Source organism: Curvibacter sp. Hmag1.1 (genome assembly GCF_059769165.1).
The window spans coordinates 1782169-2691006 of the sequence record NZ_JBMBGX010000002.1 but is presented as its reverse complement, the minus strand read 5'-3'; the positions used below and the strand labels follow the sequence as shown (position 1 = coordinate 2691006).

Sequence of the window (908838 nt, the reverse complement as noted above, 5' to 3'; positions counted from 1 at the left end):
AGCGGCTACAGCATTGACGACTTCTACTTTCTGGCCCGCACCACGCTGGTGAAGGACGAGAAGCACTACGACAAGTTCGACCGGGCCTTCGGGGCTTACTTCAAAGGCATCGAACACGTCAGCGATTTCACAAAAGACATTCCGGCCGAATGGCTGCGCAAAAACCTCGAAAAGTTTTTGACGCCTGAAGAACAAGCCAAGCTGCAGGCCATGGGCTGGAATGAGCTGATGGAAACGCTCAAGAAGCGCCTCGAAGAACAAAAAGAGCGCCACGAGGGTGGCAGCAAGTGGATTGGCACGGGCGGCACATCCCCTTTTGGCGCTTACGGGCAGAACCCGCAGGGAATCCGCATCGGGCAGGACAAGAGCCGTAACCGCAGCGCTGTGAAAGTCTGGGACCAGCGCGCTTACAAAGACTACGACGACACCCAGGAACTCGGCACCCGCAACATCAAGGTGGCGCTGCGCCGTCTGCGCAAGTTTGCCCGCGAAGGCCATGAAGACGAGCTGGACCTTGACGAAACGATCAGCAAGACGGCGGCGAATGCCGGCTTTCTGGACATCAAAATGCGCCCCGAGCGGCACAACAACGTCAAGGTGCTGCTACTGATGGACGTGGGCGGCACCATGGACGACCACATCCAGCGGGTGGAAGAGCTCTTCAGCGCGGCCAAGACCGAGTTCAAGCACCTGGAGTTTTATTACTTCCACAACTGCGTCTATGACTTCATGTGGAAGAACAACCGCCGCCGCTTTGCGGAGAAGTTTGATACCTGGGACATCATCCGCAAGTACAACAAGGACTACAAGCTGATCTTTGTGGGCGACGCGACCATGAGCCCCTACGAGATTTTGCAGCCCGGCGGCAGCGTGGAATACAACAACGAAGAGCCCGGCGCCGAATGGTTGCAGCGACTGATGAGCGCCTTCCCCAAGTTTGCGTGGATCAACCCCGAACCCCAAGGCGTCTGGCAATACCGCCAGAGCATCGCGGTCATCCAACAGCTGGTGCAAAACAAGATGTACCCCCTCACCCTCAAAGGCCTGGAAGAGGCCATGCGGCACCTGACCAAATAGACATCGCCCCGCGACGGGGGATGCCTCGCGCGCGGGCCGATACAATCCCGCGTCCGGTCTCCGTAGTTCAATGGATAGAACGGCCCCCTCCTAAGGGGCAGATACAGGTTCGATTCCTGTCGGGGGCACCAGCCACTTTTACGTCGAATCAAGCTCTGGCGCACATGGAATATGCGCAAGCAGCTATGAAAAAGTGAGCAAATCAGCGCTGACGCAGCGCGATGATGTCTTCCCGGACCGCTGCAGCCCACGTCCTCCGGTCACGCCCCTCGGCGGTTTGCGGGGTTCCAAACGTCACCACAGCCTTAATGCCGTCGCTGCACAGCGTGCGCCACAGTGAGCCGAGCAGCGTGTCGTCTCCGATGTAGCAAGGGGCAAAGCTTTGTTGGCCTTGGGCGTCGGCAAACTGCAGGGCCACCGGCTGGATGGGCGCATTCACTGCGATGGCGGCCTGCAACAGGTTTGCGTGGAAGGGCAGCACATGGGTGCCGTCGCCGGTGGTGCCCTCGGGGAACACGGCCAGCACCTCGCCCAAGCTCAAGCGCTCGGCCATATGGTGCACCACGCGCATGGCGTCGCGGCGGGATTCGCGCTCGATATACAGCGTGCCGGCGCCGGTCGCCAGCGTGCCCACCACGGGCCAATGCTGAATATCGGCCTTTGAGATAAAACGGCAATGCCGCGCGGCGTGGATGACCACGATATCCAGCCAGGAGATGTGGTTGGCCGCCAGCAGCACCGGACCGCCTGCGGGTGGCGTGCCATTTACTACCAATTTGATAGCTAGCCGCGCAAGCATGGCGTGCGCCCAGGCCTGAACCTCTGCATCCCGCTCTGGCTGCGACAGCCGGGGAAACACCATGCGAATACGCCACGCGCCTGCCAGCACGTGCAGGAGTACCCGGCTGATTCGCCAGAGGGCTTTGAGTTGGCGCATGGTTTTTGGCTTGATGCGGCTTCAGGCTGCGGTGTAGGCCACACGACCACCGACCAGCGTGGCTTTGACGCGGCCGGGCAGTTCGTAGCCGCCGAACGGCGTGTGCTGCCCCTGGCTGACGAGTGCGGATGGCTCGACCACCCAGTGGGCGGCGGGGTCAAACACGCAAATGTCAGCCGCGCCGCCTGCTGTAAGGCGGCCCGCGCTGGCGGCAAAGGTACCCAAAGCACCACCCAACACCAGAGCTGAACGGCTGGTGACGGTGGCCACCGCTTCCGCCACGCCCAAGCCGCTTTCCTGCGCCCACTTGAGGGCGAGACTCAGCAGCAGCTCCAGGCCGGTGGCGCCGGGCTCGGCTTCGGCAAAGGGCAGTGTTTTTTCATCCGCGCTGACGGGGTTGTGGTCAGAGACCAGCGCATCGATGGTGCCATCGGCCAGGGCGGCGCGAAGAGCATCGCGGTCGCGCTGCTGGCGCAAGGGCGGGTTCAGGCGCATTCGGCTGTCGAAGTAGCCAATGTCCACATCGGTCAGGTGCAAGGAGTTGATGCTCACATCGCAGGTCACAGGCAGGCCTTCGGCCTTGGCCTGGCGCACCAGCTCCACACCGGCGGCGCTGCTGATGCGGCACAGGTGAACGCGGGCCTTGGTGGCGCGCACCAGCTCAAAGATAGTGTGCAGGGCAATGGTTTCAGCAGCCACCGGCACGCCGGAGAGGCCCATGCGGGTAGCCAAGGGGCCGCTGGCAGCCACGCCCTTGCCCAGGTAGGCCTCTTGCGGGCGCAGCCACACGGTGTAGCCGAAGGTGCTGGCGTACTGCAGGGCGCGCTGGGTGACCTGGGTGTTGAGCAAGGGCACTTCGGCTTGGCTGAAGGCCACGCAGCCGGCTTGGGTGAGCTGCAGCATTTCGGTGAGCACTTCGCCCTGCAGATTGCGGGTGAGCGCCCCCAGCGGGAACACGCGGGCCTGGTGCAGGCGCTCGGCGCGGTAGCGCAGCATTTCGACCAGACCGGCTTCGTCCAGCACGGGTTCGGTATCGGGGGGGCACACCACGCTGGTGACGCCACCAGCCACCGCAGCGGCCATTTCGCTGGCCAGCATGCCTTCGTGCTCGTGGCCGGGCTCGCGCAAGCGCACTGACAAATCGACCAAGCCCGGCGCAACGATGCAGCCTTGTGCGTTGATGATGGTTTGCGGGGCAAAGCCGGCGGGCGCAGTGCCGATGGCCAGGATGCGGCCGCTGGAGATGGCCACATCAGCCACGGTGTCGGTGCCGCTGGCGGGGTCGATGACACGGCCGCCTTGAATCAGAATTTGCATTGCTTCAGTCCTTGAATCTGGGTGCGAGTCGCCATCACGCTTCGTTGCCCGCGACGATGCTCATGACCGCCATGCGCACGGCGATGCCGAAGGTCACCTGCGGCAGGATCACGGCCTGTGCACCGTCCACCACCGCCGAGTCAATTTCCACCCCGCGGTTGATGGGGCCGGGGTGCATGACAATGGCATCAGGCTTGGCGAGTTGCAGTTTCTCGGGTGTGAGGCCAAAGCTCTTGAAGAATTCGTGCATAGACGGCAACAGCGCGCCGCTCATGCGCTCGTTTTGCAGGCGCAGCATGATGATGACATCGCAGTCCTTGATGCCCTCTTCCAAGGTGTGGCATACCCGCACGCCCATTTGCGCCATGTCGGAGGGCACCAGCGTTTTGGGGCCGACCACGCGCACCTCGGCACAGCCCAGAGTGGTCAGCGCATGGATGTCTGAACGAGCCACACGGGAGTGCAGAACGTCGCCCACGATGGCAACGGTGAGGTTAGAAAAGTCTTTTTTGTAGTGCCGGATGGTGAACATGTCCAGCAGCCCCTGGGTGGGGTGGGCATGGCGACCATCGCCCGCGTTGATCACATGCACATGGGGCGCCACGTGCTGGGCAATCAGGTAGGGCGCGCCGGACTCGCTGTGGCGCACGACAAACATGTCGGCGGCCATGGCGCTCAGGTTGGCGATGGTGTCCAGCAGCGACTCCCCCTTGCTGGCACTGGAGCGTGCAATGTCGAGGTTGATGACGTCCGCGCTCAGACGGGTGGCAGCAATCTCGAAGGTGGTGCGGGTGCGGGTGCTGTTCTCAAAGAATAGGTTGAACACACTTTTGCCGCGCAGCAAGGGCACTTTTTTGACTTCGCGGTCGTTGAGCGACACGAAGTTGGTAGCGGTGTCCAGAATGTGGGTGAGGATGTTTTTGGGCAGTCCTTCGGTGGACAGCAGGTGGATCAGCTCGCCGTGTTTGTTGAGTTGCGGGTTGCGCTTGTACAACATGCTCAGGCCTCCTGCACATCAAAAGAAAACACACCCTCAGCGTTACGCGCCAAGGCCAGAGACTGGTGCGCTGCCAGGCTGACCCGCGCGGCCGCGAACTCGGCCTGGATGGGTAACTGGCGCCCGCCGCGGTCTACCAGCACCGCCAAGCGCACTTGGGCGGGGCGGCCGTAGTCAAACAGCTCGTTAATCACGGCGCGGATGGTACGGCCGGTGTACAGCACGTCGTCCAGCACCAGAATGTCGGCGCCATTCACATCAAAGGGCAACTGGGTCTGGCCACCGGAAGAAAGGCCCCGTTTGGCGAAGTCGTCCCGGTGCATGGCGGACGAAATCGTGCCATGCTTGCCCGCGAGCTTCAGGTCCGCCTGCAGGCGCTCGGCCAGCCAGGCACCTCCCGAGGTGATGCCCACCAAACGGGTATCTGCATTGCACAACTGCTGTACGCCGCGCAGGAGTTCGCGGTACAGCGCCTCTGCATCCAAAGCCAATGTGGTCACGGGAGGTTCCTCAAAAATTGTTCCAAAATAATGCAGGCCGACATGGCATCGGCGTCTTTGGCGCCACTGGCAATCGCCTCGGTGGTGCTGTAGCGCTCGTCCACCTCAAACACTTGCAGGCCGAAACGCCCTTGCAACTGGCGCCCGAATTTTTTGGCGCGGGCGGTGTTTTCGTGCGGGGCGCCATCCGGGTGGTAAGGCACGCCGATCACGATGGCATCGGGCTGCCACTCTTTGAGCTTGGCAGCCACACCATCAAAGCGGGCATTGCCCTCGGCATGGATGGAGCCTTGCGGCTGCGCGGTGCGCATAAGCCGGTTGCCAACGGCAACCCCGGTGCGCTTTAAGCCGAAATCAAATGCAATAAAGGTGGTGAAGGCGGGAGGCACAAGGGGCGTAGCGTCGCTCATGCGTGCCCCGCTTGTTGCGAAATCATCCAGGACTCCAAGCCCAAGAGCCCCAAAGCCCGGTCATAGCGTTGCTCCACCGGCGTGTCGAAAATCAAGGACTGGTCCGCAGCGACTGTCAGCCAGCTGTTTTCACCCAACTCGGTTTCCAACTGACCTTCACCCCACGCTGAGTAGCCCAAAGACACGAGTACCCGCTTGGGGCCGGAGCCCATGGACAAGGCTTCAAGCACGTCTTTGGAGGTGGTCATTTCCAGCCCGCCGGGAATGGTCATGGTGGAGGAGTACAGCGACTCGTCGCTGCCCTGGCCCTCAGCCACCACGGACTCATGCAATACAAAGCCACGCTCGGTTTGTACCGGACCACCTTGAAACACTTGCTGGCTGACCAGGTCCGCACGATGCAGTGGCAGATCTATTTTGTCAAAAAGGGCAGGCAGCGGCATGTCGGCTGGCTTGTTAATGACCAAGCCCAAAGCCCCACGCGCGGAGTGTTCGCACACATACACCACGCTTTTGCCGAACATGGCATCGTCCAGTCCGGGCATTGCGATCAGGAAATGATTGGTGAGATTGAAAGGTGCAGAATCGCCGGACATTGTTTGATTTTAACGGCTGACATGCAATCTCACTTCTCTACCGGGTTGGTTTGGTTCCGGCGCGACCTGCGCACCGAAGACAACGCGGCACTGTCCCGCGCGCTGGCTTGCTGCGACACCGTTTATTGTGTTTTTGTGTATGACACAGCCATTCTGGACAAGCTGCCGCGCCAGGACCGCCGGGTGGAATTCATACAAGAGTCTGTCACGGCATTGGAGTCTTCATTGCAGGCGTTGCGAGGACATGCGTCCCGCACACTGATCACTTTGCACGATGTGGCGCATTCTGCCATTCCGGAGCTCGCCAAACAGCTGCAGGCTAATGCCGTATTCGTAGCCCGTGATTACGAACCGGCCGCCGTGACCCGCGACACTGCGGTGCAGCAGCAACTTTTGGCTGAGGGCAAGCAGCTCGTTTTGGTGAAAGACCAAGTCATTTTTGAGGACCGGGAGGTATTGACCCAGACCGGCAAGCCTTACGGAGTCTTCACTCCCTATCACCGCGCTTGGCTGGCACGGATAGGTAGTGAGCTGGTACCAGGCCATGACGTCTGTCGTGGCCACGCGGTACTGGCTGCTGCGCCGGACGCCCTTGCCAAGCCATTGCCCTCGTTGGCGGACTTAGGGTTCGAAGCCACTAACCTGCGAGCGCTTGGCATGCATGGCGGCAGTGCTGCAGGCGAAGCGATGCTGCAGGACTTTTTGGGGCGCATGGACCGGTACAGCGAAGCCCGCAATTTTCCCAGCGTGAAGGGCCCTAGCTATCTGGGAGTCCATTTGCGATTTGGCACCGTATCTATCCGCAAGCTAGTGAACCTCGCCCTAAAGCGGGTGCGCACCGGGAGCGAGGGGGCCTCGGTATGGTTGGCTGAGCTCGCATGGCGCGACTTTTACTTTCAGATCCTTGCAAACTTTCCACACGTGGCAACGCAGGCTTTCAAGCCGGAATACGATGCCATTGCCTGGGAGCAAGGCGAGGAAGCTGAGGCTCTATTTGAGGCGTGGTGCGAAGGGAAAACCGGCTACCCGATTGTTGATGCGGCCATGGCTCAGCTCAACCAGACAGGCTACATGCACAACCGTCTGCGCATGGTGGCGGGCAGCTTTTTGGTGAAGCACCTTGGCTTGGATTGGCGATGGGGCGAGAAGTACTTCGCTCTCAAGCTCAACGATTTTGACCTCTCCGCCAACAATGGTGGTTGGCAATGGGTAGCCTCCAGCGGATGCGATGCGCAACCCTATTTCCGGATTTTCAACCCCGTGACCCAAAGTGAAAAGTTTGATGGGCAAGGCAAATTCATCAAGCGCTATCTGCCACAACTGGCTGACCTTTCTGACAAGGCCATCCATGCGCCATGGCTCGCGAAACCTATGGAATTGGCAGCTGCGGGAGTTCAGATCGGCAGCAACTACCCGGCGCCTGTCGTTGATCATGCGAAAGCCAGAGCACGCACGCTCGCGCGCTATGGCTTCCTCAAAAAATCAACGGATCAAGCAGGCGCTGCGACTGAGCAATAGCCCCGCACCAGACCCAGCAACTCGTCTTCCGAGTAGGGCTTGCCAAGGTAGTGGTCCACGCCCAACTCACGGGCGTGTTCACGATGCTTCTCTGCGATGCGAGAGGTGATCATGATGATAGGCAGTCTTTGCAGTTTGGCATCTGCGCGGATGTTGCGGGCCAGGTCGAAGCCATCCATGCGGGGCATTTCGATATCGGACAGTACGACTGCCGGGATTTCTTCCTGCAGCTTTTCCAGTGCCTGCAATCCGTCGTTGGCCAGAGCTACCCGGTAGCCTTCACGCTTGAGCAATCGCTGGGTCACGCGCCGGACGGTGATGGAGTCATCTACCACCAACACCAAGGGCAGCTGGGTTCCGGACGCGGCCGTTACAGCGGCTTTTGCCGGTACATCGGAGGTTGTTTCCAACAATGCATTTACTGGGGTAGCTTCAGTTCCAAGCCCACGGGCTAGGTCACCGTACACGGATGCCAATGCCACGGGGTTGTATATCAGCACCACGGCACCGGATGCCAGCACCGACATGCCGGCCAGACCCGGCAATCGCGCGAGTTGCGGACCGAGGTTCTTCACAACCACTTCGCGGTTGCCCAAGACTTCGTCGATGTGCACGGCCAAGCGCTGGCCCGCACTTCGGAAAATGGCAACCGGCAGCGTTTTGCCACCCGCATCCGTACTCTTGGCGGAGACCTGCAATAGGGCGCCACCCCAGAAGAAAGGAACCTGTTCTTCACCGAAGCTGAATGCTTGCTGGGCATACGCTGTATCGAGCTGGGCAGCGGGAACGCGCAGTACGGTTTCCATGATGTTGGCGGGTACACCGATGGAGAACTCGCCCATCCGCAAGATCACCACCTGTGTCACAGCGGTCGTCAGGGGGAGCACCAATTTGAAGGTTGTACCGGCGTTCGCCTGAGTCTGGGTCTCGATACGTCCGCCCAAGGCATGTACCTCTGCCCTCACCACATCCATTCCGATTCCACGCCCTGAGAGTTCAGTGACCTCGTCTGCCGTGGAGAAACCGGGCATAAAGATCAGGTTGGCAGCATCTGCATCGCTCATGGAATCGCCAACGCCAATCAGTCCCTTGGCTTCTGCTTTTGCGCGGATGCGATCCAAGTGCAGTCCGGCACCATCGTCCGTAAAACTCACAGTCACATCGTTACTTTCCTGATGGACCTGGATCGTGATGTTGCCCGAAGCCGCTTTTCCACCGGCTGCTCGGTCGGCCGGAGTTTCAATGCCGTGCGCCACCGCGTTACGGAGCAAGTGCTCAAACGCCGGTGCCATACGGTCCAATACACCGCGGTCGATTTCAATAGCGCCACCGGAGATATCCAGTTTTACCTGCTTTCCTGCATCTTTGGAAGCCTGCCGAACAACACCATACAAACGGTCAGAGATCCCGTCGAACTCCACCATTCGGGTACGCAACAAGTCCTTCTGCAACTCGCGTGCCTGCCGACCTTGGGCAATCAAGTCGTCTTCCGTACCCTCGACGGAGCGCTGCAAATTACGCTGAACTGTCGCCACGTCGTTGACCGACTCCGCCATCATGCGGGTCAGCTCCTGAACACGGGTAAACCGGTCGAATTCCAAGGGGTCAAATGCCTGAGCGGAATCCTTGGTCTGTGCCAAGCGCGATTGCATTTGAGATTCGGCCTGCAGCTCGACATCACGCAATTGCTGACGCAGACGATCCAAATTTCCGGTGAGCTCACCAAGAGAGGTCCGCAACTGGGTCAAGCGCTCATCCATCCGCGAACGGGTAATCATGACCTCGCCGGCTTGATTCACCAGCCGATCCAGCAATTGAGAGCGAACCCGCACTGACTGGTTACCCTGCGCACGCGGCGTAGCCATCGCTGGAGCTTGGATAGCGGGTAGCGTTTTTGGCAAAGGCGCGACAACAGACGTGGCATTCGTCACAGGCACCGCTTCCAGCGGTGCAGAAACTTGCTTGTCCGGCACACCTTCGGCATCCGACTCTGGCAACTTCCCAAGCGAGGAGAATGCGGCTTGCAGCGAATCGAAACGACCCAGCAATGGCTCCAGCTGAATGGATTGCAATCCTTCGGCTCCGAGCTGCTCGATGGACGACTCCATGCGATGACCCATTTCACCCATGCGCATGGCACCGGCCAAACGCGCACTACCCTTTAGTGTGTGCAACAACCGCAGCACTTCGCTGCGGGCGCCGAGGTTATTGGGTCTGGCAACCCATTGGCGTAAAGCGGAGCCCAGTTGGGGCATGAGTTCCGTAGCTTCTTCTTCAAAAATCGGCAGCAAATCTGCATCCAGATGGTCTTCAGCGTCCAGATCGTCGTCCTGCTCATCCAGGATCACAAGTGGTGCAGCCTCTGCCACTACGGCGGGCAAAACATCCGGCACATCGATCTCGAATGCATCCAGTACGGGGGAGGCCTCATTTACAGGAGCTTCCATCGATTCGGATAACGGCTCAACCTCTGGATCAGTGATGGAGGACTCCTCCATCACTGGCGCTGGAAACTCGGTATCAATGATGACCTGCAAGGAGTGCAGCACTTCTGCATCGGCTTCCTTCACAAAGCCAGCAGCAAATTGGTGAAGCAAGCGCCGTATGTCTTCGGCGGCATCGCAAAACACGGCCGCATGTGCAGACTGCACCTGACGGTGCAACTGCACGTGCTGCAGGGCTTGCTCCAGGGCCTTGGCCATATTGGAGAGCGCCATAAAGCCCACTGTCGCAGAACTGCCCAAGAGGGAGTGCGCCAAGGAAATCACAGAGTCCGTGATGGGATCGCTGAGCTCCATCGCCCATTCACCCAGCTCCGTTTGCAAGCGACGCGACCACTCGTCAGCCTCATTGAGATAGACGTTGTACAGCGGAATGCTCATGCGCAAGGAGCCGATGACTTTCATGCCATCGTCCGTGTCGGCGACTACGACCTCTTCGGCAGGTGGCTCCGGTGCAACCACCACCGGCTCTGGAAACTCCAGCACCAATGCTGACTCGCGGGGCTCCGGCTCCTCCACCGCGACCGAATCCGGGTGCGGTAGTGGCTCTTCGACATACATTTCCGCCAAGCGGGTTTCCAAGGGTGCCAGTTCTGTTTTTGCGGGTGACTCAAAGTCACCAAAATCGAAGTCACCCAGCTCCAGCTCTTCGGGCTCCGGCTGAGGGTCCAAGGGGACTTCTACAGAAGATGCACGTGAATCCAAGGCAGTCGTTTGCTCAAAGTCAAACATTTGGGTAGATGCAAAGTCTGCCTGCTCCACAGGCTCGCTCAATGAAAGCTCAAGCTCGCTCGCCAACTGCGTGGGCTCAAAGTCTTGCACCGGAACGGTTTCCAGCATATCGGGCGCACCGATTTGCGTTGCGGCGAAGTCCGCACTATTGAAGTCCTGCGTATCCGCCAGCAGCTCGGTGGCCTCTTCAACAAGCTGAGGCGGATCCAATGCTGGCAGAGGTTCATTAATCTCTTGTTCGACTGTCTGTAACTGCTCAACCGACTCCACTGGAGATTCCAAAGGTACTACCAAAGGCACCCATTGATCGTGCAAACGCAATGCATCAGAGGTTTTGCGGAATTCCGCAGCGCTCCACGAACTGGCGTCACCGGATTCAATATCGCGCACCCAACGCTCAAAAGCAGACATCGCTTCGGTCGACGTTGCAATGAGTGCTTCGCTGGCCGGACGCTGCTCTGCCAGCGATGTATTCAGAAGTTGCTCGAACGACCATGCTGCCTCGCCAAAGTCATTCAAACCCACCATCCGCGAACTGCCTTTCAGGGTGTGGAATGCACGCCGGAGTGTGGTTTGGTCTGCGAGATTGGTTGGATCAACCTGCAGTGCGGCAATGGCCTCTCGACCACGGACGACGACTTCACGAGCCTCTTCCAGGAAGATATCCAGCAATTCAGCGCTGTCATCATCATCTTCCGCTGCAGGCGCAGCAGTTATCACCACCGGTTGTGTTTTCTCAGCGTTGCCAACGGATTCAGGCAAAGACTGGCCCGTCAATGCGGCCAAAGCAGCCATGTCATCTTCGATGCCCTCTGCAGAAGACACCGAAGCCTCGGGCAATACAGAACGCTCGCGGCCCATCAGAGGCTTGAACTCACCAAGCTCTTCGTCATAGACAAACAAAGTTTTTGCGAGCGTGCGTTGATAGCTGAGCATGTCAATGAGAAAACCCATCGCCCCCAAGCTATTCCCTAGCTTTTCAAATATGCCGCTGCGCGCACTGACTTCATCTACATCGTCAACAAGGAACTGCTCGACACTCGCGCGCATGCGCAGCGCAGCAACCGAAGGTTGATCCAAGCCCAACACAGAAAAAACGCCGCGCATTTGCGCCAGCTGACTGGGGACCTCGCGAAGAGGACCTTTGTCGCGGGGGTCCCTGAAAAACTGATCCAGGGATTTTTCAACTTCTGCAAGCGTAGTCCGCAACTCATCCACAACGCTGCCCATGGTTTGACGGTCGCTGACCCGACGGTACAGCTCCTCCATCCACCCCTCCAGCGGCTCTGGTTCACCGCCGTCGGTGACGTGCTGCAGTCGCTGGGCCAAGCGCGCGCTGCGGTCCGCCATTTGGTTATCTGTGGGATCGAGGTCCTCGTACGCTGCTTCAAGGTACAGGACAGAGGTCGCAACCTCCATCGCTACCGCTGGTGATGGTGCCGCTCCAGTACGTGCGGTGGCTTCAATAGCACGTGACAATGCCTTGGCCAATTCACCGCTTTCGGCATGCAACTTGGTCACAGCGTCTGCGACTGCAGCAAACTGCTCGGCTGCTGGCTTCAAGCGATTGACATCTCCACCCGCAAGGGCAGACCACGTTTCTGCTGCCGCAGCGATCCGCTTGCGGGCCAGCACCAACATGGCAGGGTCAAAACGCCCGAACTGCTCATGGACATAGTCAACCGGCTTGCTACGGTTGAGTCCATAAGCCTTTCGGACAGCCGCCAACACCGGAGCTTCAGATCCTTCGGACGGAATTGCACGCGAACAAAAGAAAACGATATCTTGCGCCAGCCGCTCAGAGACCGAATGCTGCCCTTTTGCCAAGGCGACGTATTGCTGAAGAATGCGGGACGCAGCGCGCTTGGTATAGACATCACCGTCAAACAGGCGCAAGGCCATGCCTTCAAAATAGGCGGCGCTCACCATCCAGAACGTCTGCTCTTCGGCCGAATGCGCGGAAGCCGCCAAACCCAGACTGATTGCCTGCAGGCGTCTGGCGGCTTTTTCGTCGCCATACTTCACCAAACGTAAAACGGCGTGATCCATTTCACGGCGTAAGTCCGGGCCGATAGCCCGCGGCTCTGTTCCTTCAGGGACAGGAATGGAAACCCATTGCCAGGCTGGTGGCCAAAGATCCGCTGGATGGATGCGCTCTGCGCCCGCCATTTCCAGCAAGGTCTTGTACTGAGGGAACAAAGCTACAGACGATGCGGCCTTGCCCTTCAAGACACCATCAAGATATTCGGTCAACGCGAAGCTTGCGCGCTCCATGCAGTTAGCGGCCTCATCACTGCACTGCTCGGGCCGCTGCACAAAGCGCTGGGCCAAAGACTCCATGGCCCTCAGAAATTTTGCCGGGGCCTCCAAGCCCACCATTTCCAGCGCGCCTACAGCCTGATGCAATTGCTGGCGAGCAATCCGCAAATGGCTGGCATCCAACTCTGTCAGATCAGATCCACGTGCGAGTTCCGCGTCGCGAACGAAACGGCGCATTGCTTTGGTTGCGCCGTCAAGCGACTTGCGCAGCTCATCCAAAACCCAAGCCAATGGCCCGAGATCGGTGATTGAAAGCTCATTGTCTCCGGGAGCGACAAGGTTTGACGACATGGGTTCAGGCTCTCCAGGAAATCACGGGGCAATCGAACGCGGCAAAGTGCGATCAGGAAATCTTGAATCGGGATACCGACTGACGCAACTCCTCGGCCATGCGGGACAGTTCCCGCACCTGGTTTGCAGTGGCACGGGTACCTTCTCCGGTCTGCTCGGTCACCGCGAAAATGTGCTGGATGTTGTCCGCCACCACGTTGGCAAGGCCGGCCTCACGGGACGCAGCATTCGAAATCTGTTCAATCAGATCCGCCACTTGACGGGACACCCGATCAATTTCTGTCAGTGCGGTACCGGCGTTATCGGAGAGCTTAGCCCCCTCCACCACACCCTGTGTAGAGCGCTCCATAGCGCCGATAGCATCTTGGGTGTCGGTCTGAATGGCTTTCACCAGCGCAGCAATCTGTCGCGTCGCGTCGGCAGAGCGCTCGGCCAAACGCTGCACTTCTTCCGCCACCACTGAGAAGCCTCGACCGGCTTCACCGGCAGATGCCGCCTGGATAGCTGCGTTCAACGCCAGAACGTTGGTCTGTTCGGTAATGTCAGAAATCAGCTCTGTAATTTCACCAATCTCTTGGGAAGATTCACCGAGTCGCTTGATGCGTTTGGAGGTTTCCTGGATCTGGTCACGGATGGAGTTCATACCACCGATCGCGTTTTGCACCGCCTGCAAACCTGATTCCGCCGCCTGGAGCGACTGGCGGGCTACCGTCGCAGACTCTTGCGCTTGAGCCGACACTTCGTTAATACGACCCGCCATATCCAGAACGGACTTACCGGTTTCACGAATCTCGTGCAGTTGCTCGTTGGAAGCAGCAAGCAGTTCGGTAGAGGTCGCATCCACATCTGCGGTTGTTTGGGCGACTCGGGCCGCTGTGTTCTGTACGTTGGACACCAGCGAGCGCAGCTCTTCCACCGTGTAATTCACCGAGTCGGCAATAGCGCCGGTAATGTCCTCGGTCACCGTGGCTTCCTGGGTCAGGTCACCCTCCGCCACTGTTTGCAATTCGTTCATCAGTCGCAAAATCGCAGCCTGGTTGGCGTCATTAACACGCTTGGCTTCCTGCTCCTGACGCTCCGCTTCCAATCGCTGATCTTCCGCAACCACCTGGCGTTTACGGCTGTCTTGCAACTGCACGTAAGACAAACCGCCAGCACAAACCAAAGCGAACAATGCGGCAACCACCAACAAAGCCAAAGATGCCCCACCGATACCAGCTTGACCTGAGAGTTTGGCCTGCAAATCCTCCAAGTTGCGGCGCAATGGCTCGCTGTCCGCAATGATCGCGCCCTGCGCTTCACGTGCAGAGACCAAGCCTTGTAAGTTACCCAGAATCGCACCCGCTTGAACACGAGTTTCCTCGTACATTTTGATCAACGCTTCGAGTTGCTCGCGAGTCGCAGCATCTTTGGTAGCGGTCAAACGCAGCTCCGTGCTACCAGACAGAAGCGCTTCTGAGATTTCCTTGAAAGTGTTCAAGTCCTTACCCAGCAAGAACACGGCTTCGGGGCTCACGCCTTCTGCAGTCAAGAACTCATTGGATGACTTGCCGATACGCTGGGTCAACATCACCAACTGGCCGACCGCAGAGATTTCAGCGGCGGGCGCATTTTGCTGCAACTTAAGGGAAGCAACTGTTTCGGCTACTTCCAGCAAATCTGAAGACTGCCGATTGATCAAACGCAACGCAGATCCGATTTGGGTCAGCATTTTCTGTTGCGCAATAACGGCCTTCGCGTTCTTGTCAGCACGTTCAACCAAGGGAATCACCTTCCCGAGCTCAGGCGCGAAGTCTTCGTTCAGTGCGTTGATGCGCATCTCGTCATCGCCAGACTGCAAACCTTTGACGGATTTGGAAAGAATGCCCGAGCTGTCAGACACGTCAGGGAACGCCTGAGCGCTTCCCACCACCGCCTGGGACACCGATTTCGCCAACCGCTGTGACTGCATCAGTGACTGGCCCGTCGCACCCAATTGCTGAGCAACGCGATCCGACTGGTTCAAGGCGTAAAAGGTGACACCCGCCAGCACCACCAAAGCACCGCCCAAGAGCACAAACAGCGTACGCTGGTGCTGAACCACGGTACGTCGACCCAGAAGGGGAATTGAAATCAACTCCCCTTCAGGTACCACTGGCTCATCCGCCAAACTGGGAGCAGGAGCTTGAAGAGGCGCATTTTGCGACTCCTGCAATGTTTCGTGCTCGGCACTGTTAACCGTCGCATCAGGCATCGCAAGGCTCAGGCGCGAGTCCAGCTCCGATTCAGGCTGCTTCTTGGAAAAAAGATTTTTCAATTGATCGACGACGGACATGGTGGGACCTTACGGATGAACTAAGCGCTGATGCTCAAAAACTGTGGAGACTGGGAAAGAATACGCAAGTTGATTTCTTGCCACGCTTCTCCAGCACTGTCGACAAAAACATTACCAAAAAAAGCAGGAGAACCTTCTGCAGGGCCGTGCGATTGGGAAAACGCATCCGCACCACGCAAGCCGGACAGGACATCAACTTGCAAGGCACAGTTCACATCCAAAGCTGCGTTCAGCGTCACGACACTGGGCTCTAGAGAAGTAGAGGTCTGGACCGGCTCTCCGGTTTCTGCAGACATGAAGGAAGCGAGATCAACCACACCGTAAAGTCCGCCTCGGATGTTCACCACACCCTTGAACCAATTCACCGCATAGGGCACGGGCTGGACATGGGTAAGCGGAACGATTTCACCAGACTGGCTGAGTGGAAAAAGGTATTTCCGGCCCGCAGCCTGCACCGCAAGCCATGCCACCGACATACCTTCGGCACGAGCGGCCTGTAACCGGCTGGCAAGCCGGGCCTGTAATTCTCGAAGTGCTTCTCTATTGGCCATGGGGCGCTGCGTTAACCCAGGGCCTTGATCTTGGCCAGCAGTTCGGATGCATCCACCGGCTTGGTGATGTAGTCCTTGGCACCTTGGCGCATTCCCCAAACCCGGTCTGTCTCCAGGCTCTTGCTGGTGCACATGATGATGGGAATGTCTGCGTACTCAGGGGTGCGGTTAATGGCACGGGTCAGCTGGAAGCCGTTTTGGCCAGGCATCACCACGTCCATCAAGATCAACTGGGGCTTTTCCTCAGCCAAACGCTTGAAAGCTTCATCTGCGTTCTCTGCCGCACGGACGGTATATCCGTTCTTCTGCAGGATCTCTGTCAGGTAGAGGAGCTCTGTCTTGGAATCGTCAACGATCAATACTTTTTGGATAGGCATCAGGCTGCTCCTTGCAATGCGGCACCGAATTGCTGCACAGCCTGCAGCAACTGGTCTTTGGTGAAGGGTTTGGTGAGGTAATCCTGCGCACCGACCATGCGGCCCCGCGCTTTGTCGAAGACGCCATCCTTGGAGGACAACATCACGACAGGGACCCCGGAAAATTTGGAGTTGCGTTTGATGATGGCGCAGGTCTGGTAACCATCCAAGCGCGGCATCAGGATGTCGCAGAAAATCATGTGAGGCTGGTAATCATTGACTTTGGCCAATGCGTCGAACCCATCCTCGGCGAGCAAGACGTCGTGCCCGCCCTGCTTGAGAAAGATTTCCGCGCTGCGCCGTATGGTGTTGCTGTCGTCAATCACCAGGACTTTAAAGGTGGGGGCGGTCATACTCAAAGGGCTTGGCTCCAGTACTCACATGGAAGGTCAGGACATGCAAATTCCGCACCCGGAGTGCGACATCAGATTTGCACCATTTCGAAGTCTTCTTTGCGGGCACCACATTCGGGGCATGTCCAGTTCATAGGGACATCTGCCCACAATGTGCCGGGTGCGATGCCGTGGTCAGGCGCGCCCGCGACCTCGTCATAAATCCAACCGCAAATCAAGCACATCCAAGTTTTAGTATCAGTCACAGCTTATAGGGCCTTCAAATAGAATGCAACGATTGTATAGAGCAGGTTTTGTCCAAAAGACCGCCGCCCGACTAAAGAACGCCATTCTGCACGATGACTTACCCTAATAAAGGCCTCTAGATGTCGGCAACACCCTCCCCGGAAATCGAAGATGCCATCGGTGATGATGGGCCCTCGGCCTGCGTCATGGCATTCAACGCCAACGACCCCAGCGGCGGCGGCGGCACCGCGGCCGACCTGACGGCCATTGCATCTGTTGGCGCACATGCCTTGCCGGTTGTCACCGGCGCCTACGTGCGCGACACCACTGAGATCGTGGATCACTTTCCCTTCGACGACGAGGCCGTGACCGAACAAGCGCGCGTCATCCTGGAAGACGTGCCCGCACAGGTTTTCAAGGTCGGTTTTGTAGGAACTCCGGAGAACCTCTCTGCCATCGCTGAAATGGCATCTGACTATTCCGATGTCCCCCTCGTGGCCTACATGCCGGACCTATCCTGGTGGGAAGAAGACAAGATCGATTTGTATCAAGACGCTTGCACAGAGTTACTTTTGCCTCAGACGACATTGTTGGTAGGAAACCACAGCACGCTATCCCGCTGGCTACTGCCCGACTGGGAGTCCGAAAAAAGCCCCTCTGCCCGCGATATTGCGAAAGCAGCCAACGCATTCGGCGTGCCCTACACCTTGGTCACCGGCATACCCTTGCCCGACCAATTCATAGATAACGTTCTCGCTTCACCGACCGCCGTGCTGTGCAGTGAAAAGTTCGAGCGCTTTGAAGCCATATTCACAGGAGCAGGCGACACGCTATCTGCGGCATTGGCTGCGCTGATCGCCAGCGGCACAGAACTCAACGAAGCCGTAACCGAAGCGCTGAGCTACCTCGATCGCTGCCTGGAAAACGGCTTTCGCCCGGGCATGGGACATGTACTGCCTGACCGCCTGTTCTGGGCACAACCCGAAAGCGACGACGAAGAAGACGGTGCGTTGTCCTCTGTAGAAACCGACTTCGAAGTCCCCCCCAATTCCACCCGACACTAACTGGCAGAAATTTTGTGACAGACCGTAACTTAGACCTTTTCGAGCGCGCCAAACGCGTGATTCCCGGCGGCGTGAACTCCCCTGTGCGCGCATTCAAAGCCGTGGGCGGCACCCCGCGTTTTGTGCAACGTGCGCAAGGCGCCTACTTTTGGGACGCCGACGGCAAGCGCTATATCGACTACATCGGATCCTGGGGTCCCATGATCCTGGGCCACGGTCACCCTGCAGTGTTGGAGGCCGTGCAAAAAGCAGCGCTCGACGGCTTCTCCTTCGGCGCCCCGACAGAACGCGAGGTGGAACTAGCCGAAGCCATCTTGGCACTGGTACCCAGCATGGACATGGTGCGGCTGGTCAGTAGCGGCACCGAGGCCGGCATGAGCGCCATCCGCCTCGCCCGCGGCGCGACTGGCCGGAGCAAGATTTTGAAGTTTGAAGGCTGCTACCACGGCCATGCCGACGCATTGCTGGTCAAAGCCGGCTCCGGCTTGGCCACCTTCGGCAACCCCACCAGCGCCGGTGTGCCGCCCGAAGTGGTGCAGCACACCCTGGTGCTGGAGTACAACAACATCCAGCAACTCGAAGAAGCTTTTGCCCTGCACGGCAAAGAGTTGGCCTGCGTGATGATCGAGCCGATTGCCGGCAACATGAATTTCGTGCGCGCCAGCGTGCCCTTCATCAAACGCTGCAGCGAGCTGTGCACCGAATACGGCGCGCTGTTTGTGTTTGACGAAGTGATGACCGGCTTCCGCGTCGCACCCGGCAGCGCCCAGCAGGTCTATGCACGCAGCATTCCCGGATTTGAGCCGGACATGACAGTGATGGGCAAGGTGATCGGCGGCGGCATGCCCTTGGCAGCCTTTGGCGGCAAGCGCGCGGTCATGGAGCAGCTGGCGCCCTTGGGCCCTGTGTACCAAGCCGGCACTTTGTCTGGCAACCCGGTGGCTACCGCTTGCGGCTTGGCGACCTTGGCAGAAATCAGCAAACCCGGCTTCTACGAAGACTTGGGCCGCAAAACACAGTCCCTGATCAGCGGCCTGCAAGCAGAAGCCGACAAAGCGGGAATCGACTTCTGCGGCGACTCTGAGGGCGGCATGTTCGGCTTTTTCTTATTCAAAGAACTGCCGCAAAACTACGCCAAGGTCATGACCACCGACAACGCGCGTTTCAACACTCTGTTCCACGGCCTGCTGGACCGCGGTGTTTACATCGCCCCGGCGCTCTACGAAGCAGGCTTCATGAGCGCAGCACACACCGATGCCGACATTGCAGAGACGGTCACCGCGGCGGGTGACGTGTTCAAATTGCTATCAAAATAGAAGCTATTTGCGCAAAGGAAACAAGAGCTGGAAACCGATTTGGCTTCCAGCCCTTGTTTTAAGGTGTTATCGAGGTTACCGGCTCGGCGAGATGGTAGCCACCTGCGCCATAGTGGCAACTCGGGTGGCCAGGCGCTTGCAATCTGCGGAAGTTTGGGCTGCTTGAACAGTTTGCAGCAGTCCGGCATCCCATCCTGAAATCCATTCCCTGTGCAGCCAGTTTCGACCGAACCCACGCTCAAGGGCACTCCAGGCAGCATCCAGCTCGGGATCTGGAGACTTCAAACAGCTCGCCAATCCCAAGCGAAGTTCTTGCAACCCCTTCTGCCAGCCATCTCGCTCATCGAGCGCCCTAGCTATCACGCTTTTTCGCATCGCAGACAAACCTTCTTGCCGCATGGCGACCAGTTCCTGCAATTCCTCAACCATCCGGCGCTCGTCAGGGGTTGCGGTAGCGTCGCGGGCAAGTGCTTCACGCAAATGCATCGACAGGCCTGAAGCTTGTCTCACCAACTCGTCATTCCAAGGCATACGCACTAGGAGAGTTAATGCCTGAAATGCCGCCTCGTTTCTCCAATCACTTTGCGTACCAGGATCGGCAAATACACTCTTCAATAATTCGAACCCATGGCTCGCTTGGCGCATGGACGATACAAAGTCCTGTTGACCGGGCTGCCGAGACAATTGAAAAGCGGTTGCGATGACTAGCCCGGGGTCGGCGAACAGCTGCTGCCTTGCAGACGAGTAAGGCGCAATGACGCGAATGGAACCGGTGCTACTTAGACGCCCTTCTTGATAATCTGCACGGACAACTTGCACCTGCCATTCGGCGAACCCCGCTAGAAGAAGCAGCACGCAAACGACGGCCACCACTCTACGCCGCATAATTTATTCGCCGACGTAGTTCTCTGGAAAGAAGTGGCGCTCGATCAGCTCAATCAGGATGTGCAGCACCTTGATGTGCAGCTCCTGTACCCGGTCTGCATAAGTTCCACCGGGGGTGCAGATGTACACATCGCTTAGGGGCTCCAGCTTCTCGCTGCGCTTGCCGCTGAGGATGATGACTTTCATGCCCAGTGCTTTGGCCGCCTCGGCGGCCTTGATCACATTCTTGCTGGTGCCACTGGTACTGAGCGCCACCAGGCAATCGCCGGGGCGGCCGTGGCCTTCGACGTAGCGGGCGAATACTTGCTCGTAGCCATGGTCATTGCCCACACAGGTCAGGTGGCCTGCGTCGCTAATGGCTGTCGCGCCCAGCGCTTTGCGATCTTTGCGGTAGCGGCCGGTCAGTTCCTCGGCAAAGTGCATGGCATCGCACATGGAGCCGCCATTACCGCAAGAGTACACCCGTCCGTGGCTCTCAAAAGTGGAGATCAGCAGTTGGGCAGCCTGCTCGATGGTCGCCAATGCGGCCGGGTTGGCCAGCAGCTTTGTCAATGCGGTGTGCGCCTCTTGCAGGCTGGAGGTGATGTGGTTTTGCATGGGACCCATTTTCGCGCAAACCCTCCTGTGTCCGGAACAACTGCAGAACAAGCCCATACACCAAGATTGCAAAGAAGCAGGATTCACTACTGAATTCATAGCTGCTCGCGCAAATTTCATGAGCGCCAGCGCATGATTTGACACAAAAAAGCCGCCCTCAGGCGGCTTTTGGACACGCATCCAGAGTCGAGGGATTAGTGGCGGAAGTGGCGCACGCCGCTGAACACCATGGACACGCCGCGCTCGTTGGCCGCATCGATCACTTCCTGGTCGCGCATGGAGCCACCGGGCTGAATGACGCAGGTCGCGCCGTGGTCCACCACTACATCCAAGCCATCGCGGAAGGGGAAGAAAGCATCGCTCGCCACAACCGTGCCAGCCAAGGACAGATTGGCATGGCCGGCTTTGATCGAGGCAATTCGGGCAGAGTCCAAGCGGCTCATCTGGCCGGCACCCACGCCCATGGTCATGCCGCCCTTACAGAAGACGATGGCGTTGGACTTGACGTACTTGGCTACCTTCCATGCAAACAGCAGGTCGTTCAACTCTTCTGCTGTCGGTTGCTTGGTCGTCACGACCTTCAGGTCGCTTAAGGCCAACTCGTGGTTGTCGGCCGTTTGCAGCAAGATGCCGGAGCCGATGCGTTTCATGTCCATCAAGTTGCGGCCTTGGTCCCATGGCGTTGTTCCACCCTTGGGCAGGTCGATTTGCAGAATGCGCACATTGACCTTGCTCTTGAAGACGTCCAGCGCTGCTGCTGTGAAGCTCGGAGCCATCAACACTTCCACGAACTGCTTGGCGATTTGTTGGGCACCGGCTTCGTCCAGCTCCGTGTTCAGCGCAATGATGCCGCCGAAGGCGCTGGTGGGGTCGGTCTGGAAGGCCTTGCTGTAGGCCTCCAAGGCATTAGCGCCGATGGCCACGCCGCAGGGATTGGCGTGCTTGACGATCACGCAGGCTGGCGTATCAAAGCTCTTCACACATTCCCAGGCGGCGTCCGCGTCAGCAATGTTGTTGTAGCTGAGCTCCTTGCCCTGCAACTGCTTGGCAGTCACCAGCGAGCCGGGGGCGGGCAGCAGGTCGCGGTACAGCGCGGCTTGCTGGTGGCTGTTTTCGCCGTAGCGCAGGTCTTGCACTTTGACGAAACGGCCGTTGCTCTGGCCGGGGAACAGGTCCAACACCGGAGCCTTGTCGCCTGCTGGCACAGCCTCACCAATTTGGATGGCCGACAGGTAGTCACTGATAGCGCCGTCGTACTGGCTGATGCGGTTGAACGCCGCGATGGACAGGCCTAGCTTGGTCTTGTCGCTCACCACTCCATTGGCTTTGAGTTCAGCAATCACCGTGTCGTATTGGGCCGCGTCGGTCAGCACCGCCACGTCTTTCCAGTTCTTGGCCGCGCTGCGTACCATGGCGGGGCCGCCGATGTCGATGTTCTCTATCGCATCTTCCAGCGTGCAACCGGTTTTGGCCACCGTGGCTTCAAACGGATACAGGTTCACCACCAAAAAGTCGATGGTGTTGATGTTGTGCTCGGCCAGCGCCGCCATGTGGGTGGGGAAGTCGCGGCGCGCCAGCAAGCCACCGTGCACGCGGGGGTGCAGTGTCTTCACGCGGCCGTCCAACATTTCAGGGAAGCCGGTCATCTCCGCCACTTCGGTTACCGGCAAGCCTTTGTCGGCCAGCAGCTTGGCCGTGCCACCGGTGGACAGGAGCTTGACGCCCTGGGCGTGCAACGCCTGGGCGAGTTCAACGATGCCGGTCTTGTCGGAGACCGACAACAGTGCAGTTTTTTGTGCGTTCATAGTGCGGGGTAAAGTAAAACCAGAAAACGTTTCACCGGACACCCGCACCATGGCGGGAGCCGGCGGGGACACTCACGAGAGCAACTTGTGCTCTACCAATTTTTTGCGCAGCGTGTTGCGGTTCAAGCCCAACCATTGGGCGGCTTTGGACTGGTTGTTGTCCGCCTGCGCCATCACCACTTCGAGCAAGGGTTTCTCTACCGCCCGAACCAGCATGTCGTACATGCCACCGGGCTCCGTGCCATCCAGATCCGCGAAATACGATTCCAGACTGGTGCGCACGCACTCATCCAAGTGCTTCTTGCTCATGCTGCCAATTCCATCATGTCATGTCCCCTTGCCTGACCAGTCGCTGCTTCCCGGGCGGGAATGCGATCCATTTTTTCATTCAACTCATCCAAATACGTTTCCACCGCGGCCACTTGGGAGGCGCTGTCTTCAAAAAGATTCATGCGCTGACGGAAGTCTTCGCCACCCGGCAGGTCTTCCAGGTACCAGCCGATGTGCTTGCGGGCCGAGCGCACGCCGATGAATTCGTCGTACAGGCTGTAATGGTCGTAGAGGTGCTCGACCAACAGCTTTTTCACCTCACTCACCAGCGGTGGTGCAAGGTGTGTGCCAGTGGCCAGAAAGTGCGCTACCTCCCGGAATATCCACGGGTAGCCTTGGGCCGCACGGCCGATCATGATGGCGTCTGCGCCCGTGGCGGCCAGCACGTCACGCGCCTTCTCGGGGGTGGTGATGTCGCCATTGGCCACCACCGGAATGCGTAAGGCCGCTTTGACGGCGGCAATCGTGTCGTACTCGGCCGCGCCTTTGTAGCCCTGCTCGCGGGTACGGCCATGCACCGTCACCATCTGCACGCCAGCGGCCTCGGCAGCGCGGGCCAGCACCACAGCATTCTTCTCGGCCTGGCACCAGCCGGTGCGCATCTTCAAAGTCACCGGTACATTGCGCGGCGCACAGGCTTTGACTACGGCGTCCACGATCTCGATGGCGAGTTGCTCGTCCTGCATCAATGCAGAACCTGCCCATTTGTTGCACACTTTTTTGGCGGGGCAGCCCATGTTGATGTCGATGATCTGCGCGCCACGGTCGATGTTGTAAACCGCCGCCTCCGCCATCATGGCCGCCTCGGTACCGGCAATCTGCACCGCAATCGGTCCGGGCTCACCATCGTGGTTCGCGCGGCGCGAGGTCTTGAGGCTGTTCCACAAATCCTTGCGGGACGTCACCATTTCGCTCACCGCATAACCGGCACCCAGCTTTTTGCACAATTGGCGGAAAGGCCTGTCAGTCACCCCAGCCATAGGGGCGACAAAGAGGTGATTCGCCAAAGCGAACTGGCCGATTTGCATGGGTAGTGTGGGAGCGGGAGGCGGTAAAAAGCGTGAAGGCCCGCACTGCTGCGGGCCTGATGTGTATTCTAACTGCTCAAAATTTCAGCAATTGAAATGCCGCCCGGATGCAGAGAGACTATGCTCGGCTCCCTATACTGGGCTCACCATGGACGCCTGGCTCACCCACTTTTTGCACCTGCTTGCTTTACCCGAGTACAGCCTGAGTACCGTATTCGCCGTCTCGCTCATATCAGCCACCTTGTTGCCCATGGGCTCGGAACCGGTAGTGCTGGGCCTGGTGCACCTGCAGCCCGACATGTTCTGGCCTGTCATTGCCGTCGCGACCGTGGGTAACACCCTGGGCGGTGCGATCACCTGGTGGATGGGCAAGGCAGCCTGCGACGTCGCTGACAAATTTGGCGGCTCCTCCAGCCATGTGCGCGCCCTGCACTGGCTCCGCCGCATGGGGCCCAAGGCCTGCCTGCTGGCTTGGCTGCCCATCGTAGGCGACCCGCTGTGCGCGGTGGCCGGCTGGCTCAAATTGCCTTTCTGGCAATGCGTGGCCTACATGGCGCTGGGCAAATGCCTGCGCTACATCACAATGACAGCCGGTGCCATCGGGTTGATATCACTCTGGTGATTTACTTCCGCTCTGCGATACGGCGAGCCAATTCCATGAACCCGGCGTCACTCACATCGTCCGTGCCCAAAGCATTCCCTTGGGCCTCAGCAGATTGCAGTTGCTTCATGGATCGGTCGTAGTAGCGGTCGTAGTGCTTGACGAGAAGGTCCTCCACCAGTTCTTCGTATTGCCCGTTCGCAATCAGGCCCTTCCACGCTTCCACTTGGGCCTTGCCGCAGGTCGCTCCCAAGCGCTCCAACTGCGCCACCAATACCGGGCTGTGCACGAAATAGGCGTAGTCCTGCAGTAAGAACCGCACGCGCGCACGGACCGGCACATGCAGGCCCATCCATTGGCCCTGCTGTATGCGCTCGTAAACCGCATCTGGCAGGCGCAACAAACCAATGCGTTTGCTTTCTGCCTCCACATACACCGGGCGTGCCGGATCAAAAGCGGACAAGGTGTGTAACACCCTGGTCTCGAACATCTTTTGCGATGGTTGCACTTGGTCCGGGAGACCACCGAGCACCGAACCTTTGTGGGCGGCAATGGCTTCCAGGTTCAAAACCTGCTCGCCCAATGCTTGCAGCGATTCAAGAACCTTGGTTTTGCCGGAACCAGTCGGCCCTGCCAGCACGCGGAAATCGAATCGGGCCGGCACAAGCTCCAGCTCACTCAGCACATGATGGCGCCAGGATTTGTAACCGCCGCTCAGACGCCGTGCCGTCCAACCCACTTCATTGAGGATATGGGTGAACGAACCACTGCGCTGCCCTCCACGCCAGCAGTACACCAAGGGACGCCAGGACTTGGGATGTGCTCCAAACAGCGTCTCAATGTGGCGCGCCACATTGCGCGCCACCAATACCGCGCCTACCTTTCGGGCTTCAAACGGAGACACTTGTTTGTACAGCGTACCCACCCGGATGCGTTCATCGTCATCCAACACGGGGCAGTTGATCGCACCGGGAATATGGTCCAACGCAAACTCGCCCGGAGAGCGTGCATCGATCACGGCATCGAAACTGCCCAATTGGGCGATATCGGCGAAGGTGTGGTTGACGGAAGTCACGCGATGTTTCCTTTAACGGACCAGAACCAGAATCGTGCCCACCACAGTTAGCCCTGCCCCCCACCAGGCACCCTTAGCAGGGGACCGTCCGAGGTGCCACCACAGCAACGGTAGCACCAGCACTGGCGACACGGAAGACAAAATCCCGACCATGCCGACATTGCCATGTTGGAGGGCCAGCAGGATCAGGCTCATGCCCAGCCCCATACCGATCATCCCGCTCAGCGCCACTTTTCCCACCACGGGCCAAGACAAGGGGTTCTGAGTGCGAGCCACCTGGGCCCCGCCCCATAACAGCGCAAGATGGGCCGCACAGGTGGCGCCTACGCGAAGCACAGTGGCAGCCACCGGGTCGACCCCGGACGCCATCACCGGTTTGGCAATCAGGGACCCGGTGGCCTGGCACAGCGCTGCGACCAGCCCCAATGCCACACCCGAAGGCACGTGGCCACGGATCTGCTCCAACGCATGCGACTCGTCCTTGCGCGACCCCAGCGCAATGGCTGTCATCACGCCGCCCACTACCAATGCCCCGCCCAATATTGCTTGAGTGCCCATGCGTTCATCCAGCACCCAAAAGCCCAGCAGCGCGCTAAAGAGCGCATGAGTGGCAAACAAAACGCCCGTGCGCCGGGGGCCCAAACGGTTCATGGAGGCAAACAGGGCGGTGTCACCCACAAAAATGCCTATGAGACCACTGGCGATCAAGACCAAGGCTTGGGCCACTGAAATGCTGTGCCACGCGCCATTAAAGAGAACGACTGGAGCCAACATGACGAAGACCAGCCCCATGCGCCAGCGCGTAAAAGCAAACGCGCCCAAATGGCGCGCTTGCGGAGCGGAAATCAGCCCGGTGAGGGCCCAGCAGGCCGCTGCTCCCAGGGCCAACCAGTCATACGACAGGGTCACATGATGTCCGTGAAAAGATGCATCAGGAACTGAACAGGAAGTTCATCACGTCGCCATCCTTGACGACGTATTCCTTGCCTTCGGCGCGCATCTTGCCGGCATCCTTGGCTCCCTGCTCGCCCTTGAAAGCAATGAAGTCGTCAAACGCAATAGTCTGGGCACGGATGTAGCCCTTCTCGAAGTCAGTGTGGATCACGCCCGCAGCCTGAGGGCCGGTGTCGCCCACATGGATGGTCCAAGCGCGCACTTCTTTCACGCCCGCGGTGAAGTAAGTTTGCAGACCCAACAAGCTGTAAGCGGAACGGATCAGGCGGTTCAAACCCGGTTCGCTCTGGCCGAGCTCTTTCAAGAACTCCAGGCGGTCCGCATCATCCATCTCGGAGAGTTCAGCTTCCATCTTGGCGCAAATGGCCACTACGGGCGCACCTTGTGCCTTGGCAAAAGCCGTCAGACGGTCCAGCAGCGGGTTATTTTCAAAGCCGTCTTCCGACACGTTCGCCACAAACATGGCGGGCTTGGCAGTGATCAGGAAGAACTGCTTCAACAAAGGTAGCTCTTCTTTGCTGAAATCAATCGTGCGCACCGGCTTGGCTTCGTTCAAGGCAGTCTGGCAACGCTCCAGGATGGACACCAGCTTGACGGACTCTTTGTCGCCGGAGCGCGCCAACTTGGTCACACGGTGCAAGGCTTTTTCGACAGCACCCAAATCCGCCAGGCACAGCTCAGTCTGGATAACTTCGATGTCGGCGATCGGGTCCACCTTGCCCGCAACGTGAATGACGTTGTCGTCTTCGAAGCAACGGACCACATTGATGGTGGCGTCTGTTTCACGGATGTGCGCCAGGAACTTGTTGCCCAAGCCTTCGCCGGTGCTGGCGCCTGCCACCAAACCGGCAATGTCCACAAACTCCACGATGGCAGGAACAATGCGCTCGGGGGTGATGATGTCCGCCAATTGTTGCAGGCGGGGATCAGGCACTTCCACCACGCCCACGTTGGGCTCGATCGTGCAAAACGGGTAGTTTTCTGCAGCAATGCCCGCCTTGGTCAAGGCGTTAAAAAGGGTACTTTTGCCCACGTTGGGCAGGCCTACAATGCCACACTTCAAACTCATAACAAACCTCTAAAAACTGGGTGCCAAGTGTATGCCATACCTGTTTCCTCGCCTGTTGGTGGCGCTGGCACTCTGGATAGGGGTGGGTGGCTGGAGCGCCAGTGCCGCGGAAACCGCCCCCCCAGACACACTGGTACTCGGTGACGGCACCAGTAGCCTGACAGTCCAAGGCCGCACATTGCAATGGCTGGAGAACGGCCGTACGGCAGACGTCAAGAATGCACTGACGGCCCCTTTTCAAACCATTCCCGCAACGCAGGTCGCTAGCCTGAACGAGAGCAACACCTTGTGGCTCAAGATGCGCGTGGTGCGGGCAGCAGGGAATACGTCTCGCTGGGTCCTCAACATTCCGCAGCCTTATTTGGACTACGTCACTCTGTACGAACTGCGTAACGGGGCCTGGTATCCGCAAACCGCCGGGGATACGCATTCCCAAACCCATTGGGCCATCCGCGGCTTGTATCCGGAATTCGAGCTAAACCTTCCGGCCGGTCAGCCACAGGACCTGCTGCTGCAAGTGCGCAACTTCAAACCGCTCCCCCTGCCACTGCGTATCAGTCCCGCTAGCGTGCGCGAAGCGCAACGCCTGATGGAGAGCATTGTGCTCGGTCTGGTGTTCGGCCTGGTGCTCACCCTGACTGTGCTTTCATTGATGCGGTATGCAGAGTTCCGCAACATTTCTGACCTGGGCGCCGCGCTGTACAGCGTGCTGATCGTCACCGCCCTGAGCCAATTCAATGGCGTACTGAACGCCTTGATCTGGACCGACGCGCCGGCTTGGGCTGATTACGCCAACAGCGTGCTGCCGGTCATTGCCCTCGGAGGGGCGCTGCTTTACGGTCGACACCTCTACGCCCTGAACACCCACCACCCGCAGTTTGATCGAGCGTTGCAAATCATGGCATGGGCCTCGTTGGCATCGGTATTCAGCTATGTGGTGGTTGATCGATCCACGGCAGACCTGATTGCCGGTGCGACGCTCCTGGTGGGCACCGCCATGGGCCTTGTAGCCACATGGCTCAACTGGCGCACCGGCTCTCCCCTGGGAGCGTGGCTCTTGTGGACGTACACCCCGCAGTTCGGCATGGTGTTGTGGATGACCCTGGAAGCCGGGGGCTACCTGCCTGCCCTCTGGCCATTGCGATATCTGCTGACGCTCACAGTAGCTGCTTCCGTGCCGGCACTGGTCTATGCATTGGGGCGTGCAACCCATGACCGTAAGGAAATTGCAGCCCGGGCAGAGCACCTCCCGACGCAGGATGCTTTGACCGGCTTGCTGACCCCAGGCGCATTTCAATCTCACCTGGAAGATGCCTACCAGCGGGCGATCAGCGGGCGCGAGCCAGTAGCTTTGGTACTGGTGACAGTGGTCAACCATGAACACATCCGCAGCAGCATGGGGGACCCGATTGCAGAACAGTGCCTCTTGCGCGCCGTGATCAAGCTGCACCGGGTACTGCGCGATGTGGATCCGGCGGCCCGCGTAGGCAGTGCCCGCTTTGCCATGCTGATGGAAGGCGTGGCCTCCCGGCAGGCTGTCACAGGGCGTTTGGTGAAGCTGGTGGCGTCCGGTCTGATCCCTTTGCAGGGCTTGCAGCCGGAAGTAACGCTGCAATTCCAAGCCGCCTGTGTACTGCTCCAGGAAAATCCGATAGCCCCCGCCAAGGCACTCGACGAATTGGCCGAAGTTTTGGCAGGCATCTCACCCCGCACCCGCCGTCCGATCCGGTTTCTCGAACCCGTGCCCACCCAGGTCGCGAGCTTGCACTCGTCCTTGTCCGCATGACACTCCTCACCTGCTCACACACACTCGTCAGTCGCGCTCTGGCCATGGTCGTTCTATGCTGGGTGGCACTGTTCAGCCAGCACGTGGGCGCGCAAACCACGTACACACTGGACGACAACGTTGGGAGTTTCCGGCTACAGGACTCTCTGGCCTTCCTGGTGGACCCGGATGGCAAAAGCAATATTGACGAGATCCTCAAACGGGACCGAAACCGCTTCAACCCGGCCAGCACCGCACGCAGCCTGCCCCTGCGGGAAGGCAATTCTGTCTGGGTGCGCTTGAGTCTTGCGCGAGACGCGCACTCCACCGCCAAGTGGACATTGGCCATTCCCCTGCCTTACCTTGATTACGCGGCGCTGTACCAACCTGATGGACAAGGCGCCTGGACCCGTCAAGTGGCCGGAGACACCTTGCCAGTCGACAGCTGGAGCCGGCCCGCGCTCTACGCGGACTTCAAGCTCGACGTGCCGGTGGAAGGGGCTTACGACGTCTATCTGGAGCTCCGCAATTTCAAGCCCACGCTGATGCCGCTGATGATCGCGACAGAGAGCAAACGCAATAGCCAGAGGGAACTGGAACATTTGCTGCTGGGTGGTCTGTTTGGAGCGCTCATCATGCTGGTGGGCGTATGCGCCATCCATTACTTGCAAAGTCGCAGCGCGGACGATGGTTGGTACACCCTCTATGCCGCTGGTATGGCGGTCGTGGTGAGCTGCATGACAGGACTTTCGGGTTTGTGGTTGTGGCCTCAATCTCCAGCCTGGTCCAACTACACCCACTTCAGCATGCCCATTCTGGGCTTGGGTGCAACACTTATCTTCGTGCGGCACATCACTTCGTTGGACGCGGGCTTTCCGCGTCTCTCGCAAGCTGTCTACGGGGTTGCAGGATTCGGCATTCCCATCGCACTATTGGGCGTGGCCATCGACCGCAGTGTGGCCGACGTGTTCAATGCGGTATACCTCGCGATTTGCCCCCTTCTGCTGTTGGTAGCCACAATCCAGACCTGGCGCCGCGGCCATGCAGTAGGCCGCTGGCTGACGATCGCCTACACACCCAACGCCGTGGTGACCGTTTACATCGGGCTGCAAATGTTGCAGCTGCTACCGGCATGGTGGCAGTCCCGCTACCTGATGGTGGCAGCAGTGGCATTGTCCGTTCCGCTCCTGCAACAAGCCTTGCATTTGCGCGCCCGCGAGCGACGCGAAGTCCAGGAGCGTGCAGACGCGCTTCCGACCCAGGACGCGCTGACAGGCTTATTGACCCGCCCGCTGTTCGACACCCAAGTGGAGCTGGCGATCAAGCGTTCGCGCCAGAACCGGGAGCCCTCCGCCATCGTGATGGTGGAGGTGGTGAACTACAGCTACTTGCGTGAGTCCTATGGCGACGCCATTGCCGAACAATGCCTGCTGCGTGCAGCCGTCAAACTTCACCGCGTATTGCGTGACGTGGATCCCGCCGGCCGTGTGGATACTGCCCGCTTCGGCTTGGTGCTCGATGGAGTGGCATCACGCCAGGAACTCACGGAGCGCATGGTCCGCCTGGTGGCCTCCGGCCTGATCCCACTGCCCGGACTGCGCCCGGAAGTCACGCTGCAATTTCACATCAGCTGTGCCTTGTTGACCGAGGTAGTCGCCGACAAGCGCACAGTTCTGCAAGAGCTGCAGGACGTTTTGCACGGCATGTCTCCGCGCACCCGACGCCCCATTCGCTTCCTGGAGCCCGCACCAACGATGCCGGCAGCCCTGCCCTCCAAGGATGACGGCAACTCTGACCGAGCACCGCTCACGCCTCACTCAAAACCATAGCTCGCCGCCACCGACTGGCCCACTCGCAGCACAGCACCCGCACCGGCTTGCACGATGGCATTCATGCCGAACGTGATCGCGCCGTTCACGCGGGCATCCTGCCGGTAGGCCATCAAGGCGTCACCAACGCCCGGATGGGTTTGGGCCGTGACGGGATCAATGTTTGGAATCGGGCAGCGAGCACAGGGCTTCACCAAGGCCAGGCGGGGACGGACTTGACGCTCTGCGTCCATCTCCACTTCCAGCACCGTGAGGTGATCTTCATCATGCGCATCCAGCCCACCCAGGACCAGATTGGGGCGGAAGCGGTTTATACCGACAGGGGCTAATCCGGCAGCGGCCAGTCGGGCGTTGAGGGGATCCATGGAAGCATCGGTAGTCACCAACACCGGGTAGCCGTCGGCAAACTGGGTGTGGCTGGGTGCACCACCTGTCCAGCGCGTGCTGCACGGACGTTGCACCTGCGGAGCAAAGCGCACCAGCCGTACATCGGGCTCGCCCAATACTTGCTGCAACCACAAAGCTGCGTCTTCCCCCATGTCCATGGCATCCAACGTGTCATCCCACACCTGCACGCGGCGCAAAGGGCCTTGCGCTTGAAGCGGCACCACAAGGGGCGCCACTTCCGGTCCGTGCAGCTCCAAGGCGCCGGAGGTGATCCGGGGTTGCACCAAGGCCATCCGGGGGCATTCGCGCTGCGTCAGGAATAGGCCCTCTGCGTCCACCACCATCCAGTGTCGGTCCCACTCCAGGCCGGTCTCCAGTAAACGGGCTTCCATCACAGAGATTCCAGCGAGTGATTTAACTGGGTAAATCATCAAAGCAGCGATGCGGCCGTGCACATCGGGGGTGAAACTGTCGGGCATGGGGCTTTCCTGGTGCATAGAGTCTGCATTGTGCACAGCCTCCTACAATGCCCGCATGGCCCAAACCTATGACATTTGTATCCGTGGCGCTGGCATTGTGGGGCGCACGCTGGCGCTGCATCTAGCGGCCAAACGCTTGAAGGTTGCCTTGGTAGTGACCGCTGCCGGAAACACGGCAGCAGACACTGATGTGCGAGCGTACGCACTCAATCAGCAATCCCGCGCGCTGTTGGAAGGGGTGCGTTGCTGGCCCGCAGGAGACAGCGCCACCCCTGTCCTGCACATGCAGGTCGAAGCGGATGCCCAAGCCCAAGTGAACTTTGCGGCAGCAGACCAGGGAGCTGAGGCACTGAACTGGATCGTCGATGTGCCGGTGCTGGAGCAGCAATTGGCACAAGCCGTGCAGTTTCAGCCCCTGATCACCGTGGTCGACTCGCCCCAGCCCGCCACCCTCACCGTCGTATGTGAAGGCCGCTCTAGCACCACGCGTGATGAATTCGGCGTTGAGTTCGACGTGTTCAAGTACGATCAATGGGCAGTCGCGGCCCGGGTGGAGAGCGAGCTCCCTCACGGGCAGACTGCGCGTCAGTGGTTCAATGAAGGCGAAATTGCCGCACTATTGCCGATGGGCGGCGCACAAGGGAACTTCCACGCCCTGGTGTGGTCAGTCAGTCCCGAGCGCGCACAACACCTGCTGAACAGCCCTGACATGGAATTTACCGACGCATTGCAAACCGCCTCCCGCATGGCCGTGGGCAGCTTGCGCCTCACCGGCCGCCGTGCCAGTTGGCCCCTGCAACATGCTGTGGCACGGCGCTGGGCAGGTACGGCCTCGATGGCTGGCGCATCACGTGCCTGGGTACTGGCCGGCGATGCCGCCCACAACGTACACCCCTTGGCGGGCCAAGGCCTGAATCTCGGGCTGGGCGACGTGGCCGAACTGGTGAAGGTGCTGGATGGCCGCGGCTATTGGCGCGCGGTGGACGATATGCGCCTGCTGCGCCAGTATGAACGGGCCCGCAAAGCTGAATTCGCGATGGTGGGTGGCAGTGGCGATTCCTTGCAACAACTTTTTTCACATCCCCATGAACTGGTGCAAAGTGCACGCAGCTGGGGCATGCGGGGCTTTGACAACCTTCTGCCCCTGAAGCGCTGGGTAGCCCGCCGCGCAATGGGCCTTTAAGGCCTTAGTCCAACTTTTCTGAACGGAACTTTCCCCTTATGCATTTCACCCGATTGTTTGCCGCTTGCCTCGGTTTGGCCTTGGCCGCCCTCACCACCGGCGCAACTGCCCAAGAGGCCGCCATCCGCGAAGCCATTGCCAAACGCGTGCCCCAGCTCAAGGCGATTGACGAAGTGCGCCCCTCCAAGATTCCGGGCCTGTATGAAGTCCGCGTCAACGGCGCCGAGATCTATTACACCGATGCCAAAGGGAACTACCTCATCCAGGGCAACATGTTTGAGACCAAGGGCCTGCGCAACTTGACCGAAGAGCGCATCAACAAGCTCACTGCGATCAAGTTCGACACCCTGCCGTTCAAGGACGCATTCACCATCGTGCGTGGCAACGGCTCGCGCAAGGTAGCCGTGTTTGAAGACCCCAACTGCGGCTACTGCAAGCGCTTTGAGCGTGACCTGCAGAAGATCGACAACGTGACGGTCTACATGTTCCTGTACCCCATCCTGGGACCGGACTCCACCGAAAAGTCGAAGGCCATCTGGTGCAGCAAGGACAAGGCGGTCGCCTGGCAGGATTGGATGCTTCGCGACCAACCCGCACCTGCTGCCGCCGCCATGTGCGACACCACGCCCCTGGCCCGCAACGTGGAGTTCGGCAAAACTTACCGCATTCAAGGTACCCCTACCCTGCTGTTTGAAGACGGCAACCGCGTGCCTGGTGCCATCGACGCCCAGCAAATCGAGAAGCACCTGAAAGACGCCAAGGGCTGAAGCGCCTGGGCATCCGCTCTTTCACAGTCGCACCCGAAAGAAAACGCTCCTGAATTCATAGCTGCTCGCGCATATCCGGCGGGCGCAAACCGGTTTTTTGGCATGAAAAATTCCTCCAAGTCCCCCAAGACCGCCAAATCCGTGGCAAAGACCTCTGCCCCTCAGGCTGCAGTGCACTACAGGGTGGAAGTGGCAGATCTGCATGCCCACCTCTACCGGGTCACCATGACGGTGGCGTCGCCGTCCAGTCTGCAGGTGCTGCGGCTGCCGGCTTGGATACCGGGCAGCTACCTGCTGCGCGAATTTGCCAAGCACCTGCAAAAGCTGGAATGCCGCCAAGGCGGCAAGCGGGTCGCAGCCGAGCAACTGGACAAGGCGACCTGGCAAGCCCACTGTCGCCCGGAGCTGCCGCTGGAAGTGAGCTACGAGGTCTACGCCTTCGACGCCTCAGTGCGCACCGCTTGGCTGGACGCGCAGCGCGGTTTTTTCAATGGCACCAGCCTGTGCCTGCAGGTGCCCGAAGCAGCAGCACAGCCGCACACTTTGGAAATGCTGCCGGTTGCAGACGCCCAAGGCTGGCAGCTGGCCACCGGACTGGAGCCGGTGCGCATCGACAAAGCCGGCTTCGGCCTCTACCGCGCCGAGGACTACGACACCCTGGTGGACTGCCCGGTGGAAATGGGCCCGTTCTGGAGCGGCAGTTTCGAGGTATTCGGAGTGCCGCACCGCTTTGTGGTGGCGGGCGCTCCGCCCAGCTTCGATGGCGAGCAACTGCTGGCCGACACTCGCGCCATCTGCGAGGCCGAGATGCGTTTCTGGCATGACAGCGAACTCGAAAGCTATCAAAAAGAGAGCGCCTCGCGCAAGAAGGATGGGCGCCAGAGCCCGATTCCATTCAAAAACTACGTCTTCATGCTGGCCGCGGTGCACGACGGCTACGGCGGGCTGGAGCACAAAAACTCCACGGCGCTGATCTGCAACCGCAAAGACCTGCCGCGCCTGCCCCGCAGCACGCTGGCGCCCACCACACACAAGCAGCCCGAGGGCTACACCACGCTGCTGGGGCTGATCAGCCACGAGTACTTCCACACCTGGAACGTGAAGCGCTTGCGCCCCGCAGAACTGGCCACCTATGACTACACCCGGGAAAACTACACCGAGCTGCTGTGGTTCTTTGAAGGCTTCACCAGCTACTACGACGATCTGCTCTTGCGCCGCGCCAAGCGCATCGACAACGCGGCCTACCTCAAACTGCTGAGCAAGACCATCAACCAAGTGAACCAGACGCCCGGCCGACTGGTGCAGAGCGTGGCCCAAAGCAGCTTCGACGCCTGGGTGAAGTACTACCGCCAGGACGAAAACACCGCCAACGCCACCGTGAGCTACTACACCAAGGGTTCCCTGGTCGGCCTGTGCCTGGACCTGACGCTACGGGCCGAGGGCAGGACCACGCTGGACGCCGTGATGCGCGGCCTCTGGACGCGTTGCGCCGGGGGCCCCATGACCGAAGCCGACCTGCTGACCGTGCTGCAAGAGCTGGGTGGCCGCTCGTTTGCCAAAGACTTGGAGCGCTGGGTGCACAGCACCAAGGAGCTGCCGGTGGCCGAGCTGCTGGAGCAGCACGGCGTGCAAGTGAACCGCGAGCCGGACCAGGTGGCCCAACAGCTGGGGCTGCGCGTCAAGGAGTCCGGCGGGCTGTTCATCCAGCAAGTGCTGCGCGGCGGCGCGGCCGAAAAGGCCGGCTTTGCGGCAGGCGACGAATGGCTGGCCGTGCAAGCCGAGGACGAGCCCTGGCGCATGCAGGCCCTGGACGACCTGACGCTTTACACCGGCAAGGCCAAGAAAGTCACAGCAGTCGTATCGCGTGACAAGCGGCTGATGAACCTGCAACTCACCCTGCCTGCAGCCTCTCAAGCCGTGCGCCTGTCGGTGCGCGATGCGGCCGCAACCAATAAATGGCTGGAGAGCGCCGGCTGATCCGGCTCTTCACCAACCCTGCAGCTATTTGCCAGTGAATCGAGGGGCGCGTTTCTCACGGAATGCCATCACGCCCTCGAGATAGTCATGGGTGCGGCCCATGGCACTTTGGGTATCCCGCTCGGCGTCCAGCTGTTGGTTCAGGCTGCGGTTAAGCCCGTCGCGCAGTAGATGGCGGGTAGCCACCAGCGCGGTAGTCGGCATCGCGGCCAAGCGCTGAGCCATATCCATGGCTGCTGTGACACAGTCTTCGGCCACTTCCCAGATCAGCCCCCAGTCTTTGGCCTGCGCGGCAGGTAGCGCGTCACCAGTCATCGCCAAGGCAAGCGCCCGGGCCATGCCCAGGCGCTGGGGCATGAACCAGCTGCTGCCGGCGTCAGGCACCAGCCCTATCTTGCTGAATGCCTGAATGAACTTGGCACCCGGCGCAGCAATGGCCACATCACAAGCCAATGCCATTGAAGCCCCTGCCCCTGCAGCCACGCCATTGACGGCCGCAATCACCGGCATGCGCAAAGCTTGAATACGCCGGGTGGTAGGGTTGAAGGCCTGGTCGATCACGGGGCCGGGATCGGCGCGCTCCACGAGGTTGGGGCCGGGCTCGAAATCGAATTTCGTCAAATCCGCCCCTGCGCAAAAGCCGCGGCCTGCACCGGTAATGATCACGGCACGGATGGCGGAATCCGATTCTGCGCGGTCCAGCGCCTTCCACAAATCGGCATGCATTTGGCGGGTGAAGCTGTTCAGGCTTGCCGGGCGATTCAAGGTCAGCAACGCCACTGCGCCCTGTTCGGCGTAGGTGACGGTAGATTCAGAGGAGTTGGTAAGAGTCGTGCCGGCGTCAGTCATGTGCAAACCCTCTTCGCTATAGTTCAAAACATCAAAAATCCGGAGAGTTCCATCATGAGCTACGAATGCATCACCACCCGTATCGAAGGCGACAAGGTTGCCATCATCACGCTCAACCGCCCCAAGCAGCTCAACGCGCTGAATGATCAACTGATGGATGAATTGGGCGCGGCGCTCAAGGCCTTTGACGCGGACCCCGCCATCGGCTGCATGGTGATCACCGGCAGTGAGAAAGCCTTTGCCGCCGGCGCCGACATCACGGCCATGGCCAAGTTCAGCTTTGCAGATGCCTACAAGGGTGACTTCATCACCCGCAACTGGGAAACCATACGCACCATCCGCAAGCCGGTCATCGCCGCTGTGAGCGGCTTTGCGCTAGGCGGCGGCTGCGAATTGGCCATGATGTGCGACTTCATCATCGCCGCGGACAACGTCAAGTTCGGCCAGCCCGAGATCAAGCTGGGCATCATCCCCGGCGCGGGCGGCACGCAACGCCTTCCCCGTGCTGTGGGCAAGTCCAAGGCCATGGACCTGGCCTTGACCGGCCGCATGATGGACGCCGCTGAAGCCGAGCGCGCAGGCTTGGTGAGCCGCGTGGTGCCGCTGGACAAGCTGCAGGAAGAAGCTCTGGGTGCTGCGCTGCAAATTTGCGCTTTCTCTCAAGTAGCCACCATGGCGGCCAAGGAAGCCGTGAATCGCTCGTTTGAAGGCACATTGGCAGACGGAATTGCATTCGAGCGCCGCATGTTCCACGCCTTGTTTGCCACCGCAGACCAGAAGGAAGGCATGGACGCCTTCGTGAACAAACGCGCGGCGAACTTTACGCACCAATAAATTCTGGTCTATAATGCCGGTCTTCGGTCGTATAGCTCAGTTGGTTAGAGCGCAGCATTCATAATGCTGATGTCGGTGGTTCAAGTCCACCTACGACCACCAAACAAGAAAACCCGTAGTTCGAAAGCGCTGCGGGTTTTTTTCTTGGCTGGCCCGGTTTGGGGCTCAGCCACTAAAATGCGGCACTTCATTCACAGCCTCTGGATACACACCATGAACCGCTGCATTCTTTTGCTTTGCTCACTGGGCCTTGCGGCCACAGGTGTCATCGCGCAAACCGGCCCTACCAGCAGAAACCTCACCACTACGGATGGCTCCGTGGTGGCAGTACGCACCTTTCCCTCTAACGCGCTGCGTGGCACGCTGATTGTCCAAGCGCCGCCCGAGGTGCTGCTGGACACCAAAGCCGACCGCCTGTCCCCCGGCGCTCGGATACGCGGGGCTAACGGCATGCTGGCCCTGTCGGCCACCCTGATCGGGCAAACCTTGCCTGTGATGTACACCCGCGAACCCAACGGGATGCTGCATGACGTTTGGGTGATGACCGAGCTGGAAGCCCAGCTCATCCCGGCCAAGCCCTCGTACTCCAAGTAAGCAGGTGCGACCCCGGGTCGCCTCCAGCATTCACTTTGGTAGCCATTTGGCACCTGGCGCCCGCTGCGTATGCGCGAGCAGCTCCTGAATTCATAGCATTGAAACAAACCCATCATGTCCAAAAAAGTCTTTATCAAAACCTTCGGCTGCCAGATGAACGAGTACGACTCGGACAAGATGGCTGACGTGCTCGGCGCAGCGCAGGGCTACGAGCCCACAGACGATGTGGAACAGGCCGACCTGATTCTGTTCAACACCTGCTCGGTGCGCGAGAAGGCACAAGAGAAGGTGTTCAGCGACCTGGGCCGCATCAAGCACCTCAAGGCCAAAGGGGTGCAAATCGGGGTGGGCGGCTGCGTGGCCAGCCAGGAAGGCGCCGAAATCATCAAGCGCGCACCTTATGTGGACGTGGTGTTCGGCCCGCAAACCCTGCACCGCCTGCCCGAAATGCTGAATGCCCGCAAAGCGCTGGACAAGCCGCAGGTGGACATCAGCTTCCCGGAGATCGAAAAGTTTGACCACCTGCCCCCCGCCAAGGTGGACGGTGCCAGTGCCTTCGTGAGCATCATGGAAGGCTGCTCCAAATACTGCAGCTACTGCGTGGTGCCCTACACCCGCGGCACGGAAATCAACCGTCCCTTTGAAGACGTGCTGGTCGAGATTGCGGGCCTCGCCGACCAGGGCGTGAAAGAGGTGAACCTGCTGGGCCAGAACGTGAATGCCTGGCGCAACGCCATGGGCGACTCGGGCGAGATGGCCGACTTTGCCACCTTGCTGGAATATGTGAGCGACATCCCCGGCATAGAGCGCATCCGCTACACCACCAGCCACCCCAACGAGTTCACGCCCAGCCTGATCGCGGCTTACGAAAAGCTGCCCAAACTGGTGAGCCACTTGCATTTGCCGGTGCAGCACGGCAGCGACAAAATTTTGATGGCTATGAAGCGCGGCTACACCGCCATGGAATACAAAAGCACTATCCGCAAGCTGCGCGCCATCCGGCCCGACATGAGCATCAGCTCGGACTTCATCGTCGGCTTCCCTGGCGAGACGGATGAAGACCACGCGAAGATGATGAAGCTGATCCATGACATCGGCTTTGACAACTCCTTCAGCTTCATCTTCAGCCCCCGCCCCGGCACGCCGGCGGCCAACCTGCACGATGACACCCCACACGAAGTGAAGCTGGCCCGCCTGCAAGAGCTGCAAGCCGCCATCAACGCCAACATTGCCACTATCAGCAACCAACGCCTGGGCACGGTGCAACGCATTCTGGTGGAAGGCGGCAGCAAGCGGGACAACGGCGAGCTAATGGGCCGCACCGAGTGCAACCGGGTGGTGAACTTTGCTGGTAATCCACGCCTGGTGGGGCAGTTGGTGGATGTGACGATCACTGAGACGCGCAGCTACACCTTGCGCGGTGAGGTGCTGACTGCAGAGCACGCAACCTGAGGTTGATACGCCATGGATGAAGGGCTCCTGCCGGAGCCCTTTTTGCTTTTTGCTTGCCTTAGGTCAAGAATTTCGGAAGGGTAAACCCGCAAGCCAGACGTAAGATGACCCGCACCGTCACCGACCGCCCGACCTCGCATCATTGCCCCGGAATTTATGAACATGTCATCGGCCTCCCGCATTCAACACCCCGCCTTTCAGGCCAAGATCATGTCAGCCGAGGCCGCCGCCGCCCTCATCCCGGCTGGGGCGAATGTGGGCATGAGCGGCTTTACCGGCTCGGGCCACCCGAAGGCGGTGCCGCAGGCGCTGGCAAAACGCATGGAAGCATTGCACGCAGCGGGCGAGAACTTCCAAATCGGTTTGTGGACGGGCGCCTCCACCGCGCCCGAGCTGGACGGCGCACTGGCCCAAGCCCACGGGGTCTCCATGCGACTGCCTTACCAGTCCGACCCCACGGTGCGCAAGCAGATCAACGCGGGGCAGATGCAGTACACCGACATTCACCTCTCGCACGTGGCGCAGCTGGCGTGGTTCGGGTTTCTCGGGCCACTCAAAGTGGCGGTGGTGGAAGTGGCTGGTATCTTGCCCGACGGGAGGCTGATCCCCTCGTCCTCGGTGGGGAACAACAAGACCTGGCTGGACTTGGCCGACCACATCATTCTGGAAGTCAACAGCCATCAGCACACCGGGCTGGAGGGCATGCACGACATTTACTACGGCACCCGCATTCCGCCGCACCGCCAGCCCATCCCGCTGGTGGCGCCCGGCGACCGCATTGGCGACTGCTACCTGCACTGCGACCCGGCCAAGGTGATTGCCGTGGTGGAAACCAGCGAACACGACCGCAACTCGCCTTTTTCTCCACCGGATGAAACTTCCGAACGCATTGCCGGGCACATCATCCAGTTCCTGAAGCAAGAGGTAAGCGCCGGCCGCCTGCCTGCGGACCTGCTGCCGCTGCAGAGTGGCGTGGGCAATATTGCCAACGCGGTGCTCATCGGCTTAAACAAGGGCCCCTTCAACAACCTCACCGCATACACCGAAGTGCTGCAAGACGGCATGCTGGAGATGATCAAGTCCGGCAAGCTGACCATGGCCTCGGCCACTGCGCTGTCCTTCAGCCCGGCGGCGCTGGACGAGTTCAACGCCAACATCGACTTTTACCGCGAGCGCGTCGTGCTCCGTCCCCAAGAGATGAGCAATCACCCGGAGGTGATTCGCCGCCTGGGGCTCATTGCCATGAACGCGATGATCGAGGCCGACATTTACGGCAACGTGAACTCCACCCACGTCATGGGCAGCAGCATCATGAACGGCATCGGCGGCTCGGGCGATTTTGCGCGCAACGCCTATCTGTCCTTCTTCATGACGCCCTCCACCGCCAAGGACGGCGCCATCTCGTGCATCGTGCCCATGGTCTCGCACACCGACCACACCGAGCACGATGTGGAAATCATCGTCACCGAACAAGGCCTGGCCGACCTGCGCGGCAAGTCGCCAACCCAGCGGGCCCAACTCGTCATCGAGCACTGCGCCCACCCCGACTTCCGCCCTGCCCTGCGCGACTACTTTGACCGTGCCCAGCAGACAGCCCCTGGCCGCCACACTCCGCACATCCTGAGCGAGGCGCTGTCGTGGCACGACCGGTTTGTGAAGATCGGACGGATGCTTTGATTTGCTATTGATTTAGGAGCTGTTCGCGCAAATTCCGTATGCGCCAGCAGCCCATCAAGCAACTAGTCACCATACTCCTACGCCTGCTTACCAATAGGCACCAAAACCGAAGGTGGTTCGCGCCACGCCGTCACGCTCCCACAAAAGTCGCCAATCCATTGCGCGAGAAATAGGGGTCCGCCATTCCAAAGTGCTGATATGGCGAGTGCTCTCGGAACGGTCAAGCGACACCTTGGTTTCTTGGCTCAAATTGACATGACTCCCGTTCTGAAACCGCTTGGAAAGTTTCAGCAATACAGACGTAAGTGCCATACCTTCGTTGTTTCGGTTGGACTGCACGGCGCCGCCCAAGCCAAGTGCAAGAATGGAATTGGGTGTCGGCAACGACATGACCTTGCGATAGTCGCCCTGAAGGCGAAAGACTAGGCAATCTGTGCAAGCTAGGCTTTGTTTCTCAAGGCCGAATCGGGCTGTCCACCCCGTACCCCCGTCACCGGGCATGCGGGTCATGGAAGGTCTGTTGCTGTTGATGGCCACGAAGTCCAGTTTCTTCACCTGCACCGTGTCGCTCTGCCGTTCCAGAGTGAGATCCCCCATGCTCAAACCACTCCACGGAGCCTGAGCCGCATCGCTATCCAAATCATCGTAATAGGCAGGGCGAATGCGTAGGGTCTGAACCGGACCAGCCCCTTCTTGACTCCCCAGCCCGATTTGCACCCATCCGGGAGAACGCCCCACATCAGGCGCATCCCTTGCATCCGCTACAGCCCCCTTGGGGGCTGTGACTGCAGGCGGCAAGTCAAAGCGGGCCTTCAACACCGAGAAATAGGCCTCCGGCAATTTTTTTTCACTTCCCGCATCCGTGCTACCACTGGTGAACTGATAGTAGTCGAGCAAAGTGTCCGCCATCCTGGCTTGATCGGCTTCAGGCTGCAACTTGACTGAAGGGTCACTTAGGGTGATTCTCTGCACGGCGATCGATTGCACGAGCGCCTGCTGCTCGCCATTGAGGGCATTGAAACCTTGATACAGACGTGACTGCCGGGAGGGATGGAGTCTTCGCTCCTTTACGAAGGGCTTGCCGTCCCTGGACTGATTCGCAACCACCTTGACCACCTCTTGCGGAATAACCCATGGCGCGGCCGTCGGCACGGCCTTCACATCCTTCAAAAGCTCCAGCACTTCCGCGACCCGGAATGCGCAGTTGTCATGAAAGAAAAAATAGGTGTAACGCTTGCGATGGATCTCCCAGGCGTGGGCGGAGAGGAAGCGCACCTCCTCTGGCGCTAGATCGAGACGGTACTCCCACAAGTCACGAAACTCATTCTCCGTATAAGTCGCGTCGTGATAGAAAAAATCGATTTGGCTGAATCCGCCGTCGTAACCACCGACCAGCGCTTTCGCGATGTACTGGACCGGGTTGTCACCTTTCACATCAAGTGCCCCGAAATTTTCAGTCTTGTCGAGCAGATACGACTGCCCGCTCTTCTTGGAGTTGAACTTCAAGAATAAGTGGCCGTAATAGGAAGCTGGATTGCCCAAATAGCCATTGGCAAACATCAGGCTGATGGAATCAATGTCCCGAGGATCGCCCCACTCAACGAAAGCCGGGCAGCTCAAATCCTTGAGAACGCTTTGGAGCTCATTCCGCAGCCCGGATATTCGCGTCTCCAGCCACTGCCTGCGAGCCGGAAAGCGACATGCAGCGTGATCATCCTCACCCCCCACGACGACAGGCTGATGAAATGCACGAACTGTCGCGGACAACTCTGCCGCCGCGTCTGTGCTACCTTGGGGATCCAAGAAAAACTCGGGGCTATGAATCGCACTCCGGGTGTTGCCGATGACTCCCCCTTGGTAATGCAGCAAGCGCAACCACGTTGCGTCGCGGGATAACTCCACATAGCCAGAAGTCGCACTAGGGACCTCCAATGCCGATCGGGAGGCCAGAGGACACCCCAGCAAAACCGAAAACACCAGCAACAAAGCCGGCATCTGCAGACGAAAAAAAGCCCCCGAAGGGGCTATTTCATGAGATCGCAAAGGCATCAAGCGCCGCAACGGCCTTGGGCAGCTGACTGGATGACTTGATACATTTGGCCAGCCTTCTGGATTTGGCTCTGACCGCCGTAAGAAGAGGTCGATACCATGCGCCCAAACTCACCGCGCACTTGGGTGGCCGCTACGGGCTGAGCTACTGCACTGCAGCCAAACACTTCAAGTGCAGCGCTCAAATGATCGCCTTGACCGCGAGCGATTTCTTCAGAAATCTGGGCATAGTTGTCGCGAATCAACATAGCTGCTTTGACCTTCTTGGGGGAGCACATCTCAGGAGAATAAGAAGCGGAAGACAAAGCCGTGGTACCCAGATCCCATGTCACGTTTGAAGTAGCAGCAGCCCAATCCGTATCCTTGAAAATTGATGCACCGATACCGCACTCGGTGTATGGGCTTGGACCGGAGCCCTGTGCGCCAGCAGCCAAAGTGAGACCAGATGCAGCCAGCAACAAACCGGCAATAACAAACTTCTTCATGCTTTCTCCCTGCAATATTGAACGTTAAGTTGAAAACGGCTTTTGATAAACCGTGAGAAAATTGTAAATTGAAAACTTGCTTCGAAAACCCTCATTGGGGAAATAGCTCGTAGCACTTTTAAAACCGCTGCGACCCTCAGCTTTAATCGCCCTCTATATCTCGCTGGCAGCTAAACAACCTAGGCCGGCCATTGGTTGCAACTTTTGTGACCTGACGAATTGATGAAAAACCGGGGGGGGCTTTTCATCCGCCGAACCAATGAACTGGTTAGTTCGAGCAGGATAAGGGGAGTGCCGCGGGTTTCATCCCTTCACCGGCCTCACAAGTCCATGCAATGCCGTTTGCTTCATCTGGTGCGACTTTGGGAACCAACAAAAGGGTCCCTGCTTTTGTCGGCACGTCGACGATCATGCTTTCGGAATTGATACCCATGCGCCTTCCATCTGGCAAGGTTTCTTCCAGGCCTGCTTCGCGAAAGGTAGGAACCTTCTGGTGTTGCCCATAAAAGGCTGCCAACTGATTTCGCGTTGGAGCAGACTGAATCCAAGCCTGACTCACGACTGCTTTGTTCGTGTATTCCTGATATGCCGGTAGAGCTACTGCGGCCATGACCCCAAGAATCGCGACCAAAATGAGAAATCCCGAACCACCACCAGCTGCCCCGCCATACGGAACGAAGAGCCCCAAGAAGTAAGCAAACGGATTGCGTTGAGGCAATGTCCGATCCGGTGTCCTTATGCGCCAGACACGCTTCGTCAGCCATGGATACCCATTGACGATTTCATGAAATGAAGACCAAAACCCAGCAGCATTGACGACCTGCTGCGTGTACGCATGGATATCGGTCGTTTTGACCCGAATAGGACCTGCACCCAAGACAATCAACGCCCTGGCAGCTGTCTCAGCGCTTTCACAACAGGCTCGACCATGGAGGTCGCACGAGTACTCTTTAGCGCGTGAATAGGCAGCGCCCAGTAAAGGAAGCCACATCATAGGCAGACGCCAAAGTTGACCCGTCAGATGCTTTAGCCTTATGTGCCCTAGCTCATGTCCGATATAGAAGTTGATGCTGTCTGGCTCAACTTCAAAAGTATCTACAACATCGGAATAAAGAATTACGAAATTGCGTCCGAAGAACCGAGTGGCGAAGGCATTGAAAATACCGTTCCCATTCAACAAGTAAGCCTCAGGCAGTACATCTATATGCAGCTTTTCGCAGCAATCTTTGAATCTAGCATGTAGATCCGGAAATTGCTCTTCAGTGATTTGCACGGCAGTGCCGCGTACTGCAGCCACCCACGCAGACTGTGCAAATATATAAGCAATAAACCCCAAAAGCACATAAATCAAGGCCAAGCCCAACGTACCCACAAGAATGAGCAGCCAGGCAACGATGCCAAGCGCCAAAGTAATCTTCCCAAGCACACGTTCTCGCGGATATACCAACTCATCCATCATCTTCTCCCTCATTTTTACTGTTTGTTTCTGGGACCTGTTCGGCAGGTTTACTCGGCTCAGTAGCAAGATCATATCCAGCTAACCAGGCAACAAAAACCGCTAAGGACGCGAATGAATAATCCTCTTCCTTAGGTCCGCAAAGAAGGCCAAGTGACCTGATCATGCAAGGCACCCGTGTTTTCATGCCGCAACATATATGGACCAAAATTGACCGTCCGCGCCATGGAGCCTTTTAGTGTTCAAGCGCTTCCGCCGCAGCGCGGCTCTCATGAGCCGTGAGCCACGCCCCAGCCGCACCACAGACAGCGATCAATCCCATACCGGCCAGCGTCCAGTGGTCAGGGACGTGGGAGAACATCAACCAGCCCCCCCCCCCAGCATGGCAAAGGCAATCTGGGCGTACATATAGGGCATAAGGATCGACGCCGGTGCGCGCTTGAAGGCTTGGATGAAGATGAAGTGGCCCAGGCTACCCATGAAACCCATGAACACCAGGCCGGCCCAGACCGCGGGTGACGCAATCGGTACCCAAATGAAAGGCAAGGCACACAGGGCGACCACTGCTCCGGTCCAGCCCGTGTAGAACTGCATGGTCATCGGGTCTTCGGTTTTTGCCATGCTGCTGGTCAACAGCTGGAAGCCTGCATTGGCCAGCACCACGCCAATGGGAAAGAGCAAGGCCCAGTTGAAGTCCGCGCCCTCCGGGCGCACGATCACCAGCGTGCCGATGAAGCCGCCCGCCACCAGCAACAGGCGCAAACGCGAGACCTTCTCATGCAGCATGCGCGCTGCCAGCAAGGTCACCACCAACGGGGTCAGCAGCACGATGGCGGTGAACTCGCCCACCGGCATGTGCTTGAGGCTCAGAAACGCAAAGATGCTGGTCGCCAGCAACAAACCGCCACGCGCGATGTGCAAGCCCAAATGCTCGGTCTGCAGCAAGGCGCGCCCCTGCCGCGGCAGCTCAATGGCCGTGGTGGCCACTGCCTGAAACGTGTACCGGAAAAACATGGCCACCATCAGCGGGGCGCTCAGTGACACCCATTTGGTGGTGGTGTCCAGGGTGGCGAAGCAGGCCATGGCCAGGATAGCCAGGCCTATGCCTTTGAGTACCTGTTGCGGAGTGTGTTCGGCCATCAGAAGGGCATCTTGGGCATGCCCTTCATGCCCCCCAGCCGCTTCATCATCTTCATCATGCCGCCGCCCTTCATCTTCTTCATCATCTCTTGCATCTGCTCAAACTCCTTGAGCATGCGGTTGACTTCCTGCACATGCACGCCCGCACCGGCGGCGATACGGCGCTTGCGCGTGGCTTTGATGAGTTCGGGCTTGCGACGCTCCAGCGGCGTCATGCTGTGGATGATGCCTTCCTTGCGCTTGATGTCTTTCTCCGCCTTGTCCATGTCCACCTGACCGGCCTTGGCCGCCATGGCTGCAGGCAGCTTGTCCATCAGGCTGGAGAGGCCCCCCATTTGCTTCATCTGTTGGATCTGGGCCAAAAAGTCGTTCAGGTCGAAGCCGCCACCGCTCTTGACCTTTTCAGCCAACTTCTTGGCAGCCTCGATGTCCACCCCGGCAGTGACTTGCTCCACCAGCGCCACGATGTCGCCCATGCCCAGAATGCGGCCCGCATGGCGCTCGGCGTCGAACACCTCCAGACCATCGAGTTTTTCGCTGGTACCGGCGAACTTGATGGGTGCGCCGGTGATCTGGCGCACTGAGAGTGCGGCACCGCCACGCGAATCACCATCGGTCTTGGTGAGGATGATGCCGGTCAGTGGCAGCGCTTCCTTGAAGGCCTTGGCGGTGTTGACCGCGTCCTGGCCCTGCATGGCGTCCACCACAAACAGGGTTTCAACCGGGTTGAGCGCAGCGTGCAGGTTCTTGATTTCCGACATCAAGGCTTCGTCAATCGCCAAGCGGCCTGCGGTGTCGACCAGCAGCACATCAAAGAAGTGCTTTTTGGCGTAGTCCAGCGCGGCACGGCCGATGTCTACCGGGTTTTGGTCCGGGGTAGAGGGGAACCACTCCGCACCGGCTTGGGCGGTCACGGTTTTGAGCTGCTCGATTGCGGCAGGGCGGTACACGTCACCGGATACGGTCAGCACCTTTTTTTTGCGCTTTTCAATCAAGTGCTTAGCCAACTTGCCGGTGGTGGTAGTTTTACCCGCACCCTGCAAGCCCGACATCAGGATGACGGCGGGTGGTTGGGCCGCGAGGTTTATGTCGCTCACGCCCTCACCCATGGTGGCGGCCAGCTCGCGATTCACGATGCTCACCAACACCTGACCGGGCTGCAAGGAGCCCAGCACTTCCTGACCCAGCGCTTTTTCTTTCACCCGGGCAATAAAGTCGCGCACCACCGGGAGGGCCACGTCGGCCTCCAGCAGCGCCATTCGCACTTCGCGCAGCATGTCGGTGACATTGGACTCGGTGATACGGCCCTGGCCTCGCAGGTCTTTGACGAGGCGGGATAGTTTGTCGGTAAGAGCGGAGGCCATATTGAAGTATTCCGGCAGGCGCAACCTGCGGTGTGAGCCGGACAGTGCCGGCAGGGAGCAAAACGCTAAACTGTGCACATGATTTTAGCCAGTGCGTCTTCCACCAGCTTAGCGTTGTCGGTTTTGGCGGCCTGCGCCTATGCGTGGCCTGCCTTGCGGGCTACCCACCTGTCACCCGCCGCAGCCCGAGGATGGGTCGCACTGGCGTGGTTTCTGCACGGGGCGGTGCTGGCTTGGGGACTGTTGCTACCCCCTACGAAATTCGGTTTTGCACCAGCTCTGTCGATGACCGCATGGGTGGTGGCCGCGTTGTATGCCATTGAGAGCCAGATTTACCCCCAATTGCAAACCCGATGGGCCTTGTCCGCAGTAGGTGCGGTGGCGGTCGTGTTGGCCTGCATCTTTCCGGGATCGACGCTATCCAGCAGCGCGTCCATATGGTTGCCCACGCACCTGGCCTTCGGTGTTGCAAGCTATGGACTATTTGGCACCGCAGTCGTGCATGCATGGCTTATGGGGCGCGCAGAGGCACGCATCCGCCAAGCTGCTGATCCGCATAGCGGCTTGCCCTTGTTGACCCTGGAGCGGCTCACCTACCGGTTTGTGGGTGCCGGCTTTGTTTTGCTGACAGCCACCTTGGTCATGGGTTACGTGTTCGGCGACTTGGTGTACGGCCAAGGCCATGCCTGGCATTGGGATCACAAGACGGTTTTTTCTGTTCTGTCGTGGGTCACATTCGCCATCTTGCTATTGGGCCGGGCACGCTTCGGCTGGCGCGGCAAACGCGCCGTGGCTGTGCTTTACACAGGCTCCGTGCTACTGCTCTTGGGCTATATCGGCTCGCGCTTCGTGCTGGAAGTTTTACTGGGACGGTCCACGTGAAGTACCTCTTGTTACTGCTGATTGCTTTGGCGGTGTTGTGGAGGATCCGCAGCAAGCTCCGTGTGCCTGACAGCCCGCATACGCAAGAGCAGGCAGAGCCTGTTTCTAAGACGGTGGAGATGCATGCCTGCACGCACTGCGGACTGCATATGCCGTTCTCCGACATGGTTGCGGGCACGCGCGGGCGCTACTGCAGCGACGGACACCGCTCGTTGGCTGAACACTGATGCAGCAGGAGCAAGGGGAGCACTCCTGGTTCGGTGCATCGGCGCTGGAAGCCGTTCCCGGACTCGCAGAAGACCAGGGGGACTTCAAACGGCTGTGGCAGGCATTCATGACGGCACGCCTGGTCTTGGGCATAGTGCTGGTACTACTTCAAATCACGCTTTATGCGACCGGCCCGGCCCATAGCAAAACCTTGCTGGCAGTTTGCATAGCCTATTTTTTGGGCACGCTAGCTACCCGACTTCATTTGCGCCCCCGCCCCTTGGGCGCGGCGTTTACTCGCTCTTGGGGCGTGCTAATTGGCATTGACGTGCTGGCGTTCTCGGCATTGCAATGGCTTCACGGGAACAGTCTCAATTACACCCCTTTGTTTGCCTTGCCGGTGCTGCTGGCTTCAGTTTTGGGGTCCCTGCGTTTGGCATTGGGGACCGCAGCCGGCGTGACAATGTTGCTTCTGGGGGGGGCAGTCTGGACCCAGATTCGCAGCGATCAAGACAACCCGGCCTCGTTCGTCCAAGCTGGACTCAGTGGCGTAGGTTATTTCGCGATTGCCTTTCTGGCGAACCAATTGGCAACACGACTGGCCAATGAAGGTAAGCGAGCACGGCAAAGCCAGTTGGCGGCCACCATCCAGCGGGAGGTGAATGAACTGGTGATCGAAGCCCTGCCGGAGGGCGTGATGATCGTGGACCAGGGTGGCATCGTGCGTGCAGCCAACCCCGCAGCACGCGCGTTGCTGGGCGATGAGGACCGCCTGCGCGCAGCAGTGTTCGATCTCAAGGCTGACCCCGCGTGGAGGCCTCTCCTGCATTTAAGCAGGCTCAGCCTGGGCAGTGGCCAACAGCAAGAGGCAGAAGTCTCACTGCAGCATGAAGGAAGCGCGCCATTAAAGGTTCTGGCCCGAACCCGGCTGGCAGCGCCCCAAGGTATCGGGGAAGACAGTCTGTGCGTCTTGTTCCTGCAAGACCAACGCCAAGCGGAGGCGCGGTTGCGCACCGAAAAATTGGCCAGTATGGGACGCATGTCCACAGCGGTAGCCCATGAAATCCGCAATCCTTTGGCGGCGATTGCGCAGGCCAACGCACTACTCGCAGAGGATTTGAGTGACCCGAAGCAGCTTCGCTTGACGAATATGGTCGGGCAGAACGCCAAAAGACTTGAAAAAATCGTGGATGACATCCTGAACGTCGCCCGGGCGCGCGGCGCCAACTTTAGTGAGCGCGACGCCCTGCACGGCCTGAGTGAAGCGGTGTACAAAATCGCACGAGACTGGGCTCAGCAACATGGTCAGACCGGAATGATCGGATTTGAGATTGATCCAGCAGTGCATTCTGTCCGGTTTGACCATGATCATTTGCGGCAAGTCATGGTCAATTTGCTGGACAACGCGCACCGCTATGCCAGTCGCCACTTGGAGGCCATTCAAATCACAGTGACCTATGGCGATGAAGTCGCTTTGGTGTCCATCTGGAGTGATGGTGCACGCATGGACCAGACAGTGGAACGGCATCTTTTCGAACCCTTCTTCTCGTCGGAGAGCCGCTCCAGCGGCCTCGGCTTGTATATTTCCCGCGAGCTGTGCGAGCGACACAGCGCGACTCTGACCTACCAACGCAATTCCCGGATACGTGACAGCCAACTGCATGAGGGCAACGAATTCATGCTGACCCTGACAAGATTGACATCTTCCATGAGCGCTGAAAGCGACCACAACACACCATGGCAAGCCTCCCTGTATTGAGCGCCTCAAAGATCCTGGTGATTGACGACGAACCGGATCTGCGCACGCTCTATGAACTGACCCTTCTACGGGAAGGCCATCAAGTCGACACCGCCGCATCCGTGCAGGAAGCGCTGGAAGCCTTGGCGCGTCAGCCTTATGACCTGGTCATTACTGACATGCGTCTACCTGACGGCATGGGTATTGATATTCTGAAGAACCTGCGTCATCAATTCCGGGGCGAGCGCTGCATGGTGATTACGGCCTACGGATCAGCCGAAAATGCCGTCGAGTCCCTGAAAGCTGGCGCCTTTGACTACCTGACAAAGCCAGTCGACTTGAAGCAGTTCCGGACTGCAGTCGCATCGGCACTTAGTGACAGCCGTGGATTAGACGCAGCGACTACAAGTGCGAAAACGGTCGCGAGAGTGGCAGCCAGCGCGACCGCTGCATCCGCCTTGGAGTTGATGGCGGGTTCCTCTGTAGGCATGCTCGCGGTCAAGGAACGCATTGCCAAGGTGGCACGCAGTATGGCGCCCGTCCTGATTCGGGGCGAGTCCGGTACGGGTAAAGAGTTAGCGGCCAGAGCCCTGCACGCGAATAGCCATCGGTCTCAAGGGCCGTGGGTTGCAGTGAACTGCAGTGCGATCCCCGAAGCCTTGTTGGAAGCGGAGTTCTTTGGCGCCAAAAAAGGCGCCTATACAGGAGCGACGCAAGACAGAACCGGCTTTTTCCAAGCGGCGCACGGGGGGACTTTGTTTCTGGACGAAATCGGCGATCTCCCTCTAGCCATGCAAGCGAAACTTCTGCGTGCCATTCAGGAGAGAAAAATCCGCCCCTTGGGAAGCAATGTGGAGGAAGTTGTCGATGTGCGGTTGGTCAGCGCCACACACAAAGACCTGGCAGCAGAAGTCGCGGCCAACACGTTCCGCCAAGACCTCTATTACCGACTGAATGTCATCGATATCCACCTCCCGCCTTTGCGCGAGCGCAAAGACGACCTGGAGGTTTTGTGCAGGGCGATCCTCCAACGTATATGCGCTGAAACCGGCAGCCCCGTACCGGCGATTTCAGCCTCCATGTTGGAGCAACTGAAGCTGCATCCACTCAAAGGCAATGTCAGGGAACTGGAGAACCTGTTGCACAGAGCCATGGCGCTATCGGATGGCTCCGCCCTGGAAATGGATGTCGCCTACGCGGACTCCACACCTGCGGTGCTATTGCCCACACAAGAATCAGCCCTTGCAAATAAAGAGATCTTAGATATCCAGGCGCAAACCGATGTCATGAATGAACTGGCAACAGCGCCTGCACCACTGGCCATACCCAACGACCTGCAAAGCCATCTGGACGCCCAAGAGCGCGACATTCTGGTTCGCGTACTGACAGAAACACGTTTCAACCGCACTGCTGCAGCCCAGCGACTGGGAATCAGCCTGCGCCAGATACGTTATCGCATGGAGCGCTTGCGCATCGATGTGCCGGGGGAAGACCGTGACAAGACACCCTGACCCCGCACTGCCCAATGCATCCGGTTGGGACGCCGGATGGTGGTCCGAAGCACAGCACGTACCCTCTCCCAACTTCGGCCCCAGACCCGCTAGCGCAGTTGTCGACCTGGTAGTTATCCACTCCATATCGCTACCGCCTGGTGTATATGGCGGCCCTGAGGTGCAGCAACTTTTCACCAACACTTTGGACTGGGATGCGCACCCTTACTTCCAAACCATACGGGGCATGGAGGTATCGAGCCACTTCTTCATCCGGAGAACCGGGATAGTTTTGCAGTTTGTCAGTTGTAACGAACGCGCGTGGCATGCGGGCAAGTCCTGCTACCGGGATCGCGACAACTGCAACGATGACTCCATCGGTATTGAGCTGGAAGGAACCGAGGAGGACAGGTTCACTCCGCCTCAGTATGAAAGCCTTCACCGCTTGTGTAGGGCGATTGCACAAAACTACCAGATTCAATACCTTGCCGGACATGAACACATTGCCCCGGGTCGCAAAACCGACCCGGGACCAGGATTTGAATGGTCCGAACTGAAGCTTTGGCCAGAGATTTCCGGATGGCATTTTCCTTCCGGGGTGCCACAAAGCGACACCGGACAAATCTGAGTTCGCACAACTCAAAATAAATTTTGAAGCCTGTTTGAACGCACCCGAATAGTGCGCATTCAGAACCGGCGCGCGTTTCCCGATGAAATTTGCTGCTGAGCCCCGCCAACACTTGCGTTGGGGCTCCAAAACACCGGATTTCAAGGCTTGGCAACACCATAAAAACACTGGTGCCCATACACCCTCGGGTTTGCGCTGAGCAAATCGCTGCGTAGAGGCAGATACACTACCGGTAGTGGCTTGTCACCGCCACAGACCCCAGATATAGTGTGCCCTGATTGTTGCGCATGGACATATGGCGTCACCGTGACAACCATGACTGACACCGGATCACCACAAAAAAACATCGATTTAGACGAGGAAATCATGCAATCTATTTCTACTGCTGTATCAACCACTACAGCCCCTCTGTTGTCTCCCGTCCCGGGCTCAGAATCGACCGTAACAAACGCATTTGCGCAGTACCAGATCATTCGCCGCAATGGCGCCGTCGTGCCCTTTGAGCCGAACAAAATCGCAGTGGCCATGATGAAGGCATTTCTCGCGGTACACGGCACCCAAGGCGCAGCATCCGCCAGCGTTCGGGAAACCGTTGATGGGTTGACCCAGCAGGTCATCCGCGCCTTGGTCCGTTCACGGCCCGGCGGTGGAACTTTCCATATTGAAGACGTGCAAGACCAGGTCGAGTTGGGCCTGATGCGCGGCGGCCACCATGAAATTGCACGTGCATATGTGCTTTACCGTGAACGCCGCACCCAAGAGCGCGCCAAACAAGTGGCGACAGAGGCTCCTGCAGCGCCCGTCATTCACGTCATTGACAACGGTCAGCGGGTACCCTTGGATCTGGCTCAGCTCCAGTTCCGTATCGAAACGGCCTGTTCTGGTTTGGGGGCTGATGTCAAGGCGGCCCCCATCCTTGCGGAAACCATGCGCAACCTCTACGACGGTGTGCCCTTGGACGAGGTCTACAAGGCGGCCATTTTGGCGGCTCGTACCCTGATTGAAAAAGACCCGGACTACACCTACGCCACTGCGCGCCTGCTGTTCCACACGATCTCCCGTGAAGTCTTGGGCCGCGATGTGGCTCAGGCTGATATGCAGGAAGCCTATGCGGACTATTTCCCCGGTTTTATCAAGCGTGGTATCGCCGCAGAACTTCTGGACGAAAAGCTTCAGCAGTTCGATTTGAAGCGCTTGGGTAGCGCCCTTAAGGCCGGCCGCGATTTGCAGTTTGACTACCTCGGCCTGCAAACCTTGTATGACCGCTACTTCCTGCACGAAGGCAAAACCCGCATTGAGTTGCCACAGGCGTTTTTCATGCGCGTAGCAATGGGTCTGTCCCTGAACGAAATTGACCGTGAAGCCCGCGCGATCGAGTTTTACGAAGTGCTGTCCAGCTTTGACTTCATGTCCAGCACACCGACCCTCTTTAACAGCGGTACTTTGCGCTCACAACTGTCCAGCTGCTACCTGACCACGGTGCCTGACGATCTGGATGGCATCTACGAATCCATCAAGGAAAACGCACTCCTTTCCAAGTTTGCGGGCGGTCTGGGCAATGACTGGACACGCGTACGTGCATTGGGCTCCCACATCAAGGGAACCAATGGCGAATCTCAAGGGGTGGTACCGTTCCTGAAAGTGGTGAACGACACTGCCGTGGCTGTGAACCAAGGTGGCAAGCGCAAAGGTGCTGTTTGTACTTACCTCGAGACATGGCACTTGGACATCGAAGAGTTCCTAGAGTTGCGCAAGAACACCGGTGACGACCGCCGTCGCACCCACGACATGAACACCGCGAATTGGATTCCGGACTTGTTTATGCGCCGAGTAATGGAAAAAGGCACTTGGACCCTGTTCTCACCGTCCAACGTGCCTGACTTGCACGACCTGTTTGGCGCGGAATTCGAGAAGGCCTATGTCGCTTACGAAGAGAAAGCGGCGCGTGGTGAGATCAAGCCATCCCGCACCGTACAAGCCAGCGATCTGTGGCGCAAGATGCTGACCATGCTGTTCGAAACCGGACATCCATGGATCACATTCAAAGACGCATGTAATGTGCGTTCCCCACAACAGCACGCAGGTGTGGTGCATTCCTCCAATCTGTGCACCGAAATTACCCTGAACACATCCGACACTGAGACAGCCGTGTGCAATCTGGGCTCCGTGAACCTGCTGCAACACTTGAAAGACGGCGCACTCGACCACAACAAGCTCAAGCGCACGATCTCCACCGCTATGCGCATGTTGGACAACGTGATTGACATCAACTACTACGCGGTGAAAAAGGCGCGTGACTCCAACATGCGCCATCGCCCCGTGGGCTTAGGTCTGATGGCTTTCCAGGACAGCCTGTATGAACTGCGCATTCCTTACGCCAGCGACGCGGCTGTAGAGTTCGCAGACCAATCCATGGAAGCGATCAGCTATTACGCCTACTGGGCTTCCACTGATTTGGCCCGCGAGCGGGGCAAGTACCACAGCTACAAGGGCAGCCTGTGGGACAAGGGCGTGTTGCCACCAGACACTCTGGACATGTTGGCTAACGCCCGTGGCGGATATGTGGAAGTAGATCGCTCCTCCACACTGGACTGGAACGCCTTGCGCAACAAGATTGCCGCTGACGGCATGCGCAACTCCAACTGCGTGGCCATTGCGCCGACTGCGACAATCTCCAACATCATTGGCGTGGACGCATCCATCGAGCCCTGCTTCGGCAACCTATCGGTCAAGTCCAACCTGTCCGGTGAATTCACCGTCATTAACAGCTACTTGGTGCGCGACCTCAAGCGCCTTGGCTTGTGGGACGACGTGATGGTCATGGACCTGAAGCATTTCGACGGCTCCCTGAGCCCGATCGATCGCGTGCCTCAAGAAATCAAGCAGCTCTATGCCACTGCATTCGAAGTGGAAACCCGCTGGTTGGTGGAAGCTGCGGCACGTCGCCAGAAGTGGATTGACCAAGCGCAGTCTCTCAACATCTATATGGCGGGTGCTTCCGGCAAGAAGCTGGATGAGACCTACAAACTGGCTTGGTTGCGTGGACTGAAAACCACCTACTACCTCCGCACGATGTCTGCGACACACGCTGAAAAATCGACCGTCACAGCGGGACGTTTGAATGCAGTGTCATCCGGCAACGATGCGCAAGGCTCCACCAAAATGTCCAGCGCCTTGGAAGCTGCTGCTGCAGCGGCACAAGCCCAGATGGAGTTGGCCAGCAATGCTGCAACTGACATCAAGTTCTGCGGCGTTGATGACCCGACCTGCGAGTCCTGCCAATGATTTCAATAGCGTCGCGGTGCAAATTGCGATGCTATTGAACAACACAAATTTTCAGTGAATTGCATGATTACTTTTCAATTCAATTCACTGCTCACATAATCTGCAAATTGGAATCATCTATGTTGTCCTGGGACGAAGAAGTCAAGCCCGCATCGCCGTTGAATTACGCGCGCAATCCGTCTGGAAATGACGCAGTGGCGCAGGCACCAGTGTCTTCTGTATTCGCGGCTCAAACATCGGTTACCCCGCTGTCCACTGCAATGCCAGCAGCCAAGCCGAGTGCCGGCGGACATCGCGTCAAGGCATCTGATAAACGCATCATCAACGGACAAACTGACGTCAATCAGTTGGTCCCTTTCAAGTACAAGTGGGCCTGGGAAAAATACCTCGCTACGTGCGCGAATCACTGGATGCCCCAAGAGGTCAACATGACGCGCGACATCGCGTTGTGGAAGGATCCCAATGGACTGACTGAAGACGAGCGCCGCATCGTCAAGCGCAACCTCGGCTTCTTTGTGACTGCAGATTCCTTGGCCGCCAACAACATTGTGTTGGGTACTTATCGCCATATCACCGCGCCTGAATGCCGGCAGTTCCTGTTGCGCCAAGCATTCGAAGAGGCCATTCACACCCACGCCTATCAATACATCGTGGAGTCCCTGGGTCTGGACGAGAGCGAAATTTTCAACGCGTATAACGAAGTCCAGTCCATCCGCGACAAAGACGAGTTTCTGATCCCCTTCATTGAAGCGATCATGGACCCGAACTTCCACACGGGTACGTCTGAAAGCGATCAAGTGCTGCTGAAGTCTCTGATTGTGTTTGCCTGCCTGATGGAAGGTCTATTCTTCTATGTGGGCTTCACCCAAATTCTCGCGTTGGGTCGCCAGAACAAGATGACTGGTGCTGCTGAACAGTATCAATATATTCTTCGCGATGAGTCGATGCACTGCAATTTCGGCATCGACCTGATCAATCAGTTGAAGCTGGAAAACCCTCATCTGTGGACGCCCGAATTCAAGGCGGAGATCAAGGCACTTTTCGAGAAGGCCGTCGAACTTGAGTACCGTTATGCGGAAGACACGATGCCACGCGGCGTACTCGGCATGAATGCTTCGATGTTTAAGGGCTACTTACGCTATATCGCAAATCGCCGGGCCACACAAATCGGCTTGGAGCCGCTTTTCCCGAATGAGGAAAATCCGTTCCCGTGGATGAGCGAAATGATTGACTTGAAGAAGGAACGTAACTTCTTCGAAACGCGTGTTATCGAGTACCAGTCCGGCGGCGCGCTGTCCTGGGATTAATCAACTCGTTATGCCGCTCCAGTTTTCGCCCCTGTTCTGCTGCTGCTTGTTCAGTGCAATGGGTGTGCGACACCGAGTTCATGCCGCTGGGATAGCGCCCAGTGGCATGAATCACTTTCTGCCAGATACGCAGCGGAAAGTGCTTCTTGCACCTTGATCAAGGAGAACATGATGGCAACTGCAAAAAAACTGGCCGCTAAGAAGGCCGCTCCCGCGAAGAAAGCAGCTCCTGCTAAAAAGGCCGTAGCAGCGAAGAAAGCCGCTCCCGCCAAGAAGGCTGCAGCTCCTGCTAAAAAAGCAGCAGCTCCTGCCAAAAAGGCCGTAGCAGCGAAGAAAGCCGCTCCCGCCAAGAAGGCTGCAGCTCCTGCTAAAAAAGCAGCAGCTCCTGCTAAAAAGGCCGTAGCAGCGAAGAAAGCCGCTCCCGCCAAGAAGGCTGCTCCTGCTGCCAAGAAGCCTGCTGCAAAGAAGGCTGCAAAGGCACCTGCTGCGAAGCCTGCCGCTGCCCCTGCGGCACAAACCACGCTGAATCCTCAAGCTGCGTGGCCATTCCCTACTTCCAGCAAGCCCTAAGCGGCCTGCCTGAAGTAGAAAAGCCCGGCGCCATAGGCCCCGGGCTTTTTTGTTGGCACCACAAGCCGATCAAGGATAAAAGGCAAGTAGACGGTACCCTGACACGCGCTCTGAAGAGTTCCCTGCTTTCACCGCAATGGGAAGTACCGTTGAAAACTCTGCACCAGGCTCCAAGGTATTCGCTTTAAAGCCTATATCTTGCGGCTTAAGAACACGACGTATCAGGCTTTGGTCCTGCATATCCGTGAGAGTCAGCTCTAACGCCGGCGGAGCAACAGGGACAGGACCATTATTTTTTAAAGCAACATTGAGCCGATACACATCGGTTCGAACCTTGGTGAACGATGAACTATCGATCACCACCGCTTCAATGTTACGCAATGGACTCACGCTGCAATCCATCACCTCACACAAAGCCTCCAGCGCAGGCAGCGTGGATGGCTCATAGGCGGCCCAACGATCTCGCTCATGGACGGCAACTTGCACTGCCAACGCCCCGATCAACACCATGCCCGATAGCCCCAGAACAATACGTACGCCTGTTTTGTGCCAAATGCTCTTGCCCCGCCCTTCCCGCATGAACGAGGGCTGTTTAACCTCATCCTTCTCTGTGACTTTCACATGGGCTTGTGTGTAACGGGGCGCCGCACCCGACAAAGTTTCCAGAGGGGGCTCCGCAGGCGCATCCAACGGCGGTGTCTCGTGGTCCACACCGGGAGTTTGCGCGAGTGATTTGGGGCTCTGCGACAAGAAATCATCCAATCCCGTGTCAGAGGACTCATTGACCGGTGTGCCGACCGGAAGAGATTCGTCAGGATGTAAGTGATCGCGTAAAGCGGCGTCTGACTGTTCCGCAGTGAATGACACGTTGGAGGCATCATCCTCTGTCTCTTTGGGAGATTCGTCAGACGCGAATCGCAGAGAAGCAGCCCAGTCCGGATCAGGGCTGGTGGTGGCTACAGGATCACGCGGGGGCTCCGGCTCCAGAGACACGGGAACAGGCTCGGAGTGAAGATTCGCGTTGGCATCGAAAACTTCATCACACTGCCCACAACGAACCCAACCATCGGATATACGCAACTGGTCCGGCACGACCTTGAACATCGTGGAGCATGCCGGGCATTGGGTAATCAGACTCATTGCGTCACATTGTAGTGGGCGCAATCACCGCAATCAGACTGCGGCAGTCATCAAGATCCAGCCGTCCTCGGTGTCTGCAACAGACAGTTTGCAGTACGGCGAATAAGCTGCCTTTAACTCTTCCGCCTGCCGCTCCAGAATCCCGGCAAGCACAAGATGGCCACCCGCCTTCACATGCGCACATAGCAGCGGAGCAAGCACCTTCAAGGGCGTGGCCAGGATGTTGGCGAACACCACATCGAATACCCCTTGAGCTGCCTCAGGTAGCCCGGACACCAATGTGACGTGATTTGCTTCGGCATTCAAGACAGTGGAATCCACAGCGGCCTGATCAATGTCAACAGCGATCACTTCCGTAGCACCGAATTTGGCTGCACCTATGGCCAGAATGCCTGATCCGCAACCATAGTCCAGCACCCGACCGGAACCGCCATTACGCGCAATCCAGCGCAAGCACATGCGGGTAGTGGGGTGCGTCCCCGTGCCGAACGCCAAGCCAGGATCCAGACGAATTACATCTTTGGCCTGTGCCGGCGGCTCGTGCCAGGTCGGCACGATCCAGAACTCAGGGGTGATCTCCACCGGCGCAAACTGCGACTGGGTCAATCGCACCCAGTCCTGATCCTCGAGCACCTCGATACCCAAGATACGGCAACCCTCAAAGAAGTCTTGGGCAGACAACAACTGGGCCGCTTCATCCGCTTGGGCGCGATCCGCAAACAATGCAATCACGCGCGAACGCTGCCACCCGTCTTTGGGCGGCGGCATTCCGGGTTCACCGAACAACGCTTGCTCGGCATCGGTTTGGGCATCAGCATCTTCCACACTGACACTCAGCGCATCCAACGCGTCCAGCGCATCACTCAGGTTTTCGACCCGGTCTTCGGGACACATCAAACGCAATTCAAACATGCAAAACCTTATCGCTTGTGTTGTTCCAGCCAATGCTCCAGGTAGTGGATATTGGTTCCACCATCCATAAACTTGGCGTCCACCATCAACTCGCGGTGCAAGGGGATGTTGGTACTGATACCTTCGACAACGGTCTCTGCCAATGCGGTACGCATGCGTGCCATGGCCTGCTCGCGGGTATCGCCATGAACAATGATCTTGCCGACCATGGAGTCGTAGTTCGGAGGCACGAAATAGTTGGTGTACACATGGGAGTCCACACGCACGCCGGGGCCGCCGGGGGCGTGCCACATGGTGACGCGCCCCGGGGACGGGGTGAACTTGTAAGGATCTTCTGCGTTCACACGGCATTCGATTGCGTGACCACGCACTTCAATCTGACGCTGGGTGAAAGGCAGTTTTTCGCCGGCCGCCACCATGATCTGGGTTTTGACGATGTCAATGCCCGTCACCATTTCCGTCACCGGGTGCTCCACTTGCACACGGGTATTCATTTCAATGAAATAGAACTCGCCGTCTTCATATAGGAACTCAAACGTGCCCGCGCCGCGGTAGCCGATCTTCTTGCAGGCAGCCACGCAACGCTCGCCGATACGCTCAATCAGCTTGCGGTTGATACCGGGAGCAGGTGACTCTTCCAGCACCTTCTGGTGGCGACGTTGCATGGAGCAATCGCGCTCGCCCAGATACACCGCGTTCTTGTGCTTATCCGCCAGGATCTGGATTTCAATGTGCCGGGGGTTCTGGAGAAACTTCTCCATGTACACCGCCGGGTTGTTGAACGCCGCGCCCGCTTCCGCCTTGGTCATCTGCACCGCATTGACCAGCGCTGCCTCGGTGTGGACCACACGCATGCCGCGACCACCGCCACCGCCGGCAGCCTTGATGATCACCGGGTAGCCAATGGCCTTGGCAATGCGCTTCATCGCCACAGGGTCATCCGGCAGCTCGCCTTCAGAGCCGGGCACGCAGGGCACGCCCGCGCGGATCATGGCCTGCTTGGCAGACACCTTGTCCCCCATGATGCGGATGGACTCGGGTGTAGGACCGATGAACTGGAAACCGCTCTTCTCGACGCGCTCAGCAAAGTCCGCGTTTTCACTCAAAAAACCGTAGCCGGGGTGAATGGCTTCCGCATCGGTCACTTCCGCGGCCGAAATGATGGCCGGCATATTGAGGTAGCTCAGACCGGACGGAGCCGGTCCGATACACACCGCTTCTTCCGCCAGCTTCACGTATTTGGCTTCGCGGTCCGCCTCGGAATAGACCATGACGGCTTTGATTCCCAACTCGCGGCAGGCGCGCTGGATTCGCAGCGCAATCTCGCCCCGGTTGGCGACCAGAATTTTCTTGAACATGGGTGCTGCGTCTTATTCGATGATGAACAGGGGTTGGCCGTATTCCACAGCCTGACCGTTCTCACACAGAATCTGCGTCACCGTACCGGACTTGTCAGCTTCGATCTCGTTCAGGATCTTCATCGCTTCAATAATGCAGATGGTGTCGCCTTCCTTGATGGAATCACCAATTTCCACGAACGGCTTCGCGCCCGGAGCAGACGAACGGTAGAAAGTACCCACCATCGGAGACTTTACGGTGTGGCCGGCGGGCACGGCGGCTTCTGCGGGAGCCGGTGCTGGGGCAGCGGCGGCAGCTGCAGGCGCTGCTGCCGGAGCAGGTGCTGCATACACAGGAGCGGGCGCGTAGCCCTGAACCACTGCACCGCCACCCTTGACGATACGGACCTTGCCTTCGGCTTCGGTAATTTCCAGTTCCGACACATTGGAATCAGACACCAGATCGATCAGGGTTTTGAGTTTGCGTAAATCCATGGAATCTCCAACAACCGACATTAGTAAAGCGGCGAATTTACAGCAAATTGCCACCAAAAAACCATATCTCCACCCAAAACAAGGGAAAAGATCGGAAAAATGTCTAGATAAAAATGCCCCGAAGGGGCTTGAGACAGTGGATTCAGACCGAATCCACTAGGTATGAGCCTCTATTTTACCGCAACCCAAGCAGCGAGGTCCGACTCGGTCACCCGCCCCATTTTCCGCTGCGCAATGGATCCATCCGAAGCCACCAACACCGAGAACGGTAAACCACCTGTGATATTGCCCAATGCACGCCCTAGATCTGCTCCCGACAATCCGGCCATGGCGACCGGAAAACTTAAAGGCAGCTTCTTGAGAAATGGCACCACAGCCTCCTTGCGATCGATGGCCAACCCCAGTACCTGTACACCGCGGCTGCCTTGCTCCTTATAAAAACTGTCCAAGAGAGGTAGTTCGTCTACGCATGGTGGGCACCAGGTCGCCCAGAAGTTAATCAAGACTGGCCGCCCCTTGAGTCCAGCCATGGCCAACGTAGTGTCATGCGGGGTTTGCCACTGCTGCTCCCAGAAACCCGGCACAGGGTCGACCACAGCCAAAGCCGCATCTTTGGCATGGCGCAGCGACAACCCTAGCCCCGCGGCACCCGCCAAACCGGCGGCAACACCCCAGAGAACCGTGCGCCTGCGAGAAGAGGGGAATTGCGCCAAATCCTTACTATCTGTCACGAACATCTCCCAACAGCTTTTGAACTGCCGCCAAATTTCCACGCGGCGCCCTGCCCTTGCCATCCGGCTGCAAGGCACCCCGCACGTCATCCAGGTCGTTGATCAACAAATGCACACCCACATGCTCACCCAAGGGCTGGCACATCGCGTGAATGCTCAGGGCGTCCACCATATCCCCTTGCAAACCGGGCACAGAGCGCACCTCAAAGCGAACGCCCTTGTCAATCAGGCTGATCTCCGCCGATTTGGGGTCATCACAAAACAATTGCAGATAAATATCGGACCGCCGTGTAGCCGTTCCGCGCCACACTGCACCGCCCAGGTGGGGCCGGAAGGCTTCCAGCCGCTGCATCCATTGCACTGCAAGCTCACGCAGGGCCTGCAACTCCTCTGCCTGGCTCTCGGCACAAAAGATCGCAATGTATTCCTCAAGCGCAGTCTCTACCTGATCGTTATCCGGCAGCGCAGAACGTGGCGGCACACCCAGCTGTTTGACCGCGCGACGCTTGGCCGGACCGTATTCCAGCCCCTCTTCCACTACCAAACGCGCAGCCGTAGCCGCGATTTCTTCTTTCAAATCATCCATTACCAGATTGTGCCTGCCCGCTGAAAGCCCTGCTACGCGCCTATTTGCTACGTTATTGATAGCTGTCCGCGCAAATTCCACGTGCGCCGGAGCCATAAATCATGCTAAATCACGATGGGTAGAGTGCCCCGTAGAATACCGGCCATGCATATTCATATCTTGGGCATTTGCGGCACCTTCATGGGTGGCCTGGCTGCGCTGGCGCGCGAAGCCGGCCATAAAGTTACCGGCTGCGATGCCGGCGTTTACCCCCCCATGAGTGACCAGCTCCGGGCCCTAGGCATCGAACTGATCGAGGGCTTCGGTGCTGAACAAATGGCCTTGCAGCCTGACATGTTCGTCATCGGCAACGTCGTCAGCCGCGCGCGGCTCGCTGACGGAACGCCCAAATTCCCGCTGATGGAAGCCATTCTGGACGCGGGCGCGCCCTACACCAGCGGCCCGCAATGGTTGGCGGAACATGTATTGCAAGGCCGCCATGTGCTGGCCGTTGCCGGCACCCACGGAAAAACCACCACTACCAGCATGCTGGCTTGGGTGCTGGAATACGCAGGTCTGCAACCCGGGTTTTTGGTGGGCGGCGTCCCGTTGAATTTCGGAGTATCGGCAAGACTTGGCGGAGGGGCGTCTGCGCCCTCTGCGCAGGTCAAGGAGGAGCCCGCAAAGCGGGCGGGGGACACGGAGCAGAGGGCGCAGACGCCCCTCCGCCCCGCCTCCGGAGCGAAACTCTTCGTGATCGAGGCCGACGAATACGACACCGCCTTCTTCGACAAGCGCAGTAAATTCGTGCACTACCGCCCGCGCACCGCCATCCTGAACAACCTGGAATTCGACCACGCCGACATCTTTGACGACCTGGCCGCCATCGAACGACAATTTCACCATCTGGTGCGCACCGTGCCCGGTACCGGCCGCGTGGTCGTCAACGGACTGGAGGACAGCCTCAGCCGCGTGCTCCACCAAGGCTGCTGGAGCGAACAACGCAGCTTCGGCGCCGCCGTGAGCGACTTTTCCGCTGCCGGCGAGCCGCATGACTTTGCCGTCCACCACCACGGCCACGAGGTCGCACGGGTGCAGTGGGCATTGGGTGGCGTGCACAACCAACTCAACGCGCTGGCCGCCATCGCCGCCGCAGAGCATGTGGGCGTGTCGCCTGCAGTCGCCGCAAAAGCCTTGGGCCAGTTCGTGAACGTCAAGCGCCGCATGGAAGTGCGTGCCACCGCCCCGTTGGCAGGGCAACCGGGCAGCGCACCCGTCACCATTTACGATGACTTTGCGCACCACCCCACCGCCATCCGCACCACCGTCAACGGCCTGCGCCGGCAAGTCGGCAAGGGGCGCATTCTGGCCGTGTTCGAGCCGCGCTCCAACACCATGAAGCTCGGCGCCATGAAGGCCCAGTTGCCCTGGAGCCTGGAAGAAGCCGACCTCGCCTTCTGCCACAGCGGTGGCTTGGGGTGGGACGCGGCAGAAGCGCTGGCACCCATGGGCACGCGGGCGCAAGTGGGCGACACCATTGACGCTGTGCTCGCCCAAGTGGCCGCCGCCCTGCAGCCGGGCGACCACCTGCTGTGTATGAGCAATGGAGGCTTCGGCGGCATCCACGCCAAATTTGCCAACTTGCTACAAACTTCATAGCTGCTCGCGCACTATCCATAAGCGCCAACAGCATATTTGACCCACACCCCCATGCAAACCGATCCGAACTTTCAACTCCGCCTCCCGGAAGGCGCCAAATTCACCGACCTGAAACTGCGCCGTTGCGACGCCGAAGCGATTGACATGGACATGGACCTCGTCGAGCGCATCTGCCAACTCAACCAGTGGGATGTGGCAAAAGTGCGCGAGAACCCCGGCCCGGTGATCAGCACCATCCTGAGCGTCTGGTACAAAACCCACTTGGCTGCTGGCGGCACGCCGGACGCGGTGATGGAGTCGCTGCGGGCCCCTGCTCCGCTGCAATAAGGCACAAAAAAAGCGGGCACTCAGGCCCGCTAGGTAATGTGAGCCGGAGCATCAACTCCGGCTTTTTTATGGCGCCATCACGCTGCGCGGCGCGCCTTGACGGCGGTAGACAGCACTTCCAGCGACTCCACCGAATCGTCCCAGCCCAGGCAGGCGTCGGTGATGCTCTTGCCGTATTCCAAGGCGGATGCATCGTCCTTGCCGGGGGTGAACTTCTGGGCTCCGGCGTTCAGGTGGCTTTCCACCATCACCCCGAAAACGCTGCGCGAACCGCCGCTGATCTGGCCGGCAATGTCTTTGGCCACATCGAGCTGCTTTTCGTGCTGCTTGCTGCTGTTGGCGTGGCTGCAGTCCACCATCAGGGTCTGGGGCAACTTGGCCTTGGCGAGGTCCGCACAGGCGGCGGCCACATTGGCGGCATCGTAGTTGGGCGCCTTGCCGCCGCGCAGAATGACATGGCAGTCCGGGTTGCCGTTGGTTTGCACAATCGCCACCTGGCCATTTTTGTGCACCGACAAGAAGTGGTGGCCACCGGCTGCTGCCTGGATAGCGTCCGTCGCGATCTTGATATTACCGTCCGTGCCGTTCTTGAACCCGATGGGCGCGGAGATGCCGGAGGCCAACTCGCGGTGCACCTGGCTCTCGGTGGTACGTGCACCAATGGCGCCCCAGGAAATCAAGTCGCCCAGGTACTGGGGAGAAATCACATCCAGGAACTCGCTGCCGGCGGGCATGCCCAAGCGGTTGATCTCGATCAGCAACTGGCGTGCAATGCGCAGGCCTTCGTCAATGCGGTAGCTCTCATCCAGGTAAGGGTCATTGATCAGGCCCTTCCAGCCTACGGTGGTGCGGGGCTTCTCGAAGTAGACCCGCATCACGATTTCCAGCGTGTCTTTGTACTTCTCACGCTCCACTTTCAGGCGGCGGGCGTAGTCCAGCGCAGCGGCGGGATCATGGATGGAGCAGGGTCCGATGATGACCAGCAGACGATCGTCCTTGCCGGCCATGATGTTGTGGATGGTGCTGCGGGTGTCGGAGATCAGGGTCTCCACCGCGGATCCGCGGATAGGGAAGAAGCGGATAAGGTGCTCTGGAGGGGGCAACACGGTGATGTCCTTGATGCGTTCGTCGTCGGTTTTGCTGGTGCGGTCGGCGGGCTGGGATTGTCCGTACCACTCACCGGTTGCAGAGGCTTTAGCGTTCATGTCAGGTCTCCAGAGTCCAAGTTGCGAAAAAACAGGTTGAAAAAGGCATAAAAAAACCGCCGGGGGTGCCGGCGGTTTTTGGGAAGATTCAGGACGTTTCTTTTGGGTACGTTCAGAACTCTCGACCGCCGGATGCGCGTGAGAACCAAAAGTAGCTAAAAAAGAAACGTGCGGAATGCATGGGGTTCAATGTAGCACAGGTTTCTGACAGCGGCTTACGCTTGCCACTAGGCAGTTCCACCTACGGTCAAACCGTCGATGCGAAGCGTAGGCTGGCCCACGCCCACGGGCACGCTCTGGCCCTCTTTGCCGCAGGTGCCCACGCCGGGGTCCAGCTTCATGTCATTGCCGATCATGGAGACGCGCTTCAGGCACTCGGGGCCGCTGCCCACCAGCGTGGCGCCTTTGACGGGGTATTGGATCTTGCCGTTTTCCACCCAATAGGCTTCGCTGGCAGAGAACACAAACTTGCCGCTGGTAATGTCCACCTGGCCGCCACCGAAGTTGGGGGCGTACAAGCCCTTCTTGATGCTGGCGATAATTTCTTCCGGCGCCTTGTCGCCCCCCAGCATGTAAGTGTTGGTCATGCGGGGCATGGGCAGGTGGGCGTAGCTCTCGCGGCGGCCGTTGCCGGTGGGCTTCACGCCCATCAAGCGGGCGTTCATGCTGTCCTGGATGTAGCCCTTCAAGATGCCATCTTCAATCAACACATTGCGCTGGCTGGGGTTGCCTTCGTCATCCACGTTGAGCGAGCCACGGCGGTCGGCAATGGTGCCATCGTCCAGCACCGTCACGCCTTTGGCTGCGACGCGCTGGCCGATGCGGCCGCTGAAGGCGCTGCTGCCCTTGCGGTTGAAGTCGCCTTCCAGCCCGTGGCCAATGGCTTCGTGCAACAAAATGCCGGGCCAGCCGGCCCCCAACACCACAGTCATCTCGCCGGCAGGTGCGGGACGGGCATCGAGGTTGGTCAGCGCGGCATGTACGGCCTGGTCCACATAGTCTTCAATCTGCGCATCGGTGAAATACGCCAGCCCGAACCGGCCACCGCCGCCACTGGAGCCCACCTCGCGGCGACCTTTTTGCTCGGCAATCACCGTCACGCTCAGGCGCACCAGCGGGCGCACATCGGCGGCCAGAGTGCCGTCCGCGCGTGCGACGAGCACCACGTCGTATTCAGCAGCCAAACCGGCCATCACCTGGATGATGCGCGGGTCTTTGGCACGGGCCAGTTTCTCAACCTTGCCCAGCAGCTCCACCTTGGCGGTGCTGTCCAGGGTGGCAATCGGGTCCAGGCCGGCGTAGAGTTTGCGGCCGCCCGCTATCTTTGGTGTAGCGGCTTTCGCACGCTTGTTCTGCGCCGCAGCCGAAATGGTGCGCACGGTGCGGGCAGCATCCAGCAGGCTGGCCTCGGAAATATCGTCGGAATACGCAAAGGCGGTTTTCTCGCCGCTCACCGCCCGAACGCCTACACCCTGGTCGATGCTGAAGGAACCGGTCTTGACGATGCCTTCTTCCAGACTCCAGCCCTCGGAGCGGGTGTACTGGAAGTACAGGTCCGCCTCGTCCACCTGGTGCGCCTTGATTTCGTTCAGCGCGCGGGTGAGATGACTCTCATCCAGGCCGAAAGGCGTGAGCAACAGGGATTTGGCCGTGGCCAAGCGTTCGATAGTGGGTTCGCGGGAGATCATCCGGCCATTTTAGGCCGCTGCAGAAACTCCAGCAGAGCTGCATCATCCAGCCCTTCCAAACCTGCGGCTACTGCGGCCGCAAACACGGCAGAAGCATGGACACCCAGGGGTCCGGAAAAGCCAACTTGCGATGCCGCGCCCAAGGCGAGTTGCGTGTCTTTGGCCAGCAAGGTCATGTGGGCGCGCGGAGCCAGATCGCCCGCAATGGCGCGACGCATGCGGTCGCTGCCGATCCAGCTTTGACCACTGGACTGTTCAATGACATCCAGCGTGCGCCTCTGGTCCAGCCCCAAACGAGCGGCCAGCGCCATGACCTCGGCCGCTCCCACCAGGTTGATACCCGCCAACAGGTTGTTGACCAGCTTGGTGCGCGCGCCATCACCCGGCCGGTCGCTGATATGAAACACCTTGGCCGACAGGGCTTGCAGCAAGGGCTGACAGCGTTCCCACGCCGCCGCAGGGCCGGCCACCATCAGGCTCATGCTGCCCTCCCTCGCACGGGCAGGGCCGCCTGACATAGGGGCATCCAGCGTGAGTACACCGGTGGTCGCCAGCTGCGCTGCAATGTCTTCCACATCCTGCAGCCCAATGGTCGGGCACAAGATCACCACATGCCCGACAGGCAGATGCGGAGCCAGCCCTCCGGGGCCGAACAGCACTTCACGGGTCTGGTTGGCATCGACCACGCAAATGATGGTTGCTATGGATTCAGTAGCTGCTCGCGCAATATCCGCAAGCGCCAGAGCCCCGAAAGGCACCAAACACTGCACCTTGCTCGCATCGATGTCGTGCACCCATGGGGCCCAGCCCAGTGCACAAAGGCGCTGCGCCATGGCCCCGCCCATATTGCCGACGCCGATCACGGTCACCGGCAAAGGCGCACTCATGACTGGACCAGGCGCTTGGAGTTGGAGATTGACATCAGGATGCCCAGCGCCAGCCCCAATGTCACCATGGCTGTCCCGCCGTAGCTAATGAAGGGCAGAGGCACACCCACCACCGGCAGGATGCCGCTGACCATACCCATGTTCACAAACGCATAGGTGAAAAAGATCATGGTGGCTGCACCTGCCAACAGTCGGGAAAACAGGGTCGGCGCCTCCAGCGCAATGGCCAAGCCGCGCAGTATCAGGAATATGAAGGCGCAGATCAGGAAGGTGGTGCCGATCAGGCCGAACTCCTCCGAATAAGCAGCGAAGATAAAGTCAGTCGTCCGCTCGGGAATGAACTCCAGGTGAGTCTGCGTGCCCTTCATGAAACCCATGCCGGTCACACCGCCCGAGCCGATGGCGATCATCCCCTGAATGATGTGGAAGCCTTTGCCCAGTGGGTCGCGAGTAGGGTCCAGCAAGGTGCAGATGCGTTGCTGCTGGTAGTCGTGCAGCACCGGCCAGCGTACGCCGTCAGCACACAATTGCGGCTCAAAGACCACGATCAGGAAGATACCGATCACTCCGATCGCCAGGGGCGGAATCACCAGTTTCCAGCTCATGCCGGCAAAAAAGATCACCGCCATGCCGGCCGCCAACACCAACAACGAAGTACCCAAATCCGGCTGCTTCATGATCAGGCCCACGGGGACGGCCAGCAGCAGCCCAGCCACCACAAAGTCAAGCGGTCGCAACTGGCCCTCGCGTTTCTGGAACCACCAGGCCAACATCAGCGGCATGGCGATCTTGAGAATTTCACTCGGCTGAATCACCACGCCGACATTGATCCAGCGTTTGGCGCCCTTTTTGGTGATTCCGAAAATGGCAACCGCTATCAGCAGGGCCACGCCCACGGTGTAGAGCGGAACTGCAACGAGCATCAAGCGCTGGGGAGGAACTTGGGCCACCACAAACATGATGGTGCCAGCGATCAGCATGTTCCGGGCATGGTCCTCAAACCGGGTGCCATGGTCAAAGCCGGATGAATACATGGTCAGCAGCCCGGCACAGGCCAGAATGAAGACTGCAAAGGCCAACGGCCCGTCAAACCCCGAAAACCAGGGCGCAATGCGCTGGCGCAGGGGGACTTTTCCAAATTGGTACGACATGGGGGTGATTATCCCTAAGCGGCTTGGTGCGCTTTGGGAGATACCTGTCGGTTTGTCCTCGCATATTGGAAAGTTGTGATTGCCAGAATCAGGCCAAAGACGATAGACGCGTAATACAACAATGCGACATCCGCCACGCCCGCATGGGTCCGCATGCGCAAAAGATCCAGCAATCCGATGCAGGCGCTCAGCAAAACGGCTCCGGACAGCAAGCGACCCCCAGCGTTGCCACCACTGCCCATGGAATGTTTGGCCAAACCCACACTGAATGCAAGCAAGGTCAGGCCCAGTACGGCATACCAAATCGTCAACAGCGCAGGATGCGCCCCGATCAGCCCCCAAGGCACAAAGACCAATCCGGACAGGAGGATCGCGACCAGCCACAGCCTGAAGGCGGTAGCCCAAGGCCTGTCATCCCACTTGGCGACCACCATGCAAACGTGCGCGCAACAACATCCCCAGATGCCGAGCCCCAGCACCGGTACCGCGCCCCAGAGTGGCCACGGCAAGGGAGGCGTCTCCCATATTGAATCCGTCAGCCGCAACGCCCAGCAAAACAATGCGACGGCACTGAACAAAAAGATCGGCTGGGGACCAGCGCCATCCAAACGAGCTCGCCCACTCCACCACCACAGCAATACGCTAAGGACCGCCAAGCATGCATGCGCAGCGGCGATGGCGGCAGGCACGCCTACCCGCCATAGGCGGTACTCGTCGAAAAGCGCGCTTACCTTTCCCCACTCATCAATGACTACCGCACTAACTCCCGCCTTGCGGCCACTGTCAGCACGCAACTGAATTCGAAGAATATTGTGTGGCTTGATCAACTCAGCGTTCACCGGCATAAGACGGGGGCCTTTCCCGGTGTCCTGCCCGCCTGACACCAAAAGATCCCCATCCCGCCCGATGACGACCCCATTCAGGGACACCACATATGCAGACCCCAGCTTTGGGAAATAGAGACCGATAGGGCTTTGCGGCAATTGGTCTGCCATGAATTCGAATTCCAATACAGCCGAACCTGCCAGCCCGGGGTATTGGAGATCCCATCGAAAGGGCAATGTCACGATATCCCTCGATACCTTGCCGTCGATGGTGGTGGAAACGGTCGCGTTTTCAAACTGCAGCTGACCCGCGTGCAGTCCTCCCCACGACGACAAAAGTGCCAAGGCAAGCACTACCGTACGTGGCAACAGCGCCCGGAGGCAGAAAAGGACAAGTGCTGAAAAACAGTTCAAGGAAAGAGCCTGAAGAAACACGGCAATAGGTGGACGACCTGTCTTGATGCTCCCACTGAGCGACAGAGCATCATAGAGGCAGGAAAAGTATGCGGCCAGCCCGTACTATCCCCCGATGACTACCACCCACCTCCTTTACCTTCACGGTTTCCGCTCGTCGCCTCATTCGCACAAAGCACAGGCCATGGCGGCGTACATGGCGCAGCACCACCCGCAGGTGCATTGGTGGTGCCCGCAGCTGCCCCCCTCACCGAGGGCAGCGATGGAGCTGTTGTTGAACGGTATTGCGGATTGGCCGCGCGACAGCATGGCGGTCGTCGGCTCCTCGCTGGGTGGGTTCTATGCCACCCACATTGCCGAGGCCACAGAATGTCGGGCCATGCTGATCAACCCGGCAGTGGACCCTGCACGGGATTTGGGCAAATACATAGGCGAGAACCGCCAATGGCATGCACCGGAGGAAAGCTTTTTCTTTTTGCCCGAATATGTGGACGAGCTGCGCACCCTGCAGGTCGGCGAATTGCAGCACCCACAGCGCTACCGAGCCCTCCTGGCCAAAGGGGATGAGGTACTGGACTGGCGCGAAATGCATGCCCGCTACGGTCACACGCAGGTCACGCTGCTGGAAGGCGGGGACCATGCCCTGACCGGCTTTGAGGAATACCTGCCGGATTTCGCCCGGTTTATGGGTCTGCCCCCGAACAAATGAGGGGTGCAAGCCCCTGCATCCGGAGCGGGTAGTTTTGCGGGGACAATCTCCACCTATGTTTGTACTGTTTGAAGAAGCCGGAAAATTCATGGCCGGTCGTGTCCTGTCCGAGGCGGAAGCCTCTGCGCAGGTGGAGCTGGATTCCGGCAAGCGCGTCAAGGTCAAGGGCGCCAACATCCTGATCAAGTTTGAAAAGCCCGCCCCGGCGGAGTTCGTTGCGGCCGCCCAGACGCAGGCGGCGGGCATCGAGCTGGACATGGCCTACGAATTCGCGCCCGACGAAGAGTTCGGTTTCGCGGACCTGGCCAAAGACTACTTTTCTGCCCAAGCCAGCCAAGCGGAGCAGGCGGGCATGCTGTTCAAGCTGTTCGACACCCCGCACTACTTCCGCCGTGCCGGCAAAGGTCGCTTCAAAAAGGCGCCTGCCGAAATCATTGCCCAGGCTTTAGCTGCGATTGAGAAAAAGCGCCTGATTGCCGAGCAGATCGCCCAATGGGCCCAAGAGTTGGCTGCGGGCAGCTGCCCCCAATCCATCAAAGACCAGCTGTACAAAATCCTGTTCAAGCCGGACAAGAACGCCCCTGAGTACAAGGCCGTGGTCGAGGCCAGCCGCGCCACCCACATTGCGCCTCTTGAGCTGCTGCAAAAGGCCGGTGCGATTGCTTCGCCCTACCTGTTCCACTGGAAGCGCTTTTTGCTGGAGAACTTCCCCAAGGGGACAGGCTTTCCTGCCATCAGCGCACCCGTCATTGCCGACGAGTTGCCGGTGGCGGCCGTGCAGGCGTTTTCGATTGACGATTCGCAGACTACTGAAATTGACGACGCCTTGAGCGTGCAGGGCCTGGGCTCCGGCACCGTGACCGTGGGTATCCACATCGCCGCGCCCGGCTTGGCCGTGCAGCCCGGCAGCCCGGTGGACGTGCTGGGCCGCGCCCGCCTGTCCACGGTGTACATGCCCGGCTACAAGGTCACCATGCTGCCCGACGACGTAGTTCAGACCTACACGCTGATGGAGGGGAGGGATTGCCCGTCCGTCTCGCTGTACGTCACCTTCAACGAGGAAACGCTGGAGATCACCAACAGCGAGACCAAGCTGGAACGTGTGCCGATTGCCCACAATCTGCGCCACGACCAGCTTGACAGCGTGGTCACCGAGCAGTGGCTGACTGACGCCTCGTTTAACCATGAAAATGACATCCAGCCCGCAGCAGGTCTGCGCGAGCAGCTATCATTTTTGCACCGCTTGGCGCGGGACCTGAAAGCCAAGCGCGAGATCGTGCGCGGCAAACCCGAGACCTTCAACCGCCCGGACTACAACTTCCGCCTTCAAGGCAACGACGGCGCTGAGCCGCAAGGCGACGAGACGGTGCTCATCAGCATCCGCCAGCGCGGCGCCCCGCTGGACCTGATCGTGGCCGAAGCCATGATTCTGGCCAACAGCACCTGGGGCAGCTGGCTCGCCGAGATGGGCGTGCCCGGCATCTACCGAAGCCAGGCATCGCTGGCACCCGGCGTCAAGGTACGCATGGGTACCAAGGCCTTGCCGCATGCGGGTATCGGCGTCAAAGCGTATTCGTGGGCGACCTCGCCACTGCGCCGCTACACCGACCTGGTCAACCAGTGGCAGATCATTGCCTGTGCCCGCCATGGCAAGACGGCGGCATTGGTGGCGCCCTTCAAGCCCAAGGACGCGGAGCTGTTTGCCATCATCTCCTCGTTTGACGCGGCTTACAGCGCCTACAACGGCTACCAAGGCGCCATGGAGCGGTTCTGGACCATGCGTTACGCCCAGCAACACGGCATCACCGAGCTCACCGCCAGCCTGTTCAAAGACGGCATGGTGCGCGCGGACGACATTCCGCTGGTGCTGCCCGTCCTGGGTGCGCAGGGACTGCCCCGCCACGCCAAGGTGCGCGTCAAGCTGGGGGAGATGGACCTCATCACCCTGGATGTGCAAGGCACGGTGCTGGAACGTCTGGATGCTCCGATGGAAGCCGACAACCAGGACGAAGAGGACGACGGCGACGACGAGGTGGCCGGCCCGATCGCGATTGCGGTGGATGTGAACGAAGCCCCGGAAGCCGGCGGCGATAATCCCACCCCGTGACGCTCCCCAAACTCACCACACTTCAATGGGCCCTGGGTGTATCCATCGCGATACACGGGGTGCTGCTGACAGTGCGCTTTGTGGATCCGGAGGCTTTCAACCGCGTGTTTGAAGACAAGCCGCTGGAAGTCATCCTGGTCAATGCCAAGAGCAACGAGAAACCTGACAAAGCGCAGGCCATCGCCCAGACCAATATGGCCGGCGGCGGCGATGTGGAAAAAGGCCGCGCCACCAGCCCGCTGCCCCCGTCCGCGCTGACGGATATCGGTGATTCGCTGGAAGAAGAAAGCGCCCGCAAGCTCCAAAGCCTGCAGGAGCAGCAGAACTTGCTGCTCGCGCAGGTCAAAAACCAGCTGGCCGCCCTGCCCCCGCCCGACCCCAGCAAGCTGGCCGACAAGGCAGAAGCCGCCGAGCGGGAAGAAAAACGCAAACAACTCATCAAGCTGCTGGCCGAGATTGAGCGGCGCATCAACATGGAAAATTCACGGCCCAAAAAGCGGTATGTGAGCCCAGCCGTGCGTGAAGAGGTGTATGCGGTGTACTACGACCAGCTGCGCCAGTCCATCGAAGAAAAAGGCACCGAGAACTTTCCGCAAAGCGGCGGCAAAAAGCTCTACGGCGAGCTGACCATGATCGTCACCATCAACTTCGATGGCCGCGTACTCGACACCGAAGTCGTGCAGAGCTCCGGCAATCCGGTGCTCGACAAGCGGGCGCAGGCTATTGCGCGGTCTGCAGGCCCCTTCGGGAACTTCAATGCAGCCATGCGCCGCCAGGCCGACCAGATTCTGGTGGTGTCCCGCTTTAAGTTCACCCGCGAAGAGACGCTGGAAGCCAAGGTCTCGTCCTCAACCTCACAATGAAGCCGGTGCTGCGTTTGGTCGTGCTGTGCGCGCTGGCTTTTGTAGCGCTGCAGTTGTACTTTGTAGGCCGCATTGCCGCCATGGTGGTCGTTGACCCGCAGTCCACCGCCTTTGAGCGCTCCGAGGCTTACCGGGTCACGACCGAAACCGGCGCCTTGCGCTGGCGGCAGGAATGGATGCCTTATGACCGCATCGCTGACAACCTGAAGCGCGCTGTCATTGCCTCTGAAGACGATGGTTTCAGCCAGCATGATGGCGTCGACTGGGATGCCCTGGAAAAGGCCTGGGCCAAAAACGCCAAGGCGGAACAGCGTGCCGAGCAGCGCAAAACGACCAAGCCGCCCAAGATTGTGGGCGGCTCCACCATCACCCAGCAGCTGGCCAAGAACCTGTTTTTGTCGGGTGAGCGGACACTGATTCGTAAGGGGCAGGAGTTTGTGCTCACCATGTTGCTGGAGCATTTGCTGAGCAAGCAGCGCATCCTGGAGATTTACCTCAACAGCGTGGAATGGGGTGAAGGCGTATTCGGTGCGGAGGCTGCAGCCCAGCACTATTTCCGCAAGCCCGCCAGCAAGCTCAGCGCCTACGAGGCGGCCCGTTTGGCCGTGATGTTGCCTCGCCCTAAATTTTTTGAGAAGACACCCAACTCGGGCTACCTGAGCAGCCGCGCCGGTACCATCGTGGCGCGGATGCCGGATGCGCAGTTACCTTAAGGCCTTATCTTCGCTGGGTGTTTATTGTTTTCGCCCGCAGCGGAACAGGCGTGAGCCCCGCCGCTCGTGTCCCCCGGCCTTCGGCCTCCTCCTTGACCTCGCTTTGGGACTCACCCCTGTTCCACTGCTGGAGTGAAATGCTTGCCAACATGCATTGACTTGGCTTGCCCACTCCTTGGGAAGCGGTGGGCGGGATGCTCTGCATAGTGAGGTCAAGGAGGAGCGCGCAGCGCGGGGGACACGAACCGCGCAAAGCTTCCCGCCCGCCGCTTCAAGCGCCAACAAGAAGGCTTCCACCACTAGAGATACGCCAAGCCCCTAAGCAGACACATCCGCTCTGTATCATCCCCGCCATGCTTGCCAAGTTGATGAGTTACTTTCTGTTGGGCCTGATCCGCTTCCTCACCGGTGCACAAGCGCGCTGGCACGGATGCCCGCCCAAGGCTGAACAGCGCATTTATTTCGCCAACCACCAGAGCCATGCCGATCTGGTGATGATCTGGGCGGCACTGCCCAAGGAGCTGCGCCACATCACCCGCGCCATTGCCGCGAAAGACTATTGGACCAAGTCGCCCTTCAAGAAGTGGATCACGACTGAGGTGTTCCACGTAATCTACGTCTCCCGTGACCGCAGCTCTGAGGAAGACCCTCTGGAGCCGCTGATCGAGGCGCTGGCCAATGGTGACTCCATCATCCTGTTCCCCGAAGGCACCCGCGGCCACACCGGCGAACCACAGCCCTTCAAGGCTGGCCTCTACAACCTGGCCACCCGCTTCCCGAACGTGGTGCTGGTCCCCGCGTGGATCAACAATGTGCAACACGTGCTGCCCAAGGGCGAGGTGGTGCCGGTGCCGGTGCTCTGCTCGGTCACCTTTGGCGCGCCCATGCAAGTCGGCGAAGGCGAAGAACGCCGTGCCTTTCTGGACAGAGCGCGCAGCGCAGTCGTAGCCCTGCGGGACGTGTAAGACAGCTATGTATTTTTATCTCAAGAATCTCGGTCCCACACAGCAGGTCGGCGCCCTCTTCATCATCGTTTTCGGTTTGCTGCTTCTGGCCAGCATCGTGGCCTTCGTCATGTCGCTGCGCGAATACGGGGATGATGAAGCCGGCGACCGCCGCCGCGGTGAGCTGAAAAATCTGGACGGCATTATCCGCACCAGTTGGTTCATGGTGTTTGTGTTTTGGATAGGCTGGCTCAGCGGCCCGCTGGTCGCACTCACCCTGTTCGGCGGCGTATCGTTCTTTGCGCTGCGCGAGTTCATGACGCTGTCGCCCACCCGGCTGGGTGACCATCGCAGCCTGGTGCTGGCATTTTTTGTCGTGCTGCCGCTGCAGTACTGGCTGGTGGCCACCGAGCACTTCGACATGTTTGCCGTGTTTATCCCGGTCTATGTATTCCTGGCCTTGCCGGTCGCCAGCGCACTGGCCAATGACCCGCTGCGCTTTCTGGAGCGCAATGCCAAGCTGCAGTGGGGCATCATGGTCTGCATCTACGGTATGAGCCATGTGCCTGCGCTCTTGATGCTCAAGTTTCCCGGCTATGACCACAAGAACGCATTTATGGTCTTCTTCCTGGTGCTGGTGGTGCAGTTCTGCATGGCTGTGCAGCACCTCGTGTCCCGCAAGCTCAAGCTGCCACCGGCCGCACCTGCCATCAGCCAGAGCTTCAACTGGCCCAGCTGGTGGATAGGCGTGTTTGTGGCGAGCCTGTTCGGGGCGCTGTTGGCTGGCATCACGCCTTGGGTACCTGGTACCGCATTTGCGTTTTCTTTCATCGCCTGCGTGGCGGGTTCCATGGGGCATTTTGTAATGAAGGCCCTCAAGCGCGACCGCGGAATTCCCAGCTGGGGCGGGCCGGTGCGCTCTGTCACAGGTGCCGGTGGACTGCTGGACCGGGTGGATGCCCTGTGCTTCGCGGCACCGGTTTTCTTCCACTCCGCCAGATGGTATTTTGACCTCTAGCGCCCGTATATATTGCGCAAGCAGCTCCTGATTTCATAGCATGCGAATCCTTGGCATTGACCCCGGCTTGCGCACCACCGGCTTCGGCGTGGTGGACGTGGTGGGCGCCGACGTGCGCTATGTGGCCAGTGGGACCATACGCACTGAGCACTTGGATACGCGTGCTTTGCCGGCACGTCTGAAGATTCTGTTTGACGGCATCGGCGAGGTCGTGGAGCGCTACCGGCCCACCTGCGCCTCAGTGGAAATTGTGTTCGTCAACGTGAACCCGCAGTCCACCCTGCTGTTAGGCCAGGCCCGAGGCGCGTTGGTGACTGCACTGGTGTGCGCAAACCTGCCCGTTGCGGAGTACACCGCGCTGCAGATGAAACAAGCCGTGGCTGGACACGGACGCGCGCATAAGGACCAGATTCAGGAAATGGTGAAGCGCCTGCTGCACTTGCCCGGACTGCCCGGCCCTGATGCCGCGGATGCGCTGGGCCTCGCCATTACGCACGCCCATGCTGGAAAGTCCATGGCCTTGTTGGCGGGAGCCAACGGTGTGGGCGGCAATGGAAAAATCCGCTACCGGGATGGTCGTAGCCAATAGAATTTATGGACTAACTGGCCCTTCCGGAACACAGTCCATGCAGGTGAATCACCTCTCACGACACATTGCCTCAGCCGCACTTTGGTTGATGGCAGGGATGGGGGGCTTGCAAGCCCAGACACTCACCGGCTACACCGAGCAGTGGCCACCCTACAACTTTGAAGAGTCTGGCGAAGTCAAGGGCATTGCCAGTGATGTGCTCAGAGCGGTCTGTGCAGATGCCAAGCTGACTTGCAAGCTCAATCTCGTACCGTGGGCTCGCGCTTACAAGATCGTGAGCAATCTGCCGGACACGGTACTTTTCACTACGGCGCGCAAGGCGTCACGTGAGAAAGAGTTTCTTTGGGTCGGCCCCCTGCTCCCGCGCAGCACCTGGGTGTATGTCAAAACTGCGCCGGACAAAGGAGGCGTCGCCGACCGGGAGATCAGCCAGCTCCGTTTTGGCATTGTCAGGGATGAAGCAGCTCGCCAGGACCTGATTCAAGCCGGGGTACCCGCTAGCGCCATGATTGAGGATAGCTCTAACGCGGCGGTGCTGCGCCTGCTGTTGGCCGATGCGGTGGATGCGATGGTCGACACCGAGGTAGGGATGGCTTGGAGCCTGCGGAGTGCCAACCTGCCTTCAGGTGCTGTGACTAAAGCTAGCAAGCTTAGTGAAGACGGGGCCTATTACTTCGCCCTGAACCTGCAAACCGACCCTGCGGTCGTACAGCGCATGCAGGCGTCATTGGACAAGCTGCGCCGCAGCGGGCGCCTGGACGCGATTACCCGCCAGTATTCCAGCGGCCTTTGAGAGGGTTTAGACCCTGGTGTCCAGGAGGGCGCCGGCCATTTTGTCTTGGGTCTTAAACACCGCAAGATTGGCGATAAAACTGTTTTTGGCTTGCAACTGGGTCACCACGTCCTGCTCCAAGGCATTACCTGCGGTACTGGCCTCTCGCACGCTAGTTGTCACTCCACCGCCGCTCTGTGCGGTTTGCACGGTTTCCTGGCGCTTGAAGCCTTCGGTCGCGAGGTTGGCCACGTTATGGGCGCTCGCGTTCAAGCTGGTTTGGGCCGCATTCAAACCGGATAAAGCGATAGAGGAAATGGAGTTCATGGGCAGCTGCCTCGGGTTATTTCCCGTGGGAAACAGGATGCCCCATTATCGGCAGCGGATGAGCGCAGGCAAGCGCTGACCGGATAAACGGCAGGGTTACCAGGCGCGCGCGGGCTGGGCAAAGCCCTGCGGGGCCTGCCTGACGTCTTCAAACGTCACGACCTCCCAGGCTTCCGGGTGGGCCTGGAGTTCGCGCAACAGCTTGTTGTTCAAAGCGTGGCCGGAGCGGCGTGCGCTGTAGGCGGCCAACAGCGGTTTGCCCACGATGTACAGGTCGCCGATGGCGTCCAGAATCTTGTGCTTCACAAACTCGTCGTCGTAGCGCAAGCCATCGGCATTGAGGACTTTGTAGTCGTCCATCACGATGGCGTTGTCCAAACCGCCACCCAGGGCCAAGCCGTTGGATCGCATCATTTCGACATCTTTGGTAAAGCCGAAGGTGCGTGCACGGGCAATGTCGCGCGAGTAGCTGTCAGTGCTGAGATCAAACTCCACCTTCTGGCCAGTGGAATCCACGGCGGGGTGGTTGAAGTCGATCTCGAAACTCAGTTTGTAGCCGTGGTAAGGGTCCAAGCGGGCCCACTTTTCATTGGCACCCTCCCCCTCGCGGACTTCGACCGGGCGGGTCAAGCGGATAAAACGTCGTGGGGCGTTCTGCAACTCGATGCCGGCGCTTTGCAGCAGAAACACGAACGATGCCGCAGAGCCGTCAAGGATGGGCACTTCTTCGGCCGTGATGTCGACGAACAGGTTGTCAACGCTCAGACCGGCGCAGGCGGACATCAAATGCTCCACGGTATGCACTTTGGCGTTGCCGCAGGACAGGGTGGAGGCCAGGCGCGTATCCGTCACCGATTCGGCAGACACCACGATGTCAGGCGCATTCGGCAAGTCCACCCGTCTGAACACGATGCCCGTATCCGGAGCAGCAGGGCGCAAGGTGATCTCGACACGCTGGCCGCTATGCAGGCCCACGCCGACGGCGCGAGTCAGGGATTTGAGAGTTCGTTGTTTCAGCACAGGTCTATTGTAAAAGTAGCGCAATACGCCTCCAAAGTGCGCGTATTTCGCCAGAAACACCGTGGAACCGGCTAAGCCGGGCCACAGGTGTTGCCCCCTGCAAGGGGGAAAGCGAAGCGACACGCAGTGCGCGTAGCCGGGGGGTGTGCTAAATCAATCCGCCTGCTTGCGCAAGAAAGCAGGGATTTCGTAGTCATCCATGCCGCCGCTGGAGAGCGCATCCACCTTGGCAGCCGCCTGTGTGCGGTTGGTACGCCACACGCTAGGGGTTGCCATGCTGCCGTAGTCAGGTTGTGCCACAGCTGCACCGGCGTTGCCCATCGAAGCGGTAGTTCCAGCAGGGCTGGCAATCGTATTCAGGGTCGGCACATGGAAAGGCACGTTGTCGGTACCGGTACGCAGCACTTGCAGCGGAGGCGCTGTACGGCGGGCACCGCCTTGGCGGCTCAGTCCGGTAGCGATCACGGTCACGCGAATTTCGTCGCCTAACTTTTCGTCGTTAGCGGTGCCGTAAATGACATGCGCGTCTGGAGATGCGCAGGCACGGATGGTCTCCATGGCCATTTTGGACTCCTTCAGTTTCAAGGAACCCTTGCACGCGGAGATCAGCACCAGCACACCCTTGGCGCCGGACAAGTCCACGCCTTCCAGCAGCGGGCAGGCCACGGCTTGCTCAGCAGCAATGCGGGCACGGTCCGGGCCACTGGCCGTCGCGGTACCCATCATGGCTTTACCGGGCTCGCCCATCACGGTGCGCACGTCTTCAAAGTCGGCGTTGATTTCGCCCTTGACGTTGATGATTTCAGCAATGCCGCCCACGGCGTTTTTCAACACGTCATTGGCATGTGCAAAGGCTTCGCCCTGGGAGACATCGTCGTCCAGCACTTCCAGCAGCTTTTCGTTGAGCACCACGATCAGGGAGTCCACGTTGGCTTCCAGCTCGGCCAGACCGGAGTCAGCGTTGCTCATGCGGCGGCCGCCTTCGAAATCGAAAGGCTTGGTCACCACGCCCACGGTCAGGATGCCCATTTCCTTGGCCACTTTGGCAATCACAGGTGCCGCGCCGGTACCAGTGCCGCCGCCCATGCCTGCAGTGATGAAGAGCATGTGTGCGCCTTCGATGGCCTGACGGATGTCGGCTTCTGCCTGCACAGCGGCTTCGCGGCCCTTGTCGGGCTTGCTGCCGGCGCCCAGGCCGGTTCCGCCGAGCTGAATGGTTTTGTGAGCAGAGCTGCGGCTCAGTGCCTGCGCGTCGGTATTGGCGCAGATGAATTCCACACCGCCTACCGAGGTGGTGATCATGTGCTCAACAGCGTTACCGCCGCCGCCGCCCACGCCGATGACCTTGATTTGGGTGCCTTGGTTGAAGGCTTCTTCTTCGATCATTTCGATGCTCATGTTGTTACTCCTTGAATTGCAATCTTTAAATGTGGGTGAACCGGGTGACCGTCAGGGCTCAGGCTGCCATCGCAAACCGGCCTGCCAACAAGATGTCGGCGAGGAGGCGGGTAGCGCTTTCTGCTTCCGGCTTGGGAGCGGGATGGCTGGTGAGGAGGTTCCACACCACGTCATCACTGACTCCGAAGCGGCACAGCAGGATGTCGCTGTCTGCAATGCTGGCTTTCTGGCTTTCTGACAAGGTCTTGATGATTTCTGCTGCGTCCTCAGACATTCCCAGGATCTTCACCGCCGACTTCAGGTCTTGGCGGATGAGGCTCTGGGCCATGTTCAAGTAGGCCATGTTTGCTTCGCGAATTTCAGCCTGTATCTGGGCTTTCATATTTGTTATCTCCTTCGATCCAATATTTCTTCGACGATGTATTTCCAACGATCTTTTGCAAACATTTCCTACCGGCTATGAAGGCGGGTCCAAGCCTCGATGCACGACGACCCTGATGAGTCCCCAGCAGCTGCGCGGGAGCTGGTTCAACACAGAAAAATTCAGTTGCGTGTGAGACATGATCAGAAGTTCCCTACAAACCAGTCCTTGACGGAACTGAACGCTGATTTCATGGTGCCGGACTTCTGCGCGACTTTGTAGCCGCGCATGCGGGCAATGCGGGCCTCTTCCAGAAGGCCCATCACCGTGGCTGCACGGGGCTGCGCCACCATGTCGGCCAAAGCACTGTTGTATTTGGGGATGCCGCGGCGCACGGGCTTGAGGAAGATGTCCTCACCCAGCTCCACCATGCCGGGCATGATGCAGCTGCCGCCGGTAAGCACAATGCCGCTGGACAGCACTTCTTCATAGCCGGACTCGCGCATCACCTGATTCACCAGGGAGAAGATTTCCTCCACCCGCGGTTCAATCACACCGGCCAGGGCCTGACGGCTCAGCATGCGGGGGCCGCGGTCCCCCAGACCGGGCACTTCCACCTGCGTCTCGGGGTCCACCAGCAACTGCTTGGCGTGGCCGGACTCCACCTTGATGTCTTCTGCGTCCTTGGTGGGCGTGCGCAGGGCCATGGCGATATCGCTGGTGATAAGGTCACCCGCAATCGGGATCACAGCGGTGTGGCGGATGGCGCCATTGGTAAAGATGGCCACATCGGTGGTCCCGGCGCCAATGTCCACCAGCGCCACACCCAACTCGCGCTCGTCTTCGGTCAATACCGACAGGCTGCTGGCCAGCGGGTTGAGCATCAGCTGCTCGACTTCCAGGCCGCATCGGCGCACGCACTTGATGATGTTTTCGGCCGCACTCTGCGCACCGGTCACGATATGCACTTTGGCCTCCAAGCGGATGCCGCTCATGCCGATGGGCTCGCGCACATCCTGGCCGTCGATGATGAATTCCTGAGGCTCCACCAGCAGCAGGCGCTGGTCGGTCGAGATGTTGATGGCCTTGGCAGTTTCGACCACACGGGCCACGTCGGCCTGCGTCACTTCGCGGTCCTTCACCGCCACCATGCCGCTGCTGTTGATACCGCGGATGTGGCTGCCGGTGATGCCGGTGTACACCCGGGTGATCTTGCAGTCGGCCATCAGCTCGGCCTCTTTAAGCGCCTGCTGGATGCTGGCGACGGTGGCATCAATGTTGACCACCACGCCGCGCTTGAGTCCGTTGCTCGGCGCCACGCCGAAACCGGCCAGCTTGAGCTCGCCACCGGGCATGACTTCAGCAACCACCGCCATCACCTTGGCAGTGCCGATGTCCAGCCCGACGACAAGATCTTTGTATTCTTTAGCCATAGTTGTACCCTGCTTCGTTTCCGCTATTTCTTGGTGCTGTCCGCTGCCAGCGTGGTAACGCCGCGCAGCTTGACCGCGTATCCGTTGGCGTGCCGCAAGTCCGCCGATTCGACGGAGCCCGGCGCCCGTCCATAGCGTGTGGTGACCTGCGTCAGCGTTCTCAAAAACCGTTGAAGGCGCTCGGTGACTTCCTCTGGCGTTCCGCGCCCGAGCTCAATCACGGCGCCACCGTCCAGACGGGCGCGCCAGCTGCCACGACCTGACAAATCCAGTTGTTCCAGCGGCAGCTCTATGCCGGCAAACAAAGGGGTCAGCGTGCGGTACATGGCCAAGACGTCACCGCTCTGGCCGTCAGGCCCGCTAAGCTTGGGCAGCACGTCCTGTTCCACTTCGCCCACGTTGGCTTCAAACACTTCGCCATAGCTGTTGAGCAGGCGCAATTCCGGCTCCGCGCCCCAATAGGCCACTGCCACGTGCTCCTGCAAGTCCACCCGCAAGCGGTTCGGAAACTCGCGGCGCACCACCGCGTGGCGCACCCATGGCACCGCCTCGAAAGCGGAGCGCACCCGCGCCAGATCAACGGAGAAAAAAGTGCCATTCAAGCCGGGGGCCACATTGGCCCGCAACGTAAGCGGGCTGTTGTGGTTCATGTCGCCGGTTACCGTGATGCCCTGGATGGAAAACATCGGCAAACGCCCCAGCCAGCGGCCACCGGTCACCACTGCGAGAACGACAAAAGCCATGAACAGGAGCACAGCGGTCCCATTCATGAGCTTGACGTCCAGCGGAGTGGCGACAGTGGAATTCACGCGTCGGCCTTCCCATCTGTGGCGGTGCTTTGCAGCAGGCGCACACACAGTTCTTCGTAGCTGATACCGGCAGCACTGGCAGACATGGGCACCAGGGAGTGGCCGGTCATGCCCGGTGAGGTGTTGATTTCCAGCAAGTAGGGTGTGCGGGTCTTGGCATCAATCATGACGTCGGCCCGTGCCCAGCCGCGACAGCCCAGCACCTGGTAGGCCTTGCACACCAGCGCCTGGATGGCTTCCTCTTCGCCGGCAGGCAAGCCAGCGGGGACCAGGTATTGGGTGGTGTCGGTGAAGTACTTGTTCTGGTAGTCGTAGTTACCTTCGGGCGCCACGATGCGGATCACCGGCAGCGCCTCAGGCGCAGAGCTCGGGCCCCAAACAGGGCAGGTCACTTCATCACCCGCAATGAACTGCTCGCACAGCACATGGCTGTCGTGCTGCGAGGCCAGCGCATAGGCGGCATCGCACTGGTCCGCGCTCATCACCTTGGTGAATCCGATGGAAGAGCCTTCACGTGCGGGCTTCACGATCATGGGTGCGCCCAGCGCTGCGAACGCAGCCTGGGTTTCGGCGGCGCTTTTGACCTGCTGCCATGCAGGAGTGGACAAGCCTTCAAAGCGCCAGATGCGCTTGGTCATGACCTTGTCCATGGAGATGCTGGAGGCCATCACGCCGGAGCCGGTGTAAGGAATACCCAGCAATTCGAGTGCGCCCTGCACTGTGCCGTCTTCGCCGAAGCGACCGTGCAGCGCGATGAAGCAGCGATCAAAGCCTTCACGCTTGAGTTCATCCAGCGCACGCTCAGAGGGGTCGAAGGCATGGGCGTCCACGCCTTGCGAACGCAGTGCCTTGAGCACGCCACTTCCCGACATCAGTGACACCTCGCGCTCTGCCGAGGCACCGCCCATCAGCACAGCCACCTTCCCTAGATTCAGATTATTTTGACTCATAGCGCCCGTCCCTGCTGCGCGAGCAGCTCCTGATTTTGTAGCAATTCAACAATTTTTCCGGGCACGGCGCCAATCGATCCGGCACCCATGCACATCAGCACATCGCCATCGCGCGCGTTGTCGATGGCGGCTTGAGGCATGGCGGCGATGTCGTCCACAAACAGGGGCTCCACCTTGCCGCCAATGCGCAGGGCACGCGCGAGAGACCGGCCGTCTGCCGCCACGATGGGCGCTTCACCGGCGGCATACACCTCGGCCAGCAGCACCGCGTCGGCACCGGCACCAATGACTTTCACAAAATCTTCAAAGCAATCCCGTGTGCGGGTGTAGCGGTGCGGCTGGAAAGCCAGGACCAGACGCCGCCCGGGGAAGGCACCGCGTGCGGCTGCCAGCGTGGCGGCCATCTCGACGGGGTGGTGACCGTAGTCATCAATCACCGTGACCGTGCCACCCTGGGGTAAAGCGAGGTCTCCATAGCGCTGGAAGCGGCGTCCCACGCCCTTGAACTCGGCCAACGCCTTGACGACGGCCGCATCTGGAATGTTCAGCTCCACGGCTACTGCAATGGCCGACAGCGCGTTGAGCACGTTGTGCAGGCCGGGCAGGTTCAGCACCACCTCCATATCGGGCAGAACTACACCGTTGCGGCGTTGCACGGTGAAGTGCATCTGGCCGCCCACCGCACGCACATTCACAGCGCGCACTTCAGCGTCTTCGTTGAAGCCGTAGCTGGTGATCGGGCAGGTGACCTGCTCGCAGATGTCGCGCACCGCGGGGTCATCGGTGCAGAGAATCGCTGCGCCATAGAAAGGCATGCGGTGCAGGAAATCGACAAAGGCTTTCTTGAGCTTGCCGAAATCGTGCCCGTAGGTTTCCATGTGATCGGCGTCGATGTTGGTTACCACTGCCATCACGGGAAGGAGGTTCAGGAAGGACGCATCCGACTCATCGGCCTCGACCACGATGTGCTCGCCACTGCCCAGACGCGCATTCGCGCCTGCGCTGTTGAGGCGGCCACCGATCACAAAAGTAGGGTCCAGACCGGCCTCCGCCAACACGCTCGCCACCAGGCTGGTGGTCGTGGTTTTACCGTGGGTACCGGCGATTGCAATGCCCTGCTTCAAGCGCATGAGCTCTGCCAGCATCAACGCACGGGGCACGATGGGGATCTTCATCTCGCGGGCGCGGATGACTTCGGGATTGTCGGACTGCACCGCCGTGGAGGTGACCACGGCGTCCGCACCAGTCACGTTCTCTGCGGCGTGGCCCACGTAGGTCTTGATGCCCAAAGCGGCCAGGCGGCGGGTTGTGACGTTATCAGCCAAGTCGGAGCCCGAGATCTCGTAGCCGAGGTTGCTCAGCACTTCGGCAATGCCGGACATGCCGGATCCGCCCACGCCAACGAAATGAATGTGTTTGACTGCGTGCTTCATTTCGCAAGCTCCTCGCAGGCGCCCACCACGGCTTCGGTAGCGTGTAGTTGTTGCATCTTTTTGGCTCCCAGCGCCCGCTGCATCAGCGCGGGTCGCTCTGTTTTCAATAGCATCTCAGCCAGCGCTTCGGGGGTCAGAGTGGCTTGCGGCAAAAGCCAGCCACCGCCCTGATCGACCAGGAAGCGAGCATTGAAGGTCTGGTGGTCATCCACCGCAGCAGGAAACGGCACAAACGCCGCCGCAGCGCCCACGGCGGCCAGCTCGGTCACCGTGCTGGCACCGGCCCGGCAAATCACCAGATCGGCATCAGCAAACGCCTGCGCGGTGTTGTCGATGAATGGGGTGAGCGTGGCCTGGACGCCGGCATCGGCATAGTTGGCCCGCAACTCGTCAATCTGTTTTTCGCCGGCCTGGTGCGTCACCACGGGACGCTGGGCTTCAGGAATCAGCGCCAGGGCTTGGGGGACCACGGTGTTGAGTGCGCGGGCACCCAGGCTGCCACCCACCACCAGCACCTTGATCGGGCCGCTGCGGCCGGCAAAACGCACGTCCGGTGCAGGCAGATTCAAGAATTCAGCGCGCAAGGGGTTGCCCACCCACTCCGCCTTGGGCATGGCTTTCGGGAAGGCCGCAAACACGCGGTCCGCCACACCGGCCAGCACCTTGTTGGCCATGCCGGCTACCGAGTTCTGCTCATGCAGCACCAAAGGTTTGCCGCACAGCACGCCCATCATGCCGCCGGGGAATGTGATGTAGCCACCGAGGCCCACCAGCACGTCAGGTTTCACACGGCGCACCACTTGCAGGCTTTGCCAGAAGGCGCGCAATAGCTTGAACGGCAGAAGTGCCAATGTCTTGATGCCCTTGCCGCGCACGCCACCAAACTCCACCAGCTCCAGCGGAATGCCGCGGGTCGGCACGATGCGGCTTTCCATGCTGCCGGGAGCACCCAGCCAGTGCACGCGCCAGCCTTTGTCCCGCAGGGCTTGGGCCACGGCCAGCCCCGGGAAGATGTGCCCGCCCGTGCCGCCGGCCATGATCAATGCAGTCTTTTGCGTCATACACGGCCTCCGTGCATTAGTTGTCTGTTTTCATAGTCCACGCGCAGCACCACGGCGATGGCGACGAGATTGATCAGAATGGCGGAGCCGCCATAGCTCATGAGTGGCAGGGTCAGGCCTTTGGTGGGCAAGGCACCCAAATTCACGCCCATATTGATGAAGGCCTGAAAGCCCATCCACACGCCCACACCTTGGGCCACCAGACCGGCAAAGACGCGGTCCAGCGCAATGGCCTGGCGGCCGATGTGCATGATGCGACGGGTCATCCACAAGAACATCCCGATCACGGCGACCACCCCGACCAAGCCGAACTCTTCGCCGATCACGGCCAGCAAAAAATCGGTATGCGCTTCGGGCAGCCAGTGCAGTTTTTCCACACTCCCGCCCAGACCGACACCGAAGATCTCGCCGCGACCGATGGCAATCAGGGAGTGAGAGAGCTGGTAGCCCTTGCCCATGGAGTACTTTTCGTTCCATGGGTCCAGATACGCAAAAATGCGCTCACGGCGCCATTCCGAGAAGGCGATCATCAGCCCGAAAGCCACAACGATCACCGCCGCAATCAGGAAGAACATGCGGGCGTTCACGCCGCCCAAAAAGAGGATACCCATGGCGATCACGGCAATCACCATGAAGGCGCCCATGTCAGGCTCTGCCAACAGCAGCAAACCGATGACCGCGACTGCCACCGCCATGGGAGCCACGGCGCGGAAGAAGTGCTCTTTCACTTCCATCTTGCGGACCATGTAGTCAGACGCATAGAGCAGCACCGCGAACTTGGCGAGCTCGGAAGGCTGGAAGTTCATCACCCCCAGAGAGATCCAGCGCTTGGCGCCGTTCACACCGCGGCCCACGCCCAGCACCAGAATCAGCAGCACCAGGGAGACGACAAACAACCAGGGCGCAAGGCGCTCCCAGGTCTGGACTGGTACCTGGAAGGCAATCAATGCCGCCACAAAGGCCACCATCATGGACATGGCGTGACGGGTCACGAAATGGGTGTGGGAATAGAAGGTGAACTTGGGGTTGTCCGGCATCGCGATGGATGCGGAATACACCATCACCAGCCCCCAGAGCAGCAAAGCCACCGTGACCCAGACCAGTGGCTGGTCGAAACCCTTGACCTGCGCGGGAGTGATACTGGCAGAGAACGAGCCACGTCCGCCCAGACGCACAGGAAGGGCGCCGGCAGCCTCAGCTTCCTTGGGCGCAAACCAACCCGCGACGAAGTTGGGCATGAACTTCATGGAAGCTGCTCCAACTCAGTGCCATTGGACAGGGCCAGTTCTTTGACTGCGTCGCAGAACACCTGCGCGCGGTGCTCGTAGTTCTTGAACATGTCAAAGCTGGCACAGGCGGGGGACATGAGCACCGCGTCGCCCGCGTGGGCTTTGGCATTGGCCAGCGTGACGGCGGAAGCCATGCTGTCAGCATCCACCAAAGGAATGCCGGTCAGTTCCAGGGCTGCGCGGATCAGGGGGGCGTCCCGGCCGATCAGCACCACGGCGCGCACATAGCGCTCCACCGGGGCAGCCAAAGGCGCGAAGTCCTGACCTTTACCCTCACCGCCCAGAATGACGATGATGCGGCGGTCAGCGCCCAGGCCCTGCAACGCTGCCACGGTGGCGCCCACGTTCGTGCCCTTGCTATCGTCAAAAAACTCGACGTCATTGATGATGCCGACAGGCTCCACGCGATGCGGCTCACCGCGGTACTCGCGCAGACCGTACAAAATGGGGGCCAGCGCACAACCGGCGGAGGCGCACAGTGCCAAAGCTGCCAGGGCATTGCTGGCGTTGTGGCGCCCGCGGATGCGCAAGGCGTCCGCCGGCATCAGGCGCTGAATGTGGATCTCTTCCTCTTCATCCTTGCGGCGCTTGCGCGTTTCGTCTGCTTCCAGCGCACGCACCAGCCACACCATGCCGTTGACGTCTTCGATGCCGAAATCGCCTGGACGTTGGGGCATGTCGGTGCCGAAGGAAATGTAAGCGCGCTCTTGCGGCTTTTGCAGACGCACACGCACAGGCTCCGGACGCATGGCCATGACGGTGGCGTCTTCGCGGTTCAACACCATCATGCCGCGCTGGCCGAAGATGCGGGCCTTGGCCCCCGCGTAGGCTTGCATGCTGCCGTGCCAATCGAGGTGGTCTTGCGTCACATTGAGCACCACGGCAGCCGTAGGCTCGAAACTTCCTGCTGCATCCAGCTGGAAGCTGGAGAGCTCCAGCACCCAGACGTCGGGCAAGGTGTCTGCCTGCAAATGCTGCGTCAGCGTGTCCAACAGCGTGGGGCCGATGTTGCCGGCCACCGCAACGGTTTTGCCCGCATGGGCGATCAGTTGCCCGGTCAGCGAGGTGACCGTCGTCTTTCCGTTGGTGCCGGTAATTGCCAACACCGCGGGCTGGTAAGCACGCACAGTACGCAGCGCTTCCAAGGCCATGGAATACAAGCTCAACTCGCCGCCGACGCTGATGGAATGTGCGCCAGCAGCTCCTAAAACAGGAGCAATTTCTTCGGGACTCAAACCTGGGGACCGGTACACGGCGTTCAGGTCGCGCCCTTCCACCAAGGACGCAGCAAAAGGACCGGCTACAAATTGCACTTGGGGCAGCTCCTGCTGCAACACGGCCAACTGAGGCGGGGTTTCGCGGGTATCGGCCACCGTCACTTGCGCCGCACCCGTTAACACGCACCAACGGGCCATGGCCAGACCCGAGGCACCCAGTCCCAGAATCAACACCTTTTGACCGGCCAGCGGCGCAAAGACCTGCTCGGTTGCTGGCACTTCTTCTGCCACCGCTTCGTCTACGCTGACCTCCGCCACCGTCGATTCAGCCTCTGCAGCTTCTGTTTTTTCCGCCTCGGTTTCCGCGAAGATGCGGGCTACAAACTCAGCGGCCTCCTTGGCAGCGGTCAAGGTCGTGGGCAAGGCCTTGGGACCGGCGGAAGCTGGAACTGGAGGCAAGGACACCTGAGCGACCTCTTCAGCAGGCTGGCTTTCCACATCCACTGCAGGCACCACAGGCTGAACCTCTTGCGCCATAGAGGCGTGTTGCAGCACACCGGCGTCAACTGCCGGTGTCTGCTGGGGTTCAAGCGGGAGGTGCTGCTCGGGCGTGTTCATCGCAATTTCAGGGTAGACAGGCCGACCAGGCAGAGCAGCATGGTGATGATCCAGAAGCGGACCACAACCTGGGTCTCTTTCCAGCCGGACTTTTCGAAATGGTGGTGTAGCGGCGCCATCTTGAGCAAGCGGCGGCCTTCACCGAATTTCTTTTTGGTGTACTTGAACCAGGTGACCTGCAGCATGACCGACAGGGCCTCAGCCACAAAGATGCCCCCCATGATGGCCAACACGATTTCCTGGCGAACGATGACGGCAATAGTGCCTAACGCGCCACCCAATGCCAAGGCGCCGACGTCGCCCATGAAAACCTGCGCAGGATGGGTGTTGAACCACAAGAAAGCCAGGCCTGCTCCGGCCATGGCGGAGCAGAAAATCAACAACTCGCCGGAGCCGGGAATGTAGGGGAAGAACAGGTACTTGGAGAACACCGAGCTGCCTGTTACGTAAGCAAACACACCCAGCGCGGAACCCACCATTACCACCGGCATGATGGCCAGGCCGTCCAGGCCGTCAGTCAGGTTCACCGCATTGCTGGAACCCACAATGACCAGGTAGGTCATGACCACAAAGCCCAACACGCCCAGCGGATAGCTCACCTCTTTGATGAAGGGCAGCAACAGGCCGGCTTTGGGGGGCAGGTTCACATCAAAACCCGAGCGCACCCAATTGAAAAACAGCTCCAGCACCCGCAGGTTGGAGCTCTCGGAAATGCTGAACACCAGGTACAGAGCGGCCAGCAGGCCGATCAGGCTTTGCCAGAAATACTTTTCGCGGGAGCGCATGCCCTCAGGGTCTTTGTGCACCACCTTGCGCCAGTCGTCGGCCCAACCGATGGCGCCGAAGCCCAGGGTCACGATGAGCACGATCCAGACAAAACGGTTGGAAAGATCCGCCCACAGCAGCGTGGAGGTGGCAATGCACAAGAGGATGAGTACGCCACCCATGGTGGGCGTACCGCTCTTGGCCAAGTGAGTCTCCATGCCGTAACCACGGATGGGCTGGCCGATCTTCAGGGCGCGCAGACGACGGATCACGGCAGGGCCGGCAGCCAGACCGATCAACAGTGCGGTCAGCGCAGCCATCACGGCACGGAAAGTGAGGTACTGAAATACCCGGAACACGCCGAACTCGGGCGACAAACTTTGCAGCCATTGGGCCAGGCTCAGCAGCATGAAACTTCTCCAAACAATTTAGGCATGACCCGCCACCTCCTGCGCGATGCGGGCCGACAGGGCCTCCACCACACGTTCCATGCGCATGAAGCGCGAGCCTTTGACAAGCACACTGGCCACCGCAGGCGCCAAAGCCAAGGCAGCAGCATTCAGGTCGGCCACATCCTTGAAATGCCGGGCACCCGGCATCTCTTGCACCGCATGGGCACTGGAATCCCCCAGAGCCAACACATGCTCAATGCCTGCATCGCGCGCATAGCGACCCGCTTCTGCGTGGAAGGCGGGACCCTGCTCGCCTACTTCACCCATGTCACCCATCACCAACAAGCGCGGGCCAGGCAAATCTGCCAGCACATCGATGGCGGCGCGCATGGAATCCGGATTGGCGTTGTAGGTGTCATCCACCAAGGTGAAGTCCAGCGCACCTTGGCGCACCTGCATGGCGCGGCAGCGGCCCTTGACGGGCACAAAGGCCTCCAGCCCGCGTGCCACCGTGATAGCAGGCACGCCAGCGGCCAGAGCACAAGCCGCTGCGGCCAAGGAATTCTTCACGTTGTGGCGACCTGCAATGGCCAAGCGGTAGCGCAGCTCCCCTTGGGGCGTGCCGGCCACGACCTGCCAGGCACCATCCTGCCAGCTTGCGCTGCGCACCACGAAATCTGCGCCAGCGTCACCGCGGGCAAAGGTCGCTACAACACGGCCGGCAGACAGCTCGCGCCATAGAGGGGCGTAATCATCATCCGCAGGAAACACCGCGGTGCCTGTTTCAGGCAAAGAGGACAGCACGCTGCCGTTCTCACGTGCTACGGCTTCTATGGTGTGCATGAACTCCAGGTGCTCACGCTGCGCGTTATTCACCAGCGCGACTGTGGGTTGAGCCATGGCTGCGAGCACCGCGATTTCGCCGGGATGGTTCATACCCAGCTCAACCACAGCGATGCGATGCTGTGCCCGCATGCGCAAAAGCGTCAAAGGCACGCCGATGTCGTTGTTGAAGTTACCCACTGTTGCAAGCGCCGCGCCATCGGGCGCGTGCGCATGCAAGATGCTGGCAATCATTTGCGTGACGGTGGTTTTGCCATTGCTGCCGGTCACGGCAATCACTGGCAGATCGAATTGGGCGCGCCAACCAGTGGCCAATGTAGCCAAGGCCAGCTTGCTGTTGTTCACTTCGATACGCGGCAAGCCGGCGGGATAAGCGCTGGCCGTCAGACCTGCATGGCACAGCACGGCGGCAGCGCCTTTGGCGAAAGCTTCATGCAACATGTCGTTGGCATCGAAGCGCTCGCCCTGCAGTGCCACAAACAGGTCGCCAGGTTCAATCGTCCGGGTGTCGGTGTGTACGCGGTGAATGGACGTAGATCCATCGCCTGCCAACGTAGCGCCCGGTATCAACTTGAGCGCGTGAGACAGGGTCATCATGGCGCTCATCGCATGGTCTCCTTATTGGGACTGCGCAAAGCCAAGGCAGACCGGGCGTGAGTCATATCGGAGAACGGGTTCTTCACACCGGCAATTTCCTGGGTTTCTTCATGACCTTTGCCGGCCAGCAAAATGACGTCGCGGGCATCGGCGCTGCGGATGGCGTCGGCAATCGCCACGGCGCGATCGACCTGCACATCCACATGGGGGCACTCCACCATGCCCAAAAGAATTTGCGCCACGATGGCTTCAGGCTTTTCGCTGCGGGGGTTGTCGCTGGTCACTACTGCATGCTCCGACTGGGCAGCAGCCACCGCCCCCATCAGGGGACGCTTGGACGCATCGCGGTCACCACCGCAACCGAACACGCACCAGAGCTTTCCGCCACGGGCTTGGGCAACCGGCTGCAATGCGCGCAAAGCCTGCGCCAAAGCATCCGGCGTATGGGCATAGTCCACCGCCACTAGGGGAGCAGAATCTCCGCCTACACACTCCATACGACCGGGTACCGGCAACAGCGTTGCGCAGGATTGCACGGCAGACTGCAGGGGGATACCCACAGTGCGCATGGCTGCAATCACCCCCAACAAGTTGGACACGTTGTAGCTACCGATAACGTGCGACTGCAATCGGACAGACTCTCTGCCTTCCACCACATCGAACGCTAGGCCTTGGGCCGAATGAGTGACGCCACGGGCTACGAGACGTGCGTCACGCTGAACGCCAACAGTCCACACATCCAAGGAGGTGGACGCAAGCTCAGCGGCCAGTTCGGCGCCCTTGTCGTCATCCACATTCACCACCGCGGCCTTCAACCCGTCCCAGGAAAACAGCGCGCGCTTGGAGGCCCAGTAAGCCGCCATACTGCCGTGGTAATCCAGATGGTCCTGGGTGAAATTGGTAAAGATGGCGGTATGGATTACCGTGCCGGCCATGCGCAGTTCTTCGATGCCGATGGACGAAGCCTCCATCGCGCATGCCTTGAGCCCTTGCTCCGTGAAAGAACGCAGGGTCTTCTGCAAGAGAACCGGATCAGGCGTCGTGAAGCCTGTGGCCTTCAATGCAGGCGGGCGACCAACGCCCAGCGTGCCGATGACGCCACACGGCATAGCCTCTTTGCCCCCCACTTGGCCCAGTGCCTGTGCCAACCACCAGGCAGTGCTGGTTTTTCCGTTGGTGCCGGTCACCGACATCACGGCCAAATCGCGGGAAGGCATGCCGTAAAACGCTGCTGCTATCGGCCCAGAACCGGCCTTGAGTCCGGAGTAAAAGCCCGTGCGATCGGGATCCAATTCGAAGGCCTCTGCACCCGACTGCTCCGCGAGGCAGGCGAGAGCGCCTTTCGCCAGTGCGGGCGCAACAAAGCGCCGTGGATCGGTCGCGGCACCCGGCCATGCAATGAATGCATCCACGCTGGTCGCTTCGCGACTGTCTGTCGTGAGGCCCTGAACGCCGCGGGAACGCAGCCATTCCACGGCCTGCGCGGGGGTGGTGAAGGTGGCCATCAGAAGCTCTCCTCCACCGCATCCGCGACGATATGCGGCTGCACAGCCATGTCAGGCTGAACCCCCAACATGCGCAAGGTTTGCTGCACGGTCTCACTGAATACAGGCGCGGCTACTTCACCGCCGTAGTATTTGCCGGCACTGGGCTCATCGAGCATGACGCCCACAATGATGCGCGGTTGCTCGATGGGCGCCATGCCCACAAACCAGCTGCGGTACTTGCGGTTTCCGTCGCTCCCGTAGCCCTTGCCGATTTGCTTGTAGGCGGTTCCCGACTTTCCACCCACCGAGTAACCGATGGTCTGAGCCTTGGGTGCCGTGCCGCCCGGTCCAGCAGCCATTTTCAGCATATGGCGGACTTTGGCCGCGGTCTGCTCGGAGAACACCGGAACGCCGACCGCAGGCTGGCTGGTTTTCAGCAAAGTGGCAGGAATGATCTGGCCATCATGGGAAAAGACGGTGTACGAACGCACCATCTGAAACAACGAAGCAGACATGCCGTAGCCATATGAAATGGTGGCCTGTTCTATGGGGCGCCAGGACTTGTAGGGACGCAGCCGCCCTGACACTGCGCCGGGAAACTCGATCTGCGGCTTCTGACCGAAACCCGCCTGCGAGAAGGTTTGCCACATCTCACTGGCCGGCATCTGCATAGCCAGCTTGGTGGTGCCCACGTTGCTGGAGACCTGAATGACTTGCTCCACCGTCAAGGCGCCGTGCGGGTGGGAATCGCGGATGGTGGCGCCGGTGATGGTGACCGAGCCTGGAGCAGTATCGATCACGGTAGTCGGCTTGGCGCGACCAGACTCCAGCGCAAGACCGACGGTGAACGGCTTCATGACCGAACCAGGCTCGAACGTGTCGGTCAATGCACGGTTACGCAACTGCTCACCGGTGAGGTTGTGGCGTTTGTCCGGCACGTAGCTGGGGTAGTTGGCAAGCGCCAGCACTTCGCCAGTGATGGCATCCAGTACCACCACGCTGCCGGCTTTGGCTTTGTTGGTGACTACCGCGTCACGCAGCTTCTGGTACGCGAAGAACTGCACCTTGCTGTCAATGCTGAGCTGCAGGTCCCGGCCCGGGACGGGAGGAACCATTTCTCCCACATCTTCCACGGCGCGACCCAGCCGGTCCTTGATCACATGGCGCATGCCCGGACGTCCGAGCAGCTCCTTGTTGAACATCAACTCCACGCCTTCCTGACCGTTGTCTTCGACGTTGGTAAAGCCCACGATGTGCGCAGCAGCCTCGCCTTCCGGATACTGGCGCTTGTATTCCTTGCGCTGATAGATGCCTTTGATATTCAGCTCGGCAATCTTCTTGGCAATATCTGCATTGACCTGGCGCTTGATCCAGACGAACGACTTGTCCTCGTCCTGCAGCTTCTTTGCGATGTCGGCTGCCGGCATATCCAGTAGCTTGGCCAATTGGGCCAGCTGACCCTTTTCCAGATCCACGTCTTCAGGGATGGCCCAAATGCTGGGGGCCGGAACACTGGAACCGAGAATCAAGCCATTGCGGTCCAGGATGCGCCCACGATCCGCCGGCAAATCAATCGTGCGCGCGAAGCGCACTTCGCCCTGGCGTTGAAAGAAGTCATTGGCATACACCTGGATGTAGGCGGCACGCGCCACCAAACCTGTAAACCCGAGTGCAATCGCACCCACTACAAACTTGCTGCGCCATACCGGAGTGCGGCTGGCCAACAAGGGGCTGGAGGTGTACTGAATGCCTCGGCGTGTCACTGGACACCTTTCTTTGCCGCTGAGGCGCCAGCTTGGGGCACAGGCGCGCTGTAGGTGACATAGCTGGTGATCGCGGGCGTCACTTGGCGCATCTGCAGTTTTTCACGCGCGAGCTGCTCCACGCGGGCGGATGTCGCTTGTTCGCGCTTGGCAACCTGAAGGCGACCGAACTCGGTTTCCAGACGACGGGAATCTGCACGGGCCTTGTCCAGCTCAGTAAACACACGGCGCGACTCGTACTGAATCCCCACCAGATACAGCGCACTGAAAACCACCGCCACCAACAGCACCAGGTTGATGCGCATCATGCCGGCATCCTTTGCGCCACACGCAGAATCGCACTGCGTGAGCGAGGGTTGGCAGCCACTTCTTCTGCACTCGGCTTGATCCGTCCCAAGGCCTTGAGCTTCATGACCTTGGGAGCCGCAAAGGGCGCGCGGCGGTCGTACTCTTCCTTGGAGTGCTTGGCGATGAATTGCTTGACGATACGGTCTTCCAACGAATGGAAGCTGATCACAGCCAGACGTCCGCCGGGCTGGAGGACTTCCAGACTGGCGTCTAGCGCCTGTTGCAACTCCTCAAGCTCGGCGTTGATGAAAATCCGAAAAGCCTGAAATGTGCGCGTTGCAGGGTTCTGGCCCGGCTCGCGGGTTTTGACCGTGTCAGCCACGAGTTGGGCCAACTCGGAGGTGGTTGAAATTGGGCCCCGTTCCTGTCGGCGAGCAACAATCGCCTTTGCAATTGACCCAGCAAACCGTTCTTCACCATATTCACGTATCACCTCCGCGATTTGATTGATCTCGGCTGTTTCCAGCCACTGGGCCACACTCTCACCGCGCGTGGTGTCCATGCGCATATCCAAAGGGCCTTCGAAGCGGAAGCTGAAGCCCCGCTCCGGGCTATCGATCTGGGGGGAACTGACACCTAGGTCCATCAGCACGCCACCCACACTGCCGGACGGCAAGACGCCGAGGTTAGAGAAACCTTCGTGGCGAATGGAAAAGCGGGGATCCGTAATGAGCGCTGCCTGGGCCACAGCCTCAGGATCGCGGTCAAAGGCGATCAGCCGGCCGGAAGCATCCAAGCGCGAGAGAATGCTGCGAGAGTGGCCGCCCCGGCCGAAAGTCGCATCCACGTAGGTGGCTAGCGAAGCTGCGTCAAAGGGGGTGCCGCCATCACTGAACAAGGCATCTACCGCTTCGTTCAACAATACGGTGGTATGGGTCCGAGGAGCTTCCACCGTGTGGCCTTAAAAAGAGAAATCCTTGAAGACGTCGGGCATTTCACCCTGCATGGCCTTCGCTTCTTGTTCGTCGTACGTGGCCTTGTCCCATAGCTCAAAGTGGTTGCCCATGCCCAGCAGCATGGTGTCTTTGGCGATGCCGGCAGACTCACGCAACTCCGGTGAAATCAGCACACGGCCGGTGCCATCCATCTCCACGTCCATGGCATTGCCCAGAAAAATCCGTTTCCACCACTGGGCGGACATGGGCAGAGCCGCAATCCGTTCACGGAACTTTTCCCATTCAGGCCGCGGGAACACCATCAAACAGCCGTGGGGATGTTTGGTGATCGTGATCTGTCCGGCAGCCGTCGCACTCAAGACGTCACGATGCCGTGTCGGCACCGACAGGCGACCCTTGGCATCAAGACTGAGAGACGAAGCCCCTTGGAACACGAAAAAACACCTTTTTGCTGCAGCAGTGTCGAAACAGCAATTTCGCGGCACTTTTCACCACTAAATTGCACTTTTTTGCACTGTATCAGCAAAACACGCGTTCGCAATAGGGCCTGCGCGAAAATTTTCCAATGAAATCAAGGACTTAGACGCGTTTTCGAAGGCTTACCAAGCTTAAAAACCGTTCTAAATTAAGCACTTAGCAGAGGCTCTGAAAGTGATGCTTGAAGCAACAACCGTTTATCCGGTCCATGCCTTCCTAAAGGATGAATCGTGACAAATCTTCGTCTTGACTCAGGGCTGCCAAACGCTGGTCGACATAGGCTGCGTCTATATGAACCGTTTGCCCGGCCAATGAAGTGGCGTCAAAGCTCACCTCATCGAGCAGGCGCTCCATGACGGTGGACAAGCGGCGGGCTCCAATATTCTCCGTACGCTCGTTCACATCGAAGGCGATCTGGGCCAAGCGGGTAATGCCGTCATCGGTGAAATGCAGTTGCACGCTTTCTGTCGCCAATAGCGCCTGGTATTGCTTGATCAGGGACGCATGGGTTTGGGTCAGGATGGCCTCGAAGTCTTGAACCGAGAGCGACTGCAACTCCACCCGAATGGGAAAGCGCCCTTGAAGCTCAGGAATCAGATCGCTGGGCTTGCTCAGATGGAACGCTCCGGATGCCACAAAGAGAATGTGATCCGTCTTTACCATTCCGTACTTCGTGGACACCGTGGTGCCCTCCACCAGAGGCAATAGGTCCCGCTGAACACCCTGACGGGAAACCTCTGCGCCACTGCCTTCACTGCGCGAGGTGACCTTGTCGATCTCGTCAATAAAGACAATGCCGTTTTGCTCAAGCATTTGGATGGCCTGAGTCTTGACGTTTTCCTCATTGACCAACTTGGCAGCTTCTTCATCGGCGAGCAGCTTGGCGGCATCCTCAATACGGAGCTTGCGGGTTTGCTTCTTGCCCTGCCCCATTTGACCGAACAAACCGCGAATCTGTTCGGTCATCTCCTCCATTCCGGCTGGCCCCATCACGTCCAGGCTGGGCGCGGGCGCAGCCACTTCCAACTCTATCTCGCGGTCTGCTAACTGACCCTCACGCAGCTTCTTGCGAAAAGCCTGGCGTGTAGCATTTTCTGGAGTCTCAGCCGCAGAGAGAGAACCGAAGTCTGCCCGCGGCGTTGGAATCAGGATATCCAGAATTCGGTCTTCCGCTGCATCTTCTGCCCGCGCGCGTACCTTGGCTTTTTCTGACTCGCGCGTCTGTTTGACTGCAATCTCTGCAAGATCGCGAATGATGGCGTCTACGTCCTTGCCCACGTAGCCGACTTCGGTGAACTTCGTCGCTTCCACCTTGATGAAGGGTGCGTCGGCCAAACGGGCCAAGCGTCTGGCAATCTCGGTCTTACCCACGCCAGTAGGACCAATCATCAGAATGTTTTTGGGCGTGATTTCCGTGCGGAGAGTGCCCTCCACCATCTGCCTGCGCCACCGGTTACGTAACGCAATGGCAACAGCGCGCTTGGCTTGCGCCTGCCCGACAATGTGTTTATCCAATTCGGCAACAATGCCTTGAGGCGTAAGTGTTTGCATAAAAATAGAAAGCGGCAACCCTGCTTAGAGGGTTTCAATGGTGTGGTTCATGTTCGTGTAAATGCACAACTCGCCGGCGATTTCCAGCGAGCGTTTCACGATGTCCGCAGCAGATAGATCGGAATGGTTGAGCAACGCCACTGCCGCTGCTTGCGCATAGGCCCCACCGGAACCAATCGTCACAATCCCGTTTTCAGGCTCCAGCACATCCCCGTTGCCGGTGATGATGAGTGATGCATCTTTGTCTGCCACCGCCAGCATCGCCTCCAGCTTGCGCAAGACGCGGTCAGTGCGCCAATCCTTGGTGAGCTCAATGGCCGCACGCACCAAGTGCCCTTGGTGCTTTTCAAGCTTGGCTTCAAAACGTTCAAACAAGGTGAATGCGTCAGCCGTGGCACCCGCAAATCCCGCCAAGACCTTGCCGTGGTAGAGCTTGCGTACTTTACGGGCCGTACCCTTGATCACAATGTTGCCAAGCGTCACTTGCCCGTCGCCACCGATGGCCACTTGCATACCGGTTGGGGTCTGACGACGCACACTGATGATGGTCGTTCCGTGAAATTGTTCCATGGCGGATAAATGAGGATGGTTGCAAGAAAAGCAAGCCGGGCACTCGCCGGCTTGCTGCGTTCGCCTTAGAGCGAACGGGGAATAACGCGTGCGTGCTCGCTGATGCCGATCACGTTGAAGAACGCGGCTACAAGCCGGTGTACATCCTGGAATTGCACCATGCAGCCCTCGGCTTGGCGCATGGCAACCCAATTGAGAATGCTGCCGGCAGCAGAAAAATCGACCCGCACAAGGTAGCGGCAGGACACGGCAATGCTGTTGGACGCATCACGCGCGCCATCGATGCCTGCCAGAACGGTCATGGCATCCCCGACCACCTCCCCACGGAGCTCCTGGCTGGTAATCGTTACCGAATCCAGCCCCATAGGCACGGTGGCAATAAAGTCCGCCGTGGACCGTGCAACGGAAGGTCCGGACCATGCTGCGTAATCACACTTGGCCGGCTCCCATGCTGGCGGCGAAACTTCATACGTCACACAGTAATCCAGCGCCACCAACTCAAACTCGTCGAGCAATTGCAAGGCACGCAAAGCGTTAAGGCGCACCGTCCACCACACGGAATCCACCGACCTGTCGCCGGAGGGGGTCAGGTTGCGCAAGGCTTGCAAAAGCATATCCGCGCCAGCAAAACGCAAGGACACCGGCTCATCACACAAGCTTGCAAACAGCCCTGAAAGCAGGGGCATGGCTTCAGGCTCGATGCGTTGCAGTCGGCCCCACGCCAATGTCCACGGCATGGGATTGCTGGACAGCACCATGCGCAAGGACTCCATGCCGTCGACCGTCAGGGTCGCCGGGCAGTCCCACATGGCCGCCTCAGTTCCGAACTCGCCTTCCACAGGCTCAGGGACAAACGGGGCCGCAGCGGTCGTATCCATACCGTGGTTGGAATCGAGCTGCAACACTTCCCACCCGGGCACCCGGCCGTTCCAAAGATGCGCGTATTCCACGGTGGCCCAATCAAACCGGTCGCGATTCTGCGTGGCGCGGTACAGATCCATGAGCGCGGCGGCCCAATTGAAGGCGACCTCTGCTTCCGGATGACCTCTCCCTAGCGCCTGAATCAGACCGGCTTCAGCACCTGCGTCGTCTCCATTGGCAAAGCGAATGGCCGCCTCCTCCAACTCGGGGTCCGTGGCCATATCTGCCACATCCATGGCAAAAAGCTTGGAAGTGGAAAAGCTCAATTCAGAAGGATCTGCCGTGATGTGGGTAACGGGCCCCTTCACCACCGGCGCCAAAGGAACATGGGAGGACATGGGCGGCATGCCAGAGCCCATCTCCGTCGGTGCATATTCGGTGGAGGGCGCCGGATCTCGGACGGTGTTCAATACCCTCAAACCAGTGGATTCTGTCGACTCAAATACAGAAGGAATTGAAATCGGTGCATCCACGGACGGTTGCGATCCAGGGCTGGGAGCTGCCGGGAGGGAAGGCGGGATGCTTTGTGGTGCTGTCGGTCCCGCTCCATGCATGGCGGCAGCCTCTTGCTTGCCTTTCCACCACTGCTTGGACATCTGGGCTTCGATTTCATCAATCTTCTTCAACGTCACCGCACGACCATCAGGATCAGTAGGAATACTGCTCTGGAAGAATGACGGACGAGCCAGATTGGCTGCTGCAGATGGATCGCGATTGCGCAGCTTGCGCAATTGATCGAACTCTCGCTTGCGGACGAAGTCGTTTTGCCGCTTGCGCTCAATCATGGCCTTCAAGGCCTGTTTGTCGTAACTGCTATCCGGCTCGGTTTCCGTGCGCGATAACTCCGACCAGTCTTTGGTCGGATTGCGAACGAACATCGCCACCTTGGAAAGTAAGCCCGGTCGTTCGTCTTTGGTTGACATATCGGATACGGATGTGCGCAGCGATCGGGACTTCAGTCCCCGAACATCTTCTGCTTGAGCTCACGGCGCTGCTGCGCCTCCAGCGACAAGGTCGCCGTGGGACGCGCCAAAAGGCGACCCACACCGATGGGCTCACCGGTTTCATCGCAATAACCGTAATCGCCAGCATCAATGCGCGCAATCGATTGTTCGATCTTCTTCAGCAACTTACGCTCACGGTCACGCGTGCGCAACTCCAAAGCATGCTCTTCTTCAATGGTGGCGCGGTCTGCAGGATCGGGCACTACGGAAGTATCTTCACGCAGGTGTTCAGTGGTTTCACCGGCGCTGGTCAGGATGTCGCGCTTGAGGTTGGAGAGCTTCAGGCGGAAATACGCAAGTTGCACCTCATTCATGTATTCCGAGTCGGGCATCGCCAACAACTCGGCATCCGACAGTTCGGCAACCGTTTTGCTTTTCCAGTTATTGGCTAATTTGGCGTCTTTTTTCACAATGGCAGGTATCACGGGAGCAATGACTGGAGCAGACATGGTTTGGTTATAACTGGCTTTTGCAGCTGTGGAAGCCACAGTTTGCGCCATCGACGGGACCGTCAACTGGGCCAGGCGGGATGAGGGCCTTCCTGCTTTGGCAGGAACTGACGGCACGGCAACAACAGCGGGCACGGCGCGCACTGGGGTTGCAGGTGCTTCCTTGACCACCTCAAGTGGCTTCGCGACCGCTTTGGTTGCGGCCGCTTTGATTTTACTTGCCGCCGCGACTGGAGCTTTTTCCACTGCTTTAGTTGTGGACTTGGCCGCTGCAGGAGCGGTTTTGGCGGGCGCTTTGGCAGCGGCTTTGGTAGGAGTTTTCACAGGTGCAGAAACCACGGTTTTGACAGCGGCTTTGCTGCTCGATTTGGTAGCGACAGGAGCTTTTGCAGCTGCTTTTGCAGCTGGTTTGGCAGGGGTTTTGGCTGCAGCAGCCTTGGTGGCAGCTTTGGCAGTGACAGCCTTTTTCGCAACAGGTTTTGCTTTGCTGGGGGCTGGTTTCACCTTGCTATCTTTCCCGGATTTCGCGTTCACTTCTTGTCTCCTGGCAGGTTCGGCCTGCGCATGGTCGCTGGTGGCTGCAGTCGCTTTGCGCCCTTTCAGGGGCTTGTCAGAGCGGGTTTCTTCGGCGCGCGAGTGTACAGGCTTACCCATGGGAAAACCCATTAGTTGCAAAAGCGAGACAAACATAAGGCGCCCTACCCTCTCGACTTTGAGCCGTTACACCAAGGATTGCTCCATGCCTTGCAAGAAGATGTCTTTGGGCAAGTCGATGCCGATAAACACCATCTTGCTCGTACGGGCCTCCCCCTCCGCCCAGGCGGGTCCCAGATCGCTGCCCATCAATTGGTGCACGCCCTGGAAAATTACCTTGCGCTCGGTACCCTTCATGTAAAGCACGCCTTTGTAACGCAGCATGCGCGGGCCATAGATGTTGACGATGGCCCCCAGAAAATCTTCCAGCTTAGCGGGGTCAAACGGACGGTCCGACTTGAACACGAAGCTCTTCACATCGTCTTCATGATGGTGGTGATGCCCGTGGGTCGCGTGGTCGTGAGCATGGGAAGGGTGATCACAGTGCTCGCCATGTTCGTGGTCATGGTGGTGGTGATCGTCTTCCTTCAGGAAATCCGGATCGATGTCGAGCTTGGCGTTCAGATTGAAGCCGCGCAGGTCAAACACCTCTTTGATGGCCACATCGCCGAAGTGCACTGCTTTTTGCGGAGCACGCGGGTTCATATGCTTGATGCGGTGCATCAGGGCATCCAGCTCCTCTTTGGACACCAGATCCGACTTGCTGATGAATATCTGGTCCGCAAAACCGATCTGGCGGCGCGCTTCCTGGCGGTCATTGAGCTGCTGCACGGCGTGCTTGGCGTCTACCAGCGTCAGGATGGAGTCCAGCAGATAAGTCTCCGCGATCTCGTCATCCATAAAGAAGGTCTGTGCGACCGGGCCGGGATCGGCCACGCCGGTGGTTTCAATCACGACGCGCTCAAAGTCCAGCTCGCCCTTGCGCTTTTTCTCAGCCAGGTCTTTCAGCGTGGTGCGCAAGTCTTCGCGAATGGTGCAGCACACACAGCCATTGCTCATCTGGATGATCTGCTCGTTGGTGTCACTCACGAGGATGTCACTGTCGATGTTCTCTTCACCGAACTCATTTTCAATGACGGCGATCTTCTGACCGTGGGCCTCAGCCAGCACGCGCTTGAGCAAAGTGGTTTTACCGGAACCCAGAAAACCGGTCAGGATGGTGGCGGGAATCAAGCTCATCGTTCAACTTCCAAAAATGGTGCAGTGCAAAAGAAGCAACTGGGGAGTGTAGTCAGCAATTCAAGACTTGTCGGTGTCAGGCTTGTCGCCGCATCACGACCAAGCCCTTAAGGTACTCGCCTTCAGGAAAGGCAATGGTCATCGGATGGTCCGGAGCTCCGCCCATGCGCTCAGTGATAAAGCCGTCCACACCCGCGTCGGAGCCCGCACCGGCGATGATTTTGTGGAACAAGTCAGCACTGATGCCGCCGGAACAGCTGTAAGTGAACAGCACCCCACCCGGCTCCAGCAACTTGAAGGCCAGACGATTGATGTCCTTGTAAGCCCTTGCCGCACGCTCGGCATGCGCCACGGTCGGCGCAAACTTGGGCGGATCCAGAATGATGGCATCAAAGGTGCGCCCCTCAGCCGCAAAAGCGCGCAGCGAGGCATTCACATCCGCGTCCATGAAAGTGGCGCGCGCCGCGTCAAAGCCATTCAGGGCCACGTTCGCCTTGGCTTTTTCGATCGCCGGGCCGCTGGAGTCAATCGAGGTCACATGCGCAGCACCGCCCGCCAAAGCCGCCACCGAGAATCCGCCGGTGTAGGAGTAGCAGTTCAGCACCCGCTGGAAACCGAGGCGGCGGGTGTACTGGGCAAATTTGTGCCGGCTGTCACGCTGGTCCAGATAAAAGCCGGTTTTGTGGCCTTCTGCGATGCTCAGGGCCAGTTTCCAGTCATGCTCGCGCAGCACCAGGTCCGTCGCCCCTTCGCCACGCAGCCAGCCGGTGGCCTCGGACAAGCCCTCCAAGGCGCGGCTGCTGGCATCCGAGCGCTCGTACAGCTTGGTCAGCCCGGTGGCACTGAGCAAGGCATCCGCAATGGCGGGCTTCCACTTCTCCACACCGGCCGAGGTGAACTGCGCCACCAGCGTGTCACCGTAGCGGTCCACGATCAAACCGGGTAATCCATCCGACTCGCCGTGGATCAGGCGCACACCGTCGCTTTGTATGTCAAATCTGGCTCTGGCGCCTATAGCTTGTGCGCAAGCAGCTATAAAAAAGCTAGCATCAATGCGCTGCTTTTCATCAAAACTCCAGACACGCGCCCGGATCTTGGACTGAGGACTGAACGCCGCCCAACCCAGAAATGCCCCCTCGGCCGATTCGACGCGAACCGTCTCCCCGCTGTCTCCGCCGCCTTTGGCGATCGCGGATTCAAAAATCCAAGGGTGGCGGCGCAACAAGGAGCGCTCTTTACCGGCGCGCAGTCGAATGGTTTTCATGGGGGCTATTGTCGCCGCTAGTCCGAAGTGGCTATTGCTGGAAAAAGCGGTCAGGCTTAAATTGAAACTGTGAATTCATTCACATCATTTCAACCTTCAGGGAAACCACATGATTTTCAAAAAAATCGCAGTTGTAGCCGCAATGTTGGCAGGCTCGACTGTTGCCAACGCTGCCGGTCAAACCATTTTCGAAGCTGAGACTTTGGGCCTTGGCTCAAACGACACATTTTTGACCGCACAAAACATCGGTACTTTGGGTGCCAATTCCGATATCAACATCTTCGGTTCACGTCTGAGCGCGTTGCCAGGCGGTACTTCTTTGGATTTCTTCAAGTTCACATTGGGGTCCACATTGGACTTGAACTTTGCCGTGAATACGCCCTATGGCATCACATTACAGAATGACCCCATCGTTGGCTTGTTCAGTTCGACTGGCGTTGCCATAGAAACAAATGACGATGCCGGCCCCGGCTACGATGCTTTGATTCGTCGTACATTGACTGCTGGCACTTACTTTGTGGGTGTAACTGGTTACTCTGATTTTTCGTTCACAGGAACTCATGGCTCTAACAACTGGCTTTATGAGTTGAATGTAACGACAGCGGCACCCAACGAAGTTCTTGCCGCACCAGTTCCCGAACCCGAAACATATGCCTTGTTTTTGGCCGGTTTGGGCTTACTCGGAGCTGCTGCACGCCGCAAAAAATCGGCTTGATGGATGCGACATGCAAAAAATGGGAGCTAAAGCTCCCTTTTTTTGGTCCTTGCGAATCAGAAAACAAAAAAGGCCAGCATACTGCTGACCTTTTTTGAAACCCTTGAGGGTGAATTTGGAGCGGGAAAAGAGTCTCGAACTCTCGACCTCAACCTTGGCAAGGTTGCGCTCTACCAACTGAGCTATTCCCGCGCTACAAGCCCATGATTATATACCGCGTTTTGGCAACTTTCAAGAAACCCAAAACTTTTTGCGAAAAAGAGGAGGCGGCTCATGCCCCCCGTCAGGGCTCCCGCTTGAGTTTGGCGCGCGGATGCGCAGCGTCGTAGGCCTTGGCCAGATGCTGAAAGTCCAACCGGGTATAGACCTGCGTGGTGGTGATATTGGCGTGGCCCAGCAGTTCTTGCACGCCACGCAAGTCGCCACTGCTCTGCAGCACGTGGCTGGCAAACGAGTGGCGCAGCATGTGCGGGTGCACCGGCACATTCAGGCCGGCCAGCTGGCTGCGCCGCTTGAGCCGCTGCCACACACTTTGCGCGGTGAGGCGCGTGCCATTGCGGCCAGTGAAGAGCGCGGAAGCTGCATGGGCGGCTGCGGCGTCCACAGGTGCCGCTGTCGCAGTACCCGAAGGGCCACGCAACTCCAACCAACGCTGCAAGGCCTGCATGGCCGTGGCACCCACCGGCACACTGCGACGCTTGGACCCTTTGCCCAGCACATGGGCCTCTGCGGCCTGCATGTCGATCCAGCCCTTGGCATCTTTGCCGGCTACTACATCCAGCCCCACCAACTCTCCGACGCGCAGGCCGCTGCCATAGAGCAGTTCGACGATGGCGGCATCGCGGGCTTCCAGCCAAGCGTTGTCATAACTTTCGAAATCGGCAAACTGCACCGCGTCATCCACCGCCAGCGCTTTGGGCAATGGTTTGGGCGCCTTGGGCGAGCGCACATCTTGCACCGGGTTGCTGCTCACCAAGCCCTCGCGGCCCAGCCAGGCATAAAAACCGCGCCATCCCGACAGAATGAGTGCGATGCCGCGCCCGCTGCGCCCGGCGCTGTGCATCTGGGCAACCCAGCGGCGGATGTGGTGATTCCTGACGTCTCTCATGGTAACGCCGGCACGCGTGGCCTGCTCAGACAGCCGCCCCAGATCCAGCGAATACAGCTCCACGGTGCGCGCGGCCAAGCGCTTTTCGACGCGGACGAACTCCAGGTATTTCTCCACCAGTGCCGAGTCGTCCGCAGTCATGGCGGTATGGGAATGGCTTAACGCAGGCGGGACAGCGCAGCGCTGGCGATTTCGCCGATGCGCGCCAGGAAGTCCGTGCCCATGCCGCTGTTGAAACGCTGCGCGTCGCCCGAGGCCAGCACCAGCATGCCGAAGGCGGGCGCCTGGCTGCCGGCCATGCCACTGCGCAGGGGAATCAGCGCCAGCGAGCTGACCGTGCCCGGCTCTTCCAACCAGCTCACGGCCTCAAAACCGGTATTCAGGCCGCAGAAAGGTTCATTCAACGAGGTGGCGAAGACCTTGGCATCTTCACTGACCTCCTGGGCCGCCGGCAAAGCAGAAAAGCCCTCAGCCACGCCCCAGACACGCAAGCCCACTTGCGGGACGGCGAACTGGTCCTTGATTTCGCGCACGATCTCCACGGGCAACTCGGCCGGGTTGATGGTGAGAAACAGCGAGCGCGCCCAACGCAGGATCTTGTCGGACAGCATCACGTTCTCGTTGCCGTGGCGGATCATTTCCATGATGCGCTGCTCCAGCAACTTGATCTTCTCGCGCAGCATCTCGGCCTGGCGCTCCTGCAAGCTCACTGCGCGGTGGCTGTGCGGGCTGGTGAACTGCACCGTGGCCAGCAACTCCGCGTGGCGCTGGAAGAAGTCGGGGTTGTTCACCAAATAGTTGGCAATGTCGTCTTCAGTGATGGGGTTGCCCAAGGCTTGGTTCAGAGGTGGAGTCATGGTCTGCGGGTTCAGGTTATTCGGGTAATTCAATTTCGCCACGGAAGACGGTGGTGGCGGGTCCGGTCATGAAAACTGAGGCGCCCATGCCCTCCCAGGCAATGGTCAGCATGCCGCCACGGGTCTGCACATCCACACGTGCGTCCAGCAGGCCGAGACGGATACCGGCCACCACGGCCGCGCAGGCGCCCGTGCCACAGGCCAGCGTCTCGCCCACACCGCGCTCGTACACGCGCAAGCGCACCTGGCTGCGGCTCACCACCTGCAGAAAGCCTACGTTCACACCTTGGGTAAAGCGCGGGTTGGCCTGCACCTGCGGGCCCAGTGTGGCGACCGGTGCAGCATCCACATCAGCCACCAGAGTGACCGCATGGGGGTTGCCCATAGATACCGTTGCTACCAAAAGAGGAGCTGCTTGCGCAGATTCCACGGGCGCCAGAGGCCAATTTCCCCATGAACCCATGGCTTGCAGACTCAGGCCACTGTCGTCAAAAGGAATGTCAGCCGGGTTAAACACTGGTGCGCCCATGTCCACCGTCACCCGGCCATCAGGAGTGAGCAAGGGTTCGATCACGCCCTTCATGGTTTTGACGCGGATGCGGTCTTTGCCGGTCAAGCCCTGGTCGCGCACAAAGCGGGCGAAGCAGCGGGAGCCATTGCCACACTGCTCAACCTCGTTGCCATCGGCGTTGTGAATCACGTATTCGAAGTCGATGCCCTCGGCGGGCGAAGGGCGCACCGTGAGAATCTGGTCGGCCCCCACGCCGAAGTGGCGATCGCCCAGAAAGCGGTAATGCGCAGGGGTCAAGCCCAAGCGACCCTTGGTTTCATCGAGCACCACGAAGTCGTTGCCCGCGCCCTGCATTTTGGTGAACTGGATTCGCATCCGTTCATTATCCCCGTTTGGCTGCACAATCCGCCGCATGGCCAGACCCACCCACCTTCTGCCCGGCGAACTCTCGCCGGCCGCCGCCTCGCTCCTTGATGCCTGGCAAACCGACAGACCCGTGCCCCTGATGCGCCATGTGCTGCGCCTCACCGCCCCCAACCCCGGCGTGATGACAGGCCCCGGCACCAACAGCTACCTGGTGGGCGAACCCGCCACGGGCTATACCGTCATTGACCCGGGGCCTGCTGACCCCGACCACCTGCAGCGCCTGTGGCAGGCGGCTGCGTTTGAAGACGGCAGTGGCGGCAACATCCTGCGCATTGTGTGCACCCATTCGCACCCCGACCATTCGCCCGGCGCTGCACCGCTACAGGCCCTGTGCCAGGGCGGCCCGCCGATTCTGGGCTTGCCCTCAGCGTCCACCGCACGCGCCGCCAGCGCGTTCACTCCGGACCGACCGCTACAAAATAGAGAGCTGCTCGCGCATATGCTGCCTGCGCCAGAGGTCGAAACCGCACTTAAACCTGTGCACACCCTGCAGGTGATTTACACCCCTGGCCATGCAGCCAATCACGTATGCCTGCTGCTGGAAGAAGACGGCCTGCTCTTCAGTGGCGACCACATCTTGAATGGCAGCACCACGGTCATCGACCCGCCGGACGGCAACATGCGGGACTATCTGGATTCGCTGGACGCACTGGCCGCTGCCTGCCGCGACTACCAAGCGCAATACATCCTGCCGGCCCACGGCCATGTCATTGACGGAGCGGGCGAGGCCATTGCCAAGCTCAAGGCGCACCGCCTGGCGCGCGAAGCCAAAATTGCGGCTGTCATGCAAGCCAATCCCCAAGGCATCCTGGACGACTGGCTGCCCCTGGCCTACGACGATGTAGACCCGCGCATCTGGCCTGTGGCCAAACGCTCCCTGCTAGCCCATGTAGAACGCATTTACGCACTGGACAATCCGGGCGCGCAACATAACGAAGAAGGCCAAGCATGAGCACATCCGACGCCAAGCCCCCACGCCCCATACTGACCAAGCCCGTCAAACCGACGCGCGCCGCGGCACCGGCGAGAGCACCCGCATCCGCCCCCCAGCCTCAGCGCGCAGCCAGCGCGACCCGGACACCCTCGGGACCGCGTGGCCCCTCTTCATTGCGGAGTCCGGGGGCAGCCCATCGTCCAGGCCCCACCACAACAGCTCAGACACCTGCGCCATCCAGCAAGAAGCCTCGTTTGCGCAAGCCACGCAAAGAGCCCGTCGTAGAAGCACCGGCAGCCACTACCGGTGAGCGCCTCTCCAAACGCGTCATGGCCCTCAAAGATTGCTCCCGCAAGGAAGCGGAGCAATATATCGAAGGCGGCTGGGTGCAGGTTAACGGGGTAGTGGTGGAAGAACCCCAGCACCGGGTGGACCGGGAGACCATCACCCTGGACCCCAACGCCAGCCTGATGGAACTCACACCGGTCACCCTGTTGCTGAACAAGCCGGCCGGCCACACCGACGGGCTGGAAGAACTAACTCCGGTGCGCGCCGGTGCCCCGGCACGCACTGGCGCACCGGGACACAAAGCGCCTCCGGCAAATGCCCGTGCGCTACTGACCCCTGCCAACCATTGGGAAGGTGACCCGGCTGACACCCGCGTGCTCAAGCGTCACTTCAACCACCTTGAAGCGGATGTCGAGTTGGAAACCGGCGCAACCGGCCTGGTGGTCTTCACCCAGGACTGGCGCACCACCCGCAAGCTCACAGAGGACATGTCCACCATGGAACATGAATTTCTGGTCGAGGTGAAGGGAGAAGTGGAGCCTGATGCGCTCAAGCCTATAGCCTACGCGCTCAAGGACGAGCGCTTGGACCTGCCTCAGGTGAAAGTCAGTGTAAACAGCACCACCCCGGAGTCCAGCCGCCTGCGCTTTGCCATCAAGGGCTCACACCCAGGACTGATTGCCTTTCTGTGCGAAAAAGCCGGGCTGCACATTCTGGGAATGAAACGCATCCGGCTGGGGCGCGTTGCGCTGTCCGACCTACCGGTCGGGCAATGGCGGTATCTGGCGGGCTGGGAGAAGTTTTGAGAGCGCGTCAGCTCGCGATGTAGCTTTGCAGCTGGCTGATCGTCTGTTCGTGGTCCTTGATGATGTCGTCCATCAAGTCCCGGATAGAGATCATGCCCAGCACCTTGGTACCGTCGACTACCGGCAAGTGGCGGATCTTTTTCTGACTCATCAAGGCCATGCACTCCTGGGTGCGCGTCTTGGGGCCGACTACCATGACCTGCGAGGTCATGATGTCTTTCACTTTGGTGTCTTTGGAAGATCGACCCGACAGTGCGATTTTGCGGGTGTAGTCCCGCTCCGAGAAAATGCCGACCAACTTGTCGCCATCCATCACCATGAGCGCGCCGACGTTGCAGTCGGCCAGCATTTCGAGCGCCTGGTAGACGCTGTCATCCGGGTTCAGGCTCCAGACAGAGCCCCCGTGTTTCTCCAACAGTTCCAGAATCGGTCGCATAAAGCCTCCGCCAAAAACACTGTGAAGACTCGACCATACAACAAATAAAGTGTGAAGCCCACCGATAAGCCGGATTCTGTGCATGGGGTTTCCCCCACGTGACCACCATTACTCTGGGCCGCCGGTCACCCGGACGGCTCGATGCTACCTACCCGCACACTCCGGGGGCCCCGTCAACGTGTGCCTACTTGGTATTGCTGCGCGTAGAGATTGCCCGTTTCACCCGAACTGAATCGGCTCGTCTCTGTTGCTCTAATCCTCACCTTAGGGCCTTCCACTTGCGTGGCCGACTTGTCGGTGGACAGCCGTTAGCTGCTACGCTGCCCTATGCAGTCCGGACGTTCCTCCAGTGCTCTGTTTCCAGAATTGCACCAGCGGTGGTCTGGCGGGCTTCACCCCCTGATTATCGGTCCTGCCGGAGCAGGAATATCGATATGTGCAAACTGTCGAAGCCTTTTCAAAACTTTGCTTCAGAATATTCACGTTCAGACCCCATCACGGAGACACACCATGGCATTCGACAACGTCCTGCAAACCATCGGCAACACGCCCCACATCCGCATCAACAAGCTGTTCGGCAACAGCCACAAGGTGTATGTGAAAAGCGAGCGCACCAACCCGGGCGGCTCCATCAAGGACCGCATTGCCTTGGCCATGATTGAAGACGCAGAACGCAGCGGCGCGCTGCAACCCGGCGCCACCATCATTGAACCCACCTCCGGCAACACTGGCGTGGGCTTGGCCCTGGTTGCAGCGGTCAAGGGATACAAACTGATTCTGGTCATGCCCGACAGCATGTCCATTGAGCGCCGCCGCCTCATGTTGGCTTACGGCGCCAGCTTCGACCTGACCCCGCGCGAGAAAGGCATGAAGGGCGCCATCGCCCGCGCCGAAGAACTCAAGGCCCAGACCCCCGGCGCCTGGATCCCCCAGCAGTTTGAAAATCCCGCCAACATCGATGTGCACGTGCGCACCACCGCCCTGGAAATCGCCAACGACTTCCCCCAAGGCGTGGACTACATCATCACCGGCGTAGGCACCGGCGGGCACCTGAGTGGTGTGGCCCAAGTGCTCAAAGCCAAGTGGCCGCAGCTCAAGGTTTTTGCCGTAGAGCCTTCCGCATCCCCCGTGATCAGCGGTGGTGCACCCGCGCCCCACCCTATTCAAGGCATTGGCGCTGGCTTCATCCCCAAAAACCTGAAGACGGATCTGCTGGATGGCGTGATTCAGGTCGAAGCCGAAACTGCCCGCGAGTACGGCCGCCGCAGCGCACGTGAGGAAGGTTTGCTGGTCGGCATTTCCAGCGGCGCAACCTTAGCCGCGATTGCGCAGAAACTGCCCGAGATCCCCGCAGGCAGCACCGTGCTGGGCTTCAACTACGACACCGGTGAGCGCTATCTGTCGGTCGAAGGCTATTTGCCCGCCTGACCTCACGCAAAGGGCTGCGGCTTACTTCAGCAGGAAGTTGCCGTGGCCTGCGTTCAGGGCAGTGGCCGCTGTGGCGGTTTCGTCTTTGAGCTCCACTCCGGACAGGTGGCGCTGGCGGGATTCGGTGAGCAGAAAGTGCAACTTGTAGGCTGCTTCGTCAACCACTAGCCCGGCGGGCCGCACATTGGAGATGCAATTGCGGCTCGCGTCCGTCAGCCCCACGCGGGGCATCCAGGTCAGATACAGGCCCATGCTATCCGGTGAGCTCAAACCGGGGCGCTCCCCGATCAGCACCACCACCGCCTTCGCACCCAGTGCCTGCCCAATTTCATCGCCGATGGCGACGCGGGCTTGGCGCACCACACACAGGGGCGCGACTTTCCAATCTTCACCCGCCATGCGCTGATGCAAAGCCGCCAAAAACGGTGCCGCGTTTTGCTCAATAGCCAAAGCCGACAGGCCGTCTGCGATCACAAACGCCACGTCGAACCGCCGTTCCTCCAGGGTCCCTTTCGAAGGGGCCAACAAGTCGCGCGAAGCGATGTCCAACCTGCGCCCCAGATCGGGGCGTTGCAGGTAGTGGTTGCGGTCCGTCGCAGCGCTGTGCAGTTGGAGCACAGTGCTAGGCAGACTCGGCCACGCAGCACTAAGCTGGGCGGACAAAGCTGGGCCGTCTAAGCCGCGATGCACGGCATCTCGCGCCTGGGCATGGGCCAATTGAAACGCAAGATGCGCGCTCGTGGGCAAGCTCACGCCGGAGCGGCCCAAGGCAATGCGGGCATCGGTGAATTGGCGCAATGCTGCCCATGGGTTGGCGGTGACGGGTGACTGTGGGTCAGACATGCATCACCTCAAGCCAAGGGCAACAAGGCTTGCTCGAATGCGGCGGGCAGTCCCGGCGGCAGCACCAAGTCGGCGCCCTGCCCTTGAAAGATGTTCATGCGCTGCAACCAGGCCTCGAATTCGGGCGCAGGCCACAAGCCCAGCACCTTGCGCGCATACAGGGCGTCGTGGAACGACGTGGTCTGGTAGTTCAGCATGATGTCGTCCGAGCCCGGAATGCCCATCACGAAGTTGCAGCCCGCCGCCCCCAGCAGGGTGAGCAGCACATCCATGTCGTTCTGGTCGGCTTCGGCGTGGTTGGTGTAGCAGACATCGCAGCCCATGGGCAGGCCCAGCAGCTTGGCGCAGAAGTGGTCTTCCAGCCCCGCACGGATGATCTGCTTGCCATCAAACAGGTACTCAGGGCCTATGAAGCCGACCACGGTGTTGACCAGCAGCGGCTTGAAAGCTCGCGCCACCGCGTAGGCTCGGGCCTCGCAGGTTTGTTGGTCCATGCCATGGTGGGCGTTGGCCGAGAGGGCGCTGCCCTGCCCGGTTTCGAAATACATCACGTTGTCGCCCACCGTGCCACGGTTCAGCGAAAGTGCCGCACTCCGCGCCTCGGCCAGCAACGCGAGGTTCAAGCCAAAGCTGCTGTTGGTGGCCTCGGTACCGCCTATGGACTGGAACACCAAATCCACCGGCGCACCGCGCTCAATCGCCTGGATGGTGTTGGTCACATGGGTGAGCACACAACTCTGCGTCGGGATGTCGTAGTGCGCGATGACGTCGCCCATCATGTGCACCAGCTTCATCACCTGGGCCACGTTGTCGGTCGCGGGGTTGATGCCGATCACCGCGTCCCCGCTGCCGTACAGCAAGCCGTCCAGCAGGCTGGCGGCGATGCCGGTGGCGTCATCCGTGGGGTGGTTGGGCTGCAGGCGTGTCGCCATGCGGCCGGGCAGGCCGATGGTGTTGCGAAACGCCGTCACCACCCGGCACTTCTTGGCCACCAGAATCAGGTCCTGGTTACGCATGAGCTTGCTCACGGCGGCGGCCATTTCGGGCGTGATGCCGGGTGCCAGTGCCGTGAGGGCCTGCGTGTCTGCCGCATCACTGAGCAGCCAGTTGCGGAAATCCCCCACCGTGAGGTGGCTCACCGGCGCAAACGCTTGCGCACTATGGGTATCCAGAATCAGTCGGGTAACTTCGTCTGATTCGTAGGGCACCAAGGCCTCGGTCAGGAAGATGCGCAAGGGCAGTTCTGCCAAGGCCATCTGGGCCGCAGCCCGTTCCTGCGCCGTGTGCGCAGCCACCCCGGCCAACAAGTCACCTGAGCGCAAGGGCGTGGCCTTTGCCATCAGGTCTTTGAGGTCCCGAAAACCATAGACATGGCTTGCGACGGTGTGCTGGTAAGGGTGGCTTGGCACGTCAGTGATTCAAAGAAGTGGCAGGTGGCAAAAGTGCAGTGATTACTTGGCGACAGAGGCGCTCATGCCTTGGGGCATGGCATCTGCACGTTGCTGTCCGGTCATCTTAAAGTAGACGTACCCCAGCACCAGGAAGCCCACAAACAAACCGAAGATCAGGGGGTTGTAGTAGATCATGGTGGCCATGCACACCAGCGCGCCGAACAGGGCGAACGCCGGGAAGAAGGGATACAGCGGTGCACGGAAAGGACGTGCCATGCCGGGTTCGGTACTGCGCAGCTTGAACAGGCTGAGCATGCTCAGGATGTACATCAGGATGGCGCCGAACACCGACATGGTGACGATATTCGCGGTCAGGGACTGGCCGCCAATAGTGATCAAAGAATCACTGTAAATGGCCGCAATGCCGACCACGCCACCAGCCAGGATGGCGCGGTGCGGTGTCTTGAAGCGGGGATGGACTTTGGCAAAGTACGAAGGCAGGAAGGCCTCGCGGGACAAAGCGTAGATCTGGCGTGAATAGCCCAGGATGATGCCGTGGAAGGACGCTACCAGACCGAACAGGCCCAACCACACCAGCATGTGCAACCAACCACTGTTTTCACCCACGATGAGCTTCATGGCTTGGGGCAGCGGGTCATTGATGTTGGCAAGCTTGGTCCAGTCACCGGCGCCGCCGGCAAATACCATCACGCCCACGGCCAGCACCACCAAGGTCAGGATGCCGGTGATATAGGCAATCGGGATGGAGCGCTTGGGGTCTTTGGCTTCTTCGGCTGCCATGGCCACGCCTTCAATCGCCAAAAAGAACCAGATGGCAAACGGAATGGCTGCAAACATGCCGGGAATGGCCGCAAGGCTGAAGCTGTCTTGACCGGACCACCCCCCTTTAGTGAAGTTGGCAATCGAGAACCCGGGCGAGACCACGCCCATGAACACCAGCAATTCAAAAATGGCCAGAATGGTGACAAACAACTCAAAAGTCGCGGCGATTTGCACGCCCACGATGTTCAACGTCATGAACACCAGATAGGCGCCCAAGGCTGCCAATTTGGGATCCAGCGAGGGGAATTGCACGTTCAGGTAGGCCCCAATCGCCAATGCGATGGCAGGCGGAGCGAATACAAACTCCACCAGAGTGGCAGCGCCAGCGAGGTAGCCGCCGGTGGGACCGAAGGCGCGCTTGCTGTACGCAAAGGGACCACCGGCATGGGGGATGGACGTCGTGAGTTCGGTAAAGCTGAAGATGAAGGTGGTGTACATCGCCGCGATAAACAGTGCGGTGATAGTGAAACCCAGCGTGCCTGCCGATGCCCAGCCAAAGCTCCAGCCAAAGTATTCGCCGGAAATCACCAGCCCGACGGCGATGCCCCAGAGCTGCAAGGTGCTGAGCACCGGCTTGAGCGCATGAGCGCCCGATGAGGGTTGTGACGTTGACATGTGGTTCCTCCAACATGGGTTGAGAAAGTGCCCCCTGCACGCCGGCATGGGGTTTGCTAGTGGTGAATGTAGGCAGTCGGATGGCAAGCCGGTATCAAAAATCGGCAAACCTGCATTGCGCACCTTCACGGTGCAGCTGCCTTGGTCACCATTCCGCACACATTCATCGCTCGCCCATGCAGTCGCCGTCATTACCCACCGCTGCCCTCCGTGTCATCGAAGCACGTGATGCGGACGAGCACGCCGGCAACCTCACCAACTGGGAGCAGTGCTACGACCAAACCACCCCGGGCAGCTTCCACGGCTTGCTGGAGGAAATGCAATTGCCGGACATGCAGGTTTTCCGGGAAAGCACCAGCCAGGGCATGCGGCAGACCTGCTGCGTCTGGCCGGATGCCCTGTGGTTCGGCCTGCCCTACTCAGCCCAGGCGACCCGCATCAACGGACGCACCGCAACACCTGACAGCGTGCTGGTGCGCCCGGGGAATTGCGAATTCGAGCTCGTCACGCCGGCGGACTACACCATCTTTGGGGTGGTGGTACGGCAGGATGCCTTGCGCGAGGCCGCCCATCGCATGGGCTTTGAACTCGATTGGGAACGCCTGAGCCGTGCCGAAGTGGTGCAGGCCTCACCGGCCGCGCGCCACCAATGCCTGCACACATTGCACGCACTGCTGGCAGGCGATGCCGTGTCTTCGACGGACCCGCAGCATCTGGCGCTGGACGCTTTGCTGCCATTGCTGGACACCGGCGTGGTGGACAGTGCGGTGCGCGACAGCTTGGCGCGCCGCCAGCGCATCGTCGCCAAAGCACGCGACTACCTGCTGGCCCACCACGACCAGACCATCACCGTGCCCGACCTGTGCCAGCGCCTGTTCGTGAGCCGTCGTACCCTGCAGTACTGCTTCGAAGACGTACTGGGCATGACGCCCGTGCAATACCTTCGCATTCTACGGCTCAACGGAGCGCGCAGAGACCTGCTGCGCAAACCGGACAGCGCCGTACGCGACGTGGCGGCCGACTGGAGCTTCTGGCACTTCAGCCAATTCGCCAGCGACTACCGCAAGCTTTTCGGACACAGCCCCTCCGAGGCGCGGCAGCACGGCCCACACTGAGTCGGCGCGTAAAATCGCGGCCTTGCTTGATAACCACGAGCCGCCATGATCCGCATCACTGAACTCAAACTCCCCCTGTCTGCCCTGCCCGTCGAGGAGCGCCGCGCCTCCGATGCACCTTCGGAAACCGAGGCTGATCGCGCGCCTGTCGCCCACCCTGTAGAGGCGCTTCAACGGCTGTGCGCCCAAGCGTTGGGCATTGACGTAACGGCCATAGCGAGCCTGCAAGTTTTCAAACGCAGCTTCGATGCGCGCAAGGCGGATTTGCTGGCGGTCTACATCGTCGACCTCTCGCTAGCGGACGCCTCGCTGGAAGCTGGGTTGTTGGCCCGCCACGCAGACCACCCGCACATCGGCCCCACCCCTGACATGAGCTACCGCATGGTGGCGCAGGCCCCTGCCGACCTGCAAGAGCGCCCCGTGGTGGTGGGCTTTGGCCCCTGTGGCATGTTTGCAGCGCTGGTGCTGGCGCAAATGGGCTTCAAGCCCATCGTGCTGGAGCGGGGCAAAACGGTGCGCCAGCGCACCAAAGACACTTGGGGCCTGTGGCGCAAAAAGAACCTGAACCCCGAAAGCAATGTGCAGTTCGGTGAAGGCGGTGCCGGCACCTTCTCGGACGGCAAGCTTTACAGCCAGATCAAAGACCCGCGCTTTCTGGGCCGCAAGGTGATGCATGAATTTGTGCAGCACGGCGCACCGTCAGAGATCCTGTACGAGGCACACCCGCACATCGGCACCTTCAAACTCGTGAAGGTGGTGGAAGGCATCAGGGAGCAGATCATCGCGCTGGGCGGCGAAATCCGTTTTGAGCAACGTGTCACGGATGTGTTACTGGGCGAATCGCTATCAAATCAGGAGCTACCCACGCAATCCATACGGGCGCTGGAGGTTGAAAACCTTGTGGATGGCAGCCGCTACCAGCTACCGGCAAGCCACGTGGTCATGGCGCTGGGCCACAGTTCGCGCGACACCTTTGCCATGCTCTACGAGCGCGGCGTGGCCATGCATGCCAAACCGTTTTCGGTGGGCTTCCGCATTGAGCACCCGCAAAGCGTAATTGACCGTGCGCGCTGGGGCCGCCATGCAGGGCACCCGCTCTTGGGCGCGGCGGACTACAAACTGGTGCACCACGCAGCCAACGGGCGGGCGGTGTACAGCTTCTGCATGTGCCCGGGCGGCACGGTGGTGGCGGCCACCAGTGAGCCCGGCCGAGTAGTCACCAACGGCATGAGCCAGTACTCCCGCGCCGAGCGCAATGCCAACGCAGGCATGGTGGTGGGCATTGACCCGCCCGACTACCCGGACGACGAGGCCGCCTTTGTGCATGCCTTCGGCGATGAGAAAGGCAAGCGCTATGCGGCAGAAGCCACCGCCATGAAAGCCAACGACCCGAAGGCTGCACACCCCATGTCAGGCATTGCACTGCAACGGCAGCTGGAAAGCGGTGCGTACACCTTGGGTGGCGGCACTTATGAAGCGCCCGGCCAGTTGGTAGGTGATTTCATTGCGGCCAAGCCTTCCAGCGAATTCGGCAGCGTCATGCCGTCGTACAAGCCTGGTGTGAAACTGGGCGACCTCGCCCCTTCATTGCCCGCCTATGCGATTGAGGCCATGCGAGAAGCTCTGCCGGTGTTCGGCCGCAAGATCAAGGGCTTTGACATGGCAGATGCCGTGCTGACCGGGGTGGAGACACGCACTTCCAGCCCCATCAAGATTCCGCGCGGTGATGACCTGCAGTGCACCAACGTACGCGGCCTGTACCCGGCGGGCGAAGGCGCTTCGTATGCCGGCGGCATTTTGTCGGCGGGCGTAGACGGCATCAAAGTGGCCGAGGCGTTGGCCTTGGACATGCTGAGCCAAGCGCGCACTCCCTGAGGGCAGCGGCACTTGCGTGGCCACTGTTGCGCGCGCACCCCAATCAGGTTTTTTAAGCTTTTGGGCTTCCCAGTTGTCACGACTGGGCTTAGCATGTGCTTACAAAAAAACAGGGAGGGCGCCATGCAAACATTTGGCTCTTGGAAAGTCAGCACCAAGCTGGCCGCAGGCTTCGGCCTGCTCATCGCATTGCTTCTGGCCATCAGCGGCACATCCATTTACCGGATAGGCAACATCAATGACAACGTCAATCACATAGTGGATGAAAGCGCGGTCAAGGTGATACTTGCCTCCCAGCTGCAACTAGGCATCAATGTGCAGGTTCGCAATATGCGGGCTGCCGTAGTGGGGTTGGCGATAGGCAATGCGGAAGAAGCGACTTACACCGTGAGTCGGATCGCCCAAGGCCAGAAGGCTGCGGATGATGCATTTGGAAAGCTAAAGAAAACCATCGTCAGCGCCAAAGAGCAGGAGCTCTTAAAGCCTGTTGAAGAAGCGTTGATTGCCTTCAATGCTGTCAGAGAAGAAGCCGTAAAGCGCATACAGACAGGCAATACGCAAGAGGCTGGTGAGTACTTGGTAAAGAATGTGCGGGGACCACTCAGCAAGCTGACCGCCGCCTCCGATGCCATGCTGGAGGCTCAATCAGACACGATAGTCTTGGAGGGCCAGCTCGCCAAAGCGCAAGGCGCTGCAGCTATCCAGACAACCTTGTTGTTCTCTGTCTTTGCCGTCATCGCAGCCTTGGGCGTAGCCATAGTGATCACCCGCAGCCTGACCCGTCAACTGGGGGGGAGAGCCGGGTGAAGTGGTCCGGGTGGCCAACGCGATTGCGGAGGGCGACCTGACGGTGGTGATTCCAGCGCACCAGCAACAAACCGACAGCGTGGTGGCTGCGATGCTGCGCATGAAATACAGCCTCACCCACATGGCGGGACTGGTCCATGAATGCAGCGAGCAGGTGGCTTCTGCGTCAGAGCAGATTGCCTCCGGCACCGCAGACCTGAGTGCACGCACCGAGGAACAAGCCAGCAACCTCGAAGAAACTGCCGCGTCTACGGAAGAAATTGCCAGCGCCGTCAAGCTCAATGCCGAGCACACGCGAGAAGCCAGCGCCATGGCCAATGAAACCTCCGGTGCGGCGCTGGAAAGTGGGCAACACGTAAACGCCATGGTGCACACCATGCAGTCCATCGCCCAGTCATCCAAGAAGATCAGCGAGATCATCGGGGTGATTGACGGTATCGCCTTCCAGACCAACATCCTCGCGTTGAACGCGGCGGTGGAGGCCGCGCGTGCCGGTGAACAAGGGCGGGGTTTTGCCGTCGTGGCCTCTGAAGTGCGCAGCCTGGCGCAGCGCAGTGCGGAAGCTGCCAAGGAGATCAAAACGCTGATCGGCGACAGTATCAGCCGGGTGGCCACCGGCGAGCAGCAAGCCCAGTTGGCCGGAGCCTCTGTGCAAGGCATCGTGGGTCGGGTGCAACGCGTGAACGAGCTGATGAACCAGGTCTCTGCCGCCACCGCCGAAGAAAACGCAGGCTTCACCCAGATCAGCGAAGCCATCATGCAACTGGATCAGGTGACTCAGCAAAACTCCGCACTGGTGGAGGAAAGCGCCGCAGCGGCAGATAGCCTCAAACAGCAAGCAGCCCGGCTGAAAGAGGTGGTCAGCATGTTCAGGATTGAGCAGAACCGCTTGCACGGGTCGGGGGCCCCTCTACAGCTGGCCTTTTGATCGACTCAGCCTGCGAAGTCCAGCCTTTGCAGGCAGACAGTCAAGTCGTCCGCTTGAACAGCGCCAACAGGGTGCCAGCTGCCACAAACAAGCCGCCGAACACCCGGTTCATGGTGCGCAAGTGCGACTTGGATTTGAGTGCACGCAGCACTTTGGCGGCCAAGGCCGTGTAGCAGCCCATGACCACCAGATCAGTAAAAGTCAAAGTGGCGCCGATGATCAGGTATTGCAGTGTGAGGGCTTGTGCGAGGTTCAGGAATTGCGGCACCACCGCCAACAAAAACACCGTGCCCTTGGGGTTCAGCGCATTGATGACCCAAGCTTTGAAAATTTGTGTGCGCACACTCGCCGGCACAGCTTCATCAGCCTTTGCAGCGAGAGGAACAGCAGGTGCACGCCACTGCTGGATACCCAGCCACACCAGATAGGCCACCCCTGCCCATTTGATCACCAGAAACGCCGTGCCACTGGCAGCTACCACGGCACCCAGCCCCACCCCCACCACGAGGATCTGGGTCCAAATGCCCAACACCAAACCGATGGTGGTGATGTAACCGCGCCGGAAGCCGTGATTCAGGCCGGCGCTCATGGCGGCTACCGCGCCGGCGCCGGGCGAGATGCTGATGGCCCAGGAAGCGGCGAAGAAGGCGAGCCAGGTAGAAAGTTCCATAGTGCAGAGGCTGAAACGCAAACCGCGGTTGTAGCACGCCACAAAAAGAGAACCCCTGGCCGCACTCAGCGGCAAGGGGTTCGCTCAAGACACGCAGCGCAGTGCGCTGCAGGGCTTACTGCCCGTTGTTCGCCTGCAGGGCAGCAATGCGCTGCTCAATGGGTGGGTGGGTCGAAAACAACTGACCGATACCACCTGCAATGCCCATGGCCGCCACACTCTTGGGCAACTCACCCGGAGTCATGCCACCCAATCGGGCCAAGGCGTTCATCATGGGCTGCTTGCGGCCCATCAGCTGGGCGGCGCCTGCGTCCGCACGGAACTCGCGCTGGCGGCTGAACCAGGCCACCACCATGGCAGCGGCAAATCCGAGCACGATGTCGAGCACGATGGTCGTCACGTAATAGCCGATGCCGGGGCCGCTGTTCTGCTCGTCGTTCTTTCGCAAGAAGCTGTCTACGGCGTAACCGACTACACGGCTGAGGAACACCACGAAGGTGTTCATCACGCCCTGGATCAGGGTCATGGTGACCATGTCACCGTTGGCAATGTGGGCCACCTCATGGCCGATAACGGCTTCAATTTCTTCGCGGGTCATGCCACGCAGCAAGCCGGTGGACACTGCCACCAAGGCGCTGTTTTTGAAGGCGCCAGTAGCGAACGCATTGGGTTCACCTTCAAAAATGCCGACTTCCGGCATACCGATGCCGGCCTTGTCCGCAAACTTGCGCACGGTGTCCACAATCCAGGCCTCGTCGGCGTTCTGGGGCTGTTCGATGATCTGCACGCCCGATGTCCACTTGGCCATGGGCTTGCTGATCAGCAACGAAAAAATGGCGCCGCCAAAGCCCATGATGAGCGCAAAGCCCAGCAAAGCACCCAGGTTCAGTCCGTTGGAAGTCAAGAACTTGTTGACACCGAGCAGGCTGGCCACGACGCCCAGCACCGCCACCACCAACACGTTGGTCAATACAAACAAAAGAATGCGTTTCATAGTTGTCTCAGGAAAGAGCACCCGCTCCGGGCGAATTAAGCCGAATGGTAGGGGCGCGAGGGCTGAATTCAAGCACTCAGGCGCTTGAACCCATGAAGTTTATGGCCTTTCCGATGCCACAACTTGTTACAAGTGAGGCTCGTGGCCTCCCCTGCTTTGGCTGGGAAAATGCCCGATTCGAAGTGAAATCCCATGAGGCCCTTGATGAAAAAAATGGATCGCCGCCAGCTTCTCACCTGCATCGCCGCAGGCACCTTAGCCGGGATGACCGCGCCGAGCTGGGGACAAGCAGCCAAAGCACCTGCCTCAAAGCCCAAAGCAGCCGCCAAACTCGCATCCAAATTGCGAATCGTGATCCCGGCGAACGCCGGAGGCGGTTGGGACCAGACGGGCCGAGCCCTGGGTACGGCCATGATTTCCGCAGGAGTTGTGGATGAAATCGACTATGAAAACAAAGGCGGCAAAGGCGGCACCATCGGTCTGGCCTACTACGCCGAGAAATATGCGGCCGACCCGAACACGCTCATCATGGGCGGTACCGTGATGGTCGGTGCCGTGGCGCTGCAAAAACCTGCGATTGATATGGGAACGCTGGCGCCCCTGGCACGGCTCACGAGTGACTACTTGGTCATGGTGGTGGCGGCCAACTCGCCCATCAAGAATGCCTCTGACCTCTCAGCCGCCATGAAGGCCAACCTGAAGGCGGTCACGGTGGCAGGCGGGTCCGCGGGTGGTGTGGATCACATCTTCTCCGGGGTGTTTGCCCGCGCGACTGGCGCGAACCCCGACGATCTGACATATCTGCCTTTTGCGGGTGGAGCGGAAGTAGTGTCTGCTGTACTGTCCGGCAAAGCGATGGTAGGGATCTCTGGCTACAGCGAATTCAGCTCGCAGCTCTCCGGCGGGCAGCTCAGGGCCATCGGGGTGTCATCACGAAAAGCCTCTTTCGGTATTCCGTCCATCCGCGACCAGGGCATGCAAGTAGACATGGCCAACTGGCGCGGCGTATTCACCGGGAAGTCGGTCCCGGCAGAGCGCCAAGCCGCGATGGTGGAAGCAGTACGGCAGGCCACTTTGCATGAGAGCTGGAAATCCGTGCTCAAACAAAACCACTGGGATGCCTCCTGGCTGACAGGCAAAGACTTCAATGAGCAAATTGACTTTGACCAGACCACGGCACGGGTCATGGTGCACTTGCTCAAGCTCAAGGCCTGATAACGCGTGACAGCAGTGAGGTGCTAACCAGCCGCTGACCGGGGTGCACGGAAGACGCTGGCGTCTGCGTAGAAGCCAGCCGACTCATTCTCCGGCCACCAGCCGGGTACACCGAGCACCGGCAAGTGGGCAAAGGGCTTGGCTGCCAGCATGGGGGCACTCAGCGTGGCTGCCAGCCAGGCATCCATATCCGCTATCGAATTCGTAGCTGCCCGCGCACGGAATACGTGCGCTGTGATGGGTTTTCGTGGGTAAACCAGTTTTTCCAGCAGTGCATGACCGAACAGCACCAGTGTGGCGTGGGCCCACATCGGGCGCAGCGGGCCGAACAGCGTCTGCCAATCTTTGGCAGCCAAAGCGTCCCACAAGGCATCTGGCGCCATGAGGAGCGCGGCGTTTTCGTCAAAGACCGTCAACGCATCGCGGGCGGGGCCGCGTACCGGCTGGATGCCGGTTTCCGCAATTTGCTGGGCCTGCAAGAGATTGAGCTTCTTCTTGGCCTGTGGGAACTGTATCCAGCACAGACCATTGAAAAAATCGTGCAAACCGTCACGGGTCGGGACGCACCCCGTGTCGTAGATGTGCTGCTCGTAAGCGCTGCCCGCTGGCAACTCGCTCTGGGGGATGAAGCGCACCGGAGCCATGCCGGGCGCATTGAGCGCCTGCGCCACCGTCAGGCCAGCTTCAACCTGCAGAGCCAGGCCCTCCCCCGCATCGCGCCACGGGTCAAGCCACGGCGCGGACCAGTTAATCGCTTCTAGACCAAACGCCACTGCAGTGCTTCGCCCGCGGCCAGGGGTTTGAGCGTGGTTTCGCCGAAGGCGTAACTCTCGGGTGGGGTCCAGCTTTCGCGCGTCAAGGTGATGGTGCCCCGGTTGCGTGGCAAACCATAGAAGTCCGCACCGTGGAAACTGGCAAAGCCCTCCAGCTTGTCGAGGGCACCTGCAGCGTCAAATGCCTGGGCATACAGCTCCATGGCAGCGTGGGCGGTATAGCAGCCAGCGCAGCCCGAGGCATGCTCCTTGAGGTGGGCGGGGTGTGGAGCGCTGTCGGTACCCAGGAAAAACTTGGGGGAGCCGCCGGTCGCCGCTTGTACCAGGGCTTTGCGGTGCGTCTCACGCTTCAAAACCGGCAGGCAGTAGTAGTGCGGCCGGATGCCGCCGGTGAAGATGGCATTGCGGTTGTAGAGCAGGTGGTGGGCGGTGATGCTCGCAGCAGTAAAGCGGTCTGCAGCGGCCACGTACTGAGCAGCTTCCAGCGTGGTGATGTGCTCGAACACGATCTTCAGCTCGGGGAAATCCCGGCGCAAGGGAATGAGCTGGGTGTCGATGAACACCGCTTCGCGGTCGAACAAGTCGATGTCGCTGCTGGTGACCTCGCCATGCACCAACAAGAGCATGCCGGCTTTCTGCATGGCTTCCAGCGTCTTGTAAGTCTTGCGCAGGTCGGTGACTCCCGCATCGCTGTTGGTGGTCGCCCCTGCGGGGTAGAGCTTCGCGGCCACTACACCGGCGTCCTTGGCACGCGCTATTTCATCAGCGGGCAGGTTGTCGGTGAGGTAGAGCGTCATCAGAGGCTCAAACTCCACACCCGCCGGTACCGCGGCCTGAATGCGGGCCTTGTAAGCCAACGCCTGCTCGGCGGTGGTCACCGGCGGCTTGAGGTTGGGCATGATGATGGCGCGGCCGAACTGGGCTGCGGTGTGCGGCACCACGGTATTGAGGGCAGCGCCGTCGCGCACATGCAAGTGCCAGTCGTCCGGGCGGGTGATGGTCAGTGTCTGGGGGGTGGCTGTGGAGGTCATGGGCCCTATTGTCCCAAAACCGCAGCGCACCCCGCTATGAGAGCGGAGTCGCTTAAAACGGCACGAAATCGCTGGGGTATTTCCAGAAGTCCCGGAGCAGGTAGCTCACGGGCAGATTCAGCGCTTTGTCGTTCGGCGGAATGGGCTTCAGAAACCATTTGTCGTAGATCGGCTGAATCTCTTTACTGACGATCAGGCGACGCATTTCTTCGTCGATCAGCTTCTTGAACTCGGGATCGTCTTTGGGAAGCATGATGGCCAGTGGTTCTGTGGTCAGGAACTTGCCGACCACGCGCAACGATTCAGGCTTGGGCCGGTTGGACGCCAAGCCATACAAAAGCACGTCATCCATCACAAAAGCATCAGCCTCACTTTTCTCGACCATGTCGACCGCTTTCGCATGGTCGGGGGCTTCGAGGATGGTGATGCGCAACAACCGCTCACGGTTGGCCTGCTCCGCAGCCTTCAACGGGGTCGTACCTTTGGTGGACACAAGCTTTTTGCCTTCCAAGTCTTCAATCCGTTCTATCTTGCTGTCAGCCCGCACCAACATGCGGGCCCCGGTAATGAAGTGAGGGATGGTGAAGGCTACTTTCTGGCGCCGCTCGGCGTTGTTGGTGGTCGATCCGCATTCGAGGTCGGCCTTGCCTTCGGCCACCATGGCGATGCGGTTGGCAGGCGTGACCTGCAAGAACTCCACCTGCATGTTCTTGGCACCAGTCTTCTTGCGCACCGCATCTGCCAACTTCAGGCACAGCTCTACGGCATAGCCCACGGGCTTCTTATCAGCATCTACATATGAAAACGGAATGGACGACTCGCGGTGCGCAATCACCAATTTGCCGCCACTACTGACACGCTCAAGAACACCAGTCGCAGCGGCCGGGCCATGGCCTACCAAGACAAGCAGGATGCCAAGCAAAAAAACGCTGCACGACGGGGTGCAGCTGCGTATGTGTTTGTCATAACTTCTCCAACGACGGGGCCTGACTGAATTTGTGACTCTAGCCAGCCCCTTTCACCGCCGCCAATGCCTATTCATTGGGCCGGTATGCAAAACCGTTATGCAACAACTATGCCGTTGAGGTCGCCTGGGAATGCAAATAGTCCCACAAGGCCTGGGCTGAGCCCTTGGGCGTGCGGGTCTGCGCCCGCTGCGCCGCGCTCAAGCTGCGGCCGGCTTCCCGCACGGCCAGGCGTTCGCGGTATGCCCGTACTTCCATCGTGATCTGCAGCGACTTCATGTGATTCGGCAAGGCACTCACCAATTTCTTGGCACGCAGGTCTTTCTTTACCGCGCTGTGGGGCAGGAATGCCACGCCGTGGCCTTCTAACGCCATGGCCTTCAGGCCTTCGGCCATGTCCGTCTCATACACACGATCGAAATGGACAGGTACTTCGGCTTGCTTCAAGATGAGTTCCACCATCTGGCCCAAATAGGCGCCCGGCGCATAACCCAGGTAGGGCAAGGGCTGACCGAGTTTGCCGGGAAGGCTGAACATGGGGTTGCCATCCGCATCCGGCTTGGAATAAGGTGCCACCACTTCCTCACCCAGACTGACCATCTCATAGCGGTCCGCATCCAGCTGGTAGGGCTGCGAGGGATGGTGATAGGCAATCAGCAAATCGCAACTGCCTTCGACCAGACGCATCACCGCGTCATGCACATTGAGCGCAATCAGGCGGCTTTTGAGCGGCCCGAATTTCTCGCGCAGCTCGGACACCCACGCCGGAAAAAAAGTGAACGCCAAGGTATGCGGCACTGCGAACTCGACCACGTCCTGCGCTGCGGTGGTATGCCCGCGCAGCATGGCGCGGGTGCTTTGCAAGGCTTGAAGCACCTCCAGAGACTGGTCATACAGCGTCTCGCCTGCCGGGGTCAGCCGGGTGGGGTAGCTGCTGCGGTCCACCAGATCGGTGCCTGCCCACGCCTCTAGGGACTGGATGCGCCGCGAAAACGCGGGTTGGGTTACGTGACGCAGTTGCGCTGATCGGCTGAAACTCCGAGTTTCAGCCAGAGACACAAAGTCTTCAAGCCATTTGGTTTCCATGGGCGCGCATTATGCGCGAAACGCATGGATTTGCCCTCCATCTGGCGATCCGCCCCTACAAGCTGCAGGATTTACAGGTCCACGAGGTAGAGCGCTGGCTCGCCTTCCGCATCGCTGGTGAAAAGCACCTGCCGCTCATTCGGCGTGAACGACGGATGGGGGTGGGTGACCTGCCGGTTGCCGAGGTACACGCGCCAGGAGCTGTCGTGCCGCGCCAGTTTGCGCATGTTGCCGGCTTTCAGATCGAAAACATACAGATAGGGGTCGTTCTGGACCTTGTGCGACGAACTGTCAGACACGTCCACAGGGGTCCCGGAGCCGTCGCCCACGATGAGACTGCCGTCAGCGTTGCTCATCAGATGGGAACACGGCGGCATGGTCGTGAGCACGCGGGTTTGCAAGGTGACAGGATCCAGGGAACACATGGCACGTTCCGAACGCCCCTTGAAATAAGACACGAACACCATGGCGGAGCCGTCTGGCACCCAGAATTCATGGGTGCAGCTCTCGCCCTGATCGTGTTCCTTGCCACAGCGCAGGTTGCTACCGTCTTCGTTCACAAACCACATGCGTGCATCGATGAGGTCATGGGTACCCTCATGGCAAAAGGCCACTGTTTTGTCATCAAAGGGGCGGTACTGGGGGTGGCCCAGCCAAAGCTTTTCCTCGTGAATCACCGCCCGCGCTCCGGTCAGCAAATCGATTCGGATCAAGCGGCAACGCGGCTTGGAATGGAACATCTCGCCGAACTTTTTCCAATCCGTTAACGGAAACCAATCCGCCCCCAGAATCTCGATGCCCACCATTTTGGTACAGGCACTATTGGCCACCCAGGTTCCGTAACCTACCCAGTCAGAAGGTACGGTGTAGACACACTCTTCCTTCAAGGTGGCGAGCTCCAGACGGATCAACTCCCGTTCTGCCCGGACGAAATATAGAAAGCGGTCGTCCGGACTCAAAAAGCCACCGAAGGTGTTCTCCCCGGGCTGGTCGGTCAATTGGGTCGCGACACGGGTCTGCAAGTCCAGCCTGTGGTAATGCCATTCATCACCGGACCGGGCACCGAACACCAACTGGTTACCGTCGTTGCTAAAGCATTTTTGGTAGAAGTAAGTGCGATGGCAAGCGGTATCTGCCGGGCTCAGTCGCGTAACACGAGCCCCGGTATCCGGATCCGACTTGGAGATGAATTCAAACTGTCTGGTACTTGCTTTGCTCATGAACTTTCCGGCTCTTTACTTGATGCGTTGCAACAGTGCGTTGCCCTCTTCCACCAGGCGCTTCGCGGCCTCCTGGTCCGTGGTCTTTCCGTAGGCTACGGTCTCGAAGACCTCGCGGATGAACTTGTTAAAGCGTGCGTTCTCGAACAAGGGCGAAGGCATATCAATCTTGCCGTTATCCTTCAGCTTTTTGATCTGGAGGAATGCCTTGAGCTCCGAGCCCTGCAATGCGTCGGTGCGCACGATGGCCCGGAACTGACTGTCGGCGGAAGGAACGCCTCGTGTGGTCCCGAGAATGGCAATGGCCTCTGGATCCGTTACCAAATAGTTCAAGAACTTTGCAGCGATTTCCGGGTTCTTGGTCTTTTTGCTTACTGCAAACATCAGGGATGGGCGGCCGAACATACCGCTGTTCTTGGCATTCGGTAGCGTCAGGAAGTCACCCACATCCAACTTCTGGTCTTTGTTCAAAGTGCTGGCGCGCAGGCCGATCGTGCTGTCCCACGTGTAGTTGCCGGCCCAGTTTCCACTCACCCAGTCTTGTTGCTGTTCGGTGGGCTTTTCTGCTCCGCCCAACGATGCACGTAGCGGCAGGGGCACCGCCACATTGTTGGCCGTTAGTTTCTTGTAGGTTTGCACCCACTCCAGTGCAGCGGCTTCGGTCATAGCCACCTTGGGCTGCACAGGGTGCACATACGGCGTTCCGTACTTCTGCATGATGTAGGTCTGCGACAACAAAATCATGTCGTACAGCTCACCATCAATGGCGAAGGCCTTGTCGCCGAACTTTTGCTTGAACACCGGTCCGGCAGCAAATAAATCATCCCAGGTCGCAGGCATTTTGAGTCCCGCACGCTCATACGCGGCGCGATTCCAAAGCATGACGCGTGCGGTATAGGAAACCGGCAAGGCATTAAGTTTTTTGTTGACCACGCCGGTCTGCAGATCAGCCTCGGAAAACTGGTTCAAGCCGATCAGCGACTTGTGCTTGTTGAGATCCAGAAAACCATCCCCCGTCTTGGAGAAAGTGGAGAGCCAAGCCCAGTTGATTTGCATGATGTCCGGCTCGGTGCCACCAGCGTACTGGGTCGACAAGCGCTCCAGATAGCCGTTGAAACCCATGTACTCGGCCTTGATTTTCACGCCGGGGTTTTTCGCCTCGAATGCGGCGATGGCTTTGAGCGTGGCGTCGTGGCGGGCACCACCACCCCACCAGGAAAAGCGCAGGGTACTGGCTTCCTGGGCGCCTGCAGCCATGGCAAAAGATAGTGCTGCACCTGCCAGCCAAATCGAACGTCGTTTCATGATTGTCTCCTCATTGATTTTTTGATGTCACAAGAACAAATTCAGCCCGCTGTCCATGTCGAAAGCGTGGCAGGCATCCATCTGGATACCGAAGGCATGGCGATCCCCGCGGGCTTTGCCTGCAAGATCGCGGAGTTGGTCTGCGGGAACACGGGCAGTCAGCGGTGTATCGCCCAGGGTGAAGTGCACGTACACCTCGCTGCCCATGTGTTCCATAAAGCGCAGGGTGCCGTCCACCATCTGCACAGCGGATTCGCTATGGCCACCCGCCGTGATGTGCTCAGGACGGATACCAAACTTGACTGCCTTTAGTGCTTGGAGGCGGGGAATGTGCTTTTGCGGGACTTGGAGCGTGACACCGCCAATGGAGACTTGCGCGCCATTCTGGGTGACTTCTGCAGGGATGATGTTCATCTCCGGTGAACCAATGAAGCCCGCCACAAACACGTTCGCGGGTTTGTCGTACAAGGCCGTAGGGGTATCCACTTGCTGGATTTCACCGTCCTTCAGCACACAGATCCGCTCCCCCATGGTCATGGCTTCCACCTGGTCGTGAGTAACGTACACCACGGTAGATGGACGCCCTTGTTCCCGCAAGGTGCGATGCAATTCGGTCAAACGTACGCGCATGGAGGCGCGCAGCTTCGCATCCAGATTCGACAGCGGCTCATCGAACAAGAACACTTCCGGGCGTTTCACAATCGCGCGCCCCACGGCCACCCGCTGCGCCTGTCCCCCGGACAATTGTTTGGGGAAGCGGTCCAGCAGATGGTCCATTTCCAAGAGCTTGGCAGCTTCCCGCACACGGGCATCTATTTCTGCTTTTGCGGTTCCTGCGAGCTTCAGACCAAACGCCAGGTTGTCATAGACCTTCATGTGCGGGTACAGGGCGTAGTTCTGGAACACCATCGCAATGCCGCGTTGCTTGGGCGGCAAGCTGTTTACCACTTGGTTACCGATCAACAGCTCACCGCCACGGATGCTCTCCAGCCCCGCAATCATCCGCAGGATGGTACTTTTAGCGCAGCCCGAGGGCCCCACAAACACCATGAACTCACCGTCGCGGATTTGCAGATCCACGCCGTGCACTGCTTTGAACCCGTTGGGGTATGTCTTCTCGATTTTTTTTAATTGCAATTGCGCCACAAGAGGCTCCTCTTTAACCTTTGATACCGCTGCTGGCGGCACCTTCAATGAAATGCCGTTGTGCCAGGAAGAACACCACCAGTGATGGAATCAAGGCCACTACCGAGATGGCAATGACACTGGCCCATTCGACCTCTTCGGTGGCACCGATGCTCATCTTCAGTGCCAAGGACACGGGGTAGTTCTCTACGCTGGAGAGATAGATCAACGGACCCATGAAGTCATTCATGCTCCAGATGAACTGAAACACCACGACCGATATGAGAGCCGGTTTAAGAATCGGAATCAGGATGTGCCACAGAAGCTGGAGCGCGTTGCAACCGTCGATCTGTGCGGCCTCTTCCATGTCACGAGGAATCCCGCGCAGGAACTGGACCAGCATGAATACGAAGAAGGTGTCGGTGGCAAATGCTGACGGAACAATCAGTGGCAAGTAGGTATCAACCCAACCGAACTCCTTGAACATCAGGTACTGGGGCAAGCGCAGAATGATCAGCGGCAGCATCATGGTGCCGACCATCACACTGAACAGGAACTTCTTTCCCCAGAACTCGAAACGCGCGAACGCATAGGCCACCAGGACGCACGAAATCACCGTCACGATTACCTTGGGAATGATGATCAGGAATGAGTTCAGGAAATACGTTGCAAACGTGTATTCCGTGCTGGTCTTCCATCCCTTGGCATAGGCCGAAAAGTCAAACCGGCTGGGCCAGAAGCCGATTTCCGTGAAGACTTCTGCGTTGGTCTTGAATGACGCACCCACCAGCCAGATCATGGGATACAGCATCACCAGGCCCATGACCAGCAGCACACCGTAGCGCACGGCGGCACTGATTTTTTCTTTGCGTTGGAGCTCGTTGGCGTAGGCGTCTGAGCTGTCACGCTCTGCCAGATTCAGTTCGGCTTGCATTATTTGCGCTCCTTTTCACCGGAGTAGAAGACCCAGTATTTGGATGTGAAGAAGGAGATTGCACTGAGACCCGCCACGATCGCGAAGAGCACCCATGACAGCGCACTGCCGTAGCCCAGGTTGAAGTACTTGAAGCTCTGGTCATAGATATACAGAGACAGCACATACGTGGAGTGCAAGGGGCCACCCTCGGTGATCATGTAGGGGCCGTTGAATTCCTGGAAGGCATGCACCATCTGCATGATCAAGTTGAAAAAGATCACCGGGGTGATCAGGGGCACCGTGATCTTGAAAAACTGCTGTGTCTTGCTGGCACCGTCGATTTCTGCCGCCTCATACAAAGAGGTGGGTACGTTCTGCAATGCGGCCAAAAAGATAACCATGGCAGAACCGAACTGCCAGGTGAACAAGAGCACCACGGTCCACAGCGAGTAGTGCTCGTCAGCCAGCCACGCGATGGGCTGCAGGCCCATCTTCATCATCACGATGTTCACCAATCCGTTCTGGGAGAAGATGAATCGCCACATGATGGCGGCGGCAATCGACCCGCCCAGAATGGAGGGCAGGTAGTAGGCTGACCGGAAGAAGTTGATTCCCCGGAGTTTGAAGTTCAAGACATGGGCCATGAACAACGCGAATCCGACCCGCATGGGAACCGCGAGTGCCGCAAAGAGCAAGGTAACTCCCAGGGACTTCTTGAACAGCGGATCTTTCTGAAACAACTCCTGATAGTTTTCCAGCCCAATGTACTGGGGTGGGCTGATGAAGTCGTATTGGGTGAAGCTCAATGCGAAGCTCATGACGAACGGGAAGAGCTTGAAGCCCAGCACCCCGATCACAAAGGGAAGCACAAACAAAAAGCCTGTGGTCTTGTTTTCGTACATAGATTGGGTCCTTGCGGCTGCTAGGGCTTTTTAGTAGCGTGACACCGTGTGGGCTTCGATGTAGTCGAAATTGATGTCCTCGCCCAGACCTGGTTTTTGGGAAAGATGAACAAATCCGTCCCTGTTCATCGGATCGACCAAGGCGTGCAGATAGGCTGGCACTTCGTCATAGTCCAGAAAGGGGTGCAGCAAGCCCCGTTCGTACCACTTGCAGTTTTTGATCGCCGCGCACACCGCCAGATTGGCTGCTCCGTTGCCATGAACTTCACAGTCCATCCCGTAAGCCTCTGCAAGATGTGCCACTTTCAGCGTCGGTGTGATGCCGCCGACGCCCGGCACGCCTGCCCGAAGAATGTCGCAAGCGCCGTTCTGCACCCATGCAGCACGGCTGTAGTGTTTGCCCGAGAGGCTTTCCGGACCCAGAATGGGAATATCCAGTTGGCCTGCAAGCCACGCATAGGACTCCATGCTTTGCTCGTTCATCATTTCTTCGAACCAGGAGAATTCGAGCTTTTCCAGCGCACGTCCGATACGTAGCGCATCGACCCGGCTGTAGTTGTGGTACCCGTCCAGCATGAGCGCAATGTCCGGCCCCACTGCTTCGCGGACTGCCGCGCAGGCTTTGATGTCTAAATCCACATTCGGGGCGAATCGGACCGGGGGCATCCATGTGTGGATCTTGATTCCCTTATATCCCCGCGCCACCAGCTTGACGGCGAAATTCGCATAGTCATCCGGCGTGGCCAATCCGCCCGCCAGCTCATCACCACACATCGTGCTGCCGTAGGCGGGTACTTTGTCGCGGTAAGCGCCTAAAAGGCGGTACACCGGGACATTCAGCGAGCGCCCCGCAAGGTCCCACAAGGCTTGCTCCACCGCGGCGAGCGCCCTGTCGGTCAATTGGCCGGCACTGCCGCGCTGACGATGCTCGAGGCTCTTCCATATTTTTTCGCGCTGTAGCGCATGTTCGCCCACCGCAGCAGGTCGGACAAATCCGTCGAGGACGTGTGCACGCACAACTTCTGGTGGCGCAAATGCGTAACCACAGTCCCCGGTGTCACTTTGGACGGTCAACATCGCCATCTTTGCCTGGGTTGTTTCACCGGGATGGGAGTGCCCGTCGCTGTCGACCGACCTTTTGGTGGGGTATGTGAATATCTGCCCTGTAACTTTTTCGATCTTCATGACATGTCCGCAAATTGATAGGAACTACTGTACACCTAGTCGTCTGACGTCTTAGATGGTATTTACCCTGACGACGCTTATCTTGCATTACTGCAGTACATAGCAGCTTCATTAAAATCTGACTCATATGACCACCTCCCCCTCCAAACCCGTTGCCAACAAAAGCCAACCACAGCGCGTGGTTGAAAGCATTCAGGCCCGTATCCTGAATGGCGAATTGAAAACGGGAGATCGCATTCCGCCCGAGCCCTCGCTGATGGAGGAGTTCAGCGTCAGTAGGACGGTGGTACGTGAGGCCATGTCCAGCCTGCAAGCCAGCGGTTTTGTGAAGACTCGCCATGGAATCGGGACTTTTGTTTTGGAACGAACAGGGAGCGCCAGTCTTCTCTCCGCGCCGCCTCAGGAGCTGCATGTAAAGCAGACTTTGGCTATGCTGGAGTTGCGCATCAGTCTTGAGTCTGAGGCCGCTCATCTGGCCGCATTGAGGCGTACCGACGCACATCTCGCTGTGATGCGTGAAGCATTGTTGAGCTACAGGTCCAATTGGCAAGCTGGCAAAAGCACCGTTGAAGATGATTACCGGTTCCACGCTGAGATTGCCGCCGCAACTGACAACCAGTATTTCCTGGAAGTTTTGGGCAACTTGGGGAATGCCACTTTGCGCTCGCACTCCCATGAAGGAATCGAGCAAACCAAACCGAAAGTCACGACCGGCCAGTTCGGCGAAGCGCTTCCCATTTTGTCGGACGGCAAGGAGACTGCACAAAGGGAACACGAGGCCATTTTTGATGCCATTGCACGCCAGGATGCAGCGTCCGCCAAAGCCGCCATGTTCATGCATTTGAGCAACAGCCGAGAGCGACTCCGTCGCAAGATCGAACCCGCCTGACCCCCCCCCAAGCATCGCCGGCAGGGTTTTCACTGATTTTGGATTTGAAACTTCCTCATAGACTTGCCTCAAGTCATCTGACGTCTGACTTAGGACGAGTGACTTGACATCACATCAACGAGGAGATTTGAATTGCGCCCCATTCCATCCACCCTGCTCCCGCTCACGCTGTGCGCGTTGATCAGCAATGCATTCGCACAATCGGCACCCGCTCCGGCTCCCGCGCCCGCCCCCAGCGCGCCGGCCGTGACGTCCGCCATTCCACTCAAGATCTCCGGACGCTTGGATGTGGGCCTGAAAAGCGCAATCCCTTCAGACCTGTCCAAAGAAACCACCGCCTCTGAAGCGGTGGATGAGGGTTCGAATGCCCGTCTGAACTTTTCCGGCTCATCTGACATCGACGCTGATCTGAGCAGCTATTTCATGATTGAGATGCGCTTCAACGCCGACAACGGCGCTCAAAACGACAGCGCGGCATTGTTCAAAGACAAGGCGTGGGTCGGCTTGACCAGCAAAAAATACGGCGACTTGAAGCTCGGTCGCTTGCATTCGCCGCAGTACGGCGTATCCACTGCCGGCCGCTACGAGGCGTTCAGCGGTGACAGCTACGCCTCCATGGGAACACGGGGCGCTCTGGCGGCCAATCAATGGAACAACGCGGTCTACTACACCACGCCAACCACCAGTGGATTCAATGCCGGACTGACTTTCAGCAAAGGCGAAAAAGCAGCCGCCAACGGCATTGGTGCCCACGTGGCCTACAACGAAGGCCCAGCATCAGCTGCCATTGGCTTCCAACAAGAGCAAGACAAGTGGGACACCACCACCCAGAAGACCATGGACACGTTCTCCATGGGCGCTTATTACGATTTTGGCGTTGTGCGTGTGAGCAGCACCTACGCCCGTTCCAGCAAAGCCAACATCACCAGCAGTGGCTCGCAAGATGTCTTCACTGCGGGTGTTCGGATTCCCTATGGCCCGGGTGAAATACGGGCATCGGTGCGAAGCATCGATGAAACAGCTCGCAAGTCCGCCACAGACGCCAGCTCCGACGTAGACAGCGTCCGCATCGGCCTTGGTTACGCCTGGCTTCTGGATGCCACTACCGGCGTGCACTTTTCCCTGGTGCGCGAAACACAAAAGCGATTCAACGCCAATGGCTCTGAGAAGAGCAACGCCACCGGTGAAGGCGCAGAAATCTCCCTGCGCAAGACGTTCTAAGAACGCGCGTAATTCAGGTTAGCCACGGTTCAATTGCGACGGGTTGAGGGTCCGGCTTTATGGCTGGGCCCTCTTTTTTTGCCCGCATTAGACGGCTACAGACTGCCCCGTCATTGCGAGATAGGCATTGCGAGTTCCCACACTGACCGACTGCAACACTTGTTGGTATGTGGTCTTATGCCGCGCCAGCAAACGTGCTGAAGCCACGGTCTTGGAGCGGCAATACCAGTGGCAGGTGTGCTGCATCAAAAAGAGTTCTGCAGACAGGGTGAAAGCACGGCGCTTGGGCGACAGACCTGCCTGGTTTTCAATCACCGACGCGATGCCACGCGCGTGGATTGCAAACGCTTCACGCACGTCAAAGCCAGCGGACGGCCACCAGTGGGCCGCATAGGGAATGGCCACCGGCAGGCGGCTTACCCGCGTGGCAGCTGCATCCTGCGTTGCGAATTCGACAGCGAAGGCAGTGAACTGTTCGCTCAGCGTTTGTTCCTGCACTTCCAGGTAGCTCCAGACCTGGGTCTGGCGCTCCGCGTCTTCCTCGCCCAGGGCGCGCAGATACCCGTCCGTGAGGCTTTCCATCAGCTTTTCGATGTCAAAGCGAGAGAGCACGCTTCCCAACAGGGCAATGCGCTCGCTCTGGTCTTTCTTCTTGGCCCAAGCAAATCCAAGGGCTGCCGCCAACAACAGCAACATGTCCATGGCTTACTCCCCGCTTTGCTGCAAGGCCCACATGGACGCGTAACGCCCATTGGCCGCCAATAGTTCGGCATGGTTGCCGCGTTCAATGATGTGACCTGCATCCATCACCAGTATCTCGTGAGCGTCCACGACCGTGGACAAGCGGTGCGCAATCACCAGCGTTGTCTTGTTTCGGGAAACGCCTTGCAGCTCCGCCTGAATGGCGCGCTCATTAGCACTGTCCAGCGCGCTGGTAGCTTCGTCAAAGATCATGACAGGAGGGTTCTTGAGCAAGGTCCGGGCAATCGCCACACGCTGTTTTTCTCCACCGCTGAGCTTGAGACCTCGCTCACCCACCATGGTGTCGTAGCCCCGGGGGGCTGCCGCAATAAAGCTGTGAATGTGCGCCGCTTTGGCCGCTGCCTCGACCTCGGCGCGGCTGGCACCGGGTCGCCCGTAGGCGATGTTGTATTCCACCGTGTCGTTAAAAAGCACTGTGTCCTGCGGCACGATGCCGATGGCCTGACGCACGCTGCTTTGGGTCACATTGCGGATGTCCTGCCCGGCAATGGTGATGCGGCCCTGCTGCACATCGTAAAAACGGAAGAGCAAGCGCGCCAGCGTCGATTTGCCTGAACCACTGGGCCCCACCACAGCGACGGTTTTGCCCGCAGGAATCTCGAAGCTGATGTGGTGCAGGATGGTGCGCGCTTCGGTGCCTGCGGCTGCCTTGCTGCCTGCGGGGTCGTAGCTGAAAGTGACACCTTCAAACCGCACGCTGGCGTCCGAACCATCGGCCGCCAACTGCAAGGGGGGAGCCTCGGGTGCATCGGCAATTTCGCGCTCACGCTCCATCAGGCTAAACATTTTCTCCAAGTCGGTCAGGCTTTGCTTGATCTCCCGGTAGATCACACCCAGAAAATTTAGCGGAATGTAGAGCTGGATCATGAAGGCGTTGACCATGACCAGGTCCCCCAGCGTCATGCGCCCGTCCACCACGCCTTGGGTAGCACGCCACAACATGGTGACCAGTGCACTGGCGATGATGAGCTGCTGCCCGCTGTTGAGCAGGCTCAGCGTGCGCTGGCTCTTGACGGCAGCGCGCCGGTAACGCTCCAGGTTTTCGTCGTAGCGCTTAGCTTCGAATTCTTCGTTGTTGAAATACTTGACCGTCTCGTAGTTCAGCAGCGAATCGATGGCGCGGCTGTGGGCTGTGCTGTCCATCTCGTTCATCTTTTTGCGGAACTGCGTGCGCCACTCGGTGACCGTAACCGTGAAGGCGATGTACACCACCAGTGCAATGCCGGTGATCCAGGCGAACCAGACATCGAACTTGACCGCCAGCAGCGTCAGCACCAACGCCACCTCGATCAGGGTGGGAACGATGCTGTAGAGCGAATAGCTGATCAGCGAATGCACGCCACGGGTGCCCCGCTCGATGTCGCGGGTCATGCCCCCGGTCTGGCGCTCGAGGTGAAAGCGCAAACTCATGGCATGCAGATGGCGGAACACCTGCAGGCTGATAGAGCGTGCGGCGCCCTCGGTGGCTTTGGCAAACACCAGCTCGCGCAGCTCGCTGAACACCGAGGTGCACAAACGCAAGGCGCCGTAGCCCACCAGCAGGGCCACCGGCACCACCAGCACGGCTGCGGCGTCTCCGGGCTTGAGGGTCATCGCGTCCACCAAAGTCTTCAGCAGCAGGGGCACACCCACGTTGGCCACCTTGGCACCCACCATGAAGGCCAAGGCTGCCAGCACCCGCCATTTGTAGGTCCACAGGTAGGGAAACAGGCGCTGCAGAGTGCTCCAGTCGGACTTGGGCTGCACAGCGGAGGCAGAGGAGATCGCAGCGGGAGCTGCTGCGGGGAGACCGGAGGGGCGCATGGGGGACAATTCGGAATAGTTTCAGTTCAGGATTGTGCCCATGTCTACCGTTTCAAGTTCCAGCCACGTTCAATTGCCTACCGACCAGGAGCTGGTTCTCAAAGTCATCCCCATGCCGGGCGACTGCAATGCCAACGGCGACATCTTCGGCGGCTGGGTCATGGCCCAGGTCGACCTGGCCGGCTCGGTGCTGCCCGCGCGATACACCCAAGGGCGTATGGCCACGGTGGCGGTGAACGAGTTCATCTTCAAGCAACCGGTGCGGGTGGGCGACATTCTGAGTTTCTTCAGCAAAGTCAGCCGCATCGGTCGCACCTCCATCACCGTCAAAGTCGAGGTGTATGCCGAGCGTTACCGCTCACAAGGGCAGTACACCAAAGTCACCGAGGCGTCACTCACCTATGTCGCGATTGACGACCAGGGACGCCCCCGCCCCATACCAAAAACCAACGAATAGCGCTATTTTTTTGATAGCTACTCGCGCACACTCCATGGGCGCCAGAGCACCAAAACACTTCAAGCCTGCACTGCAGATGCCCTGCAGACTTGAGGGGACTTCCTAGGGTCTACGAGATCAGTGGGAACCCTATCGGTGATTGGGGGACACAACGCTATAACCGGACTGCACTTACCAAGGAGACAACGTGCAGTTCCTTCAATTGCTGATCAGCGGCGTGGCACAGGGGTGCATCTACGGCCTGATCGCGCTCGGCTTTGTATTGATCTACAAAGCCACCGAAACCGTGAGCTTCGCCCAAGGCGAACTAATGATGCTGGGCGCCTTCGGCGGACTGGTGGGCATGACCATGCTGGGCATACCCTACTGGATTGCCGTACCCAGCGCGATTTTGGGCATGGCCATCTTCGGCGTGTTGCTGGAGCGCCTGGTCATTCGCCCAATTTTGGGGCAGCCTGCTTTCTCGATCGTGATGCTCACCATCGGCATTGGTTATGTGGCGCGCGGCCTGATCACCATGATCCCCGGCATCGGCACCGACACCAACGCCTTGCCTGTGCCCTACAAGGACGAAATCCTGAAGTTCGGCGGCAATGAAATGGGCATTGGCGCCTTGGTGCTCAACGTAGAGCACCTCGTCATCATCGGCGCCACCGGCGTGCTGTGCGTGCTATTGTTTGCGCTGTTCCGCTACACCAAGCTGGGCATCGCCATGCAGGCAGCTTCACAGAACCAGCTGGCGGCCTACTACATGGGCATCCCTGTCCAGCGACTCAATGGTTTGGCCTGGGGCCTTGCGGCTGCGGTTGCTGCGATTGCCGGCATCCTGCTCGCGCCCATTACCTTTGTGCACGCCAACATGGGCTTTATCGGCCTCAAGGCCTTCCCTGCTGCGGTGGTGGGCGGCTTCGGCAGCCTGCCCGGTGCGATTGTGGGCGGGCTGGTGATCGGCCTGGTGGAGTCGTTTGCCGGCTTCTACCCGCCTGATGGATTCAAGGACACAGCCGCCTACGTGGTGGTGCTCGTCATGCTGATGGTCAAACCCAACGGTTTGTTCGGCGAAAAATTGCGGAAGAAAGTCTGATGCGTTTCATATTCAAGACCGATTACGCTCAGGACATCAACCTCGCCAAGCATGGCGGCCATGTGTTCTGGTACAGCGCACTGGTGGTACTGCTGGTGGCCGCTCCATGGCTGCTCACCGAGTACAGCCTGGCCCAATTGAACCTGGTGCTGATCTACGCCATTGCGGGCCTCGGGCTGATGCTGCTTGCCGGCTTTACCGGCCAGTTCTCGCTGGGGCATGCCGCCTTCCTGGGTGTTGGCGCCTATGCACAGGCTTACTTCACCAATGCCGGCGTTCCCTTTGTGGTGTCGCTGGCCCTCTCAGGCACCCTGTCAGCGCTCATGGGCATCGTCGTGGGCTTGCCAGCGCTGCGGCTCAAGGGCATTTATCTGGGTATGGCCACTTTGTCCTTCGGCTTCATCATTGAAGAAGTGTTTGCCCGCTGGGAATCGGTCACTGGCGGAAACGCGGGTAAAGCGGTCGGCGTGATCAAAATGGCTGGTTACGAACTGGGCAGCGGCCAAGGCTTCTACTTCGTGTGCCTCACGGTAACCGTGTTGTGCACGCTGGGCATTCTGAACCTGCTGCGCTCCCCGACAGGCCGGGCTTTTGTGGCCATCCGCGACTCCGAAATTTCGGCGCAGAGCATGGGCATCCATCTGGCGTACTACAAGACACTCTCGTTCTCCATCTCAGCCGCATTGGCAGGCATGGCCGGGGCCTTGTATGCCCACAACCTGCGCTTCATCTCGCCCGACCAGTTCAACCTGCTGCAGTCGATCGACTTGCTGCTGATGATTGTGATCGGCGGCCTGGGCTCGGTGCACGGGGTGTTTCTGGGTGCCATCTTCCTCATCATCCTGCCGCAGGGCATTTCGGCCGGCAAAGAATTTTTACCCGAGTTCATCGGACAGGCTCCAGGCCTCAAGAGCGTGATTTATGGCTCTGTACTGATCGCCTTCGTGCTATTTGAGCCCATGGGCCTCTATGGCCGCTGGCTCAAGGTGCGCACCTATTTGCAGATGTTCCCGTTCTACCGCAAGGGCATGTTCAAGCGGCAGAAATCCTTCCAGAAATCGGACCGGTTGAAATGAACTCCGACACACTTCTCTCGGCCAAAGACCTGAGCGTGCGCTTCGGCGGCGTGCTGGCGGTCAACAAAGTCAGCTTCGATGTCAAGCAAGGTGAGGTCTTCACCCTCATCGGGCCCAATGGTGCCGGCAAGACCACGGTGTTCAACCTGATCAGCCGCATCTACACGCCCACTACCGGAAGCATCACCTATTTGGGCCCGCAGGGTCCGCTGCAGCTCACCGAACAGGCCCCGCAAAACGTGGCCTCACTGGGCATTGCGCGCACCTTCCAGAACATTGAGCTGTTCGAGCACGCCAGCGTGCTGCACAACCTGCTGATCGGCCGCCACACGCACCGCAAAACCTCGCTGTGGCAAGACCTGCTGTTCACTCCCGCCGTTCGCGAGGCTGAACTCGAGGCCCGTGAAAAAGCCGAGGAAGTGATTGAGTTCCTTGACCTGCAGCACTACCGCGACTCGCTGGTGGCAGGCCTGCCCTACGGCGTGCGCAAGGTGGTAGAGATGGCACGAGCCCTGTGCACCGAACCCAAGCTGCTGCTGCTTGACGAGCCGTCCAGCGGCTTGAATGTGGAAGAAACCGACGACATGGCTTTCTGGATCCAGGACATCAAAAACGAGCTGGGCATTACGGTGCTGATGGTGGAACACGACATGAGTCTTGTCTCCAAAGTCTCGGACCGTGTGCTGGCCATGAACCAGGGCGAAGTGCTGGCCATGGGCAGCCCGCGGGAAGTGCAAACCGACCCCGCCGTGGTGGAAGCCTATCTGGGCTCTATTGATGATGTGTCGTCCCTGCGTCGCCAACCTACCCGGGAGGCCGCATGAGCACATTGCCGCCCCCCATCAGCGACCAGCCTGTGCTCAAGCTGCTCAACGTCGAGAGCTCCTACGGCCCCATCAAGGCCATCCGGGGAGTGAGTTTGCAAGTGCGCCGCGGCGAGATTGCCACCGTGTTGGGCTCCAACGGCGCGGGCAAGACCACCATTTTGAAAACCATCTCCGGCATCATCGATCCGCGCAAAGGCTCGGTGGAGTTCAAGGGGCAGGACATCACGGCCCGCGATCCGGCCTACATCGTGCAGGAAGGCCTGAGCCATGTACCCGAAGGGCGCGAGGTGTTCCCTCTGCTCAGCGTGCATGACAACCTGCTCATGGGTGCCTTCACCCGCGCAGACCGCGATGGCGTCGCCAAGGACCTGGCGACCGTGTATGGCTACTTCCCCATCCTGAAAGAACGCGCCGCGCAGGATGCCGGTTTGCTTTCTGGCGGACAGCAGCAGATGCTGGCGATCAGCCGTGCGCTCATGGCAGACCCCGACCTCATCCTGCTGGACGAGCCCAGCCTGGGTCTGAGCCCGAAGCTCACCAAAGAGATTTTTGAGATCGTGGTGCGCATCAACCGCGAGCGCGGCACCACCATCCTGCTGGTGGAGCAAAACGCCAACATGGCGCTCAATGCCTCGGACTACGGCTATGTGCTGGAGAACGGCCGCATCGTCATGGAAGACACCTGCGCCAACCTGCGCGAAAAAGACGACATCAAAGAGTTTTACCTTGGCATGAAGGAGGACGGAGTGCGTGGGGAACGTCGTTGGAAAAAGAAGAAAAACTGGAGATAGCAGCATGAACGGACTGTGGGATACCAGCGACATCCAGCCACAAAGTGGCATCGCCATGGCGGGAGAGACGATTCCGGCCATGTTCTGGAACGCCGTGGCCGCCCGCGGCCCCGACATCTGGCTGCGCCAGAAACACCTGGGCCTGTGGCGCAGCTGGACATGGAACCAAACAGGCGACGCCGTGCGCGAAATCGCCGGCGGTCTGATCAGTCTGGGCTTTGAGCAAGGCCACACTGCATCAATCCTGGCCAACACCGTGGTGGAGTGGGTGTGGGCAGACTTGGCCGTGCTGTCGGCCGGTGGTGTGTCCAACGGCATTTACCCCACTGATGCACCCAGCCAAGTGCAGTACCTGTGCGAGGACTCCGGCACCCGCTTCCTGTTTGTCGAAGACGACGAGCAACTCGACAAGGCGCTGGAAGTGCGCGCGCAGTGCAGCAAGTTGCAAAAAATCATCGTCATGGACATGGAAGGCCTGCGCGGGCTGGATGACCCTGACGTTCTCAGCCTCGACGCCCTTCGGGCTCTGGGCCGCACCTACAACGCAGCCAACCCCAACGCCGTGCCCCAACGCAGCGCCAACTGCAAACCCGAAGACCTGGCCATTCTGGTCTACACCTCCGGCACCACGGGCAAGCCCAAGGGCGCCATGCATTTGCACCAGGGCATTGTGTATTCAGTGCGCGGGTACAACACCCTGATCGCCCAGGACGCCAGCGACGAGCGCATGTGCTTTCTGCCGCTGTGCCACATTGCCGAGCGGCTGGGCGGCGAGTACTTCTCGCTCTATACCGGCGCCAAGCTTAACTTCGTGGAGAACCCGGAAACCATCCCCGAAAACGTACGGGAGATTGCCCCCACCGTGTTCACCGCCGTGCCACGGGTGTGGGAGAAGTTTTACTCCAGCGTGATGATTGCGCTCAAAGAGTCCGGCAAGTTCCAGCAGTTCGTGTACGGCTGGGGCATTAACGTGGGCACCCGGATCGCCGACAAAGTGCTGGCGGGCCAGCCTGTCGAAGCGTCTCTGAAACTGCAGTTCAAGCTGGCCCAGGTGCTGGCACTGAACAATGTGCGCAAGCTGATCGGCATCCACCGCTCGCGCTTCTTGATCACGGGTGCAGCGCCCATCTCGCCCGACCTGGTGCGCTGGTATCTGGCCTTGGGCTTGCCCATGCTGGAGGTCTGGGGCATGACGGAAACCTGTGGTGCGTCCACTGGCGTGCCCGTCAACAAGATCAAGCCCGGCTCCATCGGCCCTGCGGCCAGCTTCAATGAGGTCAAGCTGGACCCGGCCACTGGCGAGATCATGGTGCGCGGCAAGAACGTGTTTGCCGGCTACCTGAACCTGCCTGAGAAGACCGCAGAAACCATCACCCCTGATGGCTGGCTGCACACCGGCGATGTGGGCGTGGTGGACGAGGACGGCTACTTCCGCATCACCGACCGGATGAAGGACATCATCATCACGGCAGGCGGCAAGAACATCACGCCCAGCGAGCTGGAAAACGACCTGAAGTTCTCGCCCTACATCACCGACGCAGTGGTCATCGGCGACAAACGCCCCTACCTGACGGTGATCATCATGATCGACCAGGAGAACGTGGAAAAGTTTGCCCAAGATGCGGACGTGCCATTCAGCAACTACGCATCCCTCACCCGCGCACCAGAGGTGCAGGCTCTGATCCAGGCCGAGCTGGACCGGGTGAACAAAAAGTTTGCGCGTGTCGAACAAATCAAAAAATTCTTCCTGCTGGAAAACCAGCTCACCGCGGAAGACGAGGAACTCACCCCCACCATGAAGCTCAAACGCAAGCTGGTGGAGAAGAAATACGAAGCCCGGATAGAGGCCATGTACCGATAGCAGCCCTGCTGCCCCCTTTTGCAAAGAGAACCAACGAGGAGACACAACCATGAAACTGCGTACCGCTATCGCACTGGGCACCCTGGCCCTGACCGCGACATTTGCCAGCGCCCAACAAGGCGTGAGCAAAGACGAAATCCTGCTGGGCTCCATCCAGGACCTCTCCGGTCCCTTGGCCGGCTTCGGCAAACAGGCCCGCGCCGGCATGCTGCTGGCGGTGGACGAAATCAATGAGCAAGGCGGCGTCAATGGCCGCAAGCTGAAACTGCTGGTGGAAGACTCCGGCTACGACCCCAAAAAGGCCGTGCTCGCTGCCCAGAAGCTGGTCAACCAGGACAAGATTTTCATGATGGTTGGCCACATCGGCACTGCCCAGAACATGGCGGCCATGCCGGTGCAGTTCGAGAAGAACGTGATCAACTTCTTCCCGATCACCGCCGCCCGCGAAATGTATGAGCCCTTCCACAAGCTCAAGTACTCGTTTGCCGCCCCCTACTACGACCAGATGCGCCTGGCCGTACCCAAACTGGTGAAGGAAAAAGGCGCCAAAAAGGTCTGCACCTTGTACCAGGATGACGACTTCGGCCTAGAAGTGCTCAAGGGTGGTGAAGACGGCTTGAAGACCATCGGCATGGAATTCGCCGAGAAGACCTCCTACAAGCGTGGAGCCACCGACTTCTCGTCCCAGGTCTCCAAAATGCAGGCTAGCGGTTGCGACTTTGTGGTGCTGGGCACCATCATCCGCGAAACCATCGGCGCCATCGGCACCGCTCGCAAGCTGGGCTACAACCCCACCTTCATCGGCTCCAGCGCTGCCTATACCGACCTGATCCACAAGATCGGCGGCAAAGCCATGGACGGCCTCTACGCCACCATGACCGTGCAGAACCCCTACACCGATGAGCAGACCCCCAGCATCCGCTTCTGGGCCAACAAGTACAAGACCAAGTTCAATGAGGACCCCACCGTCTTCTCGGTCTACGGCTACATGATCATCAACACCTTTGCCTCGGCAGCCAACAAGGCCGGCAAGAACCTGACCACGGATTCGTACATCAAGGTCATGGACAGCATGACCATTCCGGCAGACATGTTCGGTGCACCGGTCCAAACCTTCACCGCCACCAAGCGTCTAGGCAGCGGCGCATCCCGTCTGTCCCAGATTACCGATGGCAAGTGGAAGGTCATGTCTGAGTACGTGAGCGACGCGCCTGCCAAAAAGTAAGCACCGTCAGCTACCCATGAGAAAGGCCACCTTCGGGTGGCCTTTCTCATGGCGGATTGGATTTGGCTGAATTGTTGAGATGTTTTGAGGCAGCTACAGGCTGAAAGCAGTCGTTAACTCTGAAGGCAGGGCGACGCCGAAGGTGGTCGCCGCTTGGCCAACCAGTTAATCATTGCGCACCTCTTACGGTTTGGGTGGTCTGACGTTCGAGAGAAACCTCTTTTCGCATGCACCGAAAGCCTTGTAGTTGGCCCGCGCCTGGGTGAGACTCAAAGAACCATTCGGCCCTCCCCACACCAGCTCTGCTTCATCGCCGGCCTGGCCATCGTCATGCCAGAAGCAGACCTTGCAAATCTGATCGTCCGCTCGTCTATCAAGCGTGAGTGATCGGCAGAAGGGGCATGGGACTTTCATGTTTAACGTTTGAGCTGAGGGGCCGACGCCGGGATGGCGCTTGGCCCGCGAGGCGGATGATGACAGTGAGCGCCTCGCGGGCCAAGTGCCATGCCGGTGGAGTTCCGCTCGAGCGAAGGGTTAGGCGTCAACTTACGGTTTTGCCTCAGGCGGCGGGGGCACCGGCATGCCGAGCCTCGTGTACAGGTTGTTCTGCAGAAGAACCGGAATGCCTCGGCAGGCAATCTCAAGGTGGGCGTCGGTGTATTGAGAGATGGTTGCCTGGGTTGTTAGGTGCGCCATACCCTTGTTGGCGAACTCAAAGATCGATAGCAGCGCTTTCTCTGCTTCGTCAGGTGGTCCGGCATACGTCGCTATCGCCGCCGATGGTTCGACCTTTCCAAGAGGTCCCTTCACTGAAGAGAAGTGCTCGATCGCTACATCGTCTTTCCGCCGCGTTTGGATCTGCGAGAGCTTTCCCCCGCTTGCACACAGACCCATGAACTCAAGTAGAGCTCTGGCATGGATCAGGCCTGCTTCGATCATTGGGTTGGCGACCGCGGCCGCGTTGCAGTTCAATCGAACTCGGCCGTTCTCCACAACTTGAACAGAGCGAGGGTGCCCCCCTTCGTCCAGCCACTTCCACGCGAAGAGAAGCGTCTCGATGGCCTGGAGACGATATGGAATCCATCGCAGGAGTAGTTCGTCGAGGGTCATGATGACGCCTAACGTAATGTATGCCGCAAAACCTGCGGGATATTCTGGAGGCTGCGGGATAAACTGGGCGCCAATTGCGCAGGAAAGCCTTTCGCAGTCTCAATTTCCGAAGTATTCATGTGCGTTTGTACAGGTATAAAAATTCCGACAAACCCCGCACTTTGTAAGTAATGGAGTGAGCCACTGATTTCATAATTTTTGCGCCTCAGAACCAGATTGAACATCCCCCAATCGGGTGTTTTTGTGACGGACTGTTCACGCTACAGATCAGGCGTTCACCTCACACAGTCCCTAAATCGTAAATCCAGACTCAAGCCACTTGCGCGACCCATGAATCAAACAAGCTTCACAGCTGGCGAACTTATTGACCATTTACACCCCTAGCGCTCATGGAATATGCGCGAGCAGCTTCTAAAAATATAGCGGATCAAGAAACGATGTAAGCCGCAGACCCGGTGGACAGGAGCTTGCCATCCGCGCCCAGAAACTCCATGCGGGTAGACGCGACGCGTGAGCCAAGGCGCATCACCTCGGCGTGTAGCTCGAACTGCTCGCCGATGCCGGGGCGCAGGTAGTCCACCCGCAAATCGATAGTGCCCAGCTTGGCAAAGCGGTGCAGGCGCTGCGAAGGCGCCTCGTCCATGTGGCGGGCGCCTATGGCCGCCATCACCGCCAAGCCGCCCATGGCATCCAGCCCCGCGCTGATCACGCCGCCGTGTATGCGGTTGTAGGCATAGTGCCCCACCAGCTCTGGGCGCATGGCAATGCGGGCCTTCACTTTGTCGGGGGTGATGGAGGTGATCTTCAAGCCCAGCATCTGGTTGAAGACGATGCTCACTTCAAAGATGCGGGTCAGGCCTTCGATGAACTCTGGCTCAAAAACGATGGGCGCTGCGGCTGGCTCTGCATGGGGGGTTTTAGGCATGCCGCATTCTCACAGGCCGAGCTGACGGCTTGCCAACTCTTTCATGATTTCCTCAGCGCCGCCGCCGATCATCATCACCTTCACTTCGCGGTAAATGCGCTCGCAGGCCGTGCCCCGCATAAAGCCCATGCCACCCAGAATCTGCACGCCCTGGTCGGCGCAGAACTGCATGGTCTGCGTCGCATGGTTTTTGAGCAGGCACACCTGTGCCACCCACTCTGCACCTTTGGCACTTTTGTCGCCGCGGTCACCGGCGTCCGCCCGGGCGGCCACCGCATGCAGCCACGCTCGGGTGGACTCAATGCGCATCTTCATGTCCATGAACTTGTGGCGGATCACTTGGTGATCAATCAGCGCGGTGCCAAAGGTTTTGCGCTGCTGGGCCCAGCTCAAGGCTTCGTCGTAACAGCACTCCGCAAAGCCCAGCGCCATGGCTGCCATGGACAGGCGCTCGCCATTGAAGTTGGTCAGGATGATCTTGAAACCCGCCCCCTCCTCGCCCACGAGGTTGGAGACGGGCACCCGCACGCCGTCAAAGCGCAGCTGCGCGGTGTCCGAGCAATGCCAGCCCATTTTTTGGAGAGGGCTGCGCGACAGGCCGGGCGCATCGCCGGGCACCATGAGCATGGAGATGCCACCTGCTCCCGATTTCTGGCCTTTGTTCTTCAGGTCGGTGCGCACTGCCACCGTGATCCAGTCAGCGCGCATGCCGGAGGTGATGAAGGTTTTTTCACCATCCACCACGTACTCGTTGCCCTCCAAGCGGGCGGTGGTTTTGAGTGCCGATACATCGGTGCCACCACCGGGCTCGGTAATCGCCAGCGCGGCAATCTTGCGGCCGGCCAGCACATCGGGCACCACCTGCTGCTGCAGGGCCGCAGAGCCATGGCGCAGCACCGGCGGCAAACCGATGTTGAGGCTGAACAGACTTGCCATCAGGCCGCCGCTGCCCCCGCTGCGGGCGAGCGCAATCGTGAGCGCGTTGCGCAGTGCCCAAGGTGCCGGTGTGCCGCCAAAGCGCTCCGGGTAACCCAGCCCCAGCCACCCCAGATCGGCAGCGCGCTGGTACAGGCTGCGGGGGAACTCCCCTGCCTCTTCCCAGTCCGCCAGATACGGGGCTACCTCGGTCTGGATGAAGCGGCGCGCCGCGTCTTCCACGGCAGCCACATCCTCGGGGCCGAACTCCTGCGCCGACTCAGGGAGCGCGCTCATGACTGAAACACCTTGGGCGTGCTGGCGCGGTGAAAGCCGTTGAAGGGCTTGATGGCATCGCGGGCTTGCGCCTTTTCGTCCGCCACGCGCATGGGCCAGCCCATGCGCACTTGGGGTCGTGCACCGTCAATACGCAACGTGGTGCCGCTGATGAACGCCGCTGCAGGGCTCAGCAAAAACACAATGCCGGCGGAGGTTTCTGCCTCGGTGCCAAAGCGGCCCAAGGGTACGGTCTTGGCCATTTCGCGCAGCATGGGGCCCATTTCGGGCGGATAGTGGTCCATGCCGCTGGAGGCGATGTAGCCCGGCGCGACGGCGTTCACCCGCACCCCACGGCCTGCCCATTCGGTGGCTGCAGTCTCGGTAAAGCTCACCATGCCGGCGCGCGCTGCGCCGCTATGGCCCATGCCGGGCATGGAGCCCCACATGTCGGCCACGATGTTGACGATGGCGCCGCCATGCTTGCTCATGCTTTGGCTGAAGCACTCGCGTGCCATCAAAAAGCCGCCGGTCAGGTTGGTGTTGATGACCGCCTCCCAGCCCTTGGCGCTGATGGCTTCCAGCGGCGTCATGTACTGACCGCCAGCGTTGTTCACCAGGCCGTCAATGCGGCCGTGTTGCGCCACGATGGCAGCCACGCAGGCCTTGACTGCGTCTTCATTGCGGATGTCGCACACATGCTGGCTGACGTTGCCGCCGTCCTCGGTGATCTCAGTGGCAGCTTTTTCGAGCTTTTCGGGCTTGCGGCCTATGAGCGCCACGGTGGCGCCCAAGGCCGCCAGCTCATGGGCTGTGCAGCGGCCAATGCCGGAGCCGCCTCCGGTAATCACCACCACTTTGCCGGCGAACAAGCCGGGAGCGAAGACAGAACCGTAATGCATCACACCTCCTGAATGAACATGGCCACGGCGTGTTCGCCGAGCGCTTCTACCGTGGCCCCTTTAGCGGGGTCGAACCATTGCACCGACCAGTTGAGCGCGCCCAGAATCAGCAGGCGGGCCACGCCCACCGGCGCCTTGAGCTGGCCGCTGTCCTGCAAGGCTTGCAGCACCGGCATCCACAGGGCCTCGTAGTCGGCAATCAGTTTGTGCAGAACCCTGCGCTGCGGGCGCTGCAAGGAGCGCCACTCGTACAGCATGACCGGCACGAAGTCATTACCCGGCCCGAGCAGCACCTCAAAGTGCGCATGGACGAGGCGGCGCAGTTTGTCGGCCGGACTCAGTGCGGCATAGGCGGCATCGCCCAGCACACGCTGCTGGTTGGCCAGCGCCGAATGCATGCCCGCCTCCATGACGGCGAACAAGAGCGCGTCTTTGCTTTTGAAGTGGTAGAACGGCGAGCCGCTTTGCATGCCAGCCGCGTTGGCGATGTCGCGGGTGGTGGTAGCGGCGAACCCTTGGCGGCGGAAGAGCTGGGCTGCAGCTTTGAGCAGCTCGTGGCGGCGGTTGCCGTCATCGCGCTCGTCTTCGGTTTTGCGGGGGCGGCCACGCGGGCGTTTGGCCTCGGGTGGGGCGGCATCTTCAGCAGGCGCGGCAGGCAGGGTCTCGGTAGGGGTCATGTGTCGACCATACCAGCCTCATCTATTTTCAGCAAGCGCTTGCTTGGCAAAAATACTCAGGGAAAACGCGAGTGTCTTGGCGCTTTGTAGCTGAGGTGCAAAGGAAGCACCTACCCTTCAAATTGCTATTATTTCAGGAGCTGCTCGCGCATATGGAACGAGCGCTAGCAGCCCAAAACACGTGAAAGTCAGACCTTGCTGAAGTCGGGCTTTCTTTTTTAGCGAAAGCGTAAACCACGCTCCGCGTGCAGCCTTCGGCTGTCGACTTCAGACTTTGCTGAAGTCGGGTTTACGCTTTTGACGAAAACGCAAGCCCGCACTTCGTGCGCATCCTTCGGATACAGCCTTCAGACCCTGCTGAAGTCTGGCTTGCGTTTTTCCATAAACGCGGTGAACGCCTCTTTGGCAGAAGGCTCACCCAGCATGCGGCCGAAGCTCACGGCTTCTTCGTCGATGCGGGCCAGCACATCAGCCAGCTGGCCTTTTTTGAGCAGGCGCTTGGTTTCGATCAGCGAGGCGATGGGCTTGGCGGCCAGCTTGCGGGCCTGGGCCTGGGCCACCGCATTGGCTTCAGTGGGCGGTACCACGCGGTTCGCTAGCCCGACTTCCAGGGCGGCTTCGGCCATGAAGGGCTCGCCCATGAGCAAGGCCTCGGCGGCGCGGTGGTAACCCATCATCTGGGGCACCAGAAGGCTGGACGCCGCCTCGGGGCACAAACCCAGATTCACAAAGGGCATGGAGAAAGCGGCGTTGTCACCGGCGTAGACCAGATCGCAATGGAACAGCATGGTGGTGCCGATGCCCACTGCCGGGCCGCATACCGCCGCAACGATGGGCTTGGGGAAGGCCGCCAGAGCCCGCAAGAAGCGGAACACCGGTGCGTCCTGCGCCTTGGGCGGCGCGCCCAGAAAGTCGCCGATGTCGTTGCCGGCGCTGAACACCGTGGCGTCGCCCTGGAACACCACCACGCGCACGGCAGCATCGTCACGCGCAGCGTCCAATGCATCTGCGCAGGCGGCGTACATGGCCTGGGTAAAAGAGTTTTTCTTTTCGACCCGGTTCAGAGTGATGGTGGTGATGCCGGCGTCGGTGTGGATCAGGATGTCTTGCATGGTCGCTCGCTCAAAAAGGGATGCGTGATTGGATCACTGTTTGTAATAGACGATCTGGTGCGTGGTCACCAGCAGCACGCCGGCTTCGTTCCAGAGCTGGCTGCTTTGGTCAAAAAAGCCATTGCGGAAGGCCTGTGCTTGCGCCTGCCCCAACAGGTAACCGGTGCCGGTCTGGGCCAGTTGCTCGGTGCTGGCGTGGAAGTACACCGTCAATGACACGGTGCCCACAGGCACGTGGGTGGCCCGGCGGATGAACACCCGGGGAAAGAATACATCGGAGATGCAAGCCAGCGACGCAAAGTCCAGGGGGCGAGGCGGGTTGTCCCGCACCCAGATTTGCGTGAGGCTGCTGTGGCCGCTGCCATCCCACACGGCAGGCAGCTGGCCGGTCACCGGGAGCTGCTCATAACGCTTCACAAACTCCATGGGCGCCATGACCTGCGGCGGCGGTACTTCGGCGGGTGGCGGGCACAGGGGCATGGGTTCTTCGTCCACACCCCAGGTCTCACGTCGCACGGCGGTCACCGCCGTGCCGGTCATGACAATCGCATCGCCCTGCTGGATCTCGATGGTCCAGTGCTGGGTCGACCGATTGGTGCGGGCCGCACGCGCAATGACGGTGAAGGGGCCGTCAGCCAGCGCCGCGCAAAAATTCACCGTCAGTGACACCGGGTCGCCCAATCGCTCGGGGTGCTGCAATACACCGTTCAGCGCCTGTGCCGCAGTGATGCCGCCAAACGGCCCCACCATATTGGCGTAGGCCGGGTGGGTGTGGCCTGTCCAGCTGCCATCCGGCTGCGCCTGCAGCGCAATGGCTTCATCAAAAACGTGGGTACTCATTCACGCGATCTCCAGATGGCTGCGGAGCATACAGCCCCATGCAAAAGGCCACCCGAAGGTGGCCTTGGTGTGACGCGCGTTACACGCGTTCAAAGATGCCGGCAGCGCCCTGCCCGGTCCCTACGCACATGGTGACCATGCCGTATTTCAGGTTGTGGCGGCGCAGCGCGTGCACCACCGTGGCTGCACGGATGGCACCGGTAGCACCCAGCGGGTGACCCAGCGCAATCGCACCGCCCATGGGGTTGACCTTGGAGGGGTCCAGACCCAGCGTGTTGATGACCGCCAGCGACTGGGCCGCAAAGGCTTCGTTCAGTTCGAACCAGTCAATGTCCGAGTGCTGCAGACCCGCATAGCGCAATGCGGCAGGAATCGCTTCGATCGGGCCGATACCCATGATTTCGGGTGGCACGCCACGGGCCGCAAAGCTCACAAAACGGGCGAGTGGTGTCAGGCCGAATTGCTTGACCGCTTTTTCGCTGGCCAGAATCAGTGCACCTGCACCATCGCTGGTCTGCGAGCTGTTGCCGGCCGTCACGCTACCGCGTGCCGCAAACACAGGCTTGAGCTTGGCCAGGCCTTCGATGGAGGTATCGGGGCGAGGGCCTTCGTCCAGGTTCACGGTGCGGGTTTTGGTGGTGACCTCGCCAGTAGCCAAGTTGGGCGTACGCTCGATCACATCGATGGGTGTGATTTCATTGGTGAATTCACCCGCCTGCTGTGCCTTGATGGCACGCTGGTGGGATTCAAGGGCGAAGGCGTCTTGCTGTTCGCGGGAGACCTTCCATTGCTGAGCCACTTTCTCAGCGGTCAGACCCATGCCGTAAGCGATGCCAACGTTTTCGTCGCGGGCAAATACTTCGGGATTGAATGAGGGCTTGCCGCCGCCCATGGGCACCATGCTCATCGACTCGGCGCCACCAGCGATCAGCACATCAGCCTCGCCCACACGGATGCGGTCAGCAGCCATCTGGATAGCGGAGATGCCGGATGCGCAGAAGCGGTTGACGGTGATGCCGCCTACAGGGTGGTCAAAGGCCAGGCCCACAGCCACACGGGCCATGTTCATACCCTGCTCGCCTTCGGGGAAGGAGCAGCCGATGATGGCGTCTTCAATCGCCTTGGGGTCCAGGGTAGGGACTTGCAACATGGCGCTGCGCAGCGCCGACACCAGCAACTCGTCAGGGCGGGTGTTGCGGAAATAGCCGCGGCCGGAACGCCCGATAGGCGTGCGCGTGGCGGCAACGATGTAAGCGTCTTGGACTTGTTTCATGAGGAAACTCCTTTATTTTTTCGGGGTGGGTATCCACGCCCAGATGAATTCACATTGAATGGGCTGTTCGCCCGATTCGTCGCTGACCAGCACCGGCACGCTGACCTCGCCCTTGTCGCTTTGCTGCATGAGCTGGCGCTGCGCATCCGACAAGGTGGCCACTGCGCGCATGGCGCCCTGGGCACGTCGTTTGAAGTCGATGCGCATGGTCTTGGCCAGGGGCAGGCAGTCGTCCCGCACATTCATGCCCACCACAATGCCGGTAGCCGTTTCAGCCAGCAATGCCATGGCAGCGGCATGCACACCCTGAATGTGGTTTTGCACGCGGCGCACATTGGCCACGGCAATTTCCACACGCTCAGGCGCCATGTGCGCAAAGTCCAGACCTGCGGTGCCGGTGAAAGGCACTGCTCGGCCCATGACCTTGTTGCGCAGCCAGGGGCGCAGGGCCGCAGGTACGCGGTCCAGCTTGGCGACCGAGCGCGCCAAGCGGTTGGGCCGGGCAGTCGATGCGTGGGCAGCGAGCGTAGTCATGGCGCCAATCAGTTACGCACCGGCTTGCCGGTGGACATCATGCCCATGATGCGTTCTTGCGTCTTGGGGTGGGTCAGCAGGCTGCAGAAGGCCTTGCGTTCCATGGCCATGAGGTATTCCTCCGTCACCAGGGTGCCGGCATCCACTTGGCCGCCACACACCACCTCTGCAATCAGCAAGCCGATATGGAAATCGTGCGCGCTGATGAAGCCACCGTCGCGCATGTTGACCAGCTGGGCACGGATGGTGGCAATGCCACTGCGACCGGCCACGGGGAAGCTGCGCTTGTGCGGTGCACGGTAGCCGGAGGTGTACAAAGCCTTGGCCTCGTTGATGGCCACAAACAAGAGCTCGTCTTTGTGCGCCACGACCACATCGCTGTCCAGCAGGTAACCCAGCTTGCGGCTTTCGAGCGCGCTAGTGCCCACCTTGGCCATAGCCGCAGCGGTGAAGCCTTCGGTCAGGAAAGGCAGCACGTCCTTGGAGGTGGACAGTGCCATGTTCTCTGCAGCGCGGCGTGCGATGTAGGTCAAGCCGCCGGCACCGGGCACCAGGCCCACGCCGACTTCCACCAAGCCGATGTAGCTTTCCATCGCCGCCACGCGCTTGCTGGAGTAGATGGCCAGCTCGCAACCACCGCCCAGCGCCAAACCGCGAATGGCGGAAATGACGGGCACGTTGGAGTAGCGCAGCTTGAGCATGGCGTTTTGCAGCTCGGCTTCTGCGCCTTCGATGGCTTTTGCGCCACCGATCATGAAGGCGGGCATCATGCCTTGCAGGTCGGCACCGGCAGAGAACATTTCGTCCGGCGACCAGATCACCAAGCCTTGGTATTCCTTCTCGGCCAGCTCCTGGGCTTGCAGCAGGCCTTCAATCACACCGCCACCGATGGCGTGCATCTTGGTCTTGATGCTGGCAACCAGCACTTGCTCGTCCAGCGTCCACAGGCGGATGGACTCGTCTTCAAAGATTGTCTTGCCAGCGGTCTCGGCCTTGGGCGCATTGGAACCTAGCACGCTCTCGGGGAAGTGCTGGCGCTCGTACACGGGCAGCTTGCGTACCGGCACAAAGGTGCCTGTGGTGGGGTTCCAGGAGCCTGCAGCGGTGTGCACACCACCGGCATCGGCCACGGGGCCTTTGAACACCCACTCGGGCAGAGGTGCTTTGCACAGGGCCTTGCCGGCGGCTATATCTTCTTGAACCATGTGGGCCACTTCGAGCCAACCGGCCTCTTGCCAGAGCTCGAACGGGCCTTGCTTCATGCCGAAGCCCCAGCGCATGCAAAAGTCCACATCGCGGGCGTTGTCGGCTATGGACGCCAGGTGAATGGCAGCGTAGTGGAAGCTGTTGCGCAGGATGGCCCACAGGAACTGACCCTGCTTGCCTTCGGCATTGCGCAAGAGCTTCAGGCGCTCGGCAGCTGGCTTCTTGAGCATGCGGGCGTAGACCTCGTCGGCCTTTTCGCCGCCGGCCACGTATTCCTTGCTTTCTCCATCGAAGCGCAGCACATCGCGGCCGACTTTCTTGAAGAAGCCGGCTTTGGACTTCTGGCCCAGGTTGCCCATCTCCAACAGGGTCTTCAGCACCACGGGGGTGGCAAAACTATCGTAGAAGGGGTCCGTCTCGATGCTGAGTGTGTCCTGCAGCGTCTTAATCACGTGGGCCATGGTGTCCAGGCCGACCACGTCCGCAGTGCGGAACGTGCCGGAGGATGCGCGACCCAGCTTTTTGCCGGTCAGGTCATCGACCACGTCGTAGGTGAGGCCGAAGTTTTCCACTTCCTTCATGGTGGCCAGCATGCCGGCGATACCGACGCGGTTGGCGATGAAGTTCGGGGAGTCCTTGGCACGCACCACGCCCTTGCCCAGGGTGCTGGTCACGAAGCCTTCGAGCGCATCGAGGTAGTGGGCTTCTGTGGTGGGGGTGTTGATCAACTCCACCAGCGCCATGTAGCGGGGCGGGTTGAAGAAGTGGATACCGCAGAAACGGGGCTTGATTTCTTCAGGCAGCGCTTCCGACAGTTTGGTGATCGACAGGCCGGACGTGTTGGACGCAACAATCGTGTTGGGACCGATGAAGGGCGCGATCTTTTTGTAGAGGTCCAGCTTCCAGTCCATGCGCTCTGCGATGGCCTCGATGATGAGGTCGCAGTCGCGCAGCTGTTCGAGGTGTTCTTCGTAGTTGGCCTGACCGATCAAGCCAGCGTCATCCACCACGCCCAGAGGGGCGGGCTTGAGCTTCTTGAGGTTCTCAATGGCACGGGTGACGATGCCATTCTTGGGGCCTTCTTTGGCCGGCAGGTCAAACAGCACCACCGGCACTTTGACGTTGACGAGATGGGCCGCAATTTGCGCACCCATGACGCCGGCACCGAGCACAGCGACTTTACGGACTTGGAAGCGGGACATAGTTTTTCCTGAAATGATTACTGGATACGGGTCCAGGTTTGGGTTCGGCCGAAGAAGGCGATGGAACCGCGCATCTCCAGTTTTTTGCCACCCTCGATGGGGGTCAGGCGGGCGTTGTATTCCTTGCCCTCAGCAGGGTCCAGGATCTTGCCGCCATCCCATACGTCTTTGCCTTCCACTTTCTTGACTCCGCGGATGATCTCAAGACCCACGATGGGCTTGCCCTTGCGGTCGTCCTTGCATTCATCGCACTTGTCGTCCGGCTTGGCAGCGGGGTCTAGGCGCTTTTCGATGCGCGCAATGACTACGCCGTTCTCTTCAACAATCCGGATCTCCGACTTGGCCAGACCGGTTTTGTCGTCCACCTGGCGCCAGAGCCCCACGGGACTCATTTGCGCCATGGCGGCGGTAGCTGTCAGGCTGAGAGCAATTACGAGCGTGTTGCGAATCATGAAAGTCTCCTGTCGTTAAAAAGTGGAAGGGGAAACGCAGTACTTTTTTAAGCCAAGGCGGCGTCGGTGTCCATCAAAACTTTGGAACCGGTGCGGGCTGTGCGCATCAGGGTCGCGGTCTCGGGGAACAGCTTGGCGAAGTAGAAGCGTGCGGTCTGCAGCTTGGCGGTATAGAACGGGTCGGTGCTACCGGCCGCAATTTCACGCAGCGCCACCTGGGCCATACGGGCAAAGAAGTAGCCGAACACCAAGTGACCTGCCACGCGCAGGTAATCCACAGCAGCGGCGCCCACTTCATCGGGGTTCTGGAAACCCTTGAAGCCGACTTCGGTGGTGAACTTGGTCATCTGCTCGCCCAGGATGGCGATCGGGGTGATGAATTCAGCCATCTTTTCGTTCACGCCTTCTTCGGCCACCAGCACGCCGACCAGTTTGCCGAACTTCTTGAGGGTGGCACCGTTGTTGCCCAAAACCTTGCGGCCCAGCAAGTCCAAAGACTGGATGGTGTTGGTGCCCTCATAGATCATATTGATGCGGTTGTCGCGCACAAACTGCTCCATGCCCCATTCCTTGATGAAGCCGTGGCCGCCGAAGACCTGCATGCAGGCGTTGGTAGCAATGTGGCCGTTGTCGGTCAGGAAAGCTTTGGCAATCGGGGTCAGCAAAGCGAGCATTTCGCCTGCGTCTTTGCGCACCTTTTCATCGGGGTGGTTGTGCTCTTTTTCCAGCAGCATGGAGCAGTAGACCTGCAAGGCACGACCGCCGTCAGCGTAGGCACGAGCAGTCATCAACATCTTGCGCACGTCGGGGTGCACGATGATCGGGTCCGCGGGCTTGTCTTTGGCCTTGGTACCGGAGAGGCTGCGCATCTGGATGCGGTCTTTGGCGTAGGCCAAGGCGTTCTGGAATGCGACTTCGGTGAGGCCCAAGGACTGGTTGCCTACGCCCAGGCGCGCGGCATTCATCATCACGAACATGCCTTGCATGCCCTTGTTGGCCTGGCCGACCATGGTGCCTACGGCGTTTTCCAGGACCATCTGGCAGGTGGCATTGCCATGGATGCCCATTTTGTGCTCCAGGCCGCCACAGTAAATGCCATTGCGCTCGCCCAGGGAGCCGTCTGCATTCACATGGAACTTAGGCACGATGAACAGGCTGATGCCTTTGATGCCGGGAGGCGCATCGGGCAAGCGGGCCAACACCAAGTGAATGATGTTGTCGGTCATGTCGTGTTCGCCGGCGCTGATGAAGATCTTGTTGCCGGTGATTTTGTAGGTGCCGTCGGCCTGAGGCTCAGCCTTGGTGCGCATCAGACCCAAATCGGTACCGCAATGAGGCTCGGTCAGGCACATGGTGCCAGTCCACTCGCCGCTGGTCATCTTGGGCAGGTAGGTGGCTTTTTGCTCAGGGGTGCCGTGTGTTTCCAGCGCGGCATACGCGCCGTGGGTCAGACCGGGGTACATAGTCCAGGCCTGGTTGGCGCTGTTGAGCATTTCGTAGAACATGCCGTTAACCACATAGGGCAGGCCTTGTCCGCCGTACTCAGGGTCGCAGGCCAGTGCTGCCCAACCGCCGTCGATGTACTGGCGATAAGCTTCTTTGAAGCCCTTGGGGGTGGTGACCTTGTGGGTGGTCTGGTCGATCGTGCAACCTTCGGTGTCACCGCTGATGTTCAGGGGGAATGCCACTTCCGCAGCGAACTTGCCGCCTTCTTCCAACACCGCGTTAATGGTGTCTGCATCGATGTCCGCGTGCTTGGGGATTTGTTTCAAGTCATCCGCCACTTTGAGCACTTCGTGCATCACAAACTGCATGTCACGGATCGGGGGGGTATAGGTGGGCATGTTGAGTTCTCCTAGGTAACTGGGGGTGAAGATGGGTTGTGGCGCTTACACGGAGGTGATTGCGTAGCGCGCAAGGATGTTGGAAAAACCACGGTTCGCGCGCTCGATAGAACCGGGGTTTTTGAGGAAACGGGCTTCGTAGTGCAGGGCCAGGATGAGGCCGTGGATTTCAAAGGCCATCTGCTGTTCATCTGCTTCCGGACGCAGGTGGCCGCATTGCTTGGCCAGCACGACGGCGCGGTACAGGGCGCTGAGCCAGGTTTGCACGGAAGAGGCCAGAGCGTCGCGCACCGGGCCCGGGCGGTCATCGAATTCGACGGCGCCGCTGATGAAAATGCAACCGGACTGGATTTCGACGGCGACGCGCTTCATCCAATTGCCGAACAAAGCTTCCACGCGTGGCAGTCCGCGGTCCGCATGCAGTGCTGGATAAAAGACTTCCTGCTCAAAGCGGTTGAAGTATTCGCGGATCACGGAGATTTGCATTTCCTCGCGGGAGCCGAAGTGCGCAAACACGCCGGACTTACTCATCTGCGTGACTTCCGCCAGCGCACCGATGCTCAGGCCTTCGAGACCGATCTGGGTCGCAAGGCCCAGCGCAGCTTCCACAATGGCCGCTTTGGTTTGCTGCCCTTTTTGCATGGCGCGGCGTGCGGGTGCGCGTTTGGCACCAGCCTCTGCAGGCACAGCTTCTAGAGCGTTTTCAGCGACAGACGACATAAGCGAAATACCATCCAAAATAGAACGACCGTGCTATTTTGCAGCATTTCACCGAGTGCTGTGAAGTATCCGCCCCCTCTAGAGGGTCACTTCTAAGGAAATCTAGGGTTTACCCGAGGATGAGGGCAAGTGCCGGCTCCAGGTGTTCCGAGGGCGAGCGCTTGAATCCGGAACGGGCATAGCGCTGCAAGCGCCCGGCCACAAAAGCCACCACGGCCGCGGCTTGCACTTGCGGGTCCGGCCTGGGCCCGGATGCGGGCGTATGCAAGGCCGCATCGCGCAGGCACTGCTTGATGGTGGACTCCACTTTGTCGAACAGCGCGTTCATGCGTTGCTGCAGGCGCTCGTGCTCCAACACCAGGGCATCGCCCACCATGACGCGGGTCATGCCGGGGTTCTTTTCTGCAAACTGCACCAACATGCCTGCGATCCGGCTTGCCTGACGCGTGCCGGTTGCGGGGCCGACGTCAGCAGCCTCTTTCTCGACGATCTGATTGATCAGTGAAAAAACAGTTTGCTCGATGAAGTCAATCAGTCCCTCGAACATCTGGGCCTTGCTCGCAAAATGGCGGTAAAGCGCAGCTTCACTCACCTCCAGACGCGCGGCCAGTGCAGCGGTGGTAATGCGTTCCCCCCCGGGCTGCTCCAACATGGTCGCGAGCATTTGGAGGATCTGAACCCGGCGCTCACCCGGCTTGGGCCGCTTGCGCGCGGGCGCCGCGTCGTCGGGTTGAGCCGAGGTGTCAGGGGCGTCGGTCGGGGCAGCCGTGGAGTCAGACATAGGTTGCTCTGCAGAACGTTGAAGTTAGTGGCCACTCAAATTTTCGCACACGCCAGCAGGCCACCTTGAATTTCAGGCCGGGGGGAATCGCAGCCCTACACACAGACCCCGCCCCGCCCCACCGGGCTTGAGCTCCAGCTGACTGCGATGGACCAGCGCAATTTCATTGGCAATCGCAAGCCCCAATCCATTCCCCTCCACGGCCGTACCCGCAACCCGGTAGAAGCGTTCCAGGACACGTTGATGTTCTGCCTGCGGCACGCCGGGGCCGTCATCTTCCACCTCCAGGAACGCATAGCGCCCCTGGCCGCAGCGGATGGTGACGTGCCCGCCTGAGGGCGTGTACTTGATCGCGTTATCGACCAGATTCACCAGCAATTCGCGCAACAACCACTCTTGCCCGCTGATGTGCACCGGGCTGGCATCGAGCCCCAAGTCTATGTTTTTGTCCATCGCCGCGTCCAGTTGCGACTCCAGTACCGCCTCGCACAGTTGCTGCAGATCGATGCGTTGCAACGGCTGCACATTGGCGCTGCGCGCATCAGCCCTTGAGAGGGCCAGCAACTGGTTGGCAAGCTGGGACGTCCGGCGGGCAGCGTGGCGCAAGCGCAAGACTTGGTCCGCTCCTAAAGTAATAGCTGCTTGCGCAGAGCCGGCGGGCGCTGATACCGTATTCTTATCGGAAGTCTGGGCATCAACCGCTTGGGCCCAGGCTTCTACCTGGGCCTGTAGTCCGGCTAGCGGCGTACGCAGTTGGTGCGCCGCATCCGCTACGAAACGGGCCTGGCTTTCGGCCTGGGCATTCACCAGACCGAACAGCCGGTTCAAGGACACCACCAACGGCCTCACCTCATCGGGCGAAGCGTCCGGGTCCAGGGCCGACAGGTCGCGCGGGGAGCGCCGCTCCAAAGCATCCCGCAGTTCCAGTAGTGGACGCAGTGCGGTGCCCACTGCCCAACGCACTGCAAAAAAACCGGCGAAGGCGAGCACCAGATTCGGCAGCACCACCTTCAACGCGAGCAAGCGCAGCCATTGCTGACGGGGGTCCGAACCATCAGCCAAGCGAACCACCAATTCACCCGCCACGGTCTGTACCCGCTGGCTGACGATGCGGTAAGTCACCCCCTCAAACTCTTCACTGGAAAATGCGGGTTCTTTAGTCGTGGGTGGGGCCCCTGAAAGCCACTCTGCTCCCACGCGCACCACACCATCCAAGCCAGCGACGGCAATTGCCGCAGCGCCCGGACGACTGTTCAAAAACTCTTCCACAGGTGGTGCGGTGAGCAATACAGGAACCGCGGCCGCCGTATCGCCCCGGGCGACGATGGAGTCAGCCAACAAAGGCACCAGGCTGAGGAGCTGACTGTCTTGTTGCAGCGCGGCGCTGTCTGCAGAGCGGTAGTCAAACCACGCGTTCAACAAAGCCAGTACAAACAACGGCAACAAGAGCAGAAGCAACAGGCGCCGCTGCAAACCGGTGGACATGCCGGCGTTGACCATTCAGGCTGCGATGAGTTCCAGGCGGTAACCGAACCCGCGAATGGACCGAAGCGCCACGCCATGTGGCTCCAATTTGCCGCGCAGCCGGGAGATGTACACCTCCACGGCATTCGGAGTGATTTCTTTGTCCCAGCCTGTGAGTGCTTGCAAAAGCTTGTCCTTGTTGGCGGGCTTGGGCGCTTGCAGGAGCAGGTATTCCATTACGGTCCATTCGCGGGGGCCCAACTCCAAGGGGGTTGCAATCTGTCCCTCACCACGGATACAGGCCACGCGCTGGGCAGTATCCAGCTCCAGGGGGCCAAAGCTCAAGATCGAAGAGGTAGCAGCCTGCGAGCGGCGCAAAAGTGCACGCAAGCGGGCCAGCAGCTCAGGCAGCTCGAAGGGTTTGACCATGTAGTCATCTGCCCCCATGTCAAGACCCTGAACGCGGTCCTGCAAAGCATCTCGCGCTGTGAGGATCAGCACCGGCATGGTCTGACCGTTTTTGCGCAGGGAACGGGTCAAGGCCAAGCCATCCATATGCGGCAGCCCGATGTCCACCACCGCCACATCAAAGGACTCCGTCTGGGTGACTTCGAGCGCACGCTCTGCGCTACCCACCCAATCCACGGCATAACCGGCATCGGTCAAGCCCAACTTGATGCCACTGGCCACCATCACATCGTCTTCAACCAACAGGAGTCGCATCAAAACCCTCTCTGGCGCACTACCGTTATGCGCGAGTAGCTACAAAATAGATAGCGAATGGATTACTGCGACCGGATCATGGTGCCAAAGGCCTGATCAGTCAGAATCTCCAGAAGCAGCACGTGCGGAACACGGCCGTCAATGATGTGCACCGAGTTCACGCCACTCTTGGCTGCATCCAGTGCGCCGGCAATCTTGGGCAGCATGCCGCCGCTGATCGTGCCGTCGGCAAACAGTTCGTCAATGCGTTTTGCGGTCAGGTCTGTCATCAGGACGCCTTGCTTGTCCAACACGCCGCTGATGTTGGTCAGCATCATGAGCTTTTCTGCCTGCAACACCGTGGCCAGCTTGGCTGCCACCACGTCGGCATTGATGTTGTAACTCTCGTTGTTTTCCCCAAAACCGATGGGGCTGACCACGGGAATAAAGGCGTCATCCTGCAGGGCCTTCACCACGCTGGGATCAACGCTGACGATATCGCCCACTTGGCCGACGTCATGTTCTTTGCTCGGGTCCGCGCTATCCACCATCTTGAGCTTTTGGGCTCGGATCATGGCGCCGTCACGGCCTGTCAAACCCACGGCCTTGCCGCCGGCCTGATTGATCAGCCCGACGATGTCCTGCTGCACCTCACCACCCAAGACCCACTCGACCACTTCCATGGTTTCGGGATCGGTAACGCGCATGCCCTGGATGAACTCCCCTTTTTTGCCCAAGCGCTTCAACAAACCTTCAATCTGGGGGCCGCCGCCATGCACAACGACGGGGTTGATGCCCACCAACTTGAGCAACACCACATCCTCTGCGAAGGCCTTTTGTAAGGCGGGGTCAGTCATGGCATTGCCACCATACTTGATCACCATGGTCTTGCCGTGGAACTTGCGGATATACGGCAAGGCACGGGCCAGAATTTGGGCTTGATCGAACGGGGCGATGGTGGTGGCGGTCGTAGCGTCTGTCATGGAGGGCACCCAATGGGGGATAAGTCGGGGAAAGTGTTCAGGCCCAAATTGTGCCGCATGTGTGCACAGGCAATCCCGGCCTCGGTATCAGGCCGGCTGGTAGCCCTGAACGTGCTTTTGCATAAACGCCTTGATGGCGACCACATCGTTACGTTCTGCAGCCACATACAGCGTATCGAGCTCCGGCTTGAGTTGTTCCCAGGGCACATAAGGCTCATGCGCCTTCATGATTCGGGGGTGTTCCGTCGATTGCGGGTTGTCGCCTATCAGCAGCTCTTCATAGAGCTTTTCACCGGTACGCAATCCCGTTACGGCAATTTCAATATCGCCATCCGGATGTGCTCCATCCCGGACAGAAAGCCCTGAGAGTTGAATCATGCGCCTGGCCAGGTCCATGATTTTCACAGGCTGCCCCATATCCAGCACAAACACATCACCGCCCTGCCCCATGGCGCCGGCTTGCAACACCAACTGAGCCGCCTCCGGAATGGTCATGAAATAGCGGGTTACCTCTTCATGGGTCACTGTGAGCGGGCCTCCTTCGGCCAGCTGTTTGCGGAATAGGGGCACTACGCTGCCGCTGGAGCCCAACACATTGCCAAAGCGGACCATGGAAAAGCAGGTTTCCGGGTTGTTTGCCGCCAAGGCCTGCAGCACCAATTCAGCCACGCGCTTGGTTGCGCCCATCACGTTGGTGGGGCGAACCGCTTTGTCCGTACTGATGAGTACAAAACGCTTCACACCCGCAGCAGCAGCCGCACGCGCGAGATTCAAGGTGCCAAAGATGTTGTTGCGCACCCCTTCACCGGGGTTGTCCTCGACCATTGGGACGTGCTTGTAGGCGGCCGCGTGATAAACCACCGAGGGCACGTAAGTGGACAGCACGTCACGCAATCGCTCCTCATTCGCAACGCTGCCCAAAAGAGGAACCAACTCTAATGAGGCTCCGATCTCTGAACTAATCGTAGAAAGCTCTTGATGAATTGAATACAAGCCGAACTCATTGTGATCCAGCAAGATCAATTTGGCCGGCATTTGCGAACAAATCTGACGCGCAAGCTCCGAGCCGATGCTCCCACCCGCGCCGCTTACGAGGACGACTTTGCCATTCAACTCGCGGTTCAACAGCTCTTCAGACGGAGGAACAGGGTCCCTGCCCAACAAATCTTCGATATCGAGTTCCCGAATATCCTGAACCGTCACTTTCCCGCTGGCGAGATCGGACATGCTTGGAAGCGTGCGCACATGCACCGGCATCCCGTCAAGCGCTGCGATGATCTGGTTCCGCCGCTCACGCGGCGCGTTCGGCATAGCGAGCAAAATATCTGTGATCGCCTCTGCCGAGACCAGATGAGATAAGACCTTTGCGGAGTGGACCGGAAGGCCATTCAAGCTGCGCCCGGCCATGGTGTCGTCATCGTCAACGAAACCGACTAACTCATATTGGCGCGCCACACCCAAAGCCGCAGCGGTTTGCGCACCGGCATTGCCTGCGCCATAAATCAGCAATCGACCTGATGAGCCGCGAGCCCTTGCATCCATTTCGGCCAGCCAGAAACGCGCAAACGCGCGGCTGGCGCCGACCAGAACCAGAAACACCAGCGGCTGAAGCAAACCCAAACTGCGCGGCACCATAGGCCACTGGTACCACATTAACAGCGCGGACAGGACGAGCGCATACAGAGCGACCGCTTTACCCGTCGCAATCAATGCAGCCTGACCGGTATACCTGAAGATCGCGCGGTACAAGCCGAATCGAATGAAGATGGGAATCGCCAATACCGGCGCAATACCGTAGACCCACCATTGAGCTTCAGCGGGTCGGTGCAGAACATCTAACCTGAGCGAGTAAGCCACCCACGTTGACAGTATTGCCAAAACTACATCGAGTGCAATGACAATCAGTCGCTTGGCCGAACGCGACCAAGCGAGTACTTTACTGTGCATTTATGGCAAAAGCTTCCTTAGGCTGACCCGACGATATCAGCGCAGACAACCACTTGGGCGTCAATCCTCGGCCCGACCATGTCTCCCCGTTGGGGCCACGAAACTTGGGGGCTACTGGGGCCCCTGTCTTCTTGGGGCTTCTTTGCACCTTAGACTTCAATGCTGTTCTTGCGCTCGCATTCGGCTTGGAACCCTTGATCAGCTTGGCATTTTGCAGATCCTTAACTGTAATTCCAAAAGCATTCATCTTTACAAGAATATCTTGTACGGTGTTGCTAAACTCTTTCGCCTTGATTTCATTTGCCTGCTTCTGCAACTTCTCAATTTGACTTTGGATGTCCACTAGATTACTCATCAAAAACTCCTTAGCACTGAGTTAACAATTTTCAATGCGACACACCTTCGCGACGCACCACCTTTAACACGGTAAGTATGATAATCCAAAAGTCAAACGTCAAGCTGCGTCTTTCCAAATACTCAGAATCGAATTGAACCTTAATTTCCAACGGTAGATCATCACGTCCATTGACCTGCGCCCAACCAGTTAAACCAGGAAGTACTTTTTGGACGCCATATCTCGTACGCAACGCAATGAGATCTTTTTGATTAAAGAGTGCCGGTCGCGGACCTACAAAGCTCATTTCGCCACGAAGAATACACCAAAGTTGCGGCAATTCATCCAAACTACTGCGACGCAGGAAACCACCTATCGGCGTCAAATAGCTTTGGGCATTTGGTAGCAGATCACTAGCCAACTCCGGAGTGTCAACCTTCATACTTCGAAACTTCGGCATCCGAAATATCAAATTATCAGCCCCGACTCGATCGGACCAATAGAGAATTGGGCCTTTTGACGACATGCGCACCGCAACTGCCACAACCAAAAAAGGCAATGAAAAGAGCGCTGTCGCAATTAAGACGAGCAACAAATCTACAAGCCTTTTCATTCAATGGGACTCCGAAATCATTTCGTCTAATACCTCCTCGATTTTTCTCTGAGGCGCCCAATCCAATAGCAGTCGTGTTTCATTTATATCAACCTGCAGCGAATCACAAATACGGGAGATCTGACCACCAAATCCCAATAGCTTTCCCATTTTCCTTAGAGCAAAAACTGGCACGGAGAACATCCTAGATTTTCGCTTTGAAGCGGACGCTATTTTATTGATCAATTCGGCCACAGATATATCGACTCCGTCGCTGACCAACAACGTCTTGTTTGCAGCCTTAGGTGACTCGATACAACGGATGATCAAATCAACCAAATTCCCTACTGACACAAAACTCCTCAAACCTTCTACCTTCCGGAATGGGAGCGGGATGCCCAATGACACCAATTTCATCAAAGCTAAAAAATTTGCCCCCACTCCAACTCCATACACCAGGGGCGGCCTAATAATGACGACTTCCATGCCCGTTTGAGTCGCAATTTTTCGCAACTCCTGCTCCGCCTCCATTTTTGAAATCCCGTATGGGTCTTTAGGAGCAGGCAAATCATTCGAAGTAAACGGCTTGCCTGGCTGACTCACCTCTCCGTTTACTTTAATTGAACTGAGAAACACAAATCGGCGAACTCCGGATGCCGCCGCCTGTTGCGCCAAATGGGTCGTACCTGCTACGTTAACCTCCCGATACGCACTCAACGGATCAGACACTTCATCGCGCATGACATGAACGCGGGCAGCCAAATGAATAACGCAGTCGCAACCAAGCAGAGCGTTCGACCAATCAGTCTTTCCGTTTATCTGAGAGATAAAAACCGGACGCGCGCGGTCATGGAGCACCTTGCTGTTATCTCGCACAACACCAGAGATATTCCAATCACCGGCCTTTGAGGCTAGGGCGTCAATCAACACCCTACCAACAAACCCAGTCGCACCAGTCACAAGCAGATTCATTGCTTGCGCCTCAGATAAACATCTTGAATATCACCTGCCATTTGTGACATGACATCGATTCGATCAAATTTACTGACAAAATCAGGCCGGGCTATTGTGGCTAATGTTAACTTCTGAAAAGCTGCTAAACCACCAACCCAATCGCAGGGAGTAAAAACTGCCGAATTGTCAATTTCTCTGCAAATAAAGTCAGAGGCATATCCAGAGACTCCTGCCCAGATTGGTTTTCCACTAGCCCCGTATTCGAAAATTTTTGATGGAAGAACTTTGCGAAAAGCATCATAGTCATTTAAATGGAGAAAGAGCACATCCGCTTCAGCATATTCCCGCAACAGCTCATATCTAGGCATCGGCGACACAAGCTGAACATTCTTTACTCCGAAAGAATCCAATGCGGCTTTCAACTCAATCAACCTTCCACCATCTCCAATGATTCGAAAGCGGACCTTATCTTCAAGTTCCCTTGCAAGTAGGGGCACTATAAGATGCAAGCCTTGACCATCCCCAACGTTTCCGGCATAGAGCACCGTTATAAAATCAGACTTTTTTACGGAGAGCCCACTTTCCTTGCCAACCATTGGCATCAGGAAATCCGAGTCAATCCCATTAGTAAAGAAAGACAGTTTTTGCTTGGGATAACGCTGTTTGATGTACGCCTCAAACCCCCTCGATACCAAATTTATATGATTGGCTGCATTAAATGCGTAACTCTCCATCATTGAAAAAAACGGCTTGGCTAAATTCGCAAAATATTTAGGTAAAACATCGCCAATCGTATCGACAAATAAATCTCGTATATCCAAATACAAGCAAGCTCTCATAGATATTGCGACCTTCGCAGCCAGGACTGCCGTCATTAGCCTGGAAGAAGTTCCAATCACCAGATCATATTTTTTCGCTTTTGTTGCTCGTATACACGCCAAGTAGTAGCTGATAAATGCTTTTGACTGATCAAGCATTCCACTTTTGTGTGCGGGCAATGGAAATCGAATGATTCTTTTGTTCCCATCGCTTTCTTCTTCTAAAGCTTCCAAAATAAAGCTCTGATACCTATTTGGCTTGGTCGTAAGTATTGTGATTTTTGCTGACGGGAAGCGATCACTCAATGCTCGAACCAAAGCCTCTGCACGAAATGCCCCCGCACAAAGATCAGGTGAAAAGTAAAAACTAAAGACAAGAATATTCAAAATCTTTCATCCCAAGAAATCTCAATGGAAAAACTTGCGTCTTGCGCATTCAATATTACGTGCTTATTTTCTAATTTCAATCCAAATTCCGGATACCAGTATCCGGCGCCAATAGACACCGCTCCACCACGCACCTTCATTCGAGCCACGTGGCCGTTTGAAACACGCAACTCTAGTACTTGACCTTCACCGTCGAGCACTTCTGCTTCCACGGAAGGATGCAGGTGGAAGAATGCAAGAGCGTGGTTGAATTTACCTTCTATTGAATCAGCAATTTTCAAGGTATTTTTCGTGACCATCCAACAGCGGTGATGTATATTTTTCCCTGGCAATCTAAGGTATCCATTGTGAGCTGCTTCGATTTGAATCGAATTTTCATACTTCTGGATTTTTATATTAATTGGTTGCGCTCTTCGCGCCACTCGAAACCCTGCCCATGTCTCAGAGGAGTCTTCACCATTAATCACCACAGTATTATGTGCGGGGGTGCTACGCTGATATCTGCGTAAAGAACCTTCACCATAGACAGATATTCCTGAGTTAACAAACAAGCGCTGCCCATGAAGGCTTAGCTCGAAACTCAAGGTATCTGCATGCGCATGTCCTGGTAAATATTTTGGCCCAACATCTGCGACATCGATAAATAATGCTGCCGGTCCCGCAGTGATTTGACAATAGCCACTACTCTTCGCATAAAATAAATCAAAGTCTGAAACACTTCTTTCTTTGACTTCCACATCCAGGAAGAGCTCGGCGTAGTGCTTCAAATCCGCATATCGAGGAGCAGCTCCCATTGCACTATCATTAAAAAATGCCACTTCCCCATCCGGATGTGTCATGAAGTTTAACCAAACCATTGCTTGCTTCAATACCCGCTTCCATTTTGAGACTTGAGTAGTAAGCACTGTCAAGTTGCTAAGTCGGGCGAGCATTAAGAGGTCACAAAGATCCCACGTCATCGTCGCGTGATACATCGGAGACAACTCAAAATGCGAGCCATCCGGCAAGAATTGCTCCAATATTTCTCTTTCCAAGATCTTCAGTCCAGCACTCATCCATCGTTCGGCAAGCTCGCCCTGAAACCAAGCACCCGCAAATATCAACGCTTTTGCGTTTGCAAAGAGATGGTTACCAAGGATATGAAACTCCAAACGCTGGCTTAATGCATATGCCTGATCAGCGAGGCTTGCATTCCAATGCTGCTCAACCAAATCAGGTTGGGTGCTCCCCCATTTAATCCAGTTCACAATACGTAAAGATGTTGGATAGGGCTCCCAGCCATTACCCCTGGGAGATGGATTCTCTTTAATCCAACGGCTTACAAGGCGCGCCAGATCATCGCGCCGATCTTGCGCGCCTATGGCAGACAAATCATTAAAGTAGTGCAGGTTATAGAGCCACAGTTTCGAATGCGCTGGGTCATTCCACGAATCAGGGGAACTTAATGTGCCCGCCTCATTAAGAAATACAAAAGATAGATCTTTTTGCAGAGTTGCCTGCATCCACATGGGCCAAGTATTGGCGGGGTCTCTGGTCCAAATGCGTGTCTTTTGTACTCCGACTGATCTCGGCACAGCCCTCGGCAAAGCGTACTTCAATCTATACGCTATCTGCTGCCAGCGTAGATAGCGCAATGTGTGCCAGTAGCGCCGCAGCCAGTTAAGCATCAACGTGAGCCGGCGTTGTCTTGGTGCCGCAACAAGGCTGCAACGCTCAGGGTAGCTCGAGCCACCTCAAACAGCTCATCGGAGGGAATCGCCGGTACGCCGGTCTGGACCGCTTGCAAGAAGGCCTCGGCACATCCGCGCTGCCCCTTGTCCTGGCGCCACAGGTTCATGGAACTGAACCCAGGCCAACCAAAGCCCTTGAGCTTGCGGAAATTATCCAGCTGCAGTACCCGCTGTGCGACGAACACCTCGATGCGTTCTTTCGCAAAGCTGGACGCGCCGTTGGCCAGATACAAGATGGTGCCGAACGAACCGTCGGCAAAGCCCAGGGTGATGGACGCCTTGTCCTGCGCCACCTCCACGCCTGCGGCCTCGCCCATGCAGCGCGCCTGCATCGAAACGATGGGCGCGCCGGCGAGGTGACGCATCAGGTCGATGAAGTGGCAGGCCTCGCCGATGATGCGGCCGCCACCGACCGCGTCATCCTGGGTCCAGTGACTGGCGGGAATGGCGCCGGCATTGACCGTGATGATGAAGGATTTTGGCTGCGAGACGGTTGCCAGCAGCGCCTTCATCTTGCGGACCTGGGGCGCGAAACGACGGTTGAAGCCGACCATCAGCTGGCGGCCTGCCCCCTGCGTCAGCGCCTGGCTGTAGGCCGCCTGCAAGTCGTCGACTTCAGCCATGTGCAGCGCCAGCGGTTTCTCCACGAACACATGCTTGCCGGCGCGCAGTGCGTCCAGGCTGAGCCCAGCGTGGCTGTCATGGCGGGTCACCAGTACCACGGCATTGATCGCCGGTTCGGCCAGCATGGCGGCAACGTCGGTCGAGGCTACGGAGAAGCCGGCGCGTTCGCCGTGTATTACACCGCTGATCCCAGCCGACGAGACCACCGTGTGAAACTGGGCGCCCGCGTTTTTGAAGGCAGGGATCAGGATGCGCGATGCATAGTTGCCTGCACCGACCATGCCCAGCACCGGCCGCCCGGCCTCAAACCGGGCCGCAGCGTTGAGCGTGACGGAACGGACGTCTCTTTGCTTGGCGGGCGAGGTGTATTGCAAGAGCATGCCCAGTCCACCGCCACCGGAAGCCAATGCTTCGTAAGCTGACGGCGCGTCTTCAAAGGCAAACCGATGGGATATCAGTGATGCAACCTGGAGTTGGCCCGACGCCAGCATGTCCAGCACGGCCTCGAAGTTGCGTTGCTCGGTCCAGCGCACAAAACCCAGCGGGTAGTCATTACCCCTGGCTTCGTACTGTGGGTCATAGCGACCCGGCCCATAGGAGCAGGAAACCTGGAACGACAACTCCTTTTCATAGAAATCGGCGCGCTGCAGTTCCAGTCCGGTGACCCCGACCAGCACGATGCGGCCGCGCTTGCGCGACATGCGCGCCGCCTGGGTAACGGGCGTGGATTCCTTGGTCGAGGCGGTGATGATGACGCCGTCTACGCCGTGACCCCGGCTGAACGCCATGCCGGCGGCCACCGGGTCTTCGCCAAGGCCCGGATTGCAGGTCACGGCGCCAAAGCTGCGCGCCAGCGCCAGCTTGGTTTCGTCAAAATCAATCGCCAGCACGCGGCAACCCTGCGCCCGCAACAGCTGCACGGCGAGCAGGCCGATCAGGCCGGCGCCAGTCACCACAAAGGCTTCGCCCAGCGTGGGCTGCGCCAGCCGGATCCCCTGCAGCCCGATGCTGGCCAGCACCACGAAAGCAGCGGACTCATCGTCCACCGCGTCAGGAATACGGGCGCACAGGTTTTTTGGCACCCGCACTAGGTCGGCATGCGGGCCGTTCGAAACCACCCGATCGCCGACGGCAAAGTGCTCCGCTCCCGCGCCAACATCAGCCACCACGCCCACGTTGCAGTAGCCCAGGGGCAGTGGCTGCGCCAGCTTGGACTGCACCGCTTCAATCGTCGTCAGCAAACCGTCGGTCTGGACTTTTTCCAGCACCATCTTGACCTTTTCGGGCTGCTTACGCGCCTTGTCCAGGTAGGAGGCTCGGCCGAAGTCCACCAGCATGCGCTCGGTACCGGCCGAGATCAGGCTGCAGCGGGTGTGGATGAGCAAATGACCGGACTGGCCTTCCGGCGCCGGGGCTTCGACCACGGAGGTCACCCCGTTGGCCATGTTTTGCAGTACTTGTTTCAATGTGCGCCCCGCCAGATTCAGAACATTGCGCCGCAGTAGTCCAGGGCGCCACTGGCGCGCAGCCGGTCCCTGACTGCAGGCTGCGTGAAGGATTTGTGCTTGACCAGCAGCACCAGTACATCGGCACTGTCCAGGGCTTCGTCCAATGCCAGCAACGGCAGGCTGTCATGGCTGGCGATGTTGGGCTCCACCGCCACCACGTCATAGGACTGGGCGTGCAAGGCCATGGCGATATGCAAAGCCGGTGATTCACGCAGGTCGTCGATATCCGGTTTGAACGCCAGGCCAAGGCAAGCGATGCGCGGCTGGCGTCCATGGCGCGCCATGGCATCGGCCACGGCCACCTTGATACGGTCTATGACCCACTCGGTCTTGTGGTTGTTGACTTCGCGCGCGGTGCGGATCAACCGGGCGTTGTCCGGGTCGCTGGCGACGATGAACCAGGGATCGACCGCGATACAGTGGCCGCCGACGCCCGCGCCAGGCTGCAGGATATTGACCCGCGGATGGCGATTGGCCAGCTGAATAAGTTTCCAGACATCAATGCCGGAATTGGCGCAGAGCATGGAAAGCTCGTTCGCAAAGGCAATGTTGACGTCTCGGAAGCTGTTTTCAGTCAGCTTGCACATCTCGGCACTGGCGGCATCGGTCTCCAGCACCTCGCCCCTGACGAAACCGCGATAGAAGGCACTGACCGCCTGCGTAGCCGCCGCGGTCAGTCCGCCCACTACGCGGTCGTTTTCGATCAGCTCGGTCATGATCTTGCCAGGCAGCACCCGCTCGGGGCAGTACGCCATATGCACGGCGTCGACATCGACCCCTGCTTCTCGCAGCACCTCCGCCATCTTGCGGGTCGTACCCACTGGCGAAGTTGATTCCAGGATGACCAGATCGCCAGCCTTGACGTAAGGCGCAATGCTGCGCGTGGCGGCCAGCACGTAATCGATGTTGGGCTGTGGAATGCCCGGGCCTTCATGGAACGGCGTGGGAACGCAAATCATGTAGACATCAGCGCTCTGCGGCTTGGTATAGGCGCGCAGGGTGCCTGCTGCCACAGCCGAACGGACAAAGGCGTCCAGGTCGGGCTCGACGATGTGGATGCGGCCCGAATTGATGGTATCGACCGCATGCTGGCTGACATCGACACCCACCACCCCATGGCCATGGCTGGCCAGCAAGGCAGCGGTCGGCAAACCGATATAGCCCAGCCCCACGACACAAATTGTCCGTTTCTGCATTTAAATATTCCTCAGCATGTCGACAATGCGCGCGCAGGCCTTGCCATCCCCGTAAGGATTGTGGGCGCGCGACATCGACTGGTAACTTTGCGGATCGTCCAGCAATTCCTGTACATGGCTGATTATCCGGGTCCGGTTGGCGCCCACCAGCCGCACGGTACCCGCGTCCACCGCTTCGGGACGCTCGGTCACATCGCGCATGACCAGCACCGGCTTACCCAGGCTGGGCGCCTCCTCCTGGATGCCGCCACTGTCCGTCAGCACCAAGGCGCAATGTTGCAGCAGGTATGCGAACGGCTCGTAGTCCAGCGGCGCGATCAGGTGCACATTGGCCCGGCCCGACAACATGGCCATGACCGGTTGCTGGACGTTCGGGTTGAGGTGCACCGGATACACGAAATGCACTTGCGGATTGGCGTCGGCCAGGTCGACCAGCGCCTGGCAGATCTGCAGGAAACCGTCGCCGAAATTCTCGCGTCGGTGGCCAGTAATCAGCACATAGCGGCTGCTCTGCCAGGGGAACGGCAGCACCGAATCAATGACCTGCCGGACATCCTGGAGCCGCTTTGGGTCGGCGGCGATGCGGGCCAGCACCCACTGCAGGGCATCGATCACGGTATTGCCCGTCACCAGCACCTGTTCTGCGGGCACGCCTTCGCGCAACAGGTTCTGGCTGCTCAGTTCGGTCGGCGCGAAGTGCAGGCTGGCGACCTTGCCGATCACCTGCCGGTTGAACTCTTCCGGGAACGGTGCCCGCAGGTCATGGGTACGCAGGCCGGCTTCGACATGGCCAACCGGTACGCCCTGGTAAAACCCAGCCATGGCCGCAGCCATCGCAGTGGTGGTGTCACCATGTACCAGCACGATGTCGGGCGATACGCTGCGCAGTACCCCTCGCATCTCCAGCAAGACGGCGCTGGTGACGTCAAACAGGTCCTGTCCGGCGCGCATCAGATCCAGGTCGATATCCGGGATGATCTCGAACACCCGCAGCACCTGGTCGAGCATCTGGCGGTGCTGGGCCGAAACGCAGACAGTCAGCTCAAACGCCTCCGGGCAGGCGGCCAGTGCATGGCACAGCGGCGCCATCTTGATCGCCTCCGGCCGGGTTCCGAAAACCAGCAATACCTTTTTCCTAGGGCTCATGCGATGTCCATTCTTCGGTCGGCGGCAGCAAGAGCCGCGCTATGCCGGTCCAGGAAATGGCGGCACCAGATTTCAATGCAGACCATGGACAGCAGCGTATAGCTGGCATCCACGGTTCCGACGTCGTTGGCCTGCAACAGCCGGGCCACTGCAGGCGGATCGAAGATGCCACGACGTTTCAGGCTGACTGGCGACAGCAGGTCACCCACCATCTCGCGCAGGTCGTGGCGCATCCAGCGACGCAGCGGCACGCCGAAGCCGGACTTGGGCCGGTAGATGACGTCATGCGGCAGGTACGGCTCCATGGCGCGTTTGAATATCCATTTGCCTTGTGCGCCGCGCTGCTTCATGCCAACCGGAAGGCGGGCGGAAAACTGCACCAAGTCCAGGTCGAGGAATGGAACCCGCACTTCAAGCCCGACCGCCATCGACATCTTGTCGGTGTAATTGAGGTTGTGGTCGGCCAGGAAAAAGCGCTGCTCCAGCGTCAGCATGCGGTCCAGCGGCGGCGCCGAAGCCGGCATGCCCTTGAGGAAGTCCAGCATGGTGGTTGCGGCCTGCGCGCCACCCAGTGCCTGGCGGAATTCCAGGCTGTACAACGCTTGCAGGTCGGCCTCGCCGATCCAGCGGAAATACTCCACCAGACGGGCATCGCCATCCAGCGAGGCACCGGCCAATGCCTTGGAGATTCGCCGGGTCAGCGCCGACTGCTGGTTCAGCCCGGCCGCCATGGATTGCAGCGCTACACGCGCTGGCCGGGGCAGCCAGGACCAGTAGCGCTCGGCTTGCACCGCGCGGTGCCGTCGGTAACCCGTGAACAGGTCGTCGCCGGCGGTACCGGACAACAGCACCTTGATGCCCTGCTGGCGCGCCAGCGCGCTGATGTAGCGCACATTGAGTGCTGCCGGGTCGGCCAGCGGTTCGTCGAGCTGTATCACCATGGCCTGCAGATCCTGCGCCATGGACGCCGGATCGACCTGAACCACGTGCAGCGGCACGCCCAGGTGCTGCGCCACCCGGCGGGCATAGGGCAGGTCGTCGGCAAAGCCTTCGTCCTGCGCGCCCTGGACGTCGATCGAATAACACTGGATATCCGGATTCTGTTCCCGCGCAAAGGCGACCACGGCACTGGAATCCAGTCCGCCGGACAGGAAAGCACCGACCGGAACATCGGCCACCATCTGGCGTTGCACCGCCTGGCGCAGGTGATAGACCGTTCCCTGCAGGGCCGCCATTTCGTCCGTAAGCGCTACCGCGTCGCCCCGAATCAGGGGCAACTGGTACCAGGTCCAGCGCGCGACCGGAACGCCAGCTTTGATGCGCATGGCCTCGCCTGGCAGCAACTTGCGCACGCCCTGCAGCGGCGTGCCGGTACCCGGGCACCACAGGAAGCTCATGTAGTTGTGGAGCGCGGCCGGATCCAGCGCCTGTACCGAGGGCGTGAGTTGCAGCAGGCTCTTGATTTCGCTGGCAAAGGCAACGGCGTTCGAGGTCTGGGCAAAGTACAGGGGCTTGACGCCCAGGCCATCGCGCGCGATGAGCAGCGACTGGCTGCGCCCGTCCCAGATGCCGATGGCAAAGATGCCGTTGAGGCGCGGCAGCATGGCATCGCCCTCTTCCAGGTACAGGTTGAGCAGTACCTCGGTATCAGAGTGGCCGCGGAATACATATCCCTTGGCTTCAAGCTCTGCGCGCAGTTCCCGGAAGTTGTAGATCTCGCCGTTGAAGACGAGTGCAACGTCACCCTCGTGCGCCAGCATCGGCTGATGGCCAGCGGCAGTGAGGTCGTGGATGGCGAGGCGGACAAAACCCAGTCCAGTGTCTCCATTGGCAGAAAGGTACTGGCCAGAATCATCCGGACCTCGGTGTGCCATGGCAAGCATGGCTGCACCTAGGTCAGCAACCTCTACCGAACCTGAATAACCCGCGATGCCGCACATATGCCAGTACCCTCAGTCCGAAACCAAGCTTACGCCGTGGTGGCGCAGGGTTTTCGCAATGCCGTCGGCCAGACTGGTCGCGGGCTCGAAATCCAGGACCTGCCGCGCCAGCGCGATATCCATCACGCTGAGGGGAATGTCCACCGCGCGCGCCGGCGCGGCAACCACGGACAGCGTCTGCCCGGTCAGTTCCTGAACGGTGTCGACCACCTCGCGCAGGGAGTGCCCCAGGCCGGCCCCTAGGTTGATGACGGAAGGAAGCGCATCTCGCACGCCGCCGCGCAGCATGGCTTCGGCGAGGTCGGTAACGTAAATGAAGTCGCGCACCATGGTGCCCGCATCGCGCAAGGTCAGGGCCTGGCGGTTCAGCAGGCAACCGATGGCGATGGCCACGAAACCCTGGCGCCCTTGCAGGCTCTGGCCTGGCCCGTAGGGGTTGGCCAGCCGCAGGATTCGAGCCTCCAGGCCACGCTCACGCTGCGCGATGAGCAGGAATTTTTCCACCGCCAGTTTGTGCACGCCGTGGGCGCTGATGGGATTGGTGGCGGCGCCCTCGCCGATGGGGAATTGCGTCTGCACGCCATACACGGAAGCCGAGGACGCGAAAACCATCCGGGCCACGCCGGCCTGCGAGCAAACTTCAGCAAAATTCAGCGAGCCCACCACGTTGTCGTGCAACTCCCGGGCCACGTCCACGTGCAGGTCGCCCGGCACCGTGCTTGACACCAGGTGGTAAGCCAGCGCTGCGCCCGTGAGTGCCTGGGTCAGTGCGGTGCGGTCATGGTAGTCACCGACAGACCAGTGCACTGCACCCTGGAACTCCTGCGGACAAGGATTGCGGTCGAGCACCTGCACCCGGTAGCCCTGGGCCAGGAAGGCGCGCACCAGATGGCGGCCGATGAAGCCGGCTCCGACGATGGCAACAACCTGTGAGTGCAGCTGGCTCATGACAGGTCCAGCATGCGCAAGTAGGAGGCCACGAATGCCTCCGTGCTGTAGTGGATGGAAGCCCTGGCGAGCGCCGCCGCCCCAAGGCGGTCACGCGCCGGCTGATCCGATAGCAGACGAATGATTTCTGCCGCCAGTTTGTCAGGTGAGCGCACCGGAACCAGGCTGCCGGCGCGGCCCTGGTCCAACACATCGGCAACCGCCCCCACATCCGATGCAATACAGGGAACACCTAGAGCCATGGCCTCCAGCAATGCGACCGGAAGTCCCTCGGCATGGGATGGCAGAACAAACAGGGCCGTACTGCGCAGCTCATGCATGAGTGCGTTACGGTCCGTGATCGGGCCAACCATTTCTACCTGGTCCGCCAATTGCCGGCGCGTCAATTCCCGATCCCAGTAGGCCTGCTGGTCAAACAACGGGCCGATCAGGCGCAAGCGGGCCTCGGGCATTCGCGTCACCACTCCGGCAAACGCATCGAGCAAGTCCACGATGCCCTTCTCCGGGATCATCCAGCCGACATAGAGCACGCGCATAGCGTCGCGCGGCACCGGCGGCGCTGGCTGCCAGAAACCAGGTGCCACCGTAGCGGCAAAAATCATGGACTCTGTATCTGGAAAAAGTCCGCTGTAGAATTCAAGCCAGGTCCGGGACTGCGCGCCCAGCCGCATCGCCGGGTGCGCCATTCGACGACGGACCAGGGATTGCAATCCAGGCCGCTGGTGCCGCCAGAACGACGGGAAGTTGCCATCGACCATGAGCAGCACCGGCTTGCGCCCCAGGAGCAGTACGCAGGCACTCCAGAGCAACTTTTCGTAAAAGGAAAAACCGGCACTGGAGAACATCAGCACCCGGCCACCACGAGCGATGCGCAGCGCCGATCGACCGATCCGAAACAGGTTGCGCAGGGGTCGCAATGAACTTGCCAGGCCCCCACCCGTTTTGGATAGTGGCGCAGCGAAAAGAATGTCGTCCCGCCCGTTGAGGTTGGCATGCAACATCTGGACAATGGACGCAACACCGCCAACTGGCGGCGGCAGCGCGGCGAATACCAAGGCATTGGGCAGCGCAGCACTCATTGGGAACGTCCCAGGCAAGCGGAAAGGCGCGTGCGCCACTGAAGGCCACACAGCAGCGCTAGTGTCACCAAGGAGCGTGCACAGATTTCGGGCCGGCCACGCCGCAGACTGCGCCAAAGTTCCGCGCGGGCGCGCGTCAGGTCGCCCTTTGACCAAGCAAAGCGGCCGGCAGCATATGCTGCATTGGCGTCCATTGACGCCCGATCATCCGCCCCTAGTCCGGCGGCATGCACTGTGGTGACCGAGCGCATTGGTAGCGACATGTCCTTACGCGAGACGCTTTGCTGACTATAGTGATAGTAACCTAGGGGTTGGGCCAAGAAGCAGAACCGTTGCGTAATCCTGGCCAGCCGGATCCAGGCGTCGTAGTCTTCCGCCGCGACGAAATCCCGCCGCTCGTCAAAACCGTGAATGCGGTCCATTAGGTCCTTGCGTACCATCAGAGACGACGTGGCGATAGGGTTGCCCCTTAGCAGCAGGTCGCGCACTACTGGAGCATGGACCTGCCAGCTGCGGATGTGCCGGGGCAGCAGTCCCGGCCCGGAGGGCGGCACGATGCGCAACCGGTGGTATATCACGTCTGAACGATCAAAGCATCGGGCGCATTGCTCCAGCTTTTCTCGCGCCCACCAATCGTCCGAATCCAGGAATGCAAGCCACTCACCGGCGGCGGCACGGATGCCAACATTGCGTGAGACCGCGATGACACCGTCATTGCTGACCTTCAGCAGTCGGATGCGAGGGTCATTGAAGCTAGCGACTACCTTGTCAGTATCGTCGTTGGAATGGTTGTCTACCACAATGACCTCTAGCCGATCCCAGCGTTGCGCAAGCACCGAACCCAGCGCGCGCCCGATCAGATGCCCATGATTGAAGGAGGGGATCACCACTGAAATTAGCGGGAGCTGTTGTTGCATGCGATTCAGTTCCTCAGCGCGAAATGGTCGAAACAATACTGAAGTAGCGCGTCGATTTCACCGTCAATATCCAACCCGATAGCGCCGACCACCCCAATTAGCCGCTCACTCCGGAAATCCAGAGGGTTGACTACCTTGGTCTCGGGCTCGCCGCACTCTAAAGTGGCGTGCAGTCCAGTCAGCGCCAAATAGCGAGCTTGGATGCGCTGCACCAGTTCAATTACCCTCATGGCCACTCCGCCCAAGTTGAAGAGCTGCGCAACCCCTAGTTGATCTTGCATGACCAAAAGACGCTGTACCACATCGCAAACCGAAGCTAGAGGGATGAAATCCCGCCATTGTGTGCCGCTCGACTGCAGCCGGATGCGGCCTGTCTGTGCCAGCTGTCGGCAAACGTCATGGGCCAGCAAGGTCCAGCATAGCGCGTCGGGGTTCCCAGGTGCGCCAAACGCGTTTGAGAGGCGCAGAACTACAGACTTCAGCCCGTTGGAGCCTGCCGTCTGCAAAACGGCGAATTCTCCCGCTAGGTGGGAACTGGCATATGGATGCAAGTTACCCGGGCAGTCTTGCTCGCTGACCCGCCCTTGCAACGGGCTCGCATACACATGCGCTGTAGAGAAATACATCAAGCAACCTACGCCAGCTGAAGCAGCCGCCGCGGCTAATCGCGCTGTGGCCACACCATTGATTTGCAACGCTCCTACCGGATCCGCGGCACAGTCAGCTGCATTCATGCCCGCAGCATGTAAAACAACGTCCATTTCCCGGCAGGCCATTTGCAATGATTGCGGCTCATCCCATCGGAGCGTTATCACTTCATGGCCCCGCATCGACCGCATCGAGTCGGGGTTGCGTGAGCCAAGCCGCACCTGATGGCCGTGTTGTGCAAGATTCAATGCCAACCGACTACCCAGAAGCCCACTGGCTCCAACAATTAGAATTCGCATTGGCGCCTTATCGCGCCCAGGGTGCGCCCTTAGCCCAAAGGGATTCAAGCATTTCGTGGTCACGCTTGGTGTCCATGCAGTGCCAGAACCCCTTATGGCGATAGGCAACGAGCTCGCCCATCTGAGCCGCACTCTCCAATGGCTCGCGCTCGAGCATGGTTTCGTCGCCGGCGATCAGGTCAAAGAAGGCTGGCTCGACTACGAAATATCCGCCATTTATCCAGCCTTCATGCAGCTGCGGCTTCTCTCGAAAGCGCGTTACCCGCGCGCCTTCCATTTCTAGTTCACCAAAGCGCGCAGCCGGACGGACAGCCGAGACCGTGATCATCTTGCCGTGGCTGCGATGAAAAGCCAGCAGGGCATTTAAGTCGATGTCCGCGACTCCATCGCCATATGTAAGCATGAAGGTCTCGCTGCCTACGTACTCCCGCATGCGCCTTACCCGGCCGCCGGTCATAGAAGCGTCGCCGGTATGAACCAGCGTCACCTGCCAGTCGACCGGGTCAACTTGGTGCGGCGACAACGCGCCAGTGGCCAAGTTGACCGTGAAGTCCGCATTCAGCGCGCGATAGTTCAGGAAGTATTCCTTGATGACGGCAGCCTTATAACCCAGGGCGACGTAGAAATCCTTGTGCCCGAAATGCGCGAAGGTCTTCATGATGTGCCACAGGATAGGCTTGCCGCCGACCGGAACCATGGGCTTAGGGACGACGTCGGTGTATTCCGCGAGGCGTGTACCAAATCCGCCCGCCAGCAGGACAACTTTCATGCTTCAGTTCCAATCATAGTTAACGGCATCGAGACCCAGACGCTCGACCTCCAGAGGGTCGTGCTCGATGCTTGCCAAATTCAACACCAGACTCGGCTCGACGGATCGCCCCTGAAATCCGAACCAGATGCCCGGCGGAATGGTCAACCGGGCATACCGTGACTCCAGCCCGATCACTTCCTCGCGGAATGCGGCGGGGCTGCCGTCCCAGAATACAAAGCGCACGCTGCCGACCGGGACCATCAGGTTCATGGTCATGCGTAGGTGCCGCTTCCAAGCCTTGGCCACACCAGGATTAACCCAGGAAAAATACGCTTCGCCGAAGCCGGCGAAGCCGGCTTCGCTCTGTTTCATGGCATGCAGCACATCGCCGCCTGCCACCTCGACCCGCTTCAAGGCCGTCACCAGGATGTCGGCGATTACTGCGCCCATGCCAGTCCCTGCAAGCGCGCCATGTCGCAATAGGCCAGCACTTGGGCCGCGGTGACCCGGGTAATCTGGTCCGGATCGCGGTAGTAGGCACCATACCACTGCGCGGTCATGCGCACCGTATCTTCAAAGCCCATCACAGCGCGCCACTGCAACTGTTGCAGCGCTTTGTCACAGTTGAGCTTGAGCAGCCCAGATTCATATGGCCCCTTGGCGGATTGCGAAACATCTTCCCAGCGCACCTGGTCCCAGTGGCGCGCCATCTGCTCGACCAGCAGCAGGACACTATGGTTCTGCTGCGCCGGCGGGCCAAAGTTAAAAGCCTCACCATGCAGCGTCGGCTGGCTGGCCAATGCAGCGGCAAGCGCCAGATAGCCGCCCAGTGGCTCCAGGACATGCTGCCAAGGCCGCGTAGCATGAGGGCTGCGCAGCTGAACCACGTCACCCTTGGACCAGGCCCGGACACAGTCCGGCACGATGCGGTCGGACGCCCAGTCACCACCACCGATGACATTGCCCGCGCGGGCGGACGCGATGCGTACCTTGCTGCCAGCCGGGAAATAGGACTTCACATGGGATCGTATGACGAGCTCGGCCGCACCTTTGGATGCGCTGTAGGGATCAGGCCCGCCGAGCGCGTCGGTCTCGCGGTAGCCCCAGACCCACTCCACGTTGTCATAGCACTTATCACTGGTGATGATCACGGCCGCGCAAGGCTTGTCCAGCGCCCGCAAGGCTTCCATGACATGCAACGTCCCCATCACGTTGGTCTGCCAAGTTTCCAGCGGGTCGTCATAGGAGCGGCGCACCAACGCCTGGGCTGCTAAGTGGAATACGAAGTCCGGCTGGATCTGGGCCACCACGTCCCGCACGGTCTGCGCGTCGCGCACGTCGACGCGCAGATCCATCAGGCCCTTGTCCATGTGCGCGGCGGCGAAATGGGATGGCTGGGTGGGCGGTTCCAGCGCTAGGCCTACCACCCTGGCGCCCAGCGTGTTGAGCCATGCGGTCAGCCAGCTGCCCTTGAAGCCAGTATGACCAGTGACAAGTACGCACCTGCCATTAAATGCTGTGTTCAGATACGACTCGATCACTCTAATTCCCATTTGTTTCAGAGGTGCTGCCACCGGCCTGCGGCAGGCCCAGCAGCTTCCTCCAGCGCGTCAGTTCACCATCTAGATAGAAATATTCGTCCCGCTCACAGGCTTGCGCTTGGCGGCCGCCGCAATCCAGCAACGAGGCCACCAACTGCTGCGGGGACTCGAAGAATGCAACGCTCGGCTGGCCTCTGAACGGGCTCAGATTGAGGTATTGGCCTGATGTGCCAATTATCACTGGTTTACCCCCCAGAAACGCGTCCACGCAAGCGGAAGTGCTGTTTCCGGCGATAACGCAATCGTAGCCAGGCAGCAGCTCTAGCAGTGCGCCAGCCACCACCGCGATATCCAGCCCGACGGCCTGTTTCGGGTCCAGCGGATAGGCCGGATGGGGTTTGAAAGCGAAGCGGTAGCCGGCCGGCAACATGCCCTGCGCCTGCTTCACCGTGGACAACAAGGCACGTAGCGCATCGCGCTCCATGTCGCCGACGATAAGGACGCGGGTCTGTCCAGGCACGCCTAGCGCTTCTCTCCCCCCCTGCGATCGGGCCTGTGCCAAGTCTAGGTAACGCAGCGCTTCCGCCGGTACCAGCCGGCTTGCGCCGTAACCCTGGGCCAGCAATGCTTGCCTTGCCGCTTCGCCATTGACTGCGATGGCATCGGGCTGGGGCAGGAACCCCAGTTGCAAGCTGCGGGCGTCCTCGGCGTAATAGAGGTGCCAGAATGGAACCGTGGCATGCACCACCCCGGTGATGGTGCCGTGGCCATGCCTGCGCCACGCGGTCAGGAAGGCTTTTTCCCACGCCTGGTTTTCAAACAGATAGAAGCCGCGCGACTGCCGCGGCAGGTCACGTAGCGCGGCATCGAACAAATGCACGCTGATGCAGTTCGCCATGCCGACCCGGCCTGTCAGGGAACTGGACCAGGCCGACTGCACGACCGGCCACAGATATGCAGGCAAGCCACCGGACTGCAGGTAGGCAGGCAAGCTGCGCAAGGCCCATGCGCGCCGGCACAGGGTCAGCCAGCTGCGCAAGGCCCGGCCAAGCACCCACCAGCCCAAGTACGAGTCCACGAAGCCGTGCAGCCCCTGAGCGGCGCTTGCCGCATTGAACCTGCGCGCCAGCAGGACCGCCGCGCCGGCATTCACTGCGGCCTCGCTAGGCCAGTAGTTCTGCAGCCAGTTCAGCCGCAGTCCGCATTGGGCCAGCAACCCGGGCAACGGACCCCACTGGCGGGATTCAAACCGGCCCTGACCGGCAGCGGACGGGTCCAGATGCACAAAATAGGAACACATCAACACCGCGTCCTGGCCCTGGTGCCAGGGCAGCGGGCGAACCCGGCGCAGCGGCAAGCGGCGCCAGAGGTGGACCACGGCCGCCAGCGGTGCCTGCAGCCAGCCCGCCCAGCCCTGCGTCTGCCGCAGCCGCGCCAGCAGGCTGGCACGCCGCGGCGATTGCAGCTCGCAGGAAAACGGGATACCGAGGCATTCGCACAGCGCGCGCACCGCACCAGCCAGCTCAGCATCACAGGTGCGCAGCGCCAGCGACTGCACGGGCTTGTCGCGCAACAGGTCTTCCAGGGCCAGCAGGCGCAAAGCCTGGTAGATCTCTGGCGTCTTGAACGGGCTTTTCTCCGCGATCAGCCCCATCCACCAGAAATTGTTGCCATCGGCATCCTCCATGTGCTGGCACACCGGCCGGCCACCGATTTCCAGCGCGCCCAAGTCATGGACGAAGGCAAGATAGCGACCCCGGATGCGGACCGCATGGGCCTCCAGATACGCAGGGACCGAGAGTGAATCCGCGCACTCCACGGCGGAGTGCCAATGCAGGACCTGACCTTCAAACTGCGGGCAGGTGCCAGGCAGGTCCCAGATAAGCCCGGCCGAATTCACCGGATACCTCCGCCCAAGGAACCCACGATATCTTGCGGCAGTTGCAATTGCATTTCCATTGCCGCGACAACGGCGCCCGCCGGGCGCTTGCGCAACGACAGCGCGACGAAGCACAGCCGGCTGTACGGCGTGACCGCCGTCGCCGATGGCTTGCCCCAGTACCCGTTGGCGCTCAGCCGGTCGGCACCGAGCTGGCCCAATTGGCCCCAGAGCTCTGCCGCATTGGAAACCACGTAGGCGGCACGCTCGCCCTGCATCAACCCGTCGGCGTTCATGAACTGGTACGACTGGCCAAAGTCCTTGCAGCCGGGCCCATCCGTCAGGCGGAAAGTCGCGACCAGACGCCCCCCCGGTTTCACGTGGGACCACACGACCTTGAGCATGTCCTCGAATTGCACGTTCCAATCGATGCAGCTGAGCGAGAACACCACGTCATAGGTCTTGCCCGACAGCTGCTGCTGGCTGATTTTAAGCACATCGCCCTCGTGGATCCGGGCGGCAGGATTCATGCGCCGCGCCGCCATGGCCGCCGCCGAATTTATTTCGACGCCCTCATACTGCGCCACTCCGAAGTGCTCGCGCAATGCCAGGCCTAGGCCGCCACAGCCGCAACCGACATCTAGGATGTCACTGTCCACCCCTAGGTTCAGGGCTTCGATGACGGCGCGTTCCGACGGATAGAACTGGTCCCACTGGACGCGGTGCGCGGAAAAGTACTCGGACAGCCAGTTCGTCTTGTATTCGATATTGAGATGCTGGGCGCTCATGCTATTTGTAGCTTTCCCACAGCGCATCGCCCTGCATGTACTTCTCCACCAGCGCGATGTCGCCGGGACTGTCAACGGAATAGGACTGGATGTTGGGATACGGCGCGATGTGCTGACGGAAACTCATGTCGAGGATCCGGTTGCTGTCGCAGGCCTCCAGTTGTTCAAGCCGAGTCTCCGCGTGCTCGGTAAACATCTTCAGGTACTTCCAGCGGAAGGCGAAAATCCCGTAGATGCGGCGCGCCATCAGGTCCGCCGAAAACTCGCCCTTGCAGTAGGGCAGCGGCGCGCGTGAGGTATACAGCACCTCGCCGGTTGCGTTGTGGACGAGCTTCACGGTATCCGGATTTGTCCAGATGTCCTTGTCGACGATGTGCATCGCCAGGATCGTCCCGGCCTTGCTGGCGTCATGCAGCAGCGGTTCGATGACCACGTTGATCATGTCCGGCCGCATCATGGGTTCGTCGCCCTGTACGCAGACGACGATGTCATCCTCCGCCACCGGTTCGCCCAGCCGTTGCACCGCCTCGGCCACGCGGTCCAGCGCGCGGGTATGGTGGGAACCGGTCATGGTGCAGGAAATGCCTTTTGACGCGGCAAAGTTGGCTATCTCGTCGTCGCATGTCGCCAGCGTCAGCTTGGACCAGCCCTGGTACATCGCGGCGCGCAGGAACACGTGCTCGACCATCGGGCGGCCGAGGATGGGGTACATGGGTTTGCCTGGAAAACGCGAGGCGGCCATGCGCGCTGGCACGATTCCATAAATCTTCGTCATCTGTGAATTCCTTTCAGTGAAATCCTAGCGGGTAAACGGGTCCTCAGCCGCGACTTCCGGTGGGCGAGCAGCCAGCAGCATGGCGCACATCAAAAGCCAGCCATCGTTAAATAATACGTCACCAAGATAGAGCAGCACGAGCAGATAGCTGAGCAACACCCAGTGCAACCTTTGCAATACAGGACGAGCCATCCGGCCCAGCCCAGCATGGTGCCAGATTCGCAGATTCAATCCGAGCCAGGCACAGAACAGCGGAATTCCGGTGGCCGCAGCCAAGCGCAGGTAGGAGTTGTCGCCAAACCCCAGGCCCTCGGGTGTGCGCAGGCTTTTGAGCAGTTCGGCGGGCACGCCAAAGAAAAAATAGTTCCAGTCGGAAAACAGTGCATTGGCCAGTAGCACATTCTTCTGCGTCCGGCCATACATCCCCTCTAGGCGATATCGGTCCAGCAATTGGGGATAGCCCAACAACGTGACCAATACCATGACGCTAAGCACCGCGGGGACAAGTACCAGCAGCAGGCGGCGAGTCTCTGGCGTGGCTTGTGCCACCTGAGTGGCCAGCAACACCAGAAACGGCATGGACACGTACACCATCGCCATCCGGGACAGCGATGGGACGACCGCCGCCACTAATAGCAACCACAAGCCTAGGCAACCGGCCAACGTCGGCAGGCTCCCCAGGCGCCGCGTTTGCAAGGCTACGAGGTAGCAGGCCGCGAACCCGGCCACGCTGATCATCTCGGCATAGGCAGACGGATTTCCCAGCGTTCCGGCTTCCCGACTGGTGAACAATGCCCACTCCTCCGTCACAAAGTAGGCCAGCCCGCGCACATACGAACCTGTCCCCGTCACCACCTGGGGAAACACATGGACATGCAATAGCCCAACCAGCGCCTGCACTACGCCCTGCAGCAGAACCAGGCAGAGGAACCAGCGCTGGAAGCATGCGTCGCGGGACGCCGCAAGCCCGGCCAACAGCGCGGCCGGGAAAAGGAAGAGGGGCCGGGTATTGACCACGACCTCAGCCACACCGGCATCCGGCCAGTACAGCCCCGCCCAGATGCCGGCGATCCACAGCATGGCGCAGACCAGCAACAGATTGCGTGCCAGCGCGCCGCCGGCCCGGATGACAACAACAAGCATACCGGCTACGGCGATGCCCAGGGGCAGCATCAGCCAGACGTTCTTGCCAAACAGCGTGAGCTTGAAGAGCGAATACAACAAGGCCTGATGGGGTAGCAAGGCAAGCCCCAACAGCAATGCCAACTGCCCACCGACGAAGAGCCAGTCACAACGCTGCATGGGGTGGCGTTTTGCGCTGCAGCCACAAAACCTGCAACAACGCGACGAACAGGGCCACGAGCAGACTCTGTAACGCCAGTATCCTGCTCTCGGCCTGGGGGGCGAACGCGGCAAAAGATTGTACGGATACGCTGTTGATACCCTGGGCGGCCATCAGCACATGCCGCTTGGACTCCATGGCCGCTCCCAGCGTTCTGGCATCCTCCTGCAACTGCTCGATGCGCTGGGCGCGCAGTGACACATAGTTGCGCTGCAGGTAGTCTGCCTCAAAGAGCTTGGCATGCTGCTCCGCCTGTAGCGCCCTGAGTTCCACCTCCATGGACGACAGGCGCATGTCAATGCGCGTCTGCGAACTCGCATAGAAAGCCCCCAGGAATTGCTTCAGCTCGGCTTCGACCTGCACCGGGTCCTGCTCCTTGGGGACCCAGACGCGCAGCACATACCGTTCGGCAATGTCGGCCACGGGAAACTCGATCTCGATACCCCGAAACGGGGACCGGGAATACAGCGGCATGATGTCGGCACGCGCCGTCAGCGGGACTTCCAGCCTTGCTTCATACCCTTGCAACTGCCCCAGCCGGTACTGCTTCCAGCCATAGAAGCCCAGGCCCGCAAGCGCGGCGACCAGCAGCACAGCACCCATAGTGCACAGGCGCTGCTGCATGGGCCGCCAGCCGCGCATCATCAATCGTCGGCGCTTCGGTACAAGCCCGCCAGCGCCTCGTCCGTGCGCCCTAACCGGGTACTTTCCTCGCCCTCATTGACTTGCACCCACCCGGCACACTCGTCAGAACGGTAAAAGGCATTGAGCAGCTTCATCGACGCCAGCACATCCTCGTACTCGGCAGAAAACGGGGCGCCACCGGACAATGCTGCGACGATTTCGCCGTACATCTGCTGGTGCCCGTTACCGTACACATTGCCGGAAAAGTCTTCCGAGCTGCTGGCGCAGGCGGTGGGCTCGGGGGTATAGATCTGCAACTCGTTGACGGCAATGCCACCAATCTGCGCCAAACCGTTTTCACACACCAGCGACAGGCTGGCTTCGTAGTCCACTGGGCGCGCCGCAGTGGTGATTTCTAGGCTGCCGATGGCACCGCTGCCAAACTCAAACACGGCGGTCGCCGTGTCTTCCACCTCGATTTGCGCACCGAAGGTACGGTGGGTGGAACACACCCGAAGCACCTCACCGCCGAGCTTGCGCAGCAGGTCAATGTGGTGCACCCCTTGGTTGGTCAGGCAACCGCCGTCCATGGCGTAGGTGCCGCGCCAAGGTGCCAGATCGTAATAGCGCTGCGGACGGCACCAGCGTACACGCACCGCGGCCGAACGCAGGGCACCGAGCTCGCCGTCGCGCAAGCCGCGCAGCACGCGCTGCACAGCCAGATTGTGGCGGTTCTGGAACACCGGGAAGATGCGCACACCGGCCTGCTTTGCCACCGCATAGGCCTGCTGAACTTGGGACGGCTTCATGAAGGTCGGCTTTTCCACGATGACATGCTTGCCATAGCGCTGCATCACTTCCAGCGCATGCTCAAAATGCATGCCCGACGGCGTCACGATGGCCACCGTATTAATGCTAGGATGTTTCCGCAGCATATGGTGGTAGTTGCCGTATGCTGGCACACCGAATTCGTCGCGGTAGACATTGGCTTTTGCAATGTCTAGGTCGCACACCGCCACCAGCTCCGAACCGGCGGTATTGACGATGGACCGGCAATGGTGGCCCGAGATGCGGCCGCAGCCTATGATTCCAACCCGTACATTGCTCACGACAGCTCTCCCAAGACACGCTCGATACGTTCGATGACAGGCGCAAGCACCGTCAGGGGTGCCATGCTGAAGCGGCTGAAGCCGATCAAGCCCGGCACCGAAAAACTCTCCCGGTACAGCACATGGCCGCGCAGCGCGTCATGCACCTGTTTCGCATGGTCGCCAAAGTGCACATGCAGGAAGTTGCCATGGGTCCGCAGCACTCGCAGCCCTAGACGCTCCAGCCGCTGCGCAAATTCGGCCTTGCCGTGCAGCGTGCGCTCTACCGACTGCTGCATGGCCGGTACATGGTCCATCATGCGCTCCATGAATTCGGAGGCCAGCGTGCTGACCTCGTACATGGGCCGCAATTTGTGCAGCAGCGCGGCGGTTTGCGGTTGCGCGACGAGGTAGCCGATGCGCAAGCCGGCCACACCCCATGCCTTGGCGAAAGTCCGGACCACCACCAGGTTGGGGGACTGCGCAACCCACGGCACCGACGTCCACGCATAAAACGGGTAATAGGCCTCGTCGATCAGCAGCACGCTGCCTGCCAGCTCGCATTCACGCATCAACTCTGCAAGCACTTTCGGACTTTGCACGGTTCCGGTGGGGCTATCAGGATTGGGCAGGCAGACCAGCTTGGGGCGCTCGCGGCGAATGGCTGCAAACAGGGCCTGCACATCCAGTTGCGGACCGTCGGCACCGTCCAGATAACCGATCGCATGCGCCTTTGCACCAAACATCTGGCAGTACACCGGATACATGGCAAATGTCGGGTGGGTGTGCAGCACACTGTCGCCCGTTTCCACAAAGGCCTCGAACGCCAGCCGGATGGCGCCATCACTGCCCGGTGTCAGGAGCAGGCATTGCGGGTCCACGCCCAGCCATTGCCCCAGGCGGCGGTACAACTGCCCCGCCTCCGGGTAGTTGCTGAGCGCCGCCGGTGAAATCTGACCCAGCAGCTTGTGGGTCAGCGCCAGCAACTCGGGGTCCAGGTTTTCGTTTTTGTCCAGCCAGATCGCCCGGGGATTCCGCGGTACGGAGTTCAAGGCGTGCGGACGCACCAAATCCGGGTTGAGCAAAGCCTGGCGAGGCCGTATGGTCATGCCGCTTCTCCAGCCAGCATGCGGCCCGCGGCATCCAGCGGGAAATGCTCGTCCAGCCCGGCGATGGCAGAGCGCCCCATCGCCAGGATGGCTTCGCGCGCACTGCCGCCAATATGCGGAGTTGCCAAGAAATTGGGCAGACTAAGCAATTCGGTATCCTGCGGCGGCTCCTGGGCAAACACGTCGAACGCGGCGGCCAGCAGTTGCCGGTTTTGCAGCATGTGCTTGAGCGCCGCCTCGTCCACCAGCCCGCCACGCGCCAAGTTGATGAGCACCGCGTCGGGCTTCATGAGGGCCAGGCGCTGGGCCGAAATCATCCCCTGCGTGCTGTCGTCCAGCGGAACATGCAGGCTCACGACATCAGAGCGGTGCAGCAGTTCTTCCAACGATGTCGGCATGACCTGATGGTCCCGGTAGAAGTCTGGAAAATCTAGGATATCGTGCGCCAGTACCGTGCAGTCAAAGGTACGCAAAAGTTTGACCAGGTCCTTGCCCACGTGGCCGCAGCCGACCACCCCCACCACGCGGCCGGTCAGCAGCCCCCCGGCAGTCTGCCGCCAAACGCCCGAACGCACCTCTTGGTTCACCACCGGCACGTGGCGCAGCAGCGAGATGGCGAAGGCGATGACCAGTTCGGACACCGAGCGCTTGTTGACACCGCCCGTCCAGCCCAGGCGCTTACCTAAGTGGTGCATGGCGACCTTATCGATCATGTCCAGACCGACGCCATATTTGCCAATGACCTTGAGCCGCGGCAGACGGCCTAGGACTGACGCGTCCACGGTTTCCAGCGCGGTAATGGCCTTGTCGCAATCTGCAAGAAACTCCACCAGGCTGTCGCCGGCCAGGGAGCGACCGGCATCATTGAACTTGACATTCTTATAGCGCGCCAGCAGTTCTGCTCGCAGCACGGGATTGGCGGAAAAGGACCGCGAGCAGACCCCGACCAGGTCAGTTTCATTCATGCCAGTACTTCCTCAAAATAGGCGCGCAGATCCGCGCGGAAGCTGTCATCCGGCGTCACGAAGACACGCTCCACCGTTGCACTTTCGCCAACCGGAAAGATGAGACCCAATTGGTCCGAGGTGTTCTTTTTGTCCTTGCCCAGCGCCAACAGCAGCTTGTCCAGCGGTATCGGCGTGTGCTGGAAGGCTGAGTAGTTTTTCTGAAGCACCGGGTGCATGCGCTCGAAATGCCCGGGGGCCAGCAGCGCGCGCCGCGTGGCCACGAAATTGGCAATATCCATGCCCATGGTCACCGCGATCCCGTGGGGGATGGCATGCCGGGTTGCCGACTCGATGGCGTGACCAAAGCTGTGTCCATAGTTGAAGATGTTGCGGATGCCGCGGTCAAACTCGTCTTCCTCGATGTAGTGCTGCTTGATCAGCAAGGCCTTGCGCACAAACCCCAGCAGCACCTTCTGGTCGGCCAGCAGCGCGTCGTAGTTGGCCGCGATTTCGTCATAGGCGGCAGGCCCCGCGATGGTATGCACCTTGAGCATTTCGCCAATGCCGGATCGCATGTCCCGCTCGTCCAGCGTCTGTAGAAATGCAGTCAGGATCACTACCCGTTGCGGCGGGTTGAAGGTGCCCAGGATGTTCTTGACCTCGCCCAGGTTGATCGAGCTTTTCGAACCTATGCAGGAGTCCGCCTGGGACAGCAATGTGGTCGGGAAAAACTCCCATGGGACACCGCGCAGCAGTGTGCTGGAAATGAAACAGGTGATGTCCTGAACGATGCCGCCGCCGATGGCCACCAGCGTATGCTGTCGGCGCACACCGTTGGCAACCAGTTGCTCTATCACTTTGCCGACCTGCTCGTAGCTTTTGGCGTCTTCCGTGGCATGGATAAGGATGGTGGTGGTGCGCTGCAGCACGGGGGCCAGTTGCTCCCGGTACAGCTTCGCCACCCGGGCGTCGACCAGAAAATGCGTGCCAGCCTTCGCGCTATTGACCAGCACACTCCAGTCATCCGTCAGGAATTCCGCACTGTACATACCCTTGTGCGACTGAATGTGAAGCGGCTCAAACACGGGTGAATCCCCCATCAATCGCTATGTTCTGTCCCGACACATAGGAATTCTGTTCACTGCCCAGCCAGCAGACCAGGCGCGCAATTTCCTCGACCGAAGCCAGCCGCCCCAACGGGACCTGCGCCACCAGATCGCGAATGCCCTGCGCCCCCAGCATGCGCTGCGTGAGCTCGGTATCGGTAAAGCCCGGTGCCACACAGTTGGCTAAAATGCCGTCCGCAGCGACCTCGGCAGCCAGTGCGGCCGTCATCCCGTCCAGCCCAAATTTGCTGGTCGAATACGAAGCCCTGTGCGCCTTGCTGATCTTGCCCCAAATGGAGGAGAGGTTCACGATCCGCCCCCAACGGCGCTGTCGCATGCCGGGCAGCACAGCTTGGCACAGCATCAGCGGCGCCACCACATTGATCTGCTGGATCTGCAGGAAATCCTGCGCGGAAATCTCTTCGAATGGCTGGTTTTTGTTGATGCCAGCGTTGTTTACCAAGACATCCACCTGCAGTGCGCGGACCTGCCTAGCGCAATCCTCAATGGCTTCGATGCGAGAAAAATCGCTGACGATGTATTCATCCAGCCAGTCCACAGCCCCTATCGCAGACGTGCCAACACCGATCAGGAAGTGGCCTGTCTTGCGGTACTCTTGGGCAATGGCCTTGCCTATGCCCCGCGTGGCGCCGGTGACCAGTATCCGTCGGGCTGAGCCTGCTCCTGCGGCGACCGCCAGGCTGTCAATCACTTTTCACCATGCGCATCAGATAGGCGCCCAACAGGTGGTCAAGCACCATGTGCGCGTCCTCAGCGGGGCCGTATTCCTTGGGCGCAGTCGGCACGTGTACACCGTCGTCTGCCATGGCCTTGAGCTTGCCGCCGTCAAAGGCGGTAATGGCCACGGTCTTGATGCTGCGGCTGCGGGCGTATTCAAACGCCTTCACCAGGTTGGGTGAATTGCCGGAGGCGGAGACGCCGATCACCACGTCGCCGGGTCGCGCCAGCACCTGTAGCTGGCGCACGAAAATGTCTTCGTAGCCGAAGTCGTTGCCGATGGCCGTAATGATGGCCTGGTTGTCAGTCAGGCTGACCACGCGAAACGGTTTGTCGTAGGAATTGGTGCCAATCGACAGGTCGTTGGCAAAGTGGCTGGACGTGGCGGCGCTGCCGCCGTTGCCGATGAAATAGACCGTAGCCCCGCTGTCGCGCGCGTCTAGCAGAGTCTGGGCCAGGCGGGCCACTGCGTCAGGGTCTATGCCGCGCAGCACCTCACCCAAGTATTCGAAATAGGAGCGCGTAAACGCCGCGGCGTCGCGCGAGAAGAATCGATCAATGTTGTTCATAGGGTAACTGCGTCGGGGTTGGCGATGGCATACCGCGCTCGCCACTGCGGGTCTGCATAGTAAATCCGGTACACAAGCTTCATTGTATTCAATGCGTCTTCGGAAGATCCACTGCCCACAGGCGATCCCTGCAAGATGCAGTCGGCAAAGCGGTTAATTTCCTCGTCCCACGACGGGTCGCGGTTGTAGCGAGTGAGCTGCTCCATCGGATCGCCATTGTCCTGATCCGGGTCAGCCCGCACCACGGTCAGGGTCTCTGCGCCATAGCTCTTGGAGCCGGACAGGATGCCGCCTAGGATCACGCTACCGCGGTCCAGCGTGATATCTAGATTGAAGCGGTGACGCCACTGCGTTGCAGAGGAATTAAGCATTGCCACGACGCCACCCGAGGATCGCATCAGTGCATAGGCATTGTCTTCCACGTCGTAACCCCAGTGGCCGTTCGAGATGAAGCTGTGCACTTCAGTGAATTCGCCGGCGAAAAGCCGCATCAGGTCCACCATATGGATGCCCTGGTCCAGCAGCACTCCGCCGCCGGCGACTTCGCGGCGCACGCGCCAGTCCGGCTGGTTGAAGGTAATTAGCTTGGACTTGCCATAGACACCACGCAAACTGATGACCTTGCCCATGTCGCCGGACCGCACGATGCGCATCGCCTCAACCACTGAGTCGTGGTAGCGGTGGTTGAAGCCGTACATCAGCTTGAGCCCCGGGCGCGCATGTTCGCAGCGAATGACTCGCTCGATATCGACAACATCGCGACCGGGCGGCTTTTCGCAGAAGACGTGCAACCCGCGCTCCAGTCCGGCGATGGTCACCTCCGCCGCGATGTCATTGGTTAGGCAGACAAAGAGCACATCCAGCTCTTCCTTAAGGATGTCTTGGTAGCTGCAGTAGCTGCGCACGCCGTCAGCCAGCTGCCCATCCCCAGAAAAAACACGATCGCAGACCGCGACCACCTGCATATCCGAACGCTTGCGAATGCAATCATGGCGCCGCTTGCCGACTACACCGTAACCCGCGATTCCCACCCGCAACTTATGCATTGGCAGCCCTGACCCAAATTTGATTGTAAGTAGTCGACGCACTCGATTCCAAGTCGTCGAATTCCGATGCGTGGCGCTTTTCAGTCAGCTTGAAACCCGCATCTTCCAGGTACTGGCGCGCCAGATCGGCCTGCTCGCGGAATTCATCATTGATTTCCACCAGAATTTCCTTGGCAGCCCGCAAGACATAACCGCCGGCACCAAGAATCAGATGCTCAATGCCGTCCACGTCCATCTTGATGTAGTCCGGCTGCAGCACCTTCAACAGCTCGACGGCATCCACCATCGACAGGCCAATGGTCGGCACCTTGAAAACCGGGGCCATCTGTTTGCCATCATGGCCATACGCCTCTTTGAACGTCGACTTGGCACCGCCCCACTCCATGGACGACATGTTCAAGGTGCTGAAGCACAACTGGTCTGCAAGAGGTAAGGGCACGATGGTCACTTGTTCGCAAAGCGCGTTGACATGGACGTTGCGCGCCAGCAATTCCAGATTCAGGACGGACGGCTCAAAGGCGAAAACACGGCAGCCGCGCACTCCGGCGGCATAGCAGGTATAGAGGCCTACGTTCGCACCGATGTCCCACACTACGCTCCCGCGCGGAATACGGTCCAGCCACTCCAGGGTTTCCGGCTCCTTGGTAAGAAACGTCTCGGAACGGTATCTATTTGTAGAGTTCGGCACATGAAAGCGCAGCCCTTGCGCTCCAGGGGCGACTTGAACCCGTTGCATTGCAACTTGGGCAAATAGAGGATAAACATATATCCCAATAAAGGTCTCGGACATGCCGCGAAACAATTTGATAATTAGATTTTTCAGTGCAAGTTTGAAATTCATGGCATCTATCCTAGTTATTGTTCCGCCCCGAAAACTTTGATAATATTTGAGCTGGCTTGGCTAGGCTCGCTGCAGAAGCGATTTGAAAACATTTGAACAGCAGACTGCACTTCGACACTATCCCACCACCCTGCAACGTCGTACCACACTCTAGACACATGTCGCGCCGCACTCTCGGGTGACTCATGAAGAATCCCAACTGACCTAAGGGCAGTAAACTCCGGCTCAGCACAACCGCGTAGACGGCTGACAGAGTGGTCCCAGAACATAACACACGGCTTATTTGAGACCAGCGCTTCGATTAAGCCGGTTGAATTGTAGGTATAGATTAGCAGCCGCGCATCAAGCATCAACTGGCCCATGCTTCGGCTACCCCGGTCTATTCGCACCATCGCAAAGCGATCGCGCCACCTCGATTCTTGAAACCAACCATGCTCGCGCGGTGTTAGCCTAACCAAGAGTTCATCGCGCGCGCCCCCCTCTAGCGCTTCGGCGAAGCTCAAGCAGTTATCTAGGTACCCTGATAGCATTACCATGGCTTCTGAATCTAGGCGATGGGTATATCTTGGGTAGTCATAGCAGACCAGAACCAAATCTGTTTGTTTGCCTTTGCGCCCCGCCCGCACAAGTTGGCGCTTGAAATATCCAACAGGTGCAAATTTTTGCTTCGGCGATTCAGACCACCCCCAAGTCAAATATCTATCCGCAATTGAACGCTCATGTTCCTCTGCCCAACTAAATGCACCAACGCCATACAACCCGCCGTGCTGACCATATAAAAGTCGAGCACCTTTTTCCACTTGGCTGGCGGTGTACTCCATCACAACCTCGTCGCCCCAGAGCGCATTACTGGTAAAAATGGAACTCGGAGCAACCGGCCAAGGCATTTGCTGGACGACCGATTGCAAAGCCGCATACCCTTCGCAAAACACAGTAGGCAATTGCTGATGAAACATCGAAACTAGGAAACCTTCGAATTGGTTTTCTGCTGCAAAACTCACTTGCCATCCTCGCCACCCTTCTTCCGGAGCAACAACAGGCGAAGTCGGCGACTGCCAGCGCGTCGGAAACTGGCCTAAACACAATTGAATCCCCACAAGACGCTCAAGCGGCACATAGGTAGAAATCATGAAGTGGTCTTGACGCCGCCCAAGCATACGCCCAACAAACTTGACGAGGTTCAGAGCAAAAGCACCGCGCCTAGAAGGCGGCATTGATTGAGCACATACTGTATCTGGAGCCAGGTTTTGTTGCATGCGCTTTTGCGCGCCACTGAGATAACGCAGCATTGAAGAGAAAAGAAATCCATTCCATGCGTCTCCAGCCACACGATCGTGAAAATCGTTCATGTGCCGCGGCACATGATCTAGGGACTCAAAACTTCCTGCGGCTACATCACTGACATTCCATTTCGTTAACGCAGTCGACAGTACAGTCCAGCGCTCGAATGCCACATGTAAAAATGTGGCTAGCCACGGCCCGACAAGAATTTGCCAGTACCTGACATCATGCTGGCACGCATGCAACCGGTTCAGGCACTCAGCTAGCGCCGGCAGCAGACGGTCGTAAAGCCCCCTCAGGTAAGCGTAGTCTTGGCTGAAGCGCGAAAAGTCGTGCCATGGATGCGGCACGGTGGCCGCATCCATGGCCTGCCAGACCGCCCGGCGGGAATACAGCTTGCACCATTCGCCCAGGAATAGCACCGCCCCCGTGTCCGGCCAGAAGCGTTCGTCGGCGGTCAGCACCAGTACGCGCGGCGTGCCAGCCTCGCCCTGTGCCGGGCCGTCAGCTGGCTGCATGGGCCACGAAAGTGCGACGCACCGGCACTCCGGCCTCGGCCAGCGCCGCCTTGGCGCCAGCCGGCGTCATTTCGGTAAAATGGAAAATGCTGGCCGCCGCCACGGCTGCGGCACCAGCCTGCACCACCGCGTCCACCATGTGCTGGTAGTTGCCAGCACCGCCGGAAGCGATGACCGGGATCTTCACCGCTTGCGCAACGGCCGCCACCAGCGCCAAGTCGTAGCCCCGCATGCTGCCGTCCAAGTCTATCGAAGTCACCAAGATTTCTCCCGCGCCGCGGTCTTCCAGCTCGCGCGCCCAGGCCACGACGTCCCGACCGGTGGGTTGGGTGCCAGCATGGCTGAAGCAATCCCAGCCACCGCCCGCGCGGGGCCGCACGTCGATGCTGGCAACTACGCACTGCACCCCATGCCGACGGGCGATATCAGACACTAATTCGGGGCGGGCATAGGCTGCAGTGTTGAGGCTGACCTTGTCGGCGCCCACCCGCAGCAGGCGCTGCACCTGCTCAATATGAGTGATTCCGCCTCCCACGGTCAGGGGTACGAAACAGTCCTGGCCGAATTCATGGATGGACTCGTAGTCAGGCTCCTCGCCGCGGCCATGGGCCAGAATGTCCACCAACACCAGTTCGTCAACTTCACGCTGGTTGTAGACCTTGATCGCCGGCAATACCGGCCCGACCCTGCGCCAGCTATTAAAGCCCACGCCCTTGACCAAGCCGAAATGTTTCCACAGCAGAGTGGGGATGACCCGCACCTTCAACATTCTTGCCCCGATATGAAATTGCGTAGCACACGGTATCCCGCACGCGAGCTTTTCTCTGGGTGGAACTGTGTGCCCCAGATATGGTCGCGGCGAACCACGGCAGTGACGGGCACGCCATAGTCCGTGCTGGCCACCCCATGCAGGGGGTCTGCCGGAACAAAGGCATAGCTGTGCACGAAATAGAAATCGGTCCGCTCCGGGAGGCCCGCCAGCAAGGGTACATCCTTGGCGCCGCGCCGGATTTCGTTCCAGCCCACGTGCGGCACCCGCAGCGCACACCCCAAGCTGCGCAGGTGCACCACCCGGCCAGGAACAAAGCCCAGGCCAGGCGTCTCGCCGCCATCGACCATGCCCTCTGTGCTGGCATCCGCCAGCAATTGCATGCCGACGCACACGCCCAGCAGGCGGCGCTGCTTGCCCAGCACCTCGTCATGCAAGGCAGAGACCCAGCCCCCCTCCTGTAGCAGCCGCGCGCAGTCGGCAAAGTTGCCCACGCCGGGAAGGATCAGGCAGTCGGCGGTATGCAGCTCCGTGGCCCGCTCGATCAGCACAGGTGTCACCCTCAATTCTTCAAGGGTCCGCAGCATGGAACCAAGATTTCCAACGCCGTAGTCGACGACCCCTACCCTCATGGGTTGTCGCTATTGATCTTGGTCAGGTTGCCGTCGCGGTCACGCAGTAATGCGCCGCTGGCGTCGCGCTGAAAGATCTTCTTGTTGGTGAAGCGATCACAGATCTTGATGAACTCGTCCACCGTGATGTCCAACGGGCGCAGCGTCTCTGCCAAGGGTTTGCCCAAATACTCCCACGGAAACTTTCCATCGAGACGTTTGACAATTTCAAGCCCCATGTCACGCGAAAGCCGACCCCGACGAATGTGCAGACAGGCATGGTCGGTCGCACGGCCAAAGCCGAACTTGATGAACTTGAAGTACTCGTGTATGGCCGTCTGGTAGTTGTCCAGGTTTTCATAGTTGACCATAGAACCCAAGGTGGTCGTGGGCGACACTTCAAAACCATAGGCCTGGGCGATCAGCGCGTTTGACATGCCGTCCCAAGGTACGTAGTGGCCTAGAAATAGACCGGTCACTCCCACACGCTTTAGTTCACTATCGTCCGGGTAGATATAGGGAATCAAGTCCCTGCGGGTAATTCCCTCAAAACCTATGAGATCGGCGACCCGCAAACCCAGCAGGCCGCCGAACTCCTCCAGCCAACGTCGGTCCAGAACGTTGTTATCCGCCGCTGCAGCAGGGCCACCATATTCATTCTGTGAATTTTCACCCCAGATAATTAAGGGCACATTGAACTGCACGGCGGCCCGAACCGGTATCGTGAAGATACCCACATGCTCAGGCCAAGAAATGTCACCGACCTGAAGCAAACCGACTCGATTGAGCTTGGCCCGCACCAACGGATTGGGCGACATTTCGATACAGTCCACACCGAGGCGTTTGATGTTTTCAATGTTGCGCCGTCCGACATCCGTCAGGTCGCAAGTCGACGCAGTGACGCACAGCGGATTCATGCCCAACTTCAACACCTGCACCACTTGGAAGGTGCTGTCCTTTCCTCCCGACACCGGAACGATGCAGTCCCAGTTGGAAGAGTCCGCACTCCGATAGCGCTGCAGAATACCCTCGAGTTCTGTACGTCGCGCAACCCAGTCCACTTCCTTGCGGGAGGCAAAACTGCGGCAGGCATTGCAAACCCCCTCTTCGTCTAGGTGCAGATCCGGCTTTGTGGAGGGCATGACGCATTTTTTGCAGTAAGTCAGCATTTCGGTATTCTTTCAATTCATGCACACGCGATATCGCAACAATCCAGCGCGCCCTGAGGGGAAACACTGTTTTGAGCCGCGCAGCCAAACTATTCGAAGTATTATTGCAGGCTTTGCAGATTCAATAATCGAACGGCTGCTAGATAAGCGCCAGATGACGCACTGGCAAACATATCTTTGGCGCTAACCCAGCAGGTCCCAAGCTAGAGCAGTTCCCCGAACAACATCACGATTCAAGCGACGCCCCAGCACCTGCGTCAGATACTTGGGTGGCAGGCCAAACCCCGGGCGTATGGCGCGCACGTGGTCTGGCATCAGAACTGTCCCTGCCTTTAAGTCGTGCACCAGATACAAGGACCGACGGAACTGCAGAGATTTCTTTTCCACATCGGTCGGCCCGTAGGAAACATCTCCCAAGGACTGCCACGCGCGCTCAGTCTCCAGGACCAGTTGCGCCATTTCGGCGGGCTCCATCGAGAAGGCGCTGTCCACGCCGCCTTCGGCACGGCTCAGGGTGAAGTGCTTTTCTATGACTGTGGCCCCCAGTGCGACACTTGCAACCGATACGCCAACCCCCATGGTGTGGTCGGACAGCCCAACCTCGCAGCCGAACAGCTCGCGCAAGTGGGGGATGGTCAATATGTTGGTATTGCTCGCAGTGGCGGGATACGTGCTGGTGCACTTCAGCAAGATGAGGTCCTTGCAACCCGCATCGCGGGCAGCCCGCACGGTTTCATCCAACTCGGCAACGGTGGCCATGCCCGTGGAAATGATCAGCGGTTTACCGGTGGCCGCGACGCGGCGGATCAGGGGCAAATCCGTGTTTTCAAACGAGGCGATCTTGTAGCAAGGGACATTCAGACTTTCCAGAAAGTCGACCGCGGTATCGTCAAATGGCGTGCTGAACGGGATCATGCCCAGCGCGACGGCGCGGTCGAAAATAGGTTTGTGCCACTCCCAGGGGGTATAGGCCTGACCATACAGCTTGTACAGCGACGTTCCCTTCCACAGGCTTTTGGCATCGTCGATATGAAATTCTCTTTCGTCCAGATCCAGCGTCATGGTGTCCGGCGTATAAGTCTGGATTTTCAGACCATGCGCCCCCGCCTGAGCCGCGGCGTCCACGATTTCAAGGGCGCGCTCTAAGGACTGATTGTGGTTTCCTGACATCTCCGCGATGACAAATGGAGGCCAAGCCTTACCGATCAACCGTCCGGCAATTGAAATATTCTTCATGGTCAACTGATTGCTTTAGTGAATTGTGCTTGTTCAAACGCATACCCCGTGCGCGCAAATAGGCGCATAGATCTTTCATTGTCCCCCAAGACAAGCGCCTTTAGCTGCCGAACGCCACGGACATGGCGCACCAGCCATGTTTCGGACCTAAGCAATAGATCCCCACCCCAGCCCTGACCCTGCATTTCCGGCGTTAGGTAGATGGACACCTCGGCCACCCCGTCCAGCACATCGAAACGCACGACCCCCAAGGCACGACCAAGGAGCTCGCCAACCAACAGATACCGGTCCGGCGACGAAAGAACGGCAGCAAACCAAGCCTGGTGATCTGACCAAGAAATCACATCCGGTTTGCGCGAGACACTCCGGATCTCTGGCGCGTTTCGCCAAGCGAAGAGATGGCTGGAGTCATCCTCCGACGCCCGCCGCATTCTGATCTGAGCAGCCATCAGGCCATTGGCAACCCGCGAGACTCCATTCCCGTCGACGAGGGCGGCGGCGGCGCTCGACAATGCTCGCAACAGGCTAGGATTACCCAGCAAGGCACGCACGTGCCAGGACAGCTCCTCCACGCTACCGTGCGCCAGTGCAGGGGCGTAGACCACGCCCCGGTTCGCAAGGTTGAGGACTTGTTCCTCCTGGTTCTTGGTCGTGGGAATGAGTAAAGCGGGAAGGCCGACGCAGCAGCGCTCCCACACTGCAACGCCACCTGCTCCAATGGCCAGATCCGCCTCGGACATCAACGGGCCCATCCGATCCGTTTGGACATGACAATCCCATCCCCCATTCGAACAGAGCGCCTGAATCTGCTGCAGGAACGGATGCTGCTTGCCGATGACCACATCCACGGCCACGCCGGACAAATCCAGACGGCACAGCGCGTCCAGCACACGACCCGTGTGATTTTCTCGATCCATGCCGCCAAAAAATACGAGCACGCGCTTCACCGGCTCGGAACGGCGGCTCCTGTCGCTTCGGTTCGCGCGAAACTCGCTGCGCAGTAGCGCATACCCTGGCCCCAGCAACAAGCGACAATGCACCGGCACAAGCCCCTGATACCGCGCCGCAGCGTCCTCGTGGAAGTTCTGGTCTATCAGCACGTCGCAATCGTGAACACGGTCCGCGATATCGTCGATGGCCACAATTTTTTGCACGAACGGGCGCATAGTCTGCTCCCAAGTCGCGTCTAGCGCGTAATGGTCCACGATCAGCCAGTCCCAAGATGCTCCTTCCAGTGCATCGCGGGACTGGGCGGCATCCACATGCTGCGTGGTTCCCAACCATGCGGCGTGCGCCAGCTGGCCCGACGGAGCAGGGTCCTCGGCAAACCCGATCGGAGTGAATCCCAGTCCGCGGTCCTGCAGCATGGCCACCAAGTACTGCGGCAAGTGCCGCGAAACAAAGTGCACCACTGCGCCGCGCTGGCACAAGGCGTCCGCCAGCGTGAGGCAGCGCATGAAATGACCCGTTCCAATCTGGGAGGAAGCGTCCACCCGGATGGCCACCCGGCAAGCATTGACTTCAGCGTTCATGACCCAGGATCTGGGGGGCCAAGATTTCCGCGCGCAGCCAATCGTCGACCGTGTCGATGTCCTGCACCCGCCAGCGCGGCACCATCAGCGGGGCCGAGTGGTGGTCAAAGATGCGCAGCGCGCCCAGCCAGGCCGACGTTCTACCCCAATAGAACTGGCCAGCGTCATGCAGCGCCTCCGGCAGGTCCTGCGACCGGGTACTGAAGAGGTTCGGGAAGAACATCTCCACGCCTCCGGACGGGGCGCGCTGAAAGGACCGATGGATAGGCGCGGCGTAGGTAGTAGCAGAAAACGCATACGCCCACGCCCCCGACTCCAGCAGCGCCAGGCCCGCACGCAAATCGGAAATATGCACAAAGGGTGCAGTGGCATAGAGGCAGCACACCAGTTCCGGGGATATCCCCTGGTCGATAAACCATCGGACAGCATGCGCAATCACCGGCGTTGTCCCGGCATGGTCATCCGAAATCTCCGGCGGACGCATGAAGGGGACTTCTGCCCCCCATTGCCTTGCCACCTCAGCGATTTCCAGGTCGTCCGTGGACACCACTACACGGTCAAACAACCCGGACTTCCGTGCTGCCTGGATCGACCAGGCGATCATGGGTTTGCCGCAAAAGGACTTGATGTTCTTGCGGGGGATGCGCTTGCTGCCGCCACGGGCAGGAATGACGGCAAGCCTCATCGGCGCAATGCCTTGCCCAGCGCGGCGACCACATGGTCCTGCATGGACTCCGTGAGTCCGGGGTACAGCGGCAGGCTGATGGCCGTTGCGTAATACAGCTCCGCGTTGGGGCAATAGCCTTTCACAAAGTCGCGCTTAGCGTAATAGGGCTGGGTATATACCGGTATGTAATGCAGATTCACCCCGACACCGTCGGCCCGCAGAGATTCGAAGACCTCGCGATGCGACCGGACAATTCGGTCCAGATCAAGGCGCACCACATACAGATGCAAGCCCGAGTACGACGCCGGCAGCTGCCAGGGCGTGACTACCGGCAAATCCTTCAGCAAACGCTCGTAGCGCACCACCAGGCGGTGTCGCTGGTTGACAAAGGCATCCAGCCGGCGCATCTGGCTCAGTCCCAGCGCGGCCTGCAGATCGGTCAGGCGGTAGTTGTAGCCCAGCTCGATCTGCTGGTAATACCAAGGCCCCTCGGGGGCATGCGTCATGTCCTGCGCATCCCGCGTGATGCCGTGGCTGCGCAGCAAATGCATGCGCCGGTTCAACGAGGCGTCGTTGGTGACGGCCATGCCACCTTCGGCGGTGGTAATGATCTTGACCGGGTGGAAGCTGAAGACCGTGATGTCGCTATAGCGGCAGGACCCGATCGGCACATCCTGGTAGCGCCCCCCGATCGCATGCGAAGCGTCTTCAATGATCCGGAAGCCATACTGCTTCCCCAGCGCATGGATGGCCTGCATATCACAAGACTGGCCACACAAATGCACAGGGATCACCACCTTGGGCAAGCGGCCCGCGGTTTTCGCTGCAGCCAGCTTCTCGGCCAGCCGTTGCGGGCACAGGTTGTAGGTCCGCGGGTCGATGTCGACAAAATCGATATCCGCCCCGCAATACAGTGCGCAGTTGGCACTCGCCACGAAAGTGATGGGGCTGGTCCATACCAGGTCACCGGGCCCGACATCCAGTGCCAGGCACGCAATGTGCAACGCGCTCGTGGCGCTGTTGACTGCCACCGCGTGCCGGACACCGCAGTAGCGGGAAACCGCCTCTTCAAAAGAGGGGACAGCTTGCCCCTGCGTCAAGAAATCAGACCGCAATACCTCGGTGACGGCGTCAATGTCCGCCTGATCCACATCCTGACGACCATAAGGGATCATGGACTTCAAATCTTTCCAATTTTTTCGCGGTTGGAGGCAATCCACGCGCGCAATGTCTCCGGGCTCATCCATTCGGGATTGTTGTCAGACGAGTACGTGAAGTCGGGGGCCACCAGTTGGCCATCGCCAATGCGCACCGGATCTTGACTCCAGTTGTTTATGGCAGGGAGTATCTTGAAATGCTGACGGTATTCGTAGGTGTGCGGCGCATCCTCTGAACCTATCATCTGCTCGTGCAGCTTTTCACCGGGGCGAATGCCAACAATTTCCTGGCGCGCATCCGGGGCCACGGCGATGGCCACGTCGGTCATGCGCATGGAAGGAATCTTCTTAACGTAGATCTCGCCCCCTACCATGTCTTCGAACGCATGCCACACTAGATCGACGCCCTCCTCCAGAGTAATCATAAAGCGGGTCATCCGTTCGTCGGTGATGGGCAGCACGCCCCTTTCCGCCAGCGTCAGAAAAAAGGGGATCACCGACCCCCGCGAGCCCATAACGTTGCCGTAGCGTACCACCGCAAACCGCGTGTCTCCTTCTCCGGAATAGGAGTTGCCGGCAATGAAAAGCTTATCCGAAGTCAACTTGGTGGCCCCATACAGATTGGCAGGGCTGCTGGCCTTGTCCGTGGACAAGGCCACGACGCGCTTGACGCCCTGGTCAATGCAGGCATCAATCAGGTTCATGGCGCCAAAAACGTTTGTCTTGACACATTCGAAAGGGTTGTATTCTGCAGTGGGAACGATCTTGGTAGCTGCAGCATGCACCACATAATCAACACCATGAAGCGCGCGTGCAAGCCGCTCTTTGTCACGCACATCACCGATGAAGAAACGCACCCGGCTGTCGTTGCCATACAGCTTGGCCATTTCCCACTGCTTCATTTCGTCGCGCGAGTAAATCACCAATCTGCGTGGATTGAATTTTGCGAGCGTCAGCGGCACGAAGGTATGCCCGAAGGAACCGGTGCCGCCCGTGATCAGAATGGAGGAATTGTTCAGCATTATTGATGGATTCAAAAGAAGTTCGTGTTTATGCGACCTGGGCGATGGTACTTTCATAGCTCCCCACCTGGACCTCCCCGGTCGCACCGAGCTTCACCACGCAGGTGCAGTTTTTCAAGGTGGTCAGTCGGTGGGCGATGATGAAAATCGTCAAGTTATCGCCCAGCGATTCGATGGCCTGCATCACGGCTCGCTCGGTTTCATTGTCTAGCGCGCTGGTTGCTTCGTCAAAGACGATCACGTCTGCCTGCTTATATAGGGCGCGCGCAATCCCAATGCGCTGACGCTGCCCTCCGGACAGACGCACGCCGCGCTCGCCGACCTTGGTCTTGTATTGCTGTGGCCAGCTTTCTATCACCTGCGCGATTTGTGCCCTGCGGGCCGCGTCCTTCACGCGCTCCATCTCGATGTGCTCCGGCGACACACCGAAGGCAATATTTTCGGCGATCGACGTATCCGCAAGAAAGATGGACTGCGGCACATGCGCAATATGCGCCTGCCAAGACCGCAGATTGGACGGGGTGATCTGCACGCCGTCCACGGCAAAGATACCTTCGGTGGGCTGCAGCAAACCCATGACTATGTCCAGCAGCGTGCTCTTTCCACTTCCTGTTGCACCGATAAAGCCAACCCGACTGCCTTTGTCAACACTGAGGGTCAGATCGCGCAGCACGAGAGGTGTGTCGGCGGAGTAGCGAAAAGACAACTTGTCTATGCTCAGTCCCTGGTTGAAAGGAATGGGCGCAGGTGCGGGCTGGTCAGCATAGTCTGGTAGGGGCTGGTCCAACAAGCTCAGTGCGTCCTGCAACGATGCCTGTCCCGCCCGCATGGCGGTCAAGCTGCCATAAGCCTGCTGCAGAATGGGCAGCATCCGCTGAGCCCCCAGCGCTAAGGCACCCAGCACCGGGATGGCTACGGCCATACCACCGGGCTCACGGGCCATGCCATATGCCAGCGCGGAAATCAGTAGCATGCCCAGCGCCTCAATGCCGAAACGCGGAAAGTTGCCAAGAAATTGGTTACTGCCTTGGGCGCGACGCAACTGCAGATCGGCCGCACGGTAGGTCGAGCAATAGACCGACTGCGTGCCATCGATCAACACATCGCGGATACCGCCCAAGCCTTCCTGCAGGGATTTGATGACCTGCACGGACTCCCGCGCAATGCCTTCACTGTTGTGCGCCAGCTGTTTGCGCGTTAGTTTTACGACCACAATATAGATCGCACCAAATCCGCCAAACGCGGTGAGCGCAATACTGGGATTGACGGACAGCAGCGCCATCAGGATGGCCACCAGCATTACACCGGCACTGACAATCATCAGCACCGGAAATAGCACACTGTTGATGACATCGTTGGCCTTGGCGGATATGCCAGCTATCACTTCGCTACTGTTGCGACTGACATGCACGGCGTAAGGCTGGTAGAGCGTACGGCGGTAAATTTCAATGCTCAGGTCGGCGCCGGTGGCAAATGACAGCCGGGTCGTAGCCCATAAAAGTAGAAGACGCATAGCACCTGCCAGCAGTGCCGCGATGGCAAAAGCGATGGTGGCAGGCAAAAGCAACTGCCCCGGAGCTGTGATTCCAAACCAGAGAATGATGGGTTGCGCCACAGGATGCGCGAACACGCGCTCAGGGGCGGTGAGCATCCCCAAAAAGGGCAGAACAGAGCCAATACTTAATATCTCGGCAAAGGATGCCAGCACCATCAGCACCAGCAGCAGTCCCAATTGCTTACGGCGCCGGCCAGTAATGTGGCGCCACAGGCGCGTTAAAAGAATGTCGATCGACTGGATTTCCTGCATTTACAAGCACCTTTGCGGTCGATTGTAGACACATGCGACATGCTCAGTGCATTCCGAACTAACCGAATTGGACAATGAAAGTAGCTTCGTCGAGCCGGTCAACACTCTATGCTCAACTAGTTTTGAAGGATCCCTATCCAAATCGGCTGATCTCATGCCTGCTCTATGACTGAGTCTCCGCGCTTTAGACAAACCGAGATCTCCCACACGGCCTTACAACAAAAAAGAAGGAAGGTCTGTTGGGAGTTTCAGGGGAAGGTAGAACAAAGGCACCCGACTTTCCGAGTCCCTGAGCGGCTCATTCAGCTCAGAAATGAATCCCCCGCATCATCTGCTGCATCGCAATCGCCTCCGGCGACAATTTGGCCTTCTCACCCGGCTTGGCACCCTTGGCCGCGGAGGAATCTGGGAACATGCGGAAGCTGGTGTTCATGGCGATCTGGGCGATGCGGGGCACCAGGGCATGCATCACCTGCCCGGTAATGCCCAAGCGTGTGGCGATTCGCACAGGTTTGCTGATGCAAGCGTCAGCTACCATGTCAGCTGCTTGCTCGGGTGACAGCGTGGGCACGTTGTTATAGATGTTGGTAGGCGCAATCATGGGGGTTCGCACCAAAGGCATGTTGATAGTGGTGAAGCTGATGCCTTGATCTGCGAACTCACTGGATGCGCAACGCGTCCAAGCGTCCAAAGCGGCTTTGGATGCCACATAGGCGCTAAAGCGAGGCGCATTGGTCAGAACACCAATCGAGCTGATGTTCACGATGTGCCCTTTTTTCTTGGCGACCATACCCGGCAACAAGCCCATGGTCACGCGCAAGCAACCGAAGTAATTGAGCTGCATAGTGCGCTCAAAGTCGTGAAAACGGTCGTAACTAGACTCGATAGCGCGGCGGATGGAGCGGCCCGCGTTGTTGATCAGGAAGTCCACGCCCCCATGGTTCTCGATCAGGACTTTGACGAACCGGTCGCAGTCCGCCATGTCGGCAATATCCGCCGGGTAGGCCACAAAGCTGTAGCCCTTTGACTTGGCCTCCTTACAGGCCTCTTCCAGCTTTTCCTGGTCCCGACCACAAATGATCGTAGTCGCGCCAGCCTCGGCAAACTTGTGCGCAGCTGCCAAACCGATGCCCGATGAGCCCCCAGTCACCAACACCACTTTGCCGCCCACGGTTCCGCGCAGGGAACGGTCGATATGCAGGTCGGGGTCCAAGTGGCGCTCCCAATAATCCCACAAACGCCATGCGTAGTCTTTCAAGTTGGGGCATTCAACGCCCGAACCCTTCAACATCGCCAAAGAATCACGGCAGTCAAAGCGTGTGGGGTAGTTGATAAAGGTGAGCATGTCTTCCGGCAGGCTCAGGTCCTTCATGATCGCGTTCCGAACCCGACGTACAGGCGCGAGTCCCATCAGACTCTTTGTCACGCTGCGTGGAATGAATCCCAAGAGGGCGGCATTCACAAAGATATTCATCTTTGGGGCATGGGCCGCTTTGCTGAAGATGTCCAGTACGTCGCCTACCCGGTAGCCCACCGGATCCACCAAGTGGTAGCACTGCTTGGCAATGCCCTGCTTGTGGCTGATAACGTTCAAAGCATCAACGACAAAATCTACGGGGACGATGTTGACCCGCCCTCCTTCCAAACCAATGGACGGCATCCATGGCGGAAGCAACTGCCGCATGCGCTGAATCAGTTTGAAAAAGTAATACGGCCCATCAATCTTGTCCATTTCACCGGTCTGGCTGTCGCCGACCACCATGGCCGGGCGGTACACCGACCAAGGAACCTTGCATTCCTTGCGAACAATCTTCTCGCTTTCATGCTTGGTCATAAAGTAGGGGTGTTCGTAGTTCTCGGCCTCATCGAACATATCTTCACGAAACACACCTTCATACAGGCCCGCTGCAGCAATTGACGATACGTGATGGAAATGGCCGGCATCTATGGCCTTGGCAAATTCCACGGTATTCCGGGTTCCTTCGACGTTGACGGCAATTTGCGACTCTTCGTCAGCCTCCAAGTCATACACCGCGGCAAGGTGATAGAAGTGGTCAACCTGTCCTTTGAGGGCTTTGATGGCGTCGGCACTAACGCCCAGCTTCTTGCCCGTCAGATCACCGAATACCGGGACAACCCGCCCCGCCGATTTGGCGTCGGACACCGCCCAGAACTCACGCAGGTCGGCGACTTTATCTTCGCTTTCTTTGCGAATCAGGAAATGCACTGTCGCACCCTTGCGCTGCAACAATTTTTTCACCAGACGTTTGCCGATAAACCCTGTAGCCCCTGTGACGAAATACCGCATACATGCTCCTGTTAATCGAATAATTCTGACGGTTTTTGGCGCTGCGGATTTCATCGTAAACCCGCGAAGTCTTTCGTATGACTGCGCGATTGTGGAACGCTTTCAGCGTTTTCCTTAGTGGCGCCCACCTACACAGACTGCATGACAGGCCTTAGAGTAAGCATCAAGCCGGTGCAGATATGCTTGTGCACCCTGTCACACACTCATCAGGAGTTCTCATGGTCAAGAAAATCCAAAAAAGCAAATCCTCTCCTTCTACCGGCACTCCGTTGTCGTCTTCGGTCAAGGACTCTGCACAACAAATCTGGCAAGCCGGCTTGGGCGCCTTCACCCGGGCACAGGCCGAGGGCAGCAAGGCATTTGAAGCATTGGTCAAGGAAGGCGTAAGCATCCAGCGCAAAACACAAGCCGCGGCCGAAGGCAAGATCAACGAAGCCACAGCCAAAATGTCCACCATGGCCAACGACATCACCAACAAAGCCACCGGTCAGTGGGACAAGTTGGAAAACATCTTTGAAGAACGCGTCGCCAAAGCCCTGAACAAGTTGGGCGTGCCCTCCGCCAAGGACGTGAGCGCTTTGATTGAGCGCATCGAAGAACTCAACAAGACCGTCCAAAAGCTGTCTGCCAAAGCACCTGCGGCAACCAAAACCGCGAAAGCTCCCTCGAAGAAGGCAGCGCCTGCGCCTGTAGCCGTGACCAAAAAGGCACCAGCCAAGAAAGCCACCACTTCCAAACCCGCTGCCAAAAAGGCTGCCAGCAAAAAAACCACGACGAGCAAAGCGCCGGTAGTGCCTGCAGAGGGCAACGCGACTCCACAAAACTGATCGCTCAAAGCGGTAGAACCAGGGCGCAAAGGCGCCCTTTTTTACGTCCGTCGAAACTGCTGCATCGCAGCATGAATACCCTCATCCGAACACTACACTTCCCCCATGAAGGCAGCCCGACAAACAAAGCCCCGAATAGCCATGGCACTCGCTGGTGGCGGTCCTTTGGGGGCCATTTATGAAGTAGGCGCTCTGTGTGCTCTACACGACTCTTTGGCCGGCATGGATTTCAATCATCTGGACCACTACGTAGGCGTTTCTGCTGGCGGCTTTATCGCTGCAGCCCTTGCCAACGGCTTGACGCCCCACCAGCTCTGCGCGTCCTTCATTGAAGGGGATGCGGACTCCAACGACTTCTTTGATCCCGCCTGGCTGATGCAGCCTGCGTATGACGAATGGGCGCGGCGCGGCATCATGTTGCCGGGCCTGCTGGCTTCAGCGGGCTGGGACATGCTGACGCGACGCACTACAGCCATTCGGGCGCTGGAACGGTTGGCCCCCGCATTGCCGACCGGCGTTTTCTCCAACAGCCAAGTGGATACACAACTCTCGAGACTGTTCAGCCAGGACGGCCGCACCAACGATTTCCGCAAACTGGCCTGCAAGCTCACGTTGGTCGCCACCCACTTGGACAGTGCCGAAGCGGTCGCATTCGGAAGCAAGGGATGGGATCACATCCCCATCTCCAAAGCCGTGCAAGCCAGCTCTGCCTTGCCGGGGCTTTTTCCGCCAGTTGCCATTGATGACCAGTATTTCGTGGATGGGGCAATGAAGAAGACCATGCACGCCTCGGTGGCGCTTGACGAAGGGGCAGATCTTTTGATTTGCCTGAATCCCTTGGTGCCCTTCGACGCTACGGCACCCCAATACAAACGGATCATGCAAGCCGGCATTCCCGCAGAAAAGCGAAACATCCCTCGGATCGTGGATGGCGGATTGCCGGCTGTATTGAGTCAGACTTTCCGCTCCATGATCCACTCTCGCATGGCGCTGGGCATGAAACACTATGCCCATGCTTACCCCGACACCGACATCGTTTTGATCGAGCCGGACCATCGGGACCCGGAGCTGTATCTGGCAAACACTTTCAGCTACGCCCAACGCAGGCAACTCGCCGAGCACGCGTACCAGCAAACCCGCCAACTGCTTCGCTCTCGAAAAACCGGCTTGTCCGCGCAACTGCACCGCCATGGCATTCGCTTGCGGCATGATGTGCTGGACGACCCCAAGCGCCACCTGTGCGCCCCGAGGAAATCCCCATCCCGTTTGGGGCAAGCATTGGGTACATTGCAGGACGTTATGGAAGATCTTTCACATGTGGTTCGCCACGAGACACTGCTGAGGCACTGACCCATGGTTAAAAAAGCGCCGCGGCGTACTGCCGAGCGGATACTGGAAACCACCCTGGAGCTGTTCAACCGCTTCGGGGAGCCCAATGTATCGACCACGCTGATTTCGGCAGAACTCGGCATCAGCCCCGGGAATTTGTATTACCACTACCCGGCCAAAGACGAGCTGATCAACTCCCTGTTTGACCGCTACGAACGTTCGCTTAATGAGGTGCTCAACGCCAGTGACAACGTCCGCGATGTGGAAGACGCTTGGTTTTTCATGCACACGCTGTTCGAGCTGATCTGGCAGTACCGCTTTTTGTACCGAGACCTGAACGACCTGCTCAGCAAAAACAGGCGCCTGGAAACCCACTTCCAAAGCGTGCTGAAGAACAAGACCCGCTCGATACGTGCCATGCTCGAGTCAATGGCTCGCGCAGGCGCCTTGCGCATGGATGTGCGCGAAATGGAGCCTACCGCTACCAGCATGGTGGTAGTCCTCACTTACTGGCTGAGTTTTGAATATGTGCGCGACCCGCGCAACGCACTGGAGCCGGAAAGCGCGCAAGCTGCCCTGTTGCGCGGCGGTCAACATGTGCTGAATCTTCTGGTCCCCTACCTTGAAGCCCAGCAACGCAGTCATTTGTTGCAACTCAGCGGTGCCTACACCAGCTCCTGATGCACGGCACTCCGGTCTGGGACCCTTACCCCTACGTGCATCAGCACCTGTTTGACAGCGAGAACCTGCAAAACCACTGGGCGCGCCTGCACGATGGTGATCAGGAACCCCTGCCCCTAGACCCCGAGGTGTTGCAGGCTTGGGTCCGGTACCATCGCGGCGAGTTCGAAGCAGCGTTCCGCGCAGGGCGTTTGCTCGGCCCGGCCGGCTACGCCGTGATGAACAAGGCGTGCCTGATCCAAGCGGACTACTTGGAGCGCAACGAAGCCGCCCGCTTGAAGTTGTATTTCGATACCGCAGAGCGCGCAAAAGCCCACATGGCGGCAGAGCCCGGCAACCCCAATGCGCACTACTTTTATGGCTATGCCTTGGGCCGCTACAGCCAGAGCACCAGTGTGGCGCAAGCGCTGGCCAAGGGTTATGGCGAAAAAATCAAAACTGCGTTCGAAACCACTATTGGCTTGAGCCCTCGCCATGCAGATGCACATATTGCATTGGGCTCGTTCCATGCAGAGGTGATCGACAAGGTGGGCGCCATGATCGGCAACATGACATACGGAGCCAAGCGCGAAACCGCCTTGCACCATTTCCGCACGGGCTTGGCGCTCATCCCACGCGCTGCCATCGCGCTGACTGAATACGCACGTGGCTTGCTCATGCTCGACATCCAGCAGTTTGAATCCGAGGCCATGTGCCTCTATGAACAAGCTGCAGCCGTACAGCCTCTGGACGCGATGGAGCACCTCGGCGTGCTCCAGGTTCAGGCCGAACTGGCGAGCTGATCAGTCGCCCCAGGGCAACATCAGCGTCAGCATGGAGAGCTTGGCAAACTCAGGCTCGAACTGGTCAATGATTTTCTGGGGATCCGGGCACAAGGTCGCATCCGTCACCACGCCGAACTGTACCCCTCCGCCGTAACTCAGGATGGACACACCCAGGCCCACGGATCCGCTCTGGGGCACCCAGAACAGGTTTTCCTCAATCGTGGCGCCGCAGATTTTGAGCTTATCGCGCGGACCCGGCACATTGGTCATGACAGCAGTGGTCTTTTTGGAGAACAGGCTCAAAAGGGCATCCTGGGCAGGCTTGATCAGCAAACCTGCCACCGCCAACAGGCCGAAGGCCAGCAGAGGCTGCATGCTGCCCTTCAGGCCTCGCATGCGGGTGCGGACTTCATACACCCGCTCGACCGGGTTTTCCAGGCCAATCGGCAACACCAAAGGGGCCAAGCCGAACTGGTTGCCCAACTTGTAGGCGTGCTCCAGTGGCCGCAGGTTCACCGGCACCATGGCACGGATTTCCTTGCCTGCTACCGCATCGCCTTGCTCGCGCAGGTACTCTCCAATCGCACCCGCCACGCAACTCAGCAACACATCATTGATGGAGCAATTCAAGGCCTTACCCACCGCTTTCACCTCCTCCAGCGGCAACGGCGCGCACCACGCCACACGCTTTGCATTCCCGGGCTGCCCTTTGAGCCGCGTGGGCGAATCGTCGGGCATCAAAGCTAAAGCGGCCAAGTCACTCACCACCTGGTAGGCCATCTTTGCCATGTCGACCGAGCTGTGCATGCCCGACTCCATGCCCTTCTGGGGCTCCATCAACAGCGACATGGACTTCACCGCACCATCTCCGGCTGCGCTCAGCGCTTTCACGGCCATGTGGGTCAATGGCTTGAGCAAGGCATCGCTCAGCCATTCTTCTGCGCCATCCAGCCCTTGGGCACGCTCAGGTTTGCTACGGCGTTGCGGTGGCGGGCTGCCGCCGTCCACCAAGGATTGGGTTACTGAAATCAGGGCAATACCATCTGCAATGCAATGGTGAATGCGCACCATCAAGGCAGAACCGCCTTTGTAGTTCTCTACCAAATGGAACTGCCAGAGCGGCCGGCTGCGATCCAGCGGCTCCATGGTCAGGGCAGCCAGTCGCTCCTGCAAGGCCTCCTGCTCCCGGCCGCGCGGCTTTTTGGCCAATGTCTCAGTTACCACATGCCGGTCGATATCGAAGTTGGCATCCTCCACCCAACTGGCCCCGGCAGCGTCTTCCACCACGCGCTGTTTGAACCGGGGGTACTTCAACAGCCGATCTTCCACACGCTGCTTCAGGTCTGCGAGGGGCAAGCCGGGTTTGGTGACCCACACGCCCACGATCATCATGAGGTTGGAGCTGGAATCCATGCGCAACCAGGCCGTGTCCACCTTGGACATACGTTCGCCATTCAGGCCCAAGGTACCGATCACGGCATCAGCCACATTTTTTTGCACCGCTTCGGCTGCCTTGCGTGTACGACGCACCACCTTTTTGGCGACCGGTACACCGGATAGTGCAGCTTTGGAGACGGGGGTGCGGGCCTTGTCGGCAACGTTCTTGGCAGTGACGCGGGTGACCATGGTTTCTCCGGACGGAACGGGTATGGGGGCGAACGCCTATTCTGGGGGCAAAACGCCGCTTAAGATACGGGTGAAGCACCTGCTTGCATCGGGTGTTCCCCCTAGTTCCTTGCACAAACCCGAACGGAGAAAACCATGGCCGATCTGAAAGCCGCTTTCGAAGCCGCTGTTGCCAATTCCAAAAACCTGAGCGAGCGCCCCGACAACGGCACCCTGCTCAAGATTTACGCCCTCTACAAACAAGCCACCGCGGGTGACAACACCGAAAAAAAACCCGGTTTCGCCGACATGGTGGGCCGTGCCAAATGGGATGCCTGGAATGGTTTCAAAGGCACCAGCAACGATGACGCCATGCAGCAGTACATCGATCTGATTGAATCTTTGAGCTAAATCAGCTCTTGGCGCCCGCGCAGCATGCGCGGGCAGCTATCAAAAAAGTAGCGCGTCACGCTACTTTTTTTTCGCCCCACCTTTGGCAGCCGCTTTGGGTTTGAGCAGTTGATCGAGGTTTTTGACAATCTCGGCCTCAATCTTGTCTTTGAAAGCCCCGAGCAAAAAGCCCAGCTTGGCGCTGAGTTCGAACTTCGAATCGCTCACCTGCAACATGCCGCTGACTCCCGAGCGCTTGAAGATTACTTCATCCAGCCCCTCACCCTCGACATAGGTGCACTCCATGTCGAAATCCTGTTCAGCCTGCTCGGCCCACTGAAAGGCAATTTTGCGTGCAGCGGCAAAGCCCAGGCTGTGTTCGCGCAGTATGTGTAAGTCCGCCATGGGTGCTCCTCTTGTCAGTATGCTGTGGGTGCTGCATTTGCAGTTAACGGCATCATAAAACCACTGCGGGCTCCGCCATGCTTTACAAATTCAAATCCAAAGTAGCCAGCGACGTCATCATGCTGGAACCCAATGGCCGGCAGATTCTGGCTTTGTGGGGGCGCACCGGCGAAGAGAGCTTGCGCAAAGGCATCTTGCTGGCTGCAGACATGCCCGTTGCCATCAGCGCGCTCGAAGAAGCCATCGCCAAAGAGGAGGCCCAACGCGCCCAAGCTGCCTTGGAGGCACAAGAAAAAGGGGAAGACACGACCCCGACCGGTGTGAGCTTGCGCCAACGGGCCACGCCCTTGCTGGACATGGCCCGCCGCAGCATGGCTGCGGGCAAGGACATCACTTGGGGTGTGTGACCCGGCGAGCGGGCCAGACAGGTTTCAGGCCGAATCAGTCAGCGTAGACGCCGGCGGCCTTGATGATGGGGGTCCACTTGGCGATTTCAGCCGCCACGAACTTCTTGTGCTCCGCAGGTTCGACACGCTTGTCAGTCACCACCACGGCACCCAGCGCTTCTTGCTTCTTGATGAAATCAGCGTCTTTCAAGGCTGCCTTCAAAGCGGTGTTGAGCTTGGCCTGAATGTCAGCGGGTGTGCCTTTGGGGGCATACAGGCCGTGCCAGATGGTCACCTCGAAGTTGGACAGACCCTGGCTTTGCAGTGTCGGCAGGCTCTTCAAAGCAGCGGTTGTCAAAGGCTTGGCAGTAGTGACTGCGTAAGCATTCACTTTCTTCCCTTCGATCTGCTGGCTGGTGTTGGTGGTCTGGTCGCACATCAGGTCGATCTGGCCACCGATCAGGTCGGTCATCGCAGGTGCGGTGCCTTTATAAGGCACGGTCGTCATGTCGACCTTGATGGCGTTCTGGAACAGCAAGCCGCACAGGTGAGACGCAGAACCGATGCCGGCGTTACCGAGGTTGATCTTGCCGACGTTCTGGCCGATCCAGGTGGTGAGTTCCTTGTAGGTCTTGGCAGGCAGGTCGGGCTTGCCGATCAGGGTCATGGGCACATCGTTGATCATGCCCAGATACTCGAAATCAGACTCGACCTTGAAGGGCATGTTGCGCAACAAGCCGGGCATGGTGCCCATGGCAATGTGGTTCAACAACAGGGTATAGCCGTCCGGCGCGGCCTTGGCCACTTTGCTGGAGCCGATAGAGCTGCCTGCACCCGCTGCGTTGTCGATGATGATGCTCACATCACCCAGCTGCTTGCGCAGTGATTCACCCAAATCGCGAGCCACGCGGTCAGTAGGACCGCCGGCAGCAAACGGCACCACGATGGTGATGGGCTTGGAGGGATACGCCTGTGCGAAGGCCGAAATCGAAAACATGGCAGCCGTCGCAACGAATAGTTTTTTCATGGTTTGTCTCCTGGTTAATGGATGCAGTCTAGCCCGCCCCACACTGTGTTGTCATGTGGAAAGCACCTAGCTCGCGGGGCTATTAAAAATGAGAATGAGCATTCCCGCAGAAGCAAGGTTATCGGGTCCGGCACAGCGAGGTAACTGTGGTGTTCAACAGCTCGGGAAAACCCTGAGACCCGCAACAGCGGGCCTCCTGCTCAGCGGTAACTGCGTGCGTCTTCGATGACTTTGCCGTCATTGGGCAGGCTGCCCGGAGACAACAGTTGCACATCCCCACGCAGCTTGGTCACATCGCGCACCGCATCAGCCACACGCTGCGCAAGGCCCTCGGGTTGACCTGCAACCTCCAGCATCAGGGTCATCTGGTCATTGGCCATTTCACCGCTGACCACCAGACGGGCCTTGTGCACCTCAGGGAAACGCTTGGCCACTTCATCCACCTGCTTGGGGTGCACGAACATGCCGCGCACCTTGGTGGTTTGGTCGGCACGCCCCATCCAGCCTTTGATGCGGGTGTTGGTGCGCCCGGTCGGGCACTGCCCGGCCAGAACCGCTGAAAGGTCGCCGGTGCCGAAACGGATCAAGGGGTAGTCCGGGTTCAGACTGGTAACCACCAACTCGCCCACTTCACCTTCGGGCACCGGGTCACCGGTGCCGGGCCGCACGATCTCCACGATCACCTGCTCATCCAGCACCAAACCCTCGCGCGCACTGGTTTCGTAGGCAATGAGACCCAGATCCGCAGTGGCATAGCACTGATAACCATCCACCCCGTGGGCGGTGAACCAGTCGCGCAACGAAGGTGGAAACGCCTCGCCACCGAACATGGCTTTGCGCACGGTAGGCAGGGCAACGCCCATTTCCAGTGCCTTCTCGAGAATGATTTTCAGGAAGCTGGGGGTACCGATGTAGCCGGCGGGCTGTAACTCGGCCATAGCCTGAACTTGCTGCTCGGTCTGACCGGTGCCGCCTGGAAACACTGTGCACCCCAAGGCATGGGCACCCGTCTCCATCATGGAGCCGGCAGGCACAAAGTGGTAGCTGAAGCTGTTGTGAATCAGCTCGCCGGGACGAAAGCCCGCCGCGTAGATGGCCCGAGCCATGCGCCAGTAGTCCCGCGCTGTGCCTTCGGGCTCATAAATGGGGCCCGGGCTGGCAAACACGCGGGTCATGGCGCTGCCGAACCCAATGGCACTGAAACCACCGAACACGTTCCCGCCCTGTTGGCGCGCAGCCTGCTGCAGCGCCTGCAACTCGGATTTGCGGGTCACCGGCAGTCGCGCCAGTGCCGCTCGGTCGGTAATGCTGGCAGCGTCCACGCCCTGCAGGATGGAGGCAAATGCCGGACTGTGTTGCTGCGCGTGGGCGACCTGCCGGGGAAGTGCCGACATGTGGGCAGCATCGCGCTCGGCCTGCGAACGGATTTCCAAGGCGTCGTAGGCGGGGGTCATAGGCTCTCCGTCAGCTGGTTTGCTATTATTTCAGGAGCTACTCGCGCACACCGGATGGGCGCTAGAAGCACTTTTCTATCAAAAAATCAGGCCAGCCAGCGCTTGCGGCGCTTGTAGCTCTTTACGTCTTTGAAGCTCTTGCGTTCACCGCCACCCACACCGAGGTAGAACTCCTTGACGTCTTCATTGCTGCGCAAGTCTTCCGCGGCACCGTCCATCACCACGCGACCGCTTTCCATGATGTAGCCGTAGTCAGCGTATTTCAGCGCCATGTTGGTGTTCTGCTCGGCCAGCAGGAAGGTCACCTTCTCTTTGGCGTTGAGGTCTTTCACGATCTCGAACACCTCTTCCACGATCTGTGGCGCCAGGCCCATGGAGGGTTCATCCAGCAGCACCATGCTGGGGTTGGCCATGAGCGCGCGGCCGATGGCGCACATCTGCTGCTCACCACCGGAGGTGTAAGCCGCCTGGCTGGTGCGGCGGGTTTTGAGGCGGGGGAAATAGTTGTAGACCTTTTCGAGGTTAGCCGCCACCTCGGCCTTGCTCTTGCGGGTGTAGCCACCGGTCAACAGGTTTTCTTCAATGGTCAGGTGGGCAAAACAATGGCGCCCCTCCATCACCTGCACCACACCGCGTTGAACCAGGTCGGCAGGGCTCAGGTTTTCGATGCGTTCACCGCGCAGCTCAATGCTGCCCTTGGTGACTTCACCTCGCTCACCCGCCAACAGGTTGGACACAGCTCTCAAGGTCGTCGTTTTACCCGCCCCATTACCCCCAAGGATGGCCACGATGCCGCCTTCGGGCACCTGAAGGGAAACCCCCTTGAGTACCAGAATGACGTGGTTGTAAATGACCTCAATGCCATTCACGTTGAGAACGATGTTTTTCGGTTCCATAGGTTCGCCTTTACCAATCGACAGACCTGCGCAGCAAGCCTGTCGATTGGCGGCCCGTCAGGGCCGCTTCCCCTCCCGCTCAGCGGGAGGGGTTGGAGAGGGTGCAGTCAGGACAGCAAAACTGCCGTCTTGATCTGCACAGCAGATCAAGACTGGCAGTCCGCAGGTGTGCGGGCAGTCAGCTTCTTCTCTGCGGCGTACTTGGCAGCGGTAGTCTTGACCAAGGGCTTGATGATTTGCTCATCGCCTTGCAGCCAATCCGAGGTGAACTGCCACTTGGCGCCGTCCCAAGTGTGGATACGGGCCCAGGACGCACCCATGTGGTCCATGCACGAGGTGCTGATGGGGCGCATCACGCCGGCAAAGCCGAGTGCATCCAGCTTGGGCTGGGTCAGGTTCAGGTTCTCCAGACCCCAACGGATTTGCTCACCGGTCATGACCTTGCCTTTGCCGAAGCGGTCTTGTGCAGAGCGCACACCTTCGATCGCCAGCATGGCGCTCATGGCACCGCGCATGTAGAGCACCTGGCCGACTTCTTCTTTCGGTCCGGTGCCCTGGCCCTTGCCGTGCACCATGGCCATCACGTCCTTGACCAACTTGGAGTTGGGTTCGGCTCCGTGCTGCATGGTCACTGCGTTGTAGCCCTTGGCGCCTTCCGCAACGTCTTTCACGTCCGGCTCAGCACCGGCCCACCACACGCCGTACATCTTTTCGCGGGGGTAGCCGGTGGCTTGTGCTTCCTTGATGGCGGTGGAGTTCATCACACCCCAGCCCCACAGGACCACGTAGTCAGGACGGTTCTGGCGCACCTGCAGCCAAGTGGCCTTTTGCTCCACGCCGGGGGCCGTTACGGGCAACAGGGTCAGGTTGAAACCGTGCATGGCTGCACGCTCTTGCAACAAGGGGATAGGCTCTTTGCCGAACGGACTGTCGTGGTAGACCAGCGAAATCTTCTTGCCTTTGAGCTTGTCGAAACCGCCTTCCTTCTTGGCCATGGCTTGCATGATGGCATCTGCAGCCACCCAGTAAGTGCCGGCAATCGGGAAGTTCCACTTGAAGACGGAACCATCCGCGCTTTCACTACGGCCATAACCCACAGTCACCACAGGGATCTTGTCCGCAGGTGCTTTTTCGGTAATCGCGAACGTAGCGCCAGTGGACAGAGGTTGCACAAACGATGCCCCCTTGCCCTTCAGGCGCTCATAGCACTCCACGCTGCGGGCTGTGTCATAGCCGGTTTCGCATTCTTCAAAGCTGAATTTCACGCCATTGATGCCGCCGCGGGCATTGGTGAGCTTGATGTAATCCACATAGCCGTTGGCCCATGGCACTCCGTTGGGCGCGTAGGGCCCGGTGCGGTACGACAGCACCGGAATGAACTGCTCCTTGGCTTGCGCGAAAGCATTGCCTGCCATCAGGCCGGATGCACCGGTAGCCACCAGAGTGCTTGCGAGTACGAGTTTAGAAAGCTTCATTTGTCTCTCCTGTAATAAGTGGTTGAAGCACGGGGAAAACACGGAACCTGACCCTCCCTCAGTGAGGGAAAGGCCACAAACGCAATTTCTGTTTGCCGATGGACCACAGCTTGGCCAGGCCGTGGGGCTCGACGATCAGGAACCAGACAATCAGACCGCCGAACACCATCAGCTCGGCATGCGAGACAGCGGCTGTGGAGATCTCAAATCCGAACAGACCAGCCAAGGCAGGCAGGAACTGACTCAAGAAGATGGGCAAAACCACGATGAAAGCCGCACCGAAGAAGCTGCCCATGATGGAGCCCATGCCACCTATGATCACCATGAACAGCAGTCGGAACGACTGGTCCACCGAGAAGGCCGCAGGCTCCCAGGCACCGAGGTAAATGAAGCCCCACAAGGCACCGGCGACACCCACGATGAAAGAGCTCACCGCGAACGCACTCAGCTTGGCGTACATGGGGCGAATGCCGATCACCGCAGCAGCCACGTCCATGTCGCGAATCGCCATCCATTCACGTCCCACGGCGCCACGCACCAGGTTCTTGGCCAGCAAGGCAATCACCACAAGCAGCGACAGACAGAAGATGTACTTGGCCAGAGGAGATTCGAGCGAGAGACCGAATACCTGCAAATTGGACACCGACACCGAGCCCGAAGGCGAGTTGTTGGTGAACCACTGAATGCGCAAGAACATCCAGTCTGCAAAAAACTGAGCCGCCAGTGTGGCTACCGCAAGATACAAGCCCTTGACGCGCAAACTGGGCAGCCCGAAGACCATGCCGAACAGCATGGAGCTCACACCACCCAGCAGCAGTGCGACCAACAAAGGCATGCCCTCAATGCGCACAAAGAAGTTGTATGCCGCGTAGGCGCCTACCGCCATAAAAGCGCCGGAGCCCAGCGAAATCTGGCCGCAGAAGCCCACCAGAATATTCACGCCGACAGCGGCCAGCGAGAAAATCAAGAAGGGAATCAGGATCGCCCGGAACAGGTAGTCGCTGGCCAACATGGGCACCAGCGCAAAGCCCACCAGCAAGAGGGCTGCGATGGCCATGCGGTCTTGCAGAATGGGAAATATCTGCTGGTCCGCACGGTAGGTGGTTTTGAATTGGCCGTTTTCTCTGTAGAACATGGTTGTCTCTTATCGTTGTAACGGGTTCAAACGCGGTCGATGATCTTCTCGCCGAACAAGCCCTGGGGCCGGATCAGCAGGAAACCAAGCGCCAAAACATAGGCGAACCAGATCTCGATACCGCCACCCACATAAGGCCCGAGGTACACCTCGGACAGCTTTTCGCCCACGCCGATGATCAGACCGCCCACGATCGCACCGGGTACCGACGTCAGCCCCCCCAGAATCACCACCGGCAGCGCACGCAAGGCCACGGTGGTCAATGAAAACTGCACACCCAGCTTGCTGCCCCAGATCATTCCGGCCACCAGGGCCACCACACCGGCCACGCACCAGACGATGACCCAGATACGGTTGAGTGGAATACCGATGGACTGCGCAGCCTGGTGGTCATCCGCCACGGCGCGCAGGGCGCGGCCCGTTGCTGTTTTCTGGAAAAACACGCTCAGCAGGGCCACCAGTGCAGCAGCGATGATGGCGGCGTAAAAGTCTTCCTTGTTGATCAGGATGCCGCCTTCAAAGGTGCTCTCCAAAATCATCACCGGGTCCTTGGGCATGCCGATATCGATCTTGTAGATGCTGCTGCCGAAGATGCTTTGGCCCAGCCCTTCCATGAAGTAAGTGATGCCCAGGGTGGCCATCAGCAAGGTGGTGCCTTCCTGGTTCACCAGATGGCGCAAGACCAAGCGCTCAATGATCCAAGCCACCACAAACATCACAACACCCGCACCCACAAAGGCCAGTACGTTGGCCGCCACCGGGGAAGTGATGCCCAGATACACCGGAATCCATTCCGCGAAGCGCGCCATCGCCAAAGCGGCAAACAGCACCATCGCGCCTTGGGCAAAGTTAAAGACGCCTGAGGCTTTGAAAATCAGCACAAAGCCCAACGCGACCAGCGAATACAACATGCCGGCCATCAGGCCGCCGAGTAAGGTTTCAAGGAAAAAAGCCATGGTGTTTTCTTTCAGTGGCTGGTGCCGAGGTAGGCGCTGATCACGTCTGCGTTGTTGCGCACTTCGTCCGGAGTGCCATCGCCGATTTTTTTGCCGTAGTCCAGCACCACCACGCGGTCGCTGATGTCCATCACCACGCCCATGTCGTGCTCGATCAACACTACCGTCGTGCCGAACTCATCGTTTACGTCGAGCACGAAGCGGCACATGTCCTGCTTCTCTTCGACGTTCATGCCGGCCATGGGCTCATCGAGCAACAGCACTTGGGGTTCCATCGCCAGCGCGCGACCCAAGTCGACCCGCTTTTGCAGGCCGTAAGGCAGCTGACCCACAGGCGTCTTGCGGTAGGCCTGGATTTCCAGGAAATCGATGATGCGCTCCACCGCCTCGCGGTGCTGAATCTCTTCCCTCTCGGCCGGGCCGATGCGCAGGGCCTGCATCAGGATGTTGCTTTTGATCTTGAGGTTGCGCCCGGACATGATGTTGTCCAGCACGCTCATGCCCTTGAACAAGGCCAGGTTCTGAAAGGTGCGGCCTATGCCCATGGTGGCCACTTGGTGGCTGTCCATGTGCTTGAACTGCTGCCCGCGGAAAGTGATAGCACCTTCCTGAGGGGAGTAGACCCCGTTGATGCAGTTCAGCATCGAGCTTTTGCCGGCGCCGTTGGGGCCGATGATGGCGCGGATCTCATGTTCCCGCACATCGAAGCTGATGTCGGTCAGCGCCTTCACGCCACCGAAACGCAAGGATATGTTTTTGACGTCCAGAATGACGTCGCCGATCTTTTTATCGCTCATGCTGCAGCCTTTACGGGGGCAAAGGTTTTGGTGTCTTCGATGCGCAGCGTGGCGCTGACGCTGCCGGTGCGGCCGTCTTCAAACTTCACCACGGTCTCGATGAACTGACTGGTCTTGCCCTCGTACAGTGCATCCACCAACACTTGGTACTTCTCGGCAATAAAGCCGCGACGGACCTTGTTGGTGCGGGTCAATTCACCATCGTCTGCATCCAGCTCTTTGTGCAGCACCAGGAAGCGGCTGATCTGGCTGCCAGCAAGCAGCGCATCCTCGCTCAGGTCGGCATTGACCTTCTCCACGCACTCTTTGATCAGGTCGTACACCTGTGGCTTCTGGGCCAGATCGGTGTAGCCGGCATACGGCAGATTGCGGCGCTCAGCCCAGTTGCCTACGGCATCAAAGTCGATGTTGATGAGCACACATACCTTCTCTCGGCCATCGCCATAAGCCACCACTTCCTTGATGTGCTGGAAGAACTTGAGCTTGTTCTCCACGTACTTGGGAGCAAACATCGCATCGTTGAACGCACCACCTTTGAGGCGGCCCACGTCTTTGACGCGGTCGATGATCTTCAGGTGGCCATGAGAATCGATGAAGCCTGCGTCACTGGTGTGGTACCAGCCGTCGGCCGTCAACACCTCGGCAGTCGCCGCTGGATTCTTGTAGTACTCCTTGAGCAGGCCGGGCGACTTGACCAGAATCTCGCCGTTCTCAGCCACCTTGATTTCCACACCTTCGCAAGGAATGCCCACTGTGTCGGCGCGGGCCTGGTTGTCCGGCTGCAGGCACACAAACACCGCGGTCTCGGTAGATCCGTAGAGCTGCTTGAGGTTGATGCCGATGGAGCGGTAGAAGGTAAACAGGTCCGGGCCGATGGCTTCACCGGCGGTGTAGGCCACGCGCACGCGGCTGAGGCCCAGGGTGTTTCGCAAGGGGCCATACACAAACACATTGCCCAGGGCATACAAGGCCCGGTCTGCACCCGACACCTCCAGCCCATCCATCAACGCGGGGCCCACACGCTTGGCCACGTTCATGAAGTAATGGAACATGTTGCGCTTGATGCTGCCCGCATCTTCCATGCGGATCATCACGCTGGTGAGCATGCCCTCAAACACCCTAGGCGGTGCAAAGTAATAGGTCGGGCCGATTTCTTTCAGATCGATAGTGGCCGTCGCGCTGCTCTCAGGGCAATTCACCACGTAGCCACAGGACAACCACTGGGCGTAGCTGAAGATGTTCTGGCCGATCCATGCGGGGGGCATGTACGCCAGCACTTCCTCGGCACTCGTGAGCTTGTCGAACTCCGCGCCTGCACGTGCCCGGTTGAGCAAGGAGTCATGGGTATGCACCACGCCCTTGGGGTTGCCTGTAGTACCCGAGGTGAAGAACATGGCAGCCACGTCGGTATGCGTGATTTTGGCCACTTCATCGCGGAAGAACGCCGGGTGAATCGCTGCGAATGCCTTGCCGGCGGCTTGCAACTCGTCCATGCCAGCCAACCCCGGCTGGTCGTAATTCCGCAGGCCGCGGGGGTCGTCAAAGTAGATGTGCTGAAGCTGCGGGCACTGCTCGCGCACCTCCAGCAGCTTGTCGACCTGCTCCTGGTCTTCAGCGAATGCAAAGCGCACTTCAGCGTTATTGATAGGGAACACGCACTCAGGGGCTGCAGCATCCTGGTAGAGCGGAATAGGCACAGCGCCCAGGCTTTGGACGGCCAGCATGGTGGCGTACAGGCGGGGGCGGTTGGCGCCCACTACCACCATGTGGTCACCGCGCTGCAAACCAGCTTGATGCAGCCCGGCGGCGAGATGCTCCACCATCACGGCCAGGTCGCCCCAGCTCAGTGATTGCCAGATGCCGTATTCCTTTTCGCGCATGGCAGCGGCCTGCGGGCGCTGACTCGCGTGCTGCAGCAGAAGCTGCGGAAATGTCGTGTGCGTACCCATTGCGTGTCACCTCGTTATGCCCGCTGCATGCTGGTCGCGGACTTTGGTATGGGGCGAATGGTAGGACGGCGTTTGACGTCAGGTTGTCGTTTGGACGACAATTCAGACGAATCTCGGTAGGTGTTTTCCCTTCGCTGAACGGCAACTTACACGCGGGTTACATGAAGCTTTCACCATGCCCCACACACGCACTGCACACGCCTCAGACGCCACGCTGCACCAGCGTCGTCGCCCACTGACTGACGCTGAGTTGGACGCCATTCCGTGGCTGCACTTGCTGGCCCCCACCGACCGGGAACGCGCCGTCGATGACCTGCGCATTGCAGAGGCCGCACCGGGCGAATACATGTGCCGCATGGGGCGCCCGGTGACCTACTGGTTCGGCGTGATTGACGGCCTGCTGAAGATGAGCACTGACAACGCAGAAGGCCAGACCATGACCTTCACCGGTGTTCCGCCCGGTGGTTGGTTCGGTGAAGGCACTGCACTCAAGCGCGAGACCTACCGTTACAACATTCAAGCCCTGCGCAAGAGCCTGGTCGCCGGTTTGCATGTGGATACCTTTCATTGGCTGCTGGACCACTCGATTGCTTTCAACCGCTTTGTGATGAACCAGCTCAATGAGCGCCTGGGTCAGTTCATCGCTGCACGCGAAATCGACCGCATGACCAACCCCGACATCCGGGTCGCCCGCAGTCTGGCCTCGCTGTTCAACCCCGTGCTGTACCCTGGCGTCGGAGAGGTGCTGCGCATCACCCAGCAGGAGCTGGCGTACCTGGCCGGCCTCTCGCGCCAACGGGTCAATGAAGCACTGAACGCCCTGGAGGCGCAAGGCTTCATCAAGGTGGAATACGGCGGACTGCGTGTCTTGGATTTACAAGCCCTGCGCTCCAAAGTATTCACCCGCCAGCTGCCCTGATGCCCCTCCTCTAAGATACGAGCCAACAACAGGGAACCACTATGCTGACAAGCGAAGAGCTGGAGGCACGCAGGCAGCACTTCCGCTTGCTGGAGCGCATCAGCCTGCCGATCTGGGTGTTCGACATCGACAAGAGCCGGGTGCACTGGGCCAACGATGCGGCACTCACCCTCTGGCGCGCGCAGGGACTGCCAGAGCTGTGCAGCCGCGATATGGGGGCGGACATGTCCGCCTCGGTAGCCAAACGGCTGCGGCAATACCAAAGCGACTTTGGGCAACACGACGCCAGCTTCAGCGAGCAGTGGACCATCTACCCCGCCGGCGTACCGGTTTCCATGAACATGCAGCTCAGCGGCATCCGCCTGACAGACGGGCGCATGGCCATGCTGTGCGAAAGCCGCATCATTGAACCGGACCGTCCCGAGGCACTGCGCTCGGTAGAGGCCCTGCTGCACACCGATGTGATGATCACGCTTTATGACCGGGAAGGCGTGGTGCTCTACCGCAATCCGGCTGCGCGCGAATCGGTGCCCAACCTCAACATGCGCATGGCTGAGCGCTTTCAGGACATCGAAGCGCTGGAGCGCATGCTGGCCATGCTGGAACTGCATGGTGAAGCCACACTGACACTTCCCGCCCACACCACCCGCAACCTGCGCTGGCACGAGGTGTCGGTGCGCCTGTGCCGCGATGCGGTACCCGGGCGCGACGCAGTGCTCATGAGCGAAGTCGATGTCACCGCCATCAAGCATGCGCAAGACCACTCGCAGTACCTCGCCCGGCACGACTCCCTGACCGGCCTGCCCAATCGCAGCCATGTGATGCAGCGCTTTGCCGACACCTTGCGTGACATGGGAGAAGGCGCTACCGAGGCTGCACTGATCTACATCGACCTCGATCACTTCAAGGACATCAACGACACCCTGGGCCACGCGGCGGGTGACGCCCTGCTGGTGCAGGTTGCCGAGCGCCTTCGGGCCATCACCCGCAGCAGCGACATGGTGGCCCGGCTGGGTGGAGATGAATTCCTCATCCTGATGGTGTCCCACAACATCCGCGAAGAAGTCGACCTGGTACGCAGGCGCCTGAGCAGCACGGTCGCGCAACCCATTCATATCCATGGTGCGGAAGTCATCGTCACGCCCAGTGTGGGTGTGAGCTTTTATCCCGAGCACGGCAAGGAGCTGGATACCCTGCTGCGCAATGCCGACCTCGCCATGTACAGCGCCAAAGAGAGCGGCCGCAACGCCCTCAACATCTTCGAGTCGCCCATGGCGCAGCGCGTGCAACAGCGGCTGGAGCTGGAAACCGAACTGCGCCACGCCCTGACGCGACAGGAGTTTGAGCTGTACTACCAGCCACGCGTGGACGTGGCCACCGGCCAGGTGCGTGGGGCGGAAGCGCTGATCCGCTGGAACCACCCGCAGCGCGGGCTGGTAGGGCCGGACGCCTTTATTCCGACCTGCGAGAGCACGGGCATGATCAACGCCTTGGGCGACTGGGTGTTTGAGCAGGCTGCGCGGCAGCAAGTGCAATGGGCCCGCGAAGGCTTGGACCTGAAGATTTCTGTCAACCTTTCGCCCCGCCAGTTCCGTGACCCGGAGCTGCTGAACCGCTTGGCCCGCATCGTCACCGCCACTGCGGCACAGCCCGCGCGGCTGGAGCTGGAGCTCACCGAGTCCATGCTGCTCGGAGTGGCGCCCCACACCCATGAAACGCTGGACGATTTGCGGCGCATGGGCTTCTCCATCAGCGTGGACGACTTCGGCACCGGCTACTCCAACCTGGCCTACCTGAACCGTTTTCCGATTCAAGTGCTGAAGGTGGACAAAACCTTTGTGCAGGACATCGAGGCCAACCGCCCGGTGGCCGAGCTCATTGTGTCCATGTGCCGGCTGATGCAACTGCACATCGTGGCTGAAGGGGTGGAAACTCCGGCCCAATTGGAGTGGGTGCAGACCCAGGGCATTGGGCAATACCAGGGCTATCTGTTTGCAAAGCCCTTGCCTGCAACAGCTTTTGTAGAGAGAGTGCGGGCATAGCGCGAAGCAAACCGTCCGGGAATGAGAAAATACAGGCCATGACAAACACGACTGAACGCCCCGCCCTGCCCGACCACCTGTCTATCGACCCCCGCAGCCCTCACCATGTGGCTGCGGTGTTCGAGCACGACATCGGCATCCGCTTCAACGACAAAGAGCGCATGGACGTGGAGGAATATTGCGTCAGCGAAGGCTGGATCAAAGTGCCCGCCGGCAAGACCGTGGACCGCAAAGGCAAGCCCCTGCTGATCAAGCTCAAGGGCAAGGTTGAAGCCTTTTACCGCTAACGCAGCCACCGCTTGGTGATGGGCCCTCAAGACCGGGATGGGGACGCTGCCGCGCCCCGCCAGATCGGGCTGATTCCGCTCATCGTTTTTTGGTGCGTGGTGATGGGCCTGCTGTATGCCGGCATGAGCGTCTACCTGCAGCCCAAAAAGGCTCAAGTGCTGGCTAATGGCGACCTGATCATCCCGCGCGCCTTGGACGGACATTTCTACACCACAGGCCGCATCCAGGGCGTGGAAGTCACGTTTCTGGTGGATACCGGTGCGTCGCTGGTCACGGTTAGCGAAGCGTTTGCGCGCAAAGCCGGGCTGACCGGTGGCACCCCCACCACCTTCCGCACCGCCAACGGAGATCGCCCCGGGCGCGTGGTCGAGGGCGCGAGCCTTTCCATCGGCCCGGTGGACGCACGCAACATCAAAATTGGTGTGGGCTTACACGGAGGGGAGGACGACGAAGCGCTCCTGGGCCAGTCCTTCCTGTCCAAGTTCGACATCACGCTCAACAAAGACCACATGGTCCTCAAACCCCGCTAATGCTGGCCTGCCAGGCCATTTAGTAGCAAAATCTGCCTCTAGCGCTCATGGAATGTGCGCGAGCAGCTCTCAAAATAATAGCAACCGCACCATGACCGATCAGACTCCTCCCCGCCCCGTCCTGCGCCGCGCGCCACCGCCCGCCCTGGAGGCAGCAGCCCCCACCGGCGCACGCCGTGCACCGCCTCCCGTCGCATCCCGCGCGCCGGGCAACCGCGCCATTCCCCAGGGCCAAAGCAACACCGCAGCCCATGGCGCCGGCGGCACCGTGCGGCTGAACAAACGCATGGCCGACCTCGGCATGGCATCGCGCCGGGAAGCTGACGAGTGGATAGCCAAAGGCTGGGTCAAGGTCAACGGCAAGGTGGCCGAGATGGGCATGCAGGTGCTTCCCGATGTGCGCATCGAGATCGACAAGCAGGCCCAGGGCCAGCAGGCCAACCAGGTCACCATCCTGCTGAACAAGCCGCTGGGCATCGTGAGCGGGCAAGCCGAGGACGGGCACGAGCCCGCCATCAAGCTCATCCAGCCCCAGAACCGCTGGCGCGATGACAACGCGCGCTTCTTCTTCCACGGCAGCCAGCTCAAAAGCCTGGTGCCCGCCGGCCGGCTGGACATTGACTCCACCGGCCTGCTAGTGCTGACACAAGACGGCCGCGTGGCCCGCCAGCTCATTGGTGAAGACTCGGTGATGGAAAAGGAGTATCTGGTGCGCGTGGCTTACACCGGCGTGGAAAACCCCGGCGCGGCCAACTCACCGGCGGCGACGTACCCGGCGCTCGCTGGACGCGGCAAACCACAACAGCTGATTCGCCTGGACGATGACGACCCGGTCACCAGCGATGTGCAAAGCGTGTTCCCCCCCGAGAAGCTGCAACTGTTGCGCCACGGCCTGATCCTGGACGACCAGCGCCTGAAGCCCGCCAAAGTGGAATGGCAGAACCCGGAGCAGCTGCGCTTTGTGCTGACCGAAGGCAAGAAACGCCAGATCCGCCGCATGTGCGAGCTGGTCGGCTTGAAGGTGGTGGGCTTGAAGCGGGTGCGCGTGGGCAAGGTCATGCTAGGCAATCTTCCGGTGGGCCAGTGGCGCTACCTGCTGCCGCACGAAAAGTTTTAATCACAAGGCGCCTATGCCCACACCGCCCCGCACCAAGGTCTCCGCCAAAGCCATCGCCACAGACCTGCGGGGCGCAGCCCAGCTGGCCACCCAGGCCACCTTGGGAGTAGCGCGCATGGCCGAAGGCGTGCACCAGTCGGTGCTTGGCACGTTGGGCGCACGGGGCGACACCAGCAGCACCCTAACAGGCAGCCACCCGCAAGCCACCGGCCTGACCGGCTGGGTGTACAGCGCAGTGCGCGGAATCACCGCCCTGGTGGGCAAGTCGGCAGATACTGCCTTGCGCGCCCTCACCCCTTGGCTGGAAACCGCCGGCGCGCAGCCCCCCGAATCCCCCCAACGTGCCGCCGTAGTGGCAGCACTCAATGGCGTACTGGGCGACCACTTGGCCGCCACCGGCAACCCGCTGGCCACGCCGATGAGCTTGCGCTTTAACGGCGCTGTGCTGGACCCTGGCCAGATGCCGGCCCCGGCGGCTGTGAGCGGCAAGCTGCTGATCGTGCTGCACGGCCTGTGCATGAACGATCTGCAGTGGGAACATGCAACGGCAGACGGCTCCCCCACCAGCCACGCCGCCGCACTGGCGGACGCCCATGGCTACACCCCTGTTTTTGTGCGCTACAACACCGGCTTGCACATCTCGGTCAATGGTGCAGCGTTGTCAGAAAAACTCGGCGAGCTTGTGGCCCAGTGGCCTGTGGCGGTGGAGAGCATCACCGTGCTGGTGCACAGCATGGGCGGGCTGGTGGCACGCAGTGCCTGCGCCACCACGGAAGCAAACGCAGCTCCGTGGCGAGCCCTGCTGAAGTCCATGGTGTTTTTGGGCACGCCCCACCACGGAGCGCCGCTGGAGCGGGCGGGCAATTGGGTCGATGTGGTGCTGGGCAGCACGCCGTATTCACGCCCGTTGGCCAAGCTGGGGCAGCTGCGCAGTGCCGGCATCACCGACCTGCGCTACGGTTTGGTCCTGGAGTCTGACTGGAAAGGCCTAGACCGCTTCCGCCGCCAGCCCGACCGGCGCACCCACCTGCCCTTGCCCGGGGGAGTGGACTGCTACACCGTGGCCGCCACCGTAGCCAAACCGCGCAGCCTGCTGGCCGAGCGCCTGGTTGGCGATGGCTTGGTACCCCTGCACAGCGCTTTGGGCCGGCACGACGATGCCGGCCGTACGCTGCACTTCCCCAAAAACCGGCAAGCCGTGGTGTACCGCCTCAACCACATGGAATTGCTCAGCAGCCCCGTGGTGCGAGAGCTGTTGGTCAATTGGCTGGCCTGAGCCTGTCACAACGGCCCCTTAAGCACGGCGCTCTGCGTCTTCGAGGGCCAGCAACAGGCTGGTGCGGTGCTCGCGGGCGACTTCCTGCCAATGCAGGCCGCTGATCGCTCCCTCCAGAGCCCAAAGCAGGTTCAAGCTGGCGTTACCGCCTTGGCGCTTGACTTGGAGGTAAGCCGCCACCGAACCCAGGCGATGCAGGTCCGCCACGGTGTGGATGCCTGCGGCGATCAGCATCGCCTGTGACTTGGGGCCCAGATTGGGCAGATGGGCAAGGTGGTTGACCATGGGCGAATCTCGTAACCGTTAACTGGGTGCAGATACGGCTGTCGTATGAACTTCTTGAACCCAAAAACCTAAAGCGGACCGGATACCTCGGAGCTCAACTCGCTGACCAGTCACTGGCAAAGGCCCCACGACACGTCCTTGAACACATACCTTGCCGCTAACTGCCTCATAACGAAATGTGAAGTGCTGTTTGCACCCCTTCCCAGAACTACTGCGGGGCTCTGCCTCCAATACAACAACAGTGACTCCAGTTTGGAACTCCCCTGAGAGGTAAACCATGCCATAAAAATAACCCAAGGGCGCAGCGACCAAGACACCAGCAATAAACACTGACATCAACGGAAAACCAAGTAGCACCCTAAAAATGTGTGTGGGTATCTTTTCTTGCATCACATCGCTGAGGCGACTATGCCAAGAAGGAATGCACCAAAAGCCCAACAACAGAATTCCGCCAAGGGTAAAAATAAGCCGCCAAGCCCATGTAGTCAGCTTCGTAGTCGCGATGAGTGAGTCCGTCATTTCAGCTGTAAACCCACAGCCTAGAGCCAAAAGCAGAAAGCCTGCGACCAAAACCCAAGTGCGTTGTTTTACATTCATTCTCATAGAGCTCATTGTGCCCACCAGCCCCCCCCCCCCTCTTGAAATCGGCGCCCTCGCCCATAATTGAGGGTTGCCCGCGCCGCAGGCAGCAAGACTTGCGGCGCACATCGCTTTTTTGAGACTCAGAGACTGAACTATGACCAAGCAAACCATGAATTTCCAGGCCGAAGTAGCCCAGCTGCTGCACCTGGTGACGCACTCCCTGTACTCCAACAAAGAGATTTTCCTGCGCGAGTTGATATCCAATGCCTCTGACGCCTGCGACAAGCTGCGCTTTGAAGCCATCAACAACAGCGGCTTGTACGAGAACGACTCCGAGCTGAAAGTGAAAGTCACCTTCGACAAGGACGCCAAGACGCTGACCATCACAGACAACGGCATTGGCTTGTCGATGCAGGAAGCTATCGACAACCTGGGCACGATTGCCAAGAGCGGCACCAAAGACTTTGTGAGCAAGCTGACCGGCGACCAAAAGGCCGACAGCAACCTGATCGGCCAGTTCGGCGTGGGCTTTTACTCCGGCTTTATCGTGGCCGACAAAATCACCGTGGAATCCCGCCGTGCCGGCCTGAAGGCCGATGAAGCCGTGCGCTGGGTGAGCGACGGCGGCGCCAGCGGTGGCGGTGCGTTTGAGGTGGAAGCCATCTCGCGCGAAGCCCGCGGCACCAGCGTCATCCTGCACCTGCGCGAAGACGCTACTGATTACTCCCAGGCCTGGAAGGTCAAGGGCATCATCAACAAATACTCCGACCACATCAGCCTGCCCATCCTGATGGAAAAGGAAGAGTGGAAAGACGGCGAGTTGATCAACCCGTCGGATGAGGCCGGCGGCCGCCAGCCCGGTGGCATGGTCAAGACCGGCGAGTGGGAAACCGTCAACAAAGCCAACGCCATCTGGAGCCGTGCCAAGAAGGACGTCACCCGAGAGCAGTACGACGACTTTTACAAGCAGATCAGCCACGACTTTGAGGCGCCCCTGGCCCACACCCACAACCGCGTGGAAGGCAGCACCGAATACACCCAGCTGCTGTACATCCCGGCCAAGGCCCCGCACGACCTGTACAACCGCGACCACAAAGGCGGGCTCAAGCTGTATGTGAAGCGCGTGTTCATCATGGACGACGCCGAGGCCCTGCTGCCCAGCTACCTGCGTTTTGTGAAAGGCGTGGTGGACTCCGCCGACCTGCCCCTGAACGTGAGCCGCGAACTGCTGCAGGAAAGCCGCGACGTGAAAGCCATCCGCGACGGCAACACCAAGCGCGTGCTCTCCATGCTGGAAACCCTGGCCAAGAACGACAAGGCTCCTGAGGCCGGCACGGATGGCGTGACTGACGTGCTTAGCGCCGAAGACAAGGCCGAGCAGGAAGCCAACTTGGGCAAGTACACCAAGTTCTATACCGAATTCGGCGCGGTGTTGAAGGAAGGCTTGGGCGAAGACTTCGGCAACAAGGACCGCCTGGCCAAGCTGCTGCGCTTCGCAAGCACCACCAGCGACACCGCCACTGTTAGCCTGGCCGACTACAAGGCGCGCATGAAGGAGGGCCAAGAGGCCATCTACTACATCACCGCCGAAACGCTGGCCGCTGCCAAGAACAGCCCGCAGCTCGAAGTGTTCAAGAAAAAGGGCATTGAAGTGCTCTTGATGACCGACCGCGTGGACGAGTGGGCCCTGAACTACCTGCACGACTTTGACGGTACGCCGATGCAGTCCGTCGCCAAGGGCGCGGTGGACCTCGGCAAGCTGCAGGACGAGAACGAGAAGAAGGCCGCTGAAGAAGCCGCCGAAACCTTCAAGCCCGTGCTGGCCAAACTGAAAGAAGCACTCAAAGACAAAGCCGACGACGTGCGCGTGACCACCCGCCTGGTCGACAGCCCCGCCTGCCTGGTGGTGCAAGACGACGGCATGAGCACCCAACTGGCCCGCCTTCTCAAGCAAGCCGGCCAGAGCGCGCCCGAAGTGAAGCCCGTGCTGGAAGTGAACGCTGACCACCCGTTGGTGAAAAAGCTGGATGGCTCGGTGCATTTCCACGACCTGGCCCACATCCTCTTCGACCAAGCCTTACTGGCCGAAGGCGGCTTGCCAGCTGACCCTGCGGCTTATGTGAAGCGGGTGAACGCACTGCTGGTGTGATGCAGGCGGATTGGGGACAAACAAGCCTCTAGCGCCCACCGCATATGCGCGAGCAGCTACTTAATTTGTAGCAAACAGCAGAAGAGTAAAGCCCCGCAGTCGTGAGACTGCGGGGCTTTTTCCTGGGCGAACTCAGGCAGCCATGCAGCCCGTGCGCAGCGCATACGCCCACTCCGGCCGCCCGCGCAGATCCGCCAAACGCGCCATGGGTTCAAAGTCGTAAGGCACGCTGTGCAGCGCAGCGCTCCAGGCTCCCGCTACGCGTTCAATGATGGCATAGCGGGCGTCGGGCGATCCGTTTTCTACGACGTGCTCCATCGGCTCCAAGTCGTTATAGGCTGCCAAGCCCACGCTGCCGGGGTTGCACAACAACTGCCCGGCAAGCGAGCGCAAAGCACGGGGAATATGCGTGTGCCCGCAGGCGACGACAGCAGCGGTGATGTCGCCCAGCCGGGCTTGTATTTCATCCGCAGTCGCTGGCTCGGTTCCGCCATGCACCGCGTTTTCAAAGAAGTAATGCAGATCACTGGTGGGCGTTCCATGGCACAGGAACACATCGCCATCCAGCAGCTGCGTAGCTGGCAGCGAACGTAACCAAACCAGCTCTTCCGCACCAAGCTGCGAGTAGGCGTATGCATCCGATGCGCCACGCTGCTCTTCGGTGTGGGTCAGGATCTGGCGCTCGTGGTTACCTGCCAGGCTCAACCAGCCACTGGCCATCAGGTAGCGGGCCGTTTCCAGCGGCAACAAAGGGCCGGACAGGCTGTCGCCCAAATTGACGATGCGGTCCACGCCTCGCAGGCGAATGTCAGCCGCCACCGCCTCCAATGCGGGAAGGTTGCCGTGAATATCGGAGATGAGGGCAATACGCATGATGCTGACATTACCACCCGGCTAGACGGCAAGCGCCACATCGTTGCACGCCGGAATTCCGCTGGACGACTGCACTTGATTACGCCCTGCGGTCTTGGCGGCGTACAGTGCCTGATCAGCACAGTCGATCACGGCTTCCAGCGACTCAATGCCACCGCGAGTTTGTCCGTCCGGTGCACATGCATAGCCCACCGAAAACGTGAAGCGGACATTGCGGCCATCCTTGATGCGCACCGACTGCCTGCCGGCCTCGTCCACCAGCCGCTGGGCAAAGCGGCCGGCTTCTTCGGCAGAGCAGGCGTGCAAGAGCACACAAAATTCTTCGCCGCCGTAACGCACAGCAATATCGGAGAGGCGGGTCAACTGCGACAACATGCGGGCGGCATGCGCCAGCACGGCATCGCCCCCTGCGTGGCCATAGCTGTCGTTGATACGCTTGAAGTTGTCGATGTCCATCAAGACCAGCGCATAGCCCCCCGCTTGCCACTGGTGGGGCTTGGCAACAGCCATCTCAAAGAATGCGGTGCGGGTGTAAAGGCCGGTCAGGCCATCACGGCGCAGCCGGTCACTCATCTCGTGGTGTTGGCGCTGACTCACCATCACGATAAACACCACGGTGGCCACCGTGAAGTACAAAGCAGCCACGCACAAGGCCACGATCTGGGCGGGCGAGTTCGCAACGGTGGACACCAGCATGGCCTGGCCATTGAGTGCCATGCCTGCCCGCACGAAAAAGGCCAATGCACTGAGTCCGTGAATCATGTTCAAAACCACCCGCCACTGCGTTCCATGCCGCCCGGGGGCCATGGCCACCATCAATGCAGCCAGCACCAGCTGAAAGCCAATGGCCATTGACATGGAAAAAACGCCAAACTGTGCATCCGTTTCTAGGAAATAGACGGCCAATACCCCTGACAGGCCGACCGCACTGCTCAGTGCCACGCTGCTTGCGGGTGCCTCCACCTGCAAGAGTTTGGCGTAAGCCAGCATCGTGAACGGCACAACGGCCAACATGGCCAGATTCGCGACCAGATACGTCAGAACCCAGGGGGCCTTACCGCGAAAGAAGAACAGCAGAAAGGCGAATGAGGCGAAGGCGAGACTCGCAGACCATTGACGCAAACCCAAGCGCTTGGAGGCCGCACCCCGTGCAAGCAAGGCACAGAGAATGGCAAGACTGAACGCCAGCAGACTCGTGGCGAATACCAATGTGGCGGCATCCAGCCGCAGGTGACCCGTTGTATACAAAACCACTCCCTGATGCCTGACGGGTGTGCCTCTGTGGGAACTACCACGCCCTCGTTTTTTTGATGTCAACGACTCAGCAAATATTGTTCCATGGAGAAGCGGCCATAGAACTGAAAATTACTTTATTTCCAGACTTGCCCCTCAGGCAAGCAGCCCAAAGGCTTGACCGATATCATGAAAGCTCGATTCCCAACCCCGAGATCGGCAAGCCTCTTGTGGACACTCCCCTTCTGACCGCACCCGACGTCCGCCAACGCATCTGGCAGGAACTGCAGCGTGCCATGCAAGACCGGCACCACGAATGGCGAACCCCCGTGCTGGCCACGGTGAACGCAGATGGCTTGCCGCAAGCACGCACCGTCGTGCTCCGGCATGCAGATGCACGGCAGGCAACCTTGCAATTTTTCACCGACAAGCGCAGTCCCAAGGTTGCAGAGTTGGAGGCGGCGCCCTCTGTAGCGCTGGTGTTCTGGAGCAAACGGCTTAGCTGGCAGTTGCGGATCCAAGCCACGGCAACGGTGCAACGTAGCGGTCCGGAGGTGGATGCGGTGTGGACGCACGTCAGCCAATCTCCCGCTGCAGGGGACTACCTCTCGGCCAAGGCGCCGGGGGATGTGTGGGAAGAAGACGCCTCAGACACCCCATCCGACAACACGCAGCACTTTCTTGGGATCGTCACTCTGCAGATTCAAAACATGGACTGGCTGGAACTGGCGCGCACGGGCCACCGGCGGGCTGTGTTTACCGCAGACCAGTGGGAATGGCGTGTGCCATGACGTACACGGATGCCCGCGTTGGCGGCAGGGCTTGCCATCGTGCGCTACAAACGGGTGTCAGCATCTTCTGACTGTCTGTTGGGGCTGAGCCCATGTCTGTACCCGTTGAGAAAAATGCACCCCCTGCTTCGTGTGATGCATTGACCGTGATGTTTGATGGCACGTGCCCCTTGTGCCGTCGTGAGATAGGTATGTACCAATCCTTGGACCCTTTGCAAGACGTGCAATGGCTGGATGTGAGTGCGCCACAAGCCGGGCTCTCCCCTGAAGAACAGGCACGACTTATGGCCCGCTTTCACGTGCGACTGCCGGATGGACGCATGCTCAGTGGAGCCGCCGCTTTTGTGGAGTTGTGGCTCACCATGCCGGGTTGGCGCTGGCTGGGACGGATCGGCCGGCTGCCCGGTGTAACGCCGATCTTGGAGCTAACCTACCGGGGCTTCCTGCATCTGCGCCCTCACCTGCAGAAGCTAATGCTCGCCGCAGAGGCTCGACGCTTGCGGGCGGACCAACAGCCCAAGCGCTGAGGCCCGTCTGCCGTTAGCTCGATCTGGCAACCTGGATCATCCAGGCAAAGAGTTGCTCCAGGTCATAGTCGCCACCATGCCCCTGATCCCAGGGCATGGCAAAGTCCACGGCATAGCCTTGGTTCTGTAAGGCGATTGCCAGAATCACCGGAATGGCCAGCGAGGTATCGCGGTCGATCGTGCCATGGCGGATGCGCCAGCGTTTGGCATTGCGCGCATCCCTGCTGCCGATGTATTGCATGGCATTCATCATCTTCACCAGCTTGTCTTCCGCACGCACCGCACCGTTGGCCGTGTTGCGCTGCACCGAGAAATCTGTGAAGTGCCGGTTATCTGTTGCAGGGGTGCCGAACAGGTTGTTCTCACCGCTAGAGGCATCCAGTGCATCGAATGCGGGAGGCAACTTCATGCGGCCTGCATAGCGAACAAAGGCCTCAAAGTCGAGGCTGCGCACTTTGCCTCCTTGGATGTTGAGCCAGCTGTATTTCCCTAAATCTTTGCCTGCATCCAGTTGGCCCTGTGCGGAAGAGAGCACATAGCCCGATACCCAGTCCTTGAAACTGCCGTTACCTGCCGCGTCCAGCGTCAGGGTCTGCCCTTGGGGCGACTTCAGTTTCAAACTGTTGACGTAAGCAGGAAACAAGGGCTTGAGCTCGTTGGACACCTTGATCTGCTCAGGCGTCAGGGTACCGGCCACCTCTTTGCGAACCATGTTGAAGTCCAGCATGCTCACCTGGATAGCCCGGTAATCGTTCACCCCGTTAAACAGCCACTCGTGCGCGGCGTCGGCATGCTCAAGGTTGGTAATCGGGCAGTAGGCCGACACCGCAAAAATGTCGTCCCGCCCCGGCGCTGCGCCTATGGCTTGCAGATAGGGCTCGTAGTCCGGGGAGTTGCCGCTGGCACCTAACAAGGCAGACAAAGCGCCACCGGCGCTCGTGCCGTTGGAAATGATTTTCTCCATGTCGCCGGGCAATACGCTGGCGTTCAAGCGCAAGTAGCGCACCGCGGCTTTCAGGTCCACGATGGCTGCCGGCGCTTTGCCGGTGAAGGCACCATCGGCATCCTTCAAGGTGCGTCCCCGTGCGCCGGGAGATGCGACTACAAAGCCCTTGAGCAAAGCCGCCGCGATGGTGCTGGGCTTGCCAGCGCTGGGGCCCTGGGTTGCCGCTTGCGCAGTACCCGGCTTGGCGGGCATGTAGCCGCCGACCTGGTTGGGGAAAAACACCGGCGCCGTACGGGCATCGAAGTCTCCCACCTTGGCGTTTTGGTAGTAAGCCTCCGGCACATAGATATTGATCACCTGGTAGGCGGCATCCACCGGCTTGGCGACGTACGGCACCCCTAGGTAGGCCCGCACTGCGATGCTTTGCCCGCCCACCGACACCGTTTGCTTTTCAAAACGCGTGGGGTCCAGGCGCAATGCATCGGGCGCTGTGGCGGCTACAGCGTCACTCTTGGTTGATGAACAGGCTGCGCCCATCAGCACAGCGGTACCGGCCAGACAAGCCAGCGTGGCACGGCGGGAAATGGAAGACGACATTCGAAAACTCCTTGGGGGAGCATGCTAACGAGTGACCGTGAAGCGCAGATGTAGCAACCGTAAAGCCACGTATTCAGCGTGCCTTACCGGGCATCATGGAGCGCAACACGCCGTCCTTGACCACATAGTGGTGGTAGAGGGCTGCTACCGCATGCAAGCCGGCCAGCCACACAATGGCATCGCCCAGAAACTGGTGCACATCCCCCCAATCGGCAGCTTCAGAAAAGGGCAGCTGCTGCGTCCATGGCAACTCGTTGATGCGGATGCCCCCCAGCAGTGTGAGCGGGTGGGATTCAGTACCCAGGGCCATGAGCGCAGTGAACGGCGTTGCCAACAGCAGCGCCCAGAGAACGATGTGTGTTCCCTGGGATGCCAGCTTCATCCAGGTCGCCATGTCGAACTTCGGCACAGCAGGACGGAACAGCACCCACAGCAAGCGCAACAAGGTTGCGAAGAACACAAAGATACCCAGGCTCTCGTGCCAGACGATGTCCAGCCGCGTGGAGGGGTCCACGCCGTCGCGCATGAGGCGCCCGAATCGCTCAGGCCCCAGAACGAAAGCCACCGTCACCGCCAATGCGGTAATCCAGTGGAATGCGCGGCTGACAGTGTCGTATTTGGATGATGCGGATGGTTTCATGGCTACTCCCTAAATGGGAACAGTATGGACCTTTCAGATTAAGCCAAGCTGAAGGCTGTGCTCCGGCCGTCAGGCATATTCGCCCGGCTCGCGCACATCGGCAAAGCGCTGCTTGATCGACGCCCGCTCTTCTTTGGCAGATAACAGGGCCTCAACACAATCCTTATCCAACAAGCCGGCATTGGCTTCTGCGCGCAACTCGGCGCACACGGCTTCGTCATCCCACGAGTTTTTGTAGGCCCGGCGGTTGCTGAGCGCGTCATACACATCGGCCACCGCCACAATGCGCCCCTCCAGGGGTATCTGCTCCATGGTCAGCCCACGCGGATAGCCTGAGCCGTCGCCCCGTTCATGATGGGTAGATACGATGTTGCGCATGATCTGCTCCTGCATGCTGCCCTGCAGCCCCAGGTCCTGGCTGATACGGCCGATGATGCTCTCGCCCATGGCCACATGGCGCTTCATGATCTCGTACTCGGCGGCGTCCAAGCGGCCGGGCTTGAGCAGGATGTGGTCCGGGATACCGACTTTGCCGATATCGTGCAGCGGGGAGAACAACTCCAAGTACTCGATGTAAGCATCACTCAAGTCATGGCTCACGGCCAAAGCACGTGCCATGATGCGGGAGTAGTACGCAATGCGCTCCAGATGCTGGCCGGTTTCAAAGTCCCGTGATCGGGCCAAGTCCACCGCGACCTGAATGGCACTCACAATGCCGCGCGCCAATCGGCGTTGGGTCAAAAACAAGTGGGCAATCAGATCTGTGAATTCGCGCAGCTCTTCCACATCCGCATCTGTGAAAGCATGGAGTTGCCTGGAGTCGTAAAAGAGGAAACCCGCCAGCACATCGCCCTGGTAGACCGGCGTTGTCACGCTGGATTGGTAGTGGTGATGTTTGAGCCAATAGTTGGGGATGGACGGGGACTGGAAGGTCTCAGCCATGTTGTGGATGACCCGGGTTCCACGCTGCAGAGCCAGCTCCGAGAGCGTGGGCACATCCGCCAAAGCGACTTCATAGTGCTGCAGAGCTCCATCGTCACGGTTGTTGCTGACAAGGGTCTTCAAAAGCCCGGTATGAGGATCGTGGGTCACCACAGCAATACGGTCCACCACCGCAACCCGGCTATTCACCAGGCGGTGAATCATCTCTAACTGGGGGGCAAGCCCACCATACGGCGCAGACTCCACCACATGGTGCGGTGAAAGCGCAGACAAAATGGGGTACAACTTCATGGCCGCCATTGTTGCGCTTTATCGAGTCCTTGCGTAAAAAATTGGCACCGTTATCCGTCCATCAGATCGCTTGTTTCACACTACATTCAACCTATGAAAACCATTCTCCGCACCTCCCTCTTGGCCATGGCCCTGCTGACCCAGAGCGCCTTCGCACAAAATGCCGTGAGCGCGGCAGCCGCCAAAGAAGAAGGCGCTGTCGTCACCTCCAGCGGTCTGGTGTATCGCAGCCTCAAAGACGGAACAGGTGCCAGCCCCAAAGCCACCGACAAAGTCACGGTGCACTACAAAGGCACCTTTCCGGACGGGCGCGAATTTGACAGCTCCTACAAGCGCGGCCAGCCGATTGACTTTCCGCTCAACGGAGTGATCCCCTGCTGGACCGAAGGTGTGCAGCGCATGAAGACAGGCGGCAAAGCCAAGCTGACCTGCCCACCGGAAATCGCATACGGTGCCCGTGGTGCAGGTGGCGTGATCCCCCCGAATGCGACGCTGGTGTTTGAGGTTGAACTGCTGGGCGTGAACGGCAAATAAAGAGCAGATGGAGGGAAGCCACGGCATGCGCAACACATGCCAGGTTGTAAACCATTGGCTCCGACTTGACGCATGCCCCTGATTGACACATTTATGTCCCCCATCCGCATACTGATCGCCGAAGATCACACCATGCTGGCTGATGCGCTACAAATGCTGCTGTCTACCCAAGCGGACATGAAATGCATTGGCATCGCTACCAATGGCCATAGTGCTGTAGAGCAGAGCAAGAATTTGCATCCTGATGTACTTTTGCTTGACTTGGGACTTCCAGGCCTTGATGGCTTGGGTGTAATGAAGGCACTGCACGCCATGGAAGCAGCCCCACGCACACTGGTGGTTACTGCGCGTATGGATGCGGGCTCTGTGCGAGCTGCACTTGCGCTTGGTGCAACGGGTTATGTTCCGAAAAATGAAAGCAGCAGCGAGTTGCTGCTCGCCATCCGCCGGGTAGCTCAAGGTCGACGCTACATCAGCAACGACATCGCCAGCCTGTTTGTGGATGATTCGGTGACTGAAGCCACTGAAATCAAACTCACCAACAGCGAAACCACGATCCTGCAACTTGTCGGTGAGGGGCTGACGAGTAGAGAAATCGCGTTGAAGCTCAACATTAGTGAGGGCACTGTCCGCAAGCACAGGGAAAACCTGCGAAGCAAGCTTGGTATCCGCAACAGCGCCGAAATGGCCGCATACGCCATACGTACACAAGGCGGAAGCACTCAGCCTGGAGATCTCTAGCCTCATCCACTCGCAACAACCTCGCCTACGGTCTTGCTATGTTGAGTGCTCAGGCCACACAGCGTGAAAACTGATCCACGACCCGGGGCGCTCATCAACGCAATATCTGCAGTCATGTACGCTGCTTGCGCTCTGGCAATCGCCAAGCCCAATCCGTGGCTTTCGTCAGCGTGCCTGTCATCAAAACTGCGATAGGCGTCGAACAACAAAGCCTGCTGCTCGACAGGAATTCCACGACCGCTGTCGCGAACCTCGATACAAAGCTGACGTCCTGAACGATACCCTCGACGCAAGCGCACTCCTACATACACCGCACCTGCATCGGTGTTTTTGATGGCATTGCTGATCAAGTTTAGAAGAATGGATTCGAGCATCCTACGGTCGCTCCACACGGCTTTGTTCCGCAGCTTTTCCATTGCGGCGAACCGCAGCACCAGGCCTTTGGCCTTGGCTTGGTCGTCGAACAAGGCCCGCAGGTGCTCAAACAGGTCCACTAATTCGACGTGGGATATTTGCAACCTGAGCGTGCCGGACTGCAAGCGCGATAACTCCAACAGGCGACTTACTTGTGCATGCAGCTCACCCAATGCACTTTCCATCTTCGGCAAAACATGGCCCAACGCATCCGCGCTGCTTTGAGGATCGGTATGCTTCAGGACGCCGAAGAACAATCCAATCGCCTGAAGAGGCTGTTTCAAATCGTGGCTCACCCCGGCAAGAAAAAGTGATTTGGTTTGGGAAGCGTTCTCAGCCTGGTCCTTGCTCAGTTGCAAGTCCGCAATCAACTTCTGATTTTCGTATCGCAAGCGCACGGTCTCGCGGTGCATCCTGTGGGAGTCGTGCGCATATCGGGTAATCACCCCCAAGAACATCACTGTCATACCCGCCAGTACAAGCTGCTCATTCTGGCCACTGCGCACCATGAGATACATGTATGGAATCAAAATAGGCAGGACAAATGCAAGAAAGGCCGGCGGATGCACCGACAAGGGCGTAACCGCAACGGCAATCAACCCGGCCATGATGGAGCCGGCAAGCAATTGCGCTACGGGTTGGTTAATGTCCACGTACAACCATGTAAACGCACCCCAACTCGCGCCAGACGCCAGTGACGACAAGGTGTACACCAGCAATACATCTGCATGACGCTGTGGATCGTCCATACGAGTTCGCGAACGCCACATGAACGCCTCGCGCGCCGCATTCGCGATCACGCTGAACACCGCCCAAGCTGCAATGACGCCATTGGCGACCCGGCCATGCATCAACCACATGCAAACACTGCTCAGCAAAACGACCGCCACCAATGGAAAGTGCAAGTCGAAAACAAAGTAATGGGCAAACGCCTGCTTCTCAAACTGAGCCAGCGTTTGGGTCTGCGTTTTGGGAGCCATGAACGTTGGACCGCGGGTGTGGAAATCGGGCCTCCACTATGCCACTTACCTACCGCCTTCAGACCATAGTCCGACTGGACTAACCACCACCAAATGCAGACGTTTTATACGCACTTGTGCGTATGAAAACCGCGTCTTCTACGCACTGCAACGAATTGCGACTGGCAATTGCTACTTTTAGTCTCGCTCTGTCAACAACTGTCGCACACCAAGCGACTCCATTCAGGGAGCCCCCATGTCGTTCATCCAGTCCATTTCTCATCGAGTGCTCGCATTTACGTTCTTCATTGGGATAGGTGCTGCTGCCCATGCCGTAGTCAACCAACCTCTGACCCAATACACCGACTTCAACAGCTTTGCAGCGGCGACCGGTCCGCTGCAAACTGAAAGCTTCAACAGTTATTTCGCCGATCAAGCGGCCAACAACCTCAACTTCGGAGCGTTCGTAGGACACAACAGCCTGCAGATCGATGCGCCCGACTTGAACTACAGTATTGACGGCACCACCAATGTTTACACGGATCTCTCCTATGGTGGCTGGTTTGACCTCCGCTTCAATGCACCGGTGATGGCCTTCGGTGCCAGATTTTCCGGACTGAGCTCCCGGATTCGTCTTGGGATTGACGCGGACAGCCTAGCGGGCTACGGCTCGTATTACCACTTGGGCAGTTATCAAGCTACAGCGAGTATTGATAACACCCCCCAATTCATCGGCTTCACATCCACACAAGCGTTCAACCGCATCACCTTTGTTTCCGATGGTTGCTGCAGCGCAAGATTCGCTTTGGACAACGTGGTCCACACCAGTGCGTTAGCGCCCGTAACTCCAGCAGTTCCCGAACCCGAAACATACGGCATGCTGCTGGCTGGCTTGGGGGTCATGGGTGCAGTGGTACGTCGGCGCAAGCAAACAAATTGATGGCTCTGGTTCTCGTGATGCACAGTACCGGTTTGTTCAGAGGACGTTCACTTCCGGGACGCAAGCTATCTGCTTTAACAGTCTCAACTGCGCTCTTCCTCGGCACACTGATGTGTGTTCCGCCACCGCTACAAGCTCAACCGACCGCAGAAGATGCGCCGCCGCCATCAACGTTGGCCGCCGACATGTTTGAGACCGTGACTAAACTGCAGGTCACTGTGAAGGACATGTACGGCAAGTCCATCGACGGCCAGATGGTGCTCACCCATTTCAAGCCGCCAGGGGATGGACCTTTCCCCGCCGTGATCATGAACCATGGTCGCGACTCCAACCAGCGGGCCAACCCCTCGCGCTATAGATACTCAGACATAGCACGCTACTGGTTGCGCCGGGGCGTTGCGGTGTTTGTACCTACCCGATTGGGTTATGGCGACAGTGGAATGGAGCAAGACCCGGAGTTCACAGGCGCCTGCGACAAGAAAGACTATGACTCCGCCGCCGCCGTAACCAATGTCCAGACCTTGGCTACGGTGGAATTCGCCATCAAGCAGCCTTGGGTCAACCCCAGCAAAGTCATTCTCATGGGGCAGTCCATGGGCGGCTTTGCCACCGTGGTGGCGATGGGCGCTAAACACCCTTCGGTGATTGCCGGCATCAACTTTGCCGGGGGTAGTGGCGGGGATCCGGTGAACCGGAAAACCAACCCTTGCGGGTACCACCGGTTGGCCGACACATTCGAAAAAGCAGGTAGATCCAATGCGGGTAATACACCCATGTTGTGGCTCTATTCCGAGAACGACAACTACTGGGGCCCCGGCATTCCCCGCAAATGGCATGAGGCTTACACCGGCGCAGGTGGCAAAGCCGAATTTGCAAGCTTCGGCCCCGTGAGCACCGATGGACACAGTCTGCTCTCCAAGGGCATGCCACTATGGCGCCCAGTACTGGATCGATTCATCAACACGCATGGCATGGCCCTTCCCCGTGCTACCGGTGCACCGCCGCCCAGCGGATACGCCGCTATCGCTGACGCCAGCAAGCTCCCCCTTGTCAAACAGGAGGTGAAAGAAACGGGCTATGCGCGCTTTCTCGCGATGGATCTGCCTCGCGCACTGGCCATTGGGCCCATGGGCGAGTGGGCCTTCTTCTCGGGCGACAACGTGATTTCGCGAACGCTTGAACGCTGCGCCCAAACCGCCAAGACGGCATGCAAGTTGTACGCTGTGGACGACGATGTGGTCTGGCTACCCTGAGGTGCAGTCGACAGGCCGAAATTAGACCGACCACTGCAGCAAGGGCTGCAGCACACTGGCCCCCAGCTTTTTGGAGCGCTGGCCGCTCCAGCCGGTGGTGGGGTCGGGCAGGTTGGCGTTGTCCTTGAAGGGCATCTCGATCGTCAAAGCCATACAACCGAAACGCTGGGCGATCCAATTGGTGGCCAGTGACATATTGGCCTGGCCTGCCGCCACGCGGCCGTAATTGAGCGTGTCCTGGAAGTCGGGGCAGGCGCGCATCCAGTCGGTCTTGAAGTCGTCTTCCAGCTCGGCAATACGCGGGGTGTAGCCCGGCGTGCCTTCAGAGCCGACCACAAAGTTGCAAGGCAGCGCTTCGTCGCCGTGCACGTCCAGGCACAGGTCCACGCCGGTGGCCTCCATGGCTTGGCGCACCAGGGCCACTTCGGGCGAGCGCTCCATGCTGGGCGCGGCCCACTCCCGGTTCAGGTTGGCGCCCGCGGCGTTGGTGCGCAGGTTGCCCAGCACTGCGCCATCCGGGTTCATGTTGGGCACCACATGGAAATTGCAGCGCTGCAGCAGGGTGCGGCTGACGGAGTCGTCGGCGTCCAGCAGGCGTTCCAGAAAGCCTTCCACAAACCACTCGGCCATGGTCTCACCGGGGTGCTGCCGGGCGATAACCCACACGTCTTTTTTGTCTTCATCAGCCACCAGGCTGTGCACGTCGGCAACACGCAGCACGCTCATGTCGCGCCCCTGCACGGTGGTGCCCAGCCGTTCCACGGTGACCAGCGACGAGGCTGCTGCCGAGGCCAACAGGTCCAGGTGCTGCTCGTACGAATAGGGTTCGAAGTAAGCGAAGTAGATGGCGTTGGTCTGCGGTGTGATGCGCGCGGTCATGACCTCGCCGTCATAACTGGTCTCAATGCGGCTCCAGTGCTGGCGATCCTCGCTGCAGACCACCTGGTAACCCTCCCAGCCCTTGGGGTAGGCGCACTGTTTTGCGTTCATGAACCGCAGGGTCACCGGCTCGCCGGCCGCGCCGTGCAAGCAGAAGTGAAACCACTGGGCAAACTCTGCCGCCGTGTCCTGGCGGATGCGCAACTGAATGTCGTGCGCAACGTCGAGCCGCAACACCTCGATGGCGCCGGAATCGAACTGGGAAGAGATAGAGAGTTGAGTCATAGAGTTTTCAAGCAGTGGCGCTCATGGAATGTGCGCAGGCAGCTACTAAAAATATAGCAAATTACTGCGGCAATACGACTTTAACCAGTTGACCGGGCGTAGGCTCCCCGCCGCCATAAAAACCATTGATCAAGCGCAACTGTTGCTCAGGTCGGGCAATCGGCGAAGTGCGGGCCAGCTCGGCAAAGCCGCCTTTGGGGTAGGGCACGGATTTGATCACCCAGGGCCGGGCGGCGGCCTTGTCGGCCGTGGTCAGCGCCCGGAAGCTGCCTTCTGCTTCGCGCAGGCCGGCTCTTGCACGCGCCAGAGCATTGGCATCCTTGGCGGTGGACTGCAGCAGATACACCCGGTCTCCCGGTCCGGAGACGACCGTGGCTTCCAGTGCCACGGTGGTGCCATTGGCATTGGCCCGCGCACCGGTGAATCGCGAGGCCTGCAGGCCATTGATGGTGGTGGCCTCCAGCTTTCCCTGGGTGGGCTTGAGCAGGTTGCGCACTACATCAGCGGGTGCCTTGCCGGCCTGGGCCGGCACCACACGCACCAACAAGGCGGCGTCACGGGCCGTGTTGATGAAGGCGAGTTGCTCCGCATCGTTCTGGATGTACCAGCCGGCCGGTGCTGTGAGCGCCAGGCCCAAGGGCTCATGGTAGAAATTGCGCCCGCGCACCAGCCCCTGGTCCGGGCTGTCGCCGAAGTTCATGTTGCTGATCGCCTGCAAATAGCGGGCCCGGCCTTCGTCGTTGTAGCGGTCCTTGCTCTGGTACTGCTCGGCCAGAAGGGTAATGGTCTGCAGGCGCTGGTCATTGCTGGGGTGGGATGCCAGCCAGTCGCCTTTGGCAGGCGCCGGACGTCCTTCGGCCTTGGCCTGGTCGGCCGCAAACAGCTCCTGATTTTTGAGGACCTTGATCACGTCGATCATGTTGCGGGGGTCGTAGCGGGTGCGGTAGAGGTATTCAGCACCCAGGCCATCTGCCTGTAATTCCTGCTCGCGCCCGTAAGACGCGATGTAGCCCGCCGCCACGTTTTGCGACACCTGGCCCGCCAGCTGCCCGGCACCGGTAACGCCGTAGGCCTCTGCCACCGCACCCAGAACGCTGGCAGCGAACACGCCCAAGCCCGCATTTTGCTGGCTGGTGGCACGCTGTGCACCATGGCGGGCAGTGACGTGGCCGATTTCATGGCCGATCACCCCGGCCAGATCGGCCTCGCTCTCCATGTAGGCCATGATGCCGCGCGTGACATACACATAGCCGCCGGGCAGGGCAAACGCGTTGATCTCGGGGCTGTCCAGCACGGTGAAGTGCCATTGCAACTGGGTACGGTGACTTTGGGCAGCCAGCTTCTGGCCCAAGGCGTTCACATAGGCCTGCAGCTCGGGGTTTTTGACCACGCCGTATTCCTGCAGCACCTGCTGGTGCCCCTTGGCGCCCTCGGCCAACTCGGCCTCTTCGCTCATGGCCGAACGTTCGGTTTGGCCGGTCACGGGGTTGACCACATTGGTGCCGCAAGCCACCAGCAATGCGCTGCTTACCAGCGCCACACTCCACCAGGAACGCATGAGAAAACCTTTGATTACGCGCCGCAGCGCCATGCACAAATTTTAGGAGAGTCCGGTCGGCCCGTCGTGCCACATCGTGCGGTTACGCCCGGCCGACTTGGCCCGGTACAAGGCCAGATCCGCCTGGTGCAACAAGCGGGTCAGAAACACCATATCGCGCCCCTGGTGCAGCGTCTGTTGGGCGCATGACACCCCGATGCTGACCGTCACCGGCTTTTTGTGCACACGCACATCCTGCACCAGCAAATGCACCCGCTGGGCAATCGCGCTGGCTCCGTCCGGGCCGGCGCCGGGGAGCCACAAAGCGAACTCCTCGCCGCCATAACGCACCACCACGTCGCTGCCGCGCTTGCTGGCCTGCAGCTGGCGCGCCAACTCCTGCAGCACACGGTCACCCTCTTCGTGTCCATAGCTGTCGTTCACCCGTTTGAAGTGGTCCACATCGACCATCAGCAAGGCAGCGGGCGTGCCCAGCTCGGACTGCATTTGCCACTGCTCGACTGCGCGCTCCAAGGCGCGCCGGTTCCCCAGGCGGGTGAGGGGGTCGGTCAGGCTCAATGCGGAGAGTTCACGGTTCTCGGTTTCCACGCTCTGCGTGTGTTGCGACAGCTGCTGATGCACCGATCGCAGCTCCGCGTTGGCTTGCGACAGCTCCGCAGCCAGCCTTTGCGCCCGACCGCGCGCCTCGACCAATTCCGCCTCAAACCGGCTGCGCTCCAGGGCCACAAAGAACACCCAGAAAATGCAGTCCTGCTCATCCCAGAGGCCGCGCCGCGCATTCACCATGACCGGTACCCGCTCGCCCGCCGCGTTGTTGAGGTGCAGATAGATCTCCTGCACGTTGCCATGGCGCAGCATCAGCGGCCATACATGGGTCTGCAAAAAGATACGGCCGGGCGTGGACAACAGGCAGTCCATGTAGCGCCCTTTCCATGACTCCGTCACGCCGCCCACCAGAGCCAACAGGTCGCGGTTGGCAGTCACGATATGGCCTTGCGGGTCGGTCACAAGTACCGGGCTGGGGAGGAGGTCCAGGTGTTCCATCAGTCGAAACCCGGATATCTCTTTCAGCATCAAACCGGATGTGCGAGGAATGCCTTCATGGCATCCACCACCAAATGGGCATGTGACATGTGGCTGCAATGCCCCACCACATCCAGCACTTCCAGGGTGCTGTTGCGCAGGTGCTGGTGCAGGTATTCGCCTACCTCAACCGGTGCCAGTGCGTCATAGCGGTGCTGCAATATCAAGCTGGGGCAGTTCACATGAGGCAGGTCGGCCCGGTTGTCTGCATAAAAGGTCGCCTCGGCAAAGATGCGGGCAATCACGGGATCGGTCGAACAAAAACTCTCCGCCAACCGGCGGGCGACCGGACCACTGTCCTTTTCTCCGGAAATCACCGGAGTCAGGTAGTCGGCCCAGCCGAGGTAGTTTTGGTCCATCAAGGCCAGCAGGCCTTCCAGGTCGGTGCGCTCAAAACCGCCTATGTAGTCCGGCGGCTGGTTCAGGAAACAGGGTGATGGGCCGACCATGACCATCCGTTCAAACAAGTCCGGACGGGCAATCGACGCCAGCATGCCAATGGAGCTGCTCACCGAGTGCCCCACAAAAGTAACCCCTGAAGACAGCCCCAGGGCATCGCAGACATCCAGCACGTCCTGGGCATAGCCGTTCAGGGTGCTGTAGCGGCGGCTGTCAAAAGCCGTGATGTCTGACTGGCCACTGCCCACATAGTCAAACAACACCTGGCGGTAGCCATCGGCAAATGCAGGCAGCACCTGTGACCACATGTGCTGGTTGCAGCCGAAGCCATGGGCATACAGCAACACCTTGTCGCCTTCGCCCGTCACATGGACGTTGTTTCGTTTCAGGATATTCATGGACAAGGCCCTGGTTGCCAGCATGGGGTTGGCGAGCAGTCTAGGCCAAAAATCCCGCGTGAGGCAAGAACCCCCCTTCACGAACACTGTTTCGCACAAAGCCGGCAGAAGCCCATGCAAGCAATGTTTGCACGACCTGCAAACCTTTGCCGTTTAAGCATCAAATCGATCATTTGCGCTCAATGCATAAGCGCGGGAAGCTACAAAATATATAGCAAATACGTCCTCCGGAAAACGGTTTTAGGGGGTCTGCGCCGATAATCGGGGGATGACAGCTTTCTCCACCCTTCCCCTCGCACCTGCCACGTTGGCCAACCTGCAACAGCTGGGCTTTGATGCCATGACACCCATCCAGGCCGCCAGCCTGCCCGTGGCCCTGGCCGGCAAAGACCTGATTGCCCAGGCCAAAACCGGCAGCGGCAAGACGGCCGCCTTTGCCCTGCCCCTGCTGGCCAAGCTCAACCCCCGCTGGTTTGCGGTGCAAGCCATGGTGCTGTGCCCCACCCGCGAGTTGGCCGACCAGGTGACGGTGGAAATCCGCCGCTTGGCCCGCGCGCAAGACAACATCAAGGTGGTGACCCTGTGCGGCGGCGTAGCCACACGCGGCCAGCGCGCTTCGCTGGAAAACGGCGCCCACATCGTCGTGGGCACGCCCGGCCGCATCATGGACCTGCTGGAGCGCGAGTACCTCACGCTCGAAGGCCTGAACACCCTGGTGCTGGACGAAGCAGACCGCATGCTGGACATGGGCTTCTTTGACGACATCGTGACCGTGGCACGCCAGTGCCCCAAAGAGCGCCAGACCCTGCTGTTCTCGGCCACCTACCCCGAAGGCATCGAGAAGCTGGCCAAGCAGTTCATGCAAGACCCGCAGCAAATCAAGGTGGAAGCCCCGGTGGCCGACAACACCATTGAGCAGCGCTTTTTTGAGGTGGATCGCGAGTCCCGCTTCAGCGCGGTGTGCAGCATCCTCAACCACTTCCGCCCGGTGAGCACGATCGCGTTTTGCAACACCAAGCAGCAGTGCAACGAGCTGGTGGACAAGCTGGTGACCGACGGCTTTGTGGCCCAGGCCTTGCACGGCGACCTCGACCAACGCGAGCGAGACCAGGTGCTGGCCCAGTTTGCCAACCGCAGCTGCTCGGTGCTGGTGGCCACCGATGTGGCATCGCGCGGGCTGGATGTGAAAGAGCTGGACATCGTCATCAACGTGGACATCACGCCCGACCCGGAAGTGCATGTGCACCGCATCGGCCGCACCGGCCGCGCGGGCGAGAAAGGGCTGGCCGTGAGCCTGGCCAGCATGCGCGAAATGGGCGCGGTGGGCAAGATCGAGCAGTACCAGAACACGCCCTCGGTGTGGCACAAGCTCGACGAGCTGACTCCCACAGGATCAGGCCGCTTGCTGCCCCCCATGGTCACCGTGCAGATCGCCGGTGGCCGCAAAGAAAAAATCCGCCCCGGCGACGTGCTGGGCGCGCTCACCAACACCGAGGGCGGCCCCGCCTTCACCCGTGAGCAGATCGGCAAAATCCAGGTCACCGAGTTCTGCACCTTTGTGGGTGTGGCGCGTGATGTGGCCCAGGCGGCGTGTAACAAGCTCAACGCAGGCCGCGTCAAGGGCAAGAGCGTGCGAGCACGTTTGCTGTAAACAGGCGGCGGGTAGTGGCAGGCAAGAAGCCGGTTTATCCGGCTTTGTAAGGGAAATTCCTACACGTTTTCCAGCGCTTGCCTGACTCCATTTTTTGGAGTGCGTGGCTACAGTTCCTCCAAGCGCCAAAGTATTCAGTTGGCGCAAACTTTCACCGGAGGACTGCCATGAAAACCACTGCTACCGAACTCAACCCCTTCAGCCTGATGATGGAGCCCGAGCTGGTTCTGCAAACCATGGAGCGCTCCCAGCAATTGCGCGGCCTGCGCCGCCACAAGCTGCGCCCCTTGGACAAGCCGCTGATCCCCTACACCAAGGAAGCCTTGGCCGCCCGCGCCGCCTTTGATGCAGCCATTGACGCGGAAGACTTCGAAGCCAACGCCGACAGCTACCTGCTGAACTGAACGGGGCTTGCGCTTTCTGCAACGGTGCAGCGGAAAGCAGGGGTGTTGGGCCGATAATGAAACGGTCCAACCCTCCACAAGGAAAGTTTGCAATGCACCTGCCCCGTTTTGCCCCCTCCCGCCTGGTTTTGTCCGCCGCTTTGGCTGCCGCGACTGCAGGTGCCTGGGCCCAGTCAACCGAACCTGTTCGTGTCGGTTTGCTCAGCACCTTGTCTGGCCCCGGCGCCGGCTTGGGCGTGGATATCCGTGACGGCTTCCAACTCGCTGTGAAATTGAACGGCGGCAAACTCGGTGGCCGCCCTGCCGAGGTCATCGTGGCCGATGACCAGGCCAACCCTGAAGTGGGTCGCCAAACCGCAGACCGGCTAATCAAACGCGACAAGGTCGACTTCATGACCGGCATCGTGTTCTCCAACGTGATGCTGGCTGTAGGCACCCCTACCTTCCAGTCCAAAACTTTCTACATCAGTGCCAACGCAGGCCCCTCGCAGTACGCGGGCGAGCAGTGCAACCCCTACTTCTTCAGTGCCTCGTACCAGAACGACAACATGCACGAGGCGGTGGGCAAAACGGTCACCGACAAAGGCTTCAAGCGCGTGGCGCTGATCGCCCCCAACTACCCCGCGGGCAAAGACGCCCTTACCGGCTTCAAGCGCTTCTACCAGGGCGAGATTGCCTCCGAGACCTACACCGCCCTCAACCAGCTGGACTACGGCGCCGAACTCTCCAGGCTGCGCGCTACCAAGCCGGATGCGGTGTACATCTTTCTGCCCGGCGGCCTGGGCATCAACTTCATCAAGCAATTTGTGGGCGCCGGCCTCTCCAAAGACATCACCCTGTTCGGCCCCGGCTTCTCGGGCGATGAGGACGTGATCAAGGCGGTGGGCGACCCCATGCTGGGCATGTTCAACACCTCCCAGTGGGGCCACGACATGGACAACGCGGCCAACAAAAAGTTTGTGGCCGAGTTTGAAAAAGAATACGGCCGCCTGCCCACCCTGTACGCAGCCCAGGGCTATGACGCCGCCCGCCTGATGGATGCCGGCGTGCGCGACAGCAAGGGCAAGCTGGACGATAAAGCCGCCGTCAAGAAGGCACTGGAAGCCGCCAAGTTCGACTCGGTGCGTGGCGCCTTCAAGTTCAACACCAACCACTTCCCTATCCAGGACTACTACCTTCGCGTCATCACCCGCGACGCCAAGGGTCGCGTCACCAACCGCACCCTGGGCACCGTGTTCAAAAACCACGCCGACGCCTACGCCGCCAACTGCAAGATGCCCGGCCTCTAAGGCCTGACTCACGCGCATGAGCGGAATTCTGCTGCTGGAGCAGGCCCTGAACGGCCTGCAGCTCGGCCTGATGCTGTTTTTGCTGGCAGCCGGGCTGACGCTGGTGTTCGGCATCATGGACATGGTGAACCTGGCCCATGGTTCGCTGTACATGGTGGCCGCCTACCTGATCGCCACAGCCACCCAAGCCAGCGGATCGTTCTGGTGGGGCTTGGCTGCAGGTGTGGCTGGCACCGCCTTTTTCGGGGTGCTGCTGGAGGTGTCCGTCCTGCGCAGGCTCTACCGGCGCGACCACGTCACCCAAGTGCTGGGCACCTTTGCCATTCTGCTCATGTGCAATGAAACCGTGCGCATGATCTGGGGCTCACAACCCCTGTCGCTGAACCCGCCGGCCGCACTCTCGGGCCCGGTGGAGTTGTTGCCCGGCTTCTTCTACCCCGCTTTCCGCTTGCTCATCATCGTGGTCGGCTTGGCCACGGCGCTGCTGCTCTACCTGCTGGTGACCCGCACCCGGCTGGGCATGCAAGTGCGTGCCGGTGCTTCCAACCGCGACATGGCCCTGGCCATGGGCACCAATGTGCAGTGCCTGTTCACTGCGGTGTTCGGGCTGGGCGCCGCTTTATGCGCGCTGGCCGGCGGCATGCTCGGGCCGCTGCTGGCGGTGCAGGTGGGCATGGGCGAGAGCATTCTGATTCTGGCCTTTGTGGTCATCGTGATCGGCGGCATCGGTTCCATCCGCGGTGCACTGGTGGGCGCGCTGCTGGTGGGCATGGTGGACTCCGGCGGGCGCACCCTGCTGCCCATGGTGTTCGAGTCGCTGTTCGGCGCAGCGCTGGCGGCTGATGCGGCACCGGCGGTGGCCTCCATCCTGATTTATGTGTTGATGGCTGCGGTGCTGTTCTTCAAGCCGCGCGGCCTGTTCCCTGCCCATGGTTGATTCGAACAACGCCCGCACATCGCTGCACCACACACTGCACCTGCGGGCTGCACTCCCTGTGTTTTTGGTGCTGCTTGCCCTGCCGCAAATCACGGCTGCTTTGCACGCCGAGTTTTACGTCACGCTGGCCACCCGCATCGCGATTTTTGCCCTTGCGGCCAGCAGCCTGAACCTGATTCTGGGCTTCGGCGGCTTGGTGAGCTTCGGGCATGCGGCCTTTGTGGGTGCGGGCGCCTACACCGTGGGCATCCTGATGCAGCAGGGCACCGTGCCTGCTGCCATTGCCTGGCCCGCTGCCATGCTGGTGAGCGCGGGCCTGGCCTGCCTGATCGGCTTTATCAGCCTGCGCACCCAGGGCGTGTACTTCATCATGATCACGCTGGCCTTCGCGCAAATGCTGTACTACCTGGCCGTCTCCCTTAAAGCCTACGGCGGGGACGACGGCCTGCCCCTGGCCGGGCGCAACACCTGGGCCGGCATTGCCCCTGACGACACGGCGCTCTATTACTTGGCCCTCGGTGCGCTCACCCTGTGCCTGCTGTTCACCCAGCGCCTGCTCAACGCGCGCTTCGGCCAGGTGCTGCAAGGCCTGCGCGAGAACCCGGTACGCATGCAGGCACTGGGTTTTCCGGTGCTGCGCACGCAGCTCACAGCCTTTACCTTGGCAGGCGCGATGGCCGGTCTGGCCGGCACTTTGCTGGCCAACCAGGGCGGTTTTGTCAGCCCGTCCATGATGCAGTGGAGCCAGAGCGGCATGCTGATGGTGATGGTGATTCTGGGTGGCGTGGGCCACTTGTATGGCGGCGTGCTGGGTGCTGCCGCTTTCCTGCTGCTCGAAGAAGTGCTGGGCCACACCACTGAACACTGGCAGCTGGGCTTGGGCGCCATGTTGCTGGCCGTCGTGTTGCTGGCACCGCGCGGCTTGGCCAGCTTGCGCAGCGTGTGGACGCGGAGTCAGGCATGAACACCGGCGCCACCCCTTTGCTGCAGATCGACACGTTGGTAAAGCGATTCGGCGCGCTCACCGCCACCGACCGTGCCAGCCTGCAGGTGCACAAAGGCGAAGTCCATGCCCTGATAGGCCCGAATGGCGCAGGCAAAACCACGCTCATCCACCAGATTTCGGGCGCGCTGCAGCCGGATTCCGGGCGCCTGTTACTCAACGGAGCAGACATCACCCGCCTGCCCATGCACGCCCGCGTAAAGCGCGGCCTGGCCCGCTCGTACCAGATCACCAACGTTTTTTTGCGCCTGAGCGTGCAGGACAACCTGGCCCTCGCCCTGCAGGCAGTGGCGGGCAGCAGCATGCGCTTCTGGCGCCCGGTGCACACCGAGACCCAGCGCATGCAGGCGGCGGCAGATGTGGCTGCGCGCGTAGGTTTGCAGGCCCAGTTGCAACGTACAGCGGGCGCCTTGTCGCATGCCGAGCAACGACAGTTAGAGGTGGGCTTGGCGCTCGCCAGCCGCCCGCAGTTGCTGGTGCTGGACGAACCCTTGGCCGGCATGGGGCCGGACGAATCCCAGCGCATGGTGGCACTGCTGCAATCACTGCGCGCCGAGACCACGCTGCTGCTGGTGGAACACGACATGGACGCGGTGTTCCAACTCGCCGACACCATCTCGGTACTGGTGGCCGGCCGCGTGATTGCCAGTGGCCAGCCGGATGCCATCCGCCAGAGTGCCGACGTGAAGCGCGCCTACCTTGGCGATGAAGCCTTGCCGGAGGCCCGCCCATGAGCACCGAGACTTTGCTCGACATTCAGGGACTGGAGACGGCGTACGGCAACAGCCAGGTGCTGTTCGGGCTGGACATGCAGCTCCAGGCCGGCACCACCTCCACCCTGCTGGGCCGCAACGGCATGGGCAAAACCACCACGGTGCGCAGCATCCTCGGGCTAACACCGCCACGCAGCGGCAGCATCCGTTTCCGGGGCGAGCGCATTGAGGGCTTGAGCCCCGACCGGATTGCCCGCATGGGCGTGGCTTTGGTGCCCGAGGGACGGCAGATTTTCCCCAACCTCACGGTGCAAGAGAACCTGATTGCCTTTGCCGCGCGGCGCAATGCCAGTGCCGAGCCCTGGACGCTGGAGCGGATTTACCACCTCTTCCCGGTGCTGAAGCAACGCGCGCGCAACATGGGCAACCAGCTCTCCGGCGGCGAGCAACAGATGCTGGCCATTGGCCGCGCGCTGATGACCAACCCCCACCTGCTGATCCTGGACGAAGCCACCGAAGGCCTGGCGCCACTCATCCGTGAGGACATCTGGCGCTGCTTGGACACCCTGCGCGCCCAAGGCCAGAGCGTGCTGGTCATCGACAAATATGTGCAGCGCCTGATCGCGCTGGCCGGCCACCACACCATCATGGAGCGCGGCCGCGCGGTCTGGAGTGGCGACTCGACCACCTTGGCCGCACAACCCGAACTCTGGCACCGCTACGTCGGCATTTGAACCATCAAGGACACCCTAGCCCCATGCTTTACCGCGACTTTGACACCCAGGCGCAGATCGACGCGCAATACAACCCCTCCATCGCGCTGCCCGACCCGGCTGCTCCCGGCAAGCACTTTGCGGCGCAGGCCGAAAAGGCCCGCAGCACCCTCAAGCACCATGCCGGCATCGCCTTCGGCCCCACGGTGCATGAGACGCTGGACATCTTTCCGGCGGACGTACCCAACGCTCCAGTCTTTGTGTTCATCCACGGCGGCTACTGGCGCGCCTTCCAGAGCAAAGACTTTCATGGCGTGGCCCTGGGCCTGCACGCCAGCGGTATCACCACCGTGGTGGTGAACTACGCGCTGGCACCCTTTGTGACCATAGACGAAATCACGCGACAGGTGCGCTCGGCCGTGGCCTGGACGCTGCGCAACATCCAACACTACGGTGGCGACCCGACCCGCGTGGGCGTGGGCGGCCACTCCGCCGGCGGCCACCTGGGTGCCATGTGCCTGCAAACTGCGTGGGACACCGACTACGGCCTGCCGCGCGACCCGCTCAAGGCGGGCCTGCTGTTCAGCGGCCTCTATGAGTTGGAACCCCTGCGCTACAGCTACCTGCAACCCATGATCCAGCTGGATGACGGCGTCATCCGCCGCCAGTCCCCCACGCCCAACCTCCGCGCGTGCCCTACGCCCACCTGGGTGATCTGGGGCGGTACCGAATCCGGTGAATTCGCCCGCCAGTCCACCGGATACCGCGATGCGGCAGTGGCATTGGGAAACCCGGTGGAACTAAGCGCCATCGAAGGCGCCGACCACTTCACCGTAATCCACGGGCTGGAAGACGCCCACAGCCCGATTTGCCGCTGGCTGCACCGGAAGCTGACCGCCTGAACCGCCGACTTTGAAGCCAAATCGGCCTCTGGCGCCCATCGAATTTGCGCGAGCAGCTCCTGAAACAATAGCAAGCTAGCCTGCGATCGGCGGCCGGCGACGATCCTCGCGCAGGGCGTGGCTGCGCAGGTAGGCCACCCATTCGGCCAAAGGGATCGGACGGCTGAAGCAATAGCCCTGCAGCTCGTCGCAGCCCAGCGCGGTCAGTGTCTGGGCGGTAGGCAAGTTCTCTACCCCTTCCGCCACCACCTTCAGGCCCAACGTGTGGCCCAGCGCAATCACCGCATGCACGATGGCAGCATCGGCGCTGTCTTCCAGCATACCCAACACAAAGGACTGGTCCACCTTGAGCTTGTCGATGTCGAAACGCTTGAGGTAGGCCAGGCTGGAGTAGCCGGTGCCGAAATCGTCAATCGCCACCTTCACACCCAGCGCCTTGAGTGCGGCCACCTGCTGCTGGGCGGCCACCGGGTTGTCCATCAAGTGGGATTCAGTGAGCTCGAGTTCGAGTTGTGCGGGTGGCATGCGGGTATCGCGCAGCACAGCGCTGAGCTGGTCCACCAGCTCGGGGTCGGCCAGCTGCGCGACAGACAGGTTGACCGACAGCTCCAGCCCCTTGCAGATGCCTTGCTCTTCCATCGACATCCAGTTTCGGCAGGCCTCGCGCAGCACCCAGGCGCCTATGGGTTTGATCAAACCGCTTTCTTCGGCCACGTGGATGAACTCGCCCGGAGGCACTTGCCCCAGCAGCGGGTTTTTCCAGCGCAGCAGGGCCTCGGCACCCTGCACCTTGCGTGTGCGGGCGTTCAGCCGCGGTTGGTAATGCAGGCTGAACTCTTCATTGGCCAGCGCCTGGCGCAGCTGGGTCTCCATGGACTGACGGGCAAGCACGCGCTGGTCGGTCTCGGGTGAGAAAAAGCGGGCCGTATCACGCCCGGCGGATTTGGCCTCATACATCGCCGCGTCGGCGCGGCGCATCAGTTCGTCCTGGTCCGTCGCATCCTCGGGGTAGAGCGCCACGCCCACACTGCAGGACACGGTGAGCACATGACCATCCACCGTGGCGGTCTGGCGGATGGTCGGAATCAGGCGGTCGTTGACCATGGCGGTCAGCTCCGGCAGGTCGGTCACATGGCGCAGGATGATGACGAATTCGTCCCCACCCAAGCGGCTGACCGTATCGTCTGAACGCACCGCGCTGCTGAGGCGGCGCGCCACGGTGCGCAGCAAGCCATCGCCGATGTGGTGGCCCAGGGTGTCGTTGATGAGCTTGAATCGGTCCAGGTCGATGAACAGCACCGCCACCTTCTCGCCGGTGTGGCGTGCACTGGCAATCGCCTCACCCAGACGCTGCTGGCACAAGGCACGGTTGGGCAACTCAGTCAGCACATCGTGCTGGGCCAGGAAGCGGATGCGTTCCTCCTTCGCTTTACGGTCGGTGATGTCGATGGATATCCCGATGTAGTTCACCACCTCGCCGCTGGTCGCACTCTTGTGCACGGAGGAGACCATCAGCCATGCGGGGTAAGTGTCGCCGTTCTGTTTGCAGAAATGCACCTCACCTTGCCAGTCGTTCTGGTCTTCGAGGTCGGCCCACACGGTGTCTTGCGGGGTGTTCATCACAAAGCTCAGGTCCTGCCCGAGCGCCTCGTAAAAGTCGTAACCGGTGCTGCGGCAGAAAGCCTGGTTCACGCTGATGATTTTGCGGGCCTCGTCCATGATGATGATGCTTTCGCTGGACGCCTCAAACACCTTGGCCCACAGCTCCAGCCGCTGCTCCATCACCTTGAGTTTGTTGATGGGCGTGAACGCGGTGAGCACGGCGTCGCGCCCCTGGAAGTTCAGACGCCGGGCAGACAGCACCGCCCAGGAGGGCGTGGTGCCGCCGTGCCAGCGCACCTCGAATTCGTCCACCGCATCAAAGTCCGCCAGACGCTGAAAAAAGCGCCCGCGCACTCCGGGCTCGAGCCCATGGCGCCAGGGGTCGTCGGTGCGGCCGTTGAGCCAGGGGCGGGCAGGCGTATTCACGTGCAGCACTTCGTGGTCCGGCACCGAAGTCACCACCATGGGAATGGGGAAGGCCTCCACCAATTCGCGCTGGGCTTCCGCAGCGCGGGCACTGGCGGCCAGCTCCTGCTGCACCAGCCGGTCGCGGTCCAGTTGCTCCAGCATGCCGTTGAAGGCGGCAAACAGTTGGCCGATTTCATCCCGGCTGTGCCACTCGGCGCGCAGGCTGTAGTCGGCCTTGCGGCGCACATCGTGGGCCACACGGGCCAAGCCTTGCAGGGGTTTGGCAATCTGGCTGGCCACCAGATACACCAGGCTCAAAATGCAGCCCAGCAACAGCAGCGCCGTACCCAGATGTAGCCACATGCGTTTGAAAAGCTGGTCCACACGGGTCTGCAACAGGATGTGGAGCTGCGCAATACCCACGCGCCAGCTCTCTGACAAGTCCTGGAGTGCGGCCCGGTAACTCGCATCCAGACGCGCTGCCTGTTCGCTCGACATGCTTGCACTGTTGACTTCATGCACTGCACGCGCAAATTGGCTGAGTGATTTGCGCAAGGCTTCGCGTGCCGGCCCGAGGGCTGCACGCAGTTCCGGCGAGCCGGCCAGCCAGGTTTGCTCATAGTCAGACTCCAGCCCTTGTTGGACCGCATCCAGCCGGCCCAAGAGGGTGAGCAATTGCGCGTTGGGATTGAAGCCCGGCACCCGCAAGCCCCAATTCGCCATGAAGTTGTGGGTGTCCAGCAGCACCTGCAAGAGCTCGGGCAGGCGCAACAGCGTCAGGGACATGACGTAGTAACTGTCGAGGTCCGGATCCAGAATCAGGTTGGACTGGTTGCCTACGATGGTGAGCAGGTCACGCGCCTGCCCCAGCATGCGGGCATGCTCCGCATCGGTGCGGGACTCGACCAGCAGTTCATGCAAGCGCTGGGACGCAGCTGCCGTATTGAGCTCTGCGTCATAAGCGGCCCGGGCTTTGTCGAACTCCGGCAGGGTTGCCACGCCGGGGCGGTCCGCGGGCAACAAAATCGCGTCCATCACGTTGTGACGCACCGCCTCGGTGTAGCTGGCACCCACGATTTCTTTGCGGGCGAAGTCAATCGCAAGGTATTTTTCGTGGATCAGGATGCCGGACACATAAATGACCGCAGTCAAATCCAGCAGATAAATGAGCGTGAGTTTGCGCCCGACACTCAGGCGCCCCAACCACAAGGGAATTTTTGACAGCATGTGTAAGGCCCGATCTTCAGAGCCACCCGCCCACGCGGGCTCCAACGGCTTACCAACACGCTAGCAATAAACGCACCAGACGCGCCCCAATAGGGTGCGCGCCTTAGAAACCGCGCACTACATATTCCGCCGGTACTGCCCGCCCACCTCGAAAAGCGCACTCGTGATCTGGCCTAGCGAGCACACCCGCACCGCGTCCATCAAAACCTCAAACACGTTCTGATTGTCAATAACGGCTTGCTGCAACTTCTTGAGCATGGTGGGGGACTCTGCAGCGTGCAAGGTGTGGAAGTCGGCCAGACGTTTGAGCTGGTTTTGCTTTTCGTCGTCGGTACTGCGGGCCAACTCCAGCTTGTCCAGCACCGCGTCCCCATGCGGGTTGCGGAAGGTGTTCACACCGATGATGGGCAGCTCGCCGGTGTGCTTGAGCATTTCGTAGTGCATAGACTCGTCCTGGATCTTGCCGCGCTGGTAGCCGGTTTCCATGGCACCCAATACGCCGCCACGTTCGGCAATGCGCTCAAATTCGGCTAACACGGCTTCTTCCACGAGCTCGGTCAGCTCTTCGATGATGAAGGCGCCCTGGTTGGGATTCTCGTTCTTGGCCAGGCCCCACTCGCGGTTGATGATGAGCTGGATGGCCATGGCACGGCGCACCGAGTCTTCGGTGGGCGTGGTGATGGCTTCGTCAAACGCGTTGGTGTGCAGGCTGTTGCAGTTGTCGTAAATCGCAATCAAGGCCTGCAGCGTGGTGCGGATGTCGTTGAACTGTATTTCCTGCGCGTGCAGGCTGCGGCCGCTGGTTTGGATGTGGTACTTGAGCTTCTGGCTGCGTTCATTCGCGCCGTATTTTTCTTTCATGGCCACCGCCCAGATGCGGCGCGCCACGCGGCCCATCACCGTGTACTCGGGGTCCATGCCATTGCTGAAGAAGAAGCTCAGGTTGGGCGCGAAGTCGTCAATGTGCATGCCGCGCGCCAGATACGCCTCCACAAAGGTGAAGCCGTTGGACAAGGTGAACGCCAACTGGCTGATGGGGTTGGCCCCCGCCTCGGCAATGTGGTAACCGCTGATGGACACGCTGTAAAAGTTGCGCACGTCGTGGTGCACAAAGTACTCTGCAATGTCGCCCATCACCTTGAGCGAGAACTCGGTGCTGAAGATGCAGGTGTTCTGGCCCTGGTCTTCTTTCAAAATGTCGGCTTGCACGGTGCCGCGCACATTGGCCAGCACCCATTCCTTGATTTTGGCGACCTCGGTGTCCGTAGGCTCGCGGCCGTTGTCGGCCTTGAATTTATCGATGTTCTGATCGATAGCCGTGTTCATGAACATGGCCAGAATCGATGGCGCAGGACCGTTGATGGTCATGGACACACTGGTGCTCGGGTTGCACAAATCGAACCCGCCGTAGAGCACCTTCATGTCGTCTATCGTGGCGATGCTCACGCCACTGTTACCCACCTTGCCATAAATGTCCGGGCGGGGGTCAGGATCGTTGCCGTAAAGCGTGACCGAGTCGAAAGCGGTTGAGAGGCGCTTGGCCGCCATGCCGCTGCTGAGAAGCTTGAAGCGCGTGTTGGTGCGGAAGGCGTCACCCTCACCGGCGAACATGCGGGTCGGGTCCTCACCCTCGCGTTTGAAGGCAAAGGTACCTGCGGTGTAAGGGTAGCTGCCGGGCACGTTGTCCAGCATGAGCCACTTGAGAATTTCGCCATGGTCCTCGTACTGCGGCAAGGCCACTTTGCGGATGGTGGTGCCGCTGAGGGACTTTGTGGTGAGTGCGGTGCGGATTTCCTTGTCGCGGATCTTCACCACGTACTCGTCACCGGCGTAGGCCTTCTGCATCTCGGGCCACTGGGTCAGCAGCTTGCGCTCTGCGGCACCCATGCGCTCTTCGCGTTCAGCGGCCAGTTGGGTGACCGCGGTGACCGCATTCACCTTGTCGGGATTGGCTTCGCGCAACATGCGGCCGGACTCACGCAGTTGCTGGATTTCGCGCGCCAGGCGGGCCTGCTCTTTGGCGCGTTTTTTATAGCCGCGCACGGTGTCGCTGATCTCGGCGAGGTAGCGGGTGCGCGCTGCGGGCACCACCGGCGTCTGGTTAGAGCTGTGGCGTACGTTCACGCGCGGCAAGCTACCTTCCTGCAGTGGCACGCCCAGTGACTTGAGACGCGGCAACAAGGCTTGATACAGGGCGGTGACGCCATCGTCATTGAAGCGCGCGGCCATGGTGCCGAACACCGGCATCTGCTCGGTGGGCGTGTTCCAGGCTTCCTTATTGCGCTGAACCTGCTTGGCCACGTCGCGCAGCGCATCGCTGGCACCTTTGCGGTCGAATTTGTTGATGGCCACGAACTCTGCGAAATCGAGCATATCGATTTTCTCGAGCTGGCTGGCAGCGCCGAACTCAGGCGTCATCACGTACAGCGGCACATCCACATGCGGGACGATGGCCGCATCCCCTTGGCCGATGCCCGAGGTTTCCACCACCACCAAATCGAAGCCCGCCACCTTGCACGCGGCGATCACATCCGGCAAGGCCGCGCTGATTTCGGAACCGAAGTCACGGGTCGCGAGCGAGCGCATGAAGACGCGGCTTCCCTGCTGCCAAGGCGAAATGGCATTCATGCGGATGCGGTCACCCAGCAGAGCGCCCCCGCTCTTGCGGCGGCTCGGGTCGATGGAGATGACGGCGACGCGCAAGGCGTCATTCTGGTCCAGCCGCAAGCGGCGGATCAGCTCGTCCGTCAGGCTGGACTTGCCCGCACCACCAGTACCGGTGATGCCGATAGTTGCTATCTTTTTAATAGCTGCTTGCGCACGTATTTCCTGCGCCAGAGCCGGATTCAGCTTGGAAGCCTCAATAGCGGTCAGCAACTGGGCCAGTGCGCGCCAACTGGCCTCGGTGTGGCCCTGGATGGCGGACAAGTCGGTAGGTGCCAGTGCCGTGATGTCCTTGTCGCAGCGCATCACCATCTCGCCGATCATGCCTTGCAGCCCCATGCGCTGACCGTCTTCGGGGCTGTAGATGCGGGTCACGCCATAGGCATGCAACTCGCGAATCTCGGGCGGCACAATCACGCCGCCGCCGCCGCCAAACACCTGGATGTGCGCGCCGCCACGGCTTTTCAGCAGGTCCACCATGTACTTGAAGTACTCCACATGCCCGCCCTGGTAGGAGCTGATGGCAATGCCTTGCACGTCTTCCTGCAGAGCGGCGGTCACGACCTCGTCCACACTGCGGTTGTGGCCCAGGTGGATGACTTCGGCGCCCATGCCCTGCAGGATGCGGCGCATGATGTTGATGGCGGCGTCGTGGCCGTCAAACAGGCTGGCCGCGGTGACAAAGCGCACCTTGTGGGTGGGGCGGTAGTTGGCCAGGGCTTTGAAGTCGGCAGACAGATCGGTCATAGGGCACCAGTGGACGGTTAGTTGACGTTTACGTAAACGTCAACTGTAAACCAAGCAGCCTGACAGCGGCTTACAGCCCGCATGGGGGTAAGTACCTAGAGCTCGCTTGCAAATCCGGACGGGCGGCGCGCCGAATCCGGTAGAGTGCGAGCCATAGAGACACAGCTCCCCGGCACCATGACCTTTCTCGCGTTGGACATCGGCAATACCCGCCTCAAATGGGCGCACTATGCGTCCCCCCGCCCCGGCGCTGCGTTGCTGGCACAAGGCGCGGAGTTTCTGGAAAACATCGACAAGCTGGCAGACGGCGCATGGCGTGACATGCCGGCTCCCGCCCAGGTTTTGGGTTGCGTGGTCGCCGGTGACGCCGTCAAGCGGCGTGTGCAAGAGCAAATGGACCAGTGGGACGTGGTGCCGCAATGGGTAGTCGCCAGTGAAGGCGAAGCCGGCTTGCGCAACGGCTATGACCACCCTACCCGCCTGGGGGCAGACCGATGGGTGGCCATGATCGGGGCCTACCACCACATGTTGAGCCAAGGCACGCCCCGCCCCATGGTGGTGGTCATGGTGGGCACCGCCGTAACAGTAGAGGCCATTGCCACCGACGGCAAGTTTCTGGGCGGGCTGATTCTGCCGGGGCACGGCATCATGTTGCGCGCCCTCGAATCCGGCACGGCCGGTCTGCACGTGCCTACCGGCGAAGTGCGTGAATTCCCCACCAACACCAGCGATGCACTCACCAGCGGCGGCACCTTTGCCATCGCCGGTGCCGTAGAGCGCATGGTGCAACATGTGAGCGCCCACTGCGGTGCTGAGCCCGCCTGCATCATGACCGGTGGAGCAGGCTGGAAAATGGCACCCAGCATGACCCGCCCTTTCGAGCTGGTGGACAACCTGATTTTTGATGGCCTGCTGCAAATGGCCAAGGTCCGCTTTCCGGTGGCCCAAGCGGCCTGAAGGGCCCCGCAGGCGCTATAGATCCAACAGCTGGGAAAAGTCGGTATTACTGGTTCCGGGCGTCTCGCCGGACACCACGGCAGCGGAGTCGAAGGCGTGGTCCAGCACCCGCACTCCGTCACCCGGCGCACTCTGGGCAGATAGCACCGCACGGTCTACCAAGCGCATCAATTGCGCCCGGGCCGCCTCCTGGGACAAACCATTCAAATCCACGGTCGCCGTCAGGGTCAGGCGCACGGTAGCCAGCTCTGGCACGCGCTGCTCCGGCCGTCCGACAGCACCTGTATCTTGCAGAACCGCGCCATCCTGGCCGATAAACAGAATGCGTGCACGGCCCTTGGGCGACAGCACATGGGACTGCGCATCCGGGTTCACAACCAGCATGGTGCCGTTGGCAAAGTCGCGGGCCCATGCGGTTTTGCCGCCGTCAAAGCCGCGGATGACAAAGCCATAGTCGCGGGGAGATGCGAAAAAACGGCCACTGGCATCGAGGGCCGGGTCGTCAATCTCGAGTTCATCATGCACAAAGGTGTAGCGGTATTCGCCCGGCCGCGACTGCCGGCGCACGGCTGCCTGCAATCCGCCGGACCGTTCACGCGGGTTGATTTCGCTCCACTGTGTCATGGCTACCCCCTGTTACATCTTGCAAATCATGATAGCGATTTCAGATGTCAGACGCGAGCCATTCTTCTGTCAAACGCACCCAAAAGGTGGCGCCCAAGGGCAGCAACTCGTCATTGAAGTCATAGCTCGGGTTGTGCAAAGTGCAAGGGCCGGCGCCATGGCCCAGGGTACGGTGGTCACCATCTCCGTTACCGATAAAGGCGTAGCAGCCGGGTTTGGCTTGCAGCATGAACGAGAAGTCTTCGGCGCCCATGGTGGGCTCCTGGGTGAACACCTTGTCGGCGCCCACAATACTTTCCATCACCTTCGCAGCAAACGCCGCCTCCTTGGGCGCGTTGATGGTGGGCGGGTAGTTGCGCACAAACTCAAATTCCACGCGGGTGTTGAATGCGGCACACAGGCTCTCGCTCATCTCGCGCATGCGGCGCTCAATCAGGTCCAGCACTTCGATGGAGAACGTACGCACCGTGCCCTGCAACTCGCAGCGGTCAGGAATCACATTGGTGGCTTCGCCGGCGTTGATCATGGTGACCGAGATCACACCCGCATCGATCGGTTTCACATTGCGGCTGATGATGGTCTGAAAGCCCTGCACCAGCTGGCAAGCTACCACCACCGGGTCGATAGCGTTGTGCGGGATAGCCGCATGGCCGCCCTTGCCGCGGATGGTGATCTTGAATTCGTTGCTGGACGCCATCACCGGGCCTGCGCTGGCGGCGAACGTGCCCGCGGCCATGCCCGGCCAGTTGTGCATGCCGAACACGGCCTCCACTGGAAACTGCTCAAACAAGCCGTCCTTGATCATTTCGCGGGCACCACCACCGCCTTCTTCGGCGGGCTGGAAAACCAGGTACACGGTACCGTCAAAATTGCGGTGTTTGGCAAAGTGCTGGGCCGCAGCCAGCAGCATGGCGGTGTGGCCATCGTGCCCGCAGGCGTGCATCTTGCCGGCATGTTTGCTAGCGTGGGCAAAGGTGTTGAACTCTTGCATGGGCAGGGCGTCCATGTCGGCGCGCAAGGCCAGTGCGCGGCTGGAGGTACCGGCTTTCACAATGCCCACCACGCCGGTAGTGCCCATCCCGCGGTGGATGGGGATACCCCACTCCGTCAGCTTGGCAGCCACCACATCCGCCGTACGAACTTCCTGGAAACACAGCTCCGGGTGGGCATGGATATCTTTGCGCAGGGCCGCAATTTCGGGGGTGTTGGCAACTATTGGCTCTATCAGTTTCATGGCAAGTGTCCTCCGCAGGAAGAGAAATCTCCCTCCCCTGTCATCACAAGAGCATACGCAATTCGGTAAAGTCCGCACCATGCACTCAGACACTCCCGCGACCTCTCCATCCCCCGCAGGCACCGCCCACATCCTGGGCGCCTGCCCTCACGACTGCCCCGATACCTGCTCCATGCTGGTCACCGTGCAGGATGGCGTGGCCATCAAGGTCCAGGGCAATCCGGAACACCCCGCCACCAATGGCGCGCTGTGCACCAAGGTATCGCGCTACACCGAGCGCACCTACCACCCCGAACGGCTGCTGCACCCGCTCAAACGTGTGGGCCCCAAGGGTTCAGGACAATTTGAGCGCGTGAGCTGGGACCAGGCACTGAGCGACATTGCGGAGAAGCTCCAGAGCATTGCAAAGCGTGACCCGCAGGCCATCCAACCCTACAGCTATGCCGGCACCATGGGGCGTGTGCAGGGCGAAGGCATGGCGGCACGCTTCTTCAACAGATTAGGCGCCGCCCGGCTGGACCGCACCATTTGCGCCTCAGCGGGTGCTGAAGCACTGACCTTCACCCTGGGCAACAAGGTCGGCACCAAGGTGGAGTTTTTTGCGGAGGCCAAGCTCATCCTGATCTGGGGCAGTAACTCGATTGCCAGCAATGTGCACTTCTGGCGCCATGTGCAAACCGCCAAACGCAATGGCGCACGCATCATCTGCATAGACCCGCGCCGCTCCGAGACGGCCGAGAAATGCCACCAACACATCGCCCTGCTGCCCGGCACCGATGCCGCCCTCGCGCTGGGCCTGATGCATGAGCTGATCACCCACGACTGGCTGGACCACGACTACATCGCCCGCCATACCCTGGGCTGGGAAGGCCTGCGCGACCGCGCCCTGCAATGGACGCCCGAGCGCACCGCAGAGGTCTGTGGCATTTCTGCTGACGAAGTGCGCGGTCTGGCCCGCGAATACGGCCAGACCGCGCGCGCTGGCTTGCCCGTGGCCATTCGCATGAACTACGGACTGCAGCGGGTGCGTGGCGGCGGCAACGCGGTGCGCGCGATTTCCTGCCTGCCCGCTTTGGTGGGCGCCTGGCGGCACCGCGCAGGCGGCGTGTTGCTGTCCAGCTCGGGCTATGTACCCACCCAGACCATGGCGCTCGAACGGCCGGAGCTGCTAGCCGGCCGAACGCCCCGCACCATCAACATGAGCACCATTGGCGACGACCTGCTGCGCCCGGCCAGTCCCGAGTTCGGCCCGGCCATTGAAGCCCTCATCGTCTACAACAGCAACCCCGTTGCGGTGGCCCCGGAGTCCGCCAAGGTGGTGCAAGGCTTTGCGCGCGAAGACCTGTTTACCGTAGTGCTGGAGCACTTCCAGACCGATACGGCCGACTACGCCGACTACGTGTTGCCCGCCACCACCCAACTCGAGCACTGGGACGTGCACAGCAGCTACGGCCACACCGACATCCTGCTCAACCGCCCCTCTATTGCCCCGCTGGGCGAGGCGCGCACCAACACCCAGTTCTTCCGCGACCTGGCGCAGCGTATGGGCTTCACCGAAGACGTGTTTGCGGAGTCCGATGAGAGCTTGTGCCGCACTGCTTTTGGCGACAAGGTGGACTTCGCGCTGTTGCTTAGCCAGGGCTATGCGCCGCTGCCCGTGCCGGACACACCGTTTGCCGATGGTGGCTTTCCGACGCCCAGTGGGAAGTGTGAGTTTTACAGCGACCGCCTGGCCGCGCGCGGTGAAGACGGCTTGCCCGACCACGTGCCCAACTACGAACCTGCGGGCGCCGATGCGGCTTACCCGCTGGCGATGATCTCGCCGCCCGCGCGCAACTTTCTCAACTCCACCTTTGTGAATGTGAAGAGCCTACGCGACATCGAAGGCGAACCCTTGCTAGAGCTGCATGAAGCCGATGCTGCGCCACGCGGTATTGCGGATGGGGATGAGGTCACGGTGTTCAACGCCCGCGGCACCCATCGTTGTGTGGCCCGCGTGTCCGCCCGTGCGCGACCTGGAGTGGTCAATGGCTTGGGCATCTGGTGGCGCAAACTGGGTCGCGATGGCACCAATGTGAATGAGCTGACCAGCCAACGCCTGACCGACATGGGCCGGGCGCCCACGTTTTACGACTGCGCTGTGGAAGTGAAGAAAAGTTAGCGCTTTTTGCGCCCGAAATTGAGCAGCCGGGTGGCGATGAAGGTCTCCACCATGAAGCAAATGAGCGCGCTCAGAAAGCACACCACCCCGCCCAGAAAACTGAAGATCGAAATGCGCAGGCCGGGGAAGTCAATCGTCTCGCCGAGGAACAGCACCACGATGGTGAGGCCGATCAAAAACGCGCACGAGGTCAGCAGCGCAATGCTGGTGTTGGCCAACAAACCGCGGGTTCGCAATTCGGCAAGTTCGGCGTAACCATCCGCATCCTCAGAAGGATGCGTGCCTTGTTTGATGCGGGTCTCCACATTGCGTGCGCGATCAATGATGCGCGCCAGGCGCTGCGCCACGGCACCGATCATGCCGGACACCGCCGTGAGCAGAAATACCGGTGCCACCGCCAGCTGGATGCCGTGCGAGACCGTATCGGGTTCCATTGGAAAAACCATAGCGATTACCTCGTCAGAAACAACAACGCGGCCCCGCGGCCGCGCTGTTGCCGGATTGTAGGCCTGACCTTAGCCTTGCTGCGCCAGTTGCTGCTCCAACTGGTGCAACACGCGGTAGCAGTCCAGCACGCGCCCCACGCTGGAGTTGGGTTCACGGCCTTCCTTGATGGCGGCAAAGAACTCGCGGTCTTGCAGCTCGATGCCGTTCATGCTGACGGCCACGTTGCTCACGTCGATTTTCTCTTCCTTGCCGGTGAACAGGTCGTCGTAACGGGCGATATAAGTCGCTGTGTCGCCGATGTAGCGGAAGTAGGTGCCCAAGGGGCCGTCGTTGTTGAAGCTCAGGCTCAGGGTACAGATCGCGCCATTGGCAGCGCGCAGCTGGATGCTCATGTCCATGGCGATGCCCAGCACCGGGTGGATGGGGCCCTGGATGGCGTTGGCCTGCACGATGGGGCTATTGGCCTGGTAGGCAAACAAGTCCACGGTATGCGCAGCGTGGTGCCACAGCAGGTGGTCGGTCCAGCTGCGGGCTTGGCCCAGCGCGTTGGTGTTGGTGCGGCGGAAGAAGTAGGTCTGCACGTCCATCTGCTGGATGTTGAACTTGCCGGCCGTGATCTGCTGGTTCACATACTGGTGGCTCGGGTTGAAGCGGCGGGTATGCCCGCACATGGCAACCAGACCGGTCTTCTTCTGCTCGGCCACGACGGCGTCCGCGCCGGCCCAGCTATCAGCCAAGGGGATTTCCACTTGCACGTGCTTACCGGCTTTCAAACAAGCCAGTGTTTGCTCGGCGTGCATCTGGGTCGGGGTGCACAAAATCACGGCGTCCAGTTCAGGGATTGCCAGGCTTTCAGACAGTTCGGTGGTCACATGGCCCACGCCGTACTTGGCAGCGATCTCTTTGGTTTTATCCAGTTCACGGCCAATGAGGGAGATGACTTCCACGCCCTCGATGTTTTGGATGCCGTCCAGGTGTTTGACACCGAATGCGCCAGCGCCTGCCAGCGCCACTTTGATGGTTTTGGTCATATCAGTTGTTTTCCAGAATGAGGTGTCCCACCGCCGTGTTGCTGGCGGGCACATGATAAAAACGGTGCTTGACGCTCACGGAATGTGCGCGGGCTGCTTCTAAATCTGTAGCATCGTAGGGCACATCCGACATGGCGCCGCGGGCGATCAGCCACATCACCAGCTCAATGCCTTCGCTACCGGCTTCGCGCACATAGTCGATGTGCGGCGTGGCGGCGCAGGCGGCCGGGTCAGCAATCATCTGGTCCAGCCAGGCGTTATCCCACTCGCGGTTGATCAGGCCGGCACGCGCGCCTTGCAGCTGGTGGCTCATGCCACCGGTGCCCCAGATGTGCACATTCAGATCTTCGTCGTAGCTTTCCACCGCCTTGCGGATCGCCTTGCCCAAGTTGAAGCAGCGCTGGCCGCTGGGCACGGGGTACTGCACCACGTTGACTGCAAACGGAATCACCGGGCAGGGCCAGCTGTCATTCACCGGGTCTTTTTCGCCGCACATCAGGCTCAGGGGGACGGTCAGGCCGTGGTCCACATCCATTTTGTTGACGATGGTGAGGTCAAAGTCCTGCTGGATCACCGAGTGAGCAATGTGCGAGGCCAGGTCAGGGTGGCCTTGCACCTTGGGCACCGGGCGGGGGCCGAAGCCCTCGTCGGCCGGTGTGTACTCCGCGGCCGTGCCAATAGCGAAGGTGGGAATCATGTCCAGGCTGAAGGCGGTCGCGTGGTCATTGAAGACCAGGAAGATCACGTCAGGCTTGTTGTCCTTCATCCACTGCTTGGAATACTCATAGCCGGCAAACAGCGGCTTCCAGTAGTCCTCCTGGGTCTTGCCTAGATCCATGGCGGCGCCGATGGCCGGCACGTGGGAGGTGAATACAGAGGCGGTAATTTTGGCCATGGGGCTCAGTCTTTCTTGCCAGCAACGGTGGATTGTTGGCCTTGGGGTTGGCGGTGGGCCTGGGCGTCGCCGTCCTCACCGATGTAGCGGTTTCCTTCGGCCGAGCGGCCGCCGGCCAGCATCATGGCGCGGTACTCTTCTTCGGTCATGCCGGTCATGCTGCCGGCCATCTGCTGGAAGCTGCGGCCATGGGTGGCGCCGATCTTGGCCAGGAAGTAGATATTGCCGCCCAGCTGCATGGCGCGGTTCAGGTCCATGTCGATCACGGCCTGACGTTGGTCCTCGCTCATGGGCCATTCGTTCAGGTAGGCGCGTTGGTCCGCCTTGAAGCGCGCGCGGTTGTCGGCCTTCATCAGGCTCATGCAGAACTGGTTGAGCCAGTAGCCTTTGCGGCTCTGTTCGGCATCAAAAATGATGGTGCCGGGGATGTCCTGGTAAGGTTTGTCGAGTGCCATATCAGTCTTTCAGGGTTTCAGGCCAATAGAGGCGGTTGGGGTTGTCCACCAGCAGCTTGCGTTGCAGTTCGGCGGTAGTGGCGATGTGGGGAATGAAGTCCACCAGCAGGCCGTCATCGGGCATGTGGTCCTTCAGGTTGGGGTGCGGCCAGTCGGTGCCCCAGAGCACACGGTCGGGGAACTGCTCCACGATACGCTTGGCAAACGGGATCACATCGCGGTAAGCGTGTTGCTCGCCGTTCAAAGCCTTGGGGCCACTGACGCTCAAACGCTCAGGGCAACTCACCTTGCTCCACACATTGCTGTGCTCGCGCATAAACTTTTCAAACAAGGCGAATTGCGGTCCGTCTACCGGCAGCGACACATCGGGCCGGCCCATGTGGTCCACCACCACCGTAGTGGGCAGTGCGGTGAAAAAATCCCACAACTCGGGCAGGTCCACCGCCTCAAAGTAGATCACCACGTGCCAGCCCCACTTCGCAATGCGGCCGGCAATTTCCATCAGCTCGTCCTTGGGCGTGAAGTCCACCAGGCGCTTGACGAAGTTGAAGCGTACGCCGCGCACACCGGCATCATGCATGGCCTGGATCTCTTCATCAGTAACGCTGCGCTTGACGGTGGCCACTCCGCGCGCTTTGCCATTGCTGGCGATGAGTGCATCCACCATGGCACGGTTGTCAGCGCCGTGACAGGTCGCTTGCACGATGACGTTCTTCTCAAAGCCCAAGTGGTCGCGCAAGGCGAACAGCTGGTGCTTGGAGGCATCACACGGCGTGTACTTGCGCTCGGGCGCATAGGGAAATTCGGCACCGGGGCCGAACACATGGCAGTGCGCGTCGACAGCGCCTGCAGGCAACTTGAAGGTAGGCGTAGATGGACCGGTGTACCAGTCCATCCACCCAGCAGTTTTGGTGAAGTCACCCGAAGTAGGTTTGGTCATAGTGGGCTTTCAGTCGATGTACTTCAAACCCAGCGCAGCCAAGGGCTCGCGCATCTTGTACATGTCCAGCCCCAGCACGCCGGCGGCCAGCTTCTCGCGCTTTTCGCCTTCGAAGCTTTCACGCTTCTGGGCAGCGGCCAGCGTGGCAACGGCTTTGGCTGCGGGCACGCACACCACGCCATCGTCGTCCGCCACGATCACATCACCGGGGGTCACCAGCATGCCGGCGCAGACGATAGGAATGTTTACCGAGCCCAAGGTGGCCTTGATGGTGCCCTTGCTGCTGATGGCCTTGCTCCACACGGGAAAGCCCATGCGCTGCAGCTCTTTCACGTCGCGCACACCGCCATCGATGATGAGGGCGCGGGCGCCGCGGGCTTGGAAGCTGGTTGCCAGCAGGTCACCGAAGAAACCGTCGGTGCACTCCGCAGTCACCGTGGCCACCACGATATCGCCGGGCTGGATCTGCTCGGCGGCCACATGCATCATCCAGTTGTCGCCGGGTTGCAGCAGCACGGTCACTGCGGTGCCTGACACCTGCACGCCGCTCTGGATGGGGCGCATGTAGGGCTTGAGCAAGCCCACGCGGCCCATGGCTTCGTGCACTGTGGCAGAGCCCAAGGCGGCCAAGCCGTCTGCGGCTGTGCGGTCTGCGCGGGTGATGTTGCGGTAGCAAACGCCTAGTTCATACATATTCAAGACTCCTTAATATTTCTGGCTGCATTTCTCACTGGACCTGCTTTTCGCTGGACCCGCCGCAGAGCAGGGGCAAGTACCTTCGTTCATGTCCCCCGCCCGCTTTGCGGGCTCCCCCTTGACTTCACTACGGCACTCACCCCTACTCTGCCGCTGCGAACAAACTTGTTTTTACTCCGCCGTTCCAAGCATGCAGCGCAAGGCTTGGGGTGGTTATGCGTTTTGCGGAGGTCAAGGAGGAGCCCGCAAAGCGGGCGGGGGACACGCAGCAAAACACATAGCCACCCCGAGCCCTCCAAAAGCAGCGCAAAACCAAACTACTGCCCCTTGGCCTTCAAAGCCGCATCCAAGCGCGGAAACACGCGCCGCGCATTTCCTTCGTAAATCTGGAAACGATCTTCGTTGCTCAGTATCTTGGACGCTTCGATGTAGCGCTTGGTGTCGTCGTAATAGTGGCCGGTCTGCGGATCAATACCACGCACCGCGCCGATCATTTCGGACGCAAACAACACGTTCTTCACCGGGATCACCGTGTTGAGCAAGTCAATGCCGGGCTGGTGGTACACGCAGGTGTCGAAGTAAATGTTGTTGAGCAAATGCTCTTCCAACAAGGGCTTCTTGAGTTCTTGCGCCAAGCCGCGGAAACGGCCCCAGTGGTAAGGCACTGCGCCGCCGCCATGCGGAATCAGGAACTTGAGCGTGGGAAATTGCTTGAACAGATCACTGGTCAGGCACTGCATGAAAGCAGTGGTGTCCGCGTTCAGGTAGTGAGCGCCGGTGGTGTGGAAGCAGGCGTTGCAGCTGGTGGACACGTGAATCATCGCGGGGATGTCGTACTCCACCATCTTCTCGTAAATGGGGTACCAGTGCTTGTCGCTCAAGGGGGGCGATGTCCAGTGGCCGCCGCTGGGGTCGGGGTTCAGGTTGATGCCCACGTTGCCGTACTGCTCCACGCACTTCACCAGCTCGGGGATGCAGGTAGCGGGGTCCACACCGGGGCTTTGGGGCAGCATGGCTGCGGGAATGAAGTGGTCCGGGAACAGCTGGCTCACGCGGAAGCACAGCTCGTTGCAGATGGCCGCCCAGGTGGCGCTGGTGTTGAAGTCGCCAATGTGGTGGGCCATGAAGCTGGCGCGCGGGCTGAAGATGGTGAGGTCGGAGCCCCGCTCTTTCATCAGGCGCAGCTGATTGGATTCGATGGTTTCGATCAGCTCGTCGTCGCTGATTTTCAGGTCGGCTACCTTGGGGCCCAGTTCGGGGGTGGACAGGTTGGCGATCTGGGCGTTGCGCCAGTTTTCCAGCGCCTTGGGGGCCGTGGTGTAGTGGCCGTGGCAATCAATGATCATGGAAGTCTCCGGTGATGTTGTCGATATGTGTGCTTATGCGGGCTCCATGCCCTGGCGCAGCTTGGCGGCATGGGCCTGGGGCGATGCCATGTAGTCCAGCAGCGCGCGCACGGCGTCGGCTCGGCTGCTATGGACGCCGAGGCCCGCAGAAAAAGTGGTGGTGATCTGTATCTCTGCGGGCAGCGGGCCCACGATGCGGATGCCATTTACATGGATCAATTCGCTGAGCTGCTGTAAGCCCAACGCCACTTCGCCCCGCGCTACCAGCGTGCCCACCGGCACGCCGGGGGGCGCTTGCACGATGCGACTTTGAATCTCGTCGGCAATGCCCCAGCGCTCAAACAACTTGGCCAGCGCCACGCCGCTCGGGCCGGTGGAGTAGCTTAGGGTAGGCGCTGCCAGCACGGCTGCACGCACAGCCGCTTCCGAGCTAATGTCGGGCGCCGCGGCGCCCTCTTTCACCGCAACGGCGACGCCGGAGTGCACCAGGTCCACGCGGCTACCGGCTTCAAGAAAGCCTGCCGCCAGCAGCTTGTCAATGGCGTCGGACGCCAGAAACACGATGTCGAACACCTCACCCGCTTGCACCCGCTTGGCCGCGTCCACTCCGCCCACAGACTCCAGTGCGAGCTGCACGCCCGTGGTGGCCTCATACGCCTCTGCCAGCTCCGTCAACACTTGGCGCGTGGCCATGGAGGAGATAGCTTTCAGGGTCAGTCCCGCAGGGGCGTGAGAGGGGAAGGCAGGGGTTTGCATGCTGGCTATTCTGGTCGGCCAAGCAGGCTTTGATAAGCCAAGGGGGCGACTAGCAGCTATCACATATCGGCATAATTGACGCGCAGCTATTCTCAGAAGAAACTCGCTCATTCCGGAAAGCCGCTATGGATTTGTTGCTATGGACTTGAAACAGTTGGAATACTTTGTGCGCGTGGCCGAAATGGGCAGTTTTACCCGCGCCTCCATCTCGCTGGATGTGGCCCAGCCTGCGCTGAGCCGCCAGATCCGCCTGCTCGAGGTCGAGCTGCGCCAGAACCTGCTCACCCGCAATGGCCGTGGCGCAGTGCCCACCGAAGCCGGCAAGTTGTTGCTGGAGCACGGCCGCGGCATCCTGCACCAGGTGCAACTCACCCGCGAAGAGATGGGCGCCGCCCGCGGCGCGCTGGCCGGAAGGGTGTCCATAGGCCTGCCGCCCAGCCTGTCCAAGCTGATTACCGTGCCGCTGGTGAAAGCCTTTCGAGAAGCCCTGCCCCACGCCCACCTGACGCTGACCGAGGGCTTCTCGGTGCAAATGCACGAAGGCCTGCGCCTGGGTAACCTGGACATGGCGGTGCTTTACAACCCCGGTCAGAGCACCGACCTGGAAATGAGCACGCTGGATGAAGACGAGCTCTCGCTCATCTCGCACAACCCCAGCGGCGGCAAAAAAGGCAAAGGCAAAACGGCGCCCGCCATCAGCCTCAAAGAAGTAGCGGCGCTACCGCTCATCCTGCCCAGCCGGCCCAATGCCTTTCGCATCCTGCTGGAGGGCGAGATGATGGCCCTGGGCCGCCGGCCTGAAGTACTGTTGGAAGTGGACGGGCTCAACGCCATCCTGAACCTGGTGAAAGAAGGCATGGGCCACGCTGTGCTGCCTAGCTACACGCTGAGCAACTTCGACAACCCCGAGACTTTCACCGTGCAGTCCATCCACAGCCCGCGCATCATGAGCCAGCTGATGCTGGTGTGGTCTGCCCGCCGCCCCACCACCCAGACCCAACGCAAGGCGATGGACGTAGTGAGCAAGGTGGTGCTGGAGGCGATTCACTGATAGGCCACGCTGCTTGTTTTTGCATAGCTGCTATGCCGAGCACAGCTTGCTTTGCCATCGCCACTCCCTGCACACTGCCGTCAAACCCCACAACAAGGAGACAAAGAAATGGCAACATTTACTACGAAATTGATAGCTACTTGCGCAGTACTCACAGGCGCTAGCGGCCTGTTTCTATCGCAATCGGCAGTGGCACAGACTGCCGGCACCTACCCTGCCAAACCCATCCGGCTGGTCGTGCCGTTCACACCCGGCGGGTCCACCGACATCCTGGCGCGCGCCATCGGCCAGAAGCTCAACGAAGCCTGGGGCCAGCCGGTGGTCATCGACAACGTACCCGGTGCAGGCGGCTCGATTGGCGCCGACCGCGTGGCCAAAGCCCCGGCCGACGGCTACACCCTGCTCATGGGCCACATCGGGACGCTGGCGGTCAACCCTTCGCTCTACCCCAATCTGCCCTACGACCCCATCAAGAGCTTTGCGCCTGTGGCCTGGGTGGCACGCGTGCCCAACGTCTTGGTGGTGCACCCCAGCGTGCCGGCCAAGAGCGTGAAAGAACTGGTGGCACTGGCCAAGGCCAAACCCGGCCAGCTGAACTACGGCTCCGGCGGCAACGGCAGCGCGGCCAATCTGGCGACAGAGTACTTCAAACTGCAAACCGGCAGCTCCCTGCTGCACATCCCCTACCGCGGCACCGCGCCTGCAGTGACCGATCTGGTGGGCGGCCAGATTCAGGTGCTGTTTACCGGTGCACCAGCCGTCATCAACCAGATCAAGGCCGGGCAACTGCGTGCGCTGGCCGTCTCCAGCCCCAAACGCCTGGACGCATTGCCGGACCTGCCCACCGTGGCGGAAACGGGCTACAAAGACTTCGAGGCTGACCAGTGGTACGGCGTGGTGGCTCCGGCCGGCACGCCCGCTGATGTGGTGGCCAAGCTCAATAACCAGATCAATCTGGCATTGAACTCGCCCGAACTCAAAACCCGTCTGAACACTGAAGGCGCCATCGCCACGCCGGACACCCCTGCCAACTTCGGCAAACTGATTGCAGCCGAGATTGCCCGCTGGAAGCCGGTGATCAGTGGCGGGCGGGTGAAGGCGGACTGAGGACACTCACGTGCACCGCAGAAGCGCACTCCTTTTTTTGGCGGTGCTGGTTTCAGGCTGCGCCCACCTCACAGCGGAGCGCAGCGAAACGGTGTTGCCCGTGAGCCGTGCCTGGGTGGATGGCCGGCAGGTGGAATATGTAACCACCGATATCTCTGACGCCGCCATGGCAAGCGCCATGGGCGTGAACTACGTCGCCCGCTTGCGCCAAGCCATAGGCGCGCCGCAGTCCCTGTTGGAACGCGTCTACAAGTTCAGTGGGAACGAGCAGATCAGCATTTTTCAGTCAGCGCCACGACCTATCGGCGCGCTCAATGCGGACAGTGCCTACAGCCCGCTCTGGCGACTCGTGCTGGTCACATGGCGCGCACCTCACACGGCGCGTGTACTGACATCAGAGGAGGAGCTGTTGGCTGCGGAAGACGCCGGACAGGTCCGCCTCGAGCTCACCGACATCGTGGTCAACTGCCCCGTCACCAAGGCGGTGGGCGGCGAAGGGCTCAAAGGGGTTCGCTGAGCGCATTACACCGGCATCACTGACGCCAACGCGCCTCCCCGCAGTGCCTGACTGCACTGGCACCATGGCATCCATGCGCCTCAGAGCGGATAGTGCTTCAACACCCACAACAGCACATTCAACGTGAAGAACGAGCCCACTGTCGCGGCCAGCAATGTGGCTGCGCTCACTTCTTCGTGGCCGTACTTCAGCGCGAGGATGGGGTAGACGCCCAGCATGGGCATGGCAGCAAACAGCAAGGCTGCGGTGCGCAGCTGCGGGTCAGCAATCGGCACCACAAAGGTAAACGCGAGAAACACGCACAGCGGGTGCAGCACCAGCTTGCCGATGGTGATTTGCCCCACCAGTCTGCGCTTGCCCTTGAGCTGCAAACCGACGAGAGCCCCGCCAATGACAAACAGCGCAAGGCCGGTAGTCACCTGCGAGAACAGCGTGATGGTGCGCGCCAATGGGCCGGGTAGAGCCCAGCCCATGACGGACACCAGCAGCGCCAACGGAATCACCACCAGCATGGGCGTGCGCACCCAGCCCCGGGCGATGTCCCGCAGCACGGTGCCCCAGGGGCGGTGCGCGCCGGCATCGGCGTTGTCGGCCAGCGTGAGCAGCACGGGCAGCTTGATGAGGTTTTCAAACAGCATGTTCAGCGCCAGCGCTACCGGCGCAATGCTGCCCAGCACCAGTTGGGCCACGGGGTAGCCCATGTAGCCGCTGTTGGAGCAGGCGGTGCCCATGGCAAAGAAGGCGCGGTAGCTGCCGGTGCTGCGGTTCATATAGCGGGCCCACAAGTAACTGCACAGCAGCATGACCCCTGAGCCAAGGCCATAGGCCAGCAGGTAATCCATATGCATCACATCCCGCAGGGGGCGCTGGGCAATGGCATTGAACAGCAGCGCAGGCAAGGCCAGGTTGAGCACGAATTTGCCCAGTACCCGCAAATCCGGTTTGCTGAACACACCCGTACGGGTGCAGAGGTAACCCATGGCAATGCACAGGTAAATGGGGCCGGTGATGGCCAGGATATCAAGCATCAGAACCTGTCAGTGAGTGGAACGGCGGGCGAGGAGTGCGTCGGCGTAGTCCTGCCAAATGGCGTTGGGGGCGACGTTTGCAAAGGCTCCGGTGCGGGCCTGGTCAGCCACCCACTGCTGTTTGTCGGCAATGGCGCTGGCCATGGTCGGCGCAAAGCCGACCTCGCCCACGGTGCGGGCGGATTCGCGCATTTCTTCGGCGCGCCGCTGGCCGTGCTGGGCGACGCGGCTGAAGAAGTAGGCGCCCTGCTTCTCCCAATCGATGCTCGGGAAGGTTTCGGCCAATGTGGGCAGGACATGGGTCTCCACCCCGTAGGCACGCGCGGTGGTGTAGCTCTCAATGACCAGGGCCTCCAGCCCCTTGATCATGACGCTGCGGCACATTTTGATGGCCGAGGCCACACCGATGTCGGCCGACACGGCCTTGGCATCCATGCCCAGCGCCTGCAAAGCGGCGGCCAAGCTGGCGGCCTGCGGGCCACCCAGCAACATGGGCACGCGGATGCCATAGGGCGGCACCGAGGTCATGACGCCGGCTTCCACATAGTGCGCACCGGTGGCCTGCACCAGTGCAGCGGCTTGCTGCTTGGTGCCGGGAGAGGCGGAGTTGAGGTCCAGAAACACCATGCCCGCGCGAAGGTGCGGGGCTGCAGCTTGCGCCACCGACAGGGTGTTGGACGCGGTCACCGCGCTGATCACCCAATCGCTCGCATCGCACAGCGCTTGCATGGAGGTCGCTTGCAGCACGCCGCCCGTGGTGGCCGCTCCCGCAGCGTCATGAAATTGGATGTCCCATGCGCTGACGCTTTGAAAGTGCGGCAACAAGCCGGCACTGAAAATGCGCCCGACTTCGCCATACCCCACCAGTCCCAGCCGGCTCACTGACAGATTCATCTTCCACCCTTGAATTTATAAGTAATTGGCTGCTAGCGCCCATGCAAAATGCGCGAGCAGCTCCTGAAACCATAGCAACTTTTACAAACGCGGCACACCGGCTTTGGAAATGACTTCGCTCCAGCGCTTGATTTCGCTGCCCAACAGCTCGCCCAATTTCTCGGGCGAGGAGCCCTTGGCTTGCACGTTGAGTTCAAACAGCTTTTTCTTCACATCGGGGTGGGCCAAGGCGGCTTGTACTTCCTTGTTCAGCCGCGCAATCACGTCCTTGGGTGTTTTGGCAGGCGCTGCCAGCGCATTCCAGGACGACACATCGAAATTGGCCACGCCACTTTGCATGACGGTGGGCACATCGGGCACCTGCGCAGCGCGCTCGTCCCCCAGAATGGCCAGCGGGCGCACCGCCTTGGAGTTGACCTGGCCCATCATGGGCCCGAGGATTTCGATGGCCACATCCACCTGCCCACCGCGCAGGGCCGTGGTGAGGGCGGGTGTGCCGTTGAAGGGCACGATCAAGAAGTCCAGCCCGGTGCGCGACTTGAACAACTCGGCCGCAAGGTGCTGGGTGCTACCGATGTTGATGGTGCCCACATTGAGCTTGCCGGGGTTGGCCTTGGCATAGGCCATGAGCTCGCCCAGATTTTTGTAAGGTGCATTGGCCGATGCGAGCACGGCCAAGTCAAAGTAACCCAGCGTGGAGATGGGCGCGAAGTCGTGCTGCGCGTCGAATGGCAGGCTCTTGAAGAGGCCGGCACTCACTGCCGTGCCATTGGACATGAGCAGCAGCGTATGGCCATCGGGCTCCGCCTTGGCCACTGCCTCGCCCGCGCCCACACCACCGGCGCCGGGCTTGTTGTCGATGATGACCGGCTGCCCCAGCGACTCAGAGAGCTTTTGCGCCACAGTGCGGGCCGTCAGATCGGCCACACCACCGGCGCCGAAGGGCACCACGATGCGGATGGGCTTGCTCGGGAAGGCGTCTGCAAGAGCGGGTATTGCTGCGGTCAGCGCAGACGCAGCGATGGCAGCTAGTGCGCTGCGGCGGGTAAAACGGTTCATGCTTGTCTTCCTTGGAACAAAAAGAGCCGCTGGCGCCTACGGAATATGCGCGAGCAGCTCATGTTTTGATAGCAAATTACCAACTACCGGGCCACGCCCAGCAGCCTGTCGAGCAGCTCAGGCTGCTCGCGCAGTCCTTGGGCGGTTCCACTGTGCACCACGGTGCCGCGGTCCAGTACCGCAGCGGTATCGCTGATGGCCAGAATGGCTTGCGGGTGCTGCTCCACGATGATGGCAGAGAGGCCCTCTTCGCGGGTGATGCGGCGGATGGCACGCAACAACTCCTGCACGATGATGGGCGCCAGGCCTTCACAAGGCTCATCCAGCAGCAGAAGCGTGGGGTTCAGCACCAGCGCGCGGCCCACGGCCAGCATTTGCTGCTCGCCACCGGAGAGCTGGGTGCCCAAGTTGGTCTTGCGCTCGGCCAGACGGGGAAATAGCTCGTACACGCGCTCGGGGGTCCACATCGCAGCCTTGCGGCCGGCGCGGGCCGGGCGCGCCACCGCGGTGAGGTTCTCATCCACCGTGAGCGACTTGAAGATGTTGCGCTCTTGCGGCACCCAGCCGATACCGGCGGCCGCCCGCTCGTGCTGGGGCATTTTGTGCAAGTCGGCGCCCCCTAAGCGCATGGTGCCGCCGTGCTGCCGGGTCGCGCCGGCCAGGGTGTTCATGAATGTGGTTTTGCCGGTGCCATTGCGACCCAGCAGCGCCAGCGTTTCGCCTTCGTTGATGGACACTGACACGCCGTGCAACACCACCGCCTCGCCGTAACCGGCAGACAGGTTTTCTACTTTGAGCAGCTCGGTCATGCGTGGGCTCCTTCGCCTTCGGCGTGGCCGAGGTACACCGCCTTGACCTGCGGGTCATTGGCAATTTCTTCGGGGTTGCCCTCGGTGAGCATGGTGCCGTTGACCAACACCGTCATGCGGTTTGCAAAGCTGAAGACCAGATCCATGTCATGTTCAATCAAAAGGATGGACACATCCGCCGGCAGGGCTGCCACGGTTTGCAGCAGCTCTTCGCGCTCGCCGGCTGGCACACCGGCCACCGGTTCGTCGAGCAAGAGTACGCGGGGCTCGCAGGCCAGCGCAATCGCAATCTCCAGCAAGCGGCGCTTGCCGTAGGCCAGCACCCGGGTTTCCTGGTGCATGACGCTGCTGAGGTGGAACTGCTCGAGCAACTGCTCGCACCGCTCTACCACGCTGCGGTCTGCTCCCAACGCTTGCCACCACTTCCCGCCCAGACCCTTGTGCTGGCTGACCACCATGGCCAGTGTTTGCATCGGGCTCATGCTGTCGAAGAGCTGGTTGATCTGGAAGGTACGCACCATGCCACGGCGCACACGCTGGTGCGGTGCCAAATGCGTGATGTCCTCACCCTCGAGCACGATGCGGCCTTCCGTGGGCTGGAGCACGCCGGTCAACAAGTTGATGAGCGTGGTTTTGCCGGCGCCGTTGGGGCCGATGAGTGCATGGCGCGCGCCTTTTTGCAGGTTAAGCGTGACGTTGTTGGTGGCGGTGATGCCGCCAAACTTCATCACCAGCCCTTGCGCGCTGAGTACGGTGTTGGAATTCATGGGAGTAGAGGTGGCGCTCATGCAGCACCTTCCTTCTTCTTGGAGGACGATGTGCCGAACCAGGTCCAGGGGCGCACCACACGCTCGCGGCCCACCAGCATGAGCACCACGAGGAAAAGGCCGATCCAGAAGGTCCAGTACTGGGGGGTGATGCTCGATATAGCGTCTTGCAACACCTTGAACACAATGGCACCGATGACGCCGCCATACAACCAGCCCACGCCGCCGATGACCAGCAGCAACACCAAGTCTGCTGAGCGGTGGAACTCAAATACGTCGAGCGAGGCAAAGCCGGTGGTCTGCGCCAGCAGTGCCCCGGCCATGCCGGCAGCACCTGCAGCTACCGTGTAGGCCACTGCGATGCGGCTGGCCACGGGAATGCCGATGGCCATGGCGCGCAAGCGGTTGTCGTGAATGGCCTTAAGCGTGCTGCCGAAAGGCGAGTTCACAAAGCGGCGTGCCAACACAAACATGATGAACAACACCACGATGGAATAGGTGGCGGCCGTGCTGCCGTACAGGTCGAACTCGAAGCGGCCGAGCAAGGGGCCCATCATCACGCCCTGCAGGCCGTCGGCACCGCCGGTGAGCCAGTCGAGCTTGTTGGCGAGTTCCATCAGGATCAGACCCACGCCCATGGTCACCATCAGGCGGGTCAGGTCGGTACCGCGCTGCACGGTCACACTGCAAATGGCACCTAGCACCGTGGATACGACCATGGCCACCGCCAGACCGAACAAGGGGTCGGGGTTGATGTGCTTGGAGAACAAGGCTGCGGTATAGGCACCCATGCCGAAGAAGGCCGCATGGCCCAGCGACACGATGCCGGTGTACCCGAGGATGATGTCCAGGGACAGGGCAAACAGGGCAACGATGGCAATCTCGTTGATGATGAGCGCGTGGGTGTTCATGACCCAGGGCAGTGACAGGGCCACCGCCCAGAGCAGCAGCTCCCACCAGCGCCAGCGGCCGGCACGCATCAGGATATTGGTGTTGTTCATGGAGGAGGAGTCCGGGGTGTTCATGCCTTGCCACCTTTGCGCACAAAGAGGCCTTGCGGGCGCCAGACCAGGATGATGATCATCAGGCTGTACACAATGAAGGCGCCGAGTTTGGGGATGTAGTACTTGCCGGCGACGTCAGCAATGCCCAAGAGCAACGCTGCCAAGAGCGGACCGGTAATGCTGGAGGTACCGCCCACGGCCACCACGATCAAGAAGTAAATCATGAACTTGAGCGGGAAGGTGGGATCCATGCCCAGCACGTCGGCGCCCAGCGCTCCGCCCAGACCGGCAAGGCCGGAACCCACTGCGAAGGTAGCCAGAAACACTACATTCACATTGATGCCCAAACCGGCGGCCACGCGCTGGTCGTCCACCGAGGCGCGCAGGCGGCTGCCAAAGCGGGTTTTGGTCAGGATGTGCTGCAGGGCAATGGTCAGTGCTGCACACACAGCAATGATGAACAGGCGGTAGTGGCCCATGCCCAGCATCCAGGCACCCTCACCGATTTCGGTGCGGCCTTTGAGCCATTCAGGCAGCTGCATGATCTGCTGGGTGGAGCCCACAAAGTAGTCCACCGCGGCCACGGCCATGAAGGTCAGGCCGATGGAGAACATCACCTGGTCCAGGTGCGGCCGCTTGTACAAGGGGCGATACAAGGTGCGCTCCAGGATGGCACCCAGCACAGCCGACGTTAGAAATGCAATGGGCAGGCAGACAAGAAAAGGCACATTCAGGCGCTGCATCAACAGCACGGTGACGTAGCCGCCAACCATGGCGAAGGCGCCGTGTGCGAGGTTGACGAAGTTCATCAAGCCCATGGTGACGGCGAGGCCGACCGCGAGGATGAACAACAACATGCCGTAGGCAATGCCGTCAAAGAGGATGGTCAACATAAAGGTGGTGTCCGGGTCATTCTTGCTGGAACTCGGCGGTGTCCGGGCAACAAAAAAGCGAGGGGGTTGCCATCGCTTTTTTGCCTGCAGACTGCCGCCGGTTGTCAGCGGTCAGATAAGTCGATTAACGGGCTTTGCCTGGGTCTTTGACGTCTTTGATCACATCAAATTCCACGTTGTACAACTGGCCGTCTTTCTTCTCCACTTTGCGCAAATAGATGTTCTGCACGATGTCGCGGGTCTGGGCGTCGATGAAGATCGGGCCGCGGGGGCTCTCGAAAATCTGGCCCTTCATGGCTGCCAACAAGGCATCACCACCGCCCTGGCCCTTGGTAGCCTTGAGCGCTTCGTAGATCACGCGCATACCGTCGTAGCCACCCACTGCCATGAAGTTGGGACGCAAGTTGTTGTTGGCCTTTTTGAAGGCTTCGACAAACTTCTTGTTGACGGCTGAGGGGTGGGCTGCCGAATAGTGGTGCGAAGTGACCACACCCAAGGCGCCATCGCCCATGTCGTTCAATTGGTCGTCATCGGTAATGTCGCCGGGGCCGATGAGCTTGATGCCGGCCTTGTCCATGCCGCGCTCCAAGAACTGCTTCATCACCGCTGCGCCTGCGCCGGAAGGCACGAACACAAACAATGCATCGGGCTTCAGGTCGCGCACTTTTTGCAGGAAGGGGGCGAAATCAGGGTTGCGCATGGGCACGCGCAGGCTGTCGACGATGGTGCCGCCATTAAAGGTCAGGCGATCCTTGAAGAACTTTTCCGCATCGAGACCGGGGCCATAGTCAGACACCAGGGTCACGACTTTCTTGATGCCGTTTTTGGGGGCCCAGTCAGCAATGGCGACTGCAGCTTGCGGCAACGTGAAGCTGGTGCGCACGATGTATGGTGACGCTTCTGTGATGCTGGAAGTGGCAGCAGCCATCACCACCTGTGGGGTTTTGGACTGGGTGGCCAGAGGCGCTGTTGCCAGCGCGGAGGGGGTGATGCCGAAGCCGGCCAATACATTGACCTTGTCATTGACGATCAATTCTTGCGCCATGCGCTTGGTCACATCAGGGATGCTGGTGTCGTCCTTGATGATGAGCTGGATTTTCTTGCCGGCAACGGTGTCACCGTTTTGGGCCATGTAGAGCTTGGCGGCTGCCTCAATCTGGCGACCTGTGGTGGCCTGCTGTCCGGTCATGGGCAGGATCAAGCCGATTTTGAAAACATTGTCTTGGGCAAAGACAGTGGAACCGGCGATTGCCAACGAGGCCAATGCGGTTGCGCGGAGGAAGTGGCGTTTGTTCATGTTTGTCTCCTGAACGGTTTTTCGAATCACACTGCGTGCGACTATCGCCCTTTGCAACTGCTATTGCAACTGCGGATATGCACTCTTAGTTATTCCATTTTGCAATATCCGCCCACTCCGTGCTACATCAATGTTGCCCCGAGGGTTATCGAACTCGCCACTCCAGTCACGGATTTCTCAAGGCTTGCAGCTGCTGGCGCAGTTCCGCGTTCTCTGCTTCCAGTGCCGCTACTCGCTGTTGAAGTGCTGCGACGGTGGCTACAGGGTCTATTCCCTGTGTGGCAGCGTCGTCAGGTGCGAAGGCCGGCACACTATGTTCAGCCATCGCTTCACGGGCTGCACGCTTGGCATCCCGCACGCGCTTGGCAGCAAGCTTGAGCTCATCTTTGCCGGCGCTCGCTGCTGCGACCTGCTCTTCTGCGGGCAAAGTAGCCACTGCTGCGGCTGCATTGATGGAGATGACACCTGACTTCACGGCGGCCACCAACTCTGGAGCCGCTTGCTTCTGGATTTTTTCAATCATCACCACCTGGCTGCTACTCAGGCGTGCAGCCTTCGCCAGGTCTTCCCGACTTTTGAAGGCGGGTGTAACCGGTGCGTCTGTGATGGGAGTTGAGGTGACCGTGCTTTCGCTTGTCGCCTGCGGCGCAGGTTCTGCCGACAAGGCGTCTGCGAGGGCCAGCTGTTGGCGCGCCGCCAGAATTTCGCGTTTGCGCAAAGCCAGAACACCGCGCTGAAAGTCAGACACACTTCGGCGCCCCAGATGCTGGTCGATCATCCAAAGGTGCACGTCATCCATGGATTTGAACAAGGCACTCTGCACGGTGTTGAATGGCAGGCCGTGCTTGCGGCAGATGCCATAGCGGTTGTGGCCATCCACCAGCACATCACCCCATAGCACGAGGGCGTCCCGGCACCCCTCGTTCAGGATGCTTCGCTCCAACGCAGCATGCTCTTCAGGGGTAAGTGGGTCGATGTAAGCCTTGAGCTCTTCGTTGACGATGATGTCCATGCTGAATGTGCGCGCAAAAGGGCTGGATTGTAGGTCGTGGCCCTGCGCGATCACCCCGCCGCAGCGAAGCGCTCCAGGTAGCCCATGAAGGCCTCCGCCAAGGGTGACAGGCGCTTGCCCTGCAAATGCACTGTGTACCAGTTGGAAACGATGGGAAAGCCTTTCACTTCCAGTACGGCGAGTCCTTGGCCTGCGATGTCCGGACCCAATGCGTGCCGTGAAACCACCGATAGGCCCAGCCCCCCCTGCGACCGCTTGCTTGAGCGCCTCGTTACTTCCCATTTCCAAGCGGATACGCGGAATGAAATGGTGTGACGCAAAGTGGGCATCGGTATTGAGGCGAGTGCCGGACCCTTTTTCGCGTAGTACGAAGCGCTCGGCCTGCAAGTCTTCCAATGCAATGTTTTTTGTCAGCGCCATTGGATGGGCCAGTGGTGCAATCAACACGAGGGGATTGGCCAGAAATGCGTGGGCGACGGCATCAATGTCGGCTGGTGGCTTGGACATGATGTAGAGGTCATCCACGTTCTCGCGTAAGCGCTGCACCACGCCGTCGCGATTCAGTACCTCCAGCGATATCTCCACCTCTGGATGCATGCGACAGAAATCTCCCAACAAACGGGGCGTGAAGTATTTGGCGGTGCTCACCACGGCCAGCCGAAGTCGACCCGCAGTCAGCCCACGCTTTGCGGCAATGCCTTGTTCGAACAAGTCCCATTCATGGAGCATGGCCCGTGCAGTGGCCTCGAGGTCGCGGCCGGCCTCGGTTAACTGCAGTTTCTTGCCCGTTACCTCGTACAAGGGCATGCCGACACTGTCCGTTATCTCCTTGAGCTGCATGGAGACGGTGGGCTGCGTGACGTGCAATGCACGAGAGGCGGCAGTAATGCTCTCTTGCTCGGCTAAGGCGAGAAAGGTTCGCAGTTGCTTGAAAGTGACGTTCATAGATATATACCTATGGTGCAATGCGGCAATTTTGATTTTACTTTATGAGTTCTTGTTTTTAGGATCGCTACATCCTCCAGGACTCCCACATGCAAGCACTTCTAGACCCCGCCATCCTTTTCTTCCTTCTGGGCGTTTTCGCCGGTTTTCTCAAGTCGAATCTGGAAGTCCCCGCTCAAATTTCGCGCTTTCTGGCGCTGTACCTCCTCATGGCTTTAGGCCTGAAAGGTGGTTTTGCGTTGGCTAAATCGGGGTTTACCGCGGATGTGGCCATGGCTTTGGCACTCGCGCTCTTACTGGCGGTCTTGATCCCCGGGATCGGATACCTGGTTATGCGCAAGCTGTTGGCACCGTTTGACGCCGCCGCGGTTGCTGCTACTTACGGGTCCGTGAGTGCAGTGACCTTCATCACCGCCGTTCAGTACATGGAGTCCCGCGGTTACGCGTTTGGTGGTCATATGGCCGCAGCCATGGCGTTGATGGAGTCGCCTGCCATCATTATTGCCATCGCAATCGCAGCACAGCTCCGTAAGCGGCAGCCTGTCGTGGCCACTGCGTCTCCCATTGCGCCTGCACAAGGTAGTTTGAAAAGTGTCCTGCATGAGGCGCTTACCGACGGAGCGCAGTTTCTCTTGCTGGGTTCCATGGCCATCGGCTTCATGACAGGGCAGGATGGCAAGCTGGCTATGGAACCCTTTACGGGCAGCCTGTTCAAGGGAATGCTGGCGTTCTTCCTCCTCGACATGGGACTCAGTGCGGCCCGTAACCTTCCCAAATTGAAAGGGCAGACACCATGGATCTACGCCTATGCTGTGCTTGCCCCTTTGCTTCATGCCGGACTTGCCTTGGGCTTGGGATATGTCTTTGGTCTGGCGGCCGGGGACTTGGCGCTTTTAATGGTACTTGCCGCGAGCGCCTCTTACATTGCCGTACCAGCAGTGTTGAAACATTCGATGCCTGAAGCGAACCCGGCGCTGTATTTCGGAATGTCACTGGGGATCACTTTGCCGCTCAACTTGGTGATCGGTATCCCACTGTATGTGCAGCTTGCGTTTCAGGCAGTCGGTGCTTCTGGGCCTTAACATCGGCCCATGAACTTAGCTACCTCAACGATTAAATCGCGACTACAGCAAGAATATTCTCGACTTTTCCTGGTCGCGGGTCGTGATGGGGATTGCTTGATCAATGAATTGGGGTCGGTGCGCGCCCTCGTTGTGGAAGTCACTGTGCCCATGGGTTGGAAGGCACTTTCCGAGGTTTGGTACGGGGTTCAAACCGATTTCGGACTTCCTGCCCCTGCAATCGCTGTCTCGGGTACCGATGCTATTCAACTCTGGTTTTCCTCGGCTAATGACATCGATAGCACTACCGCAGAGCGCTTTTTCACCGCGTTAAAGCTGCGCTATCTTCTTGGGATCCCTCCAAGCCAGTTACGACTGTTTCCAATTCGTGATGTTTCGTCAGTGCCAAGGGAGAAACATACAGCGTTAGTACCTTCTGATCGCCATAGCACAGGGCATTGGTCTGCCTTTATCAGCGCTGATCTCGCGGCGATTTTTGACGTTGAGCCGTGGCTGGACATGCCGCCCAACATGGACCAGCAGGCTGACATTTTGTCCAAGTTGCAACCTATCAAGCCAGACCAGCTGTCAACCGTACTGGCCGCACTCGACAGTAAGACTGAACGCGAAGCTGAAGAAACAGCCGGACCATCAGCGGATATGGGTAGCGCTTCTGACGAGATGAATGATGGCGAATCGCCTGAAATAGCGTCAATGTCACCTCAAGAGTTTCTTTTGCAAGTGATGCGGGATATACGACTCCCATGGCAACTTCGGATCGAAGCTGCAAAGGCACTGTTGCCTTACAAAACGTAGCAGATTGCCTAGAGAGGCCTTCCTGCTACAAAAGTGTGCTCCAGCTTCTATGAATTAGTGATTAAAGGCGGATTCTGCATCGTCCGAAGCAGCAACATGAGCCAATTTCTGATCCGACCTTGAGGGCCACAAACAAAAAAGGCTCACCGAAGTGAGCCTTTGCTGTCGTGGAATTCCACGTGTCTATTGGTTGCGGAGGCTAGATTTGAACTAACGACCTTTGGGTTATGAGCCCAACGAGCTACCAGGCTGCTCCACTCCGCGTCAAGACTTGAATTATAACCTATTAAGCCTTCACTTCTTCAGAAGTTGCAGAAACTTCTGAAGAACGCTCAACCAATTCCACCAATGCCATGGGCGCGTTGTCACCAACACGGAAACCCATTTTCAAAATACGTGTGTAGCCGCCTGGGCGCGCCTTGAAGCGAGGACCCAAAACGTCGAACAACTTGGTGACGCTGTCACGATCACGCAGACGATCGAATGCCAGACGGCGGTTTGCCACGGTAGCTTCTTTAGCCAAAGTGATCATGGGCTCCACTACACGGCGCAATTCCTTGGCCTTGGGTACAGTGGTTTTGATGACTTCGTGTTCGATCAACGAATTCATCATGTTGCGCAACATAGCCAAACGGTGTGAGCTAGTGCGGTTAAGTTTACGAAGACCGTGTCCGTGACGCATATTAATTTCCTTCAGTTTTATTAACAAGCAGCCGTATCAGGTACTGCCCGTGGCACGGAACCCTGTACAGGGTTCAGATACGAGTTAACGCTTTTCCAAAGAAGCAGGGGGCCAGCTCTCCAGCTTCATTCCCAAAGTCAGCCCACGGGAGGCCAACACTTCCTTGATTTCGTTGAGAGACTTGCGACCCAGATTAGGAGTCTTCAGCAGCTCATTTTCTGTGCGCTGAATCAAATCACCGATATAGTAGATGTTCTCGGCCTTCAAGCAGTTCGCAGAACGAACTGTGAGTTCCAACTCATCCACTGGACGCAACAGAATCGGATCGAATTGCGTATTGCCACGTGGTGCAGGTGCGGTGAACGCATCCAACTCGCTACCTTCCAACTGTGCAAACACTGCCAACTGTTCGACCAAGATTTTGGCGGAAGCGCGAACTGCATCTTCTGCTGTCACAGCACCGTTAGTCTCAATCTCAACAACCAGCTTGTCCAAGTCAGTACGCTGTTCAACACGTGCGCTCTCGACGGTGTAGCTCACACGGCGAACCGGAGAGAACGAAGCGTCGAGCACAATGCGGCCGATTGACTTGTTTGGCTCATCAGCGTAACGGCGCATGCTGCCAGGCACGTAGCCACGACCTTTTTCAACCTTGATCTGCATATCTAACTTACCGCCATGCGACAAGTTTGCAATCACATGCTCAGGATTGATGATCTCAACGTCATGAGGCGTTTGAATGTCAGCAGCAGTAACGACACCCTCGGTGTCCTTACGCAGGCTCAACGTCACTTCTTCGCGGTTGTGCAACTTAAAGACTACGCCCTTAAGGTTCAACAAGATGTTAACTACATCTTCTTGAACACCGTCGATAGAAGAGTACTCATGCAACACGCCGGCAATTGTCACCTCAGTCGCAGCAAAGCCAGGCATGGAGGACAACAACACCCGACGCAAAGCGTTCCCAAGTGTGTGTCCGTATCCACGCTCGAAAGGCTCCAGAGCCACTTTGGCGCGATTCGGGCCAAGTTGCTCAACGCTGATCGACTTAGGCTTCAACAAATTGTTTTGCATGCAAACTTCCTCTCAATACCCCCGACTCGTTACATCGGTAAGGCTGGTGAAGTACCTTTACCGCAGTGCCCCGCAGCAAAGGAACGATTACAAAAACCCGAAACGATTAGCGGGAATACAATTCAACGATCAATGATTCGTTGATGTCAGCACCGAATTGGTCACGATCAGGAACAGTCTTGAAAGTGCCTTCGGCCTTTTCAACACTCACCTCAACCCATGCGGGCAAACCAACTTGTTGGGCCAATTGCAGGGCTTCAACAATACGATTCTGTTTCTTGGACTTCTCGCGAACCGCGATAACGTCACCGGCCTTCACCATATAGGAAGGAATGTTCACGGGGTTACCGTTGACAGTGATTGCTTTGTGAGAAACCAACTGACGGGCTTCTGCACGTGTGGAGCCAAAACCCATACGATACACAACGTTGTCCAGACGGGATTCCAACAGAACCATCAAGTTAGCGCCGGTATTACCACGACGACGATCTGCTTCAGCAAAATAGCGGCGGAACTGGCGCTCCAACACACCGTACATGCGCTTTACTTTTTGCTTTTCACGCAATTGCAGACCGTAGTCAGACGTACGGGCACCAGAGGTGCGGCCGTGCTGGCCTGGCTTAGAGTCAAATTTTGCCTTGTCAGCGATAGAGCGGCGTGCGCTCTTCAAAAACAGGTCGGTGCCTTCGCGGCGGGAAAGTTTGGCCTTGGGGCCTAGGTAACGTGCCACTTGATCTTCCTTTTATGTCATCTGACGCGTAGAAACGCGCGAGCCACCAACAAAAGTTGGTGGCGGTGGGCTTGGTTTAAATTAAATACGGCGGCGCTTTTGAGGGCGGCAACCGTTGTGCGGCACGGGGGTTACATCTGCAATCATGTTGATGCGGATACCCAGTGCAGCCAAGGCGCGAACCGAAGACTCGCGACCGGGGCCGGGGCCCTTGATCTCAACGTCGAGGTTCTTGATGCCTTGTTCCAGAGCTGCGCGGCCAGCCACTTCAGATGCTACCTGGGCAGCAAACGGAGTGGACTTGCGGGAGCCCTTGAAACCTTGACCACCGGACGAAGCCCAAGACAACGCGTTGCCCTGGCGATCGGTGATGGTAATGATCGTGTTGTTAAACGAAGCGTGCACGTGAGCGATGCCGTCGGCAACGTTCTTGCGAACCTTCTTGCGAACGCGCTGTGCTGCGTTATTAGCGGGAGCCTTTGCCATAGTGGTCTCTCAATCCCTATTATTTCTTCAAAGACGCAGCTGCCTTACGAGGGCCTTTGCGTGTACGTGCGTTCGTGCGAGTACGTTGACCACGCATCGGCAGGCCGCGGCGGTGACGGAACCCGCGGTAGCAACCAATGTCCATCAAACGCTTGATGTTCATGGTGGTCTCACGGCGCAAATCACCCTCAATTGTAAACTGAGCGATTTGGTCGCGGATTTTCTCAAGATCGGAGTCAGTCAAGTCTTTGACTTTCTTCGAGTATGCGATGCCACAGGCTTCGCAAATCTTGCGTGCGCGGGTGCGTCCGATACCGAAAATAGCTGTCAAGCCGATTTCGGAATGTTGGTGCGGCGGAATGTTGATGCCAGCGATACGTGCCATTTTCGTCCTCTAAAACTCTTGCAATTAACCCTGACGCTGCTTGTGGCGTGGATCTGTACAGATCACGCGCACAACGCCTTTGCGTCGGATGATTTTGCAGTTGCGGCAAATTTTCTTGACCGAAGCCGAAACTTTCATTTTCTTCTCCTAAAACTCTTCGCCCAGTTCCGACTTTGATTCGCGCGGAACAAGCGCTCTAACTTGCTATCTGAATGTCGCGCCGCCTGGTAACCAAGCCACACACACATTCCCTCGATGACTTACTTGTATCAAGAAGCCTTGAAATTCGCCTTCTTGAGCAGCGATTCATACTGCTGAGACATCATGTAATTCTGGACTTGAGCCATGAAATCCATGGTGACAACAACAATAATCAGCAACGAAGTTCCCCCAAAGTAAAACGGAACGTTGTACTTCAAGATCAAGAACTCAGGCAACAAACACACAAACGTGATGTAAATTGCACCAGCAAGCGTCAAGCGAACCAAAATCTTGTCAATGTATTTGGCAGTCTGGTCACCTGGCCGAATGCCGGGGATGAATGCGCCACTCTTTTTCAGGTTGTCAGCTGTTTCCCGGCTGTTGAATACCAAGGCCGTGTAGAAAAAGCAGAAGAACACGATAGCTGCCGCATAAAGCATCACATAAACAGGTTGACCTGGGCTAAGCGTGCTGGCAATGTCTTTCAACCACCGCATTGAATCGCCAGTGCTGAACCAATTTGCAATTGTTGCAGGCAACAGAATAATGGAAGACGCAAAGATCGGAGGAATTACGCCGGCCATGTTCAGTTTCAAAGGCAGATGGGAGGATTGCCCACCGTACACCTTATTACCTACTTGACGACGGGCATAGTTCACAAGAATCTTACGTTGTCCCCGCTCCACGTACACAACAAAGTACGTGACCAGCGCAACGACGACCACAATCAGCAAAGCCACGATGATACTCATCGAACCAGTGCGCACCAGCTCCAGCAATCCCCCGACAGCATTCGGCAATCCAGCCGCGATCCCGCCGAAGATAAGGATGGAGATTCCGTTACCCAATCCCCGCTCTGTAATCTGCTCACCCAACCACATCAGAAACATGGTCCCGGCTGTCAGAGTCACGATGGTAGTCATGCGAAAACCAAAGCCGGGAGAGATCACCAAACCTGCAGATGCCTCCAACGCTACAGCAATTCCCAAAGACTGGAACAAAGCCAAGCCCAAGGTACCGTAACGGGTGTATTGCGTTATCTTGCGACGGCCGCCTTCGCCCTCTTTCTTCAACTGCTCAAAAGCTGGCAACACATAGGTCAACAGCTGCATGATGATCGAAGCTGAGATGTAGGGCATGATGCCCAGCGCAAAGATCGTGAAGCGAGACAAGGCGCCACCTGAGAACATATTGAACAAGCTCAATATGCCACCCTGTTGACCCTTAAACAGTTGTTGCAGTTGTGCGGGGTCAATACCTGGGACCGGGATATGCGCCCCCAAGCGATAGACGACCAGCGCCAACAACAAGAAAACAAGCCGGCGACGCAGGTCGCCGAACTTGCCTGCTTTGGCTGTTTGAGCTGCAGTTGTAGCCACTCGTTTACTTTCGTAAAACTAATTAGGCTACTGCGCCGCCAGCGGCTTCAATAGCAGCCTTGGCACCAGCAGTTGCACCGATACCGCTCAGCTTCACCGCTTTAGTGATCGCACCAGTATTGATAACTTTCACTACCTTGGCCAGCTCACCAACTGCACCTGCTTGCTTAAGGGCAACGAGGTTGACCTCAGCCAAACCCAAAGCTTCCAATGCAGTCAACGTGATCTCAGCATTGAACTTGAGCAAGTGCGACTTGAAACCGCGCTTTGGCAGACGACGATGCATAGGCATCTGACCGCCTTCAAAGCCGACTTTATGGTAGCCGCCGGAGCGAGACTTTTGACCTTTGTGACCACGGCCGGCTGTCTTGCCCAAACCGGATCCGATACCACGGCCGACACGACGCTTGGCGTGCTTGGCGCCTTCAGCGGGCTTGATGTTATTCAGTTCCATCATCAACCTCTTAGAGCACCTTGACCAGGTAGCTGATCTTGTTAATCATGCCGCGCACTGCAGGTGTGTCCTGCAATTCGCTCACACTGTTGAGCTTGCGCAGACCCAAGCCACGCACGGTGGCGCGGTGGGACTCTTTTGTTCCAATCGGGCTACGCACCAATTGGATCTTCACAGTTTGTTGTGTTGTCATTTTGAAGTCCTCGATTAAGCGAAGATCTCTTCAACAGTCTTGCCACGCTTGGCTGCAACTTCTGCAGGTGTCGTAGACACTGACAGAGCATCCAAGGTCGCACGAACCATGTTGTAAGGGTTGGAAGAACCATGGCTCTTTGCCACGATGTCCGTAATGCCCAGAACTTCGAAAACAGCGCGCATAGGACCACCAGCAATAATGCCGGTACCCTTTGGTGCTGGCGCCATCATGACGCTAGCTGCACCGTGGTGACCCATCACCTTGTGGTGAATGGAACCGTTCTTCAAAGTGACTTTGATCATGTTGCGGCGGGCTTCTTCCATGGCTTTCTGCACTGCTGCAGGAACTTCCTTGGATTTACCTTTGCCCATGCCGATGCGACCGTCACCGTCACCAACCACAGTCAGAGCGGCGAAACCGAGAATACGGCCACCCTTCACGACTTTGGTCACGCGGTTGATCGCGATCATTTTCTCGCGCAGACCGTCCTCAGGACCCTCGGCCTTACCTTGCATTTTTGCTTGAACTTTAGCCATCTTAATTTCCGATCTGCTTAGAACTGCAAGCCAGCTTCACGCGCGGCATCTGCCAGCGCCTTGACGCGACCGTGGTAGGCGAAACCGGAGCGGTCAAACGCCACTTTTTCGATACCGGCAGCTTTCGCTTTTTCAGCGACGCGCTTACCGATGATCTGTGCTGCAGCGACGTTGCCGCCTTTGCCAGTTGCACCCAGGGACTTGCGAACTTCTGCTTCAGCAGTCGATGCGCAAGCAATGACTTTGCCGCCGTCGCCAGAGATAACGCTGGCGTAGATGTGCAAGTTTGTGCGTGTAACGGTCAAACGTGCTACGCCTTGCGTTGCAATGCGGATTCGGGTCTGACGTGCCCGACGAAGACGCTGCTCTTTTTTGGTCAACATGTTGCAGCTCCTTATTTCTTCTTCGTTTCTTTGATCGTGATCTTCTCATCCGAATAACGGATGCCCTTGCCCTTGTAAGGCTCAGGAGGACGAATCGCACGGATCTCAGCGGCGATCTGACCTACGCGTTGGCGGTCAGCACCTTTGATCAAGATTTCAGTAGGAGTGGGAGTGGCCACAGAAATGCCAGCAGGCATTTCGAGGTTCACAGGGTGCGAGTAACCGACAGCCAAGTTCAACTTGGTGCCTGTAGCTTGCGCCTTGTAACCCACACCAATCAGGCTCAGCTTGCGCTCAAAGCCCTTGGTTACGCCAACCACCATGTTGTTGACCAACTGGCGAATAGTGCCAGTCATTGCGTCAGCTTCACGGGAATCGTTAGCAGGTTGAAAGCTGAGCTTACCAGCTTCGTTCTGGATGTTCACCAGGCTGTTTTGAGCCAGTTGCAGAGTGCCGCCAGTGCCCTTTACGCTGATCTGATCAGCCTTAATGGACACTTCAACACCAGCAGGTACGGTGACGGGGAGTTTGCCTACGCGGGACATTGTTTCTTACTCCTGTAGCGTTAAGCGACGTAGCACAGCACTTCGCCACCGACACCGGAAGCGCGCGCTTTGCGATCAGTCATAACACCCTTGGGTGTAGTCACGATAGCAACGCCCAAGCCGTTTTGGACTTGAGGGATTGCATCGCTGCCGCGGTAAACACGCAGGCCAGGACGGCTTACGCGCTCAATACGCTCGATCACAGGGCGACCGGCGTAATATTTCAAAGCAATTTGCAGCTCAGACTTGCCGTCTTCAGTGGAAACCTTGAAGCCGTCGATATAGCCTTCTTCTTTCAACACTTGCGCAATTGCAATCTTCACTTTGGAAGAAGGCACGGACACGGTTGTTTTAGCAACCATCTGTGCATTGCGGATGCGTGTCAACAGATCGGCGATGGGATCACTCATACTCATGTTCGGTTCTCCTATCGCTTACCAGCTGGCCTTGGTAATGCCAGGAATTTCTCCGGCAAAAGCCATTTCACGAATCTTCGCACGACCCAGACCGAAGTGCTGGAACGTTCCACGGGGACGACCCGTGATGGAGCAGCGGTTACGCTGGCGAGTGGGGTTTGCGTTGCGAGGCAACTTTTGCAGACCCAGACGGGCTGCTGCGCGCTCTTCGTCAGAACGCTTTGCATCACCTGCGATTGCCTTCAGTTCCGCGTATTTTTTAGCGTACTTGGCAGCCAACTTGTCACGTTTGAGCTCGCGCTCGATTAAAGCCATTTTAGCCACAGGTCACCTCAGTTCTTGAACGGGAAACGGAAGCCAGCGAGCAGTGCCTTGCACTCTTCGTCGGTCTTTGCCGTTGTGGTGATGCTGATATTGAGGCCGCGCAAGGCATCAACCTTGTCATATTCAATCTCAGGGAAAATGATCTGCTCTTTGACGCCGATGTTGTAGTTACCACGGCCATCAAAAGCGCGACCAGAGATACCACGGAAGTCACGGACGCGGGGCAGAGCCACAGTCACGAAACGATCGAGGAATTCGTACATCTGCACGCCGCGCAAAGTCACCATGCAACCGATTGCCTGGCCTTCGCGGATCTTGAAACCAGCGATAGCTTTCTTGGATTTGGTCACCACGGGCTTCTGGCCAGCGATCTTGGTCAGGTCGGACACTGCGTGATCCATCACCTTTTTGTCAGCTACGGCTTCGCTCACACCCATGTTCAGAGTGATCTTGGTCAAACGTGGCACTTGCATGGGCGAGGTGTAGCCAAACTTGGCTGTCAACTCAGGCGCCACTTTTTCGCGGTAGTGTTGTTGTAGACGTGCCATGTTTATGCCACCTTGATTTCTTCGCCGCTGGACTTGTAAACGCGAACGCGTTTGCCGTCAGCCAGCACCTTGATACCAACACGGTCAGCCTTGCCGGTTGCCGCATTGAAGATGGCAACGTTGGACTGGTGAATAGGCATGGTCTTTTCAACGATGCCGCCGGTTGTGCCCTTCATAGGGTTTGGCTTGGTGTGCTTCTTCACCAAGTTGATGCCCTCGACGACTACGTGAGAGTCGTCAGCGCGCAAGGAGATCACTCCGCGCTTACCCTTATCGCGACCTGCGATAACGATGACTTCGTCGCCTTTGCGAATCTTGTTCATGGCGGGTCCTTACAAAACTTCAGGAGCCAGGGACACGATCTTCATGAACTTTTCAGTGCGCAGTTCGCGGGTCACTGGTCCGAAGATGCGGGTGCCGATAGGCTCCAACTTGGCGTTGAGCAACACAGCTGCGTTGCCGTCGAATTTCACCAAAGAACCGTCGCCACGGCGGATGCCCTTGGCAGTACGAACCACTACAGCGCTATAGACTTCGCCTTTTTTGACGCGTCCACGGGGAGCAGCTTCTTTGATGGAAACTTTGATGATGTCGCCGACGCTTGCATAGCGACGCTTAGACCCGCCCAGCACCTTGATGCAGAGAACGGATTTCGCGCCGGTGTTGTCGGCAACTTCCAGTCGAGATTCAGTTTGGATCATTTCATTATTCCCAACTTGCACCTGGAGCTGCTTTGCCACACTGGCAACTACAAAACCAAGTCAGTCTTGGGCCCGCTATCCACCGCACAAACCACTTGCACGACTTCTATTTGGGCAGAACCTTCAGCTTTTTCAAGCGAAGCCCACTATTGTGCCAGCCTTCAATTCTGACGTCAACTACTTTTATGCAGGAATTTCCGTGTATTGAGCCGCCAAAGCGACAAATTCAGCCTCTTTGGGAGGCAAACCTGTCTCCTCCACAAGAATTCTGGCAACTTCGGGCGCCAAACGGGCTGCAAGCCGGGCATCCAAAAACAATAAACGCGCCCTGCGAGCGAGCACATCTTCTACCGTCACCGCGTATTCATAACGCGCTGCGAAACGGACCATGGCCTCGGTCAGGCCCGGCGCCAGCTCTACCCCTTTACCGGGTAGCGCATGCACTGCCGGATAGTCCAAGCCGTAGGAGTGCGCCCCTTGCGGCATGGACATAGCGCTTTGTCGAACGCCCTCGCCGTCGGCACCTTGGAGGCGCAAATGCACGGTAGCACCAGCCGCACGGGATTCCAGCAGATTCTTTTCTGCACACTTGGCAAGCACGTCCTCTGCCATGGCTCTATAGGTCGTCCACTTTCCGCCGGTCACCGTCACCAAACCGCTCCGACTCACCAGCACCGTGTGTTCACGGCTGATGGCTTTGGTGTTTTCGCCATCATCCTCCTGGGGCTTGACCAGTGGACGCAAGCCCACCCAGATGCTCCGTATGTCCTCTGCGGTGGGTGCTTTTTTCAGATAGCGGGCGGACTCTTCTAATATGAAGGCAATCTCTTCCTTGAAGGGCCTCGGCTCCCGGTCCAGATCATGACGCGGGGTATCGGTAGTGCCCAAAATGACTTTTCCGAGCCACGGCACCGCAAAAAGTACGCGTCCGTCTTGGGTCTTGGGAACCATCAGGGCCGTATCGCCCCCTAGGAACTCCCTGTCCACCACAATGTGCACGCCTTGGCTGGGTGCCACCATGGGTTTGGTCTTGCTGCGGCCGTCGTGGGGATTGGCCTCCCCGTCTTTCTCACGCAAAGCGTCCACCCAAACCCCGGTTGCATTGACAACGCAGCGCGATTGAATCGAGAACTTGCGCCCCCCGATGGTGTCCTCACACAAGACGCCACACACCTTGCCAGCTTCATACTGCAGCTGGGTTGCTTTGCAGTAATTCACGACCAAAGCACCTTTGGCGGCTGCGGTACGCGCCAAAGTCAGCGCCAATCGCGCGTCATCAAATTGACCATCCCAGTACTTGACGCCGCCTTTGAGCCCCTCGCCTGCAACTTGCGGAATCAGTTTCCTGGTTTCATTGACTCCCAGAAACTCGGTTTTACCCAGACCCGCCTTCCCCGCCAACAGGTCATACGCAGTCAGCCCTGCGCCGTAAAACGGCGTTTCCCACAATTTATAGGAGGGCATGACAAAGGCCAATGGTTGAGCTAGGTGCGGGGCATTGCGCAGCAATGTCGTCCGCTCGTGCAGGGCCTCGCGCACCAGGGAAATGTTGCCTTGGGCCAGATAACGCACTCCTCCATGCAAAAGTTTTGTTGCGCGGGAGGACGTACCTTTGGCAAAGTCGTGCGACTCGATCAACACCACACTGAAGCCACGAGCTGCAGCATCCAGCGCAACCCCCAAACCGGTTGCGCCCCCACCCACCACCGCAATGTCGTACACCTTGGGCTCAGCCAAGCGATTCAACAGGTCTTCCCGGCGAGTGGGCAATGGAGGGGCGTAGGGTGTCATGAGGTCTGGTGAAATAGAGTGCAGTCAGCAATCGTATTCGTTATTTTTCTTTTTGTCACTTATATGATTCGTTTTGGTTCGTTTATAGTGCGTACGCCGTAAGGATCCACCCCCATGTCAGCCAACCCTCGCCAACTTCAACTGCTTCACACCGTGCAAGAACAGGGCTCTGTCACCGTAGAGCGCTTGGCAGAGTCTCTGGGTGTGACCTTGCAAACCGTGCGTCGCGACGTACAAAAACTGGCGGACGAGGGCTTGCTGACCCGTTTCCACGGCGGCGTAAGGGTTCCCAGCTCCACGGTGGAGAACATTGCCCACCTGCAACGGGTGCAACTCAACGCACCAGAGAAAAACCGCATCGCCCGCGCCATTGCTGCGTCCATTCCCAACGATTGCTCCCTGGTCTTGAACATAGGCACGACCACCGAAGCCGTGGCGCGGGCACTGCTGGAACACACGGGTTTACGTGTCATCACCAACAACCTCAACGTCGCCAGCATCCTGAGCGCAAATAGCCAATCGGAGGTCATCGTGGTCGGAGGTGTCGTGCGCGGGCGGGACCAGGGCATCGTGGGCGAGGCGGCGGTGGACTTCATCCGCCAGTTCAAGGTGGATATTGCCGTCATCGGAATATCCGGCATCGAAGCCGATGGCACCTTGCGCGACTATGACTACCGTGAAGTGAAAGTCGCCCAGACCATCATCAGCCATGCGCGCGAGGTCTGGGTAGCGGCCGACACGAGCAAGTTCAACCGCCCGGCCATGGTCGAAGTAGGCCAACTGGCCCAGATCGACAGGCTGTTTACCGACGCCATGCCGCCAGCCCCCTTCCCTGCCCTGCTGGAGGAAGCGGGCGCCCGCCTTGTGATTGCCAACTGACATCAGCCAAAGAAAAAGGAGACCACCATGACCTACCTGCTCGCCCTGGACCAGGGCACCTCCAGCTCACGCAGCATCGTGTTTGACGAAACCGGCCACACCGTGGCCATGGCCCAGCTGGAACTGCAACAGATTTACCCGCAACCCGGCTGGGTAGAGCATGACGCCCAGGAGATCTGGCGCATCCAACTCGCCACCGCGCGCGACGCCCTGGCCAAAGCCGGCATCACTGCCGCGCAGGTCAAGGCGGTAGGCATTACCAACCAGCGCGAAACCACGGTGGTGTGGAACCGCAAGACCGGCGTACCCATCCACCACGCCATCGTCTGGCAGGACCGGCGCGCAGAGCCCACCTGTGCCGACCTGCGTGCGCGCGGGCTTGCCGACACTATCCAGACCAAAACCGGCCTGCTGGTGGATGCCTACTTCTCGGGTACCAAACTCAAATGGCTGCTGGACAACGTGCCCGGCGCGCGCGCACAGGCCGCCAACGGTGAGCTGGCCTTCGGCACCATCGACAGCTGGCTCATCTGGCAACTGACCGAGGGCAAAGTCCACGTGACGGATGTGAGCAATGCCTCGCGCACCATGCTGTTCAACGTGCACACCAACCTGTGGGACGAAGACCTGCTGGCCGCACTGGACATACCCGCCAGCCTGATGCCGGCTGTGCAACCCTCGGCCTCCTTGTTCGGTGAAGTGGCGCCCGGCCTGCTGGGCCACGCCATTCCCATCGGCGGTGTGGCGGGTGACCAGCAAAGCGCGCTGTTCGGCCAGGCTTGCTTCAAGGCCGGCATGGTGAAGAACACCTACGGCACAGGCTGCTTCATGCTGATGCACACCGGTGGAACCTTCCAAACCTCGCAAAACGGACTCATCACCACCAGCGCCGCGCAAACCAACGCCACGCCCCAGTTCGCGCTGGAAGGCAGTGTGTTTGTAGGTGGCGCCGTAGTGCAATGGCTACGCGACGGGCTGCATGCCATCCAAGGCAGCGGCGAAGTGCAAAGCCTGGCGCAAAGCGTGCCGGACTCGGGTGGGGTGATTGTGGTGCCCGCCTTTACCGGCCTGGGCGCACCCTACTGGAAGCCCGATGCACGCGGCTCAATTTCAGGCCTTACCCGTGGCTCAACGCTCGCCCACATTGCGCGGGCCGCTCTCGAAAGCATAGCATTTCAAAGTGCTGCACTGCTGCAAGCCATGAGCCGCGATGCCGTGAGTGCGGGTGCTGCGGCGGTGTCTGAACTACGGGTGGATGGTGGCGCCTGTGTGAACGATTTGTTGATGCAGTTCCAGGCCGATTTGCTGGGCATCCCGGTGGTGCGCCCCGCGGTTACCGAGACCACCGCGTTGGGAGCCGCCTACCTGGCCGGCCTGACCACCGGCGTGTACCGAAGCACTGACGAGCTGACCGATCTGTGGAAGGCCGAGCGCCGCTTCCTGCCCACCCTGCCCCCTGCACGCGCCAAGGAGCTGATGGAGCGTTGGGAGCACGCGGTGCGCCAGACGACCCTCTAAACTCGGGCGCTCTGACTTTTCTACGCACAGGACACACCATGGGCAAGCGCATTGCATTCATAGGCGGCGGCAATATGGCCAGCGCCATCATCGGCGGGCTGCTCCGCCAAGGCTTCTCGGCCGCCGATATTGACGTGGTGGAACCCTGGGACGAAGCACGCGCGCGCTTGGCCAAGGACTTCGGCCTCTCTCCACATGCTGAAGCCGGTGCGTTGTTGGCAGGCGCCGACATGATCGTCTGGGCCGTGAAACCCCAAACCTTCAAGGACGCCGCCGCTGCCGTGCGTGCCCACAACCAGAATGCCCTGCACCTGAGCGTAGCGGCTGGCATCACCAGCCAGAGCATCGCCCAATGGCTGGGTAGTGAGCGCATCATCCGCACCATGCCCAACACGCCCGCGCTCATCGGCAAGGGCATCACCGCGCTGTACGGCCGCCCGGCCGTCACCGAGGCGGACAAAGACTGGGCCAACGAAGTCATTGCCACCACCGGTGCCACCGTGTGGCTCACAGCTGAGGAGCAACTCGACGCAGTCACTGCCATCAGCGGGTCCGGCCCGGCCTATATGTTCTATTTCATGGAAGCCATGACCGAGGCCGGTGCCAAGCTGGGCCTGGAGCGTGATCAGGCCTACCAGTTGGCCGTGGCCACCTTCATCGGCGCGGGCGAGCTGGCCCGTGCATCGACCGAGCCGCCGGAAACTCTGCGCGCCAAAGTCACCTCCAAGGGGGGCACCACGTATGCGGCCATCACGTCCATGGACGAGAGCGGCGTCAAAGACCTGTTTGCCAAAGCCCTGTTTGCCGCGCACAAACGCGCCGGTGAACTGGGCGCTGAATTCGGTAAAGCCTGACAGCTTTACAAAAGTAACAGTTGGTGCGGCGCGGGGTGCAGCGCTACCATGCGCTGCATGAAACGCATGCTCCCCTCCGCCCGTTCCTTGGCCCCTCTGTGGCTGTGCGCTGCACTGGCCGGCATGCAGGCCTGTGCCCCACTGCCACCCGCCGCGTCCAACAGCGCAGCAGCGCCGGCCACCCAGCAGAACTACCAGTGGCTGAACCGGGTAACCTGGGGCGCCAACAGCCACACTGCCCGCCAACTGGAGCAGCAAGGGCAAGCCACATGGTTGCAGCAGCAACTCCAGCCCCGGGACGCTGTGTTGCCCGAGCCCGCGCGCGAAGCGGTACGCAGCATGACCATCAGCCAGACCAGCTTGACGGATCTGGTCCTCAAAATGGAGCAGCAGCGCAAAGACTCTGACGCGCTCAAAGACGACGCCGAAAAGAAAGCCGCCCAGCAGGCCTACCAGCAGGAGCTCAACCGCCTGGCCCGCGAATCCGCCACCCGCCACCTGCTGCGCGCGCTTTATAGCCCGGCCCAGGTTCAGGAGCAGATGACCTGGTTCTGGCTGAACCACTTCAATGTGCACCTCTACAAGCACAACCTGCGCGCCATGCTGGGGGACTATGAGAACAGCGCTCTGCGGCCGCACGCCCTGGGGCGCTTCCGCGATCTGCTGGGTGCAGTGACCTACCACCCGGCCATGCTGCGCTACCTGGACAACGACCAGAACGCCGCAGGCCGCATCAACGAAAACTTTGCGCGAGAGCTCATGGAACTGCACACCCTGGGGGTGGATGGTGGCTACACCCAGAAAGATGTGCAGGAGCTGGCACGGGTACTCACTGGCGTCGGTGTGAACATGAACACCGGTAACCCCAACCTGCGCAAAGAGCTCAACCGCCTCTATGTGCGCCGTGGCGTGTTTGAGTTCAACCCGCAGCGCCACGACATGGGCCCCAAAACCCTGCTGGGCAACCCCGTGACCGGCGAGGGCCTGGCCGAAGTGGACGCCGCGCTGGACACGCTGGCCCGCCACCCGTCCACCGCACGCTTCGTCAGCCGCAAGCTCGCCACCTACTGGCTTTCGGACAACCCGCCCCAAGCCCTGATAGACCGCATGGCGGCCACCTGGAAAGCGACCGATGGCCAGATCGCCAAAGTATTGGAGACCCTGTTCACTGCACCTGAGTTTGTGAACGCACCGCCCGCCAAATTCAAGGACCCGGTACGTTATGTGGTGTCCTCGGTGCGGCTGGCGTATGACGACAAGGTCATCCTCAATGTCGGCCCCATGATGAACTGGATCAACCGCATGGGCGAGCCGCTCTATGGCCGCCAGACGCCGGACGGCTACCCCATGGTGGCCTCAGGCTGGGACAGCGCGGGCCAGCTGACTACCCGCTTTGAGATTGCCAAGGCGATCGGCTCCGGCAGTGCCGGCCTCTTTAAGACGGATGGCCCGCAAGCCACTGAAAAGCCTGCATTCCCCCAACTGGCCAACGCGCTGTATTACCAGGCGATTCAGGGTAGCCTGAGCCCGGCCACGCGCGCTGCGCTGGACCAGGCCAATTCGCCACAGGAATGGAACACCTTCCTGCTCGCAGCACCCGAATCCATGCGCCGCTAAGCGCCATCCCGCTCAAGGCCACCCTACCGGAGTCCGCCATGCAACGTCGTCACTTTTTCCGCCAAGCTTTGCACACCACCGCAGCGGCTGCAGCGCTGGGCATTCCCGGCGTGCACCTGCATGCCGCCACGGCGGTGGCAAGCACCGGGGCGCCCAAGTTTTTGTTCGTCTTCCTGCGTGGAGGCATGGACGCGGCCAGCCTGCTGGTGCCCACCAGCAGCAGCTTCTATTACGAAGTGCGGCCCGAGATTGCTATTGCCAAGCCCTCTGCCGACCTAGCCAGCGCCCTGCCGCTCTCTGCCGACTGGGGCCTGCACCCGGCTCTGCGCGAATCGCTCTATCCGCTCTACCAGCAAGGCGAATTGGCCTTTGTGCCTTTCAGCGGTACCGACGACCTCTCGCGCAGCCATTTCGAGACGCAGGACAGCATCGAACTGGGCCAGCTCAACAACGGCAGCATTCAATACGGCTCGGGCTTTTTGAACCGGCTGGCCACGCAGCTGCAAGGCCCGAAACCTGCCGCGCCCATGGCGTTTACCGACCAACTGCCCATCGCCATGCAAGGGGGCCTGCGGGTGCCGAACACCAGCCTGCGCAACCTGAGCAAGCCGTCGGTAGACACACGCCAGAGCAGCATCATTGCTGCCATGTACAAAGGCACGGGCTTGGAGGGCACCGTGCAAAGCGGCTTTGCGGTGCGCGACCAGGTGATGCGCGAAATGTCGGCCGAGATGGATGCCGCCAGCCGCGGCGCCATCACCGCCAAGGGCTTTGAACTGGAAGCCCGCCGCATTGCCCGCCTGATGCGCGAGCAATACGCACTGGGTTTTGTGGATGTGGGCGGCTGGGATACCCATGTGGCCCAAGGCGGCGCCACCGGCTATCTGGCCAGCCGCTTGGACGAGCTGGGCCAAGGCCTGGCGGCTTTTTCACAAGAAATGGGCAGCGCATGGCGCAACACCGTGGTGGTCGTCATGAGCGAATTCGGCCGCACCTTCCGCCAGAATGGCAATCGCGGCACGGACCACGGCCATGGCAGCGTGATGTGGGTGCTGGGTGGCGCGGTGCGCGGCAAGCAAGTGGTCGGCGAGCAGGTGCAGATGACGGCGGCCACCCTGTTCCAGAACCGTGACTATGCGGTGCTGAACGAATACCGCAGCGTGCTGGGCGGCATCTTCCAGCGCCAGTGGGGCCTGAGCGACAGCCAACTCAAAACCATATTTCCCGGGTTCAAGGGCGCACGCGACTGGGGTCTGGTCTAAACCACTCAGCGTCGCAAAAGCCTCACGCGCCTGTCACACAGGGTTCACGGCGGGGGCGCACGCTGTGCGGGCGGCATGTTGCCGTGTTTCACAGAAAAGCGAGCCCTGAATGACCCAAGACACTTCCCCCGTGGCCGACACCGTGGCAGACGATCTGGTGGACGAAGACTTTGAGACCATAGCCGACTACCACCGCATGGCAGCACACCACTTCCAGGCCGCCGCCAAACACCATCTGGCCGCTGCCGCAGCCGATGACGAAGGCGACGACGAAGCCAACGCCCGCCACGCTTTTCTGGCCTACCGCCACCAGCTCAACGGAGTGCAGTGCGCCGAGATCGCCATGATGGAGAGTGACAGCCTGGACGATCCGTTTGACGTTCCTTCGGAAGACGACGCCCAGTAATCCGCCCGTCTCGCCCATGAAGAAGCCGGTTCTACCCAGGTGGACCGGCTTTTTGCTTGTTTTGGCCACTAGCGCCCATGGAATATGCGCAAGCAGCTATTAATTCAATAGCAATCTGAACTCTTTCAAGCTTTGTTCCAATACTCCGGCGCGCTGTAGCGCTCTTTGATGAAGTCGATCCACAAGCGCACACGCAGGGGCATGTGTTTGCGTTGGGGGAAGACGGCGTAAATGCCGTTGGGCGGAGCGGCATAGTCTTCCAGCACCGCGACCAGGCGGCCGGCGGCGATTTCGTTCTCCACTTCCCAGGTGCTGCGCCATGCGATGCCGTAGCCACCCAGACACCAGTCGTGCAAGACCTGCCCGTCGCTGCAGTCCAGCGGGCCGGCGGGCTTGAGGTAGATCACCTCGCCCGTGTCTGCGCGCTCGCCCTTGGCCGCGGGCAGCTTGAAAGCCCAGCCCCGGGTTTGGGATGCGTCGCTGGACAACGTGAGGCAGTGGAAACGGCTCAAGTCGGCCGGCGTTTTGGGCGTGCCATGACGCTTGAGGTAGGCCGGTGTGGCCACGCACAAGCGCCGGTTGTCGGCCATGCGCACGCTCACGAGAGACGAATCGGGCATGTCGCCCACGCGCACGGCGCAGTCAAAGCCCTCGCCTGCAATGTCCACCACGCGGTCGCTGAGGTTGAGCGAAATCGTCACATCCGGGTGCAATTCGCGAAATTTGGGCACCAGCGGCGCGACATGGCGACGGCCGAAACCCGCCGGCGCCGTGATGCGCAAATGGCCCGCCGCCTTCACGCCCCCGGCGCTCACGCTGGCCTCTGCGTTGGTCACGTCCGCGATGATGCGCTGGCAGTCTTCCAGAAACGCACTGCCCTCGTGCGTGAGGGTGATGCGACGGGTGGTGCGGATCAGCAACTTCACGCCCAGACGCTCTTCCAGCGCATCCAGCCGACGGCCCATGATGGCGGGGGCCACGCCTTCGGCATTGGCGGCTGCAGTCAAGCTGCCACGGGTGGCGACCGAGACGAAGGATTCGAGTTGCTTGAGCTTGTCCATGGTTAGCGCGCCCGAAGCTGAAGGGGAGTGCGTTTTGCGTAGGTCAAGGAGGAGCCCGCGTAGCGGGCGGGGGACACGGAGCAAAACGCACTCCCCTTCACCCCTTTCTGACAGTTATCGCTAGTGGAATATGCGCAAGCAACTATATTTTTCATAGCACTACACCTTGCACATGCAGTGCGGCCACTTCGTCCGCGCTGTAGCCCAGGCTTTGCAGCAGCGCGTCGGTGTGCTCGCCCAACTTGGGCGGGTCCAAGCGAAGGCCCAGGCGCTCACCACCCAGCGTCAGTGGCAACAAGGGCACTTGCGTCTGGCGGCCATCTGGCAGCTCCATGGGGGCCAGCCCGCCGGTGGCTTGCAGGTGCGGGTCGTCAAACAAATGCTGCGGATCGGTGATGGGAGCAAAGGGCAGGCCCACGTGCTCAAAGCGCTGTGACAGCTCTGCACGGCTGAACTGCGCCAGGCGTGTGCGCAGTTCGGGGATGAGCCAGCTGCGGGCCAACACACGGTCGTTGTTGGTGGTGACGCGCGGGTCGGCAAACAGGTCGGCGTAGCCAAAGGCTTCACAAAAAGTCCTCCACTGTCCGTCGCCCACCACGGCCAGGAAAATCTGCTCATGGTCTTTGACGCTGAACACGTCGTAAATGCCCCAAGGCGAGATGCGCTCGGGCATGGGCGCGGCGGCTTTGCCGGTCACGGCGAACTGCATCATGTGCTGGGCCACCAAGAAAATGTTGTTTTCAAACAGCGCGCTTTGCACCTCCTGGCCCTTGCCGGTTTGCTGGCGCTGCATGAGTGCGGCCATGGCACCCACCGCGCCGAAGATGCCACCCATGATGTCGTTCACGCTGCTGCCCGCGCGCAGCGGGTCGCCGGGGCGGCCGGTCATGTAGGCCAGGCCGCCCATCATTTGCACCACCTCGTCCAGCGCGGTTCTGTGGTCGTAGGGGCCGGGCAGAAAGCCCTTGTGACTTACGTAGATCAGGCGCGGGTCCAGCTTGCTCAGAGAGGCGTAGTCCAAGCCCAGCTTCTGCATGGTCTCGGTTTTGAAGTTCTCGCTGACGATGTCGGCGGTTGCGATGAGCTTGAGCACGATCTCGCGGCCCTGCGGACTTTTGAGGTCCACCGCAATGCTCTTCTTGTTGCGATTGAACAGCGGGTAAAAGCCCGCACCGCTGCCCAGCAACTTGCGTGTGCTGTCACCGGCCAGCGGCTCGACCTTGATGACCTCAGCCCCCAAGTCCCCCAGCGTCATGCCGCAAGTGGGCCCCATGACCATGTGGGTGAATTCAACGACGCGGATGCCCGCGAGGGGAAGGGTTCGGGCTTCGGGCCCGCTTTGCTCGGAGGGGTAGCTCGGGTTAGCGCTTGTCATGGCGGGTATCTTCACAAATTACACGGCGTAATCCAACACCAGCACGTCGTCCAACGTGGGTTTCAAAATCTCCACAAACGCCAAGTGATCGGGGTGTGGCAGGTAGCCTGCGCGGCCGGCCTCATCCGCGAAGGTGAGGTTGAAGCAGTGGGTAAAGCCTTTGGCCAGGCCTTCGGGGCTTTTATTGGTGCCCCACTCCAGGCTCTGCACGGCGCTGATCTTGCTTGCCAATGCTGCGAACGCGGCTTCTATGGCCTGCACCTGTGCGGGCGCCGTGTCGGCTTTGAATTTCAGCAGAACCAGATGGCGTATGGGCATGAACTACATCCTGAAAAGTCACAAATCGATTGATATTCTTCCATATAGTAATCTGCAAAGGATGGAATACAGTACATCCATAGCCTGAGGGCATTCCCCCTCGCGCGACCTGTTTTCACTTTGTTGACCGCCCCTTCCTTTGAAAGGCCCACCATGACGACATCGACACCCCGCACCACTGAACACCGCTTGCAAGTGGCCACGAGCCTGCACCAGTTCATCGAGTCCAAAGTACTGCCTGACACCGGCATCACGCCCGAAGCATTCTGGAAAGGGTTCGACGCCATCGTGGCCGACCTGGCCCCCAAGAACATCGCCCTGCTGGCCGAGCGCGACCGCCTGCAAACCGAGCTGGACACTTGGCACAAGGCCAACCCCGGCCCAATCACCGATATGCCTGCGTACAAGGCCTTTCTGGAAAAAATCGGCTACTTGGTCGAGAGCCCCAAGAAGGTAAAGATCACCACCAAGAACGTGGATGCCGAGCTGGCGACCCAAGCCGGCCCGCAGCTAGTGGTGCCCGTGCTCAACGCCCGCTACGCCTTGAACGCTGCCAACGCGCGCTGGGGCTCTTTGTACGACGCGCTGTATGGCACGGATGTGATCAGCGAAGACAAGGGCTGCGAAAAAGTGGGCCCCAAGGGTTACAACCCCAAGCGCGGCAAGAAGGTCATCGAATACGCACGCCACGTGCTGGACCGCTGCGCACCGCTCAAAAAAGGCTCGCATGTGGGCTCCACCGGCTACGCCATCAAGGGCGGTGAGCTGGTGGTCACGCTCAAAGACGGCTCTACCAGCAAGCTGGCCGACAAGACCCAGTTTGTCGGCTTCCAAGGCGCAGCCAAGAGCCCCAGCAGCGTGCTGGTGATCCACAACGGCCTGCACCTGGACATCATCATCAACCGCGCCACGCCCATCGGCAAAACCGATGCAGCCGGTGTGAGCGACCTCGTAGTCGAAGCGGCACTGTCCACCATCCTGGACCTGGAAGACTCCGTGGCCGTGGTGGACGCCGAAGACAAAGTGCTGGCCTATGGCAACTGGCTGGGTATTCTGCAAGGCACTTTGGTCGAGAGCTTTGACAAGGGCGGCAAAACACTGACCCGTGGTCTGAACGGCGACCGCGTGTACACCGCACCTGACGGCAAAAGGCAAGTCAAGCTGCACGGCCGCAGCCTCATGTTTGTGCGCAACGTGGGCCACCTGATGACCAACCCGGCCATCACCTACACGGCAGCCGATGGCACAACCAAAGAAATCCCCGAAGGCATCATGGACGCCGTGGTCACCACCACCATCGCCCTGCATGACCTGAAGAAGACCAAGAAGGACGCCATCCGCAACTCGCGCAAGGGCTCGGTCTACATCGTCAAACCCAAGATGCACGGCCCCGCAGAAGTGGCCTTTGCCGCTGAGCTGTTCAACCGCGTGGAGCAGATGCTGGGTCTGCCGGACAGCACCGTGAAGCTGGGCATCATGGACGAAGAGCGCCGCACCAGCGTGAACCTGAAGGCCTGCATTGCCGCCGCCCAAAGCCGCGTAGCCTTCATCAACACCGGTTTCCTGGACCGCACCGGCGACGAGATGCACACCGCCATGCAAGCCGGCCCCATGATCCGCAAGGCGGACATGAAGAGCAGCGCCTGGATTGCTGCGTATGAGAAGAACAACGTGCTGGTGGGCCTGTCCAGCGGCCTGCGCGGCAAGGCGCAAATCGGCAAGGGCATGTGGGCCATGCCTGACCTGATGAAGGCCATGATGGAACAGAAGATCGGACACCCCAAAGCCGGTGCCAACACCGCCTGGGTGCCCAGCCCCACCGGCGCCACCCTGCACGCCCTGCACTACCACCAACTGCTGGTGAGTGATGTGCAGAAGGAACTGGAAAAGACCAACTACGAGAAGGCCCGTGCCGGCATCCTGGACAACCTGCTGCAAATCCCGGTAACGGCCACGCCCAACTGGACGGACGTCGAGAAGCAAGCCGAGCTGGACAACAATGCCCAGGGCATTCTGGGTTACGTGGTGCGCTGGGTGGACCAAGGCGTGGGCTGCTCCAAGGTGCCCGACATCAACGACATCGGCCTCATGGAAGACCGCGCCACCCTGCGCATCAGCAGCCAGCACATGGCCAACTGGTTGCACCACGGCGTGGTCACCAAGGCGCAGGTCGAAGAAACCTTCCAACGCATGGCCGCCAAAGTGGACAAGCAAAACGCCGGCGACAAGCTCTACACCCCCATGGTGGGCAACTTCAAGGGCGCGGCCTACCAAGCAGCGACCGACTTGGTGTTCAAGGGCCTGGCGCAACCTAGTGGCTACACCGAGCCGTTGCTGCATGCTTGGCGCTTGAAGGTGAAGGCGGCGTAAGCCAGCCCTCCAGAAAAACGGCACCTTCGGGTGCCGTTTTTGTTGATGGAAGAGGCCGCAATAAAGGCCCGCACCTCACCATGCCATGGCTTTCGCGCCACACTCTGGCACCCCATCTCCAGAGAGCTCTAACATGCACCCGGAAGACGACACCCCACCTCAACGGCCGCGTTGGCTTGCAGCGGCACTTGTCGTGGCAGTAGTGGTGGTCGTTGCAGGCATGCTGATGGTGGGGTGGCGTACGTTGCAGGCGGGCAGCAGCGAAGGCAAAGCGATTCAAAATTCTGCTGCCATAACAACTAACACCAGCACTGTCGTAGCGACAGCTTCTCCGGCTACCCCAGCCACGCTGGCAGCCGGATTGGCCGCCGTCAACGCGTCCGACTGCATTCGCTGCCACGGGGTAGACAGGCGCTATGTCGGCCCCGCATTCAACCAAGTGGCTGCGCGCTACCAAGGCCGACCTGATGCGGTGGACTACCTGGCGGGCAAGATACGCAACGGGGGCGCCGGGGAGTGGGGCCGGGCCCTGATGCCTCGCCACCCGCAGCTCAGCGAGGAGCAAGCGCGGCAGATGGCGCAGTGGGTGATGTCGCTACCGCCGGCAGCGCAGTGAACTGAAGCAAAACCTCAAGACGCTACGATTTTAATAGCTGCTCGCGCTTACTCCATGTGCGCCAGAGGCCCATTTCATACTTAAACGCCTCAGGTGGCTGCCATGTGGCGCACTGCGCGGATATCGTCCGGGCCGGTGCGGCAACAGCCACCAATCATGCGGGCCCCTTTGGCTTGCCAGCGCGCAGCCATCTCTGCGTAAGCATCCGCCGGGTCGCAAGCACCGGTCCAGACCTTGCCTTCGGCGTCGTAGTGCTCACCCGAGTTGGGGTAGACCAGCACCGGTTTGGTGGTGCGGGCCTTGGCCTGCTCAACGAGGCTGGCCACGTGCTCAGGGGCCGTGCAGTTCACGCCGATCGCCACAATGTGCGGGTAAGCCTCCAGCGCAGCCACGCAGTCAGCCAAGCGCTCGCCCTGCACGTTGTGCTCGCCGTCTTTGCAGGAAAAGCTTATCCAAGCAGTGATGTTGTTTTGCTCTGCGAGCACATCGGCAATCGCCAAGGCTTCGTCCAGGCCGGGAATCGTCTCGCAAGCCAGCAGGTCGGCGCCCGAGGTAGACAGCACTTGCATGCGCTCGCGGTGGAAGTCGGCCAGTGCGGCACGGCTCAGGCCGTAGTTGCCGCGGTACTCCGAGCCATCGGCCAGCATGGCGCCGTAAGGGCCTACCGACGCGGCCACCAACGGGCGCAGGCGGCCCACGCGGTTGGCAGGCTCGGCCCAGAAGGCATCGCGTGCCTCGCAGGCCAGAGTCACCGACAGGCGCATCAAATCTGCGGCCTCCGTCCGGCTCATGCCACGGCGGGTAAAGGCTTCAAAGGTGGCCTGGTAGCTGGCGGTGGTGGCCACATCGGCCCCGGCGGCGAAGTAGTCCGCATGCACCGCGCGAATGAGCTCGGGTTGTTCGATCAGCAGCTTGGCGGACCACAGCCCGTCATTCAGGTAAGCACCGCGGCGCTCCAGCTCAGTGGCCAGGGCGCCGTCCAGCACCATCAGGCGGTCGTGGGCGAGAAAACTATTCAGGGGATTCAGCATCATGGGGATCATTCAAAAATTCGAGGAAGAGCTTAGACAAAGCGCCTGCGCTGCGGCGGCAATTTGCCTGGCCTCTGTGCAGATAAGCAGCTCAGGCCACGTGGCTTTTGCGGTAGCGCTCCAGAAAATGCACACCCGCCGATATCAGCAGGGTCAGCACGCCATAGACCACGCCAGCCAACACCAGCGCATCCGTGGTGTACGACTCATTAGAGAGGCGGCGGGCCACACCCGTCAGATCAAACACGGTGATGGTGCTCACCAGCGCCGTGGCTTTGAGCAAGGACACCACTTCGTTACCCAAAGCAGGAGTCGCAATGCGCAAAGCCTGCGGCAGCACGATACGGCGCAGCAAAGTGCCGGACGGCATGCCAAAAGCGCGAGCCGCCTCAGTTTGGCCAACGGGAATGGCCAGAATGCCTGCGCGAATGTCTTCCGCCATGTAGGCGGCAATGTTGAGCGTCAAGGCGATGAACCCGCAGTAAAACGCGTCTTCCAGCACCACCCACGCAACGGATGCGCGCACCCACTCAAACTGGCTGAGCCCGTAATACAGCAGGAACATTTGCACCAGCAGCGGCGTGCCCCGAAAAGCGGCGCCATAAAAGCGCACCAGTCGCCGCACCACAGGCCCGCCGTGCGTGGCACCCAGTGCCAAGCCGAGCGCAAGCACCAAACCGGCCACGCCCGAGGCAGCCCACAGTTGCAGGGTAACGACCAAGCCTTCGCACAGTTCGGCGCGGTTGTCCTGCAGCAGGGCGAGGATGTCGGTAAACCAGGCGTCCATGGCTAACCACGGTGGTCCTGGTAGGGGCGCTGCGCCCGCCGCTCGAGTGCGGAGACCAGCGGGTCAGAAATCGCCAGCAGGCAGAAATACATGACGGCAGCCGCCATCAAAAACAGGAACGGCTGATGCGACGCCTGCGCCGCCATGTTGGATTTTTTCAGCAAGTCTTCCAGACCCACCACCGACACCAGCGAGGTGTCTTTGAGCAGGGATTGCCAGAGGTTGCCCAGACTGAGAATGGCGATGCGCCAAGCCTGCGGCAGGCGAACCAAAAAGAAGGTTTGCACCGGGCTCAGGCCCAGCGAGCGGGCGGCTTCCAGCTGCCCGCGCTCCAGCGCCACAAAGCTGCCGCGAAATACTTCAGAGGCGTAGGCCCCCAACACCAGCGCCAAAGACACCACGCCCGCAAAAAACGGGCTGATGTCAAACGCGCTGTCGAAGTGATTGTTGATGAGGTTGGACAGCCCGAAGTAGCAAACCAGCACCACCAGAAACTCGGGCACCCCGCGCAGCACGCCGGTGAGCACCGCCACCGGACGACGCAGCCAGGCGTGGCGGCTAAGCTGGCAAGCCGCCAGCACCAAGCCAAACACCAGCCCGCACACCAGGGCGGCGCAGGCCAGTTGCACGGTCATCAGCGCACCTTGCAGCAGCTGGCCCGTGTAGGCCTGCAAAACATCCATCTCGGCTCCGGGAAAGCGCCGCCACCGCCCGCACGGGGCGGTGGCGGCCTGTCAGTTACTTGCTAGTGGGAGCAATGCTAAACGGAAACACCTTTTTGTTCTCGGCCGCAAAGGTACCGTCGGCCAGCACCTTTTTGATGGCGGCGTTGAAGCGGGCCTTCAGGGCGTCGCCCTTGCGCACTGCAATGCCGGTGCCTTCGCCGAAAATTTCCACATCGTTCACCGGCTTGCCGGCGAAGTCGAAGCCCTTGGCCTTGCCGGTTTTTTGCAGCCACTCGTAAGCGACGGTGGTGTCGGTCAAGGTGGTGTTCAGGCGGCCGGCTTCCAGGTCCAACCAGATCGCGTCCTGGTTGGGGTAAGCCTTGGTCACAATGCCGGACTTAGATTTGGGCAGGCGCTTCTTGAAGTAAGTCTCGCTATTGGAGCCGCTGTAAACGCCCACCGTCTTGCCGCGCAGGGTGGCCGGGTCTTCGTTGATGCCGGAGCCCACTTTGGCCACGTATTGCACGGGAGCCAGGGTGAACAGGTCGGTGAAGTCCACCACTTTGCTGCGCTCAGCAGTGATGGACATCTGGGCCAGCACTGCATCGATCTTTTTGGCCTTGAGGGCAGGAATCAGGGCATCAAAGTCCATGGTCACGTACTCGCATTTGGCTTGCATGTGCTTGCACATCGCGTTGCCCAACTCGATTTCCATGCCCTTGAGTTGGCCGGACGCATCCTTGTACTCAAACGGAGGGTAGTCCGACAAGGTGCCGATACGCACCACGTCTTGGGCTTGGGCCAAACCAGCCGCCAAGAACAGACCACTCAACAGTGCTTTCACAAACTGACGCTTCATTCTTTATTACTCCAGACAAAACCCGGTCGCCCGGCAAACCAAACCCCACCGCAGGAACGAAGTCCCGCACCAGAGCCAGCACTTTGGGCGGCTATGAACAACAGCATGCCGCCTATCACCATCCATGCCCCTGCGCCTCGCGTTAGACACGCAAAAAAGCGTTTTTGAGGCGCAAAGGAAGCTCAAGTTTCCTCAAAAGAAATGGCGCCAGGCGGCGTATTCGCCACATTGAACGCGGAAAAACCGCATAAGCAAGCGCTTTCGCGCCGCGTGAGCTCAACACCCCCTTTTACCTACAATCAAGCGATGGAAACGCCTTTGGACCCCTTTGACCGGAAAATTCTGGAGTTCGTGCAACGCGATTGCCAGGTCAATGCAGAAGTGATTGCCGAGGCGGTCGGCCTGTCCGCATCCGCGGTGCAACGCCGCCTGCGCCGGCTGCGGGCCGAGAAGGTGATTACGGCGGAGGTTGCCATCGTGGACCCGCAGGTCGTTGGCCAGCGCATGCAGTTCATCGCCGGCATCGAGCTCAAGGACAACTACGAGGCCCTGCCCCGCATCCGCGCCTGGGTGCAAAAAGAACCTGAGGTGCAGCAGCTCTTTTACGTGACCGGCGCGGTCGACTTGGTAATGGTCATCCTGAGCAAAAGCGTGAAAGAGTACGACGCCCTCTCCGCCCGGCTGATGGCCGAGGTGCCGCAGGTCATTCGCATGACCACCAATGTGGTGATTGATGCGATGAAGTCCGACCTGTACGTGCCGGTGGACGAATAGGCCTCCCCTTCCCGCCTACAAAGGCTGCACCGGAATGCACAGCTCGCACTGCATGACACCCGTCGCAGCGTCATAGCGGGCATCCGGCGGCATGTGTTCGAACAAGGGGCGGCCATCCAACTTCATGCCGCTGGCTGGCAGCCAGTCCCGAAGTAGCTCCGTCCATGCCACAGTCAGTTGCGGCACCGTGCCCTCGAAAGGGGCAATCGCATAGCGACCGCCCGGCAAGGTAGCCATGGACGCCGGGCTACGCGCCACAAAATCATCCGGCACCTGCACCATGGCGTCGTAACGGCAATGCTCGGGGGCGGTGATGTGCGGGTCGTCCAGGCCGCGTCCAAAACTTGAGGCGCCGGGCAACAGCCCCTGCGCAAAACACCAAGGCAGGAAGGTGCCGGTCCAGAACTGGTTGACCGACACACCATATGGCCCGACATGGCGCATATAGGCGACGCGCACGGCGGGCAGGGTGGTGAGTGTGACTTGCATGGAGGAAAAGGACTGAGAGTCAGACATGGCGTCATGGTGCCCGTTGGCGCTGTGCCCTGCCTGATCCAAATTGCTCTCGGCCTGATGCGGCTTGCGCACCCCTCTCAATTCTGCCGCCCAGCGCTGCGGCGTGGCGGCTCGCCATGCAGAGGGCGACTGACCGAAACGCAGCTTGAATGCTCGGGCAAAGGCCTCGCCTGAACCAAATCCCACGCCCAAAGCCACCTCCAGCACGGAGATGCGCGTGTTGCCGGCCAATTGCAAAGCGGCTACTTCCAAGCGTCTGCGGCGCACGTAGTCACCCAAGGTAGCCCCCATCCAAGCCGCAAACAGCCTGTGGAAATGGAACGGTGAGAAGTGCGCCACGTCGGCCAAGGCCGCTAGATCGATGTCGCCATCCAAGTGACTGTCAATGTAGTCCATCACCCGGTTCATGCGCTGGGTGTATTCGGTGCGGGAACGCTGTGCAGCAGAACTGACTTGCATACCTGCCAGTGTAAATTGCTACAAAAACAGGAGCTGCTCGCGCATATTCAATGAGCGCCAGCAGCCTTTTTCACTCTTACTCAGTTCATCGGCTTGGGCTTGCTGGCATTTCCGTTGGCGGGGCCTTGCTGTCCGCCCGGGCCACCCGGGCCGTGCTTGGGCCGGCACGCCAAGGGCTTGCCCTCAGGCGCAAAACAGGTACCGATTTCTGCGCCGCGGGGTGATGTGAAGTTGCACGCGGCTCCCGCTGCCAGAGATTTGCAGGCGGCCAGCGCTTCGGGCGGCGGGCCGCGGTGCTCCTGCGGGCCGCTTTGGCCCTCCGGCGGTTTGGGCGGGGGCTGTTGGGTGGAGTTTTGCTGGGCGAAGGCCAGTCCGCCCCAAGCAAGGGCAGCGAGGCAAGCAAGGGAGAGCAGTTGTGGGCGCATGGTTTTCCTTGGTTTCAGTGTCCTACAAGCCGGCACGCTGACCGGTGCTAAGAATGTGCAATGCAAGTGTGGAGAAAGCATGGAGGCCAGCCCTGCTTTACCGGACTTTTACGCGCCCCATGTGCAGAACGGTTGGGTAGCCAGATTGGAGTTGAAGTAGCGTGCGTCGTGCGTCACCTCTGGGCCCAGCCACGCGGGGGCGTCGAAGGCCTCGTCTTCCGCTGACAACTCCAGCTCCGCCACAACCAAACCGGCGTTGTCGCCGGCAAACTCGTCCACTTCCCAACGGTGACCTGCATGCAGCACGATATAGCGGGTTTTCTCAATAAGCGGACCGTCACACAAAGCCAGCAGAGCCTGCGCATCGTCCATGGGCACCGGATACTCAAACTCAGCCCGGGTCGCCCCGGTGCTTTTGCCCTTGATGGTGAGAAAGGCCGCACCACCCGCAATGCGGATGCGCACGGTGCGCACCTTGTCCCGATTGAGGTAGCCCTGCCGGTACAGCACGCCACTGCCGTTGCGCCAAGCATCGCCCGTCACCAGAAATTTGCGCTCGATTTCCACTGCCAAGGCGTTCTCCTCTGATGTGCGGTTGGGGTCTGGCTACACTGCAAGCTTCATGACTGAAACATCCGCTGCCAACGTCAACCCCGAAGTGTGCCCTGTGTGCGGCCAGGGAAACCGCTGCGCCATGGAAATTGAAAAGTTGACCGGCCAGCCTCAGGGCCCGTGCTGGTGCACCCAAGTGGATTTCAGTGCGGAACTGCTGAGCCGCATCCCCGCGCAGGCGCGGGGCAAAGCATGCATCTGCGAGGGCTGCGCTACTCGATCCGGTGCAGCGCCGTCAGATTGATCAGGGCCGAAATCACTTCCGACTTGAAGCCAACCCGCTTGGTTGCGCCGTCCGAATAGCCGCCATTCAGGATGAGGGTGCGGATGTATTCCACGCAATCCCGGTGGCCCCAGAATTTCTCAATCGCGAGGGCAATACGGATGTGATGCTCCGCAATGATGGCCATTTCGTGGTCAATCTGCGCCTGCAAGGGGCGCTCATTGAGCGGCAGGGGGCGCGTGTCCAAATCCTCGTCCTCCCACTGCAAGGAGGGGAAGCCGGTTTCTGAGAAACGGGAGTCTTTGGGGTCGGTCACCGGGGCGCGCTTGTGTTCTGTTGCCCACACTTTACTCCACGCAGTCCTTCGGTTCACTGACGTATTCCAGCGGCACAATGGGGGCATGACCAGCCTGCCCCCCTTCATCGCCCCCGCCCGCTTTACCGACCCGGCCGCCGCCCTGGCCCAGGTGCATGCCATTTACGACCAGAGCATCAGCCATTTGCGCCAGGCCATGCAGCGCTTTGTGGCCGGTGAAGAATTGGGCGGCCATGTACGCGCCTGCTACCCGCTGGTTCGCATTCACACCGACACCGTGTCGCGCAAGGCTGCGGCCGACATTGCCTGCCTGAGCTACGGCTTTGTGGCCGGCCCCGGCCGTTTCGAGACCACGCTCACGCGGCCCGACCTGTACCACCGCTACTACCTGGAGCAGTTCCGCCTGCTGCTGCAAAACCACGGCGGCGAGATTGAGGTGGCCACCAGCAACCAGCCGATTCCGGTGCACTTTTCGTTCGCTGAGCACGACCATGTGGAGGGCCATATGAGCCCCGAGCGCCGCACCCTGATGCGCGATGTATTCGACCTGCCCGACCTGGCCGCAATGGATGATGGCATTGCCAACGGCACCTACCAGCCCCGCCCGGGCGAGCCCCTGCCGTTGTCGCTTTTCACCGCGCCGCGCATGGACTATTCGCTGCACCGCCTGCGCCACTACACCGGCACCGGGCCGGAGCATTTTCAGAACTTTGTGCTCTTCACCAACTACCAGTTCTATATTGACGAGTTCATCGCGCTGGGCCGCAAAGCCATGCAGGACCCGGACAGCGAATACATCGCCTTTGTGGAGCCGGGCAACATGGTCACCCGCCGGGTGGGCCTGCCTGCCGAGGCGGCAGACGCCCTCGGGAAAGAGCCGCCCCGCCTGCCCCAGATGCCCGGCTACCACCTGGTGCGCGCCGACAACGCCGGCATCACCATGGTGAACATCGGCGTGGGCCCCGCCAACGCCAAAAACATCACCGACCACATTGCCGTGCTGCGCCCGCATGCCTGGATCATGCTGGGCCACTGCGCCGGCCTGCGCAACAGCCAGCAACTGGGCGACTATGTGCTGGCCCATGGCTATGTGCGCGAAGACCATGTGCTGGACGAAGAGCTGCCGCTGTGGGTACCGATTCCAGCCCTCGCAGAAATTCAGGTCGCACTGGAGCAAGCCGTGGCCGATGTGACGCAGGTCAGCGGCAACGCACTCAAAAGCATCATGCGCACCGGCACCGTGGCCAGCACCGATAACCGCAACTGGGAGCTGCTGCCAGACAACCAGCCCCAGCGCCGCTTCAGCCAGAGCCGCGCAGTGGCGCTGGATATGGAAAGCGCCACCATTGCAGCCAATGGCTTTCGCTTCCGGGTACCTTATGGCACTTTGTTATGCGTGAGCGACAAACCACTGCACGGCGAGATCAAACTGCCCGGCATGGCCAACCACTTCTACCGTGAGCGGGTGGACCAGCATTTGCGCATCGGCATCCGCGCCTTGGAGCTGTTGCGTTCTCAGGGTATAGACCAGTTGCACAGCCGCAAGCTGCGCAGTTTTGCGGAAGTGGCATTTCAATAATGACAAGCTCCAACCCCACCTTTTTCCAGGTCGAGCACCTGCGCAAGCGCTACGGCGATGCCGAAGTCGTCAAAGACCTGTCTTTTCACATAGCCCCGGGCGAATGCCTGGGCGTCATCGGCCCCAACGGTGCAGGCAAAACTACCACCATCCGCATGTGCCTGGGCCACACGCTGCCCGACGGCGGCACCATCACGGCCATGGGCTTGCAAATGCCCCATGAGGCCATGGCCATCAAGGCGCAACTTGGCGTCGTCACCCAGTTCGACACCCTGGACCCGGACTTCACCTGCGCGGAGAACCTGCTGGTCTATGGCCGTTACTTCGGTATGAAGGACGCCGCGATCAAGGCCCGCATTCCGCAGCTGTTGGAGTTTGCGGCGCTGACCCACAAAGCCAATGCAAAGCCCGGTGAATTGTCCGGCGGCATGCGGCGGCGCTTGAGCCTGGCCCGCGCACTGGTGAATGACCCCAAGCTGCTGCTGCTCGACGAGCCCACCACCGGGCTGGACCCGCAAGCCCGCCACCTCATGTGGGAGCGGCTACAGGTCTTATTACAACAAGGCAAGTCGATCCTGCTGACCACCCACTTCATGGACGAGGCCGAGCGCTTGTGCAACCGCCTGCTGGTGTTGGACCATGGCAAGAAGATTGCCGAAGGCACCCCACGCGACCTGATTGCTGCCCACCTCGAGCCCGATGTGGTCGAGGTGTTCGGCGTAGGCGCTCAGGCGCTGGTGAACAGCGCCTTGCGCAACTTGGCGGCTCGCGTGGAGGTCAGCGGCGAGACCGTCTTCTTCTACACCCAGGATTCCGCGCCTCTACTGCAGGCGCTTGGGGGGTACCCCCAGTTACGCACCCTGCACCGCCCGGCCAATCTGGAAGACCTGTTTTTGAAATTGACCGGACGCCAGATCCGGGAGGACGCCTGATATGAGCACCCCCACAACCGCCCCACTTCTCAAGCCCCAGAGCATCTGGCGCGCGCCCGAGCTGTCCATGCGCTTTTGGCCAGTGTTTTTGCGCAACCTGCTGGTCTGGCGAAAGCTGGCCATTCCCAGCCTGGTGGGCAATATTGCCGAGCCCTTGATGTGGCTGGTCGCCTTCGGCTACGGCATGGGCGCGCTGGTCGGGCAGATCACGGTGAACGGGCAGCAGGTGCCCTACATCCTGTTTCTGGCCAGCGGCTCCATTTGTATGAGCGCCATGCAGTCGGCCTCGTTTGAGGCCTTGTACTCCGCGTTCAGCCGCATGCATGTACAAAAAACCTGGGACGGCATCATGAATGCCCCCGTGAGCCTGGACAACGTGGTGCTGGCCGAAATGCTGTGGGCGGCTTTCAAGTCGCTGTTCACCGTCACGGCCATCTTGGGCGTGATGTTGGTGCTGGGCATAAGCCATAGCCCCAAGTTGTTGGTGGCCTGGCCCATTTTGTTGGGTGTGGGCATTACCTTCAGTTGCATCGCGCTGATCTTCAACGCGCTGGCCAAAGGCTATGACTTTTTCACCTATTACTTCACACTGTTCCTCACACCCATGATGTTTTTGAGCGGGGTATTTTTCCCGCTTGAGCAACTGCCCTTGGTTGTGCGCATGGTGGCTGACTGGCTGCCCCTGTCCAACGCGGTTGCCTTGGTGCGCCCCTTGTTCATGGACCAGTGGCCTACGGATGCACTACGCCATATCAGTGTATTGGTAGCCTTTGCGGTCGTCTCTTTCTGGGTTGCTTTGGCGCTTACTCGCAAGCGCTTTGCAAAATAGCGATGACACGTTTGCGTCGCCTGTGCCGGGCCATGCTGCCGGGGGTGTTTGCTCTGGGTGCTGGAGCAGTATGGTCTGCAGACCTGCCTCTGGTGACGCTGGATTGGCCACCCTATTCGGGGCACATTTCACAGCAGGGTTTTTTGTCTGTCGTGATCAGACAAGCCTATGCCACGCAAGGGCACACGGTAAGCGTCAAGGTGTACCCGTGGCGACGCGCTATCAAACTGGCGATGGAGGGTCGCGCTTATGGTCCCTTGGGCTTTTATTCGGCGTCCCAATCCGAGTGTGCTGAGGCGAACGGGGTGGTTTCTGATGCCATCGGTAGCTTTCAGTTCGGTTTGGCGCAACGCAAAGGGAGCCAGGCTCCTTGGCGTGACGGGACTGACTTGCACGGCAAGCGCATCGGCGTGGTGGATGGATATGACAATGGTCCGGAGATCAACAGTTTGATAGAGCGCGGACTGGTCACCGCTGACGTCGCGCCCAGCGACCTGTTCAGCCTCAAGAAACTGGAGGCAAAGCGGGTGGACTATGTGTCGATCGACCAGCAGGTGTTCGAGCACCTTGCCGCGAAACACAAGCTAAAGGGCTTGGAAATGTCCAGCCGCAGCACCATGCCCAAGCTCCCGCTTTTTGTGTGCTTTAACCGTACTGCTTATTCCGATTCCATGCGCTTGTCCCTGAATGAGGGGCTCAAGCGGATCAACATACGCAAGCTTGCTCAGGACTATCTGCGCGCCGAGACTCGTTGATTTGACTGTGCATGCGGCACCCTCTCAATGAGTACCGCTGCGGGCTGACTTGATCATGTCCGCCGCCTTTTCCGCAATCATGATGGTCGGAGCATTTGTGTTGCCACTGACGATGCGGGGCATGATGGACGCATCCACCACCCGCAGGCCCTCCATGCCGTGTACCCGCAATTCGTGGTCCACAACATCCAGCTCACCAGGCCCCATGCGGCAACTGCCCACCGGGTGATAGACCGTGTCAGCATAGTCACGGATGAATTGCTCGATGGCCAGGTCGCTGGTCGCGTTGGCCGAGGCGGGCACTTCCCGTCCTCCCAGCTGCGCCATGGCGGGCTGCTGCAAGACATTGCGCATGATGCGAAATCCCCGCATCAGTCGCTCCACATCGTCCCGCACGCCCAAGAAGTTCGGGTCTATGACGGGAGCGGCAAACGGGTCCTTGCTTTCCAGCGTCACACTGCCTCGGCTCAGCGGACGCAATAGGCACACATGGCAGGAATATCCGTGGCCGAACACCGTGCCACGACCGTGGTCCACCAGTTTGGCGATCACAAAGTGGAACTGCAAATCAGGCGTGAGCTCGCAGCTTTGGCTCTTCACAAAACCACCGGCCTCCGCGAAATTGGTGGTCAACAGCCCCGTACGCTGCTTGCGCCACTCCAGGGTGGCACCGATGAGACGCGCAATTCCGCCCGGAGTCACGCCTACGCTTTGGGTGAGCTTGGGCGCATGCACCATTTGCACAATGTCGATGTGGTCATGCAGGTGCTGCCCCACGCCGGGCAGGTCGTGCACCGTCGGAATGCGATGCTCCAGCAATTGCTGATGCGGTCCTATGCCTGACAGCAGCAAGATCTGGGGAGATTGGAATGCACCGGCGCACAGCAATACTTCGCGGCTGGCACGTAGTTGTTTGGTTTCACCTTCGTGCACGAATTCCACGCCGACCGCCCGCTTACGCTCCGTCAGGATGCGGGTGGTATGTGCACCGGTAAACACATGCAAGTTCGGACGACCAAGGTGGGGAGTGAGATAGGCCTTGGCGGCACTGAAGCGCTCACCGTGCTTGTGGGTCACCTGGTACATGCCCACACCTTCTTGAACCGCTCCGTTAAAGTCCGGGTTGTGCTGGTAACCGGCCTCCACCCCGGCGCGAATAAAAGCAGGGCCCAGATCCGTCGGGCTGGTCAGGTCCTGCACATGCAGCGGACCACCTTCTCCATGGAAAGCATCCGCGCCACGGGTGTTGTCTTCCGCCTTCTTGAAATAGGGCAATACCTCGTCATAACTCCAGCCGGGGTTGCCTTCGGAGGCCCAATGGTCATAGTCCTCTTTCTGGCCACGGATGTAGATCATGGCATTCACAGAGCTGGACCCCCCCAGGACTTTGCCTCGAGGTTGGTAGCCCCTGCGCCCATTCAGACCGGCTTGTACGGTGGTATTCAAGGCCCAGTTGGCCTGTCCGTTACGGGCCAGCGCCGCTATTCCGGCCGGACAGTGGATAAGCACGCTCTTGTCGGCCGGCCCGGCCTCCAGCAAGGCAACCTGTATGTCAGGGTCTTCGCTCAGGCGCCCCGCCAACACGCAGCCTGCCGATCCGCCGCCGATGATGATGTAGTCCCACATGTGCTTTGCCCCTTGTACCCGTGTGAGGCTTGACGTTAGCCATTGCGCCGCACGCTGCCAAGACCCGATTTACCCTTGTCCCCGAGGCGACCATGGTTTCTTAAATTAAATTGTGCGCAATTTAATTGCTCGCTATAATTCACTCCATGTCAAGCAAACGCACACTCCCTGCCAACGACGCCGCATTGCGGCTGGACAACCAGCTGTGCTTTGCGCTGTATTCGGCATCGCTAGCGATGACCAAGCTGTACAAGCCCTTGCTGGAAGCCCTGCAACTCACCTACCCCCAATACCTGGTCATGCTGGTGCTGTGGGAAACCGATGGGATGAGCGTCTCTGCGTTGGGGGAGCGCTTGTTCCTCGATTCAGGCACGCTCACCCCCCTGCTCAAACGCATGGAAGCGAGCGGCTTGTTGAGTCGCCAACGCAGCGCGCAGGATGAACGGAAAGTGGAAGTCTTTCTCAGCATCGAAGGCCGTGCCCTGAAAGCGCGCGCCATCAGCATTCCGGCCTGCGTCGTTGCGGCCAGCGCCTGCCCGGTCCCGGAGTTGATGTCACTGACCGGCCAGATCCAAACCCTGCGTGACCGGATTAGCTCCGGGCACAACTAGTTTTTCAATTACCCACCCGCTGCAGACGCAGCATTTTTTGAAGGAAGCACCATGGTCAACAAGATCGAAAAAGTTCTCTACACAGCACACGCCACCTCCACCGGCGGCCGTGACGGTACGACCCGTACCTCCGATGGCCTGCTGGACCTGAAGTTGGCCGTTCCCAAGGAAATGGGCGGCCCCGGTGCCGGCGTGAACCCTGAGCAGTTGTTTGCCTCCGGCTACAGCGCCTGCTTCATCGGCGCAATGAAATTTGTGGCCGGCACCCAGAAGATCGCATTGCCTGCAGACACCAGCATCAACGCGTCGGTGGGCATCGGCCAGATTCCACAGGGCTTCGGCATTGAGGTGGCTCTGGAAGTCAGCATCCCCGGTATGGACAAAGCTGCTGCAGAAGCCCTGGTCGCTAAGGCTCACGAGGTGTGCCCGTACTCCAACGCAACACGCGGCAACATCGAAGTGACCATCACGATCGTCTAATCGCGAATTACTGTGCGGTGCCAAAACACCGTCAGTCAAAGAATCCGGCATGCCCTAAGGTGTGCCGACTTTTTCATTTGGGCCATCTGCCCGCAGGGTGTGAACTTCATCGCGCAAATGACGCACTTCAAGCCGCAAGGCGTGGATCTCGCGTAGCAACTCACTGTCCACCGCACGCTCTTCCACCTCCACCAGCATGGCCGCCACCGAGGCGGTTACCAGCGACAGTACCGCCAGTCCCATCAGTACCACCACGACAGCAAAAAACCGTGAAGCATGTGTACTGGGCACGATATCCCCGTAACCCACCGTGGCGGCGGTCGTGAAAGCGAGCCACAGGCCATCGCTGTAAGTCTCAGCCCGGGGCTCCAAAGCCCAGAAGCCCAATCCGCCTATCCCCAGAATCAGCATGCACAGGCCCAATGAATAGATGAGCCCACGGCGACCGATCACGAGTTTGTGCAGTTTGACTTTGCGCATGGAATCACTTTACGGCCGACATGCAGGGCAGACATTGACCTGCATCAATTGGCCAAGCACCTCCATTCTGCAAACTTGCCGTCAGCCCGGCAAGGCATGATGCAACGATGACGACAAGAACAGAGATGGAGACGGGATGAGATTGGCTTTGTTGTCCGATATTCACGGCAACCTGCAGGCTCTGGATGCCTGCCTGGCTCACGCACGCGCGCAAAAGACGCAGCGCTTCGCTTTTCTGGGGGACATGGTGGGCTACGGTGCGCAACCGGCAGAGGTGTTGGAGCGCATCATGCTGCTCACCGAAGAAGGTGCCGTTGTGCTCAAAGGCAACCATGACGACATGGCCGTAGATCCACCTGCAGTGCCCAAGACCATAGGCGACAGTACCGCCGGCTGGACACACCGGCAACTCAACGACAGCCAACGGAAATGGATAGCCACCCTGCCCCTCACCTACCACATGGACACCGTATTGTTGGTGCATGCCAGCGTGGATGCGCCCGAGCTCTGGCGCTATGTGTACGACGAACGCAGTGCTTCTGAGAGCCTGAATGCCGCCAGTGCCTTTCCGGATGTGCGCTACGTGTTCGGCGGGCATGTGCATTTGCAAACCCTGTATTACCGGGGCACGGACGGACTGATGAAATTCACACCGCAGTCCGGAGTCGCCGTACCCGTACCCAAACACCGGCAGTGGTTGAGTACCGTCGGCTCAGTCGGCCAGCCGCGCGATGGCAAAACGCAGGCCATGTACGCATTGCTCGACACCGAACGCCAACAACTCACCTACCACCGGGTGCCCTACGACCATTTCGCAGCAGCCACCGCGATCCGCCGCGCAGGACTGCCCGAGTTCTTCGCCCAGCGTTTGGAGGAAGGGCGATGAAACTGCTGGAGCCCGGCGAAGTACTGGATGGCTTTCTCGTCAAGGCCTGCATCCACTCCGGCGGCATGGCCCACATTTACCAGGTGGTGTATGCCGATGGCCGGCCGGGCCCTGGTTTCGAGATGGCGATGAAAGTGCCCCGCATGACCGCGGGGGATGGGGCTGAGAACATCGTCAGTTTCGAAGTGGAGTGTCAGATCATGCAGGCTCTGAGCGGGCCGCACACACCGCGATTTGTGGCGGCCGGCGACCTTCTGCATGTGCCCTACCTGGTGATGGAATATGTGCAAGGGCGCACGCTGCAGCACTGGCTGGACGCGCCCCAACCTTTGGACATTGCTGAGGTCACCCGTCTCGGAGCAGCAGTGGCGCGGGCGGCCCATGCACTGCACCAGCAGAACACCGTGCACCTGGATCTCAAACCCGCCAATGTACTCATCCGCGAGGATGGCAGTGCCGTCCTGCTGGACTTCGGCCTGTCCTGCCACGCACACTTTCCGGATCTGCTGGCCGAGCAATTGCGCAAGGCGGTGGGCTCACCGGCATGGATCGCCCCGGAGCAGGTGGTGGGCGTTCGGGGCGACCCGCGCAGCGATGTATTCGCCATCGGGGTCATGCTCTACCAACTATGCACCGAAGAGTTGCCCTTCGGCGAGCCACAAACCAGCGCCGGCTTGCGCCAGCGCCTGTGGATGGACCCGGTACCGCCACGCAAACGCCGCTCGGACGTGCCCGCATGGCTGCAAGAGGTGGTGCTGCGCTGCCTGGAACCCGAAGCCGCCAAGCGCTACCCTTCGGCCGCCCACCTGGCCTTTGATCTTTCGCACCCTACGCAAGTGCATGTCACGCGCCGGGGCACCAACGTGGAAGGAACGTCCTTCAGCACCCACTTCAAACGCTGGATCAAGGCAGCGGGCATGCACTACCAGCCCAGCCCGTTGCCGGCTCAGCAGGTGGATGAAGTACCCATCGTCATGGTGGCAGTCCCCCACAAAGACGCGACTGACGCCACCCTCTACAGCCTGCGGCAGGCCGTAGCCCGATCACTGGGCACACGGCCCGGTGCGCGGCTTGCCTGTGTTACGGTCATCTCCGGCAGTCAAACCAGCGCCTCTGACGAAGACCGCAGCGAAACACAGGTGCACCGCCGCTACCTGAACACCTTGCGCCAGTGGGCGCAGCCGCTGGATTACCCGGGCCACCAGATTTCTTGCCACGTGCTGGAGAGCAGTGACGTCGCCCAAGCGCTGCTCGACTATGCCCGCGGAAACAACGTTAGCGTCATCGTCATGGGCGCTGCTACCCACGGCTTGATGACACAGCGCTTTGTCGCCACCGTTCCCATCAAGGTGGCCATGGAAGCCCCTTGCACCATCATCCTGGTGAAGCAAGCGCTGCCCTTCGAACACCTGGGTGGAAAAGGTGGAGCACATGAGGGGGCGGCTATTCGGACTCCGACTCCGACGCCCACGGTGACAGCCCTTCGGGCTACGGGGACGACCTCGGCCCGCTGGGCTGAAGACGTCAGGGCGGCCAAATTGCTGTCCGGGCCGGACAAGCAGCACGGTCAAAGCGCCCGCATTCTGTGCAACTGCCTGAATGCCCCTACCATCGGGACAGCCCGCCGCGCGCTCACGCGCGCATGTGCATTCCCTACCCACTCCGAGACACTCATGCAAACACGTGCCGCCGTCGCCTGGAAAGCAGGCCAACCCCTGACCATTGAAACCGTAGACCTGCAAGGCCCCAAGTTCGGCGAAGTGCTCGTCGAAATCAAGGCCACCGGCATCTGCCACACCGACTACTACACCCTGAGCGGTGCCGACCCTGAAGGCATCTTCCCCGCCATCCTGGGCCACGAAGGCGCCGGCATTGTGGTGGACGTAGGCCCCGGTGTAACCAGCCTCAAAAAGGGTGACCATGTCATCCCGCTCTACACCCCCGAATGCCGCCAGTGCAAGTTCTGCTTGAGCCGCAAGACCAACCTATGCCAGCTGATTCGCGGTACCCAGGGCAAGGGTCTGATGCCCGATGCCACCAGCCGCTTCAGCCTGAATGGCGAGCCCATCTTTCACTACATGGGTACCAGCACCTTCAGCAACTACACCGTAGCGCCTGAAATCAGCTTGGCCAAAATCCGTGACGACGCTCCCTTTGACAAGGTTTGCTACATCGGCTGCGGCGTGACCACCGGTATCGGTGCAGTGATCTTTACCGCCAAGGTGGAAGCCGGTGCCAACGCGGTCGTGTTCGGCCTGGGCGGCATCGGCCTGAACGTGATCCAGGGCTTGAAGATGGTGGGCGCGGACAAGATCATCGGTGTGGACCTGAACCCTGCCCGCGAGGCCATGGCCCGCAGCTTTGGCATGACCCACTTCCTGAACCCCAAGGACATTGAGGCCGCTGGCGGCAACATCGTGGACGCGATTGTGCAGCTCACCGACGGCGGCGCCGATTACAGCTTCGAGTGCATCGGCAACACCAAGGTCATGCGCCAGGCGCTGGAGTGCACCCACAAGGGCCGGGGTCAGAGCATCATCATCGGCGTGGCCGAAGCCGAAGCCGAAATCTCTACCCGCCCCTTCCAGTTGGTCACCGGCCGGGAATGGAAGGGCTCTGCCTTTGGTGGCGCACGCGGCCGCACAGATGTGCCCAACATCGTGGACTGGTACATGGAAGGCAAGATCAACATCGACAGCCTGATCACCCACACCATGCCCCTGGAAGACATCAACAAGGGCTTCGACCTGATGAAGCGCGGCGAATCGATCCGCGGCGTGGTGATTTACTAATGCCCGCTCATGCAGATGCCGGGAGTGCGCTGGCAAAGCGCTCCCGGTAGGCTTGGGGGCTCACCCCCAAGTGCTTGAGGAACAACTTGCGCAAAGGCTGTTCCGAAGCGAAGCCAACGCGCGCGGCAATCGTCTTGAGCGGCAAGTCGCCCTCTTCCAGCATGCGTCTGGCGGCCTCCAATCGGGCTGCCTCAATGAATTGCACAGGGCTGCTGCCCACTTCTTTGGCAAACACCCTTCTGAAGTTGCGCTCGCTCATGGCGGCGCGGGCTGCCAGCGCCGCGACATCCAAGGGTTGGGAAAGATGCGAGAGCACCCAGTCCTGCGCATCGCGGATGCCGGCATGACCGGTACTCTGGCTGGTGAGGTGCACGCTGAACTGCGACTGGCCACCGGGGCGCTTGAGGTAAACCACCAGATCGCGCGCAACTTGCAGCGCCAGACTGCGGCCATGGTCTTCCTCCACCAAAGCCAGCGCCAGATCAATGCCGGCGGTCACACCGGCGGAGGTCCAGATACGGCCTTGACGCAGGTAGATGGCATCGGCCTGTACATCCACCGCCGGAAAGCGCTCTTGCAACAGGGACGCCACACTCCAGTGGGTGGTGGCCAACAGGCCGTCCAGCACGCCGGCTTTGGCAAGGAAGAAGCACCCGGAACACAAGGCCACAAGACGCTCCAGGCGCGGCGCCACCGCGGCGGTCCACGCCACGAGTGCGGGATTGGCTTCCAGCGCCTGTTCGATGCCGCGCGCCCCGACGATCAGGGCGGTGTGGGGCAGATCGTCCTCACGCAGCGCCTGCGCGTCCAGCTGCATGTGCATGTCGGAGGCCACGGGGCCTGATGCGCTGGACACGATGCGCAGCACATACCCGGCCGGGCGCCCTTGTTGCACCAGGTGGATGTTGGCGTACTCGAAGACGCTCATGGCGCCTATGGCCTCGATGCCTTTGAATCCGGGGTAGACCAAGACGTCGACCCGCTTGGGCGCATGGGGTGGCAGAGATTGCATGGCGGCATTGTCACACCGCTGGCCGTGTCGCCGCGCCCGATGGGCAGGAGGACGACAATAGCCCCATGCACAGCACCGCGGGCTCCGCCCTCCACCCCTTTGAATCCCTCACTCCCGACCTGGTGCTTGACGCGCTGGACAGCGTGGGCCTGCGAGGCGACGGGCGCCTGACCGCTCTCTCGTCCTACGAGAACCGCGTCTACCAAATGCAGCTGGAAGACGGTGCCCCGGTGGTCGCCAAGTTCTACCGCCCTGAGCGCTGGAGCGATACCCAGATCCAGGAAGAGCACGACTTTGCGGCGGAACTGATGGCAGCCGAAATTCCTGTGGTCGGGCCGCTGATGCTCAACGGCCAATTCGCCGCCGGGCCGCCCCAAGGCGAATTCGCCCCCTCGGGGGGCAGCGACCCGCGCAGCGGTGGAGCGTGGGGGCCACGTTCTCTTCACCACTTCGGCGGCTTTGCCTTCTCGGTGAGCCCCCGCCGTGGTGGCCGCCCGCCCGAGCTGGACGATGGCGAGGTGCTGGAATGGATTGGCCGCTTTCTGGCGCGCATCCATGCCGTGGGTGCCAAGCGCCCGTTTGTGCACCGCCCGGCCTTGGATGTGCAGACCTTCGCCATCGAGCCCATGAAGTGGCTTCTGGCGAACCAGATGGTGCCGCTGGATGTGCAAACCCTGTGGAGTGAGCGCTGCCAGCAAGCTATAGATTTAATAGCTGCTCGCGCAGATATGGCGGGCGCTACAGGCCAAAATAACTCCAATACCAGCGGTATACGCCAGCTGCGCCTGCACGGTGACTGCCACCCCGGCAACATCCTATGGACGCCGACCGACGTGGCCGTCAGCGCGGGCCCCGGCCCGCATTTTGTGGACCTGGACGACGCCCGCACCGGCCCTGCGGTGCAAGACCTCTGGATGTTGCTCAGCGGCGACCGGCAGCAACAAACCCGCCAGCTCGGCATGCTGGTGGACGGCTACGAGCAATTCCGAGAGTTCGACCGGGCCGAGCTGGCGTTGATCGAGCCGCTGCGCACATTGCGCCTGATCCACTACAGCGCGTGGTTGGCCCGGCGCTGGAGCGACCCGACCTTTCCAGCCAACTTCCCGTGGTTCGGTAGCAGCGACTACTGGAAGGGCCAGATCCAGATGTTGGAAGACCAGATCGAAGCCATGGACCAGGACCCGTTGATCGTCTGACAGCGCTTCGCCGCGGGCTACACTGGCGCCTACTATTGCACCGCAGCATTTATCCATGTCCGACGCCTTGCCCCTGAGCACCCAAGCCTGGTGGGTCATCACCCACATGGGGGCATCGAGCCTGCTGCTGCCCGCCTTGGTGTTGGTATTGGGGGGGTTATGGGAAAGCGGTGCCCAAGCAGTGGCACGCGCCTACCTGATGCGCATCGTGCTGGCCGTAACGATCACAGTCATCAGCAAGTGCCTGTTCTTCGGCTGGGGCATAGGCATTGCGGCGCTGGACTTCACCGGCATCAGCGGGCACACCCTGTTGGCCACCAGCATCTTGCCGTTGTTGCTACGGGGGGTTCCTTGGCCGGCCATGCAAGCGAGTGGCGCAGGCGCGGCCATGGGCTGGGCGCTGGCTTTGGCGGTGGGCATTTCACGGGTGATGGTAAACGCACACAGCGTGAGCGAAGTGCTTGCCGGTTGGGTACTGGGGGCAGCTGTGAGTTGGCCGACTTTGCGTGAATTGGGTTCACGACCGCTAACCCACTGGGCCAGCAAGTTCGCGCCCCTGATCCTGCTGCTGGCCTTGCATGGCAATAGCGCGACCTTGCTGCCCACGCATGAGATCGAGGTGCGACTGGCACTCTGGGTTTCGGGGCAAGGCAAACCATTCGTGCGGCACCACCTGCATGCCCGTCACCCGGCCGCAGCACCAACGCCGCCTGCGGTGGGCGGTGCGCCCTAGATCGACTAACTGCCCAATACTTCCTGCACGCCATAAAGCGGCTTGTAGCCCAACAGGCGTGCCGCCTTCGCGTGCGAAATCAGTGGCGCCGTGCCAGCAAAGTCCGGGGCGAACTGCGTGACCTCCGGCCAGAACTCTGCCATCAATTCGCGACCATCGCGGCCCGTCCAGTTGTGCGGTCCGGTGATGAAAAAGGCTTCGTGTTTGTGTTCCAGATCAACTTCCAGCGCAAGGCGGTGCGCCGTGGCCACATCGCGCGCATCCACAAAGGTCCAGATGTTTTTGTACCAGTTGGGATATTCGGCAACCAGCGAGCGATAGAAGGGGCGCTGCGCTTCGTCCGGCAGCCATACCCAGGGCATGCGCAAACACACGGTACGCATGCCATAGCGCTCGGTGTAGGTCTTGCAGATTTGTTCGCTCACCACTTTGCTCAGGCCGTAGGGGTCCTGCGGGCGGGCCGGGTGGGCCTCGTCCACCGGGATGTACAGGGGCGCCAGCCGGTGCGCGGCAAAGGCAAAGCCCATGGTCGATTCGCTGGAAGTGAACACCACTTTGGCAATGCCATGCTGGGCGGCGGCTTCCAGCACGTTGAAGGAGCCGTTCACGTTCACGTCAAACACCCGCTTGGCGGGATCGTTGAGCGGGTGCGGAATGCCGGCCACATGCATGACGGCGTCATAACCGGCCATGGCCTGCAGCACCGCATCCAGCTGCAGCACGTCCACAGCATGGTGCGTCACGTCGCTGCGGGCGGGGGCTGCCAGATCGAGCACGCCCACGGTGTATCCGTGCTGCACCAGATCGTCCACAATGTATTTGCCGACGGCACCGGTGCCGCCTGTAACCAGAATTTTTTTCATGGCGCCATGGTAGCGGCGCCCACCGTTCCCGGAGTGAAGCGCGCGTGACAACCCTGAACCTGATTGGTGCCGGCCGGGTAGGCCGCACATTGGCCACCTTGTGGGCACGGCATGGCGTGTTCGAGATTCAGGACGTGCTGACCAGCAGCCTGGAGAGTGCGCAAGAAGCCTGCACCGCGATAGGTTCAGGCACTGCAGTGGCCCGCATGCAAGCCATGCGCCCCGCCGATGTGTGGATGTTGGCGGTGCAGGACGCACGGATCGCAGATGTCGCCCATGTACTGGCTGCCACACGAGTATCCGGAGCTTCCCGCCCAATCGTCTTTCACTGCAGCGGCGCCCAGAACGCCGGCAGCTTGCAGCCCTTGGCCGACCTGGGTTGGCGTACGGCCAGCGCGCACTGCATCCTGAGTTTTGCCAACGTAGCGGCGGCGGTGCAGCAGTTTGCTGGCACAGCATGCGCACTCGAGGGCGAGGCGACTGCCTGCGCTGTGTTGGAGCCTGCCTTCCAAACCATTGGCGGCCAGTGCTTCCGGGTGGCCGGTGAAGACAAGGTGCTGTACCACGCAGCAGCGGTATTTGCGACCAACTTTCTGCCGGTGTTGCAGTCCGTCGCGGAAGCTGCGTGGACCCGCACCGGTGTGCCCACGCGCTTGCTGCCTCAACTGCGCGCCAACCTGCTGCGAAACGCGGTCGACAACATCACGCGCCTGGGGCCAGCCGGTGCCTTGACAGGACCGGCCGCGCGGGGCGATGTGGCCGCGATTGAGCGGCAAGCCGCCGTGGTGCAGACATGGGATGCGCCCAGTGGCGATGCCTACCGGGCCCTCAGCACCTTGGCACTGAGGTTGGCTGGGCACTGAAATTCTGCAGCGTCTTACTGTGGGCGCAGAGGCCAGGCGGCCCACAGCTCTGGCGCCCAGTGAGCAGCACCGCCTGCCAGACCGGCCAATACCGTAACCAGCGCCAAACCCACGAGGACACCGGTCAACATCGCCAGTCCGTCCTCAAACACGAGCCCCAGTCCGATGAGCAGCAAGGCCGCTGCCGGCACCACATTACCGAACGGAATCGGCAGAAAAATGATCAGCGCCATGGCGGCCACAAAGGGCGCAAGCCAGACGCGGTGGCCGGGCTGCATCCACCAACGTTGGCGGGTTCGCATGACACGGGAGGCTTTTTCGTACAACCAAGCAAGGGTGTTCAGTGCCCGGCGCGCCATGGGTGGCGAGAGCTGAAAGCGCCCCACCTTGCGCGGCATGACCAAGCGCGGGTAGTAGCGCCAGATCATCCACGCCACCATCGCCATGCCCATGGACATGAAAACGCCGGCACCCGGTACCGGCAGCAGGCAAGGCACGGACAGCACCACCAGCAAGGCCCCCGGCCCCGCCCGCCCATGCAGGCGGAACAGTTGCTGCAGGCTCAGGGGTTGATCCTGCAGCGCTGCCGCTGCGGCCCGCAGGCGGTCGGCCTGCGTGTGGTGATCACTCATGCGCGCTCTTCCACCTTGCTGGTGCGAACGCTCAACCACATGGTGACGGCCAGAATGCCCACCACCACACCCAGGGATGCACCCACGGGGATCTTGTAGATATCGATCAGGCACATCTTGGTACCAATGAACACCAGAATGACGGCCAGACCGTAATTCAACAAGTGGAACTTGTTCGCCACCGCAGCCAGCAGGAAGTACATGGCACGCAGACCCAGAATCGCAAACACGTTGCTGGTCAGCACAATGAAGGGGTCACTGGTGATCGCGAAAATCGCGGGAATGGAGTCCACCGCAAAGATCACGTCCGTCAGGGCCACCAGGCAGATCACCATGAACAAGGGGGTTGCGATCTTCTTGCCGTTTTCCACGGTCCAGAAATTTTCACCGTCGTAGTTCTTGCTCACGGGCAGGATCTTGCGCAGCAGCTTCAAGGCTGGGTTGTCATCCAGACTGGGTTCCTGGCCTGCAGCCCACCACATCTTCACGCCGGTGAGGATCAGGAAAGCGCCGAACACATACAAAATCCAGTGGAACTCAGCCAACAACCAGCCGCCCACCAGAATCATGATGGTGCGCAACACGATGGCACCGATGATGCCGATCATCAGCACCCGCTTCTGGTAGTGCGTGGGCACCGCGAAGTAGGTGAAGATCAGCAGGAACACAAAGATGTTGTCCACCGCCAGTGACTTCTCGATGAGGTAGCCGGTCAGGAACTCCAGCGACTTGGTGTTGGCGATCTCAGTCGAACCAGTCGTGTCTTTGACAGCCCACCAGAACAAGCCGTTGAACAAGAAGCTCAAGGCAATCCAGATCAGGGACCAGTTAAGCGCCTCTTTGACGCCGATGTCATGGGCGCCCTGCTTTTTGAGGACGACGAAGTCGACGAAGAGTGACACCAGTACGATGCCGATGAAGGTGGCCCATAGCCACAGCGGTGCGATTGTTTGCATATGCAAGACCTCGAAATGGTTGAAACATTCCCTGTAGGTCTTGCGGGAGAGCGCCATGTGGCGCCTCTGCATGTTCCGGCCGGGGCAATGAAACCACCCGCGACGTACTGACGAAACATGCAACCCCGGCACCTGCGCGCCGGGAATGCTACTCCCCTAAAGGTGGGCGGATCATGACAGAAAAAAACGGACTTTCATCAGTAGTCCCATTTTCCAAAGGGGCATTAGCTATGAAATCGATAGCTACTCGCGCTTATTCAGCCTGCGCTAGCAGCCTATTTCTTTTGAAACGTCGATGCGAGCAATCGCCAGAGGTAAACCAGCAAACTGGTGACTGCCACCACGGTGAGCACCATCTGAGTCCTATGGTTTTCCGCAAAATCAAGATCCTCGGTGACCAAATGAAAGATGGACAAGGCCACCAACACCGCTGCGATGCGCACACCCCATGCCGTAGGCGCAAACTGCGTTGAAGGCAAGCGGATCCAAATTTGGTGCCCCAGCAAACCTGCGAGCAGGCCCAGACTGGCGCCCACCGCCACATCACCCGGCCAATGGGCACCCACTGCAATGCGGGACAGACCGGTGCCGGCAGCCAACACCAGCAACCACCAGTGGCGCCTGCGTTGGGCCACCGTGAGGGCGTAGTAGATGCCCGAGGCGACAGCAAAAGCCGTCAAGGTATGGCCGGAGGGCATGGACACGTTGTGCAGCAGCTCACCGACCACGCGCATCTGCGCGTTGTCGACTACCGCTGCCGGGCGCGGGCTTTCAATAAAGAACTTGCCGGTGCGCGCGAACAGCACGGCAAAAGGTGCCGCACACAGCCAGGCCACCATCAAGCGGGGAGCGAATACCAGCAGCGGGGCCGTTACCGCCAGCAAACCCCAGCCATTGCCCAGAAGGGACAAGCCGGTCCAGAACTCGGCGGCCAAGGGCGCGCACCACTGGTTGATGGTGATGAAAAGCGTGGGCTCCCACAGCTGCAGCCATAGTGGTGTGCCCAAAACGAAGATCACCAAAGGCCACCACCAGCTGCTGGCGGATACCGGGCTGGCGAGGGCGTGGGGCGTAACGGGACGAGGCATCAACATGGGGTTTCAGGAATTGGGCGGGAGTGTAAGCCGAGGCTGCGGTGCGGCACCGGACCAACCGCGGCAGTCATAGAAGCGGAAGCTCGCCAGGGGCTGACCCCAGTGCTGCACCGGCAGACTCTCCAGCAGGGTACAGGACGCAAAACCATGTGCTCCCACGGGAGCCTCGTAAGCCATATGGGACCAATCAACCAGCAAAGCCCCCTCGCCTGCGGACAAGTCCCCTGCCCACAGTTTGAACTGGGAATCCCCCTCCTCCAGAACGAACACCGGCAAGGGCCGCGCATACCAACCCAGGCGGCTGCCCAGCGTCCAGTTCTGCACGGCGACTCGCGGCAAGCCCTGTTGCTCCGCCAGCGTTTGGGCGCGGGCACCCGCAAGTTCCCAGCCATGCAAATCCGCAAAGGGATTGGGCTGCGGCGCCACAGCAGCATCGCTACCGGCAATGACCGGCCAGCCCGCGCTGCTCATCAGCCCCAGCAAGCAAGCACTTGCCAAGAACTGCAAAGAGACCAAAACCGCTATCACCCTTCGCATGCCTCTGCGCCACGCAAAAGCCAGCCCCCAACCCGCAAAAGGTGCCAGCGCCACCCAAGAGGGTGCCGTCCAGTGCGGTAACGCAGTCCCGCCACCGGACATGTAGGCGAAGATCACAAAGGGGATGACAAACAGCCATAGCAAGGGCCGCAAAGGTGTCGGGGCACTGCGCCAACCCGGCGCCGCGAACAGCAACAGCGGGCCAAAGACCATCAGTTGCGTCAGCAGAAACCGCAACACGTGCGATAACTGCCACGCACTGCCCTTGCCGTGCGCGAGCTGGTAGCTGAATGAAATCCACTGGTTCTGGGCGTTCCAAACAAGCACGGGTGCAATCAGCAGCGCGGCAATGACCAAGCCTAGCCACAACGCAGGCAGACGCAGCACCCGCAACCCTTGGGCACCGACGACGCTTACGGCAATTGCAACCGCAGTGAAGACGGCGGTGTATTTGGCCAAGCCCGACAAGCCCAGCAACACGCCCATCACCACCCAGGGCGCAACGCGGGTGGTAGCTGCGGGCTGCATCAAGGTCCACGTCTGCTGCATCAAGGCCACGGTGAGCGCCATCAACAAGGTATCGGGCAGCAGGCCTATGCCCAGCACATGCAGCAAAGGCGCCAGCGCGAGTGCCGACACCGCAGCCAATGCAGCTTGTGGGGCCATCGCCTGGCCCGCAAAAAACCCCAGCGTCAGTCGGTGCACGCCCCACACCGTGAGTAACCAGCAAACGCCGGGCACCACGCGGAGCACGGCGACCGGCGCGTCCAGGGCAACCAACGGTATCTGCATCCAACCTACCAGAGGCGGATGGTCAAAATAACTCAAGGCCGGGTGGGCGGCGTACAGCAGGTAATGCGCCTCGTCCACGGACAGACCCAGCAGCCCCCCCAGCAAGGCATGCAACACAAACACCAGCAGCAATACACCACGTGCGCGTGCTGACGGGTCGGGAGGGAACAAAAATTGCAAAGGAAGAGTCGGAGGAAAATGGAAACCCCCGCAGTCTAATCTGCACGCCCTATTCCCCCGTCACAAGGAAGACCATGCCCACTTACCACGTCGAAATGTTTGAAGGCCGCTCCCCCGAGCAAAAGAAAAAGCTGGTGGAAGAAGTGACCCGGGTCACGGCCGAAACCCTAGGCTGCTCACCCGAGGCGGTGGACATCATCATCACCGAGGTCAAGCGCGAAAACTGGTCCACCGGCGGGAAGCTCTGGTCAGAGCCGCGCACTTAAGCAAATGAACATTCCATCCGACCTGTCCGGCCCATTCACGCACCCTGCGGAGTAAACTGTTTCCATGTGCCAACTGCTTGGAATGAACAGCCATTTGCCGGCCAGCCTGACGCTGAGCTTCACCGGCTTTTCGCAGCGGGGCGGCTGCACCGACCACCATTCAGATGGTTGGGGCATCGCCTTCTTTGAGAGCGAGGGCGACCAGCCCGGCAAGGCGGCACGGCATTTTGTGGACAAGGAAAGTGCATCGACCTCGCCGATTGCGAAGATGCTCAAGTCTTACCCGATCAAAAGTCATAACGTCGTAGCCCATGTGCGCAAGGCTACCGTGGGCGCCGTCACCCTCGAAAACTGCCACCCGTTTACCCGTGAACTTTGGGGGCGCTACTGGGTCTTCGCCCACAACGGCGACCTGAAAGAATTCAACCCCAGATTGCATGGCAGCTTCAAGCCGGTGGGCAACACCGATAGCGAACTGGCGTTTTGCTGGCTGCTGCAGGAGTTGAACAAATCCCACGTGAGGGTACCGACGGTCGAAGAACTCACGCGCACGCTGGCGGAACTGGTTCCCCAGATTGCAAAGCACGGCACGTTCAACTTTCTGTTGAGCAATGGCCAGGCCCTGTGGGCGCACGCCAGCACCAAGCTCTGCTATGTGCTCCGCCAGCATCCTTTCCCGGAAGTGCAGCTCAAGGACGAAGACATGACCGTCGATCTCTCAGACCTGAATGGTCCCGAGGACCGGCAGGTGATTGTGGTGACAGAACCCCTGACCACCAACGAAGCTTGGGTCGCCATGGAGTCCGGCGAATTGCAGGCCTTCGTAGATGGCATACCGCTCACACGCACCGTATGCAAAGCCACTCTGATTGCAGCTGCCGCGGCAGCTGCGGCACAACGGGAAGCAGCGGAGGCTGCCAAAGCCGCAGCCCTGGCAGCCTCCGCTGCAGGTTAATGGTTAACGGGCTTCAGGGCTTGCAGCCGTATTGGCCCTTCTTGGTGTTTTCGAAGTAGCTCAGATCGCCACTGCAGACAGGCTTGGCTGCAGGCAGTGCGGTGCCGGGCTTGGCCGCACAAGTGAATGCACCGGTTTTGGCATTGGGTTTGCCGGACAGCTTCCAGGGCTTCTCACAAACATCGCCCGGTTTGGCGGGGGCTGCGGCTTTAGCCGTACCCGTCACCGAAATATCAACTGCACGCTCCGGGCCGCCGCAATTGGGGTGGTTCTGCACATTCTTCCCGCCCAAAGTCACATGGTAAGAACCGGGCTTGTCAAAGGTGCGGGTGATGACCAATGGTACGGGGGTGTTCATATCACTCACGGCATCCTTGAACGTGCCATCACCGAAGTCCACGACGAATCCGCAGTAATTCGATTTGATGACATCGATGTTGGCCGTGATGGTGACAGGCTCGCCCACCTTGACGTTCGTGCTGGACGCAGTGATGGTGCCCAGTACCTGAGCGTTGGCGACACCGGCCAACAACAGACCAGCCGCAAGAAGGGTTGTTTGATACTTCATAGGAATACATCTCCAGTTGTCATGCCGCAGTGCCAATCGTGGCTGCGGACCATGTAGAAGTGATTCTGCGTGCTGCACCGGTGAATGCAACGGGGCAAGATCAATCCGGAGCACTAAAAAGTCACGAACTGTGAAGAAGTGCCCGATGCCCCGGTTCGCTCCTGCGGGTTCTGCAGGCTCAGGCCGCTGCCTGTGCCGCTTCCAAGGCGTCTAGGAACATGGAAGGGACATCAAAACCGGTCTGGTCCGTGATTTCCTGGAAGCAGGTCGGGCTGGTGACGTTGATCTCAGTGAGGCTGTCGCCGATGATGTCCAGGCCCACCAGCAGCAAGCCGCGTGCAGCGAGAATGGGCCCCAAGGCTTCTGCAATCGCACGGTCACTGTCGGTGATCGGCTGCGCCACACCCTTGCCGCCCGCAGCCAGGTTGCCACGCACCTCGCCACCCTGCGGAATGCGCGCCAGACAGAACGGAACGGGCTTACCGCCAATCACCAGCACCCGCTTGTCGCCTTCACTGATGGCCGGCAAGAACTTTTGCACCATCAAGGTCTGAGCCCCATCCTCGTTGAGTGTCTCGATGATGCCGCCCAAGTTCAGACCATCTTCCTTCACCCGGAAGATGCCCATGCCGCCCATGCCATCCAAGGGCTTCAAGATGATGTCGCGGTGTTCCGCGTGAAAGCGTCGCACATCATCCGCATCCCGGGTCACCAGGGTGGGGCCGATGAACTGGGGAAACTCCAAAATCGCCAATTTTTCAGGATGGTCGCGCAGCGCACGGGGTTTGTTGAAAACCTTGGCCCCTTCGCGCTCTGCCTGCTCCAGCAGGTGAGTTGCGTAAAAAAACTCGCTGTCAAAAGGCGGGTCCTTGCGCATGACCACGCAGTCGAAGTCCTTCAGCGCCTGGGGCCGCTCATCGGGTTTGCTCTGGGCGGAGGTAAACCACACATCCGGGGCACCGGTGAGCGTGATGTCGCGCACATAGGCGGTCACTACACCGCCGCGCTGCCACATGATGTCCTTGGGTTCGCAGGCGCTGATGCGGTGGCCTCGCTTCTGAGCCTCACGCATCATGGAGAAGGTGGTGTCCTTGTAGATCTTGAACGACTCCAGCGGGTCGGCGACGAAAAGAATGTGCATGGTGTCTTTCTGCAAAATGGGGTGTCGGGCAAAGCCCTGCTGTCGCTCGATCAGTCAATCAGTTCTTGGCTTGCGGAGCGCGGGCTACATGTTGCACCAAAAGCGCCAACACCCCTGCCACCACGCCCCAAAAGGCTGAGCCGACGCCGGCTATTACCACTCCGCTGAGCGTGACCAGAAAAGTAATGAGGGCGGCTTCGCGATTGCGCTCGTCCTGCAGGGCGGCGTGCATGGCGCCGCCAATGGTGCCCAGCAGGGCCAAACCGGCAATCGCAGCCACCAGTTCTTTGGGGAAGGCAGTCAATATGCCGGTGATTGCGGCGCCAAAAAGACCAATCACCACATAAATGGCTCCGCATGAAGCTGCTGCCGTATAGCGGCGCGCAGGATTCGCGTGGGCTTCCGGCCCCATGCAGATGGCCGCCGTAATGGCACTCAGATTCAAAGCGAAGGCTCCGAACGGTGCCAGCACCAGCGTCATTAAGCCAGTCAAGGTGATGACTTTGGAGATGGGAATGCCTGCGTCACCACCCTGTGCATGGCGGTCGGCAAAACCGGCAGCCTGGATGGCAGCCACGCCGGGCAAGTTCTGGGAGGCCATGGTCACCACAAACAGCGGCAAGGACATGCTGATAAACGCTGCCAGTGAAAAGGCCGGGGCCACGAACACTGGCATCGTCAAGCCAAAATGAATGGTAGCGCCCGTGAACTGTGCGCGAGCAGCTACATAAATAATAGCAAGCAACAAAGTGAGCGGAACTGCATAGCGGGGCAAAAAACGCTTGCCCAGCAAGTAGGTCGCGAACATCAGAGCCACCAAGGGCAAGGCCGTTTGCGCTGCGGCAAAGCCTTGCAGGCCGAAGCGGGCCAGCACACCGGCGAGCAAGGCGGAGGCCAGCGCCAGGGGGATGCGGTTCATCACCCGTTCAAACCAGCCAGTAGCACCGGCCACCGTGATGAGTACGGCACACAACATGAAAGCACCCACACCATCGGCCATGTTGAAACCGCCTGCGGTGGCGGCGGTGGCCAGTACGGCTGCGCCCGGCGTACTCCAGGCAACCATGACCGGCTTCTTCCACCACAAAGACGGGAGCAAAGAGCACAGCCCCATGCCGATGCCCAACGCCCACATCCAGGAAGCGACCATCTCAGGCGTTGCGCCCAAGGCCAGCGCCGCTTGGAAGACGATCGCCACTGAGCTGGTAAAGCCCACCAGCACTGCCACAAATCCGGCGGTGAAAGCCGAGAGACTCAGGTCTTTGAAAAATCGCATGCCCGCATTGTCAGCGATGCGGGCAGCGCCCCGCGCAGTGGCGGAGCGTGGGGGCACTACTTTCTAAATCTCGATCTTGGAGCCCAGCTCCACTACCGAGTTATTGGGCAGGTTGAGGAAGTCGGCCGCTGCGCTGGCGTTGTGGTGCATCTGCGCAAACAGCTTTTCGCGCCACGGAGCCATACCTTCACCCAGGGTGGGCACCACGGTGTCACGCGACAGGAAGTAGCTGGTCGACATGGCATCCAGTGCGCAACCCCGGCCGCGCATCTGCTCCAGCGCCTTGGGCACATCCGGGTCGTTCTTGAAGCCGTAGTTGATAGTGACCTGCCAGCAGTCGTGACCCAAAGACTCGATCTGCAAACGCTTGTCGAGCCCGATCCAAGGCACCTCATGGTTGCGCACCGTCACAAACAAGTTGTTGGTGTGCAGCACCTTGTTGTGCTTGAGGTTGTGCAGCAGTGCATTGGGCACGCTGCCCTTGTCCGCCGTCAGGAACACCGCCGTTCCCTCGACCCGGGCCGGCGGGCTGACAAACACCGCTTCCAAAAAGCTTTCCAGATCCAGAGAGTCGGCACGCAGCTTTTCATTCAGCAAACGGCGGCCGTCCTTCCAGGTCATCATCAACGTGAAGATCGCGCCACCGATGGCCAATGGGAACCAGCCACCGTCAAACAGCTTGAACATGTTGGATGCCCAGAACGCAAAGTCCACCACGAAAAAGAAGCCAGTGGCGGCAATGCACAGCCACAGGGGGTACTTCCAGCCATATCGAATGACGTAGAACGTCAGGATGGTGGTGATCAGCATGTCGGTGCAGACCGCGATGCCGTAAGCCGCTGCCAGGTTGCTGGAAGACTTGAACATCACCACCGCCAACACAATCGCCACGAACAGCCCCCAGTTCACGAAGGGCAAATAAATCTGGCCGGTGTCTTTGACGCTGGTGTGGGTGACCTGCAAACGCGGCAGATAGCCCAACTGAATGACCTGTTTGGTGACCGAGAAGGCACCGGAAATCAGGGCTTGGGATGCGATGACGGTGGCCATGGTGGCCAGTCCGACCAAAGGCAACAATGCCCAGTCAGGAGCCATCAGATAGAAAGGGTTCTTGACGGCCTCAGGGTGGTCCAACAGAAGCGCACCTTGGCCAAAGTAGTTCAGGGTCAAGGCGGGCATGACCACACTGAACCAGGCAATGCGGATGGGCTTCTTGCCGAAGTGGCCCATGTCGGCATACAGCGCTTCGCCGCCCGTCACACACAACACCACGGCGCCCAGAATGATGAAAGTGGTTCCCGGGTTGTTCCAAATGAAGTCCAGGGCATAAAAGGGACTGATGGCCCACAGAATGCGTGGTTGATCGACGATATGGCTCACACCCAACACGGCGATCGCAACAAACCAAACCACCGTGATCGGCCCGAAAAACTTGCCGATCCCTGCGGTGCCGCGCTTTTGCACCGCAAACAGGCAGAACAAAATGACCAAGGTGAGGGGAATCACGAAGCGCTTGAAGCCCGGAGAAATCACTTCCAGACCTTCGACCGCGGACAACACCGAGATAGCTGGGGTAATGACTCCATCCCCATAAAACAGGCAGGTCCCGAAGATGCCGATGAGGAGCAATCCCCGGCGCAAGCGGGGCTTGTCTTTGACAGATTGCGACGCCAAAGCCAGCATGGCCACCAGTCCGCCCTCACCATGGTTGTCGGCGCGCAGCACCAGCACCACGTATTTGATAGAGACGATGACCGTCAGGGTCCAGAAGAAGATCGAGAGGATGCCGTAAACATTGGCTTCCGTAAAAGGCACATGACCGGAGCCGAAGACCTCTTTCAGTGCGTACAGCACGCTGGTGCCGATGTCGCCGTATACAACGCCGATGGCACCGAGCGTAAGTGCCGTGAGAGACGATTTGGATGCAGACACAAAAACACCCGGCCTGCGATGGACGCCGGGTTCCGTTCCTTGAGGGACCGCTATTTTGCTCCCCGCAAAGATGGCTGCAAGGGGCTAATTCTCTAATCGCAGGGTTTTCGCGCTCTTGTTGCAGCGCAACAACTGGACCCATGCCCTGCCTGTCACAGGGCTTGACGGCACTCAGTCGTAGCGTTCTGCGTCCGGGTCGGTGGCTTCCAGTTCATAACTGGCTGCCAACATGGCCAAGCGGCCGATCACGCCGTACATATAAAACCGGTTAGGGGCACTTGCACCGGGGCGCACACCCGGCTGAGGTAAGTGCGTACTCTCCGCGAAAGCCAATGGCACATAGCTAGAGCCCGGTGCACTGAGGTTCTCATCCACCCCGCGCTCGGCATGCATGCGGTAAAAACCGCCCACCACATACCGGTCCATCAAATACACCACCGGCTCAGCCACCGCGTCGTTAACCCGCTCGTTGGTGAGCACACCTTCCTGAAGAATCAGCTCCAAAGGATCGGGCGCATCTTCCACGCCCGCACCCATTTTGCGCAGCTTGGCTTCCAGGTCCTTGGTGTCCCGCACCGACAAAATGGTGTTTCCGCTGGTGCGGTTGTCCGCTTTGATGACGAGAAAGGGCTTTTCCTTGATGCCGTATTCCTTGTACTTCTTCTTGACCTTGGTCAGCATGCCGTCGATGCGGCTGGCCAATGCAGCCAGCCCCTCAGGGGTTCGCAAGTCCGCCACGCCGTACTTCTCAAACATGGGCGTAATCAGCCAATGGTCTACGCCGATCAGTTTGCCGAAGCGCTTGGCCACTTCCTCATAGCAACGGAAGTGAGTGCTCTTGCGGCGCGTAGTCCAGCTGGCATGCAGGGGCGGCAACAAATACTGTTCGTGCAGGTCTTCCAGAATGCCGGGCACACCGGCACGCAGGTCGTTGTTCAGCAGAATGGTGCAGGGATCGAAATCTTTGAGACCCAAGCGGCCTTTGGTCCGCACCACCGGCTCCAGGGTGATGGACTCCCCGTCGGGCAGCTCGATGGTGGTGCTTTTCTTGATGTCGGGGCTGATGGAGCCTATGCGCACATTCAGACCGGCCATATTGAATATCCGGCGCAACTGCGCCAGATTCATCAAATAAAAGGTGCTACGGCTGTTGTTCTCGGGAACGATCAGCAGGTTGCGGGCTTCGGGGCAGATTTTTTCAATCGCTGCTTGGGCCGCTTGCACGGCCAGTGGCAGCATGGCAGGAGTGAGGTTGTTCCAGCCGCCGGGGAAAAAGTTGGTGTCTACCGGCGCCAGCTTGAAACCGGCATTGCGCACATCCACGGCCGTATAAAACGGGGGGGTGTGTTCCATCCATTCGAGGCGGAACCAGCGCTCAATGGCCGGCATGGAGTCCAGCACCCGCTGCTCCAATTCATTGATGGGGCCTGTCAGGGCAGTGATGAGATGCGGAACCATGCGCTGTGGGCTTTCTTTGTGGGAGGTCGGGCTTCATTCTAGAAGCGCCTTGTTACTTGGGGTTGCCCAAGGTTTTTGCAAGCGCCCGTCAACCCTAAAAAAGCTCTGTGGATCCGTAGCGCATGTCTTTGATCAGTCCCCGTTGTAACAAATCGCTGAACGATTGCACCTGATTGCGCCCCATTTCTTTGGCGCAGTACAAAGCCCGGTCAGCCCGGCCGATGTTTTCCGAAGGGGACAGGGCGGGATCAATGATGGCGTAGCCCACGCTCACCGTCACGCTTTCAACTTGCGGGAAGTAATGTCCCTCCACCTTGCTGCGCACCCGCTCAAACAGGGTGTGCATGGCCTGCGGCGACTCCGCACCGGCCACCACCAGAAACTCTTCGCCGCCATACCGGTAGACCGGATCGCTTTTGCGAAAGCAGCTGGAAATCAGTCGGGACACCAATAGCAGAATCTCATCCCCAAGGATGTGTCCGTACTGGTCGTTGACCTTTTTGAAGTGATCAATATCAATCACCGCCAAGGCATACATCTGCACCACGCTGTTGCGCCGGGCATCCGATTGCGTGGACTCCCGGCCCAGCACCGACCACATCCGGTCGATGTTCAGGTCCATGGCATGGCGGTTGTAGAGGCCGGTCAGCCGGTCCCGCTGGCTTTCGTCCAAAAGGGCGTGGTAGTTGGAATAAACCCGCAATATGCCGTTGATCAGCTCCTGGTCATGCTCACCCATAGGCTGACTCAGGCGCATGCTGATCAAGCCACTCAGGCCGTGTGAGCCAATGAGGGGGAACATCTGCAGACCGCCGGTCTCCGTTTTTCGGGCAGCAGGCTTGAGGCTGAGTACTACCGTCTGTGCCAAGCTGCGCACGTCGGCAGGGACCTCTATGTTGGCGTAAACGGTATCCACCTGCTCGGTGTCCCGCCCCATACTGCCCGCGAGGACTTCAATCTGCCGGTAGTAGTGAAGCGCTTTGGTGACCTCATGGTTCGCATCCAGCGTCCACAAGGACAGATCCTCGACATGAACGGTGGAGCCTATGGCCCTCAGCAAGCTGTGTTCGATAGCGACGAAGTCACGGGTAGCGGTAATTTTCTCCAGTTTGGAGAGAAGCGAGATGCTCACGTTTTTAACTTTCCGGTTCCAACAGCGCTCGTCAGGCGCATGTTTTATTAAAGCGTCTTGCTCGTCGCCTAAGTTACACCCGGAAAATCGTTAAAACAAGGAAAAAATCCACGTTTAGGGTTTGTCAGTAGAGGAAGTAGAAGGCTAGCTCCCACTTCACTTCCGCACTTCACCCTCACCCAGAACCACGTACTTCAGAGAGGTGAGCCCCTCAATACCCACCGGACCACGTGCATGAAATTTGTCGGTGCTGATGCCGATCTCCGCGCCCAGCCCGTATTCAAAGCCATCAGCAAAACGGGTGCTGGCATTCACCATGACGCTGGCGGAATCCACCTCGCGCAAGAAGCGCTGGGCGTGTACGTGGTTGGTAGTGAGGATGGCGTCGGTATGGTGGCTGCCGTAGCGGTTGATGTGGGCAATGGCCTCATCCACACCAGCCACCACTTTCACGCTAACGATGGGGGCGAGGTACTCCTCGTACCAGTCCTGCTCGGTTGCATCATTCACCTTGGCGCCCGCCACAGTTGCGAGGATGGTGCGTCCTTCCGCGTCGCAGCGCATCTCCACGCCCTTGTCCGCGTAGACCTTGCCGATCAAGGGCAGGAACTCAGCGGCCACACCTCGTGCCACCAGCAGACCCTCAGTCGCATTGCAGGGGCTGTATTTGTTGGTCTTGGCGTTGTCCGCCACCTTGACGGCCATGGCGATATCGCAAGGGTCGTCCACATAGGTGTGGCAGTTGCCGTCCAGGTGCTTGATGACTGGCACCTTGGCATCGCGGCTGATGCGTTCGATCAGGCCTTTGCCACCGCGGGGGATGATCACATCCACAAACTGCGGCATGGCAATCAACTGCCCCACCACCTCGCGGTCAGTGGTTTGCACGAGCTGCACGGCGTCAGAGGGCAAACCGCTCTCTAGCAGCGCCTGCTGCACCAGCTTGGCCAGCGCCTTGTTGGAGTCAATGGCTTCCGAACCACCTCGCAAGATGCAGGCATTGCCACTTTTGATGGACAGGCTGGCAGCCTCAATGGTCACATTCGGGCGGCTCTCGAAAATCATGCCGTACACGCCGATCGGCACGCGCATCTGGCCCACGCGAATGCCGCTGGGCTGCTGCTTCATGCCGATGATTTCGCCGATCACATCCGCCATGGCGGCGAGTTGCTCGCAGCCTTCTGCGCAGGTTTCCAGCACTTTGGGCGTGAGCTTGAGGCGATCCACCATCGGGGCAGACAGGCCATTGGCCACGGCCCGCTCAATATCCTTGGCGTTGTCCACCTGCAGGGCTTGGGTGTTCTCGCGCAGCAGCTCGGCCAAGCGTCGAAGCGCTCTGTTTTTCATAGCTGCCGGCGCACGTGCCATCAGCGCGGATGCCACTTTTGCTTGAGAACCGAGGGCCAGGGTGTATTCGGTGGTGTTGGTCGCGTTCATGCCGTGATTTTCGCAGATGTCCGGGCGCGGGGCATTTCCAATCGCTTTCTCTAGAATTCATCAACGCTCCATGCCAACACGATGAAATCAGCGGCCCTCTGCATAGCCCTCGCGATAGGTAGCCTTGTCGTGGGTGGGTACCTGGCCGGGCTTCTTGGCATTGTGCTTGCCGCTCCCCTGTCGGGCGCGCTCCTCTCGCGTGTGTTGATCGACGGGTTTACCGGGGGCTACAGGGCCATGCGGGCGCATGCCTATGCGAGTGTTCAAGGGCGGCACTACGCGTACAAAAGCATCCCGATCTCCATCGAAGAGGACGAAGAAGGACACCGGTGGCTCAAGGTCAAAGACATTCGCCGAGTATTGCCACACCTGCCCAAAGACGCCACCTTGGGACGCATTGAGCCGGAACGCACCAGTTCAGGCTCCGATGGAAAGAGCATGCATATTCGTGCAGATGCCTTGCTCCAATGGCTATCCAAGGCTCAGTCGAGTGAATCCATCCGGTTCAAACTGTGGATTGAGCGAACCGTCCACTTTCCTTCATCGGCCGCCATCAGCGATAGAACGCACGCGGCGCCGTCATTGAACGATGACGCTGGTTGAAAGCAACTCAACTGCCACCCAAGGTGCCAGACCATCGCTCCAGATCCTGCACCACACCGCCTAAGGCCAGAGCATCGGTCACCACTGAGGACCACACGGGGGAGGCCACACGCACTCCGGATTGAAACAGCGCTTCTTGCATGCGCTGCTGAATTTGTTGCTGCCACTTGGAGTCTTCCGGCATTCCCCCGAGGGAGGCCAACACCCGCTGCTTGGCGTCCACCATGCCCTGCACGCGCATCAGCCGTAGCAAGCGTTGCTGCATGTCGGGCTGGGAAGACAAGCGGTCTGCCTGGCGATGGATGGCCTCGTTGAGGAGCATCTCCGTCACTTGCGCTTTGTCCTGACAAGTGCGTGTCCAGACGATCTCGCCCTCGAAGTGCTGCAGGCTGCGTTTGAAGGCGACCGGGCCGGCCTGCAGCGCATGGGTATGGAAAAAACAGAATCCACGCTCATTCCACTGCTGGGCCTCCAAGCGGTGCCAATCGGCATCAAGCCGGTAGTGCAGGCGAATGGAGATCTGGTTATGGCGCTGCACGTGCCGCTGGGCAGGGGTGGCATCAGTCACATGCGTCTCCGATCGGTCCCTTAGCGGCGTGGACCGCCTGCGGGTGCCGCCTTGGTTTGCCCGGCGCATAGTGCACACACCTGCAAGGCAAGCCGGTGCAGCGCCTGCCAGCCTGAGCTGGGCCAGTCCGGCTGCTTCAGGCCTTTGACAATGCCGTCCACCACATGGGCGGACTGCAACAGCTCCGCCAAGGTGCGCTCGGACAACTTGGGCAACACCCGTTCAAACAGTCGCTCTTTGGCGCCCCAGATACGGTTTTCGCGCAACGCCATCGGCAGAGGGCGGCCTTGGCCCATGGCGTCTTTGACACGCTTGAGGGCGCGGATGTCTTCGGCCAGGGTGTAGTGCACCAGCACTTCGGCTTCTCCCTCGGCCTGCAAACCATCGAGCATGCGTTGCACGCGCCCGGCCTGGCCGGCGAGCACCGCTTCTGACAACTTGAACACGTCGTAACGCGCCACATTGAGCACGGCACTTTCCACCTGCTCCAGGCTCAGCACGCCGTCATGGGCATCGGCGGGGAACAGCAAACCCAACTTCTGGATTTCCTGGTGCGCGGCCAACAGGTTGCCTTCCACCCGATCCGCAAAAAACTGCAAAGTGCGCTGCCCCTCTTCTCCGGCCGCCACCCGTTGGCCCTGCGCACCCAGACGCTGTGCAATCCATTGCGGCAAGGCGTTGCGCTCCACCGGGTCCACCTGGATGGTGATGCCATAGCTCTCCAGCGCAGAAAACCAGGCGCCGGATTTTGTCATCTTGTCCAGCCGGGGCAGGAGCACGATGGTCAAGGTGGAATCATTGCCCTGCGAACCCTCGGCCAGCTGCTGCAAAGCGACGCTGCCATCCTTGCCGGGTTTGCCACTGGGAATGCGGATTTCGACAATCTGTTTATCTGCAAACAAACTCAGGGAGCCACCCGCGGCCAGCACCTCGCTCCAGTCAAAGTGGGCCCCAGCGACCGTGTGCGAGGTCCGCTCGGTATAGCCCAACGTGCGGGCGTGGGCACGAATGGCGTCCAGCGCTTCCTGCTGCAGCAAAGGCTCATCGCCATGCACCGTGTACAGGCTCTTAAACCCGCGCTGCAGGTGGTTGCTGAGTTGATTCGCCGCGAGTTGCATAGGGGCACGAGTTTAAGGCCCCCACGCTTCACCGGCGGTTCAAGCTGCCAGTTCCATAGTCGCCCGCTCGGGCGCCAAGACGGCGCACACCAGATCGGTAGCAGCCTGGGCGGTGCGGCCACCAAAGTCGCGCAAAGGGTTGTACTCCGTGAGTTCCATGGCCACAAAGCCGGCTTGCTGCTGGCAACCCACGAGCACAGCCAAAGCATCCGCCAAGCGAATGCCCTGCTCCACCGGTGTGCCGGTGCCCGGGGCGTCCCGCGGGTCTAGGCCATCGAGATCAAAACTGATGCCCCAGCCCGCGGTGCCGCTTTGCGCAATGGCCTGCGCCTCGGCAAAGCAAGCGGCGAATCCGCGCTCCAGTACTTCCGGCATGTACATCACCCGCACGCCCAAGCGCGCCAGCAGTGCCTGCTCGGCGGGCTCATAACTGCGGGCACCAATGATGGCCACATGCTCCGGACGCAGTTTTCCACTCCAACCGAAAAGCCCGGTCATGCCCGGCGCACCATGACCCAACAGTGCTGCCAAGGGCATGCCATGCGGGGCCTGGGTGTCTGAGGTATCCGGCGTGTGAGCATCCAAGTGGGCATCGATCCAGATCAGCCCCAAAGCGCCTTGCGGGCGCAAATGGTCTGCCACCGCACTCCAGGTGCCGACGGCGCATGAGTGGTCGCCACCCACGACCAGCGGCTGTTGGCCCTGTCGCAGAACTTGCTGCACGGCCATGGACAGGTGGTCCGAAAATACCTCAATCGCATGCAACCGGCTGGTGGCCCGCATAGGCTGCGCGCTAATGGTGTCGCCCCAGGTCACCGTACGCCCGGTGGCCGCAAGCGCCCTCGCCATGCCGTGCTCTTTGAGCGCAGCAGCGCCCCATTTGCAACCGCCATCACTGGCCCCTTCACCGACGGCCGCGCCGATGATGTGCAGGACTTGATCGTTCATGCTGCTTTGCGCAAAACAGGACGGGCCGCCGTGGCGCAGGCAAACAGGTCCTTGGGGTCCGCCATCTCCGGCACTAGCTGCACCGTGCTGCCCACGCCCAGCTTCTGGGACAAGGCATGCACATAGCGCAGGGCCGACAGGTCTTCCAGCGCAAAACCCACCGAATCAAACAAGGTCACTTGCGCGGCGTTGTCGCGCCCTACCGCTGTGCCGGCCAGCACCATCCAGAGTGGATGGGTCTCAAACTCAGCAGGCATCTGCTGCAGCTCGCCTTCCACACGGGTCTGGGGTTCAAACTCTACAAACACTTTGGCGCGGTTCAGGATGGCTGCTTCCAATTCGGTCTTGCCGGGGCAATCTCCTCCGACGGCGTTGAGGTGCATGCCCGGTTCGATCATGTCGGCGCTCAGGATGGTGGCATTGGTCTTGTCCGCCGTGACGGTGGTGACGATGTCGGCGCCGCGCACGGCCTCCCGGGTGGAAGCGCAACGCACGATGTGCAGCTTGCCCGCATCGATGTAAGGGCGCAGGTTGGCGACCAGCTTGTCGGTGGCTTTGGCATCCACATCAAACACGCGCAACGTCGTAATGCCCAGCTGCGTCATAAAGGCAATAGCCTGGAATTCGCTTTGAGAGCCATTGCCGATCAGAGCCATGGTTTGGCTGTCCGGACGGGCCAAGACCTTGGCCGCCATGGCGGAAGTAGCGGCGGTGCGCAGCGCGGTGGCGATGGTGAGCTCGCTCAGCAGTTCGGGGTAACCGGTAGCCACATCTGCCAGCACGCCAAAGGCCATCACGGTAGACAGTCCTTGCAAAGGGTTCTTGGGGTGGCCGTTCACGTACTTGAACGCGTAGAGCGCGTTGTCAGAGACCGGCATCAGCTCAATCACGCCGTTTGTGCTGTGGTTGGCGGTGCGGGGGGATTTGTCAAAATCGTCCCAGCGCAAAAAGTCTTCACGGATGGTCTGGGCCATCTCCGACATCATGGGAGCCAGTCCGTGCAGGTGCACCAGGGCTTGCATGTCGTGAACGTCGATATAGCGGGTCATGGGGTTCTCCTCGAGGCCGAGCGCCACAGGATGCGGAATCCGCATCTACTGCACAGCCGGCTGGTGCTTCTAGTCTAGGAGAGGCACAGAGGCATGAAACGACGAACTCCACACAGCAAAGCGCGCAAAGCGCTGCACACCCGCAGAATTACTTCCGAATCGGAAGCAACCCGTTTACCTACGTGCAAACGGTTATCGGGTGGTACGGACCATCAATGGAAAACCGGCGAACTCTTTGACGGTTTGCAACTCGGTGCTGGTAACCACCTTGTCGATTCCCAGCCCCACGTCGTCAATCCAGGTGTTGGTCAGGTCCCGGTAGTGCGCCAGATCGCGGCAGGCCAGGCGCACCAGGTAGTCGTAGCGACCACTCACCAAGTAACAGGCAATGACTTCCGGACAGGCCACCATGGCCTGTTCGAAGCGCTGTACCGTGGCCTGACGCTGGTCCTTGAGCGCGATCTCTGCAAACACCGACACATGCTCGCCGATGGACTGGCGCGCCAACAAGGCACGGTAGCCTTCGATATGCCCATCGTCCTCCAGCTTGTGAATGCGGTTCAGGGTGGCTCGGGCCGAGAGGTTGACCACTTCCGACAATGCCTGCGCGCTCATGCGCCCGTCGCGCTGCAGCAGCTCCAGCAAGGTCTGGTCCACCCGATCCAAGGCCATGGCTCAGGGCTCCAGCGTCTTGACCGCCGCAATCCGGCGCAGCAACTGCTGCACGATGTCGGACTGCATGTCGCGGTAGAGCAGCGCCTCTTCCGCCTCTTTGGCCAGCACGGCAGACTCGTTGAAGCTGATATCCCGCTCCTGCAGGATGTCTGTGGGCTCGATCAGGTCGCGCCCCTTGGAGCTCCGCATGCGAAAGCGCACCTTGATGCGCAGCTGGTACTCCCGCACCTGGCCCGAGGCGTTCAGCGCCACCATCACCTTTTCACGGGTCTCGCCCAGGATGTCAACAATCACATCCGGCAAAGCGCCTCCCGCCGCAGGCGCCACCGGGCGCACCATGCTGCCCAGGTAGCGGCTCAGCTCGGACGCGACCGCGGCCCCCTTTTCGGGAGTCACCGCAATCGTTTCAAACGCAAAGTTCTGCTTGCCGCGCAGCTTGAAGCCGCAGCCCCCCAGCAAGGCGGCAGCAGGCAGGGCTACAAGATGGCGGCGGGTCAGCATGGTGATCAGACGACGATGTTGACCAAGCGGCCCGGCACCACGATGACCTTCTTGGCAGGCGCGCCTGCGGCATGGCTCACAAACACCTCACTGGCCAGCGCAGCGGCTTCGATGGCGGCCTTGTCAGCGCCTGCGGGCACGCGCACGGCACCGCGCAGCTTGCCGTTGATTTGCAGCACCAGTTCGATCTCGTCTTGCACCAGGGCCGCCGCGTCCACCTGGGGCCAAGGCGCATCCAGCAGATCGCCGAGGGCGGAGGCATAGCCCAGCTCGGACCACAAGGCGTGCGAGAGGTGTGGCGTAGCGGGGTACAGGCAACGCAGCAGGATGCCGAAACCTTCGATCAGAGCCACTTGTGCACCGGCGCTGTCCATAGCCTTGAAGCCTTCCAGCGCGTTGATCATCTTCATCGCACCCGACACCACCGTGTTGTATTGCATGCGCTGGTAATCAAAGTCCACCTGCTTGAGCACGGTGTGCATTTCCAGCCGGAGCGCCTTGGCTTCCTTGCCGAATTCCACATCATTCAGGCTCTTGGCGCCCGCCACGCTTGCGCGAGCAGCTACAGAATCCATAGCAGACAGCTTGTAGCCGAAGTTCCAGACGCGGCGCAGGAAGCGGTAGCTACCCTCCACCGCCGAGTCGTTCCACTCCAGCGTAGCCTCGGGCGGCGAGGTGAACATGGTGTAGATACGGGCGGTGTCGGCGCCGTACTTGGCGATCAGCTCCTGCGGGTCCACACCGTTGTTCTTGGACTTGGACATGGTGCCCACGCCCTCGTAGTCGATGGCAGTGCCCACCGGCAGCATGCCATCGGCACTCTCGACTTCGACGATGAGCTTGGCACCCACTACCTTGCCCGCGGCGTCGTGCACGTGCTCCACATCCTTGGGCCAGAAGTATTCCTTGCCGCCCTTGGCAGTGCGGCGGCTGTAGATGTGGTTGAGCACCATGCCTTGGGTCAGCAGCTTGGTGAAAGGCTCGTCCACCTTGACCAGTCCCAGGTCGCGCATGACCTTGGTCCAGAAACGGGCGTACAGCAAGTGCAGGATGGCGTGTTCGATACCTCCGATGTATTGATCCATGCCGCTGCCGCCGGTAGCGGCATTTTGGTCCCGCATCCAGTAGTCCGTGCCGGCGGCCACCATGGCGTCCGGGTTCTTCGGATCGCAATAGCGCATGAAGTACCAAGACGAGTCCACAAAGGTGTCCATCGTGTCGGTCTCGCGGCGGGCGGGCTTGCCGCAGACCGGGCAGACCACGCCAGCATGGAAACCTTCGTGCTTGTGCAGCGGGTTGCCAGAGCCATCGGGCACGCAGTCCTGCGGCAGCACCACAGGCAGGTCTTTCTCGGGCACCGGCACAGCGCCATGTTCATCACAATGGATGATGGGGATGGGCGTACCCCAGTAGCGCTGGCGGCTCACGCCCCAGTCGCGCAGGCGCCAGGTGGTTTTCTTCTCTCCCAAGCCTTGGGCAGCCAGGTCTGCAGCCACGGTATCGACCGCTGCCTTGTAGGCCAGGCCGTCGTATTTGCCGGAGTTCACCGTCACGGCGCGCTGCTTGTCGCCATACCAATCAGCCCAAGACTCCAGCGAGAAAGTTTCGCCCTCGGCGGAGACGACCGGCTTAATCTCGATGCCGTACTTCTTGGCAAACGCAAAGTCACGCTCGTCGTGCGCAGGTACGCCCATCACGGCGCCGTCGCCATAGCCCATCAACACATAGTTGCCGACCCACAAAGGCACGGCCGCTCCGGTCAGCGGATGGGTCACAAACAAGCCGGTGTTCAGACCCTTCTTCTCTTGCGTGGCCAGCTCGGCTTCGGTGGTGCCACCGGTCTTGCACTCTTCAATGAAGGCCGCCAGAGCGGGGTTGGTGGATGCAGCGTGCGCGGCCAGCGGATGTTCAGGCGCCACAGCGCAGAAGGTCACGCCCATCACGGTATCGGCACGGGTGGTGAACACGTACATGCGGCCGTCACCAATCAGCACACCCGTCGAATCCTTGATGTCGTGGGTGAACGCAAAGCGCACACCTTCGGATTTACCGATCCAGTTTTCCTGCATCAGGCGTACGCGATCGGGCCATCCGGTGAGCGTGGCATTGTCGTTGCCCATCTGCACGTGGTCCAGCAGCTCTTGCGCGTAGTCAGTGATCTTCAGGTAGTAGCCGGGGATCTCGCGCTTCTCGACCACCGCACCGGTGCGCCAGCCCTTGCCGTCAATCACCTGCTCGTTGGCCAGCACGGTCTGGTCCACCGGGTCCCAGTTCACGACCTGCGTCTTGCGGTAGGCAATGCCTTTTTCCAGCATCTTCAGGAACAACCACTGGTTCCACTTGTAATAGCTCGGGTCACAGGTGGCGACTTCACGGCTCCAGTCGATGGCCAGGCCCATGGCCTGCATCTGGCCCTTCATGTAGGCGATGTTCTCGTAGGTCCACTTGGCAGGGGGCACCTTGTTCTTGAGTGCTGCGTTTTCGGCAGGCAGGCCGAAGGCATCCCAGCCCATAGGCATGAGGACGTTGTGGCCGTTCATGCGCAGGTAGCGCGCCAGCATGTCGTTGATGGTGTAGTTGCGCACATGGCCCATGTGCAACTTGCCGCTGGGGTACGGCAGCATGGAGCAGGCGTAGAACTTCTTCTTGGGCTTGCCGTCCACGCCCACGGCGTTTTCGGTGACACGGTAGGCGGTATCGCCATTCCACAAAGGCTGTGCCCAATGGGCTTGCGCGGCTTGTTCTACGTCGAGGTGCTGATACTTGTCTTGCATGGGGAATGGGCAGCGGTCACGCTGCCGTGAAGAGAGGCTTGGTGCGATTTTAGGCGCTGCACTGCGCGCGGGGTTCAGGGAGAGGCGGACGCCTCGGGTTCGGCCACAAATCCAATCTGGCTCAAGCCCGCTTTTTGGGCCAAACCCATGACCTCCACCACGCGGCCATAAGGCACGGTGGAGTCAGCGCGCAGACGGACTTCGGTATTCTGGTTGCGCTTGGCAGCGTCGGCCAAAGCATTGGCCAAAGCGGGCTTGTCCATGGGCGCATCGTTCACATAGGTCTGCCCTGCAGGATCAATGGTGACCGCTATAAATTTGGGAGCATCCGTCGCTTGCGTGCCCTGCGCCTGAGGCAAATCCACCTTCACAGCGCTCACCATCAGGGGAGCAGTGATGATGAAGATCACCAGCAACACCAGCATCACGTCAATCAGCGGCGTCATGTTGATGTCGCTCATCGGCTGCGCGCCGGACGGGCGTTCCAAGCGGCCGAATGCCATTCAGTCCGCCTTGGGGCTGCTCAGCAGCAGTTCGCGCAGGTCCAGGGCAAAGCCCTCGAGATCAGCCTCCAGACGGGCGACCAGACGGCCGAACACGTTGTAGGCCAACACAGCGGGAATCGCCACGGCCAAGCCAGCCGCTGTCATGATCAGCGCCTCACCCACCGGACCGGAGATTTTGTCGATGCTGACCTGCCCGCCACCGGTAATACTGATCAGCGCATGGTAGATGCCCCACACCGTTCCCAACAGTCCCACGAAGGGGGCAGTCGATCCCACCGTAGCCAGCAATACCTGACCGGACTGCAGACGTTGCAACACGCCGTGCAAACCGTCACGCAGGACGCGGGTGAGTTGTTGGCCCCTGTCACCGGCAGCTGCCAGAGTCCCAGTACCCTGGGTCTGCGTGGCTTGGACCAGGGGCAAGACCAGGCCCTCCCGGTCAAATGCGGGCAGCGCCGCCAATGCGGCAGTCACATCCGCCGCCTGCCAAAAGGCCGCTGTGCTGCGGGACACGTCGGTCAGCGCACGCTGCAGCAGCCAGCTTTTCCAGAAGATCACAAACCAGGCGGCGATCGACATGCACAGCAATGTCAGCGCCACGGCGGTGTGGACCGCATCTCCACGGAAGAGCAACTGCAGGAGGTTCATTTCAGATTCAGGACGTCAAACATGTCATACAGCCCCGGCGCACGACCGGCCAGGAAACGCACAGCGCGCAAGCTGCCCTGGGCATACGTGGCGCGACTCGACGACTTGTGGCTGATCTCAATCCGCTCGCCGGTGCCTGCAAATAAGACGGTGTGGTCACCCACGATATCGCCTCCGCGAATGGTGGCGAAGCCGATGCTGGAAGGGTCGCGTTCGCCGGTCACGCCGTAGCGCTCGTAGACAGCACATTCCTTCAAGTCGCGGCCCAAGGCGTCGGCAATCACTTCACCCATCTTGAGTGCGGTGCCGGAAGGCGCATCCACTTTGTGACGGTGGTGGGCTTCCACGATTTCAATGTCATAGCCGGTGGCAAGCGCCTTGGCCGCCATCTCCAGCAGCTTCAAGGTCACGTTCACCCCGACGCTCATGTTGGGCGCCATCATGATGGGGATGGACTTGGCAATCTCGGCGATTTCGGCTTTTTGCTCGTCGGTAAATCCGGTGGTTCCGATCACGGCCGCAACACCCAATTCGCGGCACACCTGCAAGTGGGCCAGCGTGCCTTCCGGGCGGGTGAAGTCAATGAGCGCTTGGCTGTTCTTCAGACCTTCGCGCACATCTGCAGTGATCAACACACCAGTAGCTTGTCCAGAGAAGGCGCCTGCGTCCAGACCCAGGGAAGGACTGCCGGCAATATCCAGCGCGCCGGCCAGCGAGCAATCGTCCGCAGCACGGACAGCATCAATCAGCATCTGGCCCATGCGGCCTGAAGCGCCAGCAATGGCAATGGTGTGGGTCATGGTCAAAAGAGAAAAGAAAGATCAGAGGCCGCCGGGTTCCAGCGGTGGGTAGGAGGTAGCAGCCGCTGGTGCGGTGTTGCCGGATACGGGTGCCTCCGCCTTTTTCGGCGCCGGGAATTTTTTGAGCGCTTCTTCAGAAGCTGTCAACGAAGGCACCGGGCCCAGCACCGTTTTCGAACGCAAGGTTGACACAAACTCCGTTTCGCTGGGCAGCTCGTCCGCTTCAATCTTGCTGATCACTTCATTGGTGAAAAACACGGTCACCTTGCGTGCCTGAGGCTCACTGCCCTGCCGTTTGAGGGTGAACACATAGTCCCAACGGTCTGCATGGAACACGCTGGTGAGCAAGGGAGTGCCGAGTACATCCTGCGCGATGGCACGGGGCATGCCCACTCGCAAGACAGCCAACTGCTCGCGGGTGACCACGTTGCCTTGAACGATGTCGATTTTGTATGGCGTCATCACCCCCGCGACTTTTTCTCCTGTGGTGCTGACGGACCCGCACGCGGCAAGGGTTGCCACAACCAGAGCCAATGCGGCTGAACGGAGACTACGGCAAGAGGTAAGGAGCATGAAAATTGAAGGGCGATATGATCGTGTCATTGTAGCGGTTGGCCCCTGTCGGCCTGTTTGATGACCATGCCAGGAATGTGCTGATGAGCAATATCGAAGAATTGAAAAACACGGGCCTCAAGGCCACGGTCCCCCGCCTGAAAATTCTGGAAGTCTTTCAACGCGGCACCCAACGCCACATGACGGCGGAAGATGTGTTCCGTGTTTTGTTGCAGGAACGCTCAGATGTGGGCTTGGCCACCGTCTACCGGGTCTTGACCCAATTCGAGCAGGCGAGCATTTTGAGCCGCAGCCACTTTGAGAGCGGCAAAGCGGTGTACGAACTGAACGAAGGCCAGCACCACGACCATCTGGTGTGCCTGGACTGCGGACGGGTGGAAGAGTTTTACGACGCAGAAATCGAAAAACGCCAACATGCCGTAGCCAAAGCCAAGGGATTTGCGATTTCCGACCACGCCCTGAGTTTGTACGCCAACTGCACCAAGGGCGCGTGCCCTCACCGCAACAGTAGCAATTAGCCGCCTTGGGCCATCGCCTTGCGGTGGCGCTCGACGAATTCTTGGTAAGTGTCAATCCCGCGCAACTGCAGGATCGTGTTGCGGACAGCGGCCTCCACCAGTACCGCAATGTTGCGGCCAGCCACCACCTGAATCACCACCTTGCGCACCGGTATGCCCAGCACATCCTGCGTCAAAGGTTCATAGGGAATGCGTTCGTAATCCCGCTCCAGGGTTTCTCTGCGCACGAGATGCACGATCAATTTCAAGCGCATTTTGCGGCGCACCGCCGTTTCACCAAATATCCCGCGGATATCGAGCAAACCGATGCCGCGCACTTCCAGCAGGTTCTGAAGCAACTCCGGGCAGCGCCCCTCGATCGTGGTCTGATTGATGCGATAGAGGTCTACGGCATCGTCGGCCACCAAGCCGTTGCCGCGTGAAATCAGCTCCAGACCGAGCTCACTCTTGCCAAGACCGGATTCGCCGGTAATCAACACCCCCAGCCCTAGGATGTCCATGAACACCCCGTGCATGGACATGCGGTCAGCAAAGTGTTTGGACAGATAGGCCCGAAGTACGTCAATAACGAAGGCGGACGACTCCTTGGTCGCAAACATCGGGATTTGTGCTCGCTCGCACATGGCCAACAGGGCCTGCGGAGCGACTTGCCCATCTGCCAGTACAAGCACTGGCGGCTCCAATGTCACGATACGGGAAATGCGGCGGGCGCAGTCTTCGGGAGTGGCGTTGGTGATGTACGTGATCTCACGCTCACCGAGGATCTGGACGCGGTACGGGTGGATGTAGTTCAGGTAACCCACCAGATCCGCACCGGACCGGGCTGCCTTGATGGCAACCTCATCGAACCGACGTTCAGAGGCCCCCAGACCGGCAACCCACTCCCAACGCAAATGCCCCCTGAATTCCTCAAAGAGTGCGTCTGCACTGACTGCGGTGGGTTTCAATGCGGCACCTGAAGGTGGGAAAGGACTTAAGCCGCTCTGGCGGACTGCCAGCCGGCAATCAGGGAGTGCAAAAGGGTGGCGTCTGCGCAAGTAGTGATTTGCTCACGGAGAGCGGAATCACTCAAGAGCTCAGCGATTTCAGAAAGGATTTCCAGGTGTTTCTGGGTTGCCGCTTCGGGCACCAGCAGGAATATCAGCAGACTCACAGGAACATCATCCGGTGAGTCAAAGCCGATGGGGTGTGCCAACTGGAACACTGCGGCCATCGGTGACTTCAGGCCCTTGATACGGCCATGGGGGATCGCTACGCCATGCCCCAAACCTGTGGAGCCCAACCGTTCACGGGAAAAAAGACTGTCGGTAACGAGCGCGCGGCTCAGACCGTGCAGATTCTCGAACAGCAGGCCTGCCTCTTCAAATGCACGCTTTTTGCTGGTGACATCAACTTGCGCAAGTACTTGCGAAGGAGGAAGGATAGACGCTAGGCGGTTCATGGTAAGGAGCGGATTATGCACATAAAAAAACCGCCCGTGTCAGGGCGGTTTTAGTGTTGTCGTCTCTATTGCAACACTACATCAGGCGCTTGGGGGCCTCATGGTGATGATTTTGCAAACGGTCCTTGTGACGAACCACTTGGCGATCAAGCTTGTCGACCAGATCATCCACGGCGGCATACAAGTCGGCATGGGCGCTTTCGGCAAACATGTCACTGCCTTTGACATGAATGTTGCACTCGGCGCGCTGCCGTCGTTCCTTCTCTTTCTGCTTTTCAACGGTGAGTAGCACCTTGACATCTACCACTTGATCGAAGTGGCGCATGATGCGATCGAGCTTGGTCGTGACATAACTACGCAGGGCCGGGGTAACTTCCAGGTGATGACCGCTGATCGTCAAATTCATAAATAGCCTCCAGTTGCTCTCAGGGTTGAAAATGCCTTCTGCAAAAGTAGCAGTCGGCGCTCAAACTTGTTAAACGATTTGCGCTGTTTATGAATCCACTATGCGCCCGAATCAGGCCAATTGCAAAGTCTTTTTTGTAATGCACTGCAGCAATGAAATGACTTCGAATTTCACGATTTCCCAGCTGCTTGATGCAGGTTCAGCCTTCCGGCAACAACCACCGCCAAAACGCTGGCAACAGCGCCGATCAAGGCAGAGCCCCAATAGTTTTGAACCAGGCCAGCCGCGTCGCGGCTGATGATGGCGCCACCCACCAGGGCCGCAAGCCCCATCGCGGCTGACTGCACCGAGGCATTCAGGGTCATGAAGGTACCTCGCAGGGCCGGGTTGGCCGCAGAGGTGAGCATGGCCATACCAGGAATCATGCGTCCGCTTCCACACACGAAAAATAGGGTCGATACCGCCAATGCGCCCCACATGCCGACCGGACCCAACAGGGTGAGGCCGATCAGGGGCAGCAAAAACACCAGAGCGATAGCCCTGAAAGTCTGGAACTTGCCCCAGCTATCCGCGAGGTTTCCAAACCAGCGCGCAGTGATCAGCGTCGCCACACCACCGCACAGGTACACATAAGGCACCTGATCCGCACGCAATCCGACATTGGACTGCATGAAGATGGTGATGTAAGGAATCACGGTAAAGCCGGAGAACATAAGCAAGGCGGAGAAAACAAAGGCGCGCAAGTGATTGCGGTCTTTCAAGACCTCGGAGATCCGAGACCATGCCGAAACCGGCGCATGGGCCTGCAAGTGCGCATTCAGCGCGGGAAGAGTCAGGAAAGCAAACACAGCAAACAGAACGCACACCCCCGCAATCAGCAGGAACGGGATGTGCCACCCGAAATGCGCAGCCAAGAACAAGCCCAGCGGAACACCTGCGACGGTAGAAACAGAAAACGAGGTCATGACGATGCCCATGGCATGACCTCTTCGCTCGAAGGGAATCACGTCGCCCACAATGGTCTGGCTCAATGCCGACAAGACGCCCCCAAAGATGCCGGCGCTGACCCGGGCCAACAACAAAGTCTCATAGGTCGGCGCTACACCGCAAGCAAAAGTAGACAAGGCGAACAACCCATACAACACCAATAGCAAGCGCTTGCGGTCAAAGCGATCGATGTAAGTGGATGCAAGCAGTCCAGAAGCTCCGCCCGCCAAGGTATAGGCGGAGACCAGCATGCCGAACTGGGCATCGCTGATGTGGAAGAGCGCGGTCAAAGCCGGCCCCAGGGGCATCATGATCATAAAGTCCAGGATGTTGGTGAACTGGATGCCGGCAAGCGTGATCAGCAGCCAGCGTTCGCGCGTGGAACTCAATGGAATGGGCATGGGGAATAAAAAAAGGGGGAACCGGGATGGCGGGCACCCACTCTATCACCCGGGGCGGTGCGATAATTTCCGCTTCTGAATTACCGGAGAACGCTCCTTGGAAACCTACCCTAGTCGGTAGCTTTCAACTCCCACCACTGCGCCGGGGTTGAAAGCACCCAACACCCGCCTGCAGCCAACCATTTTGGGAGTGAGCCATGCTCAACATCTTTACGCTCGCCAATGGCCGACTCTTTCAAGAAGAAATCGAGTCGCTCGAAGAGCTTTCCAAATTCCAGCCCATCTGGGTCGACCTGGAATCCCCCGCGCTCGAAGAAAAGCGCTGGGTCAAGCAGTACTACGGCCTCTCCATCCCGGATGACGCGATGGACGAGGACATCGAAGAATCTGCGCGCTTCTACGCTGAAGACAATGGTGACGTACACATCCGCAGCGATTTTTTGATTGCGGACGACGACGAACCCCGCACCGTCCGGGCTGCGTTCATCTTGAACCTCGTCAATGACAATCTCAAAAGTAAAGGCGTGCTCTTCTCCATTCACGATGAAGACGTTCCCGTATTCCGGCTCCTGCGCATGCGCGCCCGCCGTGCACCCGGGCTGATCGAAGACGCCAAGGAAGTGCTGCTCAAGCTGTTCGATGCGGACGCCGAGTACTCCGCCGACACGCTGGAAGGCATCTACGACGAGCTGGAAAAAGTCAGCAAGAAGGTTCTTTCAGGCAACGTGACCGATGCCATCGCCGGCGAAGCGCTGGGCGCGATTGCCCGCCACGAGGATTTGAGTGGCCGCATCCGCCGCAACGTGATGGATACGCGCCGTGCGGTCAGCTTCATGATGCGCAGCAAGATGCTCAACGCCGAGCAGTTCGAACAGGCTCGGCAGATTTTGCGAGACATTGACTCGCTGGACTCGCACACCGCATTCCTGTTCGACAAGATCAACTTTTTGATGGATGCGACGGTAGGTTTCATCAACATCAATCAGAACAAGATCATCAAGATCTTCTCGGTGGCCAGCGTAGCCTTGCTGCCTCCGACCCTCGTTGCCAGCGTGTATGGCATGAACCTCAAGTTCCCGGAACTGGAGTTCCTGGGAGGGTGGAGCTACCCGTACACGGTAGCCCTGATGATCTCCAGTGCCTTGGTGCCCATGTGGTACTTCTACAAACGCGGTTGGCTGCGTTAGCACTCTTTTGAGGCCCTGGCGCCGGACACGTATGCGCGGACAGCTATCTTTTCGATAGCAACCCAAGCATCTCCAGCACAAAGGCACGGGCGTAAAGGCTCGCCGTTTCCCGCACGAACTGCGGGAAATCCACATGTGCGGTGTCATCCGCCCGGTCTGAAATGGTGCGGATCGCCACGAAAGGCACGCCGTAGTCTGCGCACACTTGGGCTACGGCGGCGCCCTCCATCTCTACCGCCAATGGGCAATAGCCTGAGGAGGCCAGTGCGCTCAGCAATGCGCTGACTTCGGTAGTGCTGCTTACAAACCGGTCGCCACTGGCAATCAAACCGGTGTGCAGCTTTGCCGGGTAGCGCGCTGTACGCAACGCCGGCTGCACGCGATTGAAGGCCTCACAGGCAGTCGCCAAAAGCGGAGGATCCGCTGCAAAAAGTGCCTGCCCGCACAGCGGGATTTCAAAGCGGGGGAACAGCGGCGAGGCGTCCATGTCATGCTGCACATAGTGGCTTCCCACCACCACATCGCCCACCCGGACTCCAGGCCCTACCCCGCCGGCGACGCCGGTAAACAGAACCCGGGAAGCGCCGAAGTGGGTGATCAAACCGGTAGCCGTCGTCGCAGCGGCCACTTTGCCGATGCGGGACAGAGCCAACACCACAGGCAAGCCCTGCAAGCGGCCGGTCCAGAAAACACGCCCCCCATGATCCACTCGCCGGGCATCCTGCAAGTGCTCGAGCAGGCCCTCTTGTTCTTCAGCGAGGGCGCTCAGGATGGCAATGGGAGTTTCAGCGCTCATGGCAATGGAATCAGATGCAAAACACGGAGCTTAGCAAGCCACAAAGCAAAAGCGGCCCGAAGGCCGCCGTTGTTGCCGAGGTTATCCTCCGGGAGGAGGAAACCAAGCTTATTTCTCGCGCAATTCGCGCCGCAGGATCTTGCCGACCGGGGTTTTGGGCAAATCGGCGCGGAACTCCACCACCTTGGGCTGTTTGTAGCCGGTCAGGTTCTCTTTGCAGAAGTTGCGCACATCTTCTTCGCTGAGGTTGGGGTCTTTCTTGACGATTACCAGCTTGACGGCCTCGCCGGACTTGGCATCGACCACGCCCACGCATGCGCACTCCAGGACGCCAGGCATCTGGGTGACCACGTCTTCGAGTTCGGTAGGGAACACGTTGAAGCCGCTGACCAGAATCATGTCCTTCTTGCGATCCACAATTTTGAAGAAGCCACGGGCATCTACCACGCCGATGTCGCCGGTCTTGAAGTAGCCATCCGGCGTCATGACCTTGGCGGTCTCATCCGGGCGTTGCCAGTAACCCGCCATGACCTGAGGGCCCTTGATCGCAATCTCGCCGCTCTGGCCTTCCGCCACTTCCACACCGTCGTCATCCAGCAGCTTCATGTAGGTGCTGGGCAAGGGCACGCCGATGGTGCCGGTGTATTCGTTGGAAGTGATGGGGTTGCAGCTCACCGTAGGCGAAGTTTCGCTCAGGCCATAGCCCTCACAGATGGGGCAACCGGTCTTCTCAAACCACAACTTGGCCACACCGCTCTGCACCGCGGTGCCACCACCCACCGCCACCTTCAGGTGGCTCCAGTCCACGGTATTGAAGTCGGGGTGATTCGCCAAACCATTGAACAAGGTGTTGACAGCGGGAAAGCTGTGGATGGTGTGCTTGGACAGCTCTTTCAGCACGCCGGGAATATCACGCGGGTTGGGGATCAGGATCAGTTTGCCGCCCGTACGCATGGACAGCATCATGCCGACCGTAAAGGCAAACACGTGGTACAGCGGCAGCGCACACACCGTGGTGGGTTGCTGCTCCGCCGGCACCTTGGCCATGGCAGGTGCGTACCAAGCCTCGGACTGCAACGTATTGGCGATCACATTGCGGTGCAAGAGCACTGCTCCCTTGGACACACCAGTGGTGCCGCCGGTGTACTGCAATACCGCTACGTCATCCGCCTTGATGTCGGGCTTCTTGAAAGGAGCCTTGGTGCCGCGGGCCACCACCTCGTTAAACCGTACTGCATGAGGCAGGTTGTAGGCAGGCACCATCTTCTTGACGTTGCGCACCACGTAATTCACAAGGGTGCCTTTGAGCAGACCCAGCCGGTCGCCCATGGAGCACAGCACCACATGCTTGACTGGCGTGGCGGCAATGCACTTCTCCAGGGTGTGAGCGAAGTTCTCAATGATGATGATGGCCTTGGAGCCGGAGTCCTTGAGTTGATGTTCCAACTCCCGGGCGGTGTACAAGGGGTTCACATTCACCACCACAAACCCGGCACGAAGGATGGCAGCCACAGCAATCGGGTACTGAGGCACGTTGGGCATCATGATGGCGACGCGGTCACCCTTGACCAGACCCAGACCCTGCAGATACGCCGCAACCGCCAGGCTCAGGCTGTCGGTTTGGCCGAAGGTAAGGTCCTTGCCCATGAAGTTGTAGGCCACGCGGCTTTCGTACTTGCGAAAGCTTTCTTCCAACAAGGCCACCAAGGAGGAGTATTTGGCAGGGTCGATGTCAGCAGGCACACCTTGTGGGTAGCTGCCAAGCCAAACGCGATCAGTCATGTCTTGTGTCTCCGGTCTATTTTTATGCAGCCTGCCATTTTCATGCAGGCCAACCAGCCCGCCCACGGTGTTTACCTTAGGCGGGCTGTCCTTAGGCGTACGCCTCTATTCGATGGCTTTGCTCATGTCTTCAACGACCTTCTTGGCGTCGCCGAACACCATCATGGTCTTGTCCATATAGAACAGCTCATTGTCCAGGCCGGCATAGCCCGCGGCCATGGAGCGCTTGTTCACGATGATGGTCTTGGCCTTGTAGGCCTCCAGGATAGGCATGCCGTAAATCGGGCTGCCCTTGGTGTGGGCTGCAGGGTTCACCACGTCGTTGGCTCCCAGGATGATGGCCACATCCGCCTGGCCGAACTCGCCGTTGATGTCTTCCATCTCAAACACCTGGTCGTAAGGCACTTCGGCTTCGGCCAACAGTACGTTCATGTGGCCGGGCATACGCCCTGCAACCGGGTGAATGGCGTACTTGACGGTAATGCCCTTCTCGGTGAGCTTGGCAGCCAGTTCTTTGACGGCGTGCTGAGCGCGGGCCACAGCCAGGCCGTAGCCGGGCACGATCACCACCGTCTCGGCATTGCCCAACACAAAGGCTGCGTCATCCGCGCTGCCGCTTTTGACGGTGCGTTGCACCGCAGCACCCGCCGGGCCCGAAGACGCGTCGCCACCGAAGCCGCCCAGAATCACATTGAAGAACGAGCGGTTCATCGCCTTGCACATGATGTAACTCAGGATGGCGCCGCTGGACCCGACCAGTGAGCCGGCAATGATGAGCATGCTGTTGTTCAAACTGAAACCGATGCCTGCAGCCGCCCAGCCGGAATAGCTGTTGAGCATGGACACCACCACGGGCATATCCGCGCCGCCGATGGGAATGATGATGAGCACACCCATCACAAAGCCCAGCGCCAGAATCAGGGCGAAGTCCATGGGGCTTTGGGAGTGCCAGAAGCCGAACACAAAGAAGACCGACGCCAGGCCCAGCACCAGATTGAGCTTGTGCTGGCCGGGGAATGTGACCGGGGCGCCCTGGAACAGGCGGAACTTGTACTTGCCGGACAACTTGCCGAAGGCAATCACGGAGCCGCTGAAGGTCACGGCGCCGATGAACGCGCCCAAGGCCAATTCAATCCGGTTGCCACCGGGAATGGCGCCCCCTTTTTCCGCAATGCTGAAGGCCCAAGGTTCTGCCACTGCAGCCACCGCAATGAATACTGCTGCCAAGCCGATCATGCTGTGCATGAAGGCCACCAGCTCCGGCATCTTGGTCATCTCCACGCGCTTGGCCATCACGGTACCGGCAGTACCGCCTACCAGCAAGGCGCCCAACACCCAGGCCATGCCTGTCATGCCGTCCTGACCGAGTTGGCCAGCGAGCTTGAAGATCAGGGCGCCGGTGGTGAACACGGCCACTGCCATACCCACCATACCGAAGACATTCCCCCGGATCGAGGTAGTGGGATGGGACAGACCCTTGAGCGCCTGGATAAAGCAGACGCTGGCAAAGAGATACAACAGGGTGACGAGGTTGAGGCTCATTATTTGGCTCCTGCGGTGGGGGCTTTCTTGTCCTTTTTCTTGAACATTTCCAGCATGCGGCGGGTCACCATGAAACCGCCGAACACATTGACCGCTGCCAAGGCCACGGCCAGCACGCCCATGGATTTGCCCAACGTGGTTTCCGTCAGCGCAGCGGCCAACATGGCGCCGACGATGACAATGGCAGAAATGGCGTTGGTCACGGCCATTAGCGGCGTGTGCAGTGCGGGGGTCACGGTCCAGACCACGTGGTAACCCACGTAGATGGCCAGCACAAAGATGATCAGGTTCAGTATGGTGGGGGAAACCATTTCCATGGTGTCGCTCCTTGATTGGGCTAAGTGAATAAAGTGGGGCGTGAGGTTGCGTGCGCGGTTTACATGCGACGCACTTCGCCGCCTTGGGTCACCAGGCAGGCTGCCACGATGTCGTCTTCCAGGTCCACGTGCAAGGCACCTTCCTTGTTGATGATCAACTTCAGGAAGTCCAGCACGTTGCGCGCATAGAGCGAAGACGCATCCGCCGCTACCAGCGCAGGCAGATTGGTTTCGCCGATCAGGGTGACGCCATGTTTAACCACGGTTTTGTCGGCCTCAGACAGTGGGCAGTTACCGCCGCCATTCAAGCCCTTGCCCGCAGCAATATCCACAATCACCGAACCGGGCTTCATGGACTTGACCATGTCCTCGGTAATCAGCGTGGGGGCTGCGCGACCGGGAATCAGCGCGGTGCTGATGACCACATCAGCCTGCGCCACGCGTTTGGCAACCTCCGCCTTCTGGCGGTCCAGCCAGCTCTGAGGCATGGGCTTGGCGTATCCGCCTACGCCGACAGCGGCTTCTTTTTCTTCATCCGTCTCATAAGGCACGTCGATGAACTTGGCCCCGAGGGATTCGACCTGTTCTTTGACGCTGGGGCGCACATCCGAGGCTTCAATCACTGCGCCCAAGCGCTTGGCAGTGGCGATGGCCTGCAAACCGGCCACACCAACGCCGAGGATGACAACGCGCGCCGCTTTGACAGTGCCGGCAGCCGTCATCAACATGGGGAAAAAGCGTTGGTACTTGTCAGCCGCCATCATCACGGCTTTGTAGCCGGCGATGTTGGCCTGGCTGGAGAGGACGTCCATGCTTTGCGCACGGGTGGTGCGGGGTGCCGCTTCTAACGCATAGGCATTGAGCTTGGCAGCAGCCAGACGCTGCAGGCCCTCTGCATCGAACGGATTGAGCATGCCCACCAGCGTGGCACCAGGGGTCATCATTGCAGCCTCCGCGTCCACGGGGGTGCGTACCTTGAGTACCAGCTCGCTTCCCAAGGCTCCCGCTGCGTCGGTAATCTCTGCACCCGCGGCGACATAGGCCTCGTCAGTCACGCTCGCGGCAAGACCGGCTCCGGATTGAACACGCACCGTGTGCCCCTGGGATTTCAGTTTCTTCACTGTCTCCGGGGTCACGGCAACTCGGGTCTCTCCCGCCAGTGTTTCAGCGGGTACGCCTATGTGCATGGGGCACTCCTATAGAGTTGGATTCAAGCTGTCTGTTAGCTTACATGAGTTTCCCTGCATTCCATAGGGCTAAAGTTGCGGCTTTCGGCAAAGACTTTTGCGCTAAATACACATAATCATCCATGACCGAGCGATGGAAACCCAGTGCCACGGTGGCGGCAGTGATTGAGCAGAACGGCCGCTTTCTTCTGGTGGAGGAGCACACCCCCGAAGGCCTGCGGCTCAACAACCCCGCCGGTCACTTGGACCCGGGTGAGTCTCCTGTCCAAGGCTGCGCACGCGAGGTACTGGAAGAAACGGCTTACCCCTTTGTACCCGGCGCACTGGTAGGGATCTACCTGTCGCGGTTCGTGCGCGAGCTGCCGGACGGCCCGCAAGACATTACCTACCTGCGCTTTGCTTTTTGCGGCACCGTGGGCGAACGCTTCGAAGGCATGGAGCTGGACCATGGCATCGTGCGGGCCCTGTGGCTGACGCCGGATGAAATCCGCACTAGCAAGGACCGGCATCGCAGTCCCTTGTTGCTCCAGTGCATGGAAGACTATTTGCGCGGTCAACGCTACCCGCTGGATGTGATTCACACCGATCCCAGCGTTTGGGCATCTTTGCAAACGCTACAAAAACAATAGCTACTTGCGCATATTCCGCGGGCGCGAGGGGCAAATTTGACACTACATTCCGACACCTACAACGGGGACTAAAATCAGGGCATGAGTAAGCAACGTATTGTCGTGGGCCTGAGCGGTGGCGTGGATTCGGCTGTTACCGCCCATCTTTTGAAACAGCAAGGGCATGAGGTGGTCGGCATCTTCATGAAGAACTGGGAAGATGACGACGATAGCGAATACTGCTCCTCCAACATCGACTTCGTCGATGCCGCTGCCGTCGCCGATGTGCTGGGCATTGAAATCGAGCACGTCAACTTTGCGGCCGAATACCGTGACCGCGTGTTTGCGGAGTTCCTGCACGAATACCAGGCAGGCCGCACCCCGAACCCCGACATCCTTTGCAATGCCGAAATCAAGTTCAAGGCATTTTTAGACCATGCCATGCGTTTGGGTGCCGAAAAGATTGCTACTGGACACTACGCAAGAGTTCGCCTCAATGCTTCCAGCGCCAAGCACGAGTTACTGAAAGGCTTGGACCCGGCCAAGGACCAGAGCTATTTTTTGCACCGGTTGAACCAGGCTCAGCTGTCCAAAACGCTTTTCCCTGTGGGGGAGCTCCATAAAACCGAGGTACGCCGCATCGCCGACGACATTGGTCTGCCCAATGCCAAGAAGAAAGACTCCACCGGCATCTGCTTCATCGGGGAGCGGCCGTTCCGCGAGTTTTTGAACCGCTATATCTCCAAGGAGCCGGGGCCCATCAAGAACCCCAAAGGCCACACCATCGGGGAACACGTGGGCCTGTCGTTCTACACATTGGGTCAACGACAAGGCCTGGGCATAGGCGGCATCAAAGCCAAAGGTGCTCAGCGAGGTGGCGGCGAACACACGCCGTGGTTTGTGGCGCGCAAAGATTTGCCGAACAACACGCTATGGGTCGTACAGGGGCACGATCACCCTTGGTTGCAATCGGAACGCCTGGAAGCCCTGAACGCCTCTTGGGTTAGTAGCGAAGCACCCATCCCCATGACCGCGGCCGCCAAAACGCGGTATCGCCAAGCTGATGCACCATGCGGACTCGAACCCCTAGGCGCTGATGCATTTGCCCTGCAATTTCCCCAAGCGCAATGGGCAGTGACGCCCGGTCAATCCGCGGTGTTGTATGACGGGGATGTTTGCCTTGGTGGAGGCATCATCCACAACGCATCAGCCTTGCCGGCGACCTGAACTGCGCAATTACAACAAATATTCATGGAAAACATGGCATTTTTGGCACCTTGTTTTCACCATGCGGTGCTAGCATTCAATGCCATCCGGGTTGGCATACCCAACCCTATGTCCCAATTGAAAGCGGCTTGCCATGTTCCATGTGTTGCGTAACGAGGATGGATCGATTGCCTCCCTCTCCCGCGCGGAAAGGCCCGGCGGCGAGCTGCTGAGCGATGAGCACCCCGATATTCAAGCGTTTCTAGGACACACCTCCAGTGGAAGCGGCTTCGGAGAGGCAGATGCTGAATTTGTGCGGGTACTGGAAGACTTGATCGATACCTTGATCATCAAAAACATCATCCGGCATACAGACTTGCCTGCGGCGGCTCAACAAAAGATCAGCAAACGCAAAGGTCTGCGCAACCGGATGCAGGGTGCACTGAATCTGCTTGGTGGCGATCAACGTATTATTTAAATGACAGACAGCCTGCCTTCCTCCGGCCCTGCAACTCCAAAACCCGCTCATTGGCGGATCGGTGAACACGGGACCCATTTCGACCCCTTGCTGGACAGCTTGGTCTCGATTTCCCGCATTTACGGCATATCCACCACGCAAGAAGCCCTGTCCGCCGGACTTCCGCTGGAAAACAACCTGGTCACGCCAGCCCTCTTGCCACGCGCTGCGGCACGGGCAGGACTGACGGCGCGCCTTGCCAGACGCAAGCTCAGCGATTTGCGCCCTGGCTTACTGCCCGTCATCTTGTTGCTGCAAGACAAACAAGCTTGCCTGCTATTGGAATGGACGGAGGACGGCCAAGCGCGAGTGCGTTTTCCGGAAAGCGGCGAATCCGGTGATGTGATCAGCAAAGAGGCTTTGGAGTCCCTGTTTGCCGGCGTGGTGTTTTTCGTGCGTCCGGTTTTCAAGTTCGACCCTCGGACACCAGCCACCGGTGAACTGAAATCCAAACACTGGTTCTGGGGGGTTGTTTTCCAGAACTGGCGCCTCTACCGAGACAGCTTGATCGCCGCACTGCTGATCAATATGTTTGCGCTGGCCATGCCCATGTTCTCGATGACGGTCTACGACCGCGTGGTGCCGAACAGGGCCGAGGAGACGTTGTGGGTTCTGGCCATCGGCGTGATGCTGATGATGGTGTTTGATACGGTGCTACGCACCATGCGGGCCTACATCCTGGACACAGCGGGCAAGCGGATTGATGTGACATTGTCTGCACGCATCATGGAACGCGTACTGGGCCTCAAAATGTCGGACCGGCCTGCCTCCGTAGGATCTTTTGCAGCGAATCTGCGGGCGTTTGAATCCGTCAGGGACTTTGTCGCATCTGCGAGCATCACCACGCTAGTGGACCTGCCCTTTGTGCTGGTGTTCTTTCTGGCACTGATCTGGATTTCGCCTTGGTTAACGCTGCCGCCTTTGGTTTGCATCGTCCTGCTTTTGATCGTGTCACTGGCCACACAGCGAAAGATGCAAGAGCTGGTGGAAGTCTCGTCCCGGGCGACCTCCCAGCGCAACGCCACACTGGTGGAGAGCCTGGTGGGCATTGAAACCATCAAATTCATGGTGGCGGAAAGTAGCTTCCAACGCAAATGGGAGCAGAGCACCATATTCCTCGCTCAAACGGGCACAAAACTGAAGCTGCTTTCCAACGGCACGATGAACTTTGCACAAGCCATGCAGCAGCTGGTGTCGGTCACCAGCGTCATCGTCGGCGTGTACCTGCTCATGAACAACCAGATCAGCATGGGCGCCATCATTGCTGCATCGATGCTGGCCGGTCGTGCCATGGCACCGTTCGGACAAGTCGCAGGTCTGCTTCTCCAATATCACAGTGCCAAGAGTGGGTTGGCTTCCGTCGACACTCACATGAAGCAAGAACCGGAGCGTTCAGAAGAAACCTCATACCTGCATCGGGCTGGTTTTCAGGGAACGATTGAGTTCAAGAACGTCAGCTTTACCTACCCGGGCCAGCAACAAGCTGTACTGAGCAAGGTGTCCTTCAAGATCCATGCGGGTGAAAAAGTAGCCTTTATCGGACGGGTGGGTTCAGGAAAATCCACGATTCAGCGCCTGATACTGGGCCTGCACCAACCGACAGAGGGAGCCATCCTGATTGACGGTATCGATTCGCGGCAGATCGACCCCGCAGAACTGCGCCGTGCTGCAGGCTTTGTGTCCCAGGACGTCAGCCTTTTTTACGGCACGTTGAAAGAGAACATTGCACTGGGAGCGCCCTTTGCCGATGACCAGGACATTCTGGCTGCGGCAGAGATTGCGGGTGTGACGGAATTTGCCAATCGCCATCCCAAAGGATTCGACATGGCCATCGGTGAACGGGGAGAATCCTTGTCAGGAGGCCAGCGTCAAGCGGTCGGCATCGCCCGCGCAGTGTTGAATGACTCACCCATGTTGCTTCTCGATGAGCCCAGCAGTGCCATGGACCACCAGAGTGAAGATGCACTCAAAAGCCGATTGCGGCGTTTCACCACCGGCAAAACCATGATTCTGGTCACCCATCGGACTTCCTTACTGGAACTGATTGACCGCCTGATCGTGATCGATAACGGTCAGATCGTCGCAGACGGGCCCAAGGCACAAGTTGTGGAAGCGCTTCAAAGCGGACGTATCGGGAGGGCATCATGATGAACCCCGATCCACAAGCCGCCCCGACAACACCTACTCTTTGGGACAAGTTTTACGGAGCAAGCTCACGCGTCCTGGACAAGTTGATGCTTGCGGTTACAGGCAAACAGAGAGAATTGGACAGCGACTTCGACGCCAATGCCGACTGGGCCATCGCAGAGCAAACACCCCAAGGCGCCCGCATTTTGGTGTGGTTGAGCGCCCTGACGGTGCTGGTACTGTTGATTTGGTCTGCTTTTGCTGAATTGGACGAGGTCACTCGCGGAGAAGGCAAGGTTATCCCATCGCGTCAGATTCAGATTTTGCAGAGCTTGGATGGCGGCATCGTCTCTGAAATCCTTGCGCGCGAAGGGCAAGTGGTAAAGACCGGTGATTTGCTTCTGAAAGTGGATCCGACGCGGATGGTTTCCTCGCTGCGGGAAAACCAATCCCAGTACCTTTCTCTGCTGGCCAAAGCCGCCCGCCTCCGTGCACTGGCCGAAGGGTCCCGCTTCGTGCCGCCCGAAGAAGTGTTGAAACAGGCGCCAGAAATTGTGGAGCAAGAACGTGCACTGTATGAGTCACGCCGGGCCGAATTGGATGCGACGGTCGGGGTTGCACGACAGCAGTCTTCACAGCGCTCCCAGGAGTTGATCTCGGTGAAAGCCCGACGCGAGCAGGCTTCGCAGAGCTACACCCTGACGGCAAAAGAGCTGGAGCTGACCCGCCCCCTAGTAAAAACAGGAGCCATCTCGGACGTAGAGCTTTTGAGATTGGAACGTGATGTTGCCCGCTACCGTGGTGAGCGAGACAGTGCCAACTCCGATATCCCCAGGTTGGAGTCGGCGGTTGCCGAATCGAACCGAAAAATCCAAGAAGTAGAACTGACTTTCAGAAATATAGCGCGCTCCGAGTTGAGCGAAACCAATGCCAAGCTGAATGCCCTCTCTGAAGGCAGCACCGCGCTCGAGGACCGGGTTAAACAGACCGAGATCAGGTCACCGGTCAACGGAACGGTCAAACAGCTGCGTGTGAACACTGTGGGCGGTGTAGTTCAACCCGGCAAAGATCTCATCGAATTAGTGCCATCTGACGATGCTTTGCTATTGGAGGCACGCGTCTTGCCACGAGATATTGCATTTTTGCGCCCCGGCCAAAAAGCGCTTGTCAAGTTTACTGCCTATGACTTCGCGGTGTATGGCGGTTTGGAAGCCACGTTGGAGCAAATTGGCGCTGACAGTGTTGTCGATGAGAAGGGGAATGCGTTCTTTGTGGTCCGCGTAAGAACCCTTTCCACCACGATCGGTCAACAAAAGCTGCCCATCATTCCTGGCATGGTGGCGGAAGTCGACATCCTGACCGGAAAAAAATCCGTACTGGCATATCTGATGAAGCCCATCCTGCGCGCAAAGTCAAAGGCGATGTCAGAGCGATGAGAAGGAATACGGCGCCTTTGCTGGTTAGCAAAGACAAAGGGCTATTGAAACACTGGCGGGACGCGCTAAAGATCAAGTCCGCTGTTGAGCTGGAAAGTTTTGCAGCTCTCAAGCAGCTAGCCCGGAGGAATGGCGACGTCATTTGGTTGGATCTGAAGGTGGGTGATGTACCCCCATGGGCCTCGACTGAATGGAACGATCTTTTGCATGACAAGCAAATGCGCATTGTGGCCGCAAGCTCATACCCGAGAGATGAAGAAGCGATAGCAGCCTTGGACCTTGGATGCGCAGGTTATTGCCATGCATTTTCGGATCCGGAGACGCTCCTGCAGGTCCACCAGGTCACCATGGCCGGCCACGTCTGGATAGGCCAGCATTTGATGCAGCAATTGATCCAAACGGCAAACCGCGCAAAACCTTCAAGACGTTCCACGCCGGGGGCTTGGGATGATGAACTCACCGCCCGGGAACGCGAAGTCGCCAAAATGGCAGCCCATGGCGCATCGAACTTGGCAATAGCAGAGCAATGCGACATTACTGAACGCACCGTCAAGGCGCATTTAAGTGCCGTGTTCGAAAAGCTAGGGGTCACAGACCGATTGCAGCTTGCCTTGAAAGTGCACGGAATTCAGTAATCCGTCACACACCCTGTACTTGAGTCCAATAGGCGAGGAGCCGGTAAAGCACTACATTGATCAGCTAGTTTTGCTGTCTCTGGAGTTTTTACATGGCTACTTCCCAAATTTCTGCCCAAGCCCGCGGCGTTGTTGTCATCCTGCAAGGTAATGCATGGGTGGTTTCACCTGACGGTAGCAAACGCGCCATCAAATTGGGTGATGAGATACAGGAAGGCCAAATTGTTCTTACCGAAGACGGGACGCGCCTGGAGCTTGCACTCCCGAACGGTCGGGAAATCAGCCTTGAGTCGGGTCGCGAACTGCTAATTGATGCCAATTTATTGGGCTTCGCTCCAGAAGATGCAACCAACGCAGCACTCAAAGACCTCAACAGCAGTCCTGCAGCCATCGCCAGAGTCATTGCTTCTGGAGGTGATCTTTCTGCTGAACTGGATCCGACAGCTGCCGGTTTAAGTGGGGGAGATGCGAGTGACTCGCACAGTTTTGTGCGAGTAATACGTATCAATGAAACAGTAACGCCCTTATCCATTGACAGAGCTGCAGACAGTAGTTCGGAGGAATTCCCCCCATTCGGCACCCAACTAACAGCGGCGCCGGCACCCACTGTCAGCAGCGTATCGAGCCCGACCCAAACTGAGGGCAATACCTTGGTCTACAGTGTTTCGCTATCTGCAAGCACGATCACTTCGACCACTTATTCCTTTTCACTTGGAAGCGGCACTGCAACCTCGTCGGACTATGGCACTCCCATATTCAGTAACGGTGTAAGTTATGACTCTGCGACAGGCACTGTGACGGTTCCGAGTGGTGTCAGTAACTTTACCGTCTCAATTGCGGCGATCGACGATCTTTTGTATGAGCAGAATGAAACTGTTCCATTGACGATGGGGGGAGTGACAGGCATTGGAACCATTGTTGACAACGACACGCCAACACTCTCCATCAACGATGTGATCATCAATGAGGCCGCCGGCACCGTCACCTTCACCGTCACCCGCGCAGGCGACCTCACCCAGGCCGCCTCCGTCCAGTACGCCAGCGCCAATGACTCCGCCACCTCCGGCGCAGGCAACGACTACACCGCCGTCGCAGGCACATTGAACTTCGCCGCCAACGTCGCCACCCAGACCATCACCGTCTCCATCAACAACGACACGGTCTTTGAAGGCGCTGAGTCTTTCAATATCAACCTCTCCAACGCCGTCGGCGCTGTCATCACCGACAGCCAAGGCGTGGGCACCATCGTCGATGACGGGCGCACCCTGCCCGGCGGTGGTACCGCCAACGACGACCGCCCGGTCTTCAACGTGGGATCAGACTTCATCGTCGATGAGGCCGCAGGCACCATCACTTTCACGGTCACCAAGACCGGCTCCACCAATCTGGCTTCCTCCGTGGCATTCACTACCGTGGACGGCTCCGCCGCCGCCGGCAGCGACTACACCGCGACCGCAGGTACTCTGACTTTTGCAGCCAACGAGACCTCCAAGACCATCACCGTGCCCATCACCAATGACACGGTCTTCGAAGGTGCCGAGACTTTCAGCCTGCAAATCAGCACGCCCACCAACGCCACCATCGGTGACAACTCTCAAGTCGCCACCATCGTCGACGATGGCCGCACCCTCCCCGGCGGCGGCACCTCCAACGATGACCGTCCTTCTGTCTCCATCGGCTCCAATGTGGTCATCGATGAGGCCGCCGGCACCGTCACCTTCACCGTCACCAAGACCGGCTCGACCAACCTGCCTGTCACCGTCGATTTCGCAACCGCCAATGGCTCTGCCACTGCCGGCTCCGACTACACCGCAATCAACGGCTCTCTGACCTTTGCGGCCAATGAGACGACCAAGACCATTACGGTCAACATCACCAACGATACGACCTACGAGATCAGCGAAGACTTCACCGTCTCCCTCTCCAATGTCTCCGGCGCTACCTTGGGCACTTCCAGTGCTACCGGCACCATCGTCGACGATGGCCGCACCCTGCCCGGTGGCGGCACTGCCAACGATGACCGACCAGGCTTCTCCATCAACGATGTGATCATCAATGAGGCCGCCGGCACCGTCACCTTCACCGTCACCCGCGCAGGCGACCTCACCCAGGCCGCCTCCGTCCAGTACGCCAGCGCCAATGACTCCGCCACCTCCGGCGCAGGCAACGACTACACCGCCGTCGCAGGCACATTGAACTTCGCCGCCAACGTCGCCACCCAGACCATCACCGTCTCCATCAACAACGACACGGTCTTTGAAGGCGCTGAGTCTTTCAATATCAACCTCTCCAACGCCGTCGGCGCTGTCATCACCGACAGCCAAGGCGTGGGCACCATCCGTGACGATGGCACCGGAACAGGAGGCACCGACAACGACACGCCAACTCTGTCGGTCTCGAGCCCAACCGTGGCAGAGAACGCCGGTTTTGCACAGTTCACGGTCAGCCTGAACAACGCCTCAACGACTGCAACCTCGGTCAACTTGGCCTTGACCAACGGCTCCGCCACCGGAACCGGTACCGACTACGGCAGCGCCACCGCCACCAACCTGCAGGTGTCGACCGATGGTGGTACCACTTGGTCCAACGCCACGACTGCAACCATCGCTGCAGGCACGACCTCTGTGCTGGTGCGCACCCCCATCACCAACGATGCGCTCGATGAGGTCAATGAGAATTTCACACTGACAGCAACGCGTACTGCAGGTACCACGACCAATGCATCTGCTAACGGCACTGCCACCATCACCGACGATGATGCAACGCCGAGCTTGTCGGTCAATGACATCACCGTCAACGAAGCTGCAGGCACTGCCACTTTCACCGTGACCCTCTCGGCCGCTTCCGGCCAGACCGTCACCGTGGGATACAACACAAGCGATGGCACCGCCACCGCTGGCTCGGACTACACATCGACCACTGGTACGTTGACCTTCGCCCCCGGCGTGACGACTCAAACCATTACGGTCAATATCGCCAACGATGCCCCTGCAATCTTTGAAGGCGCAGAAACCTTCAATGTGAACTTGGTGACGCCCACCAATGCCACGATCACCGACAACCTGGGTGTGGGCACCATCCGTGACGATGGCACCGGAACAGGAGGCACCGACAACGACACGCCAACTCTGTCGGTCTCGAGCCCAACCGTGGCAGAGAACGCCGGTTTTGCACAGTTCACGGTCAGCCTGAACAACGCCTCAACGACTGCAACCTCGGTCAACTTGGCCTTGACCAACGGCTCCGCCACCGGAACCGGTACCGACTACGGCAGCGCCACCGCCACCAACCTGCAGGTGTCGACCGATGGTGGTACCACTTGGTCCAACGCCACGACTGCAACCATCGCTGCAGGCACGACCTCTGTGCTGGTGCGCACCCCCATCACAAATGACGGCCTTCAGAAGCAGACGAAACCTTCACACTCACTGCAACCCGCACCTCAGGCACCACTACAAATGGCAGCGCCACAGGTAACGCCACTATTTTGGACAATGATCATCCGCCCGTCGCAGGGAATGACTCCAATTCGGTGACTGAGGATGCCGCAGTAACGACGTTAAATGTCACCGCAGCCAACGGTGTAATACAGAGCGCCGGGAACGCTGCGGGCAAAGACACGGACTTGGATGGAAACACCCTTTCCGTGACCGCTGTCCGTACAGGACTCGAAATTGGAACAGGTACTTCAGGCACTATTGGAACTGCACTTGTAGGCACCTATGGAACGTTGACGCTTTACTCAGATGGGCGATATGACTACGTCCTGAACAACTCCAGCTCTGCTGTTCAAAATTTAATCGCCGGACAGATTGCACAGGATGTTTTCACTTACACCGTCAGTGATGGAACGGGGCAGTCAGATAGCGCTACGCTCACCATCAACGTAAACGGAGCTCAAGATACCGTGGCACCTCCGCCTACCGTTGTACCACTCACAGGATCTGCAACCGGCTTCAACGGCGAGTACTACGGATATAACGAAACGGCGACCACTACGGGTCGAACCCACAGTGACGACGGAACCGCCACTTTTGGTGTTCACCTTGCTGCAGGTAATTTGAACTCCGTTGAGGACATGTACACCATTATTGATGGTCGAAATGCATTGGCTGGCGGAGCAAGCATTGTTGGCACGTCCACCACTGCAAATGCGAATGTTGCCGATGTGAGCTTCAAAGCGCGGAATATTGACTACGGCTTCAACCCCACAGTCAATTCGTCACTGGGCTCAAACCAAAACAGAGCAGCAGGCAGTGCCTTACTTGCCAATGATGGAAACGCAAACTCTACAACTCGCGCGCTAAGTAACTTCTTGGATCAAGACCTATCTACTGGGTTGGTTCAAACTGGTGTGGGGAATACCAACGGCACCTCGGGGCTTGGAACGACAACCGACGCAGCGATTCGAATTTCCGGCAAGTTCTACACACAACCAGGCTCGTATGATTTCCGCGTTACTGCGGACGATGGTTTCCGGTTGAACGTAGACGGCCACACGTTGCTTGAGTACGACGGTAACCAAGGCCCAACGACACGCATTTTTAACAATGTGCAATTGGGTGACTTGGCCGGCGGACTTCAATCCTTAGAGCTCCTTTATTGGGAACAAGGCGGAAACTCGCGGCTGCGGATTGAATACAAATCGAGCAGCTCCGGTACTTGGCAGGTAATGTCGCTGACAAACACAGCCATGTTTACCAATGAGTCAGCGCCCACAATCGCTGACACAAGAATTCAAGACCTTGTCTACGATGGCACCACGTCGACTTGGCAGCTGCGGACCGGCTCCATTTTGGATGGGGGAACAGGGAACGATACGTTGACTGGCGGCGCTGGACGTGACTATTTGATGGGCGGCAATGGCAATGACACGCTGAACGGCGGCGATGCAGCTGACACATTGGAAGGCGGCGCCGGAAACGATGTATTGAACGGGGGCACCGGCAACGATCTGTTGATCGGCGGGGCAGGTACAGACACGCTAACCGGTGGGGTTGGGGATGACTTCTACCGACTGAGTGACACATTGGACACTATCGTCGAAGCGGCAGGCTCTGGCACTGACACTGTCCAACTTGATTCCACTTACGTCTCAACAAACCTCAGCACAACTTACGTCCTCGCAACTAACCTCGAAAATCTGGTTGCCTATGACGGCGGGGCAATTAACCTCACAGGTAATGCATCCGCTAACCGGCTTGAAGGCAATAGCGCGGCAAACACCATTAGCGGGCTTGACGGGAATGACTTCATCGTCGGCGGCAAAGGAAATGACATATTGACCGGTGGTACAGGCTCTGACACTTTCGCATGGAGACTCAATGACGGAGGGACAGCAGGCTCACCAGCTGTAGACCATGTCACAGACTTCAACTATGGCGGGGGCTATAGCAATGTGTCTCTTAGCGGTGGAGATGTTCTCGACTTAAGAGAGCTTCTTGTTGGCGAGCACACGTCATCTGGCAATAGCGGTAGTGCAGCTACGGATGTAGCGATTTCTAACTTGCTGAACTACATTGATATCAACATTAATGGAGCTAACACTGAAATTCGCATCAGTAGCACCGGCGGCTTTGCTGGCGGAACTTACTCGGCGGCAGCTGAAGATCAACGAATTGTTTTAGACAACGTCAACTTGTACACCGCGGTAGGCACCACAAGCGGCAACGAGTCGCTTCTTTTACAAACGCTGATCCGAAACGGTACCCTCTTGTTGGACTAAACACTACTAAAGGGGGATCCGCTCTTCACTTCAAAAATGTGAAGAGCGGGCCTTCTTAAGATTGAATACCAGGTCCAGTAGCCGCATCAAAACCGATAGCTTTGAGAGCATTGCATTCTGCCGATGTGCTCACACCTTCTGCGATCACCTGCAGGCCTATATTGTGCGCAATGCTGCACAAACCCTTTAGGAATGCTTCGTTACCGGCATTCGCATCAACTCCACGCACAAAACTTGAATCGACCTTCAAGTAATCCAAGCCCAAATCATGAAGTTGTCCGATTTGGCTAAAGCGATGGCCGAAATGCTCAAGCCCAATGCGGCAACCACGCTTTTTCAGCGCAAAGCAAAGTTGCCTGAAGCTTTCGAGGTGCTTCAACGCACCCTCCTCAGGAACTTCCAGCCACAAACGGTTAGCAAGTGTGCTGCGCTGCTTCAAGATCTCAAGTAGTTTGTTGAGAAAGTCCGCACTCTCTAAAGAACTCGCGGACAAATTGATCGCCAATCCTGGCAAATCAGGTTCTTTCTCAAGTTCATCGAGCCCGAGAGAAACCGCCATCAAATCCAAAGCTGGGGTCAGCTTAAGTCGCTCTGCGATCGGCAAAAATCTACCTGCGGGCAACCACTCTCCTGACTCGTCAAACATCAACCGCAATGGGCACTCTTTATGGGAAAGGCCACCGGAAAGAGTCATCACCGGAAACGCAATCAGTCGCACCCAGCGGTTCTCCAAAGCCCTACCAATCAATTTAGCCCATTGCTCAGAGGATCGTGGCAGTTCATCGGAATCCGAATAAACGGCTTCGTGCACAGCGCTATGTGACTGAGTTTCAGCCGCGGCTAGTGCAGCATCCACCCTCGCCAAGAGGCTGCCTAAATCATCATTACGATTAAATCTCCCAAAGCCTATGAAACCGCTGCGATTGCCATCCATATATGGCGCCGCCTCTTGGCCCAGAGCCTCCAGAAGCCGAACGGCAATCACTGAACCATCCACGCTTTCACGAGTGAAGACTGCAAAATCGGCGCCATTGAGCCGTGCAACGACTGACCTACCGGTATCGGGAAAACTACTGATGAGAATTTTGGCGGTTAGCTTCAATAGCGAGTCTGCGGACTCCCTTCCAAGGCGCCTGTTGATGCTTGCTAAATCATTCAACCGCAGCATGAACAGAGTTCCACCCACCGAATCCTCTGCTTCCAAAGCATGCCTCAGTCGGGCCATGAAGTGTGCACGATTAGTCAACCCTGTCATTTGATCGAAATTGGCCTCCTGTCGCAAATGCTCCAAGCGCCCAGCCTCATCCTCAAACATTGCCTTCAGGCGACCTACTGTTTCGTTCATGGCAACAGCGAGTTGCCGCAGCTCCGGTACACGCGGCACGTCAATCGTGACAAACCGGCGCTGAGTAATCGCCACTGCTTGATCAATGACCGATTTCAAAGGTTTGCGCAATCGACTCAGCACCAGACTACCAAGATATCCACCAACTAGCCCAGCGAGGGAAAGTGCCAGCGTCATTTCATAGGCACTCTTCCAAAGAGCTCCATATGCAAATCGACTATGGCTGATCAGCGTTACGGTTCCGAACTGTTTCCACCCATCGCTGATTTGAGCCTGGCCAGGCTCCGAGTGGATCGGCATCAACTTTACGAACCAGGCGGGAGCATCCAGTCCGCCCTCAGGAGCTTCTCGCTGGGAAATCACATTGCCGCGGGGATCGACGATGCGCACCAGTTGGTAATGACCACTATCAAACAAAGACGCCGTCACCAGATCAACCGTCACCGGATCCGGATTACTTTGACTCAATGACAGGGCTAGGGCAACTGCGTTGTCAGTATTTTTGATGGCCAGTTGCGACTCCAGATAGCCACGGGCAGAGAGCAAAGAGGCAAGTAGCCCTCCCCCAAGGGCCAGCAGCATGCTGGCAATAATGGCCAACCAAAGTTGTCTATACATGGACATACGATTTCCTTACCTCAAATTATTCAAAGCCTTCGGCTTTGGCTCGCCTCAGCAAGTCTTCCCAACGGGACAATCGCCCGGTGCCTCCTGCTGCTATCCCGCTGCCGCTGACACCGGCAAAAACACCAGATCCGTTAAAGCTAAAGATGGGGACCAGGTCTGGTCTTCTGGAAGCAGGACGAATATCACTGATCAGGTTATCCATCACCAAAGGCTCAGCATCCGGCGCCACGTAATAGGCCAGCACCATGTGGGCTTGAGTCGCATCAGAGGTCCCTGTTTTGGCGCGTACATAAATCAGTCGCAATTTGTCCGGCTGCACTCCAACCTGAAGCAACGTAAAGTACTTGGCAATCGCAAAGTCTTCACAATCACCAGCTGAACGGCCAAGCGTTTCGAGGGGAGTCGCCCAATAGTCCACTTGCCCCCAAATTGCACTGTCTTCACCGAACAACACCTGTTGATTGATGAACGAATTGACGCGCTTAATCCGTTCTTGATCTGAAACATCCGTCAGACCGTTCATTAATTTGCGCCAAGCTTCAAACTTGGGTTGCGCTGCTGCGCCCCAGCGCTGCACAAATGAAGACTGCAACGTATCGAAGTTCGTCGCTGCAAATACCCAACAGGCCATTGCCAAGAGCAGCGAGAAACAAGTCCGACCGGCTTTACAACCAGCCCTAGGCTCGAAACGCATTAATTTGGCAAAGGTGATGTTTTTCACACGGAAATAGTGGAAAAGCGGCAATTTGTCACAGCACTGATAGCGAAAAAATCACGAGAACGCCTAAAATTCGGGCACTTTGAACCGCAAAACATACGGGCTCAGGGTGGTTTACCGAGCCACCGCTCAAGGAAACCAGTCTCATCACAGCATACAAGAATGATCACTCGCACTCCACTCGCTATAGCCACTGCCGCGCTCTTTATCGCCGGCATCAGCCACGCCCAGCCAGTCAACCAGCTGCAAGCAGCTGTCGAGAAGGCCATTCTTGAAAACCCTGAAGTCAAAGTAAAGCACAAAAACCTATTGGCTTCTGCCAACGAACAAGCAGTTGCCGAAGGAGGATGGCGCCCCCGAATCGACTTGGAAGCCACAGCCGGCGAGAAATCGACCTTTTCCCCAGGGATGAAGTCAGACAAGGGATACTCCAACTCGACCGCGACCTTGCAACTCCGCCAGACCTTGTTCGATGGGTTTGCAACGATGAGTGACGTTCGTCGCTTGGGCCATTCACGGATGGCTGCCTACTACGACCTGCTGGCAACTAGCGACAACATCGGGCTGGAAGCAGCTCGCGCTTATCTTGACGTTCAGCGTTACCGTGAACTGGTCGAGCTGGCAAAAGAGAACTACGCTAACCATGCCGACGTGTACTCACGCTTGGAAGCCCGCGTCAAAGCTGGCGTCGGCCGGCGGGTTGATCTGGAACAGGCCGCAGGACGTCTGGCTTTGGCTGAGTCCAATTGGCTGACAGAAGCCAGCAACCTGCATGATGTCACTGCTCGCTACCAACGCCTGGTAGGCGAGATGCCCAGCAAGGAACTCACTACAGCTCCGAATCTCTCTGCCTTCCTGCCAGGCCGGGAAAACTACGTTGCGAACACAGTCCGAGGTAACCCGGAGTTTCTAGGTGCCGTGTCCAATATCCGCGCCTATCGCGCTGATGCAGAGCTTCGCAAGGCCGCGAACTATCCGACTCTGGAATTCAGGGCTTCTCAGAGCTTCGAAACCAACCGCTCGGCGGTAACGGGCGATTATCGCGACTCAGCCCTGCAACTGGTGCTGAACTACAACTTGTACAAAGGCGGCTCTGATCAGGCACGCATACGTCAGTACGTCGACAAACTCAACGCAACCTACGACTTGCGAGACAAGGTGTGCCGCGACGTTCGTCAAACCGCCCTGATTGCCTACAACGACGTGAGCAAACTGGAAAGCCAGATCGGCTTTTTGAGCCAGCATGAGTTGTCCACCTCGAAAGCACGTGAAGCCTATCGTCAGCAGTTCGACATTGGCCAGCGCTCCTTGCTGGATTTGTTGGATACCGAGAACGAGTATTTCCAAGCACGTCGTGCTTTGGTCAACGCGGAATATGACCTTTCCCTGGCGAAGGCCCGCGTTTTGGCGGCGAACGGCACCCTGCTGTCTGCTCTCAAACTGCGCCCCATGGAAACCCAGGCACCGGACCAACCAGCCGGCACCGATGCCAACGACGATGCCATGCAATGTGTGTCCGACCTTGCACCGCAAGTGGTACTGGACAAATCCAGTTTGCCGAAGCCGACTTTGGCCGCTGCACCGATTGCACCAGCTCCAGTACCTGCCCCGGCACCCGCACCTGCAGTGCCATCAAGCAAGGCGCTGTGTGACGCGGTAGCTCCTTCTGTCGAAAAATGGATCGCCGCTTGGAATGGCAAAGACATCAATGGCTACTTCTCTGCCTACGCGGACGGTTTTGTACCAGCCCAGGGCTTGAGCCGCAGTCAATGGGAAAGCCTGCGCAAGAAGCGCGTCGGTAAGCAAGGTGGAATTTCGACGGTATTGAAGAACATTACCCCTGCCCAGTGCGACGGCAAGACCACCGAAGTCTCCTTCACTCAAGAATATGGCTCTGAAGACTACCGTGACACCGTGGAAAAAACACTCTCCATGGAATACGTGGGCGGCGCCTGGAAGATCCTGAAGGAAACCGTAACAAAGGGTCGCACTTTCTAAAGTCACCAGCCCGCAAAAAAGCGACCCTCGGGTCGCTTTTTTTATGCCTGAACCAAACAGGTCTTGAGAGACCGGCAGGTGCAAAAAAACTGTCAGAACGGAATATCGTCGTCCATGTCATCAAAGCCGCTGGCCGGGCGCGGTGCAGGGGCCTGACGGGGCGCAGGTGCCGGTGCGGCAGCACGGGGAGGAGGCGCCATCCGGCGGGGTGGTGGTGCACCGCCTTCATCGCCACCATCAGAGGGGCCGCCCATGCCTTCGCGGCCACCCAACAATTGCAACTCGGTCGCCACAATGTCCACCGTGCTCTTTTCCACACCGGACTGGTCGGTGTACTTGCCGTATTTCAAGCGACCTTCCACGTAAATGGGGCGGCCTTTCTTGACGTACTCGCCGGCAATCTCGGCCAGGCGGTCATAAAAGGTGACGCGGTGCCACTGGGTGTCTTCCACGGTCTCGCCGGTATTGCGATCTTTACGGCGGCTACTGGTAGCTACGCTGACGTTCGCCACCGCCTGACCGGACGGCAGATAGCGGATTTCAGGATCGCGGCCGCAATTACCGACCAGAATGACTTTGTTGACGGATGCCATGGTTTTCTCCAGATTAGTCGCTGATTATCCTGCCTTTAGACCAGTCTTTGGCGCCGGAGCGTCCATCCCCCAAGCAACCCCCAACCAGGCCAACATGGCTAAGGTGCTTACAAGAAACAAGGCTTGCGCACCGATGGACTTGACCAGCCAGCCCCCGAAAGCACCGCCCGCAAAGAAGCCCAAAGACTGCAAGGTGTTGTAAACCCCCAGTGCGGCGCCACGTGAAGCCGCAGGTGCTACGCGGGAAGCCAAGCTGGGCTGACTAGCCTCCAGCACATTGAAACCACAAAAGAACACAAACAACACCAGCGCCATCGGCCAAACACCTGCCACGGTGTGGGCAAGCGCCCAGAGCGCCAGCTGCACCAAGGCAATCAGGGCAATGGCGGACAAAAACACAGCGCGCAGATAGCCTTTTTTCTCCAGCGGGAAGAGTGTGGCACCCATGACGAAAAATGAAGCCAGCACCGCCGGCAAATACACCTGCCAGTGCTGGTCCCGCGCCAACCCGGCTTGCACCAACATGGCAGGCAATGCCACCCACATGGACAGCTGCACCGCATGAAGCACAAACACCCCGAAGTCCAGCCGCAACAGGGCCGGATGTCGCAATACCGATAGCACGCCACCCCGGGCCTGATCCACCTGTTTTTCCGGTTCAGGCGGTACCCACCAGATCACCACCGCGATGCCACCCACAGCCAGTGCAGACGTCATCGCAAACAAGCCATGCAGCCCGATGAAAGATGCCAGCAAAGGCGACAGCACCAGCGACAGGGCAAACATCAGCCCGATGCTCGCCCCCACCAAGGCCATGGCTTTGGTGCGCACGACGTCGCGAGTCTGGTCGGCCAACAAAGCGGTGACTGCGGCGGAAATAGCGCCCGCCCCTTGCAGCGCACGCCCTGCCACCAGCCAATGCAGGCTAGGCGCCCAAGCAGCAATGGCACTGCCGGCCGCAAAAATCAACAGCCCGACCACCATCACCGGTTTACGGCCAAACTTGTCGGATGCCACGCCAAAAGGGATCTGCAAAATGCCTTGCGTCAGGCCGTATATGCCCATGGCCATACCCACCAGTGCTGCATCGTCCCCACCGGGGTATTTGCGGGCTTCGAGTGCAAACACCGGCAACACCAGAAAAAGCCCCAACATGCGCAGTGCAAAAATCAGGGCCAGCGAAGCGCTGGAGCGCCTCTCTTGGGGCGTCATCACGGTATCAGGGGCAAATGGGGCGGAGGGGGCAGACACGGCAGTCACTCTCAGGCATAAAGGACGGTGAAAACCGGGGAGGTGACACCGCAACCCGACATTGTCTATCATGGCGGGTTACTCTTCCGGCGGCCACGAACTTGAACTCTTCCACTCACGACAGCAAGGACCTTGTGCATCACGAGGATGGCAAGTACCTCGCCCGGGCGCTGCAGCAGCAAACCATCAGCGTGCGGGGTGCGCGTACCCACAACCTGAAGAACATCGACCTCGACATCCCGCGCAACCAGTTGGTGGTGATTACCGGCCTGTCGGGTTCTGGCAAATCGAGTCTGGCATTTGACACGCTGTATGCCGAGGGTCAGCGCCGCTACGTAGAAAGCCTGTCCACCTACGCGCGCCAGTTTTTGCAACTGATGGACAAGCCCGATGTGGACATGATTGAGGGCCTGTCACCGGCCATCAGCATCGAGCAAAAAGCCACCAGTCACAACCCCCGCTCCACGGTCGGCACAGTCACCGAAATCCATGACTATCTGCGTCTGCTGTTTGCTCGCGCGGGTACACCGTTCTGCCCGGACCACGACCTGCCACTGCAAAGCCAGACCGTGAGCCAGATGGTGGATGCGGTGTTGGCCTTGCCGGAAGAAACCAAACTCATGATCCTCGCCCCGGTAGCACGCGAGAAGAAAGGCGAGTTTCTGGAGGTGTTTGCTGACATGCAGGCCCAGGGCTACGTGCGCTTTCGCATTAACGGCGAAGCGGTGGAAGCCGAGAACCTGCCCAAACTCAAGAAAACCGAGAAGCACGACATCGATGTGGTGGTCGACCGCATCAAGGTGCGTGCAGACCTGAAACAACGTCTGGCTGAGAGCTTTGAAGCCGCGTTGCGTCTGGCGGGTGGTCGTGCGATTGCGCTGGAGATGGACAGCGGCGCCGAACACCTGTTTAACGCCAAGTTCGCCTGCCCGGTGTGCAATTACTCGATTGCCGAGTTGGAGCCCCGCCTGTTCTCCTTCAACTCTCCAGTGGGCGCTTGCCCTACCTGCGATGGCCTGGGTAACCACGAGTTTTTTGATCCCACACGCGTGGTCGCCTTCCCCACCCTAAGCCTGGCGAGTGGCGCCATCAAGGGCTGGGACCGGCGTAACGGCTACTACTTCAACATGCTGGAGAGCCTGGCCAAACACTACGCGTTTGACATTGAAGCGGCGTTTGAGAGCTTGCCGGAGAACGTGCAGCACGCCATCCTGCACGGCTCAGGCGAAGAAGAGATCAAGTTCAGCTACATCATGGACTCGGGCGCCTCGCAGGGCAAAAAGGTCACCAAGAAGCACCCCTTCGAAGGCATCATCCCCAACATGCAGCGGCGCTACCGCGAGACCGACTCTGCCGTAGTGCGCGAAGACCTAGGCCGCCTGCGCAGCACCCAGCCCTGCCCCGACTGCTTCGGATCGCGCCTGCGCAAGGAAGCGCGTCACGTCAAGATCGGCGAAGGCGACCAAGCCCGCGCCATTTATGAGATCAGCCACGTCACCCTACGCGAAAGCTTTGCCTACTTCAACACATTGCAGATGCCAGGAGCGCGTGGGGAAATTGCCGCCAAGGTCATCCGCGAGATCGGCTTGCGGCTGAAGTTTCTGAACGACGTGGGCCTGAACTACTTGAGCCTCAACCGCAGTGCAGAGACGCTGAGTGGCGGCGAGAGCCAGCGCATCCGCCTGGCCAGCCAGATCGGCTCCGGCCTGACCGGTGTGATGTACGTGCTTGATGAGCCCAGCATCGGCCTGCACCAGCGTGACAACGACCGACTGATCGGCACGCTGCAACACCTGCGCGACATTGGCAACAGCGTGCTGGTGGTGGAGCACGACGAAGACATGATGCGCGCCGCCGACCATGTGATCGACATGGGCCTGGGCGCCGGCGTGCATGGCGGGCGGGTGATTGCCCAGGGCACGTTTGACGAAGTTAAAGCCAACCCTGACTCACTGACCGGTCAATACCTCGCCAAAACACTGCGTATCGAAGTGCCCAAGCGCCGCACGCCTTGGCTGCCGGTGGTGGAAGAAGCCAAGCCGGTCGCCAAAGGTGCCGGCAAAGGCGCACCCAGCAAGGCAGCTTTGGCCTGGGCCGAGCGGCAGGCGCAGCACATCGCCACCCAGGGCACGCTGCAGGCCATCCGCATTACCGGTGCCACGGGGCACAACCTCAAGGGTGTGAATGTGGACTTCCCCGTGGGCCTGCTCACCTGCGTAACCGGCGTGTCCGGCTCAGGTAAATCTACACTGGTGAACGACACGCTCTACGCCGCCGTGGCACGCCAGCTCTACCGCGCACACGACGAGCCCGCAGCCCACGAGAGCATTGAAGGCATCCAGTATTTCGACAAGGTCATCAACGTCGACCAGTCGCCCATTGGCCGCACACCGCGTTCCAACCCGGCCACCTACACCGGCCTGTTCACCCCCATCCGCGAGCTGATGGCCGAGGTGCCCACGGCGCGCGAACGCGGCTACGGCCCGGGGCGCTTCAGCTTCAACGTCGCCGGTGGCCGCTGCGAGGCCTGCCAGGGCGACGGCATGGTGAAGGTGGAGATGCACTTTCTGCCCGATGTGTACGTTCCCTGCGACGTGTGCGCCGGCCAGCGCTACAACCGCGAAACACTGGAAGTGCTCTACAAGGGCAAGAACATCGCGCAGATCCTGGACATGACGGTGGAAGCCGCCTACGAGTTCCTGCAGGCCGTACCCACCATTGCGCGCAAGCTGCAAACCTTGCTGGACGTGGGCCTGTCTTACATCCGCCTTGGGCAAGCCGCAACCACGTTGTCCGGCGGCGAGGCGCAGCGTGTGAAGCTGGCGCTGGAGCTGTCCAAAAAAGACACCGGCCGCACGCTCTACATCCTGGACGAGCCCACCACCGGCCTGCACTTTGCCGACATCGCACTGCTGCTCAAAGTACTGCACCAGCTGCGCGACGCGGGCAACACCATCGTCATCATCGAGCACAACCTGGACGTCATCAAAACCGCCGACTGGCTGATCGACATCGGCCCCGAAGGCGGCGCAGGTGGCGGCACCGTGGTCGGCGTGGGTACGCCTGAGGATATAGCTGCCAACCCGGCCAGCCACACGGGCAAATATTTGAAGCCGCTGCTGGAAGACTGATATTGGGTCAAATCAGGCTCTGGCGCACATGGAATGTGCGCGAGCAGCGACCAATTTAATAGCAGATCAAACGCTGGCGGCACTCAACTTGCGATACAGCGTCTGCCTGCTGATTCCCAGTTGGCGGGCGGCAAGGGACACGTTGCCACGGGTGGCCTCCAAGGCTTGCTGGATAGCGGCTTGGGACAAGGCTTGCAAGCTTTGCGGGGCCTGCACCGCAGCGGGCTGTGCATCCGGAGCGTAGGGTGCTGGTGTCTGCGCTGATTGGGTGTCCACAATCCGCTCCGCCAGCGAAGGCGCCTGCAAGGCATCCAACAAATCGTCCGGCATGTGCGTCCAGTCCAGCGTATCTTCCCCGTCTTGCAACATGGCGCAGGCGGTGCGCAATACGCTGGCGTATTGGCGCAGGTTGCCGGGCCAAGGGTAGCTGGTCAAGCGCTGCATCAAGTCCGGTGCCACCTGCACTGGCACGTCCGGGCTCAGGTCAGCCAGCAAGCGCTCGGTCAAGGCCGCCATGTCGCTGCGTTCGCGCAGGGAAGGCAGGGTAACCGTGAGGCCGTTGATGCGGTAGTACAGGTCCTGGCGGAAGGCGCCTTTCTCAGAGGCTTCCGCCAGCTTGCAGTGGGTGGCGCTGATGAGCGCGAAATCCACTGCCACGGATTTCCCGGCGCCCACAGGTGTCACCGTGCGCTCTTGCAGCACCCGCAGCAAGCGGGTTTGCATGGGCAGTGGCATGTCGCCAATTTCATCCAGGAAAAGCGAGCCGCCATGGGCCTCGCGCAAGCGGCCGGGGCTACCCTCTTTGCGCGCACCCGTGAAGGCGCCGGCCACGTAGCCGAACAGCTCCGACTCAATCAGGCTCTCGGGGATGGCACCGCAGTTGATGGCCACAAAAGGGCCATCACGGCGGGGGCCACTGGCGTGCAAGGCGCGAGCAAACATTTCTTTGCCCACCCCGGATTCGCCCTGAATCAGCAAGGGGATGGGCTTGCCGACGACGCGGCGGGCTTTGTCGGCCGCACTGCGCCAGCGGGCGTCGCCGGTATCCAGTGCGGCCAGCGCATCGGCACCGGCTGCAGGTGAGCCTGCGAAGGCATTGGCGACGCGCACGGCATTGGACTGGCTGATGCCGGGCAGAACGGTTACATCCACCTGTACCTGGGCAAACAGCACGGCGCCGTTGTGCAAACGCAATTGCTGAGGCTGCTGGGGACGGCGCTTGTGGCGCGACAGCAAATCGTCGAGCCGCACATCGAGCACGCGCTCCATGGTGGTCGCGCCAATATCCCCCGCGTTCAAGCGCAGCAGGGCCAGCCCCACGCGGTTGGCACCAACGATCCATCCGTCGTCTGAGAGCGCGATGATGCCCTCAGCCACGCTGCCGATCCCCTCAGGCTGCACATGCAGGTGCAGACGGATGTTGCGTTTGCAGGTGGCCACCATCAGGCGGTTTTCAATCATGCGGGCTGCGGTGCTCACCAGCCCCAAGGTGTGGGCATGGCCGTTGCGGTGGTCGCCGGAGATATCCAGAATGCCGGTCAGCTCGCCAGTGGCCGACAAAATAGGCGAGGCCGCGCAGGTCAAGAAACCATTGCGCTCCAGAAAATGCTCAGAGCCATGGATTTCCACCGCACTGCGTTCTGCCAACGCCGTACCAATCGCGTTGGTGCCCCGGTGGGCCTCGGCCCACGAAGCGCCGCTGGTGAGCGCCACGCGCTCGGCTTTGTCCACAAAGTACGGGTCACCCAAGGTATGCATCAACATGCCGGCGGAGTCGGCGAGCACCACCACGCTCTGGCTTTGGCGGACCTGATCGAACACGTACTCCATGACCGGCCGGGAATGCGCCAACAATGCGTGGTTGCTGGCCAGCACATGACGCAAATGGTGGCTGCTGGCATGTTCAGGGGCCACGCGGGCGGTGGGCGCCAAGCCTGCAGCCACACTGCGGTGCCAGGAACGGGCCAGCCGCGCATCGACAACGCCCTCAGGGCATTGCCCGGTTTCCAATAGTTGCTGCCGGGCCTGTCGCAAGGCCAGCAAGGGGGATGGTGATCGCACGTTGTCTCCTGCGCGGGGTCATATCGCCCCGCTTTGGGCCCAGTATGGGGGTTGGCCGCGCGACGGGCAATGCCGCGCCGCCCCGCACCTGTCCGACTGTTCCATTTTGTGACACCTGTCACTGTGGCAAAGCTTGACAGGCTTGGCTTGCGGACAGCTTGCGGCAGATCAACATTTGCAAAAAGTTCAATGAAATCAATACATTGAACAGACCGAAGCGCATGGCACGCCTCTTGAGAGTACAGGCCACCCGGCGGAGTGACTCTGCGGGAAACCAAACCAATCACAAGAGGACGACAACCATGGCTATTTACGCAGCACCCGGCGCCGCTGGCGCGAAGATCACCTACAAATCCCAGTACAACAACTTCATCGGCGGCAAATGGGTAGCGCCGGTCAAGGGGCAGTACTTCGACGTCATCACGCCGGTGAGCGGCAAGGTCTACACCCAAGCCGCCCGCTCCACCGCTGAAGACATTGAGCTCGCGCTGGACGCCGCGCACGCTGCTTCTGATGCATGGGGCAAAACCGACGCAGCCACCCGCGCCAACATCCTGCTCAAGATTGCCGACCGCATCGAGCAAAACCTGGAACTGCTGGCCTACGCAGAAACCGTGGACAATGGCAAAGCCATCCGCGAGACCCTGAACGCCGACATCCCTCTCACCGTAGACCACTTCCGTTACTTCGCAGGCTGCGTGCGTGCGCAAGAAGGCGCCTTGTCCAACATCGACGAGAACACCGTGGCGTATCACATCCAGGAACCCCTGGGCGTGGTCGGTCAGATCATTCCCTGGAACTTCCCCATCCTGATGGCGGCCTGGAAACTGGCGCCCGCCCTCGGAGCTGGCAACTGCGTGGTGCTTAAGCCCGCCGAATCCACTCCCATCTCCATCTTGATCTTGGCTGAGCTGATTGCCGACCTGCTGCCTGCCGGCGTGCTGAACATCGTCAACGGTTACGGCCGCGAAGCCGGTATGCCTTTGGCCACCAGCAAGCGCATCGCCAAGATCGCCTTCACCGGCTCCACCACCACCGGCCGCGTGATTGCACAAGCCGCTGCCAATAACCTGATTCCCGCTACGCTGGAACTGGGCGGCAAGAGCCCCAACGTGTTCTTTGCGGACGTGATGGACAAGGACGACGCCTTCCTGGACAAAGCCATCGAGGGCTTGGTGCTGTTCGCATTCAACCAAGGTGAAGTCTGCACCTGCCCATCCCGCGCGCTGATTCAGGAATCGATCTACGACAAGTTCATGGAACGCGTGTTGAAGCGCGTGGCCGCCATCAAGCACATGAACCCGCTGGACACCGACAGCATGATGGGCGCGCAGGCCTCCAAAGAGCAGTTGACCAAGATCCTGAGCTACCTGGATCTGGGCAAGCAAGAAGGCGCAGAGCTGCTGGCAGGCGGCGGCCAAGCCCATTTGGGTGGCGACTTGGAAGGCGGCTACTACGTGCAGCCCACCTTGTTCAAGGGCCACAACAAGATGCGCATCTTCCAGGAAGAAATTTTCGGCCCCGTGCTGGCCGTGACCACCTTCAAGGACGAAGCCGAAGCATTGGCCATTGCCAACGACACCCTCTACGGTTTGGGCGCCGGCGTGTGGAGCCGCAATGGCAATGTGGCTTACCGCATGGGCCGTGCCATCAAGGCGGGCCGCGTGTGGACCAACTGCTACCACGCCTACCCTGCCCACGCAGCTTTCGGCGGCTACAAGGAATCCGGCATCGGCCGCGAAACCCACAAGATGATGCTGGACCACTACCAGCAGACCAAGAACTTGTTGGTGTCGTACTCCGAGAACAAGCTGGGCTTCTTTTAAAGCGGTGACGTAAGCCCCTTCTCGCCGGAGGGGTCGCCAAGCGGCTACCCCAAGGGCGCCCACCTGATACTGGAGTACCAGAAAACGAAGTTTCGAGGCACTCAAATCGGTGGTCACCCTTGGGGTAGCTGCTTGGCTTTTGGTACTTGGCACGGCAGTCAGGCCGGGCCGAGGCAAGCGCTAAATGAATTACAAGGGTTGCGCTCCAAAGACCCGGCGTCGTGGACTGTGTGGGCGGACGCCGATTTCTGGTACTCCAGCATGAGGTGGCCGCCCATTCAGTCCACGATGCAGCGAGCGCCAAAACGGCGACGTCAGCATTCGTGCCAACAAGGAGACAAACCATGGTCGACAAAGTAGTAGCCACCCCCGCCGCGCTGGAACTGGTGGCCGTCCTCAAAACCAAACACGGCCCCGATTTGATGTTCCACCAAAGCGGTGGCTGTTGCGACAACAGCGCCGCCAACTGTTACCTACCCGGAGAAATCACCATGGGTGCGGGCGATGTGTACTTGGGCGACGTAGGCGGCAGCCCCTTCTACATAGGCCGGGCACAGTACGAATACTGGAAACACACTCAGCTCATCATCGACGTGATCGAGGGCCATGGCGGCACGTTCTCACTGGAAGGACCGGAAGGAAAAGCATTTCACACCCGCTCACGGGTGTTCACGGATGCGGAGTTGGCAGAGTTGGGCATCGAGAAGCCCACCGCCTGAAATCAGCAACAAATTGGCCTGTAGCGCACATCAAATATGCGCGAGCAGCTCCTGATTTCATAGCATCAGGCCATGAAACCCATATCCCATGGGTAGTCTGCACGGCCGGCCGGTGTGCCGAAGTTATTGATGTTGGCCAGCACCTGTGGCATCTCCGTGTCAGTCACCCCGAACCATTTGGCCATCGTGGCTGCGTACTGGTCGACCGAAGTGCGAGGCAACAAGCGCCCTTGACCTACATGCCACTGCTCCGCTGCCGAATACACCCTAGGTGAGCCGCTGCCATCCGTTACGTTGATGGGAGGCGCCTCGCCATAGAAACGTTTTCCATTCACCGCACCACCCACCACGAAGTGGTGGCTACCCCACCCATGGTCGGATCCATCGCCATTGGATGCCAGGGTACGCCCGAAGTCGGACGCGGTGAATGTGGTCACCTTGCTATCCACACCCATCTCGACAGTAGCGTTGTAGAACGCCGTCATCGCCTCACTGACCTTGCCGAGGAGTCCCCCGTGGTCCCGGATCAGGTTGTCATGCAAATCGAAACCACCCATGGACACGAAGAAGACCTGGCGGCGCACCCCAAGCGTGCTGCGGCCGTTGATGAGGCGCGCCACCATCTTGAGTTGCTGTCCCAAAGAATCCGTGGGAAACGTCGTAGTAGGCGGAGTCAAAGCCAATGCAGTACTCACAGAAGACTCTGCATCGAGAGCACGCTTGGTGACGGCCAGATACTCATTCTCCATCTTGTGTGCGCTGGTCTGGTTGTGCAGCAGGTTGTAGATGGCACCGGGCACCGCCGAATTTCCGTACAACGACGAGTTGGTGGCCGGCTGAATTTTGATGGCACCGCTGGTGCTCACCTGGTATTGCAACGCCGTGTCACCCGACAAGAACACCGCATTCCCCGACACTGACATGCAGGTGAATACCGACGAGGTATTAAGACTATTGCTCAACACCAGATCGCCCATATTCCCACCCCAACCCACTGTGGAGCCCTCGGGTGATGACGATTGCCAGATACTTTGCTGGTCGTTGTGCGAAAACAGCTGCGGTGGACGCGGATAGGTTGTGCGGTCGCTGCTGTTGTACTGGGTACGAGTCAGCGGTTTGACCAAAGGCCCTACGTTGAGCTGTACGGCCATCTTGCCGCTGTTGAACAGGCCGGCCAAGCCGGTCATTGCAGGGTTGAGTGCAAACTGGCGATTGAGCTGGCCTTGACTATCCGTAGGCCCCACCGAGGGACTCAACAAGGTCGCAGTCAAGGCTGATTTCGCCAAGGCGATGCCACCCGCCGTTTGCCCGGCACCGCCACCACGAATGGTGCTGTACAAGTTGTAGTTTGTGTCGTCGTAAGGAATCAGGGTGTTGGCATAGTCGTTACCACCAAATAGAAACACGCATACCAAGGCCTTGTAGTCACCCGCCGGGGCATTGAAAGCTGCTGCTTCGCCCATGGCCGCCAGGTTGAGTGCGAAAGGCAATGCGGTGCCCGTCAAAGCCAATTGACCTGAGCGGCGCAAAAAGGCGCGACGCTGGGGACTTTGCAAATCGTGATTCGTCATCGCCATTCGCCTTACTTTTGCACCAGATATTCAGCGCACGCCATCACCATCAGCACAGCAGCGCAAACCCGGTTGCGCTTGACTGAATCACTGCTGCTGGCTGTCACATTGACGGCCAGCAGCGCGTTAACAATGATGGTTTTGGTGCTACCCGACAATTGCCCGCCGGCCAGCAACAAGCTCAAACGGTCGACCAATGATGCGGGGTTCAACACCAGGGCCAATTCACTTGTATAAGCTGCCTTGATATCGCCCGAATTGATGCCGGAGTCGATCACCTGCATCATGTAATTGAGGTAACCGCCAACGCTGGTTTCATTGACGATCTGGAATTCGGGTGCCACCTTGCCGCTGCTTAATCCTGTTGCGGGAGGTGCGACGGTGGACGGAGGAACATAACCCGGCCGGAAGAAGTTAAAGACAGAGGGTGAACGCAAGGGACTTTGGGCCAAGGCACCACCCGGAGAACTGCGATCATCAATCTTCCAGGCACCGCTCTTTGAGCCAGCACCAAAGGTCCGTACCCACTGCACCAGACGGAGCATGGGTTCGCGCAGCTTGCCGTACTCGTTACCCGTCAAGCCGCTGGCATCCCGCGCTTCGTTATCCAACAGGATGGCCGCAAACACGTAGGCCAAGTCACCCCTTACTCCTTGGCCGTTGTTGGCAAAAACAGCAGCTACACGCCCCACATAGGCAGGGCTGGGGTTGCTGGTCACGAGTCGCTGAATCAGTTGCTTGCAGACAAAGGGCGCAGTGTTGGCATGATTGAATAACGTGTCCAGTGCCGTTTTCAAGGCTGCCGCACCGGAGGTATTGGCCGGAATCGTTACCCCCAAGAAGTTCACTTCCAAGTTCGAATGGTTGTTCGCATTGAACTTCATCGGCAAACGCACATAGGTCGTACTTGGAATCGTCCGCGTGCCTCCGCCGGTTTGCGCAATCACGGTGTTGACGTTCTGGCTCATGTCCACGTCATAACCGGTGAACACCCGCGCCAGATTGCTGACGTCGCTGGCCCCATAGGTTTCCTGTGCTTTCCCGTTGGCATCCAGCTTCAAAGTTCCATCCGGGTTCAAGAGATTGAGACCGATGGTGAACAGCTGCATCACCTCCCGGGCATAGTTCTCATCGGGCTGGCGACCGGTAGTGGTGTTCTCTTTGAGGTTGCCCTTGGTGTTCAGGTAGTAGCCCATCGCCACGTTGAGCGTGATCGCCTCCAACAAATCCCGGAAATTGCCGAACGCGTGAGTGACCAGGGTGTCCCAGTAGTGCGCAATGCCGTGGCTGCGCCAACTGAAATCCAAGCTGGATAGCGACACTACAAACAATTCGGACAAAGCCAAAGCAGCGCGTTTGCGCATAGGGTCCGGGGCCGCCATCAGCTGGCTCCAGATCATGTAGTCGCCGGGTCTGGTGTCGTCATAGTAATTGGCCGTGCTGTACACGTTGCCGTAGCCCTGGCTATTGAGCCAATCCCAGCCACTGATGCCGGACGACTTGGCAATCTCAGCCCGAATCCAACCGGCATACCCGAGATTGCGCACAGAGGCCATGTCGGAGTCTGTGGCAGAAAAACCGGCCTGCAGCAAAAACCGCGCAGCTTGTGCATCAGTCACGCTAGACAGTGCTGTGTACGATGAAGTCTGCAGACTGACGGTCCGTCCAGCCGCCACGGGGACGTAATTGGTTTGCGACGCGCTGCTATCCCCTCCGCCACCACCGCATGCGCTGAGTGCAGCACTGGCCGCCAATGCACCTACCAGCGCACCAGTTCCGGATGACGAAAATTCGCTCGCCTTTTCCTGGGGCAAGCTCGGCAAAACGTGGGTTTCCATACAGACCTCTTTGGCACGATCGTGCTCAACGACAAGCGAACGACTACCAAGGACCGAAGGTTACGGACGAAATCCGCCAACGCCTAAGGGTCTTACAAACGCTTACCGAACAGACAGGATTCAGGCAGCAGCTGCGTTTTGTAACAATTCGCGGGTCCGCGAGGCCTCTTGGCGGGCAGCAGAGGCAAAATCCGGGCCTGCAGAGGCGTAAAGAATGGCGCGGGATGAATTCACCGCAATGGGCGCAGTAGTTGCGCCATTTACGGACTTCCAGCCTGCTTTAACGGTTGCTACCGCGTCGCCGCCCTGAGCACCCACGCCGGGGATCAGCAAAGGCACGGTAGGCGCCAAGGCACGGACTCGCTCGATTTCTGCTGGGTAGGTCGCCCCCACCACCAGACCCAGCTGGCCATTGAGGTTCCAGGGCCCTTGGGCCAGGGCGGCAATGTGCTCATACAAGCGCGGCTGGCCGGGTACATCACGCAGATGCTGCGGCTGGAAGTCGTCCCCACCGGGATTGGACGTGCGGCACAGCAGGAAGGCACCCTTGCCGTGGTACTTGAGGTAGGGCGCCACCGAGTCAAAGCCCATGAAAGGCGAGAGCGTGACGGCATCCGCACCATAGCGCTCGAAGGCCTCTTTGGCGTATTGCTCGGCGGTACTGCCGATGTCGCCGCGCTTGGCGTCCAGAATGATGGGCACCTGGGGCGCGGTGCGGCGCATGTGCTCCATCAGCTTTTCCAGCTGCGCCTCGGCACCATGGGCGGCGAAGTAGGCAATCTGGGGTTTGAAGGAATTCACCAGGTCGGCGGTAGCGTCCACGATGGCAGCGCAAAAATCGAAAATCTTGCTGGCGTCGCCGCGCAAATGCTCAGGGAACTTCGCAGGTTCCGGGTCCAGGCCCACGCACAACAGGGAGCCGTTTTGGCGCTCGGCGGTGCGCAACTGGTCAAGAAAGGTCATGGGACTATTTTAAGAAGGGGGAGTTAGGGAGCGGACAAGGCGTCCATGGCCAAGCACAAGTCAGCCCAGGCCTTGGCCTTGTCGGCGCTGTTGCGCAGCAGCAGCTTGGGGGGGTAACTCACTACCACCGGGATGCCCCGGTACCGGTAGACAGAACCGCGCAGCTTGCCCAGCGGCTGGGTTGCTAGTGCGCCATGTTCCGACAGCAGCGTCTGAATGGCGAAGCGCCCCACGGCAAAAATCACCTTGGGCTGCACCAGCTCAATCTCCCGCTGCAGGTAGGCCGCACATTGGGCCAGATCAGCAGGCTGAGGGTTGCGCCCGTGGGGCGGGCGGCACTTCACGACATTGGTGGCATAGGCACCTTGCGGACCACTGCCGGAGCGGCCGGCGCCTACGGCTTTGAGCATGTTGTCCAGCAACAGGCCCGGCGCTTCCACAAAGGCTTGGGCGGCACTGTCTTCGTCTTCTTCGGGCGGGTCGCCCACCACCATCCAGTCGGCCTGCGCTTGCTGTGCGGGTTGCAAGGTCGCGTGCTTGCGGCCGGCACACAGGCCACAGGACTCGCAGGCTGCGGCAGTGTCGGCCAGGCCATTCCAGTCTAGGGCGGCCAAGGCGGAAGGTTGGGCGGGTGCCGCTGACTCTACCGCAGCAACCTGAACGGGGACTGGGCGGCTCGCCATGGGCACCGGGGCTGAGGGGCGCTGCTCCGTGAGCGGCGCGGGACGCACTACTGCAGGAGCCATGGTGCGCGAAGGCTGCGCAGGAGCATGCTCAGTCGGCTCGTTGTCTGCCACCGTAGCGAAATCAGTGCCCGGCAGCCACACACGCACGCCCATTTCCAGCAGCATGGCGCGTTGGCGCTCGTCGAGTTGCAGTGCCATGGTGTTCAGTGCTCCAGTGCCAGGCTCATGACCACCGCATCTTCGCGCTGGCCGTTGTGGGCGGGGTAATAGCCCTTGCGCTGACCGACGCGGCGGTAGCCATGGGTTTCATAAATCTGCAGCGCCCGCTGATTACTCACCCGCACTTCCAGCCACAGCCATTGCGCACCCTGGCCCCGCGACCAGATGGCCAGTGCGTCCAATAACACGCGGGCCCAACCCTGGCGCTGAAATTCGGGCGCCACGGTGATGTTGAGCAAATGCACCTCATCCACGCCCTTCATCGCCACAAAATAACCCAATAGCTGGCCATTGGCGGTCAGCATCTGGGCTTGGTAGCCGCTGTGCAGTGCGTCGATGAAGTTGGCTCGGCTCCAAGGGTGCGAGTAGGCCCGCTGCTCCACATGGAGCACCCGATCCAGACTGTCCGCCAGCAAAGGCTCGAACGCGGCTTCGTGGGTCACATCAGCCATCGGAAGACTGGCATAAGAACTCATCTTGCAACCACCGCCTGGGCGGCCACCTTCTCGGCTTCGCGCTCCGCGGTGGTTTTGGCCACCTTGTCACGGATGTAGCTGGGCATGGCCAGCGCCGCATCCACCGCCAGCCCTGCTGACAACATCGCAGGGGCCAGCCGCAACATGGCAGCGGCCATGGGTAAAGCCTGCACCACCTGCGCCGATTGCAGGGCTTGCGCCGGCAACCGGTCCGCGTAGACGGTGAACACATTGCCGACCAGCAGGTGAGGCACACCGGCCTCAACGCCCGGGACGGCCAAATCCTGCGGCCGAAGCAAGGTGCTGGCCTGCAGGGTCTGCCATTGCCCCAGTGTGTAGCTGTAATGCGCCGTGTACATCTCATCCATACGCGCATCCAGCAAAGCTGTGACCTGCAGAGCGGACGCATCCAGCGCTGCCCGGAAACGGGCGTCTTCCGCCACGGCCAGGAGGGAGTCCACCGCCAGCACGGGCACACCGGCGCCAAAGGCCAGGCCCTGCACCACGGAGCAGGCGGTGCGCAAACCGGTGAACGACCCGGGCCCGCTGCCGAAGCAAATGGCATCCAGTTGGCCCAAGCCCACACCCGCGTCGGCCAGCATCTGGAGGATCGCCGCAATCAAATCCGTAGAGGCCTTGGCGCCACCGGCGCTGTGGTGCTCCACCACACGCGTGCCTTCCGCTCCATCGGTACGCAGCGCGATCGAGAGAAATTCGGTTCCGGTATCCAGGGCCAACAGGTTCATGCCCGAATTATCCCTGCTGGGGCCGGCCGGATAATGCCCGCATGCATCTTCGCCGCTTCCTTTCCCCTGATTCCCGTCGCGCAGCCTGGGCTGCTCTCAGCCTGTGGGCCGTGCTTTTGAGTACCTCCGCCAGCGCCCAAACCCTGCCCCCCGAAGTCGACGCCGCGCTGACACGCGCCAAGGTGCCGCGCGACGCCGTGTCGTTTCTGGTGGTGGATGCCCAAGGCGGCGTGGCCCCTCGTCTGGCCCACCGCAGCACCAGCCCCATGAACCCGGCGTCCACCATGAAACTGGTGACCACCATTGCCGCCCTCGACCTGCTGGGCCCGGCCTACACTTGGACCACCCCGGTATATATAGACGGCAATGTGCAAAACGGCGTGCTCAACGGCAACCTCTACGTCAAAGGCTTGGGCGACCCTAGGCTGGTGATGGAGCGCCTGTGGCTGCTGCTGCGCAGGGTACAGGGCATGGGCATCAAAACCATTGCGGGCGACATCGTGTTGGACCGCAGCGCCTTCGACCCGCCGGAGCCCGACCCCGCCAAATTCGACGGCGAACCCCTGCGCCCCTACAACGTGGCACCGGACGCCCTGCTGATCAACTTCAAATCGGTGGTGATGACATTCACCCCGGACCTCAGCGCCAAAGTGGCCCAAGTGCAATACGACCCGCCCCTGGCCGGCGTGAGCCTGCCGCCCACTGTGCCACTCAACAGCACAGCGACCGACTGCGGCGACTACCGTGGAGCGCTGAAGGGCGACTTTGCCGACCCGCTGCGCTTCCGCTTCGGCGGCAGCTACCCCGCAAGCTGTGGCGAGAAGGTATGGCCCATCGCCTACGCAGACCCCAAGTCCTATCCCGGACGTGCCGCACAAGGCCTGTGGGAGAGCATGGGTGGCAAGGTGCTCGGTACCGTGCGCAACGGCGTTGTACCCGCACCGTTATTGGCCGGCAAACCCGCATTGCTGGCGAACTCGGCCACGCTGGCAGAGGTGATCCGCGACATCAACAAGTTCAGCAACAACGTCATGGCGCAGCAGGTGTTTCTGACCCTGGGCCGGGTGGCAGGCACCGCCCAAGGCCTGCCTGCCGATGTGCTGGCTGACGCCAACCTGCCCCCGGGCACCTTTGCCGCCAGCCGCGCACTGGTGCAACGTTGGTGGAAGGACCGTATCGGCACGGACGACGCACCGGTCATGGACAACGGTTCCGGCCTTTCGCGCCAGGAGCGCATCACCGCGCAGGCCATGGGCCGCCTGCTGCTGGCCACCTATGCAGCGCCCTTCATGCCGGAGCTGATGTCGTCCCTGCCGATTACCGGGGTGGATGGCACCCTCAAGCGCATCAAAACCCGCACCAGCGGCACCGCCCACCTCAAAACCGGAACCCTGACCGGTGTGGTGACGCTGGCCGGCTATGTGCACGCCGTCAGTGGCAAACGCTATGTGCTGGTCGCCTTCATCAACCACGCCAATGCCAACGAAGCCCGGCCAGCGCTGGATGCACTGGTGGACTGGACAGGGCGGGATCAGTAAACCCACCGGCGGGCAACCGGCAAATGGCCGGGAGCTGCGCGGGTCAGGCAGCTGCGCGGGTCAGGCGGTCGCGCACGCCGTCCCACTCGGGGCTATCGGGTGGGGCTTCGACCCAAATGAGCTTGACGCCCTGCGCGTCCATCTCCCGCAGCTTGGAAAACAGCTCATGCGCTGCCGGCTGGGCATGCGACGGCATGCGGTGGGCGGTCACCAAGGGCGATCGCACATGCAGCGGGCTGCGGTGGTAGAGCGCAATGGTGGGCCGCTTGTCCGGCGGAGTGGTGCCGCTCAGCAAGTCCAGGGCTGACTGCAAGGCTTTGGCGTCCATCAGGCGCACAGTCGCGCTAGGCGCGTAGTGCGAGTCCAGGGTCCCGGAGGCCCTTGGCGCCTGTTGACTCTGCGCGAGCAGCTCTTCTTTTGATAGCAGCTTGCGTCCGCAGGCATCTTCCACCTGCTGGGCGGTGATGGAGCCCGGGCGCAAGAGCACCGGCGCCCCCCGGGTGCAGTCGATGATGGTGGACTCAATGCCCACCTCACACGGCCCGCCGTCCAGGATCAGCAAGTCGTCCCCGAATTCACTGTGCACATGGGCCGCCGTCGTGGGGCTCACCCGGCCGAACTTGTTGGCGCTGGGCGCGGCAATGCCCCAGACCTCGCGCCCGCCGTCCGAGGGCTTGCGCAAAGTGGCCAGCACGGCTTGCGCCACCGGGTGTGCCGGGCAGCGCAGGCCTATGCTGTTCTGACCACCGGCTGCGGCCTCGCCCACGCCCTCTTTGCGCGGCAGGATGAGGGTGAGCGGGCCGGGCCAGAAGGCCGACATGAGCTGCTGCGCAAACGCCGGCACGCGGGCGCAGTAGTGCGCCACGCCGCCCATGCCGCCGTCAAACGCAGCGACGTGAACGATCAAGGGGTGGTCTGACGGCCGGCCTTTGGCATTGAATATCTTGCCCACGGCCACCGGGTCAGACGCATCCGCCCCCAGGCCATACACCGTCTCGGTTGGCAAGCCCAACAGACCTCCAGCGCGCACCGCGTCTGCGGCAGCAGCTATGGAATCAGGAGCAAGCTCCACCCCGTCAGCGAATCGGTAGGCAGAAACAATCATGCGCAGGGGGACAGAGGTGCGGGCATTCAGAACGCGGCAATGCCTAGGATGCGCGCCGCTTCCAGAGCGGTAGCTCGCACCTGCTCCATGGTGGCGCCGGTGACGTTGAGGTGGCCCATCTTGCGACCCTTCTTTGCGTCCAGCTTGCCGTACAGATGCAAATGGGTGCCGGGCAAAGCCAGCACGGACGCCCAATCGGGCACACCGCCCTCCGGCCACACATCGCCCAAAAGGTTCAACATGATGGACGGGCTGTGCTGACGCGGTTGCACCAAGGGCAAGCCCGCCAGCGTGCGCACCTGCAGATGGAACTGCGACACATCACAGGCGTCCATGCTGTAGTGGCCGCTGTTGTGGGGGCGCGGCGCCATCTCGTTGACCACCAAGCCACCCAAGCCTGCGGCGGCGGGGTGGGATTCGTCCAGCACGAAGAATTCCACGCACAGCACACCAACGTAGTTCACGCCGCTTGCTATCGATTTCGCAGCAGCCACCGCACGTTCGGCGAGCGCTGGAGGCATATTTCCTTCATAAACCTCGGTGACTGCCAGAATGCCGTCGCGATGCAGATTGCGCTGCACCGGCAGGTTCACGCAGGCGCCATCGGCACCGCGCGCCACGATGACGCTGCACTCCCAATGCAGGGGCAGCATCTTTTCCAGCACGCAGGGCACCTGTTTCAGGTCGGCCCACGCGGCGGCCAGCTCGGCAGGCGTCTTCACACGGACCTGGCCTTTGCCGTCGTAGCCCATGCGGGCGGTTTTCAGAATCCCAGGGAGCAAGTTGGCGTCAATGGCGGCCAATTGCTCCGCTGTTTCAATCACCGCGTAGGGCGCACAAGGCACGCCACATTCCACAAAGTGCGCTTTTTCCGCCGCACGGTCCTGGGCAATCGCCACGGCGGCCCCGCTGGGCGCCACGGGCCGGCTTTGTGCCAGCTGGTTCAGGGCCTCGGCCGGAACATTTTCAAACTCAGTGGTGATGGCGGCAGACACGGCGGCCAATCGGGCCAGCCCCTCTGCATCGCTGTAGGCCGTCTGCACATGGTGATGGCTGATACGGCCTGCCGGGCTGGTGGCATCCGGGTCCAGCACTGCAGTGAAAAACCCCATTTGTTGCGCAGCATGGGCAAACATGCGGCCGAGTTGGCCGCCGCCCATGACGCCCAGCGTCATTTCCTGTGAACCGCCCAGCCCTTGTGCAGGCGTTGACTGTGCGGCCATTACGCGTCGCTGCCGGTCACCGGCAGGGTCATGTTGCGGGCGGTCTGGGTCTGGTCGACGCGGAATGCGTCCAGCTCCATGCGCAGGTCGGGGTTTTCGTTGGCCAGGAGCGCCACCGCAAACAAGGCCGCGTTCGCCGCACCGGCGTTGCCGATGGCAAACGTGGCGACCGGAATGCCCTTGGGCATTTGCACGATGCTGTGCAAGGAGTCGACCCCCGAGAGCGCCTTGCTCTGCACCGGCACACCCAGTACGGGCACCGTGGTTTTGGCTGCCAGCATGCCAGGTAGGTGGGCCGCGCCGCCAGCACCGGCGATGATGGCTTTGAGGCCCCGGCCTGCGGCGGCCTCAGCGTAGCGGAACATGTCGTCGGGCATGCGGTGGGCGGAAATGACGCGCGCCTCAAAGCCGATACCAAACTGTTGGAGAATCTGGACTGCGTGTTGCATGGTGTCCCAATCCGAGTTGGAACCCATGACGACGCCGATTTGAATTGATTTCATTGTTGAATTTTACTTTTTCACCCCGAGCTACCTTCCCATGATCGACGTCACCCTAGAAAACTTCGAAACCGAAGTCATCGCCGCCTCCCACCAGGTGCCCGTTCTGGTCGATTTCTGGGCGCCTTGGTGTGGGCCTTGCAAAACACTCGGACCGCTGCTGGAAAAGGTGGAAGCCGACTACGGCGGCCGCTTCAAGCTGGTGAAAATCGACTCTGACCAGGAGCAACAGCTCGCCCAGGCTTTCGGCATCCGGAGCATTCCTACTTGCGTGTTGATGATCAACGGCAAGCCCGCCGATGGTTTCATGGGCGCAGTGCCCGAGAGCAAACTCAAGGAGTTTCTGGACAAGCACGTGCCGACAGAAGAAGTGCTGGAAGCAGAAGCCGATGTGGAAGATGCCCAATCTTTGGCCCAAGCAGGTGACCCACGCGCGGCCCTGCAAAAGCTGCATGAAGCGCTGACCCTGAACCCCGGCAACGATGACGCCCGCTATGACTACGTCAAGCTGCTGATCGAGAACGACATGATCGAAGACGCCGAGGCCGCTTTGGCCCCGACGCTGGCCTACATCCCCAAACAGCAGCGCTTTGAAGCCTTGGCGCAGTTTCTGGATGCCATCAAGTTCGTACTGACCGACGACAAAGGCCTGTGGACCCCTGCCCAGTTTGACGAAGTGATTGCATCCAACAAGCGGGACTTCGACACCCGCCTGGCCAAGGCCCGCGTGCTCATGGTGGGCGGCGACTGGACCGGCTCCATGGATGAGCTGCTGGAAATCATCATGCGTGACAAGGCATGGAACAACGAAGTGCCCCGCAAAACCTTTGTGGCGATTCTCGAGTTGCTTACCCCGCCCAAGCCCAAAGCGGACCCGGCTGCTGCCGGTAAAACAGCAGGGGGCATCGAGGTGCTAGGCAAAGTGGTGGCCGAGCAAGACCCGCAGGCGCAGCTGGTGGCCAGTTACCGCCGCAAGCTGAGCATGGCACTGAACTGACACCGCGCTTGCCCCACACAAACCGCCAGATGGCGGTTTTTTTGTTTCAGGGCCGATGGCCGCTTCAGTGGAAGCCTGTCACATTTCAAGTTTCTTTCATTCAACCTGCGCGCTAACCCCATTGCGGGGCTAGCCCCCTGACAGCACGATACCGGCATGGATGTGTTGTTGGTTGAAGACGATCTGGATCTGGTGGATGCCTTGGGGCGTGTACTCGCATCGCGCGGGTTCAAGCCGGTGTGCTGTGCCGACGGGCATGAAGCGCTGGCATGGATGCGCAAACGGAACTTCGACGCGGTCATCTTGGACCTGAGCCTGCCAGGGCTGGACGGTCTGGACGTATTGCAACGCATGCGCGACCTTGGATTGCGCCTGCCGGTGCTGGTAGTCACGGCCCGCGCCTCCATCGGCGAGCGGGTCACCGGACTGACCCTCGGCGCCGATGACTACCTGACCAAACCTTTCGACACCGAGGAACTGGTGGCTCGCCTGCGTGCCCTGATGCGACGTAGCCAGGGCATCGAAGACTTCCGTTGCGGGCACTTGCAGCTCGACATGAACCAGGGACTGTTCTTGCGATCAGGGCGCCCTTTGGACATTGCCCCTCGGGAAAGCGCGATGTTGCGCGCCTTGATCACCAAGCCGGGCCGCCCGGTATCCAAAGATGACTTGTATCAGGCCATCTTCGGTGACGATGCCAGCCATCAAAGCGATGCCATCGACCTGCTTGCGCACCGTTTGCGCAAACGCTTAGCAGGCAGTGGTGCCGCCTTATTGACGATGCGCGGTATCGGCTACCTTCTGGTGGACGAACTGGGCCACGACAGCAAGGATCCGGCATGACCCAGACCAACGGCAAGGCCGCCCAATCCATGCGGAAGCAGCTATTGCTGATGTTCGTGATCTGCACCGGACTGGGGGGAGCGCTCGGCGCCATCGGATCCACTACACCGTGGATTTCTGTGTGCATTGCGCTGGCGGGTGCACCAACTCTGTGGTGGCTGGCGGGGCATTGTCTGCGGCCACTACAAGAACTAACAACCACCGTAGCTAGCCGTCAACCCCAGGAAACAACGCCCTTGGGACATACGCCGGCCGTAGAGTTGGAACCCATCGTGCGCGCCCTGAATGTGCAATGGCAACAACAACGGGATGCCTTGGAGCAACAGCAGCGCTTCATTGCGGAAGCCTCTCACCAGTTGCGCACACCGTTGGCGGTGCTGAAAACCCAAGTGCAAGGTGTCACGTCCGGGGAGCTTCCGGCCTCTGACACCCTGCCCAAAATGCTGCGTACGCTGAATCGCGCAAGCCATCTGGCGAATCAATTGCTGTCGCAGGCGAAGGTGGAGCAAAAGGTCCGGCACGCCCAGTGGAGCTTGGTGGATATGCATCACCTTGCCAGCGAAATTCTGGTCGAGTTTGCCCCCTTGATCGCCCGCAAGCAGTTGGAAGTATCTTTGGACGCCGAACCCGTGCGGCTCATGAGCGACAGCTGGCTTATCGGTGAATTGCTGCGCAATCTGTTAGCCAATGCGATTCGCCAGTCCACGGCGGGCGCCAGTCTGGGCGTAGTCATACGCCATCTGCCGGACGAGATGGAGCTTCTCGTCTGGGACAACGCTGGAGGGTTGGACGAGGCAGTCCGGGAGCGCCTGTTCCAGCCCTTCGAATCCGCCAGCGGAGGCACCGGAGTGGGCTTGGGCCTGTCGATCTGCAAGCAAATCGCTGTATCCATGCACGCGACGCTGGACCTCTACAACCGTATCCAACAAGGCGCAGTGGTGGGGGTTGACGCCGTCGTCCGCTGGCCCCGGCCTGCGCATGCCATGGCACAAGACACAGCAGTACCAGACCGAACGATGCCGCATGCGGCCTTGTCGAAAGCCACTTTGAGGATGCCAGCATGAGGCCCGGTCTGGAAATCCGCGGGGTGACCAAGACCTATGCCAATGGCTATAGGGCCCTGCACGGGGTGGATGTGCATATCCCGGATCGCCGGTTGACGACTCTACTTGGCCCCTCCGGATGCGGCAAAACTACGCTGCTACGCCTTGTGGCCGGACTGGAAACACCCGACGAGGGGCAGCTGATTTTTCACGGGGAGGACGTCACTTCCAAAAGCGCCGAACAACGGGACCTCAGTCTGGTGTTTCAGAGCTACGCCCTGTTTCCCTACCAGAGCGTGGAAGAAAACGTCTGCTATGGCTTGCGCATGCAAGGCCTGTCTGCGGCGAGCCAGCGCGAGCGTTGTACCCAGGCCCTGACGCTGGTCGGTCTGCAAGGCTTGGAAGATCGCATGCCGCATGAGTTGTCCGGCGGTCAGCAACAACGCACCGCATTGGCTCGCGCACTCGCATTGCAGCCCCGTATCTTGTTGCTGGATGAGCCTCTCTCCAACCTCGACAGCAACTTGCGACGCCATATCCGTGAAGACATCCGCTCCCTGCAACAGAGGCTGGATCTGACAGTGCTGTATGTCACCCACGACCATGCAGAAGCCATGTCGGTCAGTGACCGCGTCGTCGTCATGCAAGAGGGCAGGATTGCGCAAATCGGCTCACCGCGGGATCTTTATGAACGTCCCCTGTCAGAGTTCGTTGCTGCCTTCATGGGTGACGCTGCCACATTTGACGCCGAGGTGGACGCCCGGGGCGTTGTACATCTGGGCCCCTTGCAGATAGGTCCTGACCCCGGGCTGCGTCGTGGCGCGGTGCGTATCGTTGTGCGACCGCACGCCTGGCGAATCGCACCGGCCAGCTCGGCCGGATTACCGGGCAAGGTTTTACGGAGCGCCTTTCTAGGCCCCTCTACGGAGGTCTGGGTGCACACCACCTTGGGCGAGATATTGGTGCTTATTCCGTCACCGAGCGCGGCCTATGCCTGCGGCGCCCCGGTCAGCTTGTTTTTGTCAGCGCAGGGGGTCAGCGTGCTGTTGCCCTCCATTTTTCCAAACTCACCAGAACCCTTGTTTCAACACTAAAGGAGACTTTCATGAAGAAAACCCACCTGATCGCCGCTGCATGTATCGCGCTCTCTCAAGCCAGCGTTTATGCCCAATCCGGCAGCGAGGTCAACATCATTTGCTCGGGCCAAGCGCCATGGTGCAGCATGATTGCCGTCACCTTCGAGAAGAGCCAGGGCATCAAGGTCAACATGACACTCAAGGGCTCAGGCGAAGCCGTCGCCCAACTCATGGCCGAAAAAGCAAACCCCAAGACAGACATCTTTTTCGGGGGCACTGGGGACCCTCACCTGGTGGCTGCCGAACAAAACTTGACTCAGGAATACAAGTCGCCGCTGCTGCCGAAGTTGTACGACTGGGCGCAAAAGCAGGCCGCACAGTCCGGCTACAAGACGGTCGGCATTTATTCCGGACCTTTGGGTTTTGGATACAACACCGAGCTGATTGCCAAGAAGAAGCTGCCCATCCCGAAGACGTGGGCTGATCTGATCAAGCCTGAGTACAAAGGCGAAATCCAATCCGCCAACCCGTCCTCCAGTGGTACGGCATACACCATGATTGCCACGCTGGTGCAGCTGATGGGAGAAGACAAGGCATTTGACTATCTTGCCAAGCTGCACAAAAACATTGCCACCTATCAACGCTCCGGCGTAGGCCCCATCAAGGCCGTGGCACGTGGCGAAGCCGCAATTTCCATCAGCTTTGTGCACGACGGCCCCGGTGAAAAGGCCCAAGGCTTCCCCCTGGAGACCATCACACCGTCCGATGGCACAGGAGCGGAGATCGGCTCGATGTCCATCGTGCGCGGTGCGCGCAACCTGGAAGCGGCGAAGAAGTTTTATGACTGGGCTTTGACGCCGGGCGCACAGGCTCTGGGCGCTGCCACGCTGCAGTTCCAGCTGCCCTCCAACCGGGAAACCAAGGTGGACCCCCGCGTACCGGACTTCCGCAAAATCAAGATGATCGACTACGACTATGCCAAGTACGGCCAGTCCGCAGAGCGCAAGCGCCTGATTCAGCGCTGGGAACGCGATGTGAACGGCCAGTCCCGCTAATCCCGCATTCCCTGCTAACCCGCCCGCCGCTGCGTTCTGCAGCAGGCCGGGCCCTGCCTCACGCTGGATGACATGAACACTTTTCACCCGTGGCGAACCCGCCGCGTCATTGCCCTTTGGGCCGCCCTTGGCGCTGCGGCCTTTGTGCTGCTGCCCTGGTATTTTCTTCAACGAGGGAGCCTCTTGGAGGCCCTGCCCGGCCTGTGGGGCGCCGCTGCCAGTGCCAACGGCTGGACTCAAATGAGCAGCCATGCCCGCCCCTGGCTGGGGGTGGGCATGGCAGGACTACTACTGGCAGCCTCCGCTGTATTCACTCATACACCGCGCCGCCAGGGTCTGTTGTTGTGCAGTGGCGCTGGCCTGGGTCTGGCAGGGCTGGTCTTCAGCGGATTTGCCATCGGTATGGTGGGGTGGACTTGGGATTGGCTCACTGCATTGGCAGGCGCCACGGACTACACCCAGCCGGGCATGGGGTGGGGCGCCATGGTGTTGATAGTGAGCCTGCTGGCACTGCTCTCCATCGGCGTAGCACGTCTAGGAGGATTCAAGGGTGACGCCTTCGTAGCCGGTGCCGTGTTGTGTTGTACCGCCTTGCTGGCGCTGTTTGTGGTGTACCCGGTTCTCAAGTCCTTGATTGGCAGCGTGCTCAATGACGAGGGACTATTCTCCATCAGCGCCCTGTGGGACCGGATCGGCACTGCCCGCATCTGGGGCCTCGGATGTATCAGTGGCCAAGGCCGTTGCGGTGTAGCTTGGAACACTCTGGGTCTCGCACTGCTCACAGCCGCCGGGACCACATTCCTGGGTACCTTGATCGCACTCTGGGCAGAGCGGGAAGCAAAAGCATTAGCCAAGCCGCTCAACATTCTGGCCATGTTGCCCATCATCACACCGCCGTTTGTTGTGGGCTTGGGGCTGATTTTGTTGTTTGGGCGTGCCGGGCTCTTCAATCAATATCTGGAATGGGCTTTTGGCATTGAGCCCACGCGCTGGTTTTATGGTTTCTTCGGTGTCTGGCTGGCGCAGTTGTTCGCCTTCACCCCTATTGCCTTCATGATCATGCGCGGTGTGGTGCAAGGCGTGAGCCCTTCCATGGAGGAAGCCTCCCAGACCCTGCGCGCCAGTCGCATGCAGACTTTTTGGACCGTCACCCTGCCTTTGCTCAAGCCGGGCTTGGCCAATGCATTTTTGGTGGGATTCATCGAGAGCATGGCGGACTTCGGGAACCCGATCGTAGTCGGCGGGCAGTTCGCCGTACTGTCGACAGAAATCTTCTTTGCCATTGTGGGAGCGTCCCTGGACCCGGGAATGGCCGCGGCCTTGTCGCTGATCCTGACGGTGTTTGCCCTTGCAGTCTTCTTCATCCAGCGCAGGGTTCTTGGCAAAGGCAGTTTCACCACGGTTGCCGGCAAGGGCGATGCAGGTTTGCCCATGCCCCTCCCCGCAGGTATCCGCAAGCTATGCCTGGGTGTGGCAGGTCCCTGGCTGGTGTTCACACTGGTGGTGTACCTCTTTGCCTTCGCCGGTGGTTTCGTCCAGACCTGGGGGCGTGACTACACGCTCACACTGAATCACTTCCGCACTGCCTTTGATGTGCAATGGGGAGACTACGGTGTGGTCTGGGCAGGTACTGCCTGGAACTCGCTGTTCACCACCGTGTCGCTGGCAGCCATGGCGGCACCTTTGTGCGCGGGCCTCGGCCTGCTGATTGCCTGGTTGCTGGCGCGCGCGGAGTTCCGGGGCAAGGCCAGTTTCGAATTCTCTGCACTTTTGACTTTTGCAGTTCCGGGCACGGTGCTTGGTGTCAGCTACATCTTGGCGTTCAACGTACCGCCTGTGGAGCTGACGGGTACCGGGCTGATCATCGTCTTGTGCTTTGTGTTCCGCAACCTGCCTGTAGGGGTACGTGCAGGGACTGCCGCCTTCAAGCAATTGGATCGCTCACTGGACGAAGCGTCTCTGATGCTGCGCGCTAACACCCTCACTACCTTACGCCTGGTGGTATTGCCCCTCATCAAATCGGCGCTGGTAGCAGCACTGGTGTATTCGTTTGTACGCTCCATCACCACCGTGTCTGCCGTGATCTTCCTGGTTACGGCGCAGTACGAGCTGTCCACCACTTACATCATCGGCCGCGTAGGCAATGGTGACTACGGTGTGGCGTTGGCGTATTGCACGGTGCTGATCCTGCTCATGTCCTGCAGCACCCTCTTGGTCCAAGCCCTAGTGGGTGAACGCAAACTCGGCCGCCGCAACGCTGCGACTGCTCATTGAAATAATTACGGATGACGACTTCCATGAACAACACAGGCATTTCTTTCCGTCAAGTCTCCAAGCGCTACGGCGGCGCCCAAAGCCCTCTGGTGGTCAACGCGATCGACTTTCATGTTCCCAAAGGGACGCTGACCACCATCCTCGGCCCGTCCGGCTGTGGCAAGACCACCACCCTGCGCATGATCGCCGGGCTGGAGTCGCCCTCCAGCGGCCAAATTTTCATTGACGGCCGCGATGTCACCCACCTGGGGCCGGCGGAGCGCAACGTAAGCATGGTCTTTCAGAGCTATGCCTTGTTCCCCCACATGTCGGTGCTGGAGAACGTGTCCTACGGACTTAACGTGAGCGGCGTACCCAAACAGGAGGTGAGCGAACGTGCCCGCTCAGCCATGGCCATCGTAGGCCTGGGGGGGTACGAGAGCCGCTACCCCGCAGAACTGTCTGGGGGGCAACAGCAACGCGTGGCATTGGCACGTGCGCTGGTGCTGGAGCCCTCTGTGCTTTTGTTTGATGAGCCGCTGTCCAACCTGGACGCACGCTTGCGCCGGTCCATGCGCGAAGAAATCAGGGCACTGCAACAGCGGCTGAAACTGACGGTGGCTTACGTGACCCATGACCAGAGCGAAGCCTTGGCCGTCAGCGACCAGATCATTGTGATGAACGGAGGGCAGATTGCACAGGCCGGAAGCCCACGCGAACTTTACGAGAACCCGCAAACTGAATTTGTTGCAGGCTTCATGGGCGAAGCAGTGTTGCTCAATGGCCAATGCCTGGAAAACGGCTCTGTGGAATTGGGCCCCTTGACGCTCTCAACACCGCGTCGCTTGAACGCAGGCCCGGTAAAAGTGGCGATTCGCCCCGAAGCATGGTCCGTCCATCCCGGACACAGCTCGGGCCTGCAAGGCACCGTAAGCAAAGCGGCCTACTTGGGGAGCTTTCAGGAGTTGACGGTAGAGACCGTTTTAGGGCCCATCTTCGTCGTGGCCTCGGATGCCCAAGGCCACTGGTCCCCCCAAGACGATGTCACCTTGAACATCGCTCAAAGGGGCGTTTCCGTCGTAGCAGCTTGAGCAGCGATCAGGTCGTCAAGCGCTGCAGGGCTTCGCGGTACTTGTCGGCCGTCTTCTCAATCACCTCGCGGGGCACGCGGGGTGCCGGGGGGGTTTTGTCCCAGGGCTTGCCATCCACCAGCGCTTGCTCCAGCCAGTCGCGCACGAACTGCTTGTCGTAGCTGGGCGGGTTGGTACCGACTTGGTAACTTTCCACCGGCCAGTAGCGGCTGGAGTCCGGTGTCAGCACTTCATCCATCAGGGTCAGGGTACCGTCTTTGTCCAAACCAAATTCGAACTTGGTGTCGGCAATGATGATGCCCTTGGTCAAGGCGAACTCAGCGGCCACCTTGTAAATCTGGATGCTGAGATCGCGGATGCGGGTAGCCAAATCCAATCCGATCATCTCCACGGTTTTCTCGAAAGTGATGTTCTCGTCGTGGTCACCGACTGCAGCCTTGGCGGCCGGGGTGTAAATCGGCTCAGGCAACTTGCTGGCGTTTTGCAGGCCGGCGGGCAATGGCACACCGCAAACCGCGCCGTTGTGCTGGTATTCCTTCCAGCCGCTGCCTGCCAGATAGCCCCTCACCACGGCTTCGACAGGCAGGGGCTTGAGGCGCTTGACCAGCATGGAGCGACCCGCGACCTGCGCCGCTTCGGCAGGTGTTACAGCGCTTTCAGGCGCATCGCCAGTCAGATGGTTAGGACAGACGTCCGCCCCGTTCTTGCCCAGCTTCTCAAACCAGAACAAGGCCATCTGGGTCAGAAGCGCGCCCTTACCGGGAATGGGCTCGCCCATGATCACGTCAAACGCAGACAAACGGTCGCTGGCCACCATCAGGATGCGGTCTTCACCCACAGCATAGTTATCGCGTACCTTGCCACGAGCGAGCAAGGGAAGGGACAAGGCGGAGGTGTGCAAAGCTGAAGTCATGGCGTCCACAAAAGTAAAAAGGCTTCGCCCCGGAATGGAAGGCGAGGCCTTGGATTATCGCAAGTTCGAGGGTTGCGCAAATGCTGGGCTATCGACTCACAGGGACGAAATCGCTCTTTCTCCCTACGCCGTTGCGTTTTGTTTCTGAGATGGAGGCGAGATTGATGTGTCTAAAAACAAGGCCATAAGCATTGGCGTCCCATGATCCTGCCTTCTTGAACTCCTGGCTGTAGTAGAGCGTACTGTTGTCAGATTGACCGGTACCAAACCAATATGACACAGCGCTTGCATTGCCACCACTACCGAAGACATAAATCACCTTGACCGAGCCATTCTGTGCCAGCTTCAGCGCGATATTCCGGTACCACTCTTCCTGCACATCTGGCGGTACTCCGACTGGATTCACAGTATCCAGCAATGAATCTGATGCAAGGATGAAATGCCGAGCGTCGCTCTGACGTAAACATATTGACGAAGTTCCACGAACCAAGAACTGATGGGCTGAGCTGGCATGCCCGAGAGCAGTCATCGTGCCCGTTGGTAAGGGCAGCTTTCCAGCCAATTGCTGGACATTTTTACTGGACGCATTGAGTGGGGGAACACATCTATTTACTTCTTCGCCAATGCTTTGGCTTGTAATCTCAACGGCTTTAAAACGACTTTCTACACTTATCTTTGCAAGGGGAACATAGTCGTTCGGAGGCGAAAAGTATCGTGGTTTAGCGGTCTCGCATCCAACCAAAAAAATCAACGTCCCGAGCATGAACCCTACGAACCCACGTCGCATATTGTCTCCCCGCATTTATAGAAAAGTGCGGGGAGTCTAACTCCCTCGACCTCATAAAAAATGGCCGCACAAGCGGCCATTGCTAGATCGAACTTGAGGACTTCAAGCCACAGCCATGTCCTGCACCACTTGCGCCAACTCACCGCGGGCGTATTGCCCTGCGACGACTTGCAGGCTATGGCCCTTGATGCTGGCAGCTCGACCTTCGCAACCGAACTCGATGTAACGCTGCTTGCAAAGCTGCTTGGCTGCCTCACGGGCGGGCTTGAGCCACTCGCGGGCATCGAACTTTTCAGGGTTCTCGAACATGAACTTGCGCACAGCAGCGGTCATAGCCATGCGGATGTCCGTGTCGATGTTGACTTTACGCACTCCGAAAGGAATAGCGCGCTGCACCTCTTCCACCGGCACGCCCCATGTCTGAGCCATCTTGCCTCCATACTGGTTGATGGCTGCCAACAGGTCTTGGGGTACGGCGCTGGAGCCGTGCATCACCAAATGGGTATTGGGGATACGGGCGTGGATTTCCTTGATGCGCTCGATGGCCAGAATATCGCCTGTAGGCTGGCGGGTGAACTTGTAAGCGCCGTGGCTGGTGCCAATAGCAATGGCCAAGGCGTCCAGCTGGGTTCGCTTGACGAATTCAGCGGCTTCTTCAGGGTCTGTCAGAAGTTGTTCGCGGGTCATGACAGCATCGGTCCCGTGGCCGTCTTCCTTGTCGCCCTTCATGGTCTCCAGGGAGCCGAGGCAGCCCAGCTCACCTTCCACCGTCACGCCCAGCTTGTGGGCCATGTCGACCACCTTGCGGGTGACTTCGACGTTGTACTCAAAACTGGCGATCGTTTTGCCGTCAGCCTCCAAGGAGCCGTCCATCATCACGGAGCTGAAGCCCAGGTCGATGGCGCCTTGGCACACGGCAGGGCTTTGGCCATGGTCCTGGTGCATCACCACGGGGATGGTGGGGTAGCTTTCCACAGCGGCCTGAATCAGGTGCTTGAGAAAGTGCTCACCGGCATATTTGCGGGCGCCGGCGCTGGCTTGCATGATCACAGGAGCGCCGGTTTCTTTGGCCGCCTCCATGATGGCCTGAACCTGCTCCAGGTTGTTGACGTTGAACGCTGGAATCGCATAGTTATGCGTTGCAGCGTGGTCCAAAAGCTCGCGCATGGAAACGAGTGCCATTTTTCTATCCCCAGGAAGTTAATAACCTGCAGCGGCCAATTCATGTAACCGCTTGGTAACTTGTACCGTTGCCGGATTCTAACCGCCGAGGGTTAACCCGCCTAATCAGGCCTCACGCGGGCACAAAAAAGGGAGCCACAGCTCCCTTTTTTGTGATCGCCAAGCTGCAATCAGCTGACTGCGCAGATCTTGAGCATGTTGGTACCACCCGGAGCACCCATGGGTTCGCCACAAGTAATGGCGTAAATGTCGCCCTTTTGCACAATGCTGCGGGTCTTGAGGTGCTTTTCGGCATCCATCAATGCGGTGTCGCGGTCGGCGCTGGTGCCCATCAACAAGGGACGCACATTGCGATACAGCGTCATCTTGCGCTGGGTGCTGACCTTGGGGGTCAGCGCGTAAATCGGCACATGGATCAGGTGACGGCTCATCCACAAAGCGGTGCTTCCGCTGTCTGTCATCGCCACAATGGCTTTGGCACCCAGGTGGTGAGCAGTGAACAAAGCGCCCATGGCAATCGACTGGTCAATGCGGGTAAAAGTCTTTCCGGTGAAGTCCGCATCCAGCTTGACCATCTCACTGCTTTCGGCAGCCAGACAGATCTTGGCCATCTCGATCACGGTTTCCAGCGGATATTTGCCGGCCGCAGTTTCAGCGGACAACATGACGGCGTCCGTGCCATCCAGCACCGCGTTAGCCACGTCGCTCACCTCGGCGCGGGTAGGCACCGGATTGGTGATCATGGACTCCATCATCTGGGTGGCGGTAATCACCACTTTGTCGTGCTCGCGGGCCAGCTTGATCATGCGCTTTTGCAGCGCAGGCACGGCGGCGTTGCCAACTTCCACCGCGAGGTCACCTCGGGCGACCATGATGCCGTCGGAGGCGAGGAGAATTTCTTCCAGCTTTGGAATCGCCTCGGCGCGTTCAATCTTCGCGATCAGGCCGGGCTTATGGTTGTATTCAGCCGCTGCCACATTGCACAACTGGCGAGCCATTTCCATATCAGTGGCGTTTTTGGGAAAGCTCACCGCCACGTAATCCGCCTGGAAACTCATCGCAGTGCGGATGTCCTCCATGTCTTTGCCGGTCAGGGCGGGAGCGGTCAATCCGCCACCCTGCTTGTTGATGCCCTTGTTGTTAGACAACTCGCCACCGAGCTTGACGGTGGTGTGCACCTGGTCGCCGATCACAGCGTCCACAGTGATGACGATCAAGCCGTCATTGAGTAACAAAACATCGCCGGCCTTCACTTCCTGGGGGAGGGACTTGTAGTCCAAGCCGACGGCATCAATATCACCCAGTTCGGTACGGCCGGCATCCAGAACAAACTTCTGACCCTGCTCCAGAAACACCTTGCCTTCAGCAAACTTGCCGACGCGGATCTTGGGGCCTTGCAGGTCGGCCATGATGGCAACTTCGCGGCCGGCACGCTGTGCTGCTTCACGGACCAAACGGGCGCGGTCGATGTGGTCCTGGGCTTTGCCGTGGCTGAAATTCAGACGAACCACGTTCACGCCGGCGCGGATCATCTGCTCCAGAATGGCGGCATCGCTGGAGGCGGGTCCGAGGGTGGCAACAATTTTGGTGGCGCGGCGCGGCATATGTCTGTCTCCTAGAGGTAGTTACCTATTTTCACATGCTTGTATGTATCCCGGTTACATGCAGGGCACAAGATGTTTTTGCGGTGGCGGGTAAGTACCAAGCGGCTTGTCTGACAACCCATGATGGAATGGTGCCCTTTTCGTCTTCATTCACCCACCTGCCCAAACCATGAACGCCGCTGCCACCCACACTGCTGCCCTGCTGGACAGCACCCACGGCAAGCCCAAGGTTCTGGTAGTAGACGACCAACCCCTGCCCATGGAATTGCTGGTGCAGACCCTGTGCGACGACTACCAGCTCTACATGGCCACCAGTGGCGAGCAGGCTTTGGCACTTTGTCGCAGTGATCCGCCGGACCTGGTGCTGCTGGATGTGCTGATGCCGGGGATGGACGGCTTCTCAGTGTGCAAGGCGCTCAAGGCCAACCCGGCGACTGCCGCCATACCGGTGATTTTTGTGACAGCCCGCGCCGACCCCGGACAGGAAACCCATGGCCTGAGCCTGGGGGCGGTGGACTTTATTGCCAAGCCCATCAACCCTGCCGTAGTGCGCGCCAGGGTGCATACCCACCTCACACTCAAGTTCCAGGCCGACATGCTCAAAAAGCTGGTGCTTCTGGACGGCCTGTCAGGCGTGTTCAACCGGCGCTATTTCGACCAGCAGCTGGCATCAGAGTGGGGGCGCTCCACCCGCAGCGGCTTACCGCTCTCCTTGATTCTGGTGGACGTAGACCATTTCAGCGCCTACAACACGCGCTATGGGCATCAGGCTGGTGATGATTGCCTGCGTCTAATCGCCGTGGCACTCAAGGGTGTGCTGCGACGACCGGCTGACCTGGTGGCCCGGTTTGCCGGGGAGGAATTTGCATGCCTGCTGCCGGACACCTCGCCTGCCGACGTCCGCAAGCTGGCCAATGACATGGCCGAGCGCGTGCGCGATCTGGGCCAGCTGCAGCCGGGCCATACCGCCATGCAACACATCACCGTGAGCATCGGGCTGGTGACACGCACCCATGCCGCGGCGGGACAGGTTGACGGCTTTTTGCAAGAAGTCAGCGCCCAACTCGCGCTGGCCAAAGCCAGCGGGCCCGGCCAGATACGCAGCACGGTGATGCAGGGCACGCCAGCCGCCACTGCGGTCTGAATGGCATGGAGAGCCCTAAAGAAAAAGGCACTTTTGATTACATACCAAAAGTGCCTTTTGCGCCCGATTTGTATGCGCGGGCAGCTACATATTTAGGAGCAATCAGCCCGCTGCACGCTTGCCCAGAATTTCAAAGGCCGGCAGGGTTTTGCCTTCCAGAACTTCAAGGAAAGCACCGCCGCCGGTGGAGATGTAACCCACCTGCTTTTCGATGCCGTATTTGGCAATCGCGGCCAGTGTGTCACCACCACCGGCAATGCTGAAGGCGCTGCTCTCGGCAATAGCGTGCGCGATCACTTTGGTACCGTTCTCAAAGGCCGCGAACTCAAACACGCCGACCGGGCCGTTCCACACAATGGTGCCGGCCTTCTTGAGTTGCTCGGCCAAGGCTTGGGCGGTTTGGGGGCCGATGTCCAGAATCAGGTCGTCGTCTGCCACCTCGGTCGCGGCCTTGATGGTGGCGGGCGCATCGGCCGCAAAGGTTTTGGCAGTCACCACGTCGGTCGGGATGGGCACCGCAGCGCCACGCGCCTTCATGGCTTCGATCACAGCGGTGGCTTCGGCCAGCAAATCAGGCTCAGCCAGGCTCTTGCCGATTTTCAGACCTGCCGCCAGCATGAAGGTGTTGGCAATGCCGCCGCCCACGATGAGCTGGTCCACATTGGCGGCCAGGCTCTTGAGAATGGTGAGCTTGGTGGACACTTTGGAGCCGGCCACGATGGCCACCAGAGGGCGCTTGGGCGCCAGCAGGGCTTTGGAGATGGCATCCATTTCAGCAGCCAGCAGGGGGCCGGCGCAGGCAATGGGCGCGAACTGGGCGATGCCGTAGGTCGAGGCTTCTGCCCGGTGGGCGGTGCCGAAGGCATCGTGCACAAAGATGTCGCACAGCGCTGCCATTTTCTTGGCGAGTTCTTCATTGTTCTTTTTCTCACCCTTGTTGACGCGGCAGTTTTCCAGCATCACCAGCTGGCCGGGAGCAACCGTTACATCGTCGGTCCAGTTCGCCAGCACCGGAATCTCACGGCCCATCAGCTCGCCCATGCGCTGGGCGACGGGTGCCAAAGAGTCTTCGGGCTTGAACTCGCCCTCGGTGGGGCGGCCCAAGTGGCTGGTCACCATCACGGCGGCACCGGCTTTCAGGGCCATTTCGATGCAGGGAATGCTGGCGCGGATGCGGGTGTCCTCGGTGATGTCGCCTGCGTCGTCCTGGGGAACGTTCAGGTCCGCGCGGATAAACACGCGCTTGCCGGCCACTTGGCCTTGGGCCACCAGATCGGAGAAACGGATCACTTGCATGGGGTCAACCTCGGAAGAATGGGAATGGAAAAACAGGCTCAGAGTCCGCATGGAGCGGCAACAGCCCGCATTGTAGGAGTGCGCTCTGTACCGGACCCTGCGTATCGACAACGTAACGGCAACGTACCGCGCTTGTCTGTGTGGGGCCGGTCAGCCCTGCGCCCTACCAGCCCAGCCCTACGTGCAGCGGCAGGTACACCGCCATCCCCGACAGAATGGTGCCCAATACCGCCTGCCCTTGACCGCGCCGCCAGAAGAAATAAGCCAGACCGCCTGCGACCGCATAGAGGCGGGCATCTTTCAGGGTGTGAATCATCTGGCCTTGCAACATCACGATCTCCGGCACGATGACCGCAGACAAGGCTGCAATCGGTGCGTATTGAAGCCCCCGTTGCGCCCACGTCGGCATAACCCAGTCTTTGTCAAAAATGAAGAAAAACGAGCGCGCGACCACGGTCACACAGGCCAGCCCCAGGATGGTGAGCACCGTCCATACATCGGTGTTCGCCAACCAGTTGGCCATCAGGCCACCCGCCGTTCTTCGGTAGCTGCAGAAATGCGCGCTTCCAGGAGCAAACACACCGTCACAGCGGCAGCAATGGCGACCAGAATATTGAGCTTGAGCGGCAAGGCAAAGGCGGCCACCGCCGCCGACCCTGCCACCCCGGCAGATACCCAACGCATGCGGGTGTTGGCCAACGATGCCAACATGCCTACCAAAGCCAGAATGCCGGCAAAACCCAAGCCCCACGAAGTGGGAACAAAGTTGGCCAGAATCACGCCCACCACACTGCTCGTGACCCAGCTCGCCCAGTTGATGCCTCCGTTGCCTGCCAGATAAGCCATCTGCGCTGCGCGCTCGTCCGTGTTGGCGCCGGGTTGGGGATAGTGCTTGGTGAACAACACGTAGGTCAAATCAGCAGACAGGTAACCCGTTACCAGACGTTGCCAGCGCGGCAAGTGCATCAGGTAGGGCCGCAAATGCGCACTGAACACCACAAACCGAAGATTCACACAAAACCCGGTCGCCAGAATCACCCACATGGGAGCGCCCGCCTGAATCAGCGGCATGGCCGCCAACTGTGAACTACCAGCAAAGACCGTAGTGGCCATGAGCAGCGCTTCCACGGTGCTCAGCCCGGACTTGACCATGGCCACACCGGTCATCAAACCCCAGGCCGCAATGCCGGGGGCTAAACCCGCCATATCGGCAAAGCCCCGGTGAAATTCCGGGTGCCGGCGGTTCTCGGCGAGAAAAAACATCAGGTGGCCGGCGCTGCAGAAGCCTGCAACTCAAACTGCGCACCCACCTCCAACGGCATGCCGCGCAAGAAGTCTGACACCGCCATGCGCTTGCCGCCCGGACGCTGCAGCTCCGTGATGATCACTATGGAATTCATAGCAGCCACCGCAATACCTCCGGGCGCAACGGCCACAATGCGTCCATACTCTTCAGAGGCAACACCGTTCCCGACTTTGGCACCCCACACCTTGAGTGTTTCGCCTTGCATCACGGCCGTGGCGCCGGGAAAAGGATTGAATGCCCGGATGCGGCGCACGATGCTGCTTGCGTCATCCGACCAACGGATGGGTGCTTCTTCTTTTTCGATTTTGTGGGCATAGGTCACTCCCTCGTCCGGCTGGCGCCGGGGCTGCAGCGCGCCTTGGGAGGCCAGACCCAGGGTTTGCACAATCATGCGGGCCCCCATCCCTGCCACTTTATCGTGCAGTGTGGCGGTGGTGTCATCTGCCGCAATCGGTAGTGACTCCTTGAGCAGCATGTCACCGGTGTCGAGACCCGCGTCCATCTGCATGATGGTGACGCCGGTCTCCGGATCACCCAGCTCGATCGCCCGGTGGATGGGGGCCGCGCCGCGCCAGCGGGGAAGCAATGAGCCATGGATATTCAGGCACCCAAAGCGTACTCGTCCATCCGCCTGTGGCGCGGCCATGTCATCCAGCACCCATTGGGGAAGGATCAAGCCGTAAGCGGCCACCACCATGACGTCGGCTTGCGCATCAGCGATGGCCTGTCGTGCCGCCACAGCATCTTCAGGAAATTTGCCATCCAGCCGCAGACTGCGCGGCTGCGCCACCGGTATGGAATGCTCAAGCGCAAACTGCTTGACTGCGGAAGCCTGGAGTTTCATGCCCCGACCGGCCGGCCGGTCGGGCTGACTCATCACGAGGGCAATGGTGTGCCCGGCAGCATGCAATTCGGCCAGTGCAAGACGGGCGAACTCGGGAGTCCCGGCAAAAATGATGCGCAAAGGGCGCTGCAACGCCGGCACTTAGCGCGCTTCCTCACGCTTGGCTTTGATCATTTTGGTTTTGATGCGGTTGCGCTTCAGTGGCGAGAGGTACTCCACGAACACTTTTCCCATCAAATGGTCCATTTCGTGCTGAATGCAAACCGCCAACAGGCCATCCGCTTCAATGACACGACTTTGGCCATTTGCGTCCAGCGCCTTGCAATGCACGGCGTCAAAGCGCGTCACTCCGTCATAAATGCCGGGGACTGACAGACAGCCCTCTTCGTTAAGGTGGGTGGTCGGGCTGGTCCAAACGAGTTCCGGGTTGATCAGGACCATGGGTTGGTCACGATCCTCGGACACGTCAATCACGATCACGCGCTCATGCACATCGATCTGGGTAGCCGCGAGGCCAATGCCTTTAGCGTCGTACATGGTTTCAAGCATGTCCGCTGTCAGGGTGCGGATACGGTCATCCACCTGGCTGACCGGCTTAGCCACGGTGTGAAGACGGGTGTCGGGGTAACAGAGAATGGGAAGTAGCGCCATGAATGCAGCCTTGGAGATGTGGGTATTTTCGCCACTTTTACGCTTGCTTGCATTACAGCGAGCCCAAAAACGTTGCTGAATCAAGGGCTTGAGCGCAAAATCGCGCGTAAATTATCAAGTTCACACTCTGATTCGTACTCTATGACGACACACCTGATGGCGAAATCCCGCTTGGCAATTGCCGCCTTGGCTGCACTGGCGGGCGCGCTGGCGACTTCCGCCACGTGGGCGCAGAATTTCCCGATCACGAGCGGGCAGCGCCAAACGGCCACTGCAGTCGCCCAAAAAGGGGTGCCACTGAGTGAGCTGGCCGCCAATGCCCCGGACCGCTACACCGTCAAAAGTGGCGACACACTGTGGGGCATCTCCTCCTTGTTCCTCAAGAGCCCGTGGCGCTGGCCTGAGCTGTGGGGCATGAATCTGGATGAAATCAAGAACCCCCACCGCATTTACCCCGGCCAGATTTTGATTTTGGAGCGCGCCAATGGCGTCGCCACTCTGAAACTGGCCAATCCGGTTGGAGAGAGCGCCGCGGCCCCGGAGACCGTGCGCGTCAGCCCACGGACCCGCTTTGAGACCCTGCCAGACTTCGCGTTGCCCACCCTGCGAACAAGCGTCATTGAGGCATTCCTCGCAGAGCCCATGATCGTGGACGCTGCGGGCCTGAGCGCCGCCGCCCGCATTGTGGCGACGCAGGAAGAGCGCGTACTTCTGGCTCGAGGCGATCGCGCATATGCGCGTGGCACCGAGACTCCTTTGCTGGACAACCAGAACAAGGAGCAACTGTTCCGCGTATTCCGCAATGCGACGCCTTTGAAAGACCCCGGTACCGGCGAAATCCTGGCCTATGAAGCCCAGTACGTGGGCAAGGCGACTTTGGCCCGAGGCGAAAGCACTACTGATGTGAACGGGCCGGAGGGCAGCACCCTCAGTGCGGTCGTTCCCGCCACCATCGACATCATTTCTGCCAAGGAAGAGATGCGTGTGGGTGACCGGCTATTGCCTGAGCCACCCAAGCAGTTTGCAAGCTACACGCCCCGCGCGCCCGAGGGCCGGATCGCAGGTCGCATCGTGTCTGTGTATGGCAGCACGTCCATCGTCAATGCATCCCAAAATCAGGTCGTTGCGATCAATCTGGGTAAGCGGGATGGCATTGAAAGCGGGCATGTCCTTGCAATCCAGAAAGATGGTGCCCGTATCGTGGACAAGTCAGACCCGACCAAACCGCTGATGAAGTTGCCTGACGAGCGCAACGGACTGCTCATGGTTTTCAGTACCTATGAGCGCGTGTCTTATGCACTGATCCTCGAAATCATCGATGGCGTGCGCGTGGGTGACCGCCTGATCAATCCCCGCTGAACTTCCAGCAGGATGCGCCCCGGCATGGATGCGGAGGAGCTGCGCAGCTGGCTGCGCCTTGAGTTGACCAGCGGCGTCGGTAACGTAACCGCCCGCAGTCTGCTTCAGCATTTCGGACTCCCGAACTCCATCTTTGAGGCCACGGAGTCTGAACTCCGGGTTTGTGTCACTGAGCGGCAGGCTGAGGCCCTTCTACAAGTACCGCAGGGCCTAGAAGAGCTGGTTGACCTTACCCAGCATTGGCTGCAGGCAGCTCCCGATCAGCGGCGCGTGTTGACTTTGGGCGATGACGACTACCCACTCGCGCTGCTTGACACCGAAGATCCGCCCCTGATGCTGTATGCAATGGGGCAGGTACAGGACCTGGCTTCCGGTTTCGCACGGTGTGCACAGCGAGGCGTTGCGGTCGTGGGCAGCCGAAACCCCACGCCACAGGGCATTCAGAACGCCAGACAGTTCAGCGCAGCCCTTGCACAAGCCGGGTTGACTGTGGTGTCAGGCTTGGCATTAGGTATCGATGGTGCTGCCCACGGAGGCGCATTAGAGGGCAGCTTCAAGGATGAGCTCGCCACCATTGCAGTGGTGGGCACAGGATTGGACCGGGTCTACCCCAAAGCCCATTTGGACTTGGCCCATCGGATTGCCGCAGGCGGAGTTCTTCTGAGCGAGTATCCGCTGGGAACCCCACCCTTATCGGCCAACTTCCCCAAACGCAACCGCATTATTTCTGGCCTCTGCAAGGGTACTTTGGTCGTCGAGGCAGCCCTGAAATCCGGTTCATTGATCACGGCTCGCATGGCCGTCGAACAGGGTAAAGAAGTATTCGCCATTCCGGGGTCCATCCATTCCACCCAAGCACGGGGTTGCCATGCGCTGATCAAGCAAGGCGCAAAATTGGTGGAATCTGCGCAAGACATCCTGGATGAACTGAATTTGATGACAGATGCGCGGGCCCCGTCGACGTCAACCAATGGTACCGGCGAAGTCAGCCCATCTGCCGCGACTTCCCTCTCTTGGTTAGAGAGCGGCTTGCTGGACGCTTTGGGGTTTGAACCTACCAGCCTTGAGGTACTTCAAAACCGCAGCGGAATGGATACCGCTACGCTGCAAGCTCTCTTGATGGGCCTCGAGCTATCCGGTTTTGTTGCGCGGTTGCCCGGTAGCAAGTTCCAGCGTCTCGGAACAGCCTGAATCGGGCCCAGCACTCACTGATCCGGAGAAAAGACGGGCAGTTCAGACCTGCTCATCCACCGCGGTTTTTCTGGGATATATTGGCTTCCATGTTCGAAGTCCTCGCCTTTGTTTACGAAAACTATTACGCAGAAGATGGTTGCCCGGAGTCGGCTCACCTGCAACGAAAACTCAATGCGGTAGGCTTTGACGAGGGTGAAATCTCTGAAGCCCTTGACTGGTTGTCGGGTCTGGGCAGTGCGGCAAGATTTGCCCGACCAGCTGCGACCGATTCGCCTACCGTGCTGCACAGCACCTGGTTGCACCTTCCATCCAGCCGCAGTGCGCGGGTGTATTCAGTGCAAGAGCAGAACCAGCTGGGTCCCGTGTGTTTGGGATATTTGAGCTTTATGGAGAGTGCTGGTGTCTTGCCGGCGCACATCCGGGAAGTAGTTATGGACCGCAGCATGGCTATTACCAGCGCCCCGATCAGCTTGGATGACTTGAAGATCATCATCCTCATGGTGTTCTGGACTTTCGGGCAGGAACCCGACGCCTTGGTACTGGATGAGCTCCGCGAGAACCACGAAATCCGAATCGTGCACTAAACGCAGAACAGAAAGAGATCCTCAGGCAAGCAAACGTTCGGGATTGGCCTCGAGTTTGGCCAACGCATCGCGCGTAGCGCGCACGGTGAGTGCCTCTTCTTCTTGGGGCAAAAGTAGACCGGCTTGCAAGTACGCCGCCAAACGCCCACCCTGAATCAGGAAACTTTTTCCCGAGGTCGAGGCAAACAGGTTGAGGTGTTTGCGATCGCTGCGCCAGGCAAATTGCACCTGAGTAATCTGGTTGTTGTGGTCCAGTGTGTACCAGGTTCCGAGCTGGAGTTCTTGGGCCCACGCCATCATGGCTGCGGTTGGTTTGGAGCCACCATTGGCCACTACCTCGATCGCCGAGGCATCGATACCCAACATCATTTCGATACTTTCGGCATCCAACGGCAAGTCTCCCATGCCGTCCTCAGACACGAAGTCTTCCAGGTTGCCAAGACGCTGGGCCATGGCGTCAATTTTCGCTTGCGGAATAGCCTGTGTCTTCGACATGAAAGCATCCGCCAAGGTATCGCTGATACGCTTCACATGAGCTTCTTGCTCAGACGGAGCCATGGCCAGCAAGGTCATTCCGGAACGTAAACGGAGCAACAGATTTGGTAAATCCTGAATCACTTTGGCCCGGTCTGCACGGTTGGGCTTGGCACTGGCCGCCCATACAAGATCCGTCGCTGACTTCTTTAACACCAACGTGTCCGCATGTTGCGGACCTTTGCGGACTGCGGCCACAGCCAGGACCTCGGCCCACACCTTGAATAGGAAGTCACGGATCTCGTCACGGACAGGCATGTCCTTGAGCATGTTCCGCATCTCGATCGTGTATTGGATTGCCAGCGTTTCCTTCTGTTCGACTTGCTGAGCAACTCCGACCACCTTTTGTGCGGGACCCTTTTCTGTCAGGAACTTGGACAAAAATTTCTGAAACTCGTCAAAAACAATCTGGTAGACCTTTTTGCCCGTCTCCGGATATTGTTCGATCACCTGAACAATACGCTTGATCTCGGCTTCCATGGCACTTCCATGAACGCCTGCAGCATCAAAACCCATAACGCAGGAACCCATGCGATCAATCAGCATACGGGCCGGGTGAGTTGCTGTACCAAAAAAGTCAGGGTCCTCCAAGGCCACGCGCAGAACCGGCATCTGCAAACGGGCAAACCAGACGCGGATTCCGGGCGGAATGCGCTCCTCCGCGAGGATGGCCTGAAACATGAGCGCCACGATCTCAATGGTCGCTTTCTCACCTTTGGTTTCTGCTTTTTTCTTCAGTTCGGCAGACTTCTCACGCAAGTCGCCCGCAACTTTCGCAACGCCCGCGGGACTGTAATCTTCGTACATCGTGCCACCAGCAGCGTACCCTACCCCACCAGCCGGCTGATAAGCCATGGCAGCCGCCAAGGCTGGAGACGGCGCGTGATGTTCTGTGCCCACAAAGTCGCCACCGCCATGTGCTACAAACAATTTACGGATTTGTCCGATGACACCTTGCGCTCGACTCCTTGCACGTGCCAAAGGCGTTGTAGCAGTCAGCATACGGGTCTCTTCAGCGGCTCCATAGGCCTGCCCGGGGGTGCTACTCGCACCAGACGACTGGCGCCAGAAGGGCGTGGGGGTCGAAGTACTGACTCCTTGTGGTCCGGATGCAGGTCCACTCGCCATGCCGCCTGCTGTTGCACCACCTGACGAAGCTCCGCCCCAACCCAAGCGACCACTGAAAAAGCCTCCGCCAGAGCGTGGAGCCGAACTCACTTGCTCTACACCACCATGCCCTGAAGCTGCACCGCCCCTTTGAGGCGCCGCATAACCCTGCTGCAAACCTGCGCGCCCAGTTGGAGACGAGAACCCGGTCGCTCCGTAGCCACCACCCTGCTGGGGGTATTGGCCTTGGGCGAACTGGCCTTGCGAATATCCCGCATCGCCATAGCCCATGTCCCCATAGCCACTGGAGCCATGTTCCTGAGGGGGGGTGTCGACACCGGGTACCTGGGCACGCGGTCGCGGAGAAGCTGACTTGGTGGGTGACTTGACGCGGTCTTTCAACTCAATGGTCGGCATCACACCTTTGCTGATCAGCAAATCGTTGGCATTTTTGTAGGCCACGACCAAGCGCTCAATCAGAAGGCGCTGCACCACCTCGGTGACCATTGGCCATGACTCTCCGGGCATCCCGGATTTCGCCCACTGTTCGACGAGCAGGAGGACCAGAACTTCGGGCCTCAATAGATCGTGCCCTTCCAGATCCTCCGTCCCCTCAAGGTACTTGATGCGGATGCGCAAGTCATCCAACTGGGGCAATACTTTTTCGTTCACCGCCAACACCATGCGTGAGGCGAGAATCTTGTTCTCCACCACCTCGGTGCCTACCAGCTCCAAACCTGCAGACTCCAAGCCCGATGCCTTCTTCTGCTTGGGCGGCTCCAGGCAATCACGCCAGACCTTGGTGGTTCCGTCTATCCATACCGGCCGACTTTGCTTGTAGGCCATCCAGATATCCCGGCGCAACTGAGACTCACGAGCGTTGGTCAGCTCATCCATCAGCGTGGTCAAACGCTCCTGGACTGCCCCACTGATCTCCAGCAGTGCCTTGCCGGCCTCAGCAAGAAATCGCTCACGCAGTGCGCGCGTAAGCTGCAAACGGGGGGAGAGCGTGGGACCGGTAGCCATCGTCGTGTTCAGTTGTCTTTAGACAGTAGCACCCGCATTCGGATCGTTGGGGTCAGCATCTTTTTTAACGCCTCCCTTTACCAAGTCTTCGCGTTGAATGCCCAGCCACATCGCAATAGCTGCCGCAACGAAGACTGAGGAATAAATGCCGAACAAAATCCCGATAGTCAATGCCAAGGCGAAGTAATGCAAGGTGGCACCGCCGAATACCAGCATGGAAAGCACCATCAATTGCGTGGAGCCGTGGGTAATGATCGTGCGGCTGATGGTTGAAGTGATGGCGTTATCGATGATCTGTTCAGTGTTCATCTTCCGGTAGCGACGGAAGTTCTCGCGGATACGGTCAAAGATCACCACCGATTCGTTCACGGAATAACCCAGGACCGCCAATACGGCCGCCAATACGGGCAAGGAAAATTCCCACTGAAAGAACGCAAAGAAGCCAAGAATGATGATCACATCATGCAAGTTGGCGATGATGGCTGCCACCGCAAACTTCCACTCGAACCGGATGGCAAGGTAGATCATGATGCCCACCACCACAAAGGCCAGAGCTTTCAAGCCGTCAGCCGCGAGTTCATCACCTACTTGGGGGCCCACAAATTCCGTGCGGCGCAAGGTCGCGCTGGCATCTGAAGCTTTAAGGGCAGACAACACCTTGTCACTTTGCTGGCCAGAAGTGCTGCCCTTTTGCACCGGCATGCGGATCAACACATCCTGTGCAGTACCGAAGTTCTGAACCTGGACGTCATTGATGCCCAAGCTCGCTACCGTGCTCCGAATGTTGTCCAGATTAGCCGGCTGGGAATAACTGACTTCCATCAAGGTGCCGCCAGTGAACTCCACCGACAAATGCAACCCGCGCGAAAACAGGAAAAACACGGCCGCCACAAAGGTGACGAACGAGATCAGATTGAAAATCAAAGCATTCCGCATAAACGGAATGTCACGGCGGATTTTGAAGAATTCCATGACTTTTCCCTTTAGTTGGTGGTGACCTGCTGCCCAGCATCAGGACGCCAAACGGTACCGATGGAAACCGTTTTCAACTTCTTTTGGCGACCGTACCACAAATTCACCACGCCACGCGAGAAGAAGACGCCGGAGAACATGCTCGTCAAAATGCCCAAACAGTGAACCACTGCAAAACCACGTACCGGACCGGAACCGAATGCCAGCAAGGCCAAGCCGGCAATCAGCGTAGTGACGTTGGAGTCGATGATGGTGGCCCATGCGCGGTCGTAACCGGCGTGGATGGCAGCTTGTGGCGACGCGCCATTGCGCAACTCTTCGCGCACCCGCTCGTTAATCAGCACGTTCGCGTCAATCGCCATACCCAGCACTAACGCCATCGCGGCCATACCCGGCAGGGTCAGGGTGGCTTGCAACATGGACAAGACCGCCACCAACAGCAGCAAGTTGAACGCAAGCGCAATACTGGAGATCATGCCGAACAGCATGTAATAGACGCACATGAAAATGGCCACGGCGGTAAAGCCCCAAGAAACGCTCTGGAAGCCCTTGGCAATGTTTTCAGCACCTAAGCTCGGACCAATGGTGCGCTCTTCAATGATTTCCATGGGCGCCGCCAATGAGCCGGCGCGAAGCAACAGGGCAGTGTCAGCCGCCTCTACGGTCGTCATGCGACCGGAAATCTGTACACGCCCGCCGCTGATTTCAGAGCGGATGACTGGAGCGGTTACCACCTCGCCCTTGCCCTTTTCGAACAAAAGGATGGCCATGCGCTTGTTGATGTTCTCGCGGGTGACGTCACGGAAAATGCGCGCACCCTTGGCATCCAAGGACAGGTTGACTGTGGGTTCCTGGGTCTGGCTATCGAAGCCAGGTTGAGCATCCGTAAGGTTCTCACCGGTGAGGATCACCTGTTTCTTGACGATCACAGGGCGCCCTTCGCGATCCAGATAGCGTTCCGAGCCAAAAGGCACCGGGCCGGTTCCGGTTTCGGCAGAGCGCGCCTCGGTACCCTCGTCTACGAGCCGGACTTCCAGCGTTGCTGTCCGGCCCAGAATGTCTTTGGCCTTGGCCGTGTCTTGCACACCGGGCAACTGCACCACGATGCGGTCCAGGCCTTGCTGCTGAATCACCGGCTCGGCCACGCCCAGCTCATTGATACGGTTGTGCAGCGTGGTGATGTTCTGCTTGAGCGCCTGTTCTTGAATCGTCTTGGCAGACACCGGCTTGATGCTGGCTACCAGCTTCACATCGGCGCCGTCCGTGGAGGACACAGTTTCGAGATCGGCGAATTGGTCTTGGATGATGCGCTTGGCGGCATCCGCCGTGGCAGCGTCACGGAAACGCACTTCCACCGTTTGTGCATTGCGGGAAATACCGCTGTGACGCACATTTTTCTCACGCAATACGGTGCGGATATCCCCGGCGAGTGATTCAGCACGCTTGGTCAGCGCTGCCTGCATGTCCACCTGGAGCATGAAATGCACGCCGCCGCGCAAATCCAGCCCCAGATACATGGGAGATGCATGCAATGCTGTCAGCCATGCGGGGGAACGGGACAACAGGTTCAAGGCCACGATATAAGCCGGATCGGTCGCATCCGGGTTAATCGCCTTCTGGATGGCGTCTTTGGCTTTGAGCTGGGTATCGGTATCAGCAAAGCGGGCCTTGACGGAAGTGCCTTCCAAAGCCACCGCGTCTGCGGTCAAGCCGGCGTCCTTCAAGGTTTGTTCAACCCTGGCCAGAACTGCGGTGTCGACCTTCACGGACGATTTGGCCGCAGAGACTTGAACCGCGGGTGACTCGCCGAACAAATTGGGCAGGGCATACAAGCCACTGACCACCAGCGCGACCAGAATGATCGCGTACTTCCACACCGGATAACGGTTCATGATCGCGCTTTGCTTCGGGTTGACGACTTACTTGATGGAGCCCTTGGGCAGTACTTGCACTACCGCGCTGCGCTGCACCTGAACTTCCACGCCGCTGGCCACTTCCAGACCCACATAGCTGTCACCCAACTTGCTGACTTTGCCGAGCACGCCACCAGCGGTCACGACTTCATCGCCCTTGGCCAGCGCATCAATCATGGCGCGATGCTCTTTTTGCTTTTTCATTTGGGGGCGGATCATCACAAAGTACAGCACCACAAACATCAGCACCAGGGGCAACATGCTCATCAAGGAGGATTGCATATCACCTCCGGCAGCGGCGGGAGCAGTTTGGGCAAAAGCAGAAGAAATGAACACAGGCAAACTCCACAAAAGGGAACAAAACAAAAACGTTTGCGGCTGCGGGCATGCCCGCGCGCACGCGGACCGGCCTGTGGCCAGACAACCGGTCATTGTAAGCGGGGGAAAAGGCCCGCCCGTGAAGGGCGGGCATGGCCCTAAGCAGCCCGGGCTTGTTGGGCTTGATCCAGAGTGCGGTAGCGCGCCAACAGCTCAGCCCACTGGACTTTGGCCGACCTCAGGTGCCGGGCCTTGACATGGCCATAGCCGCGGATGTGCTCGGGGACTTTGGCAAACGCGACGGCGGCGCTCAGGTTGCCGAGGTTCAATGAGGGCAACATGCTCTTGATAGCCTCGCGGTATTCAACGATCAGGGCCCGCTCTTCGCGGCGCTCTTCCGTGTAACCGAACACATCCAAAGCGGTGCCCCGAAGAACCTTCAACGGGGTCAAGGCCCGGAATGCAAGGCCCATCCAGCTGCCAAAACGCGCCTTCTGCAGCTCGCCCTGGGCGTTCTTGCGTGCCCACAAGGGCGGTGCGAGGTGGTAGGCCAGCTTGAAGTCGCCTTCGAACATGGCGCCAACGCGGGTTTTGAACGTGGTGTCGGTATGCAATCGCGCGACTTCGTACTCATCTTTGTAGGCCATGAGTTTGAAGAGGTAGCGTGCGACCCCTTCAGTCAAAGGCAGCTTGTCACCGCCCAGCACAGCCTCCTTGGCACGCACGTGCAACACGAAGTCCGCATAGGTGCGGGCGTAGGCCGCGTTTTGATAGCCGGTCAGAAACTCCACACGCTGCTGCACCATGGCGTCCAGCGTTTCTTTGCTGCGCGGTGTGAAGGCAATCACTTGCCCTGGGTTGATGGCGCGTTGGACGGCGGGCCAATCTACTGCGGCGCGGCGGCCCCACTCAAAAGCGGCCTTGTTGTTCCCCACTGCAACTGCATTCAGCTCGATAGCGCGCATCAAGGATGCCAGCCCCAAGGGAATCCAGCCCTTTTGCCACGCGTAGCCCAACATCATGGGGTTGGTGTAAATGCTGTCGCCCATGACCTTGGTGGCCACCGCATCGGCATCAAACAGCCCGACATGGCTTTCGCCCACGGTGCGGGTGATGTCGCTCACGCACTGGTCGCCCGGGTTGGTCCAGTCTGCATTCTTCACAAAGCCGGCGGTAGGCACCGTGTTGGCGTTCAACGCCACATGAGTGCGACCGGGCCGCATGCGAATCAGCGTTTCTTTGCCAGCCACTACGACCGGATCACAGCCAAGCACCAAATCTGCGGAAGCCGTACCGACCCGCGTGGTGCGGATCGCGTCCTGCGACGCGCCAATCAACACATGACTCCAAGTCGCGCCGCCCTTTTGCGCCAAGCCACCGGCGTCCTGGGTGACGATGCCTTTGCCCTCCAAATGCGCAGCCACGCCTAGCAGTTGTCCGATGGTGATCACGCCCGTGCCGCCCACGCCTGCCACGATGGTGCCCCACACACCGCCCTGCACCGTTGCAAGGTCGGGAAGCTGCGGGTCCGGCAGCGCCGCCGGCCAGCCACTGGCATCGGTTTGCAGCTTGACCGGCTTCTTCAGGCTACCGCCTTCCACCGTCACAAAGCTGGGGCAAAAGCCTTTGACGCAAGATATATCTTTGTTGCAGGTGCTCTGGTTGATCTGGCGTTTGCGCCCGAAGGGGGTCTCCAGCGGCTCCACGCTCATGCAATTACTCTGTACGCCGCAGTCGCCACAGCCTTCGCACACCAGTTCGTTGATGACTACGCGCTTAGCGGGGTCCACCATGGTGCCGCGCTTGCGGCGGCGGCGCTTTTCGGTGGCACAAGTCTGGTCATAAATGATGACGGTGGTGCCTTTGGTGTCGCGGAACTCACGCTGGATGCGGTCCAGCTCATCGCGGTGTTCGATGGCAATACCCTCGGGCAGCCCCTCGACTGCATCGTATTTTTCAGGCTCGTCTGTCACCACTATGATTTTGATAGCGCCTTCCGCACGCATGCTCTGCGCTATCTGTACCACCGAGTGCCCTTCCGGCCGCTCACCCACCTGCTGGCCACCGGTCATGGCCACCGCATCGTTGTAGAGGATTTTGTAGGTGATGTTGACGCCGGCCGCAATGCTCTGGCGGATGGCCAGCAAGCCGCTGTGGAAGTAGGTGCCATCGCCCAGGTTGGCGAAGATGTGTTTGTCGTTGGTGAAGGGCTGCTGCCCGACCCATGGCACGCCCTCGCCGCCCATTTGGGTAAAGCCATCGGTGCTGCGGTCCATCCAGATGGTCATGAAATGGCAGCCGATACCGGCCATCGCACGTGAACCTTCCGGCACTTTCGTGCTGGTGTTGTGCGGGCAGCCTGAGCAGAACCAGGGCTGGCGAACCGCAGCCGCTGCACCGGAGTTACCCAAGTCAATGACGTGCATGGCCCGCTCTTTGGCTTCCAGAATCGCCATCTGGGCATCGATGCGGGCGCTGGTGTCGGCATCCAGCCCCAGCTTTTTGATGCGCTGGGCAATCGCACGGGCGATGATGGCCGGCGACAAATCCGCATTCGCACGCAACAAGGTATTGGCGCTCGGGTTGGGCATGGACCACTCGCCACCGGCGCCGTAGTGGTCGGGCGTTTCCACCTCGTTGAACTTGCCCAACACTGTGGGGCGTACGTCCGCGCGCCAGTTGTACAGCTCTTCTTTGAGCTGATATTCGATGACCTGGCGCTTTTCTTCCACCACCAGAATCTCCTGCAAGCCGGTGGCGAATTCGCGGGTCAGTTGCGCCTCCAGCGGCCACACCACGCCCACCTTGTGCAGGCGGATGCCGATGCGGCGGCAGGTGTCATCGTCCAACCCCAGGTCCAACAACGCCTGGCGGGTGTCGTTGTACGCCTTGCCACTGGAAATGATGCCGAAGCGGTCATGCGGCCCTTCAATCACGTTGTGGTTCAGTCGGTTGGCGCGGATGTAGGCCAGCGCGGCATACCACTTGTAGTCAAACAGGCGGGCTTCCTGGTCCAGCGCATGGTCGGGCCAGCGGATATGCAGGCCGCCGGGTGGCAACTCAAAGTCGGCCGGCATGCGGGTGAGGACGCGCTCGGGGTCGATGGTGACGGTGGCGCTGGACTCCACAATTTCCTGGATCGTCTTCATGCCGGCCCACACGCCGGAAAAACGGCTCATGGCAAAGGCATGCAAACCGAGGTCCAGAATCTCCTGCACATTAGCCGGGAAGAACACCGGGAACCCGCAAGCCTTGAAGATATGGTCGCTCTGGTGGGCGGCGGTAGAGCTTTTGGAGATGTGGTCATCCCCCGCCACGGCGATCACACCGCCCCAGGGCGTGGTACCGGCCATGTTGGCGTGCTTGAACACGTCTGAGCAGCGGTCCACGCCGGGGCCCTTGCCGTACCAGATGCCGAACACGCCGTCGTACTTGTTACTGCCCGGGGGTGCAAAGCCCAGTTGCTGAGTACCCCACAAGGCGGTGGCAGCCAGCTCCTCATTCACGCCCGGCTGGAACTTGATGTGGTGGGCCTCCAGGTATTTTTCTGCCTTGACCAGCGACTGGTCATAGGTGCCCAAGGGCGAGCCACGGTAGCCGCTGATAAAGCCGGCCGTATTCTTGCCGGCGCGCTGGTCGCGCACGCGCTGCAGCATGGGCAGCTTGACCAGTGCCTGCACGCCACTCATGAAAGCGCGGCCGTGGTCGAGGGCGTATTTGTCGTCGAGGGTGACGGAATCCAACGCCGTGCGGATGTGCGCGGGCAGGTCCCGGTTGAGGGGTGCATTCATGGTGCTTGTCTCCGTGTTTTTGTTCGGCAAAGTGTATGCCCGCAACTCAGATAGGTGTTTGCTTTCTTTGCCTGAAAACCACCTCTCAAAGAACGATTCTTTCTCCATAATGCGTTTTATGGAAACACTTGACCGTTATGACTTGGCCATCCTGAGCGAGCTGCAAAACGATGGGCGCCTCAGCAACGCCGAACTCGCGACCCGCGTGGGCCTGAGTGCGGCGCCTTGCTGGCGGCGGGTGAAGGCGCTGGAGGACAGCGGCTTCATCACCGGATACCGGGCGGAAATCAACCGCCAAAAAATCGGGCTGGGGGTGCTGGCCTTTGTGCGCCTGGACGCCAACCGCAACAGCGGTGATGTGCTGCACGAACTCGAAGAGGCGATACGGCGGATCCCGGAGGTCATCAGCTGCCACTACATTAGCGGCACCGGTACTTTTGAGCTACAGGTGGTCAGCCGCGACCTGAACAGCTTCAGCCAGTTTGCACGCGAGGTGCTGATCAACCTGCCCAACGTCAAAGACCTGCACACCAGTTTTTCGCTGGGCGAGGTCAAGGCCAGCAGTGCGCTGCCCTTGAGCCAGTTACAAGCGCCACCCACAGGCGCCATCATGAAAGGACGCCCATGAACCGCAGAGATTGGCTGGCTTTGGCACTGTTTTGGCACCTGGCGCCCGCAGTGCATGCGCAAGCAGCTATCAATTCAGGAGCAAATGCAACTCCCTTGCCCCTGCGCAATCTGCTCATCGAAGTGAGGCAGGTGCAAACCGAAGATGGCCAGCAGGCGGGCGTAGACCTACAAGGCGGCAGGGTCACAGGCGGCCTGGCGCAAGGCCGGAGCAGCGGCACGGCGGTGCAACAAATCCTTATCCTGAATGGCCGGCCAGCACGCATCGCAGTGCAAACGCAAACGCCATTGCGCTTATTGCAAAGCTTTGTGCGCAACGGGCAAATCGTGACGACCCAAGGGACCGTGCTGATAGAAGCTGGCACGGGCTTTAGTGCGCTACCGCGCTGGGATGGTGGAGATATGGTCGAGGTGGAACTCAACACCCAGCAAGCACTGCGGCCCCTGTTTCCCCAAGCCGGAGCAGTGAATGCGCCACCAGCACAGTCCAGCACCGGCAGCAGCATGCTGCTGCCCTTGGGCGAGTGGATGACGGTGGCAGAGTCCGAGCAGAACCTGCAGAACAATCAGCAGAGCCTGCGTGGCGCGCAGTTGCAGAGTGGCGTGACGCGGACGGAAGTTCAGCTCAGGGTGAGCGTGCGCTGACAGTCCGAACTAGCCACCTCAGTCCAACGCGCGCTGCCATGCTGCGTGGTACTCGCCCAAGCCTGCGACAGACAGCGCTTCAACGGGCATCACATCGGCCGCAGTCGACTTCCCCCACCGTGAGAGCATCCACGCGCCCCGCGCCGTTCCCTCCACCGGGTCGAGGCTGACCAGGCATCGGGCTGCGGGCATGAGCCCCTGCAACGCCCCGAGGTACAAAGCATTTCGGGCCAGCGGCCCTTCTACCAACACGGTGCGTGGCAGCGCACTCCCGCTCCACAGGCGCTCCACCAGCCAAGCAGTCGTCTGTGCACAGTACAGGGCCGCCAGGGCTGCGCGTTGGCCCGCAGCAAGTCCGGCACTGCCTGCATCCGCAAAGGCTTTCGAGCCACACCGGATACTGCCTTCACGCCCACGGAACGGCCCGCCATGTGCCGCAAATGAAGGCAAAGCCATGATCGCCCCGGAGATGAGGAATTGCAGATCTCCGAGGCTGCCCGCATCCCGGTCTGCGCCGGCCAACAGACATTCAAACTCCCGCCCGCCCATGAAGCGTGCGGTCGGCGTGGCGCGGCCCAGTACGTCCACATTCGCCAGCATGTCGCGCTCGGCCTGCAAACCCTGGGTGGGCGCTCCGGGGGCCATCAGCACCGTCCAGGTTCCGGAGGAGACCACGGTCAATGCCCTGCTGGTAGTGGCATCACGGTTCAGTGACTCCAGATAGCGGGCGAGGCAGGCATTGCTGTCGTGCACGCCTATATGCACCACACAGTGCGGCGGCAAGCCCCATGTCTGAGACACCTGTGGCCTCACTGTGCCCAGTACTTCCCAAGCCGAACGCACCGGCGCAAACAATGCGGTCCACCCTTGGCGACTTGCCAGTTGAGAAAATTCACCCGCCTGCGGCAGCCACAGATGCGTGTGGCACCCCAGCGAAGACACTTCGCTCGCCCGCTCACCACACAAGCGCCACGCCCAGTACTGCGGGTACGGCAAGAGATGGCGGGTGCGCTGCCAGGCTTGCGGGTGCGCGCGCTGCACATAGAACAACTGACTGGCCGCGTTCAAGCCTGCGGGCAGATCGGGCGACAGCGTCTGCGCGAAGGCATCTGCAGCGTCCTCAAATTCGCGCGCCCATACAGGGTGCTGTGCCAGCGCATCAAACTCGTAATCCAGCGGCGCCCATGCCAAGCCGGTCTCATCCAGCCCCACCAGCGCCGCGCCATGGGTTGACGTCATCACACGGCTACAACGCACGGTGTTGGCCGAAGCGCTCAGGGTGTGCGACATCCAGTCCTCCAGCCCCTGCACATCCAGAGCCGGATAGCCCAAGGCCGAGAGGACGCTGCGGTTGTCGCGCCCGTGGCGTTCCACCACCTCACCGGCATCGTTGAACATCAGCAGCTTGGCATGGCTTTTACCGATGTCGATGACCAGCGTCAGTTCGTCTTTCACGCTGTGCCTTTCAGTCCAAATGAAACAGGCAGGGCAAGGGCTCGGCAACCGGTGAACCATCCGGGTTGGCGCGCATGATGTCTGCCATATGGGCCCACCAGCGCTGCATCACCGGGTGACGAGGCAAATCCGCCATGGTGTGCCCCGCGGTGCGGCGCAGTACGGCAAAAAGCACCAGGTGCTGCTCGTCCAGATAGATGCTGTAGTCCGAGATGCCGGTGGCTTGAAGCAGCGTAACCAGCTCCGGCCAAATCTCGTCATGGCGCTTTTTGTACTCCGCGACACAACCCGGATTCAGGAACATGCGGAACGCGTACTTCTCGGTGGGTTGTGCCAGACTCATGCCGCTACCCTCCGGCCTTGCAGCAGGCGCGGCAGCACCATGGAGACGATCAACAGGACTCCGATCACCATGGACATCACAATGCCCGTGACGTTGGCCATGCCCATGGCAAAGGTGAACAAGCCCAAGAGCAACACAGCCAGCATGGTGCCCACGATGCTGCCGCGCCCGCCCTCAATGGCGACCCCGCCTAGGATCACCATGGTGATGGCATCAAGCTCCCATCCCATGGCGATGTTGGGGCGGGTACTGCCGATGCGACCGGTCAGCATGATGGCTGCCAGGGCTGCCATCAGACCGGAAAACACAAACAAGGCCAAGCGGTAGCGGTCCACCTCGATACCCGAGAAACGTGCGGCGACAGGATTGGCGCCAATGGCGTAGAGCCTGCGTCCCGCGACCGTACGATGCAGGGTCACGCCCACAGCCAGCGCAAAGACCACAAGAATGGCGAATTCAATCGGGATGATGAGCCAGCGTACACCGATGATTTCACCCACGTAGCTATTGCCCAGGGTGGAGAACACCTCGGGATAGCCGGAAATGGCCTGATCCCCCAAAGCCACGAGTGCCAGACCCCGGTACAGCGACAGCGTGCCGATGGTGACCACAATCGAAGGCAGCTTGTAGCGGGTGACCAGCACCCCGTTCACTGCGCCGGCCACTGCCCCGGTCAACAGTGCAGCCAACGTCATGCCCACGGGCCCGGCCCCTGCCTTCATGGCGTAACCCATGGCCAGGGAACACAGGGCCAGAATGGCGGCAATCGACAGGTCAATCTCGCCTGCGATGATGAGCAGCGCCAAGGCCAGCGCCAGAATGCCTTTCTCACTGAAATTAAAGGTGCTGTCGGCCAAGGCATCCGGAGTCATGAAGCCCGGTTGCGCCAAGCCGAAACCCACCAGCAGTACGACCAGCAACGCGAGTAACACGCGCTCCCATGTATTCCAGGCCTTCATGCCGCTGCTCCTTGAGAAGGTGTTGTGCTGCTTTTGCGCTCCAGAATCTGCCGGCCACTACGCCGCTCTGCACGCGCATTGACAGTGACCGAGATCAGAATGACTGCACCCGCAATCGCCTGTTGCCAGAATGGTGACACCTGGATCACCGGCAAAGCCCCGTTGACCACGCCGATGAACAGGACCCCCAATGCAGCACCTGCCACTGTGCCGACGCCACCACCGATGCTGACGCCACCGATGACGCAGGCCGCCACCACTGTCAACTCATAGCCGGCCGCCAATTCGGTGTAGGCGATGGAGTAGCGCCCCACCCACAACAAGCCGGCCAGGCCCGCCAACATGCCCGACAAGGTATAGACCCGCATCAGGCATTTGCGCGGAGAAATGCCCACATAGGCCGCAGCCAGTGGATTGCCCCCCAGGGCATAGATCTCGCGCCCCTCCCGGCGCAGCTTCAAGAACACCGTGGCCAGCACCAACACCACCACGGCAAACCACACGAGTGCAGGCAGCCCGAGCCAGACCTCACGCGGCAGACCTTTGATGACTTGGTGGATATCCTGGTCAGAGACCCAAGCGCCCTTGCTCGCCACGAAGATGGCGCCTCGATAGGCAGACAAAGTCCCCAAGGTCACCACAATGGGCGGCAAGCCGAATCGGGTAATCAACCAGCCGTTCACGGATCCGAGAAATGCCCCTATAGCCAATGCCAGCATGATCAGGACAGGTGCCGAAGCGCCCGGCCATGCCTTGCCGACCAAGGCACACACCATGCCGGTGAGCGCCAGATTGGAGGCGACTGAGAGGTCGATGCCACGGGTCAGCAACACCAGCATCTGACCCATCACCAGGATGGCAAGGATGGCGGAATCGTTGGCAATGTCCATGCCATTGCGCCAGGTCAGGAAAACCGGCGCACGCACACCCACAGCCAGCGCAATGGCAGCAATGATGGCCAGCAGCAGCCATTCACGCCGTATGGATTTCAGGGCACTCATGCCACCACCTCTTCACATTGAGGCGCCGCAACCGGCTGCATTGCCTGTTGATTCAGGCCCGAGGCCGCTGCCACGATGGCCTCCGCCTGGGCGTGCGCCTTGGAAAACTCGGCCACCTGTTCACCGCGGCGCATCACGATCGTCCGGTGGGCCAGGTTCATGACCTCCGGCAACTCGCTGGACACCAGAATGACGGCCAGCCCCTGCTCCACCATTTCGGCAATGAGGCGATAGACGGCCTGCTTGGCCCCCACGTCGATGCCCTTGGTGGGCTCATCCAGAATGACGATGCGCGGGTCCAGCCCCAGCCACTTGGCGATCACCACCTTCTGTTGGTTTCCACCGGAGAGGCCGGACAACAAAGTGTCCGGCGAATGGGTCTTGATCCGTAGCCGCTCAATCATCCGCTGGCACAAAGCCGACTCGCGAATTTTCGACAACCAAATACCACGGGCGAAACGGCTCAGGCCGGCAAGGCTGATGTTGTGCTCCACCGAAAACCCGAGAATGCCCCCCTGGCGTTGGCGCTCTTCAGGGACATAGGCGATGCCGGCTGCAATCGCGTCACCGGGGCGCCGCGCATCGAGCTTCTGGCCCTGCACTGTGAATTCACCGCTAGCGGCGGGGTTCAAGCCCATGATGGCCAGCATCGCCTCGCTGCGACCGGAACCCACCAGACCATAAAACCCCAGAATTTCTCCACGCCGCAACTCAAAGGCAATGTTGCTGAATTCTGTGGGGTGCGACAAGTTCTTGACCGTCATCACCACATCACCGGGGGTTGACACGATCTGCGGGTAAATCTGGTCGATGGCGCGCCCTGCCATGAGCTTGACCAGTTCCTGCTCCGTCACGCCAGAGATGGCGCCGGAACCCACGGCCGCGCCGTCGCGCAGCACCACGTAGCGGTCCGCCACCGCAAAAATCTCATCGAACTTGTGGGTAATGAAAATCACACCCACACCTTGGTCACGCAGCTGGCGCACGATGCCGTAGAAGTCCCGGATCTCCGCCTGCGAGAGTGCTGCGGTCGGTTCGTCCAAAATCACCACCGATGCCTTTTGGGACAAGGCCCGCGCAATTTCGACCAGATGCCGCTCGGCCAAGCTCAGGTCTTTGACCAGGGTAGTCGCCCTGAAACGTGCGCCAATCTGGTCCAACACCAACTGTGCCTGGATGTTCATTGCCGACCAGTCGATAAAAGGGCCACGCATCAGGTGGCGCCCCACGTAAATGTTTTCGGCCACGCTGAGTTCTTCGAACATCACCGTTTCCTGGTGCACCGCCAGAATGCCCGCGGCCTGCGATGCCTGGGCGTTGGCGAATGTCTGCGGGACGCCCCGTAGTCGGATCACCCCTTCGTCCACCGGCACCACTCCCGTCAACATTTTGACCAGCGTGGACTTGCCGGCACCGTTTTCGCCCACAAGGGCCAGCACTTCTCCGGCCTGCAACTCCAGATCCACCCCGCGCAAGGCATGGGTTGCCCCATAGCGCTTGTGGATGCCTTGCAGACTCAGCAATACATCAGACATTGTGCGAAATCCAACTTTTCATAAAAAAGGGCATCTACCCGAGAGCGATGCCCCACGAACTATTTCACCAACATGGCAGACCGTTGAACACTCACCACCAAGAACACCGCAGAACCGGCTAAGCCGGGCTGCTAGTGTTGCCCCCTGCAAGGGGGGTGGCGAAAGTGCGCAGCACTGCAGCCCGGGGGTGTTTAAAAGAACTTCGCGAACTTCTCCACGTTGGAGGCATCGTACGTGAAGGGCTCCGACATCGCGGCTTCGCCATTCGCATCCAAGGTCACGGTGCCTACGCGGCCCAAGGACACCTTGTCGCCGGCCTTGCCGGTCACTTTGCCGGAGATGAACTGGCTGGCCGCCATGATGGAGGAGTAGCCCAGATCAATCGGGTTCCAGATGGCAAAGGACTTCACGGCACCGCTCTTCACGTGACCGGCCATTTCAGAAGGCAGGCCCAAGCCGGTTACGTAAATGGAGCCGACCTTCTTCTCGTCCTGCACAGCCTTCGCAGCAGCGGCCACACCCACGGTGGTAGGGGCAATGATGGCCTTCAGGTTGGGATAGCTTTTGAACAGGCCTTGGGCTTCACGATAGCTCTTGTCGGTCTGGTCATCGCCATAGACCACGCTGACCAGCTTCAGGCCCTTGTAGGCAGGCTGTGCGAGCACTTTCTTTGCTTCTTCAATCCAGATATTCTGGTTGGTTGCTTGGGCGGTGGCGGAGAGCACCGCAACCTCGCCAGTCGAGCCTATCGCGTCAGCGGTCATCTTCACCAGCTTCTCGCCGATCAAGGGGTTGCTGGAGGGGTTCAGGTGCATCATGCGACCATCCTTGCGGACGCCGGAGTCAAAGGACAAAACCTTGATACCGCGGTCCATGGCGCGCTTGAGCACAGGGGCCAGTGCGTCGGGATCGTTCGCAGAGATCACGATGGCAGATACTTTTTGGGCGATCAGTGAATTCACGATTTCGATCTGGCCTTCAGCGGTAGCTTTGGCAGGACCGGTGTAAATGATCTCGACGTTCTTGAGTTCCTTGGCGGCTTCCTGAGCGCCTTGGTTGGCGGCGTCAAAGAAGCCGTTGCCCAAACTCTTCACCACGAGGGCGATCTTGTCCGCTGCGAATGCCGGGCTGACCAGGGCCGCACTCAGTGCGATGGTCAGCAGTGTCTTGAGTTGTTTCTTCATGCTTGTCTCCTGGAATTGTTAGTAGAAAAATTTGGCACTAAGGCCGGTCTCGATACCGGATGCACAGACCCCCCTTGGGGGGTGTGAACCGGATTCGATGGGGAGTGCGACATTGCCCATGCAATCTCGCTCAAACAATGCCGCTGCTCGGGCCGCTGGCGGGTCGGATGGCCGCCATCTGCTTGCGGTATCCGCTGGCGCGGTAGGCCAGGATAGGGTCGGCAGCGCCGCCAACTTCCATGCGGATCTTTTGCAACAGAGGGGTGACGTCGGTGTGGAAGGCCTGCTTCAGGGTCTGGGCGGCCATCAGCACATCGTTGCTGTCCTGGTAGGCCGTCAACGCGGTGCGATCGACCAACAGGGCCTGTGCATAGCAGCGCTGCACGGTGACGGCGCTGGTCATCAGGCTCTCGATCGGGTCAGTCACGTTGTGCGATTGGTCCAGCATGTAGGCAGGGTCGAACTCTGCCGCTCCGGTTTGTGCGGCATCTACCAATTCGTTGAACACCAAGAAGAGCTGGAAGGGGTTGATGCTGCCGCTGTCCAGGTCGTCGTCGCCGTACTTGCTGTCATTGAAGTGGAAACCGGCGAGCTTTTGGGCATGCACCAAGCGGGCCACGATCATCTCGATGTTGGTATTGGGAGCGTGATGGCCCAGGTCCACCAGACAACGCGCCTTGGGGCCCAAAGTTTGAGCAGCAAGGAGGCTGGAGCCCCAATCCTGAATCACGGTGGAATAGAAGGCAGGCTCGAACATTTTGTGCTCAAGGAACATGCGCCAGTCGCCGGGCAGGGCGTCGTAAATCTGGCGATTGCTGTCCAGATAGCGCTCAAACTGGCGGCGGAAGTGACTCTGGCCGGGGAAGTTGGAGCCGTCACCGATCCACACGGTGAGGGCTTTGCTGCCCAACTGCTTGCCGATATCGATGCACTCGAGGTTGTGAGCCACAGCTTGTGCGCGCACACCTGCATCGGCGTGGGTCAGGCTGCCGAACTTGTAGGAAAGCGGCTGGTCTTTCTGGTCCGAGAAGGTGTTGGAGTTGACGGCGTCAAAGCCCACCCCATGCGCCTTAGCATGCTGGCGCAGCTCTTGGTAATCGCTCACCTTGTCCCATGGGAAATGAGGAGAGACCGTGGGTGTGCACCGTACCAGTTGCTGAATAACTCCACAGTCCTGGATCTTGTCGAACACATGGCGCGGCTCGCCCAAGCCGGGAAAGCGGGCAAACCGGGTGCCGCCTGTCCCCACACCCCAAGAGGGGACGGCCACGGCGAATCTGGCAACCTGATCCTTGAGAACTTCGATGTCCACATTGCGGCGAGCCAGTTGCTCACCAAGAGTCTCAAAGTCGAGATTCACTCGGGCCGCGGCCTGCGCGTTGTGCTCAGCCAGCAACTGGGCATTGATCTGTTGTGTCATGGTGTTCTTTTCGTTTGCGTGCAGATTCAGCGTGGGAAGGCGGCCAGGTTGCCTGCATCCACATTGAGAATGTTGCCGGTAGATTTGGCTGCCAATTCGCTAGCCAGAAAGTAGGTGGCCTCGGCAATATCTTCGGGGAAGACGCTGCGTTTGAGCATGGACCGGTCGCGGTAGAAGGCTTCGAGCTCTTCTTCGCTCACCTTGTTGGCCGCAGCGCGTTCCTGGCTCCAGGTACCCGTCCAGATTTTGCTGCCGCGGATCACTGCGTCAGGGTTGACCACATTGCAGCGGATGCCCAAGGGCGCACCTTCGAGGGCAAAGCTGCGCGACAGCTGAATTTCAGCGGCCTTGGCTGCACAGTAGGCCACCGCCTGGTTACTCGCCACCATGCCGTTTTTGCTGGCGATGAAGACCATAGAGCCACCCACCGCTTGCGCCTTCATCAAACGGAAGGCTTCGCGCCCCACCAGGAAATAGCCAGTCGCCAAGATACTCTGGTTGCGGTTCCATAGCGCCAAGGTGGTGTCTTCCAACGGTGATGCCGAGGCGATCCCTGCGTTGGAGACCAGTATGTCGACTCCGCCATATTCAATCGCGGTGCGTGCATAGGCTGCAATCACCGACTCTTCGCTGGTGACATCGCAGACAACCCCACGTACCACATCCTTGCCGAACTTCTTGGAGAGTTCCGCCACCGTGGACTCGAGCGCCACAGCATCAATGTCCAGCAATACGGCGCACACGCCTTCTTGCAACTGTCGCTCCACAATCGCGCGGCCAATACCTCCGGCGCCGCCGGTAACCAGCGCCACCTTGCCGACCAAAGGTTTGGCCTTGGGCATGCGTTGCAGCTTCGCCTCTTCAAGCAGCCAGTACTCGATGTCAAATGCCTCCTGTTCAGGGAGACCGACATAGGTGTCGATGGCATTGGCATCGCGCATCACGTTGATGGCGTTCACGTAAAACTCGCCGGCAATGCGGGCCGTGGCCTTGTCTTTGGCGATGGACACCATGCCGATGCGCGGCAGCAGGATGATGACCGGATTGGGATCACGCAGGGCCGGGCTGTTGGCACGCTTGCAGCGCTCGTAGTAAGCGGTGTAATCCGCGCGGTAGTCGGCGAGTTTGCCGGCAATCGCTGCGGACAACTCCGCGCCATTGAGCGTGTAAACCGATTCTTCAAGAATCAAAGGCTTGATCTTGGTGCGCAAAAAGTGGTCGGGGCAGGAGGTGCCCAAGGCAGCCAGTGCATCCAACTGCTGGCTATTCACAAATTCCATCACAACCGGCTGGCGGTCTACATGCAGAAGCTTGTGCCCGCTTTGCGAAGCCTGACCCCGCAGAACCGGCAGCAGTTTGGCCAGCACTGCATCCTGCGTCGTTGTATCCAAACCGGTGACCTTGGCACCACCGAATGGCACCGCATTGCGGGCCTGCGCTTGTTCGGCCAACCAAGTCTGCGCCTGCGCAATCACCGCCACGGTGTTTTCGTAGCAGCTGCGGGAGTCATCGCCCCAAGTGAATAGCCCGTGACCGCCAAGTACCAGACCCTTCAGGCCGGGATGCGCCGCCACATAGCGTTGCAGCTGCAAGCCCAGCTCATAGCCGGGACGGCGCCAGGGCAACCAACCAATGGTTCCACCGAAAGCTTGCTGGGTAATTGCTTCGCTGTTCGCCATGGCCGCAATGGCGATGACCGAATCAGGATGCATGTGATCCACATGGGCAAATGGCAGGTACGCATGCAAGGGAGTGTCGATGCTGGCAGCGCGCGGATTCAGATTGAAAGTGCAATGCGGCAGGTAGCCCACCATCTCGTCTTCATGCTCGGGTCCGCGGTAGATGCCTTGCAAGGCATTGAGCTTGTCCATATACAGGGTGGAGAAGCCATCGAGCTTCATGGAACCCACATCACCGCCCGAGCCCTTGACCCACAGCACCTGCACATCCTGACCGGTGAGCGGATCCTTCTGGCTGATCTTGGCCGACGTGTTGCCACCACCGTAGTTGGTGATGCGCAGGTCGGAGCCCAGCAGGTTGGAGCGGTACAGCAGAAGGTTGGGCTGATCCAGCCTGGCAGCGTGGTCCTCACTCCACACGGGAAACGGAACGGGAGAAATGCGTGTTGTCATGGGCAGTGCAGTTACGAAGAATTGGCGTGACTGTAGACAGTGCGAGCCATAGGCACAACGCAGACATATTTATAAATTCGATCAGTTATTCTTATGTATCTATGGATGTGCCCCGTGTTTGTCGCCATGGCAAGACGCCTTCAGTGACAAGAAGCACCCAAACTGACTTTTTCCTAGGGAAAGTACCGATGAAAGCGCCTGTCAAAGTCACCGCTACCAAGAAGCGTTCCCTAGGGATATCCCGTAACCAGCGCCTCACTGGCAAGGAAACCCAGCCCGAATACACGCAACACCGGCTCCGGAATTTGACATTGCGTCAGCTCCGTTTGTTTGAAGCGGTTGCAACGCATTTGAGTTATTCACGGGCCGCTGAAGTCATGAACGTCACGCAACCTGCCGTTTCCATGCAAATCCAGCAACTGGAAACGGAAGTGGGGCTGCAGCTGCTGGTCAAAACAGGCCGCAAAGTGAGCCTCAGCCAAGCGGGCGAGGAAATGCTGCGCCAGTGCCGGCGGATACTGAATCAGGTCTTGCTGGCTGAAGAGTCGATGGGTGCATTCCACCCTGCAGAGGGTGGGCATGGCGGCTTGCTGCATCTGGGCGTGGTGTCCTCCGCGCATTACTTTGCCCCGGCGCTTTTGATGGCATTCGCAGAGCGCTGGCCCGGAGTGAAATTCAAACTCACAGTGGATCGCCGGGAGACGATTCTCGCCATGCTGCAAGGCCATCAACTCGATGTTGCGATTGCGGGCTACCCGCCCTCAGAGGCTGACGTGGAAGCCGAAACGTTCGCACAAAACCCTCACTGCATCGTCGCGTCGGCAAATCACCCCTTGGCCAGAAAACGGCGTGTGCACTGGGATGCCTTGCGCAATGAGCCGTTCATCTTCCGGGAGCCTGGTTCTGCAACGCGTCACTTTTTCGAACACCTGATTCAGGCACAGTCCCTGCAGGTACGCCTGTCCATGGAGCTGTCCGGTAACGAGACCATCAAGCAGGCGGTGATTGCCGGCATGGGTATCAGCTTTCTGTCTGCGCACACTTTTCAAGTGGAGTTTGAAGCAGGGAAACTCGCCGTCCTGCAGATGGAGGACATGCCCAAAATGCTGGACTGGTGCCTGCTGCACCGGCGCGACTCCAGCCTGAGCGGTGTCAATCAGGCCTTCCGCGAGTTTGTGCTCACAGAAGGCGCTGCACTCGTGCAGTGCAGGATGTAAGGACGCTTTACCCGCTTCAGCGGTGCAGCACTTCGCGGATGGTGGCGGCCAGTTCTTCTTCCACGAACTTGGCGATGTAAGCATCTGCCCCCACGCTCTTGACGTGGCCCTCGTTGGTCGCACCCGTCAATGAAGAGTGAATGATCACAGGGATAGTGCTGAAGCGCCCGTCCTGCTTGATGTTCCGGGTCAGAGTGAACCCATCCATCTCCGGCATTTCCAGGTCCGTCAGCACCAAAGCCACCTTGTCTTTGATGGACTTGCCTTCGCCAGTCGCTTGCGCATTCAGGGATTGCAACTTCTCCCAGGCTTCCTTGCCGGTCTTGGTCATGACGTAGGGCACATCCATGCCCTTGAGACCCTTTTCAATCATCATGCGGGCCACCGCCGAATCGTCGGCCGCCAGAATGATCTGGCCGGGCTCCAGGCGCAACTTGGGCGCGGTGCTCGGGGCCTCTTCCTTGACTTCCTGCGGCATCACATCTCGCAGGATCTGCTCCACGTCCAGCACTTGGGCCAATCGGGTGTTTTCTGCGTTGCCGTCCAGTCGCGCGATGCTGGTGACCAGTCCGCCACCGGTGTTTTCGGCGGAAAGTACTTGCTTCCATTCCAAACGGACGATTTCGTTGACTTCTTCAACCGCGAAAGCCTGCGTCGTCCGCGCAAACTCGGTCACCAACAGAATGCCCAAGCCCTTGGTAGGCTTGCAACCGACCACTTGAGGCAGGTTGATGACGGTAATCATCTGACCCCGGATGTTGGCCACGCCCATGACGGACGGTGGCGAATTGACCATGGCAGTGATCTCGGGCATCACCAGAATTTCGCGCACCTTGAACACATTGATGCCGAACAGCTCACGGCGCTGCGTACCGGGGGCCTCACCCAAACGGAACAACAGCAACTCAAACATGCTGTTGGCGGCCAGATTGGTACGCTCATCAATGTCACGCATCTCTTTGCTCATGGGGCCCGTCCTTGATTTCCGAATCTCACAGATTCAATGTATCCATACTAACGGTTTCTGGCTTATTTGGGCCACAAAATCCACATTTGCAAGGGTTGACGCATGCGCCCCGCAAGCTCTGCAGCCTCAGCCCCCCAGCCTGCAAAGTAATCTGCCCGCACGGCCCCTGTAATGGCACTGCCGGTATCTTGCGCCAAAACCAGTTTTTGCAAATTTGTTTGATTCCCGTTGGACGCCAGCCACACAGGTGCCCCGTAAGGAATGCTGCCCGGGTCCACCGCAATCGAGCGACCGGGCGTCAGCGCCACGCCCTGTGCACCACGGGGTCCGAAGGCTGCATCCAGATCACCCAGCACTTCTTCCTTGAAAAACACCACCCGCGGATTTGCCCAGAGCAGCTCTTGCTGGCGCTGCGGGTTCTGGGCCAACCAGGCCTTGATGCCTGGCCAGGAGGCGTCCTTGATCAGGCCCTGGTCCAACAACCAGCGACCCACACTCCGGTAGGGCTGGTCGTTGGTGCCGGCGTACGCCAGCCGGACCCAGCGTTGACTCCCGTCGGGCTGCGTGATGCGCACCCGGCCGGAGCCTTGAATCTGCAGCACCAGCGCATCCACCGGGTCTGCCATGTAAGCAATGGCTTTGCCGCGCAAGGCTGCCTGTGCTTCGGGCAAGGTATCCATTTCCTGACGTGTAAACCACGGCTTGCGGGTGGCCAACCCTGCAGGCAACTGGTAGAGGGGCACGGTGAATCCGGGCGCCGGATTGCGGCTGGCTTCAATGATGGGTTCGTAATAGCTGGTAAGCAAACCGGTAGCCTCGCCTTGGGGTGTTTCCACCCGGTGCGGCTGCAGGCGTGACTGCATCCATTCCATTTGCTCCTGCGCGCTGCCGATGCTCAAGCGGCGCACTTCGCCGCACAGGGCAGCCAACGGAGGCTGTGGCTTCTCGCAGCTTTTCAACCAGGCGTTCCAGGCCTCAAACAAGCTGTCACTGCCCCATCCGGGCAATGCCTCCCAGGGCACCGGCACCCAGCGGCTGCGCGCTTGCACCACTGCGGGGGTATTCGCCACAGTCGGTGCACTGACTGCTGGCGAGCGGGGCGACTCCACAGGAGCCCTGGTGCCCATGGGGACACTGCCGCAGGCGGCCAGCGTCCCTACAATCGCCAGCCAACACCCCCACATCAGGACACGACTCATGACCTTGCTATTGCTGGAAGCCTTGGGCGCGGGCCTGATATTTGTAGGCATCATTTGGTGGACCATGTTTTCAGGCCGGAAGAACGGCGAACTGCCGCAAGACGAAGATAAGGACAAAAACAGCCACTAGCGCTCATGGGATATGCGCAGGCAGCTCCTGAATTCATAGCATTCACGACAGAACCCGGTGCTGCAGAGCGGGCAGCTGTGCCCTGCAGTGTTGGAGTTGGCGGTAGTCCAGATCCGCCAGCACCACCCCCGGGCCTTGCGCCTGTTGGGCCAGCACCTTGCCCCAAGGGTCGATCAACAGGCTCTGGCCCCAGGTACGCCGCCCGCTGGGGTGCACCCCGCCTTGGGCGGCAGCAGCCACAAAAGACAGGTTTTCAATCGCGCGGGCCCGCAAGAGCACTTCCCAATGGGCTTCGCCCGTCGTGTGGGTAAAGGCGCTGGGAGCCAGCAACAGGTCCACACCCCGCTTGGCGTACTCGCGGTACAACTCGGCAAAGCGCATGTCGTAGCAGACACTCATACCAACCGACCAGCTGTGTCCGTCTTTGGAAGGCAAGGTGAACACGGTGGGTGTACTCCCGCGCTCGAGCACACGGGATTCGTCGTAACTCTCCGTGCCATTGCTGAAGCGGAACAGGTGGATCTTGTCGTAACGGGCCACGCACTCACCTTGCGGGTTGTAGGCCAGCGAACTGTTGAACACATGGTCGGGCTGGCTCGCCGTCAGGGGCAGGGTACCGGCCACAATCCACAGCCCCAGATCCCGTGCGGCGTTGGCAACAAACTCTTGAATGGGGCCTGAGCCATAGGGCTCCTGGATGCCCAGTTTGTCGGAGTCCTTCAGGCCGATCAGGCAGAAGTACTCGGGCAAAACTGCCAACTCAGCCCCCGCTTCTGCTGCCTGCGCAAGCAGGGAGCGCGCGACATGGAGGTTGTCTTGCAGATCACCGGTGGACACCATCTGAATGGCGGCAACTTTCATACATTTCTCCGATTAACAAAGCAGCTTTGCGCTCTTAAGGCTTGCGGGGCACCTGGGTCACCTTGGGGTCCAGCCAAGTGCCATCGACAATGAACTCCTGGGTGGCGGCATTGACCAAGGGCCCCCGCAACAGCAGCTGGGCCAAAAAGGTGCTCAAGCCCACCACCGGGTTGATCGCTGAGGCAATCAGGGAGGCACTGCCGGCATTGATTTCAGGCACCACCACCACCCGCAGATTCTGGGTTTCCTTGGCAATGTCGGCTTGGCCGTCCATCAACACCGCAGCGTTCACGCCCTTCATCTGCAAGTTGCTGGTTTTGGCAATGCCCTGCTCAATCGCAATATCACCCCGGAAGTAATCAAACGCAAAGCCCTCGCTGAATACATCCCGGAAATCCAGGGTCAAACGGCGCGGCAGGCTTTGCAGACTCAACACGCCCAGCAACTTGGCAATGCCCGGGTCTGCTTTCAAAAACTGGCCGGTTTCCACATTCACATTAAACTTTCCACTCATGCTCGGGTAGTCGACCGTGATTGGGGAGCCCGCCCATGCCACCTGTCCTTCCACCTTGCCATTGCCTTTGCGGACCACGCCCGGCATCCCCAGCCGGCTGAGCAGCTCGCCCGAGTCATTGATGTCAAGCTTGAAGTTCAGCACGGTGCGGCGGCGCTCACGTACGCTCTTGCCCACCGGCGCGGCAGACGCATTGATGCTGGCCCAATTGCCGCTAGCCGTAAGCTGAGCCTCCGGCGTCTGGATGTTGAATCGGTTCAGGCGCCACTCCCGGGTGTTGGCGCTCCCCAAATTGACCGCTTCAATATCGATGCGACCCAGCTTTTTGCCCCGGAGCACAAAGTCATCCACCTCGATGTCGAGTGCAGGAATGGCAGACGGCTGTTCATCCAGCAGGGATTCCACATCCTGCGCACTGCTCTGGCCAATGGAGAGGCGGGCCAAGCGCGCATACAAGCGGCCCGCACTGGCGCCGGAAGGTTGCCTGTATTCCATGTAGCCGCTGAGCTCCGTGGCATCCAGGTTGGCACGCCATAGAGGACCCTCGCGACCACCGCCCACCACCACATTGTTGATCTGCCGCCCGGAAACCAACAATTCCTTCGCACGCAGCACCAGCACAGTGGGCATATAGCCGCTTGTAGCCAGCCCGCCATTGCCTGCAGGCTTGGCGCCCGGGTTGGCGGGCACATCCATGCTCAATTTATCGAGCACGGTAGACCACGCATCCGCATCGAGGCGTGGAATATTCATGTTGGCCACCACGCCTTCATCCGGCAAGGGAGCGGATTCGTCGGCCGCCAACCCCACCCCGATCGCACCGCTCTGCACCTTGGGCTCGACGCCCGATAGGTCGCGCACAAACGTCAACGAGGCCAACTTGCCCACATCAAGCTGCAAACGGTCGCGCAGACGGGCATTCGGCTGCACACCGGCCAGAGGGCGTATCAGCGCGGACTCGAAACGCACCGGCAGGGGCGTGTCCGCTGTTTTCCCCAAAGGCGCGGGCAAACTCAAGCCCATGCCTGCCAGGGTGGAATTGACTTGCAACTCCGCGACGCCGGAGCGGAACCCCAAACTGGCGGTGTAAGGAGCGCTGCCCGTGGCAAATTGCGCCAAACGACCTGCAGCACCCAGCTCCCGGGATTGCCGCAAGCCTTCAGCCGTCGCCGTCCCGGAAAACCTCAATTGGTTGGGCGCTGTACGTGCAGCAGGCGCAGTGGCAGGGGTTGCCACAAAGGACAAGCCGCCCTCCACCTTAATGTCACCCCCCAAGGCTCTGGCCTGGGCACCGGCCAGACTGAAGCCGGACTCGGTGAAGTTAATCGTCCCGCGTGCGCGACTGAACTTGGGGGTATCCGGAATGATTTGCAGGTCGTTGCCACTCAGCACGATGCTGCCTTGTACGGTCGCCTTGTTGACGTCCGACACAGGAAAACCTAGCTTCAACTTGTAGTCCGCCACGCCCGTAGCGGTGGTCTGCGCCAAGGCTTTATCCATCAGGGGGCCCAGAGGGGAGGTGTTGACCACCGTCAGCAGATCCGGCAAGGGGCCCTTGGCCTCGGCCGTCACATTCACCTGAGAGGCGTCGTACAGGCGAGTGACCTGGGCCTCCGCCTTGCCGATCTGCAAGCCTGTACCCCCGACCAAACCGCGGTTGATTTTGACTTGCAGTACGTCCCGGTCCAGCACCATCTCGCCTTGCAATTGGTTCAGCACCGGCCATGGGAGGCTGTCCTTGGGCAGTACAAAGGCAGGGGCAAAGGCAAAACTGCCATTCTGCATGGATGCGGCAATACGGAACTCACCGGATTGCCCCGTGCGATACGGGAACTTCGCGAGGTCCCCTTTGACCTTGAACTGCACGTTGCTCGCCACACCGCCCAGCAAGGCGGCACGCAAGTATTCGTGAGAGTCTTTTTCCATGGCCAGCGGCAGGTAACGGTGCACACGGGCGCCATCCGCCCTGGCCAAGGTGCCTTGCAAATCCAAGGTACCGGGGCCCGCCATGGCATTGCCGGACACCGCGCTTTGCCAGCTGAACTTCAGCTCTCCCTGCCCATCTGCATTTGAAAACCGTAGATTGCTGCCATTCACGGCAAGACGCGGCCCGTCCACCTTCCACTGGAGATCGCCGGTGAACTGGTCAAAAAATACGACGGGGTCTTCAAACACTCCATACGCATCCACCATGCCACGGCGCAAGGCGAGCGTTGCCTTGCCGCCCGTTTGGTCCATGTCAAATTCGGCATCCAGGCCTTGCACCCCGGGGCGACTGTCTGCCTCACAGTGGCAGGAGGGCAAACTCAACTGACTGACCTTGCCCTTGGCCTTGTAGGTTTGAGGCGTTGCGATGGGTCCTTGCCAGCTGGCCTCCAAGCCATCCACGACGCCTTTGGGATCCAGCCTTTGCAGTAGTGCATGGGCCTGGGGTTCAAGCGGCAACCTGCCTGCAATCTGGGCCAAGGCCGCCAGGTCCAGCCGGTCTGCCGTCAATGTGCCGTGTTCAGGCGCTTTATTGCTTGGGGCGAACAGTTGCAGGCGCACATTGCCCCCCGGCCAATGCAGCCCGTCTTGCGTGACAAATTGCAATGACTCCGTGCTGAACTCACTACCGCCATCCAGGGCCTTGGCGCCTAATCTGCCGGACACCGAAGCCAGTGCCAGCGGCTCCAGCGAGGGCCCTGTTGTCAAATTCACTTGGCTCAAGCTCACATCGGCTACGGCACCAGTGGGCGTGCCGCGCACAACATCGACCCAAGCACGGAACACGCCACTGCCCCGTGCCAGTTGGACACCCAGGTCCACATAGCGCCCCAGTTCGGCCAGGTCCACCCGCGAGAAATCCGCATACGCCTGCCCGTCCCAGTCCGTCCACTGGCCGGCATGCCGGGACAACAGCGGTTGGCGGAAAACGCCCTGCACACTCAGCCGTGCACCCCAGTGTTCCGGAGGGTCTGCATCCAATCGCATGGAGTGGGTACGCAAGCGGTTACGCACGACCAGATTGACGCGCTGAAAGGTGACCGGCTCTACCGAGCGCGTTTCATCCGTCCAGGTCACGCTGCCATTCACCAAGGCGACTTCGGCTTGAGAGAACAACCAGTCGGCTCCCGCACCGTCCTGGGTCGGGGCAGTCGCCATCTCCAATCCCGCAATCCACCATTTGCCGTCCAAGGTCCGACGGATATCGAGTTGCGGACTATCGACATGCAACTGTTCGAAGCCCAACCCCAAGATGGAGCGCGGCGACAAAGCGGCAGACACGCTGGGCAACAGCAAAGCTTCACGCCCCTCGCGATCGAAGACCGTGACGCGCAGCAATTCGATGGAAGGGATGACACCATTGGACCGGGCTTGTAATTCCCCGATACGGACCTGCAACCCCAAAGCTTGCGTGGCCTGCGTTTCCACCCATGGGCGGAAATCTGCGATTCGCGGCACAATGACAAAATGAAGTCCGCACCACAGCAAGCCAACGGCCAGCCACGCCATAGCCAGCACACGCAACGCCCATTTTGCAAGGATTGCAAACACCCGGAGACGGAGTGAGGGGGCGGAAATCAAATCGTTCATCGTGCTATGGGGACTTAGTCAGGAATTATGACCCGCCTTGAGAATTCCGCTGTGTCGGACGGTTCCCGTTTTGCCCAGCGCATACGGCGGCGTTACGCCACCGAGCTGGCCATGCTGCCCGCAGGCCTGCCCACCAAGGCGGACCTTTCCCGCCTCACAGAAACCCTGCAAAGTGCAGGGCATGACTTGGGCACATCACTGCGCATTACCCGGCAGCTCACATTGGAACGCTTGGTCTGTCTGGATTGCGGCGGCACCGCGGATGTTTCCCAAGTCACCGGCGTCATGACGAGTCTGGCCGAATGGGCACTGGATCAGGCGTATGCGGCCAGCTTCTCGCAGCTGGCCAGCCAGTACGGCACACCCCATGCCGCGAACGGTAGCCCCGCACAATTGATGGTCATTGGCATGGGCAAGCTAGGCGCTCGCGAACTCAATGTCTCCAGTGATATCGACCTGATCTACGTCTATGACCAGGACGGGGAAACCAGCGGTGACCCGCAAGGGAGAGGGCGCATCTCAAACCAGGAATTCTTTGGGAAGATGGTGCGGGCCATGTATGCCCTGGTGGGAGACAGCAACGACCATGGTTTCATCTTCCGTGTTGACCTTGCGTTGCGTCCCAATGGCAACTCCGGCCCCTCGGCGGTATCGCTCGGCGCACTCGAAGAGTATTTCCACGTGCAAGGCCGGGAATGGGAACGTTTTGCCTGGTTAAAAAGCCGGGTCGTTGCGCCGGCAGCGGCGGTAGGCTCAGCTACTGCGTTGCAGTTGCGGGGAGTGGTAGTGCCCTTTGTGTTCCGGCGCTACCTCGACTACAACGTTTTTGATTCATTGCGGATCTTGCACCGCCAGATCCGGGAGCATGCTGCCAAGCGCAGTGCCGGCCGGCCGGAGCGCAGCAATGACGTCAAGCTGTCCCGCGGGGGTATCCGGGAAATCGAATTTACCGTCCAGTTGCTTCAGGTGGTACGCGGCGGTCAGTACCCGGACCTGCGTACCCGGCCCACTGTCAGCACTCTGCAGCGCCTGGTGCAAGCCGGCCTGATGCCACAAGCCACCGCCACCGGGCTGGCAGAGGCCTACCTCTTTCTGCGCCAAGTGGAGCACCGTATCCAGTACCTGGATGACCAGCAAACCCATGTTTTGCCGACAGAAGAATCCGACCTGCTCTGGATAGCCCGATCCATGGAGCTCCCGGACAGCAGTGCCTTGCTGCGAGAGCTGGACCGGCATCGCGAGATGGTGGCGCAGGAATTCGATGCGCTACTGGGTGGTGGCGAGCCTCAATGCAAAGGTTGCACCGGAAAAAATAAAGCCGAGGTATACGACTTCGATGCGACCTTGGACGCTTTGAGCGGCAGCTTCAAAGAGCGTATTGCTGCTTGGCGCGCGCACCCCAGAGTGCTTGCACTGAAAGAGGAGTCGCGTCAGCGTCTTGCGCGCTTGGTGCATCGTACGGCGCAGTGGGTGCAAGACGGCAGAACGACGGAAGACGCTGCCGTGAGGCTGGCCGATTGGATGGAGCCCTTGCTTCGGCGGGAAAGCTACCTCGCTATGTTGTTGGAGCGACCGCAAGTCCATGAGCGCCTATTGCGGATGCTGGGCGCAGCGCGGTGGCCTGCGCGGTACCTGCTCAAACACCCGGGCGTCATCGACGAGCTGGCAGACAGTCGCATTCTGGACGAGCGCTTCGATCCGGCTGTCTTTGAAGCCGATTTGGAACGCCGCCTGCAGGCACTCCAAGGTAGCGGAGAAGATGATGACGAAAGCCTGTTGAACCTGTTGCGTCGCGCTCACCATGCAGAGGTGTTCAGAACGCTTGCACGCGATGTGGAGGGACGCATCACCGTTGAGCAGGTAGCCGATGACCTGAGTGCATTGGCCCAATCCGTGCTGAGCATCACCACACGCTGGTGCTGGAGCCGCCTCAAGACGCGCCACACCGAGGTTCCGCACTTCGGCATCATTGCCTATGGCAAGCTGGGCGGCAAGGAACTGGGATACGGCAGTGACCTCGACATTGTTTTTGTCTATGACGACACAGATGAACGTGCATCGGAGGTTTATTCCACCCTGGTGCGCAAGCTGATCAATTGGCTGACGGTAAAGACGGGCGAGGGTGATCTCTATGAGATCGATACTGCCCTTCGCCCCAACGGCAATTCAGGCCTGCTGGTCACCAGCTTCGAGGCTTACGCCAACTACCAGCAACAGCGCGGTAGCAATACGGCCTGGACTTGGGAACATCAAGCCATTACCCGCGCACGCTGTGTGTTTGGCTCACCAGTACTGGCCCTACGTTTTGAAGAAGTGCGCCACGCAGTGCTGTGCAGTCAGCGCGACCCGATCGCCTTGCGCGACGAAATTCACAGCATGCGCGACAAGGTGCGCAGCAGCCACAACACGGGCCCGGAATGGTTTGACGTCAAGCACAGCCCGGGTGGCATGGTCGATATCGAATTTACTGTGCAGTACCTGGTGCTCAGTGCGGGGCGCCTGCACCCAACATTGCTGGACAACGTTGGAAACATCGCCTTGCTACAACGTGCTCAGGCGGTAGGCTTGTTACCAGCCCCGGTGGGAGAGGAGGCCGCACAAACCTATCGCCAGCTGCGTCAACTACAGCACCAAGCCCGATTGGATGAAGCCCCTACACAGGTGCCAGCCGAAGAAGCCACTGAGCAACACAATGCGGGTATGGTGCTTTGGCATCAGGTTTTCGGCGCCTGAGATGCGTTTTGCTAACCCGCGGTTGTAGCCCGGATTTTTTTAACCAGACCGGTTGTCGAGTAGCCGGATACAAAAGGCAGTGCGCGGGCGAATCCACCCCAGCTCTCTACCAACTTGGTTTCCGGCAGTCTGGACATATCGTAGTCGCCACCTTTGACCAGGATGTCGGGGCGGATGTGCGCGATCAGGGATTCCGGGGTGTCTTCAGGGAACCACGTCACCAGATCCACAGCAGCAAGGCTGGCCATCACCACCGCGCGGTCAGCTTCCGCATTGAGCGGACGGTCATCCCCCTTGCCGAGTCGACGTACCGAGGCATCGGTATTGAGCGCAACGATCAGGCTGCCCCCCAAAGCACGTGCTTGGGCGAGATACAGGACGTGACCCCGGTGCAGAACATCAAACACCCCATTCGTAAACACCCAGGGCTTGGGTAGCTTGGCGATCGCCTCTGACAGGTCTTCGAAACGCGTGATTTTGTCGAGGAAAGCGGGGAGCGGAACTGCATCTTTCATGCGGCGATCCTATCAGTTCCACCTGTTTCACCACCCAATTCAAGAGTGGACACCAACCGCCGATGGAAGCTGCATAATCGCGCAGCCTTATGCACCTCGTCGCCGTCAATCTCGAATCGATACGTATCGGATCCCCACTCCCTTTCCCGCTCATGGACAAGGATGGAGTTCTTTTGGCCCGCAAAGGCTATGTCATTCCATCACGGCGCGACCTGGATGAGATCTCACATAGAGGGGGCGGACTGTTCATCGACGTCGCAGATTCCGAGGCCCATCACCGCGCTTATGTAGACCACTTGTATGGTCTGGTGCGAGACGACAAGCCCTTGGGCGAGATTGCAGAAACCCAGATTTCCAGTGACACATTGACCGAACGCCAGGCCGCGCAGGACGATCGCATGGACTGGCTGGATCTGCAAGCCATTTGCAATGCACTGCTGCGCGACACGCACGAAGCCAGTTTCCGGGACCGCTTGGAGCGCCTGCAACGGCAGCTGGTAAGGCACACCCAGCGCAACCCGGACGGCACGCTGTTCGCCTTGATTTACCTGTCCTCCACAGAACTGCGCATGTACAGCGCTACCCACGCCATGTTGGTCAGCGTGATGTGTATGTTGGCCGCCAAGGATGTGCTGAACTGGCCGGAACCGGAGCAGTCCTTGGTCGGCATGGCTGCGCTGACCATGAACTACAGCATGACGGACATGCAGGACAAGCTTGCTCAGCAACTGGAACCGCCTAACCAGGCACAGCAACTGCAAATCGAACAACATGCCGCGCGATCCGCACTGTTGCTCAAGCAGATGGGTATTCAGGAGCCGGTGTGGCTGACGGCAGTCCACCAACATCACACTGCAGCGCCTGGCCCCTTGGCCCCGCGCACGCCCGGCGACCGCTTGGCACGTCTGATCCGGCGGGCGGACATGTTTGCTGCGCGACTGGCGCCCCGTGCGTCGCGCCTGCCGATCGCTCCGGCCGCAGCCATGCAAGCCTGCTATTTCGATGAGAACCAGGCCATTGACGAGGCAGGAGCTGCCCTCATCAAGGCGGTGGGTATCTATCAGCCGGGCTCATTTGTGCGCTTGGCGACCAATGAGGTCGGTGTTGTCATTCAACGCGGACAAAACACCACGACGCCCCGGGTAGCAGTGCTTCTCAACAAGAGCGGCGTGCCTACCGTTGAACCCGCCATCCGCGACACCAGCATGCGGGAACACCGCATTGTGGTCAGCGTGCCACACCGCGATGTGAAGGTGCAGCTGAATTTGGAGCGGCTATTGCCGCTTACCGCGCTGCCGAAGTCAGACCGCCCCTGGTGACGCAACGGGCGCGCCCGTCAGGTCCTTGGACAACTCTTTGCGGAACTTGTTCAGCTCCTGCACGGTGGTGAAGCTGCGCTCCATGAGCAGACTCATGTTGTGCAGGATGCGCTCCACCACCTTGGTTTCCCAGACGGCGTCGAAATTGATTTGCTTGTCCAGCCAGTGCTCCAGCCACTCCGGGTTGGGTAGTCGGCTTTGGATGGTGTCCCGCGGAAACAAGGATTTGTTAACGTGCAAATTGGTGGGGTGAAGCGCCTGTGCCGTGCGGCGCGCACTGGCCATCAACACACCCACTTTGGCGAACGCTGACTTGGCTTCGACGCCGAACTTGCCGATGGCACGCTTCATGTACTTCAAATAGGCGCCGCCGTGGCGCGCCTCATCCTGGCTGAGCTTGGTATAGATGGCCTTGATGACCGGCTCGGTGTGCCAGTCACTGGCACGACGATACCAATGGTTGAGGCGAATCTCGCCGCAGAAGTGCAGCATCAGCGTTTCCAGCGCGGGGGCAGGATCAAACTCAAAACGGATGGCATGCAGCTCCTCTTCGGTGGGAACCATATCGGGCCGGAAACGGCGCAGGTACTCCATCAATACCAAAGAATGCTTTTGCTCTTCGAAGAACCAGATCGACATGAAGGCCGAAAAATCGCTGTCGCCCCGGTTATCCCGCAGGAACATTTCGGTAGCCGGCAACGCTGCCCACTCGGTGATCGCGTTCATCTTGATCGTGGCAGCCTGCTCATCAGAGAGCATGGCAGGGTCAAAGCTATCCCAAGGGATGTCTTTATCCATGTCCCAGCGCACAGATTCCAACTGTTTAAAGAGTTCGGGGTAGAGCATGACAACCTTTCAAAACTGGGCAAATTTTAGTCCTGACGTGTGTCAATTACTTGACACATTTCAGTCATAAGGGCTTTTTGCATGGCGGGCAAAGTATTTGAAAAAGCCACACAAAAACCAAGCATTGCGATATATTACCAACCAGTCACAAAATTACCAAGACGTTTAATCTGCACCGTATGAGCATCCATCTAGTCACCGTCTCCACTGCTTGCGGGAGCGCCGCATGAAGATTGCCATCGTCGGCTCCGGCATCTCGGGCCTTGCCGTTGCTCACCGCTTGCACGGTCTCGCAGACATCACCTTACTGGAAGCGGGCGACTATTTCGGTGGGCACACGCACACGGTGGATGTCACTTTACCCGGCTCCGCCGGCCCGGTGACCCATGGTGTGGACACAGGCTTTCTGGTCTTCAATGAACGCACTTATCCCAACCTGATCGCGCTATTTGCCGAACTGGGTGTGGATACCGCCAAGTCAGACATGTCCTTCTCCGTCCAAGTACCAGGGGCCAAAGGGTCTGGTGCGCTGGAATGGAGCGGCTCCTCACTGGACACCGTGTTCGCCCAGCGCAGCAACCTGGTGAATCCGCGCTTTCTTCGCATGCTGCGGGACGTGCTCCGGTTCAACGCATTGGCCACCGACATTGCCGTGCGCAATGCCGAGAAAGAGCTGATGCAGCCCCTCTCTGATTTTCTGGTGCAGCACAAACTCTCGGCTGAGTTCCGCGACTGGTATTTCCTGCCCATGCTGGGTTGTATCTGGAGCTGCCCGACCGACCAGATGCTCCAGTTCCCGGTGGCCACCATGATCCGCTTCTGTCACAACCATGGCTTGATCCAGGTGAGTAACCGGCCCCAATGGTGGACGGTGACCGGGGGCGCCCGGCACTATGTCGAGAAAATCATATCCAAGATTGCCGACAAGCGACTGAACACCCCGGTGCAACATATTGTCCGTGACGCGCAGGGCGTCTCGCTGACCATCAACGGGCAAACCGAGCGCTTTGACGAGGTCGTTCTGGCCTGCCACTCTGACGTAAGTCTGGCCCTGCTTGGCGACGCCAGCCCTGCGGAGCGGGAAACGCTGGGCGCCATTCGCTACCAGCCCAACCGCGCGGTGCTGCACACGGATACCCGTGTGTTGCCACAAGCCCGCCGTGCCTGGGCCGCATGGAACTACGAACGCAGTGCCGACGCAGGCCAGGACAGCGCACGGGTCTGCCTGCACTATTTGCTCAACATGCTGCAGCCGCTGCCTTTTGCGCAAAGCGTGGTCGTTTCGCTGAACCCGGTGAGCGAGATCGACCCTGCGCTGATCCACGGCAGTTTTGACTATGCCCATCCGGTGTTCGATCTTGCTGCCATTCAGGCACAACACAAAGTGCCCGCACTGCAAGGTCAGCAACAGACCTACTTCTGCGGCGCATGGACCGGTTACGGCTTCCATGAGGACGGTCTCAAATCCGGGCTGGACGTCGCGCGTCGTCTGAAGGCGCGACTGGGCCTGGAAGCAGTTTGACGGACATCGCCATGCAACCCGGTCTTGCGCCCGCCACCTCGCCCTTAGCCATGCCGCTGATCGGCTTTGGCGAGGTGCGCCATACCCGGCTCAAACCGGTGCGCAATGCCTTTGCCTACGGCACCTATTTTTTGATGCTGCCCATGCGCAGCATGGCCCAAAGACCCGGCGGACACCTTGCACGTAACCGCTTTGCAGCACTGAGCTTTTATGACGCCGACCACGGCGATGGGCGTTCCTTGGCCCAAGGCGGCGCATTGGCCTGGTTGGACCAATTGCTCGCCGCGGAAGGCATTACTGATGCCACCGGCGAGGTCTGGTTGCACTGCTACCCCCGCGTGTTGGGTTTTACTTTCAAGCCAGTCAGTTTCTGGTACTGCCACCGTCCGGATGGCAGCCTGCGCGCCATCCTGGTGGAGGTGAACAACACTTTCGGCGAGCGGCATTGCTACCTGCTGGACCACCCCCGCTTCGGGCAGGAACTGCGGGCAGACAAAGTGTTTCACGTCTCGCCGTTTTGCCCTGTGGAGGGCGGCTACCGCTTCCGCTTCATGCTCACCGCCGACCTCCGCCACACTGTCGCCCGGATTGACTACGACGATGCAAGCGGACCACTGATAGAAACCAGTGTGAGCGGCAAACTCGAAGCGTTGACTGCCGCAAGCCAACGCCATGCACTCTGGCACTACCCGGCCATGACGCTGGGCGTCGTGGCGCGTATCCACTGGCAAGCCCTCAAGCTGTGGATCAAAAAAGTACCGTTCTTCCGCAAGCCCATGCCCCCGGCTTTGTTGACCACCCGTGCCGGCACGCCCCAACCTCACGAAGACACACCCTGAACCTTGACGCCCGAGACTGCCATGAACTCCAACACCATGAACCCCGGCATGCCTTCCACGACACCGGCTGCAACCACTCTGCCTGCTGGCACCCCGGCTGCTGCCCGCACCGTATTCAAGCTGCTGCAAAAGCTCCGCCACGGTAGCCTGACCGTGCAACTGCCTGACGGCAGCGCCCACCGCTTCGGTGGCGAGGCTACCCCGCACGCCAGCCTGGTGCTGCATAACTGGAAGGTGTGCGGCGCAGCCCTCAAGTCCGGTGATATCGGTTTTGCCGAGAGCTTTATCGCTGGTGACTGGTCTACCCCCAACCTCACCGAACTGCTTCGGGTGCTGGTGAAGAACCGGGCTGAAGTCGAAGGCGTGATTTACGGCAGCTGGGCCGGGCGCCTGCTCTACCGTATCAAGCACCTGCTGAACCGGAACACCAAAGCCAACAGCCAGAAAAACATCCACGCACACTACGACCTGGGCAACGCGTTTTACAGCCTGTGGCTGGACGACACGATGAACTATTCGTCTGCCTTGTTCAGCTCCAACCTGAACCAACCCATGGCCATCGCCCAGAAAGCAAAAGTGCGCCGGGCCTTGCAGGAAGCGGGCGTCCAAGCCGGCGACCGTGTGCTGGAAATCGGCTGCGGCTGGGGAGCCCTGGCCGAAATGGCCACCACGGAGTTCCAAGCCGGAATTACCGGCGTGACCTTGAGCATCGAACAACTGGCGTTTGCCGAAGACCGCATGCGCAAGCTGGGCGTACAGGACAAAGCCGACTTGAGGCTGCAGGACTACCGCGACATCCAGGACGCGCCGTTTGACGCCATTTGCTCCATAGAGATGGTGGAAGCGGTGGGCCGTGAATACTGGCCGACCTACTTCGCCACCATCGCCAACAAACTCAAGGCGGGCGGGCGCGCCTGCATCCAGAGCATCGTGATCGACGACGCGCTGTTTGAGCGCTACATAGCATCCACCGACTTCATCCAGCAGTACATCTTCCCCGGTGGCTGCCTGCCATGCCCCAAGGAATTCCGTGCCCAGGCGCGGGCTGCAGGTCTGGACGTGGTGAATGAACTCTCATTCGGCCACGACTATGCGGAGACCCTCAAGCGTTGGCGCGATGCCTTCCTGGAAAAGCGCGCCGAGGTACTCAGCAAAGGCTTCGATGAGCGCTTTATGCGCATCTGGGAGTTCTACCTCTGCTACTGCGAGGCAGCCTTCCTGGAAGACAACATTGACGTCGTGCAATACACCTTGCGCAGGCCCGACTGAGGAGGCCCTAACGCTTGATGAAAAGCCCACGCATGTCACGTCCGCTCCTGCGCCGTACCTACCTTGCATTGAGTGCCGCCTGCTTCATGCCCGTGCTGACTCTGCAGGCAGCGGCTCAAGGCAGCAGCGCTCCACCGGCGGAAGTCGGCAGCGAGCTGCCGGGCGCCAGTCTGGCGGGCAGCACGCGCATGCGCTTTTTCGGGCTCAACATCTATGACGCACGCCTTTGGGTGACGGCGGGGTTCAAGCCTGCGGCTTTCTGGCAGAGCCCGCTTGCCCTGGAGCTGAACTATCTGCGAAGTCTGAGCGGCAATGCCATCGCCCAACGCTCGCTCGACGAAATGCGCCGCGGGGGCCCAATCAGCCAGGACACTGCGGACCGCTGGCTGGCCGCCATGAACGCGGCCTTTGCGGACGTGAAAGCGGCTGACCGCATCACCGGCATGCATGTGCCCAGTCAAGGCGCGAAGTTCTGGCTGAATGGTCAGCCCCGCCCTGGCATCAAGGACCCGGAGTTCAGTCGCTTGTTCTTTGGTATCTGGTTGGCCGATCACACCAGTGAGCCTCGTTTGCGCGCGGAGCTGCTGGCCGGCGTCGCGCCATGAGCGCCACCTTGTCGCATTTGCCAGCCGGCCAGGGTTGGCGATACGGACTGATGGGGCTGCCCTTGGCGTTTGTGGCCTTGCCCTTGTATGTGATCCTGCCCAACCACTACGCCAAAGCCTTCGGTGTGCCACTGGCTGCCTTGGGCTTGGTGCTGCTGGTTGCGCGTTTGTTGGACGCCTTGATAGACCCGCTGCTGGGTCGATGGAGCGACAAGCTCTACCTGCGGGGTGCTACCACCTTGCTCCAACGCGCAGCGTTGGCTTGTGCACTTTTGGGCGCCGGCTTCTATCTGCTGTTCTTCCCGCCGGTGCAAGGCACCCAGGCGCTGTTGGTCTGGGCCACCGTGTGCCTGTTGTTTACCTATGCCGCCTACAGCTTCCTGAGCATCAGCCACCAAAGTTGGGGCGCCATGCTGGGCGGAGACGAGCACTACCGCAGCCGGGTCGTGGCCTGGCGCGAGGGCTTGGGGCTGGCTGGAGTGGTTTTGGCATCTATTGCGCCTGTAGCGCTCGGCCTGCCTGCGACAGCAGCTCTGTTTTTCATAGCACTTATTACAGGTTGGTGGGCCTGGACACGCGCACCACGACCACTCGCAGCGCCCGTGGAAGCCGATTCGACGGTACCCACAGAAGCAGCCTCCATCTGGCTGCCGTTCACCCGCCCTGCCTTCCGCGCCCTGCTGGCTGTGTTTGTCGTAAACGGCATTGCAAGCGCTGTACCGGCGACCTTGATCCTGTTTTTCGTGCAAGACCGGCTGCAAGCCTCGCCCCACAGCGAGCCGCTATTCCTGGGCAGCTACTTTGTGTGCGCAGCACTGGCAATCCCGCTGTGGCTCAAGCTGGTGGCGCGCATAGGGTTGGCCCGCACCTGGCTGGCGGGCATGGTGTTATCTATCGCCGTGTTTGTGTTTGCCTCCCTGCTGGGCGCTGGCGACACGCTGCCGTTTATTCTGGTGTGCGCGCTCTCCGGGGTGGCACTCGGCACCGACCTCACTATCCCCGGCGCCCTATTGGCGGGAGTCATCGCCGGTGAGGGGGACCGAGGCCGGGCCGAGGGCGCCTACTTCGGCTGGTGGAACTTTGCGACCAAACTCAACCTGGCACTGGCTGCCGGTGTGGCACTGCCGGCATTGGCATGGCTGGGCTACACGCCCGGCGCCCGGGATGCCCAGGCTCTGAACACCCTCACATTCGCCTACTGCCTGCTGCCCTGTGCCCTGAAAGCCATCGCAGCAGCATTGCTCACCACCCTTGTTCTGCGGAGGTCCCCATGAAACGACGCCTGCTCCTTGCTGCCGCCACCGGTAGCGCCCTGATGCTGGGGGGCTGCGCCTCCCAAAACATCGACCAGTACCGCACCGAAAAGCCGGAGCTGGACCTCAAGCAATACTTCAACGGCACGCTGGATGCCTACGGCGTTTTCACCGATCGCTCCGGGGCTGTGGTGAAGCGCTTTACCGTGGTCATGAACTGCAGCTGGCAGGGCAACGAGGGCGTGCTGGACGAGGACTTCACCTACTCCGACGGAACCACCCAAAAACGGGTGTGGCGCCTCACCAAGCTGCCCGACGGCAAGTACACGGGAACCGCAGGCGATGTGATCGGTACCGCGCAAGGCCAAGCCCGGGGCAACGCGTTTTACTGGACTTACACCCTGAGCCTGCCGGTGGACGGCAACGTGTACGAGGTGCGTTTTGACGACTGGATGTACCTGATGACCGACAAGGTCATGCTCAACAAGGCCACCATGAGCAAATTCGGGGTGAAGCTGGGCGAAGTCACGCTGTCGTTTACCAAACGCTGATGTATGCAAAAAAACACCTTTGCGCCCGCCGATTCAGCGCGAGCAGCTACAAAAAATATAGCAAATAGTTCCTCCAGAGGTTTCTTCCAACCCCTGAACCCTCCCATGGTGGATTGGCAGGGAAAGTCTGTGTGGATCGTTGGTGCGTCGAGCGGCATCGGGGAGGCCACCGCCTCAGCACTGCACGCCTTGGGCGCCAAGGTCACGGTGTCGGCCCGAAAGGAAGCTGCACTGCAAGATTTCGCCACTCGCCATCCCGGCAGCCGGGCGCTGGTGCTGGATGCCTCAGACCAGGCCGCAGTGCAAGCGGCGGTCGACACGTTGCTGGCCGCTGGGCCTTTGGACTGCGTGATCTATTGCGCCGGCCATTACAACGCCATGCGGGCATATGAGATGGACGTGTCGGACATGGAGCGCCACATGCGAGTGAACTACCTAGGTGCGCTCTATGTGCTGCAAGCCGTTACCCCGGCAATGCTGGCGCAAGGGCACGGGCACATCAGCCTGGTGGGCAGTGTGGCCGGCTACCGCGGCCTGCCCAACAGCCTGGCCTATGGTCCCACCAAGGCGGCACTGATCAATTTGGCAGAGACCTTGTACCTCGACTTGAGGGACAAGGGACTGGGGGTGTCACTCATCAGTCCCGGCTTTGTGCAGACGCCTCTGACTGCCAACAACGCCTTTGACATGCCCGCACTGATCACGCCCGCTCAAGCCGCAGACGCCATGGTGAAGGGCTGGGCCAAGGGCCGGTTTGAGATTCACTTTCCGAGGCGGTTTACCTTGTGGATGCAGCTGCTGCGCCAGCTGCCGGACCGCTTGTTTTTTGCGCTGGTACGGCGCGCCACCTTATGAGCACCCAGCAATCAAACGCTGAATCACACCAATCTGCCGTGCAGCGGATGGTGGATTTCTTTGAGCACATCACGCCGGACACCGTAGCGGGGCTGTCCAGGATTTATGCCGCCGATGCGCGCTTCAAAGATCCATTCAACGACGTGATTGGGTTGGCGGACATTCAGCGCATCTTCAGCCACATGTTTGTGGCGCTCGATCAACCGCGGTTTGTGGTGCTGGAGCGGGTGGTCCAGGGCCCGCAGTGTTTTTTGACCTGGGAGTTCCGCTTCCGGTTCAAACGATTTTCACCAGACACCGAGCAGGTGATTCTGGGCGCCACCCATGTGGTGTTCAATGAGGCGGGTCTGGTGACCTTGCACCGCGACTACTGGGATGCTGCTGAAGAGCTCTACGAGAAATTGCCGGTGGTCGGCGGTGTGATGCGCTGGCTGAAAAAGCGGGCGAACAGCTAAGGCCTAGCCTCCCCGTTGGGCCTGAACCGCCTCACTGGGAGGAAATTTCCAGGGGCGTCAGTTTGCTGGATTGAAAGTCCACTTGCCGGCGAGGCTCCCACCAGGCACGCAGGCTTGCGAACACATTGCGGCAACCCGTGCATTTGTACTGACCGGTCGGCTTGAGGGCTCCGCTGGCGGCCCGTTCAATCACCTGTTGGTAGCTGGTGGCCCCGCATTCGCGGCATTTGTAGACAGTTTTATACGTCGGCATAGTGGAGAGACTGTAGTGAAGCCCCCGCCTTTTGGCGAGCGTATTTGTGTAATGCCTTGTAAACACGCGGCCCGCAGCGCTATTCAGGCTGCAAAGCCGCACAGGGCTTAGGCCGGGACGGTATCCGCGAAGCTGGGGCGCTGCGCCAGCTTCTCAAAGAGCTTGGCCAGGCCGGGGTGATCTTCACGCCATTGAATATCAGGGAAACGGAAGTCCAGATAGCCCAAAGCGCAGCCCACCGCGATGTCGGCCAGGCTCAGGTGGATACCTGCACAAAAAGGCTTGTCGCCCAAGCCACGGGCCATCGCTTTAAGGGCATCGTTCACCTTGAGCATTTGGCGGTCTATCCAGACTTGGCTGCGTTGAGCCTTGGTCCGGCCTGTCCATGTGGCTTCCAGACGGGCCAGCACCGCAGCCTCCATCAGGCCATCCGCCAGTGCCTCCCAGGTTTTGATTTCGGCGCGCTCACGGCCTACCGCAGGAATCAACTTGCCCACGGGGGACAGGGTGTCGAGGTACTCCACGATCACGCGGGAGTCAAACAGGGCTTCCGCGCCTTCCATGATCAGGCAAGGCACTTTGCCCAGCGGGTTGGAGTCCGCGATGCGGGTTTCAGCCGACCAGACGTCTTCCTGAATCAGGGCGTAATCGAGCTTCTTCTCGGCCATCACGACGCGAACTTTGCGAACGAAGGGGCTGGAAGTGGATCCGATAAGTTTCATGAGGACTTTGCAGTTGCTTGAAGGGTGATTCTATCCAGCGGGGGTTGCCGCTGAGGTGTGCGGGGTTGTCCGTGGCGCACAACCTACAATCGGGGGATGACCTTCTCCGCCATTTCCGCCCTCTCTCCGCTGGACGGCCGTTACGCCGCCAAACTCGCTACCCTGCGCCCCCTGACCAGTGAGCTGGGCTATATGCACCGTCGCGTGCAAGTGGAAGTGGCCTGGTTTATCGCCTTGAGCGACGCTGGCTTTGAAGAGTTCAAACCCCTGACTCCCGGCGCCCGCACCTACCTGCTGGGCTTGGTGAAAAACTTCTCGGAAGCCGACGGTGAAGCCATTAAGGCTATTGAAAAGACGACCAATCACGATGTAAAAGCGGTTGAATACTGGATCAAGTCCAAGTTCGAAGCCCGTCCCGAACTGGAAAAAGCCGGTGAGTTCGTGCACTTTGCCTGCACCAGCGAAGACATCAACAACACCAGCCATGCCTTGCAGTTGCGCGCTTCGCGGGATGTTGTCGTCCTGCCCGCTCTGGACAAAATTGTGCTCAAGCTGCGGGACATGGCCCACGCCTACGCCGATGTGCCCATGCTGAGCCGCACCCATGGCCAGACCGCCAGCCCCACCACCGTGGGCAAGGAAATGGCCAACGTGGTCGTCCGCCTGCAAGCCGCCTGCGACCGCATTGCCAACGTGAAGATTCTGGCGAAGATGAACGGCGCCGTTGGCAACTACAACGCCCACCTGAGTGCCTGGCCTGACTTTGATTGGGAAGCTTTCAGCAAGAAAGTGGTGGAGACCCCCGAACCGCTGGGCTTGGGCCTGACCTTTCAACCCTACAGCATCCAGATCGAGCCGCATGACTACATGGCGGAACTGTTTGACGCTGTCGCACGCACCAACACCATCCTGGTGGACTTGAGCCGCGACATCTGGGGCTATGTGTCGCTGGGTTACTTCAAACAAAAGCTCAAGGACGGCGAAGTGGGCTCGTCCACCATGCCGCACAAGGTCAATCCGATTGACTTTGAAAACGCCGAGGGCAATCTGGGCTTAGCCAATGCCTTGTTGCGCCATCTGAGCGAAAAGCTGCCGATTTCCCGTTGGCAGCGCGACCTGACCGATTCGACCGTGCTGCGTAACATGGGCGTAGCCTTGGGCTATGCCGTGCTGGCCTACAGCTCGCTGATGACCGGCTTGAACAAGCTCGAGATCAACGAATCCGCCATCGCCGAAGACCTGGATTCCTCATGGGAAGTGTTGGCCGAGCCCATCCAGACCGTGATGCGCCGCTTCGGATTGCCCCAGCCGTACGAGCAACTCAAGAAGTTCACCCGGGGTGCTGCCATGACGCGCGAGCTGATGCAAGGCTTTATTGCGGGTCTGGACATTCCCGAGGCCGAGAAAGAGCGCTTGCTGGCCATGACGCCCAGTAGCTATACCGGCAAGGCCTCTGAACTCGCAAAGCGCGTGTGACCCCCTGAGCGGCATTCGCCGCTTCCCCCTGGTAGGGGGACAGCACCAGCGGCCCGGCTTAGCCGGTTCCGCGGTGTTCCACGCCCACTCCCCCTTACTGGCACGCCATGGCACTCAAATCCACCATCTACAAAGCCAATCTGCAGATTGCAGACATTGAAAACAGCTACTACGCAGACCACGCGCTCACACTGGCTCGCCACCCCAGCGAGACGGACGAGCGCATGATGGTTCGTCTGGTGGCCCTGGCGTTCAACGCCCATAAGCTGCAAAGCGTCTGCAATGGAGACGGCACGCTAGCCTTCGGGGCGGGGTTGTCGGATCCGGAAGATCCCGATGTGTCGCTGACGGACTTCACCGGGCAGAAACGTCTGTGGATTGAAGTGGGCCAGCCGGAAGACAAGCCGATTTCCAAGGCCTGCAACAAAGCCGACTCCGTGTTGCTCTATCCTTTCGCGCATTCGGCGGACATCTGGTGGAAGGGGATTGAGACCAAGCTCACTCGCTTGGACAAATTGCAGGTGTGGCGCATCCCCTCTGTGACATCCCAGGCATTGGCCAAACTGGCTGCCCGCAGCATGCAATTGCAAGCGACCGTTCAGGAGGGCGTTTTAATGCTGGGAAACGGTAGCAACACCGTGGATATTGAACCTATCCGCTGGAAATAAGGCCCCCAGCTTTCAAGCCAAATAGGCACCTAGCGCCCATCCAATATGCGCGAGGCGCTATCAAATCAGCAGCAAATCACGCTAATGACTTGGATTCTGCTGCCCGCTCGGCGTAACGGTTAAAGCGCCATGAGCTGGCATCCAGGGTGATGCGGCGCCAGGTAGCGCGCTTTTCGGCAGGGCGCATCTCCGGCCATAGTTGCACTTCTTCAAAGGTGCGTCCGCAACCTTTGCAGGTCTCATCGCCTTGGCTGGTGGAACAAATCGCGATGCAAGGCGTATCAGGTGTCGAGTCATACCAGGCTTGCCACGCTGCCAGTGCTTTGGGCGGCATGCTGAATTCGTCCGCCTCCGTCTCGTGGTAGTAGATCAGCAAGGCATACACCTCGGCCAAGGCGCGAGTGGGCGCTGGCAGGGACACCCCATCCGGAGAGGGTTCACGCGCTCGCCAGAAGTTGATGGCCGACTCGATATCGGTGATGTGTATGCCTGCCAATGGATATGTCTCTGGTTTCGGGGGAGGCGCATCATATACCGGGGACTCCGAAACGTGGCCCGGCTCCTTGCGATGACCTGCATTTGCCGTCGGACCGGAAAGCCCTCTTTTTTATAGGCCTAAAAGTTACGTTGTTATATTCCCCACTTCTCCGGAGGGGAGTAGCTCCAAGCGGCATTTAGCCGTTTTGGCAGATCGTCAATACGAAGCGACAAGCTTCCGGTCTGTCGGGGTGTTCGGTCGGAACATTCGAGCAAGACCTTCGATTCACGCCTTTTTGCAGGCGGGGTCGTGGTTGCCACTCCTCCACCTGCAGCGGCTTTTTCGTTCGTTGCGAGGTACTCTCATGGAATTCATGTCCGCCCCCTGGTGGTCCGCTTTGTTGGCCATTGTGTTGATTGATCTGGTGCTGGCCGGTGACAACGCCATTGTGATCGCGCTGGCTGCGCGCAACCTTCCCCCGGCTTTGAAACAAAAAGCCATCGTCTGGGGCACCGTGGGCGCCATCGTGGTTCGCTCTGCGATGACGCTTGGTGTGGTCTGGCTGCTCAAGATTCCTGGTTTGATGCTGGTAGGCGGCTTGGGACTGCTGTGGATTGCCTACAAACTTCTGGCAGATCAAGGCGGTGACGAGCATGACGGCCCGTCCGCCACCACGTTCTGGGGTGCCATGAAGACCATCATCGTGGCTGATGCTTTGATGGGCGTAGACAATGTGCTGGGTGTAGCCGGTGCGGCACACGGTGCCATGGACTTGGTCATCATCGGCTTGCTGATTAGTGTGCCGATTGTGGTGTTCGGCAGCAATGTGGTGCTTAAACTGGTGGAGCGTTTCCCGGTCATCATCCAACTGGGTGCCGCTGTGCTTGCATTCACTGCCGCAAAAATGGTGGTTCATGAGCCATGGCTGGTGAATGTATTCGGCACAGATAGCGGCGCAACCGATGCACAAAGCATGACACGCTGGGCGCTCTATGCGCTGGCGATTGCAGCGGTGTTGGGTGCCGGCTGGTGGAGCCAGAAGCGATCTGCAACTGCTGAGCGCTCAGCGCACTAACCTTGCCGCCTAGGGCCTCGGTGCTATGCTGAGGCCATGAAGTTACTTAGCAAATGGTTGTTAAGCGCCATGGCCCTGCTGGCTGTGGCGCATTTGTATTCCGGGGTGGAAGTTCAGAGCTTTGGCTCTGCCTTGATCGCCGCGGTGGTGATAGGGCTGTTCAACACCTTGCTGCGACCGGTGTTGGTCATTCTGACGCTGCCTGTCACCCTGATCACCTTGGGCTTGTTTCTTTTCGTGATCAACGCGCTGATGTTCTGGTGGGCGGCAGGCTTGTTGGATGGATTTCAGGTGCGCGATTTCAGTGCCGCACTGATTGGCTCACTCCTGTACACCGTGGCCGGAATGATCATCAACTCAGCGCTCGACAGCCTGTTCCCGAAGTAATTGCTCCACCTGGCGCAGACGTACATCGACGATGGAGGCTTCGATGTGGTCAGCATTTTGGGGGCTTGATCTGTAGAGCAATTGCGCGGCCTTCAACCGGCTCACTGCCGCTGCGTAGTCGAAATACGCGATATTGACTTCCGCTTCGGCACGCACGGCTGCGACCATACGGCCCTGAGACGCCCGGGCACTGGCGAGCTGTTGCCACATACTTGCGTCTGTTGGGTTGTCAATCAACCAGAGCTGTGCGGCGTCGGCGGCAACATCAGCTTGTCCTGTTGCGACTTTTAACGGCATCCAGAGCAGCAAGTCAGCTCGTGTTTTGGGGGCAGCATTGAATTCCAAGGTGCTCAGTGCCGCATCTGGCTTACCCTCTGCCATGAAAAGCTCCGCCCGGAGGTACCGCGATTGACGTTTTGCTGGCGCGTCGGTCGCCACAAGCGTCTGCAAGCTATTGGAGTACGCGAGCGCCCTCGAAAAGTCCCGCAATTTGATCGCGGCCAACGTGGCTCCGTAAAGAGAAGCGACTTTTTGCGAGCTCGTCGACTTTGCAAGCAAGCCAGGCTCGGTTTCCGAATACCAATTCCGCAAGGCTTCTACTGAGGAGTTCGAAAGTAGCCGCGCCCGTGCAGACACCATGGCGTGCTCCAGCGTGCCTGTAGGAGCAGTTGAAGCACCCTCTGGAATACGCGACTTCATGTCCGCGATTCGTTCTGTGGTCAGAGGGTGACTACGCAAATAAGGAAAGTTACCGGAGTCGTTGTTACGGTTGCTCTGTTGTAGCTTTTCGAACATGCTCACAAAGCCTTGAGGAGAGAAGCCCGCATCCGAAGCAACACCGAACCCGGTGCGATCTGCCTCACGCTCCATATCGCGAGAAAAATTGAGCTGGGATTGCGCTGCTGCGGCTTGCCCCCCCACGATGACCGCGTTCGCACCTCCGGGATTTTTGCTTGCCGCCAATGCCCCCAAGATCATTGCTCCCACCAACCAGGGTGCTTGTTCTGACTGCTTGCTCATTAAACGTGCGATGTGCCGCTGGGTGACGTGACTGAGCTCGTGCGCAAGAACTGAGGCTAATTCGTCCCGGGAAGACACGATACCTATCAAACCCAAATGCACTCCGAAGTAGCCGCCCGGCAACGCGAAGGCATTTACTGTTCGGTCGCGCCCCTGAAGCAGCTGCCATGCGAACGCAGCATCGAGCTCAGAAGTGATCTCGGAACGACTGCGGGCAGACGCCATCAGAGGTTGCCAGATTGCTTGAAGGTAGTCAGAAATGACCGGGTCGTCGAGGTAGTCAGGATCGCGATACAGGTCACGGACTATGCGGTCGCCGAGACGGCGCTCTGTGCGCTGGGACAACACACTCACGTCAGGTGCCAAAAGCTGTGTTTGCTCTAGTGTGGCTGCTGAGACATTCTGTTGAACCGACAGTACTAGGAAAAAATAAACTAGTCTGCGCACATGAATCACCATATATCTTCCGATCAGCTTACGCAATTTACCTAGGCCATTCTATTCTGGCGATTTCTTGATTATTTTTCGCATTTAATTGCCAGCGCCTGCCTACTGATGAACACACGCCGGGCGAGTTTACAGAGCACATCGTTTCGAGGTAATTCCGGGCCTGCCCGTAGTTCCCTCGCTTTATCTCGGTCAATGCTAGCAATTGGAAGAAACCGACATTAGGAAAAAGATAGAGTGCATTCTGCATTACCTTGAATTGATCGTCCGGAATAGCAACTTCCGTATCGACAAGCGCGAGATCAATTACATCCCTTAATTGAGTTAACAATACGAGATCTGGTGTAGTCGGCTGTTCAGCTACTACATTTGCCCACTTGAAGCGCAATAATAAATATTGATGCTCCACCTGCCGGTATTCAGCAATCAAAATTATAAGCAAAACAAAAATAATCACCACCATAGAGTTGATTGTCGCTTTACTCACCGAAAAAAAACCTCTAATTCCTCGCATCCCATCCAATGAGCCCATAATTGTCCCCAAAGGCAATAGCACGTAAGCGTAATGAAGTGGCAGTTCCAGCATAGAGTGGACCAAAGCGACCATAACCATGAACCACAAAATTAGTTCTTTCTTATCTGTCACGAAAGAGATTCTGCTATACATCCAATATATCAAGTACCCCACAACAATTAACGCAATTGGCATTCCACACCACAGCATTAGGTCCAGCAATAGGTTATGTGCACTGGTAAAATATTCGTGAAGAGGCTCATGTGCCAAAGCAAGCGTCATATGGACGTAACCTGTTTGATTCCATCCATACCCCCAAAGCCATTGCTGTTTTGCGGCATCAACAAAGAAAGCCCAAATAGCGGGTCGACTTGCGCTACCCACTGTAGTCAGGTCTATCCAGTTCATTTGAGGAGTTGCTTGCCAGTAGAAATTAGTGAACCAGCGGACAAAGAAAATTAGTGAGCAAAAGTAGGCGAGTGATAGAGCAATACGCCACTTATTTTCTTTCGTCACTAGTGTTGCTTTTCTCGTCAACCCAATGATCCCGAATAGGAGTATATTCAACCAAACTGTGCGCGACATTGTCATAGCCGCGCCAAACAGCATGAAGACTATTGCGAGTGATACAACTTTAGTACTTAGTTTTTTACTGTCTGCGAGCCACAAAGTTGAAAAAACCCCCCACAGTAAAATTGTGCCAAGTTGATTTGGCTGACCTAAATTGGCATACGGACGGCTTTCCCCCCCACCCATTGACCATATTTCAAAATCATAAATCTGAAGCCATTGATTAAGCTGCAATGCAACTGAAACTATGGATGCAATGATAAGTGCAGCCGCCGTAGCATCTAGCACTTGGTATCTTTGTCTACCTGTGTTGTGAGCACCAACAATCCACGCTAGAAGGAATCCAAATAAATACATCGAGCTGATCACATAATTTCCAGCTTGAAGTATTTGACCAAGGTAGTATTGAACTGTAATCAATACCAGAATCCCCGCAACGATTACTGGAATTCCACCGGCCTTCATTATCTTCTCTTTCGAGAAAAAACCAAATGTTGCTGCCGCCAGTATAAGATATACCAGCGATATCCATGCATCCATATGGAACGAGGCCCACGGATAATTGTGGTTTGGAACAAGCCAACTTACTGAGAGAAAGCAGGTCCATATGCCAAAAAGGAGCGCACTATTCACCTTTAGCTTTCTATCACTGATAACCATAATGATTCTCTTTTGTCCTTAAAACAAAAAAGGCTCCCGAAGGAGCCTTTTTTTGTACAAACTTATTACTTGCAACTAGCAGGCAAGTATTTCGTAGGTAGTGCCAAACTCACGCCGCTTGCATTAGCTGGTGCTGCTGAACACACCCAATCAACTTGACCGTTATTGGCAATGGTGCCAGTTAACATCACACCGCCACCAGTTGCACCTGGAATATTCGCAGCAACTGCAATAATACGTCCGATGGAACCGGCAGTTGCACCGTCTGAATACGCCACGCTGGAAACGTACTTAGAAGATTGTGTGGCAACCACGTTGGCAGCGTTCACGCTTGCCGCGAGCATTGTGTTGTAGGTTTGTGCATATTCAGAGACACCGACTTTTGCAGAGGAAGCAGCCAAAATTACTTCAGACACCTTAGCGCGAGTTGTGTAGTCTTGATAAGCAGGCAAAGCAACAGCAGCCAAGATACCGATAATCGCCACAACGATCATCAATTCGATAAGGGTAAAACCTTTTTGGATAGAACGCTTCATGAAGGACTCCTTTTAAGAAAATAGGTCCCCAAAGCAAGCACATTCTGTGCCAAGTCCAAATAAATCAAAATCTAGAGTTTTTTGACATAATTGTCACCTTTTTTGAGCGTCATTTCTCTATCAATCCGTGGGATGACATCGCGAGAGCATTTTTGTTACTTTATGCACACCTGCCTCACCATCTTCAGGTCGGTCAAGCCCATCAGCACTTTCTCCATTCCATCCATTTTGAGTGTTCTCATTCCAGTCTCTACTGCACATGAGAACAACTCCGCTACTCTTGCACGTTCTTGGATGAGCTTTTTCAAATCAGCTTCTGCAACCATCAGTTCGTGCAAGCCGATACGACCTTTGTATCCCGACTTGTTGCACTTATCGCATCCCACAGCACGATAGAGCTTGAGCTGTCCGCCTTCACCGTAGGCGTTAGTCCACTGGTCTAGCAACTTCTTTAATTCAAGTTCGTAGTTAGCTTGCCAGGACTTAGTATTCCGCAGCTCTTCTGCATATTCCTTACAAAAAAGGCGGAGCTCGTCCGCAGTGGGGACATAGGCCTCCTTGCAATCGCAGAGTTTCTTTGCAAGTCGTTGGGCGAGGATTCCCAACAGGGCATCGGCAAAGTTGAATGGGTCCATTCCCATATCCAACAGGCGGGTGATCGATTCTGGCGCAGAGTTCGTATGCAGGGTCGAAAACACCATGTGACCTGTCAATGAAGCCTCCACACCCATTGACACAGTCTCTTTGTCACGGGACTCACCCACCATGATGATGTCAGGGTCTGCACGCAAGAAGGCGCGCATAACCAACGCGAAGTCGATTCCCGCTTTTTTGTTAATCTGTACTTGGCGCAGACCTTTTTGAGTAATTTCCACTGGATCTTCGGCTGTCCAGATCTTGGTGTCTGGCGTATTCAGAAATTTCAATATGGAATGGAGAGTAGTAGTCTTTCCCGATCCTGTGGGACCACAAACATAAAACAATCCGTAAGGCTTGCTGACAGTTGACTCAAGCCGCGTCTTGTTGTGGGCAGTGAGTCCTAGTTTCTCAAGTGGGATGGGCTCGCCTGCTGCCAGTATCCGCATCACTACATCTTCGACGCCCCCTGCGGAAGGAATCGTTGCCACCCGCAATTCAATATCCAGCGGTCCGTATTTCTTGAATTTGATCTTTCCATCCTGCGGCTTTCGTCTCTCCGATATATCCAAGTCACACATTATCTTCAACCGCGTAACCATTGCTTGCCGGAAATGCGCTGGCACCTCGACATAAGGAACCAAACTGCCATCAATTCGAAAACGAATTCCGGTCTTAAACTTACCGGGCATTGGCTCGATATGGATATCCGATACTTTTTGGTGATAGGCATCAATAATCACCTTATTGACAAACTTTACCAATTCATTATCGGCAGCAGCAGACTCCAGTGACTCATCATTACTGCCGTCATCAATGGGCCCTCCATCCATGTCGGCAAGCAGCTGATCGATCGTACTGCTATCAGTTTCAGCACCAAAAATCTGGGAAAGCGTTTCCGTGAACTCGGTTTTTGTAGTGACCCGATACGCGAACTTGTGGATACGAGGAAATACTTGAGGTACAACGCGGGAGCCTTTTACAGCCTCCGGATCAACGCACATAATTACCAGGCCCTCAGGCGACTCCTCCAAAGGAATCCAGCCCTGCTCTTCGAGAAACTCCCGTTTCATTGCTCCATGCAAGGCTTCAGACCTTATTCGACCCGCATTGAAAGATTCATAAGGCACTCCGAAGAATTGCGCCAAACTTGGTCCAATTTGTCCCGGCTGTAATCCTGTACGAGTAATGATGAGGTGTTCCAGTGAATTGCCGTCGTCTCGGGACTCCTGCACAAGTTGCTGCAAATCGCTTTCAGACAAAAGGCCGCATTCAACCAAATTGTCGTACTTTGTAAGTTTGCGCCTTGGCTGTGATTCTGAACGCTTCAAACGCTGTCTGATCGCGGTTGCCAAAGTTTTGCATAACTCAGAGACACCATCGACCTCAAGCTCTCCGAACGGCTCATCACTCTTGCTATTTATGACCTGAAGAACGCCGTGCAAAGTGCTACCTTCCAAAATCGGAGCAGCCATCATTTGCTTGGTGCGGTAACCAGATCGCTTGTCTACCTCCTTTAGAAAGTTTAACGCGGGATGTATTCTCCGCAGAGCCTCTTCGTCATAGACATCATTGATATTGACCGCTGATTTGCTATATGCGGCATAGCCAGCGATACTTTGCGGTGAGATTGGGAGTTTTAGCTCTCTGCTCGTATTCAATCCAGTCTTTACTTTTGAGATGATTGAGATACCGTCAGCACCAAGTGCATACAGAGTAAGGCGATCTGCATTTAATAATTTACAAATATCCTGACTCGTCTCCAACATGATTTGCTCAATATTTTCGGTATCATGGATCCGAGCTGTCACCTGGTGAAGTTGCCGATAAAACAATGCCTCAAAGGTCATTCCTCTTTTCTTTGTCTGCAGTTTTTGAGATTCAAAAAATGCTTGCTCACTGGAGGAGTTCATAATTAATTCCTTACCTGATTCGCTCACAGTGAAAATTCCTGTCCGGCATTAAGCCAGTGGATTTCATAGCACCGCCGTGCAGAACTCGAATCATTTAGCTGCTCTATTTCTCTCATGATGAGCTCTGTCTCTGCTGGTTTAGTGTGTGTGATGAAGATAGGAAAATTTCTATCGGACCGCAAATAATCGAGCTGCACAACCATAGAGTCAGGTGCGAGATGACCACTCAACACAGCAAGTTCCATTTCTTTGTTACTGAACGCCGTCTCAATGACCAGCATTCCGACCTTGAGCTGGTTGACTCTCGACCACAAATCAGTGCAGTTGCCTGTATCCCCAGTAAATACCCAGCATGGCCCGTTTTTTGAAACGGCGTACCCGAGTGCAGGTACTGAATGTTGAGCAGGTAATGCTTCGACCAACAAACCATCCACTAGCGTCTGTTGTCCAACTTCGATGGGGAACAGCCTCAAAAAGGGTGACTCGGCACTGGGTATTTTCAAGAAGTCAGGCCAGATCACATCATTAAAAATGTGGGTCTTAAGTGCATCTAAAGTCGATTGCAGCCCATATAAAGATATCGGCTTGTCTCGTCTTGCACCCACAGCATCCAGCATTAACGGCAAAGCTGCGATGTGATCTAAATGAGAGTGCGTTAAAAACACATGATCAATCTTTTGCATCTCATCAAGTGTCAGATCTCCGACTCCTGTGCCAGCATCAATTAACACTTTGGCACCTAGTAGAAAAGAAGTGGTTCTACAGTGCTTAGCAATAGCGCCCGAGCATCCCAGCACACGTATTTTCACCTTATTCGCCTTTAGTCACTTAGTTTCAAAATTTGTTGCCCCATCCCACTCGGAGTCATACGGCAGATACCTCATTGAAGCCACTCGTTCCGCGTAGAGTCGATATAGAAACTTATTTGGACTGAGACGGCTTACATTCAACAATGCCACATCCGCCTGATCCCAGAGCTGACTTCGATACATCTTTAAGAATTGTGTCCAAAGCTTCACTTCATCTGATAAGGATGAAGATATCTGAACATCATTACTTAACGGGCTCCAAATCTTTACCGCTTGCTCCTTCCCCTTAACTCTGACTTTGTCTAGTTCCTGCCAAATTATTCCGGTAGTATTTTTTTTGGTAATCTCACTCGCAACTATGTCGACTCCATATACTTTTGAAAGTGATTCGAGGCGCGAACCTAGATTCACAGCATCTCCGATTACGGTGTAGCTTCGTCGTATGTCGGATCCCATGTCTCCAACACACATGGAGCCCGTATTTATTCCAATTCCAATGCCGATCTGAGGAAGCCCCGCCAGATGATGCTCTTGGTTAATTTCCCGTACGACCTGTAGTATTTCAATAGATGCCTTTACGGCTAGCTGAGCATGATCCTCAGATTCGACCGGGGCGCCCCAAAAAGCCATCACACAATCACCCATGTATTTATCAATAGTGCCCCGATTGGCCCGGATCACAGACGTTAGTCGGCTAAATACTCCCGTCAGCATCTGCTGCAACTGCAATGGCTCCATGGCTTCAGACATGTTCGTGAAACCACGCATGTCACAAAACATTACGGTCATTTCACGATTCATGGCCTTCATGCTATAGCTGTCCGGGTCCTGAACCATCTCGTCCACCAGTTCAGGCGGAACATACGTTCCGAACAGATTAGCGAGGTCCCGCTTGGATCGACTTTCCACAAAGTAACCGTAACTCATATTCAATGCAAAAGCGGTTACTGTCATAGCTAATGCGCCCGCCAATGGCAATACAAGTCCGTATCCGAGATAGAGCCATATATTCATGAGCAATAAGCAAACGAGTACGCCTGTGCTCAAAATGACGGCTCTCAGTGCCGAAAGTAAAGGGAGACCAATCGCCAAAACGAGACCAGAAATAACCAAAACAACCAGTTCGTATCCCATGGCATAGTCAGGTTTTACTAGTACGTGTCCATCCAGAAGTGCAGAGAGCATATTTGCGTGCGTTTCAACCCCGGGATAGGCCTCCCCCACAGGTGTGACTCGCATGTCAAACAATCCCAATGCCGTAGTCCCCAGCAAAACAATTTTGTCTTTTAACTTCCCCGTCGCAATTCGGTTTTGTAGGACGTCAGCAGCAGACACATATTGAAAGGATCCCCCTTGGGCATTTCCGGCTCCACGAAATGGAATAAGTGCACCGCCACGTCTGTCAACCGGTATTCCAAGGGTTTTGTCCCCTTGTACCAGCAACATTTTGTCCACACCCTGAAATGCCTTTGGAAGAAAAGTCTCTTTGGAGTACGAAGGGGTAATCCTCGGCATGCCTACGATCGCCCGAAACATAGCCAGGGACAGAGACTCGAAATAGGCGTTCTTGTAATGGGCCACTAAAGGTACAGACCGCACCACTCCATCCGGATCTGTGAATGAATTGAAATGGCCAGCCATTGGGGCTGCAGCTGCCAAGCTCGATATATTGGAGCCGTAAGCAGTCCATTCTGGTGCTTCCAAAGTACGCCCCGCAAGGGCTTCCTCGAGAAAAACTGGGGAAGGTAAAACCCCACTCGAACGCCCTTGCGGATCATTGGTGAAGAAATATCCTAAGACAATGGGTTTTCCCGCTAGAACACTGGCAAATACGCCATCGTAATCAAGGCGTGGGCTTAAATCCTGTAACTTTGCCAGAAAGACAGGTTGATCACTGAGTTCGCTTTTGGCTAGCTCTTTCAACTGTTGAAGACCGGAACTGTCGTCTGGTTCTGCAAAGACCACATCGACGCCCAAGATGGCAATTTTGTGTTCGGTGAACAGCTTATTGACCAGGTCGGCCAGCTTATTTCTGCCCCAAGGCCAGCGACCTACTGATGCAAGACTTTTTTCATCAATATCAACGATGACGATGCGCTCGTCCATCGACTTTGGCATCGTCGCTCGAAGACGGGTGTCGTAAATGATGTCATCGAGTCGTTGCAACACGCTAAGCTGCAGCACTCCAACGGCATGAAGTAATGCAAAGATCAGCGGAATGAGTGTGACCGCGATTCGCGGCCAATGTCTTTTTATTCCGTTCACAGTCAACGAGCACCTAGAGAATCACTACCAGAGGCCCGAAGCTACACGTCAGTGCTGAACAAACTGCATTTGCGTGCCCGCCAACTCCACCAAATCTCCATTTTTGAGCGGCACTGGGTCCGCCCCGATGGGAGCGCCATTCAAAGTAGGATTACCCGCACCCTCCACATGATGGACAACGAAGCCCTGCTGTCTGCGTGTAATCGCAGCGACAGCAACACCTGGTTTGCCAATCGTAGTAACTACCTTGGTCAAGGGTACTTCACGGCCTGAGGCAGCACCAGAAAGCACTTTGATCGCAGCATGGAATGCACCAAGACCCTGGGAATCGCCTGCAACTGTAGAGAAACCGGAATTCAATGGCTGCGCAGCAGTGACAGCAGGTCTTGCCTGAACCACCATGGTTTTATCAAAATTGTCCGCCACGCCATCGGCCATGAACTTGATCTTGTACTTGCCAATCTCGATCCCGTCGCCATGGCGCAGTTGCTGTTTTTTAACAGCCTTCCCATTTACGTAGGTACCGTTGGTACTGTTGAGATCTTCCAGAAAAATGTCTGCCCCAGCCATCAGGATGACGGCATGCTCGCCACTGACAGCCAAGTTATCAATCACGATATCGTTATAAGGCCTGCGTCCCAAAGTTGTACGGTCTTTGGTGATTTGCACTTCTTTGATCACGACCTCATCGATCGACACGATCATTTTCGGCATGATCGACTCCTTTTCCTGTAATTGTTTCTGGAAAACACTTGAATTTACTTCCCTAGCAACCTGGCGATAAAGCCTTTTTTCTCGGCTGCTTCATTCACGGCAATCATCAAAACAGAAATATTGTCTTTGCCACCGTTGTCATTGGCAGCAGTAACAAGGTGTCCCGCAATTTGATCCAGCCCTGACGCCTCGCAAGCAATTCTAGCGATTACTTCGTCAGTCACCATATCTGACAAGCCGTCTGAGCACATTAGATACAAATCACCCGGCTCCACACTGAACTCATTGACTTCCAGCATGACCGCCTGTTCAACCCCTAAAGCCCTCGTGACTAGGTTCTTGATCGGCGACACAGCAGCTTGATCCTGAGTGATCAAGCCAGCGTCAATTTGCTCTTGCAAGAGCGAATGATCCTTGGTGATTTGCTCTAAAGAATTGGAACGTAGTCTGTAGCATCGGGAATCCCCGATATGCCCTACCAGCAGTCGCCCCTCTTTGAATACACCTAAAACAAGAGTGGTCCCCATGCCTGCAAAAGCTGGGTTGGCGTTTGCCGAGTTGTAAATCGCCAAATTTGCGTTATCAACGCATATCTCCATGGCTCGGCGGATTTCCTTGGGTTGAGCTAACGCGCCCGCTTCAATCAACCAGCGGCTCAACTCCGACTTGATAAATGCGGTGGCCATGCCACTGGCGATCTCTCCGGCGTTGTAACCACCCATTCCATCGGCCAGCACTGCCACCAGTGCCTCCTCGTCAAACGCAACGGAATCTTCATTGTTATCGCGGGCACGACCTGGGTCAGTTACCGCATGAAATTGATAATTCATTGTTCTTATATTTCTATGTCAGGACCGCGGGAAATTTGCGTGGCCTCGAATGAAGTTGCGCTTTGTGTATCCGAACTCAGAAATGCATCCGTCTTCTCAAATGCCGCAGACGAATCCTGTTTGCTCGTTGTGGTGGAAGTTACAGACTCAAATTCTGGCATGCAACGCAGGAGATCATCGGAAAAAGCTCCACCAGTTTGGTATCGGCTCTCCGGCTGCTTGGCCATAGCTTTCTTCACAACAATAGCGAGTGCCTCTGCCAAGTCAGAACGATGAATGCGGACATCCGCAGCTTCTTCGCTGGCAATTTTGTACATCAACTCCGCCATGGATTCACCACGAAATGGCAACACACCTGTCAGCAATTGATACAGCATGACCCCCAATGAATAAAGGTCAGACCGACCATCCACCTTTTTTCCCGCCAATTGCTCTGGCGACATAAAGCTGGGAGTTCCAAGGACCAGTCCAGTCTTCGTTTTACTGCTGTCTGTGATTCTTGCGATACCAAAGTCCGTTACTTTGACCGTATCAGTATCGCGCTCATACATGATGTTCGCGGGCTTGATGTCACGATGCACGACTTGTTGTCGGTGCGCGTAGTCAAGCGCCTGAGCGACTCGACTCACCACGCTGACTACCGTGGATACGGGCATCAAAGTGCCCGGTTTGGTGTGTTCAGCCAAATCGCTGCCTTTGAGGAACTCCATTGCGATATACGCGAGGTCATGCTCTTCACCTGCATCGAATATCGTGACAATGTTCTGATGCTGTAAGCGGCCAGCCGTTTCTGCCTCACGGAAAAACCGTTCGCGAGCATCCACCAGATCATCTCCGGAAAACTCCTCGCTCAAAGCCATCGTCTTGATAGCAACTACCCGACCGATCTTGGGATCTTTCCCTTGATAAACAACGCCCATGGCGCCTTTGCCCAACTCTTTCTCCACCTGATAGCGGCCCAGCATGGGCTTTTCCATGGACGTACCATCCAAGAGCATGGTACCCCCGGGGTGACTACCACCGCCCAGAATGACCGTTTCCGAGAGGTGTTTTGCGCGATTCAACTTTTGCTGCACGTCTTTGAAATTCACATCTGTTGCAGCGATATGTTCGTACACCGAGTGCGCTTTGTTGAATTGACGTTTTCGCTCGAAGTCCAGCGCAAGGCTGTAGAGATTGCCCAAAACCGCCTCACTGGCAGGCACGCGCCGGAAACGATCAAAGGCCATGTCCAATTGACCTTGTCCTTGGAGTGCAAGGCCCATCATGCGGTTAGTCTCTGCAGACTCTTCGTCTGATTTCGCCTTGCCCGCCTCTGTCATCAGAAAGCGCTTGGTGGTTAGTCCCACGTGCCCTGTTATCAGCACGAGTGCCGGCAACAGTAACTGGAGCGAGATGGATGCCCCAGCCAGCAAGCCGTACTCTGCAAGAACCAAAACCAAGAAAATGCCAACCGTCATCAGCGCTGCTGCTCCAGCAGAAAGCTTCGGCAGGCCCCAAACCACATACACAGCCACCACTAACATCGAAATGAGAATCACCCAAACACCCCAAACCGGCTGGACAATAAAGTGCTCGCTCAGGATGCTCGATGTGATGTGCGCAATAGTTTCCGCAGGCGACAAGGCAGCATGCCCGGGAACAGGAAACTGAACACCGACTCCTGCTGCAGTCGCTCCAATGATCACAATTTTGTCGGTGTACTTGCCAAGCGGAATCTTCCCGCTTACTACATCGTAGAAAGAGTCCACCTGAAATGCCGGACGACCGTCACGGTCCCTGTAGAACTGAGGAGACATCATGGCCGAGCTGTCTGTCTTGATCTTCAAACGTCCAAGCTGCACAGACTCACCTTCGTTCAGGCGGATGTCGGCCGGCGTCAAATTCAAGCTCTTCATCGCTGCGAGCAGCGCAATGGATGGAACCGCTTTACCGAAGTAGTTCACCAGCAAAGGCTCTGTGCGTACAGCTCCGTCCTGATCATTGAATTGGTTCAAATGCCCCACCGCAGCGGCTTCGTTGCCTAGTGAGTCGATGGGATACTGGCCGCGCACTGCCGGCAGAGAAAAACCAGAAACCTCATCCAAGGATTGAGACAACACAAAAGGAGGCAAGGGACTGTCTGCTTTCCCTTGAGGTTCCCCAAGTGTGAACACGGAGGGCAATACAACATTGCCTGCGTTGTGCAGACTTTTAGCCAGCGCCGTGTCAGTATCCAGCGCTGCCTCAGCTTCCGCAAAGGTTCGTGCGATGGCTTCATTGTTGCCTAATGCGGGATCCGGATTACCGACCAAGTCTTTGAGTTTCTGGATATAAACCAAGCCCGGGTCTTTTTGAGGCTCAAAGAAAAAAATGGTTTGAACTACCGTCTTGGCTTTGGCTTGTGCCAACAAATCGATCAAATTTGCCTGGTAGGTGCGGGGCCACGGCCACCGACCCAAATTGGACACGCTCTGGTCATCGATGGCGATGATGGCAATACGGTCCGAGGGCTGTCGATTGCTGGCCGTACTGGCGAAGTCGTAGAACCGGCGCTCCAAGCCACCGGCAAAGTCCGTGGCCGCGTAAACGACAGTGGCAATCAGAATGAGAAAAAGCCCTGCAAACCAGTCCGTTCGCCAGAATTCCGATTTCTTTGCCTTTTTCCCAGCCACTTTGCCCCCAGTTATTCCATCTCAGCCCAGCAAGAAGGTGCTAACGGCCATTTGTGTAGCACGTTAGCAGAGGCTCGAGAGCTGAACAAGGCACTCGTACGCACTATTGGAGCCTTTTTGACAAAAGGAGACAAAGCACGACAAGTGGCCTGTTTGTTAGCGCTCGATGAGCAGTTTAGTGCGTCACTTCAAGCTTGGGACGATTCAAAACCTTACCCGCACCCAGCACAAATAGGGCTCCAGCTATTGCAGCACCCCAATGCAACCATGAATAAGACTCCAGCGCACCCTTCAGGGCCGTGTCGCTCACGATGGTCTCGCCGGCGACCCAGCCGATCAATGCAGCACCGAAGGTGACGATGACCGGGAAGCGCTCCATCAACTTGATCATCAATGTGCTGCCGAAAATTACCAAGGGGATACTGATGGCCAAGCCCAAGATCAGCAAGACCATGCTGCCTTGCGCTGCAGCGGCGACCGCGATCACGTTATCCAGACTCATCACGAGATCGGCAATCAAAATGGTCCGTACTGCTGCCATCAAGCCGCCTTTTGCACCGTCAGCGTGGTCTTCATCGTCGCCCTCAGTCAAAAGCTGAACGCCAATCCACAGCAGCAAAAGGCCTCCAACGATCTGCAGGAAAGAGATCTGCATCAACTTTGCAGCCACCACCGTCAATGCGATCCGCAACACGACGGCTGCGCCGGAGCCAAAAAGCACCGCTTTCTTTTGTTGTTCCGCAGGCAGAGACCTCGCTGCCAAAGCAATCACAACAGCGTTGTCCCCGGACAAAATAATGTTGATCCAAACGATCTTGATCAGACCGATCCAAAAGTCAGCGTGTTGCAGTATTTCCATGGCGCTTCCGTCAAATTCAAAAAAAATGCCCAGTCTTGCGAACTGGGCATCCTTGCCTTAACAAGTCACCCCTCGCACAGAGGGGCCATCTTACCGGCAGTTAGAGCAAAGCCTTCAACAACTTCGCCATTTCAGATGGGTTACGGGTCACTTTGAAACCACACTCTTCCATCACAGCCAACTTGGCATCCGCAGTGTCAGCACCGCCAGAAATCAAAGCGCCAGCATGGCCCATGCGCTTTCCGGGAGGAGCGGTCACCCCTGCAATGAAGCCAACCACAGGCTTCTTCATGTTCAGCTTGCACCAGCGCGCAGCTTCAGCTTCATCGGGTCCGCCGATTTCGCCGATCATGATGACCGCATCGGTATCCGGATCGTCATTGAATGCTTTCATCACGTCGATGTGCTTCAAACCGTTGATCGGGTCGCCGCCGATACCGACTGCAGAAGACTGGCCCAGACCGATTTCGGTCAACTGAGCCACTGCTTCGTAAGTCAGCGTACCGGAACGGGATACAACGCCAATACGACCTTTACGGTGAATGTGACCGGGCATGATGCCGATCTTGATTTCATCGGGAGTGATCAGGCCAGGGCAGTTGGGTCCCAACAACAGGGTTTTCTTGCCGCCAGCCGCTTCCTTGGCCTTCATCCTGTTGCGCACTTCCAGCATGTCCTTGACGGGAATGCCTTCGGTAATGCAGATCGCCAGATCTAGGTCAGCCTCTACAGCCTCCCAGATGGCTGCCGCAGCACCGGCCGGTGGCACATAGATCACGGACACGGTAGCGCCGGTTTCTGCAGCGGCGTCTTTGACGGATGCGTAGATTGGGATATTGAAGATGGACTCGCCAGCCTTCTTGGGGTTCACGCCAGCCACAAAGCAGTTTTTGCCGTTTGCGTATTCCTGGCACTTTTCAGTGTGGAACTGGCCTGTCTTGCCGGTAATGCCTTGGGTGATGACCTTGGTGTCTTTATTGATAAAGATCGACATGATGTTTCCTTAGCCTTTCACTGCTGCGACAACTTTTTGAGCCGCTTCAGCCATGCTGTCGGCGCTGATGATGGGCAGGCCAGACTCGGCCAGCATTTTCTTGCCCAGCTCTTCGTTCGTACCCTTCATGCGAACCACGAGGGGCACGGACAGGTTCACGGCCTTACAGGCGGTAATCACGCCAGTGGCAATGGTGTCGCACTTCATGATGCCGCCAAAGATGTTGACCAGGATGGCCTTGACCTTGTCGTTCTTCAACATGATCTTGAAGGCTTCGGTGACCTTCTCGGGGGTAGCTCCGCCACCCACGTCCAAGAAGTTGGCAGGCTCAGCGCCGAACAACTTGATGGCGTCCATGGTGGCCATGGCCAAGCCGGCACCGTTCACCAGGCAGCCAATGTTGCCGTCCAGGCTGATGTAAGCGAGGTCGAATTTGGAGGCTTCCACTTCGGCTGCATCTTCTTCGTCCAAGTCGCGGTATGCCACGATTTCAGGGTGACGGAACAAGGCGTTGGAATCGAAGTTGAACTTCGCGTCCAGGGCCATCACATTGCCCTTGCTGTCGCAGTTCAGGGGGTTGATTTCCACCAGGGACGCATCGGTGTCCATGTAGCATTTGTACAACTTGGCGAAGATATCCACTGCCTGATCCACGGAGGCACCAGTCAATCCGATAGCCGCAGCCACCTTCTTGCTTTGCTCGGTGGTGATGCCGGTCAGCGGGTCAATCATCTCGGTGATGATCTTCTCGGGGGTGGAGTGCGCCACTTCCTCGATGTCCATGCCGCCTTCGCTGGACGCGATCAGAGCAACCTTTTGCGTCGCGCGGTCTGTTACCAGCGAAACGTAGAGTTCGTTTTTGATGTCCGCGCCGTCTTCGATGTACAGGCGACGGACCTTCTGGCCTTCGGGGCCGGTCTGGTGAGTCTTGAGCTGCATGCCCAGGATTTCCGAAGCCAGGCGCTTGACGTCGTCAATCGATTTGGCAACCTTCACGCCGCCGCCTTTGCCGCGACCACCTGCGTGGATTTGTGCCTTGACAACCCACACCGGGCCGCCGAGTTTCTGAGCGGCTTCCACCGCTTCTTGCACTGTAAAGGCCGGAATGCCGCGGGGCACCGGCACACCGAATTGGCGCAAGATTTCCTTGCCTTGGTACTCGTGAATCTTCATGACGTCTCTCTCTGGGACAGGACTATGTTCACCGCGTGGTAACGAGGATGTAATCACCGCGCGGCACTGGACACATCAACCCGCGAATGTATCATGCTGCGACGCACAATACTTGTGCGACGCTTACAGCTGGTGCATTCCGGGTCGTTCATGCCCCACGCATCCACCAGTTTGATGCGCAATATTTGCCCCTTGCTTACACCATGAAAAAAATCTTTATCGACGGCGAAGCCGGTACCACCGGCTTGCAAATCCGGGAGCGTCTGCAGACGATGCCCCAGATCGAACTGATCAGCATTGAGCCTGCATTGCGCAAAGACCCGCTAGCAAAGCGCGCCCTGATTGCACAGGCCGACATGGTGATTCTTTGCCTGCACGACGATGCCGCCAAAGACACAGTCGCGATGATTGACGCGCTGGAACAGGAAACCGGCAAGCCCGGCCCCCGCATCATTGACGCGTCGACCGCGCATCGAGTGAATCCGACCTGGGTGTACGGCTTCCCAGAGCTGGCTGCGGCCCAGCGCGATGCGGTCGCCAATGCGCAAAGAGTGAGCAACCCCGGCTGCTACGCAACAGGCGCCATCGCGTTGATACGCCCCCTGATCGATGCCGGCTTGCTACCTGCTGACTTTGCGGTGTGTCTGCCCTCGGTGAGCGGCTATTCCGGCGGCGGTCGCGCCATGATCGAAGCCTATGAACAAGGATCTGCGCCTCCGTTTGAACTGTATGCCCTGGGACTGAAGCACAAACACATTCCTGAAATCATGAAGTACACCGGCCTGACCCGCCGGCCCTTGTTTGTGCCCTCCGTGGGCAATTTCATTCAGGGGATGCTGGTTCAACTGCCTCTGCACCTGGACACACTGCCCGGCCAACCGAGTGCGCAAGACTTGCACAACGCCTTGGCCAAGCACTACGCGGGGAGCGAATGGGTGACGGTGGAACCCGTGACAGTCGACCTCAAGCTCGACGCCGTTGCCTTGGCTGATACCAACAAACTGGAGTTGCGCGTGTTCGCCAACGATGCGAAGGCGGATGGCTTTGCGCACGCTGTGTTGGTTGCCCGCTTGGATAACCTGGGCAAAGGCGCCAGCGGCGCTGCGGTCCAGAACCTGCAGTTGATGCTGGGCCTTTAAGCCTCAGTATTCGCCTTCATCACCTCCGCCGGAGACTACCCGGTGGATGGTGTCTCCGCCGAAGCCGCGCCCGGCCAGGAAGCGCATCTGCTTGGCGCGCTCTGTTGCGTCCTGCGGCTGGGTTCCGAACTTTTTGCGCCACACCTCGCGGGCCCTTTCCAGCTCGGTCTCACGCAATGTGGCCACCGCCTCGGACACAGCTTCCGGAGCCAGCCCCTTGGCTTGCAGCTCCTGCTTGATACGCGCAGTGCCCAGTTTTCCGGCACGCCGGTAGAGCACGGAACCGACCACCCGCTCTTCGTTGATGAAGTCTTTGGCGGCCAGCGTGTCCAATGCCTTGGCCAAGGTTCCGGGCTCCTCTTCAAAGCGCTGCAGCTTTCGCTCCAGCTCCACGCGCGAGTGCTCGCGGGTGCTGAGTAAGCGCAGTGCCCGGGCAGTAAGCGATAGCGATTGGGTTGCCATTGCAGATCCGGCAGTCAAATATTTGCTATGAATTCAGTAGCTGCTGGCGCACATTTCATGAGCGCTAGCAGCTACTTTGACCATTACTCTGCTTTGTCAGCCTTATCGGCTTTCTTGCCCTTGGCCTTCGCTTCAGGCTCTGCCACCGGCAACAAAGGGATGCCAAGGTTGGCGCGCACTTTGTTCTCGATTTCGACCGACAACTCAGGGTTCTCACGCAGAAATTCACGGGCGTTGTCGCGGCCTTGACCGATCTTCTCGCCTTGGTAGGCGTACCAGGCGCCGGATTTTTCCAGGATGCCTGCGTTCACGCCCATGTCGATGATCTCGCCGTGGCGGCTGATACCTTCACCGAACAGGATGTCAAACTCCGCCGTCTTGAACGGAGGGCTGACCTTGTTTTTGACCACCTTGACTTTGGTCTCGTTGCCGATCGAGTCCTCGCCCTTCTTGATGGTGCCGGTGCGGCGGATATCCAGACGGACAGAGGCGTAGAACTTCAGCGCGTTACCGCCGGTGGTGGTTTCAGGCGAGCCGAACATCACGCCGATCTTCATGCGGATCTGATTGATGAAGATGACCATGCAGTTGGTCTTCTTGATATGAGCAGTGAGCTTACGCAGAGCCTGGCTCATCAGGCGGGCTTGCAAGCCGGGCAGGCTGTCGCCCATTTCGCCCTCTAACTCGGCCTTGGGGGTCAACGCAGCTACCGAGTCCACAATGATCAGATCCACCGCGCCGGAGCGCACCAGGCTGTCCACGATTTCCAGGGCCTGTTCGCCCGTATCGGGCTGGCTGATCAGCAGGTCTTGCAGGTTCACGCCCAGCTTCTGGGCATACTGGATGTCCAGCGCGTGCTCGGCATCCACGAAAGCGCATTGGCCTCCTTGTTTTTGCATCTCGGCCACCACTTGCAGGGTCAGGGTGGTTTTGCCGGATGACTCCGGGCCATAGATTTCCACCACACGGCCGCGGGGCAGGCCACCTACACCCAGCGCAATGTCCAGGCCCAGAGAACCGGTGGACACGACCTGGATGTCTTCGATCACTTCCCCCTCGCCCAGACGCATGATGGTGCCCTTGCCGAATTGCTTTTCGATCTGGGCCAGAGCGACTTGCAGGGCCTTGGCCTTCTCAGCGTTGGCGGCGGGGTTCTTGACGGGTGCGTCCATGGAAATCTCCTGAAAAATCAATTGGTGGGCTAACTTCTTGCATCTGGTTTTAACAACAGGCTGGATGCTTGAACAGTAGTTTATGGGGACGGTCAAACAGCTACAAGCTATTTTTTAGTCAGTTTGCATTACCATTTAGACCATGCAATCTTCTCCCCATGCAGACACCTGGCGAAGCAATCATGTCGGCCATTGGCTGCGCCTGGCGCTGGAGCGGTTCGATGTGCGGGTGCTCCAGCTCATGGGCAGTCACCCGACGGTTCCACTGGGTCTGGCCAACCTGGCCGCGCGCGGGCAGGTCGGTGCAGCACACGTCCACATCACGCGGCACCTCGAGCTGCAAGGCACGCGCCTGACCGATCTGGCTGCACGCGCCGGCATGACCAAACAAGCCATGGCCATGCTGGTCACCCAGTGCGAAGCCTGGGGCATGGTGCAGCGGGAGAGCGATGCAACCGACGCCCGCGCCAAACGCATCTGCTTCACTGCCGCCGGATTGGCATGGGTGCAGGCTTACCAGGACGCCGTGCAGCAGGCACAGGCGGAGCTGGAACAATCGGTCGGCCCCGAGGTGGCCACGGTCATCACGCTGGGACTGGAAGCCTACGCCAGCCATTGACCGGATGCTGCGTCACCGCAAAAGGGCGCCCGCACGAGGCGCCTAGAATGGCACTCAAGCGGCCGCAGCGCCGCACCCCGCACGGAGACACACATGCGCATTCTCATTGCTGAAGACGATCAAGTTCTGGCCGATGGCCTGCTGCGCGCACTGCGCAGCGCAGGTGCTGCGGTAGACCATGTGGCCAGTGGCACCGAAGCCGATGCCGCACTCATGACCAACACAGAGTTCGACCTGCTGATCCTGGACTTGGGCCTGCCCAAAATGCACGGACTGGAAGTCCTCAAGAAGCTGCGTGCACGGGGTTCTTCGCTGCCGGTGCTGATCCTGACGGCGGCAGACAGCGTGGATGAGCGTGTCAAAGGCCTGGACTACGGTGCCGACGACTACATGGCCAAACCCTTCAGCCTGCAAGAGCTCGAAGCCCGCGTGCGCGCCCTGATCCGCCGCGGCATGGGAGCCACCAGCAGCAGTATCAAACACGGCCCGTTGACCTACGACCAGGCCGGTCGTGTGGCCACCATCGACGGCAAGATGGTCGAACTCTCCGCCCGCGAACTCGGCCTCCTGGAAGTGCTGCTGCAGCGCGCTGGGCGCCTGGTCAGCAAAGACCAGCTGGTGGAGCGTCTCTGCGAATGGGGTGAAGAGGTCAGCAACAACGCCATTGAGGTCTACATCCACCGTCTGCGCAAGAAGATCGAGAAAGGCCCCATCCGCATCGCTACCGTGCGTGGACTGGGCTACTGCCTGGAGAAGATTCCCTCGTGAAGATTTTTCAGCGGGAGCAACGCAGCCTGTTCGGGGAAATCCTCGACTGGATGCTGACCCCGCTGCTGCTGCTGTGGCCTGTCAGCCTGGTGCTCACCTGGCTGGTCGCACAGGGCATTGCCGGCAAGCCATTTGACCGCGCGCTCGAATACAACGCGGGCGCACTGGCGCAGCTCATCACCGTCAACAAGAACAAGGCCCAGTTCGTGCTGCCACTGCCGGCGCGCGAGCTGCTGCGCACCGACGACTCCGACACCGTGTATTACCAGGTGCTGGGCACCAAGGGCGAATACCTCAGCGGCGAGAAAGACCTGCCTCTGCCTCCGGAAGACGAACGCCTGCCGCCCGGCGAGGTCCGCATGCGCGAGGTGGATTTCAAGGGCACCGACCTGCGCGTGGCGTATATGTGGGTGCGTGTGGACGTGCCCGACGGCCGGCCCGCTTTGGTGCAAGTGGCCGAAACCATGGACAAGCGTTCGGTGCTGGCCACCGAAATTGTCAAAGGCGTGATGCTGCCGCAATTCGTGATCCTGCCGCTGGCCGTGCTGCTCGTCTGGCTGGCGCTGGTGCAAGCCATCAAGCCACTCAACAGGCTGGAAGAGCGCATTCGCGCCCGCAGCCCCGACGACCTGAGCCCGCTGGACGTAGAGGCCGTTCCCCTCGAAGTAGTGCCGCTGGTGTCGTCGGTGAACGACCTGCTGATGCGACTCAAAGACTCGATCGCCACGCAGAAGCGCTTTCTGGCCGATGCGGCGCACCAACTCAAGACTCCACTGGCCGGCCTTCGCATGCAAGCCGACCTGGCGCAGCGCCAGGGCGCGAGCGCAGACGATCTCAAGCAGTCCCTGCGGCAGATCGGCCGTTCCAGCATCCGCGCCACCCACACGGTGAACCAACTGCTGGCGCTCGCCCGTGCCGAAAGCAGTGGCACCGTGCTGGCCCACCAGCCCTGCGACCTGGCCAAGCTCACCATGGACGTGGTGCGCGACTGCGTACCCCGCGCGTTGGAAAAGTCCATCGACCTGGGCTATGAAGGGGTGGAGGCCGGCACGCCGGGCGTCTCCATCCAGGGCAACATCACCTTGCTCAAGGAAATGGTGCGAAACCTGGTGGACAACGCCATCAACTACACACCGTCCACCCAAGAGCGCGCAGGCGTCATCACCGCGCGCGTGTTGCTCGACCCGTTCAGCGGGGCACTGGTGCTGCAGGTAGAGGACAACGGTCCGGGTATCCCGCTGGCCGAGCGGGAGCTGGTGTTCCAGCCGTTTTACCGCGCATTGGGCAATGAAGCAGACGGCTCCGGTCTGGGCCTTCCCATCGTGCAGGAAATCGCTCGTCAGCACCACGCAGAAATCGCGGTAGACGACAGCCGCCCCGGCCACACGCCGCCGGGCACCACCTTCACCCTGCGCTTTTCGCGCCTGATTGAAGTAGAAAGCGCTTGAGGCTTAGCTGCAGGCCTTGAAGCTGTGGCCTGCCATCGAGGGCTTGATGTCTTGCAACTTGGCTTTCAAGGCCTCAGACACGGCGGGCAGCTTGAGCTGATTGGCAGTGCCTGCTTCTCGCTCCTGCACCACTTTGGCAGTGCGAATGCCTTTGGGTGCCAGACTGGCCAGTTCGGCCTTGGCCGCAGCTTCTGATTCAAATGCCGCCAGCACCAGCCCCGGTTGAAGTTCAGAAGTGCCAACCGCCTCCGCCTTGATGCCCATGCCGGCCAGCTCGGCGCGCTTCTTGGCCTGCAGGTCGGCGGAGGCGTATTTACCCATGTACACAATCCAGCGCGCCGACTCCTTCACGGTCTCGATCTGCCAGCTTCCGCTGGGCAGGGCCGCGTCCAGCGCTTTCCGCAGGCTTGCGGCTTGTTCATCATCGAACGGACCGGCTTGCAGGCATTCCTTGGGTGCCAGATCGGCTTGGACCTGGGCTTCGGCTTTCTTCAGATCGCCGGCGCTCAGCAGCTGAATCATCTCGGGCTTGATCTGCTGCTCCAAACGGTGCGGCTCATTCGGAGCTACCGGTCCGAAGCCGTACATCTTCAGGTAGTCGTGGCTCCACGCAAAGTACACGCCATTGGCCAGTAACAGCACCAGAACAATCAGTCGCAACATACGGATCAGGACAGAGAGGAAGGGGACGCGGGGCGCACACTCACCTCCGCGCTATTGATTTTGACAAGGCCGTTGTCAGTATGCACCAGCAGCACGCCACCCGCATCCACGCCTTTGGCGATGCCCTGCGTGCCGTCCGTGCAGACGACCGGCTGGCCGTACAACAAGTCGCGTCCAAGGAAAGCCTGACGCAATGGCGCAAAGCCCTGAGAGGCAAACACTTGCACGGCGTGCACCAAGGGCGCCGCCACCTTCTGCAATACCGCGGGTGCATCGAGCCCGGGCATCAACTCCTGCAAGGCGGCAGGTGGCGTACGCAAACCGTCGCCCTCGCGGGGAGTGATGTTGATGCCGATACCGATCACCGCATAGCGCTGGTCCCCGGCACTGGCGGTCTCTATCAGGATGCCGGCCAGCTTTCGGCCTTGCCACCACACATCGTTGGGCCACTTCAGTTGCAGGTCCGGGTGCAGGCTTTGCACCACCGACAAACCTACCGCCAAGGACAAGCCCGACCAGTCTTGCGGCTGCAAGGGCAGTCCCAGTGAAAAAGTCAGCGTGCCGCCATCGCCCTGCGTGTCACTCTTCCAGTCGCGGCCCAAGCGACCACGGCCTGCGGTCTGACGCTCGCCCACCAGCAGGACGGGATCGGTGAGTCCGGCACGGGCACGGCGCATCAGTTCGGTGTTGGTGGAATCCACCTCCGGCAGGATCTCCACACTGAAGCCCGGGAGAACGGCAAATACCTCCTCCCAGATCGCTTCAGCGGGCCAGCGCATGCTCATCTTTTGGGGGCAAGAAGGGTGCCGCGGCAATTGGCACTGCCGCACCAGCAGGGGTACTCGGCCTTGAGTTTGGCGGTGTAGCGCTCTTCCAGAATCAGGCCGTAGTCATAGTTCAGCTCTTCACCCGCGCTGATATTGCGCAAGGCCTTGATGAACACGCGCCCCTCTTCCTCATCGGCGATGCAATTGCCGTCACAGGAATGGTTGATCCAGCGGGAGGAATTGCCGCCGTACAGGGCATCAATCACATTGCCGTTTTCCAGCGAGAAGTAAAAGGTGTGGTTCGGGTCTTTCGGATCGTGGGGGTGGCGGTCTTGAGCCTCCTGCCAGCTGATCACTTCGCCCACATACTCGATGATGGTTTCACCCTCAGCAATGTCCTGCAGTGCGAACACCCCTTTGCCATGTACCCCGGAGCGCCGGGTCTGGATGCGGCGCTGGTTCGAAGTCGATGCGCTGGGGGAGGATTTCACTGGGGTTTTTGCCACGGATGGAAAATTTGGTATGGTGAATCGTATGGGCGCGCATGTGTGCGTGCCTGCGTGTGCAAGTGCGCGCCTGCGCGCACGCGAGAACTGGATTGTAGTCAGATGAAAACATTAGTTATTGCGGAAAAGCCGTCGGTCGCCCAAGACATCGTGCGTGCACTCACACCGGTGGCCGGCAAGTTTGAGAAACATGATGAGTACTTCGAGAGCGACACCTATGTCGTCTCCAGCGCCGTAGGCCACCTGGTCGAGATCCAGGCCCCTGAACAATATGACGTCAAGCGTGGCAAGTGGAGCTTTGCGCACCTGCCGGTGATCCCGCCGCACTTCGACCTCAAGCCTGTGGACAAGACCAAGACGCGCCTGAACGCCGTGGTCAAGCTGGCCAAACGCAAAGACGTGGACAAGCTGGTAAACGCCTGTGACGCGGGCCGCGAAGGAGAGCTGATCTTCCGCCTGATCGAACAGTACGCCGGTGGCGCCAAGCCGCTGGGCAAGCCGGTGAGCCGCTTGTGGCTGCAGTCCATGACGCCCCAGGCCATCCGCGATGGCTTTGACCACCTGCGCACCAATGCCCAGATGCAGCCCCTGGCCGATGCTGCCCGCTGCCGCTCGGAGGCCGACTGGCTGGTCGGCATCAACGGCACCCGCGCCATGACGGCTTTCAACAGCCGCGATGGCGGCTTCTTCCTGACCACCGTGGGCCGGGTGCAAACGCCCACCTTGTCCGTGGTGGTCGAGCGCGAAGAGCTGATCCGCAAGTTTGTGAGCCGCGACTATTGGGAAGTACACGCCACCTTTGCCGCCCAGGCGGGTGAGTACCCCGCCAAGTGGTTCAACCCTGCGCACAAGAAGGATGCGGACGACGCTGAAAAGAAGGCCGACCGCGTCTGGTCCCTGGCCGAAGCCAGGACAATAGCCGACGCCGTACGCGGCCAACAAGCCACGGTCACAGAAGAGAGCAAGCCCACCACGCAAGCTTCCCCCCTGCTGTTTGACCTGACCAGCCTGCAACGTGAAGCCAACGGCAAGTTCGGCTTCTCCGCCAAGACCACTTTGCAGATTGCCCAGAGCCTCTACGAGCGCCACAAGGCCCTGACCTACCCGCGTACCGATTCCCGCGCCCTGCCGGAAGACTATGTGCCCGTGGTGAAGAAGACCTTCGAGATGCTGGCCGACAGCGATATGCGTCACTTGGCGCCCCACGCCCTGGTCGCACTGAATGGAAACTACATCAAGCCCACCAAACGCGTGTTCGACAACGCCAAGGTCTCGGATCACTTTGCCATCATCCCCACTCTGCAAGCGCCCAGCGGCCTGAGCGAGGCGGAGCAAAAGCTGTACGACCTGGTCGTGCGCCGCTTCATGGCGGTGTTCTTCCCCAGCGCGGAGTACCAAGTTACCACCCGCATCACCACCGCTGCCCAGCACGCCTTCAAAACCGAAGGCAAGGTACTGGTCAAGCCGGGCTGGCTGGCCATCTACGGCAAAGAAGCCGCCGCTGAAGTGGAAGACGCCAAAGAAGGCGACAAGGGCCAGAACCTAGTGCCCGTAGCGCCCGGTGAAAAGGTCAAGGGCGACCCGGTAGACCCCAAGGGCCTCAAGACCAAACCGCCTGCACGCTACTCCGAAGCGACGCTGCTTGGCGCCATGGAAGGTGCCGGCAAAACCGTGGAAGACGACGAGCTGCGCGAAGCCATGCAAGAGAAAGGCTTGGGCACACCAGCCACCCGCTCCAGCATCATCGAAGGTCTGATCGCCGAAAAGTACATGCTGCGCGAAGGCCGCGAGCTGATCCCAACCGCAAAATCCTTCCAGCTCATGACGCTTCTGCGCGGCCTGGATGTGCAGGAACTGACCAAGGCCGAACTTACCGGTGAGTGGGAATACAAGCTCGCCCAAATGGAGCAGGGCAAACTCAGCCGCGAAAAGTTCATGGCCGAGATTGCCGCCATGACTGAGCACATGGTCCGGAAAGCCAAGGAATACGACCGCGACACCATCCCCGGTGACTACGCCACGCTAGCAGCCCCGTGCCCCAACTGTAGTGGCATCGTGAAGGAAAACTACCGCCGCTACACCTGCACCGGTGCAGACGGTCACAGCGAAGGCTGTGGCTTCTCGTTCGGCAAGTCTCCCGCAGGCCGCACTTTTGAGCTGGCCGAAGTGGAGCAGTTCCTGCGCGATAAGCACATCGGCCCGCTGGACGGTTTCCGCTCCAAAGCCGGCTGGCCTTTTGTGGCCGAGATGGTCATCAAGTTTGATGAAGAAGCCAAGAACTACAAACTGGAGTTCGACTTCGGCGACGACAAGGCCGGCGAGGAAGACGGCGAGATCATCGATTTCAGCGCACAAACCGCCCTGGGCGCGTGCCCCAAGTGCGGCGGCAATGTCTTCGAGCACGGCAAGAACTACGTGTGCGAGAAATCGGTGCCCACCGATGCACAGGCCACCCCGAGCTGCGACTTCAAGAGCGGCCAGATCATCCTGCAGCAACCCATTGAGCGCGAGCAGATGCAAAAGCTGCTGGCCACCGGCAAGACCGACATGCTGGAGAAATTTGTCTCCATGCGCACCCGCCGCAACTTCAAGGCCATGCTGGCTTGGGATGCGACCGAAGGCAAAGTGAACTTCGAGTTCGCCCCCTCCAAGTTCCCTCCCCGCAAAACGGCCTACAAAGCAGCTGCAAAAACCACAGCCGCTACAAAAACAGGAGCTGCTCGCGCTGGTTCTGCGGGCGCTGCAGCCAAAAAAGCCCCTGCAAAGAAAGCTGCTGCCGTCAAAGAGGCCAAGCCCAAAGCCCCCCGCAAGACCACCGCAGCCAGCGGCAAACAACCGAGCGCAGAGTTGGCCGCGGTGATCGGTGCCGAGCCGATTGCGCGCCCGCAGGTCATGAAGAAGCTGTGGGACTACATCAAGGCCAACGGCCTGCAAGACGCCAAAGACAAGCGCAGCATCAACGCCGATGCCAAGCTGCTCGCGGTGTTCGGCAAGCCCCAGGTCACCATGTTTGAGCTGGCCGGCATTGCCGGCAAACACCTCAGTTAAGGGCGCCTTCAGCTTCCAAGGGCACACTGCACACCATGCAATTCACTGAACAAGACGACGACTCCGAACACGCAACCCACAGCGCCGCAGAGCGCGCTGCCGCGGCCTCCCGCAGCACTTGGGTGAGCGTGGTGGTGAACGTGGTGTTGGCGAGTGCCCAGGTCATCGTGGGCACGCTAACCAAGTCGCAGGCGTTAATTGCGGACGGCATCCATTCGCTGTCCGACCTAGTGTCGGACTTTGTGGTGCTGTTCGCAGGGCACCATGCCAAGAAGGACGCCGACGTAGACCACCCCTACGGTCACCAACGCTTCGAGACGGCGGCTTCTCTGGCCCTGGGCGCCATCCTGCTGGCGGTAGGTGGCGGCATGATCTGGTCGGCCCTGCAGAAGCTGGAAGCCCCCGACACCATTGCCCCTGCGCACTTCACCTCCCTGTGGGTGGCACTGGCCGGCATTGCCACCAAGGAGCTGTTGTTCCGCTACATGCTGCGCACGGCTAAAGCCGTGAAGTCCAGCCTGCTGGTAGCCAACGCGTGGCACGCGCGCTCGGACGCTGCGTCTTCGTTGGTGGTCAGCCTGGGCATTCTGGGCAGCATGGCCGGCTATCCGCTGCTGGACCCGATTGCGGCGCTGATTGTGGGCTTCATGGTGGGCAAGATGGGCTGGAGCTTCGGCTGGGACGCGCTGCACGACCTGATGGACCGCGCGGTGGATGAAGAAGAAGTGCAAGCCATTCGCAGCACCTTGATGGCCACCCCCGGTGTAGCCGGTGTGCACGATGTGCGAACCCGCAAGATGGGCGACATGGTGGTGGCCGACGCCCACATTGAAGTGGACGCCAAACTCACCGTCGAAGAGGGGCACAACATCGCCGTGGCCGCGCGCAACGCCGTGCTCAAGCGCCACCGGGTCCTCAACCTGATGACCCATGTGGACCCGGCCCACCGGCCGGACGCCGACCACCAGCCGGTGGTCTGAGCAAGCTGCAAAAACCCCTTTAGCTGGTTTGGGCGGGCTTGGCGCCAGCAGCCCAACGCCAGGCCACCAACGCAGCCACCACCGCCAGCTGGACCGCCATGGCCAACCAAGGCGCCAGACCCAACGATCCGCCACCCTTGACCAGTTGCTGCAGGCCGAACAAGGGTTCAAACCAGGTCGCCAACTCCGGCGCGGTACCCGCCACCAAGCCGGGCAGCACCACCCCCAACACAAAGAGCGTTAGCAGCGTCATGCCGGCCGGCTTGCGCGTGGTGTTTCGCAGCGCAAAGAAGTGGTAGATGCCGCAGTCCCGCAGGCAATGCAACAAGGCCAGCCACATCACGCTACCCAAGGACGCCAGGTGCTGGTCGGGGTTGATGCCCAACACGCCATAGAGCAGCACAAACAGCGCCGCCATGGCCCAGCTCACCGGCCACAAAGGTAGGGCCTGCAGCATGCGGCGGCGGGGGCTGTGGGCATGGTGAAACAGCACAGCCTGCCAGACCAGGCGGTTGTTGCTCTCGGTAAACAAGGCCGCATACGTGGCCAAAAGCGCCACACCGGCCAGTGGCACCATCAGGTTGGCGTCGCGGGCGTCTTCCGGCATGAAGCCGGCCAGCATCCAGCCCACAGCCAACACGCCCAGTGCCCAGGCCCAAGGGGTTGACCGCACCATCAGCTGCTTGCCCATGCTGCGCCACAAGGCCAGCAATCCCAGCGCCAGCATCAAGGCGGCCAGCACCAGCGACTGCACAGGCAGCGGCAGCCCCAGACTCCACCAGCCGCCGGAAGCTTGAGGCTCGTCAGTCGGGCTGCGCAGCACCATGAACACCATGGGCAGCGTCTGCAAGGCCATGAACAAGCCGAACAGTCGGCCTGCCGTGCTGCTGGACTTTTCGGTGCGCAGGTCCAGGGTATGCAAGCGGCTGGCCATCAGCCAGGCATGCAGGGCGACTGCGCCAATGGCACCTGCCAGCATCCAGACGCAGCGGCTCAAGAAACCCGGCAGGGTCGAGGCTGCGAGCACCGCCACCACAGCACACAGCAGAGCGCCGTACCATGCGTAGGCAGTGCTGCCGAACAGCTTGCCCCAGGCCATCTGCCAGGGGGTGAGTGCGCTCAGGCGCTGCTGGTCCCAGGTGCGCTCGGTCACTTCGTTGTTGATACTGGACATCACCAACAGGCTGCCCCAACCCACGGTGAGGCCGGTGAACAACACCGTGCAGGCGATGAACAGGTTGTCGCGCGGGTTGTGCTCGCTGATGGCGACGGCCAGCAGGGCGATCAGGGTCAGCACCCCGGGCATCAGGGCGAGGCGGGCGGGCGAAATTTCCAACCAGAGGTTGCGCTTGAATTCCGGGTTCATGGTGCAGCTCCCGAGGAGTGGTGGGAATCGGCTTGGCCATAGCTCATCTGCAGGCTGGTGCGTACTTCCTGAAAGGCACATACGGGCACACCCTCTGCAGTGAGCTTGGCCAGCAGGGCCGCGCGTGCGGCCAGGTCGCCGGCAGGCAGGTACACCGTCGTGGGCGTAGCGCCACTCGCATCCAGGTGCGCCACTTCATAAACGGCCAGCGCTTGGGCCAGTTGCGGCGCGGGCGCAGCCAGCTGCACCTGCATCAGCGCCTTGACCACGCCTTCGCTGCCGGTAGCAGTCGTCGCCAGGCTGGCAAAGCGGCTGACCCGCCCGTCGCGGATGGAGAGGATGTGGGTGCAGTACTCATCCAACTCGCTCAGGATGTGGCTGGACACGACCAGCGTCATGCCATGGGACTGCAGGTTGCGGAACAAGGCCGACAGGTCGGCGCGCGCTTCCGGGTCCAGACCACTGGCGGGCTCATCGAGCAGCAGCACCTGCGGCATGTGCACGATGGCCTGTCCGATCGCCACCCGCTGGCGCTGCCCGCGCGAGAGGTTGCTGGCCAGGCTTTGCAGCTTGTTTTCCAGATTCAGGAAGCGGGCCACTTCTTTGACGCGCTTGGGCACGCGGCTTTCAGCAATGCCCTGCGACGCGGCGGCATAGTGCAGGCACTGCTCTACCGTGAGGTCCTGGTAGAGGCCGAAGAAGTCGGAGAGATAGCCCAGCTTGGTGTGCACCTCGCGCGGATGTTCCTGCACATCCACACCACCCACCGTGATGGTGCCGGCCAGCGGCGTGTCCAGCCCGGCAATGCAGCGCATCAGCGTGGACTTGCCGGCGCCGTTTGGGCCCACCAGGGCGGTGACCGTGCCCTGCGGGATATCCACCGAGACCCCGTGCAGGGCGCGGTGCCCCAGGTAGTCAAAGACCAAACCACTCACGTGAATCATGGAAAGCCGTCCCTTCAGCAGTGGATGATTGCTATATTTTTAGTAGCTGCTCGCGCATTATCCACTGGCGCTAGCAGCCCATTTCATCAATGCCCGGTATTCTGGTGGCTGCTATTGAGCAGCTTGTCGGTGTAGGCAATGGCAATGGCTGACAACAGGAAGGTGATGTGGATGGCCGTCTGGGCAATCAGCACTTTCTCGTCGTAGTTTGCAGCGTTGATAAAGGTCTTGAGCAGGTGGATGGAGCTGATGCCGATGATGGCGGTGGCCAGCTTCACCTTGAGCACCGAGGCGTTCACATGGCTGAGCCATTCCGGTTGGTCGGGGTGGCCGTCCAGGTCCATGCGGCTCACAAAGGTCTCGTAGCCACCCACGATCACCATGATCAGCAGGTTGGAGATCATCACCACGTCAATCAGCGCCAGCACCACCAGCATGATGATGGTCTCGTTCAACGCGGGCACGGGCACATCCGACTTGTAGCCGATGCTGCTTACGAGCGCCTGCAGCGCGGTCTGGCTGCCGAAGGCGGCTTCCAGCAGGTGCACCAGCTCCACCCAGAAGTGAAACACGTACACGCCCTGCGCGGCAATCAAGCCCAGGTACAGGGGCAGCTGCAACCAGCGGCTGGCAAAAATGAAGTTGGGAATAGGGCGCAATTTGGGGCTCTTGGGAGTGGATTCAGGGGATGTCATGGAGTTTTCCGTTGGATGGTGCCGGGCACCGTGTGCGCCGGCATTGTAAAAAAGCGGGGCTTACCCCTACGCGGCGGTGACCAGGCACTGGCTACCTTGCCAATGTGCGCCCGGCGCCAACTGCACCGGCACGCCCACGGAGGCAGCCTCCACACACAGGAAACGGGCATAGCCCCCGGCAGGCAGGTCAGCAATCACGGCCTGCGGCCCGGGGTTCCAGACCACCGCATCGGTAAAGCCTTCGTGGACCAGGTCCAGCGCACTGGCAGGGCTGCGCAGGGCAAACGGGCCAGGCACGGATTCAAACAAGTGGTCAATCGGCTCGGCCAGCGACAAGACCTCGCCCTGCGGCAAGACACCGGTCAGCGTGCTCCGGGCAACGTCGCCCACCTCCAGGTAGGTGTGCAGTGCGGCATGAAAGCTCAAGGGGCTATTGCCGGTGTTGTGCACGGCCAGCGTCATGCGCAGACCGGCCGGCACCAAGGCCACAGTCAAGGTACATGCACAGTCATGCGGCCACAGCGGCGTCTCGTGCGCGGTGTGCTGCATGCGAAAGACCAGCTGAGGCTCGGCCCCAGCCGCATCCGCCGGCAGCCACTCCCACAGGCTGGTGCGTGCAAATCCGTGGCGCACCATGGGGCCACGTCCGGAGAACTGCGGAAAAATCACCGGCACGCCGCCCCGCACAGGCTGCGGCCCGTCCAGCGGCGAGAGCGGGCTGCGGTACAAGCGCTCCACACCCGTAGCATCCACCCACGAAATCACCTGCGCACCGCGCAAGAGCACGGTGACCGTATCGCCGGCGGGGCCCTGCAGCTGAACTGCGGGTGCCCCTTCCATCATCAAAGTTTGAACATGCATGTACCCAGTTTATCGGGTGCTTGTGACTTTCGAGAGATGGGGTGGCTGGTCGGGGTCCAGCCCGCGCGCACGGGCAACCGCCTCCACCAGCAGATAGAAACTCTGGATGGCAGTGATCGGGTCCAGGTCCTCCTGCGGCGCCGTACTCAGTGTGAGGTCCCGCTCAGGTACATCAGCCGGTGCAGCCAAGAGCACCCGTGCGCCACGACCTCGCATCTCAGCGGCCAACGCAATCAGGCTTTGCTGGGCCGGGCCGCGCAGGGCAAAGATCAGCATAGGGTAGTTGTCGTTCACCAGCGCCATGGGGCCGTGTTTGACCTCGGCCCCGCTGAAGGCCTCGGCCTGAATGCCGCAAGTCTCCTTGAACTTGAGGGCTGCCTCCTGCGCAATCGCCAGGCCCGGGCCCCGGCCTATCACCATGAGCTGGCTGGCGGTGCGCAAGGGCTCCACCGCAGCGCTCCAGTCCTGCTGGCAGGCCTCTTCCAGCGCAGCAGGCAGCGTCTTCAAGGCTTCCAGCAAGTCCGCATGGGCACCCCAGTGCGCGGCCAGCCGTGCACCGGCTACCAGGCCGCAAATAAAGCTCTTGGTGGCAGCCACACTCTTCTCGGGGCCTGCGTGCAAAGGCATGGCCCAGTCCACCGCTTGCGCCAGGGGCGAGCTGATGTCATTCACCAGGGCCACCGTGGTCGCCCCGGCTTTCTCAAACACCTGCATGGGTTCAAACAAGTCCGGGCTGCGGCCCGACTGCGAAATGGACACGGCCAGCACCCGCTGGCGCGCCATGGGCGCCTTGTAAAGGGTCAGCAACGACATGGGCAGCGAGGTCACCAGCTGCCCGGTGCGCGACATCACCAGATAGGCGAAGTAGGCAGCCGCGTGGTCCGAGCTGCCACGGGCAATGGTGACGGCACCCTGGGGCGGCAAAGCCCGCAACGCCAGGCCAAGGGCGGCGTAGCGACCTTCATCGCCCGCCAGTTGTTGCGCCACCTGGCGCGCGGAGGTCAGGGCCTCTTGCAACATCAATGTTGTCATTAGGGAATCTCTTTTCATGTCATTGCAAACACAGGGTCAGGGCACCGTCCATGGCGTCACCCTGCGGTGGCACCACACACGCGCCCACCAAAGCACAGAGCCGGGGCGCCAGTCGTTGGCCTACGCTGCCGGCTACTACCAAGGGCAGCGTGTGAGTAGGGTCTACGGCACGGGCCAAGGCTTCAAGCTGGTGCAGGGCCCGCTCCAGCAGCCTTGCAGCGTCAGGGTCGGAAGCCTCGTGCGAAAAAATCAGGGGCGTGAGGCTGGCGTACTCCCCTTGCCCTGCGGCACCACACCAGGCCAGCAAGGCCTCGGGTGTGCCACCTGTGGCTTGCAGCACTGCCAGGGTTAACGGCCCTGGCAACGCGCGGCCGTCCAACGCACGCTGGGTGAGGTTGACGGCCTGCAGACCCAAGTCCGCGCCACTGCCCTCATCACCACTCGGGAAGCCCCAACCACCGCTGGTGCGGCGCTGCCCGTCCGGCAGCAAGGCCAGGCCCACCGCACCGGTGCCTACGATGACCAGCGCACCCGGGTGTCCGCCGTGCGCACCCAGCAGCGCCGTGACCGCATCAGACTCCAGCTTCAAGGTGGCATAGCCCGGATCGGCGGCCAGACATTCGGCGTGCCACGCCGCATTGTTGGCACCGGCCAAGCCCAAGCCCAAGGCACAGTTGGCCGGCACCGGCTCGGGCCAGCCGGCTTGCAACCTGCCCCCGGTAGCTTGCGAAATGGCTTCTTTGATGTGGCGCCACGCCTGGCCAATGCCCTGGGTCAGGCCCGAGGCGCCGGCCTTGCCTTCGCCCACCACCACACCACTGCGGTGCACCACCCGCGCGCGGGTGCTGGTGCCGCCACCATCAATGCCAATGGCGTAGTGAATGTGTGCCGGCAGCAGCTCAGCGTGCATGGGCCGAGCGCATGTTGCCGGGGTTCAAGCGGGTGCACGCCGTGCCATCAGCCTTGAAAAGGTACAGGGCAGACGGTGCCGCACGCACGATGACCGAGTCGCCCAGACGCACTTCGGCATTGCCGTCACCACGCACGATCAGCTCTTGCCCGTCGTCCATCTTGAGGTACAGCAAGTTGGATTCGCCCAGGTGCTCCACCAGCGTGATCTCGGCATCCAGCGCCGTGTCATCCGCCGCTGGCGCCACGCCGACGGGCAGCACTTCGCAGTGCTCGGGGCGCAGGCCCACTTCCACACTCTCACCCACTTGCAGCTGGCTGCTGTCCACCGTGGCCAGCACCTTGCTGCCGTTGCCCAACAGCAGGCGGGCGCCACCGTCTAGCACTTCCACGACACGGGCCGGCAACAGGTTGATGGTGGGCGAGCCGATGAAGGTCGCCACAAAACGGTTGGCAGGCTGCTGGTACAGCGTGAGCGGGGTGCCAGCCTGCTGCACATGGCCTTCGCTGAGCACCACAATTTTGTCGCCCATGGTCATGGCTTCCACCTGGTCGTGGGTCACATAGACCATGGTGGCGCCCAGGTCGCGGTGCAGGCGGGCCAGCTCGATGCGGGTCTTGGCGCGCAGCGCAGCGTCAAGGTTGGAGAGCGGCTCGTCAAACAGAAACAGGCGCGGCTCGCGCACGATGGCGCGGCCGATGGCCACACGCTGGCGCTGCCCGCCCGAGAGCTCGCGGGGCAGGCGTTCCAGCAGGTGGTCGATGTGCAGCACCTTGGCGGCATCACGTACCCGTTTGTCAATGTCGGCCTTGTTGGCACCGTGGATCTTGAGCCCGAACGACATGTTGCGGTAGACCGTCATGTGCGGGTAGAGCGCATAGCTCTGGAACACCATGGCGATACCGCGCTCGGCGGGCGGCAGGTCGTTGACCAGGTCGTCACCGATGCGCAACTCGCCGCTGCTGATGTCTTCCAGCCCGCAGAGCACGCGCAACAAGGTGGACTTGCCGCAGCCGCTGGGGCCGACCAGCACCACCAATTCGCCGTGCTCGATCTCGAGGTTGATGTTGTGCAGCACCGGCTCGTTGTTGCCGTAGCGCTTGCTGATGTTTTGGAGGGAAACGCTTGCCATGGTGGTTCTGCTTTACTTGACGGCGCCCGCGGTGATGCCGCGGATCAGTTGACGGGAGAAGAGGGCGTAGAGGGTGACCACCGGCACGATGGCCAGCGAGAGAGAAGCCAGCACGGCGTTCCAGTCGGTGGCGTACTGCCCCACGAACTGCTGGATGCCCAGGGTGATGGTCTGCGTCTTGTCAGACGGCGCAAGAATGAGCGGAAACCACAGGTCGTTCCAGATCGGCACCATGGTGAACACCGCCACCGTGGCAATCGCCGGACGGATCAGCGGCACCACCACCAGAAAGAAGATGCGGAACTCATCGATGCCGTCGCAGCGCGCCGCATCTTTGAGCTCACCGGGCACCTGCCCCATGAACTCCGACAGGATCATGATGGCCAGCGGCAAGCCCTGCGCCACGTACACCAGCACCAGCGCGGTGAGGGTGTTCACCAGGTTCAGCTCCACCATCAGCTGGAGGATGGACACCGTACCCAGGCGGATAGGCACCATGATGCCAAAGGCAAAAAAGAACTTCAGCCAGCGGTTGCCCTTGAAGCGGTATTCCGACAAGCCCCAGGCCGCCATGGCCCCGAACAGCAGGATGAAAAACAGCGATGCAATCGTGACGATAAAGCTGTTGCCGAAGTACATGAGCACGTCGGAGCGGCCCAGCACTTTGGTGTAACCGATGAGCGAAAACGTCTCGGGTGTGGGCCAGGCCAGCGGGTCGTTGAAGATGGCGTCCCGGCTCTTGAACGAGTTCATGAACACCAGCAGGATGGGCAGCAGCGCCAGCAGCAGATAGCTGATGAGGGTCAAATGCACAAACACGCGGCTGGGCGCGAAAGGAAGAGATTTGGAATTGGATGCGTTTGCCATGTGCGGCCTCACATTGCAAAGCGTTGCAGCTTGCGCTGCACCGCGAGGAAGTACACCGCCACGCCCACCAGAATCACCAGGAACATGATGGTGGCCACGGCCGCGCCCATGGTCGGACTGGCCACTTGCGACTGGTAGCCGAAGAAGGTGCGGTAGAACAGCGTGCCCAAAATGTCGGTGCTGTAGTTGGGGCCCGCCACCGCGCCCTTGACCGTGTAGATCAGGTCAAACGCGTTGAAGTTGGCCACGAAGGTCAGGATGGTCACCAGCCCCAGCGTGGGCAGGATCAGCGGCAGCCGGATCTGCCAGAAGATGCGCCAGGGGGATGCGCCCTCGACGACCGCGGCCTCGATGATGTCCTCCGGAATCGCAATCAGCGCGGCGTAGATCAGCATCATGGGCACGCCGATGTACTGCCACACCGACATCAGCGACACGGTGATCAGCGCCGCGCTCTCCAGCCCCAGCCAGGGCGCGAACCAGTCACCCAATCCCACCAGCGTCAAGAGCCGCTCGGACACGCCCCACAACGGCGACAGGATGAGCTGCCACACAAAACCGATGATCACCACCGACAGCAAAGTGGGCAGGAAAAAGATGGTGCGGTAGGTGGCGGCAAAGCGCACATTGCGCAGCGACAGCAGGGCCGCCAACAGCAGGCCCACAGGGTTTTGCACCAGCATGTGAATGGCAAAGAACTTCAGGTTGTTGCCCATCGCATTCCAGAAGCTGGCCGACCACTGCGGGTCGTTCAGGATGGTGTTGTAGTTCGCCAGACCGGTGAAAGTGCGCAGGCCGGTGTCGTCCGCGCTGTAGAGCCCCAAGCGCAGGGTGTCCAGCAGTGGCAGGGCACTGAAGGTGGCGTAGATCAGCAATGCCGGGGCGATAAACACCAGCACCCGCCAGGAAAAGCCGAGTTTCATGAGAGACCTTGTTGGTCAAAGAGACAAAGGAGAACGGGGGGAGCGGCGGCTGGAGGGGTGCCGCAAGGAGTGCAAGCCACCGGCTCGCACTCCTGACTCACAAGCTGCGGTTTACTTGGCAGGTGCGTACCACTTGGCAAAGCCGTTCTGGATCTGCGCAGCAGCGTCCTTGGGCGCCATCTTTCCGTTCATGACCTGGGAGTTCACGTTCCAGAACTCGTTTTCCATGCTCGGGGTGCCGCGGCTCATGATCTGGGCGTTCAGGCGGATGGTGCTCTTGCACTGGTTGCGCCAGCCGATCATTTCCTTGGCCACAGGGTTCTTCACATCAATCGCGTGGTTGGAGAGCGAGAAGAAGCCGGTCACCTTGTTGGTGTACAGGTCGGCAAACTCTTTGCTCGCCAGCCAGTTCAGGAACACCTGGGCGTCTGCCTTGTTTTTGCTCTTGCTGTTCACGCCCATGGCGATGTCGGTGTGGTCCGAGATGTAGCAAGGGTCACCGGCCTTGGCCACGGGCGGCTTGAAGGCGCCGAATTCCACTTTGCTGTTGCCTTCAAAGTAGGAGATGTCCCAGGAACCCGCGGGGTAGATGGCTGCACGGCCGCTGCCGAACAGGTTTTGCGAGTCGCCATAGGTCTGGGCCTGGTAGCCCTTGGGCAGGTAGTTGGACCACTTTCCCATCACGTCCCAGGTTTTCACGAATTCGGGGTCGGTGAACTTCTTCTTGCCGGCGATCAGTGCCTTGCGACCTTCTTCACCCTTCCAGTAGTTCGGGCCGATGCCGGTGTACACGATCTGGTGGGTTTCCCACTGGTCGGCGGTGCCCATGGCAATCGGAGCCACCTTGCCGGCAGCCTTGACCTTGTCCAGCACATTGAAGAAGTCGGCTTCGGTCACGGGCGGGTTCAGGCCCAGCTCGGCAAACACCTTTTTGTTATAGAAGAAACCGTGGATCACAGACGCCATGGGCACGCAATAGGTGTCCTTGCCGTCATCGGTCTGCCACGCCACCTGGGCAGACTCGGGGAAGTTTTTCAGGGCTGGGTTGCCATTGAGCTTGTCCAGATGGCCCTTCTTGTACAGGTCCAAGGACACGTCAAACGGGCGGCAGGTCACCAGGTCACCTGCGGTGCCGGCGGTCAGGCGGGCGTTCAGGGCAGAGTTGTACTCAGGGGGTGCAGTGGGCGCGAACTTGACGGTAATGCCGGGGTGGGCTTTGTAGAAGGCGGGCAGCAGCACGTCTTCCCACAAACCTTTGTCGTCAACACGCCAGCTCTCAATGGTGAGCGTACCGGCACCTGCAAAGCTACTGCAAACCAGCGCTGCCGCAGCGGCGGCCATGCGAAGGGAATGGGACATGGAATCTCCTGATCATCGGTTGAATGAAACTGCCAGCTCCGTGCATCGCGGTAGCCGTTCAGTGGGGCGGAGGTTATGCTTTGACCCCTGTAATATCAAACCGCATCAGGCGGGCCCGATTACAAAGATAAGTCGTTGATTTCATTCAGTTTTTCCGCCATGTACCGCACCTGCGCATTACGCTTTATTACCTACCGCGCGGCCTCTGCAGAGGCCGCTGGAGGGGGTGCGGACAGGCAGTCATACACAACATTACAAATCGACAGGAAATGAAAGGTTTCGCCCGCCTCGCTGCCCTGCTGCTCTGTTGTGTATGTCTGCACACCGCGCAGGCCCAACAAATGGGCGTGCCCATGGACGTGCTGCACTGGTGGACCTCGGCCAGCGAACGCAAAGCCGCTGACCAGCTCGCCCTTCAACTGGCGCAGGCCGGCGTGCAGTGGAAAGACGCTGCCATCCCCGGCGGCGGGGGCATGGCCGCAGTCAAGGTGCTCAAGAGCCGGGTGCTCATGGGCGACCCGCCGGATGTGGCGCAGCTGATTGGCACCACCCTCACCGACTGGGCCGACATCGGCCTGGTCATGCCGCTCAATGCGGTGGCGCAGCGCCAGCGCTGGTCGCAGGTGTTGTTCCCTACCGTGCTTGAACTCGTCACCTACAAAGGCGATGTGATTGCCGCACCGCTGGGCATACACCGCATCAACACCTTGCTCTACAACCGCAAGGTGTTCGGCAGGCTGGGCCTCACACCACCCCGCACTTGGGCCGAGTTTGAAATGACGGCCCGCAAGCTGCAAGCCAAAGGCATACGGCCGCTGGCCTGGAGCGACGAGCCCTGGCAGATTGCCACGGTGTTTGAGACGGTGCTGCTCGGCGACGCAGGCCCTGCGCTCTACCGCGAGCTCATCGTGCAGCGCAAGAGCAGCGCATGGATGGACGTCCGCGTTGAGCGCGCTCTGCAACGACTGCGCTGGCTGCGCGCCTTGGCCACCGACGCCCCTGTGGAACGCCCCTGGACCGAGAGCACCCGCGAGCTCATGGCTGACAACGCCGGCATGATGATCATGGGCGACTGGGCCAAGGGCGAGCTCATGGCCTGGGGTGCCAGCCCGGTGCGCGACTTTGGCTGTGCCGTAGTGCCCGGCACCGAGAACATGCACCTCTACAGCATCGATACGCTGGCGATGCTGGTCAGTGCCCGCCCGCGCGAAGCCGCCCAGGAAAAGATGGCTGAGGTGGTCACCGGCATTCCTGCGCAGCTGGCCTACAACCGCTTCAAAGGCGCGGTGCCGGTGCGCCGCGATATGGACCCCGCGGCACTCGACGGCTGCGCCCGCGACTCCTGGGAAACCTTTGCCAGCCCGCGCAATGCGCGCGTGCCCAGCCTGGCCCACCGCATGGCGGCCGATGAAGCCATCAAAGACGCCGTGGCCCAGACCCTGTGGCGCTACCTGACCGACCCCCGCATGGAAACCCAGGAGGCCCAGCGCCGCCTGGCCTCCGTGATCCGCGCACCGAGCGCTGAACGCTAACCCGCACGACCAGCCCATGACCCGCACCCTGCTTGTCGTTGACGACGACCAAAAGACCCGCAACCTGCTCAAGACGTACCTGGAGAAGCACCAGTACGAAGTGCGCGTGGCCCACGACGGCGCCAGTTTCAATGCCGAGTTCGAGCGCTTCAAGGACGAGCTCAGCCTGGTCATCCTGGATGTGATGCTGCCCGACACCGATGGATTCACCCTGTGCCGCAGCGTGCGCAGTCAGTCGCCGGTGCCCATCATCATGTTGACTGCCAGCGCGGACGACACGGACCGCATCGTCGGGCTGGAGCTGGGGGCGGACGACTACATCGCCAAGCCCTACAACCCGCGCGAGCTGCTGGCCCGCATCAAGGCCATCCACCGCCGCATGCAACTGGGTGCACCCGGTGCGCCGGTGCGGTTTTTGAAGTTCGCCGGCTTCAGCATGGACATGGTGGAGCGTGTGCTTACCGACCCGCAAGGCCAGCCGGTGGTGCTCACCAGCATGGACTTCAACCTGCTGCGCTTTTTTGCCGAACATGCGGGCGAGACTCTGGACCGCGCCCGCCTGATGGAGCAAACCCGCGGCCGCGACCTCGGGCCTTTGGACCGCTCACTCGATGTGCAGGTGAGCCGCCTGCGCCAACGCCTACATGACGATGGCAAGCAGCCGGTGTTGATCAAAACCGTGCGCGGCAGCGGCTATGTGTTCTCGGCGGACGTGAGCGCCCATGCCGAACCCTGAGCGCCGCCGCTGGACGCGGCGCTACCTGCCCGACAGCCTGCTGGGCCGCATCGTGGTGGTCATGGCGCTGGGCGTCATCAGCGCGCAGCTGGTGGGTACCTTGCTGTGGGCACGGCAGTTGCGCGAGAGCGCGCGGGCCGAGGCCCTGAGTGCCGGCCACGCGATTGCACTGAATGCGGCAGGCTCCATCCGCTTTTTCCGCGACCTGCCGCCGCAGTTCCGCCCCATCCTGATTGAGCAGCTGCGCACCATGGGCGGCACCCGCTTTTTCATCAACGTGAACAAAGCGCGTGTGCCGGTGCAACCGGTGGAGGGCAACGGCCTGGTGGACGCCGTGGTGGAAGCCATGCAGGGCGACCTCACCCGCAACCTGGCGGGCAACACCCAAGCCCCCAGCGTGGCCTTTGCCTGGCCCGAGTCGCTGCAGGTGTCTGACGACGGGCGCATGGTGCGCGACCTGCCGGACTCGTGGGTGGAAGCCACCCTGCTGCTGCGCCCGCGCCCCGCACCGGTGCTGGTCATCCAGGCCGAGTTCGAGCCCGGGCGCTGGTTGTACCTGGCCACCACCATGCCCGACCCCTACTTTCTGGAGAACGCCAACCCTCTCACATGGGACCGCGTGGCCTTGCAGCTGGTGACACTGCTGACCGCACTGGTGATCAGCGTGCTGCTGGTGCGCGGGCTGATACGCCCGCTGAACAAAATTGCCTCGGCCGCCAATGCGTTTGGTAGCGACACCGCGCCTGAGAGCGTGCCGGAAACCGGCACCGCCGAACTGCGCCGCACCGCCCGCGCCTTCAACGAAATGCAGGCCCGTATTCAGGGCTACCTGGTGGACCGGGAGCGCTTGTTCCTCGGCATTTCGCACGGACTCAAAACGCCCATCATGCGGCTCAAATTGCGCACCGAACTGCTGGACGACGACACCCTGCGCGCCGAGTTCCATGAAGACCTGGACGACCTCGATGTCATGGTCAAAGCCGCGCTGCAAAGCGTGAAAGACACCGACATTCACGAGAACCTCACCCCTGTGCGGCTGGACACCCTGCTCGCCCGCCTGGCGCAACGCCCCATTCACCCCGACGCCACCATCGAATGCACGGCAGAGCCGGTGAGCGTGCTTGGCAAACCTCTGGCGCTGGAGCGCGCCCTGAGCAACCTGCTGGACAACGCGGTGCTCTATGGCGAGCGGGTGCAAGTGCGCCTGAGCCTGCAAGGCAGCCGCGCGCTGGTGGAGGTGCGCGACTTCGGGCCCGGCATAGCGCAGGCCAGCATGTCAGCCGCGTTTGAGCCGCATGTGCGCCTGAGCCACGGCCAGCAACAAAACCGCACCGGCACCGGTTTGGGCCTGGGCATTGCGCGCAACATCATCCAGGCCCACGGTGGCGAGATCCGCTTGCACAACCATGCCGAGGGCGGGCTGGTGGTGACGGTGCTGCTGGCGGCACTGCCGGCCGACTAGCCTCGCGCCGGTATGTCCACCAACGAACAGACCGGCCGCCCCTTCCCCCTTACTGTGACGACTCTCAGGCCTGCATGGCCTGCCACTGTTTTCACTTTAAGGACTCCCCATGAAAACCACCCACACCCTGTTGACCCGCGTCGCCATGACAAGCTGCTTGCTGTTTGCCGGCACTGCGATGGCGCAGATGGCCCCCACCGAATTCAACGCGAGCAAGACGCGCATCAAGAACGAATACAGCACCGCCAAAAAGGCCTGCAACTCCCAGTCCGGCAATGCGCGTGACATCTGTGTTGCCGAAGCCAAAGGCAAAGAGTCGGTAGCCCTGGCCGAGCTGGACAACACCTACAAGCCCACGCTCAAAACGCAATACAAAGTGCGCAACGAACAGGCAGAGGCCACCTATGACGTGGCCAAGCAAAAGTGCGATGACCTGTCGGGCAACCCCAAGGATGTTTGTGTGAAAGAGGCCAAGGCCGCGCGCACTACCGCCAAGGCTGATGCCACCGTGCAAATGAAGACCGGCCAAACCAACTCGGACGCCAAAACCGACAACAAGGAAGTCCGCACCGACGCGGCCGCCGACAAGCGCGCCGCTGAACTCAAGGTGGCAGAAGAGAAGTGCGATGCACTGGCCTCCACCGCGAAGGACACCTGCATGGCAGCGGCCAAGGCCAAGTTCGGCAAGATGTAACTCGTCGCCAGACGCAAAAAAGCCGGCTACCAGAGCCGGCTTTTTTGTGGGCGATTAGCGCTTAGTAGCTGCTACGGCCACCACGGTAGCCATCCGAGCCGCCGCGGTCTTCACGCGGACGGGCCAGGTTGACCACGATGGAGCGGCCATCCACGGATTGGCCGTTCAAACCGTCAATGGCGGCTTGGGCAAATGCGGGAGTGCTCATTTCCACAAAGGCGAAGCCCTTGGAACGGCCGGTGTCGCGGTCCATCATGACCTTGGCGGAGGTGACTTCGCCGAATTCGGAGAAGTTGCTCTGCAGGCTGTCGTCAGTGACGGAGTAGGGCAGGTTGCCCACGTAAATTTTGCTGCTCATGGTGAGCCTTTCAGTGAGTGCGCTGTCAGCCCGGGTGGCTGGGGTGCGCGGGTTTGCAGCCTTTGCGGGCGGCGGAATGGGGTGATGTCGGTTGCTTGGTGCGTCCGGCCTGCTTCAGCAGGTTTGCGCATTGGCGCTGCCGGTTTCTAACCAGCCTTGGGTAATGGCGTACACGCGGGCAGCTTCGCGGGAGACAAACTCGCAGTCGAAGTTGAAGACCCGGCAGTAAGCGCCCTTGCTCTGGCTGCGCTGAACGGCGATGGAGGCACGGTACAGACCGTTGCTGGTTTCTTGCGTTGCGGGCGAAACAATGTAGTTGCCCATGGGGATAGCGGATTCGAAATTCTGATTCATGAAAAGGGAGAGGTGCGGGCCACGTTATCAGGCCGGCTTGAGCAAAAAGAGATTCGGTTGGCTGCTGCTCTGCAGATCAACGCGGTCGACAGGTGTCGAATAGGCCGGATGCCGACGGCAAAAGACTTCTCTTGGCGGCTCCGTGGAACGGGGTGTGTCGGGGTAGCACCGTGTTCCTGCGTTGAATTATATCCATACGCAAATAAAAGTCAACACCTTTATTACCCCTGAATATAAAAGACTGTTTTTAACCCGGGTGCGCCTGCGCACCGACGCACTGTTGGCACCGGCCTACTGTGGCAAACATGCAGCCCCCGTTGCATGCCGGTGACGAGCCGGCTCACCTTTTCAGGAGCTACTCATGGGTATCAACAAAGACCAGATCAAGGGACGCACACAGGAAGCCAAAGGCAAGGTCAAAGAGGTCGTCGGCAAAGCCCTGGGCAACAAGTCCATGGAAGTCAAAGGCAATGTGCAGAAAAACATGGGCGCGGTGCGCGCCTCGGTGGGCGATGCCAAGGAAAGTGTGTCCAAAGCCCTCAAGCGCTCGTAGCAGCTGCGCGAGCAGCTCCTACTTTTGTAGCACGCTGCGCCCCTCGATCCAAACGGCTTGCACCTGCAAGTCGCGGTCGAGCACCACCGCATCAGCCCAGGCGCCAGTCTGCAAACGCCCGCGGTCGGATAAGCCCATGTGGTCGGCCGCGAAGGTGGACACCCGGCTGCTGGCGTCCGCCAGGCTCAGGCCCAGTGTGTTGACGAGGTTGCGCAACGCCTGGTCCATGCTGAGCACCGAGCCGGCCAGCGTGCCATCGGCCAGGCGCACACCGCCCATGCACTTGGTGACTGTGTGGCGGCCGAGCTTGTAGTCGCCATCGGGCATGCCGGCGGCCGAGGTGGAGTCGGTCACGCAATACAGCTTGGGGATGGCGCGCAGCGCCGCGTGGATGGCGCCGGGGTGCACATGCAGCAGGTCGGGAATGACTTCTGCAAATTCGGCATGGGCCAGCGCCGCCCCCACCATGCCGGGCTCGCGGTGGTGCAGGGCCGACATGGCGTTGAACAAATGGGTAAAGCCCGTGGCCCCGCAGCGCAGCGCGGCCACGCCCTGCTCGTAACTGCCGGTGGTGTGGCCCAGCTGCACCTTGAAGCCCTCGGCCACCAGCTGGGCAATCAGCGCCTCGTTGCCGCCCACCTCGGGCGCCAGCGTAATCAGGCGGATGGGCGCGAGCGCATGCAGGCGGTGGATTTCGTCAAAACTCGCGGGCCGCGCAAACGGCGGCTGCGCGCCCAAGCGCGCCTCGCTGATGTACGGCCCCTCCAGGTGCACACCCAGAACGCGGGCAGCATTTGGCGCAGGCGCGGTGCACAAGGGTGCGAGTGCGGCAAAGGCGGCATCCAGGTCCGCTTGTGGCGCGGTCATGGTGGTGGCAAGCAGCGATGTGGTGCCGTGCTGCGCGTGCAGGCGCGCCACGTGCCAGGCTGCGTCGCCGCCTTCCATGATGTCGTGCCCCGCACCGCCATGCACATGCAAATCGATGAAGCCGGGCAGCACGATGGGCGCACTGCGCTCACGCACTTGGGCCTCGCTCACCGGCTCGCCGGTGATGCCGGCAATGCGGCCATCGGTGCCCATGTGCAGGCTGCCGTGCACAAAGCCGGTGGGGGTGAGGATGTGGCCTTGCAGAGAAGTGAGTGCCGTCATGGCGTGCTCCGGAGTTCGGCCACAAAGGCGTAGTAGTCGCTGCGGCAATAAGTTTGGGTGAATTCGATGGCCGTGCCATCTGCACTGTGGGCCACGCGGCTCACCCACAAGAGCGCGGCGCCTTCGGGGACCTGCAAATGGCTGGCCATGTCGGCCGTGGCATTGATAGCGCGCAGGTGCTGCACCGCGCGCACGGGCGCGGCGCCACTGCGGGCGAGGTGCAGGTACAGCGAGCCGTCCAGCTCCTGCGGGCGGGGCAGCACGCTCAGGGGTAGCGCGCTGTGCTCGTAGGCCATGGGCACGCCATCGGCCAGGCGCAAGCGCAGCAGGCGCGCGACCTTGGCACCGCGCGGCAGGCCCAGCGCCTCGCGCTCGGGCACGGTGGCCACGCCGGTTTCGCGGGTGATCCACTGGCTGGCCGGCACATAGCCGCGCTGGCGGAGCTCCTCAGAAAAACTGGCGAGCTTGCTGGTGGGCTGCTCAATGCGCGGCGCAATGAAGTTGCCCGAGCCATGACGGCGCACCACCAGGCCCTGCTCCACCAGCACGTCGATCGCCTTGCGCGCCGTGATGCGCGACACACCCAGCGACTCGCACAGCACCCGCTCCGAGGGCAGCGCCTGGTCTACCCGGAAGGTACCCGCGCGAATGTCCGCCGCCAGCTGGCGCCCTAGCTGCAGGTACAGCGGAGAGGTGTCTTCAGGACTGGTGGAGGCGGCAGGCACGTGGCGGGGAGAGGCTGGAATGAAGTGGTCTTGATTGTATAACCACTTTAATACCAGTTACCCACCCAAGGGCTCGGCCAGCACCACGCGGTTGCGGCCCTGGGCCTTGGCTTCGTAAAGCGCGTCGTCCGCTTGGCCCAGCAGGTTTTCGAGGCTGTCGTCAGGGCCGGGCACGGTGACTGCCACACCGCAGCTCACGGTAACAACCGCTTCATACGCCAACGGGTGGGGCATGCCCAAGGCGCGCACCGCATCGCATGCGCGCTGGGCCATTTGCAGGGCCTGCGGGCCGTCGGTGCCGGGGGCGATGATCACAAACTCCTCGCCGCCGTAGCGCGCCACCAGGTCGCTGGCGCGGCTCACGCCGCTGATGGCTTGAGCCACGGCGCGCAGGCACTCGTCGCCGGCCTGGTGACCGAAGTGATCGTTGTAGCGCTTGAACCAGTCCACATCCAGCATCACCAGCGCCAAGGGCTGGCCGGCGCGCTCCAGCCGCGTCCACTCTTTGTGCAGCACCTGGTCAAAGTGGCGGCGGTTGGCAATGCCGGTCAGGCCGTCCACCATGCTCAGCGCCTCCAGCCGCTCGTTGGCCACTTGCAGCTGGCGAGTGCGCTCTTCGACCCGCTGGGCCAGCTCCTGCTCAGAGGCACGCAGCGTCTCCACCAGTTGCTGCTGGGTGGACACCAACTCGCGCTGCGCCATGTGCTTTTCGCGGCGCATCTGGTTAAAGCGGTCGGCCAGCGCAAAGGCCAGCAGCAGCATCTCGAGGTTGGAGCCCAGCTGAAAGCCGTTCACGGTGAAGGCGTTGGTCGGCAGCCAGCCGAAGCTGCGCGCGGTAGTCACCAGGCTACCCACCGCCAACATGCCAAAGGCCCCCAAAAAGTAGTACCCGCTGCGCATGCGCAAAAAGGCACACCACGCGCCCACTGCAGTCACGGCCAGCACAGTCAACAAAAACAGCAGCGTGGCGTAGCGCGCTACCGGCGTTATGGCAAACCAATACACCAGCGGTGCCAGCAGGTGCACCGCCGCCAGCGCCTGCAATGCGCGGTGCACACGGGGCAGCACGGTGGCGGTGTCCAGCATGCGGCGGGTAAACAGGCAAAACGCCGCCGCGCCTACAGACGCGGCCGTGTAATACGAAAAGTTGCTCCACACCAGCGCCCCGGGCCAAAAGTACTGCGAAGCCAGCCCGGCCTTGGAGGCCAGCATCAACGCAGTAGCGCCCACAAACACCACGTAGTAGCCATAAATGCGGTCACGCAGAGCCACCCACAACATCAGGTTGAACACCAGCATGGCTGTGGCCATGCCGTAGTACCAGGCGTGGAGCATGTAGTCGGTGTGGGTGTGCTCATCAAGGTCCGGCCGGGCCCACAGCTGCACCGGCACGATCAGCCCGATGGTGGACTGCACCCGCAGGTACACCACCTGCGTAGCCTGCGGCGCCACCTGCAGCGGGAACACCAGATGCCGGTGTGCCACCGCGCGGGTGGCAAATGGCAGGTCGCCGCCGGTGCGCGTCTCGGTGTAGCGGCCCGCGTCATCAGGCACAAAGAAAGAAACATGGGAAATGCGCGCGTTGCTCACCTCCAGAAGCTGGTGCGCCACGGCGGCGCCGGGGTTGCGCACCTCCAGCCGCAGCCAGAAAGCCGAGCGGGTAAAACCCAGCGACAAGCCTTGGGACGCACCGGCCCGCGGCACCATGCGGCCCGCGCGGTCTGCGGCCAGCACCTCCGGCAGGGTGAGGCTGCCATCGACATCCTCCAGAACAGCCAGCGCGGGGCTCACGTCCAGGGCACCCGCACCCACCGCCTGCACCGGCACCGCCTGCGCGGACACCCACAGCGGCAGGAGCAAAACCATATTCACTATGATTTTGATAGCTGCTTGCGCATGTCTGATGGGCGCCAGAGGCATTTTTGGCTCGTATTTTGGTGGCGTTTATTGCATGGTAGCGGATTCGACTTAAGGCGGGTGCGGTCTTAAACCCTAGGCTCGCCGAGGCCGGAACCGCAGCAGAATAGTGAAATTCGCAAATTCAGATACTGGAATTTGTGCTTTTAAGCGGGCATGATGGCGGCCAACAAAAAAGCATTCAGGGTGGCAGGTCTTTCATGGCGACATTGATTCCGGCAATTAGCGCGTGCGTTTCGCGCATGACCAGTGGTGAACGCAGGGTGGCCGAGCGGCTGGAGCAAAAGCTGGATGACGACTACCTGCTCTGGTACGACGTGCCCATGGGCCCGCGCAATACCCACCCCGACTTTTGTGTGCTGCACCCGCGGCGCGGCATCTTGGTGCTGGAAGTGAAAGACTGGAAGCTCAGCACCATCCAACAGGCCGACAAGCAGACCTGGGAAATCATCCCCGACGGCATCCCCAAAACCGTGGCCAACCCGCTGGAGCAAGCCCGCCAATACGCCCAAACGGTGGTGACCGCCCTGCAACGGGACAAGCAGCTCATTCAAACCGAAGGCGCGCACGCGGGCAAAGTGGCTTTCCCGTGGAGCTATGGCGTCGTGTTGACCGAAATCACCCGCAAGCAGTTTGAAGCCGCAGAGCTGCATCACGCCATAGAACCGCACCGCGTGCTCTGCAAAGACGAAATGTTGGAGAGTGTGGACGCCGAAGACCTGCAAAGCCGCTTGTGGGACATGTTCCCCTACGGCATGCGCGGCACGCTCAGCCTGCCCCAGATCGACCGCGTGCGCTGGATCATGTTCCCGCAGGTGCGGGTGCAAACCAGCGGCGACTTGTTTGATGACAACGATGCCGAGGCCGAGCTGCCCGACATCATGCGGGTGATGGACCTGCAGCAAGAGCAGCTGGCCCGCAGCCTGGGCGAAGGTCACCGCGTGATTCACGGCGTGGCGGGCTCGGGCAAAACCATGATCCTGGGCTACCGCGCCGAGTATTTGGCCCAGGCAAGCACCGCCAATAGCAAACCCATCTTGATTCTCTGCTTTAACGAACCGCTGGGCGTGAAGCTGCACAGCGTCATGCAGGCCAAAGGCTTGGGCGGCAAAGTGCATGTGCGTCATTTTCATAAATGGTGCCGCGAGCAGTTGGTGGCCTACGGGCAAACGCTGCCCGCGCAAGGCCCACGCATGTTTGACGAGATGGTGGAGAGCGTGATCCGCGCCGTGGACCGCAATCAAATCCCCAGCGGCCAATACCAAGCGGTGATGATCGACGAGGGCCACGACTTTGCGCCCGAGTGGCTCAAGCTCGTGACCCAAATGGTGGACCCCACCACCAACAGCCTGCTGGTGCTGTACGACGACGCGCAAAGCATTTACGAGCGCGCGCGCAGCAAACAGTTCAGCTTCAAGAGCGTGGGCATCCAGGCGCAGGGGCGCACCACCATCCTGAAGATCAACTACCGCAACACCCGCCAGATATTGCAGACCGCCAGCCTGGTGGCGGCCGACCTGCTGACCGCGGACGACAAAGACGACGACGGCATCCCCCTGCTCAAACCCGTGAGCTGCGGGCGCGAGGGGCAGGAGCCCCTAATCATCAAACTGCCCACCCTGCAGGCAGAAGCAGAAGCCATTGCCGAACACCTTGCCCAAGCCCACCAAGAAGGCTTTGCGTGGGGCGACATGGCCGTGCTGTGCGCAGACACCAAAACGCGCGACCTGTGCGCCCGCACATTGGCGCAGCGCAAGCTGCCGGTAGAGAACCGCATCAGCCCCGGCCACTTTGACCCCACCAGCAACAAGATCAAGGTCATGACCATGAAGGTCAGCAAAGGCTTGGAATTCCCCGTGGTGGCGTTACCCGGCGTGGGGCATATGCCTGCGCCCGGGGAGGACGAAAAGGAAGCGGCGCGGGTGTTTTATGTGGCGGCAACTAGGGCTACGCAGAGGTTGGTGATGGCTGTAGGCATGGGCGGGGGTTTAGGGCAACGTATCTGTTGAGATGACCAGTTCCTAAAATCACCTCGCGGACAGTCGTCGCGTGGTCCGAAAATTGATTGCCAAACCCAACATCTAAAAATGTCACCAATGGAATTCGATCTATTCATCAGTCACGCGAGCGAAGATAAGGATTCAGTTGTGCGTCCGCTGGCGCAACTCCTGCGTGATAGCGGTTTGCGTGTTTGGTTAGACGAAACCGAAATCAAGCTTGGGGATAGCTTGCGCAGATCAATTGACCATGGCCTGACCAAATCCAAATACGGCCTGGTAATACTAAGTCCAGACTTTCTACGAAAAGAATGGCCACAAAAGGAACTTGACGGACTAGTTGCGAGAGAGGATGGCCGCGAAAAAGTCATATTGCCCGTGTGGCATAACGTAACGCGCGAACAAGTAACAAACTTTTCACCTCCGCTAGCAGACAAACTCGCAGTGCCTACCTCAAAGGGCTTACCTGAGGTTGTTAGGGTGATCCAGAGAGTCTTTGGTGATCAAAGCAATACTGCTCCGATCTCAATTCCGCCGCAAGAAAAAAGCCGAAGCCACGACATCAATAGCCTGATCGTAAAAGTATTGGATAACGTGCAGTCACTTTCAGATGCTGGGGCCAGCCCGATCACTGGCATCCCCACCGGCTTCACTGATCTTGATTTAATTACATCCGGCCTTCAGGTTGGGTCTTTAGTGGTCGTTGCGGGTTCGACCAACAGCGGCAAAACTGCGTTTGCTTTGAACATCGCTAGGTACGTTGCTTGCGATGAGGGCTTGCCAGTACTGATATTTACCCCAAATGATTCTGCGGTCCACACTACAAATCGAATTCTGGGCGTAATCAGCAAGATCTCTGCTCACGGCCTCCGGACTGCTAGGCTCACAGATGAAGAGTGGCCTCGTTACGCTGAGGCTGTTGAACGACTGGCTAACTCTCCAATAGTTATCAACGACTTGAGTGTGATCACGTATGACGACATCGAAATGGAATGCAGAAAGCGTCTCACTATGCATGGCGCCTTGGGTTTAGTGATAGTCGATTCAATTGAATGCATAGAGGAGTCGACTGACGGCCCAACTGATTACCTAAGTATTTCCCGGCGAATGAAGGTACTAGCACGAGAAATTGGATCGCCAGTAATGCTGGTATCTGACGTTTCGGAATTGGTGAAATCAAGAGCAGATAAGCGACCAATACTGCAGGACCTTGATCGCTTGGATCGTTTTTCAGACTTAGTGCTTTTTACCCATCGCCGCTCCGAAAGCACTTCCGCCACAGATCTTGATGCCCTAGAGATCATAGTCGCTAAACAAAAAATAGGTGGAATCACAGGAACCGTTCAGTTAAGCCTAGATCCAGCGTGCGGCGCGCTTGAAGATACTCCGCGATCCAACGGCGATACCGTGCACAGCCAATCCTGGAGCTAACGCAACATCTTTTGGCGGTGAGCGTCAGCAAATGGCAGAGCGTTTGATGGATGACGGATGCATGTTGCACTCGCAAACCTGAATCGCCTGCATTCGTTAAACATTCTGAAGGAACTATCTTGGGGCAATTTATTGAAGCCGTGCAAAAGGATGAAGTGATTAGCCCGCTGCGCCGAAATTTCAACGTCAATAATTGGAACAAGGCTTTCGATAAGTTGGGAAGTGATGAAGCTGATACTGATTTATACAAGACTGGACTAAAGGTACTGGCTAAGTCCAAAAGCATTCGCGCATCACTTACCGCCACAGTTCGTGAAGACATAAACGCTCCTACAAAACTTCGTGCTTTCGTTGCAATCGTCAATCACAATTTTTTAGCCGTAGCTCGGCGAACCCGCGCTGCACTTCAGGTTGCTGCGCAATCCAACACTCGGGTTCTAACATGCGATCTGAGTGCAGTCAGACTTCCGCTAATGTCTGGCGATAGCTTCAGCCCGGATGAGATCATTCAATCTACAGTTGACGCGGTTCAAATTCCTATCAAAGTGATTTTGGGGAAGGCTCCATCACTTTCGGGAAGTCCAAAGTTCTCAGCGCTGGATTGGGATAGTTTTAATGTGGACTTCAATTTGGGACAGGCCTACTTCTCAATGGAAGAGCTATGGGACGACTGCATTTGGAATGAGTTTTGTCCCACAGAAGACAAAGGTCAGACGACCTACTCACCCGCTGATCATTTTTGGTTAAGGTTGCGCGCAGCCAGTCGTGCAAGGCAAGACAATCTCAATCTCCAATTTTTCGCAATCTCAGAAAAAATGGAGTCTCAGATTGGGATGGCCGGTCGCTTAGGTTTTCGCGACATTCAAAAAATTGAAAAAATCGGGCGTAAACAGGTAATCAGATTAACCCCACTAAACGAACCTACGGCAGAAGGTGCACACCTTGCTTCAATGTTCGCCTATGCATGTGAACCGTTCTATAAAGATCTCCTAAATGAACCCATTCTTACACTTGCAAACGGAACAATTAACGAGCTACTTCGTGCATGGGCTGTGGTCGTTCTGTGTGCCAATACTTTGAGAACTCAACTTGAGAATGCATCATTCAGCGCAGACAGTGACAACCCAAACTCTTGGCTTCCAAGACATGCCCCCGTTTTACAAAGAGATGCTTTAACACGCGCTATCGTCGATAGTCTTAGCACTACCTATCCACGAGCAAGTGCATTCTTGGAATTTTTGACCTTTAAGGGAACCGAGGGTCAAGAGCTTTGGGCACAGCCGCTCGTACCTGTTGGTGACAATGTGCTAGCGCCGATCTTCGCTGTGACATCTCATCCAAATTTGAGACGGGTTGTTGATGTTTGGCTCCGGCAACTCAACCTCGATTTAGGTTCGCGCGGCCTTGCGTTTGAACGTGAACTGCGGGCGCGAATTCAACGAGAAATCATTCGGTCACCGTTGCTAAAAGAAGCAAAGGTTTTGAACACTGGTCTTAAGTTTCGGCCACCTGATTTCCGGGAGGAGGAGATCGACTTAGTCGTAATAGTGGGTGATCTCGTTATTCTTGGCGAGGCTAAGTGCTCAGTCACCCCGACTGAAGCAAAACAATACGCCAGACATCGAGAGATTGTTATCAATGCAACTGCGCAAATACAACGTAAATCCCTTGCAATCTCAACCCACCGCACGGCGTTTCAATTGCGGCTGAAAGAATTGGGCATCGAACTACCAAATGACTTCAGGATTCTCCCGGTCGTGATAATGAACGATGCAATTCATTCTGGCATGGCCGTGGCGGACGTCCCTGTTATTGACGAACACATTCTTAGTGTGTTTTTCACTGGTGAAATTATTGATATTGCTGAACGCCTTGCAAATGGGTCCTTTCATTCCGTCAGAAAGCGTGTTCTCTACGCCAACATTGCTGAAGCTGCAGAAAGTGCAGAGTCATTCTTTCGTGCACCTCCGCAATTTGAAGTATTTATCAATGGCGTGACAAAGAGAGAGATATCCATACCGGCGGTCTGCGAAGAGGATTGGTGTGCAATTTACACGGCATACGAATGCATACCATCGATCGCGAATCGAGATGAGCTCTTTTGAGTGCTCGTCGCCGCCTCACAACCAAAAATAAATGGCCCCCTTCCTCATGCACGAAATCATCTGCCCCCACTGCAGCAAAGCCTTCAAGATCGACGAGGCGGGGTATGCCGACATCCTCAAGCAGGTGCGCGATGGCGAGTTTGAGCAAGCTTTGCACGAGCGCCTGGAACTGGCCGAGCGGGAAAAGCAGAGCGCGATTGCCCTGGCCAAGGCGGAAGTGACCAATGCGCTGCAAAAGGCTGCGGCGACCAAAGACACGGAGATTCAGGCGCTCAAAGCCCAGCTGGACGCGGGCGAGGTGGCGCGCAAGCTGGCCGTCACAGAGGCCTTGGGCACAGTAAGCAAAGAACGCGATGCGCTGGCCAGCGAGTTGAAGAACGAATTGGAAAAGGCCCGCAACGCGCAGCAAGCCGCAGCCCAGTTGGCCGAGGCCAAGCTGGCGCAAGAGCTGCAAGCAGTTGCCGCCAAAAAGGACGCCGAGATTCAGGCGCTGCAAGCCAAGCTGGCGGCCAGCGACACGGCGCGCCAGTTGGCTGTGAATGAAGCCGTGGGGGTGGTCGCTAGAGAACGTGATGGGCTCAAAAATGACCTGAGCCTCATCACCGTCAAAAACCAGCTCGAAGAGAAAGCCATCAAAGAGCAATTTGCCTTGCAGCTGCGCGACCGTGAAGGCGAGATTGAGCGCCTGCGGAACATGAAGGCGCGGCTATCCACCAAGATGGTGGGCGAGACCCTGGAGCAGCACTGCGAAATTGAGTTCAACCGCATTCGTGCGGCGGCGTTTCAGCGGGCGCATTTTGAAAAAGACAACGACGCCCGCACCGGCAGCAAGGGCGACTACATTTTTCGCGACATGGACGAGTCGGGCAACGAGATCGTTTCCATCATGTTCGAGATGAAGAACGAGAGCGACGAAACCGCCACCAAAAAGCGGAACGAAGACTTTCTGAAAGAGCTGGACAAAGACCGCACCGAGAAGGCGTGCGAATACGCGGTGCTGGTGTCCCTGCTGGAGCCGGAGAGCGAGCTGTACAACAGCGGCATCGTGGATGTGTCGCACCGTTACCCCAAGATGTATGTGGTGCGGCCGCAGTTTTTTGTGCCCCTGATCACGCTACTGCGCAATGCGGCTTTGAACTCGATGAAATACAAGTCCGAGCTGGCACTAGTGCGCTCACAGAATGTCGACATCACCAAGTTCGAGACTCAGCTGGACGAGTTCAAGACGGCGTTTGGCCGCAACTGGCGCCTGGCCTCGGAGGGCTTTGAAGAAGCCGTCAAACGCATTGACGAAGCCATCAAGGACCTGGAGAAAACCAAGGAAGCGCTGCACAAGTCCGCCAACAACCTGCGCCTGGCCAACGACAAGGCCGACGACCTGACGATCAAAAAGCTCACACGCGGCAACCCCACCATGGCAGCCAAGTTTGCGGAGTTGAAAGATAGTTAAGACACCCTTTCCCGGAGCCCCCATGCAACTCGGCTACACCATCCTCTACGTCCCCGACGTACCCGCCACGCTCAAGTTCTACGAGGCGGCCTTCGGGCTGACCACGCGCTTTCTGCATGAGAGTGGCGACTATGGCGAGCTGGAGACGGGCAGCACGACGCTGGCGTTTTCAGCCCACAGCCTGATGCAGCAGCTGGGCAAGAACCCGCAGGCGGCCAGCCCCACGGCGCCCTGCTTTGAGATTGCGCTGTGCACGCCCGATGTGGCCGCTGCGCTGGAGCGCGCCATAGCCGCCGGGGCCACGCCCATGCGCCCGCTGGAGGTGATGCCCTGGGGCCAGACGATTGCCTATTTGGCCGACATCAACGGCTTTTTGGTGGAGCTGTGCACGCCCATGGCCTGAGTACGGCACAAGTTCGCCACGGGTTTTGCTACGTATTTAGTAGCTGCCTGCGCAAATTCCACGGGCGCTAGCTGCCCATTTGGCTTAGTTGCGCGGTCAACACCGCCCGGGTAGCCTCGTCCGCCGGGAACACATGCTCCACCCGCAGAGATGCCAGCGTGATGTCTTGCGGGGTGCCGAAGGTGGAAAACATGCTGAAGAAAGCCAGCTCGCCGTGCCGCGTGGCAAAGCGGGTGGTGAGCACCGGCGCCATTTGGCGCGGCCAGGCTGCCAGCACCCGCTTGCCCAGGCGCTGCTGCATTTGCTGCGCCAGCTGCTCGACGCGGGGCAATATCTCAGGCACCACGCTGGCGTCGTCGCGCATGTGGGCCAGCAGGGCGGGGGCCACTTCTTCGAGGTTAGTGATGTGCCTGGTCATGCCTTCGGGGTGCAGCATGGCGTCGATCATGTTTACCGGCGCGCCGGGGGGCAGGTCGGCCACCCAGGGCATGAGGGTGGTGGCCAGCCATTGGGCGCCGCGGTTCATGTGCAGCACGTTCCAGGCAGCGTCCATCACCATGGCGGGCATGGGGTCGTGCGCTTGCAGCAGCTGGGCCAGTGCGTCGCGCACCGGGGCGAGCACGGCGTCAGCCAGCTCGCTACCGCGGTAGACCGGGGCAAAGCCGGCCTGTTGCAGGGCCACGTTGCGTAGCGCAAGCGGGGCTTGTAACTCGTGCAGCCAGTTCAGCAGCAGCTCGCGGCTGGGCTGGGCGCGGCCGCTTTCCACAAAGCTCACATGCCGCTGGCTCACGCCCATGCGCAAGGCCAGTTCCAGCTGGCTCAGGCGCTTGGACTTGCGCGCGGTTTGCAAGGTGGCTTGCAGGCTGTCGGGCTGGGCGTTATGCGGGTGGATGGTGCTGGTTTCCATGCGGGCATTGAATCACAGCGCTGCGCTTTCGCAATTACCTGCGACGTAATTGCGCGCATGCAGGGCACTGCGCAAACTTGGCCCCGTCAGCGCTGTTTGCTGGCGCCACAACTCACAAGGAAATCTCATGAACAAGGCTTTGTTGATCTTCGTACTCGTTGTTTTTGGTGCCCTGACCGGCTACACGCTGCTGCACTACGGCGGGCTGTTGGCATGGCTGGCGTTTTACACCCGCGACCCGGCCAGCTGGCAGATATTTGCCGACCTGGTGATCACCATGTGCCTGCTGCTGGTGTTCATGCGTCGCGATGCGCAAGCCAACGGCCGGCCGTTTGTGCCTTGGGCAGTGTTCAGCCTGGCGGTGGGTTCGTTCGGGCCACTGCTGTATTTCATCACCGCCAAGAAGCGGGTGGTGGAGTGAGCTATCCCGGCAGATGCAAGAGCACCGCACGTTCAGGCCGATTGCCCGGCACGCAGCGTTTGCAGCTCTTGCTCCAGCGCTTTGATGCGCGCATCGCGGGCGTCCAGCGCGGCGGCAACGTCAGCGGCCTCAAAGCGCACCGGAATGTGCTGCGGGCAGTTGGAATCCCACGCGGTTACGGTAAAGAGGATGACTTGCTCGGGCCGTGCGGCGTAGCCTTCGGGCATGAGGCGGGCTATGAGTGCGTCGTCACCCACCACCACCCGCGCCTCGCCCCAGATCTTGACGCGCTGGCGGTGGGCGTAGTCCATCAAAAACAGATGAGCCTTGGGGTTCTCTGACAGATTGCCGCTGCTGATGTATTGCTTGTTGCCGGCAAAGTCTACAAACGCGATGGTGTGCACGTCCAGCACTTTGAGAAAACCCGCCGGGCCGCCCCGGTGCTGGATGTAGGGCTGGCCTTGGGCGTTCACGGTTGCCAGAAAGATGCTGGTTTGCGCAGCAATAAAGTCTGCCAGTTCATCGCTGATGGTGGCTTGCCAGCCACCCGCTTGCTCCATGCGGGCATAGCCGTGGCGGGAGCCTTTGCGGGCCTGGATGGCTTTGACCGCGGGGGTAAAGGCAACGTCGCTGGTGTAGGTGCGGGTGGCGGACATGGGGGCTCCTTACAGGCCAAGCTCGCTGAGCGAGGGGTAGTCATCCGGCCGGCGCACGCCGCTCCAGAGGAGCTTGCGGTCGGGCTCGGCAATGGGCAGGTCATTGATGCTGGCAATGCGGCGTTGCATCAGGCCTTGCGGGTTGAATTCCCAGTTCTCGTTGCCGTAGCTGCGGAACCACTGACCTTGGGCGTCGCGCCATTCGTAAGCAAAACGCACAGCGATGCGGTTGCCCGCAAAGGCCCACAACTCTTTGACCAGGCGGTAGTCCAACTCGCGGCTCCATTTGAGGGTCAGAAAAGTGGTGATCTGTTCGCGGCCTTGTAGAAATTCGCTGCGGTTGCGCCACACGCTGTCAGGCGTGTAGGCCAGCGCCACGCGCACGGGGTCCTGGCTGTTCCAGCCGTCTTCAGCGAGCCGGACTTTGAGAGCCGCGGACTCGGCATCGAACGGAGGCAGCGGTGGCCGGGGTGTTTCGGGAGTGGACATGGGTACCTCCGATCTTTGCGCTATCAGGCAGCCAGCTTGGCATGGACTTGCGGGAAGTCGATGTCGGTCTCGGCCACGTTGTTGACGTAGTTGGTCAGCACGTTGAGTGACACGTTGACCACGATCTCGATGATGGCGGCTTCGTCAAAGCCAGCCAAACGCACGGCAGCCAACTGGGCGTCAGACACGCGGCCTCGGGCTTGGGCCACTTGCAGTGCGAAGCGCAGGGCGGCTTCCACCTGGGCGTCTTCGGAGTGGCCGTCGCGGGCGGCATTGAGCTCGGCGCGGCTGAGCTTGGCGACGTTGGCGCCCAGGTAGTCGTGCGCCGAGAGGCAGTAGTCACAGCCGTTGAATTCGGCCACGGCGAGCGCAATGCGCTCGCGCAGCTGTGCGGTCAGCTTGCCTTTGCCTACCGCGCCATTGAGAGACAAGTAGCCCTCCAGCGCGGCGGGGCTGTGGCCTACGAGCTTCATCAGGTTGGGCGTGACACCGAGGGACTTTTGCACAGCAGCCAGCAGGGGCTTGGAAGCTTCGACAGATTGTTCTAGGGTAGGGATGCTGATACGGGACATGGTGTTTTCCTTCAAGGGTTAAGGGCAGATCGCCCGGCTTCGCTGCACTGCGAACACGCAGTGGTCAGCGAATGGATGAACTGTATTTAGATAGCCAGAGAAATAGAATCAGCTTGATGTTGAATTCACTCTTCCACTAACTGGAACAATATGGACCGCTTTCACCTGATGAATGTGCTGGTGGCCGTTGTGGACGCCCAGGGATTCGCCGGAGCCGCGCGGAAGCTGGCCATCTCGCCGCCTGCCGTCACGCGGGCGGTGAACGAGCTGGAAGCCCACCTGGGCTTGCGCCTGCTGACGCGCACTACCCGAACAGTGCGGGTGACGGATGCGGGCGAACGCTATGTGCAGGACTGCCGGCGCATCCTGGCTGAAATGGCGGAGGCAGACGAATCCGTCACCGGCCAGCACCGCGCGCCGCGGGGGCGCCTGACCATCACAGCGCCGGTGTTGTTCGGATGCAAGTTTGTGACGCCCATCGTGCGTGAATACCTGGAGCGCTATCCGGAGGTGAACGCGTCCTGCATGTTCCTGGACCGTGTGGTGAACATGGTAGACGAAGGGGTGGACGTGGCCATCCGCATCGGCGAGTTGCCAGACTCCAGCATGCAAGCCATTCGCGTGGGCCAGGTGCGCCGGGTGGTGTGTGCGTCACCGGCGTACCTCAAGGAACACGGTATTCCGCTCACGCCGGACGATTTGCACCGGCACGCCATCGTCTCCACCAGCAGCCTGGCGCCCCATCTGGAGTGGCGTTTTCGGAATAACGGAGCTCCGCTCTCCATTCGCCTTCAGCCGCGCATGAGCACTACCACCAACGACTCAGCCATTGCTGCGGTGGTGGGTGGATTCGGGCTGACGCGCAGGCTGTCTTACCAAGTCGCGGAGGACTTGCGTGCGCGCAGGCTCAAAACCGTGCTGGCCGACTATGAGCCTGAGCCGGTCCCCATCCATGTGGTGCACCGCGAGGGCCGGCAGGCTGCGCAGCGGGTGCGGGCCTTCATCGACCTGGCCATTGAGCGGCTGCGCAGCGATCCGTCGCTGAATTGACAAGCTAGCCTGCCCTGACGCTCTACCATGGCGGCTCTAACAACGAGGAGTCCCCATGTTCAGCCACGTCATTGTTGGTGTTAACGACATCGAAGCGTCCAAGCGGTTTTATGACGCCCTGTTGGGCACCTTGGGCATCAAGCCCGGCATCCACAATAACAACGGCGTAGTGGACCGCTACTTCTACCGCACGCCCACCGGCAGCTTTGGCATTACCCAGCCACTGAATGGCCAGCCTGCTTGCGCAGCGAACGGCGGCACGATCGGCTTCACCATGGATTCGCCCGAGCAGGCGGCTGCGTTTCATGCCACCGGCATAGCCAACGGCGGCACCACCTGCGAAGACCCGCCCGGCTGGCGCGAGGGCTCGGTCGGCAAGCTCTACCTGGCCTACTTGCGCGACCCGGACGGCAACAAGCTCTGCGCCTTGCACCGTCCGCCCAAGGTGTAAACGCTACTGTTTTTGTAGCTGCTTGCGCACATTCCGCGAGCGCTAGCAGCCTATTTGGCTTCTAAAGTCTAGTTAGCCCAGTGTTGCACGTAGTCCGGCGCCGGCTTGCTGCCCAGCGCGTCGGGCACCGGCGCCATGCGCTGGCTACGCATGGGCAGCACGCCGGCCCATACGGGCAGGTGCAAATCTTCCGCATCGTCATTCGGGCCACCGCTGCGCACTTTGCATGCGGCCTCCTCCAGGCTGATGCGCATCACCGTGGTGGCGGCCAGCTCTTTGGCGTTGCCGGGGCGGGCTTGCTGCTCGCGGCCGGGGGCCAGGTGGCGCATCAAGGTGTCCAGTGCGGCGGCCTTGTCGTCCACCTTTTCAAACTGACCGTAGACCATGGCCGAGCGGTAGTTCATCGAATGGTTGAACGCCGAGCGCGCGAGCACCAGGCCGTCGATGTGCGTCACCGTCACGCAGGCTTGGGTGCCCTTGGCCAACAGCTTGATGAGCCGCCCGCCGTTGGAGCCATGGATGTAGAGGTACTCGCCCTCGCGCCAGCAGGCGGTGGGGATGCAGTGGGTGCCTTTGTCGTCCACAAACGCGACGTGGCACACATAGGCCGCGTCCAGCACGGCGTGCAGGGTGCTGCGGTGGTAATCAGCGTTTTCGGCGATGCGGCGGATGCGGGTGCGGTCGCTGGGTGGGGTGGCTTTGGTGTTGGATGCGGTCATGGAGACAAGGGTGGCAATGAAGGAAATGGATGAAGCAATGCCGCAATGTAGGTTTTTTGTGGTTCCAAATTAAGATCCATCAATGCACTATTTTTTGGTGCCACACATTAAAGGGCCCGCTGTGGACTACCAACTGCTATTCACCACCTACACCGCGATGCCGGCGCATGCGCGCTGGTCGCGCCAGCGGCAGTTGCACGAGTGTTTGCGCAGTGCCATCCGCAGCGGCACGCTGCGCGGTGGTGCGCGTCTGCCGGCTACGCGCACGCTGGCAAACGAACTGGGCCTGTCGCGCAACACGGTGCTCTACGCCTACGACCAGCTGGCCACCGAGGGCTTTGTGTTGCCCGACCGGCGTGGCACGGTGGTAGCAGGCGCCGCAGCACGCACGGCCCTGCCGGCGCCTGCGGCCACGCCGCTGCGCGTGGGCCTGTCGCGCCGCGCTCTGGCTGTGCCCACGCGCGATGCACCGGAGACGCCGGCTGCCTTTGCACCCGGTGTGCCCGCGCTCAAGGAATTTCCGGCCACGCTGTGGCGGCGCCTGATGGACCGCGCCTGGAAGAGCCTGCGCACCGAGCAGCTGAACTACGCGCCCCACACCGGCGAGCCCGCACTGCGCGAGGCCATTGCCAACCACCTGCGCGTGGCCCGTGGTGCCCGGCTGGATGCAAACCAAGTGTTCATTACCGATGGCACGCAAAACAGCCTGGACCTGTGTGCCCAGGCCTTTGCCGATGCGGGCGACAAGGTGTGGATCGAGAGCCCCGGTTACCTGGGCGCGCTGGCCGCCTTCAAGGCCGCGCAGCTCAAGCCCATGGGTATCGTGGTGGATGGCGAGGGCATGGCGCCCACTGCCGCCGACTGGCAGCGCCACCCGCCCAAACTGATTTACGTGACACCCTCGCACCAGTACCCCACCGGCAGTGTGCTGAGCTTGCAGCGGCGCCTGGACTTGATTGCCAACGCGCGTGCGGCGCAGGCCTTGATCATTGAAGACGACTACGACAGCGAGTTCCGCCATGACGGGCCACCGCTCTCGTGCATGCAGGGCCTGGAGGTGGATGCGCCGGTGCTCTACCTGGGTACCTTCAGCAAAACCATGTTTCCGGCACTGCGGCTGGGCTTTGTGGTGGTGCCGGCTGCGCTGGTGGAGCCGCTGAGTGCCCTGCTGGCCCGCACCGCGCCACGCGGGCGCGCGGCAGAACAACTGGCGCTGGCCGAGTTCATGCAGAGCGGGCAGTTCAGCCTGCACCTGCGGCGCATGCGCCGCCTCTACCGTCAGCGGCGCGACGCGCTGGTGGCCGCGCTGGAGCAGCAACTGGGCGATGTGGCCGATGTGTACGGCGGCTCGGCCGGCATGCACCTGGCGCTGAGATTACGCAACCCCCAAGCGGACGACGCCGCCATGAGCAAGCAACTCCTCTCACTGGGCGTGGTCGCCCCCGCCCTGAGCCCCCAAGCCGTGGGCCAGCGCGTGCAGCCATGGCGCGGTTTTTTGCTGGGCTACGCGCAGGTGCCGGTGGAGCAGATGCCCAAGCTCGTTGGGCATCTGGCGAAGGTGGTGAAGAGCAAAGCCCACTAAGTGCAAGCCTCGCACAGGCCTTGTCAGTGGGCTGTGCGAAATTCAGCCCAAGTGCTTGCCGAAAAAGCGCAGGGTGCGATCCCACGCTTGTTGGGCCCACACGGGGTCGTACTGCGTGGCAGGAGTGCGGTGCGGGCCGACGGCTGTTTCGTTGGCGAAGGCGTGATGGGCCAGGTATCGATGGAACTCGTAGCCCACGCCAGCGGCGGTGAGCTTGGTTTCCAGGCCATCGACCACATCGATCTTGAAGAACTCGTCTTGCGTGGCCCAGTGGCCGAGCAGGGGCGCTTTGATTTTGCTGGCGTCGATGTAGTCCAGTGGCGGGCAACCGTACCAGACGGCGGCGGCATCCAGCTCAGGGGCTTGCGTAGCACCCAGCAGGGTGAGCGCGCCGCCCATGCAAAAGCCGGTGAGGCCGACCTTGGATGCGCGGGCTTTGAGGAACTGCACCGCACCGCGTATGTCCTGGCTGGCAGCGTCGCCAAAGTCCAGGCCGGTCATGAGGTGGTGGGCTTCTTCTGCCTCGACGGTGGCTTTGCCGCGGTAGAGGTCAGGCACCAGGGCCTGGTAGCCGGCTGTGGCCAGGCGGTCAGCCACGCCTTTGATCTGGTCGTTCAGGCCCCACCACTCCTGAATGACAACGACGGCCGGTGCGTTGCTGGTTGACTGTGGCGCTGTTGGTTCGGCCAGGTAGCCCTGTACGGTTTTTCCATCGGGGCGGGTGAATGTGACCATGGTTCCCATGCTTGCTCCTTCGAGTGTGTTGCGCGGTATTGTGGGCAGTTCACACGACTGAGAGCAGCGTGGGGGTATTGGCGCCGGCAGCCCGGCCGGTCAGGCTGCTGCGGCAGCGCGGGCTTTCATCTCTTCGATTTTGGGCTTCATGTAGAAGCCCATGAACAGGCCCACCAGCAAGCCGACGGGCAGCGAGCGGCTGAAGGCGCGCCACCAGAAGCCGAACCAGCTGGCGTCCAGCGGGTTGCTGATGACGGCGATGACTGCAGCCAACAAGCTCTCAATGAACAAAGCGCCCAACAGGGACACCACCAGCTTGAGCATGTTGCCCCGCAGCTGGGGAGCTATGCGGGCCAGCAACTTTTCGATCTGAACCATGCCCATCAGGATCACGGGCAGAAAGATGATGCTGGTGGCGAAGTTGCGTGCCCAGGTGGGCAGAAATGGCGTACCGGCTTGTGCGTTGGCCCAGGTCATGAAGACGCTGAGCAACAGGGCCACGGTGGGCAGGATGAGGATGCCGGGGAAGAGTTTTTTAAATGCGGGTGTTGGCATGGATTCGTTGATAGTTGACAATATCAACATTATAGAAAATATTGGTTGAACTTGTCAACCATCCAATCCCATGGCCGCTCCCAACTCCTCTTCCAGCCCGGTGGACGATCCCGCCGTTTCCGGCTTCGTGGCGCTGATGACCATCTCAGGGCAGGCGCAGCAGTTGCTCAAGGCGCGCATGCAGGACACCACCCTGGCGGGCTTGGGGCCCTTGCACATGCACGCGCTGTGCCTGTGTCAACAGCAGCCCGGTGCACCACAGCAAGCCCTGGTGCAGGCGCTGGGCCGCGACAAGGGCCAGATGGCCCGCCTGATCCGCGACCTGGAAGACCACGGCCTGCTCACCCGCAACACCGACGAGCGCGACCGCCGGGTCTGGCGCCTGTACCTGACACCAGAGGGCGCAAAGCGCAGCGCCTGGTTCAGCGCGTTGGAAGCGCAAGTGGCCCAAGACCTGATGGGGCACCTGAGCCCGGAAGACAGCGAGGTGGTCGGTCGGGTGCTGCAGTCGGTGCAGGCTAAGCTGGACGAGCTGAACAACAGCCTCTGACTCACCAAGGGAGAAAACAAGATGTACCGATTTCTGACACGGGCGGCGTGCTGCCTCTTTGCACTCTGGGGAAGCACTGTGCATTCCATGGAGCTGGCGGCACACGGCAACACAATCATTCTCTCGGGGCCTGTGGTCGGTACCGAGCTGGTCATGGTGAAAGACGCCTTCGCCGCCAATCCGAAGATCGATCTCGTGGTCTTGCGCAACTCGCATGGTGGTGAGGCATGGACGGGGTACCGGGTCGGCGAGTTCTTGCGCGATGCCGGAGTGACCACTGCGGTGTCGGGCTACTGCATATCGTCGTGCTCGCGCATGTTTCTGGGAGGCAAGCAGCGGCTGTTCACCGACGACTACCCGGCGGACCGCACTTATGTCGGTTTTCATGGCCACTACAGTGCAGATGGCAATCTGGACCGGACTTCCGTGCAAAAGGGCGGTCTCTACACCTGGATACTGAAATACTCAGACGGTAAGGCCGACCCGGATTTGGTCAAGCGCTGGATAGCGATCGAAAAGAACAAAGGCGCTGCCAATTTCTTTCATCCCGATGTAAGCACCACCTTGGGCAATAGCCTGTTTTTCTGTGATGGCCAGACTGCACAGAACCCCACCAGCTGCGAGCCTATTGCGACGAATGCGCTGGAGCGCGGGGTCATCACCGATGTGCGGCGCGTTTCCAGCCCGGACCAAAGCACGCTGCCCGGGCGTCAGCGGGCGCTGCAGTTTCCGCCCAGCGGCTATGCAGCATTGGCGGACCTTGCCAAGCTCCCACTGGAGTCAGCGGCTGGCACCGAACAATACCAACGGTATCTGCAGGCAAAGCCGCCCAGAGCGTTTGCCGTAGCACCCACACGCCAACACTGGGGATGGGTGTCAGGCGGTACCGATGACGTAAACGCTGCCGCCCTGAAGCGCTGTGAAGACCGCGCCAAACAAGTCTGCGTGTTGTACAGCGTGGACGACAACGTGGTCTTCCACTAATTCAGTATTTCCACCCGCAGCACATTCGCATAACCCAGCACTTCAGGCCAGGCCTCAACCGCTTGAAGCGCCGGGCGCAAATCACGTAAAGCCTTTGGCTGGGTGAACAGCACCAGGCAGGGTTGCACCGCATCAGCCGGGTGGGGCAGTACCTCCATGCGCTGCACCTGCACACCTGCCAGGGCCAGCGCTTGCAGCACGCGCGGCACGGTGGCATCCGGGCGACTCAGGTCCAACCGTACATAGAAGGTGCTTTGCACATCGTCACCCGCCACCACCGGCATGGCAGACAATGCACCGCTCTGAAAACCGAGCGCGGGCACACGTTGCGCCGGTGGCAGGCTGGCGCTACGGGCCAGGTCCACCAGATCGGCAATGACGGCTGAGCCGGTTTGCTCAGCCCCCGCACCAGCGCCGTAGTACAGGGTGATGCCCGCCGCATCGCTCTTGACCATGACCGCATTCATGCTGCCGTGTACTTGGGCCAGCAGGTGGTCTGCGGATAAGAGCGTGGGGTGCACGCGCAGCTCCAGCGCGTTACCACGCCGCTTGGCAATGCCCAGCAGCTTCACGCGGTAGCCCCAGCGCTCGGCAAAGGCCACGTCTGCCGCGTCCAGATCGGTAATGCCGTGCACCTGCACATCGGCAAATTGCGGCGGCACACCAAAGGCGTTAGCAGCCAGCAGGGTGAGCTTGTGGGCGGCATCGGTGCCTTGCACGTCGAAGGCGGGATCGGCCTCTGCGTAGCCCAGGGCTTGGGCCTCGGCCAGTGCCGTGGCAAAGCTCAGGCCGCGCTCGCGCATGGCGGAGAGGATGAAGTTGGTGGTGCCGTTGATGATGCCCGCCACCCACTCGATGCGGTTGGCGGTGAGCCCTTCGCGCAGCGCCTTGATGATGGGGATGCTCACCGCCACCGCACCTTCATAAGCCACCACCACGCCACGCGCCTGCGCTGCGGCAAAGATCTCGCTACCATGCTCGGCCAGCAACGCTTTGTTGGCGGTGACCACGTGCTTGCCATTGGCAATGGCCTGCAGCACCAGGGTGCGGGCCAGCGTGGTGCCGCCCATGACCTCAACCACGACATCCACCTCGGGGTTGTGGATCAGGGCCTGGGCGTCGTCGGTGAGCTGCACGCGCACGCTGCTCGATTCGCCCAACAGCTGCGCCAGCGTGGCGGCGGCGCGGGGGAGGTTGCGCACGGCAACCATGCGCACCTCGATGCGGCGGCCGGCGCGCGCGGCAATCAACTCCGCATTACGCAGCAAGACGGCCAGAGTGCCGCCGCCTACTGTGCCCAGCCCCAAGAGGCCGACGCGCAAGGGCGCAGGCGCTGCCGGGGCGGCGCGACCGGCAGGGCTGCCAGCGGAAAGGGTGAAGTGATCTTGGTACATGGGTGTCTCCGGAACAGTTGCAGACCCTGCTGCCGGGGCCGGGGTCTTCTGCGGAGGAAACACCAGGTGGCAGCCGGAACGGCCACCTGCACGACTCAGGTGGCCGTGGTGCTAATGGTGGTAATGGGGTTGCGCAGGTCTGCCTTGCTCGCCCGGGCGCGGGGAGAAGAGGGGCAGAAGTGGCGCAACATGGGCGCAGCATAGCACATTCAATTTGCTCCGCGCGGAGCACTTTGAAAATTGCCTTGAGCGGAAGAACTCGTAAAAACTACAAGCCAAACTAGGCAAAACGGCACGGTCCATGCATGATGAACGTCGTTGGAGCCCCAGTGCGCACTGCGCGGCACCATTTCAGGTAGGCGCTTCGCCTTGCAAGCCAAACAACGTCAGGACTGGGTGACATGGCAAAGGTAATCATCATCGGCGGTGGTGTCGCGGGCATGAGCGCGGCACATGAACTGATTGAGCGGGGCTTTGAAGTCGAAGTCTTCGAACGCAACCCGGACTACGTGGGTGGCAAAGCGCGCAGCGTGGATGTGCCGGGGTCCGACCAGACGGTGCCCGGCCGCTTCCTGCCCGGGGAACACGGGTTCCGGTTCTTCCCCGGCTTTTATGCCCACGTCACCGACACCATGAAGCGCATTCCGATGGGTGCCGGCGTGTCGGTGATGGACAACCTGGTGAGCACCCTGACGGTGCTGATCTCGCAGGCCGAGAACAAGCCCATTCTGGTGCCGGTGAACTTTCCGCGATCGCTCAAGGACGTGAAGCAGCTCTTCAGCGGCTTTCAGGCCATGAGCGAAGAGCTGAGTGAAGACGACATCGCCTACTTTTCGGGCCGCGTGTGGCGCCTGATGACCAGTTGCCAGGCGCGCTTTGACCAGGAGTACGACAACATCAGCTGGTGGGACTTCACTGGCGCGGCCAACCGCAGCCCGGCCTACCAGAAGCTGCTGGCCGGTGGCCTGACGCGCAGCCTGGTGGCATGCAAGGCCCACACCGCTAGCACCCGCACGGGGGGCGCCATCTTTTTGCAACTGATTTACCTGATGCTGGAAGCTGGGGCCCAGCGCACCGACCGTGTGCTGAACGGCCCCACCAACGAGGCCTGGCTCACCCCTTGGCACCAGCACCTGTTGAGTAGCGGCGTGAAATACCAGCGCGGCACCACCGTGACCGCACTCAAGGTGGATGCGGGCAAGGTGGCAGGCATCGAGTTCCGGCGGGACGGCAGTGCCCAGACCGAGGTGGCGCGCGCTGACCACTATGTGCTGGCCGTGCCGGTGGAGCGTGCTGCCACGCTGGTTAACAAGGACTTGCTGGCGCTGGACCCGACGCTGGCCAACATCATCAAACTCGCGCCCAATGTGGAGTGGATGAACGGCATCCAGTTCTTCTTGAACACCGAGCTCAAGATGCACCTGGGCCACACGATTTACGCGGACAGCAACTGGGCGCTGACCAGCATTTCGCAGAAGCAGTTCTGGTCCAACTACGAGCTCAAGGGCCGCGGCAAGGGCGATGTGCTGTCGGTGTTGTCGGTGGATATTTCGGACTGGGAGAGCCCGGGCGACTTCAACCAGAAGGCCGCGCAGGACTGCACACCCGATGAAATCAAAGATGAGGTGTGGGCCCAGCTCAAGGCGGAACTCAACAGCCACGGAACCACCGTGCTGCGCGACGACATGGTGTCTGCCTGGTACCTGGACAGCAGCATCGTGCCGCTGGACGGCGCGATGACGGACGCGATGCTCGAAGGCCTGACCATGGAGGAGCAGGACAAGCTGCAAAAGGTCATCAACCTGGAACCCCTGCTGGTAAACCAGTGCAACACCTGGAAGATCCGCCCCAACGCGACCACCAAGGTGCCCAACCTGTTTCTGGCCAGTGACTACGTCAAGACCTACACCGACTTGGCCACCATGGAGGGTGCCAACGAGGCGGCCCGGCGCGCGGTGAACGGCATTCTGAAAGCCACCCGCAGCAAAGCACCACCGTGCGACGTGTGGGAGCTGCGTACGCCCTGGTTGCTGAAGGTGTTCCGGGCGGCGGATTTCTGTGCTCTGATGGCCGGCAATGTGTGGCGCAGCATCACCGGAACCAAGGGCGCGACCTCATGAAAGCTTTCTGGGTCAGCCTGCGGGGCACATTGCGCAGCAGCGGCGAGGGCCGCGATGGTGACAAGCTCAACCTGCTGATCGTGTTCCATTGGATCGTGACGGTGTTTTCGCTGTTCTACAGCCTGGTGAGTTGGTGGATCAACTTCCACCCCGGCATGATCATCATGGCGGCCAATGCGGTGCTGTTGCTGCTGAACCTGGCTTACCTCAAGCACAGCGGCCGCTTCCAGTTGGCGACACACACGTTCTTGCTGACCAATTGCCTGGTAGCGGTGCTGGGCAGCACCTGGTTTTCAGGCGGCTTGTTTTCGCCCGTGGTGTCGTGGTTCGGACTTGCCCCCATGGCCGCCACGCTGCTGTTGGGCTTTAACCGGGCCACCTTTGTCTGGCTGTGCATTGCCATGGCCTGCCTGGTGGGCGTGGGCTGGACGTCTTACACCGGCTGGGGCGCACCGGTGCTGTACGACGCACGCTTCAATGCTTTTTTCGCCTTCGTCTCGCTGCTGGGGAACATGCTGCTCTTGTTCTTTTTGACGCAGATTTTTGAATCGGTCAAAAACCACGCGCTCACGGAATCGGATGCGCGCAACCGCGAGCTCAAGGAAGCGATCAAGCGGCTCAACGAAATCCGCAACCAACTGGTGCAGCAAGAAAAGCTGGCCTCGCTGGGTTCGTTGGTGGCCGGTGTGGCGCATGAGCTGAACACCCCGATCGGCAACGCCCTGACCACTGCCACCACCCTGCAAGACGCCGCAGAAGAACTCCAGCGCCATGTGGAGCGGGGTGACTTGCGCAAATCCTACCTGCTGGACTATGTGAGCAACAGCATTGCCATGCATGCGCTGATCACCCGCTCGTGCGAGCGCGCTGCCACCCTGATTTCCAGCTTCAAGCGGGTTGCGGTGGACCAGACCTCGGAGCAGCGGCGCCCATTCGATGTACGGGCGCTGATCGAGGACAACGTCAACACGCTCATGCCCAGCTTCAAGACGTCGAATGTACTGCTAGAGGTGGATGTGCCGCCCCACATTGAGTGCGACAGCTACCCGGGGCCGCTGGGGCAAGTCATCGCCAACCTGCTGCAAAACGCGCTGATGCATGCCTTTGGCGAGAGAGAAGAGCGCGAGGTCCGCATCTCTGCCACCAGGGAATTTGACCGGGTGCGCATAGTGGTGGCTGACAACGGCGTGGGAATGGATGCGCAAACGCTGCCGCGCATCTTTGACCCGTTTTTTACGACGCGCCTCGGCCAGGGCGGCTCGGGTCTGGGCTTGGCGGTATCGCAAAACATCATGGTGGCGGTGCTGGGCGGCACCATCACCGTCAGCTCGCAACCGGGCAGCGGGTCGCGCTTCACACTGACCTTTCCGCTGCACGCACCGGTGCGTGACGAGCACACACCGGTCTCTGCCTTTATGAGCCTGTGAAGCACTGCGGATTTGCGGCGCCACTGTGACTCGCGGCGGGCTGCGACAATCCCCCCTTCCCTCAACGACGGCGACGCCCAAGAAACCCTTTCATGTCTGATAACTACAAAATCGCCGCAGAAGCCCGCGAAGCCGCATTGTGCGAATCCTGCCGCGGTATCCAGCGCGATTGGCGCCGCGCCCCTGGCCATGCTGAACTCGTGCAAGGCGAGAACCGTAAAGAAGACCGTGACGGCCATTCGGTCACCGTCACCCGCTACCGCTGCGCCCGCTGTGCATCCATCTGGGATTACGAAAACAACAAGTCCAACCAACGGGCGGGCTGGTCGCTGCCCCGCCGATGAAAGCGCCACCCAGGCTGGAGTCGCTGCTTGAAGAGGGTCTGATCGACACCGTGGTGCGCCAGCTCATGAGCGGCAAGGAAGCCATGGTATTTGTGGTGCGCTCGGGCGAGCACACCTTGTGCGCCAAGATTTACAAAGAGGCGAACAACCGCAGCTTCCGCCAGGCCGTGGACTACACCGAGAACCGCAAGGTCAAAAATTCGCGCTCCGCTCGGGCCATGGCCAAGGGCAGCAAGTTCGGTCGGCAAGAGCAGGAAGCCGCGTGGCAAAGCGCTGAGGTGGATGCGCTGTACCGCTTGGCCGCTGCCGGCGTGCGCGTGCCACAGCCGTACAACTTTCATGATGGCGTGCTCCTGATGGAGCTGGTGACTGACGCCCATGGCGACGCCGCCCCCCGGCTGAACGACGTGGCGTTTACCGAAGCGCAAGCGCTGCAACACCACGCCACGCTGATCGGCGAGGTGGTACGTATGCTGTGTGCGGGCGTGGTGCACGGGGATTTGTCGGAATTCAACATCTTGCTGGCACACATTCCGGGGACAGATGGCGAGGCAGGAGCGGACGAACCGGTCATCATCGACCTGCCGCAGGCCGTGGACGCTGCCGGCAACAACCATGCCCAGCGCATGCTGATGCGCGACGTGGGCAACCTGCGGGACTTTTTTGGCCAGTTTGCACCTGCACTGCTACAGACCGACTTCGGCCCGGAAATCTGGAGCCTGTACCAAGGCGGCTTGCTGAGCAACGACACCCCGCTCACCGGCCACTACGAGCGCGCCCATGCCGATGTGGACATGCAAGCCGTGCTGCGCGAGATTGACGACGCGCGGGCCGAAGATGCCGCACGGCGCCTGCGCATGGCGGGGGCTACCACCCCATTCAAACCGTAAAGAGACACGCCGATGAAATTCAAGATGGCCCCCAATTCGCTGTTTGCAATCCTGTTGCGCAACCCGTGGTGGTACAGCTTTGTGCTGGTGGCGGTGATCTGTGCCATTTCTGCAGCGCTGTTGCCCAAGGATTTGGTGGTGTTTGGCGTGATAGGGGCGTTTCCGTTTGTGGTGACGGGTGGCGTGGCACTCAAAAGGCAATGGAACATGCCCTCAGCCGCGGCTGTGGAAGCGGAAATGGCGAGGATGGCAGGCTTGTCCTGGCGAGATTTCTCCAAGGAGTTAGAGGTCCGGCTTATCGAGCAGGGCTATGTGGTGACGCGTTTGCCTGAAAAAGGCGCGTCGGCATCCGGTGCGGTGAGTGCGGCCGACTTCCGTTTGGAAAAAGCCGGGCAGGTCACGCTGGTGGCTGCCAAACGCTACAAGGCAGCAACCCATGGCGTGGAGGCGCTGGAAGCGTTGGTGGCGCAGAAAGAGGCCATGGGTGCTGACCATGTGCTGTATGTTTGCCTGGGCTCATTGAGTCAGCAGGCGGCGAAGTTTGCCAAAGATCACGCTGTGAAAGTGGGCCTGTGACGCGAGACTTTGCTGCGCCGCACGCCGTGTCGCGCCTGCGGGCCGAGCGGTTGGCCCGTAGCAGCAAGCCCTTTCTGGCCCGTGGTGGCATGAAAGGCGAGCGCTGTCCGGGCTGCCGCATCAACCCCGCCCACTGCATTTGCAGCATGCGCCCGCAACTGCCGGTAAACGCCGGGGTGTGTCTGATCATGGCGGACATTGAAGCCCTCAAGCCCAGCAACACCGGCTGGCTGATTGCCGATGTGGTGCCCGACACCTGGGCCTTCGGCTGGGCCCGCACGGACGTAGACCCCGCGCTGCTGGCCCTGCTGGCCGACCCGCAATGGCAGCCGTATGTGGTGTTCCCCGGCGAGTTTGTGGCACCGGGCCGGGTGGTGAACTCACTGCCTGCTGCGCAGGATTTGCCTACCGGCAAACGCCCGCTTTTCATCCTGCTGGACGCCACCTGGCCCGAAGCCCGCAAGATGTTCCGCAAGAGCCCGTACCTGGACCGCTTTCCGGTACTCAGCCTGCAGCCTGAGCAAATTTCGCGCTACCGCCTGCGCCGCTCGCGCCGCGAAGACCACTTCTGCACCAGCGAAGTGGGCGCACTCTGCCTGGAACTGGCCGGCGAGACCCGCGCTGCGCAGGCGCTTGAAGCCTGGCTGGACGTTTACACCCACCATTACCTGCAGGCCAAGCACCAGTTGCCCCCGCACCTGGATACGCCCGCCCATTTGGTACTTCAGACGCTGGCCGCACATAGCGACGCCCGGCCGCTCCATACACTATGATTTTGATAGCTGCTTGCGCACATTCCATATGCGCCAGAGCCCGATTTAGCTCATAACAAGGGGAGACACCATGCCACACTTGGTCATTCTGTACACCGCCAACCTGGACCGTGAAGCCGATATCTCCGGCCTGTGTCGCAGCCTGTGCGACACCATGCTCGCCCAACGGGATGAGAGCGGCAAACAGGTCTTCCCCACCGGCGGCACGCGCGTGCTCGCCTACCCGGCCGCACACAGCGCCGTGGCAGACGGCAAGGGTGACTACGGCTTTTTGTATATGAACCTGCGCATGGCCAAGGGCCGCAGCCCGGTGGTGCACCAGCAGATGGGGGAGGCCCTCAAAGCCACGGTCGGCAGCTACCTGGCCGACGTACTCGCAAGTAAGCCGCTGGGCATTACGGTGCAGATCGACGAAGGGCACGAAGTGTTCGACGGCAAACACAGCACGCTGCACCCGCTGTTCAACAAAGCCTGAAATGCAAGCTTCGGACAAGGCCTATCCGCCATGGCGCATGGCGGCTCTGCTGGCGCTGTGCGTGGCCTTTCCGTGGGTGCATGCCTTCAGCTGGGGCCCCAACCCCGACATGATGCAACGCCTCGTCACAGCAGCTGCCAACGCGGGCTTTCTGTTCATCTGGGCGATGGGTGGACGTTGGCTCTCGCTGCACCAACTGGTGCGCACAGTGGCCGTGGCATGGCTGGTGGCAGCGCTACTGAGCTCTATCATGGCTCTGCTGCAGTACTTTGGGGCCGTAGAGGGCTGGCTAAGCGAGTGGATCACCCGCACCACCGCTGGCAATGCGTTCGCCAACCTGCGGCAACGCAACCAGTTTGCGTCACTCACCTCCATCGGGCTGCTGAGCCTGTTGTTCATAGCGCAGTGGCCAGCAAAACGCGACCTGTACCCAGCACACAGACTGCGGCAGTGGCTGATTGCTGCCGCGGTGCTTCTCTTGGCGGCAGGCAATGCGGCCAGCAGCTCGCGCACTGGGGCCGTGCAATGGCTGCTGATTGCCGGACTGGCGCTGGTATGGGAGACGCACGGCCAGCGCCCCCTGCTGCGATGGAGCGTGCTGGCACTGGGCCTGTATCTGGCGGCCAATATCGTGCTGCCTTTACTTCTGCAAGCGGTTAGTGGCTTGGAGCCCAGTAGTACGCTGGACCGTTTCAATGAAACCAGGCGCGGCGAAGCTCGCACCGTACTCTGGGCCAATGTGCTGGAGCTGATCCGCGAGCGGCCCTGGGTCGGATGGGGGTGGGGTGAGCTGAAGTTTGCCCACTTCATGCACCCTTATGCCGGCGAACGCTTCAACGACATTCTGGACAACGCACACAACCTGCCCCTGCATCTTGCCGTCACGCTCGGCGTGCCAGCGTCGGTGGCGCTGTGTGGTGCCGCTTTGGTACTGACATTGCGGGCGCGACCCTGGCGTGAAGTGTCTGCCACCCGCCAGCTGGCCTGGGGCGTACTGATGGTGTTGGCCGTGCACAGCCTGCTGGAGTATCCGCTGTGGTATGCCCCGTTTCAGGTTGCTGCCGCACTGGCAGTGGGCATGCTTTGCGGACGCCGACTTTTGCACTGGCCCGGGCTGCCGGTACTGGCGAGCGGTGTAGCCGGCTTGCTGATCACCACGACCGCCTACGCAAGCTGGGACTACTGGCGCGTCAGCCAACTCTATATGCCGCCCGCACTCCGCGCCGACATGTGGCGTGAAGACACGCTGAACAAAGTGCGCGACTCGGTCATCTTCCGTGGGGAGGTGCAATTTGCTTATGTGACCACTACGCCGGTCACGTCAGAGACGGCAGAGGCGCTATACAAAGCGTCCCTGCAAACCCTGCACTTTTCGCCAGAGCCCAAGGTCATTGCGGTGCTACTGGAAAGTGCCGCTCTCTTGAGTATGGAAAGCCCGCTCACCGAGCACATACGCCGGCAATGGCGGGCAGCGTACCGCGAAGGCTACTGAGTGCTCAAAGCGCCGCGCTCCGGCGACTGAACCACCAGCCCTCCAAGCTGTAAACCACCAGCGCTGCCCATATCAGGCAAAAACCGATGGCCCGTGCCGAGGCGAACGGCTCGCCATACAACCACACACCGATCAACAGTTGCAAGCTGGGCGAGATGTATTGCAGGATGCCCATGGTCGCCATGGACACGCGGCGCGCGCCGGCTGCAAACAGCAGCAATGGCACCGCCGTAAAGGGCCCGGCCAACAGCAGCCAGCCGATGTCTGCCGCGCTACCCTGCACCAATGCACCCTGCCCGTGCAGACCCCACCACAGCAACAAGCCCCCAGCAAATGGCGCGAGAACCAGGGTCTCCAGCGTCAACCCTTCCAGCGCGCCCAGTGCGCCCACTTTGCGTAGCAGGCCGTAGAACCCGAAGGTGACGGCCAGCACCAATGCCACCCATGGCACATGGCCCGAGAGCAAGGCCAACCAAAGCACACCGGCAGCGGCTACCGCGACGGCCAGCCATTGCCCGGGGCGAGGGCGTTCGTGCAGGAACACAAAACCCAGCCCCACGTTGACCAGCGGGAGAATGAAATAGCCGAGGCTGGCGTCCAACACATGGCCGTTTTGTACAGCCCACACGTACACCAGCCAATTGATCCCCAGGAGCACCGCCGAGAGGGCAAATGCGCCCATGACCTTGGGCGTGCGCCACACCGCACCCAGCCAAGCCCACTGCCGGCGCACGGCCAACACCGCCAGCAGCAAGACCATGCACCAGACGGTGCGGTGCATCACCACCTCCAGGGCGGGGATGACTGAGAGTTGTTTGAAATAGATGGGGAAGAGGCCCCAAGCCAGATAGGCCAGGGTGGAATACAGGACACCAAGTTGCATGAAGTTGCTTTGCGTTGTTGCAAAGTCGTTTCTAAATTTCTCATTTGGATCTGCAAACTTCGTCGTTCTCAGATCAGTGGACTTTGCGAAAAATAGGCGACATCGACATTCCGCAGCGCCTGACAAAGGTCGCGGTGAGTTGATCAGGGGCATCACGATGCATCTGCCTTATCACCCTATTTTCACCGGAGTTGCCATGAGTATCGTCAAGTCATTTCTGTCACCGTCTACGGACGCTACCCAGTCTGCTTACGCAGCCAGCCTCTTGCGCGTGAGCCTGGGAGTCGTTCTACTGGCCCATGGATTGCTCAAAGTGCTGATCTTCGGTTTGCAGGGAACTGGAGAATTCTTCAACAGCATCGGTTTCGCCGCTTGGTTGGTGTATCCGGTAGTGGCACTGGGAGTGGGCGGGGGCCTTCTTTTGATCGCGGGTCTGTGGGTGCGGGCCGTGGCCACCCTTTCGGCGGTGCTGCTGGCTGTCACGGTGTTTGTGCATGCACCCAATGGATGGGTGTTTTCTTCCGCGAATGGCGGCTGGGAATACCCCTTGTTCCTGACACTGGTTGCCATCGCTGTGGCGTTGGCAGGCGGCGGCAAATTTGCTGTGAAGTGGCCCGCGCGTCAACCCGAGACAACAACACCAAAAACAGCAACTGCGGCTACCTGAGAGAGGGTAGTTTTTGAGGAGGCCCATGTGACCGGGGGGTAGCATGGGCCTTCCTTTTTTATCTTCGCAGCACCAAAAATCCAAACACAGTTGCAGTGAGATACATGCTGACCGAATAAATGGCAGCAGGCAGCGCCAATTGCAAATTGCCCAAGACAGCCATCGCGACAAAAATGGCGAGGGTCGAGTTGTGAATTCCGATCTCGAAGCTCACTGCTGTGGCAATGGGTTTGTCCAGCCCCGCGCCCCGCGACAGGTAATAACCCGCCAACAGACTCACCAGATTGAACAACAGCACCACAGGTCCCAGACTGCTGAACGACTCCGAGAGCGCTGCCCATTCCTTGACAATGGCAATCAACGAAAAGGCGGCCAAGACCAGCGCGCTGAACACTTTCATGGGTGGCCCCATGCGCTCGCTAAACCCGGGACGATGGCGGCGCACCACCATGCCGATGACCACCGGCACCATGACCACGGCCACCACTTCCAGCACCTTGCCGAATTGCAGGGGCACCACCTGCCCGCTTTGCAGGTAGGTCGCGATGGCCCAGTTGGCAATGAGCGGCAGGCTGACGATAGAGAGCACAGTGTTAATGGCCGTGAGCGAGATGTTCATGGCCACATTGCCGCCGAAGAGATGGCTGAACAAGTTGGCAGACACTCCACCGGGAGAGGCCGCCAGCAGCATCAGGCCCACGGCGTAAATGGGCTGAACACCCAACAGCACAATCAGCGCCACAGCACAGGCCGGCAATACCAACATCTGGAGTACCAAAGCCAGCAAGACCGAACGCGGATGCTGGCGCAGGCGCGCGAAGTCTTGCACGGTCAATGACAGCCCGAGGCCGAACATGACCAATGCCAGAGCGACCAGCAACAGGCTGGGCAGGGCGGCAGTAAAGCTCATGCGGCCAGGCCGCCGGGTGCGGATGCAGTGCCCAGACGGCGGCGGATTTCATCACGCACATCCGTGCGCATGTTCAGATGGAAGGCCACTTCGGCCACCAGAAACAGGGGTCCCACCAACAGGCCGATCAGATCATCCACAAAGGCGGGCTTTTTGCCCTCGAAGTAGTGGCCCACAAACTGGAAGGCCCACCCCACCACAAACAAGCCGATACCCCAACCCAGCCAGACGCTGGTGCTCTGCGCGGCAAACCACTGGCTGGCCGCCAGCGCAGCGGCCAACAAGACCGCCATGACGACACCGAAGCGCGCATCCAGCCGTGTATAGAACCAGGTAGAAGCCAGCGCCACCAGAACGGCCGGGCTGAGGTGCAATCCCGCAGCGGCCCACTGGGGGCGCGACAGCAGGATGGTGACCGCCAGCACGATCATGGGGATTCCTACAAAGTGGGTGGCAACGTTGCGCCCGTCCTGGTGATAGGCGGCGTACTGGGTCAGGTGGTCGGTGAGAGTTTTCATGTTTGTCTCCTTGGCTCTGGGCGGATCATGGGTGCAGGTATGCTTGCCGTCTGTCAAGTAGCCGACACATCACACTCCACCTAGTGAAAGCCCTGATGCCCGACGTTTCCAGCCATTTGCCCATGCTACGCAGCGGTCGCTGGTTTGCCCAGCTGCCGCCGGACTTTGCCCAAGGCTTGCTGGACATGGCCCGTGTACGCCACCTTCAGGCCGGCGAAAAGTTGTTCCTGCGGGACGCCGCGCCCTGCGGTCTCTATGCCGTGGTGCGCGGCACCATCCGCATCTCGGGGCACAGTGGCGAGGGAGACGGGGCGCGTGAGGCTGTGTTGGTGCTGCTCTCGCCGCCCCAATGGTTTGGCGAGATTTCGGTGTTTGACGGCTCTGCCCGCACCCACGACGCCCATGCGGCTGAGCCGTGTACGCTGCTCCATATTCCCCACGAGGAGCTGCTGGCATGGCTCACCCAGCATCCAGCGCATTGGCGTGACCTGGCCGTGCTGATGGCCGACAAACTGCGCCTGGCCTTCGTGAGCATGGAGGAACAAACTGTGTTGCCTGCGCCCCAGCGCCTCGCACGGCGCCTGCTGACCATGGCCCTGAGTTACGGTCAGGCCACAGAAAGCGACCGTACCTTGCGCGTACTGGTCGTCACCCAGGAACAACTGGCCTTGATGATCGGCGTATCACGCCAGACCACCAACCAGATCCTGCGCGATTTCAAAGCCCGTGGCGTGTTGCACGTGCAGCGCGGCTGTATTGAGCTGTTGGATCTGCAGGCGCTGCGCGCGGAGTGCGAATAACGCATCTGCTTCCGCCAAAAAAGCTCCGCCACCGCCCATAAAAAAACGCGCCCGAAGGCGCGTTTTACTTGCATGAGGGGGAGTTCCTCCAAGGCTACCGCAGAACCGGCTCCGCCGGGCTGCAGGTAGCGCCCCCTGCAAGGGGGAGGCGGCAAAGCCGCCAGGGGGGTGAACTTTACTTCGAAACGACACGAGCCATTTCCAACACTTTGTTGGAGTAGCCCCATTCGTTGTCGTACCAGCTCACCAGCTTGACGAAAGTGCCGTCCAAAGCGATGGAGGCTTCTGCGTCGTAGATGGAAGTGCGGCTGTCACCACGGAAGTCGGTAGCAACCACTTTGTCTTCGGTGTAACCCAACACGCCCTTCAAAGCGCCTTCGGATTGCGCCTTCAACTCTGCGTTGATTTCGGCAATGGTGGCAGAGGTGTTCAGTTCGACAGTCAAGTCGACCACGGATACATCGCTAGTAGGCACGCGGAAAGCCATGCCGGTGAGCTTCTTGTTCAGCTCAGGAATCACCACGCCCACGGCCTTGGCTGCGCCGGTGCTGGAAGGAATGATGTTTTCGAGAATGCCGCGGCCGCCGCGCCAGTCTTTGTTGGACGGGCCGTCCACGGTCTTCTGGGTGGCAGTGGCAGCGTGCACGGTGGTCATCAGGCCGCGCTTGATGCCGAACTTGTCATTGATCACCTTGGCCAGGGGAGCCAGGCAGTTGGTGGTGCAGGACGCGTTGGAGATGATGGCTTGGCCGGCATAGGTCTTGTCATTCACGCCGTACACAAACATGGGGGTGTCGTCTTTGGAAGGAGCGGACAGGATGACCTTCTTGGCACCAGCGTCGATGTGCTTCTGGGCGGTTTCCTTGGTCAGGAACAAGCCGGTGGACTCGACCACGATATCGGCGCCGACTTCAGACCACTTCAGGTTCGCAGGATCGCGCTCCTGGGTCAGGCGGATCTTCTTGCCGTTGACGATCAGGACGCCATTGTCGACAGACACTTCGCCCTTGAAGCGGCCGTGCACGCTGTCGTACTGCAGCATGTAGGCCAGGTAGTCAGGCTCCAACAGGTCGTTGATGCCGACGATTTCGATGTCGTTGAAGTTTTGCACCGCTGCGCGGAACACCATACGGCCGATGCGACCGAAACCATTGATACCTACTTTGATTGCCATGGGATACCTCAATAAAAATCAACTAGAAACTATAAGCGGGTGTAACCACTTGGTAAGCGGCGCTTTTCATCAAGAAATACGCGCCGCTTGAGCCAACTCAAACTTTGCGGGTCAATGCGGCCTGCACGGTGTCTGCCACGTTCTCAGGCGTGAAGCCGAAGTGCTTGAACAGTACCGGAGCGGGAGCCGATTCACCGTACGTATCCAGACCGACAACGGCCGCAGTGCCGTACTTCCACCAGCCACCGGTGGAGCCCATTTCCACCGCAATGCGGGGCACGCCGGCCGGCAACACGCTGGACTTGTACTCGGTGCTTTGCAGGTCAAAGGTGGTGGTGGAGGGCATGGAGACCACGCGCACCGCGATCTTGCGCTCGGCCAGCACCTTTTGCGCAGCAATCGCCAGTTGCACTTCGGAACCGGTGGCAATGATCACGGCCTGGGTCTTCTTCTTGATACCCACATCCGATGGCTCGGACAGCACATAGGCGCCCTTGCTGATGGAGTCGATGCCGGAGGCATCTGGGGCGGCAGCGGAGTCGCACTTGGCAGCGTACGCAATGTTCTGGCGGCTCAAGAGCAGCGCAGTGGGCTTGGCCCTGTTTTGCAAAGCGACGGTCCATGCCACGGCGGTTTCGGCCGTGTCAGCGGGACGCCAGACATCCAGGTTGGGGATCAGGCGCAGGCTAGCAGCGTGCTCGATGGACTGGTGGGTGGGGCCGTCTTCGCCCAGACCGATGGAGTCGTGGGTGAACACGTGCACCACACGCAGCTTCATCAATGCCGCCATGCGGATGGCATTACGGCTGTAGTCGCTGAAGGTCAGGAAAGTGCCGCCGTAAGGGATGTAACCACCGTGCAAGGCCACGCCGTTCATGATGGCGGCCATGCCGAACTCGCGCACACCGTAGTTGATGTGGCGACCGCCCTGGCCGGCTTCGTTGGTCACCACGTCGCCGGTCAATGCGTCAAAACGCAGATTGGGCGTGCTCTTGGTGTTGGTCAGGTTGGAGCCGGTCAAGTCGGCAGAGCCCCCCAGCATTTCGGGCAAGGCTGCGGTGAAAGACTCCAGCGCCAACTGGCTGGCTTTGCGGCTGGCCACGGTTTCGCCCTTCTGGTGGGCAGCGATTACGGTGTCCACCGCGGTCTGCACGAAGTTTTTGGGCAGGTCGCCCTTCATGCGGCGCACGAACTCTTTGGCCAGCTCAGGGAAAGCGGCTTTGTAGGCGGCGAACTTGTCGTTCCACGCCGCTTCTGCAGCCTTGCCTTTTTCCTTGGCGTCCCAGTCTGCATAAACCTCCTTGGGGATCACGAAGGGGGCGTGGCTCCAGCCGATAGTTTCGCGGGTGAGCTTGATTTCTTCAGCGCCCAAAGGCTCGCCGTGGGCCTTGGAGGTGTTGGCGCGGTTGGGGCTGCCCTTGCCGATGTGGGTCTTGCTGATGATCAGGGTGGGGCGGTTGTCGGTGCCGGCCTTGGCTTGTGCAATCGCAGCAGAGACAGCACCAGCATCGTGCCCATCCACGGGGCCGATCACGTTCCAACCGTAGGCCACAAAACGTTGGGCAGTGTTGTCGATGAACCAAGGGGCGACTTGACCGTCGATGGAGATGCCGTTGTCGTCATACAGGGCGATCAGCTTGCCCAGCTTCCAGGCGCCGGCCAGTGCGGCGGCTTCGTGGCTGATGCCTTCCATCAGGCAACCGTCACCCATGAACACATAGGTGTGGTGGTCCACGATGGCATGGCCTTCGCGGTTGAATTCTTTGGCCAGCAGCTTTTCAGCCAAGGCAAAGCCCACGGCGTTGGTGATGCCCTGGCCCAAGGGGCCGGTGGTGGTTTCCACGCCGGGGGTAATGCCGAACTCGGGGTGACCCGCGGTTTTGCTGTGCAGCTGGCGAAAGTTCTTCAGCTCGGTGATAGGCAGCTTGTAGCCGGTCAGGTGCAGCAACGCATAGATCAGCATGGAGCCGTGGCCGTTGGACAGGATGAAGCGGTCGCGGTTGGCCCAGTGGGGGTTGGTGGGGTTGTGGCGCAGGTGCTCACCCCACAATGCCACTGCCATGTCGGCCATGCCCATGGGGGCGCCGGGGTGACCGGAGTTGGCTTGTTGCACAGCGTCCATGGACAGTGCGCGGATGGCATTTGCCATGTCTTTGGTATTGGGGGTGGGGGCCATTGAGGGCAACTCCGGGAGGTAGGTTAAGAAAGAGTGGAAGCGTAAAACTGTCGCGATTTTACCGGTGCGGGTTTTGGCGGACCTTACACCCCTGCAGCGCACGCGCTTGGCGCCCTTGGGCTATGCTTTTGACATGAGCCTCCTCTTCACCCCCACCACCCTCCCCTCGCCCGATGGCGGCCTCGTTTTGCCTAACCGGATTGTGGTGGCCCCCATGTGCCAATACCAAGCCGTGAACGGGGAGGCTACAGACTGGCATTTGATGCATTGGGGCAACCTGCTCAATAGCGGTGCCGCCATGTTCACCATCGAAGCCACGGGCGTGTTGCCCGAAGGCCGCATTACACCGGCCTGTCTAGGGCTGTGGGACGACCGCACCGAGGCCGCCTTGGCCGATAAACTGCACCGCGCGCGCAAGTTGGCGCCGCGCACCGCGGTATGCATCCAACTCGCGCACGCGGGTCGCAAAGCGTCGAGCAAACTGCCATGGCAGGGCGGGCAGCTGCTGGCGCGTGAAGAAGGCGGGTGGGAGCCGGTAGGTCCTTCAGCACTTCCCCAGTTGCCCCAGGAACCACCGCCCGCCGAGCTGACACTGGAAGGCATGGAGCGCGTCAAAGCCGCGTTCGTAGAGGCTGCGATTCGTAGCGCCCGGTTGGGTGTGGAGGCGATCGAACTCCATGCGGCCCATGGTTACCTGATGCATGAGTTTTTGTCGCCCATCGCCAACCAGCGCACCGATGCCTACGGGGGCAGCCTGGAAAACCGCATGCGCTTTCCGCTGGAAGTGTTTGCCGCACTGCGAAGCGCCTTCCGCGGTGTGCTGGGTGTACGCATCTCTGCCAGCGACTGGGTGGAGGGTGCGTGGGATGTGGAGCAAAGCGCGGTGTTTGCGCAGCAGCTCAAGGCGCTGGGCTGCGACTTCATCCACGTGTCGAGCGGCGGGGTCTCGCCCCAGCAAAAAATTGCGCTGGGTGCCAACTACCAGGTGCCGTTTGCGAAGCGCATCCGCGAGGCATCCGGCATGGTCACCACGGCGGTAGGACTGATCACCGAGCCGCAGCAAGCGGAAGACATTCTGCAAGCCGGCGATGCCGACCTGATCGCCCTGGCCCGTGCTTTCCTCTACAACCCGCGCTGGGGATGGCACGCCGCCGCCGCATTGGGTGGCCAAGTGGAAGGCAACCCCGTCTACTGGCGCTGCCTGCCGCGCGAGGCTCAGAGCGTGTTCGGCAAGGTGGCAGTGGGCACGCGCTAGTTGATTGCGGCCGGCACCACTGCGGCGCTATCAGGTGACGGAGGGTTCGGCTTCACGGCGAGTGCAGGAGAGATAGCTTGCCCGTCTACGCCTATGCTCTCCAAAAAGCCGCCATTGGCCCATTCCTCGTAGCGCCAGTCTCCGCCAACGCGGACCACGCCGGCAGGAGGCTGCACCTCCTGAACAGGCACATTCTTGAGGGCGGTGGCCATGTAGTCGATCCACGCCGGCAACGCGAGTGCAGAACCGGAGGCGCGCGATCCCAGGCTGCGCGGCGTGTCATGGCCCACCCACACCACCGCCACCAGGCCGGGCTGGTAGCCCGCGAACCAGGCGTCCACCACGTCATTGGTGGTACCGGTTTTGCCATACAGGTCCGGGCGCTTGAGGGTGGCTTGGGCTTTGGCCGCCGTGCCGGTGCGGGTGACCTCTTGCAAAAGACTGGACACCATGAAGGTATTGCGTTGCGGCACGGCGCGCACGGTCTCGTCCAGCACCTGAGGCTTGGCTTCGAACACCACCTCGCCATTCGTGCGGGCAATCTTCTGGATCAGCACCGGGTTCACACGGTAACCGCCATTGGCCAGCACCGAATACGCGCCCGCCATTTGCAAGGGATTGGTGGAGCCGGTGCCCAAAGCCTGAGTCAGGTTGTCGGGCTGGCGCTCGGGGTCGAAGCCGAACCGGCTGGTCCACTCGCGGGCGCCCACCGGTGAAAGCAGCTGCATCAGGCGGATGGACACCAGGTTCTTGGAGCGGGCCAGCGCGCGGCGCAGGGTAATGGGGCCGTCGGTACTGCCGTCATCGTTTTCGGGTGCCCAATCACCCACGTTTTCCATGGGCGCGTCATTGACAAGCGACTCGGGCTGCATGCCGCTCTCGATGGCTCCGGAGTAAATGAAGGGCTTGTAGCTGGAACCCGGTTGCCGCCAGCCTTGGGTCACGTGGTTGAACTGATTGCGGTGAAAGTCGAACCCGCCCACCAGCGCGCGAATCTCGCCATTGGCCGGGTCCATGGACACGAAAGCCCCCTCGGCCTCGGGCCACTGCACCAGGCTCCAGGCCTTGCCCTGTTGCAGCACCCGCACCACTGAGCCGCGGCGCAGTTTGAGCTTGGCGGCTGCAGAGTCACCCAAGCCGGACTGCGCGGGGCGCAGGCCGGTACCGTCGATGGTGATCGCCTCACCCGAGCCCAGCACCACGCTGACAGCCTTGGCACTGGCACGGGTGACGATGGAGATGCGCAGGTCTTCGTCATCGTCGTAGTCGGCGAGCGCCTGGGCCACGGCCGGATCTTCGTCCTTCAAGTCGGCAGCGAGGCTCTCCTGCCCCTCCGGACCGCGCCAGACCTGGCGCAGCGAGTGTTCCACCAGCGTGTGACGCAGCGCCTTGTAGGCTACCTGCTGGTCCGCAGCACGCAAAGTGGTGGTGACGTTGAGGCCGGTGGTGTAGCTCAGCTCACCGAACTGGGCATAGACCTGCTGGCGCACCATCTCGGCCACGTACTCCGCGTGCACATCCACTTCATTGCGTTTTCGCACAGCGAGCTTTTCAGCCTTGGCTGCCTGGTACTGCGCTTCGTCGATCACACCTTCCGATCGCATGCGGCTCAAGGCCACCAGCTGGCGGGTACGTGCGCGCTCGAAATTCTGGATGGGGTTGGCAAAGTAAGGGTTCTGCGGCAGGCCGGCCAGCATTGCGCACTCGGCCGCACTGAGCGCAGAGAGCGTTTTGCCGAAGTAGGCCTGTGCTGCCGCTTCGAAGCCGTATGCCCGTGCGCCCAGGTAGATCTGGTTCATGTAGAGCTCCAGAATCTGGTCTTTGTTGAGCTGGGACTCGATCTTGTAGGCCAGCAGCGCTTCCTTGATCTTGCGCTCCAAGGTGCGCGAGCGGCTCAGGAAGAATGTGCGCGCCACCTGTTGGGTGATCGTGGACGCCCCTTGGGTGCGGCCGCCGGTCAGGTTGGCCACGATCGCGCGGGCGACGCCTATGGGGTCCAACCCGCCATGGCCATAGAAGCGCGAATCTTCCACAGCCAGCAGGCTGTCTTTCATCAGCTTGGGAATCTGGTCAATGGGTTTGTAGACCCGGCGTTCGGTCCCGAAACCGGCTACTTCAACACCATCGGCCGTGAGCACACGCAGCGGTTGCTTGGGTTGGTAATTGGAGAGGGAAGATGTATCCGGCAGCTGGGTCGAGAAAAACGCGACCGCAGCGGCCAGAAACAGGGCACCCAGCACTGCCAACACCAGGCCGGTTTTGAGGATGCGCATGGGCCAGGGGCCCCAGGAAGTGGTTTGCATAGCGGCTCGAAGATGGAGCGCGCATTATCGACAGTGCCGGTCGCGCGCGGGCGACCCGTTTGTAAACGCTATGAAAAAAGGAGCTACTCGCGCAATATGGGCGGGCGCTACTTGCTCTTTTTGCCTGATTTTTTCTTGGGCAACAAGGCGTCGTGCAAAGCCACAAACTCCTGGGTCAGCTTGTGGCCGGGCTCCAGATAAATCATGGGTTTGGACTGCTCGTGCGACTCGCGGATCTTCACCGAGGCACCGAGGTAGGGCTGCAAGACCGGCAGGCCTTCGTCAATCAGCTCCTGCACTAGGCGCTGCGGCAGGTTGGCGCGCGGCTGGAACTGGTTGACCACGATGCCTTCCACTTCCAGATTCTTGTTGTGGTCAGCCTTGATCTCCTGCACGTTCTCCAGCAGGGTATAGAGCGCGCGGCGGGAAAAATCGTCGCAATCAAACGGGATCAGGCAGCCCTGCGCGGCAATCAGCGCGCTGCGGGTGTAGAAATTGAGTGCCGGCGGGGTGTCGATGTAAATCTGGTCGTAGTCGGCGGCCAACTGCTCCAGGGCGTCACGCAGCTTGTAGATCTTGTGGCGGCTCTCCAGCTTGCTGTGCAGCTCGTCGAGCAGCGGGCTGGATGGCAGCAGGTCAAGATTGGGCCACTGGGTTTCGCTGATGTAGTCGCTCGCAGGCTTGTCGCGCACGGTGAACTTGAGACTCTGCTCAAAAAACTCGGCCACGTTGGGCAGCTCGTCGGCCATGTCGGCGCCCAGCAGATAGCGGCTGGAGTTGCCCTGGGAGTCCAAGTCAATCACCAGGGTGCGCAAACCCTGGGATGCGCTGATGGCCGCCAGGTTGCAGGTGATGGTGGACTTGCCAACGCCACCTTTCTGGTTGAAAACAACGTGCTGCATAACGATTTCCTTTGATCAAAGCGGTCCACGGGGATGCAGGCAGTCTAGCGGGGCCGCATGACACGGCGCTGAACACCCCTGCGCACACGCCATGCAGGCAAAAACTGCGCCAGTGCGTGGGCTATGCTTCCTCACCATGCCTGACCTATTGCCCTCTGACTCCTCTTCTGACACCGCCTCGCCCGCACGCACCAGCCCCGCCATCGTGCTGGCTGCCGGCCGCGGCGAGCGCATGCGCCCGCTGACCGACACCCGCCCTAAGCCCCTTCTGCAGGTGCACGGCAAGCCGCTCATGCAGTACCACTTGGAGGCGCTGGCCGCAGGGGGCTTTGCGTCTGCCATGGTGAACACGGCCTGGTTGGGCGAACAGATCGAGGCTGCGTTTCATGATGCTTTAGCCCTCCAGCGCCCGATGGATGTGCGCAAGCAGCTATCAAATTCAGAGCAACCAACCACCAGCATCCATCTGCATTACTCTCATGAAGGCCGCGATTTTGGCGGCGCGCTGGAGACGGCTGGCGGCATTGCCCGCGCCCTGCCACAGTTGGACACGGTGTTCTGGTCCATGGCGGGTGACGTATTTGCGCCCGACATGGTGTTCACCCGTAGCGCCTTGAAGCGCTTTGCGGGCAGCGGCATGTTGGCCCACCTGTGGCTGGTGCCCAACCCGGCGCACAACACGAAAGGGGACTTCGGGCTTGAGGCGGTGGGCGCGGGTGGCATTGGCCGCTGCGTGGACCCCGCTCCGGGCAGCACTGCGCCCCGCTACACCTACAGCACCTTTGCCCTGTTTCACCGCGACCTGTTTGCCCAGCCCTGGTGCGACATTCCCGCCGGCAACCCGCACGGCATCAAAGCGCCGCTGGCTCCGCTCCTGCGCAAGGCCATGCAGGGTGCACGGGTGAGCGCCGAGATTTACACTGGCCGCTGGACCGACGTCGGCACCCCCGAGCGCTTGGCAGAACTCAACGCACAGACACCATGACCCAGTCCTCCACCTCCGCACTCACCGCAGACTACGCCGGCCGCCGCGCGCGCCTGGCCGCCCACATCGGCCCGCATGGCGTGGCGGTGCTGCCCACGGCCCCGGAGCAGCAGCGCAACCGGGATGCGGACTTTTTGTTCCGCCATGACAGCTACTTCCATTACCTGAGCGGCTTTGCCGAGCCGCGGGCTTGGCTCGTGATCCAGGGTGACGGCACCACCACCCTGTTTTGCGAACCCAAAGACCTGGAGCGCGAAATCTGGGACGGCTTTCGCCTCGGGCCGGATGCAGCGCCGGGCGCCCTGGGCGTGAACGCCGCCTATTCGGTAGACGAGCTGGACCAGCGCCTGCCCGGCTTGCTCGATGGCGCCGATGCCGTCTGGTACCCCTTTGCCACCCACAAGGGCCTGGAGACCCGCATCGACGGCTGGCTCAGCAGCCTGCGCGCCCGCGTGCGCTTTGGCACGTTGGTGCCCGAGCAGGTGCGCGACCTGTGCGGCCCGCTGGACGAGATGCGTCTGATCAAGGATGCCTATGAACAGGACGTGATGCGCCGCGCCGCGCAGATCAGCGCGCAAGCCCACATCCGCGCCATGCAGCTCTCGGCCCGCATGCTGCGCGAAGGCAAAGACGTGCGCGAATACCACCTGGACGCTGAGCTGCTGCATGAGTTCCGCCTGCAGGGCTCGCAGTATCCGGCCTACAGCTCCATCGTGGCCGCCGGTGCCAACGCCTGCGTGCTGCATTACCGTGCCGACGCGGCCCCGGTGCGCCATGGTGAGCTGGTGCTGATTGACGCGGGCTGCGAGCTGGACGGCTACGCCAGCGACATCACCCGCACCTTCCCTGCCAACGGCACATTCACCGGCCCGCAGCGCGCGCTGTATGACCTGGTGCTGGCCTCGCAAGTGGCCGCTGTGGAAGCCACCAAGGCCGGCGCGCGCTTTACCGACCCGCATGACGCCACCGTCAAGGTGCTGGCGCAAGGCATGTTGGACTTGGGGCTCTTGAACAAAAACACCGTGGGCCGCCTGGACGATGTGATCGAAAAGCGCGCCTACTTCCAGTTCTACATGCACCGCACCGGCCACTGGCTGGGCATGGATGTGCATGACTGCGGCTCGTACACCGAGCCGTCTGAGCTGGGCACCAAGCATGTGCGCAAAGACGCACTCACCGGCAATGAGATCGTGAACCGCCCTGCGCGCATTCTGCGCAGCGGCATGGTGCTGACCATAGAGCCCGGTATTTATGTGCGTCCGGCACCAGGGGTGCCGGAGCAGTTCCACCACATCGGCATCCGCATTGAAGACGACGCCATCGTCACCGACACCGGCTGTGAGCTCATCAGCCGCGGTGTGCCGGTGGAGGCAGATGCTATTGAAGCCTTGATGCGCTAAGGTTCGATAACGGGCCGATCAGTCCTCGGCGGTGTCGTCCTGTTCGGCCGCCTGGTGGACGGCCTCCCAGTGGCGCTTGGGCAGGTGGCCGAGCAGGCGCTCGACGGCCGTGTCCACCACATCCTGATTCACCTCATGGCCCACGAAGGGAATGACGTCGGCCGTAACATCCGAACCTAGGCTCACCAGGTGCTCTGCCGCCGTCACGGTGTAGCCGTAGTGCATCACCTTGTCGGCCTTGCCGTGCACAAAGTGCAGGGTGGTGTGGGCGTGCGGTGCCTTGGGCAGTTGGGCGAAGCGGCCCGACAAGGCGAGCACGCGGCCGGCCAGAAAGACATCTTGCTGGGTGGATTCCAAGGCCATGATGGCGCCCTGCGAAAAGCCCACAAGCGCTGTGGCCTCGGGGCTGACGCCGACGCGGGCTTGCCAGTCCTGCACAGCCTTCACAAATGCGGGCATGGCGGCTGCCACGCGCTCAGGGCGGTTTTCTTCGGTTATCCCGACCACTGAAAACCACTGGTAGCCCTGGCCGAGGTCAGAGGCCTGTGGACCTTGCAAGCTGACCACCAGCGCTTCCGGAAACTCTTGCGCCAGGCGCCGGCCAAACGGCACCAGACCTTCGGGCGTGGCGCCCACACCGTGGTGCAACATGAAAAGTTGTTGGGGGGTGCCTGCCGGCTGTTGAACGACGATGTCTGTCATGGGCTCACTCCTTATCTTGTGCGGCCGCGCGGCCTGAATGGCGCAATGTGATGCGGGCCAGCACCAACGCAACGATAGCCGAACCCGCAATGCCGGCCACCATGGGGCGGGCGGTGCCATCCGCCATGGCGCCCGTCACTGCCATGACCACCGCACCGGTCACGAACTGCAGGGTACCCATCAGGGCCGAGGCGGTGCCGGCAATCTCGCCATGTTCATCCAGCGCCAGCACCGCTGTGGTCGGCACCACCAGACCCAAGAAACCGTAGCCCACAAACAGCATGCCCAGCATCACATCCAGCCGCTCGATGCCGCTAAGGTTGACTGCCAACAGCAGGCTCATCATCAACGCGTACCCCACCACCGCAAACTTCACCAGCTTGACCAGGCCGAAGCGCGCGCTGAGCTTGCCTGTGAACTGCGAAATGCCGATGAAAGACGCCGCATTAGCCGCAAACGCGATGCTGTACTGGCGCGGCGTGAGACCGTAGTGGTCGATCAGCACAAACGATGAATTGGCCAAGTAGGCAAAGAAGCTGGAGATACCGAAGGCACCGATGAACACCAGGCCCAGAAAATGCCGGTCCTTCAACAGCACGCCGTAAGCGGCCAAGGCACTGGCAAAGCTGCTGTTGACGCGGTCTTCCGGAGGGCGGGTTTCCGGCAGGCTGGTGGCCAACAACACCAGGCCCAACATGGCGGCCACGGTCACAGCCCAGAACACGGCTCGCCAGCCAAACACTTCAATCAGCACGCTACCGGCCAGAGGCGCGAGGATGGGCGACACGCTGAACACCAGCATCAGCAGCGACATGAGCCGCGCGGCGTCATGCCCGGTATGCAGATCGCGCACCACCGCACGCGGAATCACCATCCCGGCGCAGGCGCCCAGCCCCTGGATGAAGCGCAACACCACCAGGGTTTCAATGTCCGGCGCCAGCGCGCAGCCCACGCTGCCCAAGGCAAACAACACGAGACCAAAGTACAGGGGCGCCTTGCGGCCCACCATGTCGGACACGGGGCCGTAAATGATCTGGCCCACACCCAGCGAGATAAAAAAGGCCATCAGGCTGGCCTGCACCGCACCCATGGAAGCCCCCAGGCTTTGGCCGATGGAGGGCAGGGCGGGGAGGTACATGTCAATGGCAAACGGGCCGATGGCCGACAGCAGGCCGAGCACCAGAGCGGTGCCGAGGAAGGAAGTTTTCATAGGGGCGCGAGCATACCCCCGCCGCGTTACACGGGGGGCCGGTGTGTGATTGAAGGTGAATGCGGGCTCTTTTTCCTGCACGTTTTGGCTCGGGCTCGGCTATAAAGCGGAAACCCCCTAAAGGAGATTGCGCATGAAAGGCATGGTCTTTACCGAGTTTCTGGAAATGGTGGAGGACAAGTTCTCTGCCGACATGGTGGACGACATCATTGACGACAGTGCGCCTCCCAGCGGCGGTGCGTACACCGCAGTCGGCACTTACGACCACAATGAGCTCGTAGGCATGGTGGTCGCGCTCTCGCAGCGCTCAGGCCTGCCGGTGCCGGCGCTGGTGCATGCTTTTGGTGTGCACCTGTTCGGACGCTTTCATGCGCTGTACCCCGCGTTTTTCGGCGGCATTACTTCGGCGGTCGATTTCTTGTATGGCATCGAGTCGGTGATCCATACCGAAGTGCGCAAGCTCTACCCGGACGCCCAGCTGCCCAGCTTTGATTGCGAGCGTTTGCCGGACGGCTTGAACATGCTCTACGCCTCCCCCCGGCACTTCGGCGACCTGGCCGAGGGCCTGATTGCCGGTGCGGTCACCCACTTCGGAGACCCGGTCAACGTCACTCGCGTCAACTTGCCGGATGGGGCTATCCGCTTCGAACTCCGCAACAAAGCCTGACTGCGTGACAGATTCCGCTGCCCCGCCCCCGCTGGATCCTCATGCCGAAGCCCTGAGGCGTATGCAGGGGCGGTTGGACCGCGAGAAATCGGCGCGCAAGCAAGCGGAGCATTTGCTGGAAGAAAAGAGCCTGGCCTTGTTCCAAGCCAACCAAGTGCTGGAACAGCGGGTCAGCGAGCGAACGGCGGAGCTGCAAGCCGCACTGGTGCAGGCCGAGTCGGCCAACGTGGCCAAAAGCCGCTTTCTGGCGATGATGAGCCACGAAATCCGCACGCCCATGAACGGCGCACTCGGCCTGACGGAGCTCCTTAAATCCACGCCCCTGAATAACGAGCAGGCCGGCTATGTGGACAACATCCTCATGGCGGGAAATGCCCTGCTCAGCCTGATCAACGACATCCTGGACTTCTCCAAGATTGAAGCGCACCAGATGGAGTTGGAGCGCATTCCTTTCAATCCCCGGCAGGTGGTGCAGGACACTCTGGCGCTGTTCCGCACACAGGCACAGGCCAAGGGATTGGTCTTGCACCTCGACATGGATGACCATGTACCCGACCATGCGACCGGCGACCCGAACCGCTTGCGGCAGGTTTGGATGAACCTGGTGGGCAATGCGCTCAAGTTCACCTCGGAAGGTGAGGTTCGCATTGCGCTGCTCTGCACGCCCGAAGGCCTGCGTTGCAGTGTGAAAGACACCGGTATAGGCATGAGCGCGGAGGTGATGTCGCAGTTGTTCGAGCCCTTCAAGCAGGGGGACAGTTCCATTTCCCGCAAGTTCGGCGGCACCGGTCTGGGTCTGGTGATTTGCAAAGCGCTGATTGACCAAATGGGCGCCGATTTGCAGGTGCAAAGCACGCCCGGAGTCGGGACTGAATTCAGCTTTACCTTGTCGCCCGCTGCCTTGGGCCTGTCTGCTCCCGAGGCCTGGACGCGACCCGCAGAAGTTGCCGTCGAAGCGGCACCTGCGGCACACATGGATTTGTCGGGGCTGCGCATCCTGCTGGTGGATGACCAGCCTCTCAACCGCCTGCTGGCGCGTAACCAGCTCAAACAGCTGGGCTGCCCGCCGCACAAGGAGGCCGAGAACGGCCTGCTCGCCTTGGAGCGACTCCGGGAGGCCGAATTCGATGTGGTGCTGATGGACATGCAAATGCCGGAGATGGACGGCATCACGGCCGCCAAGGCCCTGCGCGCCATGCCCTTGACCCGGCAACCGTTGGTTATTGCCATGACGGCCAATGCCTACGCGGAAGACCGTATCGCCTGCATGGAAGCCGGCATGGATTTGTTTTTGAGCAAACCTGTGCAACTCGACACCTTGCGCCAGGCATTGAACCAGGCAGGCGCCCTGCGGGCTTCCTGAGTTCCTCACCGGAGCGTGGCACGCCGCCCCTTTGGGACTACAAAAGATAGTTTCTATCTATAGATTAGTCAAATGCGATTGGCTTTATTGAAGCGCAGTGCCTACCATTCACTCCATGCCGCAGAAATGGTTTCTGTAGCCACCGCCCCAGGAGATGACCATGAGCACCGCACAACGCCCCGAGATCAAGACATTTGCCAATCTGGAAGCCGCCTTCGCCGGCGAGTCCATGGCCCACATCAAGTACCGCTATTTCGCCAAGCTCTCCCGCGAGATGGGCGATGAAGCGACGGCCCGCGCCTTTGAAGAAACCGCCGACCAGGAAGTCATGCACGCATTCGGTCACCTGGACTTGCTGTACCCCAAGGCCACCATGACGCCGGCCAAGGCCTTGCAAATCGCCATCGACGGCGAGACCTACGAGTACAGCGAGATGTACCCGGGCTTCCGTGCCACGGCAGAAGCTGAAGGCAATGCCGCAGCCGTTGCCGAGATGGACGAGCAGATTGAAGAAAGCAAGGTGCACGCAGCCCAGTTCAAAGCGACTCTGGAGAAAGCCCAGAAACGCTTCGCCGCCCTGGCCCGCGTCGAGGAGCGCCACGCCAACCACTACAAGGCGCAACTGGCAACTCTGACCGCTTAAGCCTGTCTTCAGCAGGCTGCTTTACGCTACTAATTTCATAGCTTCTCGCGCATATCACACGTGCGCTAGCAACACTTTTGACTCTTTACCTTTGAATACCATGAAAACTTATATCTGCATCGTTTGCGGCTTTGTGTATGACGAAACTGCCGGCCGCCCCGAAGACGGCATTGCGCCCGGCACCTTGTGGGCCGATGTGCCCGAGAGCTGGGAGTGCCCGGACTGTGGCGTAGCCAAAGCGGACTTCGAGGTCGTTACGATCTAGGCCATCCGGCCTCAAGCCCACCCACAGGAAATCACGATGAATCGCAACGTCCCACCGACCCCACCCCGCCCCACTGCCCACAGCCACCGCACAGGAGCCCGCGCATGAGCAGCTCTCCTGTCATCGTGATCGGTAGCGGCGTGGCCGGTTGGACCACGGTGCGTGAGTTCCGCAAGCTCGACGCCAACACTCCGGTGGTACTGGTGACCGCAGACAGCGGGGACTTCTATGCCAAGCCCACGCTTTCGAACGCTTACGCCCAAAAGCGGGGTCCCGCGCAACTGGTGACGACCCCCGCCGCCAAAATGGCAGAGACCCTGCAAGTCACGCTGATGGACCGTTCACGTGCGGAGAGCTTGGACACAAGCGCCAAGACCCTCACGGTGCGTCAGGGTGACACTGTGCAGGCTTTGAGCTACCGCAAGCTCGTACTCGCGACCGGTGCTCACCCGATTCGCATTCCCTTGCAGGGCGACGCTGCCGACCGCGTGCGCTCCATCAACACACTCGATGATTTCGCGGGTTTCCACGCCGCACTGGGGGTTGACGCCACCGTGCCCGGCAGTGGCGACGGTAAAACCGTAGTAGTGATGGGTGCCGGCCTGATCGGCTGCGAGTTTGCCAACGACCTCGCGCTAGCCGGTGTCCAGGTCCATGTGGCGGACCCCGCTGCACGGCCCCTGGCTGCTTTGTTGCCCGCCGAAGCTGGCGAACAATTGCAGGCCGCTTTGTCGGGCCTGGGCGTGCAATGGCACTTCGGCACCTCGGTCGCGTCTGTGAATGCGGATGCCAACGGAAAGCTGCTGGCCACCCTGGCGGATGGCAGCACCGTACTAGCCGATCTGGTACTCAGCGCCATTGGCTTGCGCGCCGATACCGCTCTGGCACTGGCCGCAGGGCTGGCCTGTGAACGGGGTGTCCTTGTAAACACTCGCTTGGAAACCTCCGCCGCGGATGTCTACGCCCTGGGCGACTGTGCCCAGTACGAGAGCGCCGGTCAACGCACCCTCCCTTACGTCATGCCCGTAATGACTGCAGCGCGCGCACTGGCCGCGACCCTGGCAGGCACGCCCACCGAGGTGGTGTTTCCCTTGATGCCAGTCAGCATCAAAACACCGGCTTTGCCCATTGTGGTGGCTGCAGCGCATCCCGCCACGGCGGGCCAGTGGGAGGCTGAAGGCAGTGAGGGTGCTTGGCGTTTTGTGGATTCGGCCGGTCAGCAACGGGGCTTTGTGCTGGCGGGCAAGAGCACTGCACGCCGCATGGAAATGGCCAAGCTCACTACGGCGTGAGGGCGCCAAAGGACTGGTCATAACCCCATACGCCATTCGCATAAAGTTGGCCTCCTCTGTAGCGGGGAGTTAGAGAGCCAAGCCTACAATGCAAAGCCCATTACCGTGCTGGGGCACGCCTCGTGTTGCGAGAGCCCCGGCCACAGAGGAAGCCGAATGACAGACCAGACCACGCCGCTCACGCCACGCCCCCCTGTTTCCAATTCCGCAGAGAAGAAAGCCCAGTTGCGGCAAGCGGCGCTGGAGTACCACGAGTTTCCCACCCCGGGCAAAGTAGCGATCAGTGCGACGAAGCAGCTCATCAACCAGCATGATCTGGCGCTGGCGTACTCCCCCGGTGTGGCAGCTCCGTGCGAAGAGATCGTCAAAGACCCGAACAACGCCTTCAAATACACCAGCCGCGGCAACCTGGTGGCCGTGATCACCAACGGCACTGCCGTGCTGGGTCTGGGCGACATCGGTCCGTTGGCGTCCAAGCCGGTGATGGAAGGCAAGGGCGTGCTGTTCAAGAAGTTCGCCGGCATTGATGTGTTCGACATCGAGATTGATGAGAAAAACGACCTCGACAAGCTGGTCGACATCATTGCTTCGCTGGAGCCTACCTTCGGCGGCATCAACCTCGAAGACATCAAGGCGCCCGACTGCTTCTATGTGGAGCGCAAGCTGCGCGAGCGCATGAAGATCCCGGTGTTCCACGACGACCAGCACGGTACCGCCATTTGCGTGGGCGCTGCCATCCTGAACGGCCTGAAAATTGCCGGCAAAGACCCCAAAAAGGTCAAGCTCGTGACCTCGGGTGCGGGTGCTGCTGCGCTGGCTTGCCTGGGCTTGCTGGTCAAGTTGGGTATTCCTCGCGAAAACATCTTTGTGACCGACTTGGCCGGCGTGGTCTATGAAGGCCGTACAGAGCTGATGGACGAGGACAAGATCCAGTTCGCCCAGAAGACCGATGCCCGCACTTTGCGTGAAGTCATTGCGGGTGCAGACATCTTCCTGGGCCTGTCCGCTGGCGGCGTGCTCAAGCAGGACATGGTCAAGTCCATGGCGGACAAACCCCTGATCTTTGCGCTGGCCAACCCCACGCCCGAAATCCTGCCGGAAGAAGTCAAGGCCGTGCGCGACGACGCCATCATGGCAACCGGCCGCACCGACTACCCCAACCAGGTCAATAACGTCCTGTGCTTCCCCTATATCTTCCGGGGTGCTTTGGATGCCGGCGCATCCACCATCACCCTGGAAATGGAAATTGCAGCTGTCCATGCGATCGCCGAACTGGCACAAGCAGAGCAAAGTGAAGTGGTTGCAGCAGCCTATGTCGGCGAGCAGCTCGCTTTCGGCCCGGAGTACCTGATTCCCAAGCCTTTCGATCCGCGCTTGATGATGAAGATTGCACCTGCGGTGGCGCAGGCAGCTGCAGACAGCGGCGTGGCATTGCGCCCCATCCAGGACATGGACGCCTACCGCGAGAAGCTGCAAAGCTTTGTGTATGCCTCCGGCACCACCATGAAGCCCATCTTCAATGCTGCCAAGAAGGCCTTGAAGAAGCGCGTGGCTTACGCCGAGGGTGAAGACGAGCGGGTGCTGCGTGCTGCCCAGATCGTGGTGGACGAGCGCCTCGCACTGCCTACCTTGATCGGACGTCCTGCGGTAATTGCCGAGCGCATCGAAAAATTTGGTCTGCGCCTGAAAGAAAACGTGGACTACAACGTCGTCAACGTCGAGCAGGACCACCGCTATCGCGACTTCTGGCAGTCCTACCACTGCATGACTGAGCGCAAAGGTGTCACGGTCCAGATGGCGAAGATTGAAATGCGCCGCCGTCTAACGCTGATTGGCGCCATGTTGCTGAACAAGGGCGATGTGGACGGCCTGATCTGCGGCACTTGGGGCACCACCGCCACGCATTTGCATTACATCGACCAGGTGATCGGCAAACGCCACGGCGGAAGCCCCAGCACCCCGCAGGATGTGCAGATTTATGCCTGCATGAACGGCCTGATGCTGCCCAACCGCCAGGTCTTTCTGGTGGACACCCACGTCAACTACGACCCGACCGCCGAACAGCTGTGCGAAATCACGGTCATGGCCGCCGAAGAAATGATGCGCTTCGGCTTCAAGCCCAAGGCCGCGCTTCTGAGCCACTCCAACTTCGGCAGCAGCAACGAACCCAGCGCCATCAAAATGCGCCGCACCCTGGAACTGCTGCGCGAGCAAGCCCCTTGGCTGGAAGTGGACGGCGAGATGCACGGCGACGTCGCACTGGATGGCGCAGCCCGTAAGGCGCTGATGCCCAATAGCACCCTGCACGGCGATGCCAACCTGTTGGTGCTGCCGAATATCGATGCTGCCAACATCGCCTACAACCTGCTCAAAACTGCAGCTGGTGGCAACATCGCCATCGGGCCGGTGCTCTTGGGTGCAGCCAAACCGGTGCACGTTTTGACGGCGAGCACGACCGTGCGCCGCATCGTCAACATGACTGCTCTGACGGTCGCAGACGCTAACGCTACACGCTGAGTTTTCGGGGCAGTTAGTGCCCACTCTGCGTGTAAAATTTGTGTAAGGGCTTGCTTATTTATTGAGCAAGCCCTTGCTTTTTTGTGCCGAATACGCGACACTAGCGGCTTACTTTTTCGGGTTAACCCGCGGTAGTCGTAAAGGATTCTGGGTGCACAAGGGAGTTATCAAGTTAGTACTTACTGGCTTGTTTGTGACGGTGGCATGGTCTGCCGGTGTCTCCTCTGCCAAAGAAGCTCCGGCTTTTGTCGCAGAGTCGACTGTTGCACTTGCCAGCCTGCCCCCCCCAAGCCCGTACGACCTACAACCTGGTCCTGCAAGGTGGTCCTTTCCCCTACGACAAAGACGGCGACGTCTTCGGTAACCGGGAGCGGATTCTGCCCTTGCAGCCCCGAGGTTTTTACCGCGAATACACCGTGAAGACGCCCGGAGCGTCCAACCGGGGAGCCCGAAGAATTGTGTGCGGCGGCAAGCAAGTCACTGCACCTCAAGCCTGTTATTACACGGCCGATCACTATGCGAGTTTTCGCAAGATCGTGCCCTGAGCCGAATTTTGTACTTTGAGAAAGAGAATCGGGGATGGATACGCCACTTCGAACTGTCAGAACGAATATCGTTCAATCGATCCGCGCTTTTCGCGTGTCGGACCTGCAGGAAGCCGCACAAGGCCTGGGTCACCACTTTCTGTACGCCAACCTGGCTAACGCCCAGACCAAACAGGACGTGCTGGACATGATCGGCCAGCAATTCATGCTGCCGACCACCGTCAGCAAGAATTTTGACGCGCTGTACGACAATCTGACCGACCCTGTGCACAAGTCGGGCCCTCAGCCTGGTTTTGTGGCGGTGCTGGAACACATTCCCGCGAACGTCAAATTCGACAAGGAAGCGCGCGAGCAGCTCTTGGACATCTTCCGTGACACCGCGGACTACTGGGGAGACCGGAAAATTCCTTTCCGATGCTTCTATTCTTTTCTGTAGCCCGTTCTGCACAAACCAGCCAAGCAGAACGGGCGAACGAGGCAAGCAGCGAAGCCGTGGCAGAAATTGCCATTGCCGAGCCGATTACCGACACCGGCGAAAAAATGCCGACCGACAAGTTGTTGGATGTGTCGCCCCTGGCGTTGCGCATGAGCAGCCCCTTTAACGCGGGATACTGGTTGGCAGCCGCCTGATCAGTACGGTAAGGAAGCAAAAAGGCCTGTCTGTGACAGGCCTTTTTTCATAGGGGCTCCAAAAGCAGGCGCACTCTAGCGGGTACTTAAGCCTTCAGCGATTGCACCAAAGCCACGTACTCTTCGACCGGAACCTCCTGGGCGCGACGTTGCACGTCAAACTGGCCTGAAAAACCCTTCTGCTCCAGCCAGGCCCCCAGTGTGTGGCGCAGCAACTTGCGGCGCTGGCTAAACGCCACCTGCACCATTTCCGAAAACAGCCCCACATCCAACACTGGCGGTTGGGCCAGGGGCACCATGCGCACCACGGCACTATTGACCCGGGGCGGGGGATCGAAGCATTCCGGAGGAACAAACAGCACGTCCTCCATCGCATAGCGCCATTGCAGCATCACACTCAGGCGACTGAAGTCGGAGCTGTCAGGCGGGGCCACCATGCGATCAATCACTTCCTTTTGCAGCATGAAATGCTGGTCTTCAATGCACTCCACGTAGTCCAGCAAATGGAAAAGGATGGGTGTTGAGATGTTGTAGGGCAGGTTACCCACCACCCGAAGTTTGCGGGCTACGGTTGCGAAGGTTGCTGCATTTTCAGGAGCTGCTGGCGCAATGTCGGCGCTGCTGAAATCCACATTCAGTACATCTGACTCAATCACATGGAGCTGAGGATGGCTGCGCAAACGCTTTGCCAGATCACGGTCCAGCTCAATCACGGTCAGGCGACCCAGGCGTTCTACCAAAGGCTGTGTCAGGGCCGCCAGACCGGGACCAATCTCGACCATCGGATCGCCAGGCTGGGGGTTGATGGCTTGGACAATCGCATCGATGATGCCGGAGTCCGACAAAAAGTGCTGGCCGAACCGCTTGCGCGCCAGATGCTTCATTGCGGGGCCTCACGCATTTCCACAAAGGCGCGGGCGCGCACATCGCGCGCCCAAGCGGTGTAAGCCTCTTCATAGCGGCTCTGGCGCAACTGGGCGCGAACGGACTCGCGGATCTGCTGGGGGCTCAACTCCACGCGGCGCTTATCCACCAACTGAATCAGGTGTACACCGAAGCGAGACACCACCGGCGGACTGATAGCACCTTCGTCTTGCAAGCGGTTCATGGCCTCTTCAAACTCAGGGACAAACATGCCGGGTGAAGCCCAACCCAAATCCCCACCCTGTTCGGCTGACGAGTCTTGCGACATCTTGCGGGCCATGGACGCGAAATCGGTCTTTCCACTCACGATCTGTTGACGGGCATCGGCCAATCGGGCAATCGCCTGGGCTTGGGGAAGCTGGGGCGAATTGCGCAACAAAATGTGGCGTGCACGCGTTTGAACCATGGTCTGGACCAGGCGGGTCGGCGCCTTGCGCTCCACCAACTTGAGGATGTGGAAACCCGCACCGGTACGCACCACGTCCGCAATCTCGCCCACTTTCAAGCCTTGGGTGGCGTTCACAAACGAAGGCGGCAACCGGTCACCACGGCGCAGGCCGATCTGACCTCCATTGTTGCGGTCCGCGGCGGAAAATTCTTTGACGAGGTTGGTAAAGTCCTCGCCATCGCGGGCGCGCTGCAACACTCTTTGGGCTTTGACGTACAAGGCTGCAGCTTCTTCGCCATTGGCCTTCTCGGGCACCACGATCAGGATTTGCGCAATATTGAGTTCCTGGGCGAATGGATCCGTGTTGTTGGCCTGTTGCTCCTGAATCGCACGATCCACATCCACATCCGACACCTTGATGGAAGACTCCACCTCGCGCTCATGCAGGCGGCTAAGGGTCAGCTGATCGCGCAGGCCATCGCGGAAAGACTGCACGGTCACACCGTCTTTGGCGAGCTTCTGCCGCAGGGCAAGCACATCCACGCCGTTCTGGCTGGCCACGTTCTGCTCTGCACGATCGATAGCTGTGGCATCCATCCGGATCCCCTGCTCCCGGGCCAACTGCAACTGGGCCTTGTCATTGATCATCCGCTCCAACACCAAGCGGCGAAGCTCTTCAGGAGCTGGCGCTGCCTGTCCCTGCTGGGTTAATTGCTGCGACACCCGCCGCACTTCGATGCTCAGCTCCTGAAAGGTGATGGGCTCGGAGTTCACCACGGCAACGATGTAGTCACCCGGAAGGGCCTGCTGGGCCATCAGGGCAGGGGTTGCCGCTGTCAGGAGGCACGCCAAGGCCCATGCGCGTACGCTGGATTTCATGGTTTTCAATCGTAGTTACTGAAGCGGCTGTTGGAGCCACCTGTTTCACGCAAGTTCTGGTAACGCGAAATATTGGATTTCAGGGTCTGCAAGGGGCTGACTCCCAAGCGGGTAAAGCCGACGAACTCCAGCTCGAATTTGATACTGCTGGTCGAGGACGTACTGCTGGTTTGCACACGCCCCACCACGACCCGGGCCAGCCAGCAGCCCGCATCGTACTCGACGCCCAGCAGGGTATCGACCATGCGACTTTCATTCAAGCTGTAGTTGAGTCGGCCCACGGCATAGTAGCGACCTTCGCCAAGGCCCTTGCCGGTACCGGAGAACTGGTCCGCATCGCCCCACAAATCATTCAAAGGCCATTGCCAGCTGAAATCGATCTGCTCGCTGACGTCGCGCTGAAAGCGATAGGCTGCATTGAGTACCCGGTACGGTGACGGCGTGTAGCGCGCGCCCACCGTGGCGCGGCTGGACTGGGCCGTCAACGGGTTGTATTGCACCGTGGAGTCAACACCCCACTGGCGGGAGAAATTCACTCCAGCACCCAGCATCACATCGCTCCAACCCGCCAAAGCCGGCGAGGTCGTGGAGTTGAGGGTAACTAGCTGGTCTTCAAAGCGGTAGCGCTGGGCGACCCCGAAGCGGGCCAGTTGCTCACCCGTCTGTGCGTCCAGGAAGCGGGTGGTCAGGCCGAAGGTGAGCAGGTTGTTGTCGGAAATCTTGTCGTGGCCGACGTAAGCATTCTCGGTAAAGATGCTGGCGAAGTTGAAATCGCTGGCGGCCGTGTCGTAGTTGGGCAGGTAGCTTTGATTGCGGTAGGGCGTGCGCACATAGAACAGGCGCGGCTCCAGCGTCTGGACGAGGTCGCGGTCGCGCCAGGCCGTCTCACGCTCGAATACCAGCCCCGCATCCAGGCTGAACGTCGGTACCGTGCTGTCAGCGGAGCGATTGCCATTGCTGAGCGTTGAGTCAAATTGGTATGCCGATGTGTGCAACTGCAACTTGGGCGTGATGTAGCCCTCCGGTGCAATGAACGGCCGGCTTACTTGAGCCAAGCCATACAGACGCTGAGTATTTGGTTGTTTCGTCAGACTTTTGTCCGACTCAAACTGCGACATATCGCCTTGTACAGACCAGTCAAAGCCGCGGTCATTGAGCTGGCTGTACTGCACATTCAACTGGGTCTGGTCATAGGGCGGCGTGATCACCGAACTGCTGGACTGCAAAGTTTGCCACTTCAGGGAACGTCCCGTCACGGTGTAGCCTGAGCGGGCCCACGTTGCTTGCATGTCGTTGGCCAGGGTACGCGACGTCAGGGACCCTATGCTGCTGAAATCACTCCAGTAGTTGTCATCGCTCACCCGGTTCAGGTTCAAGGTGTAGGCCACATTACCGAGATCCGTTCCGAGATTGCCGGTCTGGTTCACCGTCGCACCCCAACGGTCGGCGCTGCGCAGTTTGTCCGATGGCATGTAATTCGCCCGCAGCACACCGGAATAGGTGGGCTCCAGGTAACGGAACTCACCGGCCACGGTCACGCCCCGCGCCGTCATCACAGTAGGGGTAACGGTAGCGTCCCGGTTGGGCGCAATATTCCAGTAGTAAGGCACGCTCAGTTCTGTGCCATTCACGTCGCCCAATCCGATGGTGGGCGGCATGACACCGGATTTGCGGGCGTCACTCAAAGGAAAGCTGATTGCCGGCACCGGCAGAATGGGCACATCCATGAAGTGCAGGTAGGCGCCATGGGCAATGCCCACATCTTCGCCGGTATCGAACTCGATATCTGCTGCCCGCAAGACCCAGTCTGGCACCCAATCCGGGCCAGGTTTCCGCCTGCAGGTGGTATACGTGGCATTGCGCACAACGGTGCGGTCCGGATCAATGAACTCGGCCTTGGAAGCATCACCATGTGCATCGTTCTGCAGAAAGCGATAGGTCGGTGACTCGAAGGTCCCCTCGAAGGCTTCCACCTTGAGGTCCAGCGACGGACCCTCAAACACATTGCCATTGCGGTTGATGCGCACGTTACCCATAGCCCGGGCCCGGTCATCCGGTGCGAAGTACTCCAACCGATCGGCCTTGATCACGGTGCCGGGCTTACGCATTTCCGCCTGGCCCTGGACGATGGTTTCGAGGTCAGGACGACCGGTGATCTGCTCACCCATCAAGAAAACCGGCGCGGCATCCAGCTGGGCTTGGCCTATGCCCTCCTGCAAGCGCGGAGAACTGTTGAGCGTGAGTGGCGCTTCGTCCGAGGTTTCCTGCGCCTGAACGGACATCTGCGCGCATGCCAAGGCCACCAGAGCCACAAGGCGGGTCAGCGGTGGCCGGCAGACAGGCGCCCGGGGGGGCAGGGCGCGCAAAGGAAAACGCATGGGGCGAAGGGCAGAAACCAGGAGTTGGATCAGGAATCCACACCGGGCCGCACAAGGCGGCAGAGCGTGGGTTTGTAGAATGGATTATCCATGACCCCAAGCCCTCACACCGTGTCCTCAGCCACGCCCCCTTCCCCTACCGCCCCCGCCGCTCCCGCCCCGCAACCGATTGTCTGGGCTGATATCGCGCGCGAACAACGCTTCCATGCGTGGTTCAACAGCCTGCAATCCGGTTTTTCGCTGGAGCCGGCGACGCTGGGTTTGGCCTCCGCCGATGCAAGCTTTCGCCGCTATTTCCGGGTGCAAAGCGGTCGGGGCAGTCTGGTCATCATGGATGCGCCACCGGACAAAGAGAACTGCAAACCCTTTGTAGACATTGCCGCCCTGCTGAACCACGCGGGCCTGCGTGCCCCGAAAATACTGGCTTGGGACGAAGCCGACGGCTTCATGCTGCTCACCGACCTGGGCACGCTCACGATGATGCAAACGATAGACCCGGCAAAGCCTCCGCTGGACCTGTACCTGCATGCCGTCGACACCCTGGTGCAATGGCAGCTGGCCTCGGCCCCGGGTGTGCTGCCTCCGTATGACGAGGCTTTGCTGCGCCGCGAGCTGGAGCTTTTTCCTGAGTGGTACATAGTCCGCCACCGGAACTTCACCCTTGATGCACCCATGCGCAAGACGCTGGACGACACATTTGCCTTGCTGATACAGAACAACCTGTCCTGGCCGAGTGTCTATGTGCACCGGGACTTCATGCCGCGCAACCTGATGGTGCCCGATCTTGCGGAAATACCTTCCAAAGCCGATCCGCGCTACCTTGGTGTGCTGGACTTCCAGGATGCCGTCTACGGCCCCATCACCTACGACATTGCCAGCCTGATGCGCGATGCGTTTTTGACCTGGGACGAGGACTTCTGCCTTGACGTGACCATCCGCTACTGGGAAAAAGCCCGCAAAGCCGGCTTGCCGGTAGGCGACGACTTTGGTGAGTTTTACCGTGGCGTGGAATGGATGGGCCTGCAACGCCACCTCAAGATTGCCGGCATTTTTGCCCGCCTGACCCTGCGCGATGGCAAGCCCAAATACCTGGCCGACACGCCCCGCTTTATCGACTACATCCGCAGCACCTGCAGCCGCTACATCCAGCTCAAGCCCTTGCTGCGTTTGGTGGAAAAGGTGGAGGGCATTGAGGTGCCGAATGTGTTCGCCTTCGGTCGCTCATAGTCAAATCATGCTCTAGCGCCCGTGGAATATGCGCAAGCAGCTCCTGAATTTATAGCAAGCTCCGGCTTACCCTTTTATGCCCCGTTTTTTCTGCGCTGCGGCGCTGGTCAGCGACACCGCTCTGGAACTGCCAGCGGGAGCCGCGCGCCATGTGCAGGTGCTGCGCCTGCAACCCGGCGACAGCATTACCCTGTTTGATGGACAAAGCGCTGACGAATTCGACGCCACCGTCACCCGCATGGGCCGCAGCGATGTGGCGGTTCAGGTCGGGCAGCGGCGCACCGTGGCCCGCGAGCCGGCGCGTCAGATTCACCTCGCCGTGGGCATGCCCGCCAACGACCGCATGGACTGGCTGGTGGAGAAGGCCACCGAACTCGGTGTGGCCAGCATCCAGCCCCTGATGACGGAACGCAGTGTGCTCAAGCTCAGCGGTGAGCGGGCCGAAAAGAAAGTGGCTCACTGGCAAAGCGTAGCGGTGGCGGCCTGCGAACAGTGCGGTGGCAACATGGTGCCCGTGGTGCACCCCATGCAGACGCTGGCTCAGTGGCTCAAAAGCCCTAGCGCGCAATCAGATATCCCGCAACGTTTGCTGCTCTCTTTGCGTGCCGGTAGCACCCCAGTGGCCTCCTTGCCCTCCGGCCCGGCACCGGTCTGGTTTCTATCCGGTCCCGAAGGGGGCTTGAGCAGCCATGAAGAAGAGGCCGCTATTGCCGCCGGCTTCTCCCCGGCTTCCCTGGGCCCCCGCGTTCTGCGGGCCGAAACCGCTGCACTGGCAGCACTCACTTTACTGACTCAACCATGAACCGCAGCCTTTGGCTACTCGCTCTGTGCCAAGGGCTATTCCTCACCAACAACGTCACCTTTATTGCCATCAACGGCCTGGTGGGTTTGAGCATGGCCCCTTACGGGTGGATGGCGACTTTGCCTGTCATGGGCTATGTGGTGGGCGGTGCTTTGGCGACGCCTCTGGTGGCTGCTACGCAGGCGCGCTTCGGGCGGCGGACCTCTTTCCAGATCGGGCTGGTGGTGGCAGTGGCATCCGCGCTGGCCGGCGCGTGGGCCGTGGCTGCCCATCAGTTCTGGGGCCTGGTCGCCGCAACCGTCGTAGCCGGCTACTACAGCGCCAACGGCCAGCTCTACCGTTTTGCAGCGGCGGAACTGGCATTGCCTGCATTCCGGGAAAAAGCTGTTTCTCTGGTGCTGGCGGGCGGCCTCATCGGCGCGATTGCCGGGCCCAACCTCGCGGCCCGCACACGCACGCTCATGGAGGTGCCGTTCACGGGTGCCTACCTGGTGCTGGCCGGCGTGGGGCTGCTGGCCATGGTGCTGATGGCGTTCGTCCGTTTTCCGGCACACCAGGCGCCGAATGCGGCAACCTCTACCGGTCGCCCCCTGAGCGAGATCGCGCAGCAGCCCGCATTCGTCGTGGCCTGCCTGAGCGCCGCCATGGGCTACGGAGTCATGAACCTGCTGATGGCAGCCACGCCGTTGGCCATGCAGCAATGTGGTCTGGGTTTTGACGACGCAGCCTTCGTGCTGGAATGGCATGTCATCGGCATGTTCGCACCGGGGTTTTTCACCGGTCACCTGATCAAGCGCTTCGGCACCTTGCACATCATGGCCGTCGGCGTGGCGCTCAATCTCTTGTGTGTGGCCATCGCGTTGAGTGGTGTGGAACTGCAGCAGTTTGTGCTTTCTTTGTTCCTGCTGGGTGTGGGCTGGAATTTCTTGTTCACCGGCAGCACCACATTGGCGCTGACGGCTTATCGCCCCGAGGAAAAAGACCGTGCCCAGGCAGCCGTCAACTTCTGCGTGTTTGCCGTGATGGCCCTGAGCTCATTGGCCTCAGGCGCACTGGTGGTGACGCAGGGCTGGACATGGTTGAACATCGGCTCCATCCCTCCACTGGTCCTCACCGCAGCTGGCCTGTTGTGGCTGCAGGTCAAAGGCCGAGCAGCGCGTCCTTGAGCTTGAAGTCGGCCGGGACCGGGCCGATCCAGATCTTGAACACCATGTCAAAAAACTCGGCGTCTCCGATGGGCGCGCCCTGGGCTTGGCCCTGAATGTAAAAGGTGGTGCCTTTGCCGGGCACAAATTCCATGGCGAAGGTATCGCCTGCTGTGAGCTTGGGCTTGCCCGAAAAAATCTCGATCAAGCGGGTGCTGGATGCAGCGTGCTTTTGCACTTGGTCCGCCGGCGAGTTGCTGGACAGGCCTTTGATGAAAGCGATACCGAGGTCCGTGCCCGGCAGATCGCGCAGCGCCACGAAACTGAGGCGCTTGGGGCCCGGCATCGCAATGATGGCCTCAGGGGTGTTGCCCTTGGCAGAGGTATACAGCGCCATGTCGTACACACGGAAAATCGCCTTGTAACGGGTACCCGCGCCATTGAGCTGCAAAGGCACGCCGTGCACCGCGGCCTTCGCTTCGAAGTTGCTGCTCACCGTCGCCGCATGGGCTTGCACTGCCACCGTCCCGATGGCACTCCAAAGAGCCAGTGTCAGGACACTGGCGCGAAGGTGATGGTGCGTTGGTGTTGTCATCTTTTTCTCTCCCTTTTCTCTTGTAAAAATTATGTTCGTCGGTTCAGGAGCCACTGCTCCAAGGCCTCCACCGTCAGTGGTTTTGCGATCCAATAACCCTGCAGGGTGTGACAGCCGATGTCCTGCAGGAAGGCACGCTGCTCTTCGGTCTCCACCCCTTCAGCGACCACATTCAGGCTCAAGGCCTCGGCCAGTCCCACCACGCCTTTGACAATGGCGCGAGAGTCGCTGTCGGTGGCTGTATCGTTAACGAAAGAGCGGTCGATCTTGAGCTGGTTGGGTCGCAGGCGCTTGAGATAGGCCAGCGAGGAATAGCCGGTACCGAAGTCATCAATCGCAATGCCAACCCCGATCTGGCGCAAGCGTTCGATGATGCGCTGGCTGGTTTCGGTTTCCGCCATCAGCACACTCTCGGTGATCTCAATTTCAAGGCGCTGCGGAGGAATGCCGCTGGCGTCCAGCGCTGCCTGCAGACTGTCGAGCAAACGGTGGTCACGGAACTCCAGCGCTGACACATTGACCGCCATGTTGCCGATATGGATGCCACGCGCGGACCAGTCCGCCAACTGGCGGCAGGCCTCCCGGAGAGTCCAGACACCCATCTCGGCAATACGCCCCGACTCTTCTGCCAGCCCGATGAACTGGGCGGGATACAGCAGGCCACGGGTCGGGTGCTGCCAGCGCACCAGTGCCTCTACCGCTACCATCTCGCCGGTTTTGGCGCAGACCTGCGGCTGGTAGTGCAGCACCAGCTGGTCATGGCCGATCGCGTAAGCCAGCTCCTGCTCCAACTCCAGGTTGGCCTGCAGGCGGGAATTCAGCTCGGAGTGGAAGTAGCTGTACCTGGCGCGCCCCAGCGTCTTGGCTTGGTACACCGCGATATCGGCATGCTTGACCAGGGTCTCAAAGTCCTGCCCATCTTCGGGGTAGAGAGAAATACCGATACTGGCTGACACCTTGACGGGGGCATTGGCCAACACCACCGGTGCCTCAATGGAGCGCAAGACCCGCTGCGCCATTTCGCCCAGAGACTCCCAGTGCTCAATGTCACGCACCAGCACCAAAAACTCATCGCCGCTCTGGCGGCAGACCACATCCACCTCACGCAACACCTCGCGCAATCGACGCGCCACTTCAATCAGCAAGGCATCGCCGGCCGCGTGACCCATAGAGTCATTGACGGCCTTGAAGCGGTCCAGATCGATGAAGAAGATGCCAAATTGCTGTTGGTTGCGCTGTGCAGACAGCATTTCACGCTGCACCAGATCGATAAACAGCGAGCGGTTCGGCAAGCCGGTCAGCTGGTCGTAAAACGCCATTTGCTGCAGCTGCGCATTCTTGTTACCGAGCTGGGTGAACAGGCCGCGCAACTCCTCTTGCACACGGCCCAAATGGCGGCCCAACAGACCGAGCTCGTCCTGCCTGCGCCATACAAACACCTGGCCCGGGCCGTCGTCCCGACTGTGGTCCAGCAAAGCGCTGGCGTGTTCTTTCAGTCGCTCGATAGGACGCAGCACGCGGGACACCAGCACCGGCATCAGCACCGCCAGAATGGCCAGCACCTGCAAGGCCACCAGCACCAGCATCTGGTCGCGCCGCGCCTGCAACAGGCCCTGGCCGTAAGAGGCGTCAAACCAGACCACCAGTGTGCCCAGGGGCTCCCCTGATCGGATCACACTTTGCGTGCGGCGGGTCAACCGGCCGGCGGACGTATCTTTGTCCAACGAGCCGGCAAAGTCCGGCCGGATGCGCTCCATCTCCGGGGTATTGGCCAGCCCGTCCTCGATACGTACCGCTACGACCTGCGGGCTCTCCAGCAAGCGGGCGGCTGCGGCATCCAGAGCCACGCGATCCACCACCCACATCGGCTCGGCAATAGACACACTGCCGATCTTCATCAGGGCAGTTTCACTCTGTGCCAGCAAGGCTTTCTGGGACTTTTCCGCCAGTTGTTGCTCGAGCGTGAGCAACAGAATCGCAGGCAGGGTCACGCCGATCACCACCACCAACATCATGGTGTAGCGCAGGGGCAAGCCCTCGCGGATTCGCAAGCGCAACTTCTTCCAGCTCAACGGAATGGATGCCAACGGAGTTACCCCGGGTTCAATGCTGGGCTGCACTCAAAACCGCTGGTCCAGCCAGCTGCGCATGGCGGCAAACACCGGTGTGGCATCTTTCTCGTTGAGGATCTCGTGGTACAGCGCATCAAAGCACACCGAGGTCACCTGGTCTTTGGGGGCCGCAGCCACAAAGTCACGGCTGCCCTGCGGGTTCACCAGACGATCATCCCCTGCATACATCAGCAAGGTGGGAACCTTCCATTGCGGGGCGGCAGCAACGGTAGCCGGCCCCTCGGTAGAGAAAAAGCGGGCCAGTCGGGCGGAGATGCGGTCATGCACCAGTGGGTCCGTGGTGTAGGCCTTCACCACGGCGGGGTCATGCGAAATGAAGGCGGGGTTCAGGCCATTGCCTACGCGCAGGTTGGGGGCGATTTTCGGCAACACCGCAACCAGGAATTTCTGGAAGGCATTCATGCCCGGATTCAGGGCAGGGGAGGACATGATGAGCGCCTCTACCTTGCGTAGACCTAAGGACACAAAGCGCCCGGTCACCAGACCGCCCATGCTGTGTCCCAACAGAATCAGCGGAGTGGCGGGTTCCAAGCGGGCACGTGTACTGTCGATGATGTCGGCCAGGTCATCCAGCATGCGGGTGTCGGAGGGCAGACTACCAGGCAAGCCGCTGCTTTCGCCGTGGCCGCACTGGTCGTAGCCGCGCACTGCAAAGCCCCAGGCATTGAGTTGTTGCGCGACATGGTCATAGCGTCCGGCATGCTCGCCCAGCCCGTGGACGATGAGCACAACGCCGCGGGGCGTCATGCCCGGCTCCAACGGCCAATCCTGGACGGCGAGGTTTTCGCCGTCGCTGGCGGTGAAGGTACTCAGAGTGGATTCAGAAGCCATGCTTTGCTACCGGTTCAAGGAAAACGGGAAATCACCTGTGCCACTGCGGCAGTGAGTTTTTTGGCATACGGCACATGCAAAAACTCATTCGGTCCATGGGCATTGCTCTTGGGGCCCAGCACACCACACACCATCATCTGTGCTTTCGGGAAGCCCTTGGACAGCATGTTCATGAGCGGGATCGTACCGCCCTGACCAATGTGGCCACAGGGCGCTCCGAAGTGCGCATTCGAAGCGTCATTCAATGCCGCATCGAACCAGGGCGCGGTATCCGGAGCATTCCAGCCGGTGGCGCTGGACAGCCCTTCAAACGTGACTTTGGCTTGATATGGCGCGTTGTCTTCCAAGAGCGTCTTCAACTCCTGGACGGCAGAAGCCGCCTCCACCAAAGGTGGCAGACGCAAGCTCAACTTGAACGCGGTGTAAGGCCGCAGCACGTTTCCGGCATTTTTGATGTCGGGAAAGCCATCTGCCCCGGTGACACTCAGCGTGGGCTGCCAAGTGCGCTTGAGCAAGGCCTCCAGCGGGTCCGAGGTGGTGGGCAACGCGAAGGTAGTGGCGCCACCGCAGTCATAGTGCGCCCAGGGAAAGCGCTTGAATAATTCATCACCCAGTATTCCGGCAGTCGCGCGCGCTTGCTGCATGCGCTCGGCAGGGACTTCGCAGTGGAAGTTGGCAGGCAACAAATGGCCGGTTTTGCTGTCCTCCAGGCGGTCCAACACCTGGCGCAGGATGCGGAAGCTCGAAGGCACGAGGCCACTAGCATCTCCCGAGTGAATGCCCTCGGTCAGGATTTCGACCTTCAAGACGCCGCTGGCCATGCCACGCAGGCTGTTGGTCAACCACAACTGGTCGTAATTGCCGGCTCCGGAGTCCAGGCACACCACCAGCCCCACATCACCCAAGCGGGGCTTGAGTGCGTCGACATAGTGGAGCAGGTCGTAAGAGCCACTTTCCTCGCAGGTCTCGATCAGGCCGACCACTCGCGGGTGACGCAGCTTCTGGTCTTTGAGCGCCTGCAGTGCGGCAATCGCCGCATAGGCAGCGTAGCCGTCGTCCGCGCCGCCACGGCCATACAGCTTGCCGTCCTCGTATTTGGGGGTCCAGGGCCCAAGGTCGTTGCGCCAACCTGAGAACTCCGGCTGCTTGTCCAAGTGGCCATACATGAGCACGGTTTCGCCGGATGCGGGTACCTCGCCCGCCTCACCACCACTGGCGGGTATTTCAAAAAAGATAACCGGAGTACGACCCTCGAGCCGGATGACCTCCAGCTGCAAGCCGGGAACTTTCTGGGCCTCGATCCACTGGGCGGTATTGCGCACCACGGTGTCCAGCAAACCGGCCTCCGACCATTGCGCGTCAAACATCGGCGACTTGGCCGGAATACGGATGTACTCCTCCAAACGATGGACGATGTCCGTGTCCCAGGCAGCACTGACGTGCTCAAGGGCCTGGGCGGTATTGAATACAGAGGATGGAACGCGGGCGTTCATGGGGCTCCTGATACAGATTCGGCGCGGGGCATCCATCATGCCATGCGCAGCCTGAATCTTGCTGGAGGCTTACCCGCAGTCGACTGCTTTAACGTGCCAATTTGTACACAGAAGTGCCGGCCCGCAGGTTGGGAAGAAAGCGGACCGTCTGACCATCCTGCAAACCAAAGCTGTCCAACACGCGCAAACCATTGCGCTGCGCCAGAACAGCCAGGTCCGCATGGGTGCCGACGCGGATGTTGGGCGTGTCGTACCACTGGTAGGGCAATCGCTTGGTCACGGGCATGCGCCCTTGCAAAATGCTCAGGCGGTTGGGCCAATGGGCAAAGTTGGGGAAGGCCACAATGCCCACCCGTCCGACACGTGCCGTCTCAATCAACATGGTTTCGGCATTGCGCAAGTGCTGCAGGGTGTCGATCTGCAACACCACATCGAAGCTGGCGTCCTCAAACACTGTAAGCCCCTGGTCGAGGTTGAGCTGCAGCACATTCACGCCGCGTTTGACACAAGCCAGCACATTGGCATCGTCCAGCTCCACGCCGTAGCCGCTGCAGCCCCGCTCGCGCTGCAGGTAGTCCAGCATCGCGCCGTCGCCGCAACCCAGGTCGAGCACCCGCGAACCTTGAGGCACCAAACTGGCAATCGCGTGCAAGGTATTCAAGTCGGTCATGCCGCCACCTCCAAACCCGTGGAAATGCTATCAAAATAAGAGCGCATCACGCTCATGTAACGGGCGTCATCGAGCAAAAAGGCGTCATGACCGTGGGGTGCATCGATTTCAGCGTAACTGACCTCGCGCTTGTTATCCAACAAGGCCTTCACCACCTCGCGGCTGCGTTTGGGGCTGAAGCGCCAATCGGTCGTAAAGCTCACCAGCAAAAACTTGGCGCGGGTTCGGGCCAGGGCCCGGCTCAAGTCCCCGCCAAAGGCTTTGGCCGGGTCAAAGTAGTCCAGAGCGCGGGTGATCAGCAGATACGTGTTGGCATCAAAGTACTCCGCAAACTTGTCACCCTGGTAGCGCAGATAGCTCTCGATCTGGAACTCCACGTCCTGCGTGCTGTACTTGTAGCCGTTGGCGCTGGCCAGCACGGCGTCTTTGAGCTCGCGGCCAAACTTCTCGTTCATCACGTCGTCGCTCAAGTACGTGATGTGGCCGATCATGCGGGCGATGCGCAGGCCTCGCTTGGGGATGACGCCATGCTCGTAAAAATGACCGCCATGAAAGTCGGGATCGGTCACGATGGCGCGGCGCGCAACTTCATTGAACGCAATATTCTCAGCCGTGAGGTTGGGCGCACTGGCCACCACCACCGCATGCCGCATGCGCTCGGGGTATTGCAGCGTCCAGCTCAGGGCTTGCATCCCGCCCAAGCTGCCACCCAAAACCGCGGCCAAGGTCTCGATACCCATCGCGTCCAACAATTTCGCTTGGGCGTTCACCCAATCTTCGACGGTGACCACGGGAAAGTCCGCGCCATAGACCTTGCCCGTGTCGGGGTGGGTGTGCATGGGGCCGGTGGAGCCGAAACAGGAGCCGAGGTTGTTGACGCCGATGACGAAAAACTTGTCCGTATCCACCGACTTGCCCGGGCCGATCATGTTGTCCCACCAGCCTTCGGACTTGTCCTGCCCCTCGTAAACGCCCGCGACATGGTGCGAAGCGTTCAGGGCATGGCAGACCAGCACCGCATTGGACTTGTCGGCGTTGAGCGTGCCGTAGGTCTCGTAACTCAAGGAATAGCCGTGGATGGACTCCCCGCTTTGCAGCAGCAAAGGGGTATCAAAGCGCATGGTTTGGGGCGTGGCAATCAGCATAAAAACAAAACCCGGCAGCGCTAAACGCGGGCCGGGTTGCTGTGCCTTAAGGCGGGTCCGTGTTTAGCTGAATTTATTAAGCGCCCGCAAGCTGGAGCAAATTGGCGCTGTGGGTGGCGAGTATAGCAAGGGACGCCTTTTTCGGGGTCCATCGCATAACCGTGCACCAGCTTGGAATGCCTGGCGTGTTTTTTGCTTTATTTTGGTGCGCAAAGCCATTTTTCGATGGTTTTGCACCAATCAAAAGCATTTAACGACCAAAGGACTCGTATGGAAGCACTAAAACAGGGCGCGGATGCCTTGTTCATTTTGTTGGGCGCAATCATGGTGCTGGCCATGCACGCCGGTTTTGCCTTTCTGGAACTCGGCACCGTACGCCGCAAGAACCAGGTGAACGCGTTGGTCAAGATCCTGGTGGACTTCTCGGTGTCTACGGTGGTGTATTTCGTGGTCGGGTACGCGGTGGCCTACGGCACCACCTTCTTTGTCGGTGCCGAGCAACTGGCCGCCAAGAACGGCTACGAGTTGGTGAAGTTCTTCTTCCTGCTGACCTTTGCCGCTGCCATTCCCGCCATCATTTCGGGCGGCATTGCCGAGCGGGCCAAGTTCTGGCCGCAGCTCATTGCCACGGCCGTCATCGTCGGTGTGGTCTACCCCTTCTTTGAAGGCATTGTCTGGAACCAGCATTTCGGCGTGCAAGCCTGGATCAAGGCGCTTACCGGCGATGAGTTTCACGACTTTGCCGGTAGCGTGGTGGTGCACGCCGTGGGCGGTTGGATCGCTTTGGGTGCCGTGCTCTTGCTGGGTGCACGGAGTAACCGCTATCGCAAAGATGGCGCCATGTCGGCCCACCCGCCCAGCAGCACTCCTTTCCTCGCCTTGGGCGCGTGGATTTTGATCGTGGGCTGGTTCGGCTTCAACGTGATGAGCGCACAGCTGCTAGACAAAATGTCCGGCCTGGTGGCGGTGAACTCGTTGATGGCCATGGTGGGCGGCACGCTGGTAGCCCTGCTCATGGGCAAAAACGACCCCGGCTTTGTGCACAACGGCCCGCTGGCCGGTCTGGTAGCCGTGTGCGCCGGTTCCGACCTCATGCACCCGCTGGGCGCACTGGTGGTGGGCGGTGTGGCAGGCGCCATTTTTGTAGTGATGTTCACCCTGACCCAGAACAAATGGAAGATTGACGACGTGCTGGGCGTGTGGCCGCTGCACGGCCTATGCGGCACTTGGGGTGGCATTGCAGCAGGCATTTTCGGTAGCACTGCCCTCGGCGGCTTGGGTGGCGTCAACTTCATGGCCCAGCTCATCGGCACTGCCATGGGCGTGGCATGGGCAGCCGCGGCGGGCTTTGTCGTTTACGGACTGCTCAAGGCTACCGTCGGCCTGCGCATGAGCCAGGAAGAGGAGTACGACGGCGCGGACCTCTCCATTCACAAAATCAGCGCATCGCCGGAGCGGGAAGCCAACTGGTAGTCGTACCGCAAAAGCGGATAGCTATGCTTTTCATAGCTACCCGCGCATATTCAATGGGCGCTAGCGCCCATTTTTATTAATAATCCGATCTGCCGCCCATGCACCCGGGCCATACAAAGCCAGAGTCAGCAACAACACACCCCAGGTGATGTGCTGCTGCAGCGCAGCGGGCGCAATCTCGCTCAGGGACAGCACCGCCATCACGTTGACCACACTCAGGCCCAAGGCCGCAAACCGGCCCCCCAAGCCCAAGACCAACAAGACCGGCAATACGAGCTCACCCGCAGTGCCCATCCAGGCTGCCAGCTCCGGAGGCAGCAGGGGCACGTGGTATTCGTCCATGAACAATGACAGTGTGATGTCCCAGTCACGCAGCTTGGTCAAGCCGGAAGAGAAAAATGCGTTCGCGACATACAGCCGCGCCAGCAACGCAGCAGGCGCTTGCAATGCATCCAGTACACGGTGACCGCTTGCCACAAGCGTGGCAAAGCGCGTGAGCCAATGCCCGCCACAGGCGCGGGATGAGGTTGCCAATAGAGATTTCATACAGACTCTTTTCAAACACAGAACAGGGCGATCACTCGCCGGAATACACCGCCAACAACAAGCCGCTTTGAACAGCCACGGTCAGCCACTGCGAAACATCCAGATGGGGCACGTCGTTCAAGGCCTGACCCAGGCTGCGGCCTTCTAGCAGGGCGTGAAGGAGCGCAGCCTCCCCCTCCAAGGCCACACGCACACAGGGCTTGAACCCCTGCCGCCAGACCACTGCATCCTCGCCCGCACGGGCTTGCAACAAACGACCGACCTCTTCAAAGCTGGGGCCGTTCTCACCATGCGCCGCATGGAGGGTGGCAACCGGCCAATCACTGCACTGCACAGCGGTACCGGGCGCCAAGCGTAAGCACAACATGCCGGGGTCCTGGGTGCTCAATAGCGTCAAGGTATTTAGGTCCGGGGTCGCGTCTTCCAGCGTGGCCATGCTGTGCAGGGCCCATTCCAAACGCGCCACATCGGGGAGAAAAGGCGTGTCCTGCAGCTGGCTGCTGCTCGCCATAAAGGCAGCCAGGCTTTCGCCCCATTGCGCCACATCGCCGCGCACAGGGGGGTGGGCATGCCAGTAGGCACGGGCCAGATCCCCCATGCTTTCCACGCCTAATAGTTGGGTTAATACTGGATAAGCGGCCTGCAGCGCGCGTTCTGCCAGCGCATGCGCATTGGATTGATAGGCTTTCAGGCCTCTGGCGCCCGGGTCCATTGCGCAGGCAGCTATGTTTTTCATAGCATTTTCCGCAGGCCAATCGAAAAGCGCTGCCACCAACGCTTGTTGTTGCTGTGCCAGGGTGCTCATGTGTCGCACGCCTCGGCTGGCTGCAAGGCGGCTTGAGCCCTCTGGCGCGCCAAGTCGGCTTCACCCAGCAGCACTTCCAAGGCTGGCACGTCGGTGTCCCACTCCATCAGTGTAGGCACCGCGCCAAAGCGCCGGATGGCATGGCGGTAGACCGCCCACACCGCGTCGGAGACTCGGCTTCCGTGGTCGTCGATCACGATGTGGCCGTGCGCGTCATTCACCTCGCAATGGCCGGCCACATGCAGCTCGCCCACCGAAGCGGGGTCGATGGCATCCAGCCACGCACAGCAAGCGGCCACCGGATCGCGGGCATCGCCTTGCAGTTGTGCGTTCAGGGCATTGACGTAGATGTTGTTCACATCGACCAGTAACTCGCAGCCGGTACGTCGGGCCAAGGCATTGAGGAAATCCGGCTCAGACCATTCCTGCTCGCCCGGCACCGGACGCCACTGAAGATAGGCCGACAGGTTTTCCACCATGAAGCGACGCTGCAAGCGGTCTTGCACACGCTGCACGTTGGAACAGAGCGTGTCCAGCGCTTCGTCACTGAACGGCAATGGCAGAAGGTCGGCAGCATGCACCATGGCGACCGAACCCCATGGCGCGCGGGCAAAGCTGGCATGGTCGCTGACCCTGACCGGGTCGATGCGGCGTACCAGTGCCTCCAATTGGTCCAGATGCCAAGAGTCCAGCCCCGCGCCCGATCCTAATGAGAGGCCCACGCCGTGCAGACTGACCGGATACATGGCACGCCCCTGTTCCAACACAGCCAGGCTGGCGCCACCGCGGGCAAAAAAATTCTCGGAGTGGACTTCCAGAAAGTCCAGCGAAGCTTGCTGTTGCAGCAGCTGCGCGTAATGAGGGTGCCGCCACCCGATACCGGCCTGAATGTCGCCGGACAACGCCGGGGCATGTGGTGCTTGCATGAGCGGGTATGCGTGGGGGCGGACTTGGAAATGCAATCGATGCGGAATTACATCTTGGGCGCCATCAGGCTGCCCTTCATTTTTTCGCAGGTGCCTTTGGCCACATATTTCCATTCGCCTTTGTCCATGTCCACTTTGGACTGGCCGGCACACGAGTGGGTACCGGAAGCGTTTGCGCAGTCGTTTTGACCGGCCTTGGCGATGCCGAAGCATTTCTCTTTTTCCTGGGCGGCAACGGGGGCAGACGCCAGGGTGAGGGACATCAGGGTGGCAGCGGTAGCGGCAAGCAGGGCACGTTGGTTCATGTCGAAACTCCTTGAGTAATTGCATCAATGAAAACAACCATTCAGCGTCCGGTGCGGTGCGCTCCAGCGCTGTGGTTGACGTTTAGTCCTGCTGCCAGGTGCTTTCTTACACTCCTCGCAAAAAAAATACAAAACTCGCCCAGTACACTGCGCATCACACTCCGCGAGCACGCCATGACCCGCTACGAAGACCAGGTCGCAGAACATCGCGACTATCTGTACAAATTCGCCCGCTTGCAACTGCGCAATGAAGCGTGGGCCGAAGATGCTGTCTCAGAAACCCTGCTGGCAGCGCTGGCCAAACCGCAAGCATTCGACAACCGGTCGCAGCTCAAAACCTGGCTGGTTGGCATCCTCAAACACAAGGTCGTGGACGCATTGCGCCACCACGGCCGCGAAGTCACGGGGGTGGGCAGTTCGGAGGATGAAGATACAGATCCGCTGGAGCTGCTGAACTTCAAGGCGGATGGGCACTTTGTGGAAACACCTGCGGATTGGGGCAACCCGGAACAGCAAACCAGCAGCCGGCAGTTCTTTGAAATTCTGGAAGCCTGCACGGAAAAGCTACCCGCCGTGCAAGGGCGGCTGTTCCTGATGCGCGAATGGCTGGAGTTGTCTAGCGAAGAAATTTGTAAGGAACTCGATCTGACACCGACGAATCTCTACGTCCAACTCCACCGTGCCCGCTTGAGGCTCAGGGAATGTCTTGAAATGAATTGGTTCCAGAAAGCAGGTGCCTTGTGAAGCTGCTGCGCCGTACATGCAAAGAAGCGACCGCCTTGATGGTGGCGAGGGAAGATCGCGCCTTGCCGATGGTGGATCGTGTGGCTTTGTATTTCCATCTCGCAGCCTGCAAAGCCTGCCCCCGCTTTGAAAAGCAGATGCTGACCCTGCGCAACAGCATGCGCCAGTGGCGCCATTACAGCGAAAACGATGCCGATTCTGCCGGCTAACCTGAAAAAACAAGAAAAACTAGGATTCCTCAACAAAGTAACGCATAATGGTTTGGCATTGCCGAAATATCGGTGTGCAAGTTTGCGGTGATTAGTCAGTTTCGCGTCTGCTTTAAGTCTTCAATGGTTTGTTGATTGCGGTTAAGGACTCCATCGCGTTTTGAGTTATTTTGAGGAGTCCATCCATGGGCAACAAACTTTACGTAGGCAACCTGCCTTATTCTTTCCGTGACGAAGACCTGCAACAAGCGTTTTCCCAGCACGGTTCCGTTTCCAGCGCCAAAGTCATGATGGAACGCGACACCGGTCGCTCCAAGGGCTTCGGCTTTGTGGAAATGGGCAGCGATGCTGAAGCACAAACTGCTATCAGCGCCATGAACGGTCAACAGTTCGGCGGCCGCGGTTTGGTCGTGAACGAAGCACGTCCCATGGAGCCACGTCCTCCCCGTTCCGGCGGCTTCGGCGGCGGCGCTGGTGGTGGCGGTGGCTACGGCGGCGGCGGCCGTTCCGGTGGTGGCGGCTTCGGCGGCGGTGGCCGTTCCGGTGGCGGCGGCTACGGTGGCGGCGGTGACCGCTCCGGTGGCGGCGGCTACGGCGGTGGCCGTTCCAGCTACTAAGCCAAGAACTGCTTCTGCAGATCAAAAAAGGGACCTTCGGGTCCCTTTTGTTTTGCTTGTCTCACGCGTCGGTTACGCCTCATCGATGCGACGCTTGCGGGGGCGCCCCGCCAAAGCTTTGTCAAACAAGGCATCCGGCAAAGCTCGCAATAGCCTGGCCACCCAACCCATCTGCCATGGAATCACACGATAACGCACACCCTGCGTGATAGTGGCAAATGCCCGCTGCGCGAAAGCATCGGCAGTCATCAAAAAGGGCATGGAGTACCGGTTCTGGCGGGTCAAAGGCGTGTCGATGTAACCGGGGCAAATGGTGACAACCTTGACTCCGCTGGCACTCAGTTCTCCGCGCAGTGATTCGCAATAGGCAATCACGGCCGCCTTGCTTGCACAGTAGGCTCCGTGCCCGGGCAAGCCACGGATGCCGGCCACACTGCCTATTCCGACCAGCCGGCCCGAACCGCGCTGTTCCATGGCAGCTATGAAGGGATGGAAGGTCGCCGCCAGACCGATGTTGTTAGTGGCAAAGGTCCGTTGCATGACATCAATATCACCACGAATGCCCGTATCCATACCGATGCTGATGCCCGCATTGGCCACGACTACGTCCGGTACGCCTTGGGCACTCAAACAGGCACGACCCGCAGCCACAATGCTGTCGGTATCCGCTACATCTGCGCTATAGACCTTGAAGCGCTGTAAATCCAACCGTTCTGCGGTCGCCCAGCGTTCAATCTCGGCGGTTCGCCTCGCCACCAATGCCAGCGAATAGCCTGCGTCATAAAAGCGTTTGGCCAAAGCCTGGCCGATTCCGCTGGAAGCGCCGGTAATGAAAATAAGCGGTGGCATAAATTTCCTTGAAAACTGACCTAGCGTGTAGCCGGAATCAAGGTGCCACGAACGCGACCTTGAAGCCGAATTACCTGTTGGACATTGTCATAGTCCATGGCATCTGCGGTGAAGACATCTTTGCCGCGCCGCAATTCAACCGGCTTGTTCGACTTCACTTGCTCAGTGTCCATGAAGGCATGCAAGAACTCACCCCGGTATTCTGTTCGTACCTGTTCCGGATTGTTCTTGCTTGCCGGTACCGCTTCGCGCACCACGACCGCATTTCCAATGAGCTGCACCTCAGAGCCGTCCTCATTGGTCAGGCCGCGGTTGGCAGTTGCGGTAGTGAGCCGACCCTTGGCATCAAAAGATCGGATTCGAATGGCGTCTATCTCCAGCCATTGGGTGTCGGGATAATGGCGAGCCACGTCGCCCATCACCTCTGATCGGAGCTTGCCCGCAGGATCGAAGGACTTCACGCTGAAGCCATGCATAAAGTAATCCGGTTCATGGCCACGTACCCTTTCAGGTGCATTGGGTTCAACTACCGGTGTACTACGAACCAACCAATAGGTTCCCAGCGCCAACACCCCCATCACCAGAACGGGGAGGTACAGCATCAGCCGTTCCCAAGCACCGTAGAAAAAATTTTTCACGAAAGATACGGCTCTAAAAGATCCACATAGCGACCACTGGCCACCATCAACAGATCACAGACCTCCCGGACTGCCCCGTTTCCGCCGGCAGTACGAGTGATGTAGTGAGCGCGACCGCTGACCTCCACATGCGCATTCAGTGGCGCCGCTGCAAATGCACAACGCAACATCATGGGCAAGTCCGGCCAATCGTCGCCCATGGCGGCAGCCTGCTCCCAGCCCAAGCCCAATGCGTTCAGGATTTCTTGCGCTGCTGGATGCTTGTCTTCAGTGCCGAAACGGGCCTGTTCGATGCCCAGGGCTTGGAGGCGCAGCCGCAGGGCGGGCGAATCCCGGCCGGTCACCACCGCGGGCGTAATTCCAGCCTTTTGCAGCAACTTGAGGCCATGGCCGTCCAAGGTGTTGAAACGTTTGCTGGTCTCTCCCTCCGCTGTAAAGTGCAATCCGCCATCTGTGAGAACACCATCCACATCAAGAAAAAGAACGCGGATGTTCTGCGCTTTCAGCAGCAGATCCGGCGGGAAATTCAGCAGTGGTTTCATCAAATCACCTTGGCCCGCATCAAATCATTGCTATTGATGGCACCGCATAAGCGCCCGGCATCGTCTACCACCAACACGCTGGTAATGCGGCGGGCTTCCATCAGGTCAGCCGCGTCAACCGCCAAAGCATGGGCCGGGATGGTGCAAGGATTGGCGTGCATAACATCCATCGCTGTCTTAGCGCGTAAATCAGTCCCTTGCTCCACCAACCTGCGTAAGTCTCCGTCGGTAAAGATGCCCATCAAAGTCTCGTCTTCGGTCACTACCGCGGTAGCGCCCAAGCCCTTCGCGCTCATTTCGCGCATCAGTTCGCTGAATGTCGCAGTGGGCCATACGCGCGGAATGGCATCCCCACTCCGCATGACGTCCGACACATGGGTCAGCAGTTTGCGCCCTAATGCACCACCAGGATGAGAGCGGGCAAAGTCCTCTGCGCGGAAGCCCCTAGCGTCCAGCAGAGCCACGGCCAGGGCATCGCCCATGGCCAGTTGTGCTGTCGTGCTCGCTGTAGGCGCGAGATTCAGGGGGCAGGCCTCTTTACTCACCGCGGTGTCGATCCAGAAATCGGCATGCTGGGCCATGGTGCTACGTGCATTGCCTGTCATGGCGACCAACGGTACTCCCAAGCGTTTGAGTACCGGAAGAATTGCCGCAACTTCCTGGGACTCTCCGCTGTTGGAAATCATGAGCACCAGATCTGCATCCGTCACCATGCCCAGATCACCGTGACTGGCCTCAGCAGGGTGCACAAACATGGCGGGGGTACCGGTGGATGCAAGAGTAGCTGCAATCTTGCGACCCACATGACCGCTTTTGCCCATCCCCATGACCACCACGCGCCCCGAGATCGTCAACACCCGTTCCACCGTCCTCACAAAGCCTTCACCAAGACGGCTTTTCAGCCCCTGAACGGCTGCAGCTTCGATGTCGAAGGTTTCGTTGGCGAGGGCAATGGCGCGCTGCGCATCAAAGCTGGATGCAATGAGGGAAGGTACTGTCATCCGAGCATTTTATAGAGCGCATGTCTCTTGCTAGTATCCGCCTATGACCGGTTTAGAAATCACCCTGCTTTACCTCCTCGCCGCCGTGCTGGGAGTGGTGATTTGCCGCACATTGAAATTGCCGCCCATGCTGGGCTATCTGGCTGTCGGCGTGGTGATTGGTCCCAATGCCCTCGCGTTGTCCCAAAACTCCGAGGCCGTGCGGCACTTGGGGGAATTCGGCGTCGTATTTCTGATGTTTGTGATCGGGCTGGAGTTCAATTTGCCGCGTCTACGGGCGATGCGCCAGCACGTGTTTGGCTTGGGGCTTTTGCAGGTGGCGCTAACCATGTTACTGGCCACGGGGCTCATGCTCGGCCTGTCTATCTGGCTGTCAGGCGCTTGGCATCTGGGTTGGCAAGCGGCGCTGGCCCTGTCCAGTGCGCTGGCCATGAGCAGCACTGCGATTGTGGTGAAGCTGATGGTGGAGCGGCTGGAAATGGAATCTGAACACGGAAAACGCGTGATGGGCGTTTTGCTGTTTCAGGATTTGGCCGTGGTACCACTGCTGGTGCTGATTCCCGCCCTCAGCGCATCGGGGGAGCGCTTGATGGAAGCGTTGGCGCTCGCAGCCTTCAAAGCTACAGTGCTAGTCACCGTTTTGCTGGTGGGCGGGCAGCATGTCATGCGCCGCTGGCTGACGGTCGTGGTGCGCCGCAAGAGCGATGAGCTGTTTGTACTCAATCTACTGCTGATCACGCTGGGCCTCTCCTGGCTGACGGAGTTGGCTGGCTTGAGCCTGGCCTTAGGCGCCTTCATTGCGGGCATGCTGATTTCCGAGACGGAATACAAGCACCAGGTGGAAACCGACATCCGGCCGTTCCACGACGTACTGCTGGGGCTTTTCTTTATCAGTATCGGGATGCTGCTGGATTGGCGCTTGGTCCTGGAGCGCTGGCCACTGGTTTTGCTGCTGCTGGTGGTACCTACCCTCTTCAAGGCCGCCCTGGTAGCGCTGATTGCAAGAGGCCTTGGCGCGACAGCGGGCGTGTCTTTGCGTACGGGCCTCTATCTTGCACAAGCCGGTGAGTTTGGCTTTGTGCTGCTGACACTGGCCCAGAAAAATGCCTTGGTCCCCCCCGAGCTGTTGAATCCCATCCTGGCAGGCATGGTGCTATCGATGTTGGCGACCCCCTTCATCATCATGAATGCCAACCGTATCGTCATGAAACTGGTCAGCAGCGAGTGGCTGCAGCAATCCCTGCAAATGACGACGATTGCGCGCAAGTCCATCAACGCCAACCAGCACGTCATCATTTGCGGCTACGGGCGCTGCGGCCAGAATCTGGCACGCATGCTGGAGGGCGAAGGGATACCTTATATGGCGCTGGACCTTGACCCGGATCGGGTACGCCAGGCTGCAGCAGCAGGGGATTCCGTAGTGTTCGGAGACGCAGCCCGCTTGCAAGCCCTGATGGCGGCCGGTCTTGCGCGAGCCAGCGCCGTGGTCATCACTTATCTGGATACCAATGGCGCCCTCAAGGTACTTGCCAATACCCGTTCACACGCGCCACAGGTACCTGTCATTGTTCGCACCCAGGATGACCAGAATCTGGAAAAGCTGCAGGAAGCTGGCGCCACTGAAGTGGTTCCCGAGGCCATCGAGGGCTCACTCATGCTCGCCAGCCATGCGCTTGCACTGGTGGGTGTGCCTATGCGACGGGTGATCCGCATCGTGCAGGATCAGCGTGATGCTCGGTACAACCTCTTGCGCGGTTTCTTCCACGGTGCGGATGACAACTCTGTCGACGAGCTGCAGAACGAACGGCTGGCCACCGTGAGTCTGCCCATGGGGACGAAATCTGCCGGGAAGTTGATAGGTGATTTCGGTCTGGAACGCTTGGGTGTACGTTTGGTAAGTTTGCGACGTGCGGATGGCAAAACTGTCTCACCCGATGCGCAGACTCGCCTTATGGCGGGTGATACCCTGGTCCTGAGCGGCAAGGCCGTCGAGTTGGCAAGTGCTGAGCAAAAACTGCTCAAAGGTGCTTAATCTTATCGACGCTTCGGCGCACAATAGCGCGGCGCCACTCTGGCGCCTTTTCTTTGAATTCCTATGCAACACCTCAGCATCAATCAGTACCTCCGTGACCATATCCGCACTGTCCCCGACTGGCCTACGCCAGGCGTGCAGTTCCGTGACATCACGCCGCTTCTGCAGGATGCCAAGGTTTTCCGGGTGTTGATTGACGCCTTTGTGCACCGCTACATGGACCCCACCATGCGACCGGACGTAGTGGCCGGACTTGACGCGCGCGGTTTCATCCTCGGGGCCGTGGTGGCCTACGAATTGAATATCGGTTTCGTCCCCATCCGCAAGAAAGGTAAGTTGCCTTTCACCACGGTTGAAGAAACCTACGAGCTGGAGTACGGCAGCGCCACTGTGGAGCTCCATACCGACGCAGTGAAAAAGGGCGACCGCGTGCTGCTGATTGACGACTTGATCGCCACCGGAGGGACCATGATGGCAGGCAAGAAGTTGCTGGAGCGTTTGGGTGCGCACGTCATGGAAGGCGCCGCCATTGTGGACTTGCCGGAATTAGGCGGATCCGACAAGCTGCGGGAAGCCGGTCTGCCTTTGTTCACCTTGGTGGATTTCGCAGGTCACTGAGCTGCGAAATCGGCGTCGCCCTCAGTTCAACTCGCCGTACTGGGTGCCACTGAGGGGAGATTGGCGTTCGTCAATCTCGGTATCCGCAAATCGGGATGGCTGTGGATTGCGACGGGATGACTTCATGATCTCGCCAGGCGCCGACAACTTGGCCGGGGCCGGCACCGACGCCAGCGCCTGCTTGAACGCGGCAACCTCCGAGGGTTGCAGAGGTTCAAATCGACGGGGTGTCGGTAGCGTACGGACATGATCGTCCTGCGTATGCGACAGGCTGGAGCTCACATGCTCATTCACGCGCCAGTAGACAGCCGTCACCAACAGGTCATGGCGGGTTTTGGCAATTTTGGCGATGTGTGTCTCGATGCCAGCCAAGCGGGCGGGGTCGCTCACATTGCGGGCCGCCATATCCATCATGATCAGGTACTGGCGCCCGCGAGAGTCCAATGACAGCACCTTGAACTTGTAGCTGCTCGACAGCATGCCGGCGCCCGTCATCGATTCGCGCACCACGGCGTACAACAACTCTCGCCGCTCAAGCCGCTCACTGCGGCGGGCAGACGTCATTCCCGATGACGCGCCTGAAGCAGATTTGCTCCGGCCATGGCGCGCAGAGACTCGATCTCCATCCATCTGGTCGAGACCTGAGTGACGGGTGCCGAGCGTGTTATTGGAACTCGTCCGAGTAAACCAGCTGAATAGTGACATAGGTGAGTGACTCCTGTGCGACGCCAGAGTGTAGTGCAGGCTATTTGCCGATACAAAATTTTGAAAAGATGACACCCAGCAGGTCATCCGCGCCGAATTCGCCGGTAATGCTGTTCAGGGCATTCTGACCAAGCCGGAGTTCTTCTGCCAACAGGTCCAAGGCAGCACTACCGGAGGCCAGCAATTCCGACGCCATGTCCAAATGCTGACCCACCAGATGCAAGGCCTGTACATGGCGTTGGCGGGCCATGAAAGCGCCACTCTGTGCGGGTTGCCACCCTGCCGCTGTGAGCAAGTTTTGCCTCAACGCATCGAGGCCAACGCCGGTCTTGGCAGAGAGAAAGATGCCCTCCAAACCAGTTTCCGGAGTCGCTGCGTCAGACTTGTTCCAGACATGGATCACCGGTATGGATGCAGGCAGTTTTTCTGCGATAGCGCCCGCTATATCTGCGTCAGCTGCTATGTATTCAATAGCAGAACTACGTGTCAAATCATGCAGGAACAGGACGGCGTCTGCGGCTTCAATAGCCTGCCAGGCCCGTTCGATTCCGATTTTTTCCACGGCGTCATCACTGGCACGCAAACCGGCCGTGTCGATGATGTGAAGAGGCACGCCTTCGATTTGGATCGTCTCCTGCACCTTGTCGCGCGTAGTACCTGCGATGGGGGTCACGATGGCCAATTCAGCACCCGCCAAGGCATTCAAGAGAGATGACTTGCCGGCGTTCGGTTGCCCGGCAATGACCACCTTCAAACCTTCGCGGAGCAAAGCTCCTTGGGTCGCTTTGGCCAGCACCTGTTGGAGAGCTTGTTGCAAGCGTTGCAACTGCCCAACCGCGTCCGCTTTCTGCAGAAAGTCAATTTCCTCTTCGGGGAAATCGAGCGTCGCCTCTACCAGCATGCGCAAGTGAATGAGCGCATCCCGCAAGATGCCGATTTCCTTGGAGAAGGCGCCGGACAAAGACTGGCTGGCACTGCGTGCTGCCGCTTCCGTGCTTGCGTCGATGAGATCGGCGATGGCCTCTGCCTGGGCCAGATCGAGCTTGTTGTTCAGGAAGGCACGTTGGGTGAACTCGCCCGCCTCGGCAATGCGCAAACCAGGCAACAGAACGCTTGAGACGCCCTCTGTTTGCACACTGTTTGCCAGTGCAAGACAGCGGGCGACCAGCAACTGCAACACCACAGGCCCGCCATGAGCCTGGAGTTCCAGTACGTCTTCACCTGTGAAGGAATGGGGGCCCGGAAAAAACAAGGCCAGCCCATGGTCAATAGGCTGGCCTTTTTCGTCAGGGAAAGGGAGATAGGTCGCTTCTCGCGGCCGCAAGGCTTTGCCCAGCAGCGCCTGCGTGAAAGCGCCAAGACTCTTTCCACTCAACCTCACGATACCGACAGCACCGCGGCCGGAGGCCGTGGCGATGGCGGCAATGGGGTCAGAGTGACGTGACAGCACGCGCGACCGGCCCTTTTACTTGAACTTGGGCAGGTTGAACTGGGGTGGCACACCCATGCGGGTGTTGATGATCCACTGCTGCGCAATCGACAGAATGTTGTTGGTAATCCAGTACAGCACCAAACCGGACGGGAAGAAGAAGAACATGACGCTGAAGGCCAACGGCATGATCCACATCATCTTGGCTTGCAGGGGGTCCGGTGGCGCAGGGTTGAGCGCCGTCTGCAGCAGGGTCGTCAAAGTCATGACAACCGGCAGGATGAAATAAGGATCCGGCGATGACAAGTCATGAATCCACATGACCCATGGCGCATTGCGCATTTCCACACTGGACAGGAGCACCCAGTACAAGGCGATGAACACAGGAATCTGGATCATGATGGGGAAGCAGCCACCCATGGGATTGACCTTTTCCTCGCGGTAGATCTTCATCATTTCCTGCTGCATCTGCTGCGGATTGTCCTTGAGGCGCTCACGCATTTCCATGATGCGCGGGTTCACCGCCTTCATCTTGGCCATGCTGGCGTACGCCTTGGCATTGAGCCAGTAGAACGCGATTTTCAACAGCAGCACCAGGGCCACGATGGACCATCCCCAGTTCTGGATGAAGCTGTGCAGCTTGTCGAGCAACCAGTACAAGGGCTTGGCCAGAATGGTCAACCAGCCGTAGTCTTTCACCAGCTCCATGCCGGGTGCCAAAGCCTCGAGTTTTTTCTCCTCTTGGGGACCGACAAACAGTTTGGCCTCTACGGCCTTGGTTTGACCGGGGGCCACGGCTTCCAGCGGCGTGATCATGGTGGCGCGGTAGCAGCAATCAGCGACGGTCGCACCCACATCTTTGGCATCCAGAGAGAAGGTCCGCTTCTCGTCCGCTGGCAAGATCCAGGCACTGGCAAAGTAGTGCTGCACCATGGCGATATAGCCATTGGAGCTTTCTTTCTCAAAGTCAGCGTTCCCTTTTTTAATAGCGCTGAACTCCACCTTCTGGTACTTTTTAAGGTCGGTATAGACCGCAGGGCCTGTGAAGGTGGAATAGAACGAGGACTCGCCGGCAGGCTTGTTGCCGTCACGTACCAGCTGCAAATACAACTGAGGGTTCAGTGCAGTTGCACCGGTATTGACGACTTCGTGCTTGACCGCAATGTCATATGCACCACGGCGCAAGGTGTAAGTCTTCACCAGCTTGATGCCACCAGTGTCTTGTGAGGTGAAAACAATCTTGAGCTCGTCCTGCCCATCTTTGAGCGACTTGTCACCACTTACTGCCATGACCGACTTATGGGTCGGAAAGCTGTCAGGCGCAGCGCCACCGATCAGTCCAGTTTGGGCTTGGTAGTAACGGTCTTTGGTGTCGTCCAGCAACACGAAATTGCGGGACTTGTCGTTGGAATCAAGGTACTGCAGGAATTCAGAACGAACCAGCGAACCACCCAGAGTGTCAAACGTCAGTTTGAGCACATCGGTGCTGACCTCAAAGCGCTCAGACGCCAGGGCTGGAGCCGATGTGGAGACCGGTGCCTGCCCTGCCGCTACTGGTGCAACAGGTACGCCGGCCGAAGCACTCACCGCGGGAGCCGGAGCTGAGGCCGCTTTTTGTGCAGGGTTAGGGAAGAAAGTGGCTTGCTTTCCATTGTGGATCTGCCACTGGTCCCACAAGAGAACCATGGAGAACCCAAAGATCACCCACAAAATGGTGCGGCGAATATCGTTCATGAAGACTTCTTCTCAGAGGGGGATTGAATCAAGCGACTGAACAGTCGCGGCGCATTCTCAGGCACGGGATCGTGCCCACCCGCGCACCACGGGTGACAGCGCGCGAGACGCGCAACCATCAAATAGCTGCCTATTGTCGCACCGTGCCGCTCAAGAGCTTGCAAGGCGTACACAGAACATGTGGGGTTAAAACGGCACGCAGAGCCCAACCAGGGGCTCAACAACAAACGATAGCCTTTGATCAGACCTATCAGCAGCCCCCGAATCATGCCTGGGACTCCGGGAGAGGAGCTGGCCTGCGTGAGGGAGGGGCACCAACAACTTGACCGAACAGATCCAGCAATTCCTGCCGGACCGCAGCCTTGAGCGCATCAGAGGTGGCACTCACGAATTGCTTGCGGTCAAAGTCCCGGCGCAAGCGGATGAGGTGCGCTTTTTCCTTGAGCACCGGAGCAAACTCGACGCCCAAGTGGTACACCTGCCGCTTGATGGTATTGCGCGTTACAGCACGTTTGGCCCAACGCTTGGGCACCATGGCACCCAGCCAGATCCCGGAAGCGGGAAACACCGGCACAGCTTCTTCAGGCACAGAAACACCAACAGCGCAGCAATGCAAAGCAAAGTGCGCTGTTTTTGAAACCGTAGTGCCACCCAGAGCCGCTTGGAACTGGGCGCGCGTTTGAAGGCGCTTGACGGCAGGCGGTCTGCCGGTTTGCGGTTCCGCGTTCACCAAAAGCCGGAAGCTTTGGTTAGCGAAGCCGTCTTAGACAGCCAGACGCTTGCGGCCCTTGGCGCGGCGTGCGTTGATCACAGCGCGGCCGCCGCGTGTCTTCATGCGGACCAGGAAACCGTGGGTACGTGCGCGACGGATTTTGGAGGGTTGGTATGTGCGTTTCATGAAATTTTCCTAACAGGCTCTGTGGGTATCTGCGCGACCCATCGATGCATTCCACCAACGGCCTAACAGCGCAGATTTCGGTCTTATCGCCCCGAACACAATCAGGGGAACCGCGGATTATCGCAAACTTTATCAATCAGGGCAACACCTTAGGGACGAATCAGATTCTTTTGCACGAACTGTGCAACGCGGCCGGCAGAATGTGGATAAAGTATTGATAAATTAGAATCCGCTTCGCAGCAAACAACAACTATCCACAGAAGCTGACCCGCACAATGACCCAGGGCTCCCATCCCAACTCCCACGACGGCTCCAATTTTGAACTCGGGCAAAGCCTTTGGCAAAGCTGCGTAGACCAACTCGCACAAGAACTTCCCGAGCAGCAATTCAACACGTGGATCAAGCCGCTGACAGCCCTCGTTCACGAGGACATGTCCAAAATTACCGTGTTTGTGGCTAACCGCTTCAAACTTGATTGGGTGCGCGCACAATACAGCCAGCGCATTGCGGGAATGTTGGAGAAGCTTTACGGACAAGCTGTTTCCGTAGAGTTAGTGATCACTCCGCGCGAAGCACCCGTGCGTCCGGCCATGGCACCCCGTGCCGCAGAAGTGCCCGCAGCCATTGAGGAAGTGGAAGTCGGCGAGGACCGCGTGGCCGGCGGGCCCAAGAGCCGGCTCAACAGCATGTTGACTTTTGAGAGTCTGGTCGAAGGAACCGCGAACCGCATGGCGCGCGCCGCCGCCATGCACGTGGCCACCATGCCCGGCCACCTGTACAACCCCTTGTTTATCTACGGCGGCGTGGGCTTGGGCAAGACCCACTTGATGCATGCGGTAGGAAACAGGCTGCTTGTGGATAAGCCTGGATCCAAGGTGCTTTACATCCATGCAGAACAATTTGTGTCGGACGTGGTGAAGGCCTACCAACGCAAAACTTTTGACGAATTCAAGGAGCGTTACCACTCCCTGGACCTGCTCTTGATTGACGATGTGCAGTTCTTTGCCAACAAAGACCGCACCCAGGAAGAGTTCTTCAATGCTTTTGAGGCCTTGCTGGCCAAGAAGTCCCACATCGTGATGACCAGCGACACCTATCCCAAGGGCCTGGCCGACATTCACGAGCGCCTGGTGTCGCGTTTCGACTCCGGCCTGACCGTGGCCATCGAGCCACCGGAACTGGAAATGCGGGTGGCGATTCTGATCAACAAGGCGCATGCCGAGGGCTCTGAAATGCCCGAAGAAGTGGCCTTTTTCGTGGCCAAGAACGTGCGCTCCAACGTCCGCGAATTGGAAGGCGCACTGCGCAAAATACTGGCGTATTCGCGCTTCAACCAAAAGGAAATCTCCATCCAGCTGGCCCGGGAAGCTTTGCGCGACCTGCTGTCCATCCAGAACCGGCAGATTTCGGTGGAAAACATCCAAAAAACGGTGGCCGACTACTACAAGATCAAGGTCGCGGACATGTATTCCAAAAAACGTCCCGCCAGCATTGCCCGGCCGCGCCAGATCGCCATGTATCTGGCCAAGGAGCTGACCCAGAAGAGCCTGCCCGAAATCGGCGAGTTGTTCGGGGGGCGCGACCACACCACGGTGCTGCATGCAGTGCGCAAAATCGGCGGTGAACGCCAGCAGCTCACTGAACTGAACCAACAGTTACACGTTCTGGAGCAAACCCTGAAGGGTTAACAGCAAAAACAAGCGCCTACCCCCGTAACTCACTGAAAAAACAGGGAAAATGGCAGGATTGAATGTTTGGCAGAGTTTCACAAAGAGGTTGACATGATCGTATTGAAGGCAACGCAAGACAAGGTCTTATCGGTTCTGCAATCGGTGGCCGGTATTGTCGAACGCCGCCACACCTTGCCCATTCTTGCCAACGTGCTGTTGCGCAAGACCGGAACCTCCCTTCAACTCACCACCAGCGACCTCGAAATTCAAATCCGTACCACGGCGGAACTGGGTGGTGACACCGGCAGCTTCACCACCACCATCGGAGCGCGCAAGCTGATCGACATCCTGCGCACCATGCCCGGTGACCAGACGGTGTCTCTGGAATCCAGCCAAAGCAAAATCATCCTCAAAGGCGGCAAGAGCAAGTTCACGCTCCAGACCATGCAGGCAGAGGACTTCCCGCTGGTGCAGGAAAGCGCCAGCTTCGGCCCCGTGTTCAGCGTGCCGCAAAAAACCCTGAAGGACCTCCTGAGCCAGGTGTCCTTCGCCATGGCAGTCCACGACATCCGCTACTACCTCAACGGCATTCTGTTTGTAGCCGAAGGCAAGCAGCTCAGCCTGGTCGCCACCGATGGCCACCGCCTGGCATTCGCCTCCGCTACCTTGGACGTAGAAGTGCCCAAGCAGGAAGTCATCCTGCCCCGCAAAACGGTCATCGAATTGCAACGCTTGTTGTCTGACGCCGAAGGCGCCATTGAGATGCAATTCGCCAACAACCAAGCCAAGTTCACTTTCGACGGCATGGAGTTCGTGACCAAGTTGGTAGAAGGCAAATTCCCGGACTACAACCGCGTCATCCCCAAGAACCACAAGAACAGCATCACCTTGGGCCGCGAAGCGTTGCTCAAGACGTTGCAACGCACCGCCATTCTGACGAGCGACAAGTTCAAGGGCGTTCGCCTGAACATTGATCCCGGCAGCCTGCGCGTAGCTTCCAACAACGCCGAGCAGGAAGAAGCTGTGGACGAGTTGGACATCGACTACGGCGGCGACAGCATTGAGATCGGCTTCAACGTGACCTACCTAATCGATGCCCTGAGCAATATGAGCCAGGATATGGTGAAAGTGGAGCTGTCCGACGGAAATAGTTCTGCCCTGATCACCATCCCCGATAACACGACCTTCAAATACGTCGTGATGCCCATGAGAATCTGATGCTACAAAAATAGTAGCTGCCCGCGTAATCAAACCCCCGCTCACCGGGGGTTTGGTCATTCAAGAGTTTGAGATTTTTCGAAGAGAAGTTAGCCATGACTGAAGAAAACAAGTCGGTTTCCACCCCTGAAAACGCCGATGGCGCTGTGCACACGGGCGAGGGCGGAGCCGACAGTTCCAACTTCCAGCCCACCATCGACACCAACCAAGCCGGTGCGACCGAGGCCTATGGCGAAGGCTCGATCCAGATTCTTGAAGGCCTGGAAGCCGTGCGCAAGCGCCCCGGCATGTACATCGGCGACACGTCCGATGGCACCGGCTTGCACCATCTGGTGTTTGAAGTGGTGGATAACTCCATCGACGAGTCTCTGGCAGGCCATTGCGACGACATTCTGGTCACCATCCACTCCGACAACTCCATCAGCGTCGTCGACAACGGCCGTGGCATCCCCACCGGCATCAAGCTCGACGACAAGCACGAACCCAAGCGTTCGGCCGCTGAAATCGCACTGACCGAATTGCACGCCGGCGGCAAGTTCAACCAGAACAGCTACAAGGTGTCCGGCGGGCTGCACGGCGTGGGTGTGTCCTGCGTGAACGCGCTGTCCAAAATGCTGCGCCTGACCATCCGCCGTGACGGCAAAGTCCACACGCTGGAATTCAGCAAAGGCTTTGTGCAGAACCGCATCGTCGAGACGCAGAACGGCATCGAAGTCTCGCCCATGAAGATCATCGGCGACACCGAAAAGCGTGGCACCGAAGTGCACTTCCTGCCAGACACCGAAATCTTCAAGGAAAACAACGATTTCCACTATGAAATCTTGAGCAAGCGTCTGCGCGAACTCAGCTTCCTGAACAACGGCGTACGCATCCGCCTCAAGGACGAGCGCAGCGGCAAGGAAGACGACTTTGCCGGCGCCGGTGGCGTTCAGGGCTTTGTGAACTACGTCAACAAGGGCAAGACGGTTCTGCACCCCAATGTGTTCCACGCCATGGGCGACCGCCAGAGCGACCAGGGCACCAACATCGGCGTCGAAGTGGCCATGCAATGGAACAGCGGCTTCAACGAGCAAGTGCTGTGCTTCACCAACAACATCCCCCAGCGTGACGGCGGTACCCACTTGACCGGCCTGCGCGCTGCGATGACCCGCGTCATCAGCAAATACATCGAACAAAACGAAATGGCCAAGAAGGCCAAGGTCGAAGTTACCGGTGACGACATGCGCGAAGGCCTGTGCTGCGTGCTGTCGGTGAAGGTGCCCGAGCCCAAGTTCTCCAGCCAGACCAAAGACAAGTTGGTGTCCAGCGAAGTGCGCGGTCCGGTAGAGGACATCGTAGGCAAGCTGCTCGCCGACTACCTGGAAGAGCGCCCGAACGATGCCAAGATCATCGTCGGCAAGATCATCGAAGCCGCGCGCGCCCGCGAAGCCGCCCGCAAAGCCCGTGACATGACCCGCCGCAAAGGTGTGCTCGATGGCATGGGCCTGCCCGGCAAACTGGCTGACTGCCAGGAAAAAGACCCGGCCATGTGCGAGATCTACATCGTCGAGGGTGACTCCGCCGGCGGCTCCGCCAAGCAGGGTCGCGACCGGAAGTTCCAGGCCATCTTGCCCTTGCGCGGCAAGATCCTGAACGTGGAAAAAGCCCGTTACGAAAAGCTGCTCACCAGCAACGAAATCCTGACACTGATCACCGCACTGGGTACCGGCATCGGCAAGGCTGGCGGCAGCACCGGTGGGGACGACTTCAACGTCGCCAAGCTGCGCTACCACCGCATCATCATCATGACCGACGCGGACGTGGACGGTGCCCACATCCGTACGCTGCTCTTGACCTTCTTCTACCGCCAAATGCCCGAGCTGGTGGAGCGCGGCCACATTTACATTGCCCAGCCCCCGCTTTACAAAGTGAAATCCGGCAAAGAAGAGCTCTACCTGCAGGGCCCGGCAGAGCTGGACGGCTACTTGCTCCGCATCGCATTGGTCAACGCTTCGGTGTACACCGGCGGTCCCAATGGCACCACGTTGAGCGGCGACACGCTGGCGGAACTGGCCCGTAAACATCAATTGGCCCAGGCCGTGATCGCCCGCCTCAAGAACTTCATGGATGCGGAAGCCCTGCGTTCCGTGGCTGATGGCGTGGTGCTCAACCTCGACACCGTGGCAGATGCCGAAGTCTCAGCTGCAGCCCTGCAAGCCAAGTTGCCTGACGCCGAAGTGGCCGGCGAGTTCGATGCCCGCACCGACAAGCCCATTTTGCGCATCAGCCGCCGCCATCACGGCAACGTGAAGAGCAGCGTGCTCACCCAGGACTTTGTGCACGGTGCCGACTACGCCGCCCTGGCCGAAGCTGCCAACACTTTCCGTGGTCTGCTGAGCGAAGGCGCCCGCGTCATGCGCGGCGAAGGCGAGAAGCAGAAGGAAGAGAAGGTCTCCGACTTCCGTGAAGCCATGGCCTGGCTGATCGGCGAAGCCGAGCGCACCTCCAGCCGCCAGCGCTACAAAGGCTTGGGTGAAATGAACCCCGCCCAGCTGTGGGAAACCACCATGGACCCGACCGTGCGCCGCCTGCTGCGCGTACAGATCGACGACGCCATCGAAGCCGACCGCGTGTTCACCATGCTGATGGGCGACGAAGTCGAACCCCGCCGCGACTTCATTGAAACCAACGCCTTGCGCGCCGGCAACATCGACGTTTGATGACGCTGAGTTCCGGAACGACGGGGCTCATCGGTCTGCTGGAAACCTGGAGTGCGATAGAAGTCCGACCCACCCGGCCGGACTGGGCACTCCATTGGAGCGCGTGGCTGGGGCCACTGGATGCCATTGCATTGCGTGGCGCCTTGCCCGCCATCACCAAAGCCACCAAGGTGGTTGCACCCCGGACCGCGCATGAGCCCGACCTGAGCCAGGCATTGCAACAGCTGCGTGATGACTTGACCGGATTCATCCGGCAACCACCCGTGCGGCCGGTGCCTGCGCAGGTGCGAGTGGCGGGCATTGCCCAAGCGGCGCCCGAACCGGCAGAAGATGAGGACTACGGCAGCTACCGCCAGCGCTACCTGGACATCCAGCGGCGCATGGAGCTGCGTGTAGGCCCGTTCCGCCATCATTGCCGCGAGGTACTTGCCCGCACCAGCCCCCGCCTTAGCCAATTGGCCCAGATGGATGCCACCCTGGAAGACATGCTGGGTGAACGCGCCCAGGCACTGCTGGCAAAGCTCTCCGCACTACTGGAGCGGCGTTTTCACCGTTATCGCCAGGATGCTGCGCTCTCCATGGCCGCATTCGAGCAAGATTTTCAAGACGCCCTGGTGGCGGAACTGCACTTTAGATTGGAACCCGTCACCGGCCTGGTAGAGGCCTGGCAGACCGGGGCCTGACACCACATGACTCAAGATATGAACCGTTTCGTCATCCCCGCCGCTATTGGCGCAGGGGCTGTTTTTGTGGGCTGGATCGCTCTGGGCTTTGTAGGCACCAGTTATCTGGCTTTGTGCATGACGTTGCTCATTGGCGCGGTGTATGCCATGGGCCTGCGGGAAATGTCCAGCTACCGCTCCACCACCCACACCTTGCGGCAGGCGCTCACTGACATGGGCGAACCGCTGGAGTCGCTCAGCGCATGGTTGGCCCGCGTACCCGCCGCCTTGCAACCCAGCGTGCGTGCGCGCATTGAGGGTGAGCGGGTGGGCCTGCCGGGCCCATCGCTCACCCCGTACCTCGTTGGACTGTTGGTCATGCTGGGCATGCTGGGCACCTTTCTGGGCATGGTCATGACCTTCAAAGGCGCCGTCTTTGCGCTGGAGGGCTCTGCCGACCTGCAAGCCATTCGCGCGGCGCTTGCGGCACCTATCAAAGGACTGGGCCTGTCCTTCGGTACCTCGGTGGCGGGGGTGGCGACATCGGCTTTGCTGGGTCTGGTGTCCGCACTCTGCCGCCGCGAGCGCCTGCAAGTCACCCGCCTGCTGGACACTCGCATTGCCACGGTGCTGCGGCCCTTCACCCTGGCCCACCAACGGGAAGCCGGGCTGCTGGCCCAGCAGCAGCAAGTGCAGGCACTGCCTGCGGTGGCAGAACAGCTCAGCAGGTTGATGGAACAGATCGAGCAACGCAACCTGGCCCTGAACACACGGCTGGAAGCCCAGCAGCAAGCCTTCCACGCCGACGTCGGCCGCGCTTACACCGGCCTGGCCACAGCCGTGGGGCAAAGCCTGCAAGACAGCCTGTTGGCGGGCGCGAAGCAAACCAGCGAGGCCATCGTGCCGGTGATGGAGTCTGCGCTGCAGCAGCTGGTGGCCGAGACGCGCCAGCAACACACGCAGATGCGTGAAGCCTTGCAAGCGCAACTCCAGGGCGTACAAGCCGCCTTCCACGAAGGCACCCACACCCTGACGGCCGACTGGGCACGCGCCCTGAATGAGAGCACCGCCAGCCTGCAGACCGAATGGCAGCGCGCGGGCGAACACGCGCAGGCGCAGCAGCAGGCTTTGGCCCGCACGCTGGAAGCCAACGTGGCCACCATCACCGAGCACACCGCAAGCCAAGCGAGCGCGGCCATAGCCGGCATGGCCCGTGTGCTGACGCAGTCTGAAGCATTGGTGGCTGCCCAACAGCAGGCCGAGGCCACATGGGCAGAACAGCAGCAGGCCCGCATGGACCAGCTCACCGCCCTGTGGCGCACTGGACTGAACGACTTGCGGGCGGAAGAGGCAGCCCGAAGCGAAGCGACTGCTACCCGCATCAGCGAACTCACCCTGCAACTGCGCACCGGCATGGGCCAGCTGGACGAACGTGACACGCTTGCACTGCAAGAGCGCCAACAGCTCATGGAGCGCCTGCACGGCGTGCTGCAATCGGCCGAGATCACCACGCAGGGCCAGCGCGCCGCCATAGACACCTTGGTGGCCAACACGGGCCACACGCTGCTGCAAGTGCAGGAGCAGTTTTCCCAAACACTGGCGCTGCAAGCCGACAAGGCAGACCACCTCGCCGCGCAAGTGGGAGGCAGTGCCACCGAACTCTCCCACTTGGGCAGCAGCTTCCAGCAAGCGGTGGAACTGTTTGTGGGCACCAGCGAGCAGCTGGTCCAGAGCCTGCAGGGGGTGGAAGCCGCAGTCAACCAATCCATGGAGCGCAGTGACGAGCAGCTGGCCTACTACGTGGCCCAGGCGCGTGAGGTGATCGACCTCAGTCTGAGCTCGCAAAAAGCCGTTGTGGAAGACCTGCGCAAGCTTCGCAATCAGGCCGTCGCTACCGCAGGGACTGCGTGATGACGGACATCGACACCATGGACGACAGCGGAGTCGATAGCGCCCCGGTCTGGGCCACGTTTGGCGACCTGATGGCCGGCCTGCTGGGTGCATTTGTGCTGATTCTGGTCGGTGTGTTGGTGGTGCAGATGGACCTGGTCGCCAACCTGGAGTCCGAAGTCAAAAAACGCCAGCAGGAAGAACAGCGCCGCATGGCGCTGGAGAAGGCCTTGGCCATCCCCTTGCAATCGGGCCGCGTGACCTTGAACAACGGGCGCATCGGCATCAGTGGCAGCGTGCTGTTTGCCGTCAACTCCGACCAGCTACGCGCCGACGGGCGGCAGTTGCTCAAAAGCCTGGTTCCGCCGCTGCAGGTGTACCTGGGTGAAAGGGACGAGATGCTCATGGTCAGCGGCTTTACGGACAACGTAGCCGTCTCGGGGGCCAACCGGCACTTTGCCGACAATCTGGAGCTTTCCGCGCAGCGATCTCTCACCGTGACGCGCGCTCTCATTGAAGAGGGCATGCCTGCCTCGCGCGTGTTTGCTGCAGCTTTTGGCGCACAGCAGCCCGTGGCATCGAACCAAAACGAGAGCGGCCGGGCCCTGAACCGCCGCGTGGAAATGGCCCCGGTACCCAAAGGTACGCAAGCTGCCCATGACTGACGCTTCGCACGCCATGTCCGCACTACTAGAGCGCATGCGCCAGCTCCCAGCGCAGCCACGCACTGCGATTCCCCGCAAAGGCCTCAACGCCCTGAAGGCCCTGAACCGCAGCTTGCAGAGCCCCGCGACAGTCTCTGAAAACACGGCAACTGCATCTAACCCACCGCGCACGGTGGAAATGAAAAGCGTGCAGCAGTTCCGCCAGTCGTGGCAACGCATGAAGGTGCAAGACCAGGTGGAGCACGCGCTGCAACATGGCCCCGCCAACGCCGGCCCGCTCAATTCCCACCGGCTGGTGCTGCGCACTTTGGGTCTGATGCAAGACCTGTCTCCCGCCTACCTGCACCACTTCATGAGCCACCTGGACACCCTGCTGCAGCTGGACACCATGACGCTGCCGCAGGCGGCCAAGCCGGCAAAAGGCGGAAAACGCCGCCTCAAGTAGGATGCGCGAAAGCGTCAAGCTCTAACAGGATTCCCTATGACAGTCTCCCCCATCCAACGCATCAACCCCGCCGCCCAATGGTCAGACGCGGTGGTGCACAACGGCACAGCTTATTTTGTGGAAGTGCCCGAAAGCGGCACCGACATCACCAGCCAATCACTGGCGGTGTTCGCCCAGGCCGAGCGCACGCTGGCGCTGGCCGGTAGCGACAAAAGCCGTTTATTGATTGCCACCATCTACCTCAAGTACATGAGCGACCGTGCTGTCTTCAACGCCGCGTGGCAAGCCTGGCTCCCAGAGGGTTGCGCACCGGCCCGGGTGTGCGTGAGCGCCGAGATGGCCAGCCCGGACTATCTGCTGGAGATTGCATTTACCGCAGCGACCGCCTGAACGGCGTCGCAGGCATTTTTAGGTAAAAAGCGCCCGTAGCGCCCATGGAATATGCGCGGGTAGCTTCTGTTTTGATAGCAGGCTTCTCCGCTCCGGTTTAGCGGCACGTCCCTTGCGTGCACGTTGCGCATGACCGAAGTCGACTTTTCCCAGATCACCGCCTACCAGCGCTACAAGCTCATGGCCAGCCTCATCGTGCCGCGGCCGATTGCGCTGGTCACCAGCCTGAACGCAGCGGGCGTGGTGAACGCCGCACCGTTTTCGATGTTCAACATGCTGGGGGAAGACCCGCCGGTGGTGATGCTCAGCATCAACCGCTTGCAGGACGGGCAGCTCAAGGACACGGCGGCCAACATACTTTCACAGCGCGAGTTCGTCGTGCACATGACGGACGAGCCTCTGGCCGCCCAGATGCACGCCTGCGGCCAGGCCTTCCCGGCATCGGTGAGTGAGCTGGACGCGGTGGGCCTGCATGCCGCCCCGTCCCACACGGTGCGTCCGCCACGTATTGCGGAGGCGCCGGTGGCCTTTGAATGCGTATTGCACGAAACGCTGGAAACGCCCAGCCGCTATGTGTTCATTGGCCGGGTGCTGTGGATGAGCGCACGCGATGGCTTGATAGACACCGAAAAGTGGCGCGTGCACCTGCAGGACTACCACCCGGTGGGTCGCTTCGGCGCTAGCTTCTACACCCGCTGCCGGAACCGCTTCGCCATCGGCGACGACACGGCTCACAACCCCATCGACACACTGTAGGCCGCCACGGCGGCCCCAAGCTCAGGCGCCGCTGCGCACCGGGCCGGTGGAGGCCCGCACCACCAGCACCGGATCGGGCACGTGCACGATGGTGGGTTCGTGCTGGGGGTTTTCAATCAAATCCAACAGCAGGTTGATGGAGATGGTGGCCACCTGCTCAATGCCCAAGGCCACGGTGGTGAGTGCCGGGCGCATGTCGCGTGCTAGCTGGATGTCAGTGATGCCGATGAGCGAAATGTCTTGCGGGATGCGGATGCCCCGGTCGGCCAGCGCCTGGCTGGCGCCATAGGCCATCAAATCATTAGTGCAAAAAATGGCGGTGATGTCGGTGTGCTGCTCCAGCAATGAATCGGTGGCCTCATGGCCACCGGCCACGGTGTCGCTCACATTGCGGACCATTGGCTCAGCCAGCGTAATGCCAGCGGCAGACAAGGCGCTTTTGAACCCGTCCAGACGCCCAAGCTGCATGCCTTCCAGGCCGCAACCCACGATGACACCGATGCGCTGGTGGCCCAAGTCCAGCAAATGCTGCCCTGCAATTTCGCCCGCGCGGTGGAAGTTCACCACCACATGGGGAATGCGGTTGGCCAGGTCCACCTGCTCTTCGGACGCCAGCACGATGGGGGAGCGCCGGGTTTTGAGTTCGTTGATATCGTCCGCGCTGATACCGGTGTGCAGCACCAGCACGCCGTCGGCCAGCGTGCCGGCAATCTGGTGCAGATACGCGCGGCCGATGTCAGGGCGCTCGTCGGTGTTGCACACCATCAGAAAGTAGTTGCGATGCCGCGCCACCCGCTCGGCCACCCGCACGAACTCGGGGTAGAAGGGGTTGTTGATGTCGGGCAGTACCAGCGCCACCATGGACGACTTGCCTTCGGCCAGTGCGCGTGCCATCAGGTTGGGGCGGTAGCCGGTCGCGGCAATCGCCTCTTGCACCTTTTGCACCGTGGCTGGCTTCACCTTCTGGGTATTGCGCAGCACATTGGACACCGTGGCAGTGGTGACTCCTGCCAGGCGGGCGACTTCACTCAGGGTAGCCATGGGCACTGCAACTTGGTGTGAATTGGCATCGAGTGATACTTTTTTTGATCCCTAGGACTTACCCTAGGAGCCGGTTTTTTTGCGGATACCCATAGGTATACTCGAAAAATTGTCGAATTTAACCGCTTAAATTTTAAATTTACGGATGTCTCCCCGGCGGGTCTGCAAGCCTTCCGGACCGGTGGCGGTACGAATGTCGACATGTGTTTCAGTCAGAAATTTAACCGCTTAAATTTACGAAAGGACGCCAGCCGGTACCAGGATTCAACCCCAACACACTCTGGTTTCATTCACAAAGGCAGAGCCTGACCCGCCCCACTTTTTTTGGCAGGCCCGGACTCTGGAGACAACAGATACGCATGCTACGGTTCGCCCCGCATGACGTGCCTGACCCCATATCAACAGGAAGACAGACTATGAATTTCGCCAAACGCTTCACTCTCCGCAGCACCGCCACCGCCATGATCGGCCTGGCTCTGGGCACCACCGGCCTGATGGCCAGCCACGCCGCCAATGCCGGCGAAGTCACCATCTGGGCATGGGACCCGAACTTCAACATCGCCATCATGCAAGAGGCGGCCAAGCGTTACACCGCCAAGAACCCTGGCGTGACCTTCAAGATCGTGGACATGGCCAAAGCCGATGTGGAGCAAAAGCTGCAAACCACCCTGGCCTCCGGCGTGACCAAGAACCTGCCTGACATCGTGCTGGTGGAAGACTACAACGCCCCCAAGTACCTGCGCTCTTTCCCCGGCGCGTTTGAACCCCTGTCCGGCAAGGTGGACCACAAGGCGTTTGCCAACTACAAGGTCAACCTGATGACCTTGGGCGGCAAAGTCTACGGCCTGCCTTTTGACACCGGCACTACCGGCATGTACTACCGCAGCGACCTGATCAAGCAGGCCGGCTTCACCGACAAGGACATGCAGAACATCACCTGGGACCGTTACCTGGAAATCGGCAAGCAAGTCGAAACCAAAACCGGCAAGAAGATGTTCGCCATGGACCCCCAGGACATCGCCAGCATCCGCATCATGATGCAGTCCGCAGGCCGCTGGTACTTTGACAAAGACGGCAAGCTCGACATCAAGAACAACCCCGCCCTGAAGGCCGCGCTGGAAACCCAGGTCAAGTTCATGAAGACCGGCGTTTACAAGCCCACCTCCGGCTGGGGCGAGTGGGTCGGCGCGCTGAACAAGGGTGACGTTGCCTCCGTGATCACCGGCGTGTGGATCACCGGCTCCGTGAAGGCAGAAGCCAGCCAGTCCGGCAAATGGGCTGTGGCCGCCACTCCCCGCCTGAATGTGCCTGGCGCAACCAACGCATCCAACCTGGGCGGTTCCAGCTGGTACGTGCTCTCCAGCGCCAAAGAGAAGGCTGCTGCAGCCGACTTCCTGAACGAAATCTACGCCAAGGATGTGGACTTCTACCAAACCATTCTGCAGTCCCGTGGTGCGGTGGGCTCTTTGTTGGCTTCGCGTAACGGCAAGGCTTACTCTGAAGCCGACCCCTTCTTCGGTGGCGCCAAGGTGTGGCAGCAATACAGCGACTGGATGGGCAAGGTGCCTAGCGTGAACTACGGCATTTACACCGCTGAAGGTGACGCTGCTGTAGCCGCCCAACTGCCGGGCTTGGCCCAAGGCATGCCGGTCGAGAAGGCGCTGGAAAACATCCACAACCAGCTCGCCTCGCAAATCAAGTAAGACACGGCAACACTGCACCCAAGGAGCACCATGGCGCCCAAGCCTACGACCAGCTACCGGCGTTTTTACGACGTCAACGGTTGGCTATTTGTTTCCATCGCACTCGGGCTGATCGGGGTCTTCATGGCCTACCCGATCGTCAAGTCGCTGTGGATGTCCCTGCATGCCGGGCAGGGAACGGTGGTTGAGTTCGTAGGCACCGGCAACATCGTGCGTCTGGCCAGTGATCCTGTCTTTCTGAAAGCGCTGCAAAACACCTGCATCTTCCTGGTGATTCAGGTGCCCATCATGCTGTTGCTGGCGCTGGTCATGGCCAGCTGCCTCAACATGCCGAACCTGCGCTTTCGCGGGCTGTTGCGCACGGCAGTGTTCCTGCCCTGCGTGACCTCGCTGGTGGCGTACTCGGTGGTGTTCAAAAGCATGTTTTCGTATGACGGCCTGGTCAACCACGCGCTGGCGTGGCTGGGCCTTATTGCTGAGCCCATCCCCTGGCTCAACGACCCGTTCTGGTCCAAGGTGGTCATCATCATCGCCATCACCTGGCGCTGGACCGGCTACAACATGATCTTCTATCTCGCGGCCATGCAGAACATCGACAAGTCGATCTATGAGGCTGCCCGTATCGATGGCATCTCGGCCTACCGCCGCTTTGTCTCCATCACTATCCCCAATCTCAAGCCGGTGATCCTGTTCACCACGGTGACCTCCACCATCGGCACCCTCCAGTTGTTTGATGAACCCATGAACATCACCACCGTGGGCACCGTGTTCTCTGACAACACGCTCACGCTGTCCATGTACATCTACAACCTGTCGTTCAAGTTTGTGCCCAACTTCGGCTACGCCGCCACGGTGTCTTACGTCATCGTGCTGCTGGTGGCCGCGCTGGCCGCCATCCAGTTCTATGCCGCCCGGGAGCGCAACTGACATGACCAACTGGGCAGAAAAATTCCGCATGGCCGGCGTCTACCTCTTTCTGGGGGTCATGGCCTTTGTCTCCATCTTTCCCTTTGCCTGGATGGTGATCAGCGCCACCAACGCGTCGGTGGACGTGACCAAGGGCAAGTTCACCTTCGGCAGCGCGTTGCTGGAGAATTTCGAGAAACTCAACAAGAGCTTCGACGTGGCCCAGGTCTTCTGGAACTCCGGAAAGATCGCCATCATCGGCGGCTTCTTCACGCTGCTGGTCTCGTCCATGGCAGGCTACGGCTTTGAAGTATTCAGCTCCAAGACCCGCGAACGCCTGTACAACGGCCTGCTGCTCACGCTGATGGTGCCCTTTGCGGCGCTGATGATTCCGCTGTTCATCCTGATGGCGCAGTTCGATCTGCTGGACACCCACCTCGCCGTAATCCTGCCGGTGGTGGCATCTGCCTACATCGTGTTTTACTTCCGCCAGAGCACCAAAGCCTTCCCGCCCGAGCTGCGCGAAGCCGCGCGCCTTGACGGCCTCAAGGAATGGCAAATTTTCCTGTTTGTGTATGTGCCGGTCATGCGCTCCACCTATGCGGCGGCCTTCATCATCGTGTTCATGGCCGCGTGGAACAACTTCCTCTGGCCCCTCATCGTGCTGCAGTCCCCCGAGCTCAAAACCATCACCCTGGTGTTGTCCTCACTGGGCTCAGCCTACTTTCCTGACTTCGGCGTGATCATGCTGGCGGCCATGCTCGCCACCCTGCCCACCCTGGTCGTCTTCTTCGCAATGCAACGGCAGTTCGTACAGGGCATGCTGGGCTCCGTCAAATAAGGCTTTTCACATGCGTACCGTTACCAAGCTCGTCTCGGGCTGGACCTTTCACACCTCTTTTTCGTCTGAGTTCATCGCCAAGTCCGCTGCCGGCGAGGCCGTGCGCCTCCCGCACAACGCCGTCGACCTGGACATGACCTACTTCGACGAACGCGCATTCCAGAAGGAATTTACCTACCAGTACACCCTGGCCTGGCAGCCCGCATTTGCCGGCCGCGAAGTGGCCCTGCGCTTTGACGGCGCCATGGCCAACAGCGTGGTCTGGGTCAACGGCCAGCAAGTCGCCGCCCACAAAGACGGCTACACCCCGTTCACTGCCCGCCTCACCGGCTTGCTCCAAGAGGGCGACAACCTCATCACCGTGAAGGTGGACGGCAGCGAGAACCCCGAGATTCCCCCCTTCGGTGGCCAGATCGATTACCTGACCTACGCCGGCATCTACCGCGATGTGTGGCTGCAATTGAACGACGCGGTGTCCATTGCGAACCTCAAGGTCGAAACGTCCAACGAACTGAGTGAAGCCAAGGGCGTCACCGTCAAAGGCTTTCTGGCCAACCCCACGCAAGCGGCCTTCACAGGCTCCGCACTGGTGGAACTGTGCGCCGTCGATGGCAACGTGCTGCACCAGCAAACCGTGGACGTGGCGGGCGCGGAGTTCAGCGCATCGTTTGAGTCACTGGCCGGCCTCGCGCTGTGGGAACTGGACAGCCCTGTGCTGTACGTGGCCCGCGTCACGCTGAACACCAGCGCCGGCAGCGACCAGCACAGCACCCGCTTCGGCTTCCGCACCGCGCGCTTCACCACCGAGGGCTTTTTCCTCAACGGCAAGCCACTCAAGATCCGCGGCCTGAACCGCCACCAGAGCTACCCCTATGTAGGCTACGCCATGGGCCAACGCGCCCAGGCCAAAGACGCCGACGTCATGAAGGACGTGCTCAAGTGCAACCTGGTGCGCACCTCGCACTACCCGCAGTCCACCTACTTTCTGGACCGCTGCGACGAGATCGGCCTGCTGGTGTTTGAAGAAATCCCGGGCTGGCAGCACATCGGCGGCCAGGCTTGGCAAGACGAGTCGGTGGAGAACGTGCGCCGCATGGTCGAGCGTGACTGGAACCACCCCTCCATCATCATCTGGGGCGTGCGCATCAACGAGTCGCAGGACAACCACGACTTCTACACCCGCACCAACGCCATGGCCCGCAGCCTGGACACCACCCGCCAGACCGGTGGCGTGCGCTACATCGAAAACAGCGAGCTGCTGGAAGACGTGTACACCGTGAACGACTTCTGCCACGTGGCCCCCCCGGAGTGGATGAAGGGCATTGCCCCCACCCCGCTGCGCCAGCCCCGTCAGGTGACCGGCCTGGCCCACGAGGTGCCGTATCTGGTGACCGAGTTCAACGGCCACATGTACCCTACCAAGCGCATCGACCCCGAAGACCGCCAGGCCGAGCATGTGCGCCGGCATCTGGACGTGCTGAACAAGGCGTATGAAAACCCCGTCATCAGCGGCGCCATCGGCTGGTGCATGTTTGACTACAACACCCACAAGGACTTCGGCGCGGGCGACCGCATCTGCCACCACGGCGTGATGGACATCTTCCGCGAGCCCAAGTTCGCCGCGTGGGGTTACACCAGCCAGTGCAGCCCTGCAGAGCAAGTGGTGCTGCAACCCGTGACCTACTGGGCCCGTGGCGAGAAAGACCGCTGTGAAGTGCTGCCCCTGATCGTGCTCACCAACTGCGACTATGTGGAACTGCAAGTGGGCGACTTTGCACCCAAGCGCGCCGAGCCTGACCGCGCGCTGTACCCCCACCTGCCGCACGCGCCAGTCATTTTTGACAGCCGCCACGTCAACATGAACGACCTGGGTGCCTGGGGCATGCTGTGGCGGGATGCCACGGTGACTGGCTATATCAACGGCAAAGCGGTTTCCACCGTCAAGCTCTCGGGCAACCCGGTGCCCACCACTTTACAAGTGCATGTGGACGACACGCAATTGCAAGCCCATGAGAAAGACGCTACACGCGTCATCGTGCGCGCGCTGGATCAGGCCGGCCGCCTGCTGCCGTTTATGGACGACGTGGTGCATGTGCAAGTAACCGGCGCAGCCAAGCTGCTGGGCCCCGATTTGCTCACACTCAAGGGCGGCACCACCGGCTTCTGGCTGGAAACCACCGGCGCTGTGGGTGACATTACCTTAAGCGTATCCACCCGCCGCATGGGCGAGCAGCGCGTCACGCTGCGCGCCGCGTAAAAAACCGAGTCGACGAGGAATAGAACATGGCAGACGTCAAACTCACCCAGGTCCGCAAATCATTCGGCGAGATCGACATCATCCGGGGCGTGGACCTCGACATCAAACACGGCGAATTCGTGGTGTTCGTGGGCCCCTCTGGCTGCGGCAAATCCACGCTGTTGCGCGCCATCTCGGGCCTCGAAGACATCACCAGCGGCGAGCTGCGCATCGGCGACCAGGTGATGAACCATGTGGACCCGTCCAAGCGCGGCATTGCCATGGTGTTCCAGAGCTACGCGCTCTACCCCCACATGACAGTGCGCGAAAACATGGGCTTTGCCCTCAAGCACGCCGGTGTGGCCAAAGACGTGGTCAAGAGCAAGGTAGACGCCGCCGCCAAGATTCTGGGCCTCGAGCCGCTGATGGACCGCAAGCCCAAGGCCCTGTCGGGCGGGCAGCGCCAGCGCGTGGCCATCGGCCGTGCCATCGTGCGCGACCCGCAGGTGTTCTTGTTTGACGAGCCTCTCTCCAACCTCGACGCCGAGCTGCGCGTACACATGCGCATCGAAATTGCGCGCCTGCACCGCGAGTTGGGCAGCACCATCATCTATGTGACGCACGACCAGGTGGAGGCCATGACCCTGGCCGACAAAATCGTCGTGCTGCGCGCCGGTGTGGTCGAACAAGTGGGTGCGCCGCTGGAGCTGTATGACAACCCGGCCAACACCTTTGTGGCCGGCTTCATCGGCTCGCCGCGCATGAACTTCTTTGAAGGCAAGGTCACCGGCCACGCCTCCGTGAACGGCAGCAATGGCTGCCAGATCAGCCTCAACGGTTTTGACAACACCACCATCCAACTGCCCCTTGGCGGCTCCTTGCCGGCCGTGGGCAGCGAGGTGTCGGTAGGCGTGCGGCCCGAGCACTTCCAGGAACAGGGCGACACCGTCCTGCCCGTCACCATCGACATGCTGGAACACCTGGGCGGCGAGACCTTTACCTACGCCCGCTCCAGCGGCGGCGTGATGGTGGTTATCGAGAGCAAAAACGGCCGCGAGCTGCGCTCCGGCCAGGCCCTGGAAGCCCGCTTTGATGCTACAAAGGCCTTGTTGTTCGACAAGAGCGGCGCCCGCATTTACGGCTCATGAGCACCCACGCACCCGAGGCTTCTGCCTCCTTCACCACCCTGCATGGCACCCACACCAGCGTGGTGCTGGAGGTGCGTCCGGGTGAGGCGCCGCTGTGGCGCTACTGGGGCCCACGCCTGCCAGACAACTGCGTGCCCCTGGCTCCGCTGCGCGACGGCCGGGCCATCCCGCCCAGCAGCATGGAGTTCGACCAGCCGCTGACCGTGGCCCCCACTTTCGGCGTGGGCTGGTACATGCAAAGCGCCTTGCTGGCCCACCGCAGCGGCCAGCAGTTTGCGCAACAGTTCACCCACTGCGAGGTGGAAACCCTGCTCACCGGCAAGCGCATTGCCATCCACCTCACTGATAGCGTGGCGCAACTGCGCCTCACGCTGCACATGGCGCTGGATGCGCACGATGTGCTGCAGCTCAGCAGCACCCTGGCGAACGACGGGCCCGATGTGCTGGACGTGCAGTGGCTGGCCGCAGGCACGGTGCCGCTGCCCGGCAACGCCCAGGCCGTGCGCTTTTACACCGGCCAGTGGGCCAACGAATTTCAGTTGCAGGTGGACGCCCTCTCGCGCAGCATCTGGCAGCGCGAGAACCGGCGCGGTCGCACCTCGCACGACAGTTTTCCCGGTGCCGTAGTCACCACCCCCGGCAGCACCGAACACGAGGGCACGGTGTATGGCGCGCACTTGGCTTGGTCAGGCAACCACCGCCAATCCATCGAGTGGCTGCACGACGGGCAATACCAATGGCAAATGGGCGAATGGCTGGCCCCCGGCGAAGTGCGCTTGGGCGCAGGCGAACACCTGCAAACACCCACCCTGTTTGCCAGCTGCTCGGTGCAAGGCCTGAACGGCCTGGCTGCGAACTTCCACGCCACGGTGCGCAGCCGCCTGCCCTGGCCCGGTGGCCGCATGCGCCCGCGCCCGGTGCACCTCAACACCTGGGAAGCGGTGTACTTCGACCATCGCACCGACGACATCCGCGCACTGGCCGAAGCCGCCGCCAGCGTGGGCGTGGAGCGCTTTGTGCTGGACGACGGCTGGTTCCAGGGCCGCCACAGCGACCGCGCCGCCCTGGGCGACTGGTGGCCCGACCCCGCCAAATACCCCGATGGCTTGCAACCCCTGGCCCGCCATGTGAACCAGCTGGGCATGGAGTTCGGCCTGTGGGTGGAGCCCGAAATGGTCAACCCCGACAGCCAGCTCTTCCGCACCCAGCCCGACTGGGCGCTGCAGCTGGAAGGCCGCCCCCTGCTCACCATGCGCAACCAGCTGGTGCTGGACGTAGCCCGCCCCGAGGTGGCCGACTACCTGTTTGCCAAGCTACACGCGCTCCTGAGCAACGTGCCGATTGCCTACCTCAAGTGGGACATGAACCGCGACCTCACCACCGCCGGCGACGCGCTGGGCCGCCCGGCCTACCGCCGCTTTGTGCACGCGCTGTATGCGCTAGTGGACCGGGTGCGCGCAGCCCACCCGCAGCTGGAGATTGAAAGCTGTGCCTCCGGCGGCGCGCGGCTGGACATGGGTGTGCTCGCCCACACCCACCGCGTCTGGACCAGCGACTGCAACGACGCACTCTCGCGCGTAGCCATCCAACGCGGCGCGCTGCAGTTTTTGCCGCCCGAGATTCTGGGCGCTCACATCGGCCCCGCGCCCGCGCACACCACCGGCCGCAACCAGAGCCTGAATTTCCGTGCCGGCGTCGCTTTGAGCGGGCACCTCGGCATAGAGGCCGACGTGCGCCACATGAGCGATGAGGACCGCATGGCCCTGGGCCGCTGGGTGGGCATGTACAAACAGCTGCGCAACCGCCTGCACACCGGCCAGGTGTGGCTCGGCGAGGCCGGCGACGGCGTGGTCTGGCAAGCCCATGGCGATGCCGGTGCAAGCGAAATTCTGCTGCTGGTGTACCGCACTACGCCCACCACCCACCGCAACACGCCGCCCTTGCGCCTGCCCATGCTGCGCCCGGCGGCGCACTACACCATCGAGCGGCTGGACCCAACCCCACCCGAGTGGACCAGCAGCCCGCTCAACGATGCAGCACTTGCCGCTGGTGCCCAAGCGGCCCTGCCGCCCACCGCCCACGGCGCGTGGCTGGCCGCAGTCGGTCTACCGCTACCGCGCATGGTTGCCGAGAACGCGCTGATCTACCGGTTGCGGTTTATTCCCCAGTAAGCGTCTTTTCGATGCGGCGGTCGGGGATCAGCCAGATGCAGGCCACCAACCCGACAAAGATGCCGGCCAATGCCGGGTAGCCCGCCAGCGCCAAGCCAATCGAAACGACGTAGCTGGCCAGCGAAATCTTGCCTTTGCGGTCGGTGCCCACCGCGTGGCTGAGTGTCGACTCGCGGCCCTCGTGGCGGATGATGCAGCTCTGCAGCCAGGTGTAGGCCGCAGCGCACAGGCAGAGGTCCACGCAGTACAGCACCACAGGGGTGGCGGCAAAGTGGTTCTCGCCCATCCAGGCAGTGGCAAAGGGCATGAGGGACAACCAGAACAGCAGGTTCAGGTTGGCCCAGAGGATGCTGCCATTCACCTTTTTGACCGCGTGCATCAGGTGGTGGTGGTTGTTCCAGTAAATGCCCACGTTCACAAAGCTCAGCACGTAGCTCAGGAACACGGGCCACAGCGGCAGCAGGTCTGCCAGCGTCTCTCCGTGCGGCACTTTGAACTCCAGCACCATGATGGTGATGATGATGGCGATGACGCCATCGCTAAAGGCTTCGAGGCGGTTTTTGTTCATCCGGATGCTCCTTGGTGCGGGGGGTGCTGTAATTGTCCACAATGGCGGGGCACGCAAACCGCCTATTCCTTGAGAGCAACTCCATGAAAACACTATTCGCCAGTATCACCCTCGCCTTGATGGCTTTCTCGGCCCAGGCCAAAGACGTCATCATCGACGTGCGCAGTCCGCAAGAGTTTGCCGCCGGGCATGTGGAAGGCGCCATCAACATCGAGCACACCGCCATCGCCCAGGAGATTGCCAAGGCGGGCGTGGGCAAGGACGACACCGTGCTGCTGTACTGCCAGAGTGGCCGGCGCAGCGGCATCGCGCTGGACACGCTCAAGGGATTGGGCTTTAGCAAAGCCGAAAACGTGGGCGGCATCGAGCAGGCCCGCAAAACCCTGGCCAAAAAGTAAAGCAGGGCGCGCGCATGGCGGAAGTCACCCTGACCGGCCTGGCACCGCTGGTGTCACCCGCGACCAAGGTGCTGATATTGGGCAGCTTTCCCGGTGTGCGCTCGCTGCAGGCGCAAGAGTATTACGGCCACCCGCAAAACCAGTTCTGGAAGATATTGCAAGCCATTTGGCCGGCTAGCGCTCATGGAATATGCGCGAACAGCTATGAAAATCGTAGCAAATGGCTGCTGGAACGCGGCCTGGGCGTGTGGGACGTGTACGCCAGCTGCGAGCGCGAAGGCAGCCTGGACAGTGCCATCCGCAACGCGGTGCCCAACGATATCGCCGCGCTGCACCTGCCGCAGCTACAGGCCATCGGCCACAACGGCGGCGAAAGCTTCAAACACGCCCGCCACACCCGCACCCTAGGCGTGCCCGTCTACCAGCTCCCCAGCACCAGCCCGGCGAATGCGTCATGGAGCTTTGAGCGCAAGCTGGCGGCGTGGCGGGAGGTGATGGAGCGGCATGGGTTGGTTTAAGAGCGAAATCAGGCTCTAGCGCTCGTGGATATTGCGCAAACAGCTATCGAAAGCGAAGCAAATTCAGCTGAGACCTAGTTACCGTTGGTAAGTAGCAACTCACCTAGCAAGTCTGAAACTCCATCAGTTTCACTTGACATAGGGACTGCGATCAAAGCCACTTCAACCTGCCGCAAGCCTTGCCGAACAGTTGCCCGCGACATGATGCGCTTTTGATCAGCAAGCGTCTGCCACTGATCATGCGGCGTGGGATAAGCCAAGCAGGCTACAACTCTTGGTGTATCAAAAAGTTTGCTGTAGGCCAAGACGCTTGAGATCTCCTCATCGCATTGCCTCAAAAATCTGGCAGTATATTGAAGCGTCACACGGGTAGGGCTTATGGGGACAACAACAAACAACGCGGCCATTGAACTTATGCCGCGCGCCTCGGTAATGATCGAGGCGATGCGGGACATTGGGTACTCCTTCGATTCAGCGGTTGCTGACATCATTGATAACAGCATCGCTGCCGGCGCAGAAAACATTCTGCTGCGATATGGCTGGGAAGCCGATCTTCCTTGGATTGCCGTCATCGACGATGGCCGCGGCATGCTTAGGGACGAGTTAACTGAAGCAATGAGGCCCGGGTCTAAAGATCCGAGGGCAGAACGTGCTACACACGATTTGGGACGCTTTGGCCTTGGACTAAAGACCGCTTCCTTCAGTCAGTGTCGAGAGCTAACAGTTCTTTCCAGAAGAGCCTCGGTGCAGTCCGGGATGCGCTGGGATCTTGACCAGGTAGCGCTCAGCGACCGGTGGGAAATCACTGAAGTTCAGCCCACTGAGATGAAAGAATTGCCATGTGGCCCCCCCGTCGCGGAAAGCGGCACTACCGTACTCTGGCGCAAGATCGACCGGCTAGAACTTGCAGGTCTTGGCGACATGGGTCACGACGCCTTCAACGAATTGATGGCCTCGGTGAGACAGCATTTGGCGCTGATTTTTCACCGCTTCCTCAAGGGAGAGGCGGGCCTGAAAAAAATCAAGATGTCAATTAACGGCACTGACATCGATCCATATGACCCGTTTGCTGAGAACAACATCGCTACGCAACAGTTCCCGCAAGAAGTGGTTAGTTTTAGGGGCAACGAGGTCAAGATACAAGCGTTCGTTCTACCCCACCACTCAAAAGTAACTGTTAGGGAATACGAAAAGCTCGCGGGACGAGAGGGGTATCTGAGAAATCAGGGGTTCTATGTCTATCGAAACAGACGCCTGATCATCTGGGGAAGCTGGTTCCGACTTGCCCGCCAAGAAGAACTAACAAAGCTGGCCAGAGTCCGAATTGATATTCCTAACAATATGGATCAGCATTGGGGCATTGACGTACGAAAGGCTCGTGCGCACCCGCCCCTCGTAGTCAGAAACCGGCTGAAACAAGTTATCGAGCAGATTCGATCAGGCGCAAAGCGACCGTTCACGCAACGCGGAAGGGTCGTTATCGAAACCAACGCATCTCCTGTGTGGGTACGAAAGATCCACAACGAGCGCATCGAATACGTGATCAACGATACACACCCGCTGCTTACTGAACTGATTCATGACCTTCCAGAGCCCCAGCGCAAAGGACTTGGTCAGCTACTAAAAATGATAGGACAGTCATTCCCCGCAGCAGCATTCTTCAGTGACTACTCAAATACTCCCAAACAGGTGGAGGTAGAGCAACCAGACCTCGATGTTTTGGCATCACTCGCAAGAATGTTGATACAGGCCAACCCCGACCTTGATCAGGCTGGAATATCAAACGTGCTTGGGGGCATTGAGCCCTTCAGCCGCCACCCTAACCAAATCGGACTCATCCTCAGCAAAGCGCTCAAGAACTAGATTAGGAGAGGATTCACGATGACTATTGAAAACGCTCAAAACATGGCAATCGGGATGCTAGCTAACATGCCTGAGCGTACCTCGGAGACGGTACGAACCGTTCTCAAAACAGCAATTTCTTTGTTCCCCGGCTTAGCCAAGACCATACCCGATTCAGTGTTCGAGGATGTCGCGCGGCAAATCGAGTCAAAGCTATCGATCAGTGTCCAAGATGCGTCAGCAATTCAAGTTGAGTTCGAACCCTGGTTGCCAGGAAGGCGGTCCGAGGTCCAACCCTACTACTACAGCCGCTATAGGCGATATCTCTCTACTCGAGGCTTCAATAACTCCGTACTTGGGGTGCTCGACAAGGATACCGACAAGATAGTTGGCCTGATGCAGAACCCGGAGCTACCAGGCAGCTGGGCCAGACGCGGTCTTGTGGTTGGACATGTCCAGTCAGGCAAGACCGCCAACTACAGCGGCGTGATCTGTAAGGCCGCCGACTACGGGTACAAATTCATTGTCATCCTCACCGGTATCCAGGAGGACCTCCGTATACAGACTCAGGAACGAATCGAGGAAGGGTTCACGGGGATAAGTTCCGAGGCGACTTCTGGCAAGGACTCTGCGGTAGGGGTCGGTCTCTTCGGTCTCGAAAAGCGTCCAGTCTGTCTCACCACAAGGGCGGACGATTTCAGATCGAATGCACGCGATCTCGGAGTCTCGCTTCAGTCACTCAGTGAGCCACTCGTATTGGTCATGAAGAAGAACTCTCGCATTCTGGGAAATCTAATTGACTGGCTCGAAATCCGAAACCGCCAGGCGGGCGCGCGAATCAGCAGTGTCCCCATGCTGCTTATTGATGATGAAGCTGACAATGCATCCGTCAATGTGGCAAAGAATGACGACTCTCCGTCCGCTATCAACGACCGCATTCGTAAGCTGCTCGACTCCTTTGACAGGAATGTGTACCTTGGATACACGGCAACCCCTTTCGCGAACATCTTCATCGACCCCGACAGCAAGGATGCGATGGAACGCGAGGACCTGTTCCCCCGGGACTTTATCGTCTCTCTCGACGCGCCGACCAACTACGTCGGCGCTTCAAGGATTTTTCCTGAAGCCGGAGACCTTCACAACACTCTGATCACAGTCGATGACCACGATGACTTGCTTCCAGAAAGGCACAAAATCTCGCACCCTCTTCCCCGAATTCCTGATTCGCTAAAGGAAGCCGTCAGGACATTCATCCTGGCAAGGGCGATCCGTATCGTTCGTGGGCAGGGACGAAGCCACTCCTCAATGCTCATCAATGCTTCGCGGTTCAACGAAGTGCAGACCAAGCTTACCGGTCTTGTGTCTGATCTTATGAACACCATCAGGTCAGCCTGCACAGGGCACGCTGGCCTGCCAGAAAAGGACGCCGTTAAAGACCCTGAAGTCAGCAAACTGCGCGAAACGTGGATTCGAGAGTATGGAGGTCGGGTTTCGGAAACATGGACCCAGGTTCAAGCGGCACTCGTTAGCGCAACCGGGCCGATCGAGGTTCGCAAGGTCAACAGCAAGTCACCCGACAAACTGGACTACCGCCGCTACAAAAACGACGGCCTGCACGTCATCGCGGTGGGCGGCTTTGCGCTTTCGCGCGGTTTCACGCTGGAGGGACTGACTGTCAGTTACTTCCTGCGTAACTCCATGATGTACGACACCCTTCTGCAGATGGGTCGCTGGTTTGGGTACCGCGATGGCTACACAGATGTTTGCCGCATCTATATGACTGAGGAAGCTACCGATTGGTATGCCCACATTTCCGAAGCGATTGACGAGCTTCGCGACGAGTTCAACCGCATGGAGCGCGCGGGTGCGCGTCCCATTGATTTCGGTTTGAAGGTGCGGGCACATCCAGAATCACTGATCGTCACTGCACGCAACAAGATGAAGTCAGGCGTCAAGGTGAGTCATTCTGTTTCTCTTGCAGGAAAGCTCATCGAAACCACCCGACTCCGCACCGATGCCATCGAACATAACAGAGGCGTGATGGCCCATTTGCTCGAATCCTTGAGACAGATTCGCGAACCCGTCCAACCTAAAGAGTTTGGTTACTTGTGGACCGAAATGCCGGTTGCGCCAATGATTCGAAACTTCATATCGAACTTTCGAAATCACGACGACGTAGCGCTTATCACCCAAGCTGAGCCGGTAAACGCCTACATCCAAGCGCGTGAATCGGATGAACTGGCCTTATGGGATATCTGCCTGTATAGCCCTCGGAGTGAAAACCCTTCAACAATCAGCTTCGGCCAGTTCACTCCCAACACGCAGTCCCGGTCTTCTTTATGGAAGCGCAGCCAAAGTGGGCTCGAATACATCGCGGTGAGCGGTAAGGCCCTGCGAGTTGGTGGTCGTGGACAGGCTATGGCGGGAATGGGGAATGACGATAAAGAGCGCGCAAAAAACACATGGACTAAAGAGTCGGATATTCCAGACTATCACCTGAACTTGCACCGCACTAGGCCGCTTCTCATGCTGCATGTCCTAGACATCTGGGACAAAGAAAAGGACAAAGAAAAGGAAAACCCTCCAAAAGAGCCCAGCGTCGTAGCTTGGGGTATCGCATTCCCGAACTCCGGCGTCAAGGCGCATGAGGTTACATACGTTGTGAACACAACCTGGTGGGCAGAGAACTACGGCAAGCAAGAGGACGACACAGATGAAGACTGACACCCCCTGGCACGGGCTGACCCCGCCACTCGCCGGAAACTTAAGCGCCCGACGTGCACTTCCGGAACACCCCCTCGACTTTTTCTATGCCGTGAACTCAGACAACCAACTGATGTTGCTACTCCAGTTGGGCCAAGAGATTGCGGGGGTGCAAGAGCTACCTCGACTCAAGGGGCTGCGTCTTCAATGGGTCGAGGCGTCACATTCGCTGCAACTGGCACTAGTCCACAAGCAAGATGTCGAACTATTCACCTTACTATGCAGAGATCTAATTTCCTGCACATCCCACGCAAGTTCTGGCGCAGAGGGCCTCGACTTGATTTGTGCCCGACTGGTGAAGTGGCAACGTCTGCTTTCCAGAGGCGGTCCCCGTCTTCTTGATGCGCATGAGATTCGTGGTCTATTTGCCGAACTAACGTTCCTTCAAAACGAATTGATACCCAAGTTCGGACACGATGCTGTGCAGTCGTGGAAGGGACCGTCCGGCTTCCCACAAGATTTTGCTGCCGATAACAAGGTGTTCGAGATCAAGTCACACCTTGTGGGCGCCCAACAAGTGGTTCGAATCTCATCGCCTACGCAATTGTGGGTTGATACCTTAAACCTATACCTCTGCATCTACCACCTCACAGAAGTATCTGCCGGAGGCAAAAGCTTATGTGCCCTGATCGACGAGATTATTTTCACATTGAGACCATCAGCGACCGCAACGGAAGAGTTTGAAGAAAAGCTCATCAGCCTCGGCTATATCGACCTTCCGGAATACCGCATGCAGGAGTTCGCAATAGCGAAGTTTGATGTTTTCCAAGTTGGCGATGAGTTTCCCAGAATCGCCCTGCCCGCAATTAGGCCTGGAATTCAAGATCTGACATATGGTATCCAACTGGCCGCACTTTCACCATTTAGCGCAACTATCTTGTGGAGCAATGTCTAAGCTATGAGCGACAGTGAATTCCTTGGAGAACTTCTGCAGCAAGTGGCCGCACGCTCGTCTGCTACGTCCGACTTTTCTGAAAGCGCATTCGCTTCTGTGGTAGCGGAGGCCCTTATCGACTCTGGCGCTGTGCCGGGCTTTGAGCCAGCCTATTTCGTGCACAAAGGCATGCGGGTAGATGGATACACCTACACAGAAGACGAGGCCACGCTAGATCTTTTCCAGGTCGACTTTCACGCAGACACAGACGTACATTCGCTGACTAAACCTGACATTGAAGGCTACCTAAAACGTGCCGAGACGTTCTTTGAACGAGCAGTCGAAAGCGATCTTGCCTTCGAAGTGGATGTAGGCAGCAGCATCTGGAGTCTTGCAAGGCAACTGGCGCAGATGGGCCACTCCATTGTGCGGATCCGATTGAACATTCTTTCGAACGCAAGACAGTCCAGCTCAGTAAAGTCTTGGCCCAAGAAAACCAAAGGTCAAAGGGAATGGGCTGTCAGGGTATGGGACCTTGTGGCAATCAGCCGACTTCTTTCAACCGGAGAACCAGATCCAATCGTTATCGATTTTGTGGAAATGTTTGGCAAGGGACTTGCCTGCCTTCCCGCGAACACAGGTGGTGCCGAGCTCGACTCATATCTTGCTGTGATCCCGGGCGACTGGCTTGCAGAGATATACGATTTGTATGGTGGGCGGCTTCTTGAGCAAAACGTTCGAACATTCCTTCAAGCCACAAGGGGTGTCAACAAAGGAATCCGAAAGACGATTCTTGAAGAGCCACAAATGTTCTTTGCCTACAACAATGGCATATCGGCAACCGCTGCAAAAGCTGATTTTCAAACTGTAGGGGATCAGGTCTTACTCAACCGCCTAGAACACTTACAAATCGTCAACGGCGGCCAGACCACGGCATCGATATTCAACGTCATGAAGCGAGACAAAGGCGAAAACCTAAGCAAAGTCCGCGTTCAAATGAAGCTGTCTGTAGTCAGATCCGATCTGGTTGACGCCGTAGTTCCGAAGATATCGCTTTATGCCAACAGTCAAAACAAGGTCAATGACGCAGACTTTTTCTCTAATCACCCGTTCCATCGTCGTATAGAGAACTTCTCCCGAAATGTGTGGGCCCCCGCTGCAGAGGGTACCCACCAAATGACTCACTGGTTCTATGAGCGAGCGCGTGGACAGTATGCAAACGCCTCGGCGTATCTAACCCCGGCGAAGAAAAAGGAATTCGAAGTCCAAAATCCAAGGAAGCAGCTAATCCAAAAGACAGATATTGCTAAGGTCCTTGTCACCACGATGTGCATGCCTCATGTGGTGAGCCAAGGTGCGCAGAAGAACTTCAAGTTTTTTGCTGAGAACGTCACAGGTCAATGGGGCGAAGAAGGTGTAGCCTTCGGTGAGGACTGGTTCAAGAGCATCATTGGCGCGACCATTATGTTCAGAACAATGGAGCGACTTGTGGGCCAAGCAGACTGGTACGCGCAAGGCTATAGAGCTAACACAGTGACGTACGCGATTGCTCTGATCCTCTATGAGTTGAAGAGTAAGAAAATGGACATTGACTTCGTAAAGGTCTGGAATCGACAAGCGACCAGCGCCTCACTCAATCACGCACTTCTGCATGTAGCCAAGCAAGTTCAATCACGCATTATTTCTTCTGCTGAGGCGAACAGGGTTGTTAACGTTACTGAGTGGTGCAAACGTGAAAAGTGTTGGGATGATCTGCTTCAGTCGGTGGACGCCTCGATTGGCAACGAACTAGCAAGTGACCTTATCGATGCTGAAGAAAAGGCCGGGGCAAAGCGATCTGCAAAACGTGAACAGCGGGTACTGAACGACATCGAAGCGCAGACGTATGTAGTCAGCAAAGGCGCGGGCTACTGGTCAAACCTTCTCAAGTGGGCAAGCGACGGAGTCATCATGGCACCAAGCGAGATTGACTTCCTAACTGTCGCTGCCACCATGACCAGCCGTAGGATTCCTTCAGGTCCTCAGAGTCAAAAAGTAGTCGCTGCTGAGAAAAAGGCTCTCGTTGAGGGCTTCAAAGGTTGAATAGAAGCAACACTTTGTCAGTGAGCTCAGCAGTTGAGCCGGCGCCTTTCCACTTAAGCGTGTTTGCAGATAAAGAAGCTTAGGTGCGAGAGGATGCCGCTAAGTGAAAGCTAGCCCACGGGAGCGGCTAACAACACACCGCCTAGTATGTTCATAGCAAAGCTGCTACTTGTCTCAATTAACCCAGTACGATCGATTCGCCAATATGTTTTGATTATCCTTTTGCAAGAATTTCCAAACAGGTTTTCGCAATCTGACTTGCAAGCAAAGAAGGGACTGCATTTCCAACTTGATGGAATTGCTGAGTACGGTTCCCTTGGAAAAAGTAGTTATCTGGAAAGGTCTGTAACCGTGCGGCCTCTCTCACCGTGAGGCTTCGGCATTGCAATGGATCCGGGTGAATAAAGTAGTGACCGTCTTTCGCAATGTGGCTGGTCACTGTCGTGCTTGGGCGTGTGTACATCTGGACTTTGAATCGATCAGCAAACTTGCCGGACTCCCAGTTTGCATGAGCAGGCACAAGGCTAGGAAGTGCAAAGTCTGTATGGCCTTTCGGCGAACGGTCAAAAGTTTCAGCAAATGTCGATGCAAACAGGTAGCGCCCTAAGTCACTAGTCATATGTGACCGGGTTTCATGATTCAGCCAAACATCAAGCTGCTTATCCGTCACCCACTCCGAATATCTGTCATGTGGGTTTTCGATTGAGTCCATTCGTGGCATGCGAAGCTCGCCCGTTCCCAATTCATCTGAAAAACCGGATTTCAGGTTAGACAGTGCCTTTGCCATATCCAATGCTCCAGCAGTTCGTGCTTCAAGTGCCAACTGGCCTGATAGCTCTGCCACTACTTTCGTCCATGCGCTCGCTGAATCTGAACGCCCCAACTTGCTACGCAACATAGGCAAATTGAAAAGTGCCTGCTCCACAGTAACTGGGTGGTCGGCTCGTGCGAGCTTGGGAAAAATTTTGCCCTTCAAAACGTCTTTGCGTATGCCCAAAAGAATGACTCGGTGGCGGGCTTGTGGAATTCCATATCGCTCGGAATGGATGATGAAGTCGCGTGGATCAATGCTTCCGGGGTCCATTCCATAGCTGAAAGTAGTGTCCGTAACCAATGAATGAATTGCGTACTCTGGGCCGTGACCTGATTGAGTCGCAATGCTTGGATTGGACAAGTCACGCAAGATGTCATGAAAGACCAACTTGTTGTTCACCTTTGAAGACAAGATGCCTTTTACGTTTTCCATAACAAAGACTGCGGGCGATACTTTTTGCAAGATCCGCAAGTACTCTTTGTACAAAAAATGTCGGTGATCGTCCTCGGCTTTGTAGTTCGCCTTACCGAGATTCCGAGCTCTACCTACCAGCGAATAGGCTTGGCATGGTGGGCCGCCAATTACCACGGTCTTGTCTGAGGAAAGTTTGGCTGCCGCAATAAGTTGGTCTAGTTCTTCATTGCCCGCTTTGCTTCCTAGAGTGAGTTGCCGAGCTTCGGAAGTTGCTTTGGCCCACAGGCTCGGGGCAACGTCTTTGGGATGAGGGGCGGAAGATGAATTACAAAAATCGTAATAAGCATTGAGTGCTTTGCGGTCTTGTCCACACTTCGCGTGTCGAAAGTAGCTCCGTAAAGTTAATGTCTTATGTGCACTCTCTTCCATCTCCGCCGAGATTACGATTTCGAAAGCTTTTCCCTCTTTCAGAGAGGCGAAACCTTCGCCAAGGCCGCCGGGGCCAGCAAACAGATCAATGACTTTGTAACTCATGCTAATTTGACTCAACTGAACAAGTGCTCAGGAACTCGCTATTGTGTTTGTGATGTACGTGGGACGCCGCATTTGGCCACCCAAAATATGGACAGGCACCCATACGTCAAGGTATTGCTCAGCCAGGTTACCAGGTAGCAGCAGGTCCGACAAGCACCACGCCGTCGATTGTGCCTCTAGAATACAAGCAAAATCACCCTCCAGCGCCCGCCTAATCTGCGCGAGCAGCTATCAAATTCATAGTATGACCACCTCCACCATCGCCGCCCTGACCACCCACGACACCACCCGTATTGACGATGTGCGCATCGGCGCGGTGCGCCCGCTCATCACCCCCGCGCTGCTGGAAGAAAAGCTGCCCGTGCCGGCCGCTGCCGAAGCGCTGGTGGAGAGCAGCCGTGCGGCCATCTCGCGCATCCTGCAGGGGCAGGATGACCGGCTGGTAGTGGTGGTGGGGCCCTGCTCCATCCACGACCACAGCCAGGCCATGGAATACGCCCGCCTGCTCAAGGCGCAGGCCGATGCGCTGAGTGCCGACCTGCTGGTGGTGATGCGCGTGTACTTTGAGAAGCCGCGCACCACCGTGGGCTGGAAGGGCTACATCAACGACCCGCACCTGGACGGCAGCTTTGCCATTAACCAAGGGCTGGAGATGGCGCGCCGATTGCTGCTCGACATCCTGGACACCGGCCTGCCTGCGGCCACCGAGTTTCTGGATTTGCTCTCACCCCAGTTCATCAGCGAGCTGGTGAGCTGGGGCGCCATTGGTGCGCGCACCACCGAGAGCCAGAGTCACCGCCAGCTGGCCAGCGGCCTGAGCTGCCCCGTGGGCTTCAAGAACGGGACGGACGGCGGCATCAAGGTAGCGACCGACGCCATTCAGGCCGCGCAAGGTGCTCACGCATTCATGGGCATGACCAAGATGGGCCAAGCCGCCATCTTTGAAACACGCGGCAACCACGATTGCCACGTGATCCTGCGCGGCGGCAAGGCGCCCAACTACTCGGCCGCCGATGTAGACGCAGCCTGCGCGCTGCTCAAGGCCGCCGGCCTGCGCGAGCAGGTGATGATTGACGTGAGCCACGCCAACAGCAGCAAGCAACACGCCCGCCAGATCGTGGTGGCCCAGGACGTGGCGGCCCAGATTGCAGCAGGCGATGCGCGCATTACCGGCCTGATGATCGAGAGCCACCTCAACGAGGGCCGCCAGGACATCGTGGACGGCAAGCCGCTGCAGCACGGCGTGAGCGTGACGGACGCCTGCATCAGCTGGGCGCAAACCGTACCGGTGCTCGAAACATTGGCGGCCGCTGTGCGCGAGCGCCGCCAGAAGGCCTGAGCCCGGTCAGTAAGTCTTGTAGGGCAGGAATTTGCCCGACAGCACCACATTCACCCGGTCGCCCTTGGGGTCGGGCTGGCGCACGATGTCCATGGAAAAGTCGATGGCGCTCATGATGCCGTCGCCAAACTCCTCGTGGATGAGTTCTTTGATGGTGGTGCCGTACACGTTGACGATTTCATACCAGCGGTAGATCAGCGGGTCGGTGGGCACCGCAGTGGGCAAGGAGCCTTTGTAGGGCACCACTTGCAGCCACTTTTGCTCTTCTACCGTCAGGCCGAAGATTTTGCCGACGATCTTGGCTTGCTTGTCATCCAGCGTCATCTGGCCCAGGCAGGCGGCGGTAGTCCACTCTTTGCTCAGGCCCACTTTCTTGGCCACCGATTCCCAGGTGATGCCTTTGCTGACTTTGACGGTGATGATCTTTTCGGTGATGTCGTTGCGGTTCATGGTTGACTCCTTTGGTGTTGACAGGTTTAAGCGGGGGTAGCGGATACAGCGGCCAGGCCGGGTTGCACCACGGGTGGGTGCGCGGGCGCGCGGCCGTTGGACAGGTCTTTGGACCGGCTGACCAGAAAGTCCACCAGATGGTTGCGCAGCGGGTAGTACTGCGGGTCGTGGTGTACGGTGGCGCGTTGCCGGTCGCGGGGCATGGTGTTGTGCACGATCTCGGCCACGCGCGCGGTGGGGCCGTTGCTCATGAGCAGCACCTTGTCGGCCAGCAGCACGGCTTCGTCCACATCGTGTGTGATCATGAAAACGGTTTGCCCGGTGTCACGCACGATGGTGAGCAGCTCGTCCTGGATGGTGCCGCGGGTGAGCGCATCCAGCGCACCAAAAGGCTCGTCGAGCAGCAGCATTTTGGGTTCGATGGCAAAGGCGCGGGCAATGCCCACGCGCTGTTTCATGCCACCCGAGAGCGCAGCGGGCTTCTTGTCCAGCGCGGCAGTCAGGCCGACCAGCGCCACGTACTTTTCGACATGCGCACGCACTTGCTCGGCAGACCAGTCGGGCCACTTGGAGCGCACGGCAAACGCAATGTTGTTGCGCACCGAGAGCCAGGGCATGAGCGCATGGCCCTGAAATACAACGCCGCGCTCCAGGCCCGGCGCGTTGACTTCACGCCCGTCCATGAACACCTGGCCCGCGCTGGCTTGCTCCAGGCCTGCCAGCACGTTGAGGATGGTGGTTTTGCCGCAGCCGGAGTGGCCGATGATGCAGACAAACTCGCCTTTGGCCACGTTGAAGTTCACCTGGTCAAACACGGGCTCGTTAGCACCGGGGTAGGTTTTGGCCAGACCTTCAATTTGCAGGAAGGGGCGGGGCGTTGTGGTTGTAGTGGTGGGCTCAGTCTGCATAGGTCACCCATTTCTGCAGGCGGGCAAACACCAGGTCCAGCAGCATGCCCATGACGCCGATCACGCCAATGGCAAACAGCACGTTGGTGAGCGACAGGTTGTTCCACTCGTTCCACACGAAGTAGCCGATGCCGGTGCCACCCACCAGCATCTCGGCCGCCACAATCACCAGCCAGGCAATGCCCATGGAGATGCGCATGCCGGTCAGGATGGTGGGCGCGGCAGCAGGCAATATCACCTGAAAGGCTTTGCGCAGGGGCTTGACCCCCAGGGTGCGGGCCACGTTCAACCACTCGCGCTTGACGCTGGCCACGCCGAACGCGGTGTTGATAAGCATGGGCCACACCGAGCAGATAAAGATCACAAAGATGCCGGAGGCCGACGAGTCCTTGATGGTGTAGAGCGCCAGCGGCATCCATGCCAAGGGCGAGATGGGCTTGAGAATCTGGATAAACGGGTCCAGCGCCTTGTGCAGCAGGGGCGACATGCCAATGACAAACCCCAGCGGTATGGCCACCACGCACGCGAGCAAGAAGCCCAGGCCCACCCGCGCCAACGAATGGCCCAGCTGGATGGCAATGCCTTTGTCGTTGGGGCCCTTGTCATAAAAAGGGTCTGCCAAGTGCTTCCAGATGGTGGAGCCCATTTGCACGGGCGTAGGGAAGCCGCCCTGCTTTTGGGTGCCGGGGTCTTTGCCGAGCATCTTGAGGTATTCAATTTGCTCGGCGCTCAGGTTGCTGGCACTGGCAGCGCCACTGCTGTGGGTAGCCACCTGCCATATGCCCAAAAGCGCCAACAACAAGACCAGCGAGATGAGCAGCGCGCGGCCGTTCAGGTTGCTTGCCATGCTCAGCCCATCTTGTTGATGGCGAAGCTGTTGACGTACTCGTCAGGCTTGGCCGCGTCAAACACTTTGCCCATGATGGTGAACTTGGGGTAGGCGCCATCGGGGGCCTTCATGCCGAGTTCGGTCATGCGCTTTTTGGCGTCAGTGAGCAGGAAGACTTTTTCGGCAATCTGCTTGTAGTTCACATCGCCCTTGATGTAGCCCCAGCGCTTCATCTGGGTGAGCATCCACACCGCCATGGACTGCCATGGGATGGGGTTGAAGTCCGCCCGGTCAGGCACGGTTTTGATGTTGCCCAAGCCGTCGGCAAAGCGGCCGGTGAGCACCTGTGCCAGCACAGTTTCGGGTTGGTTCAGGTAGGCCTGGGGCGCAATCACCTTGGCAATGAGCTCGCGATTCTCGGGGCCGCGCGCCATGGCGGCCGCGTTGAGCACCGCGCGGTACAACGCGGCAAAGGTGTTGGGGTTGCTCTGGATGAACTCGGTGCTGCTGCCAAACGCACAGCAGGGGTGGCCGTCCCACAGCTCTTCGGTCAGGATATGGATGAAGCCGATTTCTTCAAACACCGCGCGCTGGTTGAACGGATCGGGGCCGAGGTAGCCATCGATGTTGCCGGCACGCAGGTTGGCCACCATTTCGGGTGGGGGTACCACGCGGATCTGGATGTCGGTGTCGGGGTTCAGGCCGGCTTCTGCCACGTAGTAGCGCAGCAAGAAGTTGTGCATGCTGAACTCAAAGGGCACAGCAAATTTGAGGCCCTTCCAGAGCTTGGGGTCGCGCTTGTCTTTGTGCTTGTTGGCCAGGGTGATGGCTTGGCCGTTGGTGTTTTGGATAGTGGCGACGTTCATGGGCACCTGGGTGGAACCCACGCCCATGGAAATAGCCAGCGGCATGGGGGACAAGAAGTGTGTGGCGTCGTATTCCTTGTTGATCATCTTGTCGCGGATCAGCGCCCAGCCTGCGGTCTTGGTGACCTCTACGTTCAGACCTTGCTTGCTATAAAAGCCCAAGGGGTGGGCCATGATGAGCGGCGTGGCGCAGGTGATCGGGATGAAGCCAATCTTGAGGTTGGTCTTCTCCAGCGTGCCGGGCTTCTTGCCGGCCTCTTGTGCCATGGCTTGCATGCTGGCAATGGGCAACACACTGGCAATAGCTGCCATGGCGGTGCCCTTGCCCACCGCACGCAAGAAGTTGCGGCGCTCACGCTCCTGCGGAAAGATGGCCTTGATAAGAGAGGCCTCTACAAACGCGTTGGAATAGGCCTCGAATTCTTCAGTCTGGCTGCGGCGGATGAGCTCGGTGGTGGCGCTTTGGGCGGCTTGTTCTTTCTGGTGTTCTGCCACCGTGTGGTCTTTGCCGCAGGTGCAGCGCATCAGCAAGGGGCGATCGGCATCGTAGGGAGAAAAATCAAACGACATGGCAAACACCTTTCCGGTTAAAAGATGTGTGCCCCTTTGCAACGAGCGGGCCAGAAAGTGCCGGAATGCAGCCCTTACAAAAAATGGCGGGAACTTCGGCAACGCCTTGTAGGGGCTGCCCTACAAATTCCCGTTATGGGCCTGTTGTTGGGCGTACAGCGCGAGCTCCACGTCGTTTTTGGTGCCGGTTTTTTCAAGGATGCGCTGCCGGTAGGTGCTGACTGTGTTGGATGCCAGCCCCAGCTGTGCACCAATTTCGCCCACGGTTTTGCCGGCGGTGAGCAGCCTGAACACCTGGTGCTCGCGGTGAGAGAGCGCCTCTGCACCTTGGTGGGCCGCATTCGCCACAGCACTGGCCAATGCCTCCGCCGCTTGTGCAGACACATACACGCCACCACTGGCGACCTTGCGCACGGCGGCGATCATGTCGTCGGGGTCGGCACCCTTGTTCAGATAGCCGGCCGCGCCCAGCTTGATGCAGCGCACGGCGTATTGCTTCTCGGGGTAGGTGCTGAGCATGAGCACAGGCAGCTTGGGCCACGTGGCCTTGAGGACCTGAAGCACATCCAGCCCGTCTCGCCCAGGCATGGCAATGTCCAGCAGCACAGCCGACAGGCCTGCGTTGCCGCCCAGGGCCTGCACCGCCTCCAACACCTCGGGGCCACTGGCCGCCTCTGCCACCACGTGCAGGTCAGCCGCGTCGGCCAGCACTTGCTTGAGCCCTTCACGCACGATGCGGTGGTCGTCACCAATCAGTATGCGGTAGGGGGTGAGGGTGGTGGAGCTTGGCATTGCTATGGTTTTGGTAGCTGCACGCGCAGATTGAATGAGGACCCGAGGCCGATTTGGCTTGCAATCTCCAGGCTTCCGCCCAAGTGCCTTGCCCGCTCCCGCATGCCCATGATGCCGTAGGCGTCGGGCGCATCAAAGGCCTGCATGGGAGCGCCCCGGCCATTGTCTTTGACGGAAATGGTGATGTCACTCGCATCCGCGCGGATCGAGATGTCCAAATGCGTCGCCTGCGCGTGGCGCCCCACATTGCTGAGCATTTCTTGAAAGATGCGGAAGATGGCGATGGTGTGGGTGTCAGGCACGGGCTGCGCGGCGCTCACGTCCATGTGCCAGTCCAAGCCCATCTCTGCAGACTGCACAAACTCGTGCGCCTGCCAGTCCAGCGCGACCCACAGGCCCTGGTGATCGAGGATGCTGGGGCGCAAGTCGGTGATGATGCGGCCGACGTTATCCACCGCCGCCTCAATCAGCTGGCTCATGTTGCGGCATTTGTGCTGCATCTGGTCGCGCATGGCTTGGGCTGCATCCGGCGCGCGGCCGGGTTGCTCGCCCAGGCGTTTTTCGAGCCAACCGACATCCATCTTCAGGGCGACCAGCAGGCTACCCAGCTCGTCATGCACTTCGCGGGCAATGCGGGTGCGCTCTTCTTCGCGCACTGAGTGACTGTAGGCCGTGAGCTCACGCAGTTGCTGCAGGGCTTCGGAGAGCGCCTGGGTGCGCTCCTCCACCCGTTGCTCCAGCTCGGTGTGGGCGCGGCGCAAGGCCTCTTCGGCGTTGCGGCGGGCGGATATGTCCACAAACGTAACCACAGCGCCCTGCACCAAGCCGCTATCGACGATGGGGTGCGACGAGTATTCGACCGCAAAAGCCGAACCGTCGCGTCGCCAGAACAGCTCTGTGTCGATCCGGCAGGGCAGTGCTTTGCGGAAGGCGTTGAAGATGGGGCAGGTGTGTTCCGGGTAGTGTTCGCCACCCGGGTGGCTGTGGTGTGCCAGCTCGTGCATGTTGGCGCCCAGCACTTCATGGGACTCGTAGCCCAGCATGGCGGCCCCGGCGCGGTTGATGAAGGTGCAGCGGCCGTTCATGTCGATGCCGAAGATGCCTTCGCCGGTGGACTCCAGCAGCAGCGAAAGCCGGTCACGCCACAGGGGCTGTGTGGGACCGGATACGTTGGCAACTTGGGCTTGAGGGTGCATGCATTGCAGGCAGCAAGCATCGTGCCTGACAAGCCCCGGGCTGCAGGTTCAGGCGCCCAGGGTGCTGTACTTCGACTCGTCAGGCTCGTCGCGCGGCCGCATGCGCGGGGTGAGCAGGCGCTTAATGTCACGGTCCGCCAGCGAGGCCCGTAGCTGGGCGATCGACTGGGTGTGCATTTGCGAGATGCGCGCCTCCGAGAGGCCGAGGTGTTTGGCGATCTCGTGCATGCGCATTTCGTGCTCGTAATACAGCGTGAGCAGGATCTGGCTTTTGCGTGGCAATAGCTGGATGGATTCAGCCAGCGCCTGGCGCAGGGCGGCGCGCTCCAGCAGGGCCAGGGGGTCGGCATTGTCTTCCAGGCAGCGCTTGAGGTACTGGTCTACGCTGTCGCCGGTGAGATCTTGCAACGAGATCGGCACGTAGCCTTGGGCGTCCTGCAGCAGGCGCTGGTAGTCGGCCAAGGGCATGTCAAGCTGCTTGGCCAGCTCGCCTTCAGTCGGCGGGCGGCCCAGCCGGTGGCTGAGCTGCTGCAGCGCCACTTCGACCCGCCGCATGTCTTTGCGCACCTGGCGGCTCACCGGATCGGCAGCGCGCAGGCCGTCAATCATGGCGCCCTGGGCCCGCAGGGCGATGTAGTTCTCGAAATGCGTGCCCGAGGACTCTTTGGTCCAGCGCAGCAGCGCCTCCATCAGCCCCAGCATGCCGTCTTGAACCAGATCCGCCCTGTCCACGTTCGGCGGCAGGCGCCGCCCCACGTGGTTCGCCACGGAGCGCACCACCGGCTGGTGGTCTTCCACCAGCTTGCGGGTGTCATCGTTCAGCGAGTCGGGCGAACCAGTCATGAAAATTTATAAAACTCAGAGCTTTCACTCTAACGGGGGATGGGCCAGAAAGATATTGACGGATAGCATCAGGCCCTCATTTTTATTCTTTGTTTATGAAACGCATTTTTCTTACCGCTTTTTTCGTTTTCGGTTCCCTGCAGGCGTCTGCCGTCGAGTTTTTTAAGGATGGAAAGCCAGCCCCTTTTGAAAAAGGTGCATTGGTGGAGCGCTGGAGTACCGCAGGTGGCTACAGCATTTACACAGGTGGTGACCTCTGGCGCATCGTAGATGTCACAACACAAGTCGCGGGGGCCATCAACAATGCCGATGAGATCAACCGGGGTACCGTAGTTCTGGTGAACGTGGATTCGAATTTCCAGGATCAAGCAGTACAGGTACTCACCACTAACCTGTCCTCCGCCAGCATGGATCAGTTCGTAACCGGCAGCCCCTGCAGCGGAACCCATATCGTTGCCGTCAACAAAGCGCGTGGACGGGATGACAATTGCATGACCATCAATGTACGCAGCGTGCAAAGCCGACCACGTGATCTGCTGGTATTTGATGTCCGCATCGTCAATTTCAAAAGTGCGGGCCGCGCTTATGTGGTCACCTTCCACATCCTCGCCAATGCGCTGAATTTCGGCGATACAACACCCGCAGATTGGACACCCGCCGGCCTCGAAGCATCCGCGGAACGCAAAGCTTTGATTGCCCGCATGCGCACTTGGGCAGAGAGCCTGCAGGATGCCGCCAACAAGGCCAGTGACTTCTCCAAGCCACAGGATGTGTTCGACAACATTCCGTCTTACAAGACGCTGGCTGGCAACCCTTAAGGACTCGAGGTTTTTAAAGACCCTTGGACTGCAGCCCAGTCCAAGGGCAGCACATCCCAAGGCCCGGCATGGGCCTTGGCTGCCTCGCGCAGACGCGTAGCCCGGCCCTCAGAGGCCGGGTGGGTGGAAAGCAACTCGGGCAGCGCAGCTCCTGAGCTTTGCTTGGCCAGCGTGTCCATAAAGTCGGCCATACCAGACGGATTGATGCGGGCAGCCACCAAACGGCGCAAACCTTCGGCATCGGCGGCTTCCTCAGCCTCGCGGGAAAACTTCATTTCCAACAAGCCGGTCATCGCCTGATCCAGCGCGGCACCGCTCCAGTCGCCCAGCAGCACTGCGGCACCCGCGCGCACCCCTAGCGCTTTGACCATTCCTTGCAGGCCATGGCGCAACTCGGCATGTGCCACCTCGTGGGCGATGACGCCAGCTGCTTCTTCCGGCGTTTTGGCGGCCTGCAGCAAACCGCTGTACACCACCACCACGCCGCCGGGCGCTGCAAAGGCATTGAGCTCGGCTTTGTCGACCACCAGCCAACGGTAGGTGTAGGCCGAGCCCGTGGTCAGACGCTGGCCCATGAGGCGCACTGCGTCCACTGCCGGGCCGGACTCCATCACGCGCATTTGCGCGCGGGTCTGGGCCAGCACCAGATCGCCCAGCTTGGCTTCCTGCTCGTGAGGAATATGCTTCACTAGCCAGCCCACGGCGTCGTCCACGCGGGTGATTAACAAGACCAGGGCCAGCAATGGAACCAGTGCAAGAAGCGCCAAAGCGGCACACCACAACCTGAAGCGCCGCTCCACCTTGGCGCTTGCGTTGCCGGCGGCCTGGTGCTGCGGTGTCAGGTGAGCGGGCAAACCGGCAGCAAAGGCCGTGCGCGAGGCACCGGCATCCACATAAAAGCGGCATTCGCCTTTTGCATCGGCCCATACCAGCGCGAGCTGCGTGGCATTGAAACCGCCGGACTGCACACGTGCATCCGACACGGATTCCCAAGCTTGATCCGCAGCTTGCACCTGCAAGCGACCGTGTTGCCAGAACGCACTGGCGCCTGCGCCAACGCCGTCCAGACCGGGGGCAAAGAATCGGCCTGTGAATGTGCCGTGGGCGGCGGCGGCTTCGCTACTGCTGCTCGGCATGCGCTCAGTCGTCGTTGCTGCCGCCACCAATCAGGCCGCCGAGCACGCCCGCGCCCAACAAGGAACCTTGATCCGCAGACCGGCCACCTGCAGCGGGTGCAGAAAGGATGATGCGGTTGGCCAGGCGCGACAGCGGCAGGCTTTGCAGCCACACCTTGCCCGGACCGCGCAGGGTGGCAAAGAACAAACCTTCACCGCCGAAGATGGCGGACTTCACTTTGCCCACGAACTGGATGTCAAAGTCCACGGTGGGCTGAAAAGCCACCACACAGCCGGTGTCGACCCGCAGGGTCTCACCGGGCGCCAGAGTGCGCTCCATCAGGGTGCCGCCGGCGTGCACAAAAGCCATGCCGTCGCCATCGAGCTTTTGCATGATGAAGCCTTCGCCGCCGAACAGGCCCACGCCCAGCTTTTTCTGGAAGGCAATGCCAAGCGCCACGCCTTTGGCGGCGCACAAGAAGGAATCTTTCTGGCAGATGATGGTGCCACCAAGCTTGCTCAGGTCCATGGGCACGATCTTGCCGGGGTAGGGTGCTGCAAAGGCCACGCGTTGCTTGCCGGAGCCGCTGTTTTCGAAAACCGTCGTGAACAGGCCTTCGCCGGTCAGCAGACGCTTGCCTGCACCCATGAGCTTGCCGAAGAAGCCGCCTTGCTGGGAACCATCACCAAAGATGGTGTCCATGGTGATGCCTTCTTGCATGTACATCATCACGCCGGCTTCGCCGATGGCGGCTTCACCGGGGTCGAGTTCCACTTCGACGTATTGCATCTCGGAACCAAAAATTTCGTAGTCGACTACATCCATTGCCATGTGTGCTCTCCTGTGTGCAAGGCCCTCATTCCGGGCCGGACTGCGAACCTTATCAGGCCTGCATGGCACAGGCATAAAAAAGCCCCCTGCAGGAGGGGGCTATGGGCGCAGGGGGCCGAGCGTGATTACTTGAACTGGTCGGCCTTGTAGTAGCCGGAGTTCACCAGCGTGGCACGCCAGTTGTTGATATCGACCACCGCGGGTTTGAGCAAAAAGGCAGGTACGACTTTCTGGCCGTTGTTGTAGGTCTTCTCGTCGTTGATGGCGGGCTTTTTGCCGGAGAGGATGGCGTCCACCATGGTGGTGACGACCTGGGCCAACTCGCGGTTGTCCTTGAACACCGTGGAGGTTTGCTCGCCCCGGATGATGGAGCGCACCGTAGGCATCTCGGCGTCCTGGCCGGTGACCACCGGCAAGGGCTGGCCCCCCTGGCCGTAGTTGGCCTTTTTCATGGCAGTAATCAGCTCCATGCTGATGCCGTCATAAGGCGAGAGCAAGGCATCCAGGCGCTGCTTGGTGTAGTGCTTGTCCATGATCTGCACCAGGCGGGCGCGGGCTACCGAGCCGCTCCAACGCAGGGTGGACACCTTCTCCATACCCATCTGGCCTGAGCCAACGACGAGCTTGCCTTTGTCGATGTAGGGCTTGAGCACCGACATGGCACCGTCGTAGAAAAAATATGCGTTGTTGTCGTCCGGAGAACCGGCGAACAGCTCGATGGTGAACGGGCCTTTGCCCTTGTCCAGACCCAGCCGCTCGATGATGTCGGTACCCTGCAGCACGCCGACCTGGAAGTTGTCAAAGGTGGCGTAGTAGTCCACATGCGGCGTGTCGCGGATCAGGCGGTCATAAGCGACGACCTTGATGTTGCGCTCGGCGGCCTTCTTGAGCACCGGGGCCAGCTTGGTGCCGTCAATGGCGCCGATGACCAGCACTTTCATGTCAGCAGCCTTGAGCATTTCCTCCGTCTGGGCCACTTGGGTAGCCACGTCGTCGTTGGCGTACTTGAGGTCGGGGCGGTAGCCCAACTTGTCCATGGCACGCACCATGGCCAGGCCATCTACTACCCAGCGCTGGGAAGTGACTGTGGGCATCAGGATGCCCACACCGCCCTTGCTGTTCTGTGCATAGGCCCACGGCATGGACACCAACAACAAACTGCTCAAAAAGATCCGTCGGAGGGTGCGCATGTGTGAGGCCTTGCTACTTATGCCAATGTGTAAGCCGTCTTCACCGTGGTGAAGAACTCGGCAGCGTACTTGCCCTGCTCGCGGGAGCCGTAGCTGCTGCCCTTGCGTCCGCCGAAGGGCACGTGGTAGTCCACCCCTGCGGTGGGCAGGTTCACCATCACCATGCCGGCCTGGCTGTGGCGCTTGAAATGGGTGGCGTACTTCAGGCTGGTGGTGGCAATGCCGGCAGACAAGCCGAAGGGCGTGTCATTGGCGACGGCCAAGGCTTCGTCGTAGTCCTTCACACGGATCACGCTGGCCACCGGGCCGAAAATTTCTTCGCGGTTGATACGCATGGACGGGGTGCTGTCCACCAGCAGGGCCGGGGCCATGTAAAAGCCCTCGGTGTCGCGCGTGAGGCGTTCGCCACCGGTGAGCAGCGTGGCGCCCTCAAGCTTGCCGATTTCCACATACGACAAGTCCTGCTCCAGCTGCGCTTGGGACGACACCGGGCCGATGTCGATGCCAGCGGCCAAGGCGTCACCCACCTTGATGGCGGCCATGCGCTTTTGCATGGCTTCGATGAAGGCGGGGTAGATTTTGTCGGTCACGATCAGGCGGCTGGACGCGGTGCAGCGCTGGCCGGTGGAGTAGAAGGCGCTTTGAACGCTGAGCTCGACCGCCACATTCAGGTCGGCATCGTCCAGCACGACTTGGGGGTTCTTGCCACCCATTTCCAGCTGGACTTTCTTCATGTGTCCGGCACAGGCGGCGGCAATGCGCTGGCCCACACCCACGGAGCCGGTGAAGCTCACCGCAGTGATGCCGGGGTGATTGACCAAGGCGTCGCCAATGACTCGGCCCGAACCCATGACGAGGTTGAACACACCTGCAGGAATGCCGCTGCGGTGGATGATGTCGGCCAGCGCCCAGGCACAGCCTGGCACCAGGTCTGCGGGCTTCAACACCACGCAGTTGCCATAGGCCAGTGCAGGTGCAATCTTCCAGGCAGGGATGGCGATGGGGAAGTTCCAGGGGGTGATGAGGCCGATCACACCCAAAGGTTCACGGGTGACTTCCACCCCGATGCCGGGACGCACGGAGGGCAATGTTTCACCGGCCAGGCGCAGGCATTCACCGGCAAAGAACTTGAAGATGTTGCCGGCACGGGCCGCTTCGCCAATGCCTTCGGCGCGTGTCTTTCCCTCTTCGCGGGAGAGCAGGGTGCCCAGCTCTTCTCTGCGAGCCAGGATCTCATTACCGATTTTGTCGAGCGCGTCGGCGCGGGCCTGGATGCCACCTGTAGACCAAGCCGGGAAGGCCTTTTGGGCAGCGGCTACCGCAGCGTTGAGTTGGCTCACATCGGCTTGGGCGTATTCGCCCACCACCTCAGCCAGGTTGGAGGGATTCAGGTTAGGCGCGTAACCGGTGCCGGCGAGCCATTCGCCATTGATCAGGTTGTTGTGTTGGGTGGTCATGGTGTGATGTAGTGGGTTAAACGGCGGTCCAGGCGCCGTTGTGGCGGCTGGAACGAATAGCGGCGGCAACAAAGCGGATGCCTTGCAAGCCGTCGGTCGCATTCGGGAAAAATTGGTTCAGCGGGTCAGGCGTGTGACCGCTGCGCTGCGCGGCGATGGTGTCTGCCGCATTGGTATACAGATTGGCAAACGCCTCGTGAAAACCTTCCGGGTGGCCCGCCACAATGCGCGAAGCACGGGCTGCCAATGGCAGGGTGCCTTGGCCATTCGGGGTGCGCACTTGGGCGGGAGCGTCCAGCGGTTTGAATTGCAGCACCTGCGGATGTTCCTGATGCCACTCCACACTGCCCAACGAACCACTCACGCGGATGCGCAGGCCGTTTTCCACACCCGCTGCAGCCTGCGTCACCCAGAAGCTGCCACGCGCACCGTTGCTCATGCGCAGCATGGCGCCGGCATAGTCGTGGGTGATGCGGTCGGGGACTATGGTGCCTACATCGGCAGCCACTTCTGCTACTTCGAGCCCGGTGATAAAGCGCAGCAGGTTGTGGGCGTGGGTGCCGATATCGCCCATCACGAGCGAGGGACCGCCACGGGCAGGGTCTTCTTTCCAGGCCTTGCGACCGGGGCCGCCTTTGGCGCGGCCGCCTTGCACGTATTCCACCTGCACCAGACGGATGTCACCCAACAAACCTTCCATCACCATGGCCTTGGCTTGGCGCACCATGGGGTAGCCGGTGTAGTTGTGGGTCAGGCAGAACACACGACCGCTGCTCTGCACCTTCGCATGCAGTGCCTCGGCTTCTTGCAGCGTATTGGTCATGGGCTTGTCGCAAATGACGTCCATGCCATGTTCCAGCGCCTGCATGGAAAAGCGGAAGTGACTGTCATTGGGCGTCATGATGGCCACGACTTCGGCGCCATCGGCGCGGCGGGCCTCCGCCTCGATCAACGTGGTGCCATCTGCGTAACAACGATCTGCGGGTACCCCGATGCTTTGGCCACTGGACTTGGATCGTTCAGGATCGGACGAAAGGGCTGCTGCCACCAATTCGTACCGGTCATCCAAGCGCGCGGCCTGGCGATGCATGGCGCCGATAAAGGAGCCGGGGCCACCACCGATCACGGCCAGTCGCAAGCGGCGACCCAGGAGTTGGAAGACGGTGTTTTCTGACATGGTGGCGAATCCTTATCGGGTGATGAACGGGCTTACCGGCCCCAACGCAACACCATGGGGTCCAGACGCTTGGCCGTGTCAATCAGACCGGCGCGTGTGTCGGGATGCATGGCGGGGAAGGGGTGACGGCCGGCTTCGCAAGCGATGACGCCACCTTCCTTCATCAGGGCTTTGGCAGTCAGTATGCCGCCCTGGCGGTTCTCATAGTTAATGAGCGGCAGCCACTGCTGGTAGTGGGCAGCCGCCTCTTCACGACGGCCGGCAGCATAGGCATCCACAATCTTGCGGATTCCGTCGGGGTAGGCACCGCCGGTCATGGCACCGGTGGCACCTGCGTCCAGATCGGGCATGAGGGTGATGGCTTCTTCACCATCCCACGGGCCTTCAATGGCGGCTCCACCCACGCGGATGAGCTCGCGCAGCTTGGACGCCGCGCCCGCTGTCTCGATCTTGAAGTACGACACCTGCTTGATTTCCTGCGCCATGCGGGCCAAGAAAGGCACCGACAGAGGCGTGCCGCTGACCGGCGCGTCCTGGATCATGATGGGAATATCAATCGCATCCGACAGGCGGGCGAAGTATTCATAAATCTGGCCTTCCGGTACACGGATAGTGGCACCGTGATACGGAGGCATGACCATGACCATGGAGGCACCCAGCTGCTGGGCCTGCACGCTGCGCGCAATGGTGACCTGGGTGCTGAAATGGGTGGTGGTCACGATGACCGGCACCCGGCCATTCACATGCGCGAGTATGGTTTTGGTGAGCACTTCGCGCTCAGCATCGGCCAACACAAACTGCTCGGAGAAGTTGGCCAGGATGCACAGACCGGTAGAGCCGGCGTCGATCATGAAGTCGACACAGCGCTTCTGGCTTTCCAGGTCCAGTTCGCCGGCGTCATTGAAGGTCGTAGGGACGACAGGAAACACACCCTTGTAGCGGGCGTTGGATGCGGAATACATGGTGAGTCCTTATTTGTTTTTGTTGTAGACGTCGAAGCAGACGGCTGCCAACAAGACCAGGCCCTTGATGACCTGCTGGTAATCGATACCAATGCCCATGATGGACATGCCGTTGTTCATGACGCCCATGATGAAAGCGCCGATGACTGCGCCCAGCACCTTGCCCACACCACCAGAGGCGGATGCGCCACCGATAAAGCAGGCAGCAATCACGTCCAGCTCAAAACCCAGACCCGCTTTGGGAGTGGCTGTGTTCAAGCGGGCAGCGAAAATCAGACCGGCCAGCGCAGCCAACACACCCATATTGATGAAGGTGTAGAAGGTAAGGCGCTCTGTGCGGATACCTGACAGTTTTGCGGCTTTCTCGTTACCGCCCAGTGCGTAAATTCGGCGGCCGATGGTTGTGCGGGAAGCCACGAAGTCGTAAGCCAGCATCAACAGCAGCATGACGACCAACACATTGGGCAGGCCCTTGTACGAAGCCAGCTGGTAGCTGAAGGCCACGATCATGCCGATGAAAATGAGATTGGCAATCGCGAAGAAAAGAACAGGCTCGTTCTCCATGCCATGCGCGGCGCGGTCTGCACGGCCACGCACTTTGGTGATGAGCATCACCAAGGCAATCAGCAAGCCGATCACCAGAGTCGCAACTCGCAAGGTTTCGCCGGCAAACGGATCAGGGATAAAGCCGGTGCTCAGCAACTGGAACTCGGGCGGGAAAGGGCCCACGGATGCGCCTTCCAGCACCGCCAGCGCCAGGCCTTTGAAGACCAGCATGCCGGCAAGCGTCACGATGAAGGACGGGATCTTGTAGAACGCCACCCAATAGCCTTGGGCCGCGCCGATGACGCCACCCAGAATCAGGCACACGATGGCGGCTGGCACATAGTGCCAGTTGTAGTTGACCATCAGCACAGCCGCTACCGCACCAACGAAGCCGCACACTGAGCCTACCGACAGATCAATGTGGCCGGCCACGATGACGAGCAGCATGCCCAGCGCCATCACGATGATGTAGCTGTTTTGCAGGATGAGGTTGGTCAGGTTCAGCGGCTGAAACAGGGTGCCGTCTGTCTTGACCTGGAAGAACACCATGATGATGACCAGTGAAATCAGCAGGCCGTATTCGCGCAGGTTGCTTTTCAAGAAAGCCATGCCGCCACCCGAGGTGGGGGCGTTTGTTTCCGGGGTTGTGCTTGCCATTTCAGTTCACTCCTGACGTCACGATAGAACGCATAATTTTTTCTTGTGTCGCTTCTGCGGCTGGAAATTCCGCCACAAAAGCACCTTCATTCAATACACAGATCCGGTCGCACATGCCCAAGAGCTCGGGCATCTCGCTGGAGATCATCAACACGCATTTCCCCTCAGCGGCGAGCTGCGCAATGATGGTGTAGATCTCATACTTGGCTCCCACGTCGATGCCGCGGGTGGGCTCATCCAGAATGAGCACTTCAGGCTCGGAAAACAGCCATTTGCTCAGCACCACTTTTTGCTGGTTGCCACCCGACAAATTGACGGTGCGGGCAAACACATTGGGACTGCGGATGTTGAGCTTTTTGCGGAAGTCCTGGGCGACGCTGAACTCTTTGCCTTCGTCGACCACCGTCTTGGTAGACACAGCAGACAGGTTTGCCAGCGTGGTGTTCCAGGCAATGGTTTCATCCAGTACCAGTCCGTAACCTTTGCGGTCTTCGGTGACATACGCAATACCCTGGTCGATGGCTTTTTGTACCGTACTGGTATCGACTTCTTTGCCGTTGAGCAGCACTTTGCCGCTGATGTTCTGGCCATAGGTACGGCCGAAGATACTCATGGCCAATTCGGTACGTCCTGCGCCCATGAGGCCGGCAATGCCGACAATCTCTCCACGCTTGACGTGCAGGTTGACGCCCTTGATCACTTTGCGCTCAGGGTGAATGGCGTGGTGCACCACCCAGTCCCGCACTTCGAACACGGTATCGCCCACATTGGGCGTGCGCTTGGGGTAGCGATCTGCCATTTCACGCCCGACCATATGGCGGATGATCAGGTCTTCACTGACCGGTTCCGCACGGCAATCCAGTGAGGCCACGGTCGCGCCGTCTCGCAGCACTGTGATGGCATCTGCCACCTTGGAGATTTCGTTGAGTTTGTGCGAAATCAGGATGCAGGAGATGCCCTGGCGCTTGAGCTCGAGCAGCAACTCCAACAAGGCATCGCTGTCTGTCTCGTTCAGACTGGCGGTGGGCTCATCCAGGATCAGAAGTTTGACTTCTTTGGACAGCGCTTTGGCAATCTCGATCAGCTGTTGTTTACCGACACCCAAGTTGGTAATCAGGGTGTTGGGGGATTCTTTCAGGCCGACTTTTTTCAGCAAGGCCTGCGTTTTGACGTAAGACGTATTCCAGTCAATCACGCCACCCTTGGCCTGTTCGTTACCGAGAAAAATGTTCTCGGTGATTGACAGCAGCGGCACGAGAGCCAACTCCTGGTGGATGATGATGATGCCTTTTTCTTCACTGTCGTGAATGCCGCGGAACCGGCATTCTTCACCCTGGTAGCGGATGGTGCCTTCGTAGTCGCCGTAGGGGTAGACACCGCTCAGCACTTTCATCAGAGTGGATTTGCCGGCGCCGTTCTCGCCGACGATGGCGTGGATCTGGCCTTCTTGCACTGTGAGGTTCACATTGCTTAGGGCGGTCACGCCGTGGAATGTCTTGCGCATTCCACGCATTTCTAAAATGGGTTCAGCCATGGTGCCTCAACGATCGTTCTCTTGAACCAGAAGAATGTAAAAAGCCCTGTGCTTTGGGGCACAGGGCCTCTTTATCGCCGCTAAAGATTACTTCAGCTGCTCTTCTTTGATGTAACCGCTGCCAACCAACACTTGCTTGTAGTTGGACAAGTCCACAGCCACAGGCTTGAGCAGGTAGGAAGGAACAACCTTGACCTTGTTGTTGTAGGTCTTGGTGTCGTTGATTTCAGGCTGCTTGCCGGACATGACTGCGTCCACCATGTTGGCAGTAACCTTGGCCAATTCGCGGGTGTCCTTGAAGATGGTGGAGTACTGTTCCTTGCGGATGATGGACTTCACGGAAGGCACTTCCGCATCCTGGCCGCTCACGAAAGGCATGGGTTGACCGGCGCCACCGTAGCCCACGCCCTTGAGCGCAGACAAGATGCCGATGGAAAGACCGTCATACGGAGACAACACGGCATGGACCTTGTCTTTGCCGTAGTAGGCGCTCAACAAGTTTTCCATACGGGCTTGGGCCACTTGGCCGTCCCAACGCAGGGTTGCCACTTTTTGCATGCCGGTTTGCTTGGAGCGAACCACCAGCTTGCCGGACTTGATGTACGGGTCCAGCACGGACATGGCGCCGTCATAGAAGAAGAACGCGTTGTTGTCATCGGCAGAGCCACCGAACAATTCGATGTTGAACGGGCCTTTGCCTTCTTTCAGACCCAATGCCTTTTCCAGAGACTGGGCTTGCAACACGCCAACTTGGAAGTTGTCGAATGTGGCGTAGTAGTCCACGTTTTTGGAACCGACGATCAGGCGGTCATAAGAAATGATCTTGATGCCCTTGTCAGCGGCTTTCTGCAGCACGTTGGTCAGGGTGGTACCGTCGATCGCGGCAATCACCAGCACCTTGGCACCCTTGGTGATCATGTTTTCGATCTGGGCCAACTGGTTGGGGATGTCGTCTTCTGCGTATTGCAGGTCGGCTTTGTAGCCTTTGGCTGCCAAAGCGGCAACCATGCTGTTGCCGTCGCTGATCCAGCGGGTAGAGCTCTTGGTAGGCATGGCTACGCCGACCAGGCCTTTGTCTTGTGCTTGCGCTACGGTGGTGCCGAAGGCCAGACCCATTGCAAGGCTTACTGCAAGTACCTTGAGGGTGGTTCTACGTGCTGTCATGGAATGTCTCCTGTGTTTAGTTGCTTCTGTCAGATACGTCCTCGCCTTTTCGGCTCAGGCGGCAAATCTTACTTACCACATTGATTTATTTCCAATATAGTTTGAGGCTTATTTGATATGCAAATGCAGATTGGTGCTAACCCTAAATGACGAATTACACCCATTGGTTCTTACGTGCAAGGCTCAAAACCAGGCAACTTTTGCTATTGGTCGCCTTAGCTGAAGAAGGCAATATCCACCGCGCCGCCCAGGTGCTGAACATGACGCAACCGGCCGCCTCCAAGCTGCTGAAGGACCTGGAAGACGTGTTGGGCGTGTCTTTGTTCGAGCGTTTGCCGCGCGGTATGCGTCCCACCTGGTACGGCGACACCATGATCCGGCATGCCCGCGCTGCACTGGCAAGCTTGAACCAGGCCCATGAAGAATTGCAAGCGGCCAAGAACGGGCAATTCGGGCAAGTGAATCTCGGCTCCATCACTGCACCCGGCTTGGCACTTCTCCCACCCACCGTGGCTGCTGTGAAGCAAGCGCACCCGAATCTCCAAATCACCATCCAGATCGAGCCGAGCAACGTATTGATTGAGAAGCTCAACCGCGGCAGTCTGGACATCCTGGTGGGTCGCTTGTCGCCTGAGCACGACAAGGCGGCACTGCGCTACGAAATGGTCGCTGAAGAGCCGATCTGTGCGGTGGCGCGTCCGGGCCACCCGCTGCTGACCGCAATCAAGCCGACGCTGGAAGATGTTTTCAAGTACGGATGGATCGTGCCGCCGGCTGGCAGCATGTTGCGGCACCGCTTTGACTTGATGATCCAGGAGCTGGGCTTGGAGCAGCCGTCCAACAGCGTGGAAACCAGTGCGCTGCTGTTCATCAGCAAAATGATGCAACAGAGCGATATGGTGAGTGTGATGGCAGTGGACGTGGCGCGCTATTACGCCAACCACGGCCTGATGTCGATCCTGCCCGTGGCCATGCCTTGCGAAATGGAGCCATTCGGCTTCATCACCCGCCGGGACAGGCTGCTGTCGCCAGCGGCCGAAGTGGTGCTGCGTGCGTTGAAGTCATCTGCCATGACGGTGTATGGCAAGGCATTCAGCGTAGATCCGCTTCCTGCCTGAAAACCGACGACTATTGACTTAGTTCCAGCCCGCGTCGACCTTGAATTCCTGGGCGGTACACATCGCTCCGTCATCAGAAGCCAGGAACAAGACCATGCGGGCGACGTCGGAGGGCTTCAGCTTGTCCGGCAGGCATTGGTTGCGTTGGATGTCGGCCTCGCCTTCGGCGTTCAGCCACATCTTGATCTGGCGCTCAGTCATCACCCAGCCGGGCGACACCGTATTGATGCGGATGCGGTCTGCACCCAGTGTGTCCGCAAGGCCCCGCGTGAGCCCGTTCACAGAAGACTTCGCCACGGCATAACATGGGTAGCCACTGCCCTTGGTTTGCCACCCGGTGGAGCCGAGATTGACGATGGATCCCTCGCCCAAACGTTTCATGCCGGGCACCAGCGCCTGGATGGCGAAGAAGGCTGGGCGTTGGTTGACGGCCATGCGCTCATCCCAGTACTCAGGGGTGACAGATTCCAAGGTGTGCCGGTCATCGCGGGCGACGTTGTTCACCAGCACAGAGAAATCGCCGAGCGCTTGCGCAGCATCCGCAGTCGCGGCCTGAAGGGCAGCGATATCGCGCACATCACAGGTGCGCCACCAAACCTTTGCACCGATGGTGGCCACCAGTTCTTCTGCCAACTGGCGGCTTTCGTTTTCCGCAACATCCACGAAGGCCACATGAGCACCCTGCTCAGCAAATGCCGTCACGATGGAGGCACCAATCCCAGTTCCGCCACCGGTAATGAATACGTTTTTGCCTTCGAGGCTGGGATAGCGCGCGAGTTTTGCTTTGTCTGACATGTATTTTTCTCTGTTTTGATTGCAATATAGATATATGAATTGTCTCTAAATTCATTTTCTATTATCACTGTGCATTGGTACCATGCCTGCTGTCAAGAACCGGAGGCATCTGCCTCCACGAATAAAGAGGCAAACCCATGGATTCCGAAAAGCCCCCATTCCGCCGCAGCCACGCCTGGTTCGGCCGCCAAGACCGTGATGGTTTTGTGCATCGCAGTTGGCTCAAAAATCAGGGCTATCCCCACGACCTGTTGGATGGTCGTCCCATCATCGGCATTTGCAACACCTGGAGTGAGCTGACACCTTGCAACGGCCACTTCCGTGAATTGGCAGAGTTTGTAAAGCGTGGTGTGTACGAGGCTGGCGGATTCCCGCTGGAATTTCCCGTCATGTCGCTCGGTGAGACCCAACTGCGTCCCACCGCCATGCTGTTTCGCAACCTGGCATCGATGGATGTCGAAGAAAGCATCCGTGGCAACCCCATCGACGGCGTTGTGCTGTTGATGGGCTGCGACAAGACCACCCCTTCTCTGATGATGGGCGCGGCGAGTTGCGATCTGCCCACCATCGGCTTGTCCGGTGGCCCCATGTTGAACGGCAAGTTCCGTGGCAAAGATGTGGGCTCAGGCACCGGCGTGTGGCAAATGTCAGAAATGGTGCGTGCCGGCGAAATGACCATGGAAGAGTTCTCTTCCTGCGAGAGCGATATGCACCGCTCCAGCGGTACCTGTATGACGATGGGCACCGCCTCCACCATGGCCAGCATGGTCGAAGCCTTGGGTATGGCACTGCCCGAAAACGCCGCTATTCCGGCAGCCGACACCCGCCGCAAGCGTTTGGCCCAGCTCACCGGCCGCCGTATTGTCGAAATGGTGAAACAGGACATCAAGATGTCCCAGATCCTCACCCGCCAGGCGTTTGAAAATGCGATCCGTACCAATGCGGCGATCGGTGGATCCACCAACGCCGTGATCCACCTGCTGGCGATAGCCGGCCGTATTGGTGTGGAATTGAAACTGGAAGATTTCGACAAGCTCGGCTCAGAAGTGAACAACATCCTGAACCTGCAGCCTTCCGGCAAATACCTGATGGAGGACTTCTGCTACGCCGGTGGCTTGCCTGCCGTCATGCGTGAAATCCTGCCGATGCTGCATGGCGACGCCTTGACCGTGAACGGCAAAACCATCCGCCAGAACGTCGAGAACGCGCCTTGCTACAACCGCGAAGTCATCAAGACCGTGGAAGAGCCGTTCATGCCAGCCGCAGGCATTGCCGTTGTGCGTGGCAATTTGGCTCCCAATGGCGCTGTGATCAAGCCTTCTGCCGCTTCCAAGCATTTGCTGCAACACCGCGGCCCGGCAGTGGTGTTCGAATCCATTGAGGATTTCCACGCCCGCATTGACGATCCGGATCTGGACATCGACGAGAACAGCGTCATGGTGCTCAAAAACTGTGGTCCCCGCGGCTACCCCGGCATGGCGGAAGTTGGCAATATGCCGCTGCCCCCCAAGGTGCTCAAAAAAGGCATTACCGACATGGTCCGCATCTCGGATGCGCGTATGAGCGGAACTGCCTACGGCACCACAGTACTGCATACCTCTCCTGAAGCGGCGGCGGGCGGCCCTTTGGCGGTCGTACAAAACGGCGACATCATTGAATTGAACGTGCCGGAACGCAAGTTGCACTTGGAGATTTCCGACGAAGAGTTGGCTCGTCGTCTTGCTGCATGGCAAGCGCCTGAGAAACCAAAACGCGGTTGGTACAAGCTATACGTCGAGACGGTTCAACAAGCGCACTTGGGTGCCGATCTCGACTTTTTGGTGGGTGGAAGCGGCGCAGCCGTTCCACGCGACTCCCACTAAGTTGCGTACTGTTTGAAGCCTTTAAGGCCCATAGCGACGGAAATACCGTTGTTATGGGCCTTTTTCGTCGTTGCGAAGCATGCTATTTTCCGCCCCATAAGCGTCGGTAGCAGCTGGATTTGGCCCCGATACAACCATAAGGAGACAGGCCATGAATATCAAAGACATGAAGATTTCCACGCGTCTGATGGCGGTGATGGGCGGCCTGACCGCATTGCTGGTCGCCGTTGTGGTGCTTGCAATCTCGCAGATGCAAGCCATGCGCAATGACACCACCGCTATCACCACCAATTGGTTACCCAGTGTGGGCCTCGTAGGCGACCTGAAAGCGGGCCTGGCGGATTTGCGGGCATGGGAAAGTCAGCATGTACTCAACACCGACGAAGGCGCCATGGAACGCATAGAAAAGCTGGCTTCGCAAGCAGTAGCCACCGTCGAGGCCCCACGGCAGGAATACGGCAAATTGGTTAACGAGCCCGACGAGAAAACCTTGTTTGATGCGCTGGAAACCGACTGGAAAGCGTATCAGGCATTGCACGTGCAACTGATCGACATGTCGACCAAACGTGAAAAGTTTCCTGCTCGCAAGCTATTGGAAGGCGATGCAAAGGTCTTGTTTGACAAAATCATTGTCACTACCAAAAAAATCTCTGAGTACAACCAGTCTGGTGCCACGTTCGCCAGTAGCAAAACGGAAAAGAGCTTCAATACAGCGCGTGCCTCCATGCTCACGGCACTGTTGCTTGGTGCAATCGCTGCGGTTTTTGCCACCCTGTGGGTGACCAAGTCAGTTACCGGGCCGATATCGACGGTGATCGATCTGGCAGACAACATCGCTGATGGTGACTTGTCCAAGACCATCAAAGTGGACTCGGCCAACGAAACCGGCCAACTGTTGGCGGCTTTGCAGCGGATGCAAAACAAGCTGGCCAGCGTGGTCTCCCAGGTGCGCTCGGGCTCCGAATCCGTAGCCACCGCCAGCGCCGAAATCGCCCAAGGCAACAACGACCTCTCCGCCCGCACCGAACAACAAGCCAGCGCTCTGGAAGAAACCGCAGCGTCCATGGAAGAACTCGGCTCCACCGTCAAACAAAACGCCGACTCCGCCCGTCAAGCCAATCAACTGGCCATGAATGCCTCTACCGTGGCTATTCAAGGTGGAGAAGTTGTCGGCCAAGTCGTGGAGACCATGAAAGGCATCAACGAATCCAGCCGCAAGATCGCAGACATCATCAGCGTCATTGACGGAATTGCCTTCCAGACCAACATCCTGGCCCTGAACGCCGCCGTTGAGGCCGCCCGGGCCGGAGAGCAAGGCCGAGGCTTTGCAGTCGTAGCCTCTGAAGTCCGGTCGCTGGCAGGACGCTCTGCCGAAGCTGCCAAAGAAATCAAAACCCTGATCAACGCCAGCGTAGAGCGGGTAGAGCAAGGCAGTAGTCTGGTAGACAAAGCCGGTGAAACCATGACCGAAGTGGTCAGCAGCATCCGCCGGGTGACGGACATCATGGGAGAAATCAGCGCCGCCAGCTCAGAACAGAGTGCCGGTGTCTCTCAGGTTGGAGAAGCAGTCACCCAGATGGATCAGGCTACGCAACAGAACGCCGCCTTGGTGGAAGAGATGGCAGCAGCTGCCAGCAGCCTGAAGAGTCAGGCCAATGATCTGGTGCAGGTGGTGGCAACCTTCAAGCTGTGAGCAGAATCAGCTCTAATCGGGGTCTGGCGCCCGTGCAGTATGCGCGAGCAGCTATTAAATTTATAGCAATTTAGACTGCTTGCTTTTACCTCATAGGGCTAGGATTTATCCACGGTAGCGTTGCACCCCGCAGGTGTTGGTAATTCCAACACGAACCCAAACCCATGTATTTTTCCGCCAAGAATGATCAGCGGAGTAAAGCTATTCGTGGCAGGTGCCCGCCATCAGACGACCACCGGCCTGTGTCCAAGTTGCTGATCAGCGACGTGGGGTCATCGGGCCGCGGCCTTCGATGTGACGGAAGTTGATACGACCCTTGCTCAGGTCATAGGGAGACAACTCCAGGGAAACACGGTCACCCGCCAGAATGCGGATGTGGTTCTTGCGCATCTTGCCTGCCGAATAGGCGATCAGCTGGTGACCATTGTCCAAGGTGACGCGGAAACGGGTGTCAGGCAACACTTCGTTAACCACGCCCATCATTTCAATCAGATCTTCTTTTGCCATAAAACTTCCTCTGAACCTATGAATTACCAGGAGCCGGTTCGAGCTTGTGTCCGGTAAAAAACTTGTGCGTTTGCAGATTCCGCCAGCGCAACAAGCGTTGAAAAATCGCCACCAAAATTCAATATTTGTGCGCGTCCCACCAGTGCAGCCGGCAATGCGCTATTTGCCAAGTTGAACTGTGTGTAAATCGTCAAACTAATTTTGGTTCTGAATTTATAAATATACAAACGCGCCAACTGCAAAGGAAGTGGACTTGTTATCCGTCTGCAGCTACCGGTAGGTATTGGGAGTCGCTCTAGAAGCCGAATAGGCGCTGGATTGGAACCTCCACAGTCGGGAGAATTGTGTTTTTGCACGAGGCTCAGACACTGCCAATCGCTTTTTGGCGACTCGCTAATGTAGCATGGAGCACTGAAACCGGAACTTCACGCCCTGTTTTGCCTCTACAGGGTGTGGTTTTCTTAGTGAAACTCGGGAATATTCAAAGCATGAAACTCTGCATTCTGGACAACGACACCATTGACGAAGCCTTGATCCCGGTGTACGGCAATTACGGTGCCATGCTGGAGAAAGTCCTTCGTGATGCCGGGGCTGCCGATTGGACAATGAATCGTTTCAGCACACCGCACGGTGAATATCCGGCGAACTTTGCAGATTACGACGCTGTGCTTCTTACGGGCAGCAAAGCAGACTCCTTCTCAGATGAGCCTTGGGTGGTAGAGCTCCGGCGTAGGGTCACCGAGCTGTTGTCCACCGACATCAAGTTGTTGGGTGTGTGTTTCGGCCATCAGTTGATCGCTCTGTGCATGGGCGCCAAAGTGGGGCGTGCACCTCAAGGCTGGGTGACAGGTCGCAACACGTACCAGTGGCACGCAGAAGATCTCGTAGACAACAACCGTGATGGTTTCGCTTTGTTGGCCAGCCACCAGGACCAGGTCTTGGAGTTACCCGAAGGCGCACGACTGCTTGCGAGCAGTGACCGATGCCCTATCGCTGCCTACTCCAAGGGCAAAGAAGTCCTGTGCATTCAACCGCATCCCGAGTTTGTAGAAGATTACAGCGCCTATCTTTTGAACAAACGTCGCGCGCTTCTGGGTGACGAGCACTACGCGTCCAGCATGGAAAGTCTGCAATACGGACACGAGGGCGCAGACTTTGCCAAAGTCATGGTCGCTTTCGTCGAAAGCAACTAACTGGTCTCAATAGCTGCCTGCAGGCTTGCTTGGTCAAGCTTTCTGGCGGCACCAAATCCGGCAACAACCCGGCCTGAAAGTGGCTTGATTTTGACAAAAGCAAAGTCCTGCAAATCGGTCATGAATCCCGCTTCAGGGAAACGTTGAACATATGCATCGCGTGCTGGAGCGTAGTCAGGACTTTGTCTGTCAATGAATTCAATATCGGCTTGAATTGACACTCTTGGCAGCGCGTGAACTTGTTCACCTGCTGTTTCTGGCTTTGAAATCAAAACTGCTGCCTGTAATTGGCGCTTCAGATAGCCAAAGTGTGGCGCCAGTGCGCTCACATGAATCAACAGGGATGCCTGCTCACGTAACAGCGCAAAGGGAACCAAGGACGCGTGGGGAAGTCCGTCATCGTCAACAGTTGCCAAAGTGGCGATGCGTTGTTCACCCAGCAGTTTTGAAATCACTGAATGAAAATTTGTGGTCTCGCTCATGCAGTGATCGTACCCGCCATCAAAAACGCCCCGCTATCGGTTGAATAGCAAGGGCGTTAAAGGTAGAGGCTTTGGTAAAACCTGCAGTGAACCGGTTCCTTGTGAGTCCCGCAATAAGTGAGGCTGTGATTCAACCCTGAGAAGAAGTGTATGGCGGTTGAGCAAGCATTAGATTGCGAAGTTGCTCTATTTCTCTATATATTTGGCATAATATTTTATAAATTTATGTTTTATAGATAGATTATGGAAATAGATCGCATAGATCAGCAAATTCTGGAAATCCTTCAAGTAGACGGCCGGATTGCCAACCAGGATTTGGCAGATCGCATTGGTTTGTCTCCCTCGCCCTGCCTGCGTAGGGTCCGGGCGCTTGAAGAATCCGGCTTGATTACGGGTTATCGCGCCATGTTGGATGCCAAAAAGCTGGGTCTGTCTTTGATCGCTTTGGTCCACATCTCCATGGACAGACATACGCCGGAACGATTTGCCAACTTTGAAGCCAGCGTTGGCGTATTGCCTGAAGTGCTTGAATGCCTGCTCATCACTGGCCAGGATGCGGACTATCAAATCAAAGTTGCAGTTAAAGACATGGATCATTACCAGACCTTGTTATTGAACAAGCTCACCCGGATTGAAGGGGTCACAGGTGTTCACTCCAGCTTTGTGCTGCGTCGTGTGATCGATAGAACCGCACTTCCCTTGGTCTAAGGTGTTTCAATGTGCCTCATCGTCTGGGACTGGGATCCGGAATCCAAAAAGTTGCTTCTTTTGAGTAATCGTGATGAAGCGTACCAACGGCCTACTCTTCCCTTGCATGCATGGCCTGATTCCAACATCTACGCAGGAAAAGACCAGGAAGCACTCGGTACTTGGTTGGGCTGCAGTCGCAAAGGCAAAATGGCAGCGGTCACCAATTTCAGGAGCGGCAAAGCACCCAATTCACAGGCAAGAAGCCGGGGTGAATTGGTTACTCAATTCTTGTCTGCTGCGCTTGATGCCGAAGAATATATCAACGAACTTTCGACACAAGCTGATGCTTACAACGCGTTCAACTTGTTGGTATTCGACGGTGAAACTTTGGCTGGCTTTGAAAGCCATACGGGTCAGATTCTGACCATGTTGCCGGGCATTTCGGGCGTGTCGAATGCTGGATTTGACACACCCTGGCCCAAGTTGGTGGCTACTAAGAGCAAACTTTCACATCTTCGAGAAACGAAAAGCGTTTCTGAAGAAGATTACTTTGCTTTACTGAGCGATAGTCGCCTTGCAAGTTTGAACACCTGCCCCTCAACCGGTGTCCCGCAACACATCGAACACCAGCTGTCTGCTGTCTTTATCAAAATGCCCGGATATGGAACACGGGCTAGCAGTCTTGTGCAGATTGACCCTGCTGCTATCTCATTCCAAGAACGTACGTTCAATGAACGAGGATTGCAGGGTCAAACAAATTTGCAGTTTCCTATCAGCGCTTAACGCGCGTCAGGTAGCTCAATTTTGACTTCCAGCACTTCCAGGTTGTCCTGACGTTCCAGGTTGACTTTGATATCGTCAGGATTGATCTTGATGTACTTGCTGATGACAGCAACCAGATCCCGTTGCAGATCGGGCAGATAGTCAGGTTCCGCTGCATTCCGGCCACTGCGTTCATGGGCCAGGATGATTTGCAACCGTTCCTTTGCAACACTTGCTGTCTTCTTTTTCTCGCCGATCAGAAATGAAAGGAATGACATAGCCTCATTTCCCTCCGAACAGGCGCTTCAGCAAACCTTGTTTGGGAGCCTCGGTAAATCGCATGGGCTTTTCAGCACCCAAAAAGCGATCGATCACGTCTTTATAGGCTTCAGATACATCGCTGCCTTGCATGTGTACAGCAGGAACGCCCTGGTTCGATGCTTGCAAAACAGATTCACTTTCAGGTATCACACCAATCAACGGTATGCGCAAGATATCCTGAATATCTTCTAGGGACAGCATCTGCCCTTGGTCTACGCGTGCCGGGTTGTAACGTGTGATGAGCAAATGCTCCTTGATCGGCGTTGTACCTTCCATCGCACGCTTGGTCTTGCTCGACAGCATTCCGAGAATGCGGTCTGAATCGCGCTCGGATGAGACCTCCGGATTGGTGACCACCAGGGCTTCGTCAGCGAAATGCATTGCCATCAGTGCGCCGGTCTCAATACCAGCAGGCGAGTCGCACACGATGTACTCGAAGTCCATGGACGACAGGTCATTCAGCACCCGCTCCACGCCTTCCTGCGTGAGCGCATCTTTGTCGCGTGTTTGTGAAGCAGCAAGGATGTACAAGTTATCGCATTGCTTATCCTTGATCAGTGCCTGATTCAGGTTGGCTTCGCCCTGAATCACATTGATCAGGTCATAGACGACACGACGCTCACAGCCCATGATCAGGTCCAGATTGCGCAAACCCACATCAAAGTCAATGACAGCGGTTTTGTGTCCACGCAATGCCAACCCTGTTGCAAAACTAGCGCTGGTTGTCGTTTTGCCAACCCCGCCTTTGCCCGATGTAACAACAATGATCTTGGCCATGTGAAGCAGGTCCTTCAAAAAGAAGTGAAATGTTTCAAGCCTTGAGGGCTTCTATCAATAATTTTTCTTGTCCGTCATCACTGAGCCGGACTTGAGCCGTCTTCCCATGGACCTCCTTGGGAAACGGATTCTCACTGGTGCGATACACGCCAGCAATGGAAACCAACTCCGGTTCCAGTGATAGCGCAAAAATTCTCGCTTTGGCATTTCCTCTGGCACCTGCCATGGCTTTGCCGCGTAAAGCTGCGTACACATGAATGTTACCGTCAGCCACTACTTCAGCGCCTTGGTTGACCATAGCCAAAACCACTAGATCACAGCCCTTGGCATAGACTTTTTGTCCAGATCTCAATGGTTTGTCTATCACCATGGTCGCTGGCCCGGGAACTTCACGGATGACTTCCTGAACCAGTGTCTGCCTTGGTTCGGGAATTACCGTGGCAGCTTTTGAACGCTGAACTTCCGGCTCCGCTTTGAACAGACCTAGCTTCTCCGCAGCTTCAGCCCAAGCAGGGTGGTTACAACGGTAGGCAACAGGAATTAGATTGCAGGTTTTCAAGACCCGTAGCAGAGGTTCTAGTCCTTGCGCTGGTACATCGACATCCAAGGATGAGAAATCCAGGACCAGGCCATCCTTCTCAAAGAAATCCGGTGTTTCGCCCTGCGGTCCGAATGCAGCGTTCAACTCTTCCGCAAGGGTTTGAAAGTCGCTGGTCTTCACCAGCAAAGCAACCAACGGCAATTGGGCGCTTTTGATTTCAAACGTGCTGCGTTTTGAGGATGACGGTTGCATGGCAGAGGGTGCTGGCATGAAAGGGTTAAGACAGATTCATCAGAAGGTGGCAAATCTTACTTGATGCGAAGGTGTCTTCCCTTTATTTATCGATGGAAATTGCAGATGTACACAAGATTTCTCAAAATAAATTCATTGTTGCAAAAGTGGGGAAAAAGTTTTCCTTGCTATTGTCTTAATTCTTTAAATTCAAAATAGTAGTAGTAGATAAGGAAAGCATTTTTCTGTTGATAAGCCATAAAAATCTATATAAATCAATAGCTTAAAGCTCATCTACTCTTGTGCGTGACTGTGCTTTGGTTTTGTACCCGGAACAGGGATAAGTTTGAAAAAAACCTATGAACTGTGGATAAGTAGAAGTTGTCATCGAGTTTATACACAGGGTTATGCTCATTTGCTTGTGTTGTTGACACGTGCCATTTACAACGCACTTTTGTTCCGGTTTCACCATTTCAGCTGACAATGCCTTTGCGCTTGAAACAGGGTGTGCGCCAGAAAGAGAAGCAAGCATGGTTGAGAAACGTTCATTCGAGATTGCCCGAGAGACTTTGAAGCAGCTCACGGCACGAAAACTGGTCCCTACGCCGGCCAACTACCAGTCTGTCTATAACGAGATAGCCGGTATTCCTTCTGTGCAACCGTTTCCGGCAGACTTTCTGCGTGATCTGTCCCAGTCGTTGCCACTCAAGACACCAGGCCAGCAGAAACAAAAAGGCTTATTGGATTACGCGATCGACCGTTTGAGTTGGGACGGTGTGAAAGCGGCGCTGGTGGGTTATGGAGCGTTTGCACCTGTCGTCGGGTCAGATGCAGGTACATCGCCTTTGGCGTCATCTTTGCCGGTTAACGCAGAGCAACCGTCATCGAATCCACCAGCCTTGACGGCGGAGTTTTTTGCGCAAATCGCCAGGTTGATTGAATACGCACAACCGGCGTTGGGTTCAGACGACGAGCGTTTTGTGGAGCAAACCGGCCTTTTGCTTCAGGCAATGCGCAAACCGGATGCGGATGCCTTCACATTGAAGACCATGTTGGTGAATTACAGCCACCGGCTTTCCTTTGCAGCGGAAGACCAGGCCGAAATTCGCAAGGGCCTTCTCAAGCTACTGCATTTGATTTTCACGAACATTGGTGAGCTGAGTCTGGATGAACAGTGGCTCAAAGGTCAGATGGATGCGTTGATGAGTGTGTCAACACCGCCATTGAGTCTGCGACGGTTGGATGAACTGGAACGGCTTCTGGGTGATGTTATCTTCAAGCAAAAAGACGCCAAATACAAAGCGTTGGAAGCTCAAGATGAAATGCGACGCATGCTGGCTGCATTTATCGAACGGCTTGCCCAGATGACCCAGTCCACCGGCACGTTTCAAAGCAAACTGGAAGAAAGTGCCCGCCTGATTGAGCAAGCCAAGAGCATCGCAGACATTGCGCCCGTGTTGAAGGAAGTTGTGGGCACAACACGCAATATGGCGCAAGAAAGCCAGCTGTCACGAGAACAGTTGGGTGCAATGCAGGAACGTGCCAAACAGACAGAGGCTGAGCTGGCCAAACTGCATAAGGAACTCGACAGGGTCAGCTTGCAGGCCCGACATGATGCGCTCACAGGTGCCTTGAATCGCAAGGGTTTGGATGAGGCGTTGAACCGGGAAATATCCACCATGCGTCGCAATGAAAGCGTGCTCAGCGTGGCTCTGCTGGATATTGACAACTTCAAGAAGCTGAACGATACCTTGGGTCACGCAACCGGCGACGTGGCTTTGACGCATTTGGCTGCGGTCGCCAAGGAATGTATGCGCCCCCAGGACACACTTGCCCGCTATGGCGGCGAAGAATTTGTCATTCTTTTGCCCGACACACCATTGGACAAAGGCATTGAAGCCATGACCCGTTTGCAGCGGGAATTGACCAAACGTTTCTTTTTGGCCGGAACAGAGAAAGTACTGATTACCTTCAGTGCAGGTGTTGCTCAAGTCCTTGCTGAAGAAGAACCAGCTGATGCCATACGGCGAGCGGATCAGGCAATGTATCTGGCAAAGCGGGCTGGCAAAAACCGTGTTTTGGGTGCCTGAAGCAGCTGGCTACAGCGCGGAAGTCAGGAACCACTGAATCAGGAACTTAGCGGCAAAGCCCACCATGCCAAAAGCCAAGCCCAAGAAAAGCACAAAGGTGCCAAACTTACCTGCTTTGGATTCCCATGCCAGTTGTCCGATGATGAAGAGCATGTAGAGCATAAAAGCTCCCACGCCGAAAGTAAGCCCAAAAGCGGCGATCTGTTCTTCTGAAAAGCCGAACATCACTTCGCTCCCGTACCGGGAGTCGAACCCTTGTCCTGAAGGTTGGTATCAATGTCAGGTGCAACCAGATCCCGATAGGCGTGCCAACTGGCATGCCCCAGCATCGGAATCACAAAAATCAGACCTATCAAAAGGGAAGCTAGTCCCAGAAATGTGAACCCCATGATCAAAGCAGCCCACCAGGCCATAACGCCAGGGTTGCTAAGAACCACTTGCCAGCTAGTCAGTACAGCGGTTTTGATATTGACTTTGCGGTCCAGCAGCAAAGGCATGGCGACAACACTGGATGCGAACATGGGCGCTGCCAATATGGCACCCATAGCCAGCCAGAGCTCAAAGAGACAGCCATGCGGTGAGAGAACTACCAACTGAATGAAATCTGCAGGAGAGTTCACAGGGGCCGGTGCCAGCAAGGTAATGAGTGCTGCGGATGTGAGTACCCATGTCGTAGCGGCACCTGCTAACAGAATGCCAAAACGCAACATGCACCAATAGTCCTCGCTCCATCGATTGAGGCGCTGGTTCTGCCAATTCAGCCAAGTTTGTGCAATGACTTCCCAGTCGGCAGGCTCATCCCGTTCAATTGCACGACTCAGTGCATACAAGCTCGTCGCCAGCACTGGAGCAACGACCAAGAATCCCGTTAGTGCTCCTGCCAAAAGCCAAAATTTGTCTCTTGCGAACGCGACAATGGCAGCGCCGATAAAGGTCAATATCAGTCCATGGGACAGACTTGCGATACCGGAATGTTGGATATCTCGCCAACCCATGCCTAGCCACACCAAAGGCCGCATGAAGCCGACAGTGCGGACGGAGATAACTGGTGTTGGCAATGGGTTCATGGTCAAGAACAGTCTACGGGAGTCACCCCGCAGAGTTCTTGACCATGATCAAGGAGAAGCGCTCACAGAGCGTTTAGCAATGCTTAATGCTTGGACATGCCGCCGCCATGGTGCCCCTTCATGTTGGCAAATTCGGTGTCAAATACCTTTTTTTGTTCCGCAGTCAGCGTGCCATAAAAGGTTTTAACGGCCTGATCGCGCTGTTCCATTTGTGCGGTGCGGGCAGCCATATGCTCAGTACGCAGTGCTTTGATTTTGTCCAGGCGTTCCGGCGTGGGCAGCTTGGCGAGCTCAGCGCGATCCGTGGCGGGTTTGGTTTGCGGTGCTGGCGGCTTCATGCTGTTGGAGAAAGCAGTCCAGTTGGCTTCCTGTGCCGCTGTAATTTTGAGTTTTGCTTTCAGTTCCGCGCTGCGCTTGGCATGCATTTCTTCCATTTTGGCGGGGTCCATGCGGTGCATCCCGGGCCGTTGGTCGTACTGGCCTTCATCAGCACCGTGCTTCTGCGCCAATACGGAAAAACCGGCACTGGCCAACAGGCCGGCGACCACCAGAGTTTTGAATGCGGGTTTCATAGGAGTGTCCTTAAAGTGGATACCTGCAGCAGACATTGCCTTCAGGTTGAAACCGAGTGTTGCTTCAGCATGTAACGCTGGCATGCAGAAGCGATATCGATTTGTAAAGATGCATGAAAATGTCTGATTAACAAATTGATAGGTGTTGTGTGTTTAAAAACGTGATCGTGTACCGCTTGGTGTCCCCTTGGTCTGTGACGCAGGCCCAACTTGAAGATGCATTGCAGGCGGACCGTTTTGTGGAATGCGGTGCCAGTCAGGAAAAATCAGTAGGCTGGACAGAGCCCCGGGGTCAAGCACATGGACCTTTGGTAGAAGTAGTGGGTGGCCAGTGGGTGTTGAAGCTCATGATGGAAGTGAAATCTGTTCCCGGCTCGGTCGTCAAACGCAAGGTCGAAGAACAGGTTGCCCAGATCGAAGTCAGCACCGGCCGCAAACCCGGCAAAAAAGAAGTCCGAGAGTTGCGGGATGACGCACGCCTTGCTTTATTGCCCATGGCATTTACCAAGCAAGGTAGCGTGGGGGTGTGGATAGATCCCAAAAGCGGCTGGCTCGTGTTGGATGCAGGCAGCCAAGGCAAGGCGGATGAGGTGATGACTGCATTGATCAAAGCCATCCCCGATTTTGCAGTTCAGTTGGTCAATACCCAGATATCTCCCGCAGCAGCCATGGCTGTGTGGTTGTCCACACGGGAATCACCTACAGATTTTTCCGTTGACCGGGAATGTGAGCTGAAAGCCTCCGACGAATCCAAAGCAGTGGTGCGCTACACCCGACATCCTCTCGATACTGAAGAGGTGAGCCAACACATCGCCTTGGGAAAAATGCCGACCCGCTTGGCCATGACCTGGAACGACCGGGTTTCCTTTGTGTTGACTGAAGCCTTGCAACTCAAAAAAGTCACGTTTCTCGACACTGTGTTTGAAGAAGCCTCCAAGGCGGCAGGGGATGGCAAGGACGACAACTTTGATGCCGATGTCATCATTTCCACCGGTGAACTGTCCCAATTGATTCCGGACTTGATGGAGGCTTTGGGTGGCGAAGTTCCCTTGGGGTCCATGCCGGGAGCATCTGCGTAAAGACGCGATGGCGGTAGGGGTTTGGCAAAACTTCTGCCGGTTCGTCACACGACTTGGCTACTCTGCTACTTTTTTGGGGAGACACCATGCCGCGCAAGACAGCCCAAGACTTTGATCAGGAACTGCTCATTCTTTTTGATGCCTATGTGCATGGTGTCGTAGACCGGCGGGGGTTCCTGGAAAAAGCCCAGAAGTTCGCCGTTGGAGGCATGACAGCAGTAGGTTTGCTGGCTGCGTTGAGCCCGGACTTTGCTTCTGCCCAGCAGGTTGCCAAAGATGACAAACGTATCGTTACCTCTTCGGTGGAACTTCCATCACCCGCAGGCTATGGAACTGCCAAAGGGTACTTGGTACGTCCCGCAGGCGCGCAAGGCAAGTTGCCGACCATTCTGGTGGTGCATGAAAACCGGGGCTTGAATCCACACATTGAAGACATCGCTCGTCGCCTTGCCCTGGAGGGCTATCTGGTCTTTGCGCCGGATGCCTTGGCGCCCTTGGGAGGCTATCCCGGCGATGAAGACAAAGCCAGAACCTTGTTTGCGACTTTGGACCAGAAGAAGACAGCAGAAGACTTTGTGGCTTCTGCCCAGTGGTTGCAATCCCACCCGGACGCGACAGGCAAATTGGGGGTTGTCGGTTTCTGCTACGGTGGGGGTGTCGCACATGCACTGGCTGTGCGGTTGCCCAACTTGTCGGCTGCAGTACCGTTCTATGGCAACCACCCGGCAGCAGAAGACGCTGCCAAAGTCAAAGCGCCTTTGTTGATCCATTTCGCCGGGGTAGACGAACGCATCAATGGGGCCTGGCCTGTTTATGAAGCGGCCCTGAAAGCAGCAGGGGTACGTTACACCGCGCACCAATACGCTGGCACCCAGCATGGTTTCAACAACGACACCACGCCCCGCTTTGATGCTGCAGCTGCCAAGCTAGCGTGGGAACGCACCTTGGCGTTCTTTAGCCAGACTTTGAAGGTCTAAGCCTTAGTCGTCATACCGGTCGTGGCCCCGGCCGCGACCATGGTGACCATGGCGGTGGTGGTGGTCAAACTCCCGGCCGTACCGATCATCACCCCGGCGGTAGCCGGTGTGGTAGCCGTAGCCCTCGCGCCCCCGGCTTTCAAAACGGCGATCCGGCACTTGTCGATTTCCCATGTTGCGTGCGATACCGGTACCAGCAGCACCGCCTATGCCCGCACCGACAATCGCACCCGAGCGACCGCCGACTGACTGGCCCACCGCAGCACCTGCGGCACCCCCTACGGCGCCACCAATCACCGCGCCATTCTGGTTGCGGCCGTGACTTGTTACAGCGGCGCCAGCAGCGCCACCCAATGCGCCACCAATCACCGCACCGCTCTTGCCACCCACGCTTTGTCCCAGAACCGCACCTGCCGCTGCACCTGCGCCACCCCCGAGCAGGGGTGTCCAGTCATCAGCGTGTGCCAAGGGAGACATCAGGAGTGCACTGGCAACACAAGCGCCTGCAATCCAACGAGGGTTCTGAATAGCGGAACGGAATGTGGATAAGTTCAACATGCATCAAGGGGCGAGGCCCGCACCGCCAGAAGTGACGGTTTATGCACCTACAACGGGGCGTTGTTCACCGGGATGACGCGGATTACAAGCCTTTACACCTGCAGCAATTTGCTTACTTGCTGCCCAGAGCGCTTAACTCGGGCGATACCTGCGCCCATTGCACCGGAAAGCCATTGTGGGCATGCGAGGGTGCGTCCAGCGACAAAGCATGCACGGTCCCGGCAATAACACTGTCAATCACGGGTACCGGTACCCGGGCTTGTACAAACGCAGCCATACCCGCCAGGCCGGCGCCTCCCAGAACAATGCTGCGGACTTCCGGATGGGCTGCCGCTTGCAGGCAGGCTTGAGTCAAAAGCTCCAAGGCAGCTTGCGGATCATTGGACAGCTCTACACCGCTGGGTGCAACGGTATGAATATCGATCAGCGCTCGGTGCAAGTCCAGGCCCAGTGCCAGGCGCTGCAGCATGGGTTTCCACTTGGCACCACCCGTAACCACGGCAAAACCCCCATGGCGGCTGGCCTGCAGGAATGAGGCTTCTGCCAAACCTGTTACCGGTGCCGCACTGCCTTCGCGCAAGGCCCACAGGCCGGGGTCGCCAAAACAGGCGATGAGTACGGCATCCGGTTTCCGCACGGATGCATTGCATTGGTCTGCCGCCCACGCATCCAGCAAGGCGTGGCCGGCCACTGCATAGCTGGCCTCGCAAGCGATATAGGGTGCGCCGAAGCGTGCGGTGACGGTGTCCACGTGCACGTCAGGTCCGGCGGCCAATTGCACATGGTGTTGCACCAGGGCGCTCACCGTGGTCGAGGTGTTGGGGTTGATCACCAGCAAACGGCGCATGGATGTCAATCTGTGGCGGGCGCGCCGAACAAGGACAACAAGTCCGGTGCATCGTCCACGGCCTCCGTAAAGTGCAGTTGTTGTTCCAGTTGTGCCAGGTGTTCGTGCATTAAGCGGGCGGCTTCGCGCGGGTCGCGCAGGCGGATGGCGTCCAGCAACGCGCGGTGCTCCTGGCAACCGCACGACGTGGCTTCAGATTTGGCCTGTACATGGTTGTCGCTGTAGGTCATCAAGATCAACGAGGTGCGCGATACCAATTCACGCAAGATGCGTCCCAGCGTTTGGTGGTCGGACGCATTTGCGATGTGCAAGTGAAAGTCCCCGGACAGCCGAATGGCACGGCGCATGTCTCCACTGGCGCGCGCCGCCTCTTCTTCATTGATGCACTGGGTGAGGGTGGCAATGTCGTCCGCTGTAGCGCTGGCAATAAAGCATTCGATCAGGGTGGGCTCGATCATGCGGCGCACCTCAAACACCTCACGCGCTTCTTTCTCGGTGGGTTGGGCCACCATGGCACCGCGGTTGGGCGTCAGCGTCACAATCTGTTCGTTGGCCAGGCGCACCAGTACCGGGCGAATGCGGGTGCGCGATACGCCGAACGCACTGGCCAGCTTTTCTTCAATGAGTTTGGTACCGGGCGGCAGGCGGTGGTCCAGGATGGTGGCCACCATGCGCTCGTAGATCTCGTTTTCCGTCAGTGCAACAAATTCGCTCATGTGTCCCGCTTTGCTTGCTGACGCTTGGCCAGCAGGGTGGACAGCCCCACGGCCAGTCCCATCACGAGAAACGATACCACCATGGTTACCGTGCCCAGCGCGTAGATGGATGGGGTGGTCACGGTGGTGGTGAGGCCTTGCAATTCCAGGGGCAGGGTGTTGACATCACCAATGGCCTGCGTGGTGCGGGCAATCTCATCCCAGCTCAGCGTGAAGCCGAACATGCCGATGCCGACCACCGAGGGTGCAATCAGCGGCAGCACGACGTGGCGGAAGGTCTGCCATGGGGTGGCACCCAAGTCGCGCGCCGCTTCTTCATAGGCAGGGTTGAAGCGGTTGAAGATGGCAAACATGATGAGCAGGCCGAAGGGCAGCGTCCAGGTCAGGTGAGCCCCCAGTGCCGAGGTATAGATGCCCAAAGCGGTACCGTAGTTTTCCAACGCGCTTTCCATGCCGAAGGTCTCCAGCATCTTCTTGATGGCACCATCCAGCAGGCGGAACTCCAGGCCGATACCCAGCGACACAATGATGGACGGCATGATCAGACTGGCCACCACCGTAAAGAACAGCAAATTGGCAAAGCGCAGTTTTTTGCGGAACGCCAGACCCGCCAGTACCGAGAACACGACGGTGAACGCCATCACGGTCAACCCCAGGCCCAGTGAGCGTTTCAGTGCGGAACTGATGTCGACCGTGCCCAGCCCTTCTGCGAGCTTGTGGAACCAGTGCAGCGACATGCTGCGCATCGGAAAAGTCAGGCCGCCATCCGGGCCCTGAAAACTCAGCACCACGATGACCAACATAGGCCCGTAAAGAAACAGCACATAGGCGGCAAAAAATGCAGCCAACAGCCAGAAGGCGGGTGAACGACGGTCGGAATTCATAGCTCTTTCCGGATGTCGACCATGCGGGTCAGGGCCCAGATGATCATCAAGACAATGGCCAGCAGCACCACGGCATTGGCCGCCGCGAGCGGGAACTGCAGGTAAGACGTTTGCACCTGGATGATCTTGCCCACAGATGCAATTTGTTGACCGCCCATGACGCCGATGGTCACGAAGTCGCCCATCACAATGGTGATGACAAAGATGGAGCCGATGATGATGCCGGTGCGGCACAGCGGCACGATCACATTCCACAGCGTTTGCCAACCGCTGGCGCCGCTGTCATTGGCAGCTTCAACTAGGCTGCGGTCTATGCGCATCATGCTGTTGAAGATGGGCACGATCATGAAGGTGGTAAACAGGTGCACAAACGCCAGTACCACCGAGAAGTTGGAGAACAACAGCCACTCAATCGGCTGGTCGACCATGCCGTAGCCGACCAGAAAGTCATTCACCAGCCCGTTGCGACCCAGCAGTGGCACCCAGGCAATCATGCGGATCACATTGGAGGTCCAGAAAGGAATGGTGCAGATGACGAAGAGCACCACCTGCATGCCGCTGGACTTCACATGGAAAGCCAGAAAGTACGACACGGTAAAGCCGATCACCAATGTCAGGGCCCATACCAGCAGGCAGAACTTGAACGTGGACAGGTAGGTCTTGAGCGTGACGCACAGGTCGCCCGACTCATTGCGCGACAAGCAGCCTTCGAACACCGAGATGTAGTTCTTGAAGGTGAAACCCGGCAGCATCTCGTACTGGTTGTAGTCCCAGAAACTCACCATCAGCACCAGGGCCAATGGAATCAAAAAGAAGAGCACAAACACCGTGGTCAGCGGCAGGGCCTGCCACCAGGCCGCAAGCGTGCGGCCCGGGGCAGATGCCGCCGGAAGTGAGGGTGTTGAAGGTGCGCTCATAAGTGCTTATCCGTTAACCAAGTTAGTGAGGGCCCGTCCAGGGCGTGCGCAGCGCTGCCCGTTCCAGAAACACCGCGGGACTGGCTGTGCCAGACCGCTGGTGTTGCCCCCTTGAGGGGGGAACGGGCGACACGCAGTGCGCCCGGACGGGGGTGGTTCACAAGTTACGCTGCGACGAACTCGTTCCACTTCTGGACCATGTAGGCGTTCTCGTCCATCACGGCGTTCCAGCAGGCGATGCCGCCCATGCGTTGTTCGTAGCTGCCGCCGTCGCGCACTTCGCCCTTCTTGGCCAGGACATCGCCGTTGGGGCTCTTGATGTCCTGGGTGGCAGGCTTGCCTTCCATCCAGTACGCCCACTCATAGGCTTCCATCTTGGCCTTGGCGGTTTCCAGCACGGCGCTGTAGTAGCCCTGGCGGTTGAGGTACGCACCTGCCCAGCCATCCAGGAACCAGTTGATGAACTCGTAGGCGCCATCAAGTTTGCGGCCGGACAAGGTGGATGGAATACCGAAGCCGGAAGCCCAGGCGCGATAGCCCTCTTTGAGTGGCTGGAAGGTGCAAGCGATGCCCTTGGTGCGCACTGCGGTGACCGCAGGGCTCCACATGGACTGGATCACCACCTCGCCGGAAGCCATCAGGTTGACGGACTCGTTGAAGTCTTTCCACAGGCTGCGGAACTGGCCTTGCTTCTTGGCTTCAATCAGGGTCTTGATCGTCAGATCAATTTCCTTCTTGGTCATGTTGCCCTTGTCGGGGTACTTGTAGATGCCCATGGCTTCCACGACCATGGCGGCGTCCATGATGCCGATGGAAGGGATGTTCAGGATGGCGGCTTTGCCCTTGAATTCTGGGTTGAGTAGCTCAGCCCAGGAAGAGATGGGGCGCTTGATCAGGTCAGGGCGGATACCCAGCGTGTCGGCGTTGTACACGGTGGGAATGATGGACATGAACTGTGTCGGGCTCTTGGCGAACACTTTGCTTTTTTCGCCTTCCAGGAAGATGGTCTTCTTGGGGGCGGTGCCCTGGTCGCCCACGGCCTTGCCTGCCACCATGCCGGTGGTGAACAGGGTGGTGATCTTGTCTGCGTTTTTGATGCGCTTGGTGTCGATGCCCTTCAGGTTGCCGGTGGGCACGATGTTCTTCAGGGAGAAGTACTCGGTGTCAATCAGGTCGAAGCTGTTGGGCGCAGTCACGGCGCGCTTGGTCACGTCATCGGTGGTGACGGCCACGTACTGGATCTTGATGCCGGTGTCTTTTTCGAACTTTTCGCCGATGGCCTTGTCCTGGTTCACGGCGGTGCCCAAGTAACGCAGCACGATGGGTTCTGCAGAGTGCACTGCGGGGAACATGCCGGCGGCCAAGATGCCGGCGGTGCCTTTGAGCAAGCTGCGGCGCTGCACGGGGGCGGCGTTGGTGAGGGTGTCTTTCAGATCGTCAGCCATGGGAAAACTCCTTGAGGGTTGCGGAGGGGAGGATGAAAACTTCTTGCGAAGACGTTGGGGAAAATGGCCCCGCTCAGTGCGGGAGCGGATGCGCGGCCTCAGGAGCCCAACGCAGCTGCACGGTCTCGCCCACGGCATAGGGCCGCGCGGCAAATGTGGATTCAGACAACATCACCGAGATTTCGGCGGTGGTGGATGCAGTCACCGAGGTGCCGGGGTTCTGCAGGCCCAGCAGCACGTAGGTGCCTTGGTATTCCACGTCGGTGATCAGTGCCATCTTGGTGTGGGGGGCATCAGGCACCGCCTGGTCGGCCGGCAGCACTTGCAGGTGGTCGGTTCGCACACCGACCTTGCCCTCGGGCGTCTCGATCACGTTGTGCCCGCCCATGAAGCGGGCCACAAACTCGCTGGCGGGCCGGTTGTACACCTCGTGCGGGCTGCCTACCTGTTCGATTACGCCGTGGTTCATTACCACCATGGTGTCGGCCAGGGCCATGGCCTCTTCCTGGCTGTGGGTGACGTGGATGAAGGTCAGCCCCAGTTCTTTTTGCCAGCGGCGCAGCTCGGCGCGCATCTGGATGCGCAAGAAGGGGTCGAGCGCAGAGAGCGGCTCATCCAGCAACAGCACACGAGGTTGGGTAATCAATGCCCGTGCCAATGCGACGCGCTGTTGTTGGCCACCCGAGAGCTCAGTCGGTTTGCGGTCGGCCAAATGGCCCATGGCCACGCGCTCCAACAAGTCTTTGGCCTTGGCGTGACGCTCGGCTTTGCCCACGCCCTTCATCTTGAGGCTGAAGGCCACGTTGTCCAGGGCGCTCAGATGCGGGAAGAGCGCAAAGCTCTGGAACATCATGGCCGTGCCGCGTTCGGCGGCGGGCAGGTCGGTGATGTTGCGGTTTTCCAGCAGGATGTCGCCGTCAGACGCCGACTCGTGCCCTGCAATCATGCGCAGCGTGGTGCTCTTGCCGCAGCCCGAAGGGCCGAGCAGGCAGCAGTAGCTGCCGTTGGCAATGCGCAGGTGGATGCTGTCCACAGCGGGCTTGCCCTGCGCATAGCGCTTGGTGAGCCCGATGACTTCGATGGCGGCAGGTGCAGTGGCGTTCATGCCGGGGCTGTACGCAAACCGCATGCCAGCTTTGTACACAATGTTTTTCAAGGATTGTGTACAAAATGCACCGGCATTGTGCGGTGCAACACGCCAAAGCGCAAAACCGGTGCGCGCGGCTTTGGTGCAAACCGGAGAGCACTTCCCCGTTTTTAGTGAATCAAATCAGCCTCTAGCGCACGTGGAATATGCGCGAGCAGCTCCTGATTTCATAGCGTTTCAGGTTTTGGCAGGGCAGGTGCTGAATCCGAAGATTGCATACGACGGGCACCAGCCGATGAGCCCGGTGATCACCGGGGCAATGCCAACCCACCCCCACATGCCTATGATGTCGGTGGCCGCCAGCCCGATCAGCACGGCACCCAGCCAGATGCGGATTAGTCGTTCCCAGTTGCCGATGTTGGTGCGCATGCTGTGCTCCTGAAGCTGTATAGAGCTTGATTGGAGCGGTGGGCGCTACAGCCGTCGGTGCTGCGGCCCACACAGAGGCGGCTTAGTTTTTGACAGCGCAGGTGCTGAAGCCAAACATGGCATAGGGTGGGCACCAGCCCATCAGGCCGGTGGCCAAGGGCACAGCGCCCAGCCAACCCCACCAGCCCACGGTGCCGGTAGCGGCCAGGGCTACGAGCACGGCGCCAGCGCCTATACGGATGATGCGGTCGATACCGCCTACGTTTGCTTTCATGGAATCACTCCTTGGTTGTGTTGAAGTGATTGGACGCTCCGGTGCCAAGGAAGTATGTGACTTAGGTCACGCAGCCTTTGTTCAACTGCGCGCTCAGCCCCCGACGGCCAGTGCACGCAAAGCCTGACTGTTGAGGATGTGAATGTGCTCCCGCCCTAACGTGAGCCAGCCCTCCCTCTCAAAGCGGCGCAGCAGGCGTGTCACCATCTCGCGCACCGTGCCGAGCTCGTCGGCCAATGTCTGGTGCGAGAGGTGCAAGTCCTGCCCGCGCCCCAGCAGGGCGTTGGCCAGCCGCTGGTCCAGCTTCTGGAAGGCGACCGCATCTATCAGGCTGGTCAAGTCGGCCATGCGTTCGGCAAACAGGCCCAGCACCAGATTGCGGAAGGCGGGTGTGTCCAGCCATAGGGCGAAGGTGGCGGGGCTGACTATGATCAGTTCACTCTCTTGCGTGCTGACCCCGTGAGCGCTAAGAGCCTGGCTGCGAAACAGAGCTGCACTGCTGATCAGACACAACTCGCCCGGCACCACGCGGTATAGCTCCAGATGCCGCCCGTCTGCGGCACGGCGCGCGACCCGCACTTCCCCGCGCAGGACCAGCGGGAAACCCTGGCAGGGCTGTCCCTCGGAGAACAGCTCGGTGTGATTTGGCACCGTCATGCTCTGTGCCTCTGGCCCGAGCGCTGCTAGCGTGGGGAACACATGGGTTAGCGCGGGGTAGAGGTTGAGGATGGAGGTGGACATAGATTTTGGTGCTTTAGTGCTCTAGCGCCCGTCGAATGTGCGCGAGCAGCTATCAATTGCGTAGCAGTGCGCTTGTCGCCCGCCAAGTCATCGAGGATGGGGCAGTCCGGCCGGTCGTCGCCGTGGCAGCAGTGCAGCAGGGTGGAGAGGGTGCGCTGCATGGCCTGCATGGCGGCGATGCGCTCACTCAGTTCGTCCATGTGCTTTTGGGCGATTTTCTTGACGTTGGCACTGGCGCGACGCTTGTTTTGCCACAGGCCCACCAGCTCGCCGATCTCGGCCATGGAGAAGCCCAGGTCGCGGCAGCGCTTGATGAAGCGCAGGGTGTGCACATCGGTCTGGTTGTAGAGTCTGTAGCCGCTGTCCGTGCGCGTGACGGTGCCCAGCAGACCCAGCGACTCGTAATGCCGCAGCATCTTGGCAGACACACCGCTCAGCCGGGCGGCCTCGCCGATGTTGACGGGCTGGCCGGAGAGCGTTGCTGACTTAGTCTTTGACGGCATAGCCCTCTTCGGCAATCGCCTTGGCAAGGATGTCGCGGGCTTGGGTGGATTCGACTTCCACCAAGTTGGCGCTGCGGTCGATTTTTACTTGGGCTTGGGGGTCTGCGTCCTGGATGGCGCGGGTGACAGCCTTCTCGCAATGGCCGCAGGTCATGCCGGTAACGGTAAAGGTTTGGTTCATGGGGACTCCTGAAAGGCAGATAAAAGCATTGTGAACCTTGCCATGGTGGGAGGGTCAAGCGCCTGTGTCAGTGGCCTGCCGCTCTTTGGGCAAACAAAAATGCACGTAAGCTTGTTTTCCCATGTGTTGAAGAGGGGAGGTTCACTTGGACATCATCAAAGCCACGGTCGAAGACGCTCCGGCCATCAGCCGCCTGATCGGTAGCGTGGCCCGCTTCTTTACTTTGCAGCCGGATGGAGCGGGTGCGGAAGACTTTCTCAAGACGATTTCGCCCGACGCTGTAGCCGGTTACCTGGCGGATCCGCGTTTCACTTACTTCAAGGCGGTCAACAACGACGCGCTGGCGGGTGTGGTGGCCGTGCGCGACGCCAGCCACCTGTACCACCTGTTTGTGGACGCGTCATTCCAGCGCCGGGGCCTGAGCCGCCAGCTATGGGACCATGCCCGTGCAGCGGTGGGTGAGGCGAACCCCGGCTACTTCACCGTCAACTCCACGCCCTATGCCCAGCCGGTGTACGAGCGTTTCGGGTTTGTGGCCACCGGACCCCGGGTGGAGACAAAAGGCATTGCATTTGTGCCCATGCGTTGGGTAGCCGCTTGACCTTCCCACCATGGCAAGGCCTAAGCTTGCACCATGAGTACTGAAACCCCCTCCCCCACGACCATCGATATCGGCATTGGCGGCATGACTTGCGCATCGTGTGTGATGCGTGTGGAAAAAGCCCTGAAAAAGGTGCCCGGCGTGGACAGCGCCACGGTGAACCTGGCCACCGAGTCTGCCCGCATCGCGGTGCACGATGCTGGCATGGAGGCCCGCTTGCGCCGCGCGGTACGGGACGCGGGCTACGAGCCGCTGGCGCCCAGTGCGGCAATTGATGCGGTGGATGCCTCGCCATGGGCGGGCTTCGGGCCGGTGGGCATAGGCCTGGCGCTGTGTGCGCCGCTGGTACTGCCCATGGTCGGGGACCTGTTCGACAAAGACTGGATGCTGCCTGCGCTGTGGCAATTCTTGCTGGCCACGCCGGTGCAGTTCATTTTGGGGGCACGTTTCTACAAGGCCGGTTGGCATGCGCTGCTGGCTCGCACCGGCAATATGGATTTGCTGGTGGCGCTGGGCACCACTGCGGGCTGGGCCTTGTCCATGTGGTTGTGGCTGAGTCCTCAGTGGTTTGGCGCCCCTGACCACAGCGCGCATGGCATGCCCGCCATGGAGCCGCACCTGTACTTTGAAGGCAGCGCCGTGGTGGTGACGCTGGTGCTTTTGGGCAAATGGCTGGAAGCCCGGGCCAAGCGGCAGACGACGGCCGCCATTCGCGCCCTGCACAGCCTGCGCCCGGACACGGCGCACCTGATGGGCCGTGATGGAGAAGTAGACGTGCCCGTGGCCGAAGTACTTGTCGGCGACAAAATTGTGGTCAAACCCGGCGAGCGCTTTCCGGTAGACGGGACGCTGCTGGAGGGCCGCACGCAGGTGGATGAATCGATGCTGACGGGCGAGCCTCTGCCGGTGGCTAAAGACGTGGGCGCCAAGCTCACGGGCGGCAGCATCAATGGCGAAGGCCGCGTGGTGCTACTGGTGCGCGCGGTGGGGGTGGACACGGTGCTCTCCAGCATCATCCGCCTGGTGGAAGACGCACAGGCTGCTAAAGCGCCCATTCAGCGGTTGGTGGACCAGGTGAGCGCGGTGTTTGTGCCGGTGGTGCTTGTCATTGCGCTGGTCACGCTGCTGGGCTGGTACTTCACCGGCCATAGCTTTGAGGTGGCACTGATCCACGCCGTGGCAGTGCTGGTGATTGCCTGCCCTTGCGCGCTGGGTTTGGCCACGCCGGCTGCCATCATGGCGGGCACCGGGGTGGCGGCCAAGTTCGGCATTTTGATCAAGGACGCGCAGGCGCTGGAGGTAGCGCATACCGTGAACGTGGTGGCCTTCGACAAAACCGGCACGCTTACCGTGGGCCAACCCCGCCTGACCGCATTGGTGCCCGTGGGCCTGACCAATGACGAAGCACTGGCCTTGGCCGCCGGTTTGCAAAGCGGCAGCGAGCACCCGCTGGCCCGCGCTGTGCTGCAGGCGGCCAAAGACAAAGCACTCACCATGACCGTACCCACTGACGTGCAAGCCGTGGCCGGCCGCGGCACCCAAGGCAAAGTAGGGGAGCGCACTTTATTGCTGGGTAGCTTGCGCTGGATGGCTGAGCTGGGGGTGGACATGGCGCCGGTCGCGGCGCAGGCGGCCGATTTGCAGATGAGCGGCGCCACGGTGTCTGCCATGGCAGAGCAACAATCCGGCGGCGTAAAGCTGCTGGCCCTGCTCGCGTTTGCCGACGAACCCAAGCCCGGTGCCAAAGAAGCGTTGGCCGCCCTGAAGGCTCGCGGTATCCAGACCGTCATGATCTCCGGCGACAACCGTGGAGCGGCAGAAGCCATGGCCAAGCGCCTCGGCTTGGATTCCAAAGATGTGTTGGCCGAGGTATTGCCCGGCGACAAGGCTGCGAAAGTCGCCGCGCTCAAAGCCGGTGGCAAAGTCGTTGCCATGGTGGGCGACGGCGTGAATGACGCGCCTGCGCTGGCGGCGGCCGATGTGGGCATGGCCATGGCCAACCCCAACGGTGGTGGCACCGACGTGGCCATGCATGCCGCCGGCATCACCCTCATGCGGGGCGACCCGCTCTTGGTGGCGGCTGCGCTTGACATCAGCCGTCGCACGGTGTCCAAAATCCGGCAAAACCTGTTCTGGGCCTTTGCCTACAACGCGGCCGGCATTCCCTTGGCGGCGTTGGGCTACCTCAGCCCGGTGGTGGCAGGTGCCGCCATGGCACTGAGCTCGGTGAGCGTGATGACCAACGCCTTGCTGCTCAAGCGGTGGACACCGGAGCAGGGTGGAAAGTAAGTCGATTTCGGGATAAAAATGGGCGCTGGCGCTCATGGAATATGCGCGAGCAGCTCCTAAAATGGGAGCAAACCCCAAGGCGCCCATGAACCATTTGCTGCTCACAACCGGCCTCTATGTGCTCACCGCGATCGCTGAGATCGTGGGGTGCTACCTGCCTTGGCTCTGGTTGCAGCAGCGCGCACCGGTGTGGGTGCTGTTGCCGGCGGCAGCGTCACTGGCCCTGTTCGTGTGGCTGCTCACCTTGCACCCTGCAGCCAGCGGCCGGGTGTATGCGGCCTATGGCGGTGTGTACATCGCCACCGCGCTGGTGTGGTTGTGGGTGGTGGACGGCATTCGCCCTTCGGCATGGGACTGCGCTGGTGCGGCTTTGGCCTTGGCGGGCATGGCGGTGATTGTGCTGGCGCCGCGCACCGGGGCATGACGTAAGTCAAGGTGTGCTGGAGCGGTCTGTGGGATTCTCTGGCTGCCCGAGTCGTTGGAAATGGCGGGCGTCCTGACGGCTTTGCCTCGTATTGCCGCTTGTATACACCCCTAGACTCTGAAAGAATGGCCCAACGCTTGGACCGGCTCACCCGAGGAACACAACAATGAACATGATGACCATGATGCGCCAATTCACCATCCGGCTGCGTATGTTGGGGGCCATTGCGATGGTGCTGGCCCTGCTGTTCATGCTGGGCGGTGGTGGCCTGTGGGGCATGGGCAAGATCCAGGACCAGAGCGATGCTTTTCTGGACAACTCCTTCGCCGAGATGCAGCACCTGGGCCGCTTGCAGGCTGCCATGAGCACGGTGCGCGAGGCCGAAAAGGACATGATCATCGAATACGAGCGTCCCGCGGAGGTCGAAAAGGCTTACACCCGCTGGAAGTCCCACCTGGCCGAAGTGGACGCGATTGCAGGCCACTTCCTCGAAGGGGTGGAAGACACCGACAACCCGGTGGTCCGCGAGATGCAGGCCGACCTCAAGGAATACGTCAAATTGTTTGAACCGGTGGCCAACCAACTCAAATCCAGCGGTTACGAGTCCGCCACCATTGCCAACCGCATGAGCCAGAAGGCCTTGGGCCAGATCGACAAGGTCATGAAGCACATGAAGTCGCTGGAAGGCGTGTTGCAGGACGAGGCCAATGACGCGGTCAACGACCAGCACAAGGTCAGCGGTGTGATCAAGTGGCTGTTCATCGCCGCACTGGGTGTGGCCTCTCTGGTAGTGGTGCCGCTCACTATTCTCAACATGAACTCCATCTGCCAGCCCTTGGAGCGCGCGCGCTTGTTGGCGCAGGCGATTGCCGGTGGTGACTTGTCGCAAGCGATTGAGGTGCACGGCAAAGATGAAGTGGCCGATTTGCAGCATGCCCAGAAGGCCATGCAAGAGGGCTTGGGCGCCTTGGTCTCGCAGGTGCGCTATGCCAGCGAGAGCGTGGCCACGGCCAGCCAGGAAATCGCCTCGGGTAACCAAGACTTGTCGGAGCGCACCGAAAAATCCGCCAGCAGCGTGCAGGACACCGTGGGCTCCCTGGCCGAGCTGACTGAGAACGTGCAGCAAACGGCCCACGCTGCCCAAACGGCCCGCCAGTTGTCCGATTCCGCCTTTACGCTCGCGGCCCGTGGTGGCCAGGTGGTCACGCAGGCGGTAGGCAGCATGCATGAGATCGCCGCCAGCAGCAGCAAGATCAACGACATCATCGGCCTGATCGATTCCATTGCTTTCCAGACCAACATCCTGGCGTTGAACGCGGCGGTAGAAGCGGCCCGTGCCGGCGAGCAGGGCCGGGGCTTTGCAGTGGTGGCATCTGAAGTGCGCATGCTGGCCAAACGCTCGGCTGCGGCGGCGCAAGAAATCAAGGCGCTGGTGAGCACCAGCGTGCACGCCGTCGATGGTGGTGTGAAGCTGGTGGAAGAGGCCGGCGCCGCCATGAAAGAAATGGTGGATGGCGTGCAGCGCGTGGGCCAGATCATCGGGGAAATCTCTTCGTCTGCCACCGAGCAGTCCAGCGGCATTGCACAGGTGAACCAGTCGGTGGGCATGATCGATCAAGCCACCCAGCAGAACGCGGCCTTGGTGGAGCAAAGCGCTGCAGCTGCCCAAGGCTTGCGTGAGCAGGCAGACGCGCTGGCACAGGTGGTACGCCAGTTCCGTCTCAAGGGCAGCGCCGCCTGACGCCGCCGGTGGAGACCCCTTCGCAGCCCGCGCTGCCTTCCGTGGACGCGCGCGGCTGGTGCTTGGCTCTCGCGCTGTCGGTGGGGGCGGCGGTGTCGCTAGGTATTACCCGTTTTGCCTATGGGCTGCTGCTGCCCGCGATGCGCACCGACCTGGGCTGGACCTACACCCTGGCCGGCGCCATGAACACCGCGAACGCGCTGGGCTACTTCATCGGTGCGCTGCTCACCCCTCGCCTGTTGCGCAGCCGGGGTCCGGGCGAGTTGTTGTGGGGCGGGGCATTGCTGGCCACCGTGTTCATGGCCCTGAGCGGATTCTTTACCGATGCGAATGCCTTGCTGGTGCAGCGCCTGCTGGCCGGTATTGCCAGTGCCCTGGTGTTCGTGGCCGGCGGATTGCTGGCCGCACGGATGGGCGCGCGTTACCCGCGCCATGGCGGCCTGCTGTTGGGTATCTATTACGGTGGCACCGGCTTGGGGATAGTAGCCAGTGCCTTGTTGGTGCCATGGCTTTTGGAGCGTTTTGCGGGTCAGGCCCATGGCTGGCGGTGGTCCTGGTGGGCTTTGGCGCTGATTTGTGCAGCCGGAACCGCGGTGATGCTGTGGCCGGCACGGGTGATGTCGGGCTGGGCCCTGCCGCAAGCGCAGGCGGCAGCCGGCGGGCCGCAGCAGTTTCACTGGGCAGATTTCCGCTACGGCTTGGCGGGGTACACGCTGTTCGGGGTGGGCTACATCGGCTATATGACCTTTGTGGTGGCGCTTTTGCGCTCGCAGGGCACATCCGCCGCCGCTGTTACGGTGTTTTATTCCTTGCTGGGTGTGGCGGTGATGGCGTCCAGCCGCATCTGGGCACGCTTGCTGGACAAGCACCACGACGGTCGGCCGCTCGCCACGCTGAATGCCTTGTTAGGCGTGGCGACCATTCTCCCGGCGCTCACCCAGTGGTGGCCGGTGGTGCTGGTGTCTGGTTTGCTTTTCGGGGCGGTGTTTTTGTCGGTGGTGGCATCGACCACGGCGTTGGTGCGGCACAACCTGCCGCCTGCGGCCTGGGCAGCAGGTATCAGCGCCTTCACCACCGTGTTTGCCGCCGGCCAGATCGTCGGGCCCACGGTCGTGGGCTGGATTGCCGATGGCCCCGGCGGCTTGGCACGTGGCCTGGTGTTTTCGGCATGTGCATTGTGGGTAGGGTCCGCCCTCGGCCTACGTCAAAAGGCACTCCGGCGCCCGTGAATCCTGCGCAAGCAGCTATCAAAGTAGTAGCAATTCAAGAGAAAAGGGCCCGTGAGGGCCCTTCTTTTTGGTAGCGCTTGGCCTTATTTCAGCAGGCCTTCAGCGCGCATGGCGGCTTGCACACCGGGGCGTTCGCTCACGCGGGTCCGGTAGGCCAGCAAATTGGCAAAGGTGCTGAGGTCCACCTTCACGATGCGGGCCCAGTTGGTCACGGTGAACAGGTAGGCGTCGGCCACGGTGAACTGTTCGCCCAGCAGGTAGTCCTTGCCGGCGAGTTCGCTGTCTACCCACGCAAGGCGCTTGGCCAGGGTTTGTTTGGCCTGCTCTTTGGTTGCATCGGGTGCGGCAGGGTTGAACAAGGGGCTGAAGCTCTTGTGCAGTTCGGTGCCGATGAAGGTAAGCCACTCCTGCAGCTTGTAGCGCTCGAAGGTGCCGTTGGCCGGGGCCAGCTTTTTCTCGGGCACCAGGTCCGCCAGGTACTGCACGATGGCGGGGCCCTCGTGCAGGCTGCGGCCGTCGTCCAGCGTGAGGTAGGGCACGTAGCCCAGCGGGTTGATGGTGTAGAAGTCGGTGCCGTCGGGCAGCTGGTGGGTTTTTGTAGGCGCAGGGATGGCTTCAAACGCCAGGCCGGCTTCATGCATCACGATGTGCGGGGAGAGCGAGCAGGCGCCCTGGGAGTAATACAGCTTCATAAACGTCCTCGGGTTGGGTCAGGCTTGCATGCTAGCGGCTTTGGCGGCCCGGATGTGCTGCACGGCTTTTTCCGCAATCATGATGGTGGGCGCGTTGGTGTTGCCAGTCACCAGGTCCGGCATGATGGACGCGTCCACCACGCGCAAGCCTTGGATGCCGTGCACCCGCAGCTCTGCGTCCACCACCGCCATGGGGTCGTTGGCCGGGCCCATTTTGCAGGTGCCTATGGGGTGGTATTCGGTGTCGGAGTGGTCGCGCAAGAACTGTTCGATCTGCGCCCGGTTGTCCCGTTCAATCGGGTAAAGCATCTTGCCGCGGTAGGGCTGCAAGGCCTGCGCCTGCATGATGTCAAAGCCCATCTGCGTGCCGCGCACCAGGGTTTCCAGGTCATCAGGGTCTTGCAGGTAAGCGGGGTCGATGCGGGGAGCATCGGTGGGCTTGGCGCTCTGCAGGGTGACGCTGCCGCGGCTCTTGGGCCGCATCAGGGTGACGTGCAGGGTGTAGCCGTGGCCGAGGTGGGCTTTGCGGGTGTGGTCGTCCACGATGCCGGTGCAAAATGCGAGCTGGATGTCAGGCGCCTCCACGTCGGGCCGGGTTTTCATGAAGGCCTGGGATTCGGCCACGTTGGTGGTGATCCAGCCGGTGCGCTTGGCTCTCCACTCGAACACCGACTTCACCATGTTGAGCGCGCCTTTGAACGAAAAGCCCAGGGTCTCCTGCTGGTGTTGGGTGCGGTAAATCAGGACCGTGGTGACGTGGTCCTGCAGGTTCTGGCCTACGCCGGGCAGCACGTGGCGCACCGGAATACCGTGTTCGCGCAGGTGCTCGGCAGGGCCCACACCCGAGAGCATGAGCAGCTGGGGCGAGCCGAAGGCGCCGCCGCTGAGCAGCACCTCGCGCCGGGCACGCAGCTCGTGGGTCTGGCCCTGGTGCAGGTAGCTCACCCCGGTGGCGCGTTGGTCGCCATGGGCGCCGTCGAGCAGTACTTTGCTGGTGTGGGCGTGCGTGATCACGGTGAGGTTGGGCCGGTTGCGGTGGGGCGTGACATAGGCCTTGGCCGCACTCCAGCGCTCGCCGTCCTTCTGGGTAACTTGCGCGGGCGCGCAGCCCCATTGCTGTGCACCGTTGTAGTCGGGGGTGCGTGGCAGACCTTGACTTTCGCAAGCATCCAGAAACGCCTGGTTCAGCGGGCTGGGGCTGCGCAGGTAGCTCACGTTGAGCGGGCCGCCGGTGCTACGGTATTCGTTGTTGCCGAAGCACTGGTTGTTCTCGGACTGCTTGAAGAGCGGCAATACTTCCTGGTAGCTCCAGCCGGGGTTGCCTAAAGCGGCCCAGCGGTCGTAGTCGTGGGGGTTGCCGCGGGTGTAGACCATGGCATTGAGAGAGCTGCTGCCACCCATGACCTTGCCGCGTGGCGCGAAGCCCCGGCGCCCGCCCAGGCCGGGCTGGGGCACGCTCTCGTAGTTCCAGTTGAAGATGCCCAAGGGCGCGGTGGCGGCGAAGCCCAGGGGCGCGTGGATAAAGGCGCTGGTGTCCGGGCCGCCGGCTTCGAGCAGGCACACGGTGATGGTCGGGTCTTCGCTCAGGCGGCCGGCAAGCACGCAGCCGGCGGAGCCGCCGCCGACCACGATGTAGTCAAATTCTGTGGGGGTCATGAAAAGGGTCAGTCCTGGTAACTGGGGTCTATGCGTTGGAGTTTGCGGATCAGGGCCGGCCAGACAAAGGCGCCGCCCATGCCACCGGTTTGCACGCGCATGGCTTCGGCTACGCCGCTGACGATCTGCGGGTTCACATGGGTGAGTGCGCCGCCACCGGACTGCGCGCCGATCTGGATCTGGCAGGTGGCCTCGAAGGTGTACATGCTCAGGAATGCGTCGGCAATGGTTTTGCCCACCACCAGCAAGCCGTGGTTGCGCAGCACCAGAAAGTTGGCGTGGCCCAGGTCGGCTTGCAGGCGCGGTTTTTCTTCGGGGCGGAAGGCCACGCCTTCGTAGTCGTGGTACGCGAGGGACGCCAGCACGAAGGTGGACTGTTGGCTCAAAGGGAGCACGCCGTCCTTCTGGGCACTCACTGCGACGCCTGCACGGGTGTGGGTGTGCAGCACGCAGCCGGCGTCTTCGCGGGCCTCGTGCACGGCGCTGTGGATCACGAAACCTGCCGGGTTGACGGGGTAAGGTGAGTCGATCAGCTTATTGCAGTGTTGATCGACTTTGACGAGACTGCTGGCAGTGATCTCGTCGAACATCAACCCATAGGGGTTGATGAGGAAGTGGTGCTCCGGCCCGGGAATGCGGGCGCTGATATGGGTGAAGACCAGATCGCTCCAGCCATACAGGGCGACCAGCCGGTAGCAGGCGGCGAGGTCCTGGCGGAGTTGCCATTCCTGCTCGCTGACCTGGGATTGCACTGACGGTGTGGTCATTGATGACTCCATGAGGGGTTTGCGTTCGAGGTTAGCGGGGGCAGTCGGCGTTACACTGTTAAAAATTTGACAATCTAGGGTATTCACCGTGGGGGAATGGATGGCGCACTCCAAAACCGAACTGCTGAAAAAAATGTCTGTGAACCCCTGGTTTGCCACCCTGCCTCTGGCAGAGCGCAAGGCCATGTTGGCGGTGGCGGTCGTCCAGCCGCTGGCGGTGGGGGAGTCGGTCTACCGGAAGGGCGATGTGTCTGGCGGCTTTTATGGCGTGCTGTCCGGCCTGTTGCGCGTGTCGGCCACAGGCGAGGATGGCCGGGAGGGCATTCTCTCCGTGCTGGAGCCGGGCAACTGGTTTGGCGAGACGACCTTGCTGGACGGGCAGACCCGTCCCCATGATGTGACTGCGATGCAGGAAGGTGAGGTCCTCGTGATCACTGCCGCGGACTTCAAGCGCCTGATGCGTCGCCTGGGTTTTGCCCATGGCATGACGACCTTGCTCTGTGCCCGGGTGCGGGGCTTGTACGGGCTGATCGAGGACACCATGCTGCGCTCTACCCGCATGCGTGTGGCGCGGCGGCTGATTACTTTGGCCAAAGGCGACATGACTATGGCGGCGCAGACCCGGCAGGGCGTACAGGTCTCCCATGAAGAGCTGGCCATGATGCTGGGCGTGACCCGCCAGACGCTGGCCAAAGAACTCAAATATTTTGTACGCGAAGGCGCCTTGGCACTCGGGTATGGTCATATTGATTTCCTGGATACGGCGCTGTTGCATCACGAGGCGGCCCTGGACTGAATGCGTCCGGCGGGTCGGGCGATAACGCACAACCAAGGGCTTGAAGGTGGAGACTGGCTGAAACCGGGGCAGGCCGGTAAAATCGCGCCCTCCCTTCTCTGATTGCGCCGGCCGGACACGCACTGTGGTCCGCCCCCGCGCCCCCATGCCATGTTGTACCCACAAGAATTCGACGTCATCGTTGTCGGCGGCGGCCATGCCGGAACCGAAGCTGCACTCGCAGCCGCCCGCATGGGCTGCAAGACTCTGCTGCTCTCTCACAACATCGAGACCCTGGGGCAGATGAGCTGCAACCCTTCCATCGGGGGCATCGGCAAGGGCCACTTGGTCAAAGAGGTGGATGCCATGGGCGGCGCGATGGCGCTGGCGACCGACGAGGCAGGCATCCAGTTTCGCATTCTCAATTCCAGTAAGGGGCCGGCCGTGCGGGCCACCCGCGCGCAGGCAGACCGCGTGCTCTACAAAGCCGCTATCCGGCGCATGCTGGAGAACCAACCCAACCTCTCGCTGTTCCAGCAAGCCGTCGATGACCTGATGGTGGAGGGCGACCGTGTGGTGGGTGCGGTCACGCAGGTGGGTATCCGCTTCAGGGGCAAGACGGTGGTGCTGACGGCCGGCACCTTCCTGGATGGCAAGATCCACGTGGGCCTGAACAACTATGCCGCCGGCCGGGCAGGCGACCCGCCCGCTGTGTCGCTGTCTGCTCGACTCAAAGAACTGAAGCTGCCCCAGGGGCGCCTCAAGACCGGCACCCCGCCGCGCATTGATGGCCGCAGCATCGACTTCAGCAAGTGCATTGAGCAGCCTGGAGATGGCGTGCCCGGTGGCATGAGCGATGTGATGCCGGTGGTGAGCTTCATGGGCAATGTGGCCATGCATCCGCAACAAGTGCCCTGCTGGATTACCCACACCAACGAGCGTACGCACGACATCATCCGCAGCGGGTTCGATCGCAGCCCCATGTTCACCGGAAAGATCGAGGGCGTGGGCCCGCGCTACTGCCCGAGCGTGGAAGACAAGATCAACCGCTTTGCTGATAAGGACAGCCACCAGATCTTTTTGGAGCCAGAAGGCTTGACTACCCACGAGTACTATCCCAACGGCATCAGCACCAGTCTGCCCTTTGACATTCAGTACGAATTGGTGCGCAGCATGGCCGGCTTGGAAAACGCGCACATTCTGCGCCCCGGTTATGCCATTGAGTACGACTACTTTGACCCGCGCAGCCTGAAGGGTAGTTTTGAGACACGCCAGATTGGCGGACTGTTCTTTGCCGGCCAGATCAACGGCACCACCGGCTATGAAGAGGCGGCGGCGCAAGGGATGTTTGCCGGCATCAATGCCGCATTGCAAGTGCGTGCCATGGGTGGTGGCGATGTGGCCCTGAGTGCGGCGGGCAGCGCCAGCTACAGCGACGACACCTGGTTGCCCGGTCGTGACCAAGCTTACCTCGGCGTGCTGGTGGATGACCTGATCACCAAGGGCGTGACCGAGCCTTACCGCATGTTCACCAGTCGGGCGGAGTTCCGCTTGCAGCTGCGTGAAGACAATGCCGATGCCCGCTTGACAGAAGTGGGTCGCGAACTGGGCTTGGTGGACAATGCGCGATGGGATGCCTTCTGCCGCAAGCGCGATGCTGTTTCACGTGAAACAGAACGTCTGCGCAGCACCTGGGTGAACCCGCGCAACCTGGCAGCCGACGAATCCGAGCGGGTGCTGGGCAAGTCCATCGAGCATGAGTACAACCTCGCTGACCTGCTGCGCCGCCCCAATGTGAGCTACGGTGGGCTGATGTCGCTGGATCATGGCAAGTACGCCAACCGTGATTTGCTGGATGTTGTTTCACGTGAAACAGCTGGCCTGCCAACCGTGGATGCAGCAGAGGTGGCCTTTGTGGCTGCGGTGGTGGAGCAGGTGGAAATCGCTGCCAAGTATTCCGGTTACATCAACCGTCAGAAGGACGAAGTGGAGCGCGCCGCCCATTACGAAAACCTGCGTTTGCCGGATGACCTCGACTACATGCAAGTCACGGCCCTGAGCATCGAAGCCCGCCAGCGCCTGAGCAAGTACAGGCCCGAAACGCTGGGGCAGGCATCGCGCTTGTCCGGCATCACGCCCGCCACGATTTCGCTGTTGATGATCCACCTGAAAAAGGGCAACTTCCGCGGCTTCGCTGAAAAGGCCGAGGCTGTATGAGCGCCAGTCACTTAGAGCAACTGGGCAAAGCGGCCACAGCATTGGGTTTGAATCTGGACGCGGCCCAGCAAGCCGCATTGTTGGAGTACCTTGCCCTGATCCAGAAATGGACCAAGGTCTACAACCTGACGGCGGTGCGCAATCCGGATGAGATGCTCACGCACCACCTGCTCGACAGCTTGGCGGTGATCGCTCCTTTGCAGAAGCAGCTTGCCGCTTTGAAAGAGCAGGGCGTTTTTGGTGACAAGCCGCGCTTGCTGGATGTGGGTTCGGGTGCTGGTCTGCCCGGTATCGTCATTGCCATTTGCTGCCCGCACATCACGGTGCACTGTGTCGATACGGTAGCCAAGAAGGCTGCGTTCATCCAGCAGGTGGCCGTGACTTTGAAGTTGCCTAACCTGCGTGGCATCCATGCGCGGGTGGAAAGCTTGACCGAGCCCTACGACGTAGTGAGCTCGCGTGCCTTTGCTTCTTTGGTGGACTTCACCACTTGGTCCGAAAAAGCCTTGGCGGAGCAGGGGGTGTGGATGGGAATGAAGGGCAAGCACCCCGCGGACGAGATGGCTGCGCTGCCCACGTCTGTGGAGGTGTTTCACGTGGAACAACTGGTGGTGCCTGGGTTGGATGCGGAGCGGTGCATTGTGTGGATGCGGAAGAAGGTTGTTGCTTAAGCCCTTGGTCGATTGAGATTGCGTGAGGGTTGAGTGGGGTTGCGCGTTTTGCTCCGTGTCCCCCGCCCGCTGCGCGGGCTCCTCCTTGACCTGTGCAAAGCGCACAACCCCACCCAACCTGCCAATGCGATGAGTGTTCCCCGGGCTTTGAATACAGGCGCATTCTTCGCAGCGGCGTGGCAGGGGTGCGCCCCAAAGTGAGGTCAAGGAGGAGACTGCGCAGCAGGCGGGGGACACGAATGGCGGGGTGTACCCCTGGCGCGCAGCGAGCCCAGCACCATAGTCACCGTGCAATCTGCGCTCGGTAAGGTTTCACGTGAAACAACACTCCGGCGACCTGAGCACGCCAGCAACCCAAATCCCAACCCTCGCCGCAAACTTTCCAACGTAAACTCGACACCCACCTCCAAGAAAGCAACCCCATGCTCGGCGTCACCGATTACGGTACCTTTGTCATCACCATCATCGTATTCCTGGCCATTCCCGGTCCGGGCAATTTGGCCTTGGTGACGTCTACCAGCAAGGGTGGCATTGCCGGTGGTCTGGCCGCAACCCTTGGCGTGATCCTCGGCGACCAAGTGCTGATGTGGTCTGCCGTCGCTGGCGTGGCGGCATTGCTGGCCGCGTACCCCGAAGCCTTCCACGCCGTGCAGTGGGCCGGCGCTGCTTATCTTGCTTGGCTGGGCTACAAAATGTTGACCGCCAAACCCGGCGCCGCACCGGTACTCAACATCAGGGCAGGCCACTACCTGCGCCAGGCTTTGCTCATCACGCTGCTCAACCCCAAGGCCATCCTGTTTTACATGGCCTTCTTTCCCTTGTTTGTGGATCGCGCCCACCAGCAAGGACTGGTGACCTATGGATTCATGGCCGCGACGATTGCCTTTTTGACGTTTCTCTACGGCCTCGGTGCCACGCTGCTGACCCACTTTTTGGCCGAGCGTATGCGGGCCAACCCGCGCATCGGCCGGGTGTTGGAGAAAGTGGCGGGCCTGTTTCTGGTGGGCTTTGGCATCAAGCTGGCCCTGCAGTCCGCCAAGTAATTCCACCGCTGTTTCTGTTTTTCGTTTTCACACCCTGAGCGTCCTATGGCCAAAATCTTCTGCGTTGCCAACCAAAAAGGTGGCGTCGGCAAAACCACCACCACCGTCAACCTGGCTGCAGGTCTGGCCAAGGTCGGGCAGCGGGTGTTGATGATCGACCTGGACCCGCAGGGCAATGCCACCATGGGTTCGGGTGTAGACAAGCGCAAACTCGAACTCACGGTGTACGACGTGCTGCTGGAGTCCGCCACGGTGGCCGAAGCCCGTGCCAAAAGCGAAAAGCTGATCGAGGGCGGCTGCAGCTACGACATCCTGGGCGCCAACCGCGAACTGGCGGGTGCCGAGGTAGAAATGGTGGAGCTGGAGCGGCGTGAGCGCCGCCTCAAGCAGGCGCTGGCAGCGGTGGACCATGAATACGACTTCGTGCTCATCGATTGCCCGCCCTCCTTGAGCATGCTCACCCTCAACGGCCTGTGCTGCGCCCATGGTGTGATCGTGCCCATGCAGTGCGAGTACTTCGCCCTCGAAGGCCTGACGGATCTGGTCAACACCATCAAGCAGGTGAAGGCCAACCTCAACGACGACCTGCAGATCATTGGCCTGCTGCGTGTGATGTTCGACCCTCGCATTACCCTGCAAAACCAGGTGAGCGACCAGCTCAAGGCCCACTTTGGCGACAAGGTGTTCGACACCGTCATTCCCCGCAACGTGCGTCTGGCCGAGGCGCCGAGCTATGGAGTCCCCGGTGTGGTGTTCGACCCCAACTCCAAGGGTGCACAGTCCTTCGTGACATTCGCGCAAGAGATGGTGGACCGCATCCACGCCATGTAATCCCATGGACACCGCAAGCTACACCACCCTCCTGTTGCCCGGCTGGCAGAACTCCGGCCCGGCCCACTGGCAAAGTCGCTGGGAAGCCTTGCATGGCTTTACCCGGGTGCAGCAGCACGACTGGATGCAACCCCTGCGCGGCGACTGGATGATGCAGCTCGAAGAAACCGTGCTGGCCGCTCCCACGCCAGTGGTGCTGGTGGCACACAGCCTGGGCTGCATACTCACCGCCGCCTGGGCCCAACATTCGCAGAACACCCACCACGTGAAGGCTGCTTTTTTGGTTGGCCCCGGTGACCCGGAGCGTGAAGAGTTGCTGGCCCCGCTCAAGAGCTGGTGGCCGGTCGTCATGGATAAGTTACCCTTCGCTGCCGAGTTGCTGGGCAGCCGCAATGACCCTTATTGCAGCTTTGAGCGGGCACAGCAGTTCGCTGCCGCCTGGGGAGCCGACTTCGTGGACTGCGGCAATGCAGGTCACTTGAATGCCGAGTCCGGCTTGGGTGACTGGCCCGAAGGGCTGTCCCGTTTGCAGGGACTGGTTGCACGCGCCCACTGAGCCGCATCCATACACAAGACTTTCATAGGAAAAAAGATATGGTTACGAAAAAACCCAAAGGCTTGGGCATGGGCCTGGAAGCCCTGCTGGGACCCAAAGTGGTGGATGCTCCGGCTGCGGACGCCAACGCTGCACCGCAGACCACACCCAGCACCTTGCTGTTGGCCGACATGGTGGCGGGCGTCTACCAGCCGCGCACCCGCATGGACGAGGGTGCCCTGTACGAGCTGGCGGAGAGCATCAAGGCACAGGGCATCATGCAGCCCATCCTTGTGCGCAAGCTCGATGAGGCAGATGCCGCCAAGCACATTGGCGATGGCCGCAAGCGAGCCATCTATGAAATCATCGCCGGTGAACGCCGCTTCCGCGCCGCCAAGCTGGCCGGCCTGACGGAGGTGCCGGTGCTGGTGCGCGACGTGCCCAACGAGGCCGCTGCCGCCATGGCGCTGATCGAGAACATCCAGCGTGAAGATCTGAACCCTCTGGAAGAAGCGCAGGGTCTGCAGCGTTTGATCCGGGAGTTCGGCCTCACCCACGAAACTGCGGCCCAGGCTGTGGGTCGCTCCCGCAGCGCGGCGAGCAACCTGCTGCGCCTCTTGAACCTCGCCGATCCGGTGCAGACCATGCTGATGGCCGGCGACATCGACATGGGCCACGCTCGTGCCTTGCTGGCGCTGGACCGTGGCACGCAGATCACTGCGGCTAATCAGATTGCCACCAAAAAAATGTCGGTGCGCGAAGCCGAGAGTTTGGTCAAAAAGCTCAGTGCTGAGTTCTCCCTCAAGCCCCAAAAGCCGGCCAAGGAAAAGTCGCGTGACATCAAGCGTGTGGAAGAAGAACTCTCGGATCTGCTCATGGCCCAGGTGGATGTGCACATCAAAAAGCGCGTCAAGCGCCACGGCCGTTTCGAGGAAATGGGAGAAGTGGTGATCCAGTTCGGCTCGCTCGATGAGCTGAACGGTCTGATCGACCGATTGGCTCCGGGCGGCAACCGTTAACTACGACGTCGCCAAACTATTTGCTATGAAAACAGGAGCTGCTCGCGCATATTTCATGAGCGCTAGCGGCACTTATTCTATATAGATCATGCGCCGCATCAACCCTGCCCATTGGCAATGGCCGCTGCCTGCGGTGCTGGCGTGGGCCCTGTGTTGGGCGGTGTTCCGCGAGCTGCTGGGGCAGGGCATGGCCTTGCAGTGGGCGCTGGGTCTGAGCAGTGCATTGGGCGTAGCCTGCAGCTTGTGGGGCGCCACCTGGTGGCGGCGTTTGTTGATTGCGGGTGGCTTTCCCCTGTCGCTGGCGGCCAGCCTGTCAGCCTTGGGGGCGGACTCGTTGCCGGCGTGGGCCTGGTTGCTGCCTTTGGGGCTGTTGCTCCTGGTCTATCCGGTGAACGCCTGGCGTGATGCACCGCTGTTTCCTACCCCGCCCAATGCGCTGGTTGATTTGCCGGCGCACGCTCCTTTGCCCCAAGGCGCCCATGTGCTCGATGCCGGTTGCGGCCTGGGCCATGGTCTACAGGCGCTGCGTTTGGCTTACCCGCAGGCTGAGCTGCACGGCATGGAGTGGAGTTGGCCTCTGCGTCTGCTCTGCGGGTTGCGCTGCCCCTGGGCCCGCGTCACCCGGGCAGATATCTGGAAAGCGAGCTGGGCCAGCTATGACATGGTGTACCTGTTCCAGCGCCCTGAAAGCATGGCGCGCGCCGTGGACAAGGCCCGCGCCGAGCTGCGGCCGGGAGCTTGGCTGGTGAGTTTGGACTTTGAAGCAACAACTTCCACACCGCACGCCAGCTGGCGTGCAGCCGGTGGCAAAATGGTGTGGCTGTACCAGGCGCCTCTGCCGGTGCCCCCAGGAGAATCTGCATGACCAACACTAGCTCTGCCCCTCACTCTGATGCCGACGAAACCCTGCACGCGGCACAGGTCGTGGTGTTTGCTTTGGCCACGCTGGCCGAGCTGCGCGACTCGGACACCGAGAGCCACCTCCTGCGGGTTCAGAACTATGTGCGCGCATTGTGTGGCGAGTTGCAAAAGAACCCCGCTTATGCCGCTGCGTTGACTCCAGCCTACGTCGAGACATTGGTAGGCAGCGTACCCATGTACGACATGGGCACCATCGGCATTCCGGACCGCATCCTGCTCAAACCCGGCCGCCTGACCCCGGATGAGATTGCCATCATGCGCACCCACACCACGCTGGGTCACGACGCACTGGTGCGCGCGGAAAAGACCCTGGGCCGTGTGTCCCCACTGCTCACGGTCGCCAAAGAACTCACCCTGTGCCACCAGGAAAAATGGGATGGTACCGGCTACCCCAAGGGCTTGTGGGGGGAGCAGATTCCGCTGTCTGCCCGCATCGTGGCGCTGGCCGACGTGTTTGACGCACTGATCAGCAACAAGGTTTACAAAGACGGTGTGTCTGTGGACCGCGCCGTGGAAATCATCACGGAATCCCGTGGTGCGCACTTCGATCCTGCGCTGGTAGACGCTTTTGTTGCCGTGCAAGACACCTTCCGCGGCATTGCTGTGCGCCATGCCGATACGGACGCGGACATGCAGCAGAAGATCGAATACATGGCCAACGCCATCGCCGAGGTCGCGGTTCTATAAGAGCCAGTCTTACTGCCGCTGAGCTCATGGCCGGGTCGTGAGTCCCGGCTTTCTGTATCGCCCGTGCCGGACGCCGGGTAAGCATTTGTAAGCTGCGTTGCAGGCTGTCAGCAGGGCGTCGTTTTGGCGATGCGCGCACCGACAATCCGCCGTCCCTGCACGCGGTAGAGGCAGGGCGGAGACCCGGCATGCGCCCGCACACAGCAAACACAACAACAATCAATCGCCATCGTGTTGGATGGTCCACCTTGGCCGTGGCTGCGCTGCTCACGGCCTGTGGCGGTGGTGGTTCGGGCGACAGTTCCAGCAGCAGTGCAAGCAGTGGCACCGTATCGCTGGTGGCGGCTCCTCAGGCCAGCAGCCAGATTTCGCAAGCCCTTCAAAGCGGCGACGCGAGCGCGCTCACCGATGCCAAGCTGGTGGCCCAACACGCCCAGTACGCACAGCAGCAAATCAGCCTGACGCAGGCAGCGCGCATCAGCAGCCTGTACCAAGGGGTGAGTACCGAATACGACCCCACCCAGTGGAGCTATTGGGTGCAGCCCCGCAACACCGCCACGGCACAACCGTTGATCGTGGGTGACCAGGGCAACGCTTTGGCCAGTATCAGTGTGGCGGGTGGCGGCCGCAGCGCAGGCTTTGGTGTGCAGGTGCTTTCCAAGTTCAACGCCAATGAGTTGGTCGCCTACCGGCCCGCCTTCAAGCGCCTACTGGCCTGGCTGGTGCGTGGTGATGCTGCCGGCACCTTGCCCGCCACGCTGAACGTGGCCTTTGCGGGCATCAACGCGAGCAGCAGTGCGGCCGGTATGGTGAAGGCCGGAGTGCCGGTTACCACCATCGCCTGTGACTTCATTGCCACCTCCGCCTGCGCCACGAATGCGCACCTGTTGGTGGTGGGCGGAGACTTGGCAGCCAGTGCCAGTCTGGAGACCAGCATCCGGGCGCTGGTGGCAGCCGGGCGGCCGGTGCTCTATGTGCACACCAAAAGCAACTGGACCAGCGACTCGGCCATCCAGGTGCTGGCGGGCATGGGCCTGCAGTTCGGCCCTTATGGCGGCAACTACTGGGCCAGCGACAAGGTGGCAGCCGGCCGCAGCGAAGCGAGCAACCGTGCCCTTGCCGACCAGTTCGCCAAAACCACGGCCATGCTGAACCTGCTGGCCTCCGACAGCTTCAGCATGCCCTACGACTGGTCGCCTTGTACCGTCTCTGCCGGCAAGACCGACTGTTCGGGGGTGGCCAGCCTGCAGGCCAACTTGCTGTCGCCCGTCGATGCCTTGCGCAGCCAGATCGATGTATTCAACAAAGCAGGTCAGAACATCTTTGCCACAGCCGATACCGACGTGTTGCGCTACCTGGTGCTGTGGGCCGACGTAGTGCGGCGCCAGCTCCGTTACCCCATGGACAAGGCCAGCACCCCGGCGGCGTTCCAGAAAGCGTTGATTGCCGATGCCCTGGTGGCCTATGTGCGCCCGGTTGCCACGGCGCAGGCGGACCTGGGGAGCTTTGCCAGCGCGATGACTGCCGGCATGGCCGTGAGCACTACGGATGAGACGGTGGACGTGACCGTGCCGTCCACCAGCGGCTTTACAGCCATCGGCCGCCTCGCGGCTCCAGGCAAGCCGGTTACGGTCGAGCTGCTCAGCGCGGGCAGCGCCACCGTGTCCTTGCGCCTCAACACCCAGCGCACCGGCTCCACCCGCTTGTGGGACCCCAACCGGTACAACCGTCCACGCTTTTTGGCCAGCCCGGACATGGTGCTCAGCACCGGCCAGGCGATGCAGTTGGTGAGCCCCTATGGCGGCACCTTGCAGCTGGTGTTCAGCAACGCCACGCCGCAGCAAAACGTGCAACTGCGTTTGCGCGGGGTGGCCAAACATCCCTTTCTGGACCAGTCCAATGGCGCTGGCGACAAGGCGGCATTTGTGACTGCCCTGAACGCCGCCCAGCACGAGTGGGCCGAGATCAAGCTCGCAGGTATTGAGATCCACTCCCGTGCCGACAAGATGCGTGCCGTCATCAACGGCACCGATTACGCGGGCGACATCGACAAGTTTTTGAACGAAGTGAAAACCCTCTTCTTCGAAGACCTCTACATGCTGGCCGGCTACGCGTTGCCGGGCAAAAGCTTGACCGCCCATGTGCAGGCCATGTGCACCAGCCTGGGCTGGAACTGCACCGATGCCACGCTGCACCGCGTGCCCGGGACGCAGCACATCAACGTGGACAACTATTCGCAGTGCGGCAGCGGCTGCTCAGGCAACCCGTATGACCAGGACTGGGGCCTCAGCCCCCGCGGCTGGGGCGAAAGCCACGAGGTGGGTCACAACCAGCAAAAGGGCATGCACAAGGTCTATGACGACCGCAGCACCGAGGTCTCCAACAACCTGTTCCCCTTGCACAAAGGCTGGCGCATGCTCAGTGAGATGGGCTACAACACGGGTGATACCCGCGTGAGCTACTTGTCCGCCTTCAACATGATCAAGGCCGCCAAATTGCAGGCCGATCCTGTGGAGGCGGCTTACCAAAGCATCTGGGGTAACGCCGCTTACGCAGTGCAGAACGGCGAGCGCATGGCTTTTTACATGCAGTGGGTGCACTACTGGGCCCAGCGCCAGGTGAGCATTGCCACCGGCTGGGACATCATCACCTTGTTGTACCTGCACCAGCGCCAGTTTGACGCCGTGGCCGATGCCGACTGGGCCGCCAACCGCAACAAGCTGGGCTACAGCACCTATGCCACCAAGCCCAGCCCGACCGGCAACGACAACCTGCTCATCACTCTCTCGTGGATCACCCAACGTGACCAGCGTCCGACTTTTGACCTGTGGGGTGTGCGCTACTCGGCGGCTGCGGCTGCTCAAGTGGCAGCGTTCACGTTTGCAGTAGAGCCGGCTCTTTTCTACGCCAACACAAGGACCAACGACCACAGCACGGTGCGCAAGGTGGACATGTCCGTCGCCAGCCCGGCCTGGCCCTTCTGATTTATGTGTGTTTCAGGGCGCTAGCGCCCGTCGAATGTGCGCGGACAGCTATCGAATCAGGAGCGTTTTCAGTGTGATGAAAGCAGCACCCAGGCACACTGCCAGGTGGAAGCCGCTCCATAGCAGGTAACGCCGGCGCAGGGATTGGGGTGAGAGCGGCGAGAGCAAAAACAAGCGCCCGTCTTGCGGTGCACGCAGCATGTGCACGCCGGGTTGCGCGCGGATGTTGCGGTGTTCTTTCTCCACCGTGCGGGTGGCCAGTCGGCGGGCCAGCTCCCATTCTTTCAGGTCGATCTCGCCGTCCCGGTTCAGGTCGAAGCGGCGTTGCAGCTCGGCGGGGTTCTGCTTCCAGCTGGTGAGCAGGGCATTCACGTCTTCGCGCAGGCTCAAGACCGAGTTCGCACCACCCACGGTCACAAACTCACCCAGCGCGTACAGGTTGCGTCCACCGTGCAGCAAGTGCTCCACGTGCTTGGTGTCGCCGGATACGCGGGATGTCTCTGGTACGCCCATCACTTCGGCATGGTCGGGGTCTATGGTGCACACGCCACTGCCGTCGTGCAGGTCAAAGGTGGCGCTGCTCGTGCCGCCTTCCACTTCCTTCCAGTCGTTGTCGCTGTCCCGTTCATAGATGGCGTAGCGGTACCAGATGCAGGGCGAGTTGCTTAAGGGGCTGTAAATCAGGTCGGTGGTGTTGGTGCGCCCCTGCAGCTCCACGTAGCCCTGTGCGGCCGATGCAATGCGTGAGGTGGCGATGTTGGAAATGGTCCGTGCCCGCCGCAGCGCAGCACCCCAGGCCAGCAGGCCGATGGCACTGATGGCACCCGCGGCCCAGGGCCAATGCGGGCCGGAACCCGCATGAAAGGCCCCGCCGGCGATTCCGAAGTAAACGGCTGCCAGCAGCCCGTTCATGCTCTGGCTGCGCAGCCAGCGCAAGCCCATCAGTTGCAGACCCACCGCCCGTCAGGCCTTGAAGCGAGCGGAAATGTCCACGTCCTGCAGCTCTTCAGAACTGAACTTCAGCAGCTCCGCACTCTTGAAGTTGAAGAACCGCGCCACCAGTACGCCGGGAAACTGCTCGATGCGCACGTTGTTGATGTTGACGGATTCGTTGTAAAACTCGCGGCGGTCGGCAATGCTGTTCTCCAGGCTGCTGATGCGCGACTGCAGCTGCACAAACTGCTCATTGGCCTTCAGGTCGGGGTAGCTCTCGGCGAGCGCGAACAACTGGCCCAGCCCGTTGCGCAAGCCGGTCTCGGCGCGACCCACGGCCGCCACGTCCTGGGACTCGCGGGCGCTGGATACCTGGGCGCGGGCTGCAATCACTTTCTCCAAGGTTGCCTGCTCGTACTGCATGTACTGCTTGCAGGTGTCGATCAGCTTGGGCAGCTCGTCATGGCGCTGTTTGAGCAGCACATCGATATTGGCCCAAGCCTTGGAGACCGCATTCTTGACCTCCACCAGCCCGTTGTAGACGCTTATCAGATAGAACACCGCCACTGCCACCACGATCCAGAACATGATTCCCATGGTTTCCTCGCATCAGGTAAGAAGAAGTAAGAGCCGCACTGTAAACCACGCGGCGAAAGACTTCAGGACGCGTTGCCGCGCTGCTTCATGTGCCGCTCCAGGCGGCGCAGTAGCAGTGAAAGCGTGACGGTCAGCATCAGGTACAGCACGGCCACCACGTTGTAGGTTTCGACCGTGAGGAAGGAGCTGGACGCATACAGCTTGCCCAGTTGGGTGATGTCATTCACGCCCAGCACCGAGACCAGCGACGAATCTTTCACCATAGCAATGAAGTCATTGCCCAGCACCGGCAACACACGGCGCACGGCCTGTGGCCACACCACCAGCCGGAAGGTGAGCCAGCGGTTCAGGCCGATGGCCTGCGCAGCTTCAATCTGCGCACGCTCCACACTTTGCAAGCCGGCGCGGAACACTTCGGCCAGAAAGGCACTGTAGGCCAGCGCCAGCGCCACGATGCCACGCACGGTGTTGGACACATCGCGCACCTGTACATCGGGCAACCACTCCTTGGCGATCCAGCCCTCGCAGGCCCACTGGTACAGATTGACCAGGGCGGGCGCTCCCACAAAAGTCACGTACAGCAGGATCACCAGCGCAGGCAGGCCGCGTATCACTTCAATGTAGAAGCGGGCACCCTGGCGCAGCCAGACGTGCTTGGAGCGACTGGCCAGCGCCAACAGCAGTCCGATGCTGGCGGCCAGCGTGAAACTGATGACGGCTACATAGACGGTGGTCCACAAGCCTTCGGCCAGGGTCTGGAAGATGAAGGCATATCGCCCGTCGGCAATGGCCAGCGCCACAAATGCGGCGCTGATCAAGGCCAGGGCCATCAGCCAGTACGGGCGTTCGGACGACTCCGAATCCACAAGAATCTGCACGGGGCAGCTACCTTGATTACTGGTTCAGCTTGTAGTCCACAAACCATTTCTGGTCGAACTTCTTGAGTGTGCCGTCGGCCTTCATCTGTTTGAGTGCTGCATTGATGGGCTTGACCAGGTCTGAGCCTTTTTTGTAGATGAAGCCGAACTCCTCGCGGCCCATGGGCTTGCCCACCACCTTGTAGGTGTCGGGGAAGGCTTTCACATAGCCCTGGGACGACACGCCGTCGGTCAGCACGGTGTCCACATCGCCAGCTTTGAGCGCTTGCATGGACAGGCCAAAGGTTTCGTACAGTTTGATGCGCGGGTTTTTCTCATTGCCGTCCAGCACTTCATACACCGCGGTGTAAAAGTTGGTGGTGCCGTTCTGTGCACCGACCAGCAGCTTGGGGTTGGCCTTGAAGCCCTTGGCGTCGGTGAAACGTTTTTCGTTGGCGCGCACCATCATGAATTGCTCGGAGACCATATAGGCGTCTGAGAAGTCGACCTGCTTCTTGCGGTCGTCCTTGATGGTGATGCCGTCCATGCCGACATCAAACTGGCCTTTGCGCACGGCCTCGATCATGGTGTCCCAGCTGGTGAGCTTCCAGTCCACTTTGGCGTTGAGGCGCTTGGCGATTTCGTTGAACACGTCGTACTCCCAGCCCACGCTTTGGCCGGTCTTGGGGTCTTTGAAGTTCAGGGGCGGGTAGGCGTTTTCGGTCACTGCCACGATGGTGCGGCCCTTCAGGTCGGGCAGGGATTGGGCGCTGGCAGAGGTGGACCAGGCGCCCAGGGCGGCAAGCAGGCTGACGGCAAGGGTAAGGCGGCGAGAAGGTGTCAAGGAAAGCTCCAAATCAGCAAGTTTAAAGGAGAAAAGTGCTTGTAGCGCCCATGGAATATGCGCAGACAGCTACTAAAGTTATAGCGAAAAGATCTTTCCAGGATTCAGGATGTTATGCGGATCCAGGGCGCGCTTGATGGTGCGCATCATCTCCACCGCGCCATTGCCGGTTTCTTCGACCAGAAAGCCCTGCTTGTGAAGGCCCACGCCGTGCTCGCCGGTGCAGGTGCCGCCCAGCTTGAGCGCGCGTGCCACCAGTTGGTGGTTGAGCTGCTCGGCCAGCTCACGCTCGGCCGGAATGGCGGGGTCAATCAGGTAGCCCATGTGGAAGTTGCCGTCGCCTACGTGGCCGACCAGGAAGAAGGGCAGGCCGGCCTCTTGGGCCTCGGTCACGCTGTCCAAGAGCGCGTCGGCCAGGCTGGAGATGGGCACGCAAGTGTCGGTGGTGATGGCCTTGCAGCCCGGACGCGACTGGATGCCGGCAAAGTAAGCGTTGTGCCGCGCCGTCCACAGGCGGGTACGCTCTTCAGGCGTTTCGGCCCACTCGAACGCTGCACCACCGAACTCGGCGGCAATGTCCTGCACGGTCTGCACTTGTTCTTTCACACCTTCGGGCGAGCCGTGGAACTCCATCAGCAGCATGGCGCCTTCGCGCAGGGTGAGCTTGGAGTGCGCATTGACCATGCGGATGGTGTTCTCGTCCAGCAGCTCGCAGCGTGCAATCGGCACGCCGAGCTGAATGAGCTGGATGGTGGTGTTCACCGCGTCTGCCAGACTGTTGAATGAGCAGGTGGCGGCCATCACTGCCTCGGGCAGCGGGTAGAGCTTGACGGTGACTTCGGTGATCACGCCCAGCGTGCCTTCACTGCCCACCATCAGGCGGGTCAGGTCGTAGCCGGCACTGCTCTTCTTGGCGCGGGTGCCGGTGCGGATCACTTCGCCGCTGGCGGTCACCACTTCCAGGGCCAGCACGTTTTCGCGCATGGTGCCGTAGCGCACCGCGTTGGTTCCGCTGGCACGGGTGGCGCTCATGCCGCCAATGGTGGCGTCCGCGCCGGGGTCGATGGGGAAGAAGAGGCCGGTGGATTTGATCTCGTCATTGAGCTGCTTGCGTGTCACGCCGGGCTGCACGGTGACGGTCAGGTCCTCGGCGTTGATGGACAGCACCTTGTTCATGCGGCTCACATCCAGGCTGATGCCACCTTGCACCGCCAGCAAATGACCTTCCAGTGAGGAGCCCACGCCGAAGGGAATCACCGGCACCAGGTACTGAGCCGCCAGTCGAACCGCATCGCTCACGTCTTGTGTGTTTTGCGCAAACACCACCGCGGAGGGTGGCGGCACGTCAAAGGCCGACTCATCGCGCCCGTGCTGCTCGCGCACCACCAGCGCGGTGGAGAGCTGATCGCCAAAGCGGGCCTTGAGAGCGTCCAGCAAAGCGGTGGGCACTTCGCGCAGGTTCACTTGAGGCAACAGGTGGTTCAGGGCGGCGGGGGCGTTCATGGCGTGTCTCCTTGTTTTCGCCATTGTAGGAATCTGCGCGGCGCGAGGGGCTGTCACTTTGCTGGCGGGCAAGCGGCAGTCGTGCCTGCCACAATGTGCGCATGGCAAACCGACTTACTCAAATCGCCACCCGCACAGGGGACAACGGCACCACGGGGCTGGGCGACAACACCCGTGTTTCTAAAAACAGCCTGCGGGTGCACGCCATGGGCGATGTGGACGAGCTCAACAGCCACCTCGGTGTGCTGTTGTGCGAAGACATGCCGCCCGCGGTGCGCAGCCTGTTGGTCGAAATCCAGCACCAGCTTTTCAATCTGGGCGGCGAGTTGTCGATCCCCGGGTTTGAGTTGCTTAAGCACGAAGCGGTGCTCGCGTTGGACGAGGCTTTGGCAGAGCACAACGCCGCGCTGCCACGTCTGGAGGAGTTCATTCTTCCGGCCGGTACCCGAGCTGCTTCGCTGGCCCATGTCTGCCGCACCGTGGCTCGCCGGGCCGAGCGCGCGGTGGTGGCGCTGGGTAACGAAGAAGCCTTGAAAGACACGCCCCGCCAATACCTCAACCGCCTCTCGGATCTGATGTTTGTGCTCGCGCGCGTGCTCAACCGTTACTGTACTGATGGCACGGTGGGGGACGATGTGTACTGGAAGAGCGAGCGCATGGCCAAGAGCGGCAGCGAGTCCGCCTGAGCGTCACTCACTCTGCAGAGAGTGTGAAGTTGCATATGCCGGTGCTGTGCTCTGCCGCAGGCCGGCTCGCGCTGGCCGGCACGAGATAGCTCATGCGCACCGCCATCGGGAAGATGTCCGGAAGCCGGCTGCCAGCGACCACCTCGGCACGACTCAACTTCCATGAGAAAGACTCCGGCCGGTGGATGGAGAGGGTCTCCTGCCGCAAGACGGTGCCATCACGCACCTTCACGAGTTGCAGTTGGTAGGTCCCGGAGCGCTGGCCTTCGGTGTGCACCTCGACCTGCCAATGGCCCCCTGGCAGAACTTGCACCTGCAGCTCACTGATCCTGAAAGCGCCCTCCACCGAGGCTTTGAAAACAGCAAGCTCCTGCGCACTCTGCTTTTCGCGCGCCTGGTAGGCCGCAGCCACTTCCGCACAGGCTTTCGGTGAGTGGTTGGAGCCATCACCCCACAGCGAGCGCCGCTCCACCACCTTGGCACACAGTTCAGCGCGGCCGGTGCGACGGACCAGTTCCATGTAGCAGGCCGAGCGGTAATAGTAGGTTTTGCCGCCTATGCCGAGCGTGCCCCAGCCACCATCTGTCAAGCCGCTGATATAGCGGGTGGGAGACATGGCTTCGCACACGGCTTCCAGTTGGGCATTGGTGTAGCGGTCGTAGTGGTTGGCGGGGTCATCGTCGCTTGCCTGGGCCATCGCGGCACAACTTGCCGCGACGAGCGCCCACGCCAGTGCGAATGGAAGAGCTTTTGGCCGGAGGCCCCTGGAGGGCTTTGTTCGCACTTGTTGTCTATTTGTTCAGCACAGGCCAGCCGGCCGTACGTGGATGAATAAAGCCGCATTCCCGGTAGGCACGTTTGAGGCTGCCGTTGCTTGCCAAGGCGGCCAATGTTGGAAACACCTTGTCTGCAATGGCCTGACCGCCTATGGTGCGTGCCGCCGCCAGATGCCGTGATCCCTGCAGCGCAATGGCTACGTCCTTGACGGGATGCAGTCGCACGCCTTCGGCTTCCAGCACCAGGTCTTCCTGATTGGGAAAGGGCGCCATCATCACATCGGTTCGCCCTCTTGCGACGGACAGCACCATCTGTCGCCAGGTCTTTACATCGCTGACTTGGCGGAAGCCGATGGTTTGGAGTGTTTGCCAGTCCACACTCCAGTCACTGTTGGATACCGCGGACAGTGCGCGCATTGCCGCGACATTACGGGCTTGCAAAGCCTTGCTGTTGGCAGGCGCTGCGAAGAGCCCGACGACAAAGTCACCCTTCTGCAAGAGCGCCGGCGATGGGGTGATGTCCTGCCCCAAGGCGTCCAGATCGAGCCGCCAGACGGTGGTGCCTAGCGCACTGATGCGGCCCGCTCGCAATTCCACCAGAGCGCGTTGGTAGCTGTCGATGGGTACCAGTTCGGTGACGCTACCCGGCAGCTGGCGGCGTATCTCGCGCATTAGCAAGGCCAACTCCATCACATCCCGCCGGGCATGGGGCCCGTCAAAGCTCCGCAGCTCAACAACGTCCCGCCCTGCCAGGAAAAGTCCGTAGTCCAGCAGCACGTCAGCAGGCGCCGCAATTCTGAGCGAAGTGGTGTCTGAACGTGCCCGTTCCGCACAAACCAGTGCACCGGCGGTGGCAAGCACGGTTCGGCGGGTGATGCGGTGTGCCGGAATCACAAAGATGTCTCGTGGTGTGGAAGGCAGTATGGCGTGCGTTGAAGTGTTGCACAAGATCGCGTTCAGCTTGGTAGTTCCCCTAGCGCGCGGGCGCCGCTTGTGCGTTAGCGTGTACACATGATTGACCTTCACACGCCTACGTTGCTACTGGTCATTCTGGTGGTGAGTTTTACCTTGAGTGCCACTTTGGCTTCCGTCGCCCGCCGCTTCAAGCGCGACGGTATGTTGTATTGGGCCTGGGGCTTTGCACTGCACACGTTGACTTATGTGTTGTTTGTGCTGCGCGGGCATGTCAGCGATCTGGTGTCAGTCGTGCTGGCAAACACCTTGCTTGCGGTCAGCTTCGCCCTGATTTCCGAAGGAGTCCAACAGTTCCTGCAGGTCCGCTGGTCGCGGTGGCTGGTCTGGGCACCGGTGCCTCTGGTGGCCGTCCTGTTCTTTGCATTGCTGGGACATGCCCAGACCCGCATCATCCTCTCAGGACTGATCATCGCTTGGCAGTGTGCGTTGATCGCGTGGCAACTGGGGTCCGAACGCGACAAGGTGGTGGGCCGGGGAGCGTACTTTGTGATTGGCAGCTTTCTGGCGATCAGTGCGGCCTTCCTGCTGCGCACGGTGGGCGCCTTGTACGGCGAGGTGGGCATCGGGTCGATTACCACGTCCAACCCGCTGCAAAGTGCGACGTTTTTGTTCGTGTCAGTGGCGCTGATGATGGTGTGCCAGGGCGTGGTGCTCATGACCAATGAGCGGGCCGATGAACGCAACCGCTTGTTGGCCATGCAGGACGAACTCACCGGCTTAAGCAACCGGCGCTTCATCATGGAGGCACTGGCTTTGCAGCTGGCGCAGGCCCGCCGCAACGGCAAGCCGGTCTCGGTCTTGATGATCGATGTGGACTACTTCAAATCAATCAACGACACCTATGGACACCTGAGCGGAGACCGCGTACTGCGCAACCTGGCCACGAGCTTGCGTAGCCGGTTGCGCGCCCAGGACATGGCAGGCCGTTGGGGCGGCGAGGAGTTTCTGGTGGTGTTGCCTGATACCGATGCCGCAGGTGCCACCATCCTGGCCGGCAACTTGCGCGCAGAAGTGGAAGACGCCCGATGGAGTGCACAGGATGGGCGCAGTATCCCGCTGACTTTAAGCATCGGTGTGCACACGTGCGACTCTGCAACAGAGGAGCTGGACACCGTTATCAGCGCGGCAGATCAGGCGCTCTACCGCGCCAAGCAGGCCGGTCGCAACCGGGTGGAGCAGAGCTGACTGCTGCAGTCAGCGCGGCGCCAGAATCGCCATCGTGATGCGTGAAACACAGGTCATCTCGCCGGCGTCGTTGCGCATGTCAATCTGCCACACATGGGTGGTGCGGCCCATGTGTACCGGACGCGCCATGGCGGTGACCCAGCCCGTTTTCACGCCCTTCAGGTGGTTGGCATTGATGTCCAGACCGACAGCGTTGTAGCCCTCTGGAATAGCAAACCCCGCACCGCACGAACCCAGGGTCTCGGCTAACACCACGGAGACACCGCCGTGCAAAAGTCCGAAAGGTTGGTGGGTGCGGTGGTCCACCGGCACGCGGCCCACCAGATAGTCGTCGCCGACTTCGGTGAACTCGATGCCGAGTTGCTCGACAGCCGTGTTTTTGCTGATGTGCGTGAGGATCTCTACAGAGACCGGTTTCTGCCAGATACGCATGGAAAGATGTTCGGGTAAATGAATGTTGTCTCCAATATAACGATTGGCCGAGGGACTTGCTGTCACGTTGGTGGTGGGCTGACAGGGCCTGCTGCAGACCGGACGCAAAAAGGCCACCAGGAGGTGGCCTTCATGCAGTGGCGCAATACGCCTTACCTCACCTCTTTACTTGGCAGCGGGCGTTGCAGGTGCTGCAGGTGTAGCTGGTGCAGCAGCTTTGGCTTCCTGGTGCTTGGCCTTCTTGGCTGCGCGTTCGGCTTTGCGCGCTTCGCGCTTGGCCTTCATTTCTTCATGCTTGGCCTTTTTGGTTTCGGCATCTGCCTTGTGTTCGGCGTGCTTCTCTTTCGCGGCTTCAGGTGCCTTTGCGGGAGCGGGTGCTGTCGCGGCGGCAGGTGCTGCGGGTGTTGCAGCAGGTGCTTGGGCAAAAGCGCCAAACGTGGAGATAACCAAAGCAGTAGCGATCAGAGATTGTTTCAACATATTCAGTTTCAGTGCATGGCGAACTTGCCATGGGTACTTAACCCCCGCGGGCCTCGCGCCGTTTACCGTCGCTGCGTAAACCTATGTAAAGCAGCATGGACCGTACCAAGGTCTGACACCTCCAAGTTGTCTACACTGCCACCCACACCGGAGGTTTTGTATGCGCGCAGGATGGGGTTTGGTTGGACTGGTTGTCGCTATGGTCATCGTTGCTGTTCTTGCCAGAAAGCAGCTGTCAACAACGGTCAACCCTCCATTGCCCGTGTCCGCGTCAGAGGGTGTGCCGGCATCAATCTCCGGCACGGCGGGTGGGCAAAGCCGCTCTGTTCAAGAGCAGGTGAAGCAGCAAGTGGAAACCCAAATGCAAGCCCGCCCGATTTCTGAGGCGGACAAATAAGTCCTGTGGTTCAGCGCCGGAATTTGCCGGAGGCCGTGATGATCGAAAGGTCAGCGAAGTCCAGGCCGGTGTGATCGGTGGCACTGAAACTCAGACTCAACCCCCCCAGGTCAAAGCGGCTAATGCTTTCGAGTGCGGACTGAAGTTTGTCGCGCGTGGGTTTGGGGCCCGCACGGCGTAAGGCCTCGACCAACACTTTGGCCGAGACAAAGCCCTCCAGCATGGCCGGGCTCACATCAAGCACTTCTTTGGCTTTGGCCAAACCGGCAGCCTCTTGCACCAGCGCATAGTTGGGGGACTGGGGCAACACCTGGCTCACGATCACACCGCGTGCGTTGTCGCCCAGCAGTTTGATGAATCCACCGGATGCGTTGTTGGACAAGGTCACCAACTGCGCGCCGCTTCCGGCTTCACGCAGTGACTTGATCGCATCCACCACCGCAGTACCTGAGCCAATGATCATGACCGCCTGGGGCGAGAGCTTGGCGATGGAGGGTGCAATCTGTGAAAAGTCGGGTTTGCTCCGGTCGAACTTGGCGATCGCCACGGCGTTGAGCTTGGCCGCTGCCAGACCCTTTTGCGTACCTTCGAGGCCGTCAGCGCCGAAGCTGTCATCCACATGAATGATGGCCATGCGTGTCACACCGGTTGCGGCAAGGTGCGCCACTGCGCGCTCGGCCTCCCGCTGGTAAGTGGCCCGCACATTGAAGACATGTTTCTTCAGCGGCTGGTGCAGCACCATCGCGCCGGTAGACGGCCCTATCAGGGGCACCCCATGTTGATCCAAGAGTGGAATGATGCCTTCGGTATGGGGTGTGCCGCGTGTCATGAACAGGGCGAGCACCCCCTTGTTCTCAATCAAGTCTTTGGCATTGGCCAAGGCCAGTTGTGTGTCGAACTTGTCATCCAGCGTGATCACTTCGATCTTCTCGCCACCCACTCCGCCTTTGGCGTTCACCGAGTCGATGTAGAGCTGCGCGCCAAACATGGACTCCTTGACCGTTGCAGCGACAGCCCCCGTCACCCCAGTGGTCTGCCCGATCTTGAGTTGGGCACTGGCTGACAGGCAGGCACTTGCAAACCAGAGCCCGATCAGGGCAGAGCGTAGGGGCGTCATGGGTTACTCCAAAAACGTGAATTGGATCATCTGAATTTGAAACTATAGTTTCAATCCTCCACAAACGCCTCTTCCCGCTTGGCCTTGATGGAAGGCAGCATCACCACCACCAAGAGAGCCAGAGCCGCCACCAACAGGCTGGCTGAGAGCGGTCGTGTGACGAACACACTCCAGTCCCCACGGGAGAGCAGAAGCGCCCGGCGCAGATACTCCTCCATCATCGGCCCCAGAATGAAACCCAGAAGCAGCGGTGCAGGCTCCGTCCCCAGCTTGATGAACAGATAACCGATCACCCCGAACAGACCCACCATCCAGATATCGAAGGTGTTGTTGTTGGTCGAATACACCCCGATCGCACAGAACAGCACGATAGAAGGGAACAACCAGCGGTAAGGCACGGTCAAGAGCTTGATCCAGATACCGATCAAAGGCAGGTTCAGGATCACCAGCATCAGGTTGCCGATCCACATGGAAGCAATCAGACCCCAGAAGAGCTCGGGGTTACTTGTCATCACCTGCGGTCCGGGCTGGATGTTGTGGATGGTCATCGCACCCACCATCAAAGCCATCACCGCATTCGGTGGGATACCCAGGGTCAGCAAGGGAATGAAAGACGTTTGCGAACCTGCATTGTTCGCCGACTCGGGAGCGGCCACACCACGGATGTTGCCCTTGCCGAAAGGAACTTCACCGGGACGCAGCTTGGTCTTCTTCTCCAGGGTGTAGGCCGCAAAGGCCGCCATCACCGCACCACCACCGGGCAAGATACCCAGCACCGAACCCAGAGCGGTACCACGCAACACGGCGGGGAACATGTCCTTGAAGTCCTGTTTGGTAGGCAAGAGACCGGACACAGAAGCCGAGAAGACTTCACGTTCACTCTCGCTCTTGGCCAGGTTGCTGATGATCTCGCCGTAGCCGAACACGCCCATGGCGATCACGATGAAGCCGATACCGTCGGTGAGCTCAGGGATATCAAAGCTGAAACGGGCCACACCGGAGTTCACATCCGTGCCCACCATGCCCAGCAAGAGACCCAACACGATCATGGCAATGGCCTTGAGCAGGGAGCCTGAGGCCAGCACCACCGCACCGATCAAGCCCAGAATCATCAGGCTGAAGTATTCGGCAGGGCCGAACTTGAAGGCCAGCTCGGTCAAGGGGCCTGCAAAGGCCGCCAGGATCAAGGTACCCACGCAACCGGCAAAGAAAGAACCCAAGCCTGCTGCAGCCAGTGCAGGACCTGCGCGTCCGTTACGGGCCATCTGGTAACCGTCAATGACGGTCACCACCGACGAAGACTCGCCGGGCAGGTTCACCAGAATGGCAGTAGTCGATCCACCGTACTGGGCACCGTAGTAAATACCGGCCAGCATGATCAAGGCAGCTACCGGCGGGAGCGCATAGGTCGCTGGCAGCAGCATGGCAATGGTGGCCAAGGGGCCGATGCCGGGGAGTACCCCGATCAACGTACCCAGCAGACAGCCGATGAAGGCATAAATCAGGTTCTGGCCGGTGAAGGCCACACCGAAACCTAAGGAGAGGTGTTCAAAGAGTTCCATGTTGCAGTCTCAGTAGGCGGTGATTAAGCAGTGAAGTAAGCAGGCCAAACGGGGAACTGCAGCTTGAGGAGAACGATGAAGGCCACGTAGCTCAAGAGCGCCAGGATGGTGGCCAGTACGGCGACTTCCTTGAAGTTGTGTTCTTCACCTGCGTGGCTGGCGATGTAGGTGAGCAGATAGATGCCCACGATCAGGCCCAGGGGCTTCAGACCAATCAAGGGCAGACCGCCAATGGATGCACCGAACACCAGGTTGGCGGCAATGATGAAGAACAGGGGCTTCCAGGCGAACTTGCCGACCTTGTCGCCGTCCGGCGTGGGGGTGATCATGCTTTTAACGGCTATGGCACAGCCCAGCACGGCGAGCAGGATGCCCAGAATGAGCGGGAAGTAGCCCGGTCCCATTTTTGCTCCGCTGCCCAGCGTGTACTGGCTGGCGCCGGCAGCAAAGCTGCCTCCCACCACCGTGAACATCAGTCCGGCAAAGAAATCTTTTTGACTTTGGATTTTCAAGTGAATGCCCCTCGTTTTTGTTACGACGTTTTGGTGTCCGCAGGGGCATAGAAAAAGCCGCATCCGGACTCCGCGGGGCGAAGGTTATCGACAGGCTCTCCGGCTGGTAACTGTGGCGTTCAACAGCTCGGGAAAACCCTGCAGTAGAAACCCTAGGCTGCTTTTGTAAGTGCGCTCTGCACCGTGGTGAGCCAGTCCTGGCCTATACGGGCTGCCAGTTCTGCATGAACGGGAAGGCTGGCTTGTTTCAGCAGGCGCGTTTGCGCCGATGACGGGTTGTGGATATTGGCAGCACCCGTAAGGTGCAGGGCTGCCAGCGCTTTGTCGTTTTGTGCATCTGCAATTTCGTTGCCGAAAACCAAGGCGTCGTCCAAAGCCCCTTGGACAACGCGCCTGTCTGCATTGGGCAGGTTGTCCCAGAAGCGTTGGTGGGCCACCACCGCATAACCGAGGTATCCATGCGCGGTCAGGCTCAGGTCGCTCTGCACCGCTTGCATGCCTTGGGTCCAGAAGTTGGACACTGGGTTTTCTGTGCCATCCACCACTCTGGTTTCCAGTGCGCGTCGTGTTTCACTAAAGGGCAGTGTGACCGGCACCGCCCCCCAAGCCCGCATTTGCTGGGCAATCACGCGGGAGCCCTGTATCCGCATGCGCAGTCCTACAAAGTCGCGCGGTTCCAAAAGGGGCTTGTTGGCACTCATGTGTTTGAAGCCGTTGTCAAAAAAGCCCAATCCCATCAGGCGTTGTCGGCTCAGACCTTGCAGTAGGGTGTGTCCCACCTTGCCGCGTGTGAGGCGTCGCACGGCCTCAACGCTGTCAAATAAAAAGGGGAGGTCAAAAAGCTCGAATTCGGGAAAACCTATGGGCCCGAACTTGGAGAGGGAAGGCGCCACCATATCCACGGCCCCGAGTTGCAGGGCCTGCATTTCGTCGTGGTCCCCATAGAGCTGGCCTTGCGGGTAAATCTGCACCCGAATGCGACCCTGGCTGCGTTCTTCCACCAGAGCGCGAAAGCGTTCCAGTGCCATGCCCTTCGGGGTATCCCGCGCCACAACGTGCGACAGCCGGATGGTTCTCTCCGCAGCAGCAGAGGCGTGTTCTGTCAATAGGCCTGCCCCGGCTACTGCCGCAGCTTGCAGCCAGCGGCGGCGGGGCAGGGCAGGGGCGGAGAACAGGGACATGGTCGCTATTATGCGAGTGCACCTTCCCCACAACCGCCCATGCCCGAGCGTCCGTCCGTTCCCGTTTTTGACTTTGTCTCTGCACGCGAAAGCGCTGCGGGTACGGGTGTGCGCAGTTTCTGGCCGGGTATCTGGTTGCTGGGTTTCCTGGCGCTCGTTGTGGGCTCCGTGATTGCACTGGTGCTGTATTTGCAGCACTTTGAGGCTGAGGAGGACACCCGTCGCCAAGCTGCCGATGCCCAGTGGCTGGAGCAGAGTGTTCAGTTTCATTTCCGGCGCCTGGAGGAGGACCTGCGGGTTGCCGCGCGCCAATCGGCCGATGTGCAGGGAGGCCTGTTGTGGCGGGAGCTGGGTGTGTTGTTGGCGCAAGGTTGGGTGGGCGCCCCCTTGAGCGCTCCGCCCGCACTGTGGCAGATGGATGAAAACCGCCACCCCTTGAATGCCCAGTCGCTGGCCACCATGCATGATACGGCTCGCGGTCTGCGGCGTTCTGCATATGCCGGCCCCATGCGGGATGCAGACGGCAAGCTCATGCCTTTGGTCTGGCTCGGGGTGCCCTATTTCGAGCGCGGCTATTTTGTAGGCAACTATGTGGCCGGGCTCTCCCTCGATATCGCGGTGCGGTCCCTGGTTCCGGAGTGGTTCATCCGCTCCCATGAGGTACGTCTTGTGCTGGACGAGGGCAGCACCACTTTCGATCCGGCTAAACGCAAGCCATTCCGCGCCGCCATGAATCTGGCAGGAACCGATGTGTACCTCGAAGTGACACCCATCCGGGAGCAAGCGGCAACCGTACCCCGCATGTTTCTGCTGGTGGCCATGGTGTTCTTGGGGGGAATGTTGGTCAGCCTGTGGGCTCTGCGCCGGGACATTCAAAAACGCCAGCAAGTGCAAGCCCGCCTGCAGGCCGAAGTGGCCTTGCGCACCGCGATGGAGAACTCGGTCACCATAGGGTTGCGGGCCTGGGACCTGGCTGGACGAGTGCTGTATGTGAACGACGCGTTTTGCAGCATGGTGGGTTACCCGGCGGAGCGGCTCGTCGGCGTCTCTGCGCCCATGCCCTATTGGCCGCAGGGCAACGACAGCCATATCGAGCAAGTTCATCGCGATGTGCTGGCGCATGGCACCAGCATGGACGGCGTGGAAGTGCAGTTCCAACATCGTGACGGCCATTTGCTGGATGTGCTGATTCACGAAGCGCCGCTGCACACGGCCGCCGGTGAACACATAGGCTGGATGAGCTCCGTGCTCGACATCAGCGAGCGCAAGCGCGCGCAGGCGGTGGCTGCGCAACAGCAGGAGCGGCTGGAAGCCACCGGCAGGTTGGTTGCGGTGGGTGAGGTGGCCTCTACCCTGGCCCATGAGCTCAATCAGCCCCTGGGCGCGCTCAGCAGTTTTGCCACCGGTTTGCTCAACAAATTGAATGCCGGCCGCATCAGTACCGAAGAGACCGCGCCGGTGGTGCAACGTATCGCAGGACTGGCCGAGCGGGCGGGCCGCATTATCCAGCGGGTGAATGCGATCGCCCGGCGTCGTGAAATTTCTTTGCAGCGCCTGGATCTGATGCCGGTGGTGCAGCGCATGGCGCCTCACGCCGTGCCGGACGCTGAGCCGGTCTGGGTGAACGCAGACGAACTGTTGATCGAACATTTGCTGAATAACCTGCTCACCAATGCCCAAGAGGCCGCGCAGGCGCATTCGGGCACGCCACAGGTGCATATGGGGGTGCGAATGGAGCAAGGTTGGGCCCAGATCAGCATTTCAGACAATGGCCCGGGCGTACCGGACGAAACTCAATCGCACATTTTTGATGCCTTCTTCAGCAGCAAGGAAGGCGGTATGGGAATGGGCTTGGCGATTTGCCGATCCATCGTCGAGGCGCACCATGGCAGCATTCAGGTCGACCGCTCGCCCGAGTTGGGCGGTGCCCGTTTCACCGTGAGCCTGCCACTGGCAGGGATTGCCCGTGGCGAGCCAACCACCCCGGACGGCACAATAGACACCCCATGAGAGACGCTCTGTGAGTACTGCAGCCATTTACATCGTTGATGACGACGCCGACATGCGCGAGGGCTTGGCATGGCTGTTTGACTCCCGCGGCCATAAGGCCACTACCTGGGACAGTGGCCCGCCATTTCTGGAGTCCGTCAAAGCCCGTGCCGGCATCTGGGAGCAGGCGGTGGTGCTACTGGACATCCGCATGACGCCCATGACCGGTTTGCAGGTGTTTGAGCAGCTCAAGGCCTTGGCCTGCCCCTGGCCGGTGTTGTTTTTGACCGGTAATGGCGATGTGGGAACAGCCGTGGCGGCCGTCAAAAACGGCGCGTGGGACTTTCTGGAAAAGCCATTTCAGGACAATGTCTTGGTAGACCGGGTGGAGCAAGCGCTGGCTGCCGCTGCCGCCTATGGCGATGCCAACCAGGAGGCCCATCGCCTGCGTTACGCCCTGGCCTCGCTCAGCCCCCGCGAGCGGGAGGTGCTGGACCAGCTCATTCTGGGCCACTACAACAAGAATATTGCTGATCACCTCGGCATCACCCAGCGCACGGTGGAGTTTCACCGGGCCAATATCTTCGAAAAAATGGGTGTGAGTTCTGCCATCGAGCTTGCCCATAAATTGGGCCGTCTGCAGCCCATTGGCACCCTGCCCGACAAGTCCTGAAGCCGAGGCCCCGTACAAACCCCAGTGGTGGGACTGGCACGGAACTGGCTAGTATGAGTCCATAAGTTGACCATTTGGTTAACTTGTAAAGGTCGAATCGGCGGTTGCGCCCTCAGTTGGTGCAACCATGACTCCTGCTACTGTGTGTCAATGAACCATTCCGAAGCATCAGGCCCCACGGCCGCCCCCCATGCTGGCCGCACCGCGGTCGCGGTGCGCAATGCCAGCGTGATCTACCAGACCGCGGATACCCCGGTCCACGCCCTTTCCAACATCGATCTGGACATCCGTGAAGGCGAGTTTGTTTCGCTCATCGGCCCCAGCGGCTGCGGCAAAACCACGCTTATGCGGGTCATCGCTGACCTGGAGCACATCAGTTCCGGCGAAGTGCTGGTGAACGGTGTCAGCCCACATGACGCGCGCCTGGCCCGCTCATATGGGTATGTCTTTCAGGCACCTGCTCTTTTTCCGTGGCGCAATGTGCTGGCCAATGTGACCCTGCCGCTTCAGATCCAGGGTAAAGGCAAGGCAGAGGCGAAGGCCATTGCGCTCGAGCATCTGGAGCGCGTAGGCCTCAAGGGCTTTGAGGGGAAGTACCCTTGGCAGCTCTCGGGCGGCATGCAGCAGCGAGTGTCGATTGCGCGTGCGCTCTCGTTCGAACCCAAGATATTGATGATGGATGAGCCCTTTGGCGCTCTGGACGAAATCACCCGTGACCGCCTGAACGAGCAGCTGCAGCAACTCTGGCAGCGCGAGCGTCGCACGGTGGTTTTTGTGACCCACAGCATTGCCGAGGCGGTGTACCTGTCCACCAAGATTGTGGTGATGTCGCCGCGCCCCGGGCGCATCGTCAAGGTGATTGATTCGCCCTTGCCCGATGAGCGCCATCTGGGCTTGCGGGATACGCCGGCATTTATGGAGCTGGCCCACGAAGTGCGCGAGGCCTTAGCCGATGGCCACCACTAAGACGTTTTCACAACGCATAGTCCACGACTACTTTCCTGTCGTGGTGGTGCTCTTGGCCGTAGTGCTGGCCTGGTACGGCGCAGCTTGGGGTTTGAATGCACAAGGCGCTATTGAGCGTGTGCTGGATGAAGAGGCCGGCTACACCCAGATGGAGCTGTTCGAGGCCACCATGAGTATGGAGCGCCCGTTGATGCCTGCGCCGCATCAGGTGGCCGCTGACTTTTACGAGAGCCTCACCGAATGGCCGGTGGACTCCCCCCGCAACCTGATCTACCACGTGATCGTGACCGGCCAGTCCACGCTGCTGGGGTTCGTCATGGGTACGGCGCTGGGGCTATTGCTGTCGGTGCTCATCGTGCACAGCCGTACGCTCGATAAAGCTTTGCTCCCTTGGATCGTTGCTTCGCAAACGGTGCCTGTGTTGGCCATTGCGCCCATCGTGCTGGTGGTGTTGGGCAGCTTGGGTTTTTCGGGTACCGCGCCCAAAGCCTTTATTGCCATGTATCTGTGTTTTTTCCCGGTCACCGTGGCCATGGTGCAGGGCTTGCGTTCACCGCAAAAAATTGAAACCGAAATGATGCACACCTATGCTGCGTCACGCTGGCAATCCCTGTGGTTGTTGCGTTTGCCTGCGGCCTTGCCTTTCCTGTTCCCCGCACTGCGGGTAGGCGTGGCGGCAGGTCTGGTGGGTGCCATGGTCGCCGAGCTGCCCACCGGGGCTCAAGCCGGCTTGGGCGCACGCTTGCTCACCGGCTCGTATTACGGACAGACCACCCAAATCTGGTCGGCACTAGTGATGTCCGCGCTCTTGGGTCTCGCGCTGACCGGCATCGTCGCCGGCGTGGAGCGCTTGGTGCTGCGCAGCCGGGGGGGCGTATGACAGGCGGTGTGACTCCGGTGTGGTTCTGGCCCGGCATGGTGTTGCTGGCTCTGGTAGCGGGTTACAGCGTCTACCGCATGGCGTCCGTGCAAGGCAGCCGCTGGGTGGGTATGGCGACTGCTGCTTTGTTTGGTGCTTGGGTGGTGTTGTTCTGGGAAATACTGGTGCGCGCGCTCGATGTACCGCGTGTGCTCCTGCCCGCCCCCAGCCTGATCATCGGCTCCCTCGGGGACCATGCGCCCAAGCTCTGGGGCGACTTTGTGCAGACCGTAGGAAAAGCAGTGCTCATCGGTTGGGCCATGGGATGTGGCGCGGGCTTTCTCGTGGCAGTGGCCATTGACCGCATGCCGTTTTTGCAGCGCGGCCTCCTTCCCGTGGCGTCCCTCACCAGCGCGATCCCCTTGGTCGGCGTGGCGCCCATTGCGGTGATGTGGTTCGGGTTTGAGTGGCCCTCCAAAGCGGCGGTGGTGGTGCTGATGACCTTCTTCCCCATGCTGGTGTCTACCCTGGCGGGCCTGCAGGCAGCCGGCAAACTGGAGCGTGAGTTGATGTACAGCTACGCCGCCAGCTACCCGCGCACCTTGTTGGCGCTGCGCTTGCCTGCCGCGCTGCCGTTCATCTTCGGCGCGCTCAAAGTCAATGCCACTCTGGCGCTCATCGGAGCCATCGTGGCGGAGTTCTTTGGTTCACCCACGTCGGGTCTGGGTTTTCGCATCAGCACCGAGGCTGCGCGCATGAACATGCCGCTGGTTTGGGGCGCGATTGTGGTGGCGGCGGTAACCGGGTCGGTGGCCTACGCCTTGCTAGTTGCATTGGAGCGCCGGGCGGCGTTCTGGCATCCCTCAGTGCGCGAAGGGTGAGCCCGCGCTTGGTCTGTATTGCGATTTTTCATTAACCCGTAGAAGGAGCTTTCCATGATTCGTTCTTCCCAATTCACCAAGGGCCTGCTGGCCTTGGGCGTGGCAGCCGCCTGCCTCGGTGCCCAGGCCGCCGACAAGGTGACTGTGCAGCTCAAGTGGGTGCCTCAGGCCCAGTTTGCCGGCTACTACATGGCTGCGGCCAAGGGCTTCTACAAAGACGCCGGTCTGGACGTGACCATCAAACCCGGCGGCCCTGACATTGCGCCTACCCAGGTGATTGCCGGCAAGCAAGCCGACATCGTGGTTGACTGGATGCCCTCTGCCTTGGCCGCCCGCGAAGCCGGTGTGCCATTGGTGAACGTGGCACAGGTGTTCAACCAATCCGGCTTGATGCTGACCTGCAAGAAGTCCAGCGGCGTGGCAAGCCCCAAAGACTTCAAGGGCAAGACCCTGGGTGTCTGGTACGGTGGCAACGAGTACCCCTTCCTCAACTGGATGGGCAAGCTCGGCCTGAAGACCGACTCCGACATCAAGATCCTGAAGCAAGGTTTCAACGTCGACCCGCTGTTGCAAAACCAGGCTGCCTGTATCTCCACCATGATTTACAACGAGTACTGGCAAGTGGTGGACGCAGGCGTCAAGGAAAAAGACCTTGTCACTTTCTTCTATGAAAAAGAAGGCGTTGCCACCCTGGAAGACGGCTTGTATGTGTTGGAAGACAACCTGAAAGACCCCGCCTTCGTAGCCAAGATGGGCAAGTTCCTCAAAGCCACGCTCAAGGGTTGGGACGCTGCTGTCAAAGACCCTGAAGGTGCCGCGAAAGCCGTGGTTGCCGCTGACACCTCCGGTAGCGCCAGCCTGAAGGTCCAGAAGCGCCAGATGGAAAACGTGGCCAAGCTGATCACCAATGCCGGTACCAAGAAGATTGGTTACTTGGAGCCCGCTGCTTACGAGCGCACCGTGAAGGTGTTGCTGGCCGGCGGCAGCGATCCAGTGATCAAGAAAGACCCGGGTAAGGCTGCGTATTCGCACGCCATTTATGACGCTGCCCAGAAGTGATGACGTTTCGCCGCCGAGCCGCCTCAAGGCGTAACGCGGCCCCTAGTGGGGCAGCGACCCGCGCAGCGGCGGAGCGTGGGGGCGTTTATAGTTCGGCGACATGACCCACGTTGCCGAAGCTCCCAAGGGCCTCATTCGCAGGGCGAATGAGGCCCTTATTTTGTCTGCCGCCGAGAAAGTGTTTGCGCGTGCCGGTTTCGGAGGCGCCACCATGGCCGCCATCGCCGAGGCCAGCGGACTGCCCAAGGCCAACCTGCACTACTACTTCGGCAGCAAGGAAGTTCTGTACCGCGCCGTACTGGCCCAAATTCTGAGCGACTGGCTGGTGCCCACCCATGGCATCACCGTCGATGCCGACCCGCGCACCGCGTTGGAGCAATACATACGTGCCAAGATGGAGCTCTCTGCCCAGCGGCCTGACGGCTCCAAAGTGTGGGCCAACGAACTGCTGCATGGTGCGCCGGTGGTGAAGGAACTGCTGGCGACCGACTTGCGTCAACTCACTCTCGAAAAAGCGGCCGTCGTAAATGCCTGGGCAGACGCCGGGCGTATCGCACCGGTGGACGGCATGCACCTCTTCTTCACCATCTGGGCAGCCACCCAAACCTATGCCGACTTCGACGTGCAGATCTGCGCGGTGATGGATCAGGATGCGCTTACTGAGAAAGACTACGAGCGTGCCACCGAGCACGCGGTGTCATTCATCTTGCGGGGCTGCGGGCTGTAGGTTCCAATAAAAAGAGCTGCTGGCGCTCATGGAATTTGCGCCAGCAGCTCCTGTTTTTATAGCGCTTTTGCGCTGCTCATCTCACCTCAAGCCGTAAACACCCGTGCCTTGCGCGGTGTCAGCACAACGGTGTCGCCATCCTTCAGCTCGAGCGCCTTGTATTCCTGTGCGCCAATCTGGGCTTCGATGATGTCGCCGCTGCCTGCCGCGCTGCGGTCTTCGGGCAGCAGTTCGAGGCGGGCAATCGGGCCGACCACGATGGCGCGCACCAGCTTGGCGACAATTCCGCCTGCGGGCTGGCCCGCCTTGTAGGGCTGCACATCCAGGTCGTGGGGGTGCACATAGGCAAAGGCTTTGGCGTTCTGCGCTTCACTGTGCTCAGGGCTGGCCAGGCGCACGCCGTGGTGGTCTTCGCCGATCAGCATTTCGCCTTCGTGGGCACGGCCGTGGAACAGGTTCACATCACCCAGGAAACCGTAGACAAACGGGCTGGCGGGGTGGTCCCACACCTGCTGGGGGGAGCCGATCTGCTCCACCTTGCCGCTGTTCATCAGCACCACACGGTCGGCCACTTCCAGTGCTTCTTCCTGGTCGTGCGTCACGAAGATGCTGGTCACATGCAAGTCGTCGTGGAGGCGGCGCAACCAGCGGCGCAGCTCTTTACGCACCTTGGCATCCAGCGCGCCAAAGGGCTCGTCCAGCAGCAGCACTTTGGGCTCCACTGCCAAGGCGCGGGCCAGTGCAATGCGCTGGCGCTGCCCGCCGGAGAGCTGCGCCGGGTAACGGTCCGACAGCCAGTCCAGCTGTACCAATCCCAGCAGTTCATGTACCTTTTGCTTGATGACGGCTTCTGAGGGGCGCAGAGCGCGCGGCTTCATGCGCAGGCCGAAAGCCACGTTGTCAAACACCGTCATGTGGCGGAACAGGGCGTAGTGCTGGAACACAAAGCCCACGTTGCGCTCACGCACGTGCACGTCGGTGGTGTCTTCGCCGCTGAAAAGGATGTTGCCTTGGTCTGCGGTTTCCAGTCCGGCGATGATGCGCAACAGCGTGGTTTTGCCGCAGCCGGATGGTCCCAGCAGGGCGACGAGTTCGCCGGATTCGATGTCCAGGTTCACGTCTTGCAGCGCCTTGAAGCTGCCGAAGTCTTTACTGACGTTGCGGATTGCAATGCTCATGATGGTTTTCTCAATTCTGGGATTCAGGCCGTGGGGCGCTCGGGGGGCAGCTCTGCTGCGGCTTTCTGGTCGCGTTCAAACTGCCATTCCACAAAAGACTTGATGACCAGGGTGACCAGCGCCAGCAGGGCCAAGAGTGAGGCAATGGCAAAGGCGGCCACCGACTGGTATTCGTTGTACAAAATTTCGACGTGGAGGGGCATGGTGTTGGTCTGGCCACGGATATGGCCTGACACCACAGATACCGCGCCGAACTCGCCCATGGCGCGCGCGTTACACAAGATGACGCCATAAATCAGGCCCCACTTGATGTTGGGTAGCGTCACATGCCAGAAAGTTTGCCAGCCGGTTGCGCCGAGCACGATGGCGGCTTGTTCTTCTTCCGTGCCTTGCGCCTGCATCAGCGGGATCAGCTCTCGGGCGATGAAGGGAAAGGTGACAAAGATGGTGGCAAGCACAATGCCCGGCACGGCGAAGATGACCTTCACGTTGTGTTCCTGCAGCCAAGGGCCGAACCAGCCATGCGCGCCGAACATCAACACATAAATCAAACCCGCCACCACCGGCGAGACGGAAAACGGCAGGTCGACCAGTGTCGTAAGGAATGCTTTTCCACGGAACTCGTACTTGGCGATGCACCAGGAAGCCGCGATGCCGAATATCAGGTTGCAAGGCACAGCAATAGCCGCGGTGAGCAAAGTCAGGCGGATCGCGCTCCAGGCATCGGGCTCTTTGAATGCTTCGAGGAAAGCATCCAGACCTTTGCGCATCGCTTCCGTGAAAACCGCAGCCAAAGGCAGGATCAAAAACAGAAAAATAAATGCCAGCGCGAGGCTGATCAGGGTCCACTTCACCCAGGTGGGCTCGGTGGTGCCGGCCTTGGCACGGCGTATGGTTCGTGCGTTTGCGCCGCTCATGACTTGGCACCTCCGCGTTGGCGTTGCCAAGCTTGTAGGCCGTTGATGACAAGCAGCATGACGAAAGAAATGGCGAGCATCACTACAGCAACCGCCGTGGCGCCTGCGTAGTCGTATTGCTCCAGTTTGCCGATGATGATCAGTGGTGTGATTTCAGAAATCATGGGCATGTTGCCGGCAATGAAAATAACCGATCCGTACTCTCCGATGGCTCGTGCAAAAGCCATGGCGAATCCGGTGAGCAGTGCGGGCGCAATGGTCGGGAAGATCACGTAGCGGAAGGTCTGCCAGCGCGTGGCACCCAGGCAGGTGGCGGCTTCTTCCAGTTCTTTTTCTGCGTCTTCCAATACAGGTTGCACCGTCCGTACTACAAAGGGCAAACCGATGAAGATGAGAGCGATCACCACACCATTGCGGTTGAACGCCAATTGGATGCCGTAGGGCTCCAGCAAGCTGCCCACCCAGCCATTGCTGGCGAGCAGCGCCGTCAGGGAGATGCCCGCAACAGCAGTCGGCAATGCAAATGGCAGATCCACCAGGGCATCGATGATTTTCTTGCCTGGAAACTGATAGCGCACCAGCACCCACGCCACCAACAGGCCGGCGACCGAGTTGACGAGTGCGGCAAGAAACGATGCGCCGAAGGTCAGTCGATAAGACGCCAGCACGCGGGGGCTGCTGACCGCAGTGACAAACTGCTCCCAAGTCAAATTGAAGGTTTTGAACAGCAGGGCTGAGAGCGGGATCAGCACGATCACACTCAGATAAAACAGAGTGAAGCCCAGTGTCAGATTGAAGCCCGGCAGCACCCGCCTGGGGGTGCGCTTGGCGGTAGAAAGCGCGGGGGCGCCTTGCAGCCCCCCCACAGTAGCAGCAGATGTCATTTACTTGACCGTGTAAAGCTTGTCGAACTGGCCGCCGTCATTGAAGTGCACTTTTTGCGCTTCAGAGAATGAACCGAAAAACTCTTCTGCACGGAACAAGGTGATCGGCTTGAAGGTGCTGGCGTACTTTTTGAGCAGTGCGGGGTTGACCGGACGCAGGGCATGTTGGGCGGCAATCTCTTGGCCTTCATCGGTGTACAGGAAGTTCAGATACGCCTTGGCCTGCTCGGCAGTGCCTTTCTTGGCCACAGTGCGCTCTACCACCGCCACGGGATTTTCCGCGACGATAGAAATTCCGGGGTGAATCGCATCAACCTTGTTGGCGCCGAACTCGCGATCCACCGACACCACTTCGGATTCGAACGTAATCAGCACGTCGCCAATATTGCGTTGCAGGAAGATGGTGGTTGCATCGCGGCCGCCTTTGGCCAGTACGGGCACGTTTTTATAAAGCTTGGTCACATAGTCCAGTGCTTGTGCATCAGTGCCACCCTTTTTGCGCACCTGCCCCCACGCTGCCAAGTACGCCATGCGGCCGTTACCGCCTGTCTTGGGGTTGACCACAACCACCTGTACGCCGGGCTTGATCAGGTCGTCCCAGTCCTTGATGCCCTTGGGGTTGCCATTGCGCACCAGGAACAACATGGTGGAACTGGTGGGCGCTGCGTTGCTGGGGAACTTCTTGGCCCAGTCCTTGGCCACCACTCCGTTGCCGGCCAGGAAGTCCACGTCGGTGGTGGTGTTCATGGTGACCACATCCGCGTCCAGACCGTCGTTCACGGCGCGGGCTTGGGCGCTGGAGCCGGCGTGGCTCTGGTCGATCTTGATGTCTTTGCCGGTGGTTTTCTTGTAGTTGGCGACGAAGGCAGCGTTGATGTCTTTGTAAAACTCGCGCGACACGTCGTAAGACACATTGAGCAATGTGGTCTGGGCTGCTACTAAATTGCTAGCTGTCAGTGCAAGTGCGGCGAGCGCTAGCGTGGTTTTTTGTTTGAAATTCATGTCGGCTCCTGGTGTTGAATAGGCCGCGTCAAAGCGGCCGTTGAGTCGGTGAAACCCGATTTTGGGGATGCGGGGTGCAAACCACAACGAATACTTCGTTGTTTGTTTATGCGCTAAACCATCTATAGGTGGCGCGCATGCCACCTAAATTGGTTATTAGCGTGCCCAGGCTTCCGAGCGGCCTAGTGTCCAGTTCAAGCCCAAGCCTGCCGAGGTACCGGTGCTGCGCAAGTACAGGGGGCTGCCCGCGTTGGCACTGCCGGCATAGCTTTCCGCCCGCATAAAGCCGAAGACCCGCACATCGGGCCCCAAGCTGCGGGAAGCCATCAGAGTGAGGCGCGACGCTATCAAGCCGGCCTTGGCTTCATAAGCCGGGCGATCGGCGGTGGCCAAGTCGGCCGGCACGCCGTAAAAGTAGCGGTTGAGCCGGTCATCCCCGAAGATCAGGCTGGCGCTGGTAGACAAGCCCCACGCAGTTCCCGGCACCCGGGTGGCCCATGTGAACTCGGGTTCTACGGCCAGGCCCTGGCTGCGCAGGCCGCCTTGCACCTCAATCACGCTGCGCACCGGCAGCTCAAAGCGCACCAGGCTGTAGGCGTTGGGCCGGGCAAGCACCGTCTTCAGCCGGGGGCCGAATTCCACCAGCGTGCCTAGGTCCGGCATGCCTTGACGGGCGGCAATGTCGTTGGAGCTGGCCGGCAGCGAGGCCGCAAATCCGATATCGAACTCGGTGTCCTCGGTGTGCACCAGCCGCGCACCCACATTGCCGCGCTCGGCCCGGAAGATCTCGCCGCGGTACACCAGTACCGGAAGCACCAGTCCGCGGTTGTTGCGCTCCACGGATGCGGGGTAGGCGGGTGTGGTGACTCCGCCGGCAAGCACGCCCATCTCCCACAGCGGCAGGCTTTTTCCCTCGCCTTCAGACTGCGCGTGGGCGCCCAGTGCTGCAGTGCAGGCCAGTAGTGCAATGGCTAAACCACGCAGATCAGGGATGCAGTGCTTAAAAGTTGGGCCGGTGAGGGGGTGAAGTCGGGCTGGCATCGCTAGTTGAAAAAGTGAGTTACGCCAGAAGCTTGACTGCGGCAATCGCAGCCCAGCCGAGCACAAAGTTGGTGACCAGCAGCATGTGAATCTGGCCGGCTGCCTTGGCAGCGACCGGCCATTGGGCGGCGGCTACCGCGCGGCGGAACTTGGCAAAACCTGCAAAGTAGATATGCCCGAAAATCAAAAACATCAGCCCGCCTAGTGCGGTCATCACGGTCCAGCCCAAGGGCACCACTCCGTGGCCGGTGGCTTCGCGGGCGGCTTTCATGGTGCCACCGAACATGTAGCCACCGGTCGCCAGCAGCACCACGATCGCGATGAGTACTGCCACAAAAAAGCGCTGCCACACGGCTGCCATCAGCACCGCACGGGGCTGGGCCTCCATGACCGCCAGGGTGGCGGGGCGCAGGGCGATCAGCATGAAGGTCATGCCCCCCATCCAGACGATGGCGGCAATCAGGTGCAGGAGTTTGAGCAGGTCGTACATGCGGTCTTTCAGTGGAGGAGTGAGGCCGCATTGTCCACGCGGCTGTGACAGAACAGTATCAGCTGAACAATTGGCCCCGCGCGGTTTTGGTAATCGCCACCACGCAGGGGTGGGTGATGCGCCGCTCCACCGAAACGGCAAAAAACTCCTCCACCAGCTCGTCGCTGCGGCCAATCACCTCCACACCGAACTGCTCCACGATGTCCGCCTCCATCACCGAGGGCGCCATGAATACGCCGCGCCCTTTGCGGCCGAAAGCGGTCATGAGCGCGCCATCGTCAAACTCGCCGATGGTGCGCGGGTGCAGCTGGTGGCGGCTGAGCCAACCCTCCCACTGCTGGCGCACCGAAGCCTGAGCGCCCTGGATGAGGACTGGTGCATCGTTCAGACACTCGGGGAAATCACCTTTGAGGTTCTTGCGCAGCGCCGGTGCGCAAAAGAAGCTCATGGGCGTGCTGCCCAGCTCGTGGTTAAAGGCCTTGACGCTCATGCGCTTGGACATGGGCTCATCCGCAATCACCAGGTCCAGTTGGTTGAGCGCCAGCTTGGCCAGCAAGTCGGGGAATTTGCCTTCGCTACAGATCATGCGTACCGGTTCGTCCAGCGTCAGGGCGGGCTCCAGCAAGCGGTACGCGAGGGACTTGGTCACCGAATCGGCCACCCCCACCTTGAAGTCCAGCACCCGGTTGGTGCCGCGCGGCAGGCGCACCGCGTTTTCCAGCTCGGCGCCCAAGGTAAAGATCTGGTCGGCATAGCCCAGTGCCAGCCGGCCGTCTTCGGTGAGCTCCAGATTGCGGCCGCTTTTCTGGAAGAGTTTGCGGCCCAGCCAGTCTTCCAGCAGCTTGATCTGGCCCGACAGTGTCTGGGGCGTGGTGTGCAACTGTTCACCCGCGCGCATGATGCCGCCGGCCTTGGCGGTGACCCAAAAGTAGTGGAGGTGCTTGAAGTTCATGGGGACTCCGGCTGATACAAACTGAAATACTACGAAAAAATCGAATTAAAAATTTACAAAATTCGAATTTACGCGAAGCATAACCATGCCTACAGTTCAGGTCTATCAGTCGTTCACTAAAGGAGACCTTGTATGCGACTCAGTACCCGCGGACGTTTTGCCATTACCGCCATGATCGACCTGGCTTTGCGCGAAAGCGGCCAGCCGGTGCCTCTGCAGGACATCGCGCTCCGGCACCGCATTTCTCTGTCTTACCTGGAGCAGGTGTTTGCAAAGCTGCGCCAGAACGGCCTGGTAGAGAGCACCCGCGGCCCCGGCGGCGGTTACTCCCTGGGCTTCCGGGGCGACAGCATCACCGTGGCCGACATCATTGGCGCCATCGAAGAGAAGGAAGAGTCCAGCCGTGAAACCTCCCAGAGCGCGCAGGACATGACCCGCGACCTGTGGGCTGCGCTGCAAAGCACCGTGGTGGCGCACATGCGCACCATCACCCTGCGCAGCCTGGCTGAGGAGCAGCGTGCTAAGGGCTTTGCGGTCAAGGAACGCAAAGTGGCCAAGAAGGGCGTATTGCAAAAGCTCAAGCCTTTGGCCCCTGTGCGCACCACCGCCCCGAACTCGGTATTCGCCTTGGGCCAAGCGCTGTCGTTCAACGGCGGGCGCTAAGCCAAAAAGACTGCCAGCGCCCAGCGGATGTGCGCTGGCAGCTAGCAAAAACATAGCAAAAGGGCTGCCGGCATTGCCGGCAGCCCTTTTTGTTTGTGCTCTACAGATGGGCGCGGATCAGGCGGCGCTTTGCTGCGCCAGCATGAACAGCTGGGTCGAACGTGCGCCCGAGCGGCAAAAAGCCAGCACCGGTTCTTCGGCTGCGTCCAATGCCTGCTTCATGGCGACGGCTTGCTCGGGGGTGATGGAGCCGGCCACCACGGGCAGGTACACGTAGTTCAAACCGGCAGCAACTGCCGCGGCTTGCATGCTGGTGCTGGCGGGTTGCTCGGCACCGCCTTCCATATCGGGGCGGTTGTTGATCACCGTTTTGAAGCCCATGGCGGCGGCTGCCGCCATGTCAGCCGGCGCCAACTGTGCGGCGACATAAAACTCGGGGGTGACGGAACGTACGGGCAGGCTCATGGCAGATTTATCCTTTCAGCGCGAGTTTAGCGGGGCGACGTTCCAGCACTTCAAACAGCGCCATGCCGGCCAGCATGGCCAGCACAAACACGACGGCCTTGGGGTTGCCGGTGCCCACAGAAACGAGTGCAGGTCCGGGGCAGAAGCCGGCCAGGCCCCAGCCCGCGCCGAAAAACAGGCTACCGGTCACCAGGCGTTTGTCGATGTCGCGGCTGGTGGGCATTTGCATGGCACCGCCCAGAAAACTGGTCGTACGTTTCTTGGCCAGGGTGAATGCGCCCAGGCTCACCAAAATGGCGCCGCCCATGACGAAGGCCAGCGATGGGTCCCACAAACCGGCCAGGTCCAGAAAGCCAAGAACCTTGGACGGGTCGGTCATGCCGGCCAGGATCAGGCCCAAGCCGAACAGCAAGCCCACGCCGAATTCGGCCAGGCGGTGGTGATGAAAAGCGTTTTTCATATCAGCAGCTCCAGATTCAAAAGTTCAACGTCAATGGATTCAACTCAAGCCAGCAAGTGGCGAATGACAAACACAACCGCGAAGCCCGCGCCCATGAAGGACAGGGTGGCGACCAAGGAACGTGGCGAAAGGCGGGACAAACCGCACACACCGTGGCCGCTCGTGCAGCCAGCGCCGTATCGGGTGCCTACGCCTACCAGCAAGCCGGCCACGATCAGGGTCAGCCATCCGGCGTCCACGGTCGCAGGCACCGGGCCGCCGACCAGCGCATAGACAGCGGGTGCGACGACCAGACCCAGCACAAACGCCAGGCGCCAGGCGGCATCTCCGCCGCGTGGCATGAGCAGGCCGCCCACAATGCCACTGATGCCCAGAATGCGCCCGTTCACCAGAATGAAAAGGCTGGCGGCAAGTCCGAGCAGGATGCCCCCGATCAGCGAAGCCCAGGGGGTGAAATGGTTCCAATCGATTTGCATAATGTGATTTCCTTCAAAATTGTGAGTGCTTACTCGCCTTGAGGGGCGCCGCAGTACTGGTTGTAGAGAACGCCCATGACGGCCATCGCCTGCGGGCTGTCAATGCCGTAGTAAATGGATTTGCCTTCGCGTCGGGTGGTGACCAGGCCTTCTTCCCGCAACACGCTCAGCTGTTGCGACAGGGTGGGCTGGGCAATACCCACCAGTTCTTCGAGTTCGCCCACCCGCTTTTCGCCTTGGCTGAGCTGGCACAGCAGCAGCAGGCGGTCGGGGTTGGACATCACTTTCATCAGCCGGCAGGCGGCGTCTGCAGAGCGGCGCAGTTGCTCCAGATCCAAAGCGGCGGCGGGGTTTGCGGTGTCAGCCATCATGAGGAGGCTCCTTTCACATTCGATGCCGATAGTTTATTGACAAACAATATATAAGTCAATAAACTATCGGCATCGCAATTGAAATAACGACCTTTACAAGGAGTTCTCGATGACCGCTTCCACTGCTACCCCCCAAGTCAAAGCCTTCTTTGACCCCGCCACCTGGACCGTGAGCTATGTGGTCTATGACCATGCCGGCGGCCAATGTGCCATCGTCGACTCGGTGCTCGACTACGACCCCAAGGCCGGCCGCACCAGCACCATGTCGGCAGATGCGCTGATGGCATTTGTCAAAGAGCAGGGTTTGAGCGTGCAGTGGATTCTGGAAACCCATGCCCATGCCGACCACCTCTCGGCAGCGCACTACCTGCGCAAGCACCTGGGCGGCCGCATTGCGATAGGTGCCGCCATCACCCACGTGCAAAACGTGTTCAAAGGCATCTTCAACCTGGAGCCCGAATTCCACCCCGATGGCAGCCAGTTCGACTACCTGTTTGCACCTGACGAAACATTTGCCATCGGCGAGCTCCAGGCACAGGCCTTGGCTGTGCCTGGCCACACGCCCGCCTGCATGGCCTTCAAGGTGGATGGCGGCAGCGAGCCCGACGCCGTGTTTGTAGGCGACACCCTGTTCATGCCTGACGTGGGTACCGCCCGCTGCGACTTCCCCGGGGGCAATGCCAACACCCTGTACCGCAGCGTGCGCAATCTGCTCTCCATGCCGGTCGACACACGCCTCTATATGTGCCACGACTACCCGCCCGCCGGCCGAGAAGCGGCGTGGGAAAGCACAGTGGGCGAGCAACGTGCGGGCAACATCCATATCCGCGACGGTGTGAGCGAGCAGGACTTCGTGACCATGCGCGCCACCCGCGATGCTGGCCTGGCCATGCCCAACCTGATCCTGCCCTCGGTGCAAATCAACATCCGCGCGGGTGACCTGCCTCCCGCCGACAGCAACGGGGTGTCCTACTTGCGCATTCCCCTCAACGCGCTCTAAGCCATGGCCACCTTGCACCCCGCTTGGTGGGCGTGGGGCGCCACGGCCGCCATCATGGTGGCCTACACGCTCTACCTCGCGCTCCTCGCACGTACCGTTGCATGGCGCACCCACGGCCAGTTGCGGCAGGACTGGCTGGACGCCATGTCCGCCCAGCCCGGCTCCGAAGTGCTGGCCGTTCAAACCCTGCGCAACTCCGTCATGACCGCCACCATGACAGCGTCCACTGCTGCACTCGGGCTCATGGGCGCACTGGGGCTGGCTGCACCGGCTTTGCGCACCTTGTCAGAAAGCGGTGGCAGTCCCGTGTTGACGCCGGCATTGGCGGGGGAAATCACGGTCATGCTCTTGTTGGTGCTGACCTTGGTGAGCACCACCTTGTCCATCCGCTACTACCACCACACCGGCTTTGTGTGCGCCATGCCGGTGGGCTCCGCCGCCCGCACGAAGTGGATGGACATCGGGCGCCGCCACCTGCGCAGCGCCGGCCTGCTCTACAGCGTGGGCTTACGCAGCCTGGTGTGGGTGACACCCTTTCTGGCGGGCTTGGTGCTACCCCTTGCAGGTGTGGCAGTGGCCGCGCTGGTTGCTGCGGCACTGCTCATGACGGACCGCAGCCACTAAGGCAAGTCTCCCGCTAAGGGTGCGCATGCTGGTGGTGCGCGTCCGGGTAATGCGGGTGGCTGTGATGCAGCGGCGCGTGGTGGTGCGCATGGGTATGCACCTCGCCGGGGGCGAGCAGCAATCCGGGTTGGTCGGGGTGATCGTGCTGGTGGTGCAGGTCGTGGCTGTGCGGATGGTTGTGGTCCATGGCTTCATGCACATGGGAGTGCGCATGGTGCTCGGTCAGGTGCAGCCATAGCCCCAAGCCCATGAGCGCAGCCGCCACTGCGAGCTGCCAGGTCAGCGGCTCGCCATAGGCCAGGCCCAGCGCCGCGCCGAAGAAGGGCGCCAGTGAAAAATACGCACCGGTGCGCGCTGTGCCCAGCTCCCGCAGGCCCACCACAAACAGCACCAGGCTCACGCCGTAGGCCAGCAGGCCCACCAGCATGGCGCCACCGAGTGCCGGCAATGCGGGCAACGCGTTGCCCAGCAAGAGCGCGAGCAGCAAATTCACACTGCCGGCCACCAAGCCTTTGACGCAGGCAATCCAGCTCGCATCGTGCAGCGACACTTTGCGCGTGAGGTTGTTGTCCAGTGCCCAGGCCAGGCAGGCACCCAGAATGCACAGCGCAGGCCATGCACCAGCAAACCCGGGCTGCGAGGGCCAGCTCAGCACCAGCGCACCGGCGGCAATGGCGGCCATACCGAGTGCAATGCGCCTGTCCACGTTCTCGCGGAAAGCCACCCATGCCAGCACGGCGGTGAACACACCTTCAGCATTGAGCAGCAAAGAGGCGCCTGACGCCGGCATGCCGCTCAAGCCCACCATCAGCAACACCGGGCCCACCACGCCCCCGCTGGCAATCGCACCCAGCAGCCAGCGCCACTCGCTGGGAGCGAGCTGCACCGGTGCCGCACCACGGAGCCTGCGGAACAGGCCCAAGCCCAGCCCGGAGCCCAGGTAGAGCAAGCCCGCCAGCATCCAGGGCTGCACATCACCCATCAGCCATTTGGCCAGCGGCGTGCCGGCCCCGAAGAGCAGAGCCGCCAGCAAGGCGGCGCTGATGCCACGGGGGGTGAGGCGGAGCAGCAGATGCTTCATGGGACTTATCGGTCGGCTTCGAGGCGAGTGACGATGTACTTGCCGCCCTCCAGAACGGCATCGAAGCGGATTTTGTCACCGGCCTTGGCGTTCTCCAGCCAGGCTGCGTCCTTGACGCCAAACACCATGGTCATGGGCGGCATCGCTATGGAGGGTATGTCTCCATGTTTGATGGTGATTTTGGCCGCCGCCTTGTCGACCTTGCGGATCTCGCCCTGGGCCAGTCCGGCGCTTGCCTGGGCAAACACGGACGCTGCGCAGACCAGCGTGGCAAGGCTGATGCCGACCCGGTGTGCAAGTAGAGAGAAAGTCATGGTGCAGTCCTTTCAGCGGTAACTCTGAAACACGGTGCTGCTGCCATTCGCGGCCACCAGCAGCACATCGAACGGGTCTTTGCGGCCCTTGTAAATCGCACCGTCCATGCCCGGAGAGCCTATGGGCATGCCCGGCACTGACAGGCCCAGCGCCTTGGGCTTCTCGCGCAGCAGGCGTTGGATGTCTTTGGCCGGCACATGGCCTTCAATGGCATAGCCGCCGACCACGCCTGTGTGGCAGGAGCCCAAGGCCTGCGGCATGCCGAGGGCGGCGCGCTTGGCTTCGTTGCCGGTGTCGTACACCCGCACGGCAAAGCCCGCTTGCTCCAGGTGTTTCACCCAGTCTTTGCAGCAGCCGCAGTTCGGGTCTTTCCAGACCTCCATGGGGGTTGCCGTTGGCTTGGCAGCCCACACAGGTGCAGCCAACAGGGCGCCCAGGGACGTCACTAGAGTGCGGCGTGTCGTCATCATTTGATAGCCCCCACTTTCACAGCGCCCTTCATGCCGGCCTCATAGTGGCCGGGGTGCAGGCAGGCAAAGTTCACAGTGCCCGCTTTGGTGAACTGCCAGATGACCTCGCCTGTTTTGCCGGGCGCCACGCTGGCGATGTTGGGTTCGTCGTGTTCCATCTCGGGAAACTTCTTCATCATTTCGTAATGCGCTTTCAGGTCCTTCTCTGTGCCGAGGTTGAACTCGTGTTTCAGCTGCCCGGAGTTTTTGACGACAAAGCGCACGGTCTCGCCTTTGCGCACCGTCACGGTGGAGGGCGTGAAGCGCATGTTGTCAGTCATGTCGATTTGCACCGTGCGGCTCACCTTGGCGGCGACACCAGGCTTGCCAATGGCCTCGGTACCGTGGCCCCCTGAATGGCTTCCTGAGGCAAAAGTGCCGGTAGAGCCCGCCAATAGTGCGCAAGCAGCTATGAATTTAATAGTATTTTTCATGATGTTTACTCGTTGTTTGAAGTGAAAAAGACTCAGTGGTTCATGGTGCCCATGGGCTTGCGCACCTGGACCTGGGTGTCGTGGTGGGGCGGCTGGGCCAGCGGCATGCTGCCCTTGCCTTCGGCCTGAAAGCGTGCGGGCTCGGGCATTGCGCCGGTCCATTCAAAGGCGCGGGTGCCGGGTGGCTGCTGGTACCAGCCCGGGTCTTTGTAATCCCCCGGCTTCTGGTCTTTGCGCACTTTGAGAATGCTGAACATGCCGCCCATCTCCACCCCGCCATAGGGGCCGCTGCCCGTCATCATCGGGGCGGTGTTGTCGGGCAGGGCCATTTCCATTTCGCCCATGTCGGCCATGCCGCGCTCGCCCATCACCATGTAGTCGGGCATGGCCTTTTGCAGCTTGCCCACCAGCCCGCGGTGGTCCACGCCGATCATGGTGGGCACGTTGTGGCCCATGGCGTTCATGGTGTGGTGGCTCTTGTGGCAGTGGAAGGCCCAGTCGCCTTCTTCGTCGGCCAAAAACTCAAACTGCCGCATTTGCCCCACCGCGATGTCGGTGGTGATTTCGGGCACCCGCGCGGCCAATGGCCAGGGCCCGCCGTCGCTGCCGGTCACCATGAATTCATGGCCGTGCAGATGGATGGGATGGTTGGTCATGGTGAGGTTGCCCACGCGGATGCGCACCTTGTCCATCTTGCGCACGTTCAGCGTGTCGATGCCGGGGAATATGCGGCTGTTCCAGCTCCAGAGGTTGAAGTCCAGCATGGTCATGGTCTTGGGCGTCATGCTGCCGGGGTCGATGTCGTAGGCATTGAGCAGAAAGCAAAAGTCGCGGTCTACCTCGCTGATGAGCGGGTTCTTGGCACCTTTTTCTGTCTTGGGGTGCGTGACCCAGAAGCCCATCATGCCCATGGCCATTTGCGTCATTTCGTCCGCATGTGGGTGGTACATAAAGGTGCCGGGGCGGCGGGCCACAAACTCGTACACAAAGGTCTTGCCCACCGGAATGGGCGCCTGGTTCAGGCCCGAAACACCGTCCATGCCGTTGGGCAGGCGCTGGCCGTGCCAGTGCACGCTGGTGTGCTCGGGCAGCTTGTTGGTCACAAACACGCGCACCCGGTCGTCCTCCACCACCTCGATGGTGGGGCCGGGGCTTTGGCCGTTGTAACCCCACATATTGGCTTTGAAGCCAGGCGCCATTTCGCGCACTACCGGCTCGGCCACGAGATGGAATTCCTTCACGCCCTGGTTCATGCGCCAGGGCAGGGTCCAACCGTTGAGGGTGACCACCGGGTTGTAGGGTCGGCCGGTGCCGGGCACCAGGGGCGGCATGGTGGCGGGTGATGTTTGCAGCACCGGCTCGGGCAGGGCGGCCATGGCCACGCGGCTCACCGAGGCGGCGGCCACCGCACCCATGGCGGTGGCGGCTGCGCCGTTGAAAAAGTTACGTCGGTTCATACAGATCCTTGAATGGGGGCGCGATCAATGCGCGGGTTTGGCATCGGCGCCGGCTACGGCACCGGTGCGCGCGGGGGCACTGCCTTCGGGCGACACGCCGGCCAGCACCGCCTGCACATCGGCAAACGCCAGCCAGTAGTCGCGCAGCGCTTCTGCGGCAGCCAGACCGCTGAGCGTGCGGGTGCGGCTGTCGGCCATGACCTCAAACACGCTGGTCAACATGCCGTTGTAGCGCAGGGTCAGCTCATCGTGGATGAACTGGCGCAGCGGCACCACTTCGGTTTGCAGGTGGTGGGCAATGTCCCACTGGGTGCGCAGGTTGAAGGCGGCTTCGCGCGCTTCGCTGCGCACTTGCACCGCTTGCGCGCGAACTTTGGCCGCGTCGCCCAAGGCGTCCCAACGCTCGTCAATGCTGGACGGCACGGTGCTGGCTTGCTTGCGTTGCCAACTCAGGCGCTCGGCCTGCAGGCCGCTGCGGGCGGCAAGGGCGCGAGCCTCCAGATCGGTGGTGTCTGTGGGGCTGGCGGGCAGTGCTGGAAGGACGGTGGCCAGGGTGAACTGGGTTTGCGCACCCCACAGGCCCAGCACGCGGATGAGCTGCTCGCGCGCGGCAAATGCCGCCTGCTCGCCCCGCGCCAGCGCTACCGCCGCCTCAGACAGCGTGGCCTGGCTTTGGGCTTGGGTGAGGCGGCTCACATTGCCGGCGCGCACCATGCGGCGTGTGAGCTCGTCAGCCGTCTCGGCCGTGGTTTTGGCCTCGCGCAGCAGTTGGGCACCGCGTTCTGCGGCCACCGCGTTTACCCACGCCTTGTAGGCGCGCAGGGCCAGGCGGGTGGCTTCGTCGCGGGCGCGCAGCCGGGCCGGAAACCCAGTGCTTTGCATGTCGGTGATGTTGCTGCCCTCCGCCCCCAGCGCCATCTGCAACTCAGGGTTGTGGAGCAGGGCGATGCGCATGGCAGCAGGTCCATCCACCGGGGCTTGAAGCAGCTTGGTCAGCTCATAGTCGCCTGCATAGCTCGGGCTGGCGATGCGCAATGGCGCGGCCGACGGGCCCAGCAGCCCGCTCAGCCGGGTCTGCACTTCCACTTGCAGGCTTTGCACACCGCCATCGGGCTGGGCGGCATGGGCAGGGGAGAGCAGCAGTGCGAGAGAAACAGAGAGTGCCAAGGGCACCGCGCGCAAGGGCAAGAAGACGCGCTTCATGGCTGCTCCTCCGGCTTCGCAGCTTGGGCTTTTTCCCACTGCAGCAGGTCGATGTGACCGCGCGGGAACTGGGCCACCGCCTTGTTGGCGGCTTTCCAGTCGGTGCTGCCTTCTTCAACGCCCTTGGGCAGGTCGGCAAACACAGAGCGGTAGGGCAGCGCGGGCACGGGGCTGGCGGCATCACCGGCCTGCAGGGTGCGCGCTGGCTCGGTGAGCGCTGGTGCGCTGGGCTGGGCGTGCGCGGGGGCGGCCAACCAGAGTGCGAATAAAAGCACCGAAGCGAGCCCCGTGCCAAAGGCGCCGGCGGATCGCAAAAGCGGAGGCGAAAAGTACATGGATGGTTTCCTGATTCAAGGTGTAAACACCCCGCCCCAACGCTGCGCAAGGCAGTGAAGGGCGGACTACAGACCCTCTACGGGCCTTGGAATCAGGAAATGGGTGGTTTTTCGGCCAAAGCCGCAGGGGCGCTGGCAAAGTGGTCGGTGCGGGTCGGCACTTGCATCTGCGGGCCGAACACCGGCAAGGCTACGCGCAGTTCGGCAGGCAAGGCCGCCGAGGCGCACATCTGGCAGAGCGAGCAGTTCTCGCAACCGTCGTGCGTGGCGACGGTAGTGGCAGGCTGCTCAGCGTGGTGTGGCGCTTGCGCCATCTCCTCGCAGTGGTGGCCGCCTGCATGGGTGTCGCCAGCAGCTGCCGGCGCGCTCACGCTCATCGCCAGGGCGGTGGCCATGCGGGTAGCCATCAGCTCATTGGCCATGCCGCGCAGGGGCGCCAGGGCGATCAGCAGGATGAGGAGGACAACACGCATAAATGGATGATACGCCGCAGCCCCCTGAAGTTCCTTACGCCCGTACTATGGATGCCAAATAGACCGGTAGCGCACGTGGAATATGCGCGAGCAGCTATGAAATTCATAGTAGCCGGAAACGTTGCGCGCGAACTGTTTACGCGTGGACAGTCGGGTTGGACGGCGGTGGCGAAGGCATCAACAATCCGCCCATTCCCGCTTTTTGCGCTCCTGCGCCCCGTTGACATGAACCGCTCTGCCACTTCCCGCCCCCGACCTGTGCACTACTGGCGCTGGCTGGTGATTGCGGCGTGCATCGGCTGGATGGCCGGCAACTCGCACAAGGCGGAAGTGAAATCACCCAAACAGGGGCGCAGCGCCGGCGGTGCACAGGTCGTGCACGCCAGCACCGGTCAGAATGGCCAGTAAATCCAGGCGGCAATGGTTGCCGCCACCAGCGCCATAAAGGCGGCCAGGCCGCGCTGGATCTTGCGGGTCAGTACACAGTCGTTGCAGATGCGGCCATGTTTGTCGGTAGTATGGGGAATGGCGCCGCAGCTGTAGCACAGGCCGGCACGCTCCCACTTTTCACGCCGCTTGGTGCGCCAGGTGAACACCACCACCAGCACCAGCAACACCACGACCAGAAAGTTGAATCCGAGTTTGAGCATGGTTTTAGCGCGCCGCCATCACTTTGCGGATGCGCTCAATCGTCTCGGGCATGCGCGCCTTGCGCGACACATCCAGGCCCAGCTCGCGCGCAATATGGTTCACCACCGCCACGTTCAGCGGCAGGCCACCGGCGTCCACCGCGCGCAGCAGCTCACGCGCGCGTTGCTCGGCAGTGCGGGGTTGGGGGCGAAAGAGGGTCGAGAGAGCGGTAAGCCAGTTCATGCATGTCCTGCGGGTTGGCAGGACTGTAGCGCGTCCTGCCTGTGCCGCTACGATTGGAACCATGCCGAACTTCATTTCCCGCTTGAAGGAGGGCAACCCCCGAAGCATCACTGCCATGTTGCTGGCGGTGATGTTGTTCTCTGTGATGGACACCCTGATCAAAGTGCTGTCTGAGCGCTATCCCCCCATCCAGATCGCTGCATTGCGTGGCGGACTTTCGCTGCCGTTGATCGTGTTGTGGATTCATTGGCGGGGTGCGTGGCCGGAGGTGATGCGTGCACGCTGGCCCTTGCACCTGCTGCGTGGGGCGCTGGTGATCGCCATGCTGGTGCTGTTTACCGTCGGTGTGCGCGGCTTGCCGCTCACCCATGCCTATACCCTGATGTTCTTTGCGCCGCTGTTGATCACGGTGCTCGCCTGGCCGGTGCTCGGTGAGCAGGCGCCTCGCGCGCACTGGTGGGCGGTAGTGGGTGGACTTGCCGGGGTACTGGTGGCCTTGCGGCCGAGCGCGGAGGGTTTTGTCAGCTGGTCCGGGTTGGCAGTGTTGGGTGCCGCAGTGTGCTACGCCGTGTCTGCGGTGGTGACGCGTCTTTGCAGTCGCACCGACTCCAAAGACAGCCTGGTCTTGTGGGTGATGGTGATTTTGACGTTGGGCGCGGGCGTGCTCGCCGCCCCGCATTGGCTGCCCGTGCAGAGCGCGGACCTTTGGCTATGGCTAGGTTTGGCGATTTCAGGTTTTCTGGGGCAACTTGCGATTACCGAAGCTTTCCGGCATGGGCAGGCCAGTGCTGTGGCCCCCTTTGAATACACCGCTCTTGCATGGAGTCTGGCCATTGATTGGATGGTGTGGCGGCAATGGCCAGATGCATTTACCCTGCTCGGTGGCGCCATCATTGTGGCCAGCGGCTTGTATGTGCTGCGCCACGAGCAGGTGCATGCCACCGCTGAGCACCCTTGACGCTCAGCACAGCCTGGTGCCTATACGCTGCAACGCACCTCTGAAAAAGCGACCGACGGGAATCGGCCTGCAATCGACAAGCCGGTTTGCAGCGTTTCAGTGATGAGCGTGTTCACTGCATCATCGATACGCTGGCCGATATCGGGGCTGACTTGGTAGCTGCCACTCTCGTTCACAGTGACTTGCGAGTCGGTGGCATAGATGCCCGGCAGGATGTGTTTGGCACCGAGCGACTGCAGCACCGGGCGCAAGGAATAGTCCAGCGCCAGCATGTGGTGCGGGCTGCCGCCGGTGGCCAGTGGCAGCACGACCTTGCCTTTGAAGCCGTCCTGCGGCAGCAAGTCCAGAAAGACCTTGAGCACACCGCTGTAGGCAGCCTTGTACACCGGTGTCGCCACGATGATGACCTCAGCCTCTGCGACTTGACCGGTTGCCTGGCTGACGGATGGGTGACCGAAGTCGGCCAGCAGCAAGGCCTGTGGGGACAGGTCCCGCACGCGCAAGCGGTCGACCAGCACGCCGCGCGCCTCCAGACGCTGGCCTGCGGCCTCCAAAAGGGCCGCAGTGCGTGAACGCTCTGAGGGGCTACCGGCAATGAGTAATACAGACATGTTGAGCTCTACGTGGTGAAATGAATGCGTCCATTGTGGGAGCTACCCCCCACTGCAGGAAGCGATGTTTTTTCATGTCCTTATTACCTTTTTGGATCTGCCAGGAACGTGTGGTGACGCTCAGCACCCGCACCAGATTGATGAGGATGAAGTCGTCACACGAATGGGGATTGAAAGTGCGCATGGTGTAAGCCTTCAAATCATCTTCACAGGCAGCAGCCAGAGGTTCACGATCAGGGCAACCGCCCCCACACCTGCGAGTGCATAGCCAAGTGACAGCGCCAACTCACGGAGGGTGAATGGGCTGTCGATGTCGTACGTGGAATACTTGTCTTGCATTGTTTTTCTCCCGCGGCACATGCCGCTTGCATAGGGAGTTCATTCTGCGAAGACCTTGCGCACAAGAGAAGGAATGAAACGTCAGCTTCAACTGCGCAAACCGCATAAGGGCGGGCCCTTGCAGCCCGCCCTGTGTCTTCAAGCTTCCTGGTGGTTCGCTTCCACCAACGTGCGGGCCACCACAGCCTTGTTCAAAGTCGGCACAAAGGTTTCGATGAAGCTGTAGGCATAGCCGCGCAACCACACGCCTTTGCGTAGCCCCAAGCGGGTCACGTTCACCTGAAAGAGGTGGCCTGCATCCAGGATACGCAGGTTGCGGTCCCGCTCCGCATCGAGCGCGACCGACGCGACGATGCCCACCCCCATGCCGAGTTCGACATAGGTTTTGATCACGTCTGCATCCATCGCCGTCAGCACCACATCCGGGCGCAAGCTTTCAGCGGCAAACGCGTTGTCAATATGAGCCCGGCCGGTGTAGCCCAGCTCGTAGGTGATGATGGGGTAATGCGCCAACTGGCGCAGCGTGACGGGCTCCGTCTGCTCCAGCAGTGGATGGCCCGGAGGCACCACGATGCTGTGCGTCCAGCGGTAGCAGGGCAGGGTGACCAATTGCGCGTAGTCCGCAAGCGCTTCGGTGGCCACACCAATGTCGGCCTCGCCGGAGAGCAGCATGGCGGCTACTTGCTTGGGTGAACCCTGGTGCAAGTGCAGCGTGACTTTGGGGAACTTGTCGCGGAAGTCTTTCACCACATGGGGCAGGGCGTAGCGGGCTTGCGAGTGCGTGGCAGCTACGGACAATTGGCCCTCCAGCTGCGAGCTGTAGTCCTGGCCGGCCCGCTTGAGGTTTTCGGCATCCAGCAGCAAGCGCTCCACGATGGGCAGCAGGTCTTTGCCCGGGGGCGTGAGCCCTGTGAGGCGCTTGCCGGCGCGGTTGAAAATCTCCACGCCCAGCTCTTCTTCCAGCTCGCGGATCTGCCGGCTTACGCCGGGCTGCGAGGTGTGCAACATGCCAGCCACCTCGGTCAGGTTGTAGCCGCAGCGCACGGCCTCCCGCACGGATCTCAGTTGTTGAAAATTCATGCGTCCGTCACACCGCTGCCAATGCGCTGTCCAGGTCGGCCAGCAAGTCGTCAATATGCTCAATACCCACTGACAACCGCACCGCATCCACAGGCACACCCGCTTTGGCCAGTTCTTCCGGCGACAGCTGGCGGTGGGTGGTGGAGGCCGGGTGGGTCGCAAGGGATTTGGCGTCGCCGATGTTCACTAGGCGGGTGAACACCTGCAGTGCGTCCAGGAAGCGGGCGCCGGCTTCGCGGCCTTGGCCTTCGGCCGACTTCACACCAAATGTCAGTAAGCCGGAGGCTTTGCCACCCAGGTACTTTTGCGCCAGTGCATGGTCAGGGTGGCCGGGGAGGGCGGCAAAGTTCACCCAAGAAACCTTGGGGTGCTTCTGCAGGTGCTGCGCCACCTTGAGCGCGTTGTCGGTGATGCGCTCCATGCGCAGGGCCAAAGTTTCTATGCCTTGCAAGATCAGGAAGGCATTGAAGGGCGAAATGGCGGCACCGGTATTGCGCAAAGGCACCACGCGGGCACGGCCGATGTAGGCGGCAGGTCCCAGGGCCTCGGTGTAGACCACGCCGTGGTAGCTGGGGTCGGGCTCGTTCAAGCGCTTGAAGCGGGCCTTGTGCTCAGCCCAAGGGAACTTGCCGCTGTCCACAATCGCGCCGCCAATGGTGGTGCCGTGGCCGCCCAGGTACTTGGTGAGCGAGTGCACTACGATGTCGGCGCCGTGCTCGATGGGGCGCAACAAATAGGGCGTGGCCACGGTGTTGTCCACGATGAGTGGAATGCCGTGCGCGTGCGCGATGTCGGCAATGCGGCGGATGTCGGTCACATTGCCTTGCGGGTTGCCCAAGGACTCGACAAAAATGGCCTTGGTGCGCTCGTCAATCAGCGGGGCAAAACTGTCGGGGTTCTTGTGGTCCGCAAAGCGGGTGGTGATGCCGAACTGCGGCAGCGTATGGGCAAACAGGTTGTAGGTGCCGCCGTACAGCGCCGTGCTGGAGACGATGTTGTCGCCCGCCTCGCCAATGGTCTGGATGGCATAGGTCACCGCCGCTTGGCCCGACGCCAACGCCAGCGCGGCAATGCCGCCTTCGAGGGCCGCGACGCGCTTTTCCAGCACGTCCTGGGTGGGGTTCATGATCCGGGTGTAAATGTTGCCCGGCACCTTCAGGTCGAACAGGTCGGCGCCATGCTGGGCGCTGTCAAAAGCGTAAGCCGCGGTCTGGTAGATCGGCACGGCCACCGCCTTGGTGGTCGGGTCGGGGCTGTAACCGGCGTGGACAGACTTGGTTTCAAACTTCCAGTTCTCGGACATGGTGCTTCTCCTTAGTGTGTGACAAATTTGCTATGAAATAAATAGCTGCTCGCGCATATTCCATGCGCGCTAGAGGCCTGTTTGGCATATGAATACCAAGCATGGGGCAGTCGGCAGCGCTGATGAAAAACGACTGTAATCAGCCGCCATCAAAACTCAAACGAATAAAAAGTTGATTCTTTAAGTCGAAATCATCTGAAGCGAACGGTGGGCGCGCACACTGTTCCACGCCAGCCACGCAAACAGCGGGACAAAAACCAAGAACATGGCTTGCAGACCTATCGCCGCACCGGTGGTGCCGCCGAGCAGGCCGCCCAGAAAGCCGCCTGTGGGCCCGGCCAGCGCGCTCAGTCCCGACACCCGGCCGCGCCCCAGCTTGGCGCCCCACACGGCAAATTGGCTCAGCGTATGAATTTGCAGCAAACCCAGGCCCAGACCCAAGAGCGCACCGCCCGCCCACAGCCCGCCAATATTGCGGGCACTGGCCAGAAGAACCATGGCAAGTGCTGCAGCCACCGCGCCACCCACCACCGTGCGCAAGGGCCCCAAGCGTGCCGTCCACCGGCCCAGGAATATCAACGAGAAGATGAAAGCGCTTCCCTGCACCGCCACCAGCGACCCGGCTCCCAGCGCGGGCAGACCCAGCTGCTGCACCGCAATCACCACGATATAGAAGGCGTAATACATGTGCGCCGCCTGCACTACAAATTCGAGGCTGGCCAAGGTGCGCACCGCAGGCTCGGCCCACAGTGCGCGCACCGAACGGAAGATGCCTACACAGGTACCGGCTGCAGGTGGGGTATGCGGCTGTTCTCGCAATACCGGCCCGGCCAGCAAGGCGGTGAGTACAAACATGCCGGCAATCAGCCAGTAGCTACCCGCATGGCCGCCCCAATGGATCACACTGGCAGCGGCCACCGGCCCGAGCAAAAACATGCCCGACATGTGCGCGCCGCGCTGCCAGCCCGCCTGCGCGTGGCCGATGCGGTCCAGCGCCGTCATGAACACGGTGTTGAGCGACACAAAGCGCAGTGGCATCAGAAAGCTGATACACGCAGTCACGCCCAGCAAGAAAAAGGCATGGGGCACGGCAGGAATCAGGGCGTACAGCGCCCCCATGAGCCAGCTGCCCGCGATGAACAGCCGCGCCGGCCCGAAGCGCTCCACCCAGAATCCCACCGGCAAACTCATGAACAGAATGCCCACTGATTGGGCGCCCGCCATGGCCGCCAGCAACCAGCCCTGGGCGCCCAGCTCCAGCGCGTAGAGGGTGGTGGTGAACTTGGCCAGGCCCACGCTGGTCCCCATGAAAGAGGACAGCAGGGCAAAGCGCAACAGAAAGGCGTGGCGGGTGAAGAACCCGCGCATCAGGCGGCCGCCGCGTTGAACCGCGGTGATGAAAACCTTGGCGATAACGGTGCTGGGGCAAGAGGGTTTTGCAAAACAGCAGACATAAAAACTCCTTGGTGTGACAGCGTGAAAACAGAGAAGAGGCTTGCATGCTAGGAAGCCGGAGCCCTTCTGCGAAGCGCGCATTTCGCATGAGCACATCTGCTTTTTGTTGCGGTGCTTGCTAGTTCGTTTTTCTTCGTTGTCGACGGCGTGTTGCGTCTCTACGCTGACACCCCATGAACAACCAACGAGGGAAACCCATGCAAAAAATCATCAAGCTTTTCGCAGCTACCTGGCTGGCGTGGAGCGCCATCAGCCCCGCTGCAGCCCAAGAAGCACTGGAGGTCACCGACATCCGTTACCAAGGCAGTGTGGGTACCGTGGTCTGGATCGAACTGGCCGAACACTTGGGCTATCTGGCACCCCTCAAGGCCAAATGGGTGGGCAACACCATCAGTGGCCCGCAGGATGTACAAGCGGTGGTGACGAATGACATCGATATCGGGGGTGCCTTCAATGGCGCACTGGTCAAGCTCATCGTGAAGCGCGCGCCAGTGAAGGCGGTGATCGGCTACTACGGTGTGGACGACAACACCTGGACGGGCTACTACGTCAAGAACGACAGCCCCATCAAAACCGCCCGTGACTTGCTGGGCAAAAAGGTGGCCATGAACACTCTGGGTGCCCACCACGACTTCATCGTGCGTGAGTACTTGGAGCGCAACAAGGTGACGGATGAAGAGGCCAAGCAGGTCACTTTTGTCATCACCCCGCCCGTCACCGGTGAGCAGGCGCTGCGCCAAGGCCAAGTGGAGGTGAGCACGCTGGGCGGCATTCTGCGTGACAAGGCGCTGGAACGTGGCGGCATCCGCCCGCTGTTCACGGACCGTGATTTGTTCGGCAACTTCACTGCGGGCTCCTATGTGTTGCGCAACAAGTTCATCGAGCAAAACCCCAAGGCCTCCAAGCACCTGGTGGGTGCGATAGCCAAGGCAATTGAGTGGGCGCGTGTGACACCAGCCGCCCAAGTGCGCAGCACCTTCGAAGGAATCATCAAGGCCCGGGGTCGTGCCGAGAGCGCTGACGCCATCCAGTTTTGGAAAAGCACCGGCATTCCTTCGGTGGGCGGTGTGGTGCTGGACAAGGATTTGCAGGTCTGGATCGATTGGCTGGTGAAGGAACAGATCGTCAAGCCTGGGCAAGTCAAGCCTTCGGACCTCTACACGAACGCCCTCAACCCGTACGCGAATGGCGCAAAGGTGGCAACGAAATGAGTACGCCCAAAATCCGGTTTGAAAACGTCAGCAAGACGTTCGCCGTGCGGTCTGAAGACGGCACGCCCGCCCAGCGCTTTGTGGCGCTGGACAACGTGAGCCTTGACGTGCGCGCTGGTGAGTTTCTGGTTCTGGTGGGTCCAAGCGGTTGCGGCAAGTCCACGCTGCTGGACTTGTTGGCAGGCCTCGCGCTACCCAGCAGTGGCCGGGTGCTGATAGACGGCAAGCCCATCACCGGCCCTGCGCGGGACCGCGGGGTGGTCTTCCAGCAATACGCGCTGTTCCCGTGGCTCACCGCTTTGGACAACGTGGCCTTTGGGCTGGAGATCGCCGGGTTGGGCCGCAGTGAGCGCCGTGCCAAGGCGGCCGCGTATCTGGACCTGGTGGGCTTGAGCGCTTTTGCCAAGCACTACCCCCATGAAATGTCGGGCGGCATGAAGCAACGCGTGGCCATTGCACGCAGCCTCGCCTATGAGCCCGAGGTGCTGCTGATGGACGAGCCCTTTGCCGCGCTGGACGCCCAAACCCGCGAGACCTTGCAGGAGGAGCTGGTGGACATCTGGCACCGAACCGGCAAGACGATTGTTTTCATCACCCACGGTATTGACGAAGCCGTGGTGCTGGGCCAGCGCGTTGCGGTGATGACCTCGCGCCCGGGGCGCATCAAAGAGATCGTGGACATCCCTGACACCTTGCGCGCCGACACGCCCGATGTGCGCTCGCTGCCCCTGTTCGGCGAATTGCGCCACCAGATCTGGTCCCTGTTGCACGACGAGGTGGCCGAAGCGCGCCAGCAGCGCCGTGCCCGTATTGCCACCCTGCCTGCTCGCAAGGAGAGTTTCCATGTCTGATGTTTCGTTGACTGCGGGTGCTGTTCCGCTGGTGTTGAGTACGCCCTCCGTTTGGTTGCGGGTGTTGCGGCGGGTGCTGCATTGGGGCTGGCGTTCTGCCTTGGTAGTCGCGCTGGCTGCGTGGTGGGAGTTGGCTCCGCGTCTGGAGTTGACGGATCCCGCCTTCTTCCCGCCACTGAGCGAGGTGCTGGCTGCCGGCTGGGCCTTGGCTTTGAATGGCCAGCTCTGGCAGCACACGTCGGCCAGCGTAGGCCGGGCGCTGGGGGGCTTTGGCATTGCCGTGTTGTATGCCGTGCCCCTGGGGCTGGCCATCGGCTGGTACCGCAGCTTGGGGGATTTTCTGAACCCGTTGATTGAGCTGCTGCGCAACACCGCGGCACTGGCCTTGTTGCCGGTGTTCATTTTGTTGCTGGGCATTGGCGAGGTGTCCAAGGTGGCCATGGTGGTCTACGCCTGCTCCTGGCCCTTGCTGCTCAACACCATCGCGGCGGTGAAGCAGGTGGACCCGCTGCTGATCAAGTCGGCCCGCACCATGGGGGCCAGCGCGCGGCAGTTGTTCATCAAGGTCATCTTGCCCGCCTCGGTGCCCACCATCTTTGTGGGTATACGCTTGGCTAGTGCCACCTCCATTCTGGTGTTGGTAGCCGCCGAAATGGTGGGTGCCAAGTCCGGCTTGGGCTACCTGATCATTTACGCGCAATACAGCTTTCTGATTGCCGACATGTACTTCGGAATCATTGCCATCACCGTCATTGGCGTGGTCTTCAACGCCTTGCTGCAAGTGGCAGAGCGCCGCCTGACCGCCTGGAAACCGGGCGCAGGCAACACCTGATTTTTCACTCAAATTTTCATTCGCAAAAAGGAACTGTCATGTCAAAACGCAAACTGCGCCTGGGCGCATTCATCATGGCCACCGGCCACCACATTGCCGCCTGGCGCCACCCCGGCGCGCAGATCGACTCCGGCACCAATATCGATCACTACATCGAAGTCGCCAAGACCGCCGAGCGCGGCCTGTTCGACCAGGTGTTTGTGGCCGACAGTCCCGGTCTGTGGTTTGAAGGCAGCGACGAAGCCTTCAGCCGTCAGGGCCGTGTCTCGCACTTCGAGCCGGTGACGCTGTGGGCGGCATTGGCCACGGCCACCAAGCACATCGGCTTCGTGGCTACGGCCTCCACCACCTATGAAGACCCGTATCTGTTGGCGCGCAAGTTCGCGTCCTTGGACCACATCAGCAAAGGCCGGGCAGCGTGGAACGTGGTGACCACCAGTGCCGAAAATGTGTACGGCAACTTTGGCCTGGAAAAACACCCCGACCCCGAAACCCGTTACGAACGCTCACACGAGTTTGTGGATGTGGTCAAAGGCTTGTGGGACAGCTTTGAAGACGACGCCTTCAGCCGCGACCCGGCGAGTGGCGTGTACTTTGACCCCGCCAAGCTCCACACCCTGAACCACGTCGGCAAGCACCTCAAGGTGAAGGGCCCGCTCAACATCGAGCGTTCACCCCAGGGCTACCCGGTGATCGTGCAAGCAGGCTCGTCCGAGCCGGGCAAGGAGCTGGCTGCCGCTACCGCCGAGGCGATCTTCACCGCCTGGACCAGCCTTGCCGAGGCGCAGGCCTTCTATGCGGATGTGAAAGGCCGTCTGGCCAAGTACGGCCGCCGCCCTGAACAGCTACTGGTGCTGCCCGGCATTTCCCCGGTGGTGGGCCGCACGCAAGAAGAAGCAGATGCCAAATGGGCCGAGTTGCAAAAACTCATTCACCCCTCCGTGGGCCTGAGCACGATTGCACCGTTCTGGCCGGGCGAAGATTTGACGAAGTGGGACTTGGACGCACCACCGCCCTACATTCCCCAGCCGCCCTTAGGCCGCAACAGCCGTGCGCATGTGGTGCTCGAATTGGCCCGCCGAGACAAGCTCACCGTGCGCCAGTTGTACGAGTACCTGGCCGGTGCGCGCGGGCACTGGGTGGTGGTGGGCACGCCCGAGAAGATTGCCGACGAGATTCAGAACTGGTTCGAGAACGGCGCAGCCGACGGCTTCAATGTGATGCCACCGGTATTGCCTGAATCACTGGACGATTTTGTGGAGCTGGTGATTCCGGAGCTGCAGCGCCGGGGCCTGTTCCGCACTGAGTACGAAGGCACAACCTTGCGCGAGAACCTGGGGCTGGAGCGCCCGGCCAACCAGTTCACGGTGCAGAAGCAAAAGGCGGCTTGAGGAAGCGCTTGCTTCAAACGACTGCAGGGCTTGCGACCGGAAGCAAGCTCTGCAGCAATGCACTGCCCAGCGGCCAGGGGCCGAAGCCGGCCTCTACGTTGATGTGGCCGGCGTCGGGCAGGCGCACGAATTCACTCTTCCACGCCCGTGCATAGGCACCTGCGGTGCGCACCGGGCAAAACGGGTCGTTGGTGCTGGCCACCACAATGCTGCGGTAGGGCAGGGGCTGGTAGGGCACGGGGGCAAAGTCCGCCAGAATGCCGCGCCGTTCGGGGTCGGCCGGAGCCACCAGCAGGGCGCCCACAATCCGCTCTACCGCTTCCGGCGGCAAGTGGCTGGTGGCAATGCAGCCCAGGCTGTGCGCAGCAATGACGACCGGACCACCAATCTCCAGAATGTGGCGCGTGATTGATGCGACCCAAGCGGTGCGCGTAGGGGTGATCCAGTCGTCCTGATGCACGCGCACTGCGCCCGGCAGTTGTTCGGCCCACAGGGTTTGCCAATGGCCGGGGCCGGAATCACGCCATCCGGGAACAATCAACACAGTAGACATGGACTCACCTTCAAAACTAGCGAGGGGCCATTCTGCGCAAGCGATGTGTGAAACCCAACGAATACTTTGTTGTTTGCTTATGCGAGACAAGCATGGCCATCAGAGCGTGAAGCGCGGGTCTTTAAGATCGGTAGATGATTTCGCGCTCCACATCCTCCGCCTCGCCACTGGCCGCCCTGTATCCGCTCTTGTTTGTGGCCCTGTGGAGCACCGGTTTTATCGGAGCCAAGTTTGGTTTGCCCTATGTGGAGCCACTCACCTTTCTGGCCGTGCGCTACGCCGCGGTGCTGGTGCTGATGGGGCTGGTGGTGTGGCACACGCGGGCGTCCTGGCCGGCCACGTTGCGCGAGTGCGGGCACATTGCCGTGACCGGTGTGCTGGTGCATGCGGTGTATCTGGGTGGTGTGTTCATCGCCATCGGCCATGGGCTGCCGGCAGGTGTGGCGGCCATTGTCGTGGGGCTGCAGCCCTTGCTCACCGCGTTGGGCGCCGGCTGGTTGTTGCGAGAAAAAGTGCGGGCTACGCAATGGGCCGGCTTGGCGGCAGGCTTTGCGGGCGTGGCGCTGGTGGTGGCGCACAAGGTGGCCGCCGGTGCGGGGCTGACCACCTTGTGGACCTTGTTGTTCCCGGTGGCTGTGGCATTGCTGGCCATCACGGCCGGCACGCTGTACCAGAAGCGCTTTTGCCCTTCGTTTGATTTGCGCACGGGCTCGCTCATTCAGTTCATTCCCAGCCTGGTGTTGACGGGCTTGGCGGCAGCTGCCACCGAGACCATGCACATCGAATGGACCGGCTCCTTCGTGTTTGCGCTTGCGTGGTTGGTGCTGGTGTTGTCCTTGGGGGCGGTCACGCTGCTCAATGTGCTGATCCGCAGTGGCACTGCCGTCAACGTGGCCAGTCTGTTCTATTTGGTGCCGCCCTGCACGGCGCTGGTGGCTTGGGCTATGTTTGGCGAGATGCTGACCGGCTTGGCACTCGCCGGCATGGGGCTGACTGTGTTCGGCGTCTGGCTGGCGCGCAAATAAAAAAAGCCCGGGGCCTTGAGGCCGCGGGCTGTGCGGGCTGGAATGCGGGCGATCAGAGCTTGGCGATGGACACTTCGGTGGACTTCACCAGCGCGACCACGTCTGAACCGATGGCGAGTTGCAGGTCGTCCACAGAGCGCGTGGTGATGACAGAAGTGACGATGCCCCAAGGGGTTTCGACGTCGATTTCCGAGACCACGTCGCCGCGGATGATTTCACGTACCTTGCCTTTGAACTGGTTGCGTACGTTGATGGCTTGAATGGACATGGCAGTTTTCCCTTGATGTGAGTCGCTATATTTTTGATAGCTGCTGGCGCAGATTCCATGAGCGCCAGCAGGCGATTTGCTTACTTTTTGGTGTAGATCTGGTCGAAGCTGGCGCCGTCGGCAAAGTGCTCCTTGTCGGCTTTTTCCCAGCCACCGAAGGCTTCTTCGATGGTGAAGGTCTTGAGCGCTTGGAACTGCTTGGCGTATTTGGCTTTGGCCTTCTCGGAGATCACGGGGCGGTAGAAGTTCTTGCCAGCGATGTCCTGACCTTCTTCGCTGTAGAGGTACTTCAGGTACTCCTCGGCCACGGCACGGGTGCCCTTCTTGTCCACGTTTTTGTCGACCACGGCGACGGCAGGCTCAGCCAGGATGGACAGAGGAGGGGCTACCACGTCGAACTTGGCGCCGAATTCTTTTTCCAGCAGATACGCCTCGTTTTCCCAGGCGATCAGCACATCGCCCTGGTTGCGTTGGGCGAAGGTGATGGTGGAGCCGCGTGCGCCGGTGTCCAGGATAGGCACATTGCCGTACAACTTGGCGACGAATTCTTTGGCCTTGGCGTCGCTACCGTATTTGCGCTTGGCAAATTCCCAGGCGGCCAGGTAGTTCCAGCGGGCACCGCCACTGGTTTTGGGGTTGGGGGTAATGACTTTGATGTCGGGACGGATCAGGTCATCCCAATCCTTGATCTTCTTGGGGTTGCCCTCACGGACGGCCAGCACGATGGTGGAGGCATACGGTGTGGAGTTGTGGGGCAGGCGTTTTTGCCAGTCTTTGTTGATCCAGCCGCCGTTCTTGGCGATGGCGTCGGTGTCGCCGGCCAGGGCGAGGGTCACCACGTCAGCGTCCAGCCCGTCGATCACAGAGCGGGCCTGCTTGCCCGAGCCGCCGTGGCTTTGTTTGATGGTCACGTCCTGGCCGGTTTTGGCCTTCCAGTACTTGGCAAACGCGGCGTTGAATTCCACGTACAGCTCGCGGGTCGGGTCGTAGGACACGTTGAGCAGGGTGATGCTTTGTTGCGCAAGGGCCTGGCCGGTAGAGGCTGCAAGGGCGCCAGCGAGTACCAGCGTACCGAAGCCGCGGCGGGAGAGGGAGGCGTTGTGAGACGCGGTGGCAATAGATGCAAAGGGCATATCAACTCCAGAAATCAACGCGTTAATGCGATAAAGGTGATTCTGAAAGCCCTTCGTTAAAACTGGAACAACGGAATTTTCAGTTCTAAATAACCAAATCATCCGTAGAGGCCCAAGATCGGTCGTGTTTGCCGGTCAGCGAACCGCTTGCGCGCTCAGAGGGGCTCACCGGACTTCTCTGGCCAAACTTTGCAAAAATTTCCGAAGATCAATACGTTATCGCATCTTTGTGGGAAAACCCTAGTCCCATGGCGCATCAAAATACACGCAATCGTCCCGAAAGTATCAACCCCGCTAGGGGGCGACTTCTACTATTCAGCCCTGTCGATGCACGGTTGGCATTGGCTGAACACCACGAAATTAACAACAGGAGACAGTTTCATGAAACTCAAAGCATCTCTGGCTTTGGCCTTCGGTTTGATGGCAGGCGCGTCTTTCGCCGCTGACACCGAGCTGGTTATCGCCACCGTGAACAACGGCCACATGATCGAAATGCAGAAGCTCAGCAAGAACTTCGAGCAGGCCAACCCCGACATCAAGCTCAAGTGGGTGACCCTGGAAGAAGGCGTGCTGCGCCAGCGCGTGACTACCGACATCGCCACCAAGGGCGGCCAGTTTGACGTGATGACCATCGGCATGTACGAAACCCCGATCTGGGGCAAAAAAGGCTGGCTGCAGGAACTGAAGACGGATGCCAAGTACGACGCCGACGACATCCTGCCCGCCATGCGCAATGGTTTGTCAGTGGACGGCAAGATGTTTGCGGTGCCTTTCTACGGTGAATCCTCCATGCTGATGTACCGCAAGGACCTGGCTGACAAGGCCGGCATCAAAGTGGCCGACAAGCCCACATGGACCGACATCAAGGCCCTGGCTGCCAAGATCCATGATCCCAAGAACGGCGTGTACGGCATCTGCCTGCGCGGCAAGCCGGGCTGGGGTGACAACATGGCCTTCCTGAGCACTTTGGTGAACACCAACGGCGGCCAGTGGTTTGACATGCAGTGGAAGCCCCAGCTGGAAAGCAAGCCCTGGAAGGATTCCATCAACTTCTATGTGGACCTGCTGAAGAACTACGGCCCTCCCGGCTCTTCTGCCAACAGCTTCAACGAAATCCTGGCGCTGTACAACGAAGGCAAGTGCGGCATGTGGATTGACGCGACCATTGCAGCGTCTTTCATTACCGATCCCAAGCAGTCCAAGGTGGCTGACAAGGTGGCATTTGCGCAGGCACCAACCGCTGTGACCCCCAAGGGTGCCAACTGGTTGTGGGCATGGGCACTGGCTATTCCATCGGGCTCCAAGAAAGTGGACGCAGCGAGCAAGTTTGTGACCTGGGCAACCTCCAAGGAATACATCGAGCTGGTGGCCAAGACCAACGGCTGGGCCCATGTGCCTACCGGTACCCGCAAGAGCACCTACGCCAATCCTGAGTTCCAGAAGGCTGCCAAGTTTGCAGCTGCTGAAAAAGCAGCCATCGACTCCGCCAACCCGAACGACAGCACCTTGCCCAAGAGCCCGTATGTCGGCGTGCAGTTTGCAGCGATTCCTGAGTTCCAGGCCATCGGCGCCACCGTGGGTCAGGAAATGAGTGCAGCACTGGCCGGCAAGAAGTCGGTAGACGCAGCCTTGAAGGCCTCTCAAGTCGCGGCAGAGCGCGAAATGAAGAAGGCCGGCTACTACAAGTAAGCATCTCTCCCGGTAGGTTGACTTCAGGCGCGCGGGGGAACCTGCGCGCCCTTTTATGTCACGTTTTCCGCCGCACTCCATGCCCCGGCTGGCCGGCGACGCTCAGTGAGAGACATCTTCATGAACCGATTTATTCCCCGCGCCCTGATGGCGCCGGCAGTGATCACCCTCTTCTTGTGGATGATCGTGCCCTTGGTGATGACCATTTACTTCTCGGTCATCCGCTACAACCTGATGCAGCCCGACCAGAGCGGCTTTATCGGACTGGAAAACTTTGAATACTTCGTGACCGACCCTTCGTTCGGCACGGCAGTGATGAACACCCTGCTGCTGCTGGGCAGTGTGATCCTGATAACGGTGGTGTTGGGTACCCTGATTGCGTTGCTGATCGACGAGCCTTTTCCCGGCCGTGGTCTGGTGCGTATCCTGCTGATTTCACCGTTCTTCGTCATGCCCACCGTGAATGCCTTGTTGTGGAAGCACATGATGATGAACCCCATCTACGGCGTGCTGGCGCAGGTATGGATCTTCTTCGGCGGCACCCCGGTGGACTGGCTGACCGACTTCCCGCTGTTCAGCGTGATCGTCATCGTGTCCTGGCAGTGGCTGCCATTTGCGACGCTGATTTTCATTACCTCCTTGCAGAGCATGAACCGCGAGCAGTTGGAAGCCTCCCGCATGGACGGCGCCAATTACCTGCAGCAACTGCGCTACCTCTACCTGCCCCACATGGCCCGCTCGGTGGCGGTGGTGGTGATGATCGAAATGATCTTCCTGCTCAGCGTGTTTGCCGAGATCTACACCACCACCGGTGGTGGCCCGGGCGATGCGAGCACCAACGTGGCCTTCCTGATCTTCAAGCAGGCGCTACTGAATTTCGATGCCGGTGTGGCTTCCGCGGGCGCGCTGTTCGCCGTGGTGCTGGCCAATATCGCCGCCGTCTTCCTGATCCGCATGGTCGGCAAGAACCTGGACAAGTGAGCTGCACATGACACAACCCAAATCTTTCCCCTGGCTGCATTGGTTGCGCACGCTGGTTGCGTGGCTGGTGACTCTGGTGCTGTTCTTCCCGCTGGGCTGGCTGGTGCTCACCGCCTTCAAGACCGAGCTGCAAGCCATCTCGGTGCCGCCCCTGATGTTCTTCACGCCCACGTTGGAGAACTTCCAGATCGTGCAGGAGCGTAGCGACTACATGCTCTACGCCAAGAACTCGCTCATCACCAGTGTGGCGTCCACCATTCTGGGCTTGATGCTGGCATTCCCCGCCGCGTACGCCATGGCCTTCTTCAAGGGCAAGTACACCAAGGACATCCTGATGTGGATGCTCTCCACCAAGATGATGCCCGCAGTGGGCGCCCTGGTGCCGGTGTATGTGATGGCACAAACCAGTGGCTTGCTGGACACCCGCACCGGACTGGTGATCGTGTTCACCTTGTCCAACCTGCCCATCATGGTGTGGATGCTGTACTCCTACCTGAAGGAGATCCCGAACGAGATTCTGGAAGCCTCCCGCATGGACGGCGCCACGTTGTGGAGCGAGTTCCGCTACGTGCTGCTGCCTCTCACCATGGGCGGGCTGGCCTCTACCGGTTTGCTGACCCTGGTCCTGAGCTGGAACGAGGCCTTCTGGTCCCTGAACCTGAGTGCCGCCAAAGCCGGCACGCTGGCCACGCTGATTGCCAGCTACTCCAGCCCGGAGGGTCTGTTCTGGGCCAAGTTGTCCGCCGCGTCCTTCATGGCGATTGGCCCCATCGTGGTCTTCGGCTGGTTCAGCCAGAAGCAATTGGTCCAAGGCCTGACCTTCGGCGCCGTCAAGTAACAAATAATGATCAGGAGACTTCTTTCATGTCTTACCTCCAACTCAGCGGCGTTGAAAAGCTGTTCGGTGAACACCGTGTTATCAAGGGCATTGACCTGGCCATCAAGCAGGGCGAATTTGTGGTGTTTGTGGGCCCGTCCGGCTGCGGCAAGTCCACGCTCTTGCGCCTGATTGCCGGTCTGGAAACCATCGACGGCGGCAGCTTGCAGCTCGACGGCCGCGACATCACCCACCAGCCTTCCAGCAAGCGCGACCTCGCCATGGTGTTCCAGAGCTACGCGCTCTACCCGCACATGAGCGTGTTCGAGAACATGAGCTTTGCCCTGAAGCTGGCGAATGTGGACCCCGCCATCATCAAAGACAAGGTGGACCGCGCCGCCAAGATCCTGAACCTCACCAACTACCTGCAACGCACACCCAAAGAGTTGTCCGGCGGGCAGCGCCAGCGTGTGGCGATCGGCCGCGCCATCGTGCGGGCCCCCAAAGTATTTTTGTTTGACGAGCCGCTCTCCAATCTGGATGCAGCCCTGCGCGGCCAGACGCGTATCGAGATTGCCAAGTTGCACCGCGACCTGGGCGCCACCACCATCTACGTGACGCACGACCAGGTGGAAGCCATGACCTTGGCCGACCGCGTGGTGGTGCTGCGCGACGGCAACATAGAGCAAGTGGGCACGCCGCTGGAGCTGTACGACCGCCCGGCCAACCAGTTTGTGGCCCAGTTCATCGGCACTCCGCAAATGAACGTGGTCGAAGCCGCCAAGCTGCCCTCGGTAACTACCGTGGCCGGTGTGCAAGTGCCTGCGCTCGGTTCTATCGGCTTGCGGCCTGAGAGCATCACCCTAGTGCAAGCCGGCCAGGGGGCTGTGCAAGCCAAAGTAGAGCTGATCGAGGCTCTTGGCGCCGAGACCCTGATTTACGTGACCACCCAGAGTGGCGCCCAACTGGTGGCCCGCCTGAACACCCGCACCGAGCTGCATGTAGGCGCTGACGTAGGCGTGCACATCGATTCCGACGCGGCCCACCTGTTTGATGCCAACGGCCGTGTCGTAGCCGCGGGCGCACTTTGATGTCCGCCCTCATGACCTCTCAACCACAGCAACCCCTTCACGGCAAGGTGGCCGCGGTCACCGGTGCCGCATCAGGGATCGGTTTCGCCAGTGCGAGCGCCATGGTTCAAGCCGGTGCCCGCGTGGTGCTGATTGACCGTGATCGCACCGCGCTGGACAAAGCCTGCGCCACCCTCGGTTCGCAAGCTGTGCCCCTGGTGCTGGACCTGCTGGACCGCGACCAGTGCGCCAGCCTGCTCACCCAAGTGCTGGCCTTGGAGGGGCGCCTGGATGTGTTCCACGCCAACGCCGGCCTGTATGTAGGGGGCGACTTGGTCGACAGCGATGAGGATGCCATCGACCGCATGCTCAACCTGAACATCAATGTGGTGATGAAGAACGTGCACAACGTGCTGCCGCACATGATCGCGCGGGGCTCAGGCGACATCATCGTGACCAGCTCATTGGCAGCGCACTTTCCTACCCCCTGGGAGCCTGTGTATGCGTCGTCCAAGTGGGCTATCGACTGCTTTGTGCAGACGGTGCGCCGCCAGGTGTTCAAGCACGGCCTGCGCGTCGGCTCGATTTCCCCGGGGCCGGTCATTACCTCTTTGCTGGCCGATTGGCCTGCTGACAAGCTCGCAGAGGCCAAGGCCAAAGGCAGCCTGCTGGAAGCCTCGGAAGTCGCTGACGTCGTGATCTTCATGCTGACCCGCCCGCGCGGCATGACCATCCGCGACGTGGTGATGATGCCCACCCAGTTTGATCTTTAAGCGATTTCCCAGCGAACCCTGATCCACTTTCTTCACGCCTGACCATGACCACGATTCTTCACCTCGGACTGGGCTCGTTCCACCGCGCACACCAGGCGCTTTACATCCACGAACTGCGACAGCGCGGCGATACCGAATGGTCCATCACCGGCGGCAATTTGCGCCCGGACATGCTGGCCACCATGGAGGCCCTGCAGGCCCAAGGCGGCGCGTACACGCTGGAAACCGTGACACCCCAAGGCGAGCGCAGCTACACACGCATTGAGTCGATCCGGAAAGTCATTCCCTATCAGGATGACCTGGCCCCGCTGATTGCAGCAGGCGCTGAGGCCGCCACCCGCATCATCTCGTTCACGGTGACCGAAGCCGGCTACTACCTCGACGCGAAAAACCAGCTGGACTGGGCCACCTTTGCGGACCTGCGGGCTGACCTGGAGGCGGTAAAGGCAGGCCGCGCCGGCCACACCATTTACGGTGGCTTGGTCAGCATCTTGCGGGCCCGCATGCGCAGCGGCGCCGGTGCGGTGACCCTGATGAACTGTGACAACCTCCGCCACAACGGCGAGCGTTCGCGCGCTGGCTTGCTGCAGTTCATTGACGCACTCGGCGACGCCGCGCTCAAGGCATGGGTAGAGCAGAACACCAGCAGCCCCAATGCCATGGTGGACCGCATCACCCCGCGCCCCACGCCGGATGTGGCCGAGCGCGTGAAAGCCGCCACTGGCTGGGATGATCAAGCCGCCATCATGGGTGAGAGCTTTATCCAGTGGGTGATTGAAGACAACTTCATTGCCGGCCGCCCTGCCTGGGAGCAGGTGGGCGTGGAAATGGTGCAGTCGGTTGACGCCTTTGAGGAAGCCAAGATTCGGCTGCTCAATGCCACCCACAGCTGCATCGCCTGGGCCGGCACCCTGGTGGGCTACCAGTACATCCACGAAGGCACGCATGACTCCGTCATCCGCCGCTTTGCCTATGACTACGTGACGGACGACACCATTCCCGTGCTGGATACGCCCGAAAAGCCCAGTCCGCTGGACCTGCGCGCCTACCGCGACGTGGTGCTGGACCGTTTTGGTAACCCTGCCATTTGCGACACCAACCAGCGCGTGGCCATGGACGGCTATTCCAAGATTCCAGGGTTCATTGCGCCCACCATTCGCGAGCGTCTGGCCCGGGGTGAATCCATCTCGAGCGTGGCCATGTTGCCTGCGCTGTTTCTGGCTTACCTGCAGCGCTGGCACCGGGGTGAGATTGCCTACACCTACCAGGACCAGGCCATGGATCCGGCTGCAGCGCACGCCATGTGTGAATCTGCTGACCCGGTCGCTGCCTTTGCGGCAGACAATGTGCTCTGGGGGGCGCTGGCTTCGCACCCGCAGCTGGTAGGCGCCTTGCGGGTGGCGCACGAGCGGGTGGGCCTGTTTGTGAAGAACCACCTGGGCTGAACGCCCGGAGCGAATGCTGGTAATGTGATGTGCTGACGTTTTTCTAAGGGAAGTTGCCATGGTCGCTACCCAAGCATCGATCTCGCCCATGAGTGCACAGGCCGCCGGCCGCCGGAAGGCGCCGGAGCTGGAGGCCGACTACAACCGCAACCCGTCGCTGGGCTACGAGCCTACCGACGAGGTCGGCTTCATCCGTTGTCTGGACCACGGCTACCCCACGCCGCTGGCGCGCTGGCATTGCCATGACGAGTACGAACTCCACTTGATCACCGCCACCACCGGCAAGGCCTTTGTGGGCGATTGGATAGGCCCGTTTGCGGCCGGCCAGTTGGTGCTGTGCGGCCCACGACTGCCCCATAACTGGATTTCGCTGGATGTGCCGGAAGAGGGCGTCGCGCGGCGGGACTTGGTGATCCAGTTCCGCCACGAGCCGCTTGAGCTGGCCTGCAAGGCGATTCCTGAGTTTCAGGAAATCATGCCTTTGTTGGAGCGTGCACGCCACGGCATCGAATTCTTTGGTTGGGCAGACAAGGCGGAGCCGCATTGGCAGGCCGTCAAGAGTGCGCGCGGGCTGAAACGCCTGGCCGCTTTCTGCCATTTCATGACGGACCTGGCACGTTGGGGCGACTACCGCCTGCTGTCCAACGTGCAAATGCGGGGCGTGGAAAACGACACCGAGTTGGACCAGATCAACACCATTGTCAACCGCATCACCGAGAACCCGTCGCATTCCCAGTCGGCGGCCGAGGTGGCAGCCGAATTGGCCATGAGCGAGAGCCGGTTTTCGCGTTTCTTCCGCAGGGCTACCGGCAATACCTATACCGACTTTGTGAACCGGGTGCGCATCAACCGCGCTTGCCAGTTGTTGATGACCTCGGACCGCTACGTCACCAACATCTGCTACGACGTGGGCTTTAACAACGTGGCCAATTTCAACCGGCGCTTTCTGGAACTCAAGGGCATGACGCCTTCTGAGTTCCGCAAGCAAGCGGAGAGCCGCTTTGGCGGTGCCCCTGTGAGCGCCTGAGCCAAGCGATACGGGTCTTAGCCAAGAGCGGCTTTGCGGAGCTCGTCCGGCGTGCTGCCGGTGAGCTTCTTGAACATGGTGATGAAGGCGGACGCACTGCCGTAACCCAGGTCCAGCGCAATCGTCTCCACCGTTTGGCCCGCTTCCAGCAGGGGCATGGCTCGCACCACCCGCAGGCGCTGTCGCCATTCGGCGAATGTCATTCCCAGATCCCGCTGGCAGCGGCGCATCAGGGTGCGCTCCGTGGTGTGCACCGCCCGGGCAAGTTCGGGTAGGGAGCGGTTGTCGCCCGGCTGTGCCTCCAGCATGCGCAGCACCGCACCCAGCGCAGGGTCTTCAGAGCCGGGCAGGTAGCTGCCGGCGCGGGGTGCCACCACCAGCTGGTCCAGCAGGACCTTGAGCAGTCGGGTTTCTGCGCCTGCCGCAGGAATGCCGGCGGGCTGCAAGCGAAGATGTTCCAGCATGGCCCGCACCAGCGGGCTTACCGTGAGCGCACAGGGCTCGGCCGGCAATTGGTGGCACAGGGGCGTGGACACATACAGTGAGCAATGGTGAGCGGCTTTGCGGTTCAGACCCACGTGCTCCAGGTGCGGCGGCAGCCAGATGCCGTACTGAGGAGGCGCCAAGTAGTGGTGCCCCAGTACCTTGACCTCCATGACACCGCTGAAGGAATACACAAATTCGCCCCAGGCGTGTTGGTGCTCGGGGTAGAGCCCGTGGTCCGGCACATAAGCGCTGCGGAACATCACGGGCGCCGGCAGGGTGGGGCAGGAGAGGGGGACTTCCAGTTTGGGACGCAGGATGGGCATGCTTGTCGGCTATCGCGTATGGCTTGTCTGTTTTTCACTATATCAAGGAAAGCCGTCAGCCCAATAATCGTCCCATTCAATCAAATCGGGGTGTTATGGATACGCGCAAGGCAATCGATGGGCAGGCCATCGTGGTGATGGTGGTGCTGTGCGCCACCTGGGGCATGCAACAGGTGGCCCTGAAAGCCACGGCGGCAGACATGGCTCCGGCCATGCAGATCGGCCTGCGCTCCGGCATTGCCGCGTGTCTGGTGGCATTGGTCATGCACTTGCGCGGCGAGCGCATGTCCTTGCGCGACGGCACGCTCTTGCCCGGACTGGCTGTGGGCGTGCTGTTTGCTCTGGAGTTTTTGTTGGTGGCAGAGGGCCTGCGCCACACCAGTGCCTCACACATGGTGGTGTTTTTGTATACCGCGCCCATCTTTGCGGCACTGGGCCTGCACTGGCGCCTGCCTGCAGAACGCCTGGGCGCCTTGCAATGGTCTGGAATTGCCTTGGCGTTCTCCGGTATCGCCATGACTTTTTTGGGGCGCGGTCAGGCTGGCGCGTCGGATGCCACGTCCATTCTGTGGGGCGACTTTCTGGGCGTGTTGGCTGCCATCTCATGGGCGGCGACGACCGTGGTGGTGCGTTGTTCCGTGTTGTCCACGGCTGCGCCTGCCAAAACCTTGCAGTACCAGCTGGTAATGGCCTGTGTGCTCCTACTCGCCGGCGCCTTGGTGACCGGCCAGAGCCATGTGAACTGGACACCCACGGTCTGGGCGAGCTTGGCCTTTCACGGGATCATCGTGTCCTTTGCCAGCTTTCTGGCCTGGTTCTGGATGTTGCGCACCTACCTGGCATCCCGCCTGGGCGTGTTCTCGTTCATGACGCCCTTGTTCGGCATGCTGTTCGGTGCCTGGTTGTTGGGCGAGCCCATTGAAGCCGGTTTTCTCATCGGTGCCATTCCGGTGTTGGCGGGCATCGTGCTGGTGAGCGCAGGCCCCTGGTTGGGGCAGATGTTCAAAAAGCAGACTGCCGGAAACGGTGTTTGAACCGGTGCCGGCCTGATTTGCACTGCCATGGTGCGATTCTGGTTGGCATAACACTTGCGTGGCATCACACGCGGGGCAGCCACTTCGGTTTGCTTCTTCAAAATGGACGCTAGGGTTCCGGTTGCCTCTCACAGGGCAATGTCTGGTCCGAGAGCAGCCGGCCGGTAGTGGCGTTTCACCACTGCGGGCTCCACGGCGGGACAAAAGCCCGGGAGGTTCACTTCAGGATTGAAGTGGTCTCCCGCATTTGTTCAACAACCTGGAGTCTCGCGATGTCTTTTTCTCTCCTTTCGATCTCCCGTGCGTTCCAACGCAGCGTGGCCGGCACCTGTGTGGCCCTGGCCGGTGCCGCAGCACTGAGCTTTTCTGCCCCCGCCATGGCTGAAGTCAAGGTCGGTGTCTCTGACTGGCCGGGCTGGGTGGCCTGGTATGTGGCCGAACAAAAAGGCTTCTTCAAAAAGAACGGTGCCGACGTCAAGCTGGTCTGGTTCGCTAACTACACCGATTCCATCTCCGCCTTGTCTTCCGGCCAGCTGGATGCCAACTCCCAGACCTGGTCTGACACCTTGGGCCCCTTGGCCAAGGGCCTGCCCTTGAAAACCATTTTGGTGAATGACAACTCGGCGGGCAACGACGCGCTCATGGTCGGCCCCAAGATCACCTCGTTCGCCCAACTCAAGGGCAAAAAAGTGGCCTTGGAGCAATTCAGCATTTCCCACTTTGTGCTGGCCACGGCCCTGGCTAAAAACAACATGAAACTCAGTGACGTGAAGATCGTCAACCTGTCTGCCGGAGATGCGGCTGCGGCCTTCATCAGCGGCAAGGTGGATGCGGCAGTGCTCTGGAACCCCTGGGTGAACCAGATCGAGAAGAGCGGCAAGGGGAAGGCCATGTTCACCTCCAAAGACATGCCCGGCCTAGTGCCAGATCTGCTGGTCGCCCAGGAAAAGTCCATCAAGACCAAGCGCAAAGACCTGGTCGGCATGATCAAGGCCTGGTTCGACACGGAAAAGTTCATCCGCGAGCAACCCGCCGAGGCCGCCAAGATCATGGCCAAGGTGGTGAGCATGTCGCCTGAGGAGTACGCCGTGTTCATGCCGGGAACCAAATTCTTTGACGCGGCTGCCAACACCGCTGCGTTTGACCCCAAGCAACCCCAGTCCCTGGCAGCCACCGCTCCCACCATTGCCGCATTCCTGACCGAGCACAAGCTCATCGAAGGCAAGCCTGACGCAGCCAAGGGCCTGGACGGCAGCCTGCTCCAAGAAGCGCTCAAATAAAGGAACTGCCCATGTGGTCCATCCGGTTGGCGATCCCTCGTCGCACCTATGGTTTGCTGGCCTTGGCCGGACTGGTGTTGCCCCTGCTCGCTTGGGGGCTGCTGAGCATGTTCGGTGGCGTGAGCCCGGTCTTTTTGCCCGGCCCGGAGAAGGTGCTGTTGCGCATCGTCTCCTGGGCTACGGAGGATGACCTGCTGGGCGATGCGCTCATCAGCACCATGCGGGTCGTCGCCGGTTGGGCCTTGTCCGCGCTGATCGCGGTGCCGCTGGGCCTGTTCATCGGCAGTTGGCGTGCGGTGCAAGCCCTGCTGGAGCCTTTGACCGACTTCATCCGCTATATGCCTGCAGTGGCGTTTATCCCGCTGGTGATGTTGTGGGTGGGTATCGACGAGGGAGCCAAGGTGGCCATCATTTTTATCGGCACTTTTTTCCAGATGGTGCTCATGGTGGCCGAAGACGTGCGCCGCGTGCCCATGGCGCAGATCGAGGCCGCCCAGACCATGGGGGCGACGCGTCGCGAGGTGGTCGAGAAGGTCATCCTGCCCTCGGCCAAGCCCGCGCTGCTGGACACCTTGCGGGTCACCATGGGCTGGGCCTGGACCTACCTGGTGGTGGCGGAGTTGGTGGCCGCCAATTCGGGCTTGGGCTTTGCCATCCTGAAAGCACAGCGCTTTTTGCAGACCGACAAGATCTTTGCCGGCATTTTGCTGATCGGCTTGATCGGGTTGGCGATTGACCAGCTGTTCCGCCTGCTGCATCGCAAGGCATTTCCCTGGATGCACACACGGTGAACGCCATGATGAAAATTGAATGCAAGAACGTCTTCAAGACTTTTGGCGCCACGACCGCCCTGCAGGATGTGAACCTGGGCATTGCGGACAATGAATTCGTGACCTTGGTGGGTGCCTCGGGCTGCGGGAAATCCACCCTGCTGCGCACGCTCGCAGGGCTGGAAACCCATAGCGCGGGTGATGTACTGGTCAACGGCAAACCGGTCACTGGCCCCGGCCAGGATCGCGCCATGGTCTTCCAGCATTACAGCCTCTACCCCTGGCTGCGGGTGGAAGAAAACATCCGTTTCTGCCGGCAGCTCAGTGCCCACACCGACGGTCGCAGCAGTGCGGATGTGGAGGCTGCATCCGGCCGTGCAGACGCACTTTTGCGCCTCATGGGGCTGACCGCCTCGGCCAAGGCCTACCCGAATCAGCTTTCCGGTGGCATGCAGCAGCGTGTAGCGATTGCCCGTGCCTTGATGGGCCGGCCTGACATGTTGTTGATGGACGAGCCATTTGGTGCGCTGGACGCCCAGACGCGCGAAGTGATGCACGACCTGATCTTGTATGTGCACCGCTTGGAGCGCACCACGATCGTGTTTGTGACCCATGACGTGGAAGAGGCCATTTACCTAGGCCACCGGGTGGTGCTCATGGCGCCGCGCCCCGGCCGCATTGACTCCATTTACGACGTACCCCTGCCGGCGCAGCGGACGCAGGACATGAAGCTGGCGACCGAGTTCACCCAACTCAAGCGCCAGTTGCTGGACCGCATCCGCGAGACCTCCGGCATGAAGACCGACCTCGACCAATTGCAGCGCCTGAGTGGTGCTGCCGAAGAAGGAACCCCCACATGACTGCCCCTCGCTCTGAACCCCTGTTGTGGGAAGAACACCTCCCCGGCGGTAACCATTGGTCCGGCCGCCTGCGCCGTGGCACCGCCCTGCGCCTGACCGACCTCGAAGGCGGCGTCAATGTGTCGGCCCTGTTCTTCAATGCCGAGCAGCCGCTGGAGCGCTACAACATGCCCGACACCCTGAAGTCGCAGCACACCTCTTACCTGGCTGCAGGCTATGTCTGCCAGTCCGACATGGGCCGCGTGCTGTGCTCCATCACCGCCGACAGCCTGGGCTGGCACGACACCTGGTGCGGCGTGAGCGATGCCGCCATGGTGCGCGCCCGATTTGGCGAGAAAAACTACCAGCAGCACCGCAACGCCATGCACCGCAATGGGCGGGACAACCTGCTCATTGAGCTGGCCAAATGGGGTTTGGGCACGCAGGACCTGGTGCCCTGCGTCAACTTCTTCAGCAAAGTCGTGACAGATGACGCGGGCGCTTTGCACCATGTGCCCGGCCACAGCGCGGCGGGCAGCTATGTGGACCTGCGCTTTGAAATGGACACCCTGGTCGTCCTGAGCAGCGCGCCGCACCCGCTGGATGCCAACCCGGTCTATGCCCCTGCGGATGTGCTGCTTAGCGCCTACCGCGCTGCACCCGTGGCCGCAGACGATGCCTGCCGCACCCGCTGCGCGCAGAACGGCCGGGCCTTCTCCAACACCGAACGATATTGCGGAGTCGCAGCATGAGCGCCTTGCTTGAAAGCACCCTGGACCCGGCGCTGGCCGTGCTGGACCAGACCTGCCTGGCCGGCGACCCCTGGATGGGCACCGTGCGTGCCGGCCAGACCTTCCGCATCCTGGACCTCGAAGGTAACCAGGCCGTGGACACGCTGTTTTACAGCGCGGCCGACGGCCAGGAACGCTACAGCGCCGCAGACACCATGGCCCGCAACGGCCAGCTCTACCTCGGTCTGGGTTCCAGGCTGTACTCCAACGAAGGCCGGGTGATGCTCACCATCACCGCAGACACCTGCGGGCGCCATGACACCTTGGGCGGGGCGTGTTCCAGTGAAAGCAACACCGTGCGCTACGCCTTGGACAAGCGGCCCATGCACAGCTGCCGCGACAGCTTCATGGTCGCCCTGTGTCACCACCGCGAGGCCGGCCTGCTGGGCCTGGGCAAGCGCGACATCGTTCCCAACATCAACTTCTTCATGAACGTGCCCGTCACCCCCGAAGGCCACCTGAGCTTTGCCGATGGCATCTCGGGCGCGGGCAAGTATGTGGAGATGAAGGCCGAGATGGATGTGGTGGTGCTGATCTCCAACTGCCCGCAGCTCAACAACCCCTGCAACGGCTACAACCCCACGCCCATCCGGCTGCTGGTGTGGGATTGATTGCTATAAAAATAGTAGCCGCTCACGCATATTCAATGGGCGCCAGAAGGTGATTTGATGCCTCAAGGCCGCCTGCCACGGGACGACTCGTGGCACGTTTAGCAACCGGCGGGACGGCCCGCCACCGGGGAATTTCCTCATGTTTGATACCGTTTTGATTGCCAACCGTGGTGCCATCGCCTGCCGTGTGATCCGCAGCCTCAAGGCGCTGGGCTTGCGCTCGGTGGCGGTGTATTCCGAAGCCGATGCAGATTCCCTGCACGTGGCCATGGCGGACGAGAGCGTCTGCATCGGGCCGGCAGCGGCCGCCCAGAGCTACCTGAACGTGCAGCGCATCCTGGAGGTGGCCCGCGCCACCGGGGCAGGAGCCATCCACCCCGGCTATGGCTTTTTGTCCGAAAACCCCGATTTCGCCCAGGCCTGCGAGGACGCAGGCATCGCCTTCATTGGCCCCACCCCGGCGCAGATGCGGGCCTTCGGCCTTAAGCACACCGCCCGCGCCTTGGCTGAAGCCCAAGGCGTGCCGCTCTTGCCAGGAAGTGGCTTGCTGGCAGACGTCCAGCAGGCGCTGGCCGAAGCGGTACGCATCGGCTACCCCGTCATGCTCAAAAGCACCGCGGGCGGCGGCGGTATTGGCATGCGCTTGATCCGCAGCGAGGCCGAAATGGGCCCCGCGTTTGAGGCGGTGCAGCGCCTGGCCCGGGCTAACTTCAAGGATGCCGGCTTGTTCCTTGAGAAGTTTGTCGAGCGTGCCCGCCACATCGAGGTGCAGCTCTTCGGCGACGGCCAAGGCACTGTGGTGGCCCTCGGTGAGCGCGATTGTTCGGCCCAGCGGCGCAACCAGAAAGTAGTGGAAGAAACCCCGGCCCCCGGCCTGAGCGAGGCAACCCGCCAAGCCCTGCAAGACACCGCGGTGCGCCTGGCCCGCGCGGTGAACTACCGCTCTGCCGGCACTGTGGAGTACGTGCTGGACGCGGACACCGGCGCCTTCTACTTTCTGGAGGTCAACACCCGCCTGCAGGTGGAGCATGGGGTGACCGAGCAAGTTTTTGGCGTGGACTTGGTGGCCTGGATGCTGAAGCTGGCGCGGGGAGGTCAGTTCCCCCTGGCGGTGCCTGTGCCCCACGGAGCGTCTATCCAGGTCCGCCTCTATGCCGAAGATCCGGCCCGCAACTTCCAACCCTGCGCGGGCGGGTTGACGGAAGTGGTGTTCCCCTCCGATGCACGTATTGAAACTTGGGTGGCCACCGGCAGCGAAGTGCCGCCGAACTACGACCCGATGATCGCCAAACTCATCGTCACCGGCACCGACCGGGCGGATGCTGTGGCCAAGCTGCAAGCCGCGCTGACAGCCACACGCTTGGGTGGCATAGAAACCAATCTGCGCTACCTGCGCGCAGTAGCTGCCGACCCTGTGTTTGTGGAAGGCCGCATGGTCACGCGCAGCCTGGGTGAGTTGCACTACCAGCCGCAGGCGCTGGAAGTGCTGGAGCCCGGTGTGCAAACCACCGTGCAGGACCACCCCGGCCGCACCGGCTACTGGGCGGTGGGCGTGCCGCCTAGTGGCCCCATGGACGACTTGGCCATGGGCCTGGCCAACCGTTTGGTGGGCAACGCGCCCGGCACAGCGGCTCTGGAGTGCACGCTCAGTGGCCCGCGTCTGCGCTTCCATGCCGATACCGTCGTGGCCGTCTGCGGTGCCCCCATGGCCTTGGCGGTGGATGGCGTGCCTTTACCGCTGTGGCAGAGCCACACCATCCGCGCGGGCAGTGTGCTTAGCCTGGGCGCAGTGCAGGGCGCGGGCGCCCGCAGCTACCTGGCGGTACGCGGCGGGCTGGATGTGCCGCTTTATCTGGGCAGCCGCTCTACTTTCACACTAGGCCAGTTCGGCGGACATGCCGGCCGCACCCTGCGCGCGGGCGACATGCTGCATGTGGGCGCAGACGTTGTCACAGACGCACTGGCCAGCTTGCCACCCGAGGTGGTGCCTGCCTACGGTGCGCAGTGGGACATTGCGGTGCTGTACGGCCCGCACGGCGCCCCCGATTTCTTTACCGATGGGGATGTGCAGATGTTCTTCGCCACCGACTGGGAGGTGCACTACAACTCCAGCCGCACTGGCGTGCGCCTGATAGGCCCCAAGCCCGAATGGGCGCGCCGCGATGGCGGCGAGGCGGGCTTGCACCCCTCCAACATCCACGACAACGCCTACGCCATAGGTGCCATCGACTTCACCGGTGACATGCCCGTCATCCTCGGGCCGGATGGCCCCAGTCTCGGGGGCTTTGTGTGCCCGGCCGTAGTGCTGGCCAGCGAGCGCTGGAAGATGGGCCAGCTGCGCCCCGGTGATACGGTGCGCTTTCGTTGCGTGACCGCCGAAGAGGCGGCGGCCCTGCATGCTGCCCAGGTCGCGCGGGTGCAACAGCTGGCCTACACCTCGCCGGCATTGCCTGTGCGCACTGCAGCGGTAGGCTCACCCGTGTTGGCGCAGCGTGCCGCTCAGGGTGACCGCCCCGCGCTCGTGCTGCGCCAGGCCGGCGACCGCTACGTGCTGGTAGAGCTGGGCGAGGCGGTGCTCGACATTGCCTTGCGCATGCGGGTGCACGCGCTGATGCAAGCCCTGCAAGGCCAGCACCTGCCGGGCATCGTGGACATGACGCCCGGCATTCGCTCGCTTCAAATACATTTTGAGCCGCTGGCGCTGGATTTGCCAACGTTGCTAGCTGCAATTTTTGTAGCAGACGACGCACTGGGCGATACCGCCGACATCACGGTACCTTCGCGCACGGTGTACCTTCCGCTGTCATGGGATGACAGTGCCACGCGTCTGGCCATCGACAAGTACATGCAGTCCGTGCGCCCGGACGCGCCCTGGTGCCCCAGCAACATTGAGTTCATCCGGCGTATCAACGGGCTGCAAAGCATCGAGGAGGTGCAACGCATCGTGTTCGAGGCACGCTACCTGGTCATGGGGCTGGGCGATGTGTATCTGGGCGCGCCGGTAGCCACCCCGCTGGACCCGAGGCACCGGCTGGTCACCACCAAATACAACCCCGCCCGCACCTGGACGCCGGAAAACGCGGTGGGCATAGGTGGGGCCTACATGTGCGTTTACGGCATGGAAGGGCCCGGTGGCTATCAGTTTGTGGGCCGCACCCTGCAAATGTGGAACCGCTGGCGCGACGCCAGCAGTGGCGCCCCCGCGTTTGAAGCGGGCAAGCCCTGGCTGCTGCGCTTTTTCGACCAGATTCGCTTTTACCCCGTGGGCGAGGAAGAGCTGCTTCAGATCCGTCGCGACTTCCCGGCCGGGCGTTACCCCCTGCGGGTGGAGGAGGGGACTTTCAGCCTGCGCGACTACCAGCGTTTTCTGGAAACCTATGCCACAGAGATTGCCAACTTCCGCGGGGTACAAGGTCAGGCTTTTGAAGAAGAGCGCGAACGCTGGCGCGAAGCGGGCCAGGCCGAATACGTGGGTGAACCTGAGGTGGCAGATGCCGGCGGCACCACCGCCGAATTTCCCGATGGCGCCCGTGCTGCCACCACCGCCGTACCCGGGAGCGTCTGGAAGCTGCTGGTCGCCGAAGGCGCTACGGTGAGTGAGGGGGAGCCCTTGCTGATCGTCGAGTCGATGAAGATGGAATTTACCGTGTCTGCCCCTTGTGCCGGGCGGGTGCTGCAGCTGCTGTGCCGCGAAGGACAGGCGGTGGGCGCCGGACAAAACGTTGTTGTGATTCAAGGAGAAACCGCATGAAAGCCACCCCCCTGTCCCTGAGTATTGCCAGCCTCCAGCAGGCCTACCGCAACGGCACGCTCACACCCTTGCAAGTGGTGGAGCAGGTGGTAGCCGCCATTGCTAACGACAGCCACCACGCCTGGATCCACCGGATGGGCCTGGACACGCTGCGTGCGCGCGCCAGTTCGCTGATGGCGCGCGGCCCGGAGGGCCTGCCGCTGTGGGGCATTCCCTTTGCCATCAAGGACAACATCGACCTTGCCGGCGTGCCCACCACTGCGGGGTGCCCTGACTACGCCTACATCCCGGAGCAGAGCGCCACGGTGGTGCAGCGTTTGTTGGATGCCGGGGCCATTGCCATCGGCAAAACCAATCTGGACCAATTTGCCACCGGACTGAACGGCAGCCGCTCACCCTACGGTGCGTGTTTGAACTCGCACAACCCGGGCTTCGTGTCCGGAGGGTCCAGCGCCGGCTCCGCCGTTTCGGTAGCTTTGGGACAGGTGAGCTTTTCGCTGGGTACGGACACGGCAGGCTCCGGCCGGGTACCGGCGGGCTTCAACCATCTGGTGGGGCTCAAGCCCAGTTTGGGGTTGCTGTCTACCCACGGCGTGGTGCCCGCTTGCCGCACCTTGGACGTGGTGTCCATCTTTGCACTGACGGCGGACGATGCGCAGCAGGTGTTTGCCGTGGCCCATGCGCCGGACCCGCATGACGCCTACTCGCGTGCCACGCCCGCACATGGCTTTGACTTCGGTCGTGCGGCCCGATGGCGCGTGGGCGTTCCCAAGGCCGATCAGCTGCAGTTCTTCGGCGACACAGGCTACGCACAGGTGTTTGAAGAGGCCCGGGCGCACGCCCAGTCGCTGGGCGCCGAGTTGGTGGAAATCGACTTTGCACCCTTTCAGGAAACAGCGCGCCTGCTGTACGAAGGCCCCTGGGTGGCGGAGCGTTACCAGGCTATCCGCGCGTTTATTGATGCAAAGCCCGAGTCCGTGTTTCCGGTCACCCGTGAAATTACCTTGGGCGGTGCCAAGCCGCTGGCGGCGGACGCGTTCGCCGCACAGTACCGCTTGCGTGCTTTGGCCCGGCGCTGCAACGCAGTGTGGAGCGGAATCGACTGCATGCTGCTGCCCACGTCGCCCACCATCCACACGCTGGAAACCATGCTCGCAGAGCCCATCGCCCGCAACAGCGACTTCGGTTACTACACCAACTTTGTCAATTTGCTCGACTACGCTGCCATTGCCGTGCCCATGGGCTTCCGGCCCGACGGCATGCCCTGTGGCGTAACCTTTGTGGCCCCGGCATTTCAGGATCAGCCGCTGCTGCACCTCGCGCAACGCTGGCAACACGCCTTGCAGGGCAAGGCGGCAACCCTGGGGGCCACCGGGCACACCGCATTACCCATGGCGCCTTTGCAGGCCGTGTCCAGCGGCCAAGTGCAGGTAGCGGTGTGCGGCGCGCACCTGGAAGGGCAGCCCCTGAACAGCCAGCTAACCAGCCGGGGCGCCCGTCTGGTGCAGCGCACCAGCACCAGTCCGGACTATCGACTGGTGGCCTTGCCGGATGGCAAGCGCCCGGGCCTGGCACGTGTGTCTGAGGGCGGGGTGGCCATTGAGGTGGAGGTGTGGGAGATGGCGTTGCAGGAGTTCGGCAGCTTTGTGGCCGGTATTCCGGCGCCCTTGGGAATAGGCCGCACCGTGCTGGCCGATGGCAGCCAGGTGCCGGGCTTTATCTGCGAGCCAGCCGGGCTGGAGGGGGCGCAGGACATCAGCCACTTTGGAGGCTGGCGCGCGTACCTGCAATCAAGGGCAGGTTGATCGTGCTTAGGGGCGAGGGAAAACCTGTCTTGGTTCTGCCATGGAGAGCCGGTAGACTTGTCTGACCTCTTAAGTCAGATAACTTTACAGACGCTTTGCACGGCAGTCGGGATTGACGCAGTCAATTCACGCCTGTGCGGCCTATCATTAAAAATGAGGGCCAAACGCACGCGTTTGTGCTGCTTTCTTCCCATTATTGCCACCTGTCGTTGCTCCGCCCATGAACCTTTACCGCGCCAAAGTCGTGCTGGCTTGTTCAGCCTTGCCCTTATTCATGCTGGGTTGCTCCGGCAAAACGGATACCGCGCCGGCTGCTGCCGCTTCGGGTGCCGCCACTCCCGCGGCTACACCGGCCAGCGGCGCTGCCAGTGCTCCGGCCGGCGGACCTGCCTCGGTGTCCACTGTGAAGGCGCAAAAGAAAGACCTGAACGTCACACTCAAAGCCACCGGCACCGTGGTGCCCCTGAATGTGGTGGATGTGCGCACCCAAGTCAGCAGCACCATCAAGGCGGTGCATTTCAAGGAAGGCCAGTTCATCAAGGCCGGCCAGTTGCTGTTCACGCTGGATGCACGGACTGACGAAGCCAATGTGGCCAAGGCCGCCGCGCAGCTGGCCAAAGACAACGTGTCGCTGGCGGATGCCAAGCGCCAGTTTGAGCGTGCCAAGCAGTTGTTTGCCCAGAATTTCATTTCCCAAGGCTCGGTAGATACGGCGCAAGCGCTGGTGGACAGCGTGAACGCCACGGTCAACGCCGACCAAGCCGCGCTGGATGCCGCCAAGGTGGCTTTGTCCTACTCCCGCATCGTGGCGCCTGCCTCCGGGCGTGCCGGTGCCGTCAATGTGTTCGTGGGCAGTGCCGTGCAAGCCAACGTGACCAGCCTGGTCACCATCACCCAGTTGGACCCGGTGGGTATCCAGTTCAGCATTCCACAGCGCAACCTCAGTGATGCCTTGGTGGCCTTGAAAGACGGTGCATCCGTGAAGGCCACGCTGGCCGATGGCGGCGGAACTTTCAAAGGCAAGCTGCAGTTTGTAGACAGCGCGGTGGATGCCAGTTCGGGTGCTGTGAAGGCCAAGGCCGTGTTCCCCAACAAGGACAACAAGCTCTGGCCCGGTGCCTTTGCAGAAGTGCAGCAGACCGTCACCACCATTTCCGATGCGGTGGTCATTCCGCTGGCTGCCATCGTCCAAGGCGCACGCGGTACCATCGTCTACGTCGTGGAAGACGGCAAGGCCGTGCTCAAGCCTATCAAGCTGGTGTACTCCGAAGCGGGTGAAGCCGCGGTCACCGGCATCAAGCCCGGCGACTCGGTGGTGCAGGAAGGCAAGCAGAACCTGCGCCCCAACGTGCCTGTGGTGGAGCGTGCCAAGGAAAGCAAAGACGGCAAGGATGCCAAGGGTGGCGCTGATGGCGGCAAAGACAAGCCCAAAGACGGCGAGGCAAAGGCCGGGGAGCCCAAGCCCGCTTCCAGTGATGCAGCAGCGCCCGTGAAGCCATGAGTATTTCCGAACACTTTATCCGCCGTCCGGTGATGACGGTGCTGCTGAACCTGGCCATTGTGATGGCCGGGGTGATCGGTTTCCGCAGCATTCCCGTATCGGCCCTGCCCAGCTACGACACGCCGGTGATCAACGTGTCGGCCGCCTTGCCGGGTGCCAGCCCGGAAACCATGGCCACGTCGGTAGCCTTGCCGCTGGAGAAGCAATTCCAGACCGTGCCCGGACTGAAGACCATCAGCTCCACCAGCACGCTGGGCAGCACATCGCTGACCTTGGAGTTTGAAGAGTCCCGAAACATTGACGCCGCTGCGGTGGACGTGCAGGCCGCCTTGTTGCGCGCTCAGCGTTCCCTGCCCAGCGACATGACCAACCCGCCTTCGTACCGCAAGGTGAACCCTGCGGATGCGCCGGTGCTGCTGGTGGCTCTGCAATCCCCCTCGCTCTCGCCCGCCGAGTTGCAGGACTATGCAGAGCACTTGATCGTGCCCACCCTGTCCACCGTGGATGGTGTGGCCCAGGTCAACGTGTTCGGTGCCAAGCGTTATGCGGTGCGCGTGCGCGTCAAGCCCGATGCCCTGGCTGTGCGCAACATCGGCCTTGATGAAATCAGCGCCGCACTAAAGGCGGCCAACGTCAACACCCCTGTGGGTACGCTCGAAGGCCCCAAGCAGACCCTGGTGCTGCAAGCCAACAAGCAGTTGCGCAGCGCGGCGGAGTTCGCGGACCTCATCGTGAGCACCAAAGGCGGCAACCCGGTGCGCTTGCGGGATGTCGCCAATGTGGAAGACAGCCTGGAAACGCTCAAGAGCTGGGCCACCCTGAATGGCGAGCCGTCCATCACTCTGGCGGTACAGCGCCAGCCCGGTGCGAACACCGTGCGCGTGGTGGACTCCATCCGCGCCGCCCTGCCTGGCCTGCAAAGCCAGATGCCAGCGTCCGTGAAGATGACGCCGGTCAACGACCGTTCTCTGTCGGTGCGCGAGGCACTGCACGATGTGACCCTCACGCTCATCGGCACCATCGCCTTGGTGGTGTTGGTGATCTTCCTGTTCCTGCGCCGCTTTGTGGCGACCGTGATCCCGACCTTGTCGCTGCCCGTCTCGCTGATCGGTGCAGTGGCCTTGCTCTGGGGCCTGAACTACAGCCTGGACAACATTTCTCTCTTGGGCCTGACGCTGGCCGTGGGATTGGTGGTGGACGATGCCATCGTGGTGCTGGAAAACATCATCCGCCACGTCGAAAACGGGGAGAACTCCTTCCAGGCCGCTTTGCGAGGTGCACGCGAAGTGGGTTTCACCATCATCTCGATTTCGGTGTCGTTGATTGCGGTGTTTATCCCCATTTTCTTCATGCCCGGCGTGATCGGCCTCTTGTTCCACGAGTTTGCGGTGGTGGTGGCCTTGTCCATCGTGGTATCGGCCTTTGTGTCTTTGACCTTGGTGCCCATGCTGGCCAGCCGCTTCCTGAAAGACGAAGCCCACATGAAGCCACCGGGTGTGGTGGTTCGTAGTTTTGAGCGTGCCTTCAACGCCACTCTGGCGGGTTACACCCGCATGCTGGACCTGGCGCTGGCGCACCGCTATGTGATTCTGGGCGTGGCGATCTCCACTTTTGTGGCTACTGCGTGGCTGTTGCAAGTGATCCCCAAAGGCTTCTTCCCGGAAGAAGACATCGGCCAGATTCAAGTGACCACGGAAGCGGCTGAAGACACGTCCTTCCCTGCCATGGTGGCTTTGCAGGAGCGTGCCGCCGAGATCATCCGCAAGGACCCGAACGTCGCGGTGGTCAGCTCCTTCAACGGGGGCAATGGGGCCCAAAACAGTGGACGCATGTTTGTGACCTTGAAGCCTCAAGGCGAGCGTGAACCCATGAAGAAGGTGGTGGAAGGCCTGCGCAAGAAGTTGCGCGGCGTGGCCGGTATCAACGTGTTCATGCGGCCCACCCAGAACTTGCAGCTCGGCGGACGTCAGAGCAAGGCGCAGTACCAGTACATCCTGCAAAGCATCAAGGCCGACGAGCTCAGCACCTGGGCCCAGAAGCTGCAGGAAAAGTTGCGTGCCGACCCGATGTTCCGTGACGTAACCAGCGATTCGCAATTGCGCGGCCTGCAGGCCCAGCTCAAGATCGACCGCGACCGTGCCAACTCCCTGGGCGTGTCTGTGGACAGCATCCGCACCGCCCTGTTCAGCGCCTTCGGCGAACGCCAGGTCTCCACCATTTACCTGCCGACTGACAGCTACCAGGTCATCATGGAAGTGGCGCCCGAGGCCAAGCAGGACGAAGCGGCCCTCAACAGCATTTATGTGCGCTCCAGCAATGGCAGCTTGGTGCCCATGAGCAGCTTCACCACAGTGGAGCGCGCCGTGGGGCCGACCTCCATCAACCATGTGGGTCAGCTGCAGGCAGTGACGGTCTCCTTCAACCTCGCTCCCGGTGCGGCGTTGGGCGATGCCACGGCCAAGATCGATGCGGCGCGTGAAGCCATCCAGATGCCGGTGTCCATCATCAGCACGTACGGCGGTGACGCCGCGGTGTTCAAAAACTCACAGGGCAGCCAGGCGATTCTGGTTATTGCGGCCTTGCTGGTGATTTATGTGTTGCTGGGCGTGCTGTACGAGAGCTATATCCACCCCATCACGATTCTGGTGGGCCTGCCTTCTGCGGCTACGGGTGCCTTGGCGACCCTGATGATTTTCGATCAGGATTTGACGCTGATTGCCACCATCGGCCTGGTGTTGCTGATCGGTATCGTGAAGAAGAACGCGATCATGATGATCGACTTCGCACTCGATGCCCAGCGCCACCAAGGCATGACGCCGGCAGAGGCCATTCGCGAGGCTTGTATCTTGCGTTTCCGTCCCATCATGATGACCACGCTGGCGGCCTTGATGGGTGCCCTGCCGATTGCCTTGGGCCTGGGTGCGGGCGCCGAGCTGCGTCAGCCGCTGGGCCTGGCGGTGGTGGGTGGCCTGATCTTCTCGCAGGCCATCACCCTCTTCATCACGCCGGTGCTCTACCTGATGCTGGAGCGCTTCAGCGGCACCGGCCCCATAGTGACGCCGGAGAACGCGCAGGTCGAGGTTTAAGAACTCTTCTGGGCCTTGCGCTTGGCGCGGGCCCGGATGTTCAAGGCTTCCACCGCCAGCGAGAACGCCATGGCCGCGTAGATGTATCCCTTGGGGATTTCCTGGTCAAACGCCTCTGCGGTGAGCGCCATGCCCACCATCACCAGAAATGCCAGCGCCAGCACTTTCACAGATGGATGGCGGTCCACAAATTCCCCGATAGGCTTGGCTGCCACCAGCATCACACCGACGGACACCACTACGGCCGCCACCATCACGCTGATCTGGTCAACCATGCCCACTGCCGTGATCACCGAGTCCAGCGAAAATACGATGTCGATGATGGCAATCTGCCCGATGATGGACCAGAACAGCTTGGCCCCCGCAGCCTTCATGACGGCGTCTTCCGTGGCGGCCGGGGCATGCTCGTCCCGCGCCTCCACTTCCACAAAAATCTCGTGTGACGCCTTGTAGAGCAGGAACAGGCCCCCGGCCAGCAGCACCAGATCGCGCCCGCTGAAGCCTTTGCCCGCCACGCTGAACAGGTCTTCAGTGAGGCCCATGACCCAGCTGAGCGAAAACAGGAGCAGCAGGCGCGAGACCATCGCAAAGCCCAGACCCAGTCGACGTGCTTTGTCGCGCAGCTCAGGCGGCAAGCGTCCCACCAGAATCGAGATGAAGATGATGTTGTCAATGCCCAGCACGATTTCTAGTGCGGTCAGCATGGCAAAGGCAATCCAGACATTCGGGTCGCTCAAAAATTCCATGGTTTTGTCCTTGTAAATGGAAAGGTTGTTCTGGCTGCCATCCTAGCCGCTTGATGTGACCTTGCGCCAGCGGGCGGACCAGTACACTTTCATCGCCATGCCCCGATTTGCCGCCAATCTTTCCCTGCTTTACAACGAGCACCCCTTTCTGGACCGTTTTGGCGCCGCTGCGCAAGACGGATTCAAGGGCGTCGAGTTTTTGTTTCCTTATGCGTTTGGGGCGGCGGACATTGCGGCACAGCTCCAAGCCCATGGCCTGCAACAAGTGTTGATGAACGCCCCGCCGGGTGACTGGGATGCAGGCGAACGCGGCATAGCCTGCCTGCCGGGCCGTGAGGCCGAGTTCCGCACGGGGTTTGCCAGCGCACTGGAGTACGCGCGGGTTCTGGATTGCCCACGCATCCATGTGCTGGCCGGCCTGGTGCCACCGGGCGCAGACCCGGTGGAGCTGGAGGCTGTCTACACCAGCAACTTGCTTTGGGCTGCCGGCCAAGCGGCTGCAGCGGGCAAGCAGGTGCTGATTGAGCCCATCAACACGCGCGACTTTCCGGGCTACTTCTTGCAGCGTCAGGACCAGGCCCATGCCATCGTGCGGGCTGTGGGTGCGCCCAACCTGAAAGTGCAGTTTGACCTCTACCACTGCCAGATCATGGAAGGCGATGTGGCCACCAAAATCCGCCACTACCTGCCCACCGGCAACGTCGGCCACTTTCAGATCGCCGGTGTACCGGGCCGCCATGAGCCGGATGTAGGCGAGCTGAACTACCCTTATCTGCTGGATGTGATTGACGAAGTGTCTGCTGCCTGCAGGTGGGATGGCTGGGTGGGCTGCGAGTACCGCCCCCGGCGCGGTGTGGAGCCCGGCGCTACGCACGAGGGCTTGGGCTGGCTACAACGCCGATCAGGGTAAGTCCCTAAAATCGGTGGATGACTGAAACCACCACTACCCTGATCGCTACCCACAGTGGCACCTTCCATGCTGACGACGTATTCGGCGTGGGCATTTTGATGGGGGTGTTTCCCTCGCACCGCCTGATCCGCACCCGCAAACAAGAGTTGATAGACACGGCCGATTTCGTGGTCGATGTGGGCGGCGTGTGGGATGCAGCGAAAGGCCGCTTTGACCACCACCAGCGTGGCTTTGACGGTGCCCGCCCAGCCACCGAGGTCGACGGTGCCATCGAGCCCGGTGTGGGCTATGCAAGTGCGGGCCTGGTGTGGTCTGCGTTTGGCACGGCCTACGTGCAAGCCTGGTGCAAGGGCCAGGGCCATGCTTTGGACGAAGCCGCCGTGGCGGAAGTGGTGCGCTCCATCGACCATTCGCTGGTGCAGTACCTCGACATCGTGGACACCGGGCAGGGCGATGTGTCGCCCGGCATCTTCGGCCTCTCCAGCCTGATTGCGCAACTCAACACCCACTGGCTCGAAGAAAAGGGACTGGACCACGCAGCCAAGGCCCAGCTTCTGGAAACCCGCTTCCGCGAAGCGATCGCGATCACCCGCAAGTTCCTGGACCATGCCATCAGCAAAAAGGTGGCACAGCTGCGCGCCATGGACACTGTGCGCCAGGCGCCGCGCCTGTTGGGTGGCCGGGTGCTGCACCTGCAAGAAGGTGGCATGCCCTGGACGCACGTGGTGCTGAACGAGATGCCTGAAGTGATGTTCGTTATCTATCCCGACTCCGATGGCGATCAATACCAGATCAAAACCGTGCCGGTCGAAGCCGGCTCATTCACTGCCCGCATGGACTTGCCAAAGAGCTGGGCCGGATTGCGCGATGGCGAGTTGGCTGCGGTGAATGGCGTGCTTGATAGCGTGTTCTGCCACCTCAACCTGTTCATCGGCGGAGCACGCAGTTTTGAAGGCGCGCTGAAGATGGCCGAACTGGCCCTGGCGGACGCAGCCGCCGCATGACGGCGCGGTCTACACCTTCCGCTCTGCAACAAGTCCGCGCGGCCATCCGCGCCAACGCGCTGCCGGGCGTGCTGCTCTGGTGCGGCTTGGCGGTGCTCTTGTTGGCTTATGCCACCGTACCCTCGTTTCAGCAGGGTCTGGCCCGTTGGGGCGACGTCAAACAGGCCTGGGGCCTCACCTTCGCGTTCGTGTCGTATGTGGTGTTTGCCGTGCTGGTGCCCGAGGGGCTGAGCGTGGCACTCGGTCGCCAGAAATGGACGCGCAAGACCACCATGGACGTGCTCTATGCCGCGCTGGTGTTCGGAACTATCGGTCTGACGGTGGATATTCTGTATGGCGTGCAGGTGCATCTGTTCGGCGAGCAGAGCGATGCCATCACCTTGGTCAAAAAGATGCTGTTTGACCAATTTGTGTATTCGCCGGTGTCCAACTACCTCATCGTCGCGTTGTTTGCCTGGCGCGAAGGCGGTTTCAGCCTCAAGACGCTGCGGCATCTGTTCTCTGCCGACTTTCTGGCGCACCAGTACCTGCCGGTGCTGATTGCCATGTGGTGCGTCTGGATACCCGGGGTGATGGTGATTTACTTCATGCCGACCGAACTCCAGTTTCCGGTGGCGTCGCTCATTCTGGTTTTCTGGATTTTGATTTTCAAGTTCGTGCGCAAGGGCTGAATGCTACAAATTTAATAGCTTCTCGCGCACATTCCATGAGCGCCAGAAGCTATTTTTGTATGTAATTCATCTGCCTGGCCACGAACGCATCAAAAGCAGCCAGCAGCGGTCGCCAGCGTTCTGTGTTGCGCTCCAGTTGCGTCAAGGCCGCACAGGTGGCCTCCAGGGTCGAAAGCTGGCCCGGTGCATGGGCCTTGCGGATCACGTAGCGGCCGGTCGGCACCTCGTCCAGGGCCAAACGCGGTAAGCGCTGCAGGCCCGGGCTCAAGTGCAGCATCTTGCGGCTCTTGCGCCAGGTGGCGTCCAGCACCACCAATCGCAGTGTCCCGGAGTGCACCAGCTGCGTGGGTTCCAGCAAGGCGGGTGCTGCATGCCCCTCATACGCGGTGGGGGGGTAGAGCAGCACGGTGGTGCGCGGTCCGGGCAGCAAGGCCTGCAATGCAGCATCATCAAATACCTCGCCCACCACGATGCGGCTGCCCGGTACGCTCAGATGCAGGAGGCGTGCGCTGTTTTTGGCATGGTGCACCTCCAGAGGGTGCTGGAGGATCAGCAGCTCGCAAGCGCTCGCTGTGGGCACCACCAAATGGCACAGGCAGGTGGCTTGCGGGCGCAGGCAAAGCGCGCAAACTGGGCGGCGTACAAGGGGTGCGTTCATAGGGGTGCTGGCGGATCGTACAGAAATTGATCCAGGTCACTTGTAGTCGCGACAAACCCTCACGTACACTAGTTCGAATCTACTTTACGAATGCCAAGCGATGCTGCCCCAGACCTTGGAGTCGCACTCCGCCATGTTGCACAGCCCCGGCCGCCGCCGCTGGTTGGCCGGTGGCATGGCTTTGGGGCTGGCACCTTTGCTGCCGGCGTGTAGCAAGCCTGTGCCGGTGATGCGGGTGGGCTCCATCGTGTTCCCTGGATACGAATTGATGTTCATGGCCCGGGAGCGTGGCCTCATCGACAGCCGAAAGGTCCGCCTGATCGAGATGCTGGCCAACACGGACACCCTGCGCGCCCTGGCTGCCGGCCAACTTGAGGGCGCAGCCCTGACCCTTGACGAGATGATGAGTGCCCGCGCCGATGGCGTGGACTTGCGCGTGGTGATGGTGATCGACATTTCCCAAGGCGCCGATGTGGTCATGGCCCGCCGTGGTGTCACCCTGGACAACTTGGGCGGCAAGCGCATTGCGGTCGAGGAGGGCGCCATGGGCGCCGTCATGCTCAGCTCACTGCTGCACGCTGCGCAACTGCGTGTGGAAGAAGTCAAGAAGGTGGCAATGACCCTGGACAGCAGCCTGAAGGTTTTCAGCTCGGGCAAGGTCGACGCGATTGTCACGGCCGAGCCTTGGGCGACCAAGCTCGAGGCCCAAGGCGCGCAACGCATTTTTGACAGCTCCCGCATTCCCGGACGCATCACCGATGTGCTGGCGGTGCGTGCCGATGTTCTTGACACCCAGGCAGATGCCATTCGGGCGCTTGTTGCCGCCCATTTTGAAGCCCGGCAGTTCTTTCTCGCCCAACCGGCGCAGGCCTCTATCCACATGGCGGCCCGACTACAAACGCCTGTTGAAGAAGTGCCCGCCTCATTGAGGGGGCTGCAGCTTCCGGATGCAGCGGAAAACCGGCGCCTCCTGGAAGAGGGTGGCAACTTTCACCGTACGGCCCTGGAGCTCCAGCGCGTGATGTTTGAGGCCGGGCTGCTGCGCAAGCAGTCCGGGCCGGATGAGCTGGTGGACACCCGTTACCTCCCGGCCTGAGCCCCATGACCGGCCACCGCTTTTCCCTTCGCTTTGCCTTGCCCCTGGGCTTGGCCTTGGCGGTGGTAGCGATGTTGCTGGTGTCCTTTTCCATCGGCATCTTGAATGACCGTGCCGCTGTCATGGAGCATCAGACGGACGACGCGATTCTGATCGCAGAGCACATGGCCCGTACGGCAGAGCGGGGCCTGACGAATCAGCGTGAGCAGGTGGCGGCCGACCTCGCGGTTGCGTCCACAGACCGTGCGGTGGTGGCCATGGTGGTGATTGACGCAGACGGCAAGGTAGAGCTGGCGCATCGCCTGGGCTGGACAGGCCAGCACGTGAGCAAGGTCATCCCCGGTTTTGACATGGCCCGCTTCAAGCGCGTTTCCTGGGGAAACCTGCCGGATGTCGAGGTCTCGGAGTCCCTCGCGCGGATCACGGTACTCACCCAGTACAACCTGCCTGTGGGCGATGCCGAGCTACGCAGCTCCCGCCATGGCGCCATCTATCTGGAGTACGACATTCAGCCGGACTTTGATCTGGTGCTCTGGCATGCGCAGAACCGCCTGTGGCCGCAGCTCGCCATTGCGCTCGTGCTGATCGTGGCCTTGTCCAGCGTCCTGAAACGATTTGTCATCCGGCCCATACGCCAATTGGAAGAGGCTGCTGCGCAGTTCACCTTGGGTGGAAGCCCCCGGGAGGCGCTACTTGAAAAAGGTCCGCGGGAGGTTCAACGCCTGTCGCACAGCTTTAACGCCATGCTCCAGCGTGTGGTCTCTGCCCAGCAGAAGGTGGCTTCCAGCCAGGCGCGTATGGAAGGCATCGTCGATGCCGCCATGGACGCCATCATTACCGTGGACCGTCTGCACCGCATCGTGGTGATGAACCGGGCGGCACTGGATTTGTTCGGGTACGAGTTGGAAGAGGTGCTCGGCAAGTCCGTCGAGATGTTGATTCCCCATGACACCAGGCACCACCATGGCGGTGACATGGAGGCGTTTGCCATGACGGGCGTGACCCGTCGTCGCATGAGCGGGCAGTCGGTCGTTCGCGGCTTGCGCAAAGACAGTACGGAATTCCCGGCAGAGGCATCTATTTCCCACTTGGTGCTTGACGGGCAGGACCTGCTGACCGTCATCATGCGGGATGTGACAGACCGCCTGCGCGCAGAACAGGAAATCCGCACCCTCAACACCAACCTGGAAGACCAGGTGGCGCAGCGCACCGCCCGTCTGGAAAGCACGATGCTGGCGCTATCCGACGAAAAGCAAAAGCTCTCTCTCGCTCACGCCGAGCAACGCGCCATTTTTGAGATGGCCACTGTGGGCATTGTGCTCATGGTGAACCGGGTAGTGGTGCAGTGCAACCGCAACTTGGAAGAGCTGTTCGGCTATGCACCCGGCGAGCTGCTGGGACAGCCCACCCGTTGCTGGTATCCGAGCGAGGAAAGCTATGAGGCCATGGGGCGGGATGTGCAGGCATTGAAGGATGGCGGTCGCCTTCAGAACACCGAGATGCAGATGGTGCGCAAAGACGGCACGATGTTTTGGGCGCGGGTGTCGGCCCGGGTGTTTGCTACGCCGGACCACCGGAACGCCGTGCTGGGCGTGCTGGAGGACATCACACCGTCGTACGAGGCGCGCCAGGCCATTGAACACGCCCACCAGCAGGCGGAAGAAGCCAACCGCGCCAAGAGCAGCTTCCTGGCCAATATGAGCCATGAAATCCGCACGCCCATGAACGCCATCATGGGCATGTCGTATCTGGTTCAGAAAACTGAGCTCAACGAGCGGCAGCGCGGCTACCTGAACAAGATCCAGTCATCCAGTCAGCACCTGCTGGGCATCATCAACGACATCCTCGATTACTCGAAGATTGAGGCTGGCAAACTGGGCATCGAGCACATCGAATTCGAGCTGGACAAAGTGCTGGACAACCTGGCCGGGTTGGTCGGCGACAAGGCCGCTTCCAAGGGGCTGGAGCTGGTATTTGATGTGGACAAGCAAGTACCCCTGCAGTTGGTGGGTGACCCCTTGCGCCTGGGGCAGATTCTGGTGAACTACGCCAACAACGCCGTGAAGTTCACGGAGCGGGGCGAGATCGACATACGAGTGCGGGTGCAGGAGGAAAGTACCTCGCATGTGGTGCTGCACTTTGCGGTGCGTGACACCGGCATCGGCATCAGTGAAGAGCAGAAGTCGGTGTTGTTCCAGAGTTTCCAGCAAGCTGATGCCTCTACCACCCGCAAGTTCGGTGGCACCGGTCTGGGGTTGGCGATCTCGCGGCAGTTGGCCCAGATGATGGAGGGCGAGGTCGGTGTGGACAGCACCTTCGGCCAGGGCAGTACCTTCTGGTTCACGGCACGGCTGCAAAAGGGCATCAGTACCGGCAGGGCCCGGGTGCTGCGCAGCGAGCTCTACGGAAAGCGGGTGCTGGTGGTGGACGACAACGACAGTGCCCGCACGCTTTTGCAGACCATGTTGCAGGACCTGAATCTGGTCGCAGAGGCTGTGGATGCAGGGCCCGCGGCATTGGATGCGGTTTACAAGTCCGCGCAAGCGGGCCAGCCCTTTGAAATTGTGTTTCTGGACTGGCAGATGCCCGGCATGAGCGGGGTCGAGTTGGCACAGCGCCTGCAGGCTCTGCCGCTGGAGGTGACGCCACGCCTGGTACTGGTCACTGGTTACGGGCGTGAAGAGGTGTTGAGCAGCGCGGAGGCTGCCGGGATCCAAACCGTGCTGGTCAAGCCGGTCAGTGCATCCATGCTGTTTGACAGTGTGGCCCGCGAGCTCAGTGGTGCACCCGCACCGGTCCAGGCCTTTGGTACTATGCCCCCTGGTGAGGGGCTTGCCCGTTTGCGCGGTGCCCGCGTGTTGCTGGTGGAAGACAACGAACTGAATCAGGAAGTCGCGACCGAGTTGTTACAGGGTGTCGGTGTGGAGGTTGCTGTGGCCCACAACGGACAAGAGGCGGTGGAGCAGGTGCAAGCGGGCCGGTTCGATCTGGTGCTGATGGACATGCAAATGCCGGTGATGGACGGCTTGACCGCCACACGCACCATCCGGCGCGATGAGGCGTTATCCGGCTTGCCCATCATCGCGATGACGGCCAACGCCATGGCGTCGGACCGCGAGGCGTGCCTGGCGGCTGGCATGAACGACCATCTGGCCAAGCCCATTGAACCGGAGCACTTGTTTGCCAGCTTGTTGCATTGGCTGGCGGGGCGCACGCCCGCACCGTTGGCCGGGCAAGCACCTGCAGCCGCCACCCACGAAGAGAGCACGCTGCAACTGCCCGTGGTGGAGGGGCTGGACACACGGGCCGGCCTGCGCCGCGTCATGGGCAAACGGGCGGTGTACCTGTCCTTGCTGCACAAGTTTGTACAGGGCCAGGGCGATGCCATTCCACGGCTTCAACAAGCGCTGGACCGGGGTGACGCGGCGCAGCTACAGCGACTGGCCCATACGCTCAAGTCGGTGGCAGGCAATATCGGGCTTGGCGGCGTGCAGCAGCGTGCGGCGGATCTGGAACTGGCTGCATCAGGTCAGAACCCCGGAACGCAGAAAGCCGCGCTGGAAGCCTTGGCATCGATACTGGTACCGCAGTGGAAGGCCTTGCAAGCCGCGTTGGCGCTTGAACGGCCCGTCGAACCGGTGGATGAGGCGGTGGATCCTGTCAGACTCCACCATGTTTGCACACGCCTGCGCAGCCTGCTCGAAGATGACGATATGGAAGTGATTGAGCTGGTCAGAGACAACGAGGTCTTGCTGCGTGCGGCTTGTGCCACCCGGTTCGATGAGCTTCAGGCCCGCATCCACCAATTTGACTTTGAGGCTGCTGCAGCTATCGTGCGGGACGCGATGGAAGGAAACGCCCATGTCAGATAAACCCGCTGCGCTGCCATACCGCCCCACTGTGCTGGTGGTGGATGACACCCCCGAGAACCTGCTGCTCATGCAGTCCCTGCTGCGGGATGATTACAAAGTCAAAGGCGCCAACAACGGTGAGCGCGCGCTCAAGATCGTGGCGGGCGAAGCCCCACCGGATTTGATTCTGCTCGACATCATGATGCCCGGCATGGACGGCTACGAGGTGTGCCGCCGCATCAAGGCAGACCCCAAGGCGCGACATATTCCGGTGATCTTTCTGACCGCCAAATCCCAGACGGAGGATGAAGCCTTCGGTTTGTCACTGGGCGCTGCGGACTACATCACCAAACCTATCAGCCCACCCATTGTGCTGGCCCGGGTGCGCAACCAGTTGGCGGTCAAAGCGTCGGCAGATTTTCTGCGTGACCAGAACGAGTTTCTGGAGTCTGAGGTCAGCAAACGCACGCATGAGGTATCTGCCATTCAGGATGTAACCATTCTGGCCATGGCTTCTCTGGCGGAAACGCGTGACTCGGACACTGGCAACCACATCCGCCGCACCCAGCATTACGTGCAATCCCTCGCGCGCAAGTTGGCAGAGCATCCCAAATTCAGCACCTACCTCACGCCGGCCACGATTGCCATGCTCTACAAATCTGCGCCCCTGCATGACATCGGCAAGGTGGGTATTCCGGACCGCATTCTGCTCAAGCCCGGCAAGCTCACCCCTGAAGAGTTTGAAGTCATGAAAACCCACACCACCCTGGGCCGCGATGCCATTGCCCATGCCGAACGGGAGCTGGGTACCGAAGTGGCTTTCCTCACCATGGCCAAGGAAATTGCGTACGGCCACCAGGAGAAGTGGGACGGTAGCGGTTATCCGCAAGGCCTGGCGGGCGATGCCATTCCCGTGTCGGCCCGACTGATGGCGGTTGCCGATGTGTATGACGCACTCATCAGCCGCCGTGTGTACAAAGAGCCCATGCCGCACCCGCAGGCCGTAGACATCATCGCCCGCGGACGCGCGAGCCATTTCGATCCCGACATGGTGGATGCCTTCCTGGCCATTCAAGATCAATTCCTTGCCATCGCCAACATTTACAGCGATAGCGCGGACGACCTTCAACTCAAGGCAAACTATGCGGATGTGGCCGGTTTGCCCTATCGTTAAGGCCACGCACCCCGCTTCGAGGAATCCGATATGCCTGCTCCCGACAAAGTCAAAGGCCCAGCGTCTTACTTCCCGTCTATCGAGAAAACCTACGGCCAGCCCATGGCGCACTGGTTTGAGCTGGTGCAACAGCAGCAAGGCAAAAAGCACATGGAAATTGTGGCGTGGCTCAAAGCCGAGCACGGACTGGGGCACGGCCATGCCAATGCCATCGTGGCGCATTGTCTGGCGGCCGGCAAAGCCTGATCGGCGGCAGCGCCAGATCGCACGATGACATCGCTCCACGCCCCTGAAAATGCCCGCCTCAAGGCCTTGCCCAAGGCCGAAATCCATCTGCACCTGGAAGGTTGTTTTGAGGCCAGCTTGATCGCCCAATGGGCCCGCGCAGAGGGCGTGACGCTGCCCCGGCCGCAAGAGGATTTGTTCAAGTTCTCGGGGCTGGCGGACTTTCTGGGTTTCTTGGATCTGGCCTGTGGACTCGCCCGCACGCAAGACCGCCTGGTGGAGCTGAGCTACGGCCTGAGTCAGCGGCTGGCGGCCAACGGCACCGGTTATGCCGATGTAATCTTCAACCCCACCCACTGGCACGCATGGCATGGCCGCCTGGGCCCCATGCTGGACGCGATCGACGCGGGCTTCACCGCCGCCGAGCAGGATGGCCTGCCGGGTGTGGGCCTGTGCGTCAGCCTGCTGCGCACGCAAACAGCAGACCAAGCCATCGAGCTGGTGGACACCCTGGTGGCCTTGCGCCACCCGCGCGTGGTGGCGCTCTCGGTCGATGGCAACGAAGCCGCTGCCGGCCGCACCGGCCCCCGGTTTGCCGAGGCCTTCCGCAAGGCGGGTGCCGCAGGCTTGCGCCGCACCGTGCATGCCGGTGAGTCCAGCGGGCCTGAGGGCGTGCGGGATGCGGTGGAGCTGCTGGGCGCGGACCGCATAGACCACGGTGTGCGCGCCATTGAAGACCCTGCATTGGTGCAGCTGCTCGCAGAAAAGCAGATCCCACTGGGGGTGTGCCCCACCTCCAACCTGGTGCTGGGTGTGTACCCGTCGATAGACGTTCACCCCATTGAGCGCCTGCGCCAAGCGGGCGTGCCGGTGTCACTCAATACCGATGACCCTGCGCTGCTGGGTGCCAGCTTGGTGGGCGAGTACGCGCTGTGCCGGCACACCTTTGGCTGGACCGATGCAGTCACCGCCACAGTGGCGCGCACGTCTATCGCGGCCAGCTTTGCCAATGCCGACCTGAAAGCCAGCTTGCTCAGCCAGTTGAACGGCTGGCAAGCCGGGGACGCAGGGCTCTAGGCCAAGGTCTTGCCGTCGAAGTCGCTGGCGTCGTGGCGCTCGCGCACTTGCTCTGAAGGTTCGCCGGTCACCTTGTTCACCATGCGGCCGCGCTTCACGGCCGGGCGGGCGTAGAGCTGGTCTGCCCAGCGCATCACGTGTTGGTACTCGTGCACGCTCAAGAACTCGGCAGCGCCGTAAGCCCAGCCCTTGACCAGCCCGCCGTACCAGGGGAAGACCGCCATATCGGCAATGGTGTACTCACTGCCCGCCAGGTATTCGTGGTCGGCCAAGCGCCGGTCCAGCACGTCGAGTTCGCGCTTCACTTCCATGGCAAAACGGTCTATGGCGTATTCAATCTTGGTGGGCGCGTAGGCATAAAAGTGCCCGAAACCGCCACCCAGGTAGGGCGCACTGCCCATCTGCCAGAAGAGCCAGTTCAGCGTCTCGGTGCGGCCTGCAATGTCTTTGGGCACAAAGGCGCCGAACTTTTCAGCCAGGTACAGCAGGATGGAGCCCGACTCAAACACGCGCAAGGGCTCGGGCCCGCTGCGGTCCAGCAAGGCGGGGATCTTGGAGTTGGGGTTCACGTCCACAAAGCCGGAGCCGAACTGGTCGCCGTCGCGGATGTTGATCAGCCAGGCGTCGTACTCGGCACCCGTGTGGCCGAGGGCCAGCAGCTCTTCAAGCAGGATGGTCACTTTCACGCCATTGGGTGTGCCCAGCGAATACAGCTGCAGCGGGTGCTTGCCCACGGGCAATTCTTTGTCATGCGTGGGGCCGGCAATCGGGCGATTGATGCTGGCGAACGCGCCGCCATTTTCTTTGTCCCAGGTCCAAACCTTGGGTGGCACGTAAGGGGAGGAGTCGGTCATGTGGGGTCTGATGGATGGGGGTTCATGAAGTCGGTCCCATGATATTCGTGATCACCCAAATTTGCCTACGAAGGGTTGTTTGCCCAGCCTCGGAGACAATGCCGCATGAGCACTTTTCTACTTCTTGTTGCGTCCAACATCTTCATGACGTATGCCTGGTACGGGCACCTCAAGTTCGGCCACGACTGGCCGCTGTGGCGCGTGATTTTGGTGTCTTGGGGCATCGCGTTTTTTGAGTACTGCCTTGCGGTGCCCGCCAACCGATTGGGTTACGGCGTGTTCTCCGGCTTCCAGCTCAAGATCATGCAAGAGGTGGTGACGCTCAGCGTCTTTGTCGGCTTTGCAGTGTTGGTGCTGAAAGAGAAGTTCGCGTGGAACTACATCGCCGCCTTCGTGTGCCTGGGCGGTGCGGCCTTCTTTGCGTTTGCGTTCAAGGCGCCGGCGCCTTGAGACATATACAGAATTAAAGTGCTCCTGTTTTAGGAGCTACTCGCGCAATGAATGCGGGCGCTAAGGCGGATTTGCCCTTAGCGCCCGTCAGTTCGGCATTAGATCCGTTTGGCGATCAAACCACCTTCGCCCTCTCCAACATCGCATGCAGCAACACATTGCACCCTGCGGTGATGTGTTCCGGCTTGGCATCTTCAATCTCGTTGTGGCTGATACCGTCCTTGCAGGGGATGAAAATCATGCCGCTGGGGGCCAGCTTGGCCATGTAGACCGCGTCGTGGCCGGCGCCTGAGACGGCGGGCATGTTGCTGTAGCCCAGCTTTTTGGCGGCGCGGCCCACGGCTTCCACGCAGTCGTCATGGAATGCAATCGCGTTGTAGCTGGACACCATTTCAATCTTCACGTCCACGCCGTGTTCTTGTGCCACTTTGGCGGCAAAGGCTTTTACCTCGTCGGCCATCTGGTCCACCAGCGCGTCGGTGCTGTTGCGCAGGTCGATGCTGAACTTCACGCGGCCGGGGATGACGTTGCGGCTGTTGGGGAACACCTGCACCATGCCCACGGTGCCACGGCCATGGGGCGGGTGGCGGTGGGCAGCGGCCACCACGTCTTGCATGATGCGCGTGGCGGCCAGCATCGCGTCTTTACGCAGCGCCATGGGTGTGGGGCCGGCGTGGGCTTCCATGCCGGTCACGGTGCAGTTAAACCAGCGGATGCCCAGCACGCCGCTGACCACGCCAATCGTCACGTCGTTGTCTTCCAACACCGGGCCTTGTTCGATGTGCGTCTCGAAGTAGGCGCCGATGGGGTGGTCACCGGGTTCCTGGTCGCCGATGTAGCCGATGCGCTCCAGTTCCCCCTTGACGCTCTTACCTTCGGTGTCGGTGGCGGCATAGGCATGCTCCAGCGTGAAGGCTTTGGCGAACACACCCGAGCCCATCATCACCGGGACAAAGCGCGAGCCTTCTTCGTTGGTCCAGAAGGCCACTTCGATGGGGGCCTCGGTTTCAATGCCCAAGTCGTTCAGGGTGCGCACCACCTCAATGCCCGCCAATACGCCGTAGTTGCCATCGAACTTGCCGCCAGTGGGTTGGGTATCGATGTGGCTGCCGGTCATGATAGGCGGCAGGCTGTTGTTGCGGCCTGCCCGGCGCATGAAGCCGTTGCCGATTTTGTCGATGGTGACCGTCATGCCCGCCTCGCGCGCCCAGCGGGTTACCAAGTCGCGGCCTTGTTTGTCCAGATCGGTCAGCGTCAAGCGGCACACACCGCCTTTGGGTGTTGCGCCGATCTGCGCCAGCTCCATCAGCGAGGCCCAGAGGCGTTCTCCGTTGATGCGGATGTTGGAGATGTCGAGCACGGTGTCGATGTGGGTGTCGGTAGTCATGGTGCTTCCTTTAGCGCTTGACGGCGGTGGGGGCCAAGGTGTCTGCGCGCAGTTTGCTGGCCGCAAAGTTGGAGCTGAACGGTGCCCGCTTGATGTAGCGGCCCTTGCCCTGCACGGCGCGCAAGTCGCCTTGCACATAGACCAGCTCTCCCTGGCTCACGGTGTGGCTTGGAATGCCTTTGACGGTTCGACCTTCGAAAATGTTGAAGTCGCCCTTGCTGAACTGCGTTTTCACCGACAAGGTCTTGGTGCCTGCCGGGTCCCACACCACCAGGTCGGCATCGGCTCCCACGCTCACGCTACCTTTTTGCGGGTAGATGTTGAACAGCTTGGCCGTGTTGGCAGAGGTGACCGCCACAAACTCGGAAGGCGTCAGGCGCCCGGTGTTCACACCTTCGTCCCAGATCACGGCCAAGCGCTCTTCGACGCCGCCGCAGCCGTTCGGGATTTTGGTGAAGTCGTCTTTGCCTGCGACTTTTTGCGCAGCGCAGAAGGTGCAGTGGTCAGTGGCGGTGGTGTGCAAATTTCCGCTTTGCAGGCCGCGCCACAAGAACTCGCTGTTGCCCTTGGGGCGGAAGGGCGGGCTCATCACGTGGGCCGCGGCGGTGGCAAAGTCAGGGTGGCGGTAAACGCTGTCGTCCAGCACCAGGTGGCCGGCTAATACCTCGCCATACACGCGCTGGCCGCGGGCACGGGCACGGGCAATCGCTTCTGCCGCTTCCACGCAACTCACGTGCACCACGTAGATGGGCACATTCAGCACATCGGCAATGGCGATGGCCCGGTTGGCGGCTTCGGCCTCCACCATGGGTGGGCGGGAGAGCGGGTGGCCTTCAGGCCCTTTGATGCCCATCTCGGAGACGGTCTTTTGCAGCAAGTAGACCAGCTCGCCGTTCTCGGCGTGCACGGTGGGCATGGCGCCCAGTTCCAGGGAGCGCTTGAAGCTGTTCACCAGTGTTTCGTCGTCGCACATGATGGCGTTTTTGTAGGCCATGAAGTGCTTGAAGCTGTTGACGCCTTCCTCATTGACCAGCGTGCCCATGTCTTTGCGCACCTGTTCGCTCCACCAGGTGATGGCGACGTGGAAAGAGTAATCCGACGCTGACTTTTCGGCCCAACCGCGCCACTTCTTGTAGGCGCCCAGAATGTTTTCCTGGGGGTCGGGAATCACGAAGTCGATGATGGTGGTGTTGCCGCCTGCCAGACCGGCCGCGGTGCCGGTGAAGAAGTCGTCCATGGTCACCGTACCCATGAACGGCAGCTGCATGTGGGTATGCGGGTCGATGCCGCCGGGCATGACGTACTGGCCGCCCGCGTCCACCACCGTGGCGCCCGCAGGAGCGGTGAGGTTCTCACCCACGGCGATGATCTTGCCGTCCTGGGTGATGACGTCCGCTTTGAACTCGCGGTCGGCGTTGACGACAGTGCCGCCACGGATAAACAGAGTGCTCATGGTTGCTCCTAAATTAATAGCTTTTTGCGCAATGAAACAGGGCGGCAGAAGCGATTTTCATGCCTAAGTGCCGCCCTTACAAGTCCGTTCAGGCATTGACCCGCATGGGGTTGTTGGGATGGGTGGTCCAGTCGGCGTGCACGCCACTCACCGGCTTGCCGGTGCGCAGGTCCATCTCACCGACTGCCAGATCGCGCAGGCTGATGGTGTCCGGCACGGGGCACACCGTCACGCACAGGTTGCAGCCCACGCATTCGTCTTCCTTCACCTCGAAGTGGCGCTTGCCGTCCTTCTCGAAGGTAATGGCCTGGTGGCTGGTGTCTTCGCAGGCAATGTGGCAGCGGCCGCACTGAATACAGTTGTCCTGGTTGATGACGGCCTTGCTCACGTGGTTCAGGTTCAGGTAGCGCCAGTCCGACACGGTGGGCACGGCTTTGCCCACGATCTCGCCCACGCTCTTGAAGCCCATCTCGTCCATGTAGTTCGACAGACCGCTTTCCATCTCTTGCACGATCTTGAAGCCGTACACCATGGCCGCAGTACACACCTGCACCGTACCGGAGCCCAGGGCAATAAAGTCCAGCGCGTCCCGCCAGGTTCCGATGCCGCCGATGCCGCTGATGGGCAGGCCGGCGGTTTCGGGGTCTCGGGCGATCTCGGCCACCATGTTCAGCGCAATCGGCTTCACGGCCGGGCCGCAATAGCCCCCGTGGCTGCCCTTGCCACCGGTGCTGGGCGACATGGTCAGGGTGTAGGGGTCCACGCCCATGATGGAGTTGATGGTGTTGATCAAACTCACCGCGTCTGCGCCGCCGCGCTTGGCGGCTTGGGCGGGTTTGCGGATGTCGGTGATGTTGGGCGTCAGCTTCACGATGACGGGCAGCTTGCTGTAGTGCTTGCACCACTCGGTCACCATCTGGATGTACTCGGGCACTTGGCCTACGGCAGCGCCCATGCCACGCTCGCTCATGCCATGCGGGCAGCCGAAGTTGAGTTCGATGGCGTCGGCGCCGGTGTCTTCCACGCGGGGCAGGATGGCCTTCCAGCTCTCTTCCTGGCAGGGCACCATGAGTGAGACGATCATGGCGCGGTCCTGCCAGTTGCGCTTCACTTCGGTGATTTCGCGCAGGTTCAGCTCCAGGTCGCGGTCGGTGATCAGTTCAATGTTGTTAAAGCCGTTCAGCCGGCGGTCAGCGGACAGCAACGCGCCGTAACGTGGGCCGTTCACGTTGACAACTGGTGGGCCGGCTTCGCCCAGTGTCTTCCAGACTACGCCGCCCCAGCCCGCCTCGAAGGCGCGGTTGACGTTGTAGGCCTTGTCGGTAGGCGGTGCAGAGGCGAGCCAGAAGGGGTTGGGGCTTTTGACGCCGGCAAATGTGGTTTCTAAATTGGCCATGGTGTTTCTCCGGAATGCGTAGCGCCCGTTAGGCGGTGATGAAGGCGTGAATAGCGTGGGCGGATTGCTTGCCGTGCTCCACGGCTTCGACCGTCAGGTCCAGTCCGCCGGCACGGCAGTCGCCGCCGGCCCACACGCCTTTCAAGTTGGTGGTGCCGGCTTCATCGGTGGCGATGCGGCCGTCCTTCAGGGTCAGGCCGCTCTCGGCCAACACCGGGTTGCCCAGCTTCTGGCCGATGGCCTTGAGCACCATGTCAGCCGCCAAGGTGGTGGTGCCTCCGGTAGCGCTCAGCTTTCCGTTGACCAAGGCTTGGCGCGCGAAGGTCACGCCGGTGGCGTGACCGGCTTCGCCGATCACCTCGACCGGAGCCAACCAGTGGTGGATGGTCACGCCGTTGGTCTGCGCCCATTCCTGCTCGGCGGTGGATGCGGACATGCTCTCCTGTCCGCGGCGGTAAACGATGTGCACCTCTTCAGCGCCCAGCAGCTTGCTTTGCACCGCGGCGTCCACCGCAGTCATGCCGCCACCGATGACCACCACACGGCGGCCTACCGGCAAGGTGGAGAGGTCTTCTGTCTGGCGCAAGGTGGCGATAAAGTCCACCGCGTCCTGCACGCCGTTCAAGTTGTCGCCGGGCACGCCCAGTTGCTGGGTGGTAGACAGACCCATGCCGAGGAATACGGCCGCATAGTCTTTGCGCAGGGCTTCGAGTTGCGCCACGGTGTCCAGCTTCCAGTTGTTCTGGATGGTGATGCCGCCGATGCTCAGCAGCCACTGGACTTCGCGTTGGGCAAAGTCATCCGGTGTTTTGTAGCTGGCCAAACCGTACTCGTTCAGGCCGCCTGCTTTGGGCTTGGCGTCAAACACCACGACGTCATGGCCTTGGCGGGCCAGGGTGTAGGCACAGGCCAAGCCTGCAGGCCCTGCGCCCACCACAGCCACCTTTTTGCCGGTGGCGGGAGCGCGTGTAAAGACCTGGGGCTTGGCGCTTTCCATCAACGCGTCGACGGCGTGGCGCTGCAGGCGGCCGATGGCCACGGGCCGGTCTTCCTGGGTGTTGCGCACGCAGACGGCTTCGCACAGGTTCTCGGTGGGGCAGACGCGGGCGCACATGCCGCCCAAGGGATTGCTGTCCAAAATGGTCTGGGCCGAGCCACGCAGGTTGCCATCGGCAATGCGCTTGATGAAAGACGGCACATCAATGCTGGTGGGGCAGGCGGTAGCGCAGGGGGCGTCATAGCAATACAGGCAGCGTTCGGCTTCCAGCAGGGCTTGCGACGCCGTGAAGCGCGGGGTGGCGTCGGCAAAGCGTTTGGCGTATTCCTCGGTGGCTAGGCGGCCTGCACGAACGTCGGCGGGAGAAGAAGAGGGGGTGGACACGCTGGCAACTCCTTAAAAAACTGACCGTTTGGTCAAGTCATGGTATGCATGCTAGCAATCCACGTGCCACGCTGTAACTAGGGGTTTGCACCATAAAACCGCCCGTTTGTCGGCCGCCTTGCACCGGCTTGGGGTGCAGCGATGGTGCGTGCTGTCACGGTTTTGGGGCGCAACTTGTCTTGCGCCTGTCACACCGTTGTCACGCAAAGCGCGGACATTGAGCAAGTGCCGTGCGGTCGCGTGCCGCAGCGCCTTGCCTAGTCCCTCTTTTCCGGAGTTCTCCATGTCTATCCGTCTTTTAAGCGCTCTGGCGATTGCTGCCAGCCTGACTGCCTGCGCCACTGCGCCCGGTACTCCCAACAACAGCTACAGCTTCGGTTTGTGGGGTGACATGCCCTACAAAAAAGCCGGAGACGACAGCAAGCTGCCCGCAGTGCTGAACAGCATCAACGCCTCGGACATTGCGTTTTCCGTGTATGACGGCGACATCAAGGACGGCAGCTCCAAATGCACTGACGACATCTACGTCGATGCGCTCAAGATGTTCGGCAGCATGAAGAAGCCCGTGGTCTATGTGCCTGGCGACAACGAATGGACCGATTGCCACCGCACCAATAACGGCGGATTTGATGCACTCGAGCGCCTGGCTCACCTGCGCAAGGTGATGTTCCCTTCAGCTGCGAGCTTGGGTCAGGCTACGCTGCCCTTGGAGCACCAGGGCAAGCTTGGTGAGAAATATGTAGAAAACACCCGCTTCAGCTACGGCCCGGTGGTGTTCGCCGGCATCAACGTGCCTGGCAGCAACAACAACGTGATCATGAGCGCCAAGGAATGCACTGCGAAAAGTGCACGCAATGCCGCACAGTGTGATGCCTCGAATGCGGAATATCTGGAGCGCGATGCCGCCAATATTCAGTGGCTGGAGTCCACCTTCGCCAAGGCCAAGGCAGACAAGGCCGAAGGCGTTGTGCTGGTCATCCAGGCCGACCCCGGCTTTGACTGGCCTGAGACCGAAGAGACCGACGAAAGCGAGTTGCCCCAGTTCAGCGGCTACCGCAACTTTATGGCTGCGGTCGTGAAGCAAACCGAAAGTTACAAAGGCCAGGTGCTGTTTGTGCATGGCGACACCCATTTCTTCAAAGTGGACAAACCCCTGTACAGCCCCAGCAAGTTGTTGCCCAACCTGACCCGTTTGCAAACATTCGGCAGCCCCAGCCTGCACTGGGTCAAGGTCGGTGTGGAGCCCGGCAGTGCACACCTGTTCAACATCCAGCCAGTGATCGTGCGCCAGCCCTGAGCGGCACGCTAACCTGAAGACTCTCTTCGGGAGCCGCGGCGCAGCGTTGCCCGCGGCTTTTTCTTGTGCGTTAGAGCGCTGCGGGAGAGCACACTGACTGGAGCCATTCGCTGAACAGCTCCACGGCGGGGCCGGCCTCGGTGTTTTCCGGGAGCACCAGGTAGTAGTGCCGCTCACCGGGCAGCGGCGCAGGGTGCGCGAGCACCAGCTCTCCCCGGGCCAGCTCTGCCTCTATCAACAGGCGTGGCACCAAGGCCACGCCCATTCCGCATGCGGCAGCGGACGAAGCCATGGAAAACTGCTCATAACGCGGCCCGGCAAACGCGTTGGGCGCCTCAATACCTTGCGCCGAGAACCAGCTTTGCCAGCTGTCGGGCCGGGTGCTTTGTTGTAGCAGGGGCAGCAAAGCCACTTCTGCCGCACTCAATGCCTTGCGCCCGCGCAACAAGGCCGGGCTGCACACTGCAACCACCTGTTCTTGCAAAAGCGGATAGCAGCGCGTGCCTGCCCAATGGCGGATTTGTAATTCGGTGCAGGCGAAGATGGCTGCGTCGAACGAGGTGTCGTTGAACAGAAACGGGCGGGTACGGGTTTCAATGTGCACGACCGTATTGGCGTGCTTGGCATGAAAGTCGGGCAAGCGCGGCAGGAGCCAACGCGCTGCAAAGGTGGGAACGCTGGCCAACTGCACCGCGCCACCATGGCCACGGGTGGACATGAGGTCCAGGGTGTCCTGCTCCAGCCCGCGCAGCCAGGACGCGACTTGGGTGGCGTAGCGCGTGCCCGCAGAGGTCAGCGCCACGCCATGCCGCGTGCGGCGGAACAGTGCCATGCCCACCAACTCTTCGAGCGTGGTGATCTGCCGCGAAATGGCGCTTTGGGTGAGCGACAGCTCCTGGGCCGCGCGGGTGAAACTTTCGTGGCGCGCCGCAGCCTCGAAACATAGCAAGGCTTGGGTGGCAGGTATTTTTCGTCGCATGGGGCGGGCTAAGTCGGTGGGTTGTGGAGGGCCGTCAGGTCTCGAACGTGCTGCACGGCATTGCGGGCGGCAGTGAGCCGCTCATCGTCCAGAGTGGCAAACACCAGCGCCTGTTCACGACCGGCTTGTGTCAGGGTCTCGCCATCAGGCCCGGCAACCACACTCAAACCACCGTATTGCAGTGCGCCCTCGGGGCCGGTGAAGTTGGCGTAGGCTACAAACAGCTGATTCTCATAAGCGCGCACCGGCACCAGCGAGCGGGCCACAAAGTCGTACTCCGCCATGTTGGCCGTCGGCACCACAATCAGGTCTGCGCCTGCAAGCGCGAGTGCGCGGGTGGCTTCGGGAAACTCCACGTCGTAGCAAATCAGCATGCCAACCTTCCAGCCATGGAAGTCGAAGGTTCGGGCGCTCTGCGCTTCAGCTGAAAATTGTCTGCGGTCGAGCTCGCCGAACAAATAGGCCTTGCGGTAGTTCAGGCAGCGCAGGCCTGACGCATCGATCCATTGGGCTGCGTTGTACACGCGGCCGTGTGCGCCGCGCTCGGGGTAGCCGTACACCAACGCCAGTTTGTGGCGTTGCGCAATGCCGGCCATGGCGTCGGCCCAAGCGCCGTCTGCCGCTTGGGCCAGGGTCTGCACGGCCGGCGCGCCAATGGCGTAACCCGTGATGAACATTTCGGGGGACACCAAGAGTTGTGCTCCTGCACCGGCGGCCTCGCGGGCTGCAGCTTCCAGTCGGGCCAGATTGCCCGGCACATCCAGCGGAGCGGGGGCACATTGCCACAGTGCCAATTTCAGAGGTGCGCGCATGGTAGTCAATCGGGGAGCGCAATCGGGCCCAGGGTGTCGAACACATCACCGGGGCCGGGGTTGGCGGCATGGGTGTGACCGCCCAGATGTTGCACGATGCCCCACACCGCGTTCAGGGACGTTTGCACAGCCCCCTCCACCCAAGCGGGTGTCCACGAGACGTCATCCCCGGCGATGAAGATGCCGCGCTGTTCGGGCGGAAGTCCGTCCTGCTTGAAGTGGGCGTACATGCGCTGGTTGTAGCGGTAGTGCCCGGGCAATGCGCCCTTGAAGGCTCCCAGAAAGTAGGGGTCCGCCTCCCAGGATACGCAAATTGGGTCGCCGATGATGTGGCTGGCAATGTCCACCTTGGGGTAGATCTTCTTGAGGGCCTGCAGGGCCAGCTTGACGCGTTTCTCCGGGGTCTGCGGCAGCATCTTGAGTGCGTCCCCCATCCAGGCATACGAAAGGCAGATCACGGCCGGTTTGTCCGGCCCGTTATCAAACAGGTAGGTGCCGCGGGTCAGCCGGTCGGTGAGCGTCATGCTCATCACATCGCGGCCGGTTTCCGGGTCTTTGTCTTTCCAAAATGGCCGGTCCACCATGACAAAGGTCTTGCTGGATTGCATGTAGCGTGTGCGGTCCAGCGCCATCCACATCTTGTGCGAGAACAACGATTCTTCGACCGCAATCTGGGTGGTGAGTAGCCAGCTCTGGCAGGTGGTCAGCACCGCGTTGTAGTTGTGCGTGTCGCCCCAGGTGTCGGTGACGGCGAGTCGGCCATCAGCGGCGCGGGCAATAGCGGCTACCCCCGCACGGGTGCCGCCGCTGTGCAGGCTTTGCAAGGTAGTGCCTGCCGGCCAGTGCGCCAGCTGGGTCGGGGCGTGGCGCCAGAGGCCGTGAGGCACCTGGTCGGCCCCGCCGACGATGAGCCGCTGGTTGTCATCGCAGTTGGTCAGGACTACCCGCAGTATTTCCAACATGGAATTGGGGAAATCCGAGTCCCAACCGCCGGTGCCAAAACCCACCTGACCGAAGATTTCCCGGTGATGGAAGGACAGCTTGGCAAACGCCTTGGAGTTTGCGATGAAATCGTAAAACGTGCGGTCATCCCAAAGCGGCACCAGCGCATTCCACATGCGCTTGAGTGCCGGCACATCCCGGTTGCGGATGGCGTTTTGCATGTCGCTGAAGCGGGCATCGTCTTCGAGTGCCTCGGCCCAGGCGTCCGCCACCTCTTTGAAGATCGGCGGCAGGTCTTGCAGGCTGCGCGCGTAGTGGGTGTTGCCCTCCAGGTCGATGACGGTGCTGCCCGAAGCGGGCGTCAGGGGGTTGGGGAAGTCCCGGGTCTCCAGGCCCAGCAGGTGGACGTAGTGGTAGAACGCGGTGCCCGAGACCGGAAAGCGCATGCCGCCCAGTTCCGCCACCACATCCTGCGTACCTTCAAAGACTTGCGAGCGCAGCCGCCCGCCCATCTTGGACGCCTCATAAATTACCGGCTTGAGGCCCATCTTCATCAGCTCGTAGGCGGCGACCATGCCGGCCATGCCTGCGCCGACGATGGCCACCTCTTCACCGAGCCGATGTTCGGGTAGCTGGCCCAGCCCGTCGGGGTGGGCGATCCAGTCGTCAAACGCGAACGGGAAATCCGGGCCGAAGATGGTGACTGGTTTGCGCACTTCAGGTGCTGTTGTCGTGGTGCTGCTGTTGCCCATGGAATTGCTCTCCAAATTGGCGCGGACTATGTCATAGGTATGCATCGCACGCAATACATCGGCGTCAAAGCGTCAAAAATCGCGTTTTTTTGGATTTAAAAATGAGTTAAATGCATGCCTGTGTGCAAAACGCTTGCTTGCACAGGCACTAAGCAGGGGCTACGATCCCGCATTCCTCACTTCTGCCGGAGCACTTCATGAGCCACGCCGCCTTCAATTGGCAAGACCCCTTTTTACTGGACAGCCAACTCTCTGATGACGAGCGCATGGTGCGCGATGCCGCCGCTGCGTATTGCCAGGACAAGTTGCTCCCCCGCGTGACCCAAGCCTTCCGGGACGGCAGCACCGACCCCGCCATATTCCGGGAAATGGGTGAGTTGGGTCTTTTGGGCCCCACGATTCCCGAGCAATACGGCGGCCCCGGCCTGAACTACGTGGCCTATGGCCTGATCGCCCGCGAAGTTGAGCGGGTTGATAGTGGCTACCGCAGCATGATGAGCGTGCAGTCCTCGTTGGTGATGGTGCCCATTTTTGAGTTCGGCACCGAAGCCCAGCGCCAGAAGTACCTGCCCAAACTGGCCACCGGCGAATGGATAGGTTGCTTCGGGCTGACCGAACCCGACCATGGCTCCGACCCCCAGAGCATGGCCACCCGTGCCCAAAAAGTGGCAGGCGGGTACAAGCTCTCTGGCAGCAAGATGTGGATCAGCAACAGCCCGATCGCCGACGTGTTCGTGGTTTGGGCCAAAGAGGTCAGCGAGGCCGGAGCGGTCGGCCCCATCCGTGGCTTTGTACTGGAAAAAGGCATGGCGGGCCTGTCGGCTCCGGCCATTCACGGCAAGGTGGGCTTGCGCGCCAGCATCACCGGCGAGATCGTGATGGACGGTGTGTTTGTGCCCGAAGAAAACGCCTTCCCCGAGATCCGTGGACTCAAGGGCCCGTTCACCTGCTTGAACAGTGCGCGCTATGGCATTGCCTGGGGTGCACTGGGTGCGGCTGAAGATTGCTGGACCCGCTCCCGCCAATACACCTTGGACCGCAAACAATTCGGTCGCCCCTTGGCCGCCAATCAGCTCATTCAGAAAAAACTGGCCGACATGCAAACCGAAATCGCGCTCGGCCTGCAAGGCTGTCTGCGCTTGGGTCGCATGAAGGACGAAGGCACGGCGGCGGTGGAAATCACCTCCATCCTCAAGCGCAACTCCTGCGGCAAAGCCTTGGACATTGCGCGCATGGCCCGCGACATGATGGGTGGCAACGGCATCAGCGACGAGTTCGGGGTGGCGCGCCATTTGGTGAACCTCGAGGTGGTCAACACCTATGAAGGTACGCACGATATCCACGCCCTGATCTTGGGCCGGGCCCAAACGGGCATTGCCGCGTTCGCCAACTGATATCCGCTAGCGGCCCGTGTCAGTGCGGCCGCGGTGGGCATCGCATAAACTCCGGCGGGTCTGAACCACCTGCCTGAACCCGCATGACCACCACCTTCGCCTCCCCCTCCAACAGCGAACCTGTAACGCTGCTGGACGTGGCCCGCGTGGCGGGGGTTTCCCCAAGCACTGTCTCCCGCATCCTGAACGGCACAGCCCGTGTAGCCCCGGCCAAACGCGAAGCGGTAGAAGCGGCGATCGCCCAGCTCAAGTTCCGCCCCAACATCTTTGCCCGCAGCCTGAAGACCGGCATCACCATGACGGTGGGGGTGCTCACCCAGTCCATTGAAAGCCAGTTCTATTCGCGTGCGCTCAAGGGCATCGAGGTGGGGCTGGAGGCCAGCGGCCACTCTCCCATCATCGTGAGCGGTCACTGGAATGCCCAGACCGACGTGGCCAGCCTGAAGCTGCTGACCTCGCGCCGCGTCGATGGCGTCATCATCCTGACCAGTGACATTGCCGACGAGGACGTGCTGGACGTGGCCAAGCAACAGCCGGTGGTGATTACTGAGCGCGATCTGGAAGGGCCCAACCTGCGCTCCATCCATGTGGACCAGAAGTTCGGTGGCTATCTGGCCACCCGCCATTTGCTGGCCTTGGGGCACACCCGCATTGCCCACATTGCCGGTGTCGAGAATCGCGCCGATGCGCAAGGCCGCTACCTGGGTTATCTGGAGGCCCATGCGGAGGCCGGCGTGGAGCCGGACCCGCGCCTGCTGGTGCGCGGCAACTTTACGGACAAAGGCGGCCATGCCGCAGTGCAGCGTTTGATCGAGAGCGGGGTTTCATTCACCGCCATCTTTTGCGCCAATGACGACACCGCACTGGGCGCGCGGCTTGCTCTCTACCAGCGGGGCCTGCGGGTGCCGGAAGACGTGTCACTCGTCGGCTTTGACGACATGCCCACCTCCAGCTTCATGACCCCGCCGCTCACCAGCGTGCGCCAGCCGGTGTACGAGGTGGGCCTCTATGCGGCCCGCATGCTGCTGGACATGATGGGCTACCCCGCAGAAGCGGTGCAGTTGCCCCCGCTGGAGCTCATGGTGCGCGAGACCACCCGGAAGTGGCAGGCTTGAGGCAGGCCTGAGTCAGTAGGTCCCCAACGGCAGACGGAAAAAAAGGCCCGAGGGCCTTTTTTTGTTTAGCGCTTGCGCTGCCTGGCGATGAACGCCCGGTAGCGCAGGGCACTGTCCTTCAGGGTTCGCTGCTGGGTGGCATAGTCCACATGCACCAGTCCGAAACGTTTGTCGTATCCGCAGGCCCACTCAAAGTTGTCCATCAGGCTCCAGTAAAAGAAGCCACGCACATCCACACCCGCGTCCATGGCCTCGAGCAGCGCCTTCAAGTGGGTCTGCATATAGGCTTGGCGGCCCGGGTCGTTCACGCGGCCATCGACCACCTTGTCGGCCTCCGCAAATCCGTTTTCCGTGATGTAAATGGGAGGCAGGGTGTAGTCGCGGTGAATGCCTTGCAGCAGGTCCGAGAGGCCCTGCGCGTAGTTTTCCCAGCCCATGTCGGACACGCCATCCTTGTTTGGCGCGGGCACCGGTGGTGTGCTGGTGCTGGCCCAGATGCGGGTGTAGTAATTGATACCCAGAAAATCCAAGGGCTGGGCAATGATGTCGAAGTCACCGTCCTCGATGTTGTCGGGTTGCGCCAGCTCAGGGCCTTGGGGGTAAGCCTTGTTGAAGATGGGGTCCATGTACCACCGCACAAAGCGGTCGTACTCGCGCTGGGCGCGGGCCTGGTCTGCCGGGCTGTCGGTGGCCGCCGTGGTGGGCGACTGGTTCAGCACAATCCCCAACGGCGCTTTCACGCCTACAGCGCGCATGGCCTGCAGAGCAAGCCCGTGCGAGAGCAGCAGGTTGTGCGAGACGCGCAGCATGGCCGGCACATCTTTCTTACCAGGGGCAAACACGCCTTGGTCGTAACCCAGGGTGGCGGTGCACCAGGGTTCGTTGTGGGTGGCAATGCTGGCTACGCGGTCGCCCAGGAGTTTGCCCATGCGCTGGGCGTAGTCGGCAAAACGGTAGGCGGTGTCGCGGGCTTCCCAGCCCTGTTGCAAGTCCTGCAAGCCTTGGGGCAGGTCCCAGTGGTAGAGGGTGGCAAACGGGGCGATGCCGCGCTTCAACAAGCCGTCTACCAGGCGCTCATAGAAGTCCAGTCCTTTTTCGTTCCAGGCGCCATAGCCCAGAGGCTGCACGCGGGACCAGGCGATCGAGAAGCGGTAGCTGTCCACGCCCAGGCTTTGGATCATGTCGAGGTCGGACTCGAGGCGGTTGTAGTGGTCGCAGGCCACATCACCGGTATCACCGTTCACCACCTTGCCGGGTGTTTTGGAAAAGGTGTCCCAGATGGAGGGTGCGCGCCCGTCCTGGGCGGCAGCGCCCTCAATCTGGTAAGAGCTGGTGGCGACGCCCCAGCGGAAATCGGAAGGAAAAGGGGGCAGGGGGAATGTCTCGGGAGCGGTCACGGGGTGTCCTTGCATTATTCTCATTTGAAATCGTTTTCAGGTGCGAATTTTACGGGTGAAATCGACCCTGTCAAACCGGCCGCACAGGCTACCATGGGCCATTCCATGCACTGAAGCCGGTATGACCCTTCCCAACACTCCCCAAGGCGCACTTTCCCACCTCAAAGTTCTGGACCTCTCCCGGGTGCTGGCGGGCCCTTGGTGCACCCAGATGCTGGCCGATATGGGGGCGGATGTCGTCAAGGTGGAGCGACCTGTCGCCGGCGACGACACCCGCCATTGGGGCCCGCCCTTCATGCCGGGGGCGGATGGCAGGCCCACGCAAGATGCAACCTACTTCACCGCCTGCAACCGGAACAAGCGCTCCATCACCATCGACATGGCGAAGGAAGAGGGACAGGCGTTAATCCGTCAGATGGCAGTCCGGAGCGACATCCTGGTGGAAAACTTCAAGGTGGGTGGCCTCGCCCACTACGGCTTGGATTACGCCAGCCTCAAGGCTCTGAACCCCCGCTTGATTTACTGCTCCATCACCGGTTTCGGTCAGACCGGGCCCTACGCCGAACGGGCGGGTTACGACCTGATGATCCAGGCCATGAGCGGCATGATGAGCATCACCGGCAGGGCCGATGGTGAGCCCGGTGGCGGCCCACAGCGTGCGGGCGTGGCCATTACCGATGTGTTTACCGGCATCTATGCCACCAGCGCCATCCTCGCGGCAGTGGAAATGCGCCACCGCACCGGCGAAGGCCAGCACATCGACATGGCGCTGCTGGATGTGGGCATGGCTATTCTCGCCAACCAGGCAGCCGGTTTCATCAACACCGGTGCCGAGCCCCAGCGCATGGGCAACGCCCACCCCAGCCTGGTGCCTTATCAGGACTTCCCCACGCTGGACGGAGCCATGCTGCTGGCCATTGGCAACGATGGCCAGTTTGCCCGCTTCTGCCAGGCCGCTGGCCGCCCCGAGTGGGCGCAGGATCCGCGTTTCACCACCAACACCCGCCGGGTTGAAAACCGCTCCACGCTGATCCCGCTGATGATGGAGGTCACCCGCACCCGCAGCACCGATGCGTGGATTGCCTTGCTGGAAGACAAGGCCGTACCTTGCGGGCCCATCAACACGCTCGCACGCGCCTTTGCGGACCCCCAAGTACAAGCCCGGAGTTTGGTGCAAAATCAACCCGTGGCGCGCGTGGAATATGCGCGAGCAGCTCCTGAAACCATAGCAAATGCAAGTTACGAAAGCATCCGTACCGTTGCCAGTCCGATCCGCCTGTCGGCGGCCCCCGTGCAGTTGCGCTACCCGCCGCCCGCTTTGGGCGAACACACGCAGGTGGTGCTGACAGAGCTGGGGCTTGATGCAGGTCAAATACAAGACCTGCAGGCCCGTGGCATCGTGTAGCCTGCGCGCCGGTTACAGTGGCGCGGTGAAACTGCCGATAACAACACGTCGTGGAGTAACAATGCAACATCGTCGCCAATGGCTGTCTTTCGCAGCCGCCACCCTGGCTCTAGCAGCCGCAACCCCCTCACTCGCGCAGGAAGCTCCGGTCTACCGCTTTTCCCCGGTGAACCAGTACGGCCTGGAGCTCACCGCCCGCTACTGGAACCCCATCATTGAATACATCACTGCCAAGAGCGGCGTGAAACTGCAGCTCAAAATCGGCCGCACTTCGGCGGACACCACGGCCTATGTGCTTGCCAATGAAGTGGAGTTTGTGTTTTCCAACCACCTGTTCAGCCCCGACCGCGACCACCTTGGCTGGAAGGTTTTCGGCCGCCGGCAAACGCCGCCCATCCACAGCCAGATCGTGGTTCTGGCGGATTCGCCTTATCAGAAGCTGGAGCAACTCGCCAACCAATCGGTGGCCTTCCCCGGCCCGGAGGCCTTGGTAGCCTACAAGTTCAGTTACGCCCAACTGCTGAACCGCAACATTCCGGTCGAGGTGGTGTTCGGCGGCAACATGGACGGGGCCTTTGCGCAGTTGGCCAGTGGCCGTGTCAAAGCGGTAGGCGCCAACTCCCAGCTGACCGAAGGTTGGGTCAAGCGGGAGGGCAAGAAGATACGTGTGCTCTGGCAGTCTGATCCCTTGTATGACCTGGCCCTCATGGCCTCCAAGAATGTGCCCGAGAAAGACCTGAAGGCGGTGGCCAAGGCCTTTGCCGACATGGGCAAAGACGTGCAGGGTGTGAAGATCCTTGCGGCCTCGGGCAATCTGGTCGGTCTGTTGCCCGATGCCAGCTTTGTGGCGTCTAATGGCAGCGAATACGTCAGTTATCGCAACTTCTACAAAACGGCTCCTCCCAACCTGCGCTGATCGTCCCCTTCAGGGCCTCCAGAAAACTGCTTCTCACCCATGCCTGCACGACTTCTGGACCGCATCACCCCCGCCACCCTGACCAATCGCGTCTTCGCGATTTACACCGCCACCCTTCTGCTGTTCGTGGCGGGCGGATTGGCGGCTTTTATCAGCTACGAGTTCCGCAAGCAGATCGAGGAAACGCAAGCTTCTTCCGTCATGCTGATCGAAGTAGTGGCGCAGTCTGTGCAAGACAGTGTGGTGATCGGCGATTACGACACCGTCAAACGCATTCTCGAAAAAGGCGTGCAGGGTTCCGCCTTTGCCAGCGCCATGTTCAAGGACACCAGCGGCGCTATTGTTTTGGCCAAAAGCAAGGCCCCAGCCGACGGACACCCCCCGAAATTCATCTCCAACTGGGTGAAGTTGCGCCTGGACGATGTGAACCGGCCTGTCTCCGTCGGCGGTAAAGACTACGGCTTGCTCCGCCTAGAGTTCGACGCCGATCTCGTGGCTGAAGATTTGTGGTCTATCAGCGTGCTGGTGCTGGGTGTGGGGCTGGCCAGCCTGGTCGTAGGCCTGCTACTGATCCGCTGGGCATTGAACCATTGGCTGGGAGGGCTCCAGAAACTGCGTGAAGTCGTACAGACTTTGGGCACCGGAAGTGGTGAAACCGAGAAGCTCGTGATCGAGGGGGCCCCTGCCGAAATCCAGAGTCTGGTGGCCATGTTCAACCAGACCGCCGTGCTGGTGCGCGAGCGTGAGGGCAGCCGCGCAGCGCTGGAGCAAGCCAAACTGGCTGCTGAAAAAGCCCGCCACACGGCGGAGCAGGCGAGCCTGGCCAAGAGCCAGTTTCTGGCCAACATGAGCCACGAATTGCGCACGCCCATGAACGCTATTCTGGGCATGCTGCAGTTGCTGGAAGGCACCGAGCTCACCGACAAACAGCGTAGCTACACCCACAACACCGCCAGCGCCGCCCGATCCCTGCTGAGCCTGCTCAACGACATTCTGGATTTCTCCAAGGTCGAGGCCGGCAAGATGACACTGGACCCGCGCCCCTTCCGCACTGACCAGCTGCTACGCGACCTGTCCGTCATTCTTTCTGCGAATGTGGGCGCCAAGACCATTGAGGTCTTGTTTGATGTGGGTACTGACGTGCCCAATGCCCTGGTGGGCGACGACATGCGCTTGCAGCAAGTGCTGATCAACCTCGGTGGTAATGCCGTCAAGTTCACTGAACGGGGTGAGGTGGTGATCCGCCTGCGCCTCAAAGCTACCAATGGTGCCAAAGCGTTTGTGGAGTTCGCCGTATCTGACACGGGCATCGGCATCGCGAGCGAAAACCAGGCCCACATCTTCAGCGGCTTCTCCCAGGCTGAAGCATCCACGACCCGCCGCTTCGGTGGCACCGGCCTGGGGCTGGCGATCTGCCAGCGCCTGGTGGGCTTGATGGGCGGCACCCTCGAAGTGGACAGCGTGCCGGGCGAGGGCAGCAACTTTCACTTTACCGTTCCCCTGCAGATCGCTCCGTCTGCAGCTGTAGGGCCGGCAGCGATGGTGCAGCGCCACCCCTTGGCAGCCCAGAAGGCGCTGGTGGTGGACGACAACCCGGTCGCCCGCGCGCTTTTGGCCACCATGACCCGCTCGCTGGGCTGGGACGTGGATGTGGCAGAGGGCGGCCCGCAAGCGCTGGAGCGTGTGCAGGCTGCACAGAGCGGCGGCAAGCCTTACCAGGTGATTTTCATGGACTGGCGCATGCCCGATTGGGACGGTTGGGAGACCACCCGTCGCATCCGTGCCGCGATGCCGGGGGGCGACACGCTGATCCTGATGGTGAGCGCCAACGGCCGCGCCATGATGGCAGAGCGCACTGCGGACGAGCAGGCTTTGCTGAATGGCTTTCTGGTCAAGCCGGTGACGGCCTCCATGCTGCTGGACGCGGTCATGGATGCGCAGGCGGCGAGCGCCAAGGCCGCCACCGGCGTCAACCCTGCCGCCCCGCAAGCGGTCAACAAACCCAAGCGTCTGGACGGCATGCGCTTGTTGGTGGTGGAAGACAACAAGATCAACCAGCTGGTGGCCAAGGGCCTGCTCAAGCAGGAAGGCGCCGAGGTCACTCTGGCCGACAACGGGCAGCTCGCTGTGGAACTGCTCACCGCCCAACCCGACGCCTTTGAGGCCGTGTTGATGGATGTGCAAATGCCGGTGATGGATGGCTACGAAGCTACCCGTGCCCTGCGCACCATGCCCGTGTTTGCTAACCTGCCCGTGATCGCCATGACGGCCAATGCCATGGCCTCAGACCGAGAGGCCTGCCTGGCCGCCGGCATGAACGACCACGTGGGCAAACCCTTCGAGATTGACCACCTGGTGCGCACCCTGCTGCACTTCACCGGGCGGCCCGCGCTTTAAGCCGGCTTGCCCAGTTCTTCCCAGCGCTCCAGCGCCGCCATCAACGCTTCGTCGATCTCTGCATTGCGCGCGCTCAAGGCGAGTGCGCGGGCGTTGTCTTTGGCGAATAGGCTGCCGTCGGCCAGCGCATCGGCAATGTCTTTTTGCTCGGCTTCCAGGGCCGCGATAGCGGCAGGCAGTCCATCGAGCTCGCGCTGCTCCTTGAAGCTCAGCTTGCGGGCCTTGGCAGGTGCCGGGGCTGCAGGCGCAGTGGCGCTGACCTTGGCAGTGGCCTGCTCCTGTTTTTGTAGCTGCTCGCGCTCGTAGTTGAAGGGCTTGGCCGTGGTTTTCCCTTGCGCGGCAGCAATGTCGTTGGCGCGCTTGGTCTGTATCAGCCAATCGCTCACGCCGCCTTCGTACTCGCGCCACTTGGCATCACCTTCGTAGGCAATAGTGCTCGTGACCACGTTGTCCAGAAAGGTCCGGTCATGGCTGACGAGGAACACGGTGCCGTCGTAGCTTTGCAGCAGGTCTTCCAGCAGCTCCAGGGTGTCGATGTCCAGGTCGTTGGTGGGTTCGTCCAGCACCAGCACGTTGGCCGGGCGGGCAAACAGGCGCGCCAGCAGCAAGCGGTTGCGCTCGCCACCCGACAAGGACCGCACCGGTGAGGTGGCGCGGGCCGGTGAGAACAAAAAGTCGCCCAGGTAGCTCTTGACGTGCTTGCGCTGGTTACCGATCTCGATCCACTCCGAGCCGGGGCTGATGAAGTCTTCCAGCGTCGCATCCAGGTCCAGTGCATTGCGCATCTGGTCGAAGTAGGCCACCGTGACGTTGGCACCCAGGCGCACCGTGCCCCACGGGCTGTGGCCGGGTTCAGGCTTGGGCGCATTGGCCGGTGCCGGGTCGGGTTGGTGCTCGCCCAATATGAGCTTCAGCAAGGTGGTCTTGCCCGCGCCGTTCGGACCCAGCAGGCCGATCTTGTCGCCGCGCAGAATGGTGGCGGTGAAGTCCTTCACGATCATGCGGTCGCCGAAGGTCTTGCTCACATGCACCATCTCGGACACCAGCTTGCCGCTTTTGTCGCCGCTGTTGACGTCCATGTTCACGCTGCCCACTACTTCGCGGCGGGCTTCACGGGTGGCGCGCAGCTCTTGCAGGCGGTTGATGCGGGCGGTGGCACGGGTGCGGCGCGCTTCCACGCCCTTGCGGATCCAAACCTCTTCCTGGGCCAGCAGCTTGTCGGCCTTGGCGTTGATGACCGCCTCTTGCGCGAGTTGCTCTTCCTTTTGGGTCAGGTAGGCGGCGAAGTTGCCGGGGTAGCTCATCAGCTTGCCGCGGTCCAGCTCGACGATGCGGGTGGCCACGTTGTCCAGGAAAGAGCGGTCGTGGGTGATGGTGATGATGGAGCCCTTGAATTCCTTGAGCAGGCCTTCCAGCCATTCAATCGAGTCCAGGTCCAGGTGGTTGGTAGGTTCGTCCAGCAACAGCACATCAGGCTGGGCGACCAGCGCCTGGGCCAGGGCCACGCGCTTTTTGGTACCGCCGGAGAGTGAGTTGACGATAGCCTCGGGGTTCAGGTGCAGGCGTTGCAGGGTCTCGTTGACCCGCTGCTCCCAGTTCCAGCCGTCCAGCGTTTCGATCTCGCTTTGCATGGCGTCCAGATCGCCTTCGCCCGCGCAATATTGCTCAATCAGGCCGATAACGCGCTCCAGACCTGCGCGAACAGCTACGAAAATCGTAGCGTCTGCATCGAGTTGCGGCTCTTGTGCCACATAGGAAATGCGGGTGCCGGTCTGTACTTGCAGGGTACCGTCGTCAGGTTTCTCCATACCGCCCAGAATTTTGAGCATGGAAGACTTGCCGGCGCCGTTGCGGCCGATGAGGCCGACGCGCTCCTGCGTTTCGAGGGAGAAATCAGCGTGGTCGAGGAGAGGGACGTGCCCGAATGCCAGCTGGGCGTCAAGAAGAGTAATAAGTGCCATGTGGGCCCGATTATCCCAGCATGGATGTGACAAGCGCCTTGAGGACTCCGATGGCGCTGGCGCGCCGGGGTCAAATCACCCGGTTGCGACCCCGCTGCTTGGCGAGGTAGAGCGCCTTGTCGGCCTCGGTGTAGAGGCTGTCGAACTCCCGACTTTCTTCGGCGGTGGTGCCCGAGAGGCCGATGCTGGCGGTCACTGCGATGCGCTTGCCTTCCCAGCGAATGTCGCTGACTTCCAGCCGCTGTCGGATTTTTTCAGCGATTTTGCGGCTGGCCTCCGCGGTGGTGTGGGGCAGCAGGACGATAAATTCTTCGCCACCCAGGCGGCCCACCAGGTCGGTGCTGCGCACCGAGTTCACCATGGTCTGCGCCACATGCCGCAGTACAACGTCACCTGCAGGATGGCCCCAGGTGTCATTGATGCGCTTGAAATGGTCCAGGTCCAGCAGAAGGATGGTGGTGGCGCTGCCTTGCCGTTTGGCGCGTTTAAGCTCGTTGGTGCTGAGCTCCACAAACGTGTTGCGGTTGAACAGCCCGGTCAGGCCGTCCTGGCGGGTGAGCCGCTCCAGCTCGCGCTGTTTGAGCTGCAATTCGGTGTGGGCCTTCTCTAACTGATGCTTTTGTACCGCAATAGTGGTGAATTTGCGCCACATCAGCACCGACAGGCAGAACCCGATCACGCACACAGCCAAGCCATTGATGCGGTTGGACAGCAGCATCTCCGGGTTGTGCTGCGTCATGCCGATCAGGGTACTGAACAGCACAAAGGCCACACCAAACAAGGCGGCTGCCACATGGGGGCGCAGGTAGATCGTGAGGCTGGTCACGATACAGGCGATGAAAAACGGGGTAATGGCCGGGGTAACCCATTGGTCGATGGCAGTGATCAGCATGGCAAAGACTATGCACACCGCCATGGCCAGAACCGGCAACCAGCGTCCCGACCAGGACCGGTGACGGTGCTCCAGCGGGCGACAGGCCCAGGCGCACAAGGCAAAGGCCGCCCCCATGCCGGTGTGGGTCAAAAGCTGCCAGAGTTTCCATCGGTAGGCAGGGTCGTCGTCCGGGGCGCTCAGGGCCATCCAGAGAAACAGCACCGCAAAAAAACCATTCAGTGCCGCTGCCAACGGGCTGAGCAATCGGGTGCGCTGCAAATTGCTGGCGTGTGCCTCATCGAGTACCAGTGCGTACTCGGAGTTCCAGCGCTCCATCGTGTGGCGCAATTCGCGGACGGTATAGGTGTTCATGCTCAGGCGAAGCACTGTAGCAGAGCAAGCGCTTATTGCAGCAAACCATTGCATGCTGGGGCAGAATGCCTGCAAACCCATGCGGCTTTAGTGCCTCAGCTCAAGGATGCTTATGTCGACTCCCATCATCCCCCGTGCCCACGATTTGGGTGGCGGCTTCACCGTTCGGCGTGTCTTGCCTTCGGTACAGCGCCAGGCCATTGGACCTTTTGTGTTTTTTGACCACTTCGGCCCGGTGACTGCCCACCCGAGAGACAACCATGACGTGCGCCCGCACCCCCATATCGGGCTGGCGACGGTGACCTATCTGTTTGAAGGCGCCATGATGCACCGCGACTCGACCGGGGTGGTGCAACGCATAGAGCCCGGCGCCATCAACTGGATGACCGCGGGCCGTGGCATCGTGCACTCCGAGCGCACCCCCGATGACCTGCGGGACGTGAGCCGCAATAGCCACGGCTTTCAGCTCTGGGCCGCGCTCCCGGCGGAGCACGAAGAAGATGCGCCCGCCTTTTCCCACACCCCTGCAAGCGCCATTCCGGTCGTGACCCTGCCGGGCGCCACCGTTCGCGTGCTGGTGGGCAGCGCGTTCGGGGTGAGTTCACCGGTTGCGACTCTTTCGCCTACTTTGTATCTGGCGATCGAGTTGGAGGCCGGTGCTTCGGTCACGGTGCCTGCCGCCGCCGTGGAGCGGGGTATTTACAGCGTGGACGTGGACGTGTCAGTAGACGGCGCATTGCTGCCTAGCGGGCAGATGCTGGTGTTGGAGGAAGGCTCGGAGCCGGTCATCTATGCTGCGCAAGCCACACGCCTGATGGTGCTGGGCGGTGCGCCACTGGGGCACCGCTTCATGGTCTGGAACTTCGTGTCCAGCCGCAAAGAACGCATTTTGCAGGCCCAGGACGATTGGGAGGCGCAGCGCTTCCCTACTGTGCCGGGCGAGACGGAGTTCATCCCATTGCCGGTGCGGCGTCCCTGACTTTCGCACTGTCTTCGGCAGCACGGCGCATGGCGTGCGCGGCAATGTCGAGTGAGCGCAGGCGCAAGGCGGGGTCATAGATGTCGCAGACCAGCATCAGCTCGTCGGCATGAGTGGCGTCTGCCATCGCCAGCAGGCCTTGCTCAACGGTGTCCGGTCCGCCGATCACGGATTCACCGAGAAAGTCCTGGATGGCGGCCCGCGCATCGGGCGGGCACTGTTGCAGGAATTGCGGCATGGGCGGAGGCAGGGCCCCGCGTTGCCCGGTCAGGATGCCCAACACTCGCTGGTAAATGCTGCTGGCGAGCAGCTCGGCCTCTTCGTCCGTTTCCGCCGCGACCAGCGGCACCCCCACCATCACATGTGGTTTGGCCAGTGAGGCTGACGGTTTGAACAGGCTGCGGTACATCGCAATCGCCTGGTGCAGATAGCGTGGTGCGAAGTGGGATGCGAACGCATAAGGCAGCCCCAAGTGGCCGGCCAGTTGGGCCGAATACAGGCTGGAGCCCAGCAGCCAGATGGGTACCTGCGTGCCCGCACCGGGCATGGCGACCAACCTTTGCCCCGGTTGCAGGGGCGCCAGAAGCGCTTGCAGCTCGGCCACGTCGCGCGGGAAATCGTCTTCGTGTTCGACTTTGTTGCGGCGCAGGGCGCGCATGGTGGCTTGGTCTGTACCGGGGGCCCGGCCCAGGCCGAGGTCGATGCGACCCGGGTACAGCTCCGCCAAGGTGCCAAACGCTTCAGCCACGACCAGCGGCGCATGGTTGGGCAGCATGATGCCGCCTGACCCGACCCGGATGCGATCGGTGCCGCCTGCAATATGGCCCACCAGTACAGCGGTGGCAGAACTGGCGATCCCCGGCATGTTGTGGTGCTCCGCCAGCCAGTAGCGCTCGAAACCCAGCGCCTCCGCATGCTGCGCTGTGCGCAAAGCGATTTGCAAGGCCTGCCCCACCGTGCCGCCTTCGCGGACGGCAACCAGATCAAGCATGGAGAGGCGGGGGAGGTGGTGTGTGGGCATGGGGAGATTGTCGCGAATGCGGTTTACCCCTGTCGGGGGTAGTTCGATTGCGGGTGCTGGCACAGAACTTTGTTACCAAAAGGCATTAGATTTAGTCCATATGGACTATTGGTGCAATGCAGCATAGGGTTAATACTAGGTCTGTCACACATTCAATTAGGGGGTTTTATGAAGCTCAAATCACTGATCCTCGTCGCAATCACCGCCGTTCCGACATGGGCGGTGCATGCTGCCGGGCCTGAATTGCTGGCTGCCACAGAAACCGACGGCAGCTCTGCCGCCTTGCTCTTGGTCGGCTTGGGCTTGATGGCCACCATTGCCCGCCGTCGCTTCAAGTAAAGCGCCACACGGCTCCTTGAGGAGCCTTCCAACAAAAAGGGCTTGTCTGGTGACAAGCCCTTTTTCGTTGATGCAGCAGTCGGAGAGACTGGGTGACAGACCAAGCCGCCACCCGTTGAAGTCTTAGCGGCTGCTCGGGAAGCTGAACACTGCCCCCTCACGCACGCCGGCACTCGGCCAGCGTTGGGTGATGGTCTTGCGCTTGGTATAGAAGCGCACCGCGTCCGGTCCGTAGGCGTGCAGGTCGCCGAACAGGCTGCGCTTCCAACCGCCGAAGGAGTGGTAGGCCACGGGCACGGGCAGCGGTACGTTCACACCCACCATGCCGACCAAGATGTTGTCGGTGAAGTAACGGGCCGCTTCGCCATCGCGGGTGAAGATGCAGGTGCCGTTGCCGTACTCGTGGGCATCGATCATGTCCATGGCCTCTTGCAAGGTTTTGACGCGCACCACACCCAGCACGGGGCCGAAGATTTCTTCCTGGTAAATCACCATGCCGGGTTTGACGTTGTCAAACAGGCAAGGGCCGAGGTAGTAGCCGTCTTCATGGCCGGCGACCTTCAGCCCGCGGCCGTCCACCACCAGGGTGGCGCCTTCCTTCACACCTTGTTCCACATAGCCCTTCACCTTTTCAAAGTGCGGCTTGGTCACCAGCGGGCCCATGTCCATGCCGGGGGCTGTGCCGGGGCCGACCTTCATCTTGGCGATCTCTGCTTTCAGTCCTGCAATCACCGCGTCGGCGGTTGCGTCACCCACCGCCACCACCAGCGGGATGGCCATGCAGCGCTCGCCGCAGGAGCCATAGGCCGCACCCATGAGCGCACTCACGGCGTTGGCGACGTCGGCATCGGGCATGACCACTGCGTGGTTCTTCGCGCCGCCTAGGGCCTGCACGCGCTTGCCGTGCTTGCAGCCTTCGGCGTAGATGTATTCGGCAATCGGGGTGGAGCCCACAAAGCTCACCGCCTTCACGCGCGGGTCGCGCAAGAGCGTGTCCACGGCTTCTTTGTCGCCGTTGACCACGTTAAGCACGCCGGGTGGCAGGCCGGCTTCCAGCGCCAGCTCGGCCACACGCAGGGTGGAGCTGGGGTCGCGCTCGGAGGGCTTGAGCACAAAGGTGTTGCCGCAGGCGACCGCCATAGGCCACATCCACAAAGGCACCATGGCCGGAAAGTTAAAGGGCGTGATGCCAGCAGTGACGCCCAGCGCCTGGAACTCGGACCAGCTGTCGATAGCGGGCCCCACGTTTTTGCTGTGCTCGCCTTTGAGCAGCTCGGGCGCGTAAGACGCGTATTCCACGTTTTCAATGCCGCGCTGCAGTTCGCCCAAGGCGTCGGAAAGCACCTTGCCATGTTCGGCGGTGATGAGGGCGCAGAGTTCTTCAGCGTGCTTTTCCAGCAAGACTTTCAGGTTGCTCATCACGCGGGCGCGCTTGAGCGGGGGCGTGTTGCGCCAGCCGGGGAATGCGGCTTGCGCGTTGGCAATGGCTTCTTCTACCGTGGCTTTGGGGGCCAGCAGCACCCGCTTCTCGGCTTTGCCGGTGGCGGGGTTGAAGACGTCTTGCGCGCGATCGCCAGTGGTGATGATCTTGCCGCCGATGAGGTGGCCGACTGTGGGGAGTTGGGACATGGAAGGATTTAAGAGTCAAAAGGGCTGCTGGCGCACGACAAATGTGCGCGAGCAGCTATAAAAAGAATAGCGAGTGGGTGTTTCGCTTCAGGCGGTTGCGTTGATGGCTTCGCCCAAGGCGTTGACCAAGCTGTCGATTTCGGCCTCGGTGGTGATGAAGGGGGGAGCTAGCGCAATGCAGTCACCGGCGTAGCGCACATAGAAGCCCTTGTCCAGGCAGCGCATGGCCACCTCGTAAGGGCGCTTGGCGGGCTCGCCCGGCACGGCAGCCAGGGTGAAGCCGGCCGACAGACCGAGGTTGCGGATGTCGGTGATGTGCTTGGCTCCGCGCAGGCTGTGCACCGCTTTCTCGAAGTAAGGCGCTAGAGCCGCAACGCGCTCCACCATGTTTTCCTTGACCAGAATGTCCAGCGCCGCAATGCCGGCGGCGCAGGCCACGGGGTGGGCGGAGTAGGTGTAGCCGTGGGGGAATTCCAGCATGTAGTCGGGGCCGCCGGCTGCCATGAAGGTGTCGTAAATCTCCTTCTTGGCCACCACCACGCCCAGAGGCTGGGCGCCATTGGTGATTTGCTTGGCGGCGTTCAGGATGTCCGGTACCACGCCGAAATAGCCTGCGCCGGTGTAAGCGCCCAGGCGGCCGAAACCGGTGATCACTTCATCAAAAATCAGCAGGATGTTGTTCTGGGTGCAGATCTCGCGCAGGCGCTGCAGGTAGCCCACGGGCGGCACCACCACACCGGCCGAGCCGGACATGGGCTCCACGATCACCGCGGCAATGTTGGACGCGTCGTGCAGTGCAATCAGGCGCAGCAGCTCGTCGGCCATATCGCCGCCTTTCTCAGGCAGACCTTTGCTGAACGCGTTGGAGGCCAGCTGGGTGTGTGCCAGATGATCGGCCTCAATGCCTTGGCCGAAGGTCTTGCGGTTGGCAGGCAGGCCGCCGACCGAAATGCCGCCGAAGTTCACGCCGTGGTAACCCTTCTCGCGGCCGATCAGGCGGGTTTTGGTGCCCATGCCCTTGGCGCGCCAGTAAGCGCGGGCCATTTTGAGTGCCGTATCGGCCGACTCGGAGCCGGAGCCGGTGTAGAACACGTGATCCAGGCCTTGGGGCATGAGCTCGACAATCTTGTTGGATAACTCAAACGACAGCGGGTGGCCGAACTGGAACGCGGGCGAAAAGTCCAGGGTGCCGATTTGTTTGCTCACCGCCTCGGTAATCTCGCGGCGGCCGTGGCCCAGGCCCGCGCACCAGAGGCCGGAGAGGCCGTCAAAAATCTTTTTGCCGTTGGAGTCGGTGAAGTAGGCGCCTTGGGCACTCACCATCATGCGCGGGTTGGCTTTGAAATCGCGGTTGCCGGTAAAGGCCATCCAGTGCGATTCCATCCATTCGCGGGACATGGGGAAGGTGGATGTGCTGGTTACTGCCTCGCCAGTGGCGGTGCTGCTGGTGTCATTGAGCTTCATGGGAACTCCAGTGGGTGGGGTTGGTAGGCCTTATGGGGCGATGGTGCATTGTGGGTGGCTCTGTTACTCTTATAAAGTCACAAATAGCACTATTTACTTCGCAAACTATGAAAGTAAATGCACCAACAAAAGCCAAAGCCGTTCTCGGCCAGATCAGCGATATGGATTTGCGCTTGCTGCGCGTCTTCAAGGCGGTGGTCGATTGCGGTGGCATGGCCGCGGCCGAGCTGGAGCTCAACATCGGCACGTCCACGGTGAGCCGCCACATCAAAGATCTGGAAACCCGCCTCGGCCTGACGCTGTGCCGGCGTGGCAGGGCCGGTTTTGCGCTCACCGCCGAGGGCGAAAAAATCTATGCCCAGACCACACAGTTGCTGGCTGCGACTGACGCGTTCCGCAGCAGCGTGGACGAAATCCACCAACGCATGGGCGGGCAACTGCAGGTGGCGGTGTTCGACAAAACCGCCAGCAACCCGGCGAGCCACATTGCCGAAGCCATCGCTCACTTTCATGCAGAAGCCCCCGACGTGGGGCTGAACCTGCATGTGGCCACCCTCACTGCCATCGAGCGCGGGGTGTTGGACGGGCAGTTCCATGTGGGCATCATCCCCGGTCATCGCGCGTCGGATGTGTTGGACTACACGGCGCTGTTTGACGAGCACATGCTGCTGTACTGCGGCACTCGCCATGCGCTGTGGAACGCGGATCAGAGCGCCCTGAACTGGGAGACTTTGCCCGGCCACGAGTTTGCGGGGCTGGGCTACCACTCGCCCAACATGGAGCTGAGCCAGCGCATGCGCCTGCCGCGCCGCGCCACGGGGTTTGACCAGGAGTCGATCGCGACGCTGATCCTCTCAGGCCAGTTTCTGGGGTTTTTGCCCGATCACTACGCCGAGAGCTTTGTACGCCGTGGGCTGATGCAAGCCGTGCGACCTGATCTGCTGAGCTATGCCTGCCAGTTCTTTGCCATCACGCGCAAGTCACCTCAGCCGAGCCGGGCGACGCTCGCGTTTCAGCGGTGTCTGATGGCAGCGCATGGGGGGTGAAAGAGGCGATTGAGTGCGCCCGCGTGAGGCGGGGGTATGCGCTTACGCTCGTGTCCCCCGGCCGCTGCGCGGCCTCCTCCTTGACCTCGCTTCAGCGTACACCCCCGCCCCACGCTAGAGGGTTTGCATTCGCGGCAGTAGGCCCGCCCACAAATCCGCTCAGGAGCTGGCGGGGTAGGCGCTCTGCGCAGGTCAAGGAGGAGGCCGCAAAGCGGCCGGGGGACACGGAGCGGAACGCCTACCCCGCTAGCTCCCGCCAGACACAGCGATGAGCCGTGCCCGGTATCAAGTCAAGTCAGGCCTGCTCGCCGTAAAACTTGAAGTTCATTTCGGGCTTCTTGCCGTGGATCAGCTCCGCAATCGCCTTGCCCGAGCCTGCACCATGCGTCCACCCAAGGGTACCGTGACCGGCATTGACCCACACGCCCTTGACCGGCGACTGCCCTATGTAAGGAATGTTGGTGGGGGTGGCAGGGCGCAGGCCGGTCCAGTAGTTGGGCTGGCCGCCTTGCTCTTCGGTGCGGGTGTCGCACACGCCGGGCAACACTTCTTCAATCCGGCGGGACAGCATGTGGCAGCGCGCCTTGGCCACGGGTGAATCCAATGTCAGGTCAAAGCCGCCCACCTCGATGGTGCCGGCCACGCGCAGCTCGTCGCCCAGGCGGCTGATGGCCACCTTCTTGGCGTCGTCAATCGTGGAGACCAGCGGCGCCAGCTCAGGCTTCAAGATCTTGAAGGTAGCGCTGTAGCCCTTACCGGGGTAAATCGGCAGGTTCACGCCCACGGTGCGCAAGAGCGGTGCGGTGTAGGAGCCGGTGGCGACCACCACATGATCTGCCTTCAGCACCTTGAAGGACCCGGGCACGGTTTGGCCCTTGGCGCCCGAGGAAAGTGCGCGAACAGCTACTGATTTGATAGCGCCACCGTCGGTATTGAGCTGCTCTACGCTGTACTCATACAAGAACTCGGCGCCACGGGCGGCGCACAGCTTGGCCAGCTCCTGGGTGAATACCTTGCAGTCGCCGGATTCGTCGCTGGGGGTGATGGTGCCGCCCACGATCTGGTGCGCGAACTGGCGGTAGGCCGGCTCGATCTTCAGGAACTCTTCTTTGCTGATGACCTGGCGGTTCACGCCGTACTTGCGCATCAGCGCAGCGGCGTCCCCGGCGGTGTCAAACGACTTCTGGTCGCAGTAATAGTGCGCAATGCCGCGCTCCAGGCGGTTGTATTGAATGCCGGTGCTGGCAACCACATCCTTCAAGGCGGCGTGGCTGTAAGCACCCAAAGCGACGAGCTGCTGCACATTGCGCTCAAAAGCCGCGTCGTTGCAGTTGGCCAGGAAAGACAAGCCCCAGGTGTACTGGTGCAGGCCGGGGCCGAAGGGGTTCTGGGGGCGGAACAGGAGCGGCGCCTCTTTGCTGAGCATCCACTTGAGGGCCTTGAGCGGCGCCTCTTTGTTGGCCCAAGGTTCGCAATAACTCACTGAGATTTGCGCGCCATTGGCAAAACTGGTTTCCAGGGCGGCATCGGCCTGACGCTCGACCACCGTGACTTCGTGGCCGAGTTCCAGCAAATGCCACGCTGTGCAAATGCCGATCGTGCCTGCGCCGAGAACAATAATTTTCATCCGCGCAGTGTCAGGCAAGCGGAAGCCGAGTAAAAGTAAAATTAACTGGATTGCGAAAACATTAGCAGCATTAATAAGATCACACCATGCGTACTTTCGACTCGGACGCCCTGGAATGCCTTGCCGCCATCGTGGAAGAAGGCGGCTTTGAACGCGCTGCGGTGCGCCTGTCCATCACCCAATCCGCCGTCTCGCAGCGCCTGCGCGCACTGGAGGCGCAGGTGGGAACGGTGCTGCTGGTGCGCAGCCGCCCGGTGAAAGCGACCTCGGCCGGGCGCTTGCTCATCAAGCACGCGGTGCAAATGCGCCTCTTGCGAGCCGATCTGGAAACCGACCTCAAAGACCTGGCGCCCAGCACCGGTGCTGTGCGCGAGGATGAGCGCATCTCGATTGCGGTGAATGCCGACAGCATCGCCACCTGGGCCCTGCCGGCGCTGGACCCGCTGGTGCACGCGGGATTGCCGCTGGAAATCATCACCGATGACCAGGACTTCACCCACGAATGGCTGCGTGAAGGCCAAGTGCTGGGCTGTGTGACCACCCTGAAGCAAGCGCTTCGTGGTTGCAAAGTGCAGTCTTTGGGTGCCATGCAATATGTGGCGGTGGCCAGTGCCGAGTACGCCCAGGCGCATTGCCCCCAGGGTCTGACTCCGCACAATTTCCGCAGTATTCCGTTTGTCGCCTTCAACCGCAAAGACGATCTGCCCACTGAATTTGTGAGCCGGGCACTCAACCTGCGACGGGTGTCCCTGAGCCAACGCTTCGTGCCCAGCTCTGAGGGGCAGGTGCGTGCGGTGCTGGCCGGTTGGGGTGCGAGCATCGTGCCCGAGCTGCTGGTGCAGGGGCTGTTGGAAACAGGGCAGCTGGTCAATCTGGCGCCCGACATGCGCTTGCCCGTGAGCCTGTACTGGCACTGCTGGAATCTGGACTCGGAGGTGATAGACCGGCTGACCCATGCCCTCTCGGGCGCGGCTACCCGCTTGCTGGGCACGAAAACTAAGTAGTCACAAAATGGCCTTGGTCTACACATTGCGACGTCGGAGGAATAAAATACCGGTATGAACGAACCATCCGCTGTCCAGGACGCGCCCGTGGCGCCCGTCAAAGTCTCTTTCAAAAAGCAGATGCTGCAAGCCCGGGAGGACGCCATCATCCGCTCGGTGAACCTGCTACTGGCGGAAAAAGGCTTTGAGGCCATGACGGTGGACGAGGTGGCCGCCAGCGTAGGTATCGCCAAGGCCAGTTTGTACAAGCACTTTCCCAGCAAGGAAGACCTGGCTGCTGCGGCCATGGCCCACCTGATGGGGCAGGCGCAGGCTTTTCTGGACACTTTGCCGGACGACATGTCGCCCCTGCAGCGCCTGCGCGCGGTGGTGCGCTGGACCATGGCGCTCAAGCTGGCCGGCGAGATGCCTTCCCTGCCCAGCCAGAACAGCACCTTGCGCGCCACGCTGATGGGCCACAAAGCCTACATGGACGGACTCATGGACGTGAGCGACCGTCTAGGGGCATGGATCGAAGCAGCCCAGGCGCAAGGCCTGATCAACCCCGAGCTGCCGGCCATTGCCGTGCTCTACACCCTGTACGCCCGCGCCTGTGACCCGGTGCTGGAGTTTTTGCGCATGGGTGGCCAGCACACCGATGCGCAAATCATCGATCTGGTGCTGTCCACTTGCTTTGATGGCCTGAATAGCCGCTAGCGCCCGAAGGCTGTGTGCTGGCAGCTACTTTTTTGATAGCAAAAAGCGCTAGCGGGTGAGTGACTCAAACCGCCACTCCACTGCCTGGCGCAACGTCTGGCCGGTTTGCAGCACCTGCAACCCGGGCCGGCCTTCCATGTGAAAAGCGTCAATCGGGTGGGTGACCGGTTCGAAGCAAAAATGTGCCCCTTCAGCCGGGCGGTAGAGCAGGCAGAAGCCGTCGCTCCGGCCCCGCGCCACGACGACCGGATCGCGCATGTGCAGGCGCAAGGCATGTTCCGGCCAGTCGATGTGGGCCTTGCCGCTCCAGCCGGCATAGGCGTTGTCAATCAGGCTGCCACTCACCGCCATGCCCTCGCGAGGGTCCCACCCGGCGGGAAACTGCGTGGTGAATCCGGTAGGCATGGGGTCTGCGCCACTGAGCCATACGCCTTCTACCTGTGCGTGCAAACGAGCGTGGGGGGTGCGCAAAAAGGCCGGGTGCTGTCCCAGACCATAGGGCAGGCTATCTGCACCGAGGTGCGTGACCTCCAGGAGTTGGTCCATGCCGTCATCCCGCAGGACAAAGCGCTGCAAGGCGCGGTAGTGATAGGGGTTGCCGTCGAAGTGCTTGGATTCGAGGTGCAGCTCCAGCGTGTCGTGGCGAGGCTGGCGGATCACCCAGGGCTGTAGCCAGCCGTCCCCGTGGATGGGATAGGGCTCGCCCACGCGGTTGGGGTGCATGGGGTAGTGGGTGCCGTCATGGCTGAACCCGCCTTGCCCGATGCGGTTGGACCATGGCACGAGGGGGAAAGACGCCGTCGTGTACAGGTCCGGCGCGCCGGCCCAGGGGCGCCAGATATCCATCAAGCCTTGACCCGCATCCCGCTGCCAGGCGGCCACGCTGCCCCCCAGGCCGGGTAGGAGGCCCAGGCGTTGGCCCCCGTGTTGCAGCCAATGGATGGGATGGGAAGGTGCAGAGAGGGAGTTCATGGACAGGGTGCAGTTGGGTGGTGGTCAATGGCCGGCCATGCGGCAGGGCTGGCGCATGCTAGTCCCGCGGCCCTGCAAAAGAAAATCACAATTCAGGCCTGTGACATTGCAATATTGCAATGAATAAAACAATTGCCCACATTTAGTCCGCTGGGCAAACTAAATAAAAAACCCTAATAAAAACAATAATCTAGGGTAAACCTGAATTATTCGATTGATATCTGAATCATCTAAAACACTATTAGATCGATATCTTTTCGACTCATATGATGACACTCACTCCTCCCGACAAAGGCCGCTTTGAAAACGTTGCCGGGTTGAAAGGGGAGGCCAAGTGGTCGAACGCGGGAGGCTGCTTTGAAACCCATTTCCCGCATCTACAACGAAAGAGGAGACATCATGAACAACAATCGTCGGACCGTACTGGCTTCCGCCCTGGCAGCATCCATTGCAGTGGCTGCGCCCATGACCGCATTTGCCCAAAAGAAGATCGTTATGGGCTTCAGCCAGATCGGTGCAGAAAGTGAATGGCGCACCGCCAACACCAACTCCATGAAATCTGCCGCGGCCGCAGCGGGCATTGAACTCAAGTTCTCGGATGCGCAGCAGAAGCAGGAAAACCAGATCAAGGCCTTGCGCTCCTTCATCGCCCAAAAGGTGGATGTGATTGCACTGACCCCCGTGGTCGAGTCCGGCTGGGACACGGTGCTCAAAGAGATCAAGGATGCCAAGATTCCCCTGATCCTGATGGACCGTTCGGTGGACTCCAAAGACACCTCCCTGTACGCAACCCACATCGGCTTTGACTTTGTGAAGCAAGGCGAGATGGCGGGCCAGTGGCTGGCCGACAAAGCCAAGACCATGAAGGGCGACATCAATGTGGTGGAGCTGCAAGGCACCGTGGGTTCCGCTCCTGCCATTGACCGCAAAAAAGGTTTTGAAACGGCCATCAAGGGCAACCCCAACATCAAGATTATTCGCTCCCAGACCGGTGACTTCACCCGCGCCAAGGGCAAGGAAGTTATGGAAGCTTTCCTGAAGGCTGAGGGCAAGAAGATCAATGTGCTCTACGCACACAACGACGACATGGCGATCGGTGCCATCCAGGCCATTGAGGAAGCCGGCCTCAAGCCCGCCAAGGACATCCTGGTGATCTCGGTGGACGGTGTGAAGGGTGCGTTTGAGGCCATGATTGCCGGCAAGTTGAACGTCAGCGTGGAATGCAGCCCGCTGCTCGGCCCGCTGGTCATGTCCACCGCCAAAGACATCGTGGCCGGCAAAACTGTGGCACGCCGCATCATCGGCAAAGACGGTGTGTACCCCATGGAAACTGCGGCCAAAGAGTTCCCCAGCCGCCAGTACTGATCTCCCCTTAGTTCGCTTCGGTCATTCGTTTTGGCCTGCGGCTTCGGCTGCAGGCCTTTTTTCACGTAGAACATGACACACACACCACCAACGGCGCAGGCTGTGGCACCGGTGCTGGAGCTTTCCGGCATTGCGAAGCAGTTCGGACCCGTGCGGGCGCTCTCAGGCGTGGGACTGCGGCTGTATGCCGGTGAAGTCCATGCGCTGATGGGCCAGAACGGCGCGGGCAAATCCACCCTGATCAAAGTGCTCACCGGCGTCTACCAGGCCGATGAGGGCGACATGCGGCTCAACGGCAGCTCCATACGCGCCACCTCCACGCTAGACGCCCAGCGCTTGGGCATCAGCACGGTTTACCAAGAGGTCAACCTGTGCGCCAACCTGTCGGTGGCTGAAAACATATTTGCGGGCCGTTACCCGCGCAAGGGGCTTGCCGGCGCATGGGCCATTGACTGGTCCGCCATGCACCGCGATGCGCGCACGCTGCTGGCACGCCTGAACCTCGACATCGACGTCACCCAGACGTTGGCCAGCTACTCGGTCGCAGTGCAGCAAATGGTGGCCATTGCCCGGGGCTTGAGTATTTCGGCCCAGGTGCTGATCCTGGATGAGCCCACCTCCAGCCTTGATGATGAAGAGGTGGAGCGCCTTTATGTAGTGCTGCGCCAGTTGCGCGACCAGGGCATGGCCATTTTGTTTGTGACCCACTTCTTGGACCAGGTCTACGCACTGTGCGACCGCATCACCGTGCTGCGCAATGGCGAACTGGTGGGCGAGTACCCGGCGGCGGAGCTGGGCCACAACGCCCTGATTGCGGCCATGGTGGGCCGTGAGTTGGCAGCGGCGCACGGCGCGCAGTCGGCCGACGGCGAAGCCCGTGCGGCAGAACCCGAATGGCTGCAAACCAAGGCCCTGAACCGCCGTGGCCATGTGAAAGCCATGAACCTCGGCATCCGCCGGGGCGAGGTGGTGGGCCTGGGCGGGCTGCTGGGCTCGGGGCGCACCGAGCTGGCTCGCCTGCTCTTCGGACTGGACCGCAGCGATGCGGGCGAGATCACGCTGGACGGCAAGACCGTGCGCATGGACTCGCCTATCACCGCCATCCAGCTGGGGCTGGGCCTGTGCCCGGAAGACCGCAAGGCCGAGGGCATCATCGCCGAGCTCTCGGTGCGCGAAAACATTGTCTTGGCCTTGCAGGCCCGCCAAGGCCTGTGGCCCGCGATCGGCCGGGTGCAACAAACCACGCTGGCCGAGGGCTATGTCAAAGCCCTGGGCATCAAGACCGCTGATGTGGACACGCCCATCGGGCAGCTCTCCGGCGGCAACCAGCAAAAAGCAGTCTTGGCCCGCTGGCTGGCCACCCAACCCAGCCTGTTGATATTGGACGAACCTACCCGCGGCATCGACATCGCAGCCAAGCAGGAAATCATGAACGAGATACTGGCACTGGCCAAACAGGGGATGGCGGTGCTGTTCATCTCCTCCGAGATGGAAGAGGTGGTGCGCGTCTCCGACCGCATCGTGGTGCTGCGCGACCGCGCCAAGGTGGGCGAGCTGCCTGCCGGCACGAATGACCAGGCGGTCTACGCCATGATTGCGGGGCAGGCATGAACATGGCGAACACACCTTCCTTCGTGAAGCGGGTGCAAGCGCACCCTTTGCTGTGGCCGGTGGTCACGCTGGTTCTGATCCTGATGGTCAACGCCAGCCTCAACCCCGGCTTCTGGATGCTGCAGTGGCGCGATGGCCATCTCTACGGCAGCGTCATCGACATCCTGAACCGCGCAGCGCCGCTGATGCTGGTCTCTCTAGGCATGACGCTGGTCATTGCCACCCGAGGCATTGATATCTCGGTGGGCGCTACCGTGGCCATCAGTGCGGCGGTAGCGGCCCTGATGGTGGGCGGCAAGCTGGTCATCACCGACGGTGTAGCCCAGCATGTGAGCCGCTTCCCCATGTGGCTGGCCATTGTGTGTGCCCTGATCACCGCGCTGGCTTGCGGGCTGTGGAACGGGGTGCTGGTGGCCAAGATCGGCCTGCAGCCCATCATTGCCACGCTGATCCTGATGGTGGCGGGCCGGGGTGTGGCGCAGTTGCTCACGGACGGACAGATCGTCACGGTCTACTACCCGCCGTATTTCTATATCGGCAGTGGCTATCTGTGGGGCTTGCCCTTTGCACTGTTCATTGCGGGCTTTGTCTATCTGCTGATGCATCTGGCGGTCACGCGCACCGCGCTGGGCTTGTTCATTCAGGCCATCGGCATCAACCCCGCAGCGGCCCGTGTGGCCGGCGTGCGGGAGCGGCTCATCAGCATTTGTGTGTACGCCTTTTGCGGGCTGACGGCGGGCATTGCCGGCCTGATCATCAGCTCCAACGTCAAGAGTGCGGACGGCAACAATGCCGGCAACCTGCTGGAGTTGGACGCCATTCTGGCAGTCACGCTGGGTGGCACCTTGCTCACTGGCGGGCGCTTCACGCTGGCGGGCAGCATGATTGGCGCACTGATCATTCAGACGCTCACCTCCACCATTTACTCCATCGGCGTGCCGCCTGAGATCAACCTCGTGGTCAAGGCAGCAGTGGTGTTTGTGGTCATGCTGATGCAGTCGGCAGAGTTCCGCCGCGCCGTGCGCGGCTGGGTGGTGCGCCCCGCTGCCGGGAGCCATGCATGAAACTCCAGAGCAAATACATTCCCCTGGCGGCCACCATCTCGCTGTTCGCCGCCATGTCGGTGTTCGGGGCGGTGTCGTACACCGGCTTTCTGTCGCCCCAGGTGTTTCTGAACCTGCTGATCGACAACGCCTTCCTCGTCATCGTGGCCGTGGGCATGACTTTCGTCATCCTCTCCGGCGGCATCGACCTGTCGGTGGGCTCGGTGGTGGCCTTGAGCACCATCGTGCTGGCCAAGCTGGTGCAGCACCTGCACTGGGACCTGATGGCAGCCATTCCGCTGGTGCTGTGCATGGGCACGTTGTTTGGCGCTTTCATGGGCTGGTTGATCCAGCGTTTTCGGCTGCAGCCATTCATTGTCACGCTGGCGGGCATGTTCCTGGCGCGCGGGCTGTGCTATCTGATTAGCATCGACTCCATCAGCATCACCGACGAGGCCTACACCGTGCTGGCGCAAACCCGGCTGCACCTGTGGACGGACGGGCCCATGGTGTCCATCAGCGCGGTGCTGGCGCTGGCTGTGTTGGCCGCTGCGGTGTTTGTGGCCCACGGCACCGAGTTCGGCCGCACGGTGTATGCCATTGGCGGCTCTGAACACTCGGCGGTGCTCATGGGCCTGCCGGTAGCGCGCACCAATGTGCTGGTGTATGCCCTGAGCGGCTTTTGTGCGGCGCTGGGCGGCGTGGTGTTTACCTTCTACATGCTCTCGGGCTACGGCCTGCACGCCGTGGGGCTCGAGCTGGACGCGATTGCTGCCGTGGTCATAGGCGGCACCTTGCTCAGCGGCGGGGTGGGCTACATGGTGGGCACGCTGTTCGGGGTTCTGACCCTGGGCGTGATCCAGACCTTGATCATGTTCGACGGCTCCTTGAGCTCGTGGTGGACCCGCATCGTCATCGGAGCCCTGCTGTTTGTGTTCTGTGTGCTGCAGCGGGTGTTTGAAGCCGGTCGCAAGCCAGGGGTTTGAACTTTAGAGTCAAATAGGCTGCTTGCGCCCATTGAATGTGCGCAAGCAGCTCCTGAATTCATAGCAAACAACACCGGAAATCGTTATGCAATACCGTCCTCTCGGCCGTACCGGCTGGAATGTTTCCACTGTGAGCTTCGGCGCCTGGGCCATTGGGGGTACCTGGGGCGAGGTCGATGACAAGGACTCCATGGCCGCCCTGCACCGTGCGCTGGACCTGGGGGTGAACTTCTTCGACACCGCCGATGTGTATGGCGATGGCCGCAGCGAGCGCCTGCTGGCACGCCTGCGCAAGGAGCGCAGCGAGCCGTTTTATGTAGCCACCAAAGCCGGCCGCCGGCTGGTGCCCCATGTGGCAGCCGGTTTCACCCGCGCCAACCTGACTGCCTTTGTGGAGCGCAGCCTGCAAAACCTGGAGACCGAGGCGATCGACCTCCTGCAACTTCACTGCCCGCCGACCGACGTGTTTTACTTGCCCGAAGTCTTCGGCGTGCTGGACGACCTGGTGGCCGCCGGCAAGCTGCGCCACTACGGCGTGAGTGTCGAGAAGGTGGAAGAAGCGCTCAAGGCCATCGAGTACCCCGGGGTGCAGAGTGTGCAGATCATCTACAACCTGTTCCGCCAGCGCCCGGCCGAGCTGCTGTTCGAGCAAACGCAAAAGCGCGGTGTGGGCATTCTGGCCCGTTTGCCGCTGTCCAGCGGTTTGCTCAGCGGCAAGATGAATGCGCAAAGCACCTTCGGTGCTGATGACCATCGTGGCTTCAACCGCGAAGGGGCGGCTTTTGACAAGGGCGAAACCTTCTCGGGGCTGGATTTCGGGGTGGGCCTGGAGGCCGTGGAGGCCATGCGGCCTCTGGTGCCCGCCGGCATGAGCATGGCGCAAATGGCCTTGCGCTGGATCCAGATGAATCCGGCAGTCACCTGCACCATTCCCGGTGGCAAGAACCCCGCGCAGGTACAAGACAACGTGGCCGCCGCCGACCTGCCCCCGCTGCCCGATGCGACCATGCAGGCGCTGGCCGACACTTACGCACGCTACGCCAAGCCGCTTGTGCACCAACGCTGGTAGAACGGCTATGCAACACGGACGCGACACCATCGGCTTTATCGGCCTGGGCCTGATGGGCCACGGCATGGCCAAAAACATAGTGGAAAAGGGCTATGCCCTCACCGTGTGTGCCCGCAAGCCATCGGCGGCGCTGGATGATTTGTTGAGCCGTGGCGCAGAACAGGTCGATACGCCTATGGCAGTTGCCAGACAGGCCAGTGTCGTGTTTCTGTGCGTGACGGGTTCACCGGACGTGGAGGCCATCGTACGTGGAGCGATGGGGCTGGCAAAGGGCTTGCGGCCGGGCACGGTGGTGGTCGATTGCTCTACTTCAGACCCGACGTCGACGGTGGCGCTGGCCGCAGAACTCGCCGCCATGGACGTGACGCTGGTTGACGCGCCCTTGAGCCGTACGCCCAAAGAGGCTTGGGAGGGTACGCTGGACACCATGGTGGGCGCGGACGCCCAAACCTTGGAGCGAATTCGCCCGATCTTGTCCACCTGGGCCGCGCGCATTGTGCATGTGGGAGGGCCCGGGGACGGGCATCGGCTGAAGTTGATCAATAACTTTGTCGCCATGGGATACGCGGCCCTCTACTCAGAGGCGCTCACGCTGGCGCAGGCGGTCGGCATTGGTCCGCAGCGCGTCGATGCGGTGCTGCGCAATGGCCGCATGGACTGCGGCTTTTACCAGACCTTTATGGACTACACGCTGAACGGAAACCGCGAAGCGCACAAGTTCACCTTGAAGAATGCCTTCAAGGACATGCGCTATCTGGAGTCCATGGCGGATGCCGCCGGTATTTCGAACAGCCTGGGCAACGCGGTGAAAAACTCATTCGCAATGGCATTGGCTACCGGTGGAGCGGAGGCCTATGTGCCCATGCTGCCCGAAAATGTGGCGCGGCTCAGCGGCGTGGATCTCACGCCAGCCCCCAAGCCCAAGGACTCGCCTTAGCGAACCAGCAACACCGGCGTCTTGCAGTGGGCCAGCACCTGGGTGGTGACTGAGCCCATCACCAGATTCCCCAGGGCGCTGTGGCCGTGGGAGCCCATGACCAGCAAGTCGAACTTGCCGGTGTCGGCCAGCTTGCCGATCAGGGTGCCGGCGGAACCTACCTTCCAATCCAGCTTGGCCTCAATGCCATGCCGCTTGAGGAACTTGGCGACCGGCGCCAACACCTTGTCTGCCTCTTCAGCGTGGTACTGGTCCACGGTGGACTTGCCCAGAGCGGCTTTGGCGCGTGGGGGCAATGCAGGCTGCGCATGGAACACGGTGTACTCGTGGCCGGGCGCGAGCAACGCGTCGTGTGTGCTCAAGTAGGCCAACATTTTTTTGCTGTAGCTGCTTCCATCGACGGCGAGCAAGATCTTCATGGGGGTCTCCGGTTGTGTGGCTTCAGTATGAACCTGCACCGCTACACTGCCTTGAGCCAAGTCAAGAAATGTCCACGCACCCCGAGGAGCCTCGCATGACCCAGCCTGCCGCACAAGATCGCCGCTTATCCCTTCAAGGTCTGGGCGCTGTTGCACTGAGTGGTTTGCTTCCTGCCTCATCTGCGTGGGCTGCAGACAGCCCGCAGCGCCCCTCATTGATGCTGGCAGGCGAGTACCGCAAAGAGTTTGTGCTGGCCGATGCGCGGGTGAGTGAAAAGTACGACGGCGTGCGCGGCTACTGGGACGGCCGGCGCCTGATCACCCGGGGCGGTAACCCTATCGCCGCACCCGCATGGTTTACCGCGGGTTGGCCGCCACACTCCCTGGATGGTGAACTTTGGGCCGGCCGGGGCCGCTTTGCGGATGCGGTGTCTACCGTTCGCCAACAGACGCCGGACGATGCCGCTTGGCGTGCTCTGCGTTTCATGGTGTTTGACGTGCCGAACCACGGCGGACGCTTCCAGGAACGCTACCTCGCATTGCAAACGGCCGTGAGTGAGCTCGGGCAGGCTTGGGTGCAAGCGGTAGAGCAAGCACCGGCGCCGGATGCGGCCAGCCTGCGCGCTTTGTTGGATCGCACCGTGGCAGCCGGTGGTGAGGGCCTGGTGTTGCACCGGGCCAGCGCGCTATATGTGCCGGGCCGCTCGGCAAAGCTGGTGAAGTTCAAGCCGTTTCAGGATGCCGAAGCGCGGGTGCTGGCGCATGTGCCCGGACAAGGCCGCTTGCAAGGCAGCACCGGTGCTCTGTGGGTAGAGTGGCCAGGTGGCGAGGGTGGCCAGCCTCAGCGCTTCAAGCTCGGCAGCGGCTTCTCGGATGCGAACCGTGGTGATCCGCCTGCGGTCGGTAGCTGGGTGACCTTCCGCTACCGCGGGTTGACCGCGCAGGGCGTACCTCGCTTTGCCACTTACCTGCGACCGGCGGGAGAGCCGACTCTTTAATGGCTGCGCGAGATTGCTCTGATTTTGATAGCTGCTAGCGCACTATCCACGGGCGCCAGAGCCTACTTCTATCAGTAGGCCAGGCTGGTAGCCCAGCTGTTCGTTCTTGCGCACATAGCCCAGCGGATTGGCCACCACCCGGCACTTGCCGACGCGGTAGTCGCTGGGGGCGTGGAGATGGCCATGCAGCCAGAGGTCTGCCAGCGGCAGCAGTTCATCCAGTGCATTGCAAAAGCCGGCGGTGCCGGGTACCAGACCGTAGCGCGGGTCGGCACTATGCAGGCTGGGGGCAAAGTGGGTCACCACGACCGTGGGGCCGTCGTGTGGCTGGGCCAAGGCGTCGCGCAGCCAGGCTTGGCAGACCAGCGCCTGTTCCCGCAAACCATCTGCCAGCCAAGGCTCGTCCGCACGGGTGGTGAGTGTTTTCTTCAGGTAGTAGTTGGCGGCGCGATACGCCTTGTCACGGGCCTTGAGCTGTCGCTCGGGTGGCTCTTGGGCGGCGAGCGCGTCAAAGTCGGTCCACAAGGTGGTGCCGATGAAACGCACGCCAGCCAGCACGACGGATTCACGTTCCAGCCACTGGATGCCCAGTCGCGCACAGGTGGCACGCAGGCGGGCGTGGGCGAGGTCAAAGTCCAGGGTGTCGTACTCATGGTTACCGGGCACAAACAACACCGGCACCGGCCAGCCGTGCACGGGGGAAAAGCGCTCCAAGCCGAAGTCGTCGCCGGCCAGCTGCGAGCCGGGTTGGTAGGAGCCGATGTCACCTGCCAGCACCAGCACATCCGCTTCGGCCAAGGGCGTGGCTTGCCAATGGGGATGGGCCTCCAAATGGAGGTCGGACAAGATCTGAATCTTCATGCGGAAAAAATGGTCTGGCCCAGGGAGGCGACTTGGGCCCGCAGCCAGGCGTGGGGGCTGGCACCATCCAGCCGCTGATGCCAAAGGGCATCGACCTGGATGGGCGGTACGGTAAATGGCAACTCGCGGATGACCAGCTGGTCGGCATAGCCGGTCACATTCACAAAGTGGCGGGGCAGCACGGTGAGGAGGTCGGACTGCACGACCACCTTGCCGGCGGTAAAAAACTGGTTCACGGTCAGCACCACGCGGCGGGTGCGCTTAAGGCTGACCAGCGATTCGTCAATAAAGCCGAAGGCCCGACCCGAAAAACTCACCAGCATGTGGGAGGCGCTACAAAAGCGGTCCAAGGTGAACTCGCCCTCGGTGAGCGGGTGGTCTTTGCGCATGACGCACACGTAGTCGCCGACAAACAGGCGGTGGTGCAAAAAGGTCTCCGCGGCGCCGGCCTGGGCGCGGGCCGTCAGGTCAGCCAAGACCGCCGGAAAGTGGCCGATAGCCAAGTCTGCCGCACCTTCTTCCAGCACTTTGCGGGGGTCGCGGGTGGTCAGGGGTACCACCCGCAGGGATACACCGGGGGCATCCCGCGCCAGCACTTTCACCAAGCCGGGCATCAGCTCTGCGGCGGTGGCGTCTGCCATGGTGAGCACAAAGGTGTTGGTGGCCAAGGCCGGTTCAAACACGCTGGGTGCCAGCGAGGCTTGCAGCTTCTGCAAGGTCTCGCGCACTGCGGGCCAAAGCTCCTGCCCGCGGGCAGTGGGTTCCAGGTTGCGGCCGTTGCGTACCAGCAGCTCGTCGTCCAGTGCTTCGCGAAGGCGGCGCAAGGCGTTGCTGACGGCAGGCTGGGTGAGGTTGAGCTGGGCAGCAGCGCGCGTGAGGCTACGCTCAGACATGACCACATCAAACACCTTGAGCAGGTTCAGGTCGAAAGTCCGGAGGTTGATGCGGCTGCTGGGCATGTCTGACTATAAATCTTGTGAATACCAAACATCACCAACATAAAGTTGAACAACACTAGGGGAAACCCTATGATTCGCCCATCTTAGAAATTTTTATCCATTGAGCATCAACCTTTTCAAGGAGTTTGCCATGACACAAGTTATCAATACCCCGTATTTCTCGTATTCCACCGCTCAGCCCCGTACACCTCGTGCACGTCGTGAGACAGTGGAAGCTTCCCGCACCTTGTCCGGCATGTTGCTGGCTGCTGTTTTGTCCGCCTTGTTGGTGGTGGCTGACCAGGTGATCGACACTTGGGTTGACGGCCACATGCTGGCCGCCTGGGTTGCGCTGTGGACTGTGGCGTTTGCAGCCTTGGCCTTGTTGGCACCCCCACTGCGCAAAGTCTCTTCCGGTTTGGCTTCTCTGATCGCTTCCGCAGTGCAGTCTTACAAAGTGCGCCGCATGGAAGAAAAAATGTGGGAATACGCCCACCACGATCCTCGTATCATGGCTGAGCTGCAACACGCATGGTTGCGCAGCCAAAGCCAGATCTAAGCGATCTCCAGTTGCATCACGACCTGCGCTAACGGGTCGGAAAAACAAAAAGCCACCTTTGGGTGGCTTTTTTTTGTGCTCGGTCGGCCGCAGCCTTGTGCGCTGCGATCTGCCAGGTCCGGCTAGGGCGGTGTGCGCCGTGCCGGACTTTGTTGATGACCCTCAGGCGGCGAGTCGCTGGGCCAGTTGGGTTTTGGTCTCTTCGAGTTCCTTTGGCAAGTGGTAGGCCAGCTGGGTGAACAGTTCGGTGTGCAAGGCGATTTCGGCCTTCCAGTCGTCCTTGTTCAGGCTGGTGACGGAGTCGAATTGCGCTTGGCTGAAGTCCAATCCGGTCCAGTTGATTTCGTTGTACGTGGGCGCCACGCCGAAGCCGGTCTCGGTACCGGTGGCCTTGCCTTCGATGCGGTCGATCATCCACTTCAAAACGCGCATGTTTTCACCGTAGCCGGGCCAGACGAATTTGCCATCGTCGCCCTTGCGGAACCAGTTGGTGGTGAAAATCTTGGGCTGCTTAGCGCCGGACTTCGCCAGCTTGTCGCCCATGTTGAGCCAGTGCTGGAAGTAGTCGCTCATGTTGTAGCCCATGAAAGGCAGCATCGCAAATGGGTCGCGGCGCACGATACCCGCTTGGCCGGTAGCGGCGGCTGTGGTCTCAGAGCCCATGGTCGCGGCCATGTAAACACCTTCAGTCCAGTTGCGGGCTTCAGTCACCAGCGGCACGGTGGTCGAGCGACGGCCACCGAAAATGAAGGCGTCAATCGCCACGCCATTGGCATCGTCCCACTGGCTGTCCAGCGCGGGGTTGTTGCCGGCGGCCACGGTGAAGCGGGCGTTGGGGTGGGCCGCTTTGGCGCCGGTTTCCTTGGCGATCGCGGGCGTCCAGTCCTTGCCTTGCCAATCAATCAGATGGTCGGGCATGCCGCCGGTGTCCTTCTCCATGCCTTCCCACCAGACGTCACCGTCATCGGTCAGCGCCACGTTCGTGAAGATCACGTTCTTGTCCAGGCTGGCCATGCAGTTGGGGTTGGTGTGGAAGTTGGTGCCGGGGGCCACGCCGAAGTACCCTGCTTCGGGGTTGATGGCGTACAACTTGCCATCGGCATTGGGTTTGATCCAAGCAATGTCGTCGCCGATGGTGGTGACTTTCCAGCCTTCAAAGCCGGTGGGTGGCACCAGCATGGAAAAGTTGGTTTTGCCGCAGGCGCTCGGGAAGGCCGCTGCCACATGGTACTTTTTGCCTTCGGGGTTGGTTACGCCCAGGATGAGCATGTGCTCTGCCAACCAGCCTTGGTCGCGGCCCATGTTGGAGGCAATGCGCAATGCAAAGCACTTCTTGCCCAGCAGAGCATTGCCGCCGTAACCGGAACCGTAGGACCAGATCTCGCGGGTCTCGGGGTAGTGCACGATGTACTTGGTTTTGTTGCAAGGCCACTTTACGTCCGACTGGCCCTCTGCCAAGGGGGCGCCCACGGTGTGAACGCAGGGCACAAAAGCGCCGTCCACGCCCAACACGTCATACACGGGCTTGCCCATGCGGGTCATGATGCGCTGGTTCACCGCCACATAGGCGCTGTCGGACAACTCGATGCCAATGTGCGCGATGTGGGAGCCCAAGGGTCCCATGGAGAAGGGCACCACATACATGGTGCGGCCCTTCATGCAGCCATCAAACAGCGCTGGTGTGCCGTCCGCCTGGCCACTCTCCAGAATCTTGCGCATCTCGGCGGGCGCCATCCAGTTGTTGGTGGGGCCGGCGTTTTCTTTTTGCTCTGCGCAAATGTAGGTACGATCTTCCACGCGGGCCACGTCGCTGGGGTCAGAGCAGGCTAGGAAGCTGTTGGGGCGCTTGGCGGGATTGAGCTTTTTGAAGGTGCCTGCATCCACCAGTTGCTGGCACAGGCGCTGGTATTCCTCTTCGGAGCCGTCGCACCAGTACACATCTTTGGGTTTGCACAGGGCCACCATGTCGGCCACCCATGCAATCAGGCGGGGGTTCTTGACAAAGCTGGGGGTGTTGAGGGACAGGCCCTGCATCACGGGTGCGTTCATGAAAAGCTCCTAAGTTTGAAAATCGTCTTTTCAAAATCGGGTGCAACTCTGGTGAACACCGCCACGAACTTTGAGAAACCGGCTTTCCACGCTTGCAGGCCATACCGCATCGCAAGCGTGGAAGCAGATTCTAAGAACAGGTACTCAAGTTACCAAGCGATTACAGCGTAACTTTATGCAAGCTACGCATGGGTTTATGCATGGCGTAAAGATGGTGCGCCATGCACAGTCAGGGTGCTTTCAGTGCCTTTTGAATGGCGGCGATCAGTCGAGCGTCTTCTGGAGTGGTTTCACTAAGGAAGGCGCCGACCACTTTGCCTTGGCGATCTACCAGGTACTTGTGGAAGTTCCATCGCGGTGTGCTGCCGGTCTGTTGCGCCAGTTCCCTGAACAAGGGGTTGGCTGCATTGCCGGTGACGCTGGTTTTGGCGAACATCGGGAACTTCACGCCATAGGTGTTGAAGCAGAAATCGGCGATCTGCTTGCTGTTGCCGGGTTCTTGCTGCCCGAAATCATTGGAGGGGAAACCTAGAACCACCAAGCCCTGCGCTTGGTACCGGGCGTAGACTTTTTCCAAGCCTTCATATTGCGAGGTAAAGCCGCAGTAACTGGCGGTGTTAACCACCAACGCCACTTTTCCCCGGTACTGGCACAGATCCTGGGGCTTGTCATCTTGCAGGCGGGGAAAGGTCTTTTGCCACAAAGACGGGCAAGCCGAAGTCTTTTCAGTCGGCTGTGCAGCCAGCATTGACGATGAAATGAGCAACAAAAAAGCGGCCGAAGCCGCTCTCGTTTGCAAAGTCATTTGCAGCACACGTGATGTGCGGCCCATGATGCGTTGCTCCATCAAGCCATCGATACAGCGATGAACGCCAACAGGAACATCAAGACGGCGCCAACAATGGGTAACACCACGGGCATCAGTGGTACCACCTCGTCGACGGGGTCAACGGCGTGGTTGTCATCAGAGTGAGCGGGTGCGGACATAGTCGATCCTCAGTGTGTTCGTTGGTATTGCACGGATTTTAGCCTTTTGCCCAGCGCTGCGCCAAGCGGATAGACCATCAAGGAGATTTGGGAAGGGTACTTCCCTCTTTTCAAAGACTGCGCTATCGTGGTTCCAGCACACAACAGTGCCGGAGGCGTTGGATGGCCAAGCGTTCACTGTTCATGCCCCAAGGCGGGCATCTCGTTCCCTCACCGGGACTGGAGCGCGCGCCTGTCCTGGATTTGATGTGCTCGCACTTTGTGCTTACGCTGGCGGCCCGGCAAGGCGCCAGTTTCAATGTCCGCAGGGATTTCAATGGCGTGGTGGGGCTGGCAGGACGGCATCTGGTCTGGCCGGTTTCTGTCTTGACCCGTTTGCGTGAATTTCTTGCGCGGCGCTGTGTTGGCAATGAGCTGTGGCGAGGCCATGAATCGTTGAATGCCACGGAATTCCTCGCCCGGCATGGCACATGGTGTGGGCCCTACGACGAGGCCACGCTGTTTTTCTTCCTGGACGAATACGCCAAAGACCAGCCCAAAGACCTGATCTCGGTGCTGGCTGTCACCGGTGAATGGCTGCAGCAGGCCCTGAAGAAGCAATCTACCTTGGTGGAGAAGAACATCAATGCACTCGCCGGGCTCTTGCAACTGAACAAAGCAGAACGGGCGTTGCTACTCTACGGAACACTGGCGCGCTACCAGCGGGACATGCGCAGCATTCTGGTGGAGTTCAAGGTCAACAACGCAGCCGAAGCCTATGCCGCCATTGCGGAGGTGGCCCACGTCAGTGCCCAGGATTTGGGTGAAGCGCTGCGCGCGGGTTCACGGCTTGAGCGCATCGGCCTCGTAGAAAACCTGATCTCCGAGCACAACATCACTGACCTTGCCGACTTGATGAAGGTGAGTGAAAAGCTCCCTCCGGTATTGATGCGCCATTACCGTGACCACGCTGAGCTGATGGCGGTGTTCACCCGGCTCTCTTCCAAGAGCAGCTTGCACCTGGAGGACTTCGCATTCGTGGCAGAAGACGCACACATGCTATGCCGGCTGTTGCAGCACGCGGTGGCCCGCAAAGAGGCCGGGGTCAACATCCTGTTGTATGGCCCTCCGGGCACCGGAAAGACAGAGCTTGCCAAGGTGATCGCCCAGCATGTGGGGCTTGAGTTGTTTGAGGTGGAGTATGCCGATCGGGATGGAAATTCCTTGAGCGGGCGTGATCGTTACCGCTCCCTTCAGATTGCTCAGGTGTTTTTAAAGGGAAGCGCTCAAGCGGCCTTGCTGTTTGATGAAGTGGAAGATGTCTTTCCGCCTTTGACTAGCGAAACGGCAAGCTTCATTGCCAGAGCCGACGCACACGCAACACCGGCCAATGCGAGCGTGAGTGGCAAAGCCTGGGTTAACCAGATTCTGGAGTCGAATGCAGTGCCCACAATTTGGGTGACCAACCGCATCGAGCAGATTGATCCCGCGTTCCGGCGTCGCTTTGCCTACCATTTGGAACTCAAGTCGCCACCGCCGGGCGCCCGTGAAGGTGTAGTGCGCAAAACCCTGGAGGGCATTTCTGTCAGCGAAGCGTTTGTCGCTCGGCTCAGCGGCCGCAAGGGTTTGACCCCTGCGCAGATAAGAACCGCAGCACGCTTTGCACGGCTGAGCACACCCGAAAATGGGGTGAGCGACAGCGCTCTCATGGAAACCTTGATTGACCGGCAGTTGAAAAATGCGGACCTGGCCTTGGGGAATCCTGCTGCCGAGACGGGTCGCCCCCAAGCGCTGAGCCGATACGACCTGTCGTACCTGAATGTCGAGACCCGGTATCCCTTGCAGCGCATCGTGGACTCACTGACCTCCAGGCGGCACGGAACCTTGTGCTTTTATGGCCCGCCCGGTACCGGCAAAACCGCTTTGGCAGAGCACATCTCCCGGGAATTGGGACGACCCCTGATCATCCGGCGTGCCAGTGACCTGATGAGCAAATACGTAGGGGAGACGGAGCAAAACATGGCCGCCATGTTCCGCGAAGCCGAAGGTGAGAATGCTGTGTTGTTGTTGGACGAGGCGGACAGCTTCCTGCAAGACCGGCGAGGTGCCCAGCGCAACTACGAGGTCAGCGAAGTCAATGAAATGTTGCAGGGCATGGAGCGCCATCCGGGGGTGTTCATCTGCACTACCAATCTCATGGAACGTATCGACGAAGCGGCTTTGCGCCGGTTTACGTTCAAGATCCAGTTCTTGCCCTTGCAGCCTGAACAGCGTGAGCAACTTTTCGTACAAGAAGCATGTGGGGGAGACGCTTCACAGCTGGATCCACGCTCCCAACATGCGCTCAAACAGCTGGATCAGCTCTGTTTGGGAGATTTTGCTGCGGTTAAGCGGCAGTTGGAGATACTTGGCGCCGAATTGACGCCCGCAGAGTTTCTTGATCAATTGCTTGCAGAGCACCGCATCAAGCCGGAGGTGCGTGAAAGGCGGTCCATGGGCTTTACACCCTGAACCATCAGTCAAGGCAATAACACCGGCAAAAATGGCGCATCCGGTGGTTTAGTAACTTCTTTGAAACTTTTTTCAAGAACGTGTCAACCAGTCCCGCAACTGGTGCGTGATATCCCTATGCGGGTGCATTCACTCCGGTTCGTTGGAACCAAACCGGAGCATGAACAGCACCGATCTATCACCTAATGTGCGGCAAATATGCAAAAAAACACGATTCAAGTGCCAGAAAAGGGAACTTACAAGTGGCAGCTGTTTGATTATTGGTCCGGCGAATTCCGCCAGACCCACGCCGGGCACAACGCATACATCGCACTGAATTTCGCTGGCGCCTTGGACGCTTGCAAATCCAAATTTCAAGCCTTGGTGCAGCAACACCGCGCCAAAGCCGCGGATGCCGCTACCGGTGCACGCCACATGCGCGCCATCGAGCGCTTGCAAAACACCATGTCAGGTGCAGCGGTCGCCTACGAAAGCGGTTTTCACCGCCACTGAGCGTCTGAAAGGCATTTACTGGAGCGCGACGACCTTCAAAACGTCGTCGGCATAAGCCTCCAGCTTCTTGGCTCCAATACCGCTGATGCCCTGCAAATCGTCGATAGATTGAGGGGCACGTTGTGCAATGGCCGCCAAGGTCGCATCGTGAAAAATCACATAGGCCGGCAGATTGTGCTGCTGCGCCACCTCTGCACGCCACGCCTTCAGGGCGGAATAACGTAGCAAACCCTCACTGTCCAGATTGATAGGCGCCTTGACCACTGCGCCCAACCGCGCATTGCGCCGTGGCTTGCGATCTGCCGGCGCAGACACGGACTCCCGCAACATGACTGCAACTTCGCCCTTGAGCACTGCACGCGATTCGGCGGTCAACTGCAAGGTATTGAATGCCTGCGCGTCCACCGCCACGGCTCCCATGGCGATCAGCTGGCGCAGTACCCCGCGCAATTGCAACTCGGTGAAATCTTTGCCGATTCCGAAGGTACTCAGGCTCTCGTGGCTGTATTGGGTGACTTTCTCGGTCGTCTTGCCGCGCACGATGTCCATCAGGTGGCCCGCGCCGAAGCTCACCCCGCTCATCTGCTGGATGCGGTAAATGGTGCTGAGCAGTTTGCGGGCCGCATCCGTGCCGTCCCACACCTCGGGTGGATTCAGGCAGTTGTCGCAGTTGCCGCAGGGCTGGCTCTTCTCGCCGAAATAGCCCAGCAAGCGGACGCGGCGGCAATCGGTGGCTTCCGCCAAGCCCAACAAGGCGTCCAACTTTCCGCGCATGACCTGTTTGAACTCTTCGCTGGCCGGGCTCTCGTCAATCATGCGGCGCTGGTTCACCACGTCTTGCAGGCCATACGCCATCCACGCATCTGCCGGCAGGCCATCCCGCCCGGCGCGGCCGGTCTCCTGGTAGTAGCCCTCGATGTTTTTGGGCATGTCGCGGTGAGCCACAAAACGTACATCCGGCTTGTCGATGCCCATGCCGAAGGCAATGGTGGCCACCATGACGATGCCTTCCTCGCGCAAAAACCGGTCCTGGTTCAGTTGGCGTACCTTGGAATCCAGCCCTGCGTGATAAGGCAGTGCCTTGATACCCGCATCCACCAGCGTTTGCGCCATGTCTTCCACTTTTTTGCGGCTCTGGCAGTAGACGATGCCGGCCTCTCCCTCATGCTCGCGCTCGATGAAGCGCAGCAACTGCGTGGTGGAGTCCTTCTTTTCGACAATCGTGTAACGGATATTGGGCCGGTCGAAGCTGCTGACGAAGGCACGGGCCTCTTCGAGTTGCAAACGCTCCAGAATGTCGGCGCGGGTCAGGTCGTCTGCCGTAGCCGTCAGGGCGATACGTGGCACGCCGGGGTAGCGCTCATGCAGCACCGTCAGGTTGCGGTAGTCGGGCCGGAAGTCGTGGCCCCACTGGCTCACGCAGTGGGCTTCATCGATCGCAAACAGGCTCAGCTTGCCGCGCTCGAAGAGCGAATCCAACAAGGCCAAGAAGCGCGCGTTGCTGACCCGCTCCGGCGCTGCGTACAGCAGGGTGATCTCGCCGCGCAGCAGTTGCTGCTCGATTTGGTAGGCCTCGTCGCTGGTGAGGGTGGAGTTCAGAAAGGCGGCGCTCACCCCCGCTTCATGCAGGGCGCCCACCTGGTCGTGCATCAGCGCAATCAGCGGGGAAATGACGAGGGTCGCGCCCAAGCCCGCTTGTTGGCGGGCAATGGCAGGAACTTGGTAACAGAGGCTTTTGCCACCGCCCGTAGGCATAAGCACCAGCGCGTCCCCGCCCGCGATCACATGCTCCACGATGGCTTGCTGGGGCCCGCGGAAGGCCTGGTAGCCAAATACATCGTGAAGAATCTGCAGGTGAGGCACTTAAAACGCTATCAAATCAGGAGCTGCTCGCGCATATTCCGCGGGCGCCAGGTGGCAAAAAGGCATAAATTTCCCTTGGCTAGGCCGCCGTAGGGCGGCCATGGGCAGGGTTTCTATTGTCGGGCAAGCCGGGTGCCTATCACTGGCACAGCAGCTTCAGGTGCCCGGTGCTTATTTGCAACGCGGCAAAGCGGCGCGCGCTTGTCGTTTAAAATCCACCCACCCAAGGGGCGCTGCAGCTGGAACGTGTGAACACACCGAACCGGTCAGGCTTGGGGACTCCAACTGCGCTCACTTGTTTCAATCCACATAGTGAGCCGCACCATGAAGCCCATCACCTATACCCGCGCCCAAGAGCTCCCCGGCATTCTGGCCAGCCGCATCGCCATTCTGGACGGTGCCATGGGCACCATGATCCAGCGCTTCAAGCTGGGTGAGGCCCAGTACCGTGGCGAAGGCTACGCCGGTCCGGGCAGCCAAGGTGACCGTTTCAAAGACTTCCCCAAAGACGTCAAAGGCAACAACGAGTTGTTGAGCCTGACGCGTCCGGACGTGATCACCGACATCCACGAGGCCTACTTGGCCGCCGGTGCGGACATGATCGAAACCAACACCTTCGGCGCCACCACCGTAGCCCAAGCCGACTACGACATGGCCGACTTGGCCATCGAGATGAACTTTGTCTCTGCCAAGTTGGCTCGCGCAGCATGCGACAAGTTCAGCACCCCTGAGAAGCCGCGTTTTGTGTGCGGCGCTTTGGGGCCCACGCCCAAAACCGCCAGCATCAGCCCTGACGTGAACGACCCCGGCGCCCGAAATGTGACATTTGAAGAGCTGCGGGCCGCTTACTACGCCCAGACCAAGGCGCTGGTGGAAGGCGGGGCCGACGTAATCTTGGTGGAGACCATTTTTGACACGCTCAACGCCAAAGCCGCCCTGTTTGCAGTGGACGAATACTTCGAAGCCAGTGGGGAGCGCCTGCCCATCATCATCAGCGGCACCGTGACCGACGCCTCCGGCCGCATCTTGAGCGGCCAGACGGTCACCGCCTTCTGGCACAGCGTGCGCCATGCGCAGCCGCTTGCCATCGGCCTGAACTGCGCACTCGGTGCAGCACTCATGCGCCCCTACATCCAAGAGCTGAACAAGGTGGCGACGGACACCTTTATCAGCTGCTACCCCAACGCGGGCCTGCCCAACCCCATGAGCGACACCGGCTTTGACGAAACGCCGGATGTGACCAGCCGTTTGGTGCGGGAGTTTGCGGAAGAGGGCTTGGTGAACATTGTGGGTGGCTGCTGCGGTACCACCCCCGACCACATTGGTGCAATCGCCCATGCGGTGAACCCGATTGCGACCCGCAACGTGCAGCGCGGCTACTTTTATAAGGATGCTGCGTGACGGCACATAGGTCGTCACGCAGCCTCTTAGCGGCCAGGTCTGGCGCCGCGACCTTGCCAGACCGACACACTTAACCAGGGAGAAAATTCATGAGATCTATCGCCATCGCAGCGATTGCCATTGCTATTTCAAGCGGCGCTGCTGCGCAAAGCAGGAACACAGAATTGCAGACGGCTTCGCCTTGGCAGTTTTTCGGTTCCATGGGCTGGAATTTCGGTGACGGTAGCTCTGACTTGGTCAAGGGCACCTACACCAACGGCTCGCCTTTTGCCATCAAGGCTGGCAATGGTTTGGCTGTCGCTGCCGGTGTGAGCTATTCGTTGAATGCAAACACCGACTTGCAGTTCTCGGTAGGACACGAACGCACCACCACCGCTAGCTCGGATGGCGAGTTTGCATTCACCCGCGTACCCGTCGAATTGCTCGGTTTTTACAACCTCGGTGACCATTGGCGCCTCGGCGGCGGGTTGCGCCTGGCGACTTCGGCACGTTTGGAGTCCACAGGCTCAGTGTCGAGCGTGGGCAATTACACCTTCAGTCCCAAGCCTGGCTATGTTTTGGAAGCTCAATATCTGACTAAACGTAATGCTAACCCGCTGGGGCGCTTTGGCATATCGTTCAAATTGGTGGATGAGAGTTTTGAATACGCACCCACCAACTACACCGCCAAGGGCCATCATCTGGGTGTCTCCTTGATTTACTACCGTTAAGCCTGACAAAAAGGACCCACTTGCCATGAACAAAGTCCGCTGGGGCGTGCTGAGCACCGCCAAAATCGGGATGGAAAAGGTCACCCCTGCGCTTCAGCGCAGTCAGTGGTGCGACGTCCAAGCCATTGCCTCGCGCTCCCTGGAGAGCGCGCAGGCGGCGGCGGGCAAGTTGGGTATTTCCAAAGCCTACGGGTCCTACGAGGAGCTGTTGGCGGACCCTTCGATAGAGGTCATTTACAACCCACTGCCGAACGACCAACACGTTCCTTTGACGCTGGCAGCAGCCCGCGCGGGCAAGCATGTGTTGTGTGAAAAGCCGATTGCCTTGAACGCCAATGAGGCAGCCCAGTTGCGTGAAGTGGCGGACAAGGTGCACATCATGGAAGCCTTCATGGTGCGCTTTCACCCACAGTGGCTGCGCACGCGCGAGCTGGTGCAAAGCGGTGCGCTGGGCGATTTGCGTACGGTGCAGGTGTGGTTCTCGTATTTCAACCGCAGTGCCACCAACATCCGCAACGATGCCACCAAGGGCGGCGGCGCGTTGATGGACATCGGTTGTTACCCCATCGTGGCCGGGCGCTTTTTGTTTGGCACAGAGCCGGTGCGCGTGATGGCCTTGGCAGACATGGACCCCGACTTCGGCGTTGACCGCACATTCAGCGCCTTGCTGGACTTTGGCGATGGCAGGCGTCTGGATTTCACGGTGTCCATGCAAACCACGCCCTACCAGAGGGCCCATGTGGTGGGTACTGAAAAACGGGTGGAGATTGAGATCCCGTTCAATGCGCCCCAAGGTCAGGAAACCCGCATCTTTGTGGACGATGGCAAGGTGCTCGGCGGTCGCGAAGCGCTGGTGGAAACCTTTGCGGCTTGCGATCAGTACAGCCTGGAAGGAGATGCCTTCTCGCTCGCTATCCGTGGTGAGCAACCCTTGCAATACGGCGTGGAAGACGCCATCCAGAGCATGCGCATCATCGATGCCCTGTTTGCCTCCCAGCGCACGGGCGCCTGGGTTGCGGTATAAGCCGCTGATTATTGATTTTTAGGTCATTTATGTCTCTAGCACCCGTCGAATCTGCGCAAGCAGCTCCTAAAACCGTAGCGCCCATGCTGCTTTCGGGGCTGGAGCCCATCATCATCGACAGTAGCAGCCTGTTTGTGAACGTGGGTGAGCGTACCAACGTGACCGGTTCCAAGGCATTCGCCCGCATGATCTTGAACGGGCAGTTTGAGGAAGCGCTGGCCGTGGCCCGCCAGCAGGTGGAGAACGGGGCGCAGATCATCGACATCAACATGGACGAGGCCATGCTGGACAGCCAGGCTGCCATGGTGCGCTTCTTGAACCTGATCGCTTCTGAGCCCGATATTTCCCGCGTGCCCATCATGATCGACAGCTCCAAGTGGAGCGTGATCGAAGCGGGTCTGCGCTGCGTGCAGGGCAAGGCGGTGGTGAACTCCATCAGCATGAAAGAGGGCTTGGACGAGTTCAAACGCCAGGCCAAGCTGCTGCGCCGCTATGGCGCCGCTGCCGTGGTAATGGCCTTTGATGAAAAAGGCCAGGCTGACACCTACCAACGCAAAGTGGAGATCTGCGAACGCGCCTACCGCGTGCTGGTGGATGAGGTGGACTTTCCGCCGGAAGACATCATTTTCGACCCCAATATCTTCGCCATTGCCACCGGCATTGAAGAGCACAACAACTACGCGGTGGACTTCATTGAAGCCACCCGCTGGATTAAGCAGAACCTGCCCGGCGCCAAGGTGAGCGGTGGCGTGTCCAACGTGTCATTCAGCTTCCGGGGCAACGACCCGGTGCGCGAGGCGATTCACACCGTGTTCCTGTACCACGCCATCAAGGCCGGCATGGACATGGGCATTGTGAACGCCGGCATGGTCGGCGTGTACGACGACCTGGAGCCCACTCTGCGCGAGCGCGTGGAAGACGTGGTGCTGAATCGCCGCGAAGACGCGGGCGAACGCCTGGTGGAAATTGCCGAAACCGCCAAGAGCGGCGCCAAGGATGAGAGTAAAAAGCTTGAATGGCGCGGCACCCCTGAGGCGCCGGTAACTGTGGCCCAGCGCCTGAGCCACGCTCTGGTGCACGGCATTACCGACTTCATCACCGAAGACACCGAAGAAGCCTACCGCGAGATTCTGGCCAAGGGAGGCCGCCCGCTGCACGTGATCGAAGGCCCGCTCATGGACGGCATGAACGTAGTGGGTGACCTTTTCGGTCAGGGCAAGATGTTCCTGCCGCAAGTGGTGAAGAGTGCCCGCGTGATGAAGAGCGCGGTGGCGCACTTGCTGCCTTACATTGAGGCTGAAAAGCTCGCCATGGTGGAAGCCGGGGGAGAAGCCAAAGCCAAGGGCAAGATCGTGATTGCGACCGTCAAGGGCGATGTGCACGACATTGGCAAAAACATCGTCACCGTGGTGCTCCAGTGCAACAACTTTGACGTGGTGAACATGGGCGTGATGGTGCCTTGCCACGAGATCCTGGCCAAGGCCAAGGAAGAGGGCGCAGACATCATCGGCCTCTCCGGTTTGATCACCCCCAGCCTGGAAGAGATGCAGTATGTGGCGGGCGAGATGCAGAAGGACGAGTACTTCCGCAGCCGCAACATTCCGCTGCTCATCGGTGGCGCCACCTGCAGTCGCGTCCACACCGCCGTGAAGATTGCGCCCAACTACGAAGGCCCGGTGGTGTATGTGCCTGACGCTTCCCGCAGTGTCAGCGTGGCCCAGAGTCTGCTCAGCGAAAGCGCCGCTGCTTACATTGCCGAGCTCAACGCCGACTACGACAAGGTGCGCCATCAGCATGCCAACAAAAAGCAAACGCCTTTGTGGCCCTTGGCCAAAGCGCGCGCCAACAAAGCGCCCATCGATTGGTCTGCCCACCAGCCCACCGTACCGAAGTTCATCGGCCGTCGTGTGTTCAAGAACTTTGACCTGACCGAGCTGGCCAAGTACATCGACTGGGCACCTTTCTTCCAGACTTGGGACCTGGCGGGTCCGTTCCCTGCCATCCTCAAGGACGAGGTGGTGGGCACCGAGGCAGTACGGGTGTACTCCGATGGCCAGCGCATGCTCAAGCGACTGATCGAAGGGCGCTGGCTCACTGCCAACGCCGTCGTGGCCCTGTACCCTGCCAACACAGTGAATGACGATGACATCGAGTTCTACACGGACGAGAGCCGCAGCGAGGTCGCCATGACCTGGTACGGCCTGCGCCAGCAAACCGAGAAGCAGGAAATTGACGGCGTGATGCGCCCCAGCCGTTGCCTGGCCGACTTTGTCGCTCCCAAGGGCGTCAAGGCGGACTACGCCGGCATGTTCGCCGTCACAGCCGGTATCGGCGTGGACAAAAAGGAAAAGTATTTCCTCGATGATCATGACGACTACTCCGCCATCATGCTCAAGGCGATTGCTGACCGTCTGGCGGAGGCCTTTGCCGAGTGCTTGCACCATCGTGTGCGCACCGATCTCTGGGGCTACGCCGCAGGCGAGTCGCTCAGTAATGAGGACCTGATCGGTGAGAAATACAAAGGCATCCGCCCCGCACCCGGCTACCCTGCCTGCCCAGACCACAGCGTCAAGAAAGACATGTTCGCTCTTTTGCAATGCGAAGAGGTCGGCATGACAGTGACCGAGAGCCTGGCCATGACGCCTGCGGCCAGCGTGAGCGGCTTCTACATCGGCCATCCCGAAGCCACCTACTTCAACGTCGGCAAGATCGGGGACGACCAGGTGCACGACTTGGCTGAGCGCCGCAAGCTCGACCGTACCGCGCTGGAACGCCTGCTGGCGCCCAACCTGTAAGGCGCTTTGGTGTGACAAAGTAGGCATACGGCCGGGAAGTTTTATCCGGCTGTGTGCTTTTAAGGGGCGGTGTGCGTTGAGTCGGGGTAACTCCAAGGTTCACCATGCGCCTCCATCCATTTATTGGCAATTTCTTAGTCACAGGCTTCATCCGGGCCTTGGCTGCCTGCCTCACGGTAACCGTATCGCTTGCACAATCGCAGCCTCTGGCGGCCGTGGAGCGGAGCGCAGTCTGTAGCGAATGCGGAATCGTTGAATCGACAGCCGAAATCCCTCGTGACACACCCAATAGTGGTGTGGGCGCGGCTATCGGTGCAGCGGTAGGGGGGCTTATCGCCAACAAAATCGGTGGCGAGGAAGGTAAAACCATCGCCACCATCATCGGACTCCTGGGCGGCGTATGGGCTGGCAATGCCATCGAGAAGCAACTCAAGCAAAAGCCCGGCTACCGCATTGTGGTGCGTATGCAGGACAACACGCAGCGCACGTTTGAACAGGATGCGTTCCTGCCGGTAGGTTCACAGGTGCGTGTTCAAGGTGGAACTTTGGTGCTCATGGAAAAAGACAGTGCGGTGGAGTCCACCTGATTCCCCTTTGAACGGCAATCCTTTCGGCGGCTAGCTTTACCCAGCGTTACAAAACAGATACCTCCCAGCCGGATGGGCTGTGTACCTTCACGCACATTGGGGCGTTAGCTCTTTAGTGGGACCGATCCGGTTGTCCGTATGGCTGTTTGAAGGAGATGTATGTCGACTGTTTTGTCTCATTCCGTTGCGTCTGCTGCCGGGAACAAGGTCTTGTGGGGTGCCATCGGCGTGCTGGGTGTCAGTACCCTCGCGCTGGGAGCCGTCGTTCTGCGCCAGCAAATGGGCCCGTCCCAGCCGGAAGCGCCCCTGGAGGTCGTGGCCATCCACTCACCCGCCACGCCTGCACCCATGGAGTCCGTGCAGGCGCCCACGGCCGCTGTAGTGCCTGCAGTCACCCCTGTCGTTTCGGATAAAAAAGTGCCATCGGCGCCCGCCAAATATGCGCAGACAGCTCCCAAATCAGTAGCAAATCAGGGGGTGGCCAAGGTGTCTGCCCCGGGCGTGACGCCGGTAGCGGGTGTGCCGGTCGCCAATAGTGCGCCAGTTGCGGCGGCACCCGTGCCCGTTCAGGCTCCTGTGCAGCTTCCCGCCAAAGTCGTGTGCGCCACGTGCGGCGTGGTCGAAAGTGTGACGCCCGTTCAGCGCGAAAGTGCCAACCCCAGTGGCGCGGGCGCAGTTGCAGGCGCGGTGCTGGGTGGTCTGGTCGGCAACCAGTTCGGCGGCGGTGACGGCAAAGCCCTGGCCACCATTGCCGGTGTGTTAGGCGGTGGCTGGGCCGGGAACACTGTGGAAAAGCGCCTGAAAAAAGACACGGTCTATATGGTCGAAGTACGCATGGAAGACGGCAGCGTTCGCACCATCGAACAGGCCGCCAGCGCCAGCGTCGGCCAGCATGTGACGGTGGAGGGCAACAGTATCACCCCTGCGCGCAGCCCCGCTGAGCGGAATCCCGCCCCTTTTAACAGCGCTACATAAAAGGTTCGCGTGCTATTATTTTTGCAAACCGCAAAAGGAATAGCGCATGAACATGGCAACGGCAGCGCCCGGTGCGCCGGACGGTCCACGTCCCCCCTCGGGCCGCCCTGAGAAACTGCGTTTGGGCGATGTGCTGGTCCAGCAAAAGCTGATCTCGCAGGAGCAACTGCAACAGACCCTGGACCTGCAGCGCACCACCGGCAAGAAGGTGGGGCGCCTGCTGATTGAAACTGGCGTCATCACCGAAGAGCTGCTGGCCAACGGCCTGGCACGGCAGCTGCGCATTCCCTTCGTCAACCTCAAGACCTTCCCCTTCCGCGCCGACGTGGTCAAGCTGCTGCCCGAGGCCGCGGCGCGCCGCTTCAAGGCGCTGGCTTTGGAAGACAAGGGCGATACCTTGCTGGTGGCCCTGGCCGACCCCTTGGATTTGTTCGCCTACGACGAGCTGACTCGTCTGCTCAAGCGCAATATCAGCATTGCCGCCGTGCCGGAAAGCCAGCTGGCGCTCGCCTTCGACCGCCTCTACCGCCGCACCGAGGAAATCAGTGGCTTGGCCCGCGCCCTCGAAAAGGACCTGGGCGATGCGGTGGACTTCGGTGAGCTGACCGCCAGTGTGGGCTTGGAAGGCGCGCCGGTGGTGCGCTTGCTGCAATCCTTGTTTGAAGACGCCATGCAAGTCGGGGCATCCGACGTGCATATCGAGCCGCAAGAAGGCTTTTTGCAGATCCGCGTGCGGGTGGACGGTGTTCTCCAAACCCAAACGCAAGCCGACAAGCGTATCGGCGGAGCGCTGGCCCAGCGCCTCAAGCTGATGGCGGGGCTGGATATCTCTGAAAAGCGCTTGCCGCAGGACGGCCGCTTCTCGGTGCGTTTGAAGGACAACACGATCGACGTGCGTCTGTCCACCTTGCCCACCACCTATGGCGAGTCGGCAGTGATGCGTCTGCTGAACCAGGGCGCCGGCATGCGGCGCCTGGACACCATTGGCATGCCTGCGGACATGCTCAAGCGCTTCCGTGAAGTGCTGACCCGCTCCTCGGGCATGGTGCTGGTCACCGGTCCCACAGGCTCCGGCAAAACCACTACCTTGTACGCTGCGTTGGCGGAAATCAACGCGGCAGAACTCAAGGTCATCACGGTGGAAGATCCGGTGGAATACCGACTGCCCGCCATCACGCAGGTGCAGGTCAATGACAAGATTGAGCTCACCTTTGCGCGTGTGTTGCGCGCTTGCTTGCGACAGGACCCGGACGTGATTCTGGTCGGTGAAATGCGCGACGCGGAGACGGCAGAAATTGGCCTGCGTGCTGCCATTACCGGCCATTTGGTGCTCTCTACGCTGCATACGCGCGATGCGATCAGCACCCCCTTCCGTCTGCTGGATATGGGTGTGCCGCCTTTCATGGTGGCTACCTCCTTGCAGGCCGTTATTGCGCAGCGTCTGGTCCGGCTCAATTGCCAGGATTGCCTGGCTCCCCATTCACCCACGCCGCAAGAGCAGTCGTGGCTGGAGTCCATGCTGGAGCCGGGTGAGACCGTAGCGCCCAAGCGCGGCTTGGGTTGCTCCACATGCAACGGCACGGGCTATTCCGGCCGGCAAGGGGTGTATGAATTGCTGGAGATGGACGCCGCCCTCACCCACGCAGCATCGCACAGCGACCCTGCCGGCTTCTTGCGGACTGCACGGGAGCGCATGAAGGGCCACACCATGGCCTTCCATGCCTTACAGATGGTGCGTGCAGGCAAGACCTCATTGGCTGAGGCCTTGCGCATTGGCTTCGATGCCGATGACGACGAAGCCATGGTGGGCTGACGATGGTCATTTACGACTGGCGCGGACGCAATAACCGGGGCGAGGCTGTCAGCGGCCAGCTCGACGCCATGACGGAGGGCGGAGTGGCCGATCAGCTGCTGTCCATCGGTGTGGCACCGGTGCACATTGCCTTGGCCAAGGCAGTGGAAAGCAAGGAGAAAAAAGACCCTCTCGCGTTCCTGACCCGTAAGCCGGTGGACGTGGAAGATCTGTTGATTTTTTCGAGGCAGATGTACACCCTCAACAAGGCGGGTGTCCCCATTTTGCGAGCCTTTGCGGGGCTGGAGGCCTCGGCGACCAAGCCGGCGATGGTGGAACTGCTCAAGGATGTGCGTTCCAGCCTGGATCAGGGGCGGGAGCTATCGGCTGCGCTGGCGCGCCACAGCGCGCTCTTTGGTAACTTCTACATCGCCATGATCCGCGTGGGTGAGATGACGGGCCGCCTGACCGAGGTGTTCTTGCGCCTGAATGAACACATGGAATTCGAGCGTGACGTGCGCGAGCGCATCAAGCAGGCTATGCGTTACCCCAGCTTTGTGATGATCGCGATGGCGGCGGCCATCGTGATCCTCAATATCTTTGTGATCCCGGTGTTCGCCAAAGTGTTCGCCGGTTTCAACAGCGAACTGCCGCTGATTACCCGCGGTTTGCTCGGCTTCTCGAACTGGATGATCAACTGGTGGCCCATGCTGCTGGCTGCTGTGGCAGGAGCAGTGGTGGGCATACGCGCTTACCTGCGCACGCCCGCCGGCCGCTACCGCTGGGATGCCCGCAAGCTCAAGCTTCCCATTGTGGGAGACATCATTCTCAAGGCAACCTTGGCCCGTTTTGCCCGGAGCTTTGCCTTGTCCAGCCAGAGCGGTGTGCCGCTGGTGCAGGCCCTGACCGTGGTGGCGCAAACGGTGGACAACGCCTTTATCGGTGCCCGTATTGAGCAGATGCGGGACGGCATTGAGCGGGGCGAAAGCATTTCCCGTTGTGCGGCGGCCACAGGCGTATTCACCCCAGTCGTACTTCAAATGATCAATGTAGGCGAAGAGACCGGCGAGCTTGACAACCTGCTGTTTGAGATTGCCGGCATGTACGAGCGGGAAACGGACTACAGCATCAAGGGCCTGTCGGCAGCCATCGAGCCGGTGCTGCTGGCCGTGATCGGCGTGTTGGTGTTGCTGCTGGCTTTGGGCGTGTTTCTGCCTTTGTGGAACATGGGGCAGGCCGCGATGGGCAAGGGCGGGGGCTAGCCAATGGCAACGGCCTACATCCCTGAGGGGCCGCGTCCGGTCTGGAGCACGCGCTGGGTGGAGTGGGGGCTGCTGGCGCTCTGCATTGCCGTGGTCATGGGGGTTCTATGGCGTTATGGCCAGCAGGTACGTGCCCAGTCAGAGAGAGCCGCAGTGCAGAGTACGCTCGGCGCCCTGAGAACCGCGCTGGTGCTGGACTACGTGCACAGCATGATTCCCGCTTCAAGCAAAGCCAAGGCCGTAGCCCTTACCTCTGCGTCGCTGCCCAACCCCTTTGACTTGCTACAACAACCGGCTGCCAATTACGCAGGCGAAGTACCGGCCGCTCTGTTGCAAGAGGTGGCACCCGGTCGGTGGGTGTTTGATAAGCGCTGTGGATGTGTGGGGTACAAGCCGCAGGACATCCGTGCTTTGGATGCGCCGGCGGGCAGCCAAGCGGTATGGTTTACGGTAGAAACCACGGGCGCCGCACCCCAACTCCGGCCCATACAGTCTTACATGTGGGCGGGAATGCCCCTTGAATAACCCGGTGCGCGTGTTAACGCGAGGAATACAAATTTGTGAAAAGCTTTGAAAAGACTTGCACTTATTGCATAAACCTCATGCACAGAATTACATCATTGGCCTAGAATTAGTCACGAAGCGAAGTCGGAACCGGTTCTTTTGACGGGCACCCGATCTCAGACTCACATATTTCCCTGAAAGGTGGACTCCATGAAACAAGTACAACGCGGCTTTACATTGATTGAGTTGGTGATGGTGATCGTGATTCTGGGCATCCTGGCCGCAGTTGCGATTCCGAAGTTTGTGGATTTGTCTTCCGACGCGCGTGCCGCTTCTGTGGCCGGCGTTGCTGGAGCTTTGTCTTCTGGCTCGGCCATCAACTATGCGTCATATTCCGCAAGGGGCCTGACAGGGACAGGTGTTGTGTCTGTGAATTCATGTGATGACGCAAAAACCACTTTGCAAGGCTCGAATTTCCCATCAAGCGGTGGAACTTATTCGACGACCCCAACGACAAATTTCAATAACACTGCTGGCACATCCAATGCTTGTGTGCTGACTTTGACTCCCACCAGTGGATCGGCGGTAACCGCCTCATTTACTGCAATCACAGTACGTTGATTTCCGGTAGCGAAAGCCACTTAAAACGATGAAAAAGCCAGTGAGGGCAACCTCACTGGCTTTTCTTTTGGACAGAGGTTTAGCGGTTCAGCATGTGTTCACGCCACGCCTGTGGTGCCAGCTTGACAGCATCCGCCTGCGCACTGGCTTCGCCCTGCCAGCCCTGGACCCACAAGTGATAGGCCTGGGTGGTGAGCGACTCGTCTTTGATTTCCAACCCTATGGCCAGCGCGAAACGGACGAGGTCGTATTCCACCTTGCCCGCGGCAAAGTAAGTGCGGAGTTGCTGTGCGGCTTGGTCGTCTCGGCCGGAACGTCGCATCAGCAAAATGCCCAGTGCACGGGTACGCGGCGCATCGGGTTGCAGCGTTTGAAGATCTTCCAGCGCAGCTTGCGCTTCGGTCTGTTTTTGCAAGTTCGAGTACAGCAGCACGCGGTTGGCGTGCACATCGGGGATGTAAGGGCGCGATGCTGCGACGGAATCCTGAGCCCACAATGCGGCCTCCAAATTGCCGGTGGCAGCAAATTGGTCTGCAGCCAGAGCGGTGAGTTTGCGGTAGTGGGGGTTGATGGCCACGCCTTCTTGCAAAAGGGTAAAGGCCTCTTGTTGCAAAGCTGCACGTTGATCTGCCGGGATGTCAGGTTTTGCAACCAGCAGGTTCAGGGTCTGCACACTGCGCACAATGCAGCTTTCGGCGCGCATCGCTTGGGCACTGATCCATACGCAACCGAGCAACACCACAACGAGTCCGCCGATCCCGGCGCGCCATGTACCCCTTGAAAAGGGCTTGGTCGGGCTAGCTGTGGGGTTTGCCAGGATGGCCAAGGCCACCATGAACAAGGCGCCGGTACTTGCCAGGCGCCACGGGAACCCCGCGTTACTCACCATGAATAGGGCCAGCAAACTGCACAAGGCCACCGCCTGAATGGCGCCCCGCTGTCCGGACTTGCCCGGCACGGATAGGAGATAAGTGCGCTGTGCACTCAGGAGCAGGTAGGCTAACAGCACGGCCAGGGTTCCACCGCCCACAACCAGGCCGTATTCACCTAGCAGCTGCAGGAACTCGTTATGGGCATAAAAATCGGTCTCCAGCGAGTTGTTCCATCCCTGGTACAGGGGAATGTGCACCTCCCATGCGCCGGCGCCCACCCCTGTCCAGGGGTTTGCCATCATCATGCGGGCGGTAGACCGCCACATACTTGAGCGGATTGAAAAAGAACCTGCTGTGTATTCGCTTGGCTTGGCCATGGAGCCCGCACGCAGCACACTGCGCTCCAGCGGAGTTGCACCGAAGCCTTCGGCCAGCAACACAGGATTTGGCGTGGGAACTGCACCCAGGCTGAGCACGCCCACTACCAGTACCAGCAGGCACGACAAGCGGGAACCCTGGCTCCAATCGGATACCTCCAACGCGTTCCGGTAGCGCCATAGTGCAAAGAGGAGCACGGGGCTTACCAGACACCAGGCCACCAGCGCCGAACGTGTGCCGCTCATCATCAGCGCCACCATATTGAAGGCTAGCGATAACGCCATGAGTTGTCGCCAGCGCGGGGTCTTAAGTTGCACCAGCAGACAAGCAGAAAACGGCAATGTGCAAACCAGGTACTCCGCGAAGAAATTGCGGTTGGCGAAGGTGGAGGCAGGAACTGCAGCTTGAGGAAACCAATCCAGATTACCCCAGAACTGTGCAGCTGCCCAGGCCGAAGCACCCACCGCTCCTGTGTGGATGCCGGCCAGCAGCACAGGGATGGTCTCTTTGTGCATCACCTGTAAGGCGACCCACAGCAGTAAGCCCAGCATCGCCCAGCGGCAGGCTTCTACGCCAGCCAAGTAGGTGTGGGACCACGCCATGCTGACCAAGGCGTAAACACAGAGCACGGCCGGAAAAAGCAGCAGGCCATGAATACGGAGTCGGGGTGTTTCTTCGCTACGGAGCGAGGTCCACCCATATGCAAAGGCCGCACACAGCACACCCAAGGCCAGCAATGTCGATTTAAGTGTGTCCTGAAACACCCACTCACCCGGGACGCCGGCTATGGGTACCAATGCCAGGGTCAAGGCCAGAATCCAAGTCGCCAAACGGGAACTTGCGGGTGTCTGCGGTCTCTCATCACCGGAAAAGCGGCTGTTTTCGGGCGACTGGACGGCCGGTGTTTCGGGCATAGTGCGAATAAGCTTTGCGCGTGAGCTGCCTGTGCATTGCATCACCGGCATTTGATGGTTAAATCTGCCTCTGGCGCCGGTAAACATTGCGCGAGAAGCTCCTAAAAACATAGCGACTCTAACCCATTCATGTCACCAGAATTGACCGCAGCCTGTCCTGAATCGAGGTTGGCCGCCCTTTGCCGGAGCGGTCAAGTCGGCTTCACGCTGGTGGAGCTGGTGATGGTCATTGTCTTGCTGGGGATTCTGGCCGTTTATGCCGTGCCGCGCATATTGAATTCGGGTGATTTCTATGCCCGGGGTTTTCACGAGCAGTCGATGGCCTACTTGCGCTATGCGCAAAAAACGGCCATTGCGCAGCGCCGTACCGTATGTGTGACTTTGGGTAGCAACGCCATCAGTTTGCGTATTGCAAACACGGCGGGCAGCAACACCTGCAGTTCTGCCTTGGCGGGCCCTGCCGGTGAAGCCGGTCTCAGCGCACGCAGCGGAGTGGCGTTCAGCGTTACCCCGACCAGTTTCAATTTCGATGCACTAGGCCAGCCGGTGAATAGCAGCACCGGTGCTGCTGCTGCGACCCAGACTTTGCAGGTTGCTAACGTCACCAGATCCATCACGATTGAGGCCGTCACAGGGTATGTGCATGAATAGCCCCCACCGTCATGCCGGCTTCACGCTGATCGAACTGATCATCTTCATCGTGGTGGTGAGTGCCGGGTTGGCAGGCATTTTGTCGGTGATGAACACCACGGTGAAATCCAGCGCGGACCCGATGGTGCGCAAGCAGGCGATTGCAGTTGCCGAATCTGTACTGGAAGAAGTGCTTCAAAAAGCCTATGCCGATCCGGACGACACGCCGGCGGTGGTGGAGGCCAATCGCACGCTTTGGGACAACGTCGACGACTACAACGGCAAGACCGAAGCAGACTTCGCGCTGCCAGCGGCGGTATCGGCCTATTCGGTGCGCATTGCAGTGACCGATGGCAGCGCCGCGCTCGGCATTGCAGCCAGAAAAGTGACGGTCACGGTGAGCAGGGGCCCGGAGTCCATCACCTTGACCGGTTACCGGACAAACTACTGACCATGGCACGCACGCCCTTTGTCCCCCGGCAGCGCGGTTTCACTTTGGTGGAGCTGGTGATGGTGATCGTCATCCTCGGCATCGTGGGCGGCATGGTGGCGGTATTCATGCGGGCGCCCATCGAAGCCTACTTTGACAGCGGGCGCCGCGCGGCGTTGACGGACGTGGCGGACACCGCGGTACGTCGTATGTCGCGAGACCTGCGCAAAGCCCTGCCGAATAGCATCAGGACGTCCACCGTCAATGGTTCTGACACCTGCCTGGAGTTCATTCCCACGCGCACGGGTGCGCGGTACCGCGAGCAAGACCGGGTGGCTAGTGATGGCAAGGGATTGAACTTTGTCGCAGCGGACAGTGCGTTCAACATGCTGGGCCGCAATGCCGATTGGAGCGCGGATCAGCAAATCAGAACCAATGACCTGATTGCGATTTACAACCTGGGCATTACCGGTGCCACCACCTACAACGGAGACAACGTGGCCCGCGTAAGCAACCTGGCAGCTGACACCAGCAGTGGCACGGAGGAAACCACCATTACGTTGGCTGCCGCCAAGCAATTTCCGTTGGAGTCCGGCACCCGGCGGTTTCATGTGATCCCTGTTGAAGAGAATGTGGTGGCCTATGTGTGCACAGGTGACACCTTGCGTCGTTTGACGACCCCGGGGCTCACTACTGGAACAGCGCCTCTTTTTACCAACAGCGCGACCAGCTATTGCGGTAACTCTGCGCAGCTAAGCAGCGCCCCCGTCATTGCCAACAATCTGTCCTCGTGCGCATTCACCTACAACGGCAGCGATTTACAGCGCAATGGACTCGTACAAGTTTCCTTGGGGATCACCCGCGACGGCGAGACGGTCAACTTGTTCCACCAGATCAACGTAAATAACACGCCATGAAAATGACATCGCGCGACCAACATGGCTTTGCAGCCATTGCGGCCATTTTTTTGGTGGTGATACTTGCTGCATTGGGTGGATTCATGGTCACGTTTTCCAACACCCAGCAGCTGACCTCTGCACAAGACTTGCAGGGCTCCCGCGCGTACTGGGCTGCGCGTGCCGGCTTGGGTTGGGGGGTGGCGCAAGTCACTGCCAGTCCTGCCAACTGTCCGACCGGTGCGCCGGCCAGCGTGGAAGGCTTTGTCCTCACAGTGACCTGCAGTCGCTCGACTTACGTCGATGGTGTAGACACCATCGTGGTCTACCGGTTTGAGTCCAAGGCCAGTGCGGGCTCCGCAGGTAGCGGCACATATGTGGAACGCAGCGTCAGTGCTGCGGTGGAGATGTGATGATTCAATTTTGCCGAGCGCTCGTATGTTTCCGGGCCGCCTTGCGCACCAGTCTGGTCTGGGTCGGCTTATCGTTTGCAACATTGCCCGCTATGGCGGTGAACTATGTGTTCCCCGGTAACCTCCCCGCCGCGTGTACCGCAAGCGGGTCCAACTACACCTGTACCGGCTTCTCTTTCGGCAACGGCGATACCGTCACGATCAACGCACCCAAGCCTGCCACCATCACCGTTAATGGCAACCTGTCCACTGACAACGCAGTGATCAACTCGGCGGGCAATGCTGCAGATCTCAGCCTCGTCGTCACTGGTACTTTGACTACGGGATATCAGGCCAATATCAAGGCCAATATCCAGGCCGGAAGCGTCAACGACAGTGGCGGACAAGCCACTTTCGGCGGCTCCATTGCGGCCTCTTCTGGAAACGTGCTTTTGGGATATCGGACGACGGCAGCCGGCAACGTGTCATCCACCACAGGGTCCATTACTGTGGGGACTGAGGCGGTGATTTCGGGGGATCTGACCAGCACCGGAGGTGGTGCAGTCACTGTCAAGTTCAAATCCCAAGTGACCGGAACTGTCAGTACGAGTGGCCCTATCACCATCGAAAACGAATCACAGATTGGTGGCTCGGTGACCGGCGGTACCGGCGCTATCCAGGTGCAATTCAAGGCGCGGGTCACGGGGTCGGTGTCCAGTACCTCTGGAACCATTCAGATGGACAACGAAACTGTAGCCGGTGCGTGTGTGCGGTCTACTGGTTCTGCGGGAATTACTTTGAATTACCGCTCCAGTGTCAACAGCGTTTGCTGCGGTTCTACCTGTGGCAATAGCTGTGTCACGAACAACAGCACATTTGCCATGCCAGCCGCTTGTGCCGTACCCCAGACTTGTGTGGTGGATTCCTTTGCGAGTGGGACGCTGGATACATCCTTGTGGAATGCGCTGACCCTTTCAGGGCCGTTCACTCCACAAGTTGTCACGGTCAACAGCCAGAAGCGGCTAAGGCTGACCGACAACAGGGGCAGTGAAGCCACCATGGTGCAGCTGAAGAAATGGTTCCCTGCTGCGGGCAACAAAGTAGTGGTGCAGTTTGATCACTATGTGTATGGCGGTACTGGTGCGGATGGAGTGGTGGTGGTGCTTTCGGATGCAAGCATTTCGCCAGCACCGGGCGCGCCAGGGGGGTCTCTCGGATATGCGCAGTCCACTATTGCTGGCTTTTCTGGAGGCTGGCTTGGTATAGGCATTGATGAGTACGGAAATTTTCCCAACACTAACGAGGGCCGGCAGACCTACCCCACAGGGTGGACCGCGCCCGCAGGTGCCAATGTGGCTGCAGGTTTTCGTGCAAACAGCGTGGCCATTAGGGGGAGCGGGTCAGGCACCACGGGGTATCGATTACTTGCGAACACGGGAACATTGAGCCCTGTTATCTGGAGCAACTCCAATACGTCCAGCACCGCACATCGCTATCGGATCACGGTTGACAACTCCAACAACGTGAATGCCTTTGTCACCGTGGAGCGAGATACCACCGCCTCTGGCAATAGCTTTGCAACGATTATTCCCAAATTTGATGTTCTTGGCACCAACAGTGGACAGTCTGCGGTGCCTGCCAATTTGCTGTTGTCTTTGACAGGCGGAACAGGGGGCCAGAACAATATTCATGAGATGGCCAATCTCAGTATCTGCGCCACCTATATCAACGAACCCGGCAATTCATCTGCAGCTGCTGCATTCGATTGCCTGGAGACCGGCACCAATTCACCGTGGGTCTCCTCCAATAGCGCTTCAGTCAAGCCTCTTTACACCAAGCTCACATCCACTAACTTCACCTTTGACGTGGCGGCATTAAAGACGGACGGCACGCTGGAGAGCAACTACGTCGCCGCTGGCGGAAATACCAAATACGTTCTCGCAGAGCTGTTTGACAGCACGACGCCGGCGGCAAGTTGCAGTGCCTATGCGAGTCCGTTAGCGTCGCAGGTTGTGACTTTTGCATCCGGTACTTTTTCCGGAGCGGCCGGGCGTGCGAAGACGGGAAACTTCAACATTGCGACGGCGCGCAGCAAGTTGTTGTGCAGAGTCAAAGAGTGCACAACCAGTGCGTGTACGGCATTCACCAGTGTGTCGCCCGCGTGTTCCACTGACCAGTTTTCCGTCCGTCCCCAGCAGCTCACCATTACGGCGCCCACCATGAGTAATACAGCGCTGAGCGGCGCGCCCTCAGCCAAGGCAGGGACCGCATTCACTTTGGATGCAGCAGCCGGCGTCTCCTCCGGCTACACCGGAACGCCCGCGATCGATATGACCAAGGTGGTGGACCACAACGCTGCGGTGATAGCCAACGGCACATTGAGCGGCAGCTTTGCTGCCGGTACCGGCGCCAAAGCCACCGGCAGTTCCTTTGCATACCAGGACGTGGGAAATATTCAGTTCCAGGCGAATGCCGTGGTCGACAGCACCTTTACCAGCATTGACCAGTCCAATTCGGGCTGCATTGCCGGAAGCACGTCCAATACGCTCAGCGGCGGCAAATATGGCTGCAACATCGGCAGTGCCGCCTCCGCCAAACTGGGGCGTTGGTACCCAAGCCATTACTCTTTCACCGGCACCATCACCCCCAGTTGCGCGGCCGGCGGATTTACCTATATGGATGAAGATGCTTTGGGCGTGCTGCTCACTATCAAGGCCCATGCCTCCAGTGGTGGCACAGCATCGGCGACCGACCCTGTGGTCAGCCGCTACACCACCGGGTACACCAATCTTGCATCTGTGACCGTCAGTGGTGACAACGGTGGCGCCGCAGTGGCAGCTTCCAGGCTTGGCAGCCCCGCATTTCCGCCAATGCCGAACACGGCACTTTGGAGTGCGGGTCAGTGGGTGATTAATGACAGCTATGCTTTCAGCAAGCTGGTATCGCCGGACGGACCCTATGACAGCTTCAAGCGGCGGATTCAACCGGTCGATGCAACACACTAACCACCGCATAGGCGGAAGGAATGTTGCAAATGAAACGGCGACCACGGATCTACTATTCAGATAGCCAGAAAGCGTTGATGTGGGAGCGCTGGAAGCAAGGCGCCACACTGCATGAGATCGGCAAGCTTTTCGATCGACCCCACACTTCGATTCACCGAATACTTGCGGAGACAGGTGGGTTCCGGCCAGCTGAGCGATCACGTGCATTGACAGCTTTGACATTGGCAGAGCGCGAAGAAATCTCAAGGGCCCTGGTCAAGGGTGAGTCGATTCGATCGATTGCCTGCCGACTCAACCGAGCACCATCAACGATCAGTCGAGAAATTAAGCGCAATGGTGGCAGCGAGGACTACCGTGCTAGCCAGGCAGACGAAGCGACTTGGGGTCGTGCGCGACGCCCCAAGCGCTGCAAACTGAGCGAGAACCGTGCCTTGGCCCGGATCGTGGCTGACAAGCTACGGATGCTCTGGTCACCGGAACAGATCGCAGGCTGGCTCAAGCATACTTATCCGCGCGACGAAAGCCATCACGTGTCACACGAGACCATCTACCGCAGCCTGTTCATCCAAGCACGTGGCGCCTTGAAGAAGGAGCTTCTGGCTCATCTGAGGCGTACTCGTGGCATGCGTCGGTCTCGTCACTACACGCAGAAGACGGCAATCCACGGACAGATCGTCGATGCCGTTTCGATAAGCGAGCGGCCAGCCGGCATTGAGGATCGAGCTGTACCTGGTCACTGGGAAGGGGACCTAGTCTTTGGCAGTGGCAATAGCCAGATCGCAACACTGGTCGAGCGTCAGACGCGGTACGTGATGCTAGTCAAGCTCGATGGAAAAGATTCGCAGACAGTCGTCAACGCGCTAATCAAGAACGCGCAAAAACTGCCGCAGGAGCTCTATAAGTCATTGACTTGGGACAGAGGTACGGAAATGCATGGACACAAGAAGTTCACCATGGCAACCGACATCCAAGTCTACTTCTGCGATCCGCAAAGTCCATGGCAACGTGGAAGCAACGAGAACACAAATGGGTTGCTAAGACAGTACATGCCAAAGGGCATGAACCTCTCGGGTTTCTCTCAGGTTCAACTCAATGCAATTGCCAGACAATTGAACGAAAGGCCGCGTAAAACGCTCGGCTTCCATACACCCGCTGAGATGTTCAGCGAACGTGTTGCATCGACCGGTTGAATCCGCCGCTCAAAGCAGCCATTGCAGACACTGATGGAAGTACGTTCATCAATGCGACCAACGAGACCGGCACCACTCGCATTCGTTATGGCCAGTTGCGGATGTCCAATGTATACGGCTCGGAGTTGATGAGCCTGCCTGTCCCCTTGGAAGCCCGCTATTGGAATGGTACGTTTTATGTAACTAACACTCTGGACAGTTGCACGACACTGAATCTCTCCAGCATCGCCATGTCCGGCTTTACCGGGAATCTCGCTGCCTGTGAAACGCAAATTTCACCCACGACGGCGCAAACCCTGTCGAACGGAAAGTTGTCCGGCAACGGTTTGGTCCTCAGCAAACCCGGCCAGGGTAACAGCGGCAGTGTGCAACTGACCATGAATGTAGGAAGTACGGCATCCGGTAGTACTTGCGTATCCAGTGCATCCAGTACGGCCACCGCCGCCAATCGCCCGTGGTTCGGTAGCAACCCCACCGCCAAGGCCACTTTCGGGATGTACAAGAGCCCCTTGATCTACCTCCGTGAAAACTACTGAAAACCGCAATTCATCAATTGACTTGAAAAACCGGCCAAATCGATGTCATGATTGCGCGACAAGCTATTAAAATGAGAGCAAGCGGTTCCGACTTTCAACAGATTCATGATTGAAGCTACGCACACACTGTTCAGCATTCACCCCTCCGGAGGCGGCTAACCATGCGCTGGCCGTGGCGTCGTGCCTCCAGTGGAGAGCGCTTGGTGGTTTCCTGGTCGGGTCAGACCTTGGTGTACCTGTTGGCTACAGGGGCTGGCAACGATTTCACTGTCATTCGGTCCGGTGTGGAATTACAAGGTAACGATAGCCTCGAAGAGTTTTCCCGCCGTTTGGTACAACTGGGCCTCAAAGGTTACGTCACCGACGTCATGCTCCGCCCCGAGCAATACCAGTTACTTCAAATTGAAGCACCGGCAGTTGCGCCTGAAGAATTGCGCTCCGCCGCCCGCTATCAGATCAAGGAGATGGTCGACGTTCACTTGGACGACCTGACCATCGACGTGTTGAAAGTGGGCGACGGACAAGGCCGGGCCGCGTCCCAGTTGTTTGTGGTTGCTGCCAACAATGCAGTCGTACGCGATGTCATGACCTTGGCCAATGCATTGCAGTGGGACGTTCGCGTGATCGACGTGCAGGACATGGCCCAGCGCAATCTCCAAAGCATCGAAGAGCCGGAGCGCGCCACCTGCGCGCTCATGATTTCGGAAGGCCGGCAGACACTGCTCACCATCAGCGCCGGCAGAGAGTTGTACTACAGCCGTCGCCTCGACTTGCCGGATGGCTTTATGGGCATGACCTGGACCGCAGCAATTACGGAACAGCAGGCCCCTCTGGATGCCTACACGCCGGTAGAGGAATACGTACCCGGATACGCCGGAGGCGGATACGGCAGTGATTTCTCGACTACCGGCGCCGCACCTGCCAGTGCCGAGCAGTCCGATATTGACCGGGCTCAGCGTTTGTTGGTGGAAGTTCAGCGCTCCATCGATCTGTGGGAACGCACCTGGACAAACCTTCCTCTGGCCGGGGTCAAGGTCTTTGCCGGTGAGCGGAGTGATGAGTTGGCGCAATGGCTGAGCCGCGATACGGGGCAGACGGTAAGTGCACTCAACACAGGCATTGCGTTCAAAGCCTTAGGTCAGATATCTGCGGCCGACCTGCCCCTGTGCCTGCCTTTGTTAGGCGTGTTGTTGCGCACAGAAGTGCGAAAGGCATGAGGACCTGAGACCATGCCCCAACAAATCAATCTTTGTTCACCCACCCTGCAAAAGCCGCGATTGCCGTTTTCGGCCAATACCGTGGCCGTGGCGCTCGGTGTATTTGTCGTATTGGGCGGGGGACTGTGCGCGGCTTGGGTCTGGAACCTTCAAAACGCCAGCCAAGGCTTTGTGACAGCCATGCAAACCCAAGCGCAGGAAATGCAAAGTCTGCAACTGGCCATAGACCGCAGCAAAGCCATGGCACAGCCACCGTCGCCGGAACTCATGAAAGAGGCGCAGGACAAGCGTGCCGAGATCGACAGCAAAGAGCTGATCTTGCGCGCGCTGCAACAAGGCAATTGGAAACCGGGCTACCGTCATTCCGACCGATTGGCTTTGGTTGCCCGCAGCATTCCGGCGCCGGTCTGGATTACCGAGGTCAAAGCTGACAGCGGGCGCATGGAGGTCAGTGGCTTCACGCTGGAGCCTTCTGCTTTGAATGATTGGGTCGGTCGGCTGTCTGGAAGCCCCTTGATGCAAGGCCTGCGCTTGGCAACGGTAAAGGTCCAGAGCACCGCAGTAGCAAGTGCCAATGCGCCGGTGGCCGGCAGCGTCCCTGCGGCAGCAGGCCGTGAAGCGTGGTCCTTCAATCTGGTGAGTGCGCAACCCCAGCCTGCCGATACGCCCCCTGCGGGAGGCAAGCCATGAAAGCATGGTGGGCTGTTCAGGCCGGGCGCATCAATGCGCTAAGTTTGCGCGAGCGTCTGTTTTTGTTCCTGTCGCTACTGGTCGTCATATTGGCTGTTGCGGATGTGCTCTGGCTCACACCGGCACAAACGGCCTACAAGCAAACTCAACAGCGGTTTCTCAGTCAGAGTGCAGAAGTCAACCGCCTCCGTGCCGAATTGGCGGCAGTCTCCAAACCTGTGGACGGTAGTGCGGACTTGCGTGCTGAAGTAGCGCAGTCGCAGGCGCGCATTGAAGCTTTGCGCGCCGAGATTGCAGCCATCGCTCCGGGCACCTCTGCGGGTAGCGAAGCTCTGGAACAGGTGCTGGTGCAGTTTCTCAAGCGAAGCCCGGGCCTGCGGCTGGTGTCGTCGGGTACGGTGCCTGCAGAGGCTGGTGCCAACGACGCTACGAGCACCCCCGGCATCCAGCGCCGGGGTCTGGAACTCAAGGTGGCCGGTCCGTATGCCGACCTGACACGCTATGTTCAGAGCCTGGAGCAGGCGCTGCCTCGCTTGCGCTGGGGAAGTATGCAACTGGCTGTCGATAAGCAAACCCCGGAACTGACACTGCGCGTGTATGTGCTGGAGGTGCAGCCATGAAGCGCATTCTCTCGTGCCTGTGTTTCAGTGCAGCAGCCTGGGCGGCGGCCGCAGACCGTGATCCGACCGCACCGCCTGCGGAAGCTGGATTGGTCATGCCCTCGCAAGCAGCAGGCGGTGGCAGTGCGTCGCCCCAAGGCAGCAGTGTGATCATGCAAAACGGACAGCCCTATCTGGTGGTGGGAACACGGCTCTATGCCGTGGGCCAGAAAGTCGGCAATGCCAAGCTAGAGCGCATTACCGAAACAGAAATCTGGCTGCGTGAAGGCGGGCAGCTCACCAAGGTGCAACGCTTCACCGGTATCCAGCGCTCTGCTGCCAAGCCCGCTGTCGCGTGTGCGGTAAAACCCGCCGCATCGTCCGCACGCGCCAAACGCAAAGCGTCCCCTACGCAATCTTCAGACTCCCCCCAAGCCGTGACCCCTGTGGCTCCTTGTGAAGGTGCACAACCGTGAAGTCCCGACCCATGAACTCTTCTGCTTCCATGTCTGTATTCCTGTTGGGGCGCTACGCGCCTCTTGTAGTTTCCCTGCTGGGGGGCGTGCTGCTCAGTGGATGCGGCGCGTTGGATCGCCCCTTGCGTACTCCCGATGTCAGCGCGGCCATCAAGGCCGATTTGCCTCCGGCAGCGGCACCCAAACCCAGCGCGGTAGTGCCGGCCAAGGTCAGCGAGGCACTGGCGGAGCCTCCCCCACCCGTGGTTGCCCCTGCGCCTGAACCTCGCTTGGACCTGCTGGTGAACAACGCGCAGGCGAGGGAAGTGTTCCTCGCCATCGTGGCTGATACCCGTTACAGCATGCTCATGCATCCCGATGTCAGCGGAACGCTGTCGGTGACCTTGCGTGGCGTTACCGTCGCTGAGGCGCTGGAGGCGATCCGGGATGTGTATGGTTATGACTTCAAAATGGAAGGGCGGCGCATCACCGTCTATGCCCCGACCCTGCAGACGCGTGTCTTCAGCCTGAATTACCCCACCTCGCAGCGGCAAGGTAGCAGTGAGCTCCGCGTTTCTTCCGGCGCAGCCTTGCAGCAGTCCACGTCAGGTGGCACGACGAACAACTCCGCCAATTCGACCAATGGGACGTCTTCACAACCCGAAAACAGCCGGGTGTCGACAACCTCCAAATCTGATTTCTGGGGGGAGCTGACCGGGGCCATCAAGAGCCTGGTGGGCAACGGGGAGGGGCGCAGCGTAGTGGCCAGTCCGCAAGCCGGAATTCTGGCCGTGCGCGCCATGCCGGAAGAATTGCGCCAGGTGGACAAGTTCCTCAAAGCCACACAGGCCTCGGTGGAGCGTCAGGTCATGCTGGAGGCCAAAGTGGTGGAGGTCGAGTTGCGTGACGGCTACCAGAGCGGTGTGAACTGGGGAGCGTTCAACAACGATGGCAGCACCCAAGTGGCAGCCGGAGTGATCGGCAGTGGCGTGACCAGCACCAATGCTTTCGTGCAAGGTACCACCACCATCAATGGCGCAGTGGCTTTCCCATCTGTCGCAACCGGTGGTGGCCTGTTTGGTCTCGCCTTGGCGACCAGCCAATTCGGTGCCGTGTTGGGCTTTCTGGAAACTCAGGGCGATGTGCAAACCCTCTCCAGCCCGCGCGTAGCGACGCTGAACAACCAGAAAGCGGTCTTGAAAGTCGGCACCGATGAATTCTTTGTGACCAATGTTTCCGGTGGCACCAACTCCAGCAGCGGTACCTCCAGCAGCACCACGACCAGCACCTTGCCCACCGTCACACTGACACCGTTCTTCTCGGGCATTTCCCTGGATGTGACGCCACAGATTGACGATGGCGTGAACGTCACTTTGCACGTGCACCCATCCCTGACGACGGTGACGGAAAAATCCAAGCAGATCGATTTGGGAAGCGCCGGCAACTTCAAGTTGCCCTTGGCGTCCAGCGCCGTGAATGAAACGGATACTTTGGTCCGGATCCAGGACGGGTCTATCGTGGCGATTGGTGGCTTGATGCAGCTGGAATCCAGCCGCAACGCGTCCGGCATTCCCGGCACGACCAGCATGCCCGGCTTGGGCGCGCTGTTCGGCAACCGTGCCACCCAGGGCCGCAAAAAGGAAGTGATCGTGTTGATCAAGCCCACCATCATCCGGACTGCCGCGGACTGGGAGGCACAGGGCCGCCGCGCCCGGGCGGCCATCGATGACATGGACGCTACCCGCGCGCGCGTCATCCAGCTTGACGGCCCTGCCAAGTAATGTATCTGGGGCACTTTTCGCTGCGTGAGGCCCCGTTTTCCATCACGCCGGATACAGACTTCTATTTCGCCCACGAAGGCGCGCAAGCCACACTGAACACTTTGCTGGTGGCATTGCGTAGCGGCGAAGGTTTTCTGAAAGTGGTCGGCGAACTGGGGTGCGGCAAAACCGTACTCTGCCGCCAATTGCTCAAAACGCTGCAGGACGAGTGCGTGACGGCCTACATACCGAACCCGGATATGGGCCCTGACGATTTGCTTCTGGCACTTGCAGCGGAACTGGGCCTGAAAGTGAGCCACCGCCAACACCGGCATCAGGTGATGACCACCATCGGGCGCTGCTTGTTGGAGCACGCTGTGCATGGCCGGCGCGTGGTGGTGTGCATTGACGAGGCACAGGCCATTCCGGTCCGGACCGTGGAGAGCCTTCGACTCCTGTCCAATCTTGAAACCGAGAAACGCAAACTGATTCAGCTAGTACTGCTGGGGCAGCCGGACTTGGACACCAAACTGGCGCGGCCGGAGATCCGGCAGTTGCTGCAACGCATTACCTTCAGCGAATACTTGGGCCCCATGGCCTCAGGTACGGTGGGCGACTATTTGCGTCATCGCTTGGCCCGTGCGGCATTGAGTGAACATACGGATCTGGATATTTTTGAGGCGGATGCTGTGCGGCACATTGCCGCGACCAGCGCCGGAGTGCCTCGACTGGTCAATATCCTGGCCCATAAATGCCTGATGTTGGCATATGGGGAGGGCGTGCACCGGGTGAGCATGGCGCATGTGAAGTTGGCGGCAGCGGATACACCCGGGCTGCTAAAGCCCCTGCGGGGGCCTGCCCGTTGGTGGCACTGGTTGCGTGGCGGACGTTTCCGCAAAAGCACTGCGGTGCGGACTGCCGGTGAGGTGTACGAATGAGCGTGATCAACAAAATGCTGCGGGACTTGGACCAGCGTAGCGCCTCGACCCTCGATCCGGCTTTGCGGTCTGGAACGCGTATGGCCGCCAAGCCCCAGGCAAATGCACCTGCGAAAACCCTTGGCAACATTGCCGCGCTGTGGGGCGGCATCGGTGCTGCCTTGCTGGTGATGGGATTTGCTGCTTGGTGGTGGTCCCGTCCATCCTCTTCTTTACCGGTTGCGGTGTCGGCCGTCTCTGCCCCTCAGGAACCTTTGCAGGTAGTGACTCAGCCCACCTCGCAACCCGCAGTTGTGCTGCCACCTGCCATCACTGCGGGGGTGGCACTGCCCGCGTCCTCTGTGGTTCCACGCCCAGATGTACCTGTTTCATCCAAGCCGGTTGTCCAAGCGACAACGTCAATCCCTGCGGTTCCCAAAGCGGGCACATCCACCGTAGAGTCCGCCGATTTAAAGCCCTCAACTCCTTCAAGTACGGTTTCTCCAGCACCACCACCACCTGTAGCTGCTGCTACGACCGCTGCGCCGGTTGCAGCAGCCACGCCGGACCCCGTCGTCACCGCGCAGCGTCAACAAAACGCGACCCGTGAGGTGCTGGCCCAGGCCCAAGCGTTGTACAGCAGCGGTTCGGCGGATGCTGCCATTCAGCTCCTGCAGGACACTTTGCACACGGCCGAGCGTGCCACTCCACCCGCCCCTGCCGCCATCCAGTTGCAACTGGTGCGTGAGCTGGCGCGTATGGAGTTGGCGCAAGGTAGGGCAGCAGCGGTTCTGGAATTGTTGGGTCGGTCGGAGCCGCTTATGGCCGCGCAACCGGACTTGTGGGCGGTGCGCGCCAATGCCGCGCAGCGTTTGGGTAGGCATCAGGATGCGCTGCAGTTTTATGCCACCGCCTTGCAGGCACGTCCTGCCGAGCAACGCTGGTTGCTGGGGAGTGCAGTGTCCCAGGCAGCTTTGGGCCAGTTGGTTGCGGCGGCAGACTTGGCGGAGAAAGCACGTGCCATTGCGCCGGTCAGCAAAGAAGTACTCACCTACCTGCGGCAGCAGGGGGTCGCTCTCAACGACAAACCTTGATCGTGAATTGCCCACCTAGGGGCAGAGACAAATCAGGCTTCGGCGCTCGCCGGTTGTGCGCGAGCAGCTACAAAAAACATAGCGACGGCCTTAGCCTGCTGCTTTCAGCACCCGCCGGTATTGCATGGCTTCTGCCACATGGGCCAGCTGGGTGGATTCCGCACCTGCGAGGTCCGCAATAGTGCGCGCAATTTTCAGGGTCCGGTGTGTGCTGCGGCCGGACCAACCCAATTGCGCTGCGGCAGTTTGCAAAAACTTGGAAGCTGCCGGCTCCAGCGCCACAAATTGGTCAATGGCTTGGCCTGCGAGCGCCTGGTTGCTGCTGCCTTGGCGCTGGACAGCGCGCGCCCGTGCAACTCGGCTGCGTTCGCGGATGGCAGCGCTGCTCTCGCCGGGCGGGCTGTTGAGGAGGTCCTCCGCAGCCAAAGCTGGTACTTCGACGTGCAGGTCGATGCGGTCCATCAAGGGGCCGCTGAGTTTGCCCTGATAGCGTGAAACCTGGTCCGGCGTGCAGCGACAGGCCCGGATGCTGGAGCCCAGGTAGCCGCAAGGGCAAGGGTTCATGGTGAACTTTTGTGAGTAATTGCACTTTGGGGAAATAGAACTTTGCCCAACAATCTCGCTTCACAAATTGACGTGGAGTGAATTACAGGCAATGAACAAGCGCATCACAGATGGAGATAGCCGGCAGGGAAATAGCCCTGTCCTCTTTGCCGGGAGGAGTCTGCATATCCGTGTTCGCAACGATGCGAAAAAGGACGGCCAGAGCGTCATCGACCTTTCCTTCCTATTGGGTTGGCAAGGGATTGAAGCAGCCGGTTTGATGGCGGAAAGCCTGGTCCGCATGGCTCGAAGATACTCAACACCCACGCCGGTCTACAACGCGCGCTCCGTTTTGCAACTGTGGAAATTAACCGGTGAACAAGAAGGTTGGGATTCACCGTCTCCAGCGGCCGGTTCAGATGCCCTGTTGCGTCAGTTCAATACTTTGCGACGGACGTTGTTCGTTGCAGAAGCGGCGCGGGGACGCTCTCTCAAAACGTCTCTTAACAAGTGGCGAGGCTTTCTGTGCGCAATTGAAGAGGCGGTTCGGCTGAAGGCGCTGCCGCCTATCTCTATTGACGTGCCTAGCGTTCGAGCACCACCGGGAAAGAGGACTGGCTTGTCTCGTCAGGAGGGTGTCAATGGGCACGTGGATGAACGACTCTTGCCGAGGTCCTTCAATCGAGAGTCGGACGCATTTCATGACGATCTACTGGAGCCTGTCTCGATAACTCACGCCGACGCTGATTACCTCAACGAATATCAAACCCGCCTTGAGCGGGCGATGAATGTAGTTCGCACATGCGCGATGCGGGATTTCGAACGGTTGGAGATGTCCCGTATGGACGGTAGAAGGCGCATTGCAGAAGCCAGCTACAGTGAATTGGCGGAATCATTTGTTCGAGCCGGCGGGACACGACGCCCTACTAAGTACATCGATCCCTCGAATGGATGCCACTTTTTCGCCGAAGGCGGAAATCACCCGAACCTTCTGGGCAATCTTCTGTGCATCGCTGATGTAGAGATGGGGGGGCTTCCAAAGCCCTATGACAGAACCGTTTCAGTTGGGGGGAAGCTGAGAACGGAGACAGTGCACGGTGGCAGATTTCACTGGAAATATTTGGAGTGGTACGGTAAAAATCGGCTCATGCCATTCCTGGGGGTGATGACCAGCACTGCCGCAGTTTTGTGCATTGTGCTACTCATACTAGAGCACCCTAGGCTCAATGTGTCATCTCTACTTCGTGCCAAACTTGAAGATGCGGATGGACGGAGTGTTCTGCTGTCAAATGCGGAAGTCGATGGTCAAGTACGTATCAGGTTAACAGTGGACAAGCCAAGGGCCGGCTCTGAGAAGTCAGTCCTACTGACACCGCTTGCTCAGCGAGTTATTGAGCGAGTCCTAGAGTGGACTTCCCCAGTTCGAAAACAGATGGTTGCTGACGGGCGCATCGATGACGCACGCAAACTCTGGGTCGGGATGCACGCCATCGATTACCGTCTGATTGTTATGTCGGAGAAAACGCTTTGGAATGGTCTGCGAGCCAATCCTCAGTTTCGGTCAACCGGAAAAAAAGCAAACAAGAATAGGGTCACTCCTTTCATAGAGCGACACCCCGAGCTTATTCCGTGGGCTCAAGCTCTGACTTACAAAGCACTCAGGGTGAGTGGTGGTGTGCTCGAATACCTCCGCTCCGGAGGAGATCTTGTTGCCACCGCCCGTGCGTTTGGCCACAGGAACGTGAGTACGACGATTGGCCACTACGTTCCTGAGGCTCTTCGCCTGGCGGTATACGAACGCCAAATACGCAGGCATCAGAATCTGCTGCTCGCCGCAGCTGTTTCCGATGAGTCAAGTGCGCGTCACGCCTGCGATTTCAACTCCACAGAGGATATCCACCGTTTTCTTGGAGGACTGTTTGCAGCAGACGTCAGCGTTGCGGAATCTGGCGGACTCGCTGACAGGATCAATTGGTTTGTATGCGGAGGGCGGATCGCAGGGGATTCAATAGCCAAAAGCGAATCACCCAACAAAGACCGACAGCTGATTCTTTGCCAAGACTCGTTTGCGCTGGCAACGGCGTTCAACTACCGCGAACATCTCAGGGGCGCATCCAATTTCACGTTGGACCGACCTGACCCCGGCACCAAGGTGGCTCCGCGACTCTGGTGTGATTTGGTCGATGTGCTCCGTTCACCGCTACCGGACTCGATGCACGAACTCAAAGAACTCGTTGCGGAAGCAGAGGCGACTTCGAGGCGCATGAGAGCCTCATTTCCAGCGCCGGTTCAGCTATGACCGGAGCGCTTCCAGACACACTCGAGCAGTTCTTTGATACTTCGAGCAGAAGTTTTGACAGGCTGTACAGGCCAGCATGGTTGCTCAATGACCTCGCTGATCCCGTTTGGCACATCAAGTTCGGAGAGAACATCCGGAAAGTCGAGGGTGTGGTCAAAGGTGCGGCTCGAATCCGGTGGGCGCTGAGGTTGCCGGATGGACGCTTGACTGACCGTTCTCACAATCGCTTGCTAGAGCATGCCAAATTGCTGCTCGTCGCGGCATTTGATGGCGCGACGAGCAGTTCAAAAACGCTGGCGATAGTGGCTACCTATCACCGACACCTGATGTGGTTGGTGGAGTACTGGGTTACTCACGGGCCGGGTCTCCACCAGCAACAAGGGCTACTTGGTCTTGACGTCGATACGGTCGAGACGTTTGTCGCCATTTACGCGATGAACGGCGTCGCGGGGATAAGCCGAGCCTGCAAGAGATGGGATGAATGGGTCGTGGAACGCCTCCAGGATGAGGCGCTGCAGATAGACGCGGCGATTGAGGTGATGTCCTCAGAAGAGCGCGCGCGGCTCCGCATTGGCCTTGGAGCAGTGCGGAATACCTCTGCTGAATCGTTGCATGCCAAGTCAGATAGTTTCGACGAGGGGCACTATGTCTCGGCGCGCGTGCTGCTGCATCGCATGCATGCTTACGACCTGCGGGGCGTGGTCAGAGGTAAATTCATAGAGGAAGCGATCGGCGTCGAAGCGTCCCGCATCCCTCGCATCGCTGCTCTTCTCGTGCACCTGCAACGATATGAAATCTGCCATGACTATAGCTATCGGGCCATTCCTCGTTGCGGGTATCGGACAGAGCCGCTGCTCGGGCGACTCAGTTTGGCAGAACGAGCCGAGAAGCCGCTGAAAGTCTGGGGAGTGCTCAACTGGGTTCGCCAAGCCAGCCAAACACTTACGCTGATACCCGAGCTCGCGTCCAATACCTTCGCCGATCCCACGGAAGTTGGCGAGCGACTAGCCCGTTTCAATGCTCGCAGGGAGGGTCGAACCAAATCGATTCCTACGCCGATCGCGTTGCAGCTCACGACCTTCTGTATCGATTGGATGCAACATGTCGAGCCGCAGCTGCGCGGCCTTGTTGAAATGGTCTTTGAATCACTATCCCGCAACAGCGAGGCTGGGCCAAGTGAATTGCAGAGATTGCTTGAAGGCATTCCGGTTCCTGCTGCGCTTCGGAGGTTCGGGGCAAGGAGATTCTGGGGGCGATCACTTTGGAAGGACAGGCACGGTTGCAATGTCGATCGGGGCGAAGAACAGAAGACGGAATTGGCGATTACTGATCTGCTGAATGTACATGTGGCAGTCTGCTTCGTTCTCGTTGCAATGCTGTCATGCTGCCGTAGGTCAGAGGTACTCACATTGTCTAAAGACGCTATCCAGTACCGGGGAGGCCGTGCCTACATACGAGTCTTGCTAAGGAAGACTGGGGCTGACGAGGCGCGGCTGTCCGTACTCAAGCCCGTGCCAATGATTGTCTCTCGATGCTTCGAATCCTTGTCGGCTATCACAGCCGTGCTCAACCGATACCGTCCAACGCGAGATGCTCATGTTGCTAGCTTGGTATTTAGAAAATTCAATCGCAACGGGTTATCCGAAATCGCACAGACCATCTATGCCCATCTGGATCTCGTCAGCGAAGTGGCAAACCTGCGCACGGACGATAAAAGACTCTGGCACATCAGACCTCACGAGTTGAGAAGGTTTTTCGCACTCAGCTTCTTTCACGATGGTGGCAGAGAGAACTCACTGCCCGCGTTGTCATGGTTCATGGGTCATCGTGAAATCCATATGACCTGGAGGTATGTGCGAGAGGAACTATCCGGCGCCGAGCTTTCCGAAGCTGAGGCTGCACTGGCCGCTGCCGCGGTCTATTCGGATGACGAAGCCGCTTCCGTACAGCGACTGCGGCGGATGCTGCTCAAGCATTTCGGTGTGGAAGAGTTGAAAGTCCTGTCCGAGGCCGTCGTGCAGGAGTACCTGGAGATGCTTCATGAAAGTGGGACATTCACGGCGACGCCTGTCCAGGTGCGTGGGATGTCAGGTATGAGGTTCACGGTCTTGATCACGATTCATAGGCATTGAGCATGGCGAGACTCACGAAGGGTGCTATTGCGCCAGGTATAGAAGCAAGAAGCAATCGCGCAAAAGAAAGTGTTGCTGCTCGCCTCAGAGTTTTTGATGAACTGCAACGATCTGGTAATGCGAGCAGCGATGAACGATGGGTGAGGTTTGCAAGCGTCGATGCCCTGGCTGCCTGGGAGGATGTGGATCAAGGGATATATCCGGTCAGCCCCAAGACGATGCGCAAGCATATTGATCTCATGCATGGAGGTGGGTATCGTGCGTTCATCCTATCTGTGGAGTACCTTCGGAATCACAACGCTACCTCAACAGCGCGCTCTTCCGTTGAAGCGGCGATCCGCCAAGGGCTTGAGAGAGAAGCTGCTGCCATTCTCGAGATGACGAATCGCTATCTGGACTTGATGAAGCGCATGCGTAACCTGGCCGAGAACAACCCTTCAGCGATGGTCCAATTGAAACATCATCTGCGAATATTTGGAGACGAACATCCCCATCTAACCAGGGTCAAGTGAAATGTCAAAAGCACGAAAACTTTGGATCGAAGCTTCTGACAGTTTCTGTCTCGCCGTGCATGGTGAAAAATCGGGTGGAGGCAAAGTGAGCGCACCCGGTATGCGCGTTATGTTCTGGCCAACGGGGAGAATTTGTTGGCAGGCCAACATGTATCTGGTTGCGCTGCGCAAGCGAGGTTTGGCGACTACGACCGTCAACACTTACTGCAGTGATTTGTCCAAGTTGCTCCGGTTCTTGCATCAAGCAGACCTTGGCATAGAGCAGATGCATGATGAGCACCTGATTGCGTATGCTGACTATGTGATGCGACCGTCGTGTGGCAGGGGGGCCTCGGCGAACCATGCAAACCGGCTTGTTCTACGTGCCATCGATTTTCTGTCGTGGTTGCAGCTTCGAGTGCCAACCGCGCATCTTGTCGGAGCGGACGGAGAGTGTGCACAGATTTCACTCACGATTCGGCGTGTGCGGAATCGCCGAGGTGCAAGTCAGGTTCACCATCCTGCACTGGTGGCACCAAACATCCGTCGTCAAGTTCGACCAATCACAAGCGAGGTAATACGTGACCTACAGGGGGCATGTCGCACTACTGCAAAATCTGAGTTTGTCATCGCCCGCAATATCGCCATTCTCAAGATGCTGGCGGACTCTGGCATTCGGCGTGAGGAGCTGGTTTGGCTCCGTGCCATGGACATTGGTCGGGCGATCGATTTGGGTGGCCGATTGGAAGTCAGAACGGCGAAACGCAGAGGCAATCCAATACGGCAGGTTCCTGTTCCCGTGGATACCCTCAAGGCGATTCGAGTCTTTCTGGAAGTTCACCGCAGACTTCAAATTCGGCGTATCGCGAAGCGCGATAGGGCGTTCAAGGATGCGGGCTGGGCCTTTTGCACTCGAAGTGGTGGGCAACTGGCGGCAGCCAGTGTGACGCAGATTATTTCCGACCTTCGCGAAGGAGCAGGATTGGAACAGCGGGCGACCGCCCACATGTTCCGACATCGGTGGATCACCCTCCAAATGGTGCAGAGACTCAAGGCTCTCCAGAGCAGCCATCCTCACGGCCTTCAGCTGATGACCACCCTGCTGAGCAGGCTGGCCAGCATCACGGGGCATGCATCCATAGACAGTCTATGGACATATGTAGACTGGGCGTTCGACGAGGGGCGCGTCGCACCGCCTGCGTTTTCAATGACAGGCGATCAGTCGCAGCACGTCTCGGCATTGGCCGGTCTGCTGGCAGAGATTTTGTCGGCGCTGCCGGAGCGTTCGAATTTTGAAGGCCTGCGCTCGAAGGTCGAGGAATTCCAAAAACGTCTTGACGTTGAACATGCACCGTCAGGGTCGATAGGCATTGAAACTGTGGCCTCACATTCTCTCAGGCGAGAGGTACGATGGTAGAGCCGAACCAAGGCCACACATTGTGAGGTCAGCTATCTACTCCCGCCCCGGAGTTGTCACTTCGATTTCGACGTCGTTGAAGCGGTAGGAAATAGTTTTGGCAGGCTTTGTTGAGGCAGGCTGATCTGAAGGTTTGTTCTCTGGTGTATGGCTCAGGCAGATGGCTCGCAGCATGTCATCGTTGGAAGAGTTCTCACGCACGCAGCGGGTGAATTCAGGCCAGGATATCCACGCGCTGCGCTGGTCAACATTCATTTCTCCCGAGAATCGCGCTGCATGGCGCGTCATCACGAACAGTATTGGTGGTTCGGAGGACACTGGGGCTGAAAACTTCATCCCCAGTACGGACGCGACTTCACGAGCGGTTCGGCCCCCGATCCACCCATTTACCTTGTCAATCCATTCGGTAGCTTTCAGCATATTGCTTCGCCGGCTCGCCCTTTCCTGCAAAGAGCGAGAGAAGACGTCGTGCCATTTGATTTGAAAGAATGCAAGTGTGCCGTGGTGGTTGTCCACGACCGCTGCATCAATATCCGTGAGCACGCTGCCATCTGGCCTCCTGAGCTTAAAGCCGGAATTGCTGACCTTAAATCGGGGGGCGGGTAACAGCGCGGCAAGCTCGTTTCGCAGAGAGTTCTCACGTGAGTTGACAGCTTTGTCCCAATCCTCGCCGTAGTGGCTGCGCAGGTGCCTCACCATGCCGACGAAAGGGTTCATGAGTGCTGCCATTGACGGGGTCAGGACGTAATCCGGTCCGAGATCTACGTAGAACGGGAAGGGCGTGTCGTAGTGTGACAGCGAATCCTCGATCGACACACTATCGAGCAGCAAAGATCGCACCGTCATGCCAGCCCAGACAGGTTCATACCCGTTTGCCCGCCAATCATTGGCGACGTCATTGCGGGTCCGGAACAACGTCAGCAGATTTCGCAGGTCGAGTTGCTTGTGCCTTGCGACAAGTCTTGTGCAGAACTCTAGGTGACACATCGCCTGGGCAGCTACTTGGCAGCAAGCGTCTTTCCATGCTCGGAACGATTGCCCACCTATCATCGATGTATCCGGTAGAGCCTCCGCTTCGGGCCACCAGATTTCCAGCTCTTTGATCCGGCGAAGACTTCGAGCCATCAACTCCTCGTCAAAGGAGTATCGTATAAACCAGCCGCCGAGATCGATTCCGGACCGTTGATCCAGCCTGCGCCTGACCTGTTTCAGTTGGCTATTGCTCAGAGTTGTCAGTGCACCTGCCGCTTCGAGACGCTGCGCAATGAACCAAGTCTCGGCGTGCCGGTCGGCCGCCTCGCCTTCATCTGTATCCACTTCAATCCTCAGCCGATTCTGGCCGTCGTAGTGCGTCCGACTTAGACCGTATCGTTCGAGACTTGCCAATCGATGCAGCGAGTGCAGCGCACCACACCGCCAGAGGTAGCCATCCATGTACTGTGTGATCCGCGGATTCGAAGGACTCCACGGCATGGGCCCACCGCAAGTGCCGACTTTGGCCAGCAATGGCGTCAGCGCGGAAGCGGCACCCATCAGCATCAGATGGCGGGCACCGTCGTGCTGCACGAGTTCCAATCGGTTTGGTGCCATTCGAAATGCAAACGCACACATATCCAGCGTTCGAAAAATCTCTGTGATTGCCTGCCTTTCATGGCCAGCAGTACTGCTGGATGCGCTTGCCTGGTTGTCGGTCATCAGGCGCTCGATCAACGCAATTGCGCTTACCTTTTCCATGGATTGACTCAGTCGCGGTATGTGAAGAGAAAGAACTGCACAAAGCGCAGCGCGCTGTGAATCGCTGCGCTGACTAGGATGAGATCACTTGGATATCGAAGTCACACATGGACCATCTGGATTGCCGAATTACTCAAAAATGGCACCAGGGCAGCTGCCATCAAAAAAGACGGTTTCAAGGATTGAATCGCATGACCCCTGGCCGTCTTGTGTGGGACGTGTAGCGGTGGACCACTTCTTCAATAGACATCCGACGCAATCTGAACTTGCATTTGCCGCCCACCGAGACCCCGGGAGCGAGAGCCATGAAGCAGCGTGTCGAGATCAGCAAGTGGAATTCGTCTGCTGGCGCTCCCTTGAAGGCTATCCTGCCTGCATCGATCACGCTGTCGTTGTGATACCCGCCGGATTCTCTTTGACAAAGCTCCATCAATGCGACTGGCACTAACAGTGCCAGCAGATACCGGTGGGTGGAAACCTTGCTTTGCACATGATCACATTCCGGGCCGAGTTCAACTACATGGAGCGGCAGCATGCTGATTTGCTCTGGTGTAGCCACACCGCATAGGAACTCCTTTTGCAGCAGCTCAGATTTTTCGCGACCAAAATGTCGCATGAACTCACCGGAATTGACGAACCCCCCCGGCAGCTGAATGACCATTCCTCGTTCGAATTCACCTTTCGGTGACGCGGCGCCAGCCTCATCAACGAGATAGCAGGCGTTGAGCCGAGCTACGGATATCTTTTTGGGGCGCTTGGGGCGGCTTCCAGACAAGGCAACCTGCAGTGGATGCGTATCTGCAATTTGCGCCGTCGTGCCTCCACCAACGAAACTGAGCTGGTCTTCAAGTATGGGAAGCAGTGCTGAGTCCAGCGCTGCATCGACGTTCTTCGCAGCGATGGCTTTGCCAACTGCTTCCGTAGCGAGAAATGCCAGCAGACTCTCCCACTCCTTGGCGCGTTCCTCAGCAGGCCGTACCTGCGTCAGCGAGAAGACAGTGTCCGTCGTTTTGGCTGCGGCCTCGGATGCACGCATTTCCCACTGCGTGGCTGTAGCCAGGGTGGGGAACGTCTCCATTTGTTCTAGTATGAGATCGCGTAGAGCCTGTGCGTTGAATTCAGCTGGATTTCCCGCTCCCAATACCTTGTTTTTGTCGATGGCCCCATAGCCGATCGGGGTCGTTAGGCCAGCGCCAGGTCCATCGCTCTCGATCAGCTTTTTCATCTGCTCGACATCGGCTGGGAACATCGACCAGAAGATCAGCGCATAGGGTCCAGACGCGGCAATCCTCTTCAAGCACTTGATGATGATGCCGGCGTGTACCTTGTGGTTGTCGAGGTTGCCGCCAATCATGTGAATGTCGGTGAAGATGATCCGTATGCCAGCGACAGGTTCCGGTGGCGGGGAGGCAAGATCGCCGTCTTCAAAGAGGAAGGGCAACGGACAGAAGCCAGCCTGGCTGAGTCCCCATGCAATCGCTTTTAGATGTTCATCGTTGTCGTCGATCGCCGCGACTCTCGAGTAGGGAGGGATCATTTTTTCTGGAACCTGAATACAACGGCCGTGCCGTCGTAGGCGGCTGGCAGGTCTACCAGTTCGTTCAGCTCCGATGCATCCACTACGTCCATGCTCCCCCCTATCGATTCCATAACAGCCTTGCAATAAAACAGTCCCAATCCCATGCCGCCGGCACGCGTTGTAGAGAACGGTTTTCCTAAATAGTCGCGCGGTAGCTGAAAGCCTGGCCCGTTATCGCACACGGCGATCATTCCACCCGTTTCTTCATCCCACGAAGCCAGTACCAGGATCGCTGCTGGGGCACTGCCGCCATCACGTTCTCGCCGGAACCTAGCCCAGTAGATCGCGTTGTCTATCACGTTGCTGATCGCAGCAACCATCAGGCCCCGCGGCACGCTCAATGAAAAGTCATGGCGCTTCTCGGTATCGGCAGTCCAGTTGGAAACGACCACCTCATGCCGTGCGAAGCGGTCCTCATGCAGGCCAATGGCCCGTCTCACGAGATCGTGGACGGAAACGTTTCGCGCAGGGTCACGCTGCAGCAATGGCTTGAAGGTTTCCAGGAGCTTGCGCAAATGATCGACTTCCCTGCGCACTTCCTCGGGATCCGCACCCGCCTGCAATCGTCGCTGCATTCGGTCGATGCTGTGAACGATCTCATGGAATATGAGCGCGAGGTTCATACCAGCGAGTCCGGATGAAACCATCACGTCCTGGAAGGTTTTCAGCTCTGCCTTGATCGCCTGGAGGACCGGCTTGACCTCCTTTTCGATATGGTGCTTCTTCCCGAGTGCTTCCAAGCGTTCCAGTGCCGCCTGTACTGGTGGAGGATCTTCGTCCCCCTTCAGTGCGCGATCGATCGCGGACCGGTCTTCACCATGTTGTCGCTGGAACAAGTCGAAGACGCTGAGGCCTATGCGTTTCAGGCGGCGGAATGCTGCGTTCTCGTCGAATCCCTCCCGGTTGGTCTTCTCCTTGAGGTCCGGACTCTTTGCAAGGTCTAGTAAGACCTGTGCGATTACGCTCTGTGCACCAAGCTTTCCAGCAGGTCTGTTGATTCGACGCGCATCGAGCCCGAGCCAGTCCTCTCCAGCTTCACCGTAGTTGAAGACTCGGATGTTGTCACGGTAGACACGGACGCCCGTTTGCTGTTCAAGCCACTTCTTGAGCTGTTGCGGTGCGCCCGAGGCTTTCAGAATTTCGTCTCGACGGTGGAATGCATAGATGCAGCCGCTAATGGGGCCTATGCCTTCCAGATCCCCGGGTCGAACGAAGATGTGATCGTCTTCAACGTCCTCCTCGCCTTCTGCACGTCCTGCGGGACGCGTTGCTGGCCGGGGGCGTACTTCGTCGGGATCTGGGTCGATCAGTGCAAGCTTCTCGGTAACAGGCCCCTTAGTCTGTGGGGCCAAATTCTTGAACCGGGGTGGGCGGAATTCGTAGCTCCAGGTGATCAACCCGCTCTCGGCGATCGCGTAATCAAACTTCCAGACAGCCGACGCAAGCATGTCATCAAGGCTTGGAAGATCTGCTACGGCCGTTTCGTTCCCTGGCAATTCCAGATCGACCTTGAAGGAAGATGCATCATCAAATGGATTACAGAGTGAAGTGACAAGCCTGTACAGATCACGAATCTCACGTCGAGACCAATCCGTATGGTGCAGATCAGTAATCTCGACAAGGGTGCCGGACTTGGACGTGAACTCCTCTGGTGAGGGGTGCTCTGCTACCTGGACCTCAAGCCCATCGCCGAGATAACGTGCGCTATCGATCAGCGCGCCCCATGAGATCTTGAACGAATGCTCAGGTTGGCCCTGCTGGCGTGTTACGAGCCTGATGGTGTCGCCAAGCTTCTGTACCGCGAGACGCCCAACGCCTTTTTCCCCAAGTGGAAATCTTCCAAGCGGGCTGCGTCTGCGTGCGTCAGCGTTGCGCTTGGAGTCAGTTCCGACTTGCAGCCAGGCGTTCTCAATCGTGTCCGCGGACATCCCAATGCCGTCATCCCTGACGCTGATCTTGGGCACCGGGGCCAGCAAGTCAAGAGTGACGGTCACCGTCCTTGCGTCAGCATCGTAAGAATTCTTGACGAGCTCGAACACTGCCAGTCGGTCATGGCCGATGAGCTGGTCTCCGAGCAGCTTTAGGATATGCGACTGGACTTTGAACGGTACGCTCTTGGTCACGTGAGATTCCCTGAATGAATCGGCATATGTTAAGGGATAGCCGTTTGGATCGATGGACGTCTGGGTGGACTGGTGGTGAAATTTGTGGCGCGCAGTTGACGCCATGTCCGCGCCGACTTTAATGCCAGGGGACACTTATAGCTCGAACCGCAAATGGACGTTTTCTCACCTTCAAAGCGCCGGGAGGTCATGCAGGCCATCCGGGGAAAGAACACCATGCCTGAGCGCCTAGTGCGTTCGATGGCGCATCGTCTCGGTCTGCGGTTCCGGCTGCATGGTCGAAACCTGCCAGGCAGGCCCGATCTCGTACTTGCGAAGCATCGTACGGTGATCTTCGTTCACGGCTGTTTCTGGCACCGGCACGATTGCAAACTTGCAACCACTCCAAAGACGAGGCCAGAGTTCTGGGCCTCGAAGTTCCAGGCCAATGTGGACAGGGACCGGCGCAACAAGGCCCTGCTTCAGGAGCAGGGCTGGCGGGTTGTGGAGGTCTGGGAATGTGAGACCCGTGACGCTGAGGCACTTGAGCTCAGGCTGAGACAGGAATTTTCCGTTTTGCCTGCCCCGTCCCTGAAGGAGTAACGGGCGTTGCAGCCTTGAGTTGCTCCACGATCCGCTTCATCACTTCAGCACAGACGCCATTTCCGCAGAGCTTGATGCGCTCGCGTCGGGAGCCAACAGTAAAGATGTGTTCGGGCGGCAGCGACATAGCCCGTGCGATCTCAGGAACCTGGAGCATGCGCATTTTCCACTCGCCATCCAGCTTGCGCACAAGGGCGAACCGGTCGACGCAGGTCACCGTGCGCAGCGGTTCATCCAGGGTCTGCCAGGATCGATCTCCACCGGAGCCGTAATACACGATCAAGAACTCAGCATCGTCACCCAGTGTGGCGATGGCGTTACGTGCCCTGGCCACCGTATTCTTCGCCCGCTTCTTGGTGAAGACCGGGGTGAACTTCCATCGATCATCCGGGTCCAGAATATCTCTGGCCGTCATGCGCTTTACCGAGGGCTCGGGTCTGATTTCCGGCGGGGGGAGACCCAGCCCACCAATCAGAAAGAGCCGTACCCTTGACTGAGGCGCTCCGAACTCCGCCGCGTTGATGACCTGCTCCCGCAATTGATAGCCCAGTGCCCTCAACAGATCAAGCAACTCTCCGTAGCGGTGCCAGTCCTTCATCTCCTTGACGTTCTCTATGACGAACCACTGCGGCATGAGCGTAGCTATCCAGTCCACTGTGTGGAGCGCGGTCTCCTTGCTCTCCTCGCTTCTAGGTGCTGCCCCCTTGGCGACCGAGTGGTTCGTGCATTCCGGAGAAGCTAGAAGCAGGTCCACGGCTTCACGCTTGATGTGCTCCAAGGGGTTGATGTCATCCACCCGTTGATTGAGTGCAATTGCGGATGGAAAGTTGGCTCTGTAGGTGTCACAGGCCATGTCCCACATGTCTACTGCCAGGATGGGGGTCAGGCCAGCCATCACTGCGCCGCGAGCCCCTAGTCCCCCGCCGCTGAAAAGATCTACAAAATGCTTCATGTGTTTTAGTCTCCCAGTAATCCGGCCAGGCTACCAGGCTTCCGCTGAAAATGCTAGAGCCTTATGAAAATAGTCGACTGATCGCCAAGTGATAACCCAAGTCTAAGGCGCATTCTCGTTCTTAATGCGCTCTTGAGCCAATTCGTGCGCGGCAACAAGGTCTGGTTGCCGATGTTCACAGATGACTGAGCGGCGGCGCACCTTGTTCTTTACCTTGATGAAGGATGGCATCTTCGCCAGCCGAATTTGTTCTCTCCAAACATAGTGCATGCTTTTCAGCTTTCCATCCGCGTCTGGGGTGGGTTGAGTGGCCATGGCGTGTTCAGTGAAGGCCTGCGCTGCACGGTACTTGGTCCCTATGCTCTGGAGATGTGCTCCCATATGAGTTGAATTTGCAACCAAAAAACTCTCCGCGTTTATTGCTTGGAATGAATTGAGCAAACTGACGTCATCGTGTGTTGCATGCACCACACTTTTGGTTGGACCATCGGTTTTATAGGCATAGACGGAACTGTCATACAAGCAATAAACCAACTTTGGGGAGAGGGGGAGGAAGAGTTGCAGCCCTCTAACGGTAATTGATGCCGACAGTGGTTCATTGCAATCGCGGAGATACCAGTTGTGTTTGAAAACAGGGTTGTCAGAGAGAACAAACTCTTGCCCGGTCTGATTGGCGATCAGAGCAACTTTGAGGTCGGCGATCAGCCGGTAATTCGTTGCTGCTGAGGCAGCCATGTACGAAAGAAGCGCCCGAGGTTCTTCGGGGCGCATCTGCACGCGTTTTGCGGCGTCAACATCCATGCCATTCAGCTCGGCAAATTTCTCGAAGACTGTCCCCATCATTTTGTTCAGAAACGCGAGGTTCGCACCATACGCTTGCCGTGTCCGCGCAATTTGCACTGTTAAGAACAAAAGCATTGCACGTTCCGGCGTACAACTGATTTTTTCGGGAGTCGCAATGATTGAGTCAATTTCTTTCGAGGCCGGGTTTTCCACATGCTCTCCGAGGAAGCTCTCGAAGGAGTTGTCTTTGTCGTACATGTAGTTCTCGGCGCAAACATCCTTTACGTTTTGATTGTTGCGGAGCTGCTGACGTTCAATGTCAAAGACATTAGTTTTCCACCCACTCGGTGCTTCAGCGGCGAATCGGCGCAACAGGAATTGTGGGACGTAATGCTGCTTCTTTGTGAGCATCACTTTTTAACGCCATTCCGGCTGGCTGTCTGGGATCGATCCTCGCGGACTTCCTTCAGCCCATTGGAAAGCACTTCAATTTTCTGATCAATGGAGATCAGCGTCTTGCTTGCTTGATTGATTTCTGCTGAATAGTCTCGCGGTGGTGACGCCGTGACAGCCATTACTACCGCCAATAAGAATCCACTGAGTCCAACGCTCATTGTGAATCTGAAAATGCTTGCGGCATGCGTCCAAAGTCTAGTCTGTTGCTTCTTTTTTTCGATAATCAATGGGCGTGTGAGTCGAAGCCAAAAAACACGCAGCACATCTACCTTTGACGGTTCACCATCTAAGCTTGTACAGCGCATGTATGCATTGAGTGATTCAAAATGCGCTCTAAATACCTTGTGAAGATATTTGGGGTCAAGGTTTTCGGATATCAATATCGCGTCTTCGATGGGAGATAGATGATCTGTTTGGGCCGGGTAGAGGGCGGCGACCACTCTGCCATTGTCTTTGAGGTTGTAATGCAGTCGCGCCCCGTGCTCAACGAGGACCTTCACTCGATCTCTGTTGAAAGGATCAAATCGTTGTGAGTCAAATGGGCGGTGCCCGTAAAATATCTCAAATAGGCGATCATTGGAGCCGCCTGCGCTTCCCCCGGGGCAGACGCAGAGGCTGTAGTAGCCGTTTAACTCCTGGATCTTTTTGTCGGCGCGTGAAATCTCTTCGTATTTTGGTGCGTAGTTGTTTGAGAATGCCTTGAAGGCTTTGTATCGTTCAATTCGTTCTGATGGATTCATTGGAGATATTCCCGCGACAAAGATCTATCTAACGCAAAGCTAGCGTCCGTTTAATGGGGGGATTGACCGTCGCATCATCCGGCCCCCCGGCTCTCTTCACCACGTAGTCCTGCTTCTTCTCATCCCACTCGAACTCCAAGCCCACAACGGCGGAAGAATCTTGTGCGAACACGCTGAATAAACCCAACAGGTCTTCTACGCTGAACTCGTAAGCCCACTTGTGACGCATGTAGTCCGAGAAGACCAACATTGCCACGAAAGTCTTGCCTTCCGACAACGTTTGCATCCAGTAGTAATGAATCAACTGATTGCAAACGTCTAGAGCGGACAAGACGGCAGGCTCCGGACTCTCCATATCGAACCGTTCATGCGGCCACCCAACCCCTGCGGCCGTGAACGGGCGGCTGCCGACCTTCTTGTATCGCACAACTGACATGCCTGTGCTGCGCGCACGATCGTTAACTTTCGGTCGCTCCAAGAGCGAGCGAACTTGAAAGGCAACGAGCATCAGCTTTCGCTCGAAAAGCACCAACTGCTTCTCAGACCACCGACGATAGCTTCGATGCTTTCTCAGCCAGGCTAACTCATCTCGTAGTTCAGTGCGCCAGTATCGGGATTCGATCATCTTTTCTGGATTTGACTTGACGCCTGCCCTACTCGAGCTGGTGCGGGTTCTGGCGGCTCATGTAATGTATGGAGTAAAGCCTGCTCGATATTCTGACCATTGAATTTCCTTGTCAGGCTATTGTTCGTATTTTCGAACCTGGATTCGGATTTCCCCGCCTTGTATTTCTGCCACGGAAATCACTCCATTTTCGTGCAGACGAATACGTTCCCCTTCTGCAATTCCAGGGTATCTGGCAGCCGGCTGGAAATCACAGAAGTACGCTATCCATCTGGCAGCAGGATGTAGCAACGTTTCGTTCTTCATTGCAAACCCGCAGATGTCACCTGATATAGCGCAGATGGCAATAGCACCAAACATGCGTGCAAAGAGTTTTGCGACGGTTCCGAAAGAATGTCTGGCGAGCATTGCAAAAAATCCCGCAATCTCAAGAGTTACTGCCGTGACGCCCAGAACAAGCGATATGACAAGAGACCAGGCCGGAATGTACGAGGCCAACGAAATGGCAGCGACGGTCATGTCAAAATCCTGTGGCGGAAGGCCAAGCGATGACGCGACGACGGAGCGGGCGAACGCCGTCGAGAGAAATAGAACGAAAACATGAAACGTGGCAATTGCTGTCTTTCCAACTGGGTGCGCCCAGACCTTTTTGACAGTTGGCCAACACCACACCGAGAAGCCAGCAGCAAAACCCAAGGATGAGATGAGCATCAGCGTCTGCTGTACTCCATATGAACCCGGCGACTTCCACGCTAGAACCACGCTCGATAGCAGGACACCGAAAGCAAGCAAATGCACCTGGTATTCCAAGTGCATAGACCGAACTGTTGATGTGAGCGATTTGAGGTAGGTCATAGTGTTGTTTTGCAGGCTACCCTATTGCCGAGCACTTCTACGAAGGCCGCGCAACTCCTTCCCATACCGCTGCATGACGCTGGCCATCATCTCCGGCAGACCAGTTTCCAGTCCGCCCGCAATACGCAGTGCAACCACCAGGGTTGGCTGGTTCTGCGCCAGCTCGATCTTGCCGATGTAGGTCCGGTTGACCTCTGCCCGCGCCGCCAGTTCGTCCTGCGAAATCTTGAGTTCTGCCCTTCGGGCCTTGACCTCGGCCGCGTAGGCCTTCATGAAAGCTTGATCCTGTTCAGTGCGCATGCGGCACTGTCAGTTTTCAGCACCATTTGCGCACCCGCATATATGGTACAAAACAGTTTGCGGAGCGACTAAAGGGGTGATCTCGGTTTAGGTGCTATTTGTAGCGGTTTAAGTCAAGGGTAAACCCTGATTCTGCAGATCGCTCTAAGCCACCGCCTATGGGCCGGGCTTCAACCCATTGGCGAATGCGAAGACCCGCTCGGAGAGTATTTCGAAATCACCATCGCTCAGAACATCCAGTATCTTTGTGCATATCCCCTCGACCCCCATGAGTCGATGGTTGCGCTGCTTCAACCCGGCACTGTCTAAAACGGCGTTCAGAACATCCATCGACGTTGCCTGTCTGGTTGTCGGCGGCGAGGTTTTTCTCCACTCGTCCCAATGCCGAAAGTAATTTGAGGTCGCTACCAAAATGACTCCCACTGAATGTCCGTGGATCAACGGCGCTGTGCCCTCCCAATCGAGGCGAGCTGCATTCATGTCATCCCTCAAAGCCTGAAGGAGACTCGTCAAATTCAGCAGAATTGCGCCGGAACAGGACTCGGAACCCAACATATTTGCCGCGATTTCTTCGTTCAATGCAAATCGGCGCTCGAAAGCTGTCGGGCCGGGTAGGAACGGTTTTGGGTTTGAATCCAGGTGATGGTCAGCAACCTGGTCCAGGCTTCTTTTCAAGTCCTCGGACCGCGAACTGACGGCCATGGCCAGGTCCAAAAGTGACTTGAGCATGGGCGCGTTGAAACGCCACGCGCTGACAAATCGACGCATGGCGCTGTAGTGCTCGTTGTTCAGCATCAGATCGCCACTCTTGGTCAACGCGATATCGCCGTTTTTCAGCACTAGATCACCAGGAGTTTTCAGAATCTCCAAATTGAACTTGGTGACGATTTCCTCGTGACTGGGGGCGAGTGGCAGTTGCATATTGGAATGGCTACAAATCTGGGGATTCGGCTGATGGCTGGGCCTGCAAACACTGCTTTTGCTTCGCAGTCCCACGCCTGTTCACAAATGCCACCATGGCTTCTGACAGCGGTGTGTCAATTTCAAAATCCCCGTACCGCCGCAGAAACTCCGCCCACCGCCGGGCCAGGACTCCAGAGCGACGCATGGATAGACACACCCATATCCAACGCAACCGCCATTTCTCACCGTCCTGCCAAAAGGCACAGGCACCGATAGCCGCGCCAGGTCCATGTGTGTCGGTGTGATCCGCAAACAAGTAGCCATGGCTTTCGGCGCGCAGGTTCTTTTTCCTTAGCGAACCTTCCCATTGAAGGAAGTCGTACTGAAATTCACACTTGAACTGGAGCGCACGTTGATGGACTTCCCGGTGCATCCATATGGGTGAATCGCCAATTACCAGCTCTGGATCGGCATGCTTTTCCAGTCTGGCGTTGAACGCCGCAATCGGGCGCGGATTCATGAACCGCATCACCCGGGCGTGTTCTGACCGATGGGACATCGCACTTTCCGGGTCTCCCTTGGTATACCGCCACCCACAGTCAGGACAAGTGACCATTCCCTGTGCTGCAGGCCTTCTGTACTTGGGCCCTCTGACCGTCAATATGTGAGGCAGCTTCCCTACCAGCGTGAATTTGATGCGGCGTCCCTGGGCGTCTTTCCAGTTGTGGGGTGTCCACTCCCCATCATCGTTCTGCTCATCAGAATAGGCAGAAAACTCTTCCTTCAGGCGCCGCTTTGGGTAGGACAGCAAGGTCCATTCGCTACCCGTGACATGAGTCAGATCCTTTTGGGCACGGAGCCCATGCTCTACCAAGCGTTCGGGATGGCTGTCAAAACCCATCTCCTCCATGCGAACAAGCAGGCATGCTGCATCGGCCAGAGTGAGTGCGTTGGTAGCCATCGCGCCAGCGGACAGGTACCTTGGGCGTTTGTAAACCGCGCGCCAAGGGATCTCAAGGTATTCCGTCAACCGGTCCAAGTCCAGATACGCAAGCCGTGAATCTGTCGAAAGAAGCAGTTCCTCCAACTCAATGCTGTAGATCCATCCGCGTGCGATGATGGTGTCATCAACGGGCGTGTAATGGGCGAAACCGCCAAAGTGTCGATTTTTTCCATTGAGCGCTTGATAGAGTTGCTGAAGCAGCTTGGAGGGAATTTTTTTATTCATTCCTGGTGCGTCCCTTCTGCAGGCTTTGCTCAAACCTGTTTTGCAGTTCGGCGTCTGGGGTATCCAGATAGCGCATGGCTGACTTGATGTCCTGCCAACCCACGTACTCCATCAACTCCTTGATATCCCAGCCACTGGCACGGGCCCAGCCGGCAAAGCCACGCCGCAAAGAGTGACTGCTGTACTCCTTCACGTCTGGTACTCCCGCCAGGGACAACATATTGCGCAGCAATGGAATCATGCTGTTGGGATGCATGGCTTTGCGCGATACGTTCCCCCAACGATCTATGCCTCTGTACACCGGACCATCATGCAGCCTGGCCAGCGCGGTCCATTGGGCAAATGCCGCTACCGGGCACAGTCTGGACAAGGATGGGCATTTGTAGGTTTTGCCCAGTGTCTGACGGTCTCCCTTGCTGCGGTCCAGGTAGCAGGTCATTCCCTCAGTGGACACGATTTGGACGTTCTCAACTGAGAGACGAGCCAGTTCTTCTGACCGAAAGCCGCGCCAGAATCCCAACAGGATCAGACTGCGGTCACGGGTAAATCTCAGCGCCGATGCGTCGTCACCCTGACGCAGAGACCGGTCAATACCCTCTGCCAGCCAGAGGTCCACCTGCTCCAAGACATCCAGATCCAGGGGCTTTGCGCGGTTTTCAGGGGTGTTGTGTACGGTGCGGATGCCCTTGAGCAGCTGTCGGATGGTGGTGGTTTTGGTCGGATCGGCAAAGCCTTGGTCCAGATGCCACCGTGACAGCGCGGCCAGTCTGTGGCGCAGTGTGTTGCCTGACAGCGAGGACGCATAGTCCGCCAGGTAGCGGGCAATGGCATCGCTGCTGGCTGGCAGCAAGCCTTTCCATTCCTCCTCAAAGTGTCGGATCGCTGAGGCGTAGCTCGACAGCGTGTTCTGGCGCTCGGCGGCTTTGAGATAGTCGTCAACGTTGCTCATGGCATCAGCTGGTAGCGCTTGTGGCAGACATTACAGTGACCATAACAGCAATGATCAGGCCAATACGCCTTGGATGCGGGCTGCAAGTTTCGTCGCAGCGTTCGCATTCAACCCCACCTCTCCGTTCACCAGGAAAACATGGGGATTGAAGGGACGGAAGTTCCAGGACCGGTCGTCCACGGCCAGCCACTCTTGCGTAGTGCGTCCATGTTGTCCCAACCAACTCCTGCACTCGGCCTCGCGTTCATAGTCGACAAGTACATCGGGAACATCCTCTAGCTGTCCGTATGGTCGTGTAACGCCAACTATGCGCGCCGCTACATCGCCCGAAAACAAGGCTTTGAGTTGTTCCAAGGAGCGTTTGTAGCGCCATGTGCTGGAAATCACCAGATCGACATGGGGAACTGCCCGCATCACCGTCTCAAAAGTCTCCAGGTGCATGAAGTGCTTGGACTCGTGGCAAAACTCAGGATGCATCACACCGTCGAAATCCAGAAAAAGAACTTGTACGACTGAAGTTGCCCTGTGGCTCGGGCTTGAATAGAACATGGCGGTGGTTCTGTTTGGCGACCCCGTAAGTCTATACAGACTGGTTCCGTGGACCTATACCTGCATGGCCATGTGCAGACCCAGATGGGCTGGTGCCGCGTGGTGACCACCCCAGCGGGGTACGTCAGAAACCGAGCCTCCGCATTCTCAAGATAGGATTTTCAGTTTGAAAACCCTCTCTTTGACAAGGCGCTGGTGATTCCCCTGAACTAGTTGAGTCTGCGTGAGGTTCGCACACGCATCATCCGATAGGCAGCCGGGATGATGAAGAGCGACAGCAATGGCGCCGTGATCATGCCTCCCAGCATGGGGGCTGCAATCCGGCTCATCACTTCCGAGCCGGTACCACTGCCCCACACAATGGGAAACAAGCCGGCCAGGATCACGGCTACAGTCATGGCCTTGGGGCGCACCCGCAGTACGGCCCCCTCGCGGATGGCATCCAGAACCATGGCCACGCCCGGCGCAGCCCCTTGACTCTCGCGATCCGCCAGGGCCTGCTTGAGGTAGAGCAGCATCACGACTCCGAACTCTGCCGCTACTCCTGCCAGCGCGATAAACCCGATGCCGGTGGCCACCGACAGGTGGTAGCCCATCAGGTACAAAAACCAGACTCCGCCTGTAAGTGCAAATGGCAACGTGGCCATGATCAAGGCTGCTTCGTCCAGACGGCTGAATGTCAGGTACAGCAAGACGAAGATGATCAGCAAGGTCGCCGGTACCACCACCTTGAGCCGGGCATTGGCCCGTTCCAGGAACTCGAACTGGCCCGAATAGGTGATGCTGACCCCCGGTTCGAGCTTGACCTGCTGGCTTACCGCCTGGCGCAAATCGTTGGCGACTGAGGCCAGATCACGCCCACGTACGTCCACATAGACCCAGTTGGAGGGGCGTGCATTCTCGGTTTTGAGCATGGGCGGGCCATCGGTGATGCGAACTTTGGCGACCGTTCCCAGGGTGATCTGTTGCCCCATGGGTGTCAGGATGGGAAGCTGGGCCAACTTTTCTGGGGTGTCACGCCATTCCCGGGGGTAGCGCAGATTGATGGGGAAGCGCGCCAGGCCTTCGATCGTCTCCGCCACGTTCTCGCCGCCAATGGCCCCTGACACCAGCGCCTGCACGTCATTGATGTTCAGCCCATAGCGCCCGGCTGCCACCCGATCAATCTGGACATCGACGTAGCGTCCCCCGGTCAAGCGCTCTGCCAAGGCGCTGGACACACCGGGAACGCTTTTGGCCACTTGTTCGATTTGGCTGGCGATGCGGTCGATGGTGGCCAAGTCGGTGCCGTTGACTTTGACGCCTATGAGGCTTTTGACGCCGGTGGCGAGCATGTCGATGCGATTGCGGATGGGTGGAATCCAGATGTTGGACAGTCCCGGCACCTTGACGGCCTGGTCCAGCGTCTCGATCAGCTTCTCCGGCGTCATGCCGACGCGCCACTGCTCCCGTGGTTTGAGCTGCACCGTGGTCTCGAACATTTCCATGGGTGCTGGGTCGGTGGCGGTCTCTGCACGACCCGCCTTGCCAAAGACACGCTCCACCTCGGGCACGGTCCTGATCATCCGGTTGGTGATCTGCAGCAGCTCCGATGCTTTCTGCGCGGACAGCCCTGGCAGGGCCGACGGCATGTACAGCAAATCCCCTTCGTCCAGGGGCGGCAGGAACTCCCCACCCAACTGGCTCACGGGCCACAGCGTGGTGGCAAAGGCAAGGACCGCGATGGCCAATGTCGATTTGGGGCGCAGCAGTACCCATTCCAGCGCGGGGCGGTACACCGCGATCAAGGCGCGTGTGATGGGGTTGCGCTGCTCATCGGGGATGCGACCCCGGATCCAGTACCCCATCAGGATGGGGATCAAGGTGATCGAGAGCCCTGCAGCGGCGGCCATGGCGTAGGTCTTGGTGAAGGCCAGAGGGCCAAACAGGCGACCTTCCTGGGCTTCCAGCGTAAACACCGGGATGAAGGACAAGGTGATGATCAGCAAGGAGAAGAACAGTGCCGGCCCCACCTCGACGGCAGCTTCAGTGATCACGCTCCACCGTTCCTGGCCTTCCAACACCTGTTCAGGATGGGCATGCTGCCAGGCCTCCAGCTTCTTGTGGGCGTTCTCGATCATCACCACGGCCGCATCCACCATGGCACCGATGGCAATGGCGATACCGCCCAGGGACATGATGTTGGCATTGATCCCCTGGACATGCATCACCACAAAGGCCGCCACGATGCCCAAAGGCAACGAGATGATGGCCACCAGTGCGGAGCGCAGGTGCCCCAGAAACAGCACGCACACCAGCGCCACCACAACGAACTCTTCCAGCAGCTTGGCGGACAGGTTGTCGATGGCCCGCGCAATCAGTGCACTGCGGTCGTACGTGGTGACCACCTCCACCCCCGGTGGCAGGCTTTTTTGCAGTTCGGCCAGCTTGGTTTTGACGGCACGTATGGTTTCCTGGGCATTTTTGCCTGAGCGCAGCAACACGACGCCACCGGCTACTTCGCCCTGACCATCGAGTTCGGCCACGCCGCGGCGCATTTCTGGCCCGACTTGCACCGTCGCCACATCTCCCAGTCGAACGGCAGTACCGCCCCGGCTGGAGAGCGGAATGGCCCGGAAGTCCTCCAGGGTTCGCAGGTAACCATTGACCCGCACCATGTACTCGGCCTCGGCCAGTTCCAGCACCGAGCCACCCGTTTCCTGGTTGCCATTGGTCAACGCCTGACGCACTTGCTCGTACGTGATGCCATAGCCATTGAGCTTGAGCGGGTCCAGCACGACCTGGTACTGCTTGACCATGCCGCCCACGCTGGCCACCTCGGCGACATTGGGCAGGGTCTTGAGCTCGAACTTCAGGAACCAGTCCTGCAAGGCACGCAGTTGCGACAGGTCATGCCCGCCCGTGCGGTCCACCAGGGCGTACTGGTAAATCCAGCCCACACCAGTGGCATCGGGCCCCAGTGCCGATTTGGCACCGACGGGCAAGCGCCCCTGTACCTGGTTGAGGTATTCCAGGACACGGGAGCGGGCCCAGTAGAGGTCGGTGGCGTCATCGAACAGGATGTAGACGAAGGAGTCCCCAAAGAAGGAGAAACCCCGCACCGTCTTGGCACCCGGCACGGACAGCATGGTGGTGGCCAAGGGATAGGTCACCTGGTTTTCCACAATCTGCGGCGCTTGGCCGGGGTAGCTGGTGCGGATGATGACCTGTACATCGGACAGGTCCGGCAGCGCATCAATGGGAGTGGAACGCACCGCCCACAGGCCGGCACCCGCCAGAAACACCGTGGCCAACAGTACCAGAAAGCGATTGGACACCGACCAGCGGATGATGCGAGCGATCATGGTTTCACCCCTTTGAGTGCCACCACTTCGTATTCGTCACCGACAGCCCTGAACTGGAACTGCACGGTGTCCCCAACTTTGAAGCCAGACGACTGCAACTCCTTGGCGCGCTTGAAGCCCATGGTCATGGCCGGCCATTTGAGGGCCGGCACGGGTTGGTGGCGCAGCTTGATGTTGGAGGCGTCCAGTTCCTCGATCACCCCCTGCGTTTCAAAGGCGGAAACCTTCTCCATGCTGAGGGCAACAGGACTCATCGGGGTGGAAGGCGGGCTCGATGAGGGAACGACCCCTCGCATGCTGGCTTCCGAGTCCAACAGGAACTGACCCGATGCCACCACTTTTTGGCCAACGTTGAGGCCTTGGCGGATGACCAACTGCCCATCGCGCTCCGCGCCAAGCTGTACATCAACCGGTCGGTATTGGCCCCCGTCCTCGGCCAGATAGACCAAGGCGCGCTTGCCGGTGCGGATCACGGCATCGGAAGGGACCAGCAGGACAGATTCCGTGGGTCCTTGCAAGGTCGCTGTGGCCAGCATGCCGGCACGCAGTCTCTGGCCCGGATTAGGAAGTTCGACCCTGACGCGCACGGTTCGCGTGTCCGGGTTGGTTTCTGCCAACACCGATGTCACTTTGCCCTTGAGGACGGTCTCTGGTGCGGCAGTGAGGCGGGCCTGCACCGCTTGCCCGACTTCCAGCGTGGATGCCTGGGCCTGTGGCACGGCCAACTCCAGCCAAACCGTACCCAATCCGGTGATGCGCGCCAGGGTCATGCCCGGACTCAGGCTCATGCCTTGGCGCACTGCCAATTCCGAAATCACACCTGAACCTAGCGCCGTGATGGTGGTCACCGAGGCGGTGCGATTGCTGCTGTCCACGCGCTGGATCAAGGCGGAAGACATGCCCAGCAGTGCCAGTCGCTGGCGGGCTGCCTGGGTCAATGCGGCATCCCCCATGGCTTTGACGGCCAGAAATTCCTGCTGGGCGCCCACCCATTCCGGATTGGTGACATCGACCAGAGGGCTGCCTGCGGCAATGACATCGCCTGGCGCGCGGGAGTAGACCCGCTCCACGAACCCACCCGTGCGGGCCTGGACGATGCTGACATCCCGCTCGCTGAGTTGCAGGGTTCCGGTGACTTCGACCGTGTTGGACAGGGCCTGTTGCACCACGGTGGCCAGGCGCATTCCCAAACTTTGGCTGGCGCGTGTGGAGACGGCCAGTGCCCCCGTGTCCGCTCCGCCTTCGTCGGCATAGCGCGGCACCAGTTGCATGTCCATGAACGGCGATGGGCCAGGTTTGTCGAACTTGGCATCGGGTTTCATGGGGTCGTACCAGTACAGCACTTTGCGCTCAGACTTGGAAGATTCAGCGGAGGCTGGTGGCATGACGGAGTTGCGCTTGGTCCACCAAGCACCACCGGCAGCGCCCAGAGCCAGGATCAGCAGGCCGATCGCGGTAAGAGTGACATTCTTTTTTATGGATGAAGAGTTCATTGCGCACCTCCGGTCAGTGGGGCATCGTTGATGAAGAACAGGCTTGCGCTGATGGCCTGGCGTTCTCCCTGCAAGGAAAGGAATCGCAGCTGGGTTTCCAGGAATTCCCGGCGTGCTGCCAGGTGCTCTACCAAGCTGCCTTTGCCGGCCTGGTAGGCGGAGAGTGTCAAGGCAACTTTGTCGCGCATGAGGGGCTGCAGAACAGTCTGGTTGCGCTCTACGGCCAGGTTCAGGCGTTCCAACTCCGCCCATTGGGTGTTGAGTTCCTGCAGGTGTTCGCGTCGCAAAAGTTCCAGCTCTGCATCCAGGCCCAAGCGCTCCAACTGCTTGGCGGCGATAAGCGGATCCTGGCGTTTCGTGGGTGCCGTAGGTAGATCAAAAGTAACTTTGACCGAGACCATGTCGCCAAACTGCTCTCCGCGGCGCTGGTAAGCGAGTTCCACCCCCCAGTCTGGCTTTTTAGCGGCCTGCGCCTCCCGCAGCTCGGCATCCAGCACAAGGCCCATGCTACTGAGCAGGTTGACATCGGGATGGCCTTGGACACGGTGGGTCAGAGCCTCGCGGTCCAGAGACCAACTGGGTGGCGCTCCGTCCAGTGCTTCACCGGCGGCAGTTCCAATCCAGCGCTGCAATGTGGCAATGGCCTGTGCACGTTGAGCCTGCAGTTCATCCAGGCGCTCGCTCAGCATGGCGGCCTCCTGCCTGGGCATCAATACGTCTGTGATGGAGCCGCGCCCGCTGGCCAACTGTGCCTGAACGGCTGATTCCAGGAGCTTGTTTTGCCTGAAAAGACCGTCAAACAGTGCGATTTGCTGTTCCAAGGCGTAGCGGCGTATCCAGGCCATGGCAGTTTCTCTGCGCACGGACACCATGGAGAGCTGCTGCGCGGATTCGGCCTGCTTGACCTTGGCCTGGGCCACGGCAACGCGGGCGTCCCGCTTGCCGCGGTTGGGGACGTCCTGCATGTATGCGATGCGTTGCATCGTCATGAAGTCACCGGTCAGGCTGTACCGATCCGGTCCACCTATGGGCAGGTTCTCCACACCGAGTGCCAGCTTGGGATCTGGGAGTTCGCCAGCCGGTGCGGTGGCGGCGCGGGCAGCATCCACTTTGGCCTGAGCACTTGCCAGGGTCGGTGCACCCTGGGTGGATAGGGACAGTGCCTGCTCAAAAGACAAAGGCGTGGCTCCCAGCGGCACAGCCACTGCGAGCGGGAAGGCAAAAGCAATCAGCTTGCGGCTGAAGCGATGCCCAATGGGTTGAACGGAACAAGGCATGTCCCAACTCCTGAAAAACTGCGCTTGCGCGCGACGACCTGGCCGTTTAAGGACGGCAAGGCACGGATTCAAGGGGTTGGGGTCAGGCTGGCGGTCGCCAGATTGGGATGGGTTGAGGCTCTATGGCCCGGTCGTTCAGACGGGCCAGGAAAGTGTCTTTGCTGAAGACTTCCGGGATGCTGGGGAGATGGACAGACAGTCCCAAACTGCCGATCTTGCAGTCCTGGCCTACTTTGCAGGTCTTGCCCGTTTTGAGCAAGGTTTCCATGTCATTGCAGCACTCGCCCATTGGGGGGGGCTGATGCTTCTTTCATTTCGCCACTGAGCTGCTGCTCTGCCATTGCGGCCATTTCCATGGGGCAAGGCATCTTGGGCACGCCCAAGCCCGCATATCCCGCCAGAGGGATTGCCAGGCTCAGCAGCATCAGAAGTAAAAAGCGGACGGTGCGCACGCTGTAATTAAACCCGAAGTGGACCTCCTATGCCAAACACGCAGTCGGCTACAGCGCTTTGCCGCGCAAGCGCAAGGCATTCCCAATAACGGATGCCGAACTGAAGCTCATCGCCAGGGCCGCAACCATAGGGGACAATAACCAACCGGTGAAGGGGAAGAGCAGCCCCGCAGCCAGAGGGATCCCCAGGGCGTTGTACAGGAATGCAAACATCAGGTTTTGCTTCATATTGCCCACTGTGGCATTGGACAACGCCAGTGCTAGGGAAATCCCACGCAAGTCACCTTTGACCAAAGTAACTTGTGCGCTGTTCATGGCCACGTCCGTGCCTGTTCCCATGGCAATCCCCACGTTGGCCTTGGCCAGGGCTGGCGCGTCGTTGATCCCATCACCCGCCATGGCCACGATGCGGCCTTGCTTTTGCAGCAGGTCTACCAGCGCCAGTTTGTCTTGAGGCTTGACTTCGCCATGCACGTCCTCGATCCCAAGCTTGGCACCCACGGCTTTGGCGGTGGTGACGCCATCACCGGTGGCCATCACGATACGCATGCCAGAGGCTTTGAGGGAAGCCAAGGCCTCCATCGTGCTGGCCTTGATCGGGTCTGACACGGCCAGCAGACCGGCCAGTTTTCCGTCAATGGCAAGGTGCATCACGCTGGCACCCTCAGCACGCAAGGTTTCGGCCTGGGTTGTCAGGGCGTCCACAGAGACGTTGATTTGTTGCATTAGCGCTGTATTGCCCAGCACCAGGTGGCGGCCGGCCACATGGCCCTGCACACCAATACCAGACCCAGATTCGAAGTTCTCGGGTTTCTCCAATACCAATTTCCGTTCGCGCGCCGCCGCCACAATGGCCGCAGCCAACGGATGCTCACTACCTTGGTCCAGGCTGGCCGCCAAGCGCAGAACCTCGTCGGCATCCAGCCCGTCACAGGGGATCGCTTTCTCAAACGTGGGGCGTCCTTCCGTCAAGGTCCCGGTTTTGTCAATGATGAGGGTGTCCACCTTGCGCAGGTTCTCAATGGCGGCCGCGTCACGGAACAACACCCCGTTGACTGCGCCTTTGCCCGTAGCGACCATGATGGACATGGGCGTCGCAAGGCCGAGCGCGCACGGGCAGGCGATGATCAGCACGGCGACCGCATTGATCAGGCCATACACCCAGCTAGGTTGGGGCCCGAACAGCCCCCAACCCAGAAGCGTCAGAACGGCAATGCCCACCACGGCAACCACGAAGTAGCCCGCCACCACATCGGCCATGCGTTGCATGGGGGCTCTGGAGCGTTGCGCCTGGGCGACCATTTGCACGATTTGAGACAGCACTGTGTCGGAACCGACTTTTTCGGACTGCATGACCAGGGAACCGCTGGTGTTGAGGGTTGCACCGATGACCTTGTCGCCCACCCGTTTGGTGACTGGCAGGGGCTCACCGGTCAGCATGGACTCGTCAACCGCGCTACTGCCTTCCGTGACCACCCCATCCACGGGTACCTTCTCGCCAGGACGTACACGCAGCAGATCGCCAAGATGAACGTGGCTAAGTTCAATGTCCTCTTCTGTCCCGTCGGGCCTGATGCGTCGAGCGGTCTTGGGGGCCAGACCCAGCAAGGATTTGATGGCGGCCGAAGTTTGGGAACGCGCCTTGAGTTCCAACATCTGCCCCAACAGGGTCAATGAAATGATGACGGCCGCCGCTTCAAAGTAGACCGCCACCCGGCCCATGGACACAAAGGAGTCGGGAAACACCCCCGGAGCAACGGTTGCCACCACGCTATAGACGTAGGCGGCGCCTGTACCTAGACCTATCAGCGTCCACATATTGGGACTGCGATGAGCGATGGATTGTGCGCCGCGAACAAAAAACGGCCATCCAGCCCAGACCACGATGGGAGTGGCCAATGCGAACTCAACCCAGCTCTGCACCGCCATGTCCATCCACTGCAATCGATGGCCAAACATCGCCAGTACAAAAACAACTCCGGTGAGGGGCAAAGTCCACCAAAAACGGCGTTCAAAATCAGCCAGCTCCGGGTTCTGCTCGTCCTCCAACGACGGCATCACAGGCTCCAGCGTCATCCCGCACTTGGGGCAGTTGCCAGGGTGATCTTGCCGTATCTCCGGATGCATGGGGCATGTGTACACAGTACCCGCCAACACAGGTTTTACGGGAGGCCCGTCATTTGGCGCCCCCATGTACTGCATCGGGCTGGCATCAAACTTCGTTTTGCACTTGGGGCCACAAAAAAAGAACTCTTTCCCCATGTGTTCCGAGTGGTGAACTGACTGGGGGGTGACTGCCATACCGCAAACAGGATCCTTCAACTCGACATCTGCAGCTACATGGTGGCGAGTTGAATCTGCGGGGGGATGCCCATTCCCATGGGCATGCGTGTGCGAATGGCTTGGCTGAGGGCTGGAATTCATGGTCAACTTTTCATGTGAGATACGACTAACGGCAGCAGCAGCCGCTGTTGGAGCCAGATCCAGAGTCGCAGCCTCCCGCTTTCGGTGGTGCGGCCGCGTCATCAATAGATACGACTGTTGCAGGATAGTCTTCACTGGCCAACGCAGCAATCAACGATTCAGACCCCGCTTGTAGATCAGCTCTAACCTTGGCACGCCCGTTCTCCAAGTCCACATCCACGTGGGCTACTCCGGGAACGGACATCAGGGCTTTGGTGACATGTTTCACGCAAGCGCCACAGCGCATGCCTTGGACGTTAAGTTCTAAGATTTCCATTGAAAGCTCCTTGATGTAGATTCAAAACCCTTGTTAGCTGCTAATGCAGAACGCCACTCAAGTAGACAAAGGTTGCTGACCGAAACGTGGAAAGAAACGCGGCGTATGTTTCGCATATTCCTCGAATTCCGCCCCGAATTGATAGCGCATTTCTGCCTCTTCCGTCACCGCCAGGCGCCCGTACATCACCAACAGAATTGGAAACATCAACAAAGTCAGCAAGGTGGGCCATTGAAATAGAAAGCCCAAAAGGATCAAGACAAACGCCACGTACTGTGGATGCCGGATTCGAGCATACGGCCCGGCAGTTGCCAAGGTATGGCGGCGTTGTGCGTGGTAAAGCACATTCCATGCATTGGAGAGCAGATAGAAACCCAAACCCAAGAAGATGTAGCTTGCAATATGCAAGGCGCCGAAGTGGGGATCGCCTTTCTCACCCAACAGCGTACTCCACAGGTGACCTGCATCATGGGTCAAGATGTCCAAGCCCGGATACTTCGATTGCAACCATCCGGACAGCAAATAGATGGTGAGCGGAAAGCCATACATCTCCACAAATAAGGCGACGATGAAAGCCGAAAATGCACCGAAAGTTCGCCAGTCCCGGGCTGTGGCTGGCTTGAAGAAGCTGTAGGCAAACATGATGAAAATCGCTGAATTGAATATCACCAGCGTCCACAGCCCGTAGGCAGGTTGATCATGGTTCATGGCGTATCTCCATTTCGGGATGACGTTGACTTGCTGGCATCAGAACGAGACGGATCATCTCCATGGTGGTGGTGTCCATGGCCGTGATGCATGAAGATATGCATAAACGGACAGGCAAGTAACAGCAGTAGCGGGAGCGCTCCCACCACATGTGCCAGATGTTCGGTCAGCAAAAAGTACGTGGCGATAGCACCCAACACCAAGAATCCGATGCCGTAGCGGGTTCGCCAGAATGACTTTGGGGATGGCGAGTGCTCATGCCGCTGCTCAATCCCATGCGTATCGTTCATTTGAAACTCCTTTGTAGAAAGTGAAGGCCAATCGCTCAGCCTGTGACTCGGTAGTTGATCATCATCCCGGCATCCTCATGCTCCAGGTTGTGACAATGGACCATGAACACCTGATCTCCTGGGAAGTCATGGCTGAAGTCAATCACGATACGTACAGACTCGCCGGGCCAAATCAATACGGTGTCTTTCCAGCCCAAATCGCTGACGGTGAGTCCCTTTCCAAACTTTGCCAAGGCTCTGATCTGTCGGGGACTGTTCATGCGCTCCAGCACTTGAAACGAAAAACCATGAAGATGGATGGGGTGTGGCATTCCCACCTTGGGATTGCTGATGGTCCAAACCTCTCTGGTGCCGCGCTTCACATCAAAGGCGTTTTCGTCCATGTTGAACTTGCGCCCATTGATCAAGAAGTCCATGCCTCTCAGAGACAGCTTGATACTGCGCTGGTTGGCGCCCTTCAGAGGAATGGTGGCGATGCGTGAAAGCGCACTTGGCAGCTTATTAATGACACGCTCACCGGCACCGACCGTCAGTTTCAGGATGTTGAAATCAGCACCAATCTCCAGCCGGGACGTGCTGCTGCCCATGCCGGGCATGCTGCCTGCGTCCCCCTCGTTCTCCATGGGATCAAAGGACAGGCTCTTGAGGAATACCTCTTCGCCCGCTTGGGCTTGCCCTGCGTCAAACAGAATGTCCAAGCGCTCACCAGGTGCAACAAAAGCTTCGGTTGCAGACTGAGGACTTTCTATCAAGCCGCCATCGGTACCGATGACGGTAAATCCCAAGCGTTCCTTGTCTTTTACAAATGCCAGCCGGTAGATCCGGGCGTTTGAGCCGTTGAGAATGCGCAGTCGGTAGGTGCGAGGAAGCACCTTGAGGGCTGCATTGGGTGTCAGGTTGGCCAGGATCACATCGCCCAGCCAGCCCATCATGGCTTCCTGTCCATTGGGCTGGTAGCGCAACTGCCCTTGCGCATTGAATTGCTTATCCTGGATCACCAGCGGGAGATCCGTCTCGCCCAGTTTGAGATCAAGCGTTTGGTTCAGCTTACGCTGATCTTCGTCATCGACCAGGAAGAAGCTGGCCAAGCCGTTGTAGGCCTGCTTGGCGGTCAGGTTGTGGGCGTGGGTGTGATACCAATAGGTACCACCCCGGCTCAACACTTTGAACTCATAGTCAAAGGTTTTTCCCGCATCGATCGTGCTGGCAGGATGTCCGTCCATCTTGGATGGTGTCTGCAAGCCATGCCAATGGATGATGGTTGGTTCTGTAAGCTCATTGCGAAGCGTGAGCTTGAGCTTGTCACCACTGTTCATGCGCAATATGGGGTTCTGGTAGCTCTTGCCAGACTGTTCCGTTTGGTACAGCAGAAAGGGAGATGGTTTGCCAGGCAGAAGCGACAAACTGCCCGGTGTAGCACGCATGGTGAGTGGTCCTGTAACGTCCAAGATGCCAAACGGCCCACTGTCTACTGGAATGAACAAATTTTGCTGAAAATTCTCGGCAGCTATGGGATCAAACGGATAGTGCTGGAATCTTTTGGTCGCGGCCGCTATGGCGTTTCCCACGCCTGATGCCATCAGGGTTGCGGCACCCACAAAATGAAACAACTCTCTTCTCTTCAACATAGTCATTTTCCTTGCTATCAAGCTCTTAAAAGTGGTTCTTTGGTGTTCAGGGTTAGGTGGAAGTTGGGACTATTGAGCGGGTGATGCTGGCATTCGATCCATCATCATTTGCATCATGGTGGTCATCATTTCCATGCGCTTTTGCATGGCCTCGTGGTGCGTCACCATGTCCATCGACATGCCACCTTGCTTGCCATCTGCTCCTTTACTGCTCATGCCTTTCATGTCACCCATCATCGACATGCCGCCCATGGAATCCATTTTTTCCATCATGGACATGCTGTCTTGCATGGTTTTCATGTGATCGACCATCAATGCCTTGCGTTCTTCGGGCGTCTTTGCAGTCATCATTTTTTCGTGCATCTCGCGCATGGCTTTGATCTTTACGTCCATGGCGACCAAAGCTTCTGAGGGCTTGGAGGATGATTTGGAAGCAGGCGCCTTCAGGGTCTTCTTGGCTGGTTCGGCTGCGTGGTGTTGCGTGTGTTCGGCATCGGTCTGGGCAATGGCGCCCAGGGATGCTGTGGCGATGGCAAGGGTTAAAACAGTGTGGCGAAGCGTGGTCATAGTGAACTCCAAAATTACAAAACAAGGCTGGATGGGGAGACGTTCTGAAAGAGCCCAGCAAGGCGTCAGAACCAATGAAACAGACAAGAATCCCGACGTCTGTGCGTCGAAACACCTCACCCGTGGAAAATGTTTTAAATGGTCAGCCGCAGGAAGCGGATTGACACTGGCGGCTCGCGCCAGTTCGCAACGGCTAGAGATTCTGATCGATCATTGAGATCGTCAACTGCAATCGTGAGTGCTGCTGCCCACGCAACAGGTGCCCACAGTAATTCGGCTTGGCTGTCCAGGTGCTTTACTTTGATCGCGGCTGTTTGTTCTGCAGCGCACACAGTAAGGCAAAGCGCTTTGTCTGGCTCCGGTGTGTGCTCGTCTGCCTCAGAATGGTGTGCCGCCTGAGCGTGCTCCACAGACCCTAAGTGGCCGTGTGCTTCACTTACCAAGCATGCATTGGCAATTCCAACACCCAAAGTCATCAGCCACACCATCAACATCACGACAGCGGTGTATCGTGTGTTCCGATGACTGAAGAATGACTTCATGGGCTTAATGCGAGTTACAAAATTGCTATTGCAATGTCTGTACTGTAGGTCCCTCTAGGATTTGGATATTGACCCACATCAACATGAGCAATCAAACTCTACCGCCAACACATCTCCTTAAGCGAAAACTGTTTTTTCGCTATATCGCCTGGGTTGGAATGTTGAATTTCGCATGGGAAATACTTCAACTCCCCCTGTACACACTCTGGTACGAAAGTCCACCCACAGAAATTGCGTTTGCGGTGGTGCATTGCACGCTCGGGGACATTCTTATCGCGTCGCTATCTTTTTTTGCCGCGTTGGCTTTGTCCAACGGAAAGACTTGGCCCCTGGAGCGCTACTGGCGGATTGCTCTACTGGCTGTCTTTTTCGGGGTTTGCTATACGGTATTTAGCGAATGGAATAACACCGTCGTGACCCGTGCCTGGGCCTATTCGTCATGGATGCCAACGCTTTGGGGAGTCGGACTGTCTCCCATATTGCAATGGTTATTGATCCCTATGTCGGTATTTTGGACACTGTCCAAGCGGCGATTGGGGGACCAAACTTAGGAGCACCGTATAGACGAACTTTCCAAGTCAGCGATAACCCTGAAAGATGCGCGAGCTGCCATCCTTGGCTACCAGCAGGACGTCATAGGCATCTTTGCGTCCGCCGTAGAACGCCCCGTCCATACCGGGCGAGCCCACCGGCATACCCGGTACCGACAAACCGAGGGCTGCGGGCTTCTCCTTAAGCAGCCGCTTGATGTCATTCGCCGGCACATGTCCTTCAATGACATATCCACCGACCACAGCAGTATGGCAGGATCCCAATTGCCGTGGCATGCCCAAGCGCTCGCGGACCACATCGTTGCCGTTTTGGTTGACCTTCACTGTGAAGCCGGATTTCTCCAGGTGCGTCACCCAGTCCTTGCAGCATCCACAGTTGGGGTCTTTCCACACCTCAATAGAGGCGCCATGGCTGGCGGCATGTACACAAGGCAGTGCCAGTATCAGCACAGATCCGAGCAGCATTCGGCGTTGTAGTCTGGTCTTGAAT

Annotated in this window: 852 protein-coding genes, 4 tRNA genes, 1 other RNA gene, 6 pseudogenes and 2 riboswitches (2 of these 865 cut by a window edge); of the genes and pseudogenes, 352 read left to right on the top strand and 511 right to left on the bottom strand. The window is 59.8% G+C overall.

Going from position 1 to position 908838, the window contains the following annotated elements; all coding sequences use genetic code 11:
* Together ACOAP0_RS13360 and ACOAP0_RS13355 are read left to right on the top strand one after the other, a co-directional pair.
* Window positions 1–1077 carry the 3' portion of a vWA domain-containing protein gene (locus tag ACOAP0_RS13360; protein WP_498376797.1) on the top strand. 138 nt of this gene lie to the left of the window's left edge, so the window shows 1077 of its 1215 coding nt (coding positions 139–1215); its start codon lies beyond the left edge, outside the window; its stop codon occupies window positions 1075–1077.
* A gap of 56 nt (window positions 1078–1133) precedes the next feature.
* Window positions 1134–1208, top strand: a tRNA-Arg gene (locus ACOAP0_RS13355).
* 71 nt (window positions 1209–1279) lie between these two features.
* On the opposite strand, the gene ACOAP0_RS13350 is transcribed toward ACOAP0_RS13355, so the two are convergent.
* Genes ACOAP0_RS13350 through ACOAP0_RS13325 form a run of 6 tightly spaced genes read right to left on the bottom strand, consistent with a single transcriptional unit; the run spans window position 1280 to window position 5834 of the window.
* Complete coding sequence (locus ACOAP0_RS13350; RefSeq protein ID WP_498376796.1) at window positions 1280–2014, bottom strand: lysophospholipid acyltransferase family protein; 735 nt, start codon at window positions 2012–2014, stop codon at window positions 1280–1282.
* A gap of 21 nt (window positions 2015–2035) precedes the next feature.
* Window positions 2036–3331, bottom strand: coding sequence for a dihydroorotase (locus ACOAP0_RS13345; protein WP_498376795.1), 1296 nt, complete (start codon window positions 3329–3331; stop codon window positions 2036–2038).
* A 34-nt stretch (window positions 3332–3365) separates the two neighbouring features.
* Window positions 3366–4328: an aspartate carbamoyltransferase catalytic subunit gene (locus tag ACOAP0_RS13340; RefSeq protein ID WP_087496363.1), complete on the bottom strand. Its 963-nt coding sequence runs from the start codon at window positions 4326–4328 to the stop codon at window positions 3366–3368.
* Window positions 4329–4330: 2 nt separating this feature from the next.
* Window positions 4331–4828: a bifunctional pyr operon transcriptional regulator/uracil phosphoribosyltransferase PyrR gene (gene pyrR / locus ACOAP0_RS13335; protein ID WP_087496362.1), complete on the bottom strand. Its 498-nt coding sequence runs from the start codon at window positions 4826–4828 to the stop codon at window positions 4331–4333.
* A complete protein-coding gene (gene ruvX, locus ACOAP0_RS13330; RefSeq protein WP_498376794.1) occupies window positions 4825–5238 on the bottom strand; it encodes a Holliday junction resolvase RuvX in 414 nt (137 codons plus the stop codon). Before ruvX ends, pyrR begins: the two co-directional genes overlap by 4 nt.
* Window positions 5235–5834, bottom strand: a complete 600-nt coding sequence (locus tag ACOAP0_RS13325; protein ID WP_087496360.1) for a YqgE/AlgH family protein — start codon at window positions 5832–5834, stop codon at window positions 5235–5237. Before ACOAP0_RS13325 ends, ruvX begins: the two co-directional genes overlap by 4 nt.
* Window positions 5835–5855: 21 nt before the next feature.
* Here ACOAP0_RS13325 and ACOAP0_RS13320 point away from each other — a divergent pair, with 21 nt between their 5' ends.
* Entirely contained in the window at window positions 5856–7352 is a 1497-nt protein-coding gene (locus ACOAP0_RS13320) for a cryptochrome/photolyase family protein (RefSeq protein ID WP_498376793.1), read from the top strand.
* Here ACOAP0_RS13320 and ACOAP0_RS13315 read toward each other — a convergent pair.
* From ACOAP0_RS13315 to ACOAP0_RS13290, 6 genes are all read right to left on the bottom strand, one after another.
* Window positions 7325–13195: a hybrid sensor histidine kinase/response regulator gene (locus tag ACOAP0_RS13315; RefSeq protein WP_498376792.1), complete on the bottom strand. Its 5871-nt coding sequence runs from the start codon at window positions 13193–13195 to the stop codon at window positions 7325–7327. The genes ACOAP0_RS13320 and ACOAP0_RS13315 overlap by 28 nt on opposite strands.
* Window positions 13196–13247: 52 nt before the next feature.
* Window positions 13248–15509, bottom strand: a complete 2262-nt coding sequence (locus tag ACOAP0_RS13310; RefSeq protein ID WP_498376791.1) for a methyl-accepting chemotaxis protein — start codon at window positions 15507–15509, stop codon at window positions 13248–13250.
* Window positions 15510–15529: 20 nt separating this feature from the next.
* Entirely contained in the window at window positions 15530–16060 is a 531-nt protein-coding gene (locus ACOAP0_RS13305) for a chemotaxis protein CheW (RefSeq protein ID WP_498376790.1), read from the bottom strand.
* Window positions 16061–16071: 11 nt separating this feature from the next.
* A complete protein-coding gene (locus tag ACOAP0_RS13300; RefSeq protein ID WP_087496355.1) occupies window positions 16072–16437 on the bottom strand; it encodes a response regulator in 366 nt (121 codons plus the stop codon).
* The gene (locus tag ACOAP0_RS13295) at window positions 16437–16829 is read right to left on the bottom strand and encodes a response regulator (protein WP_498376789.1); all 393 of its coding nucleotides are present in this window, start codon (window positions 16827–16829) and stop codon (window positions 16437–16439) included. Before ACOAP0_RS13295 ends, ACOAP0_RS13300 begins: the two co-directional genes overlap by 1 nt.
* Before the next feature lie 71 nt (window positions 16830–16900).
* Window positions 16901–17053 (bottom strand): rubredoxin, encoded by a 153-nt coding sequence (locus ACOAP0_RS13290; RefSeq protein ID WP_250644829.1) that lies wholly within the window; start codon window positions 17051–17053, stop codon window positions 16901–16903.
* Between the two features lie 141 nt (window positions 17054–17194).
* Between ACOAP0_RS13290 and thiD the strand changes: the two genes are divergently transcribed.
* Together thiD and hemL are read left to right on the top strand one after the other, a co-directional pair.
* Window positions 17195–18118, top strand: coding sequence for a bifunctional hydroxymethylpyrimidine kinase/phosphomethylpyrimidine kinase (gene thiD / locus ACOAP0_RS13285; protein WP_498376788.1), 924 nt, complete (start codon window positions 17195–17197; stop codon window positions 18116–18118).
* Between the two features lie 14 nt (window positions 18119–18132).
* On the top strand, window positions 18133–19434 hold the full coding sequence (hemL, locus tag ACOAP0_RS13280; protein WP_498376787.1) for a glutamate-1-semialdehyde 2,1-aminomutase: 1302 nt from the start codon (window positions 18133–18135) through the stop codon (window positions 19432–19434).
* A gap of 75 nt (window positions 19435–19509) precedes the next feature.
* Here hemL and ACOAP0_RS13275 read toward each other — a convergent pair whose 3' ends face one another.
* The 5 genes from ACOAP0_RS13275 to dusB all read right to left on the bottom strand — a co-directional run bounded on the left by ACOAP0_RS13275 (window position 19510) and on the right by dusB (window position 24079).
* Window positions 19510–20304, bottom strand: a complete 795-nt coding sequence (locus tag ACOAP0_RS13275; RefSeq protein WP_498376786.1) for a hypothetical protein — start codon at window positions 20302–20304, stop codon at window positions 19510–19512.
* An 18-nt stretch (window positions 20305–20322) separates the two neighbouring features.
* Window positions 20323–20916, bottom strand: coding sequence for an SIS domain-containing protein (locus tag ACOAP0_RS13270; protein ID WP_313878931.1), 594 nt, complete (start codon window positions 20914–20916; stop codon window positions 20323–20325).
* 194 nt (window positions 20917–21110) lie between these two features.
* Window positions 21111–22721: a bifunctional phosphoribosylaminoimidazolecarboxamide formyltransferase/IMP cyclohydrolase gene (gene purH, locus ACOAP0_RS13265; RefSeq protein ID WP_498376785.1), complete on the bottom strand. Its 1611-nt coding sequence runs from the start codon at window positions 22719–22721 to the stop codon at window positions 21111–21113.
* 72 nt (window positions 22722–22793) lie between these two features.
* Window positions 22794–23030 carry a Fis family transcriptional regulator gene (locus ACOAP0_RS13260; RefSeq protein WP_087496349.1) on the bottom strand — a complete coding sequence of 79 codons (237 nt, stop codon included), beginning with the start codon at window positions 23028–23030 and terminating at the stop codon, window positions 22794–22796.
* Window positions 23027–24079 (bottom strand): tRNA dihydrouridine synthase DusB, encoded by a 1053-nt coding sequence (gene dusB, locus ACOAP0_RS13255; RefSeq protein WP_498376784.1) that lies wholly within the window; start codon window positions 24077–24079, stop codon window positions 23027–23029. Before dusB ends, ACOAP0_RS13260 begins: the two co-directional genes overlap by 4 nt.
* Before the next feature lie 148 nt (window positions 24080–24227).
* Here dusB and ACOAP0_RS13250 point away from each other — a divergent pair, with 148 nt between their 5' ends.
* Window positions 24228–24701, top strand: a complete 474-nt coding sequence (locus ACOAP0_RS13250; protein ID WP_498376783.1) for a YqaA family protein — start codon at window positions 24228–24230, stop codon at window positions 24699–24701.
* 1 nt (window position 24702) lies between these two features.
* Here ACOAP0_RS13250 and mnmH read toward each other — a convergent pair whose 3' ends face one another.
* Genes mnmH through ychF form a run of 3 tightly spaced genes read right to left on the bottom strand, consistent with a single transcriptional unit; the run spans window position 24703 to window position 27778 of the window.
* On the bottom strand, window positions 24703–25755 hold the full coding sequence (gene mnmH / locus ACOAP0_RS13245; protein WP_498376782.1) for a tRNA 2-selenouridine(34) synthase MnmH: 1053 nt from the start codon (window positions 25753–25755) through the stop codon (window positions 24703–24705).
* 12 nt (window positions 25756–25767) lie between these two features.
* Window positions 25768–26664, bottom strand: a complete 897-nt coding sequence (locus tag ACOAP0_RS13240) for a DMT family transporter (RefSeq protein ID WP_498376781.1) — start codon at window positions 26662–26664, stop codon at window positions 25768–25770.
* Window positions 26665–26686: 22 nt separating this feature from the next.
* A complete protein-coding gene (gene ychF / locus ACOAP0_RS13235; RefSeq protein ID WP_087496344.1) occupies window positions 26687–27778 on the bottom strand; it encodes a redox-regulated ATPase YchF in 1092 nt (363 codons plus the stop codon).
* Window positions 27779–27809: 31 nt separating this feature from the next.
* Between ychF and ACOAP0_RS13230 the strand changes: the two genes are divergently transcribed.
* Together ACOAP0_RS13230 and ACOAP0_RS13225 are read left to right on the top strand one after the other, a co-directional pair.
* A complete protein-coding gene (locus ACOAP0_RS13230; protein ID WP_498391436.1) occupies window positions 27810–29564 on the top strand; it encodes a sensor domain-containing diguanylate cyclase in 1755 nt (584 codons plus the stop codon).
* Window positions 29561–31372, top strand: a complete 1812-nt coding sequence (locus ACOAP0_RS13225; protein ID WP_498376779.1) for a sensor domain-containing diguanylate cyclase — start codon at window positions 29561–29563, stop codon at window positions 31370–31372. The genes ACOAP0_RS13230 and ACOAP0_RS13225 overlap by 4 nt, the downstream gene beginning before the upstream one ends.
* On the opposite strand, the gene ACOAP0_RS13220 is transcribed toward ACOAP0_RS13225, so the two are convergent.
* Window positions 31357–32238 (bottom strand): MOSC domain-containing protein, encoded by an 882-nt coding sequence (locus ACOAP0_RS13220; protein ID WP_498376777.1) that lies wholly within the window; start codon window positions 32236–32238, stop codon window positions 31357–31359. The two genes, ACOAP0_RS13225 and ACOAP0_RS13220, sit on opposite strands and share 16 nt — an antisense overlap.
* Window positions 32239–32293: 55 nt before the next feature.
* Here ACOAP0_RS13220 and ACOAP0_RS13215 point away from each other — a divergent pair, with 55 nt between their 5' ends.
* From ACOAP0_RS13215 to ACOAP0_RS13205, 3 genes are all read left to right on the top strand, one after another.
* Entirely contained in the window at window positions 32294–33421 is a 1128-nt protein-coding gene (locus tag ACOAP0_RS13215) for an FAD-dependent monooxygenase (RefSeq protein WP_498376776.1), read from the top strand.
* 38 nt (window positions 33422–33459) lie between these two features.
* The gene (locus ACOAP0_RS13210) at window positions 33460–34188 is read left to right on the top strand and encodes a DsbC family protein (RefSeq protein WP_498376775.1); all 729 of its coding nucleotides are present in this window, start codon (window positions 33460–33462) and stop codon (window positions 34186–34188) included.
* Window positions 34189–34290: 102 nt separating this feature from the next.
* A complete protein-coding gene (locus tag ACOAP0_RS13205; RefSeq protein ID WP_498376773.1) occupies window positions 34291–36165 on the top strand; it encodes a M61 family metallopeptidase in 1875 nt (624 codons plus the stop codon).
* Window positions 36166–36189: 24 nt separating this feature from the next.
* Here ACOAP0_RS13205 and ACOAP0_RS13200 read toward each other — a convergent pair whose 3' ends face one another.
* A complete protein-coding gene (locus ACOAP0_RS13200) occupies window positions 36190–37014 on the bottom strand; it encodes an enoyl-CoA hydratase-related protein (protein ID WP_498376772.1) in 825 nt (274 codons plus the stop codon).
* Window positions 37015–37068: 54 nt separating this feature from the next.
* On the opposite strand from ACOAP0_RS13200, the gene ACOAP0_RS13195 reads away from it, so the two are divergent.
* The 5 genes from ACOAP0_RS13195 (at window position 37069) to scpC (ending at window position 41571) form a co-directional block, all read left to right on the top strand.
* Window positions 37069–37848, top strand: coding sequence for an enoyl-CoA hydratase (locus tag ACOAP0_RS13195; protein WP_498376771.1), 780 nt, complete (start codon window positions 37069–37071; stop codon window positions 37846–37848).
* A 25-nt stretch (window positions 37849–37873) separates the two neighbouring features.
* A tRNA-Met gene (locus ACOAP0_RS13190) sits at window positions 37874–37950 on the top strand.
* Window positions 37951–38061: 111 nt separating this feature from the next.
* Entirely contained in the window at window positions 38062–38442 is a 381-nt protein-coding gene (locus tag ACOAP0_RS13185) for a hypothetical protein (protein WP_498376770.1), read from the top strand.
* A 114-nt stretch (window positions 38443–38556) separates the two neighbouring features.
* The gene (gene miaB, locus ACOAP0_RS13180) at window positions 38557–39894 is read left to right on the top strand and encodes a tRNA (N6-isopentenyl adenosine(37)-C2)-methylthiotransferase MiaB (protein WP_498376769.1); all 1338 of its coding nucleotides are present in this window, start codon (window positions 38557–38559) and stop codon (window positions 39892–39894) included.
* Between the two features lie 162 nt (window positions 39895–40056).
* Complete coding sequence (gene scpC / locus ACOAP0_RS13175) at window positions 40057–41571, top strand: succinyl-CoA:acetate CoA-transferase ScpC (RefSeq protein WP_498376768.1); 1515 nt, start codon at window positions 40057–40059, stop codon at window positions 41569–41571.
* 87 nt (window positions 41572–41658) lie between these two features.
* Here the strand turns inward: scpC and ACOAP0_RS13170 are convergent, their stop codons facing one another.
* The 5 genes from ACOAP0_RS13170 to ffh form a co-directional block, all read right to left on the bottom strand.
* Window positions 41659–43620, bottom strand: a complete 1962-nt coding sequence (locus ACOAP0_RS13170) for an Lnb N-terminal periplasmic domain-containing protein (RefSeq protein WP_498391435.1) — start codon at window positions 43618–43620, stop codon at window positions 41659–41661.
* On the bottom strand, window positions 43620–44105 hold the full coding sequence (locus ACOAP0_RS13165; RefSeq protein WP_087496333.1) for a DUF3015 family protein: 486 nt from the start codon (window positions 44103–44105) through the stop codon (window positions 43620–43622). The genes ACOAP0_RS13170 and ACOAP0_RS13165 overlap by 1 nt, the downstream gene beginning before the upstream one ends.
* A gap of 268 nt (window positions 44106–44373) precedes the next feature.
* Window positions 44374–45561 (bottom strand): M48 family metalloprotease, encoded by a 1188-nt coding sequence (locus ACOAP0_RS13160; protein ID WP_498391434.1) that lies wholly within the window; start codon window positions 45559–45561, stop codon window positions 44374–44376.
* Window positions 45562–45921: 360 nt separating this feature from the next.
* The gene (locus tag ACOAP0_RS13155; RefSeq protein WP_498391433.1) at window positions 45922–46701 is read right to left on the bottom strand and encodes a DMT family transporter; all 780 of its coding nucleotides are present in this window, start codon (window positions 46699–46701) and stop codon (window positions 45922–45924) included.
* Entirely contained in the window at window positions 46701–48065 is a 1365-nt protein-coding gene (gene ffh / locus ACOAP0_RS13150; RefSeq protein ID WP_498376763.1) for a signal recognition particle protein, read from the bottom strand. Before ffh ends, ACOAP0_RS13155 begins: the two co-directional genes overlap by 1 nt.
* A gap of 78 nt (window positions 48066–48143) precedes the next feature.
* Between ffh and ACOAP0_RS13145 the strand changes: the two genes are divergently transcribed.
* The 8 genes from ACOAP0_RS13145 (at window position 48144) to ACOAP0_RS13110 (ending at window position 58172) form a co-directional block, all read left to right on the top strand.
* On the top strand, window positions 48144–48947 hold the full coding sequence (locus ACOAP0_RS13145; protein ID WP_498376762.1) for a cytochrome C assembly family protein: 804 nt from the start codon (window positions 48144–48146) through the stop codon (window positions 48945–48947).
* The gene (locus ACOAP0_RS13140; RefSeq protein ID WP_498376761.1) at window positions 48944–49174 is read left to right on the top strand and encodes a PP0621 family protein; all 231 of its coding nucleotides are present in this window, start codon (window positions 48944–48946) and stop codon (window positions 49172–49174) included. Before ACOAP0_RS13145 ends, ACOAP0_RS13140 begins: the two co-directional genes overlap by 4 nt.
* A complete protein-coding gene (locus ACOAP0_RS13135) occupies window positions 49174–50913 on the top strand; it encodes a two-component system sensor histidine kinase NtrB (protein ID WP_498376760.1) in 1740 nt (579 codons plus the stop codon). The genes ACOAP0_RS13140 and ACOAP0_RS13135 overlap by 1 nt, the downstream gene beginning before the upstream one ends.
* A complete protein-coding gene (locus tag ACOAP0_RS13130; protein WP_498376759.1) occupies window positions 50892–52403 on the top strand; it encodes a sigma-54-dependent transcriptional regulator in 1512 nt (503 codons plus the stop codon). The genes ACOAP0_RS13135 and ACOAP0_RS13130 overlap by 22 nt, the downstream gene beginning before the upstream one ends.
* The gene (gene ampD, locus ACOAP0_RS13125; protein ID WP_498376758.1) at window positions 52369–53010 is read left to right on the top strand and encodes a 1,6-anhydro-N-acetylmuramyl-L-alanine amidase AmpD; all 642 of its coding nucleotides are present in this window, start codon (window positions 52369–52371) and stop codon (window positions 53008–53010) included. Before ACOAP0_RS13130 ends, ampD begins: the two co-directional genes overlap by 35 nt.
* Window positions 53011–53376: 366 nt before the next feature.
* Window positions 53377–56295, top strand: coding sequence for a ribonucleoside-diphosphate reductase subunit alpha (locus tag ACOAP0_RS13120; protein ID WP_498376757.1), 2919 nt, complete (start codon window positions 53377–53379; stop codon window positions 56293–56295).
* 119 nt (window positions 56296–56414) lie between these two features.
* Window positions 56415–57602, top strand: a complete 1188-nt coding sequence (locus ACOAP0_RS13115) for a ribonucleotide-diphosphate reductase subunit beta (protein WP_498376756.1) — start codon at window positions 56415–56417, stop codon at window positions 57600–57602.
* A gap of 171 nt (window positions 57603–57773) precedes the next feature.
* Complete coding sequence (locus tag ACOAP0_RS13110; RefSeq protein WP_498376755.1) at window positions 57774–58172, top strand: histone; 399 nt, start codon at window positions 57774–57776, stop codon at window positions 58170–58172.
* 69 nt (window positions 58173–58241) lie between these two features.
* Here ACOAP0_RS13110 and ACOAP0_RS13105 read toward each other — a convergent pair whose 3' ends face one another.
* From ACOAP0_RS13105 to ACOAP0_RS13080, 6 genes are all read right to left on the bottom strand, one after another.
* Window positions 58242–59312, bottom strand: coding sequence for a zinc-ribbon and DUF3426 domain-containing protein (locus ACOAP0_RS13105; RefSeq protein ID WP_498376754.1), 1071 nt, complete (start codon window positions 59310–59312; stop codon window positions 58242–58244).
* A gap of 33 nt (window positions 59313–59345) precedes the next feature.
* Entirely contained in the window at window positions 59346–60224 is an 879-nt protein-coding gene (gene prmA, locus ACOAP0_RS13100) for a 50S ribosomal protein L11 methyltransferase (protein WP_498376753.1), read from the bottom strand.
* Between the two features lie 8 nt (window positions 60225–60232).
* The gene (gene accC, locus ACOAP0_RS13095; RefSeq protein WP_087496321.1) at window positions 60233–61582 is read right to left on the bottom strand and encodes an acetyl-CoA carboxylase biotin carboxylase subunit; all 1350 of its coding nucleotides are present in this window, start codon (window positions 61580–61582) and stop codon (window positions 60233–60235) included.
* Between the two features lie 12 nt (window positions 61583–61594).
* Window positions 61595–62056, bottom strand: coding sequence for an acetyl-CoA carboxylase biotin carboxyl carrier protein (accB, locus tag ACOAP0_RS13090; RefSeq protein ID WP_087496320.1), 462 nt, complete (start codon window positions 62054–62056; stop codon window positions 61595–61597).
* 170 nt (window positions 62057–62226) lie between these two features.
* Window positions 62227–62787, bottom strand: coding sequence for a TlpA family protein disulfide reductase (locus ACOAP0_RS13085; RefSeq protein ID WP_498376752.1), 561 nt, complete (start codon window positions 62785–62787; stop codon window positions 62227–62229).
* Window positions 62777–63373, bottom strand: coding sequence for a hypothetical protein (locus ACOAP0_RS13080; RefSeq protein WP_498376750.1), 597 nt, complete (start codon window positions 63371–63373; stop codon window positions 62777–62779). The genes ACOAP0_RS13085 and ACOAP0_RS13080 overlap by 11 nt, the downstream gene beginning before the upstream one ends.
* 144 nt (window positions 63374–63517) lie before the next feature.
* Here ACOAP0_RS13080 and mpl point away from each other — a divergent pair, with 144 nt between their 5' ends.
* Together mpl and ACOAP0_RS13070 are read left to right on the top strand one after the other, a co-directional pair.
* A complete protein-coding gene (mpl, locus tag ACOAP0_RS13075) occupies window positions 63518–65011 on the top strand; it encodes a UDP-N-acetylmuramate:L-alanyl-gamma-D-glutamyl-meso-diaminopimelate ligase (RefSeq protein WP_498376749.1) in 1494 nt (497 codons plus the stop codon).
* Window positions 65012–65062: 51 nt separating this feature from the next.
* A complete protein-coding gene (locus ACOAP0_RS13070; protein ID WP_087496316.1) occupies window positions 65063–65338 on the top strand; it encodes a hypothetical protein in 276 nt (91 codons plus the stop codon).
* Window positions 65339–65415: 77 nt separating this feature from the next.
* On the opposite strand, the gene ACOAP0_RS13065 is transcribed toward ACOAP0_RS13070, so the two are convergent.
* The 5 genes from ACOAP0_RS13065 to ACOAP0_RS13045 all read right to left on the bottom strand — a co-directional run bounded on the left by ACOAP0_RS13065 (window position 65416) and on the right by ACOAP0_RS13045 (window position 71507).
* Complete coding sequence (locus ACOAP0_RS13065) at window positions 65416–66543, bottom strand: 3-deoxy-7-phosphoheptulonate synthase (protein ID WP_498376748.1); 1128 nt, start codon at window positions 66541–66543, stop codon at window positions 65416–65418.
* Window positions 66544–66770: 227 nt separating this feature from the next.
* Entirely contained in the window at window positions 66771–68231 is a 1461-nt protein-coding gene (gene tldD, locus ACOAP0_RS13060; protein ID WP_481873703.1) for a metalloprotease TldD, read from the bottom strand.
* A complete protein-coding gene (locus ACOAP0_RS13055; protein WP_498376746.1) occupies window positions 68228–69118 on the bottom strand; it encodes an NAD(P)-dependent oxidoreductase in 891 nt (296 codons plus the stop codon). The genes tldD and ACOAP0_RS13055 overlap by 4 nt, the downstream gene beginning before the upstream one ends.
* On the bottom strand, window positions 69115–70269 hold the full coding sequence (gene rodA / locus ACOAP0_RS13050) for a rod shape-determining protein RodA (protein ID WP_087496312.1): 1155 nt from the start codon (window positions 70267–70269) through the stop codon (window positions 69115–69117). Before rodA ends, ACOAP0_RS13055 begins: the two co-directional genes overlap by 4 nt.
* Window positions 70270–70283: 14 nt before the next feature.
* A complete protein-coding gene (locus ACOAP0_RS13045; protein WP_498376745.1) occupies window positions 70284–71507 on the bottom strand; it encodes a hypothetical protein in 1224 nt (407 codons plus the stop codon).
* A gap of 115 nt (window positions 71508–71622) precedes the next feature.
* On the opposite strand from ACOAP0_RS13045, the gene ACOAP0_RS13040 reads away from it, so the two are divergent.
* From ACOAP0_RS13040 to ACOAP0_RS13005, 8 genes are all read left to right on the top strand, one after another.
* A complete protein-coding gene (locus ACOAP0_RS13040; protein WP_087496310.1) occupies window positions 71623–72216 on the top strand; it encodes a YqiA/YcfP family alpha/beta fold hydrolase in 594 nt (197 codons plus the stop codon).
* Between the two features lie 55 nt (window positions 72217–72271).
* Window positions 72272–74323, top strand: a complete 2052-nt coding sequence (locus ACOAP0_RS13035) for a ribonuclease catalytic domain-containing protein (RefSeq protein ID WP_498376744.1) — start codon at window positions 72272–72274, stop codon at window positions 74321–74323.
* Window positions 74320–75186, top strand: a complete 867-nt coding sequence (locus tag ACOAP0_RS13030; RefSeq protein ID WP_313868631.1) for an energy transducer TonB — start codon at window positions 74320–74322, stop codon at window positions 75184–75186. Before ACOAP0_RS13035 ends, ACOAP0_RS13030 begins: the two co-directional genes overlap by 4 nt.
* Complete coding sequence (gene mtgA, locus ACOAP0_RS13025; RefSeq protein ID WP_498376743.1) at window positions 75183–75899, top strand: monofunctional biosynthetic peptidoglycan transglycosylase; 717 nt, start codon at window positions 75183–75185, stop codon at window positions 75897–75899. The genes ACOAP0_RS13030 and mtgA overlap by 4 nt, the downstream gene beginning before the upstream one ends.
* Window positions 75900–76252: 353 nt before the next feature.
* Complete coding sequence (locus ACOAP0_RS13020) at window positions 76253–76864, top strand: lysophospholipid acyltransferase family protein (protein WP_087496306.1); 612 nt, start codon at window positions 76253–76255, stop codon at window positions 76862–76864.
* A 7-nt stretch (window positions 76865–76871) separates the two neighbouring features.
* Window positions 76872–77861 carry a phosphatidate cytidylyltransferase gene (locus ACOAP0_RS13015; protein WP_313868628.1) on the top strand — a complete coding sequence of 330 codons (990 nt, stop codon included), beginning with the start codon at window positions 76872–76874 and terminating at the stop codon, window positions 77859–77861.
* 40 nt (window positions 77862–77901) lie between these two features.
* Entirely contained in the window at window positions 77902–78450 is a 549-nt protein-coding gene (gene ruvC, locus ACOAP0_RS13010) for a crossover junction endodeoxyribonuclease RuvC (protein WP_498376742.1), read from the top strand.
* 37 nt (window positions 78451–78487) lie between these two features.
* The gene (locus tag ACOAP0_RS13005; protein ID WP_498376741.1) at window positions 78488–79243 is read left to right on the top strand and encodes a substrate-binding periplasmic protein; all 756 of its coding nucleotides are present in this window, start codon (window positions 78488–78490) and stop codon (window positions 79241–79243) included.
* Between the two features lie 6 nt (window positions 79244–79249).
* On the opposite strand, the gene ACOAP0_RS13000 is transcribed toward ACOAP0_RS13005, so the two are convergent.
* From ACOAP0_RS13000 to ACOAP0_RS12885, 24 genes are all read right to left on the bottom strand, one after another.
* Window positions 79250–79549 (bottom strand): flagellar basal body protein, encoded by a 300-nt coding sequence (locus ACOAP0_RS13000; protein ID WP_498376740.1) that lies wholly within the window; start codon window positions 79547–79549, stop codon window positions 79250–79252.
* A 96-nt stretch (window positions 79550–79645) separates the two neighbouring features.
* Window positions 79646–80569, bottom strand: a complete 924-nt coding sequence (lpxC, locus tag ACOAP0_RS12995) for a UDP-3-O-acyl-N-acetylglucosamine deacetylase (RefSeq protein WP_498376739.1) — start codon at window positions 80567–80569, stop codon at window positions 79646–79648.
* Between the two features lie 153 nt (window positions 80570–80722).
* Window positions 80723–81967, bottom strand: coding sequence for a cell division protein FtsZ (gene ftsZ / locus ACOAP0_RS12990; protein ID WP_498376738.1), 1245 nt, complete (start codon window positions 81965–81967; stop codon window positions 80723–80725).
* Between the two features lie 58 nt (window positions 81968–82025).
* Window positions 82026–82349, bottom strand: a complete 324-nt coding sequence (locus ACOAP0_RS12985) for a flagellar transcriptional regulator FlhD (RefSeq protein WP_087496299.1) — start codon at window positions 82347–82349, stop codon at window positions 82026–82028.
* Window positions 82350–82531: 182 nt separating this feature from the next.
* Window positions 82532–83761: a cell division protein FtsA gene (gene ftsA / locus ACOAP0_RS12980; protein ID WP_087496298.1), complete on the bottom strand. Its 1230-nt coding sequence runs from the start codon at window positions 83759–83761 to the stop codon at window positions 82532–82534.
* Between the two features lie 23 nt (window positions 83762–83784).
* On the bottom strand, window positions 83785–84570 hold the full coding sequence (locus tag ACOAP0_RS12975) for a cell division protein FtsQ/DivIB (RefSeq protein WP_498376736.1): 786 nt from the start codon (window positions 84568–84570) through the stop codon (window positions 83785–83787).
* On the bottom strand, window positions 84567–85520 hold the full coding sequence (locus ACOAP0_RS12970) for a D-alanine--D-alanine ligase (protein WP_498376734.1): 954 nt from the start codon (window positions 85518–85520) through the stop codon (window positions 84567–84569). Before ACOAP0_RS12970 ends, ACOAP0_RS12975 begins: the two co-directional genes overlap by 4 nt.
* Window positions 85517–86953, bottom strand: coding sequence for a UDP-N-acetylmuramate--L-alanine ligase (murC, locus tag ACOAP0_RS12965; protein WP_498376733.1), 1437 nt, complete (start codon window positions 86951–86953; stop codon window positions 85517–85519). Before murC ends, ACOAP0_RS12970 begins: the two co-directional genes overlap by 4 nt.
* Window positions 86950–88014, bottom strand: a complete 1065-nt coding sequence (gene murG, locus ACOAP0_RS12960; RefSeq protein ID WP_498376732.1) for an undecaprenyldiphospho-muramoylpentapeptide beta-N-acetylglucosaminyltransferase — start codon at window positions 88012–88014, stop codon at window positions 86950–86952. Before murG ends, murC begins: the two co-directional genes overlap by 4 nt.
* A complete protein-coding gene (gene ftsW / locus ACOAP0_RS12955) occupies window positions 88011–89252 on the bottom strand; it encodes a putative lipid II flippase FtsW (protein ID WP_498377781.1) in 1242 nt (413 codons plus the stop codon). The genes murG and ftsW overlap by 4 nt, the downstream gene beginning before the upstream one ends.
* Before the next feature lie 5 nt (window positions 89253–89257).
* Window positions 89258–91138: a UDP-N-acetylmuramoyl-L-alanine--D-glutamate ligase gene (gene murD, locus ACOAP0_RS12950; RefSeq protein WP_498376731.1), complete on the bottom strand. Its 1881-nt coding sequence runs from the start codon at window positions 91136–91138 to the stop codon at window positions 89258–89260.
* Window positions 91135–92313, bottom strand: coding sequence for a phospho-N-acetylmuramoyl-pentapeptide-transferase (mraY, locus tag ACOAP0_RS12945; RefSeq protein ID WP_087496291.1), 1179 nt, complete (start codon window positions 92311–92313; stop codon window positions 91135–91137). Before mraY ends, murD begins: the two co-directional genes overlap by 4 nt.
* An 18-nt stretch (window positions 92314–92331) precedes the next feature.
* Complete coding sequence (locus tag ACOAP0_RS12940) at window positions 92332–93735, bottom strand: UDP-N-acetylmuramoyl-tripeptide--D-alanyl-D-alanine ligase (RefSeq protein WP_498377780.1); 1404 nt, start codon at window positions 93733–93735, stop codon at window positions 92332–92334.
* Window positions 93736–93740: 5 nt separating this feature from the next.
* Window positions 93741–95240, bottom strand: coding sequence for a UDP-N-acetylmuramoyl-L-alanyl-D-glutamate--2,6-diaminopimelate ligase (locus ACOAP0_RS12935; protein ID WP_498376730.1), 1500 nt, complete (start codon window positions 95238–95240; stop codon window positions 93741–93743).
* Window positions 95240–96985 (bottom strand): peptidoglycan D,D-transpeptidase FtsI family protein, encoded by a 1746-nt coding sequence (locus ACOAP0_RS12930; protein WP_498376729.1) that lies wholly within the window; start codon window positions 96983–96985, stop codon window positions 95240–95242. Before ACOAP0_RS12930 ends, ACOAP0_RS12935 begins: the two co-directional genes overlap by 1 nt.
* Window positions 96982–97293 (bottom strand): cell division protein FtsL, encoded by a 312-nt coding sequence (gene ftsL / locus ACOAP0_RS12925; RefSeq protein ID WP_498376728.1) that lies wholly within the window; start codon window positions 97291–97293, stop codon window positions 96982–96984. Before ftsL ends, ACOAP0_RS12930 begins: the two co-directional genes overlap by 4 nt.
* Window positions 97290–98225: a 16S rRNA (cytosine(1402)-N(4))-methyltransferase RsmH gene (gene rsmH, locus ACOAP0_RS12920; RefSeq protein WP_498376727.1), complete on the bottom strand. Its 936-nt coding sequence runs from the start codon at window positions 98223–98225 to the stop codon at window positions 97290–97292. The genes ftsL and rsmH overlap by 4 nt, the downstream gene beginning before the upstream one ends.
* Window positions 98226–98234: 9 nt before the next feature.
* Entirely contained in the window at window positions 98235–98663 is a 429-nt protein-coding gene (gene mraZ, locus ACOAP0_RS12915; protein WP_498376726.1) for a division/cell wall cluster transcriptional repressor MraZ, read from the bottom strand.
* Window positions 98664–98922: 259 nt separating this feature from the next.
* Window positions 98923–100257 carry an ATP-dependent protease ATPase subunit HslU gene (gene hslU, locus ACOAP0_RS12910; protein WP_498376725.1) on the bottom strand — a complete coding sequence of 445 codons (1335 nt, stop codon included), beginning with the start codon at window positions 100255–100257 and terminating at the stop codon, window positions 98923–98925.
* A 24-nt stretch (window positions 100258–100281) separates the two neighbouring features.
* Window positions 100282–100827 carry an ATP-dependent protease subunit HslV gene (gene hslV, locus ACOAP0_RS12905; RefSeq protein WP_498376724.1) on the bottom strand — a complete coding sequence of 182 codons (546 nt, stop codon included), beginning with the start codon at window positions 100825–100827 and terminating at the stop codon, window positions 100282–100284.
* Window positions 100828–100892: 65 nt separating this feature from the next.
* A complete protein-coding gene (locus tag ACOAP0_RS12900; RefSeq protein WP_498376723.1) occupies window positions 100893–102671 on the bottom strand; it encodes an STAS domain-containing protein in 1779 nt (592 codons plus the stop codon).
* A 32-nt stretch (window positions 102672–102703) separates the two neighbouring features.
* Window positions 102704–103525 carry an RNA polymerase-binding protein DksA gene (gene dksA / locus ACOAP0_RS12895; RefSeq protein WP_498377779.1) on the bottom strand — a complete coding sequence of 274 codons (822 nt, stop codon included), beginning with the start codon at window positions 103523–103525 and terminating at the stop codon, window positions 102704–102706.
* Between the two features lie 396 nt (window positions 103526–103921).
* Window positions 103922–104974, bottom strand: coding sequence for a CobW family GTP-binding protein (locus ACOAP0_RS12890; RefSeq protein WP_498376722.1), 1053 nt, complete (start codon window positions 104972–104974; stop codon window positions 103922–103924).
* Window positions 104975–105050: 76 nt separating this feature from the next.
* Window positions 105051–106238 (bottom strand): class I SAM-dependent rRNA methyltransferase, encoded by a 1188-nt coding sequence (locus tag ACOAP0_RS12885; RefSeq protein ID WP_498391432.1) that lies wholly within the window; start codon window positions 106236–106238, stop codon window positions 105051–105053.
* A 109-nt stretch (window positions 106239–106347) separates the two neighbouring features.
* On the opposite strand from ACOAP0_RS12885, the gene ACOAP0_RS12880 reads away from it, so the two are divergent.
* Window positions 106348–106953 (top strand): DVUA0089 family protein, encoded by a 606-nt coding sequence (locus tag ACOAP0_RS12880; RefSeq protein ID WP_498376721.1) that lies wholly within the window; start codon window positions 106348–106350, stop codon window positions 106951–106953.
* Window positions 106954–107069: 116 nt separating this feature from the next.
* Here ACOAP0_RS12880 and ACOAP0_RS12875 read toward each other — a convergent pair.
* From ACOAP0_RS12875 to dapF, 4 genes are all read right to left on the bottom strand, one after another.
* A tRNA-Gly gene (locus tag ACOAP0_RS12875) sits at window positions 107070–107145 on the bottom strand.
* A 91-nt stretch (window positions 107146–107236) separates the two neighbouring features.
* The gene (locus ACOAP0_RS12870; protein ID WP_498376720.1) at window positions 107237–108202 is read right to left on the bottom strand and encodes a tyrosine recombinase XerC; all 966 of its coding nucleotides are present in this window, start codon (window positions 108200–108202) and stop codon (window positions 107237–107239) included.
* 17 nt (window positions 108203–108219) lie between these two features.
* On the bottom strand, window positions 108220–108918 hold the full coding sequence (locus ACOAP0_RS12865; protein WP_481873678.1) for a DUF484 family protein: 699 nt from the start codon (window positions 108916–108918) through the stop codon (window positions 108220–108222).
* A 16-nt stretch (window positions 108919–108934) separates the two neighbouring features.
* Entirely contained in the window at window positions 108935–109804 is an 870-nt protein-coding gene (gene dapF / locus ACOAP0_RS12860) for a diaminopimelate epimerase (protein WP_498376719.1), read from the bottom strand.
* Window positions 109805–109907: 103 nt separating this feature from the next.
* Here dapF and ACOAP0_RS12855 point away from each other — a divergent pair.
* Window positions 109908–110807 (top strand): annotated as a pseudogene (locus ACOAP0_RS12855) (MBL fold metallo-hydrolase); the annotation flags it as partial.
* A complete protein-coding gene (locus ACOAP0_RS12850) occupies window positions 110804–111883 on the top strand; it encodes an RNA pseudouridine synthase (protein WP_498376717.1) in 1080 nt (359 codons plus the stop codon). The pseudogene ACOAP0_RS12855 and the gene ACOAP0_RS12850, both read left to right, overlap by 4 nt.
* A 7-nt stretch (window positions 111884–111890) precedes the next feature.
* Here ACOAP0_RS12850 and ACOAP0_RS12845 read toward each other — a convergent pair whose 3' ends face one another.
* Together ACOAP0_RS12845 and rnpB are read right to left on the bottom strand one after the other, a co-directional pair.
* The gene (locus ACOAP0_RS12845) at window positions 111891–112319 is read right to left on the bottom strand and encodes a CBS domain-containing protein (protein WP_481873675.1); all 429 of its coding nucleotides are present in this window, start codon (window positions 112317–112319) and stop codon (window positions 111891–111893) included.
* 49 nt (window positions 112320–112368) lie between these two features.
* An RNA gene (rnpB, locus tag ACOAP0_RS12840) (RNase P RNA component class A) lies at window positions 112369–112713 on the bottom strand.
* Window positions 112714–112829: 116 nt separating this feature from the next.
* Here rnpB and cysK point away from each other — a divergent pair.
* Window positions 112830–113747, top strand: a complete 918-nt coding sequence (cysK, locus tag ACOAP0_RS12835; protein ID WP_498376715.1) for a cysteine synthase A — start codon at window positions 112830–112832, stop codon at window positions 113745–113747.
* Window positions 113748–113768: 21 nt separating this feature from the next.
* On the opposite strand, the gene eutC is transcribed toward cysK, so the two are convergent.
* From eutC to eat, 3 genes are read right to left on the bottom strand one after another with little or no spacing between them, the layout of a single operon-like run.
* Entirely contained in the window at window positions 113769–114590 is an 822-nt protein-coding gene (eutC, locus tag ACOAP0_RS12830; RefSeq protein WP_498376714.1) for an ethanolamine ammonia-lyase subunit EutC, read from the bottom strand.
* 8 nt (window positions 114591–114598) lie between these two features.
* Window positions 114599–115999 carry an ethanolamine ammonia-lyase subunit EutB gene (locus ACOAP0_RS12825; RefSeq protein ID WP_498376712.1) on the bottom strand — a complete coding sequence of 467 codons (1401 nt, stop codon included), beginning with the start codon at window positions 115997–115999 and terminating at the stop codon, window positions 114599–114601.
* 42 nt (window positions 116000–116041) lie between these two features.
* Window positions 116042–117439, bottom strand: a complete 1398-nt coding sequence (gene eat / locus ACOAP0_RS12820; protein ID WP_498376711.1) for an ethanolamine permease — start codon at window positions 117437–117439, stop codon at window positions 116042–116044.
* Between the two features lie 176 nt (window positions 117440–117615).
* Here eat and ACOAP0_RS12815 point away from each other — a divergent pair, with 176 nt between their 5' ends.
* The 4 genes from ACOAP0_RS12815 to ACOAP0_RS12800 all read left to right on the top strand — a co-directional run bounded on the left by ACOAP0_RS12815 (window position 117616) and on the right by ACOAP0_RS12800 (window position 122164).
* On the top strand, window positions 117616–118554 hold the full coding sequence (locus ACOAP0_RS12815; protein WP_498376710.1) for a helix-turn-helix domain-containing protein: 939 nt from the start codon (window positions 117616–117618) through the stop codon (window positions 118552–118554).
* A 45-nt stretch (window positions 118555–118599) separates the two neighbouring features.
* Entirely contained in the window at window positions 118600–120429 is a 1830-nt protein-coding gene (locus ACOAP0_RS12810) for an NAD(P)/FAD-dependent oxidoreductase (RefSeq protein ID WP_498376709.1), read from the top strand.
* 123 nt (window positions 120430–120552) lie between these two features.
* A complete protein-coding gene (locus tag ACOAP0_RS12805) occupies window positions 120553–121236 on the top strand; it encodes an MCP four helix bundle domain-containing protein (protein WP_498391431.1) in 684 nt (227 codons plus the stop codon).
* 10 nt (window positions 121237–121246) lie between these two features.
* Entirely contained in the window at window positions 121247–122164 is a 918-nt protein-coding gene (locus ACOAP0_RS12800; RefSeq protein ID WP_498391430.1) for a methyl-accepting chemotaxis protein, read from the top strand.
* Window positions 122165–122204: 40 nt separating this feature from the next.
* Here ACOAP0_RS12800 and ACOAP0_RS12795 read toward each other — a convergent pair whose 3' ends face one another.
* Together ACOAP0_RS12795 and htpX are read right to left on the bottom strand one after the other, a co-directional pair.
* Window positions 122205–122834, bottom strand: a complete 630-nt coding sequence (locus ACOAP0_RS12795) for a LysE family transporter (RefSeq protein WP_498376707.1) — start codon at window positions 122832–122834, stop codon at window positions 122205–122207.
* A gap of 115 nt (window positions 122835–122949) precedes the next feature.
* Window positions 122950–123828 (bottom strand): protease HtpX, encoded by an 879-nt coding sequence (htpX, locus tag ACOAP0_RS12790; protein ID WP_087496265.1) that lies wholly within the window; start codon window positions 123826–123828, stop codon window positions 122950–122952.
* 204 nt (window positions 123829–124032) lie between these two features.
* Between htpX and ACOAP0_RS12785 the strand changes: the two genes are divergently transcribed.
* Window positions 124033–125043 (top strand): Bug family tripartite tricarboxylate transporter substrate binding protein, encoded by a 1011-nt coding sequence (locus tag ACOAP0_RS12785; protein WP_498376706.1) that lies wholly within the window; start codon window positions 124033–124035, stop codon window positions 125041–125043.
* Window positions 125044–125066: 23 nt separating this feature from the next.
* Here ACOAP0_RS12785 and ACOAP0_RS12780 read toward each other — a convergent pair whose 3' ends face one another.
* From ACOAP0_RS12780 to ACOAP0_RS12735, 10 genes are all read right to left on the bottom strand, one after another.
* A complete protein-coding gene (locus ACOAP0_RS12780; RefSeq protein WP_498376705.1) occupies window positions 125067–125816 on the bottom strand; it encodes a DUF3025 domain-containing protein in 750 nt (249 codons plus the stop codon).
* A complete protein-coding gene (gene pyrC / locus ACOAP0_RS12775; protein WP_498376704.1) occupies window positions 125801–126847 on the bottom strand; it encodes a dihydroorotase in 1047 nt (348 codons plus the stop codon). Before pyrC ends, ACOAP0_RS12780 begins: the two co-directional genes overlap by 16 nt.
* A gap of 52 nt (window positions 126848–126899) precedes the next feature.
* Window positions 126900–127769, bottom strand: a complete 870-nt coding sequence (locus ACOAP0_RS12770; protein ID WP_498391429.1) for an amino acid ABC transporter substrate-binding protein — start codon at window positions 127767–127769, stop codon at window positions 126900–126902.
* Between the two features lie 151 nt (window positions 127770–127920).
* Window positions 127921–128898 carry a LysR substrate-binding domain-containing protein gene (locus ACOAP0_RS12765; protein WP_296511314.1) on the bottom strand — a complete coding sequence of 326 codons (978 nt, stop codon included), beginning with the start codon at window positions 128896–128898 and terminating at the stop codon, window positions 127921–127923.
* 71 nt (window positions 128899–128969) lie between these two features.
* Window positions 128970–130118 carry an oligogalacturonate lyase family protein gene (locus ACOAP0_RS12760; RefSeq protein ID WP_498376702.1) on the bottom strand — a complete coding sequence of 383 codons (1149 nt, stop codon included), beginning with the start codon at window positions 130116–130118 and terminating at the stop codon, window positions 128970–128972.
* A gap of 15 nt (window positions 130119–130133) precedes the next feature.
* Window positions 130134–131423, bottom strand: coding sequence for an ABC transporter substrate-binding protein (locus tag ACOAP0_RS12755; protein ID WP_498376701.1), 1290 nt, complete (start codon window positions 131421–131423; stop codon window positions 130134–130136).
* A 27-nt stretch (window positions 131424–131450) separates the two neighbouring features.
* A complete protein-coding gene (locus ACOAP0_RS12750) occupies window positions 131451–132569 on the bottom strand; it encodes an ABC transporter ATP-binding protein (RefSeq protein WP_498376700.1) in 1119 nt (372 codons plus the stop codon).
* Window positions 132570–132582: 13 nt separating this feature from the next.
* Window positions 132583–133482, bottom strand: a complete 900-nt coding sequence (locus ACOAP0_RS12745; protein ID WP_498376699.1) for a carbohydrate ABC transporter permease — start codon at window positions 133480–133482, stop codon at window positions 132583–132585.
* Entirely contained in the window at window positions 133482–134366 is an 885-nt protein-coding gene (locus tag ACOAP0_RS12740) for a carbohydrate ABC transporter permease (RefSeq protein WP_087496256.1), read from the bottom strand. The genes ACOAP0_RS12745 and ACOAP0_RS12740 overlap by 1 nt, the downstream gene beginning before the upstream one ends.
* Window positions 134367–134396: 30 nt before the next feature.
* A complete protein-coding gene (locus tag ACOAP0_RS12735; RefSeq protein WP_498376698.1) occupies window positions 134397–135551 on the bottom strand; it encodes a mandelate racemase family protein in 1155 nt (384 codons plus the stop codon).
* Between the two features lie 127 nt (window positions 135552–135678).
* Here ACOAP0_RS12735 and ACOAP0_RS12730 point away from each other — a divergent pair, with 127 nt between their 5' ends.
* Window positions 135679–136440 carry a FadR/GntR family transcriptional regulator gene (locus tag ACOAP0_RS12730; RefSeq protein WP_498376697.1) on the top strand — a complete coding sequence of 254 codons (762 nt, stop codon included), beginning with the start codon at window positions 135679–135681 and terminating at the stop codon, window positions 136438–136440.
* Window positions 136441–136572: 132 nt separating this feature from the next.
* On the top strand, window positions 136573–137661 hold the full coding sequence (locus tag ACOAP0_RS12725) for a porin (RefSeq protein ID WP_498391428.1): 1089 nt from the start codon (window positions 136573–136575) through the stop codon (window positions 137659–137661).
* Window positions 137662–137748: 87 nt separating this feature from the next.
* Here ACOAP0_RS12725 and ACOAP0_RS12720 read toward each other — a convergent pair whose 3' ends face one another.
* A complete protein-coding gene (locus tag ACOAP0_RS12720; protein WP_498376695.1) occupies window positions 137749–138363 on the bottom strand; it encodes a hypothetical protein in 615 nt (204 codons plus the stop codon).
* A 3-nt stretch (window positions 138364–138366) separates the two neighbouring features.
* Window positions 138367–140226, bottom strand: a complete 1860-nt coding sequence (locus ACOAP0_RS12715; protein WP_498376694.1) for an ABCB family ABC transporter ATP-binding protein/permease — start codon at window positions 140224–140226, stop codon at window positions 138367–138369.
* Window positions 140227–140266: 40 nt separating this feature from the next.
* Between ACOAP0_RS12715 and ACOAP0_RS12710 the strand changes: the two genes are divergently transcribed.
* The 7 genes from ACOAP0_RS12710 (at window position 140267) to ACOAP0_RS12680 (ending at window position 147547) form a co-directional block, all read left to right on the top strand.
* On the top strand, window positions 140267–140683 hold the full coding sequence (locus ACOAP0_RS12710; protein ID WP_313868591.1) for an acyl-CoA thioesterase: 417 nt from the start codon (window positions 140267–140269) through the stop codon (window positions 140681–140683).
* A gap of 187 nt (window positions 140684–140870) precedes the next feature.
* Window positions 140871–141767: a branched-chain amino acid ABC transporter permease gene (locus ACOAP0_RS12705; RefSeq protein ID WP_498391427.1), complete on the top strand. Its 897-nt coding sequence runs from the start codon at window positions 140871–140873 to the stop codon at window positions 141765–141767.
* Window positions 141767–142843, top strand: coding sequence for a branched-chain amino acid ABC transporter permease (locus ACOAP0_RS12700; RefSeq protein ID WP_087496248.1), 1077 nt, complete (start codon window positions 141767–141769; stop codon window positions 142841–142843). Before ACOAP0_RS12705 ends, ACOAP0_RS12700 begins: the two co-directional genes overlap by 1 nt.
* Window positions 142840–143667: an ABC transporter ATP-binding protein gene (locus ACOAP0_RS12695; RefSeq protein ID WP_498376693.1), complete on the top strand. Its 828-nt coding sequence runs from the start codon at window positions 142840–142842 to the stop codon at window positions 143665–143667. The genes ACOAP0_RS12700 and ACOAP0_RS12695 overlap by 4 nt, the downstream gene beginning before the upstream one ends.
* Entirely contained in the window at window positions 143664–144461 is a 798-nt protein-coding gene (locus tag ACOAP0_RS12690) for an ABC transporter ATP-binding protein (RefSeq protein WP_313868587.1), read from the top strand. The genes ACOAP0_RS12695 and ACOAP0_RS12690 overlap by 4 nt, the downstream gene beginning before the upstream one ends.
* Before the next feature lie 4 nt (window positions 144462–144465).
* Entirely contained in the window at window positions 144466–146322 is a 1857-nt protein-coding gene (locus ACOAP0_RS12685; RefSeq protein ID WP_498376691.1) for an AMP-dependent synthetase/ligase, read from the top strand.
* A 49-nt stretch (window positions 146323–146371) separates the two neighbouring features.
* Entirely contained in the window at window positions 146372–147547 is a 1176-nt protein-coding gene (locus ACOAP0_RS12680) for an ABC transporter substrate-binding protein (protein WP_087496244.1), read from the top strand.
* 183 nt (window positions 147548–147730) lie between these two features.
* Here ACOAP0_RS12680 and ACOAP0_RS12675 read toward each other — a convergent pair whose 3' ends face one another.
* The 59 genes from ACOAP0_RS12675 to ACOAP0_RS12385 all read right to left on the bottom strand — a co-directional run bounded on the left by ACOAP0_RS12675 (window position 147731) and on the right by ACOAP0_RS12385 (window position 211753).
* Window positions 147731–147961, bottom strand: a complete 231-nt coding sequence (locus tag ACOAP0_RS12675) for a CPCC family cysteine-rich protein (RefSeq protein WP_498376690.1) — start codon at window positions 147959–147961, stop codon at window positions 147731–147733.
* Between the two features lie 132 nt (window positions 147962–148093).
* Window positions 148094–148657: a hypothetical protein gene (locus ACOAP0_RS12670; protein ID WP_498376689.1), complete on the bottom strand. Its 564-nt coding sequence runs from the start codon at window positions 148655–148657 to the stop codon at window positions 148094–148096.
* Window positions 148658–149084: 427 nt separating this feature from the next.
* The gene (locus ACOAP0_RS12665; RefSeq protein ID WP_481873650.1) at window positions 149085–149582 is read right to left on the bottom strand and encodes a thioesterase family protein; all 498 of its coding nucleotides are present in this window, start codon (window positions 149580–149582) and stop codon (window positions 149085–149087) included.
* Window positions 149583–149591: 9 nt separating this feature from the next.
* Window positions 149592–150794 (bottom strand): acyl-CoA dehydrogenase family protein, encoded by a 1203-nt coding sequence (locus ACOAP0_RS12660; RefSeq protein WP_498376688.1) that lies wholly within the window; start codon window positions 150792–150794, stop codon window positions 149592–149594.
* Window positions 150791–151675 (bottom strand): SDR family oxidoreductase, encoded by an 885-nt coding sequence (locus ACOAP0_RS12655; RefSeq protein WP_313879017.1) that lies wholly within the window; start codon window positions 151673–151675, stop codon window positions 150791–150793. Before ACOAP0_RS12655 ends, ACOAP0_RS12660 begins: the two co-directional genes overlap by 4 nt.
* Window positions 151675–152352, bottom strand: a complete 678-nt coding sequence (locus tag ACOAP0_RS12650) for a TetR/AcrR family transcriptional regulator (protein ID WP_498376687.1) — start codon at window positions 152350–152352, stop codon at window positions 151675–151677. Before ACOAP0_RS12650 ends, ACOAP0_RS12655 begins: the two co-directional genes overlap by 1 nt.
* A 347-nt stretch (window positions 152353–152699) precedes the next feature.
* Window positions 152700–153464, bottom strand: coding sequence for an enoyl-CoA hydratase (locus tag ACOAP0_RS12645; protein ID WP_498376686.1), 765 nt, complete (start codon window positions 153462–153464; stop codon window positions 152700–152702).
* 33 nt (window positions 153465–153497) lie between these two features.
* Complete coding sequence (locus tag ACOAP0_RS12640; protein WP_498376685.1) at window positions 153498–154304, bottom strand: acyl-CoA thioesterase; 807 nt, start codon at window positions 154302–154304, stop codon at window positions 153498–153500.
* Between the two features lie 79 nt (window positions 154305–154383).
* Window positions 154384–155577 carry an acetyl-CoA C-acyltransferase gene (locus tag ACOAP0_RS12635; protein ID WP_498376684.1) on the bottom strand — a complete coding sequence of 398 codons (1194 nt, stop codon included), beginning with the start codon at window positions 155575–155577 and terminating at the stop codon, window positions 154384–154386.
* Between the two features lie 12 nt (window positions 155578–155589).
* A complete protein-coding gene (locus ACOAP0_RS12630) occupies window positions 155590–156111 on the bottom strand; it encodes a DUF4442 domain-containing protein (protein WP_498376683.1) in 522 nt (173 codons plus the stop codon).
* An 8-nt stretch (window positions 156112–156119) separates the two neighbouring features.
* A complete protein-coding gene (locus tag ACOAP0_RS12625; RefSeq protein WP_498376682.1) occupies window positions 156120–158519 on the bottom strand; it encodes a 3-hydroxyacyl-CoA dehydrogenase/enoyl-CoA hydratase family protein in 2400 nt (799 codons plus the stop codon).
* Window positions 158520–158536: 17 nt separating this feature from the next.
* Entirely contained in the window at window positions 158537–158971 is a 435-nt protein-coding gene (locus tag ACOAP0_RS12620; RefSeq protein ID WP_087496233.1) for a DUF2147 domain-containing protein, read from the bottom strand.
* A gap of 47 nt (window positions 158972–159018) precedes the next feature.
* Complete coding sequence (locus ACOAP0_RS12615; protein WP_087496232.1) at window positions 159019–160815, bottom strand: acyl-CoA dehydrogenase C-terminal domain-containing protein; 1797 nt, start codon at window positions 160813–160815, stop codon at window positions 159019–159021.
* Between the two features lie 45 nt (window positions 160816–160860).
* Window positions 160861–161457, bottom strand: a complete 597-nt coding sequence (locus ACOAP0_RS12610; RefSeq protein WP_428984496.1) for a TetR/AcrR family transcriptional regulator — start codon at window positions 161455–161457, stop codon at window positions 160861–160863.
* A 187-nt stretch (window positions 161458–161644) separates the two neighbouring features.
* Complete coding sequence (slmA, locus tag ACOAP0_RS12605; RefSeq protein ID WP_498376681.1) at window positions 161645–162316, bottom strand: nucleoid occlusion factor SlmA; 672 nt, start codon at window positions 162314–162316, stop codon at window positions 161645–161647.
* Window positions 162317–162388: 72 nt separating this feature from the next.
* Window positions 162389–163801, bottom strand: a complete 1413-nt coding sequence (locus ACOAP0_RS12600; RefSeq protein WP_498377778.1) for a sensor histidine kinase — start codon at window positions 163799–163801, stop codon at window positions 162389–162391.
* A gap of 15 nt (window positions 163802–163816) precedes the next feature.
* The gene (locus ACOAP0_RS12595; protein WP_498376680.1) at window positions 163817–164503 is read right to left on the bottom strand and encodes a response regulator; all 687 of its coding nucleotides are present in this window, start codon (window positions 164501–164503) and stop codon (window positions 163817–163819) included.
* Between the two features lie 62 nt (window positions 164504–164565).
* Window positions 164566–165465 (bottom strand): acetylglutamate kinase, encoded by a 900-nt coding sequence (gene argB / locus ACOAP0_RS12590; protein ID WP_087496228.1) that lies wholly within the window; start codon window positions 165463–165465, stop codon window positions 164566–164568.
* 87 nt (window positions 165466–165552) lie between these two features.
* Window positions 165553–167412: a polysaccharide biosynthesis protein gene (locus ACOAP0_RS12585; protein ID WP_498376679.1), complete on the bottom strand. Its 1860-nt coding sequence runs from the start codon at window positions 167410–167412 to the stop codon at window positions 165553–165555.
* Window positions 167402–167767 (bottom strand): H-NS histone family protein, encoded by a 366-nt coding sequence (locus ACOAP0_RS12580; RefSeq protein ID WP_498376678.1) that lies wholly within the window; start codon window positions 167765–167767, stop codon window positions 167402–167404. The genes ACOAP0_RS12585 and ACOAP0_RS12580 overlap by 11 nt, the downstream gene beginning before the upstream one ends.
* Window positions 167768–167798: 31 nt before the next feature.
* Window positions 167799–168359: a sugar transferase gene (locus tag ACOAP0_RS12575; RefSeq protein ID WP_498376677.1), complete on the bottom strand. Its 561-nt coding sequence runs from the start codon at window positions 168357–168359 to the stop codon at window positions 167799–167801.
* Window positions 168360–169310: a UDP-glucose 4-epimerase family protein gene (locus ACOAP0_RS12570; RefSeq protein ID WP_498376676.1), complete on the bottom strand. Its 951-nt coding sequence runs from the start codon at window positions 169308–169310 to the stop codon at window positions 168360–168362.
* Window positions 169307–170497, bottom strand: coding sequence for a glycosyltransferase family 4 protein (locus ACOAP0_RS12565; protein ID WP_498376675.1), 1191 nt, complete (start codon window positions 170495–170497; stop codon window positions 169307–169309). The genes ACOAP0_RS12570 and ACOAP0_RS12565 overlap by 4 nt, the downstream gene beginning before the upstream one ends.
* Entirely contained in the window at window positions 170494–172005 is a 1512-nt protein-coding gene (locus ACOAP0_RS12560) for a heparinase II/III family protein (protein ID WP_498376674.1), read from the bottom strand. The genes ACOAP0_RS12565 and ACOAP0_RS12560 overlap by 4 nt, the downstream gene beginning before the upstream one ends.
* Before the next feature lie 158 nt (window positions 172006–172163).
* Window positions 172164–174317, bottom strand: a complete 2154-nt coding sequence (locus ACOAP0_RS12555) for a bi-domain-containing oxidoreductase (RefSeq protein ID WP_498376673.1) — start codon at window positions 174315–174317, stop codon at window positions 172164–172166.
* Window positions 174318–174334: 17 nt separating this feature from the next.
* On the bottom strand, window positions 174335–175555 hold the full coding sequence (wecC, locus tag ACOAP0_RS12550; protein WP_498376672.1) for a UDP-N-acetyl-D-mannosamine dehydrogenase: 1221 nt from the start codon (window positions 175553–175555) through the stop codon (window positions 174335–174337).
* Window positions 175556–176701: a non-hydrolyzing UDP-N-acetylglucosamine 2-epimerase gene (gene wecB, locus ACOAP0_RS12545; RefSeq protein WP_498376671.1), complete on the bottom strand. Its 1146-nt coding sequence runs from the start codon at window positions 176699–176701 to the stop codon at window positions 175556–175558.
* Window positions 176698–178641: an asparagine synthase (glutamine-hydrolyzing) gene (asnB, locus tag ACOAP0_RS12540; RefSeq protein ID WP_498376670.1), complete on the bottom strand. Its 1944-nt coding sequence runs from the start codon at window positions 178639–178641 to the stop codon at window positions 176698–176700. Before asnB ends, wecB begins: the two co-directional genes overlap by 4 nt.
* Window positions 178642–178653: 12 nt before the next feature.
* Window positions 178654–179589 (bottom strand): NAD-dependent epimerase/dehydratase family protein, encoded by a 936-nt coding sequence (locus ACOAP0_RS12535; protein WP_498376669.1) that lies wholly within the window; start codon window positions 179587–179589, stop codon window positions 178654–178656.
* Complete coding sequence (locus ACOAP0_RS12530) at window positions 179586–180668, bottom strand: glycosyltransferase family 4 protein (protein ID WP_498376668.1); 1083 nt, start codon at window positions 180666–180668, stop codon at window positions 179586–179588. The genes ACOAP0_RS12535 and ACOAP0_RS12530 overlap by 4 nt, the downstream gene beginning before the upstream one ends.
* Window positions 180665–181585, bottom strand: a complete 921-nt coding sequence (locus ACOAP0_RS12525; protein ID WP_498376667.1) for a glycosyltransferase family 2 protein — start codon at window positions 181583–181585, stop codon at window positions 180665–180667. Before ACOAP0_RS12525 ends, ACOAP0_RS12530 begins: the two co-directional genes overlap by 4 nt.
* 5 nt (window positions 181586–181590) lie before the next feature.
* Window positions 181591–182532, bottom strand: a complete 942-nt coding sequence (locus tag ACOAP0_RS12520) for an SDR family oxidoreductase (protein ID WP_498376666.1) — start codon at window positions 182530–182532, stop codon at window positions 181591–181593.
* A 7-nt stretch (window positions 182533–182539) separates the two neighbouring features.
* Window positions 182540–183301, bottom strand: coding sequence for a glucose-1-phosphate cytidylyltransferase (gene rfbF / locus ACOAP0_RS12515; RefSeq protein WP_498376665.1), 762 nt, complete (start codon window positions 183299–183301; stop codon window positions 182540–182542).
* Between the two features lie 3 nt (window positions 183302–183304).
* On the bottom strand, window positions 183305–183733 hold the full coding sequence (locus tag ACOAP0_RS12510) for a dTDP-4-dehydrorhamnose 3,5-epimerase (RefSeq protein WP_498376664.1): 429 nt from the start codon (window positions 183731–183733) through the stop codon (window positions 183305–183307).
* On the bottom strand, window positions 183721–184836 hold the full coding sequence (rfbG, locus tag ACOAP0_RS12505; protein ID WP_498376663.1) for a CDP-glucose 4,6-dehydratase: 1116 nt from the start codon (window positions 184834–184836) through the stop codon (window positions 183721–183723). Before rfbG ends, ACOAP0_RS12510 begins: the two co-directional genes overlap by 13 nt.
* Complete coding sequence (locus ACOAP0_RS12500) at window positions 184826–186724, bottom strand: TIGR04326 family surface carbohydrate biosynthesis protein (protein ID WP_498376662.1); 1899 nt, start codon at window positions 186722–186724, stop codon at window positions 184826–184828. The genes rfbG and ACOAP0_RS12500 overlap by 11 nt, the downstream gene beginning before the upstream one ends.
* Window positions 186721–187491 (bottom strand): methyltransferase, encoded by a 771-nt coding sequence (locus ACOAP0_RS12495; RefSeq protein ID WP_498376661.1) that lies wholly within the window; start codon window positions 187489–187491, stop codon window positions 186721–186723. The genes ACOAP0_RS12500 and ACOAP0_RS12495 overlap by 4 nt, the downstream gene beginning before the upstream one ends.
* A 1-nt stretch (window position 187492) precedes the next feature.
* Window positions 187493–188266 carry a 3-deoxy-manno-octulosonate cytidylyltransferase gene (locus tag ACOAP0_RS12490; protein ID WP_498376660.1) on the bottom strand — a complete coding sequence of 258 codons (774 nt, stop codon included), beginning with the start codon at window positions 188264–188266 and terminating at the stop codon, window positions 187493–187495.
* A 24-nt stretch (window positions 188267–188290) separates the two neighbouring features.
* Entirely contained in the window at window positions 188291–189568 is a 1278-nt protein-coding gene (locus ACOAP0_RS12485) for a hypothetical protein (RefSeq protein WP_498376659.1), read from the bottom strand.
* A complete protein-coding gene (locus ACOAP0_RS12480) occupies window positions 189555–190250 on the bottom strand; it encodes a hypothetical protein (RefSeq protein ID WP_498376658.1) in 696 nt (231 codons plus the stop codon). Before ACOAP0_RS12480 ends, ACOAP0_RS12485 begins: the two co-directional genes overlap by 14 nt.
* Before the next feature lie 2 nt (window positions 190251–190252).
* Complete coding sequence (locus tag ACOAP0_RS12475; RefSeq protein WP_498376657.1) at window positions 190253–191341, bottom strand: Gfo/Idh/MocA family protein; 1089 nt, start codon at window positions 191339–191341, stop codon at window positions 190253–190255.
* A complete protein-coding gene (locus tag ACOAP0_RS12470) occupies window positions 191338–192429 on the bottom strand; it encodes a pyridoxal phosphate-dependent aminotransferase (protein ID WP_498376656.1) in 1092 nt (363 codons plus the stop codon). The genes ACOAP0_RS12475 and ACOAP0_RS12470 overlap by 4 nt, the downstream gene beginning before the upstream one ends.
* The gene (locus tag ACOAP0_RS12465) at window positions 192426–193394 is read right to left on the bottom strand and encodes a phosphoglycerate dehydrogenase (protein ID WP_498391425.1); all 969 of its coding nucleotides are present in this window, start codon (window positions 193392–193394) and stop codon (window positions 192426–192428) included. The genes ACOAP0_RS12470 and ACOAP0_RS12465 overlap by 4 nt, the downstream gene beginning before the upstream one ends.
* The gene (locus ACOAP0_RS12460; protein WP_498376654.1) at window positions 193391–194461 is read right to left on the bottom strand and encodes an AroB-related putative sugar phosphate phospholyase (cyclizing); all 1071 of its coding nucleotides are present in this window, start codon (window positions 194459–194461) and stop codon (window positions 193391–193393) included. The genes ACOAP0_RS12465 and ACOAP0_RS12460 overlap by 4 nt, the downstream gene beginning before the upstream one ends.
* Window positions 194454–195194 carry an SDR family NAD(P)-dependent oxidoreductase gene (locus ACOAP0_RS12455; protein ID WP_498376653.1) on the bottom strand — a complete coding sequence of 247 codons (741 nt, stop codon included), beginning with the start codon at window positions 195192–195194 and terminating at the stop codon, window positions 194454–194456. The genes ACOAP0_RS12460 and ACOAP0_RS12455 overlap by 8 nt, the downstream gene beginning before the upstream one ends.
* Window positions 195187–195789 (bottom strand): SIS domain-containing protein, encoded by a 603-nt coding sequence (locus ACOAP0_RS12450; RefSeq protein WP_498376652.1) that lies wholly within the window; start codon window positions 195787–195789, stop codon window positions 195187–195189. The genes ACOAP0_RS12455 and ACOAP0_RS12450 overlap by 8 nt, the downstream gene beginning before the upstream one ends.
* On the bottom strand, window positions 195786–196835 hold the full coding sequence (locus tag ACOAP0_RS12445) for a Gfo/Idh/MocA family protein (protein WP_498376651.1): 1050 nt from the start codon (window positions 196833–196835) through the stop codon (window positions 195786–195788). Before ACOAP0_RS12445 ends, ACOAP0_RS12450 begins: the two co-directional genes overlap by 4 nt.
* A complete protein-coding gene (locus tag ACOAP0_RS12440; protein ID WP_498376650.1) occupies window positions 196828–197676 on the bottom strand; it encodes an FkbM family methyltransferase in 849 nt (282 codons plus the stop codon). The genes ACOAP0_RS12445 and ACOAP0_RS12440 overlap by 8 nt, the downstream gene beginning before the upstream one ends.
* 14 nt (window positions 197677–197690) lie before the next feature.
* On the bottom strand, window positions 197691–199475 hold the full coding sequence (locus tag ACOAP0_RS12435; RefSeq protein WP_498376648.1) for an LIC12162 family transferase: 1785 nt from the start codon (window positions 199473–199475) through the stop codon (window positions 197691–197693).
* Complete coding sequence (gene hisF / locus ACOAP0_RS12430) at window positions 199462–200244, bottom strand: imidazole glycerol phosphate synthase subunit HisF (protein ID WP_498376646.1); 783 nt, start codon at window positions 200242–200244, stop codon at window positions 199462–199464. The genes ACOAP0_RS12435 and hisF overlap by 14 nt, the downstream gene beginning before the upstream one ends.
* On the bottom strand, window positions 200238–200876 hold the full coding sequence (hisH, locus tag ACOAP0_RS12425) for an imidazole glycerol phosphate synthase subunit HisH (RefSeq protein WP_498376645.1): 639 nt from the start codon (window positions 200874–200876) through the stop codon (window positions 200238–200240). The genes hisF and hisH overlap by 7 nt, the downstream gene beginning before the upstream one ends.
* On the bottom strand, window positions 200873–202024 hold the full coding sequence (locus ACOAP0_RS12420) for an N-acetyl sugar amidotransferase (RefSeq protein ID WP_498376644.1): 1152 nt from the start codon (window positions 202022–202024) through the stop codon (window positions 200873–200875). Before ACOAP0_RS12420 ends, hisH begins: the two co-directional genes overlap by 4 nt.
* A gap of 183 nt (window positions 202025–202207) precedes the next feature.
* Window positions 202208–203260, bottom strand: coding sequence for a pseudaminic acid synthase (gene pseI, locus ACOAP0_RS12415; RefSeq protein ID WP_498376643.1), 1053 nt, complete (start codon window positions 203258–203260; stop codon window positions 202208–202210).
* Window positions 203261–203262: 2 nt separating this feature from the next.
* Window positions 203263–204792 carry a UDP-2,4-diacetamido-2,4,6-trideoxy-beta-L-altropyranose hydrolase gene (gene pseG, locus ACOAP0_RS12410; protein WP_498376642.1) on the bottom strand — a complete coding sequence of 510 codons (1530 nt, stop codon included), beginning with the start codon at window positions 204790–204792 and terminating at the stop codon, window positions 203263–203265.
* Window positions 204782–205477 carry a pseudaminic acid cytidylyltransferase gene (gene pseF / locus ACOAP0_RS12405; RefSeq protein ID WP_498376641.1) on the bottom strand — a complete coding sequence of 232 codons (696 nt, stop codon included), beginning with the start codon at window positions 205475–205477 and terminating at the stop codon, window positions 204782–204784. The genes pseG and pseF overlap by 11 nt, the downstream gene beginning before the upstream one ends.
* Complete coding sequence (gene pseC / locus ACOAP0_RS12400) at window positions 205474–206634, bottom strand: UDP-4-amino-4,6-dideoxy-N-acetyl-beta-L-altrosamine transaminase (protein WP_498377777.1); 1161 nt, start codon at window positions 206632–206634, stop codon at window positions 205474–205476. The genes pseF and pseC overlap by 4 nt, the downstream gene beginning before the upstream one ends.
* A gap of 5 nt (window positions 206635–206639) precedes the next feature.
* The gene (gene pseB, locus ACOAP0_RS12395) at window positions 206640–207638 is read right to left on the bottom strand and encodes a UDP-N-acetylglucosamine 4,6-dehydratase (inverting) (protein WP_498376639.1); all 999 of its coding nucleotides are present in this window, start codon (window positions 207636–207638) and stop codon (window positions 206640–206642) included.
* A 28-nt stretch (window positions 207639–207666) separates the two neighbouring features.
* A complete protein-coding gene (locus ACOAP0_RS12390; protein ID WP_498376637.1) occupies window positions 207667–209445 on the bottom strand; it encodes an ABC transporter ATP-binding protein in 1779 nt (592 codons plus the stop codon).
* 307 nt (window positions 209446–209752) lie between these two features.
* A complete protein-coding gene (locus tag ACOAP0_RS12385; RefSeq protein WP_498376636.1) occupies window positions 209753–211753 on the bottom strand; it encodes an SDR family oxidoreductase in 2001 nt (666 codons plus the stop codon).
* A gap of 218 nt (window positions 211754–211971) precedes the next feature.
* On the opposite strand from ACOAP0_RS12385, the gene ACOAP0_RS12380 reads away from it, so the two are divergent.
* The 4 genes from ACOAP0_RS12380 to ACOAP0_RS12365 all read left to right on the top strand — a co-directional run bounded on the left by ACOAP0_RS12380 (window position 211972) and on the right by ACOAP0_RS12365 (window position 215372).
* Complete coding sequence (locus tag ACOAP0_RS12380; RefSeq protein WP_498376635.1) at window positions 211972–212580, top strand: phasin family protein; 609 nt, start codon at window positions 211972–211974, stop codon at window positions 212578–212580.
* A gap of 141 nt (window positions 212581–212721) precedes the next feature.
* Window positions 212722–213930 carry a patatin-like phospholipase family protein gene (locus ACOAP0_RS12375; protein ID WP_498376634.1) on the top strand — a complete coding sequence of 403 codons (1209 nt, stop codon included), beginning with the start codon at window positions 212722–212724 and terminating at the stop codon, window positions 213928–213930.
* 3 nt (window positions 213931–213933) lie between these two features.
* On the top strand, window positions 213934–214590 hold the full coding sequence (locus ACOAP0_RS12370; protein WP_087496204.1) for a TetR/AcrR family transcriptional regulator: 657 nt from the start codon (window positions 213934–213936) through the stop codon (window positions 214588–214590).
* Window positions 214590–215372, top strand: coding sequence for a hypothetical protein (locus ACOAP0_RS12365; protein WP_498376633.1), 783 nt, complete (start codon window positions 214590–214592; stop codon window positions 215370–215372). The genes ACOAP0_RS12370 and ACOAP0_RS12365 overlap by 1 nt, the downstream gene beginning before the upstream one ends.
* Here the strand turns inward: ACOAP0_RS12365 and ACOAP0_RS12360 are convergent, their stop codons facing one another.
* Window positions 215373–216980: a wax ester/triacylglycerol synthase family O-acyltransferase gene (locus tag ACOAP0_RS12360; RefSeq protein WP_498376632.1), complete on the bottom strand. Its 1608-nt coding sequence runs from the start codon at window positions 216978–216980 to the stop codon at window positions 215373–215375.
* A gap of 135 nt (window positions 216981–217115) precedes the next feature.
* On the opposite strand from ACOAP0_RS12360, the gene ACOAP0_RS12355 reads away from it, so the two are divergent.
* Window positions 217116–217370, top strand: a complete 255-nt coding sequence (locus tag ACOAP0_RS12355; RefSeq protein WP_313868547.1) for an acyl-CoA-binding protein — start codon at window positions 217116–217118, stop codon at window positions 217368–217370.
* Between the two features lie 60 nt (window positions 217371–217430).
* Here the strand turns inward: ACOAP0_RS12355 and ACOAP0_RS12350 are convergent, their stop codons facing one another.
* Window positions 217431–217754, bottom strand: a complete 324-nt coding sequence (locus ACOAP0_RS12350; RefSeq protein ID WP_498376631.1) for a polyhydroxyalkanoic acid system family protein — start codon at window positions 217752–217754, stop codon at window positions 217431–217433.
* Window positions 217755–217831: 77 nt separating this feature from the next.
* Between ACOAP0_RS12350 and ACOAP0_RS12345 the strand changes: the two genes are divergently transcribed.
* Window positions 217832–218161, top strand: a complete 330-nt coding sequence (locus tag ACOAP0_RS12345; RefSeq protein WP_087496200.1) for a DUF1840 domain-containing protein — start codon at window positions 217832–217834, stop codon at window positions 218159–218161.
* Between the two features lie 34 nt (window positions 218162–218195).
* On the opposite strand, the gene ACOAP0_RS12340 is transcribed toward ACOAP0_RS12345, so the two are convergent.
* The 8 genes from ACOAP0_RS12340 to ACOAP0_RS12305 form a co-directional block, all read right to left on the bottom strand.
* Complete coding sequence (locus ACOAP0_RS12340) at window positions 218196–219167, bottom strand: tripartite tricarboxylate transporter substrate-binding protein (RefSeq protein WP_498376629.1); 972 nt, start codon at window positions 219165–219167, stop codon at window positions 218196–218198.
* Between the two features lie 200 nt (window positions 219168–219367).
* Window positions 219368–220621, bottom strand: coding sequence for a phenylacetate--CoA ligase family protein (locus tag ACOAP0_RS12335; RefSeq protein ID WP_498376628.1), 1254 nt, complete (start codon window positions 220619–220621; stop codon window positions 219368–219370).
* A gap of 86 nt (window positions 220622–220707) precedes the next feature.
* A complete protein-coding gene (locus ACOAP0_RS12330; RefSeq protein WP_087496197.1) occupies window positions 220708–221517 on the bottom strand; it encodes an ABC transporter ATP-binding protein in 810 nt (269 codons plus the stop codon).
* Window positions 221518–221663: 146 nt separating this feature from the next.
* Complete coding sequence (locus ACOAP0_RS12325; protein ID WP_498376627.1) at window positions 221664–222992, bottom strand: ABC transporter substrate-binding protein; 1329 nt, start codon at window positions 222990–222992, stop codon at window positions 221664–221666.
* Window positions 222993–223050: 58 nt separating this feature from the next.
* Window positions 223051–224127: a branched-chain amino acid ABC transporter permease gene (locus ACOAP0_RS12320; RefSeq protein WP_087496195.1), complete on the bottom strand. Its 1077-nt coding sequence runs from the start codon at window positions 224125–224127 to the stop codon at window positions 223051–223053.
* A 26-nt stretch (window positions 224128–224153) separates the two neighbouring features.
* Window positions 224154–225083 (bottom strand): branched-chain amino acid ABC transporter permease, encoded by a 930-nt coding sequence (locus tag ACOAP0_RS12315; protein ID WP_300475648.1) that lies wholly within the window; start codon window positions 225081–225083, stop codon window positions 224154–224156.
* Window positions 225084–225094: 11 nt separating this feature from the next.
* Window positions 225095–225880 carry an ABC transporter ATP-binding protein gene (locus tag ACOAP0_RS12310; RefSeq protein WP_087496193.1) on the bottom strand — a complete coding sequence of 262 codons (786 nt, stop codon included), beginning with the start codon at window positions 225878–225880 and terminating at the stop codon, window positions 225095–225097.
* Window positions 225877–227829, bottom strand: coding sequence for an AMP-dependent synthetase/ligase (locus ACOAP0_RS12305; RefSeq protein WP_087496192.1), 1953 nt, complete (start codon window positions 227827–227829; stop codon window positions 225877–225879). The genes ACOAP0_RS12310 and ACOAP0_RS12305 overlap by 4 nt, the downstream gene beginning before the upstream one ends.
* Window positions 227830–228004: 175 nt before the next feature.
* Between ACOAP0_RS12305 and ACOAP0_RS12300 the strand changes: the two genes are divergently transcribed.
* The 6 genes from ACOAP0_RS12300 (at window position 228005) to ACOAP0_RS12275 (ending at window position 234001) form a co-directional block, all read left to right on the top strand.
* Window positions 228005–228748 (top strand): Crp/Fnr family transcriptional regulator, encoded by a 744-nt coding sequence (locus ACOAP0_RS12300; protein WP_313868537.1) that lies wholly within the window; start codon window positions 228005–228007, stop codon window positions 228746–228748.
* A gap of 41 nt (window positions 228749–228789) precedes the next feature.
* Window positions 228790–230790, top strand: a complete 2001-nt coding sequence (locus ACOAP0_RS12295; RefSeq protein WP_498376626.1) for a putative bifunctional diguanylate cyclase/phosphodiesterase — start codon at window positions 228790–228792, stop codon at window positions 230788–230790.
* 38 nt (window positions 230791–230828) lie between these two features.
* On the top strand, window positions 230829–231077 hold the full coding sequence (locus tag ACOAP0_RS12290) for a DUF3297 family protein (RefSeq protein WP_087496189.1): 249 nt from the start codon (window positions 230829–230831) through the stop codon (window positions 231075–231077).
* An 18-nt stretch (window positions 231078–231095) separates the two neighbouring features.
* Entirely contained in the window at window positions 231096–231608 is a 513-nt protein-coding gene (locus ACOAP0_RS12285; protein ID WP_498376625.1) for a retropepsin-like aspartic protease family protein, read from the top strand.
* A 286-nt stretch (window positions 231609–231894) separates the two neighbouring features.
* On the top strand, window positions 231895–232725 hold the full coding sequence (locus tag ACOAP0_RS12280) for a pseudouridine synthase (protein WP_498377776.1): 831 nt from the start codon (window positions 231895–231897) through the stop codon (window positions 232723–232725).
* Between the two features lie 13 nt (window positions 232726–232738).
* Window positions 232739–234001, top strand: coding sequence for a lipase family alpha/beta hydrolase (locus tag ACOAP0_RS12275; RefSeq protein WP_498376624.1), 1263 nt, complete (start codon window positions 232739–232741; stop codon window positions 233999–234001).
* An 18-nt stretch (window positions 234002–234019) separates the two neighbouring features.
* On the opposite strand, the gene ACOAP0_RS12270 is transcribed toward ACOAP0_RS12275, so the two are convergent.
* Both ACOAP0_RS12270 and ACOAP0_RS12265 read right to left on the bottom strand, forming a co-directional pair.
* Window positions 234020–234286: a TfoX/Sxy family protein gene (locus tag ACOAP0_RS12270; protein WP_498376623.1), complete on the bottom strand. Its 267-nt coding sequence runs from the start codon at window positions 234284–234286 to the stop codon at window positions 234020–234022.
* A gap of 18 nt (window positions 234287–234304) precedes the next feature.
* Window positions 234305–234883 (bottom strand): hypothetical protein, encoded by a 579-nt coding sequence (locus ACOAP0_RS12265; RefSeq protein ID WP_498391424.1) that lies wholly within the window; start codon window positions 234881–234883, stop codon window positions 234305–234307.
* Window positions 234884–235022: 139 nt separating this feature from the next.
* Between ACOAP0_RS12265 and htpG the strand changes: the two genes are divergently transcribed.
* Window positions 235023–237017 carry a molecular chaperone HtpG gene (gene htpG / locus ACOAP0_RS12260; RefSeq protein ID WP_498376621.1) on the top strand — a complete coding sequence of 665 codons (1995 nt, stop codon included), beginning with the start codon at window positions 235023–235025 and terminating at the stop codon, window positions 237015–237017.
* Between the two features lie 132 nt (window positions 237018–237149).
* Here the strand turns inward: htpG and ACOAP0_RS12255 are convergent, their stop codons facing one another.
* Window positions 237150–237890, bottom strand: coding sequence for a metallophosphoesterase family protein (locus tag ACOAP0_RS12255; protein ID WP_498376620.1), 741 nt, complete (start codon window positions 237888–237890; stop codon window positions 237150–237152).
* A gap of 21 nt (window positions 237891–237911) precedes the next feature.
* A complete protein-coding gene (locus ACOAP0_RS12250) occupies window positions 237912–239138 on the bottom strand; it encodes a GGDEF domain-containing protein (RefSeq protein ID WP_498376619.1) in 1227 nt (408 codons plus the stop codon).
* Between the two features lie 215 nt (window positions 239139–239353).
* On the opposite strand from ACOAP0_RS12250, the gene ACOAP0_RS12245 reads away from it, so the two are divergent.
* Complete coding sequence (locus ACOAP0_RS12245; RefSeq protein ID WP_498391422.1) at window positions 239354–239914, top strand: pyridoxamine 5'-phosphate oxidase family protein; 561 nt, start codon at window positions 239354–239356, stop codon at window positions 239912–239914.
* 92 nt (window positions 239915–240006) lie between these two features.
* A complete protein-coding gene (locus ACOAP0_RS12240) occupies window positions 240007–240441 on the top strand; it encodes a thiol-disulfide oxidoreductase DCC family protein (RefSeq protein ID WP_498376617.1) in 435 nt (144 codons plus the stop codon).
* Window positions 240442–240454: 13 nt separating this feature from the next.
* Here ACOAP0_RS12240 and ACOAP0_RS12235 read toward each other — a convergent pair whose 3' ends face one another.
* From ACOAP0_RS12235 to ACOAP0_RS12225, 3 genes are all read right to left on the bottom strand, one after another.
* The gene (locus tag ACOAP0_RS12235; protein WP_498391421.1) at window positions 240455–241984 is read right to left on the bottom strand and encodes a subtype B tannase; all 1530 of its coding nucleotides are present in this window, start codon (window positions 241982–241984) and stop codon (window positions 240455–240457) included.
* Between the two features lie 73 nt (window positions 241985–242057).
* On the bottom strand, window positions 242058–242624 hold the full coding sequence (locus ACOAP0_RS12230) for a cytochrome b (protein ID WP_498391419.1): 567 nt from the start codon (window positions 242622–242624) through the stop codon (window positions 242058–242060).
* Between the two features lie 69 nt (window positions 242625–242693).
* Complete coding sequence (locus ACOAP0_RS12225; protein ID WP_498376612.1) at window positions 242694–243857, bottom strand: HD domain-containing phosphohydrolase; 1164 nt, start codon at window positions 243855–243857, stop codon at window positions 242694–242696.
* A gap of 93 nt (window positions 243858–243950) precedes the next feature.
* Between ACOAP0_RS12225 and ACOAP0_RS12220 the strand changes: the two genes are divergently transcribed.
* Window positions 243951–244391, top strand: a complete 441-nt coding sequence (locus tag ACOAP0_RS12220; protein ID WP_498376611.1) for an FKBP-type peptidyl-prolyl cis-trans isomerase — start codon at window positions 243951–243953, stop codon at window positions 244389–244391.
* 93 nt (window positions 244392–244484) lie between these two features.
* A complete protein-coding gene (locus ACOAP0_RS12215; RefSeq protein ID WP_313879086.1) occupies window positions 244485–245132 on the top strand; it encodes a response regulator in 648 nt (215 codons plus the stop codon).
* A gap of 2 nt (window positions 245133–245134) precedes the next feature.
* Here ACOAP0_RS12215 and ACOAP0_RS12210 read toward each other — a convergent pair whose 3' ends face one another.
* On the bottom strand, window positions 245135–246526 hold the full coding sequence (locus ACOAP0_RS12210) for a sensor histidine kinase (RefSeq protein ID WP_498376610.1): 1392 nt from the start codon (window positions 246524–246526) through the stop codon (window positions 245135–245137).
* Window positions 246527–246761: 235 nt separating this feature from the next.
* On the opposite strand from ACOAP0_RS12210, the gene ACOAP0_RS12205 reads away from it, so the two are divergent.
* Window positions 246762–247445 carry a PEP-CTERM sorting domain-containing protein gene (locus tag ACOAP0_RS12205; protein WP_498376608.1) on the top strand — a complete coding sequence of 228 codons (684 nt, stop codon included), beginning with the start codon at window positions 246762–246764 and terminating at the stop codon, window positions 247443–247445.
* A 197-nt stretch (window positions 247446–247642) separates the two neighbouring features.
* The gene (locus ACOAP0_RS12200; RefSeq protein ID WP_498391418.1) at window positions 247643–248698 is read left to right on the top strand and encodes an alpha/beta hydrolase family protein; all 1056 of its coding nucleotides are present in this window, start codon (window positions 247643–247645) and stop codon (window positions 248696–248698) included.
* Window positions 248699–248719: 21 nt separating this feature from the next.
* On the opposite strand, the gene ACOAP0_RS12195 is transcribed toward ACOAP0_RS12200, so the two are convergent.
* From ACOAP0_RS12195 to ACOAP0_RS12180, 4 genes are all read right to left on the bottom strand, one after another.
* Window positions 248720–249862 (bottom strand): M14 family metallopeptidase, encoded by a 1143-nt coding sequence (locus ACOAP0_RS12195; protein WP_498376605.1) that lies wholly within the window; start codon window positions 249860–249862, stop codon window positions 248720–248722.
* Window positions 249863–249923: 61 nt separating this feature from the next.
* Window positions 249924–251420, bottom strand: a complete 1497-nt coding sequence (locus ACOAP0_RS12190; protein WP_498376604.1) for a M48 family metalloprotease — start codon at window positions 251418–251420, stop codon at window positions 249924–249926.
* 42 nt (window positions 251421–251462) lie between these two features.
* The gene (locus ACOAP0_RS12185; protein WP_498376603.1) at window positions 251463–252464 is read right to left on the bottom strand and encodes a GGDEF domain-containing protein; all 1002 of its coding nucleotides are present in this window, start codon (window positions 252462–252464) and stop codon (window positions 251463–251465) included.
* Window positions 252465–252493: 29 nt separating this feature from the next.
* Window positions 252494–253300 (bottom strand): alpha/beta fold hydrolase, encoded by an 807-nt coding sequence (locus ACOAP0_RS12180; RefSeq protein WP_481873587.1) that lies wholly within the window; start codon window positions 253298–253300, stop codon window positions 252494–252496.
* 268 nt (window positions 253301–253568) lie between these two features.
* Here ACOAP0_RS12180 and dbpA point away from each other — a divergent pair, with 268 nt between their 5' ends.
* From dbpA to ACOAP0_RS12140, 8 genes are all read left to right on the top strand, one after another.
* Window positions 253569–254951 carry an ATP-dependent RNA helicase DbpA gene (gene dbpA, locus ACOAP0_RS12175; RefSeq protein WP_498376602.1) on the top strand — a complete coding sequence of 461 codons (1383 nt, stop codon included), beginning with the start codon at window positions 253569–253571 and terminating at the stop codon, window positions 254949–254951.
* Window positions 254952–255118: 167 nt separating this feature from the next.
* Window positions 255119–255355: a hypothetical protein gene (locus tag ACOAP0_RS12170; protein WP_087496165.1), complete on the top strand. Its 237-nt coding sequence runs from the start codon at window positions 255119–255121 to the stop codon at window positions 255353–255355.
* Between the two features lie 92 nt (window positions 255356–255447).
* Window positions 255448–256644, top strand: a complete 1197-nt coding sequence (locus ACOAP0_RS12165; protein WP_498376601.1) for an ABC transporter substrate-binding protein — start codon at window positions 255448–255450, stop codon at window positions 256642–256644.
* A 16-nt stretch (window positions 256645–256660) separates the two neighbouring features.
* Complete coding sequence (locus tag ACOAP0_RS12160; RefSeq protein WP_498391417.1) at window positions 256661–257581, top strand: branched-chain amino acid ABC transporter permease; 921 nt, start codon at window positions 256661–256663, stop codon at window positions 257579–257581.
* On the top strand, window positions 257574–258545 hold the full coding sequence (locus ACOAP0_RS12155; RefSeq protein ID WP_498376599.1) for a branched-chain amino acid ABC transporter permease: 972 nt from the start codon (window positions 257574–257576) through the stop codon (window positions 258543–258545). Before ACOAP0_RS12160 ends, ACOAP0_RS12155 begins: the two co-directional genes overlap by 8 nt.
* Complete coding sequence (locus tag ACOAP0_RS12150) at window positions 258542–259318, top strand: ABC transporter ATP-binding protein (protein WP_498376598.1); 777 nt, start codon at window positions 258542–258544, stop codon at window positions 259316–259318. The genes ACOAP0_RS12155 and ACOAP0_RS12150 overlap by 4 nt, the downstream gene beginning before the upstream one ends.
* The gene (locus tag ACOAP0_RS12145; protein ID WP_498376597.1) at window positions 259315–260031 is read left to right on the top strand and encodes an ABC transporter ATP-binding protein; all 717 of its coding nucleotides are present in this window, start codon (window positions 259315–259317) and stop codon (window positions 260029–260031) included. The genes ACOAP0_RS12150 and ACOAP0_RS12145 overlap by 4 nt, the downstream gene beginning before the upstream one ends.
* 23 nt (window positions 260032–260054) lie before the next feature.
* The gene (locus tag ACOAP0_RS12140) at window positions 260055–260912 is read left to right on the top strand and encodes an alpha/beta hydrolase (RefSeq protein WP_498376596.1); all 858 of its coding nucleotides are present in this window, start codon (window positions 260055–260057) and stop codon (window positions 260910–260912) included.
* 75 nt (window positions 260913–260987) lie between these two features.
* Here the strand turns inward: ACOAP0_RS12140 and ACOAP0_RS12135 are convergent, their stop codons facing one another.
* Entirely contained in the window at window positions 260988–264149 is a 3162-nt protein-coding gene (locus ACOAP0_RS12135; RefSeq protein ID WP_498376595.1) for a bifunctional diguanylate cyclase/phosphodiesterase, read from the bottom strand.
* A gap of 117 nt (window positions 264150–264266) precedes the next feature.
* Window positions 264267–267560: a fused isobutyryl-CoA mutase/GTPase IcmF gene (icmF, locus tag ACOAP0_RS12130; RefSeq protein WP_498391415.1), complete on the bottom strand. Its 3294-nt coding sequence runs from the start codon at window positions 267558–267560 to the stop codon at window positions 264267–264269.
* 177 nt (window positions 267561–267737) lie between these two features.
* On the opposite strand from icmF, the gene ACOAP0_RS12125 reads away from it, so the two are divergent.
* Window positions 267738–268517 carry a type III pantothenate kinase gene (locus ACOAP0_RS12125; protein ID WP_087496156.1) on the top strand — a complete coding sequence of 260 codons (780 nt, stop codon included), beginning with the start codon at window positions 267738–267740 and terminating at the stop codon, window positions 268515–268517.
* Window positions 268518–268532: 15 nt separating this feature from the next.
* On the opposite strand, the gene ACOAP0_RS12120 is transcribed toward ACOAP0_RS12125, so the two are convergent.
* Together ACOAP0_RS12120 and ACOAP0_RS12115 are read right to left on the bottom strand one after the other, a co-directional pair.
* Window positions 268533–269141: a hypothetical protein gene (locus tag ACOAP0_RS12120; protein WP_087496155.1), complete on the bottom strand. Its 609-nt coding sequence runs from the start codon at window positions 269139–269141 to the stop codon at window positions 268533–268535.
* A gap of 40 nt (window positions 269142–269181) precedes the next feature.
* A complete protein-coding gene (locus ACOAP0_RS12115; protein ID WP_498376593.1) occupies window positions 269182–270375 on the bottom strand; it encodes a M20 aminoacylase family protein in 1194 nt (397 codons plus the stop codon).
* Between the two features lie 79 nt (window positions 270376–270454).
* Between ACOAP0_RS12115 and ACOAP0_RS12110 the strand changes: the two genes are divergently transcribed.
* On the top strand, window positions 270455–272536 hold the full coding sequence (locus ACOAP0_RS12110) for a molybdopterin-containing oxidoreductase family protein (RefSeq protein ID WP_498376592.1): 2082 nt from the start codon (window positions 270455–270457) through the stop codon (window positions 272534–272536).
* Here ACOAP0_RS12110 and ACOAP0_RS12105 read toward each other — a convergent pair.
* From ACOAP0_RS12105 to ACOAP0_RS12070, 8 genes are all read right to left on the bottom strand, one after another.
* On the bottom strand, window positions 272533–272982 hold the full coding sequence (locus tag ACOAP0_RS12105; RefSeq protein WP_498376591.1) for a DUF2721 domain-containing protein: 450 nt from the start codon (window positions 272980–272982) through the stop codon (window positions 272533–272535). The genes ACOAP0_RS12110 and ACOAP0_RS12105 overlap by 4 nt on opposite strands.
* A gap of 69 nt (window positions 272983–273051) precedes the next feature.
* Window positions 273052–274014, bottom strand: coding sequence for a Gfo/Idh/MocA family oxidoreductase (locus ACOAP0_RS12100; protein ID WP_498376590.1), 963 nt, complete (start codon window positions 274012–274014; stop codon window positions 273052–273054).
* Between the two features lies 1 nt (window position 274015).
* Entirely contained in the window at window positions 274016–274909 is an 894-nt protein-coding gene (locus tag ACOAP0_RS12095; protein WP_498376589.1) for a class III extradiol dioxygenase subunit beta, read from the bottom strand.
* A 5-nt stretch (window positions 274910–274914) separates the two neighbouring features.
* Window positions 274915–275364 carry a protocatechuate 4,5-dioxygenase subunit alpha gene (gene ligA / locus ACOAP0_RS12090; protein ID WP_498376588.1) on the bottom strand — a complete coding sequence of 150 codons (450 nt, stop codon included), beginning with the start codon at window positions 275362–275364 and terminating at the stop codon, window positions 274915–274917.
* A 1-nt stretch (window position 275365) separates the two neighbouring features.
* Window positions 275366–276304, bottom strand: coding sequence for an amidohydrolase family protein (locus ACOAP0_RS12085; protein ID WP_498376587.1), 939 nt, complete (start codon window positions 276302–276304; stop codon window positions 275366–275368).
* A 9-nt stretch (window positions 276305–276313) separates the two neighbouring features.
* A complete protein-coding gene (ligK, locus tag ACOAP0_RS12080) occupies window positions 276314–276997 on the bottom strand; it encodes a 4-carboxy-4-hydroxy-2-oxoadipate aldolase/oxaloacetate decarboxylase (RefSeq protein ID WP_498376586.1) in 684 nt (227 codons plus the stop codon).
* 320 nt (window positions 276998–277317) lie between these two features.
* Window positions 277318–278346, bottom strand: a complete 1029-nt coding sequence (locus ACOAP0_RS12075) for an amidohydrolase family protein (RefSeq protein ID WP_498376585.1) — start codon at window positions 278344–278346, stop codon at window positions 277318–277320.
* Window positions 278347–278379: 33 nt separating this feature from the next.
* The gene (locus tag ACOAP0_RS12070) at window positions 278380–279102 is read right to left on the bottom strand and encodes a substrate-binding domain-containing protein (protein ID WP_498376584.1); all 723 of its coding nucleotides are present in this window, start codon (window positions 279100–279102) and stop codon (window positions 278380–278382) included.
* Between the two features lie 139 nt (window positions 279103–279241).
* Here ACOAP0_RS12070 and ACOAP0_RS12065 point away from each other — a divergent pair, with 139 nt between their 5' ends.
* The 3 genes from ACOAP0_RS12065 (at window position 279242) to ACOAP0_RS12055 (ending at window position 281777) form a co-directional block, all read left to right on the top strand.
* A complete protein-coding gene (locus tag ACOAP0_RS12065; RefSeq protein WP_498376583.1) occupies window positions 279242–280153 on the top strand; it encodes a LysR family transcriptional regulator in 912 nt (303 codons plus the stop codon).
* A 108-nt stretch (window positions 280154–280261) separates the two neighbouring features.
* Entirely contained in the window at window positions 280262–281260 is a 999-nt protein-coding gene (locus ACOAP0_RS12060) for a Bug family tripartite tricarboxylate transporter substrate binding protein (protein WP_498376582.1), read from the top strand.
* Between the two features lie 10 nt (window positions 281261–281270).
* A complete protein-coding gene (locus ACOAP0_RS12055) occupies window positions 281271–281777 on the top strand; it encodes a DUF7482 domain-containing protein (protein WP_498376581.1) in 507 nt (168 codons plus the stop codon).
* 80 nt (window positions 281778–281857) lie between these two features.
* On the opposite strand, the gene ACOAP0_RS12050 is transcribed toward ACOAP0_RS12055, so the two are convergent.
* The 10 genes and pseudogenes from ACOAP0_RS12050 to ACOAP0_RS12005 all read right to left on the bottom strand — a co-directional run.
* Window positions 281858–282805 (bottom strand): AEC family transporter, encoded by a 948-nt coding sequence (locus ACOAP0_RS12050; protein WP_087496142.1) that lies wholly within the window; start codon window positions 282803–282805, stop codon window positions 281858–281860.
* Between the two features lie 9 nt (window positions 282806–282814).
* Entirely contained in the window at window positions 282815–283699 is an 885-nt protein-coding gene (locus ACOAP0_RS12045) for a DUF1932 domain-containing protein (RefSeq protein ID WP_498376580.1), read from the bottom strand.
* A gap of 81 nt (window positions 283700–283780) precedes the next feature.
* Window positions 283781–284758 (bottom strand): Bug family tripartite tricarboxylate transporter substrate binding protein, encoded by a 978-nt coding sequence (locus ACOAP0_RS12040; RefSeq protein ID WP_481873563.1) that lies wholly within the window; start codon window positions 284756–284758, stop codon window positions 283781–283783.
* An 83-nt stretch (window positions 284759–284841) separates the two neighbouring features.
* Complete coding sequence (locus ACOAP0_RS12035) at window positions 284842–285567, bottom strand: ABC transporter ATP-binding protein (protein ID WP_498376579.1); 726 nt, start codon at window positions 285565–285567, stop codon at window positions 284842–284844.
* Entirely contained in the window at window positions 285564–286355 is a 792-nt protein-coding gene (locus ACOAP0_RS12030; RefSeq protein ID WP_087496139.1) for an ABC transporter ATP-binding protein, read from the bottom strand. Before ACOAP0_RS12030 ends, ACOAP0_RS12035 begins: the two co-directional genes overlap by 4 nt.
* A complete protein-coding gene (locus tag ACOAP0_RS12025; protein ID WP_313868479.1) occupies window positions 286352–287359 on the bottom strand; it encodes a branched-chain amino acid ABC transporter permease in 1008 nt (335 codons plus the stop codon). Before ACOAP0_RS12025 ends, ACOAP0_RS12030 begins: the two co-directional genes overlap by 4 nt.
* A complete protein-coding gene (locus tag ACOAP0_RS12020) occupies window positions 287356–288231 on the bottom strand; it encodes a branched-chain amino acid ABC transporter permease (protein ID WP_087496137.1) in 876 nt (291 codons plus the stop codon). Before ACOAP0_RS12020 ends, ACOAP0_RS12025 begins: the two co-directional genes overlap by 4 nt.
* Before the next feature lie 124 nt (window positions 288232–288355).
* Complete coding sequence (locus ACOAP0_RS12015; RefSeq protein ID WP_313879121.1) at window positions 288356–289528, bottom strand: ABC transporter substrate-binding protein; 1173 nt, start codon at window positions 289526–289528, stop codon at window positions 288356–288358.
* A 166-nt stretch (window positions 289529–289694) separates the two neighbouring features.
* Window positions 289695–290540, bottom strand: a complete 846-nt coding sequence (locus ACOAP0_RS12010) for a ParB N-terminal domain-containing protein (protein ID WP_498376577.1) — start codon at window positions 290538–290540, stop codon at window positions 289695–289697.
* Window positions 290541–290834: 294 nt separating this feature from the next.
* Window positions 290835–291485, bottom strand: a pseudogene (locus tag ACOAP0_RS12005) (LysR family transcriptional regulator); the annotation flags it as partial.
* Between the two features lie 89 nt (window positions 291486–291574).
* Here ACOAP0_RS12005 and ACOAP0_RS12000 point away from each other — a divergent pair.
* On the top strand, window positions 291575–292567 hold the full coding sequence (locus ACOAP0_RS12000; protein WP_498376576.1) for a sodium-dependent bicarbonate transport family permease: 993 nt from the start codon (window positions 291575–291577) through the stop codon (window positions 292565–292567).
* Window positions 292568–292576: 9 nt separating this feature from the next.
* Window positions 292577–293362: a hypothetical protein gene (locus ACOAP0_RS11995; protein WP_498376575.1), complete on the top strand. Its 786-nt coding sequence runs from the start codon at window positions 292577–292579 to the stop codon at window positions 293360–293362.
* Window positions 293363–293549: 187 nt separating this feature from the next.
* On the opposite strand, the gene ACOAP0_RS11990 is transcribed toward ACOAP0_RS11995, so the two are convergent.
* The 19 genes from ACOAP0_RS11990 to ACOAP0_RS11900 all read right to left on the bottom strand — a co-directional run bounded on the left by ACOAP0_RS11990 (window position 293550) and on the right by ACOAP0_RS11900 (window position 304193).
* A tRNA-Met gene (locus tag ACOAP0_RS11990) sits at window positions 293550–293626 on the bottom strand.
* A gap of 22 nt (window positions 293627–293648) precedes the next feature.
* Window positions 293649–294044 (bottom strand): 50S ribosomal protein L17, encoded by a 396-nt coding sequence (gene rplQ, locus ACOAP0_RS11985; RefSeq protein ID WP_498376574.1) that lies wholly within the window; start codon window positions 294042–294044, stop codon window positions 293649–293651.
* A gap of 84 nt (window positions 294045–294128) precedes the next feature.
* Window positions 294129–295118 carry a DNA-directed RNA polymerase subunit alpha gene (locus ACOAP0_RS11980; RefSeq protein ID WP_087496075.1) on the bottom strand — a complete coding sequence of 330 codons (990 nt, stop codon included), beginning with the start codon at window positions 295116–295118 and terminating at the stop codon, window positions 294129–294131.
* 106 nt (window positions 295119–295224) lie between these two features.
* A complete protein-coding gene (rpsD, locus tag ACOAP0_RS11975; protein WP_087496074.1) occupies window positions 295225–295848 on the bottom strand; it encodes a 30S ribosomal protein S4 in 624 nt (207 codons plus the stop codon).
* Between the two features lie 81 nt (window positions 295849–295929).
* Complete coding sequence (gene rpsK / locus ACOAP0_RS11970) at window positions 295930–296334, bottom strand: 30S ribosomal protein S11 (RefSeq protein ID WP_029706489.1); 405 nt, start codon at window positions 296332–296334, stop codon at window positions 295930–295932.
* A gap of 19 nt (window positions 296335–296353) precedes the next feature.
* Window positions 296354–296719: a 30S ribosomal protein S13 gene (gene rpsM, locus ACOAP0_RS11965; protein WP_087496073.1), complete on the bottom strand. Its 366-nt coding sequence runs from the start codon at window positions 296717–296719 to the stop codon at window positions 296354–296356.
* 24 nt (window positions 296720–296743) lie between these two features.
* On the bottom strand, window positions 296744–296857 hold the full coding sequence (gene rpmJ, locus ACOAP0_RS11960; RefSeq protein WP_012348927.1) for a 50S ribosomal protein L36: 114 nt from the start codon (window positions 296855–296857) through the stop codon (window positions 296744–296746).
* Between the two features lie 131 nt (window positions 296858–296988).
* Window positions 296989–298299, bottom strand: coding sequence for a preprotein translocase subunit SecY (gene secY / locus ACOAP0_RS11955; protein ID WP_498376573.1), 1311 nt, complete (start codon window positions 298297–298299; stop codon window positions 296989–296991).
* A gap of 22 nt (window positions 298300–298321) precedes the next feature.
* The gene (gene rplO, locus ACOAP0_RS11950; RefSeq protein ID WP_087497363.1) at window positions 298322–298753 is read right to left on the bottom strand and encodes a 50S ribosomal protein L15; all 432 of its coding nucleotides are present in this window, start codon (window positions 298751–298753) and stop codon (window positions 298322–298324) included.
* A gap of 10 nt (window positions 298754–298763) precedes the next feature.
* Window positions 298764–298946 (bottom strand): 50S ribosomal protein L30, encoded by a 183-nt coding sequence (gene rpmD, locus ACOAP0_RS11945; protein WP_087496071.1) that lies wholly within the window; start codon window positions 298944–298946, stop codon window positions 298764–298766.
* Window positions 298947–298960: 14 nt separating this feature from the next.
* The gene (rpsE, locus tag ACOAP0_RS11940; protein ID WP_087496070.1) at window positions 298961–299485 is read right to left on the bottom strand and encodes a 30S ribosomal protein S5; all 525 of its coding nucleotides are present in this window, start codon (window positions 299483–299485) and stop codon (window positions 298961–298963) included.
* 17 nt (window positions 299486–299502) lie between these two features.
* Window positions 299503–299868 (bottom strand): 50S ribosomal protein L18, encoded by a 366-nt coding sequence (gene rplR / locus ACOAP0_RS11935; protein WP_087496069.1) that lies wholly within the window; start codon window positions 299866–299868, stop codon window positions 299503–299505.
* Window positions 299869–299879: 11 nt separating this feature from the next.
* Complete coding sequence (rplF, locus tag ACOAP0_RS11930; protein ID WP_087496068.1) at window positions 299880–300413, bottom strand: 50S ribosomal protein L6; 534 nt, start codon at window positions 300411–300413, stop codon at window positions 299880–299882.
* Between the two features lie 20 nt (window positions 300414–300433).
* Window positions 300434–300829, bottom strand: a complete 396-nt coding sequence (rpsH, locus tag ACOAP0_RS11925; protein WP_087496067.1) for a 30S ribosomal protein S8 — start codon at window positions 300827–300829, stop codon at window positions 300434–300436.
* Window positions 300830–300847: 18 nt separating this feature from the next.
* Window positions 300848–301153, bottom strand: coding sequence for a 30S ribosomal protein S14 (gene rpsN, locus ACOAP0_RS11920; RefSeq protein ID WP_087496066.1), 306 nt, complete (start codon window positions 301151–301153; stop codon window positions 300848–300850).
* Window positions 301154–301161: 8 nt separating this feature from the next.
* Window positions 301162–301701 (bottom strand): 50S ribosomal protein L5, encoded by a 540-nt coding sequence (gene rplE / locus ACOAP0_RS11915; protein ID WP_087496065.1) that lies wholly within the window; start codon window positions 301699–301701, stop codon window positions 301162–301164.
* Between the two features lie 2 nt (window positions 301702–301703).
* The gene (rplX, locus tag ACOAP0_RS11910) at window positions 301704–302024 is read right to left on the bottom strand and encodes a 50S ribosomal protein L24 (RefSeq protein WP_087496064.1); all 321 of its coding nucleotides are present in this window, start codon (window positions 302022–302024) and stop codon (window positions 301704–301706) included.
* Between the two features lie 9 nt (window positions 302025–302033).
* Complete coding sequence (gene rplN, locus ACOAP0_RS11905) at window positions 302034–302402, bottom strand: 50S ribosomal protein L14 (protein WP_007861702.1); 369 nt, start codon at window positions 302400–302402, stop codon at window positions 302034–302036.
* A gap of 183 nt (window positions 302403–302585) precedes the next feature.
* Complete coding sequence (locus tag ACOAP0_RS11900; RefSeq protein WP_498376572.1) at window positions 302586–304193, bottom strand: glycerol-3-phosphate dehydrogenase/oxidase; 1608 nt, start codon at window positions 304191–304193, stop codon at window positions 302586–302588.
* 114 nt (window positions 304194–304307) lie between these two features.
* Between ACOAP0_RS11900 and ACOAP0_RS11895 the strand changes: the two genes are divergently transcribed.
* From ACOAP0_RS11895 to ACOAP0_RS11870, 6 genes are all read left to right on the top strand, one after another.
* A complete protein-coding gene (locus tag ACOAP0_RS11895; RefSeq protein WP_498376571.1) occupies window positions 304308–305072 on the top strand; it encodes a DeoR/GlpR family DNA-binding transcription regulator in 765 nt (254 codons plus the stop codon).
* 27 nt (window positions 305073–305099) lie between these two features.
* Window positions 305100–306590, top strand: a complete 1491-nt coding sequence (glpK, locus tag ACOAP0_RS11890; RefSeq protein WP_498376570.1) for a glycerol kinase GlpK — start codon at window positions 305100–305102, stop codon at window positions 306588–306590.
* A gap of 38 nt (window positions 306591–306628) precedes the next feature.
* Window positions 306629–307444, top strand: a complete 816-nt coding sequence (gene proC, locus ACOAP0_RS11885; RefSeq protein WP_498376569.1) for a pyrroline-5-carboxylate reductase — start codon at window positions 306629–306631, stop codon at window positions 307442–307444.
* 57 nt (window positions 307445–307501) lie between these two features.
* The gene (locus ACOAP0_RS11880; RefSeq protein WP_498376568.1) at window positions 307502–309061 is read left to right on the top strand and encodes a DUF1800 domain-containing protein; all 1560 of its coding nucleotides are present in this window, start codon (window positions 307502–307504) and stop codon (window positions 309059–309061) included.
* Between the two features lie 38 nt (window positions 309062–309099).
* Window positions 309100–310323 (top strand): DUF1501 domain-containing protein, encoded by a 1224-nt coding sequence (locus ACOAP0_RS11875; RefSeq protein ID WP_498376567.1) that lies wholly within the window; start codon window positions 309100–309102, stop codon window positions 310321–310323.
* A gap of 109 nt (window positions 310324–310432) precedes the next feature.
* On the top strand, window positions 310433–310729 hold the full coding sequence (locus ACOAP0_RS11870; protein WP_498376566.1) for a hypothetical protein: 297 nt from the start codon (window positions 310433–310435) through the stop codon (window positions 310727–310729).
* Window positions 310730–310854: 125 nt separating this feature from the next.
* Here ACOAP0_RS11870 and ACOAP0_RS11865 read toward each other — a convergent pair whose 3' ends face one another.
* The 3 genes from ACOAP0_RS11865 to ACOAP0_RS11855 all read right to left on the bottom strand — a co-directional run bounded on the left by ACOAP0_RS11865 (window position 310855) and on the right by ACOAP0_RS11855 (window position 313483).
* Window positions 310855–311790, bottom strand: coding sequence for a LysR family transcriptional regulator (locus tag ACOAP0_RS11865; protein WP_498376565.1), 936 nt, complete (start codon window positions 311788–311790; stop codon window positions 310855–310857).
* A gap of 151 nt (window positions 311791–311941) precedes the next feature.
* Window positions 311942–313165 carry a CaiB/BaiF CoA transferase family protein gene (locus ACOAP0_RS11860; protein ID WP_498376564.1) on the bottom strand — a complete coding sequence of 408 codons (1224 nt, stop codon included), beginning with the start codon at window positions 313163–313165 and terminating at the stop codon, window positions 311942–311944.
* 18 nt (window positions 313166–313183) lie between these two features.
* On the bottom strand, window positions 313184–313483 hold the full coding sequence (locus tag ACOAP0_RS11855; RefSeq protein WP_498376563.1) for a Dabb family protein: 300 nt from the start codon (window positions 313481–313483) through the stop codon (window positions 313184–313186).
* A gap of 153 nt (window positions 313484–313636) precedes the next feature.
* On the opposite strand from ACOAP0_RS11855, the gene ACOAP0_RS11850 reads away from it, so the two are divergent.
* Window positions 313637–315853, top strand: coding sequence for a malate synthase G (locus tag ACOAP0_RS11850; RefSeq protein WP_498376562.1), 2217 nt, complete (start codon window positions 313637–313639; stop codon window positions 315851–315853).
* Window positions 315854–315986: 133 nt separating this feature from the next.
* Window positions 315987–316469, top strand: a complete 483-nt coding sequence (locus tag ACOAP0_RS11845) for a c-type cytochrome (protein ID WP_498376561.1) — start codon at window positions 315987–315989, stop codon at window positions 316467–316469.
* Window positions 316470–316558: 89 nt separating this feature from the next.
* Here the strand turns inward: ACOAP0_RS11845 and mmuM are convergent, their stop codons facing one another.
* The 4 genes from mmuM to ACOAP0_RS11825 form a co-directional block, all read right to left on the bottom strand.
* Window positions 316559–317503 carry a homocysteine S-methyltransferase gene (gene mmuM / locus ACOAP0_RS11840; RefSeq protein WP_498376560.1) on the bottom strand — a complete coding sequence of 315 codons (945 nt, stop codon included), beginning with the start codon at window positions 317501–317503 and terminating at the stop codon, window positions 316559–316561.
* A gap of 88 nt (window positions 317504–317591) precedes the next feature.
* Complete coding sequence (locus ACOAP0_RS11835; RefSeq protein WP_498376559.1) at window positions 317592–318287, bottom strand: ABC transporter permease; 696 nt, start codon at window positions 318285–318287, stop codon at window positions 317592–317594.
* Between the two features lie 2 nt (window positions 318288–318289).
* Complete coding sequence (locus ACOAP0_RS11830) at window positions 318290–318970, bottom strand: ABC transporter permease (RefSeq protein WP_498376558.1); 681 nt, start codon at window positions 318968–318970, stop codon at window positions 318290–318292.
* A 55-nt stretch (window positions 318971–319025) separates the two neighbouring features.
* The gene (locus ACOAP0_RS11825; protein WP_498376557.1) at window positions 319026–319811 is read right to left on the bottom strand and encodes a transporter substrate-binding domain-containing protein; all 786 of its coding nucleotides are present in this window, start codon (window positions 319809–319811) and stop codon (window positions 319026–319028) included.
* A 306-nt stretch (window positions 319812–320117) separates the two neighbouring features.
* Between ACOAP0_RS11825 and ACOAP0_RS11820 the strand changes: the two genes are divergently transcribed.
* Window positions 320118–320585 carry an Lrp/AsnC family transcriptional regulator gene (locus tag ACOAP0_RS11820; protein ID WP_087497360.1) on the top strand — a complete coding sequence of 156 codons (468 nt, stop codon included), beginning with the start codon at window positions 320118–320120 and terminating at the stop codon, window positions 320583–320585.
* 15 nt (window positions 320586–320600) lie between these two features.
* Here the strand turns inward: ACOAP0_RS11820 and ACOAP0_RS11815 are convergent, their stop codons facing one another.
* The 3 genes from ACOAP0_RS11815 to ACOAP0_RS11805 form a co-directional block, all read right to left on the bottom strand.
* Window positions 320601–321560 carry an AraC family transcriptional regulator gene (locus tag ACOAP0_RS11815; protein WP_498376556.1) on the bottom strand — a complete coding sequence of 320 codons (960 nt, stop codon included), beginning with the start codon at window positions 321558–321560 and terminating at the stop codon, window positions 320601–320603.
* An 80-nt stretch (window positions 321561–321640) separates the two neighbouring features.
* A complete protein-coding gene (locus tag ACOAP0_RS11810) occupies window positions 321641–321985 on the bottom strand; it encodes a hypothetical protein (protein ID WP_498376555.1) in 345 nt (114 codons plus the stop codon).
* Between the two features lie 108 nt (window positions 321986–322093).
* On the bottom strand, window positions 322094–322558 hold the full coding sequence (locus ACOAP0_RS11805) for a CYTH domain-containing protein (RefSeq protein ID WP_498376554.1): 465 nt from the start codon (window positions 322556–322558) through the stop codon (window positions 322094–322096).
* A 49-nt stretch (window positions 322559–322607) separates the two neighbouring features.
* Here ACOAP0_RS11805 and ACOAP0_RS11800 point away from each other — a divergent pair, with 49 nt between their 5' ends.
* Window positions 322608–322841: a cysteine-rich CWC family protein gene (locus ACOAP0_RS11800; RefSeq protein WP_498376553.1), complete on the top strand. Its 234-nt coding sequence runs from the start codon at window positions 322608–322610 to the stop codon at window positions 322839–322841.
* Here ACOAP0_RS11800 and ACOAP0_RS11795 read toward each other — a convergent pair.
* Window positions 322810–323136: a hypothetical protein gene (locus tag ACOAP0_RS11795; RefSeq protein WP_481874853.1), complete on the bottom strand. Its 327-nt coding sequence runs from the start codon at window positions 323134–323136 to the stop codon at window positions 322810–322812. The two genes, ACOAP0_RS11800 and ACOAP0_RS11795, sit on opposite strands and share 32 nt — an antisense overlap.
* An 85-nt stretch (window positions 323137–323221) precedes the next feature.
* Here ACOAP0_RS11795 and ACOAP0_RS11790 point away from each other — a divergent pair, with 85 nt between their 5' ends.
* From ACOAP0_RS11790 to ACOAP0_RS11775, 4 genes are read left to right on the top strand one after another with little or no spacing between them, the layout of a single operon-like run.
* Window positions 323222–324715, top strand: a complete 1494-nt coding sequence (locus ACOAP0_RS11790; protein WP_498376551.1) for an AMP nucleosidase — start codon at window positions 323222–323224, stop codon at window positions 324713–324715.
* Entirely contained in the window at window positions 324715–325647 is a 933-nt protein-coding gene (locus ACOAP0_RS11785) for an ATP-binding cassette domain-containing protein (RefSeq protein WP_498376550.1), read from the top strand. Before ACOAP0_RS11790 ends, ACOAP0_RS11785 begins: the two co-directional genes overlap by 1 nt.
* A gap of 1 nt (window position 325648) precedes the next feature.
* A complete protein-coding gene (locus ACOAP0_RS11780; RefSeq protein ID WP_498376549.1) occupies window positions 325649–326476 on the top strand; it encodes an ABC transporter permease in 828 nt (275 codons plus the stop codon).
* Between the two features lie 2 nt (window positions 326477–326478).
* Window positions 326479–327231 carry a substrate-binding periplasmic protein gene (locus ACOAP0_RS11775; protein ID WP_498376548.1) on the top strand — a complete coding sequence of 251 codons (753 nt, stop codon included), beginning with the start codon at window positions 326479–326481 and terminating at the stop codon, window positions 327229–327231.
* A gap of 24 nt (window positions 327232–327255) precedes the next feature.
* On the opposite strand, the gene ACOAP0_RS11770 is transcribed toward ACOAP0_RS11775, so the two are convergent.
* Window positions 327256–328857: a GMC family oxidoreductase gene (locus ACOAP0_RS11770; RefSeq protein ID WP_498376547.1), complete on the bottom strand. Its 1602-nt coding sequence runs from the start codon at window positions 328855–328857 to the stop codon at window positions 327256–327258.
* A gap of 146 nt (window positions 328858–329003) precedes the next feature.
* Here ACOAP0_RS11770 and ACOAP0_RS11765 point away from each other — a divergent pair, with 146 nt between their 5' ends.
* Both ACOAP0_RS11765 and ACOAP0_RS11760 read left to right on the top strand, forming a co-directional pair.
* Window positions 329004–329468 (top strand): MarR family winged helix-turn-helix transcriptional regulator, encoded by a 465-nt coding sequence (locus ACOAP0_RS11765; protein ID WP_498376546.1) that lies wholly within the window; start codon window positions 329004–329006, stop codon window positions 329466–329468.
* Window positions 329469–329519: 51 nt separating this feature from the next.
* The gene (locus tag ACOAP0_RS11760) at window positions 329520–329948 is read left to right on the top strand and encodes an organic hydroperoxide resistance protein (RefSeq protein ID WP_498376545.1); all 429 of its coding nucleotides are present in this window, start codon (window positions 329520–329522) and stop codon (window positions 329946–329948) included.
* 54 nt (window positions 329949–330002) lie between these two features.
* On the opposite strand, the gene ACOAP0_RS11755 is transcribed toward ACOAP0_RS11760, so the two are convergent.
* Entirely contained in the window at window positions 330003–330428 is a 426-nt protein-coding gene (locus ACOAP0_RS11755; RefSeq protein ID WP_498376544.1) for a potassium channel family protein, read from the bottom strand.
* A 136-nt stretch (window positions 330429–330564) separates the two neighbouring features.
* Between ACOAP0_RS11755 and ACOAP0_RS11750 the strand changes: the two genes are divergently transcribed.
* The 3 genes and pseudogenes from ACOAP0_RS11750 to ACOAP0_RS11740 all read left to right on the top strand — a co-directional run bounded on the left by ACOAP0_RS11750 (window position 330565) and on the right by ACOAP0_RS11740 (window position 334106).
* Window positions 330565–331314, top strand: coding sequence for a metallophosphoesterase family protein (locus ACOAP0_RS11750; RefSeq protein WP_498376543.1), 750 nt, complete (start codon window positions 330565–330567; stop codon window positions 331312–331314).
* Window positions 331311–332726 (top strand): annotated as a pseudogene (locus ACOAP0_RS11745) (protein kinase domain-containing protein); the annotation flags it as partial. The gene ACOAP0_RS11750 and the pseudogene ACOAP0_RS11745, both read left to right, overlap by 4 nt.
* Before the next feature lie 261 nt (window positions 332727–332987).
* Entirely contained in the window at window positions 332988–334106 is a 1119-nt protein-coding gene (locus ACOAP0_RS11740) for an S-(hydroxymethyl)glutathione dehydrogenase/class III alcohol dehydrogenase (protein ID WP_498377774.1), read from the top strand.
* A 7-nt stretch (window positions 334107–334113) separates the two neighbouring features.
* On the opposite strand, the gene ACOAP0_RS11735 is transcribed toward ACOAP0_RS11740, so the two are convergent.
* Window positions 334114–335118, bottom strand: coding sequence for a GlxA family transcriptional regulator (locus ACOAP0_RS11735; protein WP_498376542.1), 1005 nt, complete (start codon window positions 335116–335118; stop codon window positions 334114–334116).
* Window positions 335119–335183: 65 nt separating this feature from the next.
* Between ACOAP0_RS11735 and ACOAP0_RS11730 the strand changes: the two genes are divergently transcribed.
* Together ACOAP0_RS11730 and ACOAP0_RS11725 are read left to right on the top strand one after the other, a co-directional pair.
* A complete protein-coding gene (locus ACOAP0_RS11730) occupies window positions 335184–336314 on the top strand; it encodes a serine/threonine protein kinase (RefSeq protein ID WP_498391413.1) in 1131 nt (376 codons plus the stop codon).
* Between the two features lie 55 nt (window positions 336315–336369).
* On the top strand, window positions 336370–337047 hold the full coding sequence (locus ACOAP0_RS11725; protein WP_498376540.1) for a phosphatase PAP2 family protein: 678 nt from the start codon (window positions 336370–336372) through the stop codon (window positions 337045–337047).
* Between the two features lie 5 nt (window positions 337048–337052).
* Here the strand turns inward: ACOAP0_RS11725 and ACOAP0_RS11720 are convergent, their stop codons facing one another.
* Entirely contained in the window at window positions 337053–337910 is an 858-nt protein-coding gene (locus ACOAP0_RS11720) for an NAD-dependent epimerase/dehydratase family protein (RefSeq protein ID WP_498376539.1), read from the bottom strand.
* 44 nt (window positions 337911–337954) lie between these two features.
* Here ACOAP0_RS11720 and ACOAP0_RS11715 point away from each other — a divergent pair, with 44 nt between their 5' ends.
* Entirely contained in the window at window positions 337955–338773 is an 819-nt protein-coding gene (locus tag ACOAP0_RS11715; protein WP_498376538.1) for a Rossmann-like and DUF2520 domain-containing protein, read from the top strand.
* Window positions 338774–338787: 14 nt separating this feature from the next.
* On the opposite strand, the gene ACOAP0_RS11710 is transcribed toward ACOAP0_RS11715, so the two are convergent.
* From ACOAP0_RS11710 to ACOAP0_RS11695, 4 genes are all read right to left on the bottom strand, one after another.
* The gene (locus ACOAP0_RS11710; RefSeq protein ID WP_498376537.1) at window positions 338788–339405 is read right to left on the bottom strand and encodes an exopolysaccharide biosynthesis protein; all 618 of its coding nucleotides are present in this window, start codon (window positions 339403–339405) and stop codon (window positions 338788–338790) included.
* The gene (locus ACOAP0_RS11705; RefSeq protein WP_087497356.1) at window positions 339402–340361 is read right to left on the bottom strand and encodes a TerC family protein; all 960 of its coding nucleotides are present in this window, start codon (window positions 340359–340361) and stop codon (window positions 339402–339404) included. The genes ACOAP0_RS11710 and ACOAP0_RS11705 overlap by 4 nt, the downstream gene beginning before the upstream one ends.
* Window positions 340362–340636: 275 nt before the next feature.
* On the bottom strand, window positions 340637–341455 hold the full coding sequence (locus ACOAP0_RS11700) for a phosphatase PAP2 family protein (protein WP_481874839.1): 819 nt from the start codon (window positions 341453–341455) through the stop codon (window positions 340637–340639).
* Between the two features lie 6 nt (window positions 341456–341461).
* Window positions 341462–342964, bottom strand: a complete 1503-nt coding sequence (locus tag ACOAP0_RS11695) for an ArnT family glycosyltransferase (RefSeq protein ID WP_498376536.1) — start codon at window positions 342962–342964, stop codon at window positions 341462–341464.
* Between the two features lie 38 nt (window positions 342965–343002).
* On the opposite strand from ACOAP0_RS11695, the gene ACOAP0_RS11690 reads away from it, so the two are divergent.
* Window positions 343003–343230 (top strand): 4-oxalocrotonate tautomerase, encoded by a 228-nt coding sequence (locus ACOAP0_RS11690; RefSeq protein ID WP_481874875.1) that lies wholly within the window; start codon window positions 343003–343005, stop codon window positions 343228–343230.
* A 64-nt stretch (window positions 343231–343294) separates the two neighbouring features.
* Complete coding sequence (locus ACOAP0_RS11685; protein WP_498376535.1) at window positions 343295–344185, top strand: class II glutamine amidotransferase; 891 nt, start codon at window positions 343295–343297, stop codon at window positions 344183–344185.
* Window positions 344186–344198: 13 nt separating this feature from the next.
* On the opposite strand, the gene ACOAP0_RS11680 is transcribed toward ACOAP0_RS11685, so the two are convergent.
* From ACOAP0_RS11680 to ACOAP0_RS11650, 7 genes are all read right to left on the bottom strand, one after another.
* Entirely contained in the window at window positions 344199–344753 is a 555-nt protein-coding gene (locus ACOAP0_RS11680; protein WP_498376534.1) for a PKD domain-containing protein, read from the bottom strand.
* A gap of 178 nt (window positions 344754–344931) precedes the next feature.
* A complete protein-coding gene (gene gshB / locus ACOAP0_RS11675) occupies window positions 344932–345894 on the bottom strand; it encodes a glutathione synthase (RefSeq protein WP_498376533.1) in 963 nt (320 codons plus the stop codon).
* 58 nt (window positions 345895–345952) lie between these two features.
* Window positions 345953–347170, bottom strand: a complete 1218-nt coding sequence (locus ACOAP0_RS11670) for a benzoate/H(+) symporter BenE family transporter (RefSeq protein ID WP_498376532.1) — start codon at window positions 347168–347170, stop codon at window positions 345953–345955.
* A 63-nt stretch (window positions 347171–347233) separates the two neighbouring features.
* Window positions 347234–349102, bottom strand: coding sequence for a potassium transporter Kup (locus ACOAP0_RS11665; protein WP_087496025.1), 1869 nt, complete (start codon window positions 349100–349102; stop codon window positions 347234–347236).
* 171 nt (window positions 349103–349273) lie between these two features.
* Window positions 349274–350560, bottom strand: a complete 1287-nt coding sequence (gene gshA, locus ACOAP0_RS11660; RefSeq protein WP_087496024.1) for a glutamate--cysteine ligase — start codon at window positions 350558–350560, stop codon at window positions 349274–349276.
* 94 nt (window positions 350561–350654) lie between these two features.
* Window positions 350655–351692: a GGDEF domain-containing protein gene (locus tag ACOAP0_RS11655; protein WP_087496023.1), complete on the bottom strand. Its 1038-nt coding sequence runs from the start codon at window positions 351690–351692 to the stop codon at window positions 350655–350657.
* Between the two features lie 156 nt (window positions 351693–351848).
* On the bottom strand, window positions 351849–353129 hold the full coding sequence (locus ACOAP0_RS11650) for a glutamate-5-semialdehyde dehydrogenase (RefSeq protein ID WP_498376531.1): 1281 nt from the start codon (window positions 353127–353129) through the stop codon (window positions 351849–351851).
* Between the two features lie 81 nt (window positions 353130–353210).
* On the opposite strand from ACOAP0_RS11650, the gene ACOAP0_RS11645 reads away from it, so the two are divergent.
* Window positions 353211–353732: a hypothetical protein gene (locus ACOAP0_RS11645; RefSeq protein ID WP_498376530.1), complete on the top strand. Its 522-nt coding sequence runs from the start codon at window positions 353211–353213 to the stop codon at window positions 353730–353732.
* Window positions 353733–353739: 7 nt separating this feature from the next.
* On the opposite strand, the gene ACOAP0_RS11640 is transcribed toward ACOAP0_RS11645, so the two are convergent.
* The 11 genes from ACOAP0_RS11640 to ACOAP0_RS11590 form a co-directional block, all read right to left on the bottom strand.
* Window positions 353740–354300: a hypothetical protein gene (locus ACOAP0_RS11640; protein ID WP_498376529.1), complete on the bottom strand. Its 561-nt coding sequence runs from the start codon at window positions 354298–354300 to the stop codon at window positions 353740–353742.
* A gap of 20 nt (window positions 354301–354320) precedes the next feature.
* Window positions 354321–355418, bottom strand: a complete 1098-nt coding sequence (holA, locus tag ACOAP0_RS11635) for a DNA polymerase III subunit delta (protein ID WP_498376528.1) — start codon at window positions 355416–355418, stop codon at window positions 354321–354323.
* 39 nt (window positions 355419–355457) lie between these two features.
* Window positions 355458–356366: an arginase gene (locus tag ACOAP0_RS11630; protein WP_498376527.1), complete on the bottom strand. Its 909-nt coding sequence runs from the start codon at window positions 356364–356366 to the stop codon at window positions 355458–355460.
* The gene (gene ocd / locus ACOAP0_RS11625) at window positions 356363–357415 is read right to left on the bottom strand and encodes an ornithine cyclodeaminase (protein ID WP_498376526.1); all 1053 of its coding nucleotides are present in this window, start codon (window positions 357413–357415) and stop codon (window positions 356363–356365) included. Before ocd ends, ACOAP0_RS11630 begins: the two co-directional genes overlap by 4 nt.
* A 192-nt stretch (window positions 357416–357607) precedes the next feature.
* Window positions 357608–358087, bottom strand: coding sequence for an Lrp/AsnC family transcriptional regulator (locus ACOAP0_RS11620; protein WP_087496016.1), 480 nt, complete (start codon window positions 358085–358087; stop codon window positions 357608–357610).
* 3 nt (window positions 358088–358090) lie between these two features.
* Complete coding sequence (locus tag ACOAP0_RS11615) at window positions 358091–358591, bottom strand: LPS-assembly lipoprotein LptE (RefSeq protein WP_498376525.1); 501 nt, start codon at window positions 358589–358591, stop codon at window positions 358091–358093.
* A gap of 5 nt (window positions 358592–358596) precedes the next feature.
* The gene (gene leuS, locus ACOAP0_RS11610; protein ID WP_498376524.1) at window positions 358597–361365 is read right to left on the bottom strand and encodes a leucine--tRNA ligase; all 2769 of its coding nucleotides are present in this window, start codon (window positions 361363–361365) and stop codon (window positions 358597–358599) included.
* Between the two features lie 74 nt (window positions 361366–361439).
* Window positions 361440–361868: an ExbD/TolR family protein gene (locus ACOAP0_RS11605; RefSeq protein WP_498376523.1), complete on the bottom strand. Its 429-nt coding sequence runs from the start codon at window positions 361866–361868 to the stop codon at window positions 361440–361442.
* Window positions 361869–362519: a MotA/TolQ/ExbB proton channel family protein gene (locus ACOAP0_RS11600; RefSeq protein WP_498376522.1), complete on the bottom strand. Its 651-nt coding sequence runs from the start codon at window positions 362517–362519 to the stop codon at window positions 361869–361871. It lies immediately after the preceding gene.
* Entirely contained in the window at window positions 362516–363319 is an 804-nt protein-coding gene (gene dapB / locus ACOAP0_RS11595) for a 4-hydroxy-tetrahydrodipicolinate reductase (protein WP_087497354.1), read from the bottom strand. Before dapB ends, ACOAP0_RS11600 begins: the two co-directional genes overlap by 4 nt.
* A 21-nt stretch (window positions 363320–363340) precedes the next feature.
* Window positions 363341–363781, bottom strand: coding sequence for an outer membrane protein assembly factor BamE (locus tag ACOAP0_RS11590; RefSeq protein ID WP_232459836.1), 441 nt, complete (start codon window positions 363779–363781; stop codon window positions 363341–363343).
* A 194-nt stretch (window positions 363782–363975) separates the two neighbouring features.
* Here ACOAP0_RS11590 and fur point away from each other — a divergent pair, with 194 nt between their 5' ends.
* A complete protein-coding gene (fur, locus tag ACOAP0_RS11585) occupies window positions 363976–364410 on the top strand; it encodes a ferric iron uptake transcriptional regulator (protein ID WP_087497353.1) in 435 nt (144 codons plus the stop codon).
* On the opposite strand, the gene hprK is transcribed toward fur, so the two are convergent.
* The 4 genes from hprK to ACOAP0_RS11565 all read right to left on the bottom strand — a co-directional run bounded on the left by hprK (window position 364407) and on the right by ACOAP0_RS11565 (window position 367645).
* Window positions 364407–365357 carry an HPr(Ser) kinase/phosphatase gene (hprK, locus tag ACOAP0_RS11580; protein ID WP_087496010.1) on the bottom strand — a complete coding sequence of 317 codons (951 nt, stop codon included), beginning with the start codon at window positions 365355–365357 and terminating at the stop codon, window positions 364407–364409. The two genes, fur and hprK, sit on opposite strands and share 4 nt — an antisense overlap.
* A 26-nt stretch (window positions 365358–365383) precedes the next feature.
* Window positions 365384–365851: a PTS sugar transporter subunit IIA gene (locus ACOAP0_RS11575; protein ID WP_313868409.1), complete on the bottom strand. Its 468-nt coding sequence runs from the start codon at window positions 365849–365851 to the stop codon at window positions 365384–365386.
* A 76-nt stretch (window positions 365852–365927) separates the two neighbouring features.
* The gene (gene hpf / locus ACOAP0_RS11570) at window positions 365928–366257 is read right to left on the bottom strand and encodes a ribosome hibernation-promoting factor, HPF/YfiA family (protein ID WP_087496008.1); all 330 of its coding nucleotides are present in this window, start codon (window positions 366255–366257) and stop codon (window positions 365928–365930) included.
* 170 nt (window positions 366258–366427) lie between these two features.
* Complete coding sequence (locus tag ACOAP0_RS11565; protein WP_498376521.1) at window positions 366428–367645, bottom strand: MFS transporter; 1218 nt, start codon at window positions 367643–367645, stop codon at window positions 366428–366430.
* A 197-nt stretch (window positions 367646–367842) separates the two neighbouring features.
* On the opposite strand from ACOAP0_RS11565, the gene ACOAP0_RS11560 reads away from it, so the two are divergent.
* Window positions 367843–368832 (top strand): magnesium and cobalt transport protein CorA, encoded by a 990-nt coding sequence (locus ACOAP0_RS11560; RefSeq protein WP_498391412.1) that lies wholly within the window; start codon window positions 367843–367845, stop codon window positions 368830–368832.
* A 43-nt stretch (window positions 368833–368875) separates the two neighbouring features.
* Here ACOAP0_RS11560 and ACOAP0_RS11555 read toward each other — a convergent pair whose 3' ends face one another.
* From ACOAP0_RS11555 to ACOAP0_RS11535, 5 genes are all read right to left on the bottom strand, one after another.
* Complete coding sequence (locus ACOAP0_RS11555; RefSeq protein WP_498376520.1) at window positions 368876–369628, bottom strand: 5'-methylthioadenosine/adenosylhomocysteine nucleosidase; 753 nt, start codon at window positions 369626–369628, stop codon at window positions 368876–368878.
* A gap of 108 nt (window positions 369629–369736) precedes the next feature.
* Window positions 369737–371410 (bottom strand): long-chain-fatty-acid--CoA ligase, encoded by a 1674-nt coding sequence (locus tag ACOAP0_RS11550; protein WP_498376519.1) that lies wholly within the window; start codon window positions 371408–371410, stop codon window positions 369737–369739.
* 105 nt (window positions 371411–371515) lie between these two features.
* Complete coding sequence (locus ACOAP0_RS11545; protein WP_498376518.1) at window positions 371516–372952, bottom strand: NAD(P)(+) transhydrogenase (Re/Si-specific) subunit beta; 1437 nt, start codon at window positions 372950–372952, stop codon at window positions 371516–371518.
* Window positions 372952–373269, bottom strand: a complete 318-nt coding sequence (locus tag ACOAP0_RS11540) for an NAD(P) transhydrogenase subunit alpha part 2 (protein WP_498376517.1) — start codon at window positions 373267–373269, stop codon at window positions 372952–372954. Before ACOAP0_RS11540 ends, ACOAP0_RS11545 begins: the two co-directional genes overlap by 1 nt.
* A 59-nt stretch (window positions 373270–373328) precedes the next feature.
* The gene (locus ACOAP0_RS11535; protein WP_498376516.1) at window positions 373329–374456 is read right to left on the bottom strand and encodes a Re/Si-specific NAD(P)(+) transhydrogenase subunit alpha; all 1128 of its coding nucleotides are present in this window, start codon (window positions 374454–374456) and stop codon (window positions 373329–373331) included.
* Window positions 374457–374578: 122 nt separating this feature from the next.
* On the opposite strand from ACOAP0_RS11535, the gene ACOAP0_RS11530 reads away from it, so the two are divergent.
* The 8 genes from ACOAP0_RS11530 to ACOAP0_RS11495 all read left to right on the top strand — a co-directional run bounded on the left by ACOAP0_RS11530 (window position 374579) and on the right by ACOAP0_RS11495 (window position 386710).
* Window positions 374579–375085, top strand: a complete 507-nt coding sequence (locus ACOAP0_RS11530; RefSeq protein WP_498376515.1) for an NUDIX hydrolase — start codon at window positions 374579–374581, stop codon at window positions 375083–375085.
* 81 nt (window positions 375086–375166) lie between these two features.
* The gene (gene mnmA, locus ACOAP0_RS11525; protein ID WP_498376514.1) at window positions 375167–376291 is read left to right on the top strand and encodes a tRNA 2-thiouridine(34) synthase MnmA; all 1125 of its coding nucleotides are present in this window, start codon (window positions 375167–375169) and stop codon (window positions 376289–376291) included.
* 133 nt (window positions 376292–376424) lie between these two features.
* A complete protein-coding gene (locus tag ACOAP0_RS11520; RefSeq protein ID WP_498376513.1) occupies window positions 376425–376748 on the top strand; it encodes a hypothetical protein in 324 nt (107 codons plus the stop codon).
* The gene (locus ACOAP0_RS11515; protein WP_498376512.1) at window positions 376749–378935 is read left to right on the top strand and encodes a type I secretion system permease/ATPase; all 2187 of its coding nucleotides are present in this window, start codon (window positions 376749–376751) and stop codon (window positions 378933–378935) included.
* The gene (locus ACOAP0_RS11510) at window positions 378932–380350 is read left to right on the top strand and encodes an HlyD family type I secretion periplasmic adaptor subunit (protein ID WP_498376511.1); all 1419 of its coding nucleotides are present in this window, start codon (window positions 378932–378934) and stop codon (window positions 380348–380350) included. The genes ACOAP0_RS11515 and ACOAP0_RS11510 overlap by 4 nt, the downstream gene beginning before the upstream one ends.
* A gap of 17 nt (window positions 380351–380367) precedes the next feature.
* Window positions 380368–380985, top strand: a complete 618-nt coding sequence (locus ACOAP0_RS11505; protein WP_498376510.1) for a response regulator transcription factor — start codon at window positions 380368–380370, stop codon at window positions 380983–380985.
* Window positions 380986–381077: 92 nt separating this feature from the next.
* On the top strand, window positions 381078–384521 hold the full coding sequence (locus tag ACOAP0_RS11500) for a retention module-containing protein (protein ID WP_498376509.1): 3444 nt from the start codon (window positions 381078–381080) through the stop codon (window positions 384519–384521).
* A complete protein-coding gene (locus ACOAP0_RS11495) occupies window positions 384518–386710 on the top strand; it encodes a cadherin-like domain-containing protein (protein ID WP_498376508.1) in 2193 nt (730 codons plus the stop codon). Before ACOAP0_RS11500 ends, ACOAP0_RS11495 begins: the two co-directional genes overlap by 4 nt.
* 55 nt (window positions 386711–386765) lie before the next feature.
* On the opposite strand, the gene ACOAP0_RS11490 is transcribed toward ACOAP0_RS11495, so the two are convergent.
* Together ACOAP0_RS11490 and ACOAP0_RS11485 are read right to left on the bottom strand one after the other, a co-directional pair.
* Window positions 386766–388673, bottom strand: a complete 1908-nt coding sequence (locus tag ACOAP0_RS11490; RefSeq protein ID WP_498391410.1) for an EAL domain-containing protein — start codon at window positions 388671–388673, stop codon at window positions 386766–386768.
* 25 nt (window positions 388674–388698) lie between these two features.
* Window positions 388699–389403: a transglutaminase-like cysteine peptidase gene (locus ACOAP0_RS11485; RefSeq protein WP_498376506.1), complete on the bottom strand. Its 705-nt coding sequence runs from the start codon at window positions 389401–389403 to the stop codon at window positions 388699–388701.
* A 159-nt stretch (window positions 389404–389562) separates the two neighbouring features.
* Here ACOAP0_RS11485 and ACOAP0_RS11480 point away from each other — a divergent pair, with 159 nt between their 5' ends.
* On the top strand, window positions 389563–391398 hold the full coding sequence (locus ACOAP0_RS11480; protein WP_498376505.1) for a TolC family outer membrane protein: 1836 nt from the start codon (window positions 389563–389565) through the stop codon (window positions 391396–391398).
* Between the two features lie 92 nt (window positions 391399–391490).
* On the opposite strand, the gene ssb is transcribed toward ACOAP0_RS11480, so the two are convergent.
* A complete protein-coding gene (gene ssb / locus ACOAP0_RS11475; RefSeq protein ID WP_087495991.1) occupies window positions 391491–391991 on the bottom strand; it encodes a single-stranded DNA-binding protein in 501 nt (166 codons plus the stop codon).
* 24 nt (window positions 391992–392015) lie between these two features.
* Window positions 392016–393203 (bottom strand): MFS transporter, encoded by a 1188-nt coding sequence (locus ACOAP0_RS11470; protein ID WP_498377773.1) that lies wholly within the window; start codon window positions 393201–393203, stop codon window positions 392016–392018.
* A 140-nt stretch (window positions 393204–393343) separates the two neighbouring features.
* On the opposite strand from ACOAP0_RS11470, the gene uvrA reads away from it, so the two are divergent.
* A complete protein-coding gene (uvrA, locus tag ACOAP0_RS11465) occupies window positions 393344–396373 on the top strand; it encodes an excinuclease ABC subunit UvrA (protein ID WP_498376504.1) in 3030 nt (1009 codons plus the stop codon).
* Window positions 396374–396439: 66 nt separating this feature from the next.
* Here the strand turns inward: uvrA and ACOAP0_RS11460 are convergent, their stop codons facing one another.
* Window positions 396440–398434, bottom strand: a complete 1995-nt coding sequence (locus tag ACOAP0_RS11460; RefSeq protein WP_498376503.1) for a sigma-54-dependent Fis family transcriptional regulator — start codon at window positions 398432–398434, stop codon at window positions 396440–396442.
* A gap of 302 nt (window positions 398435–398736) precedes the next feature.
* On the opposite strand from ACOAP0_RS11460, the gene exaC reads away from it, so the two are divergent.
* Window positions 398737–400260, top strand: coding sequence for an acetaldehyde dehydrogenase ExaC (gene exaC, locus ACOAP0_RS11455; RefSeq protein WP_498376502.1), 1524 nt, complete (start codon window positions 398737–398739; stop codon window positions 400258–400260).
* A gap of 344 nt (window positions 400261–400604) precedes the next feature.
* Window positions 400605–400979 carry a DUF779 domain-containing protein gene (locus ACOAP0_RS11450; RefSeq protein WP_498376501.1) on the top strand — a complete coding sequence of 125 codons (375 nt, stop codon included), beginning with the start codon at window positions 400605–400607 and terminating at the stop codon, window positions 400977–400979.
* Between the two features lie 65 nt (window positions 400980–401044).
* Here the strand turns inward: ACOAP0_RS11450 and ACOAP0_RS11445 are convergent, their stop codons facing one another.
* From ACOAP0_RS11445 to tsaB, 6 genes are all read right to left on the bottom strand, one after another.
* On the bottom strand, window positions 401045–402550 hold the full coding sequence (locus ACOAP0_RS11445; RefSeq protein ID WP_498376500.1) for a DUF1501 domain-containing protein: 1506 nt from the start codon (window positions 402548–402550) through the stop codon (window positions 401045–401047).
* Window positions 402551–402561: 11 nt separating this feature from the next.
* Entirely contained in the window at window positions 402562–404388 is a 1827-nt protein-coding gene (locus ACOAP0_RS11440) for a DUF1800 domain-containing protein (protein WP_498376499.1), read from the bottom strand.
* 120 nt (window positions 404389–404508) lie between these two features.
* Entirely contained in the window at window positions 404509–405351 is an 843-nt protein-coding gene (gene pyrF / locus ACOAP0_RS11435) for an orotidine-5'-phosphate decarboxylase (RefSeq protein WP_498376498.1), read from the bottom strand.
* Between the two features lie 23 nt (window positions 405352–405374).
* On the bottom strand, window positions 405375–406235 hold the full coding sequence (locus ACOAP0_RS11430) for a uracil-DNA glycosylase (protein ID WP_498376497.1): 861 nt from the start codon (window positions 406233–406235) through the stop codon (window positions 405375–405377).
* Between the two features lie 5 nt (window positions 406236–406240).
* Window positions 406241–406708 (bottom strand): ribosomal protein S18-alanine N-acetyltransferase, encoded by a 468-nt coding sequence (gene rimI, locus ACOAP0_RS11425; RefSeq protein WP_498391409.1) that lies wholly within the window; start codon window positions 406706–406708, stop codon window positions 406241–406243.
* 20 nt (window positions 406709–406728) lie between these two features.
* Complete coding sequence (gene tsaB, locus ACOAP0_RS11420) at window positions 406729–407478, bottom strand: tRNA (adenosine(37)-N6)-threonylcarbamoyltransferase complex dimerization subunit type 1 TsaB (RefSeq protein ID WP_498376496.1); 750 nt, start codon at window positions 407476–407478, stop codon at window positions 406729–406731.
* A gap of 41 nt (window positions 407479–407519) precedes the next feature.
* Between tsaB and dacB the strand changes: the two genes are divergently transcribed.
* Complete coding sequence (dacB, locus tag ACOAP0_RS11415) at window positions 407520–409016, top strand: D-alanyl-D-alanine carboxypeptidase/D-alanyl-D-alanine endopeptidase (protein WP_498376495.1); 1497 nt, start codon at window positions 407520–407522, stop codon at window positions 409014–409016.
* Window positions 409017–409059: 43 nt separating this feature from the next.
* Here the strand turns inward: dacB and ACOAP0_RS11410 are convergent, their stop codons facing one another.
* The 3 genes from ACOAP0_RS11410 to purE are packed head-to-tail and all read right to left on the bottom strand — an operon-like array spanning window position 409060 to window position 411847.
* Window positions 409060–410121: an L-threonylcarbamoyladenylate synthase gene (locus ACOAP0_RS11410; protein ID WP_498376494.1), complete on the bottom strand. Its 1062-nt coding sequence runs from the start codon at window positions 410119–410121 to the stop codon at window positions 409060–409062.
* A 26-nt stretch (window positions 410122–410147) separates the two neighbouring features.
* A complete protein-coding gene (locus ACOAP0_RS11405) occupies window positions 410148–411344 on the bottom strand; it encodes a 5-(carboxyamino)imidazole ribonucleotide synthase (protein WP_498376493.1) in 1197 nt (398 codons plus the stop codon).
* On the bottom strand, window positions 411344–411847 hold the full coding sequence (purE, locus tag ACOAP0_RS11400) for a 5-(carboxyamino)imidazole ribonucleotide mutase (RefSeq protein ID WP_481874801.1): 504 nt from the start codon (window positions 411845–411847) through the stop codon (window positions 411344–411346). The genes ACOAP0_RS11405 and purE overlap by 1 nt, the downstream gene beginning before the upstream one ends.
* A 37-nt stretch (window positions 411848–411884) precedes the next feature.
* Here purE and trxA point away from each other — a divergent pair, with 37 nt between their 5' ends.
* From trxA to ACOAP0_RS11365, 7 genes are all read left to right on the top strand, one after another.
* Window positions 411885–412841 (top strand): thioredoxin, encoded by a 957-nt coding sequence (gene trxA / locus ACOAP0_RS11395; RefSeq protein WP_481874800.1) that lies wholly within the window; start codon window positions 411885–411887, stop codon window positions 412839–412841.
* A gap of 156 nt (window positions 412842–412997) precedes the next feature.
* A complete protein-coding gene (locus ACOAP0_RS11390) occupies window positions 412998–413684 on the top strand; it encodes a response regulator (RefSeq protein ID WP_087495975.1) in 687 nt (228 codons plus the stop codon).
* Entirely contained in the window at window positions 413681–414748 is a 1068-nt protein-coding gene (locus ACOAP0_RS11385; RefSeq protein ID WP_498376492.1) for a sensor histidine kinase, read from the top strand. Before ACOAP0_RS11390 ends, ACOAP0_RS11385 begins: the two co-directional genes overlap by 4 nt.
* A complete protein-coding gene (locus ACOAP0_RS11380) occupies window positions 414745–415821 on the top strand; it encodes an ABC transporter ATP-binding protein (protein ID WP_498376491.1) in 1077 nt (358 codons plus the stop codon). The genes ACOAP0_RS11385 and ACOAP0_RS11380 overlap by 4 nt, the downstream gene beginning before the upstream one ends.
* An 11-nt stretch (window positions 415822–415832) precedes the next feature.
* Complete coding sequence (locus tag ACOAP0_RS11375) at window positions 415833–416858, top strand: ABC transporter substrate-binding protein (protein WP_087495972.1); 1026 nt, start codon at window positions 415833–415835, stop codon at window positions 416856–416858.
* 72 nt (window positions 416859–416930) lie between these two features.
* Window positions 416931–419132, top strand: coding sequence for an ABC transporter permease (locus ACOAP0_RS11370; protein WP_087495971.1), 2202 nt, complete (start codon window positions 416931–416933; stop codon window positions 419130–419132).
* Window positions 419133–419155: 23 nt separating this feature from the next.
* Window positions 419156–420202 carry an ABC transporter ATP-binding protein gene (locus ACOAP0_RS11365; protein ID WP_481874796.1) on the top strand — a complete coding sequence of 349 codons (1047 nt, stop codon included), beginning with the start codon at window positions 419156–419158 and terminating at the stop codon, window positions 420200–420202.
* Window positions 420203–420209: 7 nt separating this feature from the next.
* Here ACOAP0_RS11365 and ACOAP0_RS11360 read toward each other — a convergent pair whose 3' ends face one another.
* From ACOAP0_RS11360 to pyk, 4 genes are all read right to left on the bottom strand, one after another.
* Complete coding sequence (locus ACOAP0_RS11360; protein WP_498376490.1) at window positions 420210–421115, bottom strand: phosphoribosylaminoimidazolesuccinocarboxamide synthase; 906 nt, start codon at window positions 421113–421115, stop codon at window positions 420210–420212.
* A gap of 88 nt (window positions 421116–421203) precedes the next feature.
* A complete protein-coding gene (locus ACOAP0_RS11355) occupies window positions 421204–421902 on the bottom strand; it encodes a hypothetical protein (RefSeq protein ID WP_157673177.1) in 699 nt (232 codons plus the stop codon).
* Window positions 421903–422004: 102 nt separating this feature from the next.
* Entirely contained in the window at window positions 422005–423084 is a 1080-nt protein-coding gene (gene fba / locus ACOAP0_RS11350; protein ID WP_498376488.1) for a class II fructose-bisphosphate aldolase, read from the bottom strand.
* 170 nt (window positions 423085–423254) lie between these two features.
* Window positions 423255–424688 (bottom strand): pyruvate kinase, encoded by a 1434-nt coding sequence (gene pyk / locus ACOAP0_RS11345; protein ID WP_087495966.1) that lies wholly within the window; start codon window positions 424686–424688, stop codon window positions 423255–423257.
* A gap of 169 nt (window positions 424689–424857) precedes the next feature.
* Between pyk and ACOAP0_RS11340 the strand changes: the two genes are divergently transcribed.
* On the top strand, window positions 424858–425832 hold the full coding sequence (locus ACOAP0_RS11340; protein WP_498376487.1) for a diguanylate cyclase: 975 nt from the start codon (window positions 424858–424860) through the stop codon (window positions 425830–425832).
* A gap of 102 nt (window positions 425833–425934) precedes the next feature.
* Here the strand turns inward: ACOAP0_RS11340 and ACOAP0_RS11335 are convergent, their stop codons facing one another.
* The 5 genes from ACOAP0_RS11335 to def all read right to left on the bottom strand — a co-directional run bounded on the left by ACOAP0_RS11335 (window position 425935) and on the right by def (window position 429929).
* Window positions 425935–427128 carry a phosphoglycerate kinase gene (locus tag ACOAP0_RS11335; RefSeq protein ID WP_498376486.1) on the bottom strand — a complete coding sequence of 398 codons (1194 nt, stop codon included), beginning with the start codon at window positions 427126–427128 and terminating at the stop codon, window positions 425935–425937.
* 163 nt (window positions 427129–427291) lie between these two features.
* Window positions 427292–427651 carry an AzlD domain-containing protein gene (locus ACOAP0_RS11330; protein WP_313868370.1) on the bottom strand — a complete coding sequence of 120 codons (360 nt, stop codon included), beginning with the start codon at window positions 427649–427651 and terminating at the stop codon, window positions 427292–427294.
* The gene (locus ACOAP0_RS11325; RefSeq protein WP_498376485.1) at window positions 427651–428391 is read right to left on the bottom strand and encodes an AzlC family ABC transporter permease; all 741 of its coding nucleotides are present in this window, start codon (window positions 428389–428391) and stop codon (window positions 427651–427653) included. Before ACOAP0_RS11325 ends, ACOAP0_RS11330 begins: the two co-directional genes overlap by 1 nt.
* Window positions 428391–429398: a methionyl-tRNA formyltransferase gene (gene fmt / locus ACOAP0_RS11320; RefSeq protein WP_498376484.1), complete on the bottom strand. Its 1008-nt coding sequence runs from the start codon at window positions 429396–429398 to the stop codon at window positions 428391–428393. Before fmt ends, ACOAP0_RS11325 begins: the two co-directional genes overlap by 1 nt.
* Window positions 429399–429419: 21 nt before the next feature.
* Window positions 429420–429929, bottom strand: coding sequence for a peptide deformylase (gene def, locus ACOAP0_RS11315; RefSeq protein WP_313868367.1), 510 nt, complete (start codon window positions 429927–429929; stop codon window positions 429420–429422).
* Between the two features lie 141 nt (window positions 429930–430070).
* Here def and ACOAP0_RS11310 point away from each other — a divergent pair, with 141 nt between their 5' ends.
* The 3 genes from ACOAP0_RS11310 (at window position 430071) to ACOAP0_RS11300 (ending at window position 433066) form a co-directional block, all read left to right on the top strand.
* On the top strand, window positions 430071–431288 hold the full coding sequence (locus ACOAP0_RS11310; RefSeq protein ID WP_313868366.1) for a LysM peptidoglycan-binding domain-containing protein: 1218 nt from the start codon (window positions 430071–430073) through the stop codon (window positions 431286–431288).
* 24 nt (window positions 431289–431312) lie between these two features.
* Window positions 431313–432479, top strand: a complete 1167-nt coding sequence (gene dprA, locus ACOAP0_RS11305) for a DNA-processing protein DprA (protein ID WP_498377772.1) — start codon at window positions 431313–431315, stop codon at window positions 432477–432479.
* Between the two features lie 89 nt (window positions 432480–432568).
* On the top strand, window positions 432569–433066 hold the full coding sequence (locus tag ACOAP0_RS11300; protein WP_498376483.1) for a Smg family protein: 498 nt from the start codon (window positions 432569–432571) through the stop codon (window positions 433064–433066).
* Window positions 433067–433087: 21 nt separating this feature from the next.
* Here ACOAP0_RS11300 and ACOAP0_RS11295 read toward each other — a convergent pair whose 3' ends face one another.
* The 5 genes from ACOAP0_RS11295 to ACOAP0_RS11275 form a co-directional block, all read right to left on the bottom strand.
* Window positions 433088–435733: a DUF1631 family protein gene (locus ACOAP0_RS11295; RefSeq protein WP_498376482.1), complete on the bottom strand. Its 2646-nt coding sequence runs from the start codon at window positions 435731–435733 to the stop codon at window positions 433088–433090.
* A gap of 18 nt (window positions 435734–435751) precedes the next feature.
* The gene (gene secF / locus ACOAP0_RS11290) at window positions 435752–436705 is read right to left on the bottom strand and encodes a protein translocase subunit SecF (RefSeq protein WP_498376481.1); all 954 of its coding nucleotides are present in this window, start codon (window positions 436703–436705) and stop codon (window positions 435752–435754) included.
* 11 nt (window positions 436706–436716) lie between these two features.
* A complete protein-coding gene (secD, locus tag ACOAP0_RS11285; RefSeq protein ID WP_498376480.1) occupies window positions 436717–438597 on the bottom strand; it encodes a protein translocase subunit SecD in 1881 nt (626 codons plus the stop codon).
* A 27-nt stretch (window positions 438598–438624) separates the two neighbouring features.
* On the bottom strand, window positions 438625–438954 hold the full coding sequence (yajC, locus tag ACOAP0_RS11280; protein ID WP_087495958.1) for a preprotein translocase subunit YajC: 330 nt from the start codon (window positions 438952–438954) through the stop codon (window positions 438625–438627).
* Between the two features lie 140 nt (window positions 438955–439094).
* Window positions 439095–442727: an indolepyruvate ferredoxin oxidoreductase family protein gene (locus tag ACOAP0_RS11275; protein ID WP_498376479.1), complete on the bottom strand. Its 3633-nt coding sequence runs from the start codon at window positions 442725–442727 to the stop codon at window positions 439095–439097.
* Window positions 442728–442845: 118 nt separating this feature from the next.
* On the opposite strand from ACOAP0_RS11275, the gene ACOAP0_RS11270 reads away from it, so the two are divergent.
* Window positions 442846–443355 (top strand): Lrp/AsnC family transcriptional regulator, encoded by a 510-nt coding sequence (locus tag ACOAP0_RS11270; RefSeq protein WP_498376478.1) that lies wholly within the window; start codon window positions 442846–442848, stop codon window positions 443353–443355.
* Window positions 443352–443999 (top strand): hypothetical protein, encoded by a 648-nt coding sequence (locus tag ACOAP0_RS11265; protein WP_498376477.1) that lies wholly within the window; start codon window positions 443352–443354, stop codon window positions 443997–443999. Before ACOAP0_RS11270 ends, ACOAP0_RS11265 begins: the two co-directional genes overlap by 4 nt.
* Before the next feature lie 18 nt (window positions 444000–444017).
* Here ACOAP0_RS11265 and ACOAP0_RS11260 read toward each other — a convergent pair whose 3' ends face one another.
* The 8 genes from ACOAP0_RS11260 to ACOAP0_RS11225 all read right to left on the bottom strand — a co-directional run bounded on the left by ACOAP0_RS11260 (window position 444018) and on the right by ACOAP0_RS11225 (window position 454028).
* Window positions 444018–445454, bottom strand: a complete 1437-nt coding sequence (locus ACOAP0_RS11260; protein WP_498376476.1) for an FGGY family carbohydrate kinase — start codon at window positions 445452–445454, stop codon at window positions 444018–444020.
* A gap of 10 nt (window positions 445455–445464) precedes the next feature.
* Window positions 445465–445797 (bottom strand): L-rhamnose mutarotase, encoded by a 333-nt coding sequence (rhaM, locus tag ACOAP0_RS11255; protein ID WP_087495954.1) that lies wholly within the window; start codon window positions 445795–445797, stop codon window positions 445465–445467.
* Window positions 445794–446756, bottom strand: coding sequence for an ABC transporter permease (locus tag ACOAP0_RS11250; protein WP_498376475.1), 963 nt, complete (start codon window positions 446754–446756; stop codon window positions 445794–445796). Before ACOAP0_RS11250 ends, rhaM begins: the two co-directional genes overlap by 4 nt.
* Window positions 446753–447757, bottom strand: coding sequence for an ABC transporter permease (locus tag ACOAP0_RS11245; RefSeq protein WP_498376474.1), 1005 nt, complete (start codon window positions 447755–447757; stop codon window positions 446753–446755). The genes ACOAP0_RS11250 and ACOAP0_RS11245 overlap by 4 nt, the downstream gene beginning before the upstream one ends.
* Window positions 447754–449292: a sugar ABC transporter ATP-binding protein gene (locus tag ACOAP0_RS11240; protein WP_498391408.1), complete on the bottom strand. Its 1539-nt coding sequence runs from the start codon at window positions 449290–449292 to the stop codon at window positions 447754–447756. The genes ACOAP0_RS11245 and ACOAP0_RS11240 overlap by 4 nt, the downstream gene beginning before the upstream one ends.
* 191 nt (window positions 449293–449483) lie before the next feature.
* Window positions 449484–450476 (bottom strand): rhamnose ABC transporter substrate-binding protein, encoded by a 993-nt coding sequence (gene rhaS / locus ACOAP0_RS11235; RefSeq protein WP_313868353.1) that lies wholly within the window; start codon window positions 450474–450476, stop codon window positions 449484–449486.
* Window positions 450477–450606: 130 nt separating this feature from the next.
* Entirely contained in the window at window positions 450607–451896 is a 1290-nt protein-coding gene (rhaI, locus tag ACOAP0_RS11230) for an L-rhamnose catabolism isomerase (RefSeq protein WP_498376472.1), read from the bottom strand.
* Between the two features lie 26 nt (window positions 451897–451922).
* Window positions 451923–454028 carry a bifunctional rhamnulose-1-phosphate aldolase/short-chain dehydrogenase gene (locus ACOAP0_RS11225; RefSeq protein WP_498376471.1) on the bottom strand — a complete coding sequence of 702 codons (2106 nt, stop codon included), beginning with the start codon at window positions 454026–454028 and terminating at the stop codon, window positions 451923–451925.
* Window positions 454029–454216: 188 nt separating this feature from the next.
* Between ACOAP0_RS11225 and ACOAP0_RS11220 the strand changes: the two genes are divergently transcribed.
* Window positions 454217–455245: a LysR family transcriptional regulator gene (locus ACOAP0_RS11220; protein WP_498376470.1), complete on the top strand. Its 1029-nt coding sequence runs from the start codon at window positions 454217–454219 to the stop codon at window positions 455243–455245.
* Between the two features lie 16 nt (window positions 455246–455261).
* Here ACOAP0_RS11220 and ACOAP0_RS11215 read toward each other — a convergent pair whose 3' ends face one another.
* Together ACOAP0_RS11215 and mltA are read right to left on the bottom strand one after the other, a co-directional pair.
* Window positions 455262–456212, bottom strand: coding sequence for a chemotaxis protein (locus ACOAP0_RS11215; protein ID WP_087495946.1), 951 nt, complete (start codon window positions 456210–456212; stop codon window positions 455262–455264).
* A 62-nt stretch (window positions 456213–456274) separates the two neighbouring features.
* Window positions 456275–457462, bottom strand: coding sequence for a murein transglycosylase A (mltA, locus tag ACOAP0_RS11210; protein ID WP_498376469.1), 1188 nt, complete (start codon window positions 457460–457462; stop codon window positions 456275–456277).
* Between mltA and ACOAP0_RS11205 the strand changes: the two genes are divergently transcribed.
* Window positions 457410–457541 (top strand): hypothetical protein, encoded by a 132-nt coding sequence (locus ACOAP0_RS11205; RefSeq protein WP_498376468.1) that lies wholly within the window; start codon window positions 457410–457412, stop codon window positions 457539–457541. The two genes, mltA and ACOAP0_RS11205, sit on opposite strands and share 53 nt — an antisense overlap.
* Before the next feature lie 42 nt (window positions 457542–457583).
* Here ACOAP0_RS11205 and ACOAP0_RS11200 read toward each other — a convergent pair whose 3' ends face one another.
* Window positions 457584–458402, bottom strand: coding sequence for a carbon-nitrogen hydrolase family protein (locus tag ACOAP0_RS11200; RefSeq protein WP_481874782.1), 819 nt, complete (start codon window positions 458400–458402; stop codon window positions 457584–457586).
* 34 nt (window positions 458403–458436) lie between these two features.
* Window positions 458437–462492 carry a YhdP family protein gene (locus tag ACOAP0_RS11195; protein ID WP_498376467.1) on the bottom strand — a complete coding sequence of 1352 codons (4056 nt, stop codon included), beginning with the start codon at window positions 462490–462492 and terminating at the stop codon, window positions 458437–458439.
* A 27-nt stretch (window positions 462493–462519) separates the two neighbouring features.
* Here ACOAP0_RS11195 and glnE point away from each other — a divergent pair, with 27 nt between their 5' ends.
* On the top strand, window positions 462520–465225 hold the full coding sequence (glnE, locus tag ACOAP0_RS11190; RefSeq protein WP_498376466.1) for a bifunctional [glutamate--ammonia ligase]-adenylyl-L-tyrosine phosphorylase/[glutamate--ammonia-ligase] adenylyltransferase: 2706 nt from the start codon (window positions 462520–462522) through the stop codon (window positions 465223–465225).
* Between the two features lie 11 nt (window positions 465226–465236).
* Here glnE and rfaE2 read toward each other — a convergent pair whose 3' ends face one another.
* Complete coding sequence (gene rfaE2, locus ACOAP0_RS11185; RefSeq protein WP_498376465.1) at window positions 465237–465740, bottom strand: D-glycero-beta-D-manno-heptose 1-phosphate adenylyltransferase; 504 nt, start codon at window positions 465738–465740, stop codon at window positions 465237–465239.
* Window positions 465741–465913: 173 nt separating this feature from the next.
* Between rfaE2 and ACOAP0_RS11180 the strand changes: the two genes are divergently transcribed.
* A complete protein-coding gene (locus ACOAP0_RS11180; protein ID WP_498376464.1) occupies window positions 465914–467059 on the top strand; it encodes an HD-GYP domain-containing protein in 1146 nt (381 codons plus the stop codon).
* Here ACOAP0_RS11180 and ACOAP0_RS11175 read toward each other — a convergent pair.
* Entirely contained in the window at window positions 467042–467905 is an 864-nt protein-coding gene (locus ACOAP0_RS11175) for a ferritin family protein (RefSeq protein WP_313868341.1), read from the bottom strand. The two genes, ACOAP0_RS11180 and ACOAP0_RS11175, sit on opposite strands and share 18 nt — an antisense overlap.
* A 226-nt stretch (window positions 467906–468131) precedes the next feature.
* Between ACOAP0_RS11175 and ACOAP0_RS11170 the strand changes: the two genes are divergently transcribed.
* From ACOAP0_RS11170 to ACOAP0_RS11135, 8 genes are all read left to right on the top strand, one after another.
* The gene (locus ACOAP0_RS11170; RefSeq protein ID WP_498376463.1) at window positions 468132–469427 is read left to right on the top strand and encodes an NAD(P)/FAD-dependent oxidoreductase; all 1296 of its coding nucleotides are present in this window, start codon (window positions 468132–468134) and stop codon (window positions 469425–469427) included.
* Window positions 469428–469438: 11 nt separating this feature from the next.
* Complete coding sequence (locus ACOAP0_RS11165) at window positions 469439–470266, top strand: DUF1365 domain-containing protein (protein WP_498376462.1); 828 nt, start codon at window positions 469439–469441, stop codon at window positions 470264–470266.
* Between the two features lie 21 nt (window positions 470267–470287).
* Window positions 470288–471535 (top strand): class I SAM-dependent methyltransferase, encoded by a 1248-nt coding sequence (locus ACOAP0_RS11160; protein ID WP_498376461.1) that lies wholly within the window; start codon window positions 470288–470290, stop codon window positions 471533–471535.
* Window positions 471536–471567: 32 nt separating this feature from the next.
* The gene (locus tag ACOAP0_RS11155; protein WP_498376460.1) at window positions 471568–472140 is read left to right on the top strand and encodes a chalcone isomerase family protein; all 573 of its coding nucleotides are present in this window, start codon (window positions 471568–471570) and stop codon (window positions 472138–472140) included.
* Window positions 472137–473414 carry an MFS transporter gene (locus ACOAP0_RS11150; protein WP_498376459.1) on the top strand — a complete coding sequence of 426 codons (1278 nt, stop codon included), beginning with the start codon at window positions 472137–472139 and terminating at the stop codon, window positions 473412–473414. Before ACOAP0_RS11155 ends, ACOAP0_RS11150 begins: the two co-directional genes overlap by 4 nt.
* Window positions 473411–473944, top strand: coding sequence for a DUF3833 domain-containing protein (locus ACOAP0_RS11145; protein ID WP_087495935.1), 534 nt, complete (start codon window positions 473411–473413; stop codon window positions 473942–473944). Before ACOAP0_RS11150 ends, ACOAP0_RS11145 begins: the two co-directional genes overlap by 4 nt.
* A 105-nt stretch (window positions 473945–474049) precedes the next feature.
* The gene (locus ACOAP0_RS11140; protein ID WP_498391407.1) at window positions 474050–474799 is read left to right on the top strand and encodes an SDR family NAD(P)-dependent oxidoreductase; all 750 of its coding nucleotides are present in this window, start codon (window positions 474050–474052) and stop codon (window positions 474797–474799) included.
* Window positions 474796–475254, top strand: coding sequence for a nuclear transport factor 2 family protein (locus ACOAP0_RS11135; RefSeq protein WP_498376457.1), 459 nt, complete (start codon window positions 474796–474798; stop codon window positions 475252–475254). Before ACOAP0_RS11140 ends, ACOAP0_RS11135 begins: the two co-directional genes overlap by 4 nt.
* 31 nt (window positions 475255–475285) lie before the next feature.
* On the opposite strand, the gene ACOAP0_RS11130 is transcribed toward ACOAP0_RS11135, so the two are convergent.
* Both ACOAP0_RS11130 and ACOAP0_RS11125 read right to left on the bottom strand, forming a co-directional pair.
* On the bottom strand, window positions 475286–475507 hold the full coding sequence (locus tag ACOAP0_RS11130) for a hypothetical protein (protein WP_087495932.1): 222 nt from the start codon (window positions 475505–475507) through the stop codon (window positions 475286–475288).
* Between the two features lie 107 nt (window positions 475508–475614).
* Window positions 475615–476229, bottom strand: a complete 615-nt coding sequence (locus ACOAP0_RS11125) for a glutathione S-transferase C-terminal domain-containing protein (RefSeq protein ID WP_498376456.1) — start codon at window positions 476227–476229, stop codon at window positions 475615–475617.
* Window positions 476230–476325: 96 nt separating this feature from the next.
* On the opposite strand from ACOAP0_RS11125, the gene purB reads away from it, so the two are divergent.
* Both purB and ACOAP0_RS11115 read left to right on the top strand, forming a co-directional pair.
* Window positions 476326–477705 carry an adenylosuccinate lyase gene (gene purB, locus ACOAP0_RS11120; RefSeq protein ID WP_498376455.1) on the top strand — a complete coding sequence of 460 codons (1380 nt, stop codon included), beginning with the start codon at window positions 476326–476328 and terminating at the stop codon, window positions 477703–477705.
* Between the two features lie 107 nt (window positions 477706–477812).
* Window positions 477813–478373 (top strand): YaeQ family protein, encoded by a 561-nt coding sequence (locus ACOAP0_RS11115; RefSeq protein WP_498376454.1) that lies wholly within the window; start codon window positions 477813–477815, stop codon window positions 478371–478373.
* A gap of 76 nt (window positions 478374–478449) precedes the next feature.
* Here ACOAP0_RS11115 and ACOAP0_RS11110 read toward each other — a convergent pair whose 3' ends face one another.
* Window positions 478450–478869 (bottom strand): DUF3717 domain-containing protein, encoded by a 420-nt coding sequence (locus ACOAP0_RS11110; protein ID WP_498376453.1) that lies wholly within the window; start codon window positions 478867–478869, stop codon window positions 478450–478452.
* A 346-nt stretch (window positions 478870–479215) separates the two neighbouring features.
* Here ACOAP0_RS11110 and ACOAP0_RS11105 point away from each other — a divergent pair, with 346 nt between their 5' ends.
* Together ACOAP0_RS11105 and ACOAP0_RS11100 are read left to right on the top strand one after the other, a co-directional pair.
* Window positions 479216–479926, top strand: a complete 711-nt coding sequence (locus tag ACOAP0_RS11105) for a TerC family protein (protein ID WP_498376452.1) — start codon at window positions 479216–479218, stop codon at window positions 479924–479926.
* A 36-nt stretch (window positions 479927–479962) separates the two neighbouring features.
* Window positions 479963–480313 (top strand): phage holin family protein, encoded by a 351-nt coding sequence (locus ACOAP0_RS11100; RefSeq protein ID WP_087495925.1) that lies wholly within the window; start codon window positions 479963–479965, stop codon window positions 480311–480313.
* On the opposite strand, the gene ACOAP0_RS11095 is transcribed toward ACOAP0_RS11100, so the two are convergent.
* The 12 genes from ACOAP0_RS11095 to sucC form a co-directional block, all read right to left on the bottom strand.
* Window positions 480284–481792, bottom strand: coding sequence for a M48 family metalloprotease (locus tag ACOAP0_RS11095; protein ID WP_498376451.1), 1509 nt, complete (start codon window positions 481790–481792; stop codon window positions 480284–480286). The genes ACOAP0_RS11100 and ACOAP0_RS11095 overlap by 30 nt on opposite strands.
* A 25-nt stretch (window positions 481793–481817) precedes the next feature.
* Window positions 481818–483524, bottom strand: a complete 1707-nt coding sequence (locus tag ACOAP0_RS11090) for an O-antigen ligase family protein (RefSeq protein ID WP_498376450.1) — start codon at window positions 483522–483524, stop codon at window positions 481818–481820.
* A 65-nt stretch (window positions 483525–483589) separates the two neighbouring features.
* Entirely contained in the window at window positions 483590–484060 is a 471-nt protein-coding gene (locus tag ACOAP0_RS11085; protein WP_498376449.1) for a pilin, read from the bottom strand.
* Between the two features lie 155 nt (window positions 484061–484215).
* Window positions 484216–486609: an ATPase, T2SS/T4P/T4SS family gene (locus tag ACOAP0_RS11080; RefSeq protein WP_498376448.1), complete on the bottom strand. Its 2394-nt coding sequence runs from the start codon at window positions 486607–486609 to the stop codon at window positions 484216–484218.
* A gap of 23 nt (window positions 486610–486632) precedes the next feature.
* Complete coding sequence (locus tag ACOAP0_RS11075; RefSeq protein ID WP_498376447.1) at window positions 486633–487418, bottom strand: 3',5'-cyclic-nucleotide phosphodiesterase; 786 nt, start codon at window positions 487416–487418, stop codon at window positions 486633–486635.
* A 15-nt stretch (window positions 487419–487433) separates the two neighbouring features.
* A complete protein-coding gene (locus tag ACOAP0_RS11070; protein WP_498391516.1) occupies window positions 487434–489683 on the bottom strand; it encodes a CHASE2 domain-containing protein in 2250 nt (749 codons plus the stop codon).
* 48 nt (window positions 489684–489731) lie between these two features.
* Entirely contained in the window at window positions 489732–490397 is a 666-nt protein-coding gene (locus tag ACOAP0_RS11065; RefSeq protein WP_498376445.1) for an FHA domain-containing protein, read from the bottom strand.
* A gap of 44 nt (window positions 490398–490441) precedes the next feature.
* Window positions 490442–491227, bottom strand: coding sequence for a Stp1/IreP family PP2C-type Ser/Thr phosphatase (locus tag ACOAP0_RS11060; RefSeq protein ID WP_498376444.1), 786 nt, complete (start codon window positions 491225–491227; stop codon window positions 490442–490444).
* A gap of 5 nt (window positions 491228–491232) precedes the next feature.
* The gene (locus ACOAP0_RS11055) at window positions 491233–493881 is read right to left on the bottom strand and encodes a CHASE2 domain-containing serine/threonine-protein kinase (RefSeq protein ID WP_498376443.1); all 2649 of its coding nucleotides are present in this window, start codon (window positions 493879–493881) and stop codon (window positions 491233–491235) included.
* Window positions 493882–494056: 175 nt separating this feature from the next.
* Window positions 494057–494740, bottom strand: coding sequence for a TerC family protein (locus ACOAP0_RS11050; protein WP_087495915.1), 684 nt, complete (start codon window positions 494738–494740; stop codon window positions 494057–494059).
* Between the two features lie 100 nt (window positions 494741–494840).
* On the bottom strand, window positions 494841–495734 hold the full coding sequence (gene sucD, locus ACOAP0_RS11045; RefSeq protein ID WP_313868320.1) for a succinate--CoA ligase subunit alpha: 894 nt from the start codon (window positions 495732–495734) through the stop codon (window positions 494841–494843).
* A 9-nt stretch (window positions 495735–495743) separates the two neighbouring features.
* The gene (sucC, locus tag ACOAP0_RS11040; protein WP_498376442.1) at window positions 495744–496907 is read right to left on the bottom strand and encodes an ADP-forming succinate--CoA ligase subunit beta; all 1164 of its coding nucleotides are present in this window, start codon (window positions 496905–496907) and stop codon (window positions 495744–495746) included.
* Between the two features lie 203 nt (window positions 496908–497110).
* Here sucC and argC point away from each other — a divergent pair, with 203 nt between their 5' ends.
* Window positions 497111–498046, top strand: a complete 936-nt coding sequence (gene argC, locus ACOAP0_RS11035) for an N-acetyl-gamma-glutamyl-phosphate reductase (protein WP_498376441.1) — start codon at window positions 497111–497113, stop codon at window positions 498044–498046.
* A gap of 3 nt (window positions 498047–498049) precedes the next feature.
* Here argC and recX read toward each other — a convergent pair whose 3' ends face one another.
* On the bottom strand, window positions 498050–498508 hold the full coding sequence (gene recX, locus ACOAP0_RS11030) for a recombination regulator RecX (RefSeq protein ID WP_481874751.1): 459 nt from the start codon (window positions 498506–498508) through the stop codon (window positions 498050–498052).
* An 83-nt stretch (window positions 498509–498591) separates the two neighbouring features.
* Window positions 498592–499680, bottom strand: coding sequence for a recombinase RecA (gene recA, locus ACOAP0_RS11025; protein ID WP_087495911.1), 1089 nt, complete (start codon window positions 499678–499680; stop codon window positions 498592–498594).
* Window positions 499681–499822: 142 nt separating this feature from the next.
* On the opposite strand from recA, the gene ACOAP0_RS11020 reads away from it, so the two are divergent.
* The 3 genes from ACOAP0_RS11020 to ACOAP0_RS11010 all read left to right on the top strand — a co-directional run bounded on the left by ACOAP0_RS11020 (window position 499823) and on the right by ACOAP0_RS11010 (window position 502515).
* Window positions 499823–500299: a MarR family winged helix-turn-helix transcriptional regulator gene (locus ACOAP0_RS11020; RefSeq protein ID WP_498376440.1), complete on the top strand. Its 477-nt coding sequence runs from the start codon at window positions 499823–499825 to the stop codon at window positions 500297–500299.
* Window positions 500300–500392: 93 nt separating this feature from the next.
* On the top strand, window positions 500393–501067 hold the full coding sequence (locus ACOAP0_RS11015) for a response regulator (protein ID WP_087495909.1): 675 nt from the start codon (window positions 500393–500395) through the stop codon (window positions 501065–501067).
* Window positions 501064–502515: a sensor histidine kinase gene (locus tag ACOAP0_RS11010; RefSeq protein ID WP_498376439.1), complete on the top strand. Its 1452-nt coding sequence runs from the start codon at window positions 501064–501066 to the stop codon at window positions 502513–502515. The genes ACOAP0_RS11015 and ACOAP0_RS11010 overlap by 4 nt, the downstream gene beginning before the upstream one ends.
* A gap of 3 nt (window positions 502516–502518) precedes the next feature.
* Here the strand turns inward: ACOAP0_RS11010 and ACOAP0_RS11005 are convergent, their stop codons facing one another.
* The 3 genes and pseudogenes from ACOAP0_RS11005 to ACOAP0_RS10995 all read right to left on the bottom strand — a co-directional run.
* Complete coding sequence (locus tag ACOAP0_RS11005; RefSeq protein WP_498376438.1) at window positions 502519–503178, bottom strand: SPOR domain-containing protein; 660 nt, start codon at window positions 503176–503178, stop codon at window positions 502519–502521.
* 5 nt (window positions 503179–503183) lie between these two features.
* On the bottom strand, window positions 503184–503963 hold the full coding sequence (locus ACOAP0_RS11000; protein WP_498376437.1) for a biotin--[acetyl-CoA-carboxylase] ligase: 780 nt from the start codon (window positions 503961–503963) through the stop codon (window positions 503184–503186).
* Window positions 503963–504451, bottom strand: a pseudogene (locus ACOAP0_RS10995) (SET domain-containing protein); the annotation flags it as partial. The gene ACOAP0_RS11000 and the pseudogene ACOAP0_RS10995, both read right to left, overlap by 1 nt.
* A 102-nt stretch (window positions 504452–504553) precedes the next feature.
* Between ACOAP0_RS10995 and ACOAP0_RS10990 the strand changes: the two are divergent.
* Window positions 504554–507499: a DNA topoisomerase III gene (locus ACOAP0_RS10990; RefSeq protein ID WP_498376436.1), complete on the top strand. Its 2946-nt coding sequence runs from the start codon at window positions 504554–504556 to the stop codon at window positions 507497–507499.
* 35 nt (window positions 507500–507534) lie between these two features.
* On the top strand, window positions 507535–508479 hold the full coding sequence (locus tag ACOAP0_RS10985) for a cation diffusion facilitator family transporter (protein WP_498376435.1): 945 nt from the start codon (window positions 507535–507537) through the stop codon (window positions 508477–508479).
* A gap of 19 nt (window positions 508480–508498) precedes the next feature.
* Here the strand turns inward: ACOAP0_RS10985 and ACOAP0_RS10980 are convergent, their stop codons facing one another.
* From ACOAP0_RS10980 to ACOAP0_RS10935, 10 genes are all read right to left on the bottom strand, one after another.
* On the bottom strand, window positions 508499–509845 hold the full coding sequence (locus ACOAP0_RS10980; RefSeq protein WP_498376434.1) for an ABC transporter permease: 1347 nt from the start codon (window positions 509843–509845) through the stop codon (window positions 508499–508501).
* On the bottom strand, window positions 509842–510789 hold the full coding sequence (locus ACOAP0_RS10975) for an ABC transporter ATP-binding protein (protein WP_498376433.1): 948 nt from the start codon (window positions 510787–510789) through the stop codon (window positions 509842–509844). Before ACOAP0_RS10975 ends, ACOAP0_RS10980 begins: the two co-directional genes overlap by 4 nt.
* An 86-nt stretch (window positions 510790–510875) precedes the next feature.
* A complete protein-coding gene (locus ACOAP0_RS10970) occupies window positions 510876–511484 on the bottom strand; it encodes a TIGR00645 family protein (protein ID WP_087495900.1) in 609 nt (202 codons plus the stop codon).
* Window positions 511485–511550: 66 nt separating this feature from the next.
* Window positions 511551–512345 (bottom strand): D-hexose-6-phosphate mutarotase, encoded by a 795-nt coding sequence (locus ACOAP0_RS10965; RefSeq protein ID WP_498376432.1) that lies wholly within the window; start codon window positions 512343–512345, stop codon window positions 511551–511553.
* Window positions 512346–512354: 9 nt separating this feature from the next.
* Window positions 512355–513377, bottom strand: a complete 1023-nt coding sequence (locus tag ACOAP0_RS10960) for an SIS domain-containing protein (RefSeq protein ID WP_498376431.1) — start codon at window positions 513375–513377, stop codon at window positions 512355–512357.
* 19 nt (window positions 513378–513396) lie between these two features.
* A complete protein-coding gene (locus tag ACOAP0_RS10955; RefSeq protein WP_498376430.1) occupies window positions 513397–514287 on the bottom strand; it encodes a glucosamine kinase nucleotide-binding domain-containing protein in 891 nt (296 codons plus the stop codon).
* Entirely contained in the window at window positions 514277–515419 is a 1143-nt protein-coding gene (locus ACOAP0_RS10950; protein WP_498376429.1) for an ABC transporter ATP-binding protein, read from the bottom strand. Before ACOAP0_RS10950 ends, ACOAP0_RS10955 begins: the two co-directional genes overlap by 11 nt.
* A 12-nt stretch (window positions 515420–515431) precedes the next feature.
* Window positions 515432–516286, bottom strand: coding sequence for a carbohydrate ABC transporter permease (locus tag ACOAP0_RS10945; RefSeq protein ID WP_498376428.1), 855 nt, complete (start codon window positions 516284–516286; stop codon window positions 515432–515434).
* A gap of 8 nt (window positions 516287–516294) precedes the next feature.
* Entirely contained in the window at window positions 516295–517209 is a 915-nt protein-coding gene (locus ACOAP0_RS10940) for a carbohydrate ABC transporter permease (RefSeq protein ID WP_498376427.1), read from the bottom strand.
* A 111-nt stretch (window positions 517210–517320) separates the two neighbouring features.
* Window positions 517321–518568 (bottom strand): ABC transporter substrate-binding protein, encoded by a 1248-nt coding sequence (locus ACOAP0_RS10935; protein WP_498376426.1) that lies wholly within the window; start codon window positions 518566–518568, stop codon window positions 517321–517323.
* Between the two features lie 269 nt (window positions 518569–518837).
* On the opposite strand from ACOAP0_RS10935, the gene ACOAP0_RS10930 reads away from it, so the two are divergent.
* The 4 genes from ACOAP0_RS10930 to ACOAP0_RS10915 all read left to right on the top strand — a co-directional run bounded on the left by ACOAP0_RS10930 (window position 518838) and on the right by ACOAP0_RS10915 (window position 522992).
* On the top strand, window positions 518838–520100 hold the full coding sequence (locus ACOAP0_RS10930; RefSeq protein WP_498376425.1) for an ABC transporter substrate-binding protein: 1263 nt from the start codon (window positions 518838–518840) through the stop codon (window positions 520098–520100).
* A 16-nt stretch (window positions 520101–520116) separates the two neighbouring features.
* Window positions 520117–520836: a response regulator gene (locus ACOAP0_RS10925; protein WP_498376424.1), complete on the top strand. Its 720-nt coding sequence runs from the start codon at window positions 520117–520119 to the stop codon at window positions 520834–520836.
* Window positions 520823–522298, top strand: a complete 1476-nt coding sequence (locus ACOAP0_RS10920) for an ATP-binding protein (protein WP_498376423.1) — start codon at window positions 520823–520825, stop codon at window positions 522296–522298. The genes ACOAP0_RS10925 and ACOAP0_RS10920 overlap by 14 nt, the downstream gene beginning before the upstream one ends.
* 109 nt (window positions 522299–522407) lie before the next feature.
* Window positions 522408–522992: a hypothetical protein gene (locus ACOAP0_RS10915; protein WP_498376422.1), complete on the top strand. Its 585-nt coding sequence runs from the start codon at window positions 522408–522410 to the stop codon at window positions 522990–522992.
* A 61-nt stretch (window positions 522993–523053) separates the two neighbouring features.
* On the opposite strand, the gene rbp (ACOAP0_RS10910) is transcribed toward ACOAP0_RS10915, so the two are convergent.
* Together rbp (ACOAP0_RS10910) and ACOAP0_RS10905 are read right to left on the bottom strand one after the other, a co-directional pair.
* On the bottom strand, window positions 523054–523350 hold the full coding sequence (gene rbp, locus ACOAP0_RS10910) for an RNA-binding regulator (protein ID WP_498376421.1): 297 nt from the start codon (window positions 523348–523350) through the stop codon (window positions 523054–523056).
* Between the two features lie 114 nt (window positions 523351–523464).
* The gene (locus ACOAP0_RS10905) at window positions 523465–523704 is read right to left on the bottom strand and encodes a hypothetical protein (protein WP_232459831.1); all 240 of its coding nucleotides are present in this window, start codon (window positions 523702–523704) and stop codon (window positions 523465–523467) included.
* 361 nt (window positions 523705–524065) lie between these two features.
* Between ACOAP0_RS10905 and ACOAP0_RS10900 the strand changes: the two genes are divergently transcribed.
* On the top strand, window positions 524066–524257 hold the full coding sequence (locus ACOAP0_RS10900; protein ID WP_442873335.1) for a CsbD family protein: 192 nt from the start codon (window positions 524066–524068) through the stop codon (window positions 524255–524257).
* An 18-nt stretch (window positions 524258–524275) separates the two neighbouring features.
* Here ACOAP0_RS10900 and nagA read toward each other — a convergent pair whose 3' ends face one another.
* From nagA to ACOAP0_RS10885, 3 genes are read right to left on the bottom strand one after another with little or no spacing between them, the layout of a single operon-like run.
* Entirely contained in the window at window positions 524276–525406 is a 1131-nt protein-coding gene (gene nagA / locus ACOAP0_RS10895) for an N-acetylglucosamine-6-phosphate deacetylase (RefSeq protein ID WP_498376420.1), read from the bottom strand.
* The gene (locus ACOAP0_RS10890) at window positions 525403–526131 is read right to left on the bottom strand and encodes a GntR family transcriptional regulator (RefSeq protein ID WP_498376419.1); all 729 of its coding nucleotides are present in this window, start codon (window positions 526129–526131) and stop codon (window positions 525403–525405) included. The genes nagA and ACOAP0_RS10890 overlap by 4 nt, the downstream gene beginning before the upstream one ends.
* Before the next feature lie 57 nt (window positions 526132–526188).
* Complete coding sequence (locus ACOAP0_RS10885; RefSeq protein WP_498376418.1) at window positions 526189–527997, bottom strand: sensor domain-containing diguanylate cyclase; 1809 nt, start codon at window positions 527995–527997, stop codon at window positions 526189–526191.
* 251 nt (window positions 527998–528248) lie between these two features.
* Between ACOAP0_RS10885 and ACOAP0_RS10880 the strand changes: the two genes are divergently transcribed.
* From ACOAP0_RS10880 to ACOAP0_RS10860, 5 genes are all read left to right on the top strand, one after another.
* A complete protein-coding gene (locus ACOAP0_RS10880; RefSeq protein WP_498376417.1) occupies window positions 528249–530057 on the top strand; it encodes a DEAD/DEAH box helicase in 1809 nt (602 codons plus the stop codon).
* Between the two features lie 87 nt (window positions 530058–530144).
* The gene (locus ACOAP0_RS10875) at window positions 530145–531476 is read left to right on the top strand and encodes a DnaB-like helicase C-terminal domain-containing protein (protein WP_498376416.1); all 1332 of its coding nucleotides are present in this window, start codon (window positions 530145–530147) and stop codon (window positions 531474–531476) included.
* Between the two features lie 119 nt (window positions 531477–531595).
* Window positions 531596–533581, top strand: a complete 1986-nt coding sequence (locus ACOAP0_RS10870) for a hypothetical protein (RefSeq protein ID WP_498376415.1) — start codon at window positions 531596–531598, stop codon at window positions 533579–533581.
* 46 nt (window positions 533582–533627) lie between these two features.
* Window positions 533628–535031, top strand: coding sequence for a DUF2130 domain-containing protein (locus tag ACOAP0_RS10865; protein ID WP_498376414.1), 1404 nt, complete (start codon window positions 533628–533630; stop codon window positions 535029–535031).
* Window positions 535032–535053: 22 nt separating this feature from the next.
* Entirely contained in the window at window positions 535054–535434 is a 381-nt protein-coding gene (locus tag ACOAP0_RS10860) for a VOC family protein (protein ID WP_498376413.1), read from the top strand.
* 67 nt (window positions 535435–535501) lie between these two features.
* Here ACOAP0_RS10860 and ACOAP0_RS10855 read toward each other — a convergent pair whose 3' ends face one another.
* On the bottom strand, window positions 535502–536341 hold the full coding sequence (locus ACOAP0_RS10855; protein WP_498376412.1) for a helix-turn-helix transcriptional regulator: 840 nt from the start codon (window positions 536339–536341) through the stop codon (window positions 535502–535504).
* Window positions 536342–536468: 127 nt separating this feature from the next.
* On the opposite strand from ACOAP0_RS10855, the gene ACOAP0_RS10850 reads away from it, so the two are divergent.
* Window positions 536469–536762, top strand: a complete 294-nt coding sequence (locus ACOAP0_RS10850) for a DUF2834 domain-containing protein (RefSeq protein WP_498376411.1) — start codon at window positions 536469–536471, stop codon at window positions 536760–536762.
* A 32-nt stretch (window positions 536763–536794) separates the two neighbouring features.
* Here ACOAP0_RS10850 and ACOAP0_RS10845 read toward each other — a convergent pair whose 3' ends face one another.
* From ACOAP0_RS10845 to ACOAP0_RS10835, 3 genes are read right to left on the bottom strand one after another with little or no spacing between them, the layout of a single operon-like run.
* Complete coding sequence (locus ACOAP0_RS10845) at window positions 536795–537418, bottom strand: pyridoxamine 5'-phosphate oxidase family protein (protein WP_498376410.1); 624 nt, start codon at window positions 537416–537418, stop codon at window positions 536795–536797.
* A gap of 9 nt (window positions 537419–537427) precedes the next feature.
* Entirely contained in the window at window positions 537428–537907 is a 480-nt protein-coding gene (locus ACOAP0_RS10840; RefSeq protein ID WP_498376409.1) for a nuclear transport factor 2 family protein, read from the bottom strand.
* Window positions 537908–537930: 23 nt separating this feature from the next.
* A complete protein-coding gene (locus tag ACOAP0_RS10835; protein ID WP_498376408.1) occupies window positions 537931–538479 on the bottom strand; it encodes a carboxymuconolactone decarboxylase family protein in 549 nt (182 codons plus the stop codon).
* 150 nt (window positions 538480–538629) lie between these two features.
* Here ACOAP0_RS10835 and ACOAP0_RS10830 point away from each other — a divergent pair, with 150 nt between their 5' ends.
* A complete protein-coding gene (locus tag ACOAP0_RS10830) occupies window positions 538630–539529 on the top strand; it encodes a LysR family transcriptional regulator (protein WP_498376407.1) in 900 nt (299 codons plus the stop codon).
* Window positions 539530–539584: 55 nt separating this feature from the next.
* A complete protein-coding gene (locus tag ACOAP0_RS10825; protein ID WP_498376406.1) occupies window positions 539585–539980 on the top strand; it encodes a VOC family protein in 396 nt (131 codons plus the stop codon).
* A 68-nt stretch (window positions 539981–540048) separates the two neighbouring features.
* On the opposite strand, the gene ACOAP0_RS10820 is transcribed toward ACOAP0_RS10825, so the two are convergent.
* On the bottom strand, window positions 540049–540699 hold the full coding sequence (locus ACOAP0_RS10820; RefSeq protein ID WP_498376405.1) for a pyridoxamine 5'-phosphate oxidase family protein: 651 nt from the start codon (window positions 540697–540699) through the stop codon (window positions 540049–540051).
* 121 nt (window positions 540700–540820) lie between these two features.
* Between ACOAP0_RS10820 and pdxR the strand changes: the two genes are divergently transcribed.
* Complete coding sequence (gene pdxR / locus ACOAP0_RS10815; RefSeq protein WP_498376404.1) at window positions 540821–542281, top strand: MocR-like pyridoxine biosynthesis transcription factor PdxR; 1461 nt, start codon at window positions 540821–540823, stop codon at window positions 542279–542281.
* Window positions 542282–542323: 42 nt separating this feature from the next.
* On the opposite strand, the gene ACOAP0_RS10810 is transcribed toward pdxR, so the two are convergent.
* Together ACOAP0_RS10810 and ACOAP0_RS10805 are read right to left on the bottom strand one after the other, a co-directional pair.
* A complete protein-coding gene (locus tag ACOAP0_RS10810) occupies window positions 542324–543025 on the bottom strand; it encodes a dienelactone hydrolase family protein (protein WP_498376403.1) in 702 nt (233 codons plus the stop codon).
* A gap of 90 nt (window positions 543026–543115) precedes the next feature.
* Entirely contained in the window at window positions 543116–543571 is a 456-nt protein-coding gene (locus tag ACOAP0_RS10805) for a hypothetical protein (RefSeq protein ID WP_498376402.1), read from the bottom strand.
* 70 nt (window positions 543572–543641) lie between these two features.
* Between ACOAP0_RS10805 and ACOAP0_RS10800 the strand changes: the two genes are divergently transcribed.
* Window positions 543642–544121 carry a MarR family winged helix-turn-helix transcriptional regulator gene (locus ACOAP0_RS10800; RefSeq protein ID WP_498376401.1) on the top strand — a complete coding sequence of 160 codons (480 nt, stop codon included), beginning with the start codon at window positions 543642–543644 and terminating at the stop codon, window positions 544119–544121.
* A gap of 21 nt (window positions 544122–544142) precedes the next feature.
* Window positions 544143–545105, top strand: coding sequence for a hypothetical protein (locus ACOAP0_RS10795; protein WP_498376400.1), 963 nt, complete (start codon window positions 544143–544145; stop codon window positions 545103–545105).
* Here the strand turns inward: ACOAP0_RS10795 and ACOAP0_RS10790 are convergent.
* Window positions 545102–546499, bottom strand: coding sequence for a homoserine dehydrogenase (locus tag ACOAP0_RS10790; RefSeq protein ID WP_498376399.1), 1398 nt, complete (start codon window positions 546497–546499; stop codon window positions 545102–545104). The genes ACOAP0_RS10795 and ACOAP0_RS10790 overlap by 4 nt on opposite strands.
* 401 nt (window positions 546500–546900) lie before the next feature.
* On the opposite strand from ACOAP0_RS10790, the gene ACOAP0_RS10785 reads away from it, so the two are divergent.
* The 8 genes from ACOAP0_RS10785 (at window position 546901) to ACOAP0_RS10750 (ending at window position 554596) form a co-directional block, all read left to right on the top strand.
* Complete coding sequence (locus tag ACOAP0_RS10785; RefSeq protein WP_498391405.1) at window positions 546901–548619, top strand: hydroxysqualene dehydroxylase; 1719 nt, start codon at window positions 546901–546903, stop codon at window positions 548617–548619.
* Complete coding sequence (locus ACOAP0_RS10780; protein ID WP_498376396.1) at window positions 548616–550046, top strand: sensor histidine kinase; 1431 nt, start codon at window positions 548616–548618, stop codon at window positions 550044–550046. The genes ACOAP0_RS10785 and ACOAP0_RS10780 overlap by 4 nt, the downstream gene beginning before the upstream one ends.
* Before the next feature lie 92 nt (window positions 550047–550138).
* Entirely contained in the window at window positions 550139–550390 is a 252-nt protein-coding gene (locus ACOAP0_RS10775) for a hypothetical protein (RefSeq protein WP_087495867.1), read from the top strand.
* Window positions 550387–551280 carry a PA4780 family RIO1-like protein kinase gene (locus ACOAP0_RS10770; protein ID WP_498376395.1) on the top strand — a complete coding sequence of 298 codons (894 nt, stop codon included), beginning with the start codon at window positions 550387–550389 and terminating at the stop codon, window positions 551278–551280. The genes ACOAP0_RS10775 and ACOAP0_RS10770 overlap by 4 nt, the downstream gene beginning before the upstream one ends.
* A 12-nt stretch (window positions 551281–551292) precedes the next feature.
* The gene (locus ACOAP0_RS10765) at window positions 551293–551856 is read left to right on the top strand and encodes a restriction endonuclease (protein ID WP_498376394.1); all 564 of its coding nucleotides are present in this window, start codon (window positions 551293–551295) and stop codon (window positions 551854–551856) included.
* On the top strand, window positions 551853–552629 hold the full coding sequence (locus ACOAP0_RS10760; protein WP_498376393.1) for a tRNA-uridine aminocarboxypropyltransferase: 777 nt from the start codon (window positions 551853–551855) through the stop codon (window positions 552627–552629). The genes ACOAP0_RS10765 and ACOAP0_RS10760 overlap by 4 nt, the downstream gene beginning before the upstream one ends.
* Window positions 552630–552699: 70 nt before the next feature.
* Window positions 552700–553104, top strand: coding sequence for a 5-carboxymethyl-2-hydroxymuconate isomerase (locus tag ACOAP0_RS10755; protein ID WP_498376392.1), 405 nt, complete (start codon window positions 552700–552702; stop codon window positions 553102–553104).
* A 1-nt stretch (window position 553105) separates the two neighbouring features.
* Window positions 553106–554596 (top strand): PglL family O-oligosaccharyltransferase, encoded by a 1491-nt coding sequence (locus tag ACOAP0_RS10750; RefSeq protein ID WP_498376391.1) that lies wholly within the window; start codon window positions 553106–553108, stop codon window positions 554594–554596.
* A gap of 4 nt (window positions 554597–554600) precedes the next feature.
* Here ACOAP0_RS10750 and rarD read toward each other — a convergent pair whose 3' ends face one another.
* Window positions 554601–555479, bottom strand: a complete 879-nt coding sequence (rarD, locus tag ACOAP0_RS10745) for an EamA family transporter RarD (protein ID WP_498376390.1) — start codon at window positions 555477–555479, stop codon at window positions 554601–554603.
* 196 nt (window positions 555480–555675) lie between these two features.
* Between rarD and ACOAP0_RS10740 the strand changes: the two genes are divergently transcribed.
* Entirely contained in the window at window positions 555676–556146 is a 471-nt protein-coding gene (locus ACOAP0_RS10740) for a DoxX family protein (RefSeq protein WP_498376389.1), read from the top strand.
* Between the two features lie 58 nt (window positions 556147–556204).
* Here the strand turns inward: ACOAP0_RS10740 and ACOAP0_RS10735 are convergent, their stop codons facing one another.
* Together ACOAP0_RS10735 and ACOAP0_RS10730 are read right to left on the bottom strand one after the other, a co-directional pair.
* Window positions 556205–557056, bottom strand: coding sequence for a bile acid:sodium symporter family protein (locus tag ACOAP0_RS10735; protein ID WP_498376388.1), 852 nt, complete (start codon window positions 557054–557056; stop codon window positions 556205–556207).
* Window positions 557053–557574, bottom strand: coding sequence for an Mpo1 family 2-hydroxy fatty acid dioxygenase (locus ACOAP0_RS10730; protein WP_498376387.1), 522 nt, complete (start codon window positions 557572–557574; stop codon window positions 557053–557055). Before ACOAP0_RS10730 ends, ACOAP0_RS10735 begins: the two co-directional genes overlap by 4 nt.
* Window positions 557575–557669: 95 nt before the next feature.
* On the opposite strand from ACOAP0_RS10730, the gene ACOAP0_RS10725 reads away from it, so the two are divergent.
* On the top strand, window positions 557670–558374 hold the full coding sequence (locus ACOAP0_RS10725) for a Crp/Fnr family transcriptional regulator (protein WP_498376386.1): 705 nt from the start codon (window positions 557670–557672) through the stop codon (window positions 558372–558374).
* 175 nt (window positions 558375–558549) lie between these two features.
* Here the strand turns inward: ACOAP0_RS10725 and gap are convergent, their stop codons facing one another.
* Complete coding sequence (gene gap / locus ACOAP0_RS10720; protein ID WP_087495857.1) at window positions 558550–559548, bottom strand: type I glyceraldehyde-3-phosphate dehydrogenase; 999 nt, start codon at window positions 559546–559548, stop codon at window positions 558550–558552.
* Window positions 559549–559645: 97 nt separating this feature from the next.
* Window positions 559646–561724, bottom strand: a complete 2079-nt coding sequence (gene tkt, locus ACOAP0_RS10715; protein WP_498376385.1) for a transketolase — start codon at window positions 561722–561724, stop codon at window positions 559646–559648.
* Between the two features lie 133 nt (window positions 561725–561857).
* On the opposite strand from tkt, the gene ACOAP0_RS10710 reads away from it, so the two are divergent.
* The gene (locus ACOAP0_RS10710) at window positions 561858–562979 is read left to right on the top strand and encodes an NADH:flavin oxidoreductase/NADH oxidase (protein WP_498376384.1); all 1122 of its coding nucleotides are present in this window, start codon (window positions 561858–561860) and stop codon (window positions 562977–562979) included.
* Here ACOAP0_RS10710 and ACOAP0_RS10705 read toward each other — a convergent pair.
* A complete protein-coding gene (locus tag ACOAP0_RS10705; RefSeq protein WP_498376383.1) occupies window positions 562976–565282 on the bottom strand; it encodes a penicillin-binding protein 1A in 2307 nt (768 codons plus the stop codon). The genes ACOAP0_RS10710 and ACOAP0_RS10705 overlap by 4 nt on opposite strands.
* A gap of 107 nt (window positions 565283–565389) precedes the next feature.
* Complete coding sequence (locus ACOAP0_RS10700; RefSeq protein WP_498376382.1) at window positions 565390–566184, bottom strand: ParA family protein; 795 nt, start codon at window positions 566182–566184, stop codon at window positions 565390–565392.
* Between the two features lie 136 nt (window positions 566185–566320).
* Here ACOAP0_RS10700 and ACOAP0_RS10695 point away from each other — a divergent pair, with 136 nt between their 5' ends.
* Together ACOAP0_RS10695 and ACOAP0_RS10690 are read left to right on the top strand one after the other, a co-directional pair.
* On the top strand, window positions 566321–567169 hold the full coding sequence (locus ACOAP0_RS10695; protein WP_498376381.1) for a nucleotidyltransferase family protein: 849 nt from the start codon (window positions 566321–566323) through the stop codon (window positions 567167–567169).
* Window positions 567166–568569, top strand: coding sequence for an aminopeptidase P N-terminal domain-containing protein (locus tag ACOAP0_RS10690; protein ID WP_498376380.1), 1404 nt, complete (start codon window positions 567166–567168; stop codon window positions 568567–568569). The genes ACOAP0_RS10695 and ACOAP0_RS10690 overlap by 4 nt, the downstream gene beginning before the upstream one ends.
* Window positions 568570–568587: 18 nt before the next feature.
* Here the strand turns inward: ACOAP0_RS10690 and ypfH are convergent, their stop codons facing one another.
* Window positions 568588–569271, bottom strand: coding sequence for an esterase (gene ypfH, locus ACOAP0_RS10685; protein ID WP_498376379.1), 684 nt, complete (start codon window positions 569269–569271; stop codon window positions 568588–568590).
* A 4-nt stretch (window positions 569272–569275) separates the two neighbouring features.
* Window positions 569276–570481, bottom strand: coding sequence for a multidrug effflux MFS transporter (locus ACOAP0_RS10680; protein ID WP_498376378.1), 1206 nt, complete (start codon window positions 570479–570481; stop codon window positions 569276–569278).
* 133 nt (window positions 570482–570614) lie between these two features.
* Between ACOAP0_RS10680 and ACOAP0_RS10675 the strand changes: the two genes are divergently transcribed.
* The 9 genes and pseudogenes from ACOAP0_RS10675 to ACOAP0_RS10635 all read left to right on the top strand — a co-directional run bounded on the left by ACOAP0_RS10675 (window position 570615) and on the right by ACOAP0_RS10635 (window position 578403).
* Complete coding sequence (locus ACOAP0_RS10675) at window positions 570615–571148, top strand: heme NO-binding domain-containing protein (RefSeq protein ID WP_087495848.1); 534 nt, start codon at window positions 570615–570617, stop codon at window positions 571146–571148.
* A gap of 4 nt (window positions 571149–571152) precedes the next feature.
* Window positions 571153–572511 (top strand): ATP-binding protein, encoded by a 1359-nt coding sequence (locus ACOAP0_RS10670; protein WP_498376377.1) that lies wholly within the window; start codon window positions 571153–571155, stop codon window positions 572509–572511.
* 160 nt (window positions 572512–572671) lie between these two features.
* Window positions 572672–573154: a rubrerythrin family protein gene (locus tag ACOAP0_RS10665; RefSeq protein WP_498376376.1), complete on the top strand. Its 483-nt coding sequence runs from the start codon at window positions 572672–572674 to the stop codon at window positions 573152–573154.
* Window positions 573155–573254: 100 nt separating this feature from the next.
* The gene (locus ACOAP0_RS10660) at window positions 573255–573419 is read left to right on the top strand and encodes a rubredoxin (RefSeq protein WP_087495845.1); all 165 of its coding nucleotides are present in this window, start codon (window positions 573255–573257) and stop codon (window positions 573417–573419) included.
* A 104-nt stretch (window positions 573420–573523) separates the two neighbouring features.
* Entirely contained in the window at window positions 573524–574711 is a 1188-nt protein-coding gene (locus tag ACOAP0_RS10655) for an NAD(P)/FAD-dependent oxidoreductase (protein ID WP_498376375.1), read from the top strand.
* Window positions 574712–574867: 156 nt separating this feature from the next.
* On the top strand, window positions 574868–577228 hold the full coding sequence (locus tag ACOAP0_RS10650; protein WP_498376374.1) for an NADP-dependent malic enzyme: 2361 nt from the start codon (window positions 574868–574870) through the stop codon (window positions 577226–577228).
* A 199-nt stretch (window positions 577229–577427) separates the two neighbouring features.
* Window positions 577428–577773: pseudogene (locus tag ACOAP0_RS10645) on the top strand (guanyl-specific ribonuclease).
* A gap of 34 nt (window positions 577774–577807) precedes the next feature.
* Window positions 577808–578209 carry a barstar family protein gene (locus ACOAP0_RS10640; protein ID WP_087495841.1) on the top strand — a complete coding sequence of 134 codons (402 nt, stop codon included), beginning with the start codon at window positions 577808–577810 and terminating at the stop codon, window positions 578207–578209.
* Window positions 578188–578403 (top strand): hypothetical protein, encoded by a 216-nt coding sequence (locus ACOAP0_RS10635; protein ID WP_087495840.1) that lies wholly within the window; start codon window positions 578188–578190, stop codon window positions 578401–578403. The genes ACOAP0_RS10640 and ACOAP0_RS10635 overlap by 22 nt, the downstream gene beginning before the upstream one ends.
* 86 nt (window positions 578404–578489) lie before the next feature.
* Here ACOAP0_RS10635 and rsmA read toward each other — a convergent pair whose 3' ends face one another.
* From rsmA to ACOAP0_RS10620, 3 genes are read right to left on the bottom strand one after another with little or no spacing between them, the layout of a single operon-like run.
* Entirely contained in the window at window positions 578490–579287 is a 798-nt protein-coding gene (rsmA, locus tag ACOAP0_RS10630) for a 16S rRNA (adenine(1518)-N(6)/adenine(1519)-N(6))-dimethyltransferase RsmA (RefSeq protein WP_498376373.1), read from the bottom strand.
* The gene (locus tag ACOAP0_RS10625; protein WP_498376372.1) at window positions 579284–580594 is read right to left on the bottom strand and encodes a peptidylprolyl isomerase; all 1311 of its coding nucleotides are present in this window, start codon (window positions 580592–580594) and stop codon (window positions 579284–579286) included. Before ACOAP0_RS10625 ends, rsmA begins: the two co-directional genes overlap by 4 nt.
* A 5-nt stretch (window positions 580595–580599) precedes the next feature.
* Window positions 580600–582972: an LPS-assembly protein LptD gene (locus ACOAP0_RS10620; protein ID WP_498376371.1), complete on the bottom strand. Its 2373-nt coding sequence runs from the start codon at window positions 582970–582972 to the stop codon at window positions 580600–580602.
* Between the two features lie 90 nt (window positions 582973–583062).
* Between ACOAP0_RS10620 and ACOAP0_RS10615 the strand changes: the two genes are divergently transcribed.
* The 3 genes from ACOAP0_RS10615 to ACOAP0_RS10605 all read left to right on the top strand — a co-directional run bounded on the left by ACOAP0_RS10615 (window position 583063) and on the right by ACOAP0_RS10605 (window position 586167).
* Window positions 583063–584199, top strand: coding sequence for an aminoglycoside phosphotransferase family protein (locus tag ACOAP0_RS10615; RefSeq protein ID WP_498376370.1), 1137 nt, complete (start codon window positions 583063–583065; stop codon window positions 584197–584199).
* 76 nt (window positions 584200–584275) lie between these two features.
* Window positions 584276–585001 carry a 16S rRNA (uracil(1498)-N(3))-methyltransferase gene (locus ACOAP0_RS10610; protein ID WP_498376369.1) on the top strand — a complete coding sequence of 242 codons (726 nt, stop codon included), beginning with the start codon at window positions 584276–584278 and terminating at the stop codon, window positions 584999–585001.
* The gene (locus ACOAP0_RS10605) at window positions 584998–586167 is read left to right on the top strand and encodes an MFS transporter (protein ID WP_498376368.1); all 1170 of its coding nucleotides are present in this window, start codon (window positions 584998–585000) and stop codon (window positions 586165–586167) included. The genes ACOAP0_RS10610 and ACOAP0_RS10605 overlap by 4 nt, the downstream gene beginning before the upstream one ends.
* On the opposite strand, the gene ACOAP0_RS10600 is transcribed toward ACOAP0_RS10605, so the two are convergent.
* From ACOAP0_RS10600 to metX, 6 genes are all read right to left on the bottom strand, one after another.
* Window positions 586142–586741: a chalcone isomerase family protein gene (locus ACOAP0_RS10600; RefSeq protein WP_498376367.1), complete on the bottom strand. Its 600-nt coding sequence runs from the start codon at window positions 586739–586741 to the stop codon at window positions 586142–586144. The genes ACOAP0_RS10605 and ACOAP0_RS10600 overlap by 26 nt on opposite strands.
* A 29-nt stretch (window positions 586742–586770) precedes the next feature.
* A complete protein-coding gene (locus ACOAP0_RS10595) occupies window positions 586771–588861 on the bottom strand; it encodes a putative bifunctional diguanylate cyclase/phosphodiesterase (RefSeq protein WP_498376366.1) in 2091 nt (696 codons plus the stop codon).
* Window positions 588862–589704: an alpha/beta hydrolase gene (locus ACOAP0_RS10590; RefSeq protein WP_498376365.1), complete on the bottom strand. Its 843-nt coding sequence runs from the start codon at window positions 589702–589704 to the stop codon at window positions 588862–588864. It abuts the gene before it with no gap.
* Window positions 589705–589718: 14 nt separating this feature from the next.
* On the bottom strand, window positions 589719–591197 hold the full coding sequence (locus ACOAP0_RS10585; protein ID WP_498376364.1) for a M20/M25/M40 family metallo-hydrolase: 1479 nt from the start codon (window positions 591195–591197) through the stop codon (window positions 589719–589721).
* 88 nt (window positions 591198–591285) lie between these two features.
* The gene (gene metW / locus ACOAP0_RS10580) at window positions 591286–591867 is read right to left on the bottom strand and encodes a methionine biosynthesis protein MetW (RefSeq protein WP_087495830.1); all 582 of its coding nucleotides are present in this window, start codon (window positions 591865–591867) and stop codon (window positions 591286–591288) included.
* A complete protein-coding gene (metX, locus tag ACOAP0_RS10575; RefSeq protein ID WP_498376363.1) occupies window positions 591864–593012 on the bottom strand; it encodes a homoserine O-succinyltransferase MetX in 1149 nt (382 codons plus the stop codon). Before metX ends, metW begins: the two co-directional genes overlap by 4 nt.
* 270 nt (window positions 593013–593282) lie before the next feature.
* On the opposite strand from metX, the gene ACOAP0_RS10570 reads away from it, so the two are divergent.
* On the top strand, window positions 593283–594485 hold the full coding sequence (locus ACOAP0_RS10570; protein WP_498391404.1) for an ammonium transporter: 1203 nt from the start codon (window positions 593283–593285) through the stop codon (window positions 594483–594485).
* 60 nt (window positions 594486–594545) lie between these two features.
* Here the strand turns inward: ACOAP0_RS10570 and ACOAP0_RS10565 are convergent, their stop codons facing one another.
* Genes ACOAP0_RS10565 through ACOAP0_RS10550 form a run of 4 tightly spaced genes read right to left on the bottom strand, consistent with a single transcriptional unit; the run spans window position 594546 to window position 597067 of the window.
* Window positions 594546–595031 carry a DoxX family protein gene (locus ACOAP0_RS10565; RefSeq protein ID WP_498376361.1) on the bottom strand — a complete coding sequence of 162 codons (486 nt, stop codon included), beginning with the start codon at window positions 595029–595031 and terminating at the stop codon, window positions 594546–594548.
* Window positions 595032–595062: 31 nt separating this feature from the next.
* A complete protein-coding gene (locus ACOAP0_RS10560; RefSeq protein ID WP_498376360.1) occupies window positions 595063–595836 on the bottom strand; it encodes an HvfC/BufC family peptide modification chaperone in 774 nt (257 codons plus the stop codon).
* Complete coding sequence (gene bufB / locus ACOAP0_RS10555; RefSeq protein ID WP_498376358.1) at window positions 595833–596762, bottom strand: MNIO family bufferin maturase; 930 nt, start codon at window positions 596760–596762, stop codon at window positions 595833–595835. The genes ACOAP0_RS10560 and bufB overlap by 4 nt, the downstream gene beginning before the upstream one ends.
* Window positions 596763–596809: 47 nt before the next feature.
* Window positions 596810–597067, bottom strand: coding sequence for a BufA1 family periplasmic bufferin-type metallophore (locus tag ACOAP0_RS10550; protein ID WP_313868227.1), 258 nt, complete (start codon window positions 597065–597067; stop codon window positions 596810–596812).
* A gap of 174 nt (window positions 597068–597241) precedes the next feature.
* Between ACOAP0_RS10550 and ACOAP0_RS10545 the strand changes: the two genes are divergently transcribed.
* From ACOAP0_RS10545 to rbp (ACOAP0_RS10535), 3 genes are all read left to right on the top strand, one after another.
* Window positions 597242–597811, top strand: a complete 570-nt coding sequence (locus ACOAP0_RS10545) for a sigma-70 family RNA polymerase sigma factor (RefSeq protein WP_481874278.1) — start codon at window positions 597242–597244, stop codon at window positions 597809–597811.
* Complete coding sequence (locus ACOAP0_RS10540) at window positions 597808–598020, top strand: zf-HC2 domain-containing protein (RefSeq protein WP_313876616.1); 213 nt, start codon at window positions 597808–597810, stop codon at window positions 598018–598020. The genes ACOAP0_RS10545 and ACOAP0_RS10540 overlap by 4 nt, the downstream gene beginning before the upstream one ends.
* Window positions 598021–598205: 185 nt before the next feature.
* Complete coding sequence (gene rbp, locus ACOAP0_RS10535) at window positions 598206–598637, top strand: RNA-binding regulator (RefSeq protein WP_087495822.1); 432 nt, start codon at window positions 598206–598208, stop codon at window positions 598635–598637.
* Window positions 598638–598709: 72 nt separating this feature from the next.
* On the opposite strand, the gene ACOAP0_RS10530 is transcribed toward rbp (ACOAP0_RS10535), so the two are convergent.
* The 4 genes from ACOAP0_RS10530 to ACOAP0_RS10515 are packed head-to-tail and all read right to left on the bottom strand — an operon-like array spanning window position 598710 to window position 601667.
* Window positions 598710–599486, bottom strand: a complete 777-nt coding sequence (locus tag ACOAP0_RS10530) for an SDR family oxidoreductase (protein ID WP_498376357.1) — start codon at window positions 599484–599486, stop codon at window positions 598710–598712.
* A 20-nt stretch (window positions 599487–599506) separates the two neighbouring features.
* Complete coding sequence (gene lptC, locus ACOAP0_RS10525; protein WP_498377771.1) at window positions 599507–600088, bottom strand: LPS export ABC transporter periplasmic protein LptC; 582 nt, start codon at window positions 600086–600088, stop codon at window positions 599507–599509.
* Between the two features lie 32 nt (window positions 600089–600120).
* Entirely contained in the window at window positions 600121–600666 is a 546-nt protein-coding gene (locus ACOAP0_RS10520; protein WP_087495820.1) for a KdsC family phosphatase, read from the bottom strand.
* Window positions 600666–601667, bottom strand: a complete 1002-nt coding sequence (locus ACOAP0_RS10515) for a KpsF/GutQ family sugar-phosphate isomerase (RefSeq protein WP_498376356.1) — start codon at window positions 601665–601667, stop codon at window positions 600666–600668. The genes ACOAP0_RS10520 and ACOAP0_RS10515 overlap by 1 nt, the downstream gene beginning before the upstream one ends.
* Before the next feature lie 43 nt (window positions 601668–601710).
* On the opposite strand from ACOAP0_RS10515, the gene ACOAP0_RS10510 reads away from it, so the two are divergent.
* Together ACOAP0_RS10510 and ACOAP0_RS10505 are read left to right on the top strand one after the other, a co-directional pair.
* Window positions 601711–603699, top strand: a complete 1989-nt coding sequence (locus ACOAP0_RS10510) for a monovalent cation:proton antiporter family protein (protein ID WP_481874272.1) — start codon at window positions 601711–601713, stop codon at window positions 603697–603699.
* A gap of 63 nt (window positions 603700–603762) precedes the next feature.
* Window positions 603763–604317, top strand: coding sequence for an adenine phosphoribosyltransferase (locus ACOAP0_RS10505; RefSeq protein ID WP_087495817.1), 555 nt, complete (start codon window positions 603763–603765; stop codon window positions 604315–604317).
* A gap of 21 nt (window positions 604318–604338) precedes the next feature.
* Here ACOAP0_RS10505 and ACOAP0_RS10500 read toward each other — a convergent pair whose 3' ends face one another.
* The 6 genes from ACOAP0_RS10500 to rpmH all read right to left on the bottom strand — a co-directional run bounded on the left by ACOAP0_RS10500 (window position 604339) and on the right by rpmH (window position 609083).
* A complete protein-coding gene (locus ACOAP0_RS10500; RefSeq protein WP_087495816.1) occupies window positions 604339–604881 on the bottom strand; it encodes a hypothetical protein in 543 nt (180 codons plus the stop codon).
* Window positions 604882–605062: 181 nt separating this feature from the next.
* Window positions 605063–606472 carry a tRNA uridine-5-carboxymethylaminomethyl(34) synthesis GTPase MnmE gene (mnmE, locus tag ACOAP0_RS10495; RefSeq protein ID WP_498376355.1) on the bottom strand — a complete coding sequence of 470 codons (1410 nt, stop codon included), beginning with the start codon at window positions 606470–606472 and terminating at the stop codon, window positions 605063–605065.
* Between the two features lie 15 nt (window positions 606473–606487).
* The gene (gene yidC / locus ACOAP0_RS10490) at window positions 606488–608185 is read right to left on the bottom strand and encodes a membrane protein insertase YidC (RefSeq protein ID WP_498376354.1); all 1698 of its coding nucleotides are present in this window, start codon (window positions 608183–608185) and stop codon (window positions 606488–606490) included.
* On the bottom strand, window positions 608182–608454 hold the full coding sequence (gene yidD, locus ACOAP0_RS10485; protein WP_087495813.1) for a membrane protein insertion efficiency factor YidD: 273 nt from the start codon (window positions 608452–608454) through the stop codon (window positions 608182–608184). The genes yidC and yidD overlap by 4 nt, the downstream gene beginning before the upstream one ends.
* Entirely contained in the window at window positions 608451–608915 is a 465-nt protein-coding gene (locus ACOAP0_RS10480; RefSeq protein WP_087495812.1) for a ribonuclease P protein component, read from the bottom strand. Before ACOAP0_RS10480 ends, yidD begins: the two co-directional genes overlap by 4 nt.
* A 33-nt stretch (window positions 608916–608948) precedes the next feature.
* Entirely contained in the window at window positions 608949–609083 is a 135-nt protein-coding gene (gene rpmH / locus ACOAP0_RS10475; RefSeq protein WP_006299042.1) for a 50S ribosomal protein L34, read from the bottom strand.
* Between the two features lie 275 nt (window positions 609084–609358).
* Here rpmH and dnaA point away from each other — a divergent pair, with 275 nt between their 5' ends.
* The 9 genes from dnaA (at window position 609359) to ACOAP0_RS10430 (ending at window position 619478) form a co-directional block, all read left to right on the top strand.
* On the top strand, window positions 609359–610771 hold the full coding sequence (gene dnaA, locus ACOAP0_RS10470; protein WP_313876627.1) for a chromosomal replication initiator protein DnaA: 1413 nt from the start codon (window positions 609359–609361) through the stop codon (window positions 610769–610771).
* A gap of 93 nt (window positions 610772–610864) precedes the next feature.
* Window positions 610865–611971 carry a DNA polymerase III subunit beta gene (gene dnaN / locus ACOAP0_RS10465; RefSeq protein ID WP_498376353.1) on the top strand — a complete coding sequence of 369 codons (1107 nt, stop codon included), beginning with the start codon at window positions 610865–610867 and terminating at the stop codon, window positions 611969–611971.
* 95 nt (window positions 611972–612066) lie between these two features.
* Complete coding sequence (gene gyrB, locus ACOAP0_RS10460) at window positions 612067–614670, top strand: DNA topoisomerase (ATP-hydrolyzing) subunit B (protein WP_481874268.1); 2604 nt, start codon at window positions 612067–612069, stop codon at window positions 614668–614670.
* Window positions 614670–615353, top strand: coding sequence for a DUF3348 family protein (locus ACOAP0_RS10455; RefSeq protein ID WP_498376352.1), 684 nt, complete (start codon window positions 614670–614672; stop codon window positions 615351–615353). Before gyrB ends, ACOAP0_RS10455 begins: the two co-directional genes overlap by 1 nt.
* Window positions 615354–615371: 18 nt before the next feature.
* On the top strand, window positions 615372–617243 hold the full coding sequence (locus ACOAP0_RS10450) for a hypothetical protein (RefSeq protein ID WP_498376351.1): 1872 nt from the start codon (window positions 615372–615374) through the stop codon (window positions 617241–617243).
* A complete protein-coding gene (locus ACOAP0_RS10445) occupies window positions 617243–617887 on the top strand; it encodes an OmpA family protein (protein ID WP_498376350.1) in 645 nt (214 codons plus the stop codon). The genes ACOAP0_RS10450 and ACOAP0_RS10445 overlap by 1 nt, the downstream gene beginning before the upstream one ends.
* Window positions 617880–618332, top strand: a complete 453-nt coding sequence (locus tag ACOAP0_RS10440) for a DUF2894 domain-containing protein (RefSeq protein WP_498391402.1) — start codon at window positions 617880–617882, stop codon at window positions 618330–618332. The genes ACOAP0_RS10445 and ACOAP0_RS10440 overlap by 8 nt, the downstream gene beginning before the upstream one ends.
* Before the next feature lie 36 nt (window positions 618333–618368).
* Window positions 618369–618722: a RidA family protein gene (locus ACOAP0_RS10435; protein ID WP_498376348.1), complete on the top strand. Its 354-nt coding sequence runs from the start codon at window positions 618369–618371 to the stop codon at window positions 618720–618722.
* Between the two features lie 129 nt (window positions 618723–618851).
* Complete coding sequence (locus ACOAP0_RS10430; protein WP_498376347.1) at window positions 618852–619478, top strand: flavin reductase family protein; 627 nt, start codon at window positions 618852–618854, stop codon at window positions 619476–619478.
* A 21-nt stretch (window positions 619479–619499) separates the two neighbouring features.
* On the opposite strand, the gene ACOAP0_RS10425 is transcribed toward ACOAP0_RS10430, so the two are convergent.
* Window positions 619500–620519: a LacI family DNA-binding transcriptional regulator gene (locus ACOAP0_RS10425; protein WP_498376346.1), complete on the bottom strand. Its 1020-nt coding sequence runs from the start codon at window positions 620517–620519 to the stop codon at window positions 619500–619502.
* A 416-nt stretch (window positions 620520–620935) separates the two neighbouring features.
* Between ACOAP0_RS10425 and ACOAP0_RS10420 the strand changes: the two genes are divergently transcribed.
* Genes ACOAP0_RS10420 through ACOAP0_RS10395 form a run of 6 tightly spaced genes read left to right on the top strand, consistent with a single transcriptional unit; the run spans window position 620936 to window position 629524 of the window.
* On the top strand, window positions 620936–622222 hold the full coding sequence (locus ACOAP0_RS10420; RefSeq protein WP_087495751.1) for an ABC transporter substrate-binding protein: 1287 nt from the start codon (window positions 620936–620938) through the stop codon (window positions 622220–622222).
* A gap of 30 nt (window positions 622223–622252) precedes the next feature.
* Window positions 622253–623149: a carbohydrate ABC transporter permease gene (locus ACOAP0_RS10415; protein ID WP_481874259.1), complete on the top strand. Its 897-nt coding sequence runs from the start codon at window positions 622253–622255 to the stop codon at window positions 623147–623149.
* A 1-nt stretch (window position 623150) separates the two neighbouring features.
* Window positions 623151–623969 carry a carbohydrate ABC transporter permease gene (locus ACOAP0_RS10410; RefSeq protein WP_498376345.1) on the top strand — a complete coding sequence of 273 codons (819 nt, stop codon included), beginning with the start codon at window positions 623151–623153 and terminating at the stop codon, window positions 623967–623969.
* Between the two features lie 10 nt (window positions 623970–623979).
* On the top strand, window positions 623980–626226 hold the full coding sequence (locus ACOAP0_RS10405) for a glycoside hydrolase family 2 protein (protein WP_498376344.1): 2247 nt from the start codon (window positions 623980–623982) through the stop codon (window positions 626224–626226).
* Window positions 626227–626252: 26 nt separating this feature from the next.
* Window positions 626253–627353: an ABC transporter ATP-binding protein gene (locus ACOAP0_RS10400; protein WP_498376343.1), complete on the top strand. Its 1101-nt coding sequence runs from the start codon at window positions 626253–626255 to the stop codon at window positions 627351–627353.
* Window positions 627350–629524 (top strand): alpha-galactosidase, encoded by a 2175-nt coding sequence (locus tag ACOAP0_RS10395; protein WP_498376342.1) that lies wholly within the window; start codon window positions 627350–627352, stop codon window positions 629522–629524. Before ACOAP0_RS10400 ends, ACOAP0_RS10395 begins: the two co-directional genes overlap by 4 nt.
* Here ACOAP0_RS10395 and ACOAP0_RS10390 read toward each other — a convergent pair.
* On the bottom strand, window positions 629511–630092 hold the full coding sequence (locus ACOAP0_RS10390; protein WP_087495745.1) for a TMEM175 family protein: 582 nt from the start codon (window positions 630090–630092) through the stop codon (window positions 629511–629513). The genes ACOAP0_RS10395 and ACOAP0_RS10390 overlap by 14 nt on opposite strands.
* A gap of 83 nt (window positions 630093–630175) precedes the next feature.
* Here ACOAP0_RS10390 and ACOAP0_RS10385 point away from each other — a divergent pair, with 83 nt between their 5' ends.
* Together ACOAP0_RS10385 and ACOAP0_RS10380 are read left to right on the top strand one after the other, a co-directional pair.
* On the top strand, window positions 630176–630490 hold the full coding sequence (locus tag ACOAP0_RS10385; protein ID WP_498376341.1) for a rhodanese-like domain-containing protein: 315 nt from the start codon (window positions 630176–630178) through the stop codon (window positions 630488–630490).
* Window positions 630491–630504: 14 nt separating this feature from the next.
* Window positions 630505–631008: a DNA-deoxyinosine glycosylase gene (locus ACOAP0_RS10380; protein ID WP_498376339.1), complete on the top strand. Its 504-nt coding sequence runs from the start codon at window positions 630505–630507 to the stop codon at window positions 631006–631008.
* A gap of 74 nt (window positions 631009–631082) precedes the next feature.
* Here ACOAP0_RS10380 and ACOAP0_RS10375 read toward each other — a convergent pair whose 3' ends face one another.
* Window positions 631083–631463: a hypothetical protein gene (locus tag ACOAP0_RS10375; RefSeq protein WP_498376338.1), complete on the bottom strand. Its 381-nt coding sequence runs from the start codon at window positions 631461–631463 to the stop codon at window positions 631083–631085.
* Here ACOAP0_RS10375 and ACOAP0_RS10370 point away from each other — a divergent pair.
* The 4 genes from ACOAP0_RS10370 to ACOAP0_RS10355 are packed head-to-tail and all read left to right on the top strand — an operon-like array spanning window position 631441 to window position 638569.
* Window positions 631441–632871: an ATP-binding protein gene (locus ACOAP0_RS10370; protein WP_498391401.1), complete on the top strand. Its 1431-nt coding sequence runs from the start codon at window positions 631441–631443 to the stop codon at window positions 632869–632871. The two genes, ACOAP0_RS10375 and ACOAP0_RS10370, sit on opposite strands and share 23 nt — an antisense overlap.
* 18 nt (window positions 632872–632889) lie before the next feature.
* Window positions 632890–635574, top strand: coding sequence for a Z1 domain-containing protein (locus ACOAP0_RS10365; RefSeq protein ID WP_498376336.1), 2685 nt, complete (start codon window positions 632890–632892; stop codon window positions 635572–635574).
* A complete protein-coding gene (locus ACOAP0_RS10360) occupies window positions 635564–636508 on the top strand; it encodes a PD-(D/E)XK motif protein (protein WP_498376335.1) in 945 nt (314 codons plus the stop codon). The genes ACOAP0_RS10365 and ACOAP0_RS10360 overlap by 11 nt, the downstream gene beginning before the upstream one ends.
* Window positions 636509–636511: 3 nt before the next feature.
* Entirely contained in the window at window positions 636512–638569 is a 2058-nt protein-coding gene (locus ACOAP0_RS10355; protein WP_498376334.1) for an AIPR family protein, read from the top strand.
* A 214-nt stretch (window positions 638570–638783) separates the two neighbouring features.
* Here the strand turns inward: ACOAP0_RS10355 and ACOAP0_RS10350 are convergent, their stop codons facing one another.
* Window positions 638784–640331, bottom strand: a complete 1548-nt coding sequence (locus tag ACOAP0_RS10350; protein ID WP_498376333.1) for a DNA cytosine methyltransferase — start codon at window positions 640329–640331, stop codon at window positions 638784–638786.
* Window positions 640332–640575: 244 nt separating this feature from the next.
* On the opposite strand from ACOAP0_RS10350, the gene ACOAP0_RS10345 reads away from it, so the two are divergent.
* Complete coding sequence (locus ACOAP0_RS10345; protein WP_498376332.1) at window positions 640576–641670, top strand: 3-deoxy-7-phosphoheptulonate synthase; 1095 nt, start codon at window positions 640576–640578, stop codon at window positions 641668–641670.
* 6 nt (window positions 641671–641676) lie between these two features.
* On the opposite strand, the gene cynS is transcribed toward ACOAP0_RS10345, so the two are convergent.
* The 7 genes from cynS to ACOAP0_RS10310 form a co-directional block, all read right to left on the bottom strand.
* Complete coding sequence (gene cynS, locus ACOAP0_RS10340; protein WP_498376331.1) at window positions 641677–642120, bottom strand: cyanase; 444 nt, start codon at window positions 642118–642120, stop codon at window positions 641677–641679.
* Window positions 642121–642146: 26 nt separating this feature from the next.
* Window positions 642147–643028 carry an ABC transporter ATP-binding protein gene (locus ACOAP0_RS10335; protein ID WP_498376330.1) on the bottom strand — a complete coding sequence of 294 codons (882 nt, stop codon included), beginning with the start codon at window positions 643026–643028 and terminating at the stop codon, window positions 642147–642149.
* Window positions 643018–643875, bottom strand: a complete 858-nt coding sequence (gene ntrB / locus ACOAP0_RS10330) for a nitrate ABC transporter permease (RefSeq protein WP_498391400.1) — start codon at window positions 643873–643875, stop codon at window positions 643018–643020. Before ntrB ends, ACOAP0_RS10335 begins: the two co-directional genes overlap by 11 nt.
* Before the next feature lie 2 nt (window positions 643876–643877).
* Window positions 643878–645293: a CmpA/NrtA family ABC transporter substrate-binding protein gene (locus ACOAP0_RS10325; protein ID WP_498376328.1), complete on the bottom strand. Its 1416-nt coding sequence runs from the start codon at window positions 645291–645293 to the stop codon at window positions 643878–643880.
* 120 nt (window positions 645294–645413) lie between these two features.
* A complete protein-coding gene (locus ACOAP0_RS10320) occupies window positions 645414–646085 on the bottom strand; it encodes a response regulator transcription factor (RefSeq protein ID WP_498376327.1) in 672 nt (223 codons plus the stop codon).
* Window positions 646086–646087: 2 nt separating this feature from the next.
* On the bottom strand, window positions 646088–647281 hold the full coding sequence (locus ACOAP0_RS10315; RefSeq protein ID WP_498376326.1) for a PAS domain-containing sensor histidine kinase: 1194 nt from the start codon (window positions 647279–647281) through the stop codon (window positions 646088–646090).
* A 48-nt stretch (window positions 647282–647329) separates the two neighbouring features.
* Complete coding sequence (locus tag ACOAP0_RS10310; RefSeq protein ID WP_498391399.1) at window positions 647330–648124, bottom strand: FliA/WhiG family RNA polymerase sigma factor; 795 nt, start codon at window positions 648122–648124, stop codon at window positions 647330–647332.
* Between the two features lie 95 nt (window positions 648125–648219).
* On the opposite strand from ACOAP0_RS10310, the gene ACOAP0_RS10305 reads away from it, so the two are divergent.
* Window positions 648220–648942: a hypothetical protein gene (locus ACOAP0_RS10305; RefSeq protein WP_498376324.1), complete on the top strand. Its 723-nt coding sequence runs from the start codon at window positions 648220–648222 to the stop codon at window positions 648940–648942.
* On the opposite strand, the gene ACOAP0_RS10300 is transcribed toward ACOAP0_RS10305, so the two are convergent.
* The 9 genes from ACOAP0_RS10300 to chvE (ACOAP0_RS10260) all read right to left on the bottom strand — a co-directional run bounded on the left by ACOAP0_RS10300 (window position 648939) and on the right by chvE (ACOAP0_RS10260) (window position 659528).
* Window positions 648939–650078 (bottom strand): M48 family metallopeptidase, encoded by a 1140-nt coding sequence (locus ACOAP0_RS10300; RefSeq protein ID WP_498376323.1) that lies wholly within the window; start codon window positions 650076–650078, stop codon window positions 648939–648941. The genes ACOAP0_RS10305 and ACOAP0_RS10300 overlap by 4 nt on opposite strands.
* A 4-nt stretch (window positions 650079–650082) precedes the next feature.
* On the bottom strand, window positions 650083–650889 hold the full coding sequence (locus ACOAP0_RS10295; protein WP_498376322.1) for a TIGR00266 family protein: 807 nt from the start codon (window positions 650887–650889) through the stop codon (window positions 650083–650085).
* A 125-nt stretch (window positions 650890–651014) separates the two neighbouring features.
* Window positions 651015–652079: a multiple monosaccharide ABC transporter substrate-binding protein gene (chvE, locus tag ACOAP0_RS10290; RefSeq protein WP_498376321.1), complete on the bottom strand. Its 1065-nt coding sequence runs from the start codon at window positions 652077–652079 to the stop codon at window positions 651015–651017.
* Window positions 652080–652096: 17 nt separating this feature from the next.
* Window positions 652097–653536 (bottom strand): aldehyde dehydrogenase family protein, encoded by a 1440-nt coding sequence (locus tag ACOAP0_RS10285; RefSeq protein ID WP_498376320.1) that lies wholly within the window; start codon window positions 653534–653536, stop codon window positions 652097–652099.
* Between the two features lie 16 nt (window positions 653537–653552).
* Window positions 653553–654713 carry a Gfo/Idh/MocA family protein gene (locus ACOAP0_RS10280; protein ID WP_498376319.1) on the bottom strand — a complete coding sequence of 387 codons (1161 nt, stop codon included), beginning with the start codon at window positions 654711–654713 and terminating at the stop codon, window positions 653553–653555.
* Between the two features lie 32 nt (window positions 654714–654745).
* Window positions 654746–655675, bottom strand: a complete 930-nt coding sequence (locus ACOAP0_RS10275; protein WP_498376318.1) for a dihydrodipicolinate synthase family protein — start codon at window positions 655673–655675, stop codon at window positions 654746–654748.
* Between the two features lie 9 nt (window positions 655676–655684).
* Window positions 655685–656878 (bottom strand): multiple monosaccharide ABC transporter permease, encoded by a 1194-nt coding sequence (gene mmsB, locus ACOAP0_RS10270; protein WP_498376317.1) that lies wholly within the window; start codon window positions 656876–656878, stop codon window positions 655685–655687.
* A gap of 1 nt (window position 656879) precedes the next feature.
* Window positions 656880–658412 (bottom strand): multiple monosaccharide ABC transporter ATP-binding protein, encoded by a 1533-nt coding sequence (gene mmsA / locus ACOAP0_RS10265; protein ID WP_087495728.1) that lies wholly within the window; start codon window positions 658410–658412, stop codon window positions 656880–656882.
* Window positions 658413–658499: 87 nt separating this feature from the next.
* Window positions 658500–659528 (bottom strand): multiple monosaccharide ABC transporter substrate-binding protein, encoded by a 1029-nt coding sequence (gene chvE / locus ACOAP0_RS10260; protein ID WP_481874338.1) that lies wholly within the window; start codon window positions 659526–659528, stop codon window positions 658500–658502.
* A gap of 194 nt (window positions 659529–659722) precedes the next feature.
* Between chvE (ACOAP0_RS10260) and ACOAP0_RS10255 the strand changes: the two genes are divergently transcribed.
* Entirely contained in the window at window positions 659723–660694 is a 972-nt protein-coding gene (locus tag ACOAP0_RS10255) for a LysR family transcriptional regulator (protein ID WP_087495726.1), read from the top strand.
* Between the two features lie 18 nt (window positions 660695–660712).
* On the opposite strand, the gene ACOAP0_RS10250 is transcribed toward ACOAP0_RS10255, so the two are convergent.
* The gene (locus ACOAP0_RS10250) at window positions 660713–661489 is read right to left on the bottom strand and encodes an SDR family NAD(P)-dependent oxidoreductase (RefSeq protein WP_498376315.1); all 777 of its coding nucleotides are present in this window, start codon (window positions 661487–661489) and stop codon (window positions 660713–660715) included.
* A gap of 137 nt (window positions 661490–661626) precedes the next feature.
* Between ACOAP0_RS10250 and ACOAP0_RS10245 the strand changes: the two genes are divergently transcribed.
* On the top strand, window positions 661627–663351 hold the full coding sequence (locus ACOAP0_RS10245; RefSeq protein WP_087495724.1) for an IlvD/Edd family dehydratase: 1725 nt from the start codon (window positions 661627–661629) through the stop codon (window positions 663349–663351).
* A 151-nt stretch (window positions 663352–663502) separates the two neighbouring features.
* A complete protein-coding gene (locus tag ACOAP0_RS10240; RefSeq protein ID WP_498391398.1) occupies window positions 663503–665044 on the top strand; it encodes a methyl-accepting chemotaxis protein in 1542 nt (513 codons plus the stop codon).
* 258 nt (window positions 665045–665302) lie between these two features.
* Here ACOAP0_RS10240 and infA read toward each other — a convergent pair whose 3' ends face one another.
* Both infA and ACOAP0_RS10230 read right to left on the bottom strand, forming a co-directional pair.
* Entirely contained in the window at window positions 665303–665551 is a 249-nt protein-coding gene (infA, locus tag ACOAP0_RS10235) for a translation initiation factor IF-1 (RefSeq protein ID WP_087495722.1), read from the bottom strand.
* 23 nt (window positions 665552–665574) lie between these two features.
* On the bottom strand, window positions 665575–665793 hold the full coding sequence (locus tag ACOAP0_RS10230; RefSeq protein WP_498376312.1) for a hypothetical protein: 219 nt from the start codon (window positions 665791–665793) through the stop codon (window positions 665575–665577).
* 246 nt (window positions 665794–666039) lie between these two features.
* Between ACOAP0_RS10230 and ACOAP0_RS10225 the strand changes: the two genes are divergently transcribed.
* Window positions 666040–666744 (top strand): glutamine amidotransferase-related protein, encoded by a 705-nt coding sequence (locus tag ACOAP0_RS10225; RefSeq protein WP_498376311.1) that lies wholly within the window; start codon window positions 666040–666042, stop codon window positions 666742–666744.
* Here ACOAP0_RS10225 and ACOAP0_RS10220 read toward each other — a convergent pair.
* Window positions 666741–667226, bottom strand: coding sequence for a HugZ family pyridoxamine 5'-phosphate oxidase (locus tag ACOAP0_RS10220; RefSeq protein WP_498376310.1), 486 nt, complete (start codon window positions 667224–667226; stop codon window positions 666741–666743). The genes ACOAP0_RS10225 and ACOAP0_RS10220 overlap by 4 nt on opposite strands.
* 243 nt (window positions 667227–667469) lie before the next feature.
* Here ACOAP0_RS10220 and ACOAP0_RS10215 point away from each other — a divergent pair, with 243 nt between their 5' ends.
* Window positions 667470–667934 carry an Lrp/AsnC family transcriptional regulator gene (locus ACOAP0_RS10215; RefSeq protein WP_087495719.1) on the top strand — a complete coding sequence of 155 codons (465 nt, stop codon included), beginning with the start codon at window positions 667470–667472 and terminating at the stop codon, window positions 667932–667934.
* 9 nt (window positions 667935–667943) lie between these two features.
* Window positions 667944–668699 carry an NRDE family protein gene (locus ACOAP0_RS10210; RefSeq protein WP_498376309.1) on the top strand — a complete coding sequence of 252 codons (756 nt, stop codon included), beginning with the start codon at window positions 667944–667946 and terminating at the stop codon, window positions 668697–668699.
* Here the strand turns inward: ACOAP0_RS10210 and minE are convergent.
* Genes minE through minC form a run of 3 tightly spaced genes read right to left on the bottom strand, consistent with a single transcriptional unit; the run spans window position 668696 to window position 670569 of the window.
* Window positions 668696–668956, bottom strand: coding sequence for a cell division topological specificity factor MinE (gene minE / locus ACOAP0_RS10205; RefSeq protein ID WP_087495717.1), 261 nt, complete (start codon window positions 668954–668956; stop codon window positions 668696–668698). The two genes, ACOAP0_RS10210 and minE, sit on opposite strands and share 4 nt — an antisense overlap.
* Window positions 668957–668960: 4 nt before the next feature.
* Window positions 668961–669776 carry a septum site-determining protein MinD gene (minD, locus tag ACOAP0_RS10200; RefSeq protein ID WP_498376308.1) on the bottom strand — a complete coding sequence of 272 codons (816 nt, stop codon included), beginning with the start codon at window positions 669774–669776 and terminating at the stop codon, window positions 668961–668963.
* A 34-nt stretch (window positions 669777–669810) separates the two neighbouring features.
* Entirely contained in the window at window positions 669811–670569 is a 759-nt protein-coding gene (gene minC / locus ACOAP0_RS10195; RefSeq protein WP_498391397.1) for a septum site-determining protein MinC, read from the bottom strand.
* Between the two features lie 509 nt (window positions 670570–671078).
* Between minC and ACOAP0_RS10190 the strand changes: the two genes are divergently transcribed.
* Window positions 671079–672638, top strand: a complete 1560-nt coding sequence (locus ACOAP0_RS10190) for a sensor domain-containing diguanylate cyclase (protein WP_498376307.1) — start codon at window positions 671079–671081, stop codon at window positions 672636–672638.
* Between the two features lie 9 nt (window positions 672639–672647).
* On the opposite strand, the gene ACOAP0_RS10185 is transcribed toward ACOAP0_RS10190, so the two are convergent.
* From ACOAP0_RS10185 to ACOAP0_RS10175, 3 genes are all read right to left on the bottom strand, one after another.
* A complete protein-coding gene (locus ACOAP0_RS10185; RefSeq protein ID WP_313868168.1) occupies window positions 672648–672863 on the bottom strand; it encodes a DUF2788 domain-containing protein in 216 nt (71 codons plus the stop codon).
* Window positions 672863–673705 carry a DUF2189 domain-containing protein gene (locus ACOAP0_RS10180; RefSeq protein ID WP_498377770.1) on the bottom strand — a complete coding sequence of 281 codons (843 nt, stop codon included), beginning with the start codon at window positions 673703–673705 and terminating at the stop codon, window positions 672863–672865. The genes ACOAP0_RS10185 and ACOAP0_RS10180 overlap by 1 nt, the downstream gene beginning before the upstream one ends.
* Window positions 673706–673788: 83 nt before the next feature.
* Window positions 673789–674277: a Spy/CpxP family protein refolding chaperone gene (locus ACOAP0_RS10175; protein WP_498376306.1), complete on the bottom strand. Its 489-nt coding sequence runs from the start codon at window positions 674275–674277 to the stop codon at window positions 673789–673791.
* Between the two features lie 149 nt (window positions 674278–674426).
* Between ACOAP0_RS10175 and ACOAP0_RS10170 the strand changes: the two genes are divergently transcribed.
* Together ACOAP0_RS10170 and ACOAP0_RS10165 are read left to right on the top strand one after the other, a co-directional pair.
* Window positions 674427–675356, top strand: a complete 930-nt coding sequence (locus ACOAP0_RS10170) for a recombination-associated protein RdgC (protein WP_498376304.1) — start codon at window positions 674427–674429, stop codon at window positions 675354–675356.
* An 86-nt stretch (window positions 675357–675442) separates the two neighbouring features.
* Window positions 675443–676333, top strand: a complete 891-nt coding sequence (locus ACOAP0_RS10165; protein ID WP_498376303.1) for a dienelactone hydrolase family protein — start codon at window positions 675443–675445, stop codon at window positions 676331–676333.
* A gap of 3 nt (window positions 676334–676336) precedes the next feature.
* Here the strand turns inward: ACOAP0_RS10165 and ACOAP0_RS10160 are convergent, their stop codons facing one another.
* The 12 genes from ACOAP0_RS10160 to ACOAP0_RS10105 form a co-directional block, all read right to left on the bottom strand.
* Entirely contained in the window at window positions 676337–676891 is a 555-nt protein-coding gene (locus tag ACOAP0_RS10160) for a glycine zipper domain-containing protein (RefSeq protein WP_498376301.1), read from the bottom strand.
* 112 nt (window positions 676892–677003) lie between these two features.
* Window positions 677004–677738, bottom strand: coding sequence for an aspartate/glutamate racemase family protein (locus ACOAP0_RS10155; protein WP_498376300.1), 735 nt, complete (start codon window positions 677736–677738; stop codon window positions 677004–677006).
* Between the two features lie 5 nt (window positions 677739–677743).
* Window positions 677744–678454 carry a GntR family transcriptional regulator gene (locus tag ACOAP0_RS10150; protein WP_087495706.1) on the bottom strand — a complete coding sequence of 237 codons (711 nt, stop codon included), beginning with the start codon at window positions 678452–678454 and terminating at the stop codon, window positions 677744–677746.
* Complete coding sequence (locus tag ACOAP0_RS10145; RefSeq protein WP_498376299.1) at window positions 678451–679338, bottom strand: ABC transporter permease; 888 nt, start codon at window positions 679336–679338, stop codon at window positions 678451–678453. Before ACOAP0_RS10145 ends, ACOAP0_RS10150 begins: the two co-directional genes overlap by 4 nt.
* Window positions 679335–680255 (bottom strand): ABC transporter permease, encoded by a 921-nt coding sequence (locus ACOAP0_RS10140; protein WP_498376298.1) that lies wholly within the window; start codon window positions 680253–680255, stop codon window positions 679335–679337. The genes ACOAP0_RS10145 and ACOAP0_RS10140 overlap by 4 nt, the downstream gene beginning before the upstream one ends.
* Window positions 680256–680419: 164 nt before the next feature.
* On the bottom strand, window positions 680420–681700 hold the full coding sequence (locus tag ACOAP0_RS10135; RefSeq protein ID WP_087495703.1) for an ABC transporter substrate-binding protein: 1281 nt from the start codon (window positions 681698–681700) through the stop codon (window positions 680420–680422).
* A gap of 73 nt (window positions 681701–681773) precedes the next feature.
* Window positions 681774–682805 carry an ABC transporter ATP-binding protein gene (locus tag ACOAP0_RS10130; protein ID WP_498377769.1) on the bottom strand — a complete coding sequence of 344 codons (1032 nt, stop codon included), beginning with the start codon at window positions 682803–682805 and terminating at the stop codon, window positions 681774–681776.
* 219 nt (window positions 682806–683024) lie between these two features.
* A complete protein-coding gene (locus tag ACOAP0_RS10125; RefSeq protein WP_087495702.1) occupies window positions 683025–683216 on the bottom strand; it encodes a YgaP family membrane protein in 192 nt (63 codons plus the stop codon).
* 82 nt (window positions 683217–683298) lie between these two features.
* Window positions 683299–683490: a YgaP family membrane protein gene (locus ACOAP0_RS10120; RefSeq protein WP_481875105.1), complete on the bottom strand. Its 192-nt coding sequence runs from the start codon at window positions 683488–683490 to the stop codon at window positions 683299–683301.
* A gap of 93 nt (window positions 683491–683583) precedes the next feature.
* Window positions 683584–684231, bottom strand: coding sequence for a Crp/Fnr family transcriptional regulator (locus ACOAP0_RS10115; RefSeq protein WP_498376297.1), 648 nt, complete (start codon window positions 684229–684231; stop codon window positions 683584–683586).
* Window positions 684195–684734 carry a Cu(I)-responsive transcriptional regulator gene (cueR, locus tag ACOAP0_RS10110; protein WP_498376296.1) on the bottom strand — a complete coding sequence of 180 codons (540 nt, stop codon included), beginning with the start codon at window positions 684732–684734 and terminating at the stop codon, window positions 684195–684197. Before cueR ends, ACOAP0_RS10115 begins: the two co-directional genes overlap by 37 nt.
* Window positions 684718–684915, bottom strand: coding sequence for a heavy-metal-associated domain-containing protein (locus ACOAP0_RS10105; protein ID WP_313868156.1), 198 nt, complete (start codon window positions 684913–684915; stop codon window positions 684718–684720). The genes cueR and ACOAP0_RS10105 overlap by 17 nt, the downstream gene beginning before the upstream one ends.
* 145 nt (window positions 684916–685060) lie before the next feature.
* On the opposite strand from ACOAP0_RS10105, the gene ACOAP0_RS10100 reads away from it, so the two are divergent.
* From ACOAP0_RS10100 to ACOAP0_RS10080, 5 genes are all read left to right on the top strand, one after another.
* Window positions 685061–685516 carry a GNAT family N-acetyltransferase gene (locus ACOAP0_RS10100; RefSeq protein WP_498376295.1) on the top strand — a complete coding sequence of 152 codons (456 nt, stop codon included), beginning with the start codon at window positions 685061–685063 and terminating at the stop codon, window positions 685514–685516.
* Between the two features lie 33 nt (window positions 685517–685549).
* Window positions 685550–687805, top strand: a complete 2256-nt coding sequence (locus tag ACOAP0_RS10095; protein ID WP_498376293.1) for a heavy metal translocating P-type ATPase — start codon at window positions 685550–685552, stop codon at window positions 687803–687805.
* A gap of 85 nt (window positions 687806–687890) precedes the next feature.
* A complete protein-coding gene (locus ACOAP0_RS10090; protein ID WP_498376291.1) occupies window positions 687891–688229 on the top strand; it encodes a YnfA family protein in 339 nt (112 codons plus the stop codon).
* 166 nt (window positions 688230–688395) lie between these two features.
* A complete protein-coding gene (locus tag ACOAP0_RS10085; RefSeq protein WP_498376290.1) occupies window positions 688396–689970 on the top strand; it encodes a methyl-accepting chemotaxis protein in 1575 nt (524 codons plus the stop codon).
* Window positions 689971–689978: 8 nt separating this feature from the next.
* On the top strand, window positions 689979–691199 hold the full coding sequence (locus ACOAP0_RS10080) for a YbfB/YjiJ family MFS transporter (RefSeq protein ID WP_498376288.1): 1221 nt from the start codon (window positions 689979–689981) through the stop codon (window positions 691197–691199).
* Between the two features lie 83 nt (window positions 691200–691282).
* Here the strand turns inward: ACOAP0_RS10080 and gstA are convergent, their stop codons facing one another.
* Genes gstA through ACOAP0_RS10065 form a run of 3 tightly spaced genes read right to left on the bottom strand, consistent with a single transcriptional unit; the run spans window position 691283 to window position 694314 of the window.
* Window positions 691283–691891 (bottom strand): glutathione transferase GstA, encoded by a 609-nt coding sequence (gene gstA, locus ACOAP0_RS10075; protein WP_498376287.1) that lies wholly within the window; start codon window positions 691889–691891, stop codon window positions 691283–691285.
* An 18-nt stretch (window positions 691892–691909) separates the two neighbouring features.
* Entirely contained in the window at window positions 691910–693547 is a 1638-nt protein-coding gene (locus ACOAP0_RS10070; RefSeq protein WP_498376286.1) for a GMC family oxidoreductase, read from the bottom strand.
* 8 nt (window positions 693548–693555) lie between these two features.
* Window positions 693556–694314, bottom strand: a complete 759-nt coding sequence (locus ACOAP0_RS10065) for a class II aldolase/adducin family protein (protein ID WP_498376284.1) — start codon at window positions 694312–694314, stop codon at window positions 693556–693558.
* 100 nt (window positions 694315–694414) lie between these two features.
* On the opposite strand from ACOAP0_RS10065, the gene ACOAP0_RS10060 reads away from it, so the two are divergent.
* From ACOAP0_RS10060 to ACOAP0_RS10015, 10 genes are all read left to right on the top strand, one after another.
* Window positions 694415–695110: a Crp/Fnr family transcriptional regulator gene (locus tag ACOAP0_RS10060; RefSeq protein ID WP_498376283.1), complete on the top strand. Its 696-nt coding sequence runs from the start codon at window positions 694415–694417 to the stop codon at window positions 695108–695110.
* Between the two features lie 150 nt (window positions 695111–695260).
* On the top strand, window positions 695261–697306 hold the full coding sequence (mnmG, locus tag ACOAP0_RS10055; protein WP_498376282.1) for a tRNA uridine-5-carboxymethylaminomethyl(34) synthesis enzyme MnmG: 2046 nt from the start codon (window positions 695261–695263) through the stop codon (window positions 697304–697306).
* Window positions 697303–697977, top strand: coding sequence for a 16S rRNA (guanine(527)-N(7))-methyltransferase RsmG (gene rsmG, locus ACOAP0_RS10050; RefSeq protein ID WP_498376281.1), 675 nt, complete (start codon window positions 697303–697305; stop codon window positions 697975–697977). The genes mnmG and rsmG overlap by 4 nt, the downstream gene beginning before the upstream one ends.
* A gap of 422 nt (window positions 697978–698399) precedes the next feature.
* Window positions 698400–699020: a LysE family transporter gene (locus tag ACOAP0_RS10045; protein ID WP_498376280.1), complete on the top strand. Its 621-nt coding sequence runs from the start codon at window positions 698400–698402 to the stop codon at window positions 699018–699020.
* Window positions 699021–699065: 45 nt separating this feature from the next.
* The gene (locus ACOAP0_RS10040) at window positions 699066–699851 is read left to right on the top strand and encodes a ParA family protein (protein ID WP_498376279.1); all 786 of its coding nucleotides are present in this window, start codon (window positions 699066–699068) and stop codon (window positions 699849–699851) included.
* Between the two features lie 4 nt (window positions 699852–699855).
* Entirely contained in the window at window positions 699856–700407 is a 552-nt protein-coding gene (locus ACOAP0_RS10035; RefSeq protein WP_498376278.1) for an RBBP9/YdeN family alpha/beta hydrolase, read from the top strand.
* 38 nt (window positions 700408–700445) lie between these two features.
* Window positions 700446–701405 (top strand): ParB/RepB/Spo0J family partition protein, encoded by a 960-nt coding sequence (locus ACOAP0_RS10030; protein ID WP_498376277.1) that lies wholly within the window; start codon window positions 700446–700448, stop codon window positions 701403–701405.
* Between the two features lie 88 nt (window positions 701406–701493).
* Window positions 701494–702270: a class I SAM-dependent methyltransferase gene (locus ACOAP0_RS10025; protein WP_498376276.1), complete on the top strand. Its 777-nt coding sequence runs from the start codon at window positions 701494–701496 to the stop codon at window positions 702268–702270.
* Entirely contained in the window at window positions 702267–703013 is a 747-nt protein-coding gene (locus ACOAP0_RS10020; protein WP_498376275.1) for an HD-GYP domain-containing protein, read from the top strand. The genes ACOAP0_RS10025 and ACOAP0_RS10020 overlap by 4 nt, the downstream gene beginning before the upstream one ends.
* Before the next feature lie 188 nt (window positions 703014–703201).
* Window positions 703202–705997 carry an ImpA family metalloprotease gene (locus tag ACOAP0_RS10015; RefSeq protein WP_498376274.1) on the top strand — a complete coding sequence of 932 codons (2796 nt, stop codon included), beginning with the start codon at window positions 703202–703204 and terminating at the stop codon, window positions 705995–705997.
* Between the two features lie 48 nt (window positions 705998–706045).
* Here ACOAP0_RS10015 and ACOAP0_RS10010 read toward each other — a convergent pair whose 3' ends face one another.
* The 5 genes from ACOAP0_RS10010 to ACOAP0_RS09990 all read right to left on the bottom strand — a co-directional run bounded on the left by ACOAP0_RS10010 (window position 706046) and on the right by ACOAP0_RS09990 (window position 710731).
* Entirely contained in the window at window positions 706046–706954 is a 909-nt protein-coding gene (locus tag ACOAP0_RS10010) for a hypothetical protein (protein WP_498376273.1), read from the bottom strand.
* 6 nt (window positions 706955–706960) lie between these two features.
* On the bottom strand, window positions 706961–707527 hold the full coding sequence (locus ACOAP0_RS10005; RefSeq protein ID WP_481875074.1) for a LemA family protein: 567 nt from the start codon (window positions 707525–707527) through the stop codon (window positions 706961–706963).
* 62 nt (window positions 707528–707589) lie between these two features.
* On the bottom strand, window positions 707590–708405 hold the full coding sequence (locus tag ACOAP0_RS10000; RefSeq protein WP_498376271.1) for an amino acid ABC transporter permease: 816 nt from the start codon (window positions 708403–708405) through the stop codon (window positions 707590–707592).
* A gap of 16 nt (window positions 708406–708421) precedes the next feature.
* Window positions 708422–709228, bottom strand: a complete 807-nt coding sequence (locus ACOAP0_RS09995; protein ID WP_498376269.1) for a transporter substrate-binding domain-containing protein — start codon at window positions 709226–709228, stop codon at window positions 708422–708424.
* Window positions 709229–709306: 78 nt separating this feature from the next.
* Window positions 709307–710731, bottom strand: coding sequence for an FAD-binding oxidoreductase (locus tag ACOAP0_RS09990; protein WP_498376268.1), 1425 nt, complete (start codon window positions 710729–710731; stop codon window positions 709307–709309).
* A 101-nt stretch (window positions 710732–710832) separates the two neighbouring features.
* Here ACOAP0_RS09990 and ACOAP0_RS09985 point away from each other — a divergent pair, with 101 nt between their 5' ends.
* A complete protein-coding gene (locus ACOAP0_RS09985) occupies window positions 710833–711417 on the top strand; it encodes a cob(I)yrinic acid a,c-diamide adenosyltransferase (RefSeq protein ID WP_498376267.1) in 585 nt (194 codons plus the stop codon).
* Between the two features lie 7 nt (window positions 711418–711424).
* On the opposite strand, the gene ACOAP0_RS09980 is transcribed toward ACOAP0_RS09985, so the two are convergent.
* Window positions 711425–712114, bottom strand: coding sequence for a hypothetical protein (locus ACOAP0_RS09980; RefSeq protein ID WP_498391396.1), 690 nt, complete (start codon window positions 712112–712114; stop codon window positions 711425–711427).
* 94 nt (window positions 712115–712208) lie between these two features.
* Entirely contained in the window at window positions 712209–713087 is an 879-nt protein-coding gene (locus ACOAP0_RS09975; RefSeq protein WP_498376264.1) for a type 2 periplasmic-binding domain-containing protein, read from the bottom strand.
* A gap of 117 nt (window positions 713088–713204) precedes the next feature.
* Between ACOAP0_RS09975 and ACOAP0_RS09970 the strand changes: the two genes are divergently transcribed.
* Complete coding sequence (locus ACOAP0_RS09970; RefSeq protein ID WP_498376263.1) at window positions 713205–714353, top strand: GGDEF domain-containing protein; 1149 nt, start codon at window positions 713205–713207, stop codon at window positions 714351–714353.
* Window positions 714354–714362: 9 nt separating this feature from the next.
* Here the strand turns inward: ACOAP0_RS09970 and ACOAP0_RS09965 are convergent, their stop codons facing one another.
* Window positions 714363–714785, bottom strand: coding sequence for a hotdog fold thioesterase (locus ACOAP0_RS09965; protein WP_498376262.1), 423 nt, complete (start codon window positions 714783–714785; stop codon window positions 714363–714365).
* 165 nt (window positions 714786–714950) lie between these two features.
* Complete coding sequence (locus ACOAP0_RS09960) at window positions 714951–715265, bottom strand: cell envelope biogenesis protein TolA (protein WP_498376261.1); 315 nt, start codon at window positions 715263–715265, stop codon at window positions 714951–714953.
* 199 nt (window positions 715266–715464) lie between these two features.
* Between ACOAP0_RS09960 and ACOAP0_RS09955 the strand changes: the two genes are divergently transcribed.
* Complete coding sequence (locus tag ACOAP0_RS09955; RefSeq protein ID WP_498391395.1) at window positions 715465–715662, top strand: hypothetical protein; 198 nt, start codon at window positions 715465–715467, stop codon at window positions 715660–715662.
* A gap of 10 nt (window positions 715663–715672) precedes the next feature.
* Here ACOAP0_RS09955 and ACOAP0_RS09950 read toward each other — a convergent pair whose 3' ends face one another.
* The 4 genes from ACOAP0_RS09950 to ACOAP0_RS09935 all read right to left on the bottom strand — a co-directional run bounded on the left by ACOAP0_RS09950 (window position 715673) and on the right by ACOAP0_RS09935 (window position 720034).
* On the bottom strand, window positions 715673–716779 hold the full coding sequence (locus ACOAP0_RS09950; protein ID WP_498376259.1) for an ABC transporter substrate-binding protein: 1107 nt from the start codon (window positions 716777–716779) through the stop codon (window positions 715673–715675).
* 50 nt (window positions 716780–716829) lie between these two features.
* Window positions 716830–718341, bottom strand: coding sequence for a tripartite tricarboxylate transporter permease (locus ACOAP0_RS09945; protein ID WP_313866265.1), 1512 nt, complete (start codon window positions 718339–718341; stop codon window positions 716830–716832).
* A 23-nt stretch (window positions 718342–718364) separates the two neighbouring features.
* Window positions 718365–718853, bottom strand: coding sequence for a tripartite tricarboxylate transporter TctB family protein (locus ACOAP0_RS09940; RefSeq protein WP_498376258.1), 489 nt, complete (start codon window positions 718851–718853; stop codon window positions 718365–718367).
* 152 nt (window positions 718854–719005) lie between these two features.
* Window positions 719006–720034, bottom strand: a complete 1029-nt coding sequence (locus tag ACOAP0_RS09935) for a TRAP transporter substrate-binding protein (protein WP_498376257.1) — start codon at window positions 720032–720034, stop codon at window positions 719006–719008.
* Window positions 720035–720073: 39 nt separating this feature from the next.
* Between ACOAP0_RS09935 and ACOAP0_RS09930 the strand changes: the two genes are divergently transcribed.
* From ACOAP0_RS09930 to ACOAP0_RS09900, 7 genes are all read left to right on the top strand, one after another.
* Window positions 720074–722044, top strand: coding sequence for a two-component system sensor histidine kinase NtrB (locus tag ACOAP0_RS09930; RefSeq protein ID WP_498376256.1), 1971 nt, complete (start codon window positions 720074–720076; stop codon window positions 722042–722044).
* A gap of 10 nt (window positions 722045–722054) precedes the next feature.
* Window positions 722055–722696, top strand: a complete 642-nt coding sequence (locus tag ACOAP0_RS09925) for a response regulator transcription factor (RefSeq protein ID WP_498376255.1) — start codon at window positions 722055–722057, stop codon at window positions 722694–722696.
* A gap of 150 nt (window positions 722697–722846) precedes the next feature.
* Window positions 722847–723662, top strand: a complete 816-nt coding sequence (locus ACOAP0_RS09920; protein WP_481875269.1) for an ABC transporter ATP-binding protein — start codon at window positions 722847–722849, stop codon at window positions 723660–723662.
* Window positions 723649–724542 (top strand): ABC transporter permease, encoded by an 894-nt coding sequence (locus ACOAP0_RS09915; RefSeq protein WP_313868123.1) that lies wholly within the window; start codon window positions 723649–723651, stop codon window positions 724540–724542. The genes ACOAP0_RS09920 and ACOAP0_RS09915 overlap by 14 nt, the downstream gene beginning before the upstream one ends.
* Window positions 724539–725402, top strand: a complete 864-nt coding sequence (locus ACOAP0_RS09910; RefSeq protein ID WP_498376253.1) for an ABC transporter permease — start codon at window positions 724539–724541, stop codon at window positions 725400–725402. Before ACOAP0_RS09915 ends, ACOAP0_RS09910 begins: the two co-directional genes overlap by 4 nt.
* Before the next feature lie 54 nt (window positions 725403–725456).
* Complete coding sequence (locus ACOAP0_RS09905; protein ID WP_498376252.1) at window positions 725457–726461, top strand: ABC transporter substrate-binding protein; 1005 nt, start codon at window positions 725457–725459, stop codon at window positions 726459–726461.
* 100 nt (window positions 726462–726561) lie between these two features.
* Window positions 726562–727188, top strand: a complete 627-nt coding sequence (locus tag ACOAP0_RS09900) for a TetR/AcrR family transcriptional regulator (RefSeq protein WP_498376251.1) — start codon at window positions 726562–726564, stop codon at window positions 727186–727188.
* Window positions 727189–727274: 86 nt separating this feature from the next.
* Here ACOAP0_RS09900 and ACOAP0_RS09895 read toward each other — a convergent pair whose 3' ends face one another.
* The 7 genes from ACOAP0_RS09895 to nhaR form a co-directional block, all read right to left on the bottom strand.
* Window positions 727275–728366, bottom strand: coding sequence for a sulfate/molybdate ABC transporter ATP-binding protein (locus ACOAP0_RS09895; protein ID WP_498391394.1), 1092 nt, complete (start codon window positions 728364–728366; stop codon window positions 727275–727277).
* 23 nt (window positions 728367–728389) lie between these two features.
* Complete coding sequence (gene cysW / locus ACOAP0_RS09890; protein WP_498376249.1) at window positions 728390–729283, bottom strand: sulfate ABC transporter permease subunit CysW; 894 nt, start codon at window positions 729281–729283, stop codon at window positions 728390–728392.
* Window positions 729280–730167 carry a sulfate ABC transporter permease subunit CysT gene (cysT, locus tag ACOAP0_RS09885; protein ID WP_498376248.1) on the bottom strand — a complete coding sequence of 296 codons (888 nt, stop codon included), beginning with the start codon at window positions 730165–730167 and terminating at the stop codon, window positions 729280–729282. The genes cysW and cysT overlap by 4 nt, the downstream gene beginning before the upstream one ends.
* Complete coding sequence (locus ACOAP0_RS09880) at window positions 730168–731169, bottom strand: sulfate ABC transporter substrate-binding protein (RefSeq protein WP_498376247.1); 1002 nt, start codon at window positions 731167–731169, stop codon at window positions 730168–730170. It abuts the gene before it with no gap.
* A gap of 156 nt (window positions 731170–731325) precedes the next feature.
* On the bottom strand, window positions 731326–732210 hold the full coding sequence (locus ACOAP0_RS09875; RefSeq protein WP_498376246.1) for a MipA/OmpV family protein: 885 nt from the start codon (window positions 732208–732210) through the stop codon (window positions 731326–731328).
* A 19-nt stretch (window positions 732211–732229) separates the two neighbouring features.
* Entirely contained in the window at window positions 732230–732700 is a 471-nt protein-coding gene (locus ACOAP0_RS09870; protein WP_498376244.1) for a hypothetical protein, read from the bottom strand.
* 58 nt (window positions 732701–732758) lie between these two features.
* On the bottom strand, window positions 732759–733652 hold the full coding sequence (nhaR, locus tag ACOAP0_RS09865; RefSeq protein WP_498376243.1) for a transcriptional activator NhaR: 894 nt from the start codon (window positions 733650–733652) through the stop codon (window positions 732759–732761).
* Between the two features lie 132 nt (window positions 733653–733784).
* On the opposite strand from nhaR, the gene ACOAP0_RS09860 reads away from it, so the two are divergent.
* The gene (locus tag ACOAP0_RS09860; RefSeq protein ID WP_087495647.1) at window positions 733785–734315 is read left to right on the top strand and encodes an Rrf2 family transcriptional regulator; all 531 of its coding nucleotides are present in this window, start codon (window positions 733785–733787) and stop codon (window positions 734313–734315) included.
* Window positions 734316–734432: 117 nt separating this feature from the next.
* On the opposite strand, the gene ACOAP0_RS09855 is transcribed toward ACOAP0_RS09860, so the two are convergent.
* The 4 genes from ACOAP0_RS09855 to ACOAP0_RS09840 are packed head-to-tail and all read right to left on the bottom strand — an operon-like array spanning window position 734433 to window position 736087.
* The gene (locus tag ACOAP0_RS09855) at window positions 734433–734780 is read right to left on the bottom strand and encodes a protein tyrosine phosphatase family protein (protein ID WP_498376242.1); all 348 of its coding nucleotides are present in this window, start codon (window positions 734778–734780) and stop codon (window positions 734433–734435) included.
* Window positions 734781–734787: 7 nt separating this feature from the next.
* Entirely contained in the window at window positions 734788–735240 is a 453-nt protein-coding gene (locus ACOAP0_RS09850) for a DUF6691 family protein (RefSeq protein WP_498376241.1), read from the bottom strand.
* Between the two features lie 44 nt (window positions 735241–735284).
* Window positions 735285–735716 (bottom strand): YeeE/YedE family protein, encoded by a 432-nt coding sequence (locus ACOAP0_RS09845; RefSeq protein ID WP_498376240.1) that lies wholly within the window; start codon window positions 735714–735716, stop codon window positions 735285–735287.
* Between the two features lie 29 nt (window positions 735717–735745).
* The gene (locus ACOAP0_RS09840; protein WP_313876726.1) at window positions 735746–736087 is read right to left on the bottom strand and encodes an ArsR/SmtB family transcription factor; all 342 of its coding nucleotides are present in this window, start codon (window positions 736085–736087) and stop codon (window positions 735746–735748) included.
* 109 nt (window positions 736088–736196) lie between these two features.
* On the opposite strand from ACOAP0_RS09840, the gene ACOAP0_RS09835 reads away from it, so the two are divergent.
* Complete coding sequence (locus ACOAP0_RS09835; protein WP_498376239.1) at window positions 736197–737087, top strand: MBL fold metallo-hydrolase; 891 nt, start codon at window positions 736197–736199, stop codon at window positions 737085–737087.
* A gap of 3 nt (window positions 737088–737090) precedes the next feature.
* Window positions 737091–737711 (top strand): DUF599 family protein, encoded by a 621-nt coding sequence (locus tag ACOAP0_RS09830; RefSeq protein ID WP_498376238.1) that lies wholly within the window; start codon window positions 737091–737093, stop codon window positions 737709–737711.
* Between the two features lie 13 nt (window positions 737712–737724).
* Here ACOAP0_RS09830 and ACOAP0_RS09825 read toward each other — a convergent pair whose 3' ends face one another.
* From ACOAP0_RS09825 to ACOAP0_RS09790, 8 genes are all read right to left on the bottom strand, one after another.
* Window positions 737725–738792, bottom strand: coding sequence for a DMT family transporter (locus ACOAP0_RS09825; RefSeq protein WP_498376237.1), 1068 nt, complete (start codon window positions 738790–738792; stop codon window positions 737725–737727).
* Between the two features lie 5 nt (window positions 738793–738797).
* Window positions 738798–739106 (bottom strand): copper-binding protein, encoded by a 309-nt coding sequence (locus tag ACOAP0_RS09820; RefSeq protein WP_498376236.1) that lies wholly within the window; start codon window positions 739104–739106, stop codon window positions 738798–738800.
* A gap of 12 nt (window positions 739107–739118) precedes the next feature.
* A complete protein-coding gene (locus tag ACOAP0_RS09815) occupies window positions 739119–739574 on the bottom strand; it encodes a DUF411 domain-containing protein (protein WP_087497318.1) in 456 nt (151 codons plus the stop codon).
* On the bottom strand, window positions 739574–740050 hold the full coding sequence (locus ACOAP0_RS09810; protein WP_498376235.1) for a cupredoxin domain-containing protein: 477 nt from the start codon (window positions 740048–740050) through the stop codon (window positions 739574–739576). Before ACOAP0_RS09810 ends, ACOAP0_RS09815 begins: the two co-directional genes overlap by 1 nt.
* A gap of 32 nt (window positions 740051–740082) precedes the next feature.
* Window positions 740083–741507 carry a multicopper oxidase family protein gene (locus ACOAP0_RS09805; RefSeq protein ID WP_498376234.1) on the bottom strand — a complete coding sequence of 475 codons (1425 nt, stop codon included), beginning with the start codon at window positions 741505–741507 and terminating at the stop codon, window positions 740083–740085.
* A gap of 24 nt (window positions 741508–741531) precedes the next feature.
* Window positions 741532–742710 carry a TolC family protein gene (locus tag ACOAP0_RS09800; RefSeq protein WP_498376233.1) on the bottom strand — a complete coding sequence of 393 codons (1179 nt, stop codon included), beginning with the start codon at window positions 742708–742710 and terminating at the stop codon, window positions 741532–741534.
* Entirely contained in the window at window positions 742707–743045 is a 339-nt protein-coding gene (locus ACOAP0_RS09795; RefSeq protein ID WP_498376232.1) for a hypothetical protein, read from the bottom strand. The genes ACOAP0_RS09800 and ACOAP0_RS09795 overlap by 4 nt, the downstream gene beginning before the upstream one ends.
* A gap of 92 nt (window positions 743046–743137) precedes the next feature.
* Complete coding sequence (locus ACOAP0_RS09790; RefSeq protein WP_498376231.1) at window positions 743138–743518, bottom strand: hypothetical protein; 381 nt, start codon at window positions 743516–743518, stop codon at window positions 743138–743140.
* A gap of 225 nt (window positions 743519–743743) precedes the next feature.
* On the opposite strand from ACOAP0_RS09790, the gene ACOAP0_RS09785 reads away from it, so the two are divergent.
* A complete protein-coding gene (locus ACOAP0_RS09785; protein WP_498376230.1) occupies window positions 743744–743926 on the top strand; it encodes a hypothetical protein in 183 nt (60 codons plus the stop codon).
* Here the strand turns inward: ACOAP0_RS09785 and ACOAP0_RS09780 are convergent.
* Window positions 743911–744168: a hypothetical protein gene (locus ACOAP0_RS09780; protein ID WP_498376229.1), complete on the bottom strand. Its 258-nt coding sequence runs from the start codon at window positions 744166–744168 to the stop codon at window positions 743911–743913. The two genes, ACOAP0_RS09785 and ACOAP0_RS09780, sit on opposite strands and share 16 nt — an antisense overlap.
* A gap of 4 nt (window positions 744169–744172) precedes the next feature.
* Window positions 744173–744391 (bottom strand): hypothetical protein, encoded by a 219-nt coding sequence (locus ACOAP0_RS09775; protein ID WP_087495632.1) that lies wholly within the window; start codon window positions 744389–744391, stop codon window positions 744173–744175.
* A 61-nt stretch (window positions 744392–744452) separates the two neighbouring features.
* Here ACOAP0_RS09775 and ACOAP0_RS09770 point away from each other — a divergent pair, with 61 nt between their 5' ends.
* The gene (locus ACOAP0_RS09770; RefSeq protein WP_498376228.1) at window positions 744453–745349 is read left to right on the top strand and encodes a DMT family transporter; all 897 of its coding nucleotides are present in this window, start codon (window positions 744453–744455) and stop codon (window positions 745347–745349) included.
* Between the two features lie 20 nt (window positions 745350–745369).
* Here the strand turns inward: ACOAP0_RS09770 and ssuE are convergent, their stop codons facing one another.
* From ssuE to ACOAP0_RS09745, 5 genes are all read right to left on the bottom strand, one after another.
* Window positions 745370–745960 (bottom strand): NADPH-dependent FMN reductase, encoded by a 591-nt coding sequence (ssuE, locus tag ACOAP0_RS09765; protein WP_498376227.1) that lies wholly within the window; start codon window positions 745958–745960, stop codon window positions 745370–745372.
* Window positions 745961–746155: 195 nt separating this feature from the next.
* Window positions 746156–746299, bottom strand: a complete 144-nt coding sequence (locus ACOAP0_RS09760; RefSeq protein WP_313868094.1) for a hypothetical protein — start codon at window positions 746297–746299, stop codon at window positions 746156–746158.
* Window positions 746300–746437: 138 nt separating this feature from the next.
* Window positions 746438–747379: a CysB family HTH-type transcriptional regulator gene (locus tag ACOAP0_RS09755; protein ID WP_498376226.1), complete on the bottom strand. Its 942-nt coding sequence runs from the start codon at window positions 747377–747379 to the stop codon at window positions 746438–746440.
* A gap of 7 nt (window positions 747380–747386) precedes the next feature.
* Entirely contained in the window at window positions 747387–748682 is a 1296-nt protein-coding gene (locus ACOAP0_RS09750; protein ID WP_498376225.1) for an O-acetylhomoserine aminocarboxypropyltransferase/cysteine synthase family protein, read from the bottom strand.
* A gap of 180 nt (window positions 748683–748862) precedes the next feature.
* Window positions 748863–750050, bottom strand: coding sequence for an MFS transporter (locus ACOAP0_RS09745; RefSeq protein ID WP_498376224.1), 1188 nt, complete (start codon window positions 750048–750050; stop codon window positions 748863–748865).
* A 284-nt stretch (window positions 750051–750334) separates the two neighbouring features.
* Between ACOAP0_RS09745 and ACOAP0_RS09740 the strand changes: the two genes are divergently transcribed.
* The 4 genes from ACOAP0_RS09740 to ACOAP0_RS09725 are packed head-to-tail and all read left to right on the top strand — an operon-like array spanning window position 750335 to window position 754422.
* Complete coding sequence (locus ACOAP0_RS09740) at window positions 750335–751348, top strand: ABC transporter substrate-binding protein (RefSeq protein ID WP_498376223.1); 1014 nt, start codon at window positions 750335–750337, stop codon at window positions 751346–751348.
* Complete coding sequence (locus tag ACOAP0_RS09735; RefSeq protein ID WP_313868088.1) at window positions 751345–752199, top strand: ABC transporter ATP-binding protein; 855 nt, start codon at window positions 751345–751347, stop codon at window positions 752197–752199. The genes ACOAP0_RS09740 and ACOAP0_RS09735 overlap by 4 nt, the downstream gene beginning before the upstream one ends.
* Complete coding sequence (locus ACOAP0_RS09730; protein ID WP_313868087.1) at window positions 752192–753031, top strand: ABC transporter permease; 840 nt, start codon at window positions 752192–752194, stop codon at window positions 753029–753031. The genes ACOAP0_RS09735 and ACOAP0_RS09730 overlap by 8 nt, the downstream gene beginning before the upstream one ends.
* A 38-nt stretch (window positions 753032–753069) precedes the next feature.
* Entirely contained in the window at window positions 753070–754422 is a 1353-nt protein-coding gene (locus ACOAP0_RS09725) for an LLM class flavin-dependent oxidoreductase (RefSeq protein WP_498376222.1), read from the top strand.
* 13 nt (window positions 754423–754435) lie between these two features.
* Here ACOAP0_RS09725 and ACOAP0_RS09720 read toward each other — a convergent pair whose 3' ends face one another.
* The gene (locus ACOAP0_RS09720) at window positions 754436–754975 is read right to left on the bottom strand and encodes an RBBP9/YdeN family alpha/beta hydrolase (protein WP_498376221.1); all 540 of its coding nucleotides are present in this window, start codon (window positions 754973–754975) and stop codon (window positions 754436–754438) included.
* Window positions 754976–755109: 134 nt separating this feature from the next.
* Here ACOAP0_RS09720 and ACOAP0_RS09715 point away from each other — a divergent pair, with 134 nt between their 5' ends.
* Complete coding sequence (locus tag ACOAP0_RS09715) at window positions 755110–756000, top strand: DMT family transporter (RefSeq protein WP_498376219.1); 891 nt, start codon at window positions 755110–755112, stop codon at window positions 755998–756000.
* Window positions 756001–756052: 52 nt separating this feature from the next.
* On the opposite strand, the gene ACOAP0_RS09710 is transcribed toward ACOAP0_RS09715, so the two are convergent.
* Entirely contained in the window at window positions 756053–756268 is a 216-nt protein-coding gene (locus tag ACOAP0_RS09710; RefSeq protein WP_087495629.1) for a TOBE domain-containing protein, read from the bottom strand.
* Between the two features lie 80 nt (window positions 756269–756348).
* Complete coding sequence (locus tag ACOAP0_RS09705) at window positions 756349–757401, bottom strand: sulfate ABC transporter substrate-binding protein (RefSeq protein WP_498376218.1); 1053 nt, start codon at window positions 757399–757401, stop codon at window positions 756349–756351.
* Between the two features lie 381 nt (window positions 757402–757782).
* Here ACOAP0_RS09705 and ACOAP0_RS09700 point away from each other — a divergent pair, with 381 nt between their 5' ends.
* The 7 genes from ACOAP0_RS09700 (at window position 757783) to ACOAP0_RS09670 (ending at window position 765203) form a co-directional block, all read left to right on the top strand.
* A complete protein-coding gene (locus ACOAP0_RS09700) occupies window positions 757783–759090 on the top strand; it encodes an ABC transporter substrate-binding protein (RefSeq protein ID WP_087495627.1) in 1308 nt (435 codons plus the stop codon).
* A gap of 120 nt (window positions 759091–759210) precedes the next feature.
* Window positions 759211–760071, top strand: a complete 861-nt coding sequence (locus ACOAP0_RS09695) for a carbohydrate ABC transporter permease (RefSeq protein WP_313868081.1) — start codon at window positions 759211–759213, stop codon at window positions 760069–760071.
* A gap of 7 nt (window positions 760072–760078) precedes the next feature.
* On the top strand, window positions 760079–760909 hold the full coding sequence (locus tag ACOAP0_RS09690; RefSeq protein WP_087495625.1) for a carbohydrate ABC transporter permease: 831 nt from the start codon (window positions 760079–760081) through the stop codon (window positions 760907–760909).
* Between the two features lie 26 nt (window positions 760910–760935).
* Window positions 760936–761979 carry an ABC transporter ATP-binding protein gene (locus ACOAP0_RS09685; RefSeq protein ID WP_498376217.1) on the top strand — a complete coding sequence of 348 codons (1044 nt, stop codon included), beginning with the start codon at window positions 760936–760938 and terminating at the stop codon, window positions 761977–761979.
* Between the two features lie 11 nt (window positions 761980–761990).
* Window positions 761991–762731, top strand: coding sequence for an SDR family oxidoreductase (locus tag ACOAP0_RS09680; RefSeq protein ID WP_498376216.1), 741 nt, complete (start codon window positions 761991–761993; stop codon window positions 762729–762731).
* Between the two features lie 44 nt (window positions 762732–762775).
* The gene (gene dalD / locus ACOAP0_RS09675) at window positions 762776–764176 is read left to right on the top strand and encodes a D-arabinitol 4-dehydrogenase (protein WP_498376215.1); all 1401 of its coding nucleotides are present in this window, start codon (window positions 762776–762778) and stop codon (window positions 764174–764176) included.
* Between the two features lie 58 nt (window positions 764177–764234).
* Entirely contained in the window at window positions 764235–765203 is a 969-nt protein-coding gene (locus ACOAP0_RS09670; RefSeq protein ID WP_498376214.1) for an AraC family transcriptional regulator, read from the top strand.
* Window positions 765204–765220: 17 nt separating this feature from the next.
* Here ACOAP0_RS09670 and ACOAP0_RS09665 read toward each other — a convergent pair whose 3' ends face one another.
* Window positions 765221–766012, bottom strand: coding sequence for an AraC family ligand binding domain-containing protein (locus ACOAP0_RS09665; RefSeq protein WP_498376213.1), 792 nt, complete (start codon window positions 766010–766012; stop codon window positions 765221–765223).
* 95 nt (window positions 766013–766107) lie between these two features.
* Here ACOAP0_RS09665 and ACOAP0_RS09660 point away from each other — a divergent pair, with 95 nt between their 5' ends.
* From ACOAP0_RS09660 to ACOAP0_RS09615, 10 genes are all read left to right on the top strand, one after another.
* On the top strand, window positions 766108–767046 hold the full coding sequence (locus ACOAP0_RS09660) for a DMT family transporter (protein WP_498376212.1): 939 nt from the start codon (window positions 766108–766110) through the stop codon (window positions 767044–767046).
* Window positions 767047–767144: 98 nt separating this feature from the next.
* Window positions 767145–767263, top strand: a riboswitch (guanidine-I (ykkC/yxkD leader).
* A gap of 55 nt (window positions 767264–767318) precedes the next feature.
* Entirely contained in the window at window positions 767319–768326 is a 1008-nt protein-coding gene (locus tag ACOAP0_RS09655) for an ABC transporter substrate-binding protein (RefSeq protein WP_498376211.1), read from the top strand.
* Between the two features lie 11 nt (window positions 768327–768337).
* Entirely contained in the window at window positions 768338–769117 is a 780-nt protein-coding gene (locus ACOAP0_RS09650; RefSeq protein WP_498376210.1) for an ABC transporter permease, read from the top strand.
* Window positions 769118–769122: 5 nt separating this feature from the next.
* Complete coding sequence (locus tag ACOAP0_RS09645; RefSeq protein ID WP_498376209.1) at window positions 769123–769956, top strand: ABC transporter ATP-binding protein; 834 nt, start codon at window positions 769123–769125, stop codon at window positions 769954–769956.
* Complete coding sequence (locus ACOAP0_RS09640) at window positions 769953–770687, top strand: urea amidolyase associated protein UAAP1 (RefSeq protein ID WP_498376207.1); 735 nt, start codon at window positions 769953–769955, stop codon at window positions 770685–770687. Before ACOAP0_RS09645 ends, ACOAP0_RS09640 begins: the two co-directional genes overlap by 4 nt.
* Window positions 770684–771337 (top strand): urea amidolyase associated protein UAAP2, encoded by a 654-nt coding sequence (locus ACOAP0_RS09635; protein ID WP_498376206.1) that lies wholly within the window; start codon window positions 770684–770686, stop codon window positions 771335–771337. The genes ACOAP0_RS09640 and ACOAP0_RS09635 overlap by 4 nt, the downstream gene beginning before the upstream one ends.
* 139 nt (window positions 771338–771476) lie before the next feature.
* On the top strand, window positions 771477–775088 hold the full coding sequence (uca, locus tag ACOAP0_RS09630; RefSeq protein ID WP_498376205.1) for an urea carboxylase: 3612 nt from the start codon (window positions 771477–771479) through the stop codon (window positions 775086–775088).
* Window positions 775085–776893, top strand: coding sequence for an allophanate hydrolase (gene atzF / locus ACOAP0_RS09625; protein ID WP_498376204.1), 1809 nt, complete (start codon window positions 775085–775087; stop codon window positions 776891–776893). The genes uca and atzF overlap by 4 nt, the downstream gene beginning before the upstream one ends.
* 220 nt (window positions 776894–777113) lie before the next feature.
* Window positions 777114–778394 carry an efflux RND transporter periplasmic adaptor subunit gene (locus ACOAP0_RS09620; RefSeq protein ID WP_087495620.1) on the top strand — a complete coding sequence of 427 codons (1281 nt, stop codon included), beginning with the start codon at window positions 777114–777116 and terminating at the stop codon, window positions 778392–778394.
* Window positions 778391–781480 (top strand): efflux RND transporter permease subunit, encoded by a 3090-nt coding sequence (locus tag ACOAP0_RS09615; RefSeq protein ID WP_498376203.1) that lies wholly within the window; start codon window positions 778391–778393, stop codon window positions 781478–781480. Before ACOAP0_RS09620 ends, ACOAP0_RS09615 begins: the two co-directional genes overlap by 4 nt.
* On the opposite strand, the gene ACOAP0_RS09610 is transcribed toward ACOAP0_RS09615, so the two are convergent.
* Entirely contained in the window at window positions 781477–782226 is a 750-nt protein-coding gene (locus tag ACOAP0_RS09610; RefSeq protein ID WP_087495618.1) for a TerC family protein, read from the bottom strand. The two genes, ACOAP0_RS09615 and ACOAP0_RS09610, sit on opposite strands and share 4 nt — an antisense overlap.
* A 97-nt stretch (window positions 782227–782323) precedes the next feature.
* Between ACOAP0_RS09610 and otnI the strand changes: the two genes are divergently transcribed.
* The 3 genes from otnI to ACOAP0_RS09595 are packed head-to-tail and all read left to right on the top strand — an operon-like array spanning window position 782324 to window position 784811.
* Window positions 782324–783136, top strand: coding sequence for a 2-oxo-tetronate isomerase (gene otnI, locus ACOAP0_RS09605; protein ID WP_498377768.1), 813 nt, complete (start codon window positions 782324–782326; stop codon window positions 783134–783136).
* Window positions 783137–783153: 17 nt separating this feature from the next.
* On the top strand, window positions 783154–784140 hold the full coding sequence (locus tag ACOAP0_RS09600) for an MYG1 family protein (RefSeq protein WP_498376201.1): 987 nt from the start codon (window positions 783154–783156) through the stop codon (window positions 784138–784140).
* The gene (locus tag ACOAP0_RS09595) at window positions 784137–784811 is read left to right on the top strand and encodes an Mpv17/PMP22 family protein (RefSeq protein WP_498376200.1); all 675 of its coding nucleotides are present in this window, start codon (window positions 784137–784139) and stop codon (window positions 784809–784811) included. Before ACOAP0_RS09600 ends, ACOAP0_RS09595 begins: the two co-directional genes overlap by 4 nt.
* Window positions 784812–784860: 49 nt before the next feature.
* Here ACOAP0_RS09595 and ACOAP0_RS09590 read toward each other — a convergent pair whose 3' ends face one another.
* Window positions 784861–785469: a tRNA-uridine aminocarboxypropyltransferase gene (locus ACOAP0_RS09590; protein ID WP_498376199.1), complete on the bottom strand. Its 609-nt coding sequence runs from the start codon at window positions 785467–785469 to the stop codon at window positions 784861–784863.
* A 100-nt stretch (window positions 785470–785569) separates the two neighbouring features.
* Between ACOAP0_RS09590 and ACOAP0_RS09585 the strand changes: the two genes are divergently transcribed.
* From ACOAP0_RS09585 to add, 5 genes are read left to right on the top strand one after another with little or no spacing between them, the layout of a single operon-like run.
* On the top strand, window positions 785570–786565 hold the full coding sequence (locus tag ACOAP0_RS09585) for an ABC transporter substrate-binding protein (protein ID WP_498376198.1): 996 nt from the start codon (window positions 785570–785572) through the stop codon (window positions 786563–786565).
* A 5-nt stretch (window positions 786566–786570) separates the two neighbouring features.
* On the top strand, window positions 786571–790437 hold the full coding sequence (locus tag ACOAP0_RS09580) for a hybrid sensor histidine kinase/response regulator (protein WP_498376197.1): 3867 nt from the start codon (window positions 786571–786573) through the stop codon (window positions 790435–790437).
* A complete protein-coding gene (locus ACOAP0_RS09575) occupies window positions 790427–791590 on the top strand; it encodes a response regulator (protein ID WP_498376196.1) in 1164 nt (387 codons plus the stop codon). The genes ACOAP0_RS09580 and ACOAP0_RS09575 overlap by 11 nt, the downstream gene beginning before the upstream one ends.
* A 30-nt stretch (window positions 791591–791620) precedes the next feature.
* Window positions 791621–791836: a DUF4287 domain-containing protein gene (locus tag ACOAP0_RS09570; RefSeq protein WP_498376195.1), complete on the top strand. Its 216-nt coding sequence runs from the start codon at window positions 791621–791623 to the stop codon at window positions 791834–791836.
* Window positions 791837–791860: 24 nt separating this feature from the next.
* Complete coding sequence (add, locus tag ACOAP0_RS09565; protein WP_498376194.1) at window positions 791861–792892, top strand: adenosine deaminase; 1032 nt, start codon at window positions 791861–791863, stop codon at window positions 792890–792892.
* On the opposite strand, the gene yghU is transcribed toward add, so the two are convergent.
* Window positions 792889–793746: a glutathione-dependent disulfide-bond oxidoreductase gene (gene yghU, locus ACOAP0_RS09560; RefSeq protein ID WP_498376193.1), complete on the bottom strand. Its 858-nt coding sequence runs from the start codon at window positions 793744–793746 to the stop codon at window positions 792889–792891. The two genes, add and yghU, sit on opposite strands and share 4 nt — an antisense overlap.
* Window positions 793747–793851: 105 nt before the next feature.
* Between yghU and ACOAP0_RS09555 the strand changes: the two genes are divergently transcribed.
* Window positions 793852–794196, top strand: coding sequence for a DMT family protein (locus ACOAP0_RS09555; RefSeq protein WP_498376192.1), 345 nt, complete (start codon window positions 793852–793854; stop codon window positions 794194–794196).
* Between the two features lie 115 nt (window positions 794197–794311).
* On the opposite strand, the gene ACOAP0_RS09550 is transcribed toward ACOAP0_RS09555, so the two are convergent.
* The 4 genes from ACOAP0_RS09550 to ACOAP0_RS09535 form a co-directional block, all read right to left on the bottom strand.
* The gene (locus ACOAP0_RS09550) at window positions 794312–795583 is read right to left on the bottom strand and encodes a Zn-dependent hydrolase (RefSeq protein WP_498376191.1); all 1272 of its coding nucleotides are present in this window, start codon (window positions 795581–795583) and stop codon (window positions 794312–794314) included.
* A 10-nt stretch (window positions 795584–795593) separates the two neighbouring features.
* The gene (gene hydA / locus ACOAP0_RS09545) at window positions 795594–797036 is read right to left on the bottom strand and encodes a dihydropyrimidinase (protein WP_498376190.1); all 1443 of its coding nucleotides are present in this window, start codon (window positions 797034–797036) and stop codon (window positions 795594–795596) included.
* Window positions 797037–797124: 88 nt separating this feature from the next.
* The gene (preA, locus tag ACOAP0_RS09540; protein ID WP_498376189.1) at window positions 797125–798432 is read right to left on the bottom strand and encodes an NAD-dependent dihydropyrimidine dehydrogenase subunit PreA; all 1308 of its coding nucleotides are present in this window, start codon (window positions 798430–798432) and stop codon (window positions 797125–797127) included.
* Window positions 798433–798460: 28 nt separating this feature from the next.
* Window positions 798461–799813 (bottom strand): NAD(P)-dependent oxidoreductase, encoded by a 1353-nt coding sequence (locus ACOAP0_RS09535; protein ID WP_498376188.1) that lies wholly within the window; start codon window positions 799811–799813, stop codon window positions 798461–798463.
* Between the two features lie 283 nt (window positions 799814–800096).
* Here ACOAP0_RS09535 and ACOAP0_RS09530 point away from each other — a divergent pair, with 283 nt between their 5' ends.
* On the top strand, window positions 800097–801110 hold the full coding sequence (locus tag ACOAP0_RS09530) for a hypothetical protein (RefSeq protein WP_498376187.1): 1014 nt from the start codon (window positions 800097–800099) through the stop codon (window positions 801108–801110).
* 70 nt (window positions 801111–801180) lie between these two features.
* Here the strand turns inward: ACOAP0_RS09530 and ACOAP0_RS09525 are convergent, their stop codons facing one another.
* From ACOAP0_RS09525 to ACOAP0_RS09515, 3 genes are read right to left on the bottom strand one after another with little or no spacing between them, the layout of a single operon-like run.
* Window positions 801181–802089, bottom strand: coding sequence for a LysR substrate-binding domain-containing protein (locus ACOAP0_RS09525; RefSeq protein ID WP_498376186.1), 909 nt, complete (start codon window positions 802087–802089; stop codon window positions 801181–801183).
* Between the two features lie 8 nt (window positions 802090–802097).
* Window positions 802098–802901, bottom strand: a complete 804-nt coding sequence (locus ACOAP0_RS09520; protein ID WP_498391393.1) for a carbon-nitrogen hydrolase family protein — start codon at window positions 802899–802901, stop codon at window positions 802098–802100.
* A 5-nt stretch (window positions 802902–802906) separates the two neighbouring features.
* Window positions 802907–804595, bottom strand: a complete 1689-nt coding sequence (locus tag ACOAP0_RS09515; protein ID WP_498376184.1) for a flavin monoamine oxidase family protein — start codon at window positions 804593–804595, stop codon at window positions 802907–802909.
* Window positions 804596–804792: 197 nt separating this feature from the next.
* Between ACOAP0_RS09515 and ACOAP0_RS09510 the strand changes: the two genes are divergently transcribed.
* On the top strand, window positions 804793–805989 hold the full coding sequence (locus tag ACOAP0_RS09510) for an acyl-CoA dehydrogenase (protein ID WP_498376183.1): 1197 nt from the start codon (window positions 804793–804795) through the stop codon (window positions 805987–805989).
* Window positions 805990–806072: 83 nt separating this feature from the next.
* Window positions 806073–807104 carry a LacI family DNA-binding transcriptional regulator gene (locus tag ACOAP0_RS09505; protein ID WP_087495599.1) on the top strand — a complete coding sequence of 344 codons (1032 nt, stop codon included), beginning with the start codon at window positions 806073–806075 and terminating at the stop codon, window positions 807102–807104.
* Window positions 807105–807169: 65 nt separating this feature from the next.
* On the opposite strand, the gene ACOAP0_RS09500 is transcribed toward ACOAP0_RS09505, so the two are convergent.
* A complete protein-coding gene (locus tag ACOAP0_RS09500; protein WP_498391392.1) occupies window positions 807170–808501 on the bottom strand; it encodes a GH1 family beta-glucosidase in 1332 nt (443 codons plus the stop codon).
* Window positions 808502–808622: 121 nt separating this feature from the next.
* Between ACOAP0_RS09500 and ACOAP0_RS09495 the strand changes: the two genes are divergently transcribed.
* From ACOAP0_RS09495 to ACOAP0_RS09485, 3 genes are all read left to right on the top strand, one after another.
* On the top strand, window positions 808623–809906 hold the full coding sequence (locus tag ACOAP0_RS09495; RefSeq protein ID WP_498376181.1) for a CaiB/BaiF CoA transferase family protein: 1284 nt from the start codon (window positions 808623–808625) through the stop codon (window positions 809904–809906).
* A 61-nt stretch (window positions 809907–809967) separates the two neighbouring features.
* A complete protein-coding gene (locus ACOAP0_RS09490; protein ID WP_498376180.1) occupies window positions 809968–810822 on the top strand; it encodes a phosphate/phosphite/phosphonate ABC transporter substrate-binding protein in 855 nt (284 codons plus the stop codon).
* A gap of 39 nt (window positions 810823–810861) precedes the next feature.
* The gene (locus tag ACOAP0_RS09485) at window positions 810862–813219 is read left to right on the top strand and encodes a hybrid sensor histidine kinase/response regulator (protein WP_498376179.1); all 2358 of its coding nucleotides are present in this window, start codon (window positions 810862–810864) and stop codon (window positions 813217–813219) included.
* Here ACOAP0_RS09485 and ACOAP0_RS09480 read toward each other — a convergent pair.
* On the bottom strand, window positions 813216–815180 hold the full coding sequence (locus ACOAP0_RS09480; RefSeq protein ID WP_087495594.1) for an ATP-binding cassette domain-containing protein: 1965 nt from the start codon (window positions 815178–815180) through the stop codon (window positions 813216–813218). The two genes, ACOAP0_RS09485 and ACOAP0_RS09480, sit on opposite strands and share 4 nt — an antisense overlap.
* A gap of 70 nt (window positions 815181–815250) precedes the next feature.
* Window positions 815251–816426 carry a GGDEF domain-containing protein gene (locus ACOAP0_RS09475; RefSeq protein ID WP_498376177.1) on the bottom strand — a complete coding sequence of 392 codons (1176 nt, stop codon included), beginning with the start codon at window positions 816424–816426 and terminating at the stop codon, window positions 815251–815253.
* Window positions 816427–816538: 112 nt separating this feature from the next.
* Here ACOAP0_RS09475 and ACOAP0_RS09470 point away from each other — a divergent pair, with 112 nt between their 5' ends.
* On the top strand, window positions 816539–817405 hold the full coding sequence (locus ACOAP0_RS09470; protein ID WP_498376176.1) for a pirin family protein: 867 nt from the start codon (window positions 816539–816541) through the stop codon (window positions 817403–817405).
* On the opposite strand, the gene ACOAP0_RS09465 is transcribed toward ACOAP0_RS09470, so the two are convergent.
* Entirely contained in the window at window positions 817377–818426 is a 1050-nt protein-coding gene (locus ACOAP0_RS09465; RefSeq protein ID WP_498376175.1) for an LLM class flavin-dependent oxidoreductase, read from the bottom strand. The two genes, ACOAP0_RS09470 and ACOAP0_RS09465, sit on opposite strands and share 29 nt — an antisense overlap.
* A 168-nt stretch (window positions 818427–818594) precedes the next feature.
* Here ACOAP0_RS09465 and ACOAP0_RS09460 point away from each other — a divergent pair, with 168 nt between their 5' ends.
* On the top strand, window positions 818595–818765 hold the full coding sequence (locus tag ACOAP0_RS09460) for a hypothetical protein (RefSeq protein ID WP_157673156.1): 171 nt from the start codon (window positions 818595–818597) through the stop codon (window positions 818763–818765).
* 123 nt (window positions 818766–818888) lie between these two features.
* Here ACOAP0_RS09460 and ACOAP0_RS09455 read toward each other — a convergent pair whose 3' ends face one another.
* Together ACOAP0_RS09455 and aptA are read right to left on the bottom strand one after the other, a co-directional pair.
* Window positions 818889–820394, bottom strand: coding sequence for a CoA-acylating methylmalonate-semialdehyde dehydrogenase (locus tag ACOAP0_RS09455; protein WP_498376174.1), 1506 nt, complete (start codon window positions 820392–820394; stop codon window positions 818889–818891).
* An 87-nt stretch (window positions 820395–820481) separates the two neighbouring features.
* The gene (aptA, locus tag ACOAP0_RS09450; protein ID WP_498377767.1) at window positions 820482–821792 is read right to left on the bottom strand and encodes an omega-aminotransferase AptA; all 1311 of its coding nucleotides are present in this window, start codon (window positions 821790–821792) and stop codon (window positions 820482–820484) included.
* 173 nt (window positions 821793–821965) lie between these two features.
* On the opposite strand from aptA, the gene ACOAP0_RS09445 reads away from it, so the two are divergent.
* Window positions 821966–822904, top strand: a complete 939-nt coding sequence (locus tag ACOAP0_RS09445; RefSeq protein WP_498376172.1) for a LysR family transcriptional regulator — start codon at window positions 821966–821968, stop codon at window positions 822902–822904.
* A gap of 295 nt (window positions 822905–823199) precedes the next feature.
* On the opposite strand, the gene ACOAP0_RS09440 is transcribed toward ACOAP0_RS09445, so the two are convergent.
* Window positions 823200–824531: a D-amino acid dehydrogenase gene (locus tag ACOAP0_RS09440; protein WP_498376171.1), complete on the bottom strand. Its 1332-nt coding sequence runs from the start codon at window positions 824529–824531 to the stop codon at window positions 823200–823202.
* Between the two features lie 86 nt (window positions 824532–824617).
* Here ACOAP0_RS09440 and ACOAP0_RS09435 point away from each other — a divergent pair, with 86 nt between their 5' ends.
* Together ACOAP0_RS09435 and ACOAP0_RS09430 are read left to right on the top strand one after the other, a co-directional pair.
* Complete coding sequence (locus ACOAP0_RS09435) at window positions 824618–825535, top strand: LysR family transcriptional regulator ArgP (protein WP_498376169.1); 918 nt, start codon at window positions 824618–824620, stop codon at window positions 825533–825535.
* 54 nt (window positions 825536–825589) lie between these two features.
* The gene (locus ACOAP0_RS09430; protein ID WP_313868031.1) at window positions 825590–826231 is read left to right on the top strand and encodes a TetR/AcrR family transcriptional regulator; all 642 of its coding nucleotides are present in this window, start codon (window positions 825590–825592) and stop codon (window positions 826229–826231) included.
* A gap of 48 nt (window positions 826232–826279) precedes the next feature.
* Here the strand turns inward: ACOAP0_RS09430 and ACOAP0_RS09425 are convergent, their stop codons facing one another.
* The gene (locus ACOAP0_RS09425) at window positions 826280–827203 is read right to left on the bottom strand and encodes an aldose 1-epimerase (RefSeq protein WP_498376168.1); all 924 of its coding nucleotides are present in this window, start codon (window positions 827201–827203) and stop codon (window positions 826280–826282) included.
* A gap of 399 nt (window positions 827204–827602) precedes the next feature.
* Between ACOAP0_RS09425 and ACOAP0_RS09420 the strand changes: the two genes are divergently transcribed.
* The 6 genes from ACOAP0_RS09420 to ACOAP0_RS09395 all read left to right on the top strand — a co-directional run bounded on the left by ACOAP0_RS09420 (window position 827603) and on the right by ACOAP0_RS09395 (window position 834214).
* The gene (locus ACOAP0_RS09420) at window positions 827603–828568 is read left to right on the top strand and encodes an ABC transporter substrate-binding protein (protein WP_498376167.1); all 966 of its coding nucleotides are present in this window, start codon (window positions 827603–827605) and stop codon (window positions 828566–828568) included.
* Window positions 828569–828640: 72 nt separating this feature from the next.
* Window positions 828641–830179: a sugar ABC transporter ATP-binding protein gene (locus tag ACOAP0_RS09415; RefSeq protein WP_498376165.1), complete on the top strand. Its 1539-nt coding sequence runs from the start codon at window positions 828641–828643 to the stop codon at window positions 830177–830179.
* Window positions 830180–830181: 2 nt separating this feature from the next.
* Window positions 830182–831243: an ABC transporter permease gene (locus tag ACOAP0_RS09410; protein ID WP_498376164.1), complete on the top strand. Its 1062-nt coding sequence runs from the start codon at window positions 830182–830184 to the stop codon at window positions 831241–831243.
* Window positions 831240–832208 carry a galactofuranose ABC transporter, permease protein YjfF gene (gene yjfF / locus ACOAP0_RS09405; RefSeq protein WP_498376162.1) on the top strand — a complete coding sequence of 323 codons (969 nt, stop codon included), beginning with the start codon at window positions 831240–831242 and terminating at the stop codon, window positions 832206–832208. Before ACOAP0_RS09410 ends, yjfF begins: the two co-directional genes overlap by 4 nt.
* An 85-nt stretch (window positions 832209–832293) precedes the next feature.
* Window positions 832294–833277: an aldo/keto reductase gene (locus ACOAP0_RS09400; RefSeq protein WP_498376160.1), complete on the top strand. Its 984-nt coding sequence runs from the start codon at window positions 832294–832296 to the stop codon at window positions 833275–833277.
* Between the two features lie 7 nt (window positions 833278–833284).
* Entirely contained in the window at window positions 833285–834214 is a 930-nt protein-coding gene (locus tag ACOAP0_RS09395; protein ID WP_498376159.1) for an NAD(P)-dependent oxidoreductase, read from the top strand.
* On the opposite strand, the gene ACOAP0_RS09390 is transcribed toward ACOAP0_RS09395, so the two are convergent.
* Window positions 834211–834633: a universal stress protein gene (locus tag ACOAP0_RS09390; protein WP_087495581.1), complete on the bottom strand. Its 423-nt coding sequence runs from the start codon at window positions 834631–834633 to the stop codon at window positions 834211–834213. The two genes, ACOAP0_RS09395 and ACOAP0_RS09390, sit on opposite strands and share 4 nt — an antisense overlap.
* Before the next feature lie 95 nt (window positions 834634–834728).
* Between ACOAP0_RS09390 and ACOAP0_RS09385 the strand changes: the two genes are divergently transcribed.
* Complete coding sequence (locus ACOAP0_RS09385) at window positions 834729–835631, top strand: DNA ligase (RefSeq protein WP_498376158.1); 903 nt, start codon at window positions 834729–834731, stop codon at window positions 835629–835631.
* 42 nt (window positions 835632–835673) lie between these two features.
* On the opposite strand, the gene ACOAP0_RS09380 is transcribed toward ACOAP0_RS09385, so the two are convergent.
* On the bottom strand, window positions 835674–836492 hold the full coding sequence (locus ACOAP0_RS09380; protein ID WP_498376156.1) for a metallophosphoesterase: 819 nt from the start codon (window positions 836490–836492) through the stop codon (window positions 835674–835676).
* On the bottom strand, window positions 836489–837451 hold the full coding sequence (locus ACOAP0_RS09375) for a LysR family transcriptional regulator (RefSeq protein ID WP_087495578.1): 963 nt from the start codon (window positions 837449–837451) through the stop codon (window positions 836489–836491). Before ACOAP0_RS09375 ends, ACOAP0_RS09380 begins: the two co-directional genes overlap by 4 nt.
* A gap of 130 nt (window positions 837452–837581) precedes the next feature.
* Here ACOAP0_RS09375 and ACOAP0_RS09370 point away from each other — a divergent pair, with 130 nt between their 5' ends.
* The gene (locus ACOAP0_RS09370; RefSeq protein WP_313868021.1) at window positions 837582–837989 is read left to right on the top strand and encodes a hypothetical protein; all 408 of its coding nucleotides are present in this window, start codon (window positions 837582–837584) and stop codon (window positions 837987–837989) included.
* Window positions 837990–838151: 162 nt separating this feature from the next.
* Here ACOAP0_RS09370 and ACOAP0_RS09365 read toward each other — a convergent pair whose 3' ends face one another.
* The 3 genes from ACOAP0_RS09365 to ACOAP0_RS09355 form a co-directional block, all read right to left on the bottom strand.
* Window positions 838152–840038: a phosphoenolpyruvate carboxykinase (GTP) gene (locus tag ACOAP0_RS09365; RefSeq protein ID WP_498376154.1), complete on the bottom strand. Its 1887-nt coding sequence runs from the start codon at window positions 840036–840038 to the stop codon at window positions 838152–838154.
* A 229-nt stretch (window positions 840039–840267) separates the two neighbouring features.
* Entirely contained in the window at window positions 840268–840870 is a 603-nt protein-coding gene (locus ACOAP0_RS09360; RefSeq protein WP_498376153.1) for a glutathione peroxidase, read from the bottom strand.
* Window positions 840871–840884: 14 nt separating this feature from the next.
* Window positions 840885–841025, bottom strand: a complete 141-nt coding sequence (locus tag ACOAP0_RS09355; protein WP_198301815.1) for a hypothetical protein — start codon at window positions 841023–841025, stop codon at window positions 840885–840887.
* Window positions 841026–841187: 162 nt separating this feature from the next.
* Between ACOAP0_RS09355 and ACOAP0_RS09350 the strand changes: the two genes are divergently transcribed.
* On the top strand, window positions 841188–843515 hold the full coding sequence (locus ACOAP0_RS09350) for an ATP-binding protein (protein ID WP_498376152.1): 2328 nt from the start codon (window positions 841188–841190) through the stop codon (window positions 843513–843515).
* Between the two features lie 198 nt (window positions 843516–843713).
* The gene (locus tag ACOAP0_RS09345) at window positions 843714–844007 is read left to right on the top strand and encodes a hypothetical protein (protein ID WP_087495574.1); all 294 of its coding nucleotides are present in this window, start codon (window positions 843714–843716) and stop codon (window positions 844005–844007) included.
* A 15-nt stretch (window positions 844008–844022) separates the two neighbouring features.
* On the opposite strand, the gene recQ is transcribed toward ACOAP0_RS09345, so the two are convergent.
* A complete protein-coding gene (gene recQ / locus ACOAP0_RS09340) occupies window positions 844023–845870 on the bottom strand; it encodes a DNA helicase RecQ (RefSeq protein WP_498376151.1) in 1848 nt (615 codons plus the stop codon).
* 219 nt (window positions 845871–846089) lie between these two features.
* A riboswitch (S-adenosyl-L-homocysteine riboswitch) is annotated at window positions 846090–846170 on the top strand.
* 24 nt (window positions 846171–846194) lie between these two features.
* Between recQ and ACOAP0_RS09335 the strand changes: the two genes are divergently transcribed.
* The 10 genes from ACOAP0_RS09335 to ACOAP0_RS09290 all read left to right on the top strand — a co-directional run bounded on the left by ACOAP0_RS09335 (window position 846195) and on the right by ACOAP0_RS09290 (window position 857541).
* Window positions 846195–847271 carry a homocysteine S-methyltransferase family protein gene (locus ACOAP0_RS09335; RefSeq protein WP_498377766.1) on the top strand — a complete coding sequence of 359 codons (1077 nt, stop codon included), beginning with the start codon at window positions 846195–846197 and terminating at the stop codon, window positions 847269–847271.
* Between the two features lie 89 nt (window positions 847272–847360).
* Complete coding sequence (locus ACOAP0_RS09330; RefSeq protein ID WP_313876816.1) at window positions 847361–847981, top strand: hypothetical protein; 621 nt, start codon at window positions 847361–847363, stop codon at window positions 847979–847981.
* Between the two features lie 25 nt (window positions 847982–848006).
* A complete protein-coding gene (locus tag ACOAP0_RS09325) occupies window positions 848007–849005 on the top strand; it encodes a Gfo/Idh/MocA family protein (protein ID WP_498391391.1) in 999 nt (332 codons plus the stop codon).
* Between the two features lie 29 nt (window positions 849006–849034).
* Window positions 849035–851800, top strand: coding sequence for a methionine synthase (metH, locus tag ACOAP0_RS09320; RefSeq protein ID WP_498376149.1), 2766 nt, complete (start codon window positions 849035–849037; stop codon window positions 851798–851800).
* A gap of 104 nt (window positions 851801–851904) precedes the next feature.
* Window positions 851905–852387, top strand: a complete 483-nt coding sequence (locus ACOAP0_RS09315; RefSeq protein ID WP_498376148.1) for a glycine zipper 2TM domain-containing protein — start codon at window positions 851905–851907, stop codon at window positions 852385–852387.
* Window positions 852388–852546: 159 nt separating this feature from the next.
* Window positions 852547–853362 (top strand): outer membrane lipoprotein, encoded by an 816-nt coding sequence (locus ACOAP0_RS09310; protein ID WP_498376147.1) that lies wholly within the window; start codon window positions 852547–852549, stop codon window positions 853360–853362.
* Between the two features lie 46 nt (window positions 853363–853408).
* A complete protein-coding gene (locus ACOAP0_RS09305; RefSeq protein ID WP_498391390.1) occupies window positions 853409–855175 on the top strand; it encodes a GspE/PulE family protein in 1767 nt (588 codons plus the stop codon).
* A gap of 2 nt (window positions 855176–855177) precedes the next feature.
* Window positions 855178–856416 carry a type II secretion system F family protein gene (locus tag ACOAP0_RS09300; protein WP_498376144.1) on the top strand — a complete coding sequence of 413 codons (1239 nt, stop codon included), beginning with the start codon at window positions 855178–855180 and terminating at the stop codon, window positions 856414–856416.
* A gap of 3 nt (window positions 856417–856419) precedes the next feature.
* Window positions 856420–856941 (top strand): hypothetical protein, encoded by a 522-nt coding sequence (locus tag ACOAP0_RS09295; RefSeq protein ID WP_498376143.1) that lies wholly within the window; start codon window positions 856420–856422, stop codon window positions 856939–856941.
* 189 nt (window positions 856942–857130) lie between these two features.
* Window positions 857131–857541, top strand: a complete 411-nt coding sequence (locus tag ACOAP0_RS09290; RefSeq protein WP_498376142.1) for a pilin — start codon at window positions 857131–857133, stop codon at window positions 857539–857541.
* Between the two features lie 79 nt (window positions 857542–857620).
* Here ACOAP0_RS09290 and ACOAP0_RS09285 read toward each other — a convergent pair whose 3' ends face one another.
* Window positions 857621–859621: an O-antigen ligase family protein gene (locus ACOAP0_RS09285; protein ID WP_498391389.1), complete on the bottom strand. Its 2001-nt coding sequence runs from the start codon at window positions 859619–859621 to the stop codon at window positions 857621–857623.
* A gap of 213 nt (window positions 859622–859834) precedes the next feature.
* On the opposite strand from ACOAP0_RS09285, the gene ACOAP0_RS09280 reads away from it, so the two are divergent.
* The 14 genes from ACOAP0_RS09280 to ACOAP0_RS09215 all read left to right on the top strand — a co-directional run bounded on the left by ACOAP0_RS09280 (window position 859835) and on the right by ACOAP0_RS09215 (window position 873516).
* Window positions 859835–860356 (top strand): pilus assembly FimT family protein, encoded by a 522-nt coding sequence (locus ACOAP0_RS09280; protein ID WP_498376139.1) that lies wholly within the window; start codon window positions 859835–859837, stop codon window positions 860354–860356.
* Window positions 860349–860786, top strand: a complete 438-nt coding sequence (locus tag ACOAP0_RS09275) for a type IV pilus modification PilV family protein (RefSeq protein ID WP_498376138.1) — start codon at window positions 860349–860351, stop codon at window positions 860784–860786. Before ACOAP0_RS09280 ends, ACOAP0_RS09275 begins: the two co-directional genes overlap by 8 nt.
* Window positions 860787–860788: 2 nt before the next feature.
* The gene (locus ACOAP0_RS09270; RefSeq protein WP_313876828.1) at window positions 860789–861682 is read left to right on the top strand and encodes a prepilin-type N-terminal cleavage/methylation domain-containing protein; all 894 of its coding nucleotides are present in this window, start codon (window positions 860789–860791) and stop codon (window positions 861680–861682) included.
* A complete protein-coding gene (locus ACOAP0_RS09265) occupies window positions 861679–862074 on the top strand; it encodes a hypothetical protein (protein WP_498376137.1) in 396 nt (131 codons plus the stop codon). Before ACOAP0_RS09270 ends, ACOAP0_RS09265 begins: the two co-directional genes overlap by 4 nt.
* Window positions 862074–865058, top strand: coding sequence for a hypothetical protein (locus ACOAP0_RS09260; RefSeq protein WP_498376136.1), 2985 nt, complete (start codon window positions 862074–862076; stop codon window positions 865056–865058). The genes ACOAP0_RS09265 and ACOAP0_RS09260 overlap by 1 nt, the downstream gene beginning before the upstream one ends.
* Before the next feature lie 29 nt (window positions 865059–865087).
* Window positions 865088–866248, top strand: coding sequence for an IS30 family transposase (locus ACOAP0_RS09255; protein WP_498391388.1), 1161 nt, complete (start codon window positions 865088–865090; stop codon window positions 866246–866248).
* On the top strand, window positions 866245–866784 hold the full coding sequence (locus ACOAP0_RS09250; RefSeq protein WP_498376135.1) for a hypothetical protein: 540 nt from the start codon (window positions 866245–866247) through the stop codon (window positions 866782–866784). Before ACOAP0_RS09255 ends, ACOAP0_RS09250 begins: the two co-directional genes overlap by 4 nt.
* 161 nt (window positions 866785–866945) lie before the next feature.
* Window positions 866946–868001 carry a hypothetical protein gene (locus tag ACOAP0_RS09245; protein ID WP_498376134.1) on the top strand — a complete coding sequence of 352 codons (1056 nt, stop codon included), beginning with the start codon at window positions 866946–866948 and terminating at the stop codon, window positions 867999–868001.
* Between the two features lie 12 nt (window positions 868002–868013).
* Complete coding sequence (locus ACOAP0_RS09240; RefSeq protein ID WP_498376133.1) at window positions 868014–868691, top strand: PilN domain-containing protein; 678 nt, start codon at window positions 868014–868016, stop codon at window positions 868689–868691.
* Window positions 868688–869311: a hypothetical protein gene (locus tag ACOAP0_RS09235; RefSeq protein ID WP_087495556.1), complete on the top strand. Its 624-nt coding sequence runs from the start codon at window positions 868688–868690 to the stop codon at window positions 869309–869311. The genes ACOAP0_RS09240 and ACOAP0_RS09235 overlap by 4 nt, the downstream gene beginning before the upstream one ends.
* Complete coding sequence (locus tag ACOAP0_RS09230) at window positions 869308–869766, top strand: hypothetical protein (RefSeq protein ID WP_498376132.1); 459 nt, start codon at window positions 869308–869310, stop codon at window positions 869764–869766. Before ACOAP0_RS09235 ends, ACOAP0_RS09230 begins: the two co-directional genes overlap by 4 nt.
* An 11-nt stretch (window positions 869767–869777) precedes the next feature.
* Window positions 869778–871526 carry a secretin GspD/PilQ domain-containing protein gene (locus ACOAP0_RS09225; RefSeq protein ID WP_498376131.1) on the top strand — a complete coding sequence of 583 codons (1749 nt, stop codon included), beginning with the start codon at window positions 869778–869780 and terminating at the stop codon, window positions 871524–871526.
* Window positions 871526–872443 carry an ExeA family protein gene (locus ACOAP0_RS09220; RefSeq protein WP_498376130.1) on the top strand — a complete coding sequence of 306 codons (918 nt, stop codon included), beginning with the start codon at window positions 871526–871528 and terminating at the stop codon, window positions 872441–872443. The genes ACOAP0_RS09225 and ACOAP0_RS09220 overlap by 1 nt, the downstream gene beginning before the upstream one ends.
* Window positions 872440–873516, top strand: coding sequence for a hypothetical protein (locus ACOAP0_RS09215; RefSeq protein ID WP_498376129.1), 1077 nt, complete (start codon window positions 872440–872442; stop codon window positions 873514–873516). Before ACOAP0_RS09220 ends, ACOAP0_RS09215 begins: the two co-directional genes overlap by 4 nt.
* Window positions 873517–873606: 90 nt before the next feature.
* Here the strand turns inward: ACOAP0_RS09215 and ACOAP0_RS09210 are convergent.
* Window positions 873607–874080, bottom strand: a pseudogene (locus tag ACOAP0_RS09210) (magnesium chelatase subunit ChlI family protein); the annotation flags it as partial.
* A gap of 91 nt (window positions 874081–874171) precedes the next feature.
* On the opposite strand from ACOAP0_RS09210, the gene ACOAP0_RS09205 reads away from it, so the two are divergent.
* From ACOAP0_RS09205 to ACOAP0_RS09190, 4 genes are read left to right on the top strand one after another with little or no spacing between them, the layout of a single operon-like run.
* Window positions 874172–876358 (top strand): hypothetical protein, encoded by a 2187-nt coding sequence (locus ACOAP0_RS09205; RefSeq protein WP_498376128.1) that lies wholly within the window; start codon window positions 874172–874174, stop codon window positions 876356–876358.
* Window positions 876355–878490, top strand: a complete 2136-nt coding sequence (locus ACOAP0_RS09200) for a site-specific integrase (RefSeq protein ID WP_498391387.1) — start codon at window positions 876355–876357, stop codon at window positions 878488–878490. The genes ACOAP0_RS09205 and ACOAP0_RS09200 overlap by 4 nt, the downstream gene beginning before the upstream one ends.
* Before the next feature lie 2 nt (window positions 878491–878492).
* Window positions 878493–879002: a hypothetical protein gene (locus ACOAP0_RS09195; RefSeq protein WP_498376126.1), complete on the top strand. Its 510-nt coding sequence runs from the start codon at window positions 878493–878495 to the stop codon at window positions 879000–879002.
* Window position 879003: 1 nt separating this feature from the next.
* Window positions 879004–880398: a tyrosine-type recombinase/integrase gene (locus ACOAP0_RS09190; protein WP_498376125.1), complete on the top strand. Its 1395-nt coding sequence runs from the start codon at window positions 879004–879006 to the stop codon at window positions 880396–880398.
* Window positions 880399–880434: 36 nt separating this feature from the next.
* Here ACOAP0_RS09190 and ACOAP0_RS09185 read toward each other — a convergent pair whose 3' ends face one another.
* From ACOAP0_RS09185 to ACOAP0_RS09175, 3 genes are all read right to left on the bottom strand, one after another.
* Window positions 880435–882132: a hypothetical protein gene (locus ACOAP0_RS09185; protein ID WP_498376124.1), complete on the bottom strand. Its 1698-nt coding sequence runs from the start codon at window positions 882130–882132 to the stop codon at window positions 880435–880437.
* A gap of 175 nt (window positions 882133–882307) precedes the next feature.
* Window positions 882308–883669, bottom strand: coding sequence for a hypothetical protein (locus ACOAP0_RS09180; RefSeq protein ID WP_498376123.1), 1362 nt, complete (start codon window positions 883667–883669; stop codon window positions 882308–882310).
* The gene (locus ACOAP0_RS09175) at window positions 883666–885834 is read right to left on the bottom strand and encodes an ATP-binding protein (protein ID WP_498376122.1); all 2169 of its coding nucleotides are present in this window, start codon (window positions 885832–885834) and stop codon (window positions 883666–883668) included. The genes ACOAP0_RS09180 and ACOAP0_RS09175 overlap by 4 nt, the downstream gene beginning before the upstream one ends.
* A 153-nt stretch (window positions 885835–885987) precedes the next feature.
* Between ACOAP0_RS09175 and ACOAP0_RS09170 the strand changes: the two genes are divergently transcribed.
* Complete coding sequence (locus tag ACOAP0_RS09170; protein ID WP_498376121.1) at window positions 885988–886416, top strand: very short patch repair endonuclease; 429 nt, start codon at window positions 885988–885990, stop codon at window positions 886414–886416.
* Here the strand turns inward: ACOAP0_RS09170 and ACOAP0_RS09165 are convergent.
* The 22 genes from ACOAP0_RS09165 to ACOAP0_RS09060 all read right to left on the bottom strand — a co-directional run bounded on the left by ACOAP0_RS09165 (window position 886364) and on the right by ACOAP0_RS09060 (window position 907797).
* Window positions 886364–887368, bottom strand: a complete 1005-nt coding sequence (locus tag ACOAP0_RS09165; RefSeq protein ID WP_498376120.1) for a DNA cytosine methyltransferase — start codon at window positions 887366–887368, stop codon at window positions 886364–886366. The two genes, ACOAP0_RS09170 and ACOAP0_RS09165, sit on opposite strands and share 53 nt — an antisense overlap.
* Window positions 887369–887470: 102 nt before the next feature.
* The gene (locus tag ACOAP0_RS09160; protein ID WP_498376119.1) at window positions 887471–888562 is read right to left on the bottom strand and encodes a DUF4238 domain-containing protein; all 1092 of its coding nucleotides are present in this window, start codon (window positions 888560–888562) and stop codon (window positions 887471–887473) included.
* On the bottom strand, window positions 888562–889347 hold the full coding sequence (locus ACOAP0_RS09155; RefSeq protein WP_498376118.1) for a hypothetical protein: 786 nt from the start codon (window positions 889345–889347) through the stop codon (window positions 888562–888564). The genes ACOAP0_RS09160 and ACOAP0_RS09155 overlap by 1 nt, the downstream gene beginning before the upstream one ends.
* Window positions 889348–889375: 28 nt before the next feature.
* Window positions 889376–889972, bottom strand: a complete 597-nt coding sequence (locus ACOAP0_RS09150) for a hypothetical protein (RefSeq protein ID WP_498376117.1) — start codon at window positions 889970–889972, stop codon at window positions 889376–889378.
* A 117-nt stretch (window positions 889973–890089) separates the two neighbouring features.
* A complete protein-coding gene (locus tag ACOAP0_RS09145; protein ID WP_498376116.1) occupies window positions 890090–890827 on the bottom strand; it encodes a hypothetical protein in 738 nt (245 codons plus the stop codon).
* 21 nt (window positions 890828–890848) lie between these two features.
* Window positions 890849–891127, bottom strand: coding sequence for a helix-turn-helix transcriptional regulator (locus tag ACOAP0_RS09140; RefSeq protein WP_498376114.1), 279 nt, complete (start codon window positions 891125–891127; stop codon window positions 890849–890851).
* A 156-nt stretch (window positions 891128–891283) separates the two neighbouring features.
* The gene (locus ACOAP0_RS09135; RefSeq protein WP_138517170.1) at window positions 891284–892048 is read right to left on the bottom strand and encodes a hypothetical protein; all 765 of its coding nucleotides are present in this window, start codon (window positions 892046–892048) and stop codon (window positions 891284–891286) included.
* A gap of 10 nt (window positions 892049–892058) precedes the next feature.
* Window positions 892059–893258, bottom strand: a complete 1200-nt coding sequence (locus ACOAP0_RS09130; protein ID WP_138517167.1) for a hypothetical protein — start codon at window positions 893256–893258, stop codon at window positions 892059–892061.
* Window positions 893251–894207 carry a site-specific integrase gene (locus ACOAP0_RS09125; RefSeq protein ID WP_498377736.1) on the bottom strand — a complete coding sequence of 319 codons (957 nt, stop codon included), beginning with the start codon at window positions 894205–894207 and terminating at the stop codon, window positions 893251–893253. The genes ACOAP0_RS09130 and ACOAP0_RS09125 overlap by 8 nt, the downstream gene beginning before the upstream one ends.
* Window positions 894208–894261: 54 nt before the next feature.
* Window positions 894262–894756, bottom strand: coding sequence for an HAD domain-containing protein (locus ACOAP0_RS09120; protein WP_138517163.1), 495 nt, complete (start codon window positions 894754–894756; stop codon window positions 894262–894264).
* A 209-nt stretch (window positions 894757–894965) separates the two neighbouring features.
* Window positions 894966–898100 (bottom strand): efflux RND transporter permease subunit, encoded by a 3135-nt coding sequence (locus ACOAP0_RS09115; RefSeq protein ID WP_138517161.1) that lies wholly within the window; start codon window positions 898098–898100, stop codon window positions 894966–894968.
* Window positions 898097–899593 (bottom strand): efflux RND transporter periplasmic adaptor subunit, encoded by a 1497-nt coding sequence (locus ACOAP0_RS09110; protein WP_498377737.1) that lies wholly within the window; start codon window positions 899591–899593, stop codon window positions 898097–898099. Before ACOAP0_RS09110 ends, ACOAP0_RS09115 begins: the two co-directional genes overlap by 4 nt.
* Window positions 899590–900870, bottom strand: coding sequence for a TolC family protein (locus ACOAP0_RS09105; protein ID WP_138517157.1), 1281 nt, complete (start codon window positions 900868–900870; stop codon window positions 899590–899592). The genes ACOAP0_RS09110 and ACOAP0_RS09105 overlap by 4 nt, the downstream gene beginning before the upstream one ends.
* Window positions 900871–900952: 82 nt before the next feature.
* Window positions 900953–901138, bottom strand: coding sequence for a hypothetical protein (locus ACOAP0_RS09100; protein ID WP_498377740.1), 186 nt, complete (start codon window positions 901136–901138; stop codon window positions 900953–900955).
* Between the two features lies 1 nt (window position 901139).
* Window positions 901140–901322, bottom strand: a complete 183-nt coding sequence (locus tag ACOAP0_RS09095; RefSeq protein WP_498377741.1) for a hypothetical protein — start codon at window positions 901320–901322, stop codon at window positions 901140–901142.
* 48 nt (window positions 901323–901370) lie between these two features.
* Complete coding sequence (locus ACOAP0_RS09090; RefSeq protein WP_498391386.1) at window positions 901371–903746, bottom strand: heavy metal translocating P-type ATPase; 2376 nt, start codon at window positions 903744–903746, stop codon at window positions 901371–901373.
* 25 nt (window positions 903747–903771) lie between these two features.
* A complete protein-coding gene (locus tag ACOAP0_RS09085) occupies window positions 903772–904062 on the bottom strand; it encodes a heavy-metal-associated domain-containing protein (RefSeq protein ID WP_138517151.1) in 291 nt (96 codons plus the stop codon).
* Between the two features lie 57 nt (window positions 904063–904119).
* Complete coding sequence (locus ACOAP0_RS09080; protein ID WP_138517149.1) at window positions 904120–904770, bottom strand: methyltransferase family protein; 651 nt, start codon at window positions 904768–904770, stop codon at window positions 904120–904122.
* Window positions 904767–905060 (bottom strand): DUF2933 domain-containing protein, encoded by a 294-nt coding sequence (locus tag ACOAP0_RS09075; RefSeq protein WP_206022001.1) that lies wholly within the window; start codon window positions 905058–905060, stop codon window positions 904767–904769. The genes ACOAP0_RS09080 and ACOAP0_RS09075 overlap by 4 nt, the downstream gene beginning before the upstream one ends.
* A 35-nt stretch (window positions 905061–905095) precedes the next feature.
* On the bottom strand, window positions 905096–906484 hold the full coding sequence (locus ACOAP0_RS09070; protein WP_498377743.1) for a multicopper oxidase family protein: 1389 nt from the start codon (window positions 906482–906484) through the stop codon (window positions 905096–905098).
* Window positions 906485–906757: 273 nt separating this feature from the next.
* Complete coding sequence (locus ACOAP0_RS09065) at window positions 906758–907255, bottom strand: hypothetical protein (protein ID WP_138517146.1); 498 nt, start codon at window positions 907253–907255, stop codon at window positions 906758–906760.
* Window positions 907256–907389: 134 nt separating this feature from the next.
* On the bottom strand, window positions 907390–907797 hold the full coding sequence (locus ACOAP0_RS09060; RefSeq protein WP_138517144.1) for a hypothetical protein: 408 nt from the start codon (window positions 907795–907797) through the stop codon (window positions 907390–907392).
* 68 nt (window positions 907798–907865) lie between these two features.
* On the opposite strand from ACOAP0_RS09060, the gene ACOAP0_RS09055 reads away from it, so the two are divergent.
* Window positions 907866–908348 (top strand): hypothetical protein, encoded by a 483-nt coding sequence (locus ACOAP0_RS09055; RefSeq protein WP_138517142.1) that lies wholly within the window; start codon window positions 907866–907868, stop codon window positions 908346–908348.
* A gap of 27 nt (window positions 908349–908375) precedes the next feature.
* Here ACOAP0_RS09055 and ACOAP0_RS09050 read toward each other — a convergent pair whose 3' ends face one another.
* Window positions 908376–908838 carry the 3' portion of a DUF411 domain-containing protein gene (locus ACOAP0_RS09050; RefSeq protein WP_138517140.1) on the bottom strand. Its footprint extends 11 nt past the window's final position, so only the last 463 of its 474 coding nucleotides appear in the window; its start codon lies beyond the right edge, outside the window; it ends in the stop codon at window positions 908376–908378.

Excerpts from the sequence above, each read along its gene's own strand:
- ACOAP0_RS09840 (WP_313876726.1), bottom strand. The coding sequence starts at position 736,087 with ATGATGGCTGACACCGCAAACCCCGCCGCCGCTTTGGATCTGGAGCAA.
- ACOAP0_RS10430 (WP_498376347.1), top strand. The coding sequence starts at position 618,852 with ATGACCGAAGTCGACTTTTCCCAGATCACCGCCTACCAGCGCTACAAG.
- ACOAP0_RS10655 (WP_498376375.1), top strand. The coding sequence starts at position 573,524 with ATGAGCAGCTCTCCTGTCATCGTGATCGGTAGCGGCGTGGCCGGTTGG.
- gap (WP_087495857.1), bottom strand. The coding sequence starts at position 559,548 with ATGGCAATCAAAGTAGGTATCAATGGTTTCGGTCGCATCGGCCGTATG.
- ACOAP0_RS09370 (WP_313868021.1), top strand. The coding sequence starts at position 837,582 with ATGACACAAGTTATCAATACCCCGTATTTCTCGTATTCCACCGCTCAG.
- ACOAP0_RS10730 (WP_498376387.1), bottom strand. The coding sequence starts at position 557,574 with ATGAAAACTCTCACCGACCACCTGACCCAGTACGCCGCCTATCACCAG.
- ACOAP0_RS11125 (WP_498376456.1), bottom strand. The coding sequence starts at position 476,229 with ATGAAACTTATCGGATCCACTTCCAGCCCCTTCGTTCGCAAAGTTCGC.
- ACOAP0_RS10990 (WP_498376436.1), top strand. The coding sequence starts at position 504,554 with ATGAAAACATTAGTTATTGCGGAAAAGCCGTCGGTCGCCCAAGACATC.
- ACOAP0_RS09830 (WP_498376238.1), top strand. The coding sequence starts at position 737,091 with ATGGCCACCTTGCACCCCGCTTGGTGGGCGTGGGGCGCCACGGCCGCC.
- ACOAP0_RS10755 (WP_498376392.1), top strand. The coding sequence starts at position 552,700 with ATGCCACACTTGGTCATTCTGTACACCGCCAACCTGGACCGTGAAGCC.
- ACOAP0_RS13070 (WP_087496316.1), top strand. The coding sequence starts at position 65,063 with ATGCAAACCGATCCGAACTTTCAACTCCGCCTCCCGGAAGGCGCCAAA.
- ACOAP0_RS12490 (WP_498376660.1), bottom strand. The coding sequence starts at position 188,266 with ATGACGAAGATTTATGGAATCGTGCCAGCGCGCATGGCCGCCTCGCGT.
- pseF (WP_498376641.1), bottom strand. The coding sequence starts at position 205,477 with ATGAGGCTTGCCGTCATTCCTGCCCGTGGCGGCAGCAAGCGCATCCCC.
- hydA (WP_498376190.1), bottom strand. The coding sequence starts at position 797,036 with ATGAGCACTCTGTTTATCCGTGGCGGCACTGTCGTCAACGCCGACCGC.
- ACOAP0_RS09350 (WP_498376152.1), top strand. The coding sequence starts at position 841,188 with ATGGCCAAGCGTTCACTGTTCATGCCCCAAGGCGGGCATCTCGTTCCC.
- ACOAP0_RS13135 (WP_498376760.1), top strand. The coding sequence starts at position 49,174 with ATGCAGCAGGAGCAAGGGGAGCACTCCTGGTTCGGTGCATCGGCGCTG.
- mmsA (WP_087495728.1), bottom strand. The coding sequence starts at position 658,412 with ATGGCTGAACCCATTTTAGAAATGCGTGGAATGCGCAAGACATTCCAC.
- ACOAP0_RS09305 (WP_498391390.1), top strand. The coding sequence starts at position 853,409 with ATGAACATGGCAACGGCAGCGCCCGGTGCGCCGGACGGTCCACGTCCC.
- ACOAP0_RS09820 (WP_498376236.1), bottom strand. The coding sequence starts at position 739,106 with ATGACTTTCTCTCTACTTGCACACCGGGTCGGCATCAGCCTTGCCACG.
- ACOAP0_RS11605 (WP_498376523.1), bottom strand. The coding sequence starts at position 361,868 with ATGGCATTCGGCCGCTTGGAACGCCCGTCCGGCGCGCAGCCGATGAGC.
- ACOAP0_RS10880 (WP_498376417.1), top strand. The coding sequence starts at position 528,249 with ATGGCGACATTGATTCCGGCAATTAGCGCGTGCGTTTCGCGCATGACC.
- ACOAP0_RS09515 (WP_498376184.1), bottom strand. The coding sequence starts at position 804,595 with ATGGGCAACAGCAGCACCACGACAACAGCACCTGAAGTGCGCAAACCA.
- eat (WP_498376711.1), bottom strand. The coding sequence starts at position 117,439 with ATGTCAACGTCACAACCCTCATCGGGCGCTCATGCGCTCAAGCCGGTG.
- ACOAP0_RS09295 (WP_498376143.1), top strand. The coding sequence starts at position 856,420 with ATGGCAACGGCCTACATCCCTGAGGGGCCGCGTCCGGTCTGGAGCACG.
- ACOAP0_RS09120 (WP_138517163.1), bottom strand. The coding sequence starts at position 894,756 with ATGTTCTATTCAAGCCCGAGCCACAGGGCAACTTCAGTCGTACAAGTT.
- ACOAP0_RS12535 (WP_498376669.1), bottom strand. The coding sequence starts at position 179,589 with ATGAGCCAGCTGCACTCACAGGTTGTTGCCATCGTCGGAGCCGGCTTC.
- ACOAP0_RS11500 (WP_498376509.1), top strand. The coding sequence starts at position 381,078 with ATGGCTACTTCCCAAATTTCTGCCCAAGCCCGCGGCGTTGTTGTCATC.
- rbp (WP_087495822.1), top strand. The coding sequence starts at position 598,206 with ATGGGCAACAAACTTTACGTAGGCAACCTGCCTTATTCTTTCCGTGAC.
- ACOAP0_RS09425 (WP_498376168.1), bottom strand. The coding sequence starts at position 827,203 with ATGAACTCCCTCTCTGCACCTTCCCATCCCATCCATTGGCTGCAACAC.
- ACOAP0_RS12000 (WP_498376576.1), top strand. The coding sequence starts at position 291,575 with ATGCAAGCACTTCTAGACCCCGCCATCCTTTTCTTCCTTCTGGGCGTT.
- ACOAP0_RS10625 (WP_498376372.1), bottom strand. The coding sequence starts at position 580,594 with ATGAAATCCAGCGTACGCGCATGGGCCTTGGCGTGCCTCCTGACAGCG.
- ACOAP0_RS10650 (WP_498376374.1), top strand. The coding sequence starts at position 574,868 with ATGACAGACCAGACCACGCCGCTCACGCCACGCCCCCCTGTTTCCAAT.
- ychF (WP_087496344.1), bottom strand. The coding sequence starts at position 27,778 with ATGAGTTTGAAGTGTGGCATTGTAGGCCTGCCCAACGTGGGCAAAAGT.
- ACOAP0_RS10390 (WP_087495745.1), bottom strand. The coding sequence starts at position 630,092 with ATGAACAAAAACCGCCTCGAAGCCTTTAGCGATGGCGTCATCGCCATC.
- ACOAP0_RS09155 (WP_498376118.1), bottom strand. The coding sequence starts at position 889,347 with ATGAATCCATCAGAACGAATTGAACGATACAAAGCCTTCAAGGCATTC.
- ACOAP0_RS09960 (WP_498376261.1), bottom strand. The coding sequence starts at position 715,265 with ATGTTGAAACAATCTCTGATCGCTACTGCTTTGGTTATCTCCACGTTT.
- ACOAP0_RS13325 (WP_087496360.1), bottom strand. The coding sequence starts at position 5,834 with ATGTCCGGCGATTCTGCACCTTTCAATCTCACCAATCATTTCCTGATC.
- atzF (WP_498376204.1), top strand. The coding sequence starts at position 775,085 with ATGAAAGCCACCCCCCTGTCCCTGAGTATTGCCAGCCTCCAGCAGGCC.
- ACOAP0_RS09180 (WP_498376123.1), bottom strand. The coding sequence starts at position 883,669 with ATGATCCCTCCCTACTCGAGAGTCGCGGCGATCGACGACAACGATGAA.
- ACOAP0_RS12735 (WP_498376698.1), bottom strand. The coding sequence starts at position 135,551 with ATGAAGATCGAAAAAGTTACAGGGCAGATATTCACATACCCCACCAAA.
- ACOAP0_RS10765 (WP_498376394.1), top strand. The coding sequence starts at position 551,293 with ATGAAATTCAAGATGGCCCCCAATTCGCTGTTTGCAATCCTGTTGCGC.
- ACOAP0_RS09190 (WP_498376125.1), top strand. The coding sequence starts at position 879,004 with ATGTCAAAAGCACGAAAACTTTGGATCGAAGCTTCTGACAGTTTCTGT.
- ACOAP0_RS12530 (WP_498376668.1), bottom strand. The coding sequence starts at position 180,668 with ATGAGTGCTGCGCTGCCCAATGCCTTGGTATTCGCCGCGCTGCCGCCG.
- ACOAP0_RS10085 (WP_498376290.1), top strand. The coding sequence starts at position 688,396 with ATGAACATGATGACCATGATGCGCCAATTCACCATCCGGCTGCGTATG.
- ACOAP0_RS11870 (WP_498376566.1), top strand. The coding sequence starts at position 310,433 with ATGACCCAAGACACTTCCCCCGTGGCCGACACCGTGGCAGACGATCTG.
- ACOAP0_RS10790 (WP_498376399.1), bottom strand. The coding sequence starts at position 546,499 with ATGTACCAAGATCACTTCACCCTTTCCGCTGGCAGCCCTGCCGGTCGC.
- ACOAP0_RS12580 (WP_498376678.1), bottom strand. The coding sequence starts at position 167,767 with ATGAGTAATCTAGTGGACATCCAAAGTCAAATTGAGAAGTTGCAGAAG.
- ACOAP0_RS09330 (WP_313876816.1), top strand. The coding sequence starts at position 847,361 with ATGAGATCTATCGCCATCGCAGCGATTGCCATTGCTATTTCAAGCGGC.
- ACOAP0_RS10140 (WP_498376298.1), bottom strand. The coding sequence starts at position 680,255 with ATGAGCGCACCTTCAACACCCTCACTTCCGGCGGCATCTGCCCCGGGC.
- ACOAP0_RS11510 (WP_498376511.1), top strand. The coding sequence starts at position 378,932 with ATGATGAACCCCGATCCACAAGCCGCCCCGACAACACCTACTCTTTGG.
- ACOAP0_RS09725 (WP_498376222.1), top strand. The coding sequence starts at position 753,070 with ATGTCAAAACGCAAACTGCGCCTGGGCGCATTCATCATGGCCACCGGC.
- ACOAP0_RS12560 (WP_498376674.1), bottom strand. The coding sequence starts at position 172,005 with ATGTGGATGCAGGCAACTCTGCAAAAAGATCTATCTTTTGTATTTCTT.
- rbp (WP_498376421.1), bottom strand. The coding sequence starts at position 523,350 with ATGAGCAGCAAAATTTACGTGGGCAACCTGCCCTACTCCGTCACTGAC.
- ACOAP0_RS12290 (WP_087496189.1), top strand. The coding sequence starts at position 230,829 with ATGACAAACACGACTGAACGCCCCGCCCTGCCCGACCACCTGTCTATC.
- ACOAP0_RS09110 (WP_498377737.1), bottom strand. The coding sequence starts at position 899,593 with ATGAACTCTTCATCCATAAAAAAGAATGTCACTCTTACCGCGATCGGC.
- pseB (WP_498376639.1), bottom strand. The coding sequence starts at position 207,638 with ATGCTGAACAATTCCTCCATTCTGATCACGGGCGGCACCGGTTCCTTC.
- ACOAP0_RS10640 (WP_087495841.1), top strand. The coding sequence starts at position 577,808 with ATGGATACGCCACTTCGAACTGTCAGAACGAATATCGTTCAATCGATC.
- ACOAP0_RS12065 (WP_498376583.1), top strand. The coding sequence starts at position 279,242 with ATGGACTTGAAACAGTTGGAATACTTTGTGCGCGTGGCCGAAATGGGC.
- ACOAP0_RS09085 (WP_138517151.1), bottom strand. The coding sequence starts at position 904,062 with ATGGAAATCTTAGAACTTAACGTCCAAGGCATGCGCTGTGGCGCTTGC.
- ACOAP0_RS09930 (WP_498376256.1), top strand. The coding sequence starts at position 720,074 with ATGCCCGAGCGTCCGTCCGTTCCCGTTTTTGACTTTGTCTCTGCACGC.
- ACOAP0_RS13210 (WP_498376775.1), top strand. The coding sequence starts at position 33,460 with ATGCATTTCACCCGATTGTTTGCCGCTTGCCTCGGTTTGGCCTTGGCC.
- ACOAP0_RS09580 (WP_498376197.1), top strand. The coding sequence starts at position 786,571 with ATGACCGGCCACCGCTTTTCCCTTCGCTTTGCCTTGCCCCTGGGCTTG.
- rpmH (WP_006299042.1), bottom strand. The coding sequence starts at position 609,083 with ATGAAACGCACATACCAACCCTCCAAAATCCGTCGCGCACGTACCCAC.
- ACOAP0_RS10515 (WP_498376356.1), bottom strand. The coding sequence starts at position 601,667 with ATGACAGTACCTTCCCTCATTGCATCCAGCTTTGATGCGCAGCGCGCC.
- mtgA (WP_498376743.1), top strand. The coding sequence starts at position 75,183 with ATGAAGCCGGTGCTGCGTTTGGTCGTGCTGTGCGCGCTGGCTTTTGTA.
- ACOAP0_RS09715 (WP_498376219.1), top strand. The coding sequence starts at position 755,110 with ATGATTTCGCGCTCCACATCCTCCGCCTCGCCACTGGCCGCCCTGTAT.
- ACOAP0_RS11205 (WP_498376468.1), top strand. The coding sequence starts at position 457,410 with ATGACCTTGCTATTGCTGGAAGCCTTGGGCGCGGGCCTGATATTTGTA.
- ruvC (WP_498376742.1), top strand. The coding sequence starts at position 77,902 with ATGCGAATCCTTGGCATTGACCCCGGCTTGCGCACCACCGGCTTCGGC.
- rpmD (WP_087496071.1), bottom strand. The coding sequence starts at position 298,946 with ATGACAACACAACAAACTGTGAAGATCCAATTGGTGCGTAGCCCGATT.
- ACOAP0_RS09090 (WP_498391386.1), bottom strand. The coding sequence starts at position 903,746 with ATGAATTCCAGCCCTCAGCCAAGCCATTCGCACACGCATGCCCATGGG.
- ACOAP0_RS11165 (WP_498376462.1), top strand. The coding sequence starts at position 469,439 with ATGCAACCCGGTCTTGCGCCCGCCACCTCGCCCTTAGCCATGCCGCTG.
- ACOAP0_RS10875 (WP_498376416.1), top strand. The coding sequence starts at position 530,145 with ATGGAATTCGATCTATTCATCAGTCACGCGAGCGAAGATAAGGATTCA.
- ACOAP0_RS11335 (WP_498376486.1), bottom strand. The coding sequence starts at position 427,128 with ATGCAAGTGATCCGTTTCTCCGATCTGGTGGCCCAAGGCCAAGTGGCC.
- ACOAP0_RS11100 (WP_087495925.1), top strand. The coding sequence starts at position 479,963 with ATGAAGTTACTTAGCAAATGGTTGTTAAGCGCCATGGCCCTGCTGGCT.
- argB (WP_087496228.1), bottom strand. The coding sequence starts at position 165,465 with ATGACAGACGCTACGACCGCCACCACCATCGCCCCGTTCGATCAAGCC.
- ACOAP0_RS11865 (WP_498376565.1), bottom strand. The coding sequence starts at position 311,790 with ATGGACAAGCTCAAGCAACTCGAATCCTTCGTCTCGGTCGCCACCCGT.
- ACOAP0_RS10860 (WP_498376413.1), top strand. The coding sequence starts at position 535,054 with ATGCAACTCGGCTACACCATCCTCTACGTCCCCGACGTACCCGCCACG.
- pyrF (WP_498376498.1), bottom strand. The coding sequence starts at position 405,351 with ATGACCTTTCTTGACCAGTTGCGCACCGCCGAGCGCCAAAACGGCTCC.
- ACOAP0_RS11200 (WP_481874782.1), bottom strand. The coding sequence starts at position 458,402 with ATGAAAGTTGCCGCCATTCAGATGGTGTCCACCGGTGATCTGCAAGAC.
- ACOAP0_RS12755 (WP_498376701.1), bottom strand. The coding sequence starts at position 131,423 with ATGAAACGACGTTCGATTTGGCTGGCAGGTGCAGCACTATCTTTTGCC.
- ACOAP0_RS10775 (WP_087495867.1), top strand. The coding sequence starts at position 550,139 with ATGTCTGATAACTACAAAATCGCCGCAGAAGCCCGCGAAGCCGCATTG.
- ACOAP0_RS09150 (WP_498376117.1), bottom strand. The coding sequence starts at position 889,972 with ATGATCGAATCCCGATACTGGCGCACTGAACTACGAGATGAGTTAGCC.
- ACOAP0_RS09140 (WP_498376114.1), bottom strand. The coding sequence starts at position 891,127 with ATGCGCACTGAACAGGATCAAGCTTTCATGAAGGCCTACGCGGCCGAG.
- rsmA (WP_498376373.1), bottom strand. The coding sequence starts at position 579,287 with ATGAAGCATCTGGCGCGCAAGCGGTTCGGCCAGCACTTTTTGTCGGAC.
- ACOAP0_RS12120 (WP_087496155.1), bottom strand. The coding sequence starts at position 269,141 with ATGACACAGTGGAGCGAAATCAACCCGCGTGAACGGTCCGGCGGATTG.
- ACOAP0_RS12220 (WP_498376611.1), top strand. The coding sequence starts at position 243,951 with ATGAAAACCATTCTCCGCACCTCCCTCTTGGCCATGGCCCTGCTGACC.
- ACOAP0_RS10090 (WP_498376291.1), top strand. The coding sequence starts at position 687,891 with ATGAACCATTTGCTGCTCACAACCGGCCTCTATGTGCTCACCGCGATC.
- ACOAP0_RS12440 (WP_498376650.1), bottom strand. The coding sequence starts at position 197,676 with ATGAATTTCAAACTTGCACTGAAAAATCTAATTATCAAATTGTTTCGC.
- ffh (WP_498376763.1), bottom strand. The coding sequence starts at position 48,065 with ATGGCCTCCGCTCTTACCGACAAACTATCCCGCCTCGTCAAAGACCTG.
- ACOAP0_RS10560 (WP_498376360.1), bottom strand. The coding sequence starts at position 595,836 with ATGAGCACCCTGGCACAGCAACAACAAGCGTTGGTGGCAGCGCTTTTC.
- ACOAP0_RS11740 (WP_498377774.1), top strand. The coding sequence starts at position 332,988 with ATGCAAACACGTGCCGCCGTCGCCTGGAAAGCAGGCCAACCCCTGACC.
- ACOAP0_RS12125 (WP_087496156.1), top strand. The coding sequence starts at position 267,738 with ATGACCTTTCTCGCGTTGGACATCGGCAATACCCGCCTCAAATGGGCG.
- ACOAP0_RS10500 (WP_087495816.1), bottom strand. The coding sequence starts at position 604,881 with ATGACGTCTGCCCGCCGCAGTGAGCGGCTTGAGCGGCGAGAGTTGTTG.
- rfaE2 (WP_498376465.1), bottom strand. The coding sequence starts at position 465,740 with ATGAAAGATGCAGTTCCGCTCCCCGCTTTCCTCGACAAAATCACGCGT.
- ACOAP0_RS12370 (WP_087496204.1), top strand. The coding sequence starts at position 213,934 with ATGGTTAAAAAAGCGCCGCGGCGTACTGCCGAGCGGATACTGGAAACC.
- ACOAP0_RS10505 (WP_087495817.1), top strand. The coding sequence starts at position 603,763 with ATGCAACACCTCAGCATCAATCAGTACCTCCGTGACCATATCCGCACT.
- ACOAP0_RS11090 (WP_498376450.1), bottom strand. The coding sequence starts at position 483,524 with ATGGTTATCAGTGATAGAAAGCTAAAGGTGAATAGTGCGCTCCTTTTT.
- ACOAP0_RS10435 (WP_498376348.1), top strand. The coding sequence starts at position 618,369 with ATGACAGTCTCCCCCATCCAACGCATCAACCCCGCCGCCCAATGGTCA.
- ACOAP0_RS09325 (WP_498391391.1), top strand. The coding sequence starts at position 848,007 with ATGAACAAAGTCCGCTGGGGCGTGCTGAGCACCGCCAAAATCGGGATG.
- ACOAP0_RS09440 (WP_498376171.1), bottom strand. The coding sequence starts at position 824,531 with ATGAAAATTATTGTTCTCGGCGCAGGCACGATCGGCATTTGCACAGCG.
- ACOAP0_RS10455 (WP_498376352.1), top strand. The coding sequence starts at position 614,670 with ATGACGCTGAGTTCCGGAACGACGGGGCTCATCGGTCTGCTGGAAACC.
- ACOAP0_RS10220 (WP_498376310.1), bottom strand. The coding sequence starts at position 667,226 with ATGAGCGAGACCACAAATTTTCATTCAGTGATTTCAAAACTGCTGGGT.
- ACOAP0_RS13170 (WP_498391435.1), bottom strand. The coding sequence starts at position 43,620 with ATGCCTTTGCGATCTCATGAAATAGCCCCTTCGGGGGCTTTTTTTCGT.
- ACOAP0_RS10810 (WP_498376403.1), bottom strand. The coding sequence starts at position 543,025 with ATGGGAACCATGGTCACATTCACCCGCCCCGATGGAAAAACCGTACAG.
- ACOAP0_RS09825 (WP_498376237.1), bottom strand. The coding sequence starts at position 738,792 with ATGAAGCATCTGCTGCTCCGCCTCACCCCCCGTGGCATCAGCGCCGCC.
- dprA (WP_498377772.1), top strand. The coding sequence starts at position 431,313 with ATGGATGCGGAGGAGCTGCGCAGCTGGCTGCGCCTTGAGTTGACCAGC.
- glnE (WP_498376466.1), top strand. The coding sequence starts at position 462,520 with ATGACCCGCCTTGAGAATTCCGCTGTGTCGGACGGTTCCCGTTTTGCC.
- ACOAP0_RS09135 (WP_138517170.1), bottom strand. The coding sequence starts at position 892,048 with ATGCAACTGCCACTCGCCCCCAGTCACGAGGAAATCGTCACCAAGTTC.
- ACOAP0_RS10620 (WP_498376371.1), bottom strand. The coding sequence starts at position 582,972 with ATGCGTTTTCCTTTGCGCGCCCTGCCCCCCCGGGCGCCTGTCTGCCGG.
- rodA (WP_087496312.1), bottom strand. The coding sequence starts at position 70,269 with ATGTCGTACCAATTTGGAAAAGTCCCCCTGCGCCAGCGCATTGCGCCC.
- ACOAP0_RS10780 (WP_498376396.1), top strand. The coding sequence starts at position 548,616 with ATGAAAGCTTTCTGGGTCAGCCTGCGGGGCACATTGCGCAGCAGCGGC.
- ACOAP0_RS10155 (WP_498376300.1), bottom strand. The coding sequence starts at position 677,738 with ATGCGCCGTTTGCTGGTGATCAACCCCAACACCTCGACCACGGTGAGC.
- ACOAP0_RS09665 (WP_498376213.1), bottom strand. The coding sequence starts at position 766,012 with ATGCCCATCCTGCGTCCCAAACTGGAAGTCCCCCTCTCCTGCCCCACC.
- ACOAP0_RS12215 (WP_313879086.1), top strand. The coding sequence starts at position 244,485 with ATGTCCCCCATCCGCATACTGATCGCCGAAGATCACACCATGCTGGCT.
- ACOAP0_RS09870 (WP_498376244.1), bottom strand. The coding sequence starts at position 732,700 with ATGTACGACCTGCTCAAACTCCTGCACCTGATTGCCGCCATCGTCTGG.
- ACOAP0_RS13315 (WP_498376792.1), bottom strand. The coding sequence starts at position 13,195 with ATGTCGTCAAACCTTGTCGCTCCCGGAGACAATGAGCTTTCAATCACC.
- ACOAP0_RS11790 (WP_498376551.1), top strand. The coding sequence starts at position 323,222 with ATGACCAGCCTGCCCCCCTTCATCGCCCCCGCCCGCTTTACCGACCCG.
- ACOAP0_RS12255 (WP_498376620.1), bottom strand. The coding sequence starts at position 237,890 with ATGCGTATTGCCCTCATCTCCGATATTCACGGCAACCTTCCCGCATTG.
- ACOAP0_RS12360 (WP_498376632.1), bottom strand. The coding sequence starts at position 216,980 with ATGGTCACCCGCGTCACTGCCAAGAACGTTGCCGACAAGGCCCGCACC.
- ACOAP0_RS10960 (WP_498376431.1), bottom strand. The coding sequence starts at position 513,377 with ATGACAACATTGATGTTGCAAGAGGCCCTGACCTCCGCGCGCCAGGTG.
- ACOAP0_RS11370 (WP_087495971.1), top strand. The coding sequence starts at position 416,931 with ATGAACACTTTTCACCCGTGGCGAACCCGCCGCGTCATTGCCCTTTGG.
- recA (WP_087495911.1), bottom strand. The coding sequence starts at position 499,680 with ATGGACGCACCCGTCAAGAACCCCGCCGCCAACGCTGAGAAGGCCAAG.
- ACOAP0_RS11450 (WP_498376501.1), top strand. The coding sequence starts at position 400,605 with ATGGTCGACAAAGTAGTAGCCACCCCCGCCGCGCTGGAACTGGTGGCC.
- ACOAP0_RS13065 (WP_498376748.1), bottom strand. The coding sequence starts at position 66,543 with ATGAACGCTAAAGCCTCTGCAACCGGTGAGTGGTACGGACAATCCCAG.
- ACOAP0_RS09600 (WP_498376201.1), top strand. The coding sequence starts at position 783,154 with ATGACTGAAACCACCACTACCCTGATCGCTACCCACAGTGGCACCTTC.
- ACOAP0_RS12350 (WP_498376631.1), bottom strand. The coding sequence starts at position 217,754 with ATGGCGGACTTACACATACTGCGCGAACACAGCCTGGGCTTTGCCGCT.
- ACOAP0_RS11000 (WP_498376437.1), bottom strand. The coding sequence starts at position 503,963 with ATGAGCATGCGCTGGCCCGCTGAAGCGATCTGGGAGGAGGTATTTGCC.
- ACOAP0_RS11155 (WP_498376460.1), top strand. The coding sequence starts at position 471,568 with ATGTCACGTCCGCTCCTGCGCCGTACCTACCTTGCATTGAGTGCCGCC.
- ACOAP0_RS12025 (WP_313868479.1), bottom strand. The coding sequence starts at position 287,359 with ATGAACACCCCGGACTCCTCCTCCATGAACAACACCAATATCCTGATG.
- ACOAP0_RS12320 (WP_087496195.1), bottom strand. The coding sequence starts at position 224,127 with ATGTTCTACAGAGAAAACGGCCAATTCAAAACCACCTACCGTGCGGAC.
- ACOAP0_RS10320 (WP_498376327.1), bottom strand. The coding sequence starts at position 646,085 with ATGCCAAGCTCCACCACCCTCACCCCCTACCGCATACTGATTGGTGAC.
- ACOAP0_RS09380 (WP_498376156.1), bottom strand. The coding sequence starts at position 836,492 with ATGAAGATTCAGATCTTGTCCGACCTCCATTTGGAGGCCCATCCCCAT.
- ACOAP0_RS09690 (WP_087495625.1), top strand. The coding sequence starts at position 760,079 with ATGACACAACCCAAATCTTTCCCCTGGCTGCATTGGTTGCGCACGCTG.
- ACOAP0_RS12280 (WP_498377776.1), top strand. The coding sequence starts at position 231,895 with ATGGCCGACCTCGGCATGGCATCGCGCCGGGAAGCTGACGAGTGGATA.
- cysK (WP_498376715.1), top strand. The coding sequence starts at position 112,830 with ATGGCATTCGACAACGTCCTGCAAACCATCGGCAACACGCCCCACATC.
- ACOAP0_RS10930 (WP_498376425.1), top strand. The coding sequence starts at position 518,838 with ATGAAAGGTTTCGCCCGCCTCGCTGCCCTGCTGCTCTGTTGTGTATGT.
- ACOAP0_RS10005 (WP_481875074.1), bottom strand. The coding sequence starts at position 707,527 with ATGGGAATCATGTTCTGGATCGTGGTGGCAGTGGCGGTGTTCTATCTG.
- rpmJ (WP_012348927.1), bottom strand. The coding sequence starts at position 296,857 with ATGAAAGTTTCGGCTTCGGTCAAGAAAATTTGCCGCAACTGCAAAATC.
- minE (WP_087495717.1), bottom strand. The coding sequence starts at position 668,956 with ATGTCATTCCTTTCATTTCTGATCGGCGAGAAAAAGAAGACAGCAAGT.
- gstA (WP_498376287.1), bottom strand. The coding sequence starts at position 691,891 with ATGAAGCTGTATTACTCCCAGGGCGCCTGCTCGCTCTCCCCGCACATC.
- ACOAP0_RS10700 (WP_498376382.1), bottom strand. The coding sequence starts at position 566,184 with ATGCAGCACGTTGTTTTCAACCAGAAAGGTGGCGTTGGCAAGTCCACC.
- ACOAP0_RS10795 (WP_498376400.1), top strand. The coding sequence starts at position 544,143 with ATGTACCGATTTCTGACACGGGCGGCGTGCTGCCTCTTTGCACTCTGG.
- recX (WP_481874751.1), bottom strand. The coding sequence starts at position 498,508 with ATGGCAACCCAATCGCTATCGCTTACTGCCCGGGCACTGCGCTTACTC.
- ACOAP0_RS09510 (WP_498376183.1), top strand. The coding sequence starts at position 804,793 with ATGAGCCACGCCGCCTTCAATTGGCAAGACCCCTTTTTACTGGACAGC.
- bufB (WP_498376358.1), bottom strand. The coding sequence starts at position 596,762 with ATGCAAGCACCACATGCCCCGGCGTTGTCCGGCGACATTCAGGCCGGT.
- secD (WP_498376480.1), bottom strand. The coding sequence starts at position 438,597 with ATGAACCGTTATCCGGTGTGGAAGTACGCGATCATTCTGGTCGCGCTG.
- ACOAP0_RS10615 (WP_498376370.1), top strand. The coding sequence starts at position 583,063 with ATGACCCCAAGCCCTCACACCGTGTCCTCAGCCACGCCCCCTTCCCCT.
- ACOAP0_RS09880 (WP_498376247.1), bottom strand. The coding sequence starts at position 731,169 with ATGAATTTCAAACAAAAAACCACGCTAGCGCTCGCCGCACTTGCACTG.
- ACOAP0_RS11225 (WP_498376471.1), bottom strand. The coding sequence starts at position 454,028 with ATGACAACACGCATTTCTCCCGTTCCGTTTCCCGTGTGGAGTGAGGAC.
- ACOAP0_RS11430 (WP_498376497.1), bottom strand. The coding sequence starts at position 406,235 with ATGGCACTGCAACTCGACGAGCGCCAACGCGCCATGCTGCTGGAAATG.
- ACOAP0_RS09480 (WP_087495594.1), bottom strand. The coding sequence starts at position 815,180 with ATGGCACTTATTACTCTTCTTGACGCCCAGCTGGCATTCGGGCACGTC.
- ACOAP0_RS10955 (WP_498376430.1), bottom strand. The coding sequence starts at position 514,287 with ATGCACGCTGAGCTGCTGCCGGCACACATTCACTACGCCATTGGCATT.
- wecC (WP_498376672.1), bottom strand. The coding sequence starts at position 175,555 with ATGCAGAAACGGACAATTTGTGTCGTGGGGCTGGGCTATATCGGTTTG.
- pseC (WP_498377777.1), bottom strand. The coding sequence starts at position 206,634 with ATGATCCCTTATGGTCGTCAGGATGTGGATCAGGCGGACATTGACGCC.
- ACOAP0_RS09730 (WP_313868087.1), top strand. The coding sequence starts at position 752,192 with ATGTCTGATGTTTCGTTGACTGCGGGTGCTGTTCCGCTGGTGTTGAGT.
- ACOAP0_RS10680 (WP_498376378.1), bottom strand. The coding sequence starts at position 570,481 with ATGAAAACTTCCTTCCTCGGCACCGCTCTGGTGCTCGGCCTGCTGTCG.
- yidC (WP_498376354.1), bottom strand. The coding sequence starts at position 608,185 with ATGAACGATATTCGCCGCACCATTTTGTGGGTGATCTTTGGGTTCTCC.
- ACOAP0_RS13305 (WP_498376790.1), bottom strand. The coding sequence starts at position 16,060 with ATGGCCAATAGAGAAGCACTTCGAGAATTACAGGCCCGGCTTGCCAGC.
- ACOAP0_RS09760 (WP_313868094.1), bottom strand. The coding sequence starts at position 746,299 with ATGCAAGACAAGTATTCCACGTACGACATCGACAGCCCATTCACCCTC.
- ACOAP0_RS13005 (WP_498376741.1), top strand. The coding sequence starts at position 78,488 with ATGCAGGTGAATCACCTCTCACGACACATTGCCTCAGCCGCACTTTGG.
- ACOAP0_RS09255 (WP_498391388.1), top strand. The coding sequence starts at position 865,088 with ATGAAACGGCGACCACGGATCTACTATTCAGATAGCCAGAAAGCGTTG.
- ACOAP0_RS13195 (WP_498376771.1), top strand. The coding sequence starts at position 37,069 with ATGAGCTACGAATGCATCACCACCCGTATCGAAGGCGACAAGGTTGCC.
- ACOAP0_RS09850 (WP_498376241.1), bottom strand. The coding sequence starts at position 735,240 with ATGAAAAACGCTTTTCATCACCACCGCCTGGCCGAATTCGGCGTGGGC.
- rplQ (WP_498376574.1), bottom strand. The coding sequence starts at position 294,044 with ATGCGTCACGGACACGGTCTTCGTAAACTTAACCGCACTAGCTCACAC.
- ACOAP0_RS10980 (WP_498376434.1), bottom strand. The coding sequence starts at position 509,845 with ATGAACCCGGAATTCAAGCGCAACCTCTGGTTGGAAATTTCGCCCGCC.
- ACOAP0_RS12375 (WP_498376634.1), top strand. The coding sequence starts at position 212,722 with ATGGCACTCGCTGGTGGCGGTCCTTTGGGGGCCATTTATGAAGTAGGC.
- ACOAP0_RS09375 (WP_087495578.1), bottom strand. The coding sequence starts at position 837,451 with ATGCCCAGCAGCCGCATCAACCTCCGGACTTTCGACCTGAACCTGCTC.
- ACOAP0_RS10840 (WP_498376409.1), bottom strand. The coding sequence starts at position 537,907 with ATGTCCACTCCCGAAACACCCCGGCCACCGCTGCCTCCGTTCGATGCC.
- ACOAP0_RS12140 (WP_498376596.1), top strand. The coding sequence starts at position 260,055 with ATGCTTTACCGCGACTTTGACACCCAGGCGCAGATCGACGCGCAATAC.
- ACOAP0_RS09670 (WP_498376214.1), top strand. The coding sequence starts at position 764,235 with ATGGTCGCTACCCAAGCATCGATCTCGCCCATGAGTGCACAGGCCGCC.
- ACOAP0_RS13105 (WP_498376754.1), bottom strand. The coding sequence starts at position 59,312 with ATGAGTCTGATTACCCAATGCCCGGCATGCTCCACGATGTTCAAGGTC.
- ACOAP0_RS10115 (WP_498376297.1), bottom strand. The coding sequence starts at position 684,231 with ATGTCCACCTCCATCCTCAACCTCTACCCCGCGCTAACCCATGTGTTC.
- pseG (WP_498376642.1), bottom strand. The coding sequence starts at position 204,792 with ATGAACGCTGAAGTCAATGCTTGCCGGGTGGCCATCCGGGTGGACGCT.
- ACOAP0_RS09685 (WP_498376217.1), top strand. The coding sequence starts at position 760,936 with ATGTCTTACCTCCAACTCAGCGGCGTTGAAAAGCTGTTCGGTGAACAC.
- ACOAP0_RS11375 (WP_087495972.1), top strand. The coding sequence starts at position 415,833 with ATGAAGAAAACCCACCTGATCGCCGCTGCATGTATCGCGCTCTCTCAA.
- def (WP_313868367.1), bottom strand. The coding sequence starts at position 429,929 with ATGGCGCTACTTCCCATTCTCTGTTACCCCGACACCCGTCTTCACACC.
- ACOAP0_RS10805 (WP_498376402.1), bottom strand. The coding sequence starts at position 543,571 with ATGCCAACACCCGCATTTAAAAAACTCTTCCCCGGCATCCTCATCCTG.
- ACOAP0_RS09360 (WP_498376153.1), bottom strand. The coding sequence starts at position 840,870 with ATGGGCCGCACATCACGTGTGCTGCAAATGACTTTGCAAACGAGAGCG.
- aptA (WP_498377767.1), bottom strand. The coding sequence starts at position 821,792 with ATGTCCCGCGAATGGATGGAATCGCACTGGATGGCCTTTACCGGCAAC.
- ACOAP0_RS11895 (WP_498376571.1), top strand. The coding sequence starts at position 304,308 with ATGTCAGCCAACCCTCGCCAACTTCAACTGCTTCACACCGTGCAAGAA.
- ACOAP0_RS10035 (WP_498376278.1), top strand. The coding sequence starts at position 699,856 with ATGGACACCGCAAGCTACACCACCCTCCTGTTGCCCGGCTGGCAGAAC.
- ACOAP0_RS13145 (WP_498376762.1), top strand. The coding sequence starts at position 48,144 with ATGATTTTAGCCAGTGCGTCTTCCACCAGCTTAGCGTTGTCGGTTTTG.
- ACOAP0_RS12105 (WP_498376591.1), bottom strand. The coding sequence starts at position 272,982 with ATGGTTTTTCCAATGGAACCCGATACGGTCTCGCACGGCATCCAGCTG.
- ACOAP0_RS09200 (WP_498391387.1), top strand. The coding sequence starts at position 876,355 with ATGACCGGAGCGCTTCCAGACACACTCGAGCAGTTCTTTGATACTTCG.
- ACOAP0_RS09915 (WP_313868123.1), top strand. The coding sequence starts at position 723,649 with ATGGCCACCACTAAGACGTTTTCACAACGCATAGTCCACGACTACTTT.
- ACOAP0_RS12085 (WP_498376587.1), bottom strand. The coding sequence starts at position 276,304 with ATGACCAAACCTACTTCGGGTGACTTCACCAAAACTGCTGGGTGGATG.
- ACOAP0_RS12355 (WP_313868547.1), top strand. The coding sequence starts at position 217,116 with ATGGCCGATCTGAAAGCCGCTTTCGAAGCCGCTGTTGCCAATTCCAAA.
- ACOAP0_RS09785 (WP_498376230.1), top strand. The coding sequence starts at position 743,744 with ATGAACCGCTCTGCCACTTCCCGCCCCCGACCTGTGCACTACTGGCGC.
- ACOAP0_RS12495 (WP_498376661.1), bottom strand. The coding sequence starts at position 187,491 with ATGAGCGCCCAGCATCTCAATATCGAATACAAGACGAACTGGCTGTCC.
- hpf (WP_087496008.1), bottom strand. The coding sequence starts at position 366,257 with ATGAATTTGACGATCAGCGGTCATCACCTGGAAGTTACCCCGGCCCTG.
- ACOAP0_RS09980 (WP_498391396.1), bottom strand. The coding sequence starts at position 712,114 with ATGGCCCAGGCAAGCGACGATGACCCCGCCAACCACTACGACCGCTAC.
- ACOAP0_RS10060 (WP_498376283.1), top strand. The coding sequence starts at position 694,415 with ATGGCGCACTCCAAAACCGAACTGCTGAAAAAAATGTCTGTGAACCCC.
- ACOAP0_RS12890 (WP_498376722.1), bottom strand. The coding sequence starts at position 104,974 with ATGAGCTTGATTCCCGCCACCATCCTGACCGGTTTTCTGGGTTCCGGT.
- ACOAP0_RS09100 (WP_498377740.1), bottom strand. The coding sequence starts at position 901,138 with ATGGAAACCTTGCTCAAAACGGGCAAGACCTGCAAAGTAGGCCAGGAC.
- ACOAP0_RS12230 (WP_498391419.1), bottom strand. The coding sequence starts at position 242,624 with ATGAAACCATCCGCATCATCCAAATACGACACTGTCAGCCGCGCATTC.
- ACOAP0_RS12970 (WP_498376734.1), bottom strand. The coding sequence starts at position 85,520 with ATGAGTCAAAATAATCTGAATCTAGGGAAGGTGGCTGTGCTGATGGGC.
- mpl (WP_498376749.1), top strand. The coding sequence starts at position 63,518 with ATGCATATTCATATCTTGGGCATTTGCGGCACCTTCATGGGTGGCCTG.
- ACOAP0_RS10850 (WP_498376411.1), top strand. The coding sequence starts at position 536,469 with ATGAACAAGGCTTTGTTGATCTTCGTACTCGTTGTTTTTGGTGCCCTG.
- ACOAP0_RS09860 (WP_087495647.1), top strand. The coding sequence starts at position 733,785 with ATGCGACTCAGTACCCGCGGACGTTTTGCCATTACCGCCATGATCGAC.
- ACOAP0_RS11490 (WP_498391410.1), bottom strand. The coding sequence starts at position 388,673 with ATGTATAGACAACTTTGGTTGGCCATTATTGCCAGCATGCTGCTGGCC.
- ACOAP0_RS11060 (WP_498376444.1), bottom strand. The coding sequence starts at position 491,227 with ATGAATTATCAATTTCATGCGGTAACTGACCCAGGTCGTGCCCGCGAT.
- ACOAP0_RS13290 (WP_250644829.1), bottom strand. The coding sequence starts at position 17,053 with ATGTGCTTGATTTGCGGTTGGATTTATGACGAGGTCGCGGGCGCGCCT.
- ACOAP0_RS12225 (WP_498376612.1), bottom strand. The coding sequence starts at position 243,857 with ATGAAGTTGTACCCCATTTTGTCTGCGCTTTCACCGCACCATGTGGTG.
- ACOAP0_RS09615 (WP_498376203.1), top strand. The coding sequence starts at position 778,391 with ATGAGTATTTCCGAACACTTTATCCGCCGTCCGGTGATGACGGTGCTG.
- ACOAP0_RS10345 (WP_498376332.1), top strand. The coding sequence starts at position 640,576 with ATGACCACCTCCACCATCGCCGCCCTGACCACCCACGACACCACCCGT.
- ACOAP0_RS09400 (WP_498376160.1), top strand. The coding sequence starts at position 832,294 with ATGCAATACCGTCCTCTCGGCCGTACCGGCTGGAATGTTTCCACTGTG.
- ACOAP0_RS13110 (WP_498376755.1), top strand. The coding sequence starts at position 57,774 with ATGGCAACTGCAAAAAAACTGGCCGCTAAGAAGGCCGCTCCCGCGAAG.
- ACOAP0_RS09125 (WP_498377736.1), bottom strand. The coding sequence starts at position 894,207 with ATGAGCAACGTTGACGACTATCTCAAAGCCGCCGAGCGCCAGAACACG.
- argC (WP_498376441.1), top strand. The coding sequence starts at position 497,111 with ATGAAAAAAATCTTTATCGACGGCGAAGCCGGTACCACCGGCTTGCAA.
- ACOAP0_RS09585 (WP_498376198.1), top strand. The coding sequence starts at position 785,570 with ATGCTGCCCCAGACCTTGGAGTCGCACTCCGCCATGTTGCACAGCCCC.
- ACOAP0_RS10105 (WP_313868156.1), bottom strand. The coding sequence starts at position 684,915 with ATGAACCAAACCTTTACCGTTACCGGCATGACCTGCGGCCATTGCGAG.
- ACOAP0_RS12510 (WP_498376664.1), bottom strand. The coding sequence starts at position 183,733 with ATGGGCGCAGTAATCGCCGACATCCTGGTGACGGCCTTGAAGCGGGTC.
- ACOAP0_RS12695 (WP_498376693.1), top strand. The coding sequence starts at position 142,840 with ATGAACTCCGACACACTTCTCTCGGCCAAAGACCTGAGCGTGCGCTTC.
- ACOAP0_RS13130 (WP_498376759.1), top strand. The coding sequence starts at position 50,892 with ATGGCAAGCCTCCCTGTATTGAGCGCCTCAAAGATCCTGGTGATTGAC.
- ACOAP0_RS12465 (WP_498391425.1), bottom strand. The coding sequence starts at position 193,394 with ATGAATGAAACTGACCTGGTCGGGGTCTGCTCGCGGTCCTTTTCCGCC.
- ACOAP0_RS09290 (WP_498376142.1), top strand. The coding sequence starts at position 857,131 with ATGAAACAAGTACAACGCGGCTTTACATTGATTGAGTTGGTGATGGTG.
- cueR (WP_498376296.1), bottom strand. The coding sequence starts at position 684,734 with ATGCCGTCAAAGACTAAGTCAGCAACGCTCTCCGGCCAGCCCGTCAAC.
- ACOAP0_RS11105 (WP_498376452.1), top strand. The coding sequence starts at position 479,216 with ATGGAATTCATGTCCGCCCCCTGGTGGTCCGCTTTGTTGGCCATTGTG.
- rpsK (WP_029706489.1), bottom strand. The coding sequence starts at position 296,334 with ATGGCAAAGGCTCCCGCTAATAACGCAGCACAGCGCGTTCGCAAGAAG.
- ntrB (WP_498391400.1), bottom strand. The coding sequence starts at position 643,875 with ATGGCAAGCAACCTGAACGGCCGCGCGCTGCTCATCTCGCTGGTCTTG.
- ACOAP0_RS12100 (WP_498376590.1), bottom strand. The coding sequence starts at position 274,014 with ATGACCAAAACCATCAAAGTGGCGCTGGCAGGCGCTGGCGCATTCGGT.
- purE (WP_481874801.1), bottom strand. The coding sequence starts at position 411,847 with ATGAAATCAATTCAAATCGGCGTCGTCATGGGTTCCAACTCGGATTGG.
- ACOAP0_RS11540 (WP_498376517.1), bottom strand. The coding sequence starts at position 373,269 with ATGGAAATGGTTTCCCCCACCATACTGAACCTGATCATCTTTGTGCTG.
- ACOAP0_RS09385 (WP_498376158.1), top strand. The coding sequence starts at position 834,729 with ATGACCCAGCCTGCCGCACAAGATCGCCGCTTATCCCTTCAAGGTCTG.
- ACOAP0_RS12660 (WP_498376688.1), bottom strand. The coding sequence starts at position 150,794 with ATGAGCGCGCTCCCTGAGTCGGCGCAGGAGTTCGGCCCCGAGGATGTG.
- ACOAP0_RS11310 (WP_313868366.1), top strand. The coding sequence starts at position 430,071 with ATGACGACACACCTGATGGCGAAATCCCGCTTGGCAATTGCCGCCTTG.
- ACOAP0_RS10660 (WP_087495845.1), top strand. The coding sequence starts at position 573,255 with ATGAAAACTTATATCTGCATCGTTTGCGGCTTTGTGTATGACGAAACT.
- ACOAP0_RS12765 (WP_296511314.1), bottom strand. The coding sequence starts at position 128,898 with ATGGAAACCAAATGGCTTGAAGACTTTGTGTCTCTGGCTGAAACTCGG.
- ACOAP0_RS11735 (WP_498376542.1), bottom strand. The coding sequence starts at position 335,118 with ATGCAATCTCTGCCACCCCATGCGCCCAAGCGGGTCGACGTCTTGGTC.
- ACOAP0_RS11550 (WP_498376519.1), bottom strand. The coding sequence starts at position 371,410 with ATGACTGATCGCGTTTGGCTTGGCAGCTACCCACAAGGTGTGCCTGCT.
- ACOAP0_RS09555 (WP_498376192.1), top strand. The coding sequence starts at position 793,852 with ATGAGCACTTTTCTACTTCTTGTTGCGTCCAACATCTTCATGACGTAT.
- ACOAP0_RS12365 (WP_498376633.1), top strand. The coding sequence starts at position 214,590 with ATGCACGGCACTCCGGTCTGGGACCCTTACCCCTACGTGCATCAGCAC.
- ACOAP0_RS12690 (WP_313868587.1), top strand. The coding sequence starts at position 143,664 with ATGAGCACATTGCCGCCCCCCATCAGCGACCAGCCTGTGCTCAAGCTG.
- ACOAP0_RS11820 (WP_087497360.1), top strand. The coding sequence starts at position 320,118 with ATGGAAACGCCTTTGGACCCCTTTGACCGGAAAATTCTGGAGTTCGTG.
- ACOAP0_RS11365 (WP_481874796.1), top strand. The coding sequence starts at position 419,156 with ATGAACAACACAGGCATTTCTTTCCGTCAAGTCTCCAAGCGCTACGGC.
- ACOAP0_RS09735 (WP_313868088.1), top strand. The coding sequence starts at position 751,345 with ATGAGTACGCCCAAAATCCGGTTTGAAAACGTCAGCAAGACGTTCGCC.
- ACOAP0_RS11405 (WP_498376493.1), bottom strand. The coding sequence starts at position 411,344 with ATGGCCGCACAGTCAACGCCTGCACAAGGGCTGGGCGGTTCACAGGAA.
- ACOAP0_RS09900 (WP_498376251.1), top strand. The coding sequence starts at position 726,562 with ATGACCCACGTTGCCGAAGCTCCCAAGGGCCTCATTCGCAGGGCGAAT.
- ACOAP0_RS10160 (WP_498376301.1), bottom strand. The coding sequence starts at position 676,891 with ATGTTGAACTTATCCACATTCCGTTCCGCTATTCAGAACCCTCGTTGG.
- ACOAP0_RS11220 (WP_498376470.1), top strand. The coding sequence starts at position 454,217 with ATGAAAGCGCCTGTCAAAGTCACCGCTACCAAGAAGCGTTCCCTAGGG.
- ACOAP0_RS10545 (WP_481874278.1), top strand. The coding sequence starts at position 597,242 with ATGACCCGCTACGAAGACCAGGTCGCAGAACATCGCGACTATCTGTAC.
- ACOAP0_RS11385 (WP_498376492.1), top strand. The coding sequence starts at position 413,681 with ATGACCCAGACCAACGGCAAGGCCGCCCAATCCATGCGGAAGCAGCTA.
- ACOAP0_RS12135 (WP_498376595.1), bottom strand. The coding sequence starts at position 264,149 with ATGCTGTCAAAAATTCCCTTGTGGTTGGGGCGCCTGAGTGTCGGGCGC.
- prmA (WP_498376753.1), bottom strand. The coding sequence starts at position 60,224 with ATGTTTGAATTGCGTTTGATGTGTCCCGAAGACCGGGTCGAAAACCTG.
- ACOAP0_RS12420 (WP_498376644.1), bottom strand. The coding sequence starts at position 202,024 with ATGCTGACTTACTGCAAAAAATGCGTCATGCCCTCCACAAAGCCGGAT.
- ACOAP0_RS10770 (WP_498376395.1), top strand. The coding sequence starts at position 550,387 with ATGAAAGCGCCACCCAGGCTGGAGTCGCTGCTTGAAGAGGGTCTGATC.
- ACOAP0_RS09470 (WP_498376176.1), top strand. The coding sequence starts at position 816,539 with ATGTCGACTCCCATCATCCCCCGTGCCCACGATTTGGGTGGCGGCTTC.
- ACOAP0_RS12150 (WP_498376598.1), top strand. The coding sequence starts at position 258,542 with ATGAACACCGGCGCCACCCCTTTGCTGCAGATCGACACGTTGGTAAAG.
- ACOAP0_RS12270 (WP_498376623.1), bottom strand. The coding sequence starts at position 234,286 with ATGGTCAACCACCTTGCCCATCTGCCCAATCTGGGCCCCAAGTCACAG.
- ACOAP0_RS12020 (WP_087496137.1), bottom strand. The coding sequence starts at position 288,231 with ATGTTGACCATCCTCTTTGACGGCATTGCCTACGGCATGTTGTTGTTC.
- ACOAP0_RS10040 (WP_498376279.1), top strand. The coding sequence starts at position 699,066 with ATGGCCAAAATCTTCTGCGTTGCCAACCAAAAAGGTGGCGTCGGCAAA.
- ACOAP0_RS12310 (WP_087496193.1), bottom strand. The coding sequence starts at position 225,880 with ATGAGCGATAAAAAGATCGGCGACGTCATTCTGGACGTCAAAAACATA.
- ACOAP0_RS11085 (WP_498376449.1), bottom strand. The coding sequence starts at position 484,060 with ATGAAGCGTTCTATCCAAAAAGGTTTTACCCTTATCGAATTGATGATC.
- ACOAP0_RS11005 (WP_498376438.1), bottom strand. The coding sequence starts at position 503,178 with ATGTTGCGACTGATTGTTCTGGTGCTGTTACTGGCCAATGGCGTGTAC.
- ACOAP0_RS10605 (WP_498376368.1), top strand. The coding sequence starts at position 584,998 with ATGAACCGCAGCCTTTGGCTACTCGCTCTGTGCCAAGGGCTATTCCTC.
- ligK (WP_498376586.1), bottom strand. The coding sequence starts at position 276,997 with ATGTATGAACTAGGCGTTTGCTACCGCAACATCACCCGCGCAGACCGC.
- ACOAP0_RS11480 (WP_498376505.1), top strand. The coding sequence starts at position 389,563 with ATGATCACTCGCACTCCACTCGCTATAGCCACTGCCGCGCTCTTTATC.
- ACOAP0_RS10675 (WP_087495848.1), top strand. The coding sequence starts at position 570,615 with ATGAAAGGCATGGTCTTTACCGAGTTTCTGGAAATGGTGGAGGACAAG.
- cysW (WP_498376249.1), bottom strand. The coding sequence starts at position 729,283 with ATGAGCGGCGCAAACGCACGAACCATACGCCGTGCCAAGGCCGGCACC.
- ACOAP0_RS09490 (WP_498376180.1), top strand. The coding sequence starts at position 809,968 with ATGCAACATCGTCGCCAATGGCTGTCTTTCGCAGCCGCCACCCTGGCT.
- ACOAP0_RS11145 (WP_087495935.1), top strand. The coding sequence starts at position 473,411 with ATGAAACGACGCCTGCTCCTTGCTGCCGCCACCGGTAGCGCCCTGATG.
- ACOAP0_RS11565 (WP_498376521.1), bottom strand. The coding sequence starts at position 367,645 with ATGCCCATTCCATTGAGTTCCACGCGCGAACGCTGGCTGCTGATCACG.
- metX (WP_498376363.1), bottom strand. The coding sequence starts at position 593,012 with ATGCTGATTGCCACGCCCCAAACCATGCGCTTTGATACCCCTTTGCTG.
- nagA (WP_498376420.1), bottom strand. The coding sequence starts at position 525,406 with ATGACGGCACTCACTTCTCTGCAAGGCCACATCCTCACCCCCACCGGC.
- infA (WP_087495722.1), bottom strand. The coding sequence starts at position 665,551 with ATGGCAAAAGAAGATCTGATTGAAATGATGGGCGTGGTTAACGAAGTG.
- hisH (WP_498376645.1), bottom strand. The coding sequence starts at position 200,876 with ATGAGGGTAGGGGTCGTCGACTACGGCGTTGGAAATCTTGGTTCCATG.
- yjfF (WP_498376162.1), top strand. The coding sequence starts at position 831,240 with ATGAAACTCCAGAGCAAATACATTCCCCTGGCGGCCACCATCTCGCTG.
- nhaR (WP_498376243.1), bottom strand. The coding sequence starts at position 733,652 with ATGAACTTCAAGCACCTCCACTACTTTTGGGTCACCGCCAAGGCCGGC.
- ACOAP0_RS10215 (WP_087495719.1), top strand. The coding sequence starts at position 667,470 with ATGGAAATAGATCGCATAGATCAGCAAATTCTGGAAATCCTTCAAGTA.
- ACOAP0_RS10635 (WP_087495840.1), top strand. The coding sequence starts at position 578,188 with ATGCTTCTATTCTTTTCTGTAGCCCGTTCTGCACAAACCAGCCAAGCA.
- ACOAP0_RS12115 (WP_498376593.1), bottom strand. The coding sequence starts at position 270,375 with ATGAAACTGATAGAGCCAATAGTTGCCAACACCCCCGAAATTGCGGCC.
- ACOAP0_RS11830 (WP_498376558.1), bottom strand. The coding sequence starts at position 318,970 with ATGGATGTTTTGCAGGCCTACACGGGCCAGCTGCTGCAAGGTGCGCTG.
- ACOAP0_RS11760 (WP_498376545.1), top strand. The coding sequence starts at position 329,520 with ATGGTCAACAAGATCGAAAAAGTTCTCTACACAGCACACGCCACCTCC.
- ACOAP0_RS10565 (WP_498376361.1), bottom strand. The coding sequence starts at position 595,031 with ATGAAATCTCTATTGGCAACCTCATCCCGCGCCTGTGGCGGGCATTGG.
- mnmA (WP_498376514.1), top strand. The coding sequence starts at position 375,167 with ATGAGTAAGCAACGTATTGTCGTGGGCCTGAGCGGTGGCGTGGATTCG.
- ACOAP0_RS10945 (WP_498376428.1), bottom strand. The coding sequence starts at position 516,286 with ATGGCAAACGCATCCAATTCCAAATCTCTTCCTTTCGCGCCCAGCCGC.
- ACOAP0_RS10410 (WP_498376345.1), top strand. The coding sequence starts at position 623,151 with ATGACCAACTGGGCAGAAAAATTCCGCATGGCCGGCGTCTACCTCTTT.
- rhaS (WP_313868353.1), bottom strand. The coding sequence starts at position 450,476 with ATGAAGAAACAACTCAAGACACTGCTGACCATCGCACTGAGTGCGGCC.
- ACOAP0_RS10135 (WP_087495703.1), bottom strand. The coding sequence starts at position 681,700 with ATGGCTGACGATCTGAAAGACACCCTCACCAACGCCGCCCCCGTGCAG.
- ACOAP0_RS09335 (WP_498377766.1), top strand. The coding sequence starts at position 846,195 with ATGAAGCCCATCACCTATACCCGCGCCCAAGAGCTCCCCGGCATTCTG.
- ACOAP0_RS11140 (WP_498391407.1), top strand. The coding sequence starts at position 474,050 with ATGGTGGATTGGCAGGGAAAGTCTGTGTGGATCGTTGGTGCGTCGAGC.
- ACOAP0_RS13310 (WP_498376791.1), bottom strand. The coding sequence starts at position 15,509 with ATGTCCGTCGTCGATCAATTGAAAAATCTTTTTTCCAAGAAGCAGCCT.
- ACOAP0_RS09275 (WP_498376138.1), top strand. The coding sequence starts at position 860,349 with ATGAATAGCCCCCACCGTCATGCCGGCTTCACGCTGATCGAACTGATC.
- ACOAP0_RS10600 (WP_498376367.1), bottom strand. The coding sequence starts at position 586,741 with ATGACAACACCAACGCACCATCACCTTCGCGCCAGTGTCCTGACACTG.
- ACOAP0_RS11135 (WP_498376457.1), top strand. The coding sequence starts at position 474,796 with ATGAGCACCCAGCAATCAAACGCTGAATCACACCAATCTGCCGTGCAG.
- secF (WP_498376481.1), bottom strand. The coding sequence starts at position 436,705 with ATGGAATTCTTCAAAATCCGCCGTGACATTCCGTTTATGCGGAATGCT.
- ACOAP0_RS10940 (WP_498376427.1), bottom strand. The coding sequence starts at position 517,209 with ATGAAACTCGGCTTTTCCTGGCGGGTGCTGGTGTTTATCGCCCCGGCA.
- ACOAP0_RS12940 (WP_498377780.1), bottom strand. The coding sequence starts at position 93,735 with ATGATGACCCTGTCTCACGCGCTCAAGTTGATACCGGGCGCTACGTTG.
- ACOAP0_RS09710 (WP_087495629.1), bottom strand. The coding sequence starts at position 756,268 with ATGTCCATTCAAGCCATCAACGTACGCAACCAGTTCAAAGGCAAGGTA.
- ACOAP0_RS10190 (WP_498376307.1), top strand. The coding sequence starts at position 671,079 with ATGGTTGAGAAACGTTCATTCGAGATTGCCCGAGAGACTTTGAAGCAG.
- ACOAP0_RS09935 (WP_498376257.1), bottom strand. The coding sequence starts at position 720,034 with ATGTCCCTGTTCTCCGCCCCTGCCCTGCCCCGCCGCCGCTGGCTGCAA.
- ACOAP0_RS09410 (WP_498376164.1), top strand. The coding sequence starts at position 830,182 with ATGGCGAACACACCTTCCTTCGTGAAGCGGGTGCAAGCGCACCCTTTG.
- ACOAP0_RS10225 (WP_498376311.1), top strand. The coding sequence starts at position 666,040 with ATGAAACTCTGCATTCTGGACAACGACACCATTGACGAAGCCTTGATC.
- ACOAP0_RS13340 (WP_087496363.1), bottom strand. The coding sequence starts at position 4,328 with ATGTTGTACAAGCGCAACCCGCAACTCAACAAACACGGCGAGCTGATC.
- ACOAP0_RS11130 (WP_087495932.1), bottom strand. The coding sequence starts at position 475,507 with ATGCCGACGTATAAAACTGTCTACAAATGCCGCGAATGCGGGGCCACC.
- ACOAP0_RS12805 (WP_498391431.1), top strand. The coding sequence starts at position 120,553 with ATGCAAACATTTGGCTCTTGGAAAGTCAGCACCAAGCTGGCCGCAGGC.
- ACOAP0_RS10185 (WP_313868168.1), bottom strand. The coding sequence starts at position 672,863 with ATGTTCGGCTTTTCAGAAGAACAGATCGCCGCTTTTGGGCTTACTTTC.
- ACOAP0_RS10030 (WP_498376277.1), top strand. The coding sequence starts at position 700,446 with ATGGTTACGAAAAAACCCAAAGGCTTGGGCATGGGCCTGGAAGCCCTG.
- ACOAP0_RS11295 (WP_498376482.1), bottom strand. The coding sequence starts at position 435,733 with ATGGCTACCGGTCCCACGCTCTCCCCCCGTTTGCAGCTTACGCGCGCA.
- ACOAP0_RS09610 (WP_087495618.1), bottom strand. The coding sequence starts at position 782,226 with ATGGAATTTTTGAGCGACCCGAATGTCTGGATTGCCTTTGCCATGCTG.
- ACOAP0_RS09215 (WP_498376129.1), top strand. The coding sequence starts at position 872,440 with ATGAGCGTGATCAACAAAATGCTGCGGGACTTGGACCAGCGTAGCGCC.
- ACOAP0_RS12595 (WP_498376680.1), bottom strand. The coding sequence starts at position 164,503 with ATGCGACTCCTGTTGGTTGAAGACGATGTGATGGTGGCCAGTGGCATC.
- ACOAP0_RS09105 (WP_138517157.1), bottom strand. The coding sequence starts at position 900,870 with ATGCCTTGTTCCGTTCAACCCATTGGGCATCGCTTCAGCCGCAAGCTG.
- ACOAP0_RS10510 (WP_481874272.1), top strand. The coding sequence starts at position 601,711 with ATGACCGGTTTAGAAATCACCCTGCTTTACCTCCTCGCCGCCGTGCTG.
- ACOAP0_RS12795 (WP_498376707.1), bottom strand. The coding sequence starts at position 122,834 with ATGGAACTTTCTACCTGGCTCGCCTTCTTCGCCGCTTCCTGGGCCATC.
- ACOAP0_RS09355 (WP_198301815.1), bottom strand. The coding sequence starts at position 841,025 with ATGTCCGCACCCGCTCACTCTGATGACAACCACGCCGTTGACCCCGTC.
- ACOAP0_RS10355 (WP_498376334.1), top strand. The coding sequence starts at position 636,512 with ATGAGCGACAGTGAATTCCTTGGAGAACTTCTGCAGCAAGTGGCCGCA.
- ACOAP0_RS09705 (WP_498376218.1), bottom strand. The coding sequence starts at position 757,401 with ATGCCCTTTGCATCTATTGCCACCGCGTCTCACAACGCCTCCCTCTCC.
- ACOAP0_RS10820 (WP_498376405.1), bottom strand. The coding sequence starts at position 540,699 with ATGACCGCATCCAACACCAAAGCCACCCCACCCAGCGACCGCACCCGC.
- ACOAP0_RS09745 (WP_498376224.1), bottom strand. The coding sequence starts at position 750,050 with ATGCGCGGGTTCTTCACCCGCCACGCCTTTCTGTTGCGCTTTGCCCTG.
- ACOAP0_RS12815 (WP_498376710.1), top strand. The coding sequence starts at position 117,616 with ATGCAGTCGCCGTCATTACCCACCGCTGCCCTCCGTGTCATCGAAGCA.
- ACOAP0_RS13350 (WP_498376796.1), bottom strand. The coding sequence starts at position 2,014 with ATGCGCCAACTCAAAGCCCTCTGGCGAATCAGCCGGGTACTCCTGCAC.
- ACOAP0_RS11810 (WP_498376555.1), bottom strand. The coding sequence starts at position 321,985 with ATGCGCCCACAACTGCTCTCCCTTGCTTGCCTCGCTGCCCTTGCTTGG.
- ACOAP0_RS09415 (WP_498376165.1), top strand. The coding sequence starts at position 828,641 with ATGACACACACACCACCAACGGCGCAGGCTGTGGCACCGGTGCTGGAG.
- ACOAP0_RS10800 (WP_498376401.1), top strand. The coding sequence starts at position 543,642 with ATGGCCGCTCCCAACTCCTCTTCCAGCCCGGTGGACGATCCCGCCGTT.
- ACOAP0_RS12110 (WP_498376592.1), top strand. The coding sequence starts at position 270,455 with ATGCACTCAGACACTCCCGCGACCTCTCCATCCCCCGCAGGCACCGCC.
- dnaN (WP_498376353.1), top strand. The coding sequence starts at position 610,865 with ATGATCGTATTGAAGGCAACGCAAGACAAGGTCTTATCGGTTCTGCAA.
- ACOAP0_RS12010 (WP_498376577.1), bottom strand. The coding sequence starts at position 290,540 with ATGGACATCATCGTCAACGAAGAGCTCAAGGCTTACATCGACCCACTT.
- ACOAP0_RS09950 (WP_498376259.1), bottom strand. The coding sequence starts at position 716,779 with ATGACGCCCCTACGCTCTGCCCTGATCGGGCTCTGGTTTGCAAGTGCC.
- ACOAP0_RS11170 (WP_498376463.1), top strand. The coding sequence starts at position 468,132 with ATGAAGATTGCCATCGTCGGCTCCGGCATCTCGGGCCTTGCCGTTGCT.
- ACOAP0_RS13115 (WP_498376756.1), top strand. The coding sequence starts at position 56,415 with ATGTTGTCCTGGGACGAAGAAGTCAAGCCCGCATCGCCGTTGAATTAC.
- ACOAP0_RS11780 (WP_498376549.1), top strand. The coding sequence starts at position 325,649 with ATGAGCACCCCCACAACCGCCCCACTTCTCAAGCCCCAGAGCATCTGG.
- ACOAP0_RS09130 (WP_138517167.1), bottom strand. The coding sequence starts at position 893,258 with ATGAATAAAAAAATTCCCTCCAAGCTGCTTCAGCAACTCTATCAAGCG.
- ACOAP0_RS09235 (WP_087495556.1), top strand. The coding sequence starts at position 868,688 with ATGAAAGCATGGTGGGCTGTTCAGGCCGGGCGCATCAATGCGCTAAGT.
- ACOAP0_RS09395 (WP_498376159.1), top strand. The coding sequence starts at position 833,285 with ATGCAACACGGACGCGACACCATCGGCTTTATCGGCCTGGGCCTGATG.
- ACOAP0_RS09065 (WP_138517146.1), bottom strand. The coding sequence starts at position 907,255 with ATGACCACGCTTCGCCACACTGTTTTAACCCTTGCCATCGCCACAGCA.
- proC (WP_498376569.1), top strand. The coding sequence starts at position 306,629 with ATGGGCAAGCGCATTGCATTCATAGGCGGCGGCAATATGGCCAGCGCC.
- ACOAP0_RS11325 (WP_498376485.1), bottom strand. The coding sequence starts at position 428,391 with ATGTTTTTTCTCGCCGAGAACCGCCGGCACCCGGAATTTCACCGGGGC.
- ACOAP0_RS13320 (WP_498376793.1), top strand. The coding sequence starts at position 5,856 with ATGCAATCTCACTTCTCTACCGGGTTGGTTTGGTTCCGGCGCGACCTG.
- murD (WP_498376731.1), bottom strand. The coding sequence starts at position 91,138 with ATGAACACGCCCGAGCAGCACCTCCCGCTTGAACCCCAGCAGACACCG.
- ACOAP0_RS09920 (WP_481875269.1), top strand. The coding sequence starts at position 722,847 with ATGAACCATTCCGAAGCATCAGGCCCCACGGCCGCCCCCCATGCTGGC.
- uca (WP_498376205.1), top strand. The coding sequence starts at position 771,477 with ATGTTTGATACCGTTTTGATTGCCAACCGTGGTGCCATCGCCTGCCGT.
- ACOAP0_RS09800 (WP_498376233.1), bottom strand. The coding sequence starts at position 742,710 with ATGAAGCGCGTCTTCTTGCCCTTGCGCGCGGTGCCCTTGGCACTCTCT.
- ACOAP0_RS11630 (WP_498376527.1), bottom strand. The coding sequence starts at position 356,366 with ATGAACGATCAAGTCCTGCACATCATCGGCGCGGCCGTCGGTGAAGGG.
- mltA (WP_498376469.1), bottom strand. The coding sequence starts at position 457,462 with ATGCCTACAAATATCAGGCCCGCGCCCAAGGCTTCCAGCAATAGCAAG.
- ACOAP0_RS12480 (WP_498376658.1), bottom strand. The coding sequence starts at position 190,250 with ATGCGCGGCTGGCGGCCCATGCAGCAGCGCCTGTGCACTATGGGTGCT.
- ACOAP0_RS12335 (WP_498376628.1), bottom strand. The coding sequence starts at position 220,621 with ATGACCCCCGCCTACGACGCCTTGGAAATCCGTTCGCAGGCCGAGCGC.
- ACOAP0_RS09485 (WP_498376179.1), top strand. The coding sequence starts at position 810,862 with ATGCCTGCACGACTTCTGGACCGCATCACCCCCGCCACCCTGACCAAT.
- ACOAP0_RS11720 (WP_498376539.1), bottom strand. The coding sequence starts at position 337,910 with ATGAAAAAAATTCTGGTTACAGGCGGCACCGGTGCCGTCGGCAAATAC.
- rpsH (WP_087496067.1), bottom strand. The coding sequence starts at position 300,829 with ATGAGTATGAGTGATCCCATCGCCGATCTGTTGACACGCATCCGCAAT.
- ACOAP0_RS09160 (WP_498376119.1), bottom strand. The coding sequence starts at position 888,562 with ATGCTCACAAAGAAGCAGCATTACGTCCCACAATTCCTGTTGCGCCGA.
- ACOAP0_RS10385 (WP_498376341.1), top strand. The coding sequence starts at position 630,176 with ATGAAAACACTATTCGCCAGTATCACCCTCGCCTTGATGGCTTTCTCG.
- ACOAP0_RS10275 (WP_498376318.1), bottom strand. The coding sequence starts at position 655,675 with ATGTATTCCGCATCCAACGCCCGCTACAAGGGTGTGTTTCCTGTCGTC.
- ACOAP0_RS09790 (WP_498376231.1), bottom strand. The coding sequence starts at position 743,518 with ATGCGTGTTGTCCTCCTCATCCTGCTGATCGCCCTGGCGCCCCTGCGC.
- ACOAP0_RS11800 (WP_498376553.1), top strand. The coding sequence starts at position 322,608 with ATGACTGAAACATCCGCTGCCAACGTCAACCCCGAAGTGTGCCCTGTG.
- ACOAP0_RS09525 (WP_498376186.1), bottom strand. The coding sequence starts at position 802,089 with ATGCGACGAAAAATACCTGCCACCCAAGCCTTGCTATGTTTCGAGGCT.
- ACOAP0_RS12095 (WP_498376589.1), bottom strand. The coding sequence starts at position 274,909 with ATGGCCAAAATTACCGCCTCTGTATTCACCTCCCACGTGCCGGCCATC.
- ACOAP0_RS11705 (WP_087497356.1), bottom strand. The coding sequence starts at position 340,361 with ATGCAAACAATCGCACCGCTGTGGCTATGGGCCACCTTCATCGGCATC.
- ACOAP0_RS09420 (WP_498376167.1), top strand. The coding sequence starts at position 827,603 with ATGAACAACAATCGTCGGACCGTACTGGCTTCCGCCCTGGCAGCATCC.
- ACOAP0_RS10590 (WP_498376365.1), bottom strand. The coding sequence starts at position 589,704 with ATGGCTTCTGAATCCACTCTGAGTACCTTCACCGCCAGCGACGGCGAA.
- ACOAP0_RS13260 (WP_087496349.1), bottom strand. The coding sequence starts at position 23,030 with ATGAGCAAGAAGCACTTGGATGAGTGCGTGCGCACCAGTCTGGAATCG.
- ACOAP0_RS09520 (WP_498391393.1), bottom strand. The coding sequence starts at position 802,901 with ATGCGCGCACCTCTGAAATTGGCACTGTGGCAATGTGCCCCCGCTCCG.
- ACOAP0_RS09230 (WP_498376132.1), top strand. The coding sequence starts at position 869,308 with ATGAAGCGCATTCTCTCGTGCCTGTGTTTCAGTGCAGCAGCCTGGGCG.
- ACOAP0_RS10240 (WP_498391398.1), top strand. The coding sequence starts at position 663,503 with ATGAATATCAAAGACATGAAGATTTCCACGCGTCTGATGGCGGTGATG.
- mraY (WP_087496291.1), bottom strand. The coding sequence starts at position 92,313 with ATGCTGCTGAGCCTGGCCCAATGGCTGCAAAGTTTGTCGCCCGAGTTC.
- ACOAP0_RS09345 (WP_087495574.1), top strand. The coding sequence starts at position 843,714 with ATGCAAAAAAACACGATTCAAGTGCCAGAAAAGGGAACTTACAAGTGG.
- ACOAP0_RS09750 (WP_498376225.1), bottom strand. The coding sequence starts at position 748,682 with ATGTCCGAGAACTGGAAGTTTGAAACCAAGTCTGTCCACGCCGGTTAC.
- pyrC (WP_498376704.1), bottom strand. The coding sequence starts at position 126,847 with ATGACCTCCACAGCCACCCCCCAGACACTGACCATCACCCGCCCGGAC.
- ACOAP0_RS12645 (WP_498376686.1), bottom strand. The coding sequence starts at position 153,464 with ATGCAAGACATCCTGATCCACACCGACGCCGGCATCACCACCATCACT.
- ACOAP0_RS09945 (WP_313866265.1), bottom strand. The coding sequence starts at position 718,341 with ATGGAACTCTTTGAACACCTCTCCTTAGGTTTCGGTGTGGCCTTCACC.
- ACOAP0_RS11355 (WP_157673177.1), bottom strand. The coding sequence starts at position 421,902 with ATGCGACGTGGGTTCGTAGGGTTCATGCTCGGGACGTTGATTTTTTTG.
- ACOAP0_RS10865 (WP_498376414.1), top strand. The coding sequence starts at position 533,628 with ATGCACGAAATCATCTGCCCCCACTGCAGCAAAGCCTTCAAGATCGAC.
- ACOAP0_RS12570 (WP_498376676.1), bottom strand. The coding sequence starts at position 169,310 with ATGAATCTGCTTGTGACTGGTGCGACTGGGTTTGTTGGTAGGGTGTTG.
- mmsB (WP_498376317.1), bottom strand. The coding sequence starts at position 656,878 with ATGGCAAGCACAACCCCGGAAACAAACGCCCCCACCTCGGGTGGCGGC.
- ACOAP0_RS13020 (WP_087496306.1), top strand. The coding sequence starts at position 76,253 with ATGCTTGCCAAGTTGATGAGTTACTTTCTGTTGGGCCTGATCCGCTTC.
- ACOAP0_RS09845 (WP_498376240.1), bottom strand. The coding sequence starts at position 735,716 with ATGCAAATCGATTGGAACCATTTCACCCCCTGGGCTTCGCTGATCGGG.
- ACOAP0_RS10985 (WP_498376435.1), top strand. The coding sequence starts at position 507,535 with ATGCAATTCACTGAACAAGACGACGACTCCGAACACGCAACCCACAGC.
- yghU (WP_498376193.1), bottom strand. The coding sequence starts at position 793,746 with ATGACCGACTCCTCCCCTTACGTGCCACCCAAGGTTTGGACCTGGGAC.
- hisF (WP_498376646.1), bottom strand. The coding sequence starts at position 200,244 with ATGTTGAAGGTGCGGGTCATCCCCACTCTGCTGTGGAAACATTTCGGC.
- metH (WP_498376149.1), top strand. The coding sequence starts at position 849,035 with ATGTCTCTAGCACCCGTCGAATCTGCGCAAGCAGCTCCTAAAACCGTA.
- ACOAP0_RS11725 (WP_498376540.1), top strand. The coding sequence starts at position 336,370 with ATGTCCGACGCCTTGCCCCTGAGCACCCAAGCCTGGTGGGTCATCACC.
- ACOAP0_RS12865 (WP_481873678.1), bottom strand. The coding sequence starts at position 108,918 with ATGACTCCACCTCTGAACCAAGCCTTGGGCAACCCCATCACTGAAGAC.
- ACOAP0_RS12985 (WP_087496299.1), bottom strand. The coding sequence starts at position 82,349 with ATGAAAGCCCAGATACAGGCTGAAATTCGCGAAGCAAACATGGCCTAC.
- ACOAP0_RS09720 (WP_498376221.1), bottom strand. The coding sequence starts at position 754,975 with ATGTCTACTGTGTTGATTGTTCCCGGATGGCGTGATTCCGGCCCCGGC.
- accB (WP_087496320.1), bottom strand. The coding sequence starts at position 62,056 with ATGGATTTACGCAAACTCAAAACCCTGATCGATCTGGTGTCTGATTCC.
- purB (WP_498376455.1), top strand. The coding sequence starts at position 476,326 with ATGACCTTCTCCGCCATTTCCGCCCTCTCTCCGCTGGACGGCCGTTAC.
- ACOAP0_RS10405 (WP_498376344.1), top strand. The coding sequence starts at position 623,980 with ATGCGTACCGTTACCAAGCTCGTCTCGGGCTGGACCTTTCACACCTCT.
- ACOAP0_RS11980 (WP_087496075.1), bottom strand. The coding sequence starts at position 295,118 with ATGCAAAACAATTTGTTGAAGCCTAAGTCGATCAGCGTTGAGCAACTT.
- ACOAP0_RS12170 (WP_087496165.1), top strand. The coding sequence starts at position 255,119 with ATGAAAACCACTGCTACCGAACTCAACCCCTTCAGCCTGATGATGGAG.
- ACOAP0_RS10915 (WP_498376422.1), top strand. The coding sequence starts at position 522,408 with ATGAAAACCACCCACACCCTGTTGACCCGCGTCGCCATGACAAGCTGC.
- trxA (WP_481874800.1), top strand. The coding sequence starts at position 411,885 with ATGATCGACGTCACCCTAGAAAACTTCGAAACCGAAGTCATCGCCGCC.
- ACOAP0_RS12880 (WP_498376721.1), top strand. The coding sequence starts at position 106,348 with ATGATTTTCAAAAAAATCGCAGTTGTAGCCGCAATGTTGGCAGGCTCG.
- ACOAP0_RS10150 (WP_087495706.1), bottom strand. The coding sequence starts at position 678,454 with ATGAGCGAATTTGTTGCACTGACGGAAAACGAGATCTACGAGCGCATG.
- ACOAP0_RS10255 (WP_087495726.1), top strand. The coding sequence starts at position 659,723 with ATGACGAATTACACCCATTGGTTCTTACGTGCAAGGCTCAAAACCAGG.
- ACOAP0_RS12165 (WP_498376601.1), top strand. The coding sequence starts at position 255,448 with ATGCACCTGCCCCGTTTTGCCCCCTCCCGCCTGGTTTTGTCCGCCGCT.
- ACOAP0_RS12870 (WP_498376720.1), bottom strand. The coding sequence starts at position 108,202 with ATGACTGCGGACGACTCGGCACTGGTGGAGAAATACCTGGAGTTCGTC.
- gshB (WP_498376533.1), bottom strand. The coding sequence starts at position 345,894 with ATGCACATTCTTTTCGTCGCCGACCCGCTGGAGTCGTTCAAGATCTAC.
- ligA (WP_498376588.1), bottom strand. The coding sequence starts at position 275,364 with ATGGCACTCGACAAACCTTACCAGGACATCCCCGGCACCATCATTTTT.
- ACOAP0_RS11685 (WP_498376535.1), top strand. The coding sequence starts at position 343,295 with ATGTGCCAACTGCTTGGAATGAACAGCCATTTGCCGGCCAGCCTGACG.
- ACOAP0_RS10370 (WP_498391401.1), top strand. The coding sequence starts at position 631,441 with ATGATCGAGGCGATGCGGGACATTGGGTACTCCTTCGATTCAGCGGTT.
- ACOAP0_RS10690 (WP_498376380.1), top strand. The coding sequence starts at position 567,166 with ATGACCCAGTCCTCCACCTCCGCACTCACCGCAGACTACGCCGGCCGC.
- ACOAP0_RS10415 (WP_481874259.1), top strand. The coding sequence starts at position 622,253 with ATGGCGCCCAAGCCTACGACCAGCTACCGGCGTTTTTACGACGTCAAC.
- ACOAP0_RS12600 (WP_498377778.1), bottom strand. The coding sequence starts at position 163,801 with ATGTCCACCGGTTTGCAGCGGCGCCTGTTGCTTCTGCTCTTGTTGCCG.
- ACOAP0_RS12040 (WP_481873563.1), bottom strand. The coding sequence starts at position 284,758 with ATGAACCGTTTTACCCGCCGCAGCGCACTAGCTGCCATCGCTGCGTCT.
- cynS (WP_498376331.1), bottom strand. The coding sequence starts at position 642,120 with ATGAACCGCAACGACATCACCGAAAAGATCATCACCGTCAAAGTCAGC.
- rhaM (WP_087495954.1), bottom strand. The coding sequence starts at position 445,797 with ATGAGTCTGGCACAACCCACCGAGAAGTACGCGTTCCGCATGTTCCTG.
- ACOAP0_RS12330 (WP_087496197.1), bottom strand. The coding sequence starts at position 221,517 with ATGGAACCGAAAAACATCGTTCTCAACGTGAATGGCATTGAGGTCATT.
- ACOAP0_RS10210 (WP_498376309.1), top strand. The coding sequence starts at position 667,944 with ATGTGCCTCATCGTCTGGGACTGGGATCCGGAATCCAAAAAGTTGCTT.
- ACOAP0_RS12035 (WP_498376579.1), bottom strand. The coding sequence starts at position 285,567 with ATGACCGAGCTGCTCAAAGTAGAAAACCTGTCTGCCGGTTACGGCGAG.
- ACOAP0_RS11545 (WP_498376518.1), bottom strand. The coding sequence starts at position 372,952 with ATGAGCCTCAACCTCGTCACCCTGTTGTATCTCTTTGCCAGCGTCTGC.
- ACOAP0_RS09590 (WP_498376199.1), bottom strand. The coding sequence starts at position 785,469 with ATGAACGCACCCCTTGTACGCCGCCCAGTTTGCGCGCTTTGCCTGCGC.
- rsmG (WP_498376281.1), top strand. The coding sequence starts at position 697,303 with ATGAGCGCCAGTCACTTAGAGCAACTGGGCAAAGCGGCCACAGCATTG.
- ACOAP0_RS10295 (WP_498376322.1), bottom strand. The coding sequence starts at position 650,889 with ATGGCAATGGATGTAGTCGACTACGAAATTTTTGGTTCCGAGATGCAA.
- ACOAP0_RS12285 (WP_498376625.1), top strand. The coding sequence starts at position 231,096 with ATGGGCCCTCAAGACCGGGATGGGGACGCTGCCGCGCCCCGCCAGATC.
- ACOAP0_RS10165 (WP_498376303.1), top strand. The coding sequence starts at position 675,443 with ATGCCGCGCAAGACAGCCCAAGACTTTGATCAGGAACTGCTCATTCTT.
- glpK (WP_498376570.1), top strand. The coding sequence starts at position 305,100 with ATGACCTACCTGCTCGCCCTGGACCAGGGCACCTCCAGCTCACGCAGC.
- ACOAP0_RS10530 (WP_498376357.1), bottom strand. The coding sequence starts at position 599,486 with ATGCCACCGCTTATTTTCATTACCGGCGCTTCCAGCGGAATCGGCCAG.
- ACOAP0_RS09815 (WP_087497318.1), bottom strand. The coding sequence starts at position 739,574 with ATGACGACACGCCGCACTCTAGTGACGTCCCTGGGCGCCCTGTTGGCT.
- rfbG (WP_498376663.1), bottom strand. The coding sequence starts at position 184,836 with ATGGGAATTAGAGTGATCGAGTCGTATCTGAACACAGCATTTAATGGC.
- ACOAP0_RS13055 (WP_498376746.1), bottom strand. The coding sequence starts at position 69,118 with ATGAGTGCGCCTTTGCCGGTGACCGTGATCGGCGTCGGCAATATGGGC.
- ACOAP0_RS12205 (WP_498376608.1), top strand. The coding sequence starts at position 246,762 with ATGTCGTTCATCCAGTCCATTTCTCATCGAGTGCTCGCATTTACGTTC.
- ACOAP0_RS09245 (WP_498376134.1), top strand. The coding sequence starts at position 866,946 with ATGCGCTGGCCGTGGCGTCGTGCCTCCAGTGGAGAGCGCTTGGTGGTT.
- ACOAP0_RS10710 (WP_498376384.1), top strand. The coding sequence starts at position 561,858 with ATGAGCCTCCTCTTCACCCCCACCACCCTCCCCTCGCCCGATGGCGGC.
- ACOAP0_RS10065 (WP_498376284.1), bottom strand. The coding sequence starts at position 694,314 with ATGACCACACCGTCAGTGCAATCCCAGGTCAGCGAGCAGGAATGGCAA.
- ACOAP0_RS12210 (WP_498376610.1), bottom strand. The coding sequence starts at position 246,526 with ATGGCTCCCAAAACGCAGACCCAAACGCTGGCTCAGTTTGAGAAGCAG.
- ACOAP0_RS12435 (WP_498376648.1), bottom strand. The coding sequence starts at position 199,475 with ATGCAGCCAGCTGACGGCCCGGCACAGGGCGAGGCTGGCACGCCGCGC.
- icmF (WP_498391415.1), bottom strand. The coding sequence starts at position 267,560 with ATGACCGATCTGTCTGCCGACTTCAAAGCCCTGGCCAACTACCGCCCC.
- ACOAP0_RS11770 (WP_498376547.1), bottom strand. The coding sequence starts at position 328,857 with ATGTGGGACTACATCATCATCGGCGGCGGATCGGCAGGCTGCGTGTTG.
- ACOAP0_RS11065 (WP_498376445.1), bottom strand. The coding sequence starts at position 490,397 with ATGCCGAAAATGATCGTGTCGATCGATGAGGTCGTGATCAAAGAAGTG.
- ACOAP0_RS09280 (WP_498376139.1), top strand. The coding sequence starts at position 859,835 with ATGTCACCAGAATTGACCGCAGCCTGTCCTGAATCGAGGTTGGCCGCC.
- ACOAP0_RS11520 (WP_498376513.1), top strand. The coding sequence starts at position 376,425 with ATGTTCCATGTGTTGCGTAACGAGGATGGATCGATTGCCTCCCTCTCC.
- ACOAP0_RS09465 (WP_498376175.1), bottom strand. The coding sequence starts at position 818,426 with ATGCCCACACACCACCTCCCCCGCCTCTCCATGCTTGATCTGGTTGCC.
- minD (WP_498376308.1), bottom strand. The coding sequence starts at position 669,776 with ATGGCCAAGATCATTGTTGTTACATCGGGCAAAGGCGGGGTTGGCAAA.
- ACOAP0_RS09695 (WP_313868081.1), top strand. The coding sequence starts at position 759,211 with ATGAACCGATTTATTCCCCGCGCCCTGATGGCGCCGGCAGTGATCACC.
- ACOAP0_RS11360 (WP_498376490.1), bottom strand. The coding sequence starts at position 421,115 with ATGACTTCAGCTTTGCACACCTCCGCCTTGTCCCTTCCCTTGCTCGCT.
- ACOAP0_RS10025 (WP_498376276.1), top strand. The coding sequence starts at position 701,494 with ATGCGCCGCATCAACCCTGCCCATTGGCAATGGCCGCTGCCTGCGGTG.
- ACOAP0_RS10950 (WP_498376429.1), bottom strand. The coding sequence starts at position 515,419 with ATGGCAAGCGTTTCCCTCCAAAACATCAGCAAGCGCTACGGCAACAAC.
- ACOAP0_RS11560 (WP_498391412.1), top strand. The coding sequence starts at position 367,843 with ATGCTCAACATCTTTACGCTCGCCAATGGCCGACTCTTTCAAGAAGAA.
- rpsM (WP_087496073.1), bottom strand. The coding sequence starts at position 296,719 with ATGGCACGTATCGCTGGCATCAACATTCCGCCGCACCAACATTCCGAA.
- ACOAP0_RS10970 (WP_087495900.1), bottom strand. The coding sequence starts at position 511,484 with ATGACATCCCCTGAATCCACTCCCAAGAGCCCCAAATTGCGCCCTATT.
- ACOAP0_RS10610 (WP_498376369.1), top strand. The coding sequence starts at position 584,276 with ATGCCCCGTTTTTTCTGCGCTGCGGCGCTGGTCAGCGACACCGCTCTG.
- ACOAP0_RS09780 (WP_498376229.1), bottom strand. The coding sequence starts at position 744,168 with ATGCTCAAACTCGGATTCAACTTTCTGGTCGTGGTGTTGCTGGTGCTG.
- ACOAP0_RS11160 (WP_498376461.1), top strand. The coding sequence starts at position 470,288 with ATGAACTCCAACACCATGAACCCCGGCATGCCTTCCACGACACCGGCT.
- ACOAP0_RS09300 (WP_498376144.1), top strand. The coding sequence starts at position 855,178 with ATGGTCATTTACGACTGGCGCGGACGCAATAACCGGGGCGAGGCTGTC.
- ACOAP0_RS10785 (WP_498391405.1), top strand. The coding sequence starts at position 546,901 with ATGGCAAAGGTAATCATCATCGGCGGTGGTGTCGCGGGCATGAGCGCG.
- ACOAP0_RS09970 (WP_498376263.1), top strand. The coding sequence starts at position 713,205 with ATGATTGACCTTCACACGCCTACGTTGCTACTGGTCATTCTGGTGGTG.
- htpG (WP_498376621.1), top strand. The coding sequence starts at position 235,023 with ATGACCAAGCAAACCATGAATTTCCAGGCCGAAGTAGCCCAGCTGCTG.
- ampD (WP_498376758.1), top strand. The coding sequence starts at position 52,369 with ATGTGCCGGGGGAAGACCGTGACAAGACACCCTGACCCCGCACTGCCC.
- exaC (WP_498376502.1), top strand. The coding sequence starts at position 398,737 with ATGGCTATTTACGCAGCACCCGGCGCCGCTGGCGCGAAGATCACCTAC.
- ACOAP0_RS11835 (WP_498376559.1), bottom strand. The coding sequence starts at position 318,287 with ATGGACGCCTGGTTTACCGACATCCTCGCCCTGCTGCAGGACAACCGC.
- ACOAP0_RS12745 (WP_498376699.1), bottom strand. The coding sequence starts at position 133,482 with ATGCAAGCCGAACTGAATCTGGCAGAGCGTGACAGCTCAGACGCCTAC.
- ACOAP0_RS11845 (WP_498376561.1), top strand. The coding sequence starts at position 315,987 with ATGCACCCGGAAGACGACACCCCACCTCAACGGCCGCGTTGGCTTGCA.
- ACOAP0_RS11850 (WP_498376562.1), top strand. The coding sequence starts at position 313,637 with ATGACGACATCGACACCCCGCACCACTGAACACCGCTTGCAAGTGGCC.
- ACOAP0_RS11015 (WP_087495909.1), top strand. The coding sequence starts at position 500,393 with ATGCGCATTCTCATTGCTGAAGACGATCAAGTTCTGGCCGATGGCCTG.
- ACOAP0_RS12630 (WP_498376683.1), bottom strand. The coding sequence starts at position 156,111 with ATGACTACGCTCGCTGCCCACGCATCGACTGCCCGGCCCAACCGCTTG.
- ACOAP0_RS12935 (WP_498376730.1), bottom strand. The coding sequence starts at position 95,240 with ATGGCCACCTTCACCACCCCCGCGCAGGCCGTGGAATGGCTGCGTTCC.
- ACOAP0_RS10250 (WP_498376315.1), bottom strand. The coding sequence starts at position 661,489 with ATGTCAGACAAAGCAAAACTCGCGCGCTATCCCAGCCTCGAAGGCAAA.
- ACOAP0_RS13165 (WP_087496333.1), bottom strand. The coding sequence starts at position 44,105 with ATGAAGAAGTTTGTTATTGCCGGTTTGTTGCTGGCTGCATCTGGTCTC.
- rplN (WP_007861702.1), bottom strand. The coding sequence starts at position 302,402 with ATGATCCAAACTGAATCTCGACTGGAAGTTGCCGACAACACCGGCGCG.
- ACOAP0_RS10450 (WP_498376351.1), top strand. The coding sequence starts at position 615,372 with ATGAACCGTTTCGTCATCCCCGCCGCTATTGGCGCAGGGGCTGTTTTT.
- ACOAP0_RS11275 (WP_498376479.1), bottom strand. The coding sequence starts at position 442,727 with ATGAATGCACCCCTCAACCGGGACCTGCCCGCGCACATCCGCACGGCG.
- ACOAP0_RS09740 (WP_498376223.1), top strand. The coding sequence starts at position 750,335 with ATGCAAAAAATCATCAAGCTTTTCGCAGCTACCTGGCTGGCGTGGAGC.
- ACOAP0_RS10310 (WP_498391399.1), bottom strand. The coding sequence starts at position 648,124 with ATGACTGGTTCGCCCGACTCGCTGAACGATGACACCCGCAAGCTGGTG.
- rplO (WP_087497363.1), bottom strand. The coding sequence starts at position 298,753 with ATGGAACTGAATAACATCAAGCCCGCTGAAGGCGCCAAGCACGCCAAG.
- tldD (WP_481873703.1), bottom strand. The coding sequence starts at position 68,231 with ATGATCTCCCGCGAACCCACTATCGAACGCTTGGCCACGGCCAAATCC.
- ACOAP0_RS11785 (WP_498376550.1), top strand. The coding sequence starts at position 324,715 with ATGACAAGCTCCAACCCCACCTTTTTCCAGGTCGAGCACCTGCGCAAG.
- ACOAP0_RS11600 (WP_498376522.1), bottom strand. The coding sequence starts at position 362,519 with ATGAACCTCCTGCAGTTGCTCTTCCGTGGAGATGCGGTCCACACCGCC.
- ACOAP0_RS09835 (WP_498376239.1), top strand. The coding sequence starts at position 736,197 with ATGACCGCTTCCACTGCTACCCCCCAAGTCAAAGCCTTCTTTGACCCC.
- ACOAP0_RS11855 (WP_498376563.1), bottom strand. The coding sequence starts at position 313,483 with ATGCCCATACGCCATCTGGTTCTGCTGAAATTCAAAGCCGACACGGCG.
- ACOAP0_RS09805 (WP_498376234.1), bottom strand. The coding sequence starts at position 741,507 with ATGAACCGACGTAACTTTTTCAACGGCGCAGCCGCCACCGCCATGGGT.
- dacB (WP_498376495.1), top strand. The coding sequence starts at position 407,520 with ATGCATCTTCGCCGCTTCCTTTCCCCTGATTCCCGTCGCGCAGCCTGG.
- ACOAP0_RS09990 (WP_498376268.1), bottom strand. The coding sequence starts at position 710,731 with ATGAACGCCCCCGCCGCCCTGAACCACCTGTTGCCTCAAGTGAACCTG.
- ACOAP0_RS12265 (WP_498391424.1), bottom strand. The coding sequence starts at position 234,883 with ATGAATGTAAAACAACGCACTTGGGTTTTGGTCGCAGGCTTTCTGCTT.
- ACOAP0_RS09225 (WP_498376131.1), top strand. The coding sequence starts at position 869,778 with ATGAACTCTTCTGCTTCCATGTCTGTATTCCTGTTGGGGCGCTACGCG.
- ACOAP0_RS10905 (WP_232459831.1), bottom strand. The coding sequence starts at position 523,704 with ATGAATCAGAATTTCGAATCCGCTATCCCCATGGGCAACTACATTGTT.
- ACOAP0_RS10425 (WP_498376346.1), bottom strand. The coding sequence starts at position 620,519 with ATGGCTACCCTGAGTGAAGTCGCCCGCCTGGCAGGAGTCACCACTGCC.
- ACOAP0_RS12300 (WP_313868537.1), top strand. The coding sequence starts at position 228,005 with ATGCCCCACACACGCACTGCACACGCCTCAGACGCCACGCTGCACCAG.
- ACOAP0_RS12445 (WP_498376651.1), bottom strand. The coding sequence starts at position 196,835 with ATGCATAAGTTGCGGGTGGGAATCGCGGGTTACGGTGTAGTCGGCAAG.
- ftsZ (WP_498376738.1), bottom strand. The coding sequence starts at position 81,967 with ATGAGCATCGAAATGATCGAAGAAGAAGCCTTCAACCAAGGCACCCAA.
- ACOAP0_RS10665 (WP_498376376.1), top strand. The coding sequence starts at position 572,672 with ATGAGCACCGCACAACGCCCCGAGATCAAGACATTTGCCAATCTGGAA.
- ACOAP0_RS09905 (WP_498376252.1), top strand. The coding sequence starts at position 725,457 with ATGATTCGTTCTTCCCAATTCACCAAGGGCCTGCTGGCCTTGGGCGTG.
- ACOAP0_RS10885 (WP_498376418.1), bottom strand. The coding sequence starts at position 527,997 with ATGGTTTTGCTCCTGCCGCTGTGGGTGTCCGCGCAGGCGGTGCCGGTG.
- ACOAP0_RS10825 (WP_498376406.1), top strand. The coding sequence starts at position 539,585 with ATGTTCAGCCACGTCATTGTTGGTGTTAACGACATCGAAGCGTCCAAG.
- ACOAP0_RS10130 (WP_498377769.1), bottom strand. The coding sequence starts at position 682,805 with ATGAACGCCACTGCACCTGCCGCCATCGAAGTCATCGGGCTCACCAAG.
- ACOAP0_RS10705 (WP_498376383.1), bottom strand. The coding sequence starts at position 565,282 with ATGCAAACCACTTCCTGGGGCCCCTGGCCCATGCGCATCCTCAAAACC.
- ACOAP0_RS12485 (WP_498376659.1), bottom strand. The coding sequence starts at position 189,568 with ATGCAGCGTTGTGACTGGCTCTTCGTCGGTGGGCAGTTGGCATTGCTG.
- murC (WP_498376733.1), bottom strand. The coding sequence starts at position 86,953 with ATGAAGCACGCAGTCAAACACATTCATTTCGTTGGCGTGGGCGGATCC.
- ACOAP0_RS11765 (WP_498376546.1), top strand. The coding sequence starts at position 329,004 with ATGTCAAGCAAACGCACACTCCCTGCCAACGACGCCGCATTGCGGCTG.
- rplR (WP_087496069.1), bottom strand. The coding sequence starts at position 299,868 with ATGTTGACCAAAAAAGAGCAGCGTCTTCGTCGGGCACGTCAGACCCGA.
- ACOAP0_RS11995 (WP_498376575.1), top strand. The coding sequence starts at position 292,577 with ATGAACTTAGCTACCTCAACGATTAAATCGCGACTACAGCAAGAATAT.
- ACOAP0_RS09205 (WP_498376128.1), top strand. The coding sequence starts at position 874,172 with ATGAACAAGCGCATCACAGATGGAGATAGCCGGCAGGGAAATAGCCCT.
- ACOAP0_RS10920 (WP_498376423.1), top strand. The coding sequence starts at position 520,823 with ATGCCGAACCCTGAGCGCCGCCGCTGGACGCGGCGCTACCTGCCCGAC.
- ACOAP0_RS10900 (WP_442873335.1), top strand. The coding sequence starts at position 524,066 with ATGGGTATCAACAAAGACCAGATCAAGGGACGCACACAGGAAGCCAAA.
- ACOAP0_RS09645 (WP_498376209.1), top strand. The coding sequence starts at position 769,123 with ATGATGAAAATTGAATGCAAGAACGTCTTCAAGACTTTTGGCGCCACG.
- ACOAP0_RS10375 (WP_498376338.1), bottom strand. The coding sequence starts at position 631,463 with ATGTCCCGCATCGCCTCGATCATTACCGAGGCGCGCGGCATAAGTTCA.
- sucD (WP_313868320.1), bottom strand. The coding sequence starts at position 495,734 with ATGTCGATCTTTATCAATAAAGACACCAAGGTCATCACCCAAGGCATT.
- ACOAP0_RS10305 (WP_498376324.1), top strand. The coding sequence starts at position 648,220 with ATGAAACGCATTTTTCTTACCGCTTTTTTCGTTTTCGGTTCCCTGCAG.
- ACOAP0_RS11645 (WP_498376530.1), top strand. The coding sequence starts at position 353,211 with ATGAAATCAGCGGCCCTCTGCATAGCCCTCGCGATAGGTAGCCTTGTC.
- ACOAP0_RS12275 (WP_498376624.1), top strand. The coding sequence starts at position 232,739 with ATGCCCACACCGCCCCGCACCAAGGTCTCCGCCAAAGCCATCGCCACA.
- ACOAP0_RS13215 (WP_498376776.1), top strand. The coding sequence starts at position 32,294 with ATGGCCCAAACCTATGACATTTGTATCCGTGGCGCTGGCATTGTGGGG.
- ACOAP0_RS10520 (WP_087495820.1), bottom strand. The coding sequence starts at position 600,666 with ATGAAACCACTGCTGAATTTCCCGCCGGATCTGCTGCTGAAAGCGCAG.
- ACOAP0_RS09700 (WP_087495627.1), top strand. The coding sequence starts at position 757,783 with ATGAAACTCAAAGCATCTCTGGCTTTGGCCTTCGGTTTGATGGCAGGC.
- ACOAP0_RS09570 (WP_498376195.1), top strand. The coding sequence starts at position 791,621 with ATGCCTGCTCCCGACAAAGTCAAAGGCCCAGCGTCTTACTTCCCGTCT.
- ACOAP0_RS10845 (WP_498376410.1), bottom strand. The coding sequence starts at position 537,418 with ATGTCCGCCACCCGCACCTACACCAGCGACGTTGCCTTTACCCCCGCG.
- ACOAP0_RS11710 (WP_498376537.1), bottom strand. The coding sequence starts at position 339,405 with ATGAGTGATCACCACACGCAGGCCGACCGCCTGCGGGCCGCAGCGGCA.
- lptC (WP_498377771.1), bottom strand. The coding sequence starts at position 600,088 with ATGCTGTACCTCCCCGTTCTGGTGATGGGGGTGTTGGCGCTGGGAACC.
- ACOAP0_RS11900 (WP_498376572.1), bottom strand. The coding sequence starts at position 304,193 with ATGACACCCTACGCCCCTCCATTGCCCACTCGCCGGGAAGACCTGTTG.
- ACOAP0_RS12155 (WP_498376599.1), top strand. The coding sequence starts at position 257,574 with ATGGTTGATTCGAACAACGCCCGCACATCGCTGCACCACACACTGCAC.
- murG (WP_498376732.1), bottom strand. The coding sequence starts at position 88,014 with ATGACGCAAAAGACTGCATTGATCATGGCCGGCGGCACGGGCGGGCAC.
- ACOAP0_RS09855 (WP_498376242.1), bottom strand. The coding sequence starts at position 734,780 with ATGAGCCTGCCCGTACGTTCCGTCACCCCCGAGTTTTATGTCGCCGCA.
- ACOAP0_RS11265 (WP_498376477.1), top strand. The coding sequence starts at position 443,352 with ATGAACCGCAGAGATTGGCTGGCTTTGGCACTGTTTTGGCACCTGGCG.
- ACOAP0_RS12635 (WP_498376684.1), bottom strand. The coding sequence starts at position 155,577 with ATGAAACAAGTCCAAGACGCTTACATCGTTGCCGCCACGCGCACGCCT.
- ACOAP0_RS12345 (WP_087496200.1), top strand. The coding sequence starts at position 217,832 with ATGCTTTACAAATTCAAATCCAAAGTAGCCAGCGACGTCATCATGCTG.
- ACOAP0_RS10855 (WP_498376412.1), bottom strand. The coding sequence starts at position 536,341 with ATGGAAACCAGCACCATCCACCCGCATAACGCCCAGCCCGACAGCCTG.
- ACOAP0_RS12015 (WP_313879121.1), bottom strand. The coding sequence starts at position 289,528 with ATGAACAAACGCCACTTCCTCCGCGCAACCGCATTGGCCTCGTTGGCA.
- ACOAP0_RS10585 (WP_498376364.1), bottom strand. The coding sequence starts at position 591,197 with ATGAACGCCCGCGTTCCATCCTCTGTATTCAATACCGCCCAGGCCCTT.
- ACOAP0_RS10380 (WP_498376339.1), top strand. The coding sequence starts at position 630,505 with ATGGCGGAAGTCACCCTGACCGGCCTGGCACCGCTGGTGTCACCCGCG.
- ACOAP0_RS09635 (WP_498376206.1), top strand. The coding sequence starts at position 770,684 with ATGAGCGCCTTGCTTGAAAGCACCCTGGACCCGGCGCTGGCCGTGCTG.
- ACOAP0_RS09770 (WP_498376228.1), top strand. The coding sequence starts at position 744,453 with ATGCCGAACTTCATTTCCCGCTTGAAGGAGGGCAACCCCCGAAGCATC.
- ACOAP0_RS13230 (WP_498391436.1), top strand. The coding sequence starts at position 27,810 with ATGCCATACCTGTTTCCTCGCCTGTTGGTGGCGCTGGCACTCTGGATA.
- ACOAP0_RS10145 (WP_498376299.1), bottom strand. The coding sequence starts at position 679,338 with ATGAATTCCGACCGTCGTTCACCCGCCTTCTGGCTGTTGGCTGCATTT.
- ACOAP0_RS10830 (WP_498376407.1), top strand. The coding sequence starts at position 538,630 with ATGGACCGCTTTCACCTGATGAATGTGCTGGTGGCCGTTGTGGACGCC.
- ACOAP0_RS09660 (WP_498376212.1), top strand. The coding sequence starts at position 766,108 with ATGGATACGCGCAAGGCAATCGATGGGCAGGCCATCGTGGTGATGGTG.
- add (WP_498376194.1), top strand. The coding sequence starts at position 791,861 with ATGACATCGCTCCACGCCCCTGAAAATGCCCGCCTCAAGGCCTTGCCC.
- ACOAP0_RS11555 (WP_498376520.1), bottom strand. The coding sequence starts at position 369,628 with ATGAGCGCTGAAACTCCCATTGCCATCCTGAGCGCCCTCGCTGAAGAA.
- ACOAP0_RS13250 (WP_498376783.1), top strand. The coding sequence starts at position 24,228 with ATGGACGCCTGGCTCACCCACTTTTTGCACCTGCTTGCTTTACCCGAG.
- ACOAP0_RS12295 (WP_498376626.1), top strand. The coding sequence starts at position 228,790 with ATGCTGACAAGCGAAGAGCTGGAGGCACGCAGGCAGCACTTCCGCTTG.
- ypfH (WP_498376379.1), bottom strand. The coding sequence starts at position 569,271 with ATGACAGACATCGTCGTTCAACAGCCGGCAGGCACCCCCCAACAACTT.
- ACOAP0_RS09595 (WP_498376200.1), top strand. The coding sequence starts at position 784,137 with ATGACGGCGCGGTCTACACCTTCCGCTCTGCAACAAGTCCGCGCGGCC.
- ACOAP0_RS10750 (WP_498376391.1), top strand. The coding sequence starts at position 553,106 with ATGCAAGCTTCGGACAAGGCCTATCCGCCATGGCGCATGGCGGCTCTG.
- ACOAP0_RS09310 (WP_498376147.1), top strand. The coding sequence starts at position 852,547 with ATGTCGACTGTTTTGTCTCATTCCGTTGCGTCTGCTGCCGGGAACAAG.
- ACOAP0_RS10365 (WP_498376336.1), top strand. The coding sequence starts at position 632,890 with ATGACTATTGAAAACGCTCAAAACATGGCAATCGGGATGCTAGCTAAC.
- ACOAP0_RS09550 (WP_498376191.1), bottom strand. The coding sequence starts at position 795,583 with ATGACTACCGACACCCACATCGACACCGTGCTCGACATCTCCAACATC.
- ACOAP0_RS09680 (WP_498376216.1), top strand. The coding sequence starts at position 761,991 with ATGACCTCTCAACCACAGCAACCCCTTCACGGCAAGGTGGCCGCGGTC.
- ACOAP0_RS10735 (WP_498376388.1), bottom strand. The coding sequence starts at position 557,056 with ATGAGCTTTACTGCCGCCCTGCCCAGCCTGTTGCTGGTCGCTCTGGCA.
- ACOAP0_RS11080 (WP_498376448.1), bottom strand. The coding sequence starts at position 486,609 with ATGAACTCCTCCAGTGAGCAAGCATTTTTTGAATCTCAAAAACTGCAG.
- ACOAP0_RS12145 (WP_498376597.1), top strand. The coding sequence starts at position 259,315 with ATGAGCACCGAGACTTTGCTCGACATTCAGGGACTGGAGACGGCGTAC.
- ACOAP0_RS12620 (WP_087496233.1), bottom strand. The coding sequence starts at position 158,971 with ATGATTCGCAACACGCTCGTAATTGCTCTCAGCCTGACAGCTACCGCC.
- ACOAP0_RS10570 (WP_498391404.1), top strand. The coding sequence starts at position 593,283 with ATGGAAGCACTAAAACAGGGCGCGGATGCCTTGTTCATTTTGTTGGGC.
- ACOAP0_RS09265 (WP_498376137.1), top strand. The coding sequence starts at position 861,679 with ATGAAAATGACATCGCGCGACCAACATGGCTTTGCAGCCATTGCGGCC.
- chvE (WP_481874338.1), bottom strand. The coding sequence starts at position 659,528 with ATGGGTCTGGCCTTCGGCACCACCGTAGCGCAAGCACAAGACAAAGGC.
- sucC (WP_498376442.1), bottom strand. The coding sequence starts at position 496,907 with ATGAAGATTCACGAGTACCAAGGCAAGGAAATCTTGCGCCAATTCGGT.
- ACOAP0_RS11825 (WP_498376557.1), bottom strand. The coding sequence starts at position 319,811 with ATGAAGCGTCAGTTTGTGAAAGCACTGTTGAGTGGTCTGTTCTTGGCG.
- ACOAP0_RS13225 (WP_498376779.1), top strand. The coding sequence starts at position 29,561 with ATGACACTCCTCACCTGCTCACACACACTCGTCAGTCGCGCTCTGGCC.
- ACOAP0_RS12615 (WP_087496232.1), bottom strand. The coding sequence starts at position 160,815 with ATGCCCACCTATACCCCCCCGATCCGTGACATGCAGTTTGTGATGCAC.
- ACOAP0_RS11775 (WP_498376548.1), top strand. The coding sequence starts at position 326,479 with ATGACACGTTTGCGTCGCCTGTGCCGGGCCATGCTGCCGGGGGTGTTT.
- ACOAP0_RS09505 (WP_087495599.1), top strand. The coding sequence starts at position 806,073 with ATGACCACCACCTTCGCCTCCCCCTCCAACAGCGAACCTGTAACGCTG.
- ACOAP0_RS11410 (WP_498376494.1), bottom strand. The coding sequence starts at position 410,121 with ATGATTGTTTCTGCCTACCGATTCGCTGACGGGGTGGAGCTTGCTCCT.
- ACOAP0_RS09195 (WP_498376126.1), top strand. The coding sequence starts at position 878,493 with ATGGCGAGACTCACGAAGGGTGCTATTGCGCCAGGTATAGAAGCAAGA.
- slmA (WP_498376681.1), bottom strand. The coding sequence starts at position 162,316 with ATGTCTGACTCCACGGCTGCCCCGACCGACGCCCCTGACACCTCGGCT.
- ACOAP0_RS10180 (WP_498377770.1), bottom strand. The coding sequence starts at position 673,705 with ATGAACCCATTGCCAACACCAGTTATCTCCGTCCGCACTGTCGGCTTC.
- ACOAP0_RS12195 (WP_498376605.1), bottom strand. The coding sequence starts at position 249,862 with ATGACTCAACTCTCTATCTCTTCCCAGTTCGATTCCGGCGCCATCGAG.
- ACOAP0_RS10965 (WP_498376432.1), bottom strand. The coding sequence starts at position 512,345 with ATGCATGTTCAAACTTTGATGATGGAAGGGGCACCCGCAGTTCAGCTG.
- ACOAP0_RS10395 (WP_498376342.1), top strand. The coding sequence starts at position 627,350 with ATGAGCACCCACGCACCCGAGGCTTCTGCCTCCTTCACCACCCTGCAT.
- ACOAP0_RS11390 (WP_087495975.1), top strand. The coding sequence starts at position 412,998 with ATGGATGTGTTGTTGGTTGAAGACGATCTGGATCTGGTGGATGCCTTG.
- ACOAP0_RS11195 (WP_498376467.1), bottom strand. The coding sequence starts at position 462,492 with ATGAACGATTTGATTTCCGCCCCCTCACTCCGTCTCCGGGTGTTTGCA.
- ACOAP0_RS11175 (WP_313868341.1), bottom strand. The coding sequence starts at position 467,905 with ATGCTCTACCCCGAACTCTTTAAACAGTTGGAATCTGTGCGCTGGGAC.
- ACOAP0_RS13220 (WP_498376777.1), bottom strand. The coding sequence starts at position 32,238 with ATGCCCGACAGTTTCACCCCCGATGTGCACGGCCGCATCGCTGCTTTG.
- ACOAP0_RS09145 (WP_498376116.1), bottom strand. The coding sequence starts at position 890,827 with ATGACCTACCTCAAATCGCTCACATCAACAGTTCGGTCTATGCACTTG.
- ACOAP0_RS09955 (WP_498391395.1), top strand. The coding sequence starts at position 715,465 with ATGGTCATCGTTGCTGTTCTTGCCAGAAAGCAGCTGTCAACAACGGTC.
- ACOAP0_RS11330 (WP_313868370.1), bottom strand. The coding sequence starts at position 427,651 with ATGGCCAACTGGTTGGCGAACACCGATGTATGGACGGTGCTCACCATC.
- ACOAP0_RS13035 (WP_498376744.1), top strand. The coding sequence starts at position 72,272 with ATGTTTGTACTGTTTGAAGAAGCCGGAAAATTCATGGCCGGTCGTGTC.
- ACOAP0_RS12655 (WP_313879017.1), bottom strand. The coding sequence starts at position 151,675 with ATGCATTACGGTTCTGTCTTCGCTCCCGGCTTGTTCGCCGGCAAAGTG.
- otnI (WP_498377768.1), top strand. The coding sequence starts at position 782,324 with ATGCCCCGATTTGCCGCCAATCTTTCCCTGCTTTACAACGAGCACCCC.
- ACOAP0_RS10935 (WP_498376426.1), bottom strand. The coding sequence starts at position 518,568 with ATGTCCCATTCCCTTCGCATGGCCGCCGCTGCGGCAGCGCTGGTTTGC.
- dnaA (WP_313876627.1), top strand. The coding sequence starts at position 609,359 with ATGACCCAGGGCTCCCATCCCAACTCCCACGACGGCTCCAATTTTGAA.
- ACOAP0_RS10045 (WP_498376280.1), top strand. The coding sequence starts at position 698,400 with ATGCTCGGCGTCACCGATTACGGTACCTTTGTCATCACCATCATCGTA.
- hslU (WP_498376725.1), bottom strand. The coding sequence starts at position 100,257 with ATGCAAACACTTACGCCTCAAGGCATTGTTGCCGAATTGGATAAACAC.
- tkt (WP_498376385.1), bottom strand. The coding sequence starts at position 561,724 with ATGGCCCCCACCCCCAATACCAAAGACATGGCAAATGCCATCCGCGCA.
- ACOAP0_RS13160 (WP_498391434.1), bottom strand. The coding sequence starts at position 45,561 with ATGGATGAGTTGGTATATCCGCGAGAACGTGTGCTTGGGAAGATTACT.
- ACOAP0_RS12180 (WP_481873587.1), bottom strand. The coding sequence starts at position 253,300 with ATGAATATCCTGAAACGAAACAACGTCCATGTGACGGGCGAAGGCGAC.
- rfbF (WP_498376665.1), bottom strand. The coding sequence starts at position 183,301 with ATGAAAGTTGTCCTGCTGGCGGGCGGATTTGGTACACGCCTCGCGGAA.
- ACOAP0_RS10315 (WP_498376326.1), bottom strand. The coding sequence starts at position 647,281 with ATGCACCCTCAAGCCCAAGTTGCCAACGTATCCGGTCCCACACAGCCC.
- ftsA (WP_087496298.1), bottom strand. The coding sequence starts at position 83,761 with ATGGCTAAAGAATACAAAGATCTTGTCGTCGGGCTGGACATCGGCACT.
- ACOAP0_RS11530 (WP_498376515.1), top strand. The coding sequence starts at position 374,579 with ATGACCGAGCGATGGAAACCCAGTGCCACGGTGGCGGCAGTGATTGAG.
- ACOAP0_RS13205 (WP_498376773.1), top strand. The coding sequence starts at position 34,291 with ATGAAAAATTCCTCCAAGTCCCCCAAGACCGCCAAATCCGTGGCAAAG.
- ACOAP0_RS09755 (WP_498376226.1), bottom strand. The coding sequence starts at position 747,379 with ATGAATTTTCAACAACTGAGATCCGTGCGGGAGGCCGTGCGCTGCGGC.
- ACOAP0_RS09775 (WP_087495632.1), bottom strand. The coding sequence starts at position 744,391 with ATGAACTGGCTTACCGCTCTCTCGACCCTCTTTCGCCCCCAACCCCGC.
- ACOAP0_RS12385 (WP_498376636.1), bottom strand. The coding sequence starts at position 211,753 with ATGCGGTATTTCGTCACAGGGGCTACAGGGTTTATCGGCAAACGTCTG.
- ACOAP0_RS09165 (WP_498376120.1), bottom strand. The coding sequence starts at position 887,368 with ATGAAGCATTTTGTAGATCTTTTCAGCGGCGGGGGACTAGGGGCTCGC.
- ACOAP0_RS09810 (WP_498376235.1), bottom strand. The coding sequence starts at position 740,050 with ATGAAAAATACTATTAAATTCATAGCTGCTTGCGCACTATTGGCGGGC.
- ACOAP0_RS09365 (WP_498376154.1), bottom strand. The coding sequence starts at position 840,038 with ATGAACGCACCCGTGATGCAGGGCCTGTCCCTCAACACCCCCAGCTTT.
- ACOAP0_RS12575 (WP_498376677.1), bottom strand. The coding sequence starts at position 168,359 with ATGAAAAGGCTTGTAGATTTGTTGCTCGTCTTAATTGCGACAGCGCTC.
- rplE (WP_087496065.1), bottom strand. The coding sequence starts at position 301,701 with ATGGCACGTCTACAACAACACTACCGCGAAAAAGTGGCGCCTGAGTTG.
- ACOAP0_RS12585 (WP_498376679.1), bottom strand. The coding sequence starts at position 167,412 with ATGCACAGTAAAGTACTCGCTTGGTCGCGTTCGGCCAAGCGACTGATT.
- holA (WP_498376528.1), bottom strand. The coding sequence starts at position 355,418 with ATGCAACTCGCGGCGAATCAACTCAGCAACCACCTGCAGCGCGGGTTT.
- ACOAP0_RS10975 (WP_498376433.1), bottom strand. The coding sequence starts at position 510,789 with ATGATTCACGTGAGTGGTTTGGTCTTTGACTACCTGGGGCACCGCGCC.
- ACOAP0_RS09260 (WP_498376136.1), top strand. The coding sequence starts at position 862,074 with ATGATTCAATTTTGCCGAGCGCTCGTATGTTTCCGGGCCGCCTTGCGC.
- ACOAP0_RS10285 (WP_498376320.1), bottom strand. The coding sequence starts at position 653,536 with ATGACCACCCAACACAACAACCTGATCAATGGCGAATGGCTCGCCGGC.
- ACOAP0_RS12720 (WP_498376695.1), bottom strand. The coding sequence starts at position 138,363 with ATGGACATGTTGCTGTTGTTGGCGGCAGCCCTTGGATTTGCTTGGGCC.
- ACOAP0_RS10125 (WP_087495702.1), bottom strand. The coding sequence starts at position 683,216 with ATGCGCACCAACATCGGCAACTGGGAACGACTAATCCGCATCTGGCTG.
- ACOAP0_RS10835 (WP_498376408.1), bottom strand. The coding sequence starts at position 538,479 with ATGTCCCGTATCAGCATCCCTACCCTAGAACAATCTGTCGAAGCTTCC.
- ACOAP0_RS09985 (WP_498376267.1), top strand. The coding sequence starts at position 710,833 with ATGGCAAACCGACTTACTCAAATCGCCACCCGCACAGGGGACAACGGC.
- purH (WP_498376785.1), bottom strand. The coding sequence starts at position 22,721 with ATGAACGCACAAAAAACTGCACTGTTGTCGGTCTCCGACAAGACCGGC.
- dusB (WP_498376784.1), bottom strand. The coding sequence starts at position 24,079 with ATGCAAATCGGCCAGTTCGCTTTGGCGAATCACCTCTTTGTCGCCCCT.
- ACOAP0_RS09390 (WP_087495581.1), bottom strand. The coding sequence starts at position 834,633 with ATGAAGATCTTGCTCGCCGTCGATGGAAGCAGCTACAGCAAAAAAATG.
- ACOAP0_RS12625 (WP_498376682.1), bottom strand. The coding sequence starts at position 158,519 with ATGTCCCGCTTCCAAGTCCGTAAAGTCGCTGTGCTCGGTGCCGGCGTC.
- dbpA (WP_498376602.1), top strand. The coding sequence starts at position 253,569 with ATGACAGCTTTCTCCACCCTTCCCCTCGCACCTGCCACGTTGGCCAAC.
- ACOAP0_RS12640 (WP_498376685.1), bottom strand. The coding sequence starts at position 154,304 with ATGAGTACCCACGTTTTTGATGAAGCCATTGCGCTGCAGGCGCAGCCG.
- ACOAP0_RS11300 (WP_498376483.1), top strand. The coding sequence starts at position 432,569 with ATGTTCGAAGTCCTCGCCTTTGTTTACGAAAACTATTACGCAGAAGAT.
- ACOAP0_RS11860 (WP_498376564.1), bottom strand. The coding sequence starts at position 313,165 with ATGACAAGCGCTAACCCGAGCTACCCCTCCGAGCAAAGCGGGCCCGAA.
- ACOAP0_RS12240 (WP_498376617.1), top strand. The coding sequence starts at position 240,007 with ATGTCTGTACCCGTTGAGAAAAATGCACCCCCTGCTTCGTGTGATGCA.
- ACOAP0_RS12610 (WP_428984496.1), bottom strand. The coding sequence starts at position 161,457 with ATGCAAAAAGGGCAGCAAACCAAAGCGGCCATTGTGGAAGCTGCGCTG.
- ACOAP0_RS09060 (WP_138517144.1), bottom strand. The coding sequence starts at position 907,797 with ATGAAGTCATTCTTCAGTCATCGGAACACACGATACACCGCTGTCGTG.
- ACOAP0_RS10335 (WP_498376330.1), bottom strand. The coding sequence starts at position 643,028 with ATGCAGACTGAGCCCACCACTACAACCACAACGCCCCGCCCCTTCCTG.
- ACOAP0_RS11515 (WP_498376512.1), top strand. The coding sequence starts at position 376,749 with ATGACAGACAGCCTGCCTTCCTCCGGCCCTGCAACTCCAAAACCCGCT.
- ACOAP0_RS11620 (WP_087496016.1), bottom strand. The coding sequence starts at position 358,087 with ATGGCCTTGGATCGGGTGGACCAGACCTTGCTGGAGCTGCTGCAGCGC.
- ACOAP0_RS12680 (WP_087496244.1), top strand. The coding sequence starts at position 146,372 with ATGAAACTGCGTACCGCTATCGCACTGGGCACCCTGGCCCTGACCGCG.
- ACOAP0_RS13295 (WP_498376789.1), bottom strand. The coding sequence starts at position 16,829 with ATGACCGCCCCCACCTTTAAAGTCCTGGTGATTGACGACAGCAACACC.
- thiD (WP_498376788.1), top strand. The coding sequence starts at position 17,195 with ATGTCGGCAACACCCTCCCCGGAAATCGAAGATGCCATCGGTGATGAT.
- ACOAP0_RS11440 (WP_498376499.1), bottom strand. The coding sequence starts at position 404,388 with ATGGAAACCCACGTTTTGCCGAGCTTGCCCCAGGAAAAGGCGAGCGAA.
- ocd (WP_498376526.1), bottom strand. The coding sequence starts at position 357,415 with ATGACCCGCTATATCGACGTTCACGACATGCAAGCCCTGGTGCACCTG.
- fur (WP_087497353.1), top strand. The coding sequence starts at position 363,976 with ATGAGCAATATCGAAGAATTGAAAAACACGGGCCTCAAGGCCACGGTC.
- ACOAP0_RS10095 (WP_498376293.1), top strand. The coding sequence starts at position 685,550 with ATGAGTACTGAAACCCCCTCCCCCACGACCATCGATATCGGCATTGGC.
- ACOAP0_RS11095 (WP_498376451.1), bottom strand. The coding sequence starts at position 481,792 with ATGGTGATTCATGTGCGCAGACTAGTTTATTTTTTCCTAGTACTGTCG.
- fba (WP_498376488.1), bottom strand. The coding sequence starts at position 423,084 with ATGGCACTCGTTTCCATGCGCGAGCTTTTGGACCACGCTGCAACGCAT.
- ACOAP0_RS10400 (WP_498376343.1), top strand. The coding sequence starts at position 626,253 with ATGGCAGACGTCAAACTCACCCAGGTCCGCAAATCATTCGGCGAGATC.
- ACOAP0_RS10120 (WP_481875105.1), bottom strand. The coding sequence starts at position 683,490 with ATGAAAGCAAACGTAGGCGGTATCGACCGCATCATCCGTATAGGCGCT.
- ACOAP0_RS13015 (WP_313868628.1), top strand. The coding sequence starts at position 76,872 with ATGTATTTTTATCTCAAGAATCTCGGTCCCACACAGCAGGTCGGCGCC.
- ACOAP0_RS09650 (WP_498376210.1), top strand. The coding sequence starts at position 768,338 with ATGTGGTCCATCCGGTTGGCGATCCCTCGTCGCACCTATGGTTTGCTG.
- preA (WP_498376189.1), bottom strand. The coding sequence starts at position 798,432 with ATGGCCAATTTAGAAACCACATTTGCCGGCGTCAAAAGCCCCAACCCC.
- ACOAP0_RS12785 (WP_498376706.1), top strand. The coding sequence starts at position 124,033 with ATGAAAAAAATGGATCGCCGCCAGCTTCTCACCTGCATCGCCGCAGGC.
- ACOAP0_RS12675 (WP_498376690.1), bottom strand. The coding sequence starts at position 147,961 with ATGAAAGTCCCATGCCCCTTCTGCCGATCACTCACGCTTGATAGACGA.
- ACOAP0_RS09875 (WP_498376246.1), bottom strand. The coding sequence starts at position 732,210 with ATGCCAGCCCGACTTCACCCCCTCACCGGCCCAACTTTTAAGCACTGC.
- cysT (WP_498376248.1), bottom strand. The coding sequence starts at position 730,167 with ATGACATCTGCTGCTACTGTGGGGGGGCTGCAAGGCGCCCCCGCGCTT.
- htpX (WP_087496265.1), bottom strand. The coding sequence starts at position 123,828 with ATGAAACGCATTCTTTTGTTTGTATTGACCAACGTGTTGGTGGTGGCG.
- ACOAP0_RS12160 (WP_498391417.1), top strand. The coding sequence starts at position 256,661 with ATGAGCGGAATTCTGCTGCTGGAGCAGGCCCTGAACGGCCTGCAGCTC.
- ACOAP0_RS13040 (WP_087496310.1), top strand. The coding sequence starts at position 71,623 with ATGACTACCACCCACCTCCTTTACCTTCACGGTTTCCGCTCGTCGCCT.
- ACOAP0_RS12060 (WP_498376582.1), top strand. The coding sequence starts at position 280,262 with ATGGCAACATTTACTACGAAATTGATAGCTACTTGCGCAGTACTCACA.
- ACOAP0_RS11115 (WP_498376454.1), top strand. The coding sequence starts at position 477,813 with ATGGCACTCAAATCCACCATCTACAAAGCCAATCTGCAGATTGCAGAC.
- ACOAP0_RS11750 (WP_498376543.1), top strand. The coding sequence starts at position 330,565 with ATGAGATTGGCTTTGTTGTCCGATATTCACGGCAACCTGCAGGCTCTG.
- ACOAP0_RS09620 (WP_087495620.1), top strand. The coding sequence starts at position 777,114 with ATGAACCTTTACCGCGCCAAAGTCGTGCTGGCTTGTTCAGCCTTGCCC.
- ftsL (WP_498376728.1), bottom strand. The coding sequence starts at position 97,293 with ATGATGCGCATCAACCTGGTGCTGTTGGTGGCGGTGGTTTTCAGTGCG.
- ACOAP0_RS11340 (WP_498376487.1), top strand. The coding sequence starts at position 424,858 with ATGAACGCCGCTGCCACCCACACTGCTGCCCTGCTGGACAGCACCCAC.
- ACOAP0_RS10445 (WP_498376350.1), top strand. The coding sequence starts at position 617,243 with ATGACGGACATCGACACCATGGACGACAGCGGAGTCGATAGCGCCCCG.
- ACOAP0_RS12685 (WP_498376691.1), top strand. The coding sequence starts at position 144,466 with ATGAACGGACTGTGGGATACCAGCGACATCCAGCCACAAAGTGGCATC.
- ACOAP0_RS09435 (WP_498376169.1), top strand. The coding sequence starts at position 824,618 with ATGCGTACTTTCGACTCGGACGCCCTGGAATGCCTTGCCGCCATCGTG.
- rarD (WP_498376390.1), bottom strand. The coding sequence starts at position 555,479 with ATGCAACTTGGTGTCCTGTATTCCACCCTGGCCTATCTGGCTTGGGGC.
- ACOAP0_RS10015 (WP_498376274.1), top strand. The coding sequence starts at position 703,202 with ATGCGCCCGCACACAGCAAACACAACAACAATCAATCGCCATCGTGTT.
- rhaI (WP_498376472.1), bottom strand. The coding sequence starts at position 451,896 with ATGACACAACAGATCAATGCCCAGTTGCTGGCTGAGCACAACGCGCAG.
- ACOAP0_RS09115 (WP_138517161.1), bottom strand. The coding sequence starts at position 898,100 with ATGATCGCTCGCATCATCCGCTGGTCGGTGTCCAATCGCTTTCTGGTA.
- ACOAP0_RS09170 (WP_498376121.1), top strand. The coding sequence starts at position 885,988 with ATGGACGTTTTCTCACCTTCAAAGCGCCGGGAGGTCATGCAGGCCATC.
- ACOAP0_RS12190 (WP_498376604.1), bottom strand. The coding sequence starts at position 251,420 with ATGCGTTCCTGGTGGAGTGTGGCGCTGGTAAGCAGCGCATTGCTGGTG.
- ACOAP0_RS13000 (WP_498376740.1), bottom strand. The coding sequence starts at position 79,549 with ATGAACTCCATTTCCTCTATCGCTTTATCCGGTTTGAATGCGGCCCAA.
- ACOAP0_RS09220 (WP_498376130.1), top strand. The coding sequence starts at position 871,526 with ATGTATCTGGGGCACTTTTCGCTGCGTGAGGCCCCGTTTTCCATCACG.
- ACOAP0_RS11815 (WP_498376556.1), bottom strand. The coding sequence starts at position 321,560 with ATGCAAGTCAGTTCTGCTGCACAGCGTTCCCGCACCGAATACACCCAG.
- ACOAP0_RS11575 (WP_313868409.1), bottom strand. The coding sequence starts at position 365,851 with ATGAACCGCCTAGCGTCTATCCTTCCTCCTTCGCAAGTACTTGCGCAA.
- ACOAP0_RS11875 (WP_498376567.1), top strand. The coding sequence starts at position 309,100 with ATGCAACGTCGTCACTTTTTCCGCCAAGCTTTGCACACCACCGCAGCG.
- ACOAP0_RS09070 (WP_498377743.1), bottom strand. The coding sequence starts at position 906,484 with ATGCGTGCTACACCGGGCAGTTTGTCGCTTCTGCCTGGCAAACCATCT.
- ACOAP0_RS11245 (WP_498376474.1), bottom strand. The coding sequence starts at position 447,757 with ATGAGTGCCCTGAAATCCATACGGCGTGAATGGCTGCTGCTGGCCATC.
- ftsW (WP_498377781.1), bottom strand. The coding sequence starts at position 89,252 with ATGCCCAACTTCGTCGCGGGTTGGTTTGCGCCCAAGGAAGCTGAGGCT.
- ACOAP0_RS12710 (WP_313868591.1), top strand. The coding sequence starts at position 140,267 with ATGTCTACCGTTTCAAGTTCCAGCCACGTTCAATTGCCTACCGACCAG.
- ACOAP0_RS09080 (WP_138517149.1), bottom strand. The coding sequence starts at position 904,770 with ATGAACCATGATCAACCTGCCTACGGGCTGTGGACGCTGGTGATATTC.
- ACOAP0_RS12525 (WP_498376667.1), bottom strand. The coding sequence starts at position 181,585 with ATGCAACAACAGCTCCCGCTAATTTCAGTGGTGATCCCCTCCTTCAAT.
- ACOAP0_RS13155 (WP_498391433.1), bottom strand. The coding sequence starts at position 46,701 with ATGGCCGAACACACTCCGCAACAGGTACTCAAAGGCATAGGCCTGGCT.
- chvE (WP_498376321.1), bottom strand. The coding sequence starts at position 652,079 with ATGCGCACCCTCCGACGGATCTTTTTGAGCAGTTTGTTGTTGGTGTCC.
- rplF (WP_087496068.1), bottom strand. The coding sequence starts at position 300,413 with ATGTCCCGCGTAGGCAAACTCCCCGTCACCGTACCTGCTGGTGTTGAA.
- ACOAP0_RS12070 (WP_498376584.1), bottom strand. The coding sequence starts at position 279,102 with ATGCAAACCCCTGCCTTCCCCTCTCACGCCCCTGCGGGACTGACCCTG.
- asnB (WP_498376670.1), bottom strand. The coding sequence starts at position 178,641 with ATGTGCGGCATCGCGGGTTATTCAGGTTCGGTAGAGGTTGCTGACCTA.
- ACOAP0_RS13120 (WP_498376757.1), top strand. The coding sequence starts at position 53,377 with ATGCAATCTATTTCTACTGCTGTATCAACCACTACAGCCCCTCTGTTG.
- ACOAP0_RS11730 (WP_498391413.1), top strand. The coding sequence starts at position 335,184 with ATGCACAGCACCGCGGGCTCCGCCCTCCACCCCTTTGAATCCCTCACT.
- ACOAP0_RS11270 (WP_498376478.1), top strand. The coding sequence starts at position 442,846 with ATGGAAACACTTGACCGTTATGACTTGGCCATCCTGAGCGAGCTGCAA.
- hslV (WP_498376724.1), bottom strand. The coding sequence starts at position 100,827 with ATGGAACAATTTCACGGAACGACCATCATCAGTGTGCGTCGTCAGACC.
- eutC (WP_498376714.1), bottom strand. The coding sequence starts at position 114,590 with ATGTCTGACCCACAGTCACCCGTCACCGCCAACCCATGGGCAGCATTG.
- ACOAP0_RS09795 (WP_498376232.1), bottom strand. The coding sequence starts at position 743,045 with ATGTACTTTTCGCCTCCGCTTTTGCGATCCGCCGGCGCCTTTGGCACG.
- ACOAP0_RS12450 (WP_498376652.1), bottom strand. The coding sequence starts at position 195,789 with ATGAACAACATTGATCGATTCTTCTCGCGCGACGCCGCGGCGTTTACG.
- ACOAP0_RS12315 (WP_300475648.1), bottom strand. The coding sequence starts at position 225,083 with ATGGCTTTTTTCCTTGAAACCTTACTCGGCGGCCTGATGGCCGGCATG.
- ACOAP0_RS11615 (WP_498376525.1), bottom strand. The coding sequence starts at position 358,591 with ATGCTGACCCGCCGCCATCTTGTAGCCCTGCCTGCTGCCGCCTTGCTG.
- ACOAP0_RS09910 (WP_498376253.1), top strand. The coding sequence starts at position 724,539 with ATGACAGGCGGTGTGACTCCGGTGTGGTTCTGGCCCGGCATGGTGTTG.
- ACOAP0_RS09475 (WP_498376177.1), bottom strand. The coding sequence starts at position 816,426 with ATGAACACCTATACCGTCCGCGAATTGCGCCACACGATGGAGCGCTGG.
- ACOAP0_RS10360 (WP_498376335.1), top strand. The coding sequence starts at position 635,564 with ATGAAGACTGACACCCCCTGGCACGGGCTGACCCCGCCACTCGCCGGA.
- ACOAP0_RS09315 (WP_498376148.1), top strand. The coding sequence starts at position 851,905 with ATGCGCCTCCATCCATTTATTGGCAATTTCTTAGTCACAGGCTTCATC.
- ACOAP0_RS11650 (WP_498376531.1), bottom strand. The coding sequence starts at position 353,129 with ATGAACGCGACCAACACCACCGAATACACCCTGGCCCTCGGTTCTCAA.
- ACOAP0_RS12845 (WP_481873675.1), bottom strand. The coding sequence starts at position 112,319 with ATGCGACCGATTCTGGAACTGTTGGAGAAACACGGGGGCTCTGTCTGG.
- ACOAP0_RS09575 (WP_498376196.1), top strand. The coding sequence starts at position 790,427 with ATGTCAGATAAACCCGCTGCGCTGCCATACCGCCCCACTGTGCTGGTG.
- ACOAP0_RS12900 (WP_498376723.1), bottom strand. The coding sequence starts at position 102,671 with ATGTCAACCAAAGACGAACGACCGGGCTTACTTTCCAAGGTGGCGATG.
- ACOAP0_RS10070 (WP_498376286.1), bottom strand. The coding sequence starts at position 693,547 with ATGACCCCCACAGAATTTGACTACATCGTGGTCGGCGGCGGCTCCGCC.
- ACOAP0_RS09240 (WP_498376133.1), top strand. The coding sequence starts at position 868,014 with ATGCCCCAACAAATCAATCTTTGTTCACCCACCCTGCAAAAGCCGCGA.
- ssb (WP_087495991.1), bottom strand. The coding sequence starts at position 391,991 with ATGGCATCCGTCAACAAAGTCATTCTGGTCGGTAATTGCGGCCGCGAT.
- ACOAP0_RS09445 (WP_498376172.1), top strand. The coding sequence starts at position 821,966 with ATGAAAGTAAATGCACCAACAAAAGCCAAAGCCGTTCTCGGCCAGATC.
- pyk (WP_087495966.1), bottom strand. The coding sequence starts at position 424,688 with ATGCCGCGCCGCGCCACCAAAATTGTTGCCACCCTCGGACCCGCCTCC.
- ACOAP0_RS10300 (WP_498376323.1), bottom strand. The coding sequence starts at position 650,078 with ATGCCGAGCAGCAGTAGCGAAGCCGCCGCCGCCCACGGCACATTCACA.
- ACOAP0_RS12520 (WP_498376666.1), bottom strand. The coding sequence starts at position 182,532 with ATGCGAATTCTAATTGTTGGAGCCAGTGGGCTTCTGGGTAGTCGGTTG.
- ACOAP0_RS12715 (WP_498376694.1), bottom strand. The coding sequence starts at position 140,226 with ATGCGCCCCTCCGGTCTCCCCGCAGCAGCTCCCGCTGCGATCTCCTCT.
- ACOAP0_RS10420 (WP_087495751.1), top strand. The coding sequence starts at position 620,936 with ATGAATTTCGCCAAACGCTTCACTCTCCGCAGCACCGCCACCGCCATG.
- ACOAP0_RS09655 (WP_498376211.1), top strand. The coding sequence starts at position 767,319 with ATGTCTTTTTCTCTCCTTTCGATCTCCCGTGCGTTCCAACGCAGCGTG.
- ACOAP0_RS11020 (WP_498376440.1), top strand. The coding sequence starts at position 499,823 with ATGCAATCTTCTCCCCATGCAGACACCTGGCGAAGCAATCATGTCGGC.
- ACOAP0_RS12325 (WP_498376627.1), bottom strand. The coding sequence starts at position 222,992 with ATGAAGCTTTCTAAACTCGTACTCGCAAGCACTCTGGTGGCTACCGGT.
- ACOAP0_RS11445 (WP_498376500.1), bottom strand. The coding sequence starts at position 402,550 with ATGACGAATCACGATTTGCAAAGTCCCCAGCGTCGCGCCTTTTTGCGC.
- ACOAP0_RS12390 (WP_498376637.1), bottom strand. The coding sequence starts at position 209,445 with ATGCAGGAAATCCAGTCGATCGACATTCTTTTAACGCGCCTGTGGCGC.
- ACOAP0_RS09640 (WP_498376207.1), top strand. The coding sequence starts at position 769,953 with ATGACTGCCCCTCGCTCTGAACCCCTGTTGTGGGAAGAACACCTCCCC.
- ACOAP0_RS09495 (WP_498376181.1), top strand. The coding sequence starts at position 808,623 with ATGACCCTTCCCAACACTCCCCAAGGCGCACTTTCCCACCTCAAAGTT.
- ACOAP0_RS12340 (WP_498376629.1), bottom strand. The coding sequence starts at position 219,167 with ATGAAAAAACTATTCGTTGCGACGGCTGCCATGTTTTCGATTTCGGCC.
- ACOAP0_RS13345 (WP_498376795.1), bottom strand. The coding sequence starts at position 3,331 with ATGCAAATTCTGATTCAAGGCGGCCGTGTCATCGACCCCGCCAGCGGC.
- mnmG (WP_498376282.1), top strand. The coding sequence starts at position 695,261 with ATGTTGTACCCACAAGAATTCGACGTCATCGTTGTCGGCGGCGGCCAT.
- ACOAP0_RS12470 (WP_498376656.1), bottom strand. The coding sequence starts at position 192,429 with ATGACCATACGGCCTCGCCAGGCTTTGCTCAACCCGGATTTGGTGCGT.
- ACOAP0_RS12305 (WP_087496192.1), bottom strand. The coding sequence starts at position 227,829 with ATGGGTACGCACACGACATTTCCGCAGCTTCTGCTGCAGCACGCGAGT.
- ACOAP0_RS11680 (WP_498376534.1), bottom strand. The coding sequence starts at position 344,753 with ATGAAGTATCAAACAACCCTTCTTGCGGCTGGTCTGTTGTTGGCCGGT.
- metW (WP_087495830.1), bottom strand. The coding sequence starts at position 591,867 with ATGACCGACTTGAATACCTTGCACGCGATTGCCAGTTTGGTGCCTCAA.
- ACOAP0_RS12760 (WP_498376702.1), bottom strand. The coding sequence starts at position 130,118 with ATGAGCAAAGCAAGTACCAGACAGTTTGAATTCATCTCCAAGTCGGAT.
- ACOAP0_RS11470 (WP_498377773.1), bottom strand. The coding sequence starts at position 393,203 with ATGACGCCCCAAGAGAGGCGCTCCAGCGCTTCGCTGGCCCTGATTTTT.
- ACOAP0_RS09460 (WP_157673156.1), top strand. The coding sequence starts at position 818,595 with ATGAAGCTCAAATCACTGATCCTCGTCGCAATCACCGCCGTTCCGACA.
- ACOAP0_RS12030 (WP_087496139.1), bottom strand. The coding sequence starts at position 286,355 with ATGAGCGCCACCTCTACTCCCATGAATTCCAACACCGTACTCAGCGCG.
- gshA (WP_087496024.1), bottom strand. The coding sequence starts at position 350,560 with ATGGTTCCGCATCTCATCACTGCCCTGACAGGCCCCATCAATGAATTG.
- pseI (WP_498376643.1), bottom strand. The coding sequence starts at position 203,260 with ATGAAGAATATTTCAATTGCCGGACGGTTGATCGGTAAGGCTTGGCCT.
- ACOAP0_RS13300 (WP_087496355.1), bottom strand. The coding sequence starts at position 16,437 with ATGCCTATCCAAAAAGTATTGATCGTTGACGATTCCAAGACAGAGCTC.
- ACOAP0_RS10550 (WP_313868227.1), bottom strand. The coding sequence starts at position 597,067 with ATGAACCAACGTGCCCTGCTTGCCGCTACCGCTGCCACCCTGATGTCC.
- ACOAP0_RS11700 (WP_481874839.1), bottom strand. The coding sequence starts at position 341,455 with ATGTTGATGCCTCGTCCCGTTACGCCCCACGCCCTCGCCAGCCCGGTA.
- ACOAP0_RS10695 (WP_498376381.1), top strand. The coding sequence starts at position 566,321 with ATGCCTGACCTATTGCCCTCTGACTCCTCTTCTGACACCGCCTCGCCC.
- ACOAP0_RS10175 (WP_498376306.1), bottom strand. The coding sequence starts at position 674,277 with ATGAAACCCGCATTCAAAACTCTGGTGGTCGCCGGCCTGTTGGCCAGT.
- ACOAP0_RS10740 (WP_498376389.1), top strand. The coding sequence starts at position 555,676 with ATGAGTATCGTCAAGTCATTTCTGTCACCGTCTACGGACGCTACCCAG.
- ACOAP0_RS11590 (WP_232459836.1), bottom strand. The coding sequence starts at position 363,781 with ATGACGCCATACAAAATCGACATCGTTCAAGGCAACGTGGTCACCCGC.
- tsaB (WP_498376496.1), bottom strand. The coding sequence starts at position 407,478 with ATGAACCTGTTGGCCCTGGATACCGGAACCGAATTTCTCTCGATCGCG.
- rpsE (WP_087496070.1), bottom strand. The coding sequence starts at position 299,485 with ATGGCTAAAGTTCAAGCAAAAATGCAAGGTAAGGCCGAGGGTCCTGAG.
- leuS (WP_498376524.1), bottom strand. The coding sequence starts at position 361,365 with ATGCAAGACAAGTATCAGCACCTCGACGTAGAACAAGCCGCGCAAGCC.
- ACOAP0_RS11250 (WP_498376475.1), bottom strand. The coding sequence starts at position 446,756 with ATGAAGGCCTGGAATACATGGGAGCGCGTGTTACTCGCGTTGCTGGTC.
- ACOAP0_RS09895 (WP_498391394.1), bottom strand. The coding sequence starts at position 728,366 with ATGAGCATTGCAATCCGCAACGTCAGTAAAGACTTCGGCAGCTTCAAG.
- ACOAP0_RS09430 (WP_313868031.1), top strand. The coding sequence starts at position 825,590 with ATGAACGAACCATCCGCTGTCCAGGACGCGCCCGTGGCGCCCGTCAAA.
- ACOAP0_RS10280 (WP_498376319.1), bottom strand. The coding sequence starts at position 654,713 with ATGTCAGAAAACACCGTCTTCCAACTCCTGGGTCGCCGCTTGCGACTG.
- ACOAP0_RS10440 (WP_498391402.1), top strand. The coding sequence starts at position 617,880 with ATGACTGACGCTTCGCACGCCATGTCCGCACTACTAGAGCGCATGCGC.
- ACOAP0_RS12810 (WP_498376709.1), top strand. The coding sequence starts at position 118,600 with ATGATCCGCATCACTGAACTCAAACTCCCCCTGTCTGCCCTGCCCGTC.
- ACOAP0_RS09185 (WP_498376124.1), bottom strand. The coding sequence starts at position 882,132 with ATGGAAAAGGTAAGCGCAATTGCGTTGATCGAGCGCCTGATGACCGAC.
- dapB (WP_087497354.1), bottom strand. The coding sequence starts at position 363,319 with ATGACCCACACCATTGCCATTGCTGGCGCTTCAGGCCGCATGGGCCAG.
- ACOAP0_RS10350 (WP_498376333.1), bottom strand. The coding sequence starts at position 640,331 with ATGAGTTACAAAGTCATTGATCTGTTTGCTGGCCCCGGCGGCCTTGGC.
- ACOAP0_RS12185 (WP_498376603.1), bottom strand. The coding sequence starts at position 252,464 with ATGGAACACCTGGACCTCCTCCCCAGCCCGGTACTTGTGACCGACCCG.
- ACOAP0_RS09075 (WP_206022001.1), bottom strand. The coding sequence starts at position 905,060 with ATGAACGATACGCATGGGATTGAGCAGCGGCATGAGCACTCGCCATCC.
- ACOAP0_RS11240 (WP_498391408.1), bottom strand. The coding sequence starts at position 449,292 with ATGTCTGATGTATTGCTGAGTCTGCAAGGCATCCACAAGCGCTATGGG.
- ACOAP0_RS10325 (WP_498376328.1), bottom strand. The coding sequence starts at position 645,293 with ATGTCGTTTGATTTTTCTCCCTACGATGCCGATCGCCCCTTGCTGATG.
- ACOAP0_RS12740 (WP_087496256.1), bottom strand. The coding sequence starts at position 134,366 with ATGTACGAAAACAAGACCACAGGCTTTTTGTTTGTGCTTCCCTTTGTG.
- ssuE (WP_498376227.1), bottom strand. The coding sequence starts at position 745,960 with ATGTCTGTATTACTCATTGCCGGTAGCCCCTCAGAGCGTTCACGCACT.
- ACOAP0_RS11215 (WP_087495946.1), bottom strand. The coding sequence starts at position 456,212 with ATGAGCAAAGAGATGCGTGACATTGATGAGCGTACCAATCTGGCCGCC.
- ACOAP0_RS10020 (WP_498376275.1), top strand. The coding sequence starts at position 702,267 with ATGACCAACACTAGCTCTGCCCCTCACTCTGATGCCGACGAAACCCTG.
- ACOAP0_RS12730 (WP_498376697.1), top strand. The coding sequence starts at position 135,679 with ATGACCACCTCCCCCTCCAAACCCGTTGCCAACAAAAGCCAACCACAG.
- ACOAP0_RS09270 (WP_313876828.1), top strand. The coding sequence starts at position 860,789 with ATGGCACGCACGCCCTTTGTCCCCCGGCAGCGCGGTTTCACTTTGGTG.
- ACOAP0_RS12075 (WP_498376585.1), bottom strand. The coding sequence starts at position 278,346 with ATGATCATTGATTGCCACGGCCACTACACCACGGCCCCCAAGGCGCTG.
- ACOAP0_RS12885 (WP_498391432.1), bottom strand. The coding sequence starts at position 106,238 with ATGAAAACCATTCGACTGCGCGCCGGTAAAGAGCGCTCCTTGTTGCGC.
- ACOAP0_RS09455 (WP_498376174.1), bottom strand. The coding sequence starts at position 820,394 with ATGTCCCAACTCCCCACAGTCGGCCACCTCATCGGCGGCAAGATCATC.
- ACOAP0_RS11880 (WP_498376568.1), top strand. The coding sequence starts at position 307,502 with ATGAAACGCATGCTCCCCTCCGCCCGTTCCTTGGCCCCTCTGTGGCTG.
- miaB (WP_498376769.1), top strand. The coding sequence starts at position 38,557 with ATGTCCAAAAAAGTCTTTATCAAAACCTTCGGCTGCCAGATGAACGAG.
- dapF (WP_498376719.1), bottom strand. The coding sequence starts at position 109,804 with ATGCGAATCCAGTTCACCAAAATGCAGGGCGCGGGCAACGACTTCGTG.
- dalD (WP_498376215.1), top strand. The coding sequence starts at position 762,776 with ATGACCACGATTCTTCACCTCGGACTGGGCTCGTTCCACCGCGCACAC.
- rimI (WP_498391409.1), bottom strand. The coding sequence starts at position 406,708 with ATGGCTGATGTGACCCACGAAGCCGCGTTCGAGCCTTTGCTGGCGGAC.
- ACOAP0_RS13270 (WP_313878931.1), bottom strand. The coding sequence starts at position 20,916 with ATGCAAAACCACATCACCTCCAGCCTGCAAGAGGCGCACACCGCATTG.
- ACOAP0_RS12665 (WP_481873650.1), bottom strand. The coding sequence starts at position 149,582 with ATGCCTAAAACCCCCCATGCAGAGCCAGCCGCAGCGCCCATCGTTTTT.
- ACOAP0_RS11670 (WP_498376532.1), bottom strand. The coding sequence starts at position 347,170 with ATGCGATTTTTCAAAGACCTGAGTCTCTCGGCTTTCACCGCCGGATTT.
- ACOAP0_RS11150 (WP_498376459.1), top strand. The coding sequence starts at position 472,137 with ATGAGCGCCACCTTGTCGCATTTGCCAGCCGGCCAGGGTTGGCGATAC.
- ACOAP0_RS12235 (WP_498391421.1), bottom strand. The coding sequence starts at position 241,984 with ATGTCGTCTTCCATTTCCCGCCGTGCCACGCTGGCTTGTCTGGCCGGT.
- ACOAP0_RS11535 (WP_498376516.1), bottom strand. The coding sequence starts at position 374,456 with ATGCACATAGGCGTACCCGCTGAAACACTGGCGGGAGAGACCCGAGTT.
- ACOAP0_RS12650 (WP_498376687.1), bottom strand. The coding sequence starts at position 152,352 with ATGACCCCTACCGAGACCCTGCCTGCCGCGCCTGCTGAAGATGCCGCC.
- ACOAP0_RS09530 (WP_498376187.1), top strand. The coding sequence starts at position 800,097 with ATGTCTATCCGTCTTTTAAGCGCTCTGGCGATTGCTGCCAGCCTGACT.
- ACOAP0_RS13200 (WP_498376772.1), bottom strand. The coding sequence starts at position 37,014 with ATGACTGACGCCGGCACGACTCTTACCAACTCCTCTGAATCTACCGTC.
- accC (WP_087496321.1), bottom strand. The coding sequence starts at position 61,582 with ATGTTCAAGAAAATTCTGGTCGCCAACCGGGGCGAGATTGCGCTGCGA.
- ACOAP0_RS09965 (WP_498376262.1), bottom strand. The coding sequence starts at position 714,785 with ATGCGTATCTGGCAGAAACCGGTCTCTGTAGAGATCCTCACGCACATC.
- ACOAP0_RS12045 (WP_498376580.1), bottom strand. The coding sequence starts at position 283,699 with ATGAATCTGTCAGTGAGCCGGCTGGGACTGGTGGGGTATGGCGAAGTC.
- ACOAP0_RS10725 (WP_498376386.1), top strand. The coding sequence starts at position 557,670 with ATGCCCGACGTTTCCAGCCATTTGCCCATGCTACGCAGCGGTCGCTGG.
- ACOAP0_RS13080 (WP_498376750.1), bottom strand. The coding sequence starts at position 63,373 with ATGGATGATTTGAAAGAAGAAATCGCGGCTACGGCTGCGCGTTTGGTA.
- wecB (WP_498376671.1), bottom strand. The coding sequence starts at position 176,701 with ATGAGCCCTAGGAAAAAGGTATTGCTGGTTTTCGGAACCCGGCCGGAG.
- mmuM (WP_498376560.1), bottom strand. The coding sequence starts at position 317,503 with ATGATGCTGAATCCCCTGAATAGTTTTCTCGCCCACGACCGCCTGATG.
- ACOAP0_RS13185 (WP_498376770.1), top strand. The coding sequence starts at position 38,062 with ATGAACCGCTGCATTCTTTTGCTTTGCTCACTGGGCCTTGCGGCCACA.
- ACOAP0_RS12700 (WP_087496248.1), top strand. The coding sequence starts at position 141,767 with ATGCGTTTCATATTCAAGACCGATTACGCTCAGGACATCAACCTCGCC.
- ACOAP0_RS11050 (WP_087495915.1), bottom strand. The coding sequence starts at position 494,740 with ATGGAAATACTGCAACACGCTGACTTTTGGATCGGTCTGATCAAGATC.
- gyrB (WP_481874268.1), top strand. The coding sequence starts at position 612,067 with ATGACTGAAGAAAACAAGTCGGTTTCCACCCCTGAAAACGCCGATGGC.
- ACOAP0_RS12850 (WP_498376717.1), top strand. The coding sequence starts at position 110,804 with ATGAGCACATCCGACGCCAAGCCCCCACGCCCCATACTGACCAAGCCC.
- ACOAP0_RS12050 (WP_087496142.1), bottom strand. The coding sequence starts at position 282,805 with ATGCTTGATATCCTGGCCATCACCGGCCCCATTTACCTGTGCATTGCC.
- ACOAP0_RS10925 (WP_498376424.1), top strand. The coding sequence starts at position 520,117 with ATGACCCGCACCCTGCTTGTCGTTGACGACGACCAAAAGACCCGCAAC.
- rplX (WP_087496064.1), bottom strand. The coding sequence starts at position 302,024 with ATGAACAAGATTCGCAAAGGCGACGAAGTCATCGTTATCGCAGGTCGC.
- ruvX (WP_498376794.1), bottom strand. The coding sequence starts at position 5,238 with ATGAGCGACGCTACGCCCCTTGTGCCTCCCGCCTTCACCACCTTTATT.
- scpC (WP_498376768.1), top strand. The coding sequence starts at position 40,057 with ATGTCATCGGCCTCCCGCATTCAACACCCCGCCTTTCAGGCCAAGATC.
- ACOAP0_RS12380 (WP_498376635.1), top strand. The coding sequence starts at position 211,972 with ATGGTCAAGAAAATCCAAAAAAGCAAATCCTCTCCTTCTACCGGCACT.
- ACOAP0_RS11380 (WP_498376491.1), top strand. The coding sequence starts at position 414,745 with ATGAGGCCCGGTCTGGAAATCCGCGGGGTGACCAAGACCTATGCCAAT.
- minC (WP_498391397.1), bottom strand. The coding sequence starts at position 670,569 with ATGCAACCGTCATCCTCAAAACGCAGCACGTTTGAAATCAAAAGCGCC.
- ACOAP0_RS10245 (WP_087495724.1), top strand. The coding sequence starts at position 661,627 with ATGGATTCCGAAAAGCCCCCATTCCGCCGCAGCCACGCCTGGTTCGGC.
- ACOAP0_RS11755 (WP_498376544.1), bottom strand. The coding sequence starts at position 330,428 with ATGCGCAAAGTCAAACTGCACAAACTCGTGATCGGTCGCCGTGGGCTC.
- yidD (WP_087495813.1), bottom strand. The coding sequence starts at position 608,454 with ATGATTCGGGGGCTGCTGATAGGTCTGATCAAAGGCTATCGTTTGTTG.
- ACOAP0_RS12670 (WP_498376689.1), bottom strand. The coding sequence starts at position 148,657 with ATGACCCTCGACGAACTACTCCTGCGATGGATTCCATATCGTCTCCAG.